Source organism: Kribbella sp. NBC_00359, from assembly GCF_036097425.1.
In the GTDB taxonomy this organism is placed as follows: domain Bacteria; phylum Actinomycetota; class Actinomycetes; order Propionibacteriales; family Kribbellaceae; genus Kribbella.
Genome location: NZ_CP107975.1, coordinates 57,672 through 975,737 on the forward strand (window position 1 = coordinate 57,672; position 918,066 = coordinate 975,737).

At 67.3% G+C, this 918,066-nt stretch carries 868 protein-coding genes, 1 tRNA gene, 1 other RNA gene, 40 pseudogenes and 1 riboswitch (2 of these 911 running past the window's edge); of the genes and pseudogenes, 415 read left to right on the forward strand and 495 right to left on the reverse strand.

What is annotated here, in order from left to right:
• From istA (OG876_RS00260) to OG876_RS00290, 7 genes are all read right to left on the reverse strand, one after another.
• Positions 1-699, reverse strand: the 5' portion of a protein-coding gene (gene istA, locus OG876_RS00260) for an IS21 family transposase (RefSeq protein ID WP_328522696.1). 516 nt of this gene lie to the left of the window's left edge; only the first 699 of its 1,215 coding nucleotides appear in the window; the start codon lies at positions 697-699; its stop codon lies beyond the left edge, outside the window.
• A gap of 1,419 nt (positions 700-2,118) precedes the next feature.
• Positions 2,119-3,087 carry an alpha/beta fold hydrolase gene (locus OG876_RS00265; RefSeq protein ID WP_328522697.1) on the reverse strand — a complete coding sequence of 323 codons (969 nt, stop codon included), beginning with the start codon at positions 3,085-3,087 and terminating at the stop codon, positions 2,119-2,121.
• Between the two features lie 69 nt (positions 3,088-3,156).
• Positions 3,157-4,011, reverse strand: a complete 855-nt coding sequence (locus OG876_RS00270; protein ID WP_328522698.1) for an N-acyl homoserine lactonase family protein — start codon at positions 4,009-4,011, stop codon at positions 3,157-3,159.
• Between the two features lie 130 nt (positions 4,012-4,141).
• Positions 4,142-5,200 carry a saccharopine dehydrogenase NADP-binding domain-containing protein gene (locus OG876_RS00275; protein ID WP_328522699.1) on the reverse strand — a complete coding sequence of 353 codons (1,059 nt, stop codon included), beginning with the start codon at positions 5,198-5,200 and terminating at the stop codon, positions 4,142-4,144.
• A 268-nt stretch (positions 5,201-5,468) separates the two neighbouring features.
• Positions 5,469-5,771 (reverse strand): ATP-binding protein, encoded by a 303-nt coding sequence (locus OG876_RS43805; protein WP_442914074.1) that lies wholly within the window; start codon positions 5,769-5,771, stop codon positions 5,469-5,471.
• A complete protein-coding gene (locus OG876_RS00285; RefSeq protein WP_328522701.1) occupies positions 5,663-6,376 on the reverse strand; it encodes a Mu transposase domain-containing protein in 714 nt (237 codons plus the stop codon). The genes OG876_RS43805 and OG876_RS00285 overlap by 109 nt, the downstream gene beginning before the upstream one ends.
• A gap of 1,107 nt (positions 6,377-7,483) precedes the next feature.
• Entirely contained in the window at positions 7,484-7,936 is a 453-nt protein-coding gene (locus OG876_RS00290; RefSeq protein ID WP_328522702.1) for a MarR family winged helix-turn-helix transcriptional regulator, read from the reverse strand.
• Positions 7,937-8,016: 80 nt separating this feature from the next.
• On the opposite strand from OG876_RS00290, the gene OG876_RS00295 reads away from it, so the two are divergent.
• A complete protein-coding gene (locus OG876_RS00295; RefSeq protein WP_328522703.1) occupies positions 8,017-8,907 on the forward strand; it encodes an SDR family NAD(P)-dependent oxidoreductase in 891 nt (296 codons plus the stop codon).
• 167 nt (positions 8,908-9,074) lie between these two features.
• On the opposite strand, the gene OG876_RS00300 is transcribed toward OG876_RS00295, so the two are convergent.
• The 9 genes and pseudogenes from OG876_RS00300 to OG876_RS00340 all read right to left on the reverse strand — a co-directional run bounded on the left by OG876_RS00300 (position 9,075) and on the right by OG876_RS00340 (position 21,050).
• A complete protein-coding gene (locus OG876_RS00300) occupies positions 9,075-9,209 on the reverse strand; it encodes a hypothetical protein (protein ID WP_328522704.1) in 135 nt (44 codons plus the stop codon).
• A 999-nt stretch (positions 9,210-10,208) separates the two neighbouring features.
• Complete coding sequence (locus OG876_RS00305) at positions 10,209-12,854, reverse strand: helix-turn-helix transcriptional regulator (RefSeq protein WP_328522705.1); 2,646 nt, start codon at positions 12,852-12,854, stop codon at positions 10,209-10,211.
• A 628-nt stretch (positions 12,855-13,482) separates the two neighbouring features.
• Positions 13,483-14,151: pseudogene (locus tag OG876_RS00310) on the reverse strand (IS630 family transposase); the annotation flags it as partial.
• Positions 14,152-14,421: 270 nt separating this feature from the next.
• Entirely contained in the window at positions 14,422-15,483 is a 1,062-nt protein-coding gene (locus tag OG876_RS00315) for an extracellular solute-binding protein (RefSeq protein ID WP_328527035.1), read from the reverse strand.
• Positions 15,458-15,961 carry a LeuD/DmdB family oxidoreductase small subunit gene (locus tag OG876_RS00320; protein ID WP_328522706.1) on the reverse strand — a complete coding sequence of 168 codons (504 nt, stop codon included), beginning with the start codon at positions 15,959-15,961 and terminating at the stop codon, positions 15,458-15,460. The genes OG876_RS00315 and OG876_RS00320 overlap by 26 nt, the downstream gene beginning before the upstream one ends.
• A gap of 8 nt (positions 15,962-15,969) precedes the next feature.
• Positions 15,970-17,238, reverse strand: a complete 1,269-nt coding sequence (locus OG876_RS00325) for a 3-isopropylmalate dehydratase large subunit (RefSeq protein WP_328522707.1) — start codon at positions 17,236-17,238, stop codon at positions 15,970-15,972.
• Positions 17,235-18,485 carry a LeuA family protein gene (locus OG876_RS00330; protein WP_328522708.1) on the reverse strand — a complete coding sequence of 417 codons (1,251 nt, stop codon included), beginning with the start codon at positions 18,483-18,485 and terminating at the stop codon, positions 17,235-17,237. Before OG876_RS00330 ends, OG876_RS00325 begins: the two co-directional genes overlap by 4 nt.
• A gap of 11 nt (positions 18,486-18,496) precedes the next feature.
• Positions 18,497-19,951, reverse strand: coding sequence for an acyl-CoA reductase (locus OG876_RS00335; RefSeq protein ID WP_328522709.1), 1,455 nt, complete (start codon positions 19,949-19,951; stop codon positions 18,497-18,499).
• The gene (locus tag OG876_RS00340) at positions 19,944-21,050 is read right to left on the reverse strand and encodes a hypothetical protein (RefSeq protein WP_328522710.1); all 1,107 of its coding nucleotides are present in this window, start codon (positions 21,048-21,050) and stop codon (positions 19,944-19,946) included. The genes OG876_RS00335 and OG876_RS00340 overlap by 8 nt, the downstream gene beginning before the upstream one ends.
• 498 nt (positions 21,051-21,548) lie before the next feature.
• Between OG876_RS00340 and OG876_RS43810 the strand changes: the two genes are divergently transcribed.
• Entirely contained in the window at positions 21,549-21,893 is a 345-nt protein-coding gene (locus OG876_RS43810; RefSeq protein WP_442914211.1) for a response regulator, read from the forward strand.
• 657 nt (positions 21,894-22,550) lie between these two features.
• Positions 22,551-22,856 (forward strand): recombinase family protein, encoded by a 306-nt coding sequence (locus tag OG876_RS43815; RefSeq protein WP_442914075.1) that lies wholly within the window; start codon positions 22,551-22,553, stop codon positions 22,854-22,856.
• A gap of 72 nt (positions 22,857-22,928) precedes the next feature.
• Here the strand turns inward: OG876_RS43815 and OG876_RS00350 are convergent, their stop codons facing one another.
• From OG876_RS00350 to OG876_RS00360, 3 genes are all read right to left on the reverse strand, one after another.
• Entirely contained in the window at positions 22,929-24,065 is a 1,137-nt protein-coding gene (locus OG876_RS00350) for a cytochrome P450 family protein (protein WP_328522712.1), read from the reverse strand.
• 751 nt (positions 24,066-24,816) lie between these two features.
• Complete coding sequence (locus tag OG876_RS00355) at positions 24,817-26,811, reverse strand: S8 family serine peptidase (protein ID WP_328522713.1); 1,995 nt, start codon at positions 26,809-26,811, stop codon at positions 24,817-24,819.
• A gap of 135 nt (positions 26,812-26,946) precedes the next feature.
• The gene (locus OG876_RS00360; RefSeq protein WP_328522714.1) at positions 26,947-29,745 is read right to left on the reverse strand and encodes a LuxR C-terminal-related transcriptional regulator; all 2,799 of its coding nucleotides are present in this window, start codon (positions 29,743-29,745) and stop codon (positions 26,947-26,949) included.
• Positions 29,746-30,954: 1,209 nt separating this feature from the next.
• Here OG876_RS00360 and OG876_RS00365 point away from each other — a divergent pair.
• The 8 genes from OG876_RS00365 (at position 30,955) to OG876_RS43820 (ending at position 39,816) form a co-directional block, all read left to right on the forward strand.
• Complete coding sequence (locus OG876_RS00365; RefSeq protein WP_328522715.1) at positions 30,955-32,460, forward strand: FAD-binding protein; 1,506 nt, start codon at positions 30,955-30,957, stop codon at positions 32,458-32,460.
• A 2,471-nt stretch (positions 32,461-34,931) separates the two neighbouring features.
• Positions 34,932-36,017: an IS630 family transposase gene (locus tag OG876_RS00370; RefSeq protein ID WP_442914071.1), complete on the forward strand. Its 1,086-nt coding sequence runs from the start codon at positions 34,932-34,934 to the stop codon at positions 36,015-36,017.
• Between the two features lie 55 nt (positions 36,018-36,072).
• Positions 36,073-36,414, forward strand: a complete 342-nt coding sequence (locus OG876_RS00375) for a hypothetical protein (protein WP_328522716.1) — start codon at positions 36,073-36,075, stop codon at positions 36,412-36,414.
• 129 nt (positions 36,415-36,543) lie between these two features.
• Positions 36,544-38,304: an ABC transporter substrate-binding protein gene (locus tag OG876_RS00380; RefSeq protein ID WP_328522717.1), complete on the forward strand. Its 1,761-nt coding sequence runs from the start codon at positions 36,544-36,546 to the stop codon at positions 38,302-38,304.
• A 300-nt stretch (positions 38,305-38,604) separates the two neighbouring features.
• Entirely contained in the window at positions 38,605-39,114 is a 510-nt protein-coding gene (locus OG876_RS00385; RefSeq protein WP_328522718.1) for a hypothetical protein, read from the forward strand.
• A 3-nt stretch (positions 39,115-39,117) separates the two neighbouring features.
• Positions 39,118-39,438, forward strand: coding sequence for a hypothetical protein (locus OG876_RS00390; protein ID WP_328522719.1), 321 nt, complete (start codon positions 39,118-39,120; stop codon positions 39,436-39,438).
• 28 nt (positions 39,439-39,466) lie between these two features.
• Positions 39,467-39,640, forward strand: a complete 174-nt coding sequence (locus tag OG876_RS00395) for a hypothetical protein (protein WP_328522720.1) — start codon at positions 39,467-39,469, stop codon at positions 39,638-39,640.
• 56 nt (positions 39,641-39,696) lie between these two features.
• On the forward strand, positions 39,697-39,816 hold the full coding sequence (locus OG876_RS43820; RefSeq protein WP_442914212.1) for a hypothetical protein: 120 nt from the start codon (positions 39,697-39,699) through the stop codon (positions 39,814-39,816).
• A 193-nt stretch (positions 39,817-40,009) separates the two neighbouring features.
• On the opposite strand, the gene OG876_RS00400 is transcribed toward OG876_RS43820, so the two are convergent.
• Positions 40,010-40,267: a hypothetical protein gene (locus OG876_RS00400; protein WP_328522721.1), complete on the reverse strand. Its 258-nt coding sequence runs from the start codon at positions 40,265-40,267 to the stop codon at positions 40,010-40,012.
• On the opposite strand from OG876_RS00400, the gene OG876_RS00405 reads away from it, so the two are divergent.
• Positions 40,256-40,606 carry a VOC family protein gene (locus OG876_RS00405; RefSeq protein ID WP_328522722.1) on the forward strand — a complete coding sequence of 117 codons (351 nt, stop codon included), beginning with the start codon at positions 40,256-40,258 and terminating at the stop codon, positions 40,604-40,606. The genes OG876_RS00400 and OG876_RS00405 overlap by 12 nt on opposite strands.
• An 11-nt stretch (positions 40,607-40,617) precedes the next feature.
• Here the strand turns inward: OG876_RS00405 and OG876_RS43825 are convergent, their stop codons facing one another.
• Together OG876_RS43825 and OG876_RS00410 are read right to left on the reverse strand one after the other, a co-directional pair.
• Positions 40,618-40,899 (reverse strand): ASCH domain-containing protein, encoded by a 282-nt coding sequence (locus tag OG876_RS43825; protein ID WP_442914076.1) that lies wholly within the window; start codon positions 40,897-40,899, stop codon positions 40,618-40,620.
• A 1,065-nt stretch (positions 40,900-41,964) separates the two neighbouring features.
• Entirely contained in the window at positions 41,965-43,872 is a 1,908-nt protein-coding gene (locus OG876_RS00410; protein ID WP_328522723.1) for a S8 family serine peptidase, read from the reverse strand.
• Between the two features lie 342 nt (positions 43,873-44,214).
• On the opposite strand from OG876_RS00410, the pseudogene OG876_RS43830 reads away from it, so the two are divergent.
• The 3 genes and pseudogenes from OG876_RS43830 to OG876_RS00430 all read left to right on the forward strand — a co-directional run.
• Positions 44,215-45,039, forward strand: a pseudogene (locus OG876_RS43830) (IS630 family transposase); the annotation flags it as partial.
• A 1,020-nt stretch (positions 45,040-46,059) separates the two neighbouring features.
• Positions 46,060-46,350, forward strand: coding sequence for a hypothetical protein (locus OG876_RS00425; RefSeq protein WP_328522726.1), 291 nt, complete (start codon positions 46,060-46,062; stop codon positions 46,348-46,350).
• A gap of 53 nt (positions 46,351-46,403) precedes the next feature.
• Positions 46,404-47,183 (forward strand): glycoside hydrolase family 172 protein, encoded by a 780-nt coding sequence (locus OG876_RS00430; RefSeq protein ID WP_328522727.1) that lies wholly within the window; start codon positions 46,404-46,406, stop codon positions 47,181-47,183.
• On the opposite strand, the gene OG876_RS00435 is transcribed toward OG876_RS00430, so the two are convergent.
• Positions 47,105-47,359: a hypothetical protein gene (locus OG876_RS00435; protein WP_328522728.1), complete on the reverse strand. Its 255-nt coding sequence runs from the start codon at positions 47,357-47,359 to the stop codon at positions 47,105-47,107. The two genes, OG876_RS00430 and OG876_RS00435, sit on opposite strands and share 79 nt — an antisense overlap.
• 1,032 nt (positions 47,360-48,391) lie before the next feature.
• On the opposite strand from OG876_RS00435, the gene OG876_RS00440 reads away from it, so the two are divergent.
• Positions 48,392-48,586 carry a hypothetical protein gene (locus tag OG876_RS00440; RefSeq protein WP_328522729.1) on the forward strand — a complete coding sequence of 65 codons (195 nt, stop codon included), beginning with the start codon at positions 48,392-48,394 and terminating at the stop codon, positions 48,584-48,586.
• A gap of 301 nt (positions 48,587-48,887) precedes the next feature.
• Positions 48,888-49,718 carry an IS3 family transposase gene (locus OG876_RS00445; RefSeq protein ID WP_328522730.1) on the forward strand — a complete coding sequence of 277 codons (831 nt, stop codon included), beginning with the start codon at positions 48,888-48,890 and terminating at the stop codon, positions 49,716-49,718.
• A 420-nt stretch (positions 49,719-50,138) separates the two neighbouring features.
• Here the strand turns inward: OG876_RS00445 and OG876_RS00450 are convergent, their stop codons facing one another.
• On the reverse strand, positions 50,139-51,200 hold the full coding sequence (locus OG876_RS00450) for an alpha/beta fold hydrolase (RefSeq protein WP_328522731.1): 1,062 nt from the start codon (positions 51,198-51,200) through the stop codon (positions 50,139-50,141).
• A 121-nt stretch (positions 51,201-51,321) separates the two neighbouring features.
• Here OG876_RS00450 and OG876_RS00455 point away from each other — a divergent pair, with 121 nt between their 5' ends.
• Entirely contained in the window at positions 51,322-52,242 is a 921-nt protein-coding gene (locus OG876_RS00455) for a LysR family transcriptional regulator (RefSeq protein ID WP_328522732.1), read from the forward strand.
• 1,172 nt (positions 52,243-53,414) lie between these two features.
• On the opposite strand, the gene OG876_RS00460 is transcribed toward OG876_RS00455, so the two are convergent.
• Positions 53,415-55,757, reverse strand: a complete 2,343-nt coding sequence (locus tag OG876_RS00460; protein WP_328522733.1) for a protease inhibitor I9 family protein — start codon at positions 55,755-55,757, stop codon at positions 53,415-53,417.
• A gap of 269 nt (positions 55,758-56,026) precedes the next feature.
• Here OG876_RS00460 and OG876_RS00465 point away from each other — a divergent pair, with 269 nt between their 5' ends.
• Positions 56,027-56,155 (forward strand): hypothetical protein, encoded by a 129-nt coding sequence (locus tag OG876_RS00465; protein ID WP_328522734.1) that lies wholly within the window; start codon positions 56,027-56,029, stop codon positions 56,153-56,155.
• A 369-nt stretch (positions 56,156-56,524) separates the two neighbouring features.
• A complete protein-coding gene (locus OG876_RS00470; RefSeq protein ID WP_328522735.1) occupies positions 56,525-57,631 on the forward strand; it encodes an IS630 family transposase in 1,107 nt (368 codons plus the stop codon).
• Here the strand turns inward: OG876_RS00470 and OG876_RS00475 are convergent.
• Entirely contained in the window at positions 57,628-58,884 is a 1,257-nt protein-coding gene (locus OG876_RS00475; protein ID WP_328522736.1) for a transposase, read from the reverse strand. The genes OG876_RS00470 and OG876_RS00475 overlap by 4 nt on opposite strands.
• 215 nt (positions 58,885-59,099) lie before the next feature.
• Here OG876_RS00475 and OG876_RS00480 point away from each other — a divergent pair, with 215 nt between their 5' ends.
• Entirely contained in the window at positions 59,100-59,594 is a 495-nt protein-coding gene (locus OG876_RS00480) for a hypothetical protein (RefSeq protein WP_328522737.1), read from the forward strand.
• A 90-nt stretch (positions 59,595-59,684) separates the two neighbouring features.
• Here OG876_RS00480 and OG876_RS00485 read toward each other — a convergent pair whose 3' ends face one another.
• Positions 59,685-59,885 (reverse strand): hypothetical protein, encoded by a 201-nt coding sequence (locus OG876_RS00485; protein WP_328522738.1) that lies wholly within the window; start codon positions 59,883-59,885, stop codon positions 59,685-59,687.
• Between OG876_RS00485 and OG876_RS43835 the strand changes: the two genes are divergently transcribed.
• The 6 genes from OG876_RS43835 (at position 59,803) to OG876_RS43840 (ending at position 63,484) form a co-directional block, all read left to right on the forward strand.
• On the forward strand, positions 59,803-60,243 hold the full coding sequence (locus tag OG876_RS43835; RefSeq protein ID WP_442914077.1) for a transposase: 441 nt from the start codon (positions 59,803-59,805) through the stop codon (positions 60,241-60,243). The two genes, OG876_RS00485 and OG876_RS43835, sit on opposite strands and share 83 nt — an antisense overlap.
• 352 nt (positions 60,244-60,595) lie before the next feature.
• Complete coding sequence (locus tag OG876_RS00490; RefSeq protein ID WP_328522739.1) at positions 60,596-60,829, forward strand: hypothetical protein; 234 nt, start codon at positions 60,596-60,598, stop codon at positions 60,827-60,829.
• A 61-nt stretch (positions 60,830-60,890) separates the two neighbouring features.
• Positions 60,891-61,166: a hypothetical protein gene (locus tag OG876_RS00495; RefSeq protein WP_328522740.1), complete on the forward strand. Its 276-nt coding sequence runs from the start codon at positions 60,891-60,893 to the stop codon at positions 61,164-61,166.
• Positions 61,123-61,500: a hypothetical protein gene (locus OG876_RS00500; protein ID WP_328522741.1), complete on the forward strand. Its 378-nt coding sequence runs from the start codon at positions 61,123-61,125 to the stop codon at positions 61,498-61,500. Before OG876_RS00495 ends, OG876_RS00500 begins: the two co-directional genes overlap by 44 nt.
• 1,251 nt (positions 61,501-62,751) lie before the next feature.
• The gene (locus tag OG876_RS00505; RefSeq protein ID WP_328522742.1) at positions 62,752-62,952 is read left to right on the forward strand and encodes a hypothetical protein; all 201 of its coding nucleotides are present in this window, start codon (positions 62,752-62,754) and stop codon (positions 62,950-62,952) included.
• Positions 62,873-63,484, forward strand: a complete 612-nt coding sequence (locus OG876_RS43840; RefSeq protein ID WP_442914078.1) for a transposase — start codon at positions 62,873-62,875, stop codon at positions 63,482-63,484. The genes OG876_RS00505 and OG876_RS43840 overlap by 80 nt, the downstream gene beginning before the upstream one ends.
• Here OG876_RS43840 and OG876_RS00510 read toward each other — a convergent pair.
• The gene (locus OG876_RS00510; RefSeq protein WP_328522661.1) at positions 63,441-64,514 is read right to left on the reverse strand and encodes an IS630 family transposase; all 1,074 of its coding nucleotides are present in this window, start codon (positions 64,512-64,514) and stop codon (positions 63,441-63,443) included. The two genes, OG876_RS43840 and OG876_RS00510, sit on opposite strands and share 44 nt — an antisense overlap.
• A 1,613-nt stretch (positions 64,515-66,127) precedes the next feature.
• Between OG876_RS00510 and OG876_RS00515 the strand changes: the two genes are divergently transcribed.
• Positions 66,128-67,912, forward strand: a complete 1,785-nt coding sequence (locus tag OG876_RS00515; RefSeq protein WP_328522743.1) for a S8 family serine peptidase — start codon at positions 66,128-66,130, stop codon at positions 67,910-67,912.
• 249 nt (positions 67,913-68,161) lie between these two features.
• Here OG876_RS00515 and OG876_RS00520 read toward each other — a convergent pair whose 3' ends face one another.
• The 5 genes from OG876_RS00520 to OG876_RS00540 all read right to left on the reverse strand — a co-directional run bounded on the left by OG876_RS00520 (position 68,162) and on the right by OG876_RS00540 (position 73,237).
• Complete coding sequence (locus OG876_RS00520; RefSeq protein WP_328522744.1) at positions 68,162-69,421, reverse strand: IS701 family transposase; 1,260 nt, start codon at positions 69,419-69,421, stop codon at positions 68,162-68,164.
• A 476-nt stretch (positions 69,422-69,897) separates the two neighbouring features.
• Positions 69,898-70,707, reverse strand: a complete 810-nt coding sequence (istB, locus tag OG876_RS00525) for an IS21-like element helper ATPase IstB (protein WP_328522695.1) — start codon at positions 70,705-70,707, stop codon at positions 69,898-69,900.
• Complete coding sequence (gene istA / locus OG876_RS00530; RefSeq protein ID WP_328522696.1) at positions 70,707-71,921, reverse strand: IS21 family transposase; 1,215 nt, start codon at positions 71,919-71,921, stop codon at positions 70,707-70,709. The genes istB (OG876_RS00525) and istA (OG876_RS00530) overlap by 1 nt, the downstream gene beginning before the upstream one ends.
• Before the next feature lie 648 nt (positions 71,922-72,569).
• Positions 72,570-72,941 (reverse strand): IS3 family transposase, encoded by a 372-nt coding sequence (locus OG876_RS00535; RefSeq protein ID WP_328522745.1) that lies wholly within the window; start codon positions 72,939-72,941, stop codon positions 72,570-72,572.
• A gap of 2 nt (positions 72,942-72,943) precedes the next feature.
• Entirely contained in the window at positions 72,944-73,237 is a 294-nt protein-coding gene (locus OG876_RS00540) for a transposase (RefSeq protein ID WP_328522746.1), read from the reverse strand.
• Between the two features lie 434 nt (positions 73,238-73,671).
• On the opposite strand from OG876_RS00540, the gene OG876_RS00545 reads away from it, so the two are divergent.
• From OG876_RS00545 to OG876_RS00560, 4 genes and pseudogenes are all read left to right on the forward strand, one after another.
• Positions 73,672-74,079, forward strand: coding sequence for a tyrosine-type recombinase/integrase (locus tag OG876_RS00545; protein ID WP_328527036.1), 408 nt, complete (start codon positions 73,672-73,674; stop codon positions 74,077-74,079).
• On the forward strand, positions 74,006-74,332 hold the full coding sequence (locus OG876_RS00550; RefSeq protein WP_328522747.1) for a helix-turn-helix domain-containing protein: 327 nt from the start codon (positions 74,006-74,008) through the stop codon (positions 74,330-74,332). Before OG876_RS00545 ends, OG876_RS00550 begins: the two co-directional genes overlap by 74 nt.
• Entirely contained in the window at positions 74,329-74,715 is a 387-nt protein-coding gene (locus tag OG876_RS00555; RefSeq protein ID WP_328522748.1) for a hypothetical protein, read from the forward strand. The genes OG876_RS00550 and OG876_RS00555 overlap by 4 nt, the downstream gene beginning before the upstream one ends.
• A 45-nt stretch (positions 74,716-74,760) precedes the next feature.
• Positions 74,761-75,348: pseudogene (locus tag OG876_RS00560) on the forward strand (transposase); the annotation flags it as partial.
• Between the two features lie 31 nt (positions 75,349-75,379).
• On the opposite strand, the gene OG876_RS00565 reads toward OG876_RS00560, so the two are convergent.
• From OG876_RS00565 to OG876_RS00580, 4 genes are all read right to left on the reverse strand, one after another.
• Positions 75,380-77,638 (reverse strand): S8 family serine peptidase, encoded by a 2,259-nt coding sequence (locus OG876_RS00565; RefSeq protein WP_328522749.1) that lies wholly within the window; start codon positions 77,636-77,638, stop codon positions 75,380-75,382.
• A 440-nt stretch (positions 77,639-78,078) separates the two neighbouring features.
• A complete protein-coding gene (locus OG876_RS00570) occupies positions 78,079-79,164 on the reverse strand; it encodes an IS630 family transposase (protein ID WP_442914071.1) in 1,086 nt (361 codons plus the stop codon).
• 1,073 nt (positions 79,165-80,237) lie between these two features.
• A complete protein-coding gene (locus tag OG876_RS00575; RefSeq protein ID WP_328522750.1) occupies positions 80,238-80,609 on the reverse strand; it encodes a hypothetical protein in 372 nt (123 codons plus the stop codon).
• A 327-nt stretch (positions 80,610-80,936) separates the two neighbouring features.
• Positions 80,937-81,281: a hypothetical protein gene (locus OG876_RS00580; RefSeq protein ID WP_328522751.1), complete on the reverse strand. Its 345-nt coding sequence runs from the start codon at positions 81,279-81,281 to the stop codon at positions 80,937-80,939.
• Between the two features lie 261 nt (positions 81,282-81,542).
• Between OG876_RS00580 and OG876_RS00585 the strand changes: the two are divergent.
• A pseudogene (locus tag OG876_RS00585) lies at positions 81,543-81,991 on the forward strand (transposase); the annotation flags it as partial.
• A 224-nt stretch (positions 81,992-82,215) separates the two neighbouring features.
• Here OG876_RS00585 and OG876_RS00590 read toward each other — a convergent pair.
• Both OG876_RS00590 and OG876_RS00595 read right to left on the reverse strand, forming a co-directional pair.
• Positions 82,216-82,629, reverse strand: coding sequence for a VOC family protein (locus tag OG876_RS00590; protein WP_328522752.1), 414 nt, complete (start codon positions 82,627-82,629; stop codon positions 82,216-82,218).
• A 381-nt stretch (positions 82,630-83,010) separates the two neighbouring features.
• Entirely contained in the window at positions 83,011-83,877 is an 867-nt protein-coding gene (locus tag OG876_RS00595) for a hypothetical protein (RefSeq protein ID WP_328522753.1), read from the reverse strand.
• A 169-nt stretch (positions 83,878-84,046) separates the two neighbouring features.
• On the opposite strand from OG876_RS00595, the gene OG876_RS43845 reads away from it, so the two are divergent.
• The 3 genes from OG876_RS43845 to OG876_RS00605 all read left to right on the forward strand — a co-directional run bounded on the left by OG876_RS43845 (position 84,047) and on the right by OG876_RS00605 (position 88,153).
• Positions 84,047-84,316 (forward strand): aromatic amino acid lyase, encoded by a 270-nt coding sequence (locus tag OG876_RS43845; protein WP_442914213.1) that lies wholly within the window; start codon positions 84,047-84,049, stop codon positions 84,314-84,316.
• Positions 84,317-84,807: 491 nt separating this feature from the next.
• Positions 84,808-85,893 carry an IS630 family transposase gene (locus OG876_RS00600; RefSeq protein ID WP_442914071.1) on the forward strand — a complete coding sequence of 362 codons (1,086 nt, stop codon included), beginning with the start codon at positions 84,808-84,810 and terminating at the stop codon, positions 85,891-85,893.
• Positions 85,894-85,981: 88 nt separating this feature from the next.
• Entirely contained in the window at positions 85,982-88,153 is a 2,172-nt protein-coding gene (locus OG876_RS00605; protein ID WP_328522754.1) for a S8 family serine peptidase, read from the forward strand.
• A gap of 136 nt (positions 88,154-88,289) precedes the next feature.
• Here the strand turns inward: OG876_RS00605 and OG876_RS00610 are convergent, their stop codons facing one another.
• The 8 genes and pseudogenes from OG876_RS00610 to OG876_RS43855 all read right to left on the reverse strand — a co-directional run.
• A complete protein-coding gene (locus tag OG876_RS00610) occupies positions 88,290-88,502 on the reverse strand; it encodes a hypothetical protein (protein ID WP_328522755.1) in 213 nt (70 codons plus the stop codon).
• A 715-nt stretch (positions 88,503-89,217) separates the two neighbouring features.
• Positions 89,218-89,549: pseudogene (locus tag OG876_RS00615) on the reverse strand (integrase core domain-containing protein); the annotation flags it as partial.
• Positions 89,515-90,910, reverse strand: a pseudogene (locus tag OG876_RS00620) (IS30 family transposase). The pseudogenes OG876_RS00615 and OG876_RS00620, both read right to left, overlap by 35 nt.
• The gene (locus tag OG876_RS00625) at positions 90,825-91,532 is read right to left on the reverse strand and encodes a DDE-type integrase/transposase/recombinase (RefSeq protein ID WP_328522756.1); all 708 of its coding nucleotides are present in this window, start codon (positions 91,530-91,532) and stop codon (positions 90,825-90,827) included. Before OG876_RS00625 ends, OG876_RS00620 begins: the two are co-directional and overlap by 86 nt.
• A gap of 79 nt (positions 91,533-91,611) precedes the next feature.
• Positions 91,612-91,863, reverse strand: a pseudogene (locus OG876_RS43850) (transposase); the annotation flags it as partial.
• A gap of 102 nt (positions 91,864-91,965) precedes the next feature.
• Positions 91,966-92,424 carry a hypothetical protein gene (locus OG876_RS00630; RefSeq protein WP_328522757.1) on the reverse strand — a complete coding sequence of 153 codons (459 nt, stop codon included), beginning with the start codon at positions 92,422-92,424 and terminating at the stop codon, positions 91,966-91,968.
• 1,810 nt (positions 92,425-94,234) lie between these two features.
• Positions 94,235-95,080, reverse strand: a complete 846-nt coding sequence (locus tag OG876_RS00635) for a hypothetical protein (protein WP_328522758.1) — start codon at positions 95,078-95,080, stop codon at positions 94,235-94,237.
• Positions 95,081-95,487: 407 nt separating this feature from the next.
• Positions 95,488-96,261, reverse strand: a pseudogene (locus OG876_RS43855) (IS1380 family transposase); the annotation flags it as partial.
• A 482-nt stretch (positions 96,262-96,743) separates the two neighbouring features.
• Between OG876_RS43855 and OG876_RS00640 the strand changes: the two are divergent.
• The 6 genes and pseudogenes from OG876_RS00640 (at position 96,744) to OG876_RS00665 (ending at position 102,968) form a co-directional block, all read left to right on the forward strand.
• Positions 96,744-97,169 (forward strand): hypothetical protein, encoded by a 426-nt coding sequence (locus tag OG876_RS00640; RefSeq protein WP_328522759.1) that lies wholly within the window; start codon positions 96,744-96,746, stop codon positions 97,167-97,169.
• Positions 97,136-97,612: a S8 family serine peptidase gene (locus tag OG876_RS00645; protein ID WP_328522760.1), complete on the forward strand. Its 477-nt coding sequence runs from the start codon at positions 97,136-97,138 to the stop codon at positions 97,610-97,612. Before OG876_RS00640 ends, OG876_RS00645 begins: the two co-directional genes overlap by 34 nt.
• A 64-nt stretch (positions 97,613-97,676) precedes the next feature.
• Entirely contained in the window at positions 97,677-98,006 is a 330-nt protein-coding gene (locus OG876_RS00650) for a S8 family serine peptidase (protein ID WP_328522761.1), read from the forward strand.
• A 773-nt stretch (positions 98,007-98,779) separates the two neighbouring features.
• Positions 98,780-98,938, forward strand: a complete 159-nt coding sequence (locus OG876_RS00655) for a hypothetical protein (RefSeq protein ID WP_328522762.1) — start codon at positions 98,780-98,782, stop codon at positions 98,936-98,938.
• Between the two features lie 698 nt (positions 98,939-99,636).
• Positions 99,637-100,607, forward strand: a pseudogene (locus tag OG876_RS00660) (IS481 family transposase).
• Between the two features lie 261 nt (positions 100,608-100,868).
• Complete coding sequence (locus OG876_RS00665) at positions 100,869-102,968, forward strand: S8 family serine peptidase (RefSeq protein WP_328522763.1); 2,100 nt, start codon at positions 100,869-100,871, stop codon at positions 102,966-102,968.
• Positions 102,969-104,173: 1,205 nt separating this feature from the next.
• Here the strand turns inward: OG876_RS00665 and OG876_RS00670 are convergent.
• The 3 genes and pseudogenes from OG876_RS00670 to OG876_RS00675 form a co-directional block, all read right to left on the reverse strand.
• Positions 104,174-104,650 carry a hypothetical protein gene (locus OG876_RS00670; protein ID WP_328522764.1) on the reverse strand — a complete coding sequence of 159 codons (477 nt, stop codon included), beginning with the start codon at positions 104,648-104,650 and terminating at the stop codon, positions 104,174-104,176.
• A 13-nt stretch (positions 104,651-104,663) separates the two neighbouring features.
• A pseudogene (locus tag OG876_RS43860) lies at positions 104,664-105,188 on the reverse strand (hypothetical protein); the annotation flags it as partial.
• Between the two features lie 608 nt (positions 105,189-105,796).
• Positions 105,797-107,779 (reverse strand): S8 family serine peptidase, encoded by a 1,983-nt coding sequence (locus OG876_RS00675; RefSeq protein WP_328522765.1) that lies wholly within the window; start codon positions 107,777-107,779, stop codon positions 105,797-105,799.
• 464 nt (positions 107,780-108,243) lie between these two features.
• Here OG876_RS00675 and OG876_RS00680 point away from each other — a divergent pair, with 464 nt between their 5' ends.
• On the forward strand, positions 108,244-108,525 hold the full coding sequence (locus tag OG876_RS00680) for a hypothetical protein (protein ID WP_328522766.1): 282 nt from the start codon (positions 108,244-108,246) through the stop codon (positions 108,523-108,525).
• A gap of 244 nt (positions 108,526-108,769) precedes the next feature.
• Here the strand turns inward: OG876_RS00680 and OG876_RS00685 are convergent, their stop codons facing one another.
• The 3 genes from OG876_RS00685 to OG876_RS00695 form a co-directional block, all read right to left on the reverse strand.
• Positions 108,770-110,611 carry a S8 family serine peptidase gene (locus OG876_RS00685; RefSeq protein WP_328522767.1) on the reverse strand — a complete coding sequence of 614 codons (1,842 nt, stop codon included), beginning with the start codon at positions 110,609-110,611 and terminating at the stop codon, positions 108,770-108,772.
• A 410-nt stretch (positions 110,612-111,021) separates the two neighbouring features.
• The gene (locus tag OG876_RS00690) at positions 111,022-113,469 is read right to left on the reverse strand and encodes a hypothetical protein (RefSeq protein ID WP_328522768.1); all 2,448 of its coding nucleotides are present in this window, start codon (positions 113,467-113,469) and stop codon (positions 111,022-111,024) included.
• Between the two features lie 616 nt (positions 113,470-114,085).
• The gene (locus tag OG876_RS00695) at positions 114,086-114,292 is read right to left on the reverse strand and encodes a hypothetical protein (RefSeq protein ID WP_328522769.1); all 207 of its coding nucleotides are present in this window, start codon (positions 114,290-114,292) and stop codon (positions 114,086-114,088) included.
• 606 nt (positions 114,293-114,898) lie between these two features.
• Between OG876_RS00695 and OG876_RS00700 the strand changes: the two genes are divergently transcribed.
• Positions 114,899-115,432 carry a GntR family transcriptional regulator gene (locus OG876_RS00700; RefSeq protein ID WP_328522770.1) on the forward strand — a complete coding sequence of 178 codons (534 nt, stop codon included), beginning with the start codon at positions 114,899-114,901 and terminating at the stop codon, positions 115,430-115,432.
• 202 nt (positions 115,433-115,634) lie between these two features.
• On the opposite strand, the gene OG876_RS00705 is transcribed toward OG876_RS00700, so the two are convergent.
• The gene (locus tag OG876_RS00705) at positions 115,635-115,898 is read right to left on the reverse strand and encodes a hypothetical protein (RefSeq protein WP_328522771.1); all 264 of its coding nucleotides are present in this window, start codon (positions 115,896-115,898) and stop codon (positions 115,635-115,637) included.
• Between the two features lie 386 nt (positions 115,899-116,284).
• Here OG876_RS00705 and OG876_RS00710 point away from each other — a divergent pair, with 386 nt between their 5' ends.
• The gene (locus OG876_RS00710) at positions 116,285-117,370 is read left to right on the forward strand and encodes an IS630 family transposase (protein ID WP_442914071.1); all 1,086 of its coding nucleotides are present in this window, start codon (positions 116,285-116,287) and stop codon (positions 117,368-117,370) included.
• Here OG876_RS00710 and OG876_RS00715 read toward each other — a convergent pair.
• The 3 genes and pseudogenes from OG876_RS00715 to OG876_RS00725 form a co-directional block, all read right to left on the reverse strand.
• Complete coding sequence (locus OG876_RS00715) at positions 117,367-117,579, reverse strand: hypothetical protein (protein ID WP_328522772.1); 213 nt, start codon at positions 117,577-117,579, stop codon at positions 117,367-117,369. The two genes, OG876_RS00710 and OG876_RS00715, sit on opposite strands and share 4 nt — an antisense overlap.
• A 916-nt stretch (positions 117,580-118,495) precedes the next feature.
• Positions 118,496-120,469, reverse strand: coding sequence for a S8 family serine peptidase (locus tag OG876_RS00720; protein ID WP_328522773.1), 1,974 nt, complete (start codon positions 120,467-120,469; stop codon positions 118,496-118,498).
• A gap of 395 nt (positions 120,470-120,864) precedes the next feature.
• A pseudogene (locus OG876_RS00725) lies at positions 120,865-121,350 on the reverse strand (transposase); the annotation flags it as partial.
• Positions 121,351-121,754: 404 nt separating this feature from the next.
• Here OG876_RS00725 and OG876_RS00730 point away from each other — a divergent pair.
• Positions 121,755-124,607 carry a helix-turn-helix transcriptional regulator gene (locus OG876_RS00730; protein WP_328522774.1) on the forward strand — a complete coding sequence of 951 codons (2,853 nt, stop codon included), beginning with the start codon at positions 121,755-121,757 and terminating at the stop codon, positions 124,605-124,607.
• Here the strand turns inward: OG876_RS00730 and OG876_RS00735 are convergent, their stop codons facing one another.
• The 10 genes and pseudogenes from OG876_RS00735 to OG876_RS00780 all read right to left on the reverse strand — a co-directional run bounded on the left by OG876_RS00735 (position 124,608) and on the right by OG876_RS00780 (position 134,020).
• Entirely contained in the window at positions 124,608-124,766 is a 159-nt protein-coding gene (locus OG876_RS00735; protein ID WP_328522775.1) for a hypothetical protein, read from the reverse strand.
• 969 nt (positions 124,767-125,735) lie between these two features.
• The gene (locus tag OG876_RS00740; protein ID WP_328522776.1) at positions 125,736-126,809 is read right to left on the reverse strand and encodes an IS630 family transposase; all 1,074 of its coding nucleotides are present in this window, start codon (positions 126,807-126,809) and stop codon (positions 125,736-125,738) included.
• Positions 126,810-127,031: 222 nt separating this feature from the next.
• Positions 127,032-127,537: pseudogene (locus OG876_RS00745) on the reverse strand (transposase); the annotation flags it as partial.
• Complete coding sequence (locus OG876_RS00750) at positions 127,534-127,932, reverse strand: hypothetical protein (RefSeq protein WP_328522777.1); 399 nt, start codon at positions 127,930-127,932, stop codon at positions 127,534-127,536. The pseudogene OG876_RS00745 and the gene OG876_RS00750, both read right to left, overlap by 4 nt.
• A 43-nt stretch (positions 127,933-127,975) precedes the next feature.
• Positions 127,976-128,569 carry a hypothetical protein gene (locus OG876_RS00755; protein WP_328522778.1) on the reverse strand — a complete coding sequence of 198 codons (594 nt, stop codon included), beginning with the start codon at positions 128,567-128,569 and terminating at the stop codon, positions 127,976-127,978.
• 101 nt (positions 128,570-128,670) lie between these two features.
• The gene (locus OG876_RS00760) at positions 128,671-129,435 is read right to left on the reverse strand and encodes a YfbU family protein (RefSeq protein ID WP_328522779.1); all 765 of its coding nucleotides are present in this window, start codon (positions 129,433-129,435) and stop codon (positions 128,671-128,673) included.
• Positions 129,436-129,943: 508 nt separating this feature from the next.
• Positions 129,944-130,234: a hypothetical protein gene (locus tag OG876_RS00765; RefSeq protein ID WP_328522780.1), complete on the reverse strand. Its 291-nt coding sequence runs from the start codon at positions 130,232-130,234 to the stop codon at positions 129,944-129,946.
• A complete protein-coding gene (locus OG876_RS00770; RefSeq protein ID WP_328522781.1) occupies positions 130,153-130,890 on the reverse strand; it encodes a hypothetical protein in 738 nt (245 codons plus the stop codon). The genes OG876_RS00765 and OG876_RS00770 overlap by 82 nt, the downstream gene beginning before the upstream one ends.
• Positions 130,891-131,340: 450 nt before the next feature.
• Positions 131,341-133,227 carry an AfsR/SARP family transcriptional regulator gene (locus tag OG876_RS00775; protein WP_328522782.1) on the reverse strand — a complete coding sequence of 629 codons (1,887 nt, stop codon included), beginning with the start codon at positions 133,225-133,227 and terminating at the stop codon, positions 131,341-131,343.
• Between the two features lie 634 nt (positions 133,228-133,861).
• Complete coding sequence (locus OG876_RS00780) at positions 133,862-134,020, reverse strand: hypothetical protein (RefSeq protein WP_328522783.1); 159 nt, start codon at positions 134,018-134,020, stop codon at positions 133,862-133,864.
• Positions 134,021-134,369: 349 nt separating this feature from the next.
• Between OG876_RS00780 and OG876_RS00785 the strand changes: the two are divergent.
• Positions 134,370-134,830, forward strand: a pseudogene (locus tag OG876_RS00785) (transposase); the annotation flags it as partial.
• A gap of 45 nt (positions 134,831-134,875) precedes the next feature.
• Here the strand turns inward: OG876_RS00785 and OG876_RS00790 are convergent.
• Together OG876_RS00790 and OG876_RS00795 are read right to left on the reverse strand one after the other, a co-directional pair.
• Positions 134,876-136,573, reverse strand: coding sequence for a hypothetical protein (locus OG876_RS00790; RefSeq protein ID WP_328522784.1), 1,698 nt, complete (start codon positions 136,571-136,573; stop codon positions 134,876-134,878).
• A 451-nt stretch (positions 136,574-137,024) separates the two neighbouring features.
• Positions 137,025-137,516, reverse strand: a complete 492-nt coding sequence (locus OG876_RS00795) for an IS630 family transposase (protein WP_442914079.1) — start codon at positions 137,514-137,516, stop codon at positions 137,025-137,027.
• A gap of 480 nt (positions 137,517-137,996) precedes the next feature.
• Here OG876_RS00795 and OG876_RS00800 point away from each other — a divergent pair, with 480 nt between their 5' ends.
• The 4 genes from OG876_RS00800 to OG876_RS00815 all read left to right on the forward strand — a co-directional run bounded on the left by OG876_RS00800 (position 137,997) and on the right by OG876_RS00815 (position 143,843).
• Positions 137,997-139,784, forward strand: a complete 1,788-nt coding sequence (locus OG876_RS00800) for a serine/threonine protein kinase (RefSeq protein WP_328522785.1) — start codon at positions 137,997-137,999, stop codon at positions 139,782-139,784.
• Positions 139,785-140,231: 447 nt separating this feature from the next.
• Positions 140,232-143,081 (forward strand): S8 family serine peptidase, encoded by a 2,850-nt coding sequence (locus tag OG876_RS00805; protein WP_328522786.1) that lies wholly within the window; start codon positions 140,232-140,234, stop codon positions 143,079-143,081.
• Positions 143,082-143,250: 169 nt separating this feature from the next.
• Complete coding sequence (locus tag OG876_RS00810; protein ID WP_328522787.1) at positions 143,251-143,601, forward strand: hypothetical protein; 351 nt, start codon at positions 143,251-143,253, stop codon at positions 143,599-143,601.
• A complete protein-coding gene (locus tag OG876_RS00815; protein ID WP_328522788.1) occupies positions 143,601-143,843 on the forward strand; it encodes a hypothetical protein in 243 nt (80 codons plus the stop codon). Before OG876_RS00810 ends, OG876_RS00815 begins: the two co-directional genes overlap by 1 nt.
• A 35-nt stretch (positions 143,844-143,878) precedes the next feature.
• On the opposite strand, the gene OG876_RS00820 is transcribed toward OG876_RS00815, so the two are convergent.
• The 7 genes from OG876_RS00820 to OG876_RS00850 all read right to left on the reverse strand — a co-directional run bounded on the left by OG876_RS00820 (position 143,879) and on the right by OG876_RS00850 (position 148,533).
• On the reverse strand, positions 143,879-144,031 hold the full coding sequence (locus tag OG876_RS00820) for a hypothetical protein (protein WP_328522789.1): 153 nt from the start codon (positions 144,029-144,031) through the stop codon (positions 143,879-143,881).
• A 204-nt stretch (positions 144,032-144,235) separates the two neighbouring features.
• The gene (locus tag OG876_RS00825; protein WP_328522790.1) at positions 144,236-144,838 is read right to left on the reverse strand and encodes a TetR/AcrR family transcriptional regulator; all 603 of its coding nucleotides are present in this window, start codon (positions 144,836-144,838) and stop codon (positions 144,236-144,238) included.
• Positions 144,839-144,882: 44 nt separating this feature from the next.
• Entirely contained in the window at positions 144,883-145,056 is a 174-nt protein-coding gene (locus OG876_RS00830) for a hypothetical protein (RefSeq protein ID WP_328522791.1), read from the reverse strand.
• Positions 145,035-145,616 carry an SDR family NAD(P)-dependent oxidoreductase gene (locus tag OG876_RS00835; RefSeq protein WP_328522792.1) on the reverse strand — a complete coding sequence of 194 codons (582 nt, stop codon included), beginning with the start codon at positions 145,614-145,616 and terminating at the stop codon, positions 145,035-145,037. The genes OG876_RS00830 and OG876_RS00835 overlap by 22 nt, the downstream gene beginning before the upstream one ends.
• A 66-nt stretch (positions 145,617-145,682) precedes the next feature.
• The gene (locus OG876_RS00840) at positions 145,683-146,591 is read right to left on the reverse strand and encodes a hypothetical protein (protein WP_328522793.1); all 909 of its coding nucleotides are present in this window, start codon (positions 146,589-146,591) and stop codon (positions 145,683-145,685) included.
• Between the two features lie 36 nt (positions 146,592-146,627).
• Complete coding sequence (locus tag OG876_RS00845; protein ID WP_328522794.1) at positions 146,628-147,494, reverse strand: alpha/beta fold hydrolase; 867 nt, start codon at positions 147,492-147,494, stop codon at positions 146,628-146,630.
• Between the two features lie 43 nt (positions 147,495-147,537).
• Complete coding sequence (locus OG876_RS00850) at positions 147,538-148,533, reverse strand: NADP-dependent oxidoreductase (RefSeq protein WP_328522795.1); 996 nt, start codon at positions 148,531-148,533, stop codon at positions 147,538-147,540.
• 340 nt (positions 148,534-148,873) lie between these two features.
• On the opposite strand from OG876_RS00850, the gene OG876_RS00855 reads away from it, so the two are divergent.
• The 3 genes from OG876_RS00855 to OG876_RS00865 are packed head-to-tail and all read left to right on the forward strand — an operon-like array spanning position 148,874 to position 149,444.
• Entirely contained in the window at positions 148,874-149,005 is a 132-nt protein-coding gene (locus OG876_RS00855; RefSeq protein ID WP_328522796.1) for a hypothetical protein, read from the forward strand.
• Entirely contained in the window at positions 149,002-149,220 is a 219-nt protein-coding gene (locus tag OG876_RS00860; RefSeq protein WP_328522797.1) for an SDR family NAD(P)-dependent oxidoreductase, read from the forward strand. The genes OG876_RS00855 and OG876_RS00860 overlap by 4 nt, the downstream gene beginning before the upstream one ends.
• A complete protein-coding gene (locus tag OG876_RS00865) occupies positions 149,220-149,444 on the forward strand; it encodes a hypothetical protein (RefSeq protein ID WP_328522798.1) in 225 nt (74 codons plus the stop codon). The genes OG876_RS00860 and OG876_RS00865 overlap by 1 nt, the downstream gene beginning before the upstream one ends.
• Here the strand turns inward: OG876_RS00865 and OG876_RS00870 are convergent.
• The 5 genes from OG876_RS00870 to OG876_RS00890 all read right to left on the reverse strand — a co-directional run bounded on the left by OG876_RS00870 (position 149,423) and on the right by OG876_RS00890 (position 152,330).
• Positions 149,423-150,010: a hypothetical protein gene (locus OG876_RS00870; protein WP_328522799.1), complete on the reverse strand. Its 588-nt coding sequence runs from the start codon at positions 150,008-150,010 to the stop codon at positions 149,423-149,425. The two genes, OG876_RS00865 and OG876_RS00870, sit on opposite strands and share 22 nt — an antisense overlap.
• Before the next feature lie 94 nt (positions 150,011-150,104).
• Positions 150,105-150,521 (reverse strand): hypothetical protein, encoded by a 417-nt coding sequence (locus OG876_RS00875; RefSeq protein WP_328522800.1) that lies wholly within the window; start codon positions 150,519-150,521, stop codon positions 150,105-150,107.
• 243 nt (positions 150,522-150,764) lie between these two features.
• Complete coding sequence (locus OG876_RS00880; protein ID WP_328522801.1) at positions 150,765-151,004, reverse strand: hypothetical protein; 240 nt, start codon at positions 151,002-151,004, stop codon at positions 150,765-150,767.
• Positions 151,005-151,025: 21 nt separating this feature from the next.
• Positions 151,026-151,388, reverse strand: coding sequence for an ATP dependent DNA ligase (locus OG876_RS00885; RefSeq protein ID WP_328522802.1), 363 nt, complete (start codon positions 151,386-151,388; stop codon positions 151,026-151,028).
• Positions 151,389-151,655: 267 nt separating this feature from the next.
• Positions 151,656-152,330, reverse strand: coding sequence for a hypothetical protein (locus OG876_RS00890; RefSeq protein ID WP_328522803.1), 675 nt, complete (start codon positions 152,328-152,330; stop codon positions 151,656-151,658).
• 168 nt (positions 152,331-152,498) lie between these two features.
• On the opposite strand from OG876_RS00890, the gene OG876_RS00895 reads away from it, so the two are divergent.
• Together OG876_RS00895 and OG876_RS00900 are read left to right on the forward strand one after the other, a co-directional pair.
• Positions 152,499-153,605, forward strand: coding sequence for a sensor histidine kinase (locus tag OG876_RS00895; RefSeq protein ID WP_328522804.1), 1,107 nt, complete (start codon positions 152,499-152,501; stop codon positions 153,603-153,605).
• 22 nt (positions 153,606-153,627) lie between these two features.
• Positions 153,628-154,302: a response regulator transcription factor gene (locus OG876_RS00900; RefSeq protein ID WP_328522805.1), complete on the forward strand. Its 675-nt coding sequence runs from the start codon at positions 153,628-153,630 to the stop codon at positions 154,300-154,302.
• 550 nt (positions 154,303-154,852) lie between these two features.
• On the opposite strand, the gene OG876_RS00905 is transcribed toward OG876_RS00900, so the two are convergent.
• Entirely contained in the window at positions 154,853-154,999 is a 147-nt protein-coding gene (locus OG876_RS00905; protein ID WP_328522806.1) for a hypothetical protein, read from the reverse strand.
• 30 nt (positions 155,000-155,029) lie between these two features.
• On the opposite strand from OG876_RS00905, the gene OG876_RS00910 reads away from it, so the two are divergent.
• Positions 155,030-155,410, forward strand: coding sequence for a hypothetical protein (locus tag OG876_RS00910; RefSeq protein ID WP_328522807.1), 381 nt, complete (start codon positions 155,030-155,032; stop codon positions 155,408-155,410).
• The gene (locus tag OG876_RS00915) at positions 155,356-155,910 is read left to right on the forward strand and encodes a hypothetical protein (protein ID WP_328522808.1); all 555 of its coding nucleotides are present in this window, start codon (positions 155,356-155,358) and stop codon (positions 155,908-155,910) included. The genes OG876_RS00910 and OG876_RS00915 overlap by 55 nt, the downstream gene beginning before the upstream one ends.
• A 51-nt stretch (positions 155,911-155,961) precedes the next feature.
• Here OG876_RS00915 and OG876_RS00920 read toward each other — a convergent pair whose 3' ends face one another.
• Entirely contained in the window at positions 155,962-156,618 is a 657-nt protein-coding gene (locus tag OG876_RS00920) for a response regulator transcription factor (protein WP_328522809.1), read from the reverse strand.
• On the reverse strand, positions 156,615-158,609 hold the full coding sequence (locus OG876_RS00925) for a sensor histidine kinase (RefSeq protein WP_328522810.1): 1,995 nt from the start codon (positions 158,607-158,609) through the stop codon (positions 156,615-156,617). The genes OG876_RS00920 and OG876_RS00925 overlap by 4 nt, the downstream gene beginning before the upstream one ends.
• A gap of 158 nt (positions 158,610-158,767) precedes the next feature.
• On the opposite strand from OG876_RS00925, the gene OG876_RS00930 reads away from it, so the two are divergent.
• Positions 158,768-159,226 (forward strand): hypothetical protein, encoded by a 459-nt coding sequence (locus tag OG876_RS00930; protein WP_328522811.1) that lies wholly within the window; start codon positions 158,768-158,770, stop codon positions 159,224-159,226.
• Between the two features lie 10 nt (positions 159,227-159,236).
• On the forward strand, positions 159,237-159,740 hold the full coding sequence (locus OG876_RS00935; protein ID WP_328522812.1) for a hypothetical protein: 504 nt from the start codon (positions 159,237-159,239) through the stop codon (positions 159,738-159,740).
• 389 nt (positions 159,741-160,129) lie between these two features.
• Here OG876_RS00935 and OG876_RS00940 read toward each other — a convergent pair whose 3' ends face one another.
• The 8 genes and pseudogenes from OG876_RS00940 to OG876_RS00975 form a co-directional block, all read right to left on the reverse strand.
• Positions 160,130-160,570: a hypothetical protein gene (locus tag OG876_RS00940; protein WP_328522813.1), complete on the reverse strand. Its 441-nt coding sequence runs from the start codon at positions 160,568-160,570 to the stop codon at positions 160,130-160,132.
• 96 nt (positions 160,571-160,666) lie between these two features.
• On the reverse strand, positions 160,667-161,338 hold the full coding sequence (locus tag OG876_RS00945) for a response regulator transcription factor (RefSeq protein ID WP_328522814.1): 672 nt from the start codon (positions 161,336-161,338) through the stop codon (positions 160,667-160,669).
• Positions 161,339-161,352: 14 nt separating this feature from the next.
• A complete protein-coding gene (locus tag OG876_RS00950; RefSeq protein ID WP_328522815.1) occupies positions 161,353-163,320 on the reverse strand; it encodes a sensor histidine kinase in 1,968 nt (655 codons plus the stop codon).
• Between the two features lie 294 nt (positions 163,321-163,614).
• The gene (locus OG876_RS00955) at positions 163,615-163,986 is read right to left on the reverse strand and encodes a hypothetical protein (RefSeq protein WP_328522816.1); all 372 of its coding nucleotides are present in this window, start codon (positions 163,984-163,986) and stop codon (positions 163,615-163,617) included.
• Between the two features lie 93 nt (positions 163,987-164,079).
• Positions 164,080-164,562 (reverse strand): hypothetical protein, encoded by a 483-nt coding sequence (locus tag OG876_RS00960; RefSeq protein WP_328522817.1) that lies wholly within the window; start codon positions 164,560-164,562, stop codon positions 164,080-164,082.
• Positions 164,563-164,859: 297 nt separating this feature from the next.
• A complete protein-coding gene (locus tag OG876_RS00965; RefSeq protein ID WP_328522818.1) occupies positions 164,860-165,240 on the reverse strand; it encodes a hypothetical protein in 381 nt (126 codons plus the stop codon).
• 487 nt (positions 165,241-165,727) lie between these two features.
• A complete protein-coding gene (locus OG876_RS00970) occupies positions 165,728-165,961 on the reverse strand; it encodes a CGNR zinc finger domain-containing protein (protein WP_328527037.1) in 234 nt (77 codons plus the stop codon).
• 40 nt (positions 165,962-166,001) lie between these two features.
• Positions 166,002-167,018: pseudogene (locus OG876_RS00975) on the reverse strand (hypothetical protein); the annotation flags it as partial.
• Between the two features lie 177 nt (positions 167,019-167,195).
• Between OG876_RS00975 and OG876_RS00980 the strand changes: the two are divergent.
• Positions 167,196-167,873, forward strand: coding sequence for a hypothetical protein (locus OG876_RS00980; RefSeq protein ID WP_328522819.1), 678 nt, complete (start codon positions 167,196-167,198; stop codon positions 167,871-167,873).
• A gap of 66 nt (positions 167,874-167,939) precedes the next feature.
• On the opposite strand, the gene OG876_RS00985 is transcribed toward OG876_RS00980, so the two are convergent.
• Both OG876_RS00985 and OG876_RS00990 read right to left on the reverse strand, forming a co-directional pair.
• Entirely contained in the window at positions 167,940-168,347 is a 408-nt protein-coding gene (locus tag OG876_RS00985; protein WP_328522820.1) for a hypothetical protein, read from the reverse strand.
• Positions 168,344-168,754, reverse strand: coding sequence for a hypothetical protein (locus OG876_RS00990; protein ID WP_328522821.1), 411 nt, complete (start codon positions 168,752-168,754; stop codon positions 168,344-168,346). Before OG876_RS00990 ends, OG876_RS00985 begins: the two co-directional genes overlap by 4 nt.
• Before the next feature lie 177 nt (positions 168,755-168,931).
• Between OG876_RS00990 and OG876_RS00995 the strand changes: the two genes are divergently transcribed.
• Both OG876_RS00995 and OG876_RS01000 read left to right on the forward strand, forming a co-directional pair.
• Positions 168,932-171,685, forward strand: a complete 2,754-nt coding sequence (locus OG876_RS00995; protein WP_328522822.1) for a helix-turn-helix transcriptional regulator — start codon at positions 168,932-168,934, stop codon at positions 171,683-171,685.
• A gap of 126 nt (positions 171,686-171,811) precedes the next feature.
• Positions 171,812-172,264 (forward strand): VOC family protein, encoded by a 453-nt coding sequence (locus OG876_RS01000; protein ID WP_328522823.1) that lies wholly within the window; start codon positions 171,812-171,814, stop codon positions 172,262-172,264.
• Between the two features lie 1,642 nt (positions 172,265-173,906).
• Here the strand turns inward: OG876_RS01000 and OG876_RS01005 are convergent.
• On the reverse strand, positions 173,907-174,077 hold the full coding sequence (locus tag OG876_RS01005) for a hypothetical protein (protein ID WP_328522824.1): 171 nt from the start codon (positions 174,075-174,077) through the stop codon (positions 173,907-173,909).
• A gap of 928 nt (positions 174,078-175,005) precedes the next feature.
• Between OG876_RS01005 and OG876_RS01010 the strand changes: the two genes are divergently transcribed.
• Positions 175,006-176,202 (forward strand): helix-turn-helix domain-containing protein, encoded by a 1,197-nt coding sequence (locus OG876_RS01010; protein ID WP_328522825.1) that lies wholly within the window; start codon positions 175,006-175,008, stop codon positions 176,200-176,202.
• A gap of 607 nt (positions 176,203-176,809) precedes the next feature.
• Positions 176,810-177,733 (forward strand): hypothetical protein, encoded by a 924-nt coding sequence (locus OG876_RS01015; RefSeq protein ID WP_328522826.1) that lies wholly within the window; start codon positions 176,810-176,812, stop codon positions 177,731-177,733.
• Between the two features lie 364 nt (positions 177,734-178,097).
• On the opposite strand, the gene OG876_RS01020 is transcribed toward OG876_RS01015, so the two are convergent.
• A complete protein-coding gene (locus OG876_RS01020) occupies positions 178,098-178,268 on the reverse strand; it encodes a helix-turn-helix domain-containing protein (RefSeq protein WP_442914214.1) in 171 nt (56 codons plus the stop codon).
• Positions 178,269-178,762: 494 nt separating this feature from the next.
• On the opposite strand from OG876_RS01020, the gene OG876_RS01025 reads away from it, so the two are divergent.
• The 4 genes and pseudogenes from OG876_RS01025 (at position 178,763) to OG876_RS01035 (ending at position 182,381) form a co-directional block, all read left to right on the forward strand.
• Positions 178,763-179,734 carry a S8 family serine peptidase gene (locus OG876_RS01025; protein WP_328522828.1) on the forward strand — a complete coding sequence of 324 codons (972 nt, stop codon included), beginning with the start codon at positions 178,763-178,765 and terminating at the stop codon, positions 179,732-179,734.
• 214 nt (positions 179,735-179,948) lie between these two features.
• A complete protein-coding gene (locus OG876_RS01030) occupies positions 179,949-181,010 on the forward strand; it encodes an IS110 family transposase (protein ID WP_328527038.1) in 1,062 nt (353 codons plus the stop codon).
• Positions 181,007-181,342: pseudogene (locus OG876_RS43865) on the forward strand (S8 family serine peptidase); the annotation flags it as partial. The gene OG876_RS01030 and the pseudogene OG876_RS43865, both read left to right, overlap by 4 nt.
• Before the next feature lie 649 nt (positions 181,343-181,991).
• Positions 181,992-182,381, forward strand: coding sequence for a hypothetical protein (locus OG876_RS01035; RefSeq protein WP_328522829.1), 390 nt, complete (start codon positions 181,992-181,994; stop codon positions 182,379-182,381).
• Positions 182,382-182,509: 128 nt separating this feature from the next.
• Here OG876_RS01035 and OG876_RS01040 read toward each other — a convergent pair whose 3' ends face one another.
• The 4 genes from OG876_RS01040 to OG876_RS01055 all read right to left on the reverse strand — a co-directional run bounded on the left by OG876_RS01040 (position 182,510) and on the right by OG876_RS01055 (position 186,481).
• A complete protein-coding gene (locus tag OG876_RS01040; RefSeq protein WP_328522830.1) occupies positions 182,510-183,043 on the reverse strand; it encodes an ATP-binding protein in 534 nt (177 codons plus the stop codon).
• Positions 183,044-183,618: 575 nt separating this feature from the next.
• Positions 183,619-184,227 (reverse strand): DnaB-like helicase N-terminal domain-containing protein, encoded by a 609-nt coding sequence (locus OG876_RS01045; protein WP_442914080.1) that lies wholly within the window; start codon positions 184,225-184,227, stop codon positions 183,619-183,621.
• Between the two features lie 26 nt (positions 184,228-184,253).
• Positions 184,254-185,213 (reverse strand): hypothetical protein, encoded by a 960-nt coding sequence (locus OG876_RS01050; protein WP_328522831.1) that lies wholly within the window; start codon positions 185,211-185,213, stop codon positions 184,254-184,256.
• An 887-nt stretch (positions 185,214-186,100) separates the two neighbouring features.
• Complete coding sequence (locus tag OG876_RS01055) at positions 186,101-186,481, reverse strand: hypothetical protein (RefSeq protein ID WP_328522832.1); 381 nt, start codon at positions 186,479-186,481, stop codon at positions 186,101-186,103.
• Positions 186,482-187,141: 660 nt separating this feature from the next.
• On the opposite strand from OG876_RS01055, the gene istA (OG876_RS01060) reads away from it, so the two are divergent.
• From istA (OG876_RS01060) to OG876_RS01070, 3 genes are all read left to right on the forward strand, one after another.
• Entirely contained in the window at positions 187,142-188,356 is a 1,215-nt protein-coding gene (istA, locus tag OG876_RS01060) for an IS21 family transposase (RefSeq protein ID WP_328522696.1), read from the forward strand.
• Positions 188,356-189,165, forward strand: coding sequence for an IS21-like element helper ATPase IstB (gene istB / locus OG876_RS01065; protein ID WP_328522695.1), 810 nt, complete (start codon positions 188,356-188,358; stop codon positions 189,163-189,165). Before istA (OG876_RS01060) ends, istB (OG876_RS01065) begins: the two co-directional genes overlap by 1 nt.
• Before the next feature lie 261 nt (positions 189,166-189,426).
• Entirely contained in the window at positions 189,427-189,777 is a 351-nt protein-coding gene (locus tag OG876_RS01070; RefSeq protein ID WP_328522833.1) for a hypothetical protein, read from the forward strand.
• A gap of 152 nt (positions 189,778-189,929) precedes the next feature.
• Here OG876_RS01070 and OG876_RS01075 read toward each other — a convergent pair whose 3' ends face one another.
• Together OG876_RS01075 and OG876_RS01080 are read right to left on the reverse strand one after the other, a co-directional pair.
• Positions 189,930-190,913 (reverse strand): hypothetical protein, encoded by a 984-nt coding sequence (locus OG876_RS01075; protein ID WP_328522834.1) that lies wholly within the window; start codon positions 190,911-190,913, stop codon positions 189,930-189,932.
• Positions 190,910-191,503 (reverse strand): hypothetical protein, encoded by a 594-nt coding sequence (locus tag OG876_RS01080; RefSeq protein WP_328522835.1) that lies wholly within the window; start codon positions 191,501-191,503, stop codon positions 190,910-190,912. Before OG876_RS01080 ends, OG876_RS01075 begins: the two co-directional genes overlap by 4 nt.
• 1,107 nt (positions 191,504-192,610) lie before the next feature.
• Positions 192,611-192,802, forward strand: a riboswitch (cyclic di-AMP (ydaO/yuaA leader).
• Between the two features lie 80 nt (positions 192,803-192,882).
• Here OG876_RS01080 and OG876_RS01085 point away from each other — a divergent pair.
• Complete coding sequence (locus OG876_RS01085) at positions 192,883-193,716, forward strand: hypothetical protein (protein ID WP_328522836.1); 834 nt, start codon at positions 192,883-192,885, stop codon at positions 193,714-193,716.
• Between the two features lie 555 nt (positions 193,717-194,271).
• On the opposite strand, the gene OG876_RS01090 is transcribed toward OG876_RS01085, so the two are convergent.
• Positions 194,272-194,508, reverse strand: coding sequence for a hypothetical protein (locus OG876_RS01090; protein WP_328522837.1), 237 nt, complete (start codon positions 194,506-194,508; stop codon positions 194,272-194,274).
• Between the two features lie 229 nt (positions 194,509-194,737).
• On the opposite strand from OG876_RS01090, the gene OG876_RS01095 reads away from it, so the two are divergent.
• From OG876_RS01095 to OG876_RS01105, 3 genes are all read left to right on the forward strand, one after another.
• A complete protein-coding gene (locus tag OG876_RS01095) occupies positions 194,738-195,082 on the forward strand; it encodes a hypothetical protein (protein ID WP_328522838.1) in 345 nt (114 codons plus the stop codon).
• 266 nt (positions 195,083-195,348) lie between these two features.
• Complete coding sequence (locus OG876_RS01100; RefSeq protein WP_328522839.1) at positions 195,349-195,963, forward strand: hypothetical protein; 615 nt, start codon at positions 195,349-195,351, stop codon at positions 195,961-195,963.
• A 29-nt stretch (positions 195,964-195,992) separates the two neighbouring features.
• Positions 195,993-197,078 carry an IS630 family transposase gene (locus tag OG876_RS01105; RefSeq protein WP_442914071.1) on the forward strand — a complete coding sequence of 362 codons (1,086 nt, stop codon included), beginning with the start codon at positions 195,993-195,995 and terminating at the stop codon, positions 197,076-197,078.
• Here OG876_RS01105 and OG876_RS01110 read toward each other — a convergent pair.
• The 10 genes and pseudogenes from OG876_RS01110 to OG876_RS01155 all read right to left on the reverse strand — a co-directional run bounded on the left by OG876_RS01110 (position 197,075) and on the right by OG876_RS01155 (position 207,773).
• Entirely contained in the window at positions 197,075-197,245 is a 171-nt protein-coding gene (locus OG876_RS01110; RefSeq protein ID WP_328522840.1) for a hypothetical protein, read from the reverse strand. The genes OG876_RS01105 and OG876_RS01110 overlap by 4 nt on opposite strands.
• Before the next feature lie 990 nt (positions 197,246-198,235).
• Positions 198,236-198,385, reverse strand: a pseudogene (locus OG876_RS01115) (IS1380 family transposase); the annotation flags it as partial.
• A gap of 611 nt (positions 198,386-198,996) precedes the next feature.
• On the reverse strand, positions 198,997-199,542 hold the full coding sequence (locus OG876_RS01120; RefSeq protein WP_442914081.1) for a flavin reductase family protein: 546 nt from the start codon (positions 199,540-199,542) through the stop codon (positions 198,997-198,999).
• 107 nt (positions 199,543-199,649) lie between these two features.
• Positions 199,650-200,060 (reverse strand): nuclear transport factor 2 family protein, encoded by a 411-nt coding sequence (locus OG876_RS01125; protein WP_328522842.1) that lies wholly within the window; start codon positions 200,058-200,060, stop codon positions 199,650-199,652.
• A 77-nt stretch (positions 200,061-200,137) separates the two neighbouring features.
• Entirely contained in the window at positions 200,138-201,364 is a 1,227-nt protein-coding gene (locus tag OG876_RS01130) for a styrene monooxygenase/indole monooxygenase family protein (RefSeq protein ID WP_328522843.1), read from the reverse strand.
• A gap of 150 nt (positions 201,365-201,514) precedes the next feature.
• Positions 201,515-202,699, reverse strand: coding sequence for an LLM class flavin-dependent oxidoreductase (locus OG876_RS01135; protein ID WP_328522844.1), 1,185 nt, complete (start codon positions 202,697-202,699; stop codon positions 201,515-201,517).
• 48 nt (positions 202,700-202,747) lie between these two features.
• Positions 202,748-204,511, reverse strand: a complete 1,764-nt coding sequence (locus OG876_RS01140) for a thiamine pyrophosphate-binding protein (RefSeq protein ID WP_328522845.1) — start codon at positions 204,509-204,511, stop codon at positions 202,748-202,750.
• Entirely contained in the window at positions 204,508-204,906 is a 399-nt protein-coding gene (locus OG876_RS01145) for a cupin domain-containing protein (RefSeq protein ID WP_328522846.1), read from the reverse strand. The genes OG876_RS01140 and OG876_RS01145 overlap by 4 nt, the downstream gene beginning before the upstream one ends.
• Before the next feature lie 166 nt (positions 204,907-205,072).
• Entirely contained in the window at positions 205,073-205,816 is a 744-nt protein-coding gene (locus OG876_RS01150) for an SDR family NAD(P)-dependent oxidoreductase (RefSeq protein WP_328522847.1), read from the reverse strand.
• A 481-nt stretch (positions 205,817-206,297) separates the two neighbouring features.
• Complete coding sequence (locus tag OG876_RS01155) at positions 206,298-207,773, reverse strand: flavin monoamine oxidase family protein (RefSeq protein WP_328522848.1); 1,476 nt, start codon at positions 207,771-207,773, stop codon at positions 206,298-206,300.
• An 836-nt stretch (positions 207,774-208,609) separates the two neighbouring features.
• Between OG876_RS01155 and OG876_RS01160 the strand changes: the two genes are divergently transcribed.
• The 3 genes and pseudogenes from OG876_RS01160 (at position 208,610) to OG876_RS01170 (ending at position 211,098) form a co-directional block, all read left to right on the forward strand.
• Complete coding sequence (locus OG876_RS01160) at positions 208,610-209,308, forward strand: hypothetical protein (RefSeq protein ID WP_328522849.1); 699 nt, start codon at positions 208,610-208,612, stop codon at positions 209,306-209,308.
• Positions 209,309-209,820: 512 nt separating this feature from the next.
• Positions 209,821-209,970: pseudogene (locus OG876_RS01165) on the forward strand (helix-turn-helix domain-containing protein); the annotation flags it as partial.
• Between the two features lie 54 nt (positions 209,971-210,024).
• The gene (locus tag OG876_RS01170; RefSeq protein ID WP_328522661.1) at positions 210,025-211,098 is read left to right on the forward strand and encodes an IS630 family transposase; all 1,074 of its coding nucleotides are present in this window, start codon (positions 210,025-210,027) and stop codon (positions 211,096-211,098) included.
• Positions 211,099-211,161: 63 nt separating this feature from the next.
• Here the strand turns inward: OG876_RS01170 and OG876_RS01175 are convergent, their stop codons facing one another.
• Together OG876_RS01175 and OG876_RS01180 are read right to left on the reverse strand one after the other, a co-directional pair.
• Complete coding sequence (locus OG876_RS01175; protein WP_328522850.1) at positions 211,162-212,694, reverse strand: hypothetical protein; 1,533 nt, start codon at positions 212,692-212,694, stop codon at positions 211,162-211,164.
• Between the two features lie 18 nt (positions 212,695-212,712).
• Complete coding sequence (locus tag OG876_RS01180) at positions 212,713-213,513, reverse strand: SOS response-associated peptidase (protein ID WP_328522851.1); 801 nt, start codon at positions 213,511-213,513, stop codon at positions 212,713-212,715.
• Positions 213,514-213,539: 26 nt separating this feature from the next.
• Between OG876_RS01180 and OG876_RS01185 the strand changes: the two genes are divergently transcribed.
• Positions 213,540-213,758 (forward strand): hypothetical protein, encoded by a 219-nt coding sequence (locus OG876_RS01185; protein ID WP_328522852.1) that lies wholly within the window; start codon positions 213,540-213,542, stop codon positions 213,756-213,758.
• A gap of 78 nt (positions 213,759-213,836) precedes the next feature.
• Here OG876_RS01185 and OG876_RS01190 read toward each other — a convergent pair.
• Positions 213,837-214,451: pseudogene (locus tag OG876_RS01190) on the reverse strand (IS256 family transposase); the annotation flags it as partial.
• Between the two features lie 227 nt (positions 214,452-214,678).
• Between OG876_RS01190 and OG876_RS01195 the strand changes: the two are divergent.
• Genes OG876_RS01195 through OG876_RS01205 form a run of 3 tightly spaced genes read left to right on the forward strand, consistent with a single transcriptional unit; the run spans position 214,679 to position 215,759 of the window.
• Complete coding sequence (locus OG876_RS01195) at positions 214,679-215,020, forward strand: ArsR/SmtB family transcription factor (protein ID WP_328522853.1); 342 nt, start codon at positions 214,679-214,681, stop codon at positions 215,018-215,020.
• Between the two features lie 32 nt (positions 215,021-215,052).
• On the forward strand, positions 215,053-215,478 hold the full coding sequence (locus OG876_RS01200) for an SRPBCC domain-containing protein (RefSeq protein WP_328522854.1): 426 nt from the start codon (positions 215,053-215,055) through the stop codon (positions 215,476-215,478).
• Complete coding sequence (locus tag OG876_RS01205) at positions 215,478-215,759, forward strand: hypothetical protein (RefSeq protein ID WP_328522855.1); 282 nt, start codon at positions 215,478-215,480, stop codon at positions 215,757-215,759. Before OG876_RS01200 ends, OG876_RS01205 begins: the two co-directional genes overlap by 1 nt.
• A gap of 341 nt (positions 215,760-216,100) precedes the next feature.
• On the opposite strand, the gene OG876_RS01210 is transcribed toward OG876_RS01205, so the two are convergent.
• From OG876_RS01210 to OG876_RS01225, 4 genes are all read right to left on the reverse strand, one after another.
• Positions 216,101-216,325, reverse strand: coding sequence for a hypothetical protein (locus OG876_RS01210; RefSeq protein WP_328522856.1), 225 nt, complete (start codon positions 216,323-216,325; stop codon positions 216,101-216,103).
• Between the two features lie 5 nt (positions 216,326-216,330).
• Positions 216,331-216,687, reverse strand: coding sequence for a hypothetical protein (locus tag OG876_RS01215; protein WP_328522857.1), 357 nt, complete (start codon positions 216,685-216,687; stop codon positions 216,331-216,333).
• Between the two features lie 112 nt (positions 216,688-216,799).
• Positions 216,800-217,105 (reverse strand): DUF4326 domain-containing protein, encoded by a 306-nt coding sequence (locus OG876_RS01220; RefSeq protein WP_328522858.1) that lies wholly within the window; start codon positions 217,103-217,105, stop codon positions 216,800-216,802.
• The gene (locus OG876_RS01225; RefSeq protein WP_328522859.1) at positions 217,105-218,154 is read right to left on the reverse strand and encodes a hypothetical protein; all 1,050 of its coding nucleotides are present in this window, start codon (positions 218,152-218,154) and stop codon (positions 217,105-217,107) included. Before OG876_RS01225 ends, OG876_RS01220 begins: the two co-directional genes overlap by 1 nt.
• A gap of 162 nt (positions 218,155-218,316) precedes the next feature.
• On the opposite strand from OG876_RS01225, the gene OG876_RS01230 reads away from it, so the two are divergent.
• Both OG876_RS01230 and OG876_RS01235 read left to right on the forward strand, forming a co-directional pair.
• Positions 218,317-218,544 (forward strand): type II toxin-antitoxin system HicA family toxin, encoded by a 228-nt coding sequence (locus OG876_RS01230; RefSeq protein ID WP_328522860.1) that lies wholly within the window; start codon positions 218,317-218,319, stop codon positions 218,542-218,544.
• Positions 218,541-219,008: a type II toxin-antitoxin system HicB family antitoxin gene (locus OG876_RS01235; RefSeq protein WP_328522861.1), complete on the forward strand. Its 468-nt coding sequence runs from the start codon at positions 218,541-218,543 to the stop codon at positions 219,006-219,008. The genes OG876_RS01230 and OG876_RS01235 overlap by 4 nt, the downstream gene beginning before the upstream one ends.
• A gap of 212 nt (positions 219,009-219,220) precedes the next feature.
• On the opposite strand, the gene OG876_RS01240 is transcribed toward OG876_RS01235, so the two are convergent.
• The 6 genes from OG876_RS01240 to OG876_RS01265 form a co-directional block, all read right to left on the reverse strand.
• The gene (locus tag OG876_RS01240) at positions 219,221-220,354 is read right to left on the reverse strand and encodes a M48 family metalloprotease (protein WP_328522862.1); all 1,134 of its coding nucleotides are present in this window, start codon (positions 220,352-220,354) and stop codon (positions 219,221-219,223) included.
• Between the two features lie 102 nt (positions 220,355-220,456).
• Complete coding sequence (locus tag OG876_RS01245; protein WP_328522863.1) at positions 220,457-220,699, reverse strand: hypothetical protein; 243 nt, start codon at positions 220,697-220,699, stop codon at positions 220,457-220,459.
• Entirely contained in the window at positions 220,696-220,911 is a 216-nt protein-coding gene (locus tag OG876_RS01250; protein WP_328522864.1) for a hypothetical protein, read from the reverse strand. The genes OG876_RS01245 and OG876_RS01250 overlap by 4 nt, the downstream gene beginning before the upstream one ends.
• A gap of 174 nt (positions 220,912-221,085) precedes the next feature.
• Entirely contained in the window at positions 221,086-221,424 is a 339-nt protein-coding gene (locus tag OG876_RS01255; protein WP_328522865.1) for a hypothetical protein, read from the reverse strand.
• On the reverse strand, positions 221,424-221,906 hold the full coding sequence (locus OG876_RS01260) for a hypothetical protein (RefSeq protein WP_328522866.1): 483 nt from the start codon (positions 221,904-221,906) through the stop codon (positions 221,424-221,426). Before OG876_RS01260 ends, OG876_RS01255 begins: the two co-directional genes overlap by 1 nt.
• A complete protein-coding gene (locus OG876_RS01265; RefSeq protein WP_328522867.1) occupies positions 221,903-222,280 on the reverse strand; it encodes a hypothetical protein in 378 nt (125 codons plus the stop codon). Before OG876_RS01265 ends, OG876_RS01260 begins: the two co-directional genes overlap by 4 nt.
• 165 nt (positions 222,281-222,445) lie before the next feature.
• On the opposite strand from OG876_RS01265, the gene OG876_RS01270 reads away from it, so the two are divergent.
• The 8 genes from OG876_RS01270 (at position 222,446) to OG876_RS01305 (ending at position 229,309) form a co-directional block, all read left to right on the forward strand.
• Positions 222,446-222,802, forward strand: a complete 357-nt coding sequence (locus OG876_RS01270; protein ID WP_328522868.1) for a hypothetical protein — start codon at positions 222,446-222,448, stop codon at positions 222,800-222,802.
• A 345-nt stretch (positions 222,803-223,147) separates the two neighbouring features.
• Entirely contained in the window at positions 223,148-223,282 is a 135-nt protein-coding gene (locus OG876_RS01275; RefSeq protein ID WP_328522869.1) for a hypothetical protein, read from the forward strand.
• Between the two features lie 304 nt (positions 223,283-223,586).
• Entirely contained in the window at positions 223,587-224,873 is a 1,287-nt protein-coding gene (locus OG876_RS01280) for a peptidoglycan-binding protein (protein WP_442914149.1), read from the forward strand.
• Between the two features lie 160 nt (positions 224,874-225,033).
• Positions 225,034-226,290 carry a hypothetical protein gene (locus OG876_RS01285; protein WP_328522871.1) on the forward strand — a complete coding sequence of 419 codons (1,257 nt, stop codon included), beginning with the start codon at positions 225,034-225,036 and terminating at the stop codon, positions 226,288-226,290.
• A 264-nt stretch (positions 226,291-226,554) separates the two neighbouring features.
• Positions 226,555-226,887 (forward strand): histone-like nucleoid-structuring protein Lsr2, encoded by a 333-nt coding sequence (locus tag OG876_RS01290; protein WP_328522872.1) that lies wholly within the window; start codon positions 226,555-226,557, stop codon positions 226,885-226,887.
• A 496-nt stretch (positions 226,888-227,383) separates the two neighbouring features.
• Positions 227,384-228,283: a tyrosine-type recombinase/integrase gene (locus OG876_RS01295; protein ID WP_328522873.1), complete on the forward strand. Its 900-nt coding sequence runs from the start codon at positions 227,384-227,386 to the stop codon at positions 228,281-228,283.
• On the forward strand, positions 228,280-228,633 hold the full coding sequence (locus OG876_RS01300; protein ID WP_328522874.1) for a helix-turn-helix domain-containing protein: 354 nt from the start codon (positions 228,280-228,282) through the stop codon (positions 228,631-228,633). Before OG876_RS01295 ends, OG876_RS01300 begins: the two co-directional genes overlap by 4 nt.
• A 379-nt stretch (positions 228,634-229,012) precedes the next feature.
• Positions 229,013-229,309 (forward strand): hypothetical protein, encoded by a 297-nt coding sequence (locus tag OG876_RS01305; RefSeq protein WP_328522875.1) that lies wholly within the window; start codon positions 229,013-229,015, stop codon positions 229,307-229,309.
• 81 nt (positions 229,310-229,390) lie between these two features.
• Here the strand turns inward: OG876_RS01305 and OG876_RS01310 are convergent, their stop codons facing one another.
• Positions 229,391-229,609: a hypothetical protein gene (locus tag OG876_RS01310; RefSeq protein WP_328522876.1), complete on the reverse strand. Its 219-nt coding sequence runs from the start codon at positions 229,607-229,609 to the stop codon at positions 229,391-229,393.
• A gap of 9 nt (positions 229,610-229,618) precedes the next feature.
• On the opposite strand from OG876_RS01310, the gene OG876_RS01315 reads away from it, so the two are divergent.
• The 3 genes from OG876_RS01315 (at position 229,619) to OG876_RS01325 (ending at position 233,329) form a co-directional block, all read left to right on the forward strand.
• A complete protein-coding gene (locus tag OG876_RS01315; RefSeq protein WP_328522877.1) occupies positions 229,619-230,158 on the forward strand; it encodes a hypothetical protein in 540 nt (179 codons plus the stop codon).
• Positions 230,159-230,663: 505 nt separating this feature from the next.
• A complete protein-coding gene (locus OG876_RS01320) occupies positions 230,664-232,898 on the forward strand; it encodes a S8 family serine peptidase (protein WP_328522878.1) in 2,235 nt (744 codons plus the stop codon).
• A 182-nt stretch (positions 232,899-233,080) separates the two neighbouring features.
• Entirely contained in the window at positions 233,081-233,329 is a 249-nt protein-coding gene (locus OG876_RS01325; RefSeq protein WP_328522879.1) for a hypothetical protein, read from the forward strand.
• Between the two features lie 206 nt (positions 233,330-233,535).
• Here the strand turns inward: OG876_RS01325 and OG876_RS01330 are convergent, their stop codons facing one another.
• A complete protein-coding gene (locus OG876_RS01330; protein WP_328522880.1) occupies positions 233,536-234,204 on the reverse strand; it encodes a tetratricopeptide repeat protein in 669 nt (222 codons plus the stop codon).
• A 185-nt stretch (positions 234,205-234,389) separates the two neighbouring features.
• Between OG876_RS01330 and OG876_RS01335 the strand changes: the two genes are divergently transcribed.
• The 4 genes and pseudogenes from OG876_RS01335 to OG876_RS01350 all read left to right on the forward strand — a co-directional run.
• Complete coding sequence (locus tag OG876_RS01335) at positions 234,390-235,952, forward strand: DUF4158 domain-containing protein (protein WP_442914150.1); 1,563 nt, start codon at positions 234,390-234,392, stop codon at positions 235,950-235,952.
• A 96-nt stretch (positions 235,953-236,048) separates the two neighbouring features.
• On the forward strand, positions 236,049-236,294 hold the full coding sequence (locus tag OG876_RS43870; RefSeq protein ID WP_442914082.1) for a hypothetical protein: 246 nt from the start codon (positions 236,049-236,051) through the stop codon (positions 236,292-236,294).
• Positions 236,295-236,921: 627 nt separating this feature from the next.
• Positions 236,922-237,290: a VOC family protein gene (locus OG876_RS01345; protein WP_328522882.1), complete on the forward strand. Its 369-nt coding sequence runs from the start codon at positions 236,922-236,924 to the stop codon at positions 237,288-237,290.
• Between the two features lie 423 nt (positions 237,291-237,713).
• A pseudogene (locus OG876_RS01350) lies at positions 237,714-237,848 on the forward strand (N-acetyltransferase); the annotation flags it as partial.
• Here OG876_RS01350 and OG876_RS01355 read toward each other — a convergent pair.
• The 5 genes and pseudogenes from OG876_RS01355 to OG876_RS43875 all read right to left on the reverse strand — a co-directional run.
• Positions 237,827-238,432 carry a hypothetical protein gene (locus OG876_RS01355; RefSeq protein WP_328522883.1) on the reverse strand — a complete coding sequence of 202 codons (606 nt, stop codon included), beginning with the start codon at positions 238,430-238,432 and terminating at the stop codon, positions 237,827-237,829. The pseudogene OG876_RS01350 and the gene OG876_RS01355 sit on opposite strands and share 22 nt — an antisense overlap.
• 230 nt (positions 238,433-238,662) lie before the next feature.
• Complete coding sequence (locus OG876_RS01360; protein WP_328522884.1) at positions 238,663-238,887, reverse strand: hypothetical protein; 225 nt, start codon at positions 238,885-238,887, stop codon at positions 238,663-238,665.
• A gap of 296 nt (positions 238,888-239,183) precedes the next feature.
• The gene (locus tag OG876_RS01365) at positions 239,184-239,411 is read right to left on the reverse strand and encodes a hypothetical protein (RefSeq protein ID WP_328522885.1); all 228 of its coding nucleotides are present in this window, start codon (positions 239,409-239,411) and stop codon (positions 239,184-239,186) included.
• A 147-nt stretch (positions 239,412-239,558) separates the two neighbouring features.
• A complete protein-coding gene (locus OG876_RS01370) occupies positions 239,559-240,128 on the reverse strand; it encodes a hypothetical protein (RefSeq protein ID WP_328522886.1) in 570 nt (189 codons plus the stop codon).
• A gap of 125 nt (positions 240,129-240,253) precedes the next feature.
• A pseudogene (locus OG876_RS43875) lies at positions 240,254-240,763 on the reverse strand (hypothetical protein); the annotation flags it as partial.
• A gap of 90 nt (positions 240,764-240,853) precedes the next feature.
• Between OG876_RS43875 and OG876_RS01385 the strand changes: the two are divergent.
• Complete coding sequence (locus OG876_RS01385) at positions 240,854-242,137, forward strand: IS701 family transposase (protein ID WP_328526842.1); 1,284 nt, start codon at positions 240,854-240,856, stop codon at positions 242,135-242,137.
• A gap of 100 nt (positions 242,138-242,237) precedes the next feature.
• On the opposite strand, the pseudogene OG876_RS43880 reads toward OG876_RS01385, so the two are convergent.
• A pseudogene (locus tag OG876_RS43880) lies at positions 242,238-242,948 on the reverse strand (hypothetical protein); the annotation flags it as partial.
• A gap of 274 nt (positions 242,949-243,222) precedes the next feature.
• Here OG876_RS43880 and OG876_RS01395 point away from each other — a divergent pair.
• The gene (locus OG876_RS01395) at positions 243,223-243,588 is read left to right on the forward strand and encodes a hypothetical protein (protein ID WP_328522890.1); all 366 of its coding nucleotides are present in this window, start codon (positions 243,223-243,225) and stop codon (positions 243,586-243,588) included.
• 93 nt (positions 243,589-243,681) lie between these two features.
• On the opposite strand, the gene OG876_RS01400 is transcribed toward OG876_RS01395, so the two are convergent.
• Entirely contained in the window at positions 243,682-244,443 is a 762-nt protein-coding gene (locus tag OG876_RS01400) for a helix-turn-helix domain-containing protein (protein WP_328522891.1), read from the reverse strand.
• On the opposite strand from OG876_RS01400, the gene OG876_RS01405 reads away from it, so the two are divergent.
• Complete coding sequence (locus tag OG876_RS01405; protein WP_328522892.1) at positions 244,427-245,050, forward strand: TIGR03086 family metal-binding protein; 624 nt, start codon at positions 244,427-244,429, stop codon at positions 245,048-245,050. The two genes, OG876_RS01400 and OG876_RS01405, sit on opposite strands and share 17 nt — an antisense overlap.
• Before the next feature lie 105 nt (positions 245,051-245,155).
• On the opposite strand, the gene OG876_RS01410 is transcribed toward OG876_RS01405, so the two are convergent.
• The 4 genes from OG876_RS01410 to OG876_RS01425 all read right to left on the reverse strand — a co-directional run bounded on the left by OG876_RS01410 (position 245,156) and on the right by OG876_RS01425 (position 247,883).
• Entirely contained in the window at positions 245,156-245,341 is a 186-nt protein-coding gene (locus OG876_RS01410) for a hypothetical protein (RefSeq protein WP_328522893.1), read from the reverse strand.
• Entirely contained in the window at positions 245,317-246,894 is a 1,578-nt protein-coding gene (locus OG876_RS01415) for a site-specific integrase (protein WP_328522894.1), read from the reverse strand. Before OG876_RS01415 ends, OG876_RS01410 begins: the two co-directional genes overlap by 25 nt.
• Positions 246,884-247,201 (reverse strand): hypothetical protein, encoded by a 318-nt coding sequence (locus OG876_RS01420; RefSeq protein WP_328522895.1) that lies wholly within the window; start codon positions 247,199-247,201, stop codon positions 246,884-246,886. Before OG876_RS01420 ends, OG876_RS01415 begins: the two co-directional genes overlap by 11 nt.
• A gap of 382 nt (positions 247,202-247,583) precedes the next feature.
• Positions 247,584-247,883 carry a tyrosine-type recombinase/integrase gene (locus OG876_RS01425; protein WP_442914083.1) on the reverse strand — a complete coding sequence of 100 codons (300 nt, stop codon included), beginning with the start codon at positions 247,881-247,883 and terminating at the stop codon, positions 247,584-247,586.
• 493 nt (positions 247,884-248,376) lie between these two features.
• On the opposite strand from OG876_RS01425, the gene OG876_RS01430 reads away from it, so the two are divergent.
• Together OG876_RS01430 and OG876_RS01435 are read left to right on the forward strand one after the other, a co-directional pair.
• Positions 248,377-248,922, forward strand: coding sequence for a hypothetical protein (locus OG876_RS01430; RefSeq protein ID WP_328522897.1), 546 nt, complete (start codon positions 248,377-248,379; stop codon positions 248,920-248,922).
• Positions 248,886-249,122: pseudogene (locus tag OG876_RS01435) on the forward strand (trypsin-like serine protease); the annotation flags it as partial. The gene OG876_RS01430 and the pseudogene OG876_RS01435, both read left to right, overlap by 37 nt.
• An 89-nt stretch (positions 249,123-249,211) precedes the next feature.
• Here the strand turns inward: OG876_RS01435 and OG876_RS01440 are convergent.
• From OG876_RS01440 to OG876_RS01450, 3 genes and pseudogenes are all read right to left on the reverse strand, one after another.
• The gene (locus OG876_RS01440; protein ID WP_442914084.1) at positions 249,212-251,569 is read right to left on the reverse strand and encodes a protease inhibitor I9 family protein; all 2,358 of its coding nucleotides are present in this window, start codon (positions 251,567-251,569) and stop codon (positions 249,212-249,214) included.
• Between the two features lie 354 nt (positions 251,570-251,923).
• A complete protein-coding gene (locus OG876_RS01445; protein ID WP_328522899.1) occupies positions 251,924-254,101 on the reverse strand; it encodes a protease inhibitor I9 family protein in 2,178 nt (725 codons plus the stop codon).
• 583 nt (positions 254,102-254,684) lie between these two features.
• A pseudogene (locus tag OG876_RS01450) lies at positions 254,685-255,572 on the reverse strand (IS3 family transposase); the annotation flags it as partial.
• A 260-nt stretch (positions 255,573-255,832) separates the two neighbouring features.
• On the opposite strand from OG876_RS01450, the gene OG876_RS01455 reads away from it, so the two are divergent.
• Positions 255,833-256,882 carry an IS110 family transposase gene (locus OG876_RS01455; protein ID WP_328520568.1) on the forward strand — a complete coding sequence of 350 codons (1,050 nt, stop codon included), beginning with the start codon at positions 255,833-255,835 and terminating at the stop codon, positions 256,880-256,882.
• On the opposite strand, the gene OG876_RS01460 is transcribed toward OG876_RS01455, so the two are convergent.
• Both OG876_RS01460 and OG876_RS43885 read right to left on the reverse strand, forming a co-directional pair.
• On the reverse strand, positions 256,826-257,221 hold the full coding sequence (locus tag OG876_RS01460) for a transposase (protein ID WP_442914072.1): 396 nt from the start codon (positions 257,219-257,221) through the stop codon (positions 256,826-256,828). The two genes, OG876_RS01455 and OG876_RS01460, sit on opposite strands and share 57 nt — an antisense overlap.
• A 130-nt stretch (positions 257,222-257,351) precedes the next feature.
• Entirely contained in the window at positions 257,352-257,879 is a 528-nt protein-coding gene (locus tag OG876_RS43885; protein WP_442914151.1) for a transposase, read from the reverse strand.
• 764 nt (positions 257,880-258,643) lie between these two features.
• Between OG876_RS43885 and OG876_RS01470 the strand changes: the two are divergent.
• Positions 258,644-259,911, forward strand: a pseudogene (locus OG876_RS01470) (IS256 family transposase).
• Between the two features lie 795 nt (positions 259,912-260,706).
• Here the strand turns inward: OG876_RS01470 and OG876_RS01475 are convergent.
• From OG876_RS01475 to OG876_RS01490, 4 genes and pseudogenes are all read right to left on the reverse strand, one after another.
• Positions 260,707-261,031, reverse strand: a pseudogene (locus OG876_RS01475) (transposase); the annotation flags it as partial.
• 40 nt (positions 261,032-261,071) lie between these two features.
• A pseudogene (locus OG876_RS01480) lies at positions 261,072-261,452 on the reverse strand (PPC domain-containing DNA-binding protein); the annotation flags it as partial.
• A gap of 11 nt (positions 261,453-261,463) precedes the next feature.
• Complete coding sequence (locus OG876_RS01485; protein WP_328522901.1) at positions 261,464-262,897, reverse strand: hypothetical protein; 1,434 nt, start codon at positions 262,895-262,897, stop codon at positions 261,464-261,466.
• Positions 262,890-263,231, reverse strand: coding sequence for a hypothetical protein (locus OG876_RS01490; RefSeq protein ID WP_328522902.1), 342 nt, complete (start codon positions 263,229-263,231; stop codon positions 262,890-262,892). The genes OG876_RS01485 and OG876_RS01490 overlap by 8 nt, the downstream gene beginning before the upstream one ends.
• 139 nt (positions 263,232-263,370) lie before the next feature.
• On the opposite strand from OG876_RS01490, the gene OG876_RS01495 reads away from it, so the two are divergent.
• Both OG876_RS01495 and OG876_RS01500 read left to right on the forward strand, forming a co-directional pair.
• Positions 263,371-264,111 carry a helix-turn-helix domain-containing protein gene (locus tag OG876_RS01495; RefSeq protein WP_328522903.1) on the forward strand — a complete coding sequence of 247 codons (741 nt, stop codon included), beginning with the start codon at positions 263,371-263,373 and terminating at the stop codon, positions 264,109-264,111.
• A 65-nt stretch (positions 264,112-264,176) separates the two neighbouring features.
• On the forward strand, positions 264,177-264,587 hold the full coding sequence (locus tag OG876_RS01500; RefSeq protein ID WP_328522904.1) for an NUDIX hydrolase: 411 nt from the start codon (positions 264,177-264,179) through the stop codon (positions 264,585-264,587).
• Here the strand turns inward: OG876_RS01500 and OG876_RS01505 are convergent.
• Together OG876_RS01505 and OG876_RS01510 are read right to left on the reverse strand one after the other, a co-directional pair.
• On the reverse strand, positions 264,567-265,133 hold the full coding sequence (locus tag OG876_RS01505) for an HD domain-containing protein (protein WP_442914085.1): 567 nt from the start codon (positions 265,131-265,133) through the stop codon (positions 264,567-264,569). The two genes, OG876_RS01500 and OG876_RS01505, sit on opposite strands and share 21 nt — an antisense overlap.
• 91 nt (positions 265,134-265,224) lie before the next feature.
• Positions 265,225-265,950 (reverse strand): helix-turn-helix domain-containing protein, encoded by a 726-nt coding sequence (locus OG876_RS01510; RefSeq protein ID WP_328522906.1) that lies wholly within the window; start codon positions 265,948-265,950, stop codon positions 265,225-265,227.
• A 164-nt stretch (positions 265,951-266,114) separates the two neighbouring features.
• On the opposite strand from OG876_RS01510, the gene OG876_RS01515 reads away from it, so the two are divergent.
• Positions 266,115-266,321: a hypothetical protein gene (locus OG876_RS01515; protein WP_328522907.1), complete on the forward strand. Its 207-nt coding sequence runs from the start codon at positions 266,115-266,117 to the stop codon at positions 266,319-266,321.
• 164 nt (positions 266,322-266,485) lie between these two features.
• A complete protein-coding gene (locus OG876_RS01520) occupies positions 266,486-266,758 on the forward strand; it encodes a hypothetical protein (protein ID WP_328522908.1) in 273 nt (90 codons plus the stop codon).
• Between the two features lie 336 nt (positions 266,759-267,094).
• Here the strand turns inward: OG876_RS01520 and OG876_RS01525 are convergent, their stop codons facing one another.
• Entirely contained in the window at positions 267,095-267,364 is a 270-nt protein-coding gene (locus tag OG876_RS01525) for a helix-turn-helix transcriptional regulator (RefSeq protein ID WP_328522909.1), read from the reverse strand.
• Position 267,365: 1 nt separating this feature from the next.
• Between OG876_RS01525 and OG876_RS01530 the strand changes: the two genes are divergently transcribed.
• The gene (locus OG876_RS01530) at positions 267,366-267,650 is read left to right on the forward strand and encodes a hypothetical protein (RefSeq protein WP_328522910.1); all 285 of its coding nucleotides are present in this window, start codon (positions 267,366-267,368) and stop codon (positions 267,648-267,650) included.
• Positions 267,651-267,671: 21 nt separating this feature from the next.
• Here the strand turns inward: OG876_RS01530 and OG876_RS01535 are convergent, their stop codons facing one another.
• The 3 genes from OG876_RS01535 to OG876_RS01545 are packed head-to-tail and all read right to left on the reverse strand — an operon-like array spanning position 267,672 to position 270,376.
• Positions 267,672-268,667, reverse strand: a complete 996-nt coding sequence (locus OG876_RS01535) for a hypothetical protein (protein WP_328522911.1) — start codon at positions 268,665-268,667, stop codon at positions 267,672-267,674.
• 28 nt (positions 268,668-268,695) lie between these two features.
• Entirely contained in the window at positions 268,696-270,012 is a 1,317-nt protein-coding gene (locus OG876_RS01540; protein ID WP_328522912.1) for a hypothetical protein, read from the reverse strand.
• 34 nt (positions 270,013-270,046) lie between these two features.
• Positions 270,047-270,376: a hypothetical protein gene (locus OG876_RS01545; RefSeq protein ID WP_328522913.1), complete on the reverse strand. Its 330-nt coding sequence runs from the start codon at positions 270,374-270,376 to the stop codon at positions 270,047-270,049.
• A 294-nt stretch (positions 270,377-270,670) separates the two neighbouring features.
• On the opposite strand from OG876_RS01545, the gene OG876_RS01550 reads away from it, so the two are divergent.
• From OG876_RS01550 to OG876_RS01560, 3 genes are read left to right on the forward strand one after another with little or no spacing between them, the layout of a single operon-like run.
• Positions 270,671-271,057 carry a hypothetical protein gene (locus tag OG876_RS01550; RefSeq protein WP_328522914.1) on the forward strand — a complete coding sequence of 129 codons (387 nt, stop codon included), beginning with the start codon at positions 270,671-270,673 and terminating at the stop codon, positions 271,055-271,057.
• Positions 271,051-273,003, forward strand: a complete 1,953-nt coding sequence (mobF, locus tag OG876_RS01555; protein ID WP_328522915.1) for a MobF family relaxase — start codon at positions 271,051-271,053, stop codon at positions 273,001-273,003. Before OG876_RS01550 ends, mobF begins: the two co-directional genes overlap by 7 nt.
• A complete protein-coding gene (locus OG876_RS01560) occupies positions 272,973-274,667 on the forward strand; it encodes an ATP-dependent DNA helicase (protein ID WP_328522916.1) in 1,695 nt (564 codons plus the stop codon). Before mobF ends, OG876_RS01560 begins: the two co-directional genes overlap by 31 nt.
• A gap of 325 nt (positions 274,668-274,992) precedes the next feature.
• Here OG876_RS01560 and OG876_RS01565 read toward each other — a convergent pair whose 3' ends face one another.
• Together OG876_RS01565 and OG876_RS01570 are read right to left on the reverse strand one after the other, a co-directional pair.
• Entirely contained in the window at positions 274,993-275,628 is a 636-nt protein-coding gene (locus OG876_RS01565; protein ID WP_328526843.1) for a mobile mystery protein B, read from the reverse strand.
• 64 nt (positions 275,629-275,692) lie between these two features.
• Positions 275,693-276,229 carry a hypothetical protein gene (locus OG876_RS01570; RefSeq protein ID WP_328522917.1) on the reverse strand — a complete coding sequence of 179 codons (537 nt, stop codon included), beginning with the start codon at positions 276,227-276,229 and terminating at the stop codon, positions 275,693-275,695.
• A gap of 209 nt (positions 276,230-276,438) precedes the next feature.
• Between OG876_RS01570 and OG876_RS01575 the strand changes: the two genes are divergently transcribed.
• A complete protein-coding gene (locus tag OG876_RS01575; protein WP_328522918.1) occupies positions 276,439-279,153 on the forward strand; it encodes a TrlF family AAA-like ATPase in 2,715 nt (904 codons plus the stop codon).
• 745 nt (positions 279,154-279,898) lie between these two features.
• Here OG876_RS01575 and OG876_RS01580 read toward each other — a convergent pair.
• From OG876_RS01580 to OG876_RS01635, 13 genes are all read right to left on the reverse strand, one after another.
• Complete coding sequence (locus tag OG876_RS01580; RefSeq protein WP_328522919.1) at positions 279,899-280,312, reverse strand: hypothetical protein; 414 nt, start codon at positions 280,310-280,312, stop codon at positions 279,899-279,901.
• Entirely contained in the window at positions 280,309-282,081 is a 1,773-nt protein-coding gene (locus OG876_RS01585; protein ID WP_328522920.1) for a type IV secretory system conjugative DNA transfer family protein, read from the reverse strand. The genes OG876_RS01580 and OG876_RS01585 overlap by 4 nt, the downstream gene beginning before the upstream one ends.
• Position 282,082: 1 nt before the next feature.
• Positions 282,083-283,309 carry an ATP-binding protein gene (locus OG876_RS01590; protein ID WP_328522921.1) on the reverse strand — a complete coding sequence of 409 codons (1,227 nt, stop codon included), beginning with the start codon at positions 283,307-283,309 and terminating at the stop codon, positions 282,083-282,085.
• A gap of 170 nt (positions 283,310-283,479) precedes the next feature.
• Entirely contained in the window at positions 283,480-284,907 is a 1,428-nt protein-coding gene (locus OG876_RS01595) for an SCO6880 family protein (protein ID WP_328522922.1), read from the reverse strand.
• 2 nt (positions 284,908-284,909) lie between these two features.
• Positions 284,910-286,007, reverse strand: coding sequence for a hypothetical protein (locus OG876_RS01600; RefSeq protein ID WP_328522923.1), 1,098 nt, complete (start codon positions 286,005-286,007; stop codon positions 284,910-284,912).
• A gap of 134 nt (positions 286,008-286,141) precedes the next feature.
• Positions 286,142-286,432: a DUF6112 family protein gene (locus tag OG876_RS01605; protein ID WP_328522924.1), complete on the reverse strand. Its 291-nt coding sequence runs from the start codon at positions 286,430-286,432 to the stop codon at positions 286,142-286,144.
• A 38-nt stretch (positions 286,433-286,470) separates the two neighbouring features.
• Positions 286,471-287,394 carry a hypothetical protein gene (locus tag OG876_RS01610; RefSeq protein ID WP_328522925.1) on the reverse strand — a complete coding sequence of 308 codons (924 nt, stop codon included), beginning with the start codon at positions 287,392-287,394 and terminating at the stop codon, positions 286,471-286,473.
• A 28-nt stretch (positions 287,395-287,422) separates the two neighbouring features.
• A complete protein-coding gene (locus OG876_RS01615; protein WP_328522926.1) occupies positions 287,423-288,043 on the reverse strand; it encodes a hypothetical protein in 621 nt (206 codons plus the stop codon).
• Position 288,044: 1 nt separating this feature from the next.
• A complete protein-coding gene (locus OG876_RS01620; protein WP_328522927.1) occupies positions 288,045-288,215 on the reverse strand; it encodes a hypothetical protein in 171 nt (56 codons plus the stop codon).
• A 58-nt stretch (positions 288,216-288,273) separates the two neighbouring features.
• A complete protein-coding gene (locus OG876_RS01625) occupies positions 288,274-289,020 on the reverse strand; it encodes a hypothetical protein (protein ID WP_328522928.1) in 747 nt (248 codons plus the stop codon).
• Positions 289,021-289,148: 128 nt separating this feature from the next.
• Positions 289,149-289,988 carry a hypothetical protein gene (locus OG876_RS01630; RefSeq protein ID WP_328522929.1) on the reverse strand — a complete coding sequence of 280 codons (840 nt, stop codon included), beginning with the start codon at positions 289,986-289,988 and terminating at the stop codon, positions 289,149-289,151.
• Between the two features lie 199 nt (positions 289,989-290,187).
• Entirely contained in the window at positions 290,188-291,291 is a 1,104-nt protein-coding gene (locus OG876_RS43890; RefSeq protein ID WP_442914086.1) for a toprim domain-containing protein, read from the reverse strand.
• On the reverse strand, positions 291,254-291,457 hold the full coding sequence (locus tag OG876_RS01635) for a hypothetical protein (RefSeq protein WP_328522930.1): 204 nt from the start codon (positions 291,455-291,457) through the stop codon (positions 291,254-291,256). The genes OG876_RS43890 and OG876_RS01635 overlap by 38 nt, the downstream gene beginning before the upstream one ends.
• 420 nt (positions 291,458-291,877) lie before the next feature.
• On the opposite strand from OG876_RS01635, the gene OG876_RS01640 reads away from it, so the two are divergent.
• From OG876_RS01640 to OG876_RS01660, 5 genes and pseudogenes are all read left to right on the forward strand, one after another.
• Complete coding sequence (locus OG876_RS01640; RefSeq protein ID WP_328522931.1) at positions 291,878-292,141, forward strand: hypothetical protein; 264 nt, start codon at positions 291,878-291,880, stop codon at positions 292,139-292,141.
• Positions 292,142-292,506: 365 nt separating this feature from the next.
• Positions 292,507-292,989 (forward strand): hypothetical protein, encoded by a 483-nt coding sequence (locus OG876_RS01645; protein WP_328522932.1) that lies wholly within the window; start codon positions 292,507-292,509, stop codon positions 292,987-292,989.
• A gap of 70 nt (positions 292,990-293,059) precedes the next feature.
• Positions 293,060-294,117 (forward strand): annotated as a pseudogene (locus tag OG876_RS01650) (IS256 family transposase).
• 81 nt (positions 294,118-294,198) lie between these two features.
• Positions 294,199-294,786, forward strand: coding sequence for a hypothetical protein (locus tag OG876_RS01655; protein ID WP_328522933.1), 588 nt, complete (start codon positions 294,199-294,201; stop codon positions 294,784-294,786).
• Between the two features lie 155 nt (positions 294,787-294,941).
• Positions 294,942-296,513 carry a S8 family peptidase gene (locus OG876_RS01660; protein WP_328522934.1) on the forward strand — a complete coding sequence of 524 codons (1,572 nt, stop codon included), beginning with the start codon at positions 294,942-294,944 and terminating at the stop codon, positions 296,511-296,513.
• Here OG876_RS01660 and OG876_RS01665 read toward each other — a convergent pair.
• The 8 genes and pseudogenes from OG876_RS01665 to OG876_RS01700 form a co-directional block, all read right to left on the reverse strand.
• Positions 296,491-296,784 (reverse strand): annotated as a pseudogene (locus tag OG876_RS01665) (integrase core domain-containing protein); the annotation flags it as partial. The gene OG876_RS01660 and the pseudogene OG876_RS01665 overlap by 23 nt on opposite strands.
• 4 nt (positions 296,785-296,788) lie before the next feature.
• A pseudogene (locus OG876_RS01670) lies at positions 296,789-296,980 on the reverse strand (transposase); the annotation flags it as partial.
• 14 nt (positions 296,981-296,994) lie between these two features.
• Positions 296,995-298,062: an IS110 family transposase gene (locus tag OG876_RS01675; RefSeq protein ID WP_328526844.1), complete on the reverse strand. Its 1,068-nt coding sequence runs from the start codon at positions 298,060-298,062 to the stop codon at positions 296,995-296,997.
• 271 nt (positions 298,063-298,333) lie between these two features.
• Positions 298,334-299,504 (reverse strand): annotated as a pseudogene (locus tag OG876_RS01680) (IS30 family transposase); the annotation flags it as partial.
• Entirely contained in the window at positions 299,432-300,115 is a 684-nt protein-coding gene (locus OG876_RS01685; RefSeq protein ID WP_328522935.1) for an IS3 family transposase, read from the reverse strand. The pseudogene OG876_RS01680 and the gene OG876_RS01685, both read right to left, overlap by 73 nt.
• Complete coding sequence (locus OG876_RS01690; RefSeq protein WP_328522936.1) at positions 300,088-300,234, reverse strand: hypothetical protein; 147 nt, start codon at positions 300,232-300,234, stop codon at positions 300,088-300,090. Before OG876_RS01690 ends, OG876_RS01685 begins: the two co-directional genes overlap by 28 nt.
• Positions 300,235-300,273: 39 nt before the next feature.
• Positions 300,274-301,464 carry an IS110 family transposase gene (locus OG876_RS01695; protein WP_328522937.1) on the reverse strand — a complete coding sequence of 397 codons (1,191 nt, stop codon included), beginning with the start codon at positions 301,462-301,464 and terminating at the stop codon, positions 300,274-300,276.
• 175 nt (positions 301,465-301,639) lie between these two features.
• Positions 301,640-303,418 carry an IS1182 family transposase gene (locus OG876_RS01700; RefSeq protein ID WP_328522938.1) on the reverse strand — a complete coding sequence of 593 codons (1,779 nt, stop codon included), beginning with the start codon at positions 303,416-303,418 and terminating at the stop codon, positions 301,640-301,642.
• Positions 303,419-303,481: 63 nt separating this feature from the next.
• On the opposite strand from OG876_RS01700, the pseudogene OG876_RS01705 reads away from it, so the two are divergent.
• Together OG876_RS01705 and OG876_RS43895 are read left to right on the forward strand one after the other, a co-directional pair.
• Positions 303,482-304,331: pseudogene (locus OG876_RS01705) on the forward strand (IS256 family transposase); the annotation flags it as partial.
• A 177-nt stretch (positions 304,332-304,508) separates the two neighbouring features.
• A complete protein-coding gene (locus tag OG876_RS43895) occupies positions 304,509-304,937 on the forward strand; it encodes a transposase (protein WP_442914152.1) in 429 nt (142 codons plus the stop codon).
• Positions 304,938-305,143: 206 nt separating this feature from the next.
• Here OG876_RS43895 and OG876_RS43900 read toward each other — a convergent pair whose 3' ends face one another.
• The 6 genes and pseudogenes from OG876_RS43900 to OG876_RS43905 all read right to left on the reverse strand — a co-directional run.
• Entirely contained in the window at positions 305,144-305,335 is a 192-nt protein-coding gene (locus tag OG876_RS43900; protein ID WP_442914087.1) for a hypothetical protein, read from the reverse strand.
• 1,097 nt (positions 305,336-306,432) lie between these two features.
• Positions 306,433-308,400 carry a S8 family serine peptidase gene (locus OG876_RS01715; RefSeq protein ID WP_328522939.1) on the reverse strand — a complete coding sequence of 656 codons (1,968 nt, stop codon included), beginning with the start codon at positions 308,398-308,400 and terminating at the stop codon, positions 306,433-306,435.
• 285 nt (positions 308,401-308,685) lie between these two features.
• Positions 308,686-308,910 (reverse strand): hypothetical protein, encoded by a 225-nt coding sequence (locus OG876_RS01720; protein WP_328522940.1) that lies wholly within the window; start codon positions 308,908-308,910, stop codon positions 308,686-308,688.
• 257 nt (positions 308,911-309,167) lie between these two features.
• Positions 309,168-311,339 (reverse strand): S8 family serine peptidase, encoded by a 2,172-nt coding sequence (locus OG876_RS01725; protein WP_328522754.1) that lies wholly within the window; start codon positions 311,337-311,339, stop codon positions 309,168-309,170.
• A gap of 326 nt (positions 311,340-311,665) precedes the next feature.
• Positions 311,666-312,442: pseudogene (locus OG876_RS01730) on the reverse strand (IS256 family transposase).
• A gap of 13 nt (positions 312,443-312,455) precedes the next feature.
• Positions 312,456-312,635 (reverse strand): annotated as a pseudogene (locus OG876_RS43905) (transposase); the annotation flags it as partial.
• 363 nt (positions 312,636-312,998) lie between these two features.
• Between OG876_RS43905 and OG876_RS01735 the strand changes: the two are divergent.
• Positions 312,999-313,856: an alpha/beta hydrolase gene (locus OG876_RS01735; protein WP_328522941.1), complete on the forward strand. Its 858-nt coding sequence runs from the start codon at positions 312,999-313,001 to the stop codon at positions 313,854-313,856.
• Here OG876_RS01735 and OG876_RS01740 read toward each other — a convergent pair.
• From OG876_RS01740 to OG876_RS01775, 9 genes and pseudogenes are all read right to left on the reverse strand, one after another.
• Positions 313,769-315,037: a hypothetical protein gene (locus OG876_RS01740; protein ID WP_328522942.1), complete on the reverse strand. Its 1,269-nt coding sequence runs from the start codon at positions 315,035-315,037 to the stop codon at positions 313,769-313,771. The two genes, OG876_RS01735 and OG876_RS01740, sit on opposite strands and share 88 nt — an antisense overlap.
• Entirely contained in the window at positions 315,034-315,687 is a 654-nt protein-coding gene (locus tag OG876_RS01745; RefSeq protein WP_328522943.1) for a hypothetical protein, read from the reverse strand. The genes OG876_RS01740 and OG876_RS01745 overlap by 4 nt, the downstream gene beginning before the upstream one ends.
• On the reverse strand, positions 315,653-316,117 hold the full coding sequence (locus OG876_RS01750; RefSeq protein ID WP_328522944.1) for an FAD-binding oxidoreductase: 465 nt from the start codon (positions 316,115-316,117) through the stop codon (positions 315,653-315,655). Before OG876_RS01750 ends, OG876_RS01745 begins: the two co-directional genes overlap by 35 nt.
• Before the next feature lie 14 nt (positions 316,118-316,131).
• A complete protein-coding gene (locus OG876_RS01755) occupies positions 316,132-316,371 on the reverse strand; it encodes an acyl carrier protein (RefSeq protein ID WP_328522945.1) in 240 nt (79 codons plus the stop codon).
• A complete protein-coding gene (locus OG876_RS43910; protein WP_442914153.1) occupies positions 316,368-316,784 on the reverse strand; it encodes an AMP-binding enzyme in 417 nt (138 codons plus the stop codon). The genes OG876_RS01755 and OG876_RS43910 overlap by 4 nt, the downstream gene beginning before the upstream one ends.
• Positions 316,785-317,354: pseudogene (locus tag OG876_RS43915) on the reverse strand (AMP-binding protein); the annotation flags it as partial. It lies immediately after the preceding gene.
• A gap of 222 nt (positions 317,355-317,576) precedes the next feature.
• Complete coding sequence (locus OG876_RS01765) at positions 317,577-317,876, reverse strand: AMP-binding protein (RefSeq protein WP_328522947.1); 300 nt, start codon at positions 317,874-317,876, stop codon at positions 317,577-317,579.
• Positions 317,873-319,018 (reverse strand): acyl-CoA dehydrogenase family protein, encoded by a 1,146-nt coding sequence (locus tag OG876_RS01770; protein ID WP_328522948.1) that lies wholly within the window; start codon positions 319,016-319,018, stop codon positions 317,873-317,875. Before OG876_RS01770 ends, OG876_RS01765 begins: the two co-directional genes overlap by 4 nt.
• 151 nt (positions 319,019-319,169) lie before the next feature.
• Complete coding sequence (locus OG876_RS01775; protein WP_328522949.1) at positions 319,170-321,428, reverse strand: S8 family serine peptidase; 2,259 nt, start codon at positions 321,426-321,428, stop codon at positions 319,170-319,172.
• Positions 321,429-321,785: 357 nt separating this feature from the next.
• Between OG876_RS01775 and OG876_RS01780 the strand changes: the two genes are divergently transcribed.
• The 9 genes and pseudogenes from OG876_RS01780 to OG876_RS01810 all read left to right on the forward strand — a co-directional run bounded on the left by OG876_RS01780 (position 321,786) and on the right by OG876_RS01810 (position 330,986).
• Entirely contained in the window at positions 321,786-322,184 is a 399-nt protein-coding gene (locus OG876_RS01780; protein WP_328522950.1) for a hypothetical protein, read from the forward strand.
• 352 nt (positions 322,185-322,536) lie between these two features.
• Entirely contained in the window at positions 322,537-323,172 is a 636-nt protein-coding gene (locus OG876_RS43920; protein ID WP_442914154.1) for a Mu transposase domain-containing protein, read from the forward strand.
• Positions 323,091-323,737, forward strand: a pseudogene (locus OG876_RS43925) (ATP-binding protein); the annotation flags it as partial. The gene OG876_RS43920 and the pseudogene OG876_RS43925, both read left to right, overlap by 82 nt.
• Before the next feature lie 1,423 nt (positions 323,738-325,160).
• Positions 325,161-325,844, forward strand: a complete 684-nt coding sequence (locus OG876_RS01790; RefSeq protein ID WP_328522952.1) for an IS3 family transposase — start codon at positions 325,161-325,163, stop codon at positions 325,842-325,844.
• A 228-nt stretch (positions 325,845-326,072) separates the two neighbouring features.
• The gene (locus tag OG876_RS01795) at positions 326,073-327,146 is read left to right on the forward strand and encodes an IS630 family transposase (protein WP_328522661.1); all 1,074 of its coding nucleotides are present in this window, start codon (positions 326,073-326,075) and stop codon (positions 327,144-327,146) included.
• Positions 327,147-327,247: 101 nt separating this feature from the next.
• A pseudogene (locus OG876_RS01800) lies at positions 327,248-328,240 on the forward strand (IS701 family transposase); the annotation flags it as partial.
• Positions 328,241-329,206: 966 nt separating this feature from the next.
• Positions 329,207-330,169: pseudogene (locus OG876_RS01805) on the forward strand (group II intron reverse transcriptase/maturase); the annotation flags it as partial.
• A gap of 226 nt (positions 330,170-330,395) precedes the next feature.
• Positions 330,396-330,458 (forward strand): annotated as a pseudogene (locus OG876_RS43930) (hypothetical protein); the annotation flags it as partial.
• A gap of 294 nt (positions 330,459-330,752) precedes the next feature.
• Complete coding sequence (locus OG876_RS01810) at positions 330,753-330,986, forward strand: hypothetical protein (RefSeq protein ID WP_442914215.1); 234 nt, start codon at positions 330,753-330,755, stop codon at positions 330,984-330,986.
• A gap of 171 nt (positions 330,987-331,157) precedes the next feature.
• Here the strand turns inward: OG876_RS01810 and OG876_RS01815 are convergent, their stop codons facing one another.
• Positions 331,158-332,984 carry a S8 family serine peptidase gene (locus OG876_RS01815; RefSeq protein ID WP_328522954.1) on the reverse strand — a complete coding sequence of 609 codons (1,827 nt, stop codon included), beginning with the start codon at positions 332,982-332,984 and terminating at the stop codon, positions 331,158-331,160.
• Positions 332,985-333,162: 178 nt separating this feature from the next.
• Positions 333,163-334,566, reverse strand: a complete 1,404-nt coding sequence (locus OG876_RS01820) for an IS1380 family transposase (protein ID WP_328522955.1) — start codon at positions 334,564-334,566, stop codon at positions 333,163-333,165.
• A gap of 1,260 nt (positions 334,567-335,826) precedes the next feature.
• On the opposite strand from OG876_RS01820, the gene OG876_RS01825 reads away from it, so the two are divergent.
• The 3 genes and pseudogenes from OG876_RS01825 to OG876_RS43935 form a co-directional block, all read left to right on the forward strand.
• Complete coding sequence (locus OG876_RS01825) at positions 335,827-336,441, forward strand: type IV toxin-antitoxin system AbiEi family antitoxin domain-containing protein (protein WP_328522956.1); 615 nt, start codon at positions 335,827-335,829, stop codon at positions 336,439-336,441.
• Between the two features lie 121 nt (positions 336,442-336,562).
• Positions 336,563-336,772: a nucleotidyl transferase AbiEii/AbiGii toxin family protein gene (locus tag OG876_RS01830; protein ID WP_442914155.1), complete on the forward strand. Its 210-nt coding sequence runs from the start codon at positions 336,563-336,565 to the stop codon at positions 336,770-336,772.
• Between the two features lie 118 nt (positions 336,773-336,890).
• Positions 336,891-337,367: pseudogene (locus tag OG876_RS43935) on the forward strand (nucleotidyl transferase AbiEii/AbiGii toxin family protein); the annotation flags it as partial.
• Positions 337,368-337,636: 269 nt separating this feature from the next.
• On the opposite strand, the gene OG876_RS01835 reads toward OG876_RS43935, so the two are convergent.
• A complete protein-coding gene (locus tag OG876_RS01835) occupies positions 337,637-338,194 on the reverse strand; it encodes a helix-turn-helix domain-containing protein (protein ID WP_328522957.1) in 558 nt (185 codons plus the stop codon).
• A gap of 396 nt (positions 338,195-338,590) precedes the next feature.
• Between OG876_RS01835 and OG876_RS01840 the strand changes: the two genes are divergently transcribed.
• Positions 338,591-339,604: an RNA polymerase subunit sigma-70 gene (locus OG876_RS01840; RefSeq protein ID WP_328522958.1), complete on the forward strand. Its 1,014-nt coding sequence runs from the start codon at positions 338,591-338,593 to the stop codon at positions 339,602-339,604.
• A gap of 13 nt (positions 339,605-339,617) precedes the next feature.
• A complete protein-coding gene (locus OG876_RS01845; RefSeq protein ID WP_328522959.1) occupies positions 339,618-339,794 on the forward strand; it encodes a hypothetical protein in 177 nt (58 codons plus the stop codon).
• A 408-nt stretch (positions 339,795-340,202) separates the two neighbouring features.
• On the opposite strand, the gene OG876_RS01850 is transcribed toward OG876_RS01845, so the two are convergent.
• Positions 340,203-340,664: a hypothetical protein gene (locus OG876_RS01850; RefSeq protein ID WP_328522960.1), complete on the reverse strand. Its 462-nt coding sequence runs from the start codon at positions 340,662-340,664 to the stop codon at positions 340,203-340,205.
• A 294-nt stretch (positions 340,665-340,958) separates the two neighbouring features.
• On the opposite strand from OG876_RS01850, the gene OG876_RS01855 reads away from it, so the two are divergent.
• The 8 genes from OG876_RS01855 to OG876_RS01890 all read left to right on the forward strand — a co-directional run bounded on the left by OG876_RS01855 (position 340,959) and on the right by OG876_RS01890 (position 348,519).
• Positions 340,959-342,173, forward strand: a complete 1,215-nt coding sequence (locus OG876_RS01855) for a sensor histidine kinase (protein ID WP_328522961.1) — start codon at positions 340,959-340,961, stop codon at positions 342,171-342,173.
• Complete coding sequence (locus tag OG876_RS01860; protein WP_328522962.1) at positions 342,170-342,838, forward strand: response regulator transcription factor; 669 nt, start codon at positions 342,170-342,172, stop codon at positions 342,836-342,838. Before OG876_RS01855 ends, OG876_RS01860 begins: the two co-directional genes overlap by 4 nt.
• 100 nt (positions 342,839-342,938) lie before the next feature.
• Positions 342,939-343,649, forward strand: a complete 711-nt coding sequence (locus OG876_RS01865; protein ID WP_328522963.1) for an ABC transporter ATP-binding protein — start codon at positions 342,939-342,941, stop codon at positions 343,647-343,649.
• The gene (locus OG876_RS01870; RefSeq protein WP_328522964.1) at positions 343,646-344,404 is read left to right on the forward strand and encodes a hypothetical protein; all 759 of its coding nucleotides are present in this window, start codon (positions 343,646-343,648) and stop codon (positions 344,402-344,404) included. Before OG876_RS01865 ends, OG876_RS01870 begins: the two co-directional genes overlap by 4 nt.
• A 183-nt stretch (positions 344,405-344,587) precedes the next feature.
• Positions 344,588-344,728 carry a hypothetical protein gene (locus tag OG876_RS01875; protein WP_328522965.1) on the forward strand — a complete coding sequence of 47 codons (141 nt, stop codon included), beginning with the start codon at positions 344,588-344,590 and terminating at the stop codon, positions 344,726-344,728.
• 87 nt (positions 344,729-344,815) lie between these two features.
• Positions 344,816-345,475, forward strand: coding sequence for a response regulator transcription factor (locus OG876_RS01880; protein ID WP_328522966.1), 660 nt, complete (start codon positions 344,816-344,818; stop codon positions 345,473-345,475).
• Positions 345,476-345,670: 195 nt separating this feature from the next.
• Positions 345,671-346,015: a response regulator gene (locus OG876_RS01885; RefSeq protein WP_328522967.1), complete on the forward strand. Its 345-nt coding sequence runs from the start codon at positions 345,671-345,673 to the stop codon at positions 346,013-346,015.
• 47 nt (positions 346,016-346,062) lie between these two features.
• Positions 346,063-348,519, forward strand: a complete 2,457-nt coding sequence (locus tag OG876_RS01890; protein WP_328522968.1) for a sensor histidine kinase — start codon at positions 346,063-346,065, stop codon at positions 348,517-348,519.
• A gap of 143 nt (positions 348,520-348,662) precedes the next feature.
• Here the strand turns inward: OG876_RS01890 and OG876_RS01895 are convergent, their stop codons facing one another.
• On the reverse strand, positions 348,663-349,808 hold the full coding sequence (locus OG876_RS01895; protein ID WP_328522969.1) for an esterase-like activity of phytase family protein: 1,146 nt from the start codon (positions 349,806-349,808) through the stop codon (positions 348,663-348,665).
• 711 nt (positions 349,809-350,519) lie between these two features.
• A complete protein-coding gene (locus tag OG876_RS01900; RefSeq protein WP_328522970.1) occupies positions 350,520-351,188 on the reverse strand; it encodes an HNH endonuclease family protein in 669 nt (222 codons plus the stop codon).
• Positions 351,189-351,613: 425 nt separating this feature from the next.
• On the opposite strand from OG876_RS01900, the gene OG876_RS01905 reads away from it, so the two are divergent.
• The 3 genes and pseudogenes from OG876_RS01905 to OG876_RS43940 all read left to right on the forward strand — a co-directional run.
• Positions 351,614-352,018, forward strand: a complete 405-nt coding sequence (locus OG876_RS01905; RefSeq protein WP_328522971.1) for a DUF1003 domain-containing protein — start codon at positions 351,614-351,616, stop codon at positions 352,016-352,018.
• 343 nt (positions 352,019-352,361) lie between these two features.
• A complete protein-coding gene (locus tag OG876_RS01910; RefSeq protein ID WP_328522972.1) occupies positions 352,362-352,799 on the forward strand; it encodes a class F sortase in 438 nt (145 codons plus the stop codon).
• Between the two features lie 503 nt (positions 352,800-353,302).
• A pseudogene (locus tag OG876_RS43940) lies at positions 353,303-353,680 on the forward strand (helix-turn-helix domain-containing protein); the annotation flags it as partial.
• Positions 353,681-353,853: 173 nt separating this feature from the next.
• Here OG876_RS43940 and OG876_RS01915 read toward each other — a convergent pair.
• Positions 353,854-354,759: a winged helix-turn-helix domain-containing protein gene (locus OG876_RS01915; RefSeq protein WP_328522973.1), complete on the reverse strand. Its 906-nt coding sequence runs from the start codon at positions 354,757-354,759 to the stop codon at positions 353,854-353,856.
• A gap of 126 nt (positions 354,760-354,885) precedes the next feature.
• Between OG876_RS01915 and OG876_RS01920 the strand changes: the two genes are divergently transcribed.
• A complete protein-coding gene (locus OG876_RS01920) occupies positions 354,886-356,118 on the forward strand; it encodes an MFS transporter (protein WP_442914088.1) in 1,233 nt (410 codons plus the stop codon).
• 179 nt (positions 356,119-356,297) lie between these two features.
• On the opposite strand, the gene OG876_RS01925 is transcribed toward OG876_RS01920, so the two are convergent.
• A complete protein-coding gene (locus OG876_RS01925; protein WP_328522975.1) occupies positions 356,298-357,035 on the reverse strand; it encodes an ATP-dependent DNA ligase in 738 nt (245 codons plus the stop codon).
• A gap of 799 nt (positions 357,036-357,834) precedes the next feature.
• Here OG876_RS01925 and OG876_RS01930 point away from each other — a divergent pair.
• From OG876_RS01930 to OG876_RS01955, 6 genes are all read left to right on the forward strand, one after another.
• On the forward strand, positions 357,835-358,815 hold the full coding sequence (locus OG876_RS01930; protein WP_328522976.1) for a ScyD/ScyE family protein: 981 nt from the start codon (positions 357,835-357,837) through the stop codon (positions 358,813-358,815).
• A gap of 627 nt (positions 358,816-359,442) precedes the next feature.
• On the forward strand, positions 359,443-359,808 hold the full coding sequence (locus OG876_RS01935; RefSeq protein WP_328522977.1) for a VOC family protein: 366 nt from the start codon (positions 359,443-359,445) through the stop codon (positions 359,806-359,808).
• A gap of 534 nt (positions 359,809-360,342) precedes the next feature.
• On the forward strand, positions 360,343-360,564 hold the full coding sequence (locus OG876_RS01940) for a hypothetical protein (protein WP_328522978.1): 222 nt from the start codon (positions 360,343-360,345) through the stop codon (positions 360,562-360,564).
• Positions 360,565-361,295: 731 nt separating this feature from the next.
• Positions 361,296-361,898 carry a hypothetical protein gene (locus OG876_RS01945; RefSeq protein WP_328522979.1) on the forward strand — a complete coding sequence of 201 codons (603 nt, stop codon included), beginning with the start codon at positions 361,296-361,298 and terminating at the stop codon, positions 361,896-361,898.
• Positions 361,899-362,341: 443 nt separating this feature from the next.
• On the forward strand, positions 362,342-362,584 hold the full coding sequence (locus OG876_RS01950; protein ID WP_328522980.1) for a BON domain-containing protein: 243 nt from the start codon (positions 362,342-362,344) through the stop codon (positions 362,582-362,584).
• Between the two features lie 361 nt (positions 362,585-362,945).
• A complete protein-coding gene (locus OG876_RS01955; protein WP_328522981.1) occupies positions 362,946-363,293 on the forward strand; it encodes a VOC family protein in 348 nt (115 codons plus the stop codon).
• A gap of 668 nt (positions 363,294-363,961) precedes the next feature.
• Here the strand turns inward: OG876_RS01955 and OG876_RS01960 are convergent.
• The 6 genes from OG876_RS01960 to OG876_RS01985 are packed head-to-tail and all read right to left on the reverse strand — an operon-like array spanning position 363,962 to position 371,283.
• Positions 363,962-365,485, reverse strand: coding sequence for an ATP-binding cassette domain-containing protein (locus tag OG876_RS01960; protein ID WP_328522982.1), 1,524 nt, complete (start codon positions 365,483-365,485; stop codon positions 363,962-363,964).
• Entirely contained in the window at positions 365,482-367,194 is a 1,713-nt protein-coding gene (locus OG876_RS01965) for an ABC transporter ATP-binding protein/permease (RefSeq protein ID WP_328522983.1), read from the reverse strand. The genes OG876_RS01960 and OG876_RS01965 overlap by 4 nt, the downstream gene beginning before the upstream one ends.
• Positions 367,184-367,417, reverse strand: a complete 234-nt coding sequence (locus tag OG876_RS01970; protein ID WP_328522984.1) for a hypothetical protein — start codon at positions 367,415-367,417, stop codon at positions 367,184-367,186. The genes OG876_RS01965 and OG876_RS01970 overlap by 11 nt, the downstream gene beginning before the upstream one ends.
• Positions 367,414-368,424, reverse strand: coding sequence for a cytochrome d ubiquinol oxidase subunit II (locus tag OG876_RS01975; RefSeq protein WP_328522985.1), 1,011 nt, complete (start codon positions 368,422-368,424; stop codon positions 367,414-367,416). Before OG876_RS01975 ends, OG876_RS01970 begins: the two co-directional genes overlap by 4 nt.
• The gene (locus OG876_RS01980; protein ID WP_328522986.1) at positions 368,424-369,800 is read right to left on the reverse strand and encodes a cytochrome ubiquinol oxidase subunit I; all 1,377 of its coding nucleotides are present in this window, start codon (positions 369,798-369,800) and stop codon (positions 368,424-368,426) included. Before OG876_RS01980 ends, OG876_RS01975 begins: the two co-directional genes overlap by 1 nt.
• A gap of 13 nt (positions 369,801-369,813) precedes the next feature.
• The gene (locus OG876_RS01985) at positions 369,814-371,283 is read right to left on the reverse strand and encodes an MFS transporter (protein ID WP_328522987.1); all 1,470 of its coding nucleotides are present in this window, start codon (positions 371,281-371,283) and stop codon (positions 369,814-369,816) included.
• A 91-nt stretch (positions 371,284-371,374) separates the two neighbouring features.
• On the opposite strand from OG876_RS01985, the gene OG876_RS01990 reads away from it, so the two are divergent.
• Positions 371,375-371,890: a MarR family winged helix-turn-helix transcriptional regulator gene (locus OG876_RS01990; RefSeq protein WP_328522988.1), complete on the forward strand. Its 516-nt coding sequence runs from the start codon at positions 371,375-371,377 to the stop codon at positions 371,888-371,890.
• Positions 371,891-372,211: 321 nt separating this feature from the next.
• Here OG876_RS01990 and OG876_RS01995 read toward each other — a convergent pair whose 3' ends face one another.
• The 5 genes from OG876_RS01995 to OG876_RS02015 form a co-directional block, all read right to left on the reverse strand.
• The gene (locus tag OG876_RS01995; RefSeq protein WP_328522989.1) at positions 372,212-372,847 is read right to left on the reverse strand and encodes an NADPH-dependent F420 reductase; all 636 of its coding nucleotides are present in this window, start codon (positions 372,845-372,847) and stop codon (positions 372,212-372,214) included.
• Positions 372,848-373,043: 196 nt separating this feature from the next.
• The gene (gene ctaD, locus OG876_RS02000) at positions 373,044-374,798 is read right to left on the reverse strand and encodes an aa3-type cytochrome oxidase subunit I (RefSeq protein WP_328526846.1); all 1,755 of its coding nucleotides are present in this window, start codon (positions 374,796-374,798) and stop codon (positions 373,044-373,046) included.
• A gap of 125 nt (positions 374,799-374,923) precedes the next feature.
• Complete coding sequence (locus tag OG876_RS02005; RefSeq protein WP_328522990.1) at positions 374,924-375,406, reverse strand: TraR/DksA family transcriptional regulator; 483 nt, start codon at positions 375,404-375,406, stop codon at positions 374,924-374,926.
• Positions 375,407-375,658: 252 nt separating this feature from the next.
• Positions 375,659-376,318, reverse strand: coding sequence for a response regulator transcription factor (locus tag OG876_RS02010; protein WP_328522991.1), 660 nt, complete (start codon positions 376,316-376,318; stop codon positions 375,659-375,661).
• Positions 376,319-376,320: 2 nt separating this feature from the next.
• Positions 376,321-377,277, reverse strand: coding sequence for a HAMP domain-containing sensor histidine kinase (locus tag OG876_RS02015; protein WP_328522992.1), 957 nt, complete (start codon positions 377,275-377,277; stop codon positions 376,321-376,323).
• Between the two features lie 304 nt (positions 377,278-377,581).
• Here OG876_RS02015 and OG876_RS02020 point away from each other — a divergent pair, with 304 nt between their 5' ends.
• From OG876_RS02020 to OG876_RS02035, 4 genes are all read left to right on the forward strand, one after another.
• Entirely contained in the window at positions 377,582-377,896 is a 315-nt protein-coding gene (locus OG876_RS02020) for a TraR/DksA family transcriptional regulator (RefSeq protein ID WP_328522993.1), read from the forward strand.
• 27 nt (positions 377,897-377,923) lie between these two features.
• Complete coding sequence (locus tag OG876_RS02025) at positions 377,924-378,295, forward strand: hypothetical protein (protein WP_328522994.1); 372 nt, start codon at positions 377,924-377,926, stop codon at positions 378,293-378,295.
• A gap of 188 nt (positions 378,296-378,483) precedes the next feature.
• Positions 378,484-378,795, forward strand: coding sequence for a TraR/DksA family transcriptional regulator (locus tag OG876_RS02030; protein WP_328522995.1), 312 nt, complete (start codon positions 378,484-378,486; stop codon positions 378,793-378,795).
• Positions 378,796-378,903: 108 nt separating this feature from the next.
• The gene (locus OG876_RS02035) at positions 378,904-379,260 is read left to right on the forward strand and encodes a molecular chaperone DnaK (RefSeq protein ID WP_328522996.1); all 357 of its coding nucleotides are present in this window, start codon (positions 378,904-378,906) and stop codon (positions 379,258-379,260) included.
• A 119-nt stretch (positions 379,261-379,379) separates the two neighbouring features.
• Here the strand turns inward: OG876_RS02035 and OG876_RS02040 are convergent, their stop codons facing one another.
• Positions 379,380-379,562 (reverse strand): hypothetical protein, encoded by a 183-nt coding sequence (locus tag OG876_RS02040; protein ID WP_328527043.1) that lies wholly within the window; start codon positions 379,560-379,562, stop codon positions 379,380-379,382.
• Between OG876_RS02040 and OG876_RS02045 the strand changes: the two genes are divergently transcribed.
• Positions 379,479-380,105 (forward strand): rod shape-determining protein, encoded by a 627-nt coding sequence (locus OG876_RS02045; protein ID WP_328526847.1) that lies wholly within the window; start codon positions 379,479-379,481, stop codon positions 380,103-380,105. The genes OG876_RS02040 and OG876_RS02045 overlap by 84 nt on opposite strands.
• Positions 380,106-380,292: 187 nt before the next feature.
• Here the strand turns inward: OG876_RS02045 and tal are convergent, their stop codons facing one another.
• The 3 genes from tal to OG876_RS02060 all read right to left on the reverse strand — a co-directional run bounded on the left by tal (position 380,293) and on the right by OG876_RS02060 (position 383,818).
• The gene (tal, locus tag OG876_RS02050) at positions 380,293-381,465 is read right to left on the reverse strand and encodes a transaldolase (protein ID WP_328522997.1); all 1,173 of its coding nucleotides are present in this window, start codon (positions 381,463-381,465) and stop codon (positions 380,293-380,295) included.
• Between the two features lie 58 nt (positions 381,466-381,523).
• Complete coding sequence (locus OG876_RS02055) at positions 381,524-382,273, reverse strand: hypothetical protein (protein WP_328522998.1); 750 nt, start codon at positions 382,271-382,273, stop codon at positions 381,524-381,526.
• Positions 382,274-382,576: 303 nt separating this feature from the next.
• Positions 382,577-383,818, reverse strand: coding sequence for a PucR family transcriptional regulator (locus OG876_RS02060; protein WP_328522999.1), 1,242 nt, complete (start codon positions 383,816-383,818; stop codon positions 382,577-382,579).
• 178 nt (positions 383,819-383,996) lie between these two features.
• On the opposite strand from OG876_RS02060, the gene OG876_RS02065 reads away from it, so the two are divergent.
• Positions 383,997-384,182, forward strand: a complete 186-nt coding sequence (locus tag OG876_RS02065; RefSeq protein WP_328523000.1) for a universal stress protein — start codon at positions 383,997-383,999, stop codon at positions 384,180-384,182.
• Between the two features lie 112 nt (positions 384,183-384,294).
• Here OG876_RS02065 and OG876_RS02070 read toward each other — a convergent pair whose 3' ends face one another.
• Positions 384,295-384,429 carry a hypothetical protein gene (locus OG876_RS02070; protein WP_328523001.1) on the reverse strand — a complete coding sequence of 45 codons (135 nt, stop codon included), beginning with the start codon at positions 384,427-384,429 and terminating at the stop codon, positions 384,295-384,297.
• 339 nt (positions 384,430-384,768) lie between these two features.
• A complete protein-coding gene (locus OG876_RS02075) occupies positions 384,769-385,800 on the reverse strand; it encodes a slipin family protein (RefSeq protein ID WP_328523002.1) in 1,032 nt (343 codons plus the stop codon).
• Positions 385,801-386,113: 313 nt separating this feature from the next.
• Between OG876_RS02075 and OG876_RS02080 the strand changes: the two genes are divergently transcribed.
• From OG876_RS02080 to OG876_RS02105, 6 genes are all read left to right on the forward strand, one after another.
• Positions 386,114-387,106 carry a universal stress protein gene (locus tag OG876_RS02080; RefSeq protein WP_328523003.1) on the forward strand — a complete coding sequence of 331 codons (993 nt, stop codon included), beginning with the start codon at positions 386,114-386,116 and terminating at the stop codon, positions 387,104-387,106.
• Complete coding sequence (gene aceE / locus OG876_RS02085; RefSeq protein ID WP_442914089.1) at positions 387,055-389,859, forward strand: pyruvate dehydrogenase (acetyl-transferring), homodimeric type; 2,805 nt, start codon at positions 387,055-387,057, stop codon at positions 389,857-389,859. The genes OG876_RS02080 and aceE overlap by 52 nt, the downstream gene beginning before the upstream one ends.
• A 45-nt stretch (positions 389,860-389,904) precedes the next feature.
• Entirely contained in the window at positions 389,905-390,594 is a 690-nt protein-coding gene (locus OG876_RS02090) for an NAD-dependent epimerase/dehydratase family protein (RefSeq protein ID WP_328523005.1), read from the forward strand.
• Between the two features lie 163 nt (positions 390,595-390,757).
• Positions 390,758-391,189 (forward strand): hypothetical protein, encoded by a 432-nt coding sequence (locus OG876_RS02095; RefSeq protein WP_328523006.1) that lies wholly within the window; start codon positions 390,758-390,760, stop codon positions 391,187-391,189.
• 257 nt (positions 391,190-391,446) lie between these two features.
• Entirely contained in the window at positions 391,447-391,899 is a 453-nt protein-coding gene (locus OG876_RS02100; RefSeq protein WP_328523007.1) for a V-type ATP synthase subunit D, read from the forward strand.
• An 11-nt stretch (positions 391,900-391,910) separates the two neighbouring features.
• Positions 391,911-392,261 (forward strand): DUF488 domain-containing protein, encoded by a 351-nt coding sequence (locus OG876_RS02105; RefSeq protein WP_328523008.1) that lies wholly within the window; start codon positions 391,911-391,913, stop codon positions 392,259-392,261.
• Positions 392,262-392,296: 35 nt separating this feature from the next.
• Here OG876_RS02105 and OG876_RS02110 read toward each other — a convergent pair whose 3' ends face one another.
• Both OG876_RS02110 and OG876_RS02115 read right to left on the reverse strand, forming a co-directional pair.
• Positions 392,297-392,713 (reverse strand): cupin domain-containing protein, encoded by a 417-nt coding sequence (locus OG876_RS02110; RefSeq protein ID WP_328523009.1) that lies wholly within the window; start codon positions 392,711-392,713, stop codon positions 392,297-392,299.
• Complete coding sequence (locus tag OG876_RS02115) at positions 392,706-393,428, reverse strand: DUF2249 domain-containing protein (RefSeq protein ID WP_328523010.1); 723 nt, start codon at positions 393,426-393,428, stop codon at positions 392,706-392,708. Before OG876_RS02115 ends, OG876_RS02110 begins: the two co-directional genes overlap by 8 nt.
• Before the next feature lie 87 nt (positions 393,429-393,515).
• Here OG876_RS02115 and fdxA point away from each other — a divergent pair, with 87 nt between their 5' ends.
• From fdxA to OG876_RS02135, 4 genes are all read left to right on the forward strand, one after another.
• Positions 393,516-393,851 carry a ferredoxin gene (fdxA, locus tag OG876_RS02120; RefSeq protein ID WP_328523011.1) on the forward strand — a complete coding sequence of 112 codons (336 nt, stop codon included), beginning with the start codon at positions 393,516-393,518 and terminating at the stop codon, positions 393,849-393,851.
• Positions 393,848-394,552, forward strand: a complete 705-nt coding sequence (locus OG876_RS02125; protein ID WP_328523012.1) for a helix-turn-helix transcriptional regulator — start codon at positions 393,848-393,850, stop codon at positions 394,550-394,552. The genes fdxA and OG876_RS02125 overlap by 4 nt, the downstream gene beginning before the upstream one ends.
• Complete coding sequence (locus tag OG876_RS02130) at positions 394,552-394,920, forward strand: cupin domain-containing protein (protein ID WP_328523013.1); 369 nt, start codon at positions 394,552-394,554, stop codon at positions 394,918-394,920. Before OG876_RS02125 ends, OG876_RS02130 begins: the two co-directional genes overlap by 1 nt.
• A 70-nt stretch (positions 394,921-394,990) precedes the next feature.
• Positions 394,991-395,425 carry a hypothetical protein gene (locus OG876_RS02135; RefSeq protein ID WP_328523014.1) on the forward strand — a complete coding sequence of 145 codons (435 nt, stop codon included), beginning with the start codon at positions 394,991-394,993 and terminating at the stop codon, positions 395,423-395,425.
• A gap of 404 nt (positions 395,426-395,829) precedes the next feature.
• Here the strand turns inward: OG876_RS02135 and OG876_RS02140 are convergent, their stop codons facing one another.
• Positions 395,830-396,996: a HoxN/HupN/NixA family nickel/cobalt transporter gene (locus OG876_RS02140; RefSeq protein WP_328523015.1), complete on the reverse strand. Its 1,167-nt coding sequence runs from the start codon at positions 396,994-396,996 to the stop codon at positions 395,830-395,832.
• 117 nt (positions 396,997-397,113) lie between these two features.
• Positions 397,114-397,527 (reverse strand): cupin domain-containing protein, encoded by a 414-nt coding sequence (locus tag OG876_RS02145; protein WP_328523016.1) that lies wholly within the window; start codon positions 397,525-397,527, stop codon positions 397,114-397,116.
• Positions 397,528-397,796: 269 nt separating this feature from the next.
• On the opposite strand from OG876_RS02145, the gene OG876_RS02150 reads away from it, so the two are divergent.
• Entirely contained in the window at positions 397,797-398,819 is a 1,023-nt protein-coding gene (locus tag OG876_RS02150) for a DUF4331 family protein (protein ID WP_328523017.1), read from the forward strand.
• Here the strand turns inward: OG876_RS02150 and OG876_RS02155 are convergent, their stop codons facing one another.
• Both OG876_RS02155 and OG876_RS02160 read right to left on the reverse strand, forming a co-directional pair.
• On the reverse strand, positions 398,820-401,669 hold the full coding sequence (locus OG876_RS02155) for an AAA family ATPase (RefSeq protein WP_328523018.1): 2,850 nt from the start codon (positions 401,667-401,669) through the stop codon (positions 398,820-398,822).
• A 175-nt stretch (positions 401,670-401,844) separates the two neighbouring features.
• Positions 401,845-404,622, reverse strand: a complete 2,778-nt coding sequence (locus OG876_RS02160) for a helix-turn-helix transcriptional regulator (protein WP_328523019.1) — start codon at positions 404,620-404,622, stop codon at positions 401,845-401,847.
• Between the two features lie 955 nt (positions 404,623-405,577).
• Between OG876_RS02160 and OG876_RS02165 the strand changes: the two genes are divergently transcribed.
• Positions 405,578-406,057, forward strand: a complete 480-nt coding sequence (locus tag OG876_RS02165) for an organic hydroperoxide resistance protein (RefSeq protein WP_328526848.1) — start codon at positions 405,578-405,580, stop codon at positions 406,055-406,057.
• Here OG876_RS02165 and OG876_RS02170 read toward each other — a convergent pair.
• Both OG876_RS02170 and OG876_RS02175 read right to left on the reverse strand, forming a co-directional pair.
• Complete coding sequence (locus OG876_RS02170; RefSeq protein WP_328523020.1) at positions 406,032-406,715, reverse strand: hypothetical protein; 684 nt, start codon at positions 406,713-406,715, stop codon at positions 406,032-406,034. The two genes, OG876_RS02165 and OG876_RS02170, sit on opposite strands and share 26 nt — an antisense overlap.
• Positions 406,685-407,194, reverse strand: coding sequence for a hypothetical protein (locus OG876_RS02175; protein ID WP_328523021.1), 510 nt, complete (start codon positions 407,192-407,194; stop codon positions 406,685-406,687). The genes OG876_RS02170 and OG876_RS02175 overlap by 31 nt, the downstream gene beginning before the upstream one ends.
• 258 nt (positions 407,195-407,452) lie before the next feature.
• On the opposite strand from OG876_RS02175, the gene OG876_RS02180 reads away from it, so the two are divergent.
• The gene (locus OG876_RS02180) at positions 407,453-408,007 is read left to right on the forward strand and encodes a COG4315 family predicted lipoprotein (RefSeq protein ID WP_328523022.1); all 555 of its coding nucleotides are present in this window, start codon (positions 407,453-407,455) and stop codon (positions 408,005-408,007) included.
• Positions 408,008-409,218: 1,211 nt separating this feature from the next.
• Positions 409,219-410,415, forward strand: coding sequence for an IS110 family transposase (locus tag OG876_RS02185; RefSeq protein ID WP_328523023.1), 1,197 nt, complete (start codon positions 409,219-409,221; stop codon positions 410,413-410,415).
• A 1,768-nt stretch (positions 410,416-412,183) separates the two neighbouring features.
• Here OG876_RS02185 and OG876_RS02190 read toward each other — a convergent pair.
• The 6 genes from OG876_RS02190 to OG876_RS02215 form a co-directional block, all read right to left on the reverse strand.
• Entirely contained in the window at positions 412,184-413,122 is a 939-nt protein-coding gene (locus OG876_RS02190) for a glycoside hydrolase family 43 protein (RefSeq protein ID WP_328523024.1), read from the reverse strand.
• A gap of 3 nt (positions 413,123-413,125) precedes the next feature.
• Entirely contained in the window at positions 413,126-414,553 is a 1,428-nt protein-coding gene (locus OG876_RS02195; protein ID WP_328523025.1) for an alpha-L-fucosidase, read from the reverse strand.
• 65 nt (positions 414,554-414,618) lie between these two features.
• Positions 414,619-416,190, reverse strand: coding sequence for an ABC transporter substrate-binding protein (locus tag OG876_RS02200; protein WP_328523026.1), 1,572 nt, complete (start codon positions 416,188-416,190; stop codon positions 414,619-414,621).
• Positions 416,191-416,342: 152 nt separating this feature from the next.
• A complete protein-coding gene (locus OG876_RS02205; RefSeq protein WP_328523027.1) occupies positions 416,343-417,293 on the reverse strand; it encodes a carbohydrate ABC transporter permease in 951 nt (316 codons plus the stop codon).
• On the reverse strand, positions 417,290-418,282 hold the full coding sequence (locus OG876_RS02210) for an ABC transporter permease (protein ID WP_328523028.1): 993 nt from the start codon (positions 418,280-418,282) through the stop codon (positions 417,290-417,292). Before OG876_RS02210 ends, OG876_RS02205 begins: the two co-directional genes overlap by 4 nt.
• A gap of 25 nt (positions 418,283-418,307) precedes the next feature.
• Positions 418,308-420,683, reverse strand: a complete 2,376-nt coding sequence (locus OG876_RS02215; protein WP_328523029.1) for a glycoside hydrolase family 95 protein — start codon at positions 420,681-420,683, stop codon at positions 418,308-418,310.
• Positions 420,684-420,826: 143 nt separating this feature from the next.
• On the opposite strand from OG876_RS02215, the gene OG876_RS02220 reads away from it, so the two are divergent.
• The 6 genes from OG876_RS02220 (at position 420,827) to OG876_RS02245 (ending at position 427,699) form a co-directional block, all read left to right on the forward strand.
• Positions 420,827-422,146: an L-fuconate dehydratase gene (locus OG876_RS02220; protein ID WP_328523030.1), complete on the forward strand. Its 1,320-nt coding sequence runs from the start codon at positions 420,827-420,829 to the stop codon at positions 422,144-422,146.
• Complete coding sequence (locus OG876_RS02225; protein ID WP_328523031.1) at positions 422,143-422,928, forward strand: FadR/GntR family transcriptional regulator; 786 nt, start codon at positions 422,143-422,145, stop codon at positions 422,926-422,928. The genes OG876_RS02220 and OG876_RS02225 overlap by 4 nt, the downstream gene beginning before the upstream one ends.
• On the forward strand, positions 422,900-424,930 hold the full coding sequence (locus OG876_RS02230) for a glycoside hydrolase family 36 protein (RefSeq protein ID WP_328523032.1): 2,031 nt from the start codon (positions 422,900-422,902) through the stop codon (positions 424,928-424,930). The genes OG876_RS02225 and OG876_RS02230 overlap by 29 nt, the downstream gene beginning before the upstream one ends.
• A 1,112-nt stretch (positions 424,931-426,042) precedes the next feature.
• Positions 426,043-426,750 (forward strand): alpha/beta hydrolase, encoded by a 708-nt coding sequence (locus OG876_RS02235; protein WP_328523033.1) that lies wholly within the window; start codon positions 426,043-426,045, stop codon positions 426,748-426,750.
• Positions 426,751-426,968: 218 nt separating this feature from the next.
• The gene (locus OG876_RS02240) at positions 426,969-427,145 is read left to right on the forward strand and encodes a hypothetical protein (protein ID WP_328523034.1); all 177 of its coding nucleotides are present in this window, start codon (positions 426,969-426,971) and stop codon (positions 427,143-427,145) included.
• Positions 427,121-427,699, forward strand: a complete 579-nt coding sequence (locus OG876_RS02245; protein WP_442914156.1) for an alpha/beta fold hydrolase — start codon at positions 427,121-427,123, stop codon at positions 427,697-427,699. Before OG876_RS02240 ends, OG876_RS02245 begins: the two co-directional genes overlap by 25 nt.
• Positions 427,700-427,752: 53 nt before the next feature.
• Here OG876_RS02245 and OG876_RS02250 read toward each other — a convergent pair whose 3' ends face one another.
• Both OG876_RS02250 and OG876_RS02255 read right to left on the reverse strand, forming a co-directional pair.
• Entirely contained in the window at positions 427,753-428,400 is a 648-nt protein-coding gene (locus OG876_RS02250; protein ID WP_328523035.1) for a sigma-70 family RNA polymerase sigma factor, read from the reverse strand.
• A gap of 81 nt (positions 428,401-428,481) precedes the next feature.
• Positions 428,482-429,066, reverse strand: a complete 585-nt coding sequence (locus OG876_RS02255; RefSeq protein WP_328523036.1) for a sigma-70 family RNA polymerase sigma factor — start codon at positions 429,064-429,066, stop codon at positions 428,482-428,484.
• A 264-nt stretch (positions 429,067-429,330) separates the two neighbouring features.
• On the opposite strand from OG876_RS02255, the gene OG876_RS02260 reads away from it, so the two are divergent.
• A complete protein-coding gene (locus OG876_RS02260) occupies positions 429,331-430,281 on the forward strand; it encodes a serine/threonine-protein kinase (protein ID WP_442914090.1) in 951 nt (316 codons plus the stop codon).
• A gap of 8 nt (positions 430,282-430,289) precedes the next feature.
• Here OG876_RS02260 and OG876_RS02265 read toward each other — a convergent pair whose 3' ends face one another.
• Both OG876_RS02265 and OG876_RS02270 read right to left on the reverse strand, forming a co-directional pair.
• Positions 430,290-432,308: a sensor histidine kinase gene (locus OG876_RS02265; RefSeq protein WP_328523038.1), complete on the reverse strand. Its 2,019-nt coding sequence runs from the start codon at positions 432,306-432,308 to the stop codon at positions 430,290-430,292.
• Between the two features lie 96 nt (positions 432,309-432,404).
• A complete protein-coding gene (locus tag OG876_RS02270) occupies positions 432,405-434,057 on the reverse strand; it encodes a sensor histidine kinase (protein WP_328523039.1) in 1,653 nt (550 codons plus the stop codon).
• 307 nt (positions 434,058-434,364) lie between these two features.
• On the opposite strand from OG876_RS02270, the gene OG876_RS02275 reads away from it, so the two are divergent.
• The 3 genes from OG876_RS02275 to OG876_RS02285 are packed head-to-tail and all read left to right on the forward strand — an operon-like array spanning position 434,365 to position 436,919.
• A complete protein-coding gene (locus OG876_RS02275; RefSeq protein ID WP_328523040.1) occupies positions 434,365-434,622 on the forward strand; it encodes a hypothetical protein in 258 nt (85 codons plus the stop codon).
• Positions 434,619-436,052, forward strand: coding sequence for an MFS transporter (locus OG876_RS02280; RefSeq protein WP_328523041.1), 1,434 nt, complete (start codon positions 434,619-434,621; stop codon positions 436,050-436,052). The genes OG876_RS02275 and OG876_RS02280 overlap by 4 nt, the downstream gene beginning before the upstream one ends.
• A gap of 6 nt (positions 436,053-436,058) precedes the next feature.
• Entirely contained in the window at positions 436,059-436,919 is an 861-nt protein-coding gene (locus tag OG876_RS02285; RefSeq protein WP_328523042.1) for an aldo/keto reductase, read from the forward strand.
• A gap of 34 nt (positions 436,920-436,953) precedes the next feature.
• Here OG876_RS02285 and OG876_RS02290 read toward each other — a convergent pair whose 3' ends face one another.
• From OG876_RS02290 to OG876_RS02300, 3 genes are all read right to left on the reverse strand, one after another.
• Positions 436,954-437,829, reverse strand: coding sequence for an NAD(P)-dependent oxidoreductase (locus OG876_RS02290; RefSeq protein ID WP_328523043.1), 876 nt, complete (start codon positions 437,827-437,829; stop codon positions 436,954-436,956).
• A gap of 12 nt (positions 437,830-437,841) precedes the next feature.
• Positions 437,842-438,855 (reverse strand): hypothetical protein, encoded by a 1,014-nt coding sequence (locus OG876_RS02295; RefSeq protein ID WP_328523044.1) that lies wholly within the window; start codon positions 438,853-438,855, stop codon positions 437,842-437,844.
• Between the two features lie 127 nt (positions 438,856-438,982).
• On the reverse strand, positions 438,983-439,591 hold the full coding sequence (locus OG876_RS02300; RefSeq protein WP_328523045.1) for a DedA family protein: 609 nt from the start codon (positions 439,589-439,591) through the stop codon (positions 438,983-438,985).
• Positions 439,592-439,777: 186 nt separating this feature from the next.
• Here OG876_RS02300 and OG876_RS02305 point away from each other — a divergent pair, with 186 nt between their 5' ends.
• Positions 439,778-440,146: a response regulator transcription factor gene (locus OG876_RS02305; protein WP_328523046.1), complete on the forward strand. Its 369-nt coding sequence runs from the start codon at positions 439,778-439,780 to the stop codon at positions 440,144-440,146.
• A 15-nt stretch (positions 440,147-440,161) separates the two neighbouring features.
• On the opposite strand, the gene OG876_RS02310 is transcribed toward OG876_RS02305, so the two are convergent.
• From OG876_RS02310 to OG876_RS02330, 5 genes are all read right to left on the reverse strand, one after another.
• Positions 440,162-440,860: a response regulator transcription factor gene (locus tag OG876_RS02310; RefSeq protein WP_328523047.1), complete on the reverse strand. Its 699-nt coding sequence runs from the start codon at positions 440,858-440,860 to the stop codon at positions 440,162-440,164.
• Positions 440,861-440,961: 101 nt separating this feature from the next.
• Entirely contained in the window at positions 440,962-441,159 is a 198-nt protein-coding gene (locus tag OG876_RS02315; RefSeq protein WP_328523048.1) for a hypothetical protein, read from the reverse strand.
• Positions 441,160-441,347: 188 nt separating this feature from the next.
• A complete protein-coding gene (locus OG876_RS02320) occupies positions 441,348-441,914 on the reverse strand; it encodes a hypothetical protein (RefSeq protein ID WP_328523049.1) in 567 nt (188 codons plus the stop codon).
• 447 nt (positions 441,915-442,361) lie between these two features.
• Positions 442,362-442,844, reverse strand: a complete 483-nt coding sequence (locus OG876_RS02325; RefSeq protein ID WP_328523050.1) for a universal stress protein — start codon at positions 442,842-442,844, stop codon at positions 442,362-442,364.
• Positions 442,845-442,870: 26 nt separating this feature from the next.
• Entirely contained in the window at positions 442,871-443,311 is a 441-nt protein-coding gene (locus OG876_RS02330; RefSeq protein WP_328523051.1) for a MarR family winged helix-turn-helix transcriptional regulator, read from the reverse strand.
• A gap of 179 nt (positions 443,312-443,490) precedes the next feature.
• On the opposite strand from OG876_RS02330, the gene OG876_RS02335 reads away from it, so the two are divergent.
• Positions 443,491-444,177, forward strand: coding sequence for an alpha/beta fold hydrolase (locus tag OG876_RS02335; RefSeq protein WP_442914091.1), 687 nt, complete (start codon positions 443,491-443,493; stop codon positions 444,175-444,177).
• A gap of 65 nt (positions 444,178-444,242) precedes the next feature.
• Here OG876_RS02335 and OG876_RS02340 read toward each other — a convergent pair whose 3' ends face one another.
• Complete coding sequence (locus OG876_RS02340; protein WP_328523053.1) at positions 444,243-445,367, reverse strand: epoxide hydrolase family protein; 1,125 nt, start codon at positions 445,365-445,367, stop codon at positions 444,243-444,245.
• A 112-nt stretch (positions 445,368-445,479) separates the two neighbouring features.
• On the opposite strand from OG876_RS02340, the gene OG876_RS02345 reads away from it, so the two are divergent.
• Positions 445,480-445,965, forward strand: a complete 486-nt coding sequence (locus tag OG876_RS02345) for a MarR family winged helix-turn-helix transcriptional regulator (RefSeq protein ID WP_328523054.1) — start codon at positions 445,480-445,482, stop codon at positions 445,963-445,965.
• A gap of 164 nt (positions 445,966-446,129) precedes the next feature.
• Here the strand turns inward: OG876_RS02345 and OG876_RS02350 are convergent, their stop codons facing one another.
• Positions 446,130-446,657 (reverse strand): PadR family transcriptional regulator, encoded by a 528-nt coding sequence (locus OG876_RS02350; protein ID WP_328523055.1) that lies wholly within the window; start codon positions 446,655-446,657, stop codon positions 446,130-446,132.
• 60 nt (positions 446,658-446,717) lie between these two features.
• Here OG876_RS02350 and OG876_RS02355 point away from each other — a divergent pair, with 60 nt between their 5' ends.
• Positions 446,718-447,524, forward strand: coding sequence for an alpha/beta fold hydrolase (locus tag OG876_RS02355; RefSeq protein ID WP_328523056.1), 807 nt, complete (start codon positions 446,718-446,720; stop codon positions 447,522-447,524).
• Positions 447,521-448,282 (forward strand): maleylpyruvate isomerase family mycothiol-dependent enzyme, encoded by a 762-nt coding sequence (locus OG876_RS02360; protein WP_328523057.1) that lies wholly within the window; start codon positions 447,521-447,523, stop codon positions 448,280-448,282. Before OG876_RS02355 ends, OG876_RS02360 begins: the two co-directional genes overlap by 4 nt.
• A gap of 352 nt (positions 448,283-448,634) precedes the next feature.
• Here the strand turns inward: OG876_RS02360 and OG876_RS02365 are convergent, their stop codons facing one another.
• From OG876_RS02365 to OG876_RS02380, 4 genes are all read right to left on the reverse strand, one after another.
• Positions 448,635-448,931: a putative quinol monooxygenase gene (locus OG876_RS02365; RefSeq protein WP_328523058.1), complete on the reverse strand. Its 297-nt coding sequence runs from the start codon at positions 448,929-448,931 to the stop codon at positions 448,635-448,637.
• A gap of 54 nt (positions 448,932-448,985) precedes the next feature.
• Positions 448,986-450,635 carry a phospholipase D-like domain-containing protein gene (locus OG876_RS02370; RefSeq protein ID WP_328523059.1) on the reverse strand — a complete coding sequence of 550 codons (1,650 nt, stop codon included), beginning with the start codon at positions 450,633-450,635 and terminating at the stop codon, positions 448,986-448,988.
• Positions 450,636-450,659: 24 nt separating this feature from the next.
• On the reverse strand, positions 450,660-454,763 hold the full coding sequence (locus tag OG876_RS02375; RefSeq protein WP_328523060.1) for a patatin-like protein: 4,104 nt from the start codon (positions 454,761-454,763) through the stop codon (positions 450,660-450,662).
• A gap of 134 nt (positions 454,764-454,897) precedes the next feature.
• Positions 454,898-455,941: a porin PorA family protein gene (locus tag OG876_RS02380; protein WP_328523061.1), complete on the reverse strand. Its 1,044-nt coding sequence runs from the start codon at positions 455,939-455,941 to the stop codon at positions 454,898-454,900.
• Positions 455,942-456,062: 121 nt separating this feature from the next.
• Between OG876_RS02380 and OG876_RS02385 the strand changes: the two genes are divergently transcribed.
• Positions 456,063-457,118, forward strand: coding sequence for a molybdopterin-dependent oxidoreductase (locus OG876_RS02385; RefSeq protein WP_328523062.1), 1,056 nt, complete (start codon positions 456,063-456,065; stop codon positions 457,116-457,118).
• A 78-nt stretch (positions 457,119-457,196) separates the two neighbouring features.
• On the opposite strand, the gene OG876_RS02390 is transcribed toward OG876_RS02385, so the two are convergent.
• Positions 457,197-458,195 carry a zinc-dependent alcohol dehydrogenase family protein gene (locus OG876_RS02390; RefSeq protein WP_328523063.1) on the reverse strand — a complete coding sequence of 333 codons (999 nt, stop codon included), beginning with the start codon at positions 458,193-458,195 and terminating at the stop codon, positions 457,197-457,199.
• Between the two features lie 120 nt (positions 458,196-458,315).
• Here OG876_RS02390 and OG876_RS02395 point away from each other — a divergent pair, with 120 nt between their 5' ends.
• Positions 458,316-459,242 (forward strand): AraC family transcriptional regulator, encoded by a 927-nt coding sequence (locus OG876_RS02395; protein WP_328523064.1) that lies wholly within the window; start codon positions 458,316-458,318, stop codon positions 459,240-459,242.
• Positions 459,243-459,297: 55 nt separating this feature from the next.
• Here OG876_RS02395 and OG876_RS02400 read toward each other — a convergent pair whose 3' ends face one another.
• Complete coding sequence (locus OG876_RS02400; protein WP_328523065.1) at positions 459,298-459,804, reverse strand: hypothetical protein; 507 nt, start codon at positions 459,802-459,804, stop codon at positions 459,298-459,300.
• Positions 459,805-460,077: 273 nt separating this feature from the next.
• Here OG876_RS02400 and OG876_RS02405 point away from each other — a divergent pair, with 273 nt between their 5' ends.
• The gene (locus tag OG876_RS02405) at positions 460,078-461,481 is read left to right on the forward strand and encodes an IS1380 family transposase (RefSeq protein ID WP_328522955.1); all 1,404 of its coding nucleotides are present in this window, start codon (positions 460,078-460,080) and stop codon (positions 461,479-461,481) included.
• Positions 461,482-461,818: 337 nt separating this feature from the next.
• Here OG876_RS02405 and OG876_RS02410 read toward each other — a convergent pair whose 3' ends face one another.
• From OG876_RS02410 to OG876_RS02430, 5 genes are all read right to left on the reverse strand, one after another.
• A complete protein-coding gene (locus OG876_RS02410) occupies positions 461,819-462,853 on the reverse strand; it encodes a MarR family transcriptional regulator (protein ID WP_328523066.1) in 1,035 nt (344 codons plus the stop codon).
• Between the two features lie 93 nt (positions 462,854-462,946).
• Positions 462,947-463,483, reverse strand: a complete 537-nt coding sequence (locus OG876_RS02415) for a dihydrofolate reductase family protein (protein ID WP_328523067.1) — start codon at positions 463,481-463,483, stop codon at positions 462,947-462,949.
• Between the two features lie 513 nt (positions 463,484-463,996).
• Entirely contained in the window at positions 463,997-464,995 is a 999-nt protein-coding gene (locus OG876_RS02420) for an AfsR/SARP family transcriptional regulator (RefSeq protein WP_328523068.1), read from the reverse strand.
• 114 nt (positions 464,996-465,109) lie between these two features.
• Positions 465,110-465,769 (reverse strand): DUF998 domain-containing protein, encoded by a 660-nt coding sequence (locus OG876_RS02425; RefSeq protein ID WP_328523069.1) that lies wholly within the window; start codon positions 465,767-465,769, stop codon positions 465,110-465,112.
• A 34-nt stretch (positions 465,770-465,803) separates the two neighbouring features.
• Positions 465,804-466,445: a DUF998 domain-containing protein gene (locus tag OG876_RS02430; protein WP_328523070.1), complete on the reverse strand. Its 642-nt coding sequence runs from the start codon at positions 466,443-466,445 to the stop codon at positions 465,804-465,806.
• An 84-nt stretch (positions 466,446-466,529) separates the two neighbouring features.
• Here OG876_RS02430 and OG876_RS02435 point away from each other — a divergent pair, with 84 nt between their 5' ends.
• From OG876_RS02435 to OG876_RS02490, 12 genes are all read left to right on the forward strand, one after another.
• Positions 466,530-466,994, forward strand: a complete 465-nt coding sequence (locus tag OG876_RS02435) for a MarR family winged helix-turn-helix transcriptional regulator (RefSeq protein ID WP_328523071.1) — start codon at positions 466,530-466,532, stop codon at positions 466,992-466,994.
• Positions 466,995-467,075: 81 nt separating this feature from the next.
• A complete protein-coding gene (locus tag OG876_RS02440) occupies positions 467,076-467,696 on the forward strand; it encodes a GNAT family N-acetyltransferase (protein WP_328523072.1) in 621 nt (206 codons plus the stop codon).
• Between the two features lie 26 nt (positions 467,697-467,722).
• Complete coding sequence (locus OG876_RS02445; RefSeq protein WP_328523073.1) at positions 467,723-468,532, forward strand: alpha/beta fold hydrolase; 810 nt, start codon at positions 467,723-467,725, stop codon at positions 468,530-468,532.
• 325 nt (positions 468,533-468,857) lie between these two features.
• Positions 468,858-471,566: a S8 family serine peptidase gene (locus tag OG876_RS02450; protein ID WP_328523074.1), complete on the forward strand. Its 2,709-nt coding sequence runs from the start codon at positions 468,858-468,860 to the stop codon at positions 471,564-471,566.
• Between the two features lie 225 nt (positions 471,567-471,791).
• The gene (locus tag OG876_RS02455; protein WP_328523075.1) at positions 471,792-472,436 is read left to right on the forward strand and encodes a DUF998 domain-containing protein; all 645 of its coding nucleotides are present in this window, start codon (positions 471,792-471,794) and stop codon (positions 472,434-472,436) included.
• A 44-nt stretch (positions 472,437-472,480) separates the two neighbouring features.
• Positions 472,481-473,437: an NADP-dependent oxidoreductase gene (locus OG876_RS02460; RefSeq protein ID WP_328523076.1), complete on the forward strand. Its 957-nt coding sequence runs from the start codon at positions 472,481-472,483 to the stop codon at positions 473,435-473,437.
• Between the two features lie 33 nt (positions 473,438-473,470).
• Positions 473,471-473,788 (forward strand): hypothetical protein, encoded by a 318-nt coding sequence (locus OG876_RS02465; protein ID WP_328523077.1) that lies wholly within the window; start codon positions 473,471-473,473, stop codon positions 473,786-473,788.
• A gap of 38 nt (positions 473,789-473,826) precedes the next feature.
• Complete coding sequence (locus OG876_RS02470; protein ID WP_328523078.1) at positions 473,827-474,564, forward strand: GDSL-type esterase/lipase family protein; 738 nt, start codon at positions 473,827-473,829, stop codon at positions 474,562-474,564.
• A 105-nt stretch (positions 474,565-474,669) separates the two neighbouring features.
• Positions 474,670-475,590: a zinc-binding dehydrogenase gene (locus OG876_RS02475; protein WP_328523079.1), complete on the forward strand. Its 921-nt coding sequence runs from the start codon at positions 474,670-474,672 to the stop codon at positions 475,588-475,590.
• Positions 475,591-475,759: 169 nt separating this feature from the next.
• Positions 475,760-476,527: an SDR family NAD(P)-dependent oxidoreductase gene (locus OG876_RS02480; RefSeq protein ID WP_328523080.1), complete on the forward strand. Its 768-nt coding sequence runs from the start codon at positions 475,760-475,762 to the stop codon at positions 476,525-476,527.
• 23 nt (positions 476,528-476,550) lie between these two features.
• Positions 476,551-477,558, forward strand: a complete 1,008-nt coding sequence (locus OG876_RS02485) for a Gfo/Idh/MocA family protein (RefSeq protein ID WP_328523081.1) — start codon at positions 476,551-476,553, stop codon at positions 477,556-477,558.
• Between the two features lie 167 nt (positions 477,559-477,725).
• On the forward strand, positions 477,726-478,091 hold the full coding sequence (locus OG876_RS02490; RefSeq protein ID WP_328523082.1) for a PRC-barrel domain-containing protein: 366 nt from the start codon (positions 477,726-477,728) through the stop codon (positions 478,089-478,091).
• 95 nt (positions 478,092-478,186) lie between these two features.
• Here OG876_RS02490 and OG876_RS02495 read toward each other — a convergent pair whose 3' ends face one another.
• Both OG876_RS02495 and OG876_RS02500 read right to left on the reverse strand, forming a co-directional pair.
• Positions 478,187-479,371, reverse strand: a complete 1,185-nt coding sequence (locus tag OG876_RS02495) for an epoxide hydrolase family protein (RefSeq protein WP_328523083.1) — start codon at positions 479,369-479,371, stop codon at positions 478,187-478,189.
• Positions 479,358-480,641: an MFS transporter gene (locus tag OG876_RS02500; RefSeq protein ID WP_328523084.1), complete on the reverse strand. Its 1,284-nt coding sequence runs from the start codon at positions 480,639-480,641 to the stop codon at positions 479,358-479,360. The genes OG876_RS02495 and OG876_RS02500 overlap by 14 nt, the downstream gene beginning before the upstream one ends.
• Positions 480,642-480,712: 71 nt before the next feature.
• On the opposite strand from OG876_RS02500, the gene OG876_RS02505 reads away from it, so the two are divergent.
• Both OG876_RS02505 and OG876_RS02510 read left to right on the forward strand, forming a co-directional pair.
• On the forward strand, positions 480,713-481,699 hold the full coding sequence (locus tag OG876_RS02505; RefSeq protein WP_328523085.1) for a GlxA family transcriptional regulator: 987 nt from the start codon (positions 480,713-480,715) through the stop codon (positions 481,697-481,699).
• Between the two features lie 115 nt (positions 481,700-481,814).
• Complete coding sequence (locus OG876_RS02510) at positions 481,815-482,465, forward strand: hypothetical protein (RefSeq protein ID WP_328523086.1); 651 nt, start codon at positions 481,815-481,817, stop codon at positions 482,463-482,465.
• Here the strand turns inward: OG876_RS02510 and OG876_RS02515 are convergent.
• From OG876_RS02515 to OG876_RS02535, 5 genes are all read right to left on the reverse strand, one after another.
• Positions 482,452-483,579 (reverse strand): mandelate racemase/muconate lactonizing enzyme family protein, encoded by a 1,128-nt coding sequence (locus tag OG876_RS02515; RefSeq protein ID WP_328523087.1) that lies wholly within the window; start codon positions 483,577-483,579, stop codon positions 482,452-482,454. The genes OG876_RS02510 and OG876_RS02515 overlap by 14 nt on opposite strands.
• 87 nt (positions 483,580-483,666) lie before the next feature.
• Entirely contained in the window at positions 483,667-484,323 is a 657-nt protein-coding gene (locus OG876_RS02520) for an aspartate/glutamate racemase family protein (RefSeq protein WP_328523088.1), read from the reverse strand.
• The gene (locus OG876_RS02525) at positions 484,320-486,308 is read right to left on the reverse strand and encodes a glycoside hydrolase family 127 protein (protein WP_328523089.1); all 1,989 of its coding nucleotides are present in this window, start codon (positions 486,306-486,308) and stop codon (positions 484,320-484,322) included. The genes OG876_RS02520 and OG876_RS02525 overlap by 4 nt, the downstream gene beginning before the upstream one ends.
• Positions 486,269-487,552, reverse strand: a complete 1,284-nt coding sequence (locus OG876_RS02530) for a four-carbon acid sugar kinase family protein (protein ID WP_328523090.1) — start codon at positions 487,550-487,552, stop codon at positions 486,269-486,271. Before OG876_RS02530 ends, OG876_RS02525 begins: the two co-directional genes overlap by 40 nt.
• Positions 487,552-488,799, reverse strand: coding sequence for a RuBisCO large subunit C-terminal-like domain-containing protein (locus OG876_RS02535; protein WP_328523091.1), 1,248 nt, complete (start codon positions 488,797-488,799; stop codon positions 487,552-487,554). The genes OG876_RS02530 and OG876_RS02535 overlap by 1 nt, the downstream gene beginning before the upstream one ends.
• A gap of 79 nt (positions 488,800-488,878) precedes the next feature.
• Here OG876_RS02535 and OG876_RS02540 point away from each other — a divergent pair, with 79 nt between their 5' ends.
• The 5 genes from OG876_RS02540 (at position 488,879) to OG876_RS02560 (ending at position 493,777) form a co-directional block, all read left to right on the forward strand.
• A complete protein-coding gene (locus tag OG876_RS02540; protein ID WP_328523092.1) occupies positions 488,879-489,730 on the forward strand; it encodes a phosphogluconate dehydrogenase C-terminal domain-containing protein in 852 nt (283 codons plus the stop codon).
• 51 nt (positions 489,731-489,781) lie between these two features.
• A complete protein-coding gene (locus OG876_RS02545; protein WP_328523093.1) occupies positions 489,782-490,507 on the forward strand; it encodes a FadR/GntR family transcriptional regulator in 726 nt (241 codons plus the stop codon).
• 173 nt (positions 490,508-490,680) lie between these two features.
• Entirely contained in the window at positions 490,681-491,535 is an 855-nt protein-coding gene (locus tag OG876_RS02550; protein WP_328523094.1) for an alkaline phosphatase family protein, read from the forward strand.
• Positions 491,526-492,794, forward strand: coding sequence for an MFS transporter (locus tag OG876_RS02555; RefSeq protein WP_328523095.1), 1,269 nt, complete (start codon positions 491,526-491,528; stop codon positions 492,792-492,794). Before OG876_RS02550 ends, OG876_RS02555 begins: the two co-directional genes overlap by 10 nt.
• A complete protein-coding gene (locus OG876_RS02560) occupies positions 492,791-493,777 on the forward strand; it encodes a TolB family protein (protein ID WP_328523096.1) in 987 nt (328 codons plus the stop codon). Before OG876_RS02555 ends, OG876_RS02560 begins: the two co-directional genes overlap by 4 nt.
• Before the next feature lie 209 nt (positions 493,778-493,986).
• Here the strand turns inward: OG876_RS02560 and OG876_RS02565 are convergent, their stop codons facing one another.
• The 4 genes from OG876_RS02565 to OG876_RS02580 form a co-directional block, all read right to left on the reverse strand.
• A complete protein-coding gene (locus OG876_RS02565) occupies positions 493,987-494,811 on the reverse strand; it encodes a sigma-70 family RNA polymerase sigma factor (protein ID WP_328523097.1) in 825 nt (274 codons plus the stop codon).
• 70 nt (positions 494,812-494,881) lie between these two features.
• On the reverse strand, positions 494,882-495,016 hold the full coding sequence (locus tag OG876_RS02570; RefSeq protein WP_328523098.1) for a hypothetical protein: 135 nt from the start codon (positions 495,014-495,016) through the stop codon (positions 494,882-494,884).
• Positions 495,016-495,669 (reverse strand): hypothetical protein, encoded by a 654-nt coding sequence (locus OG876_RS02575; protein ID WP_328523099.1) that lies wholly within the window; start codon positions 495,667-495,669, stop codon positions 495,016-495,018. The genes OG876_RS02570 and OG876_RS02575 overlap by 1 nt, the downstream gene beginning before the upstream one ends.
• A 26-nt stretch (positions 495,670-495,695) precedes the next feature.
• Complete coding sequence (locus OG876_RS02580) at positions 495,696-496,139, reverse strand: Hsp20/alpha crystallin family protein (protein ID WP_328523100.1); 444 nt, start codon at positions 496,137-496,139, stop codon at positions 495,696-495,698.
• A 162-nt stretch (positions 496,140-496,301) separates the two neighbouring features.
• On the opposite strand from OG876_RS02580, the gene OG876_RS02585 reads away from it, so the two are divergent.
• From OG876_RS02585 to OG876_RS02630, 10 genes are all read left to right on the forward strand, one after another.
• Positions 496,302-496,556, forward strand: a complete 255-nt coding sequence (locus tag OG876_RS02585) for a hypothetical protein (protein ID WP_328523101.1) — start codon at positions 496,302-496,304, stop codon at positions 496,554-496,556.
• 545 nt (positions 496,557-497,101) lie between these two features.
• Positions 497,102-498,736 (forward strand): carbamoyltransferase family protein, encoded by a 1,635-nt coding sequence (locus tag OG876_RS02590; RefSeq protein ID WP_328523102.1) that lies wholly within the window; start codon positions 497,102-497,104, stop codon positions 498,734-498,736.
• Positions 498,733-500,178, forward strand: coding sequence for an HAD-IIIA family hydrolase (locus OG876_RS02595; protein WP_328523103.1), 1,446 nt, complete (start codon positions 498,733-498,735; stop codon positions 500,176-500,178). The genes OG876_RS02590 and OG876_RS02595 overlap by 4 nt, the downstream gene beginning before the upstream one ends.
• Positions 500,175-501,173: a glycosyltransferase family 9 protein gene (locus tag OG876_RS02600; RefSeq protein WP_328523104.1), complete on the forward strand. Its 999-nt coding sequence runs from the start codon at positions 500,175-500,177 to the stop codon at positions 501,171-501,173. The genes OG876_RS02595 and OG876_RS02600 overlap by 4 nt, the downstream gene beginning before the upstream one ends.
• Entirely contained in the window at positions 501,170-502,129 is a 960-nt protein-coding gene (locus OG876_RS02605) for a glycosyltransferase (RefSeq protein ID WP_328523105.1), read from the forward strand. The genes OG876_RS02600 and OG876_RS02605 overlap by 4 nt, the downstream gene beginning before the upstream one ends.
• Complete coding sequence (locus OG876_RS02610) at positions 502,126-503,331, forward strand: glycosyltransferase (protein ID WP_328523106.1); 1,206 nt, start codon at positions 502,126-502,128, stop codon at positions 503,329-503,331. The genes OG876_RS02605 and OG876_RS02610 overlap by 4 nt, the downstream gene beginning before the upstream one ends.
• Positions 503,331-503,939, forward strand: coding sequence for a D-sedoheptulose-7-phosphate isomerase (locus OG876_RS02615; RefSeq protein WP_328523107.1), 609 nt, complete (start codon positions 503,331-503,333; stop codon positions 503,937-503,939). Before OG876_RS02610 ends, OG876_RS02615 begins: the two co-directional genes overlap by 1 nt.
• Positions 503,936-505,279, forward strand: coding sequence for a PfkB family carbohydrate kinase (locus OG876_RS02620; RefSeq protein ID WP_328523108.1), 1,344 nt, complete (start codon positions 503,936-503,938; stop codon positions 505,277-505,279). Before OG876_RS02615 ends, OG876_RS02620 begins: the two co-directional genes overlap by 4 nt.
• Positions 505,279-505,965: an SDR family oxidoreductase gene (locus OG876_RS02625; RefSeq protein ID WP_328523109.1), complete on the forward strand. Its 687-nt coding sequence runs from the start codon at positions 505,279-505,281 to the stop codon at positions 505,963-505,965. Before OG876_RS02620 ends, OG876_RS02625 begins: the two co-directional genes overlap by 1 nt.
• Positions 505,962-506,888, forward strand: a complete 927-nt coding sequence (locus OG876_RS02630; RefSeq protein ID WP_328523110.1) for a glycosyltransferase family 9 protein — start codon at positions 505,962-505,964, stop codon at positions 506,886-506,888. Before OG876_RS02625 ends, OG876_RS02630 begins: the two co-directional genes overlap by 4 nt.
• On the opposite strand, the gene OG876_RS02635 is transcribed toward OG876_RS02630, so the two are convergent.
• From OG876_RS02635 to OG876_RS02645, 3 genes are all read right to left on the reverse strand, one after another.
• A complete protein-coding gene (locus OG876_RS02635) occupies positions 506,827-507,789 on the reverse strand; it encodes a UDP-glucuronic acid decarboxylase family protein (protein ID WP_328523111.1) in 963 nt (320 codons plus the stop codon). The two genes, OG876_RS02630 and OG876_RS02635, sit on opposite strands and share 62 nt — an antisense overlap.
• Before the next feature lie 43 nt (positions 507,790-507,832).
• Positions 507,833-508,615 (reverse strand): sigma-70 family RNA polymerase sigma factor, encoded by a 783-nt coding sequence (locus OG876_RS02640; protein WP_328523112.1) that lies wholly within the window; start codon positions 508,613-508,615, stop codon positions 507,833-507,835.
• Positions 508,616-508,733: 118 nt separating this feature from the next.
• Positions 508,734-509,405, reverse strand: coding sequence for a GAF and ANTAR domain-containing protein (locus OG876_RS02645; RefSeq protein WP_328523113.1), 672 nt, complete (start codon positions 509,403-509,405; stop codon positions 508,734-508,736).
• A gap of 140 nt (positions 509,406-509,545) precedes the next feature.
• Between OG876_RS02645 and OG876_RS02650 the strand changes: the two genes are divergently transcribed.
• Genes OG876_RS02650 through OG876_RS02665 form a run of 4 tightly spaced genes read left to right on the forward strand, consistent with a single transcriptional unit; the run spans position 509,546 to position 513,620 of the window.
• Positions 509,546-509,995, forward strand: coding sequence for a hypothetical protein (locus OG876_RS02650; protein WP_328523114.1), 450 nt, complete (start codon positions 509,546-509,548; stop codon positions 509,993-509,995).
• Between the two features lie 51 nt (positions 509,996-510,046).
• Positions 510,047-512,773: a helix-turn-helix transcriptional regulator gene (locus tag OG876_RS02655; RefSeq protein WP_328523115.1), complete on the forward strand. Its 2,727-nt coding sequence runs from the start codon at positions 510,047-510,049 to the stop codon at positions 512,771-512,773.
• Positions 512,774-512,831: 58 nt separating this feature from the next.
• Positions 512,832-513,185 carry a VOC family protein gene (locus tag OG876_RS02660; protein WP_328523116.1) on the forward strand — a complete coding sequence of 118 codons (354 nt, stop codon included), beginning with the start codon at positions 512,832-512,834 and terminating at the stop codon, positions 513,183-513,185.
• A gap of 42 nt (positions 513,186-513,227) precedes the next feature.
• The gene (locus OG876_RS02665; RefSeq protein WP_328523117.1) at positions 513,228-513,620 is read left to right on the forward strand and encodes a VOC family protein; all 393 of its coding nucleotides are present in this window, start codon (positions 513,228-513,230) and stop codon (positions 513,618-513,620) included.
• A gap of 61 nt (positions 513,621-513,681) precedes the next feature.
• Here OG876_RS02665 and OG876_RS02670 read toward each other — a convergent pair whose 3' ends face one another.
• Positions 513,682-514,155 carry a hypothetical protein gene (locus OG876_RS02670; protein WP_328523118.1) on the reverse strand — a complete coding sequence of 158 codons (474 nt, stop codon included), beginning with the start codon at positions 514,153-514,155 and terminating at the stop codon, positions 513,682-513,684.
• 219 nt (positions 514,156-514,374) lie between these two features.
• On the opposite strand from OG876_RS02670, the gene OG876_RS02675 reads away from it, so the two are divergent.
• Together OG876_RS02675 and OG876_RS02680 are read left to right on the forward strand one after the other, a co-directional pair.
• A complete protein-coding gene (locus OG876_RS02675; protein ID WP_328523119.1) occupies positions 514,375-515,004 on the forward strand; it encodes a VOC family protein in 630 nt (209 codons plus the stop codon).
• Positions 515,001-516,329, forward strand: coding sequence for a dihydrolipoyl dehydrogenase family protein (locus OG876_RS02680; RefSeq protein WP_328523120.1), 1,329 nt, complete (start codon positions 515,001-515,003; stop codon positions 516,327-516,329). Before OG876_RS02675 ends, OG876_RS02680 begins: the two co-directional genes overlap by 4 nt.
• A gap of 1 nt (position 516,330) precedes the next feature.
• On the opposite strand, the gene OG876_RS02685 is transcribed toward OG876_RS02680, so the two are convergent.
• Positions 516,331-517,440: a hypothetical protein gene (locus OG876_RS02685; protein ID WP_328523121.1), complete on the reverse strand. Its 1,110-nt coding sequence runs from the start codon at positions 517,438-517,440 to the stop codon at positions 516,331-516,333.
• 67 nt (positions 517,441-517,507) lie between these two features.
• Here OG876_RS02685 and OG876_RS43945 point away from each other — a divergent pair, with 67 nt between their 5' ends.
• From OG876_RS43945 to glgX, 3 genes are all read left to right on the forward strand, one after another.
• Entirely contained in the window at positions 517,508-518,572 is a 1,065-nt protein-coding gene (locus OG876_RS43945) for a hypothetical protein (RefSeq protein ID WP_442914092.1), read from the forward strand.
• Positions 518,573-518,733: 161 nt separating this feature from the next.
• On the forward strand, positions 518,734-520,164 hold the full coding sequence (locus tag OG876_RS02690; protein ID WP_442914157.1) for an MGH1-like glycoside hydrolase domain-containing protein: 1,431 nt from the start codon (positions 518,734-518,736) through the stop codon (positions 520,162-520,164).
• Complete coding sequence (gene glgX, locus OG876_RS02695) at positions 520,161-522,269, forward strand: glycogen debranching protein GlgX (protein ID WP_328523123.1); 2,109 nt, start codon at positions 520,161-520,163, stop codon at positions 522,267-522,269. Before OG876_RS02690 ends, glgX begins: the two co-directional genes overlap by 4 nt.
• 8 nt (positions 522,270-522,277) lie before the next feature.
• Here glgX and OG876_RS02700 read toward each other — a convergent pair whose 3' ends face one another.
• From OG876_RS02700 to OG876_RS02710, 3 genes are all read right to left on the reverse strand, one after another.
• Positions 522,278-522,901, reverse strand: a complete 624-nt coding sequence (locus tag OG876_RS02700; RefSeq protein ID WP_328523124.1) for a hypothetical protein — start codon at positions 522,899-522,901, stop codon at positions 522,278-522,280.
• Positions 522,902-522,904: 3 nt separating this feature from the next.
• Positions 522,905-524,083, reverse strand: coding sequence for a PASTA domain-containing protein (locus OG876_RS02705; protein WP_328523125.1), 1,179 nt, complete (start codon positions 524,081-524,083; stop codon positions 522,905-522,907).
• Positions 524,084-524,219: 136 nt separating this feature from the next.
• Positions 524,220-525,359: a hypothetical protein gene (locus tag OG876_RS02710; RefSeq protein ID WP_328523126.1), complete on the reverse strand. Its 1,140-nt coding sequence runs from the start codon at positions 525,357-525,359 to the stop codon at positions 524,220-524,222.
• A gap of 215 nt (positions 525,360-525,574) precedes the next feature.
• Here OG876_RS02710 and OG876_RS02715 point away from each other — a divergent pair, with 215 nt between their 5' ends.
• Both OG876_RS02715 and OG876_RS02720 read left to right on the forward strand, forming a co-directional pair.
• A complete protein-coding gene (locus tag OG876_RS02715) occupies positions 525,575-526,021 on the forward strand; it encodes a hypothetical protein (RefSeq protein ID WP_328523127.1) in 447 nt (148 codons plus the stop codon).
• A gap of 8 nt (positions 526,022-526,029) precedes the next feature.
• Positions 526,030-527,994: a LamG-like jellyroll fold domain-containing protein gene (locus OG876_RS02720; protein ID WP_328523128.1), complete on the forward strand. Its 1,965-nt coding sequence runs from the start codon at positions 526,030-526,032 to the stop codon at positions 527,992-527,994.
• Between the two features lie 9 nt (positions 527,995-528,003).
• Here OG876_RS02720 and OG876_RS02725 read toward each other — a convergent pair whose 3' ends face one another.
• Together OG876_RS02725 and OG876_RS02730 are read right to left on the reverse strand one after the other, a co-directional pair.
• Positions 528,004-528,759 (reverse strand): SDR family NAD(P)-dependent oxidoreductase, encoded by a 756-nt coding sequence (locus OG876_RS02725; RefSeq protein ID WP_328523129.1) that lies wholly within the window; start codon positions 528,757-528,759, stop codon positions 528,004-528,006.
• Positions 528,756-529,571: an alpha/beta fold hydrolase gene (locus OG876_RS02730; RefSeq protein WP_328523130.1), complete on the reverse strand. Its 816-nt coding sequence runs from the start codon at positions 529,569-529,571 to the stop codon at positions 528,756-528,758. The genes OG876_RS02725 and OG876_RS02730 overlap by 4 nt, the downstream gene beginning before the upstream one ends.
• A 102-nt stretch (positions 529,572-529,673) precedes the next feature.
• Between OG876_RS02730 and OG876_RS02735 the strand changes: the two genes are divergently transcribed.
• A complete protein-coding gene (locus OG876_RS02735) occupies positions 529,674-531,002 on the forward strand; it encodes an aminotransferase-like domain-containing protein (protein ID WP_328523131.1) in 1,329 nt (442 codons plus the stop codon).
• Between the two features lie 137 nt (positions 531,003-531,139).
• A complete protein-coding gene (locus tag OG876_RS02740) occupies positions 531,140-531,973 on the forward strand; it encodes a ZIP family metal transporter (protein ID WP_328523132.1) in 834 nt (277 codons plus the stop codon).
• Between the two features lie 15 nt (positions 531,974-531,988).
• Here the strand turns inward: OG876_RS02740 and OG876_RS02745 are convergent, their stop codons facing one another.
• Entirely contained in the window at positions 531,989-532,813 is an 825-nt protein-coding gene (locus OG876_RS02745; protein ID WP_328523133.1) for a M55 family metallopeptidase, read from the reverse strand.
• Positions 532,814-532,974: 161 nt separating this feature from the next.
• On the opposite strand from OG876_RS02745, the gene OG876_RS02750 reads away from it, so the two are divergent.
• From OG876_RS02750 to OG876_RS02840, 19 genes are all read left to right on the forward strand, one after another.
• On the forward strand, positions 532,975-533,640 hold the full coding sequence (locus tag OG876_RS02750; protein WP_328523134.1) for a response regulator transcription factor: 666 nt from the start codon (positions 532,975-532,977) through the stop codon (positions 533,638-533,640).
• Positions 533,633-534,703, forward strand: a complete 1,071-nt coding sequence (locus tag OG876_RS02755) for a sensor histidine kinase (RefSeq protein ID WP_328523135.1) — start codon at positions 533,633-533,635, stop codon at positions 534,701-534,703. The genes OG876_RS02750 and OG876_RS02755 overlap by 8 nt, the downstream gene beginning before the upstream one ends.
• A gap of 270 nt (positions 534,704-534,973) precedes the next feature.
• Complete coding sequence (locus tag OG876_RS02760) at positions 534,974-536,299, forward strand: right-handed parallel beta-helix repeat-containing protein (RefSeq protein ID WP_328523136.1); 1,326 nt, start codon at positions 534,974-534,976, stop codon at positions 536,297-536,299.
• Positions 536,300-536,583: 284 nt separating this feature from the next.
• On the forward strand, positions 536,584-537,192 hold the full coding sequence (locus OG876_RS02765) for a sensor histidine kinase (RefSeq protein ID WP_328523137.1): 609 nt from the start codon (positions 536,584-536,586) through the stop codon (positions 537,190-537,192).
• The gene (locus tag OG876_RS02770) at positions 537,189-537,824 is read left to right on the forward strand and encodes a response regulator transcription factor (protein WP_328523138.1); all 636 of its coding nucleotides are present in this window, start codon (positions 537,189-537,191) and stop codon (positions 537,822-537,824) included. Before OG876_RS02765 ends, OG876_RS02770 begins: the two co-directional genes overlap by 4 nt.
• Positions 537,821-538,534, forward strand: a complete 714-nt coding sequence (locus tag OG876_RS02775) for a response regulator transcription factor (RefSeq protein ID WP_328523139.1) — start codon at positions 537,821-537,823, stop codon at positions 538,532-538,534. The genes OG876_RS02770 and OG876_RS02775 overlap by 4 nt, the downstream gene beginning before the upstream one ends.
• A 90-nt stretch (positions 538,535-538,624) precedes the next feature.
• Entirely contained in the window at positions 538,625-539,848 is a 1,224-nt protein-coding gene (locus OG876_RS02780) for a DegT/DnrJ/EryC1/StrS family aminotransferase (RefSeq protein WP_328523140.1), read from the forward strand.
• Positions 539,845-541,320 (forward strand): polysaccharide biosynthesis protein, encoded by a 1,476-nt coding sequence (locus OG876_RS02785; protein WP_328523141.1) that lies wholly within the window; start codon positions 539,845-539,847, stop codon positions 541,318-541,320. The genes OG876_RS02780 and OG876_RS02785 overlap by 4 nt, the downstream gene beginning before the upstream one ends.
• 33 nt (positions 541,321-541,353) lie before the next feature.
• Positions 541,354-542,814, forward strand: a complete 1,461-nt coding sequence (locus tag OG876_RS02790) for an RtcB family protein (protein WP_328523142.1) — start codon at positions 541,354-541,356, stop codon at positions 542,812-542,814.
• A gap of 23 nt (positions 542,815-542,837) precedes the next feature.
• Complete coding sequence (locus OG876_RS02795) at positions 542,838-547,052, forward strand: right-handed parallel beta-helix repeat-containing protein (RefSeq protein ID WP_328523143.1); 4,215 nt, start codon at positions 542,838-542,840, stop codon at positions 547,050-547,052.
• Between the two features lie 34 nt (positions 547,053-547,086).
• Positions 547,087-548,346, forward strand: coding sequence for a hypothetical protein (locus tag OG876_RS02800; protein ID WP_328523144.1), 1,260 nt, complete (start codon positions 547,087-547,089; stop codon positions 548,344-548,346).
• A complete protein-coding gene (locus OG876_RS02805) occupies positions 548,343-549,344 on the forward strand; it encodes a hypothetical protein (RefSeq protein WP_328523145.1) in 1,002 nt (333 codons plus the stop codon). Before OG876_RS02800 ends, OG876_RS02805 begins: the two co-directional genes overlap by 4 nt.
• Positions 549,344-550,504 (forward strand): glycosyltransferase, encoded by a 1,161-nt coding sequence (locus OG876_RS02810; protein WP_328523146.1) that lies wholly within the window; start codon positions 549,344-549,346, stop codon positions 550,502-550,504. The genes OG876_RS02805 and OG876_RS02810 overlap by 1 nt, the downstream gene beginning before the upstream one ends.
• Entirely contained in the window at positions 550,501-550,935 is a 435-nt protein-coding gene (locus OG876_RS02815) for a hypothetical protein (protein ID WP_328523147.1), read from the forward strand. The genes OG876_RS02810 and OG876_RS02815 overlap by 4 nt, the downstream gene beginning before the upstream one ends.
• Entirely contained in the window at positions 550,932-551,999 is a 1,068-nt protein-coding gene (locus OG876_RS02820) for a phosphotransferase family protein (protein ID WP_328523148.1), read from the forward strand. Before OG876_RS02815 ends, OG876_RS02820 begins: the two co-directional genes overlap by 4 nt.
• Positions 551,986-553,278 (forward strand): O-antigen ligase family protein, encoded by a 1,293-nt coding sequence (locus OG876_RS02825; RefSeq protein WP_328523149.1) that lies wholly within the window; start codon positions 551,986-551,988, stop codon positions 553,276-553,278. The genes OG876_RS02820 and OG876_RS02825 overlap by 14 nt, the downstream gene beginning before the upstream one ends.
• Positions 553,275-554,606 carry an oligosaccharide flippase family protein gene (locus OG876_RS02830; protein ID WP_328523150.1) on the forward strand — a complete coding sequence of 444 codons (1,332 nt, stop codon included), beginning with the start codon at positions 553,275-553,277 and terminating at the stop codon, positions 554,604-554,606. The genes OG876_RS02825 and OG876_RS02830 overlap by 4 nt, the downstream gene beginning before the upstream one ends.
• Positions 554,603-555,679 (forward strand): hypothetical protein, encoded by a 1,077-nt coding sequence (locus OG876_RS02835; protein WP_328523151.1) that lies wholly within the window; start codon positions 554,603-554,605, stop codon positions 555,677-555,679. Before OG876_RS02830 ends, OG876_RS02835 begins: the two co-directional genes overlap by 4 nt.
• A 14-nt stretch (positions 555,680-555,693) precedes the next feature.
• Positions 555,694-556,359: a sugar transferase gene (locus OG876_RS02840; protein ID WP_328523152.1), complete on the forward strand. Its 666-nt coding sequence runs from the start codon at positions 555,694-555,696 to the stop codon at positions 556,357-556,359.
• On the opposite strand, the gene OG876_RS02845 is transcribed toward OG876_RS02840, so the two are convergent.
• The 3 genes from OG876_RS02845 to OG876_RS02855 form a co-directional block, all read right to left on the reverse strand.
• On the reverse strand, positions 556,341-557,930 hold the full coding sequence (locus OG876_RS02845; protein WP_328523153.1) for an MBL fold metallo-hydrolase: 1,590 nt from the start codon (positions 557,928-557,930) through the stop codon (positions 556,341-556,343). The two genes, OG876_RS02840 and OG876_RS02845, sit on opposite strands and share 19 nt — an antisense overlap.
• 61 nt (positions 557,931-557,991) lie before the next feature.
• On the reverse strand, positions 557,992-559,269 hold the full coding sequence (locus OG876_RS02850) for a sensor histidine kinase (protein WP_328523154.1): 1,278 nt from the start codon (positions 559,267-559,269) through the stop codon (positions 557,992-557,994).
• Between the two features lie 10 nt (positions 559,270-559,279).
• On the reverse strand, positions 559,280-559,939 hold the full coding sequence (locus OG876_RS02855; RefSeq protein WP_328523155.1) for a response regulator transcription factor: 660 nt from the start codon (positions 559,937-559,939) through the stop codon (positions 559,280-559,282).
• A 95-nt stretch (positions 559,940-560,034) separates the two neighbouring features.
• Here OG876_RS02855 and OG876_RS02860 point away from each other — a divergent pair, with 95 nt between their 5' ends.
• The 4 genes from OG876_RS02860 (at position 560,035) to OG876_RS02875 (ending at position 563,296) form a co-directional block, all read left to right on the forward strand.
• Entirely contained in the window at positions 560,035-560,757 is a 723-nt protein-coding gene (locus OG876_RS02860) for an ABC transporter ATP-binding protein (protein ID WP_328523156.1), read from the forward strand.
• The gene (locus OG876_RS02865) at positions 560,754-561,521 is read left to right on the forward strand and encodes an ABC transporter permease (protein WP_328523157.1); all 768 of its coding nucleotides are present in this window, start codon (positions 560,754-560,756) and stop codon (positions 561,519-561,521) included. Before OG876_RS02860 ends, OG876_RS02865 begins: the two co-directional genes overlap by 4 nt.
• Positions 561,518-561,991 carry a hypothetical protein gene (locus OG876_RS02870; RefSeq protein ID WP_328523158.1) on the forward strand — a complete coding sequence of 158 codons (474 nt, stop codon included), beginning with the start codon at positions 561,518-561,520 and terminating at the stop codon, positions 561,989-561,991. The genes OG876_RS02865 and OG876_RS02870 overlap by 4 nt, the downstream gene beginning before the upstream one ends.
• A 78-nt stretch (positions 561,992-562,069) precedes the next feature.
• Positions 562,070-563,296, forward strand: coding sequence for an MFS transporter (locus OG876_RS02875; protein ID WP_328523159.1), 1,227 nt, complete (start codon positions 562,070-562,072; stop codon positions 563,294-563,296).
• Here the strand turns inward: OG876_RS02875 and OG876_RS02880 are convergent.
• The 8 genes from OG876_RS02880 to hpnC are packed head-to-tail and all read right to left on the reverse strand — an operon-like array spanning position 563,293 to position 573,527.
• Positions 563,293-565,077 carry a 1-deoxy-D-xylulose-5-phosphate synthase gene (locus tag OG876_RS02880; protein WP_328523160.1) on the reverse strand — a complete coding sequence of 595 codons (1,785 nt, stop codon included), beginning with the start codon at positions 565,075-565,077 and terminating at the stop codon, positions 563,293-563,295. The two genes, OG876_RS02875 and OG876_RS02880, sit on opposite strands and share 4 nt — an antisense overlap.
• Positions 565,074-566,072: an adenosyl-hopene transferase HpnH gene (gene hpnH / locus OG876_RS02885; protein WP_328526850.1), complete on the reverse strand. Its 999-nt coding sequence runs from the start codon at positions 566,070-566,072 to the stop codon at positions 565,074-565,076. The genes OG876_RS02880 and hpnH overlap by 4 nt, the downstream gene beginning before the upstream one ends.
• Positions 566,073-566,080: 8 nt before the next feature.
• Positions 566,081-567,547: a 4-hydroxy-3-methylbut-2-enyl diphosphate reductase gene (ispH, locus tag OG876_RS02890; protein WP_328523161.1), complete on the reverse strand. Its 1,467-nt coding sequence runs from the start codon at positions 567,545-567,547 to the stop codon at positions 566,081-566,083.
• Complete coding sequence (gene shc / locus OG876_RS02895; protein ID WP_328523162.1) at positions 567,544-569,451, reverse strand: squalene--hopene cyclase; 1,908 nt, start codon at positions 569,449-569,451, stop codon at positions 567,544-567,546. Before shc ends, ispH begins: the two co-directional genes overlap by 4 nt.
• On the reverse strand, positions 569,448-570,461 hold the full coding sequence (locus OG876_RS02900) for a polyprenyl synthetase family protein (protein ID WP_328523163.1): 1,014 nt from the start codon (positions 570,459-570,461) through the stop codon (positions 569,448-569,450). Before OG876_RS02900 ends, shc begins: the two co-directional genes overlap by 4 nt.
• On the reverse strand, positions 570,458-571,795 hold the full coding sequence (gene hpnE / locus OG876_RS02905; RefSeq protein WP_328523164.1) for a hydroxysqualene dehydroxylase HpnE: 1,338 nt from the start codon (positions 571,793-571,795) through the stop codon (positions 570,458-570,460). The genes OG876_RS02900 and hpnE overlap by 4 nt, the downstream gene beginning before the upstream one ends.
• On the reverse strand, positions 571,792-572,655 hold the full coding sequence (hpnD, locus tag OG876_RS02910) for a presqualene diphosphate synthase HpnD (protein WP_328523165.1): 864 nt from the start codon (positions 572,653-572,655) through the stop codon (positions 571,792-571,794). Before hpnD ends, hpnE begins: the two co-directional genes overlap by 4 nt.
• Complete coding sequence (gene hpnC, locus OG876_RS02915) at positions 572,652-573,527, reverse strand: squalene synthase HpnC (RefSeq protein WP_328523166.1); 876 nt, start codon at positions 573,525-573,527, stop codon at positions 572,652-572,654. The genes hpnD and hpnC overlap by 4 nt, the downstream gene beginning before the upstream one ends.
• A gap of 176 nt (positions 573,528-573,703) precedes the next feature.
• Here hpnC and OG876_RS02920 point away from each other — a divergent pair, with 176 nt between their 5' ends.
• Positions 573,704-574,888 (forward strand): PucR family transcriptional regulator, encoded by a 1,185-nt coding sequence (locus tag OG876_RS02920; RefSeq protein WP_328523167.1) that lies wholly within the window; start codon positions 573,704-573,706, stop codon positions 574,886-574,888.
• Here the strand turns inward: OG876_RS02920 and OG876_RS02925 are convergent.
• From OG876_RS02925 to OG876_RS02940, 4 genes are all read right to left on the reverse strand, one after another.
• A complete protein-coding gene (locus OG876_RS02925; RefSeq protein ID WP_328523168.1) occupies positions 574,844-576,148 on the reverse strand; it encodes a wax ester/triacylglycerol synthase domain-containing protein in 1,305 nt (434 codons plus the stop codon). The genes OG876_RS02920 and OG876_RS02925 overlap by 45 nt on opposite strands.
• 27 nt (positions 576,149-576,175) lie before the next feature.
• Entirely contained in the window at positions 576,176-576,919 is a 744-nt protein-coding gene (locus tag OG876_RS02930) for an SDR family NAD(P)-dependent oxidoreductase (protein WP_328523169.1), read from the reverse strand.
• Positions 576,920-577,003: 84 nt separating this feature from the next.
• Positions 577,004-577,462, reverse strand: coding sequence for a hypothetical protein (locus tag OG876_RS02935; protein WP_328523170.1), 459 nt, complete (start codon positions 577,460-577,462; stop codon positions 577,004-577,006).
• A 117-nt stretch (positions 577,463-577,579) separates the two neighbouring features.
• Positions 577,580-578,047 carry an SRPBCC family protein gene (locus tag OG876_RS02940; RefSeq protein ID WP_328523171.1) on the reverse strand — a complete coding sequence of 156 codons (468 nt, stop codon included), beginning with the start codon at positions 578,045-578,047 and terminating at the stop codon, positions 577,580-577,582.
• Between the two features lie 229 nt (positions 578,048-578,276).
• Here OG876_RS02940 and OG876_RS02945 point away from each other — a divergent pair, with 229 nt between their 5' ends.
• From OG876_RS02945 to OG876_RS02955, 3 genes are all read left to right on the forward strand, one after another.
• A complete protein-coding gene (locus tag OG876_RS02945; protein ID WP_328523172.1) occupies positions 578,277-578,576 on the forward strand; it encodes a hypothetical protein in 300 nt (99 codons plus the stop codon).
• 61 nt (positions 578,577-578,637) lie between these two features.
• Entirely contained in the window at positions 578,638-579,369 is a 732-nt protein-coding gene (locus OG876_RS02950) for a GAF and ANTAR domain-containing protein (RefSeq protein ID WP_328523173.1), read from the forward strand.
• 49 nt (positions 579,370-579,418) lie between these two features.
• Positions 579,419-580,147 carry a GAF and ANTAR domain-containing protein gene (locus OG876_RS02955; protein ID WP_328523174.1) on the forward strand — a complete coding sequence of 243 codons (729 nt, stop codon included), beginning with the start codon at positions 579,419-579,421 and terminating at the stop codon, positions 580,145-580,147.
• A gap of 1 nt (position 580,148) precedes the next feature.
• On the opposite strand, the gene OG876_RS02960 is transcribed toward OG876_RS02955, so the two are convergent.
• Positions 580,149-580,811 (reverse strand): DUF6766 family protein, encoded by a 663-nt coding sequence (locus OG876_RS02960; protein WP_328523175.1) that lies wholly within the window; start codon positions 580,809-580,811, stop codon positions 580,149-580,151.
• Between the two features lie 160 nt (positions 580,812-580,971).
• Here OG876_RS02960 and OG876_RS02965 point away from each other — a divergent pair, with 160 nt between their 5' ends.
• Positions 580,972-581,529 carry a hemerythrin domain-containing protein gene (locus tag OG876_RS02965; protein WP_328523176.1) on the forward strand — a complete coding sequence of 186 codons (558 nt, stop codon included), beginning with the start codon at positions 580,972-580,974 and terminating at the stop codon, positions 581,527-581,529.
• Between the two features lie 57 nt (positions 581,530-581,586).
• On the opposite strand, the gene OG876_RS02970 is transcribed toward OG876_RS02965, so the two are convergent.
• From OG876_RS02970 to OG876_RS02995, 6 genes are all read right to left on the reverse strand, one after another.
• A complete protein-coding gene (locus OG876_RS02970; protein ID WP_328523177.1) occupies positions 581,587-582,258 on the reverse strand; it encodes a GAF and ANTAR domain-containing protein in 672 nt (223 codons plus the stop codon).
• A 51-nt stretch (positions 582,259-582,309) separates the two neighbouring features.
• On the reverse strand, positions 582,310-583,257 hold the full coding sequence (locus OG876_RS02975) for a YihY/virulence factor BrkB family protein (RefSeq protein WP_328523178.1): 948 nt from the start codon (positions 583,255-583,257) through the stop codon (positions 582,310-582,312).
• On the reverse strand, positions 583,257-583,889 hold the full coding sequence (locus OG876_RS02980) for a DUF3618 domain-containing protein (RefSeq protein ID WP_328523179.1): 633 nt from the start codon (positions 583,887-583,889) through the stop codon (positions 583,257-583,259). The genes OG876_RS02975 and OG876_RS02980 overlap by 1 nt, the downstream gene beginning before the upstream one ends.
• Positions 583,865-584,290, reverse strand: a complete 426-nt coding sequence (locus OG876_RS02985) for a phage holin family protein (protein ID WP_328523180.1) — start codon at positions 584,288-584,290, stop codon at positions 583,865-583,867. The genes OG876_RS02980 and OG876_RS02985 overlap by 25 nt, the downstream gene beginning before the upstream one ends.
• A gap of 1 nt (position 584,291) precedes the next feature.
• Positions 584,292-584,978: a hypothetical protein gene (locus OG876_RS02990; RefSeq protein WP_328523181.1), complete on the reverse strand. Its 687-nt coding sequence runs from the start codon at positions 584,976-584,978 to the stop codon at positions 584,292-584,294.
• 235 nt (positions 584,979-585,213) lie between these two features.
• Positions 585,214-586,191, reverse strand: a complete 978-nt coding sequence (locus OG876_RS02995; RefSeq protein ID WP_328523182.1) for a GlxA family transcriptional regulator — start codon at positions 586,189-586,191, stop codon at positions 585,214-585,216.
• A 92-nt stretch (positions 586,192-586,283) separates the two neighbouring features.
• On the opposite strand from OG876_RS02995, the gene OG876_RS03000 reads away from it, so the two are divergent.
• Entirely contained in the window at positions 586,284-587,081 is a 798-nt protein-coding gene (locus OG876_RS03000; RefSeq protein WP_328523183.1) for a dienelactone hydrolase family protein, read from the forward strand.
• A gap of 57 nt (positions 587,082-587,138) precedes the next feature.
• On the opposite strand, the gene OG876_RS03005 is transcribed toward OG876_RS03000, so the two are convergent.
• Complete coding sequence (locus tag OG876_RS03005) at positions 587,139-587,879, reverse strand: SDR family NAD(P)-dependent oxidoreductase (RefSeq protein WP_328523184.1); 741 nt, start codon at positions 587,877-587,879, stop codon at positions 587,139-587,141.
• A gap of 156 nt (positions 587,880-588,035) precedes the next feature.
• Between OG876_RS03005 and OG876_RS03010 the strand changes: the two genes are divergently transcribed.
• Positions 588,036-589,037 carry a sigma-70 family RNA polymerase sigma factor gene (locus OG876_RS03010; protein WP_328523185.1) on the forward strand — a complete coding sequence of 334 codons (1,002 nt, stop codon included), beginning with the start codon at positions 588,036-588,038 and terminating at the stop codon, positions 589,035-589,037.
• Positions 589,038-589,052: 15 nt separating this feature from the next.
• Here OG876_RS03010 and OG876_RS03015 read toward each other — a convergent pair whose 3' ends face one another.
• The gene (locus tag OG876_RS03015) at positions 589,053-590,030 is read right to left on the reverse strand and encodes a GNAT family N-acetyltransferase (RefSeq protein WP_328523186.1); all 978 of its coding nucleotides are present in this window, start codon (positions 590,028-590,030) and stop codon (positions 589,053-589,055) included.
• 83 nt (positions 590,031-590,113) lie between these two features.
• Complete coding sequence (locus tag OG876_RS03020; protein ID WP_328523187.1) at positions 590,114-590,293, reverse strand: hypothetical protein; 180 nt, start codon at positions 590,291-590,293, stop codon at positions 590,114-590,116.
• Between OG876_RS03020 and OG876_RS03025 the strand changes: the two genes are divergently transcribed.
• From OG876_RS03025 to OG876_RS03035, 3 genes are all read left to right on the forward strand, one after another.
• Positions 590,281-590,484 (forward strand): hypothetical protein, encoded by a 204-nt coding sequence (locus OG876_RS03025; RefSeq protein ID WP_328523188.1) that lies wholly within the window; start codon positions 590,281-590,283, stop codon positions 590,482-590,484. The genes OG876_RS03020 and OG876_RS03025 overlap by 13 nt on opposite strands.
• A gap of 81 nt (positions 590,485-590,565) precedes the next feature.
• Positions 590,566-591,582 (forward strand): SDR family oxidoreductase, encoded by a 1,017-nt coding sequence (locus OG876_RS03030; protein ID WP_328523189.1) that lies wholly within the window; start codon positions 590,566-590,568, stop codon positions 591,580-591,582.
• A gap of 10 nt (positions 591,583-591,592) precedes the next feature.
• Positions 591,593-592,078: a DUF6328 family protein gene (locus tag OG876_RS03035; protein WP_328523190.1), complete on the forward strand. Its 486-nt coding sequence runs from the start codon at positions 591,593-591,595 to the stop codon at positions 592,076-592,078.
• 8 nt (positions 592,079-592,086) lie between these two features.
• Here the strand turns inward: OG876_RS03035 and OG876_RS03040 are convergent, their stop codons facing one another.
• The 10 genes from OG876_RS03040 to OG876_RS03085 all read right to left on the reverse strand — a co-directional run bounded on the left by OG876_RS03040 (position 592,087) and on the right by OG876_RS03085 (position 602,496).
• The gene (locus OG876_RS03040) at positions 592,087-593,271 is read right to left on the reverse strand and encodes a serine/threonine-protein kinase (RefSeq protein ID WP_328523191.1); all 1,185 of its coding nucleotides are present in this window, start codon (positions 593,269-593,271) and stop codon (positions 592,087-592,089) included.
• A 37-nt stretch (positions 593,272-593,308) separates the two neighbouring features.
• Positions 593,309-595,003 carry a chaperonin GroEL gene (groL, locus tag OG876_RS03045; RefSeq protein WP_328526851.1) on the reverse strand — a complete coding sequence of 565 codons (1,695 nt, stop codon included), beginning with the start codon at positions 595,001-595,003 and terminating at the stop codon, positions 593,309-593,311.
• Positions 595,004-595,024: 21 nt separating this feature from the next.
• A complete protein-coding gene (locus OG876_RS03050) occupies positions 595,025-596,050 on the reverse strand; it encodes an NAD(P)-dependent alcohol dehydrogenase (protein ID WP_328523192.1) in 1,026 nt (341 codons plus the stop codon).
• Positions 596,047-596,763, reverse strand: a complete 717-nt coding sequence (locus tag OG876_RS03055; protein WP_328523193.1) for an iron-sulfur cluster assembly protein — start codon at positions 596,761-596,763, stop codon at positions 596,047-596,049. The genes OG876_RS03050 and OG876_RS03055 overlap by 4 nt, the downstream gene beginning before the upstream one ends.
• Positions 596,763-597,806 carry an amidohydrolase family protein gene (locus OG876_RS03060; RefSeq protein WP_328523194.1) on the reverse strand — a complete coding sequence of 348 codons (1,044 nt, stop codon included), beginning with the start codon at positions 597,804-597,806 and terminating at the stop codon, positions 596,763-596,765. Before OG876_RS03060 ends, OG876_RS03055 begins: the two co-directional genes overlap by 1 nt.
• A 12-nt stretch (positions 597,807-597,818) precedes the next feature.
• Positions 597,819-598,193 (reverse strand): propane 2-monooxygenase effector subunit MimD, encoded by a 375-nt coding sequence (mimD, locus tag OG876_RS03065; protein ID WP_328523195.1) that lies wholly within the window; start codon positions 598,191-598,193, stop codon positions 597,819-597,821.
• Positions 598,190-599,374: a hypothetical protein gene (locus tag OG876_RS03070; RefSeq protein WP_328523196.1), complete on the reverse strand. Its 1,185-nt coding sequence runs from the start codon at positions 599,372-599,374 to the stop codon at positions 598,190-598,192. The genes mimD and OG876_RS03070 overlap by 4 nt, the downstream gene beginning before the upstream one ends.
• Entirely contained in the window at positions 599,371-600,414 is a 1,044-nt protein-coding gene (locus tag OG876_RS03075) for an NADH:ubiquinone reductase (Na(+)-transporting) subunit F (protein ID WP_328523197.1), read from the reverse strand. The genes OG876_RS03070 and OG876_RS03075 overlap by 4 nt, the downstream gene beginning before the upstream one ends.
• A gap of 93 nt (positions 600,415-600,507) precedes the next feature.
• A complete protein-coding gene (locus OG876_RS03080; RefSeq protein ID WP_328523198.1) occupies positions 600,508-602,157 on the reverse strand; it encodes a hypothetical protein in 1,650 nt (549 codons plus the stop codon).
• Between the two features lie 93 nt (positions 602,158-602,250).
• Positions 602,251-602,496, reverse strand: a complete 246-nt coding sequence (locus OG876_RS03085) for a hypothetical protein (RefSeq protein ID WP_328523199.1) — start codon at positions 602,494-602,496, stop codon at positions 602,251-602,253.
• Positions 602,497-602,659: 163 nt separating this feature from the next.
• On the opposite strand from OG876_RS03085, the gene OG876_RS03090 reads away from it, so the two are divergent.
• The 3 genes from OG876_RS03090 to OG876_RS03100 all read left to right on the forward strand — a co-directional run bounded on the left by OG876_RS03090 (position 602,660) and on the right by OG876_RS03100 (position 606,973).
• Positions 602,660-604,465, forward strand: coding sequence for a sigma-54-dependent Fis family transcriptional regulator (locus tag OG876_RS03090; RefSeq protein ID WP_328523200.1), 1,806 nt, complete (start codon positions 602,660-602,662; stop codon positions 604,463-604,465).
• 91 nt (positions 604,466-604,556) lie between these two features.
• Positions 604,557-605,774, forward strand: coding sequence for an MFS transporter (locus OG876_RS03095; protein WP_328523201.1), 1,218 nt, complete (start codon positions 604,557-604,559; stop codon positions 605,772-605,774).
• Positions 605,771-606,973, forward strand: coding sequence for an MFS transporter (locus tag OG876_RS03100; protein WP_328523202.1), 1,203 nt, complete (start codon positions 605,771-605,773; stop codon positions 606,971-606,973). The genes OG876_RS03095 and OG876_RS03100 overlap by 4 nt, the downstream gene beginning before the upstream one ends.
• Before the next feature lie 6 nt (positions 606,974-606,979).
• On the opposite strand, the gene OG876_RS03105 is transcribed toward OG876_RS03100, so the two are convergent.
• Positions 606,980-607,942 carry a LuxR C-terminal-related transcriptional regulator gene (locus OG876_RS03105; RefSeq protein ID WP_328523203.1) on the reverse strand — a complete coding sequence of 321 codons (963 nt, stop codon included), beginning with the start codon at positions 607,940-607,942 and terminating at the stop codon, positions 606,980-606,982.
• A gap of 109 nt (positions 607,943-608,051) precedes the next feature.
• Between OG876_RS03105 and OG876_RS03110 the strand changes: the two genes are divergently transcribed.
• From OG876_RS03110 to OG876_RS03190, 17 genes are all read left to right on the forward strand, one after another.
• The gene (locus tag OG876_RS03110; protein WP_328523204.1) at positions 608,052-609,179 is read left to right on the forward strand and encodes a sialidase family protein; all 1,128 of its coding nucleotides are present in this window, start codon (positions 608,052-608,054) and stop codon (positions 609,177-609,179) included.
• A gap of 34 nt (positions 609,180-609,213) precedes the next feature.
• Positions 609,214-611,133 (forward strand): putative Ig domain-containing protein, encoded by a 1,920-nt coding sequence (locus OG876_RS03115; RefSeq protein ID WP_328523205.1) that lies wholly within the window; start codon positions 609,214-609,216, stop codon positions 611,131-611,133.
• A gap of 79 nt (positions 611,134-611,212) precedes the next feature.
• Entirely contained in the window at positions 611,213-612,241 is a 1,029-nt protein-coding gene (locus OG876_RS03120; protein ID WP_328523206.1) for a LacI family DNA-binding transcriptional regulator, read from the forward strand.
• A 79-nt stretch (positions 612,242-612,320) separates the two neighbouring features.
• Positions 612,321-613,421 carry a glycoside hydrolase family 172 protein gene (locus tag OG876_RS03125; protein ID WP_328523207.1) on the forward strand — a complete coding sequence of 367 codons (1,101 nt, stop codon included), beginning with the start codon at positions 612,321-612,323 and terminating at the stop codon, positions 613,419-613,421.
• A 9-nt stretch (positions 613,422-613,430) separates the two neighbouring features.
• Positions 613,431-614,783 carry a glycoside hydrolase family 32 protein gene (locus OG876_RS03130; RefSeq protein ID WP_328523208.1) on the forward strand — a complete coding sequence of 451 codons (1,353 nt, stop codon included), beginning with the start codon at positions 613,431-613,433 and terminating at the stop codon, positions 614,781-614,783.
• On the forward strand, positions 614,780-615,775 hold the full coding sequence (locus OG876_RS03135) for a hydroxyacid dehydrogenase (protein WP_328523209.1): 996 nt from the start codon (positions 614,780-614,782) through the stop codon (positions 615,773-615,775). Before OG876_RS03130 ends, OG876_RS03135 begins: the two co-directional genes overlap by 4 nt.
• A 72-nt stretch (positions 615,776-615,847) precedes the next feature.
• Positions 615,848-616,495 carry a fasciclin domain-containing protein gene (locus OG876_RS03140; RefSeq protein ID WP_328523210.1) on the forward strand — a complete coding sequence of 216 codons (648 nt, stop codon included), beginning with the start codon at positions 615,848-615,850 and terminating at the stop codon, positions 616,493-616,495.
• A gap of 2 nt (positions 616,496-616,497) precedes the next feature.
• Positions 616,498-617,115, forward strand: a complete 618-nt coding sequence (gene sigK / locus OG876_RS03145) for an ECF RNA polymerase sigma factor SigK (protein WP_328523211.1) — start codon at positions 616,498-616,500, stop codon at positions 617,113-617,115.
• Positions 617,108-617,830, forward strand: a complete 723-nt coding sequence (locus OG876_RS03150) for an anti-sigma factor (RefSeq protein ID WP_328523212.1) — start codon at positions 617,108-617,110, stop codon at positions 617,828-617,830. The genes sigK and OG876_RS03150 overlap by 8 nt, the downstream gene beginning before the upstream one ends.
• Before the next feature lie 20 nt (positions 617,831-617,850).
• The gene (locus OG876_RS03155; protein ID WP_328523213.1) at positions 617,851-618,291 is read left to right on the forward strand and encodes a PaaI family thioesterase; all 441 of its coding nucleotides are present in this window, start codon (positions 617,851-617,853) and stop codon (positions 618,289-618,291) included.
• 8 nt (positions 618,292-618,299) lie between these two features.
• On the forward strand, positions 618,300-619,310 hold the full coding sequence (locus tag OG876_RS03160; protein ID WP_328523214.1) for a zinc-binding dehydrogenase: 1,011 nt from the start codon (positions 618,300-618,302) through the stop codon (positions 619,308-619,310).
• Positions 619,311-619,404: 94 nt separating this feature from the next.
• The gene (locus OG876_RS03165; RefSeq protein WP_328523215.1) at positions 619,405-620,790 is read left to right on the forward strand and encodes a DHA2 family efflux MFS transporter permease subunit; all 1,386 of its coding nucleotides are present in this window, start codon (positions 619,405-619,407) and stop codon (positions 620,788-620,790) included.
• Complete coding sequence (locus tag OG876_RS03170; RefSeq protein WP_328523216.1) at positions 620,787-621,734, forward strand: sigma-70 family RNA polymerase sigma factor; 948 nt, start codon at positions 620,787-620,789, stop codon at positions 621,732-621,734. The genes OG876_RS03165 and OG876_RS03170 overlap by 4 nt, the downstream gene beginning before the upstream one ends.
• Positions 621,735-621,747: 13 nt before the next feature.
• Positions 621,748-622,503: an isocitrate lyase/PEP mutase family protein gene (locus tag OG876_RS03175; protein ID WP_328523217.1), complete on the forward strand. Its 756-nt coding sequence runs from the start codon at positions 621,748-621,750 to the stop codon at positions 622,501-622,503.
• Positions 622,504-622,608: 105 nt separating this feature from the next.
• Positions 622,609-622,812, forward strand: coding sequence for an antitoxin (locus OG876_RS03180; protein WP_328523218.1), 204 nt, complete (start codon positions 622,609-622,611; stop codon positions 622,810-622,812).
• A 91-nt stretch (positions 622,813-622,903) separates the two neighbouring features.
• Positions 622,904-623,365, forward strand: coding sequence for a nucleoside deaminase (locus tag OG876_RS03185; RefSeq protein WP_328523219.1), 462 nt, complete (start codon positions 622,904-622,906; stop codon positions 623,363-623,365).
• Positions 623,362-624,243, forward strand: a complete 882-nt coding sequence (locus OG876_RS03190) for a TIGR03619 family F420-dependent LLM class oxidoreductase (protein ID WP_328523220.1) — start codon at positions 623,362-623,364, stop codon at positions 624,241-624,243. Before OG876_RS03185 ends, OG876_RS03190 begins: the two co-directional genes overlap by 4 nt.
• Here the strand turns inward: OG876_RS03190 and pepN are convergent.
• Genes pepN through OG876_RS03220 form a run of 6 tightly spaced genes read right to left on the reverse strand, consistent with a single transcriptional unit; the run spans position 624,233 to position 632,018 of the window.
• Positions 624,233-626,680 carry an aminopeptidase N gene (gene pepN, locus OG876_RS03195; RefSeq protein WP_328523221.1) on the reverse strand — a complete coding sequence of 816 codons (2,448 nt, stop codon included), beginning with the start codon at positions 626,678-626,680 and terminating at the stop codon, positions 624,233-624,235. The two genes, OG876_RS03190 and pepN, sit on opposite strands and share 11 nt — an antisense overlap.
• Positions 626,664-627,629, reverse strand: a complete 966-nt coding sequence (locus tag OG876_RS03200) for an ABC transporter ATP-binding protein (protein WP_442914158.1) — start codon at positions 627,627-627,629, stop codon at positions 626,664-626,666. Before OG876_RS03200 ends, pepN begins: the two co-directional genes overlap by 17 nt.
• Positions 627,630-627,634: 5 nt before the next feature.
• Positions 627,635-628,636, reverse strand: a complete 1,002-nt coding sequence (locus tag OG876_RS03205; protein ID WP_442914093.1) for an ABC transporter ATP-binding protein — start codon at positions 628,634-628,636, stop codon at positions 627,635-627,637.
• Between the two features lie 2 nt (positions 628,637-628,638).
• Positions 628,639-629,505, reverse strand: coding sequence for an ABC transporter permease (locus OG876_RS03210; protein ID WP_328523223.1), 867 nt, complete (start codon positions 629,503-629,505; stop codon positions 628,639-628,641).
• A complete protein-coding gene (locus tag OG876_RS03215) occupies positions 629,489-630,427 on the reverse strand; it encodes an ABC transporter permease (protein WP_328523224.1) in 939 nt (312 codons plus the stop codon). Before OG876_RS03215 ends, OG876_RS03210 begins: the two co-directional genes overlap by 17 nt.
• Position 630,428: 1 nt before the next feature.
• Positions 630,429-632,018 (reverse strand): peptide ABC transporter substrate-binding protein, encoded by a 1,590-nt coding sequence (locus OG876_RS03220; RefSeq protein ID WP_328523225.1) that lies wholly within the window; start codon positions 632,016-632,018, stop codon positions 630,429-630,431.
• Positions 632,019-632,156: 138 nt separating this feature from the next.
• On the opposite strand from OG876_RS03220, the gene OG876_RS03225 reads away from it, so the two are divergent.
• Positions 632,157-633,350 carry an amidohydrolase gene (locus OG876_RS03225; RefSeq protein ID WP_328523226.1) on the forward strand — a complete coding sequence of 398 codons (1,194 nt, stop codon included), beginning with the start codon at positions 632,157-632,159 and terminating at the stop codon, positions 633,348-633,350.
• 96 nt (positions 633,351-633,446) lie between these two features.
• Positions 633,447-634,583: an FAD-dependent oxidoreductase gene (locus OG876_RS03230; RefSeq protein ID WP_328523227.1), complete on the forward strand. Its 1,137-nt coding sequence runs from the start codon at positions 633,447-633,449 to the stop codon at positions 634,581-634,583.
• On the opposite strand, the gene fes is transcribed toward OG876_RS03230, so the two are convergent.
• Together fes and OG876_RS03240 are read right to left on the reverse strand one after the other, a co-directional pair.
• Positions 634,564-635,799 carry an enterochelin esterase gene (gene fes, locus OG876_RS03235; RefSeq protein ID WP_328523228.1) on the reverse strand — a complete coding sequence of 412 codons (1,236 nt, stop codon included), beginning with the start codon at positions 635,797-635,799 and terminating at the stop codon, positions 634,564-634,566. The two genes, OG876_RS03230 and fes, sit on opposite strands and share 20 nt — an antisense overlap.
• On the reverse strand, positions 635,796-637,151 hold the full coding sequence (locus OG876_RS03240) for a M14 family zinc carboxypeptidase (protein WP_328523229.1): 1,356 nt from the start codon (positions 637,149-637,151) through the stop codon (positions 635,796-635,798). Before OG876_RS03240 ends, fes begins: the two co-directional genes overlap by 4 nt.
• Before the next feature lie 143 nt (positions 637,152-637,294).
• On the opposite strand from OG876_RS03240, the gene OG876_RS03245 reads away from it, so the two are divergent.
• Together OG876_RS03245 and OG876_RS03250 are read left to right on the forward strand one after the other, a co-directional pair.
• Entirely contained in the window at positions 637,295-638,962 is a 1,668-nt protein-coding gene (locus OG876_RS03245; RefSeq protein ID WP_328523230.1) for a PucR family transcriptional regulator, read from the forward strand.
• 83 nt (positions 638,963-639,045) lie between these two features.
• On the forward strand, positions 639,046-640,500 hold the full coding sequence (locus OG876_RS03250) for an amidohydrolase (RefSeq protein WP_328523231.1): 1,455 nt from the start codon (positions 639,046-639,048) through the stop codon (positions 640,498-640,500).
• A 3-nt stretch (positions 640,501-640,503) separates the two neighbouring features.
• Here OG876_RS03250 and OG876_RS03255 read toward each other — a convergent pair whose 3' ends face one another.
• Positions 640,504-641,490, reverse strand: coding sequence for an IS481 family transposase (locus OG876_RS03255; protein WP_328521197.1), 987 nt, complete (start codon positions 641,488-641,490; stop codon positions 640,504-640,506).
• A 232-nt stretch (positions 641,491-641,722) separates the two neighbouring features.
• Positions 641,723-642,553: a class I SAM-dependent methyltransferase gene (locus OG876_RS03260; protein ID WP_328523232.1), complete on the reverse strand. Its 831-nt coding sequence runs from the start codon at positions 642,551-642,553 to the stop codon at positions 641,723-641,725.
• Between the two features lie 81 nt (positions 642,554-642,634).
• Here OG876_RS03260 and OG876_RS03265 point away from each other — a divergent pair, with 81 nt between their 5' ends.
• On the forward strand, positions 642,635-643,399 hold the full coding sequence (locus OG876_RS03265) for a maleate cis-trans isomerase family protein (RefSeq protein ID WP_328523233.1): 765 nt from the start codon (positions 642,635-642,637) through the stop codon (positions 643,397-643,399).
• Here the strand turns inward: OG876_RS03265 and OG876_RS03270 are convergent.
• On the reverse strand, positions 643,375-644,361 hold the full coding sequence (locus OG876_RS03270) for an aminoglycoside phosphotransferase family protein (RefSeq protein ID WP_328523234.1): 987 nt from the start codon (positions 644,359-644,361) through the stop codon (positions 643,375-643,377). The genes OG876_RS03265 and OG876_RS03270 overlap by 25 nt on opposite strands.
• Before the next feature lie 216 nt (positions 644,362-644,577).
• On the opposite strand from OG876_RS03270, the gene OG876_RS03275 reads away from it, so the two are divergent.
• Positions 644,578-645,312 carry an SDR family NAD(P)-dependent oxidoreductase gene (locus OG876_RS03275; RefSeq protein WP_328523235.1) on the forward strand — a complete coding sequence of 245 codons (735 nt, stop codon included), beginning with the start codon at positions 644,578-644,580 and terminating at the stop codon, positions 645,310-645,312.
• Here the strand turns inward: OG876_RS03275 and OG876_RS03280 are convergent.
• Complete coding sequence (locus OG876_RS03280; protein WP_328523236.1) at positions 645,289-646,779, reverse strand: FGGY-family carbohydrate kinase; 1,491 nt, start codon at positions 646,777-646,779, stop codon at positions 645,289-645,291. The two genes, OG876_RS03275 and OG876_RS03280, sit on opposite strands and share 24 nt — an antisense overlap.
• 130 nt (positions 646,780-646,909) lie before the next feature.
• Here OG876_RS03280 and OG876_RS03285 point away from each other — a divergent pair, with 130 nt between their 5' ends.
• The 5 genes from OG876_RS03285 to OG876_RS03305 are packed head-to-tail and all read left to right on the forward strand — an operon-like array spanning position 646,910 to position 653,707.
• Complete coding sequence (locus tag OG876_RS03285) at positions 646,910-648,202, forward strand: ABC transporter substrate-binding protein (protein WP_328523237.1); 1,293 nt, start codon at positions 646,910-646,912, stop codon at positions 648,200-648,202.
• Positions 648,202-649,089 carry a carbohydrate ABC transporter permease gene (locus OG876_RS03290; protein WP_328523238.1) on the forward strand — a complete coding sequence of 296 codons (888 nt, stop codon included), beginning with the start codon at positions 648,202-648,204 and terminating at the stop codon, positions 649,087-649,089. The genes OG876_RS03285 and OG876_RS03290 overlap by 1 nt, the downstream gene beginning before the upstream one ends.
• Positions 649,089-650,000, forward strand: coding sequence for a carbohydrate ABC transporter permease (locus tag OG876_RS03295; protein ID WP_328523239.1), 912 nt, complete (start codon positions 649,089-649,091; stop codon positions 649,998-650,000). Before OG876_RS03290 ends, OG876_RS03295 begins: the two co-directional genes overlap by 1 nt.
• Positions 649,997-652,447 (forward strand): beta-galactosidase, encoded by a 2,451-nt coding sequence (locus tag OG876_RS03300; protein ID WP_328523240.1) that lies wholly within the window; start codon positions 649,997-649,999, stop codon positions 652,445-652,447. The genes OG876_RS03295 and OG876_RS03300 overlap by 4 nt, the downstream gene beginning before the upstream one ends.
• Before the next feature lie 12 nt (positions 652,448-652,459).
• Positions 652,460-653,707, forward strand: coding sequence for an ROK family transcriptional regulator (locus OG876_RS03305; RefSeq protein WP_328523241.1), 1,248 nt, complete (start codon positions 652,460-652,462; stop codon positions 653,705-653,707).
• Here the strand turns inward: OG876_RS03305 and OG876_RS03310 are convergent.
• A complete protein-coding gene (locus OG876_RS03310; protein WP_328523242.1) occupies positions 653,704-655,596 on the reverse strand; it encodes an ABC transporter ATP-binding protein in 1,893 nt (630 codons plus the stop codon). The two genes, OG876_RS03305 and OG876_RS03310, sit on opposite strands and share 4 nt — an antisense overlap.
• A 208-nt stretch (positions 655,597-655,804) precedes the next feature.
• Between OG876_RS03310 and OG876_RS03315 the strand changes: the two genes are divergently transcribed.
• Positions 655,805-656,230: a MarR family winged helix-turn-helix transcriptional regulator gene (locus OG876_RS03315; protein WP_328523243.1), complete on the forward strand. Its 426-nt coding sequence runs from the start codon at positions 655,805-655,807 to the stop codon at positions 656,228-656,230.
• Between the two features lie 21 nt (positions 656,231-656,251).
• Here OG876_RS03315 and OG876_RS03320 read toward each other — a convergent pair whose 3' ends face one another.
• Both OG876_RS03320 and OG876_RS03325 read right to left on the reverse strand, forming a co-directional pair.
• On the reverse strand, positions 656,252-656,908 hold the full coding sequence (locus tag OG876_RS03320) for a response regulator transcription factor (RefSeq protein ID WP_328523244.1): 657 nt from the start codon (positions 656,906-656,908) through the stop codon (positions 656,252-656,254).
• Complete coding sequence (locus tag OG876_RS03325; protein WP_328523245.1) at positions 656,896-658,857, reverse strand: sensor histidine kinase; 1,962 nt, start codon at positions 658,855-658,857, stop codon at positions 656,896-656,898. Before OG876_RS03325 ends, OG876_RS03320 begins: the two co-directional genes overlap by 13 nt.
• A gap of 142 nt (positions 658,858-658,999) precedes the next feature.
• Here OG876_RS03325 and OG876_RS03330 point away from each other — a divergent pair, with 142 nt between their 5' ends.
• The gene (locus tag OG876_RS03330) at positions 659,000-659,620 is read left to right on the forward strand and encodes a hypothetical protein (protein WP_328523246.1); all 621 of its coding nucleotides are present in this window, start codon (positions 659,000-659,002) and stop codon (positions 659,618-659,620) included.
• Here the strand turns inward: OG876_RS03330 and OG876_RS03335 are convergent.
• On the reverse strand, positions 659,614-660,528 hold the full coding sequence (locus OG876_RS03335; RefSeq protein WP_328523247.1) for a 2-dehydropantoate 2-reductase: 915 nt from the start codon (positions 660,526-660,528) through the stop codon (positions 659,614-659,616). The two genes, OG876_RS03330 and OG876_RS03335, sit on opposite strands and share 7 nt — an antisense overlap.
• A 55-nt stretch (positions 660,529-660,583) precedes the next feature.
• Here OG876_RS03335 and OG876_RS03340 point away from each other — a divergent pair, with 55 nt between their 5' ends.
• The 3 genes from OG876_RS03340 to OG876_RS03350 are packed head-to-tail and all read left to right on the forward strand — an operon-like array spanning position 660,584 to position 662,651.
• Positions 660,584-661,111: a CGNR zinc finger domain-containing protein gene (locus OG876_RS03340; RefSeq protein WP_328523248.1), complete on the forward strand. Its 528-nt coding sequence runs from the start codon at positions 660,584-660,586 to the stop codon at positions 661,109-661,111.
• 53 nt (positions 661,112-661,164) lie between these two features.
• Positions 661,165-661,698 (forward strand): maleylpyruvate isomerase N-terminal domain-containing protein, encoded by a 534-nt coding sequence (locus tag OG876_RS03345; RefSeq protein WP_328523249.1) that lies wholly within the window; start codon positions 661,165-661,167, stop codon positions 661,696-661,698.
• Complete coding sequence (locus tag OG876_RS03350) at positions 661,695-662,651, forward strand: alpha/beta hydrolase (RefSeq protein ID WP_328523250.1); 957 nt, start codon at positions 661,695-661,697, stop codon at positions 662,649-662,651. Before OG876_RS03345 ends, OG876_RS03350 begins: the two co-directional genes overlap by 4 nt.
• Positions 662,652-662,665: 14 nt before the next feature.
• Here OG876_RS03350 and OG876_RS03355 read toward each other — a convergent pair whose 3' ends face one another.
• Both OG876_RS03355 and OG876_RS03360 read right to left on the reverse strand, forming a co-directional pair.
• On the reverse strand, positions 662,666-663,331 hold the full coding sequence (locus OG876_RS03355) for a hypothetical protein (protein ID WP_328523251.1): 666 nt from the start codon (positions 663,329-663,331) through the stop codon (positions 662,666-662,668).
• On the reverse strand, positions 663,316-664,212 hold the full coding sequence (locus OG876_RS03360; protein WP_328523252.1) for a LysR family transcriptional regulator: 897 nt from the start codon (positions 664,210-664,212) through the stop codon (positions 663,316-663,318). The genes OG876_RS03355 and OG876_RS03360 overlap by 16 nt, the downstream gene beginning before the upstream one ends.
• 94 nt (positions 664,213-664,306) lie before the next feature.
• On the opposite strand from OG876_RS03360, the gene OG876_RS03365 reads away from it, so the two are divergent.
• The 3 genes from OG876_RS03365 (at position 664,307) to OG876_RS03375 (ending at position 666,219) form a co-directional block, all read left to right on the forward strand.
• Positions 664,307-664,825 carry a dihydrofolate reductase family protein gene (locus tag OG876_RS03365; protein ID WP_328523253.1) on the forward strand — a complete coding sequence of 173 codons (519 nt, stop codon included), beginning with the start codon at positions 664,307-664,309 and terminating at the stop codon, positions 664,823-664,825.
• Positions 664,826-665,455, forward strand: coding sequence for an HAD family hydrolase (locus OG876_RS03370; protein ID WP_328523254.1), 630 nt, complete (start codon positions 664,826-664,828; stop codon positions 665,453-665,455).
• 74 nt (positions 665,456-665,529) lie between these two features.
• Positions 665,530-666,219, forward strand: coding sequence for a 2OG-Fe(II) oxygenase (locus OG876_RS03375; RefSeq protein ID WP_328523255.1), 690 nt, complete (start codon positions 665,530-665,532; stop codon positions 666,217-666,219).
• A 283-nt stretch (positions 666,220-666,502) separates the two neighbouring features.
• On the opposite strand, the gene OG876_RS03380 is transcribed toward OG876_RS03375, so the two are convergent.
• Positions 666,503-667,141, reverse strand: a complete 639-nt coding sequence (locus OG876_RS03380) for a hypothetical protein (RefSeq protein ID WP_328523256.1) — start codon at positions 667,139-667,141, stop codon at positions 666,503-666,505.
• Between the two features lie 25 nt (positions 667,142-667,166).
• Here OG876_RS03380 and OG876_RS03385 point away from each other — a divergent pair, with 25 nt between their 5' ends.
• Positions 667,167-667,640 carry a GNAT family N-acetyltransferase gene (locus OG876_RS03385; RefSeq protein ID WP_328523257.1) on the forward strand — a complete coding sequence of 158 codons (474 nt, stop codon included), beginning with the start codon at positions 667,167-667,169 and terminating at the stop codon, positions 667,638-667,640.
• Here OG876_RS03385 and OG876_RS03390 read toward each other — a convergent pair.
• The 3 genes from OG876_RS03390 to OG876_RS03400 all read right to left on the reverse strand — a co-directional run bounded on the left by OG876_RS03390 (position 667,597) and on the right by OG876_RS03400 (position 670,125).
• A complete protein-coding gene (locus OG876_RS03390; RefSeq protein ID WP_328523258.1) occupies positions 667,597-668,304 on the reverse strand; it encodes a response regulator transcription factor in 708 nt (235 codons plus the stop codon). The genes OG876_RS03385 and OG876_RS03390 overlap by 44 nt on opposite strands.
• Before the next feature lie 91 nt (positions 668,305-668,395).
• Entirely contained in the window at positions 668,396-669,052 is a 657-nt protein-coding gene (locus tag OG876_RS03395; RefSeq protein ID WP_328523259.1) for a response regulator transcription factor, read from the reverse strand.
• Positions 669,049-670,125, reverse strand: a complete 1,077-nt coding sequence (locus OG876_RS03400; RefSeq protein ID WP_328523260.1) for a sensor histidine kinase — start codon at positions 670,123-670,125, stop codon at positions 669,049-669,051. Before OG876_RS03400 ends, OG876_RS03395 begins: the two co-directional genes overlap by 4 nt.
• A gap of 134 nt (positions 670,126-670,259) precedes the next feature.
• Here OG876_RS03400 and OG876_RS03405 point away from each other — a divergent pair, with 134 nt between their 5' ends.
• From OG876_RS03405 to OG876_RS03415, 3 genes are all read left to right on the forward strand, one after another.
• Positions 670,260-670,973 (forward strand): ABC transporter ATP-binding protein, encoded by a 714-nt coding sequence (locus tag OG876_RS03405; RefSeq protein ID WP_328523261.1) that lies wholly within the window; start codon positions 670,260-670,262, stop codon positions 670,971-670,973.
• The gene (locus OG876_RS03410) at positions 670,970-671,737 is read left to right on the forward strand and encodes an ABC transporter permease (RefSeq protein WP_328523262.1); all 768 of its coding nucleotides are present in this window, start codon (positions 670,970-670,972) and stop codon (positions 671,735-671,737) included. The genes OG876_RS03405 and OG876_RS03410 overlap by 4 nt, the downstream gene beginning before the upstream one ends.
• An 85-nt stretch (positions 671,738-671,822) precedes the next feature.
• Positions 671,823-672,536: a phosphatase PAP2 family protein gene (locus OG876_RS03415; RefSeq protein WP_328523263.1), complete on the forward strand. Its 714-nt coding sequence runs from the start codon at positions 671,823-671,825 to the stop codon at positions 672,534-672,536.
• Positions 672,537-672,538: 2 nt separating this feature from the next.
• Here the strand turns inward: OG876_RS03415 and OG876_RS03420 are convergent, their stop codons facing one another.
• The 3 genes from OG876_RS03420 to OG876_RS03430 are packed head-to-tail and all read right to left on the reverse strand — an operon-like array spanning position 672,539 to position 675,680.
• The gene (locus tag OG876_RS03420; RefSeq protein ID WP_328523264.1) at positions 672,539-673,342 is read right to left on the reverse strand and encodes an ABC transporter permease; all 804 of its coding nucleotides are present in this window, start codon (positions 673,340-673,342) and stop codon (positions 672,539-672,541) included.
• Complete coding sequence (locus OG876_RS03425; protein WP_328523265.1) at positions 673,339-674,754, reverse strand: ABC transporter permease subunit; 1,416 nt, start codon at positions 674,752-674,754, stop codon at positions 673,339-673,341. Before OG876_RS03425 ends, OG876_RS03420 begins: the two co-directional genes overlap by 4 nt.
• A complete protein-coding gene (locus OG876_RS03430; RefSeq protein WP_328523266.1) occupies positions 674,754-675,680 on the reverse strand; it encodes an ABC transporter ATP-binding protein in 927 nt (308 codons plus the stop codon). The genes OG876_RS03425 and OG876_RS03430 overlap by 1 nt, the downstream gene beginning before the upstream one ends.
• A 124-nt stretch (positions 675,681-675,804) precedes the next feature.
• Here OG876_RS03430 and OG876_RS03435 point away from each other — a divergent pair, with 124 nt between their 5' ends.
• The 4 genes from OG876_RS03435 (at position 675,805) to OG876_RS03450 (ending at position 679,649) form a co-directional block, all read left to right on the forward strand.
• Positions 675,805-676,971: a sensor histidine kinase gene (locus OG876_RS03435; protein WP_328523267.1), complete on the forward strand. Its 1,167-nt coding sequence runs from the start codon at positions 675,805-675,807 to the stop codon at positions 676,969-676,971.
• Complete coding sequence (locus OG876_RS03440) at positions 676,968-677,645, forward strand: response regulator transcription factor (RefSeq protein WP_328523268.1); 678 nt, start codon at positions 676,968-676,970, stop codon at positions 677,643-677,645. The genes OG876_RS03435 and OG876_RS03440 overlap by 4 nt, the downstream gene beginning before the upstream one ends.
• 60 nt (positions 677,646-677,705) lie before the next feature.
• Positions 677,706-678,593, forward strand: a complete 888-nt coding sequence (locus OG876_RS03445) for an LLM class flavin-dependent oxidoreductase (RefSeq protein WP_442914094.1) — start codon at positions 677,706-677,708, stop codon at positions 678,591-678,593.
• Between the two features lie 87 nt (positions 678,594-678,680).
• Positions 678,681-679,649 (forward strand): formylglycine-generating enzyme family protein, encoded by a 969-nt coding sequence (locus OG876_RS03450; protein WP_442914095.1) that lies wholly within the window; start codon positions 678,681-678,683, stop codon positions 679,647-679,649.
• Between the two features lie 49 nt (positions 679,650-679,698).
• Here OG876_RS03450 and OG876_RS03455 read toward each other — a convergent pair whose 3' ends face one another.
• Genes OG876_RS03455 through OG876_RS03465 form a run of 3 tightly spaced genes read right to left on the reverse strand, consistent with a single transcriptional unit; the run spans position 679,699 to position 682,612 of the window.
• Positions 679,699-680,934, reverse strand: coding sequence for an MFS transporter (locus OG876_RS03455; protein WP_328523271.1), 1,236 nt, complete (start codon positions 680,932-680,934; stop codon positions 679,699-679,701).
• Positions 680,931-681,359, reverse strand: coding sequence for a MarR family winged helix-turn-helix transcriptional regulator (locus OG876_RS03460; protein WP_328523272.1), 429 nt, complete (start codon positions 681,357-681,359; stop codon positions 680,931-680,933). The genes OG876_RS03455 and OG876_RS03460 overlap by 4 nt, the downstream gene beginning before the upstream one ends.
• Positions 681,308-682,612 (reverse strand): MFS transporter, encoded by a 1,305-nt coding sequence (locus OG876_RS03465; RefSeq protein ID WP_328523273.1) that lies wholly within the window; start codon positions 682,610-682,612, stop codon positions 681,308-681,310. The genes OG876_RS03460 and OG876_RS03465 overlap by 52 nt, the downstream gene beginning before the upstream one ends.
• Positions 682,613-682,740: 128 nt before the next feature.
• Between OG876_RS03465 and OG876_RS03470 the strand changes: the two genes are divergently transcribed.
• The 3 genes from OG876_RS03470 (at position 682,741) to OG876_RS03480 (ending at position 684,884) form a co-directional block, all read left to right on the forward strand.
• Positions 682,741-683,313: a TetR/AcrR family transcriptional regulator gene (locus OG876_RS03470; protein ID WP_442914096.1), complete on the forward strand. Its 573-nt coding sequence runs from the start codon at positions 682,741-682,743 to the stop codon at positions 683,311-683,313.
• Complete coding sequence (locus OG876_RS03475) at positions 683,310-683,828, forward strand: SRPBCC domain-containing protein (RefSeq protein WP_328523275.1); 519 nt, start codon at positions 683,310-683,312, stop codon at positions 683,826-683,828. Before OG876_RS03470 ends, OG876_RS03475 begins: the two co-directional genes overlap by 4 nt.
• Positions 683,829-683,906: 78 nt before the next feature.
• Positions 683,907-684,884: an aldo/keto reductase gene (locus tag OG876_RS03480; protein ID WP_328523276.1), complete on the forward strand. Its 978-nt coding sequence runs from the start codon at positions 683,907-683,909 to the stop codon at positions 684,882-684,884.
• Between the two features lie 110 nt (positions 684,885-684,994).
• Here OG876_RS03480 and OG876_RS03485 read toward each other — a convergent pair whose 3' ends face one another.
• Positions 684,995-686,044: a LacI family DNA-binding transcriptional regulator gene (locus OG876_RS03485; RefSeq protein WP_328523277.1), complete on the reverse strand. Its 1,050-nt coding sequence runs from the start codon at positions 686,042-686,044 to the stop codon at positions 684,995-684,997.
• 33 nt (positions 686,045-686,077) lie between these two features.
• Between OG876_RS03485 and OG876_RS03490 the strand changes: the two genes are divergently transcribed.
• Complete coding sequence (locus OG876_RS03490; RefSeq protein WP_328523278.1) at positions 686,078-687,601, forward strand: alpha-N-arabinofuranosidase; 1,524 nt, start codon at positions 686,078-686,080, stop codon at positions 687,599-687,601.
• Here the strand turns inward: OG876_RS03490 and OG876_RS03495 are convergent.
• From OG876_RS03495 to OG876_RS03515, 5 genes are all read right to left on the reverse strand, one after another.
• Complete coding sequence (locus tag OG876_RS03495; RefSeq protein WP_328523279.1) at positions 687,585-688,403, reverse strand: MerR family transcriptional regulator; 819 nt, start codon at positions 688,401-688,403, stop codon at positions 687,585-687,587. The two genes, OG876_RS03490 and OG876_RS03495, sit on opposite strands and share 17 nt — an antisense overlap.
• Before the next feature lie 56 nt (positions 688,404-688,459).
• Positions 688,460-688,723 (reverse strand): hypothetical protein, encoded by a 264-nt coding sequence (locus OG876_RS03500; protein ID WP_328523280.1) that lies wholly within the window; start codon positions 688,721-688,723, stop codon positions 688,460-688,462.
• A gap of 194 nt (positions 688,724-688,917) precedes the next feature.
• Complete coding sequence (locus OG876_RS03505; RefSeq protein WP_328523281.1) at positions 688,918-689,934, reverse strand: zinc-dependent alcohol dehydrogenase family protein; 1,017 nt, start codon at positions 689,932-689,934, stop codon at positions 688,918-688,920.
• A gap of 12 nt (positions 689,935-689,946) precedes the next feature.
• Positions 689,947-690,792: an ABC transporter permease gene (locus OG876_RS03510; RefSeq protein ID WP_328523282.1), complete on the reverse strand. Its 846-nt coding sequence runs from the start codon at positions 690,790-690,792 to the stop codon at positions 689,947-689,949.
• The gene (locus tag OG876_RS03515) at positions 690,792-691,661 is read right to left on the reverse strand and encodes an ABC transporter ATP-binding protein (protein ID WP_328523283.1); all 870 of its coding nucleotides are present in this window, start codon (positions 691,659-691,661) and stop codon (positions 690,792-690,794) included. The genes OG876_RS03510 and OG876_RS03515 overlap by 1 nt, the downstream gene beginning before the upstream one ends.
• 186 nt (positions 691,662-691,847) lie before the next feature.
• Between OG876_RS03515 and OG876_RS03520 the strand changes: the two genes are divergently transcribed.
• The gene (locus OG876_RS03520; RefSeq protein WP_328523284.1) at positions 691,848-692,762 is read left to right on the forward strand and encodes a GbsR/MarR family transcriptional regulator; all 915 of its coding nucleotides are present in this window, start codon (positions 691,848-691,850) and stop codon (positions 692,760-692,762) included.
• On the opposite strand, the gene OG876_RS03525 is transcribed toward OG876_RS03520, so the two are convergent.
• The 4 genes from OG876_RS03525 to OG876_RS03540 form a co-directional block, all read right to left on the reverse strand.
• Entirely contained in the window at positions 692,725-693,921 is a 1,197-nt protein-coding gene (locus OG876_RS03525) for an RNA polymerase sigma factor (protein WP_328523285.1), read from the reverse strand. The two genes, OG876_RS03520 and OG876_RS03525, sit on opposite strands and share 38 nt — an antisense overlap.
• Positions 693,918-694,286 (reverse strand): YciI family protein, encoded by a 369-nt coding sequence (locus OG876_RS03530; protein WP_328523286.1) that lies wholly within the window; start codon positions 694,284-694,286, stop codon positions 693,918-693,920. Before OG876_RS03530 ends, OG876_RS03525 begins: the two co-directional genes overlap by 4 nt.
• A gap of 89 nt (positions 694,287-694,375) precedes the next feature.
• A complete protein-coding gene (locus OG876_RS03535) occupies positions 694,376-695,494 on the reverse strand; it encodes an NAD(P)/FAD-dependent oxidoreductase (RefSeq protein ID WP_328523287.1) in 1,119 nt (372 codons plus the stop codon).
• Between the two features lie 41 nt (positions 695,495-695,535).
• A complete protein-coding gene (locus tag OG876_RS03540) occupies positions 695,536-696,264 on the reverse strand; it encodes a hypothetical protein (RefSeq protein WP_328523288.1) in 729 nt (242 codons plus the stop codon).
• Between the two features lie 120 nt (positions 696,265-696,384).
• Here OG876_RS03540 and OG876_RS03545 point away from each other — a divergent pair, with 120 nt between their 5' ends.
• Positions 696,385-696,756, forward strand: coding sequence for a nuclear transport factor 2 family protein (locus OG876_RS03545; RefSeq protein WP_328523289.1), 372 nt, complete (start codon positions 696,385-696,387; stop codon positions 696,754-696,756).
• Here OG876_RS03545 and OG876_RS03550 read toward each other — a convergent pair.
• Positions 696,753-697,601: a SigB/SigF/SigG family RNA polymerase sigma factor gene (locus OG876_RS03550; RefSeq protein ID WP_328523290.1), complete on the reverse strand. Its 849-nt coding sequence runs from the start codon at positions 697,599-697,601 to the stop codon at positions 696,753-696,755. The genes OG876_RS03545 and OG876_RS03550 overlap by 4 nt on opposite strands.
• A 252-nt stretch (positions 697,602-697,853) precedes the next feature.
• Between OG876_RS03550 and OG876_RS03555 the strand changes: the two genes are divergently transcribed.
• A complete protein-coding gene (locus OG876_RS03555) occupies positions 697,854-698,087 on the forward strand; it encodes a DUF397 domain-containing protein (protein ID WP_328523291.1) in 234 nt (77 codons plus the stop codon).
• A gap of 229 nt (positions 698,088-698,316) precedes the next feature.
• Here OG876_RS03555 and OG876_RS03560 read toward each other — a convergent pair whose 3' ends face one another.
• Both OG876_RS03560 and OG876_RS03565 read right to left on the reverse strand, forming a co-directional pair.
• The gene (locus OG876_RS03560) at positions 698,317-698,502 is read right to left on the reverse strand and encodes a hypothetical protein (protein WP_130383591.1); all 186 of its coding nucleotides are present in this window, start codon (positions 698,500-698,502) and stop codon (positions 698,317-698,319) included.
• A 29-nt stretch (positions 698,503-698,531) separates the two neighbouring features.
• Entirely contained in the window at positions 698,532-698,726 is a 195-nt protein-coding gene (locus OG876_RS03565) for a hypothetical protein (RefSeq protein ID WP_328523292.1), read from the reverse strand.
• Between the two features lie 449 nt (positions 698,727-699,175).
• On the opposite strand from OG876_RS03565, the gene OG876_RS03570 reads away from it, so the two are divergent.
• Positions 699,176-700,048, forward strand: coding sequence for a helix-turn-helix domain-containing protein (locus OG876_RS03570; RefSeq protein WP_328523293.1), 873 nt, complete (start codon positions 699,176-699,178; stop codon positions 700,046-700,048).
• A 21-nt stretch (positions 700,049-700,069) separates the two neighbouring features.
• Here OG876_RS03570 and OG876_RS03575 read toward each other — a convergent pair whose 3' ends face one another.
• The 4 genes from OG876_RS03575 to OG876_RS03590 all read right to left on the reverse strand — a co-directional run bounded on the left by OG876_RS03575 (position 700,070) and on the right by OG876_RS03590 (position 702,865).
• On the reverse strand, positions 700,070-700,696 hold the full coding sequence (locus tag OG876_RS03575; protein ID WP_328523294.1) for a DUF2461 domain-containing protein: 627 nt from the start codon (positions 700,694-700,696) through the stop codon (positions 700,070-700,072).
• Positions 700,697-700,883: 187 nt separating this feature from the next.
• Positions 700,884-702,053 carry an epoxide hydrolase family protein gene (locus OG876_RS03580; RefSeq protein ID WP_328523295.1) on the reverse strand — a complete coding sequence of 390 codons (1,170 nt, stop codon included), beginning with the start codon at positions 702,051-702,053 and terminating at the stop codon, positions 700,884-700,886.
• A 41-nt stretch (positions 702,054-702,094) separates the two neighbouring features.
• Entirely contained in the window at positions 702,095-702,385 is a 291-nt protein-coding gene (locus OG876_RS03585) for a hypothetical protein (protein ID WP_328523296.1), read from the reverse strand.
• A gap of 192 nt (positions 702,386-702,577) precedes the next feature.
• On the reverse strand, positions 702,578-702,865 hold the full coding sequence (locus OG876_RS03590; protein WP_328523297.1) for a DUF1905 domain-containing protein: 288 nt from the start codon (positions 702,863-702,865) through the stop codon (positions 702,578-702,580).
• Positions 702,866-702,942: 77 nt separating this feature from the next.
• On the opposite strand from OG876_RS03590, the gene OG876_RS03595 reads away from it, so the two are divergent.
• Positions 702,943-703,458 (forward strand): GNAT family N-acetyltransferase, encoded by a 516-nt coding sequence (locus OG876_RS03595; protein WP_328523298.1) that lies wholly within the window; start codon positions 702,943-702,945, stop codon positions 703,456-703,458.
• Here the strand turns inward: OG876_RS03595 and OG876_RS03600 are convergent.
• The 9 genes from OG876_RS03600 to OG876_RS03640 all read right to left on the reverse strand — a co-directional run bounded on the left by OG876_RS03600 (position 703,412) and on the right by OG876_RS03640 (position 712,249).
• Positions 703,412-704,356 (reverse strand): cation diffusion facilitator family transporter, encoded by a 945-nt coding sequence (locus OG876_RS03600; RefSeq protein ID WP_328523299.1) that lies wholly within the window; start codon positions 704,354-704,356, stop codon positions 703,412-703,414. The two genes, OG876_RS03595 and OG876_RS03600, sit on opposite strands and share 47 nt — an antisense overlap.
• Before the next feature lie 35 nt (positions 704,357-704,391).
• Positions 704,392-704,793 carry an ArsR/SmtB family transcription factor gene (locus OG876_RS03605; RefSeq protein WP_328523300.1) on the reverse strand — a complete coding sequence of 134 codons (402 nt, stop codon included), beginning with the start codon at positions 704,791-704,793 and terminating at the stop codon, positions 704,392-704,394.
• A gap of 39 nt (positions 704,794-704,832) precedes the next feature.
• Positions 704,833-705,897: a HoxN/HupN/NixA family nickel/cobalt transporter gene (locus OG876_RS03610; RefSeq protein ID WP_328523301.1), complete on the reverse strand. Its 1,065-nt coding sequence runs from the start codon at positions 705,895-705,897 to the stop codon at positions 704,833-704,835.
• A gap of 134 nt (positions 705,898-706,031) precedes the next feature.
• Positions 706,032-706,670, reverse strand: coding sequence for a response regulator transcription factor (locus OG876_RS03615; protein ID WP_328523302.1), 639 nt, complete (start codon positions 706,668-706,670; stop codon positions 706,032-706,034).
• Positions 706,667-707,818: a sensor histidine kinase gene (locus OG876_RS03620; RefSeq protein WP_328523303.1), complete on the reverse strand. Its 1,152-nt coding sequence runs from the start codon at positions 707,816-707,818 to the stop codon at positions 706,667-706,669. The genes OG876_RS03615 and OG876_RS03620 overlap by 4 nt, the downstream gene beginning before the upstream one ends.
• Positions 707,819-707,825: 7 nt before the next feature.
• Positions 707,826-708,314: a hypothetical protein gene (locus OG876_RS03625; protein WP_328523304.1), complete on the reverse strand. Its 489-nt coding sequence runs from the start codon at positions 708,312-708,314 to the stop codon at positions 707,826-707,828.
• A gap of 129 nt (positions 708,315-708,443) precedes the next feature.
• Positions 708,444-710,042: an ABC-F family ATP-binding cassette domain-containing protein gene (locus tag OG876_RS03630; protein WP_328523305.1), complete on the reverse strand. Its 1,599-nt coding sequence runs from the start codon at positions 710,040-710,042 to the stop codon at positions 708,444-708,446.
• Between the two features lie 111 nt (positions 710,043-710,153).
• Positions 710,154-711,563 (reverse strand): HAMP domain-containing sensor histidine kinase, encoded by a 1,410-nt coding sequence (locus tag OG876_RS03635; protein ID WP_328523306.1) that lies wholly within the window; start codon positions 711,561-711,563, stop codon positions 710,154-710,156.
• A 2-nt stretch (positions 711,564-711,565) separates the two neighbouring features.
• The gene (locus tag OG876_RS03640) at positions 711,566-712,249 is read right to left on the reverse strand and encodes a response regulator transcription factor (RefSeq protein WP_328523307.1); all 684 of its coding nucleotides are present in this window, start codon (positions 712,247-712,249) and stop codon (positions 711,566-711,568) included.
• Positions 712,250-712,416: 167 nt separating this feature from the next.
• On the opposite strand from OG876_RS03640, the gene OG876_RS03645 reads away from it, so the two are divergent.
• From OG876_RS03645 to OG876_RS03670, 6 genes are read left to right on the forward strand one after another with little or no spacing between them, the layout of a single operon-like run.
• Positions 712,417-714,207 (forward strand): ABC transporter substrate-binding protein, encoded by a 1,791-nt coding sequence (locus OG876_RS03645; RefSeq protein WP_328523308.1) that lies wholly within the window; start codon positions 712,417-712,419, stop codon positions 714,205-714,207.
• Positions 714,208-714,212: 5 nt separating this feature from the next.
• Entirely contained in the window at positions 714,213-715,193 is a 981-nt protein-coding gene (locus OG876_RS03650) for an ABC transporter ATP-binding protein (protein WP_328523309.1), read from the forward strand.
• Positions 715,190-716,203 carry an ABC transporter ATP-binding protein gene (locus tag OG876_RS03655; protein ID WP_328523310.1) on the forward strand — a complete coding sequence of 338 codons (1,014 nt, stop codon included), beginning with the start codon at positions 715,190-715,192 and terminating at the stop codon, positions 716,201-716,203. The genes OG876_RS03650 and OG876_RS03655 overlap by 4 nt, the downstream gene beginning before the upstream one ends.
• A complete protein-coding gene (locus tag OG876_RS03660; RefSeq protein ID WP_328523311.1) occupies positions 716,200-717,126 on the forward strand; it encodes an ABC transporter permease in 927 nt (308 codons plus the stop codon). Before OG876_RS03655 ends, OG876_RS03660 begins: the two co-directional genes overlap by 4 nt.
• Positions 717,127-717,181: 55 nt before the next feature.
• A complete protein-coding gene (locus tag OG876_RS03665) occupies positions 717,182-718,141 on the forward strand; it encodes an ABC transporter permease (RefSeq protein ID WP_328523312.1) in 960 nt (319 codons plus the stop codon).
• 56 nt (positions 718,142-718,197) lie between these two features.
• A complete protein-coding gene (locus OG876_RS03670; RefSeq protein WP_328523313.1) occupies positions 718,198-719,532 on the forward strand; it encodes an FAD-binding oxidoreductase in 1,335 nt (444 codons plus the stop codon).
• On the opposite strand, the gene OG876_RS03675 is transcribed toward OG876_RS03670, so the two are convergent.
• Entirely contained in the window at positions 719,517-722,036 is a 2,520-nt protein-coding gene (locus tag OG876_RS03675) for an ATP-binding protein (protein ID WP_328523314.1), read from the reverse strand. The genes OG876_RS03670 and OG876_RS03675 overlap by 16 nt on opposite strands.
• Before the next feature lie 76 nt (positions 722,037-722,112).
• The gene (locus tag OG876_RS03680) at positions 722,113-724,947 is read right to left on the reverse strand and encodes a BTAD domain-containing putative transcriptional regulator (protein WP_328523315.1); all 2,835 of its coding nucleotides are present in this window, start codon (positions 724,945-724,947) and stop codon (positions 722,113-722,115) included.
• A gap of 53 nt (positions 724,948-725,000) precedes the next feature.
• Between OG876_RS03680 and OG876_RS03685 the strand changes: the two genes are divergently transcribed.
• Positions 725,001-725,990 (forward strand): 2-dehydropantoate 2-reductase, encoded by a 990-nt coding sequence (locus OG876_RS03685; RefSeq protein WP_328523316.1) that lies wholly within the window; start codon positions 725,001-725,003, stop codon positions 725,988-725,990.
• Here OG876_RS03685 and OG876_RS03690 read toward each other — a convergent pair.
• Positions 725,955-726,869 carry a GNAT family N-acetyltransferase gene (locus tag OG876_RS03690; RefSeq protein ID WP_328523317.1) on the reverse strand — a complete coding sequence of 305 codons (915 nt, stop codon included), beginning with the start codon at positions 726,867-726,869 and terminating at the stop codon, positions 725,955-725,957. The two genes, OG876_RS03685 and OG876_RS03690, sit on opposite strands and share 36 nt — an antisense overlap.
• Positions 726,870-726,954: 85 nt before the next feature.
• On the opposite strand from OG876_RS03690, the gene OG876_RS03695 reads away from it, so the two are divergent.
• The gene (locus tag OG876_RS03695; protein ID WP_328523318.1) at positions 726,955-727,836 is read left to right on the forward strand and encodes an NAD(P)/FAD-dependent oxidoreductase; all 882 of its coding nucleotides are present in this window, start codon (positions 726,955-726,957) and stop codon (positions 727,834-727,836) included.
• On the opposite strand, the gene idi is transcribed toward OG876_RS03695, so the two are convergent.
• Positions 727,831-728,397: an isopentenyl-diphosphate Delta-isomerase gene (idi, locus tag OG876_RS03700; RefSeq protein WP_328523319.1), complete on the reverse strand. Its 567-nt coding sequence runs from the start codon at positions 728,395-728,397 to the stop codon at positions 727,831-727,833. The genes OG876_RS03695 and idi overlap by 6 nt on opposite strands.
• 72 nt (positions 728,398-728,469) lie before the next feature.
• Between idi and OG876_RS03705 the strand changes: the two genes are divergently transcribed.
• The 3 genes from OG876_RS03705 (at position 728,470) to OG876_RS03715 (ending at position 732,034) form a co-directional block, all read left to right on the forward strand.
• Positions 728,470-729,480: a phosphotransferase gene (locus OG876_RS03705; protein WP_328523320.1), complete on the forward strand. Its 1,011-nt coding sequence runs from the start codon at positions 728,470-728,472 to the stop codon at positions 729,478-729,480.
• A gap of 168 nt (positions 729,481-729,648) precedes the next feature.
• Entirely contained in the window at positions 729,649-730,842 is a 1,194-nt protein-coding gene (tyrS, locus tag OG876_RS03710; RefSeq protein ID WP_328523321.1) for a tyrosine--tRNA ligase, read from the forward strand.
• A gap of 10 nt (positions 730,843-730,852) precedes the next feature.
• Positions 730,853-732,034 (forward strand): aminoglycoside phosphotransferase family protein, encoded by a 1,182-nt coding sequence (locus tag OG876_RS03715; protein WP_328526852.1) that lies wholly within the window; start codon positions 730,853-730,855, stop codon positions 732,032-732,034.
• On the opposite strand, the gene OG876_RS03720 is transcribed toward OG876_RS03715, so the two are convergent.
• Complete coding sequence (locus OG876_RS03720) at positions 732,012-732,872, reverse strand: class I SAM-dependent methyltransferase (protein WP_328523322.1); 861 nt, start codon at positions 732,870-732,872, stop codon at positions 732,012-732,014. The genes OG876_RS03715 and OG876_RS03720 overlap by 23 nt on opposite strands.
• A gap of 101 nt (positions 732,873-732,973) precedes the next feature.
• Between OG876_RS03720 and OG876_RS03725 the strand changes: the two genes are divergently transcribed.
• A complete protein-coding gene (locus tag OG876_RS03725; protein ID WP_328523323.1) occupies positions 732,974-733,798 on the forward strand; it encodes an NAD(P)H-binding protein in 825 nt (274 codons plus the stop codon).
• Here OG876_RS03725 and OG876_RS03730 read toward each other — a convergent pair.
• Positions 733,795-735,030 (reverse strand): RNA polymerase sigma factor, encoded by a 1,236-nt coding sequence (locus OG876_RS03730; protein WP_328523324.1) that lies wholly within the window; start codon positions 735,028-735,030, stop codon positions 733,795-733,797. The genes OG876_RS03725 and OG876_RS03730 overlap by 4 nt on opposite strands.
• The gene (locus OG876_RS03735; protein WP_328523325.1) at positions 735,030-735,446 is read right to left on the reverse strand and encodes a YciI family protein; all 417 of its coding nucleotides are present in this window, start codon (positions 735,444-735,446) and stop codon (positions 735,030-735,032) included. The genes OG876_RS03730 and OG876_RS03735 overlap by 1 nt, the downstream gene beginning before the upstream one ends.
• Before the next feature lie 144 nt (positions 735,447-735,590).
• Between OG876_RS03735 and OG876_RS03740 the strand changes: the two genes are divergently transcribed.
• Positions 735,591-735,947 (forward strand): hypothetical protein, encoded by a 357-nt coding sequence (locus OG876_RS03740; RefSeq protein WP_328523326.1) that lies wholly within the window; start codon positions 735,591-735,593, stop codon positions 735,945-735,947.
• Here the strand turns inward: OG876_RS03740 and OG876_RS03745 are convergent.
• The gene (locus OG876_RS03745; RefSeq protein WP_328523327.1) at positions 735,927-736,466 is read right to left on the reverse strand and encodes an isochorismatase family protein; all 540 of its coding nucleotides are present in this window, start codon (positions 736,464-736,466) and stop codon (positions 735,927-735,929) included. The two genes, OG876_RS03740 and OG876_RS03745, sit on opposite strands and share 21 nt — an antisense overlap.
• A gap of 133 nt (positions 736,467-736,599) precedes the next feature.
• Between OG876_RS03745 and gndA the strand changes: the two genes are divergently transcribed.
• Positions 736,600-738,039, forward strand: a complete 1,440-nt coding sequence (gene gndA, locus OG876_RS03750; protein WP_328523328.1) for an NADP-dependent phosphogluconate dehydrogenase — start codon at positions 736,600-736,602, stop codon at positions 738,037-738,039.
• Here the strand turns inward: gndA and OG876_RS03755 are convergent.
• Positions 737,967-739,388 (reverse strand): MFS transporter, encoded by a 1,422-nt coding sequence (locus tag OG876_RS03755; protein WP_328523329.1) that lies wholly within the window; start codon positions 739,386-739,388, stop codon positions 737,967-737,969. The two genes, gndA and OG876_RS03755, sit on opposite strands and share 73 nt — an antisense overlap.
• On the reverse strand, positions 739,388-739,594 hold the full coding sequence (locus tag OG876_RS03760; protein WP_328523330.1) for a hypothetical protein: 207 nt from the start codon (positions 739,592-739,594) through the stop codon (positions 739,388-739,390). The genes OG876_RS03755 and OG876_RS03760 overlap by 1 nt, the downstream gene beginning before the upstream one ends.
• 73 nt (positions 739,595-739,667) lie before the next feature.
• On the opposite strand from OG876_RS03760, the gene OG876_RS03765 reads away from it, so the two are divergent.
• The 5 genes from OG876_RS03765 (at position 739,668) to OG876_RS03785 (ending at position 745,716) form a co-directional block, all read left to right on the forward strand.
• Positions 739,668-740,279, forward strand: a complete 612-nt coding sequence (locus OG876_RS03765; RefSeq protein WP_328523331.1) for a TetR/AcrR family transcriptional regulator — start codon at positions 739,668-739,670, stop codon at positions 740,277-740,279.
• Positions 740,280-740,396: 117 nt separating this feature from the next.
• Positions 740,397-740,825, forward strand: coding sequence for a DUF6319 family protein (locus OG876_RS03770; protein ID WP_328523332.1), 429 nt, complete (start codon positions 740,397-740,399; stop codon positions 740,823-740,825).
• Positions 740,826-742,551: 1,726 nt separating this feature from the next.
• Positions 742,552-743,088, forward strand: a complete 537-nt coding sequence (locus tag OG876_RS03775) for a DUF6817 domain-containing protein (protein WP_328523333.1) — start codon at positions 742,552-742,554, stop codon at positions 743,086-743,088.
• 152 nt (positions 743,089-743,240) lie between these two features.
• On the forward strand, positions 743,241-744,167 hold the full coding sequence (locus tag OG876_RS03780; protein ID WP_328523334.1) for an alpha/beta fold hydrolase: 927 nt from the start codon (positions 743,241-743,243) through the stop codon (positions 744,165-744,167).
• A 1,132-nt stretch (positions 744,168-745,299) separates the two neighbouring features.
• Entirely contained in the window at positions 745,300-745,716 is a 417-nt protein-coding gene (locus OG876_RS03785) for a hypothetical protein (RefSeq protein ID WP_328523335.1), read from the forward strand.
• Between the two features lie 263 nt (positions 745,717-745,979).
• On the opposite strand, the gene OG876_RS03790 is transcribed toward OG876_RS03785, so the two are convergent.
• The 7 genes from OG876_RS03790 to OG876_RS03820 all read right to left on the reverse strand — a co-directional run bounded on the left by OG876_RS03790 (position 745,980) and on the right by OG876_RS03820 (position 753,640).
• A complete protein-coding gene (locus OG876_RS03790) occupies positions 745,980-746,702 on the reverse strand; it encodes a PIG-L deacetylase family protein (protein WP_328523336.1) in 723 nt (240 codons plus the stop codon).
• A 77-nt stretch (positions 746,703-746,779) separates the two neighbouring features.
• Positions 746,780-748,078, reverse strand: a complete 1,299-nt coding sequence (locus tag OG876_RS03795; protein ID WP_328523337.1) for a D-arabinono-1,4-lactone oxidase — start codon at positions 748,076-748,078, stop codon at positions 746,780-746,782.
• A complete protein-coding gene (locus OG876_RS03800) occupies positions 748,075-749,229 on the reverse strand; it encodes an amino acid deaminase/aldolase (RefSeq protein ID WP_328523338.1) in 1,155 nt (384 codons plus the stop codon). The genes OG876_RS03795 and OG876_RS03800 overlap by 4 nt, the downstream gene beginning before the upstream one ends.
• 506 nt (positions 749,230-749,735) lie before the next feature.
• Positions 749,736-750,380, reverse strand: a complete 645-nt coding sequence (locus OG876_RS03805; protein ID WP_328523339.1) for a hypothetical protein — start codon at positions 750,378-750,380, stop codon at positions 749,736-749,738.
• Between the two features lie 128 nt (positions 750,381-750,508).
• Positions 750,509-751,888, reverse strand: coding sequence for a M15 family metallopeptidase (locus OG876_RS03810; RefSeq protein WP_328523340.1), 1,380 nt, complete (start codon positions 751,886-751,888; stop codon positions 750,509-750,511).
• 85 nt (positions 751,889-751,973) lie between these two features.
• Positions 751,974-753,074: a succinyldiaminopimelate transaminase gene (gene dapC / locus OG876_RS03815; protein ID WP_328526853.1), complete on the reverse strand. Its 1,101-nt coding sequence runs from the start codon at positions 753,072-753,074 to the stop codon at positions 751,974-751,976.
• Between the two features lie 95 nt (positions 753,075-753,169).
• Entirely contained in the window at positions 753,170-753,640 is a 471-nt protein-coding gene (locus OG876_RS03820) for a MarR family winged helix-turn-helix transcriptional regulator (RefSeq protein WP_328523341.1), read from the reverse strand.
• 86 nt (positions 753,641-753,726) lie between these two features.
• Here OG876_RS03820 and OG876_RS03825 point away from each other — a divergent pair, with 86 nt between their 5' ends.
• From OG876_RS03825 to OG876_RS03840, 4 genes are all read left to right on the forward strand, one after another.
• A complete protein-coding gene (locus tag OG876_RS03825; RefSeq protein WP_328523342.1) occupies positions 753,727-754,104 on the forward strand; it encodes a DoxX family protein in 378 nt (125 codons plus the stop codon).
• Between the two features lie 117 nt (positions 754,105-754,221).
• Positions 754,222-754,875 carry an FMN-binding negative transcriptional regulator gene (locus tag OG876_RS03830; RefSeq protein ID WP_328523343.1) on the forward strand — a complete coding sequence of 218 codons (654 nt, stop codon included), beginning with the start codon at positions 754,222-754,224 and terminating at the stop codon, positions 754,873-754,875.
• Between the two features lie 3 nt (positions 754,876-754,878).
• Positions 754,879-755,955, forward strand: a complete 1,077-nt coding sequence (locus tag OG876_RS03835; RefSeq protein ID WP_328523344.1) for an FAD-dependent oxidoreductase — start codon at positions 754,879-754,881, stop codon at positions 755,953-755,955.
• Entirely contained in the window at positions 755,942-757,060 is a 1,119-nt protein-coding gene (locus tag OG876_RS03840) for an amidohydrolase family protein (protein ID WP_328523345.1), read from the forward strand. The genes OG876_RS03835 and OG876_RS03840 overlap by 14 nt, the downstream gene beginning before the upstream one ends.
• On the opposite strand, the gene OG876_RS03845 is transcribed toward OG876_RS03840, so the two are convergent.
• The 3 genes from OG876_RS03845 to OG876_RS03855 form a co-directional block, all read right to left on the reverse strand.
• Positions 757,057-757,395: a GroES family chaperonin gene (locus OG876_RS03845; RefSeq protein WP_442914097.1), complete on the reverse strand. Its 339-nt coding sequence runs from the start codon at positions 757,393-757,395 to the stop codon at positions 757,057-757,059. The genes OG876_RS03840 and OG876_RS03845 overlap by 4 nt on opposite strands.
• Entirely contained in the window at positions 757,392-757,664 is a 273-nt protein-coding gene (locus tag OG876_RS03850; protein WP_328523346.1) for a DUF3618 domain-containing protein, read from the reverse strand. Before OG876_RS03850 ends, OG876_RS03845 begins: the two co-directional genes overlap by 4 nt.
• Positions 757,665-757,757: 93 nt before the next feature.
• Entirely contained in the window at positions 757,758-758,801 is a 1,044-nt protein-coding gene (locus OG876_RS03855; protein ID WP_328523347.1) for a glucose 1-dehydrogenase, read from the reverse strand.
• A gap of 69 nt (positions 758,802-758,870) precedes the next feature.
• Here OG876_RS03855 and bcp point away from each other — a divergent pair, with 69 nt between their 5' ends.
• The 3 genes from bcp (at position 758,871) to OG876_RS03870 (ending at position 761,450) form a co-directional block, all read left to right on the forward strand.
• Positions 758,871-759,338 (forward strand): thioredoxin-dependent thiol peroxidase, encoded by a 468-nt coding sequence (gene bcp / locus OG876_RS03860; protein ID WP_328523348.1) that lies wholly within the window; start codon positions 758,871-758,873, stop codon positions 759,336-759,338.
• Between the two features lie 340 nt (positions 759,339-759,678).
• A complete protein-coding gene (locus OG876_RS03865; RefSeq protein WP_328523349.1) occupies positions 759,679-761,319 on the forward strand; it encodes a substrate-binding and VWA domain-containing protein in 1,641 nt (546 codons plus the stop codon).
• Between the two features lie 50 nt (positions 761,320-761,369).
• A tRNA-Leu gene (locus OG876_RS03870) sits at positions 761,370-761,450 on the forward strand.
• A 15-nt stretch (positions 761,451-761,465) separates the two neighbouring features.
• On the opposite strand, the gene OG876_RS03875 is transcribed toward OG876_RS03870, so the two are convergent.
• Positions 761,466-762,290: an SAM hydroxide adenosyltransferase gene (locus OG876_RS03875; RefSeq protein ID WP_328523350.1), complete on the reverse strand. Its 825-nt coding sequence runs from the start codon at positions 762,288-762,290 to the stop codon at positions 761,466-761,468.
• A 158-nt stretch (positions 762,291-762,448) separates the two neighbouring features.
• Positions 762,449-763,621 (reverse strand): Gfo/Idh/MocA family protein, encoded by a 1,173-nt coding sequence (locus OG876_RS03880; protein ID WP_328523351.1) that lies wholly within the window; start codon positions 763,619-763,621, stop codon positions 762,449-762,451.
• Between the two features lie 185 nt (positions 763,622-763,806).
• Between OG876_RS03880 and OG876_RS03885 the strand changes: the two genes are divergently transcribed.
• Genes OG876_RS03885 through OG876_RS03900 form a run of 4 tightly spaced genes read left to right on the forward strand, consistent with a single transcriptional unit; the run spans position 763,807 to position 766,566 of the window.
• On the forward strand, positions 763,807-764,646 hold the full coding sequence (locus OG876_RS03885; protein WP_328523352.1) for an SGNH/GDSL hydrolase family protein: 840 nt from the start codon (positions 763,807-763,809) through the stop codon (positions 764,644-764,646).
• Positions 764,647-764,656: 10 nt separating this feature from the next.
• Positions 764,657-765,373, forward strand: a complete 717-nt coding sequence (gene rph, locus OG876_RS03890) for a ribonuclease PH (protein WP_328523353.1) — start codon at positions 764,657-764,659, stop codon at positions 765,371-765,373.
• On the forward strand, positions 765,370-765,975 hold the full coding sequence (rdgB, locus tag OG876_RS03895) for an RdgB/HAM1 family non-canonical purine NTP pyrophosphatase (RefSeq protein WP_328523354.1): 606 nt from the start codon (positions 765,370-765,372) through the stop codon (positions 765,973-765,975). The genes rph and rdgB overlap by 4 nt, the downstream gene beginning before the upstream one ends.
• Positions 765,976-765,978: 3 nt before the next feature.
• On the forward strand, positions 765,979-766,566 hold the full coding sequence (locus tag OG876_RS03900; RefSeq protein WP_328523355.1) for a hypothetical protein: 588 nt from the start codon (positions 765,979-765,981) through the stop codon (positions 766,564-766,566).
• A gap of 10 nt (positions 766,567-766,576) precedes the next feature.
• Here OG876_RS03900 and OG876_RS03905 read toward each other — a convergent pair whose 3' ends face one another.
• The 5 genes from OG876_RS03905 to murI all read right to left on the reverse strand — a co-directional run bounded on the left by OG876_RS03905 (position 766,577) and on the right by murI (position 771,280).
• Positions 766,577-767,176 carry an acyl-CoA-like ligand-binding transcription factor gene (locus OG876_RS03905; protein ID WP_328523356.1) on the reverse strand — a complete coding sequence of 200 codons (600 nt, stop codon included), beginning with the start codon at positions 767,174-767,176 and terminating at the stop codon, positions 766,577-766,579.
• Positions 767,173-768,702 carry a DHA2 family efflux MFS transporter permease subunit gene (locus tag OG876_RS03910; RefSeq protein ID WP_328523357.1) on the reverse strand — a complete coding sequence of 510 codons (1,530 nt, stop codon included), beginning with the start codon at positions 768,700-768,702 and terminating at the stop codon, positions 767,173-767,175. Before OG876_RS03910 ends, OG876_RS03905 begins: the two co-directional genes overlap by 4 nt.
• 60 nt (positions 768,703-768,762) lie before the next feature.
• Entirely contained in the window at positions 768,763-769,593 is an 831-nt protein-coding gene (locus tag OG876_RS03915; RefSeq protein WP_328523358.1) for an alpha/beta fold hydrolase, read from the reverse strand.
• Complete coding sequence (locus tag OG876_RS03920) at positions 769,574-770,320, reverse strand: MBL fold metallo-hydrolase (RefSeq protein WP_328523359.1); 747 nt, start codon at positions 770,318-770,320, stop codon at positions 769,574-769,576. Before OG876_RS03920 ends, OG876_RS03915 begins: the two co-directional genes overlap by 20 nt.
• Positions 770,321-770,476: 156 nt before the next feature.
• Positions 770,477-771,280: a glutamate racemase gene (gene murI / locus OG876_RS03925; RefSeq protein ID WP_328523360.1), complete on the reverse strand. Its 804-nt coding sequence runs from the start codon at positions 771,278-771,280 to the stop codon at positions 770,477-770,479.
• Positions 771,281-771,447: 167 nt separating this feature from the next.
• Between murI and OG876_RS03930 the strand changes: the two genes are divergently transcribed.
• Positions 771,448-771,795, forward strand: a complete 348-nt coding sequence (locus tag OG876_RS03930) for a hypothetical protein (protein ID WP_328523361.1) — start codon at positions 771,448-771,450, stop codon at positions 771,793-771,795.
• 16 nt (positions 771,796-771,811) lie between these two features.
• On the opposite strand, the gene OG876_RS03935 is transcribed toward OG876_RS03930, so the two are convergent.
• From OG876_RS03935 to OG876_RS03960, 6 genes are all read right to left on the reverse strand, one after another.
• Positions 771,812-772,759, reverse strand: coding sequence for a PLP-dependent cysteine synthase family protein (locus OG876_RS03935; protein WP_442914098.1), 948 nt, complete (start codon positions 772,757-772,759; stop codon positions 771,812-771,814).
• Positions 772,760-772,761: 2 nt separating this feature from the next.
• Positions 772,762-773,040, reverse strand: coding sequence for a MoaD/ThiS family protein (locus OG876_RS03940; RefSeq protein WP_328523362.1), 279 nt, complete (start codon positions 773,038-773,040; stop codon positions 772,762-772,764).
• Between the two features lie 3 nt (positions 773,041-773,043).
• Entirely contained in the window at positions 773,044-773,499 is a 456-nt protein-coding gene (locus OG876_RS03945; protein ID WP_328523363.1) for a M67 family metallopeptidase, read from the reverse strand.
• 71 nt (positions 773,500-773,570) lie between these two features.
• Positions 773,571-774,548, reverse strand: coding sequence for an aldo/keto reductase (locus OG876_RS03950; RefSeq protein WP_328523364.1), 978 nt, complete (start codon positions 774,546-774,548; stop codon positions 773,571-773,573).
• A 10-nt stretch (positions 774,549-774,558) separates the two neighbouring features.
• Positions 774,559-777,639: an isoleucine--tRNA ligase gene (gene ileS, locus OG876_RS03955; RefSeq protein WP_328523365.1), complete on the reverse strand. Its 3,081-nt coding sequence runs from the start codon at positions 777,637-777,639 to the stop codon at positions 774,559-774,561.
• A 10-nt stretch (positions 777,640-777,649) separates the two neighbouring features.
• Positions 777,650-778,636, reverse strand: coding sequence for a TIGR03619 family F420-dependent LLM class oxidoreductase (locus tag OG876_RS03960; RefSeq protein ID WP_328526855.1), 987 nt, complete (start codon positions 778,634-778,636; stop codon positions 777,650-777,652).
• A gap of 34 nt (positions 778,637-778,670) precedes the next feature.
• Between OG876_RS03960 and OG876_RS03965 the strand changes: the two genes are divergently transcribed.
• Complete coding sequence (locus OG876_RS03965) at positions 778,671-779,237, forward strand: helix-turn-helix domain-containing protein (protein ID WP_328523366.1); 567 nt, start codon at positions 778,671-778,673, stop codon at positions 779,235-779,237.
• A gap of 14 nt (positions 779,238-779,251) precedes the next feature.
• Here the strand turns inward: OG876_RS03965 and OG876_RS03970 are convergent, their stop codons facing one another.
• Both OG876_RS03970 and clpS read right to left on the reverse strand, forming a co-directional pair.
• Positions 779,252-779,803 carry a DUF2017 domain-containing protein gene (locus OG876_RS03970; protein WP_328523367.1) on the reverse strand — a complete coding sequence of 184 codons (552 nt, stop codon included), beginning with the start codon at positions 779,801-779,803 and terminating at the stop codon, positions 779,252-779,254.
• Positions 779,800-780,087, reverse strand: a complete 288-nt coding sequence (clpS, locus tag OG876_RS03975) for an ATP-dependent Clp protease adapter ClpS (RefSeq protein ID WP_328523368.1) — start codon at positions 780,085-780,087, stop codon at positions 779,800-779,802. The genes OG876_RS03970 and clpS overlap by 4 nt, the downstream gene beginning before the upstream one ends.
• 94 nt (positions 780,088-780,181) lie before the next feature.
• Between clpS and OG876_RS03980 the strand changes: the two genes are divergently transcribed.
• Both OG876_RS03980 and OG876_RS03985 read left to right on the forward strand, forming a co-directional pair.
• Entirely contained in the window at positions 780,182-781,471 is a 1,290-nt protein-coding gene (locus tag OG876_RS03980; protein WP_328526856.1) for a nicotinate phosphoribosyltransferase, read from the forward strand.
• A complete protein-coding gene (locus tag OG876_RS03985) occupies positions 781,468-782,151 on the forward strand; it encodes a MarR family winged helix-turn-helix transcriptional regulator (protein WP_328523369.1) in 684 nt (227 codons plus the stop codon). The genes OG876_RS03980 and OG876_RS03985 overlap by 4 nt, the downstream gene beginning before the upstream one ends.
• Here the strand turns inward: OG876_RS03985 and gabT are convergent.
• The 3 genes from gabT to OG876_RS04000 are packed head-to-tail and all read right to left on the reverse strand — an operon-like array spanning position 782,148 to position 785,073.
• Positions 782,148-783,461: a 4-aminobutyrate--2-oxoglutarate transaminase gene (gene gabT / locus OG876_RS03990; RefSeq protein WP_328523370.1), complete on the reverse strand. Its 1,314-nt coding sequence runs from the start codon at positions 783,459-783,461 to the stop codon at positions 782,148-782,150. The two genes, OG876_RS03985 and gabT, sit on opposite strands and share 4 nt — an antisense overlap.
• A complete protein-coding gene (locus tag OG876_RS03995) occupies positions 783,458-784,267 on the reverse strand; it encodes an ABC transporter permease (RefSeq protein ID WP_328523371.1) in 810 nt (269 codons plus the stop codon). Before OG876_RS03995 ends, gabT begins: the two co-directional genes overlap by 4 nt.
• A complete protein-coding gene (locus OG876_RS04000; protein ID WP_328523372.1) occupies positions 784,267-785,073 on the reverse strand; it encodes an ABC transporter permease in 807 nt (268 codons plus the stop codon). Before OG876_RS04000 ends, OG876_RS03995 begins: the two co-directional genes overlap by 1 nt.
• Before the next feature lie 149 nt (positions 785,074-785,222).
• On the opposite strand from OG876_RS04000, the gene OG876_RS04005 reads away from it, so the two are divergent.
• On the forward strand, positions 785,223-786,419 hold the full coding sequence (locus tag OG876_RS04005; RefSeq protein WP_442914099.1) for an RNA-guided endonuclease InsQ/TnpB family protein: 1,197 nt from the start codon (positions 785,223-785,225) through the stop codon (positions 786,417-786,419).
• A gap of 35 nt (positions 786,420-786,454) precedes the next feature.
• Here OG876_RS04005 and OG876_RS04010 read toward each other — a convergent pair whose 3' ends face one another.
• The 3 genes from OG876_RS04010 to OG876_RS04020 are packed head-to-tail and all read right to left on the reverse strand — an operon-like array spanning position 786,455 to position 790,189.
• Positions 786,455-787,654, reverse strand: coding sequence for an ABC transporter substrate-binding protein (locus OG876_RS04010; protein ID WP_328523374.1), 1,200 nt, complete (start codon positions 787,652-787,654; stop codon positions 786,455-786,457).
• A 31-nt stretch (positions 787,655-787,685) separates the two neighbouring features.
• Positions 787,686-788,756, reverse strand: a complete 1,071-nt coding sequence (locus OG876_RS04015; protein ID WP_328523375.1) for an ABC transporter ATP-binding protein — start codon at positions 788,754-788,756, stop codon at positions 787,686-787,688.
• Positions 788,753-790,189, reverse strand: a complete 1,437-nt coding sequence (locus OG876_RS04020; protein WP_328523376.1) for a gamma-aminobutyraldehyde dehydrogenase — start codon at positions 790,187-790,189, stop codon at positions 788,753-788,755. The genes OG876_RS04015 and OG876_RS04020 overlap by 4 nt, the downstream gene beginning before the upstream one ends.
• Positions 790,190-790,313: 124 nt before the next feature.
• Here OG876_RS04020 and OG876_RS04025 point away from each other — a divergent pair, with 124 nt between their 5' ends.
• A complete protein-coding gene (locus OG876_RS04025) occupies positions 790,314-791,057 on the forward strand; it encodes a FadR/GntR family transcriptional regulator (protein ID WP_328523377.1) in 744 nt (247 codons plus the stop codon).
• Positions 791,057-791,764, forward strand: a complete 708-nt coding sequence (locus tag OG876_RS04030) for a cache domain-containing protein (protein ID WP_328523378.1) — start codon at positions 791,057-791,059, stop codon at positions 791,762-791,764. The genes OG876_RS04025 and OG876_RS04030 overlap by 1 nt, the downstream gene beginning before the upstream one ends.
• Here OG876_RS04030 and OG876_RS04035 read toward each other — a convergent pair.
• On the reverse strand, positions 791,757-792,989 hold the full coding sequence (locus tag OG876_RS04035; RefSeq protein ID WP_328523379.1) for a D-arabinono-1,4-lactone oxidase: 1,233 nt from the start codon (positions 792,987-792,989) through the stop codon (positions 791,757-791,759). The genes OG876_RS04030 and OG876_RS04035 overlap by 8 nt on opposite strands.
• Positions 792,990-793,084: 95 nt before the next feature.
• Between OG876_RS04035 and OG876_RS04040 the strand changes: the two genes are divergently transcribed.
• Both OG876_RS04040 and OG876_RS04045 read left to right on the forward strand, forming a co-directional pair.
• Positions 793,085-794,083, forward strand: a complete 999-nt coding sequence (locus OG876_RS04040; RefSeq protein WP_328523380.1) for a hypothetical protein — start codon at positions 793,085-793,087, stop codon at positions 794,081-794,083.
• A 37-nt stretch (positions 794,084-794,120) separates the two neighbouring features.
• On the forward strand, positions 794,121-795,119 hold the full coding sequence (locus OG876_RS04045; protein ID WP_328523381.1) for a YdcF family protein: 999 nt from the start codon (positions 794,121-794,123) through the stop codon (positions 795,117-795,119).
• Here OG876_RS04045 and OG876_RS04050 read toward each other — a convergent pair.
• From OG876_RS04050 to OG876_RS04065, 4 genes are all read right to left on the reverse strand, one after another.
• The gene (locus tag OG876_RS04050; RefSeq protein ID WP_328523382.1) at positions 795,116-795,871 is read right to left on the reverse strand and encodes a TSUP family transporter; all 756 of its coding nucleotides are present in this window, start codon (positions 795,869-795,871) and stop codon (positions 795,116-795,118) included. The genes OG876_RS04045 and OG876_RS04050 overlap by 4 nt on opposite strands.
• A gap of 74 nt (positions 795,872-795,945) precedes the next feature.
• Complete coding sequence (locus tag OG876_RS04055) at positions 795,946-796,449, reverse strand: AAA family ATPase (RefSeq protein ID WP_328523383.1); 504 nt, start codon at positions 796,447-796,449, stop codon at positions 795,946-795,948.
• Positions 796,446-797,759 (reverse strand): MFS transporter, encoded by a 1,314-nt coding sequence (locus tag OG876_RS04060; protein WP_328523384.1) that lies wholly within the window; start codon positions 797,757-797,759, stop codon positions 796,446-796,448. Before OG876_RS04060 ends, OG876_RS04055 begins: the two co-directional genes overlap by 4 nt.
• Before the next feature lie 113 nt (positions 797,760-797,872).
• Positions 797,873-799,414, reverse strand: coding sequence for a fibronectin type III domain-containing protein (locus OG876_RS04065; RefSeq protein WP_328523385.1), 1,542 nt, complete (start codon positions 799,412-799,414; stop codon positions 797,873-797,875).
• 194 nt (positions 799,415-799,608) lie between these two features.
• On the opposite strand from OG876_RS04065, the gene OG876_RS04070 reads away from it, so the two are divergent.
• Both OG876_RS04070 and OG876_RS04075 read left to right on the forward strand, forming a co-directional pair.
• A complete protein-coding gene (locus OG876_RS04070) occupies positions 799,609-800,388 on the forward strand; it encodes an SDR family NAD(P)-dependent oxidoreductase (protein WP_328523386.1) in 780 nt (259 codons plus the stop codon).
• A gap of 83 nt (positions 800,389-800,471) precedes the next feature.
• Positions 800,472-801,050, forward strand: a complete 579-nt coding sequence (locus OG876_RS04075) for an isochorismatase family protein (protein ID WP_328523387.1) — start codon at positions 800,472-800,474, stop codon at positions 801,048-801,050.
• Here the strand turns inward: OG876_RS04075 and OG876_RS04080 are convergent.
• The 3 genes from OG876_RS04080 to OG876_RS04090 all read right to left on the reverse strand — a co-directional run bounded on the left by OG876_RS04080 (position 801,043) and on the right by OG876_RS04090 (position 803,907).
• Complete coding sequence (locus tag OG876_RS04080) at positions 801,043-801,603, reverse strand: AbgT family transporter (protein ID WP_328523388.1); 561 nt, start codon at positions 801,601-801,603, stop codon at positions 801,043-801,045. The genes OG876_RS04075 and OG876_RS04080 overlap by 8 nt on opposite strands.
• Positions 801,531-802,001, reverse strand: coding sequence for an AbgT family transporter (locus tag OG876_RS04085; RefSeq protein WP_328523389.1), 471 nt, complete (start codon positions 801,999-802,001; stop codon positions 801,531-801,533). Before OG876_RS04085 ends, OG876_RS04080 begins: the two co-directional genes overlap by 73 nt.
• Before the next feature lie 82 nt (positions 802,002-802,083).
• Positions 802,084-803,907: a bifunctional metallophosphatase/5'-nucleotidase gene (locus OG876_RS04090; RefSeq protein ID WP_328523390.1), complete on the reverse strand. Its 1,824-nt coding sequence runs from the start codon at positions 803,905-803,907 to the stop codon at positions 802,084-802,086.
• A gap of 268 nt (positions 803,908-804,175) precedes the next feature.
• Between OG876_RS04090 and OG876_RS04095 the strand changes: the two genes are divergently transcribed.
• A complete protein-coding gene (locus OG876_RS04095; RefSeq protein WP_328523391.1) occupies positions 804,176-804,970 on the forward strand; it encodes a polysaccharide deacetylase family protein in 795 nt (264 codons plus the stop codon).
• 3 nt (positions 804,971-804,973) lie between these two features.
• Here the strand turns inward: OG876_RS04095 and OG876_RS04100 are convergent, their stop codons facing one another.
• Positions 804,974-805,603 carry a hypothetical protein gene (locus tag OG876_RS04100; protein ID WP_328523392.1) on the reverse strand — a complete coding sequence of 210 codons (630 nt, stop codon included), beginning with the start codon at positions 805,601-805,603 and terminating at the stop codon, positions 804,974-804,976.
• 27 nt (positions 805,604-805,630) lie between these two features.
• Entirely contained in the window at positions 805,631-806,824 is a 1,194-nt protein-coding gene (locus OG876_RS04105) for a homogentisate 1,2-dioxygenase (protein WP_328523393.1), read from the reverse strand.
• Positions 806,825-806,910: 86 nt separating this feature from the next.
• Here OG876_RS04105 and OG876_RS04110 point away from each other — a divergent pair, with 86 nt between their 5' ends.
• The 3 genes from OG876_RS04110 (at position 806,911) to OG876_RS04120 (ending at position 812,834) form a co-directional block, all read left to right on the forward strand.
• Complete coding sequence (locus tag OG876_RS04110; protein WP_328523394.1) at positions 806,911-807,768, forward strand: hypothetical protein; 858 nt, start codon at positions 806,911-806,913, stop codon at positions 807,766-807,768.
• Complete coding sequence (gene fahA / locus OG876_RS04115) at positions 807,765-808,979, forward strand: fumarylacetoacetase (protein ID WP_328523395.1); 1,215 nt, start codon at positions 807,765-807,767, stop codon at positions 808,977-808,979. Before OG876_RS04110 ends, fahA begins: the two co-directional genes overlap by 4 nt.
• Before the next feature lie 144 nt (positions 808,980-809,123).
• On the forward strand, positions 809,124-812,834 hold the full coding sequence (locus OG876_RS04120; RefSeq protein WP_328523396.1) for an endo-alpha-N-acetylgalactosaminidase family protein: 3,711 nt from the start codon (positions 809,124-809,126) through the stop codon (positions 812,832-812,834).
• 181 nt (positions 812,835-813,015) lie between these two features.
• Here the strand turns inward: OG876_RS04120 and OG876_RS04125 are convergent, their stop codons facing one another.
• The 6 genes from OG876_RS04125 to hppD form a co-directional block, all read right to left on the reverse strand.
• A complete protein-coding gene (locus tag OG876_RS04125; RefSeq protein ID WP_328523397.1) occupies positions 813,016-814,260 on the reverse strand; it encodes a HAMP domain-containing sensor histidine kinase in 1,245 nt (414 codons plus the stop codon).
• A 2-nt stretch (positions 814,261-814,262) separates the two neighbouring features.
• Positions 814,263-814,928 (reverse strand): two-component system response regulator CseB, encoded by a 666-nt coding sequence (gene cseB / locus OG876_RS04130; protein ID WP_328523398.1) that lies wholly within the window; start codon positions 814,926-814,928, stop codon positions 814,263-814,265.
• A 49-nt stretch (positions 814,929-814,977) separates the two neighbouring features.
• Positions 814,978-815,604, reverse strand: a complete 627-nt coding sequence (locus OG876_RS04135) for a hypothetical protein (protein WP_328523399.1) — start codon at positions 815,602-815,604, stop codon at positions 814,978-814,980.
• A gap of 139 nt (positions 815,605-815,743) precedes the next feature.
• Positions 815,744-817,120 carry an FAD-binding oxidoreductase gene (locus OG876_RS04140; RefSeq protein ID WP_328523400.1) on the reverse strand — a complete coding sequence of 459 codons (1,377 nt, stop codon included), beginning with the start codon at positions 817,118-817,120 and terminating at the stop codon, positions 815,744-815,746.
• A 97-nt stretch (positions 817,121-817,217) separates the two neighbouring features.
• Complete coding sequence (locus OG876_RS04145) at positions 817,218-817,691, reverse strand: hypothetical protein (RefSeq protein WP_328523401.1); 474 nt, start codon at positions 817,689-817,691, stop codon at positions 817,218-817,220.
• Positions 817,692-817,840: 149 nt separating this feature from the next.
• Positions 817,841-819,043: a 4-hydroxyphenylpyruvate dioxygenase gene (gene hppD, locus OG876_RS04150; RefSeq protein WP_328523402.1), complete on the reverse strand. Its 1,203-nt coding sequence runs from the start codon at positions 819,041-819,043 to the stop codon at positions 817,841-817,843.
• Between the two features lie 148 nt (positions 819,044-819,191).
• Between hppD and OG876_RS04155 the strand changes: the two genes are divergently transcribed.
• The gene (locus tag OG876_RS04155) at positions 819,192-819,662 is read left to right on the forward strand and encodes an Lrp/AsnC family transcriptional regulator (RefSeq protein ID WP_328523403.1); all 471 of its coding nucleotides are present in this window, start codon (positions 819,192-819,194) and stop codon (positions 819,660-819,662) included.
• On the opposite strand, the gene OG876_RS04160 is transcribed toward OG876_RS04155, so the two are convergent.
• Positions 819,659-820,303: an IclR family transcriptional regulator gene (locus OG876_RS04160; RefSeq protein ID WP_132150562.1), complete on the reverse strand. Its 645-nt coding sequence runs from the start codon at positions 820,301-820,303 to the stop codon at positions 819,659-819,661. The two genes, OG876_RS04155 and OG876_RS04160, sit on opposite strands and share 4 nt — an antisense overlap.
• Before the next feature lie 55 nt (positions 820,304-820,358).
• On the opposite strand from OG876_RS04160, the gene OG876_RS04165 reads away from it, so the two are divergent.
• Complete coding sequence (locus OG876_RS04165; RefSeq protein ID WP_328523404.1) at positions 820,359-821,114, forward strand: hypothetical protein; 756 nt, start codon at positions 820,359-820,361, stop codon at positions 821,112-821,114.
• On the opposite strand, the gene OG876_RS04170 is transcribed toward OG876_RS04165, so the two are convergent.
• The gene (locus OG876_RS04170) at positions 821,111-822,343 is read right to left on the reverse strand and encodes an MFS transporter (protein ID WP_328523405.1); all 1,233 of its coding nucleotides are present in this window, start codon (positions 822,341-822,343) and stop codon (positions 821,111-821,113) included. The two genes, OG876_RS04165 and OG876_RS04170, sit on opposite strands and share 4 nt — an antisense overlap.
• A 29-nt stretch (positions 822,344-822,372) precedes the next feature.
• The gene (locus OG876_RS04175; RefSeq protein ID WP_328523406.1) at positions 822,373-823,134 is read right to left on the reverse strand and encodes a phytanoyl-CoA dioxygenase family protein; all 762 of its coding nucleotides are present in this window, start codon (positions 823,132-823,134) and stop codon (positions 822,373-822,375) included.
• Positions 823,135-823,250: 116 nt separating this feature from the next.
• On the opposite strand from OG876_RS04175, the gene OG876_RS04180 reads away from it, so the two are divergent.
• Both OG876_RS04180 and OG876_RS04185 read left to right on the forward strand, forming a co-directional pair.
• Positions 823,251-823,895, forward strand: coding sequence for an AraC family transcriptional regulator (locus tag OG876_RS04180; RefSeq protein WP_328523407.1), 645 nt, complete (start codon positions 823,251-823,253; stop codon positions 823,893-823,895).
• Between the two features lie 14 nt (positions 823,896-823,909).
• Positions 823,910-824,455 (forward strand): NUDIX hydrolase family protein, encoded by a 546-nt coding sequence (locus OG876_RS04185; RefSeq protein ID WP_328523408.1) that lies wholly within the window; start codon positions 823,910-823,912, stop codon positions 824,453-824,455.
• Between the two features lie 51 nt (positions 824,456-824,506).
• On the opposite strand, the gene OG876_RS04190 is transcribed toward OG876_RS04185, so the two are convergent.
• On the reverse strand, positions 824,507-825,235 hold the full coding sequence (locus OG876_RS04190) for an SDR family oxidoreductase (protein ID WP_328523409.1): 729 nt from the start codon (positions 825,233-825,235) through the stop codon (positions 824,507-824,509).
• A 102-nt stretch (positions 825,236-825,337) separates the two neighbouring features.
• Here OG876_RS04190 and OG876_RS04195 point away from each other — a divergent pair, with 102 nt between their 5' ends.
• On the forward strand, positions 825,338-826,177 hold the full coding sequence (locus OG876_RS04195) for a helix-turn-helix transcriptional regulator (protein ID WP_328523410.1): 840 nt from the start codon (positions 825,338-825,340) through the stop codon (positions 826,175-826,177).
• Positions 826,178-826,186: 9 nt separating this feature from the next.
• Here OG876_RS04195 and OG876_RS04200 read toward each other — a convergent pair whose 3' ends face one another.
• Positions 826,187-827,989, reverse strand: a complete 1,803-nt coding sequence (locus OG876_RS04200; protein WP_328523411.1) for a DEAD/DEAH box helicase — start codon at positions 827,987-827,989, stop codon at positions 826,187-826,189.
• Between the two features lie 138 nt (positions 827,990-828,127).
• On the opposite strand from OG876_RS04200, the gene OG876_RS04205 reads away from it, so the two are divergent.
• Complete coding sequence (locus OG876_RS04205) at positions 828,128-828,394, forward strand: DUF3039 domain-containing protein (RefSeq protein ID WP_328523412.1); 267 nt, start codon at positions 828,128-828,130, stop codon at positions 828,392-828,394.
• A gap of 9 nt (positions 828,395-828,403) precedes the next feature.
• Here the strand turns inward: OG876_RS04205 and OG876_RS04210 are convergent, their stop codons facing one another.
• The 6 genes from OG876_RS04210 to OG876_RS04235 form a co-directional block, all read right to left on the reverse strand.
• Complete coding sequence (locus tag OG876_RS04210) at positions 828,404-828,961, reverse strand: YqgE/AlgH family protein (RefSeq protein WP_328523413.1); 558 nt, start codon at positions 828,959-828,961, stop codon at positions 828,404-828,406.
• A gap of 7 nt (positions 828,962-828,968) precedes the next feature.
• Positions 828,969-829,349, reverse strand: a complete 381-nt coding sequence (locus OG876_RS04215) for a VanZ family protein (protein WP_328523414.1) — start codon at positions 829,347-829,349, stop codon at positions 828,969-828,971.
• Positions 829,350-829,362: 13 nt separating this feature from the next.
• On the reverse strand, positions 829,363-830,793 hold the full coding sequence (locus OG876_RS04220; protein ID WP_328523415.1) for an NAD-dependent malic enzyme: 1,431 nt from the start codon (positions 830,791-830,793) through the stop codon (positions 829,363-829,365).
• 102 nt (positions 830,794-830,895) lie between these two features.
• Positions 830,896-832,044: a CaiB/BaiF CoA transferase family protein gene (locus OG876_RS04225; protein ID WP_328523416.1), complete on the reverse strand. Its 1,149-nt coding sequence runs from the start codon at positions 832,042-832,044 to the stop codon at positions 830,896-830,898.
• Positions 832,045-832,090: 46 nt separating this feature from the next.
• A complete protein-coding gene (locus OG876_RS04230; RefSeq protein ID WP_328523417.1) occupies positions 832,091-833,044 on the reverse strand; it encodes an alpha/beta fold hydrolase in 954 nt (317 codons plus the stop codon).
• Positions 833,041-834,864, reverse strand: coding sequence for a hypothetical protein (locus OG876_RS04235; protein WP_328523418.1), 1,824 nt, complete (start codon positions 834,862-834,864; stop codon positions 833,041-833,043). The genes OG876_RS04230 and OG876_RS04235 overlap by 4 nt, the downstream gene beginning before the upstream one ends.
• 74 nt (positions 834,865-834,938) lie before the next feature.
• Between OG876_RS04235 and OG876_RS04240 the strand changes: the two genes are divergently transcribed.
• Positions 834,939-835,691, forward strand: coding sequence for a MerR family transcriptional regulator (locus OG876_RS04240; RefSeq protein WP_328523419.1), 753 nt, complete (start codon positions 834,939-834,941; stop codon positions 835,689-835,691).
• On the opposite strand, the gene OG876_RS04245 is transcribed toward OG876_RS04240, so the two are convergent.
• Complete coding sequence (locus OG876_RS04245; protein ID WP_328523420.1) at positions 835,688-835,855, reverse strand: hypothetical protein; 168 nt, start codon at positions 835,853-835,855, stop codon at positions 835,688-835,690. The two genes, OG876_RS04240 and OG876_RS04245, sit on opposite strands and share 4 nt — an antisense overlap.
• Before the next feature lie 351 nt (positions 835,856-836,206).
• Here OG876_RS04245 and OG876_RS04250 point away from each other — a divergent pair, with 351 nt between their 5' ends.
• Positions 836,207-836,422, forward strand: coding sequence for a hypothetical protein (locus OG876_RS04250; protein WP_328523421.1), 216 nt, complete (start codon positions 836,207-836,209; stop codon positions 836,420-836,422).
• Here the strand turns inward: OG876_RS04250 and OG876_RS04255 are convergent.
• From OG876_RS04255 to OG876_RS04265, 3 genes are read right to left on the reverse strand one after another with little or no spacing between them, the layout of a single operon-like run.
• The gene (locus tag OG876_RS04255) at positions 836,394-836,603 is read right to left on the reverse strand and encodes a hypothetical protein (RefSeq protein ID WP_328523422.1); all 210 of its coding nucleotides are present in this window, start codon (positions 836,601-836,603) and stop codon (positions 836,394-836,396) included. The two genes, OG876_RS04250 and OG876_RS04255, sit on opposite strands and share 29 nt — an antisense overlap.
• Positions 836,600-837,976, reverse strand: coding sequence for a hypothetical protein (locus OG876_RS04260; protein ID WP_328523423.1), 1,377 nt, complete (start codon positions 837,974-837,976; stop codon positions 836,600-836,602). The genes OG876_RS04255 and OG876_RS04260 overlap by 4 nt, the downstream gene beginning before the upstream one ends.
• Positions 837,973-839,430: a flavin-containing monooxygenase gene (locus OG876_RS04265; protein ID WP_328523424.1), complete on the reverse strand. Its 1,458-nt coding sequence runs from the start codon at positions 839,428-839,430 to the stop codon at positions 837,973-837,975. Before OG876_RS04265 ends, OG876_RS04260 begins: the two co-directional genes overlap by 4 nt.
• A gap of 73 nt (positions 839,431-839,503) precedes the next feature.
• Between OG876_RS04265 and OG876_RS04270 the strand changes: the two genes are divergently transcribed.
• The gene (locus OG876_RS04270) at positions 839,504-840,157 is read left to right on the forward strand and encodes a TetR/AcrR family transcriptional regulator (RefSeq protein WP_328523425.1); all 654 of its coding nucleotides are present in this window, start codon (positions 839,504-839,506) and stop codon (positions 840,155-840,157) included.
• Here OG876_RS04270 and OG876_RS04275 read toward each other — a convergent pair.
• The gene (locus tag OG876_RS04275; RefSeq protein WP_328523426.1) at positions 840,135-840,857 is read right to left on the reverse strand and encodes a DinB family protein; all 723 of its coding nucleotides are present in this window, start codon (positions 840,855-840,857) and stop codon (positions 840,135-840,137) included. The genes OG876_RS04270 and OG876_RS04275 overlap by 23 nt on opposite strands.
• A gap of 197 nt (positions 840,858-841,054) precedes the next feature.
• Here OG876_RS04275 and rox point away from each other — a divergent pair, with 197 nt between their 5' ends.
• Positions 841,055-842,482: a rifampin monooxygenase gene (gene rox, locus OG876_RS04280; RefSeq protein WP_328523427.1), complete on the forward strand. Its 1,428-nt coding sequence runs from the start codon at positions 841,055-841,057 to the stop codon at positions 842,480-842,482.
• A gap of 25 nt (positions 842,483-842,507) precedes the next feature.
• Here the strand turns inward: rox and OG876_RS04285 are convergent, their stop codons facing one another.
• Positions 842,508-843,104 (reverse strand): class I SAM-dependent DNA methyltransferase, encoded by a 597-nt coding sequence (locus OG876_RS04285; protein ID WP_328523428.1) that lies wholly within the window; start codon positions 843,102-843,104, stop codon positions 842,508-842,510.
• 757 nt (positions 843,105-843,861) lie between these two features.
• On the opposite strand from OG876_RS04285, the gene OG876_RS04290 reads away from it, so the two are divergent.
• The 6 genes from OG876_RS04290 to OG876_RS04315 all read left to right on the forward strand — a co-directional run bounded on the left by OG876_RS04290 (position 843,862) and on the right by OG876_RS04315 (position 848,714).
• Entirely contained in the window at positions 843,862-844,776 is a 915-nt protein-coding gene (locus OG876_RS04290; protein WP_328523429.1) for an ABC transporter ATP-binding protein, read from the forward strand.
• Positions 844,773-845,507 carry an ABC transporter permease gene (locus tag OG876_RS04295; protein WP_328523430.1) on the forward strand — a complete coding sequence of 245 codons (735 nt, stop codon included), beginning with the start codon at positions 844,773-844,775 and terminating at the stop codon, positions 845,505-845,507. The genes OG876_RS04290 and OG876_RS04295 overlap by 4 nt, the downstream gene beginning before the upstream one ends.
• Positions 845,508-845,544: 37 nt before the next feature.
• Complete coding sequence (locus OG876_RS04300) at positions 845,545-846,672, forward strand: sensor histidine kinase (RefSeq protein ID WP_328523431.1); 1,128 nt, start codon at positions 845,545-845,547, stop codon at positions 846,670-846,672.
• Positions 846,669-847,277 (forward strand): response regulator transcription factor, encoded by a 609-nt coding sequence (locus OG876_RS04305; RefSeq protein ID WP_328523432.1) that lies wholly within the window; start codon positions 846,669-846,671, stop codon positions 847,275-847,277. Before OG876_RS04300 ends, OG876_RS04305 begins: the two co-directional genes overlap by 4 nt.
• 43 nt (positions 847,278-847,320) lie before the next feature.
• Positions 847,321-848,418: a sulfite oxidase gene (locus tag OG876_RS04310; protein ID WP_328523433.1), complete on the forward strand. Its 1,098-nt coding sequence runs from the start codon at positions 847,321-847,323 to the stop codon at positions 848,416-848,418.
• An 80-nt stretch (positions 848,419-848,498) separates the two neighbouring features.
• The gene (locus OG876_RS04315; protein WP_328523434.1) at positions 848,499-848,714 is read left to right on the forward strand and encodes a hypothetical protein; all 216 of its coding nucleotides are present in this window, start codon (positions 848,499-848,501) and stop codon (positions 848,712-848,714) included.
• A gap of 3 nt (positions 848,715-848,717) precedes the next feature.
• Here OG876_RS04315 and OG876_RS04320 read toward each other — a convergent pair whose 3' ends face one another.
• The 8 genes from OG876_RS04320 to OG876_RS04355 all read right to left on the reverse strand — a co-directional run bounded on the left by OG876_RS04320 (position 848,718) and on the right by OG876_RS04355 (position 856,951).
• Positions 848,718-849,086 carry a hypothetical protein gene (locus OG876_RS04320; RefSeq protein ID WP_328523435.1) on the reverse strand — a complete coding sequence of 123 codons (369 nt, stop codon included), beginning with the start codon at positions 849,084-849,086 and terminating at the stop codon, positions 848,718-848,720.
• 47 nt (positions 849,087-849,133) lie between these two features.
• On the reverse strand, positions 849,134-850,588 hold the full coding sequence (locus tag OG876_RS04325; RefSeq protein ID WP_328523436.1) for a multicopper oxidase family protein: 1,455 nt from the start codon (positions 850,586-850,588) through the stop codon (positions 849,134-849,136).
• On the reverse strand, positions 850,581-850,994 hold the full coding sequence (locus OG876_RS04330) for a hypothetical protein (RefSeq protein WP_328523437.1): 414 nt from the start codon (positions 850,992-850,994) through the stop codon (positions 850,581-850,583). The genes OG876_RS04325 and OG876_RS04330 overlap by 8 nt, the downstream gene beginning before the upstream one ends.
• A complete protein-coding gene (locus tag OG876_RS04335; protein ID WP_328523438.1) occupies positions 850,991-851,437 on the reverse strand; it encodes a DUF1707 SHOCT-like domain-containing protein in 447 nt (148 codons plus the stop codon). Before OG876_RS04335 ends, OG876_RS04330 begins: the two co-directional genes overlap by 4 nt.
• 170 nt (positions 851,438-851,607) lie before the next feature.
• Positions 851,608-852,963, reverse strand: coding sequence for an ABC transporter substrate-binding protein (locus tag OG876_RS04340; RefSeq protein WP_328523439.1), 1,356 nt, complete (start codon positions 852,961-852,963; stop codon positions 851,608-851,610).
• A gap of 8 nt (positions 852,964-852,971) precedes the next feature.
• Positions 852,972-853,856, reverse strand: a complete 885-nt coding sequence (locus tag OG876_RS04345; protein WP_328523440.1) for a carbohydrate ABC transporter permease — start codon at positions 853,854-853,856, stop codon at positions 852,972-852,974.
• Entirely contained in the window at positions 853,853-854,794 is a 942-nt protein-coding gene (locus OG876_RS04350) for a carbohydrate ABC transporter permease (RefSeq protein ID WP_328523441.1), read from the reverse strand. The genes OG876_RS04345 and OG876_RS04350 overlap by 4 nt, the downstream gene beginning before the upstream one ends.
• 33 nt (positions 854,795-854,827) lie before the next feature.
• Entirely contained in the window at positions 854,828-856,951 is a 2,124-nt protein-coding gene (locus tag OG876_RS04355; protein ID WP_328523442.1) for an alpha-galactosidase, read from the reverse strand.
• Between the two features lie 201 nt (positions 856,952-857,152).
• Between OG876_RS04355 and OG876_RS04360 the strand changes: the two genes are divergently transcribed.
• The 3 genes from OG876_RS04360 to OG876_RS04370 all read left to right on the forward strand — a co-directional run bounded on the left by OG876_RS04360 (position 857,153) and on the right by OG876_RS04370 (position 859,790).
• Positions 857,153-857,725 (forward strand): helix-turn-helix domain-containing protein, encoded by a 573-nt coding sequence (locus OG876_RS04360; RefSeq protein WP_328523443.1) that lies wholly within the window; start codon positions 857,153-857,155, stop codon positions 857,723-857,725.
• Positions 857,722-858,435, forward strand: coding sequence for a hypothetical protein (locus OG876_RS04365; RefSeq protein ID WP_328523444.1), 714 nt, complete (start codon positions 857,722-857,724; stop codon positions 858,433-858,435). The genes OG876_RS04360 and OG876_RS04365 overlap by 4 nt, the downstream gene beginning before the upstream one ends.
• Positions 858,436-858,614: 179 nt before the next feature.
• Entirely contained in the window at positions 858,615-859,790 is a 1,176-nt protein-coding gene (locus OG876_RS04370; RefSeq protein WP_328523445.1) for a hypothetical protein, read from the forward strand.
• A 67-nt stretch (positions 859,791-859,857) separates the two neighbouring features.
• Here the strand turns inward: OG876_RS04370 and OG876_RS04375 are convergent, their stop codons facing one another.
• Positions 859,858-862,161, reverse strand: a complete 2,304-nt coding sequence (locus OG876_RS04375) for a M4 family metallopeptidase (RefSeq protein ID WP_328523446.1) — start codon at positions 862,159-862,161, stop codon at positions 859,858-859,860.
• Positions 862,162-862,527: 366 nt separating this feature from the next.
• Between OG876_RS04375 and OG876_RS04380 the strand changes: the two genes are divergently transcribed.
• Positions 862,528-864,387: an FHA domain-containing protein gene (locus OG876_RS04380; protein ID WP_328523447.1), complete on the forward strand. Its 1,860-nt coding sequence runs from the start codon at positions 862,528-862,530 to the stop codon at positions 864,385-864,387.
• Between the two features lie 18 nt (positions 864,388-864,405).
• Here OG876_RS04380 and OG876_RS04385 read toward each other — a convergent pair whose 3' ends face one another.
• Positions 864,406-864,822: a MarR family winged helix-turn-helix transcriptional regulator gene (locus OG876_RS04385; RefSeq protein WP_328523448.1), complete on the reverse strand. Its 417-nt coding sequence runs from the start codon at positions 864,820-864,822 to the stop codon at positions 864,406-864,408.
• A gap of 109 nt (positions 864,823-864,931) precedes the next feature.
• Here OG876_RS04385 and OG876_RS04390 point away from each other — a divergent pair, with 109 nt between their 5' ends.
• The 3 genes from OG876_RS04390 to OG876_RS04400 are packed head-to-tail and all read left to right on the forward strand — an operon-like array spanning position 864,932 to position 867,496.
• The gene (locus tag OG876_RS04390) at positions 864,932-865,813 is read left to right on the forward strand and encodes an MBL fold metallo-hydrolase (protein WP_328523449.1); all 882 of its coding nucleotides are present in this window, start codon (positions 864,932-864,934) and stop codon (positions 865,811-865,813) included.
• Between the two features lie 37 nt (positions 865,814-865,850).
• A complete protein-coding gene (locus tag OG876_RS04395) occupies positions 865,851-866,288 on the forward strand; it encodes a MarR family transcriptional regulator (RefSeq protein WP_328523450.1) in 438 nt (145 codons plus the stop codon).
• A complete protein-coding gene (locus OG876_RS04400; protein WP_328523451.1) occupies positions 866,285-867,496 on the forward strand; it encodes an epoxide hydrolase family protein in 1,212 nt (403 codons plus the stop codon). The genes OG876_RS04395 and OG876_RS04400 overlap by 4 nt, the downstream gene beginning before the upstream one ends.
• A gap of 2 nt (positions 867,497-867,498) precedes the next feature.
• Here OG876_RS04400 and OG876_RS04405 read toward each other — a convergent pair whose 3' ends face one another.
• From OG876_RS04405 to OG876_RS04415, 3 genes are read right to left on the reverse strand one after another with little or no spacing between them, the layout of a single operon-like run.
• Positions 867,499-867,705 carry a hypothetical protein gene (locus OG876_RS04405; RefSeq protein WP_328523452.1) on the reverse strand — a complete coding sequence of 69 codons (207 nt, stop codon included), beginning with the start codon at positions 867,703-867,705 and terminating at the stop codon, positions 867,499-867,501.
• Positions 867,706-867,734: 29 nt separating this feature from the next.
• On the reverse strand, positions 867,735-868,169 hold the full coding sequence (locus OG876_RS04410; RefSeq protein WP_328523453.1) for a MarR family winged helix-turn-helix transcriptional regulator: 435 nt from the start codon (positions 868,167-868,169) through the stop codon (positions 867,735-867,737).
• Between the two features lie 31 nt (positions 868,170-868,200).
• Positions 868,201-869,088, reverse strand: a complete 888-nt coding sequence (locus tag OG876_RS04415; RefSeq protein WP_328523454.1) for an alpha/beta fold hydrolase — start codon at positions 869,086-869,088, stop codon at positions 868,201-868,203.
• A 315-nt stretch (positions 869,089-869,403) separates the two neighbouring features.
• Here OG876_RS04415 and OG876_RS04420 point away from each other — a divergent pair, with 315 nt between their 5' ends.
• Positions 869,404-871,206, forward strand: coding sequence for a SulP family inorganic anion transporter (locus OG876_RS04420; protein WP_328523455.1), 1,803 nt, complete (start codon positions 869,404-869,406; stop codon positions 871,204-871,206).
• 102 nt (positions 871,207-871,308) lie between these two features.
• On the opposite strand, the gene ssrA is transcribed toward OG876_RS04420, so the two are convergent.
• The 9 genes from ssrA to OG876_RS04465 form a co-directional block, all read right to left on the reverse strand.
• Positions 871,309-871,683, reverse strand: a transfer-messenger RNA (tmRNA) gene (ssrA, locus tag OG876_RS04425).
• A 100-nt stretch (positions 871,684-871,783) separates the two neighbouring features.
• A complete protein-coding gene (locus tag OG876_RS04430) occupies positions 871,784-872,470 on the reverse strand; it encodes a YoaK family protein (protein WP_328523456.1) in 687 nt (228 codons plus the stop codon).
• Between the two features lie 22 nt (positions 872,471-872,492).
• On the reverse strand, positions 872,493-873,053 hold the full coding sequence (locus OG876_RS04435) for a DUF1707 and DUF4870 domain-containing protein (protein ID WP_328523457.1): 561 nt from the start codon (positions 873,051-873,053) through the stop codon (positions 872,493-872,495).
• A 108-nt stretch (positions 873,054-873,161) separates the two neighbouring features.
• Entirely contained in the window at positions 873,162-873,638 is a 477-nt protein-coding gene (smpB, locus tag OG876_RS04440) for an SsrA-binding protein SmpB (protein ID WP_328523458.1), read from the reverse strand.
• A 21-nt stretch (positions 873,639-873,659) separates the two neighbouring features.
• Positions 873,660-875,093 carry a M23 family metallopeptidase gene (locus tag OG876_RS04445; RefSeq protein WP_328523459.1) on the reverse strand — a complete coding sequence of 478 codons (1,434 nt, stop codon included), beginning with the start codon at positions 875,091-875,093 and terminating at the stop codon, positions 873,660-873,662.
• 87 nt (positions 875,094-875,180) lie between these two features.
• Entirely contained in the window at positions 875,181-876,092 is a 912-nt protein-coding gene (gene ftsX, locus OG876_RS04450) for a permease-like cell division protein FtsX (protein WP_328523460.1), read from the reverse strand.
• A gap of 43 nt (positions 876,093-876,135) precedes the next feature.
• Positions 876,136-876,825 carry a cell division ATP-binding protein FtsE gene (gene ftsE / locus OG876_RS04455; protein ID WP_328523461.1) on the reverse strand — a complete coding sequence of 230 codons (690 nt, stop codon included), beginning with the start codon at positions 876,823-876,825 and terminating at the stop codon, positions 876,136-876,138.
• 185 nt (positions 876,826-877,010) lie between these two features.
• Positions 877,011-877,175 (reverse strand): hypothetical protein, encoded by a 165-nt coding sequence (locus tag OG876_RS04460; RefSeq protein ID WP_328523462.1) that lies wholly within the window; start codon positions 877,173-877,175, stop codon positions 877,011-877,013.
• On the reverse strand, positions 877,168-877,548 hold the full coding sequence (locus tag OG876_RS04465) for a hypothetical protein (protein WP_328523463.1): 381 nt from the start codon (positions 877,546-877,548) through the stop codon (positions 877,168-877,170). Before OG876_RS04465 ends, OG876_RS04460 begins: the two co-directional genes overlap by 8 nt.
• Positions 877,549-877,645: 97 nt before the next feature.
• Between OG876_RS04465 and OG876_RS04470 the strand changes: the two genes are divergently transcribed.
• Entirely contained in the window at positions 877,646-878,716 is a 1,071-nt protein-coding gene (locus OG876_RS04470) for a carbohydrate kinase family protein (protein ID WP_328523464.1), read from the forward strand.
• On the opposite strand, the gene OG876_RS04475 is transcribed toward OG876_RS04470, so the two are convergent.
• From OG876_RS04475 to OG876_RS04485, 3 genes are all read right to left on the reverse strand, one after another.
• The gene (locus OG876_RS04475; RefSeq protein WP_328523465.1) at positions 878,684-879,862 is read right to left on the reverse strand and encodes an MFS transporter; all 1,179 of its coding nucleotides are present in this window, start codon (positions 879,860-879,862) and stop codon (positions 878,684-878,686) included. The genes OG876_RS04470 and OG876_RS04475 overlap by 33 nt on opposite strands.
• 144 nt (positions 879,863-880,006) lie before the next feature.
• Complete coding sequence (locus OG876_RS04480) at positions 880,007-880,444, reverse strand: PIN domain-containing protein (protein ID WP_328523466.1); 438 nt, start codon at positions 880,442-880,444, stop codon at positions 880,007-880,009.
• Positions 880,441-880,650 carry a type II toxin-antitoxin system VapB family antitoxin gene (locus tag OG876_RS04485; protein ID WP_328523467.1) on the reverse strand — a complete coding sequence of 70 codons (210 nt, stop codon included), beginning with the start codon at positions 880,648-880,650 and terminating at the stop codon, positions 880,441-880,443. The genes OG876_RS04480 and OG876_RS04485 overlap by 4 nt, the downstream gene beginning before the upstream one ends.
• A 180-nt stretch (positions 880,651-880,830) precedes the next feature.
• Here OG876_RS04485 and OG876_RS04490 point away from each other — a divergent pair, with 180 nt between their 5' ends.
• The 3 genes from OG876_RS04490 to OG876_RS04500 all read left to right on the forward strand — a co-directional run bounded on the left by OG876_RS04490 (position 880,831) and on the right by OG876_RS04500 (position 883,125).
• Positions 880,831-881,049, forward strand: coding sequence for a hypothetical protein (locus OG876_RS04490; RefSeq protein ID WP_328523468.1), 219 nt, complete (start codon positions 880,831-880,833; stop codon positions 881,047-881,049).
• A gap of 2 nt (positions 881,050-881,051) precedes the next feature.
• Positions 881,052-882,095 (forward strand): ABC transporter substrate-binding protein, encoded by a 1,044-nt coding sequence (locus tag OG876_RS04495; protein WP_328523469.1) that lies wholly within the window; start codon positions 881,052-881,054, stop codon positions 882,093-882,095.
• 616 nt (positions 882,096-882,711) lie between these two features.
• Positions 882,712-883,125 carry a cytidine deaminase family protein gene (locus tag OG876_RS04500; protein WP_328523470.1) on the forward strand — a complete coding sequence of 138 codons (414 nt, stop codon included), beginning with the start codon at positions 882,712-882,714 and terminating at the stop codon, positions 883,123-883,125.
• A 48-nt stretch (positions 883,126-883,173) separates the two neighbouring features.
• On the opposite strand, the gene OG876_RS04505 is transcribed toward OG876_RS04500, so the two are convergent.
• From OG876_RS04505 to OG876_RS04520, 4 genes are all read right to left on the reverse strand, one after another.
• Positions 883,174-883,503 carry a helix-turn-helix domain-containing protein gene (locus OG876_RS04505; protein ID WP_328523471.1) on the reverse strand — a complete coding sequence of 110 codons (330 nt, stop codon included), beginning with the start codon at positions 883,501-883,503 and terminating at the stop codon, positions 883,174-883,176.
• 2 nt (positions 883,504-883,505) lie between these two features.
• On the reverse strand, positions 883,506-883,829 hold the full coding sequence (locus OG876_RS04510) for a type II toxin-antitoxin system RelE/ParE family toxin (protein WP_442914159.1): 324 nt from the start codon (positions 883,827-883,829) through the stop codon (positions 883,506-883,508).
• Between the two features lie 25 nt (positions 883,830-883,854).
• The gene (locus tag OG876_RS04515) at positions 883,855-884,187 is read right to left on the reverse strand and encodes a YciI family protein (RefSeq protein ID WP_328523473.1); all 333 of its coding nucleotides are present in this window, start codon (positions 884,185-884,187) and stop codon (positions 883,855-883,857) included.
• A gap of 217 nt (positions 884,188-884,404) precedes the next feature.
• Positions 884,405-884,806 carry a VOC family protein gene (locus tag OG876_RS04520; RefSeq protein WP_328523474.1) on the reverse strand — a complete coding sequence of 134 codons (402 nt, stop codon included), beginning with the start codon at positions 884,804-884,806 and terminating at the stop codon, positions 884,405-884,407.
• 29 nt (positions 884,807-884,835) lie between these two features.
• Here OG876_RS04520 and OG876_RS04525 point away from each other — a divergent pair, with 29 nt between their 5' ends.
• The gene (locus tag OG876_RS04525; protein WP_328523475.1) at positions 884,836-885,381 is read left to right on the forward strand and encodes a winged helix-turn-helix transcriptional regulator; all 546 of its coding nucleotides are present in this window, start codon (positions 884,836-884,838) and stop codon (positions 885,379-885,381) included.
• On the opposite strand, the gene OG876_RS04530 is transcribed toward OG876_RS04525, so the two are convergent.
• The 5 genes from OG876_RS04530 to OG876_RS04550 form a co-directional block, all read right to left on the reverse strand.
• Positions 885,365-886,357 carry a TIGR03842 family LLM class F420-dependent oxidoreductase gene (locus OG876_RS04530; protein WP_328523476.1) on the reverse strand — a complete coding sequence of 331 codons (993 nt, stop codon included), beginning with the start codon at positions 886,355-886,357 and terminating at the stop codon, positions 885,365-885,367. The two genes, OG876_RS04525 and OG876_RS04530, sit on opposite strands and share 17 nt — an antisense overlap.
• Positions 886,358-886,366: 9 nt before the next feature.
• Positions 886,367-887,773, reverse strand: a complete 1,407-nt coding sequence (gene hydA, locus OG876_RS04535) for a dihydropyrimidinase (RefSeq protein ID WP_328523477.1) — start codon at positions 887,771-887,773, stop codon at positions 886,367-886,369.
• Positions 887,774-887,847: 74 nt separating this feature from the next.
• Positions 887,848-888,690, reverse strand: coding sequence for a nitrilase-related carbon-nitrogen hydrolase (locus tag OG876_RS04540; RefSeq protein ID WP_328523478.1), 843 nt, complete (start codon positions 888,688-888,690; stop codon positions 887,848-887,850).
• Positions 888,691-888,769: 79 nt separating this feature from the next.
• Entirely contained in the window at positions 888,770-889,447 is a 678-nt protein-coding gene (locus tag OG876_RS04545; RefSeq protein ID WP_328523479.1) for a PhzF family phenazine biosynthesis protein, read from the reverse strand.
• A gap of 2 nt (positions 889,448-889,449) precedes the next feature.
• Positions 889,450-889,632 carry a hypothetical protein gene (locus OG876_RS04550; RefSeq protein WP_328523480.1) on the reverse strand — a complete coding sequence of 61 codons (183 nt, stop codon included), beginning with the start codon at positions 889,630-889,632 and terminating at the stop codon, positions 889,450-889,452.
• An 83-nt stretch (positions 889,633-889,715) separates the two neighbouring features.
• Between OG876_RS04550 and OG876_RS04555 the strand changes: the two genes are divergently transcribed.
• Positions 889,716-890,135 carry an SRPBCC family protein gene (locus OG876_RS04555; RefSeq protein WP_328523481.1) on the forward strand — a complete coding sequence of 140 codons (420 nt, stop codon included), beginning with the start codon at positions 889,716-889,718 and terminating at the stop codon, positions 890,133-890,135.
• A gap of 14 nt (positions 890,136-890,149) precedes the next feature.
• Positions 890,150-890,680, forward strand: coding sequence for a TetR/AcrR family transcriptional regulator (locus tag OG876_RS04560; protein WP_328523482.1), 531 nt, complete (start codon positions 890,150-890,152; stop codon positions 890,678-890,680).
• Here the strand turns inward: OG876_RS04560 and OG876_RS04565 are convergent.
• Positions 890,661-891,863 carry a serpin family protein gene (locus OG876_RS04565; protein WP_328523483.1) on the reverse strand — a complete coding sequence of 401 codons (1,203 nt, stop codon included), beginning with the start codon at positions 891,861-891,863 and terminating at the stop codon, positions 890,661-890,663. The two genes, OG876_RS04560 and OG876_RS04565, sit on opposite strands and share 20 nt — an antisense overlap.
• A gap of 107 nt (positions 891,864-891,970) precedes the next feature.
• Between OG876_RS04565 and OG876_RS04570 the strand changes: the two genes are divergently transcribed.
• Positions 891,971-892,972 (forward strand): permease, encoded by a 1,002-nt coding sequence (locus OG876_RS04570; RefSeq protein ID WP_328523484.1) that lies wholly within the window; start codon positions 891,971-891,973, stop codon positions 892,970-892,972.
• Positions 892,969-893,673, forward strand: a complete 705-nt coding sequence (locus OG876_RS04575) for a TIGR03943 family putative permease subunit (protein ID WP_328523485.1) — start codon at positions 892,969-892,971, stop codon at positions 893,671-893,673. The genes OG876_RS04570 and OG876_RS04575 overlap by 4 nt, the downstream gene beginning before the upstream one ends.
• Here the strand turns inward: OG876_RS04575 and OG876_RS04580 are convergent.
• Entirely contained in the window at positions 893,664-894,719 is a 1,056-nt protein-coding gene (locus OG876_RS04580) for a serpin family protein (protein ID WP_328523486.1), read from the reverse strand. The genes OG876_RS04575 and OG876_RS04580 overlap by 10 nt on opposite strands.
• A gap of 33 nt (positions 894,720-894,752) precedes the next feature.
• On the opposite strand from OG876_RS04580, the gene OG876_RS04585 reads away from it, so the two are divergent.
• Complete coding sequence (locus OG876_RS04585; RefSeq protein WP_328523487.1) at positions 894,753-895,397, forward strand: flavin reductase family protein; 645 nt, start codon at positions 894,753-894,755, stop codon at positions 895,395-895,397.
• Here the strand turns inward: OG876_RS04585 and OG876_RS04590 are convergent.
• Positions 895,386-896,291: an EamA family transporter gene (locus OG876_RS04590; RefSeq protein ID WP_328523488.1), complete on the reverse strand. Its 906-nt coding sequence runs from the start codon at positions 896,289-896,291 to the stop codon at positions 895,386-895,388. The two genes, OG876_RS04585 and OG876_RS04590, sit on opposite strands and share 12 nt — an antisense overlap.
• Before the next feature lie 73 nt (positions 896,292-896,364).
• Between OG876_RS04590 and OG876_RS04595 the strand changes: the two genes are divergently transcribed.
• On the forward strand, positions 896,365-897,273 hold the full coding sequence (locus OG876_RS04595; protein ID WP_328523489.1) for a LysR family transcriptional regulator: 909 nt from the start codon (positions 896,365-896,367) through the stop codon (positions 897,271-897,273).
• A 20-nt stretch (positions 897,274-897,293) separates the two neighbouring features.
• Here OG876_RS04595 and OG876_RS04600 read toward each other — a convergent pair whose 3' ends face one another.
• Positions 897,294-898,190 carry a helix-turn-helix transcriptional regulator gene (locus tag OG876_RS04600; RefSeq protein WP_328523490.1) on the reverse strand — a complete coding sequence of 299 codons (897 nt, stop codon included), beginning with the start codon at positions 898,188-898,190 and terminating at the stop codon, positions 897,294-897,296.
• Positions 898,191-898,291: 101 nt separating this feature from the next.
• Between OG876_RS04600 and OG876_RS04605 the strand changes: the two genes are divergently transcribed.
• Entirely contained in the window at positions 898,292-899,731 is a 1,440-nt protein-coding gene (locus OG876_RS04605) for an MFS transporter (protein ID WP_328523491.1), read from the forward strand.
• A gap of 13 nt (positions 899,732-899,744) precedes the next feature.
• Here OG876_RS04605 and OG876_RS04610 read toward each other — a convergent pair whose 3' ends face one another.
• From OG876_RS04610 to OG876_RS04620, 3 genes are read right to left on the reverse strand one after another with little or no spacing between them, the layout of a single operon-like run.
• Entirely contained in the window at positions 899,745-900,461 is a 717-nt protein-coding gene (locus OG876_RS04610; RefSeq protein ID WP_328523492.1) for a pentapeptide repeat-containing protein, read from the reverse strand.
• 40 nt (positions 900,462-900,501) lie between these two features.
• Complete coding sequence (prfB, locus tag OG876_RS04615) at positions 900,502-901,623, reverse strand: peptide chain release factor 2 (RefSeq protein WP_328523493.1); 1,122 nt, start codon at positions 901,621-901,623, stop codon at positions 900,502-900,504.
• Between the two features lie 18 nt (positions 901,624-901,641).
• Positions 901,642-902,286 carry a TetR/AcrR family transcriptional regulator gene (locus OG876_RS04620; RefSeq protein WP_328523494.1) on the reverse strand — a complete coding sequence of 215 codons (645 nt, stop codon included), beginning with the start codon at positions 902,284-902,286 and terminating at the stop codon, positions 901,642-901,644.
• Between the two features lie 70 nt (positions 902,287-902,356).
• On the opposite strand from OG876_RS04620, the gene OG876_RS04625 reads away from it, so the two are divergent.
• Positions 902,357-903,160, forward strand: coding sequence for an SDR family oxidoreductase (locus tag OG876_RS04625; protein WP_328523495.1), 804 nt, complete (start codon positions 902,357-902,359; stop codon positions 903,158-903,160).
• Positions 903,161-903,191: 31 nt separating this feature from the next.
• Here OG876_RS04625 and OG876_RS04630 read toward each other — a convergent pair whose 3' ends face one another.
• The 10 genes from OG876_RS04630 to OG876_RS04675 all read right to left on the reverse strand — a co-directional run bounded on the left by OG876_RS04630 (position 903,192) and on the right by OG876_RS04675 (position 910,564).
• Entirely contained in the window at positions 903,192-903,590 is a 399-nt protein-coding gene (locus OG876_RS04630; protein WP_328523496.1) for a Tad domain-containing protein, read from the reverse strand.
• Between the two features lie 23 nt (positions 903,591-903,613).
• Positions 903,614-904,078 carry a TadE/TadG family type IV pilus assembly protein gene (locus tag OG876_RS04635; RefSeq protein WP_328523497.1) on the reverse strand — a complete coding sequence of 155 codons (465 nt, stop codon included), beginning with the start codon at positions 904,076-904,078 and terminating at the stop codon, positions 903,614-903,616.
• On the reverse strand, positions 904,075-904,500 hold the full coding sequence (locus OG876_RS04640) for a TadE/TadG family type IV pilus assembly protein (RefSeq protein ID WP_442914100.1): 426 nt from the start codon (positions 904,498-904,500) through the stop codon (positions 904,075-904,077). The genes OG876_RS04635 and OG876_RS04640 overlap by 4 nt, the downstream gene beginning before the upstream one ends.
• The gene (locus tag OG876_RS04645) at positions 904,500-904,697 is read right to left on the reverse strand and encodes a hypothetical protein (protein WP_328523499.1); all 198 of its coding nucleotides are present in this window, start codon (positions 904,695-904,697) and stop codon (positions 904,500-904,502) included. The genes OG876_RS04640 and OG876_RS04645 overlap by 1 nt, the downstream gene beginning before the upstream one ends.
• 14 nt (positions 904,698-904,711) lie before the next feature.
• A complete protein-coding gene (locus tag OG876_RS04650; protein WP_328523500.1) occupies positions 904,712-905,650 on the reverse strand; it encodes a type II secretion system F family protein in 939 nt (312 codons plus the stop codon).
• Entirely contained in the window at positions 905,647-906,507 is an 861-nt protein-coding gene (locus OG876_RS04655; RefSeq protein WP_328523501.1) for a type II secretion system F family protein, read from the reverse strand. The genes OG876_RS04650 and OG876_RS04655 overlap by 4 nt, the downstream gene beginning before the upstream one ends.
• Positions 906,507-907,784, reverse strand: a complete 1,278-nt coding sequence (locus OG876_RS04660; protein WP_328523502.1) for a CpaF family protein — start codon at positions 907,782-907,784, stop codon at positions 906,507-906,509. Before OG876_RS04660 ends, OG876_RS04655 begins: the two co-directional genes overlap by 1 nt.
• Positions 907,785-907,974: 190 nt before the next feature.
• Positions 907,975-908,718: a GntR family transcriptional regulator gene (locus tag OG876_RS04665; protein WP_328523503.1), complete on the reverse strand. Its 744-nt coding sequence runs from the start codon at positions 908,716-908,718 to the stop codon at positions 907,975-907,977.
• Between the two features lie 53 nt (positions 908,719-908,771).
• A complete protein-coding gene (locus OG876_RS04670) occupies positions 908,772-909,545 on the reverse strand; it encodes a TIM barrel protein (protein WP_328523504.1) in 774 nt (257 codons plus the stop codon).
• Positions 909,542-910,564 carry a Gfo/Idh/MocA family oxidoreductase gene (locus OG876_RS04675; protein WP_328523505.1) on the reverse strand — a complete coding sequence of 341 codons (1,023 nt, stop codon included), beginning with the start codon at positions 910,562-910,564 and terminating at the stop codon, positions 909,542-909,544. Before OG876_RS04675 ends, OG876_RS04670 begins: the two co-directional genes overlap by 4 nt.
• Positions 910,565-910,662: 98 nt before the next feature.
• On the opposite strand from OG876_RS04675, the gene OG876_RS04680 reads away from it, so the two are divergent.
• Positions 910,663-911,610 carry a LacI family DNA-binding transcriptional regulator gene (locus tag OG876_RS04680; protein WP_328523506.1) on the forward strand — a complete coding sequence of 316 codons (948 nt, stop codon included), beginning with the start codon at positions 910,663-910,665 and terminating at the stop codon, positions 911,608-911,610.
• 6 nt (positions 911,611-911,616) lie between these two features.
• Here OG876_RS04680 and OG876_RS04685 read toward each other — a convergent pair whose 3' ends face one another.
• A complete protein-coding gene (locus OG876_RS04685) occupies positions 911,617-912,633 on the reverse strand; it encodes a LacI family DNA-binding transcriptional regulator (RefSeq protein ID WP_328523507.1) in 1,017 nt (338 codons plus the stop codon).
• A 103-nt stretch (positions 912,634-912,736) separates the two neighbouring features.
• On the opposite strand from OG876_RS04685, the gene OG876_RS04690 reads away from it, so the two are divergent.
• From OG876_RS04690 to OG876_RS04700, 3 genes are all read left to right on the forward strand, one after another.
• Positions 912,737-913,861 (forward strand): phytanoyl-CoA dioxygenase family protein, encoded by a 1,125-nt coding sequence (locus OG876_RS04690; RefSeq protein WP_328523508.1) that lies wholly within the window; start codon positions 912,737-912,739, stop codon positions 913,859-913,861.
• Between the two features lie 188 nt (positions 913,862-914,049).
• Positions 914,050-915,051 carry a Gfo/Idh/MocA family protein gene (locus OG876_RS04695; RefSeq protein ID WP_328523509.1) on the forward strand — a complete coding sequence of 334 codons (1,002 nt, stop codon included), beginning with the start codon at positions 914,050-914,052 and terminating at the stop codon, positions 915,049-915,051.
• 41 nt (positions 915,052-915,092) lie between these two features.
• The gene (locus OG876_RS04700) at positions 915,093-915,638 is read left to right on the forward strand and encodes a hypothetical protein (RefSeq protein ID WP_328523510.1); all 546 of its coding nucleotides are present in this window, start codon (positions 915,093-915,095) and stop codon (positions 915,636-915,638) included.
• On the opposite strand, the gene OG876_RS04705 is transcribed toward OG876_RS04700, so the two are convergent.
• Positions 915,635-916,339, reverse strand: coding sequence for a CTP synthase C-terminal region-related (seleno)protein (locus OG876_RS04705; RefSeq protein ID WP_328523511.1), 705 nt, complete (start codon positions 916,337-916,339; stop codon positions 915,635-915,637). The genes OG876_RS04700 and OG876_RS04705 overlap by 4 nt on opposite strands.
• Positions 916,340-916,416: 77 nt before the next feature.
• Here OG876_RS04705 and OG876_RS04710 point away from each other — a divergent pair, with 77 nt between their 5' ends.
• The 3 genes from OG876_RS04710 to OG876_RS04720 all read left to right on the forward strand — a co-directional run.
• Positions 916,417-917,304 carry a LysR family transcriptional regulator gene (locus OG876_RS04710; protein ID WP_328523512.1) on the forward strand — a complete coding sequence of 296 codons (888 nt, stop codon included), beginning with the start codon at positions 916,417-916,419 and terminating at the stop codon, positions 917,302-917,304.
• Positions 917,305-917,562: 258 nt separating this feature from the next.
• Positions 917,563-917,835, forward strand: coding sequence for a hypothetical protein (locus tag OG876_RS04715; protein WP_328523513.1), 273 nt, complete (start codon positions 917,563-917,565; stop codon positions 917,833-917,835).
• A gap of 132 nt (positions 917,836-917,967) precedes the next feature.
• Positions 917,968-918,066 carry the 5' portion of a hypothetical protein gene (locus OG876_RS04720; RefSeq protein ID WP_328523514.1) on the forward strand. The gene runs 453 nt beyond the window's last position, so 99 of the gene's 552 nt are visible here — the first part of the coding sequence; the start codon lies at positions 917,968-917,970; the stop codon falls past the right edge of the window.

Consider the following 918,066-nt stretch of genomic DNA (forward strand, 5'->3'; position numbering starts at 1 on the left):
GAACCAGCCGTTGCGGCGCTCCACAATGCCCTTGGATTCGGGGTCTCTGGGCGGAAGCAGGACCAGTTTGGTGGCCAGCGTGCCCATGAACGCCCCAACGCCTTCGGCGCGACGCTGTCCGCGGCCGATGCCGGGTTCGTTGTCCCAGATCAGCCGGCGCGGGACACGCCCCAGCTGCTGGATCAGTTCCCACGACCCCAGCAGCAGGTCCTCGGTCTTGCGCGTCGGGATCATCCGCGCCGCCATGAACCTCGAGTACGCAGCTGTGATCACCAGCACCGGCAGCAACTTCGCGCTGCCGTCTTCCAACGAGATCTTCCGTGGCGGAAACCACAAATCACACTGGGCCGCATCACCAGGTGCCCATACGATCCGGTCAGCCGGATCGATGGGCCGGTGCGTCGGCCGCAGCCGTGCCACGTTCTCGCGGAACCACCGGATCGATCCGGTCCACCCGACCCGCTCGGCCAGCACCGTGGCCGGCATGTCAGGCGTCTGCTCCAGCAACTCACGCACCCGCGGCTCGAACGCCGTGAACGACGTTGGTGCCGGCTTGCGCTCATACCGGGGCGGCGCGTCCGAGTTGACCGCCTTGATCACCGTCGTCCGCGAGATCCCCAAACGCTCCGCGATCCGCGCCTTCGGCACCCCCTCTGCCGCCAACCTCCTGATCAGCGCCCAGTCCTCCAAAGTGATCACTCTCCCATCGTCGAGTGCTCACTTTTCACCGCCGAAAGTGTTCAGTTTTCGAGCGCCGCCGACAATCAGCACCAGATACTCCACGTGTCAGCGCCCTTTCAACAATGTTCACGCAGTGGCGAGGCGGCCACCTTGCTGAAGGAGACGAACCGCTCAGCCCGCAATCGACACCAACTGTCAACAGTGGGGTTTGACGCGGCCCATCACTCACGCCCGGCACGGTCACACCCACACCGATACGCCTGCACAGCTTCGCGACGAAGCACCGGCTTTTGGTCCGCTGTCCCACAAATCTGCGTTCTCAGCCGGACCGGAGCGGGCACGACCAAGAGTCTCCTTGTCAATACCGGAAGCGTCGCCTTGACCTCCGCTTCGACCCGAGGCCGAAACAGTCCACCTTTGGTCCACGTCTCAGCACGTCGGCATCGATGATCCAACCCTTGCGATCTCGGCTGCGACCTTGCTCAGACGACCTGAGATGAGGATCGCGCCGAGTGCCGAGGTAGGCACCCAGCAGATTGTCGGCGTTCTGGTCTAGGTGCTCGACGAACGCCGTCGACGCGTCCGGCATCACGACCACTCGTCCACGTCGTCCGGCCCCTGCGCGAGCCGCCGGCCGGTGGTGATCTGGATCGACCGCCTGACCTGGTTCAGCCCAACCCAGTGCCGCCGGTCAGCTCCGACACGCTGCTGATCCCAGGGATGATCTCAACCGAGAAACTCCAGCTCGCCCCGCGCGCCGTGATGTCGTCTAGGTTCCACAATCGTGCTGTCGTGCTGCGACGGATCGCGCCCAGATCAGGAACGCGCCCACCTGGTCCTCTCCCCCGCGCCGACGCCATCAACGCCGCCGCCTACGTCGCCCAAGTCGTCGACGCGCTGCTGGCCGGTCTCGCTCGAGGATCCTTGCCCCAGGACAACCCGGTGTGGACCTTCGCGCGGCGTCGCAGGATCGTCGATCAGTTCCCGCTTGACTTCGCCCTTGTCTACGCAGAAGGTATCGGCCCGGTTCAACGCAGAGACGGCCTGCATCATCATCACTTGTTCGGATCGCGCGCACCGCCGCCGATCACCCACAATCTCCCGTATGCGCGCAGCCCTGTGCGACCCCACTCAGAGTGAGCAGCCGCTGACCACCGGTACCGACTGTCCGATGATGAATCGGATCCGGTCGACGCACTGCTGAGTACGGCCGTGGTGATCGGCAGCCATCAGCGCATGTGCGGACAAGACCTTCGGCAACCCTCTGGGTGATCGACCCGGCTAGGAGGGACCGTGGTCGGCGCAGTCAGAGCGCCAAGTGGCGCCCCGACTACCCGGCGGGCTGAGTTGATGGGAGGAAACTGGGTGCGCGAGCGGCGCATCGAGATGGAGGCTGCCGGGGCCGCTGCTGCGAGCTGGGTGTTCACGACGACACGGTCAGGCGTTGGCGAGGTGGCTGGCTTTGACGTTCATGAGCAAGGCCCGGAACTTGTCGGGTTCGTCATATTGGGGGGTGTGCGCAGATTCTTCGAACCACACCAACTGTTTACTCGGTGCGGTCAGTGAGTCGTAGAACCGTTGCGTGGCATCGCCGGGCGCAACCTGGTCCAGCCGGCCTTGGGCCAAGATTATGGGGACGTCGAGGCGGGGCATGGTGTCCACCAGGTCGGTGGTGGCGAGTTGGGGGAGCAGCGCAGCCGGTGCGGCTGTCATCCCGCGGACGGTTCGGATGATGTCGGCGGGCGAGTAGTCTGGCGAGCGCACCAGGCTGATGAGCATCGCGCGGAGCAGGCTGTTGAAATTCTCGTTGGCTGTTACGCCTCCGAAATTGGCTACCCAGCGGGCCCGGGTTGTGAACTGCTTCGCCTTTACGAGGGGAGGCGGGCCGATGGCCTTCATCTGGCGGATCGCGCGTCGCTTGCCTCGTTCGCGGGCCGTGTTGAGAAGGAAGTCATAGGTGTGCTTCTCGGCTGCGGGGACGTCGATGTCCATGCCGGTTGCTACGATTGCCGCTACGAGTTCTGGGCGCTTGACGGCGGCCTGTACGGCATATGTTGCGCCGAAGGAGAACCCGGCGATGAGTGTTTTGCGGCCGAATCGATCGTGCAGCAGTTCCAGGACCGATACCGTGTCATCGACCATCCGCGTCGGGCTGATCTCGAATCGGTTCGCGTTCCTGCGCAGCGACAGTGCCGACAGCCCGGTCCCTCGTTGGTCCCAGTAGATGACCGTGAAGTCCTTCTCCAGGTTGAGACGGCGCTCATAGCCGCGTACTTCATTGATGATCGGGAGTCCTGGGCCCTGCTGCATCAGCAGGAGCACCGGGTTGGATCTGTCCGTCCCGCGCATACGGATCCATTGCGTGATACCACCCAGCTGGATCGCCTCAAGCTGATCGATCTTCATTTTCCCTCCTAAAAGGCATGCCGTGCATCACAGAAGGTTCACATCGGGTTGACCGACCGAGGTCTCGAGTCAGCGGCCGGACGCGGGTTTGGTTTGCTCGGCGACGGCCAGGCGGGCTGATGCTTCGGGATCGTGCGTAGGCAGGATGACCAGGTCAGGGTGGCTCTGCCGAATGATGTTGACCTTTCGGGTGCTCTCGCGTGATCGGCTGCGTTGACCTAGGCCTGGCACCTGTCCGCTTTCCATCAGGTGCACATCGAAGGTGAGGTCACCGACCATCAGCAGAGGTGGGCAGTCGGGGCGTCGCACGAGCAGGGACAGCGAGCCAGGAGTGTGACCAGGTGTGGGCAGCAGGACCAGGCTGCCGTCACCGAACAGGTCATGCACGTCGGTGAACGGCGTCAATGACGGGTCATCGGTAGGCTGCGGGGTGATGAGCTGCCAACGCAGGCCCGGCAGCATGATGTGATTGCGCATCAGACCGTTCACCTCAGCGAACGGCCTTTCCAGCGTCCGCCGTTCCTCGCCGCTGACAACGATAGTGGCATGCCTCAGTTCGGGGAGCCCGCCGACATGGTCGATGTGCAGGTGCGACAGGACAACCGTGTGCACATCGGCGATGTCATAACCGATGCCGGCCAACCGCGCGGTCAGTGTCTGATCCGGGGCGACGTCGAAACGCGCCAAGCGCCGGTTCAGCAGCCCGGTGAAACCCTTCGGGAAATAGTCAGGATCGGTCACCGAAGTTTGGTCCTGTCCCGTGTCGAACAGAACCAGCCCGTCGGCATGCTCGATCAGGAACGCATTGATCGGCAGCGGTCCGATCCAGCGCCGCGAGGTCAGCAGCCACCACAGCGGCGGGGTTCCGTCAAACCGTAGGTGCTGCGGTCGGATATAGACCGTGCCGGTGCTGACCACCGACACCGCCCTAATCGAACTCACCGAGTACTCTCCTGAATAGATGCCGCTCGCTCGCCCGCACGTTGCCTGATGTGGCTCACGTTCACATTGAGTCTGCGCAGCGCCTCGTATCGCTTGCGCGACGCCCGCCGGTTCACGCCGGCTCTTGGTTCATGGTTACCTGCGCGTTGGTGGCATCGGTTACAAGAGCGGCACCGAAGAGCTGGCCGGCCGTCCAGGCGCCGGGCGCGGCCCCTGCCAGAACACGCCGGGCTGTTTCGGCGGCGATGGCGGCAGTCGCCTGGACGCCCTCACCGGCTCGCAACTCGGCCGTGACAGTCCGCCCATCGGGCCCGACGGCTTCGGCCCACGTCCAGGAGTCGAGTCCGCCCCGATGCGCCGTCGGGTTCGGGATGTAGGCCACCACGTTGGCGGCGCCGCTGGCCAACCTAGCCGTCTCCAGGTCACCGACCGGCCCGGGCAGCACTTGCCGTTCCACACCGCCGAAGGTCAAAGTCGTCGCTCCACTACCGAGAGTCTCTCGAATCACCTGACCGTCACGGTAGGTGATGGCTCCCTCCCCCAAGGCCTCCTGGACCGTCTGACGCACACCCTCACCTTGGCTAGCCACACCGGCAGCGGCCGCCACACGCACTCGAACCGGCACCACACCCATGTGTTCAACCAGGCGCAGGACCAAGGTCTCGGTCGCCGCTGGCCCGAATCCAGCACCCGTCACCAACGTGACCTGATGTGCGCGCGCCTGCTCGTCACGATCGAGCAGCCCCCGCACAGCCAGCCACTCGTTTGCTATGTCCACGTATGAAACTCCGAGGGCGAGGCAAGCCTCAATCACCGGTGTGGCTTGCCGAGCGAACGGCCCAACGGTGGACAGCACGACCCCGACACCGAGGAACGCTTCAGCCAGTGATCCCGCGTCTCCGAGATCAATGGTACGCACATCGGCCTTCGTCCCGCCGGCGGTCAGAGCCCGGGCGAGATCCTCCAGTGGGCCACGGCGGCGCCCGGCCAGCCGCAGAGACAGGCCGTGGGCGGCCAACTCAGCCGCGATCGCCCGACCGCTGTTCCCCGCCGCACCGAGCAACAGCACGTCGCGCACATGGCCGCTACCTACGGAATCCGCCGTAGACCTATCGATACTCATAGCTTTCTCCCACATCATCACGCCCAGCACGAGCGGGGCCTTCGACACGGACGAGACACGTAGAGACTTCGTGCCGTTGAAGGCCGTCCCAGCGTCCGCCCGCTGCTCCGCGTATCCAGGTAACCATGGCGCACACCGGTTTGGGATGAGTAATTCGTACTCAAAGCTACTGCGGTCAGCGACCGATCGAGTGTCGACGACGCTCGCGTGTGGGGCCGATGAGCCTGGCGTGCTCGCAGCGCAAGCTCACGAGCTGTAGGGACAGGTTTCGCGGCGTCTTGCTCGAACGGCAGGTAGCCGACCTCGCCGACGATGATCAGCACGGGGCGGCGGAGCCTGTCGGCTCGGTAGGGAGTTTGCCGGCGCGGTGGGCGTCGATGAGTCGGGTGACCAAGTCGGTGGCGGTGGCGAACAGCAGTTGGTGGCCGGCTGGGGCGATCCCGAGGCCGGTGGCCAGGCGAGTCTCGCCGGTGCCGGGTCGGCCGAGCAGGACGACTTTCCCGACATCGGTCAGGAACCCGCCGGATAGAAGGGCAGCGACATGTTGCCGCACAGCTGGTAGGGCGTCCCAGTCGAACTCTTCGAGGGGCTTGCGGGCACCGAACCCGGCGGCTCGCATCCGTTGCCGTGCCCCGTCGCGTTCCGGGTAGCGACCTCACGATCCCACTCCGCGGCGAGGTATTCCTCGTGGATCCAGCCGGCATCACTGTCGTGTTCGCCCAGCCGGGCCGAGGACTCGGTGATGCGCGCTGCCTTCATCGCGCCGGCCAGGTAGTGGATCTGCTTGAGCGCCTCGTTCCCGCCGGTGCTCTGGGTCTTCGCGGTCGGCATCAAGCCACCTGCCAGCCCATCGACCAGGCCGAGGCCGCAGTCGGCCAGGTCCCGCACCAGGCCGTCGCGGGTGTCGTGCGATGGCGGGACCGGCTGCTGGAACTGTTCCCGCAACACCCTGGCGGTCGAGACGTGAGCGGGGTCGGTGACGATCTGTCCGCGTGCCCAGACCCGGGCATGCTCGCCACCCAGGCGGCCGTCGATTGCGACCTGCACGTGGTCCAGGTCGGCGTGGACGTCGACGAGCCGGCCGATCACAGCCGTGTCGACGGAGTAGTCGGACACGTCCACGCGGACGTAATAGTCGCGGCCCAGCCGGACCCGACTCGACCAGCCCACCTGCGGCGGCATGGCGGTCTTGTCGACGTCGAGAAGGTCGACCGGGCGAGCCATGATCGTACGCACTATCCGCGCGTTTGCGCGGGTCAGCCACCCGGCGAACTGGGTGCTGAAGTCGGTCGGTGAGGTGAAGTCGCGGCCGGCATGAAGCAGGTCTCAAGGAACCGTTGCAGCGCTCGACAATGCCCTTCGACTCGGGATCACGTGGGCGCAGCCGCACCAGCCTGGTACCCAGCATGCCGGTAGACCCTGCGCCCCCCTCGGCATGCCGCTGCCGCGGCCGATGCCAGCGGCGTACCAGACAAGCCGCCGCAGCTCCAAACCCAGCCGCTGGAAGAACTCTCAGGTGGCCAGCAGCAGGTCCTCGATGCGTCTCGCGTGGATCATCTGGGCGAGCATGAAGTGGGACTAGCCCGCGGTGATCACCAGCACCGGCAACAACACCCTCGTGCCGTCCTCGAGCGCGATCTTGCGCGGTGGGAACCACAGGTCACACTGTTCTGCGTCCCCGGCAGCCCACATCAGCCGGTCAGCCGGATCGCGCCTGCGGTGCCCAGGGCATAGCGGGCGCACGTGGTCACCGAACCACATGATCGCCCGGTCCAACCCACCCGTTCGGCGATCACCGTGGCCGGCATGTCCGGTGCTCTGCCAGCAGCGCGCGCACCGGTGGTTCGAACGGGCAACCGACGTCGGCACCGACTTGCGCTCAAACCTCGGCGCCCGGTCGAAGCCAACGCGCGCTCCACCGTCGGCCACCGGCCACGGTTCGACGCCCAATCTTCCACTGAGATCACCCATCCAATCGGTCTAGGTGGCCTCGTTTTCGACCGGGTGGTTTCTACTGACGGTTGCAACTGGCTGTGCGGTGAGTTCTGACAGCGTTTGATTGTGAGTTTCGAGAGCGTTTGGGGGGCCGGGGCTGGAAATGATGGCAAGTTCTGCCGGCGCTCGGCGGGTGACCGACGTAGAGGTCTCTCGATGGATAGGGCAGGGCGTGGCTCAGTCTGCCGAGCACGTGTTGGACCCGTCAGAGGCTGATCTGCGGCCGGCCGCGTCACTAGGCCACCCGTTGGGATGGGCCGCCGGTTCTTTCGCGGCGAATGGCGCACCGGAGCTGGGTGTCGGGGGTCGTACCATCCGTCAGGTTCAGGCCGCGATTCACCGGTCGGCGTCCAGGGTGTCGAGGATGTCGTGAAGTGTGGCCTTCTGGGCCGGGGTGAGTTTGTCGACCACGGCGGCCATTGCGTCGCGGTGAGCGTCCCAGAGCTGATCGGTGGCCTGACGCCCGGCGTCGGTGATGTGCAGGACGATCGATCGCCGGTCGCGGGGGTGAGTTTGGCGGGTGAGCATGCGGGCGGATTCCAGGCACGTCGCGAGGGTGGTCACGGCCCGTGGGGTCACGCCGAGTCGACTGCTCATCTCGCTCATGGTGAGGTCACCGTCGTCGCGGAGGAACGTCAGCAGCCGGAGCCGTTCGTAGGTGACCTGCTCGTTAAAGAGCTGCTTGCTGGCCTTCTGCCGCAATTTGTGGGCCGTCGTGAAGAGGCTTTCCGCGAGTGCCGCACCCGTGGTGGCCTGATCGAGGGCATCCGGGTGACCTGCTGGATCCATAGCCGACCCTCCCGAGAGAATGCTGAACATATTCAGTAATTGAGATACTGTCGGTGTTCAGTATCCACGAGGAGGCGGCAATGGCTGGTCGGGTGTCACCCCGGATCTGGGCGATGGATGGGCAGACTGTGCTGGTGACGGGGACGGCCAGCGGGATCGGTCGAGCGACTGCGGCCGCCCTCGGGCGGGCCGGGGCGACCGTTTTGGTCCACGCACGCGATCAGACGCGGGCCGCTGCGGTCGCTGAAGAGCTCGAGAGCCGTGGGGGATGGTTCGTGCCAGTGTCGGGTGACCTTGGGTCGCTGGCAGGTGTGCGAGGTCTCGTCGAGCAGGTACTGCACGTGACCACTAACGGTCTGCATGTGCTGGTGAACAACGCGGGCGCGGCGTTCTCCCAGCGTGCTGTGTCTCCCGACGGGTTGGAGCGAACCCTGGCCGTGAATCACCTGGCGGTCGCTGCCCTGACTTCGGCGTTGCTGGACGCGCTGCGTGATGGTGCCGCCTTGGCTGGGCGGCCTTCACGCGTAGTCAACCTGTCCTCGACGGTGGAGAAGCGTGGAAATCCGAAGCTGCAGGATTGGACTTATCCCGATCACTTCAGCCAGCTCCAGGCATACAGCGATTCCAAGCTGATCAGCCTTGCCCACACCTACGCCCTCGCTCGGGACCTGGCCGGCAGTGGGGTGACTGTCAACGCCGCGAATCCCGGTAGCGTCGCGACAGCGTTCGGGCGCAATGCAGGTGGCATCCTGAAGGTGGTCCAAATGGTGGGGAAGGCGTTCATGGCCGGCGCGGAGAAGGGCGCAGTTACGAGCATTCGGCTGGCCAGCGACCCTGCATTGGACGACGCGACCGGCGGCTACTACAGCGCCGCGGAGCTGGACAGGTCTTCCGAAGCCTCCCGTGACCCAGCCTTCGGTGAGCAGATCTACGCCCGCACTGCCACCATCGTCGCAAAAACACGGCCATGACCAAGCCCAAGTCCTGACTCGGGGCTCAGTGACCACGAGCGTCGGGTGTCACCTTGAGCTGCCGTTTCTTGCTTCGCAGCTCGTTAAGCAGCATCCCGCCTCCGTCGGGTGTTCTGTGCAGAAGTCGAGGATGAGTATGTGCATTTGCCACGGGCGTCATTTTGTCGTTACCGATGGAGTTCCCGGTTGTGGGTGAGCCGGTAGGACTCGGTGCCGGTTTCGAGGATGTTGCTGCCGAAGGTGAGCCTGTCGACGATGGCGTTCGACACCGGCGACATGATCGCCTCCACCAACAGACCCAACCCAACCTCCCACCAAACCCGTGCTGTCGGAACTCATCAGCATCGTTTTCGCCGAACGACCGCCGCTGTCGAATCTGGTCCTCAGACGCTGTCACATCCCGCCATCAGAACCGTGCAACACCTCGTCCTGGATCTGGGGGTGTGTTGTCGTCATCTCGTCATGTGAAGAACGGGGCCGGGCGTGGTGCACCGTCGGCCAAGTGTGAGCGGTTCGTGAAGTGCTGCGTGCTCGTGGCTAGAGCACCATGGGCGCGGCGCTCGAGGGTTGGTGTCTCGCGAACAACTGGTCCGGTTGGTGCAAGCGCTGGGCATCTCCGGTCTGTCGCGGTCGCGGGAGGCGACCAGTGCGAGCCACCACCGACATGCGCTGTCGAACATCGACATTGCACTCCGTCGGAGCCACCACGTTTGTCAGCCTTCAACGCCGGCGAGGTCTCTGGCTGGCGGCTGCGACTCTTCTGCCCAGTTCGTGTGACAGTGTTGCCTTCTTCTCGTTGGAACAGGGGTTCGTCGCCTCCGCCACTGTCGGCCAGCCATCAGCGTCTCCTGGAGTTGCCTGCGGCTGGGTGGATCAGCTCGCCCACGTCGGCGAAGTGGGTTGTCTCGAGCCTGAGGGCTTGACTGGTAGCAGGTGACAAGACCTACCGCGCTCGCAAAGTCGTCGGTTTTGTCGGTGCGCTGGGCTGCCTGGAGGTGCGCCAGAGTCCGCAGGTTCGCGTTCGCAGCAGGCGCGGTTTCGAGATCTTGGATCCGCCTCACACGAGTTCTGTGGAGCCACATCCCGTCAAATTCGCGCCCGGTGCCGAGGCCGATTCACGTGGGCTGCTGCAAACGCCGTCGCCGCCTATCTGCCTTCATGCGCATCGTTGTGCGACCGCTCGAAAGGCGCACCGCTAGCCACATTGCCTCACATCTCCATGACGCCGCGTCTTTCCACTGTCGGTCGAACCGATCGACGAATCGGAGAAGGTCGCCTGCACATGTAACTGCCGTTTCTGCTCAGCGCAGACGCTCTGCGAGTTCGCGACGTGTAGCGACGCCGAGTTTGGCGTACACGTGCTGGAGGTGATTGTCGACGGTGCGTACCGACAGGTGCAGGGATGTGGCAATGTCCTTGCTGGAGGCTCCGGTGGCGGCCAGACGAGCCACCTCGCGTTCCCGCGAGGTCAGGTCGACGGTGGTCTGGGCGGCGAGGAGCAGCGGGGTGCAAGCCCCCGGGCAGCGGATTGCGTACTGCCGGGACAGCCGGGCGGCCGCCGTGGCGCGGCGCGTCTCGCCAGCGCGTCGCCAGGCGGCTGCCGCAGCCGCGGCAGCCTCAGCCGCCAGCAAGTCGGCGCCGATGGCTTCCAATTCTTCGGCGGCGGCCAGCAGTCGGTCGGGAGCATCGGCAGCAAGGGCGGCAGCGAAGTGCGCGCGGGCAGGCGCGAAAGCACCCTCGCAGACCTCGGCCAACTCGGTCAACCGGTCAACCACTTCTTTGGAGCCACCCAGGCGGGCGACGTCCGTCAATAGCATCATCTCGGAGCTCACATGCCCACCACTACACAGCCTGCTAGCAGCATCGGTGAGCACGGATCGTGCTTTCGCTAGATCACCACGACCTGCCCACAGCCATGCCTGCCCTAGGTCCTCCTCTCCCCCGCGGAGGCCGACGGAGGGGTACTCCTGCACAGCAACCAGAGCGGCTTCGGCGGCCTCCAGATCACCCAGTACCGCAGCAGCCGCAGCCAGGCCTGCCGACGCCGAATAGATCGGCTGAAGATGGTCATGAGCACGGGCCTGGGCGATCGCTTCTGCGTACCACGACCGAGCGGCCGCCACGTTCCCTGCGAACCACTCCACCCGACCCTTGAAGTAGGCGGCATAGACCCAGGGCCAGCCGATGTCCGCCGGCTTTGTGTCACGGAGTGCTCGTTCTGCGATTTCCCGGGCCTTTGCTAGCTTTCCTGCCTCAACCAGGGCGGGAATCATGGCCGCGAGTTGGAAGATCGGCGGAAATCCCCCCAGCCCCTGCTCTTCAACCAACAGGTGCGATGCGTAGGCGTGTTCCCCCCAGGCGATGGCGGCGCTCGAGCGTCCTACGGTGGCCAGTCCGCACGTCTTGCCCATCGCGCCAAACATCCAGAGGTTGATGTTCGCAGCGTCCTTGGCTTCGGTTTCCAGGTCCTCAAGCAGTGTCAGCCCACGAATGACCTCGCCGGACAAGGTCCGTAGGACGCCCTCGTTCAGTCTGAGCAGGTGCTGTTGCGCTGGGGCGGTGAGCCGCGCGAGGGCAGACTGGTTGACCCGCAGCGCCTGGTCAGGGCGTCCCATTATCCAGAACAAATTCCACGTGGGGATCAAGGCCGATGCGACCTGTTCCTCCTCCCCCGACGCCCGGGCTTCGGCATCGGCCAGCATTTTGTCGACTTCCTGCCAACGGCCTAGCTCCATCAAGGCGTTGCCATGCAACATGCAGCTGGCGAAGGTGCGCTGGCCTTCGGGCAGGTGCTGTAGCAGGTTGTCGACCTGTTGGTAGTCGTGTGCGTAGCTCGCCAAGATGGCCGCCTGCATCAGCAGACGGGCATCGGCTGTACCAGTGGCGGCGAGTCGCCACGATGCTACATGCAGCGGGTCATCGCGTCGCTTGGCGCCTTGAGACTCCACCCAGTCGGCCTGGGCTAGCAACAACTGACGGCGACGGACTGGCGGCAACGTCTTGCGCAATATCTCACCGTACAGGGGGTGGGCCAACGCCACGCCGATCCGTTGTCGATCGGCGATGGTCCGTAACAGCCCGGCCAGCTCCAGCTCGGTGAGAACCTCCAAGGAGACGAGGGACGCCGCCCTCGCAAGCGACACCGAGTCACACAGCGCCAGCAACTCCAGCAGGTCGCCGGCAGCCGGGTCGGCGGCGGCCAACACGGCCTCGACCAGCTCGGTCAGCCGGGGTGTGGTCGTGACCCCGCGCGGGGCAAGCTCCCAGATCTCCCCGTCGTAGCAAAGCGTTCTGGCAGCCAGCGCCCCGATTACTAGCTCACGCAGGTACAGGGCGTTGCCGTCCGAGGCGGTATACAGCTCATGCAGAGTACGCTGCCCCACCGTGCCGCCGAGTGCTGCCCGCAGTACCTGCTCCACCTGGTCTGGGCGAAAGGGATCCACGTCTATCCGCCGGACTGAATCCCCGCCGGTCAGTGCGGACACTGCCTCATTCAGTGGTGCGCCTGTACCGATGGTGACGATCAGCCGGGCCAGATCGGAGTCCAGCAACTGCCGCAACAGTACTGCCGAGGCTGCATCCAGAAGTTGCAGATCGTCGACTAGCAATACCAATCGGCGGTCGCGCTGCGGCCCGACTAACTCTTGGGCCACTTGAGCGAAGCCCCGCACAGGGTCCGCCAAGTCCACCTCTCTTGGGATCAGGTGTGCCATTGCCCCGAGAGGCACATTAGCCGCCGCCGCGGTCGCCGTCACCCGTTTGGCTGTCCAACCGCCACGTGCTGCCTGTGCAAGGAATTCCTCGCCAAGCCGCGTCTTGCCGACCCCCATTGGGCCGCTAACCACCACGACCCGGTACCGATCGTCTCCCCATGCTTGCGTGAACGCCTCCAGTTCCCCGGCACGTCCGGCAAGCGGCCACTGCATGCCCGCTACCTGGATGCCCACAGCAACCTTCCCTCCGACCCCTCCCCCGTAGTCTTGAGCCGACACGGCCGCCGAGCAGGGAGCGCCTTGACACCTTTCGCAGGAGCTTAGCTTGGCGGGGCGGTTGGAACCTCAGAGTTAGTTGCAGCAGGTCCACGGTCCTGCCGGCCAGACCTCGTGTGTGCGGCTGGCAGGAAACCGCTATCCGCGTCCCGTCAGCGCAAAGGCACGTTATGCGATGAGGTCAACGTGCTTGTGTGAGAGGCCCCGCGGCTATGCAGGTCAGTCCCGACATGGGTTGTCGGTCAACTGCGACACCGTGTGGCGCGTGCTGTAGATGATGTCAATGAGTTTGACACCCCGGGGCAGCCGGCGCGCCGAGATCCTGCCCGACGCACCGCGAACGCCTTTGTGCCCCGGGCTCGCCCGCCAGGTGCCGAGGCTGAGGTCGACTCCGGTAATGTTGCGGTCAGGCTGGCCGGCGAGCTGGTGACGGGCATTGCAGACGGCCGCGCAGGTGCTCGGATTCAGCTGACCGGTGGATCGTGTTCCGTTCGCACTACGGACTTGCCGCGTTCTCCTGCCAGCCTGGTCTGGCCGGTGCCGACGAGAAGGGTGGTGTCGAGGGGCAGATCGGCTGGTTCCGACGAAACAGGCTCTCGACCATGTTGAGCCAGGAGCAGCTGGTCGGGGTGAAGTGCAGGGTGATCCGGGGGTTCTTGGTCAGCCAGGCCTTGATGTTGGGGTGGGTGTGGGTGGCGTAGTTGTCGCAGACGACGTGCAGCTTCACCCGCGGGTGGGCTTTCGCGACGTGTTTGAGGAAGGCGAGGAACTCGGCGTTGCTGTGGCGGGGGTAGCAGGCGTCGGCGCTGATTTTGCCGGTGGCGATCTCGAGTGCGGCGAACAGTGTGGTGGTGCGGTGGCGGACGTAGTCGTGGGTCTGCCGTTCGGGTAGGCCTGGTCGTAGCGGCAGCCCGAGCTGGGTTCGGTCCAGGGCCTGGATCTGGGATTTCTCGTCGACCGAGACCACGACCGCGCCGGCCGGCGGGTCCAGATACAAGCCCACGACGTCGCGGATCGTGGGTTCCAGTGCGGGGTCGGTGGAGAACTTGAACGTCTCGATCCGGTGTGGCTGGATGTTCCACTTCCGCCAGATCCGGGCCACGGTGGCGAACGAGATCCCCAACCGGGCGGCCAGTAGCCGCGACGACCAGTGCGTCACCCCGAGCTCGGGCGGTGGTTTCCCCTTGTCTGCCAGGGTTTCGGCCAGCACCTCGACCTCATCGATCTCGGGCGCACGCCCCGGTCGCGGCAGATCGACACCTGTCCCACGAACACATAGTCACCGGGCTGGCCGCCGCGCCGAGGTGGGTGCGTTGACTGCGGACGCAGTTGCGCTCGAAGCTTGCAAGTCGCTCGACCGCGACAGCGCCGACGATGCTCCGACGGCTGTGAGCAGCCACCCGACATCTTCCACCTAACCAAGCCTTAAGCACCGGCCGCTGGCCAACCGTCTTACGCACCAGCGACCCGACGCGCATCAAGCGCCACAAAGCCAACTACCTCCAGGCCGCGGTACCCGCTCCACCTAATCGTCCAGGTCAACGGAAAGGATGTGGGCGAACCGCCGTTCCCAGGTGACACTTTGATTCGCCTTAACGCTCTCCGGGATGTGCAAGATTCCGCGGTAGTCGTCGGCGTGCACGGGCAGATCTGGGCGTATTAGCAACTCGGAGACAGCGGCCGACGGGTGGACGGGCATCACGCCCAGTCGTTGGCACCAGTCCTCCTGGATATCTTGCCGGAGGGCGAACGCGATGTATTGCATTGCGGCCTCGTACACCACATCCGAGACTCCGCGTGGGATCCACAGGGCGTCGGTTGTGTCTGCGGTCCCCTCGCGCGGCACGCTCCACCCGATGGGCAATTGCTCCTGGAAGGTGAGAACGTTGGGCAGCGCTCGGAAACACAGATCGATGGCACGGGTGCGCAGCCGCTCCTCCATACCGATGCTGTATTCGAGTTCGGCGATTTGTGGCCTTAGGCGCCGAATGAATGCCCAGCACGCTTCCATGTTCGCTGGGATGTCGTCGAGTTGGCCACCTTGCATCGTTTGCGCAATCGCGTGCAGTCCGTTCCCATGGGGGTAGAGAGCGATCTTGCCGCGGCGCCGCTTATCGAGCAAAGCGTTCCACGAGTGCGGCGGGCCCTCGAGGAACGCCTCTTCGTGGTAGCCCAGCACGTAGTACACAACGTAGGGATAGATCACGAACTCCGCCGCCTCGCCGTTGGGACGGGCGCGATTGCGCAATTCTGCGAGCACGGGCATCTTCACAGAGTCCAATGGGAGCACATGCCCGGCTCGGGCGGCGAGTAGTGCCGGAACCGAGTTCGACCAGACGACGTCGACGGGTGGGCGACCACCTACGTCAAGTGCGGCCTGGAGCGTGGGAGGTATGGCCAGACCGATGTGGATCTCGTGGTGCACTTCCACACCAGTGGCCTCCTCGAACGGCCGCGATACGGCATCTCGCAGCGCACGGCCCCACCTGCCGCCCCAGGTCTGAATGCGCAGGCGGAGACCGGGACGAGAGCCGCCGTTGGGCAACGGTCGCGCAGACATGTCAGTTTGACTCCCTCGTATGCACATCCGGCAGAAGCGACAGGAGGCCGCCCGCTTGCCAGATGCGTTGGACGAACAGCCCAGGTGGTTCAAGGCGAATGCTTAGCCCAGCGTCGGTCACCACATGCGCCTCGACTGTATTGACCTCGACGGCCTGCTGGTGCTTCAGCCGGCCCAGGTCCTCCGGCCGCGCCAGGGCCAGACACGGGATCCCGTTGTTCGTACAGTTCCTAAAGAAGATCCGCGCGAAGTCGACCGCGATGATGGCGCCGATCCCGTTCAGCTTGAGCGAGCGCACTGAGGTCTCCCGGCTCGAGCCGCACCCGAAGTTTCGGCCGCCGACCAGAACGTCCCCCGGGCACAGCCGCGGCTGGATGTCGGGATCAAGGCCGTGAAACAGCCCCCTCTTCACCTTCTCGTCGTCGAGGCTGAAGAACTGCGGAGGGTGGATGACGTCTGTGTTCAGATCGTCGCCGAACCGCCAAACCCGGCCGTTGACAAGCATCTTGCACCTCAGTTCCCGGACTCGTACAGGTCGGGGCCGATGCGCCCCGCGATGGCTGCGCGCGCCACGGTCCTTGCACTCGCGAGGTAGGTACGGCTGTCCCAATGCCCCATGCGGCCACGGAAGTTGCGATTCGATGTGGACACGCACACATCGTCAGCGCCAAGCACTCCCTTGTCGATCCCTCCGCATGGCCCACAACTCGCGTTGTTGAAAACGGCGCCGGCTTCGGTTAGTGCCGTCACGTACCCGGCCCGCAGCGCCTGCCTGAACACCTCAACAGAGGCGGGGATGACGATGAATCGTACGTGCGGATGCACAGTCTTCCCCGCGACCTCCTCGGCGGCGTCCCGGAGGTCGGACAGCCGACCGTTGGAGCAGGATCCCAGGAAAGCGACGGACACCGGCCGCTCGTCAATGTCCCGGACGGGTAGCACGTTCCCCGGTGACCACGGTCTGGCAATACGCGGTGTCAGCGCGGTCAAATCGAGGTCGACAACTCGCTCATACAACGCGTCCGGGTCTGGGACCACCAGCGAGACAGGCGCGTGGCCATCCCGCTCGGTACAGTAGGCCACTGTCACATCGTCAGGCACGAACATGCCGAACTTCGCTCCGAGTTCGACCGCCATGTTGGAGATCGCGAATCGGTCGTCCTGACTAAGCGGAGTGTTCGCGAGGTCATGGAACTCCAGCGAGCGGTACTGTGCACCGCTCTCACCGAGCAGCCGGAGAAGTTCCAAGATGATGTCCCGGCCGTTGCAATCCGAAGGACGCGTGCCGTGAATCCGGACACAGACGCTGGCCGGCCGTCGCATCCAGGTCTTCCCAGTCGCCAGCGCGTACAGGATGTCCGTCGAGCCCATGCCGGTCGCGCAGACGCCCACGCCACCGGCCATGACGGTGTGACTGTCGGCCCCGACGATCAGACTTCCCGGCGAGCACAGTGGGCTCTCCACCAGCAACTGGTGGCAGATGCCGCGGTCGATCATGAGATGGGCGACATTCTGCGCCCGGGCAAACCTCAGGAACTTGTTGGAGATATCTGCCTGCTCGATTGTTGATGGCGGCGAGAAATGATCGTTGGTGAAGATCACTCGACCGCGGTCCCAGATCTCAAGACCACGCCGCTCGAACTCGTCGATCAGAAGGGCGATGGTGGCGTCGTGGCCAAGTAGCGCGTCGATGCGAATCTCGCGGTACAGGCCGCTGCTGTCCGTATCGACGGTGTGGTTGTCGATAATCTTGTCGCTGACAGAACGGCCCTGCCCGCTCACCGTTGAGCCCGCCCCTCAGGCGGGGGCTGGTGACCGAAGTGCTCGACAAGCCGCGCCGGGTCGTATCCCGAGAGCAGCGCGCGGTACGTAGTCCGGGTATCCGCGTACGCCTTCTGGTGCCCAGCTTTGTCTTGCTGCTCGATGGCGTCCTTCACCGCCCGCAACGCCTCCGCGAGCAGCCCGTCGTCGCAAGCGATGCCCGCGGATGTGAGGATGTGACGCACCAGCGACGTTCCGCTGTGCTTGCCCAGGACGAACTCACTGCGCCGGCCTACCCACGCGGCAGGCAGGAACTCGTAGCTGCGCGTGTCCTTGAGCATGCCGTCGACGTGCACACCTGACTCATGCCGGAACACGTTGGATCCGGTGATCGGCTTGATCGGGCTCGTCGGCATCCCGCTCGCCCGCTCGACAGCCTCGGACAGCGCAGGCAGGGCTAACGGGTCAATACCGTGCTTGACCCCGTACAGATGGGTCAGGGCCGCCACGCATTCGGCGAGGTCCGCGTTTCCGGCGCGCTCGCCGATGCCGTTGACCGTGCAGGTGATCGCCGTCGCTCCCGCCTCGACCGCCGCGAGAGTGTTCGCGCCGGCCAAGCCGAAATCGTTGTGGTTGTGGGTGCACAGGACCATGTCGTTGCCTAGGGCATCGACAAGACCGCGTATCAGGCGCTGCATGGTCGCTGGGTGGGCGCATCCGACGGTGTCTGCCAGGACCAGCCGGCGTATCGGCACGTGCCCACGTAGGACGACCGCGAGTCCGACTAGCTGATCCCGGTCAGTGCGCGTGGCGTCCTCGAAGACCAAGTTGACGCCCAAGCCAGCCTCGGCGGCGAACTCTGCTCCCGACCGGAAGACCGCAGCAGCCTGCTCGCGGGTGATCCCGAGGGTCTCCCGCAGCCGGAGTTCGCTGGTCGGCATGAACAGGAACACCTCATCCGCACGCGCCTCAGCCGCCGCTGCGATGTCCGCTCGCAGCGGACGTGCGGTCGCCGCGATCGACGCGCTCAGGCCGAGATCGCTCATACTCTGCAGGGCTTCCAATTCGCTGCGGGACGTGGCCGGGAAACCGGCATCGAGGACCGAAATGCCTGCCTTTGACAAAGCCATGGCCAGATCTAGCTTTTCTTGAGTGGTGAACCAGACGCCAGGAGCCTGCTCGCCGTCGCGCAGGGTGCAATCGATGACTTCGACCGACGCTGGAAGCTGAGGATGGAGCTCCTTCATCTCGGTCACGATCTCCGCCATGTTCGTTCTCCTCATTCTCGGTCAGAGGGAGTTGTCGTACGCGGCCGTGCTTCTTCGTGCATCTCGATGTCGCACCAACTCAAGAGCCGAGACACGCACGGCATTCCGTCATGCCTCCAGATGACGCTAGGGCTCGCCATTCGGCCAGGTTCGCTGATCCGAGAGGCACCCAGTCGTCCAAGAGCCGCGGCCAGCTCCCAGAACTCCACTCCGACTGCTCCCAGACCGACGTTTTGCAGGTGGGGAGCGATCGAACGCAGCGTGCGTACTACGTCAGCTAGGTCGGCCACCGGCAGAAGGCCGATCATGCGGTTTCCCGCGCCGTCGACTGAGAGCAAGTCTGCGGCGAGACTGACGGTCCAGTCCAAGCCAGGCGCGCGCCAGAAACCGCCATCCGGGCTGCTCGCGGCAGCCCACGCATTGCTGGCGCGGCGCAGTTGCAGGACAGCTGCGTCTTCTAGTCGCAGGGAGCCCAGGGGGCAGACGGCCGCGTAGCCCGCCATGGCATCCGCGACTTCTTCGGCGAACCGGCGGACGTCGAATTCGCCACTCTCCACCAGGTAGGCCTGGGGAGCAATGCAGGCGTGTTGGTTGAAGGCCGACGCGTCTTCGGCGACCCGCCGGGCCGCTTCCGACAGTCCGACCTTTCCGAGGTACGCCTGGGTGAGGACCCCCACCGAGACCTTGTGCACGTGCTCGACGTAGCGCTGGTGCGGCCCCACCTTGGCTCGCACGGCGGCACAGGCTGCTTCGCTGCCGTACGCTATCACCGCGTCTGCCTGCGCCACTGCGTCCTGCAGTGCTGCATGATCGTCGCCAGACCAATACATGACGGCGACGGCATCGGCCAACACGGGGTCCACCTCGGACAGGGAGCGGACGAAGTGTGCAGCGAATGAAGGCTCGCCGCTCGCTACCTTGAGGAGTACTGCCGACTTAACGAGTAGCGCGCGTACGACGGACAGGGCTGGAAGCCCCGGAACGTTCCCGCTGCACACCGCCACGGTCAATCGGGGACCGATGGCAATCGTACGTCCGCCCAGTTCGATGTCCTCTTGAAATCCATCAAGAACGTGAGCTCCACCCAACTCACGCCGGAGGACTCGATTCAGCGTATCGGTTCGGTAGTTACCGAGCTCGACATCCAAGCTGCGGTCGATTGCTTCCGGAGAGAAGCCTGTGGTAGCGGCGATATGATGCCGCGCCTGTACCCGATGGACGAACTGCCGGTCGGACCATCGCCTGCACGTTTCGTCGATCGCCTGAACAATCCGTGAGACCGGCAATGTACGCACGGCCGCGTGTGCCGTGCGCAATCCATCGCCTACCTGCTGCCACCCCCCGGGCTTCGGCCGCAGACCGTAGTATTGGGCGCTAGCTGCATCCTCAGCTCCGACAGCCGCACGCTCGAGAGCGTCGAAACCGAGCCACCGCGGAAGCCATGAGACGCAGTGGGATTCAGGCATGTCTCCCCCCTTCGCTAGCGATCTGGTCGAGAAGCAGCGAGCAGCCTCGAGGACGGCCTTGTTCTACTCGGCCGATGATGGCTGTCCCGGCCGGGTCGGAGAGACCCCAGTCACCGGTGAGCAACCCGCATGGGCGATCGAGGACACACAAGTCGACTACCTCGAGTAGCCCGATGCCATGCCGCAGGATGGACAGATCACTCGTGGCGCGCACCTGCGCCCGTACGAACGTCTCGGATCCCTTAGGCCGTTCGCCTGACGGCCCAACCGGGGTGTCCTCTGCGTCGTAGAGCTGACTGGCCAGCTCAGTCATGCCGAACAGGTTGAGATGGCCAGCAGGCCCTGGTTCGATGTCGAAGACGTCGGCCGCCATCGTCCGTATCTCGTCAACGGTCACCTGCCGGCTGAGCTTGTGCCCGCCCGCATCCACCAGACGAGATCCGGCAGGTAGCTCCCACGAGCATCCCAGCTTCTTAAGGGACTGGCTCAGGTTTACGAAGATCGAAGTAGCGCCAATCATGATCACCGGCCGCTGCTCGGCCACCGCGCCGTCGAGGAGCCTCCGCAGCAGAGACAGGTCTACCCCCGAGTCACTCAGCACGCAGTCACTGAGACCTGGGTGTCCGAACCTACGGGCGATCAACTCCATACCATATGCCATGACCATGGTCGGCGCGGATTGTTCGGAGGGGACCAGCCGAATTACGGCAGGCTCGTTCAACCCATGCATGATGTGCAGGCCGGCGTTCCGCACGATGGACAGATCCATCAACTCCATTCCCTGTGCGCTATACGGGATCCATCCGGCTCTGGTGCCCGTCGTCATACTGGTCTTGAATATCCGCACAGGCTCCTGCTCAGGAAAGAGATAGGGCGGGTTCGACTTGTACGCACTGTCAGGGATCCCCAGCCCATCTCCATGGAATCTCCAATACGCCCTAGTCTCCTCGGAATTCGAATAGGCCAACATTCGAAGGCGATACTCCACATTGCTCGCACTGATTGATTCACCGAGGATGAGCTGAGCGATATCTTCGTACAGTTCTTTGACGAATTTGTCTCGATAGGCGAAACGTGCACCTTCGCACCGTACTGACACGAATCAAGCCTTCTTCCTTCAGTGCGAATGTTCGAGGTCGGGATACCATTCCGCGTATCGGGCAATCCGCAACGTCTCACATTGGGGGGCGAATTTTGCGTGGGATGCGGCATGTCACGATCTGACTGGAGTCTCTTTGGTGCGGTAGCCGGCTGTGTATCGACATCAAGCCGAATACCCGATATGCCGTCCAACTCGATAGTCTTTCAGCGCGGGGAGTAGGCGGCATGAGTAACTACTGCTTACATACTGAGCCCCGCGAGAGCACGCGAAATCACCCTGGAACGGCGAGAGCCCCAGGGCGTCTGGCCGCCCAACGACAGGCGAAGAACATCAGGCCGATGATTGCCGTCACCTGGGCGGCCGCCTACAGGAAGGCGGCACAACGTATCAGAGCAGCCCTGCGCGGGACGGCCTGTGCCAGTAGATCCCGCGAAGAACCCGCCGACACCATGAGCCGGGCGGCTCCCTTGCCACTCCTCACTTGAAAGTGCCCACCTGCCCGCGACTCTCGGACTCTTTAACAATCCCAACTTTCCCTTACAGACAAGACACTTTCGCCTCCCTACATCTCGCACGGACGAGAAACAGGCCGAGCTGGTCCGCAGGTACCTGGAGCGCGAGATCCATCGGGTGGCGTCGTCCACGGCAGCCGGACCGCTCCGGACGAGGTTCGTCGACATCTCCCCTGACCTGCTGATGCTCGACGTCAGGCTGCCGGCCGTGGACAGGCTGGACGTCTGCAGGATCCTCCGCCGGGAGTTCAACGTGCCGGTGCTGATGCTGACGGCGCTAGCCCGTCTGGTTTGCTGCGGTGGTACGCCGAGCAGATCGAGCCTATGAACGACCAATCCGTGGTTCGAGCTGGACCTCGAGAGCGAGCGTCGGACAACCGCGATCGCCGCGCGGCCGTGCCGTAGCGGCTCGGCAGCGGGCGGCGGCAAGCCAGCTGGTCACCAGCTCGGCTCTCGTGGCGACTCGCAGGTCGCCCGCCGGACCCTCACAGTTTTCCCGGCACGCTGACTGGACATGAGTGGAGTGCGACCCAGGTAAGCCCAAGAGGGCCGTGGGATGATCTTGAACCTTTGGGCGGCTACTCAGCACCCTTAGTCGGGGTAGGACCTGCAACGGCACGAAGACCCTGGATTTGCGCCGTATGGCGAGGTCAGGCTGATGCTGGAGACTGGTTGGCGCGGGATCTGGACAAGATCGCTTTGCCCTCTCGAGATGATCAGATCCGACGATTTGGGCGTCCGGAACTCGGTCCGGAAATCAATGTTCTGACACCAATATCACAGAACCGGGTTTCGGTGCATGATCGGAGCTCATGAGCCTTGCCGTGCATTCTCTCGGCGGCCAGCGCGCCGGGGAAGCTGACCGAACGACTGGAGCTCACGTCGTTCCTGGGGTATCTACGGGCCGGGACACCCTGACGGTGTGGCGGCTGGGCCGCTCGCTGCAGAACTTGGTGGAGACCGTCAACATGCCGGCCGAGAGCGGGTGGCGTTCGCGTCGCTGCGCGAAGGGATCGACAGCTCCACCAACACTGGCCGTCTGGTGTTCCATCTCTTCGCCGCGCTGGCTGAGTTCGAGCCGGAACTGATCGCCGACCGGGCGGCGGTGGGCCGGGCCGCCGCGGCGGCCCGGCCCACAGACTCTCTCCCGAGCAGACCGGGCTCGCCCGCGCTAGGTACGAGGACTGGGACGTCACCCCGGCCAAAATTGCCAAGGCGATGGGGGTCGGCCGGGGCACGATCTACCGGGCGCTCCAGCAGACATCCTGACCTTCCCGCGCGACGCGGTTAAATCCGGTTGTCCACTGAGCTGTGCATGCCGGGCCGCCAATCACGCTTGAAGTCAACAGCCCTTCCCGTGAGGTCACGCCGGACGGGGAACGATCTCCAGAGCCACCGGGCCGGTGACGATGAACGACGGCACGCGCGCTGGATCCTCCCGGGGGTGGGCGAGGGCGAGGTCAGGCAGGTGATTGAAGAGCGTGGTCAGGGCGACTTCCGCCTCCAGGCGCGCGAGGTGCGCGCCGAGGCAGAAGTGGGGTCCGTGGCCGAACGCGAGGTGCTCCTTGCTGGTCCGCGTGGGATCGAATTGTTCCGGGCGGTCCGGGTGGAGTTCCGGATCGCGGCCGGCGGCGGCGAAGCCGATGATGATCGGGTCGCCCTTGCCTATGACGACGCCCTCGCCGAGATCGATGTCCTCAACGGCGTAGCGCATCGGAAGGTGCATGATCGGGCCTTCAACTCGCAGCGTCTCTTCGACGACGTCATGCCAGGAGATGGATCCCTCGCGGATCCGGGTGAGGTTTTCGGGGTGGATGAGCAGGGCTTGGACGGCGCTGGTAATGAGGTTGACGCCGGTCTCGTAGCCCGCGCCGATCATGAGGAAGAGGGTATCGAGCAGCACGGGGTCTGGCATCGGCTCATCACCGGGCTCGGACGGCAGGAGCAGGTCGCTGGTCAGATCGGCGGCCGGATACTCCTTCTTGTATTGCAGCAACTCGGTAAGCCGGTTGTGGACTTCGGCATAGATGGCCATCGCACGCTCCGGGTCGACCGACTGATCCAGAACGGCATCGATCGCGGTGCCGAGCTTCTCGCGCATCTGGTGTGGGACGCCGAACAGGTCACAGATGACGGTCATGGTCAGCGGTAGTGCCAGGGCCTGCCGCACGTCGGCCGTCGCCCCAGGCGGCAGGGCGGCGAGCGCCTCGACCAGGCGGTCCGTGGTCGCCTGGACCTGCGGACGCATCTGCTCGATGCGCCGCGGCGAGAACGACGGAGCGATGCGGCGCCGGGACCTGCGGTGTTCCTCCCCGTAGGCGGTGCCAAGGTTTTGCCGCAGGACGTGGGGGGCCAGCGGCCAGCCCTCGGGCACGTCGGCCAGACCGGGCCAATGCCGGCGAGGGTCGCGCGAGACCCGCGGGTCACCGGTCAACGCCTGAATGACGCTGTACCGGGTGACCGACCAGGCGTTGAGGGGTCCCGGAAGCTCGACGAGCACCGCGGGTCCCTGGGCGCGCAACGCAGCGGCCTCCGCATGCATCGCGCGGGCCGTGGGATCGAGAACAGGACACTTGGGAAGGGACGAAGATGACATACGCTGCTCCTCCATTCGGAAATTGCACGGAGGCTTCCGCCGATCCCCCCGACGGTGCCGGTCACAGGCCACGCCCAGGCGGGTGCACGAGATGGCCCCCTCGCGATCTCTTGACTAACCATTCGCCTCGAGCGCGTGACAACCCGTTCCACCTGGAGGACTTCCTGGCTGTCGCAAGTTGCATGCACTCTCTCCTATGTCAAGCCCCGTTACCTCGACCGCTTGAACTCGGCAGGCTGGTGAGGACCTTCTCTCGGCGAACCATCGGCCCTCGGCGGGTCGCAACCAACCCTGAAGGCCTCCACGCCTACCCACCGCATCACACGCCGACCGACCCCCACCGGAACTCGGAAGAGCCGGTCTTCTGGACGGCGTAGGAACCTCCATCATCGGACGGCTTCGCCCCCTTCTCCCGACCACCGCCCGCGCGCCGCTCGTGCTGAACCCTCAACTGTGAAGAGCCCGAAATCACCACCAAGGCCACCGGAGGTTAAAGGCCACCGTTCACGTGACGATGGCGCAGCTATTGGCGGCAACTTCAGGAGTAGCCCGGCGCTTGAGCCGCGGACGTGTTCATTGCCAGCGGATGCAAGCCAACCACTCTTTCATGATTGTTCGGGTTCTCGTCTTGGCCGCGTTGTTTCCGCCCGGACCCTCACGGGCGTAACAGGGGACCGCCGACCTTGGACCAGTTCGTGAAAACCGCCGTGCGGGGGTCTTGGCTACACTGCCAGGTTTCTCCGTGTTCGTCGACGCCGGCCACCATCAGGAGGTTATTCGCGTTCAGGGCTGCGGTCAGGTGGAGGAGGAGTTTCGGAAAGAGCGGAAGCGTAGTCCAGGGATCGAAGTGTCCATCCGAGCTGGGGGTGTTCTCGACCCGTACCCACAGCACACCTCCCCCGTCGGTTCCGAACAGTTCGAGCTTGCCGCTGCTGTCACGGGCGACAGCGATTTCGTTCATGAAGGCTCGTCCGGTGGGGTCGGCGAGCGGTGTGATTGTTGTCCAGGTGTCGGCATTGACGGCGGTCTGTCGGATGTACCAGACCACGCCGTGAGTGTAGGCGACGAAGACGTTGATCCGGCCGAGGGAGTCGGGTGCCGCGGTGACGTTCTGGGCGTCGCCGAGGAAGCTGATTGTTCCCCAGGAGCCCCAACTGGTGTCGTCTCCGGCGGCACGCTGGCTGCGGTAGCGGAGTCCGCCATGCTTGTCGGCTCCGATCAGCATCAATCGGCGATCGGCGTTCGGGGCTATGGCAGCCGTTGCGTCGAGTTGGGACGCTGCGAGCCATCTGGGGGCGTTCCGTACCGCTTGCTGTCGGTGCCAGACTTCGTCTTGGGCGGTCAGGGTGGCCAGGACCATCTTGCTGGTCACGCTGCCGTCTGTGCCGGCGGCCACCGACGCATAGCCCTGGCCGCGGGACTGTTCCCATTGGGTGGGCCAGGTGCCGGACACTTGGGTGCCGGTGAACATATGGCCGCCGAGGTCGGTGCTGCCGGTGGTGGAGCTGTCGGCGTTGGTCCCGAACAGCGACAGGTCCCCGCTGGCGTTGCGCGCGAGCGCGATGGTGGTCCCGGTCCGGGGGGAGGTCGGCCGGGCGAACAGCAGCTTGTTCGGTGTCAACCCATCGCCGGGCAGGCCCTGGATGATACCGCGGGTTGACTGTGCGTCGAGTTCGGCGGCGATCTCTGCCGGTGTCGCGGACGCGAACTTCGGCGTTCCCAGCAGTAACGCGACCGCGCCGGTGACATGTGGCGCGGCCGCCGATGTGCCACTCGCGATGCGGGGGTCTGGGTCGACCTCGTTCGGGTCGTTCGGATTCGGGTGCCCGATGCCGCCGATGGAGACGATGTTGGCGCCGGGGGCGAAGATGTCCACGCAGCCGCCCCAGTTGGAGCCCCGGCCGGGCAGGTCCTTCCAGATTCCGTCGGAAGCGTCGGTGGCGCCGACGTTAATGGTGCCGCCGGCGGATCCGACCGGATTGAAACAGGCGTTGGCGTCGTCGTTTCCCGCCGCGGTGACCACGGGGATGCCGGCGGCAATGGCGGCCTTCTCCGCGTCGATGATGCCTTGCCCTTCGCCTGCAGGGCAGGGCGCAGGATCCTTGGTGACGGGATCCTTGCAGGTCGATCCGAGGCTCAGGTCGATGACAGCCGGTTTCTTAGCGTTCGCGATGACCCAGTTGAGGCCGGCGATGATCGAGTCGTCGAAGTCTACGGTGCCGTCACAGTCAAAGACCTTGACCGCGACGAGTGAGACCTTCTTGGCGACGCCGTACTGGGTTCCTCCGACGATGCCAGCAATGAAGGTGCCGTGGCCAAAGCAGTCGTCCGTTTTGGTGGTGCCATCGATCGCGTTGAAGCCCACCTCGACTCGGCCGTCGATGTCCCCGCCCGCGCGGTTCCGGATGCCGGAATCGATGATGTAGGCGTGGACACCGGCGCCGGCTGACCCGATGTAATTGTAGGTGTGACCCAGGCCTCTCCGCTGGTCGAGGCGGTCCACGCCCCAGGACGGCGGCTGCACCTGCGAGGTCTGTGGCTGGTAGGTGTGTTCTTGTTGAACGTATTCGACGTCGGGCTCGGAAGCGAGTTTTCGCGCTTGCTCCGGGCTCAAGGTCGCGGAGAAGCCTTGAACGGCGCCCTCGAGCACACGGGCAAGCTTCCCGTCGTGTCCGCTCGCAAGGGAACGAGACCGCGCGGCAACCCCGAGCTTGCGGACCGACGGGTTGTCCTTGAGCTGCCTTGCGGATGGCTCAGAGCGCTGCTCGGCTGTCAGCCCGGCCTGCTACTCCGCGTATCGATTGAGTCCAATGGCGATGCCGAGTTCACGTCGATTCGTGATGCCGAGTTTCGTGTACGCCCGCTGAAGAGTGTTGTCGACGGTACGCACAGAGATACTTAGCGTTTCTGCAATGTTCTTGCTCGTGGCGCCACTTGCGGCGAGGAATCCGATTTCCTGTTCGCGTGCAGTCAGGGCCAGCATTGCTTCCGCGGCACCAAGAATAGGAGTCTTGGCTCCCTCGCACAGCCGCAAACGAGCCGATGCCCTTGCCGTTGCTGCAGTGGATCGATGTGTGTGGTCGGTTTGGCGAAAGGCGACTGAGGCGATGGTGTAGGCCTCAGCGGCGAGCAGGTCCGCGCCCAGGCAATCCAATTCTTCAGCCACCTCCATGAGTTGGCAGGCATCATGCGAAGTCAGTGCCGTCGCCAAGCGGGCTCGAGCGCGCATTAAATCGCCGTCGCAGAGGAGGGCCAACTCGTTGAGCCGCGTCCGCGCATCCTTTGCGCCTCCCAGCCGGGCAACGTCTGCCAGCAGCAATGCCTCGCTGGTGAAGTGTCCGCTGTCACGAGCCGACTTCGCAGCATCCAGCAGGGCGTTACAGGCACGGAACAGGTTGCCTCGAGCGGCGAGCAACCATGCTTCGCCCAGGAGCTCTTCACCGCGGGGCAAAAGTCTGCTCTCCGGTTCCGGAACATCGAGCATCTCGGCCACAGTTGCTTCAGATGCGGCCAAGTCACCCGTCAATGCCCACGTCGCTGCCAAGCCGCTCAATGCTATGCGGCGTGCGCCCAGGAAATCGAGTTCTCGCGTGAGTCCGACAGCCTCCGCAAACCAGTGCCGCGCAGTGATGGGATGGCCAGCAAGCCACTCAGCGCGTCCGAGGAAGACGGCTAGCCATACGCGGGGGTTCGGCATACCAGCCCTGAGCAGATCGTCGTGGGCGGACGAGCCGATCTTGCAAGCTTCGGAAAGCCGTCCCGCTTCGGTCAACGCGTGTACACGCAAGGTGCACCGTACGCTTGGATCCGAGGCGAGCGGGCGCATCTCTGGAGGGCTATCAAGGCTCACCGCGTGAACACGCTCAACCCAGGCAAGGGCTTCAAGCGTGCGGCCGGTCATCGCCAGGCCTGTCACCTTGAGGGAGGCTCCGAACAGCCACCCTTCTTGACTTGGTGACCGACTCGGATCGCCTTCCAATTCTTCCAGCATCGCCAGCGCCTCAACGGGCCGATTCGAGCACACCAGGGCACATGCCTCATTATAATCCAGGATAGCGTGTCCACGAGCGGTCGCGATCCGCTCGCGGGCTGCATCATTGATCATCAACGCTCTTGACACCGAGGCACCACCCCACAAAAGATTAGTGACCCGAAAAGTTGCCACGGAGACGTGTTGGGATTCGCTAATCGCCTTCGCCTCCGCCTCGACAAGGACGGCCTCTGCTAATTCCCACTTTCCCTTCAGGAAATATGCCCCAGCGAGCACAATTAACGTGTCAGCAGTATGATCGGCGGGGAACAATGCCTCCATCAGTCTGATCACATGGCCGTAGTCATGCACCTGGGCTGCCCGTCGCGCGGCCTCTCTCAAGAGCTCCGGATCCGACGTACCTGTGGCGGCCAGTTGCCAGCTCGTCAAGGTCAGCGCGTCCTCGCGCCTGCGAGCGCCCATGGCCCGGATGCGTTCTACTTGGCGCAATAGAACCGTCCTGCGTACGAGGATCGGCAAGCGCTCCCGCAAGACGTCACCGTATATAGGATGACTTAGCGCCGCGGTCTCCCGACGACCGTCCCGAATGATCTTGATCAACCCATGATCAGCCAGTTGCGTGAGGGTCGTCTGCGAGGTTACTTCGCGGAGATTCGCTAGTTCCAATGGTCCGCACACAGCAAGCATCTCGAGAGGGCGGCGGCTTTCCGGCTCGGCACGGGATAGGCGCAGGGCTACGACCTCTAGGAGGTGCGGTGTGCCGGGGAGCTGTCCTTCGGCCAGCTCCCAGATGCCGCGATCTAGTGTGAGCTTGTTTGCTCGCAACGCGCCTATCACCAGTTCGCGTAGATACAGCACGTTGCCCTCACTGGCGTCATACAACGCACTCACGCAATACTTGCTGAGATGATGGCCAAGAACGGTCTGGAGGACAGACCTGACCTCGGTCACATCGAATGGGGAGAGATCTGTACGCACCATGCCGTCAGCACGAAGCATGGCCTGGACCGGCGGAGCGACGGATTCATCATCCCGTGCGCTGGCGAGCAGATAGATCGCTCCGGTTGCCAGCAGGCCCTTCAAGAGGATTGCGGAAGTTGCATCCAGAAGGTGCGCGTCGTCGATCATCAGCACGTAGCGAGCGTCGCCGGGCTGTGGCCTAGCAGGAACGGTGGCACCGAAGGCGGCAGCCGGGTCCGACATGTTCACATCAGCTGATATCAGGTGGGCAATCGCGCCTAAGGGCACTGTGGAGGCCGCCCGGCTGGCTACAGCCCGCCTGACCTGATGTCCCTCCTCGGCTGCCACGGACAGGAACTCCTCAGCCAAGCGTGACTTGCCAACCCCGGTCGGTCCGCTCAGAACCATGCCCCGCGAAGCCGGGTCAGCCAGCGTACGGATGAAGGCTGCCGTCTCGGTTTCTCGGCCGATCAGGGGCCATGGCTTGACTACATTCCACTCCTTGCCAACTGAGGGCCGGGCTTGGGCACCCTGACGCTCGTCATGCTGGTCACTGGAGGCAGCCGCCACGACGCCACCTCCCACCCCCCGCCACTCGAAGACAGATATCGTCGGCCGGCTCTCCATGGCCATGCGCGGCTCCCTTCCTTGAGCTGCGGCGCCTGTCAGGGGCTCTCGCACAGGCGAGCCTCCCTCCCGGGCGTGGTGCTGTCACCCCAAGTACGAGATAGACAAGCGTTCGGTTCATTGCCAGAAGGTTCTGTGGCTCAGGCCATCTCGAGCGGAGCGTGCACGCACTTCGCACCGCCGGAACGCGGCTCGGCCACGGAGGACACCGTGCGTCATGGCACGAGCGCGTTCTGCGACGACCCGCCGGGGAGCCAATTCCACGATCACAGTAAGTCTGTCGGCGAGCGAATCTTGAGATCAATGAGTATCGCCTGGTCAGGATGCGGACACTGGACGCCCGTTTGCCGCGTCCGGCCAATCCCCGGCTGCGCCGCACGCAGTCCGGCTACCGCCCTGACAGAAATCGCAAGCTATCGGCGGGCCATGGCATGGCCGGTCTCCCGACAGACCGGCGCCCCATCTTGCGTCCGCCCGCCGGTCGGCTATCTCTACACGTCCTCTGCAGACAGGAACCGCTGCGAGATGGTCCGCTCGCCGACCGGATCCAACCCGGCCACGAACCCGACGAGCTCCCCGCGGCGATAGAGGTTTAGCCGCGCTTCGAGCGGTTGCTCGTCGTGCGGCCTGCGCCGACCTGGCGGCGAGCAGCGGCCACCATCCACCCCTGCGCGAGCAGACTCATGAACTGTACACGCTTAGCTGACTGCGGCCGGCGACCACGCCCCTCGGCAACACGACGAGTAAACGACACAACCTCCAGCCTCTGAGGCTACGACCGAAATCGCCCAGCTGCACAACCGTGCCACGCGAGATGGACCGCCCGCAGTGCAGTTCTAACACATCGACTCAATGGTCGTGCGGGTAGAGCGTTGTCTGGGACGCAGGATCCCGGTGGTTTTGATCCACGGGGTAAAGGTGTTCGCACTGGCGGTGTGTTGTCGCGCACGCCAGATGCCACCCGTCGTACCGACTCCGAGAACTTCCACGCTGCCGTAGCTGTTGGTCTCGGCCGCGAGATGGGAGAGAGCGTCTTCTGTGGGAGTGGCGACCAAGACGCGAACTCGCCAGTGTCGGTCTGGGTGCGGTGGAACACTCGCCCACTTGCGTTGGTTCCCAGCAGTGCTGGCAGTTCGACCGCAGATGGAACGCAGCGGAACGCACGGTCGATGAGTGACCTCGTACTCATCCTCTTCAACAAGTCAGGAGTCATCCGTGGATGCACAGAGCCCGCAGCATCAGGCACAGGCGACAGGTCCGACCCGCCGACATGTTCTCTCCGGCCTGGTGGCCAGCGCAGTCGTGGGTTTCAGCACCTTTTCCCAGACGTGGGTGACTGCCGCCCAGGCAGCGACGAGTGCGACTCCGATCGACCCTCTGCCCCCACTCGATGGAACGGTTTCCTTCGACAACGAATCCAAGCTGCTTGACTCGCGTGATGAAGGGAATATTGTCACGCGTTTGCCGTTCGCGGTCTTGCGTCCGGGCTCAGCCAGTGATGTCGCTGCCATGATTCGATACTGCCGGCGCCACCACCTCAAGGTCGCGGCCCGTGGGCAGGCGCACACGACCTTCGGCCAAGGACTGACAACTGGTCTACTAATCGAGAATCGCTCACTGCAGCAGATCCATTCGATTAGGCCCGACGTCGCTGATGTGGATGCCGGCGTGCTCTGGACCGAGTTGATGGAGGCTGCTGTCGCACAAAACCTTACACCACCTCTCTTCACCGACTATACGGATCTGTCGATCGCCGGGACGCTGACAGTTGGCGGCGTGTCGTCACACAACAACCAGGGGTTGCAGATCGACCATGTTCAGGAACTTGAGGTGGTCACTGGTACGGGTGCCATCATGAGCTGCTCCATGACCAACAACCGCGACCTGTTCGAGGCCGCTCTCGGAGGACTGGGGCAGTTCGGCATCATCACCCGGGCCAAGATCAGTTTGGTACCGGCCAAACCACTGGTTCGCGTCTACCTGCTGCACTACACCGATAATGCAGTATTCTTCCGCGACCTCCGGGCACTGCTCGATCGCGGCGAGATGGACGGGGTAATCAATCGTTGGATCCCGAACCCGGACGGAACGCTGGGCCTTACCTACGAGTTGGTGGCAAATATCGCCTATGATCCGGCACAGCCACCAGATGACGAGCGTCTGTTGCGTGGTCTGAGCCAGCCTCCCACGGCTGTCGGCAAGGCCGACCTTCCATATCCTGTCTTTATCACACAAGTGAACTCGCTCGTTGACTTCTTCAAGCAAGCATTGAACTGGGACAGCCTGGTCAAGCCGTGGCTTGACGTGTGGCTCAGCGACACGGCCGTCGAGCAGTATGTCGCCGACCTGGTCGCATCCCTTGGACCCGACGACATCGGCGCCGGTGGCTTCTTCGTTCTTGCCGCCCAGCGACGCTCCAAGGTCACCCGCCCCTTCTTCCGCGTGCCCGCGCCGGACGGGAGCGACTGGATCTACCTTGTCGACCTTCTCACAGCCTTCCCAGGACCCAATCCCGAACTCACCGACAAGATGCTGAAGCGCAATCGGAGACTCTTCGACGCCGCCCACAAGACGGGCGGTACACGGTACCCGATCGGCGCAATCGAATTCAGCCAAACGGACTGGGCCGCCCAATACGGCGACAGTTGGCCGGAATTCGTGAGTCGAAAACACCAATTCGACCCGGACAATATCCTCACGCCAGGCGTCGGAATCTTCTGAGCAACAATCCGGATCTCAAGGAGCAGTGACCAACCCGCACTACTCACCCCACGAGCGGGTGAGTAGTGCCTTGTGGGTAATGCGACGCGCGGCAGTGGCAGGGTGCTCGATCTTCAGTGCGGATAGTGATCCCGGGCCTGGATACTTAAGATCGCCAGTAGGCCAAGTTACGATATCTGCAACAGAAGCGTCGTCCCGCGCACGGAGGTATGTCGGCTGGCGCGGCCCGGCGCGACTGGGCATCAAGTACAGCCATAGGCAGACCGGCGTGATTGGCTGAAATCATCGATGTGGCCGGTGGGGATGAGCGCGACGCGATTGGCAAGCGGTCGGCTCGCATGAAGATATGCGACGCTCTGCTGCGCCTCGCTCGCCAAGGGACAGGGCTACGGCTAACGTGGCCATCAGTGATGGTTTCGCTGCTCGACGCGGTTTCGAGTCAATGGCTCGCATCGCGCATCTGTTGACGACACGCCACTCGGCACCTCGATCGCCTCTCGGGCCGCCTCTTCATCTGGACTCGAGAGCAAAGTAACGACGAGTGGCCACGGCAGCCGGCTGAGCCGTGGATTTTCCAGCGGTGGGTTCCGACCTGATCGCTGCAGAAGCAACCGTCGGTCCATGAACGCGAATCGACCGTCAGGGGGCGCTGTGAACCGCGCCGCATTGATATCCTCCGCCAACAGTTGCCTCGAGCCACGAGTGTTGAGCAGGTGAGTACTTTGCACGAGGGGGCGCCGGTGTACTCCTGGGTCCGGAGGGGCAAACTATCGATTGCTTACGGGACCAGGTCATGTTCCCGGCGGGAAAACGATCGGCTGGAGACTGTCGGGTTTCCTAATCCGTGGTGCCACTACGCCGTACGATGTGACCTGATCGGCGACGCAGCGCGGTCCGGCGCCTCGGTCGGCGTCGCCGGGCAGCTCGCTCTCCTGTCTGAGGGCGCCGCGCCCGTTCTAGTGAACAATCCGATGGATGCCGTCGCGATCGAGCAGGTCAGCAGGCTTACGGTGGGCAGATAGGCCCGGATCCGCTCGTGCGAATCTCTGTTGTCCAGCTGGACAGGCCAGAATCCTCGGCCGGTACACCGCCACCGAACTCAGCGATCGTGGTCCCGGCAGACGGCCAGGCCGGGCCATGCGGAGCCGTGAGGGGTGGGCCTAACGCAAGATGAGTACTGCGTGCTCAAGCTTCAGCGAGAGGGTCGAGGCAAAGTGTAGCCAGGCAGAACTTGGCCAGCGGCTCCTCCACTGGTGGCGTTTTCCAAGTGCACATCACATCGCGGGCGGACAGGGCCGCCTGCGACGACACCAGAGATTGGATGCCCGCCCGCCAATCACATAGCTCCTGCTGCTCCCAGGCAGGCCAGGCCCCGCTCGGCAGAAGCTGCTGCAATCTGCCTGCGGGTCATGGCGGGGCCGGTACCCCCACTTAACGCCGGCCCCGCCACCTCAGCTAGCCCTCTCAGTTGCCTTCGCTCCTGGTTCCGCGAGCTTGGGACGACAAGTTGCCAGTCGAGCGCATCGGGTTTTTGGGCAATGGCCCCTCCCTCGTGGCAGCTGTAGCCGGCAAGAACGCAACCAGGTGCCCTTCTGATCGCCGAGCACCTTGGGTTTCCGGCGCAGTCGTGGCGGCGGCGCGGTCGTCGCTGCAGGTTGTTGTCGACTCTGCGGACGGAGAGATGCAACACCCTGACGACGCATGCGCTGGCTGCGCCGGCGGGGCTTCGCTAGGAATCCTGTGCTTAATCGTCTGTCCGGAGCAGAGGCTTGATGGCGGCAGACGAGATGCCGCAGGGGTGGACACGCCGGCGCTGGGGCGTGATGTTGTGACGGTGAACAGTGTGCACGGCGTGTCAGGTTGCCTGGCGGCCGCCGACTGATGTGGCCCGGGATCCAACTCGGTCCCCACGTAATATCCGAGCGCGGTCTCACGGGGGCATTGCGTAGCTGCGGACGCTTCCTGTGAGTGCCGTGTAAAGCACGAGTTCCTGGAACGTTCTGGAACGTCTACTTGTGGACTCTGGTATCGCTCCCGCGTGCCAGGGTCGGCGGCGGTCCGGATCGATCGTTGCGCCCAGCGGGTGCCGCGACACCCTGATGGTGCGATCGATCGGGACTTGGTTAGCAACGCCTCCTTCAGGCGGCGTTGCCCAGATGTGCCCGCGTCGAGTCTGGACGACCGGGCACATCGCCGACCCCACAGAGGCGGCGAAGTGTCTCCGTATCGAGCGAACGGAGTACCTGGGAATTCCGAGCGGTCGACGCTTAGCCGGTCCGATTCGAGGAGCAGTTCGGGTGGCGCCTCCCATGAAGGCGAGTACGCGCGGCCGCCCGAAGGCCCCGTGGAGGACTAAGGCGAGGTTCGAGCCGACGCACATCTTGCGCGAGCGTCTTCCTACACCATTGTCAAGTCTCGCTAGTGTCGCGTGTAGTTAGTTGATTTACGGTTGGTGTGCGTCAGGATGGGGTATGGCGAATCGACCTGCTGCTGCGCTGGTTCTTCGTGAGGGTGATCGGGAGCGGTTGTTGCGGATGGCTCGGTCGTCGTCGGGCCGGGCGGGTCTGGCGCAGCGGGCGCGGATCGTGCTGCTGGCGGCCGACGGTGAGGCGAATACGGCGATCGCGGAGCGGGTGGGGGTTTCGCGGCCGACGGTGATCGGCTGGCGGGAGCGGTACGCCGAGCGGGGGCTGGGCGGGTTGGATGATGCGCCGCGTTCGGGGCGGCCGCGGGTGGTCGACCATCGCAAGATCGTGGCGGAGACGCTGAAGCCGCCACCGAAGCGGCTGGGGGTGACGCACTGGTCGAGCCGGCTGATGGCCGCTCGTCTGGGAGTGAGTAATGGCACGGTGGCCAAGGCCTGGCGCGATTACGGGGTGCAGCCGTGGCGGGTGGAGACGTTCAAGTTCTCTACCGATCCCGAACTGGTCGCCAAGGTCACCGATGTGGTCGGGTTGTATCTGGCGCCGCCGGAGAACGCGATCGTTTTGTGTGTGGACGAGAAGTCGCAGGTCCAGGCGTTGGACCGGACCCAGCCGACGCTGCCGATGCAACCCGGGCTGGCCGAGCGGCGCACCCATGACTACGTCCGGCACGGCACCACCACGCTCTTTGCGGCCCTGGAGATCGCCACCGGCACGGTGACCGCAGCGGTCAAGCCCCGGCACCGCCACCAGGAGTTCCTGGCCTTCCTCAAGCAGGTCGCCAAGGCCTACCCCGACCACGGGGACGGCACCGAACTCCACCTGGTGATGGACAACTACGCCGCCCACAAGCGCCCCGAGATCCGTGCCTGGCTGGCAGCCAACCCGCGTATCCAGGCGCACTTCACCCCGACGTCCGGATCGTGGCTCAACCTGGTCGAGGTCTGGTTCGGCATCATCGAACGCCAGGCCATCCGCCGCGGCACCTTCAACTCCGTACGCGACCTCAACACCAAGATCCGGGCCTTCATCGACGGCTGGAACGACCGCTGCCACCCCTTCGTCTGGACCAAGACCGCCGACCAAATCCTCAGGAAAGCCAACCGTCAGACCACTTCAAACACGGACCACTAGGTCGACGCAGTTACCCGCATTCAACACCTATGGAACGGCCTGGAACACCTGAGGTATGCCCTCGCTGTCCGCGCCGGATGGGTTCTGCTTTGCCGTCTCTTCCGGCCGACAGACATCGCAACAGTTGACGGAGTCAGTACATGAGTCACAGCCGCCGACCTCGGTTGTCAGCACCGACGGAAGAACAGGGCCACCTGAGCCGCGGGCGCCTGTTGCGGCGCGGCCCCATCGGAAGTCGCCCAGCCGGATCGCATTCGACCGGCTGCACAACAAGGTCGCGATCACCTGCGCCGCCGTCGTGTTGTTCTTTGTCCTGGTTGCGATCTTCGCTGCGGTGCTGGCCAAGATCGAAGCGCAGGATTCCAGCACCTTCAAGGTCGATCCGCTCTACCTCTGACTGTCCGTGGTTGCGATCACCGCCCTGGTGCTCGCCATGGCTCGAAGATGCGATCCGGGACGCCTTCGCCCCCCAGACCCGCCGGTAGTGCGGCGGTTGCCCCAGCGGCAGAAAAGGAGAAACCCAACAATGCAGTGGAAACGGATCACCGCAGTCGCGGCGACGGTCATGCTGGCCGCCGCGGCCTGTGGCAGCCCGTCCTCGAACAGCGGTACAACCAGTGGTGGCCAGGGCAACCTGGGCGGCGCCCAGAAGAAGGCGACCGACCCCACTGCGAAAGGCCCCGCGGCGGATGTCGATGGCGCGAAGAAGGGTGGCACCGTCACGGTGCTCTCCGACGTCACGCCGGACACCTTCGACCCGACGAACATCTACTACGTCGACGGAAACCAGATCAGCAAGCTGATGGCCCGGACGCTGACGCAGTACCGCCTGGACGGCCCCGACCACACACCAGTCCTGGTTCCGGATCTCGCCGAGGACCTGGGCACGAAGTCCGAGGACGGCTTGACCTGGACGTTCAAGCTGAAGAAGGGCATCAAGTACATGGACGGCTCGCCGGTCAAGGCGGAGGACTTCGCGTACTCGATCAAGCGCTCCTTCGCCCACGACCTGTACGACGCCGGACCGGCGTACCAGATCCAGTTCTTCAAGGACGGCGACAAGTACAAGGGCCCGTACGGCTCGAACGGCTCGAACTACTCGGGTGTCGAGACGCCGGACGAGAACACGCTGGTCATCCACCTGGCGAAGAAGTTCGACGACCTACCCTACTTCGCAGCGTTCCCGATGTTCACGCCGATTCCGCAGGCGAAAGACACCCAGAAGAACTACGAGCAGCACCCGATGACGACCGGGCCGTACAAGGTCGACTCGTACCTCCCGGGCACTGAGCTCAAACTCTCCCGGAACACGAACTGGGACCCCGCGACCGACCCGGTACGGCACCAGTACGTCGACAGCTGGGACTTCAAGTTCGCCCAGGACACCATCAAGGCCCAGCGCCAGGTCCTGGCCAGCAACGGTCCGGACGCGAACACCATGAACTACAGCAACCTGGACGTCTCGCTGCTTCCTGAGGTCAAGGACCAGTCGCAGCTGGTGAAGGGCCCCTCGCCATGCAACATCATGTACACGATGGACACGCGCAAGATCCCCCTCGAGGTCCGCAAGCTGATCGCCAAGGCGTACCCGTACGACTCGTGGCGCAAGGTCGCCGGCCTGAACCCGACGGACGACCCGCCGGCATCGACGATTCTGCCGCCGGCCGTGCCGGGGTTCGAGAAGTTCGAGCTGCCGGGCCTGAACGGAACCGGTCCGGGCGCGCAGAACGACGCGGTCGCCAAGGAGGTCAAGGACGAGCTGGCCAAGCTAGGCAAGTCGAACTTCGAACTGCAGTGGTACTACTCGATCGACGACACGATCTCGACCCATGCCAGCCAGCTCCGTCAGCAGGTGTTCGAGAAGGCTGGCTTCAAGGTCCGGCCGATCGGTGTGCCGAAGGCAAAGATCCGTACCTTCACCGGCAACCAGGACGCGCCGGTCAACATCGGTAAGAACCCGACCGGATGGTGCTCCGACTGGCCGAGCGCCTCGAGCTGGTTCCCGGTGCTGTTCAGGTCCGACGCGCTCGCCCTGGGAAACAGCGTCGGCCAACTGCAGGACAAGGCTCTGGACGCCAAGATCGACGCGATCACGGCCAAGGCCCCGAACGACCAACTGAAGGAATGGTCGAAGATCGACAAGGATATTCTGGAGAATTACCTCCCGGCCATCCCGCTGTACTACTCCGCGACGAACTCGCCGATCGGCACAAACATCGGGCATGCGATCAACGATCCGACCCAGGGAATGCCCGAGTTCACCTCGATCTATCTCAAGCAGCCCTGATCGAGGAGTAAGTAGCTCCGAAAGATGATAGCGAGGTGGCGACCGGGTCCTGTCCGGTCGCCACCGCTCAGGTCGGTGAGCAACCGCCGATGATCTTCACCTTTCCCGCCGCCTATTCAGCACGCTGATCGTTGTCCTAGCGACATTGATCGCGACCTTCGCGCTCTCCTTCATCGCGCCCGCAGACCCCGCTGGCGCGGCCTGTGGCGCTCGCAAACTGCATCCAGCAGCGCCACAACGAGATCAAGGCCAACCTGCACCTTTGACCAACCCAAGCTGCAGCAGTTCGCGGAGTACACCGTGGAGATCGGCGTCGCGAGCCGGTGCGTGGGCGGGCAGGTGGTGACGCCGGTCGGGCTGTGCCTGGCGCGTACGTCGACGGGCAAGCAGGCGTGGCCGGAGCAGCTGGGCGTGGAGGTAGTGCGGCCGATGAGTGGGATGCCGTACAAGCTGAATGTGGACAAGGCCAGGGAGTTCAAGAGCGAGGCGCTGCGGCGCGGCTGTAAGGACCGTGGCATCGCCCTGTCGTACCGGCAGCCGCGCCTGCGGCACTTCGGCGGGATCGTGGAGTGGGTGATCGGCATGATGATGCGTCTGGTCCACGATCCCGCGGTGCGCGGTGCGACGTTCTCGAACGTGGCGCAGCGCGGCGCCTACGACAGCGATCGCCGCGCAGTCTTGACGATGACCGATCTCAACGCCTGGCTGGCGCTGGCCGTGGCCTGCTATCGCGGCCAGGTGCACGACGGGCTGGGCCGGACCCCGGCCGCGATCTGGACTGAGCTCGCCCGAGCGCAACGGGCGCCGTAGACGGTGTCGAAGGACACCGCGTTCCTGGTCGACTTCTTGCCGGTGATCCACCACACCGTGTCACGCAGCGGGTTCCTGGTCGACCACATGCAGTACGACTACGACGGGCTCAAGCCCCTGGATTCGCCCACGGCGATCAGCTGGACAAGTTCCTGCTGCGCCGGGATCCGCGCGACAATCAGGCGAATCTGGACAGTGCACCCGGACAGTACGACGTACCTGCCGGTGCTGTACCGGACCGTGTCCGCGGCCGCCGATCAGTATCTGAGAGCAGCACGCCGCCGTCACGCGGCTGCACGAGCAGGGCCGGGCCGACGTCGATGAGCAGGCCCTGTTCGCGACAGTCGTGCAGATGCGCGAGATCACCGACCTCGCGGCCGCCACGACTCGCAGGCGCGCAGGGACCGCGAACGTCGAACGGCGACACCCGCCGCCGGCCCGATCGCTGTGCTGCCTCCCCCGCTGCCTTTCGCCAAGCGTCGAGGCGAACACGGGCATGCTCTTCGACGTGATCGAGCGGTGGTGACCTCCCCTTCAGCGGCTGGGGCGGCGTGTTCGGCGACCAGGCCCGTCGCCGCCGCGATGATCGACCGCGTCGTCCACCACGCCGACGTCCTCACCCTGAAGGGCGCCAGCTACCGACTACACAACCGCGGGATCGACACCCTGCCAAGCATCAGAACCCAAGACCCGGCAGACTAGAAACCGACGAACCAGTGGCTTCGTTTTCGAGCGTCGGATCGGCCTCAGATTCGAGCGTTGCCGACACGAGCTCCCGCCGGCACAACGGAACTGCAATGATCCCGTGGCCTGTGACCTACCGACGCTGTCCGGCGCGCAATGGCAGACGGCGCGCCGGACATCACGCTCATAGCCAGTTGGAGATGACTGGTGGTCACGGAAACCCCGATCCGCATGCGGATAACACCGGCCAGTGATCCAGCTGTACGACTGCCGTGACGACGGTCGCCATCCCGGCGACGAGTTGCTGGTGGCGGATAAGATCGGTCCGGTGGGTCACAGTTGGCTCGTAGACGACGATGACAATGTGTGCGGCGGCATCAGCTGCCGGTTCGATCGCTGTACGGTGCGTCGCCGAGGTCATTTGATTCTGTTGTGATTGTTCAAGGAGGGAGAACGGATGCAGATCCACGGCATCACATTCGTGGGCACCAGGACTCAGGCTCGATCTGACATGGCTGTTTTCGTCCGTGACGTCCTGGGCCTTGCGCCTGTCCAGATAGGCGGCATCGATGCGCAGGTGTTTACGATGCCGGACGGCTCGTCGTTCGCGGTCACGTCGCCGGATACGCCAGACGACACCGAGCGGACCGTCGGATTCCTCGTCACCGACATCGAGCAGGCGGCCCGGGAGTTGCGGTCGGCCGGGGTCGAGACTGACGGCGAAGTGTCCTCGAGCGCCCGGCAGCGCTACCTCCACTTTCGCGCTCCAGACGGTCACCTGTACGAGCTGGTGGAGGAAATTGGCTGAGGCCGACCCGATCACTCGATAGGCCCGAGCCGACCGGGCGGAAGCGCTCGGCGGCGACGATCGTCGAGGGTGACTCCAGGGACGATGGTGTGCCAGAAGTGCTCGTGTGCCTCGCGCCACGCCGCGACAGACCCGTCCCCTCCCTTTCCTCCCACGCGAAACTCGACATCGATGGCGCTGAGTGGCACCGCACGAACCTCGATCGTCTCGACGATGCCAACCGGTCGAACGTCGCCATCAACCCATGACGGAGCGGTTCCCTGTGAGCGGCAGGGGGTTATCGTCCCCGGCACACTCGACTAACAGGCTCGAGGTCGGGGTCTTGGTTCCGTCGGGGACGGCGCCGACCAGTGTGCCGCGGTAGGCTGGCTCGAACCGCGGCGGGTCGTCTGGACCTGGGTCATGGTCATACCGCGTCGAGTCGCGTTGAACCACGCTCGCCGACGGCAGCACCCCGCACGCCTTTGGATCGTCCTTGGTGAACAGAACCTGGCGACGAACACGAGTTCGACCTTGCGCTTGCCCAACGACGGCGGCGAGTACGGACATCCGTGCAGACGACTTCGAGAATCGACACACGTTCAGCCAGCTGCGCGGTGACACCCGGTGCCTGCCGGCACCGGGCGGGAGGGCCAGCGTCGCGAAGGTCGAGCCACTGTGTCCGTGCCGGTGTCTTTGCTGCAGTGGATCCGGTCATTGACGTGGGCGTCGGCGGGTTTCTGACTTCGAGATGGGCGAATCGTCTCGACCGCGTGCCGGTGGCGAAGGGCCTGACAGCGCAGCCCGTCGCGCCCGTCGAACACCGTCAGCTGGGCGTCGCGTGACGTCCTTCACGGCGCACGATCACCCGCATCCCCGATAGACCATCTCACCGATGGCCAGCCTGTCTGGGTGATATCGGCGGCGGCGGCGCGGTCATGCACCGATACGTCGGCTTTGATCGCCGGCATCCACACCTGTCTGAAGGAGCGCGCCGCTCGCGACCTGAACCGCGCGGGTCATCGTGAACCACCCGAGAACTCCACGTCCAAGTCCTGGCTTGAAAGTCAGCACCGGCCTTTTGTGCTCACCGCAAGGCCGCTCGCTTCCCGTGGGGGCATCCTTTGTCAATCTACACGGACACGGTGAGAACCAGAATCGTGTCGATCTGAACGACGTAGTGGCTGCCATTTGCAAGGGCTCGCGCACGTGGAGATGGCCGCGGAGACGGATTGGGTCTGCGTTTCCGCGGTAACGGCACGATGGTCCTCCATCCGTGGCGACGCACTAGGCGCGGAGAGAGCTTCTGTCGCGGTGGGTTGATGCTCTCTCCACGCACGAGAACTCAGACCCTGAGCGTCACCCCGAGAAGCAGACGCTCAAGGACGGAGCGTCCGTCCCGAGACCGCGAAAGGAGGATTATAGTTGAAATCTCCAGCTTGCTTCTGGACTGCCTCCTTGATATTGCCATTGATATCAACGCCAAGAACGGCGATGCTACCGTTGTCCATTGCCTCAGCAGCGATGTGTTGCGTATTTAGATCCGAGGAATTGAAAACGAAAGCCCAACCAACGGTCCAAGACGCGACTCCTGGTGTAGTTTGCAACGTATGGAGGACGCCACCTGGCGTGGTCGCAATTACGTCGAGTCGACCGCTTCCGTCACGTGCTACCGCGATCTCACTAGCGAGTAGCTGACTCGACGACTGCTGGTCAGTGGGGGGCAGGGTTTCAAAAGGGACGAGGGAGAACCAGGCAGCAGAGTTCGGGGTCGCCTGCTGGCTGCGCCAGATCCGTCCGTGAGTGTCCAGAGCGAACAGGTTTACGATGCCGTCACTATCCGCTTCGGCTGCGACCACCGTAAAGGCAGGCAGATTCGTACCGCCAAGGCCGGTGAACGGCTGCCACGCTGTGAACGTCGTGCCGTTTGGACCACCAGTCTGACTGGCGTGCAACACCTGACCGGCCTTGTTCACACCAACCAACTGCACCAAGCCATCCTGCTCACGCGCTGCAGCACAGGACTGCAAAGACCCGTTGATCTGCGCCTGACTGGTGAAGCCCGAACTCCCGATAACTGTCTGCCGGCGCTGGAAGATCTCGTTCGCGTCCATCGTCAAAGCGAGCATCAGCACTCGTTTGTCCGCAAGATTGTCCCCACACGCGGACAGGAAACCAGCGTTTGCGGACGGAGCCCAGTCGCTCCAGGTCACACCATTCGGGACGGTCTGGGTGGTCGTCCACAGCTTGCCGTCCATACCTGTCCCGAACGCCTGCAACTCCCCCGTACTGCGCTTCGCAAGGGCAATTGACGAACCCTCCGTCGTCGGCGGAATATAGAGCAACTTGCCTGGGACATTTCTCGGCGAGCCGATAGTCGACCCCAAAGTAGCGTTCGCATCAAGCCGTTCGGCAACCCGTGCGGCGAGCTGCGAAGGAGGCACGGCCGCGAACTCGCCAGTCCCCAACAATAGCGCTACTGCGCCGGCCACATATCCGGCCGCATATGCGGTGCCGGTGTAGGAAGTCTGATCTGGGATCGCGGATGTGGATCCGAGTTCCAGCCCAGGCGCCCATATATTCACACATTGCCCAAAGTTAGATGTTGATAAGGCATCATATAGACGGCCGATTGCTCCGACAACAATCGTTCCGGGTGCCCAGTTCGGATTGTTACAGGCGTTGATTCCTTGGTCGCCGGCGCCGCTGACAACAGGGATTCCTGCCGCGATTGCCGCACCCTCCGCATTGATGATGTCTTGCAGTTCATCCGCCGGGCAAGGAGCTGGTTGGTGCGACCCGTCGAAGCACTGCCTGTTGAGGCTGAAGTCGATAACCGCTGGCTTGACTGCATTTTGAATGATCCACTGGAAGGCATAGGCAATGTCGCCAGCCTCGGCTACATTCGAGCAATCAAAAGCACGTACCGATACAAGGGTGGCCGCCTTTGCTACACCGAATTTCTCGCCGCCGATCAGGCCGGCCACGGGCGTACCGTGGTTGGCGGTTTCGCAGTCACGAGAATCCGGCCTGGACGGCGTTTCTGTCGAGACCTCGTTCGGACCAAGGATGACGCGGCCAGTGAAATCGGGGTCGTCGTCGATTCCAGAGTCGATGACGTAGACGTGAGTTCCTGCCCCCGGCGACGCGACGTGTTCGTAAAGACGGTTCAACGCCGACGAGCGCTGATCAAGCCGATCCAATCCCCAGTGCACATCGTTCGGCAGGTCCGGCATTGGCTGCTCGACGCCCGGTGGCAGGGCACCGCTCGACTGCACGTTCTGCATTACAGGCGCCGAATAGGAGGCCACGCTGAATACCGGCAGGAGCTGAAGACTTAGCGAAAACACTATCAATGCGGAGGCGCGCCAACTGCTTCGTCCAGGCAAAGTCGATCACTCTCCTCTTGTGGGGGAATTGCACTGCTCGCCTCCCACGAGTTGGAGCTGAGCACAGCTTAGTGAACACTGATCTCTGCGGGTCTGATTGAGTAAAGGCTGCTCATAATCTAGGCCAGGAGTCGTTGCCGCCAAGGCTGGTCCATAGGCGCCGACGATCACTCGAATTGCACAGCCGAGCGTGCGGAGTGCCTGGCGTGGGGCTCGCTGCTGAGGCGGTGAGAGCTGGCCACTTTGAAGGCGCCGCCAGAGCGGCTGGAGGTGGACACACTCGTCGTCGCGGCTGCTGGCCGACGAGCTGGGCGGCATCAGTCATGTGTGGGTGGCCGCGATCTGGAAAGGTGGGGCCTGCAGCCGTGGCGGACCGAGTCGTTCAAGTTCTCGACCGATCCCGAACTGGAGGCCAAGGTCCGCGACGTGGTCGGGTTGTATCTGAATCCGCCGGAGAGCGCGGATCGTGTCGTCGGTCGATGAGAGGCGCAGATCCGGGCCCTGGACGGGACCGCGCCGATCCTGCCCCGCCCTGACACTCTGAGAAACGCAGCCACGACTACCGCCGACACGGCACCACCCACTGCTGTTTGCCGCACTCGAAGTCGCCACCGGCAAGGTTGTCGACGCGCGCATGCGCCGACACCGCCACCAGGAGTTTCTTCGAACAGGTCGCCAAGGCCTACCGCGCAAGAAAGCTGCACATCGTCTGCGACAACCACGCCAGCCACAAACACCCGAACGTCAAAGCCCGCTGGCGACGAACCTGGATCCAGTTGCACTCCACCCCGACCAAGCAGCTCCTGGCTGAACATGGTCGAGATCTTCTTCTCGATCATCACCCGCCAATCCATCGGCCATGGCACCTTCACCTCGGTCCGCGACCTGATCGACGCAATCCGGGCCTTTCATCAACGGTTGGAACGACCGCTCGAACCCCTCGTCTGGACCAAGACCGCCGACCAGCTACTAGGAGACGCACGACCCGGTCAAAGAACATCTTTTACGCGACGCTGGATGTTGCAGACTTGCCATAGCCTGTGGGAGTATTATCGACCAGCTTGAGATTCGGATCAGTTAGCGAACGACTTTTGTCAACCCTGACCGTTGACATGACGAGGCGCCATATCGCCAGTGAAGTCGTAGAATGGCTATTTCCCGGCAACCAACTGCCAGATGCCATCAGGCCGCGGCAACACCGAGAATGAAGTTTGTGGCAATGACTCGTCTACGGCCTAAGTACGTGGCACAGTCACCGGAGTCTAGGCAGTCGTGCAGCTACCGTCGCAGGTTGTTTCCGATTGCGTGTCTGTGACATGTCCATAGCGTGTCCGACCGTTTGTGTCGGTCAAGGCATAGCCGATCGTGGAGTCGAAAAAGTGACCACACCGCTACTGTGGACCGAGCCCTTCATTTCGTTTGTCTGCGCTGTCGCGATGCCGACAACGCAGCTGACCGCCGGCATTGCGACCAGCGCAATGATTGCGCCGGCAAGGTGCATCCGCTGCATGTCACCGCGCTGTCTGGCCCGACGGTTAGCACTCGAGCCCGGCACCATAGTCGCACAGACTGTGCATGGCAGAGGTCTGCTACTCGAGCTCCGAACAGCAGGCAGCCGCCAGCATGCCTTGTCAGTCTGAGAAGGTCTTGAACTACAACTGACCAGGTCGCTAGCTGACCTGTGCTTCAGAACGGTTTCAGGCTCGGTTCAGGGCGATGCGTAGTGTCAGTTAAATAAGCGTGTGTGTCGGGTGCGGCACCGCCGCGGCTGGGTGCTGGTCCCGACCTCCCGGGGACCAGCACTCCAGTGTGAGTGACTGGTTGGATCGGGCGCTCGAGTATCCACGTTGAGTCCCTCCCTTCAGTCACGGTCCATTCCCACGCTGAAGCGACAATCAGCCTCAGCGTCATCGAAGCTGACCAAGCATCCTGCATCAGGGCCGGATCGGCAGGCAGTCAACCGCCGCCTGAAAGTGATCGAAGGCAGGTGCCTCCGAGCCATCTTCATGTCAGCGGGAGCGAGGCGGCCAGGACTCCGTCACCATGAGTTGTAGGCCGATTGACGTCGAGTTGCGCGCGGCGTAGATGGCGCAGGTGGTGTGGGCCGAGAATGCACGGGCACTCGCGGCAATCTGGTTCGAGCGAGCCAACGTGCGGTGGATGCAGGAATCCATCACGCTGTGTCTCGCGGACGATGGTGTACAGATCAGTGCGCTTGCCCGAAGTGAGGACAACCTGCTCGTCTTCGATTCCGGGTCGGTACCCAGACCTTCGTTCAACATCGTCAGTTGCCGGCAGGACAGCGTGGACCACGCTGGCGCCTACCTGTGGTCACACTTCAACGCGAGGCGACTGAGGAGCTTCTTGCCGCCCTGACCCAGCTCACGTAGCTGTGCCGCGTTCGCTTCCGGGAGACGCCTCGTTCCGGCGTGAATTTCCTGGATTCGAGCGAGACGGCGAGGCTGGCCGATATCGATGGTCCGGGCGTGATCCGGCACATCTGGATGACCGTGCCGGACAAGACGTCCGCGGGGCCCTGGGTACTGCGCGACCTCGTCCTGCGGATGTGGTGGGACGACGACGAGCGGCCGGCCGTCGAAGTACCGCTCGGCGACTTCTTCTGCAACGGATTCGGCCAGCGGGCGCTCGTCACCTCGGAGCCGATCGTGGTCGCGCCGACCGGCGGGCTGAACTGCTACTTCCCCATGCCGTTCCGGCGGCACGCGCGGATCGAGCTGACCAACGAGCACCCCGGCCCGGTCGGCGGGATCTACTACCAACTCGACTACACGGTCGACGACGAGGTGGCCGACGACACCGCGCTGTTCCACGCGCACTGGCGACGCAGCAACGCCTCCACAGCCTTGGGTGAGGACCATGTGATCCTCGACGGGATCGTTGGCAGCGGCAACTATGTCGGGACCTACATCGGGCTGACCGCGCTGGAGCGGTTCTGGTGGGGCGAGGGCGAGGTCAAGTTCTACCTCGACGACGACGAGGAATACCCGACACAGTGCAGCACCGGACTCGAGGACTACGCCGGTGGCGCGTGGGCCTTCCAGGATGCGTTGCGCGCCAACCCGTCACCGGCGCCGTTGACCTTCAGCGCGCCGTACTGCGGGTATCCGTTCTACTCGGCGGAGGACCGCACCGGGCATTCGCGGTCACCCAGGTCCTCAACGGCCCCGTCACCGGAATGGCGGACATAGACCCGGCCTGAGCGGGTCGCGAGTAGTCGTTCGACGATGTCGACCGCTCGTTCCACGCCAGCGCAGAACGACCGGGGCGACGCGAGCAGGATGATTCTTGTCATCATTGGACTCCCGATCTTGCTACCAATTGCAGAATCCGTTCCGCGGCTGCGCAGACGTCGGCGCCGACGCATTTCGGACGCAGGTACGACCCGGATGGCATGCTGCAGTCGGCAGTCAGGTGTAGTTGCTGCCGGAAACCCATGTTGCTGTGAGGCATGAATGCGCCCCGGGTGCGTTCACCGTGCGTAGCAGACGATCAGGAGCGGTCAAGCCCGAGGGCGAGGGACAGTCGATCGGTAGGTAGTTGCCGATGCCAACAATCAAGTCCGGCCGAGGCGTATCGTCTCGAGTGGCAGAGTCGATCCGCGAGCCGAGACTGGGGCACTGCGACGGGCCTGGCGTTGCGGGGATCAACGCGTCAGCTGAGATCGCTGGAGTCGAGGCACGAGGACGGCCACGGCCGCTCAAGCCGGCGCTGTTTTTCACCTCTCTTGCCTTGGTCGTCGGCTTCAATCTGAGCCCGCTGCGACTGCCGGGATCTGAGGTGCTCGTCGCCAAGCAACTCAGGGAATCTGGCCAAGTAGCGCAGATCAACCATCCAGCGGATCCTCCCCCCAACGGACTAGCGCAGAACTCCTGGACCGGAAAGCCTCAAGGTCCGTCCCTGCGCTCGGCCGGACCGAACGTCCCATAGCTGGTGAAATCGGCCGGCGAAGGCCCGGCCGCGGCGCAGTCTGTGCAGCCGCGAGCCGCTCGCAAGGACGGACCCCGGGTGGTTGAGCAGCAGAACTTCAGCCGACGAGGTCACGCGAAACACAGCTCAACACCGTGCTGGCGAAGTGGCGATGTCCTACGCACCGCGCAAATCCGCAAGCCGTACCTCTGGGGCGGGACGGGGCCAGACACTTACGATTAGTCCCTCCTTACCCAGCGGGCCTACGCGTACGATCGCATTCGCTCCTGAGGACATCTGCTGAACAGGCGCGTGTGGGTGCGAGCGTGGGACTTGATGAGCTCGTACCGGGCGACCTGCTGTTCGATGCCAATGGCATCCATGATCTGGCGGAGTGCTTCTGCAGTCTGCTGACGGTTGGCCTTCTTGAGGATCTCGTCGGCGGTCCCTGGTCCAGACGAAGAGGTGGCAGCGGTCGTTCCAGCCGTCGATGAAGGCGCGGATCGTGGCCTCGAGGACCTTGACCGAGCCGAACGTGCCGCGGCGGGCCGGCCAGGCGGAGAGCCCGCAATCGATTGCGCGCGGCATAGCCGTCCATCACCAGGCGCAGTTGCGCATCCGGGTAGGCCTACGCGACCTGCCCGAGGAAGACCAGGAACTCCTGGTGCCAAACGCCGCGGCCTGACCGCGGCAGTTCACCTTCGCGGTGGCAACCTCCAACGCCGCGAACAGAGTCGTGGTGCCGTGCCGCACGTAGCCAAACGAGCGCGGCGCGGAAAGCCGGGCCGCATCGCCACCATCTTCGGCATCCGATCCAAGCCTCAACCCACGACTCCCCATCGACACACAGCACGATCGCGTTCTCCAGCGCCGCCAAATACAACCCCCACCACACCCCCGGACCGACTCCCGGGCGGTGGAAACTTGAACGTCTCCGCCCACCACGACCGCACCCCGAGCCACGCCACGCCCGGGCCACCATCGCATTGCCAACTCCCAGCCTCGCGGCCAGCAACCTGCTCGACCAATACGACACCCCCAGCCGCTTCGGCGACGCCGCCTTCAACGTCGCCACCACCACTCGACCGTCCGCCAGACCCGCCCGACCCGAACGCGGCTCGTCCTCCAGCCCCGCCAGCCCACCCTCCTCGAACCGGCCACCCCAACCGCCACCACCCCGCCCGGACCTGATCGGCCGCGACTTCGCCGTCGACCCCGACGAGCCGGCCGCGCTGGATACCCGCTGGTGTGGCGACATCACCTACATCCACACCTGGGAGGGCTGGCTCTACCTGGCCACCGTGATCGACCTCGCCTCCCGCCGCGTGGTCGGCTGGGCCACGGCTGACCACCTGCGCACCGACCTGGTCGCCGAGGCCCTCACCGACGCGGTGAACCGGCGCCGGCCAGCGGCAGGCCTGGTGTTCCACAGCGATAGGGGCTGCCAGTTGACCTCCACCCAGTACGCCAACCTGGCAAGGGATCTGGGCGTGACCTTGTCGGTCGGGCGCAAGGACCAGTGCTGGGACAACGCGTCGCCGAGTCCTTCCTTCTTCGCCACCGTCAAGACCGAGCTGATCCACCGCCGCACCTGGCCCATCCGCAAGGCCGCCACCAGCGCGACCTTCGACTACATCGAAGGCTGGTGCAACACCCGCCGACGCCACTCCACCCTCGGCTACCTCAGCTCCACACGGTACGAATCCACCATCACCGTCACCGCCGAGCGGGATAGCCTAGCCACCTCACATCGGCCCAGTCCGTCGAAACGGGTCAAACCCCAAACACACCCAGAAACCAATGACACACTCCACTAGGTCGGCACGGGCATCTTCACGAACTATCACGGCCTGCTGCTCCGCTTGACGCGCGCCACCGAGGTCGGCAGACCGAGCCCTCAGCCTGCGCTTTCGACCCCAAGCGTCAAGACATCCACCAATATTTCAGCCACCGACCAAGGCATTGACAGCGCCAAGAAGATCATCGGCCGCAAACGCAGCCTCGTCCTCGGCATCCGACTCGGTCTCCGGTACCACCTTGATCGACCACATCGCAGCGGCCCAGCCTGGCATCCGCAAGACCTGGGTGAACGGCGGATACCGCCAGCACCTCATCGACCAGGCCGCCAGCTTGTGCCTGTCACAATGGGTCGAACAGTGCCGTTGCGACTGGATGAGAAGACATCAACCACTCCCCCGGGACGGTACGCCGGGGCGAGGGCATGTCGTGCTCGGCGGTCATGACTGCAGGGCGTGGGCGATCCATGTGATCATGACCGGCATGATCTGGTCGAGCTTGTTAAGAGCGCAGTGGGTGCCGCCGGGAACGAGCTCGACCTGCGTGTTCGGCCGGTTGCTAAAAACCGTCGTGTCCGCGGTCGGGACGTGCACGTCTGCGTCGCCGTTGATCACCAGCATCGGGCAGTTGTCCTGCGTGGCCAGCAGTTCGTCGAGGGCGAACGGCCCGGTGGCGGCGATGAGGGTGTCCTGGTCCGGCTTGGTGGTGAAGCCGGCCGCGTTGCCGAAAATGTCGGCCATTCCGAATAGCAGGTTCTTGGCGTGTTCGGGCCCGAACGTAGCGCTGGTTACCGGGCCGCCCAGGACGACGGCCGCGTCAGCGTCGGCAAGTAGGCCGGTCTGGGCGGAGAAGTAGCCGCCGAAACTCAATCCGAAGTGCCCAACCTTGCCGGTGGTGAGAGTGCGGGCGAAGTCGAGCAAGCCGCCGATAATCTCCTGCGTGTCCGGAGCCAAAGAAATGTGGCTGAGTTCCCCCACTCCGGCGTGCTCGAACGCCACGACGCGTACCTTGGCGCCGAGCGCGAGCGCCTCCCACATGGGATGCAGGTCCATTTTCCAGGTGTCGATCCCGCCACTCGCGATCAGTACCGGAGTATCGGCTCCCGCATCGGCAGGGCTCAGCACGTGCACCGGCACTTCGACGATAGCCCCATGGTAGCGGGCGGTGACGACACGGCGCTCGAATCCAACTGGGAAGCCCGGCGCCGCAAGGGTGTACTGCTCAACTTGACAGGCCATGGCGGCCGCCTTGGCAGGGTCGGCCAGGCACGGGAACCGCGCCCCACCGTAGGCCAGCGACGCCCGGTAGTGTTCTCCGGAAGCGGCATACCGCTCTGCTAGCCGACTCCATTCCCACGTCCACCCGCCAGGAGCGTCAGCCCACATATCGGTGATCGCGCCGCGCAGGCGGGCTACCTCGACGGCGGGAAGGCCGAGGTTCACGAATTGCGCCGTGCGTTCCTCGAACAGATTATCGGGATTGATAGGAAACTGATAAGCCATGACGTTTCTCCCGGTGAGCCGGTGACCTACCCCATATGGGAAGGTCTCGCAGGTCCACGGTGCCCGAGCCGGCAACACACGGGAAGTGCCGGTCTGGCATCCCCGGTATGTATCTTGAGACATGGCCGTAGAACTGGCGCAGTGGCGCATGTTTGTGGCGATCGCGGACGCCGGAAGCCTCAGCAGGGCTGCGGTAGACCTTCAAGCCGACCAGCCGACGTTGAGCCGCGCACTGCGCCGCCTCGAACGCATGATCGGGTCTGAGTTGTTTCGTCGCAGCCCGCGCGGCGTGACGCTCACCGCGTTTGGGGCTGACCTGCTCGGCCAGGCACGGCACCTGGTCAGCGTGGCCGATGAGCTGGACGCCCTCGCCTTCGCCCGCGGCCATGCCGCCGCAGCCGTTCTGAGAGCAGGCACCCTGGACTTCTACCCCTTCACAACAGCCCTCGCCGAGGCCTGCGCAAGGCTGGCAGCCCGCCGACCCCCGATAGTGGTCGAACTGCTCCACATCCCCTGGCTCGCCCATCCCGCCGCGGTGACCAAAGGCGACATCGATATCGGATTCACACTCACCGTCGACCGGCATCTCCCCGTACCAGGGGTGCTGCGCAGCACCCCGCTCCGCGCGGAAAAGCAATTCTACGCACTGCTACCGGCTGGCCATCCCCTCGCCACCGTGCGCAGCATCAATCCCCGCGACTTGTCCGATGACCCGCTGCACATGCCCCGCAGAGAAGACAACCCCGCCATCTATGACCTGATCCTCAAAACGCTCGCCGATCACGGCCTCCCGGAACCGAGCCGAGCCCGGACCGTCGACAGTCTCGCCGCCGTCGTCCAGGACATCGCGGCCGGAAACGGCTGGACAATCGTCACCTCCGGCCCCGCCCAGCACCCCGCGCCCGGAACCGTCGCCCAGCCTCTGGCCGTCACTGTACGCCACCAAGTGCACCTCGAAGCGATCTGGCACAAAGTCGCCAACCAGACCGCTGTCCGGGCTCTCATCAGTCAGCTCCGACACAACAGCAATGCGCACCTGTGAGGGAGTTACCACCGGCCGCAATCTGCTGACATCGGATCACTGCGCACCGGCGTAATGTGAAACTCCGAGAGTTCGTGGTGGATCTCGTTCGCTGGCGCCTGTGATGGCGAGTAGGTGTTCGTCCAGGCCTGTCGATGTGCTCGCCTTGAAAACTTCGCGTTCGTCCACCTGCGCGTCCTCGAGCCGCTCGCATAGCGCGCTCGGTCTCAGCCCTCGTCGGCCAGTGGCGGCGCGGGTGATGCGGGGTTGGGCTCGGTCGAGCGGTGGGGCGGGTGGTGAGGCCCACCCGGCGATCGCGTCGCTCGGCCAACTGTCGTGCAGTGTGGCGGATGCGACGGCGACCAATGTTGCTGCAATGGGGACGCACCGGCTGAGGATCTGGCCTGGTCCGCTGCGGGCGGCAGGTGGCCAGAGTGACCGCGATCCGCCGCCGCGTGAACGAGTCGGCCGCGTATGACGAAGGATAGGAGATCCCGCCGGCGAGGAGATGGTCGTCGCCGGCGCGTGGCGACAACCTGCCGATGACCAGCTTGATCAGTAGGGTCTCGACGCTTCGAGAACCAGGATCCATTCACCTGCCCTGAGCAGCGGCCGGACGCCGCGGCGCAGGACCAGGCAGTGGACCGCTGCGAGCGAGCAGAACCGCGATGGTCGATGTCCAGGTTCCGCCGAGGGCCCCCAGCGCTCGCAGGGCAAGTCGAGTGGAGCCGGGGACAAGGCTGGGTGACGGGATTACCTCGTGATCGAGATTATGCGCCACGGTGCCGGTCGCGAGATCGACTGTCGTGGCGAGGAGTACCAGACCGATTGTCGACGCCCCTCTAGGCGATCCGCGGTGAGTCGCCTGCTCGGCTGGAAATCTCTTGTCCGGCCCCCCGTGCCCTGCGCCGAGGGCGAGGGGCCGTTCGATGTACGGGCGTGCCTCCACGGCCAGCGTCTGCGCGCGGATCAGCCGGGCTGTCGACGCGAGCTCGCTCCTGCGCCGACTCGCTGATCAGGCAGCATGGTCCCATGGTCACAACCGACCGATACCAGCAAGACCTCACCGGGGCCAATGTTCGCGTCCAAGTCCGCGAACATTGGCCCGCCCAAAGCGGCGACGCCAACCAATGGGATTCGAGATCTACCTGCCTGGGAACATAACCAACCCCTACACTGCGCGGCGCGGACCGCTACGGATGGATAGTGCCGGTCAAGGTGAATGCGGGCCAGGTGTTGCTGTCCGGGCCGTTTTCGATGCTCTCAAGGACGGCTCCGGTGGTGTCGGAGGCAATGAGGTCGATGTCGTCGGCGCTATTGACGCTGGCACTGATCGAGGTCAGGTTGGTCACGTTGTTCACTGAGGTCAACGCCGTATACGAGTCAGAACCCGCCGAGCTCTGTGTTGCGTGGCTGAGCTCACCACCGTCAACGATCGCGAACAGGTCCACACGTCCGTCACGATGACGGCTCGCGGCCACCATCTGAACTCCAGCCACGCCAGGGATCACCGCCGGCGCAGTCCAATCGGCTCCATCGGCCGTGACCTGCTTGATCCGCCAGACTTGACCATCAGTGTCGCTGGCGAAGACCTCGACCCTGCCGTCGGAGTTGGACTCCGCGGTGATCGACCGGGCCGGCTGACCGAACGGCAACCCAGCCCACGCACTCCAAGTAGTGGCATTCGGAGCGGTCTGGGTACGGAAGTACGCCTGCCCATCGGAGTCCGAGCCGAACATCATCAGCCGGCCATTGGCCAAACGCTTCAAACTCACGGCAGTAAGACCGAGACTATTGGGATTGTCCAGCTGCGACCAGGACGTCCAGGTGTTCTCGTTGGCCGCAGCCTGCTGACGCTGCCACAGTCCCTTGGCCGGCGAGGTGACACCGATGAGCGTGATCTTGCCGTTCGCGTTCCGCTCAGCCGCCATCGAAGCCCAACCAGCAGTCGCGGAGGTGGTCCACGGACCCCAGGACCCTGCAGCGGCCAGCGTAGTACCGGTCTGGAAACGGTCCATGAACCGGCCGTCGGGGTTGACACCGAACATGGCCAGCGCCCCGTCCACATTCGGCGTCGTTCCCAACCGCAGACCCGTCGTGAAACTCCCCGGCGGCTTCGTAAACAACAACTTGTCGGCGTCACCCAGGCCCAAACCCCCGACCACGCCCGGCGTCGCCCGCTCCAGCAACTCCGCCGTCACCTGCGCCCGCGACGCATCCGCAAACTCCGGTTCCGAAAGCAGCATCGCGAGCCCGCCAGCGACGAAGTCCGTCGCAAACTGAGCGCTGCCCCCGGTTGCCTCGGAGTCGTCGGAATCCTTGGTGTCAAACTTGATCCCTACTCCGGGTGCCCAAATCCCCACACACGAGGCGGTGTCGGGATCGTAACCCGAAATCGTGTCGTGAATATCCGTCTCGCCTACATAAAGGACACCAGGCACGAGGTTATTGTTATGCGGCCCGCTCGTCGACGTTCCCTTGCAGGGACTGGAGACATAGTAGAAGGCGTTCATGGCCACCACAACCTGGATGCCGTGATCGAGCGCGTTGACTTGGGCGTCTCGGAGCAGGTTCGCATTCTCGGGTGTACACCCGTTCTCGCCACCCTGACTCGTGCATGCAAGGCCCCGCTGAAAATCGATCACCGCCGGCCGCCTCGTCACATCGCCAACGATCCACTCGAACGCGCTCACGAGCTCGGCCACTGTGGTGGAAGAATCACAGAAAATGGCCGGCACCACGACGATGTTAACCTGCTTGGCGACACCGTTGGCGGTACCGCCGATGGCTCCCGCACTATTAGTACCTTCCCCCTGGCACTGGTTTTGATTAGGTCGGGGCAGGTTGGCCTGTGCGTTCACCACACGCGGAGCGAAGTCGTGATGTGTCTCCCTAGCAGGTGGCGCGATGAGGTATACGGTAACACCATTGCCGGCCCGGGTGCTGTCGTAGTGAAACTTCTGATCCAGCGGCAGCTTGCGCTGGTCAATCCGGTCCAGCCCCCAGTTATCAGTCGCAATAACCGGTGGCGGGGGTGCCCCGACGGCCAGCGGGCCGACCACCCCCGCCGTCCCGGAGGATCCACGAACCGGCCCAGCCGAGTTACTCGCGGCCCCTCCCGACTTGCTCGCCGTCCCAGGCACACTGACGGCCGGGGCCATGTCGACGTACTGGTCCTGCTGCACGGACTCCACATTCGGGTCCGAAGCAAGCTTCCGCGCCTCAGCCTCACTCATCGTCGCCACGAAACCATGCATCGTCTGCGTCCACACCTGACGCACCGTGCCCTTGTGCGCACTCATGAGTCCTTTCGCCCGAGCGGCAACCCCCTGTGACCGAAGACTTGCGTTATCCCTCAACTTGACGATATAGCCCTCCGGAACACCCGACGCCGCATCAGCCCCCACGAACCTGGGTCGCCCCGCAGCCGCCAAAGGCACCGACGCGGTCGCCGACGTCAAGCCACCCAACAACAGCACACCGACAGCCGCGATACCAGCCGCCGCCGAAGCACCCAACCTCAATGATCGAAACATCACTCACCAGTCCCAACTCTCAAGCCGACACCACCCGAATCGGACCGCCTCAACTGCCGGACTGGCCCACCGAGACGCATACTGCCCAACGAGGCAATTCCTCCTACCAACGCCGGGCCCCTCCACGGCACAGCCGGGCAGCGCCCCGCCGTCATTCTGTTTGACGCTCAGAGTCACGTCCTGAGTAGCCCTTGCTCATTCGGGCATCCCCACCACCCACAGTTCAACGCCGGCCAAGACAACAACGCGGACAGTACGCGCGGGAGCGGATGACCGAGATCGGCGCGGAGCTCACCGATCAGGACGGAGTGGCCGGCCTCGACCCGGCGGCGCTGCACCCGCGCGCTTCGCGGCGAACAGGCGTTGCATCCGCATCGATCATGGGACGAGATGGCTGAATACCTTGCTGACAAAAGTCGGGCGCTCGAGCGGGCGCGGCCGACTTCCTCGTGATTCGAAGCAGCGCGTCACCGGCGCAGGACACGGCCGGAGCCGGCGCGGATGCAGACCACTTGGGGTGAAAGACGTCGTCGGCATCGGGCGGGTCGCTGTCGACCACGCCGGCCGACGCGCTCCCGACCGAACTCGACACCGATCGAGGACCTGACCGCGACGGCGCCCGCGCAGCAGCCCATCACCGTCCAGTCCAGGCTGGCGGAGGCACCGCGACGACCGCTGAGCGCACGGATTGCGGCGTTAGCGGACCTTGAGTGAGATCAGCTAGTGTCCTGCTTCTGAAATTCGTTGTATAAGTCTAGGGTGGTTGTATGCCTAGGACTGGGCGGCCGAAGGCCGAGTTGGTGTTGAGTGTTGATGAGCGTTCGCAGTTGGAGCGTTGGGCGCGCAGGGCGAAGTCGTCGCAGGTGCTGGCGTTGCGGTCGCGGATCATTCTTGGCTGTGCGGAGCCGGGGTCGGTGAGCAAGGAGGTCGCGGCGGAGTTGGGGTGTTCGGAGACGACGGTCGGGAAGTGGCGGCGCCGGTTCCTGCGGGAGCGGCTGGATGGGTTGGTCGATGAGGATCGGCCGGGCCGGCCGTCGTCGGTGAGTCTGGATCAGGTTGAGGATGTGATCGTGGCGACGCTGGAGTCGAAGCCGGCCGATGCCACGCATTGGTCGCAGTCGTCGATGGCGAAGCGGACTGGGTTGTCTCGCTCGACGATCGGGCGGATCTGGCGCGATTTCGGTCTCAGGCCGCACCGGGTCGATGGGTTCAAGTTGTCCACCGATCCGTTGTTCGTGGAGCGGGTCGTCGATGTCGTCGGGCTGTATCACAATCCACCGGAGCGCGCGGTGGTGTTGTGTGTGGATGAGAAGTCGCAGATCCAGGCGCTGGATCGGTCGCAGCCGGTGCTGCCGATGATGCCGGGCATGCCAGAGCGGCGCACGCATGACTACCGGCGCAACGGGATCACCTCGCTGTTCGCGGCGTTCAATGTTGCCGACGGCACCGTGATCACCGAACTGCACCGCCAGCATCGTGCGACCGAGTTCAAGAAGTTCCTGGCCACAATCGACAAAACGGTGCCCGAGGGCTTGGACGTCTACATCGTGGCCGACAACTACGGCACCCACAAAACCCCTGCCATCAAAGCCTGGCTGGCCAAACACCCCCGCTTCCACATGCACTTCACCCCGACCGGATCGTCGTGGCTCAACCAGGTCGAACGCTGGTTCGGTCACCTCACCCAGCAGAAAATCCGCCGCGGAACCCACACGAGCGTCCAGGCTCTCGAAGCCGACATTCGCGCCTGGGTGAAGTCCTGGAACGACGACCCGAAACCGTTCGTCTGGAAGAAGACCGCCGACGAAATCCTGGACTCACTCAGTCGCTACCCTCCAACGCGTCACCGGGCAAAACGCCCAAGACCAACTTAAGCAACGAATTTCAGAAGCAGGACACTAGCTTGTTCCGCCATAGGTTGCCAGCGCAGGATGTCGTAAGCACTAGCAAGGTCATCCGCCCACGCTGAATCGTGGTCGCGCCCGAAGGCCGTCAGCAGTCGGTCGCGTATCGCTTCTCGGCACAGCCATGCAGTCGTTACCTTGCGATGAGGATCAGCGAAGCCATACCCGTTCACGAGCAGTGCAAGGTGCTGATCCGGAGCCGCGCCATGGAGAGTGTTGCAGGCAGCGAGGAACCGATCGATACCGTCGCCAGTCAAGGCGGCAGCATCGAGAGATTCGGCCGCATCAAGGACCGCCTCGATTCGCGACGGGAGCTCTGTCGGCAAGGACCGCCACAGGCGGTCGAGGTACTCCTCGACCGCCTGCTGCTCGACTGGGAGCCAGGTGCGCCATTGCTCTCGCGACAGATTCGACAGAACGATACCCGGGTCGAGCTCGTTGCATGCCACCAAACGCTCGAGCAGAAGAGGGAGCAGGCTCTTCGAATCCTCGCGGCTACCTACCGTGTTGCCTAGCCGGATGGTCAGCGAGAAGAGGTCGTGCTCATCGACCGGCCTCGAAGGCCTGCAATGCGAGCAGCCATCTAGCACCGCTCGACGCGGGTACGGCGCGAAGAAGAGCCGGTGCTGGGGCTGTGAGCCGGTCGCGCTGGAGACAGAGTCGTTGCCTGGTTGTCCTGCCGGGCCCGTCTTCTGCGCGGCGACGAGGTCGTCGAGCATGGTCATGTAGACCAGGTCGGAGAGGCGTCGTTTGAGGCAGCGCATGGCTTCCATCGAGGTCTTGCCGGTTGTCTTCTTGCGATCGAAGTAGACCCGTCCTTGGGTCGGGTTGCGGAGCTGGACGACGGCCATCACGTGCAGTGCCCGGTTGATCTGCCGGTTGCCGCCGCGGGAGAGACGGTGCCGGATGTGGTCGCCGGAGGACGCGTCGATGGGTGCGGTGCCGGTCCAGGAGGCGAAGTGACCGCGGTCGGGGAACCGGGTGATGTCGCCGACCTCGACCAGCAGCCGGGCAGCACCGGAGGGGCCGATGCCGTGCAGGTCCAGCAGGCCGGTGCCGGTGGCTTTGACCAGCTCGGTGAGTTCCTTGTCGGCGGCCTTGGTTCGGGCGTAGATCTTGTCCAGGTCGGCCACGAGCTCGGTTGCGACGCGTTTGCGGGTCTTGCCGGCCAGGTCGCGCGGACGCACCGATGCCAGCAGTTTGCGGGCCTGTGCAGCCGACAAGAACACTTTCGCCCGCCAGGGATGAGTTCCAGCAAGAGCGCGTGCAGCTGGAGACCTTGCGGGTGTGCTCCTCGCCCAGGGCGCGGCGGCGGTCGACCAGCAGCCGGAGTACCTCGAGCTGCTCATCGGCCACCACCGGACGCAGCCCCGTCATGCGGGTGCCGACCAATGCCACGGAGTGCGCGTCGGTGGCGTCGGTCTTGCAGCCCTGGCCGGTGGCGAAGACACGTGCCCGCGCGGACAGCTTCGGCGGGACGTCGACGACCTGCTCCCCGTCCGCGATCGGGCTGGCTCATCAAGAGCGTGCGTACCCGGCCGACACCCGCTGCGGGGTGGCTCAGCAGAGGCCTGATCGATCCGGAAGTCAGGTTGCCCACCGCGGTCCGTTCCACCATCACAACGCGAACGGCACCGGACTGGTGATCACGATCGGTATCGACCCCCACAATAGTTCCCTGACCGCAGTCGCAATAGACCCCGCCGGTCAAGCCGATCCCCCGATCCGGGCCGTCATGGACAAGACCACGCGCGCGGTGTTGCTCGCCTGGGCCGCCCAATGGCCCGACCGGCGGTGGGCTGTCGAGGGAGCCACCGGTCTCGGCCGCGGCATCGCCCAGCAGCTCGTGACCGCCGGCGAGGTAATCTTGGACGTCCCGGCCAAGCTGGCCGCGCGCACGGCTGCTGGGATCCAGCAGCGCACGCGAGACTGACGTCGCCGACGCATCTCGGTCGCCGCGGTCGCCTTGCACAACCGACGCCTCAACCGCGTCCAGGTCGAGGACTACACCACGATCATGCGTCTACTCACCGAGCGCCGCGACGACCTGGTCGCCGAGCACACACGCTGGATCAACCGGCTGCACGTCCTGCTCCGCGACCTGCAGCCCGGTGGCGCTGAGGTTCGCCTCGACACCACCGATGCCTCGGCGCTGCCGGCCAAGATCCGCCCCGCCACCGAGGCCGACCGCCAGCGCCACCACCCTCACGGAGATCCAAGGCATCGGGTTCCTGACCGCGGCCAAGATCCTCGCGCTTACCGGCGACCTCCGAAGGTTCCCGAACCAGGAGCAATACGCCAGCTATGCCGGTACCGCACCGATCGACGTCTCCAGCGGCGACCAGGAGACCCACCGGCTATCCCGACGCGGCGCCCGGCAACTCAACGCCGCCATCCACGTCGCCGCCGTCACTCAGGCACGCGACCCCGGTCCGGGATGCGACCACTACCGACGGAAGATCGCCGAACACAAGACCGTCAAGGAAGCTCGCCGGACGGAACACGAACACCGTCTACCGCCGCATCCTCGCCGACCAACAACACCACCAACTCCACGCCGCTTGACACAGAGGCGCTCCTGAGTCACCGACGCCCCACGGAAACGTCGGACACAGCCTTGCCGAACACGGCGAGCCTCAACCATCAGGTGGCACACGGCTGTCAAGCATCACCCGGCACAGGACACAGTCGGCGACACGGTGTGATCCACCAACAGATCCGCGACACATGTCCGCCAACTGATGTGCGACATGTGGGCTAGGAAATTGAGGTAGCGGTCCGTGGCCGCTGGGCCCTTGATGCTACGCGCGCTGAGCGATAGCAGGGGGTCCCAGGTGTGGGGTGTGTGAGGCGCAAAGGACGTCGGTTTGTGGTTGCGATCTAGACTCTCGCCAGCATTGGAGCGAGGCAGCGAGGTCCATGAAGGGATAGTCGATGGCACCGGTGGAGCACCCCGTCCAGCTCGAGGTTGATGGAGAGCTATTCGAGATTTCACCGCGCCCGGACCAGTCTGGAGCATACGACTACAGGTGGCTATCCGGTTCGGACTCCGGCTATGGGTTCAGCGCAGCATCGTCTGACCGCACCGCGGCGACCCTGACTGACCATGAACAATCCATCCGCGACTTCCTGTCGCAGGTCGCCCCCAAGACTGGTCACATCGAGTAGATGCTCCCCCACTGGGGTGATTTAGGGGACAGGGGTAGCGGTCCGTGGCCGCTGGCCTTCGATGCTGCGCACTGGCTGGGTGGTGGTGCAGCGCGCGATCTGGCTGTCGCTGTCGGGAGTCGACGGATTTACCCGTAAGGTATGCGCTTTCGATCAGATGCGGCGCCGACGCGGCTGGTTTCTTGGCGACGGACGTCGATGCTCGAGCCAGCAGATCCTCCTCCTTCTGCGCCACCTCGTGATCGCGCAGCCTGTCCGCAACGCCGACCGCATCGAACTGTTCCAGTCGCTCCATGACAAACCGGCAATCTCTCCAGCCGCCGTTCGAGGCGGCTGATCTGCCTCTGTGCCGCAACAATCTCCTCGCGAGCCCGCTGGACCTCGCTATGGCCGTCACGGGAAGCTTCGGTCTCGGTATCGGCGGGCAAGTAGCGAGCCAGTACGGTCGTGAGCATCTGCTTGCTCCGGGCAAGCCCTGCGCGTTCTCGCTGACCGTAGACCTCTGTGCCGAGCAGCAGATCGCCCGGCGTGGAGTGCAGGACGGACCCTTCGGCATCTCGCGCCACCGGCTGATTGCCGACGAGCCGTTCGTCTGTGTAATCGGCCAACCCTGGCCGGCGGATCTGAATCTCGACCCCGGATCTTGGTTCCGAATCCGAGCACCTGCTTGATCATCGCGCGTCGTGTTCACGACGGGATGCCACCGCCAGCGCGAGCACGCCGAGTACGTACCGCACGCTCTCGAAGGCAGCCGGACGCCGCGCGATCGGGGCCGGGGGCTGTCGGTGATGGCGCCGGTGAGGATCCCATTCGAGTGTGTGGTGGACGGTTCCGCTGACCTGATAGAAGTCGCTCAACATATCCGCAGTGATGACCTCTGCGGGCGCACCCGACGAGTGAGCCACGCCCTTCGCGAGGACGACACCTGATCAGCGATGCAGCCCCGCGAGTGCGGCGGTGGCGAACCAGGCTGCTGAGCCAAGAAATACACGGTTTGACAGCAACTCTCTGCCGCCAACGCAGTCTTGAGATCTCGCCGCGTGTGCGCCCGCCGTGATGACGAGCGGCGAGATGCCGATAGGGCGAATGCCGATGGAATTAGCGCCGATAGCATCCGCTCCGAAGTACCAGCGGCTGCCGCACGTCGGCTGCTGGTTGTATTGACCTCACGACCGGGTCTGACGAGCCTCGGTTGAGGTGCCCGGGTTGTCGCTCCCACTTCGGCTGCCCACCGTGCGCGGTGTGGCTCTCATCTGGCCTGCGCTGCCTCGGGCACCGCTAGGGCCGGGAATGGCTCAAGAAGGGATTGCTCTGCTCCAAGCAGCGGTGCCCTCCTGACCCGACATCGGTGGATTCAAGGAGGGACACATGGCACAGCACAGGGCAGCCGAGAACCGCGGGTCGTGGTCGGGATGGACCCGCACGAGCGGTCGGTGACGATCGAGGTGATGGCCGCCGATGAGACCGTGCTCGACGGCGCCCGGTTCGGCACCGACACCGAGGGGTACCGCGCGCTGCTCGCCAGGGTCGCGGGCTGGCCGGACCGCGACCCTGGCGATCGAGGGCTGTCGCGGTATCGGCCGGCACATCGCACTGCGGCTGATCGCCGAGGGCGAGCAGGTGGTCGACGTGCCGCCGAAACTGTCTGCCAGGACGCGAGTCTTCGCGACCGGACAGGGCCGCAATACCGATGCCACCGACGCCCACTCGGTCGCGCTGGTGGGCACCCGGATCGCCGGTCTTCGGCCGGTGGTCAACGACGAGCAAGTCGAGGTGCTGCGGCTGCCGGTGGACCGGCGCCGCTCGATCGGTGAGGAGCACACCGGCAAGGTCAGCCAGCTGCACGCCCTGCTCTTGGAGCTCATCCCCGGCGGCGCCAAGCGCTATCTGTCCGCCGCGCAAGCAGGAAGTTGCTCGCCGGTGTGCAGCCACGCGACATCGTCGGCAAGACCCGCAAGCGGGTGGCGCTCGAGCTGGTCGCCGACCTCGAGCGGCTCTACACCCGCAAGAAGGCCGCGAACAAGGAGCTGCTCGAACACGTCCGTGCGACCGGCACCGGCCTGCTCGAACTGGAGGGCATCGGCCCGCAAGGGGGCGGCCCGGCTGCTGGTCGAGGTCGGTGACATCAGCCGCTTCCCCGACCGCAACCACTTCGCCTCCTGGACCGGCACCGCACCGATCGATGCCTCCTCCGGCGACCACGTCCGCCACCGCCTGTCCCGTCGCGGGAACCGGCAGATCAACCGGGCGCTGCACATCATGGCCACCGTCCAGCTACGCCGACCAACCAAAGGCCGCGCCTACTACGACCACAAGAAGGCCACCGGCAGGACCTCGCTGGAGGCGATGCGCTGCCTGAAACGACGACTGTCCGACCTGATGTACAAGACCATGCTCGCCGATCTCGCCGCACACACAGCGACGGGCCCCGGAGGGCAAACGGGACACGACTCTGACTCCAGCGCGACCAGCTCACATCCCAACACCGGCTCTTCGGACAAGCCACTCCGCGGACCCGCCAAACAACACCCTACGACCGCACTCCCAACGTGTCTTGACACAGCAGGGAGCCGAACGCGGACCGGAGAAGCCCTGCAACGCTCATCAGGTCCTAGTGCCGCGCGTCGGAGGTCTTCTGACGGTTGGCTTTGTTGAGGATCTGGTCTGCGGTCTTGGTCCAGGTGAAGGGGTGTGATCGGTCGTTCCAGCCGGTGATGAAGGCCCGGATCTTGGTGTTGAGATCGTTGACGGATCGGAAGGTGCCGCGGTGGATGGCTTGGCGTTCGATGATGGAGAACCAGACCTCGACCAGGTTCATCCAGGACGCGTGGGTGGGTGTGAAGTGGACGCTGACGCGGGGGTTGTCGGCCAGCCAGGCCTTGATCTGGGGGTGTTTGTGGGCGGCGTAGTTGTCCATGACCAGGTGCAGTTCGCGGTCGGGGTGGGCGCGGGCGACCTGCTTGAGGAACGCGAGGAATTCCTGGTGCCGGTGCCTGGGTTTGCAGGCCGCGGTGACCTGGCCGGTGGCGATCTCGAGCGCGGCGAACAGGGTCGTGGTGCCGTGCCGGACGTAGTCGTGGGAGCGGCGTTCGGCCAGCCCGGGCTGCAAGGGCAGGATCGGGGCCGTGCGGTCCAGTGCCTGGATCTGCGACTTCTCGTCCACACACAACACGACCGCGTTGTCAGGCGGCGCCAAGTACAGCCCGACCACGTCGGTGACCTTGGCCACCAGTTCGGGGTCGGTGGAGAACCGGAACGACTCCGACCGCCACGGCTGCACCCCGAACTCGCGCCACGCCCGGGCCACCGTGGCGTCCCCGATGCGCAGATGCCGCCCCAGCAGCCGCGACGACCAGTGCGTGACGCCGTACTTCTTCGGCGGCGGCGTCAACGTCGCCGCGACGATGCCCCGATGATCGACCGAGCGCGGCCGGCCCGCACGCGGCTCGTCGTCCAGCCCAGCCAGCCCCCGCTCGCCATAGCGATCCCGCCAGCCGATCACCGTCGGCCGCGACACCCCGACCAGCTCCGCGATCCTGGAGTTCGACACCCCTTGCGAGGCCAGCAACACGATCCGGGCCCGCTGTGCCCGGCCGGCCCGCACACTCGACGCCCGCGTCAACGCAACCAACCCCTCCTCGTCACCCTCACGCAACACCAACGCAGCAGCAGGACGATTCGCCATGCCTCATCGTCCCAAACACCAACCGTAAATCAACTAACGACGCGCGGCACTAGATAGCTGTGGGTCGGTAGTCGGCCATCGCTGGAGTCGAGCGACCGTGAAACAGCCGTTCACCTCGATGAATGGACGTTTGCCAACCGAGCCTGATTCCTATCGCAGCGCTTGCGAACTCGGCCGCGGCGACAACAGGTCGAGGCCGGCGACAACGCCAAGCGACCCGAACGTCCACGTGGAACCCCTCAGGCAACCCTTGCCGTCGCTCGGGGCGAACAGGTCCGCCAACGCCGTGGCAGCAGCCTGACGGAGCGCGCGCTCTCTTGTATTCCACGTGGCTCAACTCCAAATGCGCTTCCATTTTGGATTGGGTGTGTCAAGTCGCCGACAGCGACTGGCGGTCAGAGGCGGCCGACGTCTACCTCAGCGGACAGGGTGGCGTCCGCTGAGGTAGACGTCGGCCTCGCGCAGGTGCCGCGCACGCCGGGCGTGCTCAGGACGCGACTCCTTCACTACTGCTAGTAGACGCTGCACCTGGCACCGATGAGAGAGCAGGCCGTACTCACATTTCCGGCGGAGACTCCCTGGCCGACGCCTGAGGTAGTCGATACTGAGTAAGACTTACTCAATACCAATGCGTGCGGACCGTGGCGTACTGGCGGAGCGGAGAGCTCGAGGGGGCGAGCTCTCCGCTCCGCCGGAAGCGACAGCCTCCACCGGCACGGAACTCGTGCCGTGAGCTTGCCCTCGCCGCCGCGTAGAGAGACGCCGTGGTGAGGGCAAGCCGGGGCGACCTGCCTTCGACAAAGCGGTGTGGGCGAACGCTCCGGCGGCCGGGTCGCGGCCGGAACCCAGGGATGGTGGTGCGAACCTTCCTGGCGCGGGCTCACCCCGCCAGCCGTTCGCCTTCATGAGCCGTTCCACCGTGCGGCGCGCGCCCGCTTGACCCACGCGCCTTGGGCTCCGGGGCGATGTCGCAGCTGTGCGCACCTATCTGCGATGTCACACCCTCGGGTCTCACCGGCATCGAACGTGACCTGGCGAACTGACCGGCGCAACGTCTCCGGCATCATCCTCAACCGAGGTGATCGCCTCTCACTCACTGGCGCGATCACCACATGCTCGGTCACCAACCGGACTGCCCCGACCTTCGTCGGTTCATCGTACTTCCTCGGCATGGATGCCACCCTCCCAGCAAAGGAACTGTGCATCGAACGCTGGGTAGTTAAACGTTAGCAGAAACCTGACGGTCGGTTATCCAGCCGGAATCGACATTAGCAACTCCACCACGTCGGCGCACAACGATACAGGTTCGTTTCTGAGCACAACTTACTCATGCCTGCACGGTCTGCGTGATGTTGACTCGCGCGTGGAACCCATCGGTCTCACCACAGGCCGGGAGCTCCCATCTAACACGAAGGAGTGTGATCCATTTGTTTAGGCAAGGTAGGCAGTGGCGTGCTGTGGCGCTCGCTGGATTAGCACTGAGTGCGCAAGTGCTCCCCGGGGCTGGCGCGGGCGCGCAAATCGTTCACGCCACCTCGGTTCGGCCGGATGCCGGACAGACACGGCCGGACGTGGACGGCGGATGGGGGCTTGACCGCTTGGATCAAAGGGAAATGCAATTGAATAACCGTTACAACTTTCTGGCATCCGCCGGACAGAATGTCGACGTCTATGTGATCGATTCCGGGATCCGAGAGAGTGCGAACGATCCGGAATTCGCTGGACGCGTATTACTCGGCGCCAACACAGTAAGTGGCGAGACGCCCAGCCATCCAGATTCGAGCGACTGCTCGACCGCCAATCACGGAACCCCTGTCGCCGGACTGATCGGGGGGGCAAATTTTGGCGTAGCCAAGAACGCAGATCTGATCTCGGTCCGTGCATTTGACTGCTTCAACCGCGGCGATGGCACCGACATTGCCGCTGCTATTCAATGGGCAATTGACCACGCGACCGCCAGCCACTCAATCGGACACGCGGTTATCAGTTTCAGCCTCAACCGTCTTTGCGCCGACGGATCAGGCGAGCCGACTACCTGTCCACCGGAGGAGTTGGCGCAGATCCTCGCCAAGGAACAGGCGGCAATGGCGGCCGGCATCCCGGTTGTCACCGGAGCGGGGGACCAAGGCTTCGATCCGTGCAGCAGCCCGAACTTCGCACCTGGCGCCATCGCCGTCGGCGCGACCGATATCCTCGGCCTGCCCACGCAAAATTCGAACTTCGGAGCTTGCGTCAGTGTTTGGGCACCTGGCGAAAACATCGGCTCCGCCTCGGTCGACCCATCGAAGACGACTTTCACCGGGACGTCGTTTGCGGCCGGATATGTAGCCGGCGCGGTGGCCGTAATGCTTGGCTCGGGACAATTCGAAGGCGTGCCGGCCGCGCAACTCACAGCAAAGGTCGCTGCCCAGATCAAGGCGAATGCTACCCTGACATCAAATCCGAAGGCGAGCCGGCTCCTCTATGTTCCCCCCACGCTCGAGGGTTCGTCAATCGCGGTGGCTAAGAGCAGCCCCCTTGGAAAACTAGTGGCGATCGGTGTTGGTCCCGACAGCAAGATGTTCGAGAACAATCAACTGAACAGCAACTCCACGGACTGGAGCGGCTGGTCTGCGCCTTCGAAGCACGCGGGATGGCACTCAGTTGGCGCCGACGCCTACACTGATGGCCGGACACAACAACTCGGCTTGAGCCTTGGAACCGGCGAGGTCTTTCAGCGTCGACAACTCACCGCCAACAGCCCCGGGCTGTCGGGATGGACTCAGCTCAGCGGTCACTTGCAGTCCATCGCAGCTGCCCGCGAGCAAGACGGCCTAATGCAACTGGTCGGTGTAGACAAGGATGGAGGTGCCTGGCACGCGACACAGACATCTCCGGGAGCAAATACCTTCACAGCGTGGCAGCTGTTCACAGTGCCTAACGGCACAGAGCTGCCGGCGTTCAACTCGATCGCAGCAGAAGCCGATAACCAGGGCATTGTCAATGTTTTCGCTGTTGACACACATGGACGCATCTGGACGTCTCGGCAGGCAACCGTCAACTCCGCGGCTTGGTTTCCCTTTGTCCCCTTCGCCACGACTGCGACAGGCGCCGAGTTGTTGGTCAGTGAGGTAGCGGTAGCCCGGGAAGGCAGCGGAAGACTCAACGTATACGGCATCACTTCCGCGCGCGTTTCAGTCACTTCACAGGCCACACCTGGATCGGCCTCCTGGAGCCCCTGGGCGCAGGCCGTTTTCTCCGCGACAACAATGCACATTGCCGCCGAGACCAACGAGAATGGAACGGTCGCCCTACTCGGGGTCGATAACGATGGCGCTGTATGGCATGCCAATCAACAACTCCTAGACGCCGGCTCGTACACGAACCCAGTTCCAATCGGAGGGGGATTGCGACCCTAATCCGGACATTCCAGCCCACCACCACATACAGCTTTTGGAAGCGGACGGGAGGTGTCTTCCTCACGATGAACGCTCGTTCTTGAGCATGGTTTCATCCAGGAAGGCACCTCTCACATCCACTGTCCCAGCAAGAGACCCGTGCACCCTCGCCCACTTTAGTAGATACCGCCCGGCACCGCGTGCAGCCGCCCACCCAACTGGCACCTGGCACCTCAATTGGGCTAGTACGACAGCCGGACTTCGTGACGTTCATGCTAGGAAGGCTTCTCGGCGCTGGTAGTGGCTGATTCGGGCGCGGTGTTGGTGTCGGCGTCTCCTGGTCGACCAGTGCAGCCGGTGTCGCAGGTCTCGTATCGGCTCGACGATGAGGGTGTTGAACAGGCGGTGGATCTCGTTGCAGGTCAACGCAATCAGGCCTCGTGGGGTTGGGGTTTCGGCTCGTTCGGTCGCGGTGAGGACGGCGAGGAGTGCGTAGGCGAGCATCGCGAGGATGGTCCAGCGGTGCCAGCTGGTCCAGCGGCGGACCTGGTGCTGATCGAGTCCGGTGAGGGTCTTGCTGGCTTGGAAGGATTCTTCGATCGTCCAGCGGCGGCCGGCGACGCAAACCAGTTCGCACAGCGGGACCGGTGCCCGTGACCAGCAGCGGTAGCAGGCGAGCTCGCCGGTGGCGTTGTTGCGGCGAACCAGCAGCCACCGCTGCCCTCGACCGCCACTGGGCACTGCCCCCGGTTCGGGTTCGATGCTGATCCAGGTCCAGTCGTAGAACCGTGGCCCCTTGGAGCCGTTACCGGCCGACAGCCGCTGCCATGCCTTGCTGAGCAGGCTCGCGGCGAGTGCGTCGGCGCGGATCTTGCCGACGCCGGTGCGGACCGGGTGGCTGCACGCGACCGCGAGCGCATACCCGACACCGCGGTCCTCCAAGGTCTTACGCAGTTTCGGGTCGGCACCGTAGACCTCGTCACCGGCGACCCAGCGCGCAGTCACGCCGGCGTCCAGGGCGCGGGTGATCATCTCGGTGGCCAACGCTGGCTTGGTCGCGAACTTCACCGTCGCCGGGACACCGGCCTGCTCGCGCCGGTCGGTGTCGTCGGCCCAGACCCGCGGCAGATACAGCTCCCGGTCGATCAACGCGTGCCCGTCGGCGCTGGCATAGGTCAGATAGACCGCGACCTGGGCGTTCTCGATCCGCCCGGCGGTCCCGGTGTATTGGCGCTGCACCCCAACGGCATGGGCGCCCTTCTTGAGGTCGCCGGTCTCGACCACCACCAGCATGGTATCAACCGTGCCGAGCCGCTCCACGACATACCGGCGCAGGTCGTCACGCACTCCATCGGTATCCCATTTCGCCTTCCGCAGCAGGTGCTGCAGGCCATCAGGCGAGTCGTGTCCAGCGTGCTCAGCCAGCGTCCAGCAGTTCTTCACCGCCAAGCCCGACATCAACCCCGCAACCGCGTCCCGCGCCAGCCGCCGTGACTCCAATCGGGCGAACCGAGATGCGATCCGCGCCATCAACGCATCGAACTCCACCCGCCAACGACCAGGGTCTATGCTTTGGCCCGCGGCCACCCCGAGATCTTCTTGAGTCCACACAACCCGAGATCATCAAACGGTGGCCGCCTCGCGTCCGGGACCGCCACACAGAGATCACGAACTCCGGCTGTCGTACTAGGCGCATCTCCAGGGAGAGGCAAGTGAGACTGACGATGTCGTGCGCATCTGCGATGGGCTACTGTTCGCCCCGTCCCCCGTGCAGAGCCCAGACCGATGCATGGGGCTCACGGCATCACTCAGGATATATGCGGTCGGAACGGAGGTCCTGAGCGCGCTGCCAGTAGGGGCTGCTGACGAGACGCAAGTTTGATCGGGAGTTCGGGCTGCATGGTCCGGCTTGTCCGGGAGCCCGGCTGGCCAGACCATATCGGATGTCGACGGCGCTCTAAAGCTGGTCGGTTTCGGCGGTTGAAAAGTGAGCGGTTGTTGGCAGTCTAGGACTGCGTTTGGTCGGTGGTGGTGCGGATGCTGGGGAGGCTGTCGATGCCGCGTCCGCGGAGTCGGTAGCTGGCGCCTTTGAGGGTGAGGACGTCGGCGTGGTGGACGATGCGGTCGATCATGGCTGCGGCGACGGCTTGGTCGCCGAAGACGCCGCCCCAGCCGGAGAAGGGCAGGTTGCTGGTGAGGATGAGTGAGGCGTGTTCGTAGCGGGAGGAGACGAGTTGGAAGAACAGGTTCGCGGCGTCTTGCTCGAACGGGAGGTAGCCGACCTCGTCGACGATGATCAGCCCGTAGCGGCGCAGCCTGGCGAGCTCGTTCGGGAGCTTGCCGGCGCGGTGGGCGTCGGTGAGCCGGGTGACCCAGTCGGTCGCGGTGGCGAACAGGACTCGGTGTCCGTGTCTGGCGGCCGCGACTCCCAGGGCGGTGGCCAGGTGGGTTTTGCCGGTGCCGGGCGGGCCGAGGAGTACGACGTTGCGGGCCTCGGTGAGGAACCCGCCTGATGCGAGTGCTGCGATCTGTTGGCGTGCTGCTGGTTGGGCGTCGAAGTCGAAGTCCTCGAGGGTCTTGACGGCATCGAACCCGGCCGCGCGGATTCGTAGTCGGGCGCCGGATGAGTTGCGGGCGCTGACTTCGCGTTCGAGAACGGCTGCGAGGTAGTCCTCATGGGTCCAGCCGGCATCACGGGCCTGGTCGGCCAGCCGGGCGGCGGCCTCGGTGATCCGGGGTGCTTTCAGCGCGGCGGCCAGATAGGTGATCTGCTTGACCGCTTCGGTCGGCTTCGCGGTGGGTTTCGTGGCAGCCATCAGCTGATTCCTTCCTCGGCGGTGAGCCCGAATGCGCGGTCGTAGTCGCTGAGATCCCGGGCCAGATCATCACCAGCGACGACGGCGCGGGGTTGCTGGAACTGTTTGCGCAGCCAGGCGGCTGTCTGAACGTGCGTCGGGTCGGTGATGGTGGTTCGTCTGGCCCAGACGCGGGGGTGTTCGGCGACGGTGCGGCCTTCTGCGCGGACCCGGACGCGTTCGAGGTCTGCGGCGACGTCGACCATCCGGCCGATCACGGTCGGGTCGACGGAGTAGTCGTTGGTGTCGAGGCGGACGTAGTAGTCGCGTCCCAGCCGGATCTTGTTGCGCCAGCCCAGATGCAACGGGATCGGCGGCAACGCCAGCATCGCGGCCCGATCTGCGTCGACCAGGTCCGTCGGTGCGGCCTTGATGGTGCGGACCACTCGTGCGTTGGCCCGCGTCAGCCAGTCGGTGAATTGGGCGTTGAAGTCTGCCGGCGACGTGAACGCCCGGCCGGGCATGAACGAGGTCTCGAACCAGCCGTTGCGGCGCTCCACAATGCCCTTGGATTCGGGGTCTCTGGGCGGAAGCAGGACCAGTTTGGTGGCCAGCGTGCCCATGAACGCCCCAACGCCTTCGGCGCGACGCTGTCCGCGGCCGATGCCGGGTTCGTTGTCCCAGATCAGCCGGCGCGGGACACGCCCCAGCTGCTGGATCAGTTCCCACGACCCCAGCAGCAGGTCCTCGGTCTTGCGCGTCGGGATCATCCGCGCCGCCATGAACCTCGAGTACGCAGCTGTGATCACCAGCACCGGCAGCAACTTCGCGCTGCCGTCTTCCAACGAGATCTTCCGTGGCGGAAACCACAAATCACACTGGGCCGCATCACCAGGTGCCCATACGATCCGGTCAGCCGGATCGATGGGCCGGTGCGTCGGCCGCAGCCGTGCCACGTTCTCGCGGAACCACCGGATCGATCCGGTCCACCCGACCCGCTCGGCCAGCACCGTGGCCGGCATGTCAGGCGTCTGCTCCAGCAACTCACGCACCCGCGGCTCGAACGCCGTGAACGACGTTGGTGCCGGCTTGCGCTCATACCGGGGCGGCGCGTCCGAGTTGACCGCCTTGATCACCGTCGTCCGCGAGATCCCCAAACGCTCCGCGATCCGCGCCTTCGGCACCCCCTCTGCCGCCAACCTCCTGATCAGCGCCCAGTCCTCCAAAGTGATCACTCTCCCATCGTCGAGTGCTCACTTTTCACCGCCGAAAGTGTTCAGTTTTCGAGCGCCGCCGACATCGGACCGGGACCCCAGCGAAACACCGCGGCCTGGCCCGAGGTGTGACCGCACAAACCTGCCGGAGAATCGGCCGCTGCTGCTCTCGGATCCGTCTCGCACTAGGGCCGGGAGTTGCACGTCAGCGGCAATCCCCTGAAACCGTAGAGACTTGAGTTTTGTTGTTTCGGTTGTTGGCTGGCCTCCCGCTGGCTGCTGGGGGCCTCGCCCGGGGCGGGGGTCAGGGCTGGCCGGAGGCCACCCGGAGGGTTTGGCCTTGACGCCGGCGAGGACGAGGTCAGACTCGGTGCGCGGGAGACGGGTCGTTCATGCTGCCTGGTTGTCTTGCGGCTCGTGGTCGTGCATGATCACCCCGGCGACCGCGGGTTTGCCGCCGCGGACGGCGACCGCCATCACCAACGCGCCCTCGCCAGGTCGGCGTCGTGATGTTCCCCGACCGCGAACCCGACGATGCGCCGAGACCCCATGTCCAGCACCGAGTCCAAGAAGAGCTTGCCCTCGTCGGTGCCGATCTCGGTGCCGTCGCCGTACCACTTACGGTTCAGCCGGTCGGTGGCGAAGTCACGCGGAATCCGACCGGCATGCTCAGCGCGGCCGTCGACGGATCAGGTCCGGTGCCCGCCACTTCCCCCGGCCCGGGCGGGTGGTCTGCTTGCGGCGACGTTTCCGTCGAGCCTGCAGACCGAGCTCGGCCATGAGTTTGGCGACGGTGTTCCTGCTCACCTGCCAGCCCTCATCGCGCAGGTCCGCGGTGATCCGCGGCGACCCATAGGTTCCGTGATGCTTCGCGAACCACCGTCGGATCGCGATCTTCAGTTGCTCGCGTCGCGCGTACCGCGCCGAGGCGTCGCCATGTCGCCACTTGTAGAACCACGCCTGGCTGACCCCCAGGGCCCGGCAACTGGTCGCGTGCGGCACCCGGTCGGCGTCCCTCTGGGCGGCGATGAACCCGGCCACGGCTACCGGCCCATCGCATCCTTGACCCAGAGGGCCACCGAGCGCTTGAGCAGATCGCGCTCCATCGCCAGCTCGGCGTTCACCCTGCGTAACCTGGCCAGCTCGGCCCGCTCGTCCTCACTCAACTGCCCGTCGCCACCGTGCGCCCGCCGGTCCCTGGCCACCCAGTTCGCCAACGTGCCCGCGTTCACGCCCAGCTCCCGGGCCACCTGCGCGATCGGTTTCCCGGTCTCCCGAACGATCCGGACCGCGCCCTGCCTGAACTCCAGATCAAACTTCCGTCTCGCCTCAGCCATCACCCTCACCTCAAAGGGGATGTCTCCACACTACGAGGGGAAGCCCAGCGGCGGAGACGGGTTGATGACTGGATTGTGCCAGCCGAGCCGATCTCGGTGAAGGCAGGCCAGGTGTTGGTGGCAGGGCCCGTCTCGATGCTTTCGAGGACTCTTCCGGATGCGTCGACGGCGATGAGGTCGATCTCGTCTGCGTTGTTGACGGAGGCGCTGATCGATCTAATGAGGGTGTCGTTGGGGATTGAGGCGAAGGCGCTGTACGAAGCAGAGCCGGCTGATGTCTGCGCAGCATGGTTGAGGAAGCCGTCGCCGAAGATCGCGAACGTGTCGACGCGCCCGTCATGGTGACGTCCGGCGGCGACCATCGTGGCCCCGGGGTCGCTGGTGACCGTGCTCGGCGCTGTCCAGGTCGTGCCACCGGCCGCCGTCTGCCTGATATGCCAGACCGTCCCGGTAAGCACCCGGCGCTGTGGGTGACGGAGAGGCGCGGCAGGATCTCCCTTCGTCGGCTGGACGAGGCCTTCGAGGCTGCTCGAGCCGCCGCCGGTCTGCCGGTGGAGCTGGATCTGCACTGTCTGCGGGATTCCTATGTGACGCACTTGATCGAGTTCGACTACCCCGAGCGGTTCGTCCAGGAGCAGGTAGGTCACCAGTACGCCTCGACGACGGCGATCTACTCGGGAGTGTCCGATGAGTACCGCAACCGGCTCGTCCAGCGGGCGCTGCGGGCTCGGCACAGCGAATTGTGGGATCCAGAAGGAGAGGTTGTGCGTGATCCGGAAGATGGGGATCGTCTGGAAGCTGCGCCACGTGATGGCTGCACGCGATTTGTTCCAGACCAGTGATCTGGTTCCGCTGCTGGCCGAGCGCGGTGTCTATCTGTCCCGCGAACAGGTGTTCCGGCTGGTGACCCAGCCTCCGCAGCGGCTGTCGATGGACACCTTGGCCGCCTTGTGTGACGTGTTCGATTGTTCCCCGAACGATCTGATCGAGGTCGATGTGGTCAACGCGGAGGTCCGCAAGACCGGCCGCGGCGACGCGACCGGCCAGGCGCCGCCAGTCCGGCGGACCACGATCCGCCGACCGGACCTGACATGACTTACACCCGGATCGACCTCGCGGCCCTGACCGGCAGTGTGGTCACCCGGATCATGGCTAGCTGCGCTGAGGTGAGCGCGGAGCTCACAGGCGATGCACTGGCAAGGGCAGGCTGCTCGAAGTTACCGTCGCTGCGGGCTATCGATCATCACCCGGCCGAGCATCCTTCAGCACTTGTTGCTGCCTCACCGCATGTCCCGCTGGCGCTGGTTCGGCTGGCGTATGCGTTGAACGACCTGGGCGCCGCCGGGGTCGTGCTTCCACCGTGTGAGGAGTGCGGTGCACAAAAGAGAGATCTTCCGTTTTCAGTTGAGTCCAGCAGAGTGGTGTACGACGAGTTCCTGGTGACGCGTGGCGGAGACGTGAACGCGGTCATCGGGTGATCCTTCGAGTGATCTCTCACAACCGACTCGAAGAAGGAAACCGCGATGACCGCTGGCTCCAGTATCGACCCTGCCGAGTTCCTGCACGAACATCTCGAGCAGGCCAGCCCGGACCTGCTGCGCGAGTTGATGGAAGGCTTCATCAACACGCTGCTGTCCGCCGATGCCGACAGCGTGTGTGGTGCCGCGTTCGGGACACGTGACCCGGACCGAGTGAACTCCCGCAACGGGTATCGCCACCGCGAGCTCGACACCCGGGTCGGGACGCTGGATGTCGCGGTGCCGAAGCTGCGGGAGGGCAGCTACTTCCCGGACTGGTTGCTGGAGCGGCGCCGCCGCGCCGAGGCAGCACTGACCAGTGTGGTGGCGACGTGTTACCTGCTCGGGGTGTCGACCAGGCGGATGGACCGGCTGGTGCAGTCACTGGGCATCACCGGCCTGTCCAGGTCGCAGGTCAGCGTGATGGCTCGGGACTTGGACGAACTGGTCCGTGACTTCCGCGAACGACCCTTGGCCGAGGGTCCGTACACGTTCCTGGCGGCTGATGCGTTGACGATGAAGGTCCGCGAGGGCGGTCGGGTGATCAAGATCGCGGTGATGGTCGCGACCGGTGTCAACGCCGACGGGTCGCGGGGATGGCGCTGCTGTCCGGCGCGGAACGATCTTACGGGCGCAGCGAGAGGCCGCTGATCATGGACCATCCCGTGAAGGTGTTCGTGCCGGGGATTTGGGTGCTCTGCCAGGTGTCTCCGGCATAATCGACGCTGGCCACCACGATCTGGTTATGGACGTCGGTTGCTGCTGACAAATGGAAAGCAACTTTGAAAGAGAGATCGCTCCAAGAACCGAAATTGCCATCCGAGCCCGGAACGGTCTCGACCCTGTGCCGCACAAAACCGTCCGCTGAAGTTCCGAACAGATCGAGCTTACCTTCACCGTTCCGGACAACTGAGATCTCGTTCATCAACCGGTGCTCGGGATCCGCGAGCGGTGTAATGCCTTGCCAGGTGTCGGCGTTTGCGGCGGTCTGTCGGGTGTACCAGATCACGCCGTGGGTGTCGGCGATGAAGATGTTGATCCGTCCTAGGGAGTCGGGTGCTGCAGTGACGGTTTGTGCATCACCGAGGAAACTGATCGTTCCCGAGGGGCCCCAGCTGGTGTCGTCTCCGGCGATACGCTGGCTGCGGTAGCGGAGTCCGCCGTGCTTGTCGGCTCCGATCAGCATCAATCGGCGATCGGCATTCGGGGCCACAGTAGACGACGTCAGTGATCCGTCGAGTTGTGATTGCCCCAGCCAGGTCTGGAAGTTCGCGGCCGCCTGCTGGCGGTGGAAGACTTCGTCTTCGGCAGTCAGGCCGACCAGGACCATCTTGCTGGTCCCGCTCCCGTCCGTACCGGCGGCCACAGACGCGTAGCCTTGACCGTGGGACGGAGTCCATTGCGTGGGCCAGGTAAGGCTCGGGGTGTCCGTTTGGGTGCCGGTGAACATGTGCCCACCGAGGTCGGTGCTGGTGGTGGTTGAGCTGTCGGCGTTGGTTCCGAAGATCGACAGCTTCCCGTTGGCGTTGCGTGCCAGCGCCACGGTGGTCCCGGTCCGGGGGGAGGTGGGCCGGACGAACAGCAGTTTGTTCGGCGACAACTCGTCGGGAAGGCCCTGGATGATGCCGCGGGTTGACTGTGCATCGAGTTCGGCGGCGATCTCGGCGGGTGTCGCGGTCGCGAACTTCGGCGTTCCCAGGAGCAGCGCGACCGCACCGGTGACATGTGGCGCGGCCGCCGATGTGCCACTCGCGGTGCGGGGGTCGGGATCGACCTCGTTCGGGTCGTTCGGGTCAGGGTGCCTGATGCCGCCGATGGAGACGATGTTGCTGCCGGGGGCGAAGATGTCCACGCAGCCGCCCCAGTTGGAGCCCACGCCAGGGAGGTCATTCCAGATTCGGTCGGAAGCGTCGGTGGCGCCGACGTTGATGGTGCCGCCAGCAGATCCGACGGGGTTGAAACAGGCGTTGGCGTCTTCGTTTCCCGCACTGGTCACCACGGTGATGCCCGCAGCAATGGCAGCCTTCTCCGCGTCGATGATGCCCTGCGAATCGCCACCGGGACAGGGGGCAGGGACTCCGCCATCCGTGCAGATCGATCCGATGCTCAGATTGATCACGGCCGGCTTCTTCGCGTGCGCGATGACCCAGTTGAAGCCGGCGATGATCGGGTCTTCGCTATCCGTGCTACCTGAGCAGTCGAAGATCTTGACCGCGACGAGTGAGACCTTCTTGGCGACGCCGTACTGGGTTCCTCCGACGATGCCGGCATTGTAGGTGCCGTGGCCTGTGCAGTCGTCGGTGTTGGTGCTGCCGTCGATCGCGTTGAAGCCCACTTCGTCGGCCCGGCCGTTGATGTCGGGGTGGTTCTTTCGGATGCCGGAGTCGATGATGTAGGCGTGAACGCCGGCGCCGGCTGACCCGATATAGTTATAGCTATCGTCTGTGCCTGTGCGCTGATCGAGGCGGTTCACGCCCCAGGAGGGCGGAGAGAACTGCGTGGTCTGTGCTTGGTAGGTGTGTTCTTGTTGGACGTATTCGACGTCGGGTTCGGCGGCGAGCTTTTGTGCTTCCTCGGGGTTCATCATCGCTGAGAAGCCGTGGACGGCGCCTTCCAGGACGCGGGCGAGTTTTCCGGAGTGTCCGCTGGCGAGGGAGTTGGAGCGTGCGGCGAGTCCGTGGTTGCGGACAGAGGTGTTGTCCTTGAGTTTGACGAAGTATTTTCCGGGGATGGCAGCACCGGAGTTATTCCCGAGAACAACCGGATGCGGGGACGGGGCGGGCGATGCCGATGCCGGGATCAGCGTCGCGAGCACGACCGCGGTTACTGACAGCGCTACGGTCGCGGCAGCAGCGGAGAATCTTGAGGCCAAAAATCCAGGCACCGTTGGTCCCTTCGGTCAGCGAGCACTCGAGCGTCCAGCTCCACCCGGGACATCCCAGGCCACGTGTAGCGGCGACAGATGCACCGACGAGCATGCTCGCCGATGGGGCAACTGCACGTCGTGAGTAGGGAATACTCACATCGCCGCGTGCGGTTCCGATCGCGCAGAATGCGTCCGCCCCCCTTCGACTGCCGCCGCCACCGATCAGCGCCGGCGTCTAACCGCCCTTGAAGCCACCCACCGATCTGACCGGCGATGAGACCTACTGCCCGGTGACCAGGATTGCCCATGCATCCATATTCCCCCTTTCGTCGGAGCGTTTCTGTCGACGTGTCTAACCCAAGATGTGCGCTCGGAGTACCGCCCGGGCGTTTGGGATCAAGTCGGCGCTCGCAGGCTGGTCCTCAATATCGCGGAAGTAGTACCCGATAGCCAAGTTCCTAGTGGTCCGTGTTTGAAGTGGTCTGACGGTTGGCTTTCCTGAGGATTTGGTCGGCGGTCTTGGTCCAGACGAAGGGGTGGCAGCGGTCGTTCCAGCCGTCGATGAAGGCCCGGATCTTGGTGTTGAGGTCGCGTACGGAGTTGAAGGTGCCGCGGCGGATGGCCTGGCGTTCGATGATGCCGAACCAGACCTCGACCAGGTTGAGCCACGATCCGGACGTCGGGGTGAAGTGCGCCTGGATACGCGGGTTGGCTGCCAGCCAGGCACGGATCTCGGGGCGCTTGTGGGCGGCGTAGTTGTCCATCACCAGGTGGAGTTCGGTGCCGTCCCCGTGGTCGGGGTAGGCCTTGGCGACCTGCTTGAGGAAGGCCAGGAACTCCTGGTGGCGGTGCCGGGGCTTGACCGCTGCGGTCACCGTGCCGGTGGCGATCTCCAGGGCCGCAAAGAGCGTGGTGGTGCCGTGCCGGACGTAGTCATGGGTGCGCCGCTCGGCCAGCCCGGGTTGCATCGGCAGCGTCGGCTGGGTCCGGTCCAACGCCTGGACCTGCGACTTCTCGTCCACACACAAAACGATCGCGTTCTCCGGCGGCGCCAGATACAACCCGACCACATCGGTGACCTTGGCGACCAGTTCGGGATCGGTAGAGAACTTGAACGTCTCCACCCGCCACGGCTGCACCCCGTAATCGCGCCAGGCCTTGGCCACCGTGCCATTACTCACTCCCAGACGAGCGGCCATCAGCCGGCTCGACCAGTGCGTCACCCCCAGCCGCTTCGGTGGCGGCTTCAGCGTCTCCGCCACGATCTTGCGATGGTCGACCACCCGCGGCCGCCCCGAACGCGGCGCATCATCCAACCCGCCCAGCCCCCGCTCGGCGTACCGCTCCCGCCAGCCGATCACCGTCGGCCGCGAAACCCCCACCCGCTCCGCGATCGCCGTATTCGCCTCACCGTCGGCCGCCAGCAGCACGATCCGCGCCCGCTGCGCCAGACCCGCCCGGCCCGACGACGACCGAGCCATCCGCAACAACCGCTCCCGATCACCCTCACGAAGAACCAGCGCAGCAGCAGGTCGATTCGCCATACCCCATCCTGACGCACACCAACCGTAAATCAACTAACTACACGCGACACTAGGAGGTCGCAAGGAAGCGGATTGAAGCCGCGCTGAACGCCTGACAGTCCAACCCCCGACCGGCTCGCCTCATCCTCACGAGGCAAGCCGGTCGCTGCTTTAGGGGCAAATCGGTACCCTGTGCCCGCACACCTCCGCTGACGTGAGCCGGGTCAGAGGACACATGTCGCCTGCAAACCATCTGGCCTTGAAAGCCCTACCGTCCCATCGGAGTTAGCCTCCGCAGTAAGCCTGCGGACCGGACCGTCGAACGGCAACGCACTCCACGGAGTCCACGCAACGGCATTCGCGGCCGTCTGGGACCGGTAGAACGCCTCGCCGTCCGAGTTGGAGTCGAGCATCACCAGACGATTGTTGCCATTAACTTCAGACTGATAGCAGTGATTCCCAAGCTGCTCGGGTTGTCCAGCTGCGATCAGCCCGTCCACGCGTTCGTGTTGACCAATGCCTGCTGACGGTGCCATAACTCGTTGTTCGCAGTCGCACCAACCAACTCAATTTGCCATTGGCGTTACGCTGAGCGGCCACCGACGCCCAACCCGTTGTAACGAACGTAGTAGACGGACACCAAGAGCCTGTGGACGCCGCGGCCGCACGGCCATTTGACGACCGGCGATAGTCGTGCTGGTCTGGAAACGCCCCACGATCCGAGAACTGGGACTCACGCCAATCGAATCCAGCAGACCATTCGCCGCAGGCGCCGGCCGCACAACCGAACCTACGGTGAAGCTTCCGGGTGGCATCGTGCAGCTTGTTCGGAGAGTCTGGAACCAAGTCTTGAAGTACGCCCTTCGACCGACCTTGTTGACGATCTGGTCTGCGACCTGCCCGGATTAGCATTCGCAAACTTAGGATCTGACAAAGCAAAGCGGCTGCACCTGCAGCGAATCCAGCAGAGACGCCGGGAGGACGAGCGTAACGCTGCAGGCAACGTCAAAAGCAGCCGTGTCGAGGTTCACCTGCTCACCAGGTACCCAGACATCCACACAGTGCCCCGAAATTGCTTTTAGCAGACAATGCGTCTAATTGTCGATCGGCACGCCGTCGGGGGTCGCATGGAATAGGTAAATTTGTATCGACATCAACACAAACACCAGTGATGCCGAGAACGGGCCACCGCGGGCCTGAACCGCGGTTCCACCCACCCACCCGGATGTGCTCGAGGACGTGCCGATACCATTACGTCCGAGGCTCCGAAAACTAACTAAGTCGACTTGGTTGGCCACGCCATTGCCTTTTCTGCCGATAGCACCAGAGAGCGATCCCGAGCCATAGCGGTCATCTACATCGGCGTGATTGTCATCCACGAAGTTCGGGCCATAGAACGCACGCGGACTGATGTCCTGGTGCGTCTTTGGGATCCCGGTACTGACCATCAACTCGAACCGACTCACGGGCGTATGGCGCACCTATCGTCATCAACACAGCCGCGGCAGCCGTCACCTCACCTGACAGATCGGGCCGCCCACGCCACCAGCACATCCCCATCTCTGCCGACGCGATGCCTGCTGGATAGTGGGGTGCCCATTCCTGATCTCCTTCGTCCGCCGATCATCGCTCGGTTGGCGATGGACTACATCGGCCTCTGCTGGCGGTCGGTGGTCGCTTGCGTCCCTGTTCCGATCGCCCACAGGACAGACACCCTCAACGAGCCGCCTGCACGAAACTTGGCAGGTGCGCTGAGGGATGTCGCTGGCTCTGTTCTGGGGCCAGCGGAAAGCTCAGTCGTCGCGCTGATTGAGCGCCTTCCTGTATCGCCCGGAGGCCGGCAGAAGCGCCATCACGACGGCGAACAGGCACACAACAGCAGAGACGGTGCCGGCGACCTTGGTCACGCTCCCTGCCACATCCATCACGATGAGGGTGTTGATGCCAGCCGTCCAGAAAAGCGCCAACACGACAATGAGGCGGGGAACCAACGATCCGTTTCGCGCGAACACGGCGAAGGTCAGCGTCAAAGCCGCAGCGACGAGCGCTACGACACCGCGCAGGAGCAGGGTATGAGCTGCCTGGTCGATCGCATCCTGGATCGCTTGCGTACCCAGCAGGTCCGGGCCGCCTGCCACATCTCGGGCTGTCTTGTCCGCGAGGTCGCGTGACTGGGCAATTAGTGTGGCTGCTCCAGTTATCGTCAGAACCCCGGCAACAGTTGCGACTAGGCCGGTAAGCCTGAGCGGCAAAGGACGAGCGAGAGCCGGAGCGGTGGGTGTAGCGGCATTCCGTTCCGGCACTTGATGTGCAGTCATTCTTACTATGTCGTCCTTCCGTTACTGATGCACAATGGCTTCTCAGGTAGTGGTGTTCCATCCCGTTCCATTCGGCCCGCGGTGGCCGGCACCCGGCTCATCACTGCCGACGCCCACGTCAGCCCGTGCAAGGCGATCGCTGCCAACCTGCCTGCCGCCAGCCGGCGACGCAGCGGCACCCACTACGCCGCGAACCGATGAGCACCTGTCCCAACAGTATGTGGCCGGCGGCGACAAGCGATGCTGCACTTGGTCTACGACCAAACCGACGCCGCGGCGCACGCCAAGCGACCGTCTTGTGGACTACGCCGCCGCTGCAGGCGAGGACGTCCTCGCCTTCACCCCCTTCCCCGAGGACGTATGGAGCCAGATCCCGTCCAACAAACCCGCCGCACCGACCACGCGTAGGCGGCGGGCTGGCCGAGAAGACCGACCAATGGGGCGAAGGACGCCGCTACCTCGGCCTCGAGATCTTGGCCCGCTGCCGCCTGACAACCATCACAAACACCAACCCCGAGATCGGAACTGACGATCTGCCGCGCTCGCCGCATACCCCATCAGGAGCACGCAGCAGTACAAGGGACTTGACCGCGAGTGGGTCAAGGACGGCCTGCCACTGGGTCCGATCGGTGACTCCGGCTCCGGCAAGGCCCATCTACTCATCGCGCTCGGGACCGATTACCACCGGCTCGCCCGCCAGTCGACCTGACCGTCCCGCGCAAGCGTCCCGAACGGATGATTCGGACGTTCGTAGCTATCCGCCGACGGATCCGCCAGGTGCGCCGCTCAAAGGATCACGCAGATACTCCGCGAACTCCACAACGTTCCCATCCGGGTCGGTCGTGGCGATGTCCCTGATGAACGCGCTAGCCTCGACCACCTCCCCGGTGAACGCCACGCCTCGCTCCGTCAGCGCCGCGATCGTTCGGTTCAGGTCCGTCGTACGGAAGATCAGGTGGGTGCCGCACCGAAGCTCGTCCCCATCCTCCCGCGGCATATACCCGCCGAATATCGAGATCCGTACCGGCCCCGCCCGCACCGCCAACAGGTCCAGCTCCGGTATGTCATACAGCACTACCAACTCGAGCTTGTCTACGTAGAACTCGCGCGCCCGCGCCACGGACGTAACGTGTACTTCGATGTGCGGCACTTCCAGATCCATCATCATGCCTCTCTGATCAAAACCAACATGTCCCCGACTGGCCAGTTCGCGGGACTATCGCACCAACGGTGAATGGCTACACGCCGACCGTGTCCGGCGAGAGGACCACGAGGGATCGAGGAACTTACCGCTCGCACCAAGCCCTCGACCGAGGTCAGAATTTACGGAGACTTGCTTCCAGGAACTAAGCTCCAGCGACATCCACGAGAAACGACGTCACTTCTCCCGGTCAAAGCCAGCGCCGAGCCTGGTGCGCGTGACCCGCATGCCGCGGCCGTTCTTGACCGGTCGGTCAGCGCCGACGTGGGCGCGAGCGGCCAGTGCAACGCTGCCGCGTTCTTGGCGCGAAGGTCCGATCTCGTACGACGAACGCAGCTATGCGATGTCTCAGGCAGGCAGATACACGCAGCGCATCCCAGTGTAGATACTCTCTCTCAGATGCTGTCCCACGATCTGATCGACCCGCTCGATTCGAGTTATGGACCGCCGGATCGCCTTGCCGACCGCAATCCGGGCCCGTTCGTGGTTGTCCGTGAAGTTTCGCGCTCGTCCGCTCAGCCCTGATGCCGCTGCCAGTTCACCTACGAGCCAGTCGAACTCAGCCTGAAGATCGGCGGCGCGTTGCTGGTCGCCCAAAGCGCTGAGCCGATCGGTCTCCGCTCGTAGTTCAGTCAGGCGCCGGCGGTAGTTGGCGATTGCTTCGTGGTCGAGCAGCATTTGTGACCCCGCGGTACGTCGTGCCGATGACGCGCCGAGAGCGTTAGCACCGCCAGCCAGCTCTATCGCGGGGATCTCCCGCATCGGATTCGCGATCAGCACAGCAAGATGCAGCATGCCAACGACATGGCCGACGACCAACGAATTTCCTGAATAAGAAACCTTCCAACCGCGTCCGCGACGAACGCATTCAGCCATCGCACACCGACGCTCGGACAGCATCTCAGACTGCTGAAAGCCGTTGACCAGGTAATGCATTTCCTCTGTTGGAAATTGGTGTCGCACGCCTGACGCTTGTGTCGAGTCCAAGCGTGCGTCGATGGCCATCACTCGTTCTTGCACCAGCGGCCCCATGTCGCTACTTGGGGGCGCCTGCCCGCTGTCTGGCAGCGTGCCAGAATCCAATGCCGTCGTTGCTAAGGCAGGGGCCGGGCGCATCATCGGCCGGGGGTGGACCGGTGCGGAGACCGAGACGGTCTCCGCATCGACCTCTGTCCCGTGCGCGGCGGCGAGCGCGCTCGTAGCGGTGGGATGCATGATGATCACTTCCGTTGCAGGTACGCTGACGGGCCCGGCACTTCGGCTCGACCACCCGAGCCCCGTGTCCCAACTCCCACCCTCTCTCCCGCCCATCCCGCCAGCCTGAGCATCCGCTACTCAAAACGGGCATCGCAGGCGTAGTTCCGGCACTCAGCCTCCAACGGCCATTGCAGGAACAAGACACTTCAGCCGTCATGCGAGCGGTGATCTCGTACCCCTGCGTTGCGTGGCGGGATTGCTGGTCGCGATGGAAACTCGGTGCATCTTGGGGTATGCTTCGCCCGCGCCGGCGGAGGCTGGCCTTCACCCGATCGAGTTTCAGGCCAAGGAAGCGCTCGCCTTGGTTGATGATACGTCCCTGATGTCAAGGTTCGCCGAACTCCCCTCGACGATGCAACTGAGATCGCGTTCATCGCGGAACTGTGCATCGCGATGACCAGCCAGATACTGGCCGCAACCAGAACCACTTCATTTCCTTCCTGTTCGATGCCAAGTCGCACCCGGGATTGATCATCGGCGCTGACGACATCAGAAGCTGGACTCCCGACGTGCCTCCAGGGCCAAAGTAGCGGCGGATAGTTGGGGTCAGCACCGACGACGGCGTAGGCCCCATCCATCAAACCCGCGAACGCTCCGGGCCCGCGTTCCAGGCCGGTCCAAGTGGTGGACCCCCGCGACGTGATGGCAGCGGCCCGCTGCCATGGACCTGCGGGTAGTCGTTTCTGAGCAGGAACTGCTCATGTCGACGCGAAGGGGAACGGTGTTCGCTGGGCGCCGGACCGCCCTGTCCTGGGCGGAGCAACAAGGAGCTGTAGCGATGCAGGGGAGCGTGATTGATTTGCATGGGCGAAGCAAGAGATCGTCAATTCTGGTCCTAGTGTCGCGTGTAGTTAGTTGATTTACGGTTGGTGTGCGTCAGGATGGGGTATGGCGAATCGACCTGCTGCTGCGCTGGTTCTTCGTGAGGGTGATCGGGAGCGGTTGTTGCGGATGGCTCGGTCGTCGTCGGGCCGGGCGGGTCTGGCGCAGCGGGCGCGGATCGTGCTGCTGGCGGCCGACGGTGAGGCGAATACGGCGATCGCGGAGCGGGTGGGGGTTTCGCGGCCGACGGTGATCGGCTGGCGGGAGCGGTACGCCGAGCGGGGGCTGGGCGGGTTGGATGATGCGCCGCGTTCGGGGCGGCCGCGGGTGGTCGACCATCGCAAGATCGTGGCGGAGACGCTGAAGCCGCCACCGAAGCGGCTGGGGGTGACGCACTGGTCGAGCCGGCTGATGGCCGCTCGTCTGGGAGTGAGTAATGGCACGGTGGCCAAGGCCTGGCGCGATTACGGGGTGCAGCCGTGGCGGGTGGAGACGTTCAAGTTCTCTACCGATCCCGAACTGGTCGCCAAGGTCACCGATGTGGTCGGGTTGTATCTGGCGCCGCCGGAGAACGCGATCGTTTTGTGTGTGGACGAGAAGTCGCAGGTCCAGGCGTTGGACCGGACCCAGCCGACGCTGCCGATGCAACCCGGGCTGGCCGAGCGGCGCACCCATGACTACGTCCGGCACGGCACCACCACGCTCTTTGCGGCCCTGGAGATCGCCACCGGCACGGTGACCGCAGCGGTCAAGCCCCGGCACCGCCACCAGGAGTTCCTGGCCTTCCTCAAGCAGGTCGCCAAGGCCTACCCCGACCACGGGGACGGCACCGAACTCCACCTGGTGATGGACAACTACGCCGCCCACAAGCGCCCCGAGATCCGTGCCTGGCTGGCAGCCAACCCGCGTATCCAGGCGCACTTCACCCCGACGTCCGGATCGTGGCTCAACCTGGTCGAGGTCTGGTTCGGCATCATCGAACGCCAGGCCATCCGCCGCGGCACCTTCAACTCCGTACGCGACCTCAACACCAAGATCCGGGCCTTCATCGACGGCTGGAACGACCGCTGCCACCCCTTCGTCTGGACCAAGACCGCCGACCAAATCCTCAGGAAAGCCAACCGTCAGACCACTTCAAACACGGACCACTAGTAGGCCACGACGATTGTCCCGGCTCGCGGCATTGGTGGTCGCTGTTTCGTCCCTGGTAGCCACGGCGGGTTGGGCCGCTGGTGCCAAGATGATGCCGGAGCCAGCGAGGTCTGCACCGAGGATTCTCGGTGCGGATTCCGGCGCCACCGCCGGGCAGTACATCGTCGGTCTGAAGGACGACGCTTGGGTCACGGCGCATGGTGTTCCGACGAGCGCGAAACAACTGGCGCACGCGTATCAGGGGCACGTCAAGAACGTCTGGCAGGCCGCACTGCACGGGTTCTCCGTGAGTATGAATGCCGACCAGGCGCTGAAACTTGCGGCCGACCCGAATGTCGCCTGGGTCCAGCAAGAGCACCGGTATCACACCAACAGCACACAGGTGAAACCCTCAGTGGTGGGTGCGGATGTCTGGGGGATCGATCGGCTGGACCAGCGGCAGCAGCCGCTGAATGATCGCTTCCGCTACCAGGGCACCGCAGGAGCCGGCGTGCGAATATACGTCGTCGATTCCGGGATCCACGCAATCGATCCAGTGACCGGAGCGGCCAACCCTGATTTCGGCACACGTGTGACACTCGGACCGAACTTCGTTACCTCCGAGTCACCGGCGCACCCCAATTCGGACGACTGTCTCGGGCACGGCACAGCCGTGGCGGGGCTCGCGGCCAGCGCCAGGTACGGCGTCGCGAAGGCCGCACAGCTCGTGGCTCTGCGAGCATTCGACTGTAAGGGGAATGCGGATACTGACGATCCCATCATCAATGCCATCAACTATGTGATCACGAACGGCATCAAGCCTGCCGTCATCAACCTGAGCCTGGGACCTGAATGCGTGGACCCGGACGGCCCTGGACAGCCTACTGCTTGCGCTTCAGGCTCCTTTCCGGCCATCGTCGCCGCGGTGGAGAGCGCGATTCAGCACGGCATTCCCGTGGTGACCGCCGCCGGAGAGGCACTGAGGCCGAACACGCATCCGATTGACGACTGCGGCGATCCTCTGGCAGCCGCTGCCGGCACGATCAGCGTCGGCGCGACCAACGCCACCAATGACGGCTACGCCGCATATTCGGACTTCGGTCAATGTGTCAGTATCTGGGCACCAGGAACCAACCTCCAATCGGACAGCTGGGCGTCCTTTACCGCGACCGTTACCTCCTCGGGTACGTCGTTCGCCGCGCCGTATGTGGCGGGGGCGGTGGCGATGTTGCTTGGCACGGGCCAATTTTCCACCGTGCCGGATGTCCAGCTCGCGGCAGCAGTCAAGGCACAAATCATCAGCAATGCTACTGAAGGCCAGATCACCGGCCTGCCCAGTTCGTCGCGAAACGCTCTGCTCTACGTCCCGCCTACGCTTGAGGGTTCCTCCGTAGCCCTGGCCAAGACCAGCACTGGCGCGCTGCAGGCGTTCGGGACCGTTTCCGCGCCGGGTAACATGTTCTTCAGCAACCAGACAGCGCCGAACGCGCATACCTGGAATGCCTGGACACAGTCAGCCAACAGAGAGTGGCTCTCAACCGCCGCCGACGCCAATGCCGATACCCGTGTGCAACTGATGGGCCTGACCAACACCGGCAGCATTTTCCAGCGCCAGCAAGCGAAGGTCGACATGCCGGGGTTCGTCGGCTGGTCCCAGGTGAACGGTCTCCTACAGTCCGTCGCCATCGCCCGCAACCAGAACGGCGTCATCGAAGGACTGGGTGTCAACAAGGATGGCACGGCGTTCTTCAATGCCCAGAGCTCGGCCGGCGCCTCCACGTGGGGATCATCATGGACGCCCTTCACATTCACGGGCGCCCCAGTTCCCGAGTTCACGTCCATCGCCGCCGAAACCGACAACGACAACGTGATCGAGTCCTTCGCCGTCGACACGCACGGACGGGTCTGGAAGAGCGAGCAGACCAGCCCCAACGCCGGTACCTGGACCGAATTCACCCAACTCACCGACCCCTCCAACCAGCTGGTCAGCGAAGTGGCCGTGGCCCGCGACGGCACAGGCAAACTCGACCTGATAGCCACCGACGCCTCCAACGCCATGTACCAACGGTCCCAGACCGACCCCGGCGCCGCCACATGGACCCCATGGACCCTTATCCGCAACGGCTCGGCGATCATGCACCTGGCCGCCGAGACCAACGCCAACGGCACCGTCGCGCTCCTCACCGTCGACGACACCGGATCCATCGTCCAAATGGACCAGACCAGCCCCGGCTCCACCATCTACGACAACTTCACAATCAACGGCACACTGCGGTCCTGAACTGAAGAAGAACCATCCCCTGCTGCCGGGTGCCCGTGGCACCCGGCAGCGGAACCTCGATGATGACTGACACAGCCACACAGGTGCGGCAGTGGGCCTGGCCCGGGACCGGCTCACCGCCTGGGTGACCGGTGACTCACCGGGCGCCCGCCAGCGGCCCGTCGGAACGCGTACCAGCCGCGATCTCGGCCGGAAGACCATGCACGCCGTACAGCGGCGACGCCTGAGCGATCCGTCGCCAGACATCGGGCAGTAGGTTGATCGGCGCCGCCGTAGCACCGAACAGGAAGATCAACCGCCCCATCGAAGCCCACGACCGCATGCGCGTGATCGGTTCGAACGCGGTCATCGACGACGGGAATGTCCACAAGGAGACCAGTACAGCGGGCCAGCACGACGCTGGGCTGGCTCAGCAACGAAGAAACGTCAGCCACGCCGCTGTCAACGCAACCGCCGCCCGGATCGCCCTTGCGATCTCACCGAGGTCTGGGGCAGCGTTACAGAGCGATCGGGTCTTGGCCGTCAGGTCGCGGACGGATCGGGAAGGTGCCGCGGTGGATGGCTTGGCGTTCGACGATGGAGAACTACACCTCGGCTCATCCAGGAAGCGCGGGTGGGGTGAAGTGCATGTTGACGCTGGGTTGTCGGCCAGCTCTGCCTTGATCGTGGGGTGTTTGCCGGCGGCGTAGCTGTCCACCACCAGGTGCAGCGACCGCTCGGCTGCGCAGCTGTGGTCGTCGGTCCACGTCGAGACCCACCACGAGTCCTCGGCAAACTCCCAGACCCGCTTGCGCCACACGCACCACCCATCGGTCCCCCGAAGCACGAAGCGTCATGCAAGCCAACGGCCGGACGACCGCGACAACCCCGCACGTGCCCAGCCCGCCAGCCCTGGCCAGCCTCAACATCCAGCACGAGCGTGCCCCATGTCACGAGTAATAACCGCGACGACACACGCACCTTCAACACCGAAGAACTCATCAGGTCCGGGTACACCACGACGCACCGCACCCACACACACAGCAGGCCACTGGGATTGCTGCACGGACAGGTGACAGTTCGGGTCACGCAGCCTGGCTGGCTGGCGTGGTCCTGATCGTTTCGTACTCGATGGGGGTCAACCGGCCGAGTGCGGATTGGCGTCTGCGGCGGTAGTGGATCCGTTCGATCCAGGTCACTATTGCGATTCTGAGTTCGCCGCGGGTGGGCCAGGTGCGTCGGTTGAGGAGTTGTTCTGCAGCAGCGCGAAGAAGCTTTCCATGGCGGCGTTGTCGCCGGCGGCGCCGACCCGTCCCATGGATCCGGCGAGGTCGCGGCGAGCGAGCGCACGTACGAACTTCCTGGACCGAAATTGACCGGATTCAATCGATCGTCGCACCACTGGCTTGTTGGAGCGAGCGTAGTTGTCCGTCGAGGGCTTCGGCGGGGGTCTTCCAGTTGAGTGTCTTGCGTGGCCTGTTGTTCAGGGCGGCGGCGACGGCCTGGATCTCTTCCTGGCTCCAGCGAGAGAGGTCGGTGCCCTTGGCGAAGTACTGGCGCAGCAGGCCGTTGGCGTTCTCGTTGCTCCCGCGTTGCCAGGGGCTGTGAGGATCGCGAAGAACACCGGGATGCCGGTCTCGACCTTGAACTGCGCATGGGCCGAGAGTTCCTTGCCGCGGTCCCAGGTCAGTGACCGGCGCAGTTGCTCGGGCAGGGTGGTCATGGTCTCGGCGAGCCGGTTTTTCATGGTGATCGCGCAACAGCCCGCGAGCGCTGGCCCGTTCTTGGTGCGCGGGATGGTGCCGTATCCCTCCTCGCGGGGCAGGTGGATCAGCATCGTGAACCTGGTAGTGCGCTCGACCAGGGTGCCGATCGCCGAACGTTGCAATCCGATGATCAGATCGCCTTCCCAGTGGCCAGGTACCGCGCGGTCCTCGGCCTCGGCGGGACGCTGGCTGATCAACACGTCGTTGGTGACATGACCCCACGCCTGCTGCCGGTTCCTGGCCCGCGGGACGCGCAGCGCGCGTCCGGTGCGTAGGCAGGCGACCAGTTCCCGCTTCAACGCCCCGCGGCGCTCCACGTAGAGCGCCTGGTAGATCGCCTCGTGGCTGATCCGCATGGACTCATCATCACCGAAGTCGACCTCGAGCCTGTTCGCGATTTGCTCCGGACTCCACGCCGTCACCCAGCGACGGTCGCCGCGGTGCGGCTTGTTCCGGCCCTTCCACGCCGGTCCTGCCGGACCGGCGATCGTCTGGTCAGGCAGGTGCACGACGCCGGCGAGCCGGTCCTGGAGGTACGCGCGCAGACGGTGGTTGCCACCAGCTTCGCGGTCTTCGAACGACGTGCGCGCCGCTCGGCATGCCACTGGGCAATCGTGGCCTTGTAGTCCAGGTAGTAGGCCCGGGTCGAGGCGTTGCGCCGCAGCTCGCGCGAGATCGTCGACGGCGACCTCCCCAGACGCCGGGCGATCTCGCGGGCACTGACCTTCTGCGCGTGCCAGATCGCGACGTCCTCGCGTTCGGAGAACGACAAGTACCGACCAGACACCTGTGCCGGAAGACGAGGGTTCACGCCGCCAGCGTGGCGGAACCATCGGAACCCGACCGGCCCCGACACGCGTGCCGCGACACACGCATCCTCGGTCTTGACGCCGCTCGCGATCGCGGTCCAGAACCTGACCCTGTCCTCACGCCAATCCACCGTCGGTCTCCCCGGAGACGGGACCTGACCACGGTAGGACCGGACCTCCTGCTGACGCTGCGAATGCCCCATCGCCCCACCTCTCATCGAAGTGTTGCGACGACCAGTTGAATCCGCCCTCCGACCCGCGATCGGTGTGCAGAACACAGCCGGCCACCTCCGTGCACCTCGCGACCGCGTTGGTCAGCGCGGCGACCGCGAGCGCGGACTTCAACCGCGCGTCGATGGAGTAGCCCACGATCCGGTTCGAGAACACGTCCTTGACCGCACACAGATAGAGCTTGCCCTCGGCGGTGCGGTGTTCGGTGATGTCGGCCAGCCACAACTGGCTCGACGCCGTCGCGGTGAAGTCACGCCGGACGAGGTCGTCGTGGACCGGAGGACCCGGCCTCTTGCCGTTCTTGCCGCGCTTCTTCTTGCCGAACGCGCTCCACCAGCGGTGTTCGGAACAGATCCGCCACGCGGTCCGATCCGCCATCGGTTCACCGGCATCGCGCGCCTCGTCGGCCAGGAACCGGTACCCGAACTCCGGATCATCGGCGTGGGCATCGAACAACGCGTTCGCGCGGTAGGCCTGCTCGAGCTCGGCGGCAGTGACCGGCCGGGCCAGCCACCGGTAGTAGGGCTGGCGAGCGACGTTCAAAACCCGGCACGTCACCGCCACCGGGATCCCGCCGGCGGCAAGCTCGCTCACGAGCGAGTAGAGCCTTTCCCGGAACGTTCGCCTGCGACAGGTACGCCGCCGCACGGCGCAGCACCTCGTTCTCCTGCTCCAGCAGCCTGATCCGCAGACGCGCCTCCCGCAGCTCAGCCGACCCACCACGCGACACACCCGGCTTGGCACCCTCGTCGACCCCGGCCTGGCACAACCACTTGAACAACGTCATCGGATGAACCCCGAAATCCTTCGCGACCTGCTCGACCGTCACACCAGGACCCCGATCGCGAGCAACACGCACCACGTCATCACGAAACTCACGCGGATAAGGCTTGGGCACAGCAACATCCTTCCAGGCCCACCTCACCGCAAGCCAACTCAGATGTCACCTATCCGTGCAGCAGACCCGCCTCGGGGGTAGATAATGGCGAAGACGGCTGTTCGGTCCGTGGCGTGGATTCATCAAGCGCTACCGGTGCTCCCGGTGGTCACGAACTGCCTTAACGCTGGGCCTGCCGTCCCGAGGAGAAGCCGGGCGTGGGCCGGTGCCGCTGGCCTTGGTCGTGCCGTGAGCGGGGTTCTTGACCACCTTGCTGGCCTTGTCGGCACTTTCTTGTAACTGCAGCTGACCTCGGAGGCCAGTGGGGTTGGTCGCTTCGGCGCCGCCGCGGCTATCGTGGTCGGGATCGACGTCGGTTTTGTTGTCCGGACCCGCGGTCGACGGCAGGTTGGTCGGTGTCGAGGCCGACAGCGTGCTGCCAGCCGCGGGCGTGTCGTTGCCGATGTTGCCCAGCGCTACGAAGACGCCGACGATCACCGCGACGATGCTCGAGACCGTGATGGTCAGCATCCTGCGCCGGCGGTGGCGCTCGGCCTGACGCTGCGCCCTGCGTCGCGCCAACTGCTGCTGATGTGTCTTCTTGGACATCGAGTTCTCCTGGTCGCATGACAGTTCCCCTAGCATGGTGTGTCCCTGATCAACGGCCAGCGGCTCATCTCGGTAGCACCGACTGCCCCCGCAGCCACCGCACTTGGTGGCCGACCTGCAGTTGCGCAGCCAGCCGGTAACCGGCCTTCGGGCCGTTGGTCACCCGGGCGGACATCAGCTACCGACCGATGCCGACGTTCACAGGTACCCCAACCAGCTCAAACGTCTCACCATCGAAGGCGAAACAGCCCAGGTCCGAGTCGTGGTGAAGGCACCGGTTCGGCGCCGTCAATATGAGCTCCGCCGGTACGGTTGGTAGCATCACCTGCAGGGTCCACGGCAATCACCGCTGCCGCCCGCCCCGCTCCCCCGCCCGGGGCGAAGCGTCGGCGAGGACGACCCGTTACCCATTCGATGCCGCCACCTAGGAAACCACATCGCTCTCGTCGCGCTTCCTTGACCTAACCCCGGCTGTTCTGCACCCAGCGGCCCCGACGGCGCGGTCCGGCTGGACACGCCGCACCGGCTCAGGGACAGCTCAACCGCGGCCGAGCGCCGCGTGCCCGTGGACCCAGAACGGCGCGCAGTCGCGACCGCGACATCCGCGGCGATGAGGATGACGACCCCGTGCGGGCTAGCGCGCTGGGCTACTCGCGACCGCGATGACGCCTCACCCGATCCATCGAACCCCCTAGAACCTAGCGCGGACCACGCCGGGCCGCACCGCCAATAGGTGAGCGTTACGTAGTTGCCGTCGGCGCCTATCAAGAACCGAGCCTGGCGGCTGAACTTGGAGTCGCGCCGCGGTCGCTGCGGATCAACATCATGTTTCCATCGTTCACGCGGCAACATCGTTGCGGTTAGGGCTGCAGTCAGGAACGGGTGCGACCCACGATGAAGGTGTTCCGCGGTCAGGCCCTGTCGATGGGCACACACTCTCGACGTGCGAGCGAGGAGAGTTCCCCTGCAAAGGATCACCGAAAGGGCCTGACCGCCTCTTGGGAAGTGCGTATATTCAACACCACCAAAACGCGGGCTGTCACCTTGGTGAGGCAACTGAAAATCCGTCACTATTCCAGATCCGAAATCCTGTCCAGGACCGAACCGTAACGATCCTTGGCAACCGGCTGCCTATGCATTTTGCGGCGAGGGTGCTTGATTCCACGGCGGTTGTTGCAGTCAACGATCAAGAGTGCAACGCGACCTGGACCTGGTGGGGGCGCTTGAACGGCCCGCAGGGACGGGAAGGGGTGATGCGCCGACGCGACCAACCAACGGAGGAGTCGAGCGGGCGGCCCCGACCAGTATCTGCGCGTGAGAGCGGTCGCGGCGCGGTGACACAGGTGCAGCCCATAAAGGGGATCGCGTGGGGGTGATCCCCTGCAGCACAGGCGCTTCGAAGCGCCTGTGCTGCAGGCTGGCTGGCGGGCGCGGATGTGACGATGATTCCGCACCTGCCAGCCATTCTTCTGAGATCCTGCCGGTGCTGAATTACGGCCGTACAACGTCGCATAGTTAGAGAATTCCGGAATTGAAGCCCTGGGTTGGCGCAAGCGCCGACTGATGTGACATGTATCTCGCGATTCACGGCCGGGGGGCGCGTCGACCGACCACCGTCTCTTTCCGGCACCAAAACCGACCTGCTCAGCCGTTCCCCCAGATGACGGCTGAGCGGGCCATCAGCACACCGCGCCTCTATACGCAATTGGGCGAACTGTCGATGGTCACAAGGATGTTCCCGCGGGGGCTGTGCAAGCGTGGGTGGATGCCTCGGCATCTGTGTCAGGCGAGATGCCGGGCTGGGGCATCGTCACTTGGCGTCGCGGCTTGGATCCGGCGACGTGAGCACAGGCGGTATCGCCGCGCCGGCCAGGAAATGGGCCAGGATGGGGCCTGCCGCCTGCAGCGGGCGCCGCGCATGTTCCCAGCAGCGTCGCAATGCGTGCAGGTCGGCGTCCTGGGTGGCGATGGTCAGGCGGTCCACGAGGCTGAACATCTCGCCGCGGCGTTCATCGGGCATGTCGTCGACCGCGACCACGCGGCGCAACCCGTCCAGGAAGCGCGTCATCGCGCGGCTCTCGTCTGCGCTGATGGCTGAACCCGCGGCGCGCTCAGGTCGCGCCGAGGCGGTTATCTCAGTCGTATCGTCCCTCTGGCCGGGATCCTTCTCGTCGCTCTGGCTTGCGTCGGTTGCGGGGTCGAACGCCGTCAGGCTGCGACTGGTTCGCCAGTAGCGGTCGGCAACTGACCGGCCGTCCTCGGTGATCTTGACCTTCGCCAACTGCGAGCCCGACGTGTCGATCAACTCCACCATGCCACGGTCAGCTAAGAACATGGCGGCCGCGGACAGTTCATCGTGCCCGGTCGGACGCAGGCCCTCCAGCACCGAGCGAGGATCGCGCTGAAACTCCGCCAGGAAACGGAAGCCCGCAGACCCCGACGTCAGCCAGTCCAGCAACGCGCCAACCAGGGTCCACGCCGTCCCGACGGGATCCGCGAGCCGCCGGACACGCAGCCGATAGGCCGACGTGGCCTTGTCGGACAACCTGACCGTCCCCGCAGCTCCACCAGCTCCGTCGGGCTCGAGCACCACCAGACCGCGCAACTGCAGGTCCCGCCATGCCGTCACCAGATCAGCGGCGCTCAGCCCGCTCACGTCTCCGGCCCGTTCAGCGGTACAGTCCAGTACCCCGAGCTCGCCTACAAGATTCAGCAGCGTCAGCCGGGCCAGATCCCCCGGCGTCGTGGCCCACCTCGCTCCGTTCACCCTCGTCCCCCATTCACGTGCGTCGCCCTCCCGCTTCGGGAGTGCTGGAAATGGTCGTCCGCGGGGCGACGCCGACGCTCAGCAGTCAGCATTCGAGCACACTGATCCAGCCTCAACCACAACGGCTCGCCGAGGCACCATGGCGTTCGACTGGTTACAACGTTGCTATCGGCAACAGCATCTGATAAGCGAAATCCAGTCAGCATCTCCGGCCCCGGCCTGCGGCCACCATGTCGAGCGTCGGTGCCATCGATCGCCTCACCCCCGAGAGGCAGGCGTCGGCGAGTTCGTAACGGGGCTTGCTCGATGGCATTCGGGGTGGCCAGGATCGTTTGCTGGACGTTCTGGTCGAGCGCGAGGCCCAGCGAGAACCCGATCCCGCGGCAGCGACCACGTGGGTCGCTCCGGCGGGGCCGGCACTGGCCATCACCCTTGGGCCTGTCGACCTCGTCGGGCAGGGGATGGGCCGGTAGTGCGGCGATCCGCCAGGTCCAGCACCTCCACATGATCGGCGGCGGTGTTGCTTCCCGCGTTCCCGGACTTGAGCAGCCCGGTCAGCGCCTCGCCACCGGACACATCTGGTCGGTCCAGGTAACACCGCAGCGGGTGAAAGCCAGATCCCTTCCTCCCCATCGGTGCAGCTTTCCTTGGGGAGTGCGCGGTCAGCAGGGGACGCATCGAAGTGCAACCCAACTGTTCGGACAGGTCCGGGCCCGCGCCGGCCGCCGAGGCGCTTCCGGGCATCCGCGCGTGCGGCCCGCAACAGGTCCAGCCGGGCAGCACCAACCATGTCGACCACTGGCCACCCTGGCCGGGTCGGAGCCGACCAGCCGAAACAACCGCGGCCAGTCCCGCAGCCTCCGTAGCGCGTCGCGGCCGTCGGCGATCGTGACCGCCAAGCCCACCAACCCTGGCCCGGCGCATGCAGCAGCGGCAGCCGGTAGGTGCCGGGCAGTACCACGGCCCGGCCCCTGACCAGCCCGGACTCAACGGCCAGTCCCCCAACAACACCGTCCCAGCGTCCGACACGATCCCCCTTTACCAACCGCCGACACCTCGAACCCAGACAGGGTCCCTCGCCACTCCTCACTAGAAACGGCCGTCCCGCCCGCGACTCAAGGACTCTTCAACAACCCCAATTTCCCCTCACAGACAAGACACCAGCGCCTTCCCACATCACGTGCCGCACCAACGCCCACGAAACGCCGACGCTAGACCCGACCCCAACATGGATCCTCGCCAGGGTTCTGATCGTGAGCAACCCGTACTCATTACCCCGGCCCCGCGGCCGCGTTGTCCGTGAAAGACGCCTGCGGTGGCCACCAAGGGGCGCTCAGCGCGGAGACCGCAACCACACGGGATTGTCGCTCTTTCCAGCATGAGCACAACTTGCTCATGCCACAGCGGGCCCCTGATGCCAGGATTTTCGCTCTCAGTGTGGGCTGTCGGCCTCCGCGCCTGCGGCCAGTGATGATCCGAGAGATTCTGTTCGAGCGATGGGGTGGGCTTGTTGAGAGCGTTGAGGATAAGGCGGTTCGGCAAGTTATGTGGGTTGGCACTGGCAGGACTGTCTGCGCTCGTCGCAGCCAGCTGGGCCGTCGGCGCGAACGCGGTGCCCGTACCAGAACGAACTGCGGCGCCACGGATTCTCGGTGTCGAGTCCGGCAACGCGGTACACGACCAGTACATCATCGGTCTGAAGACCGACGCCTGGATCGACCCGCGTGGCGTCAACGCCAGCGCTCAGGAACTGGCCCGCCGATACTCCGGCACCATCCCGCAGGTCTGGCCGGCCGGCGTACACGGCTTCTCGGCCAACATGACCGCAGCCACGCCGAGCAACTCGCTGCCGACCCTCACATCGCCTGGATCCAGCAAGCTCAGCATTATCACTCCGACAGCACCCAGAGCAAACCACCATCAGTCGGCATCAACGTGTGGGGCGTGGACCGGCTCGTTCAGCGGCAACAGCCGTTGAACGGCCTCTACCACTACAAGAACGCCGGCGCCGGCGTTCACATCTATGTCATCGACCCCGGCATTAACAAATACCACGCCGACATCGGCGGCCGCGCCGAATACGGCCCCAACTTCGTCACCTCCGAAACCCCAACACACTCGAACTCCGATGACTGCAACGGCCACGGCACCGCAGTCGCCGGCATCGCCGCCGGCGCCAAGTACGGCGTCGCCAAAGCCGCCACTATCCTTGCCGTCCGCATCTTCGACTGCGACAGACTGGCCAACAGCGACGACCCGATCGTCAACGCCGTCACCTCGGTTCGCGACCACGCCATCAAACCGGCCGTCATCAACATGAGCATTGGTTCCGACTGCGTTGACCCCAACACACCGGGCAACAAAACGCCTGCGCGGCAGGATCCAACCAGGCCATCGTTATGGCAGAGCAAAGCGCGATAGCAGCGGGATTACCGGTCGTCACATCAGCTGGCAACGCGCTGCCCGGCCAGCGTGCGATTGATGCATGCGTGACCCGGTAGGTTCCGCCGGCGGAACCATCAACGTCGGCGGGATCAACGGGGACGACAGTTATGCCGTCACCCCGAACTTCGGGGGATGTGTCGACATTTGGGCACCGGGGACGAACCTTCGATCCGATTGGATCGGATCGACAACAGCAGCCGACACGCGCAGTGGCACGTCCTACGCTGCGCCGTACGTGACGGGTGCGGTCGCGTTGCTGCTGGGCACCGCCCAATTCACCGCCACCCGGCCCGGCCAGCTCGCCGCCGCCGTCTCCGCACAAATCGACGCCGACGCAACCCAAGGCAAGATCACCCCCCCTGCCCGATGAACTGTCCCCCAACAAGATCCTCTACATCCCACCCACCAACGAAGGCACCTCCGTCGCAGTCACCCAACCCACTGGCAACCTCCAGGCCGTCGGCACCAACGGCTCCGGCGACCTGTTCAGCACCACCCAAACCGACCCCAACAGCCCCTCCTGGAACGCCTGGCAACGATCCGCCAACACCGGTTGGCTGTCCCGCGCCATCGACACCAACGCCGACGGCCGAGCCCAAATCATGGCCCTCACCACCGCAGGCTCAATCTTCCAGCGCCAGCAGATCAAGCAGGGACAACCAGGCCTCACCCGCTGGACCCAAGGCGGCGGGTTCCTCAATCCATCGCCATCGCCCGCAACCAAAACGTCGCCATGCAAGCACTCGGCATCGACCCCCAAGGCACCGCCGTCACCTTCGCCCGAACCACACCCGGCAGCCCGACTGGAAATCCTGGACAACCCTGCCTGCCTTGCCCACTTTCACCGACATCTCCGCCGAAACCGACAATGCTGGCATCGTCCGCGGCTACGCGACCGACACCCACGGACACATCTGGGAACCAGCCAGACCGCCCCCAACGCCACCACCTTCGCCCCCATCACCCAACTCACCGACCCCACCAACCTCCTCGTCAGCGAAACCGCCGTCGCCCGTGACAGCACCGGAACACTCGTCCTCGTCGCCTCCGACGCCTCCGACGCCGTCTACCAACAAACCCGCACCACCACGGGCACCTGGACCAACTGGACCACCATCGGCACCGCCGAGATCATGCACCTCGGTGCCGACACCAACAAGAACGACACCATCGCCCAAGAACGGCACCATCGCCGTCCTCTCCGTCGACGCCACCGGAGCCATCTCCGAACTCGACCAGGAAAGCCTCGGATCGAACCACTACGTGGGGTTCGTTTCCCTCGACGGGCTGTTGCGCTCCTGACAGGACAGCTCGACTTGTCCTGGCCTCCAAGAAGAGGCACTCCTCTCGGAGCAGATTGAACTGCGGCTCGGGCACTCGCCCGGGCCGCAGTTCTACGGTCGGTCCGAGGCGCACAGCCACAGCCATGACCCGCGCGGCGAGCCCCATCTACATCGGGCAGCCGGGGCGTCGGGATGCCCGACTCCCCGCCACGTGATCCGTTCCTCTCGCACACAGCGCCGCCGGCACGCTTCTCAAGTTTCAAGACGCGTGCTGCTCAGACGACGCGCCCCTGGGCCGTAACGGCTGAGGCCGACCTCGTAGGACCCTCGATGCGCCTGGGTGGCCTGAGGCGAGCCGACACCTCGAGCGATCGCCAGTCGGCTCAATTCGAGGTGGCCATCACGATCTCGCTTCCGTCGGCTCAGGTAGGGCTCGCATGCCCTGACATGGTCTGCTGCCGTGACGAGCGCTCGGGGGCTCGATCCACGGGACGAACAGCATGCCCGCAGCATGGCCAGCCGTTCACCAGAGCAAGCAACGCCTGTTTCTGAACGCGCACCGCAACCGGCGTTCAAATGCGTCTTGACCACTCTCCTGCTTCTGACTGCTTGCTGTAGTGACCATGAGGGTTGTTGACGGCGTGGCTACTTGAGATGTGGAGGGACCTCCGGCTGGGTGTGAGTTGCTGACGCCCACACCGCACAACCGGAGGTCTCGTGTTCCACCGTAATGCCCGGCTGACTTTGTATGGCCGCAGGTTGCTGATCGAGCGTGTTGTGGTCCAGGGCCGTCCGGTGGCTCATGTGGTAAAGGAGCTGGGGTGTTCGCGGGCCACCGGTTACAAGTGGCTGACCCGGTGGCGAACCGAGGGTGATGCAGGTCTGCGAGACCGGCCCAGCACGGCGTACCGGTTGCCCCACAAGACACCGCACGAGGTGGAGCAGCGAATCTGCCGGCTACGCGTCGAACGCAAACTCGGACCCCGCCGGCTGGCGCCCTTGCTCGGCGTCCCAGCCTCGACCGTGCACGCGGTCTTGACCAGGCACGGCCTGCACCGGCTCGCCTGGCTGGACCGGCCCACCGGCGAACGCATTCGCCGCTACGAACGCGACACTCCCGGCGAACTCCTGCATGTGGATGTGAAGAAGCTTGGCCGACTCCGCGACGGCGGCGGCTGGCGGGTCCTGGGCCACGACAGTCCCGAACACCGCCGGGCCCGCAACGCCCCACGGGTCGGGTTCGACTACGTGCACTGCGCCGTCGACGACCACACCCGCATCGCCTACGCCGAAATCCACCCAGACGAGAAGACCACCACCCGCGCCGGCTTCCTGCACCGCGCCGCAGAATACTTCGCCGACCTCGGCATCACCCGGATCGAACGCGTGATGACCGACAACGCCCTGGTCTACCGCCGCGGCCGCGCCTGGCAGCAAGCCCTGGCCGACCTCGGCGCCCAGGCCCGCTTCACCCGCCGCTACCGACCCCAAACCAATGGCAAAGCAGAACGCTTCAACCGCACCCTGCTCGACGAATAGGCCTACGCCCAGCCCTACATCAGCAACCAGCACCGCGCCGAGGCCCTACCCACCTGGCTCCACACCTACAACCACCACCGCAACCACACCTCACTCGGCGGCCAACACCCATCACCCGCGTCAACAACCCTGCTGGTCATTACAGCTAGCCGCTAGAACTCAAGGGGCTTGAGGGAAATCCAATTCGGCGACGGCGTGACCTGAGCAGGCGATACTCCTGCGTTCCGCTCAACCGGAGGCGACCATGAACTAGTCGCCCCGTGATCGAAGCCTGCTTTCGGATCCGGGCAACGGCTTCACAGCCGATCGGAACTGGAGCTGGCATGATACGTCTCTCGACCGTGAACCGACGCGTGACGATGTACGCGATGACTGCTCTCGCGTGCTGCGCATCCTTGTGCGCTGCGGCCGTGACGGCCGCAGCGAGCGCGTCTCCAGGCGGCATGATCAGCGGCGAGAACTCGGGCGGTCTTCCCGGTCACTACCTCGTACGCCTCCGAGATACCACCCCAGTTCAGCGAACGGACATCATCAATCAGGTCAAGATTCAGGCACATGCTCACGGCGGCACAGTGAATTGGTCTGCGGCAGACCGATCTGGGGAATTCTCGGTTCAGTTGCCGCCGGCCGGGGCCCGGGAACTTGCGGCAGATCCCAGAGTTGCCTGGGTACAGGAGCAGCGGGAGTACCGTGTCGAAGACGACCAGACTGGCCTGTACAACTGGGGCCTGGACAGTATCGGAAAGCGTTCGTTGCCACTGAACGGCAAGTATGGATACATGGGTACCGCGGGGTCCGGCGTCCATGTCTATGTGGTCGACACCGGAATCCGCATCAGCAACCCTCAGTTCCAGGGTAGGGCGAGTTACGGGATCAACACCGTCCCCGGAACGGACCCCAAAAACGCGGACGACTGCCAAGGTCACGGTACGCACGTCGCCGGCATTGTGGGAAGCAGAGACTACGGTGTTGCCAAGAAAGCGAGTTTGGTGGCTGTGAGGGTCTTCGATTGCTCCGGCTTGGCCGAAGACCCGCAGATCATCGCCGGCCTGCAGTGGATTGAAGCTCACGCAATCAAGCCGGCAGTCGTCAATATGAGCCTAGGCTCTGTCTGCGTGGGCTCCCTGGGACCCACCGAATGCCCCGTCGGCACGTCTGCGGGCATCGTCACGGAGGAGCAGAAGCTCATCAACACCGGAGTTCCGATCGTGACGTCTGCAGGAAACGATGGCGCGAATGCCTGCTACAACCCGGTCGGTGCAGCCGGATCGTCGATCAACGTCGGTGCTGTCAATCCCAGCCAGGGCTATCACAGCCCTTCGAATTTCGGGAAGTGCGTCGATATCTGGGCGCCTGGCGAGTCCATCAGTTCGGTTGGCGGGGTTGGGAAGGATGCGTCAGGAACGATCGATCCAGATCCAGTTTCCCGAAGCGGTACCTCAGCAGCAGCCCCACATGTTGCCGGAGCGGTGGCGATCCTGATGGGCACTCCTCAGTTCGCACAAGCTTCTCCGGCACAGATCAAAGCGAGACTCGACGCCACCTCCACACTCGGCAAGATCATCAACCTCCCGGACACCTTGTCGCCGAACAAACTCCTCTATTCCCCACCGTCGCAAGAGGGTGCACCGGTCGCGTTGGCCAAGATCACATCCGGGCCGCTCGCCGGCAGCCTTGAGGGCTTCGGCACCGACGCCGACGGTAGGTTTCTCTTCGCAACTCGGAAATTGCCCGACGTTCCTGGTTGGTCAGGCTGGACGGCATCGACCTCGCTTGGCTGGCTCAGTGCGGGCGCTGACAACAATGTCGATGGGAGTACTGAGCTCATTGGCATAACCACGTCCAACCAGGTCTGGCAACGGCAGGTACGTGGCGGCACGATGTTCTCCCCTTGGACCCAACTGCCAGGCATTTCACTGCAATCCGTGGCGGTTACACACAATCAGAACGGCTTGGTCGAACTTGTGGGCATCACTCCGCAAGGTCAGCTCGTGGTGACCTCGCAGACATCGCCCAACGCGTTGACGTTCTTCGCCTGGGCCCCGTTTCCCGGGCCGCTGCCCCAGTTCGACTCGGTCAGCGCGGAGATGGATGGTGCCAATCTCATCGAGATCTTTGCGGTCGACACTCATAGCCGGGTCTGGCAGGCGAAGCAGACCGTTCCCAACAACAACATCTTTCAGTCCTTCACGCCCATGCCTGGCAGCGACAACATGCTGATAAGTGAGTTGGCGGTTGCGCGCCAGGGCGATGGACACCTAAATCTGGTAGGGAGTAACGCGTCTGGTCTGGTCTCCCACAGAACCCAGATGGACACCGGCGACTTCGCCCCGTGGTCGCCGCTTGCACGCATGACGTTGTCACACCTGGCGGCTGAGACCGACTCGGACGGTCGCGTCGTCATCGCCGGTGTCGACACGACCGGTGCGCTCTGGTCCTCAAGGCAGTCGTCGAGCGACCCGAACGTCTTCGCCGCCTGGTCCGCCCTCGCGGGCGCCCTGCGCTCCTAGTTGTGCCAACTGAGGCGCGCCGGCCGGACATCGATCCCTCCCCCACTGGGCCAGCCAGACCCCCGAGCCAGAACCACCACCCGCATGGTTCGGGAAACCACAGACAGGCGGCGCCAACGCCACCGACCGACACCAGGTATTGGCCCACGCGGCAGAACAACCGATCACGGCACCGCCACCCTCGACAACCTCACCCGTCTCAAAGCGGTTGAGTACCGACGCGACTCAGTGTCCCGCTGAGAGGAGGCGGGTCCGGTCGAGCGGATCGGTTCGGCTCGCACGGTCGAGGGATGTCGCTGCGAAGGATTCTCACGCGTGACCTGTCGGTGGACGGCCCGGCACGGCCCACAGCGTCACCGACCGATCCATCGCCGGCTTACCGACTTGGCTCAAGCACGACGGTCCCGAACGACCGGCATGATCAACTGCGAAGTGGTCACGCCAGCGGGCAGGTGTCATCACGTTGCGGGCCTGCTGAACTAGGAGCGAAGGCTCCGCCCCGTTATGCGGTTGTGTCTCCTTAGGTCTCGGCACCCGCGATCGACTGAGCCGCCCTGTGCAACGTTGCCGTTCATGTCGACGGCGGCGATGAGGACACTACCGTTGTCGTTGGTCTCGACAGGGATGTGCTGGATGTTCCCTTTCGGCATGACCTCGTGCCAGACGCCCGTCACGAGGCCACTCCGGGCGTCGTCTGCAACCGGTGAAGAACGCCGTGGGACGAGGCCACGATCACGTCGAGTCTTCCACCGCCGTCACGCGCCAAGGTGAGCTCGCTGCCGAGCATCTCCCTCGAGACCGGGCCGCCGGGTGGCGAAACAGCAAACGGGACGAGTGAGAACCAAGTAGCGCCGTTGACAACAGCCTGCTGGCTCCTCCAGATGCGGCCATGGGTGTTGACCGACGATGCCATTGCTGTCGGTCTCGGCTGCGGCCGATCTGAATGAAGGCACGGAGCATTGTCGAGACCGATAAACTGCTGCCAGGACGTGACCGTCGTAGCGTTGACTCCGGTCTGACCGCATTGCTAAATCTAGCCCTCCTTGTTCACCCCGATCAGTTTGTGACAGGCTGCCCTGCTTGCTTGCGGCGACGATCGACACCAGGCGGCCGTCGATTTGCGATGGGCTGGTGAATGCAAAGTCGCCTAGCGCGCGGTTTGCCGACGCCGCCAGATCTCGTTCGTATCGCCGTCAGTCCAAGGATCAGTATCCGTCCGTCCGTCCGTCCGCCGCAACATTGTCGGCGCCGACGACTGCCACGGCGCTGCTCCCTGACTGAGTCCAACCGGTCCACACCAGGCTACTCGCCGCCGTCTGAACGACGGTGAACATATGTCCGTCGACGTTGGTCCCGAAAGCTCGCAGCGTGCCGGAACCGGTCCTCCGCGCCAGTGCAATCGACGAGCCTTCGACGGCGGGCGGAATGTCGAGCGTCTCGTTCGGCATGCCGGCCGGACGCCGTTGATCAGCCCCGAGGCCGGCGTTCGCATCAAGTCGTGCGGCGGCGACCTCGAGTTGGCTCAGCGCCACGCCCGTGAGCCGGTCGCCGCTCAAGAGCGTTGGGACCGCACCCGCGACATATGCCGCAGCGAATGCGGTGGCGGTGGCGGTGGCGGATCTTCCTGCACCACGATCGACGGAGTCGGACGTCAGACTTCCTCCGAGCACCCGGATGTTCACGCATTTGCCCATAACTGGAGGAAGGCAAACGCGTGTCATCCGCCCCGATCGCCCCGATGACGATCATGCCGACCGCCCAGGTCGAACTCCCGCGGGGATCGATGCCCTCGTCTCCGACACCGCTGACGACGGGAACTCCCGCAGCGATCGCACGTTGCTCGGCGCGGTGATGTCCTGAAGTCATCGGCTGGACAAGGAGCCAGTTGCTGCGACCTGTCGATGCATTGCCGGTTGGGCTGAAACTCCTGACAGCCGGCTTGATTGCATTCTGGATTGCCCATTGAAACCCGCGGGCAATGTCATCCGCTTCGTCGTGACTGTTGCAGTCGAACGCACGCACCGAGACCAGCATGGATTTCTTGGCGACGCCGTACATGTCTCCGCTGATCAACCACGCAACCGGTGTGCAGTGGTCGCCGACGGACAGTCGCCGGCGTCGGCCCGGTGTGGCGTCTGTGTCGAAACCTCGTTGGGGCCGAGCAAGACACGACTCGAAGTCGGCTTTGCCGGCATTTACCCCTGAATCGGTGACGTACACACATGGGTGCCGTTGCCGCGGGCTCCCTGTAGTCGTAGGATCCGGTCAGCGAGAGCGTCCGTTGATCGACGAGCCGATTGAGGCCCAGTAAGTGACTCCACCGGCCAACAGCGGAATGGCCTACTCCACACCAAGCTACAGATTGCTGCTCACCGACGTAGTTGACGATTTGACCGCCGTCTGCGCACCGCTCGCTCGCCACCTCAAAGACCTGACCCCAGCGCTAGCCTCGGCGTTTGGTGGAGGTTGGTGCGGCACGTGATGTGGGAAGGCGCTGGTGTCTTGTCTGTAAGGGAAATTGGGGTTGTTGAAGGGTCCTTGAGTCGCGGGCGGGAGGGCCGTTTCTACTGAGGAGTGGCGAGGGACCTGCCCGGTTCGAGGTCGACGGTTGGTAATGGGGGATGGTTCGCATGCAGGGTGTTGTTGCGGGGACTGGCCGTTGAGTCCGGGCGGCTGGTCAGGGCTGGGCCGTGGCACTGCTCGACAGCTACCGGCTGCCGCCCCTCGCGGACGTTGGCTTGTGGATCGCGATCCACAAGCCAACGTCCGCAAGGCCCTCCGACTCACAACTACCCGGTGTCTTCCAGCCCTGACATCGGGCAAGTCGACTAGGACCGAAGGCGTCTCCCAGTGATCGGGAAGGGGGGCAGATAGGAGGCATCGCCCGGATGTGATTGGACGGTCTCGTTGACATCGCCATTGATGTCGACCCCGAACACCACGATCGTGCCATTCGCATCGGTCTCGGCGGCGACATGTTGATAGTTGTTGACGAAGTTGAGCATTCCTGTCCAGTCACCGGTCCAGGAGTCCACGCCGGGGGTGACCTGCAAGTTGTGCATGACGCCGTGCGGGGACGTTGCAATCACGTCGAGTCGGCCGGTGCCGTCACGGGCTACAGCCACCTCTCCCGCGAGCATCTCACTCGAGATCTGGTCGTGAGGCGGCGGGGCCGCGAAGGGCACGAGCGAGAACCAGGCGGCACTGTTGACGGTCGCCTGCCGACTCCTCCAAATACGCCCGTGGGTATCGATGGCGAAGACATTGACGATACCGTTATTGTCGGCTTCCGCCGCGACCGAGACAAAGGGCGGCAGTGTCGTGTTATCCAACCCGGTGAACTGCTGCCAAGCGGAGTAAGCCGATGTGACGCTCGGGTCGATGCTTGCGGTAGGATTGGTCTGGGCGGCGTGCCAGATCTGGCCATCCTTGTTCACACCGACCAGCTGCAGTTGGCTGTCTCGCTCGCGAGCCGCGGCGATCGAGCGCAGACTGCCATCGAGCTGCGACGCTCCAGTGAACCCGGTGCCGGCGAGGGACAGTTGACGGCGCTGCCACACCGAATTCGTGTCCGACGTCAGACCGAAGAACGTGAGCCGGCCGTCACCGAGATTGTCGGCACCGAACGACAGCCAGCACGCGCAGGCGGACGGGCGCCCCCAGCCATCCCATCCCATGCCACCCAGCACCGTTTGCGTATTAAGGACCATTAGACCGGCTGCGTCGGTGCCGATCGCCTGCAACCTGCCGCTGCCGTTCTTGGCCAGCGCAATCGACGAACCCTCCGTGGTCGGCGGGATGTAGAGCATCTTGTTCGAATTTGACGGCAGGCCGGCGATCCGCCCGAGAGTCGAGTTGGCATCGAGCTTGGCAGCAACTTGCGCGACGAGCTGAGGCGGTAGCACGCCGACGAAGTTCTCGTCGCCCAGCATCATCGCCACAGCTCCCGTCACGTACGCGGCCGCGAACGCCGAGCCAGAGAAGGAACCTCGGCCTTGAGCGTCGACGGTGTCCGACGCGAGATCCTGGCCAGGCGCCCACATGTTCACGCACGGCCCGAAGTTCGAGGTAGGCAACCGTTCGTCGTTCGCTGTTGCTGCACCGACCACAATGGCACCGGGCGCCCAGTTCGGGCTCCTGCAGGGATCGATCCCCTGATCTCCGGCGCCGGTCACCACTGGGATCCCCGCCGAGATCGCTGCCTGCTCTGCGGCGATGATCTCCGCCACATCGTCAGCAGGACATGGTGCCGGCTCGCCCGACCCGTCGAGACACCGTCTGTTGAGGCTGAAGCTGATGACGGCGGGCTTGACGGCGTTCGCGATCACCCATTGCAGGGCGCGCACGACATCGTCGCCGTCAGCTCGGTTGGAGCAGTCGAAGGCGCGCACCGAGACCAGAACGGCTTCCTTGGCGGGGCCGAACTTGTCTCCACCGATGAGGCCGGCAACAGGGGTTCCGTGATTGGCGGTCGCGCAATCACTGGAATCGGCCTTGGACGGGGTCTCGGTCGTTACCTCGTTTGGACCGAGCAGCACGCGACTCGTGAAGTCGGGGTCGTTGGAATTTATCCCGGAGTCGACGACGTACACATGCACGCCTTTCGCCGATGGGTCCCTGTAGTCATATGTGTTGTTCAGCGGAAGCGTCCGCTGATCTAGCCGGTCGAGGCCCCACTGGGTTGCCCCTCCGCTCAGCGGTGGAGTCGACTGCTCGGCGCCAAGCGTCGCGACGCCCGCCGCTTGAGCGGACGCAAGGTCGCTGGTCGACCCCACAGCCGCGAGCACCTGACCGCCCAGCGATAGCCCCACCAGTGCAAGTACGGACCATCTCTTGCTTCGCGCAAGCAAACCAACCACGCTCCTATGCAACTCTACAGCGACCTGGGCTCGTCCCAGACTGAACGGCCCCGCTCAGCCAACAGCCAAATCCGCACCGAAGCCATGAGCAAGTCCTGCTCAGAAACGCCGTTCCGCCGACCGTGGCTCCTACTTGGGCAGTTGCCGACATCAACTTGGCCGACCGACGGTGAAGGGTCTTACACGTTGGCACCAACTGCGGGCTAAGCGAACGTACACAGGCAGCTGCTCATCTCCTCATATCCACTGCCCCTGAATCAGAAGCCGGTGCTGAGTCGCAGGGGACCGTTGCCGATCTCGCGCCGGAGGAAGAGGAACGACGAATCCACACACGCTGGTCGGCAGCGGATACGCCGGGTGGTCCAGACTCGGCTCGGCGCCAGGGGCCCTGGCTCGACCGTCCTCGCGCGAAGCGAGTGCACGCGAACCTGACGAGTACGCGCCCAAGTACGTACGCCTGGGGCGGCATCAAGGCGATGCTGCACTCGTTGCTCGACCAGATCGACACCGCAGCTGTGCACACGCAGTACGACAAACTCCTCGACCAGATCCAGACCAGGCTCTCCGAGGTGCACGCTCACCTCGGGGACGCCCGCGCCGCCGTCGTCGGCATCTGCCCTGGCCGACGCTCGATCATCCGCCTCGTCGGAGTCGTCCTAGCCGAACAACACGACCAACGAATCGATGGACGCCGGTAGCTCGGCCCGATGCACTCCACCGTAGTCGACTCAGCCACATCACCAACCCCGAGTACAACAGACAGACACCAGCGCGATCAGCGCCTCACCACACAACAACTAAGTACCAGACGTCGTCCACCGCATAGAACCTGACCGCGGGAGCTCGGCGACGTTCGAACGATTCCATGCAGGAAGTCGACATGTCAGGTCCGGTATCGATAGCCGACCCGAGCCCCGTCGGCAGCCGATACCTGGCTGGTTGCTAGGGGCGTAGGACGCCGTCAAGGGACCGTAGCGTGTAGGCCGAAGAACCCGGCGCGTTCTGGCTGTTCTGGAATACGTGGCCGTCAGAATCGACCGTCAGCGCCAGCACAGTCCCGTTGTCGTTGTCCTCAGCCGCAATGTGCATCAAGTTCGGAACCCCGGCGACCAGTGACCACTCCCCCCAGGACAGTGCGCCAGGGACGGTAGCCCGGCTCTGCCACATGCCGTCCGGGCCGATGGCTAACAGGTCCAATCCACCGGCGCTGTCACGGGCCAATGCCACCTCGGAAGCAATGTGCTCACGGCCGAACGATGCGAACGAAGTGACCGGGAGCCACTCGCTGGAGTTCGGCTCGAGTTGCGTAGTCTCCCAGAGTTGGCCGTGACTGTCGACCAGGACTGCCAAAATCACACCGCTACTGTCCGCCTCGGCAGCCACAGAGATGAACCTGGGCGGATTCAGCCCGCCTGCGAACGGAATCCAGGACCCGAATGACGGCGTGTTCTCCGAGGTCTGAATCGCGTGCCATGCCTTTCCATCGGTGTCGACCCCGACTAACTCTATCTGAGTGGCAAACGATCCATTGACCGCAGCGATCGACTTCATACGCCCGCCAAGCTGAGACCACGCCGTCATAACGGGCCGCTCTGTTTGTATCTGCTGGCGCTGCCACACCTGGTTCGCGACATCCACTCCGACTAACTGGACGCGATTGTCGAAGTTGCGGCCGGCCCCCACCGACAACCAGCCTGAATTGGCCGATGCCGACCACTTCGTCCAAGTCGTCGCATTTCTAGCCGTCTGGACGGTAGAGTACATCTGTCCCGCCGCGTTCGTCCCGAACGCCTGGACCACGCCCGCACTGGTCTTGACGGCTGCAACCGACGAGCCCTCAAGCGTTGGCGGGCTGTAGAGCAGCTTGTTTGGAGAACTGCCGTCCAGAAGGTTCGTGATCTGCCCCAGCGTGGCGTTCGCATCCAGCCGCTCCGAGACTTTTGCCGCCAGTTGTGCCGTCGGCACGGCATCGAAATCTCCCGTACCTAACAGTGCTGCGACCGCGCCTGTGACATAGGCTGCCGCGGCACTCGTTCCGAACGTCTGTCTGACCCCGTTGTGCGGAACGAGCGCGTCCGTGTCGAGATTCTCGCCAGGTGCCCAGATGTCAACACAGCTGCCGAAGTCGGAATTTGCCCAGTATGAATCATCGTGGTTCACGGCACCGACCTCGATGGCACCGGCCGGGGCCGGAACTGGGACATCGCATGAGTTCACATGGGTATTGCCGGCATCCAGAACCACCGGAATACCTGCGTCGAGAGCCCGTTGCTCCGCAGCCACGATCGGTGACACAAATCCTTCCGGACAATCGTTGGGATTTCCGGACTCGTCCGCGCAATTGCGGCCAATGTCGAGATACATCACCGCGGGTCTAGTACCGTGGTCGATGACCCATTGAACACCGTTCGGAACATCGCTGTTTCCGGCCCTGTCCTGACAGTCGAAGATGCGCACGGATACCAATGTAGCGGCTTTGGCTAGACCGAACCGAGCGCCGCCGATCAGACCCGCATGGCTCGTTCCCGAACCCGAGCAGTCGAGAGAATCCGGCCTTGTCGGTGACTCCGTGGTGACTTCGTTGGGGCCGAGCTCGACTCGGCCAGCGAAATCAGAGTTGTCCTTGTCGATACCGGAGTCGAGGACGTAGACGTGAACACCTTTCCCGGCAGATTGGTAGTTAAAGCCGTTGTTCAGCGGAAGGCTCCGCTGATCGAGCCGATCCAGACCCCAATACGAACCGGCCGTCAACGATGGACCGGTCTGTAGCAGTGCAGGAGACACGCCACCACCGAGTGGTGCGCGCACGGATTGCGCGGACCCAGCCACCGCCGGCGCTGCCGCCGCTAATAGTGGCCCACACAATGCCAGCCCAACAAGCATCGCACGACGCCAGATATCACCGCGCCCCACCATTCTCACCAACTCCCTTCCGCAACCCCCAATATCTTCAGGATTGAGCGGGGGTACCCGTCTGTGGCTACCTAGTTCCAGCTGATACATTGGCAGGCATTCTTGCGTGGGTATCTAATACTGATGAAAGACGCTTTCATTTTCAAGACTCCAAGGAATAGACAACCGGGCGTCACCGGTCGACAGGTGCTTGCGCGCCCTGCTGCACCGTCCCCTCGTCCGGCGGTTTGCCGGACGAGGGGGCCCTCGGCTGTTGCTCTTGTTGATCCGCTTCCGCTTGCCTAGAAGGGTGCCTCGAGGGGTTCGACGCAGGCCACGTCAGCACAGTGCACGGTCTTGAGGACCTTGTTGGTGTCGTCGCGGTAGCTGATGAACGGCAGTCCGTCGGAGCCGGTGGCGAGCGACGGGCGGAAACCTACGCCGCCGAACTCGTCGAGGTTCGTCGCCACCGCGCTGCTGCAGGTCGCATCCGCGCAGTGCGCCGCCTTCAGGTTCTGTCTCGACGGGTCGTAGTAGGCCACGATCCCGTTCCCGTCGACACCGATGGCGATCGAGCTCTGGGCCCGGTTCTGGATGCCGGTATCAACTACGGTCGGGGTGACACTGGTGCACGAGGCGTTGTCGCAGTGCGCGACAACCAATTGGTACGCAACACCGGCAGTTGGCTGGCGGCTGTAGACCAGCAGGCCGGCACCATCCAGCCCGGTGGTAATCGAACTCCACTCGCCACTGGCGTCGACCACCGCCCCCGTCCCGCCGGCGCAGTCGGCGTCGACACACGCCTTCACCTTGAGATGCGCACTCCCATCGGTGTAGCTGACCATCCCCAGACCGTTCGCGGCAGTCGTGATCGACGGCGCCACCACGGTACTTCCGTTCGTGTCGATCGTCGCGACGTGAACACTGGAGCACCCCAGGTTGACACAATGCGCAACCTTCACCGCACCGATGTTCGCGCTGGCCTGGTTCGTCACATCGCTGTAGACAATCAGGCCCAGGCCGTCCCCACCAATGGTCAACGCCGTCGGGGCCACCACGAACGAGGCCGAATCAACCGTCGCCTTGGTGACCGATGCACAGGCGACATCGTCACAATGCGCAACCCGCAGATCCATGGTCTGCACACCGCTCGGACCCGCGCTGCTGACATAACCGATCAGCGGAAGGCCATCACTACCGATCCTGATCGACGTATTGGTGCCAACCTTCCCCGTCGGCTCGGCATCAATCGTGTGCGTCGTCACCGTGCTGCACTCAACATCGTCACAGTGCGACACCATCAGGGCCGGACCGGTCGAACTGAAGTAACTCATCACCTGCTTGCCATCAGCACCGGTCACGGTCGAACTGTCAAGCCCCACATCCCCAACAGAATCAGTGAAATTCGTAATACCATGCCCAGACGGCAGCGGAACAGGAACATCCGTACACACCTGCCCGGACGGCGCACTGTTGTTCCCATCCGCCGCGTTGACCGCTGTGATCCGATAACACTGCCGCGACCCAGCCGCGACCGTGTCGGTGAAACTGTACGTCGTACCCGTCCCACTCCCCGTCGTACTGGCCACCTGGCTCGCGGCCCGCGCAGACTCGTTCAGCAACCCGCGCCCAACCACGAACCCAGTCTCGTTCGTCGACTGGTCAGTCCACGACACCGTCACATTCGTGCCGCTTGTCTGCACCGACGCCGAGCCAGGCACACCCATCGCCGGAACCGCCGGAACCGCCGGGCTGGTACCAGCAGTCATCAACAACCCCGTCGTGTGGGCGGTGCCGCTGATGGGCTGCCCAGTGCGGTCAACACTAATCTCGCGCAGTTCACCGTTGCTGCCCTGGAAAGCGATCGCGGCGCCGCCACCAGGTAACGCGGTGATCGCTGGACTGGTAGCCGGCGCCATCGCCTGTGACAGATTGTGGGCGACCTTGTCGCGACCGACGACATACAAGGAATGGTCGCTGCCTTGAACAGCAGTCATCGTCCCACCACCGGCCATCACGGCGATGGACGGCGAGGTCCCAGCCGCCACGGACTGCACCATGCCTATCGCACCGATATTCCCGCCCCTGTCGCGATACCTGAAGTTGATACTTCCGTCGGGCAGAGCTGCGATCGCAGCCTGCTTAGCGTTAACGTCCACGTCCGACTCAGCGAGAGTTGTCAGGTTCCCGGCGCCGTCTCTCATCATTAAGTGGGGGGAAAATCCCGGCCCCGCCGGATTGGGGGTGAGGAACACAATGTCCGTGGCGCCACCCGGCGTGGCAGTAATCGCAGGACTTGACGAGGTGTACATGGTGACGGATGTTGCGATCAGAGCCCCACTCGAAGTAACCCTGTCCAGATGATGCGTGGCACTGTCCTGGTAAGCGATCATGAAGTCACCACCAGGCAACGGGGCCACCGCAGGACTGGTACCGCTCGCTACCAGAAACCCGTTGATGTTGATGTTGATATGGTGGATCACCCCGTCTGACCCTACCCACGCGAGTTGCCTGCTCGAGTTGGCGAACGCCGTGACCGTCCCGCCCGTTGACAGCACCGCGACCGCAGGGCTCGTGCCAGGCGCCATAGCAAACGTCGTCGGCTGCCCGATCCCGTCTACCCCGGCGCTTGCCAATTGATGAGCGTCGTTCTGAAAAGCCGCCGCAAATCCGGGCACTGCCGATGTCGCAGCCGCACTAGCGTGCCCGGCAGACAATCCGCCCGCGCTGAGGGCCACCACCGCAGCCACAGGCAGCGCCCTCACCCCCCGACGCGCGCGTGTACTGCGTCTTTCCCTGTCCAACATGTCGACCTCCAGATCGGGAACTCTCGGACTACGGCGTGCCCAGGGCATCCCGAGGCCTCAGTCACCGCCCAATCGAGGCGCGGAGACGGTTCCCTGGGATCGCCCCCGCCACTGGGCAGCAACATCAAGCCGGGCAGGTCACCCGCTGCGCGATCGTCTACCACCATCGCCGGTCAGGTCGTGAGTATCTGTTGCCTATTTCGTGGCCCTCGGCCACGAATGTGTCTGCCAACTCGGCCGCGTACACCCTGGCGAGCGGGTGGATTCGGTAACGATCGACCGCGCATCGCTCAACGAGACTCGCACGCTCAAGCTCTGTGAGTGCGCCCCGGAGGCGTTGCCCATTGGTCCAGCCTTCGGCGGCCGAGTCCGACGCCCCAATCTCGATGTTCGCCCGTCGCCACGACGGCCAAAGCGAGGGGCAGTCCATCACAAACACAGAGGATCTCCCCGACGTCCTCCTCGGACTGTAATTGGGTCCGGCCGAGCCGATACGCCCGCAGGCCGATACTCGCCGATGGTGTCAGCGGACGGAGACGCAGCAGCTCCGCGGAATTCGTCACCGCGAGGGCGGCGAGGTCGGTCGCACTAGCCCACCCGCCCGGAGGTGGTGCTCAGCGGCGAGGCGAACCCGGAGCCGCACGGCGAGCGCTGACTGCGGGTCTACCTCACTGAGCACCCGAGACATGCGCTCGTCCATCACCGCCGCGATCCGGCGCTTCTTGTCGGCGTCGCCAACAGCCAGCAAGCCACAGACCTCCGGCATGGCCCGATGGTTGTGCTGAGCGGAACTGAACGGTCACCCCTGCCAGTAGGCTCAGAGGTTTGCGTTCAGGGGCGCCCCGGGCGCTCCCTAAGGCTCCGGGTGCTGCTGACATGACTCTTCATGTTGAGCCCTTCCCCGCTGTCCTTCATGTCTGCGTTCGTCGACGGGAAAGGTGTCCCGGCTCGGTAGTCTGACCGGCTGCCGCCGAGCACCTCATCCCCGGTTCCCCGATTGCCACAACGAAGCCGGCTCTCAGAGATATCGCTACCTACCTACCTGCGGTCCTGATCCAGCGCTCTGGCAGTCCATCCATGTGACGGGAAACCAGTCCCCCAAGGGCCGACCCGCAGGCGCTACTTCAGCGTTGTTTCAGCGCGGTTTCAGCCTTTCTCCGTAGCCTGGACCTTTGACAGCCGGGGGTACGTGCTCAGCATGTGCCCGCCGACACAGATCCCGACTCGTTCTAGGTTGCGACACGTTGGATGGAGCGTTCGGCCTGGCGTGGCAGGTGCGATCCCGGCGCCAAGGCAAGTCACCGACAAGCAGGAGCCAGCTCGGCCAGAGCCGCAAACGGTCAAGCCGGCCCAGGGCGGATATGAGGCACCGATGACTTCCAGAGAGAGCGTCGAACTGGCCTTCTACACAGCGGTGGACGAAGCCGCGAAGCTCGGACGACAGACCCCCTGTCGCCTCGACGCACGCTACGACTCAAACTGGCTGCGCGCGAAGGCTGCTGCGGAGCTGGCCCGACTTTGCCGCAGCGCATGCCCGGTACTCCAGGAGTGCAGGCGCCTTGCCGCAGTGCGGCCGGCTTGGGACAAGGAAGGCACGGTTCTCGGCGGCGAATACTACGGTGCGCGGAGCAGCTCGCCGCATTGGCTTCTTCTGTACGACCACCTCCGCCAGCGCATCGCGTCCGGCGAATTCGACTTGGGGGATACGCTGCCTGACATATCGAAGCTGCAGAACGAAGCCGGCAGTCGCATCGACGTTGTTCGGTCGGCACTGGCGCAACTCGAGCGCGCCGGGCTGATCTCGCTCGACAGGGCCACCGGCCGCGCCGTCGTCACCTCCACCCTGAGCGCACCGCCGCCGGTCACCGCCGAGTCTGACGGCGCTCCGCACGCGATCGTCGCCTGACCGCCTGACCGGTTCTCCGCCGTGGCGCATAGGTCGCTCGGAGATGGAAAGCCCCAAGGTGAGAAGGACGAACCTCAGGGTAGTGATGTTCGGCAGCATCGCGAAGCGCTGGCCTTCACTGAACCGACAGAGACCGCGCGCGCCGAACCCGCAGCCCGACGAGCAGGCCGTGCGTCACAAGCCTGATCGTCGGGCACCGGAACTACGACACGACGGTGCCGGGCGGATCGATCTGCGTAAACGCAGGCCAGGTGTTCGCGTCCGGCGTAGTCTCGACGCTCTCCAGTACGACGCCTTTCAGGTCAACTGCGACGAGGTCGATCGCGCCGGAGTTGTTGACTGACGCACTGATCGATGTCAGGTCGGCACCGCTCACATGCACAGGTACGGTGTATGACGCGGACCCCGCAGAAGTCTGCACGATGTGGCTCAAGACACCACCGTCACCGATCGCGAACAGATCCACGCGTCCATCATGATGCCGGCTGGCCGCGACCATATGCACCGAGCTGACACCGGGAATCATTGCGGGCGTCGACCACGCGACACCGTCGGTCGAGATTTGCTCGGATCGCCATACCTGGCCATCGGTGTCGGACGCGAACCCTCGATCCGGCCATCCGAGTTCGACTCCGCAGTGATCGAACGCACCGACCCGCTGAACGGCAGCGCAACCCATTGACTCCACGGAGTCGCATTCGAGCAGTCTGGGACCGGTAGAAGCTCTGACCGTTCGGGTTCGAGCCGAGCATCACCATGCGGCCGCCGGTCAGAAGCTTCAGACTCACCGCGGCGATACCTAGTGTCGCGTGTAGTTAGTTGATTTACGGTTGGTGTGCGTCAGGATGGGGTATGGCGAATCGACCTGCTGCTGCGCTGGTTCTTCGTGAGGGTGATCGGGAGCGGTTGTTGCGGATGGCTCGGTCGTCGTCGGGCCGGGCGGGTCTGGCGCAGCGGGCGCGGATCGTGCTGCTGGCGGCCGACGGTGAGGCGAATACGGCGATCGCGGAGCGGGTGGGGGTTTCGCGGCCGACGGTGATCGGCTGGCGGGAGCGGTACGCCGAGCGGGGGCTGGGCGGGTTGGATGATGCGCCGCGTTCGGGGCGGCCGCGGGTGGTCGACCATCGCAAGATCGTGGCGGAGACGCTGAAGCCGCCACCGAAGCGGCTGGGGGTGACGCACTGGTCGAGCCGGCTGATGGCCGCTCGTCTGGGAGTGAGTAATGGCACGGTGGCCAAGGCCTGGCGCGATTACGGGGTGCAGCCGTGGCGGGTGGAGACGTTCAAGTTCTCTACCGATCCCGAACTGGTCGCCAAGGTCACCGATGTGGTCGGGTTGTATCTGGCGCCGCCGGAGAACGCGATCGTTTTGTGTGTGGACGAGAAGTCGCAGGTCCAGGCGTTGGACCGGACCCAGCCGACGCTGCCGATGCAACCCGGGCTGGCCGAGCGGCGCACCCATGACTACGTCCGGCACGGCACCACCACGCTCTTTGCGGCCCTGGAGATCGCCACCGGCACGGTGACCGCAGCGGTCAAGCCCCGGCACCGCCACCAGGAGTTCCTGGCCTTCCTCAAGCAGGTCGCCAAGGCCTACCCCGACCACGGGGACGGCACCGAACTCCACCTGGTGATGGACAACTACGCCGCCCACAAGCGCCCCGAGATCCGTGCCTGGCTGGCAGCCAACCCGCGTATCCAGGCGCACTTCACCCCGACGTCCGGATCGTGGCTCAACCTGGTCGAGGTCTGGTTCGGCATCATCGAACGCCAGGCCATCCGCCGCGGCACCTTCAACTCCGTACGCGACCTCAACACCAAGATCCGGGCCTTCATCGACGGCTGGAACGACCGCTGCCACCCCTTCGTCTGGACCAAGACCGCCGACCAAATCCTCAGGAAAGCCAACCGTCAGACCACTTCAAACACGGACCACTAGGCTGTCCGACTGTCCAGCTGCGACCATGACGTCCAGGTGCTCGAGTTGACGGCCGTCTGGCTTCCCGGCGGCTTCGTGTACAAGAGATTGTTCGGAGACGCGCTGTCGAGGCCCTTGATGATGCCCTTGGTTGACCGCTGGTTCAGCAGCTCAAATCGCAAGTCAGTCAGGCTCGCGTTCGCGAACTTCGGATCCGAGAGCATCAGCACCTGCGCACCTCTGGTGAACGACACGGCGAGCTCAGTCCTAGAGATCGTGGCCTCCGAGTTATCCGAAGCAGCGGTTCGGCGTTGATCTGTGTCGACGGCGCCCAGAGCGAGACGCCCGCCGGGGCATGAGCAGCCCTACTCATGCCCCGGCACCCCGGTCAGCAGCCCTCGATCAGGCCATACCAGACGCACGGTGGCCGAATCATGTGCACACGACGCAGAAGTCGGGCCTGCTCGGTCGTGATGGAGGGGGCGGCAGGAGCTCACACGTGTCGATTGCCCTCCTCGCACATGCCGGAAGCGGAACTCCGTCTTCCGGAACGACGGGCCCGCCTCGTTTCGGACGCTGTCCTCGGCGCAGGGGTTTGGACTCGCGCGGCGAGGACAGTGGGGTATGCCGATTCAGCCGTGCAGAGTTTCGTGCGGGACTGACGGCGAGATGAGCCGTGCAGCCGAGCGGCGCATGCCGTGTTGGGGTCTCGTCCTGCACTCCCGGCGGATTCCATCTTGTCGTATGGGGAGTGGGACGCCGGCGAACCGCTCGGACCACTGTCGCAGCCCACAGTTCTCGCCATCGCTTTCATCCCTCTCGGCAGCGGTTCTGAGCTTGTACCCCGGTCCGCGGCCGAAATTCAACCCAGCCAACTGCAGAACCGGACGGGCCGCGCACATGTTTTGTCGGAGATCGCAAACCTGCTCTCGCCAGTCCCCGGCGCTCCGTGTTCGACGATCGGTGTGAGATGCCTCTGACATCAAAGCCGACTGACGCTCGTCCCCGGAATACGCTCCGGGGCTTGGATACAACCAGAGCGGAGAGGCCAGGGGCGAGCGCCGTCGCCTACCTCCTGTGCATTTCCGTCACGAACCCCTGCGTATCACTTTGATGACGACAGAGGAGGCCGATCTCAGAGTGGCGCTAGGGACGGAGATCCCGTCCGGGGATCGAGAAGCGATCGCCCCAGAACTCGGAACCGGGGGCGCTTTGGTTTACCTGGCTGACCGAGCCGTTGATGTCAACCCACAGAACGGCGATGGCACCATTGTCCATAGTTTCGGCGGCCAGGTGCTGGACGTTCTGCGCGACGCTGCTGAGGCTTCTCCATCCGCCAGTCCATGTCGAGATACCCGGCGATGTCTGCAGATTGTGCAGCAGTCCGTGCGGGGACGCTGCGATCACATCGAGTCTTCCCGTGCTGTCGCGGGTGACCGCAATCTCAGTTGCGAGCAACTCGTTCGCCATTTGATCGTGCGGCTTCTCCACCGCAAAGGGGACCAGCGAGAACCATCCTGAGTTCGCGACCGCCTGGCGGCTCATCCAGATTCGCCCGTGCGTATCTACCGCGAAAACATGGACAATACCGTTGCTGTCAGCCTTAGCAGCGACCGAAGCAAAGGCAGGCAAGTGCGCGCCGTCAAGACCGGTGAACGGCAGCCACGGCGTGTAGGTCGTGGCATTCTGAGCGGTCTGGCCGGCATGCTGGACCACACCATCCTCGTCGACGCCGATCAACTGCTCCAACCCGTCGGCCTCACGCGCCACGGCGACGGACAGGAAGTGGCCAGGAATCTGGGAGAATCCAGTCAAGCCTGGACTGCCGAGCGTCAACTGCCTACGTTGCCACAGTTCATGTGTATTGGCTGTCAGACCAAGCAGATGCATCCGACCATCAGCCAGAGCACCTGCCGCGGTCGACAACCACTCAGCATCATGAAACTGGGTCCACCCGTTCCACCCTGTGCCGTTCGGAACGCTTTGGGCATTGATGAACATATCCCCGCTCACGTCTGTTCCGAGAGCCTGCAAAGTTCCAGTGCTGCTCTTCGCCACCGCAATCGAAGAACCCTCCCTTGCGGGCGGGACAAACAACAGCTTGCTCGGCGCAGACCCGACAGGCCCGAGGGTCGAACCGAGCGTGGCGTTGCTGTCGAGCTCGGCCGCGACATGGGCGGCAATCTGGGCAGCCGGAACCGAGGCATACTTGACGTCGGTCAGCAAGTCTGCGACCTCGCCGGTCACCAGAGCGGCCGCATAGGCGGTACCGGTGAACGACCTGTTGCCATTGGGGTCAATGGTCCCGGATATCAGTCTGTCGCCGGGAGCCCAAATATTGACGCAAGTTCCTGAATTGGACTGCGCCAAAACCTCGTCGTCACTCGCCAGCGCGCCCACAACGATAGTCCCAGGCGCCCAGACGGGAGTGGTGCACGCATCGATGCCCTGATCCCCCGCACCCGTGACGACCGGAATGCCCGCAGCGATGGTACGACCCTCGGCGTCGATGATGTCCTGCAAATCATCAGCGGGGCACGACTGGTTCGTGCATTTGAGACTGAAACTTACCACCGCCGGCTTCTGTGCATTTTGGATGACCCATTGAAAAGCGCTGACGATATCATCTGCCTGACCTTCACGCAGGCAGTCGAACGCCCGAACAGATACCAGTACCGCTTCCTTTGCAACTCCCATCGTGTCACCCCCAATCAGACCGGCGACCGGCGTACCATGATTGGCACTCGGGCATTCACTGGAGTCGGACCGCGGCGGCGTCTCCGTCGAAACCTCGTTCGGCCCGAGGAGCAGACGAGCAGTCAGGTCAGGATCGTTCGGGTTGATCCCGCTGTCGATCACATACACATGCGCGCCGAATCCCGGCCGCTCCTTACGGCGATACTTGCCGTCCGTCGGGAGCGATCGCTGGTCGATCCGATCGAGGCCCCAGAACACGTTAGGAGGCATGCTTGGCGGCGTTGAATCTTCGACACCGGCCGACAATACACTGCTACTCTGTGCCTGATCGCCCTGTACCGAGGTAGCGCCAGACGTCGCTCCCTCCTTTGCCATCGCGAAGGTGTGACTACCCAGCGACGCACCCACCAGCGCGAGAATCAACCATTTCCTGCTTCGCTTCAGCAAGCGAACCACGCTCCTCCGAAGTTGAGAATCCCTCGGCTCCGCCTGTGGGCAGCCCGCGCCAGCGAACACCAAACCAGCCGAGGCGACCAGAGCGAACCTTGCTCAGAGCCAGCCACGGGATACCGCCCGACCATTGACCGATGAGATCGCGTTTGTCCTGCAGAGTCCAAGCGGGCCAATGGAACGCGCAGCGGGGAGCGTCCCCTGAGGTGGTGTAAGTCGGGGGCCTGCTCGCGTGGGTGACCACGGGTGAGAAGGCCATCGTGTGAGGATCAGCGAGACCACGCCGATGGTTCTCGCGAAAGGACACTTCACACGATGGCTCTGGATCAGTCTGCCCTGCTCGAGGTACTCGACGCGGGCCTGTGGCGCAGGAACACGTACCGGACCGGCTGGTCGGCCAGCGACCGGACCCTGAACGCGTCGACCTCGAGCTCGGCGCAGATCCGTGACACCTCGGACTTGGAGATCCACGAGTCCGCGCCGAGCGCTTTGACCAGGTCGTCTACCGTACGGTCGAGGTGCCGTGCCGGTAGGCCTCCACGATCACCGCGACCAGCGGCTGATCGACCCGCCGGCACCGTTCCAGCAACGTCGGGAAGAACGACCCTGTGCGCAGCTTGGGGATCCGCAGTTCCAGGTCCCAGGCCGTGATCGTGAGCGTTCTGGCGCGGTGCCCGTTGATTTGCGCGGCCCGCTCGGTCGTGCGTTCGCGCGGCGCGGTACCGATCACCGCGGTCAGCTCGGTCTCAATCTGCCTGATACATCGTTCGGCCGCTTGCCGGATCCGTTCCTCGACATCACCACCCCCTGAGCGCGTCGAGTACATCGAACAGGGCAGACTGATCCAGAGCCATCGTTGACGTGGTCTCGCTGCCCCTCACACGATGGCCTTCTCACACGTGGTCACCCGCGCGAGCAGGCCCCGACTTACGCTTCAGGGGACGCACCCCGCCAAAGCTGCCGATAGCCAGCGAGGCAGGAGGTTTGCGCTGCAGCGAGCTACAGGTCGCGGGCTAGTCCAGTGTCTCCCTGCACAAACATGCGATCGACGGGGCTCGACGGACAGGACTGGACGGACGGGATGGGAGGAGCATCTCGCGGGGCAGTCGAGAGGTTCATCAGGCAGGCAAGGTAGATGCCGTGAGCACCTTAACGGGTTGAAGCTTTACCGACAGCCTCGGGGAACCTAGCATCAAGAACGTTGATGCCCGCCGGATTGGGCGGCAGGCCGGGGCGGAGGCCTGAGGGGCGTGATGGCATGGCAAGTGAACCTTCGCTCGTCGAGCGTGCCGACGAAGCTAGGCTAGTTGAGTCAGCAATCAAGCGTGCGGCGAGCGCGGGCGGCGGCGGATTCGTGCTGTTCGATGGACCACCTGGCATCGGGAAGACCAGCATGCTCCGCGAGGCGATGGACGCGGCGTTAACCCTTGGCTTCATCGTGTTATCAGCACGTGGAATGGATCTTGAACAGGGCCTCGCGTGGGGGATGGTGCATCAGATGCTCCGCCTACGGCAGTCCTTGCTGACAGCGCGCACCGGATCATCTGATGCAGCCGACCTCGCCCGGAGCAATCTGTCGGGGTTAGCAAACGAGCGTCGTGTGCCCCCCGCGCCTAGCGAGTATGCTCTGATGCATTCGCTGTTCTGGCTCATCAGCGACATCGCGGTTGACCGTCCGCTGCTGATCGCAGCTGATGACCTCCACTGGGCCGACCTTCCTTCCCTGCGGTTCCTCGCCTACCTGTCTGCGCGGATCGAGGGACTGCCGATAGTGGTCGTTGCAGCCACCCGTTCCGGAAGCGCTCGGGCGGAGCACATCCTGTCCGCTATCGCCGAGAATCACGAAACCACTGTCAGAACTCTCCGACCTCTGTCACTCGATGCTATCGGCAACCTACTTCGAGAAGTGCTGGGTTACGAGCCTGATCGGTCCTTCGTCTACAGATGTCATGAACTCACTCGTGGCAATCCGCTGCTTCTACACGAGCTCGCCAAGCACGTCAAGAATGGAGGCAATCGCGAGGCGCTCGGATCTCTGACTGCCCTCGATGACGCGCCGATACCGAGCGTTGCAAAGTACGTCGACTTACAACTCAGACGTCTGAGTCCACAGGCGAGGCAGGCTATGCAGGCACTCGCCGTGCTCGGGACCGAGGCTCGCCCCGACCAGATCGCTCAGGTCGCGCACATCCGGGTACCAGTTGCCCTCGACGGTCTGAACGCACTTCAAGCGAACGAGCTTGTCGCGCCTGCAGCACCGCCAGGCACGTTTGTCATCTCGCACCCACTCATACGCGCCTCGGTGTATGACGGCATTAGCCCGTTAGTCCGGGCGCGGATGCATACAGATGCTGCCAGGATGGCGCTCCGCGCCTACGACACTGAGATCGCAGCCACTCATCTGCTTCGGGTTCCGCCGAACCTGGCTCTGGATATCAATGCTCCCGAGGTACTCTCTGCGGCGGCGGCGACCTGCATCGCTCGTGGGGCAGTCGAAGGAGCTGTCGCGTACCTCAGGAGACTGCTTGATGAGGAGCTCGGCACCGAGCGAGTCAAAGTGCTGACCCAGCTGGGCATGATGGAGGCCGGCATCGATGCAGCCTCGGCCCGCCGACATCTGTCCTCGGCTCTCGCCGGCGAGCGAGACCCTGGCCGCCGCGAGATGATTCAGCTTGCGCTGGTAGCAGTGGCCTTCTTGGACAGTGGCCCGGGCGAGTGCCTGAAGACGGCCCTTCAGTACCTTGCCGATGACACCGACCAGTCGATCGGCACAAAGCGCGCCTTGCAAGCGGACGCCGTCTTGATGTCGGCAATGACTCCAGTCGACCTTGGTACCAAAGCCTACATCGACAACCTGCTGACGATTCCATCCGACTCATCGGTCGGCGGTAGGATGCTCGACGCTGCCGTCGGCCTGCTCCACGCATTCGCGTGCGAGCGGCCGCCCGCAATCGCGCGGGCGCTGAATGCCACCGGCGACCACGCGCTTCTCGCGGAACCCGGCGCCGAACCACTCTTGGCGGCAGCCTGGTCGACCCTTGAGCTCTGCGATGCACCCGAGCTGTTGCCCCGCTTGGACAGATCGATTGAAACGCTGCGGAGCGGCCAAGCCGCCGGAGTGCTGGCAGCGGCCTTGTGCTACCGCGCGATCGTTACGCGCGACCAAGGAAACCTCCAGGAGGCGATCTTCGACGCGTACGCGGCGTGGGAGATCACGGTCACATCTGGCAGCAGGACGGGCGCCGCATTCACAGCGAACGTCCTAATCCGCGCGCTGGTCGAGAGTGGTCGGTTTGCCGACGCCGAGACGATCCTGCGGCGGGTCAAGAGTCTTTGGCCCCCGAGTCTTCTTGACTACGTCTACAGTGATGGCGAGTCGGCAATCCTGCTCGCGCGAGGGGGCATCGACCAGGCGCTGCTGAGAGCAATGAGGACAGGCGAGAGCTGTTCACTCGTTCGCCTGATGAATCCTGTTATAGTCGGCTGGCGAGGAGTCGCGGTGTACTGCCTGCATCGCAAGGGGCGGGTCGAGGAAGCTCGGGAGATCGCGCGAGAAAATACATCGCACGCCGAAAAATGGGGGACCCCGCGCGCCATAGGCGTCGCCCGCCGCGTGGCAGCGATTCCAGAGAGTGGTGACAACCAACTGGCGCTATTGGCCGAGTCTGCCAGTGCCCTGGAAACTACGCCCGCGAATCTTGAGCTCTCCCAATCGTTGTTTGCGCTTGGTGATGCGCACCGGCGAGCTAAGCACGTCACTGAGGCACGTAGGGATCTACAGTCAGCTCTTGATCTCGCCGGGCAGTGCGGTGCTCTTCCGTTGACGGAAAGAATCATCGATACCCTTCGACTGCTAGGCGTTCGCGCCGCATCCGCCCGACGAACCGGGCCTGCGTCCCTGACTCCGGGCGAGCGAAGAGTTGCGGATCTCGCCGCCAGCGGTCTATCGAACAGAGACATCGCTCAGAGCTTGTACATAACTGTCAAGACAGTCGAGGTACACCTCAGCAGCACATTCCGAAAGCTAGAGATCAAGAGTCGTAAGGAGTTGCCTCGTGTGCTCGAAGACGCTGGTCGGGAGCCTAGATCCAACCTGCCAACGGATACCTAGCTAGCGCCGTCCCGGATCGGACCACGGACGTGCACAAAGGCCGGTGCAGTGTCCCGGAGGGACGACTCGGATGTAGACATCGATCGGGACGTCGGCGTTGACGCAGCCCATCACCGCATCACGACGCCGGCGTGCCGCCTTCACGTCAGCGTCACGCACCTGGAGATCCTTGATTCACTCTTCCGCTAGAGGCCACATGCTGCTTCCGGGACTTGGGCAGCCGAGGGCTACGACTCGTGACCCGCGGCGGGCCTTCACTCACGCGGGGCTCACGGGCCAGCCCCGAAGAGGCCACCTGAAGACGAGGACTCAGCCTCTGACTGTGCAGGCGCCGTCGCGGTTGTCCCAGTGTCCCGGACCGAGGCCGTACAACCTGCGCACTCGCGAGGCGAAGCCTTGGTTCCAGCAGCCGCCTCTCGGGATTCAACTGCGAGCGCACGAATCAGCCGCCTCGCGGTACCGAAGTCGCGAGGGGTCTGTGTGCGCAGCTCGGCCTACGGTGGCGCCCCAGGCCCGCTCCAGTTCAACATCAGGCGAACCAGAGATCCTGGGAGGCACTACGTAGCCTGGTGAGGTATCCCATGACAGTTGCCACTCAGTCCCTTATCGCCGAACTAACCTGGTTCGAGCAACTGATTTCTGTACACCCCGAGTTGACAAGTAGTCGTTTTGACGTGACGACACGGGCCGGTCAGGTGGTCGTAGAGGTCGAGGGATCTCACTATCAGGCGCGGATGTGGCGAGCCGCGGTCGGCGGCCGAATCTACCCGTCGCATGTCGACGCTCACGGTGTCCGTCGACAGCTCGTACTGGGTCGTCGCATCCACGTCATGGTCGTTGACCACCCGAGCAACCAATCCGCTCGCAGAGGTTGACAGGAGTGCTCTTCCGAGACCTCGCGCGACGGCTTGCACCGCGGTCGGGAGCCGTAGTAGGTCGGCGTCGTCTAGACTGCGGTCATCGGGAACACTTTCCCTCTACGGCCTTCGCTATCTCGATCCCGTCGACGATCCGGACTCCTCGTCGAGACCTACGAGTGCGCTGCCGTTTCCGCCCAGGTGCGGTCCTTCTGGTCCGGGAAGTAGAACCTCTCGCACGGCCGTCCGGCCTCGGCAGGCAGCGAGTCATCTAGTGCCGCGCGTCGGAGGTCTTCTGACGGTTGGCTTTGGTGAGGATCTGGTCTGCGGTTTTGGTCCAGGTGAAGGGGTGTGATCGGTCGTTCCAGCCGGTGATGAAGGCCCGGATCTTGGTGTTGAGATCGTTGACGGATCGGAAGGTGCCGCGGTGGATGGCTTGGCGTTCGATGATGGAGAACCAGACCTCGACCAGGTTCATCCAGGACGCGTGGGTGGGTGTGAAGTGGACGCTGACGCGGGGGTTGTCGGCCAGCCAGGCCTTGATCTGGGGGTGTTTGTGGGCGGCGTAGTTGTCCATGACCAGGTGCAGTTCGCGGTCGGGGTGGGCGCGGGCGACCTGCTTGAGGAACGCGAGGAATTCCTGGTGCCGGTGCCTGGGTTTGCAGGCCGCGGTGACCTGGCCGGTGGCGATCTCGAGCGCGGCGAACAGGGTCGTGGTGCCGTGCCGGACGTAGTCGTGGGAGCGGCGTTCGGCCAGCCCGGGCTGCAAGGGCAGGATCGGGGCCGTGCGGTCCAGTGCCTGGATCTGCGACTTCTCGTCCACACACAACACGACCGCGTTGTCAGGCGGCGCCAAGTACAGCCCGACCACGTCGGTGACCTTGGCCACCAGTTCGGGGTCGGTGGAGAACCGGAACGACTCCGACCGCCACGGCTGCACCCCGAACTCGCGCCACGCCCGGGCCACCGTGGCGTCCCCGATGCGCAGATGCCGCCCCAGCAGCCGCGACGACCAGTGCGTGACGCCGTACTTCTTCGGCGGCGGCGTCAACGTCGCCGCGACGATGCCCCGATGATCGACCGAGCGCGGCCGGCCCGCACGCGGCTCGTCGTCCAGCCCAGCCAGCCCCCGCTCGCCATAGCGATCCCGCCAGCCGATCACCGTCGGCCGCGACACCCCGACCAGCTCCGCGATCCTGGAGTTCGACACCCCTTGCGAGGCCAGCAACACGATCCGGGCCCGCTGTGCCCGGCCGGCCCGCACACTCGACGCCCGCGTCAACGCAACCAACCCCTCCTCGTCACCCTCACGCAACACCAACGCAGCAGCAGGACGATTCGCCATGCCTCATCGTCCCAAACACCAACCGTAAATCAACTAACGACGCGCGGCACTAGTCACGAGACTCATGCCGCATTGGTCATTCGCGGACGTCGCCATCGCATGCCCGGCACCGTGCAGCTCCTCGACATCGCGGCTCGCGTCTAGTGCCTTTGAGGAGTCGTGTCATGCGGCGTTCATTGCCTGAAAGTAATGTCCCACTGAGGCCGCTGGTCGCCTGGTGCAGCGTATCGTCAACGCGTCGGCGGCCTGGAACGTGCACGCGCGCCTTCGTCCAGCGGCCGCTCCCGGCTCGTCCAGCTCCCGAGTCGTCACGCTCACCTGACTCCTCGACAACCCGGTGATACCCAGCGACTGCACCGACCGGTCCATCCGCCGCGTGGACGCCCCGAGCAGGTAAGACGTCGCCACCACCGAGGTCAGGACCGCTTCGGCCCGCAGTCGGCGTTCCAGCAGCCACTCGGGAAAGTAGGTGGTGCCCTCACGCAGCTTGGGGACCGCGACGTCGCGCGTCCCCACGCGGGCGTCCAGATCGCGGTGCCGACGCCGTGACGGCGACTGGTCCGTGTCTCGTCGCGGGCGCCGCATGAAGCCCCGCATACGCTGTCGGCGTCCACAGACAGCAAAGTGTTGATGAAGCCCTGCATCAGCTCGCGCAACAGATCCGGATTGGCCTGCTCGAGGTGTTCGTGCAAGAACTGGGCAGGGTCGATACTGGAGCCAGCGGTCATCGCACGGACCGCTTCTGAGCGGCCAACTGGCCGAAACCACCACAGACGCTGACCCGCAGCAGCTCCCGGGAGTTGTTGTCGACCAGGTCACCGCTGCGGGGTGGCACTGGAGCACAGGTAGCACCAACTCGGGATCGGTGTGCCGCCGATGACCAGTCAGCGATCGCCGCCCGAGGGCCCGCGTCGACAACGACGGGCTCCCAGTACAGCTGGTGGACCAGCTTCTGATCGACACGCTCCCCCGCCCTGTGCAGGTGCATGCCGAACAGCCGCGGCTGATAGCTCAGCTCGCTGGTGTGCTCCTCGAGGGCGGTCTGGCGATCATATAAGTCGGCCTGGGTCCCAGCGACAACAGCGAACGCGCGCTCGACAGCGGACGTGTCTGGGGTGGTCATGCCGCCAATCTTGCCCTCGATCTGCCACGCTCGCGGTGTCAGCTCAACGCGGCTCCGGGGTGCGGCCACTTGGGTCGCTCGCTGGGGAGTCCCGCAACGCGATCCGCTCGGCAGAACTTCCCATCTGGACCGGCCCGCGCCGCCCACGGGAAGGTGGCGGGTCGACGTCGAGTTCGATTCGAGCGGCGTCGACCAGGTGGTGGCGTCGCTTGTTCACCTCCTTTAGGAGCGCCTTCAGTTGGTCAGGCGTCGGGTCGCCGGTGCCGATGGTGTCGCCCCGATCGACGATCACGTCGGCACACAGGTCGGCCGCGTCGATGACCTCCTTGCTGCCGATGAACCGGATCACGGTCAGAGCCTCAGTGGCCTCCCGGAGCGCACTTTGGATCGGAACCGCCTGCTGCAGCACACGGATCGGCGCCAAGGGGGCTAGTAGTCGCGGCTTGCCGTTCTTCGAGACGACCTCCTGCATCGCCAAGGCGACGTCGCTCAGTCGGGTCCACGCGGTCGTGTACGCGGCGAGCCGCTGCTGATGCCACTGTTTTCGGTCACTGCGCTTCGACTGCCGGCGATCGCTGAGCCAGGCTGTCAGTGCGGTCAGGAGCGCACCGACTGCGACACCGATCAGGGATTCCATCCCCACAGGCTAGAGGTGCTCTCCGTGCGACAGCACACCCTCGAGGTCGGCTTCGTCGACCACGATCTCCTCGGCGCGCAGGCTCCGGTCGTGCTCATTCATCATTCGGTCCGGCGGCTGGGGTGGACCGCCGCTGCGGCCACCCGCCGCAGCTCGTCGGCGGTGAGCAGGTAGTCCGTACGACCGCCGCGGCGAACGACGCCGCGCCAGATCGGCTCATAGGCCTCAAGCATCCGCCGGTACGACCCCAGTCGGGGCATGTGCGAGTGGCCCCGGTCGTTGTCGCGCGAAAAGACCTCAGCCTGCTCCTGCCACCGTTCCTTGTCGGACACGAGCCACCGGGCGTACTCGAGTAGCCGGCTCTCGACGCCGTCGTTCAGATCGAAGCCGCCGAACTCCAACATCCCGAGCTCGCCGCCCGACAGCTCGCCCGCCACCTTCTCGGCACTGAACTTCAGGATCCGGAACATGTCGAGGAGATCCATGACCAGACCGCAGTCGCGGCGGGAGAGCTCCGGCTCCATGACGTAGAACTCGAGGTCGTACTCCTTGGTCCAGCCCTCCTCGAGCACCTGGGCCCGATCGAGCTGGTACTTCGTGTCCCCGTCGTACCCGAGCCGCTCGTCGTCGGTCTTCTCCTCGACGAGGCGGGCGAGGATCTTGTGCAGCAACGCCAACAGCTTGCGGTCGACTGGCGTCATGCTTTCGGGGACGACGCGGGGCCGCGGCTCGTCCCGGTCGTCGCGGTCGAACAATCCATCGATCAGCGACCGCAAGAGGTCGCTGACGCTGATTCCCCTCCCTTCGGCCGTCGCCTGAAGCTGGTCACGGATCGGATCGTCGACCCGGAGAGTGAGCGTCGCCATGATTCTCCCGTAGTTCGTATGTCAATCTGTATTACGTACTACAGAATCGTAGCAGGGGTCGCGACCGCGAAGTCACGTAGCCCCGACGCGATGGGTACGACAAGGAGGCCACTGGTTCTGATCCCTCTGCAAGCCACGATCGGGCGGCCAACGCGAGGGCGCACAGGGCCGCTGAGGACTGCCGCGACGTAAAGTAGTGGCGGTGCTCCACTTGCGGCACGACCAGCAATCCCACGGCGCTCGCACAGGTGGTCGCGATAAGCCGCGACGGCGGGGGCGCTCGCTTCCTAAGGAGGACAGCTACCGGTCCCCGGCGGAGGAAGCGTTCAAGCTGGCCGCCGGGCCGCGATCGAACCCGTTCGACACGGTCTCTGTGGGCTGCGACCGCCGCGCGAGCTTGTGCGGTTGTGCCACTTGGTCGGCCAGGCGACCGACACGGCATCGGCGGGGAGCCGGGCGCCGGCAGCTCGGGACAGCTTGAGCCGGTGGGCCGGTGCTGCGGCGGGCATCAGATCTCCTGGTCGACCGGCCGCAGCCAGGTCGGCCGGACGGTCGTGTACCTGCGCTCGTTCAGCAGCGCCTTCAAGTCCCACAGGTCGCCGCGATCCGGGCCGAGCACCTTGACGGTCCGGTCCTCGTCACGCTCCCGAGACAGTGGCTCGATGGCGTTGCGCATGGATTCCCGCCGCCACACGAAGGCGGCATTGTCGAGCGCGATCAGTCCGAACTCGGCCAGCGTCTCGACCGCGGGCTCGGCGTCGTCGTACCGCGCGGCGCTCTGCTCGGCGTACTCCTCCACGACGTCGTCCAGCTCTCACGCCACTCGAACGAGTGCGCACCGTCGGCCAGCCGTGCAGGAAGCTGTCGGCGTCCTTGATGACCGGCGGTGGCGCAGCATCCACGCGCCCTGAGGAACCCGGTCTCGGAGTACCAGGCCGCCGGCTCGACCCGGCCGAGCCAGTCGGCCAGCCGGAAGAACAGGTCCCGCTTCGGCCGGTTGCACGCCGCCGGGATCGCCACGTTCAACGCCGGCGGCCGCAAGTCGGGGTCGACCGAGTCGTACAGGTCGCGTCCCCACGCGTCCAGCACCGGCGAGCAGTAGGTGGCGCCGTCGTAAAGGTCGCCGGGCAGGTTCAGCGCCTCGGCGTACAGCTGGCTGAACGGGTGGAGTCGGTCCCCTTGGTCCTGGTCCTCGTCGTCGGTCAGGACCATGACCCGGCCGGTGATGGTCCGGTGAAACGGCACCGGAAGCTTGCCGTTCTTCGCCCAGTTGTACGCGGTACGCCGCGGGATGCCGTTCTGCTCGGCCCACTGTGACAGCGGAATCGGAGGAGAACACGGCGCGCCAACCGCGCCAACTCCTTGGGGTGGCGGGCAGGCAACCGTGAGACCAGCGCTGAGTTGAGCTCCATGACCTGGCTGACGGATGCGCAAGTCCTGGAACTCGCGCGCCACCTGAAAACGCAACCAGAACAACGCCGTTCGCCGACTGCTGAGCGTTGTCTAGCAACGCCAGCGATTCGGAGTGACTGACCGAGCGGGAGTGTGCAGTCCCCACTGCAGCCGCGGTCGGCGACGTCGTACCGCGAGCACTGGCAGTTGATGGTCATCGTCCTGCGCCGCGACGGCGCCTGCCCACTTCGGTCACCAGCCGGTGAAGGCCGGGACCGAAGGTGCACATTGGCCGCCAACCGCCAGTGGGGACATCGCTCCTGCGTCGAAGCGAAACCTGAAGCCGAGCCGCCGACGAAGGAGCTTGGTCGGCACGCGATGGGCCTCGCCGGAGCGATCGGCAGGTCGAGACAGGCGCAACCCTGACAACTGCCAGCGCGCCCCGCCGCGCGCCCTAAAGGAAGACCTTCCGGGCCTCGCTTTGGCATCCCGCCGGCCAGGCGAGTCGAGGAGTTAGGCCACAAATCGTGAGTCGGTGACGCCGGATTGGAGCTCGCAGGCACACACCCGCACGATCGGATGAATGTCGTACACGTCGGCGACCTTAGTGGATTGGACCAGATTCATCTCGGCGAGTTCACAAACCATCGCGAATGCTTCTCGATCGGGCGACTGGCTGATGGCAGCGGCGTCGCACAGTGTGAAAGAGCCTGAGGTGCGCGCACTGAGCAACTGGAGCAGGCGCAAAGACCTCGCGTTGAGTGCCATGAAGGTCCGCTCGAACACGCTCCGTAGATCCGTTGCAAGGTCGCCGCCGTTCAGAAAGCTGAGCAGGTCGCCCGAGGATTGTGTATGCGCCACAGTCGCCGTCAGATCCGCGCCCAGCGACTGCGTGCGCCCGGCGGCGATCGCCAACGCGAGCGGGAGACCCCCACAGGCCTCAACGATCCTCTCCGCGGCAGCCTTGGCCCGTTCGGTTGTCGAGTCGCCGAGACGGAGTTCGAGAAGGGCAAGACCATGGGCAGAACGAAGCGGCTCGACATGGAGCAATTCGGCGCCATCCGTGACAACCAGTGACGTGAGGTCTGATCGGCTCGTGATCAGCACAAGGCAGTCGGTTGCGCACGGAATCAAGGGCCGGATCTGATCGGCACTCTGGGCATCGTCGAGCAGGATCAGCATCCGTCTACCGACGAGGAGGCTTCTGTAGAGGCCGGACATCGACGCCACGCCGACCGGAAGTTGATCGCCGGTCACTCCGAGGGCGCTAAGAAGTTGCGTCAGGGCGTCCTCGGGAGATCGTGGACGGTCATCCCAGAGATTGACATACAGCTGTCCGTCAGGAAAATGTCCTGTTGCATTATGTGCCCACCTTAATGCGAGGGTCGTCTTGCCAACCCCGGGCAACCCCGCGAGGACAATTGGCCGCGTTGCGCCGCGAACCTGGGTGCTGCGCCGGCGGCTGCGCGTGGCTAGGTCGCTCAGGCGAGCCAACTCGCGCTGTCTTCCAAGGGTCACCGTGTTCGCCGCCGGAAGCTGCGTCACTGGTTGAGCACTTCGGTCAGCGCACGACCCAGTGGGACGTGATGCCGGTAAATTGAGAGTCGGACTCTGAGAGAGAACCGCCCGCTCAAGTTCGCGGAGGTTATGACCGGGATCGATACCTAGCTCCTCGGATAAGGTATCCCGGGTTCGGCGAAACACTTCTAGGGCCTCTGCCTGGCGGCCGGCCCGATACAGGGCGATGATCAATTGTGCGGCGAGGTCCTCATCGAACGGATGGGCTGTGACCATCTCCAGCAGTATCGGAACGAGCGCAGCATGATCCCCCAGTGCCAACCGAGCCTCCGCAGCAGCCTTGGCGGCCGAGTGATGCGCCTGATCGATGCTCTGGGCTCGCTCGCAAAACCAGGGGAGACTCCGTAAGTAGCTCAGAGGCCGCCCACGCCACATCTCGAGTGCTGTCGCGAGCAGCGCTGCGCGGTCTTCTACGGTTCGCTCTCGCCCGGCTTCGCCGATCAGTTCCTCCGCGAGTCGGAGGTCACTCGAGACTTTTGCCGGGTCGAAGGTGTACCCAGACGACGATGCGAGTATGACGCCCGGGACGCGGATCATGCGGCGAAGATAAGAGATGTGGCTTTGCAGGGTGTTGATGGCCGTTGCCGGTGGATTGCCAGGCCAGACGACGTCAATCAGTTGATCGCTGCTGATGGGACCGCCGGCGTTTAGAGCCAGCGCCGCGAGGATCGCTTGCCTGCGGAGGCCGCGGACATCGAGCGACTCACCGTCAACCAGCACGTCCAGGTGACCTAGCAGCCTAATGTGGACTTGCAAGACCTTGATGCCTTGTATGGCATCTCCACCGTGCGGGCTGTTGACGGTCGGCTCAACCTCGATCACGGTCCGTCCCCTCAGTGCGAGATGCAAGGCCGAGACCTCTTTGGTCGGAGGCTGACCTGCATCGGACCTTCACATACGCCTCAACGGTGGCGTCGGCCTGGTTCAAACGGAGCATCGCGTCAGAGCGCTGCGGTACTGAACGCGTCATCCAGTGACATGGCTGGTTGTCTCGTTCGAGGCTATTGCCGACAGCGGCGGATCCGAGCGACCGACTACGGATCGGACGTCCATCCGTCGACTGCTTCGGGCGAGGCCAAGTCTTCTTCACAAGACGAGCCTCAGAGGATCGCGACCCCTGCGCATTAGGGTAGGACCCCAGTGTGCAGCATGAAGCCATGAGATCACTTGATGTAGCCGCTCGAGTCGCCAAAATCCTGGGCGCGACTCGCTTCAAGTTGCGTGCAGCACATTGGTGCACGGCGAGGTGGTGGCCAGCCGGGCGTAGACGTGGGTGCGGTCACCGCATGATCTTCGAGGAAATCTCCCACAACCCACTCGCTGCTCACTGGGTCACCTGCTCGCGGCGCAGGTGGGCGGCGCGAGCGTAGTCGGCCAGCGGGCGGTGGGCGACGGTGATGTCGGCGTGCCGACCGGCCAGAGTGCCGACAACGGCTCAGGTCCGGGCCCAAGCCCGTCAGCGGCCCGCCTCCCCACACGACGGCTCTAGGACCGTGTCTTCGACGGACCGGACTGCCCAATCGGTGAAGTACCGGGCCAGCGGCTCCGAGGTGAAGAACGCGCCGCGGGCCTTGCAGAGTGGGGCCGTGTCGAGAGAGGCAGAGGGCGCGGTCACGCACGCGAGTATTCCGCAGACCGCCGACGCTCCTGCGGACCCGCGCCGCGAGTACGCCCGGCCAACGACAGCAGCGCCCAGCCACGACGCCGGAGAGGAACGGGATGCCGACCGCGGTGTCGGCCCGCACCGCCGGGAGGGTAAGGCTCGCGGGCTCCCGAGTTGGCAGCCACTGAAGCCCAAACCCCGGATGGCTTTGACCGTGAATTTGAGTGTCGTTTGCTGGTGAGTTCTGATGTCGCTGGGTGTTGATCGGTGGCCGGGATCTCCGCGATTTTGAGTGTCGGTCCGGGTTCACCGCGAGGTTCGGTCGGCTTCTCGGTGAGTGGGCGGTCGCTGTTGGTCGAGCGGGTGGCCCCAGCAAACGCGGGTCATCGCTCGACTCGAATGCCCGCACCCTGGTGCGCAGCTACGGTTGACCGACCACAACGGTTGGCGGATCACCTGCTTTGCCACGAGCGCCAAGAGTCCGGGCTGGACCGTGGCCACGCTCGAGGTCCGGCACCGCCAACGCGCCCGCTGCGAGGACCGCACCCGCTGCCTGAAAGACGTGCTGCGAAATCTTCCCTTCCACGGCTACATCCAGAACCGGATCTGGGTCTAGCTCGTCGCGCTGGCCGCCGACCTGCTCAACCTAGACTCAGACCCAGACCCTGGCCTTCGACGAGCACGAACCAGCCCGCCGATGGGAATCCACACGACTCCGATTCCGCCTGCTCACCGTCGCCGGAGAATCATCCGCACCGGGAGGCGAAGACGACTCGGCTCCCACAGGACTGGCCCTGGAAGCACCTCATCCCAACCGGCTGGGCTCCCGCTGGGCACACGGCGGCGAAGGGAGTAGATGCCTCCAAATCAAGATCGAAGCGTGGCCCCAGCCATTTCGGCCTCAGTTGTGTAGAGCCCTGTATCGGGCGCAGTCTCGAACACGCTCGAGACAGCGCCGCCAACCGCGACGGTCAGCAGCACGATCGAACCGTCATCGTTCGTCTCAGCGGCGATGTGCGTCGCGTCCACTACCAGGCCTGCCCAGTTTCCCCAGGAAGTGGATCCCGGTGCCGTTTGCTTCGACCATAGAACGGTGCTGCCTGTGATGGCGTAGACGACGAGCTTGCCGCTGCCTCCTCGCGCCACCGCTACCTCACTGGCGAACTGTTGCCCGAGTAACGTCGGAAACGGGACGAAGGAGAACCAGGCGGCAGAATTGACGCTCGCTTGCCGTGCTGTCCAGATCTGGCCGTGCGTGTCTACCGCGAAGACGTTGACGATGCCTTGGTTATCTGCTTCCTCAGCAATTGACGTGAAGGCCGGCGCCGGTGTGCCGTTCGCGCTGAATTGCTGCCACGTGGTGAAGGTGGGCGCTCCCAGCGCCGTTTGCGTCGCGTGCCAGGCCTGCCCTTGCCGGTTCACGCCCACGAGTTGCATCAGCCCGTCTTGCTCCCGCGCGGCGGCGATGGACTGTACTTGTCCACTGAGTTGGCTCCAGCCCGTGAGTCCGTTGTGAAGTTGCTGACGCTGCCAGACGTCATTCGACACCGTCGATGCCGCAAGGACCTCCGTTCGGCCGTCGAAGTTGGCGTCCGCGCCAAGCGACAGCAAGGCTGTGTCCGAGCTTGAGCTGGTCGAATGTGTCCAGCCGCTCCACGTCCTGGAGTTCTTCGCGTCCTGGATATTGGTCGACACGGTCCCGTTCGAATCCGTACCGAACACCCGCAACTGCCCGGTACTGGTCTTCGCGAGCGCGATCGATGAGCCCTCGAACGTTGGTGGAATGTACAGCAGGCGATTCGCCTTCGCGTCCTGTGTCAGAGTGGCGTTTGCAATGAGCTGGTCGGTCACCCTCGCCGCGAGTTGCGCCGGAGGCACCCCTGCCAGCTGGCTTGTGCCCAGCATGACGGCCACGGCGCCAGCCACATATCCCGCAGCGAACGCCGTCCCAGAGAATTGTGTGGAGGCGGGATCAAGCGACGCAGACATCACGAACTCTCCAGGGGCCCAGACAGTCACGCAGCTTCCGAAATTCGACTGCGGCCTGGGGTCACCATCCCGGCTTACTGAGCCGACGGCGATGACACCAGGCGCGAAGTCGGCGCTGCTGCATCCGTCGATGCCCTGGTCGCCAGCGCCCGCCACAATCGGTATGCCGGCTGCCATCGCCTGCTGTTCCTTGGCGATGACCTGCAGTACGTCATCCCGCGGACAGGCCTCCGGCACGCCATCGTCATTGAAACATTGACGATTGAGGCTGAAGCTGATCACAGCCGGCCGGACAGCATGATCGATGACCCATTGAAACGCGCTGGTGATATCGCTCTGATCGGCGTGACGGTTGCAGTCGAATGCGCGCACCGAAATAAGATTCGAATTCTTCGCCACTCCATAAGTGTCGCCGCCGATCAATCCAGCGATTGGCGTACCGTGATTAGCGGTCAAACAATCACTCGCATCCGGGTGGGCGGGCGACTCGGAGGGCACCGTGTTCACGCCAAGCGTTACACGCCCTGTAAACTCGGAGCTATTCGTGATTCCTGTATCGATGACATAAACATTCACGCCGGCTCCGGCCGGATTCTGATAAACGTATGTGTCATCTGTCAGCGGCCGGTTCCGCTGATCGAGTAGGTCCAGTCCCCAAAGACCGGCCTGACGTGGGGCCGACTGTCGGATGGCGGAAGATCCTCCAGAGAGCGATTGCGCCGACGCGGGCCTGACAACTGGGGCTGATTGTCCGCTGGTGTTCGCGCTAGCCGGCGCCAGACCGCCCACGATCATTCCAACCAGCGCCGCGACTGACCACGGTCCACGCCACCCATTCAAACGGATCAACCCACTCACGTTGAGACTGTTTCCTGGCCCGAACTTGGTCAGTAGACAACTATTCACGCTCTGCAGCATGAGTAAAAAATGCTCAGATGCGGCCATTTCGCGGTTGCCCGGAGGATGCGTCCTCCGAGCAGGTATCAACGTCCAGCCATCGGCTTCGTGCCATCACAGCGAGTGGCGACTAGTGGTCCGTGTTTGAAGTGGTCTGACGGTTGGCTTTCCTGAGGATTTGGTCGGCGGTCTTGGTCCAGACGAAGGGGTGGCAGCGGTCGTTCCAGCCGTCGATGAAGGCCCGGATCTTGGTGTTGAGGTCGCGTACGGAGTTGAAGGTGCCGCGGCGGATGGCCTGGCGTTCGATGATGCCGAACCAGACCTCGACCAGGTTGAGCCACGATCCGGACGTCGGGGTGAAGTGCGCCTGGATACGCGGGTTGGCTGCCAGCCAGGCACGGATCTCGGGGCGCTTGTGGGCGGCGTAGTTGTCCATCACCAGGTGGAGTTCGGTGCCGTCCCCGTGGTCGGGGTAGGCCTTGGCGACCTGCTTGAGGAAGGCCAGGAACTCCTGGTGGCGGTGCCGGGGCTTGACCGCTGCGGTCACCGTGCCGGTGGCGATCTCCAGGGCCGCAAAGAGCGTGGTGGTGCCGTGCCGGAACGTTGAGCCATCGGCCGGCAACGGCTCGTGCCGTGGGCATCAGGTACGCGCCAGAGATGGCGAAGCCATGAATGTGGAGGAGAGGCACCCCGCTGCCACCCAGACTGCGCTTGAGGTGGACAGACTTCCCCTCGACGCGCACGTACTCCGTAACCCACCCGTCGGCCACCATGGCGGATTCTCCCACGGGCGGGACGGATCCGTCGCTGCTCTGGCCTCACCCGGCAGGCGTGATGCCGGATGCCGCTTCCGTCGGTCGACCGCGGCTGACCGCCCGCGCAGACTGGGCCGTTCCGCCTGAAACTCATACCCACAGCACCCCGTGGATGCCCGTTGACGACGACACGTCGGGCACGGACCACATGGCGAGGCTTGGTCAAGTTCACGTTGGATCGTGTCGTGACCAGCCGGACTGGGCACCTGTAGGTGCGGAGGAGCTCCGGTGAGAGGCCGCTGGATCTTTCGCTTCGTCCTGGCAGAAGTTTCGGAAGGCGCCGTTAGATGACCGACTCGACGATGGCAGGTCGTCTCCTGGCCGGGCGGTACCGATTGGCGCGGCCGTTGGGTCGCGGGGGCATGGGCGTAGTCTGGCAGGCGCGCGACGAGCTCCTCGGCCGGTTGGTGGCGGTCAAGGAGGTCCTGCTGCCGCCGGAACTGCCCGATGAGGAACGCGAAGTCCTGCGGCGGCGCACCCTGCGGGAGGCACGTTCTGCCGCCCGACTCAGTCACCCGAATGTCGTCACCGTGTTCGATGTCGTCGAAGAGGACGGCCGTCCTTGGATCGTCATGGAACTCGTCCGTTCCACCACGCTGGCGCACGCGATCCGCGAGTACGGACCGTTGCCGCCGCGGGAGGTGGCTCGGATCGGCCTGCAGGTGTTGGCCGCGCTACACGCTGCACATCGAGCCGGCGTACTGCATCGTGACGTCAAGCCGAGCAACGTGCTGCTCACCGGAGACGGCCGGGTCGTGCTGACGGACTTCGGCATCGCCACCTTGGAGGGCGATCCGTCGTTGACGATGTCGGGCACGCTGCTGGGCTCGCCGGCGTTCATCGCTCCGGAACGGGTTCAGGGCCGGGGGGCTGGTACGGAGTCGGACCTGTGGTCGTTGGGCGCGACGCTCTACACCGCAGTGGAAGGCCGACCGCCGTACGACCGGGGAACCACGCTTCCTACGCTGGCGGCCGCTGTCACCGAGGAGCCCGACCCGGCGCGGTTGGCGGGGCCGCTCTGGCCGGCGCTCGAAGGTCTGTTGCGCAAGAACCCGGCGGACCGCATCGACGTCTGGGAGGCGAGACATCTGCTCCAACAGGCGGAGACAGCGCCGGAGGCTTCGTCCGGTGCGCCGGGAGCCGAGGCTGTCGACACGACGAAGGTCGACAGTGGTCAGAGGACACGGATGCTGCCCGTTCCGCCGATCGCTTCGCGGCCGGCTGCGTATGCCGGTGGTCAGCCAACAGGAGACGGTACGCCGGTGGCGACCCCGGCCGGTGTCACCTCGTCAGCCAGCGGTCCGGTCGCCGAACCCGATTCGGCCTCGTCGGAATGGAGGGAGTCGTCCAACGGAAACCGTCCGAAGATTGTCGGTGCGATGCTGGCCTGTGTACTGGTCGCGGTCGCCTTGATCGGTTGGGGTCTGTTCCGAGCGGTGGACGACAATCAGGGCAGTCAATCGCAGCCCACCAGTTCGCCGCGGCCCAGCGAGGCGAGCAAGGCACCTCGCAGTACAGCGGCCCCTTCGAGTACACCGCCACCAAACACCCGCCGGCCGTCGTCACCTGCTACCAGCAGACCTGCCTCTCCCAGCAGCCGCCCAACCTCCCCTGAGTCTCCCGCCACCGAGCCCGGTGCGGTGCCCGCCGGCTTCGAGCGCCACACGGACCCGACCGGATTCTCACTGGCAGTGCCCGCCGGCTGGACCGTGGATCGGCAAGGGGGACGCGTCTACTTCCGGGAGCCGGGCGGCGCACGTTTCCTGCTCATCGACCAGACCGACCAACCCAAGCCGGACCCGGTCGCCGACTGGCGTCAGCAAGAAGCAGCCCGCAGAGACGGCTACGACGACTACCAGCGCATCCGGATCGAGCCGGTCGACTACTTCGAGAAGGCCGCCGACTGGGAGTTCACCTACGCCACCCCCTCCGGCCGCCGCCACGTCATCATCCGCGGCGTGGTCACCAGCGACAAGCGGGCCTACGGCATCTACTGGTCCACCCCCGACACCCAATGGACCGAAAGCCGCTCCCTTTACCGAACCTTCACGAAAACCTTCCAACCAGCCTCCTGACCCCACAACCGCGTGCCCAGAACAACTGCTGGGCCGGTCTCACAATGACGGGGACGCCTGCCAGGTCGCGTTCCGGACCGGCGCGAAGTCGAGCCAAATCGACCTGGTCCGGCGGCAGTCTAATCCGTTGGTCGCAGGGTACGAATCCTGGTCTGCTGATGTTAGGGCGCCAGTAGGTTGGCGTGCTCGCGCACCCATCCTGCCTCGCCGGCGCCCATTCCTGGCTGCCCTCGGCGACCCAGGTCCTCTGTGGCTCGGGCGAGACCCCAGCCCGATTCCACACCGAGCGCCACGCCGCCCGGGCGATGGGACACGCTGCCGAGTTGCAGGAAGATGCAGAAGTTGTAACGCCGGGGTCAATCGACCGATTTAGGGGTCGGGCCGTATTTCGGTCCGTCCGCCCGATCGAGGTCTTGGGGGTTTGTGGTGTTACGTTCTGTCCGTTTGGTGCGGCTGGCGGTGCCGGCTGCGCTGGTCGCGGGCTCGGTGGTCGTGCTCACCGGCTCGTCCGGCTCAGCGGCCGAGCCGAAGCCGTACCGGCCGGCGTTCGCCGCGGGGCACCACGGTGCCAAGTCGGAGTTCGAGCCGAACACGGTGCTCGTCAAGTTCAAGCCGAAGGCGTCCTCGTCGGCGCGGAAGGCGGCGGTGTCGAAGTACGGCGCGACCGCCGAAGACTCGGTGGCCTCGAAGGTCGTGAAGCTCAAGAGCGACGTACCGGCGCCGGAGCTGCTCAAGAAGGTCAAGGCCGACCCGACGATCGAGCTGGCCTCGCTGAATTACAAGCGCTACATCTCGGCCGTTCCGAACGACGAGTACTACGCCACGGACCAGAAGACGTACCTCAACACCGTCCGCATGCCACAGGCCTGGGACCTGTCGAAGTCCACCGGCAGCCAGATCGTCGCCGTACTCGACACCGGCGTCGACGCGGGCCACCCGGACCTGGTCGGTCACCTGGTGCCGGGTTACAACGCGACCTCCAGCACCCGCCCGAGCCCGGTCGACGACAACGGTCACGGCACCATGACGCTCGGTATCATCGCCGCCGCCGCGAACAACGCCATCGGCGTCGCCGGCATCGGCTGGAACGTCAAGGCGATGCCGGTCAAGGTGCTCGGCGCCGACGGCAGCGGCTACGACTCCGACATCGCCGAGGGTATCGACTGGGCCGTCGCACACGGCGCCGACGTGATCAACATGTCCCTCGGCGGTCCCGACAACGACCCGATCCTGTACGACGCGATCAAGCGCGCGTACGCCGCCGGAGTCGTGACCGTGGTTGCTGCCGGCAACGACGGCAGCAGCGACGCCCAGTTCCCGGCCATGTACCCCGAGGCGATCGCGGTCGCGGCGACCGATGCGACCGGCGCGCTGACCGACTTCAGCTCGTTCGGCTACTGGTTGGACATCGCGGCACCCGGCGTGGACATCCTGAGCACCGGTCCGCGGAACCTGACTCCCTCGGGCTACGAGCCGTACTGGTACTGCACCGGCACCTCCTGCTCGTCGCCGATCGTCGCCGGCGTCGCGGCGCTGGTGCGGAACAAGTGGCCGTCGCTCACGCCGGCCCAGGTCGCGGAGCGCCTCGAGGGGCTCTCCCGGGACGCAGGCCCGCGCGGCATCGACGACTACTACGGTTACGGCAACCTCGACGCGTACGCCGCGCTCGGCGGCCGCTTCGCCCCGGACTTCCCGACGGCGGTCGCGGATGGCAACGACCAGCCGATCCGCGCGAAGAAGCTGACCGGCTTCGGCTCGACCACGGGTGCGATCGACTCCGAGGGTGACGTCGACTGGTACTCGATCGACCTCGCAGCGGCCCAGGATGTGCACGTCGCGGTCGCCGGTCCCAGCTACGACGAGCGCACCACCTACTCGAACGTCGGTCCGGTCGTCGATGTCTACGACACGGACCTGAAGTTCCTCGGCCACGCGGAGAACGAATTCCCGGTCGTGGACCCAGTGAAGGGTCCGCTCTGGGGTCCGCTGACCGCAGCGGTCGACGTCAAGGCGGGCGCGGGTACGACGTACGTTGCCGTCCGCAACTACAACGGTTCGAAGGTCACCCGGCCGTACACGCTGACGCTGGCGAGCAGCACGTCGGGCGTGACCGCCACGGGTTGGGCGTACGGGCTCCGGGACGTGTCCCCGGCGAACCTGGCGTCCGGTGTGCCGGCGTCGGTGACCCCGAAGGTGACGTTCGCGCGGGACATGGACGCGGCCTCCGTGACCGGGTCCATGGAGCTGCGCGACGCCGGGACCAATCTCTATGTCAGCGCGTCCACCACCTACGACGCTGCGACGCGGACGGCCACGATCACTCCGCAGCAGCCGCTCCTCGACAACCACTCATACGTGATCGAGTGCACGTTGTACCTCATGGACGCGAACCGCACGCAGGTACAGCCGTTCCATACGGTCTTCACCACGGCCGATCTGGCGCCGAAGGCGCTGACCACGTTCACCGGCAGCGGCGCGTACTTGGCCGCCAACCTGGCCTGGACGATCCCACCGACGAACGACCTCGACCAGGTGATCGTCCGGCGGAACGTGGGGAGCAAGGCCCCGACGCCGACGACCGGCACGCTCGTGTACGCGGGCACCGGGACCTCTGTGAGGAACACCGGCCTCGCTCAGAGTACGACGTACACGTACGCGGCCTGGGTCGTCGATCGCACCGGGCACTACAGCCCGATCGCGGTCAAGCAGTTGCTCGGGATGAAGTCGGGGATCGCGGTGACATCGACGCTGATCGACTACGGCGGCTCGATCACGATCAAGGGCAGCACGCTGCGGATCGACAATCTGGCGTACGCCGGGCTGCCGGTGAACGTCTACGTACGGCCGAAGACCTCGTCGAAGTTCACGCTGCTCGCCGCGCTGAAGACGTCGTCGACCGGGACGCTCTCGGTCACCGCCAAACCGACCGTCTCCTCGGTCTACATGCTGACGTTCCCCGGTAACGAGTCCCTGATGGGCACCCGCACCGTGGACGTCACCGTGCAGGTCAAGCCGACGATCTCGGCCACCTTGTCGCCGTCGTCGATCCGCCTCGGCAGCGCGACGGCGTTCAGCGGGTACGTCGCTCCCGCGCACGCCGGGAAGCTCGTCTACCTGCAGCAGTACGGCAACAAGGTGTGGAAGTCGATTGCCTCGGTGAAGCTGAGCACGTCCGGCAAGTACGCCTTCGGCATCCGCCCAGCCGTCCGCGGCCAGATCGCCTACCGGGTCTACTTCCCCGGTGACGCGGACCACGCCCCGGCGTACTCGGCGTACAAGGTCGTCACGATCAGCTAGCAGTCACGGTTGGGGAGGATCCTGTGCCGAATCGGTCACAGGATCCTGCCAACCTGCATCCGTACCTCTGGGTACAGTGGTCGGGCGAGACGATGGATCGGTTGATTCGCAGTACCCAGGAGCTGTTGTGGGAGCGGGCCAGCGGGTGGCGGAGGCAGGGCAGGGGAGTATGTATCACCACTTCGCCGGGAAGGCGGGCGTCCTCGTCGACGTCGATCGGGGCCGCGAACACCTCGCCGGTGAACACGACGACGTCGTAGTCGAGCCGATCTTGTCCGAACAGGCCGCGCACCGGCTCGCGGCGGACCTGGAGTTGCAGTACGACGTGTACGGGCCGCGGTCACCGGATCATGTCCGGCGTGTCGACCCGCCGGTGCCGGTGGAGAAGGCCTGGCAGCCGGCCGGCTTCCTGGACGCCTGGATCTTCGAACAAGGAACCTGGCTGGGGCGGGTCAAGGGGAAAGATGACAAGGTCTCCTGGATCCCACAAGCCGAGCTGCGTCGCACTGAGCAGTTCTGATGGCCACCGCCGACCGGGGACCGGTCATCCGGCTCCAGGGCGGCCCCAACGACAAGTGGCAGTACTACGAGCAGGACTTCCTCGAATGCATCTTCCGCGACAGCGGCCTCGGTGCGCCCGACGACATCCACAGCCTTCAGCAGGCACTCATCGACCGCGAGCAACAACTCCTCGAGCTACGTCGTCAGCTCGAAGAACGCGACGACGAACTGGCCGGGCCCGAGCGGCCAATGGTGAGCTGATGACCCAGCTCAACACACGGGCGTGACGCAGCAGGTCAAGGCGGCTGTTCGACATCGCCGGGATCCATGTCAGCCCTGACGCGCACCATCCGCAGCGGGTGACGCCACCGGTCGGCCTGCAGCGCAGCATCAGCGCTGACATCCGCGACCACCGTCGTGTCGGCTTGGCCAGCGGCCTGCTTACCCACTCCGCCAGTGTTGCCCTAGGCAAGCGTTTGCGCACCATAGGTCGCACGACTCGGATGGGTTGCCCGAGTGATCTCGGCATTGGACGGCCTACTCTTCATCGACCCACAGCGACCCTGCAACCACGGAATGACGGGCCCTAGATCTAGTTTGCCGAGAGGGTGAAGGTTCACTGACTGAACCGTTCAACGACAACCGAGGTGGCGTCATTCGGGCAGGAGTACCTGCACCTGGTCCCGGATCTCCTGGACGACGTCGTCGACTGGGTTGGCGGCGTTGATGGTTGCGGCCATGCTGATGAACATGATCGCGGAGACGATGTGCGCGCGTGCCGCGGCGTCCTGCGGGCTGGTGCGCCCGTCTCGCCGCAGGACGGCGGTGATCGCTTCCTCGGTTTGCACGGTCAGGTCGAGGGCGTCGCGGTGGTGGGGTTCGGTGGGGTCGCCGAAGACGATCTCCCGCAGGTAGGTCCGCCCGTTGTCGACCTGTTTGCGGTTGCACTCCACGACGGGGCGGACGATCGCCATGACGGCGTCGAGCGTGTCCGTGATGCCCTCGGCCGCTGCCCTACCTTGTTGGAGTGCGTCGGCGTAGGTCGAGTTCTGAACGAGCAGGAGCAGTTCGCCCTTGGACTTGGCGTAGAGGAACAGCGTGCCGGCACCGATGTCGGCCTTGTCGGCGATCTCCTGGGTGGTGACCTCGTCGACGCCGCGCTCGGCGAAGAGCTCGCTGGCGGCTGCGGTGATGCGGTCGAGCTTGTCCTGCTTGTTCCGCTCGCGCCGACCGGGCGACTTGGAGGTGAGGGGCATGGCTGCCGCCCTTCGTTGCTGAGTGGGCTCGGATCTGCCGGCGCTCATTCTTCCACGGCGGCCAGGGGTGTCCTGGTGTCGCGGAGCTCCGGGTAGAGCGCCTCTACCGGGCCGCTCAGGGCCGCCTCGACCTGCGCGGTCAGATCGTCGCCGATGACCCCGTACTCGTCGGCTTCGACGGCGTCGTAGACCTTCGTCACGAGGTCGGCCGGCGCCATCTTGGGCCCGTCGGCATGTGCGGCCATGCGGTCTGTACGTTTCCCATGTGGACCCCGGTCACGTGGACGCCGCGGGGCGCGAGCCCGAGGCGCAGTGAGTTGGTGGCGGACCAGAGTGCTGCTTTGGTGGCGCTGTAGGCGCCGCCGAAGCCGTACCAGCTGGCGACGGAGTGCGCGTCGACGAGGATCGACCGCGGGTTGGCGGCCAGCACCTGCGCGAACGCTCGTGCGAGGAGGACTGGACCGAAGAAGTTGATCTCCATGTTTTCCCGGATGTCCGCCTCCGTGACCTCCAGCAGGCTCGCGCTCGGCGGGATCGCGCCCGCGTTGTTGATGAGGGCCGTGACATCGGGCGCGGCAGCCACGGCGGCGGCGATCGACTCGCCGTCGGTGACGTCGAGGGTGAGAGGGACGACGCGTTCGTCGTCCCAGGTGCGGGGTGTGCGGGCTGGGGCGTAGACCTTCGCGGCGCCGCGGGCGAGAGCCTGGTGCACGGAGTGGGTTCCGATGCCGCCGTTCGCTCCGGTGACCAGGATGACTGCTCCATGGAGGGAAGGCATGTTCATGTTCTTTCTGTTGGTGGATCGTCTGTTGGTGGATCACCAGCCGCAGGGCGGGCGATGCCGTTATCGCTGGTAGTGCGGGAGCTCCTTGCCGTCTTTCACGTAGGTCAGTGCGTCGGTGACGTCGTAGGCGTGGATGGCGGAGGCAAACGGAGCCAACGTGTCTGACAGGCTCGCGACCTCGGGGCTCTTGAAGAAGGCCGCCCGCGCCGTAGGATCCGCGAAGCCGAGGAGGAGGGAGGCGTGGAACCGCTGGTCGGCAGGGTTGTCGTGCGCGACGTTCGGGGTGTCCCAGAGCTTCTCGTTCCAGGGCATGAAGACCTGGGTCCTCAGTTCCCTCAGCACGCCTGTGCCGGCGAGCGTGCGGGCGAGTTCGTTGACGTGCTTGCGGAACGCGCCGGTGCGGACGCCGTCCCTTCGCCGCAGGTAGAGCAGGGCCCGGGCACCGGCCAGAACGCCATGCGCAAGAACGGCTTCACGGTGCTGGACAGCAAGCCTGTCGACGTCGAGCGCATCCGCTTCCTCGGTGACAGCGATCCGACCAAGACCGGCCTGGGCAGCGCGGACCTTCTCGCCGGGCCCGGCGACGGCGTACCAGCGCGCCGAGTTCGGCGGGCCGGCGTAGAGCAAGGTGCGCCGGAAGACGTTCGCCTCGTCCTGGAACGCCAGCCTGGTCTGCTTGCGGCCCAGCAGCGGGGACAGGACGGAGCGGAACGTCACCTCAGCGACCCCGTCGATCCTGCGGTCGTCCGGGATCGAGGTCTCGACGCCGCGGGTCGCGGGCCACAGCCCAGGATTGTGCTCGGCTAGGTGGATCTGGCGGTATTCCTCGAAGCCGGGGGTGGCGGAGATGATCTTGGAGTGGGGACCCTTCCAGTAGTCCATGCCTGTCTGCCGTGGTTGGTCGGTGCGCATCCACAGCGGGATCGATGAGACGAAGGGCTTCTTCGCGTAGGGATATTTCGTAGCCATGTTCATTGCCTGCATTCGGTCGGTCGGTCGGAGCGATCAGCCGGCGAGGAACTCGACCGCGATCGGAGCGAACTTCTGGTGGAACTGGAAGATGCCGCCGTGCCCGGAGTCCGGGTAGATGATCAGCTCCGAGCCCTTGATGCGGCGGTGCAGGTCCTCGGAGAGGACCGAGGGCACCATCCGGTCGTTGTCACCGTTCGCGATCAGGGTGGGCTGCGTGACCTTCGACAGATCGGCCGGGGCCGAACGCCCGAACTTCTGGATCGCCTTCAGCTGGGTCTGGAACGCGCGCACCTTGATGTCAGCGTCGCGGTCGACGGTGCGCTCCTGCAGGCGCAGCACAAATGCGCGAGCAGCAGGCTTGCCGGCGGCGTTGCGGTTGAAGAACAGGAACTCCTTCGGGTCCTGCCGCGTCAACGTGGCGCGCAGGATGTCCCAGTAGGTGACGCCGACGACCTTGTCGATGTCCTTGCCGCCCCTGGGTCCGGTGCCGGTCAGAAGGAGCTTGCGGACGAGCTCGGGGTGCTTGACCACGAGGTCCTGGGCGATCATTCCGCCCAGCGAGAAGGAGAAGATGTCGATCTTGTCGAACCTGAGGGCCTTGATGAAGGTGTAGGCGTCGTCGGCCATCTCCTCGACGCTGCCGGGAACGCTGCCGGTCGAGGCCCCGACGCCGCGGTTGTCGAACGTGATGACGTGGCGCCCGGCGGCGATCGGGTCGACGATCCGCGGGTCCCAGTTATCCAGGGTCGCGGCCAGGTGCACGAAGAAGACGACGGGGATACCGCCCTTCGGTCCGAGCTCCCGGTAGGCGTAGGTGACGCCGCCGGCGGTGATGGTGCGGGCCGGGGCTTGCGCGTATGAGGTGATGACGGGTTCGTTCGAGGTCTCGGTCTTACTCATGATGCTCTCCTGTTTCTGGTCTTGCGGATTGTGAGAAGGGCTGTCAGGCCCGGGTGATGACGGCCTTGCCGCGGATGCCGCCCTTGCCGATCGACTGCAGCGCGTCCACGGTCTGGTCGAAGTCGAAGACGCGTCCGACGACGGGACGCAGCACGCCGCTGTCGACGAGGGCACTGATCTGGCGGAGCTGGTCGCCGCTGGCGCGCATGAAGAGGAACTCGTACGTCACACCGAGCTTCTTCGCCTGCCGGCGGATCTTGCCGCTGAGCGCCGTGATCACGAGGCGCAAGACCGGGTTCATTCCGGCCTCCGCGGCGAACGCAGGGTCGGGCGGTCCGGCAATGCCGATCGCCTTGCCACCAGGACGCAGCACCCGCAGGGACTTCTCGAGGTTCGTCCCGCCGAGGCTGTCCAGCACCAGGTCGTAGCCGTCCAGGAGCTGTCCGAAGTCCTGGTTGCGGTAGTCGACGACGCTGTCGGCGCCGAGCTTCCGGACGAAATCCACGTTGCCTGCGCTGACCGTCGTGGCGACGGTGGCGCCGAGGTGCTTGGCGAGCTGAATCGCGACGATCCCGACCCCACCGGCGCCGGCGTGGATCAAGACCCGCTGGCCCGGCCGGACATTGCCCTTCTCGACCAGCGCCTGCCATGCGGTCAGGGCGACCAGCGGCAGCGAGGCCGCCTCCTCGAAGGTGACCGTCGCCGGCTTGAGCGCCAGGTCCGCCTCGGCCACTGCGATGCGCTCCGCGAAGGTGCCGATGCGGTCTTTGTCCGGCCGGGCGTACACCTGGTCGCCGACCGCGAACCGAGCCACCTTGGCGCCGACGCCGATCACGGTCCCGGCGACATCGTTGCCCATGACCTGCGGCAACTCGTACCGCAGGAACGACTTGAACGCCCCCGACCGGATCTTCTCGTCGAGCACATTGAGCCCGGCGGCCTGGACCTGGACGAGCACGTCGTGCTCCCCCACCACAGGCTCGGGGACATCCGCTTCCTGCAACGGCCCCTTGTACTTGTTGACGACAAACGCTCGCATGACGACGTTCCTTCTTGGGTTTGACGCTGCTCTGTTGTCCTGCTCAGCTCTCGCCCAGCACAGCGAAACCGAACATGCTCAATAATGAGTGCACTCATAAAACTTGTCAAGGTTTGCCGGTATGCGGGCTCGCCGCGAGAGGGCTGAACGGGACGGGTCGTGCGGGATCGCGGAGGCAGTCAGCAGTCGAGCGGCGCGGCGAGAGCCGACGCAATGGCGCCGAGGCATCCTCCGGAATAGGCTATGACTAGCCTCAGTTATGAGTAGAGTCACTAATTGGAAGGTCAGAAGATCCTTCCTTCCCCTTGCCGAAACGGCATCTAAACCTCAGGAGCCCGTGATGACAGCAGTTCAGCAGGTCGCGCTCGTAACAGGTGCTTCCTCAGGTATCGGCAAGGCACTCGCTACCGCGGGTTTCAAGGTGATCGGGACCGGCCGCAACACCGCGCGATCCACCGCACCGCCGGGGTGACATACCTCGACCTCGACGTGACCAACGACGAATCGGTCGCCGCGGTGGTCAAGCAGGTGATCGACCGGTTCGGGCACATCGACGTCCTGGTCAACAACGCCGGCGTCGGCGCCACCGGCGCCGCCGAAGAGTTCTCCATCGCCCAGACACAACACATCTTCGACATCAACGTCTACGGCGTCATGCGGATGACCAAGGCGGTCCTGCAGTTCTGATGGCCGCCGCTGACCGGGGACCGGTCATTCGGCTGCAGGGTGGTCCATGCGACAAGTGGCAGTACTACGAGCAGGAGTTCCTCGAATGCATCCGCGCCGCGCAACGGATGCATCGCACCGTCGGCGATCCGGCGGGCTGGCCACTGTCGTACGAGCGGCCGGTGTCGGGTCTCGTCTGGGTGTGGCGGGAGGGAAAGAACTGTCACCCGAACCCGACCGACTGACCTGAGCCGTCGCCGCGGCGGCGCAGCGGCCGGGCCACCACCTGATCGCGCCGCGCCCGTCGCGCGCGGCGGATCATCTCGATCCGCTGGGGGTCGAACCACCACTGCCGGTCCTGGAAGACGGCCGGCAGTTTCTCCTCCGCGGCCATCTGGGCCACGTAGATGGCGGTGAGCCCCAGGCGTTCCGCGGACTGTTTGGTGTTGAGGTACCCAGGAGGGCCTGCGCGACGGCGGATCGGCGGTTGGGGTTTCGCGGCCGTGATGCCCGCGAGGTCGGCCGGGTAGACCATCGACTTCGTGCCAGGGACGAGTCGCAGCTGGCCGTCGGCGACGAGCTCGAGGGTGGCTTTGAGCGATCGACCCAGCATGAGGGCGGCGTCTGTCAGCGGGATCGGTGCGCCCCTGTCGCGCAGCGCCTCGACCTCCGACAGCAGCAGCGGTCGGCCGTTGTTCGGCGGGCCGTGCCGGGGCACCCGGCCGAGCGCGACATACCGGTGGACCTGCGCGGGCTTCTTGCCCAGGACAACGGCTGCTTGCGCGATAGAGCTCCGGGGGTCGTTGACCATCCGAGGCTGCCCGAGCAGTGGATCGACGGGGGGTCGCCCGGTTCTTCCTGCTGGTCGGCCGCCATGCACCAAGCCTCAACGTACGGCGTGCTGGCTAGTGTTCCAGCGTGTTCAGTCGCTGTTGCTCTGTGTCGCGGCGTTTGCGGATGGCGGCGGCGTTGCGTGTGGCCTGGTGGAAGGCGCGTTGCAGCCGCGGGAGGTGTTTGCGGGCGTCGCGGAGGGCTTGGCGGGTCTCCTCGAGCTGGTCGTTGAGCCGGTCGACGTCGGCTTGCAGGTCGGCGATCCGGTGCTGGTGTGCGTCGAGCACCTGCTCGGCCTGGTCGCGTTCGGCCTCGGCGACGGCGTAGTCGGCTCCGGCCGCGCCGAGGCGTTTCTGCTGCGCGGCGCGGCGTTGCGCAAGGGTCCGGTCGACCTTGGGCCATTCGACGGGTGGCGCTGCGGCCCGCTTCGCAGGCTTCGCCGCGGGGGCCTTGGGCGGAGGTTGGGAGCGGCGGACGACCCGGGGCCGCATCGGGGCGAGTTGGGCCGGGTCGCCGTTCTCGTCGACGACACCGAACCCAACATGGCGCAGTCCGCAACAGCTGGGCGGCGCCGGGATCGACGAGTGCGGCGTCGAGGGTCTCGGCCAGCCGCTCCGCGGTCTGTGCGGTCACGCGCCGGCCTCCGGCGTCTCGCTGGCTCGCGACGCGGACGAGGTGGCCGACCAGGTCGTACCGCTGCCGGGTCAGCTCGCGCCGGCTGGCGCTGTCGGCGGTCAGTAGGTCTGGCGCAGCTGCTCCCCCATCTCGGTCAGGGCATGAATCCCGTCCGGGTCAGCCCGGACCAGCTGGTTGGCCAGCCAGGCAGCGACCGTAGGCTTGCGCAGGGCAACGATCGCAGCCGCGGCCGGCTCGTCGCCGCGGTCGCGGACCGCCTTCGCAAGCCGGTTGCGGGCCGCGACGAACTGCTCAGGTGCCAGCCCGTACAGGTCGACAACCGCCGCGTCTATCTCCACTCCTCCACGATCCACGCCCGATCAGCCGCCGCCAACCCCGCCCGCAAACCTCGGCAGGTCCTCGGGGCGCAGGTCGGGGCGCAGCCGCACGTAGCGCATCCCGTGCCGAGCCTGTCCGGCCTGGGTCGCGGCATCGGCGGTGACCTCGACCACGACCACCGGTTCGACCTTGATGAGCGGCTTCTTCGAGTCCGGGCCGCCCCACCGGTAGGAGGTGATCTCGTCCGGCCAAGGGTGTCCGGGCTGCGCGGCGGTCAGGGCGGCGGCGAGCTGGGCGGCCTGGTCGGGTTTGAGCGCAACGGTGCGCCCGACCACCACCAGCTCGCCGTCAGTGGTGTAGAGGCCGCCGATCACTACCTCCGGGTGGCTGATCGAGCCCAGCACCCCGCCGACAACGACCTCGCGAGTCTCACGGTGCTTAACCTTTCGTCGGGGTCTCCATGGGCGTCGCACACTGTTGTGTTGAGGCTGTTGATCAGAACGTGTGCGACAGCGATGTGGGGCAGCCGAGCTGCCTGGGTCGACAGCAAGCAGGCTCTTGAATGCGCACCTGTCGGTATGTCCTCGCCGGCTGGTTTCAGACCGAACCCACACGGCTGACGCCGCGCGGGCTTCGGGTCTTGACTTCGTTGGAGCCTTGGGTCTGGGGCGTCAGGCCGGACGAGGGCTGGCGACACCGACCCGGACGGTCGGCGACGGTTCCGTGCGGCGCACGGTCAGGATGATGCCGGCGACCGTGGTCCACACCAGGACCAGCATTGAGGCCCAGAACCCGAAGCGGGTGACCTCAGCGATCCCGAGCACGAGTGCGGACCATGCCAGCCAACGCGGGACGGCTCGGGTGAACACGCCCGCGGTAAAGAGTCCGAGCATGAGGAGGGTTCCGCCGCCTCCACCGAACTGGGATCCGACATGCCACGCCTGGAGCGCCTCGGGTGTCACTTCAGGGTTGGCCCCGATGTTGCCGAGTGTCACGTAGGACCCTGCCCCGATGAGCTCGGACACCACCGCCACGGCGGTTCCGGCGAGCATGAGGCCCGCGACCACGTGGCCCCCCGCGGCGTCCCGCAAGCGAGTCCATACGGCGATGCCGAACAGGCCGAGGGCGAGTCCTGCCCAGATCATCAGCTCACCGCCGGTCCGGACCTGGCTGCTGTGAGCCGCGAAATAGCGTGTCAGCTCGGGTAGCGGGGTGTCGGACCCGGGGAACTCGCCGATGGTGAGGTCTCCGGCCACGGTGAGAGCCGCGTAGGCGACACCGGCGAGTGGGAGGACGCGGGTGAAGGCGGCGCGTCGGCGTTCATGCTGTTCTGTCTGGTCCTTCATGGTTTGCCTCCTGGGCGTCGTGGACTCTGCGAACGTAGGCGCGCTCACCGCTAAGCGTCGTCGCCCGCCTGGAGGATCTTGGTCCCGGCCTACCGGCCGATTCGTCGCCCGCTACACGTCGTTCGAGTGGTTGATGACAGCCGCTAGCCGAAGACCTAGCGTGGCAACATGCGTGTGCGCCTCGACGCCGCCGGGAAAGACCAGCTGCTCGCCGTCGCCTTGCTCCTTGGCCTGGCGGTGCAGGCTGCCGTGCTCCCGACGTCCGCGGCCGAGCGGCTGGTGACGCTGGTCGTCGGCGGGGCGGTGTGCGCGTCTGTGGCGGTGCGGCGCAGGTTCCCTCTCGCGGTCGGGGTCGGCGTACAGACCACCTTGGTGGTGACAGGGATCTTCGTGAGTCTGCCGGTGGGACCGGTCACGGTCGCGTGGTTCTGCGCGCTCTACGCGCTCACGGTGTGGACGTCTGGCCGGTGGTTCGTCGTGGGCGTGGCCTGGTTCGCCGTCAGTGACGTGGCCCCAGAGCTGGTGGAGCGTGACAACCTCGACACGATTGCGACGTTCACCGTCGGGGCCGTGGTGGTGATGGTGCTGCTGCGCCGGGTGGTCGGGGACCGGGACCGGCGGCTCCGCGTTGCCGAGCGGGAGCGGGAGCTGGCGACGCGCGAGGCGATCATCGAGGAGCGGGCCCGCATCGCCCGGGAGTTGCACGACGTCATCGCCCACCACGTGTCGATGATGATCGTTCAGGCAGGTGCCGAGCGCCGGATGCTGGGGCCCGGGCAAGAGTCCACGCGCGACGTGCTGACCACGATCGAACGAGTCGGTCGCGGCGCGATGACCGAGATGCGACGCCTGGTCGGGATGTTGCGCGGCAACGAGGGGGACGGGTTGGCGCCCCAGCCGAGGGTCTCTGACCTGCCGAGTCTCGTCGAGCAGATGCGCTCGGCGGGCCTGGACGTCTCGCTACACATAGACGGCGAGCAGCGCGACATCCCTGTCGGTATCGACCTGTCGGCGTACCGCATCGTCCAGGAAGGGCTGACCAACGCACTCAAGTACGCCGACGACGCACGCACAGCGGTCCGCGTCCAATACGGCGTCGACTCTCTGGAGATCGAGATCCTCGACGACGGACAGGGCCGCCAGCCCGAGGTCGAGCCAGGCGGACACGGGCTTGTCGGGATGCGCGAGCGGGTGGCCCTCTACGGCGGCACCCTCGACGCCGGTCGGCGTCCCGCCGGGGGCTTTGCGGTCCGCGTCCTGCTGCCGATCCGGTGAGGTCGACGCCATGATCCAGGTGGTGATCGCCGACGACCAGGGCCTGGTACGCGTGGGCCTGCGCAAGGTCCTCGACATCGAACCAGACATGGAGGTCGTGGGAGAGGCTGCCAACGGCGAGCAGGCCGTGGCCGCGGCGGAGCGGCTTCGGCCCGATGTCATGGTGATGGACATCCGAATGCCATCGGTGGACGGGATCGAGGCAACCCGGCGGATCGTGCGGTCACACCCCGACGTCCGAGTGCTGATGCTCACGACGTTCGCCCTCGACAACTACGTCTACGAGTCCCTGCGAGCCGGGGCCAGCGGCTTCATGGTGAAGGACGCCCCGCCCGAGGAGATCGCCGCCGCCGTTCGGATCGTCGCAAACGGCGAAGCCCTCCTCGCGCCATCGGTCACCCGCACGGTGATCGAGGAGTTCGCACGTCATCCGATTCCTCCCCCTGACCAAACCCCCTTCGCCGTCACGTTGCTGACCCCTCGCGAGCGGGACGTGCTCGACCTCTTGATCGCAGGGCATTCCAATCCCGAAATCTGCGACCGGCTCGTCATCTCCGACGCAACGGCCAAGACACATGTCGCCCGCATCCTGCAGAAACTCAACGTACGCGACCGAGTCCAGGTCGTGATCTACGCCTACGAGAGCGGGCTCGTCAGGCCAGGCCCTGCCGGCGATCGCGAGTACCCCTCAAGCTGAGGCACCAAGCCGCGTAAACCGACGACGCTGCCGGAACGGCATCCGCATGGGACTGGCTTCCCGAGCCGGCACTCGGTCCTGCGATCGTTCTAGGAGAGATGCGCAGCGATGGAGAGGTCCAGCACTCTGGACCGCGCGGGCCTGCCGCTCCCCCGACGCCATCGCAACGACGCACAAATGAGCCTCGCGACGTGACAGCAATCTGTCGGTCGCAGCGTGTCCGGCAGGTGTCGCTTACAGTCAAGTTCCAGGCGAACCATTGCTGACCTGGTCGAATGTCCCACTAGGGAGTTCGTCGAACACTGCGACCCCGACAGAATTGACCTTGATCCAGGCGTCGCGTCGGCCCGGTGTGTAGCGCGTGGCCGCGCCTTTGACCACGAGCCGTTCCACGCCGATCGCGTCAGGCAGCGCCTCGAACCACTGGCGGGCCTCGTCAGTGGCTGAAGGTGAATTCTGTTCGGGTCGGCGTTGTCCGATTGGGTGATCGGGCCTGTTCGCACGGCAATTCGTGATCCGGCGATCGTGGGCGACACCTGTCGTGCACGGCTCACCTGGGCCAGCTCGGTGGCCGGCGGGCGAGCTCAGCCATCGCCGTGTTGCCGACCAGGGCCTCGCCAACCTCCGCGCCCAGCTCTTGCTCCAGCGCAGGCGACGCCGACACCAGAAATCGCGACACATACGACGGTTCCGTCATACCGGGCCACCGGCACACCGGAACGTCCTCATGGCGCACAGTCGCCAGCCGCACTCTCATGCGCACCGAAACCATGCCGCCCACCACGACGTCCAAGCGCCCGGCACGGTCGGACCTGGTCGGCCAGGAGCGACGCCGAGCCGTGAACCGCGGCATCGCGTCCACGACAGTTCACGCCGACGCCTGCTGGCCTTCCGCATCATCGCTGCACTCCTCGGCCTGTTGTTCCTGTACGCCGGACTGAGCAACGCGACTGCGCCGTGGACGGCGGCACCTGCAATGTCGGGCGATCTGCATCCGGAGTTGCACCGATGGTTCACCACGGTCGCGGGCGCCTCGGACCTCATCGTGGCCGGGTGCTTCCTGGCGCTCGCCCGGCGGCCGACGCGGCCGCTGCTCTTCTGCTCCTAGTCGTCGGCATCGTCGTAGCAGCGGGCATCAACCTGCCGTTCGCCCCCGGGTTTGCGATCATCGTCGCGCTGACCGTGCCCGCCCTGGCGAGCTACCCCTTCTGGTCGGAGCTCCGAAACGTCACCAGCTGGTGGCGCCGGCCGCACGTCGTGATGCTGGCAGTCAGCGCCACCACCGCAGTCGTTGTCATCGTCGTCGCGGTGCTGGCCGTCGGCCGCCAGATCGGCGGCGGCGACGCGGCAGCGCAGGCCAACTGGTGGGCCGACTACGCCGAACACGTCAGCCTGCCAGCGATCGCAGCCCTGCTCGCAAGCAGCGGGCAACCCGGCTGGCGACTACTCGGTGGCCTCGCCGCAGCCGTGTGGATCTACCTCGGCGCCGTGGCCACTTTCGTACTCACCGATGACGCCGGCAGCTGGGGCACGGCTGGCGGCCTGGCAGGGATGGGGTTCGGATTGACCCTAGGCACCATCTGTCTACGGGGCGACACGGCGGCCTGACAGCTCGCCGGGGTAGGCCACCGTCGAACGTCGAGGGCGCGTCGGCGGCGGTCAGTCGGCGCCCGGGCGTATCCCGGATTCGTGGGCCTTCAAGGCGGCTGCGGTGCGGTCGGGGACTTGGAGTTTGGCCAGTACTTGGGATACGTGGTTGCGGACGGTTTTCTCGGACATGCCGAGGCGTCGGGCGATCTCGTGGTTGCGGCAGCCGGCCGCCAGGAACTCGAGGACCTCCCGCTCGCGGGGGGTGAGGTCGGGGAACGCGCGCGCGACCGGCGATTCGACCTGACGCCCGGAGTAGAAGGCGACGATCCGCCGGGCGACAGGGCCGCCGTACACCGCCTCGCCGGAGGCGACGGAGTACACCGCCCGGACGATCTCGGCGCCGTCGGCGCCTTTGACCAGGTAACCGCGTGCGCCGGCGCGCAGGGCGGCGAAGACGTGTGCGTCGTCCTCGTGCATCGTGAGCGCCAGAATCGGCAACTCGGGCTGTAGGCCCAGCAGTTGCGTGATCGCACCGACGCCATCGAGGCCGGGCATCGACAGATCCGTGAGCACCACGTCGGGCGATAGGTCCCGGACCGCGCCGACCAAGGCGGAACCATCTCCCACGCTGGCGATGACGTCGATGCCGTCAGCCTGGTCGAGGACTGCGCTCAGCCCGTAGCGATACATCGGGTGGTCGTCGGCGAGGACCACACGGATCGTCATGGTGCACCCAGCGGCAGTACTGCGGTCACGAGTGTCCCCCGGGGGTTCGCGCATTCAACGCAAAGCTCTCCCCCGATGTCGGCCGCACGCTGTCGCATCGAGTCGAGCCCGTGCCCCGCGCCGACGGCCGCACCGAGTCCGCAGCCGTCGTCGAAGACCCGGACCCGCAGGTCACCATTGGACTGGTTGAGCCGAACCGCGCAGTGCGAGGCAGCCGAGTGGCGCGCCACGTTCGTCAAAGACTCGGCGACGATGCGAAACGCCGCCTCCTCCACCTGCGGCCGCAGGAGCGGCAGCGCGTCGGTCTGGAGATCGAAGGCAGGACCACCGGGCTGACCCATGCCGAGCGACGACGCGGTGTCGCGCACCGCACCCTCGAGCCCGTGCAGGTCGAGCGAGGTGGGTCGCAGCCCGTCGAGTACGCGGCGGATCTCGCTGACTGCGAGGTCGGCCTCGGCACGAGTCCGCTCGAGTAGCGCCGGCACGGCCTCGGGGTCAGTCCGCTGTGCGGTACCGGCGGCCTGCAGGCCGAGCGCGATACCCGCGAGGGACGGGCCGAGCCCGTCGTGGAGATCCCTGCGCAGGCGATCGCGTTCGGCGTGGGTGGCCGTGGTGACGCGGTTCCGTTGGTCGGCGAGTTCCTCAGTGAGTCGCGCTGAGCCGACGACGACGGCCAGGTGCGGCGCCAGGGCGGTCACCAACCGCGCGTCCTGCTCGGTCACCTGCCTCGCCCCCGGTCGCGGCCCGACGGTGAGCGTGCCGAGCTGCACTCCCCGGTGCCGCAGCGCGACATCGAGCCCAGCGCCCGCCGACGCCCCCACCTCTGCGACCAACCGACCGTCGACGTCCCGCACCGCTGCGTATGACGCACCAGCGGCTGAGGCGACTGCCTCGAGCATGGAGGCGACCGGATCGTCGTGCTCGACTTCAAGCCCGGCGCCGACCCGGTCCACGAGGGCGAGTGGATCGGCCTGGTCGCCGAGCACCAGGCGATCGACGAGCGGTCGCAACCGCGCGGCGACCGGGATCACCAGGACAGCCACGACGGCCGATGCGGCGAGCAGCGGAAGCGGTCCCTCGGGGACCAGGCGGGCAAGAGCCGTGGTGAGTCCGCCGATGACCAGGGCGACCAGCAGTGTCAGCGGCACATAGAGCAAGGTGCGACGAAGGGCGACTTCGATGCCGAGCAGCCGGTAGCGCAGTACGCCGATCGTCACGGCGACAGGAACCAGACCGTAGGCGATCGCGAACAGTGCCCTGTAGTCGGTGAAGACCGTGGCCAGCATCGCGGCGACGACGCTCAGCAGCCACAACAGCTGTTGCCGCTCCGGGGCCTTGGCCCGGATTGCGCGCACAAGAGTTCCGACCATGGTCACCGCAGCCGTGGAGACCAGCAGGACGGCCGCGGACAAGCCGACCGCCCAGAGCCACCAACTGGGGGCCTCCCACGGCAGCCGGGTTCCGCGCACGGTGTCGTCGACGCCACCAGGACCGGTAGCCGCCAGCAGTTCGACGAGCCCGATTCCAAGTAGCGCCGCCCGCACATGCCACGACCAGAACCTGGAGGCCGGCCGGCCGGTCGGGTACAGCGGCGGCAGCACGATCACCGGCAGGAGCAGTGACGGGATCCAGGACCACGAGGCAAGCCACGCCGCCGCAAGGCCCAAGGGCAGTGAGTGGTCGGGGTCGGTGAGCGCGCGGGTGGCGTAGGCATCTGTAGCCACGTTGGTCACCTGGAGCAGCCCGGAGGCGACCAGGATCCAGCCGATCCAGTTCCGCGGCCTGAGCTGGATCAGCGCGGCGCCCGAGAGCGCGAAGCAGGCGACGATCACACCGGCCCACAGCTCCGGGCCCGAAGCCACGACCTCGGGGCGGGACATGACACCACCCGACAACGAGAGCGGGACCGTCGCGTACAGGACGAGGCTGAGCGTGGCAAGCGACCAACCGCCGAATCGGCGGACCAAATCGTCGTCACGCAGCGTCCCCATGGCCAAAGTCTGCGCCTAATCGGGCCGAATGTCCTGGGACGGCAGTCCCGGGCGGACCGGGCAAACCTCCCGTGCGAAACCGGTCCCGTGACGGATCCGTCCCGCCGGTCAGTGGTGGTGCGCTCGAAGCGACCATTTCCAGACCCGAGGGGGCTGCCATGAGCACCATCACGAGCTCGTCGCATCGACTCGACGTGCTGCACCCAGTGCCGGCCGCGGTGACCGGCGCACTGATCTTCGGCCTCACGATGACCGCCGGCGAGGTTTTCGATCTCAACTCCGACCCGGCCGGAGGCCCGTCGATCACGGCCGGCGAGGTCGCTGTGTACGTCGGGATCGTGGCCGCTGCCTGTGTCATCGCGGTGTGGCTGGGCCTGTGGGCCCGGGCCGGCACGCCCGGGCGGCTCGCCGGAACCGCGCTGGGCCTCGCGCTCGCCGCGGCCGCGACTTTTATCATCTTCTGGTCCGGCTGGCCGATCGTGTTCGGCGCGGTCGCAATCGCCCTGGCCGCCGAGCATCGGCGTCGAGTCGGCTCGTTCGGGGCAGTCACGTTGACCGCGCTCATCCTCGGCGCGGCCGCTCTGGTCGCCGCCGCCACCACCTGCGTGCTCGGCTGAAGGGGTTGCCATGAAACACAAGCTGGCCATCGTGCTGGGCGCGTCCGCTCTCCTCGGGGTCACCGCTGCTCCCGCGTCCGCGGGCGGGGCCGAGCACGCGTTCCTCATCGAGGACTACGACGCCTACGAGCACTTCGGACCCGGAGACGGCCCATGCGTCTCCTGGCCGGGCACGTTCCACGAAGTCCGGTCCGGCGGGTACCGGCTGCTGACCCCACCGGGCGGACAGCAGGACGGGGAGTTCCACGTGAACGGCGTCATCGACGGCCGGGTCGAACTGATCCCGGACGACGCCACCCTGCCGAAGTACTCCGGTACGTACCGCGAGAAGGTGAACGGCGTGGTGACCGCCTTCACCGATGAGGGCGACGTGTCGCGAGTCGCGCAGTACCGACTGCGCAGCACCCTCCGCGGCACCGACGGCTCCGTCCTCGACCTCCGGCTCGCCGGCAAACTCACCCTCAACGCCAACGGGGTCGTCGTCGTATCGCGCGACACCTTCTCCTGCGGTTAGGACACACCTACAGGTTCGGCGTCCCCGCAAACGACCGCGGCGGGCGCCGAGCCTACGTCCGAGCAGAACCAGGCAACCGCCGCGACGCCGGCACCTCCCCAGGAGTCCCGTTGCCTGAGCAAATCACGCGAGCCGCCCAGACCGATCAGGCCGCCAGAGTCCCGATCGCGGCGCACGCGACCAGCTTGGATCTGGTCCGACCGGCGTCGACGCGATCATCGCTGGACTGAACCCCTCAATGGTCGGCGCCAGCTCCTCTGGACATCGCCGCCTGGACGGTGGTGTCGAGGTCGACAAGCTCGGCGTCCGGCCCACCACCGAGACTTCGCCCGCGAGCGAACAACCCGGCTCACTCACCACGCCCCACGCCGCCGCGCTTGGAACGTTGCTTAGGCGAGGGTGGTCGGCTTTGTCTCCGGTCGGTGACTTTGGTCTGGTTGGGAGTTCCTGTTGCGCTGTTGGGTCCAGCAGGCGAAGCCGGCGACAGCGGTGGCGGCCGGTACGACACACAGGGTGATCAGCCACTCGACGGGGTGCGCGGGGATTGAGTGGTCGAGCGGGTTGGTGTCCGCGCCGGTCAGAGACGCCCAGGTCCAGGGCAGGTGGATAAGGAGGAAGATCGTTGCGGCGATGCCGAAGTACAGGGTGCCGCCGCCGCGGCTGCGGCGCCACAGTCCGACGAGGAGTGCGACGGGGTAGACGACGAAGGAGGGCGTGACGCCGTCGACGATCCACGAGACTGGCGCGCAGGCCAGGCTGGCGATCACGAGCAGGAGCAGGATGCGCGACCATGGCGCGGTGGCGTGGTCGGTCGTCCATGTGTGGTTCATCGGTGCCTCCTGAAGCGGTTGGTGCGGTCAGGAGCATCGTGCGGGCTGTGCCGTCCCGTTGTCTGTGGGCGTCGGTCCCGACCTTGCTGGGCGATATCAGCTCGTTGTGCGGTCTGAGCTTGTGGTGCGTTTCTGCCCGATGCCGGCTTCGCGGGCTCGGATGATTGCTTGTGCGCGGTCGGCGACCTGCAGCTTGGTGAAGATGTTGGACACGTGATTGCGGACGGTCTTTGCGCTGATGACGAAACGCTGGGCAATGTCGGTATTGCTTCGCCCCTGGGCGAGCAGATCAAGCACTTCCCGCTCGCGCTCGGTCAGCTCCGGGAAGGGGTATGCCGCGGGCGCCGCGGCGAAGAAGTCGATGAGCCGCCGCGCGATCGCTGGGCCGAAGACCGCTTCGCCGTCGGCAACGGTCGCGACGGCGCGGACGATGTCGTGTGGCGCGGAGCCTTTGAGTAGATAGCCACGCGCTCCGGCTCGCATCGCGGCGAAGACGAGGTCGTCTTGGGTGAACATGGTGAGGACGAGCACGCCGACATGTGGGCTGCGGGCCACGATCTGACGGGTGGCGTCGATGCCGTTGAGGCCCGGCATCTGGATATCCATCACGACCACGTCTGGTTGGCGGTCGGTCGCCGCGGCGACGGCCTCGACGCCTGTGCCTGCTTCACCGACCACCTCGAAACCGGGCGTGGAATCAAGCAGCGCGCGCATGCCACCCAGAAACACCGGGTGGTCGTCGGCGAGCAGGATGCGGATCGGTTCCATGTCATGCCTCGATGTCATGCCTTGATGATCGGGAGCCGGGCGGTGACAACCGTTCCGCCGCCGGCGGCATTTGTGATGGACCAGGTACCGCCCAGTTCAGCGGTGCGCTCGCCGATCGAGGTCAACCCGATGCCGGGGGTCAACTGCACCGGAAGGCCGCGACCGTCGTCGCGAACCGTGACCTCGAGTGCGTCGTCGACGCAAAGGTCTACGCGGCAGAACTGCGCTTTAGCGTGGCGCGCCGAGTTGGTGATTGCCTCGGTGGTAATGCGAAATGCTGCCACCTCGGCGGCGGCCGGCAGGGTCGCAAGATCGCCACGAACCTCCACACAGACCGCCAGCGTGCCCTCGAAGCGGGCGGCCTGTTGTCCGATGGCCGATGCCAGGCCGAGCTCGTCGAGAGCCGGCGGCCGTAGGTCATCGACCAGCCGCCGAACATCGGCCACGGCACCCTGAGCCTGCTCATCCAGGCGGATCAGCAGCGCGTCGGCCGCGCCGGGATCGCCGCGCAGCAGGTTTCGTGCCGCGCCGAGCTGCAGCGACACACTCGCCAGCAGCGGACCCAAACCGTCGTGGAGGTCACGCCGCAGGCGGCGGCGTTCCTCCTCACGCGCCGAGACCAGGCGTTCGCGCGATCGCTGGAGGTCTCTGGTCAACCCCACGGCGTAGGCCGCCGCCCCGAGCTGACGCCCAACGCCCTCGAGCAAGTCTCGTTCGGCCCGCGAGAACACGTCCCGAGGGCCGCGCGGGTAAACGGTCAGCCGACCGACACGCTGGCTCTGGAACGTCAACGGCAGCACGAGCGGCGCCCCGTGGCCGGCACCATGGGTTACCGATTCGCCGGCGTCGAGCTCGATAGTCACACCGGACAGCCTCAGCGTGGCCGCGACCTCCTCGGCCAGCGCGGGCAGCACCCGTTCCGGTGCCGCGCGCTCCATCCGTCGCCCAAGCTGCGACATCACCGCGAGCGGATCACGACGCTGCCCATACAGCAGCCGTTCGACCCCACGCTGCAGCCCCGTCCGCAGCGGAGCCAGCACAACCGCGACCACGCCCGCCGCGACAACCGAGACCGCGAAGCCGGCCCGGCCCTGAAGCGCCGCACCGAGCAGTGCCACCACGCCGACATACAAGACGAGCAGACAGATCGTCAGCGTGCCGTACACCAGAGCCCGACTCAGAATGAAATCGATCTCGTACAACCGGTGCCGGACCATGGCGATCCCCAGGCTCCCGCAGAACGCGGATATGAATACCGCGCTGACCAGCCCAGTGACGCGCGGTGTAGCCAGCGCCTCGAAAGGCAACTGAAGCGCGAGCACGCCGGCACCCAGCAGGACCCACGCCAACTGCCGCCGCTCGTCACCGACCGCGCCGCGCAGGCGCCACGCCATCGATCCCAGCGACACCAGCACCAGCGCGGCAAACAACACCAAAACGACGTCGCTGCCAACATCCAGGACAGGCCCCGCCGCAGGCACCGCGAACGGATTGTCGATCGCCACCGCGCCGCCCAGAGGCTGCGGGCTGATCGCAATGCCCGCCACCAACACCGCTGCCACGACCAGCGCCGCAGCCAGAACCGGGCGCAGCCGCGCGGTCGGCAACCTTCCATCAGGAAACAACAGGAACACCGCGGGCATCAACGCCAGCGCGCACCACGCCCAGTTGCCCAGCCACAGGCCGACCGCCGCGCCCGGCGCAGGATCGAGCCGCATCGCCGCCCACGTGCCGTACCCGATGCCAACACCGCTCGCAGCATGACCCACCCCGACCGCGAGAAGGATCCACCCGATCGGGTTGCCCGGCTGCCGGCCCGCGATCAACGCGCCAACAACGCCGAAGCCCACCGCAGCCGCCGCAATACTCGGCAACCAAACGTCACCGCCCCCACGGCTACGATTGACCACGTCGAAACCCGCCGCCGCGCTCACCAGAACAACCGCAGCCACCCCGAGCGCCCACGCGACGCCTGCCCTCACAACGCGAGCGTAGGCACCACCCGTCCCAACGTCCATGGGCCCGCGTCCCGACATGTCCGGGACTCAACACACCCAAACCAGGCCGCGGCCATCTGCCCGATACGACCCCACCGGGCAGACCGGACCTTGTCGAACAGACCCATCACGCGATCCGTGCACCGACCGTGCATATCCATCGCGGACGAATGGAGTCACCGGTCGACGCAGGACGCGGCAACGAAATCGACCCCTCCGACCGTCTATTCCGACGACTGCAGCTGCCTATAGACCAGGGGGCACGGTGACGAAGGTGGCTTAGCCGACCGGGACTGCCGTGACCTGGAAGTGTGCTTCGAAGGTCCCAGTCTCGTCGGTTTCGGAGACGTCTGAGGTGCAAGTGATGAGGTCAGGGCTGTTGGCGTCCTTGCCCCCGGCCCAGGTCTTGGACTCGCTGAACGGTTCGGGTGTTCCACCGGTCGGCGTGAAGGTGCCCTCGGCGGAGAACGTCACGGCGTGGTACTTGGTGTCATCGATCCAGCCGTTGCGGCCAGCGGTGACGATCAGCGTGTCCGCGCCATCGCAGACCCACTCCTCGGGGGATCTTTGCTGCGGTTGCGCAGCCGCCGGCACTGCTGTCCCAATCAGGGCGATCGTCGACACGACGCCCGCGATCAGCATCTTGCGCATGACACTGCCTCCTTCCCAGAACTGTCGTATCTTTTCGTCATGCCCACCGCCAGCGCCCGGCGCGGGAGCTGGCGGTGAGTTCCCCCGGAAGACCTAGTGACAGTGGAAGAACTCGTTGACCGTGCCGTCGGGCCGGACGTTGAAGTGATCGACTTGGTTGGTGCGGATCGTTGACCCGTCCGAGCCGGTGGCGTGGAGGTTGAACGTGAACGTGCCGTTCACGGTCGCCCCATTGGCGTTGAAGCCTCCCCAGATCGTGACCTTGCCGGTGTAGTTCGGCAGAGTCGGGTCCTCGAGCGGCACCGCGACGAAGGTGCCGGTCTGGGTGAAGGTGTCGTGCTCCCGGCCGTCAGCGAAGATGGTCGAGTGCATGACGAGGTTGGTGGTGGTGGTGATGGTGTAGAGCGGTCCTTCGTCCGAGCAGATGGGATCGGGAATCACATCGACGAAGGTCTCGACGAGGTTCTTCTGGGTAGTGGTCTCGGTGACCGGTGGCGCGCCGCCGAACGCGGGCGCTCCAGTGAACAACAAGCCCGCGATCAGCAGGCCGACCATCAGTAGCAGGCGACGAAGCATTCCATGCCCCCTCTTGCGAGATGGAGCTCTGTGCGCCGGGCGGTTGTGACGTTACTCGCGCCAGGCCGAGGGAACCAGGGCTGATCCGGGGCGGCGCCAGCGACTCCTGCCAAGCTGACCGACGCCCATGGGTTGAAGTATTCAGCGCGTGGTCGTAGTTGCACCGGTAGTTGCAGTTCACCCCGATTCGCGCACGTTCCCAGGGATACAACAACCAGGTGACGAGCGCGGTACGGACCGCGACGAACCGCTCCGGACAGAGGCTGGTCGAACTTAAACCTTGCTGCGGCTGGGCCGTCAGGGGCGTGGTTCCCCGACGCGGCCGGCCTTCATGGCTTCGGTGCGACGAATTGCTGCTACGAAGCTGGCCCCGATCGCGCTGAACCCGCCAAGTGCAACCCAGCCCGAGAATCGCGTAGACGAATCCGTTGCGTCGAGCGCGACGGCCGCCGCCTCCGACAGGCAGATGCCCAGCACAGCGAACAGGTACGCCGCCCGACCTACCCCCATCCGCTTCCGCAGTCGTCGCACGGTGAAGAGCGGAAGTTGGCGCGCCGGAACAACATAGCCCAACGCGACGAAGGCCAAGGTCGCGGCGCCGGCGAGAATCGGACGAGCATCGGTGGCGACCGCCACGGCACCAAGCGCCGCAGCAAGTGCAGTTCCCAGCAGGAACATCAGTATCTTCTCCGACAGCGCAGACGGTAGGTGCACCTGGGCCTAGTCACCAATGACTCAAGCCCGAAACCCCGCACGCGGCCGAGCAGAAGTACAGCAGCGATGTACAGCAGCCAGCTCGACCACCATGGTTGTCTGAGATGCTCACGAGCTGACCGGCCGTTGCGCCGGACCGACCTGTCTCGGCCTACACCATCGGCGGGTGACGCGTATGCGTCAATTGTCGGGTGACTCATGCCCAGCCCGGACGAGGAACCGGGACGGATTACGGGTCGGGATTCAACGGGCAACAGCCGGAGCCAAGCAGCAGCGATGAACGCCCACAGCGCGCCGAACACCCAAGAAATAAAGGAATTTCGAGCGACAACGGGCAATACCGAGCAGGTCGGTCCGATTATCAGCGGGTTCGGGCTTCGAGTCCCTGGCGGCGCACCAAAGCCCAGGTCACAGCGTTGGTCTGGGCTTCGTCATGTCTGGCACGGACCCTTTACGTGCCTTGAGGTTGCCCTGGGCGTCGACGTTGAGCGAGAGGAGCGTGGCCATCAGCGGTCCGCTGGTGGTGCCGGCGGGCCTTCATCCGGTTGCCGTAGACGGCCATCGAGCACCGCCGGGCGTTGTTTGGCTTGCTCCTGTTGATCAGGAACTGCCTGCACTCCGGGTTCGCGCATGGCCGCAGCCGGCCGGGACTGGTACGGCGCAGTCCCGGGAGCGCTGGCGGTATGCCGGCTGCGTGTGCGGTCCGCGACCGAGGCTGCCGTCAGGGCGAGGGCGAATGCGGTCGTCACGCCGACCAGAGTCCAGGACCAGGCTCGCCAGAACGGGAACTGCTCGGCGTGGACCCACAGCATGACGAAGTTGGCTGAGGCCGCGACGGGGAAGGTGAAGGCCCAGAAACTCATCGTGAACGACAGGTGCCGGTACTCGCTGAAGAACAAGACCTGGACCAGCACCATCATGAGCAGGATGCCGAGCAGCGTGGCGGCGACGGTGTCGATGTGCCCGTTGGTGAGGATGAGCCAGGCGATGCCGGCAACCGCCGGCGGAGACAACAGAACGGACAGCGACGGTTTGATGGCATCGGGCAGCGGGGCGCCGGTGAACAGGCGATGGAAGATCAGTGTGCCGATGCTGAGCCAGAAGAACACACCGACGCCGAACGCGCCCTGCGCGACCCGGTGCCAGCCGCTGGCACTGAGCCCGATGCTGGCGATGAACGCGCCGGCAACGGTCGGCAGGAAGTAGCCGGGGTGGAAGGTCGCGATCAGCAGATTGCCCAGGAGCCAATGGGCCAGCAGCTGCGCGACGATGACTATGAGGGCAACCATGAAGACGGCAACCGCGGTACGCCCTGCAACGCGGGCGTATTGCTCGTAGTGGGCGGCGAGCATAATCCCGATGATCGGTATGTACGCCGCGAACGGGCCGTAGATCGCGTGTGTGCGGTCGGCGGTGAAGGTGCCCGGCCGGCGTAGACCGCCGACGAAGTAGGTCGCGGTCAGCGCGGCCCACAGTGCCACGCTGATGCCGAACAGCAGTTCCGCCGGCCATGCCGGGGCCGACAGCGAGGCGTGCGCTGTTTGCCATACGCCGCCGACGCCCGCCAGACCGAGTGGTACCGCGAACAGGCCCAGCAGGTTGGTGCTTGCCGCCTTGGGTGTTGACCTGGTCATCAGCGTGCCTCGGTTCGATGTCGGGAGGTTGGTCGCGGCTATGGGAGCGCCACGCCAATACCGTCCTGCAGGGGCCGCTGCTGTCGCGCCCTGGGATCCACTGGTCATTCCCGGGTCTCTGTGTGACTCCGCGTACGCCCGCGTCAAGGCCCGTGGATTCACGGGCGCGGCCGGACGGCCTCCTGCGCGACCGTGAGCCGGTGCCAACGGGTACGAGGGCCCTCGTCCCGAGACCAGCACACCAGCCGTGCGTCGGTGCGGCTGCGGTTCACGAAAGGAACTGCCATGTCCTTGAAGCGCAAGGTGCTGACTGCCGCGGCGGCGCTGACCACGATCGGCGGCCTAACCACGGCGGGGACCGTCTTCGCGAGCGCCGCCACCCCGCAGAGCGGCGCAGCGTGTATCTCCATCTTCAGCAAGAAGCTCGGAACGCCGGCCCAACCCAACTTTGTCGAGGACATCCTCGGCGGAGTCGTCCGGGTCGGCCAGCCGGTGATCCTCAAGGAGGTCCATGGCTCTGACGCTTCGGAAGACATCACGCCGCACGGGGGTACTGTCGCCGACTTCTACGCAGCAGGCATGGTGTCCGCCGCGGCGAATCAGCACTACGGCAGCCTCCGGGCCGTGCAGCAGGAATTTGCACCGCTCGGAGTCCCGAGTGGTCTGTGCGTGGGCTTGGCGAGAGTTGCGTACCAGAACGAGGGACTCACCTTGCAGCCGTGCAGCGTTCCCGGTACGACGGTCTGGATCCTCGCTCCCGACCTCTCACCGGCGCCGGGGTTCTTCCCCATCATCAACGCCTCGACGACCGACTTCCGGCACCCGTTCGCGATGGACCTCCCGCCCGGCGGAAGCGCAGGCCACAACCACCTACTGCAGATCCACACGCGCCGCCTCCAGTTCCGCGGCGGCACGCTGCCGGACAGCCAACTGTGGAGCGCCCACTTCGGCGAACTGAAGTAGGACGCGCAGTATCGAGGGTCGCGCCGTCTCGCATCCGGGCTGACGCGACCCTATGGCTGGGGTGTCTTACGACTCCTCAGCGAGGAAGAACTCGGCGTTGGGGGTACCCGCGAACTTCTCGTGCATCAGCCGCGAGAACAGCAGCAGCGAACTGCGCGGCCGGTGGAGCACCACGAGATGCTGCGCATTCCCGTCGGCGTTGCGGGTCACCACGACGACCACGCCGAGTGGTTGGCCTTGGACCGACGCGGCGTAATCCTCGAGGAAGCCGTTTTCGCCGTAGTCACCGGCGTACTTGAAGTCCTGGAACTCGTACAGCTCGCGAGCCTTCACCACGATCGCCCGAACGGCCTGCGGGCCGCGCGCAGTCCCGTTCATCGCGCCACCCTCCAGGGTGACGTCGTCGGCCAGCCTGTCCAGCCACCACGGGTAGTAGTAGCCGGTGCCCTCATGCGTGTTTCCCCCGGAGCTCATGCCGCACCTCCCTCCGCAACCGGCAACCCGCCGTCGGCGAGGAAGTGCTTGGCGAGTGGGGTGCCGGCGAACTCCTCGTACATGAGGTGGGAGAAACGCAGCATCGTGTTGCGTGGCCGGTGGTTCACCACGACCTGCTGCGCCTCGCCGGCGGCGTTGCGCGTCACCGTGACGACGACGGAGAGGGGTTCGCCTCGGACCTGGGTCGTGTACTCCTCGAGGAAGCCGTTGTCGCCGTAGTCGCCGGTGAAGCTGAAGTCCTGGAACTCGTAGAGACCGCGAGCGGCCGTCACCACCGAACGAACGGCTTCAGGGCCCTGAATAGGCCCGCCGTCGATGAACGCACCCTGCCCCGTGACGTCGTCGGCCAGCTTGTCCAGCCACCACGGATAGTAGTCAAGAGTCATGCCGTGCCTCCTTCGGAATCCAGCCATGGGCCGGATGCTCGGTTTGTGTCCCGAGCGTCTCGCGGCGAGCGGGCGGGTCGCGCCGGTGACAACCCTGGGTGCACACCCTGGTCCGCGACCGACGCCCGTTGGAGCCTTCTGATGTGCAAACTCCATCGGCGGGCGATGATGCCTGCTATGACGAGTCGCGGTGCTGTGACGGCGTTGCTCGGTCGGCGCAGCGAGTGCGAGAAACTCGATCGGCTTCTCGCCGATGTCCGGGGCGGTGACAGCCGCGCACTGGTGGTGCGCGGAGTGCCCGGCGTCGGGAAGACCGCCCTGCTGGAGTACCTGACTCAGCTGGCCACGGACTACCGGGTGGTGCAGGTCGCGGGTGTCGAGTCCGAGATGGAACTTCCGTACGCCGGTCTGCAGCAACTGTGCGCGCCATTCCTCGATCGGATGGACGGCATCCCAGCCCCGCAACGTGACGCCTTGGGTGGCGCCTTCGGCCTGACCGCAGGTCCGCCACCGGATCGGTTCCTGGTCGGGCTCGGGGCGCTCTACCTCTTCGCCGAGGCGAGCGAGCGTCAGCCGCTGGTGTGCGTGATCGACGACGCCCAATGGCTGGATCGAATCTCCCTGCAGACGATCGTCTTCCTCGCACGCCGCCTGATGGCCGAGCGGATCGCTGTGGTGATCGCAGTGCGCGAGCCGAGCGCGGTACCCGAGTTGGCACAGCTGCCGGAGTTGACGGTGGACGGGCTGGGTGATGCCGAGTCCCGAGCGCTGCTGGCGACAGTGGTGCCGGGCCGGCTGGACAGTCGGGTCCGTGATCGGATCGTCGCCGAGACCAGAGGCAACCCGCTGGCGATCGTCGCACTGCCGCGTGCCTGGACCATCGCCGAACTCGCCGACGGGATCGGGGTGCCGGGCGCGATGCCGATGACGGGCCGGATCGAGAACTCGTTCTTCCGGCGGCTGGTACTGTTGCCGCCGGACAGCCGTCAACTGCTGCTCGCCGCGGCCGCAGAGCCGCTGGGCGACCCAGCCTTGCTCTGGCAAGCGGCCGGCCTGCTGGGGATCGACGCCGCGGCCGCTGTTGCAGCGGAGGCGTCGGGGTTGGTCGAGTTCGGCGTGCGAACCAGGTTCCAGCATCCACTGGTCCGATCGGCCGTCTACCGAGCTGCCTCGCCGGAGGAACGCCAGGCCGTGCACCGCGCCTTGGCCCATGCAACTGACGTGAGCACCGACCCGGACCGTCGTGCATGGCACCTTGCGTCGGCGGCGCGCGGTCCGGACGAAGAGGTGGCCGCCGAGCTGGAGCGGTCGGCCGGTCGTGCACAGGCCCGAGGTGGGTTCGGTGCCGCAGCGGCGTTCCTGCGGCGCTCGGTCGAGCTGACACAAGAGCCGGCGCGGCGCACCGAACGCTCGCTGGCCGCGGCGCAGGCGAGCCTGACAGCCGGCGCCCTCGACCTGACCCGCGAGCTGCTGACGATCACACAGGCGGGCGTTCTGGACCCATTCCAACGAGCGCGGATCGAGCTGTTGCGGGCCCACGTCGCCTACGCGTCGGGCCCGGACAACAACGCCGCCCCGCTGCTGCTGACGGCGGCCCGGCGGCTCGAATCGTTCGACCTGGATCTTGCTCGGGAGACCTACCTTGCCGCGTGGGGCGCGGCGGCGCAGATGGGCTCACTCGAGGCAGAAGTCCTGCTGGAAGTCTCCCGGGCCATCCAAGCCCTCCCTCCGCCGCCGACCGCACCGCGTCCGCTCGACCTGCTGCTCGATGGCCTTGCTCTGCTGATCACCGACGGGCATACCGCCGCAGCTGCACCTTTGCAAGCCGCAGCGAAGGTGCTCGCCGCCCTTCCGGTCGAAGACGTCCTGCGGTGGGGCTGGATGGCTCCAGCCGCCTGCGCTGCCACCTGGGACTTCGAGGGCCTGTACGCGACGGCCGCTCGGCAGGTCCAGCTCGTCCGCGATGCCGGCGCGCTGTCGCAGGTGCAGCTTCACCTCGCTCAGGTAGGCCTAGCGCTCACCTGGATGGGGGACTTCGCGGGTGCCGCCGCGAACATCGCGGAGACCGACAGCGCCGCGGCAGCGACCGGGATCCCGATCACTCCCTATTCCCTGCTGAGGCTCCAGGCCCTACAAGGGCGAGAAGACGCGGCGACTGCAGCCATCGTGAGCGCGGACGAGCAGGCGTCGGCCGCAGACCCAGGGCTGGCCGCGCACAGGGAGCAGTGGGCCGCCGCGGTCCTGTACAACGGCCTCGCCCGCTACGACGAAGCGGCTTCGGCGGCCCGACGGGCCGCTTCGGAGATCGTGGTTCCGTTCTACACGATGTGGACGCTGCCCGAGCTCGTCGAGGCAGCCGCTCGCGTCGGAGACTCCGAACTCGCCCACGTCGCGCTCGAGCGGCTGACGACAGCGACTCACCCCTGCGGCAACGATTCGGCCCTCGGCATCGAAGCCCGCTGCCAGGCGCTGCTCAGCACCGGCGACACCGCCGAGGCGCTCTACCGCGACGCGATCCAGCGCTTGGGCCGCACCCGGCTTCGTCCGGAGCTCGCCCGTGCACACCTGCTCTATGGCGAGTGGCTGCGCCGGGAGGGTCGGCGCGTCGACGCCCGCGACCAACTGCGAACGGCGTACGACCTGTTCACCACGATCGGCATGGAGGCGTTCGTCGAACGAGCCCGGCGCGAGCTGACCGCCACCGGGGAAACGGTCCGCAAGCGAACCGCCGAAGTCACCACCGCGCTCACTCCACAGGAGGCCCAGATCGCACGGCTCGCCCGCGACGGCTTCTCCAACCCGGAGATCGCGACCCGGCTCTACCTCAGCCCCCGCACCGTCGAATGGCACCTGCGCAAGGTCTTCACCAAACTCAACATCCGCTCACGGCAACAGCTGCACGGCGTAGCGCTGGACACCACGACGGCGTAACCAGCCGACACTTCACACCAGGGCTCAAGTCCAGGGAGTGCCCTGGTGCGACCAACTCCTCAACAAGCGAGCTTGGGAATCGCCGCCGCCGTAGGCGGCCAGTCGCCACAACAAGGAGTCAGAACCATGGACGTAAACCTCGAGGTCGTGAGCATCCCCGTCTCCGACGTCGACAAGGCACTGGAGTTCTACCACGAACGCCTCGGCTGGCGGCTCGACGCCGACATCAAGAACGGCAACGTATTCCGCGTCGTCCAGATCACCCCGACCGGCGCGGGCCACACCTCGATCGCCTTCGGCAAAGGCATCCCGATGGCCACTCCGGGCTCGATGCGGCACCTGGAGCTGGTGACCTCCGACATCGTGGCCGCCCGCGAAGAGCTCGTCGAACGAGGCATCGACGTGACCGAGGTCTACCACGGTCCCGGCAGCCCGTTCCTCCCGCAGAGTCGCATCCCGGGTCCCGACCCCGGCCGCACCAGCTACGCGTCGTACGCCTCCTTCGAAGACCCCGACGGAAACGGCTGGACCCTCCAAGAGATCACCACCCGCCTCCCTGGCCGCGAACCGACGCGCTGATCCCCAGGAAGCACACGAGTCCGTGGCCCGGCATGACCTGATACCTCTGTTCAGACGCAAACCACCACCCTGATCTCCGCATGAACGGGAGTGCGAAGGATCACCCGAGGTGGGAGTCACCCATCAGCCGAATCACTGTCGCCCGTCAACCGAGGACGAACCGTCACGCCTCAACCGAAGTAACACACCTGAGGGTGGGCCCCGTGGGACTCGAACCCACAACACAGCAACTCGAAGCAGTTGGACCCACTGGTCCAAATCGCCCAGGGACTCACCCTGCAGGGGCCACTCGCACCTGTCGTCCAAGGGGCCGGCGCCCGAAGCGCGGCCCCGCGGGAATGACCCCGCAGACCGCCGCGAGCGAGCCGTGGCCCGGCTGGCCCGCGGAGGCGCTGCGGGTGGGTGCGGTCCGAGACGCTGCGTCGACCCGGCCGGGTCGCCGGCCACTGGAGAGAAGCACCCGCTAGCCGCGAAGCCGAGGGCGATCAGGGCAGCAAGGAGGGTGCCACATCACGCGACCCCTAAGCCACCGCCGAATCTCGCCCGTCACACGTAGCGGCTCAGACTCATCTCAGCCGCTACGAGCTGGGCTCACGCTCAGCAGTTCAGCGTGGGACACTCTGGATCGATTCGAGGCAACGGGAGTCAAGAACCACCAAACTGGAGTTGGCTGGTTACAGCTGGAGCGGCCAAAGCAGGTGGGATGGCTCGGTTCCTAAACCGTGCGTCGCAGGTTCGAATCTTGCCAGGGGCACCCATCAAACGTGCAGGTCAGGCGCACAACGCCTCAGAAGCTGCTCGGATGTGGTCGTGATAGTGGGGCTACCTGGGGTGCGAACTGCACTGTAGCCAGGTCAGCTGGAGTGACAAGGCCTCCTTCTCGTGCACCTGCCAGCCCTAGTTCGCCACACCTAGCTGTGCCTGCATTGCGAGCCGGAGGTCATGCCGGTGCGGTTGCAATGGAGCATGCGGCGGTTGTGCGCTGCGGCGAGTTGGAGGAACCGGACAGATACGGATGATCAAGGCCCTGTGTTTCGCGACGGATGGGGCCAGACTGACAAGACGAGGGTTCCCGCGAGGGACGGCATGACCTCGGAGTGCGGCTCCAGGGGGAGAGATGAACGAGGAACAATTGAGGATGGTGGCGCGCGGGGCAGCCGGGAAGCCCTGTCCTTGGTGTGGAAAGAGCGCCAAATACGTAACGAATGACGATACGGCGCAGGTGCTCCGGAATGCGGTCCGAAGCGTCCTAAGCGGAATACTGGTGTGGAAAGTGGTGAGCGTCACCGTCACCGGGGGAAATGGGCCGTCAGGGATTTGTGACCAGTGCGGTAATCAGGTTGCATTATGCCCTTCATGCTCCAATCCAGACAGACGGATTTCCCATTTCATAAAATGCTTGTCATGTGGCACAGCCTACGCTGCAGGCGATAGCATCCCATACCGCTATTGACGCCTGTGGCCCAGGCTGGGACGGCCGCGAGAACCACTGTCGTGTCGTGCTCGGCGACGATCTGGTCGTCGCCGCTCCTCTCCTTCCCCACCGGGCGATCAGGAGACAGTTCCTGCACGTCTCGCCCAGTCGGAGCGCGAGCGGCTTGCGCGCGTAGCCGCCACCTCCGGATACACCGGCTATCGTCTGTTACCTGCCTTGCTCAGCAACGATGCAGAGCTCGCCGCGCGTCTGCTCAGCGACGGAGTACTCGACGGGTACCGTGCCCTCGATGTCCTGACTGGGCGCCTCGCCAGCGGCGTCGAGATACTTGGCGCAGTGTTGCTCGCCCATGGCGTGGCACCAGATCAGATAGCCCACCGGATCTCACCCCAACGCTCCTGGGAAGGCGAGGAATCGAATGCCATCAAGTCGGACACTGCGTAGCTGGAGCAGATGAAGGGAGACATTCCCGCCCTTAGCCAAGTTGGAGCAGTCTGCCCTCAAAGAGGAAGACGAGCGAGCACACCGCGGACGGGTCTAGCTGTCGCCCATACCTGTTACGCGTTCTGACCCGCCACGACGCGCGAAGAGCACGGAGTGACCACCGGCCACTCCTCTCAACTCGCTCGCTGTCTCGGACACAGGTCTCGACGACGCACCTCTTTACGCACCTCAATCAGTGCGACAGCATGGTCAGCAATCAGAGTCAATGAGCAACACAAGTTCAACGAATCCCTTACCAGCAAGAGATTTCGCGCACTGTCGGCAGCCAGTGGTCAACCCCGGATGGAAATCAGCGGGTTCGGGGTTCGAGTCCCTGGCGGCGCACAAAAGCCCAGGTCACGAGAGTGTCCTGGGCTTCTTCATGTCTCGTGCGCACCACTTACGCACCACTTTCCCGATTCTCCGTGTCGAACTAATCCGTGTGCGCTCCCCCGATACGGCCGGCTCCGCCTTCATCTGATCGTGACTGTGCGTCACATCACATCAGTTCGCGTCGTTGCCATCTTCGCGGATTCGGCACTCCGTCCAGCGTTGAGCTCCCAACCATCACACCGGTTGGAGGCTTGAGATGCCGAGGGCACCACTGCCGATTGGGACCTGGGGCGAGATCTCGACCTGGATTGTGCAAACCGACGACAAAGGCAAGGCCGTGAAGCACAAGGCGCAGGCCAGGTTCCGCGACCACGACGGTCATGTGCGTGCAGTGTCCGCGTTCGGCAAGACCAAGACGGCAGCCGAGCGCGCCCTTCTGAAGAAGCTCCAGGACCGCGCCAAGGCCAACCAGTCCGGCGAGCTCACCGCGATGCACAAGATCGACCATCTCCTCGATCTGTGGGAGAAAAGGTTCGAAGGCCTGGTCGCCGACGGCAAACGGTCCCCGACATCGCTGGACACCTACCGACGGTCCCTCAAGAACCATGTCCGCCCCGCGCTCGGTGAGCTTCGCATCGGCGAAGCCAGCACGCCACACATCGACACCGTGCTGTCCATGATCAAGGACCGTGCCGGCGCCCCGACCGCCAAGACCTGCCGCGCCATCATCTCCGGCGCCATGAAACTCGCCGTCCGCTACGGCGCCATCACCGTCAATCCCGTCCGCGAAGTCGACACCATCGAAGCCCCGCCAAAGAACCCACCCCGCGCCCTGACCGGCGAGGAGGTCACCCTCCTCCGCCAGAGCCTCTCGGCCGACGAACGTGCCGTCGAGGCAGACCTCCCCGACCTGACCACTTTCATGCTCGGCACCGGCGTCCGAATCGGCGAAGCCCTCGCCGTCCTCTGGCACCAAGTTGACCTCGAAGCAGGCACCGTTCAAGTCACCCACACCATCGCCCGCCTCAAAGGCGAGGGCCTCATCCGTAAGAGCACGAAGTCCAAGGCCGGCGAACGACTCCTCCACCTCCCTAACTGGGCCATCGCCATGCTTCGCACCCGCCACGCCACCGGCATCCTCCTCGAGGCTCCCGTCTTTGCCGACACCATCGGCGGCTACCGCGACCCCTCCAACACCCGCCGGGCCCTCCGCACCGCCCTCTCCCCCGTCGGCAACACCGCACGCCGCGTACTAGGCCTCAGCCTCCGGACCCTCCGCCGCGAAACTGACCTCACCCGCAAACAGGTCGCCGAAACCCTCAACTGGCCCCGAACCAGAATCGAACTCATCGAAACCGGCCGCACCAAGGTCGACCACCAGACGGTCGCCACTCTGGTCGCTACCTACGGCATCCGCCTCGACAACCATCACCCACTACTGGCTCAAGTCCACGACGCCACCCAGCCCGCCGAATCCGACAAACTCACCTGGGTCCGCTCCCACGCCCTCCGTAAAACCACCGCCACCGCCCTCGACCAAGCCGGCCACACCGCCCGCCAAATAGCCGACCAACTAGGCCAAGCCAAAGTCTCCATAACCCAAGACATCTACCTGGGCCGCCGCATCGCCAACCCAGCCGCCGCCCAAGCCCTAGAACAAGCCTTCGATCAACCTGACATCCTCTGAGGGCGGCTATCGGAAACTCGCCGCCGTAACCGAGATCTTCCAGTTCTTCGCCGAAGACTTCACCCGCGCTTCAGCACCGACCGCGACCTGGAGAAGGCCCGTGCCCTCAGCCCCGACCTAGAGTCCTTCGCAACCCGGCTGGCGGCACGTCGAGCGTTCGCCGGGTTCGCCGACGACTGCGGCCAGCAGTGTGCGACCGCCGAAGGTCTTGCGGTAAGCGACGCCGCCGCTGACATGTCGCCGGAGGTGGCGAGTCGATCAGGTCGGGTGTGTCACGGGCCGGTCAACCGGATTCTCAGGCCGAGAACCGTCGTGGTTGAGCAGGCTGGAAGCCGCCAGTACCAGCGCAACCGGGCGGCCGTCGTGCCGACGCCGGCACGACGGCATCTGACCGTCCGAACCTTGCGCTGGATGCGAGCACCAACCGTCATCGTTGTCGCCACAACCACGCGGCAGGTCAAGCGAGGGCTCGAATCGCGAGCTCGCGGGCAGGAGGGACAGGCTTCCCCCTGGGGGCGCAACGTCGATGAAGCTGCCCCAGTGGCGAATTGTCGATGCTCGTCCGTAGAGTCGTCGCTCCCTACGGACGGGAGTCGGTGAGGATCACATGAGCAAGCGCAACTACAGCGAGGCGACCCGCAGCGCTCTCTTCGCACTGAGCACCAAGTGCTACTTCCCACCTTGTAAGCAGCCTACTGTGACGTTCTTCGGTGACGATCCGGAGAAGAAGGTCGACATTGCTCACATCCACGCGGTATCGCCAGACGGGCCCCGATACCTGCCGGAGGTGGAAGTCGACGCGTTCCCGAACCTCATTCTTCTCTGCGGCTATCACCATAAGAAGGTGGACAAGCGCCCCAACGTACATCGATACCCCGCCGACCTGCTCCGCGAGTGGAAAGCCGCGGCAGAGAAGGACCTCAGATCGAAGATAGATGGCCTGGACCGCCTCACCGAGCATCGATTGAGCCAGATGCTGCAACTGGCGGCCGACCGGACCAAGTCAGAACTGACGACTGCCATCGACGGTCTCCAAGACGTCAGCGAAGGCGCAGCAGAAATCCTCAGAGCACTTCTCGCCAACATCGAGACCCACTATCTCGACGCCGACGCAGTCGCAGCTCTCGAGGCTGCGTCCTATCGGCTCATCAACCTCGAAGACAACGCAGCTTCGTTGTACGCCGCGTCCCGTCCGCTGCGCGACCTTGAGGACAACGCCCATATGCTTCTCACCGCCACCAACAAGTTGGACGGGCTCGAAGGCAGCGCAACCAAATTGCTCGGCGCCGCTGACGCACTCGAGCAGGTGATCGATCGCGCTTCCGCTGCCTCCTCCGCCGTCGACTCAATCGAACATGCGGGCCGTCGAGCGGTCGATCAGATCCAGCAGGCAGCAGCATCTGTCGAACTGGTCGCGCCAACGGTTGTTGTCGTAGACCCCCAGCGCTGGAAGTTCTTCTCGGCCGGCGTCATCCTCTCCGTCTTGCTCGTCATCACGGGCATCGCACTCCGGGCCAAGGGCGTGATCTGATTCGGGTCGGACACGTCCTCCCAGCTGTGATCTCAGACATACCCGAGCCCATGGCAGCGACTAGGAACGGCATTACAGCTCACCCAGGGTGGCTGTGCCGATGAGTTCTGACACCGTCTTCTGATGAGTTTCGACACCGCTTGGGCGCCCCGCGGCTAGGCTGCGGTCGTCGGCATCTCGGTGTGGCGGAGGCCACGGTTCGCCGCCGGGTTCTGATCGAGATGGGGTCAGTTGCGCCGGCCGAGGCGGGCATTGTGCCAGGCGCGGCTGCTTTTCGATCTGTTCGACTGTTAGTCCTTGTCGCCGCGGTGAGTTTATTCGGGCTGTGGCCGGTCACCTGGTCGGGGCGTTGGTGGGAACGCTGTCACCTGGCGCCACATTTGAGCGCTAGACGGGCAGGCGAGCGGTTCCATCGCTGGGGCTTCGACTGCGCGCGTTGGCGTTCCTGGGTCCGATACACCGTAGGCAGGGAGACCTCGAACAGTTCGGCGAGCTCGCCGATGGACTGCACGCCGGCGGCGTGCAGTTTCAGCAGGTGCGCCTGCCGGACGGGCCTCGCGCTTCAACGCGCGGAGATTCTGCGGTTCCGGAGGCGGCATCCAGTTGGCCCAGCTTGATCGCGCCTTCTTTGCGGGCGGTCGCGGACCTCCACCCAGTCGACCTGGTCGTTCAAGGCGCCGAGCTCGGCGCGCAGCTCGGCTTGGAGTTGGTCGATGAACGCGGTCGGGTCCAACGGTTTGCGCAGCACGGTGTAGTGATCTCTTGGATGCGTGAGCCGCCGTGTCGCCGTGTCGCGGCGATGCCCACCAACTGACCGGCGTCCAAGCGCGAACGCCATCGAGCAGCAGCCACAGCCACCCTCGCCGCCAATCGGAACCGGCTGTGCTGATTTGAGTGCTTCCTACTCACGAACGTGCAAGACGTCGTCGTCGATGCTTGATCGATGCGTCTGTGACCGCTACTTAAGGCTTCGGACCACTCCGGCTGAGCCTGGACGCACTAGTGTTCACTCATCGGGAGGGACCCGCAGTGCCCGACTTCTTGCGTTCAAGAACCTACGCTGCTGTCGCGATGGTGGCACTGGCGGTGACCACCGCGGTGCTTGCGACGTTGGGTCCGGCCTCGGCGTCACCAGCACCCATCTCTCCTGTGGTTGTTCTCGGGAAAAACTCCGCTGCCGCGGCCCCTGGAAAGTACTTCGTCAAGCTCAAAGACAACAGCTCGGTTCGGAGACACGGGGTCGCGGCCCGCTCTCGTTCGCTCGCGAGCGGGCACTCCGGGAAGCTCGACCGGATCCTCGAAGGCGCCGTCCAAGGTTTCTCCGCCACGATGAGGGCCGAGCAGGCACAGGAGCTCGCTGCCGAACCTGATGTGGAATACGTGCAACAGGAACAGGCCTATCAAGCACAGACCACGCAGCTACCCACGCCGTCGTGGGGCCTGGACCACCTCGACCAGCGCAAGGGCTTGAACTTCACCTACAACTACATCGGATCAGCCGGCGCCGGCGTCCACGCCTATATCATCGACTCTGGCATCCGGAACCACCCCGACATCAACGGCCGAGTCGAGGTGGGCTACAACGCCATCGACGACAACACCAACACCAATGACTGCAATGGCCACGGCACCTTCATGGCCGGCATCGTGGGAGGGACTCAGTACGGCGTCGCCAAGAAGGCGACACTCGTCCCGGTCAAGGTCCTCGGCTGCGACGGCACCGCGGACAGCGACGCCTCGCTCATCGCGGGCATCAACTGGGTCATCGCGCACGCAGTGAAACCGGCCGTCATCAACTTCAGCCTCGGACGGACATGCAAGGTTGGCGAGTTGCCTGCGCCGTGCCCCGCTGGCGCATCGCAGGGCATCGTCGATGCCGAGCAGGCCGCCATTGCCGCCGGCATCCCCGTGGTGACCAGTGCCGGCAACGAAAACACTGTGAGTGTTGGAGACGGCTCGACTGGGCCGTTGAGTCAGGCTGGTGTCGGCAGCTCGAGGTGACTCTCGAGAATACTGACCGCTTTAGAGGGCGTGTCTTTCGTTGGACCTGTTCCTGGGGTTGCCGGCACCGACCTGGCCCACTCGTCTTGGCTTGATTAGGAGCTTGTCCGCCGTTGCCGGCGTGACCCCTCACAGTGCTGCCGCGACTAGTGACCTTCGTCCAGGCCGATGCCTTCCGCGTTCATCCTTGGCTGGAAGGACAACCACAATGGCCATGCTCGCAGACGACTACGACTTCGTCATCGGGGGCGATCCGGACCGCGACACCGTCGATCTCGCGGTGCTCGACACCAGGACGGGGCGAGTCCACGCACACCTGGCCGACGCCGCTGACGGTGCAGGCTATCGACGGATGCTCGCCTGGGCCGGCGAACACGCTCCGGGTCGGCGGATCTGGGCGCTGGAAGGCACCGGCAGCTTCGCCGCCGGCCTGGTCGCGTTCCTCGTCGATGCGGGTGAAACGGTTGTTGAAGTCGGCGCGCTCAAGCGTGCCCGCGGAGCCAAGAACGATCGGATCGACGCCATCCGCGCGGCTCGCCAGGCGTTGTCACGCGACATTCAAGGCGTGCCACGATCCGGCGGTCTGCGGGAGGCGCTGCGGATGGTTTTCGCTTGCAGGGAAGGAGTTCTGGTCAGCCGGACGCAGGCAATCAACGAACTCAAGAGCCTGATCGTGGTCGCGCCAGAACTCCTGCGCGCCGAATTGCGTGGCCGCTCTCTAGCCGCTCAGCTCAGCAGCATCGAGCAACTCCAGATCCCGGCCGCAGCGCCTGTCCAGGATCACTTGTCGTTGTTCACGTTGCAGTCGATCAGCGCCCGGATCCGGTTCCTTTCCGCGCAGCTCGCCGAGCTGGATCCGCAGCTGCTTGACCTGCTCAAGCAGCACCCGGCTGGACCGGCCCTGCTCGCTGAGGCCGGAGTCGGCCCCGTCGTGGCGGCGCAACTGCTGATCAGCTGGTCCCACCACGGCCGGGTCCGCCACGAGGCCGCGTTCGCATCCCTGGCAGGCGTCGCCCCGCTGGAAACAAGCAGCGGCCAGAACTCCCGACACCGGCTCAACCGCGGCGGCGACCGCGCCCTGAACCGAGCACTGCACACCGTCGCCGTCACCCGGATGAGATGCCACCCAGAGACCCGCGCTTACGAAATCCGACGCAGCGCCCAAGGCAAGACCCACCGCGACATTCGCCGCTCGCTCAAACGCGCGCTGGCCCGACGCCTCTACCGAACAATCGAGACCGCAACCCGCCTCCACCACACCTCTATCGCCGCTTGACAAACATAGGAGCGTCCAACGCCTGTTTCAACCCCGTCGGGTCCGCCCCCGCCGCCATCACCGTCGGCGCCACCGACGTCACCGACACCCTGTGGACTGAATCTCCTGACCACGGCTCCAACTGGGGCGCCTGCGTGGACATCTTCGCCCCCGGTGCAGGCATCACCTCGATCGGCGGAATCGGACACCTCGCGCATCCGAACGACCCAAACCCGCCGATCGACCCCGACCCCCTGACCAAGAGCGGCACCTCGGCGTCTGCAGCGCACGTCTCCGGGGCGGTCGCGCTGCTGCTGGGAACGCCGAAGTTCGCGACCGCGACACCGGCCCAGATCGCCGCCGAACTCGACGCACAATCAACCCGCGGCATCATCCAGGGCCTGCCCGACGGGCTGTCGCCGAACAAGCTGTTGTTCGTCCGGCCCACCTCCCCCCGCACCGGAACCACCATCGCGCTGGCACCCAACGCCAACGGCGCACTGACGCTATTCGGGACCAACGCCGACGGCTCCACCACCGGCGGCACCGACTTGGGCGGACACATGTTCACCGGCACCCAAACCGACGCCCACAACAACACCTGGCCCACCCAGTGGGAACAATCCCGCGGCCAGCGCTACGCCTCGATGGCCGCCGGCGCCGACGGGAACGGGATCACCAGCAAAATGGTCCTGGCCGACCTGACCGCCCAAGACGAGGTCTTCCACCGCCAGCAAGCAGTCGTGAACGACCCCAGCTGGCTGGCGCAGTCACAACTCGACGGGCCACTCACCACCGCCGCCATCGCCCCGAACGCCGACCACCGGCTGACGCTCATCGGAGCCGACAAACACGGCACCATCTTCTACCGCAGCCAAAGGACCGCCGCAGACGACACCAGCTGGGACCACGAGGGAATTATCGACTTCTCCGGCGATGCCCAAAACGTCACCGCGGCACCCGACTCCCTAGGCCGGATCAACGTCTTCATCGCCGACACCCATGGCGTCCTCTGGTACACCCGGCAAACCGCCCCCCAACACCGACACCTGGACAACACCCACACCACTCGCCGACACCGACCACAAACTCCTCAACGAAATCACCGCCGCCCAAGGCGACGACGCCAAACTCATGCTCTTCGGAACCGAAGGCGACGGAGACGTGTGGGCACGAGTCGAAAACCTCCCCAGCGCCGACGGCGACTTCCGCGCCTGGACCCAACTCCCACCCAAAGCTCTCTTCCATCTGTCCGCGGCCCCCAACAAAGACAGGCTCCTGGTCGTGGCCGGCGTCGACAACCACGGAGACACCTGGCAAAGCACCCAAATCCCCGCCACCAACAACTTCACCGCATGGACCAAAATCGACGGCCTCACACTACGCCCATAGGCGGATCCGCTACTGCACGGGACCCGCAGCTTGAAGACGAGCTTGCCGGTCTCATAGGCTCGACCTCGAAGATGCCCCGCAGGCCTCGCTTTCGTGATCGGCCAGGTCGCCAGGTTCATCGTGGGTCTTCACTGCGACTGGTTGAGGCTGTGTGTGAGCCGGTAGGAGTCGGTGCCTGTCTCGATGATGTGGCCGCCGAAGGTGAGCCGGTCGACGATGGCGGCGCAGAGTCTGGGGACGGTGAAGGTTTTGCCCCGCCTGGCGAAGGATTCGTTTGAGGCGATCGCGACGGAGGTCTTCTCCTCCCGTTCGGTGAGGACCTGGAAGAGCAGTTCGACGCCGCGGCGGTCGAGTTGCATGTAGCCAAGTTCGTCGATGCAGAGCAGATCGACGCGGCCATAGCGGGCGATCGTCTTGGTGAGGATCTTGTCGTCGGCGGCCTCGACCAGTTCGTTCGCGAGCTTCGCCGCCAGGGTGTGTTTGACCCGGTGGCCGGCCGTCGCTGCCTCAGTCGCCAAGGCGATCATGAGGTGCGATTTGCCGGTGCCGGAGTTGCCGATCAGACACAGCGGTAGTCCCTTCTTCACCCACTCCGATGTGGCCAGGGAGTTGATGACGGCGGGATCGATGTTGGGATTGGCGTCGAAGTCGAAGTCGCGCAATGCCTTGGTCCTGGGGACTGGGCGGCCTTGATCCCGCGTTCCGAGCGCGGTCGTCGCATTCGGCCAGCAGCAGTTCGGCCAAGAAGACCCAATAAGACATCTGGTCGCTGGTGGCCTTGGCTGCCAGATCGGGAAGCAGGCCCCGGATCGTCGGAAGCCGCAGCACCCGGGCAGGCCTGGTCGACGGCAGCTTCGGCGGCTTGTTCACTCATCCGGCGGCGCGGGATCATCACCGGGACTTCCTTCGATGCTTGGGCTTCTCCGTGAGTCGGGGCCTGGCACTGCACAACTTACTGCGCAGCGGGCAGCTGACCAGTGCGTTGCGCCACGTCGGGTTCGGCGTTGTCGAGGAGAACGACGAACCCGCACAACTGGCTCCTGTCCCACCGCGCGTCGTACGACGTGCGCAGCCGACGCGAAAGTGACGCCACTACAAACAACGAGTCATGGCCGCGGGACGTCTCGTCGCGCAGAAATCGACCGTTCGCTGGCACAGCGTCGCGCCGCGCAGGAGACCCGTGCCGATCAGGCGGAGATCGACTACGCGAGGCCGAAGCCGCGCGCGTCCGGGCCGGTCATGCTCTCGACGCGCACGAGCATCGGGTAGCTGATCTGAATGCCGACTTGCTGCGGCTCAACGAACAACTCGAACAGAGCTCGTCGAGATCAGTGAACCCGGTCGGTACGCCGACCATCGCGTCACCACGGGAGTCGATCGCCTCGATCTCGTCGAGCGCGCCCTCCATGATGTCCTTCAGCGGCGCGTAGTCCTCAGCGGTCCGCTTCTCCGTGACGGAGTAGATCTCGGCCTGCGCCTCGTCGACGACATCGTCGACCTCACCCTCACCGGCGTACCCGAGCTGGACGATCTTGGTGCCCGCCTCGACCAGGCGGCGCAGGATCGCCTTCTCCCGGACGATGTGCGCGTAGTACCCCGCGTTCGCCGCGAGCGGGACGGAGGCGACCAGGGTGTGCACGTACGGCGCGCCGCCGATGCGGGCCATCTCGCCCCGGCGGTTCAGCTCGGCGGCGACGGTGATCGCGTCGGCCGGCTCGCCCCGCGCGTACAGGTCGGTGACCGCGTCGAAGACGATCTCGTGGGCCGGGCGGTAGAAGTCCGTGCTTCGGAGGGTCTCGATCACGTCGGCGATCGCGTCCTTGCTCAGCATCATCGCGCCGAGCACGCACACATTGCTTTAGCCAGCGCCCATTAGCGCGGCGAAGCCGTGGAGACGGCTGCGGCATCGGCGACCACGTCGCCGTCGGACGCGCTGACGACGACGCGTTTCGGCTGAGGGCATTCGGTTGAAGGGACGATGACGACTTCGATACCTGCGTCGGATGAGCTGAGCGCCACGACGGATACGCCGCCGTCAGTCGCAGCCGCTGCGGCGCAGGTCTTGCCGAGTCGCTGCTCGAGGCCCTTACGACCTTCGTCGGTGAGGGTGAGATGCGCTGCTACCAGGCGTGGCGCGGTAGCGTCCTTCGGTTTATCTGCAGGGTTGGCCGCCCACGCGAATGCCACGAACGCAAGCGCGGCGGCGATCGACAACACGATCACGGTCCACGACGCGAAGCGGTACCGCTTGCGCGTCCGCAGGTATTTGTCTAGCTGGGCGACGCGGAGCAGGGCGGTGCGGTACTCCGTCATTCGGCTGCCGACGACCTCGCGGTAGGCGGCCAGCTGCTTCCGCCGAGCCACGGCTGCGGTCCGCGCCGTGTCATCACCGCCGCCCACAGCCTGCTTCTCCTCCGCGTACTCCTTGTTCTTGAGCTCGTGGAACTCGCTGCGGACCGTGTTGAATTCCGTCATCAACGACGCAAGGCTGCCCGTGCCGCGGTGCAGGGTGCTGTCGTCCTCGACCTGACGACGGACTTCGGCGGCCACGCCGTGGCGGCGGGTTCCGGCTGCCAGCTTCCGCAGGCGGTTGAAGTCCGTGTTCGTCGGCGCCTGTACGCGGTACAGCAGGCCGATGGACACCAAGATGAGCCCGATCGCCACGGCGATACTGATCACAGCCAGCAAAAGGCGAGAGCGGTCATCGTCCCAGGAGAGCCTCCCGATGCTCGACAGTTGACTGCCGGCGATCATCGCCGCCGCCACCGCAGCGAGTGCGCCGATCAGCCAGGTGATCGCTGTGCTCATCTGTTTGAGCGCCTCGGCATGCACGTCGCCAGAGGCGGGAGTTATCGTCGGCTTCCCACCAGCCGGGGCCGGGTCGGAGCCGACTTCCGAGTCGGATGCCGGGCCCGTGTTGGATCCCAGCTTTGATGCGATCGCAGCCTTAAGTTGCTTGATCCACCCCGCAGGCGTCACTGCGACTGTGCCGTCCCTGTCCCCACGATCCGGATACTGACGTTCAAGTTTTGGGCGATATCTTCTACGTCCGACGGCTGAAGGTTCGCCCCATCCGGAATCTCCAATTCGACCTGCCGTACACGCCTATGGAGGCGTAGCCACATACGGAGTCTCCTCGCCGAGGTGTGCCTCGAGATTCGTACCGCGAAGATCGGTGGGTCGTCGTCGTACTTGCCGGTGATCTGGATAGGCCGCCCCATCTCGTTCCCCCTAGCCCTCCCGACGAGTCGCTTCTGCCTCTCAGCGTTGCCGCAACGTCGCGTTGTGTCAACGACCCGTGGTGCCCGGTGGTGCGACTCGCGGTCTGGTCACGCGGTTAGTTGTCGACCGCCAGTTCTTCGCCCGGGGGGAGGAGTGTGAGGAGTGCAGCTGTTGAGAATCGATCCCTTGTCAGTCAGGTAGTACGCTGCCGGCACTCGATACCGCAGCCGTCCGCTGCCGGTGGAGATCCTTTGAGGCTGCCACTGTCGAGGTCACTACAGCAGAGAGCAGGCCGCCGTACACCAACGCGGTAGTCGGCCAGACCACCAACCGTGCGGTTGCGTGGTTGCCGTATCAACCATGGAGATCGTGTAGAGGAGGAGAAGGACTCATATGCCGACGCAACTGACCAACAACGCCCCCGAACCGGACCCGCCGCTGTACGGACGCTCCGCACGACCATCGCCCCTCGCAGACCGATGTGCGGAAGGTGCTACCTATCCAGACTGCCTGCCTGCAGGACCCCGAGACTCCAGATCGAGCGCCGCTGCGTTCCTGGCCCCACCGGCCACGGTGAGCATCAGCAAGTAGATGCCCGCCAACCAGAGGGGCAGAGACATCACCAGGATCACGGCGGCGCCGTCCGAAGCCGCCAGTTCGTTGTTCAGCAGCGCGAGAGTCGCGCCTGCGTATGTCGTGGCAAGGGCCAGGACGGTGAAGTGCGCAGCGTCATAAGCTGCTGCATCCTGCCGTTCGGCCTGGTGCTGGAGTAGGAGCGCCGTGAGCGCTGTCTGATCGCCTTGTCCACCGCGTCCCCGCTCCTGCCGTGTGCGACAACGGTGAAACCCAGTGATCGTGGCGTACACGATCTCGGGCAACCACTCGCACGTTCTTACGACCCATTGCCGCAGGAACGCTGGCGTAACGGGACCGGCACTCGACCGATAAAGACAGGCGGGGGGAGACGATGACTCAACTATTCAGATCATCGCTCCTTGGGCCGGGCGCAGCCTGATCTCGTCTCGCGCGACTATCCGGATGAGTTCGTTCGGTAGGGCGGTTACGCCGATGCGCCCGCGCTCAACGCCGGGACTCTGGCCGACATCGAGCGGAGTGGACGCGCTGAGGAAGTACGGGCCACTGCAAGACGCTATGGCCGTGGCCCCGAGCCACTCGGCAGACAGAATCGGCGTTCTACACGTCCACCCATTCGCCCAGCAGTTCTACCGATTCGAGTGGGCTGCCATCACCGAGATGATGAGCGGCACCTATGGTCGCCGCGACGCGCGCAAAGCAGGTCTGACAGAAGCCGGCACCTGGTTGTCTTCTGCGTGGGTAGCAGCACGTACAGATGGGGGTAGACGACGCGCACGGCCAGGTGCCTCCTTCCTTGAGGCGAGCTCAGCTGAGCCGCAAGTCATAACAACCGCGCCGGACTCGCGATCAGGTCCCTGACGGAGACAGGCCGCGACCCTGTCGGCGGCGCTCGAAAACTGAACACTTTCGGCGGTGAAAAGTGAGCACTCGACGATGGGAGAGTGATCACTTTGGAGGACTGGGCGCTGATCAGGAGGTTGGCGGCAGAGGGGGTGCCGAAGGCGCGGATCGCGGAGCGTTTGGGGATCTCGCGGACGACGGTGATCAAGGCGGTCAACTCGGACGCGCCGCCCCGGTATGAGCGCAAGCCGGCACCAACGTCGTTCACGGCGTTCGAGCCGCGGGTGCGTGAGTTGCTGGAGCAGACGCCTGACATGCCGGCCACGGTGCTGGCCGAGCGGGTCGGGTGGACCGGATCGATCCGGTGGTTCCGCGAGAACGTGGCACGGCTGCGGCCGACGCACCGGCCCATCGATCCGGCTGACCGGATCGTATGGGCACCTGGTGATGCGGCCCAGTGTGATTTGTGGTTTCCGCCACGGAAGATCTCGTTGGAAGACGGCAGCGCGAAGTTGCTGCCGGTGCTGGTGATCACAGCTGCGTACTCGAGGTTCATGGCGGCGCGGATGATCCCGACGCGCAAGACCGAGGACCTGCTGCTGGGGTCGTGGGAACTGATCCAGCAGCTGGGGCGTGTCCCGCGCCGGCTGATCTGGGACAACGAACCCGGCATCGGCCGCGGACAGCGTCGCGCCGAAGGCGTTGGGGCGTTCATGGGCACGCTGGCCACCAAACTGGTCCTGCTTCCGCCCAGAGACCCCGAATCCAAGGGCATTGTGGAGCGCCGCAACGGCTGGTTCGAGACCTCGTTCATGCCCGGCCGGGCGTTCACGTCGCCGGCAGACTTCAACGCCCAATTCACCGACTGGCTGACGCGGGCCAACGCACGAGTGGTCCGCACCATCAAGGCCGCACCGACGGACCTGGTCGACGCAGATCGGGCCGCGATGCTGGCGTTGCCGCCGATCCCGTTGCATCTGGGCTGGCGCAACAAGATCCGGCTGGGACGCGACTACTACGTCCGCCTCGACACCAACGACTACTCCGTCGACCCGACCGTGATCGGCCGGATGGTCGACGTCGCCGCAGACCTCGAACGCGTCCGGGTCCGCGCAGAAGGCCGCACCGTCGCCGAACACCCCCGCGTCTGGGCCAGACGAACCACCATCACCGACCCGACGCACGTTCAGACAGCCGCCTGGCTGCGCAAACAGTTCCAGCAACCCCGCGCCGTCGTCGCTGGTGATGATCTGGCCCGGGATCTCAGCGACTACGACCGCGCATTCGGGCTCACCGCCGAGGAAGGAATCAGCTGATGGCTGCCACGAAACCCACCGCGAAGCCGACCGAAGCGGTCAAGCAGATCACCTATCTGGCCGCCGCGCTGAAAGCACCCCGGATCACCGAGGCCGCCGCCCGGCTGGCCGACCAGGCCCGTGATGCCGGCTGGACCCATGAGGACTACCTCGCAGCCGTTCTCGAACGCGAAGTCAGCGCCCGCAACTCATCCGGCGCCCGACTACGAATCCGCGCGGCCGGGTTCGATGCCGTCAAGACCCTCGAGGACTTCGACTTCGACGCCCAACCAGCAGCACGCCAACAGATCGCAGCACTCGCATCAGGCGGGTTCCTCACCGAGGCCCGCAACGTCGTACTCCTCGGCCCGCCCGGCACCGGCAAAACCCACCTGGCCACCGCCCTGGGAGTCGCGGCCGCCAGACACGGACACCGAGTCCTGTTCGCCACCGCGACCGACTGGGTCACCCGGCTCACCGACGCCCACCGCGCCGGCAAGCTCCCGAACGAGCTCGCCAGGCTGCGCCGCTACGGGCTGATCATCGTCGACGAGGTCGGCTACCTCCCGTTCGAGCAAGACGCCGCGAACCTGTTCTTCCAACTCGTCTCCTCCCGCTACGAACACGCCTCACTCATCCTCACCAGCAACCTGCCCTTCTCCGGCTGGGGCGGCGTCTTCGGCGACCAAGCCGTCGCCGCAGCCATGATCGACCGCATCGTCCACCACGCCGACGTCCTCACCCTCAAAGGCGCCAGCTACCGACTCCGCGGACGCGGCATCGACAGCCTCCCCAGCATCCGCACCACCACCGACCAAACGCAGTCCTAGACTGCCAACAACCGCTCACTTTTCAACCGCCGAAACCGACCAGCTTTAGAGCGCCGTCGACAGCGTGTTCAAGAATCGATCGATTCACGCGCTTCGCGGGCCTGGGAGCCTTCCCTTACCTTCCCTACGATGGCGTCCGTGACCACCGCACGTCGAGTACGCCGTATAGCTGGTCATCGGCGCCGGCCACAGGCTCTGTCGCCGATCAGCCGAGAGGTCGAGCCCCGGCCAGCTGCGCCGGTCCGCCGCTGGAGAAGTTGGATGCCGGCGCGCAAAGACATCTTCAGCAATATCGTGGCGAACATCGCCGTAGCACTCCTCGCGTCGGTCGGCGGCTACCTCATCACACCGGACGGTTCAGGGTGGTGGATGTCCGCTGTCGTGGCCGGCGCGGTGTACCTGCAGGCGAGCATCACCGATCCCATCCACCGCCAGGGTTCTGGGGTGTTCGCGGTCCTAGGAATCGCGGTCGTGATCACCTGGATATGCCACTGGTTCTTCCCCGAGAAGGACTACGAGTTGGCGATCGGCGTCGGAGTGGGCTTTGGCGTGGGACTCGTTGTCATACGCGATGTCGTCGCTCATCGACGGCGGGCCAGGAAGAAGATCTAAGGGGGTTGAGAATCGATCGTTATCTGGAGCGGTTGGTGTGAGCACTCTTGTGACCTGGGAGTTTCCGCACCTCCTGCGGTGAACGTCCTGAGCCCCGGAAGCGTCTCGCTCCCGGGGCTCAGTCGTTGCAGGGTCTAGCAGGCAGTGCGGGGTCAGGTAGTCGCGAACTGCTTCAGGAGTCCTGCGGCCCGGTTCCGGAGCCTCTTCTGCACTGCGTCTGTCACCGTGTCAGGACCGAGCGCGTTGACCTGGTGGTTGACGTCGTACATGACTCGATAGAGCACCAGGGCCTCGGCGGCGGCCAGCCAGGCCGCCCGTTGGCCGGCCGGAGGGCGCTGGCCGAGCGTCAAGCTGAACCAGAGCGGAGGGAGCTCGTCTGGCTCGGCCAGCATCGACTCGATCCGAGTCCGCACCTCGGCAGTGAGCTTCGTACGCGCAGTCTTCCCGGTCGTCAGCGTCGAGCCGAACTGCTTCATCAGGGCCTCGTGATCGGCGATCGCCGTACGCGCCTGGCGCGCCTGCGACTCCAGCCACGAGCGGTTGCGGGCGTGGGTGGCCTTCTCCTTCGCCAGGCTCTCGACTCGGGCACGACCGACCGGGCCGCCATCGGCCGGGACCGCACTCACGCCTCGCAGCGCGGCCTTGGCGGCAGCGATGACCTCGGTCTCTAGGTTGTCCTGCTTGGCTAGCCAGGCTTCCCACGCCTTGATCTCGCGGCGACGCTGTTCGATCTGCGACTCCGTCAGCAACTGGGAGACCATGGCCTCATAGGTGCGGGCTGCCGTCGCCCACCTCTTCATCGGTGGCGTCGCCTGGTCGAGCTTCGCAGCTCGGCCGGTCGTGAAGGTCGCGTGCTGTTCCAGCCAGGCGAACTGACGCACCAGGCGCCCGATCAAGGCGTCCTGGCGTTCAACCGTCGAAGTCAGATCGGCGATCTCGTCTGCGGTGGTCTCCTTGAGCTCGTCGACGTCTGCGGACAGACGGAAGGTCGTCTCCTCGACACCGCTCACGCTGCTGCTGACCGTCGAGACCTGCTCCTCGAGATCACGGATCTCGGACGACACGCGGCTGTCGAGCCGGGCCAGGTCCCTGGCTGAGGCATATCCGCCAGCTGGCGCTTCTTCGTAGTAGTTCACTGCGGCGCCTCACCATCTGCCGACGAGAGATCTGGTCTTGGGAGGTAGGTGATCATCCCCATCGTCAGGATCGGTACGAGGGCGAAGTACACGGGCAGCACCCCGTACATCCCGAGGCCGCTCACGATCACCAGGAGGATCGACACCACGTTGATCGCGATCGGCACGCCGGTCCACTTGCTCGAAGCTTCGGCCAGGAACAGAGCTCCGAGCCCCACCATTACCGCGGCGGCCAGGCGCCACATTGAGAACGACACGAACAGCGTCACCACAAAGGCAACCAGGACGGTGGCGTGTGCTGTGACTGTGATCGAGGTCGGCCGGCTGCGGGACAGGCGCACTTGTTCCCGGGCGGTGTCGGCGTCGGCCTGCTTCCTGAGTTCCGGCAGCTCCTCTCGGCGCTTCAGCACCTCGACGACCCAGGCCAGGTCGCCCTCGTTGACCGGTCCCTCGTCACCGCGGGCTTTGGCCTTGTCCATCTCATCCACGACCTCGGCGGCCCGCTTCAGGTCCGCCTCCAGATCTTGCTCGAACCCGCGAAGCCAATCGGCGGTCACGCGATCCGGTACCACGCTGTCGCTACGAGTCATGCACACAGTGTGAGCGCGGGCACCGACACTTTTCGGTCTCGGTCAGCGCGTTAGCTGATAGCTGAAATTGTTGATGGGGCCGATCTGGTGGGTAGGGCGGACGGCGGATCAGCTCGGTTTCATCCTGCAGGCGAAGGCCCACCAGGCGGGGTCGCAGGTCGTCCAAGGACACCGGGCCTTGCAGGTTGGTCAGTCGGGACGACGATCACCATCAGGCGTCGGTGGGTGATTGTCGGCCAGCCACCTGTCCCGGGTGCCGGTCGGTGAAGTGCCGGCGGCCATGAAGGACGGCAGGGTGAACTGTGTTGGGGTTGAAGTCGCGGCGGCGGACCAGCTCGAGGTCGCACGGCGTCGTCAACCCCAGAGCGGCCGAAGACAGCGAGGACGGCGTGGCGACGAAACCTAATTCGCCGTAATGATCCGCGGCTTGGCTGGGATCTTCACAACATGGACGGTCGGCCCCCAGACTTCCTCCGCGATCGTCACGGTGCACCGTAGGTACACGGTGACGCCGTCAGTGGTCGGGGCCAGCCACAACGCCGGATGGGCAGGCGTTCTGGCCTTCACGTCGCGGAGAACGACTCGCGGCCGGCGGAATCGCGCGGCCGACCGGGCCCCGCGGTCAGCGGACCGTGAAGGATGTGCAGCGCGATTCGGCAATGAGGTCCTTGCCTTCGCCGCCCAAGGTGCCCGGCGGCCAGATTTCGGCGACCAGTTCGTAGGTGCCTGAGGGGAGGTTTGCGGATCTGCACCGGGCCTTGCGGAGATCGCGGGCCGGCAGTCAACTGATGGCCGGTCAGGTCTCCGAAGCCGGTGGACTTGTCGTCGACGTCGTTGTCCTACAGGCCTGCGCCCAGATCGACGCGCCGGGCTGTGGTCGACACGATTCGATTCATCTACCTGGTCACCACCGGTTCACACCACGGCGCCAGCGGCGCGACCAGGTACGTGTGGGTACGTGTGGTGACACCGGCAGGCATGTGAGAGTTCGTCTGTAACCCTTCTATATAAGGGATCTACAGGCGAAGTGCCGGGTTGTGGATGTGGTCAGAACTGGCGGTCCGGGCTGCTAGAGTCAAAGTGGTCCAGTCACTGTGCTGGTCTGCACCTGTGTCAACGCCGAGCCCTGCCAGGACACCCGTGCTCCCCTCGAACGATCATGGCAGGGGTGGGGGACCCAGGAAGTTGGGTCTCGACCGTGGGTGGCCGAGACCCTGGGGTGAAGTCCGCGGGAGCGGACCGGGCTATCAACTCCCAGCCCGAACCCGACAGCTAACTTCACAGGCGTCGGGAGCTTTGCCATGCTCAAATCCAACCGACGTCAAGGATCAGGTGCGCCTGATCGGCCCCGGTGGTACCGCCGCGTCTCCTGGTGGCAGGTGATCCTGTGGGGTCTCGCCGCCGCGGCCGCGGCGTACGCCTGGTCCCTCCAAGTCGACTACGCCGACGTACCGGCTGGCTCCACCGACTGGTGGATCTTCAGCGGTTCCACCCGCACAATCATGCGCCGCGTCGGGATCTGCTGCACCGTCATCATGATCCTCATCCCCGCATCCCTCGCCGGGCTCGCGACGATCCGGGCCCGCAGAGCACGACAGCGGGAAACCGCCCAGATCGCGCAGCGGGTACGGACGATCAACAGCGTCATTGCGCCGCTGGCAGCGCACCTGCAACGACTCGCGCACCTCGATCCCGGCGAGACCCTCCCTCGCGAACGGCTCGCCGGCGAAGCTGTAAAGGCGACCCTCGCCGGCCTGTTCGATCTGCACGGCGGCTGGAGCAGCCAGGTCCGGGTCTGCTTCTTCCGGGTGGAAGGAGAGGCGCCGGACCGGCGCCTGGTCCCCGAGAACCATCACGGCCGTGGCAAGAAGTCCACCTGCACGGTCTACGAGGGAGACGGTGGTCGCGGGACGGAAGCGTTCCGCGCTCTGGACGCCCGCCAAGCCCGGAGTTGGCAGGACGGCAACGGAGAAGCCGAACCCTCAGGCTGGAGTCGGGACAAGGAGTACAAGTCGTTCCTGGCCGTGTACGTCGCGACCGAGACCGTCCTGTTCGGCATGATCACGATGGACGCGATCGATCCCGAGGCTTTTCACCCGAAGGTCGACCTGCCGACGGTGCAGACAGTTGCGGATCTGTACGCCGCTATCCTCGCGGGGCTCTCCGCCCCGAAGGATCATCCAGACCTATCAGGCGCAACATTCGAGCAGTAACTCCGTGGTGCCGCCGTACCCACCCACGCCGGGTACGGCGCGCCTCGACATCCTCGATCGCTGCCGTCATCGCTTCGTCGCGAACCCGGGCGAAATACCTGTCCGGGTCGAGCGCGAGCTGATCGGCTCGTTCTCCACTGCTGGTGACCTTCGTCGACTTCAAGACTGTCCCCTCGCCGGTCGGTCTGGGGACAGACTGACATGGGGGATCAAGAAGTCATAGGTGACGGGGCACACATGCCAGTAACGCGTCGATCTCGCCCAGGCTACGAATCCCGAGATGCGGTCGGGTGGAACCACGCGAGCTGGCGACCTTCATCACCAGAGCGTTGAAGCGCCGACAGCCGGGCCGCTCAGCCGGAATGGGGGGGACAGGCCGTCACCTGGCCTGGTTGGCTGCGGCTTGGCCGCCGGTACGGGCGCCGGTTCAGCTCGGCGGCGACGGCGATCGCGGCGGCTGGCTCGCCCCGTGCGTACGCGGGCTGGGCACCAGCCCAATCCCACTTGGCCGGCTAGCCGGGAGGGTGGAGGTCCTGTGCAGGTTCGGGCTGATCGCTAGCCGCCGAGGAGTCCAAGGAAGCGGATCCGCTCCTGCTCCTCGCCAGGGCGCTGGACGCGGAAAACCGCACCAGCCGCGACATCATCGGTGATGTCTTTCATCAATCGAATCGCTCGCCGGGTGACATCACCTTCGGTGATTCCGTTCGCGCGCGCGAGCTCACGAACCACCTCGAGGATCGGTCCGGTCAAGGACACGCTCACGCGAGCTGGTCCATCGTCGACGTCGGCCACTGCCGGTGACGCTCCGTTGCTGGGCATTCATCCAGCATAGGACAGGTATGCGGCAAAAAGCAGCAACCTGCGGCAAGTAGCCGCAAAATGCAGGGTCATGCCTTTTGAATGACACCAGGGGGCCACTGTCTGCTGCCGCACACTTACTAGTGGTTGCACGCCCCGGCATCCGCCCTCTGGAATCCCGGAGCACCCCATCCCCGGGAGGCCCCCACGGAGAGTGAGGAAGATGATGGCGAACGACCAAGGCGGCAACCCGCCGGATCGTCACGCTGAGTTCGAACTCAGCGAGTTCGAACTCAGCGAGCTCGGGCCACGTTCGTACGACACAGTGGCCGAGCACACGACGCGGCGTTGGCTCGCCTGGATGTACATGGTGGGCAGCACTGTCGTCGTCATTCTCTACTTGGTCGGCGCCCTTCAAGGAAAATTCGACCACGCTTTTTGGGTTGTCGTTCTGTACCTCTGCGCCCCTCCCCTGGCTTACTACTTTGGTCAATACCAGATCCCGGCATCGTTCAAACGATTGCTGATGCCGGGCCGAAGTGGGGGGACCACGACCGACGATGAGTAATCTGGACGGCGTATTAACGGAGTTAACCTTCGAAACTCTGACGTATCTTCAGCGCTACAGGGAAAAAGCGTTCGTTTAAAGCGGTTGCCGCCGAGTTCGGTGTCACCGAGCGCACCGTAAAGAAGCACCTCGACGACCTCGACGAAGCGTTCAGCAAGAACTGGCGCACTCCGATCATCGAGCGGCGCGGTCACGGCGACTGGGTTCTTACGCCTGCTGGCGAGGATCTGGCCAACCAGGTCAAGGGCCCGATGGACGCTCTCAGTGTGGTGCCGGAACTGGTGGCCGGCACCGCAGCAAAGGTGCGAATTACCAGCTCGAGCAACGGCCTCGAGTACCTCCGAGACTTGCGCGAGGCACTGCCCGCTGTCCGGGACTGGGACATCAACGTGGTCCAGAAACGAACGGCTGAAATCAAGCTCGGGGCCGACGCGGGAACCCAGCTGTACTTCATGTCCGTCCTGGAGTCGACCGAGTCGATCACCATCGAGCGCGGCATCGTCCATACGTACAGCCAGGGCATCCATCTGCTTCCGCTGCTCGTGGAGCCGATCCGGCTACTGGCTCCGAGCAGGTACTGGGAGGGGCGGCCACGGACCATTCTCCAGCACATCCAGGACAGGGTTGTCTTTGTCATGCCGGCGGGCGGCGTCGTCTGGGACTACGTCAACGTGCACTACCAGGACTGGGCCGTGTTCCGTCCCGGCCAGCACGTTCAGGTCTCCGAGCGTGAGGCCGGGCTGAAGATGCTGAATTACGGTCTCAAGCCCGGCGCCGCGATGCTCGTGCACGGCTTCGACAAAGTAGCGCAACTCAACATCCCGGGCCCGGGCCTCGATGGCTACGGGTTGTTCGACCTAGTGTCGCGTGTAGTTAGTTGATTTACGGTTGGTGTGCGTCAGGATGGGGTATGGCGAATCGACCTGCTGCTGCGCTGGTTCTTCGTGAGGGTGATCGGGAGCGGTTGTTGCGGATGGCTCGGTCGTCGTCGGGCCGGGCGGGTCTGGCGCAGCGGGCGCGGATCGTGCTGCTGGCGGCCGACGGTGAGGCGAATACGGCGATCGCGGAGCGGGTGGGGGTTTCGCGGCCGACGGTGATCGGCTGGCGGGAGCGGTACGCCGAGCGGGGGCTGGGCGGGTTGGATGATGCGCCGCGTTCGGGGCGGCCGCGGGTGGTCGACCATCGCAAGATCGTGGCGGAGACGCTGAAGCCGCCACCGAAGCGGCTGGGGGTGACGCACTGGTCGAGCCGGCTGATGGCCGCTCGTCTGGGAGTGAGTAATGGCACGGTGGCCAAGGCCTGGCGCGATTACGGGGTGCAGCCGTGGCGGGTGGAGACGTTCAAGTTCTCTACCGATCCCGAACTGGTCGCCAAGGTCACCGATGTGGTCGGGTTGTATCTGGCGCCGCCGGAGAACGCGATCGTTTTGTGTGTGGACGAGAAGTCGCAGGTCCAGGCGTTGGACCGGACCCAGCCGACGCTGCCGATGCAACCCGGGCTGGCCGAGCGGCGCACCCATGACTACGTCCGGCACGGCACCACCACGCTCTTTGCGGCCCTGGAGATCGCCACCGGCACGGTGACCGCAGCGGTCAAGCCCCGGCACCGCCACCAGGAGTTCCTGGCCTTCCTCAAGCAGGTCGCCAAGGCCTACCCCGACCACGGGGACGGCACCGAACTCCACCTGGTGATGGACAACTACGCCGCCCACAAGCGCCCCGAGATCCGTGCCTGGCTGGCAGCCAACCCGCGTATCCAGGCGCACTTCACCCCGACGTCCGGATCGTGGCTCAACCTGGTCGAGGTCTGGTTCGGCATCATCGAACGCCAGGCCATCCGCCGCGGCACCTTCAACTCCGTACGCGACCTCAACACCAAGATCCGGGCCTTCATCGACGGCTGGAACGACCGCTGCCACCCCTTCGTCTGGACCAAGACCGCCGACCAAATCCTCAGGAAAGCCAACCGTCAGACCACTTCAAACACGGACCACTAGGTGAGATGTAAGAGCGGGATCTGCGGGAGATACTCGGCCACGACGAACCCGCAGTATCCGCCGCAGGCATAGCGCAACGCCAACTGTGCAAGGCGGAACGCGTCCTGGCGGCGTAGCGGATCGGGGTTGGTCACCACGACGTACGACGCCGTAGCGACGATTGTCACCACCACGAGGCTCAAAGGCCCTGAGATCGAGAGTTCCACTCCTCGGCTCCTTTCGACCGGAGAGTGCTGGTCGGAGGGAGCTGCACGGGGCAGGGCCTCAGTTCGACCAGCAAAGTTCGCTGATGAACCGAGGTCCGCGCGGCGGTCGCTGGAACTCAGTAAGTGCTTACACGTAAGGGCTCTCAGGCCCTGGAGGCTTATTGAGCCGGTAGTTCAGTACTGGCTCAAGCCGGGGAAAAATGCTCCGCCGTATCAAGATTCCCCGGCGGAACGGGCCTCGTTGCGGGCGACGGGAGGTCGGCCTCGGCAAGCATCCGTGCGGGGGGTGACGCGAGATTCAGGACATGCACACGACGGTCGACCAGCTCCCGCCGCTTAAGCGTTCGGGCGTCGATGCAGCTCATCGAGCCCACGCCTCTGTGTGTTAATCAAGGATACCCAGTACAGCAAGCCCCGCAGCGACGGTCCGATACGCACCCTTGCTGGGAGACCAGGGCGTCATGCTCGACGAACGGCCCCGTTACGGGTCCTCTGTCTCGTTCGGCGTCGGATAGGCAGCCTGCCGAGCAGGAGGCCGATCGCGCGAGTGAACAGGACGCCACTCAGAGTGTCTGAATTGATACTTAGGGCGACGGCACTCTTACTGTTGGGTTGGATGTATTTGCTGATAGAGCAGAGCACCCCACGGCTGACCTCGAACAAAGGAGCCGATGTGACCTGCATCACCATTCGCAACCGTCGAGTGGGGGCTCGTTGATGGGTGTGCAAGGGTGCGGGCCCTCCGGCCAGGGAGGACCCGCGGAAACCGCACTTGGAAGGGCGAGGTTTCACTATGCCGAGTATGACGACCCGCATCCCGATCTGTTACGCCCAGCTGGGCCGAACGGAAGCTCCTCTTGACAATCGCTGGCCAGCTTGGTCCTCGATGTCGAACCGCAATGAGGCCGGCGGGAGCGCAAGATGACCAGCATCAAGTTCAACCTGAAGATCTCGGCACGGCGCCAGCGCCTCCGACAACCCCACATCCAGACCGCTGGCCCGGGCCGCGTCGACGAGTAGCAGACCCCCGGCCTGTGACACCACACCCGACCCGCGCGCGTCGACCCGAACACGCGGATACAACCCACTACGCTTGCTCACCTGGAAGGTGCTCCTCGAACTACGACATCTTGGACTTCAGCAATCCGGATCGTCGCAGGTCAGGAGCACCTTTCAGTTCAAGGACACGAGATCACCGTGAAAGCGCCGGGCTAGCAAGAAGAAGGGCTGAGAATTTTCGTGAGACGCTGCAACTGCACCACTGAGCAGACGAAGGGCGACGTCGATGACGTCGCCCTTCGTCTCCGTGCCCCTCTGGGCGATCGTCACAGGAGCCATGTCCGCCACAGCCGTCGACGACACCGTGCTCACCGACGACCATCTACTCGACTGCGCTGCCACAACCGGGGCGCACCACCCCAGCGCCACGAGAACGCCCTGCACAACCATTCACCACCAACACCGTTGCGCACAAGCACAACAACAACTGCGCCAGCACCCTCGAGCATTACCCCGCCGGCGCTGCGATGCGTCGGGCTGCGGGGAGTGTTGAGCCGCTACGGCCTCCAGGTCGCGCGTCCGCGCGCCGGCCCCAACTCAGGGCTGGGAAGCGGTACCCGGCCCAGCATGTTGGCGTGCTTGACCCGGCGCCGGCAAGCGGGCCACGTCTTTGTCGGACAGAGCCGGGTGCCTTCCTCGCGCTACTGGGGAGATCAGGGCAGTGTTCGGTACTCGCCCCGGAGGTAGAGCAGGGGAGGAGGCGCGGTCCCTTCTGAGACTCGGGCTTCTAGGACCTGTCCGATGACGATCGTGTGATCGCCTGCGACCATTTGGTTTTCGGTTCGGCACTCGATGATGGACAGTGCGTGATCGACCAGCGGCGCTCGTGACCAGTGCCCCCGCCGGAACTGCATGTCCGCGAAGAGTGCGCGGTCGCTGAGGCGTCCACTCGTGGCGAAGCATGCCGCGAGAGCGCGGTGCTCCTCGCCGAGCAGTGACACGGCCCAGGTGCCGATCCGCGCCAGCAGTTCCTGCATTCGAGATCCGTTGCGCAACGAGATCAGCACGAGCGGCGGGCTGAGCGAGATCGACACCAACGAGGTGGCTGTCATGCCGAGGTCCTCGCCGTCGGGGTCGTGGGCGGTCACCAGGGACACCCCGGATGTGAGTTGGGAGAGGGCGGCTCGGAATTCGGCGGGTGGAGTCTCCAGAGCCGGTGTCCTGATGATCGGTTTTTGGAGCATGGAGGTGGTGCCCATCGTTCGGTGATCTAGGGCTTCGCGCACAGGCGATGCAGCCGGTACTTCCCGTGGGCGCCCCGCAGTGGCGTGGGCGCCCACGGCATGCCTCGAGTCGGTGAGACCGATCAGTCCTCGGTATGCCTGTCAGTGACGGCGGCCAGCATCGTCGCTGTTTCCGGATATGAGCGGCCTCGGTAGCCTTTGCCATCTCGCATTTCCCAGAGGGCGACGAAGGTGTCCTCGTAGTCCGCGCCTGTCGATGTTTTGCCTCGCTGGTGAACGACAACCACGACATCGTTGCCCTGGATGATCACTTTCTCTGGGTATTCTTCGATCACGTCCCAGTAGGGGATGAAACGGTCGAATAACGTCGAGATTCCTTGGTGGCCGCGATAGGTTCCGCCCCACGGAAGGGATTGCGGAATAGTGAATTCGACGTCCTCGTGGTAGAACGCGAGGATGCCGGGGAGGTTCTTGTTCGATATTGCGTCGAAGAAATCTGCGACGGCTTCTTTGATCTGCTCTCTGGTCTGCATCGGTCTTCTCCGATTCGTTTGAGAGGTTGGCTCGCCTCGGTGTGGCAGCGGCTGCCACGTGTTCTTGGGGTGGACCTTCAAATGCGCGCTGCGCGCATCGAGTCGACGAAGGCTGCGGTGCCGGCGGGCGATCGGATCGTGGCCCACATGGAGCGGGGGTCGTCGAAGTAGTCTAGGTAGGAGTTGGCGAGATGCTGGTCTGTTGCGAGGTTTTGCAGGAGCTCGATGACGTGTGGTTCGGGTTGGCCAAGTGCGGCACGCGCCCACTCCGTGACACTCTCGGAGAGCGCGGTGAGCTGTTGCTGCCATCGGTCACCGAACTCCCGGTGAAACTCGGTATGAGTGGTGATCAAGTTCGTCATGGCCTCGGCGCTGGCCGATCCCAGGTTTCCTCCCTGCCCTGTGATCGGATCGTTCAGGATGGCTGCGTCGCCGAGCGCGACGGCGATCCGATCGTCATCGAGTTGTACCCAGGCTTGCCGGACGGTGGGTGTGACGGCGCCCTGGAGGAGGTCGACAGGCCGCCGGAGCCCGAAGGTGGCCGGCTCGATCCGGGACGCGATGGCGGAGCCGTAGTCGGTCAGTAGGTTTCGCACGGCGCGTGCGCATCCGTCGATGTCGTCTGTCCAGTCTCGGCGTACGAAGGGTTCCCATGGGCCGCCGGGGATCGCTTCGATGAGCAGCCCTGTAGATCGTCCGCCGAAGGTGCTGACAGAGATTTGAAAGATCTCACCGCATCCGGGGACGAGGTCGACATGCTGACCGACTGGGTCGGTGTCGGCGATGCCGTCGAAGATGCCAGTGAAAAGCAGCCGCTGTGGGCCGGTCTCGGACCGGCTCGTGTCGATCGGGAATCGCCGGGCCAGCCCGCTAACACCGGTGGCGACCACCGCCAGGTCGTGGACAGTGCTGACCTTCGCTAACGTCTCGTCGTCGACGGTACCGACCGTGGTCCTGCCGCCTCGATTCATGTACTCCTCGACTAGAAGCGGGAGATAGACGCGCAGGTCTATCACGCTGCCGGGATGTGTCAGGTCACCGCGGAAGCGAAGCGGCGGTTCAACATGTGCATGAACGTGAGCGCACAACACCTGCCCGCCGTCGAGATGATCGAGGTCGAGGCCGAGTTCTCGTTCGCGGCGTTGCGTTTGACCGAAGCGGCACACCATGGGGCGCAGCCGGGCCTTCCTCATGTCGTCGGTGCCATGCTCGAGATACAGCTGGGTCTCGACGCCGCGTTGCTGCAGCATGAGTGCCAGGTGAAGTCCGGCGATGCCTGCACCGATGATCCCGACGCTGGTCACGATGAGGTCCCATCAGCGACTGTGCGGGAGGCGGCCGGTCGAGCCCAGGTTGCTTGTTGTGTGGGTGAGAGGAGCTTGCTCATGTCACACCTTTCAACGTTCAGGGGTTGTCCGCTGTGCTAGCCGGCAGTTCGCTGAGATAGGCCGGATTCAGGTCCGCCGAGTGGTCTGGTAATCACGGGTTGCTTGGGAGATGGCCTCGACGGTCTGTGTCTTCCAGGTTGAGGTGCCGTCGCTGTCGCGCTTGCCGAGTACCCAGGCTCGGGAGTCGTTCAGTTGCTTCAGGTGTCCTCGATAGTGGGGAATGACGTGCTCGGCAGCCAGTTCGAGTGCCTTGACGCGGGCCGCGGGCGGGGCGAAGTCCGGCAGTGACATGACCCATGTCCCGAATCCGCCGCTCTGCTTGACGCACCTGTCGATCGTCTCGATCATCGTGTCCGGCGTTCCAACCACCACTAGCCCGGCGTCGATGGCCTCGTCGAGCATGTCGGAGGTGTTGGTGGCATGGGATTGGGGCAGCGGGGCGAGCGCGCCGAGATAGGTCCAGATCTCCATGAAGCCGTATTCGCAGTCCTTGCGTGCTTGCTCCACGGTCTCGGCGATGTGCGTGAACGCCGACAGCCGCCATCGCTCGCGCGTGACCGTGACGCCGTTGCGTGTGGCTTCTTCTTCGGCGATCGACCAATGATCGCGCAGCGCATCGAACGCTGCAGGTGTTGTCGCCGCCAGATTGAGCATGCCGAGGCCTAACCGGCCGGCGGTGACAGGTCCCGACGGCGACGCGACGGCGGCGACGACCATCTCCAGCGACGGCAACTGGTAAGGCAGCACCTGCAGGTGGGCGTCGCGCAGGGTGAACCAATCGGATTCGTGGGTGACCCATTCACCGTTCATCAGACGCACGATGACCTCGGCGGCCTCGAGCATCATGGCCCGCTGCTTGGTCGAGTCGATCCCCAGGAGGTGGGCGTCGGAGGCGAGCTGCCCCGGCCCGAAACCCATAATGGCCCGGCCATGGGAAAGATGATCGAGCAGCGTCAGCCGGGAGGCCAGCGTGAACGGGTTGTGGTAAGGAAGGGAATTGACCCCGGTGCCGAGCATGATGTTCTTCGTCCGCTGTGACGCAGCGGCCAAGAACAGCTCGGGGGAACCTATCGGCTCGTGCCCCCCGGTGTGGTGCTCCCCGATCCAGAACTCCTGAAAACCGAGGCGATCGGCGCGCTCGATCAACTCGAGATCGCGTTCGAAATGAACGGTCGGGCTGATGCCCATCTTGTGGAGCGGGGGAAGGAACACCCCAAAGCGTGTCGGTCCGTCTGCGAGGGTCCGCGTCATCTGATCTCTCCCCATCTCGGCGGTGTCTCGGCTCTGTTTAGTCCCGGTCTAGCCTGGAAGATCGAGCGATTGGTCCAGGGTGTTGATCCGGCTCGCCACTGGGGCCCGCTCTGTTTCATCGATCGCGACGTCGAGTAGCCGGGGACCGCGAGTGGTCATTGCCCAGTGGAAGGCCTCGGTGAGCTCGGTTTCGGTGTCTACCGTCCGGGCAGCCACTCCCATGCCGCGGGCGACCGCGGCGAAATCGACGCGGTTGAATGCGGCGAGCCCAGCTCGGGCGCCGATTGCCTGGGCTCCGGCTTCCACCATGCCGTACATCGCGTCGTTCAAAACGATCCACAGCACATCCACGCCCAGCTCGGCGGCGGTACTGAGCTCATTCGTCATCAGCATGGCCCCGTCGCCGACGACAGCCACCGCGGGGCCTCGCACCGCCAGTGCGTGCCCGATCACACCGGCAGATGCATACCCCATCGACCCCCAGTGCATAGAAACCCGCGACTGTCCCGCTCGGTGGGTGCGTAGCAGCTGGGTTGTCCATCCCATGGCGTTGCCGATATCGGCGAACACCGTTGCGCCGCGGCGGTCGATCGCGTACTTCTGGATGACTTGCATGACTGCCTGCGGGCGAACACGTCCAGCGGGGCGGTACTGCACGTGCGGTGGCCGTCCTAATGCCGCGTGCGGTTGGCGCTGACGCAGGAGCGGTACGTGCTCTATCAGCGCTTGGAGAAAGGTTGAGGCATCGGCGCGAACGGCGAGCTGCTCGACGTCCGCATAGTTTTGGTAAAACGCATCGGCGTCCGTGTCGACATGTATCAGAGGACCAGCCGGCAGTAGCCGCGGGTCCCAACCTGTGCTGTTCTCGCCCAGCCTGGTGCCGATGACCAGCGCCCGCGTTGGCTTCGACCGCTCCATATACTCGACCACCGATGCGTGGCCACCGAGACCAGTAACACCAACAAATGCGGGATCATCCTCGCTGAGTACGCCCTTACCGCGAGGGGTGCACACAACAGGGACGTTCGTCGCGTCGACGAACCGCCTGACGTCAGCCGATGCGTGACGCGCCCCGAATCCGAGCCACAAGAAGAACCGTTCGCCGCGGAGAAGGTCGACGGCGTGCCCAACAACCTCTGCGGCCGGCTCGAGGTGCTCACCGGCTACGAGAAGAGGCGGGCAGGATGTCACCGCCGCAGCCTGTACATCTGAGGGAACGCACACGTGAAGTGTGAAGCCGCCGCGACTGCCGGCAAGGCGCGCCAGTGCCTCAGAGACGGTCTGGAGATCCTCTGGCGACTCCACCCGGACGTTCGCGTCGAACCAGTCCGGCGGGGCAAACACAGCTCGCCGGGTTACGCCAGTGTCGGGGTGCGTCTGCTGGAACGCGCCGCGCCGCCGGCTGTGAATCGGTGTCGCACCGGAAACCAGGACGACTTGTGCTCCCTCCCAGCGCCCGGCGGTTACCCCGTTGAGAGCGTTCACCATCCCTGGCCCGGTCGTCGCAAACACCACCACCGGCCGGTTTCCGGCCAGCGACGCCTCGGCCGCTGCGAAAGCGGCACCCGACTCGTGCTTAAAGTGGACGGTCCGTACAGCCGAATCTTCAAGAGCCAGCCAGAACGGGCCAATCGCTCCGCCCGGGATACCAAACGCCTCCTTCACTCCTGCCTGCTGCAGAAGGTCGATGAGCGCCGATGAGACACTCCGGGCCGCAGGGGTAACCACGGAATCATCAGTCAGCGCGTCTTCGCTCACTCCATTGTGGTCCGCGACCATCTCAAGTCGCGTCAGAGAGGCTTTGGTACTCATCGCACGAGACCGTCGAGTTCAGGCATGAGGAAGACACCCCCGTGGGTGAACGGATCTGCGCGGGCAACGACCGCAACGACCGGGACCGTGTTGCGATTGACCGCGAGGTGCGGGCAGCCGCTCGGGATGTAGAGCAGGTCACCAGGACGTACTGGCGTACAGTGCTCAAGCTGTTCGCCCCACCAGGTCTCGGCCTCACCGCCGACGACATAGAGCGCCTCCTCGTAGCCATGATGATGCGCCAGAGACCGCCCCCCTGGCGCAATCGTCACCACCTGCATGGCAATGTTCGTCGCCCCGACCGATTCACTGGTAATGCCCGCCTGGTGCGGCACTCCGACCTCATGGGCTTCGAAAGACGAATCATTCAGGACCCGGACTTCGGCTGTGGGCATCTCAATCCCTCGCATTAGTTGTCGGTGACGACGGACGGCGAGTCTGAACGCCATGTTCGACCGGCCCGCGTAGGCAATCGGTCCAGGGGCGGCTCGAGACAATCCTTTGTGGGCGCCGAACGAACGCAGGCTGGGTTGAATGCTCGCCCGAAGCGCTCGCGCGCGGTCATGCGAGGCCACCGTTCACAGGAATGATTTGGCCGGTGATCCAGCCGGAGTCCTCGCTGGCCAGGAACGCGATGACGCGCGCAATGTCCCGAGGCTGCCCGACGCGCCCAAGCGCAGTAGCCCCGACCACGCCGCGGCGCTCGTCGGGCGTGAGCGTGCTGGCAAGCATCGATGTATCGACGATGCCGGGTGCGACGGCATTGACTGTGACTCCACGGGGACCGAGTTCTGCAGCTTGAACACGGGTTACGGATTCAAGAGCTCCCTTGGTCGCTGCGTAGGCCACACAATCCTTCGCGATACGGCGAGCCAGACCGGAAGATACATGAATCACGCGATCGCCAGCATCAAAGTGGCTCACGGCATGCCGTGTGGTCAGGACCGCAGCATAGACATTGACGTCGAAGTGGTCACGCAGATGCCGAACGTCAACCTCGTCAGAAAGACGTAGGCTAAAGACGCCAGCATTGTTGACGAGGATGTTGAGCCCCCCGGCCTCACCAACGGTCGTCCGGATCAGGTTTCGGATCTGGTCCTCATCGCGAAGGTCGGCTTGAACCACGAAGGCTTCCCCGCCGTCGGCCTGGATCATCTTCACAACAGCCGCAGCGTCATCCGCGTGTTGCTCGTCGATCACATTCACGGCGACAATGGCACCACGGGCAGCGAGCTCGACCGCGGTGGCTGCGCCAATTCCCTGCGAGGCACCAGTGACAATCGCGACCTTGCCAGTGAGAATCATCGCGAACCCCCGACACCGATCGGACAACCACAACAGAACTGAATTCCTGGGTGATAGCGGTGTTTGAGCGCAACCGGGTCGCCGAGCGTTGGGCCATTGCCCTCGACGGCCAGCAGAACGCCACCAATTGAGTCACGATCAATAATCTGCACAGCTCAGCCCTCCTGGATCAGCTTGGGGTCGGAGTTCACGCGGTCACCCTGCCGCGCGCAGCCAACGCGCCGAGCGCGCTGCCGGCCAAATGGATCGCCAGGCGTTTGTCGAAACATCCCTGGCCATCACGCTGACCTGCCTCCTGGACGGACTGGTGATGCCGAGTGCCGGCACCCGACATGTGGGGCCACGGCCGCCCCAGATAGTTGTGGAAGCCGGAAACCGGTCGACCCGCTGGGACCCGTCTGTCATCGGTCAGCTCCCTGTTGGTCGCCAGGTCTACCAGCCTGCTGCGCAGGCCCGTTGAAAGCCTGGACGTCGCACGGGCTCACGATCGAGCCCCCGACAGTGGAGCCCACCGTTGAATGTCCCGGACCGCCCTGACTCCGGATTCGACAGCGCCTTCGATCCACGCGGGGTTCGACGAGCAGTGCTCACCGGCAAAGAACAAGCGCTTCTCCGGTGCCGCGGCTGTGGCTCGTTCGGCCTCACGTTCGGCCGGGCTGGTACCCCACTGGGTGACGGCGGCTGCCCGGCTCCACCGATTCCGCCCCCACGCGACACTCACCGCGTTCAGGAGCATCCCGGGACGCAACACCTCCGGATGCATCCGTCCAAGCTCCCGACGGACCAGAGCATGCCGAGCCCGGACCGGCAATCGGCCAAGAAACTCTGCCTCCTCGCCTAACGTGTAACTCGCCAGCAGCACCGCACCCGCCTGCCGGCGACCATCGACCTGCTGGTAGTAGGTTTGGCGGATACGGCCACCGGAAAACGAAGCCCCACCAGTGATGCCATCCCTCTCCCAGAAGGCCTCACGACAATGGAACGCAACCTTGGTGGCCGGCCAATAGGGCATATCGGAGATGGCCTTCATCTTTGCTTCACTGAGGCCCCGGATCCGCAGCCGGCGCAGCACCGAGAACGGGATCGTGCACAGAACCTGCTCGCAGCGTCTCCTGACGACCACATCCCCGATCTGCACGTCGAGCAGGACACAGTCGTCGCGCACGTCCAAGCCAATGACCTCGTGGCCACGCTTGATCGGTCCACGAATCCGCTCCGACAGCCGCGTGGGGAGCTGCCCCAAGCCGCCCTCGAGCCGGATCAGCTCGGCACTGGTTACGGCCAAGATGTCGTCGATGAAGCCCGCGATGCGGCCCCCGCAGCCCTGCTTGATCTCTGGGTGGGCAGCGAAGAAGGCATGCACGTCAATCTGGCCGCAACCTCCAGCGCCGACAAACGGACGCAGGTCCAGCCGTCCGACAGCCGGGAGCAACCCATGCCGGAACTCGTGGTACATCTGGGTACGAAAGCCCGCCGGGGCAATGGCCTCTCCTGCTGCGGCCAGCCAGCCGCAGAGCAGTAGTGCCTCGTCGCAGGAGCGCGCCTGCGGTAAGTCGCGACGGAACTTGGTGACGAGCGTCTTGGCGACGTCGCCGACGCGGGCATAGCCCGTGGCGGTGGCATGGTAAGCGCTCGGGTCCGAGAAGAGACTTTCGAACCTGCAGACCTTGGACCCAAGCCCGAGGTCACCGATGAGCCCGAGCACCATCCGATGGCTTCGGGGGATCCGCATGGCGCCGAGTTCGGCGGTGGCACCGTCCGCGAACTGGTGGGTGTAGACCCGGCCGCCAAGACGATGGCTTCCCTCAAGGATCTCGACCCGATACCCCAGGCGCTCCAGCTCGTAGGCAGCTGTCAAGCCCGCCATTCCGGCGCCCACAATGGTGATCCGCGGAGAAGAAACAACGACGGCTCCGCGTCGCTCCGAAGGACGGAACACGGTCCCGGCAAGGCTCATCGCACACCACAATTCCCCCCCGTGCCTGTACAGCCGATGAAGCATGTTCGAAGCTGAAGCTTCACGTGAGCCAAACCGCACACGTGCGAAACAGCCCTCGAAGACTCAGTAAGACCCGGGCGACTCACACGTCGTCTGCCGAGCGCCGGGCGGTCTGGGCGGCGGCAGTGTCGACTGCACCTTCCATCAAAAGTGACGGATCTGACGCGGTGCTGAACTCTCACTGAATCGACCTTGAGGGAGCGCGAGGGTGACAATGCGCATAGATCGCCCAGTTCCGGCTTGCAGGCGCACCGCGCCTCGCCCGGTAGCCGTCGCCGACCGGGTCAGGGCGAGCGGGTGCAGTGGCTGGCGATTCGCCCTTAGCCGGCAAACGCCTGCCCCGGGGCCAGGGGTGCCTATCGCGGCCCAGCATCCGCAGCAGGGGGCGTAGGCGCGGAACCGATGGGTGATCAGCGACCCGGCCACTCGCAGTCCGCGACCATGCAGACGCACCTGAAACCGCATGCCGCTGTTCGAGCTCTCCAGCCCGACCGTCTATCGCGGCCCCGACAAGGACCGCTCAGCCGGCACAACCCCGCCTCCGTAGCAGCCCTGATCGGGATCCTCCAACGTGGCGGCTTGGTGGCAACGTTGCTTAACACCAGCCCGATCCGGGAGGCGGACACACTGTTGCTGATAGCAACGTTGTAATCCGCGGTTCGAGGCGGTCTCTCGGCGAGCCGACCTGTCCAAGGGGGGATGGGGTGTTGACAATGCTCATCCGAGCGTCGAGCGGCCGCCCCCTCGCGATGCACTCCGACGGCAGGTGCCAGCGGTGCATGAAAGGGGGACGGGTGGAGGAACCGAGATGGGCCACGACGCCGGGCGAGCTGGCTCGGCTCAGATTGCTGAACCTGTTGGGTGAGCTCGAGGTACTCGACTGCACCGATGAACGGGCGCGCCGGGCCAGCGGCCATGATCTGGTGATGGCCTGGCGTTATCTGGACCTGCGGGGAGTGGTCGTGTTCGACCCGGTCAGCAGCGGCGGGGAAACGAGCGGGGCAGCAGCGGGAATGGTGATGCTGTCGCGGCGTGGCGCGTTGGCCTACCGGGCCCGTATGCGGCGGGTGGCGGATCGGGCCGCGACACGCTGGACGGTGCGGGGCGCGTTGCTGGACTGGCTGACCGCCGCCAGTACCGCAGGGTTCCGGTGCCTGGCGGAGTTTCAGCGCGATCCGGCCGGGCGGGACGAGGTGGCGGCTGCTGCGGGGTTTCTCGCCAACCGCTCCTTGGTGGAACTGATCGACACCACCGGGAAACAGCTGGCGAAGGTGAAAGCCACCGTGGACGGCCACAACCTCGCCGATCAGAGCCGGCGCACCGGCCACTGCCTCACCGCCTGGACGTACCAGCCGGATCAGCCGCCCCCGGCAACCCGCACGAGACACCGTCAGCGGACCACCGCAGACAAGACCACGACCTGGCGCGATCATCGATCAGCCCAGACGAGACCAGCGGGCTGGATCTCTTCCTCGGCCAGCTGCGGCGCGTGACCTTGATCGATGACATGCCACAAGAGCGCCGCCGTGAAGTCCTCAGCCTCGTGGATCTGCTGATCGCCGCGACCCAGCACGGTGACCGCGAGGGTTTGCAGCGTAGCTGGGCCCACGCCCGGCTTCTCCTCGCAGCGGCCGGCCCAGCGTTAACGCAGTTCATGACCACCACGAGCCCACCAGCAGCGCTTGACGCACCCACGCCGCGAACCGAACGACCGTCACCGCCATCAGCTGCACCCGAGGACAGCGACACGTAGCTGCCCAAGGCATCAATTGGAGTCAGCACGCACGGTGATTCTGAACCGTCGCATAGCGCCGCCGCACGACAGCCCGATCAGCCCAGTCCGACCGGCTATTCCACTTCAGCGGCCGACTGGCTGCAATTCCTTCACTTCTGGACACGTCCGTACGCCCCGGTCGCGCAGCCCAGCCATGCCCATTGTCGATTCCGGCTGAATACTGACCCCCTGGTTCCGGTCGAATTCTGACCCACCCATGACGATCATGAGGTGTTGAACGTGGAGGACTGGGCGGAGATCCGTCGGTTGCATCGGGCTGAGGGGATGGCGATTCGGGCCATCGCCCGCAGGCTGGGGATCTCGAAGAACACGGTGAAGAAGGCGCTCGGGTCGCATGAGCCGCCGAAGTACGAGCGGGCGGCTAGTGCCGCGCGTCGTTAGTTGATTTACGGTTGGTGTTTGGGACGATGAGGCATGGCGAATCGTCCTGCTGCTGCGTTGGTGTTGCGTGAGGGTGACGAGGAGGGGTTGGTTGCGTTGACGCGGGCGTCGAGTGTGCGGGCCGGCCGGGCACAGCGGGCCCGGATCGTGTTGCTGGCCTCGCAAGGGGTGTCGAACTCCAGGATCGCGGAGCTGGTCGGGGTGTCGCGGCCGACGGTGATCGGCTGGCGGGATCGCTATGGCGAGCGGGGGCTGGCTGGGCTGGACGACGAGCCGCGTGCGGGCCGGCCGCGCTCGGTCGATCATCGGGGCATCGTCGCGGCGACGTTGACGCCGCCGCCGAAGAAGTACGGCGTCACGCACTGGTCGTCGCGGCTGCTGGGGCGGCATCTGCGCATCGGGGACGCCACGGTGGCCCGGGCGTGGCGCGAGTTCGGGGTGCAGCCGTGGCGGTCGGAGTCGTTCCGGTTCTCCACCGACCCCGAACTGGTGGCCAAGGTCACCGACGTGGTCGGGCTGTACTTGGCGCCGCCTGACAACGCGGTCGTGTTGTGTGTGGACGAGAAGTCGCAGATCCAGGCACTGGACCGCACGGCCCCGATCCTGCCCTTGCAGCCCGGGCTGGCCGAACGCCGCTCCCACGACTACGTCCGGCACGGCACCACGACCCTGTTCGCCGCGCTCGAGATCGCCACCGGCCAGGTCACCGCGGCCTGCAAACCCAGGCACCGGCACCAGGAATTCCTCGCGTTCCTCAAGCAGGTCGCCCGCGCCCACCCCGACCGCGAACTGCACCTGGTCATGGACAACTACGCCGCCCACAAACACCCCCAGATCAAGGCCTGGCTGGCCGACAACCCCCGCGTCAGCGTGCACTTCACACCCACCCACGCGTCCTGGATGAACCTGGTCGAGGTCTGGTTCTCCATCATCGAACGCCAAGCCATCCACCGCGGCACCTTCCGATCCGTCAACGATCTCAACACCAAGATCCGGGCCTTCATCACCGGCTGGAACGACCGATCACACCCCTTCACCTGGACCAAGACCGCAGACCAGATCCTCAACAAAGCCAACCGTCAGAAGACCTCCGACGCGCGGCACTAGGGGTCGAGCGGGTCCGTGGAGGGACTGACGGAAGCGGCCCGTTATCCGGCGGGATCTCCGTGCTCACCGCGACGGAGGAACTGACGTCGATAGCCGGGGCATCGGAACCGGAACCGGGCGCGTGGTGAACGCTGTGTCAGGCGGCTCGTCTGTTCTCGGCGACCGGTCGACCACCACTGTCGCACCTGCGCTCGTGAAGACCTCCCGCCACAGGTTGACCACGGCGTCAGATTGACCTGGGGAGAGTGGCGGCTGAGGGCTGCTGGTATATCCGAAGCTGATCAGGTCCACCTGGATGTCTTCGAGGTGTAGGGCAGTCAGGTCAGCGCGCACCGACAGCGCTAGCTGCTGGGCATTGGCAGTAAGCATGCCCGGACGAGTCATATCGATCACGCCTGTGTCGGGCAGGCCGGAATCGATGATGACGATGGTGCCGCTCCCGCCGACAAAGTCGGCGGCCAGCTTGACGCCTGCGAAGAGATCCGAGCCATCGCTGTCAGCATCAGCCTCGCGGATCCCCTGCACGATCTCCTGGGCTGCGGCGGCTTTGCGCTGCCGCCTTCCGTCGTTGCTCTTGATGTCGGCGAGGGAAACATGCAGGTGCTTCACTATCTTCGGGGACCCATCCACCGCCACGACCGCGATGTCGGCCTCGTTCGCGATTGCGGAGGACAGCAGACAGCTGAGTTCCTCTGGCAAGTTTGTTGGCGCAGGTTGGTTCTGATGCACCCCCACGACTAACGCGAGGGATCGCGGTGGATTTGATGGACAGAGCTGTGGGCTCGGCGCGGACGTTTTCGACGAACTGCTCGCGGGCGCCGTCGGAGCCGATGAACGCGTCGGGGACGCATTGGTCGACCCGGTGGACGATGACGAGTTGCCAGCAATCGCCACGGCCCAAGCAGCTATCGCGAGGCACACGACGATGGCCCACACGCGGAGCGGCCACCTCCTCCATATGGTTACTGCTCCAAGCAGCACAGCGCCAACAACGAGCACCGAGCCGATGATCTGTGCCCACAGCGCATCGGTGGACTGGATCACGACGTACGGAAAACCGATAATCGCAGCCAAGGTGGCTACCCCGGCGAGCGATTCAGTGACCGGAAGGTGACCAGCGTTCGGTCCAGCGAGGAGCGAGCTCTTTTCGGTCGACCGTTGCGACGCCGGTCGGATGGAGCCGGGCCGCAGAGCGACGGCCCCCTCTGATGGCGGCGCCGGTGCAGATGCTGAAGACGGCACCTGGATTTCCAGCCGGCCGTGCGTGTTCAGAGAAACACCGGCCCGTTCAAACGATTCACGTAGATACTTCACTCGCTGGGGCGGTATTTCGGCCTCTCCGTTGAAGGCGCCGGCGTCGCGGAGCGTCTGCAGGAGATCGTCCACCAGCTTGGCCGCCTGCTGTGGAGACGCTCCTCGTAGGGCATCTGCTAGTCGAGCATGTTTAGCCCCTTTGAACTCTGCAGGATCCAGGCCCGCCGACAGGAGCATCAGGTCGATCTCCTGGTGGCTCAGCCCCAGTCCGCCGGCCCACATCTGCGACAGCGCAAGAGCGACGTGGCCCCCAATATCATCCGGAAGCTTGGCTGGCGGCATAGACAGAGCATGCCGCATCTACGGCCAAAGCCCTGTTCCCATGCTGGACCTGAAATGTGGATCCGAGCCGGTTAGGCTTCCGTGAGCAGTGGCTCTAACAAGTCGGGGCCGTTGTTCCTCACATTGTTGACGGCCTTCGAGACAGCGTACATGTCGAGGCTGCCGTCGACCGGCGGCGCCATGAGACCACGCAGCTGGTCGACGTCGTGGTTGCGGGGATCGAGCCACTCGTCCCAGTGATCCGGTGATCGCCATGGGCGTGCGGTCGTGGATCCGACCGACGCTGTCGGTCGCGGTGGCTGTGATGATCGTGTACGTCGGCACAACTCTGGCCGGGTCGTCGTCGGGCAGCGACTTGTCGTACCAGACCTCGTACAGCCCGGCCAGCGCCAGCGTCGATCCGTCGGCCGGCCGGAGCGCGAACGGCTGCTTCAGCTTCTTGCCGGACTTGCCGACCTGATCGGTTTCCAGCCACTCGTAGAACGCGTCGACCGGGATCAGCGCCCTCTGGGACTTGAACGCCCGCCGGTACGCCGGTTTCTCGTGAACGGTCTCCGCGCGGGCGTTGATCATCTTCGCGCCGACCTTGATGTCCTTGGCCCAGAACGGCAGCAGTCCCCAGCGGAATGCGCGGAGCTCGCGCACCGGTTCCGCGTCCTCGTCGGCGTCCTGTGGAACGCGTGCGATCACCACCGGGTTGTCCTTCGTCGGGGTCACGTTGAAGTCCTGACCGCGCAGCTCGCCGGCGTTGCTCTCGTCGACGACGAACCGCTCAAGGAGCTCGGCGCGGCTGGCCACAGATGCGTATCGCCCACACATGCCTGCCAGCCTGCCACGCGCGACCGATGACGACCCTGATGCCGGGCAGAATCACTGCCGCCCACCTGGTCGACGAGCGGCTGCTCGACGTCGACCAGGACATCGAGATCGAGGTCCGGCGGCGGGTTCCAGCGCTGTACGCCCGCGAGCCGGTGATAACGGCGGAATCGCGATCTGGATCCGGCCAGGCGTGTCGGCGCCGGTTGAGCGTGGCTGCGGGGCGCCGACGGACCGGGTCCCGGTGAGAAGGGCGGTTATCGGCGGCTGGTGTCGCGAAGCAGCTGCGCGACTAGAAGGGCGGTTCTTCCGTCGAGCCGCCCGCAGCTGTCGCCGACGTCGAACCCGAGCACCTCGCGGCGTCCGTCGACGGCGACGCCGGTGGCTACCACGACGGCTTGGGAGACGACCCGGTGGTCGACTCTGGCCTTGCAGTGGGTCGCGTCGAGGAAGACGTAGCGGAACGGCTGGTCGGCCAGTGACCGGTCCCGGAACGCGGCGACCTCGACGTCGAGCTCGGCGCAGATCCGGCTGACCTCGGACTTGGAGATCCCCGAGTCGGCGCCGAGGGCCTTGACCAGGTCGTCGACCTTGCGGGTGGAGGTGCCGTGCAGGTAGGCCTCCATGATCACCGCGAACAGCGACTGATCCACCCGCCGGCGGCGTTCCAGAAGCGACGGGAAGAACGACCCGGTGCGCAGTTTCGGGATCCGCAACTCCAGATCCCCGGCGGTCGTGGTGAGCGTCTTCGCGCGGTGCCCGTTGCGTTGCGCGACCCGGTCAGTGGTGCGTTCGTGCGGGCCGGCGCCGATCACCGCGGTCAGCTCGGCCTCGATCAACGCCTGGTAGATCGTCTGTGCGGCTTGGCGGATTCGTTCCTCGACATCACCACCCTTCAGAGCCTCGAGTACCTCGAGCAGGGCAGACTGGTCCAGAGCCATCGTGTGAATTGTCCTTTCGCGAGAACCATTGGCGTGGTCTCGCTGACCTTCACACGGTGGCCTCCTCACACGTGGTCACCCACGCCGAGCAGGCCCCCGACATACACCACCTCAAGGGACGCAACCTCTGACGCCGCTGGCATGCCCGGGGACGTCCTCACTGTTGTAGAGCGACCGGCGCGGCACAACATTTGACATCTATAAGGATTTCGTTAATCATTATCTATATGGTTAACGATGTCGATGTTGCGTTGGCGGCTCTGGCCGACCCCACCCGGCGTCGCATTGTGGAGTTGCTGCACGAGCGGCCGCGGCGGGCGGGTGAACTGGTGGGGGCTTTCGACATGAGCGGACCTGCCATCAGCCGGCATCTGCGCATCCTTCGCCAAGGCGGACTGGTGGATGAGCATGGCTTGGACGAGGACGCCCGGGTGCGGATTTACCGGCTGCGACCGGAGCCGTTTTTCGCCCTGCAGGCCTGGCTGGACCAGGTGCAGGCCTTTTGGACCGATCAGCTCGGCGCCTTCAAGGAGCACGCCGAACGTATGAGCAAAGGATTGAGTGAATGAGTACAACTGGAATCGCTAGCGCCGCAGTCGACGTGGCGCTGGATCCTGATACCGCCTTCACGGTGTTTACCGCCGACATCGGGGCGTGGTGGAAGCGTGGCACTTACTACTGGAACGACAGTGAACGCGGCCAGGAGTTGCGGTTCGAGCCGGAGGTCGGCGGTCGGCTGATCGAGGTCCACGATCTTGAGAGCGGTGAAGGTTTCGAGATCGGTCGGGTACTGGTCTGGGAGCGCGGTCGTCGGCTGGTGTTCACGTGGCGCCAGGGCGATTGGGGTGCCGCCGAGACCACTGATGTCGAGGTTCGTTTCGAGCCTGTTGGGTCCGGCACCCGCGTGACCGTCGAGCATGGCGGCTGGGATCGTGTCGGCTCGGCAACCCCGGACCTGGCCGAAGGTTACGGCCAGGGCTGGGCCGAACTTCTCAGCTTCTATGTCGAGCATCTGGGGGCGCGCTGATGTTTGTTCACCTTGCCGTTCACCACCCCAAGCCCGAACACACCGACGACCTGCTCGCCTCGATGCATCGCGTCGACGCCGCCGCCCAGGACGCTGCAGGCCTCCTGCAGATCGGCGCCTGGAAAGACCAGCACAGCGACCGTCTAGTCGGCCTCGCCCTCTGGGAGAGTCAGGAAGCGTTCGAGACCTCCGCCGAACGTATTTTCCAGGCTGTCGCCGACGACCCGTTCGAGCAGTGGTGCCAGCAGCCGCCTGACATTTTCCACCTCACCCAGGCATAGCTGCGGTGGTCGAGCCCACCCCTGACCGTGTGGGCGGGCGACGGCCCGGAGCCGAGGTGCTCCGGGCCGGCGCGCGGTGGGGGTCAGGTGTTTCTGTTGTACCAGCGGTACATGGGGCGGGGTTCTTCCGGGAGGCTGTCGCCGGGCGCCGAGTCCGCCCGGGTCAGTACCTCTACCCGGGCCCGGATCTCGTCTTCGGACAGCCGCTCTCCGCTGTCCCAGCTCTCAGCACTCGCGATGTACCCGCTCGTACCGCTGTTCGCGGTCCGGGTGCTCGGACACCAGGGCTCGGTAGGCATCGGCCCACAGATTCCGGTACGCCGCGCGCTCGATGACGTCGCTCATCGGCCGGCGCTCCGATCGAGCGCGCTCTTGGCCTGGTCGATCAGGGCCTTGGCCTGGCTGATCAATTGGGCCGCCTCGTGGCGCTGGGCGTGGTCGACGGGCGCGTGTCCGTCGCGCCAGTCGGAGTTCATCCAGTCGCGGGCGTCGCTGAGTCCGTTCCTCGCTTGGTTGAGCGAGTCGCGGGCGTTGTTGGCGATGTCGGTCCAGGTTGGCTGAGCCATTGTCGTCACTCGCCCTTCGGGCTGTTGTAGCCCTGCTGGTTGATCGCGGCCTGTGCCTGCTCGAACGCCTGTCCCAGTTCGCGGGTCAGATGAGCGGCGTGCTGCAGGTGGGCCTGCGCCTGGTCGACGCTCTCGGCCGGGTTGCGGTTGTTGTCGTACACGTCGTACTCGTCCAGCGACCGGCGCAGACCGCTACCCATCTGCTCGGCCAGCTGGGCAAGCCCCCAGCTCGCCGCCTTGAGATTGCCGGTCAGCGCGTACACCAGGGGCGCCGGCGTCGTCCGGAACGTGCCGTGATTCAGCGCCCGCACGCACTCGTAGACATCGTCCGCCAGCTTCACCAGTTCTTCGTCACTGCTCATCGGTGGTCCTCTCGCAATGTTGTCGAGAGGCCGGGGCCGTTACTGGCGGTCCCGGCGGCCGCCTCCTGCATCTTTCACGGTGCCGTGCCGGACCGACAGTCCGGACGACAGATCAGGGTTCGAGGCCTCGACGGACCTCGTCCAGGACGTCGGCGTGGCATGGCAGCTCGAGCGGGCACCAGCACGCAAGGCGCTTGCCGGGCAGCTCGACCCGGGCGGCCCGGACCAGCTCGGGATGCGCGCGCAAGTGGCCGCGGTAGGCCGCGACGGCGGCCGCGTTCGCTTCCGGCGACCGCCGCGCGGGCTTGTGCGGGTTGTGCCATTTCGTCGGCCACGCGATCGAGACCGCGTCGGCGGTGAGCCGGGCGCCGGCCGTCCGGGACAGCTTCACCCGGTGGGCCGGTGCCGTGGCGGGCATCAGATGTCCTGGTCGACCGGCCGCAGCCAGGTCGGCAGCTCGGGGAACGGTTTGCCTAGGGCAACGAGCCGGAACGCTTCCATCTCGCGCACGTGGGCGGAGTGGATCAGGGGCGCGATCGCGGCCCGTACGGCGGCCTTGCAGGCGCCGTAGCTGAGGTCGTAGACCGGGTGTCCATCAGCTGGTGCCGGGTCGTCCGGAGCGATACCGGACTGGGCGCACAGCATCCGGGCCGTGGCCCGTGCAAGCGGCCGGACGGTCGTGTACATGGGCTCGTTCAGCAGCGCCTTCAAGTCCCACAGGTCGCCGCGATCCGGACCGAGCACCTTCACGGTCCGGTCCCCGTCACGCTCCCGGGACAGTGGCTCGATGGCGTTCCGCATCGATTCCCGCCGCCACACGAACGCGGCAGTGTCCAGCGCGATCAGGCCGAACTCGGCCAACGTCTCGACCGCGGGCTCGGCGTCGTCGTACCGCGCGGCGCTCTGCTCGGCGTACTCCTCCACGACGTCGTCCAGCTGGTTGCGCCACTGATACGAGTGCGCACCGGTCGGCCAGCCGTGCAGGAAGCTGTCCGCGTCCTTGATGACCGGGCGGTCGCGCAGCATCCACGCGGCTTTGAGGAACCCGGTCTCGGCGTACCAGGCCGCCGGCTCGACCCGGCCGAGCCAGTCGGCCAGCCGGAAGAACACATCCCGCTTCGGCCGGTTGCACGCCGCCGGGATCGCCAGGTTCAGTACCGCGGGCCGCAGGTCGGGGTCGACGGAGTCGTACAGGTCGCGTCCCCACGCGTCCAGCACCGGCGAGTAGTAGGTGGCGCCGTCGTAGACGTCGCCGGGCAGGTTCAGCGCCTCGGCGTACGCCTGGCTGAACGGGTGGAGCCGGTCGCCGTGGTCCTGGTCCTCGTCGTCGGTCAGGACCATGACCCGGCCGGTGATGGTCCGGTGAAACGGCACCGGGAGCTTGCCGTTCTTCGCCCAGTTGTACGCGGTACGGCGCGGGATGCCGTTCTGCTCGGCCCACTGTGACAGCGGAATCGGAGGAGTCATACCCGCGGTATGGCACAAATGGCACAGTGCCAAACATGAAACGCCGTGCCATTTTTGCCGACAGCGCCAATGCGCCCGTGTAAACAGGCCTGTCTAGCCGCTTGGCGCGCTTAAGTGTCTAGCGACTTGCCGTTTGTGTTGTCTAGCCCCTAGACTTAGACTATGAAGGCACGCGAGGTTGTCCGAGCGATCGAGCGGGCGGGCGGCAAGAAGACCCGTCAGACCGGCTCGCACGCGCGGTATGCGGTTCCGTACACAAAACCGGACGGGACGCCGAGTACGGCGTACGGAACGGTTCCTGTGCACGGCGGCGACATACCGCAGGGAACCCTCGATTCCATCGAAAGACAGCTCGAACCAGCGCTCGGAAAGGAGTGGCTCCAAGGATGACGACCTACCACGTTCACGTCACCCGTGAAGGTGACCAATGGCTGGCCGATGTCCCGGAGTTGGACGGCGCCAGCACCTACGCATCCAACCTCACCGCTCTTGACCGGTACGTCCGGGAGGTCGTCGTCCTGGCCGCGGATCTTCCCGATTCCGCTATGCCGGATCTCCAACTCGACTGGTCGTACAACATCGGCGGAGACCAGCTCGTGGAGGAGGCCAACGCGCTGCGCGCGGAACGGGCCGCCCTGGCGGCCCGGGAGGAAAAGCTCGAGCAGGCGACTCGCGCCCTGGCCTCCAAGCTGACCAGCGTCCGCGGGTTCAGCGTCCGGGACACCGGTCCCCTGCTCGGCATCAGCCACCAGCGGGTCTCCCAGATCACGCCCGCGGAGAAGAGGGCCGGATCGCTGACGCCGGCCGCAGCCCGACAGGCCGCCGCCGACCCGACGCCACGCAAGGCGAAGTAGCTCACCCCGGGCCGAGCTGAGAACCTCCAGGGGCTCCGCCCCCGGACCCCCGACCCTCCATCAGGGAGTGGGGGCGTTCCCATCGACCAGGTGGGGCAGAGCCGACCACACCGGCCGGGCCCTGTCCAGACTCGCTCCGCTCGGCCTGCGGCAACTGGACAGAACCCAACCGGCGCGGTCCCCCATGGGCACCTGACCGATGGGAGGAAGCGCTAGTAGGCCGGCGGCTGGTGGTGGTTCTCCGGCGTCGACGCCAGCATCCGCTCCAGTGCCCGCAGCCGGGCGGAATCGAGCGGCTGCGAGTCCTTCAGGCTCTGCCGTGGGGCGGCCTGCCAGTCTTGGGCCCGTTGGTACTCGCGGCCGGTGAAGACTTCCGCCAGCGCTGGACCGTACCCCAGATCGAGCGCGACCCGGTCGGCGTACTTCTCCGATGCCCGGTTGGCCCACTGCACGACGAACGGCGCGACCAACGGACTCAACATCAAGACGATGTAGGCGCTGAACCCCCAGAACGCCCACACGCCAATGATCCCGATCATCAGGAACCCAACGATGAACTTCAGCAGGAAACCGACGATCGGTTGTTTCCCCCCGGCCCGGATCGCCTTGCCCATCACCCGGGCTGGCAGCGACAGCGAGTAGACGATCAGCGACACCGGCCGAGGGAGCGCGAGGCGGTGCGCCAGCTCGTGCGCGAAGACGGCTTCAAGGTTCCGGGTCGGCAGCACCAGCGCCGCCCAGTTCGTGACCTCGATGGTGGATCCGGCCACCGCGGGCGCGGTCGCCTCCGGGCCTTCGTGGATCCACACCCGCCACCGGTTCGGGTCGACGCCGGCCGCCGCGCACGCCCCGAACCACGCCGGGATGATGTTCCGTTCCTCGAGCTTGTTCGGCGGGCGCAACCGCCACACCTTCCACGCCAGCAGGCTCTCCCCACGAGGATGAAGGGACCCGAGCGCGACCCCAACCCACAACACGACCTCGATCGCGTACAGGGTCGAGCTGAACGTGCCGAGAAACTGGACGCTGTACCAGCACCACAGCCACGGCAGTGCCAGCACGAGTTCGGTCAGCCCAGACAGCTCCCACCGTCGACCCCAACCGGCGAGCGGCAGCTTGAACTGCGGCGGGATGATCGAGGCCGGGCGCGGCGGCAGCAGGCTCGGTGCGTGAGCCGGTGGTACGGCGGGCATCGACCCCTGCGGTTTCGCCGGGACCGGCACGGATCCGGGCGACTGCTGGTACGGGTAGGTCGCCTGCGGCCGAGGTTGCCCGGGTTGCTGTGGGCCCGAAGTTCCTTGGCCTGGGCGGTTCTGCGGAAAGTTGTTGCTCTCAGCCCCGTTCACCTGCTGGAGGGTAACCCGCGCGGCCGCGTGTCGAACAGACGTTTTGCACCTTGTTGCACCGGCGTTCGCACGAACCTGCAGCCGCGAGGAGTTGACAGCCGGTCAGCCGGAGATGTGCGGGCGGGTCGTGCAGCCGATGAGGCCGCCCGCACGCATCGCCTGGTCGACGGCGTCCAGCCGGACCTCGGTCCCCCACTTGTGAAGGTCGAGCGGGCCGAGGTAGATCGGTTGACCGCAGTCGCGGCACTCGGCGTCATCCCAGCCGGGCGCGTCGGCGCGGAGCTGGTCGACGGTGTCCGCGCCGAGGACGTCGACCACCTCGCCGGCGACCTGCAGCACGCTCACCCCTCCCCCTTCGTCTCGTCCAGGATCGCGTAGACGCGGGCGCGGTTAACCCCTGCGGCCTTGACGATTTCGGTTCGCGGTACGCCGTTCGCGGCCGCCTGGCGGATCGCGGCCTTCCAGGCCTCGGTCTTCTGGTCGACCAGGGCGAGCGCGGCGTCACGCTCAACGCGCGTGCTGCGGACCTCGTCCAGCGCATCCGGGCTGTTGACCACGGGTTCCTCCTCGAGCTAAGTCCCGCCCGGGGAGCGGGGGCAGGTCGATTCTGTCGTGCCTGCTGAGGACTCGAACCTCGGTGTCGGCCGGTCAGGCTACAAAGTCTGGGGCGTCACGCCCTCCAGCGCTGTCTCCAGCCCTCCCCCAGTCGCTCCACTCCTCTACGACGGGCTTCAGCTGCCGGGCGTCGGTCCGGGCGGCCATTCCCCGTAGTGCTGCTGCAGCCACTTGGTACGGAGCTTCTTGCAGCGGCCGCCGTTGCCCGAGTAACCACCCTCGGCGTACCTCCCGGGCCACGCGTAGTGGTACGGGTGCCCCGTCGCACTGAGCTCGGCCCGGAAACCGTGGCGGACGTGGAGCTCCTCGGCGGTGGACTCGACGTCGCCGCAGGCCGGACAGGCCCAGCGGCCGCTCTCATCCTGCAACCACGTGCGCCAGTCGTCTTGCTGACGCTCGGCGGCGTCCAGGTAGTCAGCGACCTGCCCGAACAGGTCCAGCTGGACACCAGACATCAGCGCCACCCCTCGATCGGGGCCAGCTCGGCGGTGACCTCCAGGCGGTGGGCCTCGATCTGCTGCTCCAGCTTGTCCTCGGTCGCGGCCGTGATCCCGTCCAGAGTCCGGCACGTGCAGTCTCCGCTCATGCCGCCGGCGGGGAGCGGGTGGACGTTGTGCAGCTTGTGCATGCACTCGCGCAGGTGGCCCAGCGTCCGGCACCGGCCGCCGTACGGCGCGCGACCGGGGACCGAGGGGTCAAAGCCGTGGTTAATGCTCAGCAGGTACTCGTTCGGCTCGACCTTCCCGCACGCCGGGTCCGGGCAGCGCCAGCCGGAGCAAGACTCCCCCTTCTTCATCCCGGACCCGGTGTCCCACGGGGCGACCCAGTCGGCCCGCTCGAACCTGGCCTGCCATGCAGCCCGCTCCGCCAGCTTCCGTACGACGGCCGCCTCCTCCGCCTCGACCTCTCCGAACAGATCCAGCTGCAGGCCGCTCACTTGCCGCCCTCCCGCCAGTTGCCGGGGATCGCCTTCCAGGCGGCGATTCGCTCCTCATCGGCCTCGAACAGCCGCAGCACGTACGCTTCGGTAGGGTCGGACAGGTCCTTCTGGGCCTCCGGCGGCAGGTTCAGAAACGCTTCCACCGCTGCCCCCTCCTCGGTGGTGGTGTACCAGCACAACCGGGCGTAGGTCTTGCGGTGGACCGCCTCGGCCAGTACGCCGTCCGAGGACAGGTTCACCAGGCGGGTCCGCCAGGTGCGGCTCGGGTGCCAGGCCGACGCCGCCTTTGCCTCCTTCAGGGCAGCGGCCTCTGCTGCGACTTTGGCCTCGACCGCTTCCACCTGTCCGAACAGGTCCAGCTGTGTGTCCATCGGTTCCTCCGGCTCCGTAACTCCGTAACTGCGGACTCTCTCTAGTGTCTACTAGTATAGACACTTAAGGGGCGAAGTGTCTATAGCTATAGACACAAAAACCCCAGCAAAATAGGGTGTCTATAGCTATAAACATCGCAAGGAGAAGTGTCTATAGTTATAGACATGAAGATCGGAGATCGAGTCAACGCCCTGTACCTCGCCAAGCGCCAGGGCACCTCACTGGCAATGGGCCGACAGGTCCTCACCGTCACGCCGCGCGAGGACGGCCAGGTGCGCATCACCGTCGACCTGCCGAGCGACGCGGCCCTGGAGCACGGGACCTACATCGTCGGCGCCAGCGGGGAGAGCGACTACATCAGCAAGGCCCGCGGCTTCGTCGTCAGCTGCGGCGGCTGCGGCGCCGAGATCTGGGTGACCGATGACGACTGGGCCGACCGGACGCTCAAGTTCCGCGCCTGCCTGGACTGCCCGGACGGCGTCGACCTAGACCACTCCCGGCGGCACGCCGACGTCGGCTGACCCCCTTCTGAACCGGCGGCCGGGCCTGCGACTTGAGACCCCGGGTCCGGCCGCCCCTCCCCCACCACTCACGGATCTGGAGACCAGCTATGCCGAAGATCTACGCGACGGCGACCCCGGCCGGGTGTCAGCCCTGGTGCAGCCCGAAGCATCACCAAGTGTGCAACGGGCCCGTGTGCAGCCCGCACCTTCACCGCGACGTCACGCCGGACCCGCAGCCGTACCGGGATGACATGTTCGTCAGCGTCTGCTCGTGCGGGGCTGAGTTCCTCGGAGATGACCCGGACGACGCGGACTACCTCCTGGACTGCCACATGCGGGGAGACCACCCCTGCGGCTGCCCGAATGACGTCATCACCAGCGCTCCGCGACGGCGGCGAGCAGTGCAGCCGCTGCGGGTCGACCTGGGACCGCGACGACCGGATCATCAACCGGCGCGGCGAGGATCCGCCGCGCGTCGGGCGGCGTGAGCACGCCTGACCCCACCAGCTCGGGGAGGGACTGTGGTGTAGGAAGCCGCACCCACGGGAGGTGACAGCCGCCGGACTCCCGGTTCAAGGGCCGAGCGAGGCGGCCGCGCGGCGGAGCGCGGCGGGCCTCGGGATCGGCTCGGGATCGAGCCAGAGAACGACGGTCTTACCGTCGTGGCCGTGGACCGCGAGAACCGCGGCGAGGTTGGGCCCAGACCGCCGTACAGGGGTCCACGGGATCGAGGCCGCCGACAGCCCCCGAGGAAGCCGTACGGCTGGCGCTGGTGCAACTGATGCGAACCCTCACATGGTTTATGCGCGGCGACGATGTCGCCGCGCTGCAGCAGCGACTCACCGACCTCGGGTACTTCAGCGGAGCGGTGGACGGAGTTTTCGGATACAAGACCGAGAGCGCTGTTCGAAGGTTCCAGCGGGCGAAAGGGCTCGTGGTCGACGGCGTCGCCGGCCCAGCGACGCAACAGGCACTCGCGACGCCGATACCCGAGCCGACGCCGAGCCCTCCCGCAGCGGGCGCGGCCAAGCGAGCCGTGTCGCTGCATCTAGGTCTGAACAGCGTGAGTCCGGCCGGCTACGGCGGCTGGTCTGGGCAGCTCCAGGGATGCGAGGCGGACGCGGACACGATGACCGCCATCGCCGAGGCCGAAGGCTTTGCGACCAATCAGCTGAAGTCGGCGACCGCGACAGCCGACAATGTCCTGACAGCCATCAGCCAGATCGCAGCCAGTCTCACCGCCGGGGACATGTTCCTGCTCACCTACGCCGGACACGGCTCACAAATGCCCAACGGTGACAGTGACCCCGAGACCGACTCGCAGGACGAGACCTGGTGTCTGTACGACCGGCAGCTACTCGATGACGAGATCTACGCGGCACTCGCCGCGTTCGCCGCGGGAGTCAACATCGTGCTGTTGTCCGACAGTTGTCACAGCGGCACGATCTATCGGATGGTGCCAGCCCAAACCTCGCCGCGCGAACTGGACACGGAGCGCAGCTATGCGCAGCTGAAGGAGTGCTACTACCTCGATCTGGCTTCCACGCGGCCGGGACCCGCCGACCCACCCTTCGCCGAGTTCCCTGTTCCCAGCCAGTTCGACGGCGCGGGCGCGGCCGCTCAGTTGGCGGTTGTCGGTACCGGAGGTAGCGGCATCACAACTCAGCTTCGCAGCGCGCCAGCGATCACCCTCAACCTGGGGAATGACGGCAACAGATCCGGTGACGGGAATGGGGCCGGTGGCCCCCAGACACGAGACATGCCGTTCGACACGATGACTCGGCTGTGGCCTGTACAGGCCCAGCAGTACAGCCAGATCCGACAAGCCGTGGCAAACCGATCCGAGGTCCAGGCAAACGGGCTGTCGATCTCCGGCTGCATGGACAACCAGCTGTCGCAGGAGACCAACGGACATGGCGTGTTCACCACGACCCTGAACCGGGTCTGGGCGAACAGAGGCTTCACCGCCTCCTACACCGCGTTCCACAAGGCAATCGTCGCCGAAATGGGACCAACCCAGACCCCCAACCTCGGGCTCTTTGGCGCGGCTCCAGACCAACTTGCCGCCGCGACACCGTTCAATCGCTGATTCAGCGGTTCCCGTCCCGGTATGCCTCGATAAGCTTGGAAATGCATGACCTGTCCTCCCCACCGCAACCACATACCCCGTCCACCAAGGTCGCCAGCGGCTTCCGTCGCGACCTTCTCAGGATGAGAATGGCGAGCAAGACGTCGTCGTGGGGGGAACCATGGACGCCGAGTCTGAGCGGACAGATGCAGATCGAACCAAGTCGCTCGGTCGCAGCTTCTCGCGCGGCCTGGGCAGCTTCATACGCGGGCTGAGCAACTTCGCGGCTGGCTTCCGACGCGGCACCTGGGATCGGCAGGCGGAGGAGTTGATCGACGCCGAGATCGGGGAGGTCAGCGAGCTCCGCTCCCTCGCGCAACTGGACAAGCAGCGGATCGACTCGCTGCTGAAGACCAAACGACAGCTTCTCCGCGACCAGGTCGCGGTAGAGCTGATCGCGAACCGGGTCACGGTGATCCTTTGCATCTCCGCCGTCGTCCTGCCTGCCGTGATCGTCGGACGTACGGCAGATTTCGACAACCCCGTCTGGCTCTACTTCGCCACTCTGAGCGGGCTCGCGCTCGTCGCGGGCTTGCCCCTCGCGGCTCTCGAGACGTTGACCGGCCGGGAGCGGGCCGGGGGGATCTGGGTGGCGCTGGTGTTCTCGACCTACATGGCGATCGCCATCTGGTACGTGGCGACCCCAGACCGCCGCGCTCCCGAGGACTCAGTCCTCGTCGCCGCCATCACTGCCTGGACCGGTCTGATCATCGTGCTGGTCGGACGGGTGTACCTCAGTGCCTGGAACCAAGCGGCGCTCACTAGGGTCTGGAGGGAGCGGCGCGTCGAGGCCGTCGTCGTCGTCGACTTGCTCGCCGTCGTTCAGATCCTCGAGCGCGAGGCCGACAGCGATCCGAGCACCCGCCGGCCCATGGAGTCGACGGGCAAGGCCCGAGCATTGCTGGCTGATGCAGCGCAGGCGGTGAACGACCATCTGCCCAGGCTGATCGACGGCCGCCGTGCGTTCACGGCCGACGCCGAGACAATCGCCCGCGAAGCGGCAGCCGCCCTCCTCGACCTGAGATCCGCAGTCACTCTCCCCGGCGGCCGCGTCCGCGACGACGACTTCGAACGGCTGAAGACAACCGTCGAGAAGTGGTCCGTCGGCAGCCTCCACGACCTACCAAGAACCGAACCATCTCCCGCCGAGTCCAAGGACTCCGAGCGTCGACGCCTCCGCCACATCGCGCGCACGCTCGCGCTGGGCGCTGTACCGCTTGTCCTCCTGGTTATCGTGACGCTCCTTCCATTCGAGCTCTCAGGAGCAGTCACCGAGGCCCTCACCCCGTTCGCCGTCACCTGGCTCCTGCTGTCCGTCGCCGCCGTCTTCGCCCCCGCCGAGGTCAAGCTGGACACCAAAACCCTCTTCAACCGCTGAGGGTTCATCAGGGACCTGCTTGCTGATCACGGGCCGGATCGACGAGAGGTGACCGCGTGATGTGGCTCGACCAGGATCCGAGTTGTCGGTCATGCGAGGCCCCCGCCGGCGGCGAGGACATCGAGCGAGCCTGGTGCTCGACACTGCCGGGTCACTGAGCACGGGTCCATCGACTGCGGCGGCTCGGGTGGTGTCGTTTCACGTGCGCGGCGCATCGGTGCACGATGCTGTGCACAAAGTTCACCGCTCACGAGGAGGCGACCAGTGGCTCAGAGAGTGGAGATCCTGCTCACGGACGATCTCGACGGCAGCGATCTCCCTGCCGGCAAGGGGGAGACCGTGACCTTTGCGCTCGATGGCAGCTCGTACGAGATCGACCTCCGCACCAAGAACGCCGCGGCGCTCCGCAAGGTCCTGGCGGTCTACATCGAAGCGGGGCGGCCGATCAGGAGTAGGCGGGGCAAGAAGACCACCCGCGCGACAATCGGCGCTGACGCGCGCACGGTGAAGGAGTGGGCCCGTGCCAACGGCTACGAGGTCAACGACCGGGGCCGAGTCCCGGCCGACATCAGGAAAGCCTTCGACGCGGCCAACTAGTCCGGCTCCCGCCTGACTCGATAGCCTGTCAGGAGTTAAGGTCACTCTTGCACCTTACATAAGGCAGCCTATCGGCCACTAAGTAGGACGGGTTGAACCAGATGAGAGAACTCGTCTCGCCCTGCCTTTCCGACGTTCCTGCAGGTCAACGCGCACATCGCTGTCAGTGGGTACGGTCCGGCGGGCTCGGTTCGATTGCACATCTGTGCAGGTCAACGCGTGTCGCTCTCATTTAATGAGAGAGTCTCGCGTAGATTTCGGAGCATGGAGGTATTCCCTGGGCGGATTCCCGCGTTCCTGAACGACGCTGTCGTTGGTCTGCTGCGGGCTGAGGATCGGGTGTTCGAGGCGATGCTGGATGGCTGGCGCGCCCAGCAGTTGGCTCGTGGCCTGACGACGGCGCACATCCTCGCCGCGTGTCGTCTGGTGACCCGCTTTCAGGAGCATTCGAACGAGTACCCGTGGACGTGGTCGCCGCACCACTTCGACGAGTACCATGGCGGATCGTCGCAGCGGCGAGCGTCAGCTCGCGTTGTCGACGCTGCGCGCCAACGCCGGGGCGGTCCGGGCATTCTGCTCGTACGTCACCGAATCCCGCTATGGCTGGGTGCCGTTCTGCGAGCAGACGTTCGCGGACGTGCCAGCGCAGGTGGTCTTCGACTGGAACGCTCCACGCCACTCGACCGACGATGCGGTTCCGCCCCGTCGTCGCAGCCTGACCAAGAAGGAGCTCCAGGCGTTCGTCGACGCCGCCGACGACATCGTCGATGAGGAGTTCGCCAGGGGCTCCAAGCGGTGGCTGCCGGCCCTGCGGGACTCGATCGCGTTCAAGATCGCCTACGCCTACGGGTTGCGGCGTCGTGAGCTGGCGATGTTGGAGTACGTCGACTTCGGCCCAAATCCGCACGTCCCGAGCTACGGGCGGTTCGGTGCTGTCCAAGTGCGCTGGGCGAAGGGCACCCGTGGCTCCGGGCCCCGGCGACGGACGGTGCTGACGGTGCCCGAATTCGACTGGGTGGTGCCGCTGCTGGAGTTCTGGCTCTCACCCGACGGACGGGAGCGCTTCCCCACCGCCGATCGATCCGCGCTCCTGTGGCCGTCTGAGCGCGCCGACGGATCGGGTCTGCGGAACTTCGACCGGGCGTTCCAGCGGATCCGGCGCCGTGCCGAACTCCCGGAGGAGCTCACCCTGCATGCGCTGAGGCACTCCTACGTTACGCACCTGATCGAGGCCGGCTACGACCCGCTGTTCGTCCAGCAGCAGGTCGGCCACGGCTACTCCTCCACGACGGCGCTCTACACGTCGGTGTCATCGGACTTCAAGCAGAAGACCGTACAGCGGATGATCGCCCGACGGCTCCGGAGTGGCGACACAAGTGATCGGAGCGGCTCATGAGTGAGCAGCGCCGAATCGGCTACAAGTGGAACCTGCGCCAGCTCATGGCGCAACGCAACCTGTGGAAGACCACCGAGCTGATCCCGCTGCTGAAGTCGCGTGGGATCAATCTCTCAAACGCCCAGGTCCACCGGCTGGTGACGTCCACCCCTGAACGCATCCCCGCCCGGACGTTTGCCGCGTTGTGCGACATCCTCGACTGCACCCCGAACGATCTGTTTGAGCCGTACGTCGAGATGCGGGCGGCAAAGACCGCGGACGCGCCGCGGCGGCCCGAGGACATCGGAGTCAAGCCCGGTGAACCGATCGCGCGCCGGGTGCGTCTGATCTCTCCAGACGAGGATGGCTAGACCACGCAAGCCCAGCGACCCAGACGCGTGGCCGGTTCCTTGCGGGCGTTGTGGCGGGCATTACCAGATCGTCGCGAACTGGCCCGACGCCGGAATCTGTGGCTATTGCTACCAACAGGCGAAGCGCACTCGCGGCACCTGCTCCTGCGGCCATGCCGGAGTGCTCCCCGGCCGAATCGACGGCCGGCTAGCGTGTCGACGATGCGCCGGCGTCAAGCTGAACATCGACTGCACGGTCTGTGGCGCCGAAGACGAACTCTACCGGGGTAACCGCTGCCAGAGATGCGAACTCGCCGCGCTGGTCGACCAGCTGCTCACCAACCCCGAAACCGGCGTGTTGGCAGCAGAATTGGTCCCGGTCGCCGCAGCCTTGAAGTCGATGCGCCGATCCAACAGCGGCCTGACCTGGATCCGGCAATGTCACGTCACCGCCTTCCTGAAGCAACTCGCGGCGACTCCGAAGATCACCCACGAGTCACTCGACGAGCTCCCCAGGTCGCGGACACGCGACTACGTCCGCGGGCTCCTGGTCGAGCACGGCGCGCTCCACGGCCGGGACGAAGTAAAGGCCCGCTACCAGCAGTGGGCCGACGAAGCCCTCGAGCGGGTCACGGACCCGCAGCTGCGGGACGTCATCGAGCGCGCTACATCCGTTGGCACCACCTGCGCCGGATGAACCAGACCGAGCAGGTTCAGCCTGGAACCTTCTTTCGCAGCAAACAAGCCGTCACCGTCGCCACCGACCTCCTCAACTGGCTTATTGCGGGGCATCGACCTTGGTGAGCTGCAACAAGCTCATCTCGACCGGTGGATCGCCGCAGGCCCCAGCACCCGCCTGGTCGCCGACCGATTCCTGCGGTGGGCAGTCAAGAGTCGGCTCGTCGCACCCGACCTCACCCTGCCCAGGCACCGCCGAGGCACCAGCGCAAGGCTCAGCGCCGCCGAACAGGATCAAGCGATACAGCAGGTACTTCACACCGACGAGTTGACACCACGCGATCGTGCCGCCGCGATCCTCGTCCTCGTCTTCGCCCAACAAATCGAGAAGGTTGTCCGCCTGACCTGGGACGACGTGACCGTCACCGACGAACTGGTAACCGTGCGACCCGCGGAGCTCGAGATCGCACTCCCGGACCCCCTCGACGCCCCCTGGCGCCAGCTCGCAGCCCGCCCTGGACACGACCAGACGGCCAGCCATCCCAACAGCAACTGGGTCTTCCGCGGCCACTCCCCTGGCAAGCACATTAACGCCATGAGCCTGCGTGAGCGGCTTCGGAAGGTCTTCGGCATCCGCGCCGCCCGGCTTGGGACCCTGGCGGAGCTCAGCAAGGTCGCCCCAGTCGCGATCATCGCGGAGACCCTGGGCTACCACCCAGCCACGATCGAGCGACACGCCGTCGACTCTGCGGCCACCTACGCCGAGTACATCGCGGCGATGAGCCAGGCAGGAGAACGCCTACCGGCGCCGACTGATGCTGGTTGTCGATCGGACAACGATCGATCTCCAGCCCGGACACGCCGATGAGCGCGGATGGCAGACCTGATCGTCGTCATGCACGACGGCCGGGTCGAAGCCCGCGCCTACCGCTAGCTAGAACCGGCTGCTGACCGGCAATGGGCACCGCTCGTGCGTTGGCAAGCTGCTTCGGAGCCAGCGGCAACATCTGCGGCCGTCGGAACGGCTCATGCTGCACCGCAGTGGGCATGTCAATCTCCGGTCAGTTTGGCCGTGCCCGGTCCGGACTGCGCCGTGTCCAGTCCGAACAAGTTTCGCTAGACGCCAAGCCGGAACGCGTCGCAGCGGCCAACCGGAATCAAGGCCCACCTGAGCATTACCTGCTCATGACTCAGATCCGGCGGCGGGCGACGATTGGTGGCTGTCATTTGGCAGTCACTTGGGGTCGGCATGGTGGCACCCGCCCACTACGTCATGCGTCAGAGCTCACTCATGAAAAGGGACCGTGGTGCACGACTCGTTCACGCGAAGAACGTACACAACTGCCTTAGTGGCGTTGGCCGCGAGTGCCGCGATGCTCGCGACGCTGGGCTCGGCGGCAGCATCGTCCGCACCCGACCATCAGGTGGTAGTTCTGGGGAAGAGTTCTGGTGCTGCTGTTCCGGGAAAGTATTTCGTCAAGCTCAAGAACAACCCATCGGTCAGTGAACACGGGGTGGCTGCGCGGGCCGGCTCTCTCGCGAGCGGACACTCCGGCAAGCTCGCACGCGTCATCGAGGGCGCCGTTCAAGGCTTCTCCGCAACCATGAGCGCCGAGCAAGCTCAGAAGCTGGCGGCTGAACCCGACGTGGGATACGTGCAACAGGAACGGACCTACCAGGCGCAGTCCGTGCAGCCGAATACGCCGTCTTGGGGAGTGGATCGCCTTGACCAGCGGACAGGCATCAACGCAAGTTACAACTCCATCCAGTCGGGCGGCGCGGGTGTCCATGCTTACGTGATCGACTCCGGGATCGCTTACGTGACCGACTCCGGGAGGCGCCGCTACGACGCCGACATCGACGGTCGCGTCGAGACGGGTTTCAACGCGCTCGACGGCAGCAGCAACAGCAACGATTGCAACGGCCACGGCACTTTTGTTGCCGGCACCTTGGGAGGCATTCAGTACGGCGTCGCGAAGAAGGTCTCACTCGTCCCGATCAAGGTCTTCGACTGCACTGGAACGGTTGATAGCGATGACCCGATCATCGCCGGAATCAACTGGGTGATCGCCCACGCGGTGAAACCGGCAGTCATCAACCTGAGTGTCGGATCAATATGCAAGAATGGCGGGCTCCCGGCCCCCTGTCCCGCCGGCGAATCTCAAGGCATCATCGATGCGGAGAAGGCTGCAATTGCCGCCGGTATCTCCGTGGTGACCAGCGCGGGGAACGAGAACACCGACTCCTGTTTCAACCCCGTCGGGTCTGCCGGTGGCACGATCAATGTCGGCGCCACCGCGTTGAATGTCGATGACACTGTCTCCGACAGCCGATGGGCTGTCGATGCTCACACCGGCTCCAACTGGGGTGGCTGCGTGGACATCTTCGCCCCCGGCAGCAACATCGTCTCCATCGGAGGCATCGGGCACTCCGACCCGAATGATCCGGGAAAGGTCGATCCTAACCCTATGACTCAGTCGGGCACGTCGGTGGCCGCGCCGCATGTCGCCGGTGCGGTCGCGCTGCTGCTGGGCACGCCGAAGTTCGCGACCGCGACACCCGCACAGCTCGCCGCCGAACTGGACGCACAGTCAACCCGCGACATCATCGATGGCTTGCCCAGTGATGGGTTGACGCCGAACAAGCTGCTCTTCATCCGTCCCACTTCTCCACGAACGGGGACGACGGTGGCCTTGGTGCGCCAGGCGGGCGGTTCGCTGAGACTTTTCGGGACTAATGCCGACTCGTCGACTAACGGAACCGATCTGGGTGGACACATGTTCACCGCCGCGCAGGTAGATGCTCACAAGAGTCTCTGGGACATATTCTGGACTCAGTCCAAAGATCAAGGATTGTCCTCGGTGGCTGCTGGATCAGACGGGAGCGGGGGTGCCCTGGTGGGATTAACCGGCTTAACTGCTGGGGACGAGGTCTGGCACAGGCAACAGAAGAGCGAAAATTCCCCGACCTGGACCAAGCGGTCGCAGCTGACCGGCTCGCTGGCTTCCGTTGCTGAGGTCTCGAATGCGGACGGGCGGCTGATGTTGATCGGAGCCGATAAACACGGCGGACTCCACTACTATGACCAGCGTATCGCCGATGACGAAACCAGTTGGGATCCGGTGAGAACCATCAGCTTTTCCGGCGATGCGCAAAATGTCACCGCGGTACTCGACGCAGGGGGTCGGATCAATGTCTTCATCGTCGACACACACGGCGTGATCTGGTACATGAAGCAAATCGACGAAAACCTCCACAACTGGACGACGCCTGTACAGCTTGCCGATTCAGATCATCGCTTGATGAACGAAATCTCGGTTGCCCGTGACGGCAATGACAAGCTCGAGCTTTTCGGGACTGCCGGAGATGGCCATGTGTGGGCGCGTGTCGAGAACGTCGCTGGCTCGAATGGTGACTTCGGTCCCTGGGCAGAGCAGTTGCTCCCTTCCAAGGTCCTCTTCCACCTTTCGGCGGCCGCGAATATCGACAATGTCATGATGGTCGTCGGCGTTGACCCCGAGGGTGGCGTTTGGCAATCTGTCCAGATCCCCGGCACAATCCTCTTCTCATCGTGGACAAGGATTCGAGCTCTCGAACTACGCCCTTAGGGGAATGATCGGTGCAGGCCTGTTTACACTCTCAAGTGCGACTTGGCCTCAGAACCCCGCTGCCTGCATCTTGACTGTTTCGATCGCGCCCCGAGAGAGCCTGTGGGTAGAGGTGTCACTGAGACAGCGTCCGTGACTCTGGCTAGCTCGCGTGCGCGCTCGGCTGGGCACACCAGCCGAGCGTGCGTGGGCCGGATGTTCGTATCGCGGAGGTCATCGGGATCGGTGATGTGGCGCGGGCCGCCGACGAAGACACGGCACGCACCGCGATCGGGCCTGGTGATGCGGAGTCGGTGGTCGCCGGGCTTGTCGCGGGGTTGGACACCCAGCTGGGCAAGAAGTTCACCGACGGCGTCAGTTCGAAGAGCGCGGATTCGAGCGGATTCGCTTCCTCTTATCGGAGTTCCAGCCGGCGCTACGTGTGGCCTTAGACAGCGAGCCACCTAACCGGATCAGCGTCCGGGCTCACGGCCAACCCCGTGACCATTGTGCGAGGATTGCTGGCCCAGGTCGAGGAACTTACTGGCACGACCCTGCGGTTCGAGATGCGGACCTGACTCGAATCGACCGCCCACGCCGCCGTCCTGTCGCCTCCCGCTTCCCTACTCGACGCGGTGCAACACGTCGCGGTAGCAGTTTAGGACTTGTCGCGCCAGATGTCATCGGCGAGCGATCCAACGGTGGCATCGACGGCATCATCCGCGCCTCGCTGGGCTTTCAATCTGGATGTTTCTGAACGCACGGAGGCGAGACTCCAGCGTTGAGCAGGCGAACTGTTATTTGCGAGGCCGTACCCCCGCAGTAGCTCGGCGCTTTCGGGGTCGCCGGCCTTCTCGCGGAGCTCGGCCAGGGCGGTGACTGCAAAGAGCTCGCCACGGTCGGCCGCATCGCGGCAGAGCTGTTCGGCGCCGTCGGGGTCGTCGGCCTTCTCCCGGAGCTCGGCCAGGGCGATGAACGCGAGGCTGCCGCGATCGGCCGCATCGCGTCGGAGCTGTTCGGCGCCGTCGAGGTCGTCGGCCTTCTCCCGGAGCTCGGCCAGGGCGATGAGCGCAAACACGTTGCCGTGGTCGGCGGCATCGCGGCAGAGCTGTTCGGCGCCTGCGAGGTCGCCGGCCTTCTCCCGCCTCTCGGCCAGGATGGTGAGCGCAGAGGGGTCGTGGTCGGCGGCTTGGCGGTAGAGCTGTTCGGCGCCTTCGAGGTCGCCGGCATTCTCCCGCAATCTGGCCACGGAGGTGAGCGCAGAGGGCCAGTCGCGGTCGGCCGCCTGGCGGTAGATCTGTTCGGCGCCTTCGAGGTCGCCAGCCACCTCCCTCCGTTCGGCCAGGGCGATGAGCGCAAACAGGTCGCCTTGGTCAGCGGCTTGGCGGTAGAGCTGTTCGGCGCCTTCGAGGTCGCCTGCCTCCTCCCGGAGTCTGGCCAGAGGGGTGAGCGCAAACAGGTTGCCGCGGTCGGCGCCTTGGCGGTAGAGCTGTTCGGCGCCTTCGAGGTCGCCTGCCCGCTCCCGGAACCCGGCCTTGGGCGCGCGACAAGACCCGGTCTGATCAGCACTTTCTTGCGCTGGTGGTGCTGTTGAAGGCGTTCGGCCGGTTGGGGTATTTCCCGGATCTGTTCGAGGTCCCGATCGCGGTGGTCGAGCACGTCCGCGGGGTACTGGAGCTGAAGCCGGAGCTGGAACCGGGTCATGATTCCGATCGCACGTTGCGCCATCACAAGGGCCTGATCCGGGTCCGGTTGGGAATCGTTGCTGAGCCTGAACGGGCGCGGTCGGTGGCCGAGGCGGTGATCCGGGCGGCGACGGCGACGAAGGACAATCCGGCTGACTTGATCAATGTCGCGTTGGAAGAACTGGTCCGGGCTCGGCTGGAGCTGCCCGGCTACTCCACGCTGGATGAGATGGCTGCTGAGATCCGGGCGGAGGTCAACGCTGTGGTGTTCGCGTCGATCACGGCGCGGATGAGTGGCCCTGACGCCTCGGGGCTGGACGCGATGCTGGCGGTGGATCCGGTCCGGCGGCGCAGCGACTTCGACCGGGTGAAGACGGTGGCGGGCGCGGCGACCGTCGGCAAGCTCAAGGACCACGTCGAGCATCTGAGGTGGCTGGATGCTGTCGGTCCGACCGAGGTGTGGCTGGCCGATGTGCCGCCGGCGAAGGTGGCCCATTTCGCGGGCGAGGCGCGGGTGACCGATGCCGCCGATCTGGCCAAGTACGGGCTGGCCAGGCGCCAGGCGTTGATCGCGTGCCTGGTCCACACCGCGAGGGTGCGGACCCGCGACGACATTGCCACCATGTTCTGCAAGCGGCTCGCGGCGATCCACAAGAACGCCCGTGAGCGTCTCGAGGTGCTGCAGGCGGCGAACCGGGCCGAGTCCGAGCGGCTGCTGGAGACTTTCGGTGAGGTCCTCGCCTTGGTCCGTGAAGCCTTGGACGTGTCTGTGTCCGGTGACGAGGAACCCGGCACGGCGGCTGCGATGGCTGACGCGGTGTATGCGCGGACCGGGCGTCTGGTGCTGGCTGCGTTGGAGCAGGCCGGCGGGGTGGGTGCGCTGTCGACCGCGCACGAGGAGGTCACCGCGCACCACGGCAACAACTATCTGCCGTTCGTGGAGAAATTCTACCGGGGCAGCCGCCCTGCACTGTTCCAGGTCCTGGAGGTGCTGGACTTCCAGCCGGCCAGCGCCGACAAGACCGTGGCGGCCGCGGTGGCTTTCCTGCGCGCTCACCGGGGCCGGACCGGTGAACACTTGCCCACCCGGGTCGGGGACACCGAGGTTGATCTGTTGTTTGCTTCGGAGAAATGGCGCCGGATCATCTTTGATGCCCGGCATCCTGGCCGGATGGTGCGCCGGCATTTGGAGGCGTGCGTGTTCTCGTATCTGGCCTCTGAGCTGCGTAGTGGTGACATGGCGGTGGCGGGGTCGGAGTCGTATGCCAATCTCGGCGACGAACTGCTATCCGCGGAGGAGTGCGAGCCGCTGGTTGCGGCGTACTGCGCTGAGGCGGGACTGCCCGCTGATGCCGCCGGCGCGGTGGCCGAACTGAGACCTTGCTGGTGATGGCCGGGGTAGTTCAGCGTGTCGCGACCAAGGGCGTGGGGCCCTCGGGTTGAAGATCACGTTCGACCAAGAACAAACCTTCGCCAAGGACCCCACGTGATCACCTATCGTGCCACCCTCGACGTGCCCGCCGAAACCGCCCTGAGCCTGGCGGTGTGGCTGGGCGAGCATCGCCGCAGCCTGGGCACCCGGAAGAGCCGGCGTGCGGCCAGCTGCTACCGCCAGGCGGTGCTGGTGTTGCGCTGGTTCCGCGACGACACCAGCCTGACTGAACGGCCCAGTCGAGCCGCCACCAACACTCACAGTGTTCTCGTTCGTGCGGCTCTGCCAAGTGCTGTGTGAGTCGGCGAAACCAACCCTAAATGAGCGCGACACTGGGCGTCAGGATTGCTTCAGTCAGACATCAGGCAGTTCTGCAATCCTGCGCGTGTAGTGATAGCGGGGAGGACCATGTAATGCGAATAGTGACGGGCGGCCTGGGCTCCAACGATGCCTGGGCCCGTTCCGCCGCCGCGACGTCGTCGGGGGCAGCCGCGGTGCTGGCGTGCCCCGCAAGATCCACCGCAATGCGACGTCCCACGAGTGCGGCCTCACCACCTACCTGCAGCGGCGCGCGCCAGAGTTGGCATTGGTCGGTAGGCCCGAGCCGTCACCTTCCTGTCGGGTCTGTGCCACCCGGTTCCGGAGCGACTGCGGCGTTCGCATATGGAGGAGGCCTCGGGTCCTCGGTTGCGGTGTCGGTAGGCGCCTGGTGATGCCGTCGGTCGGAACCGTCTCCCTGCGTTCACGGACCGTTTCGCGTCGCGACGTCGAGTCGTGCACGGGACTCGCCGGGTACCGCAATATCCTGCACTACGACGAGGATCTGGCTGCAGCCAACCCCCTGAGTAACGACTTCGGTGCGACCGCACCGGGCAACATCGACAAGGAGGGGCTTGTCCCATGCGGACTTTCCCAAGCATCACCCATGTGGCAGTGACCGTGACGGATCTCGCCGTCAGCGTCCCGTGGTATTCGCAACTGTTCGCTGCCGAGGCGGTCCTCGACGAGGATACCGGGCCGTTCCGGCACGTAGTGTTCGTCCTCGACGGCGGCATGCTGTTCGGGCTGCACGCGTTCCCGGAGGGCGTTTCGGCCATCGGGTTCGACCCGCGCCGCCCCGGCTTGGACCACGTGGCGTTCACCTGTGTCGACCGGGCCGAGTTGGCCGGCTGGCAGGATCGGCTCGAAGAGCTGGGCATTAAGCACGGCGGGATCGTCGACGCCCACTACGGTTCGGGCCTGTCCTTCAAGGACCCAGATGGCGTAGCGCTGGAATTCTTCGCACCGCCGGCCTGAGCCCGTCGCTGACTAGCAAGCCCGCCCTGTTCTCCTGAGGAACAGGGCGGGCTTGTCCACCGGTCGGGATACAAGCGGCCCGTCACGTGGCGCTCCGGTGGTTGCTCTATCGACGGATGCGCCGGGCATGAACAACACCATCGCAGTAGGGGTGTCGGTAAGAGCGCTGTCACCAGCCGCCACATCAGCCCCGCTGATTGGCTGCCAGTTGGCGCGAACTGTGGCCTGTGCCGCTCCGGCGCGCTGTCGAGGTCATTTGTCGGGTTCGCCAACGAGTGAGGCGAGTACTTGGTCTTGGCCTGTGGTTCCGCAGCGGGGGCGCTGGAAGTGAGGATGCGCCGACCAGGGGGCGATGTAGTGGTAGTGGCATTTCTGCGATCGGTGCACGATCGGCAGCCGCTGCTGCCGCCGTCGTTCGCCTACGGCTGCAAAGTCGGCTCCGGCGCCGTGATCCTCGCTGGCGTCAATATCGGCGAACACGCACTCGTCGGCGCCGGATCGGTCGTGACCAAGGACGTCCAGGCCCGCACCATCGTCTACGGCGTACCGGCCACCAAGCACGGAGAGGTGACCCTGTGAACAGCGCCGCGACGTGGCTGGATCCGCTGCGGACCAGCGTCAGCGAAGCCGACGACACGTCCTGGCAGGATCTGCACCGACTGGGCGACGCCCTCAACGCCCTGTGCGCGGCCGCGCCACCACCGGCCGACGCTGCCGCGTGGTCGCGGTGGCTGCTGCATCTGCGCCGGGAGCTGGCCGCCGATGGGCACCATGCCCCAGTCGCCCGGGGTGGTTCGGTCTGGCAGACCCTGGCACAGTTCACCGCCGGATTCCACGACTTGGACCTGCGCGACGCGACAGGGACAGGCCACGGAGCGATGATCCTCACCGACGGCACCATCGGCGACGGGATCCACCGGCACCTCACGCAGGCGCAGCACGCCCCACGACCAGCCTCCCAGCCCGAACGGTTCACCGCTGCGCTGCTGGCCGCCATCACCACCAGCCGCCTGGCCGCGGCCGATCACCCGCACGCCGATTTCGCCGCCCGGGTCGGCAAGGCTGCCGGGATCGATACCGCAGTCCGTGCGGTGGCTGACCTGGCGCCATTGATCGGAGCTGCCGGGTTCCAGCGGGCCCACCCGATCGCCAAAGCCCGCGCCGACCTGACCGGCCTGCTATACGCCGACGGCATCCACGACAGCCTCTACCGCTCCGCTCCGGCGGCGTCAGCCTCCTGGCCGCCCCGAGCGCCGACACCGGGCCGGCCCGGGACGACATCACAATCTCTGACCGCTACGACCCGGCGGCCTGACCAACCGACGACGGCGCGCACCCCAACGAGGAGAGCGCGCCGTCAAGGTGCCAAGGGTCAGAGCACGTGGAAGCCGTTCTCCAAGTCGAACACCGTGCCCTCGGCCCTGGCGCGCAGCGCGGCGATCACCCGCCGCGCCAGCAACGGCGACATCCGCTGCTCGACCTGCTCCTGGTCACACCATGCCCAGCTGGCCAGCTCGTCCGGCGGGAGTTGGATATCGGCCGTGCCCTGCTCGTACCCGAACCATTCGCCCAACTCCTGCGCGACCACATCGCCCACCGCCCCAACCTTCGAACCGCGTCAACCTGCTCGGCGCACGCAACCGAGCCATCGGCGAACTCGTACTCGCGGTTCCAACCTCACTCGTTGCCGACGCACTCGGCTACAGCGCCAAGGTCACCTTCTTACACGCCGACAAGCCGTCGAGCCATGGGCACGCTACGCCGCCCGGACCATCACGAGTTCTTGACCACCGGTGCAGGCGAGGCGGCGCGGTTGCCTGCTGGCCGTTGCGAGTACGTCCATCTCGCAACGGACACGGGCCGTCGCCGGCCCGCGTTGCTTCGGCGAATCTCCTATGGCCGCAGGGTGAGGCCGTCGATTTTGGTCCATCCGGTGTAGGTGTTGGTGCCGGGGTTTTGGGTGGTCTGCCAGGTGTCTCCGTGGTTGTCCACGCCGACCACGACCAGGAGGTTGTTCTTGTTCAGGGCCGCGGACAGATGGAAAGCAGCTTTGGGAGCCAGCTGGGTCCAGGAACCGAAGTGGCCGTCCGAGCTGGGAGTGTTCTCGACCCGGACCCACACGTCTCCCGTCGCCCTCGGTGCCGAACAGTTCGAGCTTGCCGTCGCCGTCGCGGGCGACGGTGATTTCGTTCAACAGCGTTTGGCTGGTGTCCGCGAGGAGTGTGGGCGTGGTCCAGGTGTCGGGGGCGGTCTGTCGGAAGTACCAGATCACGCCGTGAGTATCGGCGACGAAGACGTTGATCCGGCCGAGGGAGTCGATTTCCGCGGTGACGTTTTGTGCGTCACCGTTAAAGCTGATGGTTTGGCTGGCTGCCAGCTGGTGTCGTTGCCGGCGATGGCCTGGCTGTAGGAGTGGAGCGCGCCGTGTTTGTCGGCTCCGATCAGCATCAGTCGGCCATCGGCATGCGGGGCCAAGGCAGCGGTCGTCAGTGTTCCGTCGAGTACAGACCACCCCAGCCATCTCGGGGAGTTCAGCACCGCTTGCTGGCGATGGTAGACGTCGTCTTGGGCGGTCAGGCCGACCAGTTCGATCTTGAGGCCCCCGTCTGCGCGGCCCGTCACCGACGCGTAGCCCTCGCCGCGGGACTGGGTCCATTCCGTGGGCCAGGTAAGGCCCGGGGTGTCGGCTTGGGTGCCGGTGAACATGTGCCCGCCCAGATCGGTGCTGGTGGTTGAGTTGTCGGCGTTGGTTCCGAAGATCGACAGTGTCCCGTTCTGGTTTCGTGCCAGCGCGATGGTGGACCCGGTCCGGGGGGAGGTGGGCCGGGCGAACAGCAACTTGTTGGCGACAGCTCGTCGGGGAGGCCCTGGATGATGCCGCGAGTCGACTGCGCGTCCAGCTCGGCAGCGATCTCAGCCGGTGACGCGAACGCGAACTTCGGCGTCCCCAGCAACAGCGCGACCGCGCCGACGAAATACGACGCCGCCATCGACGTGCCACTCGCGGGCATGGGGTCAGGATCGATCTTCTTCGGATCTAAGTGGTGCCCGATTCCGCCGATCGAGATGACGTTGGCGCCGGGGGCGAAGATGTCCACGCAGCCGCCCCAGTTGGAGCCGTTCTGATCACCGGCAGTCCACATGGTGTCGGTGACGTCGGTGGCGCCGACGTTGATGGTGCCGCCCGCGGAGCCGACCGGGTTGAAACAGGCGTTGGTGTTGGCGTTTCCCGCACTGGTCACCACGGTGATGCCGGCAGCGATTGCGGCCTTCTCGGCGTCGATGATGCCCTGCGATTCCCCAGCGGGGGAGGGCGCAGGTTCCCCGGTGACGGGATCCGTGCACTTCGATGCGATGCTTATGTAGATGACGGCCGGTTTCTTCGCGTGCCCGATGACCCAGTTGAATACGGCAGCCGGACTTCGTGATGTTGGGCGTGGCGACGGGACATGGAGCGGCCACCGCGTCATCATGCCGGGTTTGTGTGCAACACAGCTGATATGGCGGTGGCCGCGGGCCACAGCATAGACCTGGATCGTTGGCGGGCGGAGTTCGACGGATTGATGGCGCGGATTGCGCCTCGATTCGCGCGGGTGGAGCCGCGGCAGTTGGCGCGGGATGCCGTTGCCGGATTGATGTCGGGGTTGGCGGTGAAGAACTGCCGGACGCTGGCCGAGCACCCGGGCCATGACTCGCCTGATGGCCTGCAGCGCCTGCTGCGCAAGGCGACGTCGGACACCGACGGCGTACGCGATGACCTGCGCCGGTTTGTCCTGGAACGGCTTGGCGCCACCGATGCTGTGCTCGTCGTGGACGAGACCGGGGATGTGAAGAAGGGCGGCCACACGGTCGGTGCGCAGCGCCAATACACCGGTACGGCCGGGCGGATCGAGAACGCCCAGGTCGCGGTCTATCTGACCTACGCCAGCGCCGGCGGGCACGCACTGATCGATCGGGAGCTGTATCTGCCGCAGGTCTGGGCCGACGACACCGAGCGGCGCGAACAGACCGGTGTCCCGGCCGAGGTGAAGTTCGCGACCAAACCAGCGCTGGCCACCGAGATGATCATCCGCGCCCTGGACGCTGGCGTGACCGCACCCTGGGTCGCCGGTGATGAGGTCTACGGGGCCAACCCGAATCTGCGCCAAGCTCTTGAAGATCGCGGCATCGGGTACGTGCTGGCAGTCGCCTGCAGTCACCCGGTTCGCACCGGTGTCGGCAAGGTCCGCGCCGACGAACTCGCCACGGGACTGCCCCGCAAGGCATGGCAGCAGATGTCGGCCGGTGAGGGCTCCAAGGGCCCGCGGTTCTACGCCTGGGCCTGGACCAGCATCGACCCCGACGACGACGCCCAGTCCTCACAGCAGCGGTGGCTGCTGGTCCGGCGCAACAACGCGACCGGGCAGCTCGCCTATTACCGCTGCTGGTCACCGGCACCGGCACCGCTGCGTGACCTGGTCCGCGTCGCCGGGCGCCGCTGGACGATCGAAGAGTCGTTCCAGGCGAGCAAGACCCTCACCGGGCTCGACCAGCACCAGGTCCGCCGCTGGACCAGCTGGCACCGCTGGACCATCCTCGCGATGCTCGCCTACACGCTCCTCGCCATCCTCGCCGCGACCGAACGAACCCAGAACCTCACCCTACAACGGACTTCTCTGATCGCGTTGACCTGCAACGAGATCCACCGCCTGTTCAACACACTCATCGCCGGACCGATCCGCGACATACGACACCGGCTGCACTGGTCGACCTGGAGACGCCGCCACCAACACCGCGCCCGAACCAGCCACTGCCACCGTCGCCAAACCCTCCAGCATGACGATCACGAAGTCCGGCTGCCGTATTGAAGCCGGCGATGATCGGGTCGTCGCTATCTATGGTGCCGTCGCAGCCGAAGACCTTGACCGGGACGAGCGAAACCTTTTTCGCGACGCCGTACTGAGTGCCCCCGACGACGCCGGCATTAAAGGTGCCGTGGCCATAGCAGTCATCGGTGTCGGTGTTGTCGTCGACCGCGTTGTAGCCCACCTCGACTCGGCCGTTGATGTCGGGGTGGTTGCGGATGCCGGAGTCGATGATGTAGGCGTGAACGCCGGCGCCGGCTGATCCGATGTAGTTGTAGGTGGCATTCATGCCTCTGCGCTGGTCGAGGCCCCACGATGGCGTGGGTACCTGCGAGCTCTGCGGTTGGTAGGTCTGTTCTTGTTGTACGTATTCCACGTCGGGTTCGGCGGCGAGTTTTGTGCCTGCTCGGGGCTCACCATCGCGGAGAAGCCTTGGACGGCGCCTTCGAGGACACGGGCCAGCTTCCCGGAGTGTCCGCTGGCGAGGGACCGAGAGCGCGCGGCGACCCCGTGGCGGCGGACCGAGGGGTTGTCTTTGAGTTTGACGAAGTACTTTCCCGGGACTGCAGCACCGGAGATCTTCCCGAGCACAACCGGATGCGGGGACGGGGCTGGCGATGCTGAGGCCGGACCCAACGTCGCGAGCACCACCACCGAGGCTGACAGCGCCACGGTCGCGGCAGTAGCGGAGATTCTTGAGACCAGGAATCCAGGCACCGTGGATCCCTTTCGGTGAGTCAGTACGAGTGCGTCCAGGGTCAGCCGGGATGTCCGAAGCCCTTGAGTAGCAGTCATCGCCGCATCGATCAAGCATCGTCGACGGGGTCTTGCATGTTCGTGAGTCGGGAATACTCACATCAGCGCGGCCGGTTCCGATCGGCGCCGATGCGTTCCGACTCCGCTTTCGACGCTCGCGGCGGAGTGCGGTCAAGGCCCGGTAGCGCCTGCTGGTCCGCTGCCGGGCGGAGCGGATCGAGGCACCGACCGCGAGCCGGATCGACCGGAGCGTCCGGTCAGCGCTCCGGCAAGCCGAGGTGACGTTGTCGTGCCGGATCGCTAGCCGGTTGTCGTCTGGTACCACTGCCCGGATGGAGCAGCTGATCGCCTACGACGCCGACGACGCTGGTGACGGCTCAGCTGACGAGCCGGTGCTGGCGCTGGTGAAGGCCGTGCCGGATAAGGCGGGGCTGGAGTCGATGCTGACAGAGATCCGCAAGCTGCACGCGGTCCGCGCGATCGGTCTACCGAGCGACCTGTTCGGGTCGACGCCGGCGGCTACGCAAGCCCCGAACCACGCCGGGATGATGTTGCGCTCCTCGAGCTTGCTTGGTAGGCGCAGGCGCCACACTTTCCACGCCAGCAGGCTTTCGACGCGAGGATGTAGGGAGCCGAGCGCGACGCCAACCCACAACAGAACCTCGACCGCGTACAGGGGTCGAGCTGAACGTGCCTAGGAACGAGATGCTGTACCAGCTCCTTCTCTGCACTAGGGCGGGGGCGATGCGTGCCGTTGGTGGAAGCTCTGCTGAGCTTGGCTGTGGGTTTGGCTAGCGCTTGGCGTGGTAGCGGGCGGCATAGGCAGTCGGGGGTTCGCTGAACATGCGGGTGAAGTCGCGGGTCAGGTGGGGTTGGTCGGCGTAGCCGAGCGTGTCGGCGAGTGTGGCCCAGTCGATCGGCATGGCTTCTCCCATCCGGTCGGCTGCCTCTTGCAGGCGGTAGCGACGAATCACCCACTTCGGACCCACACCGACGTGCTCGGCGAACAGCCGCTCCAGTTGGCGGACGCCGAGGTCGACGTGCCTGGCTAGGAGGTCTACTCGCTGGATGCCGGGCTCTGTGGCGATTGTGTCGACTATTGCGGCGGCGAGGTCGGCCGATGGATCCGGTGCTGGCAGTAGCCGGTGGAGCATGGCCTCGATCAGCGGAATCTCCGGCTGATCCGGTACGTCGGCGAAGACTTCTGCGGCGGGCACGGACCGGTCCGTGATCGAACGCACCGAGGCACCGAGGAAGCGTCGGAAGCAGCCAGGTCGAAAGGTCACACCGAACGCGCAGCCGTTGCCGGCCAATTCCTTGAAGGTGTGTCCACGCGACACCCCGTGAACTTCCGGGACGGTGCCGCACCGGTACGACAGGTTCACTTGCGGCAGCGGGACGATCAGCTGACGGTAAGGGTTTGTGTACCGCCAGCTCGCGTGCCAGTACGTCACCACGTACTGCGCGAGGTCCTCTGACGCCCGGAAGAACTGATGGCGCTGATGCCGCGGCCAGTCGAGCTCACGTGTGTCGCGTTTGTTCAAGACAACCATTTCCTACAGACCTACCCTGTCCAGCATGCATGGACAACACCTGATGACTCGAGCCGCCACGTCGACCGCCAAGGTGGTCGGCGCGATCGAGCCCAGCCAGCTCACCGCGCCGACGCCCTGCGCGGAGTACGACGTGCGGAGCCTGATCAATCATCTCCTCTTCTGGGGCCCGTCGCTGGAAGCGGCCGCTCGCAAAGAGGCGCGAATGCCACCGGCAGCTGCCGAGAGCGATATCGATCTCACGACCGGAGACCGCACCCCCGACCTTGCCAACCAACTACTAAGGACGGCTGACGCCTGGAGCGACCCGACGGCGTGGGACGGTGTCACGTCCCTTGGTGGCCAGGACTCGCCGGCCCCCTTGATCGGCGGCATGGTGCTCGTTGAGTTCGTGGTTCACGGCTGGGATCTCGCCCGCGCGACGGGACGTCAGGCCACCTACGACGACGATGTTCTTGACTACGTCCACAACGAGGCCCTCGGCCACGCGGCTTTCGGCCGCGAAATGGGTCTCTATGGTCCGGAGATTCCTGTCTCGCCTGACGCTCCGGTGCTCAACCGGACGCTCGGCCTGACGGGCCGAGACCCGAACTGGACGCAACCGTAGGTCGGGATGAGTGACGAACCGACGCTGCTGCTAACGGTCATTCTTGGTCATGTCGCCCGACGACAACGGCAAGACCGGCGATCCGGCAGGGCTGCGTGCGAGTGATCAGCGACCCCTGTCCGGGATCGTGGGCATGCCGAGGCTGACGGCTCGGTGGGTCTGGGTGCGTTTGCTGCGGAGGAAGGTGAGGGTGAGGTCGATGCCTTCGATCTCACCTTTCCAGCCGTTGAGGGTGGCGTGGTCGCGGCGCTGGACCAGATCGGCTTCTAGTTCGTCCAGGCGCCGGAGCATCTTCGGGTTGAGGGTGAGCATCGGGCAGCGGATGCAGGCTGCTCGTGGGCGCAGGGGGTGCCGTAGGGGCGGCCGTAGGAGCCTAGCTCGACCTTTCGCTTGTCGAAGTGCTCCTCGAACTCGGTCCACTCACTCGATGTGGGGTCGCGGTATTCCTCTGGCGGTCGCTGTTCGCGGCGGCGCTCGAGGAACTGCTGGTAGTGACGCACGACGACGTCGTCGAAGACAGCGACGTAGTCGCGGGTGGTTTCGATGCTGAGGTAACCGAGCAGAGCGGCGCCGATGTGGATGGGAAGCCCGGAGTTGACCAACTCGGTGGCGAACAGCCGGCGGAAGTCGTGCGGGGCGAAGGCGATGCCTTCGAACTCAGGGTGGACCTTCGCGAGGTCGGTGCAGCGTTCGAGGAGCCGACGGCGAATCGTTGTAGGCGTCACCGCGGAGCGGTGCAGGCCGTTGACGCGCTGGAACAGGTAGGACAACGAAGCTTTCCAGATCCGCTCGTAGGGGTCATAGCTGTGTGCGAGGGGGACGGTGCGGTGCTGGCTGCGGTGACGTTTGATGACTTGGGCGATCGGGTGGAACAGCTCGGCGGACATCGGAATCACCCGTTCGCGGTCGGCCTTCGACGGGGCAACGACCAGCAGCGCGATGACCTCGCCGTTGCTGCGCTGGTAGTTGCGGACGCTGAGGTGGGTCAGCTCCAGCAGTTCCTCGATCCACAGGCCAGCGTGCCACAGGATCTCCACGACGGCCCAGTCGAAGAACGCGCCGTCTTCCTCAAGCGTGACCTGGACCAGTTCGCCGGTGCCACTGTTCAAAGCGCGGAGGCGGTAGGCCTCGCCGCGTTTGGCGTAGCGGCGATCGTTCTCGCTCGCGGTGCGCTGCCACCGAGTTCCGTCGTGGCTGAAGTGTTCGCCCAGTCCGGCGGCTTCGGTCGCCGCAAGCAGGTCGCGATAGTACAACCATCGGGTCGTCACATGGTCGACCAGCAGAGGCAGCAACGGCTGCCGCGCCCGGGTGCGGTCGGCCATCCGCTCGTTGATCCGCCGGCGAGCGAGGTGGGTCCGCCGGACTTCGGCCTCCCGAACCGGACAGGGAGCGACCCATCGGCCCCACAGCTCCGGATCCTCGTAGGCCCAGCTTTGCAGGTCGAGATAGAAGGAACGGATCTTCAGCAAGATGTTCAGCAGGTTCAGCCGTCGACCGCCATTCGGCAGGAACGAGACCGACTGCTTCCACTGCTGGTAGGTCTCCTCCGACAGCCGCAGGTCGGCCTGGGTCGGGTTGACCTTCTCGACGTTGCTCCAGAACAGCTGCGTGAGCAGATGGGTCAACTGGCTGAGCGTGTTGTAGTCGAGGCCGACCGCGCGCCGGCGCAGGTACTCGATGAAGACTTGCCGGATCCCAGGGTCCGCTGGCCGGTCGCGGTCGACAAGTTGCTCGATCGACAGCTGACCCTGCAGCAACGCCGCTCGCAGCGTGTGCGGGGACGAGGGCGGGAAGAGGCCCATCGATTGCAGCAGTTGCCAGGCGGCGACTGCGTCATATTTCACCGCTGGGCCGCCGTCCACGCCCTGTGCCCCGGGCGGTCAGTGCGTAGTGCAGCAGAACCCCAGGGGTCAGATCGCTCAGGTTGATGTCGAACACGGTGAGGGCCTGGGCGACGTCGCTGAGCGCTGCTCGCTGCATGAAGTCGCGCGCGGCGGAGTCGCGGACGTGGTCGAAGAACTTGTTCAGCAGCGGGTCGCAGGCAGCGAGGCGTAGGTGCTCGCCGTAGCTGGGATACCTCCCAGCCCGGAGCGCTTTCAGGGTGGGCCGGACAACCCTAAGGCAGAACAGAATTCGCGCGGCGGTGGTCATGAGACCGCGGGGCTTCTTCCCAGTCAGCAGATCCGCCGGGACAAAGGTGCCGTCGTTCAGGCCCCGGGCCTCCCAGCCTTGCTGCCAGGTGTCGCCCGGCGCCTTCTCGAGCTCCGACAGCAGCGCTGGTATGCCGGCCCGCAGGTGGAGCCTGATGGACTTGCTGTGCGCTCACAGCGGTTCGGCGGCCGTCAGGATCTCCTCGGCCGTCGCGGTGGACAGATCACCAGCAGGCCGCGGCGGGCTCACCAGAACCGGCGGTGGAGTCGGCTGCAGCCTCGCTGCCGGGATGTCCAACGTGACCGTAGGGTCATGACGAATCACGCGGGCAGTGGTTGCCCAGCCGCCCCGAGAGCTGTACTTCGGTTCCCCGGCGACGTGGTCACCCGAACACCGCCTCGACGTCGCCTGCGCCATATCCGGGCGCCCACAGTGGCTCCGTCCGTGGCCACTGGTAGTGCTCGGCGAGCTTGTCCATCAGGTCCTCCAGGGCCACCACCGTGTACTGGGCCGTGGTCGTCAGATGCGCGTGGCGCAGAATCGTCTGCACCTCCACAAGCGTCAGTTCCGGATCCCGTGCCATCCGGGTCGCCGCGGTATGCCGTAGGTCGTGCAGAGTCCAGTTGGTGCCCAGGGCATCGTTCGCCCGAGCCATCACCTGCCGCAGCGCCCAATACGTCAACGGACGTGGCCGCCCGCGCCGGGTGCGCCACAGCGGTTGCCCCGGCGCCGGGAGACCCGCCTCGTCCAGGTAGGCCGCCAGAGGTCACCGCGGCCTGCAAGCCCCGGCATCGCCATCAAAAGGTCCTGGCGTTCCTCAAGCAGGTCGCTCGAGCCCATCCCGGCCGTGGGTTGCACCTGGTGATGGACAACTACGCCGCCCACAAACACCCCCCGACATCAAGGCCTGGCTGGCCGGCAACCCCGCGTCCGCGTGCACTTCACACCCACGCCCCGTCCTGGATCAGCCTGGCCGAGGTCTGGTTCTCCATCATCGAACGCCAAGCCATCCACCGCGGCACCTTCCGATCCATTAGCGGTCTCAACACCACGATCCGACGCGCTTCACGACCGGCTGGAACGACCGATCACGACCGTTCGTCTAGACCAAGACCACCGACCACATCCTCAAGAAAGCCAACCATCACAAGGCCTCAGATGCGCGGCGGCAGCTGGTGAATCCATCTCACCTGGGTACGGCGTGGGAGACCGACCCGAACGGCCGGATCATCGTGTCGTACGACAGCACCGTCACCGGGGCGAAGCTCGCGCAGCTGACCGGTGTGACCAAGCAGTTCGGCGACCGGATCAAGCTCGAGAAGATGTCCGGCAAGCTGATGAAGTACATCGCCGGCGGCGACGCCATCTACGGCGGGCAGTACCGCATGCTCGCTCGGCTTCAACATCCGCAGCGGCAGCACGTACTACTTCCTGACCGCAGGACACTGCGGGAACATCGCATCCAGCTGGTACTCGAACTCCAACAAGACCACGCTGCTCGGGACGACCTACGGGTCGAGCTTCCCCGGCAACGACTACTGCGCGATCGTCAAGTACAGCACGTTGTACACCAACCACCCCGGCACGGTGGACCTGTACAACGGCTCTTCCCAGGACATCACCTCCGCCGGCAACGGCGACGGTCGGCCAGTCGGTCAAGCGCAGCGGTAGCACGACAGGTGTCCACAGCGGCACGGTCACCGCGGTCAACGCCACTGTGAACTACGCCGAAGGCACCGTCACGGGCCTGATCAAGACCACCGTCTGCGCCGAAGGCGGCGACTCCGGCGGCGCCCTGTTCGCCGGCTCAGTAGCCCTGGGCCTGACCTCAGGCGGCTCCGGCAACTGCTCCTCCGGCGCCACCACCCACATCCAACCCGTAACCGAAGCCCTCTCCCGCTACGGCGTGAGCGTCTACTGACCCAGAAGTGACTGTGGGCCCGGAGAGAACCTCCGGGCCCACACTGCTGTCAGAACAAGAACCAAGCCTGGCGCGTTTGGGTGTATGGGTCAGTCAGATGCCGGCGCCGGCAGGATGGTTCCGGCCGTGCCGATCTGGGTGAATGCGGGCCAGGTGTTGGCGTCCGATGCGGTCTCGATGCTTTCAAGGACAGCACCAGCAGTATCGACACCGATGACGTCGATCTGATCGGTGCTGTTGATCGTGGCGCTGATCGAGGTCAGAGCGGTGTTGGCGATCGGCTCGGTGAACGCCGAGTACGTCGCCGCGCCGGCGGACGTCTGTGTGGCATGCGCAAGAACATTACCCTCGCCAAGCGTGAACAGATCCACACGCCCGTCCTTGTGCCGGCTGGCCGCGACCATGTACACCGGTGGGGCGTTCGGGATCGTGGCCGGTGTTGTCCAGGTAGCGCTGTCGGTCGAGACCTGCTTGGTCCGCCAGACCTTTCCATCGGTATCGCTGGCGAACACCTCGACATTCCCATCGGAGTTCGCCTCGGCCGTGATCGAGCGCGCCGAACCGGTGAACGGCAACGGACTCCAGGCACTCCAGGTCGTTGCATTCGCAGCCGTCTGAACCCGGAAGAACGACGCCCCGTCGTCGTTCGAACCGAACATCACCACTCGCCCGTCGGCCAAACGTTTCAGAGTTACCGCTTTGACCCCCAAACTGGACGGAGTATCCAGCTGGGACCACGACGCCCACGTATTCGAATTCGCCACCAGCTGCTGACGCTGCCATAGCTGATGCGTCGTAGTCACACCAACCAGCTGAAGCTTGCCATTCGCATTCTGCTCAGACGCCGCCGACGCCCAACCAGCAGAAGACGACGTAATCCACGGACCCCACGTCGACGACGCCGCCAAACCCGCGGCACGCGCACTCTTCTGCCCCGCCAGATTCGCTCTCGTCTGGAAACGCACCTTCATCTTTCCGGCAGGGTCCACGCCAGTCAACGTCGGCGACCCATCCGCACCCGGCGACGAATCCAACGCCGTCCCGATCGTGAACCCTCCTGGCGGCTTCGTGAACAACAACCGGTTGTTGTCCCCCGCATGCATACCGATGATCACGTCCGGAGTCGCCCGCTTCTTCAACTCCGCCGTCAACTCCGCCGGCGTCGCGTTCTTAAATAACGGATCCGACAGCAGAAGCGCCAACGCACCAACCGCAAATGCTGACGAAATCCCGACCGCAGACATCTCGATGTCGCTGTCATCCGCGGCCGACGTCGGGACGTCGACGGAAACCCCTGGAGCCCAAATATCAACACATCGGCCGTAGTTGGACCTGAACCAAGCGCCGTCAACAGTACGGTTGGGTTGGCCTGGCTGGCCGGCCTGGGTAACAGCGCCAGTCGCACCGACATACAGAACGCCAGTCGTTATGCCGGAGTCATTTGTGCAGGCGTCACTTCCATTGCCTGTAGCAGGGTGCACACTGTCACCAGCTCCTTGGACAACCTGGATACCCTTGTCGACGAGCGCGTGTTTTACCGCAGCACTGATGAGGTTCACACTGTCCCTGTCGCAGGGAGTGGGCGCACGATCAGCATCGATGCAAACTGGGGCCAGACTGAGGCCAATCACCGCCGGCTTGATCGCATTGTTGGCGCTGAACTCGATCGCGGCCGCGACGTTCGCCGCAGTACCTACGTCATCACAGTCGAAGGCGCGTACGACGAAGATGTCGGCCGCCTTGGCCAACCCGTGGAACTTGCCGGCGCTGATGCCCGCTTCGTGTGTACCCGCATCTCCGCAGGTCTGCGTGTCTTTCCCGTCATTCACCAAATCGTCCGCAAGTACCGCCCGCGGAGTGAGGTCCTCGTGTGTTTCCCGGACCCCGTCCGTGACCCACCAGATCTGGACGCCCTGGCCCGCCCGTTTAGCGTCGTAGTGGTACTTGTGGTCCGGATCCGGTCCTCGCTGGTCCACGCGATCCAGCCCCCAGGCCACCGGCCCCTGGGTCAGTCTCGGCGCGGAAACAGGTGACGGCACACTCGCGACACCGGCCGCACCTACCGAAGTAGCCGTAGTCATGTAGTGGTCCTGCATCACAGATTCCACATTCGGGTCCGCCGCGAGCTTCTTCGCCTCGGCTGCGCTCATCTGCACCGAGAAACCCTGCAACGCATGCGTAAACACATAATGCACTGTCCCCTTGTGCGCCGCGGCCAAAGACCGCGCCCGAGCCGCACCCCCCTGCGACCGCAGAGCCCCGTTGTCCTTCAGGCGCACGACATAGCTGCCCGGAACGGCCCCAGGCGAATCAGCCCCCAGAATCCGCGGTGCCGCAGCGACCCCGGGCGGCCTTGCGGTCGCCGGCGCCAGACTCCCAAACAACAAGGCGCCTCCCGCGACAAGACTGATAGTCGCCGAAGCCCACATTCGCAATCGTCGGAACATGTTCCACCAGACCTAACACTCGAAACGCCGCTGACCGACCGGAAAAGACGGCCCGCTCCCTCGCAACGCCCTTTCGGCAGGGGTGGGCGTGCTCAGACACGAGAGACCAGAGCCGTACCCTCGCTAGCCTGCCGGTTGGCGAGCCCCTGGTCATGGGTAGCCACTGCTCAAGTTGCGCGGCGATAATCCCGATGACTTGGCCGTGCTGGCCTGGCCGACGGTTCCGTCAATCGATGCTCCGCGACCCGGCAACGCAACCCGCTGACCCTGGAGTTCGCCGTCGGTCGCAGCGCAGCTTGGCTGGTTGAGCCCAGACCCGGACTTGTCCGGGTCTGGGCATGTCACATGTGTTGATCAGTCGGACACTGGCTGTGGTAGGACTGTTCCGGCCGTGCCGATCTGGGTGAACGCGGGCCAACTGTTCGCATCAGCAGCATTCTCAAGACTCTCTAGAACAGCACCAGAGGAATCGACGCCGATCACATCGATCTGATCGTTGTTGACTGAAGCGCTGACCGACGTCAGCGCAGCGTTCGCGATCGGCTGATTGGACGTGGTGTACGTCGACGCACCCGCCGACGTCTGTGTCGTGTGCGCCATCAGGTTGCCGTCACCGATCGTGAACAGATCCACACGACCATCCTTGTGCCGGCTCGCCGCGACCATATACACCGGCGGAGCACCAGGGATCACGGCCGGCGTCGTCCACGTCATACTGTCAGCCGAAACCTGCTTGGTTCGCCACACCGCCCCATCGGTATCACTAGCGAACACCTCGACCTTCCCATCAGCATTCGACTCCGCCGTGATAGAACGCGCCGTACCCGTGAACGGCAGCGCACTCCACCCACTCCACGTCGTAGCATTCGCAGCCGTCTGCACCTGGAAGAACGACCCCCCATCAGCATTCGAACCAAACATCACCACACGACCATCAGCCAAACCCTTCAAACTGACCGCAGTAATACCCAAACTCGACGGACTGTCCAACTGCGACCACGCCGTCCACGTATTCGAGTTCACCGCCAACTGCTGACGTTGCCACAACTGCTTCGACGCAGTCACACCAACCAACTGCAACTTACCGTTCGCATTCCGCTCAGACCCCACCGACGCCCAACCACCGGACGTCGACGTAATCCACGGACCCCACGACGACGCAGCCGCCAAACCCGAGACACGCGCACCCTTCGGCCCTGCCACCCTGCCCCCAGCACCAGCCACCGCCACTGCCGTGCCGGTCTGGAAACGCTCCACCATTTTCCCTGCCGCATTCACCGCAAACAAATTCTGCAACCCATCCGCACCAGGCGTCGACTTCAACACCGACCCCACCGTGAAGCTCCCCGGCGGCCTCGTGTACAAAAGCCGGTTATTGTCACCAGAATGCATACCAGTTATCACGCCCAAAGTCGCGCGCCTCAACAACTCCACCGTCAAATCCCTCGGCGTCGCATGCGCAAACTTCGGATCCGACAAAATCAACGCCAGCGCGCCGCTGACCAGGCCGGTGGCGATCAGCGTAGTGCTCATCGACACTTCAGCTGTATCTGAAGCAGAGCTGTCTACAACGACGCCGGCCGCCGGTGCCCAGATCCCGACACAGGAACCAAAATTGGAAAGTGACCATGCTTGATCAGTCGTACCCGCGCTGGACAGACTTGTGCCACCGACGATGAGGACTCCGGGGGTGCTACTAGTGACAGCCGTACATGCGTCAACTCCAGCCGCTTGACCGAGGTCGCCGACTGGCTGCACGACCTGGATTCCCTTGCTCATCGCCAACGTCAAAGCGTCACGAATAAGCTTGAACTCGTCCGGGTCGCAGGGAATCACATGGAGATCGTCGAGATCACGGCAAACCGGACCGATGTTGAAGTCCAGCACCGCTGGACCGATGTTGTTATTAGCGACCCAATCGACCGCAGCGGCCAAGTCCGATGCCCTGGCAATCAGATCACAGTCGAAGGCACGCAGAACAACGATGTCCGCCTTCTTGGCAACCCCGTTGGTATTGCCGCCGATTGCCCCCGCCCCCGCCGTACCTTGGACGCGGCAATCTTGCGCGTGGTTGTCATTCACGAAGTCTCGTACAAGCACCGCCCGGTTGCCGAGGTCTTGATGAGTTTCCCGGACCCCCGTGCTAACGAGATAGACGGTCACATCCTGGCCCTCCTGATGTGCATCGTCATGGTACCTGTGGTCCAACGGCAACTTCCTCTGGTCGACCCTGTCGAGCCCCCAGGAGTGCGGATCGGTCTGAGTCAACCGCGGCGCAGGTCCAGACGGCGGCGCTCCATCTTCTCCGGTCACACCCGTCGAATCAGCCATGCTGTAGTACTGATCCTGATGGACAGACGCCACATTCGGGTCAGCTGCGAGCTTGCTCGCCTCCGCGGCGCTCATCGTCACCGAGAACCCCTGAGCCATGTCGGTCCACACATGACTCACCGTGCCTCTATGCGAACCTGCCAGCCCGTGCGCGATCGCGGCGACGCCACGCGAACGCACGGCTGCGTTGTTCTTCAACATGACGATATAGCTTCCTGGAACAGCCGTCGGCGAGTCGGCTCCCGCAATCCTCGGCGCAGCGGCGCCTCCGAACGGTGACGCAGTTGCCGGCGTCAAACTCGCTAGTAGCAAGGCACCAGCGACAACGACACCAATCGCCGCCGAAACCCCCACTCGCAGCCATCGAAACATGCTCCACCAGCCCTAACGCTCGAAACGACGCTACCTAACCAGAAACGCCCGACCTACGGCACATGCTCCACGAGCAGCTCTCGCCAGCCGGGTCCGCTTCAACAGGCACAGCCGACCGCCGACGCCGCCACGCGCGCGTGCGCTTAACTGCCAGCCTGTCGCGCCGATAGGCTGGCGGTCATGAGTAGCCCCTGCTCAGTTGCGCCCGCGGCTGACACCGGTCCCTGCCCAGACACCGCGGAAGCTCTGGGACTGGGGCCGTAACTCGCTGGCTCGCACTCACAACGGAGGCAGACGCGAGGGCCTGTGTGGGGACGCCCGTGTCTCCGAGTTGTGAGTATCGGGCTCAACAAGAACGCGACGGCGATCAGGTTGACAGGGGGACTGCTGCACGGATAGGTGACAGTTCGGGTCACGCAGCCTGATTGGCTGGTGTGGTCATGATTGCTTCGTACTCGATGGGGGTCAATCGGCCGAGTGCGGTTTGTCGTCTGCGGCGGTGGTAGGTGCGTTCGATCCAGGTCACGATCGCGATCCGGAGCTCGTCGCGGGTGGACCAGGTCCGTCGATCGAGGACATTCTTCTGCAGCAGCGCGAAGAAGCTCTCCATGGCGGCATTGTCACCGGCGGCGCCGACCCGGCCCATCGAACCGGCCAGGCCGTGACGGCGGAGTGTACGCACGAACTTCCTGGACCGAAACTGCGATCCGCGGTCGGTGTGCAGGACACAGCCGGCGACATCGGTGCGCCTGGCGACGGCGTTGTTGAGCGCGGCGACCGCGAGCCGGGACTTCATCCGCGAGTCGATGGAGTAGCCCACGATCCGGTTGGAGTACACGTCCTTGACCGCGCACAGGTACAGCTTGCCCTCGGCAGTGCGGTGTTCGGTGATGTCGGCCAGCCACAGCTGGTTCGGCACCTGCGCGGTGAAGTCGCGACGGACCAGGTCGTCGTGGACCGGTGGACCGGGCTTCTTGCCGTTCTTGCCGCGTTTGTTCTTGCCGAAGGCACTCCACCAGCCGTGCTCGGAACAGATCCGCCACGCGGTCCGGTCCGCCATCGGTACGCCGGCATCGCGGGCCTCGTCGGCCAGGAACCGGTACCCGAACTCCGGGTCGTCGCGGTGGGCGTCGAACAACGCATTGGCCCGGTGAGCCTGCTCGAGCTCGGCAGGAGTGACCGGCTGAGCCAGCCACCGGTAGTACGGCTGCCTGGCGAGCTTCAAAACCCGGCACGTCACCACCACGGGGATCCCGTCGGCGGCCAGCTCGCTCACGAGCGGGTAGAGCTGTAATGGGTTGCGGTTGGCCCGTGGCCGGCTGAGAGGCTGACCTCGACCAGTGCGGGTGACTCCGGGTAGATCCGACTCACCGCTGGTGGTGATGTCTTCAAAAGGACGTGTCCCCGCGCCTGGTCAAGGCTCAGCCCCTGCGCGCAGATGTCCTGATCAGAAGCCTGTCCGTTGGCCGGATCGCGGCCCGACGTGACTCATTACAGATGTGTCTCTGAGCGACCCACGGGCCGGGCAAGTTCCGATTCGTGCAGTTCGTAAGGAGAAGCATGCCCCGCGTTGCAGACCTGTTCGTCCATGTCGTCGGCGTCGACACCCACGCCAGGACCAACACCTTCGCGTTGCTAGAGACCAGATCCGGTGTGGTCCTCGCCACCGAGACCTTCCCAACTAGCGCTGCCGGCAATCGACGCGCGACCCAGTGGGTCTTGCGCAACAGCGAAGGCAGCGTACTGGCGGCCGTCGAGGGCACCTCCTCCTACGGCGCCGGCATCAGCCAGGCGCTGCAAGACGAAGGCGTCGACGTGGTCGAGGTCCGCCCGCTGGCGCATGCGAGTCGTGCTCACACAGGCAAGTCCGACCCGATTGATGCCGAAGCAGCCGCACGACACGTGCTCGGCCAGGACTTCACCAGGCTGGCCCGACCACGCGACACCGGAGCGCGTTCAGCGTTACGGATCCTGCTGTCCGCCCGGTCGATCATCGACCAGCAGCGCACCGCGAACCGCAACGCGTTGACCGCCCTTGTCCGAACCAACAACCTCGGTATCGACGCCCGCCACCCGTTGACCGACGCACAGGTCCGGACCATCGCGGCGTGGCGACTTCGGCCGAACCAGACCACCGATGCCGCCACAGTTGCACGCGCAGAAGCACGGCGTCTTGCGCAGGCGGTACTCGAGCAGACCACGCTCCTGGCTGACAACCATCGGCAGCTGCGAGAACTCACCGACAAGATCGCCCCCGGACTCCAAGACGTCCGAGGCGTCGGACCTGTCACCGCCGCCATCATTGTCTGCGCCTACTCCCACCACGGACGCGTCCGGTCCGAAGCGGCTTTCGCCGTCTTGGCCGGAGTCGCACCGTTGCCAGCCTCATCGGGCAACACCACTCGCCACCGCCTATCGCGAGCCGGCGACCGCCAACTCAACCGAGCCTTCGAGGTCATCGTCCGCACCCGAGTCACCTGCGACCCAGCCACACGCGACTACGTCGCGCGTCGCAAAACAGAGGGCATGACCACCCGTGAGATTCGCCGCTGCCTAAAACGCTACGTCTGCCGGGCGATCTATCGCGAAGTCCGCTCCTGCATGGCTTGACACGAGGGCATAGAAGCGTCCTTTTCCCGGCAGGTGTGCCTGCGACAGATACGCCGCCGCGCGGCGCAGCACCTCGTTCTCCTGCTCCAACAGCTTGATCCGCCGCCGGGCCTCGCGCAGCTCGACCGACTCACCACGAGACACACCCGGCTTCGCGTCCTCGTCAACCTCGGCCTGCCGCAACCACTCGAACAGCGTCATCGGATGCACCCCGAAATCCTTGGCGACCTGCTCGACCGTCACACCAGGACCTCGGTCACGAGCAACACGCACCACGTCGTCACGGAACTCGCGAGGGTAGGGCTTGGGCACAGCAACATCCTTCCAGGCCCGCCTCACGGCAAGCCAACTCAGATGTCACCTATCCGTGCAGCAGACCCAGGCTGCGATTTTTGAGGATGCTCGCACGCGGAGCCGCCGGCCCGGGCGGGCTCCAGCGCCGGTCTAGTGGCGTCCGGTTGCTCCTATGTCATGCGGCCTGGTGGGTGAGGTCGGTGTGAGGTGGTTCGGCGTCTGCGAGCAGTGCTCTGTAGACAACATCCAAGAGGCGTCGTTTGAGTGCTCTGAAGGACTCGGCTTTGGTGTCGCCGGCTTCGCGGCGTCGCTTGAGGTAGGCGATGGCGTCGGGGTGGTAGTGGGCTTGGGTGATCGCGATGCGGTGGATGGCGGCGTGGATCTGGCGGTTGCCCGTGCTTCGTTCGCGGTTGCCTGACCAGACCGATAGTGGTGCGGTGCCGTTGTGGCATGCGTAGGTGTCGCAGGACCGGAATCGTCGAACGTTCGCGGTTTCTCCGATGATCTTGGCGGCGCTGAGTGTTGCGCAGCCGCAGATGTCGAGCAGGGACGGGGCCTGCTCGGCGACAAGTTGGTCCAGTTCCTTGTCGAGCTGGAGGATCTCGACTGTCAGGAGGCGGCAACGCTCGACCAGGCCGTGGGCTAGACGGTTCCTTGCTCGTGGGGCGCCACAGGGTTCGCGCTGGCGGCTCCCAGGATGGATCTAATTCGTGGAGGAACCATCGCTGCCGGTTGATAGCTCCGGTTCGCTCGTTGACGAGGTCTTCTCGGTAGCCGGCCAGTAGCGGGATGTCTCGGCTGGAGCCGTCGAGTTCGGCTGCGGGTAGGTCGGGTTCGCGCAGTGCTGATCGCGCCGCGGCCACGGCGTCGATGGGGTCTGATTTGCGTAGGTGGGGGAACTGTCGCGGACGCCTGCCATCATCTTCGGTGGCACGCGAATGATCCGTTCTCCGGCGGAGAGCAGTCACGCTCGAGGCGGCGAGACGGATGCCGGCAATCCTCCACTGCCCAGAACCGGTCGTCGCCGAACGGCTCGGCCTATTGGAGCAACTGCAGGTGGTCATCGCTGGTCGTTCCGGTGGTGCGTTGTCCGAGTTTGCGGCCGACTTCGTTGACTGCGACGGCTGTGTGGTTGCGCTTGTGCGCATCAATTCCCACAACGATCATGGGCCCTATCTCCCTTCTATCGGGTGATGGACCGGCCGGTGGGCACAGCTCAGCTGGGACGCAGCCACGCTCCTATCAAGCCACGCCGGTCGGTCCGCCTGGCCCTGCCGGCCGCACAACTGGACATAGCCGCAAACGGCACAGAGTGGCGGAGCGAGCCAGCAGGGCAACGAGCAGCCTGACACTGAGCAGAGTGGTGTACGACGTGCTGGTGGCTGCCCCGGGCGTGGACGTGGGTGCGGTCACCGCGTGATTCTTCGTGGAGTCTCTCACAACCCACTCGAAGAGAAGAGCACAGCGATGACCGCGAGACCCAGTATCGACCCTGCTGAGTTCCTGCACGAGCATCTCGAGCTGGCCAGCCCGGTCCTGCTGCGCGAGTTGACGGAACGGTTCGTGAACAAGCTGCTCTCGGCTGATGCCGACAGTGTGTGGTGCGTCGTACGGGGTTTGTGATCCAGATCGGGTGCACTCCCGCAACGGGTATCGCCACCGCGAACTCGACACGAGGGTGGGCACGTTGGATGTCGCGGTCCCGAAACTGCGCGAAGGAACCTACTTTCCGGACTGGCTGCTGGAGCGGCGCCGACGGGCTGAGGCAGCTCTCACCAGTGTGGTGGCGACGTGTTACCTGCTCGGGGTCTCGACGCGGCGGTTGGACCGGCTGGTGCAGTCGCTGGCGATCACCGGCCTGTCCAGGTCGCAGGTGTCGGTGATGGCCCGCGACCTCGACGAACTGGTCCGCGACTTCCGCGAACGGCTGTTAGACGAAGGAACTCACTCGTTCGTGGCGGCTGATGCGTTGACGATGAAGGTCCGCGAGGGCGGCCGGGTGATCAAGATGGCGGTCAGTGGTTTGTCGTGGTCGCGACCGGTGTCAACGCTGACGGGTTCCGTGAGATCCTCGGCCGTGGCATCGTTGCCAGCCCGACCGCGGAGTCGGGGGCTGGTTGGAACAGCTTCTTCAAGGATCTGGTCGCGCGCGGTCTGAACGGCGTCGCACTCGTCACCAGCGACGCCCACGCGGGGCTGGTCGACGTGATCGGGGCGAACCCGCCCGGAGCGTCCTGGCAGCGGTGCCGGACCCACTACACCGCCAACCTGATGGCCGTGTGTCCCAAACACGCCTGGGGCGGGGTGAAGGCGATGCTGCACTCGGTGTTCGACCAGATCGACACCGCCGCCGTGCACCCGCAGTACGACAAACTCCTCGACCAGATCGAAACCAGCCTGCCCGAGGTCCATGCCCACCTCGACGCCGCCCGCGCCGACGTACTCGCCTTCACCACGTTCCCCCGCGACGCCTGGCGACAAATCTGGTCCAACAACCCCAACGAACGCCTCAACCGCGAAATCAGACGCCGCACCGACGTCGTCGGCATCCTCCTCCGACCGCGCCGCGATCATCCGCCTGGTCAGCGCCGTCCTGGCCGAACAACATGGGCGTTTGGGCCGACGGACGCCGCTACCTCGGCCTCGACGTCCTCCACCGCAGCCGACTCACCCTCATCAACGCCACCAACCCCCAGGACACCCAGCCCGCCGGCGCGATCAGCACCACTCGCTGACCCGCACACGGTGACGACCAACTTCCACCACTCAGCGGGACGCAACCCACCCGCTCCTTGATTCCCCTGCTCGATACCGCGATGCTAAAGCGTCGCCGCGCTAGTAGCCGTGGAATTTTGGTCGTCGGATTTGTTGGCCCTCAAGATGTGTGCTGAGGCTTCTGGACAACGGCACGCGCGACCGAGCATTGAGAACGAAGCCACCACCGGAGTTGTACCGGTAAGTACAGACCTGGGCCTCGACCTCTAGCGTGACGGTGTGTGATGGCCCTGCGGCACTCCGGGACGCCGACACCGATCAGCGGCAACTTGCGCTGGTCGATCCGGTCCAGCCCCCAGGTGGGCTCATCCTGAACCAATCTCGGAATGCCGACGCTCACCGACGACGAAGCGTCCCCCGTCGCCGCGGCCGGGAAGGACGAGGCGGTCGCCGACGTCAGGGCGACGGATAGCATGGCACCCAAGGCCACGACGGCTGCCGTCAGCGACGCACACACTGTCGATGTTCGAGACATCATTCACCAGCCCCAACTCTGAGGTCGACACGTCATCTGCAGGCAATGCAACCCTCGCGCCAATTGACCGCGCCGCAGCCGAAGCCAGCGAGCAACACGCTGAGGGCAGCATCCGTTGCCTTGGCGAGCGACTGGAGAAGGCGCTCGCCCGACAGCCAGCCAGCCTGATGGCCGTACGTCTGGACGTGAGCAGGATCTACTCATCCAGCTCGTCCGCACCACCAGCCGGAAATCGCAGTCTGAAGTCGCCCCACCGGTGGCGGTCTGTTTTGGCGGCTCTTCACGATCGAGGGTGTAGTTGCGGCTTGAAGCCGCCGGTCTCAAGGAGGGATCTGGCGATGTAGTTGGTGAGGTTGCGGAAGCCGAGGGCGGAGCCGCGGAGGTGTTCGAGGCGGCCGTTGATGGCCTCGGTCGGTCCGTTGGACGTCCCTGGGCGGTCGAAGTAGGCCAGCACGTCAGCGGCACGCTTCTTCAGCGTCCGGCCCAAGCGTGACAACCTCGACGAGCGCAGCGGGCACGCCGTGGCTGACCGAGTTGATGAGCTGCTGCATCAACTCCCGGCCGCGGCTGCGGTCGGGTTCGCGATATGCGGCGATCACTCGCCGGATCCCTTGAGCGCTCCCACCTCGGGTTGACGATCTCCACGACGTACATCTCGGTGAGGAATTGGACGGTTGCTCCTAGCAGGTGGCTGGTGTAGCCGGCGGCGGAACGGGATTTGAGGCCTGCCGAGATATGGACGTGGGGGCGGAGCCCCTTGGTTGTGTCGTCGTAGGCGAGGGTGCCAGCGCTCAAGGCTTCGACGTACTCGAAGTGGACAGAGCTCCAGACAGGGGCTTCGGGGTTTTCGAGGCGTTCGCAGGTGCCGACGAGTTCGATGTCGCGGAAGCCGGCGATGAACATGGGAATGAAGCCTTGCCGGATGTTGTGGGTGCGGCAGAAGTCGGTGAGTGAGGTGTAGAAGTCTTCGCCGTGGTCGAAGCGGACGGCGAAGGTTCGGCCGGGAGTGACCTCGGCTGCTTGCACTGGCTGCTCCTTCAGGGATTCTGCGATTGGTTGAGGTTGGCAACGTAACGCAGTGCCACCATGAAACCGTCGGTGGACAGCAGGCGGCTGCGTGCGCGAGCCAGGCCATCGACGCCTGCCGCGGCGAGCTCGCGGCAGCGAGTGGCGAACCAACTCCACGGGATGTCGAGGTATGCAGCCATCGCCTCAAGTCGGCCGAGCGAAGTCGGGTGGGCGATGATCGACTTCGTCGCTGCATGGCGCGCGATCTCGCGGTAGGTGGACCACCGCGACGAGGGCGCGTCGGTATCGACGTACCAGAGGCCGGTGCCTCGCAGCCAGTTGGCCACAATGACATCGTCAGCCACGACGAAACCCTCGATCTCGTCGAACTCGGGCTCAGGGCTGATCTGGACCTCGATGCCGCACGCCTCCATGAGCACCAGAGCGAGCAGCAGGAGGACGCGCTCGTACCTCGCGGATGTACGGACTTCATGCTCTGGGATGCAGAAGCCTCGGCGCATGATCTGGAACCGCGCCGATGTGTGCTGGAGGTAGCTGAGCTTGTGCGTCCACAGCAGCCAGGCGGCCGCTTCCTCCCCGCGTTGCTCCCGACTCCAGAAGAACGGATCGGTCGTGAGCTTGGGCAGGTGCCGGATGATGTGCCGCGCACAGAAGTCTGATCCAAGCCATTTCCTCGACACGTCATTCAGCTTCGGTACCTCGCTGAGCGTCGCCGAGGACGCCGACCGCTCCTCGTAGTGCGCCAGTGAGCGCTGATACGAGTCCAAGGCGCCGTCGTCGGCCAGGATCGCGGAGTCCGTGTTCGTGACAGCCCACACCACCGCGAACGTCATGTCGTCCAGACGATAAGCGCTCGACACTCGATGCGGTTCTGAACGTCGTACGGCGCCAGCCGCGAATTCCCGGCCATCAGCGATGTAAACGACTTGTCCTTCCTCAGTGAGCGTGGACGTGACCAGCAACGTCCGGCGATGAGGCCGCTCAAGACTCGTAAGGAGGTCATACGGGCGTTCGAGTACGACGCCGCCATCGACTGGGACCGAACGTGCCATCACCGCCGCCAACTCGACTCCCTGGAACGACCGGCCGCCTGGCACATCGACGAAACCCACAGCAGGCGCCTCATCGCCCCGGACCAGATCCGCCAGCGCGACGCTCCGGCTGATAACTCCCTCATCCACAGCCCGGGCCCGTCGATTCTCGAAGCCGAGTTCAGCGTCCTCCGCCGCACCAAGTACCTCTCGCAGTGCGGTCCGCACGTCGACGATCGGCCAGGAGTACCAACCACGTTCCCAATCCGACACTGACTTCGAGCTGATCGCTCCCGGGCGGCCGGTTGCCCGCAGGATCTCCGAGTTCACCTTCTCGGCCAGATCTGCCTGGGACATCTCCCCTCGCGCCCGGCGCAACTTCAGGTTGGGCTTCCGCTCGGAATCAGTCATGGCCCTGGCCGGCCAGCATCAACTTCGGATCCGGGGGCGAGTAGGCATCCATCCGATCGGCCCCGATATAGGCCACCGCCAACTGGCGGGCAGTACCATCGCCAGCGAGAATTCGCACCCGCACGAAGGCCTCGAAGGTTCTCGGCAGCTGGCCCCGGCGGCCCTTGATCAGGAGTCTGCCACCGCGCATCTGGCCCGTCTGCTCGTGTATCCAACGCTCGACGATGCTTCGTGCCGTCGCCTTCGCGCCCCGGCTGAAGAGGCCGGTCCTGACCGCCACCAGGTGCCACGAACTTTCATCTCGCCGAGTGGCGATCTCGAAGTCGTACCTCACGCGGCCCCTCATCCGTTCCTCCTCGATTCGATACCCAGAGGATGCTTTGAAGCGTGAGGACGGCGCGCGGGCGGGAACGGACGCGTCCGAGACGTCCTGCCTGCGCTCAAGACGTCCCAAGATGTCTTAGGTTATGTGCATGGCCAACGAGCGACTGCGAGCCGCGATGCTCGAGAACGGCTTGACCACGCTCACTCTTGCATCGGACCTTGGCGTCGATATCAAGACTGTCGAACGCTGGGTCAATGGTCGCATACCCTACCGACGTTATCGGTACGCCGTATCCAGTCGGCTCGGTGTCGACGAAGGCTACCTCTGGCCGGACGCGCTCACCAAGGATCAGGTCACTGCGGCATCATCGAGCGAAGTCATCGCGGTCTATCCCCACCGGTCCGAGGTGCCACGGGACGCGTGGCGACGGCTGTTCGAGTCAGCCGACGAAGAGATCGGCGTACTGGCTTACGCAGGTTTGTTTCTGGCCGAGGACGCCGGCCTCCATCGGATCATCCGCAAGAAGGCAAAGGCGGGTGCTCGGGTCCGCTTTCTCGTGGGCGACCAGCACGATCCACACATCGCCGAGCGCGGCGAGCAGGAAGGCGTCGGCGACGCGCTGGCCGCCAAGATCCGCAACGCTCTCGTCCTCTACCGTCCCCTTCGCGAAAGCGAGGGAATCGAGTTCCGGATGCACCGGACCGTGCTCTACAACTCGATCTACAGGGCCGATGATCAGGTGCTCGTCAACTCCCACGTCTATGGAGCCAGCGCATCCCACGCGCCAGTCTGGCACCTCCGCAAGGTAGCCGGCGGGGAGTTCGTCAGCATCTACCTCGAGAGCTTCGAACGAGTCTGGGACACCGCCGTACCGCTACCGGAGGACTGATGCCAGGACGAATTGACTACTACGACGACCCGACAGCCCCCGCCGCAAACAGCATGGTTCCGTCGGTGAACGTGGTGGTCGAGAACGACGCCGGGCAGATCCTCATGATCTGCCGCTCCGACAACGACAACTGGGCGGTGCCTGGCGGCGCCATCGACCTCGGCGAATCGATGTCGCATGCCGGCGTCCGAGAGACCCTGGAGGAGACGGGTATCGAGTGCGAGGTCACTGGGGTCGTCGGCATCTACACCGATCCGAAGCACATCATCCTGTACACCAGCAACGGTGAAGCACGGCAGGAGTTCTCGATTCTGCTCAGCGGCCGCTTCGTCGCCGGTCAGCCGACGCCAAGCAGCGAAAGCACCGAGGTGCACTGGATCGATCCTGCTCGGCTGGCTGACCTGAAGATGGACCGCTCGATGCGACGGCGCGTCGATCACTACCTTGAGCGACCGTCAACGCCCTACTTCGACTGACTGCCCTCGCGCCATCCACACTTGCACGTTTCGGGCCGCACATCGGAGCAGCGGTGCTGACCGCCGAATCGATCGATGTACGACGTGATCGGTCGGGTACCGAGCCAGGATCTCCGCGATCCGCTCGTCTACGTCTGTCGGTACGCCGTCAACAGCCGTACTCAAGTCACAGTACGTCAGCGCATCCAACAGCGCGGCCGGCGGCGAGGCGAACTCAGCAGCGACCGCTGGCATGCCGCGTTCCTCGGCCTCGATGGCGGCGCCGGTGTGGTGCGCGACGAGCTGGCACACCACCTCAGGCACTCCCTCCAGACCGCGCAGGTATCTCGCACCGTCGAGCGAGTGGAAGCCAGTCGACACCACAGACATCGCGTAGCCGATGTCGTGCAGCCAGGCTGCGACCTCGATCAGATCAGCCTCCTCACCCAACACTCCAGCGAGCGACCTCGCTCGCGCCGCCACGCCTTGAGTGTGGGCCCAGCGACGAGGTAGCTCACGTTCGAGGAGGCCCTTGGCGATTTCCCGTGCGTCTTTAGATTTGATCACATCCTCGACGCTACGTCAGGCTCGGCAGGACAGGACAGGACCTCTTCCGGACATCTCGGGACGTCTCCACCCACCGATGTACCGGCAAGTCTCATGGAGTCGTGGGGGACGCACCGCTCCAGACCCGGTCGAAGCTTGCCGTGTAGAAGTCAAACATCTCCCCCTGATCCGCCTTGAGGAAGTGGTAGATGGGCGTGCGCACAGATGCGATTCCGTACAAGTGTTGGTTCACGAGGACCTGGTTGTCCACGCGATAGATCGAGTTGTAGAGCAGCACATCATGCAGGCGCAGCTCGACCCGGCCTGATGCAGTGAGGGGTCGAACGCGGGTAATGGCATCTGCCATGCTGTCCGACAGAGCCTCCTCGTCGTCCTCCTCGGAGCCCGCGCGGGTCATATCCAGGCGATTCGGATCTCCTAGTGCCACCGCAACTCTCAGCCCATGCTTTCCCTTGTCAGCGAGGATTTCGAGGAAGCGGGAATCTCCGATCAGGAACCCTGCGCTGTAAGCGAGCACGTCGATCTCGAACAGTGCGCCGGCGAACATCGACAGCCACGCTTCGTGCGTTATGAGATCGCGCCTCGGGTAGGCCGCGGCAAACTCAGGCGGCAGCGACTGTCCAGCCGCACGGACCTCAGGCCAGATCTCGCCTTCGTCGAGACCCAGGAGTCGAGCGAGCTGATCTCGGTACCTCGCGTACGGCAGCCTGCCATCGAGCCAGCGCTGTGCGGTCTTGGGGTCGACCCCCAGCCGTGCCGCCAAGTCGGCCTCCGACAGTTGCGCCTCGAACAGCGCTCGCCTCAGCGTGTCGTTCACCGGACCTCCTGCCTCGATGAGACTCAAGAAGTCCCTAGTCGTCCCTGCGAGGTTAACACGAGAAGTCCTAAGACGTCCCAATTCCGGGGTGCTGCCGTCCTGTGTGTCCAGACCACTCTTTGAGTACCCGATGAAGACCATCCAGTCATCCAGGGAGTGAAAGGGTGAACGAAGCAACGGAAACGGAGGCGGCGGACTCCATCGTGCGAGTACGTGTCTGGTTCGGCCGGTTCCCGATCGTGGACTACACGACCTGCAACAGCTCAGCTCACACACAGGCACTTGGGCTTGACCGGCGCTTCGCCGGACTACCAGTGACAGTCGAGCCGTACGACGTCATCGCCATCGGCATCGCCGGTGCGATCCGATGAGCGGTCGCAGGGGCGGGCCAACTGAGACGGTCACATCTTCGCGCTCGCCTCAGGCGATGCTGGGACGCACTCAACGAGAGGATCCGGCGCTGCATGGACGAGGACCTGCCGTGATCCCTCAACCCACGCCGTTGGCGCTTGCCTATGTCCGTAGGTATCCGTGGATGCCGGATCGTGAGTACGGCCTCCTGCAGCAGCGACTTGCGACGGCCGCACAGCATGCCGGATACACGCTGGGCGCGATTCACGTCGAGGAGCTACCCACAGATCCGCGGGCCTTCGAAGCATTGCTCGACTCAGTGGCAGACCTTGATATCCGCGCCGTCATCATCCCGACGAAAGTGCATCTCGGCCGATGGGAGCGCAGAGGATCGAAGTACGAGCAGCTCCGACGATCGACGTCGGCGGAGATCATCGTGCTCGATCCCTGCACCTGAACAAGCGAGCCTGGATCCCCTCCCAGCAGGTGCCACTCCTCAACACCTGTTGGGCCGGGCTCGTTTCACGGAGTCCTCGCCCGCGAGATCCCCGACTACCTCCTGCGCGTCTCGCGGGCGAGGACCCCAAAACAAGCCGGCGGGCGAGCGTGCCGATCAGCTAACCGCGCTCGTCCGCCGCACCACCCGCGGGTCGGCGAGGGGGTCCGGTTCCGGCCCTCTCTCGTTGCCGCGGTACACGGGTCTGCAGGCTCAGCGAACGGAAGTTGCGTAGGGAACAACAAGGGTCCCGTTGACAGGTTCATTGAACGCACGCGGAGGATCTCAGTTGAACCGTCATTCGTCATCGATGTGTTCCATGAGGTCGACCCAGTCGATCACCACACTCCGCCGGTAGCGCACGTGTCGACCGACGCGAAGGCCGCGTGGTCCGTAGTTCTGGGTTCGCCAGCGATAAAGGGTGCGCTTGGGCACCTTGAGGTACGCCGAGACTTCGTCGATGTCCCAGAGCGGATCAATCGTCTCCGGTGTCTGCATCGTCGCCTCCTCCACCTGCAACCGGAGCCAGCCGCTCGCGGCGCGGCGTACGCCTGCGGTCGGGCGCATCATGAACTCCCTCGCGCTCCGACTTGATGACCTTGCGGACGTCCCGCGCGTTCCACCCAAGAATTTCGGCTACCGCCTCAGCGGTTCCGCACACTGTGACAAGTTCAACGACCTCTGCGATCGATGCTTGCTCGGCGCGTCGGACTCGTTCATCGTGGCGCTCAGCAGCGAGCGACCTCGCCTTGATCGCCCGATCCAGCGCGATCTGCGCGCGAATGGCATTCGCCGTTGCCGCTTCGATGCGCGCCTGGCGTTGCCGCGCGCGCCGGAGGGCCGCAACTCTTGAACTGGACATCCAACACCTCCATCACCACTCGGGACCGCCGAAGGACCGGCCAACCGCGTCGTGGCGCGCAGTCAGTTGGTCGAGAGCGGTTGCGTCCAGTCCTGGACGTCGAGCCAGGCTGAACTCAGCACGCCGAAGATGGCGATCGACTGACTCGATCAAGCGCCGTGCGACAGACACGACACGGGCACCCGTCCGCTCAATGACCTTCTCGGGCTCCCGCTTGTTCACCGCGGCGGCCCAGCTGGCGATGTACTTGAAGGAGGACCCGCCGGTCGAGAACCCGTGGTGAGCCAACATGATGTAGGCCACGGACTCGGCCTCGATCTCGCGGATTCCCCTGCACATGACGCTGCCAGCCGAGGCGATCTCCTTCGGATCGTGCATCCGCAGATGTGCGACCTCGTGCGCGAGACGGGCGACGGCCGTTACATCGTCCAGATCGCGTCTGATGACCACGGTCCGGGCTTGGTAGTCGGTCAACCCTTCAAGACTGCGACGGCCAGTTTTGCCTTGGACAAGCGTGTAACCGGCGGTTTGAACCTCATATGCGAGCGCTCGCCAGAGATCGGTGGTCGATCTGCCCGGCGACTGCAGCCGCGCAGGTAGTTCTGGCCCGTCGGTCTGCGAGATGTCCCAGACGGATCCGACCTTGAACCCGACCAGCCGGCCGCCTCCACGAGCCGGCCGGGCTCGATCGAATTCGAGCTCTGCCCCGCCCTCTTGAGCGATCGCCTTCCTGGCGCCGTCCTGGATGACGGGTGCCAGGATCCGGATGTCGCGGTTCTGCTGCTCGTCGGTGATCGAACGTCCGAACCTCTTCCAGATGTCGGCCCGTGCGACCTGGCTCGCGTACGGCATCTGCAGCGTGATCAGTACGACGTTCCGGAAGCTGCAGTTGCGCAAGGCCAGTGCGGCATCCAGCCACCTGACCCACTCGACGCCTGAGCTCCTTTTGCGAATCTCCGCGTGCAGCGGTTCGCGCAGGTTCTCGGGGGTAACTCGTGGGCGCTCCATCAATCCTCCAAGTTGAGTCTGGGAAAGCTCAACGTTCGAGACCGTCCAGATCTCTGTAGATCTCCGGAATGAGGTCCCAGTACTCCGGCCGGTATCGACCACCTGGCGATCTCGTCGCAACTGGTGGGTCGACAACAGGCACGGGCTGTACGGGAGGCGAAACAAAATGCTTGGGTCCGTAGGGGCGGCGCAGGTCGGACGTTCCAGCGATTCTCCGCGCCAGGCGCGCGGCAGCAGACAGGTGATCGGTGACTTCGGCCAGAGCTGCTGTCACCTCATCGAAGCACGACACCATATTGGTTCTGACCCATGCTGGCTGCGGGTATCTCAGACGCCAAACCTGAGGCCGCCGGTCGAACTCAGGGTCGCGTTTGGCAAGTTCGACACGCGGGACGAACAGATGTCCACGTCTCACCAGCCAGGCGACAGTCTCCTGCTGAACCTTCGCCACCCGATCAGCTGACTGCATCAGCTCATCGATGACGTCTCGGACGACGGTGCCGGCTCGCCGATCATCCAAGGGATCCTGAGGCCGCGTCAGTCTCTCCCCATCAGACATCCAGGCACGCATCACTCCGATCAGCTCGACGAACGCCGATTCGGCGGGTCCTTCGCTGCGACCGTTCAAGTCTGATAGACGAGTGCGCCACAGACGTGCAACGTGTTGCGTGGCCGCACCGGCCAGGCGCAGAGCTTGCGCAAGCTCTCGAGATAGCTCCGCGGTGGTGCCGCGCTGCTCCAACCGAGCGGCGAGATGCATGCCGTAGCCGATGACTGTACGCACCTGTGCTGTGGTCGATCGGAGGTCGCGGGTCAACGTACCGCCAGGGGCCGTCGTCTCATGCGCCGCTTGCCAGCGGGCGGCTAGCAGAATCACCTGCGAGGGTTGGTCGACAGCCGCGTGCGGCAGAGTTGTCGTTAGGCCACGCATGTCACCGATATCCGGGGATCCGCGTTTGCGGACGGACTTGAGCTCAGCGATTACATCGGCCAAGTGGCGGCGAAGTCCGTCGTTCGTCTGCGCGGTCTTGAGTCTCGCGACGCTTGCGCGGGCTGCCCGATCCATGATCCATGCCAACTCCGCTCGGGCAGCCTCGAGACTGTTCTCGTCGTCCCAGGCGCCTCGCGTGCTCCTGCTCTGCGATGCAAGTAGGTCACCTCCGGCGCCGATCGACCGGGCGAGTGCAGCGAGCGCCCCCTTCGCAGCGAGCGGGTCCGCGCTTGCGAAATCACTCGTAGACAGTTCGAGTCGCAGCCAGCGGAAGTGATGACGGGCCGCGGTCAGCGTCGCCTGCCAGCCGGCGACCAGATCCGTGGTGTCAGCGTGGGCAGAGTTGTACGCCACGACTGCGTCTCGTCTGGCGACTCGGAGGAGGTCCTCATACGTCGTACGCATCCCGGACCATCCGGATGTCGATGGCCGTGGCCCTTAAGGCATCGGCCAGCGAGAGGCGCCAGCTCAAGTGCTCGATCGGCACCTCGAGTTGATCAACCGCGGTGGCCGCTTGGTCGAACAGTGCGGCCGGATCGGCATCGAGATCACCGTCGAACGGCTCGTACGGCATGCCGAGCAACTGTTGAGCTCGATACCGGCTGAAGGCCGTCATGGCCCATCGACCGCCCGGCTCCTTCGCCTCCAACGCCTCGAGGATCGCCTCGGCGTGAGTCACCAGATCTGCCACCCGACCGGGTACTTCGAAGTTGTTCATGAGTTCCTTTCGTCCTGAGGAAGATGGGCCAGAACGATCCCGTTTTGACGGGATGTCGCTGAATCTGTGGATAACTGCGCCTGCAACCTGACTGGGATCAGTGGCGTCGCGCACCCACGGGTTCAACGTTTCGAGCCACAACCCGCGGGTCAGAGCAGACGCTGCACCAACTGATGTCGGAGCCCGACGCCAGCTGCATGGCTGCTCAATCCGGTCACACTTCTTGCATCCGAGGCGTTTCCGTCGCCGAAACGGGTCCGAGCGGCCTGGCGTGGGCCCCAGCGTTGAGCGTTCATGAACCACACCGTGAACAGCTCTGAACGCGACAAGGACCGAGCGTGCGAGCACTGTGCCGCGTTCTTCGTCGCCCGTCGATCCGACCAGCGATTCTGCTCGGATCGTTGCCGCCTGCGCCATTGGCGCTTACAGAAGTCGGCGGCCAACGCGGCCGTAGCAGAGCGCTCCTCGATCGCTTCGCACACTGAGACGATCCGGAAGATCCTTCTCGGACTGGTTGACGCCTGCCCACCGGCCGTTGTTGCCGAACAGCTTCAGCCGGCCTTCGCTGAGCTGGCGAATCTCGATCAGGCGATCTTCCGTCTTCAGCGTCAGATCGACGTACCGGGGACAAGCGATCTGGCAGCTGGTGCGCCGCCGGAGGATCGCGGCACCCCATGCTGAGCATCCACCGATTGACGGCCGGCGACGGCTACACGTATCTGCTCAAATACGTCGCGTCCGGCGACGTGGACCGGCGCATGGCAACACCGCTCACCGCGTACTACGCAGCATCCGGCTACCCGGCCGGCAGATGGTTGGGACGTGGGCTGAGCGGCCTCGGCAACCGACAGTTGAAGGCTGGAGCAGAAGTCACAGAGGAACAGATGGCCGCGCTGTTCGGGCGAGCAGAAGACCCGATCACGGGTGCAACGCTCGGCGAGCCGTACCGTACGTACAAGTCACCGAGCGAGAGCGTCGCGGACCAGATACGTGCGCTCGATCCTACCCTGCCGACAGCACTGCGTGAGCTCGAGATCGAGCAGATACAAAAGACCGCCGCCCGTAAGAAGACGAAGCACGCCGTTGCCGGCTTCGACCTGACGTTCTCCCCGGTCAAGTCAGTCTCGGCGCTGTGGGCCACCGCCGACGTAGGCGTGCAGGAACAGATCGTCCTGGCACACCACGAGGCGATCCACGACGTACTTGAGATCCTTCAGGACCAGGCAGTGTTCACCAGAACCGGCCACGATGGCGTCGCACAGCTCGACACCCGCGGCATCACCGCAACCGCGTTCGACCACTGGGACACCAGAAGCGGCGACCCGCAACTCCATACCCACGTCGTCGTAGCCAATCGCGTTCAGGGAGACGACGGATGCTGGCGCACCATCGATGGCAGGGTTCTATACGCCGCGGCCGTGGCCTTGTCCGAGGTACACAACACGCTTCTCGCCGACAACCTGAGCCGTCGGCTCGGCGTCGCCTGGCAACTCCAGGAGCGTGGAGAACGCCGATCGCCGGCCTTCGAAATCGAAGGGATCCCGGAAGAACTGATCGGCGAGTTCTCCTCACGCACTGAGCAGATCGAGGCGAATCTCGCCACTCTGCTGGAACACCGCGCCGACGACTCTGGGCCGCCAGGTCGACGTGAGATGTACGCACTCCGGCAACAAGCAACCCTGATGAACCGGCCGGCGAAACCCCTGCCGAAGCCGCTGGCAGACCTGATGCGCAGCTGGCGCGAGCGCGCCGAACGAGTCACACACAACCAGGCCTCCGCCATCATCGAGAAGGTCCTCGACTCAACACCCGACCGACCACTCACCGCGGCCGATCTGAGTGCCGAGACAATCCACGCGTACGGCGCGACGACAGTTCTTGCACTGCAAACGAAGCGTGCAACCTGGACACGGTGGAATCTCCTCGCGGAAGCGTCCCGCCAGACCCGCCTCCTCCGTCTTTCGACCACTGAAGACCGCCTTCAGGTGCTCGAGGCAATTGTTCACGACGCGGAACAACAGTCGATCAGCATCTCTCCGGCCGCGACGTTCACCACACCGGGACGTCGCGCAGATGGGCAGAGCGTCTTCACCATTCACAACGGCGAGATCTTCACGTCTCCAGTGATCCTAGGAGCCGAGAGCCTGCTCCTTGACCTCACGGCAAAGCTCGACGCCCCGACCATCTCCACCCATCGCCTGACGACCACGCGCCTCAGCGACGACAAGATCCAAGCACTCCGGCGGATCGCGCAGAGCGGTCAGACAGTCGAAGCTCTCGTCGGCCCGGCCGGCAGCGGCAAGACCAGCCTTCTCGCCGCTCTCCGCACCAGCTGGGAGACGCAGCACGGCGACGGATCCGTCATAGCCCTAGCGCCTTCCTCCGCTGCAGCCACCATACTGTCGGACACACTGTCCCTGCCAGCAGACAATCTCGCCAAGTGGATCCACGAGGCCGTCGGAGTCGCAGCCGATCAACGCAGCCGATGGATTAGTGAACTCGAACGAGCGGCACATGCAGCTGAGACAACCGGCCGTCGACGGCGCCACCGGCGAATCATCGCGGAGCTGGCTCGTGCGTACGCCGATCGCGACCGATGGCACACTTCCGCGAAAACCAGCTGGTGATCGTCGACGAGGCGTCCATGGCCGGCACGATGGAACTCGCCACCCTCGCTCGCGAAGCCGACAAGGCCGGCGCGAAGCTCCTCCTCGTCGGGGACGACGCCCAGCTCGGCGCCGCGGATGTCGGTGGCGCCTTCCGCCTCATCGCGCGCGACACCAACGCGGCCGAGCTCAGCGACGTCTGGCGCTTCTCCAACCAGTGGGAACGTGAAGCCAGCCTGGAGCTCCGCAAGGGACACTCGCAGGTCATCGATCTCTACGACGATCACGATCGACTCTCACACGGCTCACTTGAAGACATGGAGGACGCTGCCTACCTCGCCTGGCGACGTGACTGCAACGCTGGCAAGACCAGTCTCCTGATCGCAGCGGACAACGCCACCGTCACACGCCTCAACGCCCGGGCGCGACTCGACCGCGTCACCACCGGCCAGGTCGAACCAGACGGAATCCTCCTCCATGACGGCACCCACGTCGGCCTCGGCGACCACATCGTCACCCGCCTCAACAACCGCCGCCTCCGCATCGGACGACGAGGATTCGTCCAGAACGGCAACCGCTGGACCGTCATCCACCGCTGGGACGACGGCTCCCTCACCGTCCAAAACGACGACCTCCAGACCGTGACTCTGCCCAGAGCGTACGTACGCGAATCCGTCGAACTCGCCTACGCCACAACAGCCCACCGCTCCCAAGGCGCCACCGTCGATACCGCCCACCTCTTGGTCACGGACAGGCTCACACGCTCCCTCATGTACGTCGGCATGACCCGCGGCCGCCACAGCAACCGCGCCTACGTCGCCACCCACAGGACGACCGCCGAGATGCACGAACCCCAGTTCCCTCAAACCATGCAAGACGTCCTCGAAGCAGTCCTCGAACAAGACGGCATCGAACGCTCAGCCCACGAGACCATGCGCACCGAGCTCGACAACGCCAGCCGCCTCGACCGCCTCATCGCCATCCACGAACACCTCTGCCAGGTTGACGCTCGTGAACGCTACCGCCCCGCCATCACCAACAGCGGCCTCGACCCCATCGACCAAGCCGCACTCCAATCCTCCCCCGCTCTCGGCCCCCTCATCACCGCCCTACGCCGCGCCGAACACCTCGGTCTCGACGTCCCCAGCACCCTCCACCAGATCGTCAACCAGTCATCCCTGACCAACGCAAATGACCTAGCCGCCGTCCTCCACGCCCGCGTCGAACGACTCATCACACGAGCCGAACGACGTACCCGCTGGGCGTCGCCCGCACTCATCGTCGGCTTGGTTACACCGTCTGTCCACGTCTCCAACCCCACCTACAAGGCAGCCCTCCAGGAGATCGAGTCACAGATCGCCCAGCGCGCAGAATGGCTCGTTCATCAAGCCGCCTCAACCAACGAGCCGTGGTACCGGCTCCTCACCGAGTCCGCGCCTCAGGCAGCTGAGCTGCGCAAACAACTTATCCGCGACATCGCTGCATACCGCGAGCTTCACCAGATCGCCGGGACCGAACCCCTGGGCCTAGCGCCAGTCACGGCACATATCCAGCAACGCCAACGCAACCGACTCAAGGGCTTGATGCAGCAGGTCTTTAACGACGGCCTCTCGGAGGATCCAACAGCTCAGGCCAACATCAGCACCAGCCCAAGGTCCACAACCAAGCCCGAGATCGCGCACTAACGCCCTCGGACAACTGCCGCGCCCCGTCAGCAGCACGAAACCAGCATGCCCCTCCGGAATGCAAACGGCCTCGCGTCGCGGCGCCCTACGACCGGCCCCGGAGCGCACGAACCATCGACATCTCGCCCAGGCGAGCAACACTCGGCCCACGTTCCCTCAGCTCACTGCCCAACACCCGAGTCGTCCCGCCCGGCGACATCGAGTCTTAGTCGTGCCATGTTGGGTGGCGTGCAGGTGGAGCGAAGTAAAGGTGCAGCAGTAGGCGGCTGCCCTGTCGACGACCCCCGGCAACCCTCCTCAACGTAGTGCCTCGTGGCCCGGAGTGTCAGGGCCATGCATCCTCGGCTTCGGGGTCTATGGCGAACCGCAGGAGCGGTTCGATGTCGTCTCGGTTCTCGTCGAACCGTCGCAGCGCGGCGAGGTAAGCCGCTCGTTGCTGGTCGAGGGGCACACCAAGGTGTCCGCCCCAGGAGAAGCAGTCCTCACCAAGGCCGAGAGCGAGGGCGAGTTCCTCGGCGACAATGCGCGCGTGCCGGCCGTTGCCGTTCTGAAACGGATGGATCTGGACCGTGCGGTGGTGCAATCGCAGCACCAGCTCGGCTGGACTGAACGTGCGGTTCTCGACCCAGTAAGTGGCGTCGCCCAGGGCGGCAGGCCAATCCTCGCGTATTCGGTACGGATCGATACCGATGGAGAGCTCACGGGTGCGGATGCGCCCGGCCCAGTCCCATACCTGGTCGAACATCCGTCGATGGATGGCGCACTGCACGGGAACCGACAGCAGGTCGGGCACATCGAACGCCTCGTCCCGAATCCAGAACCTGGCACCGGCGATGTTGCTACTTTCCACGTCATTGAGCTCAGCCATGGTTTCGATGCCCTGGTGGGGCGCCAGGAGGTACTGCCGGTCCTCCTCCTCGACCGGAGTGGCTCCGTACGGCTGGTTGAGCGGGTCGAACATGCTCACCGCTGGCACACCTGCACGGTCATCAACTCCCGCGACGTACGCACAGCTTGGTGCAGTGTCACAGGGTCTGGAGGAGACGTTCAGTGGCCTCATCGACGGAGCGTTCAGCAGCTGCGTCGCTAACAAGTTGCGCCTCGAGCGCCATGTGTCGGTTCACGCGGCCGACCATTCGCTCAGCAGTCCGACGCGCGATCTGGTGTGTCTCCTCGTCGCTCAACACGCCGGTCCGATGCGCGTCGCGCACCTTCGCCCAAGATGACTGCGGCCGCTTGTCCGGATTGACGTAAGCGAGCTTGACCGTGGCCAGTTGCTCGATCAGGTCTGGCGCCGAGATCTCACCGAGCAGCTTGCGGCTGAGCAGTTCGTCGACGGTGACCGACAACGATCGTGGACGAGCCACAGCCTCCGCCAGCCACCGCGAAATCTGAGCTTGCGAGGTTCCCAATGCCTTGGCGACAACCTCTTGACTACAGCCAGACTTCACCTGCATGACTGCGAACCGCCGCTGGTCCAGCTCGACGAGCTCGCGGCGCGCACGAACACGCGCCGCCTCACGTGAGGCTTGCGCGTTCAAAACGGACTTGCGAACGGGCATCAACCAGATCCTTCCTCATTCAGATTGAATGATATCAGGCACAGATGCGTTTGGTGAACCTGCCATGTCTGAGGCGGACCCGGGATCGCAGCAGTCAGGTCCCGGCGTAACGCTCCGTGTCCATTTCCGATGTACGAGACACCGGGGGAAGAGTCACCGGGCCGCGGCGAGCCGTTTCCGGCGGGTCGGCTGAAATCGGAAGGATCGCGTTGATCTCAGAAGCGTTGCGCGCAGCGCGGCAGCATGCCGGGGCGCGTTGGTGGAGCCTCGACATCCACGCCCACTCGCCCGCCTCCTTCGACTACGGGGGCCTCGATGACATGCCGAACGAGGAGCCCAAGCCGTCGTTCAAGGAATGGATCCAGGCTTACATCGACGCGGGAGTCGACGGAATCATCATCACCGACCACAACTCCCACGCCGGGGTCGAGCCGGCGCGAGACGCCCTGGCCGAGCTGCGTGGAGGCGATCCTGACCTTCCTCCTTTCGTGATCTTTCCAGGCGTTGAACTCACGGTGACTGGCGGCATTCACATCCTTGGGATCTTCGACCCGGCGTGCGAGGCCGAAGTTGTCAACAGCGCGCTGACTCTCTGCGACTTCAAAGGCACTCGCGGACGCAGCGATGAGACCGCGAACAAGACTGTGTTCGACGCGGCCGCGGTGATCGCGGACCTGGGTGGTGTCTGTGTCCCCGCGCACGCAGACAAGGCCCGAGGCGTCTTCGGGATGGATCCCCGCGAGGTTCAAGCCCTCACAAGGTCCGATTCCATCCTCGCTGTCGAGGTTGTGGACGACTCGAACACCGGCACGGCAGACATGTTGGGCTGGGTTCCGCTGTTGGGATCTGACGCACATCACCTGACCACCGACGGCTGTCCAGACGGTCTGGAGGCGAAGGCGCCGGGTACTCACCTGACGCTCGTCAAGGCGGAGACGCTCGATCTCGAGGGTCTCCGCCTCGCTCTCACGGATCCCGATGAGTCTGTACGACGGTGCCGGCGCGGTGACGGCGATCCCAACAACACTGGTCACGGGCGCATCAACCGGATCACCGTCGTGCACGGCGGCGTGACCGAGGACTACCGCTTTGGTCCTTGGATGAACTGCCTCATCGGTGGCCGCGGTGTCGGCAAGTCGACGCTGCTCGAACTGCTCCGGCTGGCGCTTGGCCGTAGCCATGAACTGGCAGGATCGGTCGCTGAAGATCTGAGACGGTTCCAGCCGTCCGCGGAACGCGGCGAACGCTGGTGGGACGACCAGACGCGGATCGTCGTCGAATACACCAAAGATGACCAGCTCTTGCGCGTTGCCTGGTCGGGCGACAAGCCGGACAGCTCGGTCCTTGAACTCCAAGACGGAAACTCCTGGCACGCGCAAGCGGGCCGGGTGTTCGATCGTGTGCCGATTCGCGCGTTCAGTCAGAAGCAGATCTACGAGCTGGCAACATCCCCCCAAAGCTTCCTGACGATCCTCGACGACATGCCGCCCGTCCAGAAGGGTGTATGGGACGAGGAGTACCAGCAGCTGCGACTCGAGCTGAGAAGCGAGCGCAACAAGCTCCGCCAGTTGCTCGCGGAAGCCGAGAAGGCCGACCGCATCCGAGGCCAACTCGAAGAGGTGCGAGGTCGCCTGCGACATCTGACCGAACTTCGGGCAACACCGCAGTACCAAGAGCTCGCCACGACAGAGGCTCGCATCAGGGACGCCGCAACCGCTGAGCAACAGGCCCAGAGTATCGAGCAGGACCTCAGTGCCCACGCCAAGACTCTGCGCGACCTCGTGACCGACGCCCTTCAGGTCAGCGATTACACCTACCGAGCCACCTCGTTCACGAACGCTTCAGACCTTCTTGAGCAGGCTGCAACCATTCTGGCGACAGCGCGCGCGTCGTGGGAGACCACAGCGCCCGCTGCGTCATGGCAAGAACGAGTCGTGCAGCTCAACAACTGGCTGGCTGAGCAAGGCGGCGCCTCCAGCACGGCCGCCGAGCAGATCCAGGCCGATCGGCAGCGGGAGGCTGATCTCGAGGCCGAACTTCGTGGCATCGAGAGCACCAATGACCGATGCCAAGTGCAGGAGACGGTGATCGCCCAACTCGCCGAAAAGCTCGCATCAAAGAGAGACGAAATCTTCAAGCGCCGCGATGGCTATGCCCGGCAACTCGACGCCGCTTCGGTCGTCACTCGTGTCCATCAGCAAGGCGACATCGCCAACGTCGGAGAAGAACTTCGCGCTCTCCTCAACTGCCCAGAATCGTTCGAGTCGGCGTTCGGAAGGGACGGACTCGCCGCATCCCTACTCGCTCAGCAACCGAAGGATCCGCGGTTCCCGAGTGAGGTGCAGAAGTTCAAGGAGGCGCTCATCGACCTGGCCGAAAGGGGCGCCGACTCCACCATTGCCCAATCCATCAAGGTGGACGCACGCCTCTACAGCCGCCTCGTCAGTGCCGACACCTTCGACCTGATCACCAGCATCATGCTCTGGTTCCCAGAAGACCTGGTCGAGGTCCGATACCGCCCGGCCGAGGGTGGAAACCTGGTGCCAGTCGATCGAGGATCGCCCGGCCAGAGGACAGCGGCTCTCCTCACCGTCATTCTTCAGATGGGGATCGATCCACTCCTGCTCGATCAGCCAGAGGACGATCTCGAGAACAAGCTCATCAACCGTCTCGCGGTCCAAACTCTCAAGAGCATCAAGACCCGGCGCCAGATCATCGTCTCCACCCACAACGCCAACATCGTCGTCACGTCCGCCGCCGAGAACATCCTCGCGCTCGAGCACGGAGAGCACCTCCCGAGAATCGAAGCCGAAGGCACACTCCAGGTCGCCGAGGTCAGAGCCAAGGTTTGCGAGATCCTCGAAGGCGGCAGGGACGCCATCAAGACCCGCTACCGACGGCTGATCGGCCCCACCGACACATGACCGAGCCGCGGTCCTGCGTCCGATATGGCGCATGACCGACGGCCGGTTGGATACAGCACACAACCGCATTCAGCTGGGCTATCCCTACGCGTCGCCACCAGCGAGCCCTTGGCGCGTCATAGAGGTGCGCGGTCGGTGCAGCGCTCGTCAGCGGCAGGGCGCTGAGTAGGCATCCGACTTCACCACGCCGAAAGATCAACGTCTCACGACGAGACACCGAGATCTCATCGGCGGTCGACACCGCTCGCCTGAGTCGCCGCCGCATCAACGCCTTGGCAGCCGGTTCAGACCGCCTTGATTGTGCCGCCGTCGATGCCGTAGTCGGCACCCGTGATGTTGCCGGCCGCGTCCGACAGGCGGAACGCGATCACGGCCACGACTTCCTCGGTTCGATCATCCGGCCGGTCGTGACCTTCTGGGACTTCACCATCTGCTGCACGAATTGACCAGCTCCGTACACGAGCAGTGTGGCGGCGATTGTGCCGTCGGGTCGGCGCTCGGCGAGTCCGGCTGCGGTGCTCGAGGATCGAAATCGGCCTACGGCCCTCTCCCGTGGCCTCAGCCCAACCGGTCACCAGCTTCCGGCGCTCTGCCCCGTGCTACGGAGGCCGCGAGGATCTGTGCACACTGCTCCCTGAGGCGATGACCAACAGCAAATGTCGCTGGTCATCAATGAGCAACGAATCTGCAGTCAGGACCCGATCCCAGGCCTTCCGTGCCCAGTCCCCATTGGGCAGCAACAGATCTACACCATCTTCGAAGGCGATTCAGGCTCGAACGACTGTTTCGCATGGGCTTCGGGGCGGTGTTCGGTCCGCGAGCAGCCCATGCGGGAGGTCCATTCGCGGAGGCGGCGGAGGGCGAGGTCTAGTTCGCGGTGAAAGGCGAGTGGGCTGGACGGGGCGGCGTCTTCGAGGTAGGAGGCCTCCCAAAGGGTACGGAGGGCGGACAGTTCTTCGACGAGGGCGCCGTGGTGTGACCAGCAGGGTGGGGTGACCTTGTGGTCCAGGTTGTAGCGGCCTGCCAGCCACACGACCCAGGTGTCGAGTCGCTCTAGTTCGTCGGTGGCGGCATGTGCGTCGAGGTCTCGCCAGCAGATGATGAACGGATCGTCGGTGGCGAGGTCGAAGGACTTCAGGAGGTCGTCGCGGGGACTCATTCGATCTGCTTTCCGCCTCGGCTTGCCTGCGCGATGCTGGCGTGGATCTGGGCTGCGTCCGGACGGGCGGGCCATGGTGTCATGTTCAGGAGGATTGGTGGGGCGGTGCGGGCGAGGAGGATGCCGGTGCCGAGTGGGAGGGTGCGGATCACGTCGGGTGGGAGGATCGGGATGCGTCGGGTGCTGGTTGAGATGGTGTGTTTGCCGTCGGGACCTCGGCTCCAGTTCCGGATCTCCTCGTCGCGGTCACCGCAGACGGCGGCGAGGTCCTGAAGGTCTCGGGGTTGGGCGGAGCCGCCGAGGATCAGGCGGAGGGTCGCGGCGTCCCACATCGCCGACGCTGCCTGTTCGCCCCATTTGTCCCTCGCCTGGGCGAGAGATTGGATGACGACGAGAGTCGAGATCCCTGAGCCGCCGCCGTCGGCCATAAGGGAGGGCAGTGACGGTACTGCGCACAGGTTGGCGATCTCGTCGAGGATGAGTGCTAGCGGGGGCTCGAGGCGACCGCCTGGGTTGCCGGCGGCGAGCTGTCGGGCCGTCTCAGTGATGTCTTCGAGGAGGGCTGCGATGAACGCCGACGTTGCGCTCGCACCGATGCCGGTGCCGAGGAGGTAGATGGTGCCGCGGTTCGCGATGAATGTCTTGGGATCGAGGCCTTCGCCGTCTGCTGGGTCGAAGGACTTTCGTACGGCGGGATCGGCGAGGGCGGAAAGAGCTGAGCGTACGCCTGCCCAGACCGCATCTCGGGTGCGGCCGTCCATGCGGACGATGCCGTCGAGCGTGTCGCCCCAGCCTTCAGCAGCGTCGGTCGAGCGGTTGAGGATGGTGACGGCTTCTATGGCTGAGGCGGGTTCGAGGCTCCAGCGGTAGAGCTGCGCGACACCGGCACCGTCGATGGCCGCGGCGTGCAGTAGCCCACGCAGCGCCATCTCCGTTTGTCCGTGCCAGAACGCACCGTCGGACACACCACCCTTGGTGAATCCTGCACCGGCGGCCAGCCCGCTGGCTCGCACGATTGCTGTGGTCGGGTTCTCGCAGCCACGAACGGGCGACCAGCGGATGCCTCCGACTTGCCCGAGGCCTTGCGGGTCGAAGATCGCGACCGGTCCACGGGGACGGCGAAGCTCAACGGTAGCGGCGAGGTTGTCCGGTCGGGTGGAGGTGGTGACGACGGCACCGGGCGCGTCGATGATGGCGCCGATGATCTGGTGGAGGCCCTTGCCGGAGCGAGGCGGACCGAGTGCGATCTCGGAATCCTCGACCGACGCCCAACACTCATGCCCGTGGGATCGTCCCAGAAATCGACCCACATCTGACGGTTGCGGACGTCGTACAGCGGGGCGCGCGGACCGACCGCGGCGCACGACCTGGCCACGCCCGACAGATGCCTCGACATCGGCAGCGGTGGCGAGTCCTGGGCGTTTGGCAAGAGACCTGGCACGACGTGCCCCGCCGGCCTGGCGTTTCGTCCATAGATAGTGGACGCCGGCTCCCCCCATAATCGGAATCATCAGTAGCACGGCTAGTACGACCCAATAGACGACGGGATTTAACGCTCGGCTCGAGAGTCCGAAGACCCGCGCAGGATCACCCGGATTGAGCACGACCTTGAGCGCGCCGACCCAAGGTGTGTGAATCCACTTGTGCGTTGTCAGGAGGCTGCTGAGACCGCCTGCGAGGTAGAGGATCCCCGCACTGGACAGCAATAGTGCGCCGCCGACGATGACCATGTCCGAGAGATCTCTGGGAGATCGTCCCCCGGTGTCCATGTCACATCCTTCCGTCAGTGTCGAACAACCGAGCCTCGCGGCCGTGCCGGACGAGCTGTACGACGAACGACCGGCTCGGGAGCCGCCACAGTGCCCGGCCCTTGGGGAGCTTGGCGATGGTGGACACCTCAACGTCCGTGAGCCCTAGCAGGGTCGCCGTACGGGCGAGCTGGTCGGGTTCTTGCCGCAGCATGATCCGTGTGGAGCAGTCGGCCAGCAGCCCTTCGGCGAGGGCGCGGGCTTCCGAGCCCAGATCGCCGACGGCGGCCAGGTCCGACAGGCGGTGGACGATCAGGATGTTGGAGACGCCCCACGCGCGCGAGAGTTTCCACTGCTCCTGCATGCGACGGAGCAGGGCGGAGTCCCGCATCACGCGCCAGCCTTCGTCGTACACGATGAACCGCCTCCCGCCGGCCGGATCGGTGACGGCCGCCTCCAGCCACGACGAGGCACAGGCGAGTGTCAGGCGCAGCGCTTGATCATTGCCTCCGGCACCGATCCACGAGGAGTCGAGGGAGACCATCGGAAGCGACGGATCGAACCGGGTCGTGGACGGGCCGTCGAACATGCCTGCCAGATCGCCGTGTACGAGCCGTCGGATCGCGTGGGCCAGCTCTCGGCTGTCGGCCTCCGACGTACCATCGCCGAGCCCGGGCGAGAACAGGGCTTCGACGACGTCGGGAATCGTCGGTACTGGAATCCGGGACGCGCTGTCGACGGCCACATCGAGCGCGGTGTGCTCCACGGCGGACAACGACCGGCCGAGCGTGGACTCGGCGAGTGTGCCGAGCAGAGCGCGTCTGCGGGACCGGACGATTCGGCGCCAGTCGTCGTCCGCGAGGCCGCCGGGACGGCTGCCGGCGTCGAGGGGGTTGAGCCTGGTGGACAGGCCCGGGCCGAGCTTGATGACCGATCCGCCGACCGACTCCGTAACCGCCGTCCACTCCCCCTTCGGGTCGCAGGGCACGTAGGCCCGATGGCCCAGGGCAATGGACCGCGTGATCAGCGCCTTGGCCGTCGAGGACTTCCCGCTGCCGATCACGCCTGCCAGGAGGAGGTTCGGGTTGGTGATGACGCGCGACTGGTACAGCTCCCACGGGTCGTAGACGAAGGACCCGCCGCTGAAGACGTCGTTGCCGATGTAGGTGCCGGTGGCGCCCAGCCCGCCTTCGGCCAGGAACGGGTACGCGATCCGGAGGATTCTGGTGGTCGCGCGATGGTTGTCCACCAGCAGCGGAAGCCTTCGACGCAGGCCGACAGTCTGAGTCGGCTCGTGCTCGTCCTCGGGTGAGGGCTTTGCGGGCGTCGTACGGCGCGACGCAACCCGGCTGGCTCGCCGATTGGCTCGTCTGGTTCGTCGATCGGTCTCGGTGGGTTCGAACCACCCAGCGTTCGCCTTCATCCGAGACCGACCCCGAACGGCAGGGCCGCGGCGAGGAACCCTTCGACCTGTTGGCCGACGAGACGTCGTACGTCGAGCAACGCCTGCGATGCCGCGATCTCGATCTCGGTACACGCCTCATCGAGGGCATCCTCGGTGTCCGCCGACACCGCGATCAGGCCGATCCAGCGCACGTCGCCGTGCCCGGCAGCAAGGTCCTTCTCTCGTTGCGCGACATCGGCGTCGAGTTGACGGTCCTCTTCGGTCTCCATCTGCCCGACACGCTTGCGGGTCGCGCGATCGGTGACCCGTTCGACCTGGTGACGACGGGCATCGCGCAGCGCCTTGCCGATCGGGACCGGTTGCAGTACGAGCGAGAAGGTCCGCCGGATCCCCGGCTTGAGCAGGAGCGGGCTCAGGAACGACGGTGTCGCCCGCAGCCGGGGCCACTCGGTGACGACGTACACCCGGTGGAACGAGGAGTCGGTCCGCAGGTGGTCCCAGGTCGCATCGACCGCGAGAGGCGCCGCGTCCACCGGGTCGAGGCCGCCGACGAGGGTGCGCGTCGCGGCAGGGTCGAAGGCTACTCGCAAGCTGGTGGCCAGGTCGGTGGCGTTGAGCCAGACGCCTGCGACGCCGGCTGCCGCGAAGGAGGTCTGGAATGCACGGGACTCCGAGTCCAGGACGGCCATGGCTCCGGCCATTCCCCCGCCGTACTTGCGGACCTCCTTCGACACCGCATCCAGGTTCAACGCGAAGCTGAACAGCGTTTCGTGCCTGGCCGCGGCAGGCGCCGCGTGTTGCAGCAAGTCACGGTAGATCGCTCCCGCCGGGCTCGATGCGTCCAGACCGCGCTTGCGGGCCCAGTCGCCCAGCCCGTCACCGGGATCTGGGATCGTCCGCTCGAGGATCTGCGCTCTGGCGATCCGGTTGCTCTGGCACAAGCCGGCGATCATCCTGCCGTACGCTGCCACGCGCCGGTCCTGTTCGTCGGAGTTCTGGAGGAGGTGTGCGGGTCCCCCGATCTTCGCGACTGCGATCAGCCGACGGCGGAGCGGATCGTGGACTGCGCCGATCGACGATCGGGTGTCCAGGATCCGCAGCAGGCTGGGTTCGCCCGGCAGCTGCAGCACACCGTGACGCCGCGGCGCCAGCAGGTTGGCCCGGTACGACTGATTCCTACGGAGTCCGCGGAGCACATGGGCTGTTCGCAAGACGACCCAGCGGTAGGCCGGCAGTCCCTCGAAGCGTCCGAATGCGGTGACTGCGCAGACGACTGTGGTGGTCATGCCTGCCATCCGCATCGCCGCCGGCCAGCCGGCGAGCAGTGAGGTCAGGGACGAGACGATGCCGATGATCACCAGCGCTACCTGGATCGGTCGCAGACCGAGCAGCAGCGAGTTCCGCTGTGGCCGTGGGAATCGTGCCGAGAGTGCGTTGGACATCGTCAGTCTCCTTGCTCCGACACCGAACTGGGACTGTCTCCTGGGTCGCTGGAGTCGCCGTCGACCGACACCTCGCTGGTTGCGACCGCGGTGACGGTGCCCCCTGAATCCGAGCCTCCTGTCGGCGGGGCCTCAGGCTGCGCCGCCGAGTCCGCCGCAGGCTGCGAGTCGGCAGGGTCTGTCACTTGATCGGAGTGCTCGCTGGTGTCGATACCGCTGTCAGCTGTCGACTCGCCATCGGAATCTTGATCGCCGCCGACGACCGGTGATGAGTCGTCGCTGTCCGAGCCGCTGAAGTCTCCGGCGGCCCACTGCTGCAGGCGTTCGAGTTGGTCCTTGCCCGCCTCGACTCCGGCTGCGCCCTGCTGGAGGATGCGCGTGGCTGCTTGGCCCTGGTCTCCGGCCCAGTGGATGAACGAGTAGGTCGCCATTGGGGCGAATGCCGCCATCGCGACCAGCAGGATGCCGGCGATGAAGGTGCCGATGTTCGGTGCCTTGTCCTGTCCGGGCGCCCCGATCGCGGAGAAGCCGAGGGTGAAGACGAGCGCCGTGGCGATCTTCGAGAACAACAGCGCGCCGACGATCTCGATCCATCGCCGAAGCCAATGGCGGGTCGCCGACCAGGTCCAGCTGACCATCGCGACGGGCGCGAAGATGACGAACGCAACCAGTGCGACGTCGCGGATCAGCATGACGAAGTACAGCGAGAACATCGCAAGTAGACCGAGCTGAACAGCCAGGAGAAGGATGCCGCCCAGCGTCGGTGCGGTCAGGAACACCGTGATGTCGGTCATCCTCTTGATGCCATTCGTTGCGGTGCTCCCGCCGAGGATGCCTGTAGAGATCTCGTCGACGACCTGTCCGCAGGTCGCGATAGCACCGACGGCCAAGGGCACTCCGGCCGTTCCGACCAAGGCGCCGACGGCCGCGTGGCCGAGGCGGGCGGGCTCGCGACGGATCACGGCGGAGACACATTGCAGGATGAAGACCGCGACGAGGATCGGGAGCGAAAGTCCGACCATCAGGTCCAGGTTGTCATTCCACCACGTCTGGTCGAACGTCGGCGACGTGCTGGTGCTGAACGTTTGAAACACGGTCACCGACAAGTCGGACAGGCCGTTCGCAGACCATCTGAGGAACGAATCCCATGCTGAGTTCACGGCCTTGTTGCCCAGATCCCCGACGGCGCAGCCGACCGGGTTCAGGAGGCAATCACTCCACGCCATCACCGGCCCTAGCCGATCTGGATGCCGCTGAAGAAGCGGATGATCGGGTTCGCCGAGGCGATCAGAATCGCTGCGCCTGCTGCTATCAGGCAGCCGAGCTTGCCGCGGCCCGCATAGTGCGAGTTGCTGCCAAGGCTACCCATCGCCCACGCGACGGCGGAGATGACGAATGCGGCCACGCAGACGACGAGGCTGAAGGTCTGCAGCGCACCGACGATCTCGCGCAGCGCGGGCAGGCCGGGAAGACCGTTGGAGTTGGGACTGACTCCGGGATCTTGGAGTTCGAAGTTGCTGAGCATGCGTTGCCTCCTGGTGCCGGACAGCACCACTGGGTTGGTTAGGTGGTCGGGTAGATCGGTGGCGCCCAGCCGAGATAGGTGGCGCCCCATTGCTTCTCGATTGCGTCGACGTCGACGAGGTACACGCCGCCCTGGCCGGGCACCCGGTCGCCGATGTCGTTCGACACGATCTGGCCATTGCCGACGTACACCGCGACGTGCCCGTAGGGTCCTTGGGTCGCCCAGAACAGCAGTGCACCGACGGGCAGCCGCCGGTCGCCGGGGTGGGCGTTCCCGCTGGTGACCATCTGGTTCCACTGCTCGGCTGCCGAGTAGTAGCCGGCGTTGGAACGGCCCCAGATGTTCGACGCCAAGCGAGCACACAGCTGGTAGTAGCCACGGCTACCGACGAGGTCGAGTGCCCGGCGAACGGCCGCGTCGGCACCAGGAAGCTGGTCTGTGCCGCCAGCACCCCAACTGTCGCAACCGTCGACGACCCGGGTTGTTGAATTAACGAGCCGTACTGCCGGCTCGTAGTTGCTGCGGTAGTTACTGCCGTCCGCGAACGCCGACCGCTGCACCTCCTGCGCAGCTGTCCACGGCTTCATCGCTGTCCAGCCAGGCACATTCGCAAGCGCCGTGTAGAACAATCCTGCCGCACCGGCCGGGTCCATGCGGACCTCGAGCCGGCCCCAGCCGTCACGCTGCTGGAACAGCCCGCGCGAGTCTGGACCGACTGCATCTCCTCGGACCGTGTTCCGCAGCGATGACTCGGTCATGGCTGTCATGACCGCGATGACCTTGCCGGCTTCGCCCATTCCGTAGCGATCGCCGACACCGACGATCACTGCCAGGTTGGAGGCCTGCTCTGCGTCGAGGCTGAAGGCCTTCGAGGTCTGGTGCGCCTCGCAGGCGCCCTGTCCCGTCGCCACGCTCACGAGCGGAGTCACCAGGCCGACGGCTGTCGCCAGGAAAGTGCCCACGGCTACGAGCTTGAGGATCATTTGAGGATCACTGCGGCAGCTCGTTGGTGGCCGACCAGAACGTGCACTCTGGCCGACAGATCACGCTGACTGTCAGATGCCGCTCAGTCCTGGTCGTCGCCCCGTCGACCACGTTGTCCTGCGTTCCGCGTACGAGGAGAGCATGCCAGCCCTTCGGCGCTCTGGGATCCCGGGCCAACGCCTCCAGCTTGGGTGTCGTCGTCGCCGTGACGTCCCGCAGGCTCGCCCGTGCCCCGTGAGCCTTCAGCTCCTCCCATTGGCTGGCGTACGGAAGCATGCTGCGTGCGATCGGCGCCGAGTCGGGCGCCTCCAGCGAGTCCGCGAACGACGAGACGACGTTCTGCCACTGGGCGTAGGTGTGCACCGCCGTGTCGTAGGTCCAGATCGCCGTACCGAACGCGATCGCGTACTCCGCCGGATCCGTCGTAGCCGGCCGTACCCAAACCGACAACGGCATCGGACCTGGCGTCGACGTACCAGTCACCTGGTCGGGACTGGCTTGATCTGGCTCGCCATGAGCAACCTGCGGGGCGTCTCGCCAACTGATCACGACCGCCAAGATCACGACGACGAGCAGGATCAGGATGACGATCGGTACGACGAGCTTCGAGTTCGTGACTCGACGCATGTCAGAGTTCCCTTCGTGTCTTCGCCGGCCGGAGCCGAGCGATGAGTGTGCGCGCGACGGGCGCGGGGATGATGCCGACGGCGGCCTGCAGGCGCAGGTAGAAGCGGAACTGGGCGAGGTAGTACCGAACGAGCCAGTTCCGGCGGCGTCGATGCCTGTCCAGGTTGTTCATGGAAGCTCAACGTTTGAGCCCTCGTGACCCCCGAGTAACTTCGCCGGGCAACTTCGAGTCAGGCTGCTTGAGCGAGTCCCAGTCCGAGACCGTCATGCCACGACGCACCCGGCGGCCGACCGAACCTTCTGGATCGGTACGACGTACGAGGTGACCTCCCGGCAGCTTGGTCGATCCACCGCCGGACAACCGGATCCGCGAAGACCACATCCGGCGGCTGCCCAGCCGCGAGGCGCGACAGAGCCGACGTCCGGATCGGTCCGTTGTGGAGGAGCCACGCCAAGCCCTCGGCCTGATCTCTGGGTACGCCGATGGCCCGCAGGCGTGACGTGATCGCGTGCTTTGAGAAACCAGGGCCATCAGCCGCGACAACCAGCCGCCGCCGTACCTCGCCAACCGGGAGCCCGGCACTCTCCAACCGCACACCGATGCGATCGAGCAGCGGGCCCAGCTCCGCGAGCATGCTCGGCTCCACGGATTCAGGTACGAAGTCCAGCAACGGATGCCGCTGACGGCGTCTGGCTTCCTGACGTACCACGTCGGCCAGCCGCCACCGCACCATGTTCGCCAGGTACCCCCACGACACTCGGCCGCCGGGGAGCTTCTCGGCCAACCGACGGCAGCGTTCCCACGCCACGACACGTGCCATCTGGGCCGCCTCGTCATGGCCCAGGGCGGCCCGAAGCCGGCCGGGCAACTCCGCGACGATGCGTTCCTCGATGGCGGCGGCAAGCCGCTTCGACGGCCCCTCCGCCCACCCCGAGTCCGCTGCGGCGGCCAGGAGCGCCTGAAGTTCTTCAGTCACTGGCTCACTCCGTTCCCGATGCCTCGGACCCCTGGCCCCGAGAGCTGACGCTTGCTGTCGGCACCAATCTCGGCCGGAGCGGATCGGATCTGAACCCGGAGTACGAAGTCCCGGAGTCCTGGATATCGTCACAGCGACGGGCCGGTCGGCGACGGGCCAGGACTGTCGAACTCCGGAAGCTGCTGACGACCCGGCTTGTAGTCCGCCAACGGCCGCGTCGCGACCATCGCGTCGTACAGACGCTGCGGGCCGTTCTCGGTCTTCAGCAAACTCGCCGCGGACTGACCATCCGGGATCTCAACAGCGCGGACCCACTTGTAGAAGTAGGACAGGTCAGGGTGCGAGGCGATCGCCGTACGACGCCACTCCAGATCGCCGTCCAAGGCAACCACCACGGTATCCGTGACCGTGTAGCGGTACAGCGTCTTCGCCTGTGCCGATGACAGCTGCGAACCACACATCGGAATGCCCGCCCAGCGCTCACCCGCCAGGCGCCCGAGACCCTCGATCGCGACCGCATCCAACGGATCGTTCACGACGACGACAAACGCTCCCTCAGTCAGCATGTCCAGCTGCTCCTCGATCCCGACCAATGCGTTCGACGGACGGTGGATCAACGTCGTCGGCGACGCCGAGTACTCCGGCCTCACACCCGGTCCGACGCCGACGAAACCGACAGGATCGAGCCGTTCATCCCGCGCAAGCAGCATGAGCCGATCACGAAACACATCAACAGCCGTGCCTTCGTCGGTCCACTCGGACAAGCCGGCCCTGATCAGCGTGCGGAAATCGAATCCCTTCTCACGCAGGTCATCGGTGAGCCGGGTGAACGAGTCAGGCGCGTACCCGATCCGCCACGACGAGTCCGTTCGCAGGACCTCCCCGACACCGCGCTCCCGGACCTGCTCGACCGGCCAGCCAACGTTTGCCCTGAGCAACTCTCGCCGGTAGAACCTGGCCGCAGCCATGTTCGCCACCATCATTCGCTGACGTTCACCGCTGATCAGCACGTTTTCGGAATCCGAGGACACAGCATTCATCACAACCTCCGTAGACCAACCACTCATTGGCTAAGAAGGTCGTCTCCGACGGCTCGACAAAGAACCCGGATTTCGACATCGGGGACTACCGGATCAAGGCGTTGGGAGATTATCGGGCAGGTCCGTGTCAGCGATCGGGCACGGCGGTGAGTGCGGCCGACGTCGACGCGCAGAGCGGCCGACGGACTCGAGGACCTCGCGCGAGACGATCTCCTGGTCGAGATGCAGGACCTTTCGCGAGCTCCGCCAACTGAGCCGCCACCCGGTCCTGCGGCAACCTCGCCACCAGAGGAGCAACCCGGCGCAGCGCATTCACCCGGCCGCTGATGTGATCCAGGACTGGTGACCACCGAGCCACCTCCGCCTCGATCGCCAGCTCAGCAAGCGGTCTGGGCTCGCTCAGAGCCTTGAAGAGCCGATCAGCACCCGCGGGCGTCTCAAGCAGCGAGGACGGGTCACTCCCTGACGGGAACTCAGCCACTTGCACACGCTTGAAGACCGCCGACAGGTCATCGAGCCACCTTCGCGCGGCGATGCTCCCGGCACCGTCTGCGTCCACTCCCACAATTACGGTGTCACTATCCGAGTAGTGGCGAACCATCGAGACCTGGTGCGACGACAACGCCGTCCCACACACACCAAGACCAGCCCAGCCGCGAGAGGTCAACCGGCTCAACTCATCCACCGCCACGGCGTCCATCGGTCCCTCGACCAAGACAGGCGTTGCCCCGCTCTCCAACAGATCACGCTGCTCCGCGAGGCCAACGAGCGTGTGCGCCTTCTGGTAGATACGCGTCGCCGGCAAGTTCAAGTACTTCACCCGCCCACCCCGCGAACGCCCCACGAATCCGACCAACTCCTGACCCGAATCCCAGGCAGGAAACATGATCCGATCACGGAACCGATCGACCAAGTACCCCTTCTTGGTCGCACTCGCCAGCCCCGAGGCCAGCAGAGCCTCGTCGTCGAAACCCTGGGATCTGAGGTGGTCAACCAAGTGTGCCCAGCCATCGGGGGCGTAACCGATCTTCCAGTTCGAGGTCGACCTGAGCACGTGCCCAAGCCCGCGCCGCGTCAAGTGGGCAGCCGCCCAACCGGCACCAGACTGCAGCAACTGATGACGGAAGAACTGCCCCGCCGCGATCTGTACCGCCATCAACCGGCGATCGTCACAGCTCATCGCGCCAATCACCTCAAGGCAGCTCAGGAACACCCGGATCCGTGGGCGCATCTGTCTCAGCCGGCGAGTCACCCCAAAGACCGGCCGAACGCGTCAGCTGCTCCCCCATCCGGTCGATCCCCTCATCCAGCAACTCGATCGCCCGCCGGATCGACCACCTCGGCAGCCCCAACTCGTCCGGCCGCGCGTCCGCTTCCCCGTCTGGCACTCGATCCATGACACTCCCCTTCCGCGCGTTGCTGACAGCAACGTCTTCGAGTCAGCGTCATGGCGTAGGACCGCGATCAGAACCCGGATCAGGATGTCCAGGAGTCCTGGATCTCGACGCTTCTGGAACGTCGGTGAGAAGAGTCGGTTTGGCAGAGTGGAGATGCGGGGGTGGCAGGTGCCGCTCGGCTGCGTCGTACAGACGGTTCGCGGTCGCTACGACCCTGCCGCCTAGTGTCTCGATCAGTCGGACAGGTGGCGTCCTACTGACCACGCCTGTCGTCCTGGCGATCAGGTCCGCCGATGGCTGGTCGGGCAGGCATCCAAGCCGCGAGAGGACCAGGTACGCGGCTGACGTCGCTTCCAGCCTCATGACGCCGTGGCAGCTCGCGCCATGGAAGCGCTTGTGCATGCGCAGGTGCGCCAATTCGTGAGCAAGGCTCACAGCCGCCATCGGTACGTCGACATCGTCAGCGACAACGATCTGCCGCCGGCCATCAGCGGTCTCGGCTCCGCCGGCGTACGACGGCAAAGGACCACGCTCGACGCTGTATCCGCCGGCAATCGCAACCTCTCGCAGAGCGGCAAAGGCCTCATGCGGGGGGCGGGCCGGGACCACTCCAAACGGTCGACCGACAGTTTGGCTGACGTCCCACACGGTCGCGACACCATGCCCTTGCACCGGACCTGCTGAACGGTCCACCTCGGAGGTCGCAGCAACGATTCTGATGCCTGACGCACCCCGGACGACGTGACGTCCTCTACGCTGCCAGCCCGGTCGTCCGTCGACCCAGCTTGCACTCGGCATCTGCAGCTTGATCAGCACGACATTGCGAAACGACTGATCTCGAAGTACGGCAGCTGCCTCGAGCCACCGGCCCCAGGCCGCGTCAGACCAGTTCCGCCGTATGTCGGTCTCGACGGCTCTGCGAAGGTCGTCGACCGTTACCCGAACTCGGTTCACCTGTCCGAGCGTCGCGCCACACCCGCCAACCCAGAACCCGGAACCCGAAATCCAGGACTCCCCGACGTGGTGCAGCTGCATCCCTTCGGACAGGCATGAGCCGGCTGATCGCCCGCGGGTTCCTCGCGCGTTGGCGCAGCCGAAGTCCGCCACGCAATCGAGGTCGATATGGTTCGCAGCTCGACCGCCGCTTGGGTTCGCGCCTTGGTGCGCAGTGGCACGGCAGCCTCAACTCCCCAACCCTCCAAGCCGAGATCAAGGCAGCCCTCCAACCGGCCGAGCCCGACAAGCTCGCTCGGATCCGCTCCCACGTCCTCCGCAAAACCACCGCCGCAGCCCTCGACCAAGCCGGCCACATCGCTCGCCAAATCGCTGACCAACTCGGGGCGATTCAGCCTTCACATGGCGGTGTGTGGCTGACCGGAGTCGGCGCGGTGCCGGGCGTAGGCCCAGAAGATGGGTCTTTCATGAGCCGGCAACGACTGACCATCACTGTGAGTGCCACGTTCAAACTGCTCAAGCCGGAGTGGCGTTCAGCAGAGTGGTGTACGGCAGGCCTGGTGACGGGCGTGGCGTAGATGCTTGAGGCGGTCATCGCGTGATCCTTTGGAAGACCTCTCACAGTGCTTCTGAAGGAGAACTCACGCGATGACCGCGAACACCAGTATCGACCCTGCCCTGTTCCTGCACGACCAGTTGGAGAGCGCGTCGCCGGATGTGCTGCGCGACCTGCTCACCACGTTCATCAACGCGTTGATGGGCGCGGACGCCGACGCGCAGTGCGGCGCTCCGTACGGCGTGCCGAGCCCGGAGCGGACCAATCAGCGCAACGGGTATCGGCACCACGACTTCGACACCCGGGCCGGCACCGTGGACGTGACGATCCCCAAGCTACGGTCGGGAAGGTACTGGCTGCTGGAACGGCGCCGCCGCGCCGAGCGAGCCCTGACCACCGTGGTCGCGACCTGCTACCTGCTGGGCGTGTCCACGCGCCGGATGGAGAAGCTGGTCGAGACCCTCGGTATCACCCGGTTGAGCACGTCGCAGGTGTCGGTGATGGCCGCCGAGCCGGATGAGCAGGTCCACCAGTTCCGGACCCGCCCGTTGGACGCCGGCCCGTATACGTTCGTCGCCGCGGACGCGCTGGTACTGAAGGTCCGCGAAGGCGGCCGGGTCGTCAACGTGCACGCCCTGGTCGCGACCGGCGTCAACGGTGACGGGCACCGCGAAATCCTCGGCCTGCAAGTAACCTCGGCAGAAGACGGCGCCGGCTGGCTGGCGTTCCTGCGGGACCTGACCGCGCGTGGCCTGTCCGGTGTCCGCCTCGTCACCAGCGACGCCCACGCCGGCCTCGTGCAGGCGATCGGTGCGACCCTGCCCGGCGCGGGCTGGCAGCGCTCACCCACTACGCCGCGAACCTGATGTCGGTGACCCCGAAGGCCAGCTGGCCGTGGGTGAAGACGCTGCTGCACTCGGTCTACGACCAACCCGACAAGGACGCAGTGCACGAGCAGTTCGACCACTGGCTCGGCGGATGCCCAGCCGCCAGACTGCTCCTCGAGGTCGCCGCCGATCCCGAACTCATCACCCACGACCACCTCGACCGAGTCGCTCACGTCCAAGCCGCGCACTACCTGCGCGGCCTGCTGGTTCATACCGGAGTACTTCCCGGCCGCGACGAGGCCCTCGACAGGATCGGCCCCTAACTGGATCGCCTGCTCGGCGAACGGGAACAGGCCGGACGACCAGATCATGCCCACCTCATCCGCCCATTTACCCACTGGCAGTTGTTGCCCAAGGCCCGCAGGCGAGCGCAGCGCCGGCCGCTGACCGTCTACTCGGCCGAAACACCCCGAAACCAGATCCTCGCTGGACTGGAGTTTCTCGACTGGATACAGCAACGCACGCTGTCCCTGGGCACCGTCGACCAGCACAGCCTCGACTGCTGGCTCACCAGCGGGCCGACACGCAGATACGACATCGGGGCCTTCATCGCCTGGACGACCAAGCGGCACCTGAGCGCGAACCTGCACATCCCTCGCCGCCAGAGCAAGGCCGCCGGCCAGTATCTGAACGATCAGCAGCATGCTGAGCAACTCCAGCGGTGCCTCAACGACACCGACCTACCACTCGATGTTCGCCTCAGCGGTGCGCTGACACTCCTGTTCGGCCTCACCATGGCACGATCTCCCGCCTGGCTGCTGAGCACGTCGACCAACGCGGCGACGGACTACATCTACGCATCGGCGACAAGTTCGTCCAGTTGCCACCCAGACTCGCCACCCTGGTCCACGAACAGCTGGACCACCGGAAAGACCCATCCGCTGGAAGGATTGGTTTCGCCCGAGAGGAATCTGCGGTGCCCAACTTCTTGAGATCGCGACCCCGCGCTGCTGCCGGGTTCGTAGCGCTGGTGGTACCCGCGGTGGTGATGCTGACGCTGGGGCCAGCGTCAGCATCACTCGCTCCTTCCCGCGAACCGGTTGTCCTCGGGAAGGATTCCGGCGGCGCTATCCCTGGAAAATACTTCGTGAAGCTCAAGGACAACTCGTCGGTTCGCAGGCACGGCGTCGCCGCGCGGTCTCGTTCCCTTGCGAGCGGACACGACGGAAAGCTCGCCCGTGTCCTCGAAGGCGCCGTTCAAGGTTTCTCCGCGACCTTGAGCCCGGAGCAAGCGCGAAAACTCGCTTCCGAACCCGACCTCAAATACGTTGAACAAGAACACACCTACCAGCCACAGACCTCGCAGATTGGGCCACCATCGTGGGGCGTGGACCGCCTCGACCAGCGGACAGGCGTGGACCACGCCTACAACTACATCGGGTCGGCCGGCGCCGGCGTCCACGCCTACATCATCGACACCGGCATCCACGTCCGGAATCATGACGACATCGACGGCCGAGTCGAGGAAGGCTTCAACGCGATCACCGGCAAGACCGGCCAGACCGAGACGGAGGATTGCAACGGCCACGGCACCTTGGTCGCAGGCATCGTTGGCGGGACTCAATACGGCGTCGCCAAGAAAGTCTCACTTGTCCCGGTCAAGGCCTTCGACTGTGCCGGCACCGCAGCGGATGACACCGTCATTACCGCCAGCTTCAACTGGGTCATCGCGCACGCGAAGAAACCAGCAGTGATCAACCTGAGCATGTCGTCGACCTGCATGGATGACGGAGTGCCTGCTCCGTGTCCCAGTGGCCAGTCGCAGGGCATCATCGATGCGGAGAAGGCCGCCATCGCTGCCGGTATCACGGTGGTAACCGCGGCCGGAAACGAAAACGCGGATGCCTGCTTTAACCCTGTCGGCTCCGCTGGCGGCACCATCAATGTCGGCGCTACCGACGCCTCCGATCGAATGCTGACTGTCGACGCCACCCACGGCTCCAACTGGGGCGGCTGCGTGGACATCTTCGCCCCCGGCGACAACATCGTCTCGATCGGCGGAATCGGGCACCATAACCCGATCGACCCGAACCAGATCGATCCCGACCCCCTGACCGCGAGCGGCACCTCGGTGGCCGCGCCACATGTCACCGGCACGGTCGCGTTGCTGCTGGGAACACCGAAGTTCGCGGCCGCGTCGCCGGCCCAGATCGCCGCCGAACTCGACGCCCAGTCAACCCGCGACAAAATCGAGGGCCTGCCCGGTGATGGGTTGACGCCCAACAAGCTGCTGTTCGCCCGGCCCACCTCACCCCGCACAGGGACCACCATTGCGCTCGCACGCAACGACAACGGAGTACTGACGCTGTTCGGGACCACCGCCGACAAGTCAACCACCGGCAGCACCGATCTCGGCGGACACATGTTCACCGGCACCCAACTCGACGCCCAAGCCGGTACCTGGCCCACGCAATGGACCCCGTCCCACGGCCAAGACTACGCATCGGTCGCCGCCGGTGCAGACGGCAGCCAGTCCAGCAAAATGGAACTGGTCAGCCTGACCGCCCAAGACGAAGTCTTCCACCAAAGACAGCCGGTGCTTAATCTGCCCAGATGGCTGATGCCGTCGCAATTCGACGGATCACTGACGACGGCTCCATGGGCCTTACCCCCGGTTCGTGGACACGGATGGTGGATTACGCCGCTGACGGGAGCGTAGCGGGGTAGCGGGCTTCGTAGGTGTTCGGGGACTGGTAGCGGCACCAGGAATGCCGTCGGCGGGTGTTGTATCTGGCGAGCCACCGGAACACTTCGCGGCGGCAGGTGGCCTGGTCGGGCCAGGAGTTGTTGTCCTGGAGGACCTCCCGCTTGAGGGTGGCGTTGAACGCCTCGGCGAGGCTGTTGTCGGCGCTGGTCCCGACAGCGCCCATGGACTGGGTAACGCCCAGGCTCGTGCAGAGTCGGGCGTAGTCGTTGGAGGTGTAGACGGCGAGTTCACCTGGTCGATGCAACACCGGGTTGTTGAAGCGAGCGTAGTTGCTCTTCGAAGACTTCGGCGGGAGTCTTCCAGCCGAGGATCTTGCGGGGCCGATTGTTGAGCGCGTGAGCGACGGCCTCGAGGTCTTCGGCGGACCACCGCGACAGGTCGGTGCCTTTGGGGAAGTACTGCCGCAGCAGGCCGTTGGACGCTCCTATGTTTGTCAAGCGGCGATAGAGGTGTGGTGGAGGCGGGTTGCGGTCTCGATTGTTCGGTAGAGGCGTCGGGCCAGCGCGCGTTTGAGCGAGCGGCGAATGTCGCGGTGGGTCTTGCCTTGGGCGCTGCGTCGGATTTCGTAAGCGCGGGTCTCTGGGTGGCATCTCATCCGGGTGACGGCGACGGTGTGCAGTGCTCGGTTCAGGGCGCGGTCGCCGCCGCGGTTGAGCCGGTGTCGGGAGTTCTGGCCGCTGCTTGTTTCCAGCGGGGCGACGCCTGCCAGGGATGCGAACGCGGCCTCGTGGCGGACCCGGCCGTGGTGGGACCAGCTGATCAGCAGTTGCGCCGCCACGACGGGGCCGACTCCGGCCTCAGCGAGCAGGGCCGGTCCAGCCGGGTGCTGCTTGAGCAGGTCAAGCAGCTGCGGATCCAGCTCGGCGAGCTGCGCGGAAAGGAACCGGATCCGGGCGCTGATCGACTGCAACGTGAACAACGACAAGTGATCCTGGACAGGCGCTGCGGCCGGGATCTGGAGTTGCTCGATGCTGCTGAGCTGAGCGGCTAGAGAGCGGCCACGCAATTCGGCGCGCAGGAGTTCTGGCGCGACCACGATCAGGCTCTTGAGTTCGTTGATTGCCTGCGTCCGGCTGACCAGAACTCCTTCCCTGCAAGCGAAAACCATCCGCAGCGCCTCCCGCAGACCGCCGGATCGTGGCACGCCTTGAATGTCGCGTGACAACGCCTGGCGAGCCGCGCGGATGGCGTCGATCCGATCGTTCTTGGCTCCGCGGGCACGCTTGAGCGCGCCGACTTCAACAACCGTTTCACCCGCATCGACGAGGAACGCGACCAGGCCGGCGGCGAAGCTGCCGGTGCCTTCCAGCGCCCAGATCCGCCGACCCGGAGCGTGTTCGCCGGCCCAGGCGAGCATCCGTCGATAGCCTGCACCGTCAGCGGCGTCGGCCAGGTGTGCGTGGACTCGCCCCGTCCTGGTGTCGAGCACCGCGAGATCGACGGTGTCGCGGTCCGGATCGCCCCCGATGACGAAGTCGTAGTCGTCTGCGAGCATGGCCATTGTGGTTGTCCTTCCAGCCAAGGATGAACGCGGAAGGCATCGGCCTGGACGAAGGTCACTAGTCGCGGCAGCACTGTGAGGGGTCACGCCGGCAACGGCGGACAAGCTCCTAATCAAGCCAAGACGAGTGGGCCAGGTCGGTGCCGGCAACCCCAGGAACAGGTCCAACGAAAGACACGCCCTCTAAAGCGGTCAGTATTCTCGAGAGTCACCTCGAGCTGCCGACACCAGCCTGACTCAACGGCCCAGTCGAGCCGTCTCCAACACTCACAGTGTTCTCGTTCGTCGGCCGCTGCCACGGTGAGTGCGGGTCAGCGAAGAACACTCTTGTCCCGGTCTCCAACGCGAACTGTGCGTGGCCCGAAAGCTCCTTCCCTCGATCCCAGGTCACGGTCTTGCGCAGTTGCTCAGGCAAGTTGGTCATCGACGCAGTCAGCGCCGCGTTCATCGCGACAGCCCCGTAGCCTCCGAGCGACGGCCCGTTCTTCACATACGACTTCTCGCCCCAGCCCTCTGCGTGGCAGATGGACCAGGAGCGTTGAGCGACTCCTGCGCTCGACCAGCGTTCCGATCGCCGACCTGCCCGTCCCAATGATCAGGTCACCTTCCCAATGGCCGGGAACGGCACGGTCTTCGGCCTCGGCGGGACGCTCGCTGAGGACCACGTCGGCGGTGATGTGCCCTTGGGGCTTGTTCCGTGACCGAGCCCTGGGCTCCCGCAGCGCTCGCCCCGTGCGTAGACACGTAACCAGTTCACGCTTGAGCGCACCACGCCCCTCGATGAACAGCGACTGGTAGATCGCCTCGTGGCTGATGCGCATGGACTCATCATCGGGGAAGTCGACCTTCAGCCGTTGCGCGATCTGCTCTGGACTCCACGCCGTTGACCACCGCCGGTCTTGGCGATGGGGCTTGTTCAAACCCTTCCACGGCGGCGTCTTGGGGCCCGGGACGATCGTGCCGTCAGGCCCATGGACATTCCCGGCGAGCCGGTCCTGCACGTACTCACGCAACTGCTCGTTGCCCGCCAGCTTCGCCGCCTTCGGACGCTTCGCTGCCTGCTGTGCCTTCCACTGCGCCACCACGGCGCGATAGACCGGCTTGCCGCCCCTGGCCGCAGCATTGCGGCGCAACTCACGAGAAACCGTCCCGGGGTCGCGGCCGATCGTGCGGGCGATCTCGCGCACACCCTTGTCCTGGGCCTTGAGCAGCGCGATCTCTTCACGCTCAGCCAACGACAAGTACCGACCAGTTGGCTCGTCCAGACTCAGCGGCGACACCCCGCCAGCGTGTCGAAACCATCGAACGCCGACCGGCGCCGACACGCCGACCCCCTCGGCGGCCTGGACCGTTGTGATCCCCGCCGCGATCAGACGCCAGAACTCCCGTTGGACAGCTCGCGACGGCTCGGGGCGGCCCGGCGAGCGCATCGGCGCCCGCATCGCCCCGTCCGCGGCCCACTGCCGTCGCGCCCCAGCCGGCGCCTGCGGCATCTGCTTCCTCTGTCGTCCCATCCAACACCTCCGTGATCAAGGTGTTGCGACGACCAGTTGAATCCGCCCTGACAGCCCCTGTCGGAGTGGAACGCCACGCCGGGCGCGGGCCGGCGCCGGTTGATCGCGTCGGTGAGGGCGTCGGCGACCAGGTCGGCGCGCAGGTGATCGGCGGTCGCCCAGCCGACCACCCGCCGCGAGGCGAGATCGATCACGGTGGCCAGGTAGAGCCAGCCCTCCCAGGTGTGAATGTAGGTGATGTCGCCACACCACCGGCGGTCCAGCCGACCCGGTTGGTCGGGGTCGACGGCGAAGTCGCGGCCGATCAGGTCCGGCCGGGTGGTGGCGTCCGGGTCAGGGATCGTGGTCTTCTTCCACCGCCGCGGAACCCGGCCGTGCCGGCCGGCGGCCTGCATCAGCCGCACGACCCGTTTGCGGGAACACCGCTCACCTTGAGCTCGGAGCTCACGGTGGACCCGCGGCGAGCCGTAGGTCAGGCGGGACTCGTCGTGGATCTCGACGATCTTGCCGGTCAGTTCGGCGTCGCGCTGCTCGCGCACCGAGGGCCGCCGGTGCGGTCGGCGTAGTAGGCGGAACGAGAGACCTGCAGCAACTCACACGCCCGCTTCACGTTGTGGTCGCCCTGCTTCTCCGCCTCGATGAACGGGTAACAGTTCACCGGGTCTCCTTGATGCTCCTATGTCAAGCGGCTCACTGGTCAGGCAGCGATGGCCACTTGCGGCGTGGTTTTGGTGTCGTGTTGCTGGTCGGCGCGCAGGGCGGTGAAGACGGTGTCGGACAGCCGGCGGCGCAGCAGCCGCAGGGCGGCGGTCTTGTCCTTGCCGCGTGCTTGTTGTTTGGCGAGGTAGGCGTGTCCTGGTCCGACCTTGCGGGCTTGGGTGACCGCGATCATGTGCAGGGCACAGTTCATTGCGCGGTTGCCGCCGCGGTTGAGCCGGACCTTGCCCTTGCTGGCGCCGGACCAGACGGGGACGGGCGCGGTGCCGGTGAAGCGGGCGAAGGCGTCCTTGTCGCGGAACCGGTGCACGCCTGCGGTTTCGCCGATGAGCACCGCGGCCGAGAGCACCCCGCATCCAGGGATGTCCAGCAGGCTTGGAGCGATGGCACGGACCAGCGTGCGCAGCTCGGCCTCGAGCGGGTTGATCTGGTGGTTCAGCTCGTCGCACCGGCTCAGCAGGTTGCGGGCCAGGCGCGCGACCACACCGTCGAATCGGTCCAGCTCCACGAGCAGCTCGGCGACGACACCGTGGCGCTTGAGACCACGGGAGGGGATCACCAGGTCGGGGTCGAGTTCGTGCAGGTACCACCTGATCTGCGAGGCGATCCGGGTGCGTTGAACGACCAGGTCATGGCGGTGGTCCGACAACAGCTTCACCTCACGCGCCGGTCCGTCCAGCTCCGCAACCGGCAGATCGGGGTGACGCAGCGCGGCCAGCGCCACTGCCTCGGCGTCGATCGGGTCCGACTTGCCCGGCTCCCGGGCCGCGCGGCGGGCACCGGCCATCAGCTTGGTGGGAACACGCACCACGCGACAGCCAGCCGCGAGCAGATCTGCCTCCAGACGGCGGGTCAGATGCCGACAATCCTCTAACGCAAAGGCGACCTCATCGAACTGGGCCGACCAGCGGACCAGCTCCAGATGGCCCTCGCTGTTGGTGCGGACAGTCTTCACTCCCAGCCGCCGGCCGACGTCGTCGACCGCGACAACGGTGTGGGTGCGTTTGTGGGAATCGGTGCCGATCACGACCATGCCGAGGGAACTCCATACGTCGAGAACAGGAAGGGATCCCGGGATCGCGCGAGGCGGGCACGCCTCAATCGAGCACGATGGCAGGCTCCTATCAAGCCACATCCCCACGCGCCCTGGGTGCCCGGCGGAGCCGCACATCGAGGACAAGCCATCGACACATGCGCGAGGCAACGAAGAAACGAGCGAACCCCGCCGGGCACCAAGATCATGGCATTGACGCGAAGAAAGCCGTGGCCCGGAGGCTGTCGCACGAATCTGGAGCCATTCGATCCGAGCGGTGTCCAGCTGCTGGATCGGAGCCGGGCCGGGCCGGTCAGGTGAGCCGGTAGACCTTGAGCAGGTTGTGGGTGGCGCAGATCAGCTTCCATTCGCTGTCGACGGCGGCCAGGCCACGGCGTGAGAGGTCGCGGATCTTGCGGTTGTGCTTGATCTGGGCGAAGACGGGTTCGATGATCGCGGCTCTCTTCTTGTAGGTCTTGCGGCCTCGTGGGGTGTCGAGCTTGCCGATCATCGTGGTCGTCAATGGGTCGGGGTCTCCGCCACGGCGTCGACGGAGCAGCTGGTTCACCCGCGCTCGGGTCACGCCCAGTTGTTTGGAGGCCTCGAGGGCGTCGATCTCGCCGGCTTCAGCACGTTGAAGGATGTCGGTGCGCTGTGTCTCGGTCTCGGCGATCCGCTTGAGTTCCCTGGCGCGGCCGGGAGCAATGAAGGACTCCACGCCTTTGAAGTTGACGTTGTCGGTGCTCCAGTAGCCCGCGTCCGCGACGACCCTGCGGACCCGTCGCTTCTCGCCTGCGGTGCGGAGGTTCTTCTTCGCGGCCCTGATCATGGGCGCGTAGGCCGGCGCGTCGTTGGCCTGGTTGGTGACCTCGGCTGCGATCACGAACTGCTGCTCGGTCGCGACCGCCTGGGCGTTGTAGCCCTGCAGGTAACCATCCTTGGTCTTGAGCATCCTGCTGTCCGGATCGGTCACGTTGGCCTCCCGCCGTGACCTGTGCGTCGCGGCGGTCGGCGAGGGCCGCCGTCCGCGGATCGGTTTACCGGTCGTCGCCTCGATTTCTGCGCGTCTGGCCAGATGCGCCTCGAACGACTTGTCCGCCGCATCGGCCTCAAGCTCGTCGAGCAGAGCACGTAGCCGGGCTCGGCGACCGCCACGCTCACGCAGCTCGCCGGCGGGCCCGTCCTGGTCCTGGTCAGCGCTTGCGTCCTCGGCTGCATCCGCAGCGGCCGCCTCGGCGAGGATCTCCTCAGCGATCTGCACTGCCGTGCGGTTGGCGTCGCGTGAGGCGTTCGCACACAACTTGGTGCCATCGATCGCGATCAACCCCGGACGCAGCAGCCCGGCACGAGCACACAGCGACAAGACCTGACCGAATACCCCCGCAATCGCGGTCTCATGAGTAGCGCGGAATCGGGCGATCGTCGCGTGATCGGGCTGCTGGTTCGCACCAACGACCCGGAATGCCACATCCTCGACCAGCCGCTTCTCGATCCTGCGGCTGGACCGTTCCCCCACGCAGTAGGCGTAGATGAGCACACCGAGCATCATCTCCGGGTCATAGGCAGCCCCACCCCGGCCATCGGCACGGTACCCGGCCAGGAACCCCGACAGATCAAGCTCAGCCACCACATCCAACACGAACCACGCCAAATGATCCTCAGGCAACCAGTCCGCCACCGACGGCGGCATCAACATCAACTGCTCACGATCCACCCGCGTGAAGTTGTAACCCACACAACGATTCTCCCGAGCCAGGACCCACCAACCGGCCGCGAAACGCACGCGTTGGCTCAGATTCGTGCGACAGCCTCCCCGCTTGAGGATCTCGACATCCTCGCGGAGCCGCCGAGCCTCCCGCCGTAACTGGTTGAGCTCTTCTCGCTCGCTCGTGGTCAACCCACCGTCGCCGGTGCCGGCATCGCGCTCGGCCTGCTTCAACCACTCCCGCACCGCGGTCTCGGTCAGATCGAAGTCCTTCGCGACCTGCCCCACCGACCGGTCACCGCGCTGACACAACTCCACGATCTCCGCCTTGAACTCACGCGTGAACGAACGACGAGACCGCGGCCTCTTCTTGCCCATGGACTCCATGATGAACATCCTTCCGGAGCACAAGCTCCTGATCTCGGATGTCCGTCAAAACGGGTCAGGCCCGATTCGGGGATCTCCAAGTCGGAGGTGTCGCGGATCTGCGCCGAGTTGGATGTCGAGGTGGCCGCGTTCCGGGACCGGTCGCTTTCCGAGCAGCCGTTCCGGTATGTGTTCCTGGACGCCACCTACTGCAAGGCCAGAGTCGATCACCGGGTGGTGTCGCAGGCGGTCGTGGTGGCCACCGGGGTCGCGGCCGACGGGCGCCGCGAGGTGCTCGGGTTCGACGTCGGCGACTCCGAAGACGGCGCGTTTTGGACCGCGTTCCTGCGGTCGCTGAAGACCCGCGGCCTGCACGGGGTCCAGCTGGTCATCTCCGACGCCCACGCCGGCCTCAAACACGCGATCGAGGCCGTGCTGCTCGGCGCGGCGTGGCAGCGGTGCCGGGTCCATTTCCTGCGCAACGTCCTCGCCCAGGTCCCCAAGGGCCACGCCGACATGGTCGCGGCCGCGATCCGCACCATCTTCGCCCAACCCGACCCGGTCCACGTCCGCGAACAACTCGACGTGATCGCCACCATGCTCGGCCGCCAACTGCCCAAGGTCGAAGCCATGCTGCGCGCCGCGGCCGACGACGTCACCGCGTTCGCCGACTTCCCCGGGTCGCACCAGAAGAAGATCTGGTCCACCAACCCCCTCGAACGGGTGAACAACGAGATCAAACGCCGCACCGACGTCGTCGGGGTCTTCCCCAACCCCGGCCGCCCTGCTACGGCTGGCCGGATCCGTGCTCGTCGAAACCCACGACGAATGGCAGATCTCCGAACGCCGCTACCTGTCCGAAGGCTCCATGGCACTCCTCAACCCCACCCCAACGGCCGAGGAGGTGGCGCCAACCGCACTCCTCACGGCATGATCAACACCACGCGCCGACCCACACACCGTGACGACCAACTTCCACCACTCAGCGGGGACGCAACCCGCTTGCTGGTAACAGTGCGCGTATGAGTCAGTTGGCCGGACACGAGAGCGTCCGTTGCCGTGGGCCCATTTCTTCTATCGGTGAGCGCGCCAGACTTTCCAGGTGCATCGCATGGTACCGCCGTTCGAAGCCTTGGTCGCTGCCGATCGCGCATCCGAAGGGCTAGTCCGTGGCCCAGCAGTGAGCGGTCGGCCGAGCCTGGGGCGGACCAGTCAGCGCAACGGGCACCGGCACCGCGAACTCGATACCCGGGCGCACACGATCGATGTTGCGATCACGAAATTGCGGCCCGGGCCGTGCTTCCGGGGACTGGTTGCTGGAGCGTTGCTGTCGCGCGGAGCGGGCTCTGACCAGTGTTGTGGTGACCTGCCTCTGCTCGGTGTTTCGACGCTGCGGATGGATCGGTTGGTGGAATCGCTGGGCATCTCCGGTCTGTCGCGGTCGCGGGTGTCGGTGATAGCCAGGGACATGGACGAGTTGGTCTGCGACTGTCGCGAACGGTCCCTGAACGAAGGGACCTACACATTTGGTGGCGGCTGATGTGACGATGAGAGGCGGCGAAAAGGTGGCCGGGTAGTCAACGAGCACGCCCTGGTCGCGACGGGTGTGAACGGTGACGGGGTACCGCGAGTTCCTCGGCTTGCAAGTCACGAGCGCCGAGGAACGGCGGCGGACTGGCGTCCGGGGAACCTGGTCGCCCGGGGCCCATCGGGAGTCTGGCTCTTCACCAGCGACGCCCATAGGGCTCACGGCAGCGATCGGCGCGGATCTGAGGGCTCGTCCGGCAACATCGGCGATGGCGGAAGTTCCCGCTGGTCCACCTCTTCCCCGACCGCAATGTCCTGGTCCGGCTCGCCGGCGTCGTGCTGGCCGAACAGCATGGCGACTGGATAGAGGGCCGCCGCTGCCTCGGCCTCGACGTCCGCGCCAACGCTCACCTCGGGGTTCACCACGGAGGTGAACCCCGACACCGACCTCACGGCGCTCAGCGCCTGAACAGTGAAAGGGCTCTTCGGAGTTGAGCATGGGGGAGGTGTTCGCTGCGCGTGGCGTGTTGGTGGCTTTCAAGGGTCGGTTGCGACCAAGTAGCCGATCTTGAAGGCTTCGAGTGGCCCGCTGGTGTGGATTCGGTGCGTCGTGGTGTACCCGGACTGATGAATCTTCGGTGTTGAAGGTGTGTGTGTCGCCGCGGTTATTGTTCGTGACGGTGGCACGCTCGTGCTGGATGTTGAGGCTGGCCGGGGGCTGCCGAGCTGTGTCTCGTGCGGGGTTGTCGCGGTCGTCGTGCCGTTGGCTTGCATGACGCTTCGTGCTTCGGGGACCGGTGGTGGTGCGGTGGCGCAAGAGGGTCTGGAAGTGTGCCGAGGACCGTGGCCGGTCTCGACCTGGACCGAGGCCCACAGCTGCGCAGCCAAGCGGTCGCTGCACCTGGTGATGGACAACTACGCTGCCGGCAAACACGCCACGATCAAGGCTTGGCTGGCCGACAACCCAGCCTCAACATGCACTCCACCCCACCTGCGCTTCCTGGATGAGGCGAGGTGTGGTTCTCCATCATCGAACGCCAAGCCATCCACCGCGGCACCTTCCGATCCGTCCGCGGCCTCACGGCCAAGATCCCGGCCTCCATCTCCGGCTGGAACGGCCGATCCCACCCGTTCGTCTGGACAAAGACAGCCGAGCACGTCCTCAGCAAAGCCAACTGTCAGAAGACCTCCGAAACGGTCGCACTAGCAATGAGGCCGGCCCGACGGGCTGATCACTGCGGCGGACCAGGGTGGTTGTCCGTTCCACCCTGGTCCACGTGTGCTTCGCTGCTCCAGTGGGCCGATCCACCACCGGGGGCGGTCAGCTGAGCCCACAGGCGCTCTTAGCTCAACGACGCGATCGGCGCGCTGAGATACTCGGACCACCAATGGGCTTCCCCTTCGTGGCGTCGAGATCCCCCTCTTGACCTCAGGACGATCGTGGAGGTCTTGAACGGAAGGTCCGAGACGTCGGTGACACCGGATGCCGCGGCGCGATGGGTCAGGGGCTATGAGCGTAGGCTCCCGGGGAGTGTGCGTAGGGTGTAATTGGTGGAGCCAGGTGTGATTTGAGTGTGCTGCAGGATGTTGCCGTCGGCGTCGACTGTGAGTGCTAGGACGTTGCCGTTGGCGTTGGTTTCTGCCGCGATGTGCATGAGGCCAGGTATTCCGGCGACGAGGGTCCAGTTGCCCCATGAGATAGGGTCTCCTGGGATGGTTTGCTGGAGCTGCCACAGGCCGTCTGCGCCGATTCCGAGAACCTCGAGTTTGCCGGTCCCGTCGCGCGCGAGGGCCGTCTCGTTGACGAGGCGATCATGGCCGATCTCCGTGACAGGTTTCAGCGGCGAGTACGTCAATGAGTTAGCAGCGGTCTGTTCGGTGGCCCAGACGCGGCCGTGGGTATCGACCAGCATGACATTGAGGATGCCTGCGCTGTCAGACTCGGCGGCGATCGAGGTGAATTGGGGTAGGGGCGCATCTCCGCTGAACTCGGTGAATTGGAACCATGGGCCGTAGGCTGGTGATCCCCGGCCGACTTGCCGGGAGTGCATTGCGCGTCCGTCTTTGTCGACCCCGAACAGATCGATTTGGTCTCCCCCTTGGGGACGGGCCGCGGCGATTGACCGTAGGTGACCGGTGAGTTGGGCCCAGTTGGTGAACGCTGGGTCGCCAATCGCACTTTGCTGACGTTGCCAGACTTCGTCGGAGTTGGTTAGGCCCAACAGTTGCACCCGACTGTCGGCGTTGGTGTCGGCTGCGGTTGAGAGCCAACCGGTGTTGGCTGATGGAGACCAGTTGTTCCAGGTTTGCGCGTTCGGGGCGGTTTGCTTGGTGGCGTACATTGTCCCGGCGGCATTCGTCCCGAACGCCTGCAACTCGCCAGAGCCAGTCCTGGCGAGTGCGACGGAGGTTCCCTCTACTGTTGGCGGGACGTAGACGAGTCTGTTTGGTGAGGTGTTGTCAGAGGGCGCGAACCTGATCTGGCCCAGAGTCGCGTTCGCCACGACGGCTGCCTTGACGATAGGCGGGAAGTCGGACCAGCTCGACTCGGGCGGTGTGACCTGACCCGAGCCGAGGATCTCAGCCACGGCACCTGTGACATAGGCAGCCGCGACGGCCGTCCCCGAGGCGACCTCAACACGCCCCGGACGATTCGCGTCTGTCTCGATATTGGCGCCTGGCGCCCAGATATCCACGCAGGGACCGTAGTTGGAGTTGTCTAGATAGGTATCGTCTTGTGTGACAGCACCAACAGTGATCGCAGTGGGCGGCGAACCGATAGCGTTGTCACATGCGTTCGCTTTCTCGTCACCGGCGCCGATAACCAGTGGGAAGCCAGTATTGATCAGGCGGGTCTCGGCAAGCTTGATGTCTTCGACGTAGCCGTCGGGACACTCGCCTGGAGTCCCATCCTCGTTCTTGCAGACACGCCCCAGATCGAGAAAGACCACTCCCGGGGTCTGTCCGTGGACCCAGATCCAGCCAAGCGCGTCAGAGATATCTTCGCTTGTCGTTCTGCCATTACAGTCCGCCGCGCGCACGGATACCAACGTGGCGTTCTTGGCCACACCGAACATGGACCCACCGATCAAACTTGCGAGCCGCGTCCCGTGTCCACCGCAGTCGCTGGAGTCAGGTCGTTCAGGTGACTCTGTCGACACAACGTTCGGTCCATATTCAACACGGCCGCCGAAATCAGGGTTGCTTCCGTCGATCCCCGTGCTGACTACGTACACGTGAACACCGCGACCCGCCGCAGCACGATAGTTGTATGTGCCGTCGGCAGACGGCATCCGCTGATCCAGTCGATCGAGACCCCACGTCGCGTTCGGAAGCAATTCCGGAATCCGCTGCTTGACAGTCGCCCCCGGCCCGCTCTCCACAGCGAGCGTCGCAGTCGATGACCGTGCAGCGACCGCCGGCCCAATCCCGGCCAGCATCTGTCCGGCGATGACCAAGCCCACGACCGGCGCCACGGACGATATCCGCACCCACCTGTTCATACGCACCACACCCCTCATCCGGGTCGGTCCCGGAGGTCAGCGAATGCACCTCGCACTCATCGCACACATCTAAGTACTCGCCAACTGCCAACGCCTGAGTAACGGCTACTCGGGCAAGCCACCACAACGGATCGGGACGGTCCCAGCTCGGTCCATAGACCGGGCGACCAGGTAGGGGCAATTTGGCGCAGCCTGTGGGGGAGTGCCCCCGCCGGTAGCGAGCGTCGAGGGACTCGATCGCGTTGGTGGAGCCCAGGATCAGACGATCTCGACGTCATGGTGGAGGAACGGGATGAACGCTTCCCCCCGGGTGCTGTCCGGCAAGCCGCACGATCGCTCCGTATCGCTGCCCCAGACCTCGGTGAGATCACAGAACACGATCCGGGCGGCGGTTGCGTTGACAGCGGTGTGGCTGACGTTTCTTCGTTGCTGAGCCAGCCGAGCGTCGCGCTGGCTGTTCGGTGCTACGGCGGCGCCGATCAACCTACTGCCCGATGTCTGGCGACGGATCGCTCAGGCGTCGCCGCTGTACGGCGTGCATGGTCTTCCGGCCGAGATCGCGGCTGGTACGCGTTCCGACGGGCCGCTGGCGGGCGCCCGGTGAGTCACCGGTCACCCAGGCGGTGAGCCGGTCCCGGGCCAGGCCCACTGCCGCACCTGTGTGGCTGTGTCAGTCATCATCGAGGTTCCGCTGCCGGGTGCCACGGGCACCCGGCAGCAGGGGATGGTTCTTCTTCAGTTCAGGACCGCAGTGTGCCGTTGATTGTGAAGTTGTCGTAGATGGTGGAGCCGGGGCTGGTCTGGTCCATTTGGACGATGGATCCGGTGTCGTCGACGGTGAGGAGCGCGACGGTGCCGTTGGCGTTGGTCTCGGCGGCCAGGTGCATGATCGCCGAGCCGTTGCGGATAAGGGTCCATGGGGTCCATGTGGCGGCGCCGGGGTCGGTCTGGGACCGTTGGTACATGGCGTTGGAGGCGTCGGTGGCTATCAGGTCGAGTTTGCCTGTGCCGTCGCGGGCCACGGCCACTTCGCTGACCAGCTGGTTGGAGGGGTCGGTGAGTTGGGTGAATTCGGTCCAGGTACCGGCGTTGGGGCTGGTCTGCTCGCTCTTCCAGACCCGTCCGTGCGTGTCGACGGCGAAGGACTCGATCACGTTGTCGTTGTCGGTTTCGGCGGCGATGGACGTGAACTCGGGAACTGGGGCGCCCGTGAATGTGAAGGGCGTCCATGATGATCCCCACGTGGAGGCGCCGGCCGAGCTCTGGGCATTGAAGAACGCCGTGCCATCCTTGTTGACACCCAGTCCTTCGATGACGCCGTTCTGGTTGCGGGCGATGGCGACGGACTGTAGGAGACCGTTCACCTGGGACCAGCCGACGAACCCCGGCATGTCGACCTTCGCTTGCTGGCGCTGGAAAATGCTGCCGGTGTTGGTCAGGCCCATCAGTTGCACACGGGTATCGGCATTGGCGTCGGCGGCGGTTGAGAGCCACTCTCTGTTGGCTGACTGTGTCCAGGCATTCCAGGTATGCGCGTTCGGCGCTGTCTGGTTGCTGAAGAACATGTTACCCGGCGCGGAAACGGTCCCGAACGCCTGCAGCGCGCCAGTGCTGGTCTTGGCCAGGGCTACGGAGGAACCCTCAAGCGTAGGCGGGACGTAGAGCAGAGCGTTTCGCGACGAACTGGGCAGGCCGGTGATCTGGCCTTCAGTAGCATTGCTGATGATTTGTGCCTTGACTGCTGCCGCGAGCTGGACATCCGGCACGGTGGAAAATTGGCCCGTGCCAAGCAACATCGCCACCGCCCCCGCCACATACGGCGCGGCGAACGACGTACCCGAGGAGGTAACGGTCGCGGTAAAGGACGCCCAGCTGTCCGATTGGAGGTTGGTTCCTGGTGCCCAGATACTGACACATTGACCGAAGTCCGAATATGCGGCGTAGCCGTCATTGGTGGCGTTGGTCGCGCCGACGCTGATCGTGCCGGCAGCGGCTGCCAGAGGATCGCCGCAGTCGTCAATCGGATGCGTGTTCGGCCTCAGTGCCTCTCCGGCGGCGGTCACCACGGGAATGCCGTGCTGAATCGCGCTCTCCACCGCGGCGACGATGGCCGGAAAGGAGCCTGAAGCGCAAGCAGTAGGCTGTCCAGGGCCGTCCGGGTCCACGCATTCAGGTCCCAGGCTCAGGTTGATGACGGCAGGCTTGATGCCGTTCGTGATCACATAGTTGATGGCATTGATGATGGGATCGTCAGTATCCGCATTCCCCTTACAGTCGAATGCTCGCAGAGCCACGAGCTGTGCGGCCTTCGCGACGCCGTACCTGGCGCTGGCCGCGAGCCCCGCCACGGCTGTGCCGTGCCCGAGACAGTCGTCCGAATTGGGGTGCGCCGGTGACTCGGAGGTAACGAAGTTCGGTCCGAGTGTCACACGTGTGCCGAAATCAGGGTTGGCCGCTCCGGTCACTGGATCGATTGCGTGGATCCCGGAATCGACGACGTATATTCGCACGCCGGCTCCTGCGGTGCCCTGGTAGCGGAAGCGATCATTCAGCGGCTGCTGCCGCTGGTCCAGCCGATCGATCCCCCAGACATCCGCACCCACCACTGAGGGTTTCACCTGTGTGCTGTTGGTGTGATACCGGTGCTCTTGCTGGACCCAGGCGACATTCGGGTCGGCCGCAAGTTTCAGCGCCTGGTCGGCATTCATACTCACGGAGAACCCGTGCAGTGCGGCCTGCCAGACGTTCTTGACGTGCCCCTGATACGCGTGCGCCAGTTGTTTCGCGCTCGTCGGAACACCATGCGCCGTGACCCAAGCGTCGTCCTTCAGACCGACGATGTACTGCCCGGCGGTGGCGCCGGAATCCGCACCGAGAATCCTCGGTGCAGACCTCGCTGGCTCCGGCATCATCTTGGCACCAGCGGCCCAACCCGCCGTGGCTACCAGGGACGAAACAGCGACCACCAATGCCGCGAGCCGGGACAATCGTCGTGGCCTACTAGCTCTCACAATCCACCCCACTGCCGCTCAAACCGTCATGGTCACGAGGCCCCACGGGTTCGAGGGCCTCAACGGAAGCCGAGCATGACAACCGCGGATCGCTACTCCGAGAGCAACATGTACTCATGTGTGACGCGTCTCCGGAACGGCATGGCCCCGATTCCGTGACACCGTCAGGTACCAGTCGAGGAGCCGGGATCGGTTGTCATAGCCTCGGGTGACGGTACGTGGGTCTGTCAAAGGAGCGGCGTAACCGAGGTGAGGCTACTTGCGTTCGGCGGTGAGGCGACCGTCGAAGGCGATCCCGAATGCGTTGAGTGCGGGTTCCAGCGCATCGTCCAGCGTTTGCGGCCGATGCCCGTCGGGTTCAGGCCCATGACCGCGAGGTAGTTGGGGAAGTGGCCGCGGGCCTTGACCGCGCGGCGGATCCGGGCGTTGACGGACTCGATGGCGTTGGTCGAACAGATCACCCGGCGGATCTCGGGATCGAAGGCCAGGAACGGCACGAACTCGGTGAACCGCTCCTTGGCGGCGGCCTCGGTCGGGGCGGTGTAGACCGGCTTGAGGGCCTTGGCGATCGTGGCCCAGTGCTAGCGGCCGGCGTAGCGGAAGCTGTTGCGGAGCAGGTACACGATGCAGGTCTGGGTGATCGCCCGCGGCCAGACGGCGCCGATCGCGTCCGGCAGCCCGGCCAGGCCGTCACACACCACCATCAACACATCGGACACTCCGCGGTTCTGCAGTTCGGTCAGCACGTGCAGCCAGTACTTCGCGCCCTCGTCGCCGTCACCGGCCCACAACCCAAGATGTCGCGGTGCCCCTCACAGGTCACCGCCATGGTGACGTCAGATCGGCCGGTTCGACACCTGACCGTCGCGGACCTTGACGTGGATCGCGTCGATGAACATCACCGGACAGACCGCATCCAGCGGCCGGTTCCGCCACTCGACCATGCCCTCGACCGCCTTGTCGGGTGATCGTGGAGATCGTCTGCCGCGACACCTCCGCCCCATAGACCTCGGCCAGGTTCGCAGAGATCTCACCGGTGGTCAGTCCCTTGGCCGACAACGAGATTACCCCATCGTCTACACCCGACAGCCGATTCTGCCGCTTGGCGACGATCCTCGACTCGAAACTGGAGTCCCGATCCCGGGGCACGTCGATCTCGACCTCGCCGACATCGGTCAGCACGGTCTTGGAACGCACCCCGTTGCGCGAGTTGCCCGTCCCGCGACCGGCCGGATCGTGCTTGTCTAGCCCAAGTGGTGGGTGATCTGACCCTCCAGCGCCGACTCCAGCACCCGCTTGGTCAACTGCTGCAACAACCCACCCTCACCGGTCAACCGCAGCCCACCAGCCTTGGCCCGCACCATGTCAACTGCTCGACCAGCTGCTCATCCAGGCCATCCAGCCTAGCGACGGGCTTCGGCTCCTCAGCGTGCTCCACGCCAGACATCATCTCGGTCATCAGATCTACTCCCACGATTGGGAGTTGCACCGAACTTGTTACATTCCCTCTCGGCCTCTACTCGTATGCGGAATAATGGCCGCAACACTTGAGGAGATCGAATGATCAACACGGAGGTCGGCGTCCTGCCCGTTCCCGGGGCTATGTTGCATTTCAAGCTTCGTGGCCGTGGACCGCTGTTGCTGATACTTCCCAGCGGGAGCGGCGATGCGGACAACGCTGACGCCCTGGCTGATCAGCTGGAATCCCAGTTCACACTGCTGACGTACGACCGCCGAGGACAGTCACGCAGTCCGCTCACCGACGGAGTTCCGCCGCCGAGCGTGGAGATTCACGCCGACGACGCCCACCGGCTGCTCGCCGTCCATACGCCGGACCCCGCCTTGGTGTTCGGCTGCAGCATCGGGGCCATCATCGGCCTGGAGTTGGTCATCCGTCATCCCGGTCAGGTTGGCACCCTCGTGTCTCATGAGGCCTCGTACGCACCGTTCCTCGACGATCAGGCGCGGGACGCGGCGCACCGGTCCCACCATCTGGTGGACGAGACCTATCGACTGGCCGGGCGACGAGCCGCAATGCGACAACTGGGCCTGCTCAACGGCGCCGACACGGCCGGCGCGGAGCCGGACCTGTCGCCGCCCCGCGTCGGGATGAGGACGGCCGCGAACGCCGACTTCTTTCTTTCTCAGGAGTCACAGGCTGTCCGCCGCTACGTCATGGACGTGGACGGGTTGGTGGAGCGAGCGGCGACAACGCAGATCATCCCGACGGCCGGTCGCACTTCGCGGCACGTATGGCCGCATCGCTGCTCCCACAGCCTCGCGTCTCGCCTGACCGTCCCGCTCACCGAGTTGCCAGGCGGGCATGAGGGTTATCGCACCCATCCGCGCGGCTTCGCAGCGTCGTTGCGGGACATACTTCTGTCGAGGCCCGAGCCACCGAACCTGGACCAGCCCTGAGTCAGATCCCCGTTGGTCAGACCGTGCCTGGCCAAGAACATCCTCGGGTTGAAGTAGACCACCGTGCGAGGCTTCCCGTTGACGCGCCTGAAGCTCAGGTACTCGTGAGCGTACATCTCCTGATCCATGGGTGACGGCGCGAAGACCGCACGACACCGTTCATACGCGGCTCGGCTCGTCCCTGACATACCGAAGCTCTCCGAGATGCCCCGGACGAGTTCGGCCGCCTGCGCATCGTTGTGCACCAGGGTCGGCAGGGACAGTTGTGGCACCGCCGACTCAACAGGCTGCTCCCGGTCCGGTCCGATGGAAAGATAGGTCAGAGCCTGCCAGCGTCGGCGACGGTTCGAACGCCATTGGAGCCGCTCTCGAGTCGTCACTCCCGGCTGCCAGCGAGCGGCGTCCTCGCTCTGCCGTGCCAGTTCGACCAAGGTGTCGAGATCACCCGGCACGTAGTCTGCGGCGAGCCGCGCGACGCTTTCAAGGCGTTCAACCGTCAACTGCCCTCGATGATGGACGTACACCTTCGTCCGGCCACAAGGTCCGGTGTCGAGATCGAGGCTGACATAGGAGACGACGTCATCGCGATGCAACTGATCCGCGATGCGGGACCACTGCCCGCCGAGGCCGAGCCTGCCGAGTGCTTCTTCGCACGTGCGCAACGCTGCCGACCCGTCCTGATCGACCCCTAGGTAGACCTTCGCCAGAGGCGGGCCTTGCTTGCGCCACCCGGCCGCGTGATACATCGCCATGGAGATGAACCCCGGGCCGTGCGGCACGAAGAGATCCTGGATGTGTTCCAGCTGTTCCAGAGACAGTCCGTAGGTACGGGACAGCCGGGTGGTGAGACGCCGCCCTGCATCCCAGTACGCCCTGGGAGTGCCTGCCTCCGCTTGGGCCTCCAACGAAACGCTCACCGACACGGGCTCGTCTTCCAGGACGATCGAGAACTGCACCGGCGTGCTGTCAGGGTTGGCGAACGACCAGCGCGGCGGCTCACTGATCTTACGTTCTCCCCAGGACTCGCTCATCAGCCGGTATCCCCGGGCGACTTCCTCCTCTCGGTCGCCCAGACCGGCCGCGCGGCAGAGGGCGCGCAGTTTCCGCTCCCCGAAGACGACCATGGTCGGATCGTCCTCCGGACGTAGCCGCTCGGCGACAACGCCGATCCCGGATGTCATTCCGAATCCCGTAGCGCCGTGGCGAGCGGCCCCGGAACAAGTGACCAGTTCGGATCACACATCCGCTTGACAGCCGCAAACTTCTTCATCGTTTCGTCGCCGAAGTGGGCACGGAAATCGAAGTCCTCAAATGTGAGATGAGTAGACACATGCAGCCAGGTATCGGGTTCTGAGCGCGACCACTCGATGAACTCCCTATCCAGAGACCGGACTTGCTGCCAGTCCCATGCGCCGCCTTTCTGGTCGCCATAGACTCCGACGCACACGATCGATTCCTGACGCCGATAGAGGAGCGGCGGGTTGAAGTTCCGGAAGGCGATCGGATAGTCGAAGGCCGGCCACCCCTGCCAGACTCCGGAATGCCGGATGCCTATCCGCCGGACCGCCATCTTGAGTTCCTGCCATCTGTCCGCCGAAGTGAAGACATACCACCAGAGCTGTTTCGGGTGCCCGGCGGATGTGGCCGGCACGCGACCGGACATCCCCACCGGATATACACCGTCCGTGCCCAGAGAGGGAACGATGTCTAACGTGACCTGAACCACGATGCCGAGCTGTCCCATGGAACCGAAGAACCAACGGAAGCAATCATCCTCGGGATAGAGCGTCAGCAACTCACCGCCACCGGTGACAACGACCAGTTCCCGCACGTTCTCCCAGAAGCCGCCGTAACGGGCACTGCCTGAACCGAAGCCCCCGGATGCGGCGTAGCCGCCCAGGCTCCGGACTCAGCTTGGTCCCGGGGTCAATCGAATCGGCGATGACGGGAAGGGCGTATCCGTGGGACTTCAGCAACGTGTCCACGTCCCCGACCGCTGCTCCCGCCCCGACGGTCACCGTGCCTTCGGGCCCGAAACGGTAGTGATTCAGGGCGGACGTGCGGACGACGATCTCACCGTCGAGCGGGATGTTCGCACCATTCATGCCATGTCCGTTGCCGCGAATCCTTACCGGGACCCGGTCGACGTTGGCCGCGAGGACGGCTGTGCGCACCTCCTCGACGCTGTCCGGGACAACCAGGCGATGATGGGGGCCATCGGTACGGTAGCCCGAGAAATCCAAGAGGATGTTTTCACTCATCACAGGGGGCTCCGTCACCCGATCCGGGACTGAACGAGCGCGGCCAACTTACTGATAGTGCTCCACTCAGTCGGGGGCACGTCTTCGATCAGGACTCCGTAGACGTCGTGCAGGTGCACGATGAGTTCCTCCGCGTTGAGTGAATCCAGGATCCGGTACTCCAGCAGCGGGGTATCCCTGTCGAGTTCGATGTCCTCCCCTTCCAGCAAGATCGTGGAGATGAACTTCAGGATCTCTTCATCGACCTCGTTCACGCTGACTCCTCCTCTGCTGCTGTTTGCAGGTACTGACGGTCGGTCTTCCCGTTCGCATTGCGAGGCATGGCATCCAACCAACGGAAGCGGTCGACGATCATGTGGCGCGGAAGTACTTCGGAAAGGTGTCGCCTAAGGCTCAGGGAGGACACCGCCTCCCCGTCCCGAGACACCAAGAACCCTGTGAGGCGCGCGCGGTGACCCGATCCGCCGACGACGACAACCGCTTCAACGATGCCGGGGACGGCGCAGAGGACTGATTCGATCTCCCCCAACTCGATCCGCTGGCCCCGTACTTTGACCATGCGGTCACGCCGTCCCAGGTAGTCGAGATCGCCGTCGGCCCGCAAGCGCACCATGTCGCCGGTCTCGTATCTGCCGAACTGGGGTCGCCGACCGCGGTACCCCATCATGACGGTGGGGCCTTCGACCACGAGTTCTCCTTCCTCCCCGACGGCCGCGGCACTGCCGTCCGGTCGCATCACATGCAGATGGTCGCCGCAGGCCGCGCTGCCGATAGGCACGGGCGAGGTCTGGTCGGCAGGGATATCGCCGACCGGGAAGAAGGCGCAGACATTGGTCTCCGTGGGACCGTAGAGATTCACCAGAGTCAGGCCTGGGCGCCGCTGTCGGAGGCGCCGCAGGGGGTTGATCGGAAAAACCTCGCCGGCGAAAAGGACGGCTCTCAGAGCGGGCAGTTCCCGATCCGACATACGCCCGTACTCCATCATCAGAACCAAAGCCGAGGGTACGGAGTACCAGACAGAGATCGCCTTCTGATCAATAAAGTCCACGAGCGCCCCGGCGGTCGCCCGATCCGGAACGAGGTGCACCGACGCGCCTGCCCGAAAGGCCGCGTATAGGTCGAAGACCGAGAGATCGAACTGGAGGGGGGCGTGGTTGGCCAGTCGGTCCGCTTCTGTGACCTCCAGTAGATCGGCGGCCCAGTCGACGAACGCCATCGCAGCGCGGTGGCTCACGCAGACGCCCTTGGGCCCCCTGTCGAGCCCGACGTGTACAGGATGTAAGCGAGTTCATCGGCATTGGCCTCAGCGCACCGGACGGGCCGCGCCCGGCGGTCCCCGGTGGCCGGCACCGAGTCGGGCAGCAGGACGGTAGGCAGCGGACCCGGGGGAAGGCGGCCGTCAGTCGCTCCTGGTGCTCCTCCGTGGTCACGATGGCCGACGGTGCGCAATCGGCAGTCATCATGCCGACCCGGCGGGCGGGCCGTGGGGGTCGATGGGCACATATGCCGCGCCGAGCCGCAGTACTGCCTGCATTACGGCGACACCGCGACCCAACTTCTCGAGCCAGAGCACAACCCGATCACCCCGGCCCACTCCGAGCCTGCGGAGCCGATCGGCCATGTGGTCGGCAAGACGGTCCAGTTCACAGTAGGTGAAAGAGCCGTCGGGTCCGGTAACGGCCAGCGCGTCGGGGGTCCCGCCGGCGCAGTCGATGAGCAAGTCCTCAAGACGTCGGTGTCCGACTTCGGTGACTGTCACAGCCCCAGTCTCCTGGCTATCAGGTCACGGTGGATTTCGGAGGTTGCGGAGAAGATGGCCGACGGGATCGCGTCGCGCAGCAGGCGGTCTACACCGCTGTCCTCGATCACTCCCATGGCGCCGTGCAGGTGGATAGCGTCCAGGCCGGACTGGATCGCCGCCTCGCTGACAGCGAGTTTGGCGAGCGAGACATCCAGGTCGGAGTGGAAGCCCTTATCCAATATCCAGCAGGACCGGTAGAGCAGCAACCGGGCCCCTTCGAGGCGCATCTTCATGTCGGCCACACGATGGGCCACCGATTGCTGGCGGGCGAGCGGCTTCCGGAACTGCCGGCGTTCACGCACATGGTGGATGACCTCCTCCAACTGCCGGTCCATCACGCCGAGGTAGGCGGCGAAGAGGCAGGTGCGCTCCCATCGCATGGAAGCGTTGAAGATCAGCCGTCCGTCACCCTCGGCCCCAAGACGCGCAGACTCCGCCACGCGGCAGTCATTGAACTGCACAGAGGCAACGGGCGAGGTCACCAGGCCCCCGTTGATCAAGGGCTCGCCCACACTCAGGCCGGGCGTCTCCCGATCGACGAGGAACGCACTGATTCCGAGGTACCCGTCGGCCGGATCGGTCTTGGCGTACACCAGGAAAAGGTCGGCCACCGGAGCGTTCGTGACGAAGGTCTTCACCCCGGACAGCACGTATCCCTGACCGTCACGGATCGCTGTCGTTGACAGGGCGTATACGTCCGACCCCGCCTCCGCCTCTGTGATGGCGTTGGCGCCGATCGTCCGCCCCTCCACCAAGCCGGGGAGCACGCGCCTCCTGGTGTCTTCGTCAGCGTGTTCCACCAGCGGCATCACGCAGGCCAGCAAGTGTGCGCAGGCCGAGAAGACCAGCCCCGTATCCCTGCACCCCCGAGCGAACTGCTCCACGGCCAACGCGGTCGACAGCGCGTCCAGTCCCAGCCCTCCGTACTCCTGCGGTACGGAAGCCCCGAGAAGGCCGAACTCACCGCAAAGACCCCATTCCTCGCGTCCGAACCTGCGCTCCGCCAGGCGCTGTGGGAAGCTCCCGTTCAGGCGGGTCCGGGCGAATTCCAGGGCATTTTCGGCGAGAAGCCTCTGATCGCCCGTCCGGTCGAAATCCATACTCTCGTTCCACCTCACCATAGGAGGGAGGTCACCTGCACCAGGGGGTCGGACAGAATTCTCATTGACGGAAACTATTAGCAGGGCGAATAACTCACTCCCCGCGAAGTTCTTCCTTCTCCTCGCAACCACTGTGCGGAAGCAACCAATCTTATGGGCGCAGGGTGAGGCCCTCGATTTTGGTCCATCCGGTGTATGTGTTGGCGCCAGGGTTTTGGGTGGTCTGCCAGGTGTCTCCGTGGTTGTCCACGCCGACGACTACCAGGAGGTTGTGCAGGTTCAGGGCCGCAGACAGATGGAAAAGAGCTTTGGGTGAGAGCTGGGTCCAGGAGCTGAAGTTCCCGTCCGAGCCGGGGGTGTTTTCGACGCGTACCCACACATCGCCGTCGCCTTCGGTTCCGAAGAGTTCGAGTTTGTTGTTGCTGTCGCGGGTGACGGTGATTTCGTTCAGCAATTTGTGGTCGGTGTCCGCGAGTGGTGTGATCGTCGCCCAGGTATCGGTGTTCGCGGCGGTTTGCCGGGCGTACCAGACCGCGCCGTGAGTGTCGGCGATGAAGATGTTGATGCGCCCGAGGGAGTCGATTGCCGCGGTGACATTTTGTGCATCGCCGAGGAAACTGATTGTTTTCGATGGCTGCCAACTGGTGTCATTTCCGGCGATCCCCTGATTGCGGTAGTGGAGTCCGCCGTGGGTATCGGCTCCGATCAGCATCAATCGGCCATCCGCATTCGGGGCTAAGGCGACGGAAGTCAGCGATCCGTCGAGTTGTGACGGTGTCAGCCAGCTCGGGGAGTTCAGTACCGCTTGCTGGCGGTGAAAGATTTCGTCTTGGGCGGCGGTCAGGCCGACTAGTTCGATCTTGTTGCCGCCGTCTGAGCGGGCAGTCACAGACGCGTAGCCTTGGCTGACGGACTGAGTCCAGTGTGTCGGCCAGGCCTCGTTCGGGGTGTCGGCTTGGGTGCCGGTGAACATGTGTCCGCCGAGGTCGGTGCTGGTGGTTGAGTTGTCGGCGTTGGTTCCGAAGATCGACAGTTTCCCGTTGTCGTTTCTTGCCAGCGCGACAGTAGACCCTGTCCGGGGGGAGGTGGGCCGCAGGAACAGCAGCTTGTTGGGTGACAGCTCGTCGGGGAGGTCCCGGATGATGCCGCGGGTTGACTGTGCGTCGAGTTCGGCGGCGATCTGGGCTGGTGTGGCGGTCGCGAACTTCGGTGTTCCCAGCAACAGCGCGACCGCGCCGACGACATGCGGTACAGCCGCCGACGTGCCAGTCCCGGGCATTGGGTCAGGATCGATCTGGTTCGGGTCGGTCGGGTGCAAGATGTGCCCGACGCCGCCGATCGAGAGAATGTTGACGCCGGGGGCGAAGATGTCCACGCAGCCGCCCCAGTTGGAGCCGAAGTCAGGGCCGTCATTCCATAGGTGGTCGGTGACGTCGGTGGCGCCGACGTTGATGGTGCCGGCGGCGGACCCGACCGGATTGAAACAGGCGTTGGCGTTGCTGTTTCCCGCAGCGGTCACCACGGTGATGCCGGCAGCGATCGCGGCTTTCTCCGCATCGACAATACCTTGCTGTTCGCCACCGGAGCAGGGTGCAGGTTCCCCGGTGACGGGATCCTTGCAGGTCGATCCGAGGCTCAGGTTGATGACGGCTGGTTTGACCGCGTGCCCAATGACCCAGTTGATGCCGGCGATGATCGGGTCGTCGTCATCTATGAAGCCTGAGCAGCCGGACATCTTGACCGGAACGAGTGAGACCTTCTTGGCGACGCCGTACAGAGTCCCCCCCACGATGCCGGCACTGTACGTGCCGTGACCGAAGCAGTCATCGGTGTCGGTGGTGCCGTTGACCGCGTTGAAGCCCAACTCGACCCGGCCCTTGAGATCGGGGTGATCCGCCCGGATACCCGAGTCGACGATGTAGGCGTGGACGCCGGCGCCGGCTGATCCGATGTAGTTGTAGGTGAGATTCACGCCCCTGCGCTGGTCGAGGCGGTCAAGGCCCCAGGACGGCGTGGGTACCTGCGTGGTCTGCAGTTGGTAGGTCCGTTCTTGTTGCACGTATTCCACGTCGGGTTCGGCGGCGAGCTTTTGTGCCTGCTCGGGGCTCAAGTTCGCCGAGAAGCCTTGGACGGCGCCTTCGAGGACGCGGACGAGCTTGCCGGAGTGTCCGCTCGCGAGGGACTGAGAGCGGGCGGCGACGCCGTGTTTGCGGACAGAGGGGTTGTCTTTGAGTTTGACGAAGTACTTTCCCGGGATGGCAGCGCCGGAGATCTTCCCGAGAAAAACCGGATGTAGAGACGGGGCGGGCGATGCCGATGCCGGACCCAACGTCGCGAGCACCACCGCCGAGGCTGACAGCGCTACGGTCGCGGCAGTAGCGGAGATTCTTGAGACCAGGAATCCAGGCACCGCGGGTCCTTTCGGTGAGTGAGCACGACAGCGTCCGGCTCCAGCCGGGACGTCCCGGGCCCTCGTGCGGCGGCGATAGATGCACCGACGTGCATCGTCGCCGACGGGGTGAATCCAGGTCTTGAGTAGGGAATACTCACATCGCCCCGCTGGCGTCGGATGCCTCCGGCCCGACTCCGCCGCGAGATGCCGACCGCGGTGTCGACGGCCGGGGGAACTGAGTGGCGAGTGGGGGTTGAAGGTGGGTCCCTTGCGTGAGCCTGTGGAGGGTGATGACAGTGGAGGACTGGGCTGAGGTCCGTCGGCTGCACAAGTCGGAGGGCAGGGGATCTCGCGCGGGCGGGAGATCCCGGGAACGTGGTGCGGCGGGCGTTGGCCAGTGACTCGCCGCCGCGGTACTCGCGGTGCGCGAAGGGGTCTGTGGTCGATGCGGTCGAGGCTCGGATCCGCGAGTTGTTGCGGCAGACCCCGACGATGCCGGCGACAGTGATCGCGGAGCGGCTGTACTGCCAGCACGGGTTGACGGTGCTCAAGGACCGGGTGCGGGTGTTGCGGCTGTCCTATCTGCCGCCGGATCCGGTCTCGTGCACCGAGTACGACGCTGGGCATCTGGTGCAGTGCGACTTGTGCCTTCCGCCTGTGCGGGTGTCGCTGGCCGCGGACCAGGCCGGGTCGCCGCCGGTGCTGGTGATGACGTCTGGCTATTCACGGATGCGGTGGGCGGTGATGATCCCCTCGCGGACGGCGCGGACCTGATCGCCGGGCGCTGGCACCTGCTGCGGGCGATCGGTGCGGCCGGTGGTCTCGGACAACGAGTCCGCGGTGGGGTGCTGGCGACGCGGTAAGCCGAGTCTGAAGGCGGAGGTCGAGGACTTTCGCGGCAGTCTGGGCATCGGCGTGCACCTGTGCCGTCCACGCGACCCCGAAGCGGAGGGGCTCACCGAGCCAATAACGGTTATTTCGAGACCTCGTTCCTGCCGGAGCGCGACTTCACCGGACCGGACGATTTCAACACCCAGCTCGCCGACTGGCTGGTCAAGGCGAACGCATGGTATTCCCGGCGGATCGGCTGCGCCCGACCGCCCGCTGGCCGACCGATCGTGACGCGATGCTCGCGTTGCCACTCGCCCCGCCGTCGATCGGGTGGACCAACCGGATTCGGCTCCCGCGGGACTACTACGTGCGGATCGCGTCCAACGACTACTCCGTCGATCCCTCTGTGGTGGGTCGATTCGTCGACGTGGACGCCGGCCCTGGCCGAGGTAACGATCACCTGTGCTGGAGTGCTTGTGGGCGCCACCAGCGGTGCTGGGCCAGACATCAGACCATCACCGACGCGGCCCATCGCCAGACTGCGCATCGTCTGGCCCATCAGGCGTCCGCGGCCAGGGACGACGCGCTGACCGCCGGCCCGGCGACCAAAAGCCACGTCGTTGTCGAGCGTCGGGACCTGGCGCTCTACGACGTCGTCTTCGGGATCACCAACAACCACGGGACATGGCCTGATGGCCACCCGCGCTCTTCGTCACTCCATCGCCTGCAACGCGAAGTGTCGGCCCGCGAGTCCCACGACGGGGAGGGCCGGATAGGCGCCGCCCGGTTCCCCGCCCGCAAAGCCTCGAGGAGTTCGACTTCGACCACGCCCGCGGACTCAAACGCGACACCATCGCCCACCTCGGCACCCCGGGCTTCATCGCCGGCAAACAAAACGTCGTCTTCCTCGGCCCACCCGGCACCGGCATGACCCACCTGGCCACCGGAATCGCGATCCGCGCATGCCAAGCCGGACACCGCGTGGTCTTCGCGACCACCGCCGAATGGGTCGACCGGCTCGCCCAGCACCACACCACCAGACGACGGCAAGACGAAGTCCGCAGACTCGGCCGCTACCCCTTCCTGGTCATCGACGAGGTCGGCTGCATCCCCTTCGAGCACGAGGCCGCGACCCTGTTCTTCCAACTCCTCTCATCACGCTACGAACTGCCTCCCTGATCGTGACCAGTAACAAGGAGTTCGGCCGCTGGGGCAAGGTATTCGGCGACGACACCGCCGCCGCCATCCTCGACCGACTCGTCCACCACGCCGACATGAACGTCCTCAAAGGAGCCTCCTACCGACTCAAACCACGACCTCGGCCGCATCCCCACCCCAACCGAAGACCGACCATGACAACCAGCACGGGCGCCACTTTCAACCGTCGCCAACAGGCCCGTTTTCAGCCGTCGTTGACATCGCTCACCTTCGGCCCCCGACCGAGCGATTGCCCTGTTATGACGGCCGCCTTCAAAGCTGCGGTCACAGCACCTTGAAATGCGCCCATGCTCCCGACCGCAGCCGCTACCGTATCTCCAAAAACAGCCGGGATCCTCGGCGTGCCCTTGGCTGGCTGGCCGCGCGAACTGCGCCGCCGCCGTGGAAAGGTACGAACAGTCCGGCTGGTTCGCGTTTCTGGCAACCACCGCTTGTTGATCACCGTCTGCGGCTGCCTCCCTCGGTGGCCGGGGCCGCGCCGCCTCTATGGCAATGGACGGCCGCTTCGGTGCAAAGCGATCAGCCCAGAACGATGGAGCGCGGTGACGTGGCCGACCGGCCCGCCGTAGCACACGGCTCACGTCGGTTCGGCGCTCAGCCACGTCGAGGGATCGATTCCGCCGTCTGACAGGAACCACGCCAGGCCTTGCTCGACGAGGACATCTGGCCAGGGGCGGCGATGTGCAACGGGGGGAAAGCCAGCGCGGCTGCACCACCGTAGGGCGGGACGATCGGTGACAACTCAACGGAGGCTGGGAGCACAGCCGCCCGCCGGTCCTCGGTCGGAGCGCTGTCCCGCGCTCGGCCGCGTGCCACCGGGCGACGCTCTCTCCTTGAACGAGACTCTGAACCGGCCCGGGTGGTTGGACTCGCCGAACCACCCGTGCCGCCGCCTGAGCCGTCCGAGCTCCAGAGCACCTTGGCTGCAAGAACGAATCGTACGTACGTACCTGCTCTGCGCCGCCCCCGACCAACGCACCGCGTTGATCGCAACGGCGCGTGTTCTGGCCCGGAAAGGAGGGCGACTCTGCAATGAACTGCTCTCCGGTGGTTGGACTGATGAATTTGGTCGGCGGATGGCTACGAACGTCCGAATCATCCGTTCGGGACGCTGGGGCTGGACGGTCGGGCCCCAGGTCAGGTCGACTGGTGGGTGAGCCTCTGACTCCTTGGGAGTAGTTGTATGGGTGGGCGTAGTTCGTTGTCTGAGGAGCAGCGGGTCGCGGCGGTATCGTTGCTGGAGGCCGGTTGGGTCAGGCGTGCGGTCGCGACACGGCTGAGTGCGGGTGAGTCGGCGGATGGCCGGTTGTATGGCCGGTGGCGGGTTCGAGGTAGGGGAGCGTTGGTGGCCAAGCCGATGAAGCGGTCGGTCTCGTTTGAGGTTGTACGGCGTTTCCGGGCCGGTAAGTCGAAGCTCGCTCTCGCGCAGGAGTTCGATCTGTCGTCGCCGAAGCTGGTCAAGACCCAGGCCCCGGAAGTACCGCGACGAGGGCGAGGACGGGCTGCTCATACCAGGGCCGGATCCGGCGCAGGATGACGTTCAACAGGGCCAGGCCAGTGAGGTGGAGCAGCTTCGCCGCGAGAACGAGCGGTTGCGGGCGGAGACCGCCTACCTGGGAAAATTGCGGGCCTTGAGAGCGCACGAGCGACGGTGAGGGCGCGCAGGCCGTCATCGCTCTCAAGGCCGACCATCGCCTGGAGGTGTCGCTGGAGGTCGCCGGGTCGGCCCGGTCGACGTTCTTCTACCATCAGGCCCGCCTCGCCGTGCCTGATCCACAGGCCGGGTTGAAGGCCGCCGTCCGGGACGTGTTCGAGGAGAACAAGGGCCGCTACTGGCATCGCCCGTGTCCACCGCGAGCTGGTGCACGCCGGGTGGCGGGCCGCGAAGAAGACAGTCCTCAAGCTGATCCGGCACCTCGGGCTTGTCTGCCTGGTCCTGCGCCGCCGCCGCTACAACTCGTTCAAGGCGAGGTCGGCACGGTCGCCGAGAACCTGCTGGGCCGCGACTTCACCGCGACCGTCCCGAACCAGAAACGGGTCACCGACGTCACCGAGTTCAGCATCGGCGAACGCAAGATCTACCTCTCACCGGTCATGGACCTGTTCGACCGGCCGATCATCGCCTACTCCGTCAGCGACTCACCCAACCTCGCGCTGACCAACTCCTCACTCACGCAGGCACTCGCGGCCCGCGCACCCGGCGACACACCTGCCCATGCCCTGCTGGTCCATTCCGATCAGGGATTCCAGTACCAGCACCCCTCCTGGTGGGCCCTGCTCACCGACGCGGGCGCGACCCGGTCGATGTCCCGCAAGGGCAACTGCCTCGACAACACCGTCACCGAGAACTTCTTCGGACACCTCAAACACGACTGGAGGGCCTGAGGCCGGTGCAATACCGGACCCAGACCCTCGCGGCCCAAGCTCCTCTCAGCCAGTCCAACCTTCGAGGACCAGTTCACAAACGTCGGCTTGGAAACCTCACTCTACGCCGAACCCAGGGCCCTTCTCCACTCAACTGGCCAGCACGTATTTCACCAAATTCCAGTGTGACAACGAGCTAGTGCCGCGCGTCGTTAGTTGATTTACGGTTGGTGTTTGGGACGATGAGGCATGGCGAATCGTCCTGCTGCTGCGTTGGTGTTGCGTGAGGGTGACGAGGAGGGGTTGGTTGCGTTGACGCGGGCGTCGAGTGTGCGGGCCGGCCGGGCACAGCGGGCCCGGATCGTGTTGCTGGCCTCGCAAGGGGTGTCGAACTCCAGGATCGCGGAGCTGGTCGGGGTGTCGCGGCCGACGGTGATCGGCTGGCGGGATCGCTATGGCGAGCGGGGGCTGGCTGGGCTGGACGACGAGCCGCGTGCGGGCCGGCCGCGCTCGGTCGATCATCGGGGCATCGTCGCGGCGACGTTGACGCCGCCGCCGAAGAAGTACGGCGTCACGCACTGGTCGTCGCGGCTGCTGGGGCGGCATCTGCGCATCGGGGACGCCACGGTGGCCCGGGCGTGGCGCGAGTTCGGGGTGCAGCCGTGGCGGTCGGAGTCGTTCCGGTTCTCCACCGACCCCGAACTGGTGGCCAAGGTCACCGACGTGGTCGGGCTGTACTTGGCGCCGCCTGACAACGCGGTCGTGTTGTGTGTGGACGAGAAGTCGCAGATCCAGGCACTGGACCGCACGGCCCCGATCCTGCCCTTGCAGCCCGGGCTGGCCGAACGCCGCTCCCACGACTACGTCCGGCACGGCACCACGACCCTGTTCGCCGCGCTCGAGATCGCCACCGGCCAGGTCACCGCGGCCTGCAAACCCAGGCACCGGCACCAGGAATTCCTCGCGTTCCTCAAGCAGGTCGCCCGCGCCCACCCCGACCGCGAACTGCACCTGGTCATGGACAACTACGCCGCCCACAAACACCCCCAGATCAAGGCCTGGCTGGCCGACAACCCCCGCGTCAGCGTCCACTTCACACCCACCCACGCGTCCTGGATGAACCTGGTCGAGGTCTGGTTCTCCATCATCGAACGCCAAGCCATCCACCGCGGCACCTTCCGATCCGTCAACGATCTCAACACCAAGATCCGGGCCTTCATCACCGGCTGGAACGACCGATCACACCCCTTCACCTGGACCAAAACCGCAGACCAGATCCTCAACAAAGCCAACCGTCAGAAGACCTCCGACGCGCGGCACTAGTACTCCAGCCGTAGTTCGTGATCTGGCGGTGTGGCGGTCCCGGACGTAGCGCAGCCACCGGTTGATGATCTCGGGTTGTGTGGACTCAAGACGGTCGCGCGGTGGCTGCGTGCCATAGCGTAGACCCTGATCGGTGGCGGCGTTGTTTCGACGAGTTGGTGGGGCGGATCGCGTCGCGGTTCGTCCGGGTTGAGCCGCGTCGGCGGCCCGGGTTGTTCCTGCTGGGGTTGCTGGCCGGGTTGCCGCGGGTGAACTGCTGGACGATCGCCGAGCACGCCGGCGAGGCGGCCCCGGACGGCATGCAGCATCTGCTGGCTCGGGCGGTGTGGGACGCCGACGCGGTGCGTGACGACCTGCGGACTTACGTGGTGGATCATCTCGGTGACCCGGGCGCGGTGCTGGTGGTCGATGAGACCGGCGATCTGAAGAAGGGCGTCCGCACGGTCGGGGTGCAGCGCCAGTACACCGGGACCGCGGGCCGGATCGAGAACGCGCAGGTCGGGGTCTACCTGGTGTATGCCGCCACGGGTGGGCATGCGTTCATCGACCGGGCCTTGTATCTGCCGAAGTCGTGGACCATGGATCCCGAGAGGTGCCGTGTCGCCGGGGTTCCTGGTGACACCAGGTTCGCCACCAAGCCCGCGCTCGCACGGGAGATGGTCACCCGCGCGCTGGATGCCGGTGTCCCGGCGTCGTGGGTGGCTGGCGACGAGGTGTACGGCGGTGACTCCAAGCTGCGGATCGCTTTGCAGGAACGAGCGATTGGTTACGTGCTGGCGGTGGCCTGCGATCATCAGATCACTACACCGGCCGGCAGGCACCTGGCCAAGACCCTGGCCCGCCGGCTGCCGTCACGCGCCTGGAACCGGCTCAGCGCCGGCGTCGGCGCGAAAGGGCACCGCTGGTACGACTGGGCCCTGATCGACATCGCGGTCGCCGACACCGAAGGACGTGGCACTGTCGGCGATCAGGCGCTGCTGATCCGCCGCTCGATCAGCACCGGTGAACTCGCGTTCTACCGCTGCTACACACCTACCCCGGTCCCGCTGGCCACTCTCGTCGCGGTGGCCGGGCGCCGGTGGACGATCGAGGAGTCCTTGTGCGCCACGAGGCGCCTTGTCATATTCCCCATCCAGTGGGGAGGAACTCGGAGGGAGGTTCTTGGGTCTGATGACTTACCTGGCGCCGAAAGGTTAAGGGGACAACAGCATGTCAGCGAACCAGTGGCCGGGTCCAGGCGTATGGGACGGTGCGCTGGGAAGACCCGCGCGATATGGCGAAAGCTGGATTGCCTGAAGCCTAATCTCCAGACGATGAAACTTCACATCCACCGGAAAGACGTCTGAAACCGGTGTTACGTCCTGCGTCGGCGTTGAACGATAGCCGAGGCAACCTCCGGGGCGGGAAGCGATGTCCAGTGAGGACATTCAAGGAGATGAGTGGGCCGTCTACGTCGCGCTGCACCGTATGACAGGGACGAACGTGGGATCGCCTACGGGGCGCGAGCCCTACGGCGACGCAGTTCCCGTAGTAGTCGCAGGAGTCACGACCTGCCAAGGAGGACGGGAAAGCCGTCTGCATGGGCGAAGGGGAACAGGTGATCGGACACCATCAGATCGGGAGGTATGCGAAATGCAGAGCGCCGAAGCGGTGCTGGGTGTCCTCCGTGAACGCGGCAGGCGTGGCCTGCCATGTGATGAGCTGTATCGGCAATTGTTCAACCCGCAGTTGTATCTGTTGGCCTACGGACGTATCTACTCCAACCACGGGGCGATGACGGCCGGGGCCACGAAGGAAACCGTGGACGGCATGTCGCTGGGCAAGATCGGCCGCATCATTGATGCGATGCGCAACGAGCGCTACCGATTCAAGCCCGTGAAGCGGGTCTACATCCCGAAACGCAACGGGAAGTTACGCCCGCTGGGGATGCCAACCTGGTCGGACAAGCTGGTCGGCGAGGTAGTGCGCCTGCTGTTGGAGGCCTACTACGAGCCGCAGTTCTCCGACCGTTCCCACGGGTTCCGTCCTGGCCGGGGCTGCCACACCGCGCTCTCCGCGAGGTGGCCAACACCTGGACCGGGACGAACTGGTTCATCGAGGGAGACATCTCCGACTGCTTCGGATCTCTTGACCACGAGGTCATGGTCACGACGCTGGCGGACAAGATCCACGACAACTGTTTCCTGCGGCTGGTGCGCAACATGCTCACGGCCGGATACCTGGAGGACTGGGTCTACAACGCCACACTGTCTGGAGCGCCGCAAGGCGGCGTGGCGTCTCCGGTCCTGTCCAACATCTACCTGCACCGATTGGACGCCTTCGTCGAGACAGTCCTCATCCCGGAATACACCCGAAAGGAACGCAGGGCCCGCAACCCTGCCTACCTGGAGGTCGCGGCCGCGCTCGCACGCGCCCGCAGGCGCGGCGACCGTGTCGAAGCCCGGGGGCTGCGCAATCGCATGCGAAGCCTGCCAAGTCAGGACCCTCACGATCCCGACTACCGACGGCTGCGCTACATCCGCTACGCCGATGACCACCTGCTCGGGTTCACCGGACCCAAGGCTGAGGCCGAGGAGATCAAACAGCGCCTGGCGGCGTTCCTGCGCGACGATCTCGCACTGGAACTTGCCCAGGACAAGACGCTCATCACGCACGCCAGAACCGGCGCGGCACGATTCCTCGGCTACGACATCACCGTCGGACACGACGATCGGCAGTTCACCCGCGGCAAACGCGCGGTCAACGGCCAGATCCAGCTACGCGTGCCCCCGGCGGCAATCAAAGCCAAGAGCGCCCCCTATCTCATGCGCGGCCACCCCGCGCGGCGGCCCCACCTGATCAGCCGTGACGACTACGACATCGTCAGGATCTATGGGGCGGAGTATCGGGGCATCGTCCAGTACTTCTTGTTAGCCGGCAACGTTCGCCTACTGCACCGGCTGCGCGGGGTCATGCTGACCTCGATGCTGAAGACGCTGGCCTCAAAGCACCGCTCGACGGTGTCGAAGATCGCGGCCAAACACACGGCCAAGATCCAGACCCCACACGGGCCACGCACGTGCTTCGAGGCCATCGTCGTACGCGGCAAAGACAAGAAGCCACTGGTCGCACGGTTCGGCGGTATTCCACTCACACGGCAGAAGACGGCCGTCCTCGACGACCGTCCCGGAACGGGTCATCTACCCCCGCAAAGAGCTGGTCACCCGGCTCCTACAGGGCAGATGCGAGCTCTGCGACCAACCCGGCGAGATGCAAGTCCATCACGTCCGCACCCTCGCCGAGCTCGCCCCACCCGGACCAGCCCAACCCGGATGGAACAACCTCATGGCCAAACGGCGACGCAAAACCCTCGTGGTCTGCGCCGCCTGCCATGACCACATCCACACCGGGACACCAGTCGCAACACTCACGGAACAGTCACTGGAGAGCCGGATGCCTGGAAACAGGCACGTCCGGTTCGGCGGGAGGCCGCGCGGAAAAGGACCTGCACACCACAGACACCTCGCCGCGCGGCCCACCCAACCCCAAGCAGGTAAGGGATTGACCGGGCTGGACGAGCACCAGGTCCGTCGCTGGACCTCGTGGCACCGCTGGACAATCCTCGCCATGCTCGCCCATGCGTTCCTCGCCGTGATGACTGCCACCGCACGAGCCGAAACCCCTTCACCACAAGGGCTCATCACGCTCACCGCCAACGAGATCCGCCACCTGTTCACCCGACTCGTCAACCACACCCAACACGGCATCCGACACCTGCTGCACTGGTCACGATGGCGACGCCGCCACCAAGCCCGCGCACGCGACAGCCACCACCGCCGTCAGACGGTCCAACTCGCCTGATCACGAACTACGGCTGGAGTACTAGGAGCGAAGACTCCTCCCCGCGATCGGGAATGAGTCCCGATAATCTTCACCGCCCGGGTTCAACTGGATGGCCCCTTGCACGTCGCCGCCGGTGTTAACGGTTACGACGAGCACGGCACCGAGATCATTGGCCTCGGCGGCGACGTGCTAGGCACTGCCCTGGAAGATGGCGGACTTCCAGGGATTGGTCCACAGGGAAAGTCCGGGTGTGGTTTGCAAAGTATGCATGACCCCTTGGGGGGAGGTCGCGATCACGTCGAGTCTGCCGGTGCCGTCACGGGCCACCGCGACCTCGCCGGCGAGCATCTCATCGGAGAGTTGATTGCCGGGCGGAGGGGCGGCGAAGGGCACGAGTGTGAACCAGGCGGCCGAGTTCACCGACGCCTGCTGACTCCTCCAAATACGTCCATGGGTGTCGACGGCGAACACATTGACGATGCCGTTACTGTCGGCTTCCGCGGCGACCGAGGTGAACGCGGGCAACGGTGCGTTGTCGAGACCTGTGAACTGCTGCCACGCCGAGAAGGCCGGGGTGATGCTGGGGTTGATGCTGGCGTCGGGGTTGGTTTGGGGAGCGTGCCAGACCTGACCCTCCTTGTTCACACCCACCAGTTGCAGCAGGCTGTCTTTCTCGCGGGCCGCAGCCACCGACCGCAGCCGGCCGTCGATCTGCGACGGCCCGGTGAACGCCGGAGGATTGGCGAGGGACAGTTGCCGACGCTGCCACACCTCGTCCGTGTCCGCCTTCACGCCGAGGAGCTCAAACCGCCCGTCCCCGAGGTTATCCGCACCAACGGACAACCAATTAGGGAAAGCTGAGTCATCCCAGCCGTTCCAGGACACACCGCCTGGCACCTTCTCCGTGTTCATGTACATCAACCCATGAGCGTCGGTCCCGAACGCCGCCAGCCTCCCAGTGGTGTTGTTCTTCGCGAGGGCGATCGAGGAACCCTCGGTGGTGGGCGGGACGAACAGCAACTTGTTGTTGGGCGCGTCGACCGGCAGGCCTTTGATCAACCCCAGAGTGGAGTTGGCATCAAGCTGCGCGGCAACCCGGGCGGCGAGCTGAGCAGCCGGCACCGCCGCAAACTGCCCATCGCTCAACAACGGCGCCACCGCACCTGTCACATACGCCGCCGCGAACGCTGTGCCGGTAAACGACTTGTTTCCATTGGGATCGACAGAATCAGACATGAGGCTCTGGCCGGGCGCCCAGATGTTCACGCACTGCCCGAAGTTGGAGGTGGGCAGGCGAGTGTCATCCGGCCCGACCGCCCCGACAACAATCGCGCCAGCCGCCCAGTTAGGACTACTACAGGGATCGATGCCCTGGTCACCAGCGCCGCTAACCACCGGGATACCCGCCGCGATCGCACTCTGCTCCGCAGCGATGATGTCATCCAGGCCACCGGCGGGACAAGGAGCAGGTTGACCCGACCCGTCGAAACACTCCCGGTTGAGACTGAAACTGATAACCGCCGGCCTGATCGCGTTCTGCCTCACCCACTCGAACGCGCTGACAACGTCATCTCTCTCAGATTGTTTCTGACAGTTGAACGCGCGCACCGACACCAGCACGGCCGTCTTCGCGACACCGAACTTATCTCCACCGATCAAGCCGGCGACAGGCGTACCGTGGTTCGCCGCCGGGCAGTCACTGGAATCCGGCCGGCTAGGCGCCTCCGTCGAGACCTTGTTCGGACCGAGCACAACACGGCCGGAGAAGTCGGCATCGCTCGGATTGATTCCACTATCAATGACGTAAACATGGGTTGTCACCGCTACGTCGGTTGACGCTGCGGGGGTCTTATAGTCGTAGGTGTCGGTCAACCCGAGCGCGCGTTGATCGAGCCGGTCGAGACCCCAGTGCGTACCACTGGCCAACGGCGGAGCTAGCTGCTCAACGCCGGATGACAGCATGCTATTCGCCTGGACAGTGGTGACGCTGTGCGCGGCTTGCGCGACGGCTCCCACGAGCGCAGAACCACTCAGCGTTACCCCTGCTAAGCCTCAATCCGTGGAGCCGCTGAGTTGATGGCCGTTGGTGCGGGCGGTGGCTGGTTGGCTGTTGATGGGCAGCGTTGGGGTGCTGGTCTGCCCAGCCTTTCCACGTTGATTGTCCGGTCGGTGCCGTGCGGCAGGTGGTCGAGGGTCAGGCGGTGATCGGCGGTCCGGTCGCGATTTGGAACACCTTCGTCCAGAGAGTGGTCCAGTGCTGGGCCCAGGGCCAGTGGGCGGGCAGGTGCAGGACTGGGCGGCGTTGCGGTCGGGCCAGCCGGGCGGGCACGTTGACGACCTGGCGGCGCAGCGTCGTGCCGCGGGCGACGGCGTGACTCGGGCTGGTCAGGGTGCCGGCGGCGCGGAGCAGGTTGTGGGTGATGGCCGCGCAGATCGCCCAGGCGCTGTTGGCCGCGAACCGGCCGGAGGGCAGGTGGGCCAGCGGTCCGTCGATGAGGTCGGCGAACACGGTCTCGATGATCGCGTGCCGGCGGTGGGTCAGGTCCGCGGCGACGACTGGTTCGGTGCTGTTGGTGAGGAACGGGTGGTAGCGCCAGACCGGGAACAGTTCCTCGGTCTTGGCGCGGTCGCGGACCCGGCGCACGACCAGCCGCGCGGTGACCGGGTGTTTGGTGGAGGCGAACGCGGTGAACTCGACCTCGGCGACCTCGGCGTCGGAGATCAGCTCACCGGTGTCGGGGTCGACGACCGCGCCCGGGTAGTGCACCGGCGTCCACGCGTCGTCGCCGATGGCGCCGATCGCGGCGCTCACCGCCCGGTTCTTGGTCAGCACGACCGAGAACCGCACCTTGGCCCTCACACACGCGGCGACGACCGCGCTGTTGCCGTAGGCCGAATCGCCGCGCACCAGGATCTCCCCGGTCGCCCCGGCGGCGCGGGCGGTGGCGATCGCCTCGCGCACCATCGACGCCGCGCCCTTGCCGGAGCCGGCCTTCCCGGCGCGTAGCCGGATCCCGGCCACCACCGGAGCACCCTGCTCGGTGCTGATCGTGGTGGCCAACGGCGATAAGCCGCGGCGCAGTACCTGCCGGCCGGCGATCTTGGTGTGCCCGAAGCTGGCGCCCTGCTTGGCGTGCCCGTAGACCGGGCGCAGCAGCGAGTCGATATCCACATACGCCCGGGTCTCGATGCCGGGCAGCAGCCCAGTCCGCTCAACCAGGTTGACCAGATGCGCGCGGGCGACCGACGCCAACTGCAGGCCGTGGCCGTGGGTGAACTCCCGCAGGAACTGGCCCAGCGTCGCCGGCGCGTACACCTCGCCGAACAACCGCGGCATCCCGCCGGAGCGGATCACGTCCAGATCGTCGATGCAGTCCGCTCCGGCCGCCATCCCCGCGATGATCGAGGTCAGCTTGCCCGCCGGATTCACCCCGGCCGACGCCACCGCCGACGCGGTGATCGCAACCTTGCCCGAGACCAACTCCGACAGCCCCGCGCGCTCCGCGAGCGCCATCACCGGCACCAACCCGACACACGACACGAGGTTCTCGTCATCGAACAACAGCTGCGCTCGCGACCAACCATCAGGTAACTTCACTGGCAGTGCCTTCTTGGATCGTGGGAATCGGGACCTAGACAATCCAGATTCTCCTGATCCAGAAGGCACTCTCACGTTCAACGCACCGGACCGCGCCCCACCGGTCCACGGATCGAGGCTTAGAACGACGCTCGAAGTCGCCGAGGGCACCAGCGCCAGATGACGGCTTCGATCTCCCGGCGTCGTTCGGAGAACAAGCCGTTGTCGGCGGCCTTGGTCAGCAGGTCGCGAACGGTGGTTTCTACTGACGGTTGCGACACTTCGTCCTGGACTGCGAGGTTGTGTTGTCGTCTCGCCGCGTGAAAGGAGGCCCGGCCAGCGTCCGTTGTCGTCGGCGCGGCAGCGGTTCGTGGAGTTGCGGGTCGCGGCTCGAGCATCATGGCCGAGGCCGCGAGCGCCACCGCCCGAGGCGACGCCTCGCACTCCCGCTGCAACAGTGCCGCTGCTGGTCGTGGCCACCGGACCATTCATCGGTGAACGATTCGGCTGCCCCGCTCTCGACACCCTGTTCCTCGCCGCACCCTTCGCGTTCAGGGGGACGCCTGTCCAATACGCGGGCCGCGTCCTCCGCGCCCTCGCAAGACCACCGCCGAAGTCCACGACTTCCAACACAAGCGTCCTGGCCTCGTCACTAGCCAAACACGCACCCGGCTACACCGGTCTCGGCTTCCCCGACCCCCGCCGATCAGTATCACCCCGATGAGATGAGGTGATTCCCGTCCATGGACACCCTACCCGACCGTCGAGCGGACGATCGCGGATCTGATCGAGCTCGGAACCGATCTGTCGGTGAGGCACAAACTCCGCCACGACGAACCTGACCGACCAGAGCGGCTCTCTGGTCGCCGGTGCCGTGCGTGGTGCGGTGCGCACCGACAAGGTCGTGGGCCCCGGCGGGCTCGCGTCGTACCTCGCCCCCCATCGCTGCGCGACGCAGGAGTGAAGGCAGCTCCACGGCGAACGACCCGTTCGATCTGGCCGCCGTGAGCCCGGAAGGATGGGCCGTGGGTGAGCATGATGGCTGCGCCGACTAGCGATTCCTGGCGTTGGCGATCAAAGACCCTGCGAGGAGGCTGCGCAGCACGCAGACCCCGGAGTCAGCTCCACTAGTGTCGACGCCAAGGTCCCGCAGCCTGGCCCGGCGGCGCAGTGCGGCGCCCTGCATGCCCGTCGAGATCCTGATCGGATCTTCGGGCGAGGTCCGAAGTCGTGCATACCAAACCGCACCCCTTAACCTCCTCGCAGGGTATGATTTGATACGTGACGCCTGTGGATCCACCTCGCGCACGCCAACGGCTGGCGATACTGCCGCCCACTTTCACCACGGCGCAGGCGCGCCGGGCCGGCGTGCCGTCACGGGATCTGGCGACGCTGGTCAGCGAAGGCGCTGCGCTTGAACTCTCGCGCGGTGTCTACCGGCGGTCCGACGCCCCCGAGACTGCGCACCTCGATCTGCTGGCTGTACACACACGAGCTTCCCACGCAGTCATCTGCGGCGAGTCCGCCCTCGCGCTTCACGATCTGATCGACGACATACCGGCTGCTGTACACATCGCCGTACCGCGTGGCACCCGCCGTCCGGCGATCTCCTACCCGCCCATCGTCGTCGCGCAGTACGCGGCCAAGACATTCGACCTCAACATCGAGCAGTACGAGGCGGCGCCAGGGGAGTTCGTGCCGGTCTACGACGCAGCCCGGAGCGTGGTCGATGCCATGCGCCACCGCAATCGCATCGGCCAGACACTGGCCATGGCGGCGCTCGGCCAATACCTGCGTACCAGTGGGCCCGACGGGGTCGGGGATCTTCAATACATCGCGCGCGAACTGCACGCCCTCTCCGTCATCCGGCCGGCTGTCGAAGCGGTGCTCGCGTGATGGTCAATCCAGCCCGTGACACCACTGCGGGTCGCGTCTACAACAACGTGCGGAACTCAGCACGCCGGCAAAGGCGCGCCACCGACGAAGTCATGGTCGAGTACGTCCTCGAGCGATTTCTATACCGGCTGCCACATCTCCAGCTGGCCGCGAACACTTCGTTCTCAAGGGCGGTCTGCTCCTGGCCCAGTTCGGCGCACGCCGCATGACGCGGGACATCGACATTCTCGGGCAATCCTTCACCGGCGAGGAAACCGGGATCATCCGACGCATCAGGGCGATCGCGCGACCGAAGTCGACGACGGCGTCGCGTTCGATGGCGCAAGCCTGAGAACCGCGCCGATTTGTGAGGACGGCCGCTACCACGGGCTCCGACTCGTGATGCCTGCCTCGATTGCCCGTGCGCAACTCAAGCTCCGACTCGATGTCAGTCTCGGCGATCCCATCACCCCCGAGCCCCAACTCATCGCATACCAACAACCGCTGGACGCCGGGACTTCACTATTCTCGGCTATCCACTCGCCACCGTCATCGCCGAGAAGCTGTCCACCGCTGTCGAACTCGGCGACCTCAACAGCCGCGACCGCGACTACGGCGATCACTATCGCCTGCTACGTGCAACATCCTCCGCGCCGACGAAGTATCCACCGCTCTCGGAGCCACGGCAACGTACCGACGGATCACCTTGCGACCACTCAGCTCGAGCATCTTCGATCTCCCCCAGCAACGACAGCCCTCTTACTCCGCATGGCTACGACGTCAAGCGCCAGCCGCTATCGGCTACCAACCAGATTCGCGGATGCGGTCGCGGTGGTCACAGCCTTCGCGGACCCACTGATCAGCGGCGAGGCTCGTGGCAAGGACTGGGATCCAGAGAACGCTCGGTGGACCTGACCAACGCGTCAAACCCCCGGACCGTCAGGTAGACGTTTCGACACGTCCGTCAACGGGCGACCAACCGGGCTACGCACCCTTTTACACACCTGAATCAGCGAGCAGCACTGCGCAGGCACGCGAGTCCATGCGCACTCCGAATTCGAGAAACCGCAGGTCACAGGCAACATTTGCGAGCCAACAGCAATCGTCGATCAGTCTCCGGTGGAAATCAGCGGATTCGGGGTTCGAGTCCCTGGCGGCGCACAAAAGCCCAGGGCACGAGAGTGCCCTGGGCTTCTGTGTATCCGGCTCCCATGCTTTATCCCATGCTTTTGACCTCCGGCCGGTTGTTGAGCGCGGCTTCCAGAGCTGCCGCCGCTGCCGGGTTCTTCGCCCGGCGACCCATGTAGACGTCCTGGGTCAGCGAGGGGCGAGCGTGCCCGAGCTGGTCAGCGATCTGCCGTGCGCTCTGTCCGGCGTCGTCCAGGATGGTCGCCGTCGTCTTGCGGAACGAGTGTGACGTGCTCCACGCCAGGGCGTCAGCCTGACTCCCCTCGGCGGCCTGTGTGGCGAGGTCCATCAGTTCGGCTCGGACGCTACCCGCGACGCGGTACAGGTTGAGCAACGTCGCAACGGCGGGCATCTCCAACCGGATACGAGCGGTCTCGACCAGACTGGCGCGGGACTGTGGCCAGCCCAGCTTGCTCGCCGTGTCGGCCTGCGATAGCCCGGCTGCTCGTCGCGCCTGGCGGAGTCGTCGCCCGAGCTCGCGGCGCGCCTCGCTGCCGATCGGTGATCGGGCCTCCCTCAGGTCCCGCCGCACGTTGGTCGGATCGCGGTAGTCGCCGTCCGCGTTGGCAAAGACCGGCGCGTCCATCCGACCGCCGGTCCCAGCCTGAAGAACGATGGCAGGCCCCGGCAGGTCCGTCCGCCAGCCGGCGAACACACGAGCGAGCGTCCTGCTTATGTGGTTCCTGCGGTTGGCTGCTTTCCCGTGCCTGCCTGGGACTTGCACGTTCAGCAGCGCCCGCGGCGGCGGCGATCGAGAACGGCGAACGCCACGCGCCCGGCCGATGCGGACGATTCCATCGTCAACCTCCAGGGTCGTTTCCAACTGCTGCGGCACGATCCGGTGGGCGGATCGTCCGGGCGGTGGGTAGTGCATACACCGCGGCACCGGGAAACTGGGCGCCCGCGAGCCGCCCAGTTCGGGCCGCGCCCGGTGTATATACCGGGCAGAGGTACGAGGCGTGCGGGAAGGAAGGAGCGCAGGATGGTGACAGCCGATCTTCTGTCACGGGCGCGGGCCGGGGACGGCGAGGCGTTCCGGGAGCTGGCCGGGCCGCACCGGCGGGAGCTGCAGGTGCATTGCTACCGGATGCTCGGATCCTTCGCCGACGCCGAGGACGCCGTCCAGGAGACGATGCTGGCCGCCTGGCAAGGCATCGGCGGGTTCACCGAGGAACGCGCGTCGCTGCGCACCTGGCTGTACAAGATCGCCACCAACCGGTGCCTCAACACGCGCCGCGCAGCGAGCCGGCGCCCGGCCAGGGAGTGGGACGTGTCGCAGTTCGAACCGCCCGTGCCGACGCCGCGCGACGAGGCCGTCTGGCTGCAGCCGTTCCCGGACGCCCTCCTCGAGGGTGCCGCCGACGTGCCCTCCGGGCCGGAGGCCCGCTACGAGCAGACCGAAGCCATCTCGCTGGCCTTCGTAACCGCCCTGCAATTGCTGCCACCGCGCCAGGTGGCCGTCCTCATCTTGCGCGACGTCCTCGGATTCCACGCCAGCGAGGTAGCCGGCATGCTGGAGGTAACCGTCCAATCGGTCAACAGCGCCCTCAAACGAGCCCGCGCTAGCCTGCAGCGCCGCCAGCAGCCGGCCGCCGGCCACCAGCCGCCGCCCGCCGCCGGCTCGCCCGCCGAGGACGCGGTCGTGGCCATGTTCGCTCGCGCATGGGAGTCGGCCGACCTCGACGCGCTGGTGGCCCTGCTGACCGACGACGTCTTCATCGCGATGCCTCCGGAGCCCTTCGGATACGAGGGCCGAGAACTCGTCGCCCGCTACTGCGCCCGCCAGTTCGCCGCGGGCCGCAGGTTCGACCTTGTGCCGGCCCGAGCCAACGGCCAGCCCGCGTTCGGGGCATACCTGCGCGGCCCGGCCGGAATCCGCCACGCGACCGCCTTCTACGTGCTCACCCTTGCCGGCGGCCGGATCTGCGGCATGACCCGCTTCGAGGCCAGCGTGCTGCCGTGGTTCGGGCTACCGCGATCGCTCCCCAGCCGATAGCCAGCACCGGGCCATGGAGAGGCTGCACGCGCCGAACGAGTTCTTCCGCGTCCGCGGGCTGCGCGGCGGGATGCGGGCCTGGGAGGAGCTGCGGCGGCTGCTGGCCGACGCGCCCGCACCGGCCCGCGAGCCGGGAGGGCGACGACGGCTGAGACGCATTGACCGACGAGGAGGCAGCGATGGCATCTGACCGCGAGGACCGGCTGCCGCCGTGGCTGCTGTGGAGTGAGCGCCCGTTCCCGGACACGGACCTGCTCCGCCGTACCGCTGCCTGACGCTCGTCCAAGGAGCGGCTGTCGCTCCGATCGGAACGGAGGAACTCATGCATCCCTACATCGGCAAGGCGATGGCCGAAGCCCGCCAGAACGAACTGCTCGCTCAGGCGGACCGGCATCGTCTCGTCCGCGCGGCGCGAGCCGGTCGGACGTCCTGGCCCGTTCGATGGCTGCACGCGCTACGCCGGCATTCGTCAGGCGGTCTTCGACCATCCGGAGGTGGCAGCCATCGAGTCACTCCAGCGGTGAATCAGGGCCGGACAGGTGGTTCGGTGGAAGAGTGCGGCCGTGCCGCGGTGGCGGCCTCGCGGGCCCGGCAAGCCCTAGACGACGCGGTGCGCGAGGCGCGCGAGAACGGCGCATCCTGGACAGAGATCGGCCGGGCCGCAGGCATGAGCCGCCAATCCGCGCACGAACGCTGGGGACGATGAAAGCAGCACGCAGGCCCCGAGCTGGTGCGCTCGAGGGTTTCGTCGGGTGTTGTTCTGACGACAGATCAGGGCTCGATACGGCCGCCGGACTTCGGCCAAGCCGCAAGGCCCTTGCGCAATCTGCGTATACGAGGTGACCGACGACACCGTGCGGGTGTGGTCTCTCGGCAAGGTCCCTCGCCGAGCCGACGGCAGCACGACGAGCCGGCGCGGCTCGGTGTAGCGGCCGATCACAACCTCCGGATGACGAAGCGTCCCGAGGACGCCGCCGACGATCGCCTCGACCGTGTCGCGATGCTTCACCTTCAGCCACTCGCGCCGACCACCCACGTACCGCAGCCCGGCGCCCTTCATTCAGTTCCGTTACGAAAATGACGGTTCGAAAGATGTCCTACTAGGGGCACCGATGTGGATCACCAGTTCTTCGTCGAGAGCAGACCGGATGGGAGTTGCTGTTCGGCGGTGCGGGCGGTGTCGGGGACGTGTCGGCAGCCAGGGCAGCCCTTGGCGACGGCCTGGCCTGCTGGGCTCGGCGCACGGCATGATCGCTGCGTTCGGGGCAGGTAATGGCGGCGAACCATCGGAACAGCGGTGCTGGCGCTAGATATACCTGGTTCCGCGCAGGTCGCGGGGGTGCACGATGAAGTCATGCAGGACACCGCCGGTGTCACCCGCTCCGGTAGCCGGGGCCGGCCGGGGCGGATCCACCCGCTCGGCGACTGGCTGCTGGTCGCGGCCGTGGCCTTGCTCCACCTGCTCAACCCGCGGATCGGTCCCGGCGAGCCGGAGCAGCAGGGGACGTCGATCCTGCTGAGCGCGGTGTGGCTTGGTCTGGTACTCGTTCAAAGTGTGCCGTTGCTTTGGCGACGACGGCGTCCCGCGGTGGTGCTCGTGGTGGTGTCGGCCGCGTGGGTCGTTTCCCAGGTGGTGTTCGGGCCGTCGGCACCGTTCGGGCTGTGGGTCGCCTTGTACGCAGTGATCGTCTACGCGACCCGACGTACGGCCGAGGTCGCCGCGGCGGCTGCGACTGTCGTGGTCGCGGCGCTCGAGCTCGCGCAGGTCGGCCGAGACGGTCTGCGCTTGGATGACGCGCTGCCGATGGTTGTGGTGACCTTGGTGGTCGGGATCGTCGGTTTCGTCGTCGCGGACCGCCGTACCCGGAGCGCGGCACTGCGCGACCGCGCCGAGTTCCTCGAGCGGGAGCGCGAGGCGCTGTCACGTCAGGCGGCTGCTGAGGAGCGGTTGCGCATCGCTCGAGAGCTCCACGACTTGGTGGCGCACAGCCTCACCACCATCGCCATTCAGTCGAGCACCGGCAGGCTGGCGCTGCCGCAGCATCCGGACGTGGCACAGCGTGCGTTGGCGACGATCGAGACGACCAGCCGCGACGCCAGCCGGGAGATGCGGCAGTTGCTCGGCGTGCTGCGACAAGGCGACGACACCGCGGCTCAGCTGGATCCGACTCCAGGGCTGGCGAACCTCGACGATCTGGTCGGCACGATGCGGCGCGCCGGCGCGGACGTGCAACTCACCGTCGAAGGCGCCCGCCGACCGCTCGCCCGCAGCCTCGACCTGGTCGCCTACCGGGTGGTGCAGGAAGCGCTCACCAACGTCGTCAAGCACGCCGGGCACCCGGCCGCAGCCGCGGTCCTCGTGCGGTACGACGACGACCACCTCGTCCTCGAGATCACCGACGACGGAGCCGGAAACGCGAATCCCTCCGACGGCCACCCAGGTCTCGGCATCGTCGGGATGCGCGAACGGGTGACCACGCTGGGCGGACAGTTCACCGCCGGCCCCAGACCGGTGCGGGGATTCCGTGTGGCGGCTCGGCTGCCGATCCGGGCAGAGGACGAGCCATGACGATCCGCGCCGCGCTGGCCGATGACCAGCCACTGGTCCGCGACGGCTTTCGCGCCCAGATCGCTCTGGTCGACGACATCGACCTCGTGGCCGAGGCCACGACCGGCGCCGAGGCGATCGAGGTCGCCCGCAGCTGCCGGCCCGACGTACTGCTGATGGACGTCCGGATGCCGGTGATGGATGGCATCGAGGCCACTCGGCGGATCACCTCCGACGAGCGGTGCGGCGGTGTGCGTGTGCTCGTGCTGACGACGTTCGACCTCGACGAGTACGTGTACGCCGCGCTGCGGGCCGGGGCGAGCGGCTTCCTGCTCAAGGACAGCCTGCCGGAGGACCTGTTCGCCGCGATCCGCCTGATCGCGGCCGGCGACGCGCTGCTGGCTCCCGGCGTGACGCGCCGGCTGATCGCCGAGTTCGTACGCCGCCCCGAGACACCTCGGGCCCGCCCCGCGGAGCTGGCGCGGCTGACCGACCGCGAACGCGACGTACTCGCCCTGATCGCCCAGGGCCTGTCCAACAGCCAGATCGCGGACGGGCTCGTCGTCAGCCCGGCAACGGTGAAGACCCACGTCAGCCGCATCCTCGCCAAGCTCGCCGCCCGGGACCGCGCTCAGCTGGTGATGCTCGCCTACGAGAGTGGCCTGGTCGTACCGCGCGACGCCTGACGCATACATCTGCGGATGTAGTCGTGGACCCAGCGGCCTACGGTCAGGATCGGATCCGAGGCCGACGACGCACGAGTTCACGATCCGTAACTTCGAGGACATGACCGAGATCGCCCTCAGGGGCCTCACCAAGAAATACGGCGACGTGATCGCCGTCGACGATCTCACCGCCGACATCCGAAGTGGCCGGGTCACCGGCTTCCTCGGCCCCAACGGCGCTGGCAAGACGACCACCCTTCGCATGCTGCTCGGGCTGGCCCGTCCCACCTCCGGCACCGCCACCATCGACGGGGTCGCCTACCGTGACCTGCCCACACCGACCCGTCGCGTCGGCGCGGTCCTCGACACCGGCGTGTTCCACCCGGCCCGCACCGGCCGGAACGCCCTGCGGGTCTACGCGACCGCCGCCGGCCTTGATACCGCCAGGCTGGACGCCGCACTCGACACGGTCGAGCTGGGACGCGCCGCCGGGCGACGCGTCGGCGGCTACTCGCTCGGCATGCGGCAGCGGCTGGCGCTCGCGGCGGCACTGCTCGGCGAGCCCGACGTACTGGTTCTCGATGAGCCGACCAACGGGCTGGACCCCCAAGGCGTGCACTGGTTGCGCGGTTTCATCCGCACGTACGCCGCGGGCGGCGGGACGGTGCTCGTCTCCAGTCACCTGCTCGCCGAGCTGACCAACACCGTCGACGACGTCCTGATCATCAACCGCGGCCGGCTCGTCGAGCACGCATCACTGGCCGAACTGACCAACGCCACCACCAGCCTCGAGGCTCGCTTCCTCGAACTCACCACTGAGAGACCATCATGACCGCACTGCTCCGGGCCGAGCTGACCAAACATCGCGGGCTGCGCCTGACCTGGGTGATGCTGACCATCGCGATCACCCTGTCCGCAGGTCTCACCACGGCGATCGCCATCGTGGCAGGCAGCCACGGTTCCGCACCGCTCGGCCGCGACGACCTGCGCGGCCTGGTCTCGATCCCCGGCCTCCTCGTCGCGGGCATCGTCTTCGTGCTCGGCGTGCTGTCGTCGGCCGGTGAGTACCGGCACCACACCATCACCGCATCGCTGCTCGTCACCCCGCGCCGGGGTCACTTCCTCGCCGGCAAGTACGCCGCTGCCGCCGTCGTCGGCGCCGCGTTCGCCGCTGTCACGCTCATCGCGTCGTACGTCGCGACGGCGATCGTGGTGCTCGTCAAAGACCTGCCCGTCGACCTGCTGACCGCAGACGCCGCCGTCACCGCGCTCGGGGTCACGATCGCAGCCGCCCTATTCGCCTTGGCGGGAGCCGGCCTGGGTGCGCTCGTACGCAGCGAGGCCCTCGCACTCATCACGGCAGTCGCGTGGTGGTTCGTGATCGAAGGTCTGCTCCCTGGTGCGCTGCGCGAACCCGGGCTGGCGAAGTACCTTCCGGCGGCCGCCTCGAGAGCCCTCATCCAGGCAGGTGTCCCGGTCGTCGACGGAACCGTCGCCGCCGCCACGGGTGGGCTGCTGGTCGCGGCGTACGTCGCCGCCATCGCCGTACCGGGTGTGCTCCTCACGAAGCGACGAGATGTCGGCTGAGTTGGGACGTGCTGACGCGGTATGGCCCCTTCACGCGTCGCTGGAGCGGCGGCCACTGGGCCGGGCGCCCACGTCCCACGCCCGGGCCAGCGGATACAGGTGGTCGATCTGCACCTGGTCGAGGTGGCCTTGCGGAACTCGATCCAGCGACCGGTGTAAGGGTCAGCGAGAAGGGTGCCGGCGATGACAACGCATCGGGAGCGACCGCGATACTGCACCGCGGTCAACTGCGCCGCGAGTACGTCGTTGCGCGTGCACCACAGCCTCGTGGCGGTGCGGCGGTGGGTCGATCAGGCCGGCACCTCTGCCGGCGCGTGCGGTTAGCCCTACCGATGCCTCGGGTTAGCAGGTCCAGTGCTCGGGCGTCCAAGTGCGTTGAGCAATGCTGAAGGCTGGGTCTACGGTGGCCATATGAGCCCGGTCCGGGTCGTAGTCGCCGAGGACAACCTGCTGGTGCGCGCCGGGATCGAGGCGTTGCTCTCGACCGAAGATGGCGTGGTGGTGACGGGCGTCGTCAGCCGCTACGAGGAACTCTTGGCGCAGGTGCACCGTGATGAACCAGACGTGGTGGTCACCGATATCCGGATGCCGCCGACGTCGTCGGATGAGGGGATCCGGGCTGCCGCTGCGCTGCGCCGTAGCCACCCGGATGTGGGCGTTGTGGTGTTGTCCCAGTTCCTCGACCCGGCATACCTACTTAGGCTGATAGAGGACGGCAGTAGCCGCCGCGGTTACTTGCTCAAGGAGCGGCTGGCCAGCACGGGGCAGCTGAGCTCGGCCATCCGCACGGTGGCTGAGGGTGGATCGTTCATCGATCCGCTAGTGGTGGACTCGCTTGTCACAGCGAAGGCGCGCAGCCCAGAGACCACGCTCGATCGGTTGACGCCGCGCGAGATGCAGACGCTTTCGGAGGTGGCTGCCGGACGGTCGAACAGCGCCATCGCCGCAGGCTTCGGGGTCACGGAGCGAGCCATCGAGAAGCACATCAACTCGATCTTCTACAAGCTCGGTCTGTTGAAGGACGACAACTCCAATCGACGGGTGTGCGCGGTGCTGATGTTCCTCAGCTGACATGTGGTGGCTTCCTGTCAAGAAGGCGTGGTGAGTCGACCAGCCCCGAAGGTCTGGGTCACGTCGTACCGTCTAGCCACAGCCGTTTGGAGGTGCCGGTCGTGGCCGTTGATGGTGTTGCCAGCACGACCGACAATCGGCGACCCACCATGCCATCCTGAGGGCATGAGTTCAGGTCGCGCCTCGGTCCTGGTCGTGGACGACCTGCCCGCCTTTCGGCGAACGTTGCGCAACGTTGTGGCCGTGTGCGAGCGCTTCGAGCTGGTCGGGGAGGCATCCAGCGGTGAGGAGGCGATCGCGGTGGTGGAGCGGCAGCCGGTCGACCTCGTGCTCATGGATGTCAAGATGCCGGGAATCGGCGGTATCGCCGCGGCGGATCGCATCAGGCGGTGTCATCCCAACGTGGTGGTCGTGCTGCTGTCGGTGACCCCTGAGCACGCATTGCCCGCAGACCTGTTGACCTGCGGCGCAGAGTTCTGTCACAAGGAGCGCTTCGGCCCTGAGGTCCTGGACTCGCTGTGCCGCGACCGCAGCCCATAGTCGGTGACGTCTCACCGCCCGGTGCACGGTGGACCGATCCGACTGGGGTGCGCACCTTCATCCGGGTCAACCTGGCTGCACTCCTGGCGGCCGCCGCCATAGTGGGGGCGGTCCGCGTTTGGCTGGTCTCCACCAACTGGCTCGACCTACTCCTGGTGGCGTTCGTCGCCGTAGCAGTATGCCTCGCTCGAGCTGAGACGCTGGTGAACGCCGACCGGCCAGTGGCCGCCGTCGTGCTCGTTGCGGCCGCGAACTGGGCGATCGCGGTGGCTGCGACCGCGATCGCCCCTTCGGCGTTCAATGTCCTACCGCTCATCCTTCTCCTGCCGTCGCTCCTCGCGGTGCGTTACTTGAACCGCCCGGAGCTCGCGGCGCTCAACGGAGCCACGATCATCGTCACGGGCACTGTCGCCGTGCTGGGCCGGCTGGGCCCGGGGGTGGGCATCGAAGAGCAGACCCCGGACTGGGTACTCAACACCGTGGCTGTGCTGTTCGTCCCAATCGCTGCGGGGATGGCCTGCTTCCTGGCCTGGGCGGACCACACGGCCATGGCCGTGAAAACCCGCGACATGGAGAAGTCGCGGCGTCGGTTGCTCGCCGCCACCGACGCCGAGCGGCGCCGGATCGCGGGCAGCCTGCGACAAGGCCCAGAACGTCAGCTGGCCGACGTGTTCCGGCAGATCCAGCGGCTTCGGGCCGCACGCCCGTCGCACACAACGCAACTGCTGGGCGCGTTGACCGAACACCTGCAAGACGCGAACGCGGAGCTGCGCGAGCTGACGCACGGAATATATCCCCCGCAACTGTCCGAGCACGGCATCGAGCATGCGCTGCGCACCGCGGCACAGCTCTGCTCGATGTCCACCACAGTGAAGGCGACCGGACTGAACCGATATCCGCCGGAGGTGGAGGCGGCCGTCTACTTCTGCTGCCTGTGGGCCTTGAAGGACGCCGAGGCTCATGGGGCGACCAGGGCGGTCATCGAACTGAGCGACGACGGAGAGCTCTCATTCGAGGCCCCCGCACCTCCCCCAGCCGAGCTCGCCGTCGACGGACCGAACCTCTACACCGACACGGCCGATCGGATATACGCGGCCGGCGGGCGTATCCGACTCCACATCAACCCAGACGGCAGCCTGCGCCTGGTCGGGCGCATCCCTCGAACGGCTTTGCACCCCGACACGGTCGTCGACACCTGCGGCTCGTGGGCTCCAGCCTGCAGCAGGCTGGCGAGGCTGTGGTTCTTCTTTGCCAGGCAATGGGACCGAGCGGGCAGAAACGACGGTGCCGAACCGAGTGTGGCCACCGGCGTCAGGGCCTTGGTGGCAGCCTCCGCCGGATCCCTTCCACTCATCGCGGCCGTGTCCGTCGTCGTACCCGATGCCTGGCTGCTCGTCCTGGCAGCGTCAGCCGCTCTGGTCTGGCTGCTGCTCCGCATCGTCCTGCGGTCGGCCAATCGGCTGCCCGACCAGATCGTCGTCGTCGCCGCGGCCACAATCTTTTGCAGCTACGTTCTTGTGGTCACGCTGCTGATCCCCATCACGGCCAACTGCGCGCCGACGATGATGGTGATCCCGGTCATCATGGCCGTGCCGTACTTGCCGCACCGGCGCTTTGAGCTCACCATGGCCGCTACCATCGCAGCCGTGACGATCGCCGTGGTCGCTGGAGGCCGACCTGGCGTAGGTCTCCAGGAACAGGCACCTGCCTGGTTCGCCGACCTCGCCATCATCGAGCTCGCAGTGCTCAACAGCACCCTGGCGTTGTTCTTCGCCTGGGAGAACCAGATCGGCATGTCCGCTCAGAACCGAAGCCTGCACGAGTCTCGGCGGCGGATTGTCGCAGCCACCGAGCGCGAACGCCGGCGCATCGAGCGCGATCTGCACGACGGCGCACAGCAGCGTCTCGTCGCCGCAGCCGTGGAGGCACGGGTCGCTCAACGCCTCCTGGCCGACCAACCCCACCTGGCCGACGAGTCGCTGGGGGCGCTCTCCGCGCATGTGGCCGAGGCGCTTGTCGAGCTACGCGACCTCGCCCACGGCATCTACCCACCCCAACTCGCCCGCGCCGGGCTCGCCAAGGCCCTGGACGCCGCGGCCAAGCGCTGCCCGACACCCGCAATCGTGCACGCCACCGACCTGAGCCGACACACGCCACACATCGAGTTGAGCGTCTATTTCTGCTGCCTCGAAGCGCTCCAGAACGCCACAAAACACGCAGGCGCGACGGCAAGCGTCACCATCAGCCTCACCGAAGAGAACGGCTTGACCTTCGACGTCCGAGACAACGGCCCCGGCTGCGACCCAGCCACCCTCCGTACCGGACACGGCATCACAAACATGCACGACCGGCTCTCCGCAATCGGCGGAACCCTCACCGCCCACACCACGCCCGGCGCCGGAGTACATATTCACGGGCATGTCCCCGCGACCGACGAGAACGGCGATCCGCACACCAACCGCGTCCTTGACATGAAGGCCCGAGCATTGCCGGACCACAACTGATATGTAGTGGCCGCCAGTCAAGGGGGCAGGGTGAGGCGCCTGTCCCGATGGCTCAGGGCGGGCTCCCGGGGCTTCTCTGCGCCTGAGACTCCCCCTGCCTCCAGGCAGCACCGTGCTGCACGGTGCTGCCTCTAGAACCGTCTTCAGTTCAGCGATTGCAGGCCTGGCACATTGACGACGATGAACTCGTTGTCGTCGGCGAGCGAGGGGTTGCGGCCGGTGTTCGGGAAGTTGTTGTCGCACCCGAGGAGGAGCCGCTGTCCGTCGATGACATGGATTGCCTCGATGGACTCGCAGACGACGCCAAAGGGATCGCCGAGGCGAACGTCGCCGGCGTGGATGGGCGGTAGGGAGATGAGGTTCGGATCGGCGATCGCCGTCAGGTCGACGGCTCTGTGCTTCTCGAGGAATCCGTCGGCGCCGACGTCACGAAGGTCGATCACATAGACGTTGCGGAACACCGCCGTGAGGCCCCGCCCGCCGTCACGCTCGATGACCACCATCCGGTGCTGGTCGAGCGCCCACATGTCCGCGACGAGGTAGCCCGGCTGCTCGGTGTGATATTGCCAGACGCGGCCCGTGAACTCGCCGTCATCGATGCTGAACTCGAACAGGAAGCGCCGGCGAGTGTCGGGGTCGACTGCGGTCGACCCCTCGAGGATCGGGTACAGATGCTTCCCGTCGGGCGTCGTCGACATGGCCTCGAAGCCTCGGCTGTTCGGCTGAGTCGCGGTGGCCGGCGGGACCAGGAAGGGGTTGTTGGGCGACATGAGAGATCCCGGCACAGTCGGCTGGACAAGGCTCCCGGGCACCGGGGATGGCGGCTCCTGCAGCACGCCGGTCGCACTGAAGTGCAGGATCCACGGGCCGAACTCGTCACCCATCCACAGATCGCCGTTGTCGGCCCTCTGCATGGACTCGGGATCGATGTCCCCGCCGGTCAGGAGCCGTTGAGTCGTGGGCGCGTTGACGATGGGGAAGCCGATGAGACCGTTCGGATCCCGGAACTGGATGAAATCCTTGACCGTGACCGCGCCGGTACCGCCCTTTGCCGTCTTGAAGTCTGGTTCGATGTAGTACGCGCGGATGACGAAGTCGCTGGAATTGGCCTTTGCGCCGAATCCGTTGTCGGGCATCGCGAGGAACTCACCCGGCGTACGTCCACTCAACACTGACGAGAAGCCCTGGACCGGCTGCGACGGCGTCGGGAACGAGATCCCGTTGATCGTCTGCCCCGCAAAGAACGAACCAGCTGGAGGTCCGGGCGCGTACGTCGCCACAGGCAGCACGGCGCGACCCTCAAGAGTCGGCTCAGGCGCGGAGGCCGACGCGGGGTAAGCGACAAGACATAGCGGGACGACGGACAACGTAAATGCACGCACGAGCTTCATGGTCCACCCCTCGATCTCACTCACTGATGGCTTGACATTGCACCCACCATCTCGCCGCTTGAGCGGGCCGTCGATCAGGCTGGCACCTCCGCCGACGGTTCGGTTAGCCGTACCGTCGGGGTACGGTGCCTTCGTCTGCGGCCACTCCTCAATCGGCCCATAGCTGTGTCTTGCCCGCCTCTCGCAGATCACCACGACGTAGCCGCCGCACGGGCACATACCGACGGGCCACTGCGATCCGGGCCCGGGCAGCCGCGAGCGTCCGGACCTCCTCAGCATGCTTCATCCCAGTCGACTCGGCGACCTGCGCCGCCGACACCTTCAACCCCGCCAACTGCTCGACCCCACCCCGACCCGGTCGGCGAGCCCAGGCTCGACGCGGTGCCCGTTCACGGCGTACCGCCTGGGGTTGCGCTACGACACCGACGCCGGCTGGCGCGTCCTCAACCTCTGGGACTACTTTCCCGAGCCCGGTTGGCCACCCGGCTTGTGGGCTGAGTCTCCCGGCTAAAGGCCCACCTCGCGACCACAGATCAGGTCGTGTCAGGCCGAATCAGAGCGATTCCAGCCGAACACTCGAACTCGGCTACCACTAGGCGATTCCCTTATTTATAAGGCGAAACGCGGAGCGGCCTGGTCAGTTTCCCAAACCGTGCGTCGGTCACTATTTCGGCTTCCCGACGGAGGTTCGATGAGGTGCAAGCCGAGTGCTGCAGGCTCGAGGAAGTAGCTGAGCGCGTGCAGCTCGGCGCGGGAATCACCCGTCGGCGTGAAGCATCTCGTGGGGTCAAGTGAAGGTGAATAGCGTTGGCTGAGTGGTCTGGGCGGGTCGTGACACGGAGTCCGGAGCCTGAAATAGGCGCCTCTGGTAACGGCCGCCGGGCTCAGCAACCACTCGCCGGACCCGTCGTCGTTCTTGGAGGCGTTCGCCGGTCCGTCGACAGCCAGCAGGTTCGCGGCCCCGTCGTTAGCGAAGTCGACGCGCCGCGGTAGCGACCAGTGGGCCGCGCCCATGTCCCACGCCCGGGCCAGCGGGTACAAGTGGTCGATCTGCACCTTGGTCGCGGCGGCCTTGCGGAACTCGATCCGGCGCCCGGTGTAAGGGTCGGTGAGAAGGGTGCCGGCGATGACGACGCATCTGGATCGAGCGCGGTACTGCACCGCGGCCAACTGGGCCGCGAGTACGTCGTTGCGGGTATCGCAGCCGTTGTGGCCACCACGGCCCGCGTGATCGTCGGTCCAGGTCTGCCCAAACTGATCTCGCTCGTAGCCAGGCACCTCGGGCCGGGCAGCGATGACGCGAACCTGGCGAAGTTCAGCAGAGATCAGCTTGGCCGTGCCGGTCGCGGGCTAAGGCGGGAATGCCTGCGAACTGACCACCTCGATGCAGCTGCTCGCGTTCACCGATACTGACGGCAACAAAGAGGAGGCTCGCCGATAGCGAACCCAAACGCCTGCGACCACGGCTGCTCTCGACCGCCGCGCGCGACCATGTCAGGAAGATTGGGGCAGCAGGTTCTCTTCGTGATTTCCGCAACCGGTCAGCGGCAACTCCGATGCCGCGATGGGTCGGCCGACCGAGGATGGACGGCACAGGTGGCACCCACCAAACGAACTCTGAGGTGCAACTGACGGGCGACCAGGGGCGCGTCGACCCACCGCAAACAATGCCTGTGTTCGGTCCCCGCGGACTAGGAGGTCAGATGGACACCACGCCGAAGAATAGCCAACCGCACCACCCGGCCGTCGCGGAACGCAACGCGCAGAGAGCGGACAACATCCAGATACGAATCGCCGACGCGATCACGGCGTACGCCGGCTCCATGCCGTTCGTCTACATCCACATCGTCGTCTTCGCGGTCTGGATGCTGTTCTTCGAGTCCAAGCCCTGGCCCACGCTGACCCTCACCGTGTCCCTGGAGGCCATCTTCCTGTCCACGTTCGTCATGATCGGGCAGAACCGCCAGGCCGACTTCCAGGAGGCCAAGGCAGACCACGACTACAACGCGCAGGAGCTCGAGCTGAAGACCAACACCGAGATCACCCGACAGATCCACCTCCTCACCAAAGAACTGCACGAACGTCTCGTCGAGCAGCCCTACTCCTAGCATCGGACGTCGTCACCGGAACCAGGGGACATGACACGGAGACGCGATCGCCCGGTCAGCTTGGGACCGGCGCAGCGGTTCTGTACGTCGCGATCGCCTTGACAGCGGTTGCCTGTACGAGTGAGTCGGGCGAGGGGCCGACTCAATCCGGACCGGTCTCAGCCGACCTCGGACCGGGAACCGCTGCGCCAACAACCACGGTGATCACATCTACACCGAACACACCCACTGTGGGCCAATCGCACGCCATCGCAACAGGAACGCGAAACCCAATACTCCGCTCGGAGCAAACCGGCGAACCGTCCCGGCTTTCACCCCACCGGGGACGAGGACAGCGGCACCGATGCGGAAATCCACCCCGATCCGGGTGATCATCCCCGCGATCGGGGTGGACTCAGGCCTTGTGCGTCTCGGCCTCAAACGCAACCGCACCCTGCAGGTACCACCGAACGGATTCCCGGCCGGCTGGTTCACCGGTGCCCCCACACCCGGCGAGAACGGCCCGGCCATCATCGCCGGCCATGTCCACTGGGCCGGCCGAGCAGGCGTCTTCGCCCAGCTCAAGCCAGGCGACACGATCACAGTCACCCGCCAAGACCACTCCACCGCCGCGTTCCAGGTGAGCAAACTCAAGCAGTACCCGAAGGCCACCTTCCCCAGCGCCGCGGTGTACGGCGACATCGACCACCCCGGCTTACGGCTCATCACCTGCGGCGGCCTCGACACCGTGTCGGCAAAGTACGAGGCCAACCTGGTCGACTTCGCCGGCCTGATCAAGTAGTCGGCAGCACATCTGTCTCGATCCCCGGTCGACGTCTCTCCAGGGACACAGCAGACGGCAACCTGCCGGCCGCGCCGTTCGTATGAGATGACTGCCGAGATCGCGACACGTCGGGCTGCGCGGCCGGTCGGCATCAGGCCGAGGGTCCCCAGCAAGTGCCGAAGGACCTGCCTGCTCGGACCGAGCCCGCAGCCAGCCACCGCCTTTCCGCGCAGGCTGAGAACGCGACCCTGGACGGCCGAGGAAGCAACGCGTGGACCACGCCGCGCGCTTCGACTCGCTGCCAGGCCACGATTGTGCAACGCACGAGCAATCACCCGATGCGAGAAGTCCTAGTAGATGTCTCTGAGCACACACGCACGACGGCCGCTTGAAGGTCCCCAGCGCACCTCTTTACGCACCTCAATCAGCGCGAGAGGGTGGTCAGCGATGAGAACCAGCGAGCGCTCTATGACTAGCGAAACCTTCCCGTCGGCAGCACCGCCCGCCGCGATCTCGGCCGCAGCCTCCGCGCCCTCCGCCGCCAAACCGGCATGACGCGCAAACAGGTCGCGGACCATCTCGACTGGCCCCGAACGAGAGTCGAACTAGTAGAAACCGGCCGCATCAAGGTCGAACCAACTGGTCGCCACCCTCGTCATGACCTACGGCATCCGACTCGAGAACCATCACCCGCTACTCGCCCAAGTCCACGACGCCACCCAACCCGCCGAATCCGACAAACTCACCTGGATCCGCTCCCACGCGCTCCGCAAAACCACCGCCACCGCCCTCGACCAAGCCGGCCACACCGCCCGCCAAATCGCCGACCAACTAGGCCAAGCCAAAGACTCCATCACCCAAGACATCTACATGGGCCTCCCGGGTCTCTCGGTGTTTGACCTTTCATCGGGGTGTCTAGGGGCGTCGCGCACCGTCGCGTTGAGGGTGTTGATCAGTACGAGTGCGACAGCCACGTGGGGAAGCGGAGTTGCCTGGGTAGACGGCAAGCAGGCTCCTGAATGGGATCACCGGCGCGTTCCCGGATCGTCGCAAGGGCGTTCGTATCGTCGTCTCAAGCGGTCGCAGAAGCGCTCCTGGCGGTCACGAGCCTCACAAGTTCCTCGCCGGTCTCGGTGAGCTCGTAGTACACCGCTCGGCCACTTCGCCGGCCGACAACGACGCCGGCATCCCGGAGCGCTGCAAGATGGGCGGAGACGGTGCCGAGCGAGACATCGAGCAGGGTGGCCAGCTGAGAGGGGGTCGCGGGCGTCTGCAGTTCGACGATGATCCGGGCTTTCCGGGGTCCGAGGAGACGGGCCACGCCATGCTCGCCGGGGGTCCTGCCCGCCAGCGCACCCCGCGCCGGATAGACCAGGGCGATTCGTGGTGGTGCTTCGCAAGTCCATTGGCCACGCGGGCCGGTATGCGGGACGAAGACGAGACCAGCGTCGCCGACCAGCCGGTCGGAGAATGCCTGGGTGGAGAACTGGATGGAGTCGTGACCGACCCACTGAACGCCGCCGGCCATGCCGTCCAGCGCGTGTCTCCAGCCATTGACGGCGATCACGCCGGCGCGGTGCCGGATGTCGCGCTCCATGATCGCGCGCCGTCGTTGCCAGTCCGGCTCGACGAACTGGGCCCAGCATCGGTCGAAGACGTCCGCCGCCATGATGGTTATCCCGTCAGCGTCAGCCCATTCGATCCCGTCGCTCGCCCATGCGAACTTCTGCGCCTCGGCGAGCATGGTGCGTGCTTCTTGGTCCCCGATCGCGCGCATGGCAGTGAGCTCGTCCTCGAGGCGTGTGTTCATGCCGGTGGGTGGGATGGCCACGAAGTCGGGCAGAAACTTGGTGGCGGTCACAAGCCGCACCAGACCGTCGACGAACGGATCCGCGTCGAGCCAGCGGCCCAGGACATTGCCCTGCGGGCTTACGGTCCGGCTGTCGAGTTCTCGCCGGAGTACGGCGAGCTGGCTCAACGTCTCCGCGAGCGGTGATAGGGCGAACCGGCTCGCGTGCAGCGCGTCCGGCCCGAGGCGCAGGAGTGTCACCCCTCATTGTTGCGACAATCAGCGCAGGAATTCCACCAACCTGCGCGACCGCCAATGCCTGCCGGCGTGACCGAGACGACCAGTACAGCTCCGACGTCCGTTCGCCACCTCCTGACGGGCCGGTTTGGATGGTTCTTCGCCGGCCGCAGCGTCGACCTCGCCGGTTCCTCCATGACCACGGTCGCGCTGGCTCTCGCGGTGCTCCAGGCCTCGGGACGTGCGGGCGACCTCGGCATCGTTCTTGCTGCCAACATGATTCCCACTCTGGCGCTCCTGCTCGTGGGGGGTGCGGTCGCTGACCGGATGAGCCGGCGGGTCCTGCTGATCGCGGCCAACCTCGCAAGCGCGGCAACGATGGGCGCGCTGGCCGCAACGCTGATCGCGGCCCACTACGACCTGGCGACGGCCGTCGGCCTCTCGCTACTCAACGGCGCCGTCGGCGCGTTCACCTCACCCGCACTGCGCGGCATCGTGCCCGAACTCGTCGAACCCGACGATCTCCAACGAGCCAACGCCCTCCTGGCAAGCACCCAGAACACCGTGCGCATCGTCGCCCCCACGCTCGCGAGCATCCTGGTGGCCACAGCCGGCGGCGGATGGGCCCTCGCGGTCGATTCGCTCACCTACGTCCTCGCGGCACTGGCCTTCACTCGCATCCCCGGGTCAACTCGGCCACTGGCCACGAGCCAGGCGTTGTGGCGCGACCTCGTCGAGGGCTGGTCCGTCTTCCGGTCGCTGCGGTGGGTGGTCCTCATGACCATCTCGTTCGCCCTCATCAACGCCTTCAACGTCGGACCGTGGAACGTCCTCGGACCGATGGTCGTGTCGCACCACAGCGGCGCCCTGAGCTGGGGCACCGTCCAGTCGGTCCGAGCGATCGGGCTGCTCGTGATGAGCGTGCTGGCCCTCAAGATCGTGCTTCGTCACCCGCTGCGTGACGGGCGCATCTGGGGGACCCTCGCAGGCTTGCAGCTGCTCGCGATCGGGCTATCCGGTCAGGCATGGGTCGTGGCCGCGGCCGCCTTCATCGGCGGTCTCGGCTTCACCGTGGCTGCCATCACCTGGGAGACCGCGCTCCAAACATCCGTCCCCGCCGAAGCCCTCTCCCGGGTCACTGCCTATGACGACTTGCTCTCCTACCTAGCAATCCCAGTCTCACAGCTCGCCGTAGGACCTCTCGCCCAAAGCTACGGCGCGACTCAGGTCAGCATCGCCTGCGGCATCGCCTACATCGCCGCCTGCCTGATCCCACTCGCAAGCCGCGAACTCCGGAGCATGACTCCATGACAGTCCGGCGCAGTTCCGGCATTGGAGCGGCGTGCGTCAGCGCACCCACTACGGATCCCGACAGCGCCCGCCGCGCTCTCCGACGCCTTACTCGCCGCCAACGCAACGAGCCACAGCCAAGCCTCGCGGCGTGCAGCAGACTGTCGTCCGCAGCCGTGTCCGACAGGTGTCGCTCACAGTCAAGCTCCACGCGAACCATTGCTGACCTGACCGTATGTCCCACTAGGGAGCTCGTCGAACACCGCGACCCCGACAGAATTGACCTTGATCCACGCGTCTCTACGGCCTGGGCTGTAGCGCGTGGCTGCCTCTTTGGCGACGAGCCCTTCCACACCCATCGCGGCCGGGAGTACCTCGAACCATTCGCGTGCCTCGTCGAAGTGGCTGGTTACGGGAGTGATTTGCAACGGCGGCCTCCAGTCGCGCGCCAAGTGTTCGAGGCGGTTGCGGCGCACGGTCCAGCGTTGGGTGCGTAGATCGACTCCCTCGGCGGCTAGGACGTCGAAGGCGGCGTAGGAAGCTGGTAGCTCGACGGCCTTGCCTCGTGCCTTGGCGGGGCTGGTGACGAGGCGTTGCTGGAGTGCGTCGAAGCTGAGTCGGCCGTCGGCGCCGAGGATGACCAGCTCGCCGTCGAGCACGACCTCGAGAGGGATCTGCTGCGCGGCGGCGGCGACGATGTCGGGGAATCTGTCGCTGATGTCGTGGCGGCTGCGGGTCCACAGCCGCGCCTGGTCTCCGCGGCGGACGATGACGACTCGGTAGCCGTCCCATTTCACCTCGTAGCGAGATCCGCCTGGGAGCGCGTGCGGGCCAGGGATTTGGTCGGCCGAGCGGGCCAACGCGACCTCGACCGGGCCGGCCAGCTCGGCCGGGATCCGCACGTCTGATGGCTCAGTTCGGTGACGGGCCGGTGACATCGATGCTCCCATGGCCTGAATGCCGGAAGGGTGGCCACGCCACCGTCAGGATGCGCTTTACGGTCATGCGCGGATCCCGGTTCGGGCACAGCCGGTGGACTGGTGAATTGTCGATACTCGAACCGTGCACCATTCCCTGACTTCCCCTAGGGTCCGGCGCTGCCCAACAGCCTGTGTTTCTGACTCGTTGACCTACGGGCGCCCTGGCCTTGGTCTGGCACGGTCAAAGGGATCTGGCCAGACAGCGACGGAAGTGGGGCTCACTTGGCGACTCGCCATCGAATGATGACCGTCAGTACGCGCACGGTACCCCTCTGCCCGGGCTTGAGACGTTGCTGCGGCACATGGACAAGTTCGGCGCCCGCCGCCCAGCAGTCCGCGATCGCCGGCTACATCCGCTGGCACGACAAGCGCGCCAATCCCAGATGACGCTCCGCCATCGACTCCAAGAGCCGCCGACCCGATTACCTACCCAACGTTGCTTGACGAGGCACTCGGTTGAGCGCTTCGTGGCCGCCGTGCTGGGCGGCGAGCCCGTCCATCGTGGCAACCAGGTCGTCGCGCTCCGGTCCAAGGGCGGGCATGAGCCAGGTCATCATGCTTGTCATGGAGTCGCAGGCTACGCCTCGGATCCGCCCGCTCATCGCCATCAGCGCGCGGATCGCGGCTGCTTGCGCGGGCGTTTGGGGCGGTGCCGCGCCGGGTCATATCGTGCTCTGGCGCGACCGGGCCATCCGGCGTAGACCGAAGGGGTAGCGGGATTCCAACAACCAGGCGCTGACTCTCTGGAGGGCCTCTGATGGGTTCTCGACGCAGTCTTCTTTCCCTGACCGCGGCGCTGGTCGCCATCCTCACCCCGACCTTTGTCGGCGCGGCCCCGGCGTCGGCCGAGCTGAGCGCGTCCCTGTTGGTGTCGGGCCTGCAAGGCTCGTTCGGCAGCACGGTCGGCCCAGGAGGCGACTTGTACGTCGCCGAAGGCGTTGCCCGTCGTGTCTCGCGTGTCGATCCCGAGACCGGCACAGTCACGACGTTCGCCAGCGGTCTGCCCGCTCAGGTCGTCCCCGGCGCGGGTAGTGCCACGGACGTCGAGTTCCTCGGGGGGACCGCATACGTCCTGGTCCAGTTCATCGGCTCCTACCTCGGTGGCCCCGATGAGGTGAACGGGATCTACCGGGTCGACGGCCCCCACACCTTCACCGTGGTCGCCGACATCGGCGCCTTCAACGTCGCGAACCCGCCCGACACCGACTTCGACCTCCCGACGGGCGTGCAGACCTCCTTCCAGGCCTTCCGGGGCGGGTTCCTGGTCACCGACGGACACCTGAACCGGATGCTGCGCGTCACGCTCGACGGCGGCATTTCGGTGCTCCGGGCCTTCGACAACATCGTGCCGGTGGGGCTCGAAACCTGGGGCAACAGGATCTACATGGCGGAGGCCGGTCCGCTTCCTCATCTGCCCGCGGACGGCAAGATCGTTTCGTTCACCCCGAGGTCGTCCGCGGCCACCGTCGTCGCCGCAGGTGGTCCGCTCCTGGTCGATGTGGAGCGGGGACGTGGTGCCACGCTGTACGGCCTGGCCCAGGGGATCTGGCCACTCGGTGGTCCGGCCGGAAGCCCAGCGACGCCGAATACCGGTCAGCTGCTTCGGGTCAACGGCGGCGGCACCTTCACGGTACTCGCCGGTGGGCTGAACCAGCCCACCTCGCTCGAGATCATCAAGAACACCGCGTACATCGTCACCTTGGGAGGGGAGATCTGGAAGGTCGAGGACATCTGCTGACCGTTCTCACCGGGCCAAGAACCGATCAATGGGGCACGGCTCCTTCTGGAGCACAGCCAGGCGTCCCGGGCCGGACCAAGATCCTCTAGCCGAGCGAGGAGGGGCTCTACCTGGTCACCGTCGACACCGGTGAAACCACATGGTAGCCACGGGAACCGACGCCACCACCTGGGTCGACGACGCCCTCTTCGTCCCCGCTGCGTGAGCGGGGGTCAGACACGCCCGCGCGCACGGAAGGCGACTGGTGGAAGATGGGAGACCACCCTGGAGGCCACTACCAGGCACCAAACACTCCATCCACAGGAGAGAGTCTCAAGGGGAATCACTGCAGACCACCAGACGGTGGCCCTCGGCAACCATCGTCCGCGAGAAACGCAAAGCGCGGTGACGCGGCCGCAGGCCATTTCGCCGGTCGCGTCACGGCGGCGCACGTCCTTCTGGGGGTGTGCCGCCGGCGCCGATACCGGACGAGCCATCACGTGGCGACGCGCGCGATGTCGCGGCTCGGAACAACTCCCGCGCATCGGCTATGAGCGCCCGGATCGCGGGCTACTTGTGCATCGGTCCTCATTTCGGAGGCCGAACCGGAGAACCCATGTCGGTGTCTCGCCGGTGGAGAATGGCGATGTGAGGATTGAGTTCACCCTCGACTGCACTGACCTGGACCGCATGACGAGGTTCTGGCGGGACGCCGTGGGGTTCGTAGTGGTTGGCGTCATCGAAGGCCGGTACGTCTCGCTGCGTTCGCACGATGTCGCGCTCACTCTTCAACAGGTTGAAGAGCCCAAGACCGTCAAAAACAGGATGCACCTCGACCTGCTTGTCGACGACGTTGAGCTGGAGGTGAGCCGCCTGGAAGACCTGGGGGCCACTCGGCTGACTCCGACCGCACGCGAAGAGTTCGGTCAGACCTGGTTCGTCCTCGCGGACCCCGAGGGCAACGAGTTCTGCCTAGCCGGCGATCCGTCAGGAATCGGGCCTTCCAACGGATAACTCCTGGCAGGCTTACCGCATATCGGCTGAGCGTGCGTTGGCCGGCGCCCAGGGTCGCCAGGCTTCCAGCCGGTCGCGAATCATTCGGCGGACATGTGTCGTGCAGCTGCCTGCGGATCACACTGTGCGGGGAGGGGCTGCCCGTAAGCCACGCAGTGCGACTGCCGACTTTCTCATTAGGAGGAAGAACTACGCATCACATCTGCTCTCCACCAGCGCTTCTAGTAACACGGCCGCACCCACCAAGCGCTAGAGTCCCCATGCGTATCCGTCGTTTCGTGCCACGAGTCATGCCATGCATCTCGAAGGTCGGCGGTTCGAGACCGCTGACCACCTTCCGACCTGCGGGACGCTCGCGGTGATGAGGTCGGGTCAGCTGAACGCGATCGTGCCCGACCGAGCAGTCTGGTCGTCGCTCTACACGATTGCTGGCACCCTCAACAAAAGCACTGCCAGAAATCCTCGCGCCGGATTACACCGACCTCGTGGACGCTGCGCGGGCCCGTCGCCTCCGACCCGACCGCGTGGCCGGTGGTGGACAAGGTCGATAGCGCCCGGATCGATCTGCCGCGTTCAGCGCGGGCTCAAGCCCGGGAGCGGGCCAGCGCCGATTCGGCCGGCACCACTCGCGTGTTCGCTGCCGCGCTCCGGACCCGCGTGATCGGGTTCTCTGTCGGGTTCTCCCTCGACGAAAACGTGCAGCAGGCGATCCTGGCCACCCCTGCGAACCGCGTGGGGACCGGCCTACGCTCCTGAACCCTGAACCCAGCGTCCGTACATGCCTCGACCGAACCCGACTCATATGGATCACGGAGTGGCGACCGGTCGAGCGTGCCCTCCCAGCCTTCTGGTGGAAACCGGAAGACCTCCTTCGCGAGGCACGCGCCGCATGCCGAGGCGTACTCGCCGGCCAGGCCAACGGCCTCCGATCGAGCCACAGACTGTCCCCCATACCGGTACGTGATGATCGCCCCGAGGTGGACCGCAGGACGCGGCCTGACCACTGCCGGTCCGCTCGGTACACGCAATACCTCCTTAGGCCCTATCCCCCTCCACCTGCTGCCCGACCGAACGGTGCTGATCGTCGGAACCGACAGAGGCGGCGGCTATTGGTCGTCGGGCTCGGTCGGTATGCCTTCTTTTCTGGGGTGTTCCACCAGGGCAACGACTCGAGTCGCCATGAATCGTGCCGTGCGGACTACCGCACCACTTCGGGTCAGCTCGGTGACCTCGACCAAGCCGCGTCATACCGCAGTCTCTACTCGACGTCCGGCCTTGGTCGCCACCACCTCGCAAGTGCGGGTGGCATCTCCGACATCGACGACGATCTCGACTCGATCACCCTTCATCGGCGGCCTCCCTGCCGTCTGCCCGCCGCCCGCGTGCAGCGAACCCTCCGAGAATATTCGCTTGATTGGCCCGGCAACTCCACGTGAAATCTGGTCAGCAAAGGGTAATCATGGGAGGTGACAAGGGAAGTGAGGACGGTGGCGGCGGACTTGCGCCCCGGTATCAGGGTCGCGTTCGGACTCGGCGGGCTCGGGCTCGTCGCGGCTGGGCTGCTGCTCGCCTTCCGGGAGGCCGGTGACCTGACGTCGTTGGGCGCGTTGCTCGTCGGAGTGCTGGTCGTCGTAGCAGCCGCTACGGGACGTCTGCCGAGGGAGGTCGGCCTACAACGCGTGACGTTCGGCGCGGACGATCACGACGCCGAAGCCTACCGAGAGGCCCTCTACGAAGCGGTCCGGCAGACGCTGCCGGGAGTCGATCCACCGAGCAGGGACACGGACTGGCATCCTCGACGACCGACCTACTGGGTGGATGAACTTCAGCTCCGTGTCGTGGTTCGCTGGGCCTCGGACCGCTCCGTCCATTTCGACGTCTCCACCGTTGAGTCAGACATCGCCCGGGCCGGGCCTGGCGTCGCAGTACTGCTGGTGACCAATGTCGATGAGATCGACGACCTCCAAGCCGCCGTCCGATCACACGTCGGCGAACGAGCCGCAGTCGTGCGCTGGCGATCGACCGACGACAACGCCACCCTGCAAAGCGCAGCACGAGGCCTCAACACACCCAATGGCCCATCGCCGTAGGGCGCGTTCTGTCTAGGTAACGGTGATGGCCGAGGACGCTGATCCGGATTGAGTGCGAGCCTGGTGCTGCGGAGCATGCCGTGGCTTGCGAGTGGGTACCGAGTGGCTGAGCAGAACCGAGAGGATGACGTGTGATGCGACCGTCCGTTCACCGGACCGGGCTGCGCCCGGGGCCGACCGTCGTGAAGAACCGCCGGCCGCCGCTGCTCAAAGTTGCCGGCCTGACGGTCGTGAGCGCAGGGGCCGGCGCTGTCACAGCGTTCCTTCTGGATCCGGAACGTGGCCACGCTCGCAGGGCACGGATTCGGGACAAGGCCGTCCACACGGCACACGATGTCAACCACAGCCTCGTCGGTAGGTCGCGTGATGTCGCCAACCGGGGCCGTGGAGTCGCCGCAGGCACTCGATACAGGATTGCCGGGCGATGGACCGACGATGCCGTCTTGCACGACCGGGTGCGAGCCGAACTCGGTCGACACGTCAGCCATCCGCATGCCGTCCAGGTCAGCGCCCAGGACCGCACAGTGACGCTGACCGGCGAGGTGCTGGCCGCCGAGGCGGAGCGGGCGTGTCACGCGATCAGCCGGATTCCCGGCGTGAAGCGCCTCGAAGCCGGGTGGACGGTGTACGACGAACCGGGCGACGTACCGACACTGCAGGGAAACGCAAAACCTCGAAGGGCCTGACCTGCAGCGGAGTTGGTCGCGCGCTACCTCCGCATTCACCGTGCAGAAGGTCACCGGCACGCTGATCAGGGGTGCTTGCGAGTACTTCGCAGCCGCCCTCGGCCGCCCGACCACAGCCGGCACGACCGAAGGCTGCGGACAGAACCGCTCCTCGACCCGACCATCGTCAGCCATCGCTACGACATCGACCAAGCCGCACTCGCCGACGCCGAGACCACCCGCGAGGTCGTCCTGCGCCCTAAGAGACTTCGCTGATGATTGCCCAACCCGGCCGGAACTCACCTCGGCGAGGTCGGTTCGCAAGTTGTGGGTAACGACGATCACGAACTGTCAATTCAGACGAGCAGGAGAGGCGACACCGATGGCGATCAACGCAGTGTTGGCAGTGATACCAGTCGCGGAATTCGACAAAGCATGCGACTGGTACGCGTCGTTCTTCGGCCGTCAAGCCGATCAACGCCCGATGGACTCCTTGGCCGAATGGCATCTGATCGACGCCGGCATCGTTCAGGTCTTCCACGATCCAGGCAAGGCCGGCCGTACGACGGTGAACTTCTTCGTCGACGACCTGGACGAGCGAGTGGGCCGGCTGACCGCGACGGATATCGCCACCACCGATCCCCTGGTAGTGGCGAGCGGCCGCCAACGACTCGTGACGTGCACCGACCCGGAAGGAAACCAGCTCGGCCTCCTCGAGGCCACCAACTGACCCCCGCAGCTTCCCGCTCTGCTCAGGATGAGGCAAAGCCACATTCGTCGCGGGACAGCTCCCGAGCAGCTGCACGGAGACCAGGCAGGCTGCCAGGAGTTCGCGGACTCGACCGGCCGCAACGGAGGCGGTTTCGTCCTCGGCCGCCATCTCGCGAGCCGGGACTGCTACCCACCATCGCCGTCGACAGCATCGAGCACACCCTTGCCGCGGTCGCCGCGCACGGCGGCGAGATCGTCAAGCCGCGCACTGCAATCGTGGAGGCCAGTGATTGGGAGGCAATCTTCCGGGACCCGGCAGGCAACGCTTTCGGGCTGTTCGAGGAAACCAAGAAGTAATCGTCCGGATGCAACAACAAGGACCGTGCTCGCAGTCAAGCGGCCGCACGATCTCGTCCGGGCCGCAGTGCGCACAACAGGAGCGGTAGCGAACGGTGCAGTTGGCTCTCCCCGTACGGCCAGCACCCAAAGACGACCCGTGGACGAGTTCGTCGAAGCGCGTGAACGGCCAGGCGGTCGCTGATCACGGCGACCCTGACCTGTTCAGGCGATCGCTCCAGTGCGGCCAGAATCATCTCTGGCGACGGGACCGTGCCGCGAGTCGGACGGGCGATCTCCACCGCCCAGCTCGGCAGATGCGGGCGCGCCGGAGGTATTGGGCAGCCATGCTCATCCGACTGACACAGTGGTGCAGCGAGGGCCGAGAGGTCGCGTGTCTGCCGGCGGCTCGTGCATCGCCACGACCAGGATCGCGTGGGGTAGCCGGCGCCGTACGGCGTCCAGGACCTGTCTGGCGGTGTCCGGGTCCAAGCCGGTTGTCGGCTCGTCGATGAGTAGTACGTCGGGTTGGGTGGCGAGGGCGCGGGCGAGGTGGAGTCGGCGCTCCTCGCCACCGGACAGACTGCGGCCGCCGACGCCGAGGCTGGTCTGCGGTTCCACTCCGGCGCGGTCCAGCGCCATGGCGGCGAGCAGGTCCGCGACTTCGGCGTCGTTCCCGGTGGGGTTGGCCAGGCAAAAGTTGTCGGCAACCGTCCCGGTGAACAGATAGTCGTCGGCCAGTACGGCGGTGACGACGGCCGGACCGGGGGTTCGCCGCAGCGCTGTGGCGATGGCGGCGATGAGCGTGGTCTTTCCGCTGCCGGACGGGCCGGTGATGACGAGGGTCTGGCTGGCGGCGACGCCGAATCCGATCTCGCGCGCGTCGCGCGTAGGAGTTTCGGGCAGTTGGTATCCCGAGACAGCGAGGCCGTGACCGTCGTACTCGGCATGGAAGCTCTTGGCGACCTCTGGCCGGCGGCGCTCCTCCTCGCCGACCGACGCGAGGTGAGCGTCGGCCTGGCGAGATTGGACCCACGCGGTCGCGGCGCTCACGAGACGCTCGGCATTGGCCATGACACCCGCGGCGAGCAAAGCGACGAAGACCGATGTCGCGACCGAGCCGCCGGCCCGCGCGGTGACCAGCACTGTGAGCACCAGCGCGATAGCCGTCATTGCGCGGGCGCCGCCCAGAGCGGCGGCTGTGATCGCCAGGTGCCTGTTTCGCCTGCCCTCGAAGGGAGCCAGGCGGCACAGTGTGCGGTGCACAAGCTGGTCTGTGGCGCCTAACGACGCCATCTCGGGCCATGCCGCTACCGCAGTAACCAGTTCGGTCCGCAGCAGCCTCCGGGTGCGGCCGGTGTCATCCATCCGGCGCGCCGCAGTCGCGGCGAGCACTGCGCACGCGATCACGGCGAGGGCCAGTGCCATCGCCACCAGCGGATAGCCTGCGAGCACGATCGCGACGCAGCCGCAGGCTGCCATCGCGGCGCCGACGACCACCGGAGTGGTGGCCTGGATGAGCGCCATGCCGGTGGTGTCTGCGTCCGCCATGACCCGGTCCAGCGACTCCCCGGACCAGCCACGGCCTTCGGATCCAGCGGCTTGGTCATAGACGGCGAGCCGGACGGCACTGATCCGGCGCAGAGCCGCCGCGTGCAGAACCACCCGATTGGCAGAGCCGGTCGCGATCCTGCCCAGTGCGAGTGCGCGCACCCCGCCGCTCGGCGCGAGGTAGGAGAACGCGCCGTAGGCGCTGGCTCCAGCCACGGCTGAGGCGGCGATGAACCACCCCGAAAGTCCGAGGAGACCGACGGAGCATGCCTCCGCGAGGATGGCCAGCAACAGCCCGATGGGAGCGAGTGCCTTCCCTCTCATACCCGCATCGCCTCCGTGACGGTGTGGACCGTCCCGTCGGTCAGACCGAGCAGGAGGTCGGCGGACCGGGCGAGAGCCGTCGAGTGTGTCGCCACGATGACGGTGCGGCCAAGGGTGGCGTTGCGTAGGGCAACGATGATCTGAGCCTCGGTGCCCGCGTCAAGGTGCGCAGTCGGCTCGTCGAGGACCCACAGACCTGCATCGCTGAGGAACGCGCGGGCGATCGCGATGCGTCGCGCCTCGCCGGTCGACAGACCCGAGCCGCCCTCCCCCAGCTGCGTGTCCAATCCCTGCGGAAGTCGCGCGACGACCTCAGCCAGCCCGGCCGCGGCGACCGCTCGCTCGATGTCCACCCGACTGGCATCCGGGCGTCCGATCCGGATGTTGTCGCCGACCGATCCCGGCAGCAGCACCGTCTGCTGACCGATCCAGGCACAGCCGCCGAGCCACGGCGTCGACGATCCGGTCGAGGTCAGCCACCGGACGGTCCCATGAGTCGGCGCGCATACCCCGGCGATCAGCGACAGCAACGTCGTCTTGCCGGCACCGGACGGTCCTGCCACGACCGCCCAGCCTCCCGCTGGAACGGTCAGGTTCACGTGGCGCAGTGTGGGCTCCTCCGCGGCGGTGAACCTCAGCGAGACGTTGCCCACGACAACAGTCACCGGTTCGCTCGAGGGCGGTACACGATCGCCGAACTCCACAGAGGATTCCGGCTCGACGAGGAGCGCACGGATCGCCGGTACCGCCGACAGCGCTCTTTCTTTGCTGTGGAAGGCAGTAGCCATGGCCCGCATCGGCTGGAAGTACATCGGACAGATCAGCAGAGCGAGCAGGCCACGAAACAGTGTCATGCCGGGCGCAGCACCGACCCTCACGTAGCCGAGCAGAGACAGACCGACGTACGTCGCGTTGGCCGCGATGGAGAAGGTGATGACGACATCCATCACCGCGCCGGACAGCGATGCTCGCCGTACGACGGCAATGGTCGTGGCGTTCAGGTCATCGGCTGCGCGAGCCAGTTCGGTACGGCGCCGCGCTGACGCCCCGATGTTTCGAAGCGTCGGCATGCCGCGAAAGCTGTCGAGGACGACCGCGGCGAGCCTGGTACTGGCAGCCATCCGCGCGTCGGCACCCTCCTTGGCGAACAGACCCGCGAGCCGCATGTTCAGTGGGATGAGCAGGCTCGCAAGCAGCAGGAGCACGGCGGCCGGCCATTGCACCACCACTGTCGTGACGAGAATCAGCGCCATCGATAGAGGAGCAGACACTCGCTGAGGCAAGGCCTGCGCATGGAAGTCGGCGATATCGTCAGTCAACTCCACCGCTGCGAGCGCAGCCGTCGCGGGGTTCGGCTCAGCGTGCCGCTGCGCGGCTGATAGTAGTCCGGCGACGAGCCGCCGCCGGATGGCGTGGGCGATTCGTTGGCGACCGACTGCCTGGAATCGTGCCGTGCTCCAGGCTGCAGCCGCCGCGAGTAGACCGCAGCCCATCAGGATGCCCGATCCCTGCCAGCTCGGCCGGACGCCGTTGAGCACGTCACGTGCGACGAGGGCCAAGCCCGCCCACTGGACAATGGTGAACGCCGTCTCGAACGCCTGGCAGCAGGCGGTCAGAAGCATCCACCGACGGCCGGGCGCCGCGGCGCCGCTGAGCCACTCGCGGGTCTCCACAGCCGACGTTGCTGTCCCGGCCTGTTCACTCGTCATCGTGCATCCGGTGTTCATCGATCATCCAGGCGATGCCGCCGGCCAGGGCGATCAGGATCATGCCCGCGAAGCCGAGTTGCTCGGTGTGGTACTCGGGGTAACCGGAGAACATGCCCTGGCAGACGAAGTAGCAGAACAGGCCGCCGATGACGCCGACGACAGTCAGCACCATGCGAACGAGCCATCGGCGCACCCCGTGTGCGAGTTGGGTTTCGGTGCTCATTGGGTGGCTCCTCTCCGTCCGTTGGAGAGGTGGTTGGCGGGGGCCTTGCCGCGGAAGGCGTGGTGGGCGAACCAGTTGTAGAAAAGGATCAGTGGCACGTTGAGCCCGACACCAACCGCGAGAAAGGCCAGCGTGCCGCGCGGAGCCGCCGTGTTCGCCAGCGTCAGCTCCGGCGATGCCAGCACCGGATAGCGGGCCACCACCAGGGCGATGACCAGCGCCACCACTGCGGTGACCAGGCCGGCGAGAGGCATGCCGTCGTACTGCGAAGCCGGCCGCAGGGTCATCATGCACATCACCATGCCGACGACGGCAAACTGTAGGAGCCCGGCGAAGGCGATGACCCGCGGGGGGCCGAGCAGCGTCAGCGGCGTGGCGGTATCGCCCACAGCGATGAGGCACCCCAGAGTCAGTACCGATGCCAGTACCGCGCTGACCGTGCCACGGTGTCCCGCCCGTGCGCGGAGTTCACCGGTCGCCTTCCACTTCGTGTAGGCGTACCCCAGCGTCAGATATCCACAGGTCACGGTGACCGCGACCAGGGCCGAGAACCAACTGATCGCGCCGAACGGCGAACCGGAGAACGCCCCATGCACCACGGTCAGGTGCGCTGTCAGGGTCGCAATGGCGATGCCCTGGGCCAGCGCGGCGGTCAGCGAGGCAACACCGAATGCCCTCTCCCACCTAGGTGCCGGATGGGCCTGCGAAGCCATCTCGACGCCGACCCCGCGAACGATCAGCGCGAACAGCATGACGATCACCGGCAGGTAGGCGTGCGGGAGCATCGCACCGAAGGCTGTGGGGAACCCGGCCCACAGGCTGACCCCGAGCAGAACCAGCCAGGTCTCGTTGCCGTCCCAGGCCTGGGCGACCTGTTCGAGCATCTCGTGCCGATGGCCCGCGTCCGGTTCGATCAAGGAGGCGATGCCAATGCCCAGGTCGTAGCCGTCCAGTACGACGTACATCAGCAAGCACAGCAGAATGAGCAGGAACCAGATCGTGGGCATCAGTTCGTCCTCCCGCCGGCCAGCCCGGCCACGGGGACCGGGTCGAGGACCGGGTGGCGTTCATCGGGATCGACCTGATCAGGGCCGATCCGCACCGTGTGGATGATGTAGGCGACGTACGCGACCAGCATCACGAGGTAGAGCAACGAGAAGCCCACCACGGAGAACACGACCTCGCCGGGCGCCAGGTGCGAGACGGCGGCCGCGGTGCGCAGCTGACCGAATACCACCCACGGCTGACGACCCGTCTCAGCAGTGGCCCAGCCGCCCAGGATCGCCAGGATGCCCACAGGTGTCGTCCAGAGCAGGAACCGGTGGAAGCGTCTGGAGGTCCACAGTCTTCGGCGGAACCGCAGGATCGTTGCGTAGAAGACGGTGCCGAACATCAGCAGTGCGGCCAAGAACATGACCCGGAATCCCCAGAAGACCGCAGCCATGTCCGGCCGATCGGCCTTCGGCGTCAACTCGAGGCCCGGAACCGCCGTCTCGCACGTGAGGTCCTTGTTGATCGCGCTGCCGAGACAGGGGATGTTCAGCTCCGCGACATTGCGCTGAGCCTGCTGGTCGGGGATGACGAAGAGTATGAAGCCGGTGTTACCTTCTGCCCAGTTGCCTTCCAGGGCCTCCAGCTTGGACAGCTGGTACGGCAGCACCGCGCCGGCGGTGTGGTCACCGACGAAGACCTGCACCGGCACCAGCATCGCCGCCACACCCAGCGCGATCGACACCGACCGGCGAGCGAACGCCAACGCTCGTCCCTTGACCAGGTAGTACGCGCCGACGCCGGCCACGAAGAAGGCGGCGGAGATCAGTACGGCGAGCACCATGTGCGGCCACCGCCACACGAACGATCGGTTGAAGATCGCGTCCACCCAGTCGGTCGGCTCGAACTGCCCGTTCCGTACGACGAAACCGGCCGGTGTCTGCATCCAGGAGTTGGCGGCGATGATCCAGGTCGAGGACAGGATCGTGCCGAGGGACACCATCACCGACGAGGCGAACATGGTGGCGTGCCGCACCCGGCCGTCGCCGTACAGCAGGACGCCGATGAAGCCGGCCTCGACGAAGAACGCCGTGACGACCTCCATGCCGATGATCGGGCCGATGATCGGACCGGTCTTGGCCGCGTAGACGCCCCAGTTCAGACCCATCTCGAAGGTGATCACAATGCCCGCCACCACGCCGATCGCGAACCCGACCGCGAAGACGCGGCGCCAGAACCGGAACATCTGCAGATAGACCGCCCTGCGGGTCTTCCAGTACATCCCGTAGAGGACGCTCAGCAGGATCGACAGCCCCACTGTGATCGCCGGGAACGTCATGTGGAACATCACGGTGATGACGAACTGCCACCGCGACACGTCGAGCAGACTCATGTCGACTCTCCGGTCAGGCGTCGAGTACAGGCACGTCCGCGGCCGCCGTGGTGAACCGCGGCAGCGCGGCGACGCCGATGGCTAGCAGGGCGATGATGACCATCTGCACGGATTCGACGGCGGCGAACGCGTGCGCGGTGTTGTGCTGCGCACGAGCGAGGTAAAGCGTGCCGAGGGTTGCCACGCCGAGCGCTAGCCCGCTTTGCTGGAGAGTGATCAGTACGCCGCTGCCGACGCCGCCGAGATGGGTCGGCACGTCGGCGAGCACGCTGCGGAACAACCCGGCGAAGAGCATGGACTGTCCGGCGCCGGCCAGCGCGAGTGGGGAGGCCATGTCCCAGAGGCTGACGTGCGGCCAGCGGCCGACGACGACTGCGACCAGTGAGGCGAGGCCGGCGAGTTGGATGACCGCGCCCACCGACAGGGCCGCCCGCCCGAAGCGGCCGATCACCTTCGGCGCGAACAGCGAGCCGAGGCAGAACAGCACCGCCATCGGCAGGATCGCCAGGCCACCATGGAGTGCGTCCTCGTGCAGGCCGTCCTGGACGGCCAGCGCGAACACGAACATGAACGCGCCGAAGCCGATACTGAACGCGAACACCATGACCAGACCACGCGACATCGACGGCAGCCTGAGCAGCGACGGCGGCAGCAGTGGAATCTGCCCACGGCGCTCGGTGCGTCGCTCCACCACGGCAGTGACGACACCAAGCACGACCGCGAGGGCGATCATGGCCCAGGTCCACCACGGCCAGCCCAGCGAGTGGCCTTCGGTGAGCGGGACCAGTACGGCGGTGAGTGTCGCGGCGAACAACACGGTGCCGGGCAGGTCGACGCCGACCGGGTGATCCGAACGGGTGCTGGGCACGATGCGGGCTGCGACGACCAGCACCACCAGGCCGATCGGCACGTTGACCAAGAAGATCGGCCGCCACGATGCCCCGGCGATGTCCGCGCTGACCAGCAAGCCGCCGACCAACTGCCCGACCACGGCCGCGATGCCGGACGTCGCGCCGTACAGGGCAAGAGCCCGTGCTTTGCGTTCGTGCTCGAGCGTGTGATGGAAGGTCGCGAGCACCTGCGGGACCAGCAGCGCAGCGGTCGCGCCCTGCACGATGCGGGCGGCGATCAGTACGCCGACAGTGGGGGCGAAGCCGCAGATCGCCGACGCCGCGACGAAGCCGACGAGTGCGCCGAGGAAGATGCGGCGGCGGCCGAGCCGGTCACCGAGCCGGCCGCCGAGGACCAGCAGGGCGGCGTAGGCGACGCCGTACCCGGCGATCACCAGCTCCAACTCGGACGCCGAGGCATGCAGAGACGCGTCGATGCTCGGCAGCGCGACGTTGGTGATGAAGAAATCCATGATCGGCAGGAACGCGCCGGCGAGGAGGAAGAGCACACCGACGGGGTGTAACCCGCCGGACAGCGCAACCGCGCGCGGCGAGGGATTCCCAGTCTGCCGCGCGGAGAGAGTGACGGCCATTGCTTCTCCAACTACTTATGAGGCGATAACTATCTGACGAGAATTAGTATGCGCTCATAACTATGGGCAGGCAATCATCTATGCTGGCGATGTGACGAAGGACCCATCGCCGCGCCGCAGACCTCGGCAGGCCCGCAGATCAGCCGACGAGAAGCGCTGGGCCGACCTCGCCGACCTGGCGCTGGTGATCAGCCGGGAGATCCAGTACCGCGGCTACGCCGACGCGAAGGCGGTCGGCCTGACCCAGTCCGAAGGCATGGTGATGCGCTACCTGCTCCAGGACGAAGCAGCAGCCGCCCCCAGTCAGATCGCCGCCGCCACCGGACTCCAGCGCACCAACCTCTCCACGACGCTGCGCGGCCTGGAACACAAGGGCCTGATCCAGCGGCAGGCCAGCCCGGCCGACGGCCGCGGCGTCACCGTCAGCCCAACAGAACACGGCCGCGCCAACTACACCCTGGCGAGGCGCGAGTGGGCGACCGCCGTGGCGGACGCAGCCGACAGCGACGACACGCACCTCGACGATGCCATCACGCTGCTCACCACCATCAAGGACGGCCTGGTCAAGACCCGCCCCCAGTCCCCCTCCCGCCACCCACCGGCCTAGACGCCACGCGCCAGGTGGCTATCCGCAGGCGGACCGGGGAGAGGCCCTTCGGCGGTGAGCAGGATGTGACCGGCGAGGCGAGCCTCGAGTCAGGCGAACCTGGCCCACTTGTCGACGTGGGGTTCTTCTGTGCCCAGATCGGTCTCCACGCCCCCAAACGCCGAGCCCGATGCGTGTGGCTAGAGTGCGTGCCCTCCTCGGACACACAAATCAGCAGGTGAGAGGCAGGTCGTTGCCGGGGTCAACGATCTGGTCGTTGTGGCGTCGGCGGTCATGTCGATCGTCCTAGGGTCTTCGCCCCAGCCGAGCTGGACAGGGCCGTTATGGAGTGACGAACTTCGCTGCGCTGCCGTAGCCGCTGCCGAGGTTGTCTTGCAGGGCCATGTGTAAGAAGCCAAGGTGCTCCAACTGCTGGGCGCGGCGGAGTGGTCCGGCATCGACAGGTCGCATACCGCCCGACCGCACGAGCTGCGCCACCTTCCGCTTCGCCTCCTCGTCGTCGGACGCGATCAGGACATCGAGCTGACTTCCAGACACCTCACCACTGGCCAACGTCCCGGCGAAGGTCGTGTTGAAAGCCTTCACCACCGGAACGCCCTCCGGCAGCTTGGCCGCGATCTCCTGCGCGGCCGAGGAATCCGGTGGTGTGACCAAACGGTCGAAGGAAGCCCAATCCACAGGGTTCGTGATGTCGACAACTACCTTGCCCGTCAGGTCTCCTGCGCGCCTCGAAACGAAGTCGAGTGCCCCGTCGTAAGGCGTCGCCAGCACCACGATGTCGCCCTCGATCGCGTCGTTCACACCGCCGGCCCTCGCGCCGCCGCCCAGCTCTTCGGCGAGGCTGGCAGCGTGCTCGGACGTGGGTGCGAGGACTTGGATCTCGTTCTCCTCACCTGCCCACCGCGTGGCGATGCCACGAGCCATGTTCCCGGCGCCGATGATCGTGATCTTCGCCATCGTCAAACCTCCGCGAACGGACAACCTTGCTCACGTTCCTACTCCCGGCAAAGACCGTTGTCCTGCCGGATCCGTAGTTGGCGCCGGGTGATGGTCGCCCCTCGGCCTCAGCGAGTCGTCGTCGGCCACCCGGCGGACAGTGGCAGGACATCTACACTCCGGGCACGGACACCGCACCGCCACACCCCATTACGCATCAGCTCTCAGCAGGAGGATCGCTCACGGAGGCATCTCCCCTCGACTGCGTCCGCCGAGAGCCCGCCTCGTCATCATCGGGGCCTCGATCGGCGTCAGCCTCTCCCTGGTCCGGATCCAGCAAGTTGTCGCCTGAGGCCTCGTCGGTGGCGACCAGGGCGATCTCCGGGTGGTGTCGGTCGAACGCCGGGCTTTCGGACCGGATCCTTGGCAGTCCGACAAAGTTGTGCCGCGGTGGTGGGCAGCTGGTCGCCCACTCCAGCGAGCGGCCCCAGCCCCACGGGTCGTCGACGCCGACCAGGGGCGACCTGCGCGACTTGTAGACGTTGTAGAGGAACGGCAACGTTGAGGCACCGAGGATGAACGCGCCGACGCTGGACACCTGGTTGAGGGTGGTGAAGCCTTCGTTCGCGCCGTACGACGCGTAGCGCCGCGGCATGCCCTCGACACCGAGCCAGTGCTGCACCAGGAACGTCGTGTGGAAGCCGATGAACAGCAGCCAGAAGTGCAGCTTCCCGAGCTTCTCGTCGAGCATCCGCCCGGTGAACTTCGGCCACCAGAAGTAGAACCCGGCGAACATCGCGAACACCACCGTGCCGAACACCACATAGTGGAAGTGCGCCACCACGAAGTAGGTGTCGGTGACCTGATAGTCCAAGGTGGGCGAGGCCAAAATGACCCCGGTCAGACCGCCGAACAAGAACGTCGTCATGAAGCCGAGCGACCACAGCATCGGAGTGTCGAACGACACCGAACCGCCCCACATCGTGCCGATCCAGTTGAAGAACTTCACCCCGGTCGGGACCGCGATCAGAAACGACATGAACGAGAAGAACGGCAGGCTCACGCCGCCGGTGGCGAACATGTGGTGCGCCCACACGGCAGCTGACAGAGCAGCGATCGCCATGGTCGCGGCGACCAGACCGAGGTAGCCGAAGACCGGCTTGCGGCTGAACACCGGCAGGATCTCGGTGACAATACCGAAGAACGGCAGCGCGATGATGTACACCTCGGGATGCCCGAAGAACCAGAACAGGTGCTGCCAGAGCAGCGGCCCACCGTTGGCCCCATCAAAGACGTGCGCCCCTAGCAATCGGTCGGCTTCCAGCATCAGCAGCGCGCCGGCCAGGATCGGGAACGCGATCAGCACCATCATCGACGTGATCAACGTGTTCCAGGTGAAGACCGGCATCCGGAACATCGTCATACCCGGTGCACGCATCGTGATGACGGTCGTGATGAAGTTGACCGCACCGAGGATTGTGCCCAGACCGGCCATCCACAGACCCATGATCCACAGATCGCCCCCGATGCCCGGAGAACGGACCGCGTCGGACAGCGGGGCATAGCCGGTCCAGCCGAAGCTCGCCGCGCCGCCTGGGGTCAGGAATCCACTGAATGCGATGAGCCCGCCGAACAGGAACAGCCAGTAACTCAACATGTTCAGCCGCGGGAACGCGACGTCCGGGGCGCCGATCTGCACCGGCATGATGACATTGGCGAAGCCGATGAACAACGGGGTCGCGAACAGCAGCAGCATGATCGTGCCGTGCATGGTGAAGAGCTGGTTGTAGACCTCTTCGTTCACGATCTGCAGACCCGGCTTGGCCAGCTCGGCGCGGATCAGCAGCGCCATCACGCCGCCGATCAGGAAGAACGCGAACGACGTGATCAGGTACAGCTGGCCGATCAGCTTGTGGTCGGTGGTGGTCAGCCATTTGACGGCTGTTGCACCAGGACGGCGCCGCGGACGTATTGCGGGTTCGGCCTGGCCGACCCTGCCCGTCAGCGACCAAGGACGGTCCTGATGGGCGCCGACATGCGTCAACTGCTTGTGGATCGCATCGCTGTCGTCGGCTTGAGTGGTCCCCTCCGGCCCACTCACCAGTTCGCCGGCGGGTCGCTGGCCGGGAACGAATCCTCACCCCAGACATCGACGATGTCCCGCAGCGGTCGCGAAGGCGACGCCGGAGGAATGGTTCCTGTACGCCAGGGATGCAGGTGAGGACTCTCCAGCTCCTTGGAGAGTTGGCATCGCAGGCACAGACTGGCCGTCGGAATGGCCTGCAGCCGGTCTGCGGGGATGGCACGACCACACCGTTGGCAGACCCCGAAGCGACCGATCGCGAGCCGGAAGAGAGCAGCGTCGACGTCCGCCAGCGCGGCCCTGGCGGCGGTCATCAGCGTTGCTGTCACCTCGCCCAGGGACTCGTCAGATGTGTCCATCGCGTCGTACGCCAGGTCTGTGAGCTGATCGAGGCGAAACCGGCGCTGCCGTTCGAGCTCGCTCCTGTACCACCCCGAGTTGGGGGTCTGCCGGCCACGTGGTGGGTCGGGTGGCGCCACCTGATCGAGATCGGTCATCGAGTCCTCCTCGTCGCAACGGATCGCGGAGTCGCGATACCCGTCGCGCCGTGTCCGCACGAGCCCAACGATGCCGCGTCGCCCGCGGGCATGGAACGTGCCCGCTCGGCGAAGCTCAGCGTCCGTCGTTGCCGGGTTCCGGCAACCTCGTCCGGGCGGCCGCCGGCAGTCAACACGACTTCCTCCGATACTGCCAAGCCGCTGCGCGCGACGCGCCCGGTCTCGGGTTTGGGTCGGCGAGGATGCTCGGGCTCAGGGCTCGATCAGGCCGGCCCGGATCGCGTAGCGGGTCAGTTCCAGCCGGTCGCGGAGGCCAAGCTTCTGGAGCATGTTCGCCCGGTGCCGCTCGACCGTCTTGACGCTGATGAACAGGGTTCCCGCGATCTCCTTCGAGGAGTGACCCTCAGCAACGAGCTTGAGGACCTCCTCCTCGCGGGCGGTCAGGATTTGTTCCGGGATGGTCTGGCCGAGGCGCGCCCGGTTCAGGTAGTTGCGGATCAGCGCGTTCACCGCTCCCGGGTAGAGGAACGGCTCTCCGCGCATCGCGGCGCGGCAGGCCTCCACCAGGTCGCGGTCGGCGACGGACTTCAGTACATACCCCGCCGCCCCGGCCTTGAGGGCCTGGAAGAAGTACTGCTCGTTGTCGTACATCGTCAGCATGAGGATCCGCAGGTCAGGTTGGCGCGACGACAGCTCACGGGCTGCCTGCAGCCCGGTCATCCGCGGCATCGCGATGTCCAGAATCGCCAGATCGATCTCGACGGACCGGGCCAGGTCGACGGCCTCCTTTCCGTCCCCTGCTTCGGCGACCACCGTCAGCCCGGGTTCGCTGTCCAGGATCAGCCGTACGCCCCGGCGCACCAGTGCATGGTCGTCGGCGAGCAGGATGCGGGTGGCGTCCTGTGCAGCCATGCTCATACTCCGGTCCGGTCAAGAGGCACCGACAAGTTCACCTCGGTGCCACCCACCGGCGCGGCGCCGACATCGAGGGCAGCGCCGACCAGCAGTGCGCGCTCCCGCATGCCACGGATTCCTGCTCCCTCGTGGGCCAGCCCGAGGCCGCGACCGTCGTCACGGATCCGGAGCCTGACAACTCCCTCACCGTGGCGCAGGCTGATCTCGACCTGGGTAGCGTCCGCATGACGGGCGACGTTCGTCAGTCCTTCCTGGGCGACCCGGTAGATCACCAGCTCGGCCTGCTCGTCCAACACGGGTAAACCAGGCTGGAAACTGTGACGAATCGCGAGACCGGTGTGCGTGGACAGCTCCGTGACCAGCGCAGTCAAAGCACTGACGAGACCAAGATCCTCCAACACACCCGGTCGCAGCCTCCGCGCCAGCCGGCGTACCTCGTCCAGGCTCTCCCGGGTCGTCTCCTGAGCATGGAGCAGGTCCGCGCGCAGGTCGGAGTCGTCCACCCGCCCGGCCGCGCGTTTGAGTTCCAGCAGTACGGCGGTCAGGCTCTGACCGACTTCGTCATGCAGTTCCTGGGCGATCCGTCGCCGCTCCGCCTCCTGGGCAGACAGCGCACGCGTACTGCTGGTGGCACGTTCTGCCTCCAACCGTGACAGCATGTCGTTGAAGGCACGGATCAACTGCGAGACACCACCGTGCCCGGCCACCGGCAGGCGCTGCCCGGGCTTCAGCAGATCGACCGTCGCCATCCGGCGGCTCAACCGATCCAGTGGAGCCAGACCCACCTGCAGCAGTACGGCGTTCGCGACCAGCATCACCGCGAAACCGCCCAACAGCACCAATGCCTCGGTAAACACCACTGGAACCGACACGGTCACCGGCGCCCACAGCAACAGCGCCGTCGCGGCAGCAAGCACCACCGCGTTCAGAGCGAAGATGCGCCAGAACAATGGCACCGCAAACACCCCTCTCTGCATCGCAGCGGTCTGATGGCTCGGCGAATGTTGCATGCTGCCCAGCCTGCCTGCTCTCCCACTGCAAGTCGATCGGGGCTGACACTCATCCACCGAGTGCCGCCTGCAGCTGTCCGAGGGCCCGAAATGGGTGTCAGGCCCGATGGTCTGCGCCCGCAGCATCGCCGATGGTGGTGACAGAACCATTCACGAGCCTCTAGACGGCCGGCGCAGACAGCCGGCGTGCACGATGCCTCCCAGGTGCACGCCGGCCTCCGGCTGCCGCCCCTTGAAAGGACCCGATTCAATGTCCACCGACATGGGCCGCATCCAGCACCTCACAAACCACGAAGCCCGCCGGCGCCTGGAACACGAGCGCAGCTCGCGCCTCGTCCAACTGCGGGCGATCGAGGAGTCCGCGCCGTATGCGGACGAGGACCTGCAGGCGGCGCAGACCGCCGCGATCGAGCGCGTGCTCGAAGAGATCGACGCTGCCGGACGGCGTCTGGCCGACGGCTCCTACGGAAACTGCGACAACTGCCGAACCGCCATCCCCGTCGAGCGTCTCGAGATCCTGCCTTACGCGCGCCTTTGCGTGGGGTGCCAGCAACGCGCCAGCTGAGAATCGATCCAGTGGAGGAGTTGCGCCGTGACCCATCAGATCTCCGCAGCCGATAGCCGACGCCTCGAGCCCGCACAACTCACCGTTCTGCGGGCAGGTCTGCTCGAACAACTGCTGTTCCGACGTCAACAGCTCCGGGATATCGCCTGGGAAGCCACCGAGGTCGCCAACGCGGCAGGCTCTCGTGACACCGCCGCGCACAGCGAGGTCCGTCATGAACTCACCGTGGCCGCACAGACCGCATTGGCCGAAACCGAGGCCGCTCTGGCCCGAATGGACGCGGGCCGGTACGGCGGATGTGGCCGATGTGGCCGCACCATCAGCCTCCAATGCCTGTCCGTCCACCCTCAGGCGCGCTATTGCGCACGGTGTCAGCACTTCCTCGCGACCCAGCAATGAGCGGATTCACCGCGCCCGCAACCCGACAGCCTGGATAAATGGGTGCTGGTCCCGATGGTCCCCGCGGTCGGTATCGGGCATGGTTGAAGGCAAGGCGCAACTGGGGCGAACGGTGCACAACACGTGCTTCCGTTGGCTGCAGCGGCGTCTACTTTCGTTCCCATCGTTCGTGAGAGGACGTATCTTCAGTGACCACCGTGGCCCGCTCCCCCAACATGACCGTGCACGAGGCACGCCAGCGCCTGCAACAGGAACGCAACTCCCGCCTCACCCAACTCAGCGCAATCGAGGCCGGCGCCGCTCCCGCGGACGGGGACCTCGCGACGGCGCGGACCGCCGCCATCAGACGCGTGCTGACCGAGATCACGGCAGCCGAACACCGCTTGACCGGCGACACCTATGGCACCTGCCAAGGCTGCAAGACCCGCATTCCGGTTGAGCGGCTCGAGATCCTGCCGTATGTGCGCTGCTGCGTCAGGTGTCAGCAACTCGCCGCCTGACCGACGCCTACCAGAAATCCGAGCGCGGGCCGTTGCGCCTGCACCGCCCGACTTCTGGTGGGCCGGCCCAATCTGTTCTCTGCTGACGCCTTGTAAGGGTGTGAAGTCTTGAGCTACATGTTCGCCATTGTCAACGAAGTCGAACTAGGTCCCGAGGACCTGGTTGCGCTCCGCGCAGACCTTCATGCTGAGCGCGCGTTCCGGCTGGAGCAGCTCGCCGGAATCTCGCCAAGCCGCGACGACCTACCGGCCGACCAGCACGCCCGTGAAGAGGTGCTGACCGCTCTTGCCGCGGCCGCCCGGGTGGTGCTCACCGACGTCAGCGCCGCGCTGCGCCGGATGGACGCCGGCCAGTACGGCTGCTGTCACCTCTGTGACCGGCCGATTCCGCTGGCGTGCCTCCGCATTCTGCCGCACGCCCGGTACTGCGGCCCGTGCCACCAACTCAAGGAGGCAGTCTCTTGACGCCTCAAAGAGGCAGTCTCGTGACTCCTGGCTCGCGTACGCCGTTCCCGCGTACAGCAGCGCTGCGACGGCGAGGTACGTGGTCGGCCAGCCAGCGCTCGTCCGGCGTCGCGATCGATCTAGGCAGCGCCCGCACCAGGGCGTGGATGCCGGACCATGGTCTGATCCTCGACGAGCCCACGATCATCTCGCCGGGCGCGGACGCTGGCAGTCGTCCCGTGCAACGCGGCGTCGTCGTCGACGAGGCGAGGGCCGCTCACGTCCTCGAACGGCTCCTCGGCCGTCGAGCCGGTCTCGGTCACTACTCGATGGTTGTGTTGACCACCCCGGTCCTATGCCCTGGTCAGCACGAGAGCGTGTCCCGCGCCGCGCTGGAGGTTCTCGACGCGCGGGTCGTGCTGACCATTGACGGTGTGAAAGCCGCCGCGCTCGGAGCAGGCGCAGACTTTGCCCGGCCACTGCTGGTGCTGGACATCGGAGCTGGCCTGACCGAAGTTGGTTTGCTTGTTGATGGCGGCGTCACGCAGGCCCATCGATTGAACGTGGGAACGTCGGATCTTGGCACGACCACGACCGTTGCCGAGCTCGTACAGTCGATCGTCGCAGTGGTGACCGACCTCCTCCACCTTGACTGCGGTGGACTGGTTGTCGATGCCCTGGACCGTGGGCCGCTACTCATCGGAGGCGGCGCGCTGCGTCCGGAGATCACCTATCGGCTGGCCAAACAACTGCTGGCCCCCGTGCGTCCTGCACCCGCTCCCCACACCGCCGCAGTCCGCGGCGCCGGTCTGGCCATGGTCGCAGCCCACCGCCACCCATCGATCCTCACCGCACAGCCGCAGTGAATCCACAGCGCCGATCAGTCAAACCGACAGCATGTCCCGGAGACTCCGACTGCCACAGTCGGACCGGCATGCGTAGAAGGCAACCGACCGGTCCAGGTCGGACACGAACATCACTGCGGAGGTCAGGCTCAAACTCGCCGGCTGTTCCGCCGCGGTCGGGGCGTCCTGCCCGGCGAGGGAGATAGGTTCAGCCGCGGCGGGTGTGGCTGCGTCGTCGAGAGGCATCCGGCGAACCTTTCTCGCTGGTCTGGCCGGGTGTCCGCGAGGCTGCCGCGAGGTTCGTCAGGTTCGCCAGGACGTCTTGGTACGCCTTGTCGAAGCTGGCGATGCCGTTGTCCTCCAGGGTGCGACCTACGGCGGTCATATCGATGCCGACTGCCGCCAGCCGCTGCATCAGTTCGGCTGCCCGTGGTACACCGCTGTCGACGGTGCGCGCCGTCGTGCCGTGGTCCTCGAAGGCGGCGATGGTTGCTTCGGGCAAGGTCGTGACGGTGTAGGGGCCGATGAGTTCCTCGACGTACCGGGTGTCGCGGTCGTTGGGGTTCTTGGTTGACGTCGAGGCCCACAGCGGACGCTGGATATCTGCGCCCATGGCGGCCAGCCAGTGCCAGCGCTTGGAAGAGAATCGTTCGGTGAACAACCGGTAGGCCAGCTTGGCCTGCGCGACGGCGGCTTGGCCGCGCAGGGCCAGCGCCTCGTCGGTCCCGAGTGCCTCGAGTCGCTGGTCGACTTCGGTGTCGACCCGGCTGACGAAGAACGAGGCGACGCTGCTCACACTCGAGGGATCGCCGCCGTTCGCGGTGAACTTCTCCAGCCCGGACAGGTAGGCCTCGATGATCTCGGCGTAGCGAGACAGCGAGAACAGTAGCGTGACGTTGATGCTGCTGCCCTCACCGGTCAGCGTTTCGACGGCCGTGACGCCTTCGGCAGTTGCCGGAATCTTCACCAGCAGATTGGGTTGAGCGATACGCCGGCGCAGCCACCGCGCGGCAGCGATCGTCGCTGGAGCGTCGTGAGCCAACTCCGGAGACACCTCCACCGATACGAATCCGTCGAAGCAATCACCACCACGATCGAATACTGGACGCAGGACTGAGAGTGCCTGGCCGACGTCGGAGATGACCAACTCCCAGTAGGCCTCGTCCACCGACTTGCCAGCCTTCATCAGCGCCAAGAACTGTTCGTCGTAGTCGTGCGAACCGGTGATACTTCTAGCAAAGATCGTCGGGTTCGCGGTGACGCCGCGGATCCCATGGGCGACCATGTGCGTCAACGTTCCGTCGCGCAAGTACGCGCGGGTCAGGTTGTCCAACCACGGGCTCTGCCCGTAGAAACTATAAAGACGTTCAAGCTTGGTCATCGCGTTCTCGGTTTCCCTGGCATCCGCCAGTCGCAACGGTGCTCGTCGTGGGCAGGGTTCAGCTCTCGGTGCCGTGGATGAGGCTGTCCCAATCGATCGTTTCGTGGCACGAGACGCTGTCGCCCTGGACGAACCTGCTGGGGTCTCCCGCGGCCCTGGCTCCTGATGCCAGCCACGCCGCCATTCCACGCGCGTTTCGGTTCTCGAACTCGTCAAGATATGCCCGGCGCTCATCGACGACCAATAGCCGTTCGGCTGGCGACCGTGCACCTTGCAGTGCCGAGAAGCTGGCCCGCCACGCCAGGCACAATGCGTCATCGCTCAGGGCGGCCGGGGCGACGTGTGGCTCGGATGGCCGGCTCGGCTCGGTCCACGGGATCGGCGCCACCACGGACCCTGACCAGCGCTCGGCAGGGTCCGGGCGGGCAGGCCTCGATACAGGGTTGGAGAGGTGGCCGCGGTCCCTGAGCCGGCCAACGCAGTAGTCGATCGCGTACGGCGAACCGCCGGCCGTGACCGCGAGCAGCAGGATCGCTGTCGAACCACCAACCATCACCCCGACGCCGCCGAAGCCCACCGTCCCAGCCCCGGCGAAGATCGAGCTTTTGGCGACTATTCGTCGGCTGTCACCCGGGAGGCGGCTCTCGTCCTTCGGGTCCAGCACGATCATCGCGACGACACTGCCGGTCACGCACCCGCAGATGAATAGCGCGATGACGGTCGACAGCGACCAGGTGACCGCCACGAATGCGCCCAGTGCGCCGAGCACACCACAGAAGAAGAACCACGAGACTCGATAGGCCTTCATGGTGTGCTCTCCGGCACCGTGGCGTCGGGCGCGTCGAGGCGAGCGACGACTGATTGGACCACGACAAACCTCCTTACGGTGGCGGGCGGATCTCCGTGAGTCCGGCCCGCGGCTCGGCCCTGTATGAGCGGCAAGCCCTGGGGCCGACCCCTGGAAGAGCCGAACTCAGGGATCTTGTCCATGCAGCCACGATTCTGTCGCCGCACGGCGCGGACAGGTACGGCAACGATCGGCGAACCTGAGGCCGGCATGTTGGCCGACGCCCGGCAACGATCGTTCGCTGCAGACGCAATGACGCGTTGGCTAGGCGTGTGACTCCGCGCCCGAGGGGAGATCACGCAGAGGCCACTCGAGCAGGCGCGCGCCGAGTACGGCGATGTGCAGCGTGAACCGCTGTGCGGGGTCGCCCGGGTCGTGTCCGGTCAGGGTCTTGACCTTGTCCAGCCGGTAGGTGACGGTGCGGACCGACATGTTCAGGCGCCGGGCCGCCTCGGTGGCGACCTCACCGGTCGCGAAGTACGCCTCGAGGGTCTGCAGAAGAGGCTCGGCGCCGCCGCGGGCCTGGGTCAGCGGGCCGAGCACAGCCTGGATCAGATCGACGATGGCGGCCTGGTCGCGAATCAGAACCCTATAGACGAGCATGTCGCGGGCATCGACCACGGGCGTGTCGAGTTGCAGCCGCTCGGCCAGCATCAGCGCCTCGCGCGCCTCCTCGTAGGAGCGGGCGATGCCGTAGGAGCCGGGGTAGGGGCGGCCGGCGGCGACACGCCAGGTGCGGCCCCGCCGGTGCCGGATCAACGCATCGTGGACGAGTTCCCCGACGGCTTTGATGGTGGTGCGGGAGGCCGGCGTGGGGGCGGTTGCCGGGAGCAGCATCACCAACAGGCCTTCTTTGGTGGCGACGAGCACCTCGCGGTCCCCGAACTGGTCGAGGATGAACCGTTCCAGCATGCTCGCTGTCGTGTCGCCGTCGGGCAGCCCGTCCGCGGGGGCGGCCAGGACCACCTGGTGCGGCCGGCCGAGGTCGAGCCCGAACGGTTCGGCGCGCTCGACCATCCGGGAGACGTCGGCGTCGCCACGGAGCAGGTCGTCGACCAGCTCGCGGCGCAGCGATTCCTCTTGCCTGATCAGCTGCTTGGTAGCGACCTGATAGCTGTCCACGAGGACGGCGATCGCTTCACCGACGGCCCGCAGAACCGCCTGGGCCGAGGCGCGGACCGTGTCGCGATCGCGGTACGGCACGACGTCGGGCAGGTCCCGCCACATCCGCCAGGCCGCGGACAGGTACAAGTCGACGACCCGCCCGGCGGGGATACCCTGCTCGGCGGCGCGACGGCCGAGTTCACGCACGATCGCCAGCTCATGCTCGCGCGGACGCCGCCCGGAGATGGCCGCGTCCGCGAGGAGGGTGAGGTATTCGACCAGCAGCTCCAGCGGCGCCTGCGAGTCTCCGGCCGCCGCCTGCGCGATCGCTGTCAGCCAGGCCTCGTCCGCGGTATTCGGGGCGCTGTCGCTCAGACCTGACAGGCGACCGAATTCGCTCATCTCACTCCCCTCCCAGTGGAATCGACCCAACTGTGCGGCGCTGTTCCAGTAGAGCATCGTTGCCGAGAGTCGGCTATCAGGGCCGTCACAGGATCGCCGATCGTGGCAGTACCTATGGCGCCGCCGGAACGGCACAGTCGAACCGCAGGGGCATCCGAAGCTGAACCGGAGCGGTGAAATGACGAACACAACCGTTGTAGACAACCGCAGCCGCCGACCGGTCCTGCTCGGTGTCGACGGCTCGGTATCGGCGCAAGCCGCGCTCACCTGCGCGGTTGCCGAGGCGACGTACAGACGCTGCCCGCTGCACATCGTTCACACCTTCACCTGGCCGCTCCCCGCATCCGTGTCACCGCCGAGCTGATCGCCGCCCGGCCCTGGCGAGGAGAGCCGAGGCCGGCGATACGTGGTGCGGTTGAGAGTTAGGCGCTGAGGCGTTTCTCGCTGGAGGTGGAGAAGACGTGGACCTTCTCCGGCTACGGGGCGAGGTAGACCAAGGCGCCTTTCTTGCTGTGAGTTCGGGTGCCGATCCGGGCGATGATCTGCTGATTCAAGGTGGTGTGCTCCGCAGCACCGCAGAGGAATGCGTCCGAGCCGAGCTCCTCGATCACCGCGACCCTGACCGGCAGCCCCTCGTCGGCGATGTGGAACGCCTCCGGGCGGATCCCCAGTATCAGGGTCTTGTCGGCGCCGACCTTGGCCAGCAGGCTGCGTTCGATCGGATGTCCAGATCCAGCCTGTCTACGGCCGGGGTTTCGCTGCCCGGTTACACCCGGGTGGCTCCCTTGAACGAAACAGTTGCCATGTCACGCTTCCTCTCCTTCGCCTGCCGGACGATCCGGACGACTACCACATGCGCGACCTCCCGGCCGGCGACCTCCTCACGGTGACGAGGTTCCCCGTGAACTGGGATCAGGGTCGCGGCAATCCTCAGAGATGCCACGCCGGGGTCAGCACAACCAACGGAAGGTCCAATCAGGTTCCGGCGGCCCGGCCGTTTCGCGGGCCGCGGGGATGCTTGCGCCGGCCGGGGTCTGTGCCGTGGCGGTCTGTCCCGTGGGCGACTTCGATCCGCCCAACGAGACTGGTCCACCGGTCTGCTCGGTCTCCTCGAGCTCGCGAACCTTCTGAGGGTCGGCCGCGGCGAGAACCTGTGAGCCGTTTTGTGCGGCCGATGCTACCGCGGGCGTCGGGTCAGCGCCGGCGGCTAGCTCGGGGATCTCGGCCGGTGTCGATCGTTCCAGAAACCGGAGCAGTTCGACCGGGAAGGGCAGCACCAAGGTCGAGTTCTTCTCAGCGGCGACCTCGACAACAGTCTGCAGCAACCGCAATTGCAACGCGGCCGGATGCTCAGTCATCACTTCGGCGGCCTGGCCCAGTTTCTCCGAGGCCTGCAGTTCACCGTCGGCGGTGATGATGCGCGCCCGGCGTTCCCGCTCCGCTTCAGCCTGTCGCGACATCGACCGCTTCATCGTCTCCGGCAACGCGACATCCTTGATCTCCACCCGCTCGATATGCACACCCCAATCCAATGCAGGACTGTCGATCATGAGTTCCATGCCCTGGTTGAGGCGTTCCCGGTTGGACAAGAGATCGTCCAGGTCGCTCTTACCGATGATCGACCGCAACGACGTCTGCGCCACCTGACCGATCGCAGACACATAGTCTTCGACATCCACAGCCGCACGGACCGGGTCGATCACGGTGAAATAGACGACGGCATCGACACGAACCGTCACGTTGTCACGAGTGATTCCGTCCTGCGCAGGGACCGGCATCGTGATGATCTGCATGCTGACCTTCTGCATCCGGTCGGCAACCGGCACCAGCAATGCAAGCCCCGGTCCCCGGACCACTGGAAGCACCCGACCGAACCGGAACACAACACCGCGTTCGAACTGTCTCACCACACGCACGCAGACCGCCGAACCGATCAACCCGACGGCCAGTGCTACGAGTAGTACGTAAATGACGATGATCATCTGTCCTCCATAACCTCCTCCGTCCTGCAGTGCCGACCTTGCCGCGACCAGCTCGCAACCGGTATGGCGCCGATCGGCGAGATGAGGCTGCCCTGATCGCCGGTGCCCGGCAACGACGGGCTTCCGCAGCGCCAGGCCACTGCCTTCACACTGGATGGCCACAGGTCCTGCTCCCACAACCCCCAAGGGTTCGTTGCCGGGCGTCGGCTATCAGGACGGTCACAGGTTCGCCGATCGACGCACTACCCCATCGCACCACCGGAACGGCACAGTCGAAGCCGCAGAGCATCCAGAGCTGAAGCGGAGCGGCGATATGACAAAGGCAACTGCTGTGAACGATCGGGGTTGTCGATCGGTTCTGGTCGGGGTCGACGGATCGGTGTCCGCGCAGGGCGCGCTGGCCTGGGCCGTCGCGGAGGCATCGTCGAGGCGCTGCCCTCTGCGCATCGTTCACGCCTTCAGTTGGCCGATGATCGGCAACGCCCTGGACATGGCCTTCGTCGGTGACACGGACCTCGGCCTCCAATCGGCCGCCGAGTGGATCCTCACCGAGGCGGCAGCCCATGCGCGAGAAGTTGCCCCCAACATCAAAGTCACCACTGACCTGTTGGTCGGGCCGCCTGCGGCGACGTTGCTGAGCCAGGCGCACGATGCCGACCTGGTGGTCGTCGGCAGCCGTGGCGTCGGTGGATTCCGTGGCCTGCTGGTGGGCTCCGTGAGCGCCGCCGTGGCGGCACATGCCCCATGCCCGGTGATCGTCGTCCACCCCCATGGCGACGGTACGGCGTTCCCCGCCGTGCCGATCGGGCGGATCGTGGTCGGCGTCGACGGCTCGGAGATCTCGTCCGAGGCGATCCGATTCGCCTATCAGCAAGCGGCACGCCGGCATATCGGCATCACCGCCGTGCACGCCGCGATGACGACTCGACAGCACCCGTCACTTCGTGTCCCCGCAGAGATCGTCGACCAGATCGACCGGCTACTACTCGCCGAGGCGATGGAGAGCAAGCGCGTGCTCTTTCCGGGCATCGACGTACGGACGAGGCTTGTGCACGGTCACCCGGCCCAGGCGTTGATCGATTCGTCGGCGGGTGCCGAATTGGTCGTCGTCGGGTCGCGCGGGCGCGGAGGCTTCGCCGGCATGTTGCTCGGATCAGTCAGTCAGGCGGTGCTGCAGCACGCTGCCTGCCCCGTCGCCGTGATCCGTCCGCACCGAACCCCGTCCGTCAAAACCTCGTCCGCAGGCCCGCTCCGTTGTGCGACCGCGTCACTGGACAAGGGCTCGGACCTGAAGGGGCAGTCATGACGCCGACACCGCAAGGCCTGCCGGAGAGCCTTGGGTTGCACAGCCAACTGCTCGACCTGGACCCGTCAGAGACCCAGGAGTGGCTGGAATCGCTCGACCAGGTGGTCGATCATGCCGGGCAGAACAGGGCGCGATACCTGCTACTCAGCATCCTGCAACGGGCGCGCGACCGCCGCGTCGGTGTTGCCAACCTGCGCAGCACCGACTACCTCAACACGATCGCACCCGATGCTGAGCCAACATTCCCCGGCGACGAGTACGTCGAGCGGCGGATCCGGGCGTACAACCGCTGGAACGCCGCGGTCATGGTCCACCGTGCGCAGCGGCCAGGCATCGGCGTCGGTGGGCACATCTCCACGTACGCCTCCGCCGCGGCGCTGTTCGAGGTCGGCTTCAACCACTTCTTCCGCGGCCGCGACGCATCGGGCGGCGGCGACCAGATCTATTTCCAAGGACACGCCTCACCAGGCATCTACGCGCGCGCGTTCTTGGAAGGCCGACTGACGAGCGACCAGCTCGACGGCTTCCGACAGGAGATCTCCCACGCCGGAAAGGGCGGCGGGTTGCCGTCGTACCCGCACCCGCGGCTGATGCCGGACTTCTGGGAATTCCCCACGGTCTCGATGGGTCTGGGCCCGATCAACGCGATCTATCAGGCCCGTTTCAACCGCTACCTGCACAACCGTGGTCTCAAAGACACCAGCAACCAGCGGGTCTGGGCCTTCCTCGGTGACGGCGAGATGGACGAACCCGAGTCACTCGGCGCGATCGGCGTCGCGGCCCGTGAAGAACTCGACAACCTGACCTTCGTCGTCAACTGCAACCTGCAACGCCTCGACGGCCCGGTCCGCGGCAACGGCAAGATCATCCAGGAACTGGAATCGTACTTCCGCGGTGCCGGCTGGAACGTCATCAAGGTGATCTGGGGCCGGGAATGGGATCCACTGCTGGCCGCCGACACCGACGGCGCGCTGCTCAACCTGATGAACACCACACCCGACGGCGACTTCCAGACCTACAAGGCCGAATCCGGTGCGTTCGTCCGGGAGCACTTCTTCGGCCGCGACCCCCGCACGGCCGCCATGGTCGAGCACCTGTCCGACACCGAGATCTGGAACCTCAAACGCGGCGGACACGACTACCGCAAGCTGTACGCCGCCTATCTGGCGGCCACCCAACACACCGGGCAGCCAACGGTGATCCTGGCCAAGACCATCAAGGGATGGACCCTCGGCTCCCACTTCGAGAGCCGCAACTCCACCCATCAGATGAAGAAGCTGACCATCGACGGCCTCAAGGGCTTCCGGGACCGGCTGTTCCTGGACATTCCCGACTCGGCGCTCGACGAGGTGAAGCCGCCCTACTACCGACCCGCGGAGAACTCGCCAGAGGTGGAGTATCTGCACGAGCGGCGGCGGGCCCTCGGCGGGTACCTGCCCGCGCGCAGAGTGCACAGCAAGCCTCTTGTTCTGCCCGGCGCGGCTACGTACGACGTCACCCGACGCGGCTCAGGCAGGCAAAAGGTCGCTACCACCATGGCGTTCGTCCGGCTACTCAAGGACCTCATGAAAGACCCAAAGATCGGTCACCGGTTCGTGCCGATCATCCCCGACGAGGCCCGCACCTTCGGGCTGGATTCCTTGTTCCCGTCCAAGAAGATCTACTCGCCCCATGGACAGAACTACTTGTCCGTGGACAGGGAACAGATGCTGAGCTATCAAGAGGACATCCACGGTGTTCTCCTCCACGAGGGCATCACCGAGGCCGGCTCTGCCGCGTCCTGGACAGCCGCCGGTACGTCGTACGCCACCCACGGCGAACCGATGATCCCGCTCTACATCTTCTACTCGATGTTCGGTTTCCAGCGCACCGGCGACCAACTCTGGGCCGCGGCCGACCAGATGACCCGAGGATTCCTCCTGGGCGCCACCGCCGGCCGCACCACCCTCAACGGCGAAGGCCTGCAGCATCAGGACGGCCATTCGTTGCTGTTGGCATCTACCAACCCTGCCTGTGTCGCCTATGACGCCGCCTATGCCTTCGAGCTCGGCCACATCACCGCCGACGCACTCCGGCGCATGTACGGCGATCCGAGACCCGGCGAAGACCAGAACGTCTTCTACTACCTCACCCTCTACAACGAGCCGATCGCGCAACCGGCCGAGCCCGATGGCGTCGACATCGACGGGATCCTCGCCGGGATGCACCGCTACTCCCCTGGCCCGGACGGCGACGGTCCGAAGGCGCAGATCCTTGCCTCGGGCATCGCGATGGCCTGGGCAATGGAAGCGCAACGCCTCCTGCAGACCGACTGGGGCGTCCAGGCCGACGTATGGTCTGTGACATCGTGGACGCAATTGCGCCGCGACGCCCTCGCCGCCGAAGAATGGACACTGTCGCACTCCGGCGAGCCGCCCCGAATCCCCTACGTCACCAGGCGGTTGAACGACGCGCCCGGACCAGTCCTGGCTGTGTCGGACTGGATGCGCGCCGTACCGGACCAGATCGCGCCCTTCGTGCCTGCCCCCTGGGCCTCGCTGGGCACCGACGGATTCGGCCACTCCGACACCCGCGCCGCCCTGCGCCGCCACTTCGGAATCGACGCGCAATCCATCGTCGTGCGGGTGCTGCAGCAACTGGCCGGACACGGCGACGTCGACGACTCAGCACCACGACAGGCCATGACGATCTACCACCTGGCTGACGAAGCCCAGGACCAACCCCGCGACGGCGGTCATCACGCACCACACTGACGCCCGACGCTCGACAACGGGACCCGACTCTCTCCAAGAGGAACCATGCGCGTCTTCGTAGCCGGTGCAACCGGCGTCATCGGCCGCCGACTACTACCACTGCTTACCTCCCAGGGCCACGAGGTGATCGGGTTGGCGCGCTCGTACGGCGCCGCCGTCGAGGTCGAGATGCTGGGAGCCGTGGTCGCCGAGGCCGATGCACTGGACTCCGACGCGATGAGCCGCGTAGTCAAGGATGCTGCCCCCGACGCGGTGGTTCACCTCCTCACCGCGAGGGAGGCAGGTGGGTTGGTACTGCGGCTGGGACAGCTCTACGGACACGGCACAATCTATGGCCGTAACGGATCGTTCGTACGTCAGGTACAGGCCGGGAAGATGCCGATCATCGGCTCTGGGGACGGCACCTTCTCCTTCACCCACGTCCACGACGCCGCGGCGGCCATCACCGCAGCACTGGACAGCCACGTGCACGGCGTGCTCAACGTGGTCGACGACGAGCCGGCACCGGTGCGCGAATGGCTGCCCATCCTCGCACAGCTGCTCGACGCTCCACGACCGAAGCATGTGCCCGTGACTCTTGCCAGATTGGCCGTCGGAGGCTGGGGGGTCGCCTTCATGACCCAGTTGCGCGGCGCCGACAACACACTCGCCCGGCGCACCCTCGACTGGGCTCCGCGATACAGCTCATGGCGACAGGGCTTCGCGGCGGAGCTGGCCCACGCCACGCATTCCTGAGTCGACCTGCGCGAAGGACCTGCATTATCGCCGGATCCGGATGTCCGAGTGTTGCCGGTCGTAGGCAACGAACTGCCTGCGAAGTCAGCCGACGAGCGGCGGTGCTAGTTCGTGCCTGTCAGACAAGCATAGAAGGACATCGACGCTCTAGAAGGAGTAAATGATGAGCACTGAGGGGCGTACCGCCCGCACAACGCGCCGGGAGGCGCTGTCGGACCCGGCCTACCAGGCGTTCCTGGTACTGCGAACTGTCTTCACGATCGCGCCGATCGCGTTCGGCCTCGACAAGTTCGCCAACCTGCTGACCGACTGGCCCGCCTACCTGGCCCCGTGGATCAACGACATCGTCCCCGGCTCCGGACAAGACGCGATGTACGCCATCGGCATCATCGAGATCGTCGCCGGCGTGGCCGTCGCCCTGATCCCGCGCTACGGCGCACTCATCGTCGCCGCCTGGCTCGCCGGCATCATCCTCAACCTACTCACCCTCTCAGGCTTCTACGACGTCGCACTACGCGACTTCGGCCTCCTCATCGCCGCCCTCGCACTGGCCCGGCTCGCCACCAAATACGCACCCACCCGGCACGGCTCCTGACGAGTCCCGGCAAAGGCTCATAGGCCCGTTGGCATTGAAAGATCCGCTCGACCTACCAGTTGGCCTTGGTGGAGATCCGGCGTCCGCAGCACGTCTCGAAGCGACTGTTGCGTCGGGCAACGCCCGTCAGGTCGGACGCGTTGATTGCCGGCTCCCAGCAATCAACGCCGTTCGGCCTTCGCCGGAGATGCCAGTACCCGGCGAGTCGGGGTCACGGCAGTGTCAGAAGTACCTCATCAAACATCCGGGAGCGTGCCATGCAATCCCTTGTCGCCACCCGAAGTGAGTTGCTCGACCGCCGCCGGCGAGCGGTCTTCGTCAGTCAAGGCCGCGATCTGCTCAAGGACAAGAGAACTGCGTTGGTGCGGGAGTTCCGTCACCACCAGTCGGACCTCCGCGACGGATTGCAACAGCTCCGCTGCCTCGCGGGCCAAGCCCGGCAGCGTCTTGTCGAGGCCACCGCGGCCTGCGGGCCCGAGCCCTTCGCATCGGCCGCCCTGGCCGCCGCGACCGAGGTCGGCGTGGCGTCTTCCGACGCGCCTGCCGAGGATGAGCCGATCCTGCTGTGGAACCGGCCCGGGTGGCAGCCGTTCCAGCAACTGGTCGGGTTCCTGTCGTGGCCGGCGCGCGGTGGCCTGGACCCCACCGGGCTGGTGGACATGGTGCCGACGGTGCCCGGTTGGAGCGACCGGGCGGACGGTGAGTCATGACTGTCGGAGGCGTGCGCGTTCGCAGGGTCTACGACCAGGTCGCGATCGATGATGGCATCCGGATCCTGGTGGACCGCATCTGGCCACGCGGGATGCGCAAGGACGCAGCCGCGATCGACGTATGGGCCAAAGACGTCGCACCTTCCACGGAACTGCGCAAGTGGTACGGCCACGTCCCGGAGAAGTTCGGACAGTTCGCGGCGCGCTATCGCGAGGAGCTCGGGACACCGCCGAAACGGGCGGCCCTCGACCACCTGCGCACATTGGCCCGCGGCTCCACACTGACGCTGGTGACCGCGACCCGGGACCTGGACCACAGTCAGGCGGCCGTTCTGGCGGAGCTTCTGCGAGAACCGCGTTGAGCCCGCCCGCATGTCGAGTGGTGACTGGGCGGGGCCTATGGACCTAGACGCGGTCTGATGTGCAGGCCGGGACGGCGCCGGTGAACGGTCAGATAGGACAGTCCGTCTTTGCCGGCGGCGATGCTGCGCGTTGAGCCGCGCGGCAACCACACGAGGTTGCCGTCGGCTAGAGACTTCGGACCATCAGGTGTGTCGATGGTGCCGCTTCCCGCCACGACGACCAGCACGACGTCGAGTTCCGACTCGGTGTGCGTCTCCACACAGCGCCCGGCAGGCAGATGAATGAGGTTCGCGTCGAGCTCGCGACCCGGCTCGTCGAGCTTCCACCGCGCACCAGAGGGAATGAGCGAGTCGCCGGCGAGCTCGCGCAGGTCAGCAAGAATCCGCGCCATCGGCCGTTCTGCCGCCAGATCGGCGGGTACAGGCGACTCGGCCGGTGAGTCCTCAGCCATCGACGGCGACCCGTCCGATCCGGACTCGCCACTCCTCGGGTCCGGTCTGCAGATAGTCCCAGGTGAAGGCGCCGGCATGGATGGCTTCGAACTCCCGACGCAGCGGCTTGGGGTCGTGACTGTTGACAAGGATGAACGCGTGTCCGGGCGCCAGGCCGGCATAGCGAGCGAAGACCCGCGGGTGACGGCCGCCGCGCGCGATCGTCCGGACATCGATGACCGTCGGCTCCTCGACTCGCTCTCCCGCCAGGTAGGCCCGCAGGTCAGCGGCCAGCAACGACGGATCCACGCTCGGCAGGCCGGCGAGCGCCGGCAGCAGCACCCACTCCTCGATCTGGAGCTGAAGATCCAGCGCCGCGATCAACGCACCGGTCCTTGCCGCCCCGGATCCGGCCCGGGCATCCAGATCGTCGATCTGGGCGTTCAGCGCCGCGGCCCCGAGACGAAGGGCATCCACCAGCAGCCGTGTCTCGGGATCCGCAGCCGCGGGCGCGTACAGGTCCCGATCGGCGGCTGCCAGATACTGGCGCAGCTCATGACGGCAGAAGTCGACCAGCTCCGCAGACAACTGCTGATCGGTGCCGCCAATCGCCTGCGTCGCGGCCAGCTCTGTGAGTCCGGACCGCAACCGTTCGTGTGCGTCACGGACCACGCCTCGAGCGATGACGTCCGGATCGGTCTCGGTCGTCTGGATGTAGATCTCCGAAGCCGACATGGTGCCACTCTCCTTCGCATCGCTGTTTCGAATGATTATTACATGTGATATTTGTAGTAATTACAAGCGCCTGGTGAGGAGTCAGCTGTGACCTACGTGATAGCGATGCCATGTGTCGACCTGAAGGATCGCGCGTGCGTCGACGAGTGCCCGGTCGACTGCATCTACGAGGGCGGGCGCTCGCTCTACATCCACCCCGACGAGTGCATCGACTGCGGCGCGTGTGAACCGGTGTGTCCGGTCGAGGCCATCTTCTACGAGGACGACCTGCCCGAGCAGTGGAAGGACTACCAAGCGGCGAACGCGGGCTTCTTCGACGATCTCGGATCCCCCGGCGGGGCCTTCAAGGTAGGTGTCGTCGACCACGACCATCCCCTGATCGCCGCCCTCGCGGCGCAGCATCAGGGAAGCTTGCCATCATGACCAGAGCTGACTCCGATGACGCCGACAAGCCGCGCCGCGCCGCAGTGCTCGAAGCCCTGCGATCCTCCGATGATCCGCTCGGTGTCACTGAACTCGCCGAACGGCTCGGGATCCACCCCAACACGGTCCGCTTCCACCTCGACGCGTTGGTGACGCTAGGCCTGGTCGACCGCCGACTCGAGGAGCCGTCCGGCCGAGGCCGGCCCCGAACCGTCCACGCGCCCCATCCGGGGATGGACCGCGGCGGGCGGCGTGAATACCACCTGCTGGCCAAGATCCTGCTCAGTCAGTTGTCCACGAACCCCGATGCGGGCGCCGCTGCCGAGGCCGCGGGCCGCAACTGGGGCGGCTACCTCGTGGAGCAGGTCGATCCGACCCATCGGATGGACGCCGCAGAGGCCACGCAGCGACTGACCGCAATGATGACCGAACTGGGCTTCGCGCCGGAGTCTGCCGGTGACGGTGACCGGATCAGATTGCGCCACTGTCCCTTCCTCGAACTTGCCGAGGAGTACTCCTCCACCTTGTGTCCGTTGCATCTCGGCCTGATGCGAGGGGCCCTCACCCAGGTCCGCGCACCGATCGCGGCCGCCCGCCTCGAGCCGTTCGCTGAGCCCGACGCCTGCCTCGTCCACCTGTCCCCTACCCACAGCCGTACCGCGGGCCCCCGTCCTCAGCCGCGGCGTCGGAGGAGCAACTGATGTACATCACCAGGATCGGCACGACACCACGACGCCGCGCGCCCATTCCCGGCGGCCCGACCATGGAGGTCCTCGTGGCCGCCGAGACCTCCGACAACATCGCCATGGTTCAGGTGTGGATCCCGCCCGGCGGCGGCCTGCCTGAACACGACCACGGTCCGTCCGAGATCGTCCTGGTCCACGTGTCTGGCTCGATCGAACTGCGGCAAGGCGACCAGCACCACCGACTCGCCCCCGGCGCCGTCGCACACATCGCCACCGGGGAACGAGTCAGCCTGGCCAACCCTGGTACCGAACCCGCAGTCATGATGATCGTCGCCTCGCCCCCGGAATTCGTCGCGCGACTCGCGAACTGGCCGGCGGCCTAGGGGCCTTCGGCAACATAACCACTACCCTTGCCTATGTGCGAGCGGCAACAGCACGGATCCAGGAGGAACAGTGAACGCAGCACCTGCCGCGGTAGCAACTGCCGCCGTCTTCGTCTGGCTCGGCATGGTGCTGGCGATCTCCTTCCTGGAGACGCCGCTCAAGTTCCGGGCCCCCGGGGTCGACATCCCCATCGGGCTCGGCATCGGCCGCATCGTGTTCCGGGCGCTGAACCGCGCCGAGATCACCTTGGCGCTGGTTGCCCTCGCCGCAATCGCTGCGGGACGGCCTACAGGGGTGGTGGCGGCTCTGGCCGCGATCGTCATCGTCATCCTGGCCGGACAGCTCATCATCGTCCGGCCACAACTCAACCAGCGCACCGACCGCGTCCTCGCCGGTCAGAACCCGCCCCGCTCAGCCACCCACCACTTGTACTACGTCGGGCTCGAGGCCGCAAAAGTGCTCGCCCTGGCGGCACTCGGTGTCTGCCTCCTAGTGGCGAGGTGACCCGCCGCCGCTGGGCCGCGAGTTGATCGTCTGGTGAGGTGCCGGGCCGAGCTTGCCGGACGCGTCGTACGGGCCTTCGTCGCCGCTCGGGCCGACGTCGTCGTACCGATCGGTGTCAGCCTTCTCTTGGGAAATCGCGACCGGCCCCCGAACTGTCGGTGACAGGCAGCGGTCTACGGACCGACCCCTCCCGACGAGATCGCCGTCGCCTCCCTGCTGCGGACCTCGTGGTACATCGGTGCGATCTTCTCGTCGAGCGTCATCGCCATACCTTCGGCGAATCGGCAAACGATGCAGGCCTTCACACCATCGCCTACGTGTTTGCCGGCATTGGCACCGGCGCCGTGATTCGCGCGCTCGCAGATCGAGCTCTCTCCTGCACAGCAAAGGCGGGGGTACGCCGCTCAGCCTGCGAGGTGGTCTCGATTGATCGAGCTCGTTGTCGCCGGCTCTCGGGACCAGCGCTCCTCGATGTTGGCGAAGTGCCAGATCGCGAGCGCGAGGATCCACGCGGTCACGAAGAGGCCCACGATGCCGTAGCCGGCGTAGTCCAGGGGGATGGCTGCGACCGCGGCGACCGGACCGGTGGTGATGTTGCCCTGGTCGGCGACGACTCCGATGAGCTCGATCGTGCCGATGACGAGGGCAACCGTCACCGAGATGGTGGTGATGGTGAGGTTGTAGAAGACCTTGCGGACAGGACGGGCGAAAGCCCAGCTGTACGCGGCGTTCATGAACACTCCGTCGACAGTGTCCATCAGGCACATGCCTGCGGCGAAGAGGATCGGTAGCACCAGGATCGAGTAGAAGGGCAGGCTGAAGACGGCGGCGCCGCCTGCGAGCACCAGGAGACCGACCTCGGTGGCGGTGTCGAAGCCGAGTCCGAACAGCACCCCGACCGGATAGATGTGCCACGGCTTGCGCACGGAGCGAGTCAGGCCGCCGAGGATTCGGTTCATGAACCCTCGCTTGTCGAGGTGAGCCTCGAGCTCCTGATCGTCGTACCGGCCGCGGCGCATGTCGCGAAAGACGCGGAGGATGCCGAGCAGCACAACGGCATTGAGGATTCCGAGTATCCAGAGGAAGGCTCCCGAGACCGATGCGCCGACAACACCGGTGATCGAGTGAAGGCCGGAGTCACCGTGCTCGACCGGCCCCGCCAGGGCTTTCACCCCCGCCGACAGCAGGAGTGCCAGACCGAAGACGATGGTCGAGTGTCCGAGTGAGAACCAGAAGCCGACCGACAGCGGCTGGGGGGCACCAGGGGCGACGCCGGCCTGGTCCGCGAGGAGCTTGCGTGTCGTGTTGTCGACGGCGGCGATGTGATCGGCGTCGAAGGCGTGCCGCAGTCCGAAAGTGTAGGCGAGTACGCCGACTCCGACGGAGAAGACAGGGTGATCGCCGCCGATGTGGTAGTGCCGCGGGACGACGAGGCCGAACAGAATACCGAAGCCCAGTACATGCAGGACCACGATGAACGCGGACATGCCGGCCAGACTCCGACAGTCGGTTCGGCCGAGAGAGCGGCGGAACCGGGCGAGTCCGGCGGCGTCGGTACTGGGGTGTGGCATCGGTAGTTCTCCTTGTCTGTGGCGCTGATGAGCAGTGCTGGAGTCCCGCCCGAGCCGGCCGCCGACTGTTGTTCGAACAGCGGCCGGCCAGGGCGGAATGAAGGTCCGCGGATCGGTCTACGCGCCGAGGCCGGATGGATAGGTGTCGTCCCAGTCGCGCTGCTCGACATCGAGATCGAAGTCGCCGGCCGCCTCGAACGTCACGTGGGTCATCCCTTCGCCCGGGACGGCTCCGTGCCAGTGCCATGCCCCTGGCGGGTTGCTGATGACGTCGCCCGTGCGCACGACGTGTACGCCGTCGTCGTCGGCAACCACACCGACGCCTTCGACGATGACCAGGTGCTGACCGCCGACATGCTGGTGCGGCACCGTCCTGGCGCCGGCACCGAAATGAACTGCCAGTGAGTCCAGACCAGGCAGCGCGCAGGGCAGCCCCTGCACTCGTACGTCGTCTGGGTTGTTGAAGAGCGAGCGAAGCTGGTCCGGGACCGGATCGCCTGTCTGCCCTGTGGTGTTGCCGAACGCATCCATAATTCTTCCTCTGTCCTCGATGGGTGAGTGGGCGGCCGGATCATCGGTGTGTCCAGGCCGCGCCGAGATGAATCGAACGTAGGTCGCGAGCGAGGGCCAGGGCTTGAGTCATCCGACTGCACGTGGCCCGTTGCGACGCGCGGAGTCGAGATCGGCGACATCGAAGCAGTCGAATGACCCAAGCCGTGCGCGGCGCGAAGGCGTCACTGTGGCGGAGGCGGTTCGACCAGATCGCCGTCGCCACATTCGCTACCTGGAAGGGAACCGACATGTCCCACCACCTAGACTCGCCGCTCGCTCGCAAGGACCCGCGGCTCAACATCACCGATCACTACGTCTTCGACTCGGGTTCCAGCACGGTCCTGATCATGAACAGCCGGACGTCGCTCGCGGGTGGCCCGGATGCGGACCCGTTCCACCCCGAAGCCCGCTACGAGTTCAAGGTCCACTTGGACGGCGACGAGCGGGAAGCCCTGACCTACCGCTTTGCCTTCGGCCCGACGGAGGACTCTGGACAGCCGTTCACCGTCGAGATGCTCACGGGCCGGGCAGCTCTGGACGACGCCGGCAGCGGACCGGTGATCGCCCAAGGCGTCACCGGCGACATGCTGCACACAACCGAGGGCGGTCAGGTATGGACCGGAGAGGCGGTCGAGCCGTTCTTCCTCGACCTCCAGCAGCTCGACGTCGTCGATCAGACGGTCCTGCACGGCCACGATGGTGACTTGACCCGGTGGGTCGCAGGCGTGGCGGAAGACACCTTCGCAGGTGCGACTGTCCAATCGATCGTGCTCACGGTGCCGACGGGCTCTGGTGCGTTCACCACGGGGCGTCGCATTGCCACCTGGTGCACCAGCAAACTAGCGACCGATGCCGGTGGCTGGCGACAGGTGGGACGGACCGCCTTGCCGATGATCTGGCCGATCTTCCGGGAGGCCGACTCCGACGAGGCGAGTCACTCCAATGAGACGCATCCCGCCGACGACGTCGCGCAGTACGGTCCGGTCATCTCTGGCCTGGTGGCTTCGGTGGTTCGTCGTCGAGGAACCTCTGACCGTCCCGAGATCTACGCCGCCGACGTCGTGAAGCGGATCGTCCCCGACCTGGTCCCTTACGTGGTGGGTACGCCGGCATTGTTCGGGTTCTCCGGTTTCAACGGCCGCCGGCTCACCGACAACACAGCGGAGGTCATGTTCTCGCTCGCGACGAACTCGGCCGTAACCAGCGGCCTGACCGCCGATCCGGGTCGCAGCCAGGACGTCTTCCCCTTCGTCGTCCCGGCTGCGCGCTGATCAGCCCACCTCGTCGGGTACGGCGGTGGACAAGACGCCGGCGAGCTCTGAGCGCGAGCTGATGCCGAGTTTCGGGAAGAGCCGATAGAGGTGGGAGCCGATCGTCCGGTGCGAGAGGTAGAGGCGCCGGCCGATCTCGCGGTTGCTCAGTCCTCTCGCGGCGAGCCGCGCGATGCGCATTTCCTGAGGCGTCAGCTGATCTCTCGCATCGGGTGTTCGAGGCACGCTCGTCTCTCCCGACGCACGGAGCTCCTGACGCGCCGCCTCAGCCAGACCGCCGAACGCGAGGGCATCGAAGTTCTCCCATGCGGCTCGAAGCGGCGCGCGGGAGTCCGCGACCCGTCGCTGGTGGCGGAGCCAGCGGCCGTAGTTGAGCAGCAAGCGTCCTCGATAGCAGGGCGAGTTGGACAGGTCGGAGCTCAATGCCGCCTGGTAGAGCTCCTCGGCCTTGTCGTCGGAACAGAGAAGCGGCCTCGCGTAGCTGAGCGTGGCCCGCAGGAACGGTCCTGAGGTCGCGGCCGCCAGCGACTCGAGCTGTTCGAGGTACAGCCGTGCCTTGTCGATGTTCCCGGAGCAGGCCGCGGCTTCGACGAGGTCGGCGAGCGCCCAAGCGCCGACGAAGGGATGGTAGGCGATGTCCCTGGGGTCCAGTATCCGCCTGAGGTGATCGAAGCCGATCGAGTACCGCTGGTGGGCGATGGCGTCGCGGCCGCGCGCGAACTGGACCAACGAGAGCATCGCGTGTGGGCCGATCGGCAACAGTTCCTTCTCCGCTCGATCGGCCAGGGCGGCTGCGAACTCGGAGTCACCGCGCTCGCCGACCAGGGCGGCGATGGCAAGCTCGGCGGCAAGTGCCCAACCAGATTGGCCCGTCTCGCGGGCAAGCCGGGCGGCTTCGTTGGCAGCCGACAGGGCGAGTGTCTCCTTTGCGAGGTGGATCGCAGCCCACGACTGGAAAACGAGCGCCTCGGCAAGCAACCGAAAGCGGCCTTGCGCTCGCAGACCCTCGACAGCAGTGGTGAGGAAGCCCAGGGCGAGGTCGAACGCCCACACCGCGGACGCGGCTGCGCCGACGAGATACAGAGCTACCGGGTCGCCGGTCGCATCCGGCGTCAGCTGCGTGATCCGGTCGAGGACGAACGCGCCGTGATTCACTGGATCGGCCCAGGCGAGAACCGCAAGCCGCGCAGGGTCATCCTCCGCGACCGGAAGGCGTTCCACCGCGGCGACGACCAGATCGCGAGTCTCTTGCGTGGGATTCCCCCACCAGCAGCCCACAGCGACCGTCAGGAGACATTTCAACGCCCGCGCCGGCCCGTTGGCGGTTGTCATCTCGCTTGCCGTCTCGGCAAGGGCCGCCAGTCTGGCGGCGCTCGACCAGCTGTCCTGATCGGACGCCTCGAGCATGAACGTCAGTTGTATCCGCTCCTCCTGCCCGAGCTCCAACGCTTTCGCCTCCGCAACGTGCCTGCGGGCGACATCCGAGCGCCCCATCTCGAACTCGATCTCGGCGGCCCGGACCAGCAGGTCACCGCGACTGGATGCGAGCTCAGTGAGCTGTGCCGCCCGTTCGAGCGCCGCTGCCGCCCACGCAGGTTCCCCTTGGCGCAGCGTCCGTTCCGCGGCGGCTGTCAGGTCGGCGGCAACTTCCTCGTCGGGGCCTGTCAACTCCGCTGCCCGGTGCCAAACGCTCCGCTCCGGATCCGCCGCGCACGCCTCCGCCAGCGCCTGGTGGGCTGCCTGCCGCAAGGCGAGCGTGGCCGCAGAGGAGATCGCCGCCCGCACGAGAGGGTGCCTGAACCATGCAGCCTCGCGGTTCACCGACACCAGCCCGGCCGCTTCCGCCGGCGCGAGGTCGTCCACCGTGACAGGGCGGTTCTCGACGAGCGACGCAGCCGCGAGGATCATGCTGAGACCTGCGCAGTCGTCCAGTGCCGCGACCAGGAGGAGCGAGCGCGTCGCCGCAGGAAGCTCGGACACTCGACCGGCGAAGGCTCGCGCCAGCCGCTGTGTCAACGGCAACGGCGCGGTGGTCGACAACCCAAGCCGTTCCTTCGAGTCGAGGGCCCGCGGAAGCTCCACAAGCGCGAGCGGGTTGCCGCCGGCTTCGTTGAGCACCCTCCGGCGGAGCTCGAAATCAAGTCTGGGAGCGCCGGCGTCAAGAAGGGCCCTCGCGCTCGCGTCGTCCAGCGCTTCGAGTCGAAGCTCTCGCAAGCCTGCGTCGTCGAGAAAGGTGGCGTACCCGTCCCGGACCGCGAAGAGGAAGACGATCGGCTCGCTGTCCACTCGGCGCGCCATGAAAGCAAGGACCTCCCGGGTGGCGGCGTCGAGCCAGCGCACGTTTTCGACGACGAGAAGAAGCGGGGATTCACCCGCTCGATCCGCGACCACGTTCAGTGCCGCCAGCGCTACTAGGAAAGTGTCCGGTGCCGGCCCGCCACTCACACCGAATGCGACCGACAGGGCCTCACGCTGAGGTTCCGGGAGTCCGCTGACCTCATTCATGAGCGGCCACAGCAATCGTTGTAGGCCGGCGAAGGGCATCTGCGCCTCGAAGGGCGCTCCGGAAGTGCTGAGCACCGACATACCGAGCTGACCCGCGCGTCTCCTCGCCTCGGCGAGCAGAGCGGACTTGCCAATACCGACCTCGCCCGTGATCAGGAGCGCCCCGCCATGACCGCCGAGGTTTTCGAAGAGCTCGCTCAGCACCGCGAGCTCGCGCTCGCGACCGAACAGCTGGGTGACGATACGTTCGGCGACCACCGGACCGACACCGCCGGTGCCGATCGCAGCGGCAGGGACCGAGGCTCGATCGAGGAGCGTGAGCGTCGACTCTCTGTCTGTATGCATGCGACCTCGCAGACTCTCTGGGTGTGGCTGCGTGACGACGTCACTGTCACCCTGGAGCGGTCCGCATCGCCCCCGGGAGGCCCCGGGGTCGATACCCGGCGTATCCCGACGAAGGCATCAGCACCTCCGGCGGACCAGACAAATCCACTGCCTCAGGTGCCGCACCCCGTCCTGGTTACGCCGACGAGGTCGGAGAGCCCGGATCTGGCAGCACGCGGCGCAGTTGTCTGCGGGAGGTGATGTCGAGCTTGGCGAACACGTGGCCGAGGTGCCACTCGACGGTGCGAGGACTGATGAACAGCTGGGCGCCGATCTCGGGATTCGTGAGATCGTCGCGAGCCAGCCGGGCGATCTGCGCTTCCTGTGCGGTCAGCTCCTCGGACGTCTCGGCCGTCCGCTTGCGCACGGACTCGCCAGTGGCCAGTAGCTCGAGGCGGGCACGCTCGGCGAACCCCTCGGCCCCGGCTCGGCTGAACATGTCATTGGCCCGGTGGAGCTGCCGGCGAGCGTCCACACGCCGGTTCTCGCGACGCAACCATTCGCCATACAGAAGGTGGGCTCGGGCGAGGTGCACGGCGATACGGCTCCGGGTGAGGCGCTCGATCGCCTCCCGGTAGAGCCCTTCGGCAGCGTGGCCGTCGCTCAGCAACGCCCGTGAGCGGGCCTCCACCCCGAGCGCCCAATCCGTGCCCACGGCGCAGGTTCGTTCCTCGAGTCGTCGCAGAGCGCCATTGCCGATCTCGGGATTGCCACTTCGCGCGGCCGCCTCGATCAATTCGACCAGGCCCCAGCCGAAGAGACCCAGATCATCGTGCTCGCAGGCCCGTTGGGCGGCAGCGAGCGAATCCTGGTAGCGGCCGAGACCGTTGTACAGCACTGCGGTCACGTATTCCGCCAAGGCGATCGCCCTTCCCTCACCCCTGCCCGTCGCATCCTCGACACTGGCCCGAACCAGTGCCAATGCCTCAGCCTCCTGACCACGCCAGGCGGAGAGCACCAGGGAGGTGTACATCAGGGGGACGCCGGCGGTTGCTTTGGAGATCGCATCGGCCTCGTCGATCAGCTCCGCCGCGGCAGTGAACTCGCCGGCGTGCACGTGCACGCCAGCACGGTAGGTGAGCGCGATCGGCAGGACGGCCAGCGCGCCGGCATCGCGAGCCAGCTGCACCTGGCGGGTGGCCAGCTCGTGCCACGACTCGTCGTCCCACAGATCCGCGGCGATGCGGCAGCCGAGCCAGAGCCAGCGGAGGTGGTCCTGACTGCGGCCCTCCTCTCGGCGAAGTGCGTGCAGCCCTTCTTTGAGCGGGCGCACGCCTGCGGCGTAACCCTCGGTAAAGCGTGCCACCAGACCATCAAGGAGGAGATCGATCGCCCGTGGCTGCTGCGGTGCGGGCGGCGCGGCGCGAGCAGCGTCGGCTGCCTCGACAACTCCGCGGCCGCTGCTGAGGCGACCGGCGAAGATCACTGCTCCCAGCGCTTCGAGGTACGTCTCACGCGCCAGCTCCGGGTCCAGCGTCTTCAGGTGTTTGGCGGCGCTCAGCAGTAGCGGCGGAGCGTCGTCGCCGCGTCGCAGTGAGAACGCCAACTCCGCGCGCAACCGCTCCAGCCCAGCGCGTCGGACGTCATCGAGCGGTCCGATCTCGGCCGTCGCCAGCAACGCCTCGGCCTCATCCGGCGCGGCCGCCTCGAACTTGGCCTGGGCGGCGGCGAGTGCACGCGCTCCCCTGCGCGCAGGGTCCGGGGTGAGCTCGGTCGCTCGCTCCAGGAACGCGGCCGCCGCGGCCGCGCCACCGCGGGCCCGCGCCCGGTCGGCAGAGCGCTCCAGTTCGTCGGCCACCACCTCGTCGGGCCCCGAGGCCGCACGGGCACGATGCCACGCGCGACGATCGGGATCGACCTCCGGATCGGTCGCCTCAGCCAAGACCCGATGCACAGCTTGCCGGTCCGCCAAGGCCGCCGGCCGGTAGATCGCCGAGCGGACGAGCGGATGACGGAACCTGACCCGGGCGCCGAGTTCGACCAACCCCGCGGCCACGGCCGACGCGGCCGCGCCGGCTTCGATTCCCTGCAGTTCGGCCGCACGCCACAACAGCGTCGCATCGCCGATCGGCTCAGCTGCTGCGGTGAGCAGAAGCAGTTGTGTGTCGCGCGATAGTGATTGGAACTGCCGGTAGAAGCTCTGTTCGATCCGACTCTCCACTGGCTCCCTGGCCGGCAGACCGAAGCCGCCCGCGAGCTCCGTCGGCGTCAGTCCTCGGGGCAACTGCAGCAAAGCCAACGGATTACCGCGCGTCTCGGACACGATCCGGTCCCGCACCCGGTGGTCGAGGCGTCCACGAATCGCTGATGCCAAGACCAGGCGGGCGTCGCGTTCGCCGAGCCCGTGGACCTTCAGCTCTGGCAGGCCGGTCAACTCGGGTTCGTTGCCGGGCTCACGTACGGCGAACACCAAGGCCACGGGATCGGCCTTGACGCGTCGCCCAACGAACGCAAGAGACTGTACGGAGGCCCTGTCGAGCCACTGCACGTCGTCGATCAGGCAAGCCAGTGGCTGTTCTTCCGCCACACCGGCCAGCAGACTCAGGACGGCAAGGCCGACGAGGAAGCGATCCGGAGTGTCGCCCCGTTGCAGTCCGAATGCGACGCGCAGCGCATCCAGTTGTGGCACCGGTAACTCCTCGACACGATCGAGCATCGGCGCACAGAGCTGGTGCAAGCCGGCAAACGCGAGTTCCATCTCCGACTCGACGCCGACGACTCGTGCGACGCGGAAACCCGCCGCGCGCTCGACCATGAAGTCGAGCAGCGCCGACTTGCCGCAGCCGGCCTCACCGCGCAGAACCAGCACGGCGCTCCGACCCGAGTGCACCGCGTCCAGCAGCCCGGCCAGTGTCTCGCACTCGCTGCGCCGCCCGTATAAGACGGACAGCGAGGGATCTCTCGACACGCCCATGATCGATGGTAGGGACCGCGTCCACTCGATTGACAAGGCGGCGCAGCGTAGGCGGCTTCGCTGCGGCGATGGGAGAGGGCGCAGCGAAGTTCGCAGTACCCTCCTGGGCCATCCAAGAGCTGGAGTAGGAAGAGGGTGCCACGCTACTCCGCCGGGGGGAGGTCTTCCGCCGGATGCATGGTTCGCAGTACCGAGTCCGGCCGTAGTCGGTGTCGCCCGCGCTGGTGGTGTGACGGCGACTCTGCATGACGATGGGGCCGTATTCGCCCATTCGGGAGCTGACTATGAATCTCGACGATGTGGTCCGAACCCGCAGTTCCAGATACGTCACGCCCGCGTCGTCGGCGCCCCGCCGAGTGTGGTGTGGGATGAGCTGCCGCGAGTCACAATGTCGGCGCTCCCCTTGGGGTGGACACTCGAGGCCGCGCGGCTGATGCCTGCCCGGCTCTCCGGCAGGAAGCATCAGCCGTGGCACGACGCTCCTTTCTCGACGTCACGCCCATCCCGGTTCTGTTCTCCCGGCGACCCAATGTTGTGATCTCGGCAGGCCTCAGCCAAGCGTGGCGCCTATTGGAGAGATCGACGCCCCCGCCTCTGGACGCTGCGGCTTTGCGAGCCTGGTCTCACTGGCACCTCGACGTGCATCGCGTCGTCGAACGGCGAACGTCTGCGATACCACCGATGACCGGCGGCCACTGGTCGTAGCGATTCAGACGAAGACACCCTAGTCCGGTCCGCGTGCTCTCTCGTGGCCACCGGGCGCTCCGCCGGGGCAACGACCCGGGTCTTCACTGGGGCGACGGGCCGTACGACGGACGACAGTTGTCGTACGAGTCATCCACTGCAGGCAGAGGAGCCAATGATGACGCAGCAGATCGAGGACTACGGCTCATCGGCGATCTCCGCACCGCGATGTCAGGCGAGAACATCCACGCAGCAAAGGAAGGTCACGAAAATGTCGGTCATTCCGTTGAGACGAATCCTCTACACCGCCGAGGCGATCACCGAAGGCGGCCGGTCCGGGCACGGCCGCACCACTGACGGCCGCCTGGAAGTCGAGCTTGCGGTGCCCGAGGACATGGGAGGCAAAGGCGGCCCAGGCACCAATCCCGAACAGTTGTTCGCAATCGCCTACGGCGCCTGCTTCCAATCGACCATGCTGGCAATCGCCCAGGGGCGCAAGCTCGATGCCGGCGACGCCCGGTTCACCTCCCGGGTCGACATCGGCCCGACTGCACACGGCGGCTTCGGCCTTCGGGTCGCCCTAGATGTCCACGCACCGCACCTCGCGCCTGCCGAGGCAGCACGCCTGATGGCCGAGGCGGACCAGCGTTGCCCCTATTCCAATGCCACCCGCGGCAACATTCAGATCATGCTCACCGTCGACGGCACGCCGATCGAGAAGGTCGTCAAGAACGACCAAGGCGCTGCGTAAACGAGGTTGGCGTGACGGGCTGTCCGGTGAACGGGGCCACCAGACGAACCTGCCGAGCGGCGACGCGATCGCGTTCGCGATCGCGTTCGCGATCGCACGGGCTCCCCGGCGCACACGATCGGGCGTGGGCTCGGTCGCTCGTTCCAGGAACGCGGCCGCCGCGACCGCGCCGCCGCGAGCACGCGCCCGGTCGGCCGAGCTCCAGCTCATCGGTCACCGCCGCGTCGGGCTCTCGCGCCGCTTGGGCGACATGCCACGCGCGGCGATGGGGATCGATCGCCCGATCGGTCGCCTCGGCCGGAGCCTGGTGAACCGTTTGCCGGTCGTTCAGGGACGCGTGCTGGTAGACCGCCGAACGGACCAGTGGACGGCGGAACCGGACGTTGGCGCCGAGTTCGACCAGTCCCGCAACTTCTGCCGGAGCTGCGGCGCCGGCTCCGATCCCCTGCAGCTCAGCCGCGCGGCGCAAGATCTTCATGTCGCCGATCGGCTCAGCGGCAGCGGTCAGCAGGAGCCGTTGTGTGTCGTCCGGCAGAGATCGGAACTGCCTGTAGAAACTCTCTTCGATACGGCTCGCCACAGCGGCCGAGTCCGGCAGGCCGAACCCGCCGGCCAGCTCTGGCGGCGTCAGCACGCGCGGCAGCTCCAACAGCGCCAAAACGGATTGCCCCGCGTCTCGGCGACGATGCGGCCGGGCACCCGGTCGTCGAGCGGTCCACGAATCACTGATGCCAAGATCAGGTGGGCGTCGCGTTCACCGAACCCCTGGACCTTCAGCCCGGGGAGGCCGGCCAGCTCAGCTGCGTTGCCGGACTCGCGCACGGCGAAAATCAAAGCCACCGGATCGGCCATCACTCGGCGTGCCGCAAACGCCAGAGGCTGCACGGAGGCACTATCGCGCCACTGCGCGTCATCGACCAGGCACGCGAGTGGCTGTTCCTCCGCCGCGCCGGCCAGCAGACTTAGGACGGCAAGACCGATGAGAAAGCGACTCGGTACGTCGCCCACTTGCAACCCGAAGGCGACGCGCAGCGCATCGCGTTGTGGAACCGGCAGCCGCTCGACCCGGTCGAGCATCGGCACACAGAGCTGATGCAGTCCGGCATAAGCAAGCTCCATTTCCGACTCGACGCCCACGACTCGTCCAACACCGAAACCCGACGCTCGGACACGAGTCCAGCAGCGCCGACTTGCCGCACCCCGCCTCGCCGCGCAGCGCCGGGACCGACCGCCAACCGGTTTGGCAAGGTTCACGACGCCCTGTCCGTTCGTGCTCTGGTCAGGCGGACCCGGTATCCACCCAGGGACCTACCGGGGGCGACTACGGGCGATTGTCCGCGAGCGTGGATCCGTCAGCACGACAGCTCACGACCAGCTCACCCGTAGGAGCGATACATGATCACCGATCGGAACTCTGAGACGAACCACCGCCGGCACTTGCAGATCGCAGCGACTTCCTTCGCAGCCGCCGTCTTCGCACTCGCCGCGGCCGCCTGCGGCAGCGCTCCCGGCGACTCTGCCGGATCCGATCCGATGCCGTCGGCGACCGGCGACGCGGTCAGCGCGCAGGCCACCGCTCTGGGCACCATCCTGGTTGACGGCCAGGGCCGCACTCTGTACCAGTTCGCCAACGACATGAACAACAAGTCGACGTGCGCCGATGCCTGCGCGGCCAATTGGCTCTACGCTCCGGCCCCGGACTCGCTGCCGACGTCCCTACCCGGCGTCAGCGGCACGCTCGCCACGACCACCCGCGACGATGGCCACCACCAGTTGAGCGTTGCGGGCCACCCTCTCTATACCTTCGTCGGCGACTCCACCCCCGGCCAGACCAATGGTCAGGGCATCAATCTCAACGGCGGCGTGTGGACTGTCGTGTCCCCGGCCGGCGCCCCCCTGACGAACCCGAGCCTGGCCGGCGCACAGAGTCCCGCCCTACCCGGCTACTGAGACGGACAGACAAGGCGTTGTCATCAGTACCACAGCACACCCTCCCCAGGACGTCCTCATCCCAGCCCGGCAGGTGTCACCGTTGAGCGTGACGGACCGCACCTACGATCTCAGCGAGATTTGCGCCCGCTGCGGCCCCAGCACTCAGGCCCAGTTCAAGTGGGTGTTCCCGCAGATCAGCGAGCTCACCAAGGAGCACCACGACCTCTATCTCTGCGCACATTGCTCCCAGCGGGGTGAGCGTCGACTCCTCACCACCAGCATCCTCCACGTGGATCGCACATGAAGGGCGCGCTCACCGTGGCTGCGCCGGCTCTCGCCCTCGCAGGCGCTGCCGTCGCCTGCGGAACGTTGGCAGTGTGGGAGCAACGGCACAAACGCGTGGCGACATTGCCGTCTGCCTGTCCAACAGTGCCGAGGAAGTGGCCTGGGGCAAGCAGTTGGTGGCGGCCTGGAGCGCTGCCCACGCGGACCAGAAGGTCATCAGGAGATCCCGACCGGGAAGAGCTCCGAGGAGGTCATCGGGGCCGCGATCACCGCGGGCAGCGCGCGGTGCCTGATCTTCAACACCTCGCCGGCGGCTCGGGATAGCAACTCGCGCCGGCCAGAACACTCAGGAATGCCGTCTGAATGCAACGAATGAACTGCTGCGTACACACGAGTCGGGCGGGCGATGCAGGATGGGGTCGATTGTCCGTGTCCGTGTGCGTGGACCCGGGATGACCGATGGTGAGCTGAGTCAGATCCGGTTCCCGCAAGAAACTGCACGCCCTCTGGCAAGATGCGGTGCCCGCTCCCGCGATCTGCTCTCCGAGACGCCGGCGGACGGGGCCTGGCCCGTCCGGCACGGCGCAGCTTGCCGGACGGTCGCATGCCCAGCGTGCGGTGGATCGTGGTTCACATGATCGAGGAGTATGCCCGAAACAACGAACACACCGTCGAGTCACACCCGTGTGCGCGCCCGTACCGCGAGGCCGTTGGACCGCGGTGTGGAGAATCGATTGTCTTCTCGACACCACCCGCCTGAGTCGGCGCTGGCAGCCGCCGCGCAGGCTCTGAGTGTCGAGAAACGTGTTGCGAAGCCTAGACGGTATGAAGTGACCGCTCGGGGTTGCTGAGTGGTTGCGGGCCGGGGCCTCACTCGCACAGATTCGTGGGTTGCCGAGTAGGGGCTGCCTGCTCGGCCTATCCGACATCTGTGGGAGGCCCCGGTGTTTTCCGAGCGTACGAGTGTTGGGCTTGATGTGCACGCACGGTCGGTCGCGGCCGCGGCGATCGACGGCGTGACCGGCGAGCTCGTTCAGGCCAGGCTGAGTCAGTGGCACGATGAGATCGGGTCGTGGATCCGGGGCCTTGCGGGTCCGGTGGCGGTGACGTATGAGGCTGGTCCGACCGGGTTCGGGTTGTCGCGTGCGTTGAACGCGGCGGGGATTCGGTGTGTGGTCGCGGCGCCGAGCAGGTTGCAGCGTCCGTCAGGGGATCGGGTCAAGACCGACGCGAAGGACGCGATTCACCTGGCCCGACTGCTGCGCCTGGACGAGGTCACGCCGGTGGTGGTGCCCACGGTCGAGCAGGAGACGGCGCGAGATCTGGTCCGGGCCCGCGAAGACTGCCGGGGTGACTTGATGCGCGCCAGGCACCGGCTGTCGAAATTGCTGCTGCGCCAGGGCATCGTCTACTCGGGCGGGCATGCCTGGACCGGCGCACACGATGCCTGGCTGCGTCGCCAGTCGTTCGGCTCCGCCCCGCTGCGGTTGGCGTTCGAGTCCGACTACGAGGCCATGGTGATGGTCAAGGCACGCCGGGTCCGGCTCGACGCCGCGATCGAACAACTGGCCGCCGGCAGCGAGTTCACCCCGATCGTGCGGCGACTGGGGTGCCTGCGCGGTGTCTCCACCTTGACCGGGTTCGCGCTGGCGGTCGAGATCGGCGACTGGCACCGGTTCACCGGCAACACCATCGCAGCGTTCGTCGGTCTGGTGCCCAGCGAGTACTCATCCGGGGCATCCCGCGTGCAAGGCTCGATCACCAAGACCGGCAACACCCACGCCCGAAGGCTGCTGGTCGAAGCTGCCTGGCACCACCGCGCCCGCTACCGGCCAGGCAAGACCATGCACGACCGGTGGGAGCTGACCGGACCCGCCGCCAGAGCTCGCGGTGACGCCGGCAACCGGCGGCTGCATGCCCGCTGGATCCGGTTCACCGAACGACGCAAACGCCCCGTCGTCGCAAACGTCGCCGTGGCCCGTGAACTGGCCGGCTGGTGCTGGTCCCTGACCACCCCTGCAGGAGTAACAACCCACCCCGACCCGGCTTCGTCGACCCCACCGGCACAAGCAGCGCGTGGAGCGACCCGCGAAACAGCTATGAGCAACCCGGCCACGGCACCAGGCAACGCTCGACCCTAGACACGCGAACCGCTCCTGCCGAACACCCCGTACTGCGGTAACCAACCCGCGCATATCAGCCTGACCGCGCGTCGCCAACGACACGCTCACCACCGGCCGGCCAACGAAGCCAACGAGGCGCCCGCCCCGAACAACCAGGACGGGCGCCTCACCCTGCCACTTGACAGGACGTCACTACATATCAGCTGTGCCTGCATTGCGAGCCGGAGGTCATGCCGGTGCGGTTGCAATGGAGCATGCGGCGGTTGTGCGCTGCGGCGAGTTGGAGGAACCGGACAGGTACGGATGATCAAGGCCCTGTGTTTCGCGACGGATGGGGCCAGACTGACAAGACGAGGGTTCCCGCGAGGGACGGCATGACCTCGGAGTGCGGCTCCAGGGGGAGAGATGAACGAGGAACAATTGAGGATGGTGGCGCGCGGGGCAGCCGGGAAGCCCTGTCCTTGGTGTGGAAAGAGCGCCAAATACGTAACGAATGACGATACGGCGCAGGTGCTCCGGAATGCGGTCCGAAGCGTCCTAAGCGGAATACTGGTGTGGAAAGTGGTGAGCGTCACCGTCACCGGGGGAAATGGGCCGTCAGGGATTTGTGACCAGTGCGGTAATCAGGTTGCATTATGCCCTTCATGCTCCAATCCAGACAGACGGATTTCCCATTTCATAAAATGCTTGTCATGTGGCACAGCCTACGCTGCAGGCGATAGCATCCCATACCGCTATTGACGCCTGTGGCCCAGGCTGGGACGGCCGCGAGAACCACTGTCGTGTCGTGCTCGGCGACGATCTGGTCGTCGCCGCTCCTCTCCTTCCCCACCGGGCGATCAGGAGACAGTTCCTGCACGTCTCGCCCAGTCGGAGCGCGAGCGGCTTGCGCGCGTAGCCGCCACCTCCGGATACACCGGCTATCGTCTGTTACCTGCCTTGCTCAGCAACGATGCAGAGCTCGCCGCGCGTCTGCTCAGCGACGGAGTACTCGACGGGTACCGTGCCCTCGATGTCCTGACTGGGCGCCTCGCCAGCGGCGTCGAGATACTTGGCGCAGTGTTGCTCGCCCATGGCGTGGCACCAGATCAGATAGCCCGCCGGATCTCATCCCAACGCTTCTGGGAAGGCGAGGAATCGAATGCCATCAAGTCGGACATTGCGTAGCTGGAGCAGATGAAGGGACGCATTCCCGCCCTTAGCCAGGTTGGAGCAGTCTGCCCTCAAAGAGGAAGACGAGCGAGCACGCCGCGGACGGGTCTAGCTGTCGCCCATACCTGTTACGCGTTCTGACCCGCCACGACGCGCGAAGAGCACGGAGTGACCACCGGCCACTCCTCTCAACTCGCTCGCTGTCTCGGACACAGGTCCCGACGACGCACCTCTTTACGCACCTCAATCAGTGCGACAGCATGGTCAGCAATCAGAGTCAATGAGCAACACAAGTCCAACGAATCCCTTACCAGCAAGAGATTTCGCGCACTGTCGGCAGCCAGTGGTCAACCCCGGATGGAAATCAGCGGATTCGGGGTTCGAGTCCCTGGCGGCGCACAAAAGCCCAGGTCACGGTGGTGGCCTGGGTTTCTTCGTGCCCGCAGGTCACCTTTCAGCTAAGCGTGTCTCCTGCCGACCAAGGCACTGCGGCCTTCAGTTGAGCGTGACTGTGCGTCACATCGGCTCGGGACCTTAACGTTCCGGTGGACTGGGGCGCTCGTGCTCGGCGCCACGACTCGGAGGACGCCGACTCCCGGCGTGAGGCGGTCGCGCTCGTGGGTGAGCTCGCGGATCAGGGCCAAGTCGTGGCGAGTCGGTCGTGTTCTTCGGGGGTCAGGGGTAGTACGACGCCGTGGCAGGGGTCTCGTGGTAATCGGTGGTCGTCGGAGGGGGTCCACGAGCCGCCGGCGAGGTCGGTCGTCTCGAAGGGGACGTAGCGGCGTTCCGGGGTGAACTCGTCGATCCACAGGTACCACTTGTTCTCGGTGTTCGACTTGTACACCAGTGGGCCCTCGCCCTGGGTGATCGCGCCCAAGCCGATGCCTTCGGCCACCGGCTTCCACTCCGCGGCTGTCAGCGAGGTCGATGTCTCGGAGAACACCGTCTTGCCAAGCGGCGCCGCGGGGCCGCGGCTGCGTTCGTCTTTCAGGAAGCGGTAGTAGAGGCCGTCGTGCTCGATCACCGTGGTGTCGATCGTCTGCCAGCCTCGGTCGATCCATATCCGCGGCTCGGAGAACTCGCGGAAGTCGCGGGTGGTGGCGTACATGATCCGGTTGTAACTCTCGCCCTTGTGTTCGGCGTTGTCGTAGAGCGTCGAGGACCAGTGCACGAGGTAGGCCTGCTGCTCGGGATCCCAGACCGCCTCCGGGGCCCAGGCGTTGCCGGCCTCGCGCGGTGCGACCTCGACGAGCCGGCCGTCGCCCCAGTTCACCAGGTCCGTGGACTCCCAGACCATGATCGAGCGACTGCCCCGACGCTGGTGCCGGTCCCAGTCCAGGCTCACGTACAGGCGCAGGTCGGTCGCGATCAGGTAGTACCGATCGCCTTCCGGAGAACGGACGATGTGCGGGTCGCGGACGCCGCCTTCGCCCAGAGTGGAGTACAGGATCGGTTTGCCGCCGTTGAGATCGTCGAAGTGGAGCGGGTCGTTGCCGTCGCTCAAGGCGAAGTAGATCTGCTCCCCGTCGACCGCTTCGCGCTTGAAATGCGCATAGAGGTAACCCGCGTACATCTGTCAGCCGGCCTGGAGATCGACAGCGAGACAGTTCGCGACCTCGAGCGGAGGTTTCTCAGGTAGCTGGACGACCAGGATGCCGTGGGCGTGCTCGAAGGGTACGGCGCCGTGGCCGAGCAGACGTACGCCGGTCACCGATTCGCCTGCGAAGCTGCGAATCACAGCGCGCCCGTCAGCCGGCCAGGCAAGTTGGAAGGCGTAAACGGTGTTCTCGCGGCGGGTGAACCGGTAGTCGGAACTCGTCCAGCTCACCCGGTCTTCGGTGAAACCGTCGATGACCACACTCGAAGGTCCTTCACCGAACACCCGGAAGGGCCTTGTGCCGTAGATGCCCTCGCCGCAGACCTTGATCCAGGCGCCCAGGTCGTCGAGGAGCTGCGTGCATTCGAGGTCGAGGCTGCCGTCCGGCAGTTGAGGGACGTTGAGCAGGAGGTTGCCGTTCTTCGACACGATGTCGACGAGAATCTCGATCACATGGCCGGCGGTCTTGTAGACATCGCGAACGTTGTAGAACCAGTCACCGACCGAGGTGTCGGTCTGCCAAGGCTTTTCGTGGATACCGGGGGTCTGGCTCCGTTCGATGTCCATCACGCCGACCGCGCTGATCGCGGGCCGGCGGTCCTTCTGCTGGTAGACCGCACGGTTCGTGCCATGGAGCCGCGCACTGGTGTTGTACAGATGCGACACCGCACGGAGACCAGGCGCGTACGTCGCCTCGCCGAAGGGCAGCGGGCCGTCGGAGTACAGCAGATCAGGCTGGTACCGGTCGATCATCTCGGTCACGGCCTCGAGCCAGTGCTGGTGCCACGCGGGATCGTCGCTGTACCACGGGTCCGGCACGTCGACGTCTTGCAGATAGCGGCTGTTGTCGAGGTAGAGGTCCCGGCCGGCCGGATCAGTTCCGTCGTACGGCACGCCGTCGAACGGTCCGCGGCGGTCGCTGCCCTTGTTGACCGCCATCCAAGTGAGCGCCGCACCGAGGTGTTCGGTGAAGCCGAACGGCAGCCCACGGTCGTCCGCGGCAGCCTTCCAGAGCGCGAGAATGTCTTTGCCCGGGCCCATCTTCATCGAGTTCCAGCGGTGGATGGCCGACTCGTAGTTGAAGAAGTTGTCGTGGTGCACAGCCTGCGCCACGAAGTACCGGGCACCAGCTGCGACGAACCGATCCATCAGGTCCTGTGGGTCGAACTTCTCGGCCTTCCACAGCTGTACGACGTCCTTGTAGCCGAACTCCGACGGGTGCCCGTAGGTCCGCAGGTGGTAGCGGTACTGATCGCTGCCCTCCCGATACATGTTGCGTGCGTACCAGTCGCCGTACCGCGGCACCGACTGCGGTCCCCAGTGCGACCAGATACCGAGCTTCGCATCCCGGAACCAGTCCGGGCATTCGAACGTGGCCAGGGACTCGAAGGTTGCGTCGAACGGCACTGATCGCTCCTCGTCGGTGGTGGCGAGTGGACCGGCCGGTGTGCTCCGGCCGGTCCACGGTCGTCCTACTTGTTGGGCATCTTGTCGTAGGCGGTTTGCTGGATCTCGAGGTAGCGCTTGAGGCCGAGGCCGTCGAGGCCCTTCACGTAGGCGTCCCAGTCGGTGTCGATGTTCTTCGAACCGGTGACGAACTGGAGTGCGTTCTGCTGCACGTAGCTGTCGATGTTGGTCTGCATCGTCGCGACCTCGTTGGCCTGCGTAGGATCGATCCACACCTTCCAGTACGGGTAGATCTTGGCCTTGTCCTCGTGGCCGGCGTACAGCTTGGTCGCGTCGAACAGCCGGCGCTCGTACCCTGCCTGCGAGTAGACGTCGGTGCCGATCGCCTCGGAGTTCCGGAAGTGGGCGGTGTTGTTGTACTGCGCGAGCGCGCCCCAACCCGAGTTCGGCGGCTTGCTTCCGACCTTTTGCGGGATCTGCTTGAAGATCGGCGTCAGCGACTTGTCCAGCGCGACATCGCCGGTCGCCGGCTTGGTCCAGGTCTTGCCTTCGGTGCCGAACTGGCCGTTGATCTGACCCTGGTCGGTGAAGATGTAGTCGAGCAGCTTGATCGCCTGGATCTGCTCCTCCTGCGTCGCCTTGTTGGTCAGTACGAACGTCGCACCCGGCGCGCTCGGGAAGTTGTAGCCGGTGAAGTTCGCGCCGTCCGGCCCGGTCAGCGGCGGTACGGCGTCGTACTGCTTGTCCCGTCCGTCCGGCGAACCGGTCGTGACGAAGATGCCCGGGTGCAGCACGGTCGCGGAGCCGAGGACGACCGTTCCGGCGTGATTGCCCTGCTGCTGCAGGGCGTCCGGGTTCTGGGTGAAGGCGCCCTTGTCGATCAGGCCTTCCTTGTAGAGCGAGTTCAGGTACTTCAGGCCGGCCTTCCAGCCATCCTTGTTCGCCTGGATGTCGACCTTGCCGTCGTTCAGTACCAGCGTCGAGTTGTTGTTCCCGCTGGTGCCCTGCGGGTCGTAGATGAACGCGTTCATGAAGTACGGGATCAGCACGTCCCGCACGTCAGCACTGAGCGGGATCTCATCGGCCTTGCCGTTGCCGTTCGGGTCCTGGGTCTTGAACGCCTGCAGGACCTTGCGCATGTCCTCGGTGGTCTTCGGCTGCTCCAGGCCGAGCTTCTTCAGCCAGGCCGAATTCATCCACAGCTTGTCCTGGTACGTGCAGTGGAAGCAGTCGACCCACTGGGGTATCCCGTAGATCTTGCCGTCCGGCGCGGTCGCCATCGCCTTCCACTCCGGCGTGTCGTCCAGCGCCTTCTTGATGTTCGGCGCGTATTGATCGATCAACTGGTTCAGCGGTACGACGACACCCTGGTTCGAGAGCTTCAGCAGGTCGGTCTGGGTGAACTGGTCGACCCAAGGGATCAGTAGATACAGGTCCGGATAGTCACCGCTGGCCAGCGAGATCTGCCGCTTCTCCTTGGCCGGGCCGCCGTCGAACGTCGTGTTCTGCCACTTGATGGTGAGGTTGAACTTCTCCTTCACAGCCTTCGTGAAGTCGTTCGTGGCCAGGTTCCAGTCGGCCGACTGCGGCGCGAACACATCGAGGGTGACCGCAGGATTCCCGGTGATCGTGGGCAACGGCTTACCCTGCTGATCGTCCGATCCGCCGCCACCGGAACAGGCGGCGAGCGTGAGTGCCAGGAGACTCAGGCCGGCGATCGCGGCACGCCTCCGCTTTGTGAACTGTACAGACATTAGGTCCCTCACAGGGGTCGAGGTGATGCGGAGGATCAGCCCTTGACGGCGCCGATCATGATTCCCTTGGTGAAATAGCGCGCGACGAACGGATAGATCAGGAGCACCGGGACGCTGGCGACCACGATCAGCGAGTACTTGAGCAGATCGGCCAGTTGCTGACGTTGCAGCATGACGGATGCATCGACGGCCCCACCGCCGGTGGTGTTGAGGATCAGGATGTTGCGCAGGACCAGCTGGAGCGGGAACAGGTCCGGGTTCTTGAGATAGATCAGCGCGTCGAAGTACGAGTTCCACTGCATGATCGCGTACATCAACGCGACGACCGCGATCATCGGCTTGGCCAGCGGGATCACCACCGACCACAGGAACCGCAGGTCACCGCACCCGTCCAGCTCCGCGGCCTCGACCAGCTCTTCCGGGATCGCCGTACGGAAGTAGGTCCGGGCGATGATCACCTGCCAGACCCCGATCGCCTGCGGGATGATCAGCGCCCACCGGGTGTCCAACAGGCCGGCCGACTGCACCACGAGGTACGTCGGGATCAGGCCGCCGGTGAACAACATGGTGAACAGGATCAGCGTCATCACCACGTTCCGGCCGACCAGCGACCGCCGCGACATCGGGTAGGCGATCGCAATCGTCATCGTGACGCTGACGATCGTGCCGACGACCGTGTAGAACAACGAGTTCAGGTAGCCCTGGACGATCTGCGGGTTCTGGAACACCGCGTGGTAGCCACGTAGCGAGAACTCCACCGGCCAGAACAGCACCCGCCCCGACGAGACCGCCGCCGGACTGCTGAACGAGCTGGCCACGATGTACAGCAGCGGCAGCAGGACGACCGCGAAGAACACCGCCAGCAGCAGGTACACGCAGAACAGGAAGATCCGGTCGGTCCGCGGCTCGCGGATCCGGCGTGCCCGCGCCGCACGGCGCTCGCCTCTCTTGCTCGGCAGCGTTCTCGCTTCAGTCTGAGCGCTCATGACCACAGTCCGTTCCCGGTGATCCGCTTGGCGATTGTGTTGACCATCAGCAGCAGCACCAGGTTGATCACCGAGTTGAACAGCCCGACCGCGGTGGCGCCGCTGAAGTCCGCGTTCAGCAGACCCGTCTTGTACACATAGGTGGCGATGATCTCGGACTGGCTCAGGTTCAGCGGGTTCTGGAACAGGAACGCCTTCTCGAAGCCGATCGCCATGATGTTGCCGACGGCAAGCACCAGGATGATCACAGCCGTCGGCATGATGCCCGGAAGATCCACGTGCCGAATCCGCTGCAAGCGGCTGGCACCGTCGATCCGGGCCGACTCGTGCAGCGCCGGATCGATGCCGGACAACGCGGCCAGGTAGATCACCGCGGAGTACCCGGTGGTCTGCCACACGTCGGACCAGACATAGATGTGCCGGAAATAGTCCGGGTTCCCGAGGAAGTCGATCGCGGGAACGCCGAAGAACCCGAGCCCCTCGTTGACGATGCCCAACCGCGGCGACAACACCAGGATCGTCATCGACACGACCACGACCGTGGAGATGAAGTACGGCGCGTACGTCACCATCTGCACCGTCCGCTTGAACACGCCGGTGCGGATCTCGTTCAGTGCCAGCGCGAGGATGATCGCGATCGGAAAGCTCGCCGCGACGGTGTAGACCGACAGGATGAAGGTGTTCTTCACCAGGGTCCAGAACACCGGGTTGTGGAAGAACAGGTCGAAGTTCTGCCAGCCCACCCACGGGCTTCCCCAGATGCCCTTGATCACGTTGAAACTCTTGAACGCCAGGACGGCGTTCGACATCGGGATGTACTTGAACACCACGAACCAGATCAGCGGCACGACCATCAGCAGGTACAGCGTCCAGTGCCGGTGCAGGCTGCGGCGCAGCCCCTTGATACCGGGACGCTCCCGTCCCCGTCGTCGCCTGGGCCGGGCTGGTGTCTCACCGGCCGGTGGCCGGATGGTTGTCAGGGTTGCCATGAAGTCTCCTCGTCCGGGCCGGCGATCAGATCGAGCTCATGCGGTGACCGATTCCGGCGCTCAACCGGACCGGCACCCGGTCGTCACCGTGGCGTACGACCCGCTCCTGGTCCCGATCGGCGGTCAGGACTGATTCGACGCCCCGCGGCGTCCACGCGATGTCGACGGTGACCCCGCCACGAGCCCGCAGACCCGTCACCCGCCCGCTCGGCCATTCGGCGGGCAGAGCGGGCAGCAGTTCGATCTCGCCGCTGTGACTGTGCAGCAGCATCTCCGCGATGCCCGCCGTCGCACCGAAGTTGCCGTCGATCTGGAAGGGAGGATGTGCACAGAACAGATTCGGGTAGACCCCCGCGCCGCTGCCAGGTCGCCCCGTCGCGGAGTCGTCCGCGGGCCTCAGGAACGCCTGGACCAGGCGGTGCGCCGCTACCGCATCACGAAGACGTGCCCGCAGATTGATCTTCCACGCCAGCGACCAGCCCGTGGCCTCGTCGCCCCGCAGGTCCAACGTCCGTGCCGCGGCGGCCGCAAGGACCGGTGTGCTGTCCGGCGTGATCGCATCGCCTGGATGCAGACCGACCAGGTGCGACATGTGCCGGTGATGGGGATCTTCTTCGACCAGGTCAGCTGCCCACTCCTGCAGCTGTCCCCGCGCACCGACCGGTGGCTCGGGCAGTCGCTTGCGGGCAGTGGACAGCTCACCGACAAGGGGATCGACGACATCGAGCAGCTCGGCCGCCTGCTCGACCCGCCGGAAGAGGTCCGAGATCAACGCCAGGTCCATGGTCGCCGACCAGGTCACCGATGCCGGCTGTCCGTCGTCCGCGATGTAGTCGTTCTCCGGTGACGTCGACGGCGCCGTACCGAGGGTGCCGTCGGGCAATTCCACCAACCAGTCGAGGCAGAACTCCGCGGCCCCGAGCAGCACGCGCCACGACTCGCCGAGGAACTCCAGATCGCCGGTGAACTCGTAGTGGTCCCACAGATGGCGGGCCAGCCAGGCACCTGCCATCGGCCAGTTCGACCACCGCGGATCACCCTCGACCGGGAACGACCAGCACCATGCGTCGGCGTTGTGGTGCGCGGTCCATCCACCACAGCCGTACCGTTCGCCGGCCGTCGTCCGTCCCGCCTGGGCGAGCTGACCGATGTAGCGGAGCAGCGGCTCGTGACACTCCGACAGGTTGGTCGTCTCCGCCGGCCAGTAGTTCATCTCGGTGTTGATGTTCACCGTGTAGTTGCTGCTCCAGGGCGGCCGCAGGATGTCGTTCCAGATCCCCTGCAGGTTGGTCGGCAGGCCACCCGATCGCGAACCCGCGATCATCAGGTAGCGGCCGTAGTTGAACAGCAGCGCAGCCAGCGCAGGGTCCTCGGCGTCGGCCGCGCCCGCGACCCGCTGGTCGGTCGGCAGCTCGCCCTGCCCCGCCGGTCCGGCCAGTTCGAGCGACGAACGACGGTACAGGCGCTGGTGATCCTCGCGATGATCAGCCACGAGTTCGCCGTACGTGCGATCGCGCGCCGCGAGCACTGTCTGATCCGCGGCGGCCCAGCACTCCGCCGCCGATCGAGTCGGTGAGGTCGACGGCCCGGCGTACCCGGTGCCGGTGGAGAGGATCAGGGTGACTTCGGTGGCGTCCTCGACCGTGAGCTCGGCTTCGACGGCGCGGATCTCCCCGTCACTCGACGCGCGCAGCGCGATGGCCGCTGCCATGCCGCGATCCACGCCCTCGGAGTACCGAATCGGCTCCGGAACATCGCGATGCGGAGGAGCGACATCGGCCGGAGCCTGCAGCAACAATCCGAGCCCGTCCTCGACTGCGTGTGCTCGCGACTGCAGTTGCGATGTCAACCGGCACGTCAGCGCCAGTACCGGCTCGGACGCCGTCATTCGCACAACCAGGACACAGTCCGGCGCACTGACGAAGGCCTCCTGCCGCACCACCACTCCGCCGACCTCGAACTCCGCCGTTGCGGTCGCGGCGTCGAGATCGAGCTCCCGCCGGTACTGCGCGACTTCGCCGGCGGCAGGCGTTGTGCCATCGACACGAACCTCCAGGAGGAGGTCACCCAATGGCAGGTAGGCCTGGCAGTAGCCGGAGTGAAAACCGCCGGCCAACTCGTGCGCCCGGCGGATGTCGCCGGCCCTCAACGCGTCGCGCAGAGTCTGCACCGCCTCGGCGCCGGTCGCACCGAGCGGAGTCGACAACATCCGCGCGGTCTCCGGACCGCCCGACCACAGCGTCTCGTCGTTCAGCCCGATCCGGTCGCTGCCGACACCCCCGAAACACATCGCGCCGATCCGGCCGTTGCCGAGCGGCAGCGCCTCCAACCACGTTCCGGCGGGCCGGTCGTAGTACAAGCGCTGCACGCCGGACCGGTCCGAGCTCACCAGGTTGCCCATACTGCAGTCCTCCGTCGACGTGACGAGGTATTAATCCCACGAATTGCCGGGATCGTAGCGCTGTAGCCGCGATTGGTCCATACTGAACGCCATCGAAGAGGAAGAAAGATCCCATCTCTGTGGGACGGACATGAGGGGCCGCCATGCCACGCATCACCTCTGTGGAGGTTGTCGACGTCCGCTTCCCGACGTCGCTGACCCTCGACGGTTCGGACGCGATGAACAAGGACGGCGACTACTCAGCGGCATACGTGCTCCTGCACACCGACGCTCCGGACCTGTCCGGACACGGCTTCACCTTCACCATCGGACGGGGCAACGACCTGTGCGTCGCGGCGGCCGGGCAACGCGCCCAGCCGCTGGTCGGTCGTGACGTCGACGAACTCTGCGGCGACCTCGGCGGCATCTACCGGGAGCTGCAGTCGGACAGCCAACTGCGGTGGCTCGGCCCGGACAAGGGTGTCGTCCATCTCGCGTTGGCCGCCGTGATGAATGCGGTCTGGGACCTCGCCGCGCGACGGGCCGGCGTACCACTGTGGCGACTGCTGTCGGAGATGTCACCCGAGGAACTCGTCGAGGTCGCGGACCTGCGCTACCTGAGCGACGTCCTGACGCCCGATCAGGCCATCACCCTGCTGGCCGGGAAAGAAGCGGGCCGAAAGCAACGAACCGAGCAGCTCGAGGCATCCGGCTACCCGTGCTACACGACCTCCGCCGGATGGCTCGGATACTCCGACGCCAAGCTGCGCAGGCTCTGCGAAGAAGCCGTTGCCTCAGGCTACAAACACGTCAAGCTCAAGGTCGGCGCCGACCTGGAGGACGACATCCGGCGCTGCGGCATCGCCCGTGAGGTGCTCGGTCCGGACGGTCACCTGATGATCGATGCCAACCAGGTATGGGACGTCCCGGAGGCGATCGAATGGGTCAAGGCGCTGGCCGAGTTCGACCCGCTGTGGATCGAGGAGCCCACCAGTCCCGACGACATCCTCGGTCATGCCGCGATCCGCAAGGCCGTGGCACCCATCGGCGTCGCCACCGGCGAGCACGGTATGAACCGGGTGCTGTTCAAGCAGATGTTCCAGGCCGGCGCCATCGACTACTGCCAGCTCGACGCCGCCCGCCTCGGCAGCGTCAACGAAGTACTCGCGGTCTACCTCCTGGCCGCCTGGTTCGACGTACCGGTCTGCCCGCACGCGGGTGGTGTCGGTCTGTGCGAACTCGTCCAGCATCTCGCGGTCTTCGACTACATCGCCGTGTCGGGCAGTCTCGAGCGCCGCGTCACCGAGTACGTCGACCACCTGCACGAACACTTCGTCGACCCCTGCGTGGTCCGGGCCGGAGCGTACGTACTTCCGACCGCCCCCGGTTACAGTGCCGAGATGCACAGAGAGTCACTTCAGACCTACCGGTTTCCGGACGGCACCTACTGGTCCGCACGCGCGGAACAGGACCCGCTTCCATGACCCCCGGCAAGCTGGCCGAGAGATCTCGCACACCTGGCGTCTCGCAGACCGACGTCGTCATCGAGGGCATCCGGCAGATGATCATCGACGGCCAGCTCCGGTCGGGCGACCGGCTTCCCGTCGAGAAGGACCTCGCCGCGGTACTGGGGGTCTCCAGGAATCCGCTGCGCGAAGGGGTCCGCGCGCTGTCGATGATGGGAGTTCTCGAGACCCGGCAAGGTGACGGTACCTACGTCACCAAGCTGGATCCGTCGATGCTGCTCGCCCCGATCGGATTCGTCGTCGACCTGCAGGACGGCAGCGGAACGCATCACCTGCATGCAGTACGCCGGGTCCTCGAGATGGAGGCCGCGGCCCTGGCAGCGCAACAGATAGCGCCGGCAGAGCTCGAGGCCGCTGTCGAGCTGTTGCGTCACAACGAGGCCGAACTGAGGCTCGAGGAGCCTAATCACGAGACGGTGATCGAGAACGACATCGCCTTTCACCGCATCATCGCGGACGCGGCTGACAATCCGGTTCTGGCAGCGCTGATCAACGCGCTGGGTGGACGGACGATGCGCGACCGGCTGCGCCGATCGATCACCGAGCCCGGCGCCGACGAGACGGCCCACGCGGAACACCTCTCGATCCTCGCCGCGCTGACGGCGCACGACCCCGACCGGGCCAGGATCCGCATGGCCGCCCACTTGTTCACGGTCGAGGACTACCTCCTCGAGACCCGCCGCGGAACCGACGACGAGACGAGAGCTGTGGATGAATCTCCTGCACTGGAGCAGCCCTGAGTTGACCCTGACCTTCGCTCTCGACGACGGTCCGGTGCGACTGATCGGCGTACGCGAAGCCTCTCGGCCGGACAGCGAGGATCTGGTTCCCAGCCAGCCGTTGGTCGAGGTGTCCGCCACCGGACACGGACTCTCGCCGAGCACCAATCGGCATGTCGACACCACCCTCGGGCAACAGTTGCGCTACGTCCGCCACGAGGAGACCGGGGCGACGTTGCGCATCATCCAGGACGATCCCAGTACGGGTCTGCGCGTCACCAGCGTGTTCGAGGCGCGGGCCGGCGTACGTGCTTGGTCCGAAGCCTCGATAGCAGGCCCGGGCACGCTCGAGCTCACCTTCCTGTCGTCCCTGGTCGTCGGCCTCCCATCGGTCGATGCCGAGCTGCACTCCGCCGCCAACAGCTGGATGGCGGAGAACCGCTGGTCAGTCCGATCACTGCGCTCCGAGACGCTGGCCGACATTGTCAGCGACGCCCATCACCATGTCGCCAGAAGCCGGCATCCGGTGACGAACGCCGGGTCATGGTCGACCGGCGAGCACTTGCCCGTCGGCGTTCTCATCGATCGGAGCACGCCGTACGCCCTCGGGTGGCAGATCGAGCACAACGGACCGTGGCACTACGAGATCGGCGAAAGCCGGGACGGCGGCTACCTGCTGCTGAGCGGTCCGACCGACCAGGAGCACCAATGGAGTGTCGAGCTCACCGCCGACACGCCATTCAGCACAGTGCCCGTCTCGCTCGTCGCCGGAACGGACCGGGATAGTGTGTTCGCTGCCCTGACCCGGCAACGTCGCGCGATACGTCACCGGCGCCCTGTCGACGACCGGGCGCCGGTCGTCTTCAACGACTACATGAACACCCTGCTGGGCGACCCGACGACGGAGAAGCTGCTCCCCCTCATCGATGCCGCGGCCGAGGTCGGGGCGGACTACTTCTGCATCGACGCCGGTTGGTACGCCGATGGCGACTGGTGGAACACCGTTGGAGCCTGGCAGCCGTCGGCCACCCGCTTCCCGAACGGGCTGGCCGAGGTGATCGACCGTATCCACTCCCACGGCATGGTTCCCGGCCTCTGGCTCGAACCCGAGGTGATCGGCGTTCGCTCACCGATTGCCCACGAACTACCCGACGACGCGTTCCTCACCCGGCGCGGCGTCCGGGTCGCCGAATCCGGCCGCTATCTGCTCGACCTGCGCAGCACCGCCGCCCGGGCGCACCTCGATCAGACCGTCGACCGGCTGGTCCGCGAGTTCGGCATCGGCTTCTTCAAGTTCGACAACAACACGATGACGGGTCCCGGCACCGACAAGGGCGGTACGTCGCTCGGCCACGGACTGCTCGAACACCAACGAGCACTTCTCCGCTGGCTGGACGATCTCCAGACGCGCCACCCCGACCTGCTGATCGAGAACTGTGCCTCGGGCGCGATGCGGATGGACTACGCGATGTTGGCCCGGCTGCACCTGCAATCGACCTCGGACCAGGAAGATCCGTTGCTCTACGCACCGATCACCGCAGCCGCGCCGGCCGCCGTACTCCCCGAACAAGCCGGCCACTGGGCTTACCCGATCAGCGGCAGCACCCGCGAGGAGTTCACCTTCGCGCTCGTCAACGGCATCCCCGGCCGCCTCTACCTGTCCGGCCACCTGAACCGCATGACGCCGACCGAGCTCGACCTGATCCGATCCGCCCTGGCCGCGCATCGCGCCATCCTCGACGATCTCGACACGCTCGTCCCCGCCTGGCCGCTCGGACTCCCGACCTGGACCGATGACTGGATCGCCCTGTCCCTCAACGGCCCAGACATCTCCTACCTGACCGTCTGGCACCGCACCCCAGGCCCATCCACCGTGACCCTTTCCCTCCCCCGGTCGAGGATCGATCCCCACTTCCCCACCGAGGACACCGCCTGGACCTACACCTGGACCGACGACACCCTCACCATCACTGCCAACACCCCCGAACCCTCCGCCCGAGTACTGCGCCTCACACGGTCATAAAGCGCATGCCGAGCGCGGCGACTACGAAGCAGTTCGATCACGCTCGTCTGGAGATCCTCGGTCCAGCCGACTGCCCGCGCTTGCTCAAACCCGATCCGCTCTGACGGGTTGGTGTACATGTACGCCGGCTTACCTGCGATCCGGTGGCCGCGCAGGCCGGGCTCCAGCGTGCTCAGCTGGGGCGCTGGTCGATGGGGTGCGTTGCTTCGTGCGTCGTCGCGGCCCGACTGGCGAGCAGTTGAAAAGCTTGGTCGGAGGGCGTGTCCGGTTCGGGGATGTAGATGGCGAGAGTGAGGCCTGAGGCGGCGGACAGTTCCATGGCTTAGAAGCCGAGGGGCTGCCGACCTGAATCAGCGCGAGAAGATCGTCAATGATGGGAACCTACATGCACGCCGCAGTTGGCGAATCTCTTGCCAGTAAGGCCTTTCACTCAACGACGGGGCCCATGATCACCTTCGGCGTCCGCCGCGATGGGTGCTACTTCCACAGCGTCGACACAGCCGAAGCTTGTTCAGGACGGGCCGCGATCGCTCGACCGTGTCGGCGTCCTAGTCCAGAATCGACTTCTCGCCGAGTTGAACGACTGACGAAAGGACCTTGATGCCGGTCAGCCCACGGATCAACCGCCTGTACGACGCCTTCCGGGCCGCTGGACCCGCTGCAGTCGAAGCCTTCTGGAACGACGTCACCGCCTCGGGTACGCCGATCGTCGAGCCGCTGGATGAGGACCGCGTCCTGGTCACGTTCGTCTGGCGCGGAGATGCCGAGTCGACGACGATCGGTTGGGAGCTCAACCTCCCTCTGGAGCGCTTCGAGCAGACAGACCTGTGGTACGGAACGCAGGAGCTGCCCGCCGATCTGCGCACCATCTACTACATCCGGCACGGCGATGCCGACTCCACCCCGCACGACGCCGACGGCGCGGGACCGTCCCACATCGACGCCGCCAACCCGCGGCCGTTCCAGTCCCGCGCGATCCTGCCGATGAGACGGACTGGGACAGTTGGCTGTCCACCTTGGAGCTGCCGGCGGCACAGCCGGAGACCTGGTCGACGCCTCGCCCTGACGTTCCCTGCGGTTCGATCACCGAGGAGTCACTCGAGAGTGAGGCGATGGGGACGACCCGGCATCTCTCGGTGTACTGCCCGCCGGGAACCTCGACCGAGGGCCTGGCGACGCTGGTGGTGTTCGACGGCTATCTCGGCCGCACAACCCTGCGCATGCACACCACACTCGACAACTTGATCGCCGCGGGCAGGATCCCACCGGTGGTCGCTCTGTTCGTCGGTCAGGTCGCCACCCGGCGGCTCGAGGAGCTCAGCCCGAACCAGGCCATGGCCGACTTCGTCACCCGTGAGTTGATGCCATGGGCGCGACGTCGCTGGCGCCTCAGTGACAACCCTGACGACTGCGTCATCGCCGGTTCGTCGCTGGGCGGGCTCACCGCGGCGTACCTCGCGCTGCGCGCTCCGGAGGTCTTCGGTGCGGTCATCTCCCAGTCCGGAAGCTTCTGGTGGCCGAAACCCCAGGAGGGTGAACCAGGATGGCTGATTCGCGAGTACGCGAAGGAACCACGCAAGCCGCTGCGGTTCTATCTCGACGTCGGCAACCGCGAGACCCAGGTGTACGACGACGGCGTTCCGGATCAGCTGTCGATCAATCGCCGGATGCGTGACACCTTGCAGGAGCGCGGATATCCGGTGACATACGCCGAATTCACCGGCGGGCACGACTACATCAACTGGCGGCGAACCTTCGCAGACGGCCTCCTGACGGTACTGCCCGCCGCCGGCTCAGTCGAAACGCGCCTGACCACCTGAAGGCCTGGTGACTTCACCGTCGCGATCGCCTCCTCCGGCGCCCACCACCCAGACAAGAGATATCCAACATCTGATCAGCCTCGGCCGGGCCGCTTGTACGTCGGCGCGCAAAGGTGACTGCGACGTACCGATGCGTTTGATTGCCTTGTCCTCCGGTAGCTCTCACAGGTCTACAGTCGCGGGATAGACAATCCGTCAGCATTGGAGCTCTGGTGAGAATGGCTGCTGAGACCCCGACGATCGTCCTGGTCCACGGTGCGTGGGCCGACGCGACCGGCTTTGACGCCGAAATCCGTGCGCTGCAAGACCGCGGGTATTCGGCCATCGGGTTCGGCAACCTGCTTCGCGATCTCGCCAGCGACGCCGCCTACTGGCCGACTTCCTGCGGACCCTGAGCGGTCCGATCGTGCTCGTCGGCCACTCCTACGGCGGCAATGTGATCTCCACCGCCGCCATCGGCAACGAGCAGGTCAAGGCGCTCGTCTACCTCAACGGCTGGATGTGCGACGTCGGCGAGAGCCAGCAGCAGCTCCTCGAAAGGTTCGAAGGCAGCCTGGTGGGGCCCTCGATCCGGCCCGTTCCGTTCACCAACCCTGATGGGAGCGAGGGCGCCGACCTCTACCTGGCCCCCGAGGCCTTCCGAGAAGCCTTCGCCGCCGACGTCGATCCCGCGACGGCCGCCGTGATGGCCGCGGCACAACGGCCCTACGCGGCCGCGGCGTTCGCAGCCACGCCGTCGGCCCCGCCGGCCTGGAACACCCTGCCGTGCTGGTATCTGCTCGGCACCGACGACAAGGCCATCCCGCCGGAACTGCAGCGGTTCATGGCCGAACGCGCCAACGCCACGATCGTGGAGGTCGCGGCCTCGCACGTCTCGTTCGTGTCCCAGCCCCAGGCCGCCACCCAACTCATCCTGCAGGCCGCCGAAGCGACAGCCGTCGCCGGCTGACCAACGCAGTCTGACGATCGCTCGTCTCGCGTCCGTGTGCTGATCATCATCGTTCACGCGTGCTGTGTTTGGCGTACGCCGTCCAGGGCTTCGAGGTTGGCAGGACTCGGCGCGGGAGGCCGAAGCTGATCCCGCAAGGACTTTCGGCCGCGGTGTAGCCGCGACATCACGGTTCCGAGGGGAACGTCGACGATTCCGGCGATCTCCTTGTAGCTGAACCCCTCCACGTCGAACAGGAGGACCACCCGCCGATAACGCTCGGGCAGGGCGGTCAGCGCCTCCTGGAGCCGCTGGGTGGGGATCGCGTCGATGACGATGCTCTCGGCGGAAGCCTCGACGGTGGGCCGGAAGCCCTTGCCGCTCTGGTACCAGGAATCCTCGGGCACTGTCCGAGGTTCGAGCAGCCGCTTGCGGTAGGTGTTGAAGAAGGTGTTGCGAAGGATCCGGAACAGCCATCCGATCAGGTTCGTCCCGGGCTGGAACCCGGAGAAGCCTCGGTACGCGCGAAGGTACGTCTCCTGCAGCAAGTCCTCCGCGTCAGTGGGATTCCCCGTCAGCCGCACGGCAGCGCCGTACAGACGAGGACGAAGCGGAAGGACCTCGGCTTCGAAGCGGTCCTTCAGCTCCTGGCGGTAGCGGAGTGATGTCACCATCAGAGCATCGCGCGGAAGCACGGTGTTGCCGTCGACGTCAGCCCCCAACCCACGGTCCTGCTGGCGAGAAACTGGACCTACCTGCTGGCAGGAACGGCTTCAGCACCAGTAACCAGTGGTCGTGCTGACTCATCCGCCCAGCTCTGGTCCGAACAGCGCTTCTCGTCCGCCGATTGCGGCGCGGACCGCGCGCAAGGCGTAGTACGACCTGGACTTCACCGTGCCAGGCGGTACGCCGAGCTCCCGGGCGGTCTCCGCGACAGTTCGTCCTTGGTAGTACAGCTCCTCGAGGACCTCGCGGTGTTCGGCCGACACCTGGTCCAGCGCCTCGAGGATCAGCAGGGTGTTCACCACCGAGTCGGAATGATCTCTGCCGACCGAGCTGCGCTCATCCACCTCCGCGACCTCTACTGGACGGACGGCTCGGGCCCGGGCCCGATCGGTGACGATGTTCCGCGCCACCTTCAGGAGCCAGGCTCGGATCGAGCCCGTGCCCTCGACGAGGCCGGCCGCATGTTTCCAGGCGCGGAGCAGGGTTTCCTGGACGATGTCCTCGGCCGCGGCATGATCGCCCGTCAGCCGGGTGGCGTACCTGAGCACGCTGGGACCGTGCTCCGCATAGAGCACGCGGATCAGCGCGTCGGCCGGCTCCCCGCGGCGGTGTGGTTCCGCCGCCGTTCTCCCGGACCCGGTTGTCGCGGGCGATCGTGCCATCTGCGATTCCTCCAAGGCGCCTGCGAAGCCGCACGGGTCGAATCAATAGCCGGAGGCGCCTCATGCGAGGTTTCTCCTTGATCTGTTGAGCTTTCGATACCCTTTGTACGGCCGATTCGGCAGCCGGGTTCGCCAGTCGGAGCAGGATTGCGGCTGACACCCAGCGCGGAGTTGCTGCTATCAGGTACAGGTCCTGCCAGCGGGTACGGGCGATTGCCGTCCGCCGGGACGACATGACGCCTGGATGCGCGCACGGTTGGCCATATGACGGCTCTCGCTGAACTTCCGAACCGAGACGCAGGTATCAGCCCGGCCCGTCGCCTTGCGAGCCTGACGGAGAACACGGTGCCGGTCGGACCGGCCATTGGAACTTCCGGCCAGCTCCGTCGGTCGGCAAAGTCCTCGTCCGGACGACTTGTCGCAGGTCGCTACCGGCTCCAGTCGCTGCTGGGGCGGGGCGGCATGGGACGGGTCTGGCTGGCCGAGGACGAGCTACTGCGCCGACCGGTTGCCCTCAAGCAATACCTCACCGTCGGCGCCCAGTCGGAGGACGAGAATCGGGCGGCCCGGACGCGCGCGCTCAACGAGGCCCGCACGGCCGCGCGGGTCAACCATGGCGGAGTGGTCCGCGTGCATGACGTCGTACGAGACAACGGCCTCCCCTGGATCGTGATGGAACCGCTGTCAGGCCGAACGCTGGCACAGACGCTCGCGCGCGAGGGGCCGCTGTCGATCGACCGGGTGACCGACCTCGCGTTGCGACTGCTCGACACGCTGAAGGCCGTACACCGGGCGGGCGTCGTCCATCGCGATGTCAAACCCGCCAACGTGCAACTGTGTGACGACGACCGAGTGGTGCTGACCGACTTCGGCATCGCCTGCATGGCGGACGAGGAACTCGACGCTCCCCGTGGGGCTCTCGAAGGTAGCCCCGCGTTCATCTCCGCCGAGCAACTCCGTGGCGACAAGCCGGCACCGGAGTCTGACCTCTTCTCGCTCGGCGCGACACTGTACGCCGTTGTCGAGGGCCGACCACCTTTCGCCAAGACCGACGTCATGGCGACGCTGACCGCCGTTGTCGAAGCCGCTCCGAGGCCATCGTCACGCGCCGGCCGACTGGGCCCGGTGATCGCGGGGCTGCTCACCAAGGAGGCTGCGCGACGGCTGACCGCGGACGCCGCACATGCCGCCATCCTCGAGCTCCGAGGGTTGTGAGCGGTCGGTCAGCCGGGTTCCGGCGGTCGGTCTTGTGGTGCCGTGTCGCCCGGTCGCTCGAGCGGAAGCGAGACGTCGATCACCGTGCCGTGTCCTACCGGGCTGACGACGTCGATCGACCCGCCGAGAGCCTCCACCCTGTCGCGCAAGCCGACCAGCCCCGATCCGCCGCGCGGCTCGGCGCCGCCGGCGCCGTCGTCCCGGACACGCAGCCGCAGCGCGCCGGCCTGCTCCTCGAGGGAGACTTCCGCGCGCGACGCGTCAGCGTGCTTGGCCATGTTGGTGAGTGCCTCGGACACGACGTAGTACGTCGCCACCTCGATCGGTGGCGGATACCGGGACCGGGTCCCGACGTTCACGTCGACCGGGGCGGCCGCGCGGCGGGCCAGAGTCCGCAACGCCGGACCGAGGCCACCCTCGGCCAGGATGGCAGGATGAATGCCACGGGCTATCTCGCGCAACTCGTCGACCACCTCGGTGAGGTCGGCGGCGGCCTGGCCGATCCCGGCCCGGAGCTGCGGCAGATAGCCAGGGACCGCGGCCTGCGCGAGGCGTAGTTCGAGCGCGAGCGACACCAGCCGTTGCTGCGCTCCATCGTGCAGGTCCCGCTCCAGCCGGCGCCGCATGTCGTCTCCGGCAGCGATCACCCGCGCGCGGGACGCCCTGAGCTGCGCCTGGCTCTCCGCGTTCGCGATGGCGGTGGCGACGATCTCGGTGAACTCGACCATCCGCTGCTCGGTGGCCAGGGGAAAGGGGCCACGTCGCGACGCGATGCTGATGCCACCCCAGCAGCGGCGCTCGACGAGGATCGGACTGGCGACCGCCGACTTGATACCCCAGTCGCGGAGGAACGGCGGTAGGCGCTGCCGCTGTGTGTCGTCCACGTCGTACCGAGCGGACTGACCGGTCGCCTGCACTGACGCGATCGCCGAAGGTGATTCCGGCCTCCAGCGGTCACCTATCCGCAGCTCGCCCTCGCCCATCCCACGGCTTCCCATCAGTGTGGCCGTTCCGTCCGGCTCGAACCGGAAGATCCCGGTGATGTCCGCGTCCGTCAGCTGGCCGAGCTCCTGCGCCACCGCGGCGAACACCAGGTCGGGTGCACCCCCGCGGGCGGCCAGTGTCGCCACCCGCCGCAGCGCGGCCTGTTCGTCAGCCATGCGGTGCAACTCGGCACGTGCTTCGGTGTTCTCGATGGCGGTGGCCACCAGCTCGGTGAAGCGGGCGATCTGTGACTCCGTGTTCGCCGGGAACGGTTCATCGCTCTTCTTCGAGGCGGCGATCACCCCCCACACCTGCCCGGCGACCACGATCGGACAGCCGACCGACGAGCGGATGCCGAGCGCACGCGCCTCCCCCGCGATCTCTCCCGTGGCACCCTCGAAGCTGTCGAGCCGGACCGGCTCGCCGGTCCTCCCGACATCGCGGGCCACACTCAGCCCGTCCAGGTTGAACCGCGTACCGACGGTGAGTTGGACCGGCACCCTGCTCCAGGCGGCGACGCCGATCACGGTCCCGTCCGCCTCGTAGCGCTCCATCCGGGCCAGGTCGGCTCCGAACAAGAGCCCCACCTCCCGGGTGACCGCCTCGAAGACCACCTTCGGCGCATCCGACTCCGCGACCAGCGTCGCGATCCGCCGCAACGCGGACTGAGCGGTGATCAGGCGCTCCGACCTCATTGCCGCCCGCCGTGACCGCGCGGCCAGCTCGGCCACCACTACCGCCGTCACCAGGAACACGCCGAGCGCCACCACGTTCCGGGAGTCGGCGATCAAGACCGAACCTTCAGGTGGCAGCAGAAACGCGAAGGCCGCGACGCTGACAACCGAGGTGATCGCCGCCCAGCGCGCTCCCCACACCACGGCAATCGGCAGCACGGCGAGCAGGTACAGGACCAGCAGACTCAGCACGGGCACGTACTGCTTCAGCAGCGCGACGACGCCCGTGACCGCCGCTACCAGAGCCACGCCGAGCAGCAACCCACGCAACCAGCGCGGGCCGGGCAGATTCAGTCGGGTCGGTGCCATCACATCGGTTCCCTCACCACCTGCCGACGGACACATCCGCAGCGGACCGCCGACCCGTTCGATTGTGTCACCAGTCCAGGTGGGCCGCTGGGCGATCTACTCGTCGGGCCGGCTCGCGGCGGGAACGGGAAGGTCGCAGGTCACCGACGTGCCCTGATCAGGTGGGCTGTGTACGTCGAAGGTCCCGCCGAGCGCCTCGATCCGGTCCTTCAGCCCAACCAGGCCCGAGCCCCGACGGGAGTCGGCCCCGCCGATGCCGTCGTCGCGCACGTGCACCCGGAGTCTGCCCCCGGACGCCTCGACGTCCACCTCGACAACCGAGGCGCGCGCATGTTTCGCAGCGTTGGTGAGCATCTCCGAGACCACGTAGTACACGCCGACCTCGACCGGCTCGGGGAGCCGGCCGTCGACCCGTACGTCGACCGTCGCCGGGACGGCCGAACGCCGCGCGAGCGCACGCAGTGCGGGGCGCAGTCCCGACTCGGTCAGGATCGCCGGGTGGATGCCGCGGGAGATCTCCCGCAGGTCGTCGATCACGTCCATGATCTCCTCGGCTACCTCCGCGATCTCGGGACCGACGCCCCGGGTTTCGCTGGACGCCACTGCCGAACGCAGCCTGAGGGCCAGCGCGACCAGCCGTTGCTGCGCGCCGTCGTGGAGGTCGCGCTCGATCCGCCGGCGGGCCTCGTCCGACGCGGCGACGATCCGCGCGCGGGACGACATCAGCTCGGCCCGGCTCTGGGCATTCGCGACGGCTGTCGCGACCAGGTCGGTGAACTCCGTCATGCGCTGCTCGGTGTGGGGCGGCAGTGGCCCGCTCGCCGACCCGACGGCGATCATCCCCCACACCCGGCCGTGGACGTGGACCGGCATCGCGACCGCGGCGAGCAGTCCCTCGCGGACGTAGGGCTCGCCACCCTCGATGGCGCGGTAGTCATCGATCCTGGCCGGCAGGCCGGTGCGTAGCAGGGTCGCGGTCAGTCCGTTCGGCGGATAACCTTCCCAGCGCTCACCGACCCGCACATGAGGACCCGCTGTGCCCTCGTTGGCGACGACCGTCGCGGTTCCGTCGAGCTCGAACCTGATCATTCTGGCCGTGTCATGACCGAAATGCCGCAGGACCTCCCTGGTCACGGCCGCGAACAGGACTTCGGGCGGTTCCCCCCGCGCGACCAGCATGGCCAGGCGGCGCAATGCCGCCTGCGTCTCGACCAGGTCGCGCAGCCGCTGCTCGGCCTGAGCGTTGGCGATCGCCGTCGCAGCAAGCTCCATGAAATGGCCGACACGTATCTCGGTACCGGTCGGGAGATCCCGCTGCGTGGTCGCCGCGACGATCACGCCCCACTGGCGCCCTGCGACCGTGATGGGCGACGCCACCGCGGCTTGCAGGCGAAGCCTGCGGACGATCTCAGCGAACGGACCGCTGGCAAGCCGCTCGCCGCTGATCCGCGCCGGCCGCCCGGTGCGGAGAGCCTCCGCGCTGACCGTCCTGGAGTCCAGGCCGGCCTGAAACCCGACGGGTACGGCGTCGCTGACCCGGCCGAACGATCCCACGATGGTCACGTACGCCTCAGGCTCGCTGCCCACCACACGCCGATGATCGACCCGGGAGACGAACGTCGCTTCGGCACCGACCAAGTGGGCCAATTCGTCCGCGACCGCGGTGAACACCTCGTCCGGCCGCGCGCCTCCGGCGACAAGCGTGGCGACCCGGCGCAGCGCGGCCTGCTCCTCGGCAAGCTGACGCAACCGCGCCGGACTTTGCGGATCAGGACCTGTCCGCGGGTCTGGGGCACGATCCGCGTCGGCTCCAGAGTCCGGCGCGTTCACAAGGCGACGGTAGCCCTTTGCCGGGAAGGAAGGTAGCCAGGCCACCAGCTAGCAGGGATGCGGACCCCCTCTTGGCCAGCACTCCGAATTGCCGCTGGCGGCGATGCCCGCGAGCCATCCGAAGGCCAATCCTGGTCTCCGTGGACAAACGGACCGAAACCTCGCGCCGGGTTGGCGTTCAGCTCGGCACTTCATCAGATTGCCGTCGCCCGAGGGGCGGTCAGGGATGACGTCTGAGGCAACGACACGGCCGGTCTGGCTGAAGATCTGGCAGTCCCAGCGCCAGGGGTCCGTGATGCCGTCCGCCCTGGCGATCCACCGGTCGGTCGAGCTGCACGTGGCGTCCACGTCGGGCGTCGCGCTGACCATCCAGCAACTCCGCCAGGCCGAGGTCTACACAGTGCGGTACGACGAGGAGAGCGACCGCCTGCTGCACGAGGTGTTCGCGCCGTACGGCATCCCCTATCGGCAGCCGACCGAATGAGCGCCGTGGACGCGATGGCCGCGACCGGCCATCCGCTGCGCTGGCGGACGTTGGCGGTCACTCAGCTCGCCGCCTTCATGGCACTGCTCGACGTCAGCATCGTCAACGTGGCGCTGCCGTCCATCGAACGAGGGCTCGGTGTCTCGTCCGGAACCGCGCAGTGGGTGGTGTCCGGGTACGCGCTCAGCTTCGGGCTGGCGCTCGTACCGGCCGGTCGGCTCGGCGACGCGCTGGGCCGGCGCCGGATGTTCATGATCGCCCTGGCAGCGTTCGTGGTGACCAGCGCTCTCACCGGGGCGGCACCGACCATTGGTCTGCTGATCGCCGCACGGCTGCTGCAAGGGGTCACCGGCGGCATGCTGGTGCCGCAGAACTCCGGCTTGATCCAGGAACTCTTCCAGGGAGCCGAGCGGGGCAAGGCGTTCGGCCTCCTCGGTGCCACGGTCGGACTGGCCACGGCGACCGGCCCGGTGGTCGGCGGGCTGATCATCACGCTGATCGGCGGGCCGGATGCTTGGCGCTGGGTGTTCTACGTCAACGTACCGATCGGCCTGATCACCCTGCTGCTCGCCGCACGGTGGGTCCCGGCTCGTTCGGGAGGCGAACGCCGCAAGCCCGATCTGGACCTGATCGGTTCACTGCTGGTCGGCGCGGGCATACTCTGCCTGCTGCTTCCGGCGGTGGAAGCCGAGGGCAACGGTCTGCGTCACGATTGGTGGCTGTTCGTGGTCGCCGTACTGCTGCTCACCGTCTTCGCCTGGTGGGAGTTACGCACCGTACGCCGGGGCCGCGAGCCAGTGCTCGACCCACGGCTGGCGCATACCCCGGGCTTCGCCGCCGGCTCGATCATCGGCCTGGTCTACTTCATCGGCTTCACCGGCATCTGGCTCGTGCTCGCACTGTTCTACCAGGACGGGTTCGGATACTCGCCGCTGCGCTCCGGCTTGGCAGTGACTCCGTTCGCGATCGGGGTCGCGGTGTCCGCGGCGATCGCCGGACGCCTGGTCTCGAGATTCGGTCGGGTGCTGACCGTGGCGGGTCTGACCGCGACGATTGCCGGGCTGGTGACGACCGCGCTCCTGCTGCGGCACGTCGGTGGCGACACCGCGCAATGGGCGACCGCCGGACCGTTACTGATCGCGGGACTCGGCGGCGGCATGGTCACCTCCCCCAACATCACGCTGTCCCTGCAGAACGTCCCCGTACGGATGGCCGGCGCGGCAGGTGGTGCCCTGCAGACCGCTCAACGGATCGGCTCGGCGATCGGCACCGCCGTACTGGCGACGATCTTCTACCGCGTCCTGATGAGCTCCGGCCACGACTATCCGGCGGCGGTGTCCGCGGCGCTGTTGAGCGCCACCGGGCTCATGGTCGTGGCCTTGCTGATAGCCATCGTCGACCTCGTCCTGCACCATCGAACAAAGGAGTGATGATCCATGTCAGATTCGACTCCCGGGAACGCCGGAGTTGCCGGAACGATCGATGTCGGGGGCGACCTCACCGTCAACCGCCTCGGCTTCGGTGCCATGCGGATCACCGGAGCCGGCATCTGGGGTCCGCCCGCCGACCGCGACGAGGCGAAGTCGGTACTGCGCCGGGCGGTCGAGCTCGGTGTGAACTTCATCGACACCGCCGACTCCTACGGGCCGCACGTCAGCGAGGAACTCATCGGCGAGACCCTTTACCCGTACCCGGACGACCTGGTGATCGCGACCAAGGGCGGCCTCGTGCGCCCTGGTCCGGGACAGTGGCCTGCCGACGGCCGGCCGGAGCACCTGATCGAGGTCTGCGAGGGCAGCCTGCGCCGGCTCAAGCTCGAACAGATTCCGCTGTACCAGTTCCACCGGCCTGACCCGGACGTGCCGCTGGAGGACTCGATCGGCGCCCTCGTCACCCTCAAGGAACAGGGCAAGATCCGGCACATCGGGCTGTCGAACGTCACCGAGGACGAACTGCGGCGCGCACAGCGGCTGACCCCGATCGCGTCGATCCAGAACCGCTACAACGTCGACGACCGCCGGTCGGAGTCGCTGGCCGACCTCTGCGAGCAGGAGCAACTGGTGTTCCTGCCGTGGGCGCCGATCCAGGACCTCGACGACAACCGGCCCGTGCAGGAACTGGCCCAGCGCTACGAGGTTCAGCCCCGGCAGATCGTGCTCGCCTGGCTGCTGGCCCGGTCGCCGGCCATGCTGCCGATCCCGGGCACCGGATCGGTGTCACACCTGGAGGACAACATCGCGGCCGCGTCGATCAAGCTGACCCCGGCCGAGGTCGCCGCCGTGACCGGCAACGGCTGAGCGTCCGCATCGATGCTGCTCTTCGCGGCTGTGATCACCTCGGACGTCGTCCCCCGTCCGAGGTGATCGTGGGGATCACCGCCGAATAGTCGAGGTCGCCCGCGCCGGCCACGGCGGCCTCCTCGAGCCAGTCACGGGACGCCGCCGCCACCTCGAGCCGCCGGCCGTTCTGCTCGGCGATCTCGATGACCAGGTTGAGATCCTTGAGAGCCAGGCTGAGCTTGAAGTTGGCAGGGTAGGTGCCGGATTCGACGTTGGCGCGTTTGGCCTCGACGGTGCCCGCGATCGGGGTGTCACTCAGTACGTCGAGTACGACGGAACGCTCCAGCCCGAAGTCGTCACCGAGGGCAAGGGCTTCGCCGAAGGCGGCGATGGCCGCGCCGAGCGTGGAGTTCACGACGACCTTGGTGGCCGCGCCCGCTCCCAGCCCGCCGACGTGGTGCAGCGTGCCGAGTGGCGTGAGGATCGGCTCCACGCGCTGGAAGTCGGAAGGATCCGCGCCGACGTAGATGGCCAGCCGGCCCGTAGTGGCCTGGGGAACGCTGCCCCGCACGGGTGCGTCGACCATGGCGACGCCGTCCGGAAGGCGGGATGCGACCGAGCGCACCGCGTCCGGACCCACCGTCGACATGTCGATGAGCAACTGCCCTGGTGCCAGCGCCGCGGCCACGCCGTTCTCGCCGAACACGACCTGCTCGAGCGCGTCCGCGTTGGTCACCATGGTGATCGCGGCATCGACACCCGCGATCGCCTCCATCGGCGTCGATGCGGCAGTAGCGCCGTGGTCGGTCAGCGGTTTGGTCTTCGCAGCGGTCCTGTTCCACACGGTCACGTCATGACCGGCCTCGAGCAGCCGAGTGGCCATGGGTGTGCCCATCAGACCGAGACCGATGAATGCCAGCTTCGCCATTGTGTACTCCTCTCACATACCTTCTGTGTGCGGTGTGACCACCGAGTAGATGTGGTGGAATCCGATCAGATCGAGCTTGCCGTCGAGGAAGCTCTGCGCGCTGATCCGGTCCACCGTCGCGTAACCGGGTTCGTAGACGAGAAGGTCGGGACCGTCCAGGCCGATCAGCAGGATGTAGTGCCGTGGAATCCGGTTGCCGATCAGTACAGGTACCGGCTGATCGTTGCCAGCGGCATCGACTGCGTCCCGGAGGGCCGACGTGCCACCGGCCCCCACGACCAATCGCGGCTCGTACCGGGCTCCCAGCGCGTCGGCGTGCCGGTTCAGCTCGCTGCTCAGTCCGACCGGTGTCGAGCCCAGCCGCTGCGGCCAGAAGCGGTTGGTCGCGTCGTGGATGCGATGTTCCTCCGCGGTCAGCCGCGCCTGGAAGTGGGACGCGCTCGCATCCGCACGGTCGGTGCTGTCGCCGGTCGTGAGGTACAGCGCGTACAGCGGATCCGTCATCGCCCGCGCCACCAGGACCGTCATCGATCCGCAGGTCGTGTCGTCGGTCTGCTCCACCGGAGAGGATCGGTACGTCGCCGAGCCGGTCCAGTCCGGATCGATCAGGCTCAGGTGGGTATGCAGCCATCCGGGTTTCTTGCCTCGGATCAGCCGCGCGAACGTGGCGATGTCGTCGGCGCTGTGCCCGGCCGCCCACGCCTGGACGAGATACGGCCGGTCCACGGAAGCGGCCGAAGCCAGCGTCGCCTCCACCCGGGTGCGGTCAGCGGGCGACGCGTTGTCCAGCCTCTCCGCTGCCCGGGTTGCCGGGGACTCGGTCCGGACCGGAACGTGATGTCCCTGCACCAGGGCCGCCACACTCAGCGGATAGCAGTCGAGCTCCACGTGGGGAGCGATCCCATACCCTGTCACGGAGAGCAGGAGCGTCGACATCACCACCGGCCGGCGCACGATCGCGGTCAAGCGCCGCAGGATCCGGGCCGGCTTGAACACCGTTGCCCTGAGCATCGATACGGTTGCCACGATCAATCCCTTTCGACCATTGCCGGCGGTTCTTCCCTTCCGTCCGTCCCACGATGTCCGCGGAACGGCCGGAAGTCGTCACGGTGAGCGGCCATTCGCCGTACCGGCTGGCTGTAAATCACGGTGTTCAACGGACCCGGTGCCTCTTTCGGATGCGGAGAAGGACGAAGACGGCCGCGGCCACAGCGATCAGCACGAGGGGCACAAAGGTGAGAGCGTGGTCCAGCGTCGTCAGCGAGGCGGAGAAGGCGTAGCCGAGCAGTACGCAGCCCGCGCCCCAGACCACGGCGCCGGCCACATTCCACGGCAGGAACGTGCGCAGGTACGGCATCCGTGCCATGCCGGCCATGCCCGGCGTCAGCGCTCGCAGGCCGGCGGTGAATCGGCCGAGCAGCACGGCCCGTCCGCCGTGCCGCCGGAGGAAGTCATCGGTACGCCGCCATCGATCGTCGCCGACCCGGCGACCCAGCCGGGACGATCGCAGGCTCGGTCCGAGCCGGCGCCCGACCTCATAGCCCACGCTGTCGCCGAGGGCCGCCGAGCCGATCGCGACCGCCACCATCGGCCACAAGGCGATCCAGCCCTGGTGGGCGGCGAATCCGGCCACCACCAAGGCCGTCTCGCCGGGAAGAACCAGCCCGAGCATGACCGCGGCCTCGGCAGCGGCGAGACCGCCGGCGATGACGTAGAACCACCCGCCGAGCTGTCCGCCGAGCTGCTGCAGGAATCCGAGCATCGTCAGGTGGTCCTGGGCCGACGCCGGCTGATCGAGTGCCGCACACCAACCACGGTGCCAGCCGATCCCGCCGTTCTCCTTACCGCCAGCGCGAAGACCGGGGTCACGACAGCAGGAACCCCGGCGCTACTGGTGGGTCCAGCTAGCTGGATTGTCCGTGAACCGGTCGGTTGGCATGCTGAACCCATGGAGTTGCGCTGCTTGATCGTTGATGACAGCCTTCATTTCCTGGCGGCTGCGCGCGGTCTGCTGGAGCGCGAGGGCATGGTGGTCGTGGCCGTGGCGTCGAACGGGGACGACGCGGTACGGCGCGCCACGGAACTCGGACCGGACGTCACCCTGGTCGACATCGACCTCGGCGCGGAGAGCGGCTTCGACGTCGTACGGCGGCTGACCCGGGAGACCGACTTGGCACCGGCGACGGTGATCCTGGTCTCCACCCACGCCGAGGAGGACTACGCGGAGCTGATCTCGGCCAGCCCGGTCGCCGGGTTCTTGCCCAAGACGAGGCTGTCCGCTCCCGCCATCCGCGATCTGCTCGGGCTGCCGGCTTGACCGCGGCCGGTCTGGTCAGCGGGATTCGAGGAAGGTGACCACTGCGAGCACCCGGCGGTGGTCATCGTCGGCCTCCGCCAGGTTCAGCTTGGCCAGGATGTGCCGGACGTGCTTCTCCACGGTCCCCTCCGTCACCCACAACCGTCGCGCGATGCCGGCGTTCGAACGTCCCTCGGCCATCAGCGCGAGTACCTCGTGCTCCCGCTGGCTCAGCTCGGCCAGTGGGTCGTTACGCCGCCGCGCTCCCACCAGCTCCTGCACCAGCGCGGGGTCCATCACGGAACCACCCCTGACGATCCGCTCCAGCGTCTCGACGAACTCGTCCACGTCCGTCACCCGGCTCTTGAGCAGGTAACCGATCCGCTGACCGGTGGCCAGCAGCTCCATCGCATGCTCGACCTCGGCGTGGGCCGAGAGCAGCAGAATGCCGATCTCCGGGAGCTGCTTGCGGATCTCCCGCGCGGCGTCGAGCCCCTCGGTGGTGTTGGTCGGCGGCATCCGGATGTCCATCACGACCAGATCGGGCTTCAGGTCGCGTACGAGCGGAAGAATCCACGCGCTGTCGCCGGTCTGCCCGACCACGTCGAACCCCGACTGCTCCAGCAGGCCGGCCAAGCCGGCACGGAGGAGGACATCGTCCTCAGCCAGCAGCACACGCGACGCAGCCCCGCCTTCGTCGCTCTGCGTGCGCTGCGGGGACGGCTCGGTCGGCATGTCAACGAGTATCCCCGGCGCCCGGCCGCTCCCGCTACCTGCCAGCCGGAAACCCCTGTGCTTGCTGACGGGAGACGCGCCACGCAGCGTGACCTCCGCGATCACTCAGCGCTGACCTGCAGGTCCGCGAGCAGGCGCGCCGCCATGAGCTCGATCTCGGCCAGCTCGGCGTGCAGCTTGCGAACCTCGTCGTCACCCCAGACCTGCGAGGTGAACCGGTGATGCGTGATCGCCGTGATCATCAGAAATCGAGCCTGGGTGGGATCGAACGCACCGCCCAGCCAGTCTGCGCGCTCCATGTCGGCCTGCCTTCCGAGCGATTCGCCTTCGCCGGGATTGACGAGTGCGGTCTCACTTCATGCTGCCCGCGAACCGAGCGTCGATCGCTCCCGCCAGCAGCCTTCCTGCCACCCGGAGAGCCGGAATTCGGCGGTACCGGCTAGCCGGTACCGAAGGCGTTGGCAATCGCCGGCTGCTGCAAGCTGGGTCATCCATCGGCCGGAGGGACGTCCCCGGCATCTCTCGCCAGGAATCGGCTGGGATCGCCGGCGGCGCTGGCATTCGCTCCCAGCCAGGCCGTGAGCCCGATGGGGTCGCGTCGTTCGAGCTCGTCCAGATAGTGCTGCCGGGCTTCCACGATGCGCAGTCGAGCGGCCGCCGTCGTCGCACCCCGGAGAGTCTCGTAGCTCTCCTGCCACTGCCGGCACAGCTCGGCCGTCGTGAGCCTGGCGCTGCGGTCGAGCCCGGCGGGGATGCGCCCCAGCTTGCGACCGTACCAGCGCATCGCGGCTGGTGACGTGACACCGAGGACCACCACCAAACCTGGACCAGCTGCGCCGAACAGGACGACGTACCCCATGCATGCGAGGGCCGCCGAAATCGTCGTGCCGACGATGAGAGCCGATCGTCGACGTCTGGCCGCGGTCTCCGCCGGCTTCGACGGGGCAGTCGCGGCCACAGTCAATCCGATCCCGGCGACGACGACCAGAATCGGAAGGATCACTTGGGCGGGCGTGAGCAACACTCCCGCCACGACGCCCAGTACGCCGACCAAGCCGCACAAGGTACTCCACACGAGTGTGTAGACCGTCCGAAGACGGTGGACGCCCGAGTGCATCTCAATCTCCGGAGCCCGACACAGCTGCCCCACCGCCTCCGGTGCGCATCAGCGGGCAGGACGGGGTCGTTGTGAGCCCACGCCGTCGGCTCGCCGCAACTGCTTGGCCCGGACAATGCCGGGATCCCGAGGATCGAGCGGCAGCGCGTCGGGTAACGCGAACCCCCGCTTTCGTCCGTCCGCCTTCAGGACGCGAATCTGCCGCATCTCACACCTCTCACAGTCCCAGCCGCCTATCGTGGCGGCGATCCTGCAGCCAGCATCGCCTCGCGGGATCGCTCCTGTCGTCGCCACCAGCGGCCAACCTCGCTTCCTACTAGCCGGAATCCTGAGGGTTCGCTGGCCGGTACAGCCACTTGCGAGTCGCAGTCATGACTGGTGCGGTCAAGGGACAACAACTACGACAGGTGCGTCCTTGCGGCAGGTCAGGCGATGGCTGAGGGACCCGGCGACCTGGTGCCACCTCTTCGCGGACCGGCCGACCACGACGAGTTTGGCGTTGACGCTGCGCGCGATGTCAGCCAGGGTTTCGGTGGCGTTGCCGTACTCGCTGACAAAGCTGATCGTGATGCCGAGCTCGCGGGCACGGCGACCTGCTTCGTCTTCGAGCTCGCGGGCGATCGCTTGTCTGGTGTTCTCGAGGCCGGCGTAGTCGTAGGGCACAGCGAGAGCGGCCGCGGGTTCGGTGAACGGCATGACGTAGACGACGATGAGTCTGCCGTTGGAGCGCAGCGCTTCCCCGGCCGCCCAGGAGAATGCGTCCCAACTGGTCGGCGAACCATCGACTCCTGCGACGATGACTGGTGCCGCCGGGTCGGCCTGGTTCGCCGGACTCTCTCTCCGCTCAGCAGCGGGGTCTTCGGTCATGGTGATCACCTCATCGGCAACGGATGTCAGTCTGAGCGGCTGTTCTGATTCTCGGCAGCAAGTTCGGCCAGGCGGAGCAGCGCCGGCAGTGCCGCCGTGAGCGCGCCGGCGTCCTGTTCGTCGAGCTGGTCGATCAACCCCGTGAGCATCGCCGCGCCGGCCCGGCGCATAGCGCGAAGGTGTTGTCGCCCCGCCCGGGTGATCGCGACCAGCACCACTCGGGCATCGGCAGGATCACGGCGGCGTTCGGCGAGGCCGAGCTTCTCCAGTTGGGTCACCAGAGCGGTCATCGACGGCTGGGTCACATCCTCGTTCACGGCAAGGTCCGTCAACCGCCGCGCACCGGTCCGCTCCAGCGTGACCAGCGTCGAGGCGGCGGTCAGCCCCAGCGTCCGGTCGCGCCGCCGGATTGCGATGCCGGCCAACGCAAAGAGTGTCTCGCCGAGGACGGAGCTCTGTTGAACCACGACACAAGTATAGATGGAACTATATAGATCCGGTAATGAAAACCTCGCGGACAGGGCGTTGGCCTGTGGCGCGCGGCACCCCATGCGAGGCAGGCGGAGGTGAGAGGTTGGCGTCGAACAGGTATGACTTGGCTGTCTAGCGGTGGACGGCCATCGGTGGGCGGGCGAAGGCTTGTCCTATGAGTGCAGAAGATCAGTTGAGGACTTTTGTCTTGGTGCCTGGAGCTTGGCACGGGGCGTGGGCGTGGGACGGGATCGTGGCCAGGCTTCGAGGAGCCGGCCATCAGGCCGTTGCCGTCACGCTGGACGGCCTGGAGCCGGACCCGTCGCCGGACAGTGCTGGGGCGAACCTGGATACCCACATCGATCGAGTGCTCACCGTGTTGGACGCCTGTGGCCCGGGACCGATCACCTTGTGCGCCCATAGCTATGCGGGGCTGGTGGTTGCCGGTGCCGCGGACCGATCCACCCGTCCCATCGATCGGCTGGTGTTCTGTGACGCGTTCGTGCCGGCCGACGGCGACTCCTGGTGGGACCGGGTCAACGACCACTACCGGAACCGGGCCATCGCCGGGGTCGGGGCGGACGGCCGCACGGTGGCTCCCGAAGCTGGGAAGGACCCGAGGAGACGACCGCAGCCTGTCGCCTCGTTCCTCCAGCGGCTTCGCCTCGGAGACGGCATCGATCGAGTCGCGCGACGAACGTTCATCTACGCATCCGGGTGGGCAGCAACACCATTTACGGAACAGTACGAGCGTCTACGCACCGACCCCGAGTGGGAGGTCCACGAACTGGCAGTTGCTCATGCCGTGTACGACGAAGCCCCGGACGACCTCCTCGCCATCCTGACCGACAACGCCCGCTGAGTAGAAGGCGCAGACGAGTCGCGATGTCATGCCCGGCGGTCCTGTCGTCCCGTGCTTCGCCGCTGTCATCGCCCGGCAGCCTGCCTGGCGGAGCCTGAGCCCGTCCAGTTGTGTTCCGATGCCATGAGGAAGAAGGTCCGGACGTCCTCGGCGAGCAGGTCCGGCACCTCCATTGCGGCGAAGTGGCCGCCGCGGTCGAACTCCGACCAGTGCCTGATGTCGTACAGCCGCTCGGCCAGCGATCGTACCGACTGGGTGATGTCGTGAGCGAACACCGCCACGCCGAGCGGCACCAGGCACGGCTGCTGGCTCCCCCGCGGGGCGTCGTGGTGGAACCGGCCCGAGGAGGCCGCGGTGCCGGTCAGCCAGTACAGCGAGATGTCGGTGAGCATCTGATCGTCGCTGACCGGCGTGGCGGGGTCGGTCCACTGTGCGAAGCGCTCGGCGATCCAGACCAACTGGCCGACCGGCGAGTCGGTCAGCGCGTAGCCGATGGTTTGCGGGGTGAGCGCCAGTAAGGCCTGGAAGGGCGGACGATTCGCCATCAGCTGCCTGACCTTGTCCAGCCGGGCCTCATCCGCTTCGGACACCTCGACGTCGGGGACCGGCCGGGTCGGCAGGTAGTTGACGTGCACTCCGACGACCTGGTCGGGCGCCACCGCGCCGAGTGCGATCGAGATGCCCGCACCGAAGTCGCCGCCCTGCGCGCCATAGCGCCCGTACCCCAGGCGGCGCATCAACTCGGCCCAGGCCCGGGCGACCCGGACGGCGTCCCAACCGCGCTCGTGGGTCGGCCCGGAGAACCCGAAGCCGGGGATCGACGGAATCACCAGGTGGAAGTCGCGCGACAGCGGCTCGATCACGTCGAGGAACTCCAGGAACGAACCTGGCCAACCGTGGGTGAGGATCAGTGCGAGCGCGTCCGGTTTCGACGACCGGACGTGGACGAAGTGGATCTTCTGGCCGTCGATCTCGGTGGTGAAGTGCGGAAGCTTGTTGAGCCTGGCCTCGTGCTCGCGCCAGTCGTAACCGGTGCGCCAGTACTCGGCCAGTTCCATGAGCCGCGCCAGCGGGAACCCGTAGTCCCATCCGGCGTCGGCGACCTCGTTCGGCCAGCGGGTGCGGGAGAGGCGGTCGGTCAGGTCGTCGAGGTCGGCCTGGGGGATGTCGATGCGGAACGGCTTGATCATGGGGTCAACTCCAGCGGATTCATTCGGCGCCTGAATGTTAGGGCAACTAACGTTTATCGCCCAAACGATATCATGATCATTGGGCGCTCTAACGATTCGTTAGACTGGTCACATGGAGAGCCCATCCGATGAGGAGACGCCCACCCGCTGGGAGGGCCTGCCCAGCTGGCTGCTCGGCCAGACCGCCCAGCACGCGCACCGCCTGGTGGGCGACGGGTTCTCGTCCGTCGGCGCCCGCGGCTACCACTACCGCCTGCTGGCGACGCTGGAGGATTTCGGTCCGGCCAGCCAGGCCGCACTGGGCCGCCGTAGTGGCATCCACCTCAGCGACATGGTCGCGACGATCAACGAGCTCGCCGATCGCGGACTGGTCGAGCGCGCCCCGGACCCCTTCGACGGGCGGCGCAACATCATCTCGCTGACCGCCACCGGCAAGCGACAGGTACGGCGGCTGGACAAGCGGCTGGCCGAATCCCAGGACGAACTGCTGGCTCCGCTGTCACCCGAGGAGCGCCAGCAGCTGATCAAGCTGCTGTCCAAGCTGTGTGACCACCACAACCGACCAACCGGCCCCACCCCCGAAGAGCCGATGCACTGACCGGGACCGCGCCCTTACCGCTCGTTTCTCCTTCGAACTTTCTTCCAGGTCACGACTTCTGGCTCGCCACCACACTGAATGCGATCCAGGCCGAGTTGCCCGCCACCGACTGAACGGGAGACGGCAGGCATCTCTCGGGCCGGCGAATGCGGGAGCGCGGCAGACTAACCGCCCAGCGCGGCCAGAGTCTCGCGGAGCCACCTGATCTCCGTCCGACTGGTGGCCGTCGCGATGCGGAACAGACCCTGCCGGAAGGGGTCGTCCGGGAAGTCCTTCTCACGCAGCGGACGATCGCCGTCCCAGAAGAAGCTGGCAGGTTCGGTCAGGAAGACGAGCCGGCGACGCAGCACGGTGGCTTGGACGGCCGGCTCGTGGAGTTGCCGAAGGAATGCGAGCAGGGTGAACCATCGGTTCTCGTCGCTGATGAACAGATCGTCCGGGCTGCTGAGTCGTCGCAGCAGCTCGCTACGTCCAGCCTCGGTCAGGGACAGAACATGCCGAGGTGCCGCTCTCTGGCCCGCCTGGATGTCGCGGCAGAGCAGGCCGGCTTGCTCCATGCGCTTGATCGCCGGGTAGAGCGTGCCGTCGGCGATGGGCCGCACATGTCCGGTCAGCGCCGCTACTCGCTTCCGCAGTTCGTACCCGTGCAGCGGCGCCTCATTCAGGAATCCGAGTATCGCGAGCTCCAGCATCGTGCTAGCTTACCTCGGAGCCAAGATACCTCGGTATCGATGTATAGAGAGAAGGATCGGATGCGCAACGCGACAGTACGGCCGGACGGCACGAAACTCCGGTGGGTCGAGCTGCCCGGCGTCGAGCCCGCCCTCATCTGGGTGCATGGACTCGGTTCGTCGTCACCGGCCTACTATTCGGCCGTTGCCGCGCATCCGTTGTTTCACGGGCGACGCAGCCTCTTGATCGACCTACTCGGGCACGGCATCAGCGACCGGCCGACCGACGCGGCCTACACGCTCGAAGAGCACGCCGATCTACTGGCCTCCGCTCTGACGACCGCCGGTGTCAGCGGTGCGCAGCTGATCGGGCACAGCATGGGCGGGGCGGTGGCGATCGTTCTCGCAGCTCGCCACCCGCAGCTCGTGCAGGCACTGGTCCTCGTGGACGCGAACCTGGATCCGCGCCCGCTGGGGGTTGGGGTAGGCGTCGGGTATACCGAGGCTGAGTTCGTGCACGGGAGAGGCTGGTCCGAGACACTCGACCAGGTCGGCCCCCACTGGGCAGCCACGATGCGGCTCGCCGGACGCGAAGCCCTCTACCGCAGCTCACTGCACCTTGGCAGAGGCACCATCATGAGGGAGCTGCTGATCACTCTCTCCGTGCCGCGGACCTATTTGCATCCCGCGGGCGACCCGCCGGCGGATGTGGCTCAACTGTCGGCGGCCGGCGTACGCATCGTCGCGGTGCCCAACTCTGGACACAACATCATGCTCGACAACCCGGACGGATTCGTGAAGGCCACGGCGGCAGCTCTCCCGGGGGACAGGCTGCAGGACCGCCACGTAGCTCCCGAGGTCGACCAGAAAGAGGAGGCCATTCCGTGAGCTCGGTGTCCTCGTCGGATGAGTCAGCGATCGGGGATCTGATCGACCAAGTGGAGCAATCGACGATCCGCCTTGTCACGACGGCGGTCACGCTGACCGATGCCGACATCCGCGGCCCGTCGGTGCTTCCGGGCTGGTCGCGCGGACAAGTGCTCCTGCACGTGGCACGGAGCGCCGATGCCTACACCTGGCTACTGCGTTCGGCCCGGCGCAGCACACAGCTAGGCAGCAGGCCGAGCACGACTGCTCCGCCTGCTGCGGCTGCGACGGCGGTGGAGGTCGCCGGCGACTTGCAAGTCAGCCTGGAACAGTTCGCCGCGGAGATCGGCGCGATGCCCGCCGACGCCTGGAGCCAAATGGTCACAGCCCTTGCGGGTTGGCCGCACCCAGCCTGGTTCACCCTGCGGCGATGCTTGCGAGAACTGGAAACCCACCACTTCGATCTGCGCTGCGGCTACCGGACACAGGACTGGCCCACCCCCTATGTGGCCTGGGCTCTCGACGACACGTTGGCGACGATGAGGGCGCAAGGCTTCCCACTCGGGTCAGCCGAGGCGACCGATCTCGGCCGCACCTGGACGATCACGCCGGGAGGACCGTCGGTCACCGCCGCCGGGCATGAACTGCTCGGCTGGCTCGCAGGCCGCAGCGAAAGTCCGAGGACCAACGCGGGCACCACGCTGCCGAATCCCCCGCCGTGGCCGCAGCCGCCCGCCACCCTCCCGGAGCTGCCCGGTGAACGGTGCCGAGGGCAATGATCGACCGTGTTCACCGGCACTCGGCGGACTCCAGCGCGAAGTTCCCCTGGGTCGATTGTCCTGCGGTGATGCGGACTGTGGTCGTCTGCAGCTGGTAGCCGTCTCTGGCCGCGATGACCTGTAGCGGCTTGCGGGCATCGAGCCAGAGCCTTGACCTTGTTGGCCTTCTCGGTCGCGATGTAGAAGAACGCCAAGCCGAAGATCCCCAGCGCGACGAGCGGCCGCACGACTCAGCCCGACGACGGGTCGCCGAGCCCGGTGAACTTCAGCCGGCCCAGCCGGCGCCCGGCACCGTCCGGCCGCGCGAGTCAGCTCAGGATTCCGCCCCTACATCTCCCTGGATTGGTCTGTGTTACTTGACCGCGATGACGTCGATCGTTCGGATGTCGGGGTCGGCGGCCAGCAGGTCCGGGCCGACCTGGCCGAGGGCGGCTGGGATCTCGCCGTTGAGGTGAGCCTGCCGGCCGTCCTCGTCGGCGAACGTGTCAAAGATCCCGAAGGTCGTCGGCCCGAGGCGGAACGCGTACCAGGTGACCGTCCCCTCCTCGGCGGCCGCGAGCTCGCGCCCCGCCTCGAGGAACGCGCCCAGTTCCTCCTCCTTGCCCGGCTTGGCCTCCAACGTCGCCAGCAGTCCCCGGTCGATGCTCATCTCAGTGGTCCTCTCGTGAGTCCTTCCACCGACCGTACTGCGTCCTGTCGTCGATCACCGGAAGAGCAGTCGCTGGCGGTAGCTGGGGGTGGTCTTGTCGAAGTACCGATCCACCCAGCTGTCGTCCGGCGTCAGGTACGCCGTCTCTGCCACGTCGCCCGCGCCTTGCAGCTTCTGCACGAGGTAGCGGAAGTAGTAGTGGTTGAAGATTCGCATGAACTCGCCGAGGTAGATGTCCGCCACCCGCTGGTCGCCCTGGATCACCAGCATGTTCTCGTCGTTCTCGTTCACCGAGGGGTTGCTGAAGTTCCCTGATCCGCTGATGACGAGCGGCGCGTCGCCGAGCGGGTCGATCAGCATGAACTTGGTGTGGCTGTACCGGACCCGCGGGTTGAGGCCCGTGAGTTGCTCCCGGACCCAGCGGTCCAGGATCGCGGTCCGGAGGAACGAGCCGACCGCGACCTTGACGTCATGATCGGTCTCGAAAATCACCTCGTCGTCGCCGGGTGCGCGCTCGAGTACGAGATAGCGCATGACGTCGGACTCGGGCGCGATCGCCCCGGCGATCTTGTCGTGCACACCGAAGGCCGCCGTCATGAAGAACGACTTCTTGGCTTTGGCGGCCTCCCCGGCGTACCAGTCGATCAGATCCAGGTTGGTCCGTGGGCTGAAGATCGGGGCGATCCCGGCGGGCGGTGGGGTGGCCGGCGTGGGAGTCGCGGCGGTGTCGGCCGGCCGGAGCCGGTTGTACGCCGGATCGACCGCGAGCCGTTGCCAGTAGTCGAAGTACTGCGTGGCGACGGCAGGGTCGCGGACCAGATGACCGACGTTGGACTGACCGAAGAGTCCGCCCCAGGTGATGTTGGTGGACCCGGTCCACACCTGCTGGGGCACGTCGTCGTGCAGCAGGACGAAGAACTTGTTGTGCGCGATCGCGCTGTTCGTCGTCCGCGGGATCATGTACGGCGTGAGCCCGGCCGCCGCGATCTGCGGTTCGCTCTGCTGCCAGACCCGCGGGCTGTCCGGATCGGTACTCGCCTTGCCGCGCCGGTCGTACACGATCCGCAGGTCGACTCCACGCGCGGCGGCCTTCGCGAGGGCTTCCAGCACCCGCGGATACGCGAACTCGTACACCGCACCGCGCAACGCGAATCCAGGCCCCGTGGCCGACTCGATGAACGCGATCAGGGCCTCTTCCAGCCCCCTCGACAGCCAGTCGTAGACCGGATCACTCCGATCGCCGGGTCGCGGCGCGCGACCGAACCGCTGGGCGTACGCCTGGCTGCCTGCGACACCGCGGTTGAAATGTACGGCGTGGGTGCCTTCGTCGACTCGCTCGGTCGTGACGGCCACGGTCACGTCCTGGCGGATCACGAGGTTCTTCGGCTTGCCGTAGAGCCCAACCACCCGGTACTCGTACTGCCGGCCGGGCTTGGCGGTGTAGTCACCCCAGAGGAACGACTGCACCGGCTGCTCGCGCAGACTGACGGAGGTGCCTGGTGGAATCCCGGTCGACGTCTCCTTGAACACCTTCATGCCGCGCAGCCAGTAGCGCTCCTGCTCGGTCGGATCCCACCGCTCGATGGCGAAGCCGAGAAGCCCTCTGGTCCGTGCCTTGGGCAGGTCGAGTCCCAGCAGCACGACATGCGTGCCGGCGATCGCGTGAACTCGCAGGGATCCCGCCGTACCGCTTCTACCTCGCATTGCTCCCCCAGTGCATCGTGTTGGTCATTGCTCGGCAAGCCGACTGTCGACCTGGCTCCGCAACGCCTGTCCCCGGCCGGTCAGACCGAGTGTGCCTCCCGACAGCGCGAGCAGACAGCGGAATCGCATGTCCAGCCTCCACAGCAGGTCGACGACCTCGGACTCGTTCGCGGTGTTCGCCGGCCATGCGATCACCGCACAGCGAGCGTCTGCGACGAGTCGCCGCCGAATGGCCCGGACCGATCCCAGCAGGACTGCGAAAGGTACGACGTACAGCAGGAGCAGACTGAACACCACAGCGGTGGCGAGCGCCGATCGCCAGACCCAGCTAGGCTGGTCCGGCCACCACCAGATGATGCCAACGGCAACTATGACGTAGCAGGTTCCGTAGATCACCGACCAGGTGGCCGCGACGCCGCTGGCATGAGTGACACCGCTGACTTGATACACCGTGCCGCCCGAGGCGGAGCTCTGTTCGGACCAGGACCGCAACCGCCAGCCGGTCCAGTAGCCGACCGCCAGGCCGACGATCACGAAGGCGGCAGCGATGGTGATCAGCAAGAAGCGATCGTTCTTCCACTGCACGGCGTTGGCGTCGATCCATTCGACCAGGCGGACCATCCCGTAGACAGCCGCCGCGGCAACCGCGAGCGCGAGGACGACCAGCACGATCCAGGCTACGGCGACCAGCAGCCGAACGAGGATCCGCTGGGGCGTCTGGAGCTCCGAAACCGCGACACCGAGAAATCTCTGCGCCAGCCTGTCCAGCGCGCGATATAGGGTCGAGACCGGACTCCGGACCTGGGAGGGCAGACTGCCCAGCAGCATCAACGCGAGCGCGAGCGCGACGATCGTGCCGGCGACAGCCAGCGCGTGGTTCCGCCCGGTGCTGTCGCCACTGCGCCAGCCCTCGGCCGCGAACGCGACCAGTGGAATCACCGGTGTCAGCAGTACGACGCTGTGCAGCAAAGTGCCCGTACGCATCGCGGCGAAACCGAACGCGGTCAGCAATGCTCCCACGCCGATCGCAGTGGCCACCCCGGCCGCCCATCCCCCGATGACACCGAGCAAGGACAACGCGAGCAGCAGACCGCCCGAAGCCAGCGCGAACTGGGCCAGGAACCTCGCGATCGTCCCTCCGCCCGCGAGGCCGAGCACGGTCCAGTAGGGCATCATCATGCCGCCCCGCAGTGCCCGCGTGATCGGCTTGATCGCGGACAGACCCGACCGGCTGCTGTCGGCCACGGTGACCGCCACGCTCGCGGCCGTGGCCGCCGTACGGATCAACTGGTCGCTGCGTGCCTCTTGGTCGAGCGGCTCACGACCGATACCCGCCCGGTCGAAGGCCCGCAGTGCCTTGGCGCCCAAGGCGACTTCGACTGGTGTCAACGGCTCCGGATCCACTGGATCGGGCGCTGCCTCGAGGGCGGCCAGCAACGACTTGTTCTGAAGCAGGAACAGCTCACCGTTCGAGTCCGGGTTCGCGCGGTCGAGCCGGTCGGCCTTCACCGCGGCCTCGATCGTGGGCAACTCTTCCGCCACAACCCGCAGGTGCACGGCCCAGGCGGCCAGCGCCGACAGCTTCGGCAGGCTGGCGGGCAAGTCCTGGTTGTTCAGGTCGTAGACCGGCACGAGTTCGGCCGCCGCCTGAGCCGCAAGGTCGTTGAGGAAACCGGGCGGAGGTGGGTCGAAGAGTTCTGCCAGCAGGGTGTCGACGAATTCCTGTGGCTGCTCGGGATGAGGGCCCTGACTGCGCTGAATCGCGCGCCGTCGCAGTCGCTCCGGCGACAAGATCGTTTGGCACAGCATGGTCGCCGCGTCCATTCGTCCCCAGGTCCAGTCGTTCATCCGCCAGGACCGCTTGAGGAAACCGCCGAAACGGTTCAGGGACATCCCGCCGACCTTGTCGTCCGCGGTGACCGACTGTTCGGCGAACCGGTTCTGGGTCTGCAGCGAGATCTGCACCAGCTCCACCGGCTGGCTGCTGGCCGCGCCGGACTCGTCGGCGAGCGTCCAGGACACGACGTGCAACCACAGCATGCGCGCGAGCACCCGCGCTGGTACGTCGGGTCCGTCGCTGGAGACCATGGACCGGTCGGCGAACACGGTTTGCCACGGTGACAGACCGGACGTACGGGCGATGCCTTCGGCAACCTCCCGCAGTACGGGGAGACAAGTGGCGACAGCCTCCACCAGTTGGTCCACCGCCAACTGAGCCGTCGTACCCGACTCTCCTGGACGCGTGCGCTCGCGCAGCCAGTCGAGAGCTTGGCGTAGCTCGTCGGCACGCGTCTGAACATCGGGCCGCTCGGCCTCGGGCCACTCAACCCGGGCCGGCTTGGTGCCCTCCAGGCGCACGCGAGGCGCGATCCTCTTGAGCCAACCCTGCCGGCGCTGGACCACCGATTGGCCGTGGGATTGATCCGGCTGGTCCTGGCCCATGTCCTGCTCGTATCGCAGTATCGCTGCCTCGGCGGCCGCGAGCGCGCTTTCGTCGTTGACCATCGCGCGGGCGTAGTGCGCCAGCCGCAGCGTCCAGTACTCGATGCCGGGCCGCAGAGTGCTCAGCGTCGGGTCCTCCGACCACGGCCTGTCGATGTCGTCCCGCACCCCACGCAGGTTGCCTCTGGCAGTGCTGACAATCTCCCGGGCCACACCGAGCGCATGCCGGGTGGAAGAGTCGGAGGTGACGCTGATCAGCCGGTGCATCAGGTCCATCGCGGCGTCCGCGAGGTCGAGTCCGGCCGTGATGCCCCACCGCCAGTAACTGTCCCGCTCGTCTTCTTCCGTCGGCAGGACTCGCGGGACATAGGGAAGCGCGCGAACGTCCGCTGTGACCCACTCACGCTGTGCTGTCTCGACGGCCTTGCCGATCCGTCGCAACGACCAGTCGGCCGGTGGGTCGACCCGCGCGGCGAGATCTCGCGCGGCGCGCCTGATGCGCTGGTTCCGGTACTGCTCGAACACGCACGTGGCCAGCTGCCTCAGCTCGACCGGCGAGTTGACGCTGTCCATGATGTCGAGCCGGGTGCCGCGCCGGGCGGTCGCGGCCTCGTTGTGTTTGACGACCTCGTTGACGAAGGTTCGGTTGCCCTGGCTCAGCAGCGCACCCAACACGCCGCCCATCGCTCCGGTGACCGTCGGCGGTTCCTCCACCCGGTCCGGCGGATCCGGGCGGTTCATCGGCGCGTGGGGGTACACGAGCAGCATCACGCGCTGCACCAATCCACTCGCCGGCATCCCGGCGACTGCTTCGAGCGCGGCCTTCGTCGGCGTGTTGGCGAGCAGTCCGCCGTCCATCGCATACCGGGACCTGTCCGGCGGCACTGCCTCTCGCGGGCCGGCCGTGCGCCAGGACACGTAGTTGCCGAGGTCAGGCCTTCGGCTCGGGTCAGCCAGGTCGTACGATTCCCCGTTCTGGGCCTGGCCGGCACCGGGCGCGTTGCGAGCTGGCACGAAACACGGCTCGAACGCGACCGGGAAACCGGCCGTACAGCGGGCCGCCATCGCCAACGCGGCGGCCAGCTTGTGGTCGTCGCCGGGAACGAAGTCGTCGGCACCGCCGTCGGCTTCGGCGCGCCGGAACGTGAAGGTGCCCTCGTGCAGCATCTGCGGTAACTGCTGACCGAGCGCGTCGACCGTGACGATCCTCGCTCCGTGCAGCAGGGTCGTGGTGATGATCAGCTCGATCGGGTGGGCCGACAGCGAGGTAGGTGTCCACCCGGCGCACAGTTGCTTCATCGCCTCGTAGAGCTTGGGCAGGAAATAGTCGTCGCCGCGCAGGAGCGACGCCGGTGATCCCTTGAAAGGTCGCTGCAGCAGCGATTCCATCCGGCCCTGCTCCGACCACAGGTCGCGCATCAGACCGACGTCCGCATGCTCGTTCGCCTGGCTCAGCGCGAGTGCCGCGCCGTTGATCCCGCCCGCCGACGTCCCGGCGATGACATCGGCCCTGGCCTTGACGTCGAGCAACCGCAGCAATCGCCCGTACGGGCCCTTGCCGCGGGTGACGCGATCGATCTCGCGCACCACACCGCCCATCCAGACCGCGAGGCTCACTCCACCGTTGAGCACGACGGCGAAGCGGATCTCCTCCGGCGCGTCCTGGACGTCGTTCAGCTGATCCATGACTTCCCCCACGCCGGCCACCGCGCCCACCCCTGGATCGCCCACCGGCCCCTCGAGTGGATAGTACGCCCGGCGTCACACTCCGTCACCCCCGAAGTGCGATTCACCGCCGGGCCGTCAACCTGTTCGCCGCGTCAGCCTGGTGCGGGCGAGTCCACGCCTGTCCGAGTGTCCTCAGCGCCGGGCTGTGCGGGCCTGCGCCTGCCCAGCCACAGTCCGAGCGCCACCAGAACCAGGCCGAGGACCAGCAGCACGATCGGACCCCACACCTCGATCCAGCTGAGCAACTGGTCGGAGCTCGCCACCCTGTCCGCCGCATCCTGCACCGACGCCTGGTCTTCGGCGACGTCGATCGTCAGTACCGGGAGCAGCGGAATCGATGCCGCCCCGGCCCCCACGTTGGCGACCACCGAGCGGTTGATCTTCGTATCCAGGGGAGCACCCAATGCGGCGTCTGCCCAGACGTCGTAGGTGCTGGTGGCCGTGTAGCTGAGCGGTACCTGGTCCGGCAGCGCCGACACGAGCGGGAGCAACCTCTGCTGAGTCTCGGCGGGCAGCAGAGCGAGCAGTTTCGGCGCGAGCGTCTTCGGAAGCGAGGAGGGCAATTGCTGCAGCAACGCGGGATTGGCCAACGCGCCGGACGCGGTGGCCCGATAGTGGTAAGTGTCGCGACCTGCACGCGTCTCGGTGCCGACGTACGTCACTGGTACGGCGGTCCGCGTCGGGGTGTCCCAATACGTGTAGACGCCGGACTTCGGTTCCGGGTCGACCGGCAGGCTGACCGTCAGCCCCTGGTGCTTCTCGACCTCGACACCGTTGATGGAGGCGGTTTCGGTGAGGTCCTTCCGGTCGACAGCGTACGTGTGGTTGTCCTTCGAGGACGTCGTTCCGGCCTTCAGTGTGAGGTCGTCGTGCACGATCGCCGTGTCGCTGTTCGCGTCGCTGACGTAGACGTGCCGGTCGAGGGTGACCGGGATGTCTCGCGCGAGCGCGTTGGCCACGTCGCCCGACTGCAGCGCCGCGGCGTTCAGCACGGTGCCCTTGCCGCTGTACGCCGTAGTGATGTCGGTGTCAGCCGGCAGTTTCGTCGCGCTCGGCGCGACGACGAACCTGAGCAGGACCGCACCCAGGATCAGCAGCGCCCCGACCCCGATGAGAAGCCACCCTGAGCGGCGCATCTCGAACCTCCAGAATCCGACGGATATGCCCGTCCTGAGTCCCATGGTGGTCGTTCTGCGAGAAAGCCGGTTCATCCCTCGCGGGCGAGAACCTCCGGAGTTGACGCTGCACACTTGGGGTATGGGCCGGCAGGGTGGGGTCCGCCGACGTGCCGGGCGGCGTACCAACGTCGCCCTGCTGATGCTGCTCGTACTCGCGTTCGCGACCGGCTGGGTCGCATTCGGCACGGGCACCACGAGGCCCGAGCGGATTGTCACCGTGCTGCACGGCGCAGCGGGCCTCGCGCTGGTGTTGCTCGTCCCGTGGAAGTCGCTGATCGTACGGCGGAGCAGGGCGTTCCGGTCGGTTTCTTGGCGTGCGGCTGACGGCATCGCCCTCGGGATTCTCATCGCCGTATCGCTCCTCGCGGGCGTCGTCCACGTCCTCGGCGGCTTCCGGACCTACGCGGGTCTCACCCCGATCCAGGTGCATGTCGGCGCCGCGGTGCTCGCGGTTCCGTTTGCCGTCGTGCACGTGTTCCGGCACCCGCAACGACCGCGGCGTACGGACCTGTCCCGGCGCACCCTGCTCCGCACGCTCGGTCTCGGCGCTGGTGCGGGTGCGGCGTACCTCGCCGTGGAAGGTGTCGCCCGCGGGCTCTCGTTACCGGGACAGGACCGCAGGGCGACAGGCTCACACGAGGTCGGCTCGAATCGCCCGCAGGCGATGCCCGTCACCCAGTGGGCCTTTGACGCTGTGCCGCAGATCGACCTGGCCACCTGGCGGCTGCGTGTCGAGGTGCCGGGCCGGCAGGTGGCCGAGCTGGATCCTGACGCGCTGCTGGCGATGGCCACCGACGAGATGGAGGTAGTGCTCGACTGCACGGGCGGTTGGTACGCCGACCAGCACTGGCGCGGAGTGCGGCTCGACCGGCTGCTGCCGGCATCGCTCCCGCCGGACGCACGCAGCGTCGTCGCGATCTCCGTCACCGGGTACGCGCGACGCCTGCCACTGCGGGACTTACCGCATCTGCTCATCGCGACACATGTCGCCGACCAGCCGCTGTCGATCGGGCACGGTGCGCCCGCACGCCTCGTCGCGCAAGGTCGCCGAGGCTTCTGGTGGGTCAAATGGCTGGACCGCATAGTCGTCGACACTCAGCCGTGGTGGTGGCAACCCCCCTTCCCGCTGCAGTGACACAGCCGGCAGGGCATAGCGGAGTCCGCCGCCGGATCGCGGCAACCGATGCCACCCGAAGAACCTGACATTTGACGGCTAGCGATCCACCGTGAGTATGACCTTGCCCAGCTGGTTGTTGGCTTCGAGATAGCGATGGGCCTCGACGACCTCGGTCAGGTCGAAGGTGCGGTCGATCACGGGCGCCAAGGCACCCGAGCGAAGGCCCGCGGTGACGAATCGTTTCGCCCGCTCGAGCCGCGCGTCGTCATCCATCGTGACTTCGGTGAAGGCATAGGTACGAACGTTGCGGGCCCGGAAGTCCGGATGCACGGGCAACGGCATCGGCGCCGGATCCAGCCAGCCGTAGACGACGAGAGACCCACCAGGAGCGACAGTCTGGATCAGCGTGCTCAGGCCGGCGCCACCGATCGCGTCGATCGCCAGCGCCACGCCATCGCCATTCGTGACGGAGAGAACCTCCTTGACGACATCTTGGGTCTCGGTCACGACGACATGGGCGGCACCAGCGTCGAGGAGTCGCTGCCGCTTCGCATCGGTGCGGGTCGTCACGATCGGAACCGCACCGATGCTGTTGGCGATCTGAATCGCTGCGATCCCGACACTGCTCGACGCCCCAGTGATCAGAACTGGCATCGCGGGTACGAGTCCGCCGAACTCCAGCAGCATCCCGTAGCCGGTCGAGTAAGCCATCCAGGTGGCAGCAGCGTGCAATGCGTCGACATTTCCGGGATGCCGCACAATTGCCCGGGCCGGGAGGATCGCGGTCTCGGCGTACGTCGCGAACTCGGTCATCAGGAAGGTCGGCAATGCGCTGACCGCATCACCGGGCGCGAAGTCGTGCACGCCTTCACCGGCTGCCTCGACCAGCCCGGCCGCCTCGTACCCCAGTCCCGACCCGGGAAGCGCCGGCTGGTAGACGTACGTCCCGGTCCGGAAGTTGGCCTCCGCCCGGTTGACACCGATGGCGTCCACCCTGAGCCGCACCTCGTCCGGCCCGGGATCGCCGACCGCGACCTCCTCGACCCGAAGCACCTCCGGACCTCCGAGCCGATCGAACCGCACCACTCTCGCCATCTCGTCCTCCTGGTGTGCCGGTCGATCGACCGGGCTTCACGAGGAGGCTATGTAGCCGTCAGGTAGATGCTCAATTGGTATCCGTCCAGGATGACCAATTCATCGTCTACACTTTCGGCCATGGATGTGCTGACCGACGCGATCACCGCGATGCGCACGGGTCGTCCACATTCGAAGCGTCACGTCCTCGCCTCCCCCTGGGGAATGCATTTCCGCGACGACTACGGCGCCGCCTTCCACGTCGTACTGCAGGGCTCGTGCTGGTTGCTGCCGCCGCGCGATGCCACACCGGTCCAACTGGGCCTGGGCGACGTCGTCTTCCTGCAGAACGGCGCGCCTCACGGCCTGGCGGACCACCCTGACACCCCGACCCGCCCATTCGATCCAACCCGCCAGGACGGGCTCCCGGCCGGCGACGGCACGGCGACGATCCTCCTCTGCGGCGCCTACGTCCTGGACGCGGCGCGGCCACATCCGTTGCTATCCGCTGTGCCGCCGATGATTCACCTGCCCGCCAGGCTCGGGCAGCGCGACTCGCTCCGGGCTGCCGTCGGCATGCTCGGCGATGAACTGTCGACTCCCCGCCCCGGATCGACGGGCGTCATCGCAGCCTTCATCGATACGCTTCTTCTCTACATCCTCCGCACTTGGTTCGAAGAGCAGGCGCAAGAGGTACCCCCGGCAGGATGGGCACTCGCACTCCAAGATCCCGCTGTCGGCGGTGCGCTGCAGGCCATTCACGACGCGCCAGAGCGCGGTTGGACTGTCGCTGACCTCGCCGCAACCGCCGGCCTGTCGCGCGCTGCCTTCGCCGGCCGATTCGCGACCCTGGTCGGATGCCCCCCGATGAAATACCTGACCTGGTGGCGCATGACCACCGCGGCCCGCCTGCTGCGTGAATCAAATCAACCGCTGGCCACGGTCGCCCGCCAAGTCGGCTACGGCTCCGACGTTGCCTTCGCCCTCGCCTTCAAGCGCGAGTACGGCGTCACCCCCGGCAGATACCGCAACGACCCTCAGCCGACTGACCTCGAAGGTGCCGGCTAGCGGCCACTTCGTCGAGCCAGCCCGGTGTACCACGGTCTTCGCCCTTGCGGCTTCGTCAAACGGCTCCTTGGTGGAGATCCTCCACATAAGCCAGCTTCGACGCCTCGTCGCGTGGCGATAACAAGTAGTTGGACCACGCCTCCCGCTCGTGGGAGGTCGGTCCCAGCTCCCAGACGCACTGCATTGGGCGGAACAGCCCAGCATCGGGGACCTGGTGGTAGGTGCCGCCGGCCTCCTTCACGTACAGGACTTGCCATATCTCGTTGACCTCACGCCAGACACACACGATGAGGAAGTGGAAGGCTGCCCCTGATCGGTGCAGGATGACGAAACCGAGTTCGTTGCGGAAGGCAAGCGCACCGCGACCGGTCTCCTGCTCCAGGAACCTGCGAGCCTGATCCTGCTCCGCCTTCGAGACCGCGTTGTCCGGTGCGGACACGTCGTACCACTTGAGGTAAACCCCCGGCAGAGACTGGGCGTCGGAAGGTCTCGACTCCTTCCGGATGTGCGACCAGTCGGTGGGCACCTCGCCCAGGCCGGTCAAATCAACTGACTCCGTCATCCTGCATCCTCTCCGTTCCGCACGGCCGATCGCTTGCCACCACATCAATGCGTCGGACGGGCGGCCCGGAGATCGACACGATCACTGATGCGGTCAGCGCCAGGTGATCAAACCGGGACAGACGGATGAGGCGACCTGTGACCGTGAGCCCTAAGCCTCGATCCGTGGACCGGTGGGGCGCGGTCCGGTGCGTTGAACGTGAGAGTGCCTTCTGGATCAGGAGAATCTGGATTGTCTAGGTCCCGATTCCCACGATCCAAGAAGGCACTGCCAGTGAAGTTACCTGATGGTTGGTCGCGAGCGCAGCTGTTGTTCGATGACGAGAACCTCGTGTCGTGTGTCGGGTTGGTGCCGGTGATGGCGCTCGCGGAGCGCGCGGGGCTGTCGGAGTTGGTCTCGGGCAAGGTTGCGATCACCGCGTCGGCGGTGGCGTCGGCCGGGGTGAATCCGGCGGGCAAGCTGACCTCGATCATCGCGGGGATGGCGGCCGGAGCGGACTGCATCGACGATCTGGACGTGATCCGCTCCGGCGGGATGCCGCGGTTGTTCGGCGAGGTGTACGCGCCGGCGACGCTGGGCCAGTTCCTGCGGGAGTTCACCCACGGCCACGGCCTGCAGTTGGCGTCGGTCGCCCGCGCGCATCTGGTCAACCTGGTTGAGCGGACTGGGCTGCTGCCCGGCATCGAGACCCGGGCGTATGTGGATATCGACTCGCTGCTGCGCCCGGTCTACGGGCACGCCAAGCAGGGCGCCAGCTTCGGGCACACCAAGATCGCCGGCCGGCAGGTACTGCGCCGCGGCTTATCGCCGTTGGCCACCACGATCAGCACCGAGCAGGGTGCTCCGGTGGTGGCCGGGATCCGGCTACGCGCCGGGAAGGCCGGCTCCGGCAAGGGCGCGGCGTCGATGGTGCGCGAGGCGATCGCCACCGCCCGCGCCGCCGGGGCGACCGGGGAGATCCTGGTGCGCGGCGATTCGGCCTACGGCAACAGCGCGGTCGTCGCCGCGTGTGTGAGGGCCAAGGTGCGGTTCTCGGTCGTGCTGACCAAGAACCGGGCGGTGAGCGCCGCGATCGGCGCCATCGGCGACGACGCGTGGACGCCGGTGCACTACCCGGGCGCGGTCGTCGACCCCGACACCGGTGAGCTGATCTCCGACGCCGAGGTCGCCGAGGTCGAGTTCACCGCGTTCGCCTCCACCAAACACCCGGTCACCGCGCGGCTGGTCGTGCGCCGGGTCCGCGACCGCGCCAAGACCGAGGAACTGTTCCCGGTCTGGCGCTACCACCCGTTCCTCACCAACAGCACCGAACCAGTCGTCGCCGCGGACCTGACCCACCGCCGGCACGCGATCATCGAGACCGTGTTCGCCGACCTCATCGACGGACCGCTGGCCCACCTGCCCTCCGGCCGGTTCGCGGCCAACAGCGCCTGGGCGATCTGCGCGGCCATCACCCACAACCTGCTCCGCGCCGCCGGCACCCTGACCAGCCCGAGTCACGCCGTCGCCCGCGGCACGACGCTGCGCCGCCAGGTCGTCAACGTGCCCGCCCGGCTGGCCCGACCGCAACGCCGCCCAGTCCTGCACCTGCCCGCCCACTGGCCCTGGGCCCAGCACTGGACCACTCTCTGGACGAAGGTGTTCCAAATCGCGACCGGACCGCCGATCACCGCCTGACCCTCGACCACCTGCCGCACGGCACCGACCGGACAATCAACGTGGAAAGGCTGGGCAGACCAGCACCCCAACGCTGCCCATCAACAGCCAACCAGCCACCGCCCGCACCAACGGCCATCAACTCAGCGGCTCCACGGATTGAGGCTAAGCCCGCCGCCGGCAAGATGCATCGCCGGCGAACGGCTACTACGTCCACACCTCGAAGCTGGATCCGGACAATCCGGCCTGGCAGACGTGCGCGGTGAGCGAGTCGGACACGCTCGAGATCTTCACCTACGACGGTGACATCGCGTGGGGTTCGGTGCTCACCCGGACGCTCTGACCTTCGCCGGATCATTCAGCGAACAGGATCGACCCAGCCGAGAGCGGTCGCCCGGGCGCCCAGTTGGAAGCGGTTCTCGGCCCCGGCCGCTTCCATCATCAAACGTATTCGCCGCTGCACGGTGCGAGTGCTAACGCCCAACTGCCGAGCGATGGTGACATCTGTGAAGCCTGCCCGTAGGAGGCTCAGCAGCCGTTGTGACTCCTGGTCGAAAGGCAGTTCATCGACACCCCCGGGGGCGGCGGCGACAGCATCGCTGAACGGCGCCGCTCGATCCCAGGTCTGCTCGAACAAGGCGATCAACCCGGTCAGGAGCCCGGTCCCCCGGACCACGACCGCACGCGGATCGAGTTCCCCCGTTCCATTCGTCCATGGCACCACAGCCGTCTGATCGTCGACCATGAACAACTTGATCGGAAGTCGGTCCACGACCCGCACTTCCTCACCTCGGTTGACATCGGCGAGCATCGATTCGACCCCTCCCTGGGCGAGGAACCCTGCGCGGTCGTAGACGACTCGGTAGCGAATCCCACTGTCCAGCTGATCCACTTCGGCGGCGTGGAAATCCTCGTCGGTGTGGTCGGTGAGAAATGGCGGCATGACAAAAGCCCGGATCTCGACCCGCGCCGCGCGTTGGAGTTCCTTGAAGACCTGGTCGAGGTCGCCTGGCTGGAGCAGGTCGACCACGTCGCCTGGACTGGATGGCCTCGCCGACTGGTAGAGCGCCGCCAGGTGCTGCACATACGCCTGCACCTGGTCCAGGCGCGACTGCTGGGCGACGACAGCACCTTTCAGCGCCACCAGCGGGGCCAGGGCGACGAAACGGTCGTGATCGTCCGGCGTACGCGCGACCAGGCCCCTGGCCTCGAGGTTTGCCAACCCGCGCCGAACCTCGGCCAGATCGCTCGCCGACTCGCGGAGGATCTCTTGGGGCGAGGCAGAGGCGCGACCAACCAGCGCTCGGTACAGGTACTCGTCCGCGGGTGGCAGCCTCGCCTCTTCTGGAAGCATGCCGGAGCCGGGCAATGCCCGCGAATGTTCGTCAACCATGGCTCTGTCCCTTCGCCATTCGCTCCGACCTCGGCCGTTACACCACCACCGGCGCTCGGGACCAGCACTCGCTCGTCCCGAGCGCAGGCTCGATCACGCCGGCTGATAGATGGCGTACACGACACCCGTGCTGAAGGTGGTCGACGAAGCGAGCTTCAGCGGCAGCGGATCTCCCTCTGCGAACAGACGGTCACCGGATCCGACGGCAATCGGGTGGATCAGCAACCGTAGCTCGTCGAGAACCTTTGTCCTCAGCAACTGCCGGACCAGCGAGATGCTGCCGATCACGCTGATGTCCCTCCCTGGCTGCTTCTTCAGTGCGGTGACCGTCTCGACGACGTCTCCGTCGAGGAGCGACGCATTCCAGCCGGCGTCCACTTCCGGCAGCGTGGTCGAGACCACAAGCTTCGCACTGTTGTTGATCTGGTCGGCCATCTCGCCTTGCAGCTTCGGCCAGAAGTCGACGAAGATCTCGTAGGTCTTCCGGCCGAGCAGCAAAGTGTCGGCTTCGGCGCCGGTTGCCTCGACGACGGCGTTCATCTCCTCGTTCGCGTACGGGAAGTGCCACTTCTCGGGCGCCTCGACGACACCATCGAGAGCGACGAACAAACCGGCGCTTAGCTTCCTCATGCATTGTCTCCTTGGATCAGGCATCGATGCCTACTGTCGTGAATGCGTCGTTCAGGAGTGGCCAGGATCGACACATTGCAAGAGAAATCCCTGCACTATCCGAATTCGACACGGCCCGGCTGCGGGGCCCGGGTCCCACCGCGCCGCCGTACCGCTGTCGAGCAGAGCCGGTCGGCAACGGCGCGCGATGGGAGGTGGGCAGGAGCTGAGGAGGGACTGCAATGACTGCTCCTGCCCGGCGCTGGCACCGCCCGGCCGTGCGACGGCAGCGGTACGACGGGACGGCGGGACCCGGGGTCACTGATGGAAGCGACAGACTTCTCAGCCGCAGTCCGACGACGATCCGCCTCGGAAGCCGCCCACCAGGGCGGTCAGCGTCACGCCTAAGCGAAGGAGGCGTGCGGAACGTGAAAAAGCGGACAAGGCCAATCCTCCTGGGATCTCTTCGGCCGCGCTCTCCGCGATCTCCGAGCGGTAAGGAGGGCGGCGACCACCGAAGCCTCGTCGGCGGGATCACCGATCCGTCACCTGTGGGTCACCGGTCTTTGTTGCCTGCCGCACCCACATGTCCACGTACCCCTTGAGCAGGTCTCTCTCGAGGGTCAACGCCTGGTTCTCCTGGCGGAGCCTGTCCAGCTCGGCATACATCGCCTCGGACGCTTCGAGGTCCGCCTTGACCATCAGTCGGTCTGACGCTTCTATCGCGCCGGGACAGCGCCCGGCCGAGGTGAGGGCCGCTGTACGGGGCTGATGGTCGAGTGACGGGTCACCACGGAGCATCGCTTCATGGAGACGACGGAGCTCCACCCCAGGCTCGACGCCGAGTTGGTCACGGAGCAGACCCCGTGCGCGACGGAAGGTCTCCAGCGCCTCTGCCCGACGGCCGGCGCGGTACAAGGCAAGCATCAGCAGACACTGAAGGCCCTCCCCGTACGGATGGAGTGCTACCAGCCCGAGCAGTTCCGGCACGACTTCGGCGTGCCGGCCAAGCTCCAGCCGCAGCCGCGCACGCCATTCCAGCGCGCCGAGACGACGCTCCTCGATCCGGCGCGCCGCGACCTCCAGCGTCGCGGTAGCCATGCCGTCGAGAGCCGGGCCTCGCCACCACCCCAGTGCGGCGTCGATGGCGAGGGTGGCCTCCACCGGGCAACCGGCTTGCTCGAAGTTCGCCGCCCGGCGAAGGTCGTGCTCGAACTCGTGCAGGTCGAGTTGTCCCTCGCCGACCTCGACGAGGTAGCCGGACCCCCTGGTTCCGATCGGGTCCACTCCCCCCGGTCCGCTGCGGAAGACCCGGCGCAGATCGGAAACCCGATTCTGAACCTGAATCCGAACACCCGCAGGAAACTCGTCGCCCCACGCCGCGGCGATCAATTGCTGGATCGACACGACCCGATTGGCTTCCAGCAACAAGGCCGCGAGGATGCTGCGGCTGCGGTTGCCACCGACGACGAGCTCCTCCCCGCCGCCATAGATCTCCAGCGGCCCCAGGATTTTGAATTCGACCGGCTTCATGCCGCCTCCTCAGAAGGTAGGTCCATGGCCTCGCGCGCCACGTCCGACAGATCTCCCCACCAGTGCGTCGAACGGAAGAGGCGGATGTCGACACAACGGCCGTCGATTGCCGGATCAGATTCGCACCCGCCCGACAGCATGGTCAGCCCGATCATGGACATCGGCACCGCGTAGGCAGCGCAGGGCAACGGCCGTGAACCACTGGAACCCGATCAGCACCGAGATCGCCAGCCGCCAGCTGGATGTGTCCTGGTCCGGCCAGGCGCTCAGGACCAGAGAGACAACCCCGCTGGCTGCGGAGAACGCCGCCCACGCCGTCCGGCCGTCCGCTCTGAAGCGCGCGGCAAGAATCAGACTGACGACCACCAGCGCGGTGAAGGCCAGCGGCGGCGCAAACGCGTGCAAGGTGCCATGCCAACTGAACTCCGAGGGAATCTCATCCGGAGTTCCGACGGGGTATCCGAGGGCAGGGTCGGGAGGGAACACGCCGCCGGCGATCAGGCCGATGCCGAACAGGCTGGTGAAGCGTGGAGCCCACTTCGCTCCGCGGCCGCCGTGAAGCGAGCGCCGCAGGCCGACGGCGAACACACAGGCCAGAATCCCGGCCACGACGAAGTTGGTGATCTGAATCCACCCCAGAGCTCCGACACTGAGCAGGCTCATGGGTTGATGGGTGATGTCGAAACCGTCGCGGGTCAGCAACTGCAGGGCGACGGTGGCAACGAACAGGGGGCCGGCGACGACGCCGGCCGAGAGCAGAGTCTTCGTGCTCATGGTCTTTCCTCTCTGATCTTCGTCTCAGGACGATTCACTGAGAGCGTCGAACCGCTGGGGTTCGAATCGACACGGCCGGCTGACTTTTGAACTGGGTGGCCACAGCGAAAAGCCAGGCGAACCCGATCAGCACCGACAGCCGTTCGGCCAGACCAGAAGGAAGACTCGGGCCGCCGTCGGCGAAGTTGACCGCCGCAAGCACCGACGCGACGATCCAGAAACCGAGGACGCCTGCGGCGGCGATCCACCCCCAAACCCGAGAGACCATTGCCCGCGTCACGACACATGCCGCGGTCAGGCAAACGAAGAACAGTCCTCCGGCGATGTCATGGACCTGACCGTGCCAGCTGACCGCGGCGTCGTACTGCGAGTCCGGTGGCGGATCCGACACGAACAGGCCGGCCGCGCCGAAGGCGATCCCGACCGCTGTGACCATCCGGCCGGGCCACGCGCCGACGTCGGCGACCCGCCGATGGAGGAAGAGGCCGAAGGCAACCAGCGCCGAGCCGGCCACGAGGAAGTTGAGGATCTGGATCCATCCCCACGGTCCGATCGAGAGATGGCTGACCCAATGGTCCAGCGGTGAGAAGTCGGTCCGGACGGCGTCCTCCACCGCCACGACCACGACGAACAGCACCAGCGCACCGCGGAAGACGAGCGGGGTAGCGGCCTTCATAGGATGCTCTGAGCAGTGAAGATAATGTGCATGGGCGCAATAATTGCATGCGTGCATCTACCCGTCAAAGGAAGAAGCTGAGTCGTGCCGTCCGACCTACAAGCGACCTATCGGGGATACCTCGCGGCCGTTGTCGCCTATCACCACACAGTGGCCGCCAGCCTCGACATCGGCTACACCGACTACCAGGCGATGAACGTGCTGCAACTGCACGACGGCCTCGCGACTGGCGAACTGGCCCGGCTGGTGGGCCTCAGCACCAGCGCCGCCACCCGCATGGTCGACCGTCTGGAGCGACTCGGCTACGTCTCGCGGTCGGCCGATCCACAGGATCGCCGCCGTACGATCGTCCGGTTGGGCAAGACCCAGCCCGCCCGGCTGTACGAGACGTTGGAGGTGGTCCGATCCCTGGTCGGGAACGCCTTCGAGGGTCTGTCCCCGGCCGACCTGGAGGTGCTGGAACGCCACTTCACCAAGGCGCGGGACGGTTACCAGACTGCGACGAATCTGCTGCTCGATCGGGAAGCCGCGGAAGACAACACCGACTGATCCTCAGTCTGCGGGTCGGTCGGTGGCCGGTCCGTGAATGATCCGGGACGGATCGGGGATCATCGCCTTTACCGTGCGGACATGATCCGTACCGAGCGACTCCTGCTCCGCCAGTGGACCATCCTCGATCACGGCCCGTTCGCCGCGATGAGCGCGGATGCCCAGGTGATGGAGTACTTTCCCGCGGCATTGAGCCGTGAACAGAGCCTTGCGATGGCCGACGGCTGCCTGCGCACGATCGAGGCCAACGGGCACGGCCTGTGGGCACTCGAGACCCGGGACACCGGTCGGTTCATCGGCTTGACCGGCCTGGCAACAGTGGATTTCGAGGCAGACTTCGCACCCGCGACGGAGATCAGCTGGCGCCTCGCACGAGAAGCCTGGGGGCACGGGTACGCCAGCGAAGCCGCCCGCGCCTGTCTCCAGTTCGCCTTCGAAATCCTCGGGCTGGCCGAGGTCGTCGCCATGACGGCGACCGGCAACTGGCGGTCTCGCCGGGTGATGGAGCGGATCGGGATGCTTCACGACCCGGCCGACGACTTCGACCATCCGCGCGTCACGCCCGGCCACCGGCTCGAGCGGCACGTTCTCTACCGTATCGATCGTCACCGCTGGCCGCGGGCGGCGTGGTTGACCTCGCAACTGGCGATGGACGACTTTCATCTCCCCCATTCCGGCCCCCTCCCGTGGCCGAGTTACTGATACAGCAACCAGTGGAGAACCCGATCATGCAGACAGTGACCTCACCTGACGGCACGACCATCGCCTACGACGAAGCCGGCGCCGGTGCACCCCTGATCCTCGTCGCCGGGGCATTCAGCTACCGCAAGTACCCAATGCTGCCCAAGCTGGTGTCCGCCCTCTCCGACCAGTTCACCGTGTACAACTACGACCGACGAGGGCGCGGGGACAGTACCGACACGGGGCCGTACTCCGTACAGCGCGAGATCGAGGACCTAGCAGCACTCATCGAGGCGGCGGGCGGCGAGGCGGATGTCTGGGGGCAGTCCTCCGGCGCCGCGCTGGCCCTCCACGCTGCCGCGGCCGACATCGGCATTCGCAGACTCGCGCTGTATCAACCACCTTTCCGGGTCGACAAGAGCACACCACTGCCCCCACCCGACTTTCAGCAACACCTGACCACGCTCGTTGCTGACGGCAACAGCAGCGCGGCGGTCCGGTTCATGATGACGAAGGGTATGGGCGCGCCTGGTTTCGCGGTCGGCATCATGCGGCTGCTGCCGTTGTGGAGGCGCCTGACCAGGCTGGCCCACACCCTTCCGTACGACGTGGCGATCGTCGGCGACAAGATCTACGGCGAGCCACTGGTGGCCGCGGACTTCGCCGAAGTGAAGGTACCGACCCTGGTCATGGCCGGCGGCAAAGCGCCCGGCCCGCTTCGGACCGGAGCTCGGCAACTCGCCGAGGTTCTCCCCGACGGCCGGTACCAGGTTCTCGACGGCCAGAGCCACGCGGTGTCACCAGCAGCCCTCAAGCCTGCCCTCACGGCCTTCTTCCGGCAGTCACCAGAAGAGTAGTTCTCCCAACGCAATCTCGATCGACGATTGACCGGCGAATCGGCGTGGATGACGCCGACGCCGGTCAGTTGTCGTTTCCACCACGATCTGGTTGCTTCAGGCATCGATCGCCGACCGCACGCTGTCGCGTTCCCGCCGTTGGCGAGATGTCGTCAGCAAAGCTTGCTGACAGCCGGAAAGCCTTCGGTGATGGTGGAATCAGCGCCGACCACCGGCGCTTCATCACGGAGGAACATTCATGCGTCGAAGGACAATCAGTGCCGGCGTAGCGCTCTTGGTAGCCCTGTTGCCACTCGCTGCTCCCGGGGCGAGCGCGGGTCCACCCGTGGGCACCGAACCGCCGCCTGCCGTAGCCGAAACGGAAAAGACCGTCACCCTGATCACCGGGGACGTCGTGCACGTACGGAAGATGCCGGACGGCCGCACGACCGCGGTTCTGGACGCCAAGTCACCGTCAGCGGCGTTCCGGATCTTCGAACGAGGTGGGCACACCCAAGTGATCCCACTGCCGGCGCAGCCGTTGGTCGACCGCGGCTCGCTGGACGGACGGTTGTTCGACGTCACAGCCCTGATCGAGCAGGGGTACGACGACGCCACCCGGCAGGATCTGCCGCTGATCCTCATGTACGGATCGGCGCTCTCACAGGCCGTACCCGATGGAGCGCGAACCGGCAGAGTCCTCAGCAGCGTCAACGCTCGCGCTGTCAGCGCGGTCAAGTCAACCGCCAGAAAGTTCTGGGCCGATGTGGCGCGCCAAGCCACCGTTGGTGCGGCCAACAACCTGGCGGCAGGTCTCGACGACGGGATCACGAAGATCTGGCTCGACGGCAAGGTCCGTCCCTCACTGGACCGGACGGTGCCGGCCACCGGAGCGCCGCGAGCCTGGCGCGATGGCTACGACGGACGCGACGTGAAGGTCGCCGTGCTGGACACCGGACTCGACCAGGGACATCCGGACTTCGACGGCAAGGTCGCTGCCACCCGATCGTTCACGCCCGACGGGAAGACCGACGACCTGATCGGTCACGGCACCCACGTCGCCTCGATCGTGACCGGATCGGGAGCAGCCTCCAAAGGGCAGTATTCCGGTGTCGCTCCCGGCGCGAAGCTCCTTGTCGGCAAGGTGATCAGCGACGGCGGATCCGGACAGGACTCCTGGCTGATCGCGGGCATGGAATGGGCAGTTGCCCAGGGCGCCAAAGTCGTGAACCTGAGCCTCGGCAGCAATCCCACCGACGGCAACGATCCGTTGAGTCAGACCGTCAACAGGCTGACCGCATCCAGCGGCGCCCTCTTTGTGGTCTCCGCGGGCAACTCGGGGCCTGTGGAACGCACGGTCTCGTCACCGGCCTCGGCCGACTCTGCTCTCGCGGTGGCCAATCTGCAGCTCGACGGACGGCTGAATCCAACCTCCAGTCGTGGTGCCAGAGTCGGTGACAACGCGATCAAGCCGGAGATCAGCGCCCCGGGGACCGACGTTGTCGCCGCACGCGCCGCGGGCAGTGTGATCGGGCGACCGGTCGGGGACAGGTACATGTCCCTGTCGGGAACGTCGATGGCTGCTCCGCATGTCTCCGGCTCCGTGGCAATCCTCGCGCAGCGGCACCCGGACTGGACGGCTGCGCAACTGAAGGCCGCCCTCGTCTCGACCGCCGTTCCAGTCGACGACGAGCCGATCTGGGGTCAGGGAGCGGGGCTGGTGGCAGTCGACCGCGCTGTGGCCACGACCGTGCGAGTCAGCGAGTCCGTACTGAACCTCGGCTACATCACGGACGATGCCGCACCTCGTACCCGGACGCTGACGTATCACAATGACGGCGACAAGCCTGTCACTTTGACGCTGACCGCGGCGATGAAGTCCGATGACGGGAATCCGATTCCAACTGCTGCTCTCAGCGTCAGTCACCATCAGTTGGTGGTGCAGCCCAACGGTGCCGCGACAGCGACGATCACCCTGAACCCGTCGCTGCTGAAGCCAGGACAGTACTCCGGCCGGCTGGTGGCCACCGGAGGTCAGGTCCCGGTCACCACGCTGCTCGGTTTCTATCGACAGGGTGACCTGGCCGACGTCACGGTGTCTCTGACCGATCGAGTGGGTCGACCGGCATCCGGAAGCGTGACGCTCTACAACTACCGCAAGGGCCTGTTCGAACCCTGGGGCTACATCAACGGCAGCATCACGGCAGGGCAGACACTGCACCTGCGGATCCCTAAGGCGACGTACAGCATCACCGCCCTGGTCACCAGCAACGACGAGTCGGACCGGTTCACCGAAGAGATGAGCGTCGTGGCCGATCCCCAGCGGGTCGTCGACCGCGACGTCCACCTGGCCCTGAAGGCGAAGGACGCCCGCCCGGTCGCAGTACGCACACCGGAGGAGACCGTTGCGGAGAGCGTGGTCTTCGGCTGGGTTCGCGGCGACGGCAAAGGCAACGACTTCATCGACTCATTGGTCCTCCTGCCCGCGGACGGACACCAGGGCGGAGTGATCGGCGAATCGAGCAGCAGGCTGTTCAGAGACTCCGAACTGCTGGCGACGTTCCCCTACGCGGGGTTCGGAGACATCGACGTACCGGCCGACGACACTGGCTACCGCCTCGAAATGACCGCCTCGAACGACTCGTCGACCGCCGGCCGCCTCTCGACCCGGACGGACACGGCCTGGTCGTTCCGATCGTCCCAGGTGGGCGGCGGCCCAGAACCGCTGCCTTTGCTGTCCGTTGCCTACGAGATTCCGCTGTCGGTGAGGAACAGCGCCGATCCCCGATCTCCGCTGCCATTCACCGCGCGGGTCCGCCTGCAGGACGGCACCGCGGTGACCATCGGGGCGGCTTCGGTCTGGCACTCGTTCGATGACGGCGGGACCTGGAAGGAGCTGAGGAGCCGGGTGAACGGTGGATCCGTGACCGTCATGCTGCCTGCCGCCGCCTCGAGCGGTCATCAGTACGGATCTCTACGCATCGTCGTCAAGGACCGCTCAGGTAACTCGATCGAGCAGACGATCCATCGCGCGTACCGTCTCGCCCGCTCCTGAAGGAACCTCCGGCCGGGCGTCGACAGCTGCCCGGCCGGACCGCTCCGCGTGAAGAACCGGTGAGCGGTCAGGGACCGGCCCGATTACCTTGCCGAGGTGATGCGGCACTCGCCGAACATGCGCTACGACACAGCCCTCGATCGATCGTGGGCAGAGGAAGGCCTACCCAAAGTGCCACTGGAACCAGAGCCCTACTTCAACACCCAAGCTGCCGTGACTCGCTCCATGCTCGGTTGGGGAGTTCTCGTCGGTCCCATCTACTTTGCCGTCAGCCTAGTTCAGGCCTTCAGCCGCGACGGATTCGACTTCTCCGAACACCAGTTGAGTCTGCTGATGCTCGGAGACCGCGGCTGGATCCAGTCCGCGAACCTGATCATCAACGGCCTCCTGACCCTCGCGGCCGCGGGCGGATTCCTGCGAGCGATGCAGACACGTCGCCGGGGCAGGCTTGCTCCGGGCCTGCTCGGAGTGTTCGCGATCGGCCTGGTCGGCAGCGGGATCTTCGCGCCCGACCCGATGCAGGGCTTTCCTCCCGGGACCGGCGAGGTCACCATCACCAGCTCCGGAATCCTGCACATGGCCTTCGGTGCGGCACAGTTCCTCGCGTTGGCCGGCGCCTGCTTCAGCTTTGCTCGCTGGCTCGATCTGCACGGTGATCCGGGATGGAGGCGCTGGTCGACCGCGTCCGGCGTCACCATCATTGTCGGCTTCCTCGGCGGCGCCGCCCTCGCGCAGCACACCATCGGTGTCGTGTTCCTGTGGGCAGCCGTCGTGACCGGCTACCTATGGATCGCACTGGCCTCGGCCAAGCTCTGGAGTGCCACGCCGCATCCTGCAGTTTCGCCATCGCGCCAGACGAGCAGCCGCTAGCCGATCTCCGGCGATACCACGACAGCTTCACGAAGGAGACAGTTATGAAAGCAGTGCGCTACCACTCGTACGGCGCCAGCGATGTCCTCAGCTACGAGGACATCGATCACCCGGTGGCGGACACCGGTCAGGTGGTGGTGCGGGTCGCCGCCACCGCGTTCAACTTGTTGGATGCCGCGGTCCGCGGAGGCCTGCTGCAGCAGATCTTTCCGATCGAACTCCCGCACGTTCCGAACTACGACATATCCGGCGTCATCACCGAGGTCGGCGACGATGTCACCGGTTGGAGCGTCGGTGACGCAATAGTGGCATTCTTGCCACCTCTCCAGGCCGGCGGTGCCGCTGAGTACGTCGCGGTCCCCGCCGACGTACTGGCGGCCGCGCCTCGCAAGGCTGAGCTGGCCGACGCGGCAGCACTGCCCTCTGTCGGGCTGGCTGCCTGGCAGCTCCTGTTCGAACACGCCGACCTGAAGGCGGGCCAGAGCGTCTTCATCGACGGCGCCGGCGGAGCAGTGGGCGGGTACGCCGTCCAACTCGCGAAGCAGGCCGGCATCACCGTGACGGCAACAGCCGGTGCGCGCAGCCACGACCGTGTCCGCTCGTACGGCGCTGGACGGATCATCGACTACACCGCCGCCCCGATCACGCCGGCCCTGGCAGGACAGGTGTTCGACGCCGTGCTACATCTCGCTCCCACCAGCCCGGACCTCAAGCCCACCAGCCCCAAGGAAATCGCTGAGCTGATCGACCTCGTCGCCGATGGTGGTACCTTCGCCAGCACCACCACCCCTGGCCCCGATCAGGCCGGACGCGGCGTGCGCACCGCTCGGGTCTTCACCCGCAGCGATGCCGTGCAATTGGCCGAGCTGGTCAGTCGGCTGGATGCCGGTGATCTGAAGATCGATGTGGCTGAGCGGCGGCCACTGACCGATCTGGCCGCCGTCCACGACCAAGCTGCCGTGGGACGGCTACCCGGAAAGACCATCCTGATCCCTGCCTGAGTGAGGATTCCGTGCGGGACGAATGGAGCGAACATGATCTGGACAGCCGGTTTCCGCACCGGGGTGATCAGTCCCTACGAGCAGGTCAAGCTCAGCGAACCGCGTAGCTTCGCCGACCACACCGTGCGGCAGATACTTCACATGGCCGGCGGCGGAGGTCGGCTACGCGTACGCCTGACCAACCGCTACGGCCGTACCCCTCTGACCATCGCCGCTGCCTCGGTGGCCACCGAGCACGGATCAGCCACGCTCACCTTCGGGGGTTCGGACGAGCACACGATCCCACCGGGAGAGGAATCGCTCGCCGACCCGACCGACCTGCCCATCGCCCCAGCTCCGACCTCGTCCTAGACCTCCCTGAGGAGACGGGCCTGGCGACCTATTCCCAGATGCCCAGGGAGACGGCCCACATCATCGGCGGGAACCACGTAGCGTCGGCCGCACTCCCTGCGGCCGACCAGATCGAAGCGAGGTTCTACGTCGGCGGTGTGGACGTGCTGGTCCCCGACAACACCGCGATCGCCGTCGCGTTCGGCGACTCCTGGTTCGAAGGAGTCGGTACCACCGGCGCGAACAACCGCTCGGTCGACGTCCTCAACCGCCGCCTCGAGCGAGGATGGGTGGTCAACCAGGGCATTGCCGGAAACCGGCTTCTGCAGGACGAGGTCGGCGAGCAGGGGCTGGCGCGGTTCGACCGCGACGTTCTGTCGATTCCCGGCGTGACACATGTCCTGGTTCACCTCGGCATCAACGATCTGGGCCTCCCCGGCATGGCCGGGGAGCCACCCGCCGGCTCCGATGCGCTCATCCAGGGCTTCAGTACCTTGGCCCATCGCGCGCATCTGGCCGATCTGAAGATCCTCGTCGCCACCATCGGCCCCTTCGGCGGCGCCATCTATCCCGGAGTCAGCAGTCCTGAGGGCCTCGCCGTCCGACACGAGGTGAATGACTGGATCCGTACCACGGACGCCTTCGACGCCGTCTTCGACGTGGCGCGAGCTGTCGAGCATCCAGACGCCCCTGACACCATCCACCCAGCACTCGACAGCGGTGACGGCATGCACCTCAACGACAAGGGCGCCCAGGCCATGGCCGACTCCGTCGACCTGAAAACCCTCATCCTCTAGGGACCTCATGGATCCCGGCCACGGTGCAGGCGGGAGCGTCGCCTGGTCCGCGGCCGAGAACGCTACCGGGTACTGGCGGATGTCCCGTGGGGCTAGGGTCGGGGTGTGCTCGCCTTGACCACTACGGCATCCGCTCCGCACGTCGTGCTGACCAGCGTGGCGGACCCGGTCCCGTCGAGTCACGAGGCACTGGTTCGGGTGCGGGCGTTCTCGCTCAATCGCGGCGAGGTTCTGGATCTTCCGGGATCAGCTGAAGGGTCCGTCCCGGGTTGGGACGTCGCCGGTGTCGTCGAGCGGGCCGCCGCGAATGGGAAAGGGCCGCCCAGGGGGACACGAGTGGTGGGATTGGTGAGGGCTGGGGCATGGGCGGAGTTGGTGTCTGTTCCCATCACCATGCTGTCGGCGGTTCCCGACAATGTCGCTGACGTGCAGGCCGCCACACTACCCACGGCCGGTGTGACGGCATTGCGGAGCTTGGAGCTCGGCGGACTGGTGCTCGCGAAGCGGGTTCTGATCAGCGGTGCGACGGGTGGCGTGGGGCGGATCGCAGTGCAGTTGGCCCGCGCGGCAGGCGCACACGTGAGTGCTCTGGTGCGCAACGCAACAGTGTCTGCTCCCTTGCTTCACGAACTGGGTGCCAGTGAGGTCATCCAGCGGCTGGAGGGAGACTTCGACCTGGTCATCGACTGCGTGGGGGGCGCCGTCTTCGGACAGGCCGTGGAGCACCTTGCGCAGCGCGGCACTCTGGTCAATATCGCCACTCAGAGTCCGGAAGAGACGGTGTCCTTCCGCGCCGGCCGGTTCGATCGGTCCCCGGGCGCCACGATCTACACCCTGAATCAGTGGGACGAAAGCGCCGCGCAGGGCGGCGCTGCCAAGGACCTCGCTCGCCTTTGCGCCCTGGTCGCCGATGGACGCCTCGACGGGCAGGCCGAATACGAAGGCTCCTGGCGCGATCCGGAGATCGCTGTCGAGGCTCTCCTGAAGCGCAGGATTGGTGGCAAGGCAGTGCTGCACGTCGACTGAAACCGTCTCGCGCCCGCCGCGCGACTGCACGCAGCGTGACCCGGCGATCTAGCGCCGCTTGAGATGGTGATGGCGCAGTCCGGGCCGGGTACGGCAGGCTGCTGGCATGGCGCGTGAGGACTCTGACTCGACGCGCTCCAGCGGGCTGATACCACCCCGAAAGGACAGCATGAACGCTCTGCAGAAGTTCTCGCTCGAGGGCAAGGTTGCTCTCGTGACCGGTGGGAGCCGGGGTCTTGGACGTGCGATGGCCGAGGCGCTCGGTGATGCGGGTGCGGCGGTAGCGGTCAGCGCGCGGACGCTGGCTTCGGCCCAAGCCGCCGCCGAGGAGCTGAGTGCGCTCGGCATTCGCGCGTACGGCGTCCAGCTCGAGGTGTCCGATGTCGAGGACGTCGAACGTGCGGTCGAGCAGGTGAGCACCGAGTTCGGTGAGATCGACGTGCTCCTCAACAACGCGGGCATCGGCGTCGCCGGCCGGGCCTTCGAGACGCCCGACGAAGCATGGCATGAGGTGTTCTCCGTCAACGTCGACGGCGTCTGGTACTGCAGTCGTGCGGTCGGACGCCGGATGGCGGAGCGAGGTGGCGGCACGATCGTCAATGTCGGTTCGATGTCGGCCGAGATCGTCAACCAGCCCCGGTGGCAGGCGTCCTACCTCTCGTCCAAGGCCGCCGTCCATCAACTGACCAAGGCGCTGGCGGCTGAGTGGGCGCCGCACGGGATCCGCGTGAACGCGATGGCGCCGGGATACTTCCTCACCGAGATGTCGCCCGTCGACCAGCCGGAGTTCAAGGAGTGGTGCGTCGATCCCGCTGCCATGAAGCGCTACGGGTTGCCGCCGGAGCTGGGGCCGGTCGCGATCTTCCTGGCCAGCGAGGCGTCCAGCTTCATGACCGGCTCGATCGTCAAGGTCGACGGCGGCTTCACCCTGTTCTGAGCACACCCGGAGAAGGGTCTTTCATGGTCACCATTGGCATCGTTGGCGCCGGGCTGCGCGGCAGGCTGTTCGCCGAGGCTCTCGGGGAACAGCCGGACGTCACCGTCGTCGGTCTCGCGGAGCCCTCGGCCAAAGTGGCCGAGGAGGCGAGGGACGCCACCGGACTGCCTGTTTCCGCGTCGCACATCGAGTTGCTCGAGGCATTCGATCCGGACGCCGTGATCGTGGCGACGCCTGACTTCGCCCACCGCCAGATTGCCGTCGACGTGGCGGAGGCCGGTAAGCATCTGCTGATCGAGAAACCGGTCGCCACCAACCTGGACGACGCCCATGCCATTGCTGCGGCGGTTCACGGCTCGGGCGTTCGATGCCTCGTCGGCTTCGAGAACCGCTGGAACCCGCACGTGGTGCAAGCCAAAGCGGCGATGGCATCCGGGAGTCTCGGCGAGCCGATCACGGCGTCGGCCACCCTGAGCAACTCGTTCTTCGTGCCGACGACCATGCTGTCGTGGGCGGCCCAGTCGTCGCCGGCCTGGTTTCTGATGCCGCACACCGTCGACCTTGTCCTGTGGCTCACCGGCCGGAAGCCCGTGTCGGTGAGCGCGGTCGGATCTCGTGGTGTACTCGCGCAGCGCGGCATCGACACCTGGGACGTGGTGCATGCCCTGGTCACCTTCGACGACGGATCGACGGCGGCGCTCTCCTCGGCCTGGACGCTCCCGGATGCCGGTGACGGCATCGTCGACTTCAGGTTCCAGGTGATCGGCACCGAGGGGTCGGTGACCGCGGATCTGTCCCATCAGGGCCTCACCGTGGTGAGCGACAAGTACCGGTCGGCGTGGCCGGTCTCCGGCCGGATCGGGCGATCACAGGTCGGCCCTGCCGTGTGGATGGTCCAGGACTTCGCGGCGGGACTCGTCGACGGCGGCGAACTCGGGCCGGGCATCGACCACGGCGTACTGGTCACGCAGCTCATCTGCGCGATCGAGGACTCGATCACCACCGGACGGACGGTGGACCTGAGCGCCTGACAAGCCGCCAACCGACTCGAACTCGCGGTGTCCTGCTTGATCGCGCGAGTCGTGGGTACCGGGCTCGCACCATGCTCGAGACACCGGGTGCCGGTCTCGAGCTGGCGCGCGCGTGTCACGGGTTCCCTTGCTGGGCCAACGCCCACCTGTACGAAAGGCGAACCGCCATGTCGATGAATGCATTCGACCCCTGGAACTACCGAACGACCTCCGGCTACACCCAAGGGACCGACCTGACCGGGTACAAGATCGCCGCCCTCGACGGCGATATCGGCAAGGTCGACGAAGCCAATGACCAGACCGGCACCTCCAGCCTGGTGGTCGACACCGGGCCGTGGATCTTCGGGCGCAAGGTGCTGCTGCCTGCCGGTGTGGTCGAGAAGGTCGACCATGACGACAAGAAGGTCTATGTCGACCGGACCAAGGACCAGATCAAGGACGCGCCCGAGTACAACTCCGACGCCGACGTCGACGACGACTACCGGACCCGCCTCGGCGGCTACTACGACGACACCTACCGCTCCGGCATGTAGCCACCCCTGACCCGAGCGTTCGGCGGCCGCCGCGCCGCGAATACGGTCCGCAGGACCACCGGCCCGCGGCCGCCGAACGCACGGACCGCGATGCGCTAGCGAGCGTCGATTTCAGCGAAGAATGCTGCGATGTCGCGGCTGAGCAACTCGGGCTGTTCGGCGGCCGGGAAGTGCCCGCCTCGGGGCATCGGTGTCCAGCGGCGGATGTTGTACAGGCGCTCGGCCCACTCGCGCGGCGGGCTGCCGTCATCGATGAACTGGTTGGCGAACACGGCGACCGCAGTGGGGACGGTGACGACATCGATCGACCGGAGCTGGGCAGCCAGGTCGCGGTTGTCGACATAATCTCGCATCGACGTGGTGATGGTCTGCGTCGCCCAGTAGATGGTGACGATCGACAGCAGCAGGTCGCGGGAGAAGGTGGCGTCCAGGTCGCCCGCGGAGTCGGCCCAACCTCGCCACTTCTCGAGTATCCACGCCGCCAAGCCGGCTGGTGAATCGTTGAGCCCGTAGCCGACGGTCTGCGGTCGGGTCGACTGAATAGCACCGTAGCCACGGTCGTCGTCCCGCCACCGCCGGTAGCGAGCCAGGTAGTCGCGTTCGGCCTCGGACAACGGCTGCGATCCTGGGCCGGTGTACGGATGCAGGTCAAGATTGCCGAGATGGATGCCGAGCATGGGCGCGGGTTTGTCCAGCGCCATGAACGTGGTGACGCCGGAACCCCAGTCGGTGCCGTGCGCGCCGTACTGCGAATAGCCGAGCCCGCGCATCAGCCGATGCCACTGCGCCGCTACGTATCGGCTGGTCACACCAGTACGGGCGGGTCGCTCGGAGAAGCCGTATCCGGGAAGTGATGGGATCACCACATCAAAACCGGGCCCGTCGAGGCCGTGAGCGGCTGGGTCGGTCAGCCAAGGCACAAGGGGCAGGAACTCGACGAAGCAGCTTGGCCACCCGTTCGTCAAGACCAGCGGGATGCCGCGGCCGGTCCGGGCCTTCTCGTGCACGAAATGAATCCGGACCCCGTCCACATCGGCCACGAAGTGAGCGAAGCTGTTCAGCCAGCGTTCCTGAGCATGCCAATCGAAGCCGTCCGCCCAGTACGTCAGCAACCCTCGCAAGTCCGCAAGATCCGTACCCTGCCGCCACGGTGCGTCCGGCGAGTCGGGCGGCCATCGTGTGCTCCGGATCCGGGCCGTCAGGTCACCCAAGACCTCTTCGCTCACCGAGATCGTGAACGGCCTCGGGTCGAACGTCGACGCCGCGTCAGTCGACTCCATCCCTCCACCCTGCCATGGATCCGGCTGGATTCGGTGGTCCTGCGGTGTTCCTCGGCGCGATCCGAGTTACCCGCCCGGAGATTGTGGTTCCCAGCAGCCACAGGGCCGCCACTGTCGCGACGACGAGGGTGATGGTGAGAGCGTGTAGCGCCGTCCAGTCGAAGCGGGTGTGGGAGATCGTCAGCAGGTACGGCACTGCGAATCCGACATAGCACAGCGCCTGGTACGCAGCGGTCGCTGATCCGAGTCGTGCCGGATGAGCCACGCGCTGAACGTCAGAGAGACCGGCGAACTGGGTGATGCCGTAGGCCGCACCGAGTGCGATGCATGCGGTCAGCACTGGCAGGACGGTTGCGGTCGCGGCGGCCCAGACTGCCACCGAGAGCGCGACCACGACACTTGCCATGGCGACGAGGAGCAGGCGTCGTCCCGCCACGCGGGCGGCGGCGGGCTGTACGACAACGGCGGCAAATGCCGGCACCGCAGTCGCCACTGCAGCGAACGCCACTGGCGAGGTCCCGGCGCCGGTCGCCACCAGACCCGGGAGGAAGGCCAGAGCGATAGCCGCGGTCCCGAACACCCAAGGTGCGAAGGGCAGCAGCACGAACAACAGGTACCGGGCAGGCAAGGTCCGGCGCGGCGCAGGGGGCGAATCGGCCGGCCGGCTGTCCGTAACGACAGCGCGTGCTCGACGCAGGAGGAGCAGCGCCGAAGCCGCGAGCACCACCTGAGGTAGATAGGCACTGACTTCGGGCATCGGAGCCCACTGCGCGACGACTCCGGCAACCAGCGGCCCGACCCCGAATCCGGCGGACATCGCGACAGTTGTTCTCCTCGGCCCCGCGCTCGCGGCTCCTTCGGTCACGGACAACTCACGGATCCAGGCTGCGCCCGCGCCGAAGCCCAAGCCGCTACTGGCCCCGGCCAGCAGCCGGCCTGGGTACAGGCACCACAGGTGAACTGCTCCCAGAATGAGGGTCAGACTCCCTGCCAGCGAGAGCAGCACGGCTGCCTGTACGACCTTGCGTCGCCCGATGCGGTCAGACCACCGGCCGCCAATCACGAGTGCCGGGACGAGACTGACGGCGTACAGCGCGAAGAGCAGACCCGTTGCCGAGGGGGAAACCCCGTGCTGCTGATAGAGCACGATCAATGGGGAGAATTGGTTCGCACCCCACCCGATCGCCGCGATCGCCACTCCTGGCCACACCCAGTCGCGGGCGGCAGTTGTCGAACGGTCCGCGACGAATGCGGGATCTCTGCCGGTCATGGATACCAGCATTACGGCCGCCGTACGGCGCAAACAGTGTCCGATCAGACGTCTGAGATACGATTTCGGACATGACTCATGTCATCGCCCTCGCGCTCAGCGACGGCGTGCCCATCTTCGAACTGGCTGCGCCCGCCGCCATCTTCGGTACGAACCGGTCAGAGCTGACCACCACGGACTGGTACGACCTGCGGGTCTGCGGCCCCGCGAACGCCCGCGTCGACGCGTGGTTCACCACGACAACGCCCTACCGGTACGAAGACCTCATCGCGGCCGACACGGTGATCGTGCCGGCGTGCCACGACGAAGCACTCAACCCGCCTTCGGACCTCGTCGACGCGGTACGGAGTGCCGCCGAACGCGGGGCACGCATCGTTTCCATTTGCACGGGTGCGTTCGTCCTTGCCGCCGCCGGACTTCTGGACGGGCGTCGCGCCACCACACACTGGTTGCACGCAGCAACCCTGGCCCGCCGCTATCCTCACATCGAGGTCGACCCCGCCGCACTCTACGTCGACGAGGGACGTGTGCTCACCTCCGCCGGCAAGTCCGCGGGCATGGACCTGTGCCTGCACATCGTCAGATGCGACTACGGAGCCGACGTGGCCAATCAGGTCGCCCGTCGACTGGTGACACCTCCCCATCGCGAAGGTGATCAGAGCCAATACATCGACCCGACCCAACCGCGTGCCACCCATGACACACTCGGAAACGTCATGGACTGGGCGATCAGGCACCTCGGCGAACCGATCACGGTCGAACAGCTCGCCAGGCAGGGCCGCGTGAGCGTCCGCACCCTCCACCGGCACTTCAATTCTCACGCGGGCACCAACCCCCTCGACTGGCTCAACAGCCAACGCGTACGCCGGGCTCAGCAACTCCTCGAGACCACTGGCTTGCCCATCGAACACATCGCCTCGCACTGTGGATTCGGAACCGCAACTGCTTTCCGGCGGCAGTTTCGCCGGATCCTCGACACCACCCCGGACAACTATCGCCGCACCTTCACCACCGAAGTCGTCACACCGACGCTCGGTGACATGCAACCGCCGTCCTGACCACCTGGTTCTCATGGCGCTGGGCCGCGACCCGCCGGGGTGGGCTCATCCGCGCCGGGGGAAGCGCCTGCCAACGGGACTGCCTTACGGTCTGCGGGTTGGGGGTGATGCGCACGTGATCGGTCATGCGCTGGCTTCTGTTCCGAGGCCGGCCACCCGGCGGGGCTGGGACGTCGCGATCGCCGTGGGGTTCGCGATCGGGTCGGCGTGCTTCTTCATCGGGCCGTTCCCCGGGTTCGTCCAGCTCGTGGGTTCCGCGACGGACGGCGTGGTCTTCTTCGTCGGCTCCATCTTCTTCACCCTCGCCGCTGCCATGGAACTGCGGGAGGGCACCGTACGGCGCGGGCACCGGTGGGGCCGTGATCCGTCCTGGTGGAGTGCCGCGATCCAGTTCGTCGGCACACTTCTGTTCAACGTCAGCACGTTCTCCGCGATGCACGAAAGCCTGTCGACCCACCAGGAGAACCGGCTGGTCTGGGCGCCCGATGTGTTCGGCTCGGTGTGCTTCCTCGTGTCCGGCGCGCTGGCCTACCGCATGACGGCCGGACCGGGGCTCCGCCCGCGGCGCATGGACCGGACGTGGACGACGGCCGCAGTGAACCTGCTCGGATGCATCCTGTTCGGCATCTCGGCCATCGCCTCGTTCATCGTGCCGGCCACCGGCTCGATCCTCGACCTGGCCGCCGCGAACTGGTGCACCGCCCTCGGCGCCCTCTGCTTCTTCATCGGCGCCCTCCTGCCCCTCCCCCGTCTCACCAGTTCGTGACGGATCCGTCTGGGCGGTGGAGGCGAGGAATGGTAGTCGTTGCGGGCGGCATCGCCTGGGACAGGTCGGCGGTGATGCCGATGCCTGGCGCATCGGATGCGGTCAAGCGGCCCGGCTCGGCGATGATCGTCGAGGTGAACGCACCTAGCGGCGCGGTGGCGCGGTGGGCCTGCTCCTGCACACTCACGTTCGGCAGGGCGGTGTTGAACTGGGTGGACGCCGCCGTACAGAGCGCACCGATCGAGTTGTGCAGCGCCAGTTGCACGTGGTGCGTCTCGCACAGCGCCGCGATCTTGCGCCCTTCGGTGATCCCGGTGTGACCGAGATCGATCCGGGCGTGGTCGATCAACTCGTCCTCGACCAGCTGCCGGAACTCCCACTTCGTGCAGAGCTGCTCCCCCGCCGCGATCGGTACGCCGACCCGCCCCCGGAGCGACTTGTACGCCGAGAGGTGCTCGCTGCGCAGCGGGTCCTCGACAAAGAACGGCCGCAACGGCTCGAGCTCGCGGCACAGCTGCACCGCCTCGGCCAGGTCGAGCCGGGTGTGAACGTCGATCAGCAACTCGATCTCGTCGCCGAGTCCGGCCCGTAGCTCCTGCATCAGCTCGACCGACCAGCGCACCGCACGACGCGCGTCGTACTCCGGCTCCTGCGGATCCCACGCCGTCAGCCGCAGGTGCCGCCAGCCCTGACCGGCCAGGTCGGAGGCGTGGTTGAGCACGTCGTCCATCGACCCACCGCGCACGTGTGCGTACGCCGGAACGTAGTCACGCGACCGGCCGCCGAGCAGCTCGTGCACGGGAACACCCAGCGACTGCCCGCGGATGTCCCACAACGCGATGTCGATCCCGGCCAGCACCGAGGCGTGATGGCGATCTGAGGGGAAGAAGACCGACCGGAAGCCCAGCTGCCAGATGTGTTCGATCCTGGTCGCGTCGACCCCGACGAGCAGTGGGCGCAGGTCCTCGACCAGCCCGGCCGCGGCCCGTTCGCGACCACGCATCCCCACCTCGCCGAGACCGGTCAGACCGTCGTCCGTCCTGACCACCGCCACCAGCGCCGGCCAGTCGTCCGCGGCCGGCAACGCCACCAGGTCGATCTCCTCGATCTTCATAGCTTCACCCCATCACAGCCCAGCCCTCAGCCGTTTCTCGGGATGCCGTGGATCTGGCGGCCCAGGACCTCCACGGTCGACCTTGCATCATGCCCTCGTCTCCGCCAGGTGAGCGGCCAGTCGGCGTAGGCCGCGCTCCGGGCTGGTCAGGACCGGCACTGGCACCTGGAGACCGGCGGCCGCCGACGCCATTGATGCCTGGGCGAGGACGACGACGTCACTCGCTTCCGCCCGGTCCTCGATGGCCGCCGCCACCAGGGCGTCGTGGCGAGCGCGATCCCCCGCGACCGCGGCCTCGAACGCGTCCGGTACGACGGTCTCCTCGATGCGTACGTCGCGACCGAGCAACTCGGCCCGCTCACGGAGGAGCGCAGCCGTCGGCCGCACGGTGGTCCGCAGTGTGGCGACGACACTCACCCGGTGGCCCGCCTGCACGGCTTCGTCCGCCATCGCCTCGTCGACCCGGTAGACCGGGACCCCGAGACGATCGGCGAGTGGACCGGCGTACTGCGAGATGGACGAGCAGGTGAACAGCACGGCGTCGGCACCGGCGGCGACCGCGGCGTGACCGAGGTCGGCCAGCCGCTGCTCGATCTGCTCGGGCGGCACGCCGCGGCCGAGATCGCCGACGATCTTGTCGTCGAGCAGGTTCTGCACCTCGACGTCCGGGAGCAGTTCGGCGGCGAGACTGGCGAACGCGGGGATGACGACGGCCCCGGTGTGCAGGAAGGCGATGCGGGTCATACGACGCTCCTCTCGAGGGTGCGGATCAGCGGCAGCCAGACGGTCATCTCGCCGTGTCCGCGGTTGGCCCAGAGGGCATACGGGACAAGCTGCAGGCCGATGACACGTGCCGGAGTGCGGTCGAGCTCGGCGTACAGAGGACTTTGCGAGCCTGGGACGACGGCGGCGGCGACGTGCAGCAGGGCGTGACCCGCGAACATGCCGCTGCCCGGCGTGACCGTGATGCTCGCGTCCTGCGGGATGGCCACGTCCTCGATGCCGGCGCCTTCAGGCAGGTCGGCGCTTTCCAGGCAGTAGACGACCGGGCCACGGACGACGCACACCTGGTTGGTCGCCTCCTCGACGAAGTGGTGAGCGGTGAGCAGCCGCGGCCGCAGCGGAATCCGAACGGTGACCGCGTCGCGATGCCACTCGCGGTCGAGGACGACATAGCCGCGGTCCATCGCGGCCGGCTCCACCGGAGAGCCGTCGATCTCGACGCGGTCGGCCCATCCCGGCACACGGATACGCAGTTGCCCGCGGACCGGACGCTCCGCCTCGACGGACAGCTCGATGTCACCGGAGACCGGGAAGTCCGTCAGTTGCCGCACCGTCACGGGCACGCCACCGAAGCTCGTGCTGACCTCGCCGCTCACGAACTGATGGACCCACAACTCGTCACGGCCCTGCCCGTAGACGTAGTACGGCAATTCCGCCATGACGCGCGCGATGTTCGGCGGGCAGCAGAAGCAAGCCTGCATGTACTCCTGGCGTTCCCGCCGGTCCGATGGCGGTGGAGCGACGTCCTTGGGATCGCCCGGCCTGCGCAACGGGTACGTGAGGCCGCGAACCTGCCGGAGTGGGTTGACATAGAAGTACGTCGACCCCTCGTACCCGACCATCGCCGGCAGCGCGTTGAACAGCACCCGCTCGATCTCGTCGGCGTACTTCGCGTCCCCCGTGCGGATCAGCATCCGCCAGGCCCAGAACACCAGACCGAGCGACGCACAGGATTCGTTGTAGGCCGTTGTGTGCGGCAACTGATAGGGCCGGCCGTACGACTGGTGCACCTTGGTCACCGAGTAGTAGTCCTGACCGGCGTCGGGCGAGGCTCCGTCGTACAGCGCGCCGCAGCCACCGGTGACGTACAGCTTGCTCGACACCAGGTCGTCCCAGATGCTGTCCAGCGCCGCGACGATCGCTGCGTCCCCGGTCTCCACCGCGTAGTCCGCCATCCCGGCGTAGAGGTAGTTGGCGCGGACCGAGTGACCCACAGCCCGGCGCTGGTCTCGTACCGGCAGGACGTCCTGGTTGTCGTCTGTGCCCGCGCCGCCCTTGCCGCCGTGCAGGTCGAGCAGCGTCGCCGCCAGTTCGAGATGCCGGCGGTCACCGGTGATCCGGTAGAGCTCGACGACACCCATGTAGTGCGACGGGCAGACGTTGCACTCGGCCAGCCGCTCCGGCTTCTGTACGGCGAGGAAGTCGGCGACCCGAATCGCGACAGCCAGGAGCGTGTCGTCGCCGGCGACGCGGTGATGAACGCAGGCGAGCGTCATCAGGTGCCCGAAGTTGTACGTCTCGAAGTCGGTGCCGATGGCAAGTGGTTCGACGTCGTCGCCGTGCCGCCGGGCGATCTGGGTCTTGGTGTGCAGGTACCCGTCCTCGCGCTGCGCCCGGGCGATGACCTTGGTCGCCTCGGCGACGGCCGTCCGCAGCTCCGGATCCTCCGTCTCGGCGGCCGCGACGGTCGCCGCCTCGAGCCACTTGTAGAGATCGCCGTCCATGAACGGCGGCCCGTTGTGCTCGCCGCGTACGTCACCGGCGGCCACCCGGAAGTTCTCGCCGGCATGCGCGGTGGCCGGATCGAACATGATCGCGCCCATCGAGGGAATGGTCTTCTCCAGGGCACGGTGGCGCAGCGCTGCCAACGGTCCGTCGCCCGCGAGTGACACCGCGGCGACCGAGGTCATTCGAGCGTGAGCGCTGGCACCGGTGTCGGTGAGCATGCAGCCTCCTTCAGGGACCGACCAAGGCGGATGTCGTCGAAGAGCGAGGTGTGCCCCATCTGCCCGCCCTTGAGGACGAGCTCGACCTTCTGCAGGTGCGCGGCGGGACCGCTCGCGTGGCAGAGCACGACGTTGCCCCACGGACGGGCGGCGATCCCGAGCCTTTCGACCCCGAGGCGGCGCAGCACGTTGCCGGACGTGTCGCCACCGGAGAGCACGAGGCGGGTGTTCTGCTGCCGGCGCAGGCTGCTGTCGGCGATCGCGGCCAACCCGTGTTCGACGTCGGCGCTGGGAACGGATCGGTCGGTCATCGACGAATCCACGAGCACACCAGCACCCGCTCGGAGTGCGGCCTCCACGAGTCGCGTCGTGTCCTCCGCGAACAAGTCCAGTACGAGCCATCCGGCCGCGGCCGCTGCGTCGACCTGCCCGCGGGTGAGCCGGGAGCGACTGCCGTTCAGGACCAGGGTGGGACCGATCGCCGGCTCGACGTACGTCGGAAGCGGAGGCAACCGATCGCTGACCTGCAAGTGCCGTCCGAGCGCGCCGCTGATCCCACCTGAGCCGATGACGAACCGCTGTCCCGTTCGGCCGGTGAGGATCGCGGCAGCCAGCCGGTCCAGCTCTTCGTCACTGATCGCATCACAGACGACCCCGGACTCGTCCGCCTCGTCGAGCAGCCGTCTTAGTTGCACGGGATCGCCGTACGACGGCCAGTGCGCACCACCGATCGCCAGCTCAGTCTGCGCGCCGAGGTGCAGTCGCACGTCGGACTCGTGCACCGGCGTCACCGGATGCGAGCTCATGGTGGGCTGCCGGTCGAGGCGGAAGACAACGTCGTGATCGCGCGCGAAGTGATGACTGAAGAAGGTGTACCGGCCGGCATCGGGCTGGGCGAACACGATAGGCACCGGGGCCGAAGGGAACAGCCCGACAGCCAGCTCGAGCACCCGACCGATGCTTCCCGTGTGCGAAGCGGAATCGGCGGTCGAGCACGCCTTGTATTGAACGAGTCTGGTGCCGAGCCCGCGGAGCCGGCGCAGGGCGGGAACGACCTCGGCGTCCATCTCGCCGGTCGGCAGGGACCGCGCTGTGCCGGCGATACCGACGACGTCCGTCGCGTTGACGTCGACCTCGACATCGGGCCCGGTCACGAGGACACCTGACAGTCCGGCGCGACGGAACTGCAGGAGCGCGTCGACCGAACCGGTGAGGTCGTCACCGTAGAAGGCGGCAACGGCCATCACGCTCTCCCGAACGTGTGCAGCGCGGCGGCCAAGGCGGGGACCGCGGCGGCGCGCTGGTCCAGCGGCTCACCGGATGTCGCCGCCTCCCAGGCCTCCCGCATCGCGAGCACTCCAGCGGCGGATCCCTGCGGGTGACCGTGGATCCCACCCCCGGACAGCACGAGCAGGTCGGTGCTCCGCGTCCGCGCGTACGTCGTATGGGCGAGCCCCGGGGTCTGCGCCGAGGACAGGACGGGCAGCGCCTCGTACCCACCGAGCAGCGGAGCGCGCACCGCTGCGATCGAGGCCAGCACCTCGTCGTCGGTCTCGTAGAACTTGTTCGCGAATCCGTTGGTGTGCAGGTGATCCGCGCCGGCGATCCGGGCGAGTTTCTGCCAGACCCGGAAGTCGATGCCCAGCTGCGGCGAGCGAGCGTACGCGCCGTACATCGCCCGGTGCCCGTGGATGGGCAGCTGTGTACGCCGGCTCAAGTACTCCAGTCCGGCGAGCCCGACCAGGTTCACGCAGACCATGACGCACGTCCCGCCGGCGGCGAGCACCAGGTCGTGGTTCGGCTCGAGCCGGTCGATGTCGTCGGTGATGTTGAAGGCGTACATCGGCTGCCGGCCGTTGCGATCGGCAACTTCCTTCAGGGCCTCCGTCACCACCCGCACCCGCTCCCGCAGGGGCAGGCCGGGCGGATTGCCCTGGAGCTCGTCGTCCTTGATCAAGTCGATTCCGGCATCGCCGAGCTCGATGACGAGCTGGGCAAGCTCTGCACCGCTGAGACCGATGCTGGGCTTCACGATCGTGCCGATCATCGGGCCGTCCGGACGGTCGAGCAGGCGCCGCGTCCCCGCGACCCCGAAGCGCGGCCCCGGGTACCGCTCGGCGAAGGCTGCGGGCAGCTCGAGATCGACCAGCCGCAGCGCCCCGACGTCGCGCAACTCGAACAGGTTGCCGGCCACGGCGGCGAGAAGGTTCGGTATCGAGGGCCCGAAGTTCGCCAGCGGAAACCGGACCGTCACGCGGCCCCGGCGTACGTCGCAAGGGTCGCCGGTCATCCCCGGAAGGGGCGGACGTCCGCTGGGTGGCAGCTCGTCGACGGCCACGACCTGCGCGGCATGGCGTGCCCGCAGTTCGTCGCTCTCGCGGGCGACGCGGACGAACGTGCCGCAGGACTGCTCACCCGCGATCACCTCGGCAGCTCGCTCCAGCGGGACCGCGCTCTCGATCTCGTAAACGGCCGTCACGTCGTCGGACACGGGGCTCAGATTGACACGTTTCAGACAAATTGGTCAACCAGTTGACCGATCTTTCCACAGGGACCTACATTCGGGTGTCATGAGTACGCAGCGGGAGACAGTCGTCGTCATCGGTGCGGGCGGCAGGATGGGCCAACGGGTCTCGGCGAATCTCGCGACCAGCCCGTACCAGGCCTTGTACTGCGAGACGTCGGCAACCGGCATCGAGCGGGTGAACGCTGCGGGGCGGACCGTCACCGCGGCCGCCACGGCCGTGCCCCAGGCGGATGTCGTCGTACTCGCGACCCCGGACACCGTGCTCGGTCAGGTCTCGCACGACGTCGTTCCGCTGATGAGGGACGGGACAGTCCTGCTCACCCTCGACCCCGCGGCTGCCTACGCCGGCCTGCTCGCAACCCGGGACGGCGTGACCCAGGCAGTCGCGCACCCGTGTCACCCGTCGGTATTCCTCGAGCGGACCAGCGCCGAGCAGTGGGCCGACACGTTCGGAGGGGTCAGCGCCCCTCAGGATGTCGTCGCAGCCGTCGCCGATGCCGCGAGCCAGGGCCGCGTCGAGGAGGTCATCCGGGTCATCTACAGCCCGGTCCTCGACGTCCACTGGGTCACCGTGAAGCAGCTCGCCGTACTGGAGCCCACTCTCGTCGAGACCGTTGCCTGCATGGTCGGCACGCTGCTCAAGGATGCGCTCGCCGAGACCGTGCACACCGTCGGCATTCCCGAACCGGCGGCCCGGGCGATGCTCTACGGGCATGTCCAGATCGCCCTCACGAACGCCCTGCGCGGATCGCACGCGTTCTCCGAGGCCTGTGAGATCGCGATAGCCTACGGCCGCGAGACGATCATCAAGGATGACTGGAAGCGCATCTTCGACGACGGCGAGCTCGATCGGGTCATCACCAGAATGCTTCGTCTCGAGCCGTCGACCCAGTGAGGGCGTGCCGGGGACCGGCGGCGGCGACGCCGCGCTGAGGGGGCGGGCGACGTGAGTGAGGGGCAAGGCACACCGTTCATCCGGACGCGGTTCCGGCCGGTCCAGCGCCTGTCCACCGCGAGCCTGGTCGCCCGCCAGCTGATCGAGCAGCTCGGCGCCGAGCACATCCCGGTCGGGGCCAGGCTGCCGTCCGAGCGGGACCTCGCGCAGATGCTCGGAGTGGGCCGATCGACGCTCCGCGAGGCGATCGCCGCGCTGGAGCTGCTCGGCCTCGTCGACATCCGCCCGGGCTCCGGGTCGTATCTGCGAGCGGACAGCACACAGCTGCTGGCCCAGGCACTCGAGTGGAGCCTGGCGCTGGGCGAGCCCGAGATCGGCGACCTGGTGGAGGTGCGCGAACAACTGGAGCTGCTCGCAGCCCGGCTCGCCACCGAGCGGGCCGACGAGACCCAGCTCGAGCGTCTCCGCGAGCAGGTCGACCGGATGCGTGACGCGGGCGACGACGTCGAGGCCTTCGTGGCGGCGGACATCGCCTTCCATCTCGAGATCGCCACCATCGCGCAGAACGTCGTACTGCACAGTCTGCTCACCAGCATCCAGTCGCTGCTGGCCGACTGGTTCGATCGGACGTTGCGGGTCCCGGGGACCATCGAGGCCACGCTGGCCGAGCATCAGGCCGTCTTCACCGCGATCCAGCAGGGCGACCCGGACGCGGCCGAGACCGCGATGGCCACCCTGATGACTGCCGCCGACCACCGCGTACGCCGCTCTCGCTGAGCCGCAGCCTCACGCTGTGCGAGCACGCGGATCGTCTGAGCGATCGTGCGCTGTTCACCTCGCGCACATCTGAGGTGCTCGCAGCATTCGGCCTGGAGCGGCCGTCGGCTCTCAGGATTGGCCGCGGCCCTGACCGTCCGATCAGGGTCCGCCCATCCTTGTGAGGAGAATTCGTGATACGGAAGCGCATTGCGGCGGCAGTCGTGGTGGCTGCGGCTTTCATCGGTTCGGCGACGGCGATCACCACCGCCACCTCGCCCACCGCGCAAGCGGCGGCGAGCGTGCCGGTGTTCGATCACATCGTGCTGGTGATGTTCGAGAACCACGCGTACTCGCAGCTCAACGGCAGCTCCAGTGCCCCGTACTTCAACAGCCTGGCCGGCCAGGGCGCGAAGTTCACCCAGTCGTACGGCATCACTCACCCCAGCGAGCCCAACTACCTGGCGATCTTCTCCGGGTCGACCCAGGGCGTCACCGACGACAGCTGCCCGCACACCTACAGCGGCAACAACCTCGGCAAGCAGCTGATCACCGCGGGCAAGACCTTCAAGGGCTACTCCGAAAGCATGCCCTCCGACGGCTACACCGGCTGCTCGAGCGGCCAGTACAAGCGCAAGCACAACGGCTGGGTCAACTTCACCACCGTGCCCGCCGCCAGCAACCTCAGGTTCACCGGCTTCCCGAGCTCGGCGAACTACGCCGGCCTCCCGACCGTCTCCTACGTCACCCCGAACATGTGCAACGACATGCACGACTGCTCGGTCAGCACGGGTGACACCTGGCTGAAGAACAACCTGGATGCGTACGCGCAGTGGGCCAAGACGCACAACAGCCTGCTGATCGTCACCTTCGACGAGGACAACGGCGGTTCGTCGAACCACATCCTCACCACGTTCGTCGGCGCCCACACCCAGGTCGGCTCGTTCTCCAACCAGATCAACCACTACAACGTGCTGAGCACGATCGAGAGCGCTTACGGCCTCTCGCATCTGAACGCGGCTCCGGAAATCACCAACGTGTGGAACTGACTGCCACCGTGTACCTCTCCACGATCGACCAGTCGCGCGCCGCGAACAAAGGTCCGCGGCGCGCGCTGTTCCTGTTGAGCGGCAACGTGTTCGCGCTCGGCGCGGTCAGCCTGATCACCGACATCTCCTCGGAGATGGTGACCGCGGTTCTGCCGGTCTACCTGGTGCTCGGCCTGCACCTGAGCCCCACCGTGTACGGCGTTGTCGACGGCACGTACACCGGCGCGACCGCGCTGCTGCGGCTGGTCGGCGGGTACGTCGCCGACCGGGCGAGCCGCCGTAAGTTCATCGCCGGTCTCGGCTATGGGCTGTCGGCCGTGGCCAAACTGGGACTGCTTGCCGCGGGCAACGCTGTCGGCGCGATCGGTGCGGTAGTCGCGATCGACCGTACCGGCAAGGGCCTGCGTACGGCGCCTCGCGACGCACTGATCACGCTGTCCACCCCGCCATCCCTTTACGGCCGCGCGTTCGGCGTCCACCGGATGATGGACACCATCGGCGCGTTCACCGGGCCGCTGGTCGCGCTCGGCATCCTGGCGGCCACCGCGCAGGCGTACGACGCGGTGTTCATGGCCAGCTTCTGCATTGCCGCGTTCGGGGTGCTGGTCCTTGTGCTGTTCGTGCGGGACCGCCGCGACGAGCAACCACCCAAGGGCACGGTGGCGCTGTCCGCGCTCGGTGGCCTGCTGCGGATGGCTCCGGTGCGGCGGTTGGTGGTGGCCGCGGGCCTGGCCGGTCTGGTGACCATCGGCGACGGCTTCGTCTACCTGCTGCTGCAGCGGCGGGAAGAGCTGGGCATCGGCTGGTTCCCGTTGCTTGCCGTGGGCACCAACCTGTCCTACCTGCTGCTGGCCACACCGCTGGGCGTGCTGGCCGACAAGATCGGCCGGCTGAAGGTGGTGCTCGGCGGCTACACGGCACTCGTGCTGGTCTACCTCCTGCTGTTCGGACCGGTCGGCGGTTGGCCGCTGCTCGTGCTGGTGCTCGCGCTGTACGGACTCTTCTACGCTTCCACGGACGGAGTACTGATGGCGCTGGCGGGACCGGTGCTGCCAGCGGCTTTGCGTACGACGGGAATCGCGCTGATCCAGACGGGACAGGCGTTGTCCTACCTGGTCTCCTCGGTGGTCTTCGGACTGGCGTGGACCGTGTGGGGACCGGCGAGCGCGACCCGGATCGCCGCGGCACTGGTCGCCGTGGCGGTGCTCGCGATCGCCCTACTGCTCCGCGGCATCCCGGCCACGGAGAAGCAGGCGTGACGCGCCGGGTGCTGGTCGCCCTCCTCGGGGCGCTGCTGCTGACCGCGGTCGCAGTCGGGTACGGCGCGTTCACGGTGACGCGTGAAGACACGCCGGTACCCGCGGCGACCAACGGGCTGAGCCTCACGGGCGCCCCGCGGATCCTGTTCCGCAGTACCGCGCCGGACAGCAAAGGACATCTGGCACTGGTGGCCAAGGACCATCCCGACGGACCGCACTCGGTGTCCACGCTGAGCTGCCTGCGCGTGTACGCCGCAGGCGGCACCGGCGCCTGTCTACGCCAGGACGGCGCGCTCAGCACGTTCCAGGTCGCAATCCTCGACAAGAACCTCGCGGTGGAAAGGGCCATTCCGCTCGTCGGCGTCCCGAATCGCACCCGGGTATCCGCGGACGGACGCATGGTGGCCTGGACAGTGTTCGTTGCCGGAGACTCGTACAACCACGGACGGTTCTCCACCCGCGCGGGACTGATCGACCTCGAGAACGAGGACACGGTCGACTCCCTCGAGTTTCTCTCGGTGACCCTGGACGGCCACCCCTACACCGCCGCCGATCTCAACTTCTGGGGCATCACGTTCGCCCCCGGCGACGACAACCACTTCTACGCCACGATGTCCACCGCCGGACACCGCTACCTGGTGCAAGGCGACATCGCCGCCAAGACCATCCACACCATCACCCAGAACGTCGAATGCCCGTCCGTGTCCCCCGACGGCAAGCGCATCGCCTTCAAATCAGCCATCAACGGAGACCCGGCCAAGGGCTGGCGCCTCTCCGTCCTCGACCTGGCCTCAGGCGCGCGTACCTCCCTGGCCGAGACCCGCACCGTAGACGACCAGCCCTCCTGGCTGGACCCCGACACCATCGCCTACGCCATCCCACGAGCTCCCGCCGACGCCGACATCTGGACAGTCCCAGCCAACGGCACGGGCACCCCACGCCTCCTCATCCCCCACGCCGAATCCCCCGCCGCCCTCGGCTGACGAGGTGTACGGACGCCAACTCGCGTGAGGTTTTCGGAGGGGGATGATGGACGGGTGGTCATGGGTCGGCCGCGCGCGCTGATAAGCGCAACGCGCGCGGCCTGGTGACCCTTCGACCCGCGGGCGTGGTGGCCACTTGGCAGACCGGTGCCCAGGAGTATTCGGTCGCTCACCTCCCGACTTCGCGCCGGTTTCAGTGCGCTTGACCGTCAGGCGACGGCCTGTGTGTGGGTGAGTTTCGTGCGGAGATCGTCGAGGATCTTGCGCAGTACGCGGGACACCTGCATCTGGCTGATGCCGATCTCTCTGCCGATCTCGGTCTGGGTCCAGCCCTCGACGAAACGCAGTTCCAGGATGCGTCGTTCACGCGCTCCCAGCTCCTCCAGCACCGGCCGCAACATGTCGACCGCTTCCAACTGGTCGACCGTCCGGTCCTCCTCGGCGGCGACCAGATCTGCCAGCGTCAGATCAGGGTCCGCGCCTGACGGGCGGTCCAGGGACAGCACGTTGAAGCAGCCCGTCGCGGCCATCGCCTCCTCGACCTGGGCCACCTCCAGGCCGAGGTGATCCGCGAGCTCGGCCCGGGTCGGGTCGCGGTTCAGCTGTTGCTGCAGCTCGGGCTGCAGGGCCATGATCGAGCCTTGCACCTCCTGCAGCCGGCGTGGGATCCGCACAGTCCACGCACAGTCGCGGAAATACCGCTTCACCTCACCGCGGATGCTCGGGATCGCGAAACCGATGAACGGCGTATCCGCGTCGAGCCGGTAGTGGTGAGCCGCGTTGACCAGGCCGAGGTAGGCGACCTGCTCGAGATCATCGGCCTCGGCGCCACGTGCGCGGAACCGGCGGGCGATCCCGCGGGCGATCTCGATGTTGAGCTCGACGACCTGATCGATCAACGCCTGCCGCTCGGCGTCGTCGCACGTTCGCTCCCGGCGCCGCAGCAGTTCCTGGGTAGCGGCTTCACGCGCGGCCCGCTCCTCGGGCGTCGAGCATTGCACCGGTACCGTCTCGTCGGTCCTACCAGAAAGCATGATTGACCTCGCGACTCTCGAGTCACGGCGTGGCCACGTCCTTGGACCACGGTCAAAGTTCTCGATGCTGTCAGCCGGCGACGCGCGGCCCGAGCATGGCCGTGTCGTCGTCGGGCCATCCGAGGGGTTCGAGCCCGAGGCTGCGGTAGTCGTCCGCGCCGGCGTCCAGGTGGTCGACCGGCCGGAGTTCGAACAGCAACTTCATCAGAGTCCCTCCTCCTGGCTCTGCCGGGGCTCGCCCGGTCGTTGTGTCGATGCGCGGCGGACCTCGTCGGCCCGGTCACCGAGCTCGGAGATCCGGTCCGCGATCTGCGGATGATCGCGGGTGAGTCGCGGGCCGGCGTCGGCCAAGGGGCCGAGCAGGGCCGCGGAGTCGTTGTCGCCCAGGGCATCGTGGATCCGGTCCACGCTCTCCTGGGTGGTCCGGTCGAGCCCGTCCAATGCGGTGACCTGCCCCGCGAGCCGGCGAAGATCGGCAGCGTTGCCCCGCGCCCAGGTGGCCACCGCCCGGTCGCTCGCACGCTGATCCCGGGCGGCCTGGACACGCTGCTCGCCCGTCATCGCGGCGTCGGCCGACTGCGCGTTGATCCGTAGATACCTCCGCTCGGCCGCCTGCCTGCTGGCCACCCCGAGCGCCGGCGCCAGCTGTGCCCAGCTGGTGCCGGCGGCCCGGGCCTGGTCGATCAACCTCGGCTCCCACTCGGCCAGGTGGTCCCGGACCGCACGGATCCGGACCAGCGCCTCGAGCAACCGGGCGGAATCGTTGCCGTCAGCATCGAGCTCGCGCAGTACCCCGGTGACGAAGGCCAGCGCATCGGTCGCCTCGTCGAGTCCGTCGGGTGATTCAGCTCGGTGCATCCAGGATCTCCCGTGTCGCGGGCCGGTCAGGCGTTGATCTGGCGCGGCTCGGAATCCCCGCCGCTGATGGAGATCTTGCGGGGCTTGGCCTGTGCGGCGACGGGGATCTTCACCGTCAGTACGCCGCTCTCGTACTCCGCCGTGATCCGCTCCGTGTCGAGGGTGTCGCCGAGAAACAACTGCCGGGAGAACACCCCGAGCGGCCGTTCGGCCACCTGCATCTCGACTCCCTCGGCCACCGTCAGCGGCCGCCGCTCCGCCTTCACGGAGAGCACGTTGCGCTCGACGTCCAGCTCGATGGCCTCCTGCGGAACACCCGGCAGGTCGAAGACCACCACGTACTCGTCGCCGGCTCGATAGGCATCCATCGGCATCGGGTTCGGCCTCGACCAGGTCCCTGGCGACGAGGCACCGCTGAGTTGCTGGGTCAGCCGGTCCAGCTCCCGGAACGGGTCGGTGCGCATCAACATCGTTCCACCTCCAGATCGTCGACTTCGGTGTCAACACGCAGCACTGTTCTAACACGTCATCTAATGGATGACAAGCATCATGCGTCATCCATTCGATGACATACGATGCCTGCCAGGAGATTGCGGCTGGGTACCGGTCCAGCGGCACGAAGGGGGCAGGCTATGGATACTCGAGATGTCGAGACGTACTTCGAGAGCGGGGTCTGGAAGAACCGGCGGCCCGGCTGCGAGCCGTTCTCCAGCGGTGGCCCCCGATTGCGACAGGTCGCGATCGGGGCCGAAGTCGCCCGGTGGGCGCATGCCCAGCACATCATCCGCGACACGACGGGCGCGATTGTCGAGACCCACATCTACGGTCCGGGCCCGTTCCCGCCACGGTCGCCGATCAAGACGATCCGGCCGACCAGCGACGCCTGATCACTACCCGTTGCCCTGAGCCACCACAGCCGCTGGGAAGTGCAGACAGCCGGGTGCGGGATTCTCAGCCGCGCCCTCGAGGCCATCAAAACCACCATCGAGCAGCGGCCCGCTACCGCTGACGATTCGCCGCAGGCCTGACCAGCTCCGCGCCGAGCAACGAAACTCCGGCCGTCAGGCACCTGTCCGCGCGTCCGACATGTCTGGTTCGACCGCGTCCCGAGAGCTGCTCTCCGGCTCGCGCGAAGCCTGCTGATCGGTCACGTCGCGGGCGCCATCACCAAACCGGTCGCGCACGCCGGACCCTCCGACAGCGGCAGCCGGTGGGTGGGCGACGTGTACAGCCGGTCTGGCGGGGAACCTGGCGTGATCAGGATCCGGTGGCCGGGTCTCGCGCGGGATCCGGACCACCAGGCTGCGCGCGTTGAAACCGCAGCGCGCGTGGCCGCCTGGGTAACCCGGCTGATTGCGAAGATCAGCGCTACTCCACGTGTAGGAGGCGCTTTCGGGGGTACCTACGCGCCTCGTTCGAGGAGGTGGATGAAATGCGAGTGCTCGGGGTGAACGCGATCTTCCATGACCCGTCGGCCGCACTGGTCGTCGACGGCAGGATCGTCGCTGCGGCTGAGGAAGAACGGTTCAGCAGGCGCAAACACGGCAAACGCCCGGTGCCGTGGTCGGCATGGGAACTACCCGAGCAGGCCATGCGCTGGTGTCTCGAAGAGGGCGGCCTCCGCCCCGAGGACCTCGACGAGGTCGGATACTCGTTCGATCCCACTCTGTGTGTCGATCTCGCCGAACTCGGCGTCTCCGACCCCGGTGATCGAGCCCGGACCGACTATGCGCGCCGGGCGCCCAACTTCCTCGGCGCGGCGCTGCCCGGCCTGGATCCGGCCAAGGTCACGTTCGTCCCGCACCATGTCGCCCACGCCGCGTCAGCCGGTCTGGCGGCGCCGTACCAGCGCAGCGCCTGCCTGGTGCTCGACGGGCGGGGCGAGCGCGCCTCACACCTGGCGGGTGTGTACGACGGACCAGAGTTGCAAGTGCTGGCAACGCAGGAGCTTCCCCACTCGCTGGGCTTGCTGTACGAGGATCTGACCGATCACCTCGGTTTCCTGCGCTCCAGCGACGAATACAAGGTGATGGCGTACGCGTCGTACGGCAAGCCACGCCACCTCGCCGACTTTCGTGAGCTCGTGCGTACGACGGATGACGGCGGATTCCGCACCACAGGCATCGACTGGTCCGGCTACGCACCGAAGATCAACCCCGGCGACGACCTGACCGATGCCCATGCGGACCTGGCTTGCAGTGTGCAGCGACGGCTGGAAGAAGTCATGCTGGAGCTGGCCGTCTGGTTGCACGAACAGACGGGTGCACGAGCCTTGACCATGGCCGGCGGCACCGCGCTCAACTGTGTGGCCAATTCGGTCCTTGCCCGCAAGGGCCCGTACGACGAGGTCTGGGTCCAGCCGGCCGCAGGCGACGCCGGTACGTCGCTGGGGGCCGCACTCCACCTGAGCGCCGCAAAGGGACGTCCCGAACGGATGCGCACGCCCGCACTGGGCCGTGGCTGGACCGATGATCAACTGGCGGCCCGACTGAGGCAGGCCGCCCTCCCCTTCGAGACACCCGCGGACGTGGCGGACGTGGTCGCGCAGGCATTGGCCGACGACCAGATCGTCGCGTGGTACCAGGGCAGGTCGGAGTACGGGCCTCGCGCTCTCGGCCACCGTTCGTTGCTCGCGCACCCCGGACGCAGAGAGAACCTGGAGCGCCTCAACGACATCAAGGGCCGCGAACAGTTCCGGCCGGTCGCGCCGCTGGTGCTGGCGGAGCGCGCGGCTGAAATCTTCGACGGCCCACTTCCGAGCCCCTACATGCTGTTCGTGCACGACGTCGCCCCTGCTTGGCAGGACCGCATCCCGGCGGTTGTCCACGTCGACGGGACTGCGCGAATCCAGACGGTCGATGCGGCAGACGAACCGCTCCTGACCAGGCTCCTCGAAAGGTTCGAACACCGCACCGGTCTGCCTGTCCTGGTGAATACCAGTCTCAACACCGCCGGACGCCCCATGGTCGACAGCCCGTCCGACGTACTCGAGCTGTTCGGTTCGACACCCGCGGACGTGTTGGCGATCGGGCCGCACGTCGTACGCCGTGCCGGAGCGTTCCGTTGACCGGCGTCACCATCGTCATCCCGACAGTCGGCCGTACCTGTCTGACGAACGTTCTCACCGACCTCGCCGCGCAAGAGCCCCAACCGGCGGCTGTGTACGTCGTGGACGATCGCTCGAATCCGGACCGGCCACTGGTGTGCGATCACCGGGTGCTGCACTCCGGTGGCCGCGGACCGGCCGCGGCACGCAACGTCGGCTGGAGGGCTGCTGACACCGAGTGGATCGCCTTCCTCGACGACGATGTACGACTGCCAGACGGCTGGATCTCGGCCCTGTACGACGATCTGCGGCGAGCCGGCGACCACGTTGCCGGCGTCCAAGGTGGCATCGAGGTTCCGGTGTCGGACCGGCCGACCGACTGGGAGCGCAGTACGGCCGGTCTGAGAAGCGCCAAGTGGGCGACTGCGGACATGGCCTATCGCCGAACGGCCCTGGAGCAGGTAGGCGGCTTCGACGAGCGGTTCCCCAGGGCCTACCGTGAGGACGCCGAGCTGGCTCTGCGGATCAGGCAGCACGGCTGGGGACTCGTCGAGGGAGAGCGACACATCGTCCATCCCGTCCGCCCCGAAGGCTTCTGGATCAGTGTCCGGGTGCAGCGCGGAAATGCGGACGACGCGCTCATGCGTGCGATCTACGGAAGACACTGGCGCAGGTTGGCCGACTGTCCACCGGGCCGGCTCAAGTGGCATCTCGCAACAGTGGTATCTGCGGCCGTCGCCTTGCTGGGAAGCAAAAGGGCTGCCGCCGGGTGGGCTCTGCTGACGGCTGACTTCGCTCGGCGTCGCATCATCCCGGGTCCCCGCACCCCGGGCGAGGTCGTCCGGATGCTGGTGACCTCTGCCGTCCTGCCGTTCGTCGCTGTCTGGCATCGTGCGCGTGGAACCTGGCGCCACCGCGGCAGCGTCGCCTGGACGGACAAGGTCAGCGCGGTGCTGTTCGACCGCGACGGCACTCTCGTCCACGACGTGCCCTACAACGGCGATCCCGACCGCGTACGCCCTGTCCCGCAGGCTCACGAAGCTCTCCACAAGCTGAGACAGGCTGGGCTGGCTGTCGGGGTGATCACCAACCAGTCCGGCATCGGACGAGGACTGGTGTCCGCGGAGGAAGTTGCCGCAGTCAACAAACGGCTCGACGAGTTGCTCGGGCCGTTCGACACCTGGCAGGTCTGTCCCCACACCGAGGCGGAAGGCTGCGCGTGCCGCAAGCCTGCCTCGGGTCTGGTGCTGGCCGCGGCGAACGACCTCGGCATCGCGCCGAACCAGGTGGTGGTGATCGGCGACATCGGGTCCGACGTCGACGCGGCGAAGGCCGCGGGGGCTCGTTCCATCCTGGTGCCCAACGGGGCGACTCGCGCCGATGAGGTGCGCGCGGCCGGCACCGTGCGACCCGATCTTCTCTCCGCGGTCGAGCATGTGCTCGGGACCGGAGGCCGCCGATGAGGAACGTGCTCATCACCCGGATGGACAACGACGGCGATGTTCTCCTGGCCGGGCCCGCGATCCGGGCGGTCGCCGCAACAGATCGGGTGGTGCTGCTGGTGGCGCCGTCGGGCGAACAGGCCGCTTGGCTGCTCCCCGGCGTGCGCGACGTGCTGGCGTGGCCGTGTCCGTGGACGGGCTTCGATCCACCACCGGTCGATCGGCGCAGCGTGAACACGCTGATCGACACGCTGGCGCTCGAGCATTTCGGCGCCGCGATCGTGCTCACGTCGTACCACCAAAGCGCGCTGCCGATGGCTCTTCTCCTGCGGATGGCAGGCATCAAGCACGTCGCCGCGGCCTCCGAGGACTATCCGGGATCACTCCTCGACCTACGCCATCGGTCCATGTCCGGGCACGAGGTCGAGCGCGCGCTCGACCTCGTGGCAGCGGCCGGCTATCACCTTCCCGACGGTGACGACGGCCGGCTGAGGATCAAGGAGATCCTGCCCGCCGTCGACGTCCAGCCGTTCGTCGTCGCCCATCCTGGTGCCTCGGTGCCTGCGCGGACCGCGTCCGCAGATCATTGGACCGCAACGGTGAAGGCCCTCGTGGCCGACGGCCACCAGGTCCTGGTCACCGGTTCACCGAGCGAACGGGCACTCACCGCGGAAGTCGCCGGTAGCAACGCCACCGATCTCGGTGGCCGCACCAACTACCGGCAGTTGGCTGCCCTGCTGCGGGCCGCTCAGGTGGTGATCGTCGGCAACACCGGACCGGCCCATCTCGCCGCCGCCGTCGGTACGCCGGTGGTCTCGCTGTTCTCACCCGTCGTCCCGGCCGCGCAGTGGGCACCGTGGCGGGTGCCCTCGGTCGTCCTGGGCGACCAGCAGGCACCGTGTCGTGCCACTCGTGCGCGGGTCTGCCCGGTGCCGGGGCATCCCTGCCTGGACCAGGTGTCGCCGGACGACGTGGTCGCCGCCGTACGCACATTGATCAAGGAGGTTGCCCGATGAGGATCCTGGCGTGGCATGTGCACGCAGCCTGGATGACGTCGTTCGTCCAGGGCGCGCACGAGTACTACGTCCCGGTCCTGCCCGACCGGGGCCCGGACGGCAAAGGACGCGCGCAGACGTATCCGTGGCCCGACTCCGTGCAGGAGCTGACTCCCGAACAACTGCGCAGCGCCGACTTCGATGTGGTCGTCCTCCAGCGTCACCACGAACTCGAGCTCTTCCAGCGATGGACCGGGCGTGCGCTTGGCCGGCGCGGCGTACCCGCTGTGTACGTCGAGCACAACACACCCCGCGGTGACGTCGACGACTGGCGACATCCACTGGCCGCGCGCGGTGACATCCCGATCGTGCACGTCACACAGTTCAACCGGACCATGTGGGACAACGGGCTCGCGCCGGCGGAAGTGATCGACCACGGCGTTCCGGATTATGGCTACCAGTACACCGGAACCCTCGACTCGCTTCTCGTCTCGGTCAACGAACCGGTGCGACGGTCGAGGGTGGCGGGCATGGATCTGGTAGCGAAGCTCGCCGAACACGTGCCGGTCAGCGTCTACGGTCTCGGTACGGACGAACTCTCCGGACTGATCCGCACCGGGCTCACCGGAACCGGCGCGGTGTCGCAGGCCGAGCTGCACCGGCGAATGGCGATGCACTTCGCCTACCTCCACCCGTACCGCTGGACCAGCCTTGGCCTGTCCCTGATCGAAGCGATGACCCTCGGCGTTCCGGTCCTCGTCGTCGCGGCGACGGCCGCGCCGGAGGCCGTCCCGTCCGCGGCAGGGGTCGTCAGCTCGGACCTCGAGCTGCTCGCGTCCACAGCAGGTCGCTGGTTGTCGGACCCAGCCGAAGCCCGCGAACGCGGGCTCGCGGCCAGAACGCACGCCTTGACCCACTTCGGGCTGCCGAAGTTCCTCGACGAATGGGATCGCATGCTCAAGGAGGTCTGCCGATGAGAATCGCGATGGTGTCCGAGCATGCCAGCCCGCTGGCCGTTCTCGGCGGTGCTGACGCCGGCGGACAGAACGTCCACGTGGCGGCGCTGTCGCAAGCACTCGCCGACCGTGGCCATCAGGTCGACGTCTACACCCGGCGCGACGATCCCGGCACCCCGGAACGGGTGCCGCTGGGCCCAGGCGTCGACGTCGTCCACGTACCGGCCGGGCCGGCCCAGCCGATGGCCAAGGACGACCTCTTGCCGTACATGCGGACGTTCGGGCAATGGATCGGACAGCGGTGGTCCGCAGAACCACCGGACGTCGTACACGCCCATTTCTGGATGTCCGGCCTCGCGTGCCTGGAGGCGCGTCGCGCGGTTCCCGTCCCGTTCGCGCAGACGTTCCACGCCTTGGGCGTGGTGAAACGCCGACACCAGGGCGCCGCCGACACCAGCCCACCACAACGACGAGGTATCGAGACCTGGTTGGCAGCCGAGGCGGACGCCGTGATCGCGACCGCCACCGACGAGGTCCGCGAACTGCTGGCGCTCGGAGCACCGGCGCATTCGCTGCATGTCGTCCCTTGTGGCGTTGAGATCTTCGAACCCTCACCGCCGCAAGAGCAGTGGTGGCACGGTCGTGGCGGGCGCATCCTGTCCCTCGGCCGTCTGGTCGAGCGCAAGGGCGTCGACACCGTGGTCCAGGCCGTGAGCCGGGTGCCCGATGCCGAGCTCGTCGTTGCCGGCGGCCCCATCCATGCCTTCGACGACGATCCCGAGGTACGACGGTTGCGCGCGGAGGCAACGCGTCTGGGCGTCGCGGATCGAGTTCATCTGGTGGGTGCGGTTGCCCGCCGAGACGTCGCTGCGCTGATCCGCTCCGCTGATCTCGTCGTGTGCACTCCGTGGTACGAACCGTTCGGCATCGTCCCGCTGGAAGCCATGGCTTGTGGCAAGCCGGTCGTCGCCTCGGCGGTCGGCGGGCTGCTGGACACCGTCGTCGACGGCGTGACCGGCATCCATGTGCCACCGCGGGATCCCGGGCGGCTGGCCGCCGTACTCAATGATCTGCTCCACAACTCGCCACTGTGCAAGGAACTCGGCCGTGCCGGCCTGGAGAGGGTCGAACGGAAGTACACCTGGGCCAAGGTGGCCGCCGACACCGAAGACGTCTACGAACGCATCAAGACTCCGGTGACGACGACGGGCAGGAGTTCCTGATGGCCGCCTTCGGTTCGCTGCCGCAGCACCTGGCTGAGCTTCGCGCCGGCCTGAGAAGCCTGGAACGACAGGATCGCGTGATCGAGGCGTGGGGCTGCGAGCTGGCGGGTCTGCTGGCGGGCGGCCACCGACTACTTGCCGCTGGCAACGGTGGGAGCGCGGCCGAGGCGCAACATCTGACCGCGGAGCTGGTCGGCCGGTTCGAAGCTCCGGACCGCCCACCGTTGTCGGCGATCGCGCTGCACGCCGAGACCTCGACGCTGACCGCGATCGGCAACGACTTCGGATCGGACGAACTCTTCGCCCGTCAGGTTCGCGCGCACGGACGCCCGGGCGATGTTCTCCTGCTGCTGTCGACCAGCGGCCGTAGCGCGAACCTCCTGACGGCTGCGACGGCGGCCCGGTCCGCCGGCGTTCAGGTCTGGGCCCTGACCGGACCAGCGCCGAATCCGCTGGCAGCGGCGGCGGACCGGGCGATCGCCGTACGCTCCGCGGCGCCGACGGCAGTGCAGGAAGTCCACCTGGTCGCTGTCCATGCCTTGTGTTCCGCGCTGGAGCGCTACCTGCCCACCGTCCTTCCGTCCGAGCTCGAGGAGGTGATCCGGTGACGGTCCGGGTCCTGGTGGTCGGGGATGTACTGCTCGACCGCGACATCGAAGGCGACGTGCACCGGGTGAGTCCCGACGCGCCCGTTCCAGTGGTGCAGATCGAAGGAACGAGCGAGCGAGCCGGCGGCGCAGGTCTTGCCGCGGTGCTGCTGGCCCGGGAAGGCATCGAGGTTCGGTTGGTCACGGCGCTCGCCGACGACGAGCCCGCCAAGCGCCTGTGCTCGCTGTTGACGGAGCAGGTTCCGGTGACGGCCATACTCACCTCGGCCGGCACCCGGTGCAAGACGCGAGTACGCAGTGCCGGGCAGTCTCTGCTGCGGCTGGATGTGGAAGCACCGGGCGAGATCGACGACGTGTGTGATGTCTCAGCGCTGGAAGAAGAGCTCGAGCTGGCCGAGGCCGTACTGGTGTCGGACTATGCCGGCGGCGTGGTCAGCCATCCGATCGTCCGTGCCGTGCTGCGCCGGTGGGCTACCCGGCGAGCCATCGTGTGGGACCCGCATCCCCGCGGTGCCGCACTCGTGCCCGGAGTGAGTCTGGCGACGCCGAACCGGGCGGAGGCCCGGTGGTTCAGCGGTCTCCGAGCCGCACCGCTCGACGTGCTCGCGACCAGATTGCGCGACCAGTGGCGGGCGTCGGCTGTGGCGGTCACCGACGGCGGAACAGGCGTCTTCACAGCAGCCGGCGGCGCACCGCCGTTCTTCACACCGGCACCGTTCAACCACGGAGGCGACACCTGCGGCGCCGGCGACCGGTTCGCCGGTACCGCGGCTGCCGAACTCGCCGCCGGCGCGACGGCACGGTCCGCCGTCGAGTCTGCGGTCGCCGACACGGCCGGCTGGCTCGCCGCCGGCGGTGTCAACGCGCGGACGATCATCGGAGCCACTGCACCCGAAAGGGACGCTGCCGACGTGATCCGCCGGGTCCGCTCCGCCGGAGGCACCGTGGTCGCCACCGGCGGATGCTTCGACGTCCTGCATGCTGGCCACATCGTCAGCCTGGAAGCCGCGCGGCGGCTGGGCGACGCATTGATCGTGCTGGTCAACTCCGACGCCGGCGTCCGCCGGCTGAAGGGCGCCGATCGCCCGGTGAACTCGCAGCAGGACCGCTGCCGCGTGCTCGAGTCGCTGCGTTGCGTCGACGCGACCATCGTGTTCGACGGCGACGATCCGCGCGAGACGCTCGACCGGCTGCGTCCGGACGTCTGGGCGAAGGGCGGCGACTACACCGAAGAGATGTTGCCGGAAGCACCGATCGTGAAAGGTTGGGGCGGCCGTGTGGTGCTGGTCCCGTTCCTGCCCGGACGATCGACAACCTCGATTCTGGAAGGAAGCAGCTGATGAGCTTGGAGAGAGTTGCCGTGACCGGTGGAGCCAGCGGACTGGGAGCCGCAGTGGCCGCAGCGGTGCGCAAACACGGTGGAACGGCGATCGCGCTGGATCGGCAACGACCGGCGACGGATGACGTGCCGTGGATCGAGGTCGACCTCGCCGATCCTGCTGCCGCCGAGCCGGCGCTCGCGGCGGCCGAAGAGGCGATCGGGCCGCTGACCGGGGTGGTGACGGCCGCCGGAATCGATGCCTGCGGGCGCATCGAGGAGGTTGCCCTGGACGACTGGGTCCGGGTGGTCCAGGTGAACCTCATCGGTACGGCGGCGATCGCGCGGGCTGCCGTACCGCGGTTGGAGCGCAGCCACGGGCGCATCGTCACCGTCGCCTCCACCCTCGGTCTAAGAGCGCTGAGCGACGCGACCGCGTACTGCGCGTCCAAGTTCGGAGTGGTCGGACTCAGCCGCGCGCTGGCAGTCGAGACGGCCGGCCGCGTCGGGGTGACGATGCTGGTGCCGGGCGGGATGCGCACCTCGTTCTTCGACGGACGGCCGGAGCAGTACAAACCCGGCGACGACGCGATGCTGAACGATCCGGAAGCCGTCGCCGAGACCGTCGTTCACGCCCTGGGCCAACCCGCCGGCGTCGAGATCCGTGAGCTCGTCGTCTGTCCTTCCATCGAGCCGTCCTGGCCGTGACACCGGTCCTGATCCTGCGGGCCCTCGGCCTGGGTGACGGACTGACGGGTGTGCCGGCGCTGCGCGGGCTCCGCCGGCTGTTCGCCGACCGACCGCTTCTTCTCGCCGGGCCCGAGCCGGTGTCCAGTTGGTTCGCCGGACTCGGACTGGTCGACGGCGTCGTGAGTACGACGAGTCTGTCCGGACGCCCGCCGGGGCTCGGCCTGGGGCCACATCTGGCCGTCAACCTCCACGGATGTGGACCGCAGAGTCATCGGTTGCTGCAGGCCGCCGCACCGCGCGAGCTGATCGCCTTCGACTGCCTGGCCGCCGGTCACCGCGCGGGTTGCCGCTGGTCGGACGACGAGCACGAGGTCGATCGATGGTGCCGGCTGGTGTCCACGGCCGGTGGGTCGTGCGACGTCTCGGACCTGCGCTTGGCGATCCAGGCCGCCTGCGACGGCGCGATCGTGGTCCATCCCGGGGCTGCCAGCGGTGCGCGACGATGGCCGGTTAAGCGATGGACAGAAGTCATCGCGGAGTTGCGCGCCGAGCGGCATCGTGTCGTCCTGACCGGCACCGAGACCGAGCTGTGCCACGCGCTGTCGGTTGCCTCCGGGGCCGAGGACCTGAGCGGCCGGTTGTCCATACCTGAACTCGCCGAACGCGTCGCGTCGGCGGCACTCGTGGTGTGCGGCGACACCGGAATCGCGCACCTGGCCACAGCTTTGGGCGTGCGATCGGTGGTGCTGTTCGGCCCGGTTCCACCGGCTCGATGGGGTCCTCGGATTGACCTCGATCGGCATACCGTGCTCTATCACGGACGCCGGCTGGGCGATCCGCATGCCGACCGGCCGGACCCGGCGCTCTTGCGGATCGGCGTCACCGAAGTGCTGACTGCGGCACGCGCACAGCTTCACGGAACCAGGCAACCGTCGACCTGAGTCCGTCGCGCCAGTCGACCCGGGGCTTCCAGCCGAGCACGTGTTCGGCGAGGGTCGTGTCCGGGCGTCGTACGCCGGGATCGTCGACCGGACGATCCACGAAGTCGATGCCCGAACGCGAACCGGTCGCGGCGATGACGTCCTGCGCGATCCGCAGCACCGACCGCTCATCGGGGTTGCCGATGTTGATCGGACCGGCGTGATCACCGAACGCGAGCCGGAGAATACCGTCCACGGTGTCGGAGACATGGCAGACCGATCGGGTCTGGCTCCCGTCACCGGCCACCGTCACCGGCTCACCGGCCAGCGCCTGCCGGATGAACGTCGGAATCGCCCGGCCGTCGTCCGGGCGCATCCTCGGTCCATAGGTGTTGAAGATCCGGACGATCGCCGTGTCGACGCCCTCGCTGTTGCGGTAGGCGGTCGTGAGTGCCTCCGCGTACCGTTTGGCCTCGTCGTACACGCCGCGCGGACCCACCGGGTTGACGTTGCCCCAGTACGACTCGGGCTGTGGATGGATCTGCGGGTCGCCGTAGACCTCCGACGTACTGGCGAGCAGGAAGCGGGCGTTCTTCTCCTTCGCCAGGCCGAGCGCGTGCCAGGTTCCGATGGCGCCGACCTTCAGCGTCTGGATCGGCAGCCGGAGATAGTCGATCGGCGAGGCCGGGCTGGCGAAATGCAGCACGACATCGACGTCGCCCGGGACATGGACGAACTCGGTGAGATCGCAGCGGGTGAAGGTGAACGCCGGATGCTCCATCAGGTGGGCGACGTTGGCCGGCGCACCCGTCAGCAGGTTGTCCAGACAAGTCACCCGATGCCGGTCGGCCAGCAACCGCTCGCACAAGTGACTTCCCACGAATCCTGCCCCACCGGTGACCACCACATGTGCGTGCTCCATCCGGCCTGAGTACCCCTGCGGTTGCACTGAAAACGCTCGAGACTCAGGCGGCTAGTGCGGACCGCAGGACGCCCATGATCCGGCGGAGAAGCCGTGAGACCTGCATCTGGCTGACCCCGATCTCGGAAGCGATCTCGGCCTGGCTCCAGTGATCGACCATCCGCCGGCGAAGGATCAGTTTGTCCCGGGGGCCCAGGTTCTCCACGGCTGGTCGTAGGGTCTCGAGCTGGTTGACGAGCTCGTAGGTGTCCCCCCGGTCCGGCACTGTGCCGCCGAGTGACATCGACGAGTCGATCCACAGCGGGGCATCCAGCGATGCCGGGTGAAAGCAGCCGACGGCCCGTTGCGCGTCCCTGATGTCCTCGAGCGGAACCCCGATGCGGTCGGCCAGCTCCTGGTCGGTCGGCCAGCGGTGCAGCTGTGCGGCCAGTTCGCCCTCGACGGCATTGATCGACGCCTGCATGTTCTGGATCCGGCGCGGTGGGCGGACACTCCACGCGTAATCGCGGAAGTGCCGTTTGATCTCCCCCTGAATGGTCGGGAACGCGTACGAGCGGAAGTCCGTGCCCGGGCCCGGTCGGTATCCCTGGACGGCTTTGACGAGGCCGACGTACGCGACCTGGAACAGTTCTTCCCGTTCCACGCCACGGCCGTCGTACCGCAACGCGAGCGACCTCGCCATCGCAGCGCCCTGTACGACGGCTTCCCGCAAGAGATCCTCACGGCGGGCGCCGGCCTCCTCGGAGGCTTCGCGGAGCAGGGCTTCGGTCTGTGCGTGTTGAGGTTCGGAGGACGCGAACGCGTTGAATGGAGAACGACTGGTCATCAGGGTCGATCTGGGGCCTCATCGCCGGAACTGGCCTATCTTTGACCGGGCGAGCTCTGTCCCAGGCTCCTGCGATCGCGGTACCCAGGTCACCCACCCGCGAATCGCTGGGCCGATCTCATGTGTGCGTGGTTGCGATCAGACGCTCCGCCACTTCTCTCAGCCTGACGTTCCCGTCCTGCGACAGCCGGGTCAGGAACGCGAAGGCGCGGTCGTCGCGGAGGTGGTAGCGCTCCATCACGATGCCGACCGCGGTGCCGATCGTCCCGCGAGTCCGGATCGCCTCGCGCAGATTGTGGATCTCCCGGGCATAGTCGATTGCCATCGCGGCCTGGTGCCGGAACAGTTCGCCGATCGCGCCGAGGTCGCTGAACGCACCGAGGTCGCGAGCGTACAGGTTGAGTGCCCCACGGGACTTGGGTGCGTCGAAGAGCCGGATCCCTGCCTGCGCGTGGATACCCGCGGCCACGGCGGTCGCGGCGTACTGCGGAAACCGCTCGTCACGTGCCAGATCAGGTGCCGCGATGTGGACCGTATCGGCCGCGGCCTGATAGCAGGGACCTTCGCGCAACGCGTACTGCGCGGCGTCGAGGCCCCACAGCAGTTCATCGGTCGGAGCGGCCGTCTCCAGACGACCGTCGCTGTGGAGAATCGTGATGCTCGCGTAGTCGGTGTCCGGCAATGCCTCCACCGCGGCTGCTGTGATCCCGCTCAGTGTGTGGTCGAGATCACCGGGTGTCAGCGTCTTCGCCATCCGTTGGGCAAGGTCCACGAGCCGCTCATCAGTCACGCACCGCCGGTACCCCGGCGCGAAGCCGGTCAAGCGCGAAGCAGACGTTCTACAACCCGTCGAACTCACTGGTGCGATCCGTGGTCGGGTGCGGGATTGTGGGGTCGGTGCGGGACTGACCCCACGGAGAAGGAGTGCACATGTCCACGATTCGGCTGCATGCGACCACGACCTCGACGCCTGAGCAGTTCGTCAACGGGCTGACGGACTTCGGGCCGGGGCGTGCGGAACTCTTCGGGAACAGCACCGACGAGTATCTCGTGGTCCACAGCCGCGGCGATCACGACGCCGACGTCACCGAAGGGTCCGCCGGAATCTGGGAGCGGCTCCACTACGACTGGTCCGACCCCAACCACATCGTCCTGACCACGACCGACTCCAACATCTGGGGCGGACGGTCCGGCCACACCTATGACCTCACGCCGCAGCCCGACGGAACGACGGCGATCGACGTCACGGTCGTCCGCGAGGGCAAGAACCTCAAAGGACGCATGCTCGGAGTCGTCGTCGGCATCGTGGGCAAGCGCCTCCTGGCCAAGGCCTTCGCGAACACGGTCAAGGCCATCGAAGCCCGAAACACCGGGGGCTGATCCGTCGGCGTTGCGTTGGGGGGATCCCGGGTGCAAGCCTGAGGCGTGGCGATGGCGGATCGTGAACTGCGGGGCCGGTTGCGGGAGCGCGCCGTACTGGACCGGATGGTCGACGCGGCGCGGCAGGGGCGGAGCGAGGCTCTGGTTCTGCGCGGCGAGGCGGGAGTCGGGAAGTCGGCGCTGCTGGACGCCCTGGTGGCGCGTGTCAACGGCTGCCAGGTTGCGCGCGCGGTCGGGATCGAGTCCGAGATGGAGCTCGCGTACGCCGGACTCCACCAGCTCTGCCGTCCGTTCCTCGACGGGATGGAGCGCCTGGCGCGACCGCAGCACGAGGCCCTCGGTACGGCGTTCGGGCTGCTGAGCGGGACGGCGCCGGATCGGTTCCTGGTCGGCCTCGCCGTACTGAACCTGCTGTCCGACGCGGCCGCCCAACAGCCGGTGCTGTGCGTCGTCGATGACGCACAGTGGCTCGACCGGATGTCGGCGCGGATCCTCGCGTTCGTGGCCCGGCGGCTGGAGGCGGAGTCCGTGGTCATGGTCTTCGCCGTTCGCGACGGCGAGGACCACGAGCTGTCCGGACTCGCGGAGCTGGAGATCCGGGGCCTCGACGACGCCGACGCACGGGCCCTCCTGGATTCGGTACTCCCGGGACCGGTCGACCCGCGCGTCCGCGACCGGATCGTGGCTGAGACGCGCGGCAACCCGCTGGCCCTGCTCGAGCTGCCCCAGGCCTGGACCGCCGCGGAACTGGCGGACGGCCTGAGTGCGGGCACACTGGCCGGCCGGATCGAGGAGAGCTTCGTACGGCGGCTCGAAGTCCTCCCGCCGGACACCCGGCTCCTGCTCCTGACCGCCGCGGCCGAACCACTCGGTGACGCACCCCTGCTCTGGCAGGCGGCCGAACGACTCGGCCTGGGAGCTGATCCGGCAGCAGGAGCCATCGAATCGGGACTGATCAGCTTCGGCCAGCACATCACCTTCCGGCACCCGTTGGTGCGCTCGGCGGCGTACCGGATGGCCACCGCCCGGGATCGGCAGGCAGTGCACCAGGCGCTCGCCGAGGTGACCGATCCAGACCTCGATCCGGACCGGCGCGCGTGGCACTGGGCCCAGGCTTCCGCGCGGCCCGACGAGCAGGTCGCGGCCGAGCTCGAACAGTCGGCGCGCAGGGCGCAGGCCCGCGGTGGCTTCTTCGCCGCCGGCACCTTCCTCGAGCGCTCCGCGGAGTTGACCCCCGAGCCCGGCCGCAGGGCTCAGCGAGCACTTGACGCGGCGGCGGCGAAACGCAGTGCCGGCGCCCTCGACGCGGCGCTGAACCTGCTCGGAGCAGTGACCGCCGGACCGCCGGACGCGCTGCGGGCGGCGGAAGTCGAACGGCTGCGCGGATCGATCGCCTTCGACCAGGGACGCGCCCGCGAAGCCGCCCGCACCCTGCTCAACGCCGCGAAACAACTCGATCGGCACGATCCCGTCCGGGCGCGCGTGGCCTACCTCGAGGCGATGTCGGCCGCCATCTGGGCCAGCGGTCCCGATGCGCCGGGCATTCTCGCGTTCGCAGCGGCCGAGGCTCCTCCCCCGCTCGCCTCGGCTGCACCGGCCGACGTCCTGCTCCAGGCACTCGCGCTCCGCTTCACCCGCGGCTACCCGGCAGCCGCGCCGCACCTCACCAAGGCTCTCGACCAGGCACGCGAAGCCCAGATCGACGCCGCGGACATCGCAGATTGGCTCTGGCTCGCCGGCAACCGCGCCAGCGGCATCATCGCGGTCGAGGTCTGGGACTTCGACGCCGCCCACGAACTCGCGCTCAGACAGGACCGGATGGCACGCGAGACCGGCGCGCTCGTGCAGCTGCAGTTCGCGCTCAACTTCCGTGCCAACCTGTTGTGTCTGACCGGCGACCTGCAGGCAGTCGGCTACCTGGTCGAGGAGGACCGCGACCTCGCCTCGGCGACCGGCAACCCTGCGGTCGGGTACGCCCGGCTTCTGCTCGAGGCCTACCGAGGCAACGAGACGACAGCGACCGCGCTGATCGACGCGACCGCCAGGGAGGCCACCGCACGCAGCCAGGGCCGGATGGCAGCCTTCGCGACGTTGGCGAAGTCGGTTCTGCACAACGGCCTCGGCCGGTACGACGCCGCCCGCGACGCGGCGCTGCAGGTGTTCGAGCAGGACGTCCTCGGGTACGGCGTACTGGTCGTCGGCGAACTCGCCGAGGCGGCATCCAGGACGGGCGACACCAAACTCGTCGAGACCGCACTCGCCTGGCTGACCGAGCGCACCACGGCCACCCCGACAGACTGGGGACGGGGAATCGAGGCGCGCGCCAGGGCGCTCCTGGCCTCGGACGAGACCGTCTACCGCGACTCGATCGACCACCTCAGCAGGACTCCGCTCCGCGTCGAGATCGCCCGAGCCCACCTCTTGTACGGCGAGTGGCTGCGACGCGAGGGACGTCGTATGGACGCCCGCGAACAGCTGCGCACGGCCCACGAACAACTGACCGAGATGGGACTCGAGGCCTTCGCCGAGCGGGCCCGCCACGAACTGCTCGCCACCGGCGAGACGGTCCGCAAGCGCCGACCGGACACACTCAACGACCTGACCGCGCAGGAAGCGCAGATCGCCGGGCTCGCCCGCGACGGCATGACCAATCCCGAGATCGCGGCCCAGCTGTTCATCAGCCCCCGCACCGTGGAGTGGCATCTCCGGAAGACGTTCTCCAAGCTGGGGATCACCTCTCGCCGGCAGCTCAAAGGTGCGCTGGCCCGGATCGGCTGACGAACACCAGTGGTTTCCACGGACGCGACGCCGTACGGCGGAGCAGACCATGGGCCTCGTGGACAGCAAACTCGAGGCAATCGTCGTTCCGGTATCCGATGTGGACCGGAGCCGGCACTTCTACCGTGCCCTGGGCTTCCGGCTGGATCGCGACGACGCAGCCGGGACAGTCCGGGTCGTTGAACTGACTCCGCCGGGCTCATCGTGCTCGATTCTCATCGGCACGGGCATCTGCTCGGCCACGCCGGGTTCTTCCTGCGGCCTGTTGAGGGTGGACGACCTCGAGGTGGCCTGCGCCGAGCTCGAGGCTCGTGGCGCGACTCTGCGGCCCGCCTCCCGCTGGCCGACCGGTGTGGCTTACGTGGAGTTCGACGATCCCGACGGCAACCGGTGGCTGCTGGTAGGGAGTTGAGTTCTGCGGGCTGGTGCCGCTTACTGTGGCCAGGAGGTGGCGATGCCCGCACTCGATGCTGTTTCACACCTTTCGCTGACCGTGACCGACCCGGGGCGTAGTGCCGACTTCTACAACAGGGTGCTCGGTACCGAGACCCTGTTCTCGTCCAGCGGTGGCCCCTTCAGCCTGGTGGTGGTCGCCCGCCAGGGGCTGATGATCGCGCTGCGCGACCATCCCGGGATGACGGATCAGCGCTTCGACCCCAGCCGTATCGGGCTGGACCACGTTGCGTTCCAGGTGCCGTCCCGGGCTGACCTGGAGGCCTGGCACACCAACCTCGCCGCGGCAGGTGTCGCCTGCTCGGAGATCGAGGTCAGTCCGTTCGGACTGCACCTCAACCTCAAGGATCCCGACAACATCGCCATCGAGCTCTTCGTGTCGGAGCCCTCCTGACCACGAAAGCCGGCCGGAGCACCAGGCTCCGGCCGGCTTTCACAGCGGACGACGCCGGTCGTCACACCTGCGCCCGGCTCGCCGGGGCGGCTGGGATGTTACGGGCTTCGATGGCCCGGACCGTCTCCTCGAAGGCCTTGGCCAGCACGCGCTTGCCGCCGAAGGCGAACACGAACGCGAGCAGATGGCCCTTGAGGTTCTTGCCTTCGCGCACGATCACGACATCGATCTCGGTCGCGCCGTCCGCGCGCTGCTTGAACGTGTAGGTGTGACCGGAGGCGCCGCCCCACAGGTTGGAGTCGACGGTTGTCAGGACGACGTGGTTCGGGTCGGACCAGTTGTAGTGCAGGCGTTCCCAGACGCCGCCCGAGCCCTCGGTGACGTCGGCGTACCCGGGTCCCTGGTCGTGCACCTTCAGATAGTCGTCATGGCTGTTGGGGAAGAGCTTCGAGCGGCCGGGCCCGAAGTCGGTGAGCCCGGCGATGAACTGCTCGGGTGTCGAGGTGGTGATTTCGGTGAAGTGAATGGTGGTCATCGGTCTTTCCGTTTCTCGAAGGGGTACCGCTACGACCACTCTGCGGCGACCGTTCCCCCATCACCCCAGTGGAAACCACGGGTCCACCCCCCAGCCAAGCCTGTCCAGCACCTGACCACCTTCGACCCGGCCCGGGACCAGTGAGGATCACTGGGGCGAAGCCGCCGGCGGAGCGGCATAGTCGCTAGGGAAAGACCACACACACACCAGGAGGACATAGTGAGCACCGATCTCAAGCTCGAGGCCGTCGTCATCCCCGTCACCGACGTCGACAAGGCCAAGGCGTTCTACGAGCAGCTGGAGTGGCGCCTCGACGCCGACTTCGCGTTCGACAACGGCTTCCGGGTCGTCCAGTTCACGCCGCCGGGCTCGCCGGCGTCGGTCCAGTTCGGCTCGAACATCACCTCGGCCGCGCCGGGCTCGGCCCGGGGTCTGTACCTGGTCGTCTCCGACATCGAGGCCGCACGGAACGAACTCGCCGCTCACGGCATCGACGTCAGCGCGGCCTTCCACCCCAAGACGCCAGGCGCCCAGTTCCAGCCCGACACCAGCGACCGGATCGCCGGACCGGCCGACGAACGCGCCAGCTACAGCTCGTTCGCCACGTTCAGCGACCCGGACGGCAACACCTGGCTCCTGCAGGAGATCACGACGCGACTCCCCGGCCGCATCGACTCGGGTGAGACGTCGTACTCCTCGGTCGGCGACCTGCAGCAGGCCCTGCAGCGGGCGGCGGCAGCCCACGGCGAGCACGAGAAGCGCAACGGCGGCGAGTTCGACGAGCAGTGGCCCGAGTGGTACGCCACCTACATGGTCGCCGAGCAGTCCGGCCAGGAACTCCCGCAATGAGCGACTACGACGTCATCGTCATCGGCGGCGGCTCCCCCGGCGAACACACCGCCGGAGCCCTCGCCGCGGGCGGCCTGCGGGTGGCGATCGTCGAGCGTGAGCTCGTCGGCGGTGAATGCTCGTACTGGGCGTGCATCCCGTCCAAGTCCCTGCTACGACCGGGCGAGGCCGCGCACGCCGCGAACGACGCGGCCGCCCCCGCGACGGTTGACGTCGAGGCGGCGCTCGCCTGGCGCGACTTCATGGTTTCGGACTACTCCGATGCCGGCCAGGAGAAGTGGCTCGCGGACAACGGCATCGACCTGATCCGCGGCCGCGGACGGCTGGCCGGCACAGGTGTCGTCGATGTCGACGGCCGCCACTACACCGCGGATCACATCGTCCTCGCGAACGGCGCCGAACCCATCGTGCCGCCGATCCCGGGCCTGCGGGAGCTCGACGGCCTCTGGACGAACCGCGAAGCGACGGGCATGAAGGCGGTCCCGCGCCGGCTGCTGGTCCTCGGCGGCGGTCCGGTCGGTGTCGAGATGGCCCAGGCGGTCCGCCGGCTCGGCGGCGAGGTCGTGGTCGTCGAGGCCGCGGAGCATCTGCTGCCACGCGAGGCCGCACCGCTCGGTGAGGCACTCGTCGAGGTCCTCCGCAGCGACGGGATCGAGCTCTTCCTGGGGGTCAAGGCGAGCGCCGCCCGGCGCGACGGCGACGACTACGTGCTGGTCCTGGACGACGGACGCGAACTCCGGGGCGACCGGCTGCTGGTCGCCACCGGCCGCCGACCGCGAGTCGACGGGATCGGACTGGAGACGATCGACGTCAAGGCCGGCGCCCACGGCGTACCGGTCGACGCCCGGCTCCAGGTCGTCCCAGGCGTCTGGGCCGTCGGCGACGTGACCGGACTCTGGCAGTTCACCCACGTCGGCAAGTACCAGGGACGCGTCGCGGCGGCCAACATCCTCGGCGAATCCCGGTCGGCCAACTACGACGCCGTACCGCGTGTCGTCTTCACCGACCCACAGGCAGCCGCCGTCGGGACCACGGACAGCCGCCACAGCGCGACCGTCGCCCTGCGCGATGTCGCGAAGACCGCGACGTACACCCACGCGTACGCCGAGAGCAACGGATTCCTGACACTCCTGAGCGACGGCGAACGGCTCACCGGCGCCTACGCGCTCGGCCCTGAGGCTGGCGAATGGCTGCAGCAAGCGACCCTCGCCATCCGGGCCCGCATCCCGCTCGACGTCCTGCTGGACACCATCCAGCCGTTCCCGACCTTCTCCGAGATCTACCTCGAGGCACTGAAGGCCCTGCGTGCACGCATCACGTCGTAAGTCAGGTCGTGGTTTCGGTCTTCGCCATCTCGACGCGGTAGTCGTGGATCGGGCGGTAGCGGTCGTAGAGGGTCGTCAGGATGCTGAACAGGAAGACGAAGAACAGCGTGTCGGTCAACTGCAGGCGGCCCTCACCCCGCGACAGCAGCAGGTCGGCGACCGCGACCAGGACGATGTTCGTCACGAAGACGATCGCGAACGACACCCCGGCCGACTGCCACGAGTGGCCGCGCTTCGCCGCCCACAGTCCGAGCCCGGCGTTGACGATCGCGTAGAAGGCGACCGCGAGGAAGATCTGCAGGCTGGACGCCTCGACCCCGGGCAGGACCCGCCCGTAGATCACGCTGATCAGTCCGATCAGGAAGATCTTCTCCACCGCCGCCTCGTCGAAGACCTTCCGGTGCTCGGCCTGGAACGCGGCCCGCTCGCGCGCCTCGTCGATCCCGGTCGGCAAGGGGTCGGCCGCGAGCCGCAGCGACCAGTCGGTCTGCGGCAGCCGTGGGCGTACGACGAACCACAAGACCGCGATCAGCACGAGGATGCCGGCGAGCAGCGCCGGACCGAACCAGGGCACGTCTCTGATCGTGTCGGTGACGTCGAGCTGCGCGATGTGCACCCAGTACTCCTGCGGCAACTTGATGAACACCCAGATCGCGCCGGCGACGATCGCCCAGAACTTGAATCCCCACCGCAACGGGTTCCACCGGGTACGCACGGTCTCGTAGGCGATGAAGAAGTACTCGAACGTGTTCGGGAACACCAGCAGCAGCCAGCGCAGGCCGGTCAGCTCGAACGCCACCACACCGATCTGGCGGTAGAAGAACAGGAACCGGTTGATCCGGAACGCGGGATGACTCGTCCAGTTCCGCAGGCTCGCCGTGTACGCCACGGACAGATAGAACACGTCCATCGCCTTGTCGTAGCTCTGGTAGAACGGCGGATTGAAACCGAACGCTTGAAAGATCGTCTGATCGGCCGCGTCCAGCACGAGGCAACCGATGATCGCGGGCAGCGGATACTTCGGGATGAACAGGGGCAGCACGAAGCGTGCCGTCACCACGCTCCAGAAAACGACGTCGACGCCCATCGACCCATCCCCCTGGACAGCCACTCGTGGAACGATCGTAAATGCGATGCGCGCAAGGTCCCAGACCGCGTGAAGTCGAGGGGGAAGAACCATGCCCGAGCTATCTGACGAGTGGTACCTGTGGGGTCCGTACCTGAGCGAGCGCCAGTGGGGCACCGTCCGTGAGGACTACAGCGCCGACGGCGAGGCCTGGAGCTACCTTCCGCACGACCGGGCCCGCTCCCGGGCGTACCGCTGGGGCGAGGAGGGGCTGGCCGGGTTCAGCGACCGCGAGCAGCGCCTGTGTCTCGGCCTCGCGCTGTGGAACGGGCGCGACCACATGCTCAAGGAGCGGCCGTTCGGCCTTACCGGCGCGGAGGCCAATCACGGAGAGGACGTCAAGGACTACTGGTGGTATCTCGACGCCACCCCGAACCACGCGTGGAACCGCTGGCGCTACCACTATCCGCAGGCCGCCTTCCCGTACGACGACCTGCGCGCGGAGAACGGCAGACGCGGCAAACACGACCCCGAGTACGAACTGCTGGACACCGGCGTGTTCGACGACGACCGGTACTGGATCGTCGAGGTTCATTACGCGAAGGCGACTCCGACCGACCTCCTGATGTCCGTGCAGGTCACCAATGCCGGACCCGACCCGGCCACGATCCACGTCCTGCCGACGGCTTGGTTCCGCAACACCTGGTCCTGGGACCCGGGCACTCCGCGACCCGAGCTCGCCGCGACCGGCGACACGTCGATGCGGGTCTCCCACCCGTCACTCGGGGAACTCGAGCTGCTCGCCGGACCGGATCCGGCGGGCCGCGCGCCGACGCTGCTCTTCTGCGAGAACGAGACCAACACCCAACTCCTGTACGACGTTGCCGCGACGACGCCGTACCCGAAGGACGGGATCAACGACCACGTCCTGACCGGCGCCGCGACCGTCAACCCGCTCGCCAGGGGACGAAGGCCGCTGCCTGGTACGGAATCGACGTCGCTCCGAAGACCACGGTCGAGCTGCGGTTGCGGCTGCGGCCGGCCGGCAACGGCCCGGATCCGGCGACCGCACTGGGTCAGGATTTCGACGCCGTCGTCGCCACGCGCCGGGCCGAAGCCGACGAGTTCTACGCCGGCCTCACTCCCCCGGCCGCCTCGCCGGACGAGGCGATGGTGATGCGGCAGGCCTTCGCCGGGATGCTGTGGAGCAAGCAGCTCTACTACTACGACGTGGCGCGCTGGCTCGACGGTGATCCCGGCCAGCCGACGCCGCCCGCCTCGCGGCAGACAGGTCGCAACTCCCGTTGGCGGACGTTCGACTCGTTCGACATCATGTCCATGCCGGACAAGTGGGAGTATCCGTGGTTCGCCTCCTGGGATCTCGCCTTCCACTGCATCGCGCTCGCGCACGTGGACCCGGCCTTCGCGAAGGACCAGCTGCTACTGATCTGCCGCGAGTGGTTCCAGCACCCGAACGGCGCGCTCCCGGCGTACGAGTGGGACTTCGGCGATGTGAACCCGCCGGTCCAGGCCTTCGCGGCGCTCGAGGTCTTCGCGATCGACGGCGGGCGTGACCTCGACTTCCTGAGCCGCGTGTTCGACAAGCTGCTGGTGAACTTCACCTGGTGGGTCAACCGCGAGGACGCCGACGGGTCGAACCTGTTCGAGGGCGGCTTCCTCGGCCTCGACAACATCGGGCCGCTCGACCGCTCACATCTGCCCGTCGGTGGGGTGCTGGAGCAGTCCGACGCCACCGGGTGGATGGCAGGGTACGCGCTGGCGATGACCACGATCGCGGCGGTCCTCGACCGGACCGGGCACCGGCCGGCCCGCGATCTGGTGCACAAGTTCCTCGAGCACTTCGCCGAGATCCGCACCGCGATGAGCGCGCAGGGGATGTGGGACGAGTCCGACGGCCTGTTCTACGACCGGATCTCCGTGCCGGGGGGCGGTGTGGTGCCGGTCCGGGTGCACTCCATGGTCGGCATCATCCCACTGCTCGCGGTCGCGGTGATCGACGAGCAGCAGCTCGAGCGCTCCGTTGCCCCGGGCAAACAATTCGCCCGGTTCCTGCACCGCGAGGGAGCGCGCGACGCCGAGGACCTGGCGAAGACGGGCGTCCTGCGCGGCGATCCCGGACAGCGGCGCCTGCTGCTCGGCGCGGTCGGTGTCGAGCAGTTGCTGCGGTTGTTCGACCGGCTGTTCGACCCCGGCGAGTTCCTGTCGCCGTACGGCCTGCGGTCGCTGTCCGCGTTCCACCGCGACCATCCGTACACGATCGAGATCGAGGGAGTCACCGCCGGCGTGGACTACGAACCGGCCGAGTCGACCACGGCCATGTTCGGCGGGAACTCGAACTGGCGCGGCCCGATCTGGTTCCCGCTGAACTACCTCGCGGCCGAGGCGCTGGACCGCTACCACCGCTTCTTCGGCGACGACCTGCGGGTCGAGTACCCCACCGGCTCCGGCGTCCACCAGACCCTCGACACCGTCGCCGACGACCTGCGGGCACGGCTGGTGTCGATCTTCCTCACCGGTCTCGACGGCCGGCGACCGTGTTTCGGCGGAGTCGACACCCTGCAGCGGGACCCGAACTGGAACGGCAACCTGGTGTTCAACGAGTATTTCCACGGCGATAACGCCGCCGGTCTGGGCGCGGCGCACCAGACCGGCTGGACTGGGATCGTGGCAGACATCATCCGGCGCCGGCACGGCATGGTTCCACCGCTCGGCGAGGTGCTCCGATCACTGACCGAGCAGCAGCCATGAGTACGGCGCTGCCCGGCAGTCCGTCTCCGCTCGGCGCGACGCCCGGACCCGACGGCACGAACTTCGCGGTGGCCTCCGCGGCCGACGGCGTACTGCTGTGCCTGTTCGATGCCGACGGCAACGAAACCCGGATCCCGCTGCCGGAGCGCGACGGTGAGGTGTGGCACGGGTTCGTTCCCGGCGTCGGGCCCGGCCAGGCGTACGGCTACCGGGCCACCGGGCCGTACGATCCGCGCCGGGGGCTGCGCTGCAATCCGGCGAAGCTACTGCTCGACCCCTATGCCAGGGCCATCCACGGCGAGGTGCGGCCCGGACCGGAGGTGCTCGGCTACGCCGCCGACGATCCCGAGGTCCCCAGTGAGCTCGACTCGGCCGGGCAGGTGCCGCGCAGCCTGGTGACCGACACCGCGTTCGGCTGGACCGATCGGCCCCGGCCGAGCCACGCCCTGACCGACACGATCGTGTACGAGGTCCATGTGAAGGGCTTCACCGCGGCGCATCCCGGCGTACCCCCGGAGCTCCGCGGCACGTACGCCGGTCTGGCCCATGACGCGGCGGTCGGCCATCTCGCCGACCTCGGCGTGACGACGGTCGAGCTGCTCCCGGTCCATCAGTCCGTACCCGAGGCGGCCCTGGTCGACCGCGGGCAGACGAACTACTGGGGCTACAACACGATCGGATTCTTCGCGCCGCACGCCGCCTACTCCGCCGCGGTCCGAGCCGGGCGGCCGGGTGGGCAGGTCGCGGAGTTCCAGGCCATGGTCGACACGCTGCACGGCGCCGGTCTCGAGGTCATCCTGGACGTGGTGTTCAACCACACCGCCGAAGGCAACCAGCTCGGACCGACACTGTGTCATCGCGGGCTGCACAACCCGGCGTACTACCGGCTCGAGCCCGGCGACCAGCGCTACTACGTGGACACGACCGGCACCGGCAACTCGCTCAACGCCGACAACCCGTTCAGCCTCCGCCTCATCATGGACTCGCTGCGGTACTGGCTGACCGAGATGCGGGTCGACGGGTTCCGCTTCGACCTGGCGCCGACCCTGGCCCGCGAGGACGGCGGCTTCGACCGGATGGCCTCGTTCTTCGATCTCGTCGCCCAGGATCCGGTCGTCTCCACGGCCAAGCTGATCGCCGAACCGTGGGACGTCGGGCAGGGCGACAGCTACGACCTCGGGCAGTTCCCGGCGCAGTGGAGCGAGTGGAACGGGCGGTACCGCGACGTGATGCGGGACTTCTGGCGTGGCGCCGACGGATCGATCGGCGAGTTCGCGAGCCGGCTGTGCGGATCGCCGGACCTGTACCGCTGGGACTCGCGGCGTCCGACCGCGTCGATCAACCTGATCACGGTCCATGACGGCTTCACCCTCGCCGACCTCGTCTCGTACGACGGGAAGCACAACGAAGCCAACGGCGAGGACAACCGGGACGGTAACGACGACAACCGCTCCTGGAACTGTGGCGTGGAAGGACCGACGACCGACCCGGACATCGTGGCTCTCCGCGCTCGGCAGAGCCGGGCGATGCTCACCACCTTGCTGCTGTCCTTCGGTGTACCGATGCTCCTCGGCGGCGACGAGCTCGGCCGCACGCAGCGCGGGAACAACAACGCGTACTGCCAGGACAACGAGATCAGCTGGTTCGACTGGTCCGCGACCGAGGCGGAGCTGACGGCGTTCACGAAGAAGTTGATCGCGTTGCGACGTGCGCATCCGGTCTTCCGGCGCCGGCGCTACCTGACCGGTGTCGAGGCCGCCGAGCTCCGCTGGTTCACGCCCGTTGGCACCGAGATGACCGCGGCGGACTGGAACTTCCCCGGTGCCCGCAGCCTCGCGCTCTACCTGGACGGCGCCGACGATCCGGATCGAGCCGCCGACGGTACGCCGCTACTCGACGACGACTTCCTCCTCCTGGTCAACGGCTGGTGGGAACCGCTGGACTTCGTCATCCCGTCCACGGAGCCCGGCGAGACCTGGGACCTGGAGGTCGACACCTACGCCCCCGACGGCGACCCCGCCACGGATCTTGCCGCAGGCAAGCATGTCACCGTCCGCCCACGCTCGATCACCCTCCTCCACGGCCACCGCGTCACAACCCACTAGCTCCGCCGTCAGGCAGCGACGACGGAGCTGGTGATCAGTGGGCGTGGTGGGTCCAGGCGGACGACGAGTTCGAGGTCGGCGGTCCGGCGGGCGTCGGCCAGTCGTACGCCGTCGAGGGTCAGATTCGCCGTCATCACGCATTCGCCACTGCGCAGGATCGCCAACGTGCCGGCCCGGACGACGGCGTCCAGCGCCGCCACCTCGACGACGATCTCGAGCACGAACTTGAAGCAGTGGACCAGCACGCCGTTCACCACCAGGTCGACATGCGGCGCGTACTTCGACTGGATGCTGTGCGACGCCAGGCTGACGATCTCCTCGCTGCCGCTGATGGCGAGCGTACGGCGGGCGGCCTCGGTCAGCTTCGCGTGCCGCTGCCAGGCGGCGATCAGGACATCGCCGAGATCCATGTCCAGCAGACCGTCCGTCACGGTGGCGACCTCGCGGTCGACCAGGCCGGCCGCCGAACTCGACAACCGGCGAACCCTCCGCAGGGCGGTGCGAGTGGCGTGGCGCTCACTGATCGCCTGCGCGAGCGCCTCGGCCGGCTGCGAGCCGGCTCCGAACAGGAGCTCGCCGGCCGTCAGCGGCGTGTCCACAGGTCGATCGGCGGCAAGCGTCGTACTGGTCATCTGTCAGTCCCCCTTGAGAATGTGGACGCCCGCGTCAGCGTGCGGCTCGAGCCGTACGACCGGCATCGGCGGCTCCGAGTCGGACTCCGTGAGCCGTGGAACGACCGCGGGAGCCGCCGGCACGACAACCCGCAGTTTGTTGCGAACCCAGCGCCGATCCAGCCACCGCCGCGCAACGCCGTACGTGACAGCGCAGAACGCCAGGACGACGAGCGCCAGGAGAGCTACCTTCGACCACGGGAACGGATCGGCGAACGTCACGATGATCGTGGTCCCGGCGGCGACGAGTGTCCCGGGAGCCGGTTGCTGGCCGGTGATGTCGCGCTCGGCTTCCGCCGTACCGTCGAGGCGCAGCCCGACGGCCGACAGGGCCGAGCGAGCCGCGGCTGCCTGGACGCCGATCAGGTTGGGAACAGGGACCAGCTGAGGAGCCACGACGGCGGGCTTGATGGTGACTCGTACGGCGTGGCCGACGCCGGCCATCGATCCGACCGTCGGGGACTGACTGGCGACGACATCTCCCTCACCGGACGTCACCCGCAGCACCAACCCGAGGGCGGACAGCCTGGCCCGGGCGTCGGCCACCTTCATGCCGACCACCCTGGGAACGCGGACCGTCTGCGGCGTCACGGTTGGCGACGGGACAGCCGTCGACGGGACAGCCGTCGGCGGGCTGACTGACGGCGGCGTGACTGTCTTCGGCGGTACGACGGCCGGCGCCTCCCCGCGTGTCACCACGAACAAGTCGTCGTCCGTCAGCTTCGCATCGGTCATGCACCGAGCCACGATCGAGTACCGCTGCGCCGTCGCCTCCGCGGGAACGGAGAACGGCACCTCGACCACCCCACTGGTGGGAACCTCGGCCGATCCGACTGCCGCGTCGAAGCCCTCCCAGAAGATCTTGACCACGCCGCCGCCGGCCTGGATGTCTCCGGCCTGGACGCCTTCGGCGGCAGGCGAGGAGCTGGTTGTGGCTGACGCATGGCAGCCGGTCAACCCCCAGGCAGTGGCGATCACCCTGGTGCCCGGCGGTCCGTCGGACCGATCGAGCCAGAGCGTCACCGTGGCGTCACTCGCCGCGCGCGCAGGCGCGACCGCGGTCAACGCGAAGACAAGCACGAGAGCCCCCGCCAGACCCCCGACGAACCAGCGGGCCCCCGAGGCCACGCGCGTACCGTCCATCCCCCATACCTTCTTCGCCCGCAACCGTCAGGCGGAACGGTTCCACCCAAGCTCCGGGCTCACAGATACGGAGTCACGGCCCCCCACCTTTGATACCGACAACTGTCAGTTCCTCAAACCTGAAGCTGCCGATGACTCAGCCGTTCAGCCCATGATCTGGTGGTAGCTCCGACAGGATGGCGACTATGTCCGCTGTGATGGCGTTCGCCAAGTCGCGCAGTCCGGGTTCGTTCACACCGAGATCGGACAGCACCCTTCGGGCGCGAGACAACCGATCGGCGAGACGCGCCAAGCCGGCCGTGGACATGTCGGCGTCTGCGGCCTGTTCCCAGGCGACGAAGACGGTGCCGAGGGTGCGGTCGATCCAGTCGAGGGCATCCCGGAGTGCCTCCCCCTGCCCATACTCGTGCGCCACGATCAGCAGGCTGGTCCCCGCTGGACAGGTTTCCGCAAGCTCACTCAGCAAGTTGAGCGTGGCAGCGTGACGTCCTGCCAGGTCCGGACGCAGCCCGTCGCGAATCAGGCGCCCGACCTCTGCGGACGACCGGCGAGCATCGAACGGCCGGTCATCCGCCGGCGTCCCCCATTTCGGAAGAGCCCGATCCAGCGCCGCCCTGGTCGCACCTCCGGCGACCGCTCCACCGATCGGAGCGAACGGAGCCAGGACGGCGGTGGCGCCAAACAACGCGCCGGCTCCAACCGTCGCAGCAGCTGCGACACCGTTCACGAGAGCGGCCCTGCCGACGGCGGGCAGACTCAGGCGCAGGGACGCGCGGAGCTTTGCGACCGCGCCAGGGCGCTCGTCTGCCAGGGCCAGGTCGAGCAACGTGGCGAGGTCGGCGACACGAGCTCGGAGATCGCGCGTGTCGAGGCCGCGTCCGTTGCCGAGGGCACGACGAATATCCAATCGGAATTCGTCGGCGAGCGTCTCGACCGCTGGAGGCGGACGATACCCGGATTCGAGCAGGAACGGCACCCAGTCGATGTCGGCGGCGGCAAGAATCCGGATTCGTTGCTCGTCGTCAAGGCCTTCCAGCGTTACTTGTTGCTTCCGAAGTTGCCGCCATAGCGGGCCGTCATCATGAAAGGACCACAGCAACTTTGCGAGGCTCCGCGTGATCGGCTCGAGCCGGGCGGTCTCGTCGCTGTCGATCGCATCCGTTCCCTGCCCATAGACCTCGTTCAGTGCTCGCTGACGCTCGCGCCAACGCTCGAGATCTGTCGGGTCAGGATCGCGATCTGCCCCGTCGTCGTCATGTCCATCGAATCCCCCCATATTGCCGATGCTAGACCCGGGGCATGCCTTGCACCTAGCCCTGGTCCTGGCCGAATGTCGTCGACCGACCTCGCACTCTTGCGTCAGGCAAATGAATTGGATCTTGAAGACCCCGGAGCGGCACGGGCGGCCCGAGTAATGGGAAAGCCAAGCTGGGCCGGCGTGCGCCAATTACCCTTCAGGTGACTTCAAAACGCTGAAGGACTATCGCGTCGGTGGCCTTGCGTCGTAAGCTCGACCGCTATCCGGGTGGGGGGAAACTACCGATGCAGATTCAGGGCAGTCTGACGATCGACGGCGTCTTGGTCGTGCCGGTCGAGGCGTATACGTTCGCGGTGACCGGGACGATCGCGGTCGCGACCGGGAAGTCGCGGATCTACCTGGAACACGACTACGTCGTCGAGACGGTGCGGGCCGCGGTCCACACCGCTCCGGCCGGGGCCGCGCTTGTCGTGGACGTGAACAAGAACGGCACCACCATCTACACCGACCAGGCGAACCGGCCGAGTATCGCGGTAGGCACGAACAGTGCCACCGGCAACAATCCGGCCGTGACCACATTGGCGGCCGGTGACTACCTCACCGTCGATGTCGACCAGGTCGGATCGGCAACCGCCGGCGCCGACCTGACGGTGACGGTCCGGGTCCGCCGGGCCAACTAGGGGCGGCTGTGGCGCAATCGGCGGGCTACACGTTCAACGCGAACACGGTCAGCGGTACGACGGTACGGGACGTCGCGGGCTACTTCCTGCACGGCACCATCGTCGGATCCGCGACCCTGGTCCCAGGCCGGTACGGCGACGGCCTCGACTGCACGGGTGGCGCGCTGCACGTCGTCGTACGACCGCCGAAGGCAGGCGACTCCTTCTACCCACTCAACATCGACGGCGGCCTGTCGATCGCCGCGTGGGTCGCGCTCGGCGACAACACCGCGGCGGCCCGTTGCATCGCGTCCGCGAGCAGCGGCGGCGTCCTGAACTGGGCCGTCTACGCCTCGAACGCGAGCGGCAACGTGGAGGCGAAGATCGCCGGCACGACGTACAGCACGACGACGAGCATCCGCGACGGGCAGCAGCACCACGTCCTCGTCGTGTACGACGCCACCCCGTCGACCGACACCGTGAAGATCGCCGTCGACGGTGTCGAGGTGTTGTCGGTCAACGCCGGCGCCGCACTCGCCTACTCCGGCACCGAGGTCACCATGGAGGCCGGGCGGAACACCCTCACCGGCTCCGAGGCGCTCAACGGGATCGTCGACGACCTGCGTTGGTGGAACGACCCGGTCGAGGCGGCGTACTGGCCGGACCTGATCGCCGCCGAGCAGATCGACCACCAGTTGGCCATCTACCCCTTCGACCACGACACTGCGGAGGACTTCGGCAGCTACGGGCACGCCCTCACGGTCGCTCCGTCAGCGAGCTTCACCACCGGCATGTACGGGCGTGCCCTGGTTTCCGGTACGGCGGCAGCCGGCGCGAGCGGCGTGGTCGGCTTCCCGGACTGCGACCGGCTCGCCATCTGCGGTTGGCTCCGGCTCGACGCCGCGCCCGTCGGTTCGGCCGCCCCGATCCTCGCGATCGACGACAGCTCGAACAACGCGCGGGTCCGCATGGTGGTGAACACCGACCGGACTGTCACCACCACGTGGACCACCATCGACGACGGAACTGTCGCGGTGACCAGCACGGCGGCACTCACGGTCGGTCAGTGGACGCGATTCCAGTTCGCGATCAACCCGACGTACGTGCAGGTCCGGCTGGAGAGCGATCAAGCGACCCAGAGCATCGGGGACGGTGTGCCGCACGTGACGCCGGCCATCGACGGTCTGCACCGGCTGCACATCGGCGGTGACGCGAGTGGCGGCGGCCAGATCTCGTACGACTACCTGACCTTCACGAAGAACTTCCTCGCCGAGGTGACCTCGGGCTACTGGAGCGGCGCGCCGGTCGTCACGCCGTACCGGCCGGTCAACGTGGCGCGCGGCGTGTACCACTTCAACGAGGGCAGCGGGACAATCGCCGACGACAAGTCGCCGTCAGCGAACGACCTCACGTTGACGGCGGCCGGTTCGTGGGTGTCCGGCATCGAGGGGTCGGCGCTCGGCGCCAACGGGACCGGCCCCGGGGCGTCGCGGACGTCCCTGGCCTGGCCGGCAGCGCCGTTGGGCTGGGCGTTCTCGGCGTGGGTCAAGTGCCGCTCCAGCAGCAGTGGCGCCCGGTTCCTGGTCCTACGGAACGGCCCGGTCGAGGTCGCGCACGCGGGCCGGTTGGACGAGTTGTTCTGGATCCGGCTGTTCGGCACCGGCGGCACGACCGGCATCGTCAGCTCGTCGCGTGCGTCGATCCCGGCCGAGACCTGGACGCACGTGGCAGCGTCCTGCGATCAGCGGGCGATCCAGCTCTTCCTCAACGGGGTCGTGTTCACGGTCGAGCCGTACGGCGTGGGGACACTGCTGCAACCGGGCGAGTTGCACGTGGGCGGCGACGCCCCGGATTCGTCGGTCGCGGACGTCGACGACCTGTGCCTGTTCGACACCCCGATCAGCGCGGCCAACGTCCGCTGGCTCTACCTGAACCCCGGCCACTTCGACGAGCCCGCACCCGCAACCTTCGCCGGCTGGGGGGTTCCGCTCTAGCCGGCTGGTTCAACCCCGCGCCACCTGGAAGGCGGCGAAGGACTGTGCGGTCGGCATCAGCTCGATGGTGTTGACATTGACGTGCGCGGGCCGGGTGGCCACCCAGTGAATCGTGTCCGCGACATCGTCCGCCGTGAGCGGCAGCATCCCGTCGTACACGGCCTCGGCCTTCTCCTGGTCGCCGGCGAACCGAACGGCGGAGAACTCGGTCGCCGCCATCCCCGGCTCGACGCAGGTCACGCGAACGCCCGTACCGTGCAGATCGCTGCGCAGGTTGAGGCTGAACTGGTGAACGAAGGCCTTGGTCGCGCCGTACACATTGCCGCCGGGATACGGATAGCTGCCGGCTACCGATCCGAGGTTGATGACCTGACCACCGCCTCGCTCCACCATGCCGGGAACGACCGCGCGCGTGACGTGCACCAGACCGCGGCAGTTGGTGTCGATCATCCGGTCCCAGTCGGCCAGGTCGGCGCGTTGCGCGGGCTCGAGGCCGAGCGCCAGACCCGCGTTGTTCACCAGCACGTCGATCGCGGCGAACTGCTCAGGCAGGTCGCCGAGGATCCGCGTGACCGCCTCCGGATCGGTGACGTCGAGGACGACCGGAAGCACGCCCGCACCGAGTTCGGCGGCGAGTCCGGCCAATCGGTCGGCTCGCCGGGCCGCTGCGACGACGCGGGCGCCGTCCTGCGCGAAGCGACGGACGACAGCGGCTCCGAAGCCGGAGCTCGCGCCGGTGACCAGGACGGTCCGCGGCGCCGTCATCGTGCATCGACTCCGTCGTTCATCGGCTTCAGGAACTCCGCCAGTGCGAGGTCGAACTCCTCCGGTCGTTCGAGGTTGGGAAGGTGACCCGCGCCCTCGATCACCACCAACTCGGCACCCGGGATGTAGCCGGCCATCCTGGTCGCCCATTCCACCGGCGCGTACTCGTCGTCGCGGCCGACCATCACGAGCGTCGGTACGTCGATCCGCCCCAGCAGGTCCACGTAGTCCTGCCGTTCCGCCCGGCCGCGAAGAGCCGCCGCCGCACCCTCGGCCGGAGCGTTCCGCATCATCGTGAGGACGTGCTGCGCGACCTCGGGCCGCGCCTCGATGGTGCCCTGGGCAATCATCTTCGGCAGCAGTTCGTCGGCGTAGCCCGCCATCCCCTCGCGCAGCAGCCGATCAGCCACCTCGTTGCGCTGCCGTTTGCCCTCGGCGGTCTCCGCCTCGGGGAAGGTGTCGGCGAGGACCAGCGCACGGATCCGCTCCGGCACCAGCCGGAACAGCTCCAGCACGATCTGCCCTCCCATGGAGAGTCCGGCGAGAGCGAATCGCTCGATCCCCAGGTGGTCGAGCAATCCGATGACGTCGCCGGCGAAGACCTCCAGCGGCGTGACACCTGGCACCACCGTGGTAGCGCCGTACCCGCGCAGATCGGGCGCGATCACCCGCCATCCGTCCGCGCCGAAGCGCTCCGTCTGCGGCCGCCACATGCTGCGGTCGAAGGGATGCCCGTGCACCAGCACGAGCGGTGTCCCCGCCCCGGTGTCGTCGTATCCGACGCTGATGCCGCCGATCTGCGCAGTGCTCATGATCAGTCCTCACCGATGGTTCCGCCCGTTGACACTCGATGCTATTCGAGACATGATGCGAGTGCAATCATGAGATTGCTCTCGGTGCAATTGTGAGGACGCATGCAGGACTTCCGCGTGATCGCCGACGAGCTCGCCGCCGCTGTCGCCGGCGGGCGGTTGCGGCCCGGTGATCGGCTCCCGCCCCAGCGGCGGTTCGCCCGCGAGCACGGCATCGCGGGCTCGACCGCGGCGCGGGTGTACGGCGAGCTGATCCGCCGGGGCCTCGCCGTCGGCGAGATCGGCCGGGGTACCTTCATCCGGGCTGCGCCGCCGTCGACCGAGCCCTTGCTTTCCGAGCCGGCCACAGCGCGCATCGACCTCGAGCTGAACTTCCCGATGCTGCCCGATCAGCCGGAGTTGCTGGCCAAAAGCCTGGCCGGGCTGTTGCGCACCGACGCGCTCGGTGCCGCCCTCCGGCCCGTCGGTGCCGAGGGCACGCCGGCGGCGCGAGAGGCAGCCGCTGCATTGCTCCGCACCAGGGAGTGGGCTCTGGAGCCCCGCAACATACTCTGCGCGGGAAGCGGCCGGCAGGCGCTGGCGGCCGCGATCGCTGCGCTCGTTCCGGCCGGCCGGCGACTCGGCGTCGAGGAACTGACCTACCCAGTGGTGAAGTCGATCGCGAGCCGCCTCGGAGTCGAGTTGGTCCCCTTGCCGGTCGACGAGTCCGGCGTGCTGCCCAGCGCCGTACGGACCGCTGGGATCGATGCAATCTATGTCCAGCCGACACTTCACAACCCGCTCGGCATCACCATGTCCGCGGCTCGCCGGTCGGAGCTCGCGGACCTGCTGCAGCGCCTCGATCTGGTCGCGATCGAGGACCACGTGAACGGGTTCCTCGCCGCCGACGCCGTACCGCCGCTGGCTGCGGCGGCGCCGAACCACACGGTGTTCGTCGACAGCCTGTCCAAGCGCATCGCGCCGGGTCTGACGCTCGGTTTCGTGGTGGCGCCCGCCCACCTGACCGCGCGGCTCGGCGCGGCACTGCGATCCGGCGCCTGGTCGGCCGGGGGGTTCGCTCTGGACGCCGCGGTCCGATGGATCGGCGACGGCACCGCGGACACCATCCAGGATCGGAAGCGAGCCGACGCCCGAGCGCGGCAGCACCTCGCCGGCGAACGCCTGCGGGGCTTCGGCGTTCAGGCGGACGTTCGCTCTTATCACTGCTGGTGGAGCCTGCCGGAACCGTGGCGCGCCGATACCTTCGTCGCCGCTGCCGCTCGGCACGGAATCGCGGTCAGCCCCGCGGCCGCATTCGCGGTCACCCCCGGACGCGCTCCGAACGCTGTCCGCCTGGCTCTCGCGTCACCGCCGTTCGACCAACTCGCGCGCGCTCTCGAGACCCTCGCCCAGATCGCCCGCGGGCTGCCGGAGGACGCCGGCGTCGAGTAAGACGCCACCGGACCGGGCGTCGTTCCGGGGTTCGGCGGCGTGATGGATGCTTGAGCGCTTGAGGACTTGTTAGGTAAGGCTCGCCTGCTCTAGAGTCGCCTCGCCAGTTCAATGGTTCCGTCCTTGGAGCGCACGTCATGTCCAGTTCGCAGATCGCCCTACTCGGAGCCATCGCGGGGCTCACCATCTTCCTGGGCCTCCCGGTAGGACGCCTGCGCAATCCGGCGCCGCGCCTGAAAGCCTCCTTGAACGCGGTGGCGATCGGGATCCTGCTGTTCCTGCTGTGGGATGTCCTCGGACAGGCGTGGGAGCCGACCGATGTCGCGTTGACCGATAAGGAGTGGGGCAAGGCGGCTGTGTCCGGCCTGGTCCTCGCGGTCGGCTTGGCCATCGGCCTGGTCGGCCTGGTTCGGTACGACCGCTGGATGGCCCGCCGCAGTGCGCCCGTCGCGGCACGGAAGTCGGAAGGCCCAGGGGCGGCCGCCGCCACCGAACTGACCCGCGCCCAGCGGTCGTCGGCCGCCCAGCTCGCCCTGATGATCGCCATCGGCATCGGGCTGCACAACTTCGCCGAGGGCCTCGCGATCGGCAACTCTGCCGCGTCCGGCGAGATCTCCCTCGCGGTGCTGCTCATCATCGGGTTCGGCCTGCACAACGCCACCGAAGGCTTCGGCATCGTCGCGCCGCTGGCCGCTGAAGGCACCCGCCCGTCGTGGGCGATGCTCGGCCTGCTCGGCCTGATCGGCGGTGGGCCGACGTTCGTCGGGACCCTGATCGGCGAACGGGTGGTCAACGACACCCTGTCGGTGGCCTTCCTCGGCCTGGCCGCCGGCTCGATCCTGTACGTCGTGATCGAACTCCTCGCCGTCGCCCGCCGCTCCGGCCTCAAGGAGCTCACCACCTGGATGATCCTCGTCGGCCTCCTCCTCGGCTTCGCCACCGACGCCATCGTCACTGCCGCCGGCGTCTGAACACCTAGAGGCAGGCTATTCGCTGACTCCCCTGCTTAGTAGGACGGCGGCGATGAAGGTGCGGAAGAGTTGCAGGGGGTCATCGTTGCGGATGGCAACGACCTGCTCGTTTTCTTGTTCGACGCCCCGGAGTGCACAGGCCAGTTCGGCGAATGCGCGGTTGTGGTAGCGGACGGTCAGCTCGGCCGGCCGCGTGATGGCCGGCGGCCGGAAGTCGGGCAGCCGTTCCAGCGCGCGTTGCGCACCGTCCCGGATCAGCCCACGGGCAGTGTCTGGATGCAGGGACAGGGCGGCGTTGTGCGAGATCGACTCCTTGACGACGATCGCCTCGATGTCGGGGCAGAACGGCTTGGCCTCATCGATCGTCACCCGGTCACCCGAGATGAGCACCACCGGTACGCCGTAAGCGAGCGCAACCAGCGCATTGACTCCGGCCTCGCCCGCGATCACACCATTGAGACGTACTTCGGCGATGGCCCGGGGGTTGTACGTGTGGTGAAGCACCGACGACGTGGAGCCCGCCGACCCGTGGTACGAGACGAAGAAGGCCGCGTCGAAGGACTCGTCGAACCCCTCCATCATGTACAGCGGTTTGTGCCGTCCGGACAGATAGCTCGCCCGCCCGTGCAACTCGTCCGGCCGAAGATTCTGCATCGTCGAGTGTGAGTCGTTGACCAGAAACTCGGTCGCCCCGGCGGCAAGCGCGCCGTCGATCGCAGCGTTGACCTCCGCCTGCAACTGCCCCCGGTAGTACTCGTACTCCTGACCCGGCCCCCGGCACTGCCCCCAGTCGACAACGCCGGCAGTTCCCTCCATGTCCGTCGACAAGAACACCTTCACAGCTGCCTCCTCGTGCAGTTCCCGGCTCGGGGCGACCGTACAGGCTTCACACAAGCGATTGAAGGCAAACCGATTGGGTCACAAGCCTTCCCTTGGTCACTGCGGAGCGTGAGAATGACGAGCGCAAGCTGACATCTGGTCATCACCTGAGGGGGGCGAGGATGACCAAGATTCTGGTGATCGATGACGAGCCGGACCTGGTCCGGTTCGTCCGTCGCGCGCTCGAGGCCGAGGGCTACCAGGTGCTGACGTCGACCAACGGGCTGGACGGCATCCGGCTCGCTCTGGATCAGCAGCCGGCCTTGATCGTGCTCGATCTGGTGATGCCGGGCATGCATGGCGAGGCGGTGCTCTCGGCCCTCATGGCACAGGACTCGGCGTTCCGGGTTCTTGTCCTCTCGGCGACGGCGGATGTCCAGCTCCGGATCGGCTGCCTCGAGCAGGGTGCGGTCGACTTCCTGGCCAAACCGTTCGCGGTCCGCGAGCTGATCGCCCGGGTCCGGGGCCGGCTCGGCGAGGACACCGCCCACCGGCAGAAGAACCGGCTGCGGGTCGGGGACATCGTGCTCGATCTGGAGGCCCGCCAGCTTCTGGTCGACGGCCGGCCGACTGTGCTGTCCAAGCGGGAGTTCCTGCTGTTGCGCCACCTGATGCGCAATGCTGACGTCGTCTGCTCACGGCAGGAGTTGCTGTCGGAGGTCTGGGGATACGACTTCGATCCGGCCACCAATGTCGTCGACGTCTGTGTCGGACGGCTGCGGTCGAAGGTCCGCCCCGATCTCATCGTGACGGTGCGCAATGTCGGCTATCAGCTCCAGAGTGCCTGACCGCCGGCGGATCGCGGTCTTCCGCTCGCGGCCGCGGGTCGGAATGGCCATCGACATCGGCGCCGCGCTGCTCATCGTGGCGATGATGGGACTCATGTTCGCCCTGCCTGGCCACGAGGCCGGGCCGTACCACATCATGTTCCTCGCGCTCGCGCTCGCCTACGGGTACCGGATCTGGCCGGTCGTCCCCACCGTCGCTGTGACCGTCCTGATCACCACGCTCAGCGGCTGGCTGATGATCACCCATGCCTCGGAAGGTGTGCTGGCCCCGCCGGAACTCGCCGAGATCCCGCTGATGCCGCTGGTGCTCTTCGTCATGGTCTGGCACGCCCGTCGCCGGGTCGCGGCCGTCAAGCAGGTGGAGCGGATGGCCGCACGGCAACTCGAGGCGGTCGATCGCGAGCGCGAGTTCTTCACCGACGCCTCGCATGCGATCCGGACGCCGGTGACCATCGCGCGTGGGCATCTGGAACTGGTGGCGGCCGCGGATCTCGATGACGAGGTCCGATCGGATCTGGAGGTCGCACAGCGGCAGATCACGCGGATGACGGCACTGTCCAACCGCCTGCTCGCGCTGGCGCGGCTCGACTCCGGCGACGCCCTCCAGAAGCAGTCGGTCGACCTGGGCGAACTGGTCCGCCAGCTCGTCGCCAACTGGTCCGCCGCGTTCGACCGGGACTGGCGGGTCGAGGGCGTGGCCAACTGTGTGATCATGGCGGATCCGGAGTGGATCACGATGGCGCTGGACGCACTGGTCGAGAACGCGGTTCATTTCACCGCGGAGGGCGCCAGGATCAGCGTCCGCTGCCGGCGCTCGGGCGGCAAATGCCGGGTCGTGATCTCCGATTCGGGTCCTGGGATCCCGGCCGAGGAACTGCCGCACGTGTTCGATCGGTTCTGGCACCGGATGCCGCCGTTCGGTCCGATGGGAACCGGACTGGGGTTGTCGATGGCACGGGCCGCGGTGGCCGCCCACGGCGGCACGATGTCGGCTCGCAACGGCGCCGGTGGTGGCGCCGAGTTCGAGCTGGCTCTCCCGGCCAACGGCAGGTCGCCCATCTGACCGCTCGATGACAGCGACGTCATCTTTCTTGTCTTCGGCCGGAATGCGGCGCAACCTGCTGAGGGGAACACGCTGCGTGCGTCGACAGTCTCGGATGCACCCCCACATGCTCCGGGCGCCGGGTCGGTCCCGGCTATCGACACCCCCCCTCGTCGTGGCCGGCACAGGACCTGCCCGGCCCGGCGTACGCAGCCGTTCTCATCCTGGCAGCACACCGCCGTACGTCGATTGCGCGATGCCACCGGAATCCGTCCGGTTCACGCTGGACGTATGACGCTCGTGGGGAAAACTTCGGCGGCCGTCGTGCTGAGCGGCCTGATGCTGGCGAATCCGTTGATCGCGCGCGGCGCGACGACGGATCTGTTCGTCGACAAGTCCATGCCCAGTTGCTCCGATTCCGGCCCGGGTACGGCGACCACGCCGTACTGCACCGTGGTCAAGGGAGTCAGCAAGCTCGCGGCCGGCTTCACGCTGAACATCGGGAACGGGACCTACGCGGAGACGATCAAGCCCGCCGTCTCCGGGACGGCGTCGGCCCCGATCGTCATCACCGCCTGGCCCGGCCGTAGTCCGGTCCTGAACCCGGCCAGCTTCGGTGCGAACATCACGTCGCGCAGCTTCGTCACCGTGTCGGGGCTGACCTTCAGCGGCACCAAGTACGACGGCGTCTACGTGACGGGCAGCGACAACATCACGGTGACCGGCAACACGGTGACCGGTGCGGGACAGCCGGTGTCGGGTAAGACCGTCCCCGGGATCAGCATCCGCGGCTCGTCCGATTCCGTTGTCAGCAGCAACGACGTGCACCACAACAACGGCACCGGCATCCTGGTCACCGCCGGGTCCACCGGCATCCTGGTGACCGGGAACTCGGCCAGCTTCAACGCCGAGGGATACCGCCGGAATGCCAATGGAATCAACGTGATCAGCCCGGGCAACACCGTGCTGCGCAACGTCACGCACGACAACGAGGACTCGGGCATCCAGTTCTACACCGGCGGCGACGACAACCTGGCCGCGCTGAACGTCACCTACAACAACGGCGACCACGGCATCGACGACCTCAACGTCACCGGCGGACGGCTGATCGGCAACACGGTCTACCGCAACTGCACGACCGGGATCAACGTGGAGGGCACGTCGGGCGACTACCAGGTCATCGACAACGTCGCGGTCGACAACGGGGTGTACCCCGCCTACAGCGGCATCTCCTGTGCGCGGCGCGCCGGCAACATCGGGATCTGGGACTCGGCGCCGTCGAGTACGACGGTCGACCACAACCTGGTCTGGCTGACCACGAGCGGGAAGATGTACGCGTTCGGCACGACCTTCACCTCGCTGGCCGCCATGCAGGCTGCGACTCATCAGGAGGCGCACGGTGTGCAGGCCGACCCCAGGTTCGTCTCGTCGGCGTCGTGGAATCTGCGTCTGCAGGCAGGCTCGGCGGCGATCGACCGTGGCGACTCGGGCGTCTCCGGCGCCCAGTCCAGCGACATCGAAGGCCTCCCGCGCGTCGACGATCCGGCGACGAGCAACGCCTTCGCCGAGGGGCCGCGCACGTACGACGACCTTGGTGCGTACGAGTACCAGCCCTGATCGCGCTCTGTGATCAAAGCGCCGTTTGAACAAGCTGAACAGAAGATGACGTGAAGATGACCGAATCATGACGTATGGGGAAAAGCCTCCACCTTCCGCCTGGTGAGGACCTGTACTAGACCTCTAGACCGGGACGCGTGCCATGGGGGCTCGAGCGAGGAGGCCGGGACGGGAGGTAACCGTCCGTGGTCGTCGGGGACTTGGAACGCGGAGCTGCGGGGGGCAGCCAGCTCGGTCGGGACCTGAGGGGGTCACCGATGGGGGTCGTCAACGTGTCACGGCCGATGAGTGGGACATCTGCCGAAGATCTGAGTCAGCTCTGCCACGACCTGCGGCAGTTCGTCGCAGCCGGTCTGCTGCTGTCGGAGACGTCGTCCGCGGCGCTCGACGACGGCGCGGTGCTGGGCAGGATGAGTCTGATCCATCAACAGTTCACCGCCATCGCGGAACTGCTGGACGTCGAGCAGGACGCCGGTCATCAGATCGGCGGCGTCAATCTGACCCAACTCGCGGGTGAGTGCGCCGACGTCGTCCGGCTGACCCACCGGGTCTCGGTGATCTTCGAGCGCTCCACCCTCGTCGTGGCCGCCGGCGACCAGGTCCTGCTCCGCCGTGCGATCGGAAACCTGCTCGACAACGCGTGCCGGGCGGCCGGCGGCGCGGGCACGGTCCAGGTCCACGTCGGAGCTGCCGACGGCGAGGCTTTCGTCGAGGTGTCCGACGACGGACCTGGCTTCGGTGACGTCGCCTCCGGAACCGGCCATGGCCTGAACGTCGTTGCCCAGGCGGTGCGCGCGTGTGCGGGTCGCCTCGAGCTCCACAGCGCACCCGGTGCCGGTACGACGGTTCGTCTCTGCATGCCCGCCGGACGGCGCTCGGTGAGGTCGGCATGAGACTGGCGATCTGCGACGAGCAATGGCTGTTCGCGTCGGTCCTCGCGAGCGCACTCGACCGGCATGGCCATGAGGTCGTCCTCACGACAGACGATCCGGCGGAACTCCTCGACTCGGCTGTGCCGTCGCGGGTCGATCTCTGCGTGATCGACGTTCCCGGCCCGCCGACGACGGCCGAGCTCGGCGAGCGCTTGCACGAGTTGAGCCCCGCGCCGTACGTCGTACTGCTGGCCGACTCGCGTGACGACTGTGCCCGGGACGCGTACGACGGTGGCTTCGCGGACGGGCTGGTCAGCAAAGCGTCCGGTCTGCAGAGCCTGGTCCAGGCGATCGAAGCCGTTGCCGGCGGTGCCCGGGTGTCCGAAGGCTGGCTGACCGCGGATCGGCGGCGGCAACCAGTGGTCGTCGACGCCCTGACGGCCCGGGAGCTGGAGGTCGTGCGCCTGGTGGTGCGTGGCTATTCCACCCAGCAGATGGCCGACGAGCTCGGCGTCAGCCGGCACACGATTCGCACGCATGTTCAGCAGGTCCTCCGAAAACTCGGCGTCCACGGCCGCGGGAAGGTGGCCCGTGCGGCCGCCACCGCCGGGCTGGTCGACGTCAGTGAGCTGGCCGAGGGCCGGCACCGGTGACCGGCCCGGACGACGTGGTGGTCCTGCTGGTCGACGACCATCGGGTGTTCGCCGAAGCGCTGGCCGGAGTGCTCGCCGCCGAGCCGGGGATCAGCCGCGTCAATCTTGCCTCGACACTCGACGGGGCGAGAGGGCAACTGCGCGCCGATCCGCCCGACCTGGTCCTCCTCGATCTGGCCCTGGCCGACGAGTCCGGATACACCCTGCTCGCTGACCTCGCCGGACCGCCCGATCCGCCGGCCGCGATCGTGCTGTCCGGCAGCACCGAGCCGCGGTTGATCGTGCAGGCTCTCGAGGCCGGCGCCCGCGGTTGGCTGACCAAGACCACCCGGCTGAACGCGTTGATCGCCGCACTGTGGCAGGTCCTCGACGGTCACATGTATCTCGCCCCGGCGACGCTGCAACCGGTGCTCACCCACCTGCTCGCCGACGTGCACAGGCAAAGAGCCGCGGCAGCTTTCGTGGACCAGTTGACGCCCCGGGAGCTGGACGTCCTGCGCTGCCTGGTGTCCGGGATGACCCGATCCGAGGTCGCCCAGCACTTGTTCGTTTCCACGAACACCGTGCGGACCCACATCCAGAGTTTGCTGCGCCGCTCGGAGCAGCACTCGGCCCTCGCACTCGTCGCCTTCGCGCGCTCACACGGCGTGACAGGAATCGACGAGTCGGAAGCGTCCCTCATCGCAGTGCGCCCCGGATCACCCTCTTGACGTAGGCGTTCTCGTCTCGTCGTCGGGTTCGGCCGACAGTCACGGCCCGTAGCGTCGATGGAAATCAGGGGGGCCTGAGGGGGCATCGGGATGACAACCCGAATCAATGCTGTGCCGCGCGCCGTACCGGCCGACGAGGTCGCCGTACCGTTCGCGGACTGTTACATCACCGCGGAGGCGCAGGCCGCCGCGCTGCGCGTCCTGCAGTCCGGTTGGGTGACCACCGGTCGTGAGGTGGCCGCGTTCGAGACGGAGTTCGCGACCGCTGTCGGCGCGGAGTTCGCCGTCGGCGTTTCCTCTTGCACACAAGGGATCGAGCTCGCGCTACGGTCGCTCGGACTGCCGAGCGGCTCACTGGTGCTGAGCTCGACGATGACGTTCTGCGGCGCCGTCCAGGCGATCATCCACGCGGGACATCAGCCCGTTCTGGTCGACGTCGACCCGCGGACCGGGATGCCGACGCCGGCGACCGTGCGCAACGCCGTACGGGCGTTCGGCCGGCCTGCCGCGCTGACCGTCGTCCACTGGGCGGGTGACCTCGCCGACGTGCCGGCGCTGGCCGAGGCCGCCGGGCTGCCGCTCGACCGGGTAGTGGTCGACGCGGCGCACGGACTCGGGACGTACGCCGACCGAACGCCGATCGGTAGCGGCTGCGGCGCAACCTGCTTCAGCTTCTACGCCACCAAGAACCTGCCGCTCGGCGAAGGCGGCATGATCACCACCGACAACCCGGCCCGTGCGGAGTGGTTGCGCAAAGCGCGCCTGCACGGCATGACGGCCGACGCCTGGCGACGGTACCTCCCGGGCGGGAGCTGGCGTTACAACGTCGCCGATGCGGGCCTGAAGGCCAACATGACCGACCTCCAGGCAGCGATGGGACGGGCGCAACTCACCCACCTCGCGTCCTGGCAACGCCGCCGTACGCAGATCGCGGCCCGGTACGACGAGCAGCTGGCCGGGCTCCCCGGCATCCGGCTGCCGCACCGTCCGGATCCTGAGCATGGCACCCACGCCTGGCACCTGTACCCGATCCGGGTGCAGCTCAAAGGCGGCATCGATCGCGACGAGGTGATCGCCGGGCTCTCCGAGCGCGCGATCGGAACCTCCGTGCATTTCATCCCGGTCCACCAACTGGCGTACTTCAGCCAGGCCGCCCTGGTCCCGCCGGCCGGTTTGTCCGGGGCGGACGTGCTGTTCGGCCAACTGCTGTCCCTCCCGATCTATCCCCGGCTGACAGACGACCAGGTCGACGCTGTCTGCACCGCGATCGCCGACATCGCCCACCAGGGAATCTCCGGAAAGGGAACGGAATGAGTCAGCCTCTGCTGCTACACCCGCGCCAGGCGAACCTGCTGCGGGCCATCGTGCTCGGGGCCGGCGAGGCCGGCCTCGCGCTGTCCCGCGACCTGCACCGGGTCAGCTCGTTCGGGCTGCAGCCGGTGGGGTTCCTCGACGACGACAGTGCCAAACAAGGCCGGCGGTACGGAGGCCGCCGGGTCCTCGGCACCCTGGCCGACCTCGAGCAGGTGCTCGAGCGCTACCGGGTGGACGTAGTCGTCGTCGCCATTCCGTCGATGCCCTCGCACGAGGTGAGGCAGCTCGGACTGCGCGCCGCCGCCCAGGGCGTGACCGTGTTGCATCTCCCACCCTTCTTGTCCGCTCTGCAGCGACAGATCGCCGGCACCGACATGCGCGCCCTGCAAGTAGGCCCGCTGATCGGCCGTCCGGAGATGCATGTCGTCAGCCGCCACGCGGCCGAGGCGATCGCCGGCAAGCGGGTCCTGGTCACCGGCGCGGGCGGCTCGATCGGCAGCGAGCTCTGCCGGCAGGTGCACGGGTTCGGACCGGACGAGCTGATCATGCTCGACCACGACGAGTCGAACCTGCACCGGACCCAGCTGGAGCTGTGGGGCGAGGCGCTGCTGGACACCGAGAACACGGTCGTCGCCGACATCCGCGACTGCGAGCGGTTGTTCCAGCTGTTCCGCGACCACCGGCCGCAGATCGTCTTCCATGCCGCCGCGCTCAAACATCTGCCGGTGCTCGAGCGGCATCCCTGCGAAGGCGTGAAGTCGAACGTGCGCGGCACCGAGAACCTGGTCGAGGCGGCCATGGCCCACGACGTCGAGCGGTTCGTGCTGATCTCGACCGACAAGGCGGCCAATCCGACCTCGGTGCTCGGGGCAACCAAACGGCTGGCCGAGCTCGTCCTGGACGCGCAGCAGCCGTCGTCGACGGTGCTGACGGCGGTGCGGTTCGGCAACGTGCTCGGGAGTCGCGGTTCGCTCCTGCACGTGGTCCGGGACCAGCTCGCCAGCGGCTCGCCGGTGACGGTCACGCACCCCGACGTGAGCCGGTTCTTCATGACCATCGAGGAGGCCGTCGGCCTGGTCCTCGAGGCGGTCCGGATGTCCGACGGCTCGGCGACGTACGTGCTCGACATGGGTGAGCCGGTCCGGATCGTCGACCTGGTGCAGAACTTCGCCAGCCTGCTGAACGTCCGCGACGTGGCCTTCAAGTACACCGGGTTGCGGCCCGGCGAGAAGCTCACCGAGGAGCTGTTCGGCGCCGGTGAGGAAGCGCTGCCGACCGACCACCCGCGGATCTCGATGACCCGGCCGCCGCAGGCCGCCGCCGGCTTCCGGGCCGGCCTGCACGAGCTGTACGACGCGGCCGCCCACAACCGCGCCGACGAGGTGTTCCGGCACCTGCGCCGGCTCGTACCCGAGTACAGCCCGTCACCCGGGCTCGTCTCGGCCGGGTCGCCGTACCCGGACGACTTCTGACCGACACATTCCGACGACGACTGCGAGCACAGCATGACCACTGAGGCCAGGCCACCACTGGACGTCCGCGTCCTCGACGGCACCGTCAACCAGCCCCCGACGGTCTTCGATGACAGCCGCCTGCTCCCGGCTGACCGAGCCACGATCACCGCGCTCGGCCATCGGGTCGAGGGCGCGGACCTGGCCGCTCCACCCGTCGTCCTGCCCGACTTCCACCACAAGTCGAAGATGGAGCTGCCGTCCAGCGTCGCCGTCGCGACCAGCGGAACCATCCGGCCGGACCTGACCAGCTCGTCGGTGAACTGCGGCATGGCCCTGATCGCGGTCGACACCGAGGTCCCCGACGACAAGGCCGTCGACGTGTTCATGCGCGCGGTCCGGCAGCGGTACCCGTACCCGACCCGCGGCACCCGCGAGCTCACCCGGCAGGAGGTCGTCAAGGCGGTCCGGGACGGCTCCGAGTTCAGCGTCGACCGCTGGGACGCCCCGGCCGACGACCTCGAGCGGATCGAGGAGGGCGGCCGGATCGACCTCGAGCGGTACGGCGGGATCGACCGGCTGCGGTCCGAGCTCCCCGGCGTCGCGTTCCAGCTGGCCCGGTACCGCTTCGGCACCGTTGGTCCGTCCAACCACTTCGTCGAACTGCAACGGGTCGAGGAGATCCTCGACCCGGACCGGGCCGCCAAGCTCGGCGTCACCGAGGGCCAGCTGACCATCCAGTACCACGGTGGCGGCGGGGTCTTCACCGGCGAGATCGGGCGGCTCTTCTTCCGGCGCAAGGACTACCCGCGCCAGATCAAGGCGGTCAACGCGGCGCTGAAGCCCTGGTTCCACCTGCGCTCGGCTCGGTCCTACCAGCAACTCAAGGCACGGCTCAGCCTCTACTTCACCGATGGCTGCACGCCACTGGCGCTGGCCAGTGACGAAGGCCAGCGGCTGATGCTCGCCACCGCCGCCGCGATGAACTACGGATTCGCCTTCCGGACGGCGACGTACGCCGCACTGCGGCGGATCGCGGCGGATTCCTTCGGTGGCGCCACCGGCCGACTCGTCGTGGATTCACCCCACAACAGCATCTACGAGGAGCCGGTCGGCGCCGGTACGGGCGTCGTTCACCGCCACAACTCGTGCCGGGCCTTCCCGGCGGAGCTGATGACGCCCGGAACCACCTTCGCCGACACCGGCCAGGCGGTCCTGCTGCCGGGCACGCACCGCACGTCGAGCTACCTCGCGGTGGCCGGCGACCGGGCGGCCACCAGCCTGTACTCCGCCTGTCACGGCGCGGGCACCGTCGTGTCCGACCTGGTGACCCGTGGCGTCTCGGGCGCCGACCCGCTCCATCGCAGGACGCGTCGCTTCCGGTACGACGACGGCGCTCCCACCGACGCCTGGCACTTCGACGACCGCGGCGTCAACGCCGCTCTCGATGTTCTCGTCCGCAACGGCCTGGTCAAGCCAGTCGCCCGGATGCGGCCTATCGCGGTACTCCACTGACGGTTGCAAGAGCGGGAGAGATCATGAACGAGCGGCTCAAGAGGCTGGCAGCCGGAATGGCGATGGTTCTCGCCGGTTCCAGCCTGGTGGTGGTCACCACCACCTCCGCTGTGGCGGCCGGCACCGGGTACTACGTGAACAACACGGCGGCCAACTGCAGCGACACCGGCGCCGGCACCCAGGCCGTCCCGTTCTGCACGATCTCGGCGGGGACCAAGAAGGCGATCGTGGCCGGCGACACCGTTCACGTTGCCCCCGGCACCTATCGCGAGCAGGTCACGGTCAACGCCTCCGGCACCGCCACCGACCCGATCACCGTGACCGGTGACGGGCCGGGTGTCGTCGTCCTCGGCACCCGGGCCCTCGGTGGCGCGGCGCTGTGGACCGCGACCAGCACCAGCGCGTGGAGCACGCCGTACGCACCGCCGTCGGTGCCGCGCCAGGTGTTCCTCGACGACCAGCGGCTGGCGGCCGCGACGTCGGCCACCACGACCACGCCGAACAGCTGGTTCTACGACGCCACCGCCAAGGTCCTGTACGTCGACACCGGCGGCGCCAACCCCGGTGACGGTCATCTGATCGAGGCCGGCGCGCAATCGTTCGGCGTCACCACCAGCAGCCGGCAGAACGTTGTCATCAGCAACCTCTCGCTGAACCGGCCGAACCTGGCCGGCGTCCGGTTGCTGTCGTCGTCGGCGATCACCGTCGACCACGTGACCTCGTCGCAGTCGGCGAGCAACGGCATCCTGGTCGACACCTGCCCGAACAGCTCCATCACCATCCGCGCCGCCGCCGTGGACAACTCGCTGTCGACCGGCATCCGGCTGTCCGCCTCGAGCGGCGTCACCGTGACCGGATCGAGCAGCCACCACAACGGCCTGCACGGCATCGGTCTGTCCACGTCGACGAACAACCTGATCACGGGCAACACGACGTACGCGAACACCTCGGTGAACCCGAACGCCACCGCGGTCGGGATCGACGTCAACACCAGCTCTCCCGACAACACCATCAGCGGCAACGTCACCTACCAGAACCAGGACAGCGGGGTCCAGGTCTACAGCTCCTCGCACCGGGCGCTCGTGGTCCGCAACATCTCCTACGGCAACGGCGACCACGGCTTCGACACGCTGACATCGACCGGCGTCCGATACGTCAACAACACGTCGTACGGGAACCGGCGGGACGGGATCTCCGTCGAGGGCACCTCGACCGGCGCGACCCTGACGAACAACCTGCTGGTCGACAACGGGACGACCGCGACCGAGTACGACCTGTTCGTCGACGCCGGCTCGTTCTCCGGCTTCGCCGCCGACTACGACACCGCGTTCAACCACGGCATCGCGCCGTCCACCAAGGTGAACGGGACGATCTACAAGACGCTCGCCGCGTTCGCCACCGCGACCGGCCAGGAGAGCCACGGCCAGTCCGTCGATCCCGACTTCGCCGACGCCGGGTCGGCCGACTTCCGGCTCATCGGCGGCTCGGCCGCGGTCGACGCCGCCAACTCAGCGGCGACCGGTTTCGCCGCTACCGACCCCGCGGGCAACGCGCTCGCCGACGACCCGATCGTGCCCGACACGGGCAGTGGCAGCCCGGCGTACGCCGACCGCGGAGCGCTCGAGTTCCAGCCCGTCGCCGGAACCACGGACTACGCACCACACGCGACTGTCGTGGTCGATCCGGCCGCGGTGACCGCGCCGCCGTCGACTCCGGTCACCGCCGACGCGAGTGGCTCCAGTGACGCCGACACCAGCGGCATCGCGTCGTACACCTTCGACTTCGGTGACGGCACCGTCGTCGGCCCGCAGCCCGGCGCGACCGCCGTCCACCCGTACTCCACTCCAGGCACGTACGCCGTCACCGTCACCGTCAAGGACGCCGCAGGGTTGACCGACACCGCCACGGCACAGGAGGTCGTGAGCACCAGGACTCTGCAGACCTACTCGGTCGAGCAGACCAACCCGGCCTGCACCGACACCGGTCCCGGCACGACGGCGACACCGTTCTGCACCATCGGTGCGGCCACCCGCAAACTCCTGGCCGGCGACACCGCCCTGGTCGGTCCGGGTCAGTACCGCGAACAGGTCCAGATCACGTCCAGCGGTGAAGCAGGCGCACCGATCACGCTGCGCGCGACCACGCCGTCCGCGGTGATCCTCGGCACCAACGACGTATCCGACGCCGCGGGCTGGACTACGACCACGACGACCGCCTGGAAGCACGCCTTCACCCCGGTTCCGGCTCAGGTGTTCCTGGACGGGCAGCCGCTGGCCAAGGCAGCGAGCGCGACCACGACCACCTCGGGCAGCTGGTTCTACGACACACCGACTGCGACCTTGTACGTCGACACCGGTGGAACCAACCCCGCGGCCGGACACACGATCTCGGCCGGCGCCCGCAGCTTCGGGATCCTGCTCCGCCAGGTCACCGACGTCAGCGTCACCGGCTTCACGGTCCGGCAGACCAACCTGACCGGCGTCTATCTGGACCGCGTCCAGCGCACCGCGCTGAGCACGCTCGACGTGGCCCAGTCCGGCGCCCAGGGCGTCACGGTCGATGCCTCGAGCAACGTCACCGCGGACGGGATCCAGGCCGCGACGAACGTCTCGATCGGGGTCAGGTTCTTCAGCTCGACCGACTCCGCACTGCGCTCCTCGATCACCCACGACAACAACTTCCACGGCGTCAGCGTGCAGGGCAGCACCCGGGTCACCGTGGCCGGTGTCACCACCTACGCGAACAAGCGCCTCGGCGCCCGGGTCGCCACCGGTATCGACGTCAGCTCGGCGTCCCAGCAGGTGCTGGTCGAGAACAACCTTGCCTACGGCAACGACGACTCCGGCATCGAGGCCTACACCGGCTCCACCGGTACGACGATCCGCCGCAACGTCATCTACGACAACAACGACCACGGCATCGACAACTCGAACGCGCCGGGCTCGATCGTGGTCTCCAACACGGTGGTCCGCAACGCGACCGCCGGCATCAACTTCGAGGGCGGGTCCAGCGGTGCGACCAGCCGCGACAACGTAGCGATGGACAACGCGGTCGGAAGCACCCGGACGATCGGCGAGATCCGGGTCGACGAGTCGTCCAGCGCGGGGACCACGCTGAACCGGGATCTCGTCTTCCAGACCTCGGGCGGACCACTGTTCGAGTGGGCGTCACAGCCGTACACGACGCTGGCCGCCTTCCAGACGGTCAGTGGGCAGGAGGCCGCGGGCAAGGCGGCGAACCCGCTCTTCAAGGACCTGACCGCCCGGAACCTGCACCTCACCAGCACGTCGCCGGCGATCGACACCGCCGACACCGCGACCGCGGGCTGGACCTCTCCGGACAAGGACGGCAAGGCGCCGTCCGATCAACCGGCCGTGGCGAACACGGGCGTCGGCCCGATCACCTTCGCCGACCTCGGTGCCTACGAGTTCGCCGGCCCGGCCGCTGTGGCCACGGTGACTCCCACAACGGGGTTCGCACCGTTGGACGTCACGGTGGACGCGTCGGCCAGCGCGGGACTCGGTGCTCCGATCGCGTCGTACCGGATCGTCTGCGGCAACGGGACCGTCCTGACGCAGCCCAGCGGGGTCTGCCGCTACACGGCGGCCGGAACCTTCACACCGACGGTCACAGTGACGGACTCGGCCGGCGACACCGACAGCTGGACCGGCCCGGCGATCGTCGTCAATCCGAACGGTCTGCCCACAGCGCGGATCACCGCCACCCCGAGCCAGGCCTACCGGCCCCAGCAAGTGGTGCTGGATGCGTCCGCGTCGTCCGACGCCGACGGCAGGCCGCTGGTCAGCTACACCTTCGACTGCGGCAACGGGCAGACGACCGGGGCGCTGACGACGGCGACCACGACCTGCACCTACCAGAACGCCGGCACCTACACCGCCGCGGTGACGGTGCGGGACACCGATGCGGTCACCAGCCGTGTCACGACGAAGGTCAAGATCCTCGCCGACGTGGCACCGACGGCGGCCCTGACGCTGTCGAAGGCGACCGTCGGCCGGGGCCAGCCGATCACTGCGGACGCGTCCGGCTCCACCAGTGTCGACAAGTCCCCGATCGCGACCTACCAGTTCAACTGTGGCGTCGGTGCCGCGAAGCCGCCGCAGACCACTGCGACGACGACCTGCACCTACAGCGCCGCCGGGATGTACACGGTCCAGGTGACCGTCACCGACACCGTGGGTCTGTCCGACACGGCGACCAAGAAGGTGAAGGTCACGTAGTGAGGCAACCCAGCAACGGACGAAGGGTACGACGATGACGATCGAAGAGATGTTCCGCCGCATCGTGCGGGCCCACCTGGGGATCATCCTGGTGTGCATGCTCCTGCCGGTCGCGGTGGCAGCAATACTGGCCGCGCAGCGACCGGATCCATCCGTCGCCTCGCTGCGCCTGCAGGTGATCTCGGGCGCGCCGAAGTCGGCGACCGAGGCGGAGGGCATGAGCAGCAGGGTCCTGGCCCTGGCGACCACGCCGAGCCTGCTGCAGACGGCGCTGATGGCGGCCGACGGGCAGCGCGACGTCAACGAGTTCGCCGCCACGCATGTGGCGGCGCAGCGGCTCGGTGAGTCGTCGATCGTCGAGCTCAGCGTTACCGACGACGACCCGATCGCCGCCGGGAAGATCGTGTCCGCGCTGGCCACCCGGGTGGCGCTGTTCATGAACGACGGCGACCGATCCTCCTTCCAGGACTCGACGGCCAAGCTCGACGACCAGATCGCGGCCGCGACGGCGCAGCGCGACAAACTGGTCGGACAGCTGCGTGGCATCGCCGACGTGACGGCGCGCGCCGACCTCGGGGCACAGATCCAGTCGGCGAACCAGTTGCTGTCGCAGCTCACCGCCCAGCGCGCCACGCTGGCGGTCGACAACGCGACCCGGGACCAGGTCGTCCTGGTCGGGAACAAGCCGGACATCCGTCAGGTCCAGACGTCGATCCTGCCGCAGCTCGCCCTCGCGCTCCTGTTCGGCCTGGTCCTCGGCCTGACCGTGGCGACCGTCCTCGAGACGATGCGGCCGCGCGTGAACGGCATCCGGGCGCTGGCCAGGATGTTGCAGGCGCCGGTGCTCGGCAAGGCGACCGAGGACCTCGCCTCACTCCGCAACACGATGGCACTCGCCGCCCGCCGGCAGGGCGTCGACGCGGTCGTACTGATGCCCGCGGACGACCCGGACGAGGACACCGTCGGCCACATGCTGTTCGAACTGTCTGGCCATGCCCCGCTGGCACCGCGAAAGCTGAAGAGGCCGTCGAACACGCCACCCGGTCTCGACGAGAACAGCCATCTGTTCGAGTTGGACGAGGCGGGCGGCGCGCCCTTCTCCGACGTCCGCTTCACCGGCCTGTCGGCGGTGACTCCGCAGGACGAGATGACGGCCGGCGTCGTGGTGGTGTCGAGCGGCACGGTTCTGCTGCGTCGTCTCGACGATCTCGACGACGTACTGAAGGCGGTGCGCTGGCCGGTGCTGGGCTTGGTCCACGGTCCGGCCAGGCGGCGGTTCGGCTGGCCGTCATGAGTTCCGAACTGCTGGACACCGCGGGTCAGCGGGTCGAAGTGCACGGCTCGGACGACGTCGTACGCTCGATCCTCGCCGCAGCGGGTGGACACGGGCGGGCGAGGCTCGCGAGCGCCGACCGGGCCGCCTTGGTGCTGTCGGTCGAGGACAGCCGCGAGCCGTTCCGGACGAGTGGATTCGAGCCGGTCACCCGCGGTGCCTGGGCGAACGACAGTGGCGAGGTCGTGCTCGAGAGTGTCGGTGGGTCGGGCTTCGACCAGCGGTGGTGCATCGACGTCGACGGACTGCGCGTCACGAGTCGCTGGCGGCCGTCGTACCGTGAACTCGCGGCGGCCCGGCTCCTGCCCGCCCGCCAGCACGCGCTGCGCGGCCAGGTGCTGCTGCACTACCCGGCGATGTGGTTCGCGATGCTGCGAGGGTTCGCGCCCTTGCACGTGTCGATCGTCGAGGTCGGAGGCGTCGTCGTCCTGCTGGCCGGCCCGGGCGGCGTCGGGAAGTCGACACTCGTCTCGCGGGCGCTGGCCGACGGCGCTCGCGCAACCTGCGACAACCTCGCGGTGTGCGACGGAACCACGGCGTACGGCGTCGCCGAGCCGCTACGACTGTTGACCGGCGAAGGCCGGCGCGCATTTCACGGACGACGCGAGCAGGCGTGGACCCACCGGGTCCGATCGCTCCCGCCCGAGTTGATCGTCGTCCTCAGGAGGGGAACTGAGGAGACGCCTCAGATCCGGCCCCTCACCGTCCAGCAAGCTGCGCGCGGAATCGTGGCGGGCACCTATTCCGCCGGGGAGCTGCGGCGGTTCTGGTCGCTGGCCGCCGTCGTCGGGTCGGCCACGGGTTGCGGGCCGGTGCATCCGCCCGTCGAGCAGGTCGCCCTGTCGCTCGCCGAGCGCCTGCCGTGCATCGAACTGCAACTGGGGCTCGAACCTGGCGCCGGATTAGCCGAACTGCTGAAGCGCCCACTGGCGAGTGTCCGGACAGGTGGGGTGCGCTGATGACCGGCTCTGAACGGATCGAGGTGGCCCAGATCGTCACCCGGTTCATCGCGGGTGCGGGCGGTGTCGCCCTGCGCGGCGTCCTGCCGCTCGACCCTGACCGCTACCACGTCACCATCATCACCGGGCAAGGCGGTCCGCTGACCGATCGCGCCGAGGCCGCAGGCCTGCGGGTCCTGATCGAACCGTCCTTGGTGTCCCCGCTGTCGCCTCGCGACGACCGCCGAGCGCTACGCCGGCTGACCGAGCTGTGCGTGAGTGGCAAGTACGACGTCGTCCACACGCACAGCGCGAAAGCCGGTGCACTCGGCCGGCTCGCGGCCCACCGGGCATCGGTCGGCCAGATCGTCCACACGTACCACGGCTTTCCGTTCCATGAGTTCCAGAGTCCGTTGCGCCGTGGGGCTTACGTCGCGATCGAGCGCAGGCTGGCCCGGATCACCGACACCGTGCTGGCGATCGGCAGCGGAGTCGCGACCGAGGCATTGCGACGGGGACTCGCCACGCCGTCGAAGCTCAGGACGATCGCTCCCGTCGTGGAGGCCGTCACCGTGCCGAAGACCGCGGCATCGCGGGCGGCAGCACGCGCCGAGCTCGGCATCGGGCCGGACACGCCGCTGGTCGGCACCGTCGGACGGATCGACTACCAGAAGGCGCCGGAGCACCTGATCGCCGCGATGGCCGCGCTTCGGCACACCAAGGCCATGGCCGTCTGGATCGGTTCCGGTCCCGGCGATCGGGAGGCCGCCGAGCTCGTTCGCCGCGCGGGTCTGTCGACTCGCTTCGTCTTCGCCGGCGAGCGATCCGACGTTGCGAGCCTGCTGCCTGCCTTCGATGTCTTCGCGATGGCGAGCCGCTACGAGGGGCTGCCCTGCGCGGTCGTCGAGGCGATGCGCTGCGGCGTTCCCGTCGTCGCGACGGCGGTGAACTCCGTACCGGATCTCGTGGTGCCGGGCGAGAGCGGCGTACTGGTTCCGCCGGGGCGTCCGGAGCTGCTCGCGGAGGCCATCGACGACCTGTTGGACGACCCGGCCAAGGCCGACCGGCTGGCCGGTCGCGGCCGGATCTCGGCGGGCAGCACGTTCGACGCGGAAGGGCTGGCCGAGGTCCTCGACCAGGTGTACTCCGGCCATCGCCGGGCGGAGCTGGTGACCTCGTGAGCAGCGCCCCGGCGACTGACCAGGTCAGGGCGGTGCTGTCGCCCTGGTTGCAGCTGTGTCCACCTGGCACGGTCGAGATCGACATCCGGACCGGCCCGGTGACGGCAGAGCTCCTACACCCTGAGCTGCCGGTGGTCCTGATGGATCAGCATCCGTTCAGCCGGCGTCGGCTCCGGCGACTGGCGCGCGGACTCGGTGTGGTGGTGGAGCGCGAGTTCGTCGTACTCCCGAGCCTCGGCCGGCCGATGGTCGTCATCGACGATGTCGAGGAGGCGGTCGGGCACTTCTGGACCGCGGTCGCCACCGTCCCACCCGGGCTGGCGCTCACCGCGCTGCCCGCGTCCGCACTGCTCGGCCTGGCCAGGATCGCGCCGTGGCGCTGGACCGGAGCCGCCGCGCCCGCCCGTGTCGTCATCGGGAGGCGGCCATGACCGAGCTGCCCAGACCGTTCAGTCCGCATCCCCGGTCGGTGCACGAGTTGCTGTTCGCACCGGGCAGCCGGGGCGTCCTGATCGCCACCTCACGCGATCCGGACGCCAAGCGCACCTTCGTCGTGACGCCACCGGCCGGAACCTACGTGGACGGCCCGGCCGGCCCGGTCGCCATCAAGATCCCGGTCACCGTGGCGGCAGCCTCGGCGGTCACCCGGGAGACGCGCATGCTGGTCGCGCTCCGGGACGCGGATCTGGCCGGCCTCGAGCCCACAGTCCCCCGCTACCTCGAGACACTGGACAGCGACGGCCTGCCCGCTCTCGTGTCGACGGTCGTGCACGGAACCCCGATGAGCGTCGCCTATCACCGGTGGCGGCACACCACCCGGCCGCGGCTGGTCGCCGAGGACTTCGCATTGGCTGGTGGCTGGTTGCGGCACTTCCAGACCGCGACCGCGGGCGAGCGTGCCCGCATCACCTGGGCGGCCGAGATGTCCGGTGCGGTGCGCGAGCGCTGGTCCGGGCATCCCCGGCTCGAGGCCGCTCAGGTGCGCCTCGGGGCGGCGGATCGCCAACTGAAGAGCTATCGCGTCGCGCGCACGATGGTCCACGGCGACTACTGGTTCGGGAATCTGCTCGTCCGCGACGGCGCGGTCACCGGCGTCGTCGACTGGGAGAGCGGCAGCCCGGCAGGTTGTCCGCTGCGAGACCTCGTCCGGTTCGCCCTGAGCTACTGCCTCTACATCGACCGCCACACCCGGCCCGGACACCAGGTGCGCGGGCATCGGGGCCTCAAGCGAACGGGATTCGGCGCGGGCATCAGGTACGGCCTGCTGGAAGAGGGTTGGCTGCCCGACCTCGTGCGCCTCTACCTACGGACCGGCGTCGACGCCCTCGGCCTGCCGTCGGCTCTCTGGTACGGCGCTGCCCTCGCCGGGCTCGGTGAGATCGCAGCCACCGCCAACGACGACGAGTTCGCCGGGTCGCACCTCGATCTGCTGGCGGACCTGCCGTACTGGCCGCTGTCGAACGATCTGGGGGGCCCACGCGATGACGACCACTGAGGCAGCGGACCGCACCGACGGGATCGGCATCCCGGCGCGCCCTCGCGGCGATCTGCTCGCGGCGATGATGGGACTGACCACCTGCCTGCTCCCGTTCCTCGTGCCCGCGGGGCCTGGCAACACCGCGCCGGCCGACCTCGGCATCATGCTCTGCATCGTGCTGGCCGTGCTCTGGGCGGTGCGTGAGCAACTGCCGATCAAGCTGCCGTACATCGCGGGCATCGCCGGCCTCGTGCTCGGCGGGGCGTTCGCCTCGTTCGTCACCGACGCACCGGTCGGCGCCGCCCTGGTGCTGATCCAGGATCTGCTGCTGCTCGCCTGGGCGGTGTCGCTGGCGCTCGGCCGGCACAATCTCGCGATCGTGGGCGCGGTGACCCTGGCCTGGTGCCGGACCGCCGTCGTCTACTCGGCCGTGATGTCGGTTGCCTACCTGGTCGGCATCAACGCGCTCACCGGCGTCTCGGCGAAGGACGGCGTCCGGGCGTCGTACACGTTCGGCGACCCGAACCTGGCCGGCAACTATCTGGTCATCTCGCTGTTCGTGATGGCGGCGTGCCAGCATCCACGGTCGCCGGGAGTCCGACGCCTCGGCTACCTGGTGGTGCTCACGGCGATCGGGTTCACCGGTTCGAACGGCGCGATGCTCACCCTCCTGGTCGGTCTGGTACTCGCCTTCACGGTGACCAGGTATCGGCGGCAGGGCCCGGTGGCGGGCCTGGCCACGCTCGCTGCCACCGCACTGCTCGCCGGCCTGATGATCGCCTTCGTGATGCCCCGGGTCGACCTCGGGCAGATCCGTGAGCAGGCCGCGGGCAGCATCCCACTGCTGCGTGACTCCTTCGGCCGCAGCGGGAACTCCAGCAGCGAACGCGCCACGATCGTGCGCGAAGGAGCGAACCTGTTCCTCGAGGGCGACGCCGCCGGCTTCGGTCCGGCCAGGACGAAGGCCACGCTGGCCGCGACCCAGGCGCCGTACGTGAAGGAGGCCCACAACGACTACCTGGCGACGCTGCTCGAGCGTGGGCTGATCGGTGCGATCGGGCTGCTCCTGCTGGGAGTCGCCGTCCTGGTGCGCTGCATCCGGCTGGTCGTGGGCACGTTGCCGAAGGCCTATGCCGAACTGGTGCCCAGACCCTGGCTGCTGGCCATCATCGGGCCGGTGATGGCCACGGCGGCCGGCTTCTACGAGGTGCTCCATTTCCGGCATCTGTGGACCTGGCTCGGGCTGATCGCGGCGCTCGTGCTGGCCATGCAGGACGAGCAGAGGAAGGCCTCATGATCCGGCCGCGACTGCGCTCCGGCGAGCTGATCCGAACAGTCGTAGCGAACTGTTCCGCGCGGCTCCTGGCGATGCTCGGACTGACGCTCGCCACGGTCCTCGTCGCCCGGATCGGTGGACCTGCCGCGGTCGGCGAGTATGCGCTGCTCCGGATGATCCCTGGTCTGGTCGGCGTGCTGTGCGTTCTCGGACTGCCCGGCGCCCTGGCGTACTTCCTCGCCGAACCGCGGCGTCAACTGCCGCGGCTGTGGCCGACCCTGATGGCGATCGGTGCCGCCGGCGCCCTGCTGGGAACGATCGCCTGGCTGGCCGCGGCGCCGCTGCTCGCCAGGGTCTTCTTCCCGAGCGAACCGGTCTGGTTGATCGCGGCCGCCGGTGCCACCGTGCCGACCCAACTGCTGCTGACGCTGGCCAAGACATCGTTGCAAGGGCTGGAGGACCGGCATGGCGGCGACGTCGTGATCGCGGCCGAGGAGCTCGCCTTCCTGCCCTGCTATGTCGTGCCGCTGATCGCCGGCGTGCACGGCCTCGCCGCCATCATCATCGGTCTCGGCCTGGCGGACGTCGCCGTCGCGGTCGACGGCTGGCGACGCGTCAGCCGCCGGCTCGGATGGAAGCGCCTCGGCCTCGCCGGCGGCGGGCGAGGCTGGTGGGGCCGGCCGGACCGGGCTCTCGGCCGGCAGGTCGCCTCCTACGGACTCCGCGGACAGGTCGGCGGACTGATCACACTGCTCAACCTCCGGCTCGACTTCGCCGTCCTCGGGGCGATGGCCGGACCGGCCGTCCTCGGTGCCTATGCCGTCGCGTCCAAGTACGCCGAACTGCTCAGACTTCCCGGGACGGCGTTGACCTGGGTCTTCTATCCACGGCTGGCCAAGCTCGAACCGAACGAAGCCGCGTCGGTGGCACGGCGGATGGTCCGGCCGGCTCTGGCCGGCGTGCTGATCGCGGCCGTGCCGGTCGCCCTGCTGTCCGCGCCGGTGATGCGGATCCTGTACGGCGCATCGTTCGGCCCCGCCGTCACACCGGCCCGCGTCCTGGTCGCCGGGATGGTGCTGGCCGGCGCCTCCGGGATCGCGAGCGCCTATCTCTACGGGCGTGGCACTCCCGGCCTGAACTCGTTGGTCCTGGGCGTCGGCCTGGTCATCACCGTGGCGCTCGATCTACTCCTCATCCCGCACTTCGGTGCACTCGGTGCCGCCATCGCGTCGACCACGGCGTACCTGGCGACGGACGCACTCCTGATCGGCTTGTTGCTGCGACTCAGCAAGCCCTCGTCCTCCCGGCACCGAGCGGCTGTCGCCGCGACCTCGGGAGGAACGCCGTGAAAACCGCCGCGCTGATGATCTGCCTCGTGCTGTCGATTGCCGGATGTTCCGGCAACCAGTCAGACTCCGGTCCCTCGGCGGCGTCGCCTGGCCTCGCCAATACGGCCACCCCGTCCGAGCCACCTCGTCCGACTCCCGGTACGACGCAGGTGGTGAGCCCGGCGCCCAACCCGGCGGACGACAAGTACGTCGCTCTCGCCGACGCACTGCATCGCCGCGGCGTTGCCGTCTGGTGGGAGACCGATCTGGTGGCGCGCTGGCTCGAGGGAGACGCCGCGTTCCGCCAGGCCATCACCCGCCTCGGCGAACTGGGCAAGGTGCCCGGCACCGCCGGCTTCAAGATCTCCGACGAGATCGGGTACGGCGACGGTCTCGGATCGATCCCGCAGGCCACGGACTTCCTCCGCCAGGCCCGGGACGCACTGGCGAAGGTTGCCCCGGGCAAGCAGATCCTGGTGGACGCCGTCGTACCGGAGCTCGGTTGCCTGCCCTGGCGCGGAGGGAACCAGGAAGGGTGCGCCCAGCGCGTCCGCTCGAAGTATCCGGCGGCGACAGCCGCCGCGGTCGAGAGCTACCTGCGGGCCGGCCTGATCGACCGGCTGGACCTCAGCACCGGACTGCTGGAGGACAGCACCTACGCCAAGTGGGGGCTGACGCGACGTGAAGCGCAGACCGACGCGTGGAACCGCGTCCGCGCGCAGGGATGGGAGTCGCTGACGATATTGCAGTCGCGCAAGGCGCTGGCCGATGCCGACGGCTATCAGGGAACCGCGGGTCAGGCCGGTGACGATGCGGCCACCTACATCGACGTACCGGTCGGCGCCGGCGCCAAGGCGGTCGACATCTGGACCTGGCGCCAGCCGTACCAGGGCCGGACCGTCAGCCTGCTCGCACCGGACCTGTCCGCCAATCCGCTCTGGTCGTCGCTCGTGCAGCGGCACCGCAGCGGGGTCCAGCTCATCACGCACATGACGCCGTCGACGATGCCCGGCGACTCGGTCGGCTACAACCGCGAGTGCGATCTCGCCGCGACCGCGTTCACCGCCATCTTCGTTGCCGCAGGCACCGGTTAACCCAGGGGGGACAGATGTCACCGAGTACTCATCGCCGGGCCATCGGGCCGGCGCGCCGGCTGCTGGACGTGCTCGTCGCGGCGGTTCTGCTGCTGCTCGTGTCACCACTGCTCGCGATCATCGCGCTCTCGATCCTGGTGACCAGCGGCCGGCCGGTCCTGTTCCGGCAGCCGCGGATCGGCGAGGACGGCCGTCCGTTCGTCCTGTACAAGCTGCGCACCATGCGGATGGTTGCCTCAGGCCCAGAAGTTACCGCGGCGAGTGATGCCCGGATCACCCGCCTGGGCGCCTTCCTGCGCCGGACCGCGATCGACGAACTGCCCCAGCTCTGGCACGTGCTGCGGGCACAGATGACGCTGGTCGGTCCACGGCCGGAGAGTGCCACGCTGGCCGACAGGTATCCCGAGAGCTGCCGATCGGTGCTGCTCGCCCGGCCCGGCCTCACCGGTCCGGCGCAACTGCAGTACCGCGAGCGTTCCGCCGTACCGCCGGAGGGTTGGACGGATGTCGAGCGGTGGTACCTGGATGTGCTCGTGCCACTGCGCGTCGCGGCCGATCAGGAGTACCTGGAGCGGCCGACGGTGCGGCGTACGCTGCACTACCTCGTCGTGACCGCGTTGTTCGTGCTCGGGCTCGCGGATGTCCAGCAGCCGGTGACCGGTCAGACTGCCTCTTCGTAGTCTTCCTCGGCCGGCTTGACCACTATCGGGTCGCAGCGGGCGTTGAGGCAACTCCCGCTGTTGAGGTCGAACTCGAAGTTGTGTCCGAGGCAGCGCAGTACGCCGTTCACCACGACGCCGGTCTCGGCGAGATCCTCGCCCGCGTGCGGGCAGTAGCGACTCACCCGGACCTGCTTGCCCTCGACGGTGATCTCGGTGGTCTCCTCCGGATCACGCGCCGCCTCGAACCGCTCGACTGCCCGCAACGCGGCCCGGTCGGCGTGCTTCAGCAGCCCGACCAGGTAGTCGTTGTAGCGATCCGGTTGCCGGCGGGCGACGAACCGCAACGACAGCAGGAGTTCCTCCCACCGGGTGCGCCCGGTCACGACACCGTCCAGCCAGCGTCCGTCGAGGGTCAGCCGGTAGTCGGCGTGCCCGTTCCCGCCGTCGAGATCGACGACCACCCGGCCTGGACCGATGTGCGCGTCCCAGACACCGCCGTACGGACCGGTGACGTCGAAGCGCAGCGTCATGCCGATGCGGGCCAGGAAGTACTCCGACAGGGTCCCGAGCGATTCCAGGTGGGTCTTGAACCGATCGGCCAGCCCAGGCCGCGGCTGGGGATTCGCGGCCCAGGCGGCCTCGATGGCCGGCCGCCGACGGGCGGCGTAGTCCGCCAGATAACGCCGCCGCTCGTCGGGGCCGGAGTCGAGTGAGAAGCCATCCCAGTGCGGATCGCGGATGACCTCGAGCCGGTCGAGCGCGATCCCATCCCCCGGCAGCAGGCGGGCCCCCGGCTGCGTGGGCAACCGGTCGGCGAGCCAGGCGAGCGCCTCACCCTGATCCGGGAAGATCCCGCCCGGATGCAGGCCGCTGTTCAGCTCGAAGAGGTCGTCGTCGAGGAAGCAGGGCGGCCCGGCGTACGGCATCACCAGCCGGGGCTGGACCTGGCGGACCAGTCGTGTGACGGCCTTGAACTTGCCGACCCGCTTGATCGTGGAGATCCGCTCCCGCTCGACCTCGTCGTACTCGTAGCGGACCGGATGCCAGCTCGCGCCGGACATCTGCACACCCATCACGTCCAGCTCGCCACCGACCTCGGTCATCGCCCGGCGAGCCTGGGCGAGCGAGATCCGGGCATCGTTGGTGTGCATCACGCTGTGGCCGGAGATCATGAACAGTACGGCGGAATCGTGGCTCATCGGGCACTGCTCGGGGATCACGGTGAGCCAGTCGTGGTCGTTGAGCGCGTACCGCTGCCAGGCGTCGAGAACCACGATCCGGGCCCGGCCGATCGCACGGAGCCGGCGCTCCATGATGGTCGACGGATACCGCGGCACGACCACCGGAACGGTCTCGGGCAGACTCGCGATCAGGTCGAGGTCCAGGTGATCCAGGTGCTCGTGCGAGACGACCACGAGATCCACGTCGAGCACCTCGGGCGTCAGCAGGTGCGAGTTGTCCGGAAACGGGAACCACGACCCGAGGAACGCACCGCCGGGCGACAACCAGGGGTCGGCCAGGACCCGGACCCCAGGCCCGTCGATCCGCAACCCGGCATGACCCAGCGCTGTGACCATCGGCTCACTCATGTCACCAGGCTCCCGGCCCACCTCAGACCAGGCATCCTCCGCCTGCACGAGCCTGCCTACGTCAGTCGAGCGAGGCCCGGCCGCCTGGGCTCGGGAGCCGGGTTTCGAAGGTGGCGGGGCCGGTGATCCGGATGGTGCCGTGATGACGCCGGACCACGTCGGCGACGATGGCCAGGCCGAGGCCGGTGCCGCCGGTGTCGCGGGAACGCGCGGTGCTGAGCCGGACGAAGCGGTCGAACACGCGGGCCCGGTCGCCCGGCGGGATCCCGGGTCCATCGTCGGAGACCGTGAGTACGACGGCGCCGTCGGACTCGCAGAGGCCGAAGCCGATCCCCGACCGGGCGTGCCGAGCGGCGTTGTCGGCGAGGTTGTGAATCATCCGCGCCAGCGCCGCCTCGTCGCCGTGGATCTGGCCCGCGGACACTGCCGTGGTGTCGATCGTCAGGCTGGTCGCCGAGCGCAGCCGGCGGGCCTCGGCGAAGACCAGGTCGTCGAGGTCGACCGGCGTACACCGAAGTTCGGACCCGGCCTCGTCGGAACGTGCCAGCAGCAGGAGGTCGTCGACCAGGCACTGCATGCGCAGGTCTTCGGCGAGGACGGTCGTGGCCAACTCGTCGACGGTCGTGCGCCCGGGATGGGCCCGGGCGACCTCGGTGTGCTGACGGATCGCCGCGATCGGCGAGCGCAGTTCGTGGGAGGCGTCGGAGACGAACCGTTGCTGCACCTCGTGCGATCGCTGCAGGCGGTCGAGCATCCGGTTCATCGTCCTCGCCAACCGGCCGATCTCGTCGGCTCGCCCGGCCGGAACCCGGCGATGCAACTCCGTTGCGGTGATCTCCTCGACCTCGCGCCGGATCGCGGTCACCGGCGCCAGCATCCGGCCGGTCACCACCCAGGTCACGCCGGCGACGATCAGCAGCATCAACGGCAGTCCGGCCGCCAGGATGCGGCGGACGAACTGGGTCGAGTCCAGCACATCCACCAACGGCCTGCCCACGACGACCTCGCCCCCGGACGTGATCGAAGCAGCCGCGAACACGAAGTCTTCCCCGTAGCCAGGCGGCTCGACCCTGACGCACTCACTCCCGGGCGAAGCGAGCCTCGGATCTGCACCGATCACGTGTCCTGAGCGGTCGATCAGCTGCACCACTTCGCGACTGGTGGAGACCGGCCTACTGGCGGCCGACGGTGACGCCGCGAGCTGCGCGGCCCGGGCGCGTGCGTCCTGACAGACCTGATCGGTCAGGGCAGAACCGAGCAGCGCGACCAGCACCGAGCCACCGGCCACCAGGGCGATGCCGACCACCAGCACCGCCAGCAGAGTCACCCTGAGTCGCACGGCGCCGCCCTCACCGCTCGGCCAGGCGGTAGCCGGCGCCCCGCAGGGTCACGATGGACCGCTCGCCCAGCTTGGTCCGCAGCCGCCGGACATAGACCTCGACGATGTTCGGGTCGCCTTCGAAGTCGTAGTCCCAGACGTGATCCAGGATCATCCGCTTGGACACGACCTCGCCCTGCCGCCGGATCAGGAACTCCAGCAACGACAGCTCCCGCGCCGTCAGCACCAGTTCGGCCTCACCGCGCCAGGCCCGCCGAGCCGCCGGATCCATCCGGAGTTCACCGGCCTCGAGCACCGTCGGTCGCTCGACACCACCTCGCCGGACCAGTGCTCGCAACCGGGCAATCAGAACGGCGTACGAGAACGGTTTGGTCAGGTAGTCGTCGGCTCCGGTGTCGAGGGCGCGGACCTGGTCGGTGTCGGCATCCCTGGCCGTCAGCATCAGGATCGGGGTCCAGACGCGTTCGGCCCGCAGCGTCGCGCAGATCTCGAAACCGTCGATCTCCGGCAGCATCAGATCCAGCACCAGGACGTCGTACCCGTACTCGCGGGCGAACCACAGTCCGTCCGTCCCGGTCAGCGCGACGTCGACGGCGTACCCCTCGGCTTCCAGACCGTTGCGCAGGCCCGCGGCCAGCCGCAGCTCGTCCTCCACCACCAGCGCCCGCATCACGCACCTCCGGCCGATCCTCCTCCATTCTGGCTGAATCCCTGCTGAAAGGACCGTTCAGCTGGGATTCAGCCCCACCGCCCTACCGTCGGTCCATGGCGACCATCGAGGCGATCGGCCTGAGCAAGCGGTACGGCGCGCGCAACGCCCTCGACGGACTCACCTTCGCCGCGGACGCGGGCGACGTGATCGGCCTGCTCGGTCCCAACGGCGCCGGCAAGACGACCACCATCCGGCTGCTCACGACCATCCTCGAACCGTCCGGCGGCACCTTCACCGTGGCCGGCGTACCCGGCGACCAACCGCATCGGATCCGGCAACGGATCGGCGTCCTGCCGGAGAGCGCGGGCTACCCGTTGCGGCAGACCGGCGCCGAGTACCTCCACTACACCGCACGGCTGTTCGGCCGGAACCGCCGCGACGCCCGCGCGGCCGCCGAGCGGCTGCTCGCCGATGTCGGTCTCGGCGATCGCGCGGGAACCCGGATCTCGACGTACAGCCGGGGCATGAAGCAACGCCTCGGGATCGCCCGGGCTCTGATCAACGATCCCGCGGTCGTGTTCCTCGACGAGCCGGCGCTCGGCCTGGATCCGGCCGGCCAGCGCGAGATCCTCGCCACCATCGGGGACATCGCCGGCCGGCGAGGCGCCACGGTCGTGCTGTCGACGCACACCTTGACCGAGGTCGAGCAGGTCTGCGGCAGTGTGCTCATCCTCGATCAGGGTGTCCTGCGGGCCGCCGGTCCGATCGACGACGTCGTCGCCGGCGCGGGCAGTCTCAGTGATGCCTTCCTCCGCCTCACCGAGGGCCGGCCATGACCAGGTGGACCGTGGTCGCCGGGCAGGAGATCCGGGATCTCTGGATCCTGGGGCGCGGGCCGGTGCTCGTGTTCGGGTTCAGCGTTCTGCTCAGCACGATGACCTACCTGGCCGCGACCAACCGGGCGATGAACTTCCTCGAGCAGCGCGAAGCGGTCAACCTCACCGTCCAGGTCGGCCTGGCGGTCGGTGTCCTGCTCACGATGGTCACCAGCTCCGACGCGATCAGCGGCGACCGTGAACGCGGGACCTTCGAAGCGCTCCTGCTCGCTCCGGTGTCGCGGCGCGGGATCGTCGTCGGCAAGCTGGCGGCGGCGACGACGATGTGGCTGGCCTGCCTCGTCGTGACGCTGCCCTACCTGTGGGTCCTCGGGCGAGGCGTCGCCGGAGCCGGTCAGGCAGCCCTGCTCGCCCTGGTCGTCGGCACCTTGGTCGCGACCGGGCTCGCCGGGATCGGCCTGCTCATCAGCGCGGTCACCAACTCCAACAAGACCAGCCTGGCGGCCGGACTCCTTCTGCTGCTCGTGCTGTTCGCCCCGACCCAGCTCCCGGCGCTCCCGAAGACCGGCTTCGGTCAGGTGATCACCCGGATCAACCCGATCGGATCAGCCTTGCACTACATCTCGCAGATCCTGGTGAATCGGCGCAGCTGGACCCACGACCTCAGCTATCTGGCCTCGCCGATCGTGGTGGCCCTGGTCGTCGCCGGAGTCGTGATCGTCGCCGGCCCACGACTCGTCCGACTGACTGCGGGGTCGCGATGATGCTGCTGAGCCTGCTCGCCACGGTCGCGCTCGCCGACCCGACCATCACCATGAACACCGACCAGCTCACGGCCGTCATCGGTCAGACCCTGACTGTCGAGTCGGTCGTCAACGAGTCCGGCCCGGCGATCGCCCACCTCAACGTCGTGAGCCTCGACGGGGTGTACGTCGACCTGGAGGACTGGAGCCAGGACGTCACCCAGCCGGTGGACGCCGGCTCGGACACCCAACTGGACTGGGAGTTCCAGGCCGTGAACCCGGGCCACTTCGCGGTGTACGTCGTACTGATCCCGAAGAACGGACCCCTGGTCGCCGGGCCACCGGTCCGGATCACGGTGACGCCCCGCCAGACCCTCGACACCGGTGGAGCGCTCCCCGTCGCGATCGCCGTACCGGCTGTCCTCGGCGCCGCGACGCTGATCGGCCGGCTGAAAGTCCGTGGCCGCCGCCCGCGGAAAGTGGGAGGCTGACCGGGATCGGGCGGTCGAGGCTGGAGTGATCAGCGGGTGGTGGGGTCCGGGTCTGAGGCAGTCGGCGCGGACGGCAGGGTGCCGCTCCGGCGGAACCGGCCGTTCGCGTTCTTCTGGTTCGCCCAGCTGCTCTCCAATACCGGGTCGCAGGTCAGTGAGCTCGCGATCCCGCTGATCGCCGTACTCACGTTGTCCGCCGGACCGACCGCGATGGGGGTCCTGACGGCGCTCGAGTCGCTGCCGAGCCTGCTGCTCGGTGTGTTTCTCGGCGTCTTCGTCGACCGTGCCCGGCGGGGTCGAATGCTGTTCTGGTGCAACGTCGGGCAGGGCGTGCTGATGGGCACGGTCCCGTTGGCTGCCGCCGTCGGCCTGCTGACCATGGCCCAGCTCTACGTCGTGACCTTCGCCGTCGGCTCTCTCGCCCTCGTTTACGGCCTCGCCCACGTGGCCTACATACCGGTGCTGGTCAAGGATCGGCGGCAGTTGACGGCGGCGAACAGCAGCATCGCGTTGAGCGACTCGATCACGTCGGTCGCCGGGCCAGGGCTCGGCGGCGTGCTGGTCCAACTGCTCACGGCTCCCGTCGCGATCGCGGTCGACAGCGCCTCGTTCTTCGTCGCCGCCTTCCTCCAGGCCTGCGGACGGGGACCCGACCCGGTGCCGACGGCCGAGAAGAGCCGGTTCGGTCTGTCCGTTCGGGCCGGGTTCGCAGCGTTCCGCCGCCAGTCCGGGATCGTCGCCATCACCGTCGGCAAGGGCTGTATCGACTTCTTCCACTGGGGAGTCCTTGCCCTCTACATCTTGTACGCCGTCCGCGAGCTCGGACTGTCGCCCGCCGAGATCGGAGTGATCGCCGCGCTCGGCTCCCTCGGCCCACTGCTGGCCGGCGTGATCACGACTCCGGTCAGCCGCCGGTTCGGAACGACGTGGACCTCGGTCGTCGCAGCGACCCTTCTCGGCGGCGACCTGCTGATCCCACTGGCGGGTGGGCCGACCATCGTCGTGATCGCAACCATTGGCCTGGGGCAACTACTGCTCGGGCTGGGCGTCGTCTACCTGATCATCGTCCGCTCGACGATGCTGCAGCACACCGTCGAGCCGCACCTGCTAGGCCGCGTCGGCTCCGTGATCCGGCTGGTCGAATGGGGCCTGGGCCCGCTCGGAGGTCTCTTCGGTGGCCTGCTCGGTGCCGCCATCGGGCTACGGCCGGCGTTGCTCGTCCTCGGCATCGGCACCTTGTCCGCCGTTCCCTGGGTCGCGGTGGGAGCGGCCCGCGGACACCTCACGCTGCCGGATGAGCCTTAAGAGAACGCCCCACTGACCGCGTGCGTGATGCCGTCGGCGTCGAGTCCGTGCGTGTGCAGCAGGTCGGCTCGCTCCCCCGCCGCGACGAACTCACCGGGTAATCCGAGCGTGATGAGCTCAGGGCGTGCCGCCGTACGCCGGAATGCCCGTCCGAGCGCTTCCCCGAAACCACCGGTCACGGTGTTGTCCTCGATCGTCACCACCAGGCGGTGCTCGCCGGCGAACCGGACGAGTTCGGGATCGACCGGGATGATCCACCGGGGATCGGCGACGGTCGCGGGGATTCCCAGCTGCCGCAGCCGCCGCGACGCCTCCACGGCCGCCGCCGCCAGCGGACCGACGGGCACCAGCAGCACCTCGCGGACCTCCGGCCGATTGTCGGTCAGCAGTTCGGCCGCACCGATGGTGCCGGTGGCGCCCAGCACGGCTCCGCCCCGTCCGCGCGGGAAGCGAAGCATGGTGGGACCAGCCTCATGATCGACGCAGGCGCGCAGGAGGAGCCGCAGCTGCTGAGTGTCCCTGGGCGCCGCGATCCGCATGCCGGGCACCAATCCGCACAGCGCCAGATCCCACATGCCGTGGTGCGACGGACCGTCCGGACCCGTGATGCCGGAGCGGTCGAGGACGAAGGTGATCGGTGCCCGGTGCAGCGCCGCATCCATCAGGACCTGGTCGAAGGCGCGGTTGAGGAAGGTCGAGTAGATCGCGACCACGGGATGCAGCCCAGCGGTCGCCAGCCCGACGGCCGACGTCACCGCGTGCTGCTCGGCGATCCCGACGTCGAATACCCGCGAGGGATATCGGCAGGCCATCGGAAACAGTCCGGTCGGCCGCATCATCGCGGCTGTCACGGCGACCACGTCCAGGCGCTCGTCCGCGATCGCCACCAGTTCCTTCCCGAACACATCCGTCCAGGCGGCTCCGTGGACCTGGCTGGTGGCAGCCGCCGGGTTGACGGTGTGATGGTGGTCGGCCTCGTCGAGCTCGGCGGCAGCATGGCCGGCGCCCTTGCGGGTGAGGCAGTGCACCACGACCGGATGCTGGAGGAGGGCGGCGGTCCGCAACGCCGCCTCCAGAGCCAAGGTGTCGTGACCGTCGACCGGACCGAGGTAGGCCAGACCAAGCTGCTCGAAGACGTTGCCCCGGGCCGTGCCCGCACTCAACGCTCGCAACTGCACGGCCAGCGATCCGGCGGTGGGTTCGTACGATCGCCCGTTGTCGTTGAGCACGATGACGACCGGCCGGTCCGGCGCGGCCGCGATGTTGTTGAGCGCCTCCCAGCACATCCCACCGGTCATCGCACCGTCCCCCACGATCGCGACGACCCGTCGCTCGAGCGAGCCGGTGAGCTGGAACCCCTTCGCCAGGCCGTCGGCGTACGAGAGCGCGGTCGAGGCGTGCGAGTTCTCGATGACGTCGTGCTCGCTCTCGGTCCGGCTCGGGTAGCCCGACAGCCCTCCCGCCTGGCGGAGGGTGTCGAAGCGACCGAGCCGGCCGGTGAGGATCTTGTGCACGTACGACTGATGACCGGTGTCCCAAACGATGACGTCCTGCGGCGACGTGAAGACGCGGTGCAGCGCGATCGTCAGCTCGACGACACCGAGGTTCGGCCCGAGGTGGCCACCGGTCCGGGTGACCAGGCGGACGAGCTCGGCCCGGATCTCGTCGGCAAGTCCACGGAGCTCAGTCGCAGGCAACCGCCGGAGGTCGGCCGGTGAAGTCAGCGTGTCCAGGAGCCGAGTGCTGGGGCGTGGCCGCTCGTCGACACCCGGCGCGCTCATGATCCGACCGCAGCTCGGATGGTCTCCCGCAGCGACCCCATGGTCGCGACCACCGCGGTCGGCTCGTAGCCGCAGTGCGCCATGCAGTTCGCACACCGCGGATCCTTGCCCCGGCCGTACGCCGACCAGTCCGTGTCCTCGAGCAGTTCCTTGTACGTCCCGACGTACCCGTCCTCCATCAGGTAGCACGGCCGCTGCCAGCCCTTCAGGGAGTACGACGGGATCGCCCACGCCGTACACGAGAAGTCGACCTTGCCCTCGAGGAAGTCCAGGAACAGCGGCGAGTGGTTCAGCCGCCACTTCTTCCGGCGGCCGCCGGCGAACGCCTTCGCGAACAGCTGCCGGGTCTCCTCGGGACCGAGCCAGTGCTCCTGGTCCGGCGCCTTCTCGTACGCGAACCCGGGCGAGATCTGCATGTTGTCGACGCCGAGCTCGTCGTTCAGATAGTCCAGTACGTCGATCACGTCCTGCGGCGTGTCCGTGTCGAAGAACGTGGTGTTGGTCATCACCCGGAACCCGGCCGCCTGGGCCTGCTTGATCGCGGCGACCGCCTCGTCGAACACGCCGTCCTTGCAGACCGACGCGTCGTGGCGCTCACGCAACCCGTCGATGTGGACCATCCAGGCGAAATTGCGGTGCGGCGTGAACTTGTGCAGGTGCTTGGGCAGCAGCAAGGCGTTCGTACACAGGAAGACGATCTTCCGGCGGTCGAGTAGTTGCCGGACGATCTCGTCGATCTGCTTGTGCATCAACGGCTCGCCGCCGGCGATCGACACCATCGGTGCGCCGCTCTCCTCGATCGCGGCGACCGCCTGCTCGACCGGCATCCGCTGCTTGAGGACCGAGGCGGGATGCTGGATCTTGCCGCAGCCGGCGCAGGCCAGATTGCAGGCGAACAACGGCTCGAGCTCGACCAGCAGTGCGAACTTCTCCCGTCGCAGCAGCTTCTGCCGGAGCAGATAACCACCGAGGCGGATCGACTGACGCAGTGGCATGGCCACGGTCAGCTCACCTCCCTGGGCAGGGTGAATCGGATGTCCTCGTCGGCGACGCTGATCTCGGTGACCGCGACCCGGCCGAGGCCGGACAGGCAGCGGACCAGATCGTCGACGAGCTGAGGTGGTGCGGATGCTCCCGCGGTGACGCCGATCCGGCGTACGCCGCGCAAGCAGTGCAGGTCGACGGCGCTCGCGTCGTCGACGAGGTACGCCGGGACCCCATCGGCCGCGGCGACCTCTGCGAGCCGGTGGGAGTTGGAGGAGTTCGCCGATCCGAGGACGAGCACGAGGTCGGCCTGCCGGGCGACGGCGCGGACGGCCTGCTGCCGGTTCGTGGTGGCGTAGCAGATGTCGTCGCTGCGCGGACCGTCGAGCGCGGGGAAGCGATCCCGCAGAACGGCCGCCGTCTGCTCGGCCTCGTCGACGGCGAGGGTGGTCTGCATGACGTAGGAGACCCGCCGCGGATCGGCGACGCTCACCCGCCCGGCCTCGTCGGGATCGGCCACCACGACCACCTGGCCGGGCGCCTCACCCCGGGTGCCGACGACCTCCTCGTGATCACGGTGCCCGATCAGGAACACTGTGTTGCCGCGAGCAACAAACCGGCGTACCTCGCTGTGCACCTTGGCGACCAGCGGGCAGGTGGCGTCGATCACCCGGAGGTTGCGGGCCGCGGCGTCGGTCCGGACCTGCGGGGCGACGCCGTGGGCGGCGAGTACCGTGACGCTGCCCTCGGGGACCTCGGCGACCTCCTCGACGAAGACCGCGCCGCGTCGCTCCAGGTCACGCACGACGTGGCTGTTGTGCACGATCTGCCGGCGGACGTACACCGGCGGGCCGTACTTCACCAGCGCACGTTCGACGATCTCGATGGCGCGCTCGACGCCCGCGCAGAAGGACCTCGGGCCGGCGAGCAGGACCTCGCGATCGCCGGTCGCGGCGGCCCAGGCATCGATGCCGGGAGCGGCGCGACGCAAGGCCCACAAGGCCTTCGGCCCACGCATCAGCGTCCCTGGACGGAGCAGGCGATGGTCCGGCGTGTCGACAACGGCACGGATCACCGCCGCCTGTCCTGGAGGTGCGGCCGCGGCGACCAGTGCGGATTCGGTGTCGGCCGCCAAGGCTCCGGTTGCTGCGAGCGTACGGCGGGCATCCGGCGCGTCGACGATTCGCCGGGTCGTCACGATCGGCCCGTGGTGCACCCGCAGACCGGCTCGCCGCAACGCACCCACGAGCAACGGAGACGCATGACTGGGCAGGATCTCGGCGTCACTCCGGATTTCGTCGGCGACGACCAGGTCGCCGGGCCGGAGTTCGTTGCCGAGAGCACCGGCCACACCGGCGACCAGGAGTGGCTTCCCATCGGTCAGGCGGCCGCTGGACGAACGTCCGGTGCGTACGACGTCGGCCGTGAGCCGGCCGTGGAGTGCGAGCCACTCGGACCACAACGGCGTACTGACGATTCCGGTCATCGGGTGCTCCGTGCGACGTAGCGGCCGAGCGCCCAGATCGGGAAGACGAGGCGGTAGATCTCGTAGTTGATGTAGAAGTCACCGGGGAAGCCAGTGCCGGTGTAGAGGTCCTCGTCCCAGCCACCGTCCGCGCGCTGGGTACGGACGAGATACTCGACGCCTCCGTCGACCGCGGCCGAGTCCTCGCCCGCGGCAAGTAGCGCGAGCAGCGCCCACGCGGTCTGCGAAGCGGTCGACTCACCCCGGCCGATCCACGCGGGATCGTCGTACGAGCGGAGGTCCTCGCCCCAGCCGCCGTCGTCGTTCTGGTGATCCTCCAGCCAGCGGACCGCCACCCGGACGGCGGACGCGTCGGCGGACGTTCCCGAAGCGATCAGGGCCGGGACGACAGCGCCGGTGCCGTAGACGTGATTGGCGCCCCAGCGGCCGAACCACGAGCCGTCGGCTTCCTGCGCGTCGAGCAACCACCGTACGCCGCGACGGCACGGCTCCTCGTCCGTACGCCCCTCGGCCGCGAGCATCTCGACCACATGGGCGGTGACGTCGGCCGACGGTGGATCGATGACGGCGCCGAAGTCGCAGAAGGGCAACGTGTTCGCCAGTGTGTGGGTGTTGTCGGCGTCGAACGCACCCCACCCGCCGTCGCGCGACTGCATCCCGGTCGTCCACACCACCGCACGATCGATCACCGCTCGCACCCCGGCAGGATCCGGATGACGCACGCGGCGCAGGGCAAGCACGATCTCGGCGGTGTCGTCGGTGTCGGGATAGTTGTCATTGGCAAACTCGAAGGCCCAGCCGCCCGGGGGCAGCTCAGGCCGGCGCACCTGCCAGTCACCTCCGGCCCGGATCTCTTCGCCCAGCAACCAGTCGGTCGCCTTGAGGACGGCCGGATCGTCGGCCGGAACACCCGCGTCCAGCAGCGCCGCAAGGGCGAGCCCGGTGTCCCACACCGGCGACTGGCAGGCCTCCAGCCACCGGACAGGGCCGTCGGGCGACGAGTCGTGGACGGTGAAACCGTCGAGCCCCTCGATACCGGCGCGCACCGCGGGATGATCGAGCGAATAGCCCATCAGGTGCAGTGCGATGAGCGAGTACACCCACGGCGGCTGGATGCCGCCCCAGCCGCCATCGGCCTCCTGACGCGCCAGGATCCACTCGACGCCGAGGCGCATCGCCTTCTGCCGCAGGCGTTTGAGCGGCCGGCGACGATAGCCGTGCAGCACGGTGTCGAGGCGCTCGAAGAATCCAGAGATGCTGTACGCCGGTTGCCGTGGCGGCGGCGGAGTCCCGGTCTTCAACTCGGCGATGCCGAAATCGACCGGATGCACGGGCTCGAGGGCGCTCACGATGGTGAGCGGCACGATCGTCTGCCGAGCCCAGCAACCCCAGTTGTAGATGTTAAGCGGCGCCCACGCCGGCAGGTACATGATCTCCGGCGGCAGCGCCGGACAGTCGTCCCAACTCCACAATCCGAACAGCGCAAGCCAGATGTGCGTGAACACGCGAGCCCGCTCGACCCCGCCCTCGGACTTCACGAACTCGGCAGCCCTGCGCAGCTGCAGGGTATCGGGCTGATCACCGGCGAAGCGCAGGGCGACCCAAGCCTCGACCGTGGTCGACAGATCGCCCGGCCCGCCGTGGAACGTCGCCCACGAACCGTCGGCCCGTTGCTGGGAACGAATCCAGCGGGCGGTCTCCTCGTTCGTCCGCGGCGTGGCGATGCCGAGGAACGTCCGCAGCATCAGGTCCTCGGCGTCCATCGTCACGTTGGTGGCGAGCAGGCCCTTCCACCAGCCGTCCTCGTGCTGGCGCCCGCGCAGGTGTTCCACGGCCGCGTCGAGGGCAGTCCGTACGCCGGCAGTCGTACCGATCATTGGATCGACGCGCTCGCCAGCGGTCATGACTGCCGCTCGATCACGAAGCGGGCGAGCTCACCGAGCCGATTGCGGGCGATGTCGTCGAGCTCTGTCTCGTCGAGAGCCTGCTCGGCCAGACCGATGCGGTGCCGTGCTTCCTGGACGGCCCAGTCCCGGCCACCGGCCCGCTCGATCAGCTGGGCGGCGTACCGCAGCTCGTCCTCCGTCGGACTGCCGTCGCGACACAACCAGGCGGCCAGCTCCTGCCCGGCGTCGCCACCGTGATCGAGCGACCAGGTGACCGGCAAGGTCTTCTTGCGCGCGATCAGGTCGGAGAACACCGGCTTGCCCGTGACCTCGGGCGATCCCCAGATCCCGAGCAGGTCGTCGACGAGCTGGAACGCCATCCCGAGCTCGGCACCGAACCTGGACAGCCCGCCCACCACGACCTGCGGCGCGCCGACCAGGATCGCGCCGATCGCGGCGCTGACCCCGAGCAGAGCTCCGGTCTTGCCCGCCGCCATGTCCAGGCACTCGTCCAGCGTCACGTCGTTGCGTTGCTCGAAGGCCAGATCCAGCACCTGCCCGCGAATCAACTCCCGGGTCGCGATCGCCAGCGCCCGGCCGGCTGCCTGTCCGTCCGGAGACTCACCCTCGGTCAACACCTCGTGGGCCAGGGACAGGAGCGCGTCACCAGCCAGTACGGCGGTCGCGTCACCCCAGACCGCCCACACGGTCCGGCGATGGCGGCGTTCGGTGTCGCGATCCATCAGATCGTCGTGCAGCAAGGAGAAGTTGTGGACGAGCTCGACCGCGACCGCGCCCGGCAAGCCCGGCTCGGGCCGGCCGGTGATCGCTTCGGCGGCGAGCAGCGCGAGCGCGGGCCGCAGGGTCTTGCCCGGGTTCGCCACGGTCGGCGTCCCGTGCTCGTCCGACCAGCCGAGGTGGTACGAGACGACCAGCCGGGTGAACGGATCGAGGCGCTCGACGGCCAGCCGCAGGGCCGGTGCGACCATGCCACGACTGCGGTCGAGGGTTTCCGCGGTGATCGTCATACCACTGCCTCCCGACGTTCTGCGGGGCGTCGTTCGAGCAGTGCGGCCACTGCGGCCTCACCGCTGCGGACGGCGCCCTCCATGGTTGCGGGCCAGCCGGTGTCGGTCCACGCACCGGCGAGGTAGAGACCGGGCAGCGCCGTACGCGCCGACGCACGCAGGCCGGACGTGCCCGGCCGCTGCCGGAACGTGGCCTGCCGCTCCCGGGTGACGAAGAACTCCAGGACCCGCGCGTCGGTGATCCGCAGCAGTCGCTCCAGGTGCGGCAGCAAGCGGTCACGCAACTCCGGGACCGGTGTGTCGATCAGGTCGTCGGCCGCCGACAGCGACACGGCGATGTACTGTCCTTGGCTCAGACCGGCCTGTCGGGTGCGGTCGAACACCCACTGCAGCGGGCTGTCGACAGCCGCGAAGAACGGCTCGTCGAGCACGATCCGGTCGTAGATGACGTGCAGGTTCACGATCGGCGTACTGCCCAGCTCGTCCGCCCACCCCGACTCCAGCTCGACCGCTCCGGCCGGCACGAGCGTCTCCGCAGCCGCCGGCGGAACCGCGAGTACGACGTCGTCGAACGCGGCCCCGTCAACGGTCCAGCCGTTGCCTGCCGGTACGACGTCGCGGACCTTGGATCGGGTCCGCACGGTCACTCCCGCAGCCGTCAGCGCACGCGCCGCCGCATCGCCGTGCAGTTCCTGCAGCGGCACCAGCGACCAGCCGATGTCCGCGGCCGCGGCGGACTCGAGCAGCCCGAGTTGGAAGACCGTCGCGGCCAGCGCCAAGGAGGCCCGCTCGGCCGGAGCATTCAGGGTCGCGATGCCGATGAGATCCCAGACGGTCTCGATGGCTCGCTGATCCTGCCCGTGCGCAGTGAGCCAATCCCCGAACGACTGCTGGTCGACCTCGGGATCGGTGCGATCCACCCGGCCGAGCGCCAACGCCCCGCGCACCACCCGTGCCCGGGCCGCCGGGCTCAACCACCGATACCGCGCCAAGGTCGACCCCAGGTGAAGAGGCGCAGGCAATCCCGTCCGGCGAAGTCGCCCGGCCCGCACATCGAGCTCACTGCGAACCGGGACATCGAGCCGGTCCTGCACCGTCACCTGGTCAGAGACGCCCAGCCGCTCCAGAAAGCCCTGGTACGCCGTGCAACACCGCAAGAACACGTGTTGCCCGTTGTCGATCCACAGTCCGTCGCGCTGGAACGAGTGCGTGAGACCACCGAGCCGGGGACGTGCTTCGAACAACGTGACCGCAAAGCCTTCGTCGGCGCATCGCAGGGCCGCGGTGAGGCCCGCCAGGCCACCGCCGACCACTCCGACGCGCCGGGCGGTCATCGCCGGCCTCCTCCGGCCAGGGCGGTCACGGCGACGCGCGCCTTCTGGGCGACGCTCAGCGACAGCCGCTGGTCGTAGACGAGAACCGGATCGCCGGCGATCCGGCCCAGCAGATGGTGATAGATGCCGGCCATCGCCCGGCAGCACGCCGCGCTCCGCCGGTCGAGGTGCGGGACGAGCCGCAGGCCGAGCGAATACCAGTCGCCGGCGCGACCGGCGGCGTACCGGATGTAGGCGGCGAGCCGGCCGGCCGGGTCCTCCAGCGTGCCGAGGTCGTCGACGCGCAGGTCCACGCCGTACCGATCGAGCTCGTCCTGCGGGAGGTAGACGCGGCCGTTGCCGAGATCTTCGCGGATGTCGCGCAGGATGTTGGTCTGCTGCAGGGCGATCCCGAGCTGATCGGCGTACAGGGACGTCCTCGGGTCGGTGGTGCTGCTGCCGAAGACCGACAGGCACAGCCGGCCGACCGACCCCGCGACGTGCCGGCAGTACACGACGAGTTCGTCGAAGTCGGCGATCCGGACGTCGCCCAGGTCCAGCTGGACACCGTCGATGAGTTCCTCGAACGCGCCCAACGGCACCGGGAACCGGTGGGCGGCATCGTTCACAGCGGCCAGCACCGGGTCGCTGCTGTCGGCCAGCCTGCCCAGGTCCTTGCGGACCCCGGCGAGGGCCGTCTCCTTGTCCGCGGTCGCGTCGTCGCCGTCCCCGATGTCGTCGATCCGGCGCGCGAGCGCGTAGATCGCACAGAGCGCGGAGCGTTTGTCCTGCGGGAGCAGGCGGATGCCGTAGTAGAAGTTGCCGGCCTCGGTTCGGGTGATCTGCTCGCAGGTGACGTACGCCTGCTCGATCGTGCTCATCGCACCGACCGCCGGCCAGCCAGCAGGCCGACGGCACGGATCGCCGTCGTACGGCGCGACGGCTGGGCGGACCGGCCGAGCACGTCGCCTTCGGTCTGCCTCAGTGCCGACACGGTGGCCTGTCCTCCGGCTACGAAACCGGCCACGCTGACCTTGCCCCATCCCTGCAGTTGCCGCACGATCGCCGTCCCTTCAGCGAGCAGACCGGCGGCCCGCTCGATCTCGAACCGCATCAGCTCTCGAAGTCGTGGACCCGCGCTGTGCTGATCCAGGTCGTGCTCGGCGACGCCGTACCGGCGCAGATCCTCCTGGGGGAGGTACACGCGACCGGCCCGCCTGTCCTCACCGACGTCCTGCCAGTGCTCGAGCAGTTGCAGTGCGGTGCACACCTGGTCGGACCGCGCGACGGTCTCCGGGGTCGCCTGCCCGAAGATCTCCAGCACCATCCGGCCGACCGGCTCGGCGGACAGGGCGCAGTACCGAAGGAGGTCGTCGAAGGTCTCGTAACTCGACACCACCTGGTCCTGCAGGTTCGCCTCGATCAGCCGCTCGAACGGCTCGGCCGACATCCGTCGGGCGTGCACGGTCGGCGCCAGCCGCCGCAGTACGGCGTCCGACGGCTGACCGCCCGACCAGATCGTGCCGAGGTCCGCGGACAGCTCGTGCAGCCGGGCCGTCCGGTCACCGGTGAACGCGTCGCCGATGTCGTCGACCATCCGCGCATAGCCGTAGATCGCGTGCAGGTGGTCACGATGCCGGCGCGGCAGGAAGCGCAGGGCGACGGGGAAGTTCTCGGCGTTCTCGCGAGTACGGAGCGCTTCCTCGCCGGTTGACGGGGAAGTGCCGGACGGCCGGGGACGCGAACTCGCCATATCAGCCATCTTCGGTCCGTCCGGATCGCCAGGTCTGCCGCCGCCGGAGTGATTCCTGGACCTGAAAATTGTCACGACCGTACAATCCGGAGCAGGGCCGCCCGTTCGGACTGGTAGCAGGAAGGGTCGGCCGGCGACATCGGCGCGAGGGTGCGAGGGGGCACGCGAGACAGCAGATGACCACGGACGCGGCGCAGGGCCGGGCGCAACTGGAGCTTGCCCTCGACAGCCGGCTGCCGGAGCTGATCGCCGAGGTGCGGGATCTGCTCGCGGACGGCTGGCCGGAGTACGCCGCCTTCCTCGACCACAATCCGGACGGGATGCAGCAGGCCGCCGAGCTGTTCGTCCACCGCCTCCTCGACATGGCCGAGCACGGCCGGTCGGCGTCCCGGATCGACCGGCTGGAAGGCGCGCAGACGATCCAGATCGTGTTCGAGCAGATCGGCCGCCGCCAGTGGCAGGCCGGCGAGGACCTGACCCGCCTGCTCACCGCCTACCAGCTCGGCGCCCGGACCGCCTGGCGGCATGTCTCGGCCACCGCGCTGGCCCTCGAGGTCCGGCCGGACGTGCTGGCCGCGCTCGCCGAAGCCGTGTTCGACTTCATCAACCAGCTCTCGTCGGCGTCCGCGCGCGGCTACGTCCTGGAACAGGGCGAGGACGCCTCGGCCCGGGAACGCAGCCGCGAGGAACTGGCCGACCTGCTGTTGTCCGATCGCTCGGGCATGACCGCGATCCGGGAGGCGGCCGCGCGGGCGAACTGGCCGCTGCCCACGACCGGTGCCGTCGTCCTGGTGGACGCGAACGCCGACGTCGCGCGGCGGGTGCTGTCCCACGTCGACGCGGGATCGCTGCCGGTGCGGCACGAACAACTGTCCGGCCTCATCGTCCCCGACCCCGGCCTGTCGGGTCGCCGGGAGCAACTCCGGCGGGCTCTCCGTGGAGCGAACGCGGTGGTCGGCCACACCGTGCCGCTGGAGTACCTGCCGCGCAGCGTCACGATCGCGCAGATCGCCGTACGGCTCAAGCAGCACGGCATTCTCACCGACGACCCGGTGTTCGCCGACGAGCATCTCGACACGATCATCGTCCATCGCGACGAACGCCTGATGGGATTCCTCCGCGAGCAGTTGCTCGCGCCGCTCGACGACCTCCCGGCCGGAGCCCGGGAACGGCTGATCGAGACCCTCACCGCCTGGCTGCGGCACATGGGCGACCGGACGGCGATCGCCGAGGAACTGCATATCCACCCGCAGACCGTGCGCTACCGGGTGGCCCAGCTGCGCGAACGGTTCGGCGATCAGCTGGACTCGCCGCGGTCACGCGCGCGTCTCTTCCTCGCGCTCGTGTGGCCGATGCGGTGAGACGTTCAGGACGTGCGCCATCCGGGCGGCGAGGACGTCCGCGTCGATGACCGCCGGATCGGTGGCCAGACCGATCCCGAGCGAGCCGGCCCAGCTCAGCGCGCCCGCGGCGATCGGGGCCCCGGGCGCCAGCGGCAGGATCGGGTAGACCGACGCGATCGTGATCCCGTCCATCGACAGGGGCAGCGTCGAGCCGGGCATGTTCGACACGATGGCGTGGAAGAACCGGCGCCCGTAGACGGTCCGCGCGAACCACCCGGCCAGCGGCTCGGGCAACGCGCGCAGGCCGGTCGCCATCACGAACCGCGAGGCCACCGCCCGGCTCGGCGTCCGCAAGCGCCCGGTACGCCGGCTGATCTCGATGACCAGCTCGTCGAACGGACGGCCGTCCAGCGGCACCTCGACCATCACGGCCGCGGTCGCGTTGGTCTCCGCGGCCGAACCGGAATCGCGCACCATCAACGGCACCGCGACCCGCATCCGGCCGCGCAGCCGGGTGGCGACCTCCGGATGGGTGACGGCGACCGCCTCGGCGACCAGACCGAGGACGACATCGGTCACCCGGACACCCCGATCCGTGGCGGCCCGCCGTACGGCGGAAAGGTCGAGAGCGGCCGTGGCGAACTCCCGCCGTGCCGACGTGCTGTCCACACGTGCTCTCGCTCCGCCGTCGGTGGCCAGCTGGGCGAGTCCGGCGATGGTTGCTCCAAGCAACTTCGCGCGACCGGGCGCAGGACTGCGGAGTCCGGGCAGCTCGATCCGCGGACGGAGCAGGTTCAGCGCCTGGATCACGGTGCCGATCCCGTCCGCCACCGCGTGGTGCAGCAGCAGGATCATCGCCGAGGCTCCCGGCGCTGCGTCGCGGACCATCACGAGTCGCCACAACGGACGGTCGCGGGGCATCGGGGTCTCGGCCAGCTCGGCGATGATCCGCCGTACGCCGGCCGGACCGTCCGCCGAGCGGCGTTCGCTGACGTGCCACGACCAGTCGATCTCGGCGACGTCGATCCACCGCGGTCGGTGCCAGCGCGACCGCGGCCCCAACCGCTGGCGGAACCGGGGCAATCGATCGAGCTCGCCCTTCACCAGCTCGGTCACCCGCTCGAGCGACAACGCGTCACCCTCGCTCGGCTCGAACACGACCAGCCCACCGACATGCTGAGGCGCCGCGGCTGTTTCCACCTGCAGGAAGAAGGCGTCACTCGACGGCACGACCACGCCCGCGCGGGCGGCCCGATGCGTTGATCCTCCGTCGGCCACGCACTTGTCATAGCACAAGCAGTCCGGTCACCCGGACCGGATCGACTCCCCGAAGCGGGTGGCGAGTCGCCGGAAGCCGGCTGGAAACAGCGCCCGGACGACGGCGGCGAGCCGGATCCAGCGCGGGATCCACGTCTCGGCCCGGTCCTGCTCGATCGCCCGGACGACGGCTCGCGCGACCACCGCCGGCTCGACCGGCCGCGGTACGCGCCGGTCGTAGGCGCGACCCCGGGTGGCGAAGAAGCCGGTGTCGACCGCAGCGGGAACGACGACGCCGACCTGGACCCCCGTCCCGGCCAGCTCCAGCCGCAAACTCTCCGCGAACGCGTCCAGCCCTGCCTTCGCCGCCGCATAGACCGCCTCCCCCGCAACGCCGGTCCGCCCGGCGACGGACGTCACCAGCAGCAGACAGCCGGTGCGACGCTCGACCATCCCAGGCACCAGCAATCGGGCCAGCCGCATCGTGGTGGTCAGATCCACGGTGACGAGGTCCGCGATCTCCTCGTCACTCATCTCGACGAACGGCCCGGACCACCCCTGACCGGCGTTCGCGATCAGCACATCCAGCCGTCCATGTGCCGCCAGGGCTTCCCCGGCCAGCGACTGCACAGCGCCGTACTCACGCAGATCGGCCTGCACCGCAACGCCGTTGACCTGATCCGCGACGTCCTGCGTACGCCGGACGTCGCGCCCGTGCACCACGACCACCGCCCCGGCCGACGCGAGCTCGAGACAAACGGCCCGCCCGATCCCGGCCGACCCGCCAGTCACCAACACCACCGCGCCGCCCAGCTCCAAGGCCCACCTTCCAGTGCTCCCGACCGCGCTGATTCACGATACTCGCCGGTGGACCCCTCAACCGCTTGCGGCGCTCCGCTCGGTGGCCAGCTGGATCAGTGATTCGGCAACCATCACGCAGCGCTCCTCGGCGCGAGATCGGGCCGGTCCGGCGTACCTCAACCGAGCCGAGGCGGTGATCGGATCCGCTCTGACCTCGATCAGGCTTCCTCCAGGTCGTGGCTGCACCCTGATCGTCAACCGGATCCAGCCGCCCAATCCACTCCGTAGGCGGAGGACCAGCTCCTGAGGTGGCAGCCAGGACTCGACGACCGCCACGGTCAGATGACGGTCGTAGGAGTGCCTGCCGTGCGGCTCCCGATCGGTGTCCTTCCGGACAATGCTGCCGGTTTCCGGCCATCTCCGGTCGGCGTCGACAGGCGTGGGTACGCCGACCACCCAGTCCTCGAACAGCTCGGCCGTCGCGACAACCGCCATCACAGCCTCGGCGCTCACCGCGCCGAAGCGCCACGCCATCACCATCGAAGAGCTCTCGGTCCACCAGACATCCGATGGCCTGTCTATCAGTCACGCGGACCAGGAGCGATCACATCCGGCGAGTCCCGGCCAAGTGGTCGTCAGCCGGTGCCCGCGTCACCTCGTGGAGGCGGGGTGGGTCTGGTGCAGGCCGGCCCGTGATTCGGCCAAGTAGGCGAGGCGACGCAGGGTCTCGGAGTTGCGCCAGTGCAGGACGGGGTCGATGGCGGCATGCGGCAGGACGTGCACGGGACCTTCGACGGTCTCTTCGCGCATCACCAGGAGGCAGCCGTCGGGGCGGGTGGTGGTGACGAACTCGACCCGGCCGGCGCCGGCCGGCCAGACGCGGACCTTGATCACCAACCGGTGGTCCGGCTCGAACTCCTCGACCGTGGTCACGTCGTTCACCATGAACGGCCAGACACCGACCGAGTGGTGAAGACTCGTTCCGGGCGCCGGGAACCCTTGGTCGACCGACCGGACCCGCGCGGCGCCGACCACCCACCCGGCGTACGACCACCCGTCACTCAGCACCGCGAACACATCCGCGCTCGAAGCCCGCACCACCCACTCGTTCTCACTCATGCCTGAGCTGTACCCACCCCTCAAGCCTCGGGTCTCACCTGGCGCAGGGAGCCGCTGATCACCTCGGCGAGGGCCGGCGCCGCCGATGACAACCGCGCCGTGATGGCGCATGCTCGAGGTCTAGGTATCCCCACAGTTATGCGGACGGCCGCAGCGGGTACCTGTGTGGCAGTGCTTGCCCCGGACCACGGCACCTTCTCCAAAGTACGACGGCTGAAGAGGTGACCCCATGGCCTCGGCAACGACATCCCCCGCGTGGCGATCCACCGCGGTGGCGCGGGCCTACGGTGGCCCGGCGCACGGACAGTGCTGGGCGATCGAAGGCGAGGACCCACCGGCAGAAGTCGCGGTCACCCCGGACACCCCGATCTACCGGCTGATCCACCATCCCCGCACGCACCAGCCCGCCAAGGACCACCTGGGCAACTACCTCTACATGCCGGTCGGCCCGCAGGCCGACGGCAGGGCGTCGGTGCGCCCGGTGGACTTCGCTCCGTACGCCGGGCAGGCTGAGGCGGCGACGTCATGACCGGATCGGCCGGTCGGGTGGTGCAAGGCGCGCGGATGACGACTCCGAGGTGAGCTGATCCGTGGCATCACCGCGAGTACAGCAGATCCTCCTGGAGGTCCTCACCGACCCTCCCGGCCGGACCAGCACGGCCGAGCAGACACTGCAGCGTCTGTGCACCGCATTGATCGCCGCACTGCCCGTCGACGGCGCGGGTATGGCGTTGATGACGGCGGCCGGCCATGCGGGTCTCCTGGTCGCCAGCGACGCACCGGCGGCTGCGATGGAAGACCTGCAACAGACCCTCGGTGAGGGTCCGTGCCTGGACGCCTCACGGGCCGGCAGGCCTGTCCTGTTGCCGGATCTGGTCCAGTCCGGTACGACTCGATGGCCTGCCTTCACCATGTCTGCCACCGACGCCGGAATTGCCGCGGTGTTCGCCTTCCCGCTCCAGGTCGGCGCGATCCGGCTCGGTGTGCTCGACCTGTACCGCAGTACCACCGGATCGCTGGACCGGCTCGAGCTCGCCGAGGCACTCGACTTCGCGGCCGCCGCCACCACGATCCTGCTGGAGCTGCAGCACGGCACCCCGATCGGCCAGTTGCACCCGCTGCTGGCCGACGCCGCCGACGGGCGCCGCGAGATCCATCAGGCCACCGGGATGGTCTCGGTCCAGGCTGCCATCGGGCTGACCGAAGCGCTGCTCGTGCTCCGAGCGAGGGCCTATTCGACCGGGCGGCCGCTGCTCGATATCGCCAGCGATGTTGTGCACCGGCGGCTGACTTTCCCACCCGACAGCGACAATGATGAGTAGGCGGGCCGATGCGAGGATTCGACCGATCGACCGGGAAAGGAATCAGGTCATGACCAGAGAGCAGCGTCTAGGGCAGGTCTTCGTCGAGCTCGCCGATACTCTCGTCGACGACTTCGATGTCATCGACCTGATGCACCTGCTCTGCGAGCGCAGCGTCGAGCTCCTCGACGCCGACGCCGCAGGGCTGATCCTCGCCGACCAGCACAGCGTGTTGCAGGTGATGGCCTCGACGTCCGAGGAAGCACGGCTGCTCGAACTGTTCGTCCTGCAGAACGACGAGGGCCCGTGCCTGGACTGCTACACCACGGGTCAGCAGATCACGAATGTCGACCTCGGCGAGTTCAGCCAGCGTTGGCCGCGGTTCCACGCCGCCGCCACGGCCGCGGGCTTCCACTCGACCCATGCGCTGCCGCTCAGGCTGCGCGGCCGGGTCATCGGGGCTCTCAACCTGTTCTGCGCCCAGCGCTCGACGCTGACCCAGGAGGACATCGAGCTCGGGCAGGCGCTCTGCGACATCGCCACCGTCGCCTTGCTGCAGGAGCGCGCCATCCGCTCCGGCGAGATCCTCGCCGAGCAGCTGCAGAGCGCCCTGAACAGCCGCATCGTGATCGAACAGGCCAAGGGCATCCTCGCGGCGAGCGCGGGCCTCTCGCTCAACGCCGCCTTCAGCCTGATGCGCGATCACGCCCGCCGCAACCACCTGCACCTCAGCGCGGTCGCCGCAGAAATCACCACCCACACCCTCACCGCCAGCGACCTCCAACCCGCCACCGGGTGAGTCAATCGCCGGTCTGGTCGTTGGGCGCATGGACGGGCTTCGACTGCGATGACGAGCGCTGGCGCAGATAGACCGAGCCCCCGATGATCGCCGCGACCGCGAGGAACTCGCTCTGCCAGTTCTGGAACGACTCGAACCAGAACTGCGACGTACGCACGTACTGCCACGCGGTCACGGCCTGGCCGCCGTGCAGCTCCTGATCCTGGCTGTACGCACCGGCGCCGGTCACGGCGTGCAGCCAGAAGGACAGGAAGAACACGATCCCGAAGGCGATCGCCAGCGAGTTCTCGTACAGCCTCAGCACCAGCTCCGAACCATGCCGCACCGGCCACGGAGCCCTGGCATCGTTGCGATGGTCCCGCGGATCCTCATCCTGCTCGGTGGGTTCGCCGATCGGCCGCGACTCCGCTGACCCCTTCTGCACCAGGAACGTCGTGAGCAGTACATACATCCCCATCTGCAAGAACTCCGACTCCCAGTTCTCGAAGACTGTCTCACCGAACGAGGACGACCCGGCATACGCGACCAGTGACTCGGTCGGCTGACCATGATCGGACAAGTCCTCGTTCTCGTGCGCGTGCCCGGTGAGCAACACCCCCACCAGGAACAACGCGAACAGCCCCAGATTCACCAGCAACAAGGCCCGCAGCCGAACCCAACGCATCAGCACCGCCTCATTCACCCGTTCAGCGCCCAGCTTCCTCGGGGTCCCGGTACCCCCCGGCCATCCGCTCACGCGAGTACGCCGTACGCCGCGGATCGGGCTTCGGTGGTTGGGGTGCGGGTACCGGTGCCGGCAACAGACCAGCCGAGAGGACTTCGAAATGCCCGTTGATGTTGTCGATCTGATCATGCAGGACCACCGCGAGGTGGAGCGGCTCTTCGACGAGCTCAAGGAGAATCCGGAGAAGCGGCCGAACCTGCTGCCGGTGCTCACCACGTTGCTGACCGCGCACAGCCGCGCCGAGGAGGCCGAGGTCTACCCGGTCGCGGCTGCCGAGGCCGGTGAGAAGGAAGAGGTGTCGCACAGTCAGCAGGAGCACATCGAGGCCGACCAGCTGCTGGCCAAGCTCGCCAAGACCGACCCGACGTCGCCCGAGTTCGACAAGGCACTGCAAAACCTCGTCGACGCCGTGTCGCACCACGTCGAAGAGGAGGAAACCAAGGTCCTCCCGGGCATGCGCTCCGGCCTGTCCGCCGAACGACGCAACGAGCTCGGCGAGGCATTCGTTGCCAGCCGCAAGCAACACCTCGGCGAACAGCCCGGCGAACTGACCCGCGACCAACTCGCCCAACAGGCAACGAACGCAGGCATCTCCGGCACCTCAGGCCTCCCCAAGGACAAACTCCAGCAAAAGGTCCAACGCGCAGCTGACCTCTGATCCACCCCGACGCCGGCCGCGGTCACTCGACCGCGGCCGCTCTGCGCGCCCGGCCGGCTATCCGCGGGTGGCGGCGATGAGGCGCCTGGCTACCTCTCGCAGTTTGACGTTGCCGTCCTGCGACAGGCGGGTGAGGAAGGCGAAGGCGCGGTCGTCGGTCAGGTGGTACCGCTCCATGACGATGCCGACCGCCGTACCGATCGTGGTGCGAGTGTTGACCGCCTCGCGCAGGTTCTGGATCTCGCGGGCGTAGTCGATCGCCATCGCCGCCTGGTGCTGGAAGAGCACGCCGAGCGTTCCCAGGTCGCGGAAGGCCCCGACCTGCTTGGCATACAGGTTGAGGGCGCCACGTGACTTCGGGGCATTGAAGAGCGAGAGACCCGCTTGCGCGTGAACACCGGCCGCCAGCGCACTCACGGCGTACCGGGGAAAGCGCTCGTCCCGGGCCAGATCCGGCGAAGCGACGTGTACAGCCTCAGCCGCCGCTTCGTAGCAGGGACCTTCATGCAGGTCGTACTGCGCCTCGTCGAGACCCAGCAGGAACGCATCGGTCGGCGCGGCCGTCTCCAGCCGGCCGTCGGCATGCAGGATCGTGATGCTCGCGTAGTCGGTCTCGGGCAGCGCCTCGACCGCCGCAGCCGTGATGCGACTGAGCGTGTGGTCAAGGTCGCCCGGAGTCAGCGTCTTCCCCAGCCGCTGCGCCAGATTCAGGAGTTGGTCCTCATTCACGCCACAACCGGTACCCCGAATCGCCCACATGCACGCCGATGCAGCCCAAAGCTACTGCGGGACGGAGTCAGCCTTGACGGCGTTTCGCTTGCCGAGGGGACGCGGCTCGCCCTTCGTCGTGTCCCGGGCGGTCTGCTGTTCGGCCTCGGCGTTGATCTCGGCTCCTAGCAGTACGGCGTACGCGGTGAGCCACAGCCACAACATCAGGACCACCACCGCGGCCAGACTGCCGTAGGTCTTGGCGTAGTTGCCGAACGTCGCGACATAGATCGAGAAGCCGGTCGACGCGATCAGCCAGATGACGGTCGCGACGATGGCACCCGTGGACACCCAGCGGATGCGTGGCGCGTCCCGATCCGGCCCCAGCCGGTAGGTGACCGCGAGCGCCACCGTGATCAGTACGACGGCCAGCACCAGCCGTACCGCCTCGAGCAGGATCCGGACCGGCGTGGCCACATCATTGCCGATCGCCGCGCCGGCCGTGAACAGGGCGATCGCGAGCAGGACGAAGACGATCGCGCCCAACGTCATGCCCAGTGCGAGGAGCTTGCGGCGGACGAACCCGCGCGTCTCGTCCTCGTCGTACGCGAGGTTGACAGCGGTCAGGAGGTACCCCGCGCCTCCTGACGCGCTCCACAACGCGGCCACGACGGCGATCGCGACGCCGATCCCCAGCCCCTGCCGTGGCGCCGAGGTCAGAGCGTCGAGCTGCTGGAGCAGCAGATCGCGCCCTGACGCCGGCATGGTCGCGGCCAGATCCTTGACCTGGTTGCGGATCTGCGCCGGATCCGCAACCAGCCCATAGGCCAGCACCCCGGCGACAACGGCAGGAAACAGCGAGAGGAAACCGAAGAACGCGACGCCGGCCGCAAGCAGCGGAACCTGGTCGGCCTTGGCCTCAGCCCAAGCTCGCCGGATCACCTGCCACCAGCCGGTCGCCGGGATCTCGGTCGGCTTCTCGGCATCCAGTCCCGGAACGTCCCGCCGTTCGTCGCTCATCAGCTCGAGGAACCGGCCTGCCGGACGTTGTCCGCCGAGTCCCTGGCATCGTCCGCGACCTGGTGAGCCGCCGAGCGGCTCTCGTCGGCCACGTCGGTCGCTGCCTGGGATGCGGACTGCTTGACGTTCTCGACAGCCTGCTGTGCCGGCTCCTGGAGGTTGTCCTTCACCTCGTGGGCCATCTGGGCGGCCTGCTCCTTCACCGGACCGGCGGCCTCCATCGCCTTGTCCTTGGTGTCCTGCGCCAGGTCGCGTTCCCGCGTCGACGCCGGGAGTGCGGCGGCCGCGACCCATCCGGCCGCGAAGGCGATCAGGCCGGCGGCAAGCGGCGTACCGCGAGTCCGCGCCCGGGCCATGTCCGGTGCTGAACTGACAGCGTCACCGACCTTGCTGCCCGCGTCCTGCACGGTCGACACTGCCGAACCGGCGGTATCGCTCACGGTTCCTCCCACAGACTCCGCCGAACCCATCACGTGCTCCTTCAGCCGGTGGACCCCACCGCGAGCCCGGTCGACCCGCCGGCCGACGACGCGACCAGGGCTGACCTTCTCCGTCAGGGCGTCCACGTCGCGGCCCAGGTTGCGCCGCGTCTGCTCGATGTCGCGCTTCAGCTCTTCCGGGTCTTCAGCCATTTCGCATCCTCCTTGAGTGATTCGACCGTCTGGTCGGGTTTCGGATTGACTTCCTGGAGCTCCTTGCGTCCCGTCGTCGCCAGTACGGCGGCCACGACCGCCCAGATGGCGGCGACGATGAGCGCTGCCCAGATGAGATCCATCGCCTCGTCGAGAGCCCACATCACCGTCAAGGAGAGGAAGAGGGCGACCATCCAGCCGGCGAACGCCGCGCCGCCGAGCATGCCTGCGCCCTTGCCGGCCTTCTTCGCCTCCGCCTGGAGCTCGGCCTTGGCCAGCGCCAGTTCCTGGCGCGTGAGTTGCCCCAGGTCGGTGGTCAGCTGGGAGACCAGCTGACCAACCGACTCATCCATCGACAACCGGGCCGGACTGGTGCCGGGCGGTGATCCGTCGACAGTCATGTCACAGCCCCGGTCCGGGCGTGAACCTGGACTGGACCGGGGCCCCGGCATCCTGGTTGGGCGCAACCGGCGGCGGGACGAGGTAGTCGTCGACATCCGCGTCACCGACCTGCTGCCCCGGCATGCCGTTGCCGCTCACCGACCCATTGCCGTACGACCTACCGGTGCTGCCCGACGCGTTGGTGCCGCCTGCTGCCAGGGCGCGCGTGAGACGGCCGGCCACTACCCCGGCGGCCGCCGCCACCAGCAGGAACGTGCCCGGCTTGCGCCGCGCGAACCCGCGGACCTCGTCCAGCAAATCGCCAGGCTCGTGCTGCTGCAGGAAGTCCGCAGCCTGATCCGCGAAACCCGCACCGTGCCGTGCCAGCTGAGCACCCAGCCCGGACTGACCGTGCTCGGCCATCCCGCGCAGCTCGTCGCTCACCGAACGGAGTCCGTTGGTGGCCCGGTCCTTCTGCTGGCTCGCCTGTCCGACCAGCTCGTTCCGCGTCTGATGGGCCAGCCGGCGGGTCTGCTCCCGGACATCCGACGTCACGTCCGATGCCTTGTCCTTCACGGTCCCCGCAACCTGACGGGCGGCGTCGGCCGACGTCTCCTTCAACTGCCCGGCTTCGTCCCGGGCTGTCCCGGCGACACCTTCCGTGGGCGGACTGTCCGAGTCCATCCGGTGGTTCGTTGTATGCGTCATGTGACGGCTCCTTCCAGGAGCATTGATTGACGTCATGGATCAGCCCGCGTCTGATCCGCCGTACGAGAAGCACGGCGACACAGGGCTGAGGAGGTGGCCTGTCTAGGCCAGAGGGCGCAGCATCTCTGCCTCGCAGCAAGGACTTACCGAAATGGCACTCTTCCGTACCACCACTGAAACTAGCCGTCCGGTACCCGCCACCAAACGGCCTCACGCAACTATCAGGAGCCCGGGATCAAATGCCGTCACGCCCGCGTCGGAACGCTGCCCGGTATTCGCTTGGCCGCTGTCCCAGCTGCCTGGTGAAGAGAGCCGCAAACGTCCCGGGATTCTTGTAGCCGACCGCGGTAGAGATGCTGGTGACGGTCCTGTCCGTGGTCTCCAGGAGATGCCGGGCACGACTCACGCGCGACGCCTGGAGGTAATCGAGCGGGCTCTGGCCGGTCTCGGCCGCGAACCGCCGGAGCAAGGTGCGAGTACTGACATCGAATGCGGCCGCCAACGCGACGAGGTCGTAGCGGTCGGCCAGGTTCTGGTCGAGCTGCCGCATGACCCTTCGGGAGAACTCGCTTCCCGGCTGCGGCAGGAGTGTCGCGTCGACGTACGGCGACTGCGACGTACGCGCGTCATCGACAAGTGCCACCCTCGCGGTCGTCCTCGCGACCGACGCACCGTTGTGTTCCCGGATCAGAGCCAGCGCGAAGTCGTACATCGCACTGAACGCGGCCGTCGTCGTCACCCCCGTGTCGGTGACGACCAGTTGCTCGGGCCGGACCTCGGTGTCCGGACAGCGTCGAGCCAGTTCGTCCGCGAAGAGCCAGGACGTCGTAGCTCGGCGCCCCGCGAGAAGGCCGGCCTCCGCGAGCAGGAACGCACCGACGCAGATCGATACCACTGTGTTGCCCGCGGCAACATGCGAGCGGATCACCGCGACTTCCGGGCCGAGCGGCGCAAGCGTCGCGTCGACCTGAACGTCCTGCGAGAGCTCGAACCCCGGCACGACGAGGACATCGACGTCACGTACGGCTGAGACCGCCAACCGTGCACCACCCGACGCGACGACATGCCGGCGAGGCGACACGACCGACACGTCGTAGCCGACCTGGCCCGGGCCGGCGACGTGTGTGGCCATGGTCAGCAGATCGGGTACGCCGTACACCTCGGACGCGAAGCATCCCGGATAGGCCAGCACACCAACCCGCAGGACACTCATCCCTCGGCTCCTCACGTCTTTGGCGAGATTACCGCCAACTGTGGCGATCTCGCCTCTCACGGTCGGCCGATGCATCGCGTCAGGCTGTGCGCATGAGCATCTCGGACTTCGCCCGCCGACTCGTCGACGTGGACGGGGTGGTGAAGACCGTGTACGTCGCGGGCGCCGGACCGGCCGTGATCCTGATGCCGGAGATGCCCGGCATCAGCCCCGACGTACTGCGGCTGGCGCGGTGGGTGCGAGACGCGGGCTTCACCGTCCTGGTGCCTTCGCTCTTCGGGAGTGACGGCGCCTACCCCACGGCCGAGGGAGGCAAGGAAGTTGTCCGGCGCGCGTGCGTCAGTGCCGAGTTCCGTGCGTTCGCCGGGGGCGGCACGAGTCCGGTCACCGCGTGGTTGCGTGGGCTCGCCCGCCAAGCCCATGCGGAATGCGGCGGTCCTGGTGTCGGCGCGATCGGGCTGTGCTTCACGGGCAACTTCGCGCTCACCATGGCGCTCGAGCCGGCCGTCATCGCACCGGTGGTCAACCACCCGTCGCTGCCGCTGGACGACCCGGCCGGACTCGAACTCAGCGCGGAGGACGCGATCGCGGTCCGGGACCGCGTCACCCGCGACGGGCTGACCGTTCTCGCCTACCGATTCGACAACGACCGCTGGTGCACCGGCCGGCGCTTCGCCGCTTACCAAGCCCTTCTCGGCGACGCCTTCGACGGCCGCGTCCTCCCCGGCAGTACGGCGAACACCGACGCGCCCCCGTTCTTCCGCGACGTCGTCGAGACACCCCACAGCGTGGTGACCGCCCACCTCGTCGACGAGGCCGGCCACCCCACCCTGAAAGCACGAGACGAGATCCTCACCTACCTGACCGACCGCCTGAGACCCACCGGGTAAACACCGACCTGTCACAGGATGCGGCCTCCGATCGTCTGACTGTAGACAAGCGCCGGACTAGGCGACCGATCTCGCTGATGACTTGGGTGGCTCTGGTGCGAGGGCGGCGAACTGGCGTTCGAGGGCCTTGGCCGCGCTGGAGCGCCAGCTGTCGGCCATGGACTCAGACATCGGGTCCGGGAAGATGTCGTCCTCGCCCTGCTCCACGCCGTCGAGGATGGCGCGCGCGACGTACTCCGGAGAGGCCTTTGGTACGTCGAGGTCACGGGACATCTCGGTGTCGACAGGTCCGGTCAGGACGGCGTGAACGCTAACACCCTGGCCGGCCAGGAGGCCGCGCAGCGACTGCGTCAGGGAGAACGCGGCCGCCTTCGAGAGCGAGTACGACGGAATCAGCGGCAGCGGCGCGAACGCCATCACCGACAACACGTTGACAATGGCTCCCCCGGAACCGACCAGCAACGGCAGGAACGCCTGGGTCACGCCGTACGTGCCGTAGAGATTGACGGCGAGGCTCTGTTCGATCGCGGTCCGGTCGCCGAGGTTGTCGTACAGCGCGATGCCGGCGTTGTTGATCAGGACATCGAGCGATTCGACGCTCTCGACCGCCGCCTGGATCTGCCTCGCGTCGGTCACGTCCAGAGTGAGAGGCGTGACGCGCTCATCCGAGTGGACCAGCGGCCGGCGCGTTCCGGCGTACACCCGTCTCGCGCCTCTCCTCAAGGCGTCCTCGACCAGCGCCTGACCGATGCCGCGATTGGCGCCGGTGACCAGCACTGTCTTGTCTGCGATTGTCATGCACCGTCTCCTAGCTGAGGAATTCGAGCTGTCGAGGAGGTAGACAGCACGGCGCCGGGAAACTGGTCGCGCGCCGACCGCCCAGTTCGCCGCTCGGCCGGTGTCGATACTGGTGAGCGGGACAAGACTGCGGAGACGTGACGCGAGGGTGGAGTGGTGACAACCGAGCTGATGATCAAGGCGCGAGCCGGCGACGGCGGTGCGTTCCGGGAGCTCACCGAGCCCTACCGCCGCGAGCTGCTGGTGCACTGCTACCGGATGCTCGGCTCCTTCCAGGACGCCGAGGATGCGCTCCAGGACGCGCTGCTGGCGGCCTGGCAGGGCCTCGGTGGATTCGAGGGACGCGCGTCGATCCGGACCTGGCTCTACCGGATCGCGACCAATCGGTGCCTCAACGCGCTCCGCTCGGCGAAGCGACGCCAGGCCAAGGAGTGGGACGTGCCCGAGATCGAACCACCCGAGCCGACCGGGTTCAGCGAAGTCGTGTGGCTCGAGCCCTATCCCGACGCATTGCTCGAGGGCGCGATCGACGGACCGCTCGGCCCGGAGGCGCGCTACGAACAAACCGAGGCGATGTCGCTGGCGTTCGTGACCGCACTGCAGGTCCTGCCCGCTCGCCAGCGCGCTGTACTCATCCTGCGCGAGGTGCTCGGTTACCACGCCGACGAGGTGGCCGAGATGCTCGACTCGACCGTTGTCTCGGTCAACAGTGCGCTCAAACGCGCCCGCGCCGGCCTGCAGCGCCGCCTGCCGACCGGTGAGCACCCGGCCCCGGCGCCGAACTCACCCGCCGAGCAGGCGCTCGTGGCGAAGTTCGTCCGCGCGTACGGCGCCGGCGACGTCGACACGCTGGTTGCATTGCTGACCGACGACGTCCGCGTGTCGATGCCGCCGATCCCCCTCGAGTACCACGGCCGCGACGCCGTGTCCCGCTTCTATGCCAGCATCATCAGCCACCGCAGGTACGACCTCGTACCGACGCGGGCGAACGGCCAGGTGGCGTTCGGGACCTACCTCTACGCCCCCACCGACGGCATCCGCCACGGGACCGGTCTCCTCGTCCTCACCCTCACCCTCACCGGCGAAAGGATCTCCGCTCTGACCCGCTTCGACAACAGCGTCCTTCCGTCGTTCGGCCTGCCGCGATCACTGCCCTGACCCGCGGGTCGAGAGCTAAGTGGTGGGAAGGACGCGGCGCCAGCCGTCGAGGATGAGGGTGGGCTTCATGCCGACCGACAGGTAGAGGGCGAGGGCGCGGGACGGGTTGTTGGTGTCGACGTGCAGGATCGTGCCGGCCCGTCCGTTGGTCGCATCGAGAGCGAACGCGTCGCGCAGCAGGTACGTCGCCAGACCGCGCCCGCGGAACTCCTCGAGCACGCCCAGCATGCCGATATGGCCGCAATTCTCGCGCTCGACGAACCCGTCGTTGCAGACCCGGACCGCGATCGCTCGCCCGTCTACTTCGAGCAGGGTCAACTGGGACCAGTCGAAGCTCGCCTGAGTCTCGAGTGCCACGACCCACTCGTCGTGCGGACGGGGAACGAAGCCGAACTGACCACGGAAACTGTCGATGATGACCTCGTGCGCAGCCCAGCGAGTGGCGGCGTCGAGCGTGCCGCGGCGGACCACGACGCCCTCAGGTACGGCGGGATCGGCGAGGTCTCCGGTGTGATCGATCCGCATCCGGTGGTACGTCGTACCAACGGTGAAACCGTGGTCGGACAACCGCGCACGCTGTGGCTCGTCAGACCGGTGAATGTAGACATCGACGGTGATCTCGGCGTGACCGTGCTCGCGTCCCATCTCGCGCCCCCGGCGCAGCGCCTGCTCCAACAGCCAGTCCGCCACCATCGGGTACTGCGACACCACTTCGACGTCGACCACCTTCCGGTCGCCCTTGCCGAACGCGGTGGCGTAACCGGCCGGCCGGCCGTCGTCCGCGAGTACGAGCCAGCCGTCCGTCCCACGGTCGAGACCGGGCTCGACGATGGCCTCGGCAACCTGGTCGAGCGTGCAGTCGGCGAAACCGTTCACCGCGGTGTCGTAGGCCGAGAGCAGCTCGAAGATCGCCGAACCATCACGAGGCTCCGGTGGACGGACGGTGTAGTCGTCCGGCAGATGAACAGAACGCGTGCTGTGAAAAGACTTCACGATGCCCCCCTTGGACACCTGTTAGATGCACTCAGGGGGATGAAAGTTATCGAGCAGCCCGGTGAGCGCTCATTTTTGTTGCGCTAGGCAACGTCTACGACGAGGGCGGTGGCGGTTGCGGTGGCGATGATCTGGTCGTCGGCGTCGTACAGGATCCCTTCCAGGGTGGCGTTGTCCCCGGTGCGGGTGACGACGCGACCACGTCCGGTCAACCGGCCGGTGACGGTCGGACGGACGAACGTGGTGTTGAGTGGCCAGCGCATTGCCGGCCCACGCGGTCACAGCAGGCGACCGGGATCTGCTCGAGTCCATCTGGTCGAATACCGCCACCACCCTGGCCCGGATCCTCCTCCACAACGAGTCCGAGTCCACCCTCCGCGCCACCATCACCACCTTCTGGCACTACCAAACCGCCGGCCTGGCCGCCCTCCTCCGCCGCCTCGCCCACCGCTGACGACCAAACGACCGTTCGGGCCGCATCAGGTCTGTTCGACCTGGGTACCGGGAGCGTCAAAGTGATCCGAGGAGGTCTGTGGTGCCGAAGGACCGGCAAGTTGTCGTGGTGACCGGAGCGAGCGCTGGGATCGGGCGGGCGAGCGCGATCGCGTTCGGCCGGCGGGGTGCCAAGGTCGCGCTGCTGGCGCGGGGTGAGGCAGGGCTGGACGGCGCGGCGCGGGAGGTAGAGGCCGCGGGCGGTACGGCGCTGACGATCCCGGTCGACGTCGCCGACTACGAGCAGGTCGAGAAGGCCGCGGCACAGGTGGAAGCGGAACTGGGGCCCATCGACGTGTGGGCGAATGTCGCGTTCACCTCGGTGTTCGCACCCTTCCTGCAGATCGATCCGAACGAGTTCAAGCGCGCCACCGAGGTGACTTATCTCGGCTACGTTTACGGCACCCGGGCTGCCCTGGACCGGATGGCCCCGCGCGACCACGGCACGATCGTGCAGGTCGGGTCGGCCCTGGCCTATCGCGGTATTCCACTGCAGTCGGCGTACTGCGGAGCCAAACATGCCGTCCAGGGCTTCCACGACTCGTTGCGCAGCGAACTGCTGCACGACAAGTCCAACGTGCACGTCACGATGGTCCAGATGCCCGCGGTCAACACACCGCAGTTCTCCTGGGTGCTGTCCAGACTGCCCGAACACCCCCAACCGGTGCCCCCGATCTACCAGCCGGAAGTGGCCGCCGACGCTGTCGTGTACGCCGCGGATCACCCGCGCCGCCGCGAGTACTGGATCGGCGGACCGACCATGGGCACCGTGATCGCGAACAAGTTCGCGGCCGGCCTGCTGGATCACTACCTGGCGCGCACCGGCTACAAGTCGCAGCAGACGAACCTGCCCGAAGACCCCCGCGCCGCGAATCTGTGGCATCCGGCCGACGGCTACGACGGCCACGACTTCGGTACGCACGGCGCCTTCGACGACCGATCGACGAGTCGCAGCTACGAGTTCTGGATGTCCCGGCATCGCACGCTCGTCGGTGTCATCGCGGCCGGAGCCGCGGCGGCAACCGGCATCATCGCCGCCCGGACGGCCCGCAGCCGGTAGCGAGCCTCCGATGATCCGCTATCAGCGCGAGGAAGAGGACTCCGGCGAGCAGCTGGATCGCCATTGGAACGAGCTGCTGCAGGAACTGCGTCTGGCCCAGACCGGGACGCAGATCCTGTTCGCCTTCCTGCTGAGCATCGCCTTCCAGAACCAGTTCCACGCCGCCGACACGTTCACGCACACCGTGTACGCCGCCACGCTGGTCGCCTCGGCGCTGGCGGTGGCACTCTTCCTCGCGCCGGTGTCGTTCCACCGCATCGTCTACCGCCAGGGGCTTCGCGACCGGCTGGTCATCATCACCGATTGGCTCGCCCGCGCGGGCCTGGTGTTCCTGGTCGCCGCGATCTGCGGTGGAGTGTTGATCGCGCTGGACGTCGTGATGTCCAGAACGGCCGCGATCGTCATCGACGCGGCCGTGCTGGCGTGGTTCGTCACGTTCTGGCTGGCGATTCCGGCGTACGTCCGCGCCACCCGCGAACCGGAGCCGCACGACTGACGTGCAGCTCAGTGCTTTGGCTTCTTCGGCTTGTTCTGCCCGGGTTTGGCCGGTTTCCCCTGCGGAGGGCCGGCGCTGTGGGTCGTGGGCTTGTGTCGTGGCGAGGCAGCTGACGGCTGAGACGTGGTCGTGTGGACGACTGTCGTGGCGGCAACGGGCGGTCGCGGCGTACTGCGAATCACCGGCGCCGGCGTGAGCTGCTCGCCCGGCGACAGGTCGTTCGTTGCCGGCACTTCCACATCCCTTGTCGACAAGGCGATTCCGAGGACAGCCGACGCCAGCAGAGCGATCGCCGCAGCTGTCCCGGCAAGCAGCGGCCTCGCCGGCGTCCGGCGTACCGGAAGAACGCTGGTCGTGTCCGTTTCGGCGGCGAGGACGACCGGCGGTTTGACGCCCTCGGCAACCTGCGCCGCAGTGGGACGACGCGCCGGGTCCTTCGCGAGCATCCACAGCACCAGAGCCTCGAGATCCCCAGCCACGTCCGGCCGGAGTTCGCTCGGCGGGATCGGCGCGCGTTCGACGTGCTGGAACATGATCGACGCAGGGTCGTCGGCCAGGAACGGCGGACGCCCGGTGAGCACCTGGTACAGCACGCAACCGAGTGCATAGACGTCGGACGGTGGCTCAGCAGGCTTGCCCAGCGCACGTTCCGGCGCGAGGAAGTGGCTCGTCCCGACGATCTGGCCGGCCGAGGTCATCGTCGTACTCGCGTCGTCGAGGAAGCGCACGATGCCGAAGTCGGCCACCTTCACCGACCCGTCGCCGGCCAGCAGCAGGTTGCCGGGCTTGATGTCCCGGTGCACGATCCCCTGCCGGTGAGCGGCCGCCAGTCCGGACGCGGCCTGCCGGATGACGCGCTCGGCCCGGTCCGGGGGGAACAGGCCCTCGCGCCTGAGCTCCTCACCGACCGTGCGATCGCCGACCAGTTCCATGGCGAGGAAGCAACAGCCGTCCTCGTCGCCGAAGTCGAACGCCGCAACGACGTGCGGGTCGCGGATCCGCGCCGCGGCGCGCGCCTCGCGCAGGAAGCGCCCGGAGGCGGCGAGCGTCCCCGGGACGGGCAGCATCAGCTTCACTGCCACGTCCCGTCCGAGGACCTCGTCGGTCGCGCGGTAGACGTCACCCATCCCGCCGCGGCCAAGGGCCGCGGCGATCCGGTATCGCCCCGCTATCAGGTCTCCCGCTCGCCTCACCCACCGGTCGGTACCCGTGATCCAACCGGTGCATGTATCACCCGACCGAGGGGCCCAGGCCCAGCGACTGCGGTGTGCTCGAGTCGGGAGATGGTTGGTGGAGGCCTTCGTCGAGAGCGCCGTACTCGGTCATCAGGGCCGCACTGCCGCCCCACGGGGTTTGCTCCTCAGCCACCAGGGTGTTCGTGGTGAGCAGCAGGCCCGCGACCGAAGCGCCGTTCTGGAGGGCCGATCGGGCGACTCGCAGCGGGTCGATGATGCCCATCTCGAGCATGTTGCCGTAGCGGCCTTCGAGCGCGTCGAAGCCGTCGTCGACACCCATCTGGGTGGTTCGCTCGAGCACCTCCGCGCCCGAGTAACCGGCGTTCGTCGCGATCAGGTACGCCGGCTCCCGCAGCGCACGCCGGACGATCTCGACGCCGGTCGCGTAGTCGCCCTTCACATCCAAGGCGTCGAGCGCGGGCGCGGCATGGAGCAACGCCATCCCGCCGCCGGCGACGATGCCCTCGGCCATCGCGGCCCGGGTGGCCGACAACGCGTCCTCGACCCGGTGCTGGAGTTCCTTGAGCTCGGCCGGCGTCGGCGCACCGACCCGGATGACCGCGACCTTGCCGGACAGGGAACCGATCCGTTCGGTCAGCACGTCCTCGTCGACGCCGAAGGTCGCACGCTCCAACTCGGCACGCAACTGCGCGATCCGGAACGCGACTTCCTGCTCGCGCCCGGACGACGCCACGATCGCCGTACGATCCGCATTCACCCGGACCTGGTCCGCGCGGCCCAGTTGGGCGACGGTCATCGTCTCGAGGCTGAAACCGGAGTGCCGGCTGTAGACCGCGCCGCCGGTGATCGCGGCGATGTCCTCCAGTTTGTGCAGCCGCCGGTCGCCGAAGCCCGGTGCCCTGATCGCGACGCACTGGAACAGACCGTTCACATGGTTGTGCACCAGCATGCTGAGCGCGGTCCCCTCGAGGTTCTCCGCGATGATCACCAGCGGCCGCGGCTCACGCATGATCTTGTCCAGCAGCGGCATGATCTCCTGAACCTTGGTGATCTTCTCGCTGCACAACAGGATGTAGGGGTCGTCGAGGTTGGCCTGCAGGCTGCCCGGGTCGGTCACCATGTACGGCGAGAGGTACCCGTTGTCGAACTCGAATCCCTCGACGAAGTCGACGCCCATGCCGTGCGTGGCCGACTCCTCGACCGTGACGATGCCGCCGTCCCCGATCGTGAACAGGGCCTTCGCGATCGCCGCGCCGACGAGGTCGTCGTCGTTGGCCGAGATCGCCGCCACCCGGGCGAAGTCCAGCTCGGTCTCGACCGGGTGGGCGACCTCGCGCAGCCGCTCGACCAGCTTGCCGACGGCCAGATCGATTCCCCGCTTCACCAGGACGGGGTTGCCACCGGTGCCGATCGCGGCCATACCCTCGCGGATGATCGCCTGGGCGATCACGGTCGCGGTGGTCGTGCCGTCGCCGACGATGTCGTTGGTCTTGATCGCCGCTTCCTTGACCAGTTGGGCACCCATGTTCTCGAACTGGTTCTTCAGGAAGATCTCCCGCGCGATCGTGACGCCGTCGTTGGTGACCACCGGCGATCCGGTGATCTTCTCCAGGATCACGTTGCGGCCCTTGGGGCCAAGTGTCGACTTCACCGCGTCCGCCAACTGGTCGACGCCGGCCAGCAGCAGGTCGCGGGCGTTCTCACCGAATCGCAGTTCCTTGGCCATCAGGGCCCTCCCGGGGTCGTGAACTTACGGAACGAGGATCGCGCGGCCGCGGACCCGGCCGGCGTCGAGATCGGCGACCGCCTCGGCGGCCGCGGCGAGCGGATAGGTCCGGGTGTGCAGCGTGACCTTGCCGGCCTGCGCGAGCGCCATCAGCTCGGTCAGTTCGTTGAACGTGCCGACGATGTTGCCGACGATGTTCCGCTCGGTCGAGATGATGTCGAGGGTCGGGATCTGCACCTGGCCGCCGTACCCGATGACGAAGTACGAACCGCCCGCCGCCGTCATCGCGAAGCCGTCCTGCTCGGCGCCCTGCTCGGCGACGAAGTCCAGTACGACGTTCGCTCCGGCGCCGCCGGTGAGGTCGAGCACGGCCTGGACCTGATTGCCATCGGCAACCACCGTCTGGTCCGCGCCGAGCTGCTCGGCCAGCTTGAGGGCCTCGGGGTTGCGGTCGACGACGATGATCCGGGTCGCGGTCAGCGCCGCCAGGCACTGCACGCCGATGTGCCCGAGACCACCCGCGCCGATCACGACACACGTCGTACCGGGTGGCAGCAGCGGGATCGCCTTGCGGACCGCGTGGTACGCCGTGATGCCGGCGTCGGCGAGTGCCGCCACGTCCTCCGGCTTGGTGCTCGGGTCGAGCTTGACGCAGGCGCGGGCGGAGGTGAGGAGGTACTCCGCCATCCCGCCATCGCTGTCGAGGCCCGGGAACGTGCTGTTGACGCAATGCATGTCGTTGCCGGCGCGGCAGGCCTGGCAGAGGCCGCACGTCGGTGTCGGGTGCAGGATCACCGTGTCACCGACCTGCACGTTGGTGACGGCGGAGCCGATCTCGTGCACCCAGCCGGCGTTCTCGTGGCCGATCGTGTACGGCAGGGTCGGGTGCATCGCCGCGTCCCACTGCCCCTCGATGATGTGCAGGTCGGTGCGGCACACGCCGGCGCCGCCGATCTTGACGATCACATCCAGCGGTCCCTTGACGACCGGTTCCGGTACGTCCTCGACCACTGGTTGCTGGTGGTATCCGTGCAGTCGAACGGCCTTCATCCCTCTGCCTCCTCGCCTGCACCGGTCTCGGCGTACCGGTGCCGCAGCATTCCCCTACAGATGCCGGTGTTGGCCTCGATCCCGGTCCGGGTGAGGCGTGCCATGCCCAGATACTTCGGCGCCCCGGCGCCGGTGATCGCGGTACCGGTGCCGGGGTCGATCAGGAGCGGTGCGGCCGGGTCCGTCCGCAGTCCGAGCTCGGCCCGCCGCCGCAGCAGCCGGTCGAGCTCGGTCGATGCAGGTACGTCGCCCAGCGTCAGGCCGGCCAGGTCCGCCCGATCGGTGCCGGCGGCCAGCAGTTGCCGGCACACCTGGTCGGTCCCGGCCAGCATCGCCTTGGTCACGAAGGTCCGGCGCAGCTCGTCCAGTTCGTCGACCGCCTCACCAGCGAACGACGCGACGAAGCCCGCCCGGGCCGCGACCCCGGCGTTGATCTGATCGGACGCGAAGTGATCCTCGAGCGCCACATCGGCCGTGCGGACCTCGGGCAGCGCCGACACCACGTCGTACGCGTCGGCGACCATCAGGAAGGCGAAGTTCGGCGCACAGAAGTACGTCGGCAGGCGCAGCCGCACGACGGCATCGCCGGCCGCCGACACGACGCAGGTGGACACGAACCCCAGCGTCGTGATCGGCTCGTCCAGCTCCGGATCCCGAACCGCGTCCAGGGCGGTGAGCACCGCCCTGGACCGTTCCGTCACCACTGCCGTCATTACTGCGTGACCAGCTTCGCGTCGTCAGGCGCGGCCGGCGTCGCCTCCTTGAGTTGATACTCGTCGGGCACCTTGAGGTCGTACAGCTTGGCCGCGTTCAGCCCGAGGATCTTCTTCTTGCCCTCGACCCCGAGCCGCGGGTAGTCGGTGAACTCGTCGCCTTCGGGGAACTCCCAGTCGACGAAGCCCTCGATCTGCCACTTCGGCTCCCAGATGCCGTAGTCGCTGCCGAAGGTCATCTTGTCCTCGCCGACCCAGAACAGCAGCTCCCCCATCACCTTCGCGAAGAACCGCGGCCGGGCGTGCATCAGGCCGCCGATGACGACGGACAGACCGGCGTACACGTTGGGCTCCTGGGTCGCCATGAAGCAGAAGTCCTCGATCCGCGGCAGCCCGACGTGCTCGACGATGAAGTTGAGCTCGGGGAAGTCCGTCGCGGCGTGGTCGACATCGGAGACGTCGAACGCGTCCTTGTCCAGCGGCCAGATCGTGGGGCCCTTGTGGACGTGGATGTTCTTGATCCCGAGCTCCTGGGCCTTCTCCAGGTAGCGGTACGCCGCGGGGTCGGTGAGCTTGTAGCCACGCGACCCGGAGTTCCACTCGGCGGTGTAGAGCTTCACACCGCGCGAGCCGTACCGGTCGACGTTGCGTTTCAGGTCCTCCAACCCGGGGTCGCCGTCACGCGGGTCGAACCGGGTGTTGTGGACGAACATGCCCGGGTGCTTCTCACCCAGCGCGGCGTTCTTCTCGGTGGTGTTGAACCCGTCCTTGTACCACTCCTTCAGGTACGTCGGCTGGAACACCGCGACGTCCACGTAGCCGTCCTCGAAGACGTCCTTCATCAGGTCGTCCTCGGAGTACTTCATGAACTTCTCGATGGTCCAGTGGGTCTCCTTCGGCCCGAGACTCTGGTAGGCGTGGAAGCACTCGATCCAGCCCTTCGCGTACTGTTCCGCGCCCGGCACCCAGTTGTCCGGCCCCGCGTCCCAGAAGTGCATGTGGCTGTCGACCACGTAGTACTTCTCGCCGTTCTTCTCGTACACGTCCGGACCCCCTTACTTGGTAGCGGTCAGGTCGAAGCCGAGGTACTCGGCCGCGTCCTCGGGATTGGCGACCAGGATCGTCCGGTCGTCGGTGTGGATCATCCGGCCGTAGTGCGTCGACATGTTCTCCTCGAACTCGGCCTGGTCGAAGTAGCCGGGCTCCTCACCGAGAGCCTCGGAGATCTGGTCGTACACGACGTCCATCCGGCCGACCGCGTCGACGCGGATCATCGACGGCAGCGGCGTCACGGTCACGTTGTCCTTGTGACTCATCACCTCGGCGACGACCGCGCCGACCTGGTTGTTCATCAGCGTGAAGCCGGCCCGGTTGGACGCGGTGCTGTCGGACTTGAAGGGGCTCTCGTGGACTGCCTTGAGCGTGGTCACAGTGCCAACTCCTTCGGTTCTTCGAGGCCCAGCGAGGTGACGATGCCGCTGAACCGGCTCTTGACCCGGTCGAGGCCGTCCTCGAACCGTGGCGGTTTCGCATCCGGCAGCGACCACAGCGGCTGCATGGTGCGGGCCGCGGTCAGCGCGAGCGATGTCCACTCCGATGCCCAGTCCTGCATGATCGCCCTGTTGTGGTCGGCGAACTCACGGTCGTTCGTGAGCAGCTCGAACATCGCCGTTGTGTAGCGCAGGTCGCGCTCGGCGAAGTCGTACTCGGCGGCGCCGATCACGGTCGGGGTGACGAAGTCGCCGTTGCGCGGAGCGGCCTGCTGGACCAGCTGACTGCGGAACAGTTCACCGACGAGCGGCTCGAACACGATGTTCGCGGCGAAGATCGCCTCGCACCAGTCGTCGATCGCGGTCAGCCGCTCGGCGACGTCGCGCACGCCCTGCCAGGTCGGGTCGGACTTCCACGTCTCCAGGTGGGCGCCGCCGTCGAAGCCGTCGATCTCCTCGGACAAGGTCAGGTTGTACAGCGCGAGGTCCTGGGCGGCGCGGATCCGGTGCATGCTGTTCACCGAGATCGCGTTGTTGTGCATGTTCGTCGGTGCACGGCGGTTCGCGTTCGCGTACAGGTAGAGGCCGAGGCCGTGGTCGACGTGCATCCAGGCGCCGATGTGCTGCTCGACGAAGCGGACCCAGTTGGTGTTCCACTGCTCGAAGGCCTTCGACTGCCGGGCGGCCTCGATGTTCTGGTTGACCTGACGGACGACGTTGGAGTTGTAGCGGTAGAGCGTGAGCTCCCACTCCTCGTTCGGGTCCCGGAACTCGTGCCAGCCGGTCGCCGGCCACTCCTTGACGACCATGCCGCCGGTGCCTATTCCGCGCTGCGGCTCGGGCTTGTCCGAGCCCCACGCCTTCAGCACGGTCCAGTCCAGCGGATACCCGCCGCGCCCGTCGGCGAACCCGTACAGCCAGCCCTGGGTGAGGTAGTGCCGCGGATCCGGTTGGACCTCGACGGTCACGTCCTCGTAGTGGCTCTGCTTGCGCTTCTGCGGCGTGTAGTAGTTGTACCGCCGTGAATCCGAGTCCGGGAACACGCGAGCGCCAGCTTCGGCGTCGGTGAAGACCGGCTTCGGCACGCTCCGCTCTGCGGCGGAGTCTTGTGTGGTGGTCATCGGCTCTCTGCCTCCAGCACCTTCGAGTCACCGGCGTCGCCGGTCGTGGTGAACTTGTCGTAGTAGATGCGCTTCGTGACGACGCCCAGGACCTCGAGCAGCGGGATCGCGGCCTCGACCATCGGCGGCGGCCCACAGACGTACGCGTCGGCCCCCTTCAGGTCCGGCTCGCACCGCCGGACCACGTCGGTGATCAGACCCATCTCGCCGTCCCACTCGTCTTCGGACAGGGCCGGCACGTACTGGAACCGTGGCAGCGTCTGTTCGAGCCCGCGGAGCTCCGCCTCGAAACACAGGTCGCGGCGCGTGCGAGCGCCGTAGTAGAACGTCGTCGGCCGGTCGATGCCCCGCTCGGCCATCGACCGCAACAGCGCCAGGATCGGCGCCATCCCGGCCCCGCCGCCGAGGAAGATCAACCGGGCGTCCGGGTTGTCCCGGAGCGTGAAGACCCCGAAGGGTCCGGACAGCTCCAGCCGGTGGCCGACCTGCAGTTCGGAGTCCAGGAACTCCGAGAAGATGCCGCCCGGGTAGACCTTGATGACGAACTCCAGCTGACCGCTCTCCCGGCTGGACGTGTTCGCCATCGAGAACGAGCGAGTGGCCTCCCAGCCCGGCACCTGGATGTCGACGTACTGACCGGGGAAGAACTTCAGTTCGCCGGGATCCACCAGCTTCAGGACGAGATGGCGCAGGTCGTGCGTGACCGGCGTGATCGCGACCACCTCGGCAGTGCGTTCCTGGATCGGAAGGCCCGAGCGGATCATGTCCTCGTCGTAGTTGAGCAGCTCGATCGTGAGGTCCTCGTACGGATGCGCGCGGCACAGCAACGTGTAGCCCTCGTCCAGCTCGTACTCCGGCAGTGCGAACGTCGAGTACCGATCGAGCTCGATGTCATCCCCGTCCAGGACGAAGGACTTGCAGGACGAGCACTGTCCCTCCTTGCAGCCGTGCATCAGCATCACGCCCTGCTCCGCCGCGGCGCGCAGGATCGTCTGCTCCTCGTCGACCTCGATCTCGATGCCGACAGGTTCGAACCTCACCACATGTTTCTCGCCCATGGCTCCCGCTGCTGGTCGGAGGGATGAATCGGGGCGGGCGGGTACCAGGCGCACCCACCCGCCCCTTGGAGGGGTTCAGGCGTCGGCCGGTGCCCGTCCGGCAGGGCCTCCGCGTACGTAGCGGGCGGCGAACGCGGTGCGCTCGTCGTCACTCATCTCGTTCAGCAGCACGTTCGGGCTCGCCAGCGGCGGGCACTTGCGCAGGTGGTCCAGCGTCCACATCTTGTCCGGGTTCAGATCGAGGTGTGGCTGCGCGACCATCGTCTTGCCGTCGTCACGGACGAATCCCATGTCGGAGACCACGTCGGCCCAGTTCCAGCCGTGGTACAGGGTCTCCCACTCGCGGTGACCGATCAGCTGGCCCATGTTCGGCGTCTGCCGGCCCTGGTACGTCGGCCGGAACGCCGTCTCGTCGGTCCACTTGCACATCTCGTGGCAGTAGGTCCGCCACTGGCCGTCGACCTTGGCCATCACCATGTCCTCGCGGACCAGGCACGGGACCATGCAGGTCCAGCACCGGTGCGGGTACTCGTAGTCGACGTCCTCGAACACGATCGGCTTGTGCCCGTTCGGCATCGACAGCCGGTTGTAGTTCTCCCACCACGCGCCGTACTTGTCGTACCAGCCCGGGTACTTGTACTCGAACCACTCGAAGTCCTTGTCCGTCATCGGGTCGATCCGCCAGTAGTTGGCGAGCCAGCCGGTGGCGAAGAACTGGGCGACCTCGTGCACGTAGCCCTTGTTCCAGATCTGGTTCCAGGACTCCTCGATCAGGTCGTGCGGGATCTCGAGGCCGTACTTCTCCAGCGGGACGAGGTAGCTGCGGTAGTAGTCGTCGTAGATCCACCGGCGCCACATCTCGGCGTAGCTCTCGCGGTCCTTGCGGCGGTCCTTCGTGCCGTACTCGATGAAGGTGCCGATCGCGGCGTCGACGACGCGGTGGTTGTTCCACCACGCGTACCGCAGGTCACGGGCCAGCAGCTGGTGGTTGCCCTCGTCGGCGAGTGCCATCAGCAGCGTCGCGTACCCGTTGCTGATGTGCCGCGACTCGTCGGACTGCACCGAGTGGAACACCGTCGGCAGCAGGTAGTCGCCGTTCGCGGCGGCCTCGGCCGGCATGGCGACGAACAGCGTGTTCGTGAACGCCGTCTCGGCCACGATGGTCAGGTAGATGCTCGCCGCGGTGATCGCGTCACCGGTGATGAAGCCCTCGGCGAACTGGCGCCCGATCGTGCCGCAGTAGTCGCTCTGGAAGTCTCGCAGGCTCGAGTTGAACCCCGCCGGGTCGATGTAGTTGTTCATGTACAAGCGTTTGAGGTTCTGCTGGATCGTCGAGTGCCTGACCTCGTCGATCATCTGGATCGCCTGGCCGTTGTGCAGCTCAGGGTTCGGCACCGTCCGGAAGAGCAGCGGCATCGCCCGGGCGGCGGAGATCTCCGGCAGCGGAATGATGCTGAGGAAGAGCTTCTGCCACTCCAGCCAGCGCTCCTGCACCTGGCGGAACATGTTGCCGCGGATCGCGCCGTCCGAGGCGCCGTACACCCGGTGGTCCTTCTCCTCCTGCATCGGGAAGTACGACCGCAGGACCTGCTTCAGCGGGTCCTTCTTCTGTGCCTTCTGGAACGTGTAGTCGGTTCCGTACTGGGAGACCGGCTCGTGGTACGCCGGTTCCCAGGACAACTCCTGGATCTTCTGGTGGGCCCTCGCCACACTCTGGCGACTCATGGCACTCCTCCCGCTCGCGTGGCCGACTGTTCTTGCAGTACATGCCCGCTGGCACCGCGGAGAGGTCTCAAATTGAGATGCGCGTCACAGACTTCAGGGCTCGCCGAACATTGCCTGCCGGAGCTCGGCCAGCCGGGCGTCCTTCTCCTGTGCGAGACGCTGATCGCCTTGCGGATCAGGGTGGATGCCGAGGCACCGCAGCAGTTCGGCGGCCGGCTCGCCCGGGTGCCCGGTCGCGCCGAGGACCGGATGGAGGCCGGCGTCGGCCAGGTGTTCGAAGACGAGATGCACGATGGTCCACGGGTTGTACGACTCCTGGCTCGGGATACCGTTCTCCATCGGAACCTCCTGATCGCCCTCCAAGCATCACAAGCCCGGAAACCACGGCTGGTTGTCTCAATCTGAGACACCGCTTGCGGCTGGCTGTACTAGTCTCGAAGTGCGATGTGACTGGGTGGGGCCCGAGCGGATCCGCTCTCCCTGCCTGGTGTCGGGAGGCCCCGTGGAGGAACTCACCCCTTCGACCGAGGACAGTCGCCGAGCCGCAACGGCCCGGCTGAACTTCCTGACCCTCGAACCGGTCCGGCCGCAAGACGTCCGGCCGCCGATCCTCGCGTCCTGGGTGCGATCGCAGCGGCACTGGCACCTGCCCGCCGACCGGATCACCCTGCCCTTCATCGAGGACCCCGACCTGGACATCCCCCTGACCCGCAGTGCACTCCCGGTGCTGCAGCAGTTGCACGAGAATCTCGACGGTCAGCCGATCAGCGTCATCCTCACCGACCGGACCGGCCTGGTCCTGCGGCGCCTGACCGCGGACCGAGAACTGAGCCGGCACCTCGACAAGGTCTATCTCGCGCCGGGTTTCAGCTATGCCGAGGAGTTCGCCGGCACGAACGGGATCGGCACCGCGCTCGAAGGCGGCGGCCCGATGCACGTCTTCGGCCATGAGCACTACGCCGAGGACCTGGAGGACCTGGCCTGCGCCGGCGTACCGATCCGGCACCCGATCACCGGCAAGACGGTCGGCGCGATCGACCTGACCTGCTGGCGCAAGGACGCCGGTTCCCTGCTGATGGCGCTCGCCAAGACCACGGCGGAGAACATCCGGTCGGCCCTGCTCAAGGACAGTTCGCCCCGGGAGCTGACGCTGCTGCAGGCGTACCTGCAAAGCAGCCGCCGGCTCGGCGACATGGTCCTCGCGGTCGACGAAGACCTCCTGCTGATGAACGCCATGGCCCGGCAGTCCCTCGACACCGCGGATCAGCGCGCTGTGCTCGGGCACGCCGTGGAGATGCTGGCTCGTGGCGGCTCCGACGCGGTCGTCGCGGAGTTACCCACCGGCAGTCGGGTCCGGATCACCTGCCGCCCGGTCCCGGTCGGTGGTGGAGGTGGTGCGGGGATCATCCAGGTCAGCCCGCACAACGCCGGACTGGACCGCGGGACGCCGGCCGTCGGCCACCGCCCGCCGCCGCGTCCGGTCCTGCCCGGACTGGTCGGCCACAGTGCGGCGTGGCTCGGCAGCAGCCGGGAGGTCGACAACGCGTACCGGGCCGGGCAATGGGTGGTGCTCACCGGTGAGCGCGGTGTCGGCAAAGCCGCACTCGCCCGCGCCGCCCACCACCAGAACAACCCGGCCGGCTTGTGCCACGTGCTCGACGCCGCCCGGCCGGCCGATGGTTTCGGCGCCGAACTGGAGGCCGAGCTGTCCGACGACTCGGTGCAGACGCTGGTGATCCGGCACGTCGAGCTGCTCGACGCGGACGGTGTGGACGCGACCGTCGAGGCCCTCTACGGCGTTCTCGAGCGCCGGCCGTCCGATCCACCATGGATCGCCCTCACGCTCACCTCCGACGACACGGAGCCCCCGGACCTCGGGGACCTGCTGACCTTGTTCCCGCTCACCGTCGAGGTGCCGCCGCTGCGGCATCACGTCGAGGACGTCCGGGAGCTGGTTCCGTACTTCCTCAACCAGTTGAGTCACGGTGAGCTGACCTGCGCACCGGAGACGATGCAGCAGCTGATGCGGTCGTCGTGGCAGGGCAACACCGCCGAGCTGTGCCAGGTCCTGAAGCAGGTCGTCCTGCGGCGCCGCCGGACCGGGGTGATCACGCCCGCGGACCTTCCGGCCCGGGTCCAGGCGATCAGCCGCCGCAGTCTCAGCCAGCTCGAGGCCCTCGAACGCGACGCGATCATCCGCAGCCTGGTCGCCAACGACGGGCACAAGGGCCGGGCCGCGAAGTCCCTCGGCATGTCCCGCGCCACCATCTACCGCAAGATCCACGACTACGGCATCCAGCCGCCATAACGATCACATTTGCGCCGTTAATCGACGATCGGGACAGATTTGATCAGATTTGGGTTGCCCTCGGTGGGTGGGACAGGGTTCCATTGCAGGGGTGACGGAGACGCGTGCCGCCGGACCGGCGGAGGAGCAGGAATTCTCGTACCGGCCGCTCGTGTGGCTGGCGGTCGCGACGTTCTCGATGGGGATCGACGGCTACGTGCTGGCGGGTCTGCTGCCGGCCATCGCCGGGGACCTGCGGGTCAGTACGGCGGCCGCCGGGCAGCTGATGACGGTCTTCGCGCTGACCGCGGCACTGGCCGGACCGGTGCTCTCGACGGTGACGAGCCGCTGGGAACGGCGTAGGACGATCGTCCTGGCGCTCGCCGTCTTCGTGCTCGGCAACCTGATCGTCGGACTGGCGCAGAACTACCCGATCGCGCTGAGTGGCCGGGTCGTGGCGGCGCTCGGCGGTTCGCTGCTCAACGCCGCCGTCCTGGGCTACGTGATCGCGCTGACGCCGGTCCAGCACCACGGCAAGGCGTTGTCCTTCGTGCTCGGTGGCTGGATGGTCGCGACCGCGCTCGGCGTACCGGTCGGGCTGGTCATCGGGCAGTCCAGCTGGCGGTTCCCGCTGATCATGGTCGCCGTGGTCGGCAGCATCGCGCTGGTCGGCATCATGATCGGGCTTCCCCGCCTGCACCTCCCGGCCGCATCGCTCGCCGAGCGGCTCCGCCCGCTCGGTCAACCCCGGCTGCTCGCCGCGCTGCTCGTCACGACCGGCATCCTCTGCAGCAGCTACACCTGCTTCACCTACGCGGTGCTGATCCTCGGCCCGCACCTCGGCGCTGACTGGATGATCATCGCGGTGATGTTCGGGTACGGTGTCGCCAGCATGCTCGGGAACGCGGTCACGGGCCGGCTGACCGACCGGTTCACCCCGGTGCGCGTGCTCACCGTGGTTCTGACCGGACTCCTGCTGAACTCGGTCCTGGGAATGGCCGGGCTGATGCTCTCTCCGGCCGTCCTGGTCACGGTGCTCGGACTGCTCTGGTTCTTCCTCGCCGGCGTCGGCAACGGGGGCGCCGCCGTCCCCCAGCAGGCCCGCCTCGGAGCGCTCGCCCCCGCGTCCGCCGCGATCGTGATGGCCTTGAACGGCAGCGCCATCTCCCTCGGCTCCGCGCTGGGCAGCGGCCTCGGCGGCGTGGCCCTCACCACCGGCCTCCCCCCGAACGGTCTGCTCGGCGTCGCCTCCGTCGTCCTTGCCATCACCGTCACCCTCCACCTGATCGTCTCTCGCTCCTCCAGCGCCGCAAAAGTCGCCGTCGAGTGACGAACACGTGCGCCCCAGGGACGATTGAGGAGCAGGAGTTCTCGTACCGGCCGCTGGTCTGGCTGGCGGTGGCCACGTTCTCGATGGGAATCGACGGGTACGTCCTGATCGGGTTGCTGCCGGCCGTCTCCGCGGACCTGCACGTGAGCGCGGCGGCCGCGGGCCAGTTGATGTCCGTCTTCGCGCTGACCGCCGCCTTCGCCGGACCGGTGCTCGGAACGCTGACGAGCCGCTGGGAACGCCGTACGACGATCGCCTCGGCGCTCGCCGTCTTCGTCCTCGGCAACCTGATCGTCGGGCTCGCGACGACCTACCCGCTCGCGTTCGCCGGCCGGGTGGTGGCGGCGCTCGGCGCCTGCCTGCTGAACGCCGCCGTCAGCGGGTACGTGATCGCGGTGACTCCGGTCCGGCATCGCGGCAAGGCCTTGTCGTTCGTGCTCGGCGGGTTGCTGACCGCGACTGCGCTCGGCGTACCGGTCGGCCTGGTGATCGGGCAGTCCAGCTGGCGATTGCCCATGATCCTGGTCGCCGTGATGGGAACGATCGCGCTGGCCGGCATCCTCCGCGGCCTGCCTCGCCGGCACCTCCCCGCGGGAAGGCTTACCGACCAGCTTCGCCCGCTCGGCCGGCCCCGGCTGCTCGGCGCTCTGCTCGTCACCACCGGCATCCTGTGCGGCAGCTTCATCTGCTTCACGTACGCCGTCCTGATCCTCGGCCCGTCCTTCCCCGCCGGCTGGATGATCATCGCGATCATGTTCGGGTACGGCGTCGCGAGCGCGTTGGGTAATGCGATCACGGGCCGGCTGGCGGATCGCTTCTCGGCACCGCGCGTGCTCACCGTCGTCCTGATCGTGCTGCTGCTGAACTCGATCCTCGGTATGGCCGGCCTGATGCTGACCTCGGCGGTCGTGGTCGCGGTGACCGGCCTGCTCTGGTTCTTCGCCCAAGGCATCGGCAACGGCGGCGCCGCCGTACCGCAGCAGGTCCGGCTGGCCGGCCTCGCCCCGGAATCGCCCGCGATCGTGATGGCCCTCAACGGCAGCGCGATCTCGCTCGGTTCGGCCCTCGGTAGTGGAGTCGGCGGCGTCGCGCTGGCCGCCGGGACCGCACCGAGCGGCTTGCTTGGCGTCGCGGCCGTCGTCCTCGCCGTCACCCTGGGCCTGCATCTGGTCGTCGTCAGGTTCAGAGTGTCGTCCTGACAGCGGTCAGCGCCAACCGCGCCGGCCCGCCTGCAGACCGGCCTGGAAGCGGCTGGTGGCGCCGAGCTGGTCCTGGACCTCGGCGATCCGGCGGCGCAAGGTCCGGCTGCTGACGCCGAGCTGGCGGGCGATCGCCTCGTCCTTCATGCCGCTGGCGAGCAGGTTGATCAGCGTCGTGACCGGATCCGTGGCTGCGGACGCCGTCAGCCGCAGCGGCGAGGCCTGGCCCCACAACTGATCGAACAGGACCTGGAGGGCGCTGGTCAGTGCGGAGTCCGTGACCACGACGGCGCGCGCCTGGCCTGGCGTGGACGGGGCGTCGCCGGCCAGCGGGAGGATCGCGGTCCGGCCGTCGACGATCAGCAGCTTCACCGGGACCTGCGGCAGCACGCGAGCCTGTTCGCCCCGCTCAGCCATCGATCGCAAGCGGTCGACCCAGCCGGGGTGGTCCAGCACCTCGGCCGCATAGATCGCCCGGAACCGGACGCCACGATCCAGCAGCGCCAGCTCGGCGCTCGACACCTGGTGACTGCCGTCCGCGACGTACGGCGGGGTGTCCGTGCCGACCGCCTGTTCGGTCGCCCCACGCAACATGTCGTCGATGCGCGCCTCGATCGCGTCGCGGCCGACCGCGATCTCGATCAGGCGGCTCGGCTCGGCCTGCAACTGCCCGGCACTGAACTCGCGGGCGAGCTGGTCGGTCATCGCGGCGACCCCGTCCAGCGCCGCCCGTCGTTCGCGCACCAGCATGCCGAGCCCGGAGCGCGGGTCGACCGGTGCCGGCGCGGCCTCGGATCCGCCGCGCACCAGCCCCGCCGCGACCAGTCGGCCGACCGCCGCCTGGACCGCCGCCACCGAAATCTCCAGCACCTCGCTGTGCTGCCCGACCGGTACGCCGGGATCGCGCAACAACTGCTGGTACACCCGCGCGTCCACAGCGGACAGTCCTACCGCTTCCCAATCAGCCACCGTCCGAGCCTAGTTGGCCGGAATCGGCGTTTGGCCGGATCCGGCGCCAAACCGGCCGAACCAGGGCTTAGCGTGTCCCCAGAAAGCGCCCTTGTCCGAGGAGTGAACTGTGCGTTTACATGCTGGCCGTTCCGCGATCGCCCTGGCAGGTGCGGTTGCGACCGCCGTTCTCGTCGGCTCCGGCGCCGGCGTGGCGACCGCGCAACCCAACGAACCCGCCTTCGCACCGCAGTCGATCGTCTGGCCGACGCAGAACGACGGCTACCTGCTCGGCGGCGTCCAGTGTGGGACGGCGCCCTGTCCGGCCGCGGTCAAGGCCACCCATGACGGCGGCAAGACCTGGGCGACCGCCGGCCGCACGCACAACGGGCTGGCGATGAGCGGTGAGCCGGGGCTGACCAGCCTGCAGTTCGCCGACCAGAAGTTCGGCTGGGCCTACGACCCGTTCCTCGAGGTCACCCGGGACGCCGGCAAGACCTGGACCCAGGTCCCGCTGCCCGGCGGCGACGCCAAGGTGCTGAACCTGCTGGCCTCGTCCGACGGCACGTACGTCGTCACGTCGGGCTGCGCGATCGGGACCGGCATCTGCGACGACCGGCCGCTCAAGGTCTGGCGCGCACCGGCCGGAAAGTCCACCGGCTGGAAGCAGCTCGACCTCGCGGTGGGGGCTGATGACCACGTCACCTGGGCCGCCGCGGGCTCGACTGTCTACGCGCTCACGGCAGGGTTCAACGGACCAGGCCGGCTGTCCACCCTGCGCAACGGCACGGTGCGCTCGACCAGCACGGTCAGCTGTGCGGACCCCGACGACGCCGCCATCACCGACCTCGCGACGAACGGCCCGAACCGTCTCTTCGTGCTCTGCATGGCGAACTACGGCCGCGGCCACTCCGACAAGACGCTCCTGGTCTCGGGCGACGGCGGCAAGACCTTCCGGTACGACGCGATCCCCGGCGGACTCGGTCTGGCCGGCCAGCTCGCGGTCGCGCCGGACGGCGCGGTCATGCTCTCCACACTCACCGCGAGCCTGGTCTACAACCGCCCGTCGCTGTCGAAGGCGTGGCGCGTCGACCAGAGCTGGCTCGAGAACAGCGAGCACATCCACGACCTGGTCTACCAGTCCGGCTCGACCGCGTGGCTCGTCGAGCGCGATGCGGCGTACACCCCGGACACCAAACTCTGGGTGACTCGCGATGCCGGCAAGAGCTGGCAGCAGACCACCGTCGTCCCGGCGTGACGCCGATCCACTCTCGAATCATCGGAGTACACCTGTGATCTCACTGCGCCGGTTGGCGATCCCGCTCGCCCTCGTCCTCGTCGGCGCCACCACCACGGTGGCGGCTGCCGACGTCCAGGAGTCCCCGAAGGTCGTGGCCAGCTGCGACCAGAAGGTCGAGCCCGGACACTTCACCTGCTTCGCGCAACGCCGCGCCGACCTGGGCTTCCGGACCCGGGTCGCCGGTGCGCCGGCCGGCTACGGTCCGGCCGACCTGCAGGCGGCGTACAAGTTGCCGTCGGCATCTTCTGGTCAGGGACAGCGGGTCTACATCGTCGACGCGTACGACGACCCGACCGCCGAGGCAGACCTGGCCGTCTACCGTCAGCAGTTCGGCCTGCCGCCGTGCACGACCGCGAACGGCTGCTTCCAGAAGCTCAACCAGGACGGCCTGCCGAGTCCGCTGCCCGGGCCGTCGCGCTCCTGGTCGGGTGAGATCTCGCTCGACCTCGATTCGGTGTCCGCGGTCTGCCCGCACTGTGGCATCACGCTGATCGAGGCGGACTCCGCCAGTACCGATCTGCTCGAGGCCACCAAGACCGCGGACCGGCTGGGCGCCAAGTTCGTCTCGCTGAGCTGGGGCGGACCGGAGTCGGCCGACCTCGCCGAGCTCGACAGCACGTACTTCAACCCGCTCGGCGTCGTCTACGCGGCATCCACCGGCGACAGCGACTACGACGCCGGTGTCTCGTATCCCGCGAGCTCGGAGGCCACCACCGCGGTCGGCGGTACGACGCTGACGAGGGACGACTCGGCGCGCGGCTGGACCGAGACGGTCTGGAACAGCTTCCCCGGCAACGGCACCGGTTCGGGATGCTCCAGCCTGATGGCCAAGCCGAGCTGGCAGTCGGTCATCCCGGCCGCGGTCTGCCCGCAGCGTGCCGTCGCCGATGTCTCCGCGGTGGCCGACCCCGCGACCGGCGTCGCCGTCTACCAGACCACCGGCGGCGCCGGCTGGGCTGTGTACGGCGGGACCAGCGCAGCGGCTCCGATCGTCGCTGCGATCTACGCACTTGCCGGTGACCCGGACCCCGCCTCCCGTCCGGCGAGCTATCCGTACGGCGTCACCGGCAACCTCAACGATGTTGTCCAAGGCAACAACGGCGAGTGCACCCCCGCACCGCTGTGTACAGCGCAAACCGGCTGGGACGGCCCGACCGGCCTCGGCACGCCGAACGGCACCCAGGCCCTGAAGTCGCCGACGACCGCGAACCGGATCACGGTCGACGCACCGGCACAGCAGTCCAGTGCCGTCGGCGATTTCGTCGTACTCCGGGCGCGCGCCACGGACTCCGGCCGGCGCCCGGTCGGGTTCACCGCCACGGACCTGCCGACCGGACTGCGGCTCGATGGGTCGACCGGCATCATCTACGGCCGGCCGACTCAGCCGGGCACCCACTCGGTCACGGTCACCGCGACCGACTCGACCAAGGCGCGGGGCAACACCGTGATCAGCTGGGTCGTCAGCACCCGCAAGGGCGCGCGTGGCGTGGTCAACGGCGACTTCGAGTCCGGTACGGGCGGCTGGACGCAGACCGCGGACGTGATCCGCGCCGACGGCCAGTACAGCCACGACGGTCTGGGCTACGCCTGGCTCGGCGGCACCGGAACGACCCACACCGACTCGCTGAGCCAGCGGGTCAGCGTCCCTTCCCTCGGCCACCCCGGTCTGCGCTTCGCCCTGCGGATCGCGAGTGACGACACCTCGGCCGCGAACCACGACGTACTCCAGCTGACCGTCGACGGTCACCCGGTCCGCACGTACACGGCTGCCCAGAGCAGGTCGTCGTACGGCGATCAGGTCGTGGACCTCACGCCGTACCGCGGCCGGACGGTCACGCTGGCGTGGACGAGCACCGAGGACGACGCGACCCCGACGACCTTCCTGCTGGACGACATCAGCATCGCGCGCTGACCAGCTGTCCCAGGCATCGCGACCGAAAGACCAGCGGCCGCGTGAGATGCTGAGACGCCAGGCGATCGAGGACGGGACCATGAGCAAGCGGCGGGTGACGTCGACCGACATCGCGAAGGCGACCGGCGTCTCCCGGTCGGCGGTGTCGCTCGTCCTCAACGGTCGCGGCGACGGCATGGTCGACGCCGGGAAGCAGGCCCGGATCCGCGCGGTCGCCCGCGAACTCGGGTACGTGCCGAATGCCTCCGCGGTGAACCTGCGCCGCCAGCGGACCGCCACCATCGGTCTGGTCACCGACGCGATCGCGAGCGCCCCGTTCGCCGGCCCGCTGCTGTCGGCAGCCAGCGACGTGGCGCTCGAGGCCGGGTACATGATCCTGACCATCGACACCTGGCAGCACCCCGACTACGTGGACGGCGCGATGGCCACGCTGCGGGCCCGCGACGTCGACGGACTGATCTACGCCGACGCCGGACTGCGGCAGATCGAAGGTCTCGAGGCACCACCGGGCATTCCGCTCGTCCTCGCCAACGCGTACGTCGCGGACGACTCGCTGCCGGCCTTCATCCCCGACGACGAAGGCGGCGGACGCGCGGCCGCCGAGCTCGTCCTGCGGGCCGGACACCGCCGGATCGCCTTCATCACCGGCAACCCCGACTCGCCGGCCACCGTGCAACGCGTCCGCGGGTTCACCGCCGCGCTGAACGACGCCGGTCTGCCGGTCGGCGACAACATCGTCCCGGCCCTCTACAGCCTCAGCTCCAACCACGCGGCCGCGCTGGAACTGCTGCGCCGCCCGGATCGACCGACCGCGATCCTCGCGGCCAACGATCGCGGCGCGACCGGGGTCATCCTCGCGGCGGCGTCGCTCGGCCTCTCCGTGCCGGGCGACCTCTCGGTGGTCGGGTATGACGACGAGCAGTTCCTCGCCGCCGAAGTCCCACCAGGACTCACAACGATCGCGCTGCCGCACCGCGAGATGGGCCGCCGCGCCACCGCCGACCTACTCGCCCGGATCGCGGGCGAGGACCGTCCGTACGGCGGCACCGAGCGACTCCCCTGCGTCCCGGTGGTCCGCGGAACCGTCGCTCCACCGCCCGTCGCCTGAGCCCCGAGGCGGCTCTTGACAACGTTGACCTAACACCTGTTAGGTACTGCGCGGGGCAAGCGAATGTCGGAAGGGCCACATGACTGACTGGGCAGCACTGACCCGATCCCCCGGCCGGCGCCGGAGCCGCTCGATCAACGCCGAGAACCCGACCGGCGCACGCGGACAGGCCGCTACGACCGCCTCGGCCCTCGGCCCCTCCCGCAAGGGGCGCCCGGCCATCTCCCTGGACCCGGGCGAGACGGCGACGCTGGCCGATATCGATGGTCCGGGCGTGATCCGGCACATCTGGATGACCGTGCCGGACAAGACGTCCGCGGGGCCTTGGGTACTGCGCGACCTCGTCCTGCGGATGTGGTGGGACGACGACGAGCGGCCGGCCGTCGAAGTACCGCTCGGCGACTTCTTCTGCAACGGATTCGGCCAGCGGGCGCTCGTCACCTCGGAGCCGATCGTGGTCGCGCCGACCGGCGGGCTGAACTGCTACTTCCCCCTGCCGTTCCGGCGGCACGCCCGGATCGAGCTGACCAACGAGCACCCCGGCCCGGTCGGCGGGATCTACTACCAACTCGACTACACGGTTGACGACGAGGTGGCCGACGACACGGCGCTGTTCCACGCGCACTGGCGACGCAGCAACGCCTCCACAGCGTTGGGTGAGGACCATGTGATCCTCGACGGGATCGTTGGCAGCGGCAACTATGTCGGGACCTACATCGGACTGACCGCGCTGGAGCGGTTCTGGTGGGGCGAGGGCGAGGTCAAGTTCTACCTCGACGACGACGAGGACTACCCGACACAGTGCAGCACCGGACTCGAGGACTACGCCGGTGGCGCGTGGGCCTTCCAGGATGCGTTGCGCGCCAACCCGTCACCGGCGCCGTTGACCTTCAGTGCGCCGTACTGCGGATATCCGTTCTACTCGGCGGAGGATCGCACCGGGCATTCGCCGTTCGTCACCGCCACGCTGCAGTCGCATGGCATGTATCGGTGGCATCTGCCGGATCCGGTGATCTTCCATCAGCGACTGCGGATCACGCTGCAGCAGATCGGCGCCTGGGATCACGGGCACTTCGAACGCAGCGACGACATCTCCAGCGTCGCCTACTGGTATCAACTGCCCGGCGGCGGCAACGATCTGCCCGCCCTGCCGTCGCGTGAGTATCGCCGTCCCCGTTGAGAGGCTGCCGTGACCGACTACCACGAGACCAACCGCGGTCAGTTCCACTTCAGTCCCCGGCACGGGTGGATGAACGACCCGAACGGGATGCTGCACTACCGCGGCACCTACCATTTCTACTTCCAGCACGCCCCCGGCAGCCTGGTCTGGGACACGATGCACTGGGGGCACGCCACCAGCCCCGACATGGTGCATTGGACGCAGCAACCGATCGCCCTGGATCCCGCCGTACATCCGGGTGAGCTGTGGTCGGGCGGCGGTGTCGTCGACGTCGGCAACACCTCCGGGCTCAAGGACGGGGACCACGACCCGATCGCGGTCTTCACCGGCACGCACGGCGTCCGGATGTTCTACAGCCTCGACGGTGGCATGACGTTCACGGCGTACGACGAGGGCCGGGTGATCGCTCAGCCGAGCGGTCACGAGAGCCGGGACCCGAAGGTGGTCTGGCACGACCCCTCGCAGACCTGGGCGATGGTGGTGTGGTCGGACGACAACGGGAACGGAGCGGACTTCTTCGTGTCGCCCGATCTGTGCACGTGGGAGCGCACCGACCGGTACGTCGCTGACTGGGTGTTCGAATGCCCGGACTTCACGCCGATGGATCTCGACGGGACGCCGGTCTGGGTTCTGCGCGACGGACGCGGATCGTACGTCGTCGGCGACTTCGACGGCCGGGAGTTCCGTACGTCGTGGCCGGAGCCGCGCACGATCACCATGAACCCCGGTGGAGCGGCCGGTCACTACTACGCCGCGCAGTCCTTCGACAACATGCCGGACGGCCGCGTGGTCACGATGGCGTGGCAGGGGCTCAACCGTGGCTCGACCTGGACCGGCAACGCGAGCTTCCCGGTGCAGCAGCGGTTGGTCTCGACGCCGGACGGACCGCGGCTGTTCAGCCTGCCGGTCGACGAGCTGGCGTCTTTGCGCGAGTCGACGAGGTCGTGGGGCCCTGAGGGACTCACCCCAGAGTCCGCACTCGTCCTCGACGACACCGCCACGAGCTACGAACTCGAAGCAACCTTCGACCGTCCTGAGACTGGCACACTCGTCTTCCGCCTTCGGACCGGCGCCGACGGATCGTCCGCTCGCGATGTCGTCTACGACATCGGAGCCGGACTGCTCGACGGCCTGCCGCTGCCGGCACCCGATGGCACGCTCACGATCCGGCTCCTGGTCGACCGCGGCCAGCTCGCCGTCTTCGCCGCGGACGGCGCGTACTACGCCTGCTACAACGTCGACTTCGACACGACCGCCACCGGCGAGGGTGTCCAACTCGTCACCAACACACCTCTTCAGCTGACGTCCCTCACCCTTCATCAGCTCGCCTCCATCTGGCCGGCCGATACAGTCGCGCCATGACCCGAACCCTGCTGGTGGTGGCGCCGTCGTTCCGGGAGATGGTGTTCTCCGCACAGAGTGTGTCGCGGCTGGAGCGTCTCGGGGAACTCGTCGTACTCGACGATCCGGCGGATGCCGGCGCGCTGATGGCCGCGCTTCCGGAGACCGACGTACTGATCACGTCCTGGGGTGCGACGCCGCTCACCGCCGAGGTGCTGGATCACGCGAACCGGCTGCGGTTGATCGCGCACAGTGCCTCGTCGGTGAAGCATTTCGTCACCGACGAAGTGTTCCGGCGCGGCATCCGGATCACGCAAGCCGGACAGGCGATGGCCCGGCCGGTGGCCGAGGTTTCGCTGGCGTTCACAGTGGCGATGCTGCACCGGATCCATCGGTTCGACCACGCACTGCACCGCGGGGCCGCGTGGCGGGACGCGATCGACGCGCCACCGCAGCACGGCATCGCCGGTTCCCGGATCGGCGTGGTCGGCGCCTCCCGGACGGGCGTCGAGTACATCGCGATGGTCGTTGCCCTCGGCGCCGATGTCGTTGTCTACGACCCCTACCTGACGGACGAGCGCGCGGCGGAGCTCGGCGTACGACGGATCGCCCTGGACGAACTGCTACGGACCAGCGCCGTCGTCGCCCTGCACGCACCGACGCTGCCGGAGACCCGCGAGCTGATCGGTGCGCGTGAGTTGGCGCTGATGCCGGACGGGTCGTCGCTGGTCAACACCGCCCGATCCTGGCTGGTCGACTCGGACGCTTTGCTGGCCGAACTCCAGACCGGCCGGATCGACGCCGCGCTCGACGTCTTCGACGAAGAGCCACTGCCGGTGGACAGCCCACTCCGCGGGCTGGCCAACGTCCTGCTCACCCCACACCGCGCCGCCGCAACGGTCGAGTGCTATCTCGAAATGGGCGAGATCGTCGCGGCCGAGATCGAGCGCTACGTCGCCGGTTCGCCCCTGCAGTACGAACTGAGCGAAGCCGCGCTCGCCCGAATGGCCTGATCGCACCCATCCGGTGACGTCGCGGCTCCGAAGGGTTGTTGTCAGCACCCCCTTCGAGAAAGCGAACTCGTCATGCTCAAGAACCTCGTCCGCGTCGGCCTCGCCGTGTCCGCACTGGCCCTCGTCCTCGCGACGTCGGCGTGCGGCAGCGACGACAAGACCGCGTCCGCCGGCTCCGCCCCGTCCACGACCACGAGCGCAACTCCTTCGATGGACGCCGCCGCGGCCGGGCTCGTCGGCCCGGGCTGCGCCGACTACGCCAAGGCCAACCCGAGCGGCGCCGGTTCGATCGACGGCATGGCCGCCGCGCCGGTGGCCACCGCCGCGTCCGGCAACCCGTTGCTGACCACCCTGGTCTCCGCCGTGTCCGGGAAGCTGAACCCGAAGGTCGACCTGGTCTCCACCCTGAACGGCGGCGAGTTCACCGTCTTCGCCCCGGTCGACACGGCGTTCCAGAAGGTCCCGGCCGCCACTGTCACCACGCTGAAGACGAATGACGCGCTGCTCACCAAGATCCTCACCTACCACGTGGTAGCCGGCCAGCTCGACCCCGCGGCCGTGGTGGGCACGCACCCGACCGTGGAGAAGCAGGACGTCACCGTGACCGGGTCCGGCGACAGCCTCAAGGTCAACGGCGCCAACGTCATCTGTGGGGGTGTGAAGACCGCCAACGCTACTGTGTATCTCATCGACTCTGTCCTGATGCCGCCGGCGAACTGACCGTGACCGATCCGACTTCACTGCCTTGGCCCACCGGGTCGCACCAGCGACCCGGTGAGGTCTCGGACGGCGACCTGCTGGTGATGACCGCCAGCGGCGACACCGCCGCGTTCAGCGCCCTCTACGACCGGGTCACGCCCTCGGTGTTCGGCCTGGTCCGGCGGATCCTGCGCAACCCGGCCCAGTCCGAGGAGGTGACGCAGGAGGTGATGGTCGACGTCTGGCGCACCGCGACCAGGTACGACGCCGGCCGCGGCTCGGCGCACGCGTGGATCCTCACCATCGCCCACCGCCGGGCCGTCGACCGCGTCCGCTCCGAACAGGCGGCGGCCGATCGCACCGAACTCGCCGGCATCCGGTCCGCCGAGGTCGACTTCGACCAGGTCGCCGACACGGTCAGCACGCGGCTCGAGGCGGAGCAGGTACGGCGCTGCCTCGGCGCGCTGACCGAGCTCCAGCGGGAGTCGATCGAGCTGGCGTACTACAACGGTTACACCTACCCCGAGGTCGCCCAGCGGCTCGGGGCGAAACTGCCGACCGTGAAGGCGAGAATGCGCGACGGCCTGATCCGGCTCCGCGACTGCCTCGGAACCACCGAAGGGGGCGTACGCCATGACTGATCCCGACGTACACACTCTCACCGGGCCTTACGTCCTCGACGCTTTGCCGGAGGACGAACGAGCCGACTTCGAGGCGCACCTCGCCGAGTGCGCGTTCTGCACCACGGAGGTCGCCGAACTGCGCGAGGCCACCGTCAAGCTCGCCACCCCGGTCGCGACTGCGCCACCGCCCGCCCTCAAGGCGAACGTGCTGGCCGCGATCGAGCACACCCGCCAACTGCCTCCGCTCGTCCCCGGCCAGTCGCCGACCCCGGTCGTCCAGCGCCGGTTCAGCCGTCGATCCGTGCTCGCGCTGGCCGCGGCGGCTCTCGCGGTCGCCGGCGCCGGTGGCGTCGCGATCGACCAGTACCGCGAGAAGACCGACGCCGCCCAGGCCAGCGCACAGATGGCCGCCGTACTCGCCCAGCCCGACGCACGCACCGTCCGCGGTCCGGTCGCCGGCGGCGGTCAGGCCACCGTCGTCGCGTCCGCGCAGGCCGACGCGGCAGTCGTCGTACTGCGGGATCTGCCGAAGCTGTCCGGCAACCGCACCTGGCAGCTCTGGATGATCGATCCGTCGCAGACCGCCCACTCCGTCGGTCTGGCCTCCGGTGACGAGGCGCAGGTCCTCAACGGCGACGTCACCGGCATGGTCGCCTTCGGCCTCACCGTCGAACCGCCCGGCGGCTCGGCCAAGCCGACCCTCCCCGCCGCAGCCCTGATCCCGATGACCTGAGGACAGGTACTGTCGCCCAGATGGAAGAGGCTTCCGTTGACGTGCAGGCCCGGGTGCGGGCGAGCTTCGAGCGCCAGGGTCTGATGCACCACCTCGGCGCTCGGATCGCCCACATCGGCCCGGGCCGCGTGCACATCGTCCTGCCGAGCCGGCCCGAGGTCACCCAGCAGCACGGCTACTTCCACGCAGGTGCGACGAGCGCGATCGCCGACAGCGCCGGCGGCTACGCTGCCTTCACGGTGTTCCGCGAGGACAGTTCGGTGCTCACGGTCGAGTACAAGATCAACCTCCTCGCGCCGGCTGAGGGCGATCAGCTCGAGGCGATCGGGACGGTCCTGAAGGCCGGCCGCACCCTGACCGTCTGCACCCTCGAGGTCTATGCGAGCCAAGGCACCGAGCGAAGCCTCGTCGCCAGCGGCCAGCAGACCCTGATCCAGATCCAGGCCCGTCCGGAACGGTGAGGAGAAGCATGCGGGCGATCGTCATCCGGGGCAAGCTCGAGCTCGTCGAGGCCGAGCTGCCTACTCCGGTCCCACAGGCCGGCCAGGTCCGGCTGCGGATGGCGTACGGCGGGATCTGTGGCTCGGACCTGCATTACTACAACGACGGCGCGAACGGCGCGTACGTCGTCCGCGAACCGCTGGTGCCCGGACACGAACTCTCGGGCACCGTCGACCTCGACCCCTCCGGCGAGCTGGCACCCGGCACTCCGGTGACCATCCACCCGGCCACGTTCGGCACCCCGGCGCCGGGGATCGAGGATCGCCCGCACCTGTGGCCGGACGGCGCCTACCTCGGCAGCGCGGGCACCTGGCCGCACACCCAGGGCGGCATGAGCGAATTCGTTGTCGTGGGCAAGCACATGGTCCGCCCGCTGCCCGCGACGCTGCCGTTGCGCCGCGCCACGCTCGCGGAACCACTGGGCGTGGCCCTGCATGCCGTCCACATCGCCGGTGGCGTCGAAGGGCGGCGGGTCCTGGTCTCGGGTTCGGGCGCGATCGGCCTGCTGGCGGCGGCTTCGGCGCTCGCCGCGGGCGCGACCGAAGTGGTGTCGACCGACGTCCTCCCAGGTCCGCTGCGGCGGGCCCGCGAGCTCGGCGTCCACGGCACGATCCAGGTCGGCACCGACGAGATCCCCTCGGAGTACTTCGACGTCGTCCTCGAGTGCACCGGTGTGCCCGCGGCCATCACCGCCGCGCTCGACGCGGCTCGCCGGGCCGGCATCGTCGTCCTCGTCGGCGTCCCACCCAACGAGCCGCGCGGCGTGAACCTCTCCCCCTTGGTCTCCCGCGAACTCCAGCTCCGCGGCACCCTCCGCTTCAACGACGAGATCGACCGCGCGGTCCAGCTCCTCGACGCCGATCCGCGGCTCGAGCAGGTGATCACCCACGACTTCCCGGCCGAGCAGGCCGTCCGGGCGTTCGCCACCGCCGCCGACTCGGACACCTCCGGCAAGGTCCTGATCTCCCTCTGGCCCTAGAAACGCACCCCGCTGAAATTCGTGCTCATCGCAGCGATGAGTTCGGCTTTCGTCGCCGGTCTGTACAGGTGAGAGCAATTTCCTGGAGGAACCTGTGCGGACGACAAGTGAACAACGATGGGTGCTGGGGCTGGCCTCGATCGGGTCGGTCATGGTGGCCCTGGATGTGCTGGTGGTCGCGGCCGCGCTGACCACCATCCGGGCGGATCTCGGCGCCTCGGCCGAGCAGCTCGAGTGGACGGTGAACGCGTACGCCCTGAGCTTCGCGATGCTTCTGATGACGGCCGCCGCGATCGGCGACCGCCTGGGCCGGAGACGGACCTATGCCGGTGGCCTGGCCCTGTTCACGGTGGCGTCGGTCGGCTGTGCGCTGGCCACCTCGCTGCCGTGGCTGATCGCGGCGCGAGCCGTCCAAGGTGCCGGCGCCGCTGCGGTGATGCCGTTGGCGATCGGCCTGCTGGGTGCGGCGTTCCCGCCGGAACGGCGAGGCTGGGCGACCGGTGTGTTCAGCGGACTGACCGGTCTCGCCGTACTGGGCGGGCCGATGATCGGTGGAGCGGTGACGGAGGGGTTGTCCTGGCAATGGATCTTCTGGATCAACGTGCCGATCGGCATGATCGCGATCGCCCTGGTTCTCCGGAAGATCCCCGAGAGCACCGGTCCGTCGCGCCCGCTCGACCTGATCGGTGCGGTCCTGATCAGCCTCGCCGTACTCGGCCTGGTCTGGGGTGTCGTCCACGGTGAGACCGCCGGCTGGTCGAGCGCCGAGGTGCTCGGCTCGTTCGCGGCCGGGGTCGTCCTGCTCGCCGCCTTCGGGGTCTGGGAGGGACGGTCGGCGCACGCGATGATCCCGCTCGCCTTCTTCCGGAACCGGACCTTCACCGCGGCGAACTCGGCCGGCTTCTTCCTCAGCGCGGCCCTCTTCAGCGCCGTCTTCTTCCTGTCCCAGTACATGCAGGTGGTGTTCGGGTCGTCCCCGTTGAAGGCCGGTCTGCAACTGCTGCCGTGGACGGCGACGCTCTTCCTGGTCGGTCCGCTCGGCGGCCGGCTGATCGATCGCATCGGCGAGCGCCCACTGGTGGTGATCGGGCTGACGCTCCAGACCGCCGGCATGTTCTGGGTCAGCCGAAGCACGGGCCAGTACTACGAACTCGTCGTACCGCTCGTGGTCACCGGCTGCGGGATCTCGCTGGCGATGCCGGCCGCGCAGAGTGCGAGCGTCGGTGCGCTGCCGCGGGAGGCGGTCGGGATCGCCTCCGGGGTCTACAGCATGACCCGGCAACTCGGTGGCGCCGCCGGTGTCGCCGTCCTCGGGTCGGTCTTCGTGTCGGCCGGCGGGTACGCCGGTCATGGCTTCACCCGGGCGCTCGCGGGGTGCGGCGTACTGTCGTTGCTCGGGGCACTGTCGGGTCTCGGCATCTCCGCACGGCGCCGTACCGGCGAGCTGGTCGCCACGAAGGTGGTGGAGGGAGTCGGATGAACCTGGAGGAAGAGTTCGCACTGCATCGGGGTGGTCTGGTCGCGCACTGCTACCGGATGCTCGGGTCGCTGTACGACGCCGAGGACGCGGTGCAGGAGACGTACCTGCGGGCCTGGCGCGGACACGCGGACTTCGAGCAGCGCTCGACCGTCCGGACCTGGCTCTACCGGATCGCCACCAATGTCTGCCTCAACTTCCTGCAGCACAGCAGCCGGCGCATGGTCCCGTCCGCGCTCGGTGCCCCCGGCAACGATCCGGACGAGCTGCATGCACAGGCACTCGAGGTACCGTGGCTGGAGCCGTTCCCGGACCAGTTGCTCGGCGCCGACCCGGCCACGGTGGTCGGCGACCGGCAGAGCCTCCGGCTGGCGGTGGTCGCCGCGATGCAGCACCTTCCACCGCGCCAGCGCGCCGTACTGATCCTGCGTGAGGTGCTGACCTGGCCGGCGGCCGAGGTCGCGACCTTGCTCGACACCACGACCGCGGCCGTCAACAGCTCGTTGCAGCGGGCGCGGGCCGAACTGGCAAGGCTCCGGCCGAGCGAAGAGGACTTCAGCGAGCCGGACGAACCGGTCCGGCGGGCGGTGCTCGATCAGTTCTCGGCGGCCATGGAGAGCAAGGATCTGGTCACGTTGGAGGGACTCTTCACCGCGGACACCCGGTGGGAGATGCCGCCGATCCCGACCTGGTTCAGCGGACGTGGCGACGTGATGCGGCTCCTGGACGCGAAACTGCTTTCCGGTCCGGACCGACGGATCCTGGTCGAGACCTCGGCGAACGGGCAGCCGGCGTTCGCGCTCTACATCCGGGGCGAGGACGCGCTGTACCACGCGCATTCCGTCAAGGTCCTGACCCTGACCAAGGCCGGCATCTCGGCCGTTCTGTCCTTCCACCAGCCCGCGCTGTTCCCGGCGTTCGGGCTGCCCATCATTCAATCCCGCTAAGACGGAGACACCGATGTCACTCGCAACCACACTCCGCGCCCTGCACGTGCCCGGCTCCCCCTTGGTCCTGCCCAACGCCTGGGACGCGGCTTCGGCCCGGATGGTCGAACAGGCCGGCTTCCCCGCCGTCGCGACCAGCAGTTTCGCGACCGCCACGATCCTCGGGCACGACGACGGCGAACAGGCACCGGTCGACGAGGTCCTCGCGGCGGCGGCCCAGGTCGCCCGCTCGGTGTCCGTCCCGGTCACGATCGACTTCGAACGCGGCTACCGGCTCCCGCCGGGCGAACTCGTCGAACGCTTCACCGCGACCGGCGCCGTCGGCCTCAATCTGGAGGACTCGGACCCGGCCACCGGCGACCTGGTCGATCCGGCCGAACAGGCGGACTTCCTGGCCGCGATCCGCGCCGCGGCCGGCACCGAACTGGTGATCAACGCCCGGATCGACGCGTTCCTGCGCAAGGCCGGCTCCCCTGAGGAACAACTCCGGACCGCACTAGACCGGGCCGCCCGCTACCTGGCCGCGGGTGCGGACTGCGTCTATCCGATCGGAGTCGGCGATCTCGACCTGATCGGGACGCTGGTCAAGGAGATCGGCGGCCCGGTGAACGTCGGCTACGGCCAGGGCGCCAACACGCTCGCCGACTACACAGCGCAAGGCGTCGCCCGGATCAGCTTCGGCCCGATGGTCCAGCGCCACCTGTACGGCAGGCTGGCCGGAACATTCCTCCCGGCGGTCGCCGCCGACCGGAATCCCTTTGCCGAATGAACGCCGGCACAACACGCCTGCGGGCCCTTGTGTGTGATCGTCGCGATCGGGTACGAAAGGATAGGTAGTCCAAAGCAACCATCGAGAGAAACGGGGAGAACGACGATGGGCATGTTCGACAACCTGAAGGACAAGGCGACGGAAGCCGTCGACGAGCACGGCGACAAGATCAGCGAGGGCCTGGACAAGGCCGGCGACGTCGCCGACGAGAAGACCGGCGGCCGGTACGGCGACAAGATCGACCAGGGCACCGACATGGCCAAGGACCAGCTCGACAACCTCGACGGTCAGGACGACGACATCGAGTAGCCGGACCCCGACCACCGACGCCGAGCGGCCGCAGGCTTCCCGCCCGCGGCCGCTCGCGGCATTCGAGGCGATGGGGCAGTAGCGTCAGGCTATGGCTGACGATGTTGGATTCTTACGCCAAGCGGTGGAGCTTGCGCGGGTGAACGCCGCCGAGGGGCAGTTGCCGTTCGGAGCGGTTATCGTGCGCGGCGAGGACGTCGTTGCGACGGGGGTGAATACGTCCCTGCGAGACCACGACCCGACCGCTCATGGTGAGGTGGTCGCCGTGCGGGCTGCCTGCCGGGAGTTGGAGAGCTTGAGCCTGGCCGGTACGACGCTCTACACGAGCTGTGAACCGTGCCCGATCTGCCACACCGTCGCGATCGTGGCGGAGGTGGATCGCGTCGTCTACGCCGCGCCGAAGGAGTGGGTGCCGGACCTGCGTACGCCGTACGCGCCGATTCTCACCGAGATCCAGGCTGCCGCGCGTGAGCTCGACTCCGGGCGGATCGAGCAGCTGGAGTTGCCCGAGGCGCGCGAGCCGTTCGCCGTCTATCTCGAGCAGCTCAGGTGAAGCTCGGGCTCAACCTGCTCAACTTCGGCCCCGACACCACGCCCGAGCTGCTGCTGGCGTGGGCACGGTTCGCCGAGGAGTCCGGGTTCGCGCTCGCGATGATGTCCGACCACGTCGCCATGGCGCCCGAGGTGCAGGCGCTCTACCCGGTCCCGTTCTACGAGCCGTTCACCGCGATCACGTGGCTTGCCGCGCACACCACGCGGCTGCTGCTCGGCACCTCGGTCTCCGTCCTCCCCTACCGGCACCCGTTGCAGACCGCGCGCGTCGGCGCCAACCTCGCCGACCTCAGCCACGGCCGGTTCGTGCTCGGCGTCGGTTCGGGCTGGTCCGAGCAGGAGTACGCAGCACTCGGCGAACCGTTCGACCGCCGCGGCCCCATCACCGACGAGTACCTGGCTGCGATCACGCACGCCTGGAATCACGACATCACGTCGTCCCCTGGTCCTAATGCGCCGTACGACGAGATCCACACCGGACCGCCCTCGGCGCACCGGCCACCGATCTGGGTCGGCGGGGCCGGTCGGGCCGCGATCCGGCGCGCGATCCAGTACGGCGACGCCTGGCATCCCATCAATCCACATCCGCTCTGGCTGCGCGACAAAGGCATGCCGGCTCTGCGGTCCGCCGCAGCCGACGCGGGTGTCGCCGTACCCGCGCTCTGTCCGCGCATCCGGGCTCATCCGACGACGAAGCTTGCCGACGACGACCGCGTGCTCGGCGAGGGGACGCTCGACCAGATCCGCGCGGATCTGGAAGGTCTCGCCGAGCTCGGTGCGGAGTACGTCGTACTGGACACCTACATCAGCCCGGACGTGCGGCGTACCGCTGAAGAGGACTGGCGCATCCTCGAGCAGGTGGCCGCCCTCAAGCCCTAGCTTGCGCTGCCAGCACGCGAAGCGTCTGTTCGGCCTGGTCTTGAAGCGTCCGGTGCAGGAGTGGTGGTACGTCGAGCGCCGAGGCGCGGGCCACGAAAGCCTCTGAGGTGGCGACGGTAGGGAAGGCGTAGAGCGCGACCCGATGGGCGGCCGACCAGCCTGCTTGCTCACCGAAGGCCGGGAGGTGGTCCAGGAAGCGGGCGGGGAGATCGGCCAGTATGGCGGTCTGGCGTGGTTGCCAGAGAGCTTGACCGAAGGTTCGCAACACCGCGGCAGGTACGCCGGGTGTGGTGAGCAGCAGGTCGAGGGCGGTGGCCTTCGCCTCTGGAGTGGGAGCAGCCGCACGAGCCGAGGCCGCGTACCACCGCGCATCGGGATCGTTGTCACGGGCCTCCTCGGCGGCGGTGCCGTCCGCCAGTCCGAGCGCGACCCGACGGGTCAGGATCCGCCAGCGGACCGTCTGGGGCAGGTCGTCAGCGAGCAGGGAGTCCAGCAAGGACGGCTCGTCGGCGAAGTCCGCGAGAACCTCGACGAGGATCAGCCAGTGGTCACCCTTTGCCGAATCAAGTGCTTCGAGACAGGCCGCGGCCAGCCGGCGTTCGAGCGACTCCCGTTGCGCGGGCGGCGCGTACAGACCTGCGGCTTCGGCGCCCAGTGCCGCGAGTGCCTTGAGGTGGGTCAGGTCGGACTCGCTGACGATCGATCGGGCGACGTACTCCACGACCTCGCCGGGAGGCAGGGCCGCGTCGCACAACAGGCCGCGGACAGTCCGGCGGGCAACCGTGCGCGCAACGAGCTCGGGCAACGTGTGGCCGGCGTTGATCAGCGTGCGCACCGAAGGCCCGTCGGGCCGCAGCAGCGCGTAGGTCGTGTCGGTTGCGTCAAGCAACAGAACATCCGCGACAGGCCTCCCGACGAGAGCCGGTACGTCGGTCTCCACACCGGTGATCTCGACCTCGAGGTGTTCCCCGATGGACAGGCTGTGCCGTCGCGGCGGTTCGGACTGGACCACCACCGCCGACATGTAGTGGCCGTCGGCAACAGTAGTCCGCAGCGACAGCGTGTTGATCCCGCTCGACTCCAACCACTCCCGAGACCAGGCGAACAGATCGATCGACGCATGCGGCGAGAGCGCGGCAAGCAGCGCCGCCAGGCTGCCGTTGCCTCCGGCATGCATCGTGAAGTAGTCCCGCAGCCCGGCCAGGAACGCGGGCTCGCCGACGAGCCCCACGAGCTGCCGCAGCAGGCACGCGCCCTTGGCATAGGTGATCGCGTCGAAGTTCGACTCCGCCGCGACCAGGTCCGGCACCGGCCGGCTCACCGGATGGGTCGACGACAGCAGGTCCGCGGCCGTAGCCCGCTCTTTCTCCAGCGCCATTGCCACCGACCAGCGACTGTCCAGCACACCGAGCTCGGCAGCGGCCCACACGGCGGCCCAATCGGCGAACGACTCGCTCAGCCACAGCCCGTCCCACCACTGCGGCGTCACCAGATTCCCGAACCACATGTGCGACATCTCGTGTAGCAACACCAGAGCACGTCGGCGCCGCTGCTCGGCGGTCGGTTCCGACCGGTAGATCACCTGATCGTTCCAGGTCACGCAGCCGTGGTTCTCCATCGCGCCCGGCTGGTCCGGCAGGAACACGTGATCGTAGGAATCACCGTCGTACTCACAGCCAAAGGCCGCACCGAAGACACCGAGCGCTCGTCGGCTCAACCCGAACAGCTCAGCCGCATTCTGCTCCAACGGCCCGGCCAGCGACCGCCGCGCGTACAGCGCCATCGGCACGTCGCCGTCGGAGCGAACAACCTGAAACGGCCCGGCGCAAACGGCAGTCGCGTACGTCGGCAGCGGGACCGTCGGCGGAAACGTCCAGATCGCCGCGTCGCCGTCCTCGACCACCGACGACTCCAGCCGGTTGCTCACGCACAGCCAGTCCAACGGCACCCGGACCGTGAACGCGAACGTCGCCTTCAGATCCGGCTGGTCGAAACACGCGAACATCCGCCGCGCGTCGAACGGCTGGAACTGCGTCCACGCATAGACATCGTCACCGTCGACAGTGCGCGACAACCCACGTCCGGGTACGTCGCAGCGATGCCGGGACACCACCTCGAGCCGATGCCGGCCGCCCAACGAGCCGACCCGAATCCGGTTGCCCCGGACAACATCCGCCGGATCCAGCGCCGTACCGTCCAGAACGACCGCCGTGACCTCGGCCGCCACCAGATCGACCCAGGTCACGCCAGGCCCGCGGGCGCCGCCCGGCTGGAAGTACTCGAACTCGATCAGGGTCCGCGATCCGAACCAGTCGCCGCCACGCAAGCCGGTCAGATCCAGCGAGACGTGGTAGCTCGCTACCGACAGCACCGCAGATCGTGCCGCCGCCTCGGCCGCGGTCATGCCGCCGGTCGTGAGCTCAGGATCGGCCTGCATGGATCTCCCCCAACGGATAGTGACACGCCACCCCGCGCAGCAGCGCCGGATCGTCCACCGAGCAACGGTCCTCCGCCAGCCAGCAGCGCGTCCGGAAATGACAACCGGACGGTGGATTCAACGGACTCGGCGGCTCACCCTGGAGGACCAGCTCCGGCGGCCGGTGCCGAGCTGAGCGATCAGGCTGCGGTACGGCGGCCAGCAGCGCCTTCGTGTACGGGTGCCGCGGCTGCTCGTACACCTGCTCGTAGCCGCCCTCCTCCACGAACCGCCCGAGATACATCACCGCAACCCGGTCGGCGATGTGCTGCACCACCGCGAGATCGTGCGCGATGAAGACGTACGCGAGTCCGAGTTCGCGCTGCAGCCGCTCCAGCAGGTTGATGATCTGCGCCTGCACCGACACGTCGAGCGCCGACACCGGCTCGTCACACACCAGCACCTTCGGCCGCAGTGCGAGCGCCCGGGCGATCCCGACCCGTTGCCGTTGGCCACCGGAGAACTGATGCGGCAGCCGCTCCATGGCGTCCGGGTTCAGCCCGACCATCTCCAGCAGTTCGGCCACCGCCGTACGACGCCGATCCCGCGGCACCACGTCCGGATGGATCTCCAGGGGCTCGCGCACGATCGCGCCGATCGTCATCCGCGGGTCCAGCGACGTGTACGGATCCTGGTGGACCAGCTGGATGTCCCGGCGCGCCTCACGCAGCCGGCGGCCCCGCATCGTGTGCAACGGCTCGCCCAGCAGGTCGATCGTGCCCTCGGTCGGTCGCTCCATCCCGACGAGCAGCTGAGCCAACGTTGACTTGCCGGAGCCCGACTCGCCCACGATCCCGAGCGTCTCCCCGGCCTGCAACTCCAGGTCCACTCCGTCGACCGCACGCACGAGCCCTCGGCTCAACGGGCCGCCGACGCGATAGGTCCGTCGTACGCCGGAAGCGCGCAGCACCGCGGTCACGACGCACCTCCGGCGAAGTGGCACGCGCCGAAATGCTCGTGCGATACCTGGAGGACCGGCGGACGAGTCCGGCAGATGTCCGCGGCTTGGGGACAGCCAGTCCGGAAGGTGCAGCCGGACGGCAGGTTGCCGAGGTCCGGCGGTTGGCCGCTGATCACCCGGAGCGGTCGACCCTTCTGGTCGGCGGTGCAGATCGAGTCCAGCAGCGCCCGGGTGTACGGGTGCGCCGGATGCTCGAACACCTCGTCCCCAGGCCCCTGCTCGACCACGCGACCGGCGTACATGACCAGGATGTCGTGGGCCATGCCCGCCACCACGCCCATGTCGTGCGTGATCAGCATCAGGCTCATCTGCCGGTCCGCTTGCAGTTTCGCCAGCAGTTGCAGGATCTGCGCCTGCACGGTGACGTCGAGCGCGGTCGTGGGCTCGTCCGCGATCAGGATCTCCGGGTCGGCGGCCAGCGCGGTCGCGATCATCACCCGCTGCCGCATCCCGCCGGAGAACTGGTGCGGGTAGTCGTCGACCCGCCGCCGCGCGTCCGGAATCCCGACCAGCCCCAGCAACTCGACCGCCCGCTGCCGCGCGGCCCGGCGCGACAGGCCGAGATGCACCCGGCAGCCCTCACCGATCTGATACCCGACCGGCAGCACTGGGTTCAGCGCGGACAACGCATCCTGGAAGACCATGCCGACCTGCGCGCCACGGACGGTACGGCGCTCTTCCGCCGGCAACCGCAACACGTCCCGGCCGTGCAGGACGACCTGACCTCTGCTGACTCGTCCGGAACGAGCAGGCAGCACGCCCATGATCGCCCGCGCCGTCGCGCTCTTGCCCGATCCCGACTCCCCCAGCACGGCTAGCGTCCGCCCGGGCCGGAGCGCCAGATCGACACCGTCGACGGCGACACCCCAACCGCGGGCGGTCCGGAACTCGACGGTCAGGTCCGACACCTCGAGCACCGGAGCCGCAACGTCGACCTCCGGGCGGGGCTCCGTCATCTTCATCGCGACCTCGGATCGAAGGCATCCCGCAGTGCGTCGCCGAGCATCACGAACGCCAGCACGGTGACGGACAGGAACAACGACGGGAACAGCAACAGGTGCGGATGATCGCGGAACGAGTCCTGCGCCTGGTTCAGCTGCACGCCCCACGAGATCGACGGCGCCCGCAGCCCCACGCCGAGGAACGTCAGCGCCGACTCCGCGGTGATCATGCCGCCGATCCCGAGGCTGGCCACCGCGAGGATCGGCGCGAACGAGTTCGGCAGCACGTGCCGGACGATCACCCGGACCGGACCGGCCCCGAGCCCGCGCGCGGCCTTCACGAAGTCCAGGTCGACGGTCGCCAGCGCGGCCGACCGCATCAGCCGGGTCATCGCCGGCCACGCGAACAGGATCAGGACCGCGGACACCACCACGACGTTGCGCTGGTGCAAAGTGCTCAGGATGACCACCTGCCCGACCAGCGCCGGGAAGCCGAAGAAGATGTCCATCGTGCGGCTCACCACCGCGTCCACCGCACCGCGGTAGTACGCCGCCAGACACCCGAGCACCAACGCGATCAGCACGCACCCCGCGGTCACGGTGAAGCCGATGGTCACCGAAGAACGGGTGCCATAGACAACGTTGCTGTAGAGATCGCAGCCCTGGATGTCGAACCCGAACGGATGACCGCTGGCCGGCCCGACGCCGCTGTCGGCCAGATCGCACGCCCGCGGATCCGCGGAGGCGAACAACCGCGGCATGGCCGCGACCAGTACGACCAGCAGGACGACGCCCGCCGGGATCGCGATCCGTGGATTGCTCAGGAGTCGCCGGCGCCGGATCGGGACCGCGGCGACGGGTGGGGTCTCAACGGCGGCCGGCAAGGCTGATCCTCGGGTCGAGTAGGCCGTAGACCATGTCCACGAGCAGGTTGATGACCAGGTAGACGAGCACCAGCAGGCTGCACACGCCGACCACGACCGGCCCGTTCTGCTGCGAGATGCCGTTGAAGACGACGTACCCGAGGCCGGGGATGTTGAAGATGCCCTCGATCAGCACGGTCCCGCTGACCATGTATCCGAGGCTCAGCCCGAGCACCGAGACCACCGGGACGAGCGAGTTCCGCAGGATGTGCCGGATCACGATCATCCGGTGCGGCAGCCCCTTCGCGATCGCGGTGTCGACGTAGTCGGCGTACCGGTTCTCGACGATGCTGGCGCGGGTCAGCCGGACCAGCTCCGGGATCCCGAACAGCGCCAGCACCGTTGCCGGAAGCAAGTAACTCGCGGGCCAGCCTTCCCGGACGCCGGACGTCGGGAACCAGCCGAGGTTGACGCCGAACACGATCTGGGCGACGTACGCGAGGACGAAGTACGGCAGCCCGACGACCACCGTGGTCCCGGTCAGCACCGCCCAGTCGACCGCACCGCCCTGGCGCATCCCGGCGTACGTGCCGAGCGAGATGCCGACCACCGCCATGATCGCCCAGGCGGTCAGGCCGAGTTGCACCGTGTACGGCCAGGCCCGGGCCACCAGCGCGGAGACCTCGTGACCCTGCAGGTCGATCCCGAGGTCGCCGCGGATCAGGCCGCCGAGATAGTGCCCGTACTGCGCCCAGAGCGGCTGATCGAGATGGAACCGCTCCCGCAATGCGTCCTCGACCGACGGCGACAGGACCCGTCCCGGACCGGCCAGCGCCTTGATCGGATCACCGGGCAGGGCGTAGACCGCGGCGAAGATCAGCAGCGTCGTACCGATCACCACCGGGACCATTCCGGCCAGCCGCCGGATCACGTAGCCGGTCATCTCAGCCGACCTTGACGACCGCCAGCCGGGCGCCGCCAAGGACCTCCGGCACCACGTTGCTCAGCTTGCCGGAGTGGACCAGGCCACCCATCGGCCAGTACAGCGGAGCCACCGGTACGTCGGCCAATGCCTGCTCGGCCGCCTGCTTGGCCAGCGCGGTGGTCTCGCCCGCGTCCCGGCTGGACGCGGCCTGCGCGAGCAGTCCGGCGAACGCCGTCGAGTTGTAGCCGGTCACATTCAGCGGAGCGCCGGTCGAGAACATCTGGTCGGCCATCGCATAGATGTGCGGGTACGGCGAGCCGGAGTAGAGCAGGCTCGGTCCCTTGACCGCCTTGCCGGCGAAGCCTTCGTACAGTTGCGCGATCGGCTGCGCCTCGAAGGTGACCTTCTCGATGCCGAGGTTCGTCCGCAACTGGTTCGCGATCGCCTGCAGCACCTTCTCGTTGGTCGGGTCCTGGTAGGTGTAGAGGACCATCGGGCCGTTCCAGCCGCCGGCCGCCTGCAAGGTGGCCTTGGCCTTCGCCGGGTCGAAGGTGCAGCTCTCGCACTTCGCGTCACCGCCACCGGTCAGGGTGGGCGGCGCGAGACCGGTGGCCGCCTTGGCCCGGCCGGCCAGCAGCGACTTCACGATCGCCTCGCGGTCGATCGCCATCGAGATCGCCTTGCGGAGGTCCGGGTTGGCGAAGCGGTCGTCGTACAGGGGAAAGCTCAGGTAGACGACGGCCGGGTACTGAACGTCGACGACCTGGTCGGGGGTGTCCTTCTTCGCGCCGGCCAGGTCCGCGCCGTCGAGCAGGGCCAGGTCGATCGAGCCGGCCTGGAAGTCGGTGTAGATCGCGCCGGTCTCCTGGTACACGTGCAGGTCGATCCCGGCCGAGGCCGCCTTCGTCCCGCCGTACCCGTCGTACCGCTCGAGCTTGATCTCCTGCGCACCGGCGTCCCAGCCGGCGGTCTTGAACGGACCGTTGCCGATCGGGTGCGTGGCGAACGCCTTCAGGTCCTTCGCCGCGCTCTCCGGCATCGGGGCGAACGAGGTCGCGGACAGGATGTACGGCAGCAGCGCGTTCGGCTTGGTCAGCGTCAGTTTCAGGGTCGAGTCGTCGACGACCTGGACGCCGGACAGCGTCTTGGCCGGCTGCGTGCCCTTCGGCGGGTTCATCGCGGCGTAGCCCTGGAAGATCGACATGCTCGCGTTGCCGGTGAGCGCGTTCGCGCCCAGCGCGGTCGCGTTCCACGAGTCGGCGAACGACGTGGCGGTCACCTTGCTGCCGTCGTGGAAGGTCCAGCCGCTCTTCAGCTTGACCGTCCAGGTGACGTTGTCGGTCGATTCGACCGAGTCGGCGACCAGCATCTCCAGCTTGCCGCTCTGCCCGTCGACACGGGTCAGCGGCGACCAGATCGCGTAGTCGACGTAGCTGCTACCGGAGCTGCCCGGCGTCAGGTTCTGGACGAAGAACGTCGGTACGCCGACCGAGAAGGTCCCACTGTCGTCGGTGGCGGCACTCTGACCCGCGCAGCCGGTCAGGAGCATGCCGAGCACGGCGAGCGCGGCCGTGAGACGGCGCAGTCGGTGCGGGCGGGATGTGTTCATGAATTGCCTCCAGGCTCGGTCGGCAACATCCTCCGCGCGGCCGGGAACGGGCGGCCTTATCGGAGAGGTCAGAAACGCTTCGCCGATGTTGTCGGCATCAACAGCCCGCTCCGGCGGCCGCTCGGACAGGATGCTTCGATGCAGACTGCAATCGTGGGTGGGACAGTGATCCCGGTCGAGGGTCCGCCCGTTGCCGGCGGCACCGTGCTGATCCGGGACGGCCGGATCGTCGCGGTCGGCGCGGACGTCGCCGTACCGTCAGATGCCGTTGTCGTCGAGGCCCATGGCCGGTGGGTCGTGCCGGGTTTGATCGACGCGCACACGCACATGGGGACGCTCGAGGAGGGCGAGGGGTGGGCGGGTGACGACCACGACGAGGCGACCGTGCCGGTCACCGCACAGCTGCGGGCGCTCGACGCGATCAACCACGCGGACGAAGGATTCCGGGACGCCATCGGCGGCGGAGTCCTCGCCGTCGGGGTGAATCCGGGCTCGTGCAACCCGATCGCCGGTGAGACCGTCGCGGTGCGCTGCGCCGGCCGCTCCGTCGACGAGATGGTGCTGAGATCACCGGCCGGCATGAAGTCAGCGCTGGGTGAGAACCCCAAGCGCTACCACGGCGACGCGGGCCGGCTGCCGTCGACGCGGATGGGCATCGCGGCCGTGATCAGGCAGGCTCTGGCCGAGGCCCGCGAGTACGACGCCCGCCGAGCGACCGGTGATGGACCGGTCGTCGATCTGGGCAAGGAGGCGCTGGCCCGGGTGCTGCGGCGGGAGATCCCGTGGCGGCAGCACTGCCATCGGGCGGACGACATCCTCACGGCCGTGCGGCTGTCCGAGGAGTTCGGCTACGACCTGGTCGTGGATCACGGCACGGAGGCGCATCTGGTCGCGGACGTGCTGGCCGAGCGCGGGATCCCGGTGCTGCTCGGTCCGTTGATCGTCGGCCGCGGCAAGGTCGAACTCCGCAACCGCGCCTTCCGCAACGCCCGCCTGCTGGCCGAGGCCGGCATCGAAGTGTCCCTCGTGACCGACCACCCGGTGATCCCCGCGAACCTCCTGCACGTCCAGGCGGCGTACGCCGTCCGCGAAGGCCTCGACCGTGAAGTCGCACTACGCTCGATCACCCTCAATCCGGCACGCGTGCTCGGCGTAGCCGACCGCATCGGCTCACTGGTCGCCGGCAAGGACGCCGACCTCTGCATCTGGTCCGGCGATCCCCTGGACCCGATGCAACGAGTCGAGGTCGCCTTCATCCGCGGCCAGGAGATCTTCCGCTGGGACAACGAGCGACAGGTCGGCCTCCTGAACGGCCGGGAGTGGTGGGCTTAGGTCTCGGCAACTGCGCGTGCGCACGGCGCCCTCGCCGACCGCGCCGGAAATCGCGTGTGCATCTACGCGTGGCCAGACGGCTCTACCCTGTAAGGCATGATGCCGGATCGGACGGATCTGCTGGTCGTCGGCGCGGGCCCTTATGCCTACTCTGCGGCCGCCTTCGCCCGTGACAACGGCATCGAGACCCGCATCGTCGGCCGTCCGATGGGTTTCTGGCGCCGGCACATGCCAGTTGAGATGTTCCTGCGCTCAGGTCCGGACTGGCATCTCGACGGAAGCGGCGAGCATACGTTCGAGGCATTCTTCGAGGACCGCGGACTGCGACCCGCAGACTTCGACCCGATCCCGATCTCGGTCTTCCTCGACTACACGGAGTGGTTCCGCGAGCGCAAGCGGCTCGACGTCGACGAGCGCCTTGTGACCGGCCTGACCACGTCGAACGCAGGCTTCGTGGCAACGATGGACGACGGTGCGACGATCACCGCGGACAAGGTGCTCGCCGCCCCCGGCATCCGCTACTTCCTCAACCTGCCGGAGTGGTACGCCGACCTCCCCGCGCCTCGCCGCTCACATACCTGTGAACTGGTCTCGTTCGATTCGTTCGCCGGTGCCCGGGTGGTGATCATCGGCGGCAGGCAGAGCGCCTACGAATGGGCGGCCTTGCTGTGTGACCACGACGCCGAGCATGTGGACGTGGTGCATCGCCACAGCACGCCGAGGTTCGCCAAGGTGAGCTGGAGATTCGTCGACCAGTACGTCGACCAGACGCTGGCGCACCGGGGATGGTGGCGAGGACTCTCCGTCGAGCAGCAGCGAGCAATCGCCGCCGAGTTCTGGCAGGTCGGGCGCCTCACCCTCGAACCCTGGCTTGTGCCGCGGATCCCCGACACCGTGGTGACGAGTCATCCTGGGTGTGCGGTGGTCGACACGGCAGTCGGCGAACACGACGTGACGCTGACGCTCTCCGATGGCGAGGCGCTGACAGCCGATCATGTGGTCTTCGCTTCCGGCTACCGGGCTGACCTTGCTCGCGTGCCCTACCTGGGCGGTGTCATGGATCGGGTCTCGCTGACCGAGGGGTTCCCCGACCTGACCGAGGGCCTCGAGACTTCCCTGACCGGGCTGTACATGACAGGGTTCGCGTCGACCCGCGACTTCGGCCCCTTCTACGGATTCACCAAGGGATGCCCGTCGGCCGCCCGCATCGCCATCACCGACATGATGCGCTGACCGATCCCGCTTCGCGGGTCAAGGCCCACTGGAGTTCGGTGGGGACTTCGGCGAGCCAGCAGGTGAGGTCGTGGCCGCCGTTGTACTCGCGGTAGAGCACACCGGCGGCGTACGACTTCAGCGCGGCGGCGAGGCGCTGGGTCTGCGGGATCATCCAGTCGCCTTCTTGCAGGCCGACGTTCAGGCAGAAGCGCACCGGCGATGGGCCGTCGACCTGGCGGAGCAGCCATTCCGGCTCCTCCTCCGGCGGAGCCCACCAGAACGAGCCGGACTGCGCGATCACCTGACCGAAGACGTCCGGACGGCGCAGACCCGCGAACACGGAGGCGAGGCCGCCGTAGCTCTTGCCGGCGACGACCGTACGGCGAGGATCCGTCGTCGCGCCCGTCAGTTCCCTTGCCCACGGCACCAATTCGTCGGCCAGGAACTCCGCGAACCCTTCGTGACAGGGCAGTTCCCGGGCCCGGGTCGCGAAGTCGATGCTGTCCGGCAGTACGGCGACCAGCGGCGGCAGCAGGCCGTCCGCGACCAGGTTGTCCAGCGTCGGGAAGATCGGCAGCGCCTCGGTCCAGTCGCGCCCGTCCAGCACCACGAGCAGCGCGGGCTCCACGGCAGCATCCGGCGCCGACCGCCACAGCCACACCCTCCGCTCATTGCCCAAGGCAACACTCGCCAGCCGCGTCTCGGTCACCGCGCCCCGTGGGACGGCGGTACGTGGCGTCGCCCAGTGCCGGGGCGTCGCCTGGTCCAGCGCAAAGGTGGAGAACCGTTGCTCAGGGCTCACCGGATCGTCCGGTATGCCGGGCAGGGTGAACGGTGCGCGGTTGAACGGGTCCGGGACGAACGTCGAGCCGCGTTCGACGGCGGCCGTCGTACCGGCCGTCTCCAACGGCTTGAGGGAGTCATTCGGGGACAGGACGTATCTGCCCCGGAGGTCGGCTCGTGCGACGTAGGTGCGGAACCACACGTCGGTGCCGGGCAGTCGCTCGAGCTGGTTGTCCGGGATCTCCCACCACAGGGCCGGGCCGCCGATGACCACGATCCTGTCGATCGGCTTCTCCTCCTTCCAGAGGAAGGTGACCAGCCGATGCTCTTCGTCGTACGGCTCGACGAGAGGGGTGCCGACCAGGGCGATCTCGGCCCAGAAGCGGGCCAGCACGCCGTCGACGGGACCAGCCGCCAGCTCCTGCCGGAGCAGCTCGATCCGGGGGCTCATCGCTGCAGGTACTCCGCGGTGGCGATCAGAGCGGCGTACTGCGTGGCGACCAGCGAGCCGATCGGTATCGGCTGAGCGCAGCCGGCCGCGACGTCCTCGGCGACCCAATCGTCGTACTGGGCTGCAAGGCGGGCCCGCGCCGAGCGGATCGCCGGGGTCGCGTTGCCGATGCCGACCTCGGCGTCGAGGGCGCGCAACAGCATGCCCGCATAGCGCAGGCGGAACATGTGCACGGAGTCCCGCAGCGACGCGAGCTCGGCGACGGTGGCTGCACGTTGCGATGCCGGCTCCGCGGCCCGCTTCTCCATACTGTCCGGCGACGTCGCCATGACCCGGGCGAAGTAGCGGCTGGCCCGCACGAACGCCGACCCACCAGTGAGCTCGTCACCGGTCGCCGCCAGGATCTCCTCCATCCACCCGACCAGGTCCCGGAACCCGGCCGCCTGTTCCCGCAGGGCATCGGCGTACGACGTCGTCGACGGCGACGCGTCACTCACGCGGGCGTCGTCCCAGTAGGGCAGCTCGCTGAGCAGCGTCAACGTGCCGTACGGGCGGGTGTAGGAGTGACTGCTGTTCCCCCCGAGCTTCTCCGGCACCGGGTCTCCATGCTCCACGTAGTAGTCATAGATCGTCTCGATATCCGGCATCTGGAAGATCCCATCGGCGTACTGCGAGATCGACGGCGACTCGGGCTCACCGCGATCCAGGCTCAGCCCGAGCCGGGCCGGGATCTCCTGCAGTACGCCGTGCAGCTCCGGCTCCGGCCTGGACAGGTAGTAGTAGACGCCGCCGAGCTCGGTGTTGTGCAGGGAGCACATCAACGACGGCCGGAGCTGGTCGATCAGCCGCATCAGTGCGGCGGTCTCGGGCAGCACCTCGTCGAAGTAGCCCGTCTTGTAGTCGAGCGGGAACGTCCACTCGATCTGCTCGTCGCCGGCCGGGCGGTAGAAGTTCCGCGCGTAGTGCTCGCGGGTGAACGGTCCCTTCAGCCAGCCCTCGTTCAGCCGAAGCCCGTCCGGGTCGATGCAGGCGATGATGTGCCAGCGATGCCCGAGTCGCTGCCGCAGGCCCGCGTCCTCGCACAGCCTCCGGGCCAGGTGCAGAGCGCTCAAGCCACCGATCGGCTCGTTCGGGTGCGGCAGGCCGAAGACCAGGGCCTCGGCGCCGGTCGTACCGATGGTCAGGCACAACAACGGATCGCCGAGCCGCGAGGTCCCGACCCGGCGGAGCGAGGCGACGCCGGGATGGCTTTCGGCCAGTTCCCGGAGGCCTTCGACCAACTCGTCGGCGGTGCTGAACACCTCGATTTCGGGGACCGATTCCAGTTCGGCGTCCAACCAGGCGGGCAGCACTCTGTCGACTCCTCATTCGTCCGGACGGGCTCTCATCGTCGGTGGCGCCGAGGCGGCGGGGCCTCGGTCTGAGCCACTAGATCATCCAACCGCTTTGTCGGATTCGACAAAGACCCTGGCCGGCAGCGCCCTATCCTCAGTACATGCATGGTCTGGCGAACCCTCCCTCGGCGACCTTTGTCGTTCCCGTCGAACCGCCGGCCGGCGCCACCGATCGGACGCTGGGCGGGATCCTCGACAATCTCGGCCGGCACGCGCTGCACCTGGTCACCGACGGCGGGCGGCTGAACGAGCAACTCGGCGAGGTCGTCGTCCACGGCCCGGGTGAGCCGGTTCCCCCGGCGGACTCCGGCGTACTGCTCCTCACCGGCAGCCGGGCGACACACCCGCAGACCGTCGACACCATCCGCCTCGCCGGTACGGCGGGCTACCGAGCGGTGGTCGTGAAGGCGTTCGGCGACGACCTGGTCGGGCTGACTCATGTGGCCGAGGAGACCGGGATCGCGCTGCTGACCACGCCGGACGAGATGGCCTGGCGGCATCTGGACGCGTTGATCACGTCGAGCAAGGCGCCGGCGTTCTCCGACGACACCGACCGGTTCACGTCGATCGGCATCGGCGACCTGTTCGCGCTGGCCAACGCGATCGCCTCGTCGATCGGCGGCGCGATCACGATCGAGGACCCGACCGGCCGGGTGATCGCGTACTCGAACCTGCCGCACCAGGAGATCGACGAGATCCGCCGGCTCGGCATCCTCGGCCGGCAGACACCGGACCGGCCGACCAACTACGAGGAGTACCAGGCGGTCCTGCGCTCCGACAGCCCGGTGTTCTTCGAGAGTCCGTCACCGGCGTTCGCGAACCGGCTGGCCATCGCGGTCCGGGCCGGCACCGAGGCGCTCGGCCTGATCTGGGTGCTGACCGACCGCCCGCCGATCGTCGCCCGCGCCGAACTCGTCCTCGCCGACGCCGCCAAGGTGACCGCGCTTCACCTGTTGCGCGCCCGCGGTCAGCGCGATCCGGAGCGAGCGCAACGCACCGAGGCGCTTCGGCTGCTGCTGGACGGAGCGATCGCGCCCCGGAGCGCCGCCGCCCAGCTCGGCGTCCGGGCCGACACGTCGAGCGTCGTCCTGGTCATCGCTCCCACCGGCGACGGTGTCGAGCCCATCCTCGCGGCCGCCCGGATCGTCGACCTCGTGACGCTGTACTGCGAGGCCTGGCACTCGAGCGCGTTGTGCGTGACCGACTCGGGTGTCGTCTACGCATTCCTCCCGACGCGGACGACGGATGAGCCGTCACCCCGGTTACTGAAGTTGGTGGAGGACCTGGCCGCGACCATCCAGCGGTCCGGGCGACTCGACGTACTGGTCGGGATCGGTTCGTGCGCGACCGGGCTGGCCGAGGTCGCGGAGTCGCGGGCGATGGCGGACCGGGTGCTGGCCGTGCTCACCGGCCGGGCCGCGCGGGGCGAGCCGTCGCCACGGGTGGCGAGTGTCGAGCAGGTCCGCACCGAGGTCGTACTGCGGACGGTCGCCGAGCAAGGTGCCGCGGTCGAGGGCCAGCTCCTCGGGCCGGTCCGCGCGATCCTGGAGCACGACGCCACCCACGGCACGGTGTACGCCGAGAGCCTGCTGACCTACCTGGCTTCGTTCGGCGACGTGGTACGCGCGGCGGAGAAGCTCAACATCCACGAGAACACCATGCGCTACCGGATCCGCCGGGTCGAAGCCCTCTTCGACCTGTCCCTCGAGAATGGCGACCAGGTCCTGGCCATCTGGCTGCAGCTCCGTTTGCTCCGGCTGCTGGGCTGATCTGTCGAGGACCACAACGGCCCACCACATTTCGTTGATCGACGACGAAGTCCGGGCCGACCGGGCTGCCTAGCGTTCTCGGCATGCAGCCCACCACCTTCCAACGGGTCCGGCTCGGCAGTGGCGGACCGGTCACCGACGTACGCGTCGTCGATGGCCGGGTCGCCGAGATCGGCGATCTTCGTCCCTCATCCGGTGACGAGGTCGTCCACCACGCCGGCGCGACCCTCCTGCCCGGCCTGGTCGACGGCCACGTCCACAGCGTCCAATGGGCCGAACGCCGGCGCCGGATCGACGTCCAGGCAGCGCACTCCGCAGTCGAGACGGTCGAACTGATCGCGACCGCCCTGCGCGACCGGCCGGGCCCTGCCGACGGCGAGGTGGTGATGGCGCACGGCTTCCGGGACGGGCTGTGGAGAACGCCGCCGCACAAGGACCTGCTGGAGTCCGCGCTGCCGGGCGTCCAGCTCGCGGTGATCAGCCAGGACCTGCACTCGATCTGGCTCAGCCCCGCGCTGCTGTCCCGGCTCGGCCGCGACCACGACACCGGGGTCCTGCGCGAACGGGACTGCATCGAGGTCAACTACGAACTCTCCCGCGACGTCCCGCCCGAACTCGTCGACAGATGGGTGCTCGAGGCAACCGAGGCCGCGGCCGCGCGCGGGATCACGTCGATCGTCGACTTCGAGTACGCCGACAACCGGGCCGACTGGTTGCGTCGTTCCGAACAAGGCGTCGTACCGCTGCGGGTGAAGGCGTCGGTGTGGAAACCCTGGCTGGACGGGGCGATCGACCTGGGGTTGCGGACCGGCGACGTACTGGACGGGCTGATCGAGGTCGGGCCGTTCAAGCTGGTCGCGGACGGCTCGCTCAACACCCGGACCGCCTACTGCCACGATGCCTACCCTGAGGCGGCGGCCGGCGAGAAGCACGGCTTGCTGCTGATCGACGAGGAGGAACTGGTCAGCCTGATGACCGTTGCCTCCCGCAACGGACTGTCCCCCGCCGTGCATGCGATCGGCGACCATGCCAACACCATCGCACTGAATGCCTTCGAACGCGTCGGGTGCACCGGCCGGATCGAACACGCCCAGCTGGTCCGGCCGGAGGACGCGGCCAGGTTCGCCAGGCCCGGCCTGATCACCTCTGTCCAGCCCCAGCATGCGATGAGCGACCGCGACGTCGCCGACCGGCACTGGCCCGACCGGGCCGCGTTCCCCTACGGCTCACTGCTCCGGGCCGGCGCCACCCTCGAGTTCGGCTCCGACGCGCCTGTCTCCGAACCGGACCCCTGGCATGCCATCGCCGACGCCGTCCACCGCACCGACGACGACCGTCCGCCGTGGCACGTCGAACAGGCGATTCCCCTCGGCGCGGCCCTCCAAGCCGCAACCGGTCGCAGCTCGGTGAGCGTGGGTGACCCAGCCGACCTCGTCCTGCTTCCCGACGACCCGGCGCACCTGTCCAACCACGACCTCCGCACCCTCCCAGTCCTGGCGACCCTCGTCGCGGGTCGTTTCACCCACCGCTCCGGCTAGCTGTTATGACCCGCGAGGTTGTTGACGCGGGTTGAGCCGGGTGATGGGTGGTTTGCCTGCGAGGGCGGAGTGGCCGCGTCGATTGTTGTAGTGGTCGAGGAAGTTGTCGAGGGCTTGGTTGCGGTCGGTGTTGCTGGTCCAGGGTTGGGCGTAGGCCCATTCGGTGAGCAGGGTGCGGTTGAAGCGTTCTGCTTTGCCGTTGGTCCAGGGGCAGCGGGGTCGGGTGTAGCGGCGTTTGAGGTGCCAGGTGGTGCAGGTGGCGGCCCAGCCGTGGCCGCGTCGGTAGACCATGGCGTTGTCGGTGAGAACGCGTTCGACGGTGATGCCGTGGGTGGTGAACCAGGTCAGGGCGCGGTGCAGGAACACGGCGCAGGTTGGGTCGCGTTCGTCGGGCAGTACTTCGGAGTAGGCCAGGCGGGTGTGGTCGTCGATGGCGGTGTGGACGTAGTCGTAGCCGATCAGGGTCTTCTTGTGCTTGTGGGCGACGGTGGCCTCGGCGCCGCGCAGGCGCCAGCCCCCTCCGGCCGGGACCCGGGCGAGTTTCTTCACGTCGACGTGGATCATCGCGCCGGGGCGGTCGTATTCGTAGCGGATCTGGGAGTGGCGTGGTGAACGGACTGGCTGGCCGGTGATCGGGTCGAGTGTGGCCAGGTGCGGAACCTGGTGGCGGGACAGGACCCGGCCCACGGTGGATGGGTTCAGGCCAAGCTCGGCGGCCAGCACGACCGCGCCGCGGCGGCGGTGCCGGCGCGCGGCCAGTACCGACTGCTCGGTCCGGGCCGGCAGCCGGTTCGGTGAGCGTCGCGGCCGCGACGACCGGTCGACCAGGCCCGCGTCTCCGGCCTGTCGGTAGCGGCGCAGCCACTTGTGCACCGTGGCCCGCGAAATGCCCAGCTGCTCGGCCACCTGCGCCGGCGGCCACCCGGCCGCGACCCGCTCAACGATCAGCCTGCGACCAAACAAGTTTGTCCGGGCATTAGCGTGGGCCATGAGGACCTCCGTGGTCGAAGTCGATGCGTCAGACACATCCACTCCGCCCGGAGGTCCTCCCACGATCAAGCCACCACGCCGTCAACAACCTGCTGGGTCACAACAGCTAGCCCCCGCACCTCCCGCCCCGCCTTTCAGGGGTCAACCCCGCAGGCGGTGGGTTGCGGAGGCTAATTTCGGTTCCGCAACCCACACGCCAAGGCGTTGACCCCTCAAACGGCGGGGCGGGAGGTTAGCGCCAGATGACGGCTTCGATCTCTCGGCGGCGCTCGGAGAACAAGCCGTTGTCGGCGGCCTTGGTCAGCAGGTCGCGAAGGTCAGCCTCGAAGGCGGCGAGGTGCGGGCCGAGCAGGTGTGGCGTTGAACTGGACAGCGAGAACACGGACGCGACGATGTCGTCAACACTGCGGTCCTCGATCTCGTTGCCGCCGACGACGATCCGGGTCGGGCCGCGGTAGCCGGCGGCGCGCATCACTTCCTCCTCGCCGGGCCGGGTGCCGGTCGGCAGCAGGCTCTGCCCGGCGCGGCGGACCGGGCCGAGGTAGCGGACGACGAGCTTGTCGATGTCGTCCCAGGGTGGACGTGGATGCGGGAGCTCGTCGATACCCTCCACGCCGCGATGGGTGGTGGCGCCGACATGCACCCAGGCACCGTCCGGGGTCAGCATGCCGCGAACCCGGTCCGCGACGAGCGCCTGATCCATCCAGTGGAAGGACTGCGCGAACGTGACCACCCGGAAGGTCCCGAGATCGGCCGGCAACTCCTCGGCTCGCAACTGCCGCCACCGCACGTTGGTCGACTCCGACCGACTCGCGGCCACTTCGAGCATCCCGCCGTCCGCGTCCACCCCAACCGCTTCCGCGAACAATGGCGCGAGCAATAGCGTCAGCGACCCCGGACCACAGCCCACGTCCAGCAGCCGCCCGCTCCCGTCGAGCCCGAGCTCGTCCCGGACGGCGTCCGACAACCCAGCCGGGTAGGCCATCCGCCCGACCGCGTAATGCTCGGCGCTCCCGGCGTACAGGCTCGGATCCCATTGCCAGTTCCACTCGGTCGAGTCCATCCCGCGATGCTATCGACGGCTCCTGGCCTGCCGTCGACCGAATTTCCGGCGCACACTCGAGGGTGGGGGAAGGAGTGTGTCATGTGGCAGCCGGACGGATGGGATGTGCGGGCGCGGATCGGCGTACTGACGCCGCACGGTGACGTCGGCCCAGAGTCGGAACTCCAGGCGATGGCTCCGGAGGGTGTTCGGGTGCATGCGTCCCGTGTGCCGTTCGGCGGGATCCGAACGGGCGGCCAGATGGACCCGACGATCCCCTTGGCGCCGGTGCAGGCGTTCGTCGAACCGCCGGACATCGACGAAGCCACGGCCCTGCTGGCCGCCGCGCCACTGGGTGCCATCGGCATCGGATTCACCAGTTCGGCGTACGTGGTCGGCGCCGACGGTGAACGCAAGGTCGTCGAGCGGCTGATGGAACACAGCGCCGGCATCCCGGTGGTGTCCACGTGCGCCGCGGCGGTGGCCGGACTGCGGACTCTGAAGGTACAGCGGATCGCGCTCTTCAACCCGCCTTGGTTCGACGCGGAGCTGGACCGGCTCGGTGCCGGGTACTTCACCTCGCTGGACCTGGACGTCGTCGTGCACGGACCCTGCGAGCTGCCGAGCAATCAGCGGAGCATCAGCCCGGCCGACCTGTTCGCGTGGATCGTTGCCCACACACCCGACAGCGCCGAAGCGGTCTTCATCGGCGGTAACGGCTTCCGCACGGTCGGCGTGATCTCCACCTTGGAGGCGGACCTGCAGCGCCCGGTCCTGACCGCCAACTCCGTCCTGCTCTGGGCGCTCCTCCATGCCGCCCGCACGTCCGCCCGCCCGACGAACTACGGCAGGTTGTTCGCGCTCTGAGACAGCAGGCCGAGCTTGCCGGGCAGTGCGGTCAGGAGCTCGGTCAGGGCCTGCTCGGGATCGGCCATCCAGCGCGCGGCCGGCCTGTGTCCGAGTGACACCAGGACGTGTTCGAAGAGGAGCTGGAGCTGGTTGCGGACGACGCTGGCGAAGAGGTCGGAGCCGATCCAGGTCAGTTCACCGCCGGCCTCGACGTACGCCGTCAGGATCCTTCGCATCGGCTCGAGTTCGCCGGCGCCGAAGATGTACGCGACGCGTCCGGCCTCGAGGGCGGCGCTGTCGACGCGGACGGTGTCCCAGTCGATCAGCACCGGGCCGCGCGGGGTGATGAGCAGGTTGTGCGTCTTGAAGTCGCCGTGCGTTGTCACGCAGTCCGGCGCATCGTGACACAGCTCCTCGATCCCTGCTGTCGCCTCGATGATCTGCGGCAGACATCCCTGCGCGAGGCCGGACCACGACTTGCCGCGCCGACGTGCCTCGGCGAACCACTCCTCCCAGTCCGTCCGCGGGCGGAGCGCCGTACGCCACCAGTCAGGCAGCCCGGTCGCCCTGACCGGCTGCAGCCGATGGACGTGCGCCATCGTCCGCCCCAGCCACTCGGCGATGTCGTCATCCGGCTCCAGGCCGCGGCTCTCGATCCAGCGATTCACGCGGACCAACCGGTCGTCGATGCGCGTCGCCCACCCAAGCACCGGCTCCAGCGGAGCGATCGGCTCCGCCATGTCCATCCCGGCCGCGAGAGCCCGCGCCTCGAAGGCCATTGCCAGCCGCAACTGGTCGGTCAACCCGCCGGCCACGAACTGTCCACCGGTCTCGGTCCAGTACCCCTTGACGAAGTACGATCCGCCGTCCGTCTCCAACCGCCACGTGTCGGTGTCGCCTCGCCGTACCAGGACCAACTCCCCGGTCGGCTCCCCCAGCCCGAAGGCGCCTGCGACCTCGGCAGCCGTCGGTACGTGCATGGACCGATGCTGACACATGTGTCCGGTCACAGGACCGATTCTGGGTGTCTGCTGAGAATCCCGTGTGTGGTCAGGAGATTGCGAGGGGTCAGAAACGCCGACAGGGGTTCGATCTCGGCACTTCAGCACGTAGGCTGCTGCACCGGGGACCGTTGGCGCTGCAGGGGGGAACTGCATGATGCTGGACGCTTGTCTGCCCATGGGCAGGTGCATGCGATGATTCCGTTGCGACGGATTATGGTTTGGATCTCCGGAGCCTCGGCCGGACTCGGCGCCGCACTGGCGGCGACACTCCCGTTCGACGCGGAACTCATCGACATCTCTCGCCGCGGTGGTACGCCGGGAGCCCACCACGTCGCAGTGGATCTGGCCGACCCGGACTCGTGGCCGGTGGTCGCGCAGGACTTCAGGCAGCGATTGGACCGGTACTCCCCGGACATGGCGGTCTTCATCCACAACGCCGGCACGCTCACGCCGCTGGGGTCGGCCGACCGCGTCGACACCGCGCAGTACACGCGCAACGTGCTCCTGAACTCGGCCGCGGCCCAGGTGCTCGGCCACGCGTTCCTCAGCGCGGTCTCCGGCCGCGACTGCGAACAGCACCTGATCATGATCTCGTCCGGTGCCGCCAGACGACCGCATGAAGGCGAGTCGAGCTACTGCGCCGGCAAGGCCGCGATCGATCAGTGGGTCCGCACGGCCGGCCTCGAACAACGCCGGCGAGATCCCGGCTGCCGGGTGATCTCGATATCACCGGGCGCGGTCGACACCGACATGCAGGCCGAACTGCGCGCGTGCTCCGACGACGAGGTGCCAGAATCCAAGCGCTTCCGCGAGATGGACACCCAAGGCCTGCTGTCCAAGGCGGAGGACATCGCCCGGACGATCTGGTCGACACTCGACCGCGACCTCGACAACGGCAGCGTCCTACACATCCGCGATCTGACCTGAGCGCGCCAACCGGTGGATCTGCGCACGAGTCGCCGGATACAGCTCCGCGTAGGTCTGGAAGAGCTCCGCGTACGTCGAAGCCGTCGACGGATCGGGACGGACGACGTGATCGGGTCGCGTCCAGTCGGTGGCCGGCGGCACCAGGCCGACCCCGATCGCCGCCAGCAGGGCATCGCCGTAGGACGCTCCGATCGTCTGCGCGGGTACCTGCTGGTCCAGCCCGCACACGTCACTCACGATCTGCGTCCACAGCCCGCCTTGCGTACCGCCGCCGACCGCAACGATCCGCTCCGGCCGCCCGGCCGCTTCCTCGAGGGCGCCGATGATCTGCCGCACCCCACAAGCGATTCCTTCGTACGCCGCTCGCAGCAGGTGACCACGCCTGTGCCGCAGGGTAAGTCCGGCGATCACACCACGGGCCAGCGGATCGTAGATCGGCGTACGCTCACCGCTGAAGTACGGCAGCATCACCAGCCCCTCACTGCCGGCCGGAACGGCGGCCGCCTCCGCGACCAGCGTCTCGAACGGCACTCCACCGGTCAGATCCTGCAACCACGTGGTGATCGTCCCGGACGTCGCCATCCCGGCCGCCAAGGTGTGGGACGAGGGCTCGACGCCTGACGTCGTCCAGAGTCCACTCACACTGGTCGGTGCCGTCAGCACCTGGACGAAGAACATCGTCGAGCCGTACATCAGCATCAGGTCGCCAGGACGCCGCACCCCCACACTGAAAGCTTCCGCCCAGGCGTCGACCGTGCCCGCAACCACCGGAGTCCCCTCAGCCAGTCCGGTCTCCGCAGCCGCGATACCTCGCACCACGCCGACCTGCTCGGACGGCCACACCAACCGTGGCAGTGCCAGACCTGGCAGCACCGCTTCAACCCAGTCCCTGGCCCAGTCCTGCGCTCGGATGTCGTAGAAGGGATCGCACTGGCTCGCGGTGTGGTGATCGAGCACCCACTCACCGGTCAGCCGGGCCACGACGTACGTATGTGCGCTGAACCATCGATCCTGCGGTTGCCAGTCCTCCCCTGCCTCCCGCCGCAACCACGCCAGTTTCGGACCGATCGCCTGGCTGGACAGGTCTTTGCCACAGCGTTCGAGGATCGCGTCCGCGCCGAGCTGCTCGGTGATCTCCTCGATCTCGCGGGTCGCGCGGGTGTCAACGCCGTACAGGATCGCCGGCCGCCGCGACCGCAGCTCGGCATCGGTCTGTACGACGCATGGTCCGAGGCCCGAGACACAGACGGCGGCGATCGCCGCGTCCGGATGCGTGGACGTCAGCTCGGCGAGAACGTCCACGACATCACCCCACCAGTCGCGGTCCGCGTCCATCTCGGCCCAGCCCGGCTGCGGCAGGCTCGGCGCGTGGTCGCGCCGGGCGACCGCCCGCACCGTGCCGTCGAGCGTGGTCAGAACAGCCTTGGTACTGCCCGTGCCGATGTCGACCCCGATCACGAAGCTCATCCGGCAACCCTAGAGTCCGGCCGCCCGGTCACGGTTTGGACATCTGCCGGGCGAGGTCTTGTCACGGGTTATTCCAATGGTTAGCTTAACCGCCACTCTAATCAGACGGGCTGGGCGGAAGAGGTGTGCAATGGGAACAGCGTTCTCGCGGCGGGGGTTTCTCGGGATGGGACTGGCGGCCGGCGTCATCACGCTGACGGCCTGCGGATCGGACAGTGACAAGGGCTCTTCAGCGGGGAACGCCACCGCCGCCGACCTGGTGATGACGGTGTGGGGCGGGGAGAGCGACAAGACGGCGTACCAGAAGCGGATCGACCTGCTGGTGAAGAAGTTCCCCGAGCTGAAGGTGACGCTGCAGCTGATCCCGAACGACGGGTACGCCCAGAAGGTCCAGACGATGATTGCCGGCGGCAAAGGACCGGACATCATGCAGGTCGCGGAGAGCGTCAACGTCTACTCGAGCAAGAACCAGATCCAGCCGCTCGACGACCTGGCGAGCAAGGCCGGGATGGACCTGGACAAGCGGTTCGGCGCGATCGGCAAGCTCTACTCCTACCAGGACAAGGTCTACGCGATCCCGGACCGGTCCGGCGCCATGATCGTCTTCTACAACAAGGCGCTGTTCGCGGCCAAGGGCATCAAGGCGCCGAGCGCGGACTGGACCTGGGACGACGCGCTGTCGGCGTTCAAGGAACTGTCCGTCCCCGGCAAGCAGTGGGGCTACGCCGGCGGTGGCTGGTGGGCGCAGTGGTGGAGTTTCGTGTACCAGAACGGCGGCCGGATCATCGACGACAGCGGCAAGCCCGCGGTCGCCACCGACGAGGTGATCGACGCGCTGCAGTGGACCGGTGACCTGATCTTCAAGCACGGTGTCGTACCGACCCAGAAGCAGTACGCCGACATGGGCGCGGACGTCGGCGGCGACCAGGCCTTCGCGAACGGCAAGGTCGCGGTCAACACCACCGGCTTCTGGGGCATCAGCGGCCTGACCAAGACCAAGATCGACTGGGACATCGCGCCGCTGTGGCGGGGCAAGGAGCAGGCGGTGACCGCGTTCGGCAGCGGCCTGGCCATCTCCCGGACCGCGAAGAACCCGCAGGCGGCGTTCAAGGCGATCGACTTCCTCACGTCGCCGGAGGCGCAGCAGCAGATCATCGCCACCGGCCAGGACGTTCCGGCCAGCCTGGAGGTGCAGAAGAGCGACGCGTTCCTCAAGCCGGCCTGGATGACCAAGCCGGTGAACATGAACGTGTTCGGCGCGTCCAGCGACTTCATCTACCGGGCCCCGTTCATCCCGGCCTGGAACGAGATGCAGAAGGCGTTCGACGACGGGCTGGCCGACTTCTGGCTGGGCAAGCAGGACGCCCGTGCCGCGCTGACCGCGATCCAGAAGCGGCTCGAGTCGATCGTCAAGCCCGGCTGATGTCGACGCTGCGCCGCCGGGAGGCGCTGTGGTTCTACCTGTTCGCGTCACCGTGGATCATCGGGTTCGTCGTGTTCCTGCTCGGGCCGATGCTCGCGTCGGTCTACATCTCGCTGACCGACTGGGACTCGTTCACGCCGCCGAAGTGGGTCGGGCTGCAGAACTACAACCGGCTGCTGACCGAGGACCCGGTGTTCTGGAAGGCGTTGTGGAACACGTTCTACTACGCCGCGATCTCGGTGCCGCTCGGGCTCGGGATCGGCTTGTGGCTGGCGAACCTGCTGAACAAGCAGGTTCGCGCCCGCAAGGTGTTCCGGACGCTGATCTACCTGCCGACGCTGGTGCCGCTGGTGGCGACCGCGATGATCTTCAAGATGGTCCTCGCGCCTTCCGGTCCGCTGAACGACGTCCTGGGCTGGGCCGGGATCCCCGGGCCGTCCTGGTTGCTGGAGTCGGTCTGGGTGAAACCGGCCCTCATCCTGCTGTCCGTGTGGGGTGCCGGCGGCGCGACCGTACTGTTGCTCGCGGCAATGAAAGGCATCCCGCGGGAGTTGTACGAGGCGGCCGAGGTGGACGGCGCCGGGCCGGTCCGGCAGTTCTGGAGCATCACCGTCCCGCAGTTGACGCCGATCATCTTCTTCAACCTGGTGATGGGACTGATCGGCGCGTTCCAGGTGTTCTCCCAGGTCTACATCCTGACCAAGGGCGGGCCGAACAACGCCAGCCAGATGATGGTGCCGCTGCTGTTCGACGAGGCGTTCTCGTTCTACCACCTGGGGTACGCGTCGGCGATCTCGTGGCTGTTGTTCGCGGTGATCCTGGTGTTCACCCTGCTCGCCTTCCGCACCGCCCGGCGCTGGGTGTTCTACGAGACCGAGGTGAAGTGATGGCCACCGCATTGTCGACCGCCGCCGCACCGGCCCGCGAACGAACCATGCGCCGGGATCGGGTCGCGGGCGTCTTCCGGGCGACGCCGTTCAGCTACGCGACGTTGATCATCGTGTCCGCGGTGTTGTGCGTGCCGCTGGTGTTCGTGGTGTCGATCGCGCTGTCCAGCGATCAGACCGTCAACGCGAACACCTTCACGATCCTTCCGCGCGAGTTCCACTGGGACAACTTCACCCGGGTGTTCGGCACCGACCTGCCGATGCAGCGGTTCCTGCTGAACTCGGTGATCATCTCGGCCGGCGCGGTGCTCGGCCAGGTGCTGTCCAGCGGACTCGTCGGGTACGCCTTCGCGCGGCTGCGGGCGCCGGGCAAGAACGCGTTGTTCATCATCGTGATCGCGACGATGATGATCCCGGCCCAGATCACGATGATCCCGCAGTTCATCCTGTTCAAAGACCTCGGCTGGGTGAACACCTACCTGCCGCTGATCGTGCCGAACTTCTTCTCCAACGCTTTCAACGTCTTCCTGGTCCGGCAGTTCGTGTCCCGGCTGCCGAGCGAGATCGACGAGGCGGCGATGGTGGACGGGCTGGGCTTCTTCGGCATCTACCGGCGGATCATGCTGCCGATGCTGGCACCGGTGCTGATCGCGATCGGCATCTTCACGCTGACCGCGACCTGGGGTGACTTCATGGGCCCCCTGATCTACCTGAACGACGAGGCCAAGATGCCGCTGGCCCTGGGCGTGCAGTACATCACCAGTACGTCGGCCGCACTGCAGGCGCCACCGTGGAACCTGGTGATGGTCGGCTCGATCCTGCTCACTGTGCCGATGATCCTGGTCTACTACCTGGGTCAGCGGTATCTGTACGAGATGGACATCAACGGCGGTAGTGCGGGGGTCAAGTGAGTTCGGTTGCGTTGAACGGCCAGGGCATCGTCATCGACGGCAGGCCGCAGGTCGTGCTGTGCGCGTCGCTGTTCTACTTCCGGCTGCCCCGGGAGCAGTGGCGCGCACGGCTCGAGCAGGTCCGCCGGTCCGGCTACACCTGCGTCGACGTGTATCTGCCGTGGAACTTCCACGAGCTCGCGCCCGGGCGGTGGTCGTTCGACGGCCGGCGGGATGTGGCCGCGTTCCTGGACCTCGCGGCCGAGACCGGGTTGCACGTCATCGCCCGGCCCGGGCCGTACATCTGCTCCGAGTGGGACGGCGGCGCGCTGCCGGCCTGGCTCGGGCTCGATCCCGCCGTGCGGGTCCGGCAGAACGAGCCGCGGTTCCTCGCGGCCGTGACGGCTTGGTTCGACCAGGTGCTGCCGCTGATCGCGGCTCGTCAGCACGGCGCGGGCGGCTCGGTGATCATGGTCCAGCTGGAGAACGAGCTGGACTTCTTCGACTGCGCGGACCAGCCCGGGTACCTCACCGCCCTGCGGGACCAGGCTGTTGCTCACGGCATCGACGTACCGCTGATCGCGTGTGCTGGTCAGGGTGACCTCTTCGGTGCCACCGGCGACGTCGAGGGCGTCGTACCGGCGTGCAACTTCTATCCGAACGACGATTCGCCGTTCATCGAGGAGGAGGTACGGCGGTATGCGGCACTGCTTGCGGACCGCGGGCTGCCGCTGCTGATCACCGAGACGAACCGGCGCCACCGGACCCTGCGGCGGTTGCTGGCCAGCGGTGCGTCGCTGATCGCGCCGTACTTGCAGTCTTCGGGATGGAACTTCGGCTACACCCCATCGAGCGGCAACTGGGGGAAGCCGGGCAACTTCATGAGCCACGGCTACGACTTCGGTGGTTACGTGTCGTCGACGGGTGCCGAGCGGCCGGAGTACGCCGAGGCTCAGCTCCTGGCACGGGTGTTGGATGCGTTGGGATCGCGGTTGGCGCTGGCGACACCGGGCGCACCCGTCGAGGTGACGGCCGACTTCTCGACCAGTTCCGCTCCCTCGGCCCTCGACCTCGACGGTGGCGGGCGGGTGGTCGCCGTACCGAATCTGAGCGACACCGACGGGCGTGCGGTCGTCAACGGTGTCTCGGTCGCCGTCGGTGCGGACTCGTGTCCGTTGATGCTGCTGGATCTGCCGGTTGGCGATCAGACGTTGCGGCTGGCGTCGGCGGACTTGGTGTCGTTGGACGACGGGCTGGTGTTCAGCTCGGCCGTGCCGGTGACCGTTGTCATCGGCAACACCTCGGTGGAGATCGCGGTCGGGTCGTCACTCGTGGTCGAGGGTGTCCAAGTCACCGTGGAACCGCGATCGGAGCTCGTGGCTGCTCAGACGCCGGCGGCGGCGTCCGTCGGTCAGGTGCGGCGACGGTCCGCCGTGCCCACGGAGAAGCCGGCCGGTACCCATGACCTGCCGCCCACGCTGGAATCGCTCGGTGTCTACCGCGGACGCGGCACCTACACGACGACCGCGGAACTGACCGACGAACTGCTGCTCGTGGGTGCGGCCGACATGGTGGATCTGTCGGTCGGCGGCCGAGTGCGAACGTTCGCCGGCTTCGGCGCGACCGAGCGCATCGACGTCCGTGGCCTCAGCGGCGAGATCCACGCCACCGTGGAGATCTGGGGCCACGCAAACTTCGACGACGCCCGGCTGCCTCCGCTCCGCCTCGGAGCACTGCGCGGTCTCGGCACGCTGTGGACTGTCATCGAGACCCGGGACATCTCCGCACTGTGGACAGTCGACGGTCACTGGGCGGGCGATCCGGCACCAGTGCGCAACCTCACCGGTTGGAGCAGCACCCGCGTCGGTACGCCGGTCACGTACACGCGCCGCCTCGACACGGACACGCCGACCGCTCTGCATCTGGACGGCGTTCGCGAGCCGGTCACTGTGACGGTGGACGACGGCGAGCCGATCGTCGTCCATGCCGAGGACCCGTGGGCACTGTTGCCCGCGGGCACCAAACAGCTCTCCGTGACGATCCCCCACAATCCGAGTGGCGGCGGTCTCCGCGCCGAGTTGCTCACCCTGAATCCGGTCCGCGACTGGACGTGCGCCGTACAGGACGACGACCTGCTGACTGCCTTCGCACAGGCCCGCGAAGTGGGTGCCGGGATCGAGCTTCCGCTGGCGCTGGCACCGGGTGAGGAGGCCTGGCTCGACGTCGAGCTTCCAACGTTGGAGAATGGTTTCGTTCTCCGGCCGGAGGGGACCCAGCTGCGCGTCACTGGCTGGGCGTCCGGAGAGTGCGTGGGGCGGGTGTGGGTCGGCGAGCGGCCCACGTTCTCCGGTGGTGATCCCGACGTACTGTGGATTCCGCCGGGATGGTCCGGGCTGACGCTGCTGGTGCGGGGCGTCGACGGGCCGGCCACTCCGGAGCTACGTACGCTACGGCTGGAGCCGACCTAGAAGGGGGACAGAGTGCCGCGGCAGACATCCCGTGACCTGCGCAACGAGAGCCGGTTCGAGGTGCTGCACGCACTGTTCACCCTCGGGCCGTCGACCCGGCAGGAGATCGCCAAGCACACCGGCCTGAGCACGGCGACCGTGGCCACCCTGGTGACCCAGTTCCTGGCCGAGGGCGTGCTGCGGATCGCGACCGTCGAGCAGAACACCGTCGGCCGCCCGTACGAGCGGCTCACCATCGACCCCGACCGCGGCCGCATCCTCGGCATCGACGTGGCCGAGACGTACGTCGACGCGACGGTGTACGACGTCACCCTCGGCCCGCTCGGCCAGAGCGAGGTCGCGCTCGACGAGCACCAGAACGGCCAGGCGTACGTCGTCGACGGCATCGTCCGCGCCATCGACGCGGCAGTCGCGGCCAGCGGCACCGACCGCAAGCGGATCATCGGCGCCGGCGTGAGCATGCCCGGCCAGGTCCAGCCGGACGCCGGCGTCTCGGTGTTCGCGCCGAACTGGGACTGGCACGACGTCAAGATCGAGGCCCTGCTCGAGGAACGCCTCGGCATACCCGTGTACGTCGACAACCCGCTGAAGGCGGTCGCGCTGTCGGAGATGTGGTTCGGCGTCGGCCGGGTGACCAAGAGCATGGCCGTGGTCAACCTCGGCACCGGTGTCGGCGCCGGCATCGCGATCGACGGGTCGCTGCTGCGCGGCGCGGCCAACAACGCGGGCGAGTGGGGACACACGCTGCTTCAGCTCGACGGCCGGCAGTGCCGCTGCGGCCGGCGGGGATGTGTCGAGGCGTATCTCGGTGTGCACGGCCTGGAGACGACGCTGGCGGAGATCGACCCGGATCACCCCGCGCTCCAGCAGCCGCAGCAGCGCGGGTTCGTCGAAGCGGTCGCGGTCGGTCTGGCCGGCGATGACCCGGCTCTGGTCGAGCTGGCCCGCCGTACGTCGCACTATCTCGCGGCGGGGCTCGGTGATCTGGTGAACCTGCTCAACATCCCCCACATCACCTTGACGGGCTGGACCACGGTCGCGCTGGGCGAGTGGCTGATCCCTGCCGTCACCGCCGAACTCCCCGACCACGTCCTGCCCGGCTCGCTACCCGGCCTGACGGTCGAGGCCTCGCGCGTCGCGGGCAACCCCGTCGCCCTCGGGATGGCCGCGTTCACGCTCGAGCAGTTCCTCGGCGCCCTGGGCCTCGCCAGCCCGGCGAGCGCCCCGACCACCCGCCGCCGGCTCCGGTCGCCGGCTTAGGCTGCCTTCTCGAATTGGGTGGAGTAAAGGTCGGCGTACAGGCCGCCCTTGGCGAGGAGTTCCTCGTGGGTGCCGCGTTCGCGGATGCGGCCCTCGTCCAGGACGAGGATGACGTCGGCGTTGCGGACGGTCGACAACCGGTGCGCGATCACGAGCGACGTACGGCCGACGAGGGCGTTGGCGAGTGCGGCCTGGACGGCGGCCTCGGACTCGGAGTCCAGGTGCGCGGTGGCCTCGTCGAGGATGACGATCGACGGCGACTTGAGCAGCAGCCGGGCGATCGCGAGCCGCTGACGCTCGCCACCGGACAACCGGTAGCCGCGATCGCCGACGACGGTGTCGAGACCATCCGGCAGGCTGCCGACCAGGGTCGCGATCTGCGCGGCCACGAGTGCTTCGTGCAGCTCGGCGTCGGTCGCTTCCGGGTTGGCGAGCAGCAGGTTGGAACGGATCGTGTCGTGGTACATGTGCGAGTCCTGCGTGACCACGCCGATCACCTCTCGCAATGAGCGCTGCGTGACCTCGCGGACATCGCGGCCGCCGACGAGTACGGCGCCACCGGTCACGTCGTACATCCGGGAGACCAGTGATGAGAGCGTGGTCTTGCCGGCGCCGGAGGGGCCGACGACGGCGACCAGTTGCCCGGGCTCGACGGTGAAGCTGACGTCTTTGAGGACGTCCTCGCCGGTCTCGGCCGAGAGGGTCGCGACCGACTCCAGCGAGGCGAGCGACACCTCCTCGGCGGACGGGTAGTGGAACGACACGTGGTCGAACTCGATCGACGGCTCGGCGTTGGCCGGCAGCTCCTTCGCATCCTTGCGGTCGGCAACCATCGGCGGGAGGTCGAGCACCTCGAGCACACGCTCGAAGCTGACCAGCGTCGTCATCACGTCGACCTGGATGTTGGACAGCGCGGTGAGCGGTCCGTAGAGCCGGTTGAGGTACGCCGTCAGCGCAACGACCGTGCCGATCCCGAGTGCACCGCCGACCGCGAACACGCCGCCGACGCCGTACACGAGGGCAACGGCCAGCGCGGCGACCAGGGTGAGCGAGACGCGGAAGACACTCGCGTACATCGCGGTGGTGACGCCGATGTCGCGGACCCGGGCCGCCTTGCCGGCGAAGTCCTTCGAGGAGTCCTGCGTGCGGCCGAAGACCTTGGCCAGGACGGCGCCGGCGACGTTGAAGCGCTCGGTCATCGTCTGTGCCATGGTCGCGTTCAACTTGTAGGTCTCGGCGGTCAGCTCGCGCAACTTCCCGGCCATCAGCCGGGCGGGGACGACGAACAGCGGCAGGACCACGAGCGCGAGCAGGGTGATCTGCCACGACATCACGAACATCGCGCCGAGCACGAGGGCGACGCTGAGCAGGTTGCTGACCACGTTCGACAGGGTCGAGGTGAAGGCCTGCTGGGCGCCGAGGACATCGCCGTTCAGGCGCTGGATGAGCGCGCCGGTCTGGGTGCGGCTGAAGAACGCGACCGGCATCTGCTGCACGTGGTCGAAGACGGCGGTGCGCAGGTCGTAGACGAGTCCTTCGCCGATCCGGGCGGAGAACCAGCGCTCGCCCAGCGTGACGGCGCTGTTTACGACCGCGAGCAGCGCGACGACGAGGGCCAGCCACACGACCACGTCGGCGTGGCCCGGGACGATGCCATCGTCGATGATCGCGCGGAACAGCAAGGGGGTGACGGCGCCGGTGCCAGCGTCGAGGGCAACGAGGACGAGGAAGAAGGCCAGGTAGCCGCGGTAGGGGCGGGCAAAGCCGAGAATGCGGCGCAAAGTGCCGGCGGAGAGTTTGTGGTGCCGAACGGAGGAGTCCTTCATCAGCGATCGCATCGCGCGACCACCGCCGCCTCCCCCACCCGGAAGTCCAGAGATCTGTGACATGCAGATCCTTTCGGTCGGGGACCAGATATACTGAGCTTACCTCACTATGAGCTAACCTCACAAGATCAGCTTTTCTTCCCACGTGTGCCGATCGACTACCGGGCCGGCGCCATCCGCGAGCCAACCCTGGTCACGGCGGCTCGCAGGCGGCTGGCGCCGTACCTGTCATGTGCAGCCCGAGCGGGGGATCTGCACTTAGGCTCTGGGGGTGGATGCTCTGGATGAGACCGCGGAACAGATTGCGGCGCTGCTGGACGGGATTGTCCGTCGGCAGCGGCGTGCGTCCAGGGAGAGGCTGGGTGAGCCGGTCACCCACGGGCAGTTCCGGGTGCTACGGACGCTGGACAACGCCGACCGGCCACTGCGACTGAGCGAACTGGCCGCGCAGCTCGGCATCGTCCCCCGCTCGGCCACCTCGGTCGTCGACGACCTCGAGGCCGCCGGCCTGGTCGCCCGTCACCCCGACCCCAACGACCGCCGCGCCACCCTCGTCACCCTCACCCCGGCCGGCGCCCAGATCCTCACCACCCTCCGCCACAACCGCCGCGAAGCCATGGCCACCCAACTCACCCGCCTCACCCCCACCGAACAGAAGACCCTCATCCGTCTCCTGCAACGCCTCGCAGAAGACTGACGGAGTGTGGCGCCGACGCCATCAGCGGCCTCGGTCTGGAGTGGCGCTCAGGTGGGTGAGTACGGCGAGTACGCGGCGGTGGCCGTCCTCGGTCTCGGGTAGCGACAGCTTGGTGAATACGTGCCGGACGTGTGCCTCGACCGTTCGCTCGCTGAGGTAGAGCCGCTTGGCGATGCCACTGTTCGTCAAGCCTTCGGCCATCAGCTCGAGTACGTCGCGCTCGCGGTCCGTCAGCATCGCCAGCGGATCCCCGGCCCCACGCCGGGCCACCAACCCCGCCACCACCTGCGGATCCAGCGCCGACCCACCCCGCGCGACCCGCTCGGCCGAGGCCAGGAACTCGCCCACGTCGAGCACCCGATCCTTCAGCAGATACCCGAACCCACCGAGCGACACGAGCTCGACGACGTGATGCGTCTCGATGTGCTGGGACAGCAGCAGTACGCCGATCTCCGGGTGCGCACTCTTCACCGCCTGAGCCGCCCGAGCCCCCTCGTCGCCGAAGCCGGGCGGCATCCGGATGTCCGCCACGACCAGATCCGGCCGGTACGACGTGACCGCCGCGAGCAGCCCGTCCGTGTCGCCGAAGGTCGCCACCACCTCGTGCCCACCGTCGACGAAGAGCATCTTCAGCCCTTCGCGGAGCAGGACCTGGTCCTCGGCGATCACGATCCGCATGGCAGCTCCGCGACGAGCGTCGTACCGGCGCCGGGCCGGCTCTGGATGTGGAAGGTGCCGCCGAGCGCCGCGACCCGATCGGCCAGGCCGGTGAGCCCGGTGCCGCGACGGGCCGCGGCTCCACCCACGCCGTCGTCGACCACGCGCACGACCAGCCGCTCGAGGTCCTGGTCGGCGATCAGATCGACGCGCGTGGCGTTGGCATGCTTGACCGCATTGGTGAGGCCTTCACAGCAGATGAAGTACGCCGCGGCCTCGATGCCGGTGTCGAAGCGCTGGTCGGGCATCCGCACCGACACCGGCAGCGGAGCACGACGCGCGAGTTCCTGACAGGCAGGGGCGAGACCGGCGTCCAGTTGCGCGGGCGGCAGACCGCGGGCCAACTCGCGGAGCTCACCGATCGCCACCGTCGCCTCGGCGACCGCGCCGTCCAGCGTGACCCGCACGTCCGCGGGTGGCGCCGCCCCGAGTTGGTGCTGCGCGTGGCGGAGCGCGAGGCCGATCGACACCAGCCGCTGCTGGGCGCCGTCGTGCAGATCGCGTTCGATCCGGCGGCGTTCGGCGTGCCCGGCGGCGACGATCCGGGCCCGGGAGGCCTTCACCTCCACGAGTTGGACGTTGAGCTCGGCGCGCAGCCGTGCGACCTCGACGGCGAGACCACCGTCCTCGACGACCCGGCGCAGCAGATCCGGGCCGATCCCGCCGGTGGCGTCGTACAGGACCACCCCGATCGGCTGGTCGCCGCGTTCGATCGCGATCCGGTGCCGGCCGTCGGTGTCGGCCCGGGTCGTGCCGGCCAGGTCGACGTACCGGCGGCTCTCCGGCAGGAAGACGAGGAGGTCGAGGCCGGGGTCGCCGAGGATCTCGCGCAGGACGGCTTGGACGTCCTCCGGTGCGCGGCGGCCCGAGCGGACGTCTTCGAGGAAGCCGGCCATCCGCTGCAGCGCGTCGTACCGGGCCTTGTTGAAGCGGCGGTCGACCGCGTCCTGGACGCGGCCGCGCAACGGGCGGAACAGCACGGCGCACACCAGCGTCGCGATGGCTGTCGTCCACGCCGAACCCCGGCCGAGAAAGGCGCCCAGGGCAACAGTCACGACGGCGTACGCCGAAATCAGCAGGACGGTCAGGCCTGCGTAGGCAACGGTCCGGCTGATGAACAGATCGATGTCGTAGAGCCGGTAGCGCAGGATCGCCGCACCGGCGGCGAGCGGCAAGCCCGCGAGCGCGACGGCGGCGATGACGCCGGCCGCCGGCGTGACGTACCAGAGCGCGAAGCTCATCGGCAGAGCCACGCCGGCGACGGACGCGGCGAACACGAACCACTTGAGTTGCTGGCGTTCCAGTCCGGTCGAGCGCCGGAAGCGGAGGGCAAGTGAGACGACGGCGGCGATCAGCGCGCCGAGGAACAGCGGCATTCCGATGGCGAGAAGGGCACCGGTCGGCAGCGACTCGACCGCCCACGGGTTGTGGCCACTGCTGAAGTCCCGGCCCCTGGCCGGACTCAGCGACCAGGCGACCATGCTGAGCACCAGACCGGCCGCGGCGATCCACGGCAACGGACGCCAGCGCCGGCTCGGCAGATGGCCGGTCGGGAAGAGCAAGAAGGTGAGTGTCCAGCCGAAGCCGCTCGGCAACCAGCTGACCGCGGAGATCCCCTCACCGATCGGACCGCCGGCCCAGCCTTCGGCGGCGGCCCGGAGTCCCCAGCCCTGGGCCAGGTCCGCGGCGAGTGCGTTGAGCAGTCCGAAGCCGCAGAACAGCCAGCCGATCGCGTTCTCCGGATGCCGCTGGGCGATCAACGCTCCCGCGCCGACCGTGGTCAGGGCGAACGCCGCGTACAGCAGCGTGTCGTAGACGGGTTCGAGCCGCCACGACAGGGCGATCGCGGCGATCTCCGCGACCACGGTCACTCCGAACAACACGGTCGGTAACGGCCGGCGCCCACCCACGCCACCATCGTGGCAGCGCCGGACGATCCCGCCAACAGTGCTGGCACTGACGCGGTTTCGCGCGCGGATCGGCGTACTGACGCCGATGCGCGGGGCAACCGCCGAAACCTAGCGTCGAAGCACACTTCGAAAGGTGGGAATCATGAACCGCAAACTTGCAGTCATCGGTCTCGTCGGCGCCGCCCTGACGACGCTGTCCGGCCTCGCCGTGGAGGTGCTGGTCAAGCCGGCCTCCGACGTCTCCGACACGATGTGGAGCTACCCCTGGAGCAGTGACGCCATCGTCCCGGTCTCCATCCTGTACGCCGGGTTCCACCTGCTCGTTCTCTTCGGCATGCTCGCCGTGGTTCGCGCGATGGGGAGTCGCGGCGGCCGGATCGGCGCGATGCTCGCGGTGGCGGGCACCTTCGTCCTGCTCGTCGCGGAGATCGCGTCGATCCCGATCGCCGACCAACGGCTGGACGACACCGGGCCCAAGATCGTCGGCCCGGTGTTCGGCCTCGGGGTCGCGCTCACCGCGGTCGGGTTACTGATCGCGGGCGCCGCGGTGCTGCGCTCAGCCGACTGGACGGGATGGCGTCGTTACGCGCCGCTGGCCGCCGGCATCTGGTCCTTCCTGTTGATCGGCGTGAGCGTGACCAGCGCCCTCGCACTGGGCGTCGCCATCTACGGCGTCACCCTGTGCGTCCTGTTCGCAGCCGTATACCCGCACCAATCGACCGCCTCCACCGAACCTCGGCTCCGCGCCCGCGTCGATCACTGATGGGTCGTCCGAGCGGCGGCGAGTTCGTAGAGGAAGGTGTTGACCGGAGTGGGAACGCCGGACTCGCGTCCAAGGCGGACTACCGCTCCGGTCCACGCCTCCAGCTCGGAGGGCCGGCCGGCGATCAGGTCCCGTTGGAGAGACGTGGTGCCGTCAGCCGGCAACTGGTCGATCCAGGCGAGGGTCCTGGGTACGACGTCCGCCGCGAGAGCGATGCCGCGTGCCAGAGCGACGTCGCGGATCTCGGTGGTCGCCTCGGTGAGCAGCCGGCGGGTGCCGGGTCTCGTCCGGAGGACGCCGTACCCGGCGCCGGTCGCCGTACCGAGGCCGCCGCTCGGGACGACGGACAGGAACTTGGTCCACAGACCGGCCCAGATGTCGCCCGGGACGGTCGCTTGCAGACCGGCGTCGACCAAGGCGTCCCGCAGCCGGCCGGTGCGGGGTGTCGGCTGGTTGTCCCACTCGCCGAAGGTCAGCTTGCCGTTGCCGAGGTGGCGGATGATCCCCGGACCGTCGACGTACGCGATCACCTCCGCGGCACCTGGCAGGACCGTCTCTCGGCCGTAGACCGCGGCCACCTGGTCCGGCGCCTCGACGCCGTTCTGTACCGTGACGATCGCCGTCGCATCGCCGACCAGTGGTGCGATCGAGGTGATCACTTCGGGCAGTTGCCAGGTCTTCACACAGACGAGCACATAATCGGCTGCGCCGAGCTCAGCCGGGTCCGCGGTCGCACGCACCGGCGAGAGCTCCAGGTCACCGGCCGGACTCCGCACAACGAGCCCGTCGGACTGCAGCGCCTCCAGGTGTTTGCCGCGCGCAACAAAACTGACGTCCTGACCGGCCGCGGCCAGCCGGGCACCGAAGTACCCGCCGACGCCACCCGCTCCGACGATCGCGATCTTCACAGCCACACTCCTCTGTTACCGGTTTAACTGGTAACAACAGGATAGACTAGGTCGTATGAGCTTCACCTGGGTGGGAGGCCGGCCCGCGGTCGACTTCACCGCAACCCTCGGCAAGCGCCTGCAGACCCCGTTCGAGCGGGTCCCGACCGCGGCGGACCTGGGCCGCTGGTTCCACGACGCCGGCCTCGCCGATCACCCCGTGGCGGTCTCGCCCCGCATATTCACCCGGGCCCTGGCGCTCCGCGAGGCCCTCTACCGCCTCTTCACCGGTACGACGCTGGCCGCGGACGTCGACCTGGTCAACCGCTGGAGCGCCCGGCCACTCCCCGGCCCTCGCCTCACCCGAGACCGTCGAGCCGAGAGCACCACGACGGACGCGGCCGGCCTCCTCAGCGTGCTCGCGCGGGACGCGGTCGACCTGCTGACCGGGCCGCTCGCGGACCGGATCCACACCTGCGCCGCCGACGATTGCTCGCTGCTCTTCGTCGACGAGAGCCGGGCCGGCCGACGGCGCTGGTGCTCAATGAACTCTTGCGGCGCTCGCGCGAAGATGGCGCACTATCGCGCGACCCGAGTGGATTGAAGACATTCTGCAATCCAACGAGCAGACAATCCGCGACCTGGTTCAGTGGGCGCATGCGTACACCGAAGACTTCTCCGGTCGAGGCGGCACAGCTGCTCCGGACCGACCAGGAGCTCCTGCTGACCCGCATCGACGGACGGACCGAGGCTGAACTGCGAGCGCCGTACCGGGTGACGGCCGGACCGCTCGGCCACTTCTGCGACTCGTTGCACGACCTGGTCGCGCACATCCTGATGTGGGACGAGATCACCCTCGCCGTACTCCGGGACGCCAAGGCCGGCCGCCTGCACTGGAGCATCGACCCGCGCTGGGAGACGGCCGAGATCGGCAGCGCTCTCAACGTCGGCGGTGTCGAGGCCGGTCGCCACATCCCGTCCGACCTGCTCCGGCACCGCTTCGACAGCGTCGGCGCGGCACTCGTCGCCGAGATCGAGCAGTACGACGAGAAGTCGTGGTCGGACCCGTCGACGGGCGGCGGGTTCGATGGCGGTATCGGCGCGCTGGCCGAGTACGCCTCCACTCCGCCGGACGGCATCGTGTTCGGCCACGCCGCCCGCCACCTCCAGCCCGCCCCGGTCTCCGCATGACGGCCGAGATCGTCGACAGCCCGCAGTTCGCGGCCGAGACCGACCATCTGCTGAAGCGTTTCGCGAACCAGCCCGAAGGCCCCGACCTCGACCCCTATCAGGCCCTGTTGCTCGATCGCGAGGAACTCCCCGACCCGGAGCTGGCCGGCGAGTGCGATCCGCGGACCCACCCCGAAGACCTCACCATCACCTTGCCGGACCGCCGCCTCCAGGCGCGCGTCTATCGTCCGCTCACCTCCAGTCCGCGGCCAGTTGTGCTCTGGTTGCATGGTGGCGGTTTCATCGGTGGCGATCTCCGCGACATCGAGTACGCAACCTCGGGGATCGCTGCCGCAGGCAACGTTATCGTTGTCTCGCTCAACTACCGACTTGCGCCCGAATGTCCTTATCCAGCAGGGCTCCACGACGTTCGCGACACTCTCGATTGGCTCCGCGAGCACACAGCTGAACTCAACGGTGACGGCAGGATTGCGGTCGGCGGCCAGAGCGCGGGGGCCGCGCTCGCCGCCGGCGCCTGCCTGCTCGCGCGCGACGAGGGCACTCCGCTCCCCGACCGCCAGATCCTCTGCTACCCATCCCTCGACCTGGACCAGGACACCGAGTCGTACCGGTTGTTCGACGGCACATTTCTGAGCATCGCCCCGGGTAGTTGGTCCTCGGCGCAATACTTCCCCGACGGCGACCTCCCCGCCGCGGCCGTACCACTACGGGCAGCCACGTGCGCCGGCCTGCCGCCCGCGCTCGTCCTCGCCGCCGGACGTGATCCGCTGCGCGACGACGCGCGCACCTATGCGAGTCGGCTCGGGCAGGACGGCGTACCGGCGCGGCTGGTCGAGTACGCGGACACGATGCACGCGTTCCTCAACTTCCCCGCGGCCCTGTCGGCCGGGCGGCACGCGGTCGAGCTGATCGGCGCCGACCTGCGAACGACGTTCAACGGACCCCACCCGTGAGCCTGCTGATCGGCTTAGTTGGGGTGCGGGACGAAGAACCTGGCTGGATCACCGGCGGCTCGGGCGCCGGAGTGGATCCAGGCGGCGAACGCGTCCGGACTGCGTCGCTCGAGCTCGTCGAGGTACGCGCGGCGGACATCGGCCATCGCGGACCGGCGCTCGGCGGTCGAGGAACTCTGCAACCGGGTGAAGCTCCGCCGCCACGCCAGGCAGATCTCCTCGTCACTCAGCTCGCACAGGCTGCGTGCGACCGCGGACAGATACCGAGGTGTGGGTAGCGACGGTGGAGGCACGTCCTGCGGCTGACGCTTCGGCTCGGCCGGCTGGCGAGCGGCTGGCCGCAGCCGGGCGAGAACCGGCGGCGACGAGGTGATGATCAGCCCGACCAGGGCGAGCGTCTCCAGTCCCACCGCCGCGGCGAACCCACAGATCGCCAGCACCAGCAGACCGCCGAGAACGGCCAAGCGGGGTGTCGATCGGATCAAATCCGCCGACGGCAACTCCTGCGCGAGGCCGACCTGCAGAGCGGCCGCCCCGGCCACCGCGGCCGCGACCAGGAAGGCCACCAGGTTGGTCGACAGGCCGACGAACACGAGCGCCGCGGCCAGCCCGATCGTGGCCAGCAGCACGACGGCCGCTCGCCAGATCCGGTCGTAACGCGACGCTAGGCGCTCCCGCATGCGGACCCAGTGCCCACTGCACCGGATCTCAACACGCCCTGCAACGCCTCGACGAAAGCCGTGGTGGCCGGCGGGTCCGGTGGTTCGCCGTACGTCGCGAGATAGATCCGGCGTACGACGGACAGCTCGGTCGCCTGCACTCCGTCCAGATGGTGTGAGCGCAGCGCCAGACCCGGCATCGTGGTGACTCCGAGACCAGCGGCGACGAAGGCCTGCTTCACGATGATGTCGTCGCTCGTGTAGGCGATGCGCGGCGTGAACCCGGCGTCCGCGCAGTGCTGGAGCAGTTCCTGCCGGCAGTTCACGCACCCCGCGATCCAATCCGAGTCCCGGTGGTCGGTGAGGGTCTCTCCCGTACGGCGACTCAGTAGCTGCACAGGATCGTCGAGGAGATAGGTGTACCGAAGCCCGTCGTCCGGGATGTCGTCGTCGTAGCGAAACAAGATCGCAAGGTCGATGTCGCCCGCGCGCAACTGTCGCGCCGCGACGACCGGGTGGGCGTCGGCCAGCTCGAGCTCGAGGTTCGGATGCTCGCGGCGCAGCTCCGCCGCGGCCGGCGGCACCAAAACGCTGAGGGCTGAGGAGAACGCCCCGACCCGGACGCGCCCGGACTGCAGGCCGACCAACGAGGCGAGCTCCGCGTCGGCCGCATCGACGCGACCGACGATCTCGGCCGCCCGGCGCGCGAGCACCTCGCCTTCGGGCGTGAGCCGGATGCCACGGCCGACCCGCTGGACCAGCTTCGCGCCGGTCGCGGCCTCCAGCCGGGCGAGGTGATGGCTGACGGTGGGCTGGGTGTAGTGCAAGGCCTCGGCCGCCGCGGTCACCGAACCGTGGGCGGCGACCGCGGCCAGCACGCGCAGCCGGACGAGATCGAGCATGGATCGATGGTATCTATGCATTCACGTCGTGATTGGCATTAGACGCATGCACCTCCGGACCGGCAGGGTGGTGGCCGAACGAGAGGAGAACTGCATGACCGGCAAGGTTGTCTGGCACATGACGATGTCCCTCGACGGCTTCATCGGCGACCGGGACGACAAGCTGGACTGGAGCTTCGGCGTGAACGAGCCGTCCGAACTGGCGGCCGAGGTCATCCGGACCACGGGCGCGTTCCTGTGCGGCGGGCGACTCGTCGACGCGGTCGGCGAGAACCGGCCGTACGGCGGTGTGTGGACCGGCCCGGTCCTCGTGTACACCCACAAGGACCCGGCGACCAATCCGGTCCCGGAGTTCACCTACGTCTCCGGCGACATCCGCGACGTCATCGCCAACGGCCTGCAAGCCGCCGACGGCAAGAACCTCGTCGTCACCGGCGGAGCCGCCCCCCGCCTGACCCTGGACGCCGGCCTGGTCGACGAGATCGTCCTGCACATCGTCCCCATCCTCCTCGGCGAAGGCGTCCGCTTCTACGACAGCCCCGGCGTCGAGCCGACCAACCTCAAGGTCCTGACCACCGAAGGCACCAACTTCCGCTTCGAGGTCATCAAGTAGATGGTCCAGCGCTTCGTCGTCCTCGATGCCATGGGCGTCCTGTACCAGCACGGCAACGTGGTGAGCGGCGTCCTCATCCCCTACGTCCGCAGGCACGACTGCCCCTGCACCGAGACCCAGATCCGCGACGCGTACCGCCGCTGCACCCTCGGCCAACTGTCCACCGACGAGTTCTGGGCGGCGGTGGGCGTCGGCCGGACAGCCTCCGACAGCGACTACTGCCGCAACCACCAGTTGACGGTCGGCACAGTCGACATGCTGCGAGGTCTCCACGAAGCCGGTGTCACGGTGTTGGTGCTCACCAACGATGCCGGGCCGTGGTCCGCCCACCTGCGGCGACGCTTCGGCCTCGAGCCGTACGTCGACCACTGGTACGTCAGCGCCGAGATCGGTGCCCGCAAACCCGACGCGGCCGCGTATGACGCCGTACTGGCGCACCCCGGCCTCGACCCGGCGCACACGGTCTTGGTCGACGACCGGCCCACCAACCTCGCCGCAGCCCGAGCCGCGGGTTTTTGTCCTGCTCTCTTCCACAGCGAGGACACCGCCGCCAATCCGGTTCCCGACCTCGACGTCGCCGGCGCCCGCACCATGCCGGAGTTGCTCAAACTTCTGCTCGCGCACGGCTGACGCGGTGGCCTGGGTTGGACTCACACAGTTGAGGGCCGGCGCGTTCCATGGGTATGGACAGATACGCGCAGCGAGTGGCGAAAGCCGACTGGGACGCCGTGACCGCCGAGGTGAACGATCTCGGTTGCGCGCTGCTGCCCCGGCTGCTCACGCCCTCCGAGGCGGCGGGCATCGCCCGGCTCTATGACGACGTGAGCAGGTTCCGGGCCACGATCGACATGGCCCGGCATCGCTTCGGCGAGGGACAGTACCGGTACTTCGATCGCCCGTTCCCCGAGGCGATCGAGGCGTTGCGGCAGGCGCTCTACCCACGATTGTTGCCGATAGCACGCGATTGGTACGCCAAGCTCGGCCGCGACGCGGAGTGGCCGGACACACTCGACGAGTGGCTCGACATGTGTCACCGCGCCGGCCAGACACGCCCCACGCCGATCCTCCTGCGGTACGGCGCGGGCGACTGGAACGCCCTGCATCGGGACCTGTACGGCGACAAGGTGTTCCCACTCCAGGTCGTGATCAACCTCAACGACCCCGGCGTCGACCACACCGGCGGCGAATTCCTGCTGGTCGAACAACGCCCCCGGGCCCAGTCCCGCGGCACCTCCACCCTCATCCCCCAGGGCCATGGCCTCGTCTTCACCACCCGAGACCGCCCCGTCCGCTCAACCCGGGGCTGGTCCGCCTCCCCCGTCCGCCACGGCGTCTCCACCATCCGCACCGGCCACCGCCACACCCTCGGCCTCGTCTTCCACGACGCGAAGTAGACAACACCACCCCCGCGGTAGGAAAGGCGACACCGCCTCCGGCGCCGGCTGCTCCTTCGGCCGACCTCGTCGGCGGTCGTCCACCGACGACGGCGCATGCTGCGACTGCGGGGGCACAGCGGCCGACCCAGCGAGATGCCGGCGGACCGGGGTCGGCACCAAGCGAGCGCTTGGGTACAAGCAGGCGGTCGGGCCGACCGCAGGGTGCTCGGTCCTGCCACGCGGTTGCGAAGTGTCGACAGCTCGCTCGCCGATCACGGGTCCGCGTGCTGCCGCCGGAGGCCTACTCGGCGGACGCCAGTTGTTCGCAGATGTTCCAGGCGGATCGGCGGAGGAGGGCTGCGGTTTCGGGAGCGAGGCCCTTGACTGGTACGTCGGTGCCGACCGGGTCCTCGTTCAGCAGGGCGATGAGGAACACGCAGGCGGCGAGGTAGCTGCCGGCGAGTGCAGGGTGACTGTTGTCAGCGTCGTGGAGGACGGGTTCGTCGTACTGCGCCAGGAAGCGTTCCCAGACCATCCCGACCGGTACGAGCGTCGCACCCAGCTCTACCGCGCTGGCGGCGTACGCGTCGGTGAGGGCTTGTTGGGTCTCGGGGGCGTTCCGCCTCGCCCAGGTCTGGTAGAGGGCGGTCCGGGCGCCGGCGGCCGCGATCGCGGTGTGGAAGTCGCGCGCGCTCTCCCGGAAGCGCGCCGGGCTCTTGACCGGGAGCGTGCTCTGCTCCTGCAGTACGACGGTGTCGAAGTCGCCGGTCGCGATCGCCGCGAGGGCCTTCCCGGCGTTGAGGTGCTGGCGCAGGGACGCACCGCCGGCCGAGATCAGCTTGTGCTCGAGGTCGATCCCCCGGGCGCCGGCCAGACCCTTGAGCAGGCCGGGCAGGTTGTTCCGGGCCGTGAAGCTGTTACCGACAAAGAGAATCCGCACACCCGGACGCTACTACGCTGGGGCGGTGACTGAACTTCGGATCGTGCCGGTGACGGACGACGCGACGGTGCTGGACTGGCAGCGGGTGCACAACGAAATCATCCCGACCGCACCGCTGTCGGTGGACGACATCCGCGAGCGCGCCACCCGCAACGTGCTCGAGGTCGCGTACGACGGCGACGTACTGGTCGGCTGCTCGACCGTCCGGCCGCCCTCGGAGGAGACCGAGGCCGTCACGGTGATCGCCCGCATCCTGCCCGAGCACCGGCGCAAGGGGCACGGCGAGACGCTCTACCGGCACTGTCTCGCGAAGGGCCGGGAGCTCGGCGGGAAGGGCATCGAGACCCACATCCTCGCCACCAACGAGGAAGGCCTGCGATTCGCCAAGTCCCACGGCTTCACCGAGGTCGAGACCTACCTCCTGCCCGGTGACACGATCCCGTTCATCGAGCTGATCAGCCCGGCGGGTCCAGCCGGTAGCCGTGCCCGCGGAGTGTGATGACCTCGGGCAGCCGCGCCGAGTGCCGCGCGGCCGCCTGCAGCCGGCGCCGCAACGACGCCATCGTCACGTCGAGTGTCTTGGTCGACCCGAACCAGTTCTCGTCCCACACCTTCGCCATCAGATCCTCGCGGGAGATCGCCGCGCCGACGTTGAGAGCAAGCGTCTCGAGCAGCTCGTACTCCTTCGGCCGCAACGTCAGCTCGACCCCCGCGACGATGCAACGACGGGCCGCGGTGTCCACCGTCAAATCGGCGATCGTCACCGGTCCGCCCGTCCCGGACACCGGGCGATGGCGCAGATGCGCCCGCAGCCGGGCCAGCAGGACGGTCAGGCTGAACGGTTTCACCAGGTAGTCGTCGGCGCCCGCGTCCAGGCCGGTGACGATCTCGATCTCGTCACCGCGGGCGGTCAGCATGACCAGCAGCAGACCGGGCAGCTCGGCCCGGAGCCGGCGAGCCAGATCGACGCCGTCGAGATCCGGGAGTCCGAGGTCCAGGAGGACGACCTCGGCCCGTTCCCGGCGCGCGCCGGCCAGGCCCGTTGCTCCGGTTCGGTACCAGTGCGAGCGGTACCCGTTGCCGCGCAGGGCACGATCCAGCAACCGGCCGATGGTCTCGTCGTCCTCGACGACCGCCACCACCGGCTGCTCGCCGCTTCTCACGATGCCGACGGTACGACGTCCATTCTGAGCGGAAACTGAGTGTCAGAGTTCGCGGAGCTCCTCGACCGGCTTCGGTCGGTTGATCCCGGGGTCAGCCCGCCCGGACCAGGCCGGCGTGGAAGGCGAGGATGACCAGGTGGATGCGGTCGCGGGCGTCGAGTTTGGTGAGTAAGTGCGCCACGTGCGTCTTCGCGGTGCCGATCTCGATGTGCAGGGTTTCGGCGATCTCGGCGTTCGAGCGGCCGTCCGCGACCAGGAGGAGGACTTCGCGTTCGCGGGCCGTGATCGTTGCCAGCCGCGGTACGTCGGTTCGCCCGGCCGGCTCGACGTGGTTTGCGAACTCGTCGATCAGGCGGCGGGTGATGCTCGGTCCCAGCAGCGCCTCGCCGGCCGCGATGACCCGGATCGCGGCCAGCAACTCGGCCGGTGGGGTGTCCTTCAGCAGGAATCCGCTCGCACCTCCGCGGAGTGCGGCGTACACGTAGTCGTCGAGGTCGAAGGTGGTCAGGATCAGCACCCGCGCGGCCGACGAGCTGGTGATCGCCCGCGTGGCCTGCAGTCCATCGGTGCCGGGCATCCGGATGTCCATCAGGATCACGTCCGGTGCGGTGCGGGCGGCGACCTCGATCGCGGCAGCACCGTTGTCCGCCTCACCGACCACGGTGAGATCGGGTGCGGTGTTGACGATGCCTTTCAGCCCGGCCCGGACCAGGGCCTGGTCCTCGGCGATCAGCACCCGGATCGTCATCGCGCCGACCCGGTCAGCGGCAGCCGCGCGAGCACCTGGAACCCCTGCTGCGGAAGGGGTCCTGCGTGCAATGTCCCGCCGTACAAGGCGACGCGTTCATGCAGTCCGACCAGGCCGTGCCCTGCTCGCGGCGAGTCCGCGCAACCGGCGCCGCGATCGACCACCTGGACCGACAGCTCGCCGGCGCGGTAGCCGACGGTCGCCTCCGCCGCCGGCGTCGACGCGTGCTTCACCACATTGGTAAGCGCCTCCTGCACGATCCGGTACGCCGACAACTCGATCCCCGGCGGTAGTTCGGTGGGGATTCCGGTGACGGTCAGGCGGACGTGCACGCCGGCCTTCGCGGTCTGCTCGACGAGGTCGCCGAGTTGCGCGAGGCCTGGCGTGGGTTCGAGGCCGGCCGGCTCGCCGGACCGCAGGACGCCGAGGAGCTGGCGTAGTTCGGCCAGCGTTCGCCGGCCGGTCTGCTCGATGGTCGCGAGCGCATCCCGGGCCGCGTCCGGCTGCTGGTCGATCACCAGATGGCCGTAGCCCGCCTGGACGGTGATCACTCCCATGCTGTGGGCAACGATGTCGTGCAGTTCCCGGGCGATCCGCATCCGCTCCTGCTGCAACGCAAGCTCCTGCGTCTGCCGCCGGTACTGCGCCATCACCCGGCCCGCAACCCAGGCCGCCAGCACCATCATCCCGAACGGCACGACCGCACCCGCATGCCGGAAACCGGGCAGGGCCGTCGCGAGCACTCCCGCCCCGGCCGCGACCAGCGCGACGAGCGAAGAGCGCCGGTCGGCCAGCCGGAAGATCGCCAGACACAGGACCGGTACGGCGACGAAGCCGAGCGACGCCTGGAACGGCGACAAGGCTAACGGCACCAGACAACAGACCACCGACCAGAACGGCGTACGACGGGCGAGCCCGAGGCCGACCGACGCCAGGATCGTCCCGATCACGGCCGGCACCACCGGACCCTGGTGGGTGAACAGTGCCCAGGCGAGAACGCCGTACACCACCGCGACCGCCCACTCGGCGACGACGAGCTGAGCCGGCCGTAGGCGGGTCCATTGAACTGCCATGGACGCGACAGTAGGCGCGCCGGACGGGACCGGTCATCATCCTCCAGACAGATATCCGCAGGCGGATAGTCGTACGCCGAAGATCTGCCCGCGGCCCGACGCCGGCGACCGTCACCCGGCGGAAGGGTGAGGTCATGATCGAACTGACGAACCTCAGCAAGCACTATCGATCGGTGCGGGCCGTCGACGACCTGACCCTCACCGTGCATCCCGGCCGGGTCACCGCCTTCCTCGGGCCCAACGGCGCCGGCAAGTCGACCACCTTCCGGCTCCTCCTCGGCTTGGACCGGGCCGACACCGGCACGGCCCTGGTCAATGGAGCCAGGTACGCCGCTCTCCCCGATCCACTCCGGGAAGTCGGGGCCTTGCTCGACGCCAACGGGGTGCACGGCGGGCGAACGGCGTACGACCATCTGCTCTGCCTTGCGCAGGCGGGCCGGATCTCGCGGACCCGCGTCACCGAGGTCCTCGAACAGACCGGCCTGACGCAGGTGGCGCGCCGCCGGGTCGGCGGGTTCTTGCTCGGGATGCGGCAGCGACTCGGAATCGCGGCCGCGCTGCTCGGCGATCCGGCGGTCCTGCTGCTGGACGAGCCGATGAACGGGCTCGACCCGGAGGGCATCCGCTGGATCCGCGGCCTTCTGCGCGGGCTAGCGGACGAGGGCCGGACCGTGTTCGTGTCCAGTCATCTGATGGGTGAGATGGCGCTGGTCGCCGATCACCTGGTGGTGATCGGGCGCGGCCGGCTGATCGCCGACGGCCCGCTGGCCGAGTTCACCCGGGACGGCCGGTCGCTGGAGGACGCTTACCTGGACCTGGCCGAGTCCGACTTCCGGAGGGCCTCATGACCGCCTTGCTGGCTTCCGAATGGACCAAACTGCGCTCGGTTCGCTCCACTCCGTTGAGCCTGCTGGCCGCGGCGGCCGTGGCGGTGCTGGGCGGCCTGTTCTCGGCGACCGGGCGAGCGCACGACTACGCAGCGCTGTCCGCAGCCGACAAGCTGGCCTTCGATCCGGTCAACCTCAGCTTCGACGGCCTGGCCTTCGCCCAGCTCGCGTTCGGCCTGCTCGGGGTGCTCGCGATCAGCTCGGAGTACACCACCGGTCAGATCCGTACGACGTTCACCGCCGAACCGCGGCGGCGCAGAGTGCTGGCCGCCAAGGCAGCCGTGACCACGGCAGTGGCACTGATCGTTGGCCAGGCGATGGCCTTCGCCTGCTTCTTCCTCGCCCAGCTCGGTCTCCGCAGCGCGCACGTCAACGTGTCCCTGGGCTCGCCAGGTGCGTTGCGCGCGGTGCTCGGCGCCGGTCTCTACCTGGTTGCGCTGACCCTGCTAGGCATCGGTCTCGGCGCACTCATCCGGCACACCGCGGGCGCGATCAGCACGGTCTTCGCCCTGGTCTTCGTCGTACCGATCATCGCCGCCAACATCTCCGGCTGGACCACCTGGCCGTCCAAGTGGAACCTCTGGGCAGCCGGGAACGCCCTCATCGCCACCCGGCCGCAGACCCCGGGTGCACCGTCTCCGGGCCTCGGATTACTCATCTGCACGGCGTACGCCGTCGTACCGCTGGCGCTCGCCGTGCTTATCATCAACCGACGCGACGCCTGACATCGCCGCGAGCCTCAGCGGATTCTCAGCGAGCAAAGGCGACGCTGAAACCCTGTTGTCGATGGTCGACACACAAGGCGGCTGAATGACCTCAAGCGGCAGGACCAGCGAGGCCGGACTCCGGTACGGCGTGCTCGCGGCGAGCGCGGTCGTGGTGGTGGCCGGGACGGTCGGGCTGATCATCCTGGCCGACGCGGCGACCGAATCCGACGGGTTGGCGGCGTTCGATCCCGAGCTGACCGCGGACGCTGTTTCACACCGGACGCCGGTCCTCACCGCGATCGCCCGCACGCTGACCTTCATCGGCAGCGCGGCGGTCCTCGTGCCCCTGACAGTTGTCGCGGCGCTGGTCCTGTGGCGTTGGACCCGGTCGTGGCGGTCCTCGGCCGTTCTGGTCCTCGCGATGATCGTCTCGACGGTCTTGACAAGTGTGTTGAAGGCGCTGATCGGGCGTGCGCGACCGGATACCGCGCTCGTCCTGGGTCCCGTCTCCGAGACGTTCGCGTTCCCGTCCGGCCACACCCTGAACTCGACGGTCTTCTTCCTCACCCTGGCCACGCTGGTGTGCGCGAGAATCAGCTCGCGCCGGACCCGGACTGCCATTCTCACGGTCGCGGTGGTGCTGAGCATCGGCGTCGGCCTGAGCCGTGTCTACCTGGGTTACCACTGGGCCACCGACGTCGTCGCCGGCTGGATCGTCGCGATCGTCTGGCTGGTGATCGTCCTGAACGCCGCCGTCCTCATCCGCAACCGTCTCGACGGGCCTGCGCCCGCGGCGGAGGGTTCACCCCCACACTGATATCAGGCGTCGCGGAAGCGAACGGCGAGGGCGGCCGCGGCGGTGGATGCGGCGGCGTAGAGGGCGACGACGCCGAGACCGCGCCACGGCGAGATCGGCAGTCCGTCGAGCCGGAGGGTTGCCTGTACGGCGAGCCCGGCGGTCATCGGCGACACCTGATCGATCCACTCCCGCCAGCGAGGGTCGGAGACGGCGATCGTGATGACAGGAGCGAGGTAGAGAAGTCCGAGGACCAGCGTCACCGTGCCACCGGTGTGCCGCACGACGAAGCCGATGCCGAGGGCAATGATTGCTACCAGGCCCAGGTACAGCACGGTGCCGCCGTACGCGCGCAACGTCGGCCCCGCGGCGAGGGAGATCGGGTGGTAGCCGGCGGCGACCGTGAACCCGCCGCGGCCGAGGAGGATCCGGGCGGTCACCAGCGAGCCGAGGACACTGACGACCGAGACCAGGAGCACCACCGACGCAAGCACCACAGCCTTTGCCGTGAGGAAGGTCAGCCGACGCGGACAGGCGGCCAGGGTGGTGCGGATCATGCCGGTTTCGTACTCCGCGGTCACGGCCAGGACCGCCAGCACGACCACGGCCGCCTGACCGGCGTACACCCCGGCGAGGCTGAGCCGGGTCAGGTCGAAGTCGCACGCCGGGTCCGAGCGGTCGCAGATCGGCGGTGCGAGATCCCAAGTGACCAGCGCACCGAGCGCCGTGGTCAGGACGACGAGCGCGATCAGCGTCCAGCCGGTGCTCGGTACCGTGCGCAACTTCGTCCACTCGGCCTGCAGAGCTCGTCCGGTGTGTCGCATCATGCGTCCCGGCGAGTGAGCTGCCAGTACCCGACGCCGAGCGCGGCGACGGCGTACACGCACATCACCCCGATGCCGGCCCAGGGGCCGATCACCTGTCCCTCCTTGACGGACTGCTGCACCGCCAGCCCCGCGATCGGCGTCAGCCTGCTGATCCAGACGTCGGACTCCGGCGAGATCACCGGACCGATGATCTGTGGCAGCACTCCCAGCGCGATCACGAACACGATCGCCCCGGTCGTGCGCCGACGGACCACCGCGACGCCGAGGCTGAAGAGCGCGATCAGCGCCACGTAGATCGCGGTGCCGACCACCGCGCGCGCCGTGGCGCCGTCGGTCAGCGAGATCTTCGGGTACGCCGGTGGGATGTAGCCGCCGTCCCGCATCCCGGGCTGCGCCAGCAGGAAGGCGGCCACGCTCGCGATCAAGCCGACCACGAACCCCGCTCCGGCGAGTACGACGGCCTTCGCGGCCAACACGTGCCCACGCCGCGGGGAGGCGGCCAACGTGGTCCGGATCAGCCCGGTCCGGTACTCGGCCGTCATGAACAGCACGCCGAGCGCGATGATCGCGATCAGTCCGAGCCGGACCCCGAACAGACTGAGAACGACCAGGTCGTCGTCGCCAGGCGACCGCCAGCTGGCGATGCCGTACCCGGCGATGTCACCTGATCCGCTCACGGTGAAGGTCCCGCCCGACCGGACCATCCCCCCCACGTCGCCGACCGCGCCGCCCGGCTTGGACGGCATCAGGGAGATGTTCTGGCCGGCCCAGTCGGGTGCGGATGAGGCACCCGCCACGGTCACACTGTCGAAGACCGCCGAACCGACTGTGCCTGCGATGGTGATGGCCGAACCGCTGCCTGTCCGCGTGGTCCGGTAGTCGGGCGGCGAGGCGACGAACAGTCCGATCTCGGCGTCCCGGGGCAGTGTGACCGTCACCGATCCGACCTGCTGCCAGCTCCGGCCGTCCGTCGACTCGTAGCCGACGACAGTGTTGCCGGTCCGGGTCAGCTTGAGCCACCGCGGCGCCCCCGCGCCCGCCGTACCGGCGAGATCGGTGTTGAACATCGCTTGCATCCGGACCCCATGCTCAGGAGTCAGCATGACCGCGGCGTACGGCGATCCCGGTGCGAGCCCGGACTTGACCAGCAGTCCGGCCTTCGCCCACTCCTGGCTGTCGAGCTGGCTGACGACGCGCGCCACCACCGAGCCGTCGCCGCTGAGCGGCTTGTGCACGAAGTACGCCTGGTCCGAATACTGCGGCTGCTTGTTCGCGTCCGTGGACCCGGAGGTCGACCCGAGCAGCTCGAGCAGCACCGTCACGGCAACGGCGGCGAACAGGCAGAGGCTGCTGCTGCGGACGGACCTGAACTTCGTCCATTCGCCGCGCAGGACCTGCAGGAACGTGGACATCACGCCTCCTGCGACCTTGCGTGCGCGGCGAACTCGACGGCGTCCCTGGTGAGATCCATGTACGCCTCTTCCAGCGAAGCGCGGTGTGCCGCGATCTCGGAGAACGGCAATCCGTTCTCGGTCAGCAGCTTGATCACGCGCTCCGAGGTCAGCCCGGACACGGTCACGCGGTCGTGGTCGGTCGCGGCCACCACCGCGCCGGCGTTCGCGAGCAGGGTCATGGCGGCGGTGCGCTCCGTCGTCCGCAACCCGATGCGGTCCGCCGATACGGCGGCCAGCAGTTCGCGCACCGTCGTGTCCGCGATCAACCGGCCACGGCCGACCACGATGAGGTGGTCCGCGCTGCCCTCCAGCTCCCCCATCAGATGGCTGGACACCAGCACCGCCCGGCCTTCGGCCGCCAACGACCGCAGCAGGCCGCGGATCCACACGATGCCTTCTGGGTCGAGCCCGTTCACCGGCTCGTCGAACAGCAGGACCGGCGGGTCCCCGAGCAATGCGCCGGCAATCCCCAACCGCTGCCGCATCCCGAGCGAGAACCCGCCGGCCCGGCGCCGCGCCACGTCCGCGAGGCCCACCTGATCCAGCACCTCGTCGACCCGCCGGGCCGGCAGCCCGTTGTACTGCGCCATCCAGAGCAGGTGGTCGCGGGCCTTCCGAGCGGGATGTACGGCGCCTGCGTCCAGCAGCGAACCGACCTCGCGCAAGGGATCATCGAGGTCCCGGTAGCGGCGCCCACCGACCGTGGCACTGCCACCGTCCGGTGCGTCCAGACCGAGGATCATCCGCATCGTCGTCGACTTGCCGGCGCCGTTCGGCCCGACGAAGCCGGTCACCTGGCCGGGCTGGACGGTGAACGACAGATCGTCCACGGCTACCGTGGCGCCGTACCTCTTGCGCAGCTCGCGCACCTCGACGGTGTTCATGTCCGGCGACGCTACGGGCGCCAGGGCGGCGTGTCGTCACCCAGCGGGGCCGTGTTCCGTCCCCCACGAGAGCTACTGCCGCGGGGTGATGCGGGCAGGGTCGCGGGTGGCGGACAATGCTGATGTGAGTCAGGCCCGCGAGCTGGCCGACCGGGTGGTCGTCGCCACCCGCCGGATCGGCGGCACCCGCGACGCGATGCTGGTCGCCGCCGTCGTCCTGGCCCTGTTCGCCGTCGTGGAGGCCGGGAGCCGCGGCGACCGGACCGGCATGGACCTCGGCACCATGCTGCTGCTCGGCCTGCTGGCGACCGCGCCGCTAGTACTGCTGACGGCCCAGCCGGTGGCGGCGACACTGGCCGTGACATTGGCCAACTCGATCGTGCTCGCCGGTCAGGAGCCGCCGTTGGTGGCGGGTGTGCTGGCCGAACTGGTCGCGTTGTACTGGCTCGGACGAACCCGCTCACGCCTGATCGCATTGCCGTTCCTGCTCCCGTTCGTGCTGTTCGCACTCGGGCAGCCAAGTCCGGGCTCGACGCTGCTGCTGGTTCTGCTAGCTGCCGCCGTCCTTCTCGGTGCCGCCGTCCGGGACCGTGGCGACGCAGTCGCGAACGCCGCAGCCAGCCGGGCCACCGCCGACACACTGCTGGAGCATGCCGCCCGCGGCGAGCGGGCCCGGATCGCCCGTGAGTTGCACGACGTCGTCGCGCACCACATCTCGATGATCGCGGTCCAGGCCGAGACGGCCCGGCTGACGACTCCCGGTCTGCCGCCGGACGGCGCGAAGCGGTTGCTGGCGATCGGTGACACCGCGCGGACGGCGCTGACCGAGATGCGGAGGCTGCTCGGAGTGCTACGCGAGGACGTGGGTCCACCGGTCGATGGTCCGGTCCGCGCGCCGCAGCCGGGGCTGGAGCAGCTCAACACGCTCGTGGACGAGGCTCGGGCGTCCGGCGGTGGTGGTGCTCGCTTGATCGTGCGGGGCACGGTGACGCCGCTCGACCCGGGCGTACAGCTGACGGCGTACCGGATCGTGCAGGAGGCACTCACCAACGCGCGCCGGCATGCGGCCGGTGCGGCGGTCGACGTCGAACTCGACTACTCCGCGGCGGTCCTGCTGATCCGGGTTCGCGACAACGGACCGGGGCCCGAGGACTCCGACGGTACTGGCCATGGCCTGCTCGGCATGCGCGAGCGGGCAGCGATGGTCGGTGGCACTGTGGTGGTCGGGCGATCGCCGGCCGGCGGCTGCCTGGTCGAGGCCGTACTGCCGATCCCGGCCGGGACACCATGATCCGGATCGTCGTGGTGGACGACCAGGAAGTGGTCCGGGCCGGGTTCGGTGCGCTCCTGCGCACCCAGCCCGACTTCGTCGTCGACGGCACGGCGGCCGACGGCGCCGCCGCGGTCGCGCTGTGCCGGCGCGCGCCGCGTCCGGACGTGGTCCTGATGGACGTCCGGATGCCGGTCCTCGACGGCATCGAAGCCACCCGGCAGATCCTCGCGGGCACCGGTCCCGACGACGGACCGCGGATCCTGATGCTCACCACCTTCGACCTCGACGAGCACGTGTACGACGCGTTGACCGCCGGCGCGAGCGGCTTCCTGCTCAAGGACGTGACCGCGGAACGCCTCTTCGACGCCGTCCGGGTGATCGCGGCCGGCGGCGGCCTGCTCGCCCCCAGCGTGACCCGCCGCCTGATCGCGGAGTTCGCCCGGCAGCGGCCGCGCTCGCCCGCCAAAACCATTGCCCTCAGCAACCTCACGCCCCGGGAGGTCGAGGTCCTCGCGCTGATCGCCGAGGGTCTGTCCAACCCGGAGATCGCCACCCGCCTGACGGTCAGCGACGAAACCGTCAAAACCCACGTCAGCCGCCTCCTCGCCAAACTGCGCCTGCGCGACCGCACCCAAGCCGTCATCGCCGCCTACGAGTCCGGCCTCATCACCCCCGGCACTCCCCGCCACTGACTTCCTCGAGTGCCGCACGCGGCCTGGCCGCCGGCCAACCCGATTGCCGGAAGTCGGGTGATGGGTGAGGATGCTGGGGTGCGCTTTTCGATCAATGTGCCGAACTTCGGGGACTTCGCTGACGCTCGTACGGTCGCGCGGGTGGCTGACGCGGCTGAGGAGGCGGGGTGGGACGGGCTGTTCGTGTGGGATCACGTGGTGCACAGCAAGGAGCAGCGGCGGGGGCAGGCGTTCGGAGATCCGTGGATGTTGCTGACCGCGGCCGCGCTGGCGACGTCGCGGATCACAGTGGGGCCGTTGGTGACGCCGGTGGCGCGGCGGCGGCCGGAGCAACTGGCGCGGCAGGTGGCGACGCTGGATGCGCTCAGCGGTGGACGGGTGATCTTCAGCGCGGGGCTCGGCGGGCCGATCGCGGACGAGTTCGGCAGCTTCGGGGACGTGACGGATCCGAAGGTGCTGGCCGAGAAGCTCGACGAGGGGCTCGACCTGCTGGCGGCGTACTGGTCCGGTGAGACCGTGAACCACGCCGGCAAGCACTACCGGGTCGACGACGTGACGTTGCTGCCGGCAACGGTTCGGCGGCCGCGGCCGCCGGTGTGGATCGCGGGCTACTGGCCGCGGAAGGCACCGATGCGCCGGGCCGCGCGGTGGGACGGCGCCGTACCGCTGTTCCAGAACGCCAACCACGGCGAGGCCCCGCCGGTCGACGAGCTGCGTGACCTCGTCGGCTTCCTCCGTGACCAGGGTGGCGACCGGAGTACGCCGTACGACGTGATCGTCGGCGGCATCAGTCCGGGCGACCCCGCGAAGTCCCGGGCGCTGATCGAGCCGCTCGCGGAAGCCGGCGCGACCTGGTGGGACGAACGCCAACTGATCACCGGGACCGACTTCTACCGCCTGGAGCCGGTCCTCCGCCGCATCGAGCAGGGCCCGCCCAGCCTCGGCTGACCGCGCTCTAGGTCTCCAAGGCAATTTCATCGACTCGAGGGCCTTCACGACGGCGGAAAGCGCAGCGGTCACTCGCGTCGGGGTGACGTGAGAGATCCTGGAGGTATGAGCGACGAGCATCCGTCCTGTTGTGCGCCACCGCGCCCGGTGACCGAGGGCTCGAGTCCGCCGCCCGTGTCTTCGGAGACCGGGCAGCACGGGGTGGAACAGGTTGTACTCGACGGTGGCGAGTTCGCCATGGGCGACGGGACCGGGGACGGGAACGCCGGAGATGGCGAGACACCGGTTCATCGGGTCCGGCTGGCGCCGTACAGCATCGATGCGTCGAGCGTGACGAATGCTGACTTCGACCGCTTCGTCGAGGCGACCGGGTATCGGACGGAGGCGGAGATCTTCGGCTTCTCCGCTGTCTTCCACCTCGCGTTGGCGGCCGAGCCGGACGAGGTGATGGGGCCGGCTGCGGGTACGCCGTGGTGGGCCGGCGTGCGGGGCGCGGACTGGCGTCACCCGGGTGGGTCCCGGTCCGACCTCGACGGACTCGATGACCATCCCGTCGTACATGTGAGCTGGAACGACGCCGTCGCGTACTGCCGGTGGGCCGGACGCCGCCTGCCGACAGAGGCCGAGTGGGAGTTCGCGTCCCGGGGCGGGCTCGAGGGCGCGCGGTATCCGTGGGGCGACGACCTTCGCGACGACGGGGTCTGGCGCTGCAACATCTGGCAGGGCCAGTTCCCGGGCGTGAACACCGAAGACGACGGCTACCTCACCACTGCCCCGGTCCGCAGCTTCGAGCCGAACGGATTCGGCCTGTGGCAGACGGTCGGCAACGTCTGGGAGTGGTGCGCCGACTGGTTCGGCCCGCGGTACTACAAGTTCTCCCCCGATGCGGACCCGCAGGGACCGTCGCTAGGCGCGGCACGGGTGATGCGCGGCGGCTCGTACCTGTGCCACGACTCGTACTGCAACCGCTACCGCAATTCCGCCCGCTCCTCCAACACCCCCGAGTCGTCGATGGGCAACACCGGCTTTCGCACCGTCACCTCGATCGGTACCTAAGGACAGAGGTAGCCGGCTGTTGACGCGGGAACAACGGGTGAAGGTCGGACTACCTCCTGTCGCTAGACACCTCGGCAGACCTGAGGCCAGGGGTGGTGGCTGCAACGGCGGCGACGGCGGCGACGCAGAGCAAGGCACCTGAGGCGAGAGCGGTGACCGGCGAGGTGAGCTGGGCGACCAGACCACCGCGGAGGTTCCCCAGATCGGGCCCGGCCTGACCGACGATCTGCTCGGCGGCGCTGACCCGGCCGAGGAGTTCGCTCGGCGTATGAAGCTGGACGATCGTACTCCGGGAGACGACCGCCACCGTGTCCGCGGCGCCGGCCGCCGCGAGGAACACCAACGCCAGCCACGGCACCGGCGAGAACGTGAACAAAACAAGGGCGATCCCCCACCCCGCCGAGCCGACGAGCATCACCACGCCGTGTCGCGGCAGCCGGGTGAACGCACCCGACAGCACGGACGCGGTGACGCCGCCCACCGCGATCGCGGTCAGGAACAGACCGAGCGTCCGCGGATCGTTGCCGAACCGCTCCGCGGTGATCACCGGGAACAGGCTGATCGGCATCGACAGCACGGTCGCCGCGAGATCGGTGATCAACGCACCACGGATCACCGGCGTCGCCACGATGAACGCCAGCCCGTCCCGCACCCCCCGCAGACCCGGCTTGGCGACCGCTTCGACCCGCAGACGCGGAAGACCGAGTACGCCGTACAGCGCGGCGAGGAAACTGAGACAGTCGATCAGGTAGCAGGCGCCCGTGCCCCAGGCACTCACCACCACACCGCCGATGGCGGGACCGAGCAGCATCGCCGCCTGGAAGGCGATCCGGTTGAGGGCGATCCCGGCGGCGAGCAGCTCCCTGGGCAGCAACTGCGGCAGGACGGTCCGCGCCACCGGGCCGGCCGCGGCCGCGAACGACGCCTGCGCCGCGACGAGCCCGAGCAGTACGCCGACCGGCACCGCACCGATCACCAGCTGGCTCGCCATCACGGCCGAGGTGATCAACTGCCCGCACGTGGTGATCAGATAGAACCGCCGTCGCTCGACCCGATCGACGAGCACACCCGCGAACAGCCCGAGCACGATCAACGGCAACGCCTGCGACAACCCGACCGCCCCGGTCCACGCCGTACTCTGCGTCTGGTCCCACACCTGGAACATCACCGCGACGAAGGCCAACTGGCCGCCGAACGTCGACAACAACTGCCCGACCCACAACCGCCGGAAGACCGGAGCGGCCCGCAACGGCTCCAGGTCGATCAGCGCACGCTTGACGCTCACTGCTCCGGCGCGACGCGGCCGAGCTTCTCCGCGATCCGGTCGTGGAAGCTCTTGCGGGCCAGGGCTTCCTCGACATCCCGGACCACCTGCGTCATCGGATACGGAAGCTCCGCCTCCAGCTCGGTGATCGCGGCCTCGGTCGCCCGCCACTCGGCCGCCAGCAGCTCGACGATCTTCTTCGCCTTCGCGGTCAGCGCGACCTTCTTGCTCCGGGCATCGGTGCCCGGCACGGTCCGCACCAGGCCCGCGGTCCGCATCGCCGACACCTTCTGACTGAGCGCGGAATGCGTCCGCCCGACCGACTCGGCCAGCTCGGTGATCGTCATCGGGCCCTTGGCGTGCAGCCGCAGCAGCTCCATCACGAAGCTCGGCTTCAGCCCCTTGATCTGCCGGTCGGTGTAGATACGCCCGATGTCGGCGTCCATCCGGGTCTGCAACTGGTGCAGGCCTCGCCACTGACTCTGCTCCGTCGGATCATCCATGGCAAAATCATAACAGCACTTATATAAGTCCTGTCGGGCTGGGATCGGCGGATCCAGACGAGAGCCAGTGCGGCGGCCAGCACGCCGATCGTAACGAGGGTCGCGAAGCCGTACCGGGTGTCGGTGCGTCCGGTGACGACCGAGGTCACCAGCATGACGACGACGGTGGCGGCGAGACCGTAGCCGTTGGCGACCCCGAACGCGTGCCCGACCCGCGACTCGTCGACCGATGTCATCAGCAAGGACCGGGCCGCGATCCGCGCCTGCCCGAACACGAACGCGCCGACCAGCACCAACCCCATCAGCGCACCGACCCCGAACAGCGGCTGCAGGACGAGCAACGCGTTACAGGCCAGGAAACCCACCACGGCAACCCGAAGATCACCGAACCGTACGGCGGACCGCCGATAGGCGACCGCCGCGAGCAGGAACCCGGCACCCCCGAGCGCGTCCACGACACCAAGGACGGCCGGACCACGATGCCACTCACCGACGACGAGCACCGGCAGCAAGGCGTTGAACACCGTGACCACCACAAGCCCTTGCCCGAAGAGCAGGGCCAGCGGGCCGAGCGGCAGAGCCGCTCCCCGGACGGACCGCACCGTCGGCACAGGATCACCGCCGGCATCCGCCACGGGCCGGCGGCGCGCGCCGACAGCGGCGACAAACAGCGCGGAGGCAACGAACGTGATCCCGTTGAACACGAACAGCGGCGTAGAACCGAAGTACTGCAAGGCGAATCCGCCAACCGATGCCGACAGCAACATCCCGCTCTGCAGCGCGATCTCGTAGTTCCCGTTGAACCGCCGCAGGTCCGCCACCGGCACGCGCTCCCGCACCAGCGCCGCACTCGCCGGCACGAACAGCGCGGCAACGACCGCGAGCGCGAAGTTGCTCCCGTACACGAGCACCTGCTGTGGCCCACCGACCGCCAGCCCGACCGGCAGACACAGCGCCGCGACGGCACTCACCACATCACACCCGATCCACAGCCGGCGCCGATCGAACCGGTCCGCGAGCCGGCCGAAGTACGGCGAGAGCACCGCCTGCGGCACCGCGACCGCGATGAACAGCCAGCCGACGTCCAGCATCGATCCCCGCGCGCGGACGAGCAGCAGCGCGGCGCCGATCAGCTGGATGTTGTTTCCGAGGGACGTGATGAAGGCTGCCGGCAACAGCAGCTTGTGTCTGCGCATGCCACCACGGTCGCATCGAACACTGACAGTTCGTGTCAGCGATTCCCTTCCGCTACCGCAGTTGCGTAAATTGGGCCGACCGCGCTACTGTTTCTTTCCGAAACCGCAGTAGCGAAAAGAGGACGGCGATGGTAGGACGAGGGCGGCCGCGCGATGCCGGGGTGGAGGGACGAGTGCTGCAGGCCGCCATGGCCGAGATGCGGGCCCGCGGGTACGACGGGATGTCGGTCGACCGGGTCGCGGAGCGGGCCGGGGTCGCGAAGACCACGATCTACCGGCGCTGGCCGACCAAGGCCGAGTTGGTGATCGCGATGATCGCCGGGCTGCGCGACACCGTGCCGTTCGAGCCGACCGCGGACACGCGGCGCGACCTGACGGACCTGGTGACCGCGATCGTCGCGACCCTCACCACGCTGCCGGTCACGCTCATCGCCGACCTCGCCGTCGCCGCGGCCCGGGAGCCGCGAGTCGGAGAGAGTGTCCGGGCCCTCTGGACCGAGCGGCATCGCGCCGTCACCGCGGTCCTTGCGCAGGCCCAGGCGGACGGCCGCGTCCGCAGCCATGCGTCGCCCGCTGTGCTGGTCGACCAGCTCATCGGGCCGCTGTACTACCGGCTCCTCGTCACCGGCGAGCCGATCACGTCCGTCTACGCGAGGGAGCTGGTCGACAGCGTCCTCGGCCCCGATCTGGAGCAGTCATGAAGAAGAGAAAGAAGCTTTTCATTGCCCTCGGCACCTTTGTGGTGCTGCTCGCCGGCTACACGGTCGTCACGATCGTCCGGCCGCTCGTCCTGCACACCGAGCTCGTCGTCGACGCGACCCCCGAGCAGGTCTGGACGGTGCTCGCCGACCGGCAGGCCTACCCGGAATGGAATCCGTTCATCGTCTCCTCGACCGGTGACCTGACCAAGGGCGGCACGATCACCAACGTGCTCCGCGACACGAAAGGCTCGGAGACCACGTTCACCCCCAAGTTGCTCGCGGTCGAGCCGAACAAGGAGCTCCGCTGGATCGGCAAGGTCCCGCCCGGCGGGATCTTCGACGGTGAGCACTCCTTCCGCCTCGAGGCGCTCCCGGACGGCCGCACCCGCCTGATCCAGGAGGAGAAGTTCCGCGGCGTGGCGATCCCGTTCACGCGGTCGTGGCTCACCAAGACCATCGAGCCGCAGTTCGTCGCGATGAACCACGCCCTGGCCGCCCGTGCCACCGGCTACTGAAGTTCATACGCCGTACGCATCGAATGCCGGTAAAAGATGCATTGGACGGATGAGCGAGCCACTGGTTGGGTTGAGGGCATGGAGATGCGCACGTTGGGACGAGTAGGGATCGAGGTCAGCCCGGTCGGGTTCGGGTGCTGGGCGATCGGCGGTCCGTTCAGCAATCCGGCCGGAGAACCCTTGGGATGGGGCGAGGTCGACGACGACGAGTCGGTGCGGGCGATCCGGCGGGCCGTCGAGCTCGGGGTGACGTTCTTCGACACCGCTGATGTGTACGGCGCCGGCCACAGTGAACGCGTGCTCGGCAAGGCACTGGCCGGGATCCGTGACCAGGTGGTCATCGCGACCAAGTGGGGCAACACGTTCGACGAGTCGACCCGGGTCATGCACCACCAGGACGGCTCGGTCGAGTACGCCCGCAAGGCCGTCCAGGCCTCCCTGGACCGGCTCGGCACCGACTATCTCGACCTCTACCAGTTGCACTTCGACACCACCGACGAGATCGCGCTGCCGTTGCGCGACGTCTGTGAAGACCTCGTCCGTGAAGGGCTGATCCGCAGCTACGCCTGGAGCACCGACACGCTGCACAGCGCGGAGCTCTTCGCCGCAGGCGAGCACTGCTCGGCGGTCCAGCACGAGGCCAGCGTCCTGCATGACGCTTCGGACTTCTTCGCGCTGTGCGAGCGGGCCGACCTGGCGAGCGTCAACCGGACGCCGTTGGGGATGGGGATCCTCGGCCGGCGGACCGCGGACCGGCCGGCGACCGGTGCGGACATCCGCACGCTGCCGCCGTCGTGGCTCCGGTTCTTCGACGAGGGCGGCGTACCGGCGCCGGAGTGGTGGGACAAGGTGGCGGCCATCCGCGACGTACTCGAGAGCGACGGGCGGACGCTGGCGCAGGGCGCGCTGGCCTGGCTGTGGGCGCGGAGCCCGCGGACGGTCCCGATCCCGGGCTTCCGCACAGTCGCGCAGGCGGAGGAGAACGCCGGTGCGATGGAGCTCGGCCCGCTCAGCGATGACAAGATGACCGACATCGCCAAGCTGCTGCCGGCCTAGGTCCGAACCTCCTCGGCGCGACACCGTCCAGGGAACGGTGTCGCGCCGAGGTCTTGTCGTCGACGGAGTTTATCGATATACCTACCCGCATGCGCGGCGAGCGGATGGTGTCAGCCGGCGGGTTTGGTCGTGCCGCGCGCGACCAGACGGGCCGGCACGATCAGCTCGGTCGGGTCGCCGGTCACGCCGCCGGTCGGGTCGCCGGTCGGGTCGCCGCCGAGCTGAGCGATCAGCAGCGCGACGATCGCGTCGGCCATCTCCTCGTGGCCGGGATTGACGCTGGACAGCGCCGGGACCAGGTACGGCGCTTCGTCGATGTCGTCGAACCCCACCACCTGGACGTCGTCCGGCACCCGCAGCCCGGCATCGGCCAGCGCCCGGAGCGCACCCATCGCGGTCACGTCGGTCAGCGCGAAGACGGCATCGAAGGCGATGCCGCGATCGAGCAACGACCGGATCGCGCCGTACCCAGCCTCGAGCGTGAACTGGCACCGGACGGTCAGCTCCGGATCCATCGGTACGCCGGCCTCGGTGTGCGCGAGCGCGTAGCCCTCGGCCCGCAGGGCCGGCATGTTCGCGGTCGAGTCGGGGTTGCCGCCGAGCATCGCGACGCGCCGGGCGCCGGTGGCGAGCAGGTGCGCGGTCGCCTGCCGCGCGCCGTCGACGTTGTCCATCATCACGTGGTCGAAGCGCGACGGCAGCGCCCGCTCCCCGATCATCACCACCGGTGCGTCGGTGCGGATCTGGGCCAGCTCGGCCGGGTCGATGTCGACCACGCTGAGGATGAGGCCGTCGTACATCCGCAGCCGGGAGAAGGCGACCGCGTCCAGCTCGCCCTCGCGGCTGGCGCCGGTGCGCTCCATCACGATCCGCAGCCCGTGCCCCTCGAACCGGTCTGCGAGCCGCGCGGCCAACTGGGCGAAGTACGGGCGCTCGAGCTCGGGGACGGCGAGGCCGACCACACCGGTGCGTCCCGCGCGCAGGTGCCGGGCGGCCAGGTTGACCTGGTATCCGAGGTCGCTGATGGTGGCCAGCACCCGCTCCCGGGTCGCCGCACCGACCCGCGGCCGCCCGTTGATCACGTTCGACACGGTCATCGTGGACACCCCCGCGGACCGCGCCACATCGGCCATCGTCACCACGGCGGAAGCTCGCTTCATGCCGACACTGTAAACAGACCGAGGAGCTGAGCCTTGTCCACAACATCGTCGACGCGCGTCGTGATCGACCTCGACGTACCAGGTCCGACCATCAGCCGGCATCTGTACGGGCACTTCGCCGAGCACCTCGGGCGGTGCATCTACGGCGGCTTCTACGTCGGCGAGGACTCGGACCTGCCTCAGGAGAGCGGCATCCGGCTCGACGTGGTCGAGGCGCTGCGGGCGTTGCAGATCCCGAACCTGCGCTGGCCGGGCGGCTGCTTCGCCGATGAGTACCACTGGCAGGACGGGATCGGGCCGAAGGCGGACCGGCCGTCGATGATCAACACCCACTGGGGCAACGTCGAGGAGAACAACCACTTCGGCACCCATGAGTTCATGGCTCTGTGCGAGTTGCTCGGCGCGGATCCGTACGTGAACGGGAACGTCGGCAGCGGGACCGTGCAGGAGATGAGCGAGTGGGTCGAGTACCTGACCCGCGACGGCGACAGCCCGATGGTCCGCCGGCGCAAGGCCAACGGTCGCGACGAGCCGTGGAAGGTCCCGTTCTGGGGTATCGGCAACGAGGCCTGGGGCTGCGGCGGGAACATGCGTGCCGAGGCGTACGCCGATCTCGCCCGGAGGTACGCGACGTTCTGCCGGGACCACGGCGACAACAAGCTCTACCGGATCGCGGCCGGTGCCGCCGATGACGACCTGGCCTGGACCGAGGCACTGATGAAGGCGATCAGCTGCCTGGGCTGCGGCCGCGACCCGAAGAACATCTTCCAGGCGGTCTCGTTCCACTACTACACCGTGGCCGGGACGTGGGAGAACAAGGGCAGCGCCACCGACTTCGACCTCGCCGACTACTACCGGACCATCATCAAGGCGCAGGACATCGAGCGGGTGATCCGCGGCCACTCCGCGGTGATGGACGCGTACGACCCCGAGCGCAAGGTCGGCCTGGTGCTGGACGAGTGGGGCACCTGGTGGGATGTCGAGCCGGGCACCAACCCCGGGTTCCTGTTCCAGCAGAACGCGATGCGCGACGCGCTGGTGGCGAGCCTGCACTTCGACGTGTTCCACCGGCACGCGGAGCGGCTGATGATGGCGAACATCGCGCAGACGGTCAACGTGCTGCAGGCGATGCTGCTCACCGACGACGACGGCGGTCTGGTGCGGACCCCGACGTACCACGTCTTCGAGATGAACAAGGGGCACCACGACGCGGTGTCAGTGCCGGTGCACGTCGTCGAGCAGCCGGCGCCGTACGAACTGGATGGCGAGACGATGGAACTGGTTTCGGCCTCGGCTTCGGTGAAGGACGGGCGGGCGCTGATCTCCGTCAGCAATCTGGATCCCGTTGCGTCGCTGGACGTCGTACTGGATCTGCGTGGTGCCGAGATCCGGGAGCCGTCCGGACGGTTGCTGACGGCATCGAAGCCGCAGGCGTACAACACGGTCGGCGAACCCGGCGCGGTGGCTCCGGTCCGGCTCGGAGTGGAACCGGAGCCCCGCGGCCTACGGGTCACGCTGCCGCCGCACTCTTTCGCGACGGTCAGCTCGGCTTTGTGACCGGGATCTGGAACTCGTGCACCCAGTTGGCCGGGTTGTCCATGTCGAACTGGAGCGTGACCTCACGGGCATACCCCTGACTGCGGTAGCCGTTGTCCTCGATCCAGCGGGCCAGCGTCTGCATGCTGCGGTCGGCTTCCATCATGTCGCCCTTGTGCACGATGGTCGCTGCCTGCGTGAGTTCGGGGAGATCGACGAGGTCGACGCCGGCGGCTGTGCCGGTGTCGACGGGTACGGCGGCGTGGACACGGACCGTGTCACCGTCGGCGTCCTCGTAGTACGCGACCGGCGAACCGCACGGGTTCACGCCGGCCTCGCCGAGGCGCTCGAACAGCTGGCCGAACAACGGCTGCAGCACCGGTCCGATGTCCTCGCCGTCGTAGCTGGGTGAGATCGCGGACAGCTCCGCGACCCGGGTCGGGGCGATGCGTTTCAGAACGACGTCGTCAGTGGGCATGTGGCCTTCCTTCTCGATCAGCCGGAGCCTCGCCTCGACACTGACCAACCGCGACGTGTTCCGCGCCAGCTCCGCCTCGAGCTGGGCCTGCCGCAACCGCAGCATGCCGCGCAGCTCCTCGGCGGACAGCTTGGCGTCGACGATCTCCGCGACCTGCTGCAGGCTGAAGCCCAGATCCTTCAGGGCGATGATCCGGTTCAGCCTGCGCAGCTGGTCGGCCGAGTAGAAGCGGTACCCGCTCTCCGGGTCGACCACCGCCGGCCGGAGCAGTCCGATCGCGTCGTAGTGCCGCAACATCCGGGCCGATACCTGCCCGAACGCCGCGAAGTCTCCGATGGTGAACATGCCCCCACCTTCCGGCTTGACACTGTGTGAAGGTCAAGCCTGCCTGCCGTGAACGGTCAGGAGGTGACGCCGGCCCGGCGGTCGCGGACGGCGGCGACGGCGAAACCGGTGAGCAGGACCGCAATGCCGCCGGCGCCGAGGCCGGTGACGAGGTCGCTGCGGCTGCCCAGCCGGGCGTCGCACTGCATCGGCGTGATGCCCTTCTCGGGCTGGAAGACCGAACCGCAGGCCTCGCCGTTGACATGGATCGGCCGTACGGCGAACACCGCCCCGGCGATCAGCAGGACCACACCTACCGCGCCGAGAACTTTGCTCAGCACTGCCCGTCTCGCAGCGCGACGCCAGCCGCAAGGACCGACCACACCTGCCTGGTCAGATCCCGCATATGGCGCTCACGCTCCCCGGTAGCTCGGATTTGATCAAATCTAACGCAGCTAGCAGCTACCGCTGAAGCCTGGAACCGGCCCTCGATCGAATCTTCACCCAGTTCTAACGATCTCCGGGCCGGAACCGTTCACCCGGGGAGCACGGCCACCAGCGAACCACTGGCCCCTCCGTGGGCGACGTCTGCCAGGGCCCGATCGACCGCTGCGAACGGGACCGCGGTGGTGTGGGCCCTGACGGGCAGCCGGGCGACGAGGCGGAAGAGTTCCTCGCCGTCGCGGCGGGTGTTGGAGGTGACGCTGCGCAGGTCGCGCTCGTGGAAGAGATAGCGCTCGTAGTTCAGCACCGGTACGTCGCTCAGGTAGATCCCGGCGACCGCCACAGTTCCACCGGGCTTGAGCGCTTCGAGGGCGTACGGGACCACGTCGCCGGCCGGAGCGAACACGATCGCCGAGTCCAGTGGCACGGGCGGTCGGTCGGCGGTCTCCCCGACGTACGCGGCACCCAGCGAGCGGGCCAGCTCCCGGTTCTGTTCGCCGCGGGTCATGACGAACAGCTCGGCGCCCTGGGCGGTTGCGATCTGGGCGGTGAGGTGGGCGCTGGAGCCGAAGCCGTAGATCCCGAGGCGGCCGCCCGGCGGGAGGTTCGCCCGCAGGAGTGACCGGTAGCCGATGATCCCGGCGCACAAGAACGGCGCGAGCTCCTCCGCGGAACGGTCGGCCGGCAGCGCGTACGCGTAGTCCTGCGGCACGACGGCGTACTCGGCGAATCCGCCGTCCGCGTCCCAGCCCGTGTACGACGACAGCGGGCAGAGGTTCTCGGCTCCGGCGCGGCAGAACTCGCAGACCCCACACGTGTGCCGGAGCCACGCGATCCCGACCCGATCTCCGATCTCGAACCGGTCGGCCTGCGGTCCGCGATCCACCACGGCACCCACGACCTGATGCCCTGGTACGACGCCGGGCCGCCGCGGCTCGAGGTCGCCTTCGCACAGGTGCAGATCGGTGCGGCAGACCCCGCAGACCTCCACCTTCACCAGCACTTCACCGGGCCCGGCTTCCGGGACCGTACGACGTACCTTCTGCAACGGCCCGTCATCGATCGGGCCGGGCCGCTCCACTGCCCATGCATCCATCAGCTCGCCCATAGGACCACGATCTCAGGCGACGCGTTGCAGGGCGCGTTCCCGCCGTTCCGCGACCTTCGAACCGGACTCTCGCCGGGCCATCCGGCGCAGTACGACGGGTGCCAGCAGCAACCCGGCGACGGCCCAAGCCCCGAGCACAGCGGCCGCCTCGAGGTGACGCCATGAGTGGTCGATCTCGACCACGACCGCGCTGTCCGCCAGCAGGGCGGACCGCATGCCTACACCCATCCAGTAGATCGGCGTGAGCTGGCCGATCCACTGCAGCCAACCGGGCAACCCAGTGAGCGGGTAGAAGATGCCGGAGATCGCGATGAGCGCGAGCATCGGTAGCTGGATCAGGCCCTGCGACCGGGCGGTCGTGAAGACCGAGCCGAGGATCGCCCCGATCGGCAGGGTCGCGATCACGCCGAGCACGAGGACCCAGACGAGCGTCAGCCAGTGCGCCGATCCGAGCGCGAGTCCGTCGACGAGGAACCAGCCCGGGATCAGCAGGATGGTGAGGTCGGCGAGCAGACCGCCGGCGACGGAGACGACCTTGCCGACGAGGTAGCCGAGCATGCCGTTGGGGGTGGCCTTGGCACGTAGCAGCGTGCCGTCCTCGCGGTCGGCGGTGAGTTGCTGGCTCATGCTGACCATACCCATCGCGGCGTTCATCCCGAGGATGCTCGGCAAGGCCAGCGCCCCGAGCAGGAAACCGGTCGAGCCGAAGTCCCGATGCCTGAGGAAGAACAGCGCGCCCAGCATCAGCACCGGCCAGAGGAAGTGACTGAACAGCTCGGGCCCGTTGGTGAACGACTGCCGCAACTCGGTCAGTCCCCGGCGCCAACCGGCCTTCAATGCAACAGCTTTTGCCTTCATCACGCGGCCTCCTGTCCTCGGACCAGGGCGAGATACGTGTCCTCCAGCGACGCCCGTCGGACCTCGAGCTCGCGGACGGCGGCGCCGTACGTCGCGAACAACTCGCGGACGAACGCGGTCGAGTCAGGTGTCGACTTTCGGAAGTGCTGATGGTCGACAACCCACCGGACCTCGTCCTCTCCCGCGATCAACGTGGTCAGCTCGGCCGTCGTACCGGCCGCGACGATCCGGCCGCCGGTCAGGATGAGGATGCGATGCGCCAGCTTGCTCGCCTCGTCGAGGTCGTGGGTGGTGAGCAGGATCGTCGTCGCCTGCTCGGCCGCGAGCCGCCGGACCAGGTCGTGGAACTCGTGCCGCGCCTCCGGATCGAACCCCGCGGTCGGCTCGTCCAGGAACAGCAACTCCGGCCGCCCGACGATCCCGATCGCGACATCGAGCCGGCGCCGCTGCCCACCGGACAACGTCCTGATCTTCTGCTCCGCGTGCGCTCCGAGCCCGACCGCCTCGAGCAACTCGGACGTGTCCCACGGCCGCTCGGCAGTCGCTGTAGCGTACGGCGCATAGAACGTGCCGAGGTGATGCAGCAGTTCACGCACCCGCCAGTTGCCGTGGTCGCGCCACGACTGCAGCACGATGCCGAGCCGGGACCGCCACCGCTCGTCGCCTTCGGCGGGATCCACCCCGAGCACCTCGACCTGTCCGGCCGAACGCAACCGGAAGCCCTCGAGGATCTCGATCGTCGTACTCTTCCCCGCGCCGTTCGGGCCGAGCAACGCAACCACCTCACCCTGCCGGGCCTGGAACGAAACGTCCCGCAGCACCTCGGTGTCGCCGTACCGCATCCGCAGCCCGTCCACCGTCAGAACCATTTGCCACCTCCTTCACGATTTCCCGAAAGCTACGTTGCATTCATGGCGTCGGCAATCACGATCGGCTCACGAGGGGATGAGAAGTCCTGCAAAACATGGCAATCTGTGCAATGAGGCTGACGCAGAACGCAACCCAGCACTGAGGATCGTTGCAATGAGCTGACGGTTAACGCAGAGAGGACGACGATGCCCGGAGGCAGGCTGAGCCACCAGGACCGGCTCGACATCGCGGCCGGCCTGACCGCCGGCCTCGGGTACGCCGAGATCGCCCGGCAACTGGATCGCCCCACGTCGACGGTCAGCCGCGAGATCGCCCGCAACGGCGGCGCGCACGGCTACCGGGCCGATCATGCGCACTACGCGACCGCGTCCCGGGCCCGCCGCCGCAAACCGGGCCTGCCGACGGGCGACGATCAGCCGTCAGGGCCGGTGCAGGGGTACGTCGAGCGGTTCGCGACGATGATGGTCGACGGCGGCCTGCCGAGGATGGCGTCGCGGGTCCTGGCGTTGCTCTACACAACTGATTCCCGCAGCCTGACCGCGGCCGACCTCGTGCGCGAGCTCCGCGTCAGCCCAGCATCGGTCTCCACAGCGATCGGCTACCTCGAACGCGTCGGCATGGTGCATCGCGAACCCGACCCGCGGCGCCGCCTGCAGCACTACGTCATCGCCGAAGAGGTCTGGGTGAAGGCCTGGCAGGTGAGCGCCCGCACCAACCTCAACTGGGCCGGGACCGCCGCCGAAGGCGCGGACCTTCTCGGCCGCGACACCCCCGCCGGCGAACGCCTGACGCAGATGGCCGAGTTCTTTCACCACCTCGGCGAGGACATGTCCGGCGGCCCCGGCTTCGAAGTGATCGACGACGCGTTCACGATCCTCGCAGCACTCCTGCACGCGGCCCGTCCACTCACCACACATCAGCTCGCCACCGCCCTCAACTGGCCGCCCGGTCGCATCACCGACGCGTTCGCCAGCGCCACGAAGTACGCCGAGTACTGCGACCCCGTCGTACTCGACCAGCCCACCGCCGATACCTACCAGGCGATCCCCAACCCCGCCCGCCTCACCCGGACGCAGCTCCACGCGCTGCACGATTCCTGAGATAGCGCTGCTCCGAGGTATTCGTGGCAAGCTTCGCGGCCACCAGATACAGCTCCTTCGCCGCGTCGGTGTCACCCTGCAGCTCGAGCAGATGCGCCCGTACGGCGGGATAGCGATGCGACCGGGTCACGCGATCGTCGTCCCGCAACGTGTCGAGCAACGCGAGACCCGCCGCCGGACCGTGCACCTTCGCCATCGCGACCGCACGGTTCAACGTCACCACCGGACCGTCGAGGTGCATCTCGAGCAGGGTGTAGAGCCCGAGGATCTGTCGCCAGTCGGTGTCGGCCGCGGTCTTCGCCTCGCTGTGCACAGCGGCGATCGCGGCCTGCAGCTGATACGGCCCGAGCTTCGTCGTTGACATGGCCCACGTGATCAACTCGACGCCCTCACCGATCGCCTGCTGATCCCACAGCCCGCGGTCCTGGTCGTCGAGCGGCACCAGCAACCCGTCCGCCGTCGTACGAGCGGCACGCCGCGCATCGGTCAGCAACATCAGCGCGAGCAGACCGGCGACCTCGCCATCGTCGGGCAGGATCGCGTGCAGCATCCGGGTCAGCCTGATCGCCTCCTGCGCCAACTCGACCCGGCTCAGCCGCTCCCCCGCCGTACCCGTGTAGCCCTCGTTGAAGATCAGATAGAGCACCTGCAGTACGGCGGCCAACCGTTCGGCGTACTCGGCCGGCAACCGGAACGGCGTGCCGCGGACCTTCTGCTTGGCCCGGCTGATCCGCTGCCCCATCGTCGCCTCCGGCGTGAGCAACGCGGCGGCGATCTCTGTCGTCGTCAGGCCGCCGACCGCGCGCAGCGTCAGCGCGATCTGCGACGCGGTCGACAACGTGGGATGGCAACACAGGAACAGCAAGGTCAGCGAGTCGTCCGGCCCCGCGGCCGGCTCGGGGGCGACATCCGGAACGCGTACGGCGTCCTCCCGGTGCCGGCGTGCTTCCTCGTTGCGGAGGATGTCGATCAGCCGCCGGGAGGCGACCCGGATGAGCCACGTCTTCGGCTCATCCGGGACACCTTGCTCCGGCCACTGCGTGGCGGCCACCAGCAACGCCTCCTGGACCGCGTCCTCACAGGACTCGAAATGCCCGTACCGCCGCACCAGCGCGCCCAGGACCTGCGGGGTCAGATCTCGCCAGATCTGCTCGATCATGGTTGTTCGGGCGGGCCTGCCATGATCGGCCGGACCTCGACCGCGTCGCCGACGGCACCGGTGATCCGGGTGGCGATGGACATCACCCGGTCGTGGCTGTCGCAGTCCACGACCGCGAAGCTGACCAGCACCTCCTTGGACTCGGCGAACGGCCCCTCGCTGGCGATCGGCCCGTCCACGCCCCCGCGGACGGTGTGCGACAGCGCCGGATGGGCCAGCCCTTCGGTCGACAGCAGCTCACCGGATGCGGTCAGCTCGGCGCCCAGCTCCTCGTAGAACGCACACGCCGCCAGGAACTCCGGGCTCGTCACGTCCACCGTGTCCCAGTCGGCCTGCTTGGTGTAGGCCAGCAACAGATACTTCATGACGCTCTTCCCTTCAGTAGTCGGTCACCTGCTTGCACCGACACCTCGAAGCTCTCGGAGCCGTTTCGACATCATCCGCAGATTTCTTTCTACGACATCAGACCGCGCACCAGGCGGCGGGTGATCAGGCCGTCGGCCAGGCCGAGCTCGACCAGGTCGTCGAAGATGCGCTGATCGGCGGCGGCCGCGCGGATGCCCGCGTCGAGGACGCGCCCGGAGCGGGTGAGTTGGGCGGTGAGGGCGGTGTGCCGGAGATGGCTGCCGAGAAGGCGAGCCGTTCGGCGGCGGTACGACGTACCCGCATCGGGACTGTCGGCCCGCAGAGCATTGGCGACCGCGCGGCCGGCGAGCAGACCGGTCGCGACGGCGTAGTAGATGCCCTCGCCCGTCATCGGGTTGATCAACCCGGCGGCGTCGCCCGCCAGCATCACCCGACCCGCCGACGGACGCCAGGTCCATCCGGACAGCGGCAGATGGTGTCCCCACCACGACTTCCCGCCGTCGGACGCGCCTGGCAGCAGGACTTCCAGGTGCGCAAGCAGGTCGGCCCGGGTCGGACGCGGCCGGTCGCTGGTCAGCTGTTCGCCGTACCCGACGTTCGACCAGCCGTCGCCACGGTCGAAGGACCACGCGTACGACGGCTGCCGTCCCGGACCGTACGCGATCACCTGACTCGCGGCCCGCGCGGTCGGCGTAGGCGCATACCCGCGGATCGCCAGCGCCACCGGACCCGGCTTCACCCCGAGATCCCGCCGTACGACGGAATGCGCACCATCAGCGCCGACGACGAACCGGGCGTCCAGCTCGCCGTCCACCAGCACCGCATGCCGCTGGATCTCGAGACCACGGACCCGTCGGCGGACGAGCTGCGCACCGGCCGTCCGGGCCGCGTCCGCCAGTCGGTGATCGAAGACGGTCCGCGGCACCACCCAGTTCGGCCGGGCCATGTCGCGGTCAACTCCGACGTCGCCCCGGGTCAGGGCGAACCGTCGTACCGGCGTCCACTCGTCGATGATGCCGGTGACGCCTACACCTGCCAGCAGATCGAGCACGTGCGGAGCGATCCCGTCACCACAGGCCTTGTCCCGCGGGAAGTCGTGCCGATCGAGCATCAGCACCGAGAGACTCGGGTCGGCCGCCAGTGCGCCGAGCGCAGCCGAAGCCCCCGCCGGGCCGGCTCCGACGACCACCAGATCCCACACAGGCACCTCCCGCAGATCCCTCCCAGTGTGGCAGCGGGCACGACCTGCTAGCTGCCGGGACGCCTACCTGGCTTGTTGGGACCGCGGGTGCCGGTCCGGCGCGGGCGCGGGACGAGCCGATCCGCGTGACCACTGGACTGACCCAACGAACCGACCGGGCGGGCCTCGTCGAGATCGACCACCCGCGGTGGCGGCGGGACGAAGACCTCGATGGTCTCCTCATCGTCCGGCGGAGGCGCGACCACCTGGACCGGCTTGGCCCGGGCGGCGGACTCCTTGCTCGCGCGCGCCACCGGCGCCGCCACCCGCACCGCGGCGATCGGGACCCGGACCGGGCGACGCGGCAACTTCGTCCGCAACTCGATGCCGAGCGCATCGATCAGCTTGCGGCAGGCAACGATCGACACCGCGACCGCGAACACCGTGCAGCCGGCGAACAGCACCGACTGACCACCGGACGCCCAGTTCGACGGGTCGGTACGACGGATCGCGGCGATCATCGCGACCACGATCGCGTTGGTGATGCCGAGGGCAACGGCCAGGCCGGTCGTGCGGAGCAGCACTGCCCGGTCGAGGCCGACATCGTCGGCCGCCGCCACCAGTCCGGCGATCAGACCCGCCAGAACCGGCACCGTATAGACCAGCGCCAACGTGAGTCCGGGGCTCGCCACGAGATAGAAGACGTCGAACACCAGCGCGGTGCCGGTCAGGGCGGCCGCGAAGCACACCACAATGCGCGGGTACGCGCGGACCACGGCGACCGCGTCCGCGGGCACCGTCCTGATCATCCGCAACGCCAGGAACAAAGACTCATCACCTCGTTTTCCCCCATTGTGCCGCTACCCTGCACCCTCGGTAACCATCCGCTGCGGGCGAGTCGCCATAGGGTGGGTGGAATGGACGAGGTGGGGATGGTTGTCGAGGCGGAGCTGAGTCTGTTGCGGCCGGACGTACGGTCGTCGGCGCAGGCGGTCGAAGCGTTGCTGGATCCGGATTTCGTCGAGGTGGGCGCGTCCGGTCGCCGCTGGGACCGGCCGGCGATGGTGGCCGCGCTCAGCAGCGGTGAGATCACCGACCCCGAACCGATCCACGCGACCGAGGTCGCCGGCGTCCAGTTGGCCGACGACCTCGTCCACGTCACCTATGTGTCCCGCCGCACCGGAGGCGCCCCGGTCCGCCGCAGTTCACTGTGGCGGCGGACCGACGGCACCTGGCGCCTCTACTACCACCAAGGCACCCCGGCAGATGTCGCCTCCGGCAACGGTTAGGCGGCAGCCGGCAGCGGAGCGAGCTTGTCGCGCAGGTCGTCGAGGATCTTGCGCAGCACCCGGGAGACCTGCATCTGGCTGACGCCGATGTCGTTCCCGATCTCCGACTGGGTCCAGCCCTCGACGAAGCGCAGCTGCAGGATCCGCCGCTCGCGCTCGCCGAGATCTGCCAGCACCGGCTGCAACATCTCGACCGTCTCCAGCTGATCGATGCTTCCGTCATCGACATCGGCGACCACATCGGCCAGCGTCAGCTCGGCGTCGACCTCGGCGGGCCGGTCCAGCGAGAGCACGTTGAAGCAGCCCTTGGCGGCGAGCGCCTGCTCGACCTCGGTGACGTCGACCTCGAGGTGCTCGGCGATCTCGCTCGGCGTCGGCTCCCGGTTCAGCGCCTGCTCGAGCTCCGGCAGCTTGGTCGCGATCGTGCCCTGCATCTCCTGGAGCCGGCGCGGGATCCGGACCGTCCAGGCGCAGTCGCGGAAGTACCGCTTGACCTCGCCGCGAATGGTCGGAATGGCGAACCCGATGAACGGGGTGTCCGCGTCGAGCCGGTAATGATGCGCGGCCTTGACCAGGCCCAGGTAGGCGACCTGCTCCAGATCGTCGGCCTCGGCGCCGCGGCCGCGGAACCGGCGCGCGATGCCCCGGGCCATCTCGAGGTTGAGTTCCACGACTTCCTCGAGCAGGCGTTGCCGCTCGGTTTCGTCGGTGCAGGAAGCCCTGCGTTCCATCAGTTCCCTGGTGGCTGCTTCCCGGGCGGCCCGATCGGCCGGGGTGGTGCAGCTGGTGGAGGTCCGTCCTGACCGGGACGGGGCGGTGGCGAACAACACGGTGCTCGTACTCATTTGGTATGACCTCGCGACTCTTGTCACGGCGTGGCACTTCGCTGAACCACGGTCATGCCTGCTTCTGGTTGGTACCCATCCCCCGCGATCCCATGCATCCCATCGCGACCTCGGGACGGTTTGCAACGGGCGTTTGAGCCTGACGTGATCACTACACGTAAGGGGGCGGACACATGACCCCGAACGGTGTACGATGCAAATGCAAGGCCAAATGCACGTGCATATGCCAAAGACGTACGGAAGGTGCAGCTGATGACTGCTGTCTACAACGGCATGCCCGGCGACTCGATCAGCGAGCTGATCTGGCGGAAGAGCCAGCGGAGTGGCCCCAACGGCAACTGTGTCGAGGTAGCGAAGCTGGCGGACGGTGGCGTGGCGATGCGGAACTCGCGTCACGCCGACGGCCCCGCACTGGTGTTCACCAAGGCCGAGATCGAGGCGTTCCTCGGCGGCGTTCACGACGGCGAGTTCGACTACCTCGCCTGACGGAACCGGAAGCAAGAGGCCCCTTCGCCAGGCGAGTGACGAAGGGGCCTCTTCCGTTGTCCGCTGCGACGGCGAAAGCCGGGGGACGGCGGTCGGCAGCAAAACCTCACGTGCGGCCGGCCGCCCCACCCGAACAGGCGGGCACCGGGTGAACGCTGTACCAGGGAACGACGAAGGCCGACCCTCGGACGAGGGCCGGCCTTCGTGTTACCGGGAGGGGTCGAACGGGCTACTGGACGGTGAGCGGCCAGAGCTGTTCGCTGGGCAGTTCGGAAGCCTTGCCGGTGGCCGCATTGTCAACGGTGATGCGCAATCCGGTGAACTTCGGCGTCATCACCCGCTGGTACCGCGACGCGCGGTCCGGCTCGGCGACATACTCGGCGATCAGGTGGTCTCCCAGCCAGATCCGCACCATCTTTCGGCCTCCTCCTGCTCTGTCGGTGGTCATGGGGCGAGACTCACGATCGGGTCTCCGTCGAGGTGGCGGACACCGCGCAGCCAGCCCTCGAAGGCCCAGCGCTGTTGCTCGGGGCAACGCGCGACCAGTGCCTGGATCTCCCGCTCCGTCAGTTCGTCGGGCGCGCGGCCGCCGGCCAGCTGGGCGGTACGCTCGGCTGTCTCACTGTCGTCGTCGTTCATCGACTCGGGTTCCCCAACCAGTCAAGCCAACGGGAGGGCCGTCGGCGGCCCGTAGGACCGGCCTGCCAGATCACACGCAGTTACGTATCGCGAGATCCAGCTCACCTTCTGTGCATGAATCAATCATGGCGTCGGCACGCCTCGAATGCAAGCGTCAGATGCACGTGCATCCGCACGTTTTCCATATCGAGACCACAAAATCCCCCTTTCCGCCTGCCGAGGGCTGGATCGAGGGTCTGTCGAACGGTGTTCGCCTCAGCTCGAACGGGGCACTATGTCCGGACAAATTGCGCAATGGCGCATCGGCTACTGTTACGGCGCGTGATCGTCGGTTCGGATTCGCTGCTGATATGTAAGAACTTCGGCAGATTCGCTCCTGAGCGTGCGATGATGTGCACTGCGGGCGATGTTGCCGCTGATCAGACCGCTGGGGGCTGTGGGAGGTGGGTGTGAACGAGTCGGGCGCGCAGAGCGGACCGACCGCGCTTCGCATCATTCTCGGAGCGCACCTACGGCGGATGCGGGACGCGGCTGGGATCAGCCGATCCGACGCAGGGTGGGAGATCCGCTCATCGGAATCCAAGGTCAGCCGGATGGAGCTGGGCCGTGTCGGCTTCAAGGAGCGAGACGTCGGCGATCTGCTGACGCTGTACGGCCTGGACGACGGCGAAGAGCGCGAGCGGCTGCTCGCCCTCGCCCGTGAGGCGAACAACCCGGGCTGGTGGCACCGCTACGGCGACGTGCTGCCGAGCTGGTTCCACTCCTATCTCGGGCTCGAGGCAGCGGCCGCGCTGATCCGTACCTATGAGCTCCAGTTCGTCCCCGGCCTGCTGCAGACCACGGACTACGTACGCGCGGTCGTTCAGCTCGGTCGTGGGCTGATCCCGGCCGAGGAGGTCGAGCGGCGGGTCGCCCTGCGGGTGAACCGGCAGGAAGTCCTGACCCGGGCGAATCCGGTCCGCCTCTGGGCCGTCGTCGACGAGTCGGTGCTGCGCCGGCCGATCGGCGGCGTGAAGGCGATGATCATGCAGCTGGACTCGCTGATCGAGGCGACCCACCTGCCGAACATCACGCTGCAGGTGATGAAGTTCGACTCCGGCGGCCACGCGGCGACCGGCGGCGCCTACAGCATCCTGCGTTTCCCGGAGCAGGACCTGCCCGACATCGTCTACATCGAGCACCTGACCAGTGCGCTGTACCTGGACAAGCTCGAGGACCTCGACCAGTACACGGCCACTATGGAGGCCCTCTGCGTCGCGGCCCCGCCGCCGAACAAGACGCGCGACATCCTCGCCAGGATCCGCCGCGACTTCGACCGCTGATCCCGGGCTGCCTGCCGGCGGTCAGGTGTTGTCGGTCAGCCAGGTGATGAGCGGCCGGGTGGCCTTCCAGTCGGCGCGGATCTGGCCGGCCAGCTCCGGCTTGTGGATGACGGGCTCGAAGCCGTAGGACTTGCTGACCGTCAGGGACTTGTGCCGGAGCAGGTCGATCCTCGGGTGCTCCGCGTCGTACCCGCGGGGGCTCGTCTTCAGCCGATCCCCGCCGACCGTCCAGCCGGCCGCGGTGAGCTTGGCCAGCAGCTTCTCCAGTTGCCTGCCGCGCCGGTCGTCGTCGATGGCGGTCCGGACCCGGGCCAGCCGCTCCGAGTTCGCCTCGTAGAACCCGGCCGCGACCCGGACGCCGGGCGCCCCGAGCTGGACGTACCAGCCGGTCGCCGGAGCGACGTCGATGAACGCGCCCTGATGCGTCTTGTACGGCGTCTTGTCCTTCGCGAAGCGGACGTCCCGGTACGGCCGGAACAGCTTCGCCGGACCGAAGTCCGGTTCGAGCTCCGCGAGCAGCGCCGCCATCGGGGCCCTCACCGACTCCTCGTAGACCTGCTTGTGCGCCGTCCAGAAGCTCTTGGTGTTGTCCATCTCGAGGTCGTCGTAGAAGTCCAGCGCCGCCGCCGGAAACCCGGTGAATCTCATCCACGTCCTCGCTTCGCTCCGGGCGCGGATGAGGCACGGACCACGCTGTGCTTGATGGTGAACTCGCTTCGCTCCTTCACGGCGCCACGATAGTTCGGCGCATAGGCACGGCCCCAACGGGTACCGGAACACCTTCCGGACAGGTGCGTCGGCCAGGACCAGGCGCAGGCCGGCGCACCACCGGTGCTCAGGACTCCGTGCCCCGCAGGGTGGCGAAGAACGCACGGATGTCGGTGACGAGCACGTCCGGTTGTTCGAGTGCGGCGAAGTGGCCGCCGTGCGGGTAGCTGGTCCAGCGGACGATGTTGTCGGTCCGATCGACCTTGTGCCGCAGCGGGATGAAGTTGTCGTGGGCCAGGTCGAGCAGCGCGGTCGGCGTCGTCGACGGCTCGGCCGGCTGTCCCCAGTACGACGCGTGCGTGCGCTCGTAGTAGATCGCGCCGGACGATCCCCCGGTGCGCGTGAGCCAGAAGAGCATCACGTTGGTGAGGAGATGGTCGCGGTCGATCGCGGACGCGGGATCGGACCAGGTCGCGAACTTCTCGGCGATCCAGGCCAGCTGCCCGACCGGTGAGTCGGTGAGGGCGTACGCCAGGGTCTGCGGCCGGGTCGACTGCAGGTCGGCGTACCCCTGCTTGTCCTTCGACCAGTCCTGGAACCGCCGCCAGGAAGCCCAGGTGCGGTCCCGCTCGGCCTGTTCGAGCGGCTCCAACTCCGCCGGCGTCGGCTCGGACGTGGCGCCGGAGTTGGGGATGAGATTGAGGTGTACGCCGATCACGTGCTCGGCGTCGATCCGCCCGAGCTCACGGGAGATGCCGCCACCCCAGTCGCCGCCCTGAGCGCCGTACCGGTCGTAGCCGAGCCGCGCCATCAGGACGGACCACGCGTTGGCGACCCGCAGGAACTCCCAGCCGGGCTCCCGGGTCGGTCCGGACAGTCCGAAGCCGGGGATGCTCGGGAGGACCAGGTGGAACGCGTCGGCCGGGTCTGCGCCGTACGCGCGGGGGTCTGTCAGCGGGCCGACGATCTCGCTGAACTCGACGAACGAGCCCGGCCAGCCGTGGGTGACGATCAGCGGGGTCGCGTCCGGCTCGGGTGAGCGGATGTGGGCGAAGTGCACGTTCGCGCCGTCGATCGTGGTGGTGAACTGCGGCCATTCGTTCAGCCGCGCCTCGGCCGCCCGCCAGTCGTAGCCAGTACGCCAGTACTCGACCAGGTCCTGGAGGTACGCCAGGGGCACGCCACGGGACCAGCCGGCGCCGGGGAGCTCGGCCGGCCAGCGGACGCGGTCGAGCCGCTCGTGCAGGTCCTTCAGGTCCGTCTCCGGCACATCCAGCCGGAACTGTTCGATCGTCACTGCGGCAGCGTCTCGCAGCGGCCGACGACCCGCACCTGAATTCAGGCGCTGACCTTGTCCCGGACCACCTTGACGGTGACGGCGGCGACCAGGCAGAGCACACCTGCGCTGATCACGATCGTGACCAGGGTGCCGGAACTGTTCAGCGCGTTGTCGCACGCCATCGGCGTGATCCCCGCGGCCGGCTGGAACGCCGAACCACAGTCGGTGCCACCGGCCGAGACCGACCGGAAGCCGAGCAGCACCCCGGCCAGCAGCAGTGCCGCCCCGGCGATGCCGAGAATCTTTTTCAGCGTCGTCACGGCGAGACCGGCTCCGCTGATCTCGGGCATGCCGACGGCGTACCCCGTGAGCCCCGTTGCACTTCGTTCACTCCTGACGTCGACGGACCACCCGCAACCGAACTTACGGTCCGGCGCCGGATGATCCCCAACCGTGCGGGCCGTCAGGACTGATTCTTCACACAGTCCTTACTCAGGACATGACCCGCTGTGACCGCGGTCTCAAACGTTAACCGGGTGGGCTCAGCCGAGGCGTTCTTCCAGATGGATGGTGATCTCGTCGCCGGGCTCCTTGCCGATCAGGTCGCGGAGGTCGCCCTTCACGGGGAGTTTGTGGGTGCCGTCGCCGAGGGCCATGAACGAGCTCTCGAACGGGTGGCCGTCCATGGTGCCGCGGACCTTCACCAGGCCGCGGGTGCCGAAGTACTCGGCCGAGTCCGGCATCTTCACGTAGGTCCAGCCGCCCTTGGCGTCGCTCTTCAGCAGTGGCGCGGTGAACGTCTTGTCCAGCTTTCCGGTCTTGCTGCTCACGGTGAGCTCCTCTCTACACCCCTGGGTAGAGACTGGCGGACGGGTTTCGACATCCCCGGTCAAACTATTCTGGGGACGTGCAGATCAACATCCGCCGCGCGGGGCGGGACGACGTACCGGCGGTGCTGGCACTGCTCGACGGGGCGACCGAGTGGCTGGTCGCGCGCGGGCAGACCGATCAGTGGGGCACCGAGCCGCACTCGACCAACCCGCAGCGAATCGCGCAGATCACGTCATTCGCTGACGACGGGCTGTGGGTGGCCGAAGCCGACGGCCGGGTCGTGGGTGCGCTCGCCGTCGGGGACGCGATGCCGTACGTGCCCGCGGCCGCCGAACCGGAGCTGTACGTGCGGTTGCTGGTCACCGAGCGCGGATCCGCGGGCCACAACCTCGGCGGCGAGCTGCTCGATCACGCCCGCGAGCTGGCTCGTACGGCGGGAGTCGGGGTGCTCCGGGTGGACTGCTTCGCGGGTGGCGACGGTGCGCTGGTCCGCTACTACGAGAAACAGGGATTCACCCGGGACGTGGAGTTCGCCGTACCTCGGGTCAATGGTTCGGACTGGCCGGGTCAGGTGCTCGTGCAGCGGTTGTGATCGAGCGGTGCACGGTGCCGTGGGCGTCGCTGCAGTGGGCCGCGGGGTCGTCGCCGGTGGCGTGGTCGACCTGGAGGGTGGAGTGCGTCAGCTGATGCCGGTCCGCGAGGAGCGCCTCGATCTTGATCCGGATCTGATGGCAGTCGAGTCCCTCGGCGACCAGGATGTGCGCGGACGCGGCCGACTCGCCGGAGGTGATCTCCCAGACGTGCAGGTCGTGCACCTCGACCACGCCCTCGACCGCGCACAGCTCGGCGCCGAGCGCCTGCGGGTCGATCCCGGTCGGCGCTGCCTCGAGGAAGATCCGGCCGGAGTCGCGGACCAGTGAGATGCCGGCCTTGAGCATCAGTGCGGCGACCACCAGCGCGGCGATCGCGTCGGCCCGGGCGAAGCCGGTGAGAAGTATGACGAGACCCGCGATCGCGGTCGCGATGAACGCGAAGAGGTCGTTCAGGATGTGCTGGAACGCGCCCTCGACGTTGAGACTCGAGCGATTGGCCTTGCTGATCAGCCAGGTGGCGAGCAGGTTCACCACGATGCCGACCAGACCGGTGATCAGGACCAGACCGCCCTTCACGTCCGGCGGGTGGATCATCCGGTTGATCGCCTCGAAGACGAAGTACGCCGCGAGCAGCAGGAGCGTGATGCCGTTGGCCTGGGCGGACAGGATCTCGACGCGCTTGAAGCCGTAGGTGTAGCCGCCGGCCGGTGGGCGGGCGGCGAGCCGGATCGCGATCAGGGCGAGCAGGATCGCGATCGCGTCGGTCAGCATGTGCGCGGCGTCGGTGATCAGGGCCAGCGATCCGGCCGCGATGCCGACGATGATCTCCGCGGCCATGAAGCCGACGATCAGGGCCAGCGCACCGCTCAGCAGCTTCCGATCCGCCTCGGAACTCACACCATGCCCGTGCCCGTGTCCATGACCCTCACCTGTCATGGCTCGGACCTCTCCGGGTGGATGGCGTCGGTGTGTTCGGTGTGGGCGACGGCGAGGTCTACGAGCATGCGGACGTGGGCGTCGTCCAGGCGGTAGTACGCCATCCGGCCGTCCCGCCGTACGGCGACGACGCGGTGCGCGCGCAGCAGCCGGAGCGCGTGGGAGGTCGCAGACTCGCTCAGCCCGGTGACCGCGGCGAGATCGCAGACGCACAGCTCACCGTCGAGCAGCGCGACCAGCAGCTTCAGCCGCCGCGGGTCGCCGAGCAGGCCGAACACGTCGGCCGTGTCGACGATGTCGTCCGCGCCGGGCATCCTGGCGTTGACGCTCGCCACCCGCTCCGGATCCACCAGCCGGACCGAACATGCGTCGACCTGCACATCTGCAGAACTCTTCATATGTCCACGGTAGTGCATCCCGCCGCTGAGCGACAACGATCAGCGGGCGGTCCACTTCTCCTCGATCCGCGCGTACTTCCAGACGGCGTGCGCGGTGAGCCAGGTGAGCAGGAACAGCGCGACGATCGCGTAGCCGACGGAGTTCAGGTCGATGCCGGCGATCGCGGCGAGCGGGCCGTGGGTGATGTGCAGCTTGTCGGTCAGGATCGAGACGAGCTCGATGCTGCCGATCACCAGGGCGACCGCGACGGACAGGCCGGTGATGGTGATGTTGTAGTACACCTTGCGCACCGGCTTCGCGAACGCCCAGCCGTAGGCGAAGTTCATCAGGCAGCCGTCGATCGTGTCGAGCAGGCTCATCCCGGCGGCGAACAAAACCGGCAGCGTGAGGACGGCGTACCACGGCAGGCTGAACGCGGCGGCGCCACCGGCGAGCACCAGCAGACTGACCTCGGTCGCGGTGTCGAAGCCGAGCCCGAAGAGCAGGCCGATCGGGTACATCTGCCACGGCCGGCTGACCGCCTTCGTCGCGCCGGCCAGGATGCGGTTCATCAGGCCGCGGTTGTTCAGGTGCTGCTCGAGCGTGGCCTCGTCGTACTCCCCCGTGCGCATCCGGCGGAAGACCTTGATCACCGCGACCAGGATGACGAGGTTGAGGGCAGCGATGAGATACAGGAAGACGCCGGAGACCGCCGTACCGATCAGGCCGGTGAGCCGCTGGAGCCGGGACGAGTCATCCGCCACCTGCCCGGCCAGCGTGCGTACGCCGATCCCGAGCAGGAAACACAGCGCGAACACGACGGTCGAATGCCCGAGCGAGAACCATAACCCGACCGACAACGGCCGCCGCCCGTCCGCCATCAGCTTCCGGGTGGTGTTGTCGATCGCCGCGATGTGGTCGGCGTCGAACGCATGCCGCATCCCCAGCGTGTACGCCGTGACGCCCAGCCCGACCCCGAACACCCCGGCCGACCCGAGCACGTAGTGCCGCGGCGCCACCACCAGCGCCAGCACCCCCCACCCGACCAGATGCAACAGCAGCACGAACGCCGCCATCCCGCCGACCGAACCCCACTCCCGCCCCGTAATCTCCCAACGCCTCACGATCCGCCAGTAAACGCCGCCCCACCCCCCACCTGCAACCCAGTCGCATGAACAGCTGGAACGGAACCGGTAGACGGTTCCCCCGACGGCCGCGTGCGGTGAGCGACTGAATGCCCCCAGGTGTGTGCCGCCGCTCAGTTGAGGCCGAGGCGGTAGGCGTAGGCGACGGCTTGGGCTCGGTCGCGGAGGTTAGCTTTGGCGAAGAGATGGTTGATGTGGGTCTTGACCGTGGCTTCGCTGACCACCAGGTGGCGGGCGATCTCGGTGTTGGACAGGCCGTCGGCGATGAGGCGTAGTACCTCGATCTCGCGTGGGGTGAGGCCGGTGTCCGCGGGGTCGGCGGGTTTGGGGGTGGCGGCGCCTTCGATCAGCCGGCGCTGGACCTCGGCGTCGACGATCGACTGACCGGCCGCCGCGGCTTGCAGCGCACGACCGATGGACTCGGCGTCGGCGTCCTTCGTCAGGAAGCCACGCGCGCCGGCCCGCAGCGCGGACAGAACCGAGTCGTCGTCGCTGTAGGTCGTGAGTACGACGACCTCCGTGCCGGGGTGGTCCGCACGGACCCGGCGAGTCGCCTCCACGCCGTCGCACTTCGGCATCCGCAGATCCACCAGCAGCACATCCGGGTTGTGCTCGGCAACCAACCGCACGGCCTCGTCCCCGTCCGACGCGGCCGCAACCACATCGATCCCCGGCAACAACTTCAGCAACGTCACCAGCCCGTCCCGCACGACCCTCTGATCGTCCGCGACCACCACCCGCACCGCACTCATACCGGCACCTTCAGTTCCACGCGCCAGCCGTTGGAGGTTGGGCCGGCGTCCAGGGAGCCGCCGATGAGGTCGGCTCGTTCTCGCATTCCGAGGAGACCATAGCCTCCGGGCGCGGGCCGGCTCGGGCGCCGTCCCGGGCGGTCCTCGATCGTCAGGCGTACCTCGTCGGCGTAGGACAGCTTCACGTCGACCGGGGCGCCGGGCGCGTGCTTGCGGGTGTTCGCCAGCGCCTCCTGCAGCGTTCGATACAGCGTGCTCATCACCTCCGCCGGGAGCATCCGTACCTCACCCTCCACCTCGAAGTCCGCCGTCGCCCCACTCTCCAGCCGGTACGCCGTGACCAGATCGCCCAGCGCCCGTACGTCGGGAACGGCGTCCTCACGCAATGCCGCAACCGCTCGCCGAGCCTCGGCCAGTCCATCGGCCGCCAGGCCCTGCGCCCGCGTCACCTGCTCGATCGCCTCCGGCGAAGCACCGTCCCGAACCAGCATCAGCCGGGCTCCTTGCAGACTCAACGACAGTCCGGCCAAGGAGTGCGCGAGTACGTCGTGGACGTCGCGAGCGATCCGGGCTCGCTCGGCCAGCGCCGCGGCGCGACTGTGTTCCTCGATCGCGGCCTGCTTCCGGGCGAGCGAGACCTCCATCCCTTCGAGTTGCTCCTCGCGCCGCTGGCGGTTGATCGACGCGAGGACCAGCGCGATGACGCCCAGCGCTGTACCGACGACAGCCGGCACGGAGTGCGTGTTGACGTACATCGGGATGCTCGCGCCGAGCACGCCCAGTGTCACCACAGCCAGTTCGGTCCTGCCGGCCTGGTGATACCGCACTGCGGCCCGCGGGGCCCAGAACGGCAGCACGATCAGGACGCTTTGCGGGAGTGCGTACCACAGGACGGACCCCGCGATGACGAAGACCAGCAACGCGATCGAGGCCCGCCGCGCCAGGGGCTCGCCGTACCGGGGCACGAGCAGGAAGATGTTGCTCACGACAACCACTGCGCCGAGGACGACGATCAGCGGCAGCGAGAGGCGATGCTGGTGCCCGGGGGCGGTCAGCACCGAGGCGATCACCAGCAGGCCGGGCACGGCGCGCAACAGCAGGCCTGGGACCGGTGATGCCTTCACCCGGTCCCAGGTCGTCGTACTCATACCGTCATCATGCCCGCTCGACCGCGAACGGGATGTCCAGGCTCAGCGCCCGGCGGTAGATCATCGCGTTCTGGGCGGCGATCGTGAGCCCGATGGTCAGCGCCAGGGCCGCGCGGCTCAGCGTCCCGTGCGGCCAGATCGCGGCCGACCCGAAGGAGGCGCCGACGCGGAGCGCGATGGTCAGCAGCCAGAGTGCGAGCGTGGCGCCGGTTCCCTTCTGGAACAGGCCGTCGTCGCGACGCTCCAGCCGGATGCTGGCGCCGCGGGCGAACCCGACTCCGATCAGTACGACGCAGTCCAGCCCGAGGAACGCCAACTCCCCGGTGGAGGCCCCGTGGATCGTCGACGAGAGCGAGAGCACGCCGAGCACCAGCAGGATCGCCGGCATCAGCACCAGTTGCCGCTGGGTGACCAGCGATCCGGTGATCTGCCGGCCGACGACGCGCACCAGCACCCACAGTCCCACCAAGATCCCCACGACGAGTTGCGCCGACATCTCTGGTTGTCCTTTCCGAGGAGTTTCGTTGTCGGTGACAACACTCCCCGGAAACGGCGGCGGGGACGTCAGCCCGGAGTTCGCATCCGGGTGGAACCCAGACCTCAACCCGTGGGTTGAGGCCCGGGATCACGCCAGCGAGACGAGGTCCAGATAGTCGTCGGACCAGAGGTCCTCGGTGGCATCCGGCAGGATCAGCACGCGGTCGGGACGGAGCGCCTCGATCGCACCCTCGTCGTGGGTGACCATGACGATCGCGCCCGGGTAGCTGCCGACCGCGCCGAGGACCTCGCCGCGGGAGGCAGGGTCCAGGTTGTTGGTCGGCTCGTCCAACAGCAGCACGTTGGCGCCGGAGTGCACCAGTCCAGCCAGCGCCAAGCGGGTCTTCTCCCCACCGGACAGCACGTGGGCCGGCTTGTCCGCGTCGTCACCGCTGAACAGGAACGACCCGAGCACGTTCCGGACCTCGCCGTCGGTGAGTCCGGGCGCGACCGACGCCAGGTTCTGCCGGACGGTGCCGGCCAGATCCAGCGTGTCGTGCTCCTGGGCGAAGTACCCGAGCCGCAGCCCGTGACCGGCGACGACCTCGCCGGCATCCGGTTCCTCGCGATCGGCGAGCAGTCGGAGCAGGGTGGTCTTGCCCGCGCCGTTCAGCCCGAGGATGACGACCCGGCTCCCGCGGTCGATGGCCAGGTCGACACCGTTCAGCACCTGGAGTCCGCCGTACGCCTTCTTGAGTCCGGAGGCGGATAGCGGGGTCTTCCCGGACGGCGCCGGCTCGGGCAGGCGGATGCGGGCCACCCGGGCGGCCCGGCGTACCGGCTCGAGGTCGTAGAGCATCTTGTCCGCCCGCCGCGCCATGTTCCTGGCGGCGACGGCCGTGTTGGCGCCGGCCTGCATCTTCGCCGCCTGGGCGTGCAGGACCGCCGCCTTCCGCTCGGCCGTATGACGCTCCCGGGTCCGGCGGCGCTCGTCGGTCTCCAGCTGTTCGAGGTACTTCGTCCAGCCGGTGTTGTGGATGTCGATCGTGGTGCGCTGCGGGTCCAGGTGGAAGACCCGGTTGACCGTTGCCTTGAGCAACTCGCGGTCGTGGCTGATCACGATCAGGCCGCCGGGGTATCCGAGCAGGAAGGACCGCAGCCACAGCACCGAGTCGGCGTCGAGGTGGTTGGTCGGCTCGTCGAGCAGCAGCGTGTCGTGCTGCGCGAACAGGATCCGGGCCAGCTCGACCCGGCGACGCTGACCGCCGGACAGCTCGCCGACGGGCTGCTCGAGCGCGCGGTTGGGCAGGCCGACACCGGCCGCCAACCGGGCCGCCTCCGCCTCGGCCGCGTACCCACCGCCGGCCTGGAACTGCGCCTCGGCCTTCGCGTACGCCGCCATCGCCTTGTCCTGCGCATCGCCGGTGGCGGTGCTCATCGCGGCCTCTGCCTGACGAAGCTTGCGTACGGCGACATCGAGGCCGCGCGCGGACAGGATGCGGGCGGTGACGGTGACGGCCGGGTCGGCGGCGCGCGGGTCCTGCGGCAGGTAGCCGACGGAACCCGAGACGGTGATCGCGCCCGCAGCCGGGCGCTCTTCGCCGGCCAGGGTCTTCATCAGGGTGGTCTTGCCGGCGCCGTTGCGGCCGACGAGCCCGACGCGGTCGCCGGGGCTGACGTGGAACGAGAGGTCGGACAGCAGAAGGTGGGCGCCGACGCGAATATCTACACCGCGAACGGTGATCATGGTTACTCTCCGTGATAGCTAGTGGACGCACTTCAGGTGAGGAAGCGGGTCCGCAGCTAGACACAGAGGCAAGTAGCCATGCGTCCACGGTAACTGGAGGCTCAAGAACCGTCAGCTGATTTTCGCGGGGAGTTCGACGGTGAAGCGGGCGCCGCCGCCTGGGCGGTCGGTGACGCGGATGGTGCCGGCGTGCCATTGGACGTGGCGGGCGACGATGGCCAGGCCGAGGCCTACGCCGCGGCCGCGGCCGGAGGTTTCGCCGCGGCCGAAGCGTTCGAAGATGCGGGTGCGGTCCTCGACCGCGATCCCGGGACCGGCGTCGTCGACGGTGATGATGACGCCGAGACCACCGGCCTCCACGCCGACGCCCTTGCAACCACCCGCGTGGTCCTCGGCGTTCTCGACCAGGTTCGCGATCACGCGCTCGAGCCGGCGCTTGTCGGCCTGCAGCGTGAGGCCCTCGGCCTCGGGCTCGACCGTGGTCACCTCCCGGCCGGCGGTGCCGTCGGCGGCAGCCCGGACCAGGTCGGCGATCCGGACGATCTCCCGGCTGCCCTGATCACCGCCGTCGTCGCGGGAGATCTCCAGCAGGTCGATCACCAGCCGCCGGAAGCGATCCAGGTCGTACCCGAGCAACTCGACCGGTTCCCGCACCGCCGCGGGCAGTTCGCCGCGGTGGTTCTGGATCAGCTGCATCGAGTTCAGCATCGTCATCAGCGGCGTACGCAACTCATGGCTGACGTCGCCGGCGAACCGCGCGTCGACCGCGACCCGCCGTTCCAGATCGGCCGCGGTCTGGTTGAACGACCGGGCCAGCCCACCGAGGTCCCGGTCGTTCTCGGCCTGCAGCCGGGCGTCCAGCTTCCCGCGCGCCACCGCGTCCGCCACCCGGGTCAGCTCGGCCAGCGGCCGCAGCGCCAGCGTGCTCGCGAGCCGGCCGACCGCGAGGCCGATCAGCGCGGTCACGATCGCCGCCGCCACCAGCGTGATCTTCAGCGTCCGCAGCGTGTAGTCCAGGTTGTCCAGCGGATGCCACTCGAAGAACGCTTCCCCCGGCCGCGTCATCGGTACGCCGACGGCGAGCACCTGTTGCCCGTTCACGCTGATCCGGCGGTGCTGGGTGCTGCCGGCCCGGACGTTCGCGATCAGATCGGACGGGAGATCCTCCGGCTTCCCGGTCAGCGAGTACCACTGATCGTTGTAGTACAGCATCGAGGCCGCGGAGTCCGTGGACGGCAGCGTGTTCAGCAGATCCGTCACACTGACGTTCGGGTTCGGCGTCGGGCTGCCGCACTCGGCACGTTCCCGGGCCGGATGGCAGGGCTGGGGCGCACCGAACAACCCGTAGTGCAAAGCCGCCGCGTTGTCGGCGGTCTCCACGATCGCGGACGACTCACGCTGCTGGGTCAGGTAGTTCGAGACAACGCTCCAGGTGACGAGCGCGAGCGCCGAGGAGAGTCCGAGCGCGAGCAGGCCGTACGCCAGCATGACGCGGCCGCGCAGGGAGAACCGTCCCAGCAAGGTCAGCTCACCAATCGGTAGCCCAGACCGCGGGCGGTGACGAGGTGCTTCGGGCTGGCCGGGTCGTGCTCGATCTTCAGCCGGAGGCGGCGGATGTGGACGTCGACGATCCGGCTGTCGCCGAAGTAGCCGTAGCCCCACACCTTCGACAGCAACTGCTCCCGGCTGAGCACCTTCCCCTCGGCACCGGCCAGCTCGGCGAGCAGCTTGAACTCGGTCCGTGTCAGCGGCAGGACGGCGCCGTCGCGGGTCACCTCGGCGCTCGGGACGTCGATCCGCAGGTCACCGACCAGCAGCAGGTCCGACTGCCGCGCGTTGGCCGGCTCGACCCGCCGCAGCAGCGCCCGGATCCGGGCCGACAGCTCCTTGGCCACCAGCGGCTTGGTCACGTAGTCGTCCGCGCCCGCCTCCAGCCCGGCGACCACGTCGTGGCTGTCGGTCCGCGCGGTCACCATGATGACCGGCACGTCGCTGGTACGGCGGATCTCGCGGCAGACCGTGAATCCGTCCCGGTCCGGCAGCATCAGGTCCAGCAGCACCACGTCCGGGGTTTCCCGGCGCAGGGCGGCCAGAGCGTCGTACCCGTTGGCCGCCTCGGCGACCTGGTACCCCTCGTCCTCCAGGGCAAGCCGCAGCACCCGCCGGATGCGCGGCTCGTCGTCGACCAACAGCAGGCTGTGTGCCACGCACCCAGTGTCGCTCACCACCGGATCGACCAGCGGTTACGGCTGTCATGAATCCGTCATGTTCGTGCGGCCGGCGGTTGACAACCTCTTGACGCTTCTGTGACCGCGGACGGCGCCGGGGCCCCCGCGTCCTAACTTCGGCGCTATCGAGTCCCGGAGGAGGACCAATGGCCAGAAGACGGCTGGCGGCAGTATCCCTTGCCGCCGTGGCGAGCCTCGCGCTCGCCGCTTGCAGCAATGGCGGCGGATCGGTGTCCGGATCCGGAGGCACCGCGGCCACGCCGGTATCCGGCGGCACCCTGAACATGCTCGGGGCCGGCGATGTCGACTACATGGATCCGAACATCAGCTACTACTCGGCCGGCTACCTGAACCTGCGGATGTGGAGCAGGCAGCTGTTCACCTACCCGGCGGATCCCGGCAGCGACAACACCAAGCCGGTGGCGGATCTGGCCACCGACATCCCGACCGCCGCCAACGGCGGGGTCAGCGCCGACGGCCTGACCTACACGATCAAGATCCGGCCCGGCGCCCAGTGGAACACCACGCCCGCCCGTCAGGTGACCGCCGAGGACATGGTCCGCGGCCTGAAGCGGACCGCGAACCCGGTCCAGCCGTTCGGCGGCATCCCCGACTTCGCCAACCTGATCGTCGGGTACAAGACGTTCGCGGACGGTTTCGCCAAGGTGGCGAAGACCCCGGCCGCGATCCAGGCGTACATCGACAAGACGCCGCTGCCCGGGGTGGTGGCCAAGGACGCGACCACGGTCGAGTTCCACCTCACCCAGCCGGCCACGTACTTCGTCGACATGCTGACGCTGCCGGCCTTCTCGCCGGCCCCGGTCGAGGCGCTCAAGTACCTGCCGGCCAGCACCGAGCTGGGCAACAACTACCCGTCCGACGGCCCGTACAAGGTCGACAAGTGGGTGCCGACCAAGTCGATCGCGTACTCGCGCAACCCGGCCTGGAACGCGTCCACCGACCCGGTCCGGAAGGCGTACGTCGACAAGATCCTGGTGAACGAGACGATCAGCCAGGACTCGGTCCAGCAGCAGCTGCAGACCGGTACGCCGACCGCCGACCTCGAGTTCGACGTCCAGCCGCCACCGTCGCAGCTGCCGGCCCTGATCGCCAAGAAGGACCCGAACCTGAACCTCGGCATGACCGCGTCCAGCAACCCGTACGTCGTCTACAACACCGCGTCGCCGAACAACAACAAGGCGCTGACAAACGTCAAGGTGCGGCAGGCGCTCAGCTACGCGATCAACCGCGACCACATCCTGCAGGTCCTCGGCGGACCGACGATCAACCCGCCGCTGACCCACGTGCTGCCGAGCAACATCGTCGGCTCGAAGCAGATCGACCCGTATCCGTACAACCCGGACAAGGCCAAGCAGATGCTGACCGAGGCCGGCTTCCCGCACCTGACGCTCAAGTTCCTGTACCGGAACGCGTCCGAAGGCAGCAGCAAGGCCTTCCAGACGGTTCAGCAGGATCTGTCCAAGGCCGGCGTCACGGTGGTCGGCGTACCGTCGCCGAACGCGGACTTCTACGTGAAGTACCTGCAGGTGCCGACCGTCGCACAGCGCGGTGTCTGGGACCTGTCGCTGGCCGGCTGGGGTGCTGACTGGTACGGCAACGCGGCCCTGTCGTTCTTCAACCCGCTGTTCTCCGGCGAGCCCTCGTTCCCGCCGATCGGCAGCAACTTCGGGCTGTACAACAGCCCTGCGACGAACTCGCTGATCAACCAGGCCGCGAAGGCGAAGACCGAGGACGAGGCGGCGAACCTGTGGGCCCAGGCCGACGCGCAGGTGATGGCCGACGCGCCGTTCTTCCCGCTCACCAACCCGAAGAACGCCAACTACCACGCGGCGCAGGCGCACAACGCGATCTACGTGCCGTCGTTGCAGATGTTCGATCCGACGAACGTCTGGCTCGACAAGGACAAGCAGGGCTGAACCTCATGGCCCTGCTTGAGGTAAGGGACCTCCGGGTCTCCTTCGACACCCCGGACGGCACCGTCCGTGCCGTCCGGGGCCTGTCGTTCGACGTGGAGGCCGGTCAGACCCTGGCGATCGTCGGCGAGTCCGGCTCCGGCAAGAGCGTCTCCACCCAGACCATCGTCGGGCTGACGCGCGGCGCGACCGTGTCCGGTACGGCGTACTTCGACGGAACGGACCTGATCACCGCCGACCAGGCGACCCTGCGGCGGTTGCGTGGGGCCCAGATCGGGATGATCTTCCAGGATCCGCTGTCCAGTCTGCACCCGCAGTACCGGATCGGGTGGCAGATCGTCGAGATGATCCGCGCGCACGACAAGGTGATCAGCAAGCAGGCGGCCCGGAAGCGGGCCGCCGAGCTGCTCACCCTGGTCGGCATCCCGCGGGCGGCGGAACGGATCGACGATTACCCGCACCAGTTCTCCGGCGGGATGCGGCAGCGGGTGATGATCGCGATGGCGATGGCCCTCGACCCGGCGCTGCTGATCGCGGACGAGCCGACCACGGCCCTGGACGTGACCGTGCAGGCGCAGGTGCTGAACGTGATGCGCCGACTGCAGGAGCAGTTCGGTACGGCGATCGTCCTGATCACCCACGACCTGGGGGTGGTCGCCGAGATGGCCGACGAGGTGGTGGTGATGTACGCGGGCGCGGTGATGGAACGGGCGCCGCGCCGCGACATCTTCTATCGCAACCATCACCCTTATACGCAAGGGCTGCTGGCCTCGCTGCCGGCCCGCAGCGGCGACCGGCTGACGCCGATCCCGGGGACGCCGCCGAGCCTGATCAGCCTGCCGGCCGGGTGCCCGTTCGCCACCCGCTGCCCGCACGTGTTCGACAAGTGCCGCACCGAGGCGCCGCCGTTGCTCGACGTCGCCCGCGATCCCCGGCACCAGTCGGCCTGCTGGCTTCCGCACGAGCAGAACGAGGCGATGGCTTCATGAACGATGTACTCCTGAAAGTGGAGAACGTCCGCAAGGAGTTCCCCACGCACTCCCGGGAGGTGGTCCGGGCGGTCGACGGGGTCTCCCTGGAGGTGAAGAAGGGCGAGACGCTCGGCCTGGTCGGCGAGACCGGCTGCGGCAAGTCGACGCTGGCCCGCTGCATGGCCCACCTGTACGACGTGACGTCGGGGTCGGTGTGGTTCGAGGGCAACGAGATCAGCAAGCTGTCGCGGCGGGCGATGCGTCCGCTCCGGCGCGAGGTCCAGGTGATCTTCCAGGACCCGTACGGCTCGCTGAACCCGCGCCGCCGGGTCGGCTCGATCATCGGCGACCCGTTCGCGATCCACAACATCGCGTCCGGGGCGGAGCGGAAGAAGAAGGTCCAGGAACTGATGGAGCTGGTCGGGCTGAACCCCGAGCACTACAACCGGTTCCCGGCCGAGTTCTCCGGTGGCCAGCGGCAACGGATCGGGGTGGCCAGGGCGCTGGCGTTGCGGCCGAAGCTGGTCATCTGCGACGAGCCGGTGTCGGCGCTGGACGTGTCGATCCAGGCCCAGATCATCAACCTGCTGGCGGATCTGCAGCAGGAGTTCGATCTGACCTACGTGTTCATCTCGCACGACCTGTCCGTGGTCCGGCACGTGAGTGACCGGATCGCGGTGATGTACCTGGGCAAGATCGTCGAGCTCGCGCCGACCGGCGAGTTGTTCGGCCAGACCCGGCATCCCTACACCCGGGCGTTGCTGTCGGCGTTGCCGGTGGCGGACCCGGACACGGCCGACAGCCGTGAGCAGATCATCCTCGGTGGCGACATCCCGTCCGCGACGAACCCGCCGGAGGGGTGCAGGTTCCACACGCGGTGCCCGAAGGCCCGGTCCGACTGTGCCAAGGGCGAGCCGCCGCTGATCGCCGTACTCGACGACGCCGCGGAGCACCGGACCGCGTGCTTCTACCCGTTGACCCTGGGCGAGGACCTATCCACCGCCGTACCGGATTTGAAGGCATCATGACGACCGCGATCAACCTCGTCGATGTGATCGACGAGCCGAAGGCGATCGAGGGGCGGAGTCCGTTCGTCCTGGCGCTGCGGCGGTTGCGGCGGGACAAGGTGGCGATGATCTCTTTGGTCGTCATCGTGCTGATCGTGCTGATGGCGATCTTCGCGCCGGTCTTCGCAGCGATCACTGGGCATCCGCCGAACGAGCAGTACCGCGACATCGGGCTGACACCGGACGGCCTGCCGCGCGGCCCGAACGGCACCTTCTGGCTGGGCACCGACGACCTCGGCCGGGACATCCTGGTGCGGATCGCGTACGGCGCTCGCGTGTCGCTGCTCGTGGGTGTCATCGCGACCGCCATCACGGTGGCGATCGGAGTCGTGCTGGGACTCGCGGCGGGGTTCCTCGGGGGGATCACCGACACGGTCCTGGCGCGGCTGATCGACGTCGTCCTGTCCGTGCCGTTCCTGCTGGTGGCGATCGCGCTGGTGTCGGTCACCGGGCCGAGCCTGACCGTGACGGTGCTGGTGATCGGGTTCTTCAGCTGGGCGTCGGTGGCCCGCATCGTGCGCGGGCAGGTGCTGTCGCTGCGCGAGCGGGAGTTCGTCGAGGCGGCGCGCTCGCTGGGGGCGGGCGACGGGCGGATCATGTTCGTCGACGTGCTGCCGAACGTGCTGGCGCCGGTGATCGTCTACACCACGCTGCTGATCCCGGTGGTGATCGTGACCCAGGCGACGTTGTCGTTCCTCGGGCTCGGGCTGCCGCCGCCAACGGCCGACTGGGGCGGGATGATCAGCGCGTCGCAGAACTACTACACGACCGCGTGGTGGTTCATCTTCTTCCCCGGTCTGGCGCTGCTGATCACGACGCTCGCGTTCAACCTGTTCGGCGACGGCGTCCGGGACGCGTTCGACCCACGAGCGGATCGGAGCTAGTCATGGTCTGGTTCGGCTGGGGCACCTACTGGATCGAAAGCGCTGGGAGATCGCGATGGCTCTTTTTCTGATCCGCCGGCTCGGGCACGGCCTGCTCGTGCTGTGGCTGATCACCGTGGCGGTGTTCGGTCTGTTCTTCGTTGCTCCGAGCAACGTCGCACAGACCCTGGCGGGCCGGCAGGCGACGCCGGAGACGATTGCCCTGATCAAGCACCGGCTCGGGCTCGACCTGCCGGTCTGGAAACAGTACCTGCACTTCATCGAGAACGCGGTCCGGGGCAACCTCGGGTACGACTACTACCACCAGGTGCCGGTGACGACGATCATCGGGCAGGCGCTGCCGATCACGGTGTCGCTGGCGCTCGGGGCCGCCGTACTGTGGCTGACGCTGGGGATCTTCAACGGCGTGATCTCGGCGATTCATCCGCGCTCGGTGGCCGACCGTGGGCTGACGTTGTTCGCGCTGACCTTCTACTCGTTCCCGTCGTTCCTGCTCGGCCTGCTGCTGCTGTACTTCCTGTACTTCCGGCTCACGCTGGCCGGCTATCACTGGTTCCCGGCGGGCGGGTACTCGCCGCTGACCAGCGGGGTCGGTCCGTGGTTCCAGCATCTGTTCCTGCCCTGGATCGCGCTGGCTTTGTTGCTGGCAGCAACCTATACCCGGCTGACCCGCGGTTCGATGCTGGACGTGCTCGGTGAGGACTACATCAGGACGGCACGGTCGAAGGGCATCCGGGAGAGCCGGGTGATCGTCCGGCACGGCCTGCGCAGCGCGCTGACGCCGGTGGTGACCCAGTTCGGGATCGACCTGGGCCAGCTGATCGGCGGCGTGGTCGTCATCGAGACCGTGTTCAGCCTGCCCGGCCTCGGCCAGACCGCCGTGGTCGCGATCAATCAGCAGGACCTGCCGGTGATCATCGGGATCGTGCTGTTCGCCTCGGCGGCGGTCGTGGTCGCGAACATCCTGGTCGACATCGCGTACGCCGTCCTCGATCCGCGGGTGCGGTTGCATTAGAGATAGGTAGTTCTTGCCGATGAGTGGCAGGCGTGGATCGCCGTACAAACGGAGGCATGAATGGATTACCTGAACTGATCAAAGGCCCGGTCGTCCTACCAGGCGACCCGGGCTGGGACTCCGCACGGGGTGCGTGGCACCTGCTGGCGGACCAGCAACCCGTTGCCGTGGTGCAGGCGGCCGACGCGGACGACATCGTCGCCGCGGTCCGGTACGCACGCGATCACGGCCTGACGGTGTCGGCCCAGCCCATCGGGCATGGCGCGACGCCGGCGGTCAACGGCACGATCTTGCTCCGCACCGGTGCACTCACCGGGATCGAGATCGACCTGGCCGCCGGCGTCGTGCACGTCGGCGCAGGCGTGCGCTGGCACGACCTCAACCACGCTCTGACCGACACAGGTACGACGAGTCTGCCCGGGAGCAGCGGGGGCACGACTGTCGTGGGCTACACCCTCGGCGGTGGGCTGAGCTGGTTCGGACGGAAGTACGGCCTGGCGGCCAACCACGTGCGCTCCTTCCGTGTCGTCACGGCGAGCGGCGAACTGATGCACGTCACCCGGGAGTCGGATCCGGACCTGTTCTGGGCGCTGCGCGGCGGCGGTGGCGACTTCGCGATCGTCATCTCGATGGAGCTCGAACTCATGCCGGCCGCCGAGATCCAGGGCGGCCGGATGATGTGGCCGATCGAGCACGCCCGTCCCGTCCTGCGGGCCTTCGCCGAGATCACGGCGTACGCACCGGACGAGTTGTCGCTGTGGGCGTGGGTGCTGCACTTCCCCGACGTACCGTTCGTGCCGGAGCAGGTCCGCGGGCAGTCGTTCGCGGTGGTGGACTGCACGTTCCTCGGGTCGGCGGACGACGCGGCCAAGCTGCTCGCGCCCTTGCGGGTGGTCGCCGAGCCGGTCTCGGACACGGTCGCGCCGATCCCGTTGCGCGAGCTGGGCTCGATCGCGCAGGAGCCGGAGGACCCGATGCCGGCGCTGCTGAAGACCGTCCTGCTGTCGAGCTTCGAGGACGCGGCGATCGACGCGCTGCTGAAGGTTGCGGCGCCGGGGTCGCCGTTGTTCGCCTTCGAGGTGCGGCACCTGGGCGGTGCGCTGGCCCGTCCGGACGAGTCCCAGGGCGCGGCCGGAGTGATCGACGAGCCGTATCTGCTGCTGTTCGGCGGGTTCGTCCCCGACCCGGCGCTGGGGCCGGTGGTCGGCGCCGCGATCGAGCGGGTGCAAACGACGATGGCACCGTGGATCACCGGCCGGGCGCTGCCGAACTTCTCCGCCGGCGAACCCAACGCGGCCCTCTACCCGGCCGGGATCCACGACCGGCTGGTCGCGATCAAGCAGGCGGTCGACCCGGCCGGCACGATCCGCGGCAATCACCCGGTCAGCTGAAGGTCCAGGTCGCGAGCAATGGCAGCCGCCTGACGGCGGGTCCGGGCGTTCAGCCGGGACAGGATCGCCGAGACGTGGTGGTCGACGGTACGTACCGAGACCACCAACTTCTCGGCGATCTCCGCGTTGGTCATACCGTCCATCAGCAGCATCAGGACATCCAGTTGCCGTTCGGTCAGGCCGGCCGGGTTCTTCCGCGACCGGGTCTGCGCGCCGCGCGGGATCCGCCGTACCCCCAGTTCCTTCAGCCGGCGGCGCAGCAGGCTCGCCGCCGGCCCCGCACCCAGCTCGAGCAGGATCTGCAGACCTTCGAGCGTCGCCTCCCGGCCGGCCGACAGCGCCAGCACCAGGGCACGCTCGTACGGCGTGTCCTCCCAGGACTCCAGGTCACGATCCTCGACGCACCCACCAGCTCCACCGGCGTCGGCGAGCGCCAGGTACCGGGCCAGCTCGCGGAACGCCGGCTCGTCCAGGGTGTGCCCGCCGAGATCGTCGCGGATCCGGTCCGCGATCTCCGGACGGGTGTTCAGCCAGGCCCATTCGGCGTACGCCGTCGCGGCGTACGCGAGACCGAGGACGGATCGCTGTGCCCGCGCCCGCTGCCAGGCGTCCGCGAGCAGGGTCCGCGCCTCGGCATCGCCGCGCCGGGCGAGGACCCGGCCGAGACTCGACGCGCTGAGCACCGACAGCATGCCTGGCTCGTCGACGGTGTCGATCAACCAGCGCAGGTGCTCCTCGCCGCCGGCCAGGTCGCCGCGGCGCATCATCAGCAAGGCCCGGTGCGTCTCCAGGTTGTAGGTGTGCGACCCGAAGCCGCGCTCGCGGGTGAACTCGAGCCCGGCGGCGATGGTCTCGTCCAGCTCGTCCCACCGGCGGGCGCGGTACAGCATCTCGACCAGGTTGGTGTATCCACGGGCGACCGCCTCGTAGTCACCGGTCGACAGCGCCGCGTCGATGCTGGTCCGCAGGTTGTCCAACCCGCCCGGCCGGTCGAGATCGCACGCCGCCAGGCCGAGGTAGTTCAGGCACAACGCGGCCAGATCTGTCCGCCCGGCCTCGACTGCCAGCGCATGCGCCTGGGACAGCTGCAGTACGGCGTCGCGCGGCGATCCGGTGAGCACCAGCATCATGCCGCGGTACGCGACCGCCGTCGGCCAGACCTCATCGTTGCCCTGGGCAACCTCAAAGGCCCGATCCACCGCGGCCAGCGCCGCGTCGGTCTCGCCGGCCAGGTAGCAGTGCCGCGACTGCTGCAACAACGTCTCGGTCAACGGCACGACATCGCCCAGGTGCTCGAACAGGTCGACGGCTTCGGCACAGCGGGCCACCGCCTCCGGGAAGCGGTGCGCGATGTGCAGCTCCCAGGCGTACCCGGCGAGCACCTCGGCCTGCTCGGCGGTCGGCAGCCGGTCGACGTACGGGACGACCGCTTCGTAGTGGGCGAGGGCCTGGCGGTGGGAGCCGGCCGCGGTCGCGTCGCGGGCGGCCCGGGGCGCGTACGTGACGATCGTGCCGACGTCGCCGGCGCCGACCGCATGGTGCACCAGCGGGTAGAGCAGCCCCTCGAGGCCGGAGGCCAGGATCACCTCCACGATGCGCGCGTTCAGTGCTCGCCGCCGGATCACCGGGAGTGCCTGCTCGATCGCCCGCCGCGCCAGTTCGTGCCGGAACGCGACGGCGCCTCCTCGGGCCTCCAGGATGCCTCGGCGTTCGGCCCGGGTCAGCGCCTCGACCCGGCCGTCCACAAGGTAGTCGGCGTACTTGAGCCCGAGCGGTCGCCGGATCACGGAGAGCAGCTCGACGGCCCCGATGCTCTCCTGGTCCAGCGTGCGCAACCGGGCCAGCGTCGCGTCCACGACCGTCGCCGGTACGGCGTCCGCCGGGCCCGCGAGCGCCTCGGTCAGGTAGAACGGGTTCCCGTTGGTGAGGCGGTACAGCTCGTCGGCATCACGGCCCGCCTCGGCGGCCATCGATCGCGTCGCGTCCTCGGAGAGCGGCTTCAGGGCGACTCGATGCACGGTGACGTCGGTCAGTGCGCCGAGCAGGACCAGGAGCGGATGCCGGGCGTCGATCTCGTCGTCACGGTAGGTGAGAACCAGGACCACCCGGAGTTGGTCCACGCGTCGCGCCAGGTACCTGAGCAGGTCGAGCGTCGCGTCGTCGGCCCAGTGCACGTCTTCCATCACCAGCACGGTCGGCGTCGACCCGGTGAACTCCTGGATCACCGGCTCGTACAGATCCCGGCCGCCGGCCAGCGCCCGCGCCAGCGGCCCATCGGTCCCGCGTACGGCGTCGCGCACCGGCTGGAGTGGTGGCGGAGCGAGCATGTCGTCGCACGCACCCCGCAGCACCCGCGTGGCCGGCCCGAGCCGGCCGGTCACTTCACGGACCACACTCGTCTTCCCGATCCCCGCTTCACCGGTCAGCAGGACGACGGATCCTTGGTCCGCGTCCACTGCCGTCAGGACAGCACGAACTGCCCACTCCCGCTCGAGCAAACCCATCAGAACAACCCCCGAGATAGCTACAAATCTCCCCCAGCACACTGTGCGGTCAGGCGCTGTGGGAAGTGCTAGGGGATCAGCTCAGCAGTGCTGTGGTTTGCGGGCTCGGAGTGGTCTGGAGCTCGGTCGCGAGGAGTTCGGTCAGCTGGTTGTACTGGCGGACGGCGGCCGCGCGGTCACCCTGGATCAGGTACAGCGAGATGAGCGCCCGGTGGGCGGATTCGAGCAGGGGGTCGTGGTTCACGGCCTTCTGGTAGAGATCGATGCTCTCCTCCACGCGACCCTCCGTCGCCCGGGCGTCCGCGAGGGTGAGCAGCGCTCGCTCGAACGTTTGCCTGAGGGTCTCCCGACGGTCGTCGATCCAGGCCGCACCGGCGACGTCGATCAGGTAGTCACCGCGATACAGCGCGATCACCCGGGCCAGGTCCCCCGCGGTGGCGGCGCCCTCCAGGTCGGCGACGTCGTACGAATGCTCGAGGGTCCGGTTGAACTCGTAGCGGCCGCCGCGGAACGTGATCCAGTCCGAGCGGCCGAGCGTACGGCGTACCTGGTGCAGGCAGGTGTGGAAGCTGTTGCGCAACGTCCCCGCGGACGCGTCCGGCCACAACTCGGCGCCGATCTGGTCCTTGGTCACCGGCCCGGAGCCCAGTAGGTAGAAGAACAACTCCCGCGGCTTCGCGTACCCCCACGCCGCCGGATCCAGCACGGTGTCGTTGCGTCGCACCTCGGACGCGCCCAACGCCCGCACCTGCAGCACCTCGACCCGGGTCTCGGCAATCGTGAGTGGGAGAGCGGGCCGAGCGGTCGACTCAACTCCAGCTAGTTTCTCCAGGCTGAACACCTCGCCTTCGGTCCACGCCGTACGGAAGTCTTCTGGCGACAGTGCGGCGCGGGCCGCGTCCAGACCGCCTTGCACGTCTGCCGCCTCGACCGCCGGCACCGGCGTACCCAGCTTGACGCGGATCGCGGCCGCGTGGCTCAGCAACCGGACGGCTCGACTGAAGTGCTCCTCAGCTATGGCCGTGACCGCCAGGGACTCCAGGAGGCTGGCTACTCGCCAGCGGTTGCCGGAGTTGTTGTGGAGCCGGAGGCTCTGAGTGAGGAGGTCTTCCGACTCGCCCAGGTGACCGGACCGGAGGGCCTCCAGACCCAACAAGTGCAGCGCCCACGCCAGCGTGACGGTCTGGCGAGTGCGCTCGGCCATCTGGCGGGCCTCGGTCAAGAGGATGGCCGCGGCCGCGGAGTCGCCTCGGTAGTGCTGCACCGCACCCAACAGCGCGGTCGTCCAGCCGACACCTTCACCCGCACCGTCCTGCTCGTAGCGGGCACGTGCCTCCCGCAGCAGCTCTTCCGCGTAGTCCAGCTCGCCGGCGAGCAGCTCACGCATGCCCAGGTAGTCGATCGCACGGGACAGATTCGACTCGGCCCCCAGCTCCCGCCACAGCTCGATACAGCGCTCACCGAGCCGGCGCGACTCGTCGTACTCGCCACGCCGCATCGCCGCCCCACCGAGCCAGTGCAGCTCACGCGCCTCGGCCGTCGGATCTCCAGCGGCCTTCTGCGCCGTGAATCCGGCCTGCAGATGAGTCGTGGCCGACTCCGCATCCCCTTGCAGGTGGGCCATCGTGCCGAGCGCGATCTCTGCATCCGCCTGCAGCTCAGCCGGGACCGGTCCGGGCATCGCCAGCACGCGCTCCAGCCACTCCCGCGCGTCCCGGTACCAACCGAGCAGGTACGACGCCCACCACATCCCGACCACGATCCGGGTGGCGAGCTCGGCCTCGTTGCGCTCCACCTGCCAGGTCAGCACGGCCCTGATGTTCGGACGCTCAGTGAGCAGGAGCTCCAGCCAGTCCTGCTGTTCCTCGCCCTCCAGCCGATCGGCCGCACGCTCGACGAGGTCCATCACATACGCGGCCAACCGCTGCGCCGGACCGATGTCGGCGCCGAGGCGATACGCCGCGTACTGCCGGACGATCTGGAGCAACCGGTACTGCACCTCGTCGCCCTGCTCCACCATCACCAGCGATCGATTCACCAGCTTCGAGAGGGACTGCAGCACGTCGTGATCCCGCAGTACTGCCACGGACTCCACAGCGTCGACGCTGAAGCCCTCGGGAAAGACGGAAAGCTGGGCCAACAGCTGCTGCTCCGGCGGGTCCAGCAGACCCCAGCTCCAGTCCAGGGCGTCACGCAAAGTGCGATGCCTCGGCATCGCCTCCCGATCGCCGCGTGTCAGCACCGCCAGGCTATCGTCCAGCCGGGCCGCGATCTGAGCCGGCGACAACGTCGGGATCCACGCGGCGGCGAGCTCGATCGCCAGCGGTACGCCGTCAAGCCGGGCGCAGATCTCGGCGATGTCCTGGGCGTTCGCCTCGGTCCGCTCGAACGCGTACGACGCCGCCTGCGCACGGTCCACGAACAACCTGGTCGCGGCCTCGGCGAGCGGCGGTACGGCGAACACCACCTCGCCGGCGATCCCCAGTGCCTCCTGGCTGGTCGCGAGTACGGTGAGTTTCGGGCAGGTCCGCAGCAGCTCACCGATCAGCGGCGCGACCGGATCGAGCAGGTGCTCGCAGTTGTCCACCACCAGCAGCGACGGGCCGCTCGACAGCCGCCCGGTCACTGCCCCAACCGTTGCCTCCGGCAACTCAAGGACGTCGGCCAGCGCGGCCAGCACGGCGTTGCCGCCGTCGGCGGCGCCGGTCGTGGCCAGGCCGAGCCAGCGCACCCCGGCGTACCGGGGCCGCATCCGATCGGCCAGCGTGATCGCCAGCCTGGTCTTGCCCCCACCCCCGGGCCCGGTCAGTGTCACCAGCCGATGCGTCCCGACCAGCTCCACCAGCTCGGCCAGCTCACTCTCCCGGCCGACAAAACTCGACAACCGCACAGGGAGATTCCCCTCCGCCACCACCTCAGACTAGCGTTCCGACGGCGAGGCGTGCCCAAGAACAGGAGGTTGCTGTGATCGTCGTGTACGGCGCGGGTGGGATTGGGTGCTATGTCGGCGGGCGGCTCGCGGCGACCGGGGCACCGGTGACGTTCGTCGGTCGGCAGCGGGTGGCCGACGTACTGGCCGAGCACGGGCTGCGGCTGACCGATTACCTCGGTGCGGATCTGCGGGTCGACACCGTCCGGTACGAGACCTCACCGGCCGCGGCCGCGGAGGCGGATCTCGTGCTCGTGACGGTGAAGTCCGCTGCGACCGAGGGTGCGGCCGGCGAGTTGGCCGGCGTACTCAAGCCGGGTGCGATGGTGGTCAGCTTCCAGAACGGCGTACGCAACGGGGAGGTGCTGCGGGAGCGCTTGACTGATCAGGTCGTGGTGACGGGGATGGTCCCGTTCAACGTGCTGAACCGTGGGGGCGGCGTGTTCCACCAGGGCACGGAGGGTGCTCTCGACATCCAGCGTCATCCCGGGCTGGCGCCGTACCTGGATGCGTTCGCGCGGGCCGGGCTGCCGCTCCAGCAGCACGACGACATCCTGCCGGTGCAGTGGGCGAAACTCCTGCTGAACCTGAACAACCCGATCAACGCGCTGTCGAACCTGCCGCTGCGAGACGAACTGTCGCAGCGCGCCTACCGCCGCTGCCTGGCCGCGGCCCAGGCCGAGACGCTGGGGTTGCTGGACGCCGAGGGCATCGAACCGGCCAAGCTCCTGCCGGTCCCGATGCACCGCTTCCCCGCGATCCTCCGCCTGCCCGACTTCCTGTTCCGCCGCGTCGCCGCGAAGATGCTCGCGATCGATCCGCTCGCCCGTACGTCGATGTGGGAAGACCTCGAGGCCGGCCGCCCGACCGAGATCGACTACCTCAACGGCGAAGTCGTCCGCCTCGCCGACTCCCTCGGCCGGCCGGCGCCCGTCAACCGCAAGCTCGTCGAGCTGATCCGCGCGGCCGAGACCGAACGGCGCGCGTGGTCAGGCCCCGACCTCCTCCGCGAGCTTCAGCGGTAGCGGCGCCCGCAGGTTGATGCTCACGGCGCCGTAGGTGAAGCCCAGGTGCTCGTTGAGCCGGCGCATGTTCTCGTTGCCCTGCTGGGTCCAGGTGTAGACCTCGGTGATGCCATGCTCCGCCGCCCACGCCATGCTCGTCCGCTTGAGGGTCGAGGCAACCGCCTTCCCACGCCACTCCCGCCGTACGGCGGTGTAGGCGACCTCGGCCCGCTCCGGCCGATCGGTGTCGAGCAGCAGACCAGCCACACCGATCACGTCATCGCCGGCCATCGCGAGGAACATCGCCGCAGGGTCGTTGATCCACTCGGTCGCCCACTCCTCCGCCGAGACCACGACCGGCGTCGGCGTATCCATGTCCGGGAGCGTCGGCTGCGCCACTTGCTCGTACGCCGCGGCCCACTGCTCCGGCCGCTCAGCAACGGTCACGATCTCGTACGCCGTTGGCGGGTCCGGCCAGGATTCGTCACCGATCGGGCGGACCTGCTCGACCTGCCGACCGGTCTCCGCGAATCCGAACCGCTGCCCGAACGCCAGCGATCCTTCGTCCTCCACGCCGGCGCCGACGACCGTGTACCCCTGGGCTACGGCGTGGTCGGCCAACGCGCTCAGCATCTGCGTGCCGACGCCCTGCCGACGCGCTTCCGGACGCACTCGCGGCGCCACGAACCCACGACCGGCCTCGTTGGACCGATCCGACAATCCATTGGCGACGACCGTGCCGTCCCGGTCGGCCAGGAGCAGCAGCCGGTGCGGCGTCTCCAACTCCCGCAACTCGGCGACACTCGGACACCGCTCGTGCGGCAGCACCGCGATCCGCACCTGACGCCACGCCTCGTAGTCCGCGTCGGTCTCGACCGCGCGGATCTCCATCCCACCCATCCCCCCAGAGTGCCTCAGCCGACGGCTGCCCGCACCAGATTTTCCGTCTCACTATTTGAGCTGATTCTTCTCGTATGATGATCACATGAAGACCTACGACGTAGCAGTCATCGGTGGCAGCGTGGCCGGCCTCCAGGCCGCCCTGACGCTGGGCCGGGCGCGGCGACGAGTCCTGCTCTTCGACGACGGCAACCCCCGCAACCGCACCGCCGACCACGTCCACAACTACCTCGGCGCCGAGAACCCGTCCCCCGCCGACCTCCTCGCCAGCGGCCACCACCAGCTCGAGCAGCACGACGTCGAGTTCCGGGACACCCGGGTCGACGAGGTCTCTGTGGACGGTGACGGACTAGCGGTCGGCTCGGACCGGGTGCGGGCGGTTGTGCTTGCGACCGGATTGCGAGATGAGCTGCCGGATGTGCCTGGTGTCACGGACTCCTGGGGCCGGTTGGTCGTGGCGTGTCCGCACTGTCACGGGTGGGAGGTGCGCGACCAACCCCTTGTACAGCTCGGGATGCGGGGTCTGCCGGACCGATCCGTCGCCCGCGCGCTTCTGCTCAGCCGATGGAGCAACGACGTGGTCCTGTGCACCGACGGCGACGAGCTGACCGACGACCAGCTGACCAAGCTCGGCAAGGCCGGCGTGCAAGTCCGCACCGAGCGAGTCGAGGCAGTGCACCCTGGCGACGACCAGGTCCGCGTACTGCTGACTACCGGCGAGGCGCTAGTCCCCCGCGCTCTGTTCGTCGTCGTCCGCCAGCACCAGCAGAGCGATCTCGCCGCGAGGCTCGGCTGCGAGATCGTGGACGGCGCGGTCTCGGTCGACGGCGGCGGCCGCACCACTGTCCCCGGTGTGTACGCGGTCGGCACGACAGCTGTGCCGGCTCTCTTCGCGATCGGAGCCGCCGGCCACGCAAGCACAACAGCCGTAGCCCTGCACGCCGACCTGCTGGAACAGGAGCTATAGACGGGCAGCGGGTGGGAGGAGAGTGGCGTCCGCGAGGGGCCAGGTTGAGGGGGTTGGGCCCAGGCGGTCCAGTTCGTCCAGTTGGAGCAGGCACCACGGGGACAGGTCGGGGACGGCACGCACGGTGGGCCAGTCGGCCCAGCGGTAGGACGCGACTTCCGCAGGATCGGGCGTCGGGTCGCCGGTCCACCGGACGCGGTAGACGGGGCACAGTTCGTTCTCGACCACGCCGGTCGGCATCTCGGCGCGGTAGCGGAACTCGGGCAGCACCAGCTCGATCCCGTCCGTGACGATCCCGAGCTCGTCCGCGAGCCGCCGTCGTACCGCGTCCCGGACCGGCTCGCCCGGAAGTGGGTGCCCACAGCAACTGTTGGTCCACACCCCCGGCCAGGTCGGCTTGTCCACCGCCCGTTGGGTCAGCAACACCCGCCCGTCCGCGTCGACCACGTAGCTGGAGAACGCCAGATGCAACGGCGTCGCCGCGTGATGAACCGTCGCCTTCGCCTCGGTCCCGATCGCCCGGCCACCCTCGTCCACCAGCACAACCCGCTCCTGCGTCACACCCTGGAGAGTAGTCGGAATAGGCAATTCCTACCGATGTGAGCAGTGCGCTACCGCCCGTAGAACGGTGGCATGGATCTCAGCAGCCTCGAGCGGGTGCCGTACGACGTGAGCTCGCCGACCACCGCCGGTCTCTACCGCGGTGGCGGACGCTTCGTGAAGGTGCTCCGCTCGTACCGCGACTGGCCGATGCTCCCCCTGCTCTCCGACGACTTCCGCGCCCTCGCGCTCGGCACCACCCTGTGGCGCTACGAGGCCGACGTCTACCTCGACGGCCTGGCCGACTCACTCCCCGCCGGCCTGCGGCTGCCCACCCTGTACGACGTCCACGAGCCGGACCCGGATCACGTCGTACTCATCCTCGAAGACGTCAAGACGACCGACACACCCTGGGATCCCGAGCGCTACGGTCACGCAGCGGAGCTCCTCGGCCGGCTCAACGCCAGGCTGACCAGGAACGACGCCCTCCCGGCACCGGTCGACCGGACGCCGGGCCGCCTGACGCGGGCGATGGTCGACGGGCTCGTCCGGCCGCTCGTACTCCCGGCGCTGCTCGACGAGGCAGCCTGGACGCATCCCCTGCTCGCCGAGGCCGACGACGTACGCCGTGGACTCACCGACCTGGCGGCGCGCATCCCCTGCCTCCTGGACGATCTCGCCGCGCGACCGCAGGTGCTCAGCCACGGCGACGCGTGCTCCCAAAACCTGCTGCTACAGAACGACGGCTTCGTCGCGATCGACTGGTCCCCCGCTGGAATGGTTGCCCCAGGCGACGATCTCGGCCAGCTGCTGATCGGGCGGGCGCATCAGGGTGCGCTCGGCATCGACGAGTTCGCCGTACTGCGGGAGCTCGTCATCGACCGCTACCACGAGGGACTCGTCGCCGAAGGATTCGGATCCGTCACGCCGAACGACGTACGCGCCGGCCTGGACGGCTCGCTGCTCCTGCGCAGCGCGTTCCTGTCACTGCCGATCGGGCGCCTGGCCGAGCCGATGACACCAGAGCTGACCGAGCTGTTCCGGCAGCGCGTGGAATTAACCCGGTTCCTGCTCCTGCTCACGGCTGCTAGCCTGACGCCGTGATCAAGCGACGCTTGACCTATCGACCGGCTCTGGGAGGGGCCGGCATTCGGTAGTCCCCACAACTCGCTCCACCCAGAGCCTCCGAGACAGGAACCAGTTCCTGTCTCTTTTTGTTGCCGGAGGCGCTGTCGACCCCGAGGGTGCCTCGACCCATCTCGAGAGGACCCCATGAACACGGTGCTGGACCGGTTACGCCGTACCACCGACTCCATCGTCGGCGAGGCCGACCTGAGCGAACGGCTGGAGTCCGGGCGGCCGCTGCGGATCAAGTACGGCGTCGACTGCACCGCGCCCGACCTCCATCTCGGCCACGCGGTCAACCTGTGGATGATGCGGCAACTGCAGGACCTCGGCCATCAGGTCGTGTTCCTGCTCGGCGACCTGACCACGCGGGTCGGCGACCCGACCGGCCGCTCGGAGACCCGGCCGGTGCTGACGCCGGAGGAGATCGAGGCGAACGCGCAGTCGTTCCTCGAGCAGGTGTCGCTCGTGCTGCGGACGGACCCCGCGGTGTTCGAGGTACGCCGGAACTCCGAGTGGTACGACGCGATGCGCGTGGCGGAGCTGTTGAGTCTGTTCGCCCAGGTCACGCACGCACAGCTGATGAGCCGGGACATGTTCCGGGACCGGGTCGCGGCCGGGCGGGAGATCGCCGTCCACGAGCTGATCTACCCGGTGTTGCAGGCATACGACAGCTTCGCGATGCGCAGCGATCTCACCATCGTGGGCTCGGACCAGTTGTTCAACGAACAGCTCGGGCGGCATTTCCAGCAGCGGCTCGGCGCCCCGCCGCAGGTGGTGATCACGACGACGATCACGCCCGGCATCGACGGTCGCGCCAAACAGTCGAAGTCGCTGAACAACTACATCGGCCTGACCGACAGCCCACGGGACAAGTTCGGCAAGCTGATGAGCATCCTGGACTCGCTGGTCGAGCCGTACGCCCGTGTCTACACCGAACTGCCGCTGGAGACGGTCGCCGCGCTCGAGGCCGCCGCCGCGCACGGTGGTCCGCAGGCCCGCGACGCCAAGCTCCGGCTGGCCGCCGCGGTGGTGACGCGCTACCACGGCGCGGGTACGGCGAAGGCCGAGCTGGATGCGTTCCGGCGAACGTTCTCCGACCGCACCCAACCGGAGGACATCCCGGAGCTCGTCGTCACCGACACTGTCGCGACCACCTTGGACCTGCTCCTCGCAGCCCGGCCCACCGACAGCAAGTCCGAGCTTCGCCGCCTCATCCGCCAGGGCGCCGTCACCATCAACGGCATCCGCGCGGACGACCCGCTGGGAACCGTCGATCTGACCGCCGACGTAGTGCTCAAGTCAGGTGCCCGCACCTGGCACCGAATCAGACGACACTGAGCGGGTGGAGATGAAGACGGTCGAGGCGCTGGTCAGTGTCGGCGACAGGTATGTGGGGCGGGCGCCGACGTTCGACGTGGAGCCGGCGTGGTGGTCGGAGGTCGAGGGGATCACCCGGAAGCTCGATCACTTGCTGGGCGTCCGGACGGTCGTCCTGCGGCTGGTGCAGGCGGATGCGGCTGTCGTCATGCGCGGTGGGCGGGTGGTGTATCACGTGCAGGCACTAGGGGAACCGCGTCCCGGTGTGCTGGACGAGACGCCGTACGACGGATGGGGCGCGATCGTGGCGCCCCATCCGCTCCGGGCGACCTGGGCCGAGGTCGATGGCCCGACCCGCTTGATCGAGTGGGCGCAGAGCATCGTCGGACCGCTCGATCCCGGGCAGGTGAAGACCTGGAACCTGTCGTGCCTGATCCGCTTCCCGGGCGCCTGGGCGAAGGCGACGAGCCGCTTCTGCAGCATCGACGCCGACATCATCGAACACATCCACCGGTACGACGGAACCCTCGCACCGACCGTGCTCGCCACCTCGGCCGCCGACCGCTGGTCTCTGCTCGCCCATGCACCCGGGATCGACTGCTGGGAACCAGATCGGCCGACGATCGAGGACGTGGTCGGCCGGTGGGTGGCCGTCCAGGCAGCGCTCGCCGGCGAGGTGGACGACCTCGACGCACCCGTCCTGCGGCCGGCGGAGCTCGCGGACGAGGTGTCGCGGCTGCTGACCGTCGTCGAGTTGTCCGACGACGCCGTACTCGACGTCAAACGCCTGCTCACGACCCTGCCCACGATCCTCGGCGAACTCGACGCGGCCGGTCTGCCGATCACGCTCGTGCACGGCGACTTCCATCCGGGCAACTGGCGCTCGGACGGCACCAACCGCGCGATCGTCGACTGGGCGGACAGTTTCGTCGGCCACCCGGCCACGGACATCCAGCGCCTCCGTGGCTGGCTGCCCGCGGACCAGGGCAACCACGCGGTCGAGATCTGGTCGGAGGCCTGGAAGCAGCAGCTACCGGACAGCGATCCGCGGCGCGCGCTCCGCCCGATGACCGTGCTGGGCCGGCTCGTCGGCGCGGTCATGTATCAGCGGTTCCTCGACAACATCGAGCCTGCCGAGCGCATCTACCATGCCGACGATCCACGGGCCGAGCTCCAGGCCGCCGTCGAAGCTATGCGGGCTTGCGGCTGGTGACCAGCCAGGCGGCCGACGGGAAACTGACGCCTCCCGGCGTGAAGTGCTTGACGAGGGTCCTTCGCAGGTTGGTGATGGCCCGGGTGCGGGTGTCGGCGTCCACATCGGAGAGCATCCAGCCCAGGACGCCGAGAACGAAGGCTTCAGCGGTACGGACGTCCGGACCCCAGTACATGGACTCCTTCACGGGCTCGCATTCCGGGACGGCGAAGCCTGCTGCGGTCAGGATGTCGGCCACTCGCGTCGGGTCGGCGAAGGCGAACGGGCTCGGTGCGCCAGGGGGCGGCGTGGGGGCGACCCGGCCGGCCGCGAGGGCGGTGGTGAGCTCGGTGAACCACGGGTTCTGACTGGGCGCCTGCCACACCAGGAGGGCGACCTGCCCGCCCGGCCGGATCGCCCGCGCCAGGTTGGTGAAGGCCGCGAGCGGATCCGCGAAGAACGTGCACCCGGTACGGCTCAGCAGCACGTCGTACGACGTCGGCTCGAACATGTGCACCTGGGCATCGGCCTGCAGGTACGTCGCATTCCCGACACCCGTGTCCCGGGCCCGGCGGGCAGCGGCCATCAGCATCGGAGACGAGAGGTCGACGCCGAGCGCCGTACCCGATCCGGCCAGCCAGGCCGCGGCGCGGGTCGTACTGCCGGTGCCGCAGCCCACGTCGAGCACATGATCGCCGTCGCGGATCCCGGCCGCCCGCAGCAGCCAGTCGTCGTAGCGTTGCAGGCTGTGCTCGAACAGGTCCGCCTGGTCCGCCCAGAAGACTCCTTCCGCGGTGTCCCAAGCCCTCAACTGGTCCTCGTTCGCGGGGGCGACCCACGCGGTGCCGGTGCTGGTCATCCTGATTCCCCTTCCGTTGCCTGCTCTACGGATCAGCGACGGATCCGGTTCAGCGCACCTGGGATATGGGACGCTGTCCGCGCTGATCCGAGGAGGGCGAGATGACGATCCTGATCACCGGAGTGACCGGCAACGCGGGCGGGGCGGTGGTGCAATCCCTGGCAGCCGAGCAACTCGCGGGACGCGCACTGGTCCGCAAGGAGACCGCGCTGCCGGACGGCATCGAGCCGGTGTACGGCGATCTCAACCAGCCGGACACGTTCGTCGACGCGCTCGACGGCGTCACGGGGATCTTCCTGCTCAGCGGTTACGACCGGGTCGAGGAACTGCTGGCCAACGCCGTGCGGGCCGGTGTTCGGAAGGTCGTGCTGTTGTCGAGCAGTTCGCTCGACGGCGCCGATCTGTCGAACGCGGTCGCCGCCTATCACCACGCGGCCGAGGAGGCGGTGAAGGCGTCGGGGCTGGAGTGGACCTTCCTGCGGCCGAACTCCTTCATGTCCAACACGCTGCGGTGGCTCGACCAACTGCACGCGGGCGACGTCGTCCGGGTCCAGTTCCCCGAGGTGCCGGTCGCCACGATCCATCCACGCGACATCGCCGACGTCGCGGTCCGCGCGCTGCAGGGTGCGGAGGACGGTTCGGTCCTGCGACTCACCGGGCCTGTCGGGCTCACGCCGGTCGAGCAGGTGGAGATCCTCGGCCAAGGCATCGGCCGTCCGCTGACGGCGTACCCGATGAGCCGTTCGGAGACGCACGACGCGCTGTTCGCGTCGATGCCACCGCCGTACGCGAGCGCGATCGAAGGCTTCTTCGGCGACGGCACCATCGACGAGACGTCGGTCAACGACACAGTCGCGAGGGTCTCCGGGCACGCGCCGCGGACGCTGCAGGAATGGGTCCGGGAGAACGCGGTCCTGTTCGCCTAAACCTCGTTGGTCAGCGTGGCCGCCTTGCGTAGCAGTACTGAGCGTTCGCGCTGGTTGGTGCACAGCCGGGCTGCCAGCTCCAGCTCGGCGCGCGCTTCCGGTCGCCGTCCGAGCCGGGTCAGCAGCTCACCGCGGACAGTCGGGACCAGATGCGAACCGGGGAGCCGGTCCGAGGCGATCAGCTCGTCCACGATGGCCAGGGCCTGCGCCGGGCCTGAGGCCATGGCCACGGCGACGGCCCGGTTGAGCTCGACCACCGGCGAGGGCGCGATCCGGCCGAGTGCCTCGTAGAGCACCACGATCCGGTCCCAGTCGGTTGCCTCGACCGAGGGCGCCGCCGCGTGGGTGGCGGCGATCGCGGCCTGCAGGCCGTAGGGGCCGAGGCCTCGAGTCGATGCCTTGGCCAGCGCGGCCAGCCCACGGCGGATCGCCGAGATGTTCCATCGCCGCCGGTCCTGGTCCTCGAGCAGGACCGGCGAGCCGTCCGGGTTGGTCCGGGCCGGGAAGCGCGCGGCCGTCAGCTCGCACAACGCGAGCAGGCCGTGCACCTCCGGCTCGTCCGGCTGCAGCGCGGCCAGTGTGCGGGCCAGCCGGATCGCCTCGTACGCGACGTCGGGGCGCAGCAGCCCCTCGCCCGACGTGGCCGTCGACCCCTCGGTGAAGATCACGTAGATGACGCTGAGTACGCCGCCCAGCCGCTCCCGGCGCTCGGCGGCCGGCGGCAACTCGAACGGCACCCCGGCCGCCGCGATCGTCTTCTTCGCCCGGGTGATCCGGGCCTGCACGGTCGGCACGGGGACGAGGAACGCGCGGGCGATCTCCTCGCTGGACAGGCCGGCGACCACCCGCAGGGTCAGCGCCACCCGGGCCTCGCGGGAGAGCACCGGGTGGCAGCTGACGAACATCAGCGCCAGCACATCGTCATCGATCCTGTCCGGATCGATTTCTTCGTCAACCGCCGAGTCGAGCGCCACGTCGGCCGCCAGCAGGGCGTACCGGTCCTTGAGCGCGGCCCGGCGGCGGATCGCGTCGATCGCCCGCCGCCGGGCCGTGGCCATCAGCCAGCCGGACGGACTGGCGGGAGCCGAGAGCGGCCACGACACCAGCGCCTCGGCCACCGCCTCCTGGGCCGCGTCCTCGGCCAGCCCGAAATCGCCGGTGAACCGGGTCAGCGCGGCAACGATCCGCGCCGACTCGATCCGCCAGACGGCCTCGACCTCGGCCGTGTCCATCAGCTCTGGCCGCTGCTCTCGCGCGAGGCGCCTTCCTTGACGAACTTCCCGCTCTCCTCCGGAACCTCGTCCTCCCCAGGCACCCGGCGGATCTCGACCTTGGACCCGGGAGCCGCCGGAACCCGCTTGGCCCACTCGACCGCCTCCTGCTTCGAGGCGACATCGAGCAGGAAGAAGCCCCCGAACAGTTCCTTGGTCTCCCCGTACGGCCCGTCCGTGACCACCGGGGCCTCGCCGTCGAAGTGCACCACGACGCCCTTGCGCGGATCGTCCAGCCCTTCGGCCCCGACGTACACACCGGCCTTGGCCATGTCCTCGATGAACACGCGGGTCGCGGTCATCATCTCGTCGATGTTGGCCATCATGGCCGCGTTCGACTCGTCGGTGCCCCGCATGATCAGCATGTACTGCGCCATCGCGTTCTCCTCATCCGACGGGGCCGCGTCTCGGCCCTCGCACCCCCAGGTCGAACGAGCGGCCCGCGGATCGACACGGCCTCGGAGATTTTTATCGTCGCAGATGTTGTGAGCGAGTAGCGTCGCCCGTGAGGAGGTTTCGCGGTGAGACGGTTGGCGGAGCGGGTACGGCTGCTGTGGATGTCGCTGCATCCGCGGACACGCGCGCTGACCGTGCTCGCGCCGTTCATCGCGCAGTACCACGCCATGACCGGCCAGGACCTGACCAACCGGGTCCTCGGCGACAGCGTCATGCTCGGCCTCGCCGCGATGTACGGCGCCCTGCCACGCGCGGCCGAACAGAGCGCGGAACGCTGGCTGACCGAATGCTCTGCCGCGGTGGACCGCGCGCAGAACACCAACTGGCAGCTCAACCAGCACGCCAACGACCTCCTCCCGGAGGTCTCCGAGGCGATCTGGCGTCGCCTGCACTATCTCGATTCAGGAGGCGGACGCGCTTAGTGCGGCGACGTACTCCGTCCCGCTGCAGAGGCTGCCGAAGCGCGGAAAGACGTAGGACAACGCGAAGTCGTGGGCGTCCTGATCCAGGCCGGTCATCGCGTCGGTGATGTACACGGTCTCGTAGCCGAGGTCGTCCGCGCCGCGCCCGGTGGACTCGACACCGAAGTTCGTCGCGATCCCGGCCAGCGCCACGGTCCCGATGTCCCGTCGCCGGAGCTCCTCGTCCAGACCGGTCCGCCCGAACGCGCCGACCGTCCCCTTGACGATCTCCACGTCGCCCGGCTGCGGGGCGAGCTCCGGTGCGAACCCACTCCCGTCGGGCTGGGAGCCGACGCCCGGTCGCTCGACCCGGACGTTCACCACCAGCCCTCCGACCGATCGCGTGGCCTTCGCCAGCGCGACGCACCGCTCCAGCACCTCAGGCCCACTCAGCGGCGCCGTCTCCAGCGCCACGATCCGCGGCATCAGATCGATCAGGACGAGCGCCGTACGACGAGGATCCAAACTGAGCGTGGTCACACCGCCGAGCGTAGGCGATCTGGTCCTCGCCCTCAGCCGACCTCCTGTCCGCAGGCCGGGCCCGCTGATCGTGATCATTGCGCGGAGGGCCAGACTGGGTCCCGGCACACAACTTGAGACTGCGGGAGATTCGATGAGTTCTGCCAACGCCCAGATCGCCGTCACCGGCCTCGCGGTGATGGGCCGCAACCTGGCCCGGAACCTGGCGCGCAACGGGTTCCGTGTCGCTGTCCACAACCGGTCGCAGAGCCGGACGGACGCCCTGATCGAGGAGTTCGGCCACGAAGGCGAGTTCTTCCCCGCCACCGACCTGCCGGCGCTGGTCGAGTCGCTCGAGCAGCCGCGGAAGATCATCATCATGGTCAAGGCAGGCGAACCGACCGACGCGGTCATCGACGAGCTGGTCCCCCTGCTCGACGAGGGCGACATCGTCGTCGACGCCGGCAACGCGCACTTCCTCGACACCCGGCGCCGGGAGACCGCACTGCGCGAGAAGGGCCTGCACTTCGTCGGCAGCGGCGTGTCCGGCGGCGAGGAGGGCGCGCTGAACGGCCCGAGCATCATGCCGGGCGGATCACCCGAGTCGTACGCGGCGCTCGAGCCGATGCTGACCAAGATCTCCGCGCACGTGAACGGCGAGCCCTGCTGCGTGCACGTCGGTCCGGACGGCGCCGGCCACTTCGTGAAGATGCTGCACAACGGCATCGAGTACGCCGACATGCAGCTGATCGCGGAGGCCTACGACCTGCTCCGGCACGTGCTGGGGCTGTCCCCGGCCGAGCTGGCGGACGTGTTCCTGGAGTGGAACAGCGGCGACCTGGAGTCGTTCCTGATCGAGATCACCGCCGAGGTGCTCAGCCAGGTCGACCCGACGACCGGCGGCCCGTTCGTGGACGTCGTGCTGGACCAGGCCGAGCAGAAGGGCACCGGGCGGTGGACCGTCCAGTCCGCCCTCGACCTCGGCATCCCGGTCAGCGGCATGGCCGAGGCCGTCTTCGCCCGGTCCCTGTCGGGTGACGTCGTACGGCGATCCGCCGCGGCCGGCGTACTGCCGGGGCCGGCCACGCCGAAGGTGGATGTGGACCGGGACGCGTTCGTCGACGACGTACGGCACGCGCTGTACTCGTCGAAGCTGGTCGCGTATGCCCAGGGCTTCGACGCGATCCGGGCCGCCAGTGAGCAGTACGACTGGAACATCGACCTGGGTGCGATGGCCACCATCTGGCGCGGCGGATGCATCATCCGGGCCCGCTTCCTGGACCGCATCAAGGAGGCGTACGACCGGAACCCGGATCTGCCCTCGCTGCTCGTCGACGACTACTTCAAGGAAGCAGTCGCCAACGGGCAGGAGGCCTGGCGCCGGGTGGTCGCGACCGCGGCGGCGGTCGGCGTACCGGCACCAGGCTTCTCGGCATCACTGTCGTACTACGACGGACTGCGGGCGGAGCGGTTGCCGGCAGCGCTGATCCAGGGTCTGCGCGACCTCTTCGGAGCGCACACCTACCGGCGTACCGATCGTGAAGGCACCTTCCACCTGGAGTGGTCCGGCGACCGCTCCGAAAGCACCCAGTAGACCGCGAGCGCTGCGACGCACAGGAACCCAGCCGCACCGAGGCTGGCCACGTTGAATCCGTGGACAGCCCCGGAGTGCGCGGCTACGGTCCCGGCGACTGTGCTGAGCAGCGCCGTACCGAGTGATGCACCAACCTGCTGTGACGTCATCACCATGGCACCGGCCACCGCACTGTCGGGGCCGGCGCCGAGGGTGGCAGTGCTGTTCGCTGTGACCAGCACCCATCCGGTCCCGAGACCGACCAGGAAGAACACTGGCAGGACGTGGAACCAGTAGCTGCTGTCTGCTCGCAGAAGGCCCAGCAGCGCTAGTCCTGCCGCGATCGTCAGCAGTCCTGGGCAGATGAGCGAGCGCACTGGTGCTTTGGCCAGTAGCGGGCTCACCGCGCGCACTCCTGCCATGAGACCGACGGTCAGCGGCAGAAAGCTCACGCCGGCTCGCACCGGTGAGTAGTGCCGGATGTTCTGCAGATAGAAGGTCAGGAAGAACAGGGCGGCGAACATGCCGATGGCCAGGCTGAAGACCGCCAGATACGAGCCGCCGCGCCGGCGATCCAAGACGACTCTCAGCGGCAGGAGCGGCGTTCTCACCCGCGTCTGGGTGCTGATGAATGCAACGAGCAGGACGACTCCAGCTATGACTGACCCGAGCGTTGTGGGCGCACCCCAACCATCCGGCTCTGCTCTCGCGAACCCGTAGGTGAGAGCCATGAGGCCGACCGTCCCCAGAACGGCGCCCACGACGTCGATCCGCACACCTGGCACCCGCGGCACAGGGCGCACGGCGTAGATAACTCCGGCGGCGGCCAGTGCGGCAACCGGCAGGTTGACGAACATGCACCAGCGCCAGTCGAGGTACTCGGTGAGCACTCCACCCACCAGCACACCAAGACCCGAGGCACTGCCCATCGCGGTGCCGTAGATGCCGAATGCCTTGCCGCGCTCGGCCGGCAGCGGGAAGGACGCCGCGAGCGTCGCCAGCACCGCGGGGGTCAGCAGTGCGCCTGCCGCACCTTGGAGGGCGCGACCGGTGAGCAGCATCTCCGGACCCATCGCCGCACCGCCCAGTGCCGACGCAGCGGCGAAGCCGGTCAGTCCGATGAGCAGTGCGCGTCTGCGGCCGATCAGGTCGGTCATCCGGCCGCCGACCAGCAGCAGACCGCCGTACCCGAGGGCGAAGACTGTGATCACCCACTGGCGCGTGGGGTCGGACATCTCAAGCGACCGCTGCACGGACGGCAGGGCGATGTTCATGATCGTCAGGTCGATGCCGATCATCAACTGGGCGGTCGCGACGGCGGCCAGTGCCCACCACCGCCGTACGTCCACTGGCACCTCTGTGGTGGTCACTAGAACATCCCGTTCTGGTTGGCGGCGGTGTCCGGGACGGGCTGCATCACGTCGTACACGTGGGCGACGACGTACTCGCCGTCGGCGCTCCGGGGGCCGTGCTGCACATAGCGGCTGCCGATGAGGCCGGCTGCCTGGTCGAAGTCCTTCTGGTTGAGGCCGATCTCGTCGACGGTCTGCTTGTTGCGTTCGAGGGTGTGGTCCATGCATCCGTTCCTTAAGTGAACAGCTGTAGTGCTACGACTGTAGGGCAACGTGTGTTGCAATACAATGGGATTCATGGACGCGACCACACCTGCAGCCCGGAGCCGGAATCGCCGGGGACAAGGGGAACTGCTGCGGCGCGACATCATCGACGCCGCCGTGCGGATGCTGAACGAGCTCGGCGACGACGAGGCGCTGTCACTGCGCGCCGTCGCCCGCGAGGTGGGGATTGCGGCGACCTCGGTGTACATCCACTTCGCCGACCGGGACGAGCTGGTCTTCGCCGCGCTCGAGCAATGCACCGCCGACCTGATCCGCGACCTCGACCAGGCCGAGGCAAGCGGCGGCGACGATCCGGTGGAGCGGCTACGGGCGCGGCTGCTGTTCCTGGCCAACTGGACGAGCGAGTACGCCGGCCTCTACAAGGTGCTGCACGAGAGCACGCTGAACCGGCGGATGCATCTGGTCTTCAAGGCCGAGCTCTCAACCCGCGCGACCGCGGCCGTCCAGCGCTGCATGGACGCCGGCCTCGCGCCGGCCGGCGACGCCGCCACGGTCGCGTTCGACCTCCGCGCCGCTGTACACGGCGCGGTCTCGATCCGCATCAACGAGCCGGAGGCAGACCTTCCGCCGTTGCGGGATCAGATCGACCGCTTCCTGGTGAGGCTGGTCGGCGTGCGCGGCTGACTTTGCGCGGCGGGGTTGCGCGGCTGGGTTTGCTGGAGAGTCGAACGTGTGTTCTAATAAACTCTCAGCGCCAGCCCGCTCACTGCGGGCGATGTTCAGAAGGAGATCGCCGCAACGATGACCGTAGACACTCTGGCAGCAGAAGCGCCGTCCACCGACGCCGACACTCCCGAAGCCTTGGTCCCTTCCCCGGAGAGCACAGCGCCCGACGCTTCCTCTGCCGCTCCCGTCGAGGAGAAGCCCAAGAAGGCTCCCGCCAAGAAGGCGGCCGGCAAGAAGACCAAGACCCTGGAGCTGACCCTCACCGTCACCGGCACCGCCGACGGCGAATGGCACGCCGAGCTCAAGCAGGGCACCACCTTCCTCGCCCGCAACCTCGCCGTCGCAGCCGCCGCCGTCTCCCGCGCCGCCAAGGAACTCCACGAAGACCTCTCCACCCCCATCGACGAGGTCATCGAAGAAGCCCGCGCCCAGCAAGCCGCCAAAGTAGCCGCCCTAGAAGCCCAACTAGAAGCCGCCCGCAAAGCCCTAGCCGACCTCGACTAACCCCCACCGGCCAGCCCCCGCCCCAACCGCGGTACGCACCCCACCCACCGCCCCCGCGCACCCCGCCCCCACCCGCACACCCGACCACCCGCGCCCTGAGCCGATCACGCGGCCCCAACCACCCCGCGCCATCCGCCCACTCACGGGGACCCACCCCGGGAAGCCGCACCACGGCGCGAACCGACCACCCCACGCATGCCGCGCCAGGGTGCGGAACTAACCGGCACTCACCACACCAAGTCGCAAACCGACCACCCGGGCTCACCGCACCACGTCGCGAACCGACTCCTGGCTCACCGCACCACCTCGGGAACCGACCACCCCGGGCTCACCGCACCACAGGGCCGGACCCAAGCACCCCGCGCCCCAAACACTGCACGGGGCCCGACCAGCGACCCGGTCGTCTGGATCAACCCGCTCGCCCGGGTCCGATCCGCTCAGACGTGCGGGATTCCCAGCGGCTTGGCCGGTGGCCGTCCACCTTCCCTGGACGACCACCGGCCAAGCCCACCGTTGCCCAAGGCAACACTCAGCGCCCCGACACCCGGCTGACCGTAGTGCCATGCGGTGACATCTCAGAACCGGCAGCCAGCCGACCAGTAACCGTGGCAGTGAGAAGCGTCGTACTAGCGAGGACCGCCACCAATGTCCAACGAGCTGCAGTGTTGCTCATGCCCAAATCGTCCCGCCCCCACCCACCCCACCGGAACACCCGGCCACCACTTTCAGGGCCCACTCCGGGCCCCTCTCCGGCAAACTCCTGACCCCGCACCCCGCACCACCCCCGCCTAACCCGCACCCCCACGGGCCAGCAACTTCTCAATCACCGCATCCCCCTTGGACCCGCGGGCGTCTGAACCATTCCCACTGCCTCGGCCCAGCACGCCCGACCGGCCCCTCGGCCCAGCACGCCCTCGAGCAGTCCCACTACCTCGGCCCGCTACGGTCGCGAGCACAGCAGCTCCCGGCCCGAGCCTCTCCACTCCCCGGACCGACCGTCTCGAACAACGGCCGCACCGTGCCAGAAGCGCCGCGACCAACCCGAAACCCCGCGTCCGAGACGGTCCCGAGCACTCACAACTCCTGGCCCGGCCCGGCCTCCAGCAACCCCACCGCCTCAGCCGAGCAGATCCCGCACAACCCCACCGCCTCGACCCAGCACGGTCATGAGCACCCCAGCCCCCGGCCCGGACCTCCCCACCCTCTCCGGACCGACCGTCTCGAACCACGGCTGCGCCGTGCCCGAAGCGCCGCGACCAACCCGCAACCCGCCACCGAGACGGTCCCGAGCACCTAGAACTCCTGGCCCGGCACGGCCTCCAGCAGCTGCAGGCCTCGGCCTCTGCACTCGCTGGCCAGGGGTCGCGAAGGAGCGGCGCGCCCTGGACGGAGGGCCGCGACCAACCCGCAGTCCGCGTCTGGGATGGTGTTGAGCACCTGCGTTCGCTCCGGCTCGGAAGTAGCTCGGCCAAGCTCGGGCGCTGACTCAAGCAACTCGCGGGCCTCGGCCGGAACGCGTCGGTGAGCCGGGGTCCTCGGGTGGGAGCTGGTGTGGGGGGCGCTGAGCAGCGCCTGCTCAAGCACACTGTGGGGCGAACGAGAAGTGAACTAGGTGTGACGGAAACGGCACGCCGCAGGTGTGGGCGGGGGTGGGGGGTTGGCTTTACCGTTAGGTGCCTGGGCCGGTCCGCAGGGCCCTGACCGCTCCGCATCGAGAAGGGGTCAGATGAGCACTTTCGAGGACTTGGGTTCGCTGTTGATGGTGCGCGGCGCCGACGAGATCGAGCACGCGGGCGGAAGCCTCTACGTGCATCTCCATCGGGTCGCCAAGCGCCTGACCACCCTGGGCGCATCCGACACCCTCGTCCTGGCCGGCCTCGCCCACGCGGCGTACGGAACCGATGGTTTCCCCACCCACCTGTTCGACTGGCAGACCGAGCGCCCGGTCCTGGAGTCCGTCATCGGCCCGGAGGCGGAGCTGATCGTCTACCGCTACGGCTCCTGTGAGCGCGAGACCACCTGGCGCGACCTCGCCGAACACCACACCGTCACCGACCGCTTCACCGGTACGTCGGAGGAGCTCAGCACCGCCGACCTCCGCGATTTCGTCGATCTCACCATCGTCAACGAACTCGACGTCCTCGACCACGCGCCAGCCCTGGCCCCGAAGCTTCGCCCGTTCCTCCAGGAGCAAATCCCCCGCTGGCAGTCCCTGGCCTCGCCCGCCGTCCTCGCCGAATCCCAGCGCCTCCTCCCTCTGTAGCCGTCACCGGCCTGCTACTCCGCCGACGAGATCGCGGTGCAGTCCGCCGCGCGTACTCCACGGCGGCTCTTCCCACCGGTCGCATCCACGCGGTCTCGGGGCATCGCCGTACCCACAGACGCCACGCTTGAGATGGCGGTCAGACTTGGGCTGTGAAACGGTTCCTGCGCCGGGCGTTGCTGGCCATCCTGGGCTTCTGGCTGATCGTCACAGCAGCATCGCTCGGCTACAACGCCTTCACCGGCGGAACCGCCGCACCACCACCCGGACTCAAGTTCGTCGAGGCCGGCGACGTCAACACCCGCTACGACACTTGGGGTACGACGGGCACGCCGGTGGTGCTCGTCCACGGCGCGGCCGAGTCAGTCGACACCTGGTCCCGGCTCGTACCGCTGCTGGCGACCAATCACCGCGTCTACGCGTACGACATCACCGGATACGGCTACAGCGAGCGCAAAGTGCCGTACACCATCGAGCATCTCGCCAGTCAGCTCCTGGGCTTCCTCGACGCGATGCACCTCGGCGGCCCCGGGCAGCCGCGGCCGATCCTCGTCGGCCACTCCCTCGGCGCCGGCGTCGTCACTGAGGCCACGCTGGAGGCACCGACTCGCGTCGGCGGAATCATGTTCCTCGACGGCGACGGTCTGCCCCTCCCCGGCGGCGGTCCCGGGCTGCGGCGCGTGATCGTCCCGCCGTACCGGACGACCCTGCTTCGCCTGGTCCTAGGCTCCGACTCGCTGATCCGCAAGATCTACAACAGCGCCTGCGCCCCCGACTGCCCCGCGCCGGATGTCGACCAGTGGACCCGCCCCTTCCGCCAGCCCGGCGCGGAAAGGGCGATCTGGCAAATGACAGCCCACGGAATCCCAGCAGTCTCCACCGACCGCCTGGCCCATCTCCGCGACCTCCCGATCCCCAAATCCGTAGTCTTCGGCGCCCTCGACACCGACGGCGGCAACCCCACCGAAACGGCCACCCGCATAGGCGCCCCCACCCCCACCCTCATCCCGAACGCCAATCACCTAACCCTCATCTCCAGCCCCACCCAGGTAGCCACAGCCATCGACGCCCTCCACTAACCACCCCCAGACGACCCACGGCCAAGCCCCACACCACGCCACGGACAGCCCGCGAGGCGCCTCGGGAAAACCACGATGCCGACCCGGGTCGGGCGGGTAGACAGCCGCCAGCCTCGCGGCCGAAACCCGCCACGGACAGCCCGCCCCCGAGGGACGCCTCGGGGAGACCACGATGCCGACCCGGGCGGGGCGCGTGACAGCGGCCAACCTCCCCGGCCGAAGCCAGCCACGGACAGCCCGCGAAGGGCGCCTCGGCAAGAACAGGATGCCGACCCGCGTCGGGGCGCATAGACAGCCGCCAGCCTCCCCGCCACAGCCACGCCACGGGCAGCCCGCGAAGCGCGCCTCGGGAAGAGCACGATGCCGACCCGGGTCGGGGCGCATAGACAGCCGCCAGCCTCCCCGCCACAGCCACGCCACGGGCAGCCCGCGAAGCGCGCCTCGGGAAGAGCACGATGCCGACCCGGGTCGGGGCGCATAGACAGCCGCCAGCCTCCCCGCCACAGCCACGCCACGGACAGCCCCCGAAGCGCGCCTCGGGAAGAGCACGATGCCGCCCCGGGCCGGGGGCATAGACAGCCGCCAACCTCCCGGGCGCAGCCACAGCACAACCGGCGAGCGGCGCCAGGTGCACGGCGCGCGGCGCACGGCGCACGGCGCCACCCTCGCCAAACCCTTCCAAGTACCGGAGGTAGATACGAGCGGGCGGGCTGATCTGAACCGCCCACGGAGCCCTCACCTACAGCTGGAGTACGACGGGAGCCAGGCCGCGGCATCCCGCAGCGGGTCGGCCGGCTCGGCCACCAGCGGCCACCCGTGAGCCCTTCCCCACGGAGTTGGTGCCGAGAGCCGGCCGCGGTCGCCGGCGTTGATCGGCGTTCGAGTTGAGCGCGGCGACGAGCATGACGAGAGGTGCCGGGCGTGATCTGATCGCGAGCGGTGTCGGAGGGCAGGAAGCTGAGAGGGCTGCGTGGTGGTGGCAGACGAGGGGGCGGAGCTCGGGGCGGATGGCGTGATGCCGACCCGGGACTGGAGCCCGCGAGCCGAGTGCACAGCCGAGTGGAAGCACTGCCTGGATGGGTCTGCTGGTGGGTTTCTGGAAAATGGGTGGGTGGGGGCGGATGATCGGGGTATGGCCCTGTATGAAGTGGTTGCTCGTGCTCAGACTGATCGACGGCTGTCCGACTCCGACTATCTCGAGCTCGCCTTGAAGTCGTGCACCCTGGACAAGGGCATGCGGTTCCAGCGGGTTGAGAATCTGCCCGACGGCACGATTGCCGTCGTATTGCAGCAGAAGCTGTCGCCGCGGAAGCACGACAGCGCGTGTGAGATGGCGAACCGCAGCCTTGCCCAGCTCGGCATCCCCGCCAGCCAGATTCAGCAGATCGACCTCCTTCGCATGACGCGAAAGGGTGGCCGCGACTTGGTCCGCTCCTGGGTCGGCCCGAACAACCCGCCTGGTCCGGACACCTCCGGCGACCGCGAGCCCCGGCACCCGAAGCCCGCGCCTCCACACCTGCGAGCATCACTCGAACTCCCCCGCGACTGACGGGGCGCACAAATATCCCGATCAAGCACCGCGGCGCCCGCGAGCACAAGGCCGTGCCGATGAGCGGCGTCAGTCGTGGGCGGCTCCGGCGTCCGCGATGAGCGGCGTCAGTCGTGGGCGGCTCCAGCGTCCGCGATGAGTAGCGTCGCTCGTGGGCGACTGTGGCGTCCCCGATGAGTAGCGTCGCTCGTCGGCGACGCCGGCTTTCTGTTGGCTGACCCCCCAGCGCGTAGGGAGAGCCGTGCGACGGTTGTGCGTGTCGGTTAGGGGGTGAAGACCTCGAAACGGGTGGCGTATTTGGTGCCTAGGAGGGTGCCGGCGGGGCGGGAGGTGCCTTCCAGGAATTCTTCGGGGTCGAAGTGCGGCCAGTTGAGGCCGTCGATGTAGGCCTTGTGGGCTTTGAGGGATTTGACGCCGATGTCGAAGGTGTCGGTGGTGTCCGCGGCGTGGCGAGCCTGTGGGGAGCCGGCGGCCCAGACCTGGCGTACGCCGCCCCAGCGGTCGCCGGCTTCGGGGAAGATCCAGCGGTTGGCGGCGTCGCGGACAGCGTCGAGGGTGGCGTGGCCGGTGTTGATGTGGTCGGCCTGGTTGAGGAGTACGTCGCCGTCCCAGGTCCCGCGGAAGTTGTTGGTGATCACGATCTCGGGCTGGTGCCGGCGGATCACGTCCGTGATGACCCGGCGGAGCGCAACGCCGTACTCGAGAGTGCCGTCCGGCTGACCGAGGAACTCGACCGTCGAGACGCCGACGATCCGCGCGGACTCGATCTGTTCACCTTCTCGCAGCGGGCCGCATTCGGCGGGCGCGAGGCCGTCGATGCCGGCTTCGCCGGAGGTGAGCAGGCAGTACACGATCTCCTTTCCCTGCCCGGTCCACCGCGCGATCGCCGCCGCGGACCCGAACTCCAGGTCGTCCGGATGCGCGACCACCGCCAATGCCTTCTGCCAGTCCTCGACTACAGGCTCGAGCCGCTCCACAGAGTTCATGTCCGCAGGCTAGCTCCCGCCGCACTACCTCGTGAACATCCGTGCCCGAACAGGAAGCCGCCGATGTGGGACACGGTTTAACCGAAGACTTGGCGGGTGTAGGGGTTCTCGAAGGTGTGGTGGGGGTCCAGGCGGGTGCGGACGGCTAGGTAGTCGTCGAAGCGGGGGTAGCGGGTGCGGAGGTCTTCGGCGGTGAGGGTGTGGAGTTTGCCCCAGTGGGGACGAGCGTTGTAGTCGGAGACGATGCGTTCGAAGGCCTGGAAGTACGGGTCGTGGGGCAGGCGGTGGTACTGGTGGATGGCGATGTAGGCGGTGTCGCGGCCGTACGCCGTGGAGAGCCAGATGTCGTCGGGGGCGGCGACGCGGACCTCGATCGGGAACGGGATGCGCGAGCCTGAGGTGTCGATCCAGTCGCGGAGGCGCCGGATGACGTCGACCACGTTCTCCCGGGGTACGGCGTACTCGGACTCGCGGAAGACCACGTTGCGTTCGGAACAGAAGACCTTGTACGACGCGTCGACGTACTCGCGGGCCGAGAGGGCGCGGGACGCGATGCGGTTGATCCGGGGAACCAGGCTTGCTCGTCGGACCGCCAGTCGGTTGGTCAGCTCGAAGACCTTGTTGGACAGGAGTTCGTCGTCTACCCAACCGCGGACACGGCCGACCGGGGACGGGCCGACGCCGGAGCCGACGCGGTCGTTGCGCTTGGTCAGCGCGATGTCGGTGTGCGGGAACCAGTAGAACTCGAAGTGATCGTTGCTGTCGGCAAATTCATCGAAACCGTCGAGGACATCGCCCAGCGGAAGCGGCATCTCCTGGGCGCGAAGGAGGAAGGCCGGCACGCACTGGAGGGTGAGGGCGCTGATCACACCGAGGGCGCCGACCGAGACGCGGGCTGCGGCGAAGACGTCCGGGTTCTCCTCGGCTGAGCAATGCAGGATCGAGCCGTCGGCGGTGACCAGGTCGAGGGCTACGACCTGTGTCGCAAGGCCGCCGAGACGGGCGCCCGTGCCGTGGGTGCCGGTCGAGATCGCGCCGGAGATGGTCTGTTTGTCGATGTCGCCGAGGTTCGCCATCGCGAGGTCGAAGGCGGCCAGGCCGGCGTTGAGTTTGCGCAGGCCGGTGCCGGCGCCGACGGTGACGCGCCCGGAATCCTTGTCTGCATGGATGATCGAGGACAGGCCGTCCATCCGGATCATCACCTGCTCAGGGACGGAGCAGCCGGTGAACGAATGCCCGGAGCCGACGGCCTTGAGCTTCTTGCCCTGCTCGGCGGCGGACTTCACCGCTGCGGCGAGCTCGTCGGTCGACGACGGGCGGAGGATCTCGACCCCCGTGGCCGACTCGGTGCCGGCCCAGTTCCGCCAGGTGCTCATCCGAAGTTCTTCCCCTCGCCTCGGTAGGTGGTGAGGTCGGTCAGCTCGTCGCCGTCGATCGCGTGTATGACATCGAATCGCTCCAGCATTTCGCCCGCCTTTGCATAGCGCATCCAAACTCTGTCTCCAAGATGCAGCGCATCGGCGGAACTCCCAAGGACCGGAGTCTGCACTTCTCCGGCACCTTCTGTGCCCAACAGCTTCAATCCGGACGGCCAGGCCGGCGATGGCAGGCGTGACTTCTTGGCCGGGCCGGAGGCGACGTACCCGCCGCCGAAGAGTGTGGCGATCCGTGGGGCAGGACGCCGTACGACGTCCAGCGCGTAGGCGACCGCGTGTTCCGGCTGGAAGACGTCGTACTTGTCGAAGAGGGTGGGGCCGTAGAGGCCGGAGCCGGCGGTGACCTCGGTGACTACCGGGTCGGCGCTGCTGACCTCGAGGCTGCCGGTGCCGCCGCTGTTGACTAGCCGAAGCGGCGCGTACTGCTTGACCGCGTCGACGACCGCGCCGCGGCGGTCGGCGAGTTCGGCGGCGGAGCGGCGCTTCACCCAGCGGACGGCGGGTGAGGTGTCGGGGAGGCCGGCGATCTGGGCCTCGTAAAACATCACGCCGGCCAGTTCGAAGGCGTCGTCGGCGGCGACTATGCGGGCGAGTGCGGCGACGTCGGCGGGGGTTCGGAGGGGTGAGCGGCGTACGCCGAGGTGCTGGCCGAAGACGCGGAGGGACGCGTCGACGTCGAGGCAGACCTGGATGCGCGCTCCGCCTGCGGTGACCGACTTGATGAACGCCAGGTGGTCGGGTGAGTCGATCATGAGGGTGATGCGGGCGGCTGCCTCGGAGTCCTTGGCGAGGGCGCGCAGGGCGGTGCGATGGGTTGTCGGGTAACCGATGAGGATGTCGTCGACGCCGTTGTGGGCGAGCCAGAGGGCTTCCGGGAGGGCGTAGCTCATCACACCGTGGAAGCCGGGGCGCTCGAGTGCGGCGGTGATCAGGGCGCGGCAGCGGACCGACTTGGACGCGACGCGGATCGGCGTGCCGGCGGCGCGGCGGACCAGGTCGTCGGCGTTGCGGCCGAACGCGCCGAGGTCGATCACCGCGTACGGCGCGTCGAGGTCCGCGGTCAGGCGGGCATACCGGTCGAAATCACCCATAACCGGAGTGTAGGACAAGCAATACTGAAAGGTAATACAACTTCTCGCTCGAGTTGAAGAGCACGGCGCCTGCGGCGCCGGGGTGAGGCGGGTGCGCTGGCGACCGGGCGGGACGGCCGAGGCGAGGTGGGGGTGGGGTGAGGCGGGTGCGCTGGCGACCAGGCGGGACGGCCGAGGCGAGGTGGGGGTGGGGTGAGATGAGCCGCGAGGGCGAGCGGGGGCGAGCCGAGCTCGGTTGAGGTGGTGGATGAGGTGGGGAGATGGGAAGAGCCGGGCGGCGTGGACCGGGCGGACTGAAGGAGCCGGGTGAGGCTGGCACGGTGAAGCGGGAGCGGGCCTAGCGGGGGCGAAACCGGGCGCGGGTGGATGAGCCGGGTGGGACGGCACGGTGAGGCGGGACGGGGGCGTGGCCGGGTGAACCGGGCTGGGTGGGTGAGGCGGGGTGGGGTGAGGTGAGCTCGGGGCGGGGTGGGGATGAGCCGGAGTGGGGGTTAGGGGCGAGGGGGTTATGGGGTGTCGATTGTGGAGTTGAGGGTGGGGATTACGGATTGGGCCCAGGGGGATTGGGTTTCGGGGTGGGGGGAGGTGGTGGCCAGGAGGGCGACGGTGGCGCCTTGGAGGGTGGAGATGTCTACGTAGGACTCGGCGCCGGCGTAGGTGCGGGTGGCGGCGGTTGCGGTGTTGTCGGACCAGAGTTGCTTGACGGAGAGGTCGCCGCCGGTGCCGCAGGCGGTCATGCGGGCGTGGTAGCCGTCGTAGTAGGCCTTGGCGTTGGTGGAGTTGGCGAAGCGGAGCAGCAGGGCCGTGGCGGGGAGGGCGTCGGCGGTTCGGTAGGTGCCGGCCAGGGCGTACTGCGGGACTGGGAGGGAGCCGGTTACCGGAGCACCGGAGCAGCCGGACGGTAGGGCTTCGAAGGCTGCCTGGTGGGGGTCGCGTTTGCGGGTCCAGGTGTTGTTGCCCAGGAATCCCGCCTCGGCACCGCCCGGGTCGGCGTACGTCTTCCAGCCGGAACCGAGCTTCTCGGGCGCCGGGAGGTTGCGGGCACTCAGCGGTCCCGCAGTGGCCGGCGGTGGTGCGGTTGCTTGCTCTGGTAGCTCAGGCGGCACCGCGGCGTCGGTGGGCTTCGCCGTGCTCAACGTGTTGGTGGGCACTGGCACAGTGCCGCCCACAGTGCTGGGAATCGGGGTTGCCGCTGTCGGAGCAGCCTGAGGCACCGACGGTGACCCAGAGCTGCAGCCCGCCAGCAACAGCGCCGACAGCCCAGCAACTACGACAGTCTTCACTTCGGCTCGAAGTGCTGGTAGTCGGGCTTGGCCCAGCCGGCGCCCCAGAAGTAGCCCTGGGCAACCAGAGCCTTGGTCGCGACGCTGCTCGCGAAGAGCATGCCGGGACGCGACACCGAGCGGTTGCGGTACGCGAGCCCGTTCGACGGATACCAGACGCCGTTCGCGGCCAGGTACGGGTTCTCCACGGTGTTGATGTCGATCGCCCACCCATAGGAGTGCGGCGAGAGCGAGTACGGATCACCGGTGACCCGGCGGCAGTTGAACGCCGACGTATTGTCGGCCGCCATCGACTTGACGTCACTGCCCCCGAACACGTCCACCCGCCGCATCTGCCGGATCGGGAACTTGGATGTGAACGTCGAGGTCCACACCGTGATCATCTTCGACACCGCGGCGTCTCGCAGGATCAGCTCACCACGGTGCACCTTCCCGTCGAAGCCCCAGTAGTTCAGCTGGAGCAACCGCAGCGACGACGGCTTGACCGGGCACCCGGCCCGGTACGTATTCGGCACCATTGCGGCCGAGACGGCGTACACCTTGGGGTTCAGTGCGGCCTTGATCACGATCTTGGCGAGGCCGGAGTACTCCATCGCGGGCTGGCTGACGTAGCGGGTCAGCACGCGCACGGTCCGGGTGGACGGGACGTCGTCCGGGACCCGGAGCCGGAAGTTGCCCGCCGCATCCATCTTGGCGATGCTCAGCAGGCGCCACTTGCCGCTGCCGAGGTAGTCCTGCAGCGCGAGCTCCTTGCCGGGCTCCGCCGGCGTCATCCGGCCGGTGACCGACACACCGGTCAGCGTCGCGTACCAGGCCGCCGGGGTGTTGATCACGATCTTGCGGTCCTGGATCGGGACGGTCCGGTACGCCGAGATCGCGAGCGCCGTCGTGTCCTTCACCCCGATCATGGTCCGGAACGCCCAGGTGCCGGTGTACGCCGAGGTGTAGGTGAACGTGTAGACCCCACCGGCCGTGGTGCGGGTCGACCCGCGCAGCACCCACGCGCCCGGGACGCGCTGCCACAGCGTGATGTACGAGCCGGTGATCGGCTGGCTGATCTTCCCGGTGAACACCGTCGGCTTGTCCTCCCAGGAGGCAGCCGGCTGGTTCAGCGTGATGGACCACGCCGCCGTTGGTGTTGGTGTCGGCGTCGGTGTGGGCGTTGGCTCCTCAGCCGCAGGAGGCGACGGCGTCTCAACCTCAGCAGGCGGCGTCGTGGTCGGCTCGACAGACGGAGTGGTCGGCTCGACAGCCGGAGTCGTCGCCTCGGCGACTCCCGGCGTCACAGACGGATCATCAGCCGCCTGCGCGGAGCCGACCGGCACCACAACCCCCAGCAGCAGTACCGCAACCACCCCGATAGAACGCGACCTCATATGCATGCCTCCCCCTCCTTGGGTTCACCTACCCACATAAGAGGCAGTCACACAAGAAGACGTCACACCCATCGGGGAAGTTCTGTCACTCCTGCAGTCTTTTCACCGCTGCATCGATGCGCTCGTCGGTGCCAGTGAGGGCAACGCGGATGTGGCGGGCGCCGGCGGTCCCGTAGAAGGCTCCGGGGGCGACGAGGATGCCGAGGTCGGCCAGGGCCCCCACCGAGCCATAGGCGTCGTACGACGGATGCGAAGCCCACAAGTACAGACCGCCGTTGGACAGGGTGATGTCCCAGCCGGCGTCGGTCAGTGCCTCGCGCAGGACCGAGCGGCGGCGCAGGTAGCGGGCCCGCTGCTCCTCCACATGTACGTCATCCGCGAAGGCAGCAGCCATGGCGGCCTGGATCGGCGACGGCACCATCAGACCGGCGTGCTTGCGTACGGCGAGCAGCTCAGCAACAACTGTGGTGTCACCGGCAACAAACCCAGCCCGGTACCCAGCAAGGTTGGACCGCTTCGACAGCGAGTGCACCGCGAGCAGGTTGTCGAAGCTGCCGCCGCACACGTCCGGATGCAGCACGGACACCGGCCGCTCGTCCCAGCCGAACTCGGTGTAGCACTCGTCGCTGACCAGCAGTACGTCGTTCGCCCGCGCCCACTCGACCGCACGACGCAGATCGTCGGCAGAGGTGATCTCACCGGACGGGTTGCGCGGGGAGTTCAAGTAGGCCACCCGGACTCGGCCGTCGTAGGTCGTCGGGTCCGCAACGGGCACGCTGTGGGCACGAGCCAGCGCCGCACCGGCCTCGTACGTCGGGTACGCCAGGTCCGGGATGAGGACCGTGTCACCGGCGCCGATGCCGAGCAGCGTCGGCAGCAGCATGATCAGCTCCTTGGTACCGATCACGGGCAGTACGCCGGTCTCCGGGTCCACTCCGGTGACGTCGAGTCGCCGGGCCATCCAGTCAACGGCCGCCTGCCGGGCGGACGCCGTACCGAGGGTGGTCGGGTACGACGGGGCGTCGGCCGCGTCCGCCCGGGCCTTCTTCACCAGGTCCGGCACCGGGTCCACCGGACTGCCGATGGACAGATCGACGATGCCGTCGGGATGCTCGGCCGCCTTCTGCTTGTAGGGGGCGAGCTTGTCCCACGGGAAATCGGGCAACCGGCTGGAGGTCTCGAAGATCACCCCGACATTCTCCCTCGCCCGCCGGCCGCACCGACGCCGGGCGCTCACACCGCGAGAACCTCGCGAGAACCCCGTGAGAAATCAGCGAGAAATCAGCAGGGCCTGCCGGGGTCGACCTTGGCGAGGAGCTGGTCCGCGATGACCTTCAGCTGAGCCAGTTGCTCCGGCGTGAGGGCGTCGATGACGTACTCGCGGACCGTCGTGACGTGACCGGGCGCCGCCGCGACCAGGATCTCGTAGCCGGCGTCGGTAATCCTTGCGACGGTGATCCGGCCGTCCTCCTCGGCCGGTCGGCGCTCGACGAAGCCGCGCTGCTCGAGCCGCTTGACCACGTGCGAGAGCCGGGACAGCGATCCGTTCGCGAACCCGGCCAGGTCACTCATCCGGCGCGACCGCCCGGGTGACTCGGACAGTCCGGCGAGCACCAGATACTCGAAGTGAGTCAGCCCGGAGTCCCGCTGCAGCTGATAGTCGAGCACGCCGGGCAGCTTGAACATCAGGGCGGCCAGCGACATCCACGCCGCCAGCTCGTCCGGCTCCAACCACCGCGTCTCGCCCGCCATGAGCACACTTTACCCGCTTAGTTGACGCTTCAAGTCAACCGGTCTACCTTTGGGTTGACGCATCAACTAGTGACCGAGAGTAGGACATGAACATCTTTCTGTGGATCGTCGCCGGGATCCTGGCCGCCTTCTTCCTCGCCGCCGGCGCGACCAAGCTGACCCAGAGCCGGCGCAAGCTGCTGGCGAACCCGAACATGCAGTGGGTCCAGGACTTCTCCGCCGGCACGATCAAGCTGATCGGCACCGCCGAGGTGCTCGGCGCACTCGGGCTGATCCTTCCCGGCGCCCTCGACATCGCCCCGATCCTGGTCCCGCTCGCCGCGACCGGACTCGGCGTGATCATGGTCGGCGCGATCATCACCCACGGCCGCCGCAAGGAGCCGCAGCCGATGGTCCTGAACGCGATCGTGCTGATCCTGGCCGTCGTCCTCGCGATCTTCCGCTTCGGCCCGAACAGCTTCTGAAGCCCGGCCGCTCGGCCCTGAGCACGACTCGGGTGGCGTGATGTTGTCGCAAGCCACGAAGCCCGTTCGGACGGCGTCCCGGATACTCGGGGCGTCGAGCAACCGAACGGAGTACGCATGTACGTCGATCCGGACTACGCCGAGCCCGACCTCGACGAGGTCGCCCGGCTGATCGAGGCCCACCCCTTCGCCACCCTGATCGCCGACGAGCCCGAACTGCGGATCGCCCACGTCCCGGTCCAGGTACGCCGGGACGCCGCAAACGGACTGGGGATCGTCGCGCACGTGGCCGGCCTGGATCCGTTCGCCGAGTCGATCCGTCAGCAGGCGCGGATCCTGGTCAGCGTGGTCGGGCCGTCGGTCTACGTCAGCCCGGCGTGGTACGCCAGCCGCGGACTGCCGACGTACAACTTCGTAGCGATCGAGTTGCGTGGACAGGCGGTCCCTCTCGACGATCCGGACGCCGTACGGGCGCATCTGATGCGGCTGGTCCAGGATCACGAGCAGGCGCTGAATCCAGGCGATCCGAAGGCACGGTGGCGGGTGGACGAGTGGGCGCGGGACCGCACCACCGATCTGCTGCCGGAGCTGCAGGCGTTCACCCTGCGGGTCGACCAGGTCATCGCGAAGGTGAAGATGGGTCAGAACCGGACCGAAGGCGATCGGGTGGGCACGATGGCCGCGCTGCACGATTCGGCGCGCACTGACCACCAGGTGGTGGAAGGCTTGATGCACGCCCGGTACGACAGCGAGGGGCGCGCGAAGGGGTGAGCGATGACGTACGACGTGGCTGTGGTGGGGGCAGGTGCGATGGGGTCGGCCGCGGCTCGTGCTCTGGCGGCGGCCGGGCGTGAGGTCGTCGTACTAGAGCAGTACACGCTCGGGCACGACCGAGGCGGATCACATGGTGGCACGCGCCTCTTCCGACCGGCAGCGGACAACGCGGAGGTGGCACGGCTCACCGAGCAGGCGCGACCGCTGTGGCGCGAGCTGGAGGCGGACTCGGGCGAGACACTCTTCGAGGTGACCGGCGGGATCGACCATGGTGTGGACGACGCGACGGTCGAGGCGTTCCGGTCGTTGCATGCGGCAACCGGCGAGGTGCTTACGCCGGCAGCGGCGGCGGAGCGCTGGCCGGGGTTCCGGTTCGAGACACCGGTGCTGTATCAGCCCGGTTCGGGACGGTTGTACGCCGACCGGACTGTCAAGGCGCTGCAGTCGGTGGCGACACGGCTGGGCGCCGAGTTCCGAGTGCAGTCGCCGGTGCGAGCGCTGCGGATCCACGACGGGCTGGTGGAGCTCGACGTACCGGGTGGTGCGGTGCGGGCGCGGCAGGTGGTGGTGACGGCTGGGTCGTGGGCTCCGAAGCTGCTGACCGGACTGGTGCCGTTGCCGGCGTTCACTGTGACGCAGGAGCAGCCGCGGTTCTTCGCACCGGTGTCGGACGACCTGGACTGGCCGAGCTTTGTGCACTCCGGTCCTTTCAGCTACGGGCTCTACGAGCCGGGCTCTGGCGTGAAGGTCGGATTGCACGGCACTGGTCCCGTAGTCGATCCGGACACCCGTGACTTCGCGGTGGAGCCGGCGCGGGATGCCGAGCTGCTGCGGTACGTCGAGGACTGGTTCCCGGGTCTGGATGCGCGGAAGTCGACGGCGATCAGCTGTCTGTACGACAACACACCGTCGGACACCTTCGTCATAGACCGGGCCGGTCCCATCACGGTCGCGGTCGGGTTCTGCGGCCAGGGCTTCAAGTTCGTGCCGCTGATCGGCGCGTTCGTCCGCGATCTGGTACTGGGCGAGCGCACGGTCCCGTCGCGGTTCCGGTTGGCCGGCCATGCTGCTCGCTGACCACCTGGCGAGCCTGCCGTTGGTGGACCACCACGTGCACGGCGTAGCGAAGGGTCCGCTCGACCGGGCGGGTTTCGAGCAGCTGATCACCGAGTCGGACCGTCCGGTCCCGGCGTGGATGTCGACGTTCGATTCCCAACTGGGCTTCGCCATCCGTAAGCACTGCGCTCCTCTGCTCGGACTCGAGCCGCACGCGTCGGCCGACGACTATCTGGCCGCACGCGCACAGCACGACGAGGCCTCACTGAGCCGGCTCTTCCTCAGCGCAGCCGGCGTGAGCGACTACCTGGTCGACACCGGCTACCTCGGCGACGCTGTGACCGGTGTGGACGAACTTGCCAAGCTGAGCGGGGCTCGCGCGCATGAGGTGGTCCGACTGGAGTCAGAGCTCGAGTACGTCGCCGCACACGAGTCCACCGTGACCGCCGTACCGGATGCGCTGGAGCGACGGCTGGAAGAGCGGACTGCCGATGCGGTCGGGCTGAAGAGCATCGTGGCCTACCGCCATGGCTTCGACTTTGATCCGGCCGAGCCCACTGCTGCAGAAGTCGCCACCGCATTGGAGCGCTGGTACGCCGATGGGCCGGCGCGAGTCAGCGACCCGGTGCTCCTCCGCTGGCTGCTCTGGACCGGCGCACGCCGCGGTCTGCCGCTACAACTGCACGTCGGCTTCGGTGACCCGGACCTGAACCTGCACAAGACCACTCCGCTGCTCCTGACCGAGTGGCTCCGCCAGGTCGAGCCACTGGGCACGCAGGTCGTGTTGCTGCACTGCTATCCGTTCCACCGCGAGGCGGGCTACCTCGCGCACGCCTTCCCGCACGTGAGCTTCGACCTCGGCCTCACCACTATGTACGTCGGAGCCCGCGCAGCCGCCGTACTCGCGGAGGGTCTGGAGCTGGCGCCGTACGCCAAGCTGCTCTATTCCTCCGACGCGTGGGGTCCGGCCGAGCTGCACTTCCTCGGCGCCACGCTGTGGCGGCGCGCGGTGGCGTCTGTGCTCGGCGGCTTCGTCGACCAAGGCGACTGGTCCGCCGAGGACGCCGTGCGGGTTGCCGCGCTGTGGGGCCGGGACAACGCCCGGCGGCTCTACCAGCTGGACTAGAGGTAAAGGCCGGTCTGGCCGTCCTCGAGGCGGCCGGCCGCGACGGCGTGCAGGTCACGCTCGCGGAGCAGGATGTAGTCGTCGCCGCGGACCTCGACCTCGGCCCGGTCCTCCGGGTCGAACAGGACCCGGTCGTCGACCTCGACGGTGCGAACGTTGGCACCGATCGCGACCACCTTCGCCCAGGCGAGCCGGCGGCCCATCTGCGCGGTGGCCGGGATCAGGATGCCGGCCGACGACTTGCGCTCACCTTCGGCCTCGAGCGAGACCAGGACCCGGTCGTGCAGCATCCGGATCGGCAGCTTGTCGTCGGAGAGCCGCTTGCGAGAAGTCACCGGCGACCCACCAGCCGGCGGATCAGCAGCAGGACGGCGAGCACGCCGACCACGGCGCCGCCGACCGCGACGATCTTCTGGGTGCGGAGCCGGCCGCTCTCGTCGAACACCTGGGCCTTGGCCTGCTCGACCTGCCGCAGGGCGACGTTCTTCGGGTTCGCGCGGTCGACCAGCTCGTCCACGGTCGAGGCCAAGCGCGCCCGGGTGGCGGCGATGTCCGCCTCGATCTGCTCGGCGGTCCGAGCCTTGGTGGCCTTCGTGTCCGACACCTGTCGACACTCCCATCTAGAAAACCAACACCGTACTGGTCGGGCCTGGCCCGGGATGGCCGGGGCTGCCCTTCGTAGTCCCATCCTCGCAGGTCATCCCCGCAAGTCCACGACCACCTTGATGTCGTCCGGCTCACGGACCAGCGCCGACGGCCAGTCCGACAGCGGCACGGTCCGCGTGATCAGCCGCTCGAGCCAGGACCGGTCGGCCGCGACCAGCACGTCCACGGCGTCCGCGTAGTGGCGCTTGGCCGCATTCACCGACCCCACCAGCACCGCGTTGCGAACCACCAACTGCCGGATCAGCGCATCGAGTTGTACATCGATCGACGCCGGACCGGGCGCGATCCCGGTCAGACACATGACCCCGGCCCACCCGAGCAGCTTCGCGCAGTCGTACACGACCCGCCCTGCCCCGGTCGCCTCGATCACCACGTCGGGTACGACGGTCAGGTCGTCCAGGTCGGTCAGATACGTCCCGCCGAGTGCCCGCACCAACTCCGGTTTCGGCCCGTCCACGACCCGGTCCAGGACATGGACGTCGTACCCGCGTTGCGTTGCGATCAGTGCGGCCAGCAGCCCGATCGGTCCGGCGCCGGTGACGAGCACGTGCTTCGGCCCGAACCACGACCGCGCGCCGACCTGGTCCACCTGCTCCCAGGCCTTGGTGAGGATGCTGGCCGGCTCCACGAGTACGCCGAGGTGCCCGAGCTCACTGGGGACGGGCACGGCGAAGTACGGGTCCACGCGCCACCGCTCAGCGCCGTACCCGTCCATCTCTTTGATGCCGCGCTCGGTGTACAACCCGTTGCGGCAGAAGTCCCACTCGCCGCGCGCACAGGCCGGACAGGGCTCCGGGTCGGGCCTGCGGACCACACCGGCGACCAGGTCTCCCGCGTTGAAGCCGGAGCCCTCCGGTGCCTCCAGCACTCGCCCCAGCGACTCGTGGCCGATGACGAGGTGGTCGGTGCCCGGTCTGCCGCTGCCGAACGCTCCGGACACCAGCTCGATGTCGGTCCCGCAGATGCCGGTGAGCAGTCCCTCCACGAGGACCGCCCCATCACCGGCGGGCGGCTCCCCTACTGCTCCTACCCTGGCCGAGTCGGCTTTCCCCGGCGTGACTGTCATGGCCCGCATGCGCTCAGGCTAGCGGGGGCTCCGCACGTAGGATTGCGGCAGTTGATCCGATCCCCCGTGGAGGGCCTGATGTCCGAACGTCTGTCGGCCGGCGACACCGCACCCGACTTCACCCTTCCCGATGCCGACGGCAACGAGGTGGCGCTGAAGGATCTGCGCGGGAAGAACGTGATCGTCTACTTCTACCCGGCCGCGATGACGCCGGGCTGCACCAAGCAGGCCTGCGACTTCCGCGACTCGCTCGACTCGCTGCAGGCCGCCGGGTACGCCGTCCTCGGGATCTCCCCGGACAAGCCGGCCAAGCTGGCCAAGTTCCGCGAGCGGGACGGCGTCACGTTCCCGCTGCTGAGCGACCCGGACAAGGACGTCCTGACCGCGTACGGCGCCTTCGGCGAGAAGACCATGTACGGCAAGAAGGTCACCGGCGTGATCCGGTCCACCTTCGTCGTGGACCCCGAGGGCAAGATCGCGCTGGCGCAGTACAACGTGAAGGCCACCGGACATGTCGCCAAGCTCCGGCGGGACCTCGGCCTCTGATCCCGAGGCAGTGAAAAGACAACCTTGTCAGGACCTGCCGTGGAGGGAAACCTTCGACCGTTTCATGTGGCTGGTCCATGGAACGGTCGTTTGAGCCAAAGTCTTAATGTGATTTGGATCACACCGAGATCTCACCACACCGGAGCCGAGACGCTACCGTCCGTGAGTTTTACAGCGTTCCTGTGAAAGAGCGGTACTCCCCGGACGACCGGCGTCCAGCCCGTGGTGTGTCAAGAACCGTCGCGACCTTCGCCGTGACCAGCCGAAACCGGGTAATCTGCGCGCGCAGTCAGCCTCTGGGAGGGAGGGACCTGCCGCGATGGGAAAACATTCCTCTGCGGTGACGCGAAGTAACAACAACCGCCGTTCGGTGTACATCACCGCGGTCGGGCTACTGGTGCTGTCGTTGGGCGCCGTGTTTGTGGTCCGCTCCTTCGGATCGCAGTCGGGGGCAGACGGTTTCCTCGGCGGCAGCAAGTCGTGCGACGACCCGGCGCAGATCCAACTGAGCACCACGCCCGAGATGCAGTCCTCACTCGAAGCAGCGGCCAAGTCGCTGGCGAGCAAGGGCGGTCAGGACGGTACTCCGTGTCTGCAGTTCACCATCACCGCGGCTCCCTCGGCGAAGGTCGCCCAGGACGTCGCGAAGGGCAGCGACAACCGGCCCGATCTGTGGGTCCCGGACTCCTCGTTGTGGGTCGCCCAGGCCGATGACGGGCAGACCGTCCCGAATATCGTCGTACCGTCGATCGCGACCTCCCCGCTGGTGCTGGTCGGGCGGAACTCGAACTTCGCCGACACCTCGTCCTGGCTGCGCAGCCTCGGCACGCAGGGCGTCGATCCGGCCCTGCTGGACCCGCTGAACACCTCGACCGGCGCACTCACGCTGCTCGCGATCCAGTCGGAGCGGCAGAAGACCTCTGCGTCGGAGACCGCGGTGAACGGGTTGATCGTGCCGCTCGCGCAACACCTCGGATCGATGGCCAAGCCCTACACCGACGTCAACGCACTGTTCGGCCGCGCTGCGGCGGACGGCAGCCAGATCGTCGTACCGGCGTCGGAGCAGAGCTTCGTGAAGTACCAGGAGGAGCACCCGGACGCACAGCTCAAGGCAGTCGTTCCGGCCACCGGCACGCTGTACCTGGACTACCCGATCGCGGTCACCGCGAAGTCCGACACCGACCAGGCCACCTCGGCGGCCAACGCGCTGGCCGGCGAGATGCTCTCCGACGCCTACGGGCAGGCCCGCGACGACGCCGGCTTCCGGGACGGGTCGATGAGCGCACTCAGCGGCGGCCGCGGCGTCGGTGACGCCAGTCAGCTGACCAAGCCGACCGTCGAGGCGGTCAACAAGATGCTGCTGAACTGGACCCGGCTCTCCCTGTCCACCCACTCGCTCGCGGTGATCGACATCTCCGGCTCGATGGGCGACAAGGTCGGCGGCAAGACCCGGATGCAGCTGACCATCGAGGCGGCCACCGGCGGCCTGTCCCTGTTCCCGAACAGCGCCTCGCTCGGCCTGTGGACGTTCTCGACCAAGATCGGGACGGACGGCAGCAGCGACTACAAGGAACTGGTCCCGATCGCCCCACTGTCGGACCGGCAGCGGCAGAAGATCGTCGGCCAGCTGAAGATCCAGAAGCCGGTCCCGAACGGCGGCACCGGTCTGTACGACACCGCCATCGCGGCGGTCCGCGCGGTCCGGAACCAGTACGTCTCCACTGCGGTCAACTCGATCCTGCTGTTCACCGACGGCAAGAACGACGACCCGGGCAGCCCGACGCTGCAGGAGACCGTGAGGACGCTCGAAGGCATGAAGGACCCGTCCAAGCCGATCCGCATCATCGCCCTCGGCATGGGCCCCGACGCCAACCCGGACGAGCTCCGCACCCTGGCCGCGGCGACCGGCGGCCAGTCGTACGTCGCCCGCAACCCCAGCGACCTCCGCCAGGTGTTCATCGACGCCCTGCAAAGCCGCTGAACAGAGCCGCCTCCCCTAGGATGTCTGTCCGAGGGGAGGCGGCTCCCCCGGCCAGAGTGGTGGAACGGCAGACACGCCGGCTTTAGGTGCCGGTGCCCCCGGGCGTGCGGGTTCAAATCCCGCCTCTGGCACGTACTCCGACTCCCTCACACGGCGTACGGCGTCGTGCTGCGGTGTAGTGGGGTGTCGCCCGGGTGGAGGTTGAAGTGGTCGGCGGCGGAGGCGCCGCGGATGACTAGTTCGACGAAGTCGAAGCCTGAGCTGCCGGGGATGAGGCCGGCGGATCCGCGGGGGACGTCGGTGAGGTGGCGGTAGCACGTGACCTCCTGGCCGGCGACCGGGAGTGTCGCCCCGATGGTGAAGCCGAGGTCTTCGGGGCGGCAGTCGAACTTGCAGTTGCCGAAGTTGTCGACGACGCTCACCACGATCGGGTCGTCGTCTCCGAGGCTCGGTACGTCGTCCAACGTCGACGGCACGGGCTGATCCTCGGTGACCCATTTGGCCAGCAGGGGCAGGTACCAGAGGCTGCGGAACTGCGTGTCCGCGATCCGCTCGACTTCCGCCGTACTGAGATCAGTCCACGCCGTGGCGGCTTCCAGGACCTCGTGGATGTCGGTGACGTAGACCTGCTTGATCTTCAGTTCCCGGCGGACGAGGGACAGGGCGCGCGCGTTCAGCGTGCTCGCCACCAGATGCCGGCCGTAGCGGAAGTAGCAGAACGGCACGCCGTTCGGCCATTGCCCGTCGCGGGGCGCGATGTTCAGCAGGGTGATGGTGGGATGGCCGGCCTCGCCGAGGGACTCGGTCGATCTCAGACAGTCGAGCAGGGTGAGTGCGGCGAACGACTCCGGGTCGGGCCCGTCGGCGGCGATGATCGTCGGCGCCTGGCCGAACAGCGCACCGATCCGGGTGCTGAGTCTGGCCCGGGCGTTGCCGTCGGAGCAGTCGGTGACATAGGTGATCGGGTACATCGAAATCTCCAAACATGTGCAGCAGCTGGGAAACGAGAGAGGCCCCCGACACAGGGGGCCTCTCGCTGCAAGCACATGCGCCTACGCCGCTAGAGTCCTCCGCACCGAGGGCTCAGCATTCGCATAGCGGCGTACCAGGTCACGATCGGGATGCTACCTCACCGCACCTGGCCGTTGTCGAAGTAATTGACCAGGGTGGGGTCGAGCGGCGGGATGTCCATCGGAGTCCCGTTCGAGCGCAGCGACATCGTTGCCGCGTATCCCGCGGCGACCGCGGCCCGGGCGGCGACCGGGGACGTGAGCGTCGTCCCGCCGTCTCGGACGAACCGGACGAACTCGGCCACCAGGTGCGGGTCGGCGCCGCCGTGGTGGTCGGACTCGCCGGAGATCTCGACCACCTGGTCGGCATCCTCGCGGTACCCGGACCGGCGGCTGTTCCAGACCTTCACCACGCCGCCGGCGGTGTCGCCGAAGTTCTCCAGCCGGCCGTGGGTGCCGATCACGGTGTAGTTGCGCCAGTAGTCCGGCGTGTAGTGGCACTGCTCGTAGGTCATCAGTACGCCGTTGTCCAGCAGGAGATTCGCCGTCGAGAGGTCCTCGACGTCCATCACCGGCGCCAGACCCTTCTGCTCCAGCGGCGGCCAGTTGGACTCGGACACGAAGTCCTTGAACCGCTCCCCCGACCGGTCGAGCCGGTCCTCGATCCCGCCGTACAGGGTGAGTGCGCCCATCGCGTTCACCCGGGTCGTGTAGCCGCCGGCCAGCCAGTGCATCACATCGATGTCATGGGCACCTTTCTGCAGCAGCAGTCCGGTGGTACGACGGCGATCGGCGTGCCAGTCCTTGAAGTAGAAGTCGCCGCCGTGGCCGACGAAGTGCCGGCACCAGATCGCCTTCACGTCGCCGATCGCGCCGGCCTGGATCAGCTCGCGCATGGTCAGGACGACGGGCATGTGCCGCATGTTGTGCCCGACGTACAGCCGCGCGCCGGAGTCGTACGCCGCCTGCAGCACCCGGTCGCACCCCTCCGTGGTGATCGCCAGGGGCTTCTCCACGAAGACCGGGACGCCGGCCCGGAGGAAGTCGATCGCCGGCTGCTCGTGCAGGTCGTCCGGCGTGGTCAGGAAGACCCCGTCGAGCTTCTGGTCGAGCAGTTCGGCGTGGTCGCCGTACGCGGTCGCATCCGGGTAGCGCTCGAGGGCCAGGTCCCGCTGGGCCGCGACCGGGTCGCAGACGGCGACGATCGCGGAGCCCTCGCCGGGCTTGTGGGCGTACTGCGCGAGGCGGCTGCGGGCACCGAGACCCACCAGACCAAACCGAAGATCACTCATCAGCTAGCAACTCCTGCACATAGTTGTTTGGAACAGCCTAACTCCGAGCATTTCTGCCACTCAATGGTGATCTTGCCCTCGAGCCTGGTCCCCAATGCTCGGTTGGTGTTGACATGACGGCAACCTCGGTCTCACCGGGAACTCGCTCCGTGCCGACACCATGGCGGAATGTGAGCCTCCACTACGTGGCACTGGGGGACTCGACCACCGTGGGTGTCGGGGACCCGATGAACGGCAGTACGACCGACCTGTCCGGTGCCGGCGCGCGCCCGGGCGAAGGGTGGCGGGGCTGGGCCTCGCTGCTCGCCGACTCCCTGGCCAGCTCCCACCGTGTGACGTTCTCCAACTTCGCGACCAGCGGCGCCACCGTCCCGGCTGTGGCGACCGACCAACTGCCCGAGGCTGTGTCCACCGGTCCGATCGACATCGCCTCGCTCATCGTCGGGGTCAACGACACCCTGCGATCCACCTTCGACGCGGGCCGGATCCGCGACTGCCTGTATCTGTGCGCCGAGCAACTGACCGCCCGCGGCGCGCTGCTGCTCACCGTCCGCTTCCACGACCACGGCCAGGTGTTCGGCCTGCCGGTGTGGCTGCGCCGGCCACTGTGGCAGCGGATCGAGCAGGTCAACCTCGCGTACGACGACCTGCACGCGAAGTTCGGCGGGATCCGGCTGGACATGGCCGACTACCCGGAGGTGTACCGCCGGGACTTCTGGAGCATCGACCGACTGCACCCGGGTGAACGCGGCCACCGCACACTGGCCCGGGCGTTCGCCGACGAACTCGCCCGGCGTGGGCTGCAGATCGACATACGCCCGGACTTGGACTGTGCGTACCGGTCGCCGAGCAGGTGGGCGGATGCGTTGTGGCTGGTCCGCGAAGGCGTCCCGTGGCTCGGTCGGCGCGCCCACGACCTGGTGCCGTGGGCGGCCCGGATGGCCGTGACCCAGTTCCATTCGTCCCCCGGCCCGCTGGCGCTTCCGCCGTCCACCGGTTCGGAGGTGCGGCGCCTGGAGGCATAGGGTCTGCAGCATGGCGCGTATCGATGGACGTAGTGCGGATCAGCTCCGGCCCGTGACCCTGACCCGCAAGTGGCTCGACCACGCCGAGGGCTCGGTGCTGGTCGAGTTCGGCCGGACCCGGGTGCTGTGCGCGGCGAGTGTGACCGAGGGCGTGCCGCGGTGGCGGAAGGGCTCCGGGCTCGGCTGGGTCAGCGCGGAGTACGCGATGCTGCCGCGAGCGACCAACACCCGCTCCGACCGCGAGTCGGTGAAGGGCAGGATCGGCGGCCGGACGCACGAGATCTCCCGGCTGATCGGCCGCTCTTTGCGCGCCGTGATCGACTACAAGGCACTTGGCGAGAACACGATCCTGCTCGACTGCGACGTACTGCAGGCCGACGGCGGAACCCGGACCGCGGCGATCACCGGTGCGTACGTCGCCCTCGCGGACGCGGTGTCGTTCCTGCGCGACCGCAAGCTGCTGAAGAGCGAGCCGCTGACCGGCACGGTGTCCGCGGTCTCGGTCGGCATCATCGACGGCGCCCCGATGCTCGACCTCTGCTACGAGGAGGACGTCCGGGCCGAGACGGACATGAACCTGGTCATCACCGGCGAGGGCAAGTTCATCGAGGTGCAGGGCACGGCCGAGGGCGCGCCGTTCGACCGCGCCGAGCTGGACAGCCTGCTCGAGCTCGGTACGGCGGGATGCGCGGAGCTGGCGAAGCTGCAGCAGGACGCGCTGTCGTGAGTCGGGTCCTGCTCGCCTCGAACAACAAGAAGAAACTCGAGGAACTGCGGCGGATCCTGACCCCGATCGTGCCCGGGATCGAGGTGCTCGGGCTGGGCGACGTACCGCCGTACGACGAACCTGCCGAGACCGAGCCGACGTTCGAGGGCAACGCGTTGCTGAAGGCGCATGCGGCGCTCGCGGCGACCGGACTGCCGTCGATCGCTGACGACAGCGGCATCTGTGTCGACGCGCTGAACGGGATGCCCGGCGTACTCTCGGCGCGCTGGTCCGGACCGGCCAAGGACAACCACGCGAACAACCTGCTGCTGCTCGGCCAGCTGGAGGACGTGCCGGACGAGCGGCGTGGTGCGTCGTTCATCGCCGCGGTCGCGTTCGTCCGGCCCGACAGCTCCGACGAGCTGGTGCTCGGCGAGATGCGCGGCTCGGTGATCCGCGAGCTGCGCGGCACCGGCGGTTTCGGGTACGACGTCCTGTTCCAGGCGGAGGGGTACGACCGGACCACCGCGGAGCTGTCGATCGAGGAGAAGGACGCGATCAGCCACCGGGGCAAGGCGCTGCGGGCGCTCGCCCCGATCGTCGCGAAGGCGCTGGGAGGCTAGACGATGTTGTTCGCCGGATCGGATCGCGACGGGGTCGCGAACGGGAAGATCACCGTCGCGTACCGGCGGTGGGCCGAGGCTCGGGTGGTCGAGGGGCGGATCTACCGCACCAACGCCGGCCGGATCGAGATCGACAGCGTCCGCACGGTCAACCCGGACCTGATCGCCGACACCGACGCCGAGGTCGAGGCGGCGGACCGACGCAACGCCAAGGACGTCCGGCGCCGCCTCCGCGGCGAGGAGTCGCATCCGACCTTCCTGATCAGGTTCCACCTGGTCGAGGGCCCGGACCCGCGCGAGGAGCTGGCCGCCCAGGCCGACCTCTCCGCCGACGACCTCGCGGAGCTGACCGCCCGCCTGACCCGTTTCGACGAAGGCCACCAGGGCCCGTGGACGACCGAGACCCTCCGCCTGATCCAGTCCAAGCCCGCCACCCGCGCCGCCGACCTGGCCGCGTCCCTCAACCGCGAAACCGCCCCCTTCAAACTAGACGTCCGCAAACTCAAGAACCTAGGCCTCACCTACAGCCTCGAAACCGGCTACGAGCTCAGTCCCCGCGGCACGGCGTACCTCAAGACCCTGACCTCCTGACGACCGCGAGCTAGTCTCCGAACGGGAGGCCGGCGGCGAGGTGGGCGAAGGCTTTGTCGATGGTGGACAGGTAGGCGCGGAGGGGGGATTCGGCGGCTTCCTGGTAGGTGGCCATGACAACGCCGATGACGGCGCCGGCCCAGGCCCGGACGGCGAAGTCGTCGGGGGAACGGCCGGTGCGTTCGGCGGCGAGGGTGGCGAGCAGGTCGATGCCGGCGTAGAGCTGGTCGAGCATGCGGACGCGGAGTTCGGGTGCGTGCATGATCAGGCGCTGGCGTTCGGACTCCAGTTCCCACTCGTTGTCGGTGAGAGTGTCCATGCTCTGCCGGATGGCCGAGCGGAGCGCGTCGGTCGGACCCAGCTCGGCCGGCGCGGACCGGAACAGTTCGATCATCAGCGGATCGAGCCGGTCGAGGACGACGGTGTCCTCCTTGGTCGCGAAGTACCGGAAGAACGTCGCCGGTGACACCTCCGCGGCCGCCGCGATCTCCTGCACGGTCGTCTCGGCGTACCCCTGGTCGCGGAACAGCCGGAGCGCGTGCTCCTGGATAGCCGCCCGGGTCTTCGCCTTCTTGCGCTCGCGCAGCCCGGACGGCTTTCCCATCGTCATACCCCGATTGTGGCAACTTCCTCGGGCTCAAGCTCGGCAACCGCGGTCCGGCGTGGCAGGAAGGCCACGGTGAGGACCAGGCCGAGGGCGGCGACCGCGCAGCACGTCCACAGGGTGGCGTTCATCCCGTGCACGAAGGCCTCGCGGGCCGACGCCGCCAACGTGGGCGAGTTGGTCTGCGCCGCGATCGCCACCGCACCGGAGGCGCTGTCGCGGGCCGCGTCGGCGACCGCGGGCGGCAGGCCGGTGACGTCGAGCCGATCCCGGTACGCCGAGTTGAGGACGGTACCGAGGATCGCGACACCGATCGTGCCGCCGACCTGACGCAGGGCCTGGATCAGTCCCGAACCGGATCCACTCCGCTCCACGGTCAGGGCGCCGAGCGCCAGGTCCATCACTGGCGGCAAGGTGAACCCGATACTCAACCCGACCAGGCTCACCCAGATCGCCGTGTACCCGTACCCGGTGCCGACGCCGGTGAACGTGCCCAGCGCCAGACCGGCCAGCATCAGCACGAATCCGGCCGCAACGGTCACCCGCGGCCCGGCCTTCACGTTGAGCCGCTCGGCCACCTTGGCTCCCACCAGCAGCCCACCGATGATCGGCAGCAGCCGCAATCCGGTGTGCAGCGCATCAGCAGCCTGCACGGCCTGGAAGAGCTGCGGCAGCACGAACAGCAGCCCCATCAACGCGAACGACGCGAGGGTCGCCAGCACTGTGCCCCACAGGAACGGGCGCGACGCGAACAACCCGAGATCCACCAACGGGTCCCGCGTCCGCCTCTGCCAGGCCACGAACACCGCCAGCAGGACCGCACCACCCGCGATGCACCCGAGCGTCACCGCATCACCCCAGCCACGCTCGCCGGCCGCGACGAATCCGTAGGTCACCGACACCAGCCCCGCCGCGGACAGCAGAATCCCGGGTACGTCGATCCGCCCAGTCCGGTGACCGCGCGTCGCCGGGATGAGCAGAGCGACCGCCACCAGGCCGACGGCGACGAGCGGCACGTTGATCAGGAACACCGATCCCCACCGGTAGTTGTCCAGCAACCAGCCGCCGAGCACCGGTCCGAGCGGAATGCCGAGCGAGTTCGCCATCACCCAGATCGTCATCGCGCGGGCCCGCTCCCCCGGCGCGAACAGCACGTTGAGCAGCGACATCGAGAGCGGGATCAGGAACGCCGCCCCGACACCGAGCAGCGCGCGGAACGCGATCAGCTGTCCCGGCGACGACGCGAACGCACACGCCGCCGACGCGCCTCCGAACACCACCAGCGCCCCGAGCAGCAACCACTTCTGCCCGAACCGGTCGCCGAGCAGCCCGGCCGGCAGCAGGAGCGCCGCGAGCACGAGGGTGTAGGCGTTCGCGAACCACTGCAACTGGCTGGTCGACGCATGGAGCTCGGTCGCCAGCGTCGGCAGCGCAACGTTCAGCACGGTCAGATCCAGCCCGACGACGAGCAGGCTGACCGACATCGCACCCAGCGCCCACCAACGGCGCGGGTCGAGGGTGACTTCGGTCATGACAAACACCTTTCTGAGATCAGCTCTAAATTGAGAGTAGATCTCAGAATCGAGGTTTGTCTACCGCACCGTCGCCCGCAACACCTCCCGGACCAGGTCGGGCTGCTCTCGCCATGGGGAGTGGCCGGCGGACGGGAGCAGACGGAAGGTGTGGTGGGGAATGTGCGCGGCCAGGGCTCGTACGGCGGAGACCGGGCGCGGATCCCCGTCACCGTGGATGAAGGTCACGGGAGCGCTGATGGTCGCGGCGAACCCCGCGACGTATTCGTCCGGCCAGGCGTTCATCTCTCCCGCCAGCGCCCGGTTGGCGTGGAAGTTGATCGGCAGGTCGACCGCCGCCTCCTCGCCCGCCCACTCCAGCGCCCGCGACTGGTCCGCATGACTGGTGAACCACGACAGCACCCGGAACTCCGTCTCCTCGTCCGCCGAACGCTTCCGGCTGGACAGGTCCTTCAGCCGCTCCCGTTGCTCCGGCGTCATCCGCCGGTCGAGCTCTTCGTAGTACGGCGTGTGCCAGTCACCGATCCCGACTCCGCCGAGATAGACGACTCCGGCGGCGTGATCGGGGTACGACGCCGCATACGCCAACGCCAGCGTGGCGCCGAAGGAGTGGCCGATCACCAGGATCCGGTCGTGGCCCCAGTACTCGCGGAGTTCGTCGATGTCCTGGGCGAGTCGTGCCATCGTCTGCTCGTCCGACGGTCCAGAGCGGCCGCACCCGCGCTGGTCGAAACGGTGAACCACAGTCAGGTCGTCGAGCATGTCCGCGAGGACGGCGTAGTCGTCCCAGAGGCCAGGACCGCCGTGCAGGATGACGACCGGTGGCGCGGAGGTCTTCGTACCAGTGGTTGCGGTCCACAACCGGACGCCGTCAGATGTCGAAAACGGCATGCGGGGTGGCGATCTCGACGGGACCCGGGTAGGTGCGGCGGGCGTGCTCTGCTTGGGTGGCGCGGTCGTACCACGGTGGGACGTGGGTGATGACGAGTCGGCTGACGCCGGCCTTCTTGGCCTGCTCGCCGGCGTCCGCGGGGGTCAGGTGCAGGTTGGTCGGGTTGCGCGGATCGTTGTCCGGCAACGCGGCCTCGGACAGCAGCAGGTCGGCGCCGCGAGCGAGCTCGACCAGCGTGTCGTTCGGGCCGGTGTCGCCCGTGTAGACGAGCGATTTGTTGCCATGCTCAACCCGGATCGCGTACGCCGGGACCGGGTGCACCATCCGCGCCGTCCGGACGGTGAAGGGGCCGATGGTCTGAACATCCTGCCAGGCATGGAATTCCAGCTCCTGCTCCATCCCCGGATCGGTCGGCAGGTCGTAGGCCAGCGCCATCCGGCCCGCCGTACCGGGTGGGCCGAAGACCGGAATCCGCGGGATCGGCGCGCCCGGCGCGTACTTGGCCGCGACGTACAGACCGCACAGGTCCATGCAGTGGTCAGGATGCAAATGGGACAGGCCGACCGCGCCGATCTCCGGAACGGCGAGATGCCGCTGGAGCGAGCCGAGCGAGCCACTGCCGAGGTCGAGGATGAGGTGGAAACCCTCGGCGGTGACCAGATAGCTCGAGGCAGCCGAGTCAGGCCCGGGGACGGACCCGGAGCAACCGATCACGGTGAGCTTCATACCTGGAACATTACCGGCGGGTTGCCGCCTTCGCAGACAAGCCGGTGGCGTCGATCCGACGGCCAGGCAGCGATTCCGCCGGATCCGGTGCCGTGGACAACATCCGGTGCGACCCCCGTCACATCCGCGACGGCGGGTCGTCCGGCCGCGCGGCGCCTACCGGACCCAGGCGAACTGGTCGACATCGGCGAGGACCGGGCCGAGGAAGCGGGAGCCGATCGCGGCGAACTCGTCCGGACTGCCGGTGGTGACGAAGCGGTGCCGCGGCTCGGGCAGGTGGTCCGGGCGGAGCAGCCCGGTCTTGGTCAGGACGCCGTACACGTCCTTGGCGCACTCCTCGGCGCTGCTGACCAGGGTGACGTTGTCGCCCATCACGTACGAGATCACGCCGGTCAGGAGCGGGTAGTGCGTGCACCCGAGGATGAGCGTGTCCACGCCGGCCTCGACCAACGGGTCGAGGTACTCGTGTGCTGCCTCGAGCAGCTCCGGTCCGGACGTCACGCCCGACTCGACGAAGTCGACGAACTTCGGGCAGGCCCGGGTGAACAGCTCGACCTGCGGCGCGGCGGCGAACCCGTCCTCGTAGGCGAGCGACTGCGCAGTCGCCCGGGTGCAGATCACGCCGACGCGCTGGTTGCGGGTCGCGGCGACGGCGCGGCGGGCGGCCGGGAGGATCACTTCCACCACGGGTACGTCGTACCGCTCGCGGGCGTCGCGGAGCATCGCGGCGCTGGCCGAGTTGCAGGCGATGACGAGCATCTTCACGCCGGCGTCGACCAGGTGGTCGAGGCACTCGAGCGCGTACTCGCGGACCTCGGCGATGGGCTTGGGTCCGTACGGCTGGCGGGCGGTGTCGCCGAGGTAGAGGATCGGTTCGTGCGGCAACTGGTCGAGCACCGCGCGGGCGACGGTAAGTCCGCCGAAGCCTGAGTCGAAGATCCCCACCGGTGCGTCTGCCACAGGGGAAGCTTATACAGGTCCGCTCGCGGGCAGTTCTCAAGTCAGCCTTACCTAACAAGGCGATCCGACACGCCGGACTTATCCACATCTTTACTCCGCGGAATTGCCTTTTCCCGTGATGCGCGCCACTCTGGAGCGATGTTTGCTCGACCGCCCCTCGTGATGCCATGAGTCTGGCGCACCACATCGCGGTGGTGCTGAGCACCGCCGCCGCACCGAATCCGCAACCCGATCACGGCACGGCCGCGCACCAGGCTGCGGACGGCAACAGCACCTTCGCGGATATCGCCGCAGCCCTCGGGCCGACGGGGATGCTGGTGGTGCTCGCCATGGCGGCGTTCGCCCTGTACGTCGTCTCGCTGTCCCTGCACCCGAACGCCAAGTGCAATCGGTGCAAGGGCGCCGGCCGCCACCGCGGCGCGTTCTTCAGCTACGCCCAACGCCCGTGCAGCAGTTGCAAGGGCCGCGGCGTGCACCCCCGGCTGGGACGCCGGGTCCTCTTCAAGGAACCTTAGGAGCCATAAGCAACTATCAGGCCCAGAGCTGGCCTTCGAGGCGGTCCTCGGCCTCGTCGATGGTGCCTTCGTACGCACCGGTGGACAGGTACTTCCAGCCGCCGTCGGCGACCACGAACGCGATGTCCGCGGTCTGACCTTCGCGGACGCACTTGGCCGCCTGGCCGAGCGCGGCGTGCAGGATCGCGCCGCTCGAGATGCCGGCGAAGATGCCCTCGTTGTCGAGGAGTTCACGGACCCGGCGGACGGCGTCGCGGGGGCCGACCGAGAACCGCGCGTCGATGAGTGTTTCGTCGTACAACTCCGGGACGAAGCCCTCGTCGAGGTTGCGCAGTCCGTAGACGAGTTCGCCGTACCGGGGCTCGGCGGCGACGATGCGCACGTCGGGCTTGTGCTCGCGGAAGAACCGGCCGGCGCCCATCAGGGTGCCGGTCGTGCCGAGGCCGGCGACGAAGTGGGTGACGGACGGCAGGTCGGCGAGGATCTCGCGGGCGGTGCCGTCGTAGTGCGCGGCCGCGTTCGACGGGTTGCCGTACTGGTAGAGCATCACCCAGTCGGGGTGCTCCTCCGCGACCTGCTTGGCCACCCGGACCGCCTCGTTCGAGCCGCCGGCGGCCGGGGAGGAGATGATCTCGACACCCCACATCCGCAGGATCTGCCGGCGCTCCTCGGAGGTGTTCTCCGGCATCACGCAGACCATCCGGTACCCGCGCAGCTTGGCCGCCATCGCCAGCGAGATGCCGGTGTTGCCCGACGTCGGCTCGAGGATCGTGTTCCCGGGCCGCAGCCGGCCGTCCTTCTCCGCGTCGAGCAGCATCCGCAGGGCGGCCCGGTCCTTGATCGAGCCGGTCGGGTTGTGGTCCTCGAGCTTGGCCCAGAGCCGGACGTCGGCCGAAGGCGACAGCTTGGGCAGCCCGACCAGCGGCGTACCTCCGACCGAATCCAGCAGGCTGTCGAAGCGCATGATCAGCCGCCGGCCACCGCGGGCAGCACGACGACGACGTCGCCGTCCTTGACGCCGGTCTTCAGGCCGCCGGTGAACCGGACGTCCTCGTCGTTCACGTACACGTTCACGAACCGGCGCAGTTCCTCCGGCTCGCCCTCGACAATGCGCTCCTTCAGGCCCGGGTGGGCGCCGTTCACGTCGTCGATGAACTCGGCCAGGGTCGCGCCGTCGCCGTTCACCTTCTTCTCACCACCGGTGTAGGTGCGCAGAATCGTCGGCACGCGCAGTTCGATCGCCATATCTCAGTTGTCTCCTTCGGTTTCTTTATAAGAACCCACCACGCGCACTTCTTCTTCCACGACCTCGCCGTCGATGATCCGGTACGAGCGGAACTCGACCGGTCCGTCGTACGCCGGGGAGTCCGCGCCGTCCCGGGTCGACACCAGCACGTAGTGCGCACCGGGCTCCTGGGCGAGGTTGATGTCGGTGCGCGACGGGTACGCCTCGGTGGCGGTGTGCGAGTGGTAGATCACCACCGGCTCCTCGTCGCGCTCGTCCATCTCCTTGTAGAGCCGGAGCAGATCACCGGAGTCGAACTCGTAGAACGTGGGCGACATCGCCGCGTTGAGCATCGGCACGAACCGCACCGCCCGGTCGGAACCGGCCGGTCCCGCGACCACTCCGCACGCCTCGTCCGGGTGGTCTTTACGGGCGTGCTCGACGATCGCGTCGTACGTCGCCCTCTCGATGATCAGCACGAGACCACGGTACGGCGGCCATCGGAGCGGTCCCGCCAACCCGGGAGTCGGTCCAGTATGCGGACAGCGAGCTACCAGCGGTCGTGGATCTGCGGCCGGATCAGGTCGTCGTACGTCTGCTGGACGGCGGCCAACTGGTCTGGAGTGAGCGGGGGCAGGAACGCGGCGGCGACGTTGCCGGTCACCTGGGAGGGGTTGCGGGCGCCGGGGATGACGACGGTGACGCCAGGCTGGTCGAGGATCCAGCGGAGGGCGAACTGGGGCATCGTCGCGTCGGTGGGGACCGCGGGGAGCAGGCGGCGGACGGCCTCCAAGCCGGTGGTGAAGTCGACGCCGGAGAAGGTCTCGCCGACGTCGAAGGCCTCGCCGTGGCGGTTGTAGGTGCGGTGGTCGTCGGCTCCGAAGACGGTGCTCTCGTCGTACTTGCCGGAGAGCAGACCGCTGGCGAGCGGGACGCGGGCGATGATGCCGACGCCGGCCGCCTGCGCGGCGGGGAGCACCTCGTCGAGGGGCTTGAGGCGGAAGGCGTTCAGGATGATCTGGACGGACGCGACGTTCGGCCGGGCGATCACGGTGAGCGCCTCGGCGCAGGTCTCGACGCTCACGCCGTACGACGCGATCCGGCCCTCGTCGACCAGCGTGTCGAGCGCGTCGAAGACCGCGTCGGTCGAGTAGACCGGGGTCGGCGGACAGTGCAGTTGGACGAGGTCGATCGTGTCCACGCCGAGGTTGGCGCGGGAGCGGTCGTTCCACGCCCGGAAGTTGTCCAGGGTGTAGTTGGACGGCACCTGCTCGACCCGGCGGCCCATCTTGGTGGCCACGGTGAGGCCGTCGTACTCCTTCAGCATCTGACCGACCAGGCGCTCGCTGCGCCCGTCGCCGTACACGTCCGCGGTGTCGATGAACGTGACCCCGCCCTCGACCGCGGACCGCAGTACGGCCAGCGCGTCGCTCACGTCGATGTCGCCCCAGTCGGCGCCGAGCTGCCACGCGCCGAGCCCGACGACGCCCACATCCCGACCGGTCCTGCCCAACGTCCGCGTCTCCATGAGCCCCACCCTAGGCAGTGATGTCGATCCGCAGTTCGGGACCCTCCACAACCTCCAGCTCGACTGCCAGCGTCTCCGCCATGATCAACTCGCGATGCGCCTCGACAGCGGCGACCACCGCGGACGGTGCGGCGAGCGACAGCCTCACCCGGTCGGTGACCTCCAGCCCAGCGTCCCGACGGGCCTGCTGGACCGACCGGATCACGTCGCGCGCGGTCCCCTCCGCCTCCAGCTCCGGCGTGACGGTGGTGTCCAGTACGACGAACCCGCCGTCAGCCAGCAGCCCACTCGCGGAGCCGCCCTCGGCCAGCGTGGTCTCCAGGGTGTACTCCCCCTCCAGCAACTCGATGCCCCCAGCAACAACCGCGCCGGCGGCCGACACCGACCAGTCACCACTCTTCGACGCCTTGATCACGAGTTGCACATCGCGCCCGAGCCGCGGACCCGCCGCCCGCGCGTTGACGGTCAGCCGCTGCGATACGGGCGCATCCACCGCGTCCGCCGAGGTCAGCACGACCTCGCGGACGTTGACCTCCGCGGCGATGACAGGCGCCAGCGGCTGCAGGGCGTCCGGATCCGCAACCGCGACCGTGAGGCGGTGCAGCGGCTGGCGGGCCCGGATCCCCTCGGCCTTGCGGATCGCCGACGCGACCGAGCACACCTCCCGGGCGCGTTCCATCCGCTCGACCAACTCGGGGTCGTCCGGCAGATTGTCGACAACAGGCCAATCGGACAAGTGGACGGACCGCTCACCGGTCAACCCGCGCCACACTTCCTCGCTGACGAGCGGGAGCAGCGGCGCCACGGTCCGGCAGAGGATCTCCAGGGTCGTGTACAGCGTGTCGATCGCCTCGGCCGAGCCTGCCCAGAAGCGGTCCCGCGAGCGCCGGATGTACCAGTTCGTCAGGATCTCGACGTACGCCGCGACCGCGTCACAGGCCGACGCGATGTCGTACCGATCGAGGTCTTCCTGGACCTCGGTCACGAAGATCCGCAACCGCGCGAGCAGATAGCGGTCCAGCTCGTCCGGGGATTCCGTGGACCGGCGAGCCTCGCGGCCGGCCGCGTTCGTGTACAGCGCGAAGAAGTACCACGCGTTCCAGAGCGGGATCATCACCTGGCGGACGCCCTCGCGGATCGCCTGCTCGGTGACGACCAGGTTGCCGCCGCGCAGGATCGGGCTCGACATCAGGAACCAGCGCATCGCGTCCGCGCCGTCGCGGTCGAACACCTCGGACACGTCCGGGTAGTTCCGCAGCGACTTGCTCATCTTCTGCCCGTCGCTGCCGAGCACGATCCCGTGACTCAGGCAGGACGAGAACGCCGGCCGGTCGAACAACGCCGTCGACAGCACATGCAGGGTGTAGAACCACCCTCGCGTCTGCCCGATGTACTCGACGATGAAGTCGCCCGGGAAGTGGTGCTCGAACCAGTCCGTGTTCTCGAAGGGGTAGTGCACCTGCGCGAAACTCATCGACCCCGAGTCGAACCACACGTCCAGTACGTCGGGCACCCGGCGCATCGTTGACCGGCCGGTCGGGTCGTCGGGATTCGGTCGCGTGAGTTGGTCGACGTACGGGCGATGCAGATCCGGCACGGCGACGCCGAAGTCGCGCTCGAGCTCCTCGACCGAGCCGTAGACGTCGATGCGGGGATACGCCGGGTCGTCCGACCGCCAGACCGGGATCGGGCTGCCCCAGAAGCGGTTCCGGCTGATCGACCAGTCCCGCGCGTTCGACAGCCACTTGCCGAACTGCCCGTGCTTGACGTGCTCGGGGACCCAGGTGATCTGCTCGTTCAGCTCGACCATCCGGTCCCGGATCCGGGTCACCTCGACGAACCAGCTCGACACCGCCTTGTAGATCAGCGGATTCCGGCACCGCCAGCAGTGCGGATAGCTGTGCACGTAGCTGTCCTCGCGCACCAATGACCCGGCCGCGCGCAGGTCCCGGATGATCGGGCGGTTGGCCTCGAACACATGCAGACCTTGGTACGGCAGAACCACGGAGGTGAACCGGGCTCCGTCGTCCACGGTCAGTAGGGTGGGGATCCCGACGGCGTCACAGGCGATCTGGTCCTCCTCGCCGTACGCCGGGGCCATGTGGACGACGCCCGTACCCTCGTCGGTCGTGACGTGTTCGGCCGCGATCACCTGGAACGCCTCGCCCGTCCCCCACACCTCGGTGTCCGCGAAGAACGGGAACAACGGGGTGTAGCGGCGGCCGATGAGTTCCGAACCTTTCAATCGCCGCAGCACCTCGGTGTAGCCGTAAGCCTCGAGCCGCGCCTCGGCGAGGATGGTCGGCCCCGCAGGGTCGTCGACAATCGCATAGTCGACATCCGGACCGACGGCCATCGCCAGGTTGCTCGGCAGGGTCCACGGTGTCGTCGTCCAGGCCAGCAGCCGCTCGCCCGTCTCCAGCTGGACCGCGACCGTCACCGACGGGTCCTGGCGGGGCTGGTAGACGTCGTCGTCCATCCGCAGTTCGTGGTTGGACAGCGGGGTCTCGTCGTTCCAGCAGTACGGCAGGACTCGCAGTCCTTCGTACACCAGGCCCTTGTCGTAGAGCGTCTTGAACGCCCAGATCACCGACTCCATGTAGCCGGGATCAAGTGTCTTGTAGTCGTGGTCGAAGTCGACCCAGCGCGCCTGCCGGGTGACGTAGCTGCGCCACTCGTCGGTGTACTTCAGCACGGACGCCCGGCAGGCCTCGTTGAACTTCTCGATCCCCAGCGCCAGGATCTCGGCCTTCGTCTTCAGCCCGAGCACCCGCTGGGCCTCCAGCTCGGCCGGCAGCCCGTGCGTGTCCCACCCGAACCGCCGCTCCACCCGGCGCCCGCGCATGGTCTGGTACCGCGGTACGACGTCCTTCACATAGCCGGTGAGCAGATGCCCGTAATGCGGCAAGCCGTTCGCGAACGGCGGGCCGTCATAGAAGACGAACTCGTTCGCCCCGTCCTCCCCCGCCGCCCGCTGCTCCACTGAAGCCCGGAACGTCCCATCCACGCCCCAGTACCCCAGGACGCCACGCTCAACCGCCGGGAAGTCCGGACTCGACGTCAGCTCACTGCCAACCTTCGGATAGCTCACCTAGCGCATGTTATGCAGCAGAGACGCCGAGGCGGCAGGCCGCCTCGATCACCTCACCGAGCAACTCGAGCCATTGGTCCACGTCGGCGGCCTGCAGGCCCACGTCGAGCCCGAGGCCCTGGCCGCCGGCGAGGTACACCTGGGTCGCGCCGGCCTCGCGGGCGGCCATGAGGTCCTCGGCGATCTGCCGGGGCGATCCGCCGAGGAAGGGCCGGCCGTCCCCGAGCGGCCCACGGGTGACCGGGGTCGGCCAGGGCGCCTGGTTGACCACCATGAGGTCCCCGGGGTCGCAGCCCGCCTCCCGGGCGGCGTCATGGAACGCGGACACGATCCCGCGCAGTTCCTGCGCCGAGGAGGTGATCGGGATCAGGCCGTCGGCGATCCGGCCGGCGCGTTTGATGGCGGCCGGCGTATTCGTGGCCAGCAGCACCGGAATGCGGGCCTGGACCGGCTTGGGGTTCACCTGTGACGGTGCGATCCGGTAGAACTCGCCGTCGTGCCGGACCGTGTCCGGTGCCCATGCGGCCCGCATCGCGGTGATGAATTCCTCCGTGCGGGCGCCCTTGCGGCTGCTCGGCACGTTCGCCGTCTCGAACTCGTTGTGCTGCCAGCCCTGTCCCAGACCGGCGATGACCCGGCCGCCGCTCAACCGGTCCAGGGTGGCCAGCCGGCGGGCGAGCATCACGGGCACGTGCAGCGGCGCCACCAGGACGGCGGTGCCGAGCTTGATCCGCTCGGTCGCGGCGGCGACGTAGCTCAGCGTCTCCAGCGGCTCGTACGTCGAGCCGTAGAACTCCGGCAACATCTCGGGTTCGCCGCCCGTCCACAGCCTGACTTTGTCGAGCGGGCGGAGCAGGCGTTCGAACGTCCACAAGGCGGTGTAGCCGAGCCGTTCGGCCTCCTTGGCGACCTTGACGATCGTCTCCGGCGAGGTCTGCGAGCCCGGCGGTGGGGCAGCGCGAGACCGAGTTCCATGGGTCCTCCAAACAGGTGGAATTCATCAATCCCCCCCCGTCTTATATATTAGCCTCGTGTCCAATATAGTAGATCCGCTGGCCGCGCAGATCGCCGCCCGCATCCGCAGCGAACGGGAACAGCGCCGATGGACTCTGGCGCAGGTCGCGGACGCCTCGGGTGTGTCCCGCGCGATGATCAACCGGATCGAGCGCGCCGAGAGCAGCCCCACCGCTGTCGTCCTCGGCAAGCTGGCCGCTGCCTTCCAGGTCTCCGTCTCCGCCCTCCTCACCCCGGCCGAGGCCACTGGGGTGCACCGGATGGCCGACGCCAAGGAATGGCACGATCCCGCCACCGGATATCGCCGGCGCCAGATCACCGGGCCGCAGTTCCCCGCGGACATCGCCGAGGTCCACCTGCCGCCCGGAGCCCGCGTGCCGTATCCGGCAGCTTCCCTGGCCTTCCAACGGGAGGCCGTCTGGGTGCTCGACGGCCGGCTGACCTTCCACGAAGGCGACACGGTGCACGAACTCGACCCGGGCGACTCGATCGAAGTCGAAGGACCCGTCGCGTGCGTCTTCGCCAACACCAGCGATGCCGAGTGCCGCTACGCGATCATCCTCGCGCGCGTCGAAAGGCCGTGACCTGTCGTTTTGCGTCAGCGCATGTTGTGGAGGAGGGCGGACTGGAGGTAGCCGAGCCAGTCGTAGAGGTCGTACGTCAGGCGGCGGGGGTCCTCGTCGGGGAGCTTCTCCCAGGTGGAGTAGTCGTCCTCTTCCTTGATGTCCAGGCGGGTGCCGATGGCCAGGCGGAGGTCGTTCAGGGCGCGCAGCCACGAGAGCTGTTCGTCAGGTTCGAGGGCGATCTCGTCGGCGCCGGACTCCTCGAGGGCGGACAGCACCCGCCGCGCGTCGGTCACCTTGCCTTCGCGCAGGCCACGCTCGGTGAAGCGGCGGAACTCGGCCGACGCCATGTCGTCGGCCTTGTAGGCGTCCGGCAGCAGCCGCTGGAGGACGACGTCCTCGGGCGGCGAGGTGGGTCCGTCGTTGTCGAGCAGGGCGGCCAGCGGGTCCGACGACTCGGTGGCGCGCGGCGGCATCCCGTCGTACAGGAGTTCGACCAGGTTGCGGAGCAGGTTCGCCAGGATGTCCGCCTCGTGCTCGGCGAAGCTGACGACGACGGTCTTGCGGTGCTTGCGGAACCGGGTCACGACTTCTCGCAGGTGGCCCACAGGCCGTAGGTGTGCATCGCCTCGACGTCGCGTTCCATCGCCTCGCGGTTGCCGTTCGAGACCGCCGACTTGCCCTCCTGGTGCACCTGCAGCATGAGCTTCTCCGCCTTCTTCTTGGAGTAGCCGAAGTAGGTCTGGAACACGAACGTCACGTAGTCCATCAGGTTGACCGGGTCGTTCCAGACGATCGTCACCCACGGAGGGCTCAACTCGATCGCCTCGTCGACCTCGGGGCTCTCGAGTTCGCTTGGTGCGGTGCTCACCAGTCCATTCTCTCCATCATCGGTTCGTGGTTCGCAATAGGCTGCCTTTGTGACGCACTCGACCGCGCTCCTGACAGACCACTACGAGCTCACCATGCTGCAGGCCAGTCTGGCCGACGGCACGGCACAGCGCCGCTCGGTCTTCGAGCTGTTCGCCCGCCGGCTGCCCGACGGCCGCCGGTACGGCGTGGTGGCCGGCGTGAACCGGCTGCTCGACGTGCTCGAACAGTTCCGTTTCGACGACCGGGCGATCGCTTTCCTGGCCGATCACGGCGTTGTCGACCAGGCTACCCGCGACTGGCTGGCGGACTACCGGTTCAGCGGCGACATCTCCGGATACGCCGACGGGGAGATCTTCTTCCCCGGCTCCCCGGTGCTGGTGGTCGAGTCGAGTTTCGCCGAGGCCGTGCTGCTGGAAACCGTCTTCCTGTCCATTCTGAACCACGACTCCGCGGTCGCCTCGGCGGCCTCCCGGATGACCTGGTGGGCCGGTGGCCGCCCGTGTATCGAGATGGGCTCGCGCCGGACCCACGAGGAGTCCGCGGTCGCCGCGGCGCTGGCGGCGTACATCGCGGGCTTCGCCACCACCTCCAACCTGGAGGCGGCCCGCCGGTACGGCATTCCGAGCGCGGGTACGGCGGCGCACTCGTTCACGCTGCTGCACGACACCGAGCGGGAGGCGTTCACGTCCCAGGTCGATGCCCTCGGCAAGGGCACCACGCTGCTCGTGGACACGTACGACGTGGCCGAGGCGGTCCGGACCGCGATCGAGATCACCGGTCCCGAGCTCGGCGCGGTCCGGCTCGACTCCGGCGACCTGCCCTCGCTGGCCGGGCAGGTCCGTGAGCAACTGGACGCGCTCGGCGCCACGAAGACCCGGATCATCGTGACCAGCGACCTGGACGAGTTCCAGATCGCCGCGCTCGCCCCCGCGGCGGTGGACGGGTACGGCGTGGGCACGTCACTGGTGACCGGGAGCGGATACCCGACCTGCGGGTTCGTCTACAAGCTGGTGGCCCGCGATGACGCGAGCGGGGCGCTGATCCCGGTGGCGAAGAAGAGCCCGGACAAGATCTCGATCGGCGGCCGCAAGTGGGCGCTCCGGCGCCGCTCGGCCACCGGGGTCGCGGAGGTCGAGCTGATCGGCGTCGGCGAGCCGCCGGTCGACGACGGGGACGACCGCGTCCTGCTCAAGTCGCTGGTCGAGGCCGGCAAGATCGTCGGGCGTACGACGCCGGCCGAGTCGCAGGCGCATCACCTGAAGGTCCGCGACGAGCTCCCCCGCTACGCCAGCCAGCTCAGCCGCGGCGAGCCGGCCATCCCGACCGAGTACACCGGCGACTACGACGCCCGCAACCCGTTCCTCGCCCGGAGCCACACGTGAGCACCGAGCTCGACCCGGCCACCGACCCGGCACCGACCGCCACCGCCCGGCACGCGAAACCCCGGGCGGACGCAGACCCGGGAGCAGACGCCGGCCCCGCAGCAGACGCCAGCCCGGGAGCGGGCGTAGGCCCGGGAGCGGGCGTAGGCCCGGGAGCGGGCGTAGGCCCGGGAGCGGGCGTAGGCCCGGGAGCGGGCGTAGGCCCGGGAGCGGGCGTAGGCCCGGGAGCGGATGAGTGGCCGCCTGAGGCGCCGGCCTCGGTGACGGATGTGCTGATCGCACTGCGGTTCGCCGACCGTGCCGCCCGGAAGGCGGTCGGCGCCGAGCTGGCCGGCACCGGACTGCACACCGGCCAGGAGCTCGTGCTCGCCAAGCTCCTGCACCACGGCTCCCTCCCGGTCGCGAAGCTGGCGAAGGTGCTGGACGTCGAGGTCCCGACCGCGACCAAGACCACCCAGCGGATGGAGGCCGCCGGCCTCGTCCGCCGGGTGAAGAGCAGCACCGACGCGCGGCAGGTCGGCATCGAGCTCACCGACCGGGGCGTCGAGCTCGCCCACACCGTCCAGGAGGTCTACGACCGCGCCGGCCGCCGCGCCCTGGCCGACCTGACCCCCGAGGACCGGCGGCTCCTGCGCAACCTGCTCTGGACCGTCACCACCACGCTCGAAGGCAGCCCCTAGCGCGCGTCGACCACCTTCGCCAGCAGGCTCATCGCCTCCCGCAGCAGATCCGGCGGCATCACGAGCGGCGGCAGGAAGCGCAGGACATTGCCGTCGGTCCCTGCGGTCAGCACGACCATGCCTTCGGCGTGGCAGGCCTTGGCAATCGCGGAGGTCGCGACCGCATCGGGTGCACCCGACCCGTCGACCAGTTCGATCGCGATCATCGCGCCGCGGCCGCGGACGTCCCCGATCACCGGGTGCCGCGCAGCCAGGTCGTGCAGCGCCGGCAGCATGATGTCGCCGATCTCGCGCGCCCGGGCCGGCAGGTCCTCGGTCTCGATGGTCGCGATCGCCCCCAGCGCGGCCGCGCACGCCACCGGATTCCCGCCGTACGTCCCGCCGAGCCCACTCACATGCGGCGCGTCCATGATCTCGGCCCGGCCGGTGACCGCGGCCAGCGGCAGCCCGCCCGCGATCCCCTTCGCCAGCGTGATCAGATCCGGTACGACGCCCTCGTGAGTACACGCGAACAGATCACCCGTCCGCCCGAACCCGGTCTGGATCTCGTCCGCGACGAACACCACCCCGTTGTCCCGGCACCACTCCGCCACCGCGGGCAGGAACCCCTCAGCGGGTACGACGAACCCGCCCTCCCCGTGGATCGGTTCGATCACCACACACGCCACGTTCGACGCCCCGACGTACTTCTCGATCGAGGCCACCGTCCGCGCCGCCGCCTCCGGCCCGCTCAGCCCGTCCCGATAGGGGTACGACGCCGGCACCCGATAGACCTCCGGTGCGAACGGCCCGAACCCGTCCTTGTACGGCATGTTCTTCGCCGTCATCGCCATCGTCAGGTTGGTCCGGCCGTGATACCCGTGGTCGAACACCACCACTGCGTCCCGCTTGGTGTGCGCCCGCGCGATCTTCACCGCGTTCTCGACCGCCTCGGCGCCGGAGTTCAGCAGCACCGACCGCTTCTCGTGGTCGCCGGGCGTGATCCGGTTGAGCGCCTCGCACACCTCGAGATACGCCTGGTACGGCGTGACCATGAAGCAGGTGTGCGTGAACCGGGCCACCTGCTCCTGCACCGCTTCGACCACGGCCGGCGCCGCGTTGCCGACGTTCACCACCGCGATCCCGGACCCGAGGTCGATCAACTGGTTGCCATCGGCATCGACCAGGATGCCGCCGCCGGCCTCGGTGACGAACACCGGCAGCGCGATCCCGATCCCGCGCGCGACCGAGCGCCGTACCCTCCCCAGGAGTTCGAGCGACCGCGGCCCGGGAATCTCCGTGACCAGCTTGCGTTCTTGCGTGACAGTCATCGTCCTGCTCCTAGTGATTCGGCGTCGCCGGACAGTCGTTGGGCCAGCCAGACCGGGATCACCGAGAACACGATCAGCGTCGCCGCGACCACGTTGACGATCGGTGCCTGGTTCGGCCGGAACAGGTTGTTGAAGATCCAGATCGGCAGCGTCTGCTGGTTCGCCCCGGCGGTGAACGTGGTCACGATGATCTCGTCGAACGACAGCGCGAACGCGAGCAGCGCCCCCGCCAGCAACGCCGACCGGATCATCGGGAACGTCACCAGCCGGAACGTGGTGAACCCGGACGCGCCCAGGTCCGCCGACGCCTGCTCCAAGGCGACACCGGTACGGCGCAACCGGGCGATGACGTTGTTGAACACGGTCACGATGCAGAACGTCGCGTGCGCGATCACGATCGTGAAGAACCCGAGTTCCCAGCCGAAGATCGTCCGGAACGCGTTGTTCAGCGCGATCCCGGTGACGATGCCCGGCAGGGCGATCGGCAGGATCACCAGGAGCGACACGGTGTCCCGCCCGTAGAAGGCGAACCGCTGCAGTGCGAACGCGATCATCGTGCCGAGCACCAGCGCGATCACGGTCGCGGCCAGTCCCACCCGCACGCTCACCCAGAGCGCGTCCAGCGCACCCTGACTCTCGGCCGCCCGGCGCCACCACTCCAGCGTGAAGTCCCGCGGCGGCCAGGCGAACGTCTTGTTCACACTGAACGAGTTCACCAGAACCAGCAGCAGCGGTACATAGATGAAGCCGAGAATCAGCACGGTCAGGACCCGCAGCACGATCCGGGCCGATCGGGAGATCGTCATCACAGGCTCTCCATCGCTCCGCTACGCCGTACTGCCGCCAGGTACCCGACCATCACCACGACCGGCACCGTGGCGACCGCGGCAGCGAACGGCAGGTTGTTGGCCGCACCCACGTTGTCGTACACCACGTTGCCGAGCAACTGGTTGGTGCCGCCGACGATCCGGACGGCGATGTAGTCACCGAGCGACAGACTGAAGGTGAAGATCGAGCCGGCCACCACCGCGGGGACGATCATCGGCAGGATCACCCGCCGCAGTGTCTGGGTGGTCCGGCCGCCCAGGTCGGCGGACGCCTCCAGCAGTGAGTCCGGCAGCCGTTCGAGACCGGCGTAGATCGGCAGGACCATGTACGGCAACCACAGATAGGCCAGCGTCACCACGGTCGCCGCGAGACCGTAGCCGGGCGACTTCAGCCCGACCGCCTCGAAGGCCGACGACACCAGCCCGCCCTCGGAGAACATCCCGCGCCACGCATACGCCTTGACCAGATAGCTGGCCCACAACGGCATCAGCACCGCCACCAGCAGGAACCGGCGCAACCCCGGCCCCGCCACCTTCGACATGTAGAGCGCAATCGGGAACGCGACCAGCGCGTCGATCACGGTCACCAGCAGCGCGACCCCGATCGTCCGCAGAGCGATCGTCCGATACACGTCGACGGTGAACAGCGTCCGGAAGTTGTCCAGCGTCCAGTTCCGCTCGATCAGCCCGGTGAACCCGTTCTGCGTCCACAGCGCAGTGATGAACAACGCCGCCAGCGCCCCCAGATACGCCACCCCGAGCCACAACATAGGCGGACTGAGCAACAACGCCAGCCTGGCCCGGGGTCGACGGTGGAGTGTGCTCATCGGAGTAGCCCCGGGGATGCCTCGCGGTTCAGCGTGTGGATGAGCCGCGACTGCCGGCCGTCGGACATGATCACGAACTGTCGGTTCCGGCTGCTTGAGTAGGCGGTATGTCCCGGTTCCGGATATATCCGACTCCGATGCAGCAGGCTGCGTTGCTGGAACAGTGCGGGCATGCGAGGTACGTGTGGAACCTGGCGCTCGAGCAGTGGTCGATGTGGACCCGCGACAGAGGTCCGACGCCTGGGTACGTCGAGCAGGCACGCCAACTGACCCGAGCCCGAGCCGCGTTCGAGTGGCTCCGGACCGGGTCGCTGACCGTCCAGCAGCAGGCGCTGCGAGACTTCGACGAAGCCGTCAAGAACTTCTACGCAGGCACCCACCGACGCCCGACCTGGCGCAAGGCCGGGCGGCACGAGGGATTCCGCATCGTCGGCGGTCAGGCGTCCCGGATCGTGGAGCTGAACCGCAAGTGGGCCGCTGTACTCGTGCCGAAGGTCGGCTGGGTGCGGTTGCGGCTTTCCCGTTCCACGCCTGATGCGAAGTCCTACCGCATCACCCGCGACCGGGTGGGTCGCTGGCACCTCGCCTTCGCCAAGATCCCGGAGCCGATCCCAGGCCCTGGTACGGGTGACGTTGTGGGTGTGGACCGCGGGGTGAGGGTGTCGGCGGCACTGAGTACCGGAGATCTTCTGTCCTGCCCTGGCCTGTCGGAGACCGAACAGATACGACTCAAGCATCTGCACCGTCGTCTGGCCCGATGCCGTCGCGGCTCCAACCGGCGCCTGCGGGTCAAGGCCGCGATCGCCACGCTGCACGCCCGCGCCGGTGACCGCCGAAAAGACTGGGTGGAGAAGACCAGCACCGACCTCGCCCGAAGATTCGATGTCATTCGTGTGGAAGACCTGTGCATCGCGAGGATGACCCACCGTCCCAGGCCGAAACCCGATCCCAGCCGGCCAGGGAGGTACCTGCCGAACCGGCGCCGCGCCAAAGCGGGCCTGAACCGCGGGATCCTGGCCAGCGGCTGGGGCGCCCTGGTGCGCCGTCTCGGCGACAAAGCGCCGGGGCGGGTCGAGAAGATCAACCCTGCTTACACGTCGCAGACCTGCAGCGTCTGCGGGCACTGCGCACCGGAGAATCGCGAGAGTCAAGCGGTCTTTCGTTGCGTCGCCTGCGGACACCAGGCCAACGCGGACGTGAACGCGGCAACCAACATCGCGGCCGGACGGGCCGTCAGCGCACGCCGAGAGATGCCCGTACCGGTCTCGCCGAAGCGTGAACCTCAACTCACTACCTCCGCGTAGTAGTTGGAATCTCCGCCCTCAAGGCAGGGAGGACGTCAACCTTTGATCTGGGTCCAGGCCTGGGTCCAGCGGGTGTAGTCGGTGCATTTGACGTCGGTGCGGCCGTCTAGGCATTGCTCGATGGGTGTGGTCCAGTACCAGATCTTCTCGGAGTAGGCCTGGTCGCCGGCGTGGAACGTCGTGCAGTGGTTCTTGTCGGTCGTCTTGGTGCAGGCCTTCGCGTTGGCCGGCGACTCACCGAAGTACTCGGCCACTGCCGCGTTCGCCTCGGGGCTGATGATGTGGTTCATCCACAGGTAGGCGCAGTTCTTGTTCTTCGAGGTCGCGCTGACCATCCAGGTGTCCGACCATCCGGTGACACCCTCGGTCGGCACGGTCACCTGCACCGGCACCTTCTCGCCGGTCGCGACGTTGGCGATCACCTGCCAGGTGGTGCCGACCACCGAGTTCCCGCTGGTGAACGCCTGCACCTCCTTCAGGTAGTCCGACCAGTACTCCGACACCAGCGTCTTCTGCTGCTTGAGCAGATCCACCACCGCGGTGAACTGCTTGTCGTCCAGCGCGTACGGGTTATTGATGCCCAGGTCCGGCTTGGTCGCCATCAGGTACATGGCCGCGTCGGCGATGTAGATCGGCGAGTCGTACGCCGTCACCGTGCCCTTGTACGGCGAGTTGGCGTCGAACACCACGCTCCACGACGTCGGGGCCGGCTTCACCTTGTCGGTCCGCCACATCAGCAGGTTCGCGCCGTAGCCGTGCGGTACGCCGTACATCTGGCCCTTCACCGAGTTCCACGGACGGTTCTTCAGGAACGGGTAGATGTCGGCGTAGTTCGGGATCAGGTCGGTGTTCACGGGCTCCACCTGTCCGCCCGCGATCAGCCGCAGTGACGCGTCGCCGGAGGCCGACACCACGTCGTACTGCCCGGTCTTCATCAGGCTGACGGCCTCGTCCGACGTACCGAACGTCTTCACCGTCACCTGGCAGCCGGTCTGCTTCTCGAACGGCGTCACCCAGTCGACCTTCGGGTCGTTCGAACCGTCCTCGGCGTACCCAGGCCAGGCCAGCACGCTGAGCTTTCCCTCCCCGGTCCCGAGCTTGTCCAGCTTCGGCAGGTCCGGCGGCGTGAAGCCGGTCGTCCCCGCCGCCTCGTCACTTGAACTCCCGCCGGATGTTCCACAGGCCGCGAGCAGCGCGAGCACGGCCACGCTCGCCGCCACACTGAGTCTCTTCATCCAAAGCTCCTTGGGTTCGGGGCGAAGGCTGCTAGTTCGGACCGCCGATTGCGACGGTGTGTTCGCGGTGCCAGGTGAGCCGGACCTGGGCACCCCGAAGTTCGAGCTTGTCCTGCACGGATCCCTGCGCGTTCTGCTGCAGCACGATCAGCGAGCCACCGGCGTCCAGGTCGACCACGCACTGGGTCGCCGAGCCCAGGTACACCACTTCACGGACGACTCCGGTCGCCGTACACAGCCCCGGTTCGGCGACGGCGTCGCGGGGCTGCAGCTGGATCTTCTCGGGGCGGACGGTGAACAGTCCGGACGTCCCGAGGACGCTCGCCGCGATCTCCCCTTCGAGCAGGTTCGAGGTTCCGACGAAGCCGGCCACGAACGCGCTCGCCGGGTGCTCGTACAGCTCGGCCGGCGCGGCCAGCTGCTCGATCCGGCCGCCGTTGAACACGGCGATCCGGTCGCTCATCGTCAGCGCCTCCTCCTGGTCGTGGGTGACGAACACGAAGGTGATGCCGACATCGCGCTGCAGCGCCTTCAGCTCGAGCTGCATCTCCCGCCGGAGCTTCAGATCGAGTGCGCCGAGTGGTTCGTCCAGCAGCAGCACCTTCGGCCGGTTCACGAGCGCCCGGGCCAATGCGACCCGCTGCCGCTGCCCACCCGACAGCTGACTCGGCCGGCGTTCGCCGTACCCCTCCAACCGGACCGTCGCCAACGCCTCGACAGCCCTTGTACGGCGACTCCGCCGGTCGACTCCCTTCACCCGCAGCCCGTACTCGACGTTCTGCAGCACACTCATGTGCGGGAACAGCGCGTAGTCCTGGAAGACCGTGTTCACATCCCGCGCGTACGGCGCCTGGTCGGTGACGTCGACGCCGCCGAGCAGGATCCGGCCGGCCGTGGGCACCTCGAAGCCGGCGATCATCCGCAGCACCGTGGTCTTGCCGGAGCCGGACGGACCGAGCATCGAGAAGAACTCGCCCTCGGCCAGGTCGAGATCGATGCCGTCCACCGCGGTGACGTCGCCGAACGTCTTCCGCAGCCCGCGCAGGCTGACCGCCGTGGCGTCCGCCGTCACGGTCCCGACCTGCTCGTCCAGAGTCTTCATCCGACCGCCGACATCACGTGTTTGACCCGCGTGTAGTCCTCGACGCCGTACAGCGACAGGTCCTTGCCGTGGCCGGAATGCTTGAAGCCACCGTGCGGCATCTCCGCCACCAGCGGGATGTGCGTGTTGATCCAGACGCACCCGAAGTCCAGGGCCCTGGACATCCGCAGTGCCCGGGAGTGGTCGGCGGTGAAGATGCTCGACGCGAGGCCGTACTGCACACCGTTGGCCAGCCGCAGCGCCTCGTCCTCGTCGCTGAACGACTGCACCGTGATGACCGGCCCGAACACCTCGTCCTGGATCATCTCGTCGTCCTGCCGCAGACCGGTGACGACGGTCGCTTCGAGGAAGTAGCCGTCGGCAAGCGTCCCGCCCGGTCGTTCGCCGCCGAGCGCGATCGAGCCGTGCTCGGGCATCCGGGCGAGGAAGCCGCGGACCCGGTCGAGCTGCTGGCTGCTGTTCAGCGGGCCGAAGAGCGCATCAGTGTCGTCGGCGAGTCCGGGTCGCGCATTCGAGCGGGCCCACTCGACCAGGGTCTGCACGAACTCGTCGTGGACCGTGGCGTCGACGAGCACCCGGCAGGCCGCCGTACAGTCCTGGCCGGCGTTGAAGTAGCCGGCGACGCCGATCGCTTCCGCTGCCGCGGCGAGGTCGGCGTCGGCGAAGACGACCGCCGGCGCCTTGCCGCCCAGTTCGAGGTGCGTGCGCTTCAGGTCGAGAGCCGCCGTACTCGCGACCTCGGTGCCGGCCCGGGTCGAGCCGGTGATGCTGACCAGGCCCGGCGTCGGGTGCGCGACCACGGCCTGTCCGGTCGCGCGGTCACCGCAGACGACGTTGAAGACACCGGGCGGCAGCACCTCGGCCGCGATCTCCGCGAGCATCGCAGTGGTCACCGGCGTCGTCTCGGCCGGCTTGAGGACCAGAGTGTTGCCGGCGGCAAGGGCCGGACCGAACTTCCAGACCGCCATCATCATCGGGTAGTTCCACGGCGTGATCTGACCGACGACGCCGATCGGTTCGCGGCGGATCCAGGACGTGTGGCCGGCCATGTACTCGCCGGCCGACTTGCCCTCCAGCAACCGGGCGGCGCCGGCGAAGAAGCGCATCTGGTCGACCATGACCACGAGCTCCTCGGTGCGGGTCAGCTCGAGCGGCTTGCCGGTGTTCTCCGACTCGGCGGCGACGAGATCGTCGGCGCGGGCCTCGACCAGGTCGGCGAAGCGGAGCAACGCACGCTGCCGTTCGGCGGGAGTCGCACCGCCCCAGCCTGGCGCGGCGGCGGCCGCGGCCTGGTACGCCGCGTCGACATCGTCCGCGCCGGACAGGGGCGCCGTACCGAAGACCTTGCCGGTGGCCGGATCGACGAGCTCGCTGGTAGCGCCGCTGAGCGCGTCCCGCGAGGTTCCGTCGATGAGATTTCGCACTGTTCGCATCAGGGGACTCCCGGGGTGGAGGCTGGACGCTGTGGCCGTAAACATATGAAAACAGATGTTAAAGTTCAAGGGATCGGTGAGAATGTTGCCGGAGTTGTGTCCGGCGGCTTGGGAGGGTGGCGGGATGGCCCTGCGGTTCTACGGCAGTGGCGCGGCGGCGGTGTTCGCACCGCTGGAGACGCTCAGCCGGTCGGAACTGGTGGCGCGACGGCTCACCGACGCGATCGCCCTCGGCCTGATCCCGGACTCCGAGCAACTCCCCGGCGAGGCCGACCTGGCCGGCATCTTCGGTGTGTCCACCACGACGATCCGGGAAGCGCTGTCGTCGTTACGGCTGCGCGGACTGATCCACACCCGGCGCGGTCGTGGTGGCGGCAGCTTCGTCAGCGCGCAGGAGGAGATGTCCACGGCGATCGTGCGGGACCGGCTGGAGGAGCTGAGCCTCGCGCAACTGCGCGACCTCGGCGACCACTACAGCGCGATCGCGGGTACGGCGGCCAGACTCGCGGCCGAGCGCGCGACGCCGGATGACGTCCAGCGACTCGTCGCGGTCTGCGACGGCCTGGAGAGCGCCAAGGGTCTGGGCGGACGCCGCCGGGCCGACGCCCAGTTCCACATCGAGGTGGCCGCGACTGCCCAGTCCACCCGGCTCTACCGCGCCGAGGTGAGCCTGCAGGCGGAGGTGGGCACGTTGCTCTGGCTCGCGTTCGGCGACGACGAGAGCCACCGCCGCACTGTGCGGAGCTGCCGGGACGTGGTCGCGGCGATCGACCGCACCGACGGCGACGCGGCCCGGGCCGCCGCCGAGGAACGGGTGGCCGACTCGACCGCCCGTCTGATCGACCTCAGACTGGCCTTGGAGGACTGATGAGTTCTTATGAAGGCACTGCCGCCCTGACGCTCGACGCGGGTCTCGAAGCCGTGCTCGACGTGGTCGAGTCCGTGGTCGGGGAAGCGTTCGGGCTGGCGGATCGGGTCGCGACCTCGGTCGGCGAGGTGTTCGCCGACGGGGGCAGCGTGCGCCGCGGCGACCTGACCGGTGTCGCCGACCTCGTACATCCCGCGCTGACCGATCCGGACGGCCGGGTCCAGGGCGCCGGCTTCGTCGCGGCCGTCGACGTACTGGCCGACTCCCGGTGGTGGCTCGAGTGGTTCATGCTCAGCAACGGGTCGGCCGAGCGCCTGGTGGTCGACACCGACCCCCGCGGGGAGAACTTCTACGACTACGAACCCCTCCCCTGGTACGACGTACCCCGCACGACCGGGCGCCGCCACATCACCGGGCCGTACGTCGACTACCTCTGCACCGACGACTACACGCTGACCTTCACCGTGCCGGTGCTGGCCGGGGAACGCTTCGTCGGCGTGGCCGGCGCCGATGTCCGGGTGTTCACGTTCGAGAAGGCCGTGCTGCCGTGCCTCCGGGCGACCCGCCGTACCGTTGCCATAGTCAACGATCAAGGCCGGGTCGTGCTCAGCAACAGCGCCCGCCACGTCAGCGGGACACTGCTCCGCACGCCGTACGCGTCGTACCCGATCGACGACCTTCCACTTTCTTTGGTGGATCTCAGCTAGGCAGGTAGGTGTCCAGGTAGGGGTTGCGGAACTTGCCGGCGGGGTCGTACTTCGCGGCGAGGGCGATGAAGTCGGGCACCTTCGGGTAGCGCTGCCGGAGCGTCGCGGCGTCGGCGGCGAAGACCTTGCCCCAGTGCGGCCGGGCGTCGAGCGGGGCGATCGCCTCCTCCAGCGCGGTGACCACCGGACGTACGGCGGCCTCGTCCTGGATCCAGGTGAAGTGCAGGGCGACGGTGTCCCGGCCCTGACTCGGGCTCAGCCACAGGTCGTCGGCGGCGATCGTCCGGACCTCGGAGACCTGGATGACCGGCGCGAACTGGTTGCCCAGGGCCCGCAATGCGTCGAATGCCTCGGCGGCCCGCTCGCGGGGGACGAAGTACTCGGACTGCAGTTCGTCGCCGTTGCTCGGGGTGAACTCCAGCCGGAAGTGCGGGAGGCGCTCGTGCCACGGTCCGGGGATGCCGCCCTGCTGGGTGGCGTAGTCGGCCGGCATCGACTTGATCGGATGCCGGGGGCCGTCGGCAACCGTCGCCCCGAGCCAGGTGGGCTCGATCGGCTCGTGGCCGCGCTGCTTGCGCCAGACCATCACGTCCGGGTCGACCCAGTCGGTGAACGCGCTGACGCTGTACGCACTCCCCATCACCGCGGCGAAGTCCGTCCCGAGCCGCTCCACCGGCAGCCCGTCGTACACGACCTGACTGACCTGGTACGACGGTTGCACGTCGAGCGTGAGACTCACCGTCACGCCGAGTGCTCCGAGCGAGACGATCGACCCGGCGAAGTCCGCGTCGCCCCGGGTCAGCGTGACCAGGTCACCACTCGCGTCCACGAGCGTGATCGCGTTGACCGCATCCGCCAGGGGTCCGTTGCCGTCCCCCGACCCATGTGTCCCGGTCGAGCACGCCCCGGCCACCGAGATGTGCGGCAACGACCCCAGGTTGTGCAATGCGAGCCCCTGAGCCTCCAGAGCCGCCGTGATCTCGCCGTACCGCAACCCGGCCGACACGGTGACTCCACCATCACCGACCTCGATCACCTTCGGCAGCTCGGCAACGCTGACCAGCGTCCCCGTGCTGTCCGCGATCCGGTTGAACGAATGCCCGGTCCCCAGCACTCGCAGCTTCTCGCTCGCCGCAACCAGCTCCTGCAGCTCATCGACCGACCGCGGTGCCTCGAGCGCACTCGCGAAACTGACATTGCCCGCCCAGTTCGTGACATTTGTCATGGTCTGTACCTTCCTCGCGCGCCGGTCCCGGAACGACTCTCGCACATCATCGATGGTGGGAGATTGACGGTCTTACCCATTGGAGAGGAACTAAGTTGCGCCCCACACTGTCCCGCCGCCGGGTCTTCATCGCCCTCGGCCTGGCGGGTGTCCTGGCCACCGGCACCGCGATCACCGTCGCCGTCAAAGGCCCGTCGCAGCCGGCCACGGCCGCCACCGCTACCGCCGTCACGGCTACCCGAGCCATCAGCTGTGACACCAGCGCCGGTGGCAGCCACTTCTACGACGGGCCGTCGGCCTCGAAGAAGTACGACAGCCGGTTCAGCAACAGCGCCGCGCTGCCGCGGCTCGGCTCGTACACCCCGCAGGGCATCGGCACCTGGTGGAACTGGTCCGGGTCGAAGAACCTGCTGCTGGTGACGATGTACCACCCGGGCAAGAACTCGATCATCGTCGGCATCGACCCGGCCACCAACAAGGTCGTCGGCGACGTCGCGATCGCCGAGACGCACGGCGGCGGCATCACCACCGTCTACGGCTGGGCCTTCGTCCAGGGCAGCACCAACGGCATCCGCAAGTACAAGCTGTCGACCCTGGCCGCCGCAATGAAGAAGGCCGGCACGCCGTACGTGAAGGCGACCGGCTCGGAGCGCAAGGTCTACGGCGCGTCGTTCCTGACCAGCTACGGCGACTCGCTGTGGTCGGGCAAGTTCAACGACACCGGCCGCGGCAAGATGTACGAGTACAAGATCAGCCCCAACGGCACGCTGACCACGATCAACAAGGCGTGGGAGATCCCGACCAAGACCCAGGGCCTGCTGGTCACCAAGTCGCACTTCATCTACAGCACGTCGTACGGCCGGGACAAGCTGAGCAACCTGTACGTCGTCCGCCGCGGACAGCCGGATCTGGACAAGGCGACGCTGAGCTGCTTCCGGGCGCCGAGCATGTCCGAGGGCATCACCGAGTACGGCGGCCGCGCGTACCTGGTGTTCGAGTCGGGCTCGTACCAGTACCGGTCCGACCCGAAGACCAAGAACGTCATCACCCACCTGCACAAGGCGTCGATCTCGTCGCTGACCAGCCTGGCGTGACCCATCGGGCGCCATCCGCGTGCTTGGATGGCGCCCGATGCTCATCTCGTTCGCCGTCGCCGGCTTCTGGTTCCTCGTCTTCGCGGTCAGCTTCGGACGGGATCGGCGGCTGTTCAAGAACGGGATCTTCCTGGTTCTGACGCTGATGTTCGCCGGGCTCGGGGTGATCTTCGCGCTCGAGTCCGTCAACGAGACCGCGGCCCGGCTGCTGGTGGTGGCGATCCTGGTCGCGATCCCGCTGGCGATCGCCGTACTCGCGGTGTTCCTGGTGATCAACGGGATCACGATGCTGCGCCGGGAGGGGCGGCGGCCGGCCACCCTGCTGTCGCTGCTCGCCGGGCTCGGGATCATCGGGTTCGTCGTCTTCAGCGTCGCGGTGCAGAAGATCGGCTGGGAGCCGCTCGCGGCGGTGCGGTCGGCGCTGATCGGCGTCCTGACCTACATCTCGTTCCTGTTCGTCTGCTTCCTCGCCTATGCCTTCGTCTACAGCCGGGTCCGCTCGTCCCGGAAGGTCGACTTCGTCATCGTCCTCGGATCCGGACTGCGCGGCTCGCGGGTCCCGCCGCTGCTCGCCGGCCGGCTGGACCGGGCGAAGCAGGTGTACGACCGGGCCGTCCGCAGAGGGCGCTCGCCGCTGCTGATCACGTCCGGCGGCCAGGGCCCGGACGAGGACATCCCCGAGTCGCACGCGATGGCGTCGTACCTGATCGAGCGGGGTGTGCCGGCGGACCGGATCCTGCGCGAGGACAAGTCGACCAGCACGATGGAGAACCTGACCTTCAGCCGGGAGCTGATGGTCGGCCTGCGGCCGACGTACCGGTGCCTGATCGTGACGAACAACTTCCACGCGTTCCGGGCCGCGCTCACCGCGCGGAAGGCCAAGGTCAACGGCCAGGTGATCGGCTCCCCGACCGCCGCGTACTACTGGCCGACGGCAACCATCCGTGAGTTCGCCGCGATCCTCTTCACGCACAAGTACCTGAACGGCGGCATCTGCCTGCTGATCGCCGTCGGCGCGATCACACAGCACATCTAGCGGAGCATCAGTACGGCGGCGATGACGCCGGCGCTCACGATCAGGGCGCGGAGGAGTCCGCTCGGGAGACGGCGGCCGATGTGCGAGCCGACGTACCCGCCGACGACGGAACCGACCGCCAGCAGGGCGGCCGCGGTCAGGTCGAGATCCGCGATGAAGAGAAAGATCACGCTCGCGACCAGGTTCGCGGCCAGCAGGGCCAGCGTCTTGAGAGCGTTGACGATCCGGAGCTCCAGGTCGAGACCGAGACCGAGCACCGCCATCATCATCACGCCCGCGCCGGCGCCGAAGTACCCGCCGTAGACGCCGGTCAGGGCGGTGAAGAAGGTCGTCGCCGGTGTCATGGTCTCGTGGGACTGCCCGTTCCGGGCCCGCAACTTGCGCGAGATCCAGGGCTGGACGCCGACGATCAGGCAGGTGAACAGGATCAGCCACGGCGCGGCCGCCGCGAAGACCCCGGCAGGCAGCGCCAGCAGCAAGGCGGCACCACCGATCGCGCCGATCGCACACGTCAGGACGACCGCGATCGTGATCGGCCGGGAGATTTCGCGCAACTCACGGCGATACCCGAACGAGCCGCTCAGCGCCCCCGGGAGCAGTCCGATCGTGTTCGACGCGTTGGCCACCACCGGCGGAATCCCGAGCGCGATCAGGGCCGGGAAACTGATCAACGACGCGACGCCGACCGTCGAGGTCAGCATGCCGGCCCCGAGCCCTGCTGCGATGACGGCCAGCTGCTCCGGTCCCGTCACGACAGCACGCGCGGCGGGCGGGAGGAGGACGGATGCACCCTGACAGCATAGGAACAGCGCGCCGGCCGACCCGGTCAGCGTCCAGATTCCGCTGCGAAGCGCTCGATCCGCGCCACGACGTCCGCCAGCGGCGCGGCCCCGTCCAACTCCAGATCCGCGCCGTCGCGCAGCAACGGTTCGACTGTCTCCTTGAACTCCAGGCTTCGCGCCAACTCCCCCGGCTGCTTTCCGTACACATTGGTGGTCCGATGACTTAGTCGCTCGGCCATCACCTCGGCCGTCACACTGAGCAGTACGACGCCGGCGAATCGATCCCGGAACTGCCCCATGTTCGACGCACAACCACTGACGAACAGGACGCCATCCCGCTCATCCGCCAGCAGCTCCTTGACCCGGTCCGCTCGCCACACCCAATCCCGTCCCGGCTCGGACGGCGACGGGCCGCCATCGGCGCTGTCCACCCATTCGGACCATGAGTCGGAGTCCAGATCCACCGCCCGATGACCGAGCTCGGCCAGTCGCGCGACGACGGTCGACTTGCCGACGCCGGACATCCCGGTCACCAAGATCCGTTTCATCGCGTCAGGCTACGACCCAGGCGAGCCAGTGGGGACAGGCTCAGAGCGAGCGGTGAGAGGAACATGCCTGCGGTTGCGGCGAAGAGTGCAGTCCGGATGCCGAAGGCGCCGGCCGCGGCACCACCGAGGAGGGCACCGAGCGGAGTCAGGCCCATGCCGAGGAAGTTGATCGTGGCGACGACACGTCCCTGGACCGGGAGCGGAGTGACCGCCTGCCGGATGGCCGTCACCGCGATGTCGACGGTCTGACTCAGTACGCCGTACAGGACGTTGATCGTGATCAGTGCGGCCACGACTGCCGGGCCGGAGCCGTGAAGGGCTGAGGTGCACAGCATGACCAGGTCGGAGATCAAGGCGGCGAACACCACGACCCGGCCGTAGCCGAACCATCGGGGCAGCCAACTGGACAGGAGCGAGCCGATCAGCACGCCCGGGCCGAACGCGGCGAGCACCAGGCCGACAACTGCACCCGGCAGGTCCAGCGTGCGCGTCACGAAGAGCAGGTACACGGTGGTCAGCGCGGTGAAGGAGAACTGGTACACACAGGTTGCCGTCGCGATTGCCCGCAGCGACCCGTGGTGCACGACGATCCGCAGTCCGTCGCGGATCTGCCGCATCACGCCGCTGGACGCCTCCGACGTCATGGTCGGCAGCCGCCGGATGCGCCGGATCGACACACTGGAGAAGGCGAACAGCACGGCGCTCGCGAGGACCGCGACCGGCGCGGTGAGCAACGACACCAGCCCGCCACCGAGCGCCGGACCGCAGATCTGCGCGGCCGAGCGAGTGGTCTCCAGCATGCTGTTGCCCTGGGCAAGCTGATCACGCTCGACCAGCCGCGGCAGAGCTGCCTGGTACGCCACGTCGAAACAGACCGTGAACACGCCGGCGATGAAGGCCACGACGTACAGGAACGGCAGACCGAGCATCCACCCGAGCGGGACGGTCGCGAGCACGAGCGCGCGGCCGAGGTCGGCGTACACCATCACGGTGCGGGATCGCCGGCGGTCCACCAGCACGCCGACGAACAGCGAGAAGATCAGGATCGGGAGCTGCTGGACGGCGCGGAGCGCGCCGAGCTGGGCCGCCCCAGCCCCGAGTGAGACGACGGCGACCAGCGGCAGGGTCACCTGGCCGGCAAAGTCGGCGAGTTGCGATGCGGTCTGGCCGAGCCAGAGGCTGAGGAAATCACGATGCGCCCACAGGCTGGGCGTGCGCGACGGCAGCGACACGAGGAAGTCCTTGGAGTCGGCCCCGGGGCAGAACGCACCAGGGCAGGAGGAGCCGTGCCGCTGACCCGCGAGCAGCACGCGATGACGATTGAGGTCAGCGCGTGCTCGATTGACCGGGCATCCCCAACTCCTCGAAGTGTCGACTCGGCCGACAGCCTATTTCACCGTCGCCCTGGTCGCACCGGATTTGATCAGCGGACCTTGACGGCGACAGCGCTGCCCTTGCGGACGTTCCGGCCGTCGGTCACCTCGACGTGGTAGCCGAGGGTCTGGCCGCTGCTCAGGCGGCTGTCGGTGTACGTCGTGATGGTCGGCGCCGTCCACGGGTACGAGTAGCGCGACCACGTGCCGATCCTGGTCTTACCCCGGAACACCGTGTACGTCAGCAGGGTGTTGTCCAGGTCGACCACCGTGGAGAAGCTCACCGTCACCTTGTTGACGCGGCTGCTCGAGACCTTCGGCGCACCTGGCGAGGCCGGCACCGCACCCCCCGGAGCATTCGTGAACCGGGTGAGCCCCTGCTGCGGTACGCCGTTCACCGCGGTGAAGTCGCCGCCCGCCCACAGGTCGTTGCCGCCGGACGCGAACGCCAGCGGCCCGACCAGGGTATCGCCGCCGGCGTCGGTGTTCGGGAACCAGGGGCCGAGCTTGCCGGTGGACGTGCTCAATACCAGCAGGTGGTGCATGCCGGTGTTGTCGCCGAAGCCGCCGTCTTCGCTGCAGTCGTGGGCGTGTGAGCCCTTGTAGAGCCAGTTGCCGAGGGCCTTGATCGCCTCGGTCGCGCCCAGGCAGTGGTTCTGCCACAGCAACTTGCCGGTGGTCGCGTCGGCGGCGAGAACGCCGTCGTAGCAGCCGATGCCGCTGCCAGCATTGGCCACGAAGACTTTGTTGCCCTGCGTCTCGATGTCCTTGACCCGGCTGTCGCAGTCCGGCGTCTCCGCCGGGATCGCGGCGGCGGCTGGCATCGCGAACGCGGCACCGGTCTTGGCGTCCAGCATGGCGAGCGCGTGATGCTCCGCGCCGTTCAGCGTCGTGAAGCCGCCGCCGACGAAGACGCGCGTACGGTCGACGGACAGGTCGATCGCGTGCACGTCGTCGTCCGCGTCCGGATTCCACGGCAGCAGCGCGCCGGTGTCCAACGTCACTGCGGCGAGGCGATTGCGGGTGACCTTGCCCACCCGGCGGAAGGAGCCGCCCAGGTAGACGGTGTTGCCGGTGATCGCCAGCGCCGCGACGCGGTAATTGACCGCCGGATCCCAGCCGGCCACAAGGTTGCCGGTGGCAACGTTGAACAGCGCGAGGCGCTGGCGGGGCTGGCCGTTCACGGCCGTGAAGTCGCCGCCGATCACGACCCACTTGCCGTCCGGGGAGGTGGCGATGCTCCAGACCGGGCCGTTGACACTCGGGGCGAACCGCGTTGGCGCACCGGTGGTCCGGTTGAAGGCAGCGACGTACTTCCGGGCCGCGTCCCCCTCGCCCACCGGCTTGCCCGGCGGCCGGATCCGGGTGAACAGGCCGCCCGCGAATACCGTGTTCCCGGCGACGGCCAGCGCATTCACGCTGGCGTTGGTCTGCCATGTCGGGTACTTGACCGCGGACAGGGCCGAGGCGAACCCCGACGGGGCCTGGCCCGACCAGCCGCCCGTCGCCGCCACCACTGGCCGGCCGGACGGGACCAGCGCCGCGGCGACCACGGCCGCGGTGGTGACAAGTGCCAGAACTACCTTCTTCATGAGCGCCCCCAAGGGCCGCTCCGGCGGATGGCGCCAGCCCATGACTCGTGCGTTGTGACGGTGTGCCAGCACACGATAACTCTCGGCTCACGGCGCCTGATGACCGCACCCCTGTGAAGGCGGGTATTGACGGGTGTTAGTTAGGCGGCTAAATTTTCTAATTAGCCGACTAATTATTACTGGAGGAGCGGTTCATGGAGCTGGGACTGAGGGACGCGGCCGTGCTGGTGACCGGCGGGTCGTCCGGGATCGGGCGGGCCACCGCGGTCGCGTACGGGCGCGAAGGTGCGCGGGTCGCGATCACCTACAACTCCCGGAAGGACGCGGCCGAGGCGGTCGCGGAGGAGATCGAGGCGGCCGGCGGCACGGCGTACGTCGTACCGATGGACCTGAACGAGCCGGAGACGATCGCGGCCGCGGTCGCGTCGACCGTCGAGCGGTGGGGCGGTCTCGACGCTGTAGTGGGGAACGCGGTCAACTGGGGCAACCTCGGGTTCAACGACCGGCCGGAGAACATCGAGGACGCCAAGCCGGAGTGGTGGATCCCGATCCTGCGGGCCAACCTCGAGGGAAACTTCCATCTGGTGCAGCAGGTGGCGCCGGCGCTGCGGCGTTCGGCTCACGGCCGCCTCGTGCTGCTGACGACGGATGTGGCTGTCCGTCCGCTGCCGGGGTCCTGGCCGTACGGCGCGGCGAAGGCCGGCCTGCACGGGTTCGTCACCGCGCTGCAGCACGACCTCGGTAGGGACGGCGTCCTGGTCAACCTCGTGATGCCTGGGATCACCCTGGAGAACGGCGAGCACCGGGTCATCCCCAAGCCGGCGCTCGATCGGATCGCAGCCGGGTTCAGCGCCCGCAAGCTGCCCGACACCACCGACGTGGCCGACGCGATCCTCTTCCTCACGTCGCCGCGGACCGCCGCGATCCAGGGCGAGATCGTGCGGGTGACCGGGGGCCAACTGCTGGCCGGGTGACCCACCGACGGCTCGCAATCCGGGGTCTGCGGGCGGGAACGCTTGTACCGTTGGCCTAGGACACCTGGCAAAGGAGCGTCGCGATGGCCCGGGCACTGATCGTGGTTGATGTGCAGAACGACTTCTGCGAGGGCGGGAGTCTGGCGGTCAGCGGCGGTGCGGATGTCGCGTTCCGGATCGGCGAACTGCTGCACAAGTGGCACGAGGACGACCCGGCGGACCGGCAGTACGCGTACGTCGTGGCCACCCGGGACCACCACATCGACCCGGGTGACCACTTCTCCGACCACCCCGACTACGTGGACTCCTGGCCGCGGCACTGCGTGGCCGGTACCGACGGTGTCAGCTTCCACCCGAACCTGGACCCGCAGCCGTTCGACGCGATCTTCAACAAAGGCGAGTTCGCGGCCGCCTACTCGGGCTTCGAGGGCAAAGCCCACGAAGGCGGCCACGAACTCGAGCACTGGCTGCGGTCCAAGGGTGTCACCGAGGTCGACATCTGTGGACTCACCACCGACTACTGCGTCCGAGCGACCGCTCTGGACGCCCACCACGCAGGTTTCGCCACGACGGTCCTCACCACCTTGACCGCCGGAGTCGCACCCGCCACCACGCAACAGGCCCTCAGCGAACTCCGGGCGGCCGGCGTGACCCTCACCTGACCGGCGCGCCCGGCCCGAGCGGGATCCCGAGAGCCCACCACGCCAGGAACAGCAGCGTCCACGCCACCGTCATCGCGACCGCCAACGGGACCGTGTACGACTGCGCGATCGCGAAGAACAGCACCAGCACCGGCGCCATCTGCTTGATGCCCTCGGCCATCAGCTTCGGTACGTCGGCCGCACGTTCGATCGCTTGCACGGTCACGCCGTACGTGATGCCGACCAGGCCGAAGAGCACCGCGACGACCATCGCGATCCCGTCCAGGAACGGCGATTCGACGATGCTGCCGTTCTCGCCGCGCAACGGCGATCCGTGCGGGATCAGGACGGCGACGATCGCCACCGCGGCCAGCCCGAACACGATCGTTGCCCGCAGCAACCCGGTCCGCTCGCGCGCCGACAGCTGCAGCGCGTCCGGATCGTCGCCGGGCGCGTCCGGATCCGCTTCCAGGTCGTCGCGCTTGCTCAGCACCAGCCGGGTCACCAGCGTGATGACGAGCGCGAGCAGTACCGACGAGACGATGTTGAAGAACCAGTTCGACAGCGGCGACACCGAGGCGCCGGGGTCGATCGTCCTGGCCGCGCGGCCTCGGTGATGCCGGCGAAGATCGCGTCGTTCGGGGTCGGGATCGGGCTGGCGTCGTACCCGGAGGCGATCGCGGTGTAGGCGACCACGATGCCGAGGATCGGCGACCGGCCGACCGCGCGGAACGCGAGCCCGCCGAGCGGCACCAGGATGATGTACGCCGCGGCCGACGCGACGTGCGCCATCGTGCCGGCGAACGCGACCGCGAACACCACCATCGACGTCGGCACCTGGGACACGCTGACCCGCATCAGCGCCTGCAGGAACCCGGTCCGCTCGGCCAGCGCCACACCCATGATCACGACCACGATCGTCGCCATCGGCGGGAACTCGGCGAAGTTCGAGATCGCGGTCGACACCGCCATCTAAATCACTTAGCCGCTCTCGCGGTCAAGCCCTCAGCATCCGGTCATCTGAGCCGAGGCCAGCGGGCCGGGAAACCGGACGTCAGGCGGTGACCGCGATCGGCGCGCCGTTCGAGACCAGGGACCAGTCGACGGTGTGGAAGGTGGCCGGGTCGACCGTGCCGGTGCTGGTGACGTAGTCGATCATCAGCTGGCGGATCTCGACCTGGCGGTTGTAGACGACCGGCGCGGTCTTGACGTGCGGGAAGTTGCCGCCGCCGGACTGCCGGTAGTTGTTGACCGCGACCACGAACTGCTGGTCGGCCGCCAGCGCGACCCCGTCGTACGCGAGGTCCGTGATCCGCGACCCCACCGCCTGGGCGATGTCGATCTTGTAGGTCAGGGGCTTCGACAGGCCGCCCATGATGTCGTAGTTGTAGTCCGGCGTACCGGTCGGTGCGGTCGAGGTCGGGGCGTTGGTGACCTGGTCGGACGGGAACGGCCCGGTGCCGGTCACCTGCTTGAAGTACTGCGCGGAGAACTCGAGGTAGTCCTTGACCTGCGCACCCGACATCGTCACCGCGAGCAGTGTGTTGTCGAAGATGTAGAGCCCGGCCACGTCGCGCACCGAGACGTCACCGGCGGGGATCGCGGCCGCCCGGTTGAACGGCGCGGCGATCGCGAGCACCGGCAGCGAGGCCTGCGGCGTACCGGCCAGGGCCTTCGACACCGCGTCGGCCTGGATGAAGTTGACGAAGTCCAGCGCGGCGGTGTCCTCCCACGGCGCGGTCGCCGCGGACATCGCCTCCTTGCAGGTGCCGATCTTGCCGTTGACGTACTCGACGACCTTGTCGTGGTCCTTCTGCAGGACGGCGACCACCTTCGGGTCGGCGTCGACCGTGTTCGCGTTCAGCACCTGGCTGTGCCGGCCGACGACCTTCCAGCGGCCGTGGACCTTCTGCAGATCCAGGTCGATCAGCGACAGCCGCATGCCCCACTTCAGCGGCTCGGTCAGCACGACCTGCTCGCCGCTGGTCGTGTTCGTGACGAGGCGCTCCGGGATCTCCAGGTGCGCGTGCCCGACGAGCACGGCGTCGATGCCGGGCACGGTCTCGGCCATCAGCACCGACGCGTTCTCCGGGTACGGCAGGGCGTCGCCGTACGACGAGGAGAGGTCCATGCCGGAGTGCGCGGACACGATCACCACGTCGGCGCCGGCCTTGCGGACCCGCGGGACCCAGAGCTTGGCCAGCTCGACGATGCCGCCGAACTTGATCTTGTTGTCGACGTTCGCCTTGTCCCAGATCGCGATGCCCGGGTTGGTCAGGCCGAGGATGCCGACCGTGATCGGCTTCTCGCCCGGCACGTGCACCCGCTTCAGCACGTACGGCGGGAAGACCGGAAGGCCCGTGGTCCAGTCCTGGGCGTTGGCCCCGAGCAGCGGGAACCGCAACTGCCGCTGGAACTTGCGCAGGATGTCGAGCCCATAATTGAACTCGTGGTTGCCCAGCGCCGCAGCGTCGTACCCGATCTGGTTCATTGCGGCCGCCATCGGGTGGATGTGGCCGCCGGTGATGGGCTCGATCCGGGCGAAGTAGTACGCCAGCGGGGTGCCCTGGATCGTGTCGCCGGCGTCGAGCACCAGCGGGCGCGGCGCGTGCCAATCGGCGGCGATCCGGTCCCGGATCGCGGTGACCAGGGTGGAGATCTTGGCCAGGCCGATGTCGTTGTGCGCGGCGTCGTCGTACTCGGCGTTCTTGAAGTAGTCCCAGTTCAGCACGTTGCCGTGCAGGTCGGTCGTGCCCATCACGGTCAGCCGGACCGCCTTGCCGCTGCCGCCGTCGCCGTGGCCGGCGTAGGCGGGCACCGCCTGGAACCCGGCCGCGGCCAGCGCCGCGGCACCGCCGATCACCGTTCGCCTCGTCATCGTCGTGCGCTCACCGCTGTCCGTCATCATTCGCCTCACGTGTGGTCGCTGCTACCGGCGCCGGGGTCTCCGGCATCTGGTCACCCTAAGGCCGACACACCCCGGACCCCATGCCCGGATGGCCCCGGCGACGCGAGAGGATGCCGGTCATGACCGCCCTCAAGGCGCGCCTCCGGCGCGGCGGGTCACGGGGCTTTGACTCCCGCCCTTCCCTCGTCGCTCCGGTCGCTGCGCTCCCTCCACTCCTCAGTCCAGGACGGGAGGCCCCGTGACCAGGCCGCCCGGCAAGATCCTGCCGTTGGTCGCCGCCCTGCTCTGCGGTGCCGTCCTCGCCCAGGCCGCCAAGCCGTCCGACCACTCGATCACCAGCGCCGCGCCCGTCGTCCAGGTCGCCTCGGCGCACGGACCGCTGAGTCCGCCGATCACGCACAAACAAGACACGTCGGTCGGGCCGCGGAAACCGCCGCACCCGTCCCAGCGCAGTATCACGCCGACGACCGCTCCGGACGACTGGAACCTGACCGCGCACGGCAAGGTCCTCTATCTGACGTTCGACGACGGACCGCAGCCCGAGTGGACGCCGAAGGTGCTGCAGGTCCTGCGCAAGCACAAGGCGCACGCGACGTTCTTCGTGCTCGGCATCCAGGTGGCGCAGTTCCCCGAGCTGGTCACGCTCGAACGCGCCGCCGGTCACCACGTCGGCAACCACACCTGGGACCACAAGACGCTGACCCTGCTGCCGGACGCGAAGATGCGGCAGGAGATCGCTTCCGGCGTGAAATCGAAATGCCTGCGCCCGCCGACCGGGGCCACGAACGCCAAGATCGAGGCGACCGCGGCCGCCTTGCACCAGCGCCAGGTCCTGTGGGACGTCGACACCGAGGACTGGACCAAGCCGGGCACGGCGAAGATCGAGCACGAGATCCTGCGCGGCGCCAGGCCGGGCGCGATCATCCTGATGCACGACGGCGGCGGCAACCGCTCCGAAACCGTCGCAGCCCTCGACAGCGCCCTGACCAAACTGACCAAGCTGGGCTACACCTATCAGAGCCTGCCCTGCTAGCTGCTAGCGACGGACGCCGGCGGTGCCCCCGGAGAAGTGCTTGAGGGCCTCGTCGATGACGTGGACCGGCTGGTCGAGCGACTTGACCAGATACAGGCCGGTGGGGCGCAGGAGCGGATTGGGCTTCACGACGGTCCGGACCGCGGGCTGGTCGAGGCCGCGGACGCCGGCCGTGGTGGCGCCGACGCCTGGAGCAAGGTCCAGCTCGAGGGCGTACTGACCGAAGAGCTTCTCCTGCCGGAAGCCGCGGACCGTCGACCACGGCAGCACCACCGGGTACGCCGCTCCTTCGCAAGCCAGCTCCAGCGCCTTGGGCGACATCCGCATGGCGACCGGCTGCAGCTCGTTGGCGGCATACCAGCGCCGGCGCTCCGCCTGGAGCCGCAGCGCCAGCACGGTGCTGAGCACGAGCGGGATCATTGCCACGATCAACAACACGGCGAACGGCCACATCCCCGCACCACGGAACGCGAACACCGCGTAGAGCGCGGCGACAATGCCCACGGCGCCGATCACCAGCGTCACCCAGGCGCCGCGCCGCTGCACCTTCGCGACGATCTCGCGCCGGCGCAGCACGGCCTCCCGATCGACGCCGACGACAAAGGTCCGCGCCGCCTCCGCGTGCTCACTCACCGGTCAAGAATCCCACACGATCCGGGCCTACGACGTGCGGCGGCCGGCCCAGGTCCAGGCGTAGACGCCGTCGTCGACCGCCTGACCGCCCTCGCCCAGCTCCAGCGGGCGGAACGTGTCGACCATCACCGCGAGCTCCTCGAACCGCTCAGCGCCCAGTGAGGCCTCGATCGCGGACGGCTGCGGCCCGTGCGCGTAACCACCCGGGTGCAGCGAGATCGAGCCGAGTCCGATGCCCGATCCCTTCCGCGCCTCGTAGTCGCCGCCGCAGTAGAACATGACCTCGTCGGAGTCGACGTTCGAGTGGTAGTACGGCACCGGCACCGACAGCGGGTGGTAGTCCACCTTGCGCGGCACGAAGTTGCAGACCACGAAGTTGATGCCCTCGAAGACCTGGTGCACGGGTGGCGGCTGGTGGATGCGCCCGGTGATCGGCTCGTAGTCGCTCACGTTGAACGTGTACGGGTACAGGCAGCCGTCCCACCCGACCACGTCGAACGGATGCGTCGCGTACGTCATCCGGCTGCCGACGATCCCACCGGGACCGCTGCCCCGGTGCTTCACCAGCACCTCGACGTCCGTGTCCTCGACCACGAGCGGCTCGCTCGCCGCGTGCAGGTCCCGCTCGCAGTACGGCGAGTGCTCGAGGAACTGCCCGTAGCGGGACAGGTACCGCTTCGGCGGCGCGATGTGGCTGTTCGCCTCGATGCAGTACGCGTGCACGCCGTTCGGGCCGGGCAGCCAGCGATGCGTGGTCGCCCGAGGGATGATCACGTAGTCGCCCTCGACCGCGTTCAGCACCCCGAACACCGTCTCCACGGTCGCCGACCCCTTCTCGACGTACACGCACTCGTCCCCGGTCGCGTTGCGGTAGTACGGCGACGGCTGCTCGGCGACGACGTACGAGATCCGGACGTCGCCGTTCCCAAGCACGAGCCGCCGGTCGTCGACCGCATTGCTCTTGGAGGTGTCGGTGAACAGGTCATGCAGTTTCAGGTGCCGCGGGGTGAGCGGGTGATTGGCCACGGTGGCCAGGTCGGGCAGGTCCCACACCTGCGAGTCCACGATCGCGGACGGGACGCCGGCGTGGTACAGCAACGACGAGTCCGATGAGAACCCCTCCTCCCCCATCAGCTCCTCGTAGTACAGCCCGCCGTCCGGTTTCCGGAACTGCGTGTGCCGCTTCGGTGGAACCTGGCCGACCTGACGGTAGAACGTCATGACCCCTTCTCCCAGACTTCTCACAGCCCATCCGATTATCGGACGCATGCGTCCGCTTACCGAAAGCATCCGTTAGGCTCAGGGCCATGTCAACCGTCCCTGCCCTGTTCCGGCACCTGGTCGACGACGCATCGATGTTCCCGCCCGGGGACCTGCCGCTGGCCGAGGCCGTCGCCGCCCACCGCGCGCACCGCCGGTCGCCGTACGCCGAGCTGGTCGGACCGTTCGTGTGCACCGACGAGGACCTGGTGAAGGTCGCCGCGGAGGCCGCCCGCGACGGCGCCGGTCCGCTCGAGGTCGCCGTCGTGATCACCGGCGGCGCCGGCGGGATCGAGCCCGCGGTCCGGTACGGCGACCGGTCCCACGACGTCGAGGTGAAGGCCATCGAGGTCCGGCTGCGGAACGAGGACGACCTGTCCCGCAACGCGCTACGCGTGGTCCGCGCGTGTGACGACTGCCTCGACGAGGAGACGGCGTACGTCGAAGTGGGTCTGGACGGCGCCTGGGAGCGCGCACTCGACGTCGTCGCCGATGCCGGGTACGCCGCCAAGCTGCGGACCGGCGGGCTCGATGCGGCCTTGTTCCCGTCGGAGATCCAGGTCGCGGCGTTCATCACCGCCTGTCTGGATCGTGAGGTCGCTTTCAAGTGCACGGCCGGGATGCACAACGCGGTCCGACATACCGCGGCCGACACGGGGTTCGAGCATCACGGGTTCCTGAACGTGTTGCTCGCCACCCGGGCGTCTCTCGACGGCGCCTCGCAGGACGAACTGGCCGCCGTACTGGCGTCCCGGGACGGTGACGCGCTCGCCGGCCAGGCCCGCGAACTGACCGAGGACCAGGCAGTGAGCACGCGCCGCTGGTTCACCTCGTTCGGCTCGTGCAGTATCGAGGAACCCCGCCACGACCTGACCGCGCTGAACCTGCTGGAGGGGGCCTCATGACCTGGATCGACATGCCGGCCACCTCGCCGTTCGGGCCGGACAACCTGCCGCTGGGCGTGTTCCGGCACGGTGACGAGGACCCGCGGGTCGGTGCCGCGATCGGTGACCAGGTGATCGATCTCGCGCCGCTCGCGTCCGCGCAGATGCTGGACGGCGCACAACTGTTCGCCGAGCCGACGCTGAACGCCTTCCTCGCGCTCGGCCGCCCCGCCTGGCGCGCGACCCGCAACTGGCTGCTCGAGCTCGTCCGCAACGAGAACGACCGGGACACCGTCGAGCCACACCTGATCCCGCAGTCGGCGGTCACGATGCAACTCCCGTTCGACGTCGGGGACTACGTCGACTTCTACGCCTCCGAGCAGCACGCGACCAACCTCGGCCGGCTGTTCCGTCCGGACTCCGAGCCGCTGCTGCCGAACTGGAAACACCTCCCGGTCGGCTACCACGGCCGGTCCGGCACGATCGTTGCCAGCGGCACCGATATCGTCCGCCCGTCGGGTCAGCGCAAGGCGCCCGACGCGACTGCTCCGACGTACGGCCCATCCCAGCGCCTCGACATCGAGGTCGAGCTCGGCTACGTCGTCGGTACGCCGTCCGCGCTCGGGAAGCCGGTGTCCGTGCGGGATTTCCGCGAGCACGTGTACGGCGTGGTGCTCGTGAACGACTGGTCCGCGCGCGACCTGCAGGCGTGGGAGTACGTGCCGCTGGGACCGTTCCTCGGGAAGTCGTTCGCCACGTCCATCTCGCCGTGGGTCGTCTCACTGGAGGCCCTCGAGGCTGCGGCCGTCCCGCTGCCGGCGCAGGACCCGCCGGTTCTCCCCTACCTGGCCAGCGACGACCTAGTGAACTACGACATCACCTTCGAGGTCTATCTGAACGGCCACCTGGTGAGCTCACCGCCGTACAAGGACATCTACTGGTCGCCGGCGCAGATGCTGGCGCACATGACGGTCAACGGGGCATCGGTCCGCACCGGCGACCTCTACGCCTCCGGGACGGTGAGCGGCCCGGAGAAAGAGCAGCGTGGCTCCTTCATCGAGCTCTCCTGGGGCGGCCGCGAGCCCCTCGTCCTCGACGGCAAGGAACACACCTTCCTCGAGGACGGCGACGAGGTGACGATCACCGCCTGGGCCACAACCGCCAATGGCACCCGCGTCGGCCTCGGCGAGGTGACTGGCAGCATCACCCCAGCCCACGACCCGTCGGCCTGATCTCCTCCGCCTTCCCTCCCGCCGATGGCCGAAGGCGAGGCGAATGTTGTTCATAAGTGTTCGTTTCTCTTGACGTGTTAGCGGTTACGTGCGAACTTTCTGCGCATGAAACGTTCAGTGGGGTGTGGAGTACTGACTGTAGCGATGGCTGCCGGCGTGTTGAGCGTGCCTGTGGGTGCGCACGCCGCCGGCGATCTGACGCTTCGGTCGAACGACTTGACGGTCACCGTCGGAGCCGACTTCCCGCGGGTGATCAAGTACGTCGACAACGCCTCCGGCCAGGCCCTCGGCGGCCAGCCGGATGCGATCTCGACGGTCACCATCGACGGCGTGGCGCGGACGGCGCACCTCTCCGCGCCACCCACGGTCAGTGGCGGGCGAGCGTCGTACCACTTGGCGTTCGGCGCGCTGCCCGGGGTGGAGCTGGACGCGAGCCTGAGCGTGAGCGGCCGGGTGACGACGTTCGCGATCGACGCGGTCCGCGACACCGAGGCCAGCCGGGTGCACACCATCGACATCCCTGACCAGGACCTGGTGTCCGTCGCGAGTACGGACACAGGGGCGACCACCGCCTTCACCACGCTCGACCCCGACTCCACCCGTACCGCGGACAAGATCACGCCCGTCACCGCGGCGACACCGGCCGAGCCGTCCGCGACGGGAGCGACGTACGCGTTCGTGAACACCAGCGGCCTGGCCGCCGGCATCGAGTCGAACTCCGTCTATGACAAGCCCTCGGGCCAGTCCGTCGACGACGGCGCCCGGTTCTGGCACCAAGCCCGCAAGGCGTCCGACGGCAGCACCCGTGTCGGCGTCTGGAGCGGTCAGTGGACCTATCGCGCGGACACCTCGCCGTACACCGAGCCGTTGCCCTGGGCAAAGGTCGTGGTGACGCCGGACGCGAACCTGGACAAGACCGTCGACTGGCAGGACGGCGCGATCGCGTTCCGCTCGATCATGACCGAGCCGCAGGGCGGCGACCAGGTCAAGGACCGGGTCGTCACCCACATCCCGTTCAACTTCGCCAGCCAGGCGACGCACCCGTTCCTGCGGACGCTGGACGACGTCAAGCGGATCTCGCTGTCCACCGACGGCCTCGGCCAGCTGGCCGTCCTGAAGGGGTACGGCGCCGAGGGCCACGACTCGGCTCACCCGGACTACGGCGGCAACTACAACATCCGCGCCGGCGGCCTGACCGACCTGAACACGCTGCTGAAGCAGGGCAAGTCCTGGAACGCCGCCTTCGGCGTCCACGTGAACGCGACCGAGTCCTACCCGGAGGCCAACGCGTTCAGCGAGGACCTGGTCGACAAGAACTCCAAGGGCTGGAACTGGCTGAACCAGAGCTACTACATCAAGCAGCGCCCTGACCTTGCCACCGGCAACATCGTCAACCGGTTCCAGCAACTCCGCGACGAGACCGACAAGAACCTGCAAGAGCTCTACATCGACGTGTACTACCAGTCGGGCTGGCTCGCCGACGGCCTGACCCGGCAGCTGGCCGGCCAGGGCTGGCAGATCGCGACCGAGTGGGCCGACCGGCACGAGCGCACCTCGCTGTGGTCGCACTGGGCCAACGACCTCGACTACGGCGGTCCGACGAACAAGGGCCTGAACAGCCAGATCATCCGGTTCGTCCGCAACCACGAGAAGGACGTCTGGAACAACGACCCGATCCTCGGCCAGTCCGCCATCGTCGAGTTCGAGGGCTGGACCGGCGAGACCGACTGGAACGCCTTCTACGCCAACATCTGGCAGCGGAACCTGCCGGCGAAGTTCCTCCAGCAGCAGCAGATCACCGACTGGAACAGCGGCGACATCACCTTCACCGGCGGCGTCCGCGGCGCGGTCGAGAACGGCAAGCGGACCGTGTACGTCGGTGCCGCGAAGGTGCTCGACGGCGACAAGTACCTGCTGCCCTGGGACAACGACAAGAAGCTCTACCACTACAACCCGGCCGGCGGCCGGACCACGTGGCAGCTCCCGGCGGCCTTCGCGGGCGTACCGAAGTTCTCGGTCTACAAGCTGACCGACAACGGCCGGGTCAAGGTCGCGTCCGCACCTGTGCACAACGGCGCGATCACTCTCGACGCGACCGCCGGTCAGCCGTACGTGATCTACCCGGACGCGGCGCCGTCACCGCGGAGCGCGAACTGGGGTGACAGCACGCACCTGAAGGACCCCGGCTTCAACGCCGGCGACCTCGCCGCGTGGAACGCCACCGGCGGCGCGACGATCGACACGCTGGCCAACGGCCAGCACGTCGCATCGCTCGGCAGCAAGACCTCGTCGCTGCGCCAGCGGATCATCGGCCTCACCCGCGGCCGCACCTACAGCGCCTCGGCCTGGATCGAGGTCGAACCGGGCAAGTCCCGACCGACCACGCTGACGGTCGACGGCGTACGCAACGTCGTGACGAGATCGACCGCCCAGAACATGGTTGCCTCCGACGACAAACAGGGCGCGTACTACCAGCGCGCCCGGGTCGTCTTCGACGCCAAGGGCGACAGCGCCGACCTCGGTATCAGCGCCGCCGCCGGGGCCGCCAAGGTTCGGATCGACGATGTCCGCGTCGTGGAGACGAAGCGACCGGCCACAGGACTTGTCGACGACTTCGAGAACGTCGACCAGGGCTGGGGACCGTTCGTGAAGGGCGATGCCGGTGGGGTCACCGACCCACGGACCGTGCTCGCTCGCAAGCACGCGCCGTACACGCAGGCCGGCTGGAACGGGAAGCTCGTCGACGACGTCCTCGACGGCGAGTGGTCGCTCAAGTCCCATGAGGAGAACCAGGGGCTCGTCTATCGAACCGCGCCGTGGACGGTGAACTTCCAGCCGGGCCACAAGTACAAGGTCAGCTTCGACTACGCTAGCGGCCGGGCCGGCCAGTATGCGTGGGTCCAGGGCGTTGACCGGCCGGACTCGGTCGAGGTCAAGTCCACGCCGATCGGCGAGCAGCGCACGAAGGCGGCCCTCAGCCAGGAGTTCGTGGCCGGGTGCGGCGGCGACTACTGGGTCGGCCTGCGGAAACTGTCCGACGGCGGGGACCAGGCAGACTTCGTCATGGACAACTTCGCCGTCACCGACCTCGGTACGACGTCGGAGCCGGCCGACTGTACTTCGGTTGCGGTGTCCGGTGTGACCGGTCTCGTCTCCGGTGAGGCGAACACGGTCGTCACCACGTTCACCAACAACGATGTCGTTGCCGCGAACAACATCACGCTGGGGCTGACTGCTCCGGACGGCTGGACCGTCGCGACGACTCCGGCCACCCACACGACTGTTGCCCCCGGCGCCAGTGTGACGACCAAGTGGGACGTGACCCCACCGGCCGGCACGCCGGAAGGCAAGTACGTGCTGACGGCAACAGGTGGTCAGTCGACGATCAGTGCGGAGGCGACCGTGCTGCCGCCAGGCATCGTGCCGCAGTCCCGGATCACTGTGGCGGACGTGAGCAGTGAGGACGTCGCCACGGGCGGTGCGGCGACGTCGGCACTCGACGGAAACCCCAGCACACTGTGGCATTCGGCGTGGTCGGAGGTACCGACGCCGGCGACCTTCCCGCACCACATCACGCTCGACCTCGGATCGACGTACCAGGTCGACGGGTTCAGCTACCTGCCGCGGCAGAGCGGCACGAACGGGATGTTCAAGGGCTACGAGCTCTACGTCAGCGCCAACGGCCAGGACTGGGGTACGCCGGTCGCGACCGGTGAGTTCCCGAACTCGACGGCGACGCAACGGCTGGACTTCGCCGCCAAACCCGGACGGTTCGTGAAGTTCGTCGGCACCAGCTCACTCAACGGCGCGGTCTTCGGATCGGCCGCGGAACTCAACGTCTACGGCACCCACTAACCGCCAAACCCACACTTTCAGGGGCCGACCCCTGAAAGTGTGGGTGCGCCTACCTGTATGCAGGGTGCCAACCCACACGTTGAGGGGTTGGCCCCTGAAAGTGTTGTGGTTACTTGGTGATGGTGACGTTCGCCGTGGCGCTCGCCGTCTTGGCGGCGCGGTCGCGTCGCGAATAGTTGTGTTACGACTCCGTCTCAGGTCCTGCCGGCAGGACCAACCGAGCCAGCGCACCACCGCCGGCGGCCGCGCCAAAGGTCAGCTCGGCGCCGAGCACCTTGGCGTGGCCCGCCGCGATGGTCAGGCCGAGGCCGTGCCCGACGCCGCGCTCGGCCATCCCGGACCGGAACCGACGCGGGCCCTCGGCAATCAACTCCTCCGGATAACCGTTGCCGTGGTCAACCACCTCGACGATCCGGCCGGTGACCGTGACCTCGACCGGCGGCGCACCGTGACGCAGCCCGTTGACGATCAGGTTGGCCAGGATGCGCTCGACCCGGCGCGAGTCCGTGGACACCGTGACGTCGGGACCGACCTGATGCACCACCACGCTGTCCGGCGGGAGCGCCTGCTGCATCCGCAGCCGGCCGACCGCGGACCCGACGAACGCGCCGAGGCCGACCAGCTCGAGGTCGGCCTGCTCCACACCGGAGTCGAACCGGGCGATCTCCAGCAGGTCCTCGACCAGGCGGCGCAGCACCTTGGCCCGGTCCCGGACCAGCTCGCTCGGCCGCCCCGCGGGCAGCAGCTCGGCCGCGGTGGTCAGCCCGGTGACCGGAGTCCGCAGGTCGTGCGCGACGTCGGCGGTGAACCGCCGTTCGGCCTCCAGCTGACCGCGCAATGAGCTGGCCATCGTGTCCAGCGCAGCAGCCAGCGACTGCACCTCGTCCTTGCCCTTGCCGACCGCCTCGGCCGCCGACGCGTCCAGATCGCCGGCCGCGATCCGGCGCGCCGTCCCGGCCACCGCGACGATCCGCCTGGACAGGCTGCCGGCCAGGATCACGCTGACCAGGGCGACCAGCGCGACCGTCCCGAACCCGCCGAGGACGAGCGCCTGCTGCAGCGCCTTCATCGAGTCGTCGCTGGTCTCGTAGTCCTGCTCGATCGAGAGGATCTTGCCGTCCTTGACCCCGACCGCGGCCCACATCTTCGCGCGCGGCGACCCGGTCTTGAACGTCGCCCGCTTGCCCTCCAGCACCGCCTCGCGCAACTGCGGCGGCAGATCGGGGTCGTCCAGCTTCGCCCCGAGCACCGGGACGTCGTTGGTGTCGTAGTTCTGCGCCGCGAGCTGGATCCGCTCGTCCGCGAAACTGCGGGTGCGGTCCAGCCGGGCCGACTGCGCCTGGGTGTAGACCGCGACACACAGCACGAGAATCGCGAGCGCCGAGACCAGCAGGAAGATCAGCCCGAGCTTGCCACGGAGACCCACTCCTAGGCCCTGAGCTTGTATCCGAATCCGCGGACCGTTTCGATCCGGTCCGCGCCGATCTTGGTCCGCAGCCGTTGCAGGTGGACGTCGACCAGGCGGCCGTCGCCACCCCACTCGTAGTCCCAGACCCGCTGCAGCAGGGTGGAGCGACTCAGCACCACACCCGGGTTGTTGGCGAACTCGATCAGCAGCTTGAGCTCGGTCGGTGTGAGCTGGACGGTCGACCCACCCCGCCGCACCTCCAGGGCCTCGCGGTCCAGCTCGAGGTCGCCGAACGACTCCACGCCCGAGCCGGCCGCCGGCGTCGGTCGCTCCGGATCGGACACCGCCCGCCGCATCACCGCCCGCAGCCGGGCCACCAGGACCTGCGTGTCGAACGGCTTGGTCACGTAGTCGTCCGCGCCCGCCTCCAGCCCGAGTACGACGTCGAGCGCGTCACCGCGGGCGGACACCATCACGATCGGGACCGTGCTGGTCTCCCGGACCCGGCGGCACACCGAGATCCCGTCCAGCCCGGGCAGCATGATGTCGAGCATCATGACGTCGGGATGGATCTTCTCGAATCGTTCGATCGCTTCCAGGCCGTCCTCGGCCGTGGTCACGTCGTACCCGTGGCGTTCGAGGGTCAGTTGGGTCGCCTCACGGATCACCGCGTCGTCCTCGACCATGAGAATGCGCGCTGCCGGTTCTTCCGGTACCACCGAACTTCAGTCTCCCTTATTGGTCGGTCGAGCTCACCTTGGCCATCTGACGGCCGTCCCAACGGTAGACCTCGATCCGCCCGCCCGACGGGCAACAGACCTTGTCGTCGATCGTGAAGATCTTCGACTCGACGACCAACTCACCCTGCGGGCTGGCGTTGACCGTCGGCAGATCGGCTTTCAGGCTCCAGATCGGTCGCGGGCCCGAGGGCTCGACCGCGATCAGGAAGAAACCGAAGACGAAATTCTCCAGGGTGTGGATGAAGACGATCTGCTGAGGAGTACCGCTGTGCATAACATCAACGGTCTTACCCCGGCTGAGGCAACGCGGAATCACCGTACATTTCTCCAGCACGCTCCGCGCGTACTGCGGTAGGTGCTTGTCGGCGAGCAGTTTGACCCGGACCTGGGCCAGGTCGACGGCCACCTCGGGCGTCAGTTTGGGCTCCGGTTGCACCCCGTTGGTGCCCAGGACGGTGGACGGCGTCGGGCTGGCCGGAGGCGCCTCGGCCCCCTCGACCCGCAGGCCGCCGCCGTTCGCGCAGGCGGACAGGACGGTGAGGGCGACGAAAGCTGCGACGGCAGGGATCACGGTACGGCGAAGCGCGGCAGGCCACCGACGTCCCGAAGGCCGCGTGCGCATAGGGCGCCTCCTACCCTGCCTCATCGATTCCCCCGGGAGATTCAGACAACTACCTTCCATAGTGCTGGCCGGACGTCACATTCGACGGCCATGGACGTCGAATGGCCTCGGCAGTTCCGTTGCGGTTGAGTCACAGCCGCTACCCGGCCACGACCTTGCCGGGGTTGAGGATGTTCTTCGGGTCCAGGGCGGCCTTGATCGCGCGGTGGACGTCGATCGCGACCGGGCCGATCTCCTCGACCAGCCAGCTGCGCTTCAGGACGCCGACACCGTGCTCACCGGTGATCGTGCCGCCGAGCTCGAGCCCGATCTCCATCACCCGGTCGAACGCCTGCTGGGCCCGCGCGGCCTGGTCCGGGTCGGTCTGGTCGAAGACCACCGTGGGGTGCATGTTGCCGTCGCCGGCGTGCCCGAGCACCCCGATCGTGATGTCCAGCTCGGCCGACAACTGCTCGATCCGGCCGATGAAGTCGGCCAGCCGCGACCGGGGCACGGCGACGTCGTCGATCATCGTCGTCCCGAGCTGCTCGAGCGCGGTCAGCGCCGCCCGCCGGCCCTCGAGCAGCAACTCACCCTCGGCGTCGTCCTCCGCCTCGATGCACTCCAGTGCACCGTGGTCGCGGCACAGCTTCGCCACCGCGGCGACATCGGCCGCGCCGGCCTCGCCACCCGCGTCGGACTGCGCGATCAGCATCGCCGCGGCGTCGTCCGGCAGATCCATCCGCTTGTACTTGTTCACGGCGCGGATCGTGGTCCGGTCCATGATCTCCAGCAGACTCAGCGAGACCCCGCTGCGAATGATCTCGAGGATCGCCTCGCCCGCCACGACACCGGAGCCGAACAGCGCCGCCATCGTCCGCGGCTTCGCGGCCTGCGGACGCAACGCGAGCGTCGCCTCGGTGATGATGCCGAGCGTCCCCTCGCTGCCCACGATCAGCTTGGCCAGGTCGTACCCGGCGACGCCCTTGACGGTCTTCCGGCCGGTCCGCAGCACCCTGCCGTCCGCGAGTACGACCTCGAGGCCGAGCACGTAGTCCGTGGTCACGCCGTACTTCACGCAGCACAGGCCACCGGAGTTCGTCGACAGGTTGCCGCCGATCGAGCAGAACTCCCAGCTGGACGGGTCCGGCGGGTAGAACAGCCCGTGCTCGGCGACGGCCCGGGACAGTACGGCGTTGTAGACGCCGGGCTGGGTGACGACGTACCGGTCGACCGGCTCGATCGCCAGCACCTTGTCCATCTTCTCCAGCGAGATCACGATGCAGGCGTCCAGCGCGTTCGCCGCCCCGGACAGCCCGGACCGGGCACCCTGCGGCACCACCGGTACGCCGGCCTCCGCCGCGATCTTCACCGCCGCCTGCACATGCGCGGTCTCCCGGGCCAGGACGACGGCGAGCGGCATCCCGGCCGGGCAGAACATCGCCCGGTCGTACCGGTAACTCTCCATCCGATCCGGATCCGTCACCAGCGCTTCGGGAGGCAACGCCTGGCGTAGTTGCTCGACAACCTCACTCATACTGCGAGCCTAGTAGCTGCCTCCGACGTGACGCGCCAGTAACGGTGTCCGCTTCCGGAAGAATCACCCCGCGGCTCACCCCACCGGGTGAGCGGGCTCAGCGCGTGCGCTTGGTGGCGTTCTCCGAGATCTCCTCGTAGCCGCCGCCGTAGTTGTGGAACTCGCGGCCGATCGCGGCGAAGGTGACGGAGCCGTCGGTCGACTTGACCTTCGGAGTCCGGCAGGTGCGCTGGCCCTGGATCACCGCGCCGTTGCCGCCGCTGTTGTCACAGCTGAGCACGCGACCACTGTTGGCGCCGCCGTACTGGACCAGGAAGGCGTTGGCCTTCGCGTTGGCCACCATCGGCGATGCCATGGTGATCTCGGCCCAGTACTGCGAACAGCTGTCCCGGACCAGCCGGACCGTGCCCCAGCTGGGCGGTGTGTGATCGCGCAGCATCGGCGCCGACGAAATGGATCTCGCGCCCGAACAGCTCGCGGCTTCGGCCGCCTGGGCCGGTGTCGCGGCGAGGGCGATCGCGCCCACCCCGGCCAGGCCCACGGTGCTGAGCAGAATGCCCAGAGTCTTCATGACGAAACCCTTCCTGAGCATGCGCCCCGACGCACACTCAGGAAGGCACACTACGCGAACGGCCCCTGCCCCGACAGTCATTCCGGTAATCGGACGACGACACGCCGTGTGCAGTTGCTATCGGCAAGCTTCAGGGCCGGCTGGGACTCCTAAAGGTTGCCCCGGCGCTCTTGTTCGCGCTCGATCGCCTCGAACAGGGCCTTGAAGTTGCCCTTGCCGAAGCCGAGCGAGCCGTGCCGCTCGATCAGTTCGTAGAAGACGGTCGGGCGGTCGCCGACCGGCGCGGTGAAGATCTGCAGCAGATAGCCGTCCTCGTCGCGGTCGACCAGGATGCCGCGGGACTGCAGTTCCTCGATCGGCACCCGCACCTGCCCGATCCGGGCCCGCAGCTCCGGGTCCTGGTAGTACGAGTCCGGCGTGTTGAGGAAGTCGACCCCGTTCGCCCGCATGATGTCGACCGTCCGCAGGATGTCGTTGGTGGCGAGCGCGATGTGCTGGGCGCCGGCGCCGTCGTAGAACTCGAGGAACTCGTCGATCTGCGACTTCTTCTTCGCGATGGCCGGCTCGTTCAGCGGGAACTTCACCCGGTGGTTGCCGTTGGCGACGACCTTGCTCATCAGCGCGGAGTAGTCGGTGGCGATGTCGTCGCCGATGAACTCGGCCATGTTCACGAAGCCCATGACCTTGTTGTAGAAACCGACCCACTCGTCCATCTTGCCGAGCTCGACGTTGCCGACGACGTGGTCGACCGCCTGGAACAGCCGCTTCGGGTGCCCCTCCGGTCGGGTCACCTGCGTGGTCGCCGCGACGAACCCGGGCAGGTAGGGCCCGTCGTACTTGCTCCGGTCGACCAGCGTGTGCCGGGTGTCGCCGTACGCCGCGATCGCGGCCCGGCGGATCGTGCCGTGCTCGTCGGACACGTCGTTCGGCTCCTCCAGTACGACGGCGCCCTGCTTGCGGGCGTGCTCGACGCACTTGTCCACGTCCGGCACCTCGAGCGCGAGGTCGGCCACGCCGTCGCCGTGCTTGCGGTGGTGCTCGAGCAGCGGGCTCTTCGGGCTGACGCCGCCGGTGATGACGAAGCGGGCCGAGCCGGCCTTCAGGACGAACGCCTTGCTGTCCTTGCTGCCCGTCTCGGGGCCGGAATACGCGACCAGGTCCATCCCGAACGCGAGCTGGTAGTACTTCGCGGTCTGGGTGGCGTTGCCGACCACGAAGACCACCGCGTCCATCGCGGTGACCGGGAACGGGTCGGTGCTCTCGTCGTACGGCACCAGGCCGACGAGCTGCTTCAGCTGGTCGAGGTCGAGATCGGCGTCGAGCTCTGCGGGGGTGAGGTCGGTGCTGGTCATCGTGATCCTCCCGGTTCGGATGCGTGCACCGAGCCTCGTGGTGGGGAGGCAGGTTGCGCAACAGTTCCTTGTTTCACTGCGCAGGTTGTTCAGTATGCTGGGGTGACTGCTGGACTATTTGGTCAGCCTGACCACTGCGGGAGGTGCCATGTCGGTGGATGCGCTGGACGCCCGGATCCTGGGGCTGTTCGCGGCCGAGCCACGGGTCGGCGTGCTCGAGGCGTCGCGGCGGCTCGGGGTCGCGCGCGGCACTGTGCAGGCCAGGCTCGACCGGCTGCAGCGGGACGGTGTGGTCCGCGGCTGGGGGCCGGACATCGACACGACCGCGATCGGCTATCCGGTGACGGCGTTCGCGACGCTGCAGATCGAGCAGGGCTCGGGCCACACGGCCGTGGCAGCGGCGCTGGCCCGGATCCCGGAGGTGCTCGAGGTGCACACGATCACCGGCGCCGAGGACCTGTGGTGCCGGATCGTCGCCCGCTCGAACGCGGATCTCCAGCGGGTGATCGACCAGGTCGTCATCGTCCGCGGCATCCAACGAGCATCCACAGTGATCGCGCTGGCCGAACAGATCCCCCACCGGGTACTGCCCCTGGTCGAGGCGGCGACGAAGAACTAAGCCAGACGCTTGGCGACTTCTACTGCCGCGCGGGCCACGCGGGGGCCGACGAAGTCGCGGTCGAGCTTGCCGAGGACGACGACGCCGATCGAGGCTTCGACGCCCGGTACGCCGAGGACCGGGGACGACACGCCCTGCGCGCCGGCCTGCAACTCACCCGACGTGACCACGAACGGCCGCCCGGCCGGGTCGGGCTTGCGGCGTCCGGCCAGGATCGCCTTCCCGGCCGCGCCCTGGTCGAGGGCATGCCGCGAGCCCATCCGGTAGGAGACGTGGAAGTCGGTCCAGCTCGGCTCGATCACCGCGATCGCGAGCGCCTCGTCGCCATCGGCCACGGTCAGATGAGCCGTCGCACCGGTGTCCTCCGCGAGCGACCGCAGCACCGGCAGCGCTGCGTCACGGAGCGTTGGCTGAACGCGACGGCTGTAGTGCAGCACAGCCAGACCGAGACGCGCCCGGCCTTCACTGTCACGGCGGACCAGGCGGTGCAGCTCGAGGGTGTTCACCAGGCGGTAGACGACGGTCCGGCTGACTCCCAGCGCGGCTGCCAGTTCGGTGATCGAGAGACCGTCCGGAGCGTCCGCCAGCAACTCGAGGACAGTGAGTCCCCGGTCGAGCGTCTGAGAGGTCTCCGCGGGCACCTCCGAAGAGTATCCGTTTTTCGGGCGCGGCCCGATGGCCCCGTATCTTGCTGCCGTGCGAAATTACTGGGCGCTCCTCCCCGCCATCGCCGTGATCGTGGTGCTGATCCTGGTCTATGCCGTTCCGACCCTGATCAATCCGCAGTGGACCAGCTCGATCCTGGCGCTGTTCCGCCAGCACCCGGTGGACCCGCAGGCGACCCAGGACGAGGCTCAGCGGGCGGCCGGCGTGCTCGGCCCGCAGCAGATCAGGTCGCGGCGGATGCTCGCCGCGGCGATGGTGGTCGGCGCGGTCGCCTTGATCGGTTTCAACGTGTCCCTGAACCGGGAGGCGAACGGCTGCCAGATCGCGGCCCGGGCGTTCGGCGCGGTCGAAGGCGATGGCAAGGACGCCAAGGACCCGTGCATCAACATGATCTTCGGCAGCTTCTTCGGCGACGGCACCGGGACGACCGAGGAGTCGACGCCGCAGCCGGTTCAGTCGTACCAGCTGGTCCGGAAGAAGCACCCGACCTACCTCCGGTGGATCCAGCACGCGCCGGAATACAAGGAGGCCGACCTGCTCATCGGGACCAGCCTCGAGTGCAACGGGGACCTGCGGGTCCAGGAGGGCGACGACAAGATCACCGTGGTGGTCGACAGCGACTCGCCGTGCCCGCCCGCGACCGAGGTCTCGCTCACCGCGATCAAGCTGAAGAAGCCGCTCGGCGACCGCAAGATCGTCACCGTCGACGACCAGCCGATGCAGCAGATCGACCCGGACGTCGACTCGTGGCCGACCGTGCTGAAGAAGCTGGTGCCGGGCGGCTAGCTCAAAGCGCGGACCTGCGAGTCGTACTCGCGGAAGGGCCGGTTGCGGGCCAGCAGGATGAGCAGGCCGACGATGCAGACGGTCGCGCCGCCGAGCAGCGCGATCGTCGGGGTGGTGAGGGACGCCGCCGTACCCGAGACGAAGTCGCCCAGGCGCGGTCCGCCGGCCACCACCACGATGAAGACACCCTGCAACCGCCCACGCATGGCGTCCGGAGCGGCGGACTGCAGGATGGTGTTGCGGTACGCCGAACTCACCATGTCGGCCGCCCCCGACAACGCGAGCAGCCCGACACCCAGCCAGATCGTGCGCGACAGACCGAACAGCCCGACCGCCGCGGCGTACACCGTGATCGCGACGACGATCGCCACGCCTTGACGACGCACCCGGCTCACCCAGCCCGAGAACAGCACGCCGATCAGAGCGCCGAGCGCCGGAGCCGCCTGCAGGACACCGACGGTACGAACACCACCGGCGAAGAATGCGCCCGCCACGGCCGGGAACAGCGCGCGGGGCTGGGCGAACACCATCGCGAGGATGTCCGCGAGGAACGTCGCCAGCAGCGCCGGCGCCGCCCGCAGGAACGTGAACCCCTCGAGCACCGACCGCAACCCGGCCCGCCGGACCAGTCCCGTCGGCGGCACCGCCGGCAGCCGGAACAGCGCGTACAGCGCCGCGGTGAACGTGATCACGTCGACCAGGTACGCCGCCGCGAACCCGTGCCAGGCGATCACCGCCGCACCGAGCAGCGGTCCGGCGGTGAAGCCCAGGTTGAACGCGGCCTGGCTGAGCGTGTTCGCGGCCGGCAGCAGTTCGGGCCGGATCAGCCGCGGGATGATCGCGGACCGGGCCGGGTTGTTCACCGCGAAGCACGCCGACTGGCAGGCCACGACGGCGTACAGGATCCACACCTGGTTCCAGTGCAGCTGCGACTGCAGCACCAGGATCATCGAGAGCAGCCACAGTCCGGATGACGAGACGAGCGCGAGGGTACGCCGGTCGATCGCGTCGGCCATCGCCCCGCCGTACAGGCCGAAGACGATCAACGGCACCAGTGAGCACAACCCGACCAGCCCGACCGCGAACGTGGAGTGCGACAGCGCGTACACCTGGATCGACACGGTCACCGCGGTCATCTGCTGCCCGAGCTGCGACACCGTCGACCCGACCCACAAGCGGCGGAAATCCGCTGACTCCTTCAGCGGGCGGATGTCGGTGAGCAGCGGCACCCTGACAACTTATGTCACGACGTGAAAGATCAGACCCTCGGGAAGTGTTCGTCATCGAGCCGTTCGCCGGCGGTCAGGCCGAGGCCGTCGGTGACCACGTGGCCGGCGCCGGTGTAGGTCGTGTCGGCGTCGATGTAGATCGCCACGTGCGCGATCCGCGGATCGTCGGTCAGGTTCGGCGTCGCGGAGTGGGCCAGGTAGGCGTTGTGGAAGGTGCAGTCGCCCGCCCGCAGGGGGATCGTCAGCCGCTCCTCCCAGCGCAGGTCGGGCGCGGCGCGGAACATGTCGTCCCGGTCGGCCAGATCCTGGCTGCGCAGATCCTGGTGGCGCTGCGAGCCGGGGATGAACGTCATGCACCCGCGCTCCACCGGTACGTCGACCAGCGCGACCCACGCCGACAGCGAGGCCCGCGACCCGGCGTGCGGCCAGTACGGCGCGTCTTGGTGGAACTCGGTCGCCGCGCCGTTGTGCGGCGGCTTGATCAACAGCTGGTCGTGCCAGATTCGCACCGGCACCCCGGCCAGCGCGGTGGCGGCCGCGGCGAGTCGTGGGTCGAGGGTGAGCTCCCGCAGTACGGCGTTGTCGCGCCAGACGTTGACGTGCTGCTTGAAGATCGGCGACCCGTTCGCGTAGTCGTCCGCCGCCGCGCTCGCCGCGATCGCGGCGTCGCGGAACCGGGCCGCCTCCTCGGTGCTGATGATGTTCCGGATCCGGACCACGCCGTCGCGACGATAGGCCGAAATGGTCTCTTCATCCAGTACGGCGGGTGCCGTAGGGTCGGTCGTGGTCATCGGTGTGCTCCTCGAAATCCGTTGCCGGGAAGGTGTTTCCAGCCTGCGGCGCGCCGGCCGAGGATGACAGGCAGTGGTTGACCAAGACTTGACTGATCTTGACCTGTGAGGTGCGCGTGCACAATGTTCTGAGCAGCGAGGTGTTCCCCGACCAGCGCCTTCCGGTCGCCGGTGAGCGGCTCGAGCTGGTCGCCGACGTCGCGCCGCACAGCCACGCGTTCTTCGAGATCGCGGTCGTCGTCGCCGGCCGGGGTACGCATATCTCGGCCGCCGGCGAGGTGGCACTACAGCCCGACTCGGTCGTCGTACTGCGGCCGGGCGAGTGGCACGGGTACACCGACTGCGCCGGCCTGGTGGTGCGCAACGCGTATCTCGGTCCGGACGTCTTCGGGCTGCTGTCCGGCGCCCTGGTGCCCGGCGGAGGAGCGTCGTACCCGGCCCATCCGGCGGTCCAGCAGGCGATGCGCTTGCTGGAGGCAAGCATCGACGAGCCGTGGACGCTGGACCGGCTCGCCGCGCTCGTCAACCTCGCGCCCGGGTACCTGGTCCGCTTGTTCGGCCGGACCGCGGGGATCTCCCCGATGGCCTACCTGGACCGCATCCGCGCCGAGCGGGCCGCGGGCCTGCTGATCGAGACCGAACTGCCGATCGCGACCGTCGGCGCGATGGTCGGCTGGCACGACCCGAGCCACGCCAGCCGCCGCTTCCGCGCCACCTTCGGCCTCAGCCCCTCCCGCTACCGGGCCACGTTCCGGCCTTAGGCAAAGATGGGTGCATGACGTCGCTGCGCACGCCTGACCCGAACCCCGGCTGGCTGTCCGAGTTCGCGCTTGCCGAGACCCGCTCGCGGGTCCCGATCCTGTACGTCGAGGCCGTCCCGGCCCGCGTCGACACCTTCGGCCAGATCGAGCAGATCGGGGTGCTGCTGCGCACCTCGGCCGCGACCGGCGAGATCACCCGGACCCTGGTGTCGGGCCGCGTACTGCACGGCGAGTCGATCCGCGACGCGCTGCAGCGCAACATCGAGAAGGACCTCGGCCCGACCGCGTTCCCCCGGCTGCCGGTCAGCCTGGTGCCGGCCACGGTCGCCGAGTACCTCCCGTTCCCGGGTGTTTCACAACTGCACGATCCCCGCCAGCACGCGGTCGCGCTCGTGTACGTCGTACCGGTCACCGGCGAGTGCGACCCGCGCCAGGACGCGCTCGAGCTCACCTGGCTGACGCCGGCCGAGGCGCTCCAGCCGAGCCTGCTCGCCGACCTCGAGGGTGGCCGCGGGCAACTGCTCAAGCAGGCCCTCGCCTGGTCGGGCGCCATCGTCTAGTCCGGCGTCATCATCTCCGGCGTCGTCGTCTCGTCCGGCGCCGCCCCGGCGTCACCACGGCAGGCGGCCCGCTTCCGCGTGCACCTCACCCGTCGCTCCGTCGGAGCCCAGGGTCGCGAGCCGGACCGCCACGGCGGCGCCCTCCGCGGGCGTGCGCGGCGCGTCCCAGCCACCCATGTCCGTCGCGCAGTTCCCGGGATCGGCGGCGTTCACCAGGATCCCGGTGCCACGCAGCTCGTTGGCCAGCATCACCGTGACCATGTTCACCGCGGCCTTCGACGAGTTGTAGCCGAGCGTCAGTACGGTCGACATCCGCGACTCCGGATCCCCGACCTGCGTGAACGACGCCAGTGACGTCGACAGATTGACGACCCGCGCCTGCCCAGCCCGCAACAGCAGCGGCAACAGCGCCTGCGTCACCGAGACCAGCCCGATCACGTTGGTCTCGAACGCCGACCGCAGTACGCCGGACTCCACCCTCGACACCGCGTCGTCGCCGACCGGGATGATCGCGGCGTTGTTCACCAGTACGTCGAGCCGCCCGTGCGTGCTCTCGATCTCACCGGCCGCGGACCGCACCGACTGCTCGTCGGTCACCTCCAGCTGGATCCCGGTCGCATCGAGGCCCTCGGCAACCAGTTCCTTGGCGGCGGCCTCGCCGCGGGCCAGGTCTCGCGAGCCCATCAGCACGGTGAACCCGGCCTGGCCGAGCTGCCGTGCGATCTCCTTGCCGATGCCCTTGTTGGCGCCCGTGACGAGCGCGATCTTGTGCGTGGTCATGCGGTCCAGGCTGCTGCGGTCCGGCGTACCGAGGCAGAGCGAGTTGAGCCTGGGATCGGCAGTCCCTGGTTGCGGTTGGCGACGGCTGCGATCCTGGGGTCCATGGATCGGGGACAGCTCGCGGAGTTCCTGCGCCTCCGGCGGGAGGCGTTGCGGCCGGCCGATGTCGGTCTGCCGGCGGGTCTGCGGCGACGGACACCGGGGCTGCGGCGGGAGGAGGTCGCGAGCCTCGCCACCATGTCGACCGACTACTACACCCGGCTCGAGCAGGGCCGCGGTCCACGCCCGTCCCGCGCGGTGCTGACCGGGCTGGCCCGCGCCCTGCGGCTCTCCGACGACGAACGCGATCACCTGTTCCGGCTCGGCGGCGAGCAACCCGGTCCGCCTCCGGGTCCACCGGCCGACGTGCGGACCGGCGTACTGCGGATGCTGGCGCGGCTCGACGTACCAGGGCTGGTGCTGGACGCGAAGTACGACGTCCTCGCGTGGAACCCACTGGCGGCGGCGTTGATCACGGACTTCTCCGCCCTGCCGCCGCGGGATCGGAACCTGCTGCGCCTGCGGTTCCTGACCGACCGGCAAACCCGGCTTTTCGGCGAGGACGCGACCCGGGAGTTCGCGCGGGACGCGGCCGCCGACCTCCGGGCCGCGACCAGCACCTACCCGGACGACCCGGCCATCGCCCGGCTGGTGACCGATCTGCTCGACGGCAGCGCGGAGTTCGCGGCGATCTGGGCGCGGCACGAGGTGCGCCGGCAGCAGACGCTGTGCCAGACGATCTTCCACCCGGAGGTCGGCCGGATCGACGTGATCTGCGAGGTCCTGGTCATCCCGGAGCGCGATCAGCGCGTCGTGCTGTACACCGCCGACCCCGGCTCCCCCTCCGACCAGGCGCTCCGGCTCCTCGAGGTGATCGGCACCCAGGAACTGACCCGAGGCTGAAGGCGCGGGTCAGGCGCGGCGTTGCGTCGCCCAGTCGCGGATCAGCTCGATGCGTTCCTTGAGCTGGGTTGAGGAGGCGTGGGCGGCGGCGGGGCCGCCTAGTTTGCGGCGGAGGTCGTTGTGGATGACGCCGTGCGGCTGGCCGGTGCGGTGGTGCCAGGCGGCGACCAGGCCATTCAGCTCGCGGCGCAGGAGGGCGATCTGCTCGTGGGTGGCGAGCTCGGTCGGCGTGGGGTCCTCGCGCTCCGCGGCCGCCCCGCGCCGGGTCCGCTTCTGCGCCGCCAGCGACTTCGCCTGCCGCTCGCGCAGCAACTCCCGCACCTGATCCGGCTCCAGCAGCCCGGGCAGGCCGAGGAAGTCGAGCTCCTCGTCGGAGGCCTGGTCGCCACCGGTTCCGTAGTCACCACCGTCGAACACGACCCGGTCGAAGCTCGCGTCCGACCCGAGCGCCTCGAACTTCGCGTCCAGTTCGTCGCTGGCCGCCTCGGTCTGGTTCGCCTTGGCGAGCAGGTCGTCCTCGAGGGCGAAGATGTCGCCGTCCTCGTTGCTGTTCTTCCGCCCGAGCACGTGGTCCCGCTCGGCCTCCATGTCGGCCGCGAACCCGAGCAGCCGGGTCACCGACGGCACGAACACCGACGCCGTCTCACCCCGCTTCCGGGCCCGCACGAACCGCCCGACCGCCTGGGCGAAGAACAGCGGCGTCGACGTCGGCGTCGCGTACACCCCGACCGCGAGCCGTGGCACGTCCACACCCTCGCTGACCATCCGGACCGCGACCATCCACCGCGAGTCCCCCTCGGAGAACTTCGCGATCTTCTTGCTCGCCGCCTTCTCGTCGGACAGCACCACGGTCGGCGCCTCGCCGGTCAGCTCCCGCAGCGTCTTCGCGTACGCGCGGGCCGTGTTCTGATCACCCGAGATCACCAGCGCGCCCGCGTCCGGCATGTGCCGCCGGACCTCGGTCAGCCGCTTGTCCGCGGCCGCCAGCACCGCCGGCATCCACTCGCCTGCCGGGTCCAGCGCCGTACGCAGGGCCTGCGCTGTCAGGTCCTTCGTCAACGGTTCACCCAACCGGGCCGCGACCTCGTCCCCGGCCTTGGTTCGCCACCGCATCTCACCGGAATACGACATGAAGATCACCGGGCGTACGACGTGATCGCGCAGAGCGTGACCGTACCCGTAGGTGTAGTCCGCCTTGCTCCGCGCGACGCCGTCCGGCCCGTGCTCGTAGGTGACGAACGGGATCGGGTTGTCGTCGCTGCGGAACGGCGTTCCGGTCAGACACAACCGGCGGGCCGCGGGCTCGAACGCCTCCCGGACACCGTCACCCCAGCTGAGCGCGTCGCCGCCGTGGTGCACCTCGTCCAGGATCACCAGCGTCTTGAACCGCTCGGTCCGGACCCGGAAGGCCAGCGGGTTCACCGCGATCCCGGCGTACGTCACCGCGACGCCCTGGAAGTCCTTGTTGGTCTTGCCGCGCCGGCCCGCGAACGCCGGGTCGATCGCGATCCCGGCCCGGTCGGCCGCCTCGGCCCACTGGACCTTCAGGTGCTCGGTCGGCGTCACCACCGTGACCCGCTCGATCTGCCGCCGGTGCAGCAACTCGGCGGCCACGGTCAACGCGAACGTGGTCTTACCGGCTCCCGGGGTCGCCACGGCGAGAAAGTCCCGCGGCTGCTGGTCGAGATAAAGCTTGAGCGCCTCCGCCTGCCAGGCCCGCAGCTTGCTCGCGGTCCCCCAGGCGGCGCGGTCGGGATACGCCGGCGGAAGCACGGCTGGTCCAGCAGGCACGCTCGAATCCACGGACGGCATACTCCCCCGTTAGTCGACTGTCGGCCGTGCAGGAACGTTACCTGACTTCGCCGGCAAACCTCGACCGGCGTGTCGGGTACGGGCGGTCTGTGGAGAAAGTTCCCGGGTTCGCTGGAGTTGCGTTCTACACTTTGGGGCATGAGTACTCAGCTGACCCCTGGCGCCGAGACGGTCGTCGACGAGCGGACCCAGCCGTCGCTGGAAGAGCCCGGCGATCACGAGCGGTTCTCGCACTACGTGCCGAAGGACAAGCTGACCGAGGCGATGGTGATGGGGACGCCGGTGGTCGCGCTGTGCGGCAAGGTGTGGGTGCCGAGCCGAGACCCGCAGCGCTTCCCGGTCTGCCCGGAGTGCAAGGAGATCTGGGACTCGCTCAACCCCGGGGACGACGGCGGCGAGGAGTAGGCCCGGACGTCAGTTCAGGGTCGGATCGTCCGGGTACGTCGCCAGATACGCCATCTGATCGTTCTGGCGGCGGAGCACCCGGCGCCACAGGGTGTCCGGGTGCAGGCTGAACACGTCGTCGGGCTCGGACTCGACGACGTACCAGGCGCCCTCGGTGATCTCGCCCTCGAGCTGCCCGCTGGACCAGCCGGCGTACCCGGCGAAGATCCGCATGCGCTGGATCGCGCCCTCGAGCAGTGCCGGCGGTACGTCGAGGTCGATCAGCCCGATCCGCCCGAAGCACTCCCGCCAGCCGGGCGGATCCGCGGACTCGATCACCTCCGCGACGGCCAGCGCGCTGTCGGTGCCGACCGGACCGCCCATGAACAGCACGCCCGGCTCGTTCACCGTGGTGGACCAGTCCGGGAGCACCCGGTCCACGGCCAGGTCGGCCGCGCGGTTCACCACCACCCCCAGCGCGCCGTCGTCGTCGTGATCCAGCAGCAGGATCACCGACCGGCGGAAGGGCGGCTCGTCGAGCAACGGGGTCGCCACGAGCAGCGAACCGGTCAGGGTCGTGGCCGTCATAACTCCATCATGTCGTACGACGGAACACTCGGAAGGCCAGCCAGGCACCGAAAGCAACACCGGCGAGATCCGCCATCGCGTCGAACGGATCGCCGTCGCGTTGCGGCAGCAGGTAGTGCTGCACGATCTCGCTGACGATCGCGTTCGCGACCAGTGCCGCCAGCAACCAGCGGGCCGGCACTCTGACCTTCAGCCCGAGGAATGCGACGGACGCGAACAGGAAGAAGTGCGCGATCTTGTCCACCTGCGGGATCCCGACGTGCGGACCGGCCTCCCGCGGCGCGTAGACGCCGTACAACTGCAGCGCGCAGGCGGCGACGAAGCCGATCCGCCACGCCCACACCGTCACTCGCGACCCGGCCGTCGCCCCCGTCAGAGTAGATGTCACCCAACCACCGTACTCACAGCGCCGGAGAGTCGTCCGGGAAGCTCTCGGCCGCCGGGGCCTTGCCGCCGGCCGCGTCGCGGACGGCGTGCGCGACCATCGTGTGCACCTCCGGGTGGAACACGCTGGGCACGATGTAGTCGGCGTTCAGCTCGTCGTCGGTGACGACACCGGCCAGCGCCTTCGCGGCGGCCAGCTCCATCTGGATCGACACCTTCGACGACTGCGCGTCGAGCAGACCGCGGAAGACGCCCGGGAAGACCAGCACGTTGTTGATCTGGTTCGGGAAGTCGCTGCGCCCGGTCGCCACCACGGCCGCGTGCTCGTGCGCGGCGGCCGGGTCGACCTCCGGGTCCGGGTTGGCCAGCGCGAAGACGATCGCGTCCTTGTTCATGGTGGCGATGTCGGCGCCGTTCAGGATGTTCGGCGCGGAGACGCCGATGAACACGTCCGCCCCGCTCAGCGCACCCTTCAGGTCACCGCTGTACTTCGCCGCGTTGGTGTTCTCCGCGATCCAGCGCAGCTCCGGCGACAGCCCGTCGCGTTCGGTGTGGATGACTCCGGCGATGTCGGCGACGATCGCGTCCTGCAGGCCGGCCTCGATCAGCAGCTTCAGGATCGCGGTGCCGGCCGCACCCGCGCCGGACAGCACCACGCGGACCTCACTGATGTCCTTGCCGACCACTCGCAGCGCGTTGAAGAGCGCCGCCAGCACCACGACCGCCGTACCGTGCTGGTCGTCGTGGAAGACCGGGATGTCCAGTTCCTCGCGCAGCCGGGCCTCGATCTCGAAGCAGCGCGGCGCGGAGATGTCCTCCAGGTTGATCCCGGCGAACCCGGGTGCGATCGCCTTGACCACCTGGATGATCGCCTCGGTGTCCTGGGTGTCCAGGCACAGCGGCCACGCGTCGATCCCGGCGAACCGCTTGAAGAGCGCCGCCTTGCCCTCCATCACCGGCAGCGCGGCCTTCGGGCCGATGTTGCCCAGCCCCAGTACGGCGGAACCGTCGGTGACCACCGCGACACTGTTGCGCTTGATCGTCAGCCGGCGCGCGTCCTCGGGGTTGGCCGCGATCGCCAGGCAGACCCGCGCCACTCCCGGCGTGTAGATCATCGAGAGGTCGTCGCGGTTGCGGATCGGGTGCTTGGCCTCCATCGAGATCTTGCCGCCGAGGTGCATCAGGAACGTCCGGTCCGAGACCCGGGCGATCTCGACGCCCGGTACGGCGCGCATCGCCTCGACCAGCCGGCCGGCGTGCTCGGTGTCGGCAGCGGCGCAGGTGACGTCGATCCGCAGCCGCTCGTGGCCGGACGCGGTCACGTCGAGCGCGGTGACCAGACCGCCGGCCTGCTCGACCGCGGTCGTCAGCTTGCTCACCGTCGAGCCACCCGCGGGCACCTCGAGGCGAACGGTGATGGAGTACGAAACACTCGGCAAAGCAGTCACGCGGGTGATCCTCTCATGTCACTGGTAAGCCCTGGAGGTTACGTACATAAAGTCGCGGCTCAGTGAACGAGCAAGCTCATCACCGTCGAAAGGGTGCTGTGGCTACTCCGCGTCCAGCCAGGCTCTGACCGACTCGTTGTGCTCGCCGAGTCGTGGCGGTGGGAGGTTGGTCTCGCGGGCGCCGGCGTACGGCTGGTCGTCGAAGCGCAGCGGTGGACCGGGGAGCTGGATGCGGCCGAGCGTCGGGTGGTCGACGTCGATCAGCAGGCCCTGGGACAGCGTCTGCTCCCACTTGTAGACCTGCTGGAAGTCGCGGACCTTGCCGGCCGGAATCCCCTTGTCCGCAAGGCGTTCCAGCCACACGTCCGCCGACTCGGCCGCGAAGGCCGCCTCGATCGCAGCCGTCAGCTGGTCGCGATGCGCCACCCGCTGCGCGTTGACCGCGAACCGCTCGTCCTCCGGATCGAGCCCGACGATCGGCGCGAAGGTCCGCCACTGCCCCTCGCTGCCGACCGCGACCTGGATGCTGTCGTCGGCGGTGCGATACATCCCGTACGGCGCGATCTGGGCATGGTGATTGCCGACCCGCTCGGGCAACTCGTGCGCCACCGTCCACTTCGTCCCGTGGAACGCGTGCACGCCGATCGTCGACGCGAGCAGGCTGGTCCGCACCACCCGGCCCTTGCCGGTGATCGATCGCTCGTGCAACGCCGCCAGCGCACCATAGGCGCCGTACATGCCGGCCAGCAGGTCCGCGATCGGTACGCCGACCTTCGTCGGCTCGACCGCGCCGGTGATGCTCATCAGACCGCCTTCGCCCTGCGCGATCTGGTCGTATCCGGCCCGCCCGCCGTCCGGACCGTCGTGTCCGAAACCGGTGATCGAGAGGATCACCAGGCCTGGGTTGAGCTCGTGCAGCTGCCCCGTGGAGAACCCGAGCCGATCGAGCACGCCCGGCCGGAAGTTCTCGATCAGCACGTCGGCCTTGCGGACCAGCTTGGTCAGGAAGTCCTTGCCCTGATCCGATTTGAGGTCGGCGGTCACCGACTCCTTGTTCCGGTTCGCGGACAGGTAGTACGTCGACTCCCCTTCGACGAACGGCGGTCCCCAGCCCCGGCTGTCGTCCCCGCGCTCGGGTACCTCGACCTTGATCACCCGCGCGCCGAGGTCGCCGAGCATCATCGCCGCGTGCGGCCCGGCCAAGGCTCTGGTCAGGTCGACGACGACGACATCGGAGAGGAGGTTCTGCACGCCGCCACCCTAGGCGAGGACGCGCGGAGCAGCCGTGACGCGACTCTCAGGCCGACGCCTTGCGCGCCAGGGAGGCCAGGCGGTGGGTTACGTCACGGGGGCGTTCCTGCATGAGCATGTGCCCGGCGCCGGGGTACATCCACAGGCGTGCGGTCGGGAGCTCCGCGGCCATCCGGTTGGCGTGCCGGGGCGGGAGGAGCCGGTCGCGGGTCCCGTGCATGATCTCGACCGGCACCTGGTCGAGCACCTTCAAGGCGTGCGACCGCTCGTGCTGCAGGATCGCCTCGAAGAACCCGCCGTACGACGGCCCCGGCACCGCGGCCAGGTCCGCCAGGAACAGATCCACCTCGGCCGGGTCGACCTTCTTGCCGAACACCAACTGCTGCAGCGCGGGCCGCTGCAGCCGGGCCGCCAGCGCACGCGATGCCAAGGCCTGGCGAGCGGCACGCTTGGCGGCTCCGCGGAGTGCGCGGCGTTCGATCCGGGCGCTGACCAGGTTCATCGCGCGGGGAGCGACCACCGCGGTTGCGGGGTCGAGACGTCTGGGGATGCCGAAGGCTCCCTCCGCGATGTGACCGGACGATGTGCTGACCAGGGCAGCGGCCCGGATTCGGGAGCCGAAGAGGTCGGGGTGGGCGTCGGCAAGGGCCATCAGGGTCATGCCACCCATCGAGTGGCCGGCGTACACGACCGGGCCGTCGCCGACCACGGTGTCGAGCACCGTCACCAGGTCGTCGGCCAACTGCTCGATCCGCATCGAGCCCGGCGGCGCCGCGTCCGACCGCCCGTGGCCGCGGTGGTCGTAGCTGACGACGCGTACGGCGTCCGGTCCGAGGATCCGCGGCAGGTCCTCGACCTGGTTGTGCCACGACCGCGTCGAACACGTCCACCCGTGCACCAGCAGCACCGTCACCGGCGCGTCCACAGGCCCGGTCGTCTCGATGTTCAGCCGTACGCCGTCCGGCGTCGTCACGCCCGACCGCTCCAACTCGATCGTCACGCACTCTCCCGTTCCCGCTCGTCGGCGGCCAGATGAGCCGCACGCAACCGCCCGCCACGGGCTCCCCGTCCGACCAGCCAGGCGATCCCGGCGAGCTCGAGCAGCCCGACCACACCCAGCAGGGCGTAGCCGCCGTTCCACATCCATCGTGGCACGTCGGTCCGCTCCTCGCGCCGCAGCACCTGTTGCTCGTTGATGAACTCGACCGGCTGCCCGTTCGACACCTGCACCGCGGGCTTCTCGATCGCCGCGTCCGCCGGCGCGTACACCCAGGTCGCCACCAGGTCCCGCTGCCCCTGGTGCAGCCGGATCATCGACTTCCACTTCCCGTACATCGGCAGCGGGTCCGCCGACCGGTAGGTGCCATCGGCAACCTTCACCATCGGGTGCAGGACCATCCCGCCACCCTGCCAGGCCATCGCCGAGAACCACCGTGCACCATCGGCCGCATCACCCGGCTGCAGCGCGACCGTGACGTACGCCGTCGGCTCGGCCCCCGTGGCCACCCGCTCCAACGACACCGTCCCGGACACCCCCGGAGCGGCCGACCGCGGCACGCAGAAGAACAGCGCTGCCAGTACGGCGATCAGCCCGGCGGCCCCTAGTTGGTGCGTACGACGGACCGCGGCCGGCCGGGTGTGCCGGATCCCGACCGCACGGTGATCCCCCGCAACCTCGGCGTACCGGGTCGCGAGCCAGGCTCCGGTCAGACCAGCGCCAGCTCCGACGACAACGCCGTACCCGAGGGCTGACGGGAGCATCGACGACGGCCACGCGATCGGCATCCAGACGTGACTCCAGGCGTACTCCGCGACCACGCCCACCGTGCCGATCAGGATGCCGGCGACCAGCCCGAGGCGGAAGCGGTTCTTGTTGCCCAGGGCAAACGCCACCACCTCGACCAGGATCGCCTCGACGATCAGCAGCGGGAAGTGCCCGACGATCTGGCCGAGCGGCTGAGCGACGGCCCAGGCGATGCCGCCGCGGATCACCAGATACACCGCCAGCGCGGCGAACGTCGTACCGGGACCGCGCCGCGCCCGCAGGATGGTGAACCCCATCGCCGCGCCGAACACGATCAGGATCGGCTGCAGGATCAACGGGAACTGCGGCACCCCGTAGTTGAACTCGGTGCTGAACAGATCCCACGCGATCAGCAACGCACCGACCGACACGATCTCCTGGAACAGGCGGCGCTTGTTGAGGCCGATCAACTGCTCCACCTCGGCCAGCGCCAGCAGTCGCGCGAAGATCGAGAACACCACGCCGCCGATCATCAGCAAATGGGTCGGGCCCCACAGCGTGACGTCCTCGCCGAACAGGCGGTGCCACACGTCGTCCAGCGGGAACCCGACCAGGGCGAACGTCCCGCACACCGTCACGAGCGCCGCACTGCAGGGGATCCGCCAGCCCTTGGTTAGTTTGATCGTGCGGGCCGGCAGCGGCTTGCCGGCCAGAGCGATCGGCACGACACCGGAGACGATCACGCCCAGGATGCCGAAGAAGATCGGGTAGTGCGCCGGCGTCCCGAACGGGCCCGTGTCACGGCCGCGGTCGATGTGTACCGCGATGTCCCACCAGACCCCGAACGCGCAGGCGAGCAGCGACACGGCGTGCACGTACGGCGTCAGCGCGGCCCATCGGGGGACTCCGTCCAGTCTCCCGATGGTGTCCGCAAGCCGTCCTACCAGGGTGACGTGCCCGGTCCGTTCCCGCCACAGCAGGACGGCGAGTGCGACGTACATCAACGAGACCACGCCGGTGACGATCACGATCTGGTCGAACGTCGCCGTACCGGTGGTCGCCAGCGGGATCGCCATGAACGGTCTCCTTAGATCCTTCATCACCGATGTTACATCGACTATGTAACGTTGAGTCTGGAAGACTGTCAAGGGTGGACCAGAAGCCGGACGAGGACCTCACCGTCGACCAGCTCGCCGCCAAGGTGGGCATGACGGTGCGGAACGTACGCGCGTACGCCGGGCGCGGCCTGATTCCGCCGCCCCGCCTGGCCGGCCGGACCGGGTACTACGACCAGGACCACGTGGCGCGGCTCACCCTGGTCCGCGAGCTGCTCAACAAGGGCTACACGCTGGCCGCGGTCGAGCGGATGATGAGCGAGCTGCCCGACGGGGCGCTGGCGCTGGGCGTCTTCGAGACCCTGGTGAACCCGTGGACCCCGGCCGAGCCCGAGGTGCTCGACGAGTTCCAGCTGGCGGAGCGGGCCGGCGTACCGCACGATCCCGCGGTGATCGACCAGCTCGTCGAGCTCGGGATCGCCGAGCGCCAGGACGACGGCCGGCTCCGCATCTCGAACCCGGACCTGCTCCGCACCGGCCTCGAGGTGATCAAGCTCGGCGTCCCGATGCAGGCGATCTTCGAGATGCTGCCCAAGCTCTTCGCCCAGGCCGACGCGGTCGCGAAGACGTACGTCGAACTGTTCCGCAGCACCGTCTGGCGCGACTTCGCCGACGCCGGCCTCCCCGCCGACGGCTGGCCCGAGATCCAGCGCACCCTGGAAGGCATCATCCCGCTCGCCGGCCAGGCGCTGGTCGCCGCGTTCCGCGAAGCCATGGCCCGCGAGATCGAACAGGTCGCCTACGAGGAACTGGGCCTGGACCCCAAAGCCCTCCCCTCAACCGGCTAGACCCGATCGCGCGGGTCGGCGTCCTGCGGCGGTTGCGGAGCACTGGTGAGGTGAGCCCTGCCCTGAGGACGGCGGCGGCCACGATCAGGGTCGCACGGCGAGGCCGGCATCACGGCGAGCAGGAAGGCGATGAGCACACCTCCGAGCACCATGAACGTAGTCACGATCACCTACTGCCCGCCCTGCGTACGCCGGAAACCACCGGCCCGGTCTCGTCCCCTAGTGACCCCTGGACGTATCACCAGGGGTAGCTAGGGACTCAGATAGGTAAAGATCCGCATGTGCAGGACGGGCCTTACTTGGGACTGTTCTCTTACCAGGAACTCGAGGGCGGATCAGTCCCACCGCCCGCAGCAGGCAGGAGCACGACGATGCGTCAGATTCAGATCCGCCGGCGGCCGCGCACCACGACCACGTCCACCCGCCGTCAGACGAAGGACCTCGACCTCCGTACGCCGTCCGGCCGCCCGCTGCCGTTCTGATCCCGTCCGCCTGTCCCCCGGAAGCCCACGACCATGAAGCTCAGACTGCACGTCCACCACGCGTTCACCGGCGGCTGGTGCGCCGACATCGACGACGACCTCGACCGCCAGCCCGACGACCCGTACTGGTGCGTCGACCAGTGGCCCACCCTCCAGGAAGCCATCGCCGCCGGCTGCGCCCAACTGGCCAGGCTCGCCACCACCCAGTACCCCACCCGCGTCAGCAGCCAGTACGCGATGGCCGCCTGAGCTCGGGGCGCGGCTCGTCCTCGGACGGCAGGTCGCCGAGGTCGGCGTCCCAGTCGTCGTGGTCGTCGTCGGGGAGGCTCGCCTCGTTGCGGCGGGCGATCCGGATGAACGCGACGATCAGCAGGATCGGCCCGAGCACCATCGCCGTCTCCGGAACACCACCCATGTGCAGCGCGATCATGACGCCGTCACCAGTGCGATCCCGCCGGCCGTGAACGCGACCATCGCCGCCAGCATCGGGTACTGCGCCCGCCGCAGCTGCCGGCGCCGGAACAGTTCGGCAGCACGATCGTGCGCGGACACGACCCCAAGTACGTGTCCGAGCACGATCGCACCGATCTGGACCCCCGCGATCAACCCCGTGCCGAGGAACGCGTAGTCGATCCGCGTCCCGCTCGTACCGAACAGATCCCACCCACGCCCGAACGGGTCCGTGGCGAGCAGCACACCCTCCTGTCCTTGGAACATCGCGAACGAGAAGTAATGCGCCACCGCGTACCCGATCGCGATCGGGACCAGCGAATGCACGAACGCCCCCGGCAACCCGGCCGCCCCGACAGCGCCCGACCGGACCCGCACCGATCCCGTCGTCCGCGCCGCCGACACGAACAACCCCGTGACGATCGCGACCGCAACCATCAGCCCGAGCGTGTGTACGACGATGTGCTGCGTCCGACCGAGGTCGCCAGTCAGGCGCGTCCAGGCCGACCACCGCGAGATCCCGTCGAAGGCCGTTGACCCGAGCAACAAACACAGCAGCCCGACGATCCCCGGTTGCTGCGGCATCGTGGCCAGTCCGGCCAGCGGGTTCCGCAGTTCCAGTCGCCCGTCGGCGCCGCGACCGAACGGACTCAGTCGCGCGAGCACTTCGGCGTACACCTCGAAGCTGTCGCCGATCCTGAACCACGCCGGGCCATAAACGATGCCCGCGGCAACATTCACCAACGCGTAGCCGGTCACGAAGATCGCGACGACGAGCGGCTCGGAGCCGTCCGGGTACGCGAGCTCGAGCCAGAGGAAGCCGGCCAGCCCGGCAACCGCCGGCCAGTACGCGATCCCCTCCGGCAACGTCCGGTACGACGACCGCCGGGCCAGGCCGGCGATCGTGCGCAACGGGTTGGCCAGTCGCCAGATCGGGCCGCAGAGCAGGGAGAGCGGGATGATGCCGACCCAGATCCACACGTAGAGCCAGGTCGGCGCCGGGTTCAGCGCCGGCGAGCTGCTGCCGAACCATGCGGCGCCGAGAAGCATCACGAGCGCGGCCAGACCGGCAACCTTCAGCACCCAGCGCAACGTGCGATTGTCGACAATCCCCGTGATGACAATCAGCGAGCGCCCGGCGGCGACGTCGAAGCGCGGCTGCGACCAGAACGCGGCGAGGGCGAAGAACGAGACGGCGACCGCAGCGCCGGCGGAGTAGATCGCCAGCCAGAGCGGCACGGGCAGGTCGCCACGACCGCCGATCCCGTGCAGCGGCAGCAACAACTCCACCACGGCCGCGCCCTCCGATCCGCCAGGTATCTGACCGATCGAATGTAACACGAACGATGTCACATAGCGAGGGTCTGATACTCCGCGGGGTTGAAGCGCCGGGTCACCTGCCGGAACCGGAAGGTGAACGACGGCCAGAGCGTCGTATTGCGGCCCTGCGCGTCGAGGTACCAACTGGTGCAGCCACCGCGGGTCCAGACCGTGTTGCGCATCGACGAACGGACGCCGTCGACGAACGCGCGCTGCACCTCCGGTCGCACCTCGACCTGCCGCAGCCCGTGGGCGTCCATCGTCTTCAGCGCATCCAGGATGTAGGCGATCTGGGACTCGATCATGAACACCATCGAACTGTGGCCGAGGCCGGTGTTGGGGCCGATCAGCAGGAAGAAGTTCGGGAAGCCGGAGACCGCCGTACCGAGGTGAGCCTCCATGCCGCCGGACCAGGCTTCGCGCAGCGAGACGCCGTCGCGGCCGTGGACCATGTCCATCACCGGCAGGTCGGTGACCCGGAAGCCGGTGCCGTAGATGATCGTGTCGACCTCGTGCTTCACGCCGTCCTCGGTGATGATCCCGGTCGGGGTGACCTCGGCGATCCCGTCGGTGACGACCTCGACGTTCGGCTGCACGATCGCCGGGTAGTAGTCGTCGGAGATCAGCACGCGCTTGCAGCCCAGGGTGAAGTCAGGGGTCAGCTTGGCCCGCAGCAGCGGGTCGCGGACCTGATGGGCGAGGTGCTTCTCGGCCACCTTCTGCGCCAGTTTCATGATCGCCGGCAGCTTGGCGAACCCGAGCACCATCGACTCGCGACCCCAGTAGATCCCCGCCCGGACGGCCTTCTGCGCCAGCGGGAAACGACGGAACACCGCCTTCTCCACCTCGGTGATCTTGCGGTCCGGCCGCGGCATCACCCACGGCGGCGTCCGCTGGAACAGATGCAGTTCCTCGACCTCGGGCTGGATCGCCGGCACGAACTGAATCGCCGACGCGCCAGTCCCGATCACCGCGACCTTCCGGCCACTCAGGTCCAGGTCGTGATCCCACTGCGCCGAGTGGAACACCTCACCCTCGAACGCCTCGACCCCAGGAAGCTTCGGGTACGACGGTTCCGCGAGCGGACCCATCCCGGACAACAGCACGTCCGCGATGAACTCACCTTGACTCGTCTGGATCCGCCAGCGACCGTCCTCCCAGCGCGCGGTCTCGACCGCATGCCCGAAGCGGATATGCGGACGGATGCCAAACCGGTCGGTGACGTTGCGCAGGTAGTCCTCGATCTCGGGCTGGGGCGAGAACGTCGAGGACCACTCCGGGTTGGGGGCGAAGGAGAACGAGTACAGGTGCGACGGCACGTCACACCGGCAGCCCGGGTAGGTGTTGTCCCGCCAGGTCCCGCCGACGTCGTCCGCACGCTCCAGTACGACGAAGTCGTCGTACCCGGCCTGCTTGAGCCGGACTGCCATCCCGATCCCGGCGAACCCGGTCCCGACCACCACGATCCGGTGTTGCGTGGTCTCCATCAGCCCTCCAGCCTCGGTCCTTTTGCGGCAACTTACTCCCAGTAAGTTACTCGGAGTCAGTTAGACTGCGCAAGTGACCTCGACCACGGGCCAGACGGCGGCCGACGTACCGGTGAAGCGGCGGCGCAACCGGGCCGCGCGGGAGCGGGAGATCCTCGAGGCGGCGGAGCGGATCTTCGGCGAGCGCGGGTATCAGGGCACCTCGATGGACGACGTCGCCGCCGAGGTCGGGGTGTCGAAGCCGCTGATCTACCAGTACTACGGCTCGAAGGACGGCCTGTTCCTCGCCTGCCTGGCGCGACTCCGGACTCAGCTGCTGGAGACCGTTGCCGATGCGGTGATGGCGGCCCACGATCCCGAGGACGCGCTGTACGCCGGATTCGTCGCCTGGTTCCAGTTCCTCGACGATCACCCGCAGGCGTGGTCGGTCCTGATCGACGAAGGCATGCTTTCCACCAACCCGGCGGCCGGCCCCGCCACCGCCGCGACCGACGAGGTCCGCGCCGCCTTCATCGAACTCATCTCCACGATGGTCCGGATGAACCTCCCACCCGGCCGCACCGCCGACGACGAGGAGATCGAGATCGTTGCCCAAAGCATCTCCGGCGCCACCGAACGCCTAGCCATCTGGCGCAGCCGCACCCCCACCCCACCCACCCCCGAAAAGGTGGCCCGCACCCTCCAAAACCTCCTCTGGCAAGGCCTCAACACCCTCCGCACCACCTGACCGAACGGACGCCTCTCCGCGGCGGATGCGCAACCCTACGTACGTCGCCTGCGCGCGCATCTCGCAGTGCGCTGAGATCGGAAGGTTGGTTAGTGGTCTGCGGGTGGTGCGCTGTGCCATCGCCACTTGGTGCCGACGTCAGGGAGTCCGGGGAGCGACAGCCGGCCGGTTGCCCATTGGAGCGTGGCCCAGGGATCGGGGCTGCTGGGCCGAGTGACGCGCACTCGGCCTGCCGGTCCGGGAACATGCGGGCGAGGACCCAGGCACAGACGTCTGACGGCGGCGCGAAGGGTAGGCCGAGACCGGCCGTGATGTCGCCGCCGTGGACGAGCAGTTCGATGCAGCCCATGCCGGCCGTCCCCTCGGCGTCGGCCATGCCGTACGGATGGAAACCGCGGTCGGTCGGCTTGGCCGCGCGTACGACGGACGACAGGAGGCGACCGCACGCCTCGAGGAGTTCCAGAACCTGGGCTGTAGTGGAGTCCTCGATGGCGCGGGAGAAGAAGCGCACGTAGTGCGAGGGAGCACGGCTGGCGAGCTGCATCGCGTAGGCCAGTTGGCAATGCGCGACGTGCTCGGCGGTGAAACGGCACGACCACTCGAGCGAACCCGCTGGTGTCTGCCAGTCCCGATCAATCGCGGGCGCGAGCGCCGCCACCACGCTGTCGACTGCCCGATCCAGCTCGTCGGTCCGGTGCAACGAGTTCCTTCGGTCGTCGGGGCAGAAACGACAAAAGCAAGGAGTCACGGACTCCCTGCCATACCCAAGGTATAGCGCACCGGGGGACTTGCCGCAAGGCCCGGGTTGTGCTGGAGAATCACCAGTCACAGCCAGAAATCCTTGGAAATAAGGACTTGCTGGCGGAAGAAGCGAACCTAGTGAATCGGGGATTCTTCGTGATTGACGTGATCATTGCCGGTGGCGGACCGACTGGCATGATGCTGGCGAGTGAGTTGCGGCTGCACGGCGTACACGTGGTTGTGGTGGAGAAGGACGTGGAGCCGACCAAGGTCGAGCGCTCGACCGGTCTGCACGTGCGCAGCATCGAGGTGATGGACCAGCGCGGATTGCTGGAGCGGTTCCTCGAGCTCGGGAAGCAGTACCCGGTCGGTGCCTTCGTCGGCATCCGCAAGCCGCCGCCGGACCGGCTGGACACCGCGCACGCGTACATCCTCGGCATCCCGCAGACCACGACCGACCGCCTGCTGGCCAAGCACGCCGCCGAGGTCGGCACCGAGATCCGGCGCGGTAGCGAACTGGTCGGGCTGAGCCAGGACGACGACGGCGTCACCGTCGAGCTGGCCGACGGCACGCAGCTGCGTTCGCGCTACCTCGTCGGCTGCGACGGCGGCCGCAGTACGGTGCGCAAGTTGCTCGGCGTCGCCTTCCCCGGCGAGCCGAGCACGGTCGAGACGTTGCTGGGTGAGATGGAGTTGACCGCGTCGCCCGAGACCCTGGCCGAAGCGAACGAGGAGATCCGCAAGACCCAGCTGCGTTTCGGCACCGCACCCGTCGGGGACGGGTTCTACCGCGTCGTCGTACCCGCTGAGGGAGTGGCCGAGGACCCGCGGGTCCCGCCGACCTTCGAGGAGGTCAAGCAGCAGTTGCGAGTGACCGCCGGCACGGACTTCGGCGCGCACTCACCGCGCTGGCTCTCCCGCTTCGGCGACGCCACCCGGCTGGCCGAGCGCTACCGGTCCGGCCGCGTACTGCTGGCCGGCGACGCGGCCCACATCCACCCGCCGGCCGGCGGACAAGGCCTCAACCTCGGCGTCCAGGACGCGTTCAATCTCGGCTGGAAGCTGGCGGCCGAGATCAACGGCTGGGCGCCCGAGGGCCTGCTGGACAGCTACCACACCGAACGGCACCCGGTCGCCGCCGACGTCCTGGACCTCACCCGTGCCCAGATGGAACTGATGGCCCTCGAGCCAGGTCCCCAGGCCGTACGCCGGCTGTTGACGCAACTCATGGACTTCGAAGACGTCCATCGCTACCTGGTCGAGAGGATCGCCGCGATCGGGATCCGCTACGACTTCGGGGAGGGCGACGAACTCCTCGGTCGCCGTCTCCGCGACGTACAACTCAAACGCGGCCACCTCTACGGCCAGATGCACACCGGCCGAGGTCTGCTCCTCGACCAAGCCGGCAAGCTCTCGGTCGAAGGGTGGGCAGACCGGGTCGACCACATCGTCGACACCACCGAGGAACTCGACATCCCCTCAGCGGTCCTCCTCCGCCCCGACGGCCACGTCGCCTGGATCGGCGAAGACCAGCAAGACCTCGTCACCCATCTCCCCCGGTGGTTCGGCGCCGCCACCACCTGACCCACGGCAGCTCTTGGAAGGTCCGTTAGACAGGTACACGCCGCGCGACGATGGCGGCATGGGGTCGTTTCCCGTCAGCGCGGGTTTCCGTCGCTTCGACCTGAAAGCCCGATGCCGCCAGCCGCTGCGACATCTCCTCGACCGACCAGAAGTAAGCGGTCGTCACGGTGTGCGCGAACGGCTCGACCTGGGCGCCTTCGACCATCCCGAGCAACAGACTGCCACCGTCGCACAGGCATCGCGCGAACTCGTCGAGGACGCGGGGCACGTCGTCCGGATCGGTGTGGATGATCGAGTACCACGACAGGATCCCCGCCACCGAACCATCGGGTACGCCGAGATTCGTCAGCTCCCCGACACGATAGGAAACGCCGGGAAACCGCGAGCGGGCGATGTCCACGAACCGCGGCACAAGATCGACACCCTCGACGTCACAGCCCTGCCCGCTCAGAAAATCAGTCCACTGCCCCGGCCCGCACCCGGCGTCGATGACGCGCCCCGTGATCCCACCGGCCCACTGGGACACCAACTTGCGGTCCAGTTCGTGCATAGCCTCCGTCGAGGCGAACAGGTCGGCGTACTCGTCCGCCCATCGACCATACGCATCCCGCACATCATCCACAGCCACAGGCAAACCCCTGACAACCCGAGATTGGATTTCACGATGCCGCCGTCGGTACGGCGCAGACCCCGAGGCGGCACGACATGCTCCCACGTCCACGAGCCACCGCCGAACCTACCGACCGCCGCGACTCCATCCCAGCCGACACCACCCTGCCCGGCCGCCACGCGCCTCCGGGATCGGCCACTTTGTGCACCAGATCCGTACGACGACGGCCTCGACGTACGGATCTGGTGCACAAAGTCGATCCTCGCCGTCGTCCACAGCTCCGATGCAGCCCGGGCGAGAGCGGCGCGGGTGGGCACCACACCAGGCAGCCAACACAACAGCCGCCTCGCAGCGGCGTCCATCCCGCGCGCCACCTCAAACCACACAGCCCGACCAGCACCCACGAGCAGTACGCGCGCCAACCACAGCCACCCGCGACACCAGTCCGCGCCCGCCGCCGCAGGCGGCCAACAGAACTGCCGCCGCGCAGCGGTGTCCATCTCCCACCTCAACACCACAGCCCACCCAGCCCCCGAGCGGCACCCATAGCAGCACCCCGGCGCCAACCACACCCACCCGTGACACCAGTCCGCCCCCGCCGCCGCAGGCGGCCAACAGAACTGCCGCCGCGCAGCGGTGTTCTTTCTGCTTTCCCACTTCCCTGGTGACACCCCTGAGAGGCGACCCTGAGGGGCGGCTGACGGATGTCATGGGTGGGTCGTGACGGTCGATCCAGGGGCTGGCCGGCGTACGACGGGAAGCTTTCGGTATGACGACAACGACTGCGGTCAGCCTGCGGGGTGTGACCAAGAAATATGGGACGGTGCAGGCGGTTGCCGGGGTGGATCTGACCATCCGGTCCGGTGAAGTGGTGGCGTTGCTGGGGCCGAACGGCGCGGGCAAGTCGACCACGATCGAGATGCTGCTCGGTCTGGTCAGGCCGGACCAGGGCACCGTCCAGGTGTACGACGGGACGCCGGTCGACGCGATCGCGCAGGGCACCATCGGGGTGATGTTGCAGAGCGGCGGGATCATCGAGGACGCCAAGGTCGGCGAACTGATGAACCTCGTGGCCGGCCTGCACAAGAAGCCGATGCCCGTGAGCGAGGCGCTCGAGCGGGCTGGGATCGCGGACCTGACGGACCGGAAGATCAAGGGCCTGTCCGGCGGCCAGAAGCAACGGGTGCGGTTCGCGATGGCGATCATCCCGCAGCCCGACCTGATTGTCCTGGACGAGCCGACCACCGGCATGGACGTCGAGTCCCGGCGCGACTTCTGGGCGTCGATGCACGCCGAGACGGCGCGCGGCCGCACGGTCCTGTTCGCGACCCACTACCTGGAAGAGGCCGACGCGTACGCCGACCGCGTGGTGCTGATGCGGAACGGCAAAGTCGTTGCCGACGGCACCGCTGCGCAGATCAAGGCGAGCGTGTCCGGCCGGACCATCCGCGCGACCGTTCCCGGTGCCGACCTGGCGGCGCTGGCGTCGCTCCCCGGCGTACGGAACGTCGAGACCCGCGGCGAGGTCGTCCTGCTCCAGTGCGCGAACTCGGACGACACCCTGCGTTACCTGCTGGACAACACATCAGCCCACGACATCGAAGTAACGTCCGCCGACCTCGAGGACGCGGTCCTCGCGATCAGCGCAGGCAGTGACCTTCAAGAACGGGAGAGCCTGGCATGAACCGCGACTACCTGATCTTCGACATCCGCCGCACGCTGCGGAACCGGCGGGTGCTGATCTTCTCGATCCTGATGCCGCTGGTGCTGTTCGTGATCTTCGGTACGACGATCCCGAAGGACGCCAATGAGGCCGGCATCTCCGCGATCGCCTACGTGATGGTGAGTATGGCGATGTTCGGCTCGATGTCCGCGGCGATGAGCAGCGGTGGTGTGATCGCGGCCGAGCGCGACGGCGGCTGGAACCGGACGCTCCGGCTCACCCCGCTGAAGCCGCAGGCTTACGTCGCCACCAAGGTGATCCTGTCGCTGCTGCTGGCGATCCCGCCGCTGCTGGTCGTCTTCATCTCGGGCATGACCTTCGGCCACGTGCACCTGAGCATGAACCAGTGGGCCACGGTCGCGCTGGTGTCCTGGCTCGGCGCCCTGCCGTTCGCCGCCCTCGGCCTGGTCATCGGGTACGTCGCGAAGCCGGACAGCGTGCAGCCGATCACCGGTCTGAGCACGATGCTGATCGCGGCCTTCGGCGGACTGTGGTTGCCGGTCAGCCAGATGCCGTCGGCGATGAAGCACATCGCCCAGCTGACCCCGGCGTACTGGACCAGTCAGACCTCACGCAGCGCGCTGACGCAGAGCGGTCTGGACACCCACGCGCTGCTGGTGGTGCTCGGCTGGACCGTCGTACTCGGCTTGATCGGCCTCCGCCGGTTCCGTGCCGACACCGCGCGGGCCTGAGCGCGGGAGCCCATCGAGGGGCACTACCGTGAAGTTCATGAAGACGCCGCCAACCCTGCTGGACGGCCTGGACCGCGATCGGCCCGGGCCCGGCCGGTGGGGTTGGCTGGCGGCCGGGGTGTGGTTGTTCTACCTGTCCCAGCCGTTCGAGGAGATCCTCCAGCACCACGGCGCGACCCGGGTGATGGGGCTGGTCGTCCTCTTCCTGTTCGCGCTCTCGTACATCGGGTTCTTCGGCTGGATCCGCTGGGTCGGCCTCGGAGCCGGCGGGCTGCCGACCTGGCAGCGGCTGGCGTACCTGGCCGGGATGCTCGCCCTGTGCTTCCTGATGCTGCCGTCGGCCGGTCAGAAGGCGCTCACCTGCCTGGTCTACATCGCCGCGATCGCGATGATGGCGCTCGACGTCCGGATCGCCGTCGTCATCGTCGCCCTGCTGCTGGGGGGCGCCGAGCTGTCGATGCGGCTGGTGCCGGGCTGGACCGATGACGGCAGCTACGGGTTCGCGATCTTCCTCGGCGCGCTGGCCGTGTTCGGGCTGCGGCGCGCGGTCCAGCGCAGTATCGAATTGAACGCGACCCGCCAGGACATGGCCAAGCTGGCCGTCCAGGAGGAGCGGAACCGGTTCGCCCGGGACCTGCACGACATCCTCGGCCACTCGCTCACCGTGATCACGGTGAAGGCCGAGCTGGCCGGCAAGTTGATCGAGGCCAACCCGGGGCGTGCCGCGGCCGAGGTGGCCGATGTGGAGAGTCTGGCCCGGGCGGCCCTGGCCGATGTCCGGGCCGCGGTCGCCGGATATCGCGAGCTGAGTCTGGCCGGTGAGCTGGTGTCGGCGCGGGCCGCGCTGCAGGCGGCCGAGATCAAGCCGGATCTGCCGACCACGATGGACGAGGTGCCGGAGGAGAACCGCGAACTCTTCGCCTGGGTGGTCCGGGAAGGCGTGACCAACGTCGTACGGCACTCGGGCGCGAAGCGCTGCACGATCCGCATCAACGCCACGCAGATCGAAGTACTGGACGACGGGAAGGGCCCGACGCCCGGCGGAGGCGCGTCCGGGCACGGGCTGGTGGGGTTGCGCGAGCGGGCGGACCAGGCGGACGCGAGTCTGCAGGTCGGCCAGGCGCCTGGTGGCGGTTTCCGGCTGGCTGTCAGGGTGGGCCCGTGAGCATTCGACTGCTGATCGCCGACGACCAGGCGCTGGTCCGTGGAGCCCTGGCCGCCTTGCTGGATCTCGAGCCCGACCTGGACGTGGTGTCCGAGGTCGGCCGCGGCGACGAGGTGATCGAGGCGGCGAGGGCGACCAAGCCGGACGTCGCGTTGCTCGACGTCGAGATGCCGGGACTGGACGGGATCGAGGCCGCCTCGGCACTGCGGGTCGCCGTACCGGGGGTTCGGGTGCTGATGGTGACCACTTTCGGGCGGCCCGGGTACCTGCGCCGCGCGATGGAGGCCGGTGCGGCCGGTTTCGTCGTGAAGGACACCCCGGCGACCCAGCTGGCAGACGCCGTACGGCGGGTGCACCAAGGGCTCCGCGTGGTCGACCCCTCACTCGCCGCCGAGACCCTGGTCGCGGGGACGAGCCCGCTCACCGGCCGCGAATCCGACGTACTACGGGCGGCCCGCGAAGGCGGCACGGTCGCCGACATCGCCAAGGAGCTCCACCTCTCCGAAGGCACCGTCCGCAACCACCTCTCCGCCGCCATCGGCAAGACCGGTGCCCGCACCCGAGCCGAAGCCGCCCGCATCGCCCTCGACAACGGGTGGTTGTAGCCGGTCCGTACCTCTAGGCTGATGCCAAGGGGAGGAATGTGCGATGTCGATCGAGCAATTCAGTGTGCGGGGGCGGTTGGCGGACACCGGTGAGGGCATCACCGGCGACGAGCTGCAACTGGCGGCGCGGAATCACGGGATGCCGTTGGAGAGCCTGCGGTACGACGTGACGCCGCCGGGACTGCATTACGTCCTGGTGCATTACGACATCCCGGCAACCAACGCGGGCAATTGGCGACTCGAGGTTGACGGGTGCGTCGAGGAGCCGTTGTCGTTCGGGCTGACGGAGTTGCGCGCGATGGGGCGCCGTACCATCCGGGTGACTTTGGAGTGCGCGGGCAACGGTCGGGCCGCGCTGCACCCGCGGCCGATCAGCCAGCCCTGGTTGGCCGAAGCCGTCGGTACGGCGGAGTGGACCGGCGTGCCGTTGTCCGATCTGCTGCGGGCAGCCGGGATTCGCGAGGATGCCGTGGACGTCGTGTTCACCGGCGCGGATCACGGTGTGGAGCGTGGGGTCGAGCAGGACTACCAGCGCGGGCTGTCGCTGACCGAGGCGATCGAGTCGGGCGCGATCGTGGCGTGGGAGATGAACGGGCAGGCGCTGCCGCCGCAACACGGCTATCCGCTGCGCCTCGTCGTACCGGGGTGGTACGGGATGGCGAGCGTGAAATGGCTGCGGTCGATCGAGCTGATCGACCACGAGTTCGACGGGTTCCAGAACGCGGTCGCGTACCGGATCCGGAAGGACGCGGACGATCCCGGTGAGGCGGTGACACGGATCGCGCCGCGGGCCCTGCTCGTCCCGCCGGGCTTCCCGGACTTCATGAGCCGGCACCGGTTCGTTGCCGCTGGCACCGTTCCGCTGTTCGGCCGGGCCTGGTCCGGCTGGGCCCCGATCGAACGGGTCGAGGTCAGCACCGACGCCGGCGTGAACTGGCACGAGGCCACGTTGGATGCCCTCGGCAACGACGAGCTCGCGTGGCGGGCCTTCGCCTACGACTGGGAGGCCACGCCGGGCGAGCACGTGCTCACGGTTCGCGCGTACGACGCCAGCGGCCGCGAGCAACCCATCGAGGCCGACTGGAACCGCGGCGGCTTCGCCAACAACACCGCCCAGCGGATCACCGTCCTGGTCACCTGAACCCGCGTGTCGTTCGCGCGTTCCGCCGTACTCGCGTCACATCCTGAAGAGGTACACGGTCTCACTCCAGGAGTGGTGCGGTGAACGAACTGGGCACGGACATCCACCTGCACGCGCGGATCTTCCGAACCGCCGGCGAGTGGTACGCCGACATCGACGACGAACTCGACCCACAGCCGGACAACCCGCTCTGGTACGGCTCCTACAACACCCAACGCGCCGCCATCGACGCCGCCTGCGCCCGCATCGCCGCCATGCACCTGACGCAGACCCCGGTGGCCCAGCAAGCATCCTGAGTCTCAGAAGCTCCGATGCCGGCCAGGTCGCCGATGCCTCGAGCTGGCTCCACCGTCGTCGCCTTCGGCCCGACGGCGCTCGGCGGCTTCGCGCGCCTCAGTCAGCGCACGTTGCCGAGCGCGTTCGCGGCGTGCCTTCGTGTGTTCGGTGTGCTGCTCCAGACGCTTCCACCATTCGAAGCGCTCGACCAGGAAGCGGGCGGGGTAGCAGGCTGCGCCCGCTATGGCGGCACAGATGAGCGGGTTCCCGGTCAGGAGGTTCGGACCGGTTAGCCAGCCGAGCAGGTACAGACCACCGCCGACGGTGCCGAAGAACGCCAGCAGGAGCAGCAGTTGCCGACCGTAGAGGTCGTCGTCGCCGTGGTCGCTCACCTGAACATCATGAGCTACCGACGCGGACCGAGCGCGGCTGGTTCCTGCTACTCAGGGTCGTTGTGAGAGGTACCGCCGATGCGGTACGGGGTGGTGATGCCTTCGTACATGAGGTGGGTGATCAGGCCTTGGGAGGCGTGGGGGAGGTTGTGGCAGTGGTCCATCCAGAGGCCGGGGTTGTCGGCGACGAAGGCGATCTCGTAGGTCTCCTTGTTGCCCACCTCGAGGGTGTCGATCCACCAGGGTGAGCCAGTGGCGCGGACGCCGTTGCGGGACAGGACGACGGCGTGGTGGCCGTGCAGGTGCATCGGATGCGCCTGGCCGCTGGTGTTGGAGATCGTCATCCGGACAATGTCGCCCTCGGCAACCATGAACATCGGTACGTCGGGAAACTTGTGCCCGTTGATCGTCCACCACAACCCCGGCTTCCCGTCGAGGAACCCGGGCCGCCGCCCGATCCGGTACTCGAAGTTCCGATCGGCGCCGGCCGGGTCGAACCCGAGCGGCGCCGGCGTGCCGTAGGTCAGCAGATCAACCGTCTCCCCCGGCAACTCGCCGGTCGGCGCATCACCAGGACCGATCCCCAGCGACGTCGTCGCGGCACCCGCCACCAACCGCATCCCGCGGGCCGGAACGACCGCCTCCAGATCCACCCGAGCCCCAGCAGCCAACGGGTACGCCGCGGTCACCGAAGTCGGCCCATGAACGTCCCGCCCGTCCACCGCGACCACCTTGTACGGCGTCCCGAGCAGACCGACCCGCAGGATCGCGTTGTCGGTGTTGATCACCCGCACGCGCGCCGTCGTACCCGCCGGGAGATCGACGCGGCCACTTCCCGTCCGCCCGTTGATCGTCCGCTTCCCGTTGTACGTATGGATCGCGGCCACGACCTCACCAGGCGCCGACGATGCGATCACGATCGCCCCGAAGAGCCCGCCCTTCACCTCATCACTGGACACCTGATGCGAGTGGTACCAGTACGTCCCGGCCTGCTCGGCCTTGAAGCGGTACACGAACTTCCCACCCACAGGTACGGCGTCCTGCGTCACGCCGGCAACCCCGTCCTCGGCATTGGGTACGTCGATCCCGTGCCAGTGCAGCGTGGCACCATCAGGCACGGACTCGTTCACCAGAGTCACCTGGACCAACTCGCCGACGCGAGCGCGGATCAGCGGACCCGGCGACGTCCCGTTGAGCGTGTAGCCGTCGACCGTCTCGCCGGTGGCCAGCTGGAACTTCTGCTTCCGCGCGACCAGCGTCACCGCGACATCCGGCGCACCGATCGTAGGCCCGGTCAGGTCCTTGACGCTCATCGCACCGTGGTGGTGCGCGTGCCCATCTGTAGACCCGCCACCGTAGTCGGCGTACCCCATCTCGGCCGCGTCGTACGAGCCCGGGACGAGGCTGGTCACCCAGAGATACCCCAGCGGTACGAGTACCGCCAGGGTGATCCCCAGAGCGACCAGCCGGCCCCGCCGACGGCGCGGTTTCGGCTCAGGCACTGGCCACAGTCTGCTTCGGTACGACGGCCCGTCGCGCCGCAGCACCCGCCACACCGGCGATCGCCAGACCGTTGATGGCGTGCAAGGTCCCGAGCGCCGGGACCCCGAAGGAGACCACGGCGAGGAGGAACTGCAGCACGACCAGCCCGACCACGATCCCGGCCAGCATCCGGCCGCGAGGGACATCGGTCAGGAACGACACGATCAGGAAGATCAGCGCGAGCAGACCGATCACCGTGCCGGCGATGCTGTGGTACGTCTGTCCGAAGTTGCTGTAGTCGGCCCCGATCGCGGTCCCGTCATCGGCGTCCTTGTCGACGGTGAACAAGGCCAGTGCGATCGACGCGATCTGCAGCACCACCGCGATCGCGATCAGCTGACCGAGCACCCGGTAGACGGCCCTCATGCCCGCCGCTCCATCCGCCGCTTACGGATGACGACGACCGCAGCCACGATCAGTGCGATCGGCAGCACCGGCGGATGCCCGGCTCCGACCACACACGCGATCGACGCCAGCACCCCGACCACGCCGAGCGCGATCAGCAACGGGACCGGCAGCTTGCCGATCCGCCCACGAGCCGCCGCCCACTCCGGGCGCGGCCCCCCGAACGGCGGACGCGGACCTGTCGGGCCGGCCTGCTGCCGGCCGGCCTGCTGTGCTCCCGGCAGGTCGCTGAACAACGCGGCCAGATCGGTGTCGGTCTTCGCTTCCAATGCACGGCCGACGCGCTCGGCGTGTTCCTCGGCGCTGAGGCGACCGGCTTCGTAGTGCTCGCCAAGACGCGTGACCGCGTCCTCGCGTTCGCTGTCGCCGATGCGGATCGGTCCGCCCGGCCTCTCGTCGCTCATGACACTCCTCGGTGCTCGTGGTTCTTGCGATTGCACCAAGGTTGTCGTTCGAACCACCCTCACCGCGTCGCCCGGGCGGCGACACCTCACCTACCCCCGGAGGAGCACACTGCGCCGTGCGACGCAGTACGACGTACTCCCCCGGGCGTAGGCAGGCCCCGGGTAAACCCTCAGGTGTTGGCCGAGAGGATCTTGTTCACGTCGTTGTTGGCCTTGCTCAGCGAACTCGGATCCGCCTCGAACGACATCACCGACTCCATCGCCGGCGTCATCACCGCGGTCACGTCCGCCGCGTTCGGGTTGGCCGGGTACGGGAACACGTTCCCCGCCTCGACCGGCTCCAGGAACGGCGTGACGTCCCAGCCGCTCTTCGCGAACGCCGCCTTCGCCGCCGGCATGCTCGCCGCCACCGCCGGGAACACCACACCCGCCTTGGCGACGATGTCCTGCGCGGTCTGCGAGCCGAGGAACTTCACCCAGGCCCACGACGCCTCCCGCCGGGTGGTACCTGCCCAGATGGTGTCCGCGAGACCGTTCATCATCGACATCCGCTTCCCGATCGGGCCGATCGGTAACCTGGCCAGCTTGGTCTTCACCTGTTTCAGCCCGCCGTAGGTCCCGAGCATCCAGGAGCCGTTCGGGGTCATCCCGTACTTCCCCGCACCGAAGCTCGTGGTGACGTCCACCCCGGACTTCGCCTGCGCGTACGTCGGCATGTACCCCTTGGTGATGAGTCCGCGCCACCAGCCGATCGTGTCGGTGAACTTCGGGTCGCCGTAGAAGAACTTCATGCCCCACGGCTCGCCCTCGGAGTACTTCCAGCCGTTGATCGCGGCGTACCAGCTCCAGCTGGTCTGACCGTCGCCACCGCCGGCGTCGGCGTACCCGAGTCCGTAGACCTTGATGTTGTCCTTGTCGAACCCTGGCTGGTCACCGCGGCGGCCCTTGGAGTCGACGGTCAGCCGGCGGATGATCTGCTCGAGTGTGCCACCGTCCTGCGTGTTCCAGGTCATCGAGTTCAGCTGCTCGGTGCTGATTCCAGCCGCCTCGGTGAACGCGCTGTTGTAGAAGTAGACCTCGGTGTCCCAGTCCTTCGGCAGGCCGTACCGTTTGCCGTCGGCGCCGATCCAGCGATCCGCCAGACCCTTCTGGTAGATGCTCAGGTCAACGTTGTCCTTGGCCACATAGTCGTCGATCGGCAGCACCTGGCCCTTGTCCGCGAACAGCGGATACTTCGACGAGTGCCCGGTGAACACGTCCGGCGCGGTATCGGAGATGAACCCGGTGACCAGCTTCGACCAGTAGTCGTTCCAGCCGTACTGCTCGATCTTCACGCTGTACTGCGGGTTCTGCTCGTGGAACACCTTCGCGCACTCGGTGTACATCGGCAGCTGGGCCGAGTCCCACAGCCAGTAGATGACCTCACCCTGTCCACGCGCGGCGGCGCCGTTGTTGCACCCGGCAACCGCCGACGCGGCGAGTCCGGCCAGGCCGGCCTTCAGCAACGTCCTTCTCGAGAGTTTCATCGGATACCTCACTTGATCCCGGAGAAGCCGATGGAGTTGGTGATCCGCCTGGCGAACGCCAGGAACAGCACGATCATCGGCAGCGCCGCGATCAGCGTCGCCGCCATCAGCCCGGCCCAGTCCGGCCCACCCTGCGGAGTTTGTGACCGGAAGACCCCGAGCGCGACCGTCAGCACCCGCACGTTCTCCTGCTGACCCACCAGCAGCGGCCAGAAGTAGTCGTTCCAGGAGTTGATGTAGGTCAGGATCCCCAGGGTGGCGATCGGCGCGGCGCTCATCGGGATGATCAGGCCGAAGAAGATCCGCCGGTGCCCGGCGCCGTCGATCATCGCCGCCTCCTCCAGTTCCCGGTTGATACCGAGGAAGAACTGGCGCAGGAAGAAGATCGCGAACGGCGTCATGAACGCCCCCGGCAGGATGATGCCGGCGAAGCTGTTCAGCAACCCGAGGTTCTTGATCAGCACGAAGTTCGGGAGCGTGGTGAAGATCGGCGGCACCATCAGTGCGGCCAGGAACAACGCGAACACCTTGTCCCGGCCGGGCCACCGCAGCCGGGCGAACGCGTACGCCGCCATCGCGCTGAAGAACACCTGGCAGACCGTCGTAATCGTTGCCACGACCAACGAGTTGCGCAGGTACAGCCAGAAGTTGACGGCCGCACCGGACCCGCCTTGCGCCTGTGCCTCCTCGATCGTCGACAACCCGAGGACCCGCTTGAACGCGCCGAGGGTGGTCTCCACCGGCAGCAGCGAGCTCGGGTGGCCGGGGAGCTGGGTGTTGTCGGACAGCGCCGTACGCAACATCCAGTAGAACGGGAACAGCGTGACGAGCAGCAGCACGATCACGCACGCCCAGGCCACGACCCGGCCGATATTCAGTTCTCTCCGCCTCATGCCAGGTCACTCTCCTTCGCCCGGAGCAGCCGCAACTGCAGCAGCGAGACCAGCGCGAGGATCGCGAACAGCACCAGCGCCATCGCGGAGGCGTACCCGAAGTCGAAGCGGGTGAAGGCCCGCTCGTAGATGTAGTAGTAGATCACCCGGGTCGCGTTGATCGGACCGCCTTGCGTGGTCACCGCGACGGTGTCGAAGATCTGGAACGACCCGATCATGGTGACCACCAGGACCATCACCAGAACAGGTCGCAACAGCGGCAGCGTGATCCGCCAGAACGTCTTCCACTCGGTCGATCCATCCACCTCGGCCGCCTCGTAGACGTACGCCGGAATCGTCTGCAGGCCGGCGAACACCAGCAGGGCCGTGTAGCCCATGTGCCGCCAGACGTTGATGCCCGCGACCGTCGGGATCGCCCAGTGCGAGTCGCCGAAGAACGCGACCGGGTCGATCCCGATCCAGTGCAGACCCTGGTTCACGATGCCGACCTGGAAGTCGAGCATCCAGTACCAGACCAGCGCGACGACCACGTTCGCGACCAGGTACGGCAGCAGGACCACCGCCCGGACCGTGATCGACTTGGTCAGCCGGTACATCAGCATCGCGATGCCGATCGCCAGGACCGTCTGCACGCCGATATTGATCACGACGTATTCGACCGTGACCGCCAGTGCGTTCCAGAAGAAGCTGTCCTGGATCATCCGCCGGTAGTTGTCCAGCCCGTTGAACTGCGGTGCGGAGAGCAGGCTGTACTCGGTGAAGCTCAGGTAGGCGCCGCGCAGGGTCGGCCAGATGTAGAAGACGACGAAGCCCAGGGTCGCCGGGGCCAGGAAGATCATCGCGACCTTCAGGTCACCCAGACTTCGCCGCCGGCTCGGCGCCTCCGGATCCCCGCGACGGTTCTGCTGTTGGGGCGGTGCATTGGTCGTCACGGTCACGGGGATCTCCTCCTTGGTCGGCGATCGACCGGGCTAGTCGATCGCGGTCACATCCAGCAAGATCGCGTTCTCGGGCCACTGAGCCGGGAGCAGGACCCCGACCGAGGCCAGGGCGGCACCGTTCAGTTCCACACTTCCACCGTTGGCCGACCAGGGTGCCGTCCGCGACTCGGGTCCGGGTGTCGCGGTCTTGCTGACGCGGTAGGTCCGCCGCGGGTCGAGCCCGGGCAGCCGGACGCGGCCGACCGCCGAGGTGACCGACTGCGTCAGCTGTACGGCGGCGTACACGGCGCGGGAGCCGTCCGGCGCGACCACGCCGTGCAGGAGGAAGTCCTCCGGACCGCGGTCGGCGCGGACGACCGTGCCGGTGTGCAGCAGCGGCCGCAGTTCCTTGTGCAGGGCAACCCAGCCGGCCAGTTCCTCACGCTCCTGCGGCGAGGCGGACGCGATGTCCCACTCGATGCCGAAGTGGCCGAACAGCGCGGTGATCGCGCGGAACGACAGCGCCTGGGTGCGGCCGGTGGTGTGCGCCCGCGGCGGGCCGACGTGGCAGCCGATCAGCTCCGGCGGCAGCAGCAGTTCGGTGTAGCGCTGGATCGTCTGCCGCTCGAGCGCATCGTTGCTGTCGCTGCCCCAGATCCGGTCGGTGCGCTCGAGGATGCCGAGGTCGACCCGGGCGCCACCGGACGAGCACGACTCGATCTCCAGACCGGGGTGCCGGCGCTTCAGCTCGTCGATCAGCCGGTACACGGCCAGGGTCTGCTCGTGGATACCCGCCGTACCGGTCAGCTGGTTGCCGCCGTCAACGAAGTCCCGGTTGTGGTCCCACTTCAGGTACGCGATGTCGTACTCGGTCAGCAGGCTGTCGAGCCGCTCGAGGATGTAGTCGTACGCCGCCGGGACGCCGAGGTTCAGCCCCTGCTGGTGCCGCGCGGTGGGTGGCATCCGGTGGCCGGCGGCAAGGATCCAGTCGGGGTGCTCGCGGGCCAGGTCCGAGTCCGGGTTCACCATCTCCGGCTCGACCCACAGCCCGAACTGCAGCCCGAGACCGCGGACATGGTCGACCAGCGGGTGCAGACCCTTCGGCCAGATCCCCTCGTCGACGTACCAGTCGCCGAGCCCGGCGTGGTCGTCGCGCCGGCCGCGGAACCAGCCGTCGTCGAGCACGAACCGCTCGGCCCCGACCTCGGCGGCCGCGTCCGCGAGCGCCTTCAGCTTGTCCAGGTCGAGGTCGAAGTAGACGGCTTCCCAGGTGTTCAGTACGACGGGACGCTCGGTGCGCGGGTGGTTCGGCCGGGCCCGCAGGTACTCGTGGAAGCGGGCGGACAGCTGATCGAGGCCGACGCCGTACGAACCGTAGATCCACGGGGTGCTGTAGGTGCCCTCGGGCTGCACGCGCCCCTCGCCGGGGAGGAGCAGTTCGCCGCCGCCGATGACGGCGTACCCGCTCATGCCGCGCTCGGCGTACGAGCGGTGGTTGCCGCTCCAGGCGGTGTGCACGGCCCAGCTCTCGCCGGTGCGGAAGTCGAAGCCGGGCGCGCCGGCGATCAGCAGCAGGGTCGCGTCGGCGCCGGTGCGGCCGCGACGGTTGTCGCGGATGTGCGCGCCCTGCGTGAACGCGTGCCGCTGCGGGTGCCGCTCGCCGATGTGGCGGCCGGTCATGTCGAGCAGTTCGGTCGCCTCGGTCGGGACCGGCAGCGCGAGGACCAGACCATCGACCGTGTACGGCGTCGCGCCGGTGTTGGTGAGGTCCGCCTTGGCGCGGACGAGGCCGCTGTCGGTCAGCTCGATGATCAGGCGGATCGTCAGACCGGCCTCGGGATCCGCGGCGTCGACCTGCACGGTGTTGTCCGAGCGCGCGACGCTCGTCAGCCGGAAGCTCGCGGAGAAGTCCTGCCCGTCGCGATGGCCGCTCAGACCCGGCAGCCCGAACCAGCCGGCGGCGTACTCCGGCACGATCGCGATCGGCTGGTTGTCGTCGAGGCCGTTGCCGTCCTGCGCCGCGCCGGCGCCACGCCTCAGTTCCAGCAGAGCTTTCTCGGTCAACTCACCCAGATCCGCACCCCAGTGCAGGACGGACGGAAGGGCCGGACCAGAGCAGTCCAGCACCAGGCTGACGCCGGCAGCCCGGAGCTGCAGCACCTCGATGTTCGACACTGTTGATTCACTCTGCTTTCTGATTGATTTCAGGACGGAACTATTTACCCCGCGACCCCAGATGTCAACGCTCGAACCCAATGCTTCACGAAGTTAAGTAAGTACCTTACGGCCGCCGCCCCCATCCGCCCAGCCCCAAGGCAATCGCTCTCCGGGCTGCCCGCTCTTGACAGATTTTCCTGTCAAGAGAAGATTGGGGGCATGTTGCGGTATGTCGAGGAGCCGGAGAAGGTGCGGCTGGCGTTGTCGCCGATTCGGCGCCGGCTGCTCGAGCTGCTTCGGGAGCCCTCGTCGGCCACGCAGCTCGCGGCGGTGCTGGAGCTGCCGCGCCAGCGGGTGAACTATCACCTGCGCGAGCTGGAGAAGGCCGGCTTGGTCGAGCTGGTCGAGGAGCGGCAGCGGCGCGGGTTCACCGAGCGGATCCTGCGCGCGTCGGCCGCGACCTTGGTGGTCGATCCGGCCGTGATGGGTCGCGCGTTCACCCAGATCCAGGACCAGTACGCCGCCGAGCACCTCGTGGACGTTGCCGCCGGCACCGTTCGGGACGTGGCCCGGATGCAGACCGCGGCCGATGCCGAGGGCAAGCGGCTGCTCACCTTCACCCTCGAGACCGAGGTGCGGTTCGCCGAGCCGGGCGACGTCCACGCCTTCACCGACGCGTTGACCGAGGCGGTGCGGCGGACGGTCTCCGAGTTCGATGCCGAGGGCGGGCGCCCGTATCGGCTGATCGCGGGCGGCCACCCGGCGCCCCGTCGTACCGAAGGAGACTCATGAGCGAGGACAGGCCACAGATCGTGGTGACCGTGGCGGCGCCCGTCGAGGCGGTGTGGGGCGCGCTGCGCGACAAGCAGAAGATCCGGCACTGGCACGGCTGGGAGTACGAAGGCCCCGAGGGCGGCCTGGACGAGGAGATCGACCTCATCTACTTCACCCGCGCGGTCGAGGAGGGCACGACCCTGACCCTCGGCAACGGCGACGAGTTCGTGGTCGAGCCGGTCGAGGGTGGCGCGCGGATCACGCTGACCCGGGCACCGCGCGGCGCCGACCCCAAGTGGGAGGCGTACTACGACGACGTCACCGAGGGCTGGACGACCTTCCTCAACCAGCTGCGGTTCGCCGTCGAACGCCATCCCGGTGAAGCCCGCCATACGCTGTTCTACTCCGGGACCGGCCCCCTCTCCCCGATGGCCGAGCTCGGCATCTCCCCCGGCCCCGCCGGCAGCTCCTACGAACTCGAGCTGGTGGGCGAGCAGGTGAAGGGCGAGGTCTGGTACGTCTCCGAGCACCAGATCGGCCTGACGGTAGATGCCTGGGGCAACGGTCTGATGGTTCTCAGCCACATCGCGCCCGGTGACCAGAAACCCGACGGCGCCACGATGGCCGTCCTGAGCCTCTACGGAGACACCGACCGCACCGAGCTCGACGCCCGCTGGCGCGCCTGGTGGGAGCCGCGCTACCCGGCCAAGCTCGACCTCGGCGGCTGAGCCTGGCACGAGAGCGCTGACACGGCGGTGACAGGGCGCAAAGGTGTCAGCACTCTCGGTCTATCGGTGAGTGGTTACCCGGAAGTACATTTCTGCCGACGGTGATCGGGTGGGGGTCCTGACGATCACCGAACTCCGGCGAGAGAGGCCTTCCGGTGCGCATTCCGAGAAGTCGTCGAGTGTCCCTGATCCTTGTGCTCTCCATGACCGGGCTAGGCCTGGTCGCATCCCCCGCGATGGCCGACGGTCCCGGGTCCGGTACGCCGTACGTCGTCACCGTCGGCGACTCCTACATCTCGGGCGAGGCCGGCCGGTGGGCCGGGAGCTCGAACAACTCCGAGGCACCGGCCGACGCGCTCGGCGCGCATGCCTATCACGACAACGCGAGCCATACCGCCGAGCTGATCCCGAAGTGCCACCGCAGCCAGTCGGCGGAGGCGTACATCGGCGGTGGGGTCGGCGGGCTGAACCTGGCCTGCTCCGGCGCCCGCACCACGACCAGCACCGGTGACGACTTCAAGCCGGGCATCGACTTCTACGACGACGGCGCCGGGCACCTCGGCCAGGCGAAGATGCTGCAGCAGTTCGCGGCCGGCCACAACGTCACGCAGGTGGTCGTCTCGATCGGCGGCAACGACTTCAACTTCGCGTCGATCGTGACGTCGTGCGTGACCGACTTCCTGACGTCGCCGTCGTGGTTCCCGGACTACTGCAAGGACGACTCGTCGGTCGTCGCCAACTTCACGTCCGCCAACGTCACCGCCGTACGCGGGCGGATCGCGACCGCCTTCCAGAACGTCCGCACCGCCATGCGGAACGCGGGGTACGGCGACAACGCGTGGACCCTGCTCGTCCAGACCTACCCGTCGCCGATCCCGGCCGCGAGCGGGTTCCGGTACGGGCAGAGCGGTTACACCCGGCAGAGCGTCGGCGGCTGCGGCTTCTGGAACTCCGACGCCGACTGGGCGAACAGCACCGCTCTCAACACCATCAACACCACGGTCCGCGCCGCGATGGGCCAGTCCGGCCTGACCAACACGCGACTGCTCGAACTCCAGTCCGCCTTCAACGGCCGCCGCCTGTGCGAGAACACAGTCGGCCTCTACGAGGAAGTCGGCCTGAGCTCCTGGACCCAGCCGACCGCGGTCGACAAGACCGAGTGGATCAACCAGATCCGCACCGTCACCACGATCGGCTCCGACTACTACATCCAGGAATCCCTCCACCCCAACTACTGGGCCCAGCTCGCCCTCCGCTCCTGCGTCCGCCAGACCTACACCCAAAACCGAGGCGGCACCTGCACCATCTCCGCCCCCGGCCTACTGAACGGCGAGCCCCGGATGACCCTCAACTGACCCGAACGAACGAACCGGCCGCCGTACCCCTGGCTGGGGTACGGCGGCCGGTGTCGTCAGGCTGGGATCAGCTCAGGTTCAGGCCTGTGTCGTCGATGACGAATGAGGTCTGGAGGGAGCTGTCCTCGGTGCCGGTGAAGCTGATGGACACCGTCTGGCCCGCGAACGACGACACGTTGAACGACTTCAGCGAGTAGCCACTCGCCTTGTTCAGGTTCGAGTACGTCGCCAGCGTGGTCGAGCCCGCCTTCACCGTCAGCTTGTCGTACTGCGTCGTGGTGGTGGTCTCGGCGGAATCGATGTGCAGGTAGAACGACAGCGTCGCGCTGCAGCCGGCCGGGATCGCCACCGACTGGCTCAGCGTGTCGGTGTGCGTGCTGCCATAGCCGTCCAGCCACGCCTTCCAGGTCCCGCCATGGGCCGGCTGGGAGGCGGTGTTGTCGATCACTCCGGTCGACGCCGACCACGGCGTCGCCGTACCCGTCTCGAAGCCCGGGTTGCCGAGCTTCTGGCCGGAGCAGCCGCCGGTGCCACCGACGGTGATCGTGAACGAGGTGCTGCCCGAACCACCGGCACTCGCGGTCGCCGTCGCGGTGACGTTGAAGGTGCCGCTGGCGGTCGGGGTGCCGGACACGGTCCCGGTGGAGGAACCGATCGTGACGCCGCCCGGCAGGCCGGTGGCCGACCAGGTGTACGGCGCGGTGCCGCCGGTCGCCGTCAGCGTGAACGGCGTGATCGCCGTACCGACGGTGCCGGTCTTGTTGCCCGGGTTCGTGACCGTGACGCCGCCGCTGGTGGAGCAGGTCGGGTCACCCGACTGCGCCGGAACGCTGACCGCGTCCCACGCCGCCTTCACGGTGTTGAACTCGGTGCAGCTGCCCGGGTACAGGTTCTTGGCCGCGGTCAGGGTCCAGGTCCGGTACTTCAGGTACGAGCTGCTGCTGGTCTTCATCAGCATCGCGTTGTACATGATCCGGATCGCCTTCTGGATCCCGATACCGGTCACCGTCGAGCTGTTGCAGGTCGGGCTCGCGGGCGAGCCGTTGCTGCCCTGGGAGAGCAGGTAGAACCAGTGGTTGCCGGGGCCGGCCGAGGCGTGCACCTCGCCGCCCGGGATCGAGCTCGAGTAGCAGTTCGGGTCGCCGAGGGCCGACGGGTTGTACATGTTCCGGATCGGGCCGCTGCCGACCAGGTTCACCTCTTCGCCGACCAGGAAGTCCGGCGGGTCGTACGCCGAGCTCTGGTTGCTGTACCACTCGGTGCTCGCGCCGAACGTGTCGGCGACGAACTCCTGGGTGCCGCTGCCGGAGATACCGCCCGGCGTGTGGTCGTCGATCCCGTGACCCATCTCGTGGGCCAGGACGTCGATCGAGCCGATCCAGCCGCCGGCGGTGTTCTTGCCGATCTGGACCTGGGTGCCGTCGTAGTACGCGTTCTGGTCGTTCAGGCCGACGCGGATCGGCCAGGCGCCGCCGTTGCCGTCCATGCCGTTGCGGCCGAGCCAGTCGGTCAGCATGTGCCGCTCGGTCTGCGCGGCGAACAGGGCGTCGACGCAGCCGGTCTCACGGTTGGTCGCGGTCCCGTTGCCCCAGTTGTCGTCCGGACCGGAGAACGTGGTGTTGTTCGCCGCGTCCTGGCAGGACAGGTTGGTGGTGTTCGGGTCCTTCATCGAGTACGTGCTGCCGCTGAGCGTGGTGTCCAGGTGCACCGGGTTCGGGCCGCTGTAGACCGCCGTACCGTTGCCGGCCATCACGTGTTCCTTGGTGCCGAGCACCTTGCCGCTCTGCGCGTCGACGTACACCGACAGGCTCGACGGCTCCTTGCCGTTGTTGCCGGTGACACGGGACTGCCACGCCAGCTTCGGCGTGCCGTTGAGGGCGTACACGGCCAGCGTCGGCGTGGTCGACGAGTCGACGCGCTTCAGCTGCTTGGTCGCGGTCGCCTTGGCGGCCGCCGAGGTGACCTTGGCGGACGTCGACAGGTCGGGTACGGCGGTGGTCTGGGCCACCGACGTGGCCTGCACCGCACCCTTTTCGTCGGTGACGACGACGAAGTCACCACCGACGACCGGGAGTCCCTTGTACGAGCGCTCGTACGGGACGTACTGCAGGCCGGACGGCTCGGAGATCACCGCTTTGGCGGTGAACTTGTCGTCCTTGCCGGCATGCAGACCGGCCGGCCGGTTCGCGACCAGCGAGGAGGCAGCGTCGGCGGCGTACGCCTTCGACTGTGCCTGCGTGGGCCGGGGAGGTGGTGCCGCATTCGGCGCGGCTCCGGCCGCTGAGGTTCCGAATCCGGCGAGCGCCGCTACCGCGAGGCTGGTGACCGCGAGGACGGCAGCTGGCGTGCGGGAACGCTGAAACAAGACCATGGATGTGGTCCCTTCGCGAAGATGGTGCTGGGCGGGTTGCGCCTCGCCGGACTGCAGGCAGGTGCACCACCTCTGCCTGGGACCTCCGGCCTATCCACCGGTTTGTTGCCCTCGCCTTTCTATCCGCCGCCGATGGATCCGCGCGGACGGACACTATGCCCGCGCCGATCACCGGGCAAGGCGCTCCGATGCCGCTGGCACGACTCGGACAATGACCGCGTTGTCATCGCGCGATTACAGAGAAAATCGGCCTTTGAGCTGACAAAGTCGGGAACATCACGCAGGTCGAGGACGGGGTGGCCTGGACCAATCGCCGATGCTGCAGGCAGAATCGCGCAGACGGGTTGGCTGCCGGCTGGGGTGTGAGTGGAAACCGAATTCGCGCTGTCACTCGGCACGCAGCGCTGGACGCTGCCGGCCGAGAGCGACACGATCACGATCGGGCGTGCCTCGAACGCCGACATCCGGTTGCAGGCCGACGACCAGATCTCCCGGATCCACGCCCGCCTGGGCCGCACCGGCACGACCTGGACCCTGTACGACGAGTCCCGCAACGGCACCGGCCTCAACGGCCGCCGCCTGGCCGCCCCCACCCCCCTCACCGAAGGCGACCGAATCCACATCGGCCGCTCAGTCCTGACCTTCCACGAAACCCCGGTCCAGGCCCCCGCGGAGCCTGCCCCAAACCCTGCCGCCTCCGCCTCCGCCCCCGGCCCCGCGACCTCCGCGCCACCCCCCGCCCCAGCACCCGCGGACTTCGGCACTCCAGGCGCCGCGGCCTCCGCGCCTGCCGCCCCGCCACCCGCGGACTTTGGCACTCCTGGCCCGACCACACCGCCCCCAGCCGTCGCCCCGGACGCACCCGCCCAGGTCCCCGAGGACCCACCCCCCTTCATCCCCGCGGACCTCACCTCACCACGCCAAACCCCACCCGCGGACGCCAACCGTCCGAGCCCCTTCGCCCCCGCGTCTGAGCCGGGCTATTTCACCCCCGCCGACCCCGAGGCCGGCCGGTTCACTCCCGCGGATCACGCGTCGGACGCCGGCCCCTTCAGCCCAGCGGATCACGCGTCGGACGCCGGCCCCTTCAGCCCAGCGGATCACGCGTCGGACGCCAGCCCCTTCAGCCCAGCGGATCAGGCGTCGGACGCCAGCCCCTTCGGCCCCGTGGATCGCGGGGCGGAGTCGGGTCCGTTTGGGGCTGACGAGGGTCAGGGGAGTCCGTTCGGGTCTGCCGGGTCCGGGTCGCTCGACAACGCGGCGCCGCCGCCGGCTCCGCCGGACATCCCGCGCCGGGAGGATGCTCCCGGCAACTTCCCGCTCTTCCCGGACGAACCGTCGTACGAAGGCACCGACGAAGACGCCCCCTGGGCCGCCTACCCGTCCGACAACTCCGAGCCCGCCAACTCTCCGTGGGACAACTCACCGGCCGCACAGCCAAGCTGGAACGAGTCGGCCAGCTGGCCCGACACCAGCCGAGCGCATCAGCCCGACCGCCTCCCGCCGACCGACCGCGTCGGGTCCGACGACGACGGCTCCGAGGAGGTCGGCACGGTCCGCCTCCTTCGCGTGCTGCTGATCGCCGGCGCGGTGATCGTCCTCGGCATCCTGATCAACCTGATCGTCACGTTCCTCGCGGACGGCCCCGGCGGCGCGCTGCGCTGGTTCGTCCCGCCGGCGATCGCCCTGGTCCTGGCCATGATCATCGCCCTCCTCGACGCCGCCGCGCCGAAGGGCCGCGGCGCCGGCCGGCTCGACGTCTCGATCGTCGTCGCGATCGTCGTCGTACTCGTCGGCGTCGGTGTCGGCGGCTTCGCCCTCACCGCGGGCGCGGAGTACGTCGGTGGCTATCTCACCGGCAACGAGTCCGGCGAGGCCCGCCTGATCAAACCCGTCGCCAAGACCGTCGACGGTCTCACCGTCACCGTCCAGAACGTCACCTACACGAGCCACTTCACCCGCGTCGACCTGCTGGTCAAGAACACCGGCAAGCAGGCGGTCAGCCTGCCGCTGAAAGGCAATGCCACCTTCACCGGCGCCGAGGGCAACGCTCTCCGCGCCGACACCTCACGTAGCCAGTGGCCCGGCAGCATCCCCGCCGGCGGGTCCAAACACGGCACCATCACCTTCACCGGTCACCTCCCCGACGCCACCACGGCGGCCGCCCTCACGCTGAAGTCCGGTGACACCGACGTCGCCGTCACCGGCATCGTCCTGACCAAGTGACACACGCGCCTGGTCAGCTCAGCGCTTGGTGATCGCCCGGTCCAGGAGTTGCTGCAGCGTGTGCTGTTCCGCCGCGCTCAGGCCCGCCAGCGGTGATTCCTGACCGAGGAGCTCGAGCAGCTCGGCGCGCAGCGCCGTCCCCTTCGTGGTGAGCACGAGGTGGCGCGCCCGCCGGTCCGTCGGGTGCGGGCGACGTTCGATCAGACCCTGGTTCTCCAGCTTGTCGACCACGAACGTCGCGTTCGACGGCTCGCAGCTCATCCGCTCGGCCAGCTCGCCCATCGTCATCGGCCCGGACAGCTCGCGCAACGCGGTCGCCTGCGGAGCGGTCAGCCCGAGCTTCACCGCACGCGCCCGCAGATGCTCGCCGATCTGGTGGGACAGTCCGTTCACCAGCCCACACAGCTGCCGCTCGGCGGCCTCCGGACTCGTCATGCTCGCACCCTATCTCATTCATCAAGCCAGAATATTTGTAGCTTGAATCTTTCAAGTCAGACGTTTTATCGTCATCGGCGTCCGATCCACTTTCGACGAAGGGCGCACGATGACCGCAGCACCCGGCGAACGCCTCCGCCGCCCGGCCCGCCTCCGCTCCGTCGACCTCGGCCCGATCCAGGTCAGTTACGTGCCGGACGGCGCCGTCCAACTCGTCCCGCACGGCTGGTTCCCGGAGACGACCGAGGAGATCTGGGCCCGACATCCCGAGTACGTCGATGACACTGGCCACCTGGCCGGCAGCCTCGGCGGCCTGCTGATCGAGTACGGCGAACGCGCGCTGCTCATCGACGCCGGCTTCGGACCGGATGCCTGGCCGGCCACCCCCGGCAACCCGATCGGCGTGATTCGCGGCGGCGCACTGCTGGACAATCTCGCCGCGCTAGGCCGCAAGCCGGAGGACATCGAGGCGGTCGCCTTCACCCACCTGCACGTCGACCACCTCGGCTGGGCCTGGCACCCGGCACCGGGCAGCGACAAACCGGCGTTCGCCCATGCCGACTACCTGCTCACGGAGCCCGAATGGTCGAATCGCGAACTGGCCGAGGCCGAAGGCACGAGCCGCGAGATCCTCGACGTACTGCGCTCCCGGGTGCGAACTGTGGCCGACGGCAACGAGATCTTCCCCGGCGTCCGCGTCCAGCTGACCGGCGGTCACACGATCGGCCATGCGGCGTACGTCGTCGAAGCGGCCGGCCGGCGCCTGATCGCGTTCGGCGACGCACTGCACTCGCCGATCCAGATCGCCCACCCGGAATGGTGGGCCGCGCCCGACCACGACCGCACCCTCTCCACCGCACACCGCCACCGCCTGATCAAGGAACTGTCCCAGCCGGACACCCTCGGCTTCGGCATCCACTTCGCCGACGTCCCCTTCGGCCACGTCGAAACCCGGAACGGTCACTCCACCTGGCACCCCATCGACGCCTGACGACCGGCTTATATCGAAGATTGATATAGTTCGAGCCATGGCGGACGGGTTGGATGTGGATCGGCTGACCACGGTGATCGAGGACTTCAACACGATCTTCATCCGGTTGCCGTCGGTGCGGAGGTTCAACTTCTCGACGTTGTCGGTGCTGCACACGCTGTCGCGCAAAGGCCCGCTGCGACTGACCGATCTGCTGGCGACCGAGCAGCTCAAGCAGCCCGCCCTGACCAGCCTGGTCGCGAAGCTGGTGCAGGACGGACTGCTGCGACGCCGCCCCGATCCGAGCGACGGACGGGCGATGCTGCTGTCGCTGACGCGATCGGGCCGGCAGATCGTCCGCTCCCGCCATGCGAACCGGGTCGCGAAGCTCACCCGCCTCGTCGACCAGCTCACCCCCGAGGAGCGCGCCGTACTCGCGGGCTCCGTCCACGTACTGACCCGGCTGACCGAGATCGCCGCTGAGGAGCAACCATGACCGGCTTTCCCCTGGAGCCCACACCGATCCATGTCCCCGACGAGGTCCTCGACGACCTGCGCCGCCGGCTCACCGCGACCAAGTGGCCGCTCGACGTCGGGAACGACGACGGCTTCTACGGCGTACGCCGTACCCAACTGCAGGCCCTGGTCGAGTACTGGGCCGACGGGTTCGACTGGCGTGCGGCGGAGCGGGCGATCAACGCGTACGAGCACTACCGCGTCGACGTCGGCGGCGTACCCGTGCACTTGATGCGCAAGGCCGGCATCGGGCCGCGGCCGATCCCGCTGATCCTGAGTCACGGCTGGCCGTGGACGTTCTGGCACTGGTCGAAGGTGATCGATCCGCTCGCGGACCCGGCGTCGTACGGCGGCGATCCGGCCGACGCGTTCGACGTGATCGTGCCGTCGCTGCCCGGGTTCGGGTTCTCTACGCCGCTGACGAACCAGCCGGACATGAACTTCTGGAAGATCGCCGACGTCTGGCACGAGCTGATGACCGGAGTGCTCGGCTTCGAGCGGTACGCCGCCGGCGGGTGCGATGTCGGCGCGTTGGTGACCGGGCAACTCGGGCACAAGTACGCCGATGAGCTCTACGGGATCCACATCGGTTCAGGGCTGAAGCTCACGTTCTTCAACGGCGATCGCGGCTGGGATCTGAGCGGCGGCAACCCGATCCCACCCAACCTGCCGCCGATTGTCCACCATCGGATTGTCGAATTCGAGCGCCGCTTCGCCGCCCACCTCGCGACTCATGTGCTCGATCCGAGCACGCTCGGGTTCGGCCTCGCCGACTCACCGGCCGGCATGCTCGCATGGATCCTCGAGCGCTGGCTCAGTTGGTCCGAGGGCGACAAGGCGTTCAGCGACGACGACCTGCTCACTCACGCCACGATCTACTGGGCGGGCAACGCGATCGACACCTCGATCCGCACCTACGCCAACAACAACCGCTACCCCTGGACGCCGTCGCACGACCGCACTCCGGCGATCGAGGCCCCCACCGGCATCACCTTCGTCGGCTACGAGAACCCGCCCGGCGTCAACACGCCGGAAGAGCGCATCCAGAACTTCCTCAGCAGCGATCGCGCGGCTTGGTACAACCATGTCAACCTCACCGCCCACCCGCAGGGAGGTCACTTCATCCCGTGGGAGCTCCCAGGCGAGTGGACGGACGACCTACGCCGTACCTTCCGCCCCTACCGCTGAGCTCAGTGGTCAGCCAGGCGAGGGTGGTCGCGCCAGGCCGGCATCGTCGCCATGTAGGCGAGGGTGTCGGCCTCGATCTTCTCGCGCGGGTCGTCCGGGTTGCGGCGCTGCTGCCAGGACACCATCGACGCGAATCGGGTCTCGAAATCCTGAAGGTTGCCGTCGGCATCGACGCAGTACGCGCAGTACCGGCCGCTCTCGATCGGCATGCTGCAACTCTCGCACGTGCTGGTCATGGTCATCGCTCGGCTCCGTTCGATCGCACGAGATGGGACAAGGTGGTGAGCAGCACGTCGCGCTCGCCGGATGGCAGTACGGCGAACGCCTCGGCCAGCGCGGCGACACTGAGCACGTCGCGATCGGCTCGCAGGACGGCGAATCCCTCGGGCGACAGCCACACCAGCGTGCGGCGCCGGTCCTGCGGATCGCGCTCGCGTTCCAGGACACCCTTGGACTCGAGCTGTGTCACGATGTCGCTGACGACGGACTGCGCACGATCCAGATGCAGCGCGATGTCTCCGACGGTCAACGGCCCTGTCTGCGAAAGGTGCTGCAGGACGGCCCGGCTCGCGCCGGACAACTCATTCCGCTTGCCGTCCCGCCGGTGAAACCGCAGGTACGTCTCGCGGAACAGATCAGCGAACGCCTGGGCGTCCTCTTCGGCCGTGCTCACACAGAGAATGTCCACCCCACCTGATCCATCGTCAATCCCGATGGATCCGCGCCTGCCGGAAGGCCATCGGCGCCCCGTGCTCCACATGCGGCCGCTCCGCGCGGACGATCAGACGGCGGATCTGCTGCGCCACATCATCCGGGGCGTTCTCGTCGGGCGCGTTGTGGTCGAGACCAGGCAGTACGGCGTACTCGGCGCTCGGGATGATCGCGGCGAGACGCGGGAGGATGCCGGTCAGGTACGCGGGCGACTTCTCACCACCGAGGAGAAGAGTCCGCGACGCGATCCCGGCGTACCTGCTGCCATCGGAGTCGAGGCGCACGATCTCCCCGATCTCGGCCGGTGTCGTCGGCATCAGGTCCCGCGTCTCGCGCCCGCCGGACCCGTGCAGCATCAGGAATGCGATTGCCCAGAGCAATGAGGTCGCCTTGTACGGCAGCAGATCCGTGCCCTTGAGGAACGTCGCCATCGCCGCGGTCGGATGTCCCCCGTCGAGCTGCTGCGTGAACGTGGTCAGCCAGCTCGCGTCGAACGACCCCACGATACTCACCGCCGGCTCGTAAGCAACCAGCGCGTCCAAGGGCCGTTGCAGTCCCACATGCAACGCGACCAACCCGCCGTAGCTGTGCCCGAACACCATTCGCGCACCGGTCTGCTCCAGCACCGCCAGGACGTCGTCGACCTCAGTCTCCACGCCGTACGACGCTCCTTGCGCCCCACTCACCCCACGGCCACGCCGCTCGACAACGTGCACTTCGTGGGCCCCAGCGAGCCCTCGAGCCAGGCCCTCGTAGTGATGAGCCCGCCGATTGTTCCCCGGAACCACGACGATCCCAGGCCCAGCCCCCAAGCTCAGAACCCCGATCGCCGCCCCATCCCCAGCCACCACAACGCCCCGCCGCCACTCACGTCTCCGCACCCCGAGCCTCCCTCGTCCGTTTCCCCACCATCCCCGCCCCCACTGTCACACCCCTGTCACCTCTCTGGCATAACCCACCCGCAGCGCGATATCTGCCCAGAACGGACATATTCACTGCCGATCTCGGCCGGGATGGCTGTGCGTTCGTGTGCGCCCGACGGAAAGTCACGAGGAATCGGGCGAACGCGGAACGCACTTCGGTGGGGCTGGTCACCGAAGTCGCCCAGGTGAAGTCAGCCGGTAGGGGTGATGACGGGGTTACCGGCCGACTGTGAGCCTGATCGAAGGACGTGACCGGTCCGTTGAGGAAGCGGGATGCCGATGGTCGAAGCAGAGGGCTCGAGCGGTGAGCCTGCGAAGGTCGTCCTCGTCCCCTACCAGAGTGCCTACGAGGGGCGTTCCCCGTTCGCCTCGTCGACCAAGCCACCGTGGACGCGCCGCTACGTCCCGTTGGTCGACTCGCTGAAGAGCTACTCACGGGACAAGCTCCGGGTCGATGCGCTGGCGGGGCTGACGGTCGCCGCCCTTGCCCTCCCCGCGTCGATGGCATACTCCGAGCTCGCCGGGCTTCCCGTCACCGCCGGCCTGTATACCCTGCTGCTGCCCGTGCTGGCCTACGCGCTGCTCGGGTCGGGCCTACGCGTCGTGATCGGTCCGGAAGGTGCCGTGGCCCTGCTGGTCGCCAGTGCCCTCGCGCCGCTCGCCGCCGCGGGCTCGGCGGAGTACACCACGTTGGCAGCCGCCCTGGCCATCGCCGTCGGCGCCATCTTCCTCATCGCTCGGCTGCTGCGCCTGGGCTGGGTCGCCGACTACTTCTCGCAGTCGGTGCTGGTCGGCTACATCACCGGCGTGGCGGTGCTGATGATCCTCGGTCAATTGGAGAAGCTGACGGGCCTGTCCAGCACGTACAGCGGTGCCATCCGGGCAGCGATCGACAACGTCGCACACATCGGCCATGTGAACCTGGCGACCGTGGCCGTGGCGGCTGGCGCCTTTGTCGTCCTGATCCTGCTCGGCCGTTTCCTTCCGCGCTGGCCCGGAGCCCTGGTCGTGGTCGTCCTGGGCATCGTGGTGTCCTGGCTGTTCGACCTGGAGGCGCAGGGTGTCTCCGTCACCGGCTCGATCCCGGCCGGACTGCCGTCGTTCGACCGGCCGCACGTCACCAGCTCGGAGTGGCTCTCCCTGGCCCTGCCGGCCGCGGCGATCTTCCTGGTGAGCTTCTCGGACTCGATCCTGACCGCTCGATCCTTCGCAGCTCGACACGGCGAGACCATCGACGCAGACCAGGAGTTGCTCTCCTTCAGCGCGGCGGACGTCGCGGCCGGCTTCACGCACGGCATGCCGGTCGGCACCAGCGGATCCCGCACGGCCGTCAACGACTCGATGAAGGCCACCAGTCAGATCAGTGGCCTCTTCGCCTTCGGCACCATCCTGCTGATCCTCCTGTTCCTCACTGCCCCCATTCGCTATCTGCCCTCCGCGGTGCTCGGCGCCGTGATCGTCTACGCGTCGCTGAAACTCATCGACCCGGCCCAGTGGCGTGACCTGGCCAGGAGCAGCCGCACCGAGGTTGGCATCGCTGCGATCACCACTGTGGTCGTGGTCGCCATCGGCGTGCTGCCGGCGATCGCGGTCGCCGTGGTGCTGTCCATCGTCGACGTGATCCGCCGCACCGCCATCCCGGGCGACGCCGTGCTTGGCTACTCAGAAGCCGAGCAGCGGTACGCCGACGTCGGCACCCACCCCGATGCGGGCATCACCCCCGGAGTGGTCGTCTACCGGATCCAGGAACGGCTCTTCTTCGCCAACGCCCACTTCTTCAAACGCCGGGTGTGGGCGGCCGTCGACGGCGCACCCAAGCCCGTCGGCCACCTGATCCTGGACGCCACCATGATCAGCGGGATCGACGCCAGCGCGGTCGGGGCGATCCGCGAGGTCCGGACGGGACTGCACAGCCGCAACATCACGTTCGAGGTCGCACACCCGACCGACGAACTACGCGAGCAGCTCGACCAGACGGGCCTGACCAGTGAGATCGGCGCCGAGCATATCCATGGCACCATCGAGGCCGCCGTGCAGGCGTGCGCCCCGCAGCCTCGATCGCCGTCCCCTGAGTGAACCCGACCGATGGGGATGTGAGTATCCGCCCGCCAGCAGCGTCGGCGGTCGCGGAACGACGAAGTGCCTGGTCGATGTTGCTCTGACCAGGCACTTCTCAAGGGGTGGAGGTGGCGGGAATCGAACCCGCGTCCTTCAGCGTTGCTCCAAGACTTCTCCGGGCGCAGTCTGTTAGGCGATTTTCTCGGCCCCAGCGCTCTCACAGACACGTCGCTGACAGGCCCAGTCACTGTAAATGTCCCGTACTAACCCCGTGACCGGGCTAGCACAGCAAGCTTCCTAGCTGAGGCCAGGAACCGGGTCGGAAGCATCCCCGGGCTGACCCTTCGTTTACCTCAGGCCGTCAGGCGGCGAGAGCGAAGTTAGTGCGCGTGTTATTGGCACTTATTGGTTTCCAGAGATCGTTAACGAGATAACCCTGGATCCTCGGCCCGCTTCCCTTGGAACTAACGTCCAAAGTCGAAACCGTTCACCCCCTGTTGAGTTGTCAAACTCCCACCAGCCCCGAAGGGTGGTGGAAGATCCACACTACCAAGTCCAACAGACCGCCCGCACCTCACATTCCCGGCGGCAGCCCTCAGGCGGCCGGATCCGGGGCCGGGGCGGGCGCGAACAGGAAGATGAGCGCCGCGGCGGCAACCACAGCGCCGGCCAGAGCGATGACACCAGAGACGGTCTGCTGGAGCAGCAACGCCCCGATCGCCGCACCCACGAGCATGGCCGCGATGGAGCCCAGCCGACGGTGCGGCTTGGCCGAGCGACCGGTGCCCAGCACGCTGTCCGCCGCCAGCCCGGTCAGGGTCAACGTCAGCACAGTCGTGGTCAGATCCCGCGGCGCCACATGCCGCACCGTCGCGTTCTGCAATCCGAAACAGGCCGCCAGCGCCACGATCAGCACGTACGACGTTCCGCCCGTCTCCCGCAGTACGCCGACACCCACCAGCAGCGCGCACACCCACAGCACCACCGCCTGCACGCCGAAAGCAGTCCCCAGCCACTCGCGGGGCCGTCCATCCAGCACACGAGCCGCCCGCCCGCCGCCCAGTGACCCGAGCACGAACCCGAGCACCGCCGCCACCGGCGGCCCGAAGCGAAACCCTGTCTCCGGCACCACCGCGAACCCCAGGAACACGACGTTCCCCGTCATGTTCGCCACGAACGTGTGCCCGAGCGACAGATAGCTCACCGCATCGATCAGCCCCGTGGCGCCGGTCAACCCCAGGAACCCGGCGACCTCCCAGCGCGCCGCGACAGGAACAGCCATGCCGCCAAGCGTAAGAGACGAGCTACTTGATCAGCCGCAGCGTGAACGGGTAGCGGAAGTTCGTGCCGACCGCGGTGGCGAGCCCGCCGATCCCCGTGAGGACGAACCACAGGATGCCGAGCAGCGGGAACAGGAATCCCAGGAACCCGTGGGTCATGCCGGTCGCGATGCCCAGCAGCACGAACGCTCCGAACGCGCTCAGCTGGAAGTTCAACGCCTCGACCGCATGCTTACGCACCGCCGGGTTCTTCTGACCCGTCGTGGCGACCACGATCGCCGGCCCGACGAAGAACGTCGGGTACCCGAGCCAGTGCGCCAGCGTCCCCATCCCACGGCCGCTCGAGTCGTACCGCTGGAGCTGCGCCGGCCGGGTGAAGGCGGCGGGTGCGTACGTCGGGACCGGCCGGGAGACGAGTCCGTCGAACGTGCTGTTCAGCTCGGCTCGGGTGCGGGCCTTCAGCGCCAACTCGAGCCGGGTGTCGAACTCGAAGTGGTCCAGCCGGCCGTCGGCGTACATCTCTTTCAGGATCTCGACTGCGCGGTCCCGTTGGGCCGGCGTCACCAGCAGGTCTGAAGTGCTCATGCCTCCACTCTGCGCGCCGGACGCCGCTCGCCCCATCGGGTTCAGCCCCCAGGCACCCCTGACCGGACCCCAGGCAGCACTCGGGTACAGCCGGTCACCGCAACCGGATCAGCGGCCGCGGGTCCGCTCCGACAGGGCGCGCCGGGCCTCGCGGTCGGCCTGGCGCTCGGCCAGGGCGTGCCGCTTGTCGTAGTCCTTCTTGCCGCGCCCGGTGGCGAGTTCGACCTTCGCGTAGCCGTCCTTGAAGTACAGCGACAGCGGGATCAACGAAACACCCTGCTGCTCGACGGCCTTGATCAGCTTCTGCACCTCGTCCTTGTGCAGCAGCAGCTTGCGGGTCCGGCGCGGCTCGTGGTTGGTCCACGTCCCGTGCTTGTACTCGGGGATGTGCATCCCCTGGAGCCAGAGCTCGTTCCCCCGGACCGCGGCGAACGCGTCGACGAGGGAGGCCCGGCCCTGCCGCAGGGACTTGACCTCGGTCCCCGTCAGCACCAGCCCGGCCTCCACCACGTCCTCGATGTGGTAGTCGTGTCGCGCCTTCCGGTTCTGCGCGATCGGCTTCTGCTGGCCGGTCTGTTTCACCATCCGACCAGTATCTCACTCTGGTCAGAGCCACTTCATCGGATTAACCACGTTGCCGTCCTGGTAGACCATGAAATGCAGGTGGCAGCCGGTGGAGTACCCCGTGGTGCCGACGTACCCGATGATCTCGCCGCGGGAGACGCGCTCGCCGACGTGGGCCCTGTACTTCGACAGGTGGTTGTAGACGGTGGTGATGGAGGAGCCGTCGATCACCCCGTGTGAGACGAACAGCCGGTTCCCGTAACCACCGTTGTAGTACTTGTCCGTGACGACCCCGCTGGCGGCCGCGCGGATCGGCGTACCGCAGCCGGCGCCGAAGTCGGTGCCGTCGTGCAGCTTCCAGTAGTGCAGGATCGGGTGGAAACGCATTCCGAACGGCGACGTGATGTAGGTGTCGATCGGCTTGCTCAACCGCCCACCGTTGTCGGACGGCTCGTCCGGTACGTTGCGCGGCGCCCGGTGCTCCTTGCGCGCCCGCTCCCGCTCGGCCTTCTCCCGGGCCGCCTTGCGGCGGGCGGCGGCCGCCTTCTCGGCGCGAGCCCGGGCGATCAGGACCTGCTGGACCCGGGTCCGCTCGCGCAGCAGTGAGTTGTACTGCGCCAGTTCGGAGTTCTTCTCCTTCTCGGCGGCCTTGAAGGCGACCAGCTTGACCTGAGCGACCGCGGCGGCCTCGGCCTTGTCGGCGGCGACCTGCTGGGTCAGCTCGGTGACCTGCTGGACCGTCTGGGCGGCCTCGGCCCGCGCCGCCGCGGCGGCCTTCTCGGCCACCGCCACCTTGGCCCGTTTGCTCGCGAGCTGCGCCTGCGCGTTGTTCAGGTTCGTGATCGCGTTGCCCTGGATGCCGAACACGTTTCGCTGCACCTGCATCCCGGTGGCGATGTCGGCCGGCGCCGCGCCACGCAGCGCGATCGACAGCCCGACCAGGCTGTTCTGCTGCTGGTATGCCGATCGCACCGCCCGCCCGGCCACCGCCCGCTTCTCCGTGATCAACTGCTCACCCGCCGCGACATCGGAGATCGCCGTACGCAAGGCTTCTTCGGCGCTCGCGAGCTTGCTCGCGGCAACCACATCGGCGGCCTTCGCGGCGGCCAGTTTGCCCTGGGCGGCGGCGTACCGGACCTGGACGGCCTGGTACTTCACCTCCGCCTGGTTGTAGGCGGCCACGGACTTGCCGAGCTGGTCGGACGCCTCGGCGAGATCAGCCTTCTGCTGGTTGATCTGCGAGTCGAGTTGTTTCTTCTTGGCGGCTGGATCGGGCGGGTCCGCCTGGGCAGACGGGACCGCCGCCAGGACTCCGGCGGACAGGGACAGGACAAGGCAGCAAGCGGCGACCACCGTCGGCCGGCCCCGCGGTCCGGTGCGTGATCGCGGGTACGGCGGTGCGGAGGTGCCGGTGCTGTCGTCTCGCTTGATGCTCCCCCGCGGACGCGGGTTCGCACCGGGGAAGTGCGGGACCACAGGTCGACCCCTTGCTCTGGATGAAGTTGTCGTGCGGTACAGGAGTTACTGCTGTGACTCCTGATACTGCACGATAAGTCACCCGGGTCAGACTTTGAGGTATTTCCGCGTTGTCAGGAATGTCGGGACCACGGCCAGGATCAGGCCGACCACGACCATGATCAGCGTGGCCCGGAAGGTTTCGCTCGCGCCGACCCACTGCCAGACCCGGAAGGTCTCCTGGGCCCGCTGCATCACCACGAAGTAGACGCCGACCCACAAGGTACCGCAGGCAAGGACCGCGCCGATCAGGGCCGCCAGCACCGCCTCGAGCAGGAACGGCAGCTGGATATAGAAGTTCGACGCGCCCACCAGGCGCATGATGCCGATCTCCCGTCTCCGCGCGTACGCCGCCAATCGGATCGTGTTCGAGATCTGCATCAGCGCGGCGACCAGCAGCAGCCCCGCGGCGACCAGCGCGCCGACTTGCAACCCGTTGAGTGCCTTGAACAACGGATCGAGGTACTGGCGCAGGTCCTGGACCGTGTCGACGCCGGGCAGGCCGGCGACCGCGCTGACCAGGTTCTGATAGCGCTGTGGATCGCGCAGTTTGACCCGGAAGGACTCCTGCATCTGGTCCTCGGTGACCGTGCTGACGATCGGCGAGTCCTTGTACAGCTTCTTGAACGAGTCGAACGCTTCCTTCTTCGACTCCGAGAACACCCCGTCGGGCGCGGTGTCCGGGTTCGCCGAGATCACCTGCTGGATCCGGTTCTTCTGCTCCTGCGTCACCTCGGCGCCGGTGCAGCCGCGGCCGCCGGAGTCCTTGGTGCACAAGAAGACCGAGATCTGGATCTTGTCGTACCAGTTCCCCTTCATCAGGTCGACCTGCTCGCGGGCGAGCAGCGCGCTGCCGAACAGCGACAGCGAGACCCAGATGGTGACGACGACCGCGATCGTCATCGAGAGGTTCCGCTTCAGCCCGATGCCGAGGTCGGAGAGGATGTAGTTCAAGCGCATTCTTCAGTCAGTCCCTGTGTCAGCCCGGTGACAGGCAGCCGTCTCAGTGCTGGTAGCCGTAGACGCCGCGCGACTCGTCGCGGACGACATGACCGTTCTCCAGCTCGATCACGCGCTTGCGCATCTGGTCGACGATCGACACGTCGTGAGTGGCCATCACGACGGTCGTTCCGGTCCGGTTGATCCGGTCCAGCAGCTTCATGATGCCGACCGACGTCCCCGGGTCGAGGTTTCCGGTCGGCTCGTCGGCGATCAGGATCATCGGCCGGTTCACGAACGCGCGGGCGATCGCCACCCGCTGCTGCTCGCCGCCGGACAGCTCGTCCGGCATCCGGTCCTCCTTGCCGTCCAGGCCGACCAGCTCCAGCACCTCGGGCACCGTCTTGCGGATGTGCGAACGGGGCTTGCCGATCACCTGCAGCGCGAACGCCACGTTCTCCGCGACGGTCTTGTTCGGCAGCAGCCGGAAGTCCTGGAACACGGTTCCGATCTGCCGCCGCATCTGCGGGATCCGCCAGCTGGCCAGCCGGTTCAGATCCTTGCCGGCGACCATGATGTGACCCTTGGTCGTCCGGTGCTCACGCAGGACCAGGCGAAGGAACGTCGACTTGCCGGACCCGGAGGTGCCGACCAGGAAGACGAACTCGCCCTTCTCGATCTCGACGTTGACGTTCAGCAGAGCGGCCTTGGACTGGCCCTCGTACGTCTTGGACACATTCTCGAAGCGGATCACGGGATCATCCGGCCGTGGTCGGGAACAGGGAGCGACGCGACGGTAACCACGTTGTGCACCGTACGCCACCGGAGCGGCCGTCGATCAGTGTAGGTGCTCCACGGCGTGCCGCCGACCTGACGGGCCGGTCCGTACGCGCGCGTCCGATAGACGGTGCACGACGTACGGCGGGCTGACGCCTCGGATCAGGCGGTAGCCGGGGACTCCCCGTTCCCGTTGTCAGGGCGGGCGTCGGCGATGCGGGCGACGCCCGGCTCGGGTTTGCGGCCGGCGCGGCGGGCTGCCTCGACGTGCAACCGGGCCAACTCGACGAGCTGACGCGAGACCTTCACGGTCCTCTTCTCAGCCATGCTCACCGTCTCCCTCGACGACCTCGATGTCCGCATCCGCAATATCAGCGTACGCGGCCAGGCCGACCCGGTCGATCGCGACGGAGCCGGTCAGCGCGGCGACCAGCTCGTAGTCCTCGGGTTGTAACAGCTCGGAACGCATCAGCGAACGCAGCGTGACCACGCCCGCGTCCGTCCCCGCGTCCGTGCCCTCGAGGATCTGCTCGACCGCCCACCGGACCATTCGCATGGTCTCCTCGCGATGCCGCCAGGTGTTCAGCTCGCGATCCGACTTGCGGACCATGTACGAACCCAGCGCGACGCCACCGAGGACGAGCAACGGACTGAGGGCGGCCATGATGACACCCACCACCGCGATCCACGTCGGAATCACGGACACACCCTGGCACTCATCCAGCCTCCCAATTCCGTGGTGCTGACCGGTCGATGATGCTACGAAGGAGCATTCCACCGGCCACCGACAGAACAGCATGACAAGGAGCAGTGTCATCGTGATGGACGAGTCCGACGCCTACGACGTGTTCGTGCAGGGGACTGTGTTCCTCGACATCGTCATGACCGGTCTGGAGTCCGCGCCGACCACCGGGACCGAGATCTTCGCCGAGGGGATGGGATCGTGCCCCGGCGGCGTCGCGAACTTCGCCATCGCGGCCGCGCGGCTCGGCCTGAAGAGCGGCCTGGCCGCGGTCTTCGGCGACGACGTGTACGCCGACTTCTGCTGGCGGACCCTGGCCGACCAGGAGGGGGTGGACCTGTCCCACTCCCGCCGGATCGGCCACTGGCACTCCCCGGTGACGGTGTCGATGTCGATCGACCGGGACCGGGCCATGGTCACCCACGCCCACGAGGCCCCCGGCGATCCGAGCAAACTGGTCGGTCCCGGCCTGAACACCCGCTCGGCGATCGTCCCGGTCGCCGACGAACTGCCCGACTGGACCATCGAGGCGATGCAGTCCGGCACCCTGCTGTTCGGCGACGTCGGCTGGGACCCGACCGACGAGTGGTCGCCCGCGGTGCTCGACGTACTCGAGGGCTTTCACGCCTTCACGCCGAACGCGACCGAAGCGATGGCCTACACCCGCACCGACACGCCGAAGGCCGCGCTGCACAAGCTGGCCGAGCGTGTCCCGCTGGCGGTCGTCACCAACGGCGCGGACGGCGTACTCGCGATCGACTCCGCGACCGGCGAAGAAGAGCAGGTGCCGGCCCTGCCGGTCCGTTCCTACGACCCGACCGGCGCCGGCGACGTCTTCCTCGCCTCGCTCGTCCTCGGGACGCTCCGTGGCTGGCCGCTCGCGCACCGACTCGCCTTCGGCAATCTCTGCGCCGGACTGTCCGTCCAGCACTTCGGTGGCTCGCTCGCGGCCCCCGGCTGGGGCGACATCATCGACTGGGTCCGCGACCACAGCCGCCACCGGCCCGGCGGCGTCGATCCCGACATCCTCCGGCACTACACCTTCATCGGCGACGTCCTTCCCGAAGGTCCCGTCCCGATCGTCCGCCGAGCCTCAGCCACCATCGCCCGCCTGTCGGACGCCTGAAACCCACACGATCGCAGCGACGAGGGCAAGCAGTACGCCGCCCGCGAGGAATCCGTGCGACGGCGTGGTCCGCTGGATCAGCAGCCCGGCCACCGCGGAGCCGCCCGACGAGCCGAGGTTGTTGGCGGTGTTGATCCACGTGCTGGCCTCGGTGCGCTGGTGCGGCGGAGTGACGTTGTCCGCAGCCAGGTAGGACACCACGAAGAGCGGCGCCACGGCGACACCGGCCGCACCCATCACAACTCCGAGCACGAGCAGATTGGTCGCGAACGAGGCCGCGAGCAGACCGGCAGCCAGTACGGCGATCAGTCCGCCGAGGTGAGTCGACCACGAGCGGGTGTGGCTGCGACGAGCCCACAGCAGCCCACCGGTGACACTGCCGAGCCCGATCGCGGCCTCGACGTACCCCGCCGCGCCGGGACGGCCCGCGCGCTGAGCGACTCCGGCCACGCAGAGGTAGGCGAGGCTGACCCCGGACGCCGTGACCATGATGACGACCAGAATCCGTCGCAGGCCCGGGATGACCAGCGGTCCCAGCGGATGGCGCGTCGCTGGTGCCACAGTGGTGTGTCGCGTGACCGGACTGGTCACCATGGCGAAGGTGCCGACGATCATCAGGCCCGCGGAGCAGCCGAGCGCGGCGGGCGCGGACGCCACACTGATCAGCGCACCGGCGAGCAACGGACCGCCGAGGAAGAGGCATTCCTCGCTGACCGCATCCAACGCATAGGCCCTTTCTTTCAGGGCCGATCCGTCGGTGAGGAGTCGCCAGTTGGACCGCATCGACGGTCCCAGCGGAGGTGCGAGCAGTCCTGCCGCAGCCACGAGTACGAGGTTGCTCGTCGTACTCGCAATGACAAGCAGAGCGGCGGAACAGCCGACGGCGAGGGGCGGGAGTACCCGGCGCTGGCTGAAGCGGTCGACGAGCCGCGCCTTGTAGGGCATGGACAGCGACGCGAGCCCGAAGATCGCGACGGCGGCACCCGCCGTGGCGAAGGAGTTGGTGGACTGCTGGACGGTGAAAAGCAACGACAGCGGGAGCAGACCGTACGACAACCGGCCGAGCAGCGCCGGCACGAACGTGCGCAGCGCCAACGGCAACAACAGCACATCACGGTAGCTCCCGGCACGAACTGTGCCGGACAAGAGAACACTCCTGGAGATCGACGACGCCCCACCGGACGCCGCACCACGAATTCGGCCTCAACCGCGCAAACCCCGCGCAGGAGCGATCCCTAGTCACAGAAGCAGAACATGCCGGTCAGCATACGACAACGACGGCGGAGCGGGTCAGTCCAACGTTCCCCGAGGGGACACCCAGAGTTGAGGTTGGCCGGTGAGGTCGGAGATGTGTTCGAAGTCGGCGTCGTAGTGCAGGACGATGGCTCCATGCTGCTCGGCTACCGCGGCGGTGAGCAGATCGATCACCCCAGCGGCTCGATGATGGCCGCGAGCGGCCATCCGCACTTGCACCTCACGGGCACGCTCGGCGATGGATTCGGTGATGGGCAGGTTGACGTACAACGACCGCCTTCGCTCGGCAATCGCCTTCACTCCGGACAGATCACGCCCCGAGTAGCCGGCTTCGAGATCGACGGTGACGCAGGTCGCCGCCGCTCGGTCGACGATCAACCCGGCGATGACCGACCGGACGGAGGGATGCTTCGACCGGGCCTGCGCAGAGGTGTCGACCAGGTACAACTTTCCTACTGCGGAGACCGTGCTCAACGGCGCGCCCCGCGCATGATGTCCGGGTCGTCGATGTCCGGTCCGACGCCGAGCGCGTACGGGTCGTCGAGCAGTGCCTCGATGCGTTCGCGTCGTCTGGCCACGAACTCGAGGGCGGCGTTCACGGTGTCCTTCTTCGTCACCGTTCCCAACTCCTTCGCGGCCAGCGCCAGGGCCTCGTCATCCAGATCGATCATCGTCTTCATGTATACGACGATATGTTCTCGTATATATAGCTGGATATACCACCGCGAGCAACTTGACCGGATCGTTGCAGCCCAATGTCTCTCCGGCGGACTGGAATTGCCGCCGCCCGACACCACGCCGGCCATAGGGGCTGGGGTGGTGCGCGGGCTGTGGGACTGCGCGGGATGGAGGTACGGCGGATGGCTGCGGTTACCAGGCGGCGGTTGCTGGCGATGGGTGGCGGGCTGGCGGCGATGGCGGTGGCTGGGTGTGGATCGAACACCGGGCGGTCGGACGCAGGGCCAGGCGGCTCGTCGGGAGACAAGCCGGCGTTGGCGCAGTGGTATCACCAGTACGGCGAAGCCGGGACGCAGCAGGCGGTCGAGAGGTACGCGAGGCCTACCCGGACGCGACTGTGACCGTGCAGTGGTCGCCAGGTGACTACGACAAGAAGATGTCGACCGCGCTGCTCACCGACCAGGGTCCGGACGTGTTCGAGTCCGTCAACGGGCCGACCATCGACATGATCAAGGCCAACCAGGTGGTCGAGCTGACCGATCTGCTCGGTGACGCCAAGTCCGACTTCACGCCATCGCTGATCGACCGGATGACCTACCAGGGCAAGCTGTACGCGGTCCCGCAGCTCACCGACATGCAGCTGCTCGTCTACCGCAAGAGCCTGCTCAGCGCGGCCGGCGTCCAGCCACCGGAGACCGTCGACGATCTGCTCGCGGCCGCTCGCAAGCTGACGACCGACAAGGTGAAGGGCCTGTTCGTCGGCAATGACGGCGGCGTCGGCGTCCTCGGCGGACCGGCGCTGTGGTCGGCCGGGCTGGACTACCTGACCGAGGACAACCAGTTCGGCTTCGACGACCCGGCCGCGATCGAGTCGCTGCGCAAGCTGCGCGAGCTGTTCACCTCGAAGACTCTGTTGCTCGGGGCACCGACCGACTGGTCCGACCCGTCCGCGTTCACGCAGGGCCTGACGGCGATGCAGTTCACCGGCCTGTGGACCCTGCCGGCCATCCAGAAGGCGTTCCCCGACGACTTCGGCGTACTCCCGTGGCCGAAGCTGAACGCGACCACGGGCAAGCCGAGTGTCCCGGTCGGCGCCTACGGTTCGTGTGTGAACGCCAGGTCGAAGAACGTCGACGCGGCGAAGAAGTTCGTCAAGTGGCTGTGGGTCGACCAGCTCGACTTCGCGCAGTCGTACGGCTTCCACATCCCCGCCCGCACGAGCCTGGCCGCGAAGGCGGACAAGCTGAAGTCCGGGCCGGCCGCCGACGCGGTCAGGTTCGTCAACGAGAACGGCCACGCGCAGACGCCGATCCTCTGGTCGCCGAGGTCCAGTACGGCGTACTCCGACGCACTGAACCGAATCATCCGCAGCGGCGCCGACCCGGCCACCGAGCTCAAGACCGTCAAGACCGTGGTGGAGGCCGAACTGAAGCGGATCGCCGGCTGACGGACCGGCATCCCGCCTTCCGAGAACCGGCGCGGTCCCGCGGTCCCGGGCTTCCCCGCCAACGCCCCGGGCAGGGCTAGCGAGCTCGGACAGGGATAACGGTCGTCCTGTCGTTCCCGTCGGTGCGTCCCCCGCCCCAATCCATCCCAGCCGACACCACCCAACCCGGCTGCCCGGCTGCCACGCGTCGTCGAGAGCGGTCACTTTGTGTACCAGATCCGTACGGCGACGGCCTCGGCGTACGGATCTGGTGCACAAAGTCGACATCGCCGTCGTCCACAGCCTCGATCCATTCCGGGGTGGGGGCAGTGGAGCGCACGGAGGCGACCACGGCGCGGGGGGTCGGTTCGGGTCGGCGGTGCGGATCTGCGCCACTCACCAAGCAGGCACCGTCCTGGCCGGTCACGCTCAGACCTGCGCCGGTGATGACGTGGCGGTGGGGTTGGTCAGTGGCTCAGGTCCACGCCTGCAACGATCCGGGCAGACCGGTCTCGACACCGCAAGGACCGGTCGGCCACGGAAACGACACAAGAGCTGGAATAACTTGTCCGGTGTCGCCAGTACCTGCACCAGGTCCGTCAACTGGTCGGGGTGATAGGCGTGACAGGGTAAAGGGATGATCACTGTGCACCCCCTGACCGACGACGACCGCGAGCTGATCGAGCTGGCCCGCCGGACCGTGGACGCGAACACCGACGGACCGGACGGCGTCTACACGATGGGCGCCGCCGTACGCGGTGTGGACGGCCGGATGTACGCCGGGATCAACCTCTACCACTTCACCGGCGGCCCCTGCGCCGAACTGGTCGCCCTCGGCCGTGCCCGCGCGGAAGGCGCCCGCGAACTCACCACGATCGTGGCCGTAGGCAACGAAGGCCGCGGCGTGGTCGGCCCCTGCGGACGCGACCGCCAGATCCTCGTCGACTACCACCCGACCATCCGCGTCATCCTGCCGACCCCCGACGGCCCCGGCTCAGTCCTCGCCACCGACCTACTCCCAGGCCCCTACCGCTGGACCCCCAACCCGTAGAACCTTCCGCCTTGGCGGACAAGCTTGCCGACGGGCTCCACGGCGGCGTCAGGCGACCTTCCAGGTCCTGTCGCCGAGGGTTGCGACCAGGTCCACGGTGCCACCGAGGGCAGTCACGTACGCACGAATGACCTCGATCCCCGAGATCTCACCGTTCTCGATCTTCGAGATGCGCGCCTGCGAGACATGCAGCAACTCCGCGAGACCCGCTTGGGTAACCCCTGCCGCCTTGCGCATCTCGGCGAGCTGATGCCCACGAATGTAGGACTCCCGGCGCTCACGGGCCACATCCTTGCCCGCGGCGCGCTCGGCGGCGGTGCGCGGATCGGCGGCGCGTGCCCTGGCCTTGACGTCTTTCCAGTCGGCGTAGTCGTTCATCCTCAGCCCTCCTCCTTCAGCGCGATCAGGTGCTCGGCGAACCGCTCGTCCGCCAGCGGAACAGCCGTCCGGTACCAACTCTCCCACCGACCCGACTTGTCGCCTGCCACCAGAATGATGGCTTCCCGGGCCGGATCGAACGCAAAGAGCATCCGGATCTCACTCTGCCCCGTCGACGGCGGTCGCAACTCCTTCATGTTCTGGAACCGGCTGCCCTTGACTCGGTCGACCAGTGGCCGGCCGGCGGTCGGCCCTTCGTCGACCAACTGATCGATCGCATCCTCGATGAGGTCGCCTGTCTCTGGCTCACTCTCGCAGATGGCCAGGTACCACGTCTCGACCTCTGAGTGGTCAGGCCAGGTGGATTTCGCCGGTGCGGAACCACCAGGTGATTGGTTCGGCCTCGAGGAGGCCTGCTTGGACGGCTGGGTCGTCGGCGGCGTGGCGGCGGGCTTCTTCGATGTCGGTTCGGTAGACGCACAGGCCGCGGAGGGTCTCGTCGGTGTGGTCGCGGAACGGGCCGGCCGCGCCCATCACGCCTTCCTTGCGGAGTCTGTCGAGGAAGGCGAGGTGAGCTTCCTGGACCCGGTCCTGCTCGTCGTCGGGCAGAACCGGCGGCTCGGCCGGGCGGCGGAGCAGGACGAGGGTCAGGCTCTCCATCCCCGGCCGCGGCGGCGTGCTCACGACTCCTCGCCGGTCGGCCGGGTGCTAACGACCGGGCCGTCGGACGGCCGGCTCGCGGCCCCCTTGCCGGCGGGCGGGCGGCGGCTCACGACTCCCTGACCGTTGAACGCGCGGGTGCTCACGACTCCATGGCCGGCGGGCGGGCGGCGGCTCACGACTCCCTGACCGTTGAACGCGCGGGTGCTCACGACTCCATGGCCGGCGGGCGGACGGGGGCTCATGACTCCCTGGCCGTTGGGCGGGGTACTTCGACTAGGCGTTGGGCGAGCATGAAGGTGTTGCCGTCGGGGTCGTAGAACGTGGCGAGGCGCACCTCGTCCGCGATCTGCCGGGTCTCGCCGTCGAAGCGTGTCCCGAGCGACTCGAGGTGCGCGCGGGCCTTGTCGATGTCGTGGACGCCGAACGTGACGACGACCCCGCCGTCGGTCTTCGGCTTCTCGGTCTGGCCGATCCCGATCGAGATCCCGGGTAGCGGCGTACTCAGCTCGGCCCAGCCCCAGGACTCGAGCCGGTGGACGACCTCGAATCCCAGCGCCTGCTCGTACCACCGGAGCGACTGCTCCAGATCGGCGACCTCCAGCGCGCAGACCGCGCGCCCGTCGTACTCGATCCCACTCATGGTCCTGTTTTTATACTAAGCTTACTTTCGTGTCAACGCTGGCGACCCTGGTCCACCTCCGCTGGGCCGTCCCGGTGCTCGCCGAACTGCACCGCGGCTACGGCGGGCGCTTCGTGAACCTGACCCACAACCTCGGCGTCGGCCGCGAGTCCCTCAGCCGGACGCTCGCTTTCCTGACCGAGGCCGGCCTCATCCGGCGCAACCCCGGACACGGTCACCCGCTGCGACCGGAGTACCTGCTGACCGAGGCAGGGGCGCAACTCGCCGAGCCTGCCGCCGCGCTGACGGACCTGCTGCACGAGCTCGGCGCAAGCGAGGTCGGCCTGAAGAAGTGGTCCCTGCCGATCCTCGTGCTGCTCACGGCCGGCGACCGCCGCTTCTCCGAGCTTCGCAACTCCCTGCCCGGCACCTCGAACCGCGCGCTGACCCTGGCCTTGAAGGACCTCGAGTCCGCCGACCTGGTCACCCGGACCGTGACCACGGGCTACCCGCCCACGACGTCGTACGGCGCGACGCAGACCGGACTGCGGTTGGCACACGCAGCCGAGCAGCTCCAGCTCAGAACGCCGGGATGATGTCCTTGCCGTAGGCGGCCAACGTCTCTTCCTTCGCGTCGTGCTGCAGGTACACCGCGAACTGGTCGACGCCGAGCGCCTTCAGCTCTTCCAGCCGGGCCAGGTGATTCTCGACCGGGCCGAGGATGCAGAACCGGTCGACGACCTCGTCCGGGACGAAGGCGGTGTGGGTGTTGCCCGCGCGCCCGTGTTCCTTGTAGTCGTAGCCCTTGCGGCCCTCGATGTAGTCCGTCAGCGCCCGCGGTACGGCGCCCGTCGTCCCATAGCGCTCCACGATGTCGGCCACGTGATTGCCGACCATCCCGCCGAACCACCGGGTCTGCTCGCGCTGATGGTCCAGGTCGTCCCCGACGTACGCCGGTGCCGCGACGCAGAACTTGATCGCCGCCGGATCACGGCCGGCCTGCTCGGCAGAACGCCGTACGGCGGTGATCATCCACTCGGCGATATCGGGGTCGGCCAGCTGCAGGATGTAGCCGTCGCCGACCTCGCCGGTCGCGGCCAGCGCCTTCGGTCCGTACGCCGCGACCCAGACGTCCAGCGCACCATGGTCGACCCAGGCGAACTTGAGCTGCTGGCCGCGGTAGTCGACCGTCTCGCCGCGGGCCAGCGAGCGGACGATCTCGACGCACTGCTTCAGCTCGTCGATCGTGCCGGGTTTGGCGCCGAGTGTGCGCAGCGCGGAGTCGCCACGGCCGATGCCGCAGATCGTCCGGTTGCCGAACATCTCGTTCAAGGTGGCGAACTGGGACGCGATCACGGTCCAGTCCCGGGTGCCCGGGTTCGTCACCATCGGACCGACGATCACGCGCTGCGTCGTGGCCAGGATCTGGCTGTAGATGACGAACGGCTCCTGCCAGAGCAGGTGCGAGTCGAACGTCCAGACGTAGCCGAACCCGGCGTCCTCGGCCTTCCGCGCCAGGTCCACGACCGTGGACGCGGGCGGATCACACTGGAACACCACTCCGAAGTCCACGGTCTCCCCCTACATCAGGTACGACGACAGGCCACGCTTCAGGAACTTCCCCCGGCCCTTGCGGCCATGGTAGTTGCCGTCAGCCACGATCACCTCGCCGCGCGAGATCACGGTGCCCACCCTCCCCTGGATCTCGACGCCTTCGTACGCCGAGTAGTCCATGTTCATGTGATGCGTCTCGACACCGATCCGCGTCGTACCGTCGGGGTCGTACACGACCAGGTCGGCGTCCGAGCCGGGCTGGACGATCCCCTTCTGCGGGTAGAGCCCGAACATCCGGGCCGGCGTGGTGGAGATCGTCTCGACCCAGCGCTCCAACGAGAGCTTGCCGTCCACGACACCTTGGTAGATGAGGTCGACGCGGTGCTCGACGCCGCCGATCCCGTTCGGGATCTTGGAGAAGTCGCCGACGCCCAGCTCCTTCTGATCCTTCATGCAGAACGGGCAGTGGTCGGTCGACACGATCGCGAGATCGTTGCTCCGCAGGCCTTTCCACAGATCCTTGGCATGCGATTCGTGCTTGCTGCGCAACGGAGTCGAGCACACCCATTTGGCGCCCTCGAAGCCGGGCGCGCCGAGCTGGTCCTCCAGCGTCAGATAGAGGTACTGCGGGCAGGTCTCGGCGAACACGTTCCGGCCGTTGTCGCGCGCCTGCGCGACGGCCTCCAGGGCTCCGCTCGCCGACAGGTGGACGATGTAGAGCGGGCAGTCCTGGGCGACCTCCGCCAGCGCGATCGCCCGGCTGGTCGCCTCGGTCTCCAGCGCCGGCGGACGCGTGATGCCGTGATAGACCGGATCGGTCTCGCCGCGAGCCAGCGCCTGCTGCACGAGGACGTCGATCGCGATGCCGTTCTCCGCGTGCATCATGATCATCGCGCCGTTCTCCCGCGCGGTCTGCATCGCCCGCAGGATCTGGCCGTCGTCGGAGTAGAAGACACCCGGGTAGGCCATGAACAGCTTGAAGCTGGTGATGCCCTCGTCGGCGACCAACTGGTCCATCGCCTTCAGAGCGTCCGTGTCGACCCCGCCGAGGATCATGTGGAACGCGTAGTCGATGTGACAGTTGCCTTCGGCCTTGGTGTGCCAGGCGGCGAGTCCGTCCTGCACCACTTCACCGGTCCGCTGGACGGCGAAGTCGATGATGGTCGTCGTACCGCCCCAGGCCGCCGCCCGGGTCCCGGTGTCGAAGGTGTCACTCGCCGCGGTGCCGCCGAACGGCAGCTCCATATGCGTGTGCGCGTCGATCCCGCCCGGGATCACGTACTTGCCGGTGGCATCGATCACCTCGTCCGCGGTGACCGTCGGGGTGAACGACGGGTCCAGCACGGCAACGATCTTCTCGCCCTCGACCAGGACATCTGCGACCCGCGTCCCGGTCGGTCCGATGACAGTTCCACCCTTGACCAGCAAAGACATCTATGCCACTCCCCTTTGAGCGGTAAGAAAGGAAAAAGAGGTTGGTTATGAGGTCCCCTTCGAGCGCTTGTGATCTAGGGCTTCGTCAGGTCTCCGTAGGCGTCCGGGCGGCGGTCGCGGTAGAACTGCCAGCGGTCGCGGACCGTGTCCAGCAGCCCGAGGTCCAGGTCGCGGACGATCAGTTCCGGATCGTGGTCGTGGCCGACGTCCCCGACGAACTTCCCCTCCGGGTCGACGAAGTACGACGTACCGTAGAAGTCGTTGTCACCGAAGTCGGACTCGATCCCGACCCGGTTGATCGCGCCGATGAAGTACTCGTTGGCCACCGCACTCGCGGGCTGCTCCAGCTTCCAGAGGTACGCCGAGAGCCCACGGCTGGTCGCGGACGGGTTGAACACGATCTTCGCGCCGGCCAGGCCGAGCGCGCGCCAGCCCTCCGGGAAGTGCCGGTCGTAGCAGATGTAGACGCCGATCCGGCCGACCGCGGTGTCGAAGATCGGGTAGCCGAGGTTCCCCGGGCGGAAGTAGAACTTCTCCCAGAATCCCTTCACCTGCGGGATGTGGTTCTTCCGGTACTTGCCCAGGTACTTGCCGTCGGCATCGATGACGGCGGCGGTGTTGTACAGCACGCCCGGCTGCTCCTGCTCGTACACCGGGAGCACCATTACCATCCCGAGTTCCTTGGCCAGCGCGGCGAACCGCTCGGTCGTCGGCCCCGGCACGGACTCGGCGTACTCGTAGTACTCGGTGTCCTGGAGCTGGCAGAAGTACGGCCCGTAGAACAGTTCCTGGAAACAGATCACCCGCGCTCCGGCGGCCGCCGCCTGCCGCGCGTACTCCTCGTGCGCCTTGATCATGGACTCTTTGTCGCCGGTCCACGACGTCTGCACCAGCGCCGCCCTGACAACCTCAGCCACCAGAACCTCCCCAACTAGCCGAGCACCCATCCTTCATCCGCTCCCCCACACCCGTCAACGGATGCCGGATTCCGGGCGGTCAGATCGTGATGGTGCGCGGCTCGGTGGGGTGGACGTGGCCGCCTACGGTGGCGTGGGTGGGGGGATCGTAGGTGGTGTGGAGGTGGGAGCCGGCGCCTTGGACGACCAGGAGGTTGCGGGCCAGGTGGGCGGTCAGCTGGGTGACGGCGGACCCGGTTGCTTCGTCTTCTTCGATTCCCATGGCGGGGGCGAAGGCCCGGGCCCGGATGATGCCGTTGGGTTCGTCTTGCCAGGACCAGATGAAGGTGTGGCCGGCCGAGTAGGACGTGGGGGTGGCGGCGAGGACGTCCTCGGGGGTCGGCAGTTGGCGCCAATCCCAGTCACTGCCCCAGGTGGTGTTGGCACGGACTGAGACCAGGTCGCCGTCGCGCGTGACGGGGATGTCGCCGGCGGGGACGCGGAGGGTGTCGACGGGGTGGCCCTGGGAGTGGAGCCACCAGGCGACGCCGACGGTGGGGTGACCGGCGAAGGGCATTTCGGTGGTGCCGGAGAAGATCCGGATCGTGCCGGTTGCCACGTCGTCGACGTACACGGTCTCGCTCAAGCCCAGCGCGGCGGCGACGCGCAGCCGGTCCGCGGGCGGGACGAGGGCGCCGTCGACGATGCCGAGCGGGTTGCCGAACCGGCCGTCGGGGTCGGTGAAGACCCTGACGACCGCGACCTGAACTTCGGTCAAGTTCAGAAAACGGCGATCGCGGCAATGACGGCGATCAGGACCACCGCGGCGCCGACGACGGCCAGGACGCGGCCGTTCAGCTTGGGTTCGGCGGTGGCCTCGGTCTGGCCCTCGTTGACGAAGGCGCGGAACATCTGCGTGTTCGCGCCCGGGTCCTGCTCGTTCTGCACGTTCTGGTCAGCCATGGCCCCAGACCCTACCTGGCCCCCGCGGACACCGGACGAATGCCTCTGGAAGCCTGACGAAGACCTGATGTACCATTTGGTACATGCGCTTCGATCATTCCAGTACGATTCAGGCCCCACCCGAGCGGGTGTGGCAGGTGTTCAGCGACGTCGAGCGGTGGCCCGAGTGGACCCCGACCGTCGATTCGGTCGAGCGGCTCGACGCCGGCCGGATCCACATCGGCGCCAAGACCCGCATCCGCCAGCCGAAGCTTCCGGTCGCGATCTGGGAGGTGACGGAACTCAAAGAGGGCGAGTTCTTCGAGTGGGTCTCCAAGGCTCCCGGCATCAAGACCACCGGCGTCCACCGGGTCACCAGTACGCCGGAAGGCACGGTGGCGACCGCGACGATCATCCAGGAGGGCCCGCTCGGCTGGCTCTTCGGCAGGCTGTACGCCGGTCTCACCAAGCGATACATCGCCACCGAGACGGAGAAGCTGAAGCAGGTCAGCGAAGCCCAGTGAGCCGGCAAAGCCTCTTGACGGATGCCGTTGAGCACTTTGCGAAGAACGGCATCGGAGACGCCAGCCTGCGGAGCATCGCCGGCTCGATCGGCACCAGCCACCGGATGCTGATCTACCACTTCGGCTCCCGGGAGGGACTGCTCGCCGAGGTGGTCCGCACCGTCGAGCAGCAACAACGCGACCTGCTTGCCACGCTCAGCCGGACCGACCGGCCGATCGCGGAGCAGGCCGACGAGTTCTGGCGCCGCGTCACCGAGGCGGCGCTGATCTACGGCCCACTGTTCTTCGAACTGAGCGCCCACGCGATGCAGGACCTTCCGCACACCGAGGCACTCAAGGGCGACCTGATCAGCGTCTGGCTGCCGCCCCTCATCGATTTGTGCGTCCGAGCGGGCATCCCGCCCGACGAGGCACCGGCGTACGCGCGGCTCGGTCTGGCAGCCTCACGCGGCCTGCTGTTCGACCTGCTCCTCACCGGCGACCGCGTGGGCGTCGACGAGGCGTCCGCGCTGCTCAACCGGCTGTTCAGTCTCCCGGCACAGTAGGTGTCGCGATCCAGCCGGCCACGATCGGCAGGCGTGACTCCCGCAGTACGGCGGCGAACGCGAACGGCTGGTCCAGCGCGACCTCGAGCCGACGCGCCTGCCGCGTCGGCATCGAGGTCCGCATCAGCGCCATCGACGTGACGGCCGCGGCCTCGAACCCGGTCGCGTAGAACCGCGCGAGCACCTTCTGCTTGGCCTGCCCAACCGCGAGCGGCGTCGGACTGATCGCACTGAAGTGACCGTGCTCGCCCGGATCCGTGGTGACCGCGCTGAGCCCGAACAGCTCACGCAACGCCAGCAGATCGTGCTCCGCCTCGACGTTGAACGCGGGCAACGTCAGCTTCAGATCCTGTCGCAGCGCCGTGGTCTGCCCGACCTTCACCCCAGGCGCGAGCTGCGTGCCGGGCTGACCCTGGTCGATCAGCTGACTTCCGGATACGCCGTCAGCCGGGCGAGCCGCGGCCGCGAGCAGACCCGTTAGTACGTCGGCCTGCCCACCCGAGCCGACTCCGAGCAGGACGTCGACATCCGCGTCGCCGCGCACCGTGATCACGGTCAGGTCGTTGTCGTAGCGCCGTACGGCGTCGAGGTCGTTGTCGACGCGCTCCAGCCAATGCCACGAGCCGCCGGACCACGGACCGTCGTACACGCGCTTGATCTGCTCGGTGAACGGGCGGACCCAGGTGGTGCGCAGCGACAGGGCCGACGCGAGGACGAGCATGACGTCAGGGGTGATCTCGAGCGGCATCTCGCGGATCAGGTCGTTGGTGTGCTGCGCGGCCCAGGCGTCCAGCTTCGGCTTGTCGACCGCGGACTTCCCGGTGAGCATGCCGACCAGAGGGGCCGGCAGCACGCTGTCGAACGACTCGGCGAGCTTGAGGTGCTCGCTCACCCACACGGCCAGCGCCGCATGGAGATCGGCCGACCCGTCGATCGCCTGGATCAGTGCCAGCGCCTGCGCGGACCCCTGGTCAGCGGGTAGACCGGCGGCTGCGGCGAGCTCGGCGCGGCCTGGTTCGTCGGCGGCCGTCGCCAGGATCGCGAGCAGCGGCCAGAGGCCGAGCCCCGACACGACGGTGTTCGATTCCTTCCCCGCCCCACCACTCCGGTCGTTGCCCGCTGGGAGTTCGCGAGCCCAGCGGGTGGTGAGGTCGTTGACTGCGCGCACCACGTCGGCATCCATACTCTCCACCCTGCCACATGAGTATTCACCGGAATGACGCTGATTTTCATTTTACCTGTGCTGCGAGTGGTCGTTCGGATGCGCTGCGTTGTGTCAGGATTCCGCCCATGAGCACGCCGGTCGACGTCTCGGAGCAGACGCAGAAGGAGTCCTCCGGGGCCTCGCTCGCCTTCACCGCGACGCTGGTTCTGCTGGTCGGGCTGGCGTTGTTCGGGCGGCGGATCTTCAACGGATTCTTCACCGACGACGGGATCCGGACCTGGGCGACGATGTTCGTCGGGGTCACGGTGCAGGCGCTGCCGTTCCTGGTGCTCGGGGTCCTGTTGTCGGCGGCGCTGACCGCGTTCGTCCCGGCGTCGTTCTTCGCGAAGGCGCTGCCCAAGCACCCGGCTCTCGCGGTCCCGGTCGCCAGTGCGTCCGGCGTCGTACTGCCCGGCTGCGAATGCGCGTCGGTGCCGGTCTCGGCGGCGTTGATGAATCGGGGCGTCACGCCGGCCGCGGCGATCGCGTTCCTGTTGTCCGCGCCGGCGATCAACCCCGTCGTACTCGCGTCGACCGCGGTCGCGTTTCCCGGTCAGCCGAAGGTGGTGGTCGCGCGGGCGGTGACCTCGCTCGGGGTCTCGATGATCCTCGGCTGGCTGTGGTTGCTGACCGGCAGGGGCGGGTCGTGGCTGAAGATGCCGAAGAACCGGCATGCGGACGACGCCAGCAGGTTCGAGGTGTTCCGGTCGTCGATGCTGCACGACTTCCTGCATGCCGGTGGGTTCCTGGTCGTCGGCGCCGCGGCCGCGGCCACACTCAACGTGGCCGTCCCGCGCACCTGGCTCGACCACGTCGCCGGGAGCTTGCTGTTGTCCGTGCTCATCCTCGGGCTGCTCGCCGTACTGCTGGCGATCTGCTCGGAGGCGGATGCGTTCGTGGCGGCGAGCCTGACGCAGTTCTCGTTGACGGCGCGGCTCGCGTTCATGGTGGTCGGGCCGATCGTGGACGTGAAACTGATCGCGCTGCAGACCGGGACGTTCGGGCCGAAGTTCGCCGTCCGCTTCGCGCCGGCCACCTTCGTGGTCGCCGTACTCGCCAGTCTCGTCGTCGGGTGGTGGTTGCTGTGAAGCGCAGTGTCGCCGGCCTGGTGGTCGTGTTCGTCGGCGCCGCGGTGGTGCAACTCGCGACCTCGGGTGTCTACCTGCGCTACGTGAAGCCCGGCATGCGCTGGATGCTGCTCGCGGCCGGCCTGATCCTGATCGTGCTCGCGGTCGTCGACGTACTCGCGGACACCCGCAGGACGGAGCCGGCCGACGACGGGCATGGTCACCACGGTCTGCCCAGAGCCGCCTGGTTGCTGCTCATCCCGATCTTCGCGCTGCTCGTCGTCGACCCGCCCGCCCTCGGCGCGGACGCGGCCCGGCGCCAGTCCCCGGTCGCCGCGAAAGCGGCCGATCCGACGAGCAACTCCTGGCTCGCCGGCAACACCCAGGGCGATGCACCCGTCGCGCTGGCGGTCCGGGACTACGCCGTCTGGGCGGTCTGGGAGCGGGACAGCATGAAGGGCCGCGCGTTCCAGCTGACCGGTTTCGTCACCCCGGCCAAGAACGGCACCTGGTACGTGACCCGCATCGGCCTGACCTGTTGCGTCGCCGACGGTACGGCGTTCATGGTCGAGGCCCGCGGCCAGACCGCCCCGCCGAAGAACCAGTGGGTCACTGTGACCGGCGAATGGGCCGAACCCTCCAAACGCCCCGACGGCGACGTCGCCGCCCTCACCATCAACACCGTCAAACCAGTCACCGCCCCGGCGAACCCCTACGAGTAGTTCACCCAGCCGGCTACGACTGGTACTCCGGTTGGGCGGTGGAGGGCGATGAAGCCGAAGGGTCGTTCCAAGGAGATGAGTAGGGCCTTGGCGCCTGGAGTTGGGGCGGATCCGGCGGCCATCGCCATTGCAGTGACGGCGGCTGCCTCGAAGCCGGTGGCGGAGAAGCGTGCCATGACGGCCTGTTTGGCCTGGTCGACGGCGAGGGGCTGCGGACTCAGCCCAGGGAAATGTCCTTGGCTGTTGTCCATCGCCGCTCGCAGACCGAACACCTCGGGATGCTCGAGCAGATCGTGCTCCGCGTCGACCTCGAAGTACGGCAGCGACAGGATGACGCTCGGCACCGGCGACATCGACTCGATCACCTCCAGGGCCGGCGCGGACCGTTCACGAGCCAGCAACTCCGACCCACTCACCCCGTCCCCGCTCAGCTCGAGCGCGGCCGCGAGTACGGCGCCCCTCCCGGCCTCACCCGCCACCAGGCGTACGTCGAACTCCCCGGTGCCGACGACCGTCACGACGGTGAGCGGACCGGCCGGACTCTCGAACACGCGAACCGTGTCCAGGTCATAGTCGGTCCGGCTCAACCACCGACGCTCCCCGCGCGGGTACTCAGTGAACGGCAGCGCCCACTTGGTCCTCAATGCCAACGCGGACGCCAGCACCAGAAGCACATCCGGGTTGAGCTCGATCGGCATCCGCCGTACGAGACCGTCGGTGTGCTCGACCACCCACGCGTCCAGCGCAGCCTGATCCGTCAACGTGCCCCGGACCTCCGGCGGCAGGAATCGATCCACGCCCGGCTGCAACTCGATCTCCGGTCGCGTCCACAGGCCCAGGGCCATCCGGAGTTCGGGCGTCTGCAGGAGACCGCCGTACCGTCCACCGGCGGCTTCGGCGAGCTCGGTGCGCGCGGGGTCGTCGGCGAGCTCGGCGAGGATCGCGAGGAGCGGCTGCACTCCGAGGCCGGAGACGACGGTGCTGCCCTCGCCGGGGAGGTTCTCGATCCAGCGTGCGGTCAGCCGGCTGACTTGGTGAGCGTCCACTCACACATCCTGGCGCACGGACGTTCCATCAGCGTGAAGCGAATCGTTGAACCCAAGGTCCTGTATTTCGGCACGCCGGTCGTGCTGATCAGCTCCCGCAACCCGGACGGCAGCACGAACCTCAGCCCGATGTCGTCGGCCTGGTGGCTCGGCTACACCGCGATGCTGGGCATGGGCACCAGCGCCCAGGCCGTCAAGAACCTCACCGAGCGGCCCGAGGTGGTCCTCAACCTGGTCGATCCGGATATGGTCGCCGCCCTCGACCGGATCGCGTTGCTGACCGGGTCGGAGCAGATGTCCGACGCCAAGCGCGCCCGCGGCTACCGCTTCGAGCCGGACAAGTTCGCGGCGGCCGGGCTGACCCGCGAGCCGGGTGACCTGGTCGATGTCGACGCGGTCCAGGAGAGCCCGATCAACCTCGAGGGCCGGATCGTGAACATCCACGACATCGGCGGACCCGATTCTCACCTGTGTGCCCTGGAGATGAAGGTCGAGCGCGTGCATGTCCGCGAGGACCTGTTGATGAGCAACGACCGCTACATCGACCCGCTCCGGTGGGATCCGCTGATCATGAAGTTCACCGAGTACTTCGCCGGCGGTGCACCGGCGTACGAGTCCTCGCTGGCCCGCGGCTGGGAGATGCCGCCGATGCGGCTGCCCGTCGGATCAGACAGCTGACTCCACCACGACCCGCTCGTCGGACTCCGCCGCACGCGGGGTCCGGCGCCGGATCACGGTGCAGGCCATCCCACCGATCACCAGGACCGCCGCGATCCCCTGCTGCAGGCCGACTGCCTCGCCGCGTAGCAGCCAGGCAGCCGCCATCCCAACGATCGGCACCAAGAGGGAGAACGGCGCCACGGTGCTGGCGTCGTACTGGCGCAGGAGATAGCCCCAGACTCCGAAGCCGAACAGCGTGGCAGCGAAGGCGACATAGGCGATCGCGCCGACGCCGGTGAGCCTGATCCCGTGCAGCGCGTCCAGGTCCGCGTGCGCGCCCTCAGTGAGCAAGGACAACAGCAGCAGCGGTACGACGGCCACCGCGCTGACCCAGATCATGAAGCGCAACGTGTCCTGCGGCTTCGCGTAGCGGGTGATCGTGTTGGAGACTCCCCAGAACGCGCCGGCCGCGATCACCAGCGCGAGTGCGCCCAGCGGCGCGGACAGCCCGTGGTCGAGCATGATCAGGACCATTCCGACGCAGGCGATCAGAATGCCGGCGATCTGCGCCAGCCGCGGGCGTTCGCGCAGTACGACGATCGCGAACAGGACCGTGAAGATCACCTGGCACTGCAGCACCAGCGACGCCAGGCCGGCCGGGACGCCGTGCTTCATCGCGATGAAGAGCAGGCCGAACTTCGCCACCCCGAGCGCGAGGCCGACGCCGATCACGTACCGCCAGGCCACCCGCGGCTTGCCGAGCAGGAAGATCGCCGGGACCGCGGCGAAGAAGAAGCGCAGCGCGGAGAACAGCAGCGGTGGGAAGCCTTCCAGCCCGACCTCGATGACGACGAAGTTGACACCCCAGACGACAACGACGGCGAGCGCGAGCAGCAGGTCACGAGGCTTCATGCGATCCAGTCTGGGCGGGACTACACTTAAGGACCAGCACTGATTGCTACCGCCTTCGATGTAGGGGTGCTACATGATCGATCTCGGCCGGCTCCGCGCTCTGCACGCCATCGCCCAGTACGGCTCGGTCAATCGCGCCGCCGAGGTGCTCGGGTACACACCGTCGGCGGTGTCGCAGCAGCTGGCCAAACTGGAGCGGGAGACGCGCACGACGCTGGTCGAGCGCCAGGGCCGCGGGATCGTCCTGACCGACGCGGCGCGGGAGTTGGCAGCGACGGCAGCGCGCATCCTCGAGCTGGTCGAGGACGCCGAGCTGACCCTGGAAGAGCAGCGCGGCCAGGCGATCGGCACGCTCAGCATCGCCGCGTTCCCGACGGCCGCCCGGGGATTGTTGCCGCCGGCCCTGGCCCGGTTGATCGACGACAATCCGGGACTCGACGTCCGCGTCGTCGAGACCGATCCGTTCGAGGCCGTTGCCGCGGTCAACCGTGGCGAGATCCACGTCGCGGTCGTCCACGACTGGCACAACGCGCCGCTCGGCCTGCCGGAAGGTCTGTCGCGGGTGAAGCTCGGATCGGATCCCGCTGACGTGCTGATCCCCGCGACGCATCGCCTGGCAGGCAAGGAGTTCGTCCGCGCGGAGGACCTGGTCGGCGAGCGGTGGATCTGCCAGCCGGCCGGGTCGATCTGCCACGAATGGCTGGTCCGGACGATGCGTCGCGCCGGCGTCGAGCCGAACGTCGCCTACTCGGTCGCGGAGTACCAGACCCAGCTGGCCATGCTTGCCCGCGGCATCGGTATCGGCCTGCTCCCCCGGCTCGGCCGCGGCCCGATCCCCGACGGTGTGGTCGTCGTACCGCTCCAGCCTGCGCCGAGCCGCCGCCTGTACGCCGTCTGGCGCACGACCACCGCCCGCCGTCCGGCGATCGCTGTCGCCCTCCAGACCCTCAAGGCAGCCTGGCCGGACCGCGACACGGCCTGATCGGATCCGCTCCGGCCGTTTCAGGTGGCGCTGACGAGGGCTTGGAGCTTTGCTTCGGTGGCCTCGTCGGCGGCGGTGTAGACCGTCGCCCGGATCTGTCCGAGCTGCGACAGCCACAGGTTGACCGGCTCGATCCGCAGTACGCCGGCCTTCGCGTTCTCCAGCACCTTGATCCGGGTGCTCGGCGCGGCCACCTCGTACCGCTCCCACAGCTCCGCGAACAGCTTCGACCCCGCGAGCAGCCGGGCGACCAGGTCCTGCCAGGCCGGCTCGCCCACGTGGTCGGCCATCGCCGCCCGGAACCCGGCGACCATGTGCAGCTTCATCGACTCGGACTCCACGAAGTTGCAGCGCCACTCGTTCGACACGAACGTCACCCAGAGCATGTTGCGTTCCTCGACCGGGATCTCCCGCAGGTCCAGCACCACGCGGCAGTACGCCTCGTTGAACGCGAGGATGTCGTAGCGCGCGTTCAGAACCAGAGCCGGGTACGGCGAGACCGCGTCGAGCGTCTTCTGCAGCGACGCGGGCAGCACCGCGCACTCACCCCGCGCCGGACCGAACTGGAGCCCAGCCAACGTGAACAGGTGATTGCGCTCCTGCCGGTCGAGCCGCAACGTGTTCGCCACCGCCTCCAGCACCTGCGCCGACACGTTGATGTCCCGCCCCTGCTCCAACCACGTGTACCAAGTGACACCCACTCCCGCGAGCAGTGCCACCTCTTCCCGCCGCAACCCCGGCGTCCGCCGCCGCCCACCCGGCGCAAACCCAACCTCGTCGGGCTGAATCCGCTCCCGCCGGCTCCGCAGGAACACTCCGAGCTCACGCCGCTGCTCACCCTTGTCCACAGCAGGACCTTCGGACAACCCCCGCATCACGCGAGCAGAACTGTCGGTGGGGGCTGGGAGAGTGGCCATAAGACCATCATGGGCTGTATTGGAGCCTGGTTCCAGGTGGTGTGAATACCAGGATCAACAGGCTCTCACCACCAGGCTCGGAGTGCGCGCAGGGTGGAGGCATGACAGACCAGCTCCAAGCCGCCACCACCCCGGTCGCCGCCCGGCCGCGTGCCGCCGCGTCGCCGCTGGGGCCGGTGGCCTTGACCACCTTGCTCTTCGGCGCCTTCCTGCCGATGCTCTCCTTCTTCATCATCAACGTCGCCCTGCCGGCCATCGGCTCGGACCTGAGCGCGTCGTCCGGCGAGCTCCAGCTCGTCGTCGGCAGCTACGGCATCGCCAACGCCACTCTGCTGGTCGTCGGCGGTCGCCTCGGCGACGGCTTCGGCCGCAAGCGCCTGTTCCTGATCGGCCTGACCGGCTTCACGGTGATGTCGCTGATCTGCGCCATCGCCCCGACCATCGGCGTACTCCTCGCGGCCCGCGTCGTCCAGGGCGCCACGGCCGCCGCCATGACCCCGCAGGTCCTCGCGTCGATCTCGAGCCTCCTCACGGGCGAACACCGCGCCCGCGCGATGGCCATGTTCGGCGTGGCGGGCGGTGCCGCGGCCGCACTCGGTCAGATCCTCGGCGGCGTACTGGTCGAGGCCAATGTCTTCGACCTCGGCTGGCGGGCGGTGTTCCTCGTCAACGTCCCGGTCGGCCTCCTGGCCGTCGTAGCCGCGATCCGGCTGCTGCCGGAGACCAAGGCCGACAAGGCCCAGCGCGTCGACCTCGTCGGCGCCGCGCTGCTCGCACTGACCCTGGTGCTTCTGCTGCTGCCACTCACGGAGGGTCGACCGCTCGGCTGGCCACTCTGGACGTGGCTCTGCCTCGCCGCGACGATTCCGGCCGTAGCGGTGCTCGGCCTGCACCAGCACCGCTCGGAGCAGGCAAGCAAGTCCCCACTGATCCCACCGACCGTCCTGCGGCTGCGCGCGATGCGGATCGGCCTCCTCCTGGCGGTGGCGTTCTTCACCACCTTCGGTGGCTTCATGTTCGTGTTCGCGCTCGCTACGCAGGGCGAGGCGCACATGTCCCCGCTGGAAGGCGGTCTGAGCCTGCTGCCGATGGCGGTCGGGTTCCTGATCACCTCGATCTATGGCCCGCGCCTGCAGGTGCGGTACGGCGCCGGCCTGATCCTGCGCGGGTGGATCATCCAGGCGGTCGGCTATTCCCTGCTCGCGATCGTCGCCCTCACCATCTGGCCGGACGTGAACCCGTGGAAGCTCGCCGTACCGATGCTGGTCGCCGGCTTCGGCTCCGGCCTGGTCATGGTGCCGCTGATCGGCGTCGTGCTCGGTCAGGTCCCGGCGGCCCAGGCAGGCCTCGGCAGCGGCATCCTGCTCACCAGCCAGCAGACCTGTCTCGCCCTCGGCGCGGCCACGGTCGGTACGGCGTACCTCGCGCTGGCCGGCACGTCATGGGACCAGGGCAAGGCACTTGCCGCGGTGGCGCTGGCGATCACCGCAGTCTCGCTGCTGATGACGCCGGTCACGCACCAACTGCGCTCGCGCGCTTGAGCGTTCGCCGTGCTCACCAGTGCGGCGGGCGGTTGACGGCCTGCGGGAGTTTGGTGACCTGGTCGCCTCTGGCGGCGTTGACCTGGGACTGCGTCAGGAAGAGGGCGCCGGTCAGGTCAGCGCCGCGGAGGTCGGCGTCGCGAAGATCGGCGCCGATCAGGTCCGCCTGGCGAAGGTCCGCGTCACGCAGGTCGGCGGCGATCAGATACGCACCACGCAGGTTGGCCTTCGCGAGGTCGGCGCCACGGAGACGGGCGCCGATCAGGTCGGCGCCGCGGCGGTCCTTCTTCTTGCTCTGCTTGCCACGGACGAGCTGACTCGTCTTCAGCAGCAACTCGTTGACCGCGGCCCGCTCCGCGTCCACATCCACCGTGGTCAGGTCCGCCGTACGACTCACACCTTCGACCCGGTCGATCGCCGCGCGGACCTCGGCGTCGAACGCCTTGTATTCAAGGGCTTCCGTGAGATACCACAGCAGCTCGTGCAGCTGGCGCAGGATCGGCAGGGCCGCGAACATCGACTGCCCCGGTTGCTCCCGCCAGCTCGTGCCGGCGCGCCGGGAGATCTCCTGGCCGGCGCCGAAGCAGTCGTAAACCGTGCAGCCAGGGAAGCCCTTGGAGCGCAGCCGGCTGTGAATGCCGCACCGGAAGTCGGTGGACAGATTCGGGCAGGCCTCGCCCGCCGGCTTGTCGATCGCGAAGTCCGCCGACCTGCTGAACGTCAGCGCCACACAGCAGAGCCCGAAGCAGCTACTGCAGTCGGCGCGGAGGTCAGTTGTGCTCGGCAACCGTTTGGCCGGTGCGGCGCCAGCGGATGCCGGCCTCGATGAAGTCGTCGATCTCGCCGTCGAAGACGCCGGACGTGTTGCCGGACTCGTACTGCGTCCGCAGGTCCTTCACCATCTGGTACGGGTGCAGCACGTACGACCGCATCTGGTCACCCCACGAGCCCTGCACGTCACCGCGCAGCGCGTCGATCTGGGCCCGCTCCTCGGCCTTCTTCAGCGCCAGCAGCTTGGCCTTCAGGATCACCATCGCGGACGCCTTGTTCTGCAGCTGGGACTTCTCGTTCTGGCAGGAGACCACGGTGCCGGTCGGGATGTGCGTGATCCGGACCGCGGAGTCGGTGGTGTTGACGCTCTGACCACCCGGGCCGGACGACCGGTACACGTCGATCCGCAGCTCTTCCTCGGGTACGTCGATCTCGTCGGTCTGCTCGAGCACCGGGACCACCTCGACCGCCGCGAACGACGTCTGCCGGCGGCCCTGGTTGTCGAACGGAGAGATCCGGACCAGCCGGTGCGTACCCGACTCCACACTCAGCGTGCCGTACGCGTACGGCGCCTTGACCCCGAACGTGGTCGACTTGATCCCGGCCTCTTCGGCGTACGACGTGTCGTAGACCTCGGTCGGGTAACCGTGCCGCTCGGCCCAGCGCAGGTACATCCGCTGGAGCATCTCGGCGAAGTCCGCCGCGTCCACACCGCCCGCGCCGGAGCGGATCGTGACCAGCGCCTCGCGCTCGTCGTACTCACCGGACAGCAGCGTGCGGACCTCGAGGGACTGGATCGCCTTGCTCAGCGGACCGAGATCCTTCTCCGCCTCGGCCATGCTGTCGGAGTCGTTCTCCTCGCGGCCGAGCTCGATCAGCGCACCGAGGTCGTCGAGGCGGCCGCGCAGCGTGGTCACCCGCTCGACATCGGACTGCAGGCTGGACAGCCGGGACGTCACCTTCTGCGCGTTCGCCTGGTCGTCCCACAGGTCGGGTGCCGCGACCGCCTCACCGAGCTCGGCGATCTCCTTGCGCAGCGAATCGAGATCGAGCACCTTCTCGATCGAGGTCAGCGTCGCGTCGAGCTGCTTGAGCTCCGCGTCAAAATCCAGTCCAGCCACAACCAAGCAGCGTACCCGCTAGGCGGTGGTCACCGGTAAACCGAGGCCATGCCGCAGTACGCCGAAGACGTAGGCGACCGCCTTCTCGAGCTCGGCCCGCACCTGTTCGAGGTCGGCCGCGGACGCCTTGTCGGGCAGGAGGCGCAGCAGTTCTTCTTCCAGGACCTTCAGCGCGCCCGCGAACTGAGCGGCGATCAGCCGGTTCCGCAGATGCTCGGGGCGCCGCTCGTCGAGGGCGGCGGTCAGCAAGGTCTCGAGTTCCGCCGCGTTCAGGCGACGACGGGCCAGCAGGGCCGGGCTGTCCTCGATCGTGCGAACGAACTGCTTCCAGGTGGCCAAATGCCCGACCTCCAGCCGGTCCCGGATCCCGGCCAGATAGCTCGCCTCCAGCACCTCCACCGGATCCGCGTCGGCCGGCGCCTCCCGGATCGCCCGCGCCGGACCGCGCCACCACCCCTGCTCGTCGAAGAACAGGTCCTCCTTGGTCGGGAAGTGGTTGAACACCGTCTGTACGGCGACATCCGCCGCGCGCGCCACCTCCGCCACGGTCACCGCGTCGAAGCCGCGCTCCAGGAACAGCGTCGTCGCGACGTCCGAGATGACCTGCCGGGTCTGCCGCTTCTTCCGCTCCCGCCGCCCGCTCTCCGTCGCACCGCTCTCCATTGCACCGAGGGTAGGGCATCTGCTTTACTTCATCCAATCTTGTAGTCACTACATCTTTGGAGCAAACCCAATGACAATCCTCGTCACCGGCGGCCGCGGCACGATCGCCCGCGCCGTCGCCACCGGCCTCACCGCCGCCGGTCACGACATCCGCGTCGCCTCCCGCGAACCCTCGACCTTGGGAGCTGCTGCGGTCGGCTATGACCCGGCCGACCCCGGCCCCGCGCTGCACGGCATCAGCCAGGTGTTCCTGTACTCCGATCCGTCCTCGGCGCCGGCGTTCGTCGCGGCAGCCGACGCCGCCAGGGTGAAGCAGGTGGTGATGCTCTCGTCGCTGTCCTCGCTCGGCGGTCCCGAGGATCCGCATGCAAGGACCGAACGCGTCATCGCCGCCGGGTCCTATGCGACCACCCGGCTGCAGCCCGGCGCGTTCATGAGCAACGCGAAGTTCTGGTCACACCAGGTGCGCGCGACCGGGCAGATCCGGCTGCCGTACCTCGACGCCGAGGAAGCGCCGATCCACGAGCAGGACATCGCCGATGCCGCGCTCCGCATCCTGCTCGACGGACCGGGCAACGGCCACGACGGCCGCGGCTACCCGCTCACCGGCCCGGAGTCCATGACCCGGCGGCACCAGATCGAGCTGATCACCCAGGTCACCGGGGTCCCGATCGAGGCTGTCGATCTCACCCCCGACCAGGCCCGGGCCGAGCTGCAACTGCGAGACCCCGGCCAGCGCGAGACGTTGCTCGCCTACTGGGCTTCCCAGGTTGGCAGGCCGCAGCCGATCGAGCGCGGCGTCGAACTGCTGACCGGCCACCCGGCCCGCACCTTCACCACCTGGCTGAACGACAACCCGGGCCTCTTCGCCTGACCGAGCAAACCCACGGCATGATCCGCGGACGTCAGCGGATCGGCACGACGGCTGCGGCTTCCGAGGCGATGTCGGAGGAGCCGGGCCAGCCGGGTGGCTCGAACGGGAGGTCGACGGACGACGTGAGCCGCACGGTCACCGTCGTACCGGCGACGTCCGCCGACCAGTCCAGCCCGTCGAATCTGTTGCTTGCGGCAACTTGATCCAGATACTCGGCGGTCAGCCGGCGCGCCTCGTCCGGGTCGAGCTCGGCGTTGCCGTCCGCGGCCGGCTGCGCGTAGATCGCCGCCAGCCCGTTGGCCGCCGCCAGCACCGCCCCGTCCGCGGTCGCGTCCAGATCCCGGCGGACCAGGAACACCTTCGAGATATCGGTGACCACCACGATCATCAGCAGGATGATCGCGGTGAACCCGATGATCAGCACGGTCATCTGACCCTGCTCGTCCCGGCGCCTCATCCGTTGCCCTTGGCTTCGCGGTAGTCGCCGTACGGCTCGGTGTGGGAGGCGCTGATGTGGATCGCCGGGGGTTCACCGCCGAGGGCGTCCGGGATCAGTGGCAGGCGAACTTCGGTGTCGAGGGTGACTGTCACGGTCGAGCCGGGCTCGAGGCAGGCGGGGTCGCAGGTGATCCGGAGCTGGTCAGGGCTCAGCTCCATCCCCTGGTCCTTCATCGCCAGGCGCGCCGCGTCGAACGCCCGCGCGCGAGCGTCGTCCTCCGACAATCCTTCCGGCACGATGACGAACGCCCGCCCTGCCGCCCGGGTTGCCGCGGTCGCGCCGTACGAGGCTCGCTGTACGTCGAAGACCGCGAGCATCACGTACACCAACGGAACCATCAGCAGGATCGCCAGCCAGGAGAACTCCACGACCGCGCTACCGCGTTCGTCGCGTCGGCGGAAGATCCACCAGGTGCTCATTCGCCGGTCTCCTTCACGGCGTGCCCTTCGACGCTGAAGTCGATCCCGGGACCCCACAGACCGAGCGGTGGCATGTGCGCCTTGACCACGACCAGCACTCCCGGCTGCCCGTCGACGTCGGTCTCCTCGGCGGACACCGAGTCGATCAACTGGTCCCGCACCACACCGCCGACCAGATCACGCGTCCGCGATTCACCGTCCGCGGGCACCCGGTTGAGTACGGCCGCATAGTGCGCGCCCTCCGATGCCGCCGCCGTCACCGTGTTGCGCACGTACAGGTAGAGCCCGACCTGCAGGATCCCTAAGAACAAAGGGACTACGAGCATCGAGACCAGCACGAAATCCACCACCGCCGACCCACGCTCGTCGCGTGACCGCGGCGCAGACCGGCCCGCGGCCGAGCGCAGGTGGGCGGAACGCATCACTTGTTGCCGACGGAGTCCAACGCGTCTTGGAGCATTCGCTGCAACTGCGTGCCGGCGAGCTGCCAGATCGCAACGACCAGACCGGCCGTCATCACCGTGATGAGCACCCAGCCGGGGACATCGCCGCGTTCTCTGCGGGCCTCGCGTGGCTTCAGCAGCACCGCCAGGAACACCCTGGTCAGGAGTAGGGACATGAGTTCTCCTCAGTTCATCCGGCGATCAGCCGGATTCCGACAGCGCCTGGATAGAAGGCGAAGGCGATGGTCACCGGCAGGACCAGAAAGATCACCGGGACCATCATGGCTACCTCGCGGCGCGCGCCGGACTCGATCAGCTCGCGCCGCCCCGCCTCACGAATGTCACCGGCCTGCGCCCGCAGGACGTCGGCCAGCGGGGTGCCGCGTTCGAGCGCCACCGCCAGCCCGTCCGCGAACCGCGAGAGCGCCAGCAGACCGGTGCGATCCGCCAACGCGTCGAGCGCGCGGACCAGCGTCTCCCCCGCCCTCGTCTCGGCCAGGACACGCTTCAGTTCGTCCGCCAGCTCACCCCGGCACGATCGCGCGACCCGGTCGAGGGCCCCGGCCGGACCCTCACCGGCCGCCACCGACAGCGCGAGCAACTCGGCCACGGTCGGCAGCTCGACGAGCAGCCGGCGCTCGCGACGCCGTACCTGCGAGGTGAGATAGGTGTCTCGGGCAAGCACTCCGAGGACACCGAGCAGAGTACAGAACGCCAGCATCCCGATCGGGTTGCCGGTGCCGAGCGACAGCGCGACGACCGAGACGACCAACGCACCACCGAACGCGACGGTCCCCCACAGCAACTGCTCGATCCGGAATTCCTCGACCGTCCGCTCCACCCCGGCCCGCGCCAGCCGCCGGCGGATCGAGTTCGCCCCGCCGAGCAGGCGCTCCAGCCGCTGCGCACCCGACCGCAGCGACGGCCCGAACAACCGCAGGATCGCGTGGAACGGCGAACCCGAGCTCACCACCCCCACGAACACCTCGGGCCCGCCGAGATCACGCAGGTACGGCGAGATCCGCTCGTCGGCCGTCGGCCTCCGCAAGAACGGCAACCGCCGTACGACAACCAACAGGCCGGCACCGAACAGCGCCCCGACGAGACCGCCCATCAGCAACGGACTCATCGCAACACCCGCTCGGGCTCGGGCAACCGGCCGATCCGCAACATCAACCGATACGCGACCACACACACGACCGCGCCCGCACCGATGATCAACGCACCCATCGCGGAGTTGTAGCGCTGGATGACGTCGCCCTGGAAGGACAGCAACGCCAGCACCAGCCACGGCGCGGCCACAGCGACGCGAGCGCCGTTGACCGACCACGACTGTCGCGACTCGAGCTCGGACCTGGTCCGGGCATCGTCGCGCAGGAACGACGACAGCGACCGAAGCAACCGCCCGAGATCCCCACCACCGACCTCGCGCGCGATCCGCAACGCCTCGACCACGCGATCGCCGACCGGATCCGCGAGCCGTGCCTTCAACCGATCCAGCGACTCCGCGAACCGGCCCGTCGACGCGTAGTCCGCTCCGAACCGCCGGAACGGTTCGCGCAACGGCAGCGGCCCTCGCTCACCCACCTGAGCCAGCGCTTCGGACAGCGACAGCCCGGCCCGCACCGCCGACGCGATGTTGTCCACCACGTCCGGCCACAGCTCACGGAACTCGGCCAGCCGCTTCCGCGCCCGGCTCCGCACCAAAGCGATCGGCATCCCGCCGGCCATCAGACCGAACACCACACCGACCGGCCAGGCCCCCGACACCACGAGCATCAGCAAGAACCCGACCAGTCCAGTGATCACGCACGCGCCGATGAACGCGGCCGGCGTCACGCCTTCGATCCCCGCGCTCGCGAGCAACTCCCGGCTCCGGGCGATCAACCGCCCGTCCGTGGCCGGCTGGGAATCCGCCGGCGCGACGAACGTCGCGATGATCAGCAGCAAGCCGATCCCGAAGAACAGCCCCAGCAGGAGCCCCATCAGCCAACACCCCGCGGCAACTCGGTCAGCAGCCCGGCCAGGTTGTACCCGGCCTGCAGGAACCGCTCGGGATGCGGCAGATGCCCCTCGGCCCGGCGCAGATGCCCGTCGACCGTGCCGAACAGCGTCTCGGTCTCGATCGCCTGCTCCTCGATCCGCCCGCTGACGCCCACGATCTCCCGCACCCGGCGCTGCCCGTCCGCCCCGATCCCGAGGTGTACGACGAGATCCACGCAGCCGGCCACCGTCGGCAGCACGAACCGGGATCCGATGTTCTCTCCCGCGAGCAAGGGCAGCGTGCACATCTTGGTCAGCGCCTCACGCGCCGAGTTCGCATGGATCGTGCACATGCCGGGGAGGCCGCTGTTCAGCGCCAGGAGCAGATCCAGGCACTCCTCGCCGCGCACCTCACCGACGATCAGCCGCGACGGCCGCATCCGGAGCGACTCCTTGACCAGGTCGCGCAGCCGCACCTCGCCGGTGCCCTCCAGACCTGCCTGCCGCGTCTGCATCGACACCCAGTCGGGGATCGGCAACTTGATCTCGAAGACCTCCTCGCAGCTGATCACCCGCTCACTGCCGGGGATCGAGCCGGCCAAGGCGTTCAGCATCGTGGTCTTGCCGGCCTGCGTGCCGCCGGAGACGAGGACGTTGAGACCGACCGCGACCGCGGCCTCCAGCACCGCACCCGCATGTGGCGTCAGCGAACCGAGCGCGACCAGATCGCTCAGCCGGGTGGCGCGGACGGTGAACTTGCGGATATTTATCGCCGCGTACCGCTGGGTGATGCCGCCGAGCACGATGTGCACGCGGCTCCCGTCCGGCAGCCGGGCGTCCGTGAACGGCTGGGACACGTCGATCCGCCGGCCGGTGGTCTTGAGCATCCGCTCGACCAGATCGCTGACCTCCTCCTCGGTCAGCACGGTCGTGGTCAGCTCGTGCCGGCCTTCGCGGGCGATGAACACCCGGCTCGGCTCGTTGATCCAGATCTCTTCGACAGTCGGGTCGTCCAGGAACCGCTGCAACGGGCCGAAGCCCGCCACCCGGTCGTGCACCTCCCGGCTGACCGCCTCCAGGTCACCGATCGGCGGCACCACACCGGACAGGCTGCGCTCGTCGTACTCGCGGACGACGGTGGCGACGATCGCGTTCACCGCGCCCGGATCACGGAGCGGATCGATGCCCTCCCGGCGCACCACATCGCGCACCTGGGCGTCGATCAGCTCGACCGCGCCGTCCCAGCCCGACCGGCGCGCGGCGAGTCTGTCGGCTGTCATCGGTCTCCCCGTGTGTGTCCCGTCTGGCGACCACGCGGTCACCATGCGCGACCATCCTTTCAACCGTGGGGCACCCCGCGCCACTCGCATCCGGCGCCCTGTGGACAACCGTGACATGCGAGAGGCTCACTGACCGTATCCATCGCGTCACGACGTGGTCCAGAAAATTGCAGCTTGTTGCAATCCCGCCTCAGCGGTGGACGAGGGTGTGTTCGAAGGAGTAGCGGCTGGCGCGGTAGAGGTGGGAGCCGTACTCGACCGGCTGGCCGTGGTCGTCGTACGTGATCCGGGTGGTCGCCAGGAGTGGTGCGCCGGGCTCCTCGGACAGGAGCCGGGCCTGCTCGAGCGAGGCGGGGATGGCGGAGATGGTCTGGTGCGCCACCTTCAGCCGCACCCCTTCGGCCCGCAGCAGTTGGTAGAGACCCCGCTCGGCCAGAGTGGCTGGGTCCGTCTCCAGGAGGTCAGGCGGGAGCCAGTTCCGCATCAGCGCCAGCGGCTCGCCGTCCGCCCGCCGCAGCCGCTCCAGCCGGAGCACTCGGTCCCCCTCCTCGCACTGCAGCGCGGCAGCGACCTCCGCAGTGGCCGGAGCGACGCCGAAGCGCAGTACGTCGGTCTCCGGCTTCCGGTGCGCCGCGGCCAGGTCGTCGTACAGGCTGGTGAGCTCGAGAGAGCGCCGTACTTGGCCGGAGTTCCCCACTACCTGGGTGCCGACGCCACGCTTGCGCACCAGCAGGCCCTGGTCGACCAGGCGGGCGATCGCCTGCCGGACCGTCGGCCGGCTCAGGCCGTACGCCTCGGCCAGATCGACCTCGTTGCTCAACCGGGATCCGACCGGCAGTTCACCGTCCTGGATCGCCGCCTCGAGTTGCTGCGCCAACTGCACGTGCAACGGGGTACGGCTGTTCCGATCGACCCGGACCTGGACGGTGCTCATGCGCACATCCTGAAGCCTCGGCCCGATTCCGTCGACCCACCACCCGGATTTGATCAGATGGCTTCCTTTGTGAACGCGTCCCGGAAACGGCGCAGCGCGAGATCCGTGTCGGCCGAGGCGAACGCTTCCAGCCCGACCGTGCCGTCATAGCCGAGCTCCCGCAGGGCGGCGGCGATCATGGGGTAGTTGATCTCCCCGGTCCCCGGCTCACAGCGGGTCGGTACGTCGGCCACCTGGATCTCGCCGAGGTACGGGAACGCCTTGCGGATCAGCTCGATCAGGTTCCCCTCGCCGATCTGCGCCTGGTACAGATCGAGCATCAGCCGCAGGTGCGGATGCCCGACCGCCTCGACCAGCGCGAGCGTGTCGGCCGCCTTCCCGAACGGCACGCCGGGATGGTTGACCTCGGTGTTGAGGTTCTCCAGCACGAACATCACGCCGTACCGCTCGCCGAGCTTCGCCAGCCGCTCCAGCGTGCGCGCGGCCGTCAGCCACATCGCGCCGGTGACCTCGTACGTCGGTGTCACCGGCAACCCGTCGAGCCTGAGCTCGGTGCCGTGCAGGTTGAGGCGCGGGCAGCCGAGCTCCAGGGCGACATGGACGGACTGCTCGGCGGTCACCAGCAGCCGATCCTGCTCGTGGGTCAGCGAGCCACCGATGTACCCGGTCATCGACGAGAACACCGCGCCCGTCTTCTTCAGCGCGGCGATGTCCTTGGACATCCAGGTCCAGATCTCGACGTCGAAACCGGCGGCGTCGATCCGCTCCACCCGTTCGGCGAAGGGCAGGTCGACGAACATCAACTCAGCACAGACAGCCAGCCTCATCGGACCTCCTCGATGCGCACCGCACGGTTCTCCTGGTAGGACGTCATCGCCGCCAGCGCGACCCGCAACGCGTTGCGTGCGTCGTGGCCGGTGACCGGCGGTACGCCGTCCCCGCGCACGACGCCGGCGAACTCCGCGAGCTCGCGCACGTAGGCGTCGTGGAACATCTCCTCATCACTGCGGAACGTCTGCTGCTGCAGGCCGCTCGCGCCGTACCGCACCAGCGGACTGCTCGGCAGGCCCCCGGCCATCACCATGCCTTTGCTCCCGAACACCTCGCCGCGGACGTCGTAGCCGTAGAGCGCGGAGAAGTTCGCTTCCGCGGTCGCGATCGCGCCGTTGTCGAAGGTGATCAGCACGACCGCGGTGTCGAGCAGCCCGTCCTCCTTGTACTGCGGGGCCACCAGCGCATCCGCCTTCGTGAAGACCTCGATCGGCCGGGCCCCTGGGTTGAGCCACAGGAGCGTGTCGAAGTCGTGGATGAGCGTCTCGCGGAAGATCGTCCACGGCGGGATGCCAGCTCGCAGACCAGCCGGTCCGCCGGGGTCCCGGGTGATCGAGCGCATCAGCTGCGGGGTACCGATCTCGCCGTCCACGACGGCCTGGTGGGCCGCGGCGAAGTCCTTGGCGAACCGTCGGTTGAAGCCGACCTGGAAGGGGACCCCGGCGGCATCGGTCGCTGCGATCGCCTGGTCGATCTCGTCGAGCGTCAGCGAGGCGGGCTTCTCGCACCAGACCGGCTTCCCGGCCGCGGCAGCGCGTTGGATCAGGTCCAGGTGAGCGGCGGCGATCGAGGTGATCACCACGCCGTCGACATCCTTCAGCAGGCTGTCCACGTCCTGGGCCTCGGTGCCGTACCGCTCCGCGAGCCGCTGCGCCGCCTCCGGTCTGGCGTCGGCGACCGCGGCCAGCTCGGCGCCGGGCACGTCCCGCGCGATGTTGCCGGCATGCATGGTGCCGATCCGGCCGGCTCCGATCAGCCCGAGGCGTACGACCGGCAGGCCGTGGTCTGTGCGCATCGGCAACCCCCTTCGCGAGCAGGGACTAGAGCGCTCTAGTCATCGCTAGGGAACAATGCTTTGATGGTCCCGGTCAAGACCTTGGGAGAATCGGCGAGATGAATCACCGACCGACGATGGAGGACGTCGCGGCCCGCGCCGGCGTGTCCCGCGCCCTGGTCTCGATCGTCTACCGCGATGTGCCGGGGGCGAGCGACGAGACCCGGGCCCGCGTGTTCGCGGCCGGCGACGAGCTCGGGTACCGCCCGGACCACCGGGCCCGGCTGCTCGGGCGGCAGCGCACGCGGCTGATCGGCGTGGCCTTCGATGTTGGCCAGCCCTTCCACGGCGACCTGGTCGAGGCGCTCTACCCGGCGGCCGAGGCGCTCGGCTACGACCTCACGTTGAGCGCGGTCACCGGTTCCCGTCGGGAGGCGGTCGCGATCCAGTCTCTGCTGGACTACCGCTGCGAATCGCTGGTGCTGCTCGCTCCCACCGCCCCGCCGTCCGTCTTGGCCGCACTTGCCGAAGCTCAGCCGGCGGTCGTGATCGCCCGCAAAGTACGGGCCGCCGGCGTTCAGGTCGTACGCACCGACGACGCGGCCGGATCTCGCCTGGCCGTGGAGCACCTACTGTCGCTCGGCCACACCCGCATCGCTCACGTCGACGGTGCCCGTGCTCCCGGCGCGGCCGAACGTCGGACCGGCTACACCCAGGCGATGCGCCGCGCCGGGCTCGAACCCCTTGTCATCGCCGGCGGCCCGACCGAGTCCGCCGGTGCGGCAGCCGCCCGCGAGCTGCCGTCCGGCGTCACAGCCGTTGCCGCCTTCAACGATGCCTGCGGCATCGGCCTCCTGCACGCCCTGCGGGGCCGGGACGTTTCGATCATCGGGTACGACGACTCGACGCCGTCGCGCCTGGAGCACATTCAGCTGACAACCATCGCCCAGAACGCCGATCGACTCGCGGCGGCCGCCCTCGGCCTCGCCATCTGCGAGGACGGCCCGCCACAAGAGGTCATCACCGATCCGGACCTGGTCGTACGGGCGACCACCAGGTCGCTCTAGGCCAGATCATCCGGGCAGGTTGTACGGCGTGATCGGCTGCAGGTTGCTGGGCGGCGTACGGACCGCTGGGAGCAGGTGGTGGGCCTGCAGGAGGTGCTGGCAGGCGTGGTGCAGGTCGGTCGGGAGATCGTGGTGCAGAACCACGGAAAGCGCACCGGCACGGAGGAGCGAGAGGTCGTCGGCGTCGAGGTCGTGGGCGACGAAGCAGCGGTACTCGCGGTCCAGGTCGTCGAAGGCCTGGACGATGGCACGGTTGCCGCCGCCGATGGAGTAGACCGCGTTGATCGCCGGATCGGCGGTGAGCGCGGCCAGGGCCTGTCCGTGGATGGTGGTGTCGAGGCCATCGGTCTCGGCAAGCTCCACCACCGCGCGGCCCGGTGCCAGCCGGCGCAGGGTGGAGCGGAAGCCCATCTCGCGTTCCTCTTCACCACGGAACGAGCCGCGGCTCAGCGTGACGAGCACAGTGCCGGGCTCCGCGCCCAGCCATTGCGTGAGGAAGTACGCCGCTGTCGCACCGGCGGACCGGTTGTCGATGCCGACGTACGCGAGACGCTGACTGCTGGGCAGATCGGTGACCAGGGTGACAACCGGGACGCCGGCGGCGACCAGGCGATCGACGGCTTCGACGACCTCGGGCTCGTCCGGCGCCTTGAGGATCACGCCCTGCGAACCGCGTTTCCGCAGCTTGTCCAGGGTCGCGACCACGTCGGCGGCGGAGGCGGTTTCACTCAGGTCGAATCGGGCCCGCAGCACCGCCGGGCGCAGACCGGGCAGCGCCGCCTCTAGGGCGGCACGGACCGATCCGGAGAAGCGGGCCGGGGCCTGCATGACCAGGTCGATCACCAGCGTGCGACCACCGAGCCGGATCTGGGCGGCTTGCCGGTCGAGGTCGTGCACGGCCTGGTCGACCTGGCGGCGCGCGCGGGCGCTGACGCCGGCCCGGCCGTTCAGCACCCGGTCGACGGTCGTCTCGCTCAGACCGGCCTGGACCGCGATGTCGCGGACCCGATGCTCGCGTCCCATCGTCGCCCTCCGCTCCGAATGACGGGTTTTTGGTGGATCCAGGGGATTCCGAACCCGTCAAGAAGACCCCAGGCTAGAACAATCACCCCGAGAGGAGCCACCCATGTGGTTGAAACCGTCCGACGTTCAGCTGGAAGACCTGTTGACGGTGCTCAAGCAGCAGACGGACCCCGCGGACTACCCGTACGCCGAGCGGATCGAGCAGCAGGTGCCGCTGTACGACGCGGTGCGGATCCGGCGCGAGGACCCGCGGGCCGTGCAGGCCGAGTTCGTCCGGGCGTTCGCCGACGGGCCCGGGATCGTCGTCCTGAAAGGGGCCTTTGGCAACGAGATGGTCGACGCGGCGACGGCCGAGTTCAACCGCCTGATCGCCCGGCAGCACGAGTCCGGGACCGCGGCCGGTGACCACTTCGCCAAGCCGGGTGCGAACGACCGGGTCTGGAACGCGCTCGAGAAGCTGGCGATCGCGGCACCGGACGTGTTCGCGGCGTACTACGCCAACGATCTGCTCGCGCTGGTCGCGTCGGCTTGGCTGGGGCCGGCGTACCAGGTGACGTCGCAGGTGAACGTGGTGAACCCGGGCGGCGAGGGGCAGACGGTGCATCGGGACTACCACCTCGGATTCCAGTCCGACGAGGTGGCAGCGCAGTACCCGGCACATGTGCATCGGTTGTCGCCGGCGTTGACGCTGCAGGGAGCGGTCGCGCACTGCGACATGCCGGTCGAGTCGGGGCCGACGCTGTATCTGCCGCACTCACAGAAGTACGAGCTGGGGTACCTGGCGTACCGGCAGCCGTCGTTCGCCTCCTATTTCGTGGAGAACCACGTGCAGTTGCCGTTGGAGAAGGGCGACGCGGTGTTCTTCAACCCGGCGCTGTTCCACGCGGCCGGCAGCAACCACTCCGCCGACATCAAGCGGATGGCCAACCTCCTGCAGGTCTCATCCGCCTTCGGGCGCGCGATGGAGAGCATCGACCGGGCAGGGATGATCGACGCGGTCTATCCCACCCTGCTCCGACTGACCGATCCCGTAGCCGTGGAGAACGTCATCGCCGCCACGGCCGAGGGCTATGCCTTCCCGACCAACCTCGACCGCGACCAGCCCATCAACGGCCTGGCACCCCTGTCGCAGGCCGGCCTCCTCCGCCAGGCGGTCGCGGAGAGCTGGACCGCAGACCGGTTGACCGGCGCCCTCGCCGACCACAGCACCCGCCGCGAGACCCACTGAGTGCCCACAGCAAGGACATGAACGTTGGGTGAACCCGGTCCGGATCACGGGCAGGTGCTGTCGGGGGCGGGTGCTCGTCAGGCAGGATGGAACGTTCGCCGCCGGAGCCTCGGGCTACGCTTACCGGCGCGCCACTCGGACGACCCCGCCGTACGCCGCCCGTACGGCCGACCATCGAGGGAGAAGCCATGGAACCGCTGCGTATCGGGATGCTCGGTGCCGCCCGGATCGCGGACCGGGCGATCGTCGCGCCGGCCCGGTCGACCGGCGCCCGGCTGGTCGCGGTGGCGGCCCGGGACTCCGGCCGGGCCGAGGCGTTCGCGGCGGAACACCAGGTCGAACGGGTGCACGCGTCGTACCAGGAGGTCCTGGACGACCCCGAGGTGGAGGTCGTCTACAACCCGCTCGCCAACGGCCTGCACGGCCCGTGGAACCTGCGGGCGATTGCCGCGGGCAAGCATGTGCTGACCGAGAAGCCGTCGGCCAGCAACGCCGTGGAAGCCGCCCAGGTACGCGACGCCGCCCACGAGCGTGGCGTGGTCTTCATGGAGGCCTTTCACTACGCCTACCACCCGGTGATGCGCCGCCTGCAGGACCTCGTGGCCAAGGGTGAGCTCGGCGACCTGCAGCACGTCGAGGCGACCATGGTGATGCCTCCGCCGCCGGACCAGGACCCGCGCTGGTCACTCCCGCTCGCCGGCGGCGCCGTCATGGACGTCGGCTGCTACGCCATCCACGCCCAGCGGATGCTGGCGCCGTACGCCGGTGGTGCCCCGAAGCTGACCAACGCCCGCGCCGGCGAACGCAAGCGGCTGCCCGGCGTCGACGAGTGGCTCAACGCCGACTTCGAGTTCCCGAGCGGCGCAACCGGCGCAGTCCGCACGAGCATGGCCGCCGAGAACGTCGAGTTCAGCCTGAAGGTCATCGGCACCCGCGGTGAGGCCTTCGCACCGTTCTTCGTGCTCCCCCAGAACGACGACCGGGTCATCGTCACAACCAAGGAAGACACCTGGGTCGAACACCTGGGCACGCGCAGCTCCTACACCTACCAACTAGAGGCCTTCACCGCGGCAGTCCGCAACGGCGCCCCGCTCCTCACCGACGCCAACGACGCTCTGGCCACCATGCAGCTCATCGACACCTGCTACCAAGCCGCCGGCCTCGAACCCCGCCCCACGTCCCAGATCTAAACCAGTGGTGCGGGGGCGTGCACAAGGCCCACCCTGGGCACATGCACCTCACCTTCCTGCATGACCCGCGCGGCGAGTGCCTCACCCTGATCCGGAGAGCGGACGGGGCAGAGTTCACGCTCTCCTCGTACTCGCGCAAGCACCGCGTGCCGCACGATCTCGCGCACGCGGTGACCGAACGCGAACTCGGCATGCCCGACGGCATCTTCGGTTGTATCGCGGCAGGTGCGGTGTTCGACAGCATGCAACTGACAGCGGGCAAGAAGCGCTACGACGCCAAGACTCGAAGCACCCGAATCCTGAAGGCGCCGAACAGCATCGGCGTCAGTGAGTCGCTCACGACTGTCATTCACGAGGCGGTCGAGAAGGGCCGGCCGACGCCGTACGCTCTGGCCCGCGAGACCTGGGGCATCACCCGGCCCGATCCCTGTCCCTACCTCGACACGGACCTCGACCGCGCCACCGAAACACTGCGCGAACTGAGCCGCCAATGGCAGGCGAGCTCCGATCCACTCGTCCTCCCCTGGCCGAAGAGACTCCAGGCCGCAGTCACCCGGCAATCGCTCGCGAAAACGTCAGTCCGCTAGTCACGGTCACTGCCGCCGGCTGCGCAGGCGAAGGCTTGGATGAGGGGATGGGGGCGGGTGCCGTCGCCTGCGAGTTCGGGCTGGAAGAGGGTCGCCAGGTAGAACGGGTGGCCGGGTAGCTCCGCGATGCGGGGGTCGCCGGCGTCGTCGTACCCGCTGAAGACCATGCCGTGCTCGCGCAGCAGATCCATCCGGCTGCTGTCGAGGCCGTAGGAGCAGTGGTACCGCTCCAGCGACCGCTCCACCCCCAGCAACTCCGCGGCCCGAGTCCCCGGCGTCACCTGGACCGCATCCTCGTGACCGACGAGTGAGCAGGCCAGCGGGACGATGAGCAGGTCCTCCGCGTCCGGACTGCTCTCCGCGTTCTGCGCGTCCGGCCGCCCGCACACGTTGCGGGCGAATTCGAGCATCGCGTGCTGGAACCCTGCACACGTGCCGAGGAACGGGATCCCGTTCTCCCGCGCGATCCGGACCGCGGCGATCGCTCCGGCCTCGTCTCGATACGGGCTCCCCGGAACCAGCCAGATCCCGTCGAACCCCTTCAGGTCCTCGTCGACCTCCTCGGTCGGGACCCAGTACACGTCGAGGTCCAGGTTGTCACGATCCTTCAACCGATCCAGCAGACCGGGCACCCGCCCGTGCGAACGGACGTGCGGTGAGCGGTCTCCGACCAGGGCGATGCGTCCTGAGTAAGCGTTCATGCCGTCCATCCTGGGTGTCGAGCCGGTATCAGCGCCAACGATGATCTCTGCAGTCCGCATAAGCGATACTGATCGGCGTGGATCCCCACCTGCTGCGGACGTTCGTCGCTGTCGCCGAGTGCGGCTCGTTCTCCGCGGCCGCGGACCGCCTCGGCTACACCCAATCCGCCGTCTCCCAGCACATCGCCGCCCTCGAACACGACCTCGGTACGCCGCTCCTCCGCCGACGTCCCGTGGTCCCGACCCCAGCCGGCGAGCGCCTCCTCGAACACGCCGCGCCCATCCTCCTCCGCCTTGACGCCGCCCGCGCCGACGTCCGCCGTACCATCGCCGACCCAGCGGGCACCCTCACCATCGCCGCCTCCCCCTTGGCCGCAGCCGACGGCCGCCTGGCGATCGCTCTCCGCGAGGTACGACGCTCCCGCCCAGGCACCGAGGTCACCCTGACGGTCTGCGGCCGCGACGCCGTAGCCCGAGGAGTGGCCGCCGGAGACTTCGCCCTGGGCCTGGTCGACGGCGTCGCCGCGCCCAGCGATCCCTTGCGGTTGTCTGACGCGGGATCACTACGCACCACCGCCGTGGCGCACCAGCAACTGGTCGTGGCGCTTGCCGCGGACCACCCACTGGCCCGCCGCCGCGGCATCAGCCTCCACGACTTGACCAACGCCCGCTGGATCGACGCCCCCGACCTCGCCGCTCCCGTGACCACCCTCCGCAGTGCCGCTGGATCCGATGGCTTCCGCCCTGCGCTCACCTACGCCGGCACCGACCTCCAAACCCTGCAGACGTTGCTCGCCGAAGGCCACGGTCTGGCCGTCCTGCCCGAGTCGGCCACGACCGAGGGACTCGCCGCGGTTCCCCTCACCACGCCGCGGCTCGTCCACCGGATCGAGCTCCTCCACGGCCATCTCGCGGAGCCGGCTGCCACCTCGCTCGCCGCCGTACTGGCGGGACAGCCGGCGTGAGGCCTCGAGTAGCTCCTCGAGGCGCACACGCGTGATCGCGTAGCCGAGGACACCGACCGCCTCTCGTTCTGCGAAGACGGCGCGCTCCGGATCGTCGGGATCGATGGCTTCGCAGATCGCGTTGTAGGCCCAGTTGAGCCAGGCGGTCACGGCGACGCCGAAAGAACCCAGCGTGAGCTTCGGCCAATCCGCAACGGTCAGATAGCCCTCGCGGAACGCCACAACCGCCTTCGGGTTGGTGGACGGCCGCATGGTCCAGTGCGTCAGCGCGATGCCGATTTCCAGTTCGGGCGTGAGCGACCCGGCGAAGTCCCACTCCATCACGATGAGCTCGTCGTTCCGGCCCTGCCGGACGTGCGACGGGATGAAGTTCTGGTTGCAGAGCATCAGCCTGTCAGCGGCGATACCCGTCTCGATCCCGTGCAGATCAAGCAAAGCCGGAAGCGATGCGTCGAGCTGCTCGGCCCATGGCTTCCCGGCAGCGCGGGCTCTGTCGCGCAACTGATACCAATCTGCTTCAGCGCGGCGTGAGGTCACGTACGGGCTGATGGGCACATCGCTGGGAATGGCCAACGTGTGCAGCGTGCCCAGCGTCGTACCGACTCGCCGCGCCAACGCCCTCGAGATCGGCAACACCGGCGAAGGGCCGACTTCGATCCACTCGTGAACGCGCCAGCTCTCACCTCGGATGCTCTCGATCAGTCGTCCTCCCATACTCCGCACGGCAACCGGCGCCGTCACGCCGGCCGCGACCGCGGCATC

Coding starts and splice junctions, on each gene's coding strand:
- OG876_RS00265 (WP_328522697.1), bottom strand. CDS start 3,087: ATGAAGATCGATCAGCTTGAGGCGATCCAGCTGGGTGGTATCACGCAA.
- OG876_RS43805 (WP_442914074.1), bottom strand. CDS start 5,771: ATGCGAGCCGCCGGGTTCGGTGCCCGCAAGCCCCTCGAAGAGTTCGAC.
- OG876_RS00285 (WP_328522701.1), bottom strand. CDS start 6,376: ATGGCTCGCCCGGTCGACCTTCTCGACGTCGACAAGACCGCCATGCCG.
- OG876_RS00290 (WP_328522702.1), bottom strand. CDS start 7,936: ATGGATCCAGCAGGTCACCCGGATGCCCTCGATCAGGCCACCACGGGT.
- OG876_RS00295 (WP_328522703.1), top strand. CDS start 8,017: ATGGCTGGTCGGGTGTCACCCCGGATCTGGGCGATGGATGGGCAGACT.
- OG876_RS00315 (WP_328527035.1), bottom strand. CDS start 15,483: ATGTGCATACGAGGGAGTCAAACTGACATGTCTGCGCGACCGTTGCCC.
- OG876_RS00320 (WP_328522706.1), bottom strand. CDS start 15,961: ATGCTTGTCAACGGCCGGGTTTGGCGGTTCGGCGACGATCTGAACACA.
- OG876_RS00330 (WP_328522708.1), bottom strand. CDS start 18,485: ATGGCGGAGATCGTGACCGAGATGAAGGAGCTCCATCCTCAGCTTCCA.
- OG876_RS00335 (WP_328522709.1), bottom strand. CDS start 19,951: ATGCCTGAATCCCACTGCGTCTCATGGCTTCCGCGGTGGCTCGGTTTC.
- OG876_RS00360 (WP_328522714.1), bottom strand. CDS start 29,745: ATGGCCATGGAGAGCCGGCCGACGATATCTGTCTTCGAGTGGCGGGGG.
- OG876_RS00370 (WP_442914071.1), top strand. CDS start 34,932: ATGGCGAATCGACCTGCTGCTGCGCTGGTTCTTCGTGAGGGTGATCGG.
- OG876_RS00375 (WP_328522716.1), top strand. CDS start 36,073: ATGCCCTCGCTGTCCGCGCCGGATGGGTTCTGCTTTGCCGTCTCTTCC.
- OG876_RS00380 (WP_328522717.1), top strand. CDS start 36,544: ATGCAGTGGAAACGGATCACCGCAGTCGCGGCGACGGTCATGCTGGCC.
- OG876_RS00395 (WP_328522720.1), top strand. CDS start 39,467: ATGCGCGAGATCACCGACCTCGCGGCCGCCACGACTCGCAGGCGCGCA.
- OG876_RS43820 (WP_442914212.1), top strand. CDS start 39,697: ATGATCGACCGCGTCGTCCACCACGCCGACGTCCTCACCCTGAAGGGC.
- OG876_RS00405 (WP_328522722.1), top strand. CDS start 40,256: ATGCAGATCCACGGCATCACATTCGTGGGCACCAGGACTCAGGCTCGA.
- OG876_RS00410 (WP_328522723.1), bottom strand. CDS start 43,872: ATGCAGAACGTGCAGTCGAGCGGTGCCCTGCCACCGGGCGTCGAGCAG.
- OG876_RS00425 (WP_328522726.1), top strand. CDS start 46,060: ATGGCGCAGGTGGTGTGGGCCGAGAATGCACGGGCACTCGCGGCAATC.
- OG876_RS00435 (WP_328522728.1), bottom strand. CDS start 47,359: ATGCGTCGGCGCCGACGTCTGCGCAGCCGCGGAACGGATTCTGCAATT.
- OG876_RS00440 (WP_328522729.1), top strand. CDS start 48,392: ATGAAGGCGCGGATCGTGGCCTCGAGGACCTTGACCGAGCCGAACGTG.
- OG876_RS00450 (WP_328522731.1), bottom strand. CDS start 51,200: ATGGCTTATCAGTTTCCTATCAATCCCGATAATCTGTTCGAGGAACGC.
- OG876_RS00455 (WP_328522732.1), top strand. CDS start 51,322: ATGGCCGTAGAACTGGCGCAGTGGCGCATGTTTGTGGCGATCGCGGAC.
- OG876_RS00460 (WP_328522733.1), bottom strand. CDS start 55,757: ATGTTTCGATCATTGAGGTTGGGTGCTTCGGCGGCGGCTGGTATCGCG.
- OG876_RS00465 (WP_328522734.1), top strand. CDS start 56,027: ATGACCGAGATCGGCGCGGAGCTCACCGATCAGGACGGAGTGGCCGGC.
- OG876_RS00470 (WP_328522735.1), top strand. CDS start 56,525: ATGCCTAGGACTGGGCGGCCGAAGGCCGAGTTGGTGTTGAGTGTTGAT.
- OG876_RS43835 (WP_442914077.1), top strand. CDS start 59,803: ATGCCTCGGCGCTGCCGGCCAAGATCCGCCCCGCCACCGAGGCCGACC.
- OG876_RS00485 (WP_328522738.1), bottom strand. CDS start 59,885: ATGCCTTGGATCTCCGTGAGGGTGGTGGCGCTGGCGGTCGGCCTCGGT.
- OG876_RS00490 (WP_328522739.1), top strand. CDS start 60,596: ATGGCACCGGTGGAGCACCCCGTCCAGCTCGAGGTTGATGGAGAGCTA.
- OG876_RS00495 (WP_328522740.1), top strand. CDS start 60,891: ATGCTGCGCACTGGCTGGGTGGTGGTGCAGCGCGCGATCTGGCTGTCG.
- OG876_RS00500 (WP_328522741.1), top strand. CDS start 61,123: ATGACAAACCGGCAATCTCTCCAGCCGCCGTTCGAGGCGGCTGATCTG.
- OG876_RS00510 (WP_328522661.1), bottom strand. CDS start 64,514: ATGGCGAATCGTCCTGCTGCTGCGTTGGTGTTGCGTGAGGGTGACGAG.
- OG876_RS00515 (WP_328522743.1), top strand. CDS start 66,128: ATGCAATTGAATAACCGTTACAACTTTCTGGCATCCGCCGGACAGAAT.
- OG876_RS00520 (WP_328522744.1), bottom strand. CDS start 69,421: ATGGCGCGGATCGCATCTCGGTTCGCCCGATTGGAGTCACGGCGGCTG.
- istB (WP_328522695.1), bottom strand. CDS start 70,707: ATGGCTGCCACGAAACCCACCGCGAAGCCGACCGAAGCGGTCAAGCAG.
- OG876_RS00540 (WP_328522746.1), bottom strand. CDS start 73,237: ATGGCTGAGGCGAGACGGAAGTTTGATCTGGAGTTCAGGCAGGGCGCG.
- OG876_RS00545 (WP_328527036.1), top strand. CDS start 73,672: ATGCCAGACCGTCCCGGTAAGCACCCGGCGCTGTGGGTGACGGAGAGG.
- OG876_RS00555 (WP_328522748.1), top strand. CDS start 74,329: ATGACTTACACCCGGATCGACCTCGCGGCCCTGACCGGCAGTGTGGTC.
- OG876_RS00570 (WP_442914071.1), bottom strand. CDS start 79,164: ATGGCGAATCGACCTGCTGCTGCGCTGGTTCTTCGTGAGGGTGATCGG.
- OG876_RS00590 (WP_328522752.1), bottom strand. CDS start 82,629: ATGATGATGGATCTGGAAGTGCCGCACATCGAAGTACACGTTACGTCC.
- OG876_RS00595 (WP_328522753.1), bottom strand. CDS start 83,877: ATGCATCCCACCGCTACGAGCGCGCTCGCCGCCGCGCACGGGACAGAG.
- OG876_RS00600 (WP_442914071.1), top strand. CDS start 84,808: ATGGCGAATCGACCTGCTGCTGCGCTGGTTCTTCGTGAGGGTGATCGG.
- OG876_RS00605 (WP_328522754.1), top strand. CDS start 85,982: ATGATGCCGGAGCCAGCGAGGTCTGCACCGAGGATTCTCGGTGCGGAT.
- OG876_RS00610 (WP_328522755.1), bottom strand. CDS start 88,502: ATGACCGCGTTCGAACCGATCACGCGCATGCGGTCGTGGGCTTCGATG.
- OG876_RS00630 (WP_328522757.1), bottom strand. CDS start 92,424: ATGTCCAAGAAGACACATCAGCAGCAGTTGGCGCGACGCAGGGCGCAG.
- OG876_RS00650 (WP_328522761.1), top strand. CDS start 97,677: ATGCGTGACCCGGTAGGTTCCGCCGGCGGAACCATCAACGTCGGCGGG.
- OG876_RS00695 (WP_328522769.1), bottom strand. CDS start 114,292: ATGCCGGAGGTCTGTGGCTTGCTGGCTGTTGGCGACGCCGACAAGAAG.
- OG876_RS00700 (WP_328522770.1), top strand. CDS start 114,899: ATGACTTCCAGAGAGAGCGTCGAACTGGCCTTCTACACAGCGGTGGAC.
- OG876_RS00710 (WP_442914071.1), top strand. CDS start 116,285: ATGGCGAATCGACCTGCTGCTGCGCTGGTTCTTCGTGAGGGTGATCGG.
- OG876_RS00730 (WP_328522774.1), top strand. CDS start 121,755: ATGGCAAGTGAACCTTCGCTCGTCGAGCGTGCCGACGAAGCTAGGCTA.
- OG876_RS00740 (WP_328522776.1), bottom strand. CDS start 126,809: ATGGCGAATCGTCCTGCTGCTGCGTTGGTGTTGCGTGAGGGTGACGAG.
- OG876_RS00750 (WP_328522777.1), bottom strand. CDS start 127,932: ATGACCACCCCAGACACGTCCGCTGTCGAGCGCGCGTTCGCTGTTGTC.
- OG876_RS00755 (WP_328522778.1), bottom strand. CDS start 128,569: ATGGAATCCCTGATCGGTGTCGCAGTCGGTGCGCTCCTGACCGCACTG.
- OG876_RS00760 (WP_328522779.1), bottom strand. CDS start 129,435: ATGGCGACGCTCACTCTCCGGGTCGACGATCCGATCCGTGACCAGCTT.
- OG876_RS00800 (WP_328522785.1), top strand. CDS start 137,997: ATGACCGACTCGACGATGGCAGGTCGTCTCCTGGCCGGGCGGTACCGA.
- OG876_RS00810 (WP_328522787.1), top strand. CDS start 143,251: ATGTATCACCACTTCGCCGGGAAGGCGGGCGTCCTCGTCGACGTCGAT.
- OG876_RS00815 (WP_328522788.1), top strand. CDS start 143,601: ATGGCCACCGCCGACCGGGGACCGGTCATCCGGCTCCAGGGCGGCCCC.
- OG876_RS00825 (WP_328522790.1), bottom strand. CDS start 144,838: ATGCCCCTCACCTCCAAGTCGCCCGGTCGGCGCGAGCGGAACAAGCAG.
- OG876_RS00830 (WP_328522791.1), bottom strand. CDS start 145,056: ATGGCGCCGGCCGACCTCGTGACGAAGGTCTACGACGCCGTCGAAGCC.
- OG876_RS00835 (WP_328522792.1), bottom strand. CDS start 145,616: ATGCCTTCCCTCCATGGAGCAGTCATCCTGGTCACCGGAGCGAACGGC.
- OG876_RS00840 (WP_328522793.1), bottom strand. CDS start 146,591: ATGGCTACGAAATATCCCTACGCGAAGAAGCCCTTCGTCTCATCGATC.
- OG876_RS00845 (WP_328522794.1), bottom strand. CDS start 147,494: ATGAGTAAGACCGAGACCTCGAACGAACCCGTCATCACCTCATACGCG.
- OG876_RS00850 (WP_328522795.1), bottom strand. CDS start 148,533: ATGCGAGCGTTTGTCGTCAACAAGTACAAGGGGCCGTTGCAGGAAGCG.
- OG876_RS00855 (WP_328522796.1), top strand. CDS start 148,874: ATGACAGCAGTTCAGCAGGTCGCGCTCGTAACAGGTGCTTCCTCAGGT.
- OG876_RS00865 (WP_328522798.1), top strand. CDS start 149,220: ATGGCCGCCGCTGACCGGGGACCGGTCATTCGGCTGCAGGGTGGTCCA.
- OG876_RS00870 (WP_328522799.1), bottom strand. CDS start 150,010: ATGGTCAACGACCCCCGGAGCTCTATCGCGCAAGCAGCCGTTGTCCTG.
- OG876_RS00875 (WP_328522800.1), bottom strand. CDS start 150,521: ATGCGGCCCCGGGTCGTCCGCCGCTCCCAACCTCCGCCCAAGGCCCCC.
- OG876_RS00890 (WP_328522803.1), bottom strand. CDS start 152,330: ATGAAGGACCAGACAGAACAGCATGAACGCCGACGCGCCGCCTTCACC.
- OG876_RS00895 (WP_328522804.1), top strand. CDS start 152,499: ATGCGTGTGCGCCTCGACGCCGCCGGGAAAGACCAGCTGCTCGCCGTC.
- OG876_RS00905 (WP_328522806.1), bottom strand. CDS start 154,999: ATGACGGAACCGTCGTATGTGTCGCGATTTCTGGTGTCGGCGTCGCCT.
- OG876_RS00910 (WP_328522807.1), top strand. CDS start 155,030: ATGGCGCACAGTCGCCAGCCGCACTCTCATGCGCACCGAAACCATGCC.
- OG876_RS00920 (WP_328522809.1), bottom strand. CDS start 156,618: ATGACGATCCGTGTGGTCCTCGCCGACGACCACCCGATGTATCGCTAC.
- OG876_RS00925 (WP_328522810.1), bottom strand. CDS start 158,609: ATGGGGACGCTGCGTGACGACGATTTGGTCCGCCGATTCGGCGGTTGG.
- OG876_RS00930 (WP_328522811.1), top strand. CDS start 158,768: ATGAGCACCATCACGAGCTCGTCGCATCGACTCGACGTGCTGCACCCA.
- OG876_RS00935 (WP_328522812.1), top strand. CDS start 159,237: ATGAAACACAAGCTGGCCATCGTGCTGGGCGCGTCCGCTCTCCTCGGG.
- OG876_RS00940 (WP_328522813.1), bottom strand. CDS start 160,570: ATGAACCACACATGGACGACCGACCACGCCACCGCGCCATGGTCGCGC.
- OG876_RS00945 (WP_328522814.1), bottom strand. CDS start 161,338: ATGGAACCGATCCGCATCCTGCTCGCCGACGACCACCCGGTGTTTCTG.
- OG876_RS00955 (WP_328522816.1), bottom strand. CDS start 163,986: ATGCGCAAGATGCTGATCGCGGGCGTCGTGTCGACGATCGCCCTGATT.
- OG876_RS00960 (WP_328522817.1), bottom strand. CDS start 164,562: ATGCTTCGTCGCCTGCTACTGATGGTCGGCCTGCTGATCGCGGGCTTG.
- OG876_RS00965 (WP_328522818.1), bottom strand. CDS start 165,240: ATGTTCCTGCTGGGAACTGCACTTGCTGCGGCGCTTGGTGCCGTGGCG.
- OG876_RS00980 (WP_328522819.1), top strand. CDS start 167,196: ATGTCCTTGAAGCGCAAGGTGCTGACTGCCGCGGCGGCGCTGACCACG.
- OG876_RS00985 (WP_328522820.1), bottom strand. CDS start 168,347: ATGAGCTCCGGGGGAAACACGCATGAGGGCACCGGCTACTACTACCCG.
- OG876_RS00990 (WP_328522821.1), bottom strand. CDS start 168,754: ATGACTCTTGACTACTATCCGTGGTGGCTGGACAAGCTGGCCGACGAC.
- OG876_RS00995 (WP_328522822.1), top strand. CDS start 168,932: ATGACGAGTCGCGGTGCTGTGACGGCGTTGCTCGGTCGGCGCAGCGAG.
- OG876_RS01000 (WP_328522823.1), top strand. CDS start 171,812: ATGGACGTAAACCTCGAGGTCGTGAGCATCCCCGTCTCCGACGTCGAC.
- OG876_RS01010 (WP_328522825.1), top strand. CDS start 175,006: ATGCACAAGATCGACCATCTCCTCGATCTGTGGGAGAAAAGGTTCGAA.
- OG876_RS01015 (WP_328522826.1), top strand. CDS start 176,810: ATGAGCAAGCGCAACTACAGCGAGGCGACCCGCAGCGCTCTCTTCGCA.
- OG876_RS01030 (WP_328527038.1), top strand. CDS start 179,949: ATGCTCGCAGACGACTACGACTTCGTCATCGGGGGCGATCCGGACCGC.
- OG876_RS01035 (WP_328522829.1), top strand. CDS start 181,992: ATGGCGTCCTCTGGTACACCCGGCAAACCGCCCCCCAACACCGACACC.
- istB (WP_328522695.1), top strand. CDS start 188,356: ATGGCTGCCACGAAACCCACCGCGAAGCCGACCGAAGCGGTCAAGCAG.
- OG876_RS01070 (WP_328522833.1), top strand. CDS start 189,427: ATGCCGGCGCGCAAAGACATCTTCAGCAATATCGTGGCGAACATCGCC.
- OG876_RS01080 (WP_328522835.1), bottom strand. CDS start 191,503: ATGACTCGTAGCGACAGCGTGGTACCGGATCGCGTGACCGCCGATTGG.
- OG876_RS01095 (WP_328522838.1), top strand. CDS start 194,738: ATGATGGCGAACGACCAAGGCGGCAACCCGCCGGATCGTCACGCTGAG.
- OG876_RS01105 (WP_442914071.1), top strand. CDS start 195,993: ATGGCGAATCGACCTGCTGCTGCGCTGGTTCTTCGTGAGGGTGATCGG.
- OG876_RS01120 (WP_442914081.1), bottom strand. CDS start 199,542: ATGGGCACCACCTCCATGCTCCAAAAACCGATCATCAGGACACCGGCT.
- OG876_RS01125 (WP_328522842.1), bottom strand. CDS start 200,060: ATGCAGACCAGAGAGCAGATCAAAGAAGCCGTCGCAGATTTCTTCGAC.
- OG876_RS01135 (WP_328522844.1), bottom strand. CDS start 202,699: ATGACGCGGACCCTCGCAGACGGACCGACACGCTTTGGGGTGTTCCTT.
- OG876_RS01140 (WP_328522845.1), bottom strand. CDS start 204,511: ATGAGTACCAAAGCCTCTCTGACGCGACTTGAGATGGTCGCGGACCAC.
- OG876_RS01145 (WP_328522846.1), bottom strand. CDS start 204,906: ATGCCCACAGCCGAAGTCCGGGTCCTGAATGATTCGTCTTTCGAAGCC.
- OG876_RS01150 (WP_328522847.1), bottom strand. CDS start 205,816: ATGATTCTCACTGGCAAGGTCGCGATTGTCACTGGTGCCTCGCAGGGA.
- OG876_RS01155 (WP_328522848.1), bottom strand. CDS start 207,773: ATGAGCCTTGCCGGGACCGTGTTCCGTCCTTCGGAGCGACGCGGAGCC.
- OG876_RS01170 (WP_328522661.1), top strand. CDS start 210,025: ATGGCGAATCGTCCTGCTGCTGCGTTGGTGTTGCGTGAGGGTGACGAG.
- OG876_RS01175 (WP_328522850.1), bottom strand. CDS start 212,694: ATGCCGCCAGCCAAGCTTCCGGATGATATTGGGGGCCACGTCGCTCTT.
- OG876_RS01180 (WP_328522851.1), bottom strand. CDS start 213,513: ATGTGTGGGCGATACGCATCTGTGGCCAGCCGCGCCGAGCTCCTTGAG.
- OG876_RS01185 (WP_328522852.1), top strand. CDS start 213,540: ATGACGACCCTGATGCCGGGCAGAATCACTGCCGCCCACCTGGTCGAC.
- OG876_RS01195 (WP_328522853.1), top strand. CDS start 214,679: ATGGTTAACGATGTCGATGTTGCGTTGGCGGCTCTGGCCGACCCCACC.
- OG876_RS01205 (WP_328522855.1), top strand. CDS start 215,478: ATGTTTGTTCACCTTGCCGTTCACCACCCCAAGCCCGAACACACCGAC.
- OG876_RS01210 (WP_328522856.1), bottom strand. CDS start 216,325: ATGGCTCAGCCAACCTGGACCGACATCGCCAACAACGCCCGCGACTCG.
- OG876_RS01215 (WP_328522857.1), bottom strand. CDS start 216,687: ATGAGCAGTGACGAAGAACTGGTGAAGCTGGCGGACGATGTCTACGAG.
- OG876_RS01220 (WP_328522858.1), bottom strand. CDS start 217,105: ATGCCCGCCACGGCACCGGCCCACCGGGTGAAGCTGTCCCGGACGGCC.
- OG876_RS01225 (WP_328522859.1), bottom strand. CDS start 218,154: ATGACTCCTCCGATTCCGCTGTCACAGTGGGCCGAGCAGAACGGCATC.
- OG876_RS01230 (WP_328522860.1), top strand. CDS start 218,317: ATGAAGGCACGCGAGGTTGTCCGAGCGATCGAGCGGGCGGGCGGCAAG.
- OG876_RS01235 (WP_328522861.1), top strand. CDS start 218,541: ATGACGACCTACCACGTTCACGTCACCCGTGAAGGTGACCAATGGCTG.
- OG876_RS01255 (WP_328522865.1), bottom strand. CDS start 221,424: ATGTCTGGTGTCCAGCTGGACCTGTTCGGGCAGGTCGCTGACTACCTG.
- OG876_RS01265 (WP_328522867.1), bottom strand. CDS start 222,280: ATGGACACACAGCTGGACCTGTTCGGACAGGTGGAAGCGGTCGAGGCC.
- OG876_RS01270 (WP_328522868.1), top strand. CDS start 222,446: ATGAAGATCGGAGATCGAGTCAACGCCCTGTACCTCGCCAAGCGCCAG.
- OG876_RS01275 (WP_328522869.1), top strand. CDS start 223,148: ATGACGTCATCACCAGCGCTCCGCGACGGCGGCGAGCAGTGCAGCCGC.
- OG876_RS01280 (WP_442914149.1), top strand. CDS start 223,587: ATGCGCGGCGACGATGTCGCCGCGCTGCAGCAGCGACTCACCGACCTC.
- OG876_RS01285 (WP_328522871.1), top strand. CDS start 225,034: ATGGACGCCGAGTCTGAGCGGACAGATGCAGATCGAACCAAGTCGCTC.
- OG876_RS01295 (WP_328522873.1), top strand. CDS start 227,384: ATGGCGGATCGTCGCAGCGGCGAGCGTCAGCTCGCGTTGTCGACGCTG.
- OG876_RS01300 (WP_328522874.1), top strand. CDS start 228,280: ATGAGTGAGCAGCGCCGAATCGGCTACAAGTGGAACCTGCGCCAGCTC.
- OG876_RS01305 (WP_328522875.1), top strand. CDS start 229,013: ATGCGCCGATCCAACAGCGGCCTGACCTGGATCCGGCAATGTCACGTC.
- OG876_RS01320 (WP_328522878.1), top strand. CDS start 230,664: ATGCTCGCGACGCTGGGCTCGGCGGCAGCATCGTCCGCACCCGACCAT.
- OG876_RS01385 (WP_328526842.1), top strand. CDS start 240,854: ATGGCGCGGATTGCGCCTCGATTCGCGCGGGTGGAGCCGCGGCAGTTG.
- OG876_RS01395 (WP_328522890.1), top strand. CDS start 243,223: ATGGAGCAGCTGATCGCCTACGACGCCGACGACGCTGGTGACGGCTCA.
- OG876_RS01400 (WP_328522891.1), bottom strand. CDS start 244,443: ATGGTTGTCTTGAACAAACGCGACACACGTGAGCTCGACTGGCCGCGG.
- OG876_RS01410 (WP_328522893.1), bottom strand. CDS start 245,341: ATGCTCCGGCGCCTGGACGAACTAGAAGCCGATCTGGTCCAGCGCCGC.
- OG876_RS01420 (WP_328522895.1), bottom strand. CDS start 247,201: ATGACCACCGCCGCGCGAATTCTGTTCTGCCTTAGGGTTGTCCGGCCC.
- OG876_RS01440 (WP_442914084.1), bottom strand. CDS start 251,569: ATGTTCCGACGATTGCGAATGTGGGCTTCGGCGACTATCAGTCTTGTC.
- OG876_RS01445 (WP_328522899.1), bottom strand. CDS start 254,101: ATGTTGAAGAACAACGCAGCCGTGCGTTCGCGTGGCGTCGCCGCGATC.
- OG876_RS01455 (WP_328520568.1), top strand. CDS start 255,833: ATGCCCCGCGTTGCAGACCTGTTCGTCCATGTCGTCGGCGTCGACACC.
- OG876_RS01485 (WP_328522901.1), bottom strand. CDS start 262,897: ATGACTGATTCCGAGCGGAAGCCCAACCTGAAGTTGCGCCGGGCGCGA.
- OG876_RS01495 (WP_328522903.1), top strand. CDS start 263,371: ATGGCCAACGAGCGACTGCGAGCCGCGATGCTCGAGAACGGCTTGACC.
- OG876_RS01520 (WP_328522908.1), top strand. CDS start 266,486: ATGCCGGATCGTGAGTACGGCCTCCTGCAGCAGCGACTTGCGACGGCC.
- OG876_RS01525 (WP_328522909.1), bottom strand. CDS start 267,364: ATGCGCCCGACCGCAGGCGTACGCCGCGCCGCGAGCGGCTGGCTCCGG.
- OG876_RS01530 (WP_328522910.1), top strand. CDS start 267,366: ATGAACTCCCTCGCGCTCCGACTTGATGACCTTGCGGACGTCCCGCGC.
- OG876_RS01535 (WP_328522911.1), bottom strand. CDS start 268,667: ATGGAGCGCCCACGAGTTACCCCCGAGAACCTGCGCGAACCGCTGCAC.
- OG876_RS01545 (WP_328522913.1), bottom strand. CDS start 270,376: ATGAACAACTTCGAAGTACCCGGTCGGGTGGCAGATCTGGTGACTCAC.
- OG876_RS01550 (WP_328522914.1), top strand. CDS start 270,671: ATGAACCACACCGTGAACAGCTCTGAACGCGACAAGGACCGAGCGTGC.
- mobF (WP_328522915.1), top strand. CDS start 271,051: ATGCTGAGCATCCACCGATTGACGGCCGGCGACGGCTACACGTATCTG.
- OG876_RS01560 (WP_328522916.1), top strand. CDS start 272,973: ATGGCACACTTCCGCGAAAACCAGCTGGTGATCGTCGACGAGGCGTCC.
- OG876_RS01565 (WP_328526843.1), bottom strand. CDS start 275,628: ATGTTCGACCCGCTCAACCAGCCGTACGGAGCCACTCCGGTCGAGGAG.
- OG876_RS01570 (WP_328522917.1), bottom strand. CDS start 276,229: ATGCCCGTTCGCAAGTCCGTTTTGAACGCGCAAGCCTCACGTGAGGCG.
- OG876_RS01580 (WP_328522919.1), bottom strand. CDS start 280,312: ATGAGTCCCCGCGACGACCTCCTGAAGTCCTTCGACCTCGCCACCGAC.
- OG876_RS01585 (WP_328522920.1), bottom strand. CDS start 282,081: ATGGACACCGGGGGACGATCTCCCAGAGATCTCTCGGACATGGTCATC.
- OG876_RS01595 (WP_328522922.1), bottom strand. CDS start 284,907: ATGTCCAACGCACTCTCGGCACGATTCCCACGGCCACAGCGGAACTCG.
- OG876_RS01605 (WP_328522924.1), bottom strand. CDS start 286,432: ATGCTCAGCAACTTCGAACTCCAAGATCCCGGAGTCAGTCCCAACTCC.
- OG876_RS01615 (WP_328522926.1), bottom strand. CDS start 288,043: ATGCGTCGAGTCACGAACTCGAAGCTCGTCGTACCGATCGTCATCCTG.
- OG876_RS01620 (WP_328522927.1), bottom strand. CDS start 288,215: ATGAACAACCTGGACAGGCATCGACGCCGCCGGAACTGGCTCGTTCGG.
- OG876_RS01630 (WP_328522929.1), bottom strand. CDS start 289,988: ATGGCTGCGGCCAGGTTCTACCGGCGAGAGTTGCTCAGGGCAAACGTT.
- OG876_RS43890 (WP_442914086.1), bottom strand. CDS start 291,291: ATGCGCCCACGGATCCGGGTGTTCCTGAGCTGCCTTGAGGTGATTGGC.
- OG876_RS01635 (WP_328522930.1), bottom strand. CDS start 291,457: ATGGATCGAGTGCCAGACGGGGAAGCGGACGCGCGGCCGGACGAGTTG.
- OG876_RS01645 (WP_328522932.1), top strand. CDS start 292,507: ATGAGCCGGCTGATCGCCCGCGGGTTCCTCGCGCGTTGGCGCAGCCGA.
- OG876_RS01675 (WP_328526844.1), bottom strand. CDS start 298,062: ATGGCCATGCTCGCAGACGACTACGACTTCGTCATCGGGGGCGATCCG.
- OG876_RS01695 (WP_328522937.1), bottom strand. CDS start 301,464: ATGTGCGGCTCCGCCGGGCACCCAGGGCGCGTGGGGATGTGGCTTGAT.
- OG876_RS01700 (WP_328522938.1), bottom strand. CDS start 303,418: ATGGAGTCCATGGGCAAGAAGAGGCCGCGGTCTCGTCGTTCGTTCACG.
- OG876_RS43895 (WP_442914152.1), top strand. CDS start 304,509: ATGGTACCGCCGTTCGAAGCCTTGGTCGCTGCCGATCGCGCATCCGAA.
- OG876_RS01725 (WP_328522754.1), bottom strand. CDS start 311,339: ATGATGCCGGAGCCAGCGAGGTCTGCACCGAGGATTCTCGGTGCGGAT.
- OG876_RS01735 (WP_328522941.1), top strand. CDS start 312,999: ATGATCAACACGGAGGTCGGCGTCCTGCCCGTTCCCGGGGCTATGTTG.
- OG876_RS01740 (WP_328522942.1), bottom strand. CDS start 315,037: ATGACATCCGGGATCGGCGTTGTCGCCGAGCGGCTACGTCCGGAGGAC.
- OG876_RS01750 (WP_328522944.1), bottom strand. CDS start 316,117: ATGAGTGAAAACATCCTCTTGGATTTCTCGGGCTACCGTACCGATGGC.
- OG876_RS43910 (WP_442914153.1), bottom strand. CDS start 316,784: ATGATGGGGTACCGCGGTCGGCGACCCCAGTTCGGCAGATACGAGACC.
- OG876_RS01770 (WP_328522948.1), bottom strand. CDS start 319,018: ATGGATTTCGACCGGACGGGCGATCAGAGGCTTCTCGCCGAAAATGCC.
- OG876_RS43920 (WP_442914154.1), top strand. CDS start 322,537: ATGCTCGCGTTGCCACTCGCCCCGCCGTCGATCGGGTGGACCAACCGG.
- OG876_RS01795 (WP_328522661.1), top strand. CDS start 326,073: ATGGCGAATCGTCCTGCTGCTGCGTTGGTGTTGCGTGAGGGTGACGAG.
- OG876_RS01810 (WP_442914215.1), top strand. CDS start 330,753: ATGCTCGCCCATGCGTTCCTCGCCGTGATGACTGCCACCGCACGAGCC.
- OG876_RS01835 (WP_328522957.1), bottom strand. CDS start 338,194: ATGGACGCGCCGGTCTTTGCCAACGCGGACGGCGACTACCGCGATCCG.
- OG876_RS01840 (WP_328522958.1), top strand. CDS start 338,591: ATGGTGACAGCCGATCTTCTGTCACGGGCGCGGGCCGGGGACGGCGAG.
- OG876_RS01845 (WP_328522959.1), top strand. CDS start 339,618: ATGGAGAGGCTGCACGCGCCGAACGAGTTCTTCCGCGTCCGCGGGCTG.
- OG876_RS01850 (WP_328522960.1), bottom strand. CDS start 340,664: ATGAAGGGCGCCGGGCTGCGGTACGTGGGTGGTCGGCGCGAGTGGCTG.
- OG876_RS01855 (WP_328522961.1), top strand. CDS start 340,959: ATGCAGGACACCGCCGGTGTCACCCGCTCCGGTAGCCGGGGCCGGCCG.
- OG876_RS01860 (WP_328522962.1), top strand. CDS start 342,170: ATGACGATCCGCGCCGCGCTGGCCGATGACCAGCCACTGGTCCGCGAC.
- OG876_RS01865 (WP_328522963.1), top strand. CDS start 342,939: ATGACCGAGATCGCCCTCAGGGGCCTCACCAAGAAATACGGCGACGTG.
- OG876_RS01870 (WP_328522964.1), top strand. CDS start 343,646: ATGACCGCACTGCTCCGGGCCGAGCTGACCAAACATCGCGGGCTGCGC.
- OG876_RS01875 (WP_328522965.1), top strand. CDS start 344,588: ATGACAACGCATCGGGAGCGACCGCGATACTGCACCGCGGTCAACTGC.
- OG876_RS01880 (WP_328522966.1), top strand. CDS start 344,816: ATGAGCCCGGTCCGGGTCGTAGTCGCCGAGGACAACCTGCTGGTGCGC.
- OG876_RS01905 (WP_328522971.1), top strand. CDS start 351,614: ATGGACACCACGCCGAAGAATAGCCAACCGCACCACCCGGCCGTCGCG.
- OG876_RS01910 (WP_328522972.1), top strand. CDS start 352,362: ATGCGGAAATCCACCCCGATCCGGGTGATCATCCCCGCGATCGGGGTG.
- OG876_RS01920 (WP_442914088.1), top strand. CDS start 354,886: ATGCCTGCCGGCGTGACCGAGACGACCAGTACAGCTCCGACGTCCGTT.
- OG876_RS01925 (WP_328522975.1), bottom strand. CDS start 357,035: ATGTCACCGGCCCGTCACCGAACTGAGCCATCAGACGTGCGGATCCCG.
- OG876_RS01930 (WP_328522976.1), top strand. CDS start 357,835: ATGGGTTCTCGACGCAGTCTTCTTTCCCTGACCGCGGCGCTGGTCGCC.
- OG876_RS01955 (WP_328522981.1), top strand. CDS start 362,946: ATGGCGATCAACGCAGTGTTGGCAGTGATACCAGTCGCGGAATTCGAC.
- OG876_RS01960 (WP_328522982.1), bottom strand. CDS start 365,485: ATGAGAGGGAAGGCACTCGCTCCCATCGGGCTGTTGCTGGCCATCCTC.
- OG876_RS01965 (WP_328522983.1), bottom strand. CDS start 367,194: ATGACGAGTGAACAGGCCGGGACAGCAACGTCGGCTGTGGAGACCCGC.
- OG876_RS01970 (WP_328522984.1), bottom strand. CDS start 367,417: ATGAGCACCGAAACCCAACTCGCACACGGGGTGCGCCGATGGCTCGTT.
- OG876_RS01975 (WP_328522985.1), bottom strand. CDS start 368,424: ATGCCCACGATCTGGTTCCTGCTCATTCTGCTGTGCTTGCTGATGTAC.
- OG876_RS01980 (WP_328522986.1), bottom strand. CDS start 369,800: ATGAGTCTGCTCGACGTGTCGCGGTGGCAGTTCGTCATCACCGTGATG.
- OG876_RS01985 (WP_328522987.1), bottom strand. CDS start 371,283: ATGGCCGTCACTCTCTCCGCGCGGCAGACTGGGAATCCCTCGCCGCGC.
- OG876_RS01995 (WP_328522989.1), bottom strand. CDS start 372,847: ATGGCGAAGATCACGATCATCGGCGCCGGGAACATGGCTCGTGGCATC.
- OG876_RS02005 (WP_328522990.1), bottom strand. CDS start 375,406: ATGACCGATCTCGATCAGGTGGCGCCACCCGACCCACCACGTGGCCGG.
- OG876_RS02010 (WP_328522991.1), bottom strand. CDS start 376,318: ATGGCTGCACAGGACGCCACCCGCATCCTGCTCGCCGACGACCATGCA.
- OG876_RS02020 (WP_328522993.1), top strand. CDS start 377,582: ATGTCCACCGACATGGGCCGCATCCAGCACCTCACAAACCACGAAGCC.
- tal (WP_328522997.1), bottom strand. CDS start 381,465: ATGACCAAGCTTGAACGTCTTTATAGTTTCTACGGGCAGAGCCCGTGG.
- OG876_RS02055 (WP_328522998.1), bottom strand. CDS start 382,273: ATGAAGGCCTATCGAGTCTCGTGGTTCTTCTTCTGTGGTGTGCTCGGC.
- OG876_RS02060 (WP_328522999.1), bottom strand. CDS start 383,818: ATGAGCGAATTCGGTCGCCTGTCAGGTCTGAGCGACAGCGCCCCGAAT.
- OG876_RS02065 (WP_328523000.1), top strand. CDS start 383,997: ATGACGAACACAACCGTTGTAGACAACCGCAGCCGCCGACCGGTCCTG.
- OG876_RS02075 (WP_328523002.1), bottom strand. CDS start 385,800: ATGATCATCGTCATTTACGTACTACTCGTAGCACTGGCCGTCGGGTTG.
- OG876_RS02080 (WP_328523003.1), top strand. CDS start 386,114: ATGACAAAGGCAACTGCTGTGAACGATCGGGGTTGTCGATCGGTTCTG.
- OG876_RS02090 (WP_328523005.1), top strand. CDS start 389,905: ATGCGCGTCTTCGTAGCCGGTGCAACCGGCGTCATCGGCCGCCGACTA.
- OG876_RS02095 (WP_328523006.1), top strand. CDS start 390,758: ATGAGCACTGAGGGGCGTACCGCCCGCACAACGCGCCGGGAGGCGCTG.
- OG876_RS02100 (WP_328523007.1), top strand. CDS start 391,447: ATGCAATCCCTTGTCGCCACCCGAAGTGAGTTGCTCGACCGCCGCCGG.
- OG876_RS02110 (WP_328523009.1), bottom strand. CDS start 392,713: ATGGCTGAGGACTCACCGGCCGAGTCGCCTGTACCCGCCGATCTGGCG.
- OG876_RS02115 (WP_328523010.1), bottom strand. CDS start 393,428: ATGTCGGCTTCGGAGATCTACATCCAGACGACCGAGACCGATCCGGAC.
- OG876_RS02125 (WP_328523012.1), top strand. CDS start 393,848: ATGACCAGAGCTGACTCCGATGACGCCGACAAGCCGCGCCGCGCCGCA.
- OG876_RS02130 (WP_328523013.1), top strand. CDS start 394,552: ATGTACATCACCAGGATCGGCACGACACCACGACGCCGCGCGCCCATT.
- OG876_RS02140 (WP_328523015.1), bottom strand. CDS start 396,996: ATGCCACACCCCAGTACCGACGCCGCCGGACTCGCCCGGTTCCGCCGC.
- OG876_RS02145 (WP_328523016.1), bottom strand. CDS start 397,527: ATGGATGCGTTCGGCAACACCACAGGGCAGACAGGCGATCCGGTCCCG.
- OG876_RS02150 (WP_328523017.1), top strand. CDS start 397,797: ATGTCCCACCACCTAGACTCGCCGCTCGCTCGCAAGGACCCGCGGCTC.
- OG876_RS02155 (WP_328523018.1), bottom strand. CDS start 401,669: ATGCATACAGACAGAGAGTCGACGCTCACGCTCCTCGATCGAGCCTCG.
- OG876_RS02160 (WP_328523019.1), bottom strand. CDS start 404,622: ATGGGCGTGTCGAGAGATCCCTCGCTGTCCGTCTTATACGGGCGGCGC.
- OG876_RS02165 (WP_328526848.1), top strand. CDS start 405,578: ATGTCGGTCATTCCGTTGAGACGAATCCTCTACACCGCCGAGGCGATC.
- OG876_RS02180 (WP_328523022.1), top strand. CDS start 407,453: ATGATCACCGATCGGAACTCTGAGACGAACCACCGCCGGCACTTGCAG.
- OG876_RS02190 (WP_328523024.1), bottom strand. CDS start 413,122: ATGTACGCGGGTTACCTCTATGCGCATTTCAAGCGCGAAGCGGTCGAC.
- OG876_RS02205 (WP_328523027.1), bottom strand. CDS start 417,293: ATGAGCGCTCAGACTGAAGCGAGAACGCTGCCGAGCAAGAGAGGCGAG.
- OG876_RS02210 (WP_328523028.1), bottom strand. CDS start 418,282: ATGGCAACCCTGACAACCATCCGGCCACCGGCCGGTGAGACACCAGCC.
- OG876_RS02215 (WP_328523029.1), bottom strand. CDS start 420,683: ATGGGCAACCTGGTGAGCTCGGACCGGTCCGGCGTGCAGCGCTTGTAC.
- OG876_RS02220 (WP_328523030.1), top strand. CDS start 420,827: ATGCCACGCATCACCTCTGTGGAGGTTGTCGACGTCCGCTTCCCGACG.
- OG876_RS02225 (WP_328523031.1), top strand. CDS start 422,143: ATGACCCCCGGCAAGCTGGCCGAGAGATCTCGCACACCTGGCGTCTCG.
- OG876_RS02230 (WP_328523032.1), top strand. CDS start 422,900: ATGAATCTCCTGCACTGGAGCAGCCCTGAGTTGACCCTGACCTTCGCT.
- OG876_RS02235 (WP_328523033.1), top strand. CDS start 426,043: ATGGGGACGACCCGGCATCTCTCGGTGTACTGCCCGCCGGGAACCTCG.
- OG876_RS02240 (WP_328523034.1), top strand. CDS start 426,969: ATGGCTGCTGAGACCCCGACGATCGTCCTGGTCCACGGTGCGTGGGCC.
- OG876_RS02255 (WP_328523036.1), bottom strand. CDS start 429,066: ATGGCACGATCGCCCGCGACAACCGGGTCCGGGAGAACGGCGGCGGAA.
- OG876_RS02260 (WP_442914090.1), top strand. CDS start 429,331: ATGACGGCTCTCGCTGAACTTCCGAACCGAGACGCAGGTATCAGCCCG.
- OG876_RS02265 (WP_328523038.1), bottom strand. CDS start 432,308: ATGGCACCGACCCGACTGAATCTGCCCGGCCCGCGCTGGTTGCGTGGG.
- OG876_RS02275 (WP_328523040.1), top strand. CDS start 434,365: ATGACGTCTGAGGCAACGACACGGCCGGTCTGGCTGAAGATCTGGCAG.
- OG876_RS02280 (WP_328523041.1), top strand. CDS start 434,619: ATGAGCGCCGTGGACGCGATGGCCGCGACCGGCCATCCGCTGCGCTGG.
- OG876_RS02285 (WP_328523042.1), top strand. CDS start 436,059: ATGTCAGATTCGACTCCCGGGAACGCCGGAGTTGCCGGAACGATCGAT.
- OG876_RS02290 (WP_328523043.1), bottom strand. CDS start 437,829: ATGGCGAAGCTGGCATTCATCGGTCTCGGTCTGATGGGCACACCCATG.
- OG876_RS02300 (WP_328523045.1), bottom strand. CDS start 439,591: ATGCTCGGATTCCTGCAGCAGCTCGGCGGACAGCTCGGCGGGTGGTTC.
- OG876_RS02305 (WP_328523046.1), top strand. CDS start 439,778: ATGGAGTTGCGCTGCTTGATCGTTGATGACAGCCTTCATTTCCTGGCG.
- OG876_RS02310 (WP_328523047.1), bottom strand. CDS start 440,860: ATGCCGACCGAGCCGTCCCCGCAGCGCACGCAGAGCGACGAAGGCGGG.
- OG876_RS02315 (WP_328523048.1), bottom strand. CDS start 441,159: ATGGAGCGCGCAGACTGGCTGGGCGGTGCGTTCGATCCCACCCAGGCT.
- OG876_RS02325 (WP_328523050.1), bottom strand. CDS start 442,844: ATGACCGAAGACCCCGCTGCTGAGCGGAGAGAGAGTCCGGCGAACCAG.
- OG876_RS02335 (WP_442914091.1), top strand. CDS start 443,491: ATGAGTGCAGAAGATCAGTTGAGGACTTTTGTCTTGGTGCCTGGAGCT.
- OG876_RS02340 (WP_328523053.1), bottom strand. CDS start 445,367: ATGATCAAGCCGTTCCGCATCGACATCCCCCAGGCCGACCTCGACGAC.
- OG876_RS02345 (WP_328523054.1), top strand. CDS start 445,480: ATGGAGAGCCCATCCGATGAGGAGACGCCCACCCGCTGGGAGGGCCTG.
- OG876_RS02350 (WP_328523055.1), bottom strand. CDS start 446,657: ATGCTGGAGCTCGCGATACTCGGATTCCTGAATGAGGCGCCGCTGCAC.
- OG876_RS02355 (WP_328523056.1), top strand. CDS start 446,718: ATGCGCAACGCGACAGTACGGCCGGACGGCACGAAACTCCGGTGGGTC.
- OG876_RS02365 (WP_328523058.1), bottom strand. CDS start 448,931: ATGAGCATCGACCGGGGACTGCTGGCGACGTTGGAGGCCAAGCCGGGC.
- OG876_RS02370 (WP_328523059.1), bottom strand. CDS start 450,635: ATGCGAGGTAGAAGCGGTACGGCGGGATCCCTGCGAGTTCACGCGATC.
- OG876_RS02375 (WP_328523060.1), bottom strand. CDS start 454,763: ATGGATCAGCTGAACGACGTCCAGGACGCGCCGGAGGAGATCCGCTTC.
- OG876_RS02380 (WP_328523061.1), bottom strand. CDS start 455,941: ATGCGCCGCTCAGGGTGGCTTCTCATCGGGGTCGGGGCGCTGCTGATC.
- OG876_RS02385 (WP_328523062.1), top strand. CDS start 456,063: ATGGGCCGGCAGGGTGGGGTCCGCCGACGTGCCGGGCGGCGTACCAAC.
- OG876_RS02390 (WP_328523063.1), bottom strand. CDS start 458,195: ATGGCGAGAGTGGTGCGGTTCGATCGGCTCGGAGGTCCGGAGGTGCTT.
- OG876_RS02395 (WP_328523064.1), top strand. CDS start 458,316: ATGGATGTGCTGACCGACGCGATCACCGCGATGCGCACGGGTCGTCCA.
- OG876_RS02400 (WP_328523065.1), bottom strand. CDS start 459,804: ATGACGGAGTCAGTTGATTTGACCGGCCTGGGCGAGGTGCCCACCGAC.
- OG876_RS02410 (WP_328523066.1), bottom strand. CDS start 462,853: ATGGTTGACGAACATTCGCGGGCATTGCCCGGCTCCGGCATGCTTCCA.
- OG876_RS02415 (WP_328523067.1), bottom strand. CDS start 463,483: ATGAGGAAGCTAAGCGCCGGTTTGTTCGTCGCTCTCGATGGTGTCGTC.
- OG876_RS02420 (WP_328523068.1), bottom strand. CDS start 464,995: ATGAAGCCGGTCGAATTCAAAATCCTGGGGCCGCTGGAGATCTATGGC.
- OG876_RS02425 (WP_328523069.1), bottom strand. CDS start 465,769: ATGAGCACGAAGACTCTGCTCTCGGCCGGCGTCGTCGCCGGCCCCCTG.
- OG876_RS02430 (WP_328523070.1), bottom strand. CDS start 466,445: ATGAAGGCCGCTACCCCGCTCGTCTTCCGCGGTGCGCTGGTGCTGTTC.
- OG876_RS02440 (WP_328523072.1), top strand. CDS start 467,076: ATGATCCGTACCGAGCGACTCCTGCTCCGCCAGTGGACCATCCTCGAT.
- OG876_RS02445 (WP_328523073.1), top strand. CDS start 467,723: ATGCAGACAGTGACCTCACCTGACGGCACGACCATCGCCTACGACGAA.
- OG876_RS02455 (WP_328523075.1), top strand. CDS start 471,792: ATGCTCGGTTGGGGAGTTCTCGTCGGTCCCATCTACTTTGCCGTCAGC.
- OG876_RS02460 (WP_328523076.1), top strand. CDS start 472,481: ATGAAAGCAGTGCGCTACCACTCGTACGGCGCCAGCGATGTCCTCAGC.
- OG876_RS02465 (WP_328523077.1), top strand. CDS start 473,471: ATGATCTGGACAGCCGGTTTCCGCACCGGGGTGATCAGTCCCTACGAG.
- OG876_RS02470 (WP_328523078.1), top strand. CDS start 473,827: ATGCCCAGGGAGACGGCCCACATCATCGGCGGGAACCACGTAGCGTCG.
- OG876_RS02480 (WP_328523080.1), top strand. CDS start 475,760: ATGAACGCTCTGCAGAAGTTCTCGCTCGAGGGCAAGGTTGCTCTCGTG.
- OG876_RS02485 (WP_328523081.1), top strand. CDS start 476,551: ATGGTCACCATTGGCATCGTTGGCGCCGGGCTGCGCGGCAGGCTGTTC.
- OG876_RS02490 (WP_328523082.1), top strand. CDS start 477,726: ATGTCGATGAATGCATTCGACCCCTGGAACTACCGAACGACCTCCGGC.
- OG876_RS02495 (WP_328523083.1), bottom strand. CDS start 479,371: ATGGAGTCGACTGACGCGGCGTCGACGTTCGACCCGAGGCCGTTCACG.
- OG876_RS02500 (WP_328523084.1), bottom strand. CDS start 480,641: ATGACCGGCAGAGATCCCGCATTCGTCGCGGACCGTTCGACAACTGCC.
- OG876_RS02505 (WP_328523085.1), top strand. CDS start 480,713: ATGACTCATGTCATCGCCCTCGCGCTCAGCGACGGCGTGCCCATCTTC.
- OG876_RS02515 (WP_328523087.1), bottom strand. CDS start 483,579: ATGAAGATCGAGGAGATCGACCTGGTGGCGTTGCCGGCCGCGGACGAC.
- OG876_RS02520 (WP_328523088.1), bottom strand. CDS start 484,323: ATGACCCGCATCGCCTTCCTGCACACCGGGGCCGTCGTCATCCCCGCG.
- OG876_RS02525 (WP_328523089.1), bottom strand. CDS start 486,308: ATGCTCACCGACACCGGTGCCAGCGCTCACGCTCGAATGACCTCGGTC.
- OG876_RS02530 (WP_328523090.1), bottom strand. CDS start 487,552: ATGGCCGTTGCCGCCTTCTACGGTGACGACCTCACCGGTTCGGTCGAC.
- OG876_RS02540 (WP_328523092.1), top strand. CDS start 488,879: ATGAGTACGCAGCGGGAGACAGTCGTCGTCATCGGTGCGGGCGGCAGG.
- OG876_RS02565 (WP_328523097.1), bottom strand. CDS start 494,811: ATGCTTTCTGGTAGGACCGACGAGACGGTACCGGTGCAATGCTCGACG.
- OG876_RS02570 (WP_328523098.1), bottom strand. CDS start 495,016: ATGAAGTTGCTGTTCGAACTCCGGCCGGTCGACCACCTGGACGCCGGC.
- OG876_RS02575 (WP_328523099.1), bottom strand. CDS start 495,669: ATGCACCGAGCTGAATCACCCGACGGACTCGACGAGGCGACCGATGCG.
- OG876_RS02580 (WP_328523100.1), bottom strand. CDS start 496,139: ATGTTGATGCGCACCGACCCGTTCCGGGAGCTGGACCGGCTGACCCAG.
- OG876_RS02585 (WP_328523101.1), top strand. CDS start 496,302: ATGGATACTCGAGATGTCGAGACGTACTTCGAGAGCGGGGTCTGGAAG.
- OG876_RS02590 (WP_328523102.1), top strand. CDS start 497,102: ATGCGAGTGCTCGGGGTGAACGCGATCTTCCATGACCCGTCGGCCGCA.
- OG876_RS02600 (WP_328523104.1), top strand. CDS start 500,175: ATGAGGAACGTGCTCATCACCCGGATGGACAACGACGGCGATGTTCTC.
- OG876_RS02605 (WP_328523105.1), top strand. CDS start 501,170: ATGAGGATCCTGGCGTGGCATGTGCACGCAGCCTGGATGACGTCGTTC.
- OG876_RS02610 (WP_328523106.1), top strand. CDS start 502,126: ATGAGAATCGCGATGGTGTCCGAGCATGCCAGCCCGCTGGCCGTTCTC.
- OG876_RS02615 (WP_328523107.1), top strand. CDS start 503,331: ATGGCCGCCTTCGGTTCGCTGCCGCAGCACCTGGCTGAGCTTCGCGCC.
- OG876_RS02625 (WP_328523109.1), top strand. CDS start 505,279: ATGAGCTTGGAGAGAGTTGCCGTGACCGGTGGAGCCAGCGGACTGGGA.
- OG876_RS02635 (WP_328523111.1), bottom strand. CDS start 507,789: ATGGAGCACGCACATGTGGTGGTCACCGGTGGGGCAGGATTCGTGGGA.
- OG876_RS02640 (WP_328523112.1), bottom strand. CDS start 508,615: ATGACCAGTCGTTCTCCATTCAACGCGTTCGCGTCCTCCGAACCTCAA.
- OG876_RS02650 (WP_328523114.1), top strand. CDS start 509,546: ATGTCCACGATTCGGCTGCATGCGACCACGACCTCGACGCCTGAGCAG.
- OG876_RS02655 (WP_328523115.1), top strand. CDS start 510,047: ATGGCGGATCGTGAACTGCGGGGCCGGTTGCGGGAGCGCGCCGTACTG.
- OG876_RS02665 (WP_328523117.1), top strand. CDS start 513,228: ATGCCCGCACTCGATGCTGTTTCACACCTTTCGCTGACCGTGACCGAC.
- OG876_RS02670 (WP_328523118.1), bottom strand. CDS start 514,155: ATGACCACCATTCACTTCACCGAAATCACCACCTCGACACCCGAGCAG.
- OG876_RS02680 (WP_328523120.1), top strand. CDS start 515,001: ATGAGCGACTACGACGTCATCGTCATCGGCGGCGGCTCCCCCGGCGAA.
- OG876_RS43945 (WP_442914092.1), top strand. CDS start 517,508: ATGCCCGAGCTATCTGACGAGTGGTACCTGTGGGGTCCGTACCTGAGC.
- OG876_RS02690 (WP_442914157.1), top strand. CDS start 518,734: ATGCCGGACAAGTGGGAGTATCCGTGGTTCGCCTCCTGGGATCTCGCC.
- glgX (WP_328523123.1), top strand. CDS start 520,161: ATGAGTACGGCGCTGCCCGGCAGTCCGTCTCCGCTCGGCGCGACGCCC.
- OG876_RS02700 (WP_328523124.1), bottom strand. CDS start 522,901: ATGACCAGTACGACGCTTGCCGCCGATCGACCTGTGGACACGCCGCTG.
- OG876_RS02705 (WP_328523125.1), bottom strand. CDS start 524,083: ATGGACGGTACGCGCGTGGCCTCGGGGGCCCGCTGGTTCGTCGGGGGT.
- OG876_RS02710 (WP_328523126.1), bottom strand. CDS start 525,359: ATGGGGGGATTCGATGGACATGACGACGACGGGGCAGATCGCGATCCT.
- OG876_RS02725 (WP_328523129.1), bottom strand. CDS start 528,759: ATGACGGCGCCGCGGACCGTCCTGGTCACCGGCGCGAGCTCCGGCTTC.
- OG876_RS02730 (WP_328523130.1), bottom strand. CDS start 529,571: ATGAGCACTGCGCAGATCGGCGGCATCAGCGTCGGATACGACGACACC.
- OG876_RS02735 (WP_328523131.1), top strand. CDS start 529,674: ATGCAGGACTTCCGCGTGATCGCCGACGAGCTCGCCGCCGCTGTCGCC.
- OG876_RS02740 (WP_328523132.1), top strand. CDS start 531,140: ATGTCCAGTTCGCAGATCGCCCTACTCGGAGCCATCGCGGGGCTCACC.
- OG876_RS02750 (WP_328523134.1), top strand. CDS start 532,975: ATGACCAAGATTCTGGTGATCGATGACGAGCCGGACCTGGTCCGGTTC.
- OG876_RS02760 (WP_328523136.1), top strand. CDS start 534,974: ATGACGCTCGTGGGGAAAACTTCGGCGGCCGTCGTGCTGAGCGGCCTG.
- OG876_RS02765 (WP_328523137.1), top strand. CDS start 536,584: ATGAGTGGGACATCTGCCGAAGATCTGAGTCAGCTCTGCCACGACCTG.
- OG876_RS02770 (WP_328523138.1), top strand. CDS start 537,189: ATGAGACTGGCGATCTGCGACGAGCAATGGCTGTTCGCGTCGGTCCTC.
- OG876_RS02780 (WP_328523140.1), top strand. CDS start 538,625: ATGACAACCCGAATCAATGCTGTGCCGCGCGCCGTACCGGCCGACGAG.
- OG876_RS02785 (WP_328523141.1), top strand. CDS start 539,845: ATGAGTCAGCCTCTGCTGCTACACCCGCGCCAGGCGAACCTGCTGCGG.
- OG876_RS02790 (WP_328523142.1), top strand. CDS start 541,354: ATGACCACTGAGGCCAGGCCACCACTGGACGTCCGCGTCCTCGACGGC.
- OG876_RS02795 (WP_328523143.1), top strand. CDS start 542,838: ATGAACGAGCGGCTCAAGAGGCTGGCAGCCGGAATGGCGATGGTTCTC.
- OG876_RS02800 (WP_328523144.1), top strand. CDS start 547,087: ATGACGATCGAAGAGATGTTCCGCCGCATCGTGCGGGCCCACCTGGGG.
- OG876_RS02805 (WP_328523145.1), top strand. CDS start 548,343: ATGAGTTCCGAACTGCTGGACACCGCGGGTCAGCGGGTCGAAGTGCAC.
- OG876_RS02810 (WP_328523146.1), top strand. CDS start 549,344: ATGACCGGCTCTGAACGGATCGAGGTGGCCCAGATCGTCACCCGGTTC.
- OG876_RS02820 (WP_328523148.1), top strand. CDS start 550,932: ATGACCGAGCTGCCCAGACCGTTCAGTCCGCATCCCCGGTCGGTGCAC.
- OG876_RS02825 (WP_328523149.1), top strand. CDS start 551,986: ATGACGACCACTGAGGCAGCGGACCGCACCGACGGGATCGGCATCCCG.
- OG876_RS02830 (WP_328523150.1), top strand. CDS start 553,275: ATGATCCGGCCGCGACTGCGCTCCGGCGAGCTGATCCGAACAGTCGTA.
- OG876_RS02840 (WP_328523152.1), top strand. CDS start 555,694: ATGTCACCGAGTACTCATCGCCGGGCCATCGGGCCGGCGCGCCGGCTG.
- OG876_RS02845 (WP_328523153.1), bottom strand. CDS start 557,930: ATGAGTGAGCCGATGGTCACAGCGCTGGGTCATGCCGGGTTGCGGATC.
- OG876_RS02855 (WP_328523155.1), bottom strand. CDS start 559,939: ATGCGGGCGCTGGTGGTGGAGGACGAGCTGCGGCTGGCCGCGGGCCTG.
- OG876_RS02860 (WP_328523156.1), top strand. CDS start 560,035: ATGGCGACCATCGAGGCGATCGGCCTGAGCAAGCGGTACGGCGCGCGC.
- OG876_RS02865 (WP_328523157.1), top strand. CDS start 560,754: ATGACCAGGTGGACCGTGGTCGCCGGGCAGGAGATCCGGGATCTCTGG.
- OG876_RS02870 (WP_328523158.1), top strand. CDS start 561,518: ATGATGCTGCTGAGCCTGCTCGCCACGGTCGCGCTCGCCGACCCGACC.
- OG876_RS02880 (WP_328523160.1), bottom strand. CDS start 565,077: ATGAGCGCGCCGGGTGTCGACGAGCGGCCACGCCCCAGCACTCGGCTC.
- hpnH (WP_328526850.1), bottom strand. CDS start 566,072: ATGCCACTGCGTCAGTCGATCCGCCTCGGTGGTTATCTGCTCCGGCAG.
- ispH (WP_328523161.1), bottom strand. CDS start 567,547: ATGACCGGAATCGTCAGTACGCCGTTGTGGTCCGAGTGGCTCGCACTC.
- shc (WP_328523162.1), bottom strand. CDS start 569,451: ATGACCGCTGGCGAGCGCGTCGATCCAATGATCGGTACGACTGCCGGC.
- OG876_RS02900 (WP_328523163.1), bottom strand. CDS start 570,461: ATGACGATCACCGCGGAAACCCTCGACCGCAGTCGTGGCATGGTCGCA.
- hpnE (WP_328523164.1), bottom strand. CDS start 571,795: ATGACCGCCCGGCGCGTCGGAGTGGTCGGCGGTGGCCTGGCGGGCCTC.
- hpnD (WP_328523165.1), bottom strand. CDS start 572,655: ATGAGCACGATCGAGCAGGCGTACGTCACCTGCGAGCAGATCACCCGA.
- hpnC (WP_328523166.1), bottom strand. CDS start 573,527: ATGGCGAGTTCGCGTCCCCGGCCGTCCGGCACTTCCCCGTCAACCGGC.
- OG876_RS02920 (WP_328523167.1), top strand. CDS start 573,704: ATGACCACGGACGCGGCGCAGGGCCGGGCGCAACTGGAGCTTGCCCTC.
- OG876_RS02935 (WP_328523170.1), bottom strand. CDS start 577,462: ATGGCGTGGCGCTTCGGCGCGGTGAGCGCCGAGGCTGTGATGGCGGTT.
- OG876_RS02940 (WP_328523171.1), bottom strand. CDS start 578,047: ATGAGTGAGAACGAGTGGGTGGTGCGGGCTTCGAGCGCGGATGTGTTC.
- OG876_RS02945 (WP_328523172.1), top strand. CDS start 578,277: ATGGCCTCGGCAACGACATCCCCCGCGTGGCGATCCACCGCGGTGGCG.
- OG876_RS02955 (WP_328523174.1), top strand. CDS start 579,419: ATGACCAGAGAGCAGCGTCTAGGGCAGGTCTTCGTCGAGCTCGCCGAT.
- OG876_RS02960 (WP_328523175.1), bottom strand. CDS start 580,811: ATGCGTTGGGTTCGGCTGCGGGCCTTGTTGCTGGTGAATCTGGGGCTG.
- OG876_RS02965 (WP_328523176.1), top strand. CDS start 580,972: ATGCCCGTTGATGTTGTCGATCTGATCATGCAGGACCACCGCGAGGTG.
- OG876_RS02975 (WP_328523178.1), bottom strand. CDS start 583,257: ATGAGCGACGAACGGCGGGACGTTCCGGGACTGGATGCCGAGAAGCCG.
- OG876_RS02980 (WP_328523179.1), bottom strand. CDS start 583,889: ATGGCTGAAGACCCGGAAGAGCTGAAGCGCGACATCGAGCAGACGCGG.
- OG876_RS02985 (WP_328523180.1), bottom strand. CDS start 584,290: ATGACTGTCGACGGATCACCGCCCGGCACCAGTCCGGCCCGGTTGTCG.
- OG876_RS02990 (WP_328523181.1), bottom strand. CDS start 584,978: ATGACGCATACAACGAACCACCGGATGGACTCGGACAGTCCGCCCACG.
- OG876_RS02995 (WP_328523182.1), bottom strand. CDS start 586,191: ATGAGTGTCCTGCGGGTTGGTGTGCTGGCCTATCCGGGATGCTTCGCG.
- OG876_RS03000 (WP_328523183.1), top strand. CDS start 586,284: ATGAGCATCTCGGACTTCGCCCGCCGACTCGTCGACGTGGACGGGGTG.
- OG876_RS03005 (WP_328523184.1), bottom strand. CDS start 587,879: ATGACAATCGCAGACAAGACAGTGCTGGTCACCGGCGCCAATCGCGGC.
- OG876_RS03020 (WP_328523187.1), bottom strand. CDS start 590,293: ATGCGCTGGCCACTCAACACCACGTTCGTCCGTCCGACCGTCACCGGC.
- OG876_RS03035 (WP_328523190.1), top strand. CDS start 591,593: ATGATCCGCTATCAGCGCGAGGAAGAGGACTCCGGCGAGCAGCTGGAT.
- OG876_RS03050 (WP_328523192.1), bottom strand. CDS start 596,050: ATGAAGGCCGTTCGACTGCACGGATACCACCAGCAACCAGTGGTCGAG.
- OG876_RS03055 (WP_328523193.1), bottom strand. CDS start 596,763: ATGACGGCAGTGGTGACGGAACGGTCCAGGGCGGTGCTCACCGCCCTG.
- OG876_RS03070 (WP_328523196.1), bottom strand. CDS start 599,374: ATGACCACCACACAAGACTCCGCCGCAGAGCGGAGCGTGCCGAAGCCG.
- OG876_RS03080 (WP_328523198.1), bottom strand. CDS start 602,157: ATGAGTCGCCAGAGTGTGGCGAGGGCCCACCAGAAGATCCAGGAGTTG.
- OG876_RS03085 (WP_328523199.1), bottom strand. CDS start 602,496: ATGGAGAACGGTATCCCGAGCCAGGAGTCGTACAACCCGTGGACCATC.
- OG876_RS03120 (WP_328523206.1), top strand. CDS start 611,213: ATGAGCAAGCGGCGGGTGACGTCGACCGACATCGCGAAGGCGACCGGC.
- OG876_RS03125 (WP_328523207.1), top strand. CDS start 612,321: ATGACTGACTGGGCAGCACTGACCCGATCCCCCGGCCGGCGCCGGAGC.
- OG876_RS03135 (WP_328523209.1), top strand. CDS start 614,780: ATGACCCGAACCCTGCTGGTGGTGGCGCCGTCGTTCCGGGAGATGGTG.
- OG876_RS03140 (WP_328523210.1), top strand. CDS start 615,848: ATGCTCAAGAACCTCGTCCGCGTCGGCCTCGCCGTGTCCGCACTGGCC.
- OG876_RS03150 (WP_328523212.1), top strand. CDS start 617,108: ATGACTGATCCCGACGTACACACTCTCACCGGGCCTTACGTCCTCGAC.
- OG876_RS03155 (WP_328523213.1), top strand. CDS start 617,851: ATGGAAGAGGCTTCCGTTGACGTGCAGGCCCGGGTGCGGGCGAGCTTC.
- OG876_RS03160 (WP_328523214.1), top strand. CDS start 618,300: ATGCGGGCGATCGTCATCCGGGGCAAGCTCGAGCTCGTCGAGGCCGAG.
- OG876_RS03170 (WP_328523216.1), top strand. CDS start 620,787: ATGAACCTGGAGGAAGAGTTCGCACTGCATCGGGGTGGTCTGGTCGCG.
- OG876_RS03175 (WP_328523217.1), top strand. CDS start 621,748: ATGTCACTCGCAACCACACTCCGCGCCCTGCACGTGCCCGGCTCCCCC.
- OG876_RS03180 (WP_328523218.1), top strand. CDS start 622,609: ATGGGCATGTTCGACAACCTGAAGGACAAGGCGACGGAAGCCGTCGAC.
- OG876_RS03185 (WP_328523219.1), top strand. CDS start 622,904: ATGGCTGACGATGTTGGATTCTTACGCCAAGCGGTGGAGCTTGCGCGG.
- pepN (WP_328523221.1), bottom strand. CDS start 626,680: ATGCAGGCCGATCCTGAGCTCACGACCGGCGGCATGACCGCGGCCGAG.
- OG876_RS03205 (WP_442914093.1), bottom strand. CDS start 628,636: ATGACGGAGCCCCGCCCGGAGGTCGACGTTGCGGCTCCGGTGCTCGAG.
- OG876_RS03215 (WP_328523224.1), bottom strand. CDS start 630,427: ATGACCGGCTACGTGATCCGGCGGCTGGCCGGAATGGTCCCGGTGGTG.
- OG876_RS03220 (WP_328523225.1), bottom strand. CDS start 632,018: ATGAACACATCCCGCCCGCACCGACTGCGCCGTCTCACGGCCGCGCTC.
- OG876_RS03225 (WP_328523226.1), top strand. CDS start 632,157: ATGCAGACTGCAATCGTGGGTGGGACAGTGATCCCGGTCGAGGGTCCG.
- OG876_RS03230 (WP_328523227.1), top strand. CDS start 633,447: ATGATGCCGGATCGGACGGATCTGCTGGTCGTCGGCGCGGGCCCTTAT.
- fes (WP_328523228.1), bottom strand. CDS start 635,799: ATGAGCCCCCGGATCGAGCTGCTCCGGCAGGAGCTGGCGGCTGGTCCC.
- OG876_RS03245 (WP_328523230.1), top strand. CDS start 637,295: ATGCATGGTCTGGCGAACCCTCCCTCGGCGACCTTTGTCGTTCCCGTC.
- OG876_RS03250 (WP_328523231.1), top strand. CDS start 639,046: ATGCAGCCCACCACCTTCCAACGGGTCCGGCTCGGCAGTGGCGGACCG.
- OG876_RS03255 (WP_328521197.1), bottom strand. CDS start 641,490: ATGGCCCACGCTAATGCCCGGACAAACTTGTTTGGTCGCAGGCTGATC.
- OG876_RS03260 (WP_328523232.1), bottom strand. CDS start 642,553: ATGGACTCGACCGAGTGGAACTGGCAATGGGATCCGAGCCTGTACGCC.
- OG876_RS03265 (WP_328523233.1), top strand. CDS start 642,635: ATGTGGCAGCCGGACGGATGGGATGTGCGGGCGCGGATCGGCGTACTG.
- OG876_RS03270 (WP_328523234.1), bottom strand. CDS start 644,361: ATGCACGTACCGACGGCTGCCGAGGTCGCAGGCGCCTTCGGGCTGGGG.
- OG876_RS03275 (WP_328523235.1), top strand. CDS start 644,578: ATGATTCCGTTGCGACGGATTATGGTTTGGATCTCCGGAGCCTCGGCC.
- OG876_RS03280 (WP_328523236.1), bottom strand. CDS start 646,779: ATGAGCTTCGTGATCGGGGTCGACATCGGCACGGGCAGTACCAAGGCT.
- OG876_RS03285 (WP_328523237.1), top strand. CDS start 646,910: ATGGGAACAGCGTTCTCGCGGCGGGGGTTTCTCGGGATGGGACTGGCG.
- OG876_RS03290 (WP_328523238.1), top strand. CDS start 648,202: ATGTCGACGCTGCGCCGCCGGGAGGCGCTGTGGTTCTACCTGTTCGCG.
- OG876_RS03295 (WP_328523239.1), top strand. CDS start 649,089: ATGGCCACCGCATTGTCGACCGCCGCCGCACCGGCCCGCGAACGAACC.
- OG876_RS03310 (WP_328523242.1), bottom strand. CDS start 655,596: ATGTCACAGATCTCTGGACTTCCGGGTGGGGGAGGCGGCGGTGGTCGC.
- OG876_RS03320 (WP_328523244.1), bottom strand. CDS start 656,908: ATGCGGATCGTGATCGCCGAGGACCAGGTCCTGCTCCGCGAAGGGCTG.
- OG876_RS03330 (WP_328523246.1), top strand. CDS start 659,000: ATGAACCGCAAACTTGCAGTCATCGGTCTCGTCGGCGCCGCCCTGACG.
- OG876_RS03340 (WP_328523248.1), top strand. CDS start 660,584: ATGAGCTTCACCTGGGTGGGAGGCCGGCCCGCGGTCGACTTCACCGCA.
- OG876_RS03345 (WP_328523249.1), top strand. CDS start 661,165: ATGCGTACACCGAAGACTTCTCCGGTCGAGGCGGCACAGCTGCTCCGG.
- OG876_RS03350 (WP_328523250.1), top strand. CDS start 661,695: ATGACGGCCGAGATCGTCGACAGCCCGCAGTTCGCGGCCGAGACCGAC.
- OG876_RS03355 (WP_328523251.1), bottom strand. CDS start 663,331: ATGCGGGAGCGCCTAGCGTCGCGTTACGACCGGATCTGGCGAGCGGCC.
- OG876_RS03360 (WP_328523252.1), bottom strand. CDS start 664,212: ATGCTCGATCTCGTCCGGCTGCGCGTGCTGGCCGCGGTCGCCGCCCAC.
- OG876_RS03365 (WP_328523253.1), top strand. CDS start 664,307: ATGACCGGCAAGGTTGTCTGGCACATGACGATGTCCCTCGACGGCTTC.
- OG876_RS03370 (WP_328523254.1), top strand. CDS start 664,826: ATGGTCCAGCGCTTCGTCGTCCTCGATGCCATGGGCGTCCTGTACCAG.
- OG876_RS03395 (WP_328523259.1), bottom strand. CDS start 669,052: ATGACGATCCGGGTGCTGATCGCCGAGGACCAGGCCCTGGTCCGGGCC.
- OG876_RS03400 (WP_328523260.1), bottom strand. CDS start 670,125: ATGGCAGTTCAATGGACCCGCCTACGGCCGGCTCAGCTCGTCGTCGCC.
- OG876_RS03405 (WP_328523261.1), top strand. CDS start 670,260: ATGATCGAACTGACGAACCTCAGCAAGCACTATCGATCGGTGCGGGCC.
- OG876_RS03410 (WP_328523262.1), top strand. CDS start 670,970: ATGACCGCCTTGCTGGCTTCCGAATGGACCAAACTGCGCTCGGTTCGC.
- OG876_RS03415 (WP_328523263.1), top strand. CDS start 671,823: ATGACCTCAAGCGGCAGGACCAGCGAGGCCGGACTCCGGTACGGCGTG.
- OG876_RS03420 (WP_328523264.1), bottom strand. CDS start 673,342: ATGATGCGACACACCGGACGAGCTCTGCAGGCCGAGTGGACGAAGTTG.
- OG876_RS03425 (WP_328523265.1), bottom strand. CDS start 674,754: ATGTCCACGTTCCTGCAGGTCCTGCGCGGCGAATGGACGAAGTTCAGG.
- OG876_RS03430 (WP_328523266.1), bottom strand. CDS start 675,680: ATGAACACCGTCGAGGTGCGCGAGCTGCGCAAGAGGTACGGCGCCACG.
- OG876_RS03440 (WP_328523268.1), top strand. CDS start 676,968: ATGATCCGGATCGTCGTGGTGGACGACCAGGAAGTGGTCCGGGCCGGG.
- OG876_RS03445 (WP_442914094.1), top strand. CDS start 677,706: ATGGGTGAGGATGCTGGGGTGCGCTTTTCGATCAATGTGCCGAACTTC.
- OG876_RS03460 (WP_328523272.1), bottom strand. CDS start 681,359: ATGGACGCCGACATCGGGCGTATCTACACCGACCGGCAGATCAAGGGG.
- OG876_RS03465 (WP_328523273.1), bottom strand. CDS start 682,612: ATGCGCAGACACAAGCTGCTGTTGCCGGCAGCCTTCATCACGTCCCTC.
- OG876_RS03470 (WP_442914096.1), top strand. CDS start 682,741: ATGGTAGGACGAGGGCGGCCGCGCGATGCCGGGGTGGAGGGACGAGTG.
- OG876_RS03475 (WP_328523275.1), top strand. CDS start 683,310: ATGAAGAAGAGAAAGAAGCTTTTCATTGCCCTCGGCACCTTTGTGGTG.
- OG876_RS03480 (WP_328523276.1), top strand. CDS start 683,907: ATGGAGATGCGCACGTTGGGACGAGTAGGGATCGAGGTCAGCCCGGTC.
- OG876_RS03485 (WP_328523277.1), bottom strand. CDS start 686,044: ATGAAGCGAGCTTCCGCCGTGGTGACGATGGCCGATGTGGCGCGGTCC.
- OG876_RS03495 (WP_328523279.1), bottom strand. CDS start 688,403: ATGTTCACCATCGGAGACTTCGCGGCGTTCGGGCAGGTATCGGCCCGG.
- OG876_RS03505 (WP_328523281.1), bottom strand. CDS start 689,934: ATGGGCGAGCTGATGGATGCATGGGCAGTGGAGCGGCCCGGCCCGATC.
- OG876_RS03510 (WP_328523282.1), bottom strand. CDS start 690,792: ATGAAGGCAAAAGCTGTTGCATTGAAGGCCGGTTGGCGCCGGGGACTG.
- OG876_RS03515 (WP_328523283.1), bottom strand. CDS start 691,661: ATGGTTCTGACGGTGGACGGGCTGCGGATGCGGTACGGCGACACCGAG.
- OG876_RS03520 (WP_328523284.1), top strand. CDS start 691,848: ATGCCCGGAGGCAGGCTGAGCCACCAGGACCGGCTCGACATCGCGGCC.
- OG876_RS03525 (WP_328523285.1), bottom strand. CDS start 693,921: ATGATCGAGCAGATCTGGCGAGATCTGACCCCGCAGGTCCTGGGCGCG.
- OG876_RS03530 (WP_328523286.1), bottom strand. CDS start 694,286: ATGAAGTATCTGTTGCTGGCCTACACCAAGCAGGCCGACTGGGACACG.
- OG876_RS03545 (WP_328523289.1), top strand. CDS start 696,385: ATGGACGAGGTGGGGATGGTTGTCGAGGCGGAGCTGAGTCTGTTGCGG.
- OG876_RS03550 (WP_328523290.1), bottom strand. CDS start 697,601: ATGAGTACGAGCACCGTGTTGTTCGCCACCGCCCCGTCCCGGTCAGGA.
- OG876_RS03555 (WP_328523291.1), top strand. CDS start 697,854: ATGACTGCTGTCTACAACGGCATGCCCGGCGACTCGATCAGCGAGCTG.
- OG876_RS03560 (WP_130383591.1), bottom strand. CDS start 698,502: ATGGTGCGGATCTGGCTGGGAGACCACCTGATCGCCGAGTATGTCGCC.
- OG876_RS03565 (WP_328523292.1), bottom strand. CDS start 698,726: ATGAACGACGACGACAGTGAGACAGCCGAGCGTACCGCCCAGCTGGCC.
- OG876_RS03575 (WP_328523294.1), bottom strand. CDS start 700,696: ATGAGATTCACCGGGTTTCCGGCGGCGGCGCTGGACTTCTACGACGAC.
- OG876_RS03585 (WP_328523296.1), bottom strand. CDS start 702,385: ATGCCCGAGATCAGCGGAGCCGGTCTCGCCGTGACGACGCTGAAAAAG.
- OG876_RS03605 (WP_328523300.1), bottom strand. CDS start 704,793: ATGAAGAGTTCTGCAGATGTGCAGGTCGACGCATGTTCGGTCCGGCTG.
- OG876_RS03615 (WP_328523302.1), bottom strand. CDS start 706,670: ATGAGTGCGGTGCGGGTGGTGGTCGCGGACGATCAGAGGGTCGTGCGG.
- OG876_RS03620 (WP_328523303.1), bottom strand. CDS start 707,818: ATGAGTACGACGACCTGGGACCGGGTGAAGGCATCACCGGTCCCAGGC.
- OG876_RS03625 (WP_328523304.1), bottom strand. CDS start 708,314: ATGTCGGCGCAACTCGTCGTGGGGATCTTGGTGGGACTGTGGGTGCTG.
- OG876_RS03630 (WP_328523305.1), bottom strand. CDS start 710,042: ATGATCACCGTTCGCGGTGTAGATATTCGCGTCGGCGCCCACCTTCTG.
- OG876_RS03645 (WP_328523308.1), top strand. CDS start 712,417: ATGGCCAGAAGACGGCTGGCGGCAGTATCCCTTGCCGCCGTGGCGAGC.
- OG876_RS03650 (WP_328523309.1), top strand. CDS start 714,213: ATGGCCCTGCTTGAGGTAAGGGACCTCCGGGTCTCCTTCGACACCCCG.
- OG876_RS03655 (WP_328523310.1), top strand. CDS start 715,190: ATGAACGATGTACTCCTGAAAGTGGAGAACGTCCGCAAGGAGTTCCCC.
- OG876_RS03660 (WP_328523311.1), top strand. CDS start 716,200: ATGACGACCGCGATCAACCTCGTCGATGTGATCGACGAGCCGAAGGCG.
- OG876_RS03665 (WP_328523312.1), top strand. CDS start 717,182: ATGGCTCTTTTTCTGATCCGCCGGCTCGGGCACGGCCTGCTCGTGCTG.
- OG876_RS03670 (WP_328523313.1), top strand. CDS start 718,198: ATGAATGGATTACCTGAACTGATCAAAGGCCCGGTCGTCCTACCAGGC.
- OG876_RS03675 (WP_328523314.1), bottom strand. CDS start 722,036: ATGGGTTTGCTCGAGCGGGAGTGGGCAGTTCGTGCTGTCCTGACGGCA.
- OG876_RS03690 (WP_328523317.1), bottom strand. CDS start 726,869: ATGGGTGGGATGGAGATCCGCGCGGTCGAGACCGACGCGGACTACGAG.
- OG876_RS03695 (WP_328523318.1), top strand. CDS start 726,955: ATGAAGACCTACGACGTAGCAGTCATCGGTGGCAGCGTGGCCGGCCTC.
- OG876_RS03705 (WP_328523320.1), top strand. CDS start 728,470: ATGGATCTCAGCAGCCTCGAGCGGGTGCCGTACGACGTGAGCTCGCCG.
- tyrS (WP_328523321.1), top strand. CDS start 729,649: ATGAACACGGTGCTGGACCGGTTACGCCGTACCACCGACTCCATCGTC.
- OG876_RS03715 (WP_328526852.1), top strand. CDS start 730,853: ATGAAGACGGTCGAGGCGCTGGTCAGTGTCGGCGACAGGTATGTGGGG.
- OG876_RS03720 (WP_328523322.1), bottom strand. CDS start 732,872: ATGACCAGCACCGGCACCGCGTGGGTCGCCCCCGCGAACGAGGACCAG.
- OG876_RS03725 (WP_328523323.1), top strand. CDS start 732,974: ATGACGATCCTGATCACCGGAGTGACCGGCAACGCGGGCGGGGCGGTG.
- OG876_RS03730 (WP_328523324.1), bottom strand. CDS start 735,030: ATGGACACGGCCGAGGTCGAGGCCGTCTGGCGGATCGAGTCGGCGCGG.
- OG876_RS03735 (WP_328523325.1), bottom strand. CDS start 735,446: ATGGCGCAGTACATGCTGATCATGCGGGGCACCGACGAGTCGAACGCG.
- gndA (WP_328523328.1), top strand. CDS start 736,600: ATGAGTTCTGCCAACGCCCAGATCGCCGTCACCGGCCTCGCGGTGATG.
- OG876_RS03760 (WP_328523330.1), bottom strand. CDS start 739,594: ATGGACCACACCCTCGAACGCAACAAGCAGACCGTCGACGAGATCGGC.
- OG876_RS03765 (WP_328523331.1), top strand. CDS start 739,668: ATGGACGCGACCACACCTGCAGCCCGGAGCCGGAATCGCCGGGGACAA.
- OG876_RS03770 (WP_328523332.1), top strand. CDS start 740,397: ATGACCGTAGACACTCTGGCAGCAGAAGCGCCGTCCACCGACGCCGAC.
- OG876_RS03775 (WP_328523333.1), top strand. CDS start 742,552: ATGAGCACTTTCGAGGACTTGGGTTCGCTGTTGATGGTGCGCGGCGCC.
- OG876_RS03785 (WP_328523335.1), top strand. CDS start 745,300: ATGGCCCTGTATGAAGTGGTTGCTCGTGCTCAGACTGATCGACGGCTG.
- OG876_RS03790 (WP_328523336.1), bottom strand. CDS start 746,702: ATGAACTCTGTGGAGCGGCTCGAGCCTGTAGTCGAGGACTGGCAGAAG.
- OG876_RS03795 (WP_328523337.1), bottom strand. CDS start 748,078: ATGAGCACCTGGCGGAACTGGGCCGGCACCGAGTCGGCCACGGGGGTC.
- OG876_RS03800 (WP_328523338.1), bottom strand. CDS start 749,229: ATGGGTGATTTCGACCGGTATGCCCGCCTGACCGCGGACCTCGACGCG.
- OG876_RS03810 (WP_328523340.1), bottom strand. CDS start 751,888: ATGAGGTCGCGTTCTATCGGGGTGGTTGCGGTACTGCTGCTGGGGGTT.
- OG876_RS03820 (WP_328523341.1), bottom strand. CDS start 753,640: ATGGCGGGCGAGACGCGGTGGTTGGAGCCGGACGAGCTGGCGGCGTGG.
- OG876_RS03825 (WP_328523342.1), top strand. CDS start 753,727: ATGAACATCTTTCTGTGGATCGTCGCCGGGATCCTGGCCGCCTTCTTC.
- OG876_RS03830 (WP_328523343.1), top strand. CDS start 754,222: ATGTACGTCGATCCGGACTACGCCGAGCCCGACCTCGACGAGGTCGCC.
- OG876_RS03835 (WP_328523344.1), top strand. CDS start 754,879: ATGACGTACGACGTGGCTGTGGTGGGGGCAGGTGCGATGGGGTCGGCC.
- OG876_RS03840 (WP_328523345.1), top strand. CDS start 755,942: ATGCTGCTCGCTGACCACCTGGCGAGCCTGCCGTTGGTGGACCACCAC.
- OG876_RS03855 (WP_328523347.1), bottom strand. CDS start 758,801: ATGCGGGCCATGACAGTCACGCCGGGGAAAGCCGACTCGGCCAGGGTA.
- bcp (WP_328523348.1), top strand. CDS start 758,871: ATGTCCGAACGTCTGTCGGCCGGCGACACCGCACCCGACTTCACCCTT.
- OG876_RS03875 (WP_328523350.1), bottom strand. CDS start 762,290: ATGTACCCGATCACCTATGTCACCGACTGCTCCGACGGCAACGCCCGG.
- OG876_RS03880 (WP_328523351.1), bottom strand. CDS start 763,621: ATGAGTGATCTTCGGTTTGGTCTGGTGGGTCTCGGTGCCCGCAGCCGC.
- rph (WP_328523353.1), top strand. CDS start 764,657: ATGGCGCGTATCGATGGACGTAGTGCGGATCAGCTCCGGCCCGTGACC.
- OG876_RS03900 (WP_328523355.1), top strand. CDS start 765,979: ATGTTGTTCGCCGGATCGGATCGCGACGGGGTCGCGAACGGGAAGATC.
- OG876_RS03905 (WP_328523356.1), bottom strand. CDS start 767,176: ATGACGATGGGAAAGCCGTCCGGGCTGCGCGAGCGCAAGAAGGCGAAG.
- OG876_RS03910 (WP_328523357.1), bottom strand. CDS start 768,702: ATGACCGAAGTCACCCTCGACCCGCGCCGTTGGTGGGCGCTGGGTGCG.
- OG876_RS03915 (WP_328523358.1), bottom strand. CDS start 769,593: ATGCCGTTTTCGACATCTGACGGCGTCCGGTTGTGGACCGCAACCACT.
- OG876_RS03920 (WP_328523359.1), bottom strand. CDS start 770,320: ATGAAGCTCACCGTGATCGGTTGCTCCGGGTCCGTCCCCGGGCCTGAC.
- OG876_RS03930 (WP_328523361.1), top strand. CDS start 771,448: ATGAGTCTGGCGCACCACATCGCGGTGGTGCTGAGCACCGCCGCCGCA.
- OG876_RS03935 (WP_442914098.1), bottom strand. CDS start 772,759: ATGCGCTTCGACAGCCTGCTGGATTCGGTCGGAGGTACGCCGCTGGTC.
- OG876_RS03940 (WP_328523362.1), bottom strand. CDS start 773,040: ATGGCGATCGAACTGCGCGTGCCGACGATTCTGCGCACCTACACCGGT.
- OG876_RS03950 (WP_328523364.1), bottom strand. CDS start 774,548: ATGGAGACGCGGACGTTGGGCAGGACCGGTCGGGATGTGGGCGTCGTC.
- OG876_RS03980 (WP_328526856.1), top strand. CDS start 780,182: ATGCTGCAGGCCAGTCTGGCCGACGGCACGGCACAGCGCCGCTCGGTC.
- gabT (WP_328523370.1), bottom strand. CDS start 783,461: ATGACTGTCACGCAAGAACGCAAGCTGGTCACGGAGATTCCCGGGCCG.
- OG876_RS03995 (WP_328523371.1), bottom strand. CDS start 784,267: ATGACGATCTCCCGATCGGCCCGGATCGTGCTGCGGGTCCTGACCGTG.
- OG876_RS04005 (WP_442914099.1), top strand. CDS start 785,223: ATGTCCCGGTTCCGGATATATCCGACTCCGATGCAGCAGGCTGCGTTG.
- OG876_RS04010 (WP_328523374.1), bottom strand. CDS start 787,654: ATGAAGAGACTCAGTGTGGCGGCGAGCGTGGCCGTGCTCGCGCTGCTC.
- OG876_RS04015 (WP_328523375.1), bottom strand. CDS start 788,756: ATGAAGACTCTGGACGAGCAGGTCGGGACCGTGACGGCGGACGCCACG.
- OG876_RS04020 (WP_328523376.1), bottom strand. CDS start 790,189: ATGCGAACAGTGCGAAATCTCATCGACGGAACCTCGCGGGACGCGCTC.
- OG876_RS04025 (WP_328523377.1), top strand. CDS start 790,314: ATGGCCCTGCGGTTCTACGGCAGTGGCGCGGCGGCGGTGTTCGCACCG.
- OG876_RS04030 (WP_328523378.1), top strand. CDS start 791,057: ATGAGTTCTTATGAAGGCACTGCCGCCCTGACGCTCGACGCGGGTCTC.
- OG876_RS04035 (WP_328523379.1), bottom strand. CDS start 792,989: ATGACAAATGTCACGAACTGGGCGGGCAATGTCAGTTTCGCGAGTGCG.
- OG876_RS04045 (WP_328523381.1), top strand. CDS start 794,121: ATGCTCATCTCGTTCGCCGTCGCCGGCTTCTGGTTCCTCGTCTTCGCG.
- OG876_RS04055 (WP_328523383.1), bottom strand. CDS start 796,449: ATGAAACGGATCTTGGTGACCGGGATGTCCGGCGTCGGCAAGTCGACC.
- OG876_RS04065 (WP_328523385.1), bottom strand. CDS start 799,414: ATGAAGAAGGTAGTTCTGGCACTTGTCACCACCGCGGCCGTGGTCGCC.
- OG876_RS04070 (WP_328523386.1), top strand. CDS start 799,609: ATGGAGCTGGGACTGAGGGACGCGGCCGTGCTGGTGACCGGCGGGTCG.
- OG876_RS04075 (WP_328523387.1), top strand. CDS start 800,472: ATGGCCCGGGCACTGATCGTGGTTGATGTGCAGAACGACTTCTGCGAG.
- OG876_RS04085 (WP_328523389.1), bottom strand. CDS start 802,001: ATGGCGGTGTCGACCGCGATCTCGAACTTCGCCGAGTTCCCGCCGATG.
- OG876_RS04090 (WP_328523390.1), bottom strand. CDS start 803,907: ATGACGAGGCGAACGGTGATCGGCGGTGCCGCGGCGCTGGCCGCGGCC.
- OG876_RS04105 (WP_328523393.1), bottom strand. CDS start 806,824: ATGACGTTCTACCGTCAGGTCGGCCAGGTTCCACCGAAGCGGCACACG.
- OG876_RS04110 (WP_328523394.1), top strand. CDS start 806,911: ATGTCAACCGTCCCTGCCCTGTTCCGGCACCTGGTCGACGACGCATCG.
- fahA (WP_328523395.1), top strand. CDS start 807,765: ATGACCTGGATCGACATGCCGGCCACCTCGCCGTTCGGGCCGGACAAC.
- OG876_RS04120 (WP_328523396.1), top strand. CDS start 809,124: ATGGCTGCCGGCGTGTTGAGCGTGCCTGTGGGTGCGCACGCCGCCGGC.
- cseB (WP_328523398.1), bottom strand. CDS start 814,928: ATGGTCGAGGACGACGCGGTGATCCGTGAGGCGACCCAACTGACCCTC.
- OG876_RS04135 (WP_328523399.1), bottom strand. CDS start 815,604: ATGCGCACGCGGCCTTCGGGACGTCGGTGGCCTGCCGCGCTTCGCCGT.
- OG876_RS04140 (WP_328523400.1), bottom strand. CDS start 817,120: ATGAGTGAGGTTGTCGAGCAACTACGCCAGGCGTTGCCTCCCGAAGCG.
- OG876_RS04145 (WP_328523401.1), bottom strand. CDS start 817,691: ATGAAGACTCTGGGCATTCTGCTCAGCACCGTGGGCCTGGCCGGGGTG.
- hppD (WP_328523402.1), bottom strand. CDS start 819,043: ATGACCAGCACCGACCTCACCCCCGCAGAGCTCGACGCCGATCTCGAC.
- OG876_RS04155 (WP_328523403.1), top strand. CDS start 819,192: ATGTCGGTGGATGCGCTGGACGCCCGGATCCTGGGGCTGTTCGCGGCC.
- OG876_RS04175 (WP_328523406.1), bottom strand. CDS start 823,134: ATGACCACGACCGACCCTACGGCACCCGCCGTACTGGATGAAGAGACC.
- OG876_RS04185 (WP_328523408.1), top strand. CDS start 823,910: ATGACGTCGCTGCGCACGCCTGACCCGAACCCCGGCTGGCTGTCCGAG.
- OG876_RS04190 (WP_328523409.1), bottom strand. CDS start 825,235: ATGACCACGCACAAGATCGCGCTCGTCACGGGCGCCAACAAGGGCATC.
- OG876_RS04195 (WP_328523410.1), top strand. CDS start 825,338: ATGGATCGGGGACAGCTCGCGGAGTTCCTGCGCCTCCGGCGGGAGGCG.
- OG876_RS04200 (WP_328523411.1), bottom strand. CDS start 827,989: ATGCCGTCCGTGGATTCGAGCGTGCCTGCTGGACCAGCCGTGCTTCCG.
- OG876_RS04205 (WP_328523412.1), top strand. CDS start 828,128: ATGAGTACTCAGCTGACCCCTGGCGCCGAGACGGTCGTCGACGAGCGG.
- OG876_RS04210 (WP_328523413.1), bottom strand. CDS start 828,961: ATGACGGCCACGACCCTGACCGGTTCGCTGCTCGTGGCGACCCCGTTG.
- OG876_RS04235 (WP_328523418.1), bottom strand. CDS start 834,864: ATGGCGATCCCGCTGGCGACCACCGGTACGGCGACGTTCGACCAGATC.
- OG876_RS04250 (WP_328523421.1), top strand. CDS start 836,207: ATGAAGCTCAGACTGCACGTCCACCACGCGTTCACCGGCGGCTGGTGC.
- OG876_RS04255 (WP_328523422.1), bottom strand. CDS start 836,603: ATGATCGCGCTGCACATGGGTGGTGTTCCGGAGACGGCGATGGTGCTC.
- OG876_RS04265 (WP_328523424.1), bottom strand. CDS start 839,430: ATGGAGACCACGCAACACCGGATCGTGGTGGTCGGGACCGGGTTCGCC.
- OG876_RS04290 (WP_328523429.1), top strand. CDS start 843,862: ATGACGACAACGACTGCGGTCAGCCTGCGGGGTGTGACCAAGAAATAT.
- OG876_RS04295 (WP_328523430.1), top strand. CDS start 844,773: ATGAACCGCGACTACCTGATCTTCGACATCCGCCGCACGCTGCGGAAC.
- OG876_RS04300 (WP_328523431.1), top strand. CDS start 845,545: ATGAAGACGCCGCCAACCCTGCTGGACGGCCTGGACCGCGATCGGCCC.
- OG876_RS04310 (WP_328523433.1), top strand. CDS start 847,321: ATGTCGATCGAGCAATTCAGTGTGCGGGGGCGGTTGGCGGACACCGGT.
- OG876_RS04330 (WP_328523437.1), bottom strand. CDS start 850,994: ATGAGGGCCGTCTACCGGGTGCTCGGTCAGCTGATCGCGATCGCGGTG.
- OG876_RS04335 (WP_328523438.1), bottom strand. CDS start 851,437: ATGAGCGACGAGAGGCCGGGCGGACCGATCCGCATCGGCGACAGCGAA.
- OG876_RS04340 (WP_328523439.1), bottom strand. CDS start 852,963: ATGAAACTCTCGAGAAGGACGTTGCTGAAGGCCGGCCTGGCCGGACTC.
- OG876_RS04345 (WP_328523440.1), bottom strand. CDS start 853,856: ATGAGGCGGAGAGAACTGAATATCGGCCGGGTCGTGGCCTGGGCGTGC.
- OG876_RS04360 (WP_328523443.1), top strand. CDS start 857,153: ATGTTGCGGTATGTCGAGGAGCCGGAGAAGGTGCGGCTGGCGTTGTCG.
- OG876_RS04365 (WP_328523444.1), top strand. CDS start 857,722: ATGAGCGAGGACAGGCCACAGATCGTGGTGACCGTGGCGGCGCCCGTC.
- OG876_RS04375 (WP_328523446.1), bottom strand. CDS start 862,161: ATGGTCTTGTTTCAGCGTTCCCGCACGCCAGCTGCCGTCCTCGCGGTC.
- OG876_RS04385 (WP_328523448.1), bottom strand. CDS start 864,822: ATGACGAGTCCGGAGGCCGCCGAGCGGCAGCTGTGTGGGCTGGTGAAC.
- OG876_RS04390 (WP_328523449.1), top strand. CDS start 864,932: ATGACCGCAGCACCCGGCGAACGCCTCCGCCGCCCGGCCCGCCTCCGC.
- OG876_RS04395 (WP_328523450.1), top strand. CDS start 865,851: ATGGCGGACGGGTTGGATGTGGATCGGCTGACCACGGTGATCGAGGAC.
- OG876_RS04400 (WP_328523451.1), top strand. CDS start 866,285: ATGACCGGCTTTCCCCTGGAGCCCACACCGATCCATGTCCCCGACGAG.
- OG876_RS04405 (WP_328523452.1), bottom strand. CDS start 867,705: ATGCCGATCGAGAGCGGCCGGTACTGCGCGTACTGCGTCGATGCCGAC.
- OG876_RS04420 (WP_328523455.1), top strand. CDS start 869,404: ATGCCGATGGTCGAAGCAGAGGGCTCGAGCGGTGAGCCTGCGAAGGTC.
- OG876_RS04430 (WP_328523456.1), bottom strand. CDS start 872,470: ATGGCTGTTCCTGTCGCGGCGCGCTGGGAGGTCGCCGGGTTCCTGGGG.
- OG876_RS04435 (WP_328523457.1), bottom strand. CDS start 873,053: ATGAGCACTTCAGACCTGCTGGTGACGCCGGCCCAACGGGACCGCGCA.
- smpB (WP_328523458.1), bottom strand. CDS start 873,638: ATGGTGAAACAGACCGGCCAGCAGAAGCCGATCGCGCAGAACCGGAAG.
- ftsX (WP_328523460.1), bottom strand. CDS start 876,092: ATGCGCTTGAACTACATCCTCTCCGACCTCGGCATCGGGCTGAAGCGG.
- OG876_RS04460 (WP_328523462.1), bottom strand. CDS start 877,175: ATGGCTGAGAAGAGGACCGTGAAGGTCTCGCGTCAGCTCGTCGAGTTG.
- OG876_RS04470 (WP_328523464.1), top strand. CDS start 877,646: ATGACAAGGAGCAGTGTCATCGTGATGGACGAGTCCGACGCCTACGAC.
- OG876_RS04485 (WP_328523467.1), bottom strand. CDS start 880,650: ATGAAGACGATGATCGATCTGGATGACGAGGCCCTGGCGCTGGCCGCG.
- OG876_RS04490 (WP_328523468.1), top strand. CDS start 880,831: ATGGCTGCGGTTACCAGGCGGCGGTTGCTGGCGATGGGTGGCGGGCTG.
- OG876_RS04500 (WP_328523470.1), top strand. CDS start 882,712: ATGATCACTGTGCACCCCCTGACCGACGACGACCGCGAGCTGATCGAG.
- OG876_RS04505 (WP_328523471.1), bottom strand. CDS start 883,503: ATGAACGACTACGCCGACTGGAAAGACGTCAAGGCCAGGGCACGCGCC.
- OG876_RS04520 (WP_328523474.1), bottom strand. CDS start 884,806: ATGAGTGGGATCGAGTACGACGGGCGCGCGGTCTGCGCGCTGGAGGTC.
- hydA (WP_328523477.1), bottom strand. CDS start 887,773: ATGTCTTTGCTGGTCAAGGGTGGAACTGTCATCGGACCGACCGGGACG.
- OG876_RS04550 (WP_328523480.1), bottom strand. CDS start 889,632: ATGGCTGACCAGAACGTGCAGAACGAGCAGGACCCGGGCGCGAACACG.
- OG876_RS04555 (WP_328523481.1), top strand. CDS start 889,716: ATGCGCTTCGATCATTCCAGTACGATTCAGGCCCCACCCGAGCGGGTG.
- OG876_RS04565 (WP_328523483.1), bottom strand. CDS start 891,863: ATGGATGCCGACGTGGTGCGCGCAGTCAACGACCTCACCACCCGCTGG.
- OG876_RS04570 (WP_328523484.1), top strand. CDS start 891,971: ATGAGCACGCCGGTCGACGTCTCGGAGCAGACGCAGAAGGAGTCCTCC.
- OG876_RS04590 (WP_328523488.1), bottom strand. CDS start 896,291: ATGAAGCCTCGTGACCTGCTGCTCGCGCTCGCCGTCGTTGTCGTCTGG.
- OG876_RS04595 (WP_328523489.1), top strand. CDS start 896,365: ATGATCGATCTCGGCCGGCTCCGCGCTCTGCACGCCATCGCCCAGTAC.
- OG876_RS04600 (WP_328523490.1), bottom strand. CDS start 898,190: ATGGCCACTCTCCCAGCCCCCACCGACAGTTCTGCTCGCGTGATGCGG.
- OG876_RS04605 (WP_328523491.1), top strand. CDS start 898,292: ATGACAGACCAGCTCCAAGCCGCCACCACCCCGGTCGCCGCCCGGCCG.
- OG876_RS04620 (WP_328523494.1), bottom strand. CDS start 902,286: ATGGAGAGCGGTGCGACGGAGAGCGGGCGGCGGGAGCGGAAGAAGCGG.
- OG876_RS04625 (WP_328523495.1), top strand. CDS start 902,357: ATGACAATCCTCGTCACCGGCGGCCGCGGCACGATCGCCCGCGCCGTC.
- OG876_RS04630 (WP_328523496.1), bottom strand. CDS start 903,590: ATGACCGTGCTGATCATCGGGTTCACCGCGATCATCCTGCTGATGATC.
- OG876_RS04635 (WP_328523497.1), bottom strand. CDS start 904,078: ATGAGCACCTGGTGGATCTTCCGCCGACGCGACGAACGCGGTAGCGCG.
- OG876_RS04640 (WP_442914100.1), bottom strand. CDS start 904,500: ATGCGTTCCGCCCACCTGCGCTCGGCCGCGGGCCGGTCTGCGCCGCGG.
- OG876_RS04645 (WP_328523499.1), bottom strand. CDS start 904,697: ATGTCCCTACTCCTGACCAGGGTGTTCCTGGCGGTGCTGCTGAAGCCA.
- OG876_RS04650 (WP_328523500.1), bottom strand. CDS start 905,650: ATGAGTCCGTTGCTGATGGGCGGTCTCGTCGGGGCGCTGTTCGGTGCC.
- OG876_RS04655 (WP_328523501.1), bottom strand. CDS start 906,507: ATGGGGCTCCTGCTGGGGCTGTTCTTCGGGATCGGCTTGCTGCTGATC.
- OG876_RS04660 (WP_328523502.1), bottom strand. CDS start 907,784: ATGACAGCCGACAGACTCGCCGCGCGCCGGTCGGGCTGGGACGGCGCG.
- OG876_RS04665 (WP_328523503.1), bottom strand. CDS start 908,718: ATGAGCACCGTCCAGGTCCGGGTCGATCGGAACAGCCGTACCCCGTTG.
- OG876_RS04670 (WP_328523504.1), bottom strand. CDS start 909,545: ATGAGGCTGGCTGTCTGTGCTGAGTTGATGTTCGTCGACCTGCCCTTC.
- OG876_RS04675 (WP_328523505.1), bottom strand. CDS start 910,564: ATGCGCACAGACCACGGCCTGCCGGTCGTACGCCTCGGGCTGATCGGA.
- OG876_RS04680 (WP_328523506.1), top strand. CDS start 910,663: ATGAATCACCGACCGACGATGGAGGACGTCGCGGCCCGCGCCGGCGTG.
- OG876_RS04685 (WP_328523507.1), bottom strand. CDS start 912,633: ATGGGACGCGAGCATCGGGTCCGCGACATCGCGGTCCAGGCCGGTCTG.
- OG876_RS04690 (WP_328523508.1), top strand. CDS start 912,737: ATGTGGTTGAAACCGTCCGACGTTCAGCTGGAAGACCTGTTGACGGTG.
- OG876_RS04695 (WP_328523509.1), top strand. CDS start 914,050: ATGGAACCGCTGCGTATCGGGATGCTCGGTGCCGCCCGGATCGCGGAC.
- OG876_RS04700 (WP_328523510.1), top strand. CDS start 915,093: ATGCACCTCACCTTCCTGCATGACCCGCGCGGCGAGTGCCTCACCCTG.
- OG876_RS04705 (WP_328523511.1), bottom strand. CDS start 916,339: ATGAACGCTTACTCAGGACGCATCGCCCTGGTCGGAGACCGCTCACCG.